The sequence below is a fragment of the Streptomyces sp. NBC_01244 genome (assembly GCF_035987325.1).
In the GTDB taxonomy this organism is placed as follows: Bacteria; Actinomycetota; Actinomycetes; order Streptomycetales; family Streptomycetaceae; genus Streptomyces.
Genome location: NZ_CP108488.1, coordinates 4,279,128 through 5,186,224, shown reverse-complemented (window position 1 = coordinate 5,186,224; position 907,097 = coordinate 4,279,128). Strand labels below are relative to the sequence as shown.

Sequence of the window (907,097 nt, the reverse complement as noted above, 5' to 3'; positions counted from 1 at the left end):
CGGCAAGCTCGTGGTTCTCGAAGATCCCAACGAGCCGTTCGCCGTTGCCCTTGTCGGCCCCGGTCGCGTAGGCCACCGTGCTCAGGGCCGTGGAGTCGTACCCGACCCGGGTAACGTCCGCGTTCACCCGGTGCGTCAGGGTGCGTGTGGACGAGCCGGCCCGGCTGGACATCACGAACCGGTGCCCAACCTTCTTGCCACTGGTGATCCAGTACGGCACATAGCGGAAGTTGAAGCCGTTCACGTTGTCGGCAAGTTCTTCGATCGCCTCACCGGCGTTCTTCAGCTCGTACCGGGTCCACACGGCGGTGCGCTTCGCCCCGGTGGCCGTGATGGTGTCCGTGGCCGTGCCGATGCCGTTGTCTGCGTTGAAGTACGTGAACCACGACTTCAACAGGTCCACCTGTTCCACGGTGCGGGCGGTCCATCCGTTGACGAAGGCCCGGCCCTTGTAGTGCGAGTGGTAGCCGGAGGCCCCCAGAGTCAGCGTCCCGGCCGCTATGTCCGCGGAGGCGGTCCAAACGATGCCGCCCCAGACCGGCGCCCCGTCCCGAGTGATGACGAGCCCGCTGATACCCGGGCTCAGGACTGCCGGGTCAGCCTCCGGTGCGAAGAGCGGAATGCCGACCGAAGCGGTCCCGGCCGCGTTGAGCGTGTGCGTGAAAGTCAGGCCCGTGACGGGCAGGCGGGTCACCACGTCGCCGGTCTTCGCGTTGGTCTGAAGGACCGCGTACTTCGCGCCCATCACACCCACCTGTTCCGCCACGTGAGGACTGCCTCTGTGGCTCGTGATGTCGCACCGCTGGACAGGCCGAGCCGGTGCTCCCCGAAGGCGTACTCAGGCCACGTTGAGCCCGGGGTGATCCGGTCGTTGTAGGCCGTGCCGGTCGCGGTGGCGGTTACGAGCTGGGCCGCGCTGTTGATGGTGAGCCCGCCGGCGAGCGGAACCATGCCGAAGTACAGGCCGGTGATCTCGTCCTTGAGAACACAGTCCTTCGCGTTGTCCAGCGTGATCACCGGCAGCGCGGGCACGGAGCCCGGGTAGACGAAGCGGAGCTTCGGGTTACTGCCCGCCCACGGGGAGGAGAGCTTCAGGCTTACGATCTCGTCCCCGTAGATGTGCGGGTCCGTGGCGTACAGCTCCACGACGATGTTGCAGACCCTGTTGGCGAAGTTCAGATCCATGGGCCCGGAGCGCTTCCGCGGTCTGGCGTTGACGAAGGCCGTACGGCCCGCGGCAAGGCCGGGGAACCTGAAGCGGAGTGGTCTCTCCGGCCCAGCCGGCGCGAACGCTGCGTAGACCTCCCCCAGGGCCTGGGCGAACTCGTCGGCAGTGGCGCCGTATACCTCAAGGGTCAGCGTCACGGCCCGGCCGTTCAGGTAGTCGTCTCCGGGGTACTGGCCGTGCTGTTGCACAAGGGTCAGGTCCGAAGACCTCACGTCCGGAAGGGACACGAGCCCGTCAACCGCAACAATGGATATGGCGGAGTCGGGCTCCCCCATGACGAGACCGGCGTATTCGGCGGTCCAGTCTCCCAACTCCGCCATGTCCATCCCCCCTTGGCCCTACTCGCGCGAGTAGGGCGGTTATGCAGTGCGAAGGGCCCAGGCGACTTCCCGCCCGATGGCCCACGGGTCCGCGCTTGTGCGGACGTTGACCACGACTCCGCCCCCCGACGGAGCCGCGTGGTTGGGGATCACGGTTGATCCACTGGGCAGGGACACCCATTCAGGTCCGCGCTCGCCCACGCGGGTCAGGCCCTGGGCCGGACCGCCCATGGCGCGCACGTGGGGAATGGGGTTGTCCGGGATGTCGATGGACAGGGCGCCCCAGCCCAACTTGTTGGGGATGGCCCAGTTGAGGAGATCCACCACGCCATTGATGGCGCCCTTGGCAGCGCCAGTCACGGAGGACGCCAGACTTGACGCGAAGCCGCCCAGTCGGGACAGCCCGTCCTTCAGTCCGTCGATGATGGAACCGCCGATGCCCAGCGCGGAGCGGGCCACGCTGCCGGCCGTGTCGCGGATGCGGCCCGGGAGTCCGGTGAAGAACTCGATCACGGCGTTGAGCCCGTCGCGCGCCTTGTTGTAGACCCAGGCGAACGCGTCCGCGGTGGCTTGCTTGATCGCGTCCCAGTGCTTGATCAGCAGACCGGGCCCGGTGAAGTTCAGGAAGAGCGAAACCAGGGTGTCCCAGATGCCCTTGATCTTCTGCCACACCCAGTCAAATGCGGCCCCGGTGGCTGCCTTGATGGCGTCCCAGTGCCCGATGATGAACCCCACGAGCGTGGCGTTCATGAACAGGGTGACCAGGAAGTCCCAGACTTGCTTGATCTTGTTCCACACCCAGTCCCACGCCTGGGTTGTCCACCCAACAATCTTGTCCCAGTTGGCCCAGATCAGGGCCGCGAGACCGACCACGGCAGCGATGATCAGCGCTACCGGGCCCATGGCAATCAGCCACGCCCCAGCCATGCGGGCCGCCTGTATGACCGCCTGGGCGCCCATGGCGATCCACGAGCCGACCACCACGGCAGCGGAGATCACTGCCTGTCCGGCTGCCTTGAGCCACCCTCCGACCACGGCCCAGTGCGAGAGCACCTGTGATGCTGCGCTTGTGGTCGCGGTCGCCGTGCTCGTGACCCAGGCGGTCACGTTGGCAATGCCCGCCTGTACGGAGGTGACACCCCACGCGACGATTGCCGGGAGGAGGATGGCCGTGATCACCCCGGCCACCACCGTGAAGATCCCCTTGTTGTTCTCAACGAAGCGGAACGTTTCTTCTGTCCCGTCCTTGAGCGCGCGAAGGGCAGGTAGTACCACGCCCGTGATCACGGTCTCCGCCGCCTGGGCGACGGGGGCAAACTTCGTTGCGAGTGCTTCGAGCCGGGGAATGACCTCCCCGCCGATCACGTCAACGGCGCCCTGCTGAAGGCCACGCCAGAACGCGGTTAGCTTCGTGGACGCGTTGTCGTGCATGGTGTCGCCGGCTGCCTTTGCGGCCCCGTCCACCTTGCCCAACTTCTGAACGGCCGTGTCTACGTCCAACGCGTACAAGGCGTCACCCAGGTCTTCCGCCTGGGTGCCGAAGAGGTTCACGGCTGCCGCGGACCGTTCCGCCGGGTCCTTCATGGCCCGGAGCTTGTCCAGCGTCAGGCCAAGGGCCTTCTCCGCGCTGGGGCCGCCCTTGGCGATCTGTGCCGCCATGGTCTCAGCGTTGAGCCCAATGGCCTTGAATCCGTCGGCAGTTGTCTTGCTGCCGTCGATGGCGCGAATGGAAAATTCCTTGAAGGCGTCGGCGACGATATCCGCGTCTCTCGCGCCACCTTGCAGGCCCTGGGAGATGAGCCCCATGGCGGTCTTGCCGTCCAGCCCCAGCTTCCTGAACTGGGTGCCGTACTCGTTGAAAGTGTCGGCCAAGTCTTCGGCCTTGTTGGCGCCGTTCTGGGCACCAGCGGTGAGGATGTCGAAGGCTTCCGTGGCGTCCTTCGCCAGACCGGTTTTAAGCATCTGGCCCACGGCTGTCGAGACGGGCCCTACGTCATCACCCAGGACTGACGCCACGTCCATGGCGGTCTTGCTGACCTTGGCCAGTTCATCCGCCGTGGCATCCGCGGGAACAAGTCCTTCGCGCCACAGGCCCTTGAGTGCTTCGTTGGCGTCCGCGACGGATTCGCCGTAGCCCGCCGCGTAGACCTCACCGGCCGCCTTGCCCAACTCCTTGGCCTGGGCTGGAGTGGCGCCTACCTGAGCGGCAAGAAGATCGCTGCCTTTCTCCTGATCCAGTGCTTCGCTGATACCGGCAGCGAGACCAGCGCCGATGGCCGCGCCGGCGAGAAGGGCAGCGCCCCCGAAGCGTTCACCGAAGGTGCTGACTTCCTGCCCGGCTTCGTCCGCACCTTCGGCAACCGCGTCGCCCAGGTTGGCAGCCTCTTCGGTTGCTTCCCGAAGGGCCGCCTCTACCTGATCCGCAAAGGCGGTTACATCCGCGGCGCCCCGCTCTAGGGACGCTGCAAGATCCGATTCGTCCCCGAGAAGTGTGATCGTGACAGGCTTCGCCACACCGGCCCCCTTACGTCATGACCGGCGTGCGCCGTTCCCCCGTGCTCCCGGACGCGCGCCCCCGTTGCGTGCGTCGGTTCTGCTTGTTCTGCCGCTCGATGTCGGCAGCCATCTGGTCAACCAGCGCGTTGAAGTCCCTCAGCTGTAGGGACCGAACGTCCGCCCAGGTCAGGCCACGAAAGTGGCCCAGGAGCCGGGCACAGAGAACTACGCGCTGGGCCCGGTAGGGTCCGGCTTCGCCTTGCCCTTGAACTCAAGGCGGAGGGCTCCGGCGTCCTCAATCGAGAAGTCCGGATCGGTCCGGCGCTTGAGGACCACGGCCATGGCCCGCAGCATCGGGCCCCGGCGCCGGCCGGGCTTGCGCAGCTCGTCAAGCGGCGCGTCCGTGACCTCTTCGATGATGTCGATTTCGTCAATGGTCAGACTGTTGAGATCAAGGGAGAGGAGTTCTCCCAGGTCCCCGCCCACGGCAGGCTTCTTCGCCACGTCTAGTCCCCCTCAAGGTGTTGGCGGACCACGGCGCTGATCTCGCGCTCGTAGGTCTCGGATACAGCGGCGCTCTTGCGCGCCATGGCCCTGAACAGGAAGCGGTTCGGCTTGATCCCGCGCTTCGGGTAGCCGAAGTGCACGGCTGCCGCGTACGGGACGCGAGTGGCGGAGCCCGCCTTCACCTGGGCCCCCTTCGCGGAGGCGGTGACCTTGACGGACTTCGCGAGTTTCCCCGGCTTGTAGCGCTTGCCGGACTTCGCGTCCCGCCGGCCCTTCGGGGCGGTTGACTCCGCCTCCGGCTTGACCACTTCGGCGGCTTGCTTGTTCGCCGCGCGAACCGCGTTGTTCAGGTCCCGGCTCTTCAGGCGCCGGATGTTCTTCTGTAGCTCCGTCATGCCCGCGACGCGGACCGTGAAGGCGCTCGTGCGGGCCATCGGGCCTCACCCCTCTTCTGGGGTGGCCATTGCCTTGAGCGGTGCTACGGGCTTCGGCTCCACGTAGGTGAGGCGGATGGCCGGGTTGCCGTCGCCCGGGTCCAGCACCCGGAAGGGCAGGGTGTGAACGGTCACGTCGTCAACGGACGCCTCCGGGGACTCCCCGGTGAACTGGATTGCCGGGCATTCGATCTTGAGCGATGTGCCCGGGGTCAGGCCCGTGAGGTCCGACCGGAAGCCGATCACCTCACCGGCAACGAACGCTTCGTAGAGCTTCAGGGAGTCCGCGGAGAACTCACCCTCTATCTCACCCTCGTACGTCGGGACGGCAGCGCGCACGGGCTTCTTCTTCAGGGCATTGGCCCGCAGGAACCGGCGGTCAGTCTTCAGGCCCAGGTCTCCGGTGAGGGAGAGCTTGCCCGCGTCCAGCGGGACCGGAGTCCCGGCCCGGGTCAGGGTGATGGCCGTGCGGGTCCAGTCGTACGGGCGGGCCGTTGCCGGGTAGTCGATGGGCAGCGCCTGAGCCGGCGTGCTCGTGTGGGACACGTCCTGAAAGTCGAAGGACACGTTGAACGTGACCGCGTTCTCCGTCTCAGCGGTCAGCTCCCACTCAGTGGCGACACAGCCCACGTGCCGGTAGGCCACGTCCGTCCCGTCGATGGCGGGACGGATCATTTGGGCCGTGAAGGACGGGGCAGCGCTGGACGCGGCAGTCTCGAAGACGTGCGTCCGGAAGGCGCCGGTGTCCGTGAAGGTGTGCTTGTCGAAGGCGGCCCGGAAGAGGGCGGCAGCGCCCACGTCCAGAAGGTCAACCTCAAGCTCCCCCTCCCCGCCCATCTGCACGATGTTCCGGCGGTCGGCGCGGGCGGTCTGCATTCCCCGCCGAAAGCCGACGGATTCAATGAACTCCTTGGCGACCTTCCAACTGTCGGCTTTCCCCTCGTAGCCGATGGTGGACGTAGGCGCTGTGCCGTACGCGGTCTCTTCTCCAATGCCAATGGCAGCGTCCAGCGCCATGCGGTCCCCCTAGGTTGTGGTGCGTCCGCGCACTCTCACGCGGACCGTCAGGGCGGAGTACGCCCCGTCTGTGGTCTCTGCGGTTTCGACGGTCGATGACTCCGGCCGGAGGTCGAGTAGGCCGGCGACAGTCGCCCGGTCCACGGCCCGGCAGGCGTCCGCCACCACGTCCCGGAGGACGTAGGCGCCCCGCTCCGCGCCGATCGGATCGCCCGGGACGATCACCACCGCGTGGGCTTCCACGTAGCCGGTGACGTTCGTGGGCTTCCGGGGCCCGGCGCGCATGGCGACGGGCTCAAGCTCTTCATCCGTGGTGGCACCTAGCCAGAGCTGTTGCCGACGATCGGACTGGCCGGTCTCCGCGAAGGTGCATTGCACCCCGGCGGGGACGAGCCCCTTGAGCGCTTCGAAGAGCGCAACCTTCACGTCGAAGATCAGTGGCACGGCAGCCCCCTACAGGAAGAAGAACGGGAGCCTGACCCGGTACCGGTTGAGCTGGGCGTTGACCTCCGGCAGCGACGTGGGCCGCCAGTTCCCGCCCGCCTGGGCAAGCTGGATCGAACCGAATTCGCTTTGAAGCTGAAGGGCGCGGTCCGGGACGCGGGAGACGAGATCCAACACGTACTGCCGGGCGATCCTGCGGACACACCACCGGATCGTTTCCGGCGCAGCATCGACGCCTTCCCACTTCCGCCCGCAGTACGTTTCGACCGTCTCAACCGCGTAGTCGATGGCTTCGCTGAGCGTGGCGTCCGGGAAGAGCTGGGTGTCCCCCAGCCCGTCCAGCGCCCGGAGTTCGTCCACGGTGGCGTATGACATGTGGTCCCCCCTGGGCAGAAGCCCGGCCTACTCGCGCGAGTAGACCGGGCCCGGTCGTGCGGCGCTGTTACGCGCCACCGCCAACGGTCAGAACCTTCACGGCACGCTCGTCCACAAGCAGACCGTCCGCCCGCTGAAGGAAGCGGTAAACGATCTGGTCGTTGAGGAACTTGAGGTCAACGGACCGCTCGACACGGAGCGGGCCGGCGAGACGGACCGTGTACTTCGACAGGTCACCGAAGGTCACCTTGTTGTCCGGGGCGCCTACGTCGGTCAGGACCGGGCGTCCGTTGAAGGTGTCCGGAGCGCCCACCTGTACGGAGGACTGCCACAGGTACTGACCCTGACCGTCCTTGAGCTTGCGCATCTGGGCCGCCACCTTGTCGGAGACGACGAAGGCCGCGGCACCCCGGTAGGAGCTGGGCAGCTCGTAGTACAGGTCAATAAGCGCGTCCGAAACGGTCGCGTCCTTCGCCGTCGCGGTGAACGTGGCGGTCGCCGGCGAAGCCGCGGTGATCAGACCCTTCGGCTGGTTCGTGCCGGTGCCGGTCAGGAAGTGCCGACCCATGCCGTCACCCAGAGCCGGGCCCGCGTCGCCCACCAGGAAGGAGACGAGATCAAGGGCCTGATCCTGCACGAACTCCGTGGACAGGGTGGACGCGTAGCCGTACTTGAACGCGCCAACGGACCGCTGAACCGTGGTCGGCTGGGACTCAGGGACAGCGGCGCTCTCGCCCACGATGGACGCGGACGCCCGGCCCGTCACAACGGTGAAGTCCATGGGCTCACCGCTGGACGTGGTGAGGATGGTGGCGCCACCGCGCATGATGGTGGACCGCTCGATTGCCTGGGCCAGAAGCCGGCCGTACAGGGTCCGCGCGATCACGGTGTTGCCCGGGTTGGTCTTCGTGTCGATGGCCCGGGACTCCGGAGCCTCCGGAGCGAAGGTCAGCCCCTCGTTGATCTTCAGGGCTCGGAGCTGTTCCGCCGCCTGGGCCAGCTTGTCCGGGGTGCTGCCCTTGGAGCCGGTGCCCTTCAGGCCCTGCATGAGCGCGCTCACGCTCTCGCCGGACTTCAGCACCTCAATGCCCCGCTTGATCCGACCGTCGTAGTCGGCAATGGCGTCCAGGAGTCGAGTCTCCTGGGCCCGGGACTCCGCGTCCATGGCCTTGCCCGCGAACTCCTCAGTCAGCGAGCGCAGTTCGTTCGTCGCCTTCTCGCGCGCCGTGAAGTTCGCGCTCAGGGTCGTTACGTCCATCTGTGATTCCCCCCGTGGTGATGAGCGCGCGGAACAGTGCACGCGCGTTCTTGTGGTCTTCCGGCTCGTCCGGCCCCCCAGCCGGTTCGTCCGTGGTCTCCTCCGACTCGTCCGGCTCTTCGTCCGGCTCTTCGTCGTCTGCCTTCGCGGCGCGGAGTTCGACGCCCAGCACTGCCCCAATGGACCGAAGTGCCGCGTCAGTGGTCGGGTAGGCCGGTGTGAGTACCGGGCCCAGCTCCGCCACGTCCATTTCTGTGATCTCCCGGACAGGAAGTCCGGTCTCCGGGTCGGTGCCCGCCCGGCGCTGCCCGCCCTTGCCCACGCGGAAGGTGAAGGAGCTGCCCTTCACGTCCCCGCGCTTCAGAAGTTCGGCAAGGTCCCGGCCCACGCTCGTGTTCGGAAGATCAATCTCGTACCAACCTCCGGCGTCGTCTTCGCCCACACGGAGCGTTCCGGACGAGCGCCGGCCCAGCACGTTGTTCACGTCGTGGTTGAAGGTGGCCACGATGTCGTTGCGCTCAAGGGACGCCAGACCGGCGCCCGGCGCGATGCGCTCGCGGAAGCCGCCCAGGTCACTGGACAGCTCGTTGAAGCGGTAGGCGTACCCGCGGGCGGTGAGCCCGTCGCCCTTGGCCCGGATCTCAGCCGGACTTGTCAGGCTCCGTGTCTCCGTCGTCATCCTCTTCGTCCCCCTCGTTCGTCTCGTCCGGCGCCGGGGGCTCCGGCTCCGGCGTGGTGTCCTGTGTCGGGGGCTCTTCGGCGGACACGTCGCCCAGGTTCAGCGGCACGCGGTAGGTGTCGCCCAGCCCGTCAGGCAGGGGTGCAAGGTCTTCGGAAGCCCGCACTTCGTTGATGCTGTAGATCCCGTTCTGAAGGCCCAGGGAGTACAGCTCCATGCGTTCCTTCGGGGCGCCCCGCTGGATTCCGTCCAGCGAGAACTTCACGAACTTCATGCGGTCCGCGGTCTCCGCGAAGAGCAAGCGCGTGAAGCCCGCTTCGATCCGCTCAAGCCACGGCCGGAGGCTGAACATGGAGAAGGCTTGGTTCTGTTCGGCAAGGCCGCTGCCCCAGCTCGTGGAGCCGGAAGCGTCCGCTATCAGGTGCGGTGGCACGCCGAAGATTCGCGCAATCTCCGGGACCTGAAAGGCCCGGGTCTGTAGGAACTGGGCTTCGTCCGGGCTCAGCGAGACCTTCGAGAACTTCGCGCCTTCCGTCAGCAGGGCGATGCGGTGAGCCGACTCCGGTCCGGAGTTCGCCAACCGCCACGCTTCGCGAGCGCGGGTAAGTCCCTCTTCGCTCATGGCGCCGGGGACTTCCACGATGGCGGACGGCACGGCGCCGTTCGCGAAGAACTTGCTGCCGTAGGTCTGTGCCGCGAGCGCGAGACCGATGGACTCCCGTGCGTAGTTGATGGGGCTCACGCCGGTGAAGTCGCCGGGCAGCATCATCCCGGGGATGTGCAGGATCTCCCGGGAGGTGAAGTAGCCGATCGCTACTTCGTTCCCGTCCGCGTCCACGTCCCAGGCTTCGAAGACCTTTCGCCGGCTGCCGTCCACCATCACCGTGTGTGTGGTGATCCGGGACGGGTCCAGCACGTCCAACCCGACGATCGCCGTGTTGTCCGGCGCCCAGCGCACGGCCAAGTAGGCGTTGCCCTCAAGGAGTAGGGACAGCACGAGCTGTGAAATCAGGTCGATGCGGCCCAGCCCGCCCGGCTCCGCCGTGGGGTAGTCCAGCCACAGCGGGGAGTTGATCTCCCGGCGAGCACCGCCCCGACGTGAGTACGTCGCAATGGGCAGGGTGGCGATCGTCTCCGACAGAAGCCGGATGCACGCGAAGACCGCGGATACCTGAAGAGCCGTGGTGGCGTTCACCCGCTGCCCCGCGGAGGAGACCGTTCCCGGGTACGGGTACAGCTCTCCCGCCGGCTCCCAGGTTGCCCGCGTCTCGGAAGCGCGGGGCTTGAAGAGTGCAGACCAGAAGCCCACCGTGCTCACCCCCGTGCCCGCGCACAGAGGCGGGCTGTCACAGATCGTTGAAGTAGTCCGCGCTCCCGCCGAAGGTGAAGACCTCCCCGGCGTCGTCCCAGGTGGCGACGATCGGCGCGTCAATGAGCCCCGGGTTGTCTTCCCGCCACAGCACCGCGCCGTGAACGGCGAGGATCATGGCAATGGCAAGGTCGATCTTCCGGCGGCTCGAAGCGTGCTCTTTGGTGATGCGGGCCCCGTGCCGGTCCTCCCGGAGCACGGCGTTGCCGATGTGGCGGGCCAACGCCGGGTTCCCGTCGTGGCTCAGCCGGCCGTCCCGGGCCGCGTCGTACACGGCCTGAGTCGCCGGGATCATCCGCTTCAGGCTGTTGGTCGGGAACGCTTCGACCGGGTGGCCTTCCGCCTCAAGGCGGTCAAGGGATTCCTCCCAGCGGTACGGGTCCGCCACGAGCACGCGCACCGTGTACGTGTCCAGCGCGGAACGGAGCGCGTCACGCACGTCCGCCATGGGTACCCGCCAGTGCGCGTCATCGGCCGGTGCCTCCCAGTGGCCCAGCACGAAGACCCGAAGGTCATGCACGCGGGCCGCAACCAACGCCGTGGAGTCGCCCTTCCATGACCCATCGAAGCCCAGGACCACGGCGTCACCGGGCCTGAGTTCGTCGTCCACGGCAAGGGAGTCCCACAGGCCGTGAGGCAGCCACGAGCTACCGCCCCTCACAAACTGGGACAGGCGGTAGATCCGGAAGGACGCCTCCGTACTGCGCTGACACGCAGCTTCGAAGTCCGCCACGTTCAGGATGTCGAAGGACGGGTTGCAGGCCCGCCAGACCTCCGGGTCCGTGTGGTCCACGGTGGCGCCCAGCGCCGGGCCCCACGAGCGGTAGAAGAGCGTGGGGTCCTCAAGCTCCCCGGAGTTCATGCGCTCGCCCTGGGTGCACAGCCGGGCGAAGGGACCGTCAGGGTCCGGGCCGGCCGTGCTGATGATCCAGAACATCGGCTGAGAGCGAGCGGCGGACCCCAGGGTCAGCGCGTCGAAGAGGTCCGCGGACTTCGCGAAGGCGTACTCATCAAGGCTGACTGACGAAGGGTTCAGGCCCTGTTGCCGCCCAGCGTCCGCAGACACCACGCGGTAGGTGTTGTCCGCGTACCGGATGATGTCCCGCTGTACTTCGCAGACGGCAGACAGGCGGGGCGACGCAAGGACCATGGACTTCGCCGCATCGAACACCATGCGGGCCTGAGCCCTGTCGTTGGCGGCAGCGATGATCTGACGCTGAGCGTCGGCCCGGTCCGCCACAAGGTGGTACAGCATGATCCCCGCGGCCAACGTGCTCTTGCCGTTCTTGCGGGCCACGCAGACCACGGCGGTCCGGTGCTTGCGGCGCCACTGCCCGAAGGCGTCCCGCTCAAGGCGGTAGGCGTCAACGAGAAGATCCCGCTGCCACGGCAGGAGCTTGAAGGGCTGCCCGGCGAAGCTGCCGGTCAGCACGCAGAAGCGTTCAATCCAGTTGGCCACCCGGTGGCCTTCGGAGGGGAACTCCGCGCCGGCCGGGATGTGCCGCGCGATGACAGGATCAAGCCCGTCCCACATGCGACACCCCCCGGTCAGAAGTCGGCGGGACTTGCCGCCACCCGGCGGGCCTCCGCCGCGACGATGCCCAGGCGCATCCGCGCTTCCGGGCTGAAGCCAATGGCTGATTCGATGGCGCGGAGTTCGCGCTCTGTGGACTCCACGAACCGCATGGCCGGATGAATGGCGGGCTGCCCCGTGGAGCCCACGACGGAAAGGCCCTCCGTGTGGATCAGGTCCAGCAAGTCCGCGCGTCGGTCGTGAAGTTCGGCGTACCGCAGGATGATGTTGCGGTCCGTCTCCGGGGAGTACGCCCCGCTGCCCGCCTGCCACACGGCCCGCCAGACCTCACGGCCCCCGGCCTTCAGGTGGCTGGGCACTCGCGGGGCACGCCCCTCGTGCACGACCGGGGCCGCGTCAGGAGCTGCCGCTCCGGAGGGGTTGCCGGTCCGCTGGGCCGGGCTCTTCGCTCGCGTCACCTGACACCCTCCTAACTAGGGTTTAGACCCCGTTAGCGGGTGCCTTTCTCAGGGGTGCGGAACGGGCTTTGCCCAGGTCAGACAGCGCCCAGGGCCCAAAAAAGGAGCCGCACCCAGGGCGCGTTTTCCGAGCTGGGGCCGGGATCGCCGGCGGGCACGCGCGGGAACTTCCGGACCGCTCTCCCCCTTCCACGACGCCACTCAGGGGCGGGGCCTACGCAGCATGGGGTACCTCCACGCGAGGGGTGTTCGGCGTGTGCTTGGGCGACCGAACATACGAATAGTTACACTCTGTGGTGGACTGATCACTCCGAGCATCCATCAAGGAGATTCGAAATGGGCACGAAGGAAGACCAGCTCACGGCGATCGCCAAAAAGGCGGCCAATTTCATCGGCCTCGGCGGCGAGGGTCGCGAGAAAGCCATCGAAAGGGCCCGTAAGGAAATGCCCGGCGGGCAGAATTTCACCAACGATGAGGTCAGCAACAGGCTGAAGGCCGGTGGACCCGAGCTCCGGACCGGCACCCCCATGGGGAACATCAGCCTTCCGCCGAAGGAGTAGGCGGGCTGCTCCGCTGATCGACGGACTCAAACCGTCACCACCCGGTTCCAGCGCGGAACGCCGGAACCTACTTGCGGCAGAACGCGCGCCTACACCGCACCCACTTCACCCCGGTACGCGCCTCCCACGCCCGTACTGGGGTGGAGTCATGTCCAGCCTCAGAAGGGCGGAGCCGTGTAGCCCAGGTCCACGCGGGTCTTCGCCTTGTGGCACGGACGGCACAGCACCTGAACGTTGCCGTCCACGTCCTCACCACCGCGCGACAGGGGAACCACGTGGTCCACGTCCATGCCCGATGCCAGGAAGGACAGACCGCAGTGAGCGCACTGCCCACGACCGGCCCGCTTCAGCACCGCACGCAGACGAGCACCCGCGTTGTTCCCCCGGGCGATGGCCTCACGGCGCTTACGGTGCGACTGCACGGACCGACCGGACTCGTAGGCCCGGTGATGCTCAGCGCACCGCCCTGCATGGGTGGCGAACTGTCGGCAGTCCAGACAACGAGTGCGCATGGCCACCCCCCTTGTACGCATGGCCCCCTACCGGGAGACCCCCCTCCCTACTCGCACGAGTAGGGCCTTCAAGAAGAAGTCCATGCCGCCCCACCTGGGCGGGCTTACAACCCCGTTCGGCACACTCCCCACAAGGGAGCGGGTTACTGATGGGCGGCCCAGGGCCCCCACGAACGGCATGGACTAGAGCCCACCCCCGGGTTCGAACCGGGATCTCTGTGGCCGATATCCCGGACGAGCCGGGCCGGTACCACGCACCTCTACCGATTGGGTCAGGCGGGCTAGCTTGCAACGGGCCGGATTCGAACCGGCGTTGACCCCTGACCGGGGTTGTCCTAGGCCGCTAGACGACCGTCGCTTTAGGCGATTCCGCAGGAGCTACCCGCCACGCCAAGGGATCACGAAGAGCCCACAGTTGGCCCAGTCGGACTCGAACCGACAACCCCCGGGTTAAGAGCCCGGTGCTCTACCAATTGAGCTACGTGCCATGGGCCCAGGGGCTCAGAACCCGGACGGAGATCCGTACCGGGGAGCACGTGGGCCAGTGAGGGGGGTTCTCAGTCCGCCGTGTGGCGCGTAGCCGGAAGGGTGCGCGGTATCCCCTGCCCTCACCCCGTATCTAGGGAGTGGATTGCCCAGAAGCGGGCCGGACAGGCTGGGGCTCGTGGCGGCCCCCGGTGACGAAGTGACGAAGTGGCGGGCCGGGCCGGGTTACTCCTACAGATTGTTTTTTAGGAGGTTCGTAGGGTGGATTAGAACTAATCGTCACTTCGTCACTTCGTCACTGATGATGACTGGGTGTGCGATTGCCTGACTCTGTGTAGCGGTTCAAACGGGGGCAATCTGCGCACCGCCCCACCGCCGATTCATGAGGCGTGCATGACAAGACAGCGAAACGCGAAAGGGCGGCCCCACCCTCGCACTGGAGTGAAACCGCCCTCTTGTTACGCCGTGAGTTCCACGTCCTCTTGCCCGAGCACACGCTTGGCCCCGGTCCACGCGTAGTGGAAGCGGTCAGGCGTCACGGGGGTCCGACCCTTGCCGAACGCCGGACGCACGCACACCCCGTCAAGAGCCAGGGAGAGGAGTTCCCTCCGCTCTTCCACGGTGGCCTTCTCCCACGCGTCTGCGATCGTCTGGGCGTCCAACAGGTACCCGATATCGGCCGTGGGCTCCGGGATCATGCCGAGCATCTTCTCCGCGGCCCTCACCGTGTCCTCCGCTTCCCTGAGGAGACCCGGGTAGAACTCTGCCGCCGGGCCTTCGAACTCCTTGCGCTTGTACTTCGCGGCAACAAGATCCTCAAGGGCCGCCTTCGCGTTCTCAAGACGCTCTTCGGCCTCCCGGCGCTCCGCCACAATGTCGGGCCGATGCGTGTCCAGCCACCGGGCAGCGACCGCGTGAAGGAGCGGGTCTTCAGGGGAGCTTGCCGTGAGCCGGTTGACGAACGCCTGAAACACGAAGTGATAGGCGTACTTCGCCATGATGGACGCCGGAGCCAGGCACGGCCGCCCACCGTGGAGCTTGTGCGGGCACCCGAAGGAATTGCCCCTCTTGATCATGGTCCGGCCACAGCCAGAGCAGAACATTGCGCCTGACAGCTCGTGGCGCCCCACCGACCGGACGCCCCGCTTCGTGCCCTTCTTCCCAAAGAGCGCCGTGCGCTGCTGCACAACCTTCCGGGCCTTGAGTTGCTGGGCTTCGGTGACCACGCCCTTGCCGACCGAAACGCGCTGCCCCTTCTCGTTGCGGTACACGGGGTCTTCCCGGTCGTCCCAGTCGCTTGCCGGCTGAAGCCCGATGTACGCCGGGTGGCGAAGGATCTTGTAAATCCTCTGCGGGCTCCACCGATAGCCCGGCCGGGGGTAGATTTCATCATCGTGAAGGCGGGCAATGACCGTGGGAGCCGTAGCTCCTCCGCCTATCTCGCGGATCATGCGCCGGATCACGTCCGCCTTCGTGGGCCCGTCCGGCTTCCCGGGTATGGCAGGGCTGTCATCGGGAAGGAGCTGCCGGGTCTTCGGGTCCTTCTTCAGCCCGTACGGGACGCGCTTGGCGAGCCAGATTCCTTCGTCCTTGGAGTACCGCCATGCGTCCGCCACGCGGTCCGACAGTTGGTCGGAGAACTCCTTAGCGTCCTCCGCGCGCCACATGATCATGCGGCGGTCCTTCGGTTCACTCGTGTCGAGATTGTCCGACCCGAAGAAGATCCGCTTACCGTCCAGCCGGTCCATGATCGTCAGGACAGCCAAGGCGCCCTTACGGCTGAAGCGGTCCAGCTTGTACGACCACAGGCAGCGGGTGGCACTGGTCTCAAGGGCGCGAAGCCCAGCGTCATAGCCGGGGCGGTGAACGTCCTTGCTGCCGCTGATGCCGTTGTCCACCCAGACGTACCGGGGTCGGTACTTGTTCCACTCGCCCCAGCGGATGCCGTCGTTGATCTGCTGCTTGACGCTGAGTTCCCGGTCTTCACGTCCCTTCCGCGTGACGCTCTTGCGCGCATAGATGTCCATGTCCCCGTTGGGGTCGATGATCATGTACGGCACAGCAACGCGGGCGGGAGCCTTCGAGCCGGCGAACGTGGCGGGTCGGTCTTCGGTCAACGTCGTCATGGGAGCCCTCCCCCCGTCCACTGGGGGCGCTTTCAGCCCCTCAGCAAGCCGGGGCCCCATACGCGGGCTCCGGCCGTCTACGGGGCGCCTAGCCCCCCTCAAGGAGGAGCTAGTGAGCACGTTGCCTGTAGGTGCGTTTTTCTTGCACCTCTGCAAGCGCACCGACGTCCTGGAGGAAGCGGTGGAGCGCCTGCGGCGGCTCTGAGACGGGCGCGGGCGCCGGTCACCACGGGCCGAGGTCGCTCCCGGGGGCCCGGCGGCCCTGGCATCGTAGTGTTCCTCCATCGTGGCGACCCCGACCGGGAGCCCCCAGAGAGTCGGGACGCATGGCGACGGAAACGCTGTCCAACGGCGCACTGCCCGCGCGGCCCGCGCGGCGCACCGGCCGGTCCGGCCGGATCCCGGGCGCCTTCCTCGCGCTCGGGCTGTACGCGGCCCTGCGCGGGGCCGGGGTGCTGGCGGTGGCCCTGGCGGCCTGGTGGACCGGGCGCAGCCCCGTACGGGTGCTCGGGGAGTCCTGGGACTCCGTCTGGTACCTGCGGATCGCCGAGTACGGGTACGGGCGGACCCAGATCTATCCCGGCATCGGGTCCGTGCAGAGCGATTCCGCGTTCTTCCCGCTCTACCCCACCCTGATCCGCTGCGCCTCCGCCGTGCTGCCCGGCTCCCTGACCGTCGCCGCGCTGGCCGTGGCCTGGATCGCGGCGGGCGCGGCCGCCGTCGGGGTGTACCGGGTCGGGGAGCACCTGCTGGGGGCCCGCGCCGGGGTGCTGCTCGTCGCGCTGTGGGCCGTGCTGCCGCACGCCCTGATGCTGACCCTCGCCTACACCGAGCCCCTGCTGGCCGCTTTCGCCGCCTGGGCCCTGTACGCCCTGCTGCGCGGCCGCTGGGGCTGGGCGGCGGGGCTCGCCGTCCTCGCGGGGCTGACCCGGCCCACCGGCATCGCGGTCGCCGCGGCCGTGACGGCGGCCGCCGCGTACGAGATCTGCCGGCGCCGGGGCCGCGCGCCCGCGGCGGTGTGGGCCGCCGGGCTGGCCGCTCCCGCGGGCTGGGCCTCGTACGTCCTGCTCGTCGGCGTGCGCCGGGGGGATCCGCTCGGCGGCTACTTCGCCGTCCAGAGCGGCTGGGGCTCGCGCTTCGACTTCGGCGCGGGGGCGCTGCGCTCCGCGCGGCACGCGCTGTCCGGCATCGGGCAGGTGGAGCTCGCCACGACGGTGACGGTGGTGCTGCTGACGGCCGCCCTGGTGCTCGCCGGGCTGCTGGCGGCCGACCGGAGGATCCCGCTGCCGCTGCTCGTGTACACGGGCGTGCTGCTGGTGATGACCTACGGCGGCGCGGGCTTCTTCGAATCGAAGCCGCGCTTCCTGCTGCCCGCGTTCCCGCTGCTGCTGCCGGCCGTGGCTCTCATGGCGAAAGCCCGGCCGCGCACCGCGGTCGTGGTGACCGGGGTGCTGGCCGGGCTCTCGTACGGATACGGGCCGTACCTGCTGCTCGTGTCCGGAGTGGCGCCGTGAGGGGTCGGACGCGGACCGCGAGGACCTAGAGGACCCAGAGGGACCTGAGGACCCAGAGGGACCTAGTTGGTCTCGCTGTCGCCGTCTTCGCCTTCGCCGTCGGCCTTCTCGTCGGCGGAGTCGACTTCCTTCTCCAGCCCGAACTGCTCGACGAGCCACTTGTCGAACTCGATCGACGCGCGGACCCAGCTGACCGTGGAGGACACGAAGTGCTCCAGGTTCACGCCGGTGCCGATCAGCATCTGCGCCTCGCCGATCAGGCGGACGGAGCCGTCGTCGTGCGTGTGGCTGTAGACCTTGGGCCACAGCGTGCGGCGGTTCCAGTCGTCGATGGACTCGAGGAGCTGAGCCTTCTCTTCGATCTTGTGCGGGCGGTCGTAGAACGTCCGCACGGAGAAGACCTGCTGCTCGTCCTCACCGCGGAACATGAAGTACGTGCGGAAGTCCTCCCACGGCGCCGCGAGGTCACCCTCGTCGTCGACGACGTACTTGAGCTCCATCTGCTCCAGGAGCTGCTTGACCAGATCCTGGTCGGGGACGACGGGGCCCGCCGGTCCAGTGGCCTGCGGATCGGGCTGCTGCCCTCCGAAGTTCGGAATCGAGGCCGGGTCGATGCTCACCGTGTGACTTCCCTTCGTGCGGATGCGGCCATCCTCCCCCATCGCGCCCACCCCGTGTCCACCCCGGAAGGGCCCGATCCGCGCAGGGCGGACAGGAGTAGGGCCCGGGTAAGCCGGGCCCCGGGGATTCCGGGACCCGGCTGAGGCGGTATTGCGGCGGATTGCAGCGCCTTGTCACTCCGGGTGACAGGGCCGGGTGGCCGGCGACAGGACCGGGTGGCTACAGCGCCTTGCCCACCAGCAGGCCGTCGCCCGCCACGGAGACGCGGACGGTGTCGCCGTCGCGGATCTCGCCCGCGAGGATCTCCTTGGCCAGGCGGTCGCCGATGGCCGTCTGGATCAGGCGGCGCAGGGGGCGGGCGCCGTACGCCGGGTCGTTGCCCTTGTCCGCCAGCCAGGCCAGGGCCTCGGGGGTGACGTCCAGGGCCAGGCGGCGTTCGGCGAGCCGCTTGGCCAGGCGGCCGATCTGGAGCTCGGCGATGTGGGCCAGCTCGGCCCCGCTCAGGGCGGAGAAGACCACGAGGTCGTCGAGGCGGTTGAGGAACTCCGGCTTGAAGGAGGCCCGCACCACGTCCAGGACCTTGGCCTTGATCTCGTCCACACCTGTGGACGGATCCATCAGGCTGTGCCCACTCAAATACTGACTGCCCAGGTTCGAGGTCAGGATCAGGATGGTGTTGCGGAAGTCCACGGTGCGGCCCTGGCCGTCCGTGAGGCGGCCGTCGTCGAGGACCTGGAGCAGGACGTCGAAGACCTCGGGGTGGGCCTTCTCGACCTCGTCCAGGAGGACGACGCTGTACGGGCGGCGGCGGACGGCCTCCGTCAGCTGGCCGCCCTCCTCGTAGCCCACGTAGCCGGGCGGCGCGCCGACGAGGCGGGCCACGCTGTGCTTCTCGCCGTACTCCGACATGTCGATGCGGATCATGGCCCGCTCGTCGTCGAACAGGAAGTCCGCGAGGGCCTTGGCCAGCTCCGTCTTGCCCACGCCGGTCGGCCCGAGGAAGAGGAACGAGCCGGTCGGCCGGTCCGGGTCCGCGATGCCCGCGCGGGTGCGGCGCACGGCGTCGGAGACGGCGCGCACGGCCTCGCCCTGGCCGATCAGGCGGCGGCCCAGCTCCTCCTCCATCCGGAGCAGCTTCTGGGTCTCGCCCTCCAGGAGGCGGCCGGCCGGGATGCCCGTCCAGGCGCCGACCACGTCCGCGATGTCGTCCGGGCCGACCTCGTCCTTGACCATCGTGTCTTTGGAGACCTCGGCCTCGGCCTCGGTGGCCTCCGCGAGCTCGTGCTCCAGGGCCGGAATCTCTCCGTAGAGGAGCTTGGAGGCGGTGTCGAAGTCCCCGTCGCGCTGGGCGCGCTCGGCCTGGCCGCGCAGGTCGTCCAGGCGCTCCTTGAGCTCGCCGACCCGGTTGAGGGACTGCTTCTCCTTCTCCCAGCGGGCGGTCAGGCCCCGCAGGTCCTCCTCCTTGTCCGCGAGGTCCTTGCGGATCTTGTCGAGGCGTTCGCGCGAGGCCGGGTCGGACTCGTTGTTCAGGGCCAGCTCCTCCATGCGCAGGCGGTCGACCGAGCGCTGGAGCTCGTCGATCTCCAGCGGGGAGGAGTCGATCTCCATGCGGAGCCGGGACATGGACTCGTCGACGAGGTCGATGGCCTTGTCGGGGAGGAACCGGGAGGTGATGTAGCGGTCGGAGAGGGTGGCCGCGGCGACGAGCGCGCTGTCGTTGATGACGACCTTGTGGTGGGCCTCGTAGCGGCCTTTGAGCCCGCGCAGGATCGCGATGGTGTCCTCGACGCTCGGCTCCGCCACCAGCACCTGCTGGAAGCGCCGCTCCAGCGCCGGGTCCTTCTCGATCCGCTCGCGGTACTCGTCGAGGGTGGTCGCGCCGACCATGCGCAGCTCGCCGCGGGCCAGCATGGGCTTGAGCATGTTGCCCGCGTCCATGGAGGAGTCCCCGCCGGCGCCCGCTCCGACGACCGTGTGCAGCTCGTCGATGAAGGTGATGATCTGGCCGTCGCTGGACTTGATCTCCGCGAGGACGGTCTTGAGGCGCTCCTCGAACTCGCCGCGGTACTTGGCACCGGCCACCATCGCGCCGAGGTCCAGGGAGACCAGCCGCTTGTTCTTCAGGGACTCGGGGACGTCGCCCTTGACGATGCGCTGGGCCAGGCCCTCGACGACGGCGGTCTTGCCGACGCCGGGCTCGCCGATGAGCACCGGGTTGTTCTTCGTACGGCGCGAGAGCACCTGGACGACGCGGCGGATCTCGTGGTCACGGCCGATGACCGGGTCGAGCTTGCCCTCGCGGGCGGCCGCCGTGAAATCGGTGCCGAACTTCTCCAGGGCCTTGTACTGGCCCTCGGGGTCGGGGGTGGTCACCCGCCGCCCTCCTCTTGCGTTCTCGAAGGCGCCCCGCAGCTTCTTCGCGGTCGCGCCCTGTGCGGAAAGGAGCTCACCGGCCGCGCCGCCCTTGGCGGCGATGGCGATGAGCAGGTGTTCGGTGGAGAGGTACTCGTCGCCGAGCTTCCCGGCCTGCGCGTCGGCCTCCGCCAGGACGGCGAGCAGCTCGCGGGTGGGCTGCGGGGGCGCGACCGTGGAGCCCGTGACGCTGGGCAGGGCGGCCAGCAGACGGTCCGCCCCGGCGCGTACGGCGGCCTGGTCGGCGTCGGTCGCGGCGAGCAGATCGGTGATGTTCTCGTTGTCCTCGCCGGCGAGCAGCGCCAGCAGCAGGTGCGCGGGCGTCAGATCCGCGTGCCCGTCCTTGACGGCCCTGGTCGTGGCCGCGTTCAGCGCGTCCCGGCTCCTGTTGGTCAGCTCCGCATCCACGGGCGGCTTCTCCCTTCCTGCTTCGGTTCCCTACTGCGTGTGCTTTACATGAGCAACCTGCACAAAGTTGAGTCTATTCCACTCAAGGTGGCGCGACGTACCCTTCGCGCATGTCGACTCCCATCCCGGCCGGCACGGCCCGCCCGACCCAAGACGTACTCAACCCGACGCCGGAGTACCTCGCCTTCTGGCGGGAGCGGCACATCTGCACGCTGACCACGCACCGTCCCGACGGCAGCCCGCACGTGGTCCCGGTGGGCGTGACCTACGACCCGGAAGCCGGGCTGGCACGGGTGATCAGCAACAAGCACAGCAAGAAGGTCCGCAACGTGCTGGCGTCGCAGGGCGGCCCGCAGGGCGGGGCCCGGGTGGCGGTGTGCCAGCTGGAGGGGCGGCGCTGGGCGACCCTGGAGGGCCGCGCGGTGGTCCGTACGGACGAGGCCGCGGTCGCGGAGGCGGTACGGCGCTACGCGGAGCGGTACGGGCGGATGCCTTCGCCGAACCCGGACCGGGTGGTCGTGGAGATCGCCCTGGACCGGGCCATGGGGCGCGCATAGCCGGCGGCGCCCGGTCCGGTGGTGCCCGGTCCGGCCGTGTCCCGTTCAACGATGTCCGGTTCAACCACTGGACACGGACATCACAGCGACGCCATCGTGGTCAGGTCCACGATGGCGTCGCTGTGTGGGGGTAGTGCCTGAGCGATCTGCGACGACAGGGGAATCGCTTCAGGCACTGCGGGGGGTGGCGGCGGAGTCGGGCTCGAAAAGTTGGTGATCACGCTGGTCCAGATTGACGAAGACCATGCCGTACCGGATCTCGCAGCGGACGGGCTGCGGCGCGCCCCGGGGACGACGCAGACAGCGGTAGGCGCGGACGTCCTCGTCCTCTTCCCGCACCACGACGATGGGCTGGCCGAAGAGGGTGACCTTCAGCGAGTCACCGGCGTAAGGAATGGCAGTGGTGAGATCGATGAACTGCCAGCCGGAGCGGTAGGCCGATGCCATTTCACGGCGGAATCCGTGGTCGTCGGGGGTCATCAGGAAACCCGCGCAGGGATGGTTTCCCAGCCGAAGTCGTTCCCGACCTTCTTCTCGGCGGGCGAAATCGCACTGGTACCAGCGCTTCCCGTGTCCCCGTTGACGGTGGCGACTGCCCCAAAGATCGCGACGACGGAGAAAACAACGGCAAGCGCCGAGCGAAGCATTCTCTTATACATGGTCGGCTTCGTCCTCACTTGATGGAATCTTCTCCCCCGCACTGACAGACGATGGCTCATTCAGGCACGTCAGTGCCACAGGGACGATGCATCATGTTCTTACATGTTCAGGACCCTGGGGGGTGGAGATTTGCCGCAAAGCACAACAAACCCGACGCATCACCACCCCGTCACGGAGTTGTGCGTCGAGGGAACCCGACTCTACGCAGCGGCCCTGAGCGCCGGCCGCATCGCCCGCGGTGAAGTCAAGAACGCCCCCTGCCTGCTCGAATTCGCTCTGCTGCGCCCCGACCCGGACGACGCGAACCAGCTGCGCGCGGTTCCCCCGTCCGTCGCACTCGCCCAACGGCTCCACCCGATCGAGCGCGAGATCCAGGACCGCAGGCGAACCGCCGTGGATCTCACCGACGCTTTCGAGCCGTTCCTCGCCCTCAGCGCCCAGAGCCCCGCCAACACCCACGCCATCACGGTGCTGGAGGGACTCGACCAGATCAACGCCGCCATCGATCTGGCCACCGCCGAGTGTCACACCGAAGCCCTGACCGTCCAGCCGGGTGGCGCCCGGCCGACGTTCAGTCTCAGCCAGTCCCTGGAGCGGGCCTCGCCGATGATCGACCGCGGGGTGAAGATCCGCACGCTCTACCAGCACACCGTGCGGCACAGCCAGGGCACGCTCGCCTACGTGGACAGGATCTCCGCGGGCAAGGTGGAGATCCGCACGCTGGAGGAGCTGATCGAGCGTCTCATGATCTTCGACCGCACGGTGGCCTTCATCCCCGCGAGTCACGACCGGCGGGTGGCCCTGGAACTGCGGCACCCGGGACTGATCGAGTACCTCATCAAGGTCTTCGAGCAGCTGTGGCGCAGGGCCGTACCACTGAACGACAAGGTCACGTACACGCACAGCCCGGACGGGATCTCCGGAGTGCAGCGCTCCATCGCCCACCTCCTCATCGAGGGGCACGTCGACGAGGCCATCGCCCGGCGGCTGGGCATGAACGTGCGCACCTGCCGCGCGCACATCGCCAAACTGGCCACCGCCCTGGGCAGCGGCAGCAGGGCCCAGCTGGGCTACCTCATCGCCGAATCCGGCATCCTGCACGACTCGGGACCCGGAGACGCCGAGGGAGTGCTGGAGCCGCGCTGACGGACGCCGAGGGACGCGGACGGGTGGTGGGGACGGATGCGGCCTGCGGACACGCACAGAGGCCCCGCCCAGGCCCTTCGGGAAGGGTCCGGGCGGGGCCCGCGCGCAGGGGGGCGTCCCGCCGGCGTACCGGCGTACGGGTCCTGCCGGAGCCCGCTCAGTCCAGCGGCCGCTTCGGCGCCGGCCGCCAGACGACCAGGGCACTGCCCGGCTGCGGAGCCTGGTACGGGACCAGGTCGCGCCGGTACGAGGCGTGCACCTGGGCCTCGCGCTGCTGGAGGACGGCCGCGGCTCCGTCGACGGCCGTCGAGAGCTCGGCCACGCGCTGCTGGAGCGCGGCGACCTGGTTCTCCAGCTCGATGATCCGCTTGATGCCGGCCAGGTTGATGCCCTCTTCCTGGGACAGCGCCTGCACCGTGCGGAGCAGTTCGATGTCACGGGCCGAGTAGCGCCGGCCGCGCCCGGCCGTACGGCCCGGGGAGACCAGGCCGAGGCGGTCGTACTGGCGCAGGGTCTGCGGATGCAGGCCCGAGAGCTGGGCGGCCACCGAGATCACGTAGACCGGGGTCTCATCGGTGAGCTGGTAGTGGCTCCTGCGGCGGCCGTCCATGTCATGCTCCCTTCGCGGACTCGAACAACGCGGAACGCGGGTCCTCGGACTCCGTCGCCTCGCGGTACAGCTCCATGGCCTCGCGGGCCTTGTCGTTCAGCTCGGTCGGGACGGCCACCTCCACCGTCACCAGCAGGTCGCCGCGGGTGCCGTCCTTGCGGACCGCTCCCTTGCCGCGGGCCCGCATCGTGCGGCCGCCCGGGGTGCCCGGGGGCAGCTTCAGCGTCACCGAAGGGCCGTTCAAGGTCGGGACCTTGATGTCGGCTCCCAGCGCCGCCTCCGCGAAGGTCACCGGAACGGTCACCGTGAGGTTGTCGTCCTTGCGGCCGAAGACCGGATGCGCGTCCACGTGCACGACCACGTACAGGTCACCGGCCGGGCCGCCGCGCTCGCCCGGAGCCCCCTTGCCGCGCAGCCGGATCCGCTGGGAGTCGGAGACCCCCGCCGGGATCCGGACCTGCATGGTCCGGGAACTGCGGGCCCGCCCGCTGCCCTTGCAGATGTCGCACGGGGTCTCGGCGATGAGGCCGCGGCCCTTGCAGTCCGCGCAGGGGTCGGTCAACGAGAAGCCGCCGCCGCTGCCGCGGGACACCTGGCCGGTGCCGACGCAGGTCGGGCACACGCGGGGCGTGCCGTTCTTGTCGCCGGTGCCCGAACAGGCCTTGCAGGGGGACTGCGAGGACATCCGGAGCGGGACCGTGGCCCCGTCCACCGCCTCCGTGAAGGAGAGGGTGACCTCCGATTCGATGTCCTGGCCGCGGCGCGGCTGGGTACGGGTACCCGCACCCGCGCCGGCGCCGCCGCGGTTGAACAGGCCGCCGAAGACGTCGCCCAGTCCGCCGCCGCCGAAGCCGCCGCCCGCGCCGCCCTGCTGCTGGCCTCCGAAGAGGTCGCCGAGGTCGAAGTTGAACGAGCCGCCGCCCCCGCCGGGACCGGGGCGGAAGCCACCGTTCCCGAACAGGGCGCGGGCCTCGTCGTACTCCTTGCGCTTCTTGGCGTCACCGAGGATGTCGTTCGCCTCGGAGATCTCCTTGAAGCGCTCCTCGGCCGAGGCGTCGCCCTTGTTGGCGTCCGGGTGGAACTCGCGGGCGAGCTTCCGGTACGCCTTCTTGATCTCGGCCTCGGTGGCGTCCTTCGGGACACCGAGGACCTTGTAGTAGTCCTTCTCGACGAAGTCCTTCGTGCTCATCCTCGGTGTCCCTCCTCTCGCGCTACTTCTTGTCCTGCGTGTCGTGCAAAGGGCGCCGCAACGTCAGCCCTTGTCGGGGGCATCCGCGTCCTCGTCCGACGGGTCGGCCGCGGACGCGCCCTCCGCCGCCTCGGACTTCGGCGCCGTGCCCGGCTGGGGCTCGGCCACCGCGACCCGTGCGGGACGGATCGTACGCTCGCCGATGCGGTACCCCGGCTGCAGGATCGCCACGCAGGTGTCCTCGGTGACGTCCGGCGCGTACGAGTGCATCAGGGCCTCGTGGATCGTCGGGTCGAAGGGCTCGCCCTCCTTGCCGAACTGCTGCAGGCCCATCTTGGCCGCGGCGGTCTCCAGCGATTCGGCCACCGACTTGAAGCCGCCGACCAGTTCGCCATGTTCCCGCGCCCGGCCGATGTCGTCCAGGGTCGGGAGGAGCTCCGTCAGGAGGGACGCGACCGCGATCTCCTTGACGGCGATCCGGTCCCGCTCCACCCGGCGGCGGTAGTTCTGGTACTCCGCCTGGAGCCGCTGGAGGTCCGCGGTGCGCTCGCTGAGCGCGGTACGGGCCTGGTCCAGCTGAGCCAGGAGAGCTGCACCGCTGTCCTGGGCGGACTGGGCGTCTCGTGCTGCTCCGGAGTCCCCGGCCGGGGCCGCGGCCTCCTCCTTGGAGGAAGCTGCGGCCTTCGGCTCGGCGGCGTCGTCAGGCGCGGCGTCGGCGGGGACTTCGGGCTTCTCGTCGAAGCCCGGGGTCTCCTCCGACATCAGGCAGCGCCACCCTTCGGCTTCTCGTCGTCGACGATCTCGGCGTCGACGACGTCGTCGTTGGCGTCGGCCTGGCCGGCGTCACCGGTCGGCGCGCCACCGGCGGCCTGGGCGCCCTGGGCGTCGGCGTAGATCGCCTGGCCGAGCTTCTGGCTGACGGCACCGAGCTTCTCGGTCGCGGTGCGGATCTCGGCAGCGTCCTCGCCCTTGAGCTTTTCCTTCAGCTCGGCGATGGAGGCCTCGACCTCTTCCTTGACGTCGGCCGGGACCTTGTCCTCGTTGTCCTTGACGAACTTCTCCGTCTGGTAGACGAGCTGCTCGCCCTGGTTGCGGGACTCGGCCGCCTCCTTGCGGCGGGAGTCCTCGTCCGCGTACTGCTCGGCCTCCTGGCGCATGCGGTCGACTTCGTCCTTGGCGAGGGAAGAGCCGCCGGTGACGGTCATCTTCTGCTCCTTGCCCGTGCCGAGGTCCTTGGCCGTGACGTGCATGATGCCGTTCGCGTCGATGTCGAAGGAGACCTCGATCTGCGGGACGCCACGCGGGGCCGGCGGCAGGCCGGTCAGCTCGAACATGCCGAGCTTCTTGTTGTACGCCGCGATCTCGCGCTCACCCTGGTAGACCTGGATCTGCACGGACGGCTGGTTGTCCTCGGCCGTCGTGAAGATCTCGGACCGCTTGGTCGGGATCGTGGTGTTGCGCTCGATGAGCTTGGTCATGATGCCGCCCTTGGTTTCGATACCCAGGGACAGCGGGGTCACGTCGAGGAGCAGGACGTCCTTGACCTCACCCTTGAGAACGCCCGCCTGGAGGGTCGCGCCGAGGGCGACGACCTCGTCCGGGTTGACGCCCTTGTTGGCGTCCTGACCGCCGGTGAGCTCCTTGACGAGCTCGGCGACGGCCGGCATGCGGGTGGAGCCGCCGACCAGGACCACGTGGTCGATCTCGGACAGGTTGATGCCCGCGTCCTTGATGACGTTGTGGAACGGGGCCTTGCAGCGGTCGAGCAGGTCCGCGGTGAGCTGCTGGAACTGCGAGCGCGTGAGCTTCTCGTCCAGGTGCAGCGGGCCCTCGGCGGAAGCCGTGATGTACGGCAGGTTGATCGAGGTCTCCGTGGAGGAGGACAGCTCGATCTTCGCCTTCTCGGCGGCCTCGCGCAGACGCTGGAGCGCCATCTTGTCCTTGGACAGGTCGACGCCGTGGCCGTTCTGGAACTGCTTCACCAGGTAGTCGACGACGCGCTGGTCCCAGTCGTCGCCACCGAGGTGGTTGTCACCGTTGGTGGCCTTCACCTCGACGACGCCGTCGCCGATCTCCAGGAGGGACACGTCGAAGGTGCCGCCACCGAGGTCGAAGACGAGAATGGTCTGGTCGTCCTTGTCAAGGCCGTAGGCCAGGGCGGCGGCCGTCGGCTCGTTGACAATACGCAGGACGTTCAGGCCCGCGATCTCGCCGGCCTCCTTCGTCGCCTGGCGCTCGGAGTCGTTGAAGTAGGCCGGGACGGTGATGACCGCGTCCGTGACCTTCTCACCCAGGTACGCCTCGGCGTCGCGCTTCAGCTTCTGCAGGATGAAGGCGCTCATCTGCTGCGGGTTGAAGTCCTTGCCATCCAGGTTGATCTTCCAGTCAGTGCCCATGTGGCGCTTGACGGAGCGGATGGTCCGGTCCACGTTCGTGACCGCCTGGCGCTTGGCCACCTCGCCGACGAGGACCTCGCCGTTCTTGGCGAAGGCGACGACGGACGGCGTGGTCCTGGCGCCTTCGGCGTTGGTGATGACGGTGGGCTCTCCGCCTTCCAGAACGCTGACGACGGAGTTAGTGGTGCCCAGGTCGATGCCGACCGCACGTGCCATTTTGATTCCTCCAGCTGACTTGAGTGGAACAGACTCAAGAGTGCCGCACCGCTCCACAGGTGTCAACAGAGGTGAGTCGAGGGGACTCAACCTTTAGGCTGCGCTTACGCGCAACCGCCGCGCCGACCAGGCGGCCGCAGGCAAGATCCAGCGGCGCCGCACCCGAACGGGGCACCACGGCCGCGCGGCACCGCCCCGTCGCCGGAGGCGTACGGCACGGTGCAGGCATGCCTCTGCTGCTACGCCTCCCCGCCCGGCCAGCGCCCTGGCCGGCCAGGCCTTCGGCCAAGCGGGTGCTCGACCTCGCCGGAGCGGCGTTCCTCATCGGGGTGCTGCTCGTACCGCTGCTGCTGACCGCGGCCCTGCTGTACGCGACCCAGGGCGCGGGTGTCCTCGTACGCGAACCGGCGGCGGGCCTGGCCGGGCGGCCCTACCGGGCGTGGCGGCTGCGCGCGGGCAAGGGCCGGGCCGGGGCGGCGCTGGAGCGGTGCTCGCTGGACCGGCTGCCGCAACTGCTCAACGTGGTGCGGGGCGAGATGTCGCTGGTCGGGCCGCGACCCGGAAACAGCGCGTCGGACCGGCCCGAGCGGCTCCTCGTACGGCCCGGGATGACCGGACTGTGGCAGGTGAGCGCACGTTCGGACCTGCCGTGGGAGGAGATGGACCTGCTGGACCGGCACTATGTGGAGAACCACTGGCTGGGGATGGACCTGGCGATCCTCGCGCAGACCCCGCGGGCGGCCTGGCGGCACGGGCGGCTCTGAGGCGGGGACCGGGCGCGGACGCGGCGCGGACTCGGCGGGACGTGGCGGGGACCCGATGGGGACCCGGTGGGGGCGCGGCCCGTCGTGGCGGGGGCGAGCGACGCAGATCACCGCGCGCTCGGCTACATTGCGGCGTCGGGACTGGGTAACCTCAAGCCTTGACTGGATAAGTTACCGCTTAGTAAGTGCCGCCCGAGGAGCCCTCCCATGCAACTCGCCGCGATCATCGTGTCGCTGGTCCTGACCGTGGTCGGCGTCGCGCTGCTCGCCCGAGCCGTGGCGCAGATCTACCGCTTCGTGAAGCTCGGCCAGCCCGTACCGGCAGGCAGCCGTACGGACGACCCGAAGTCCCGAACGATCACCCTGGTCCGGGAGTTCCTCGGCCACAGCCGGATGAACCGCTGGGGCCTCGTCGGCTTCGCGCACTGGTTCGTCGCGATCGGCTTCCTGACGCTGCCGCCGACGCTGGTGCAGGCGTACGGCCAGCTCTTCCAGGCCGACTGGGTGCTGCCGATCATCGGCGGCTTCCTGCCGTTCGAGTTCTACACCGAGTTCATCGGCCTGATGACCGTGCTCGGCATCCTCGTCCTGATGGGGATCCGCCTCGCGTCGCTGCCCTCGCGGGCCGGCCGCAAGTCGCGCTTCGCGGGCTCGAAGGCCTGGCAGGCGTACTTCGTCGAGTACATCATCCTGACCATCGGCCTCGCGATCCTGTGCCTGCGCGGCCTCGAAGGCGCGATCCACCACGTGGACTCGTACGAGCCGGCGTACTTCGTCTCGTACCCGCTGGTGCTCGCCTTCAAGGGCATGTCGCTCGGCGCGCTGCAGAACGCCATCTACTTCACCGCGATGATCAAGATCGGCACCTCGCTGATCTGGATGATCGTCGTCTCGCTCAACACCAACATGGGTGTGGCCTGGCACCGCTTCCTCGGCTTCCCGAACATCTGGTTCAAGCGCAACGCCGACGGCGCGGTCGCGCTGGGCGCGCTCCAGCCCATGACCAGCGGCGGCAAGGTCATCGACTTCGAAGACCCGGGCGAGGACGACGTCTTCGGCGTCTCTCAGGTCGAGCAGTTCTCGTGGAAGGGCATCCTCGACTTCTCCACGTGCACGGAGTGCGGCCGCTGCCAGTCGCAGTGCCCGGCCTGGAACACCGGCAAGCCCCTCTCCCCCAAGCTCCTGATCATGTCGCTGCGCGACCACGCGCACGCCAAGGCCCCGTACCTGCTGGCCGGCGGCGGCAAGGACATGGAGGGCAACGAGAAGGCCACGCCCGAGCAGTTGGCCAACGTCCCGGCCGCTGCCCTCGCCGAGGCCGAGCGCCCGCTGATCGGCACGGCCGAGGAGAACGGGGTCATCGACCCCGACGTCCTGTGGTCCTGCACGAGCTGCGGCGCGTGCGTCGAGCAGTGCCCGGTGGACATCGAGCACATCGACCACATCGTCGACATGCGGCGCTACCAGGTGATGATCGAGAGCGCGTTCCCGTCGGAGGCGGGCACGATGCTCAAGAACCTGGAGAAGAAGGGCAACCCCTGGGGCCTCGCGAAGAAGCAGCGCGTCGAGTGGACCAAGGAGGTGGACTTCGAGGTCCCGATCATCGGCAAGGACGCGGAGGACCTCTCCGAGTTCGACTACCTCTACTGGGTCGGCTGCGCCGGCGCCCTCGAGGACCGCGCGAAGAAGACCACGAAGGCCTTCGCCGAGCTGCTGAACATCGCGGGCGTCAAGTTCGCGATCATGGGCGGCGACGAGAAGTGCACGGGTGACTCCCCGCGCCGCCTGGGCAACGAGCCGCTGTTCCAGCAGCTGGCCCAGGAGAACGTCGCGATGCTGAACATGGCGTTCGGCGAGGATGACGAGGACGAGTCGACCAAGAAGCCGAAGTCGGCGAAGCGCATCGTCTCCACCTGCCCGCACTGCTTCAACACCATCGCGAACGAGTACCCGCAGCTGGGCGGCGAGTACGAGGTCATCCACCACACGCAGCTGCTCCAGCACCTGATCGACGAGGGTCGGCTGACGCCGGTGACCCCGGTCGACGGGCTGATCACGTACCACGACCCGTGCTACCTGGGCCGGCACAACAAGGTCTACACGCCGCCGCGCGAGATCATGTCGGCCGTGCCGGGCCTGCGCCAGCAGGAGATGCACCGCCACAAGGAGCGGGGCTTCTGCTGTGGCGCGGGCGGCGCGCGGATGTGGATGGAGGAGCGGATCGGCAAGCGCATCAACAACGAGCGCGTCGAGGAAGCCCTGTCCCTGAACCCGGACATCGTCTCCACCGCCTGCCCCTTCTGCCTCGTCATGCTCACCGACTCGGTGAACGGCAAGAAGAACGAGGGCCAGGCGAAGGAACACGTCACGGTGGTGGACGTGGCGCAGCTGCTGCTGGACTCGGTGAAGACGCCGGAGCCTGTGGCGGAGCCGGAGGTCGAGCCCGAGCCGGAGACGGTCGTCGAGGCGAAGCCCGAGCCCGAGCCGGTCGTCGAGGCGAAGCCCGAGCCGGTGGCTGAGGTCAAGGCGCCCGAGCCGAAGGCGGACACCCCGGCGGAGCCGGAGAGCGACGCCGAGGCGAAGTAGCCCGCGCGGCACCGAACGCTGAACGCCGGAACGGCCCGTCCCCCGTGGGGGCGGGCCGTTCCGGCGTACGGGGTCGGGGTCCGGGGCGGAGCCCCGGTTTCGGGAAGGGGCGGGGTGGGGGAAAGCTCCCCGCACGGGCCGCCGCACAGGCCGCCGCCCGGCCGCCCCGGCAGAGCGCGGTCAGGACCGCTCGCTCCGGCTGCGGCGCAGCATCGCGAAGCCCAGCCCGGCCGCACCCACCGCGGCCATGCCCCCGCCGGCGGCCAGCAGCAGCGGGGTCTGCGCGTCGGTCTCCGCCGCCACCGGGACCATGCCTTCGGCGCCCGCCTTCACTCCGCCCTTGGGCACGACCCGCTCGACGGCCTTCTTCTCGACCTTCTCGACCTTCTCTACCGGCTTGACGCTCTTGGTGTCCTTGGTGCCGCCCTTGGCGACCTTGTACGTCTCGATCAGCTTGCCGCTGCTGAAGTCGTAGACCCAGCTGTTGCCACCGCTCTTGCCGTCGATGACGACGAACTTCACGCGCTTCCCGTCCTGGACGAGCTTGTACGTCCAGCCGTCGTTCGTCGCGGTCGGGTGCTTCAGGTCGATCCTCCCGAGGATGTTCCCGTTCGGCATCGACAGCTCGACGCGCTTGCCGTTCGGCCCGTCGATCAGCCGCGCGTTGCGCCCGTCGGGCATGGCGACCTGAACGGAGTTCTCCTGCTTCTCCACCGGCTTCGGCTTCGGATTGGGCTTCGGCTTCTCGACCGGCTTGGTCGCGCCCTCGACCCACGAGGTGACGGTGCCGTTCGGCTGGAGGACCACGTGCAGCCCGTTGTTCTGGCCGTAGGCCGCCTCGCCACCCTTGCTGACCAGAGTGTCCAGCTTGGTGCCACCGGCGAAGATATCGGCCTCGAAGTGGCCGCCGCCGAACTTGTAGATCTTGGCGACCGATCCGTCGGCCAGCTTCACGGTCGTGACGTAGTCCCGGACCGAAGGCTTCACGGGCGGCGTGGTCGGCGGCGTGGTCGGCGGGACGGTCGGCGGCGTGGTCGGCGGGACGGTCGGCGGCGTGGTCGGCGGGACGGTCGGCGGCGTGGTGGGCGGCACGCTCGGGTCCACCTGCGGCTGCTGCGGGTCCACGGACGGCTGCTCGACGCCGGGCAGGACCTGCGGGTCCGGTGCTGCCGGGGAATCCGCGAAGGCGGACCCCACCGGAAGGGCGAGGACGGCGGCCGCACCGGCCACGACTGCGGCGGTACGGAGGGTGGTACGACGGTGCGGACTACGCATGACGGGGCTCTTCTCGTGCTCGTTCGTGCTTCGTGGCGGTGGCTACGTCTACGAAGCTACGGAGCCGGTATGTCCGTATTCCGTCGGAGATGTAACAGGAGTCAGCAGACTGCCGCGCAGCCACGTAACCCACCCGGAACCCACCCCGGCCCCTTCCCGGACCGACCCCGAGAAGGCCCTCCAGGTACCCCCTAGGGGATGTCACAGCTCAGCCGCAAAGGGGGCTTCTTCCCCCGGCCCGGCCACCCTGCCGCCCGGGAGCGGGTACTTTCGATCACGTGGCTGGATTCAGGATCGGACGCGGCCGGGACAACAACCGCACCCCGCAACAACCCCCGCGGCAGCAGCCGTACGGTCAGCAGCAGGCGCCCCAGGCGCCGCCGCCGTACGGCCAGCAGCCCTACGCACCCCAGCAGTGGCCGCAGCAGGCCGCTCCCGGGGGCCACGGCGAGCCCGAATACTTCGACCCGCACGGCGGCAACGCCGGCCAGGGCCAGGGATACGGCTACGGCCATCCCCCCGGCCCGGGTCCGGGCCAGGGAGCCGGCGGCCCGGGCGATTCCCCGGGCTACACCCAGGCCTTCTCCATCGGCGAGGACCCGTACCCGTACACCCAGGGCGGGACCTACCAGGCGGGCGGGACCCAGGCCGCCGCCCCCGCCGGTCCGCGGCTGCCGTGGAAGGAACTGCTCCGCGGCATCGTGACGCGCCCGGGCCAGACCTTCCTGCAGATGCGCGACTACGCCGTCTGGGGGCCGGCGCTGATCGTGACCTTCCTCTACGGCCTCCTCGCCGTCTTCGGCCTCGACGACACCCGCAACGACGTCATCAACGCCACCCTCCCCAACGCCTTCCCGATCGTGCTCTCGGCGGGCGTGGCCTTCGTGATCTGCGGCCTGGTCCTCGGCGCCGTCACCCACACGCTGGCCCGCCAGCTGGGCGGCGACGGATCGTGGCAGCCCACGGTGGGCCTGTCGATGCTGGTCATGAGCCTGACGGACGTACCGCGCCTGCTGTTCGCCATGTTCCTGGGCGGCGACAACATGCTCGTCCAGATCCTGGGCTGGGCCACCTGGGTGGCGGCCGGAGCGCTCTTCACCGCCCTGGTCAGCAAGTCGCACGACCTGCCGTGGCCGAAGGCCCTGGGCGCGTCGGCGATCCAGCTGGTCGCCCTGCTGTCGATCATCAAGCTGGGCACGATCTAGCGGACGCGCACGGACGCAAGGAGGGGCCCGCCACACGAACACCGTGCGGCGGGCCCCTCCTCACACAACGGGACGACTGGACAACGGGGTCTCAGGCGTCGAGAACCTGTCCCTCACGCCTCACGACGGGGGGTTCGACCGACCAGGGGAAGTTGACCCACTCGTCGGTCTTCTTCCACACGTACTCGCACTTCACGAGCGAGTGGGACTTCTCGTAGATCACGGCGGACCGGACCTCGGCGACGTGCCCGAGACAGAAGTCGTGGACGAGCTTGAGCGTCTTCCCCGTATCGGCGACGTCGTCGGCGATCAGCACCTTCTTGTCGGTGAAGTCGATCGCCTCGGGCACCGGCGCCAGCATGACCGGCATCTCCAGGGTGGTCCCCACCCCGGTGTAGAACTCCACGTTCACCAGATGGATGTTCTTGCAGTCGAGCGCGTACGCCAGCCCGCCGGCGACGAAGACGCCGCCCCGGGCGATGCTCAGGATGATGTCGGGCTCGTAGCCGTCGTCGGCGATGGTCTGCGCCAGCTCGCGCACGGCCCGCCCGAACCCCTGGTAGTCGAGGTTCTCGCGCACTCCGTCACTCACTCCGTCACTCACTCCGTCACTCATGCCTCGTGCCTCACCTGGGTCCGGTGGAAGTTCTGGAAGGACCGCGATGCCGTCGGGCCGCGCTGGCCCTGGTACCGCGATCCGTACCGCTCGCTCCCGTACGGGAACTCCGCGGGCGAGCTGAGCCGGAACAGGCACAGCTGCCCGATCTTCATACCCGGCCAGAGCTTGATCGGCAGCGTGGCGAGGTTCGACAGCTCCAGCGTCACGTGCCCGGAGAACCCCGGGTCGATGAAGCCGGCGGTCGAATGGGTCACCAGCCCCAGCCGGCCGAGACTGGACTTCCCCTCCAGTCTGGAGGCGATGTCGTCGGGCAGCGAGATGACCTCGTAGGTCGAGGCGAGAACGAACTCACCCGGGTGAAGGATGAACGCCTCGTCACCGTCCGGCTCGACCATCCGGGTCAGATCGCTCTGCTCGGTGGCGGGGTCGATGTGGGCGTAGCGGTGATTCTCGAAGACCCGGAAGAACCGGTCGAGACGTACATCGATGCTGGAGGGCTGCACCATCGACTCGTCGAAGGGGTCGATGCGAACCCGTCCGCTGTCGATCTCGGCCCGGATGTCTTTATCAGAGAGAAGCACGTCCCGAGGATACGCAGAGCGCGCGGGCCGCCCCAATCGAGGCGGAACCCGCGCGCCGGTGTCTACCGCTTCGGCGCCGCTCCCACGGGCACGGCATGCCGCAGCCGCGCACAGCGCGGACACCGCAGCAGCCGTCCCGGCCCGATCCGGCCGGCACCGAGGTGCTGCAGCGGGAACGAAGCGGTGCTGAATACGTGCCCTTCGGCACAACGGACGACGGTGTGCTCCATCGAGTCCCTTTCCCCAACCAGCCGTACTGCGATGAATCGCCACATTAGGGGATGAACAAGACCCACTCCAGCCGCCGCTCCGCACGCTCAAGGTACGCCCCAACTCCCGCCCCCACGACCCTCCGTGCACCCCGCACGCGACACCACCCCCGGGGCGAATTCACCAGGGGTCGATCATGGGGTAGGGTGAGAAACGATAGCGCTCCAGGCAACTGGATCACTGCGCGGATGTAGTTTAATGGTAGAACATGAGCTTCCCAAGCTTATAGCGCGGGTTCGATTCCCGTCATCCGCTCTTGCAAGAAGGCCCAGGTCAGCGACCTGGGCCTTCTTTGTTGTCTAGACCTACTCAGGAGTCCCGCACCACATCCACACCACCTTCCCACCTGCTCCGGCAAGGCAGGCCAGGGCCACGGCTCGCCATCTCGGTTCGAGCTTGCGCTCGCCTTGGTCGAGTTGAGCTCTGAGTTCGACTCCCTGGGCGCGTATCGCCCGGGTCCGTTGCGCAGATTGGCCGCCTCCCGGAACCGCCGAGGCGAAGCCGCTCGAAGCAAGTGGTGGCACAACCCAGGGCAGATCGATCATCAAGGGTCGATGGTGGAAGCGACACTCGGCGTCGGCCGAAGGAATCGTTTCGCCGCATTCCTCCCACTCTAGGGTGACCTCGACTCGACACCCGTGTACTCGACAAGGGACACCTCATGCGCTTGCGCAACACCGTCGGCGCGCTCGCCCTCGGCCTGACCGCCGTGCTGGCCACCGCCGCTCCGGCGGGTGCGGCCGCCCCCGTCCCGGTCACGGGACACGCCAAGTTCTGCCTCACCGCCGCCGCCGTCAGCGCGCTCCCCGAGGGGGTGGTCCTCACCGCCACCGCTCCGGCGACACTCGACACCAGCGGCTCGACCCCGTGCGTCACCACTCCGATCTCGTCGGGGTCCATCACGGTGGACCCCCTCTCTGGCAGCTTTCCCCTGGACGGCAGCTTCGAATTCACTCGCAGCAGCGACGGACAGCGGCTGGACTTCACCGACCTCAACGACGACCTGACCAGCAGGAAATTCACCGCCAACGCCGCGATCAACCACGGGGCACCGGGCGCCCTCGACCTGCTCACCTACCAGCTCCTCAGCCAGAACGTCCAGGTCGGCACCAACGCGGTGGACATCACGGGCCCCGGCAACATGACCCAAATGGGCGTGGACGTCTTCAACGAGGCATTCGATGCAACGCCGGCCCAGGCCGGGCAGGCGCTGTTCGACCTCACTGTGCACCTCGACTTCTGACCGCCGCGAAGTCCCGAAGACAAGGGCGAGACTCCCCTCACACCCGTGAGGCAGGCCGTGCCACAACGTGCCAGTAGGGGCGGTGAACAGCGGCCAACAAGGGGGGCTCCGGACCGCCTCGCGCGAAACCGCAGACAGTCGTTCTCGCAGGTCAGAGGCCACATGCGGGCCCGAGTCCCGGGTGATTCCCAAGCTTATAGCGCGGGTTCGATTCCCGTCATCCGCTCTTCCAAGAAGGCCCAGGTCAGCGACCTGGGCCTTCTTCGTTGTCTGGACCTCTCCCGGCCCGCGTGCCATTCGCGTGCCATAACTGCCCTGATGGCGCTCCAGATTGCTCGCCGAGTCGCTGCCGGCTTCGCGGGGGAGGACGTCCCTGCGTTACGCGGACACCCCGTTTCGGCGCGGCCGCCCTCCCCGCCGCTCTGGAATTCCTCGCCTCGGCGCAGAAGCAGGACGTCGGCTGGGCCTGCACGGCTCCACTCGAATCCGACAACGACACCACCGGCAACACCCTGCTCGCACCGGCCGGAACCGACCGGGCGGACCGGGCCTCTCCGACTGGTACCTCCCGCCGTCCTACGGCGCCGCCGAGACCGGGTCGGCGCTTGCCCCGCACCGTGCCGGCCGCCCCGCCACCCCGGCACTCCTGACTTCCCAGCGGGTCGACGGCGGCTGGCCCCGCATCCCGGACGAGCCCTAGTCCAGCCCGACGGCCACCGGACCCCACCCCGACGACGGCGACCTGCCGGAATTCCACCCCGGACACCCTGGCCTCGACGACCTGGACAGCGCAGCCTCCCGGCGCGCACACCACCGTCCGGGCGAGGGCTACCCGAGTGACACTCCAGCCGACCGCCCGGAGGGCGTACCCCATCCGCGCCTTCAGAGCGGTGAACATGTCGAGGGTGATGAGTGGGCGGGGGCTGGCTTCGCGTGCGTGACGGCGTAGACCAGTGGCGATGTCGCTGCGCCGGGTCCTGAAGTCCCAAAACAGTCGCTGTGACGCGACAAGTTCGGGCCCCAGCGCGGGCCATGGCAGGACTACGAGCGGCAGGGCTGGTGGGGTGATGAGCCGCCGTTGCACTCCCCGGTGTTCGTCATGACCCACCACCGGCGTCCTTCGTTCACACTGAACCGCAGTTGTTCCGGCGGGCCGGAGGCCGGCTCAGGGAGCGGCCGGTGCACGACCGCACCTAGCTCGCGAGCGCCTTGAACAGGCCGCGGATCTCGTCCTCGTCCGCGATCACCGGCAGGGTGTCGAAGTAGAGCTCCCACTCGCCCTTCGGGCCAATGCGCTCGACGATCCCGAAGGGGATGTCGGTGCCCTTGGGGTCGGTGCCGTTGGGGTCGGTCATCGTGCCATGCCACTCGATGTAGGTGGTGGTGCGGCCGAAGGCGACCTGGCCCGCCTTGAACTCGACGTCGGCGTTCTCGAACAGCCGCTGCAGGTAGGCGGTCTTGCCCTCCTGCGTGGTCAGCGACCGGTCCAGGCCCGGCCCGGCCAGCTTGGCGTTGCCGGTACGGGCGGCCAGCGCGGCAGCGTCCCCGCTGTTCCAGGCGGCGAGGCGGGCGGGGATTTCCTGGGCGTGGAACCGGTCGGGGGCCGCTCCGCGCGGGCCGGGGCCGGCCGGGTCGGCGATGCCGGCGAAGAGGGGGCGGGGCCGCTGAGACTCGGGCAAGACCTGGAACAGCTCGTAGCGGTCGTAGTAGCGGCGGGCCTGGATGGTCTTGCCGTCATCGCCGAGGACGTTGCGGGCGATCTGCGGGTAGCTGACCTTGTGGCCCTTGAGGGTGACCGTGTTCTGCTGGCCGAACATCGTCACGGCGCCGTCGGCGACCACGTTCGTGCCGCGGTAGCGGAGGTCCGGCACAAGGCGGAGTGAGTTGCTGATCGAGGCGCCGATCACTTCGTGGCCGCGCTGGGGCTTGCCGCCGGCCTCCCAGAGGCTGGCCTCCTCGTCGAAGATGTCCAGGTAGGTCTGGAGGCTGGGGGCCTCGCCGAAGGCGATCTGCCGCTTCATGAAGGCGCAGGCGTTCGGGGTGATCCGCCCTTCGAGCCGGTCTACCTTCTCGCGGACCTCGGCGCACTCGCCGCCCTCGGCGGTGGCGGTGGCCGGCGCGGCACCGATGGTGAGGCCTGCGAGGAGAGTGGCCGCCGCGAACACTCCGGTGCGCGTGTACCGCCGCATGTTCATGTCGTTCCCCGTTCGTGATCGCTTGATCGCTTCGATGGATCAAGCTTCTTCGAGGGCGCCAGAGAAGACGATTACCTCAGGGGTAACGACGGGCAGTTGACAGTGCGGATGACGACCGAACACGGATGACAGGCACTGGCACGGACCAGGTTCCGGTAGGTGCGTCCAGGCCGAGCCGAGCCGCCGACCCGCCGACCCGCGGCGCCGACTCGTAGGCATTCCGGGCGACTCAGCCCGCTCGTGGCCACCATCATGGGGGCGTGCCCCAACCGTGCCCTTAGGAGCGGTCAACAGCGGTCAGAACCGGAGCGGGCAGAGGCTCCGGAAGACGCTCGGCAGGGATGATTTCCACAGGTCAGAACCCATACGAACAATTTCCGCGCCATAGATTCCCAAGCCTATAGCGCGGGTTCGATTCCCGTCATCCGCTCTTGCAAGAAGGCCCAGGTCAGCGACCTGGGCCTTCGTTGTATGTCATGGTCAGCGCGCCAACTCGGCCAGGGCCCGGACGCCTTCGAGCACCTCGGCAGCGGTGGGGGCACTGGAGGGGTCGCTGAGGCACTGGAGCATCACACCCGACACGAGCGCCAACTGCACGGCGCCGAGGGTGCGGACGGAGGCGTCCGATACTTCCTCCTCGCGGACGCCGTCCAGGATGGCCGCCATGCCACGCCGCCCCTGAGCGGTGCCCCCGGCCAGAGCGGCGCGCAACTCCTGCTGCCGCTGGGCCTGCATGAACAGTTCCACCGAGGCGAGCCAGAGGTCGGGGTGCGCACCGAAGTCCTCGATCAGGCTCTCCCAGATGCGCTCGAAGTGCGCTCTGGAGGAGCCGTCGGCGTCGGGGACCAGCGCCCGGCCCATCGCGTCGCCCCACTCGTCGAGGATCTCGAACAGGGCCTGGTTGAGCAGTGCCTCGCGGGAGCCGTAGTGGTAGCCGACGGCGGCCGTGCTCACGCCGGCGGCCGTGGCGATGTCACGCACAGAGGTGCGGTCGTATCCCTTTTCCCGCAGGCAGGCTTTGGCGCCGATGAGCAGGGCTTCGCGGTTTCCCATGCTCACGAGCCTAGCGCCCGTGTGACACGAACGACTCATACGATCGAGTTAGACAGACGTATTGCACGATCGTGCAAACTTGCGTAGCGTTCGGGCCATGAGACAAACCAGGTACGTTTCCAAGGGGTTCGTTGCCGCCACCCTCACGCTTGGCATGGGGCTGGGCATGGGTGTCGGGCCGGCCACCCCCGCGCGAGCGGCAGCAGGCAGCACCGCCGGCACGGTCGTCGGCACCACCGGCGGCGCCGTGCGTGGCACCGCCGACAGCGACGGCCTGCGCAGCTTCCAGGGCATCCCGTACGCCGCCCCGCCGGTGGGCGACCTGCGCTGGGCATCGCCGCAGCCCGCCGCCGCCTGGGCCGGGGTGCGTGAGGCGACCGCGCCCGGATCCCCCTGCGCGCAGCCGAAGGGGCTGCCCATCGGAGTCCCCAGCGAGGTCGAGGACTGCCTGTACCTGAACGTCACCACCCCTGCACAGCAGACCGGCAAGCGGCCGGTGATCGTGTGGATCCACGGCGGCAGCCTGATGTTCGGCAGCGGCGACCTCTACGGCCCCGAGCGGCTGGCCGCCGAGGGCGCCGTCGTCGTGTCGGTCAACTACCGGCTCGGTGTCATGGGCTTCCTGTCCGATCCGGCGCTGGAGACCTCCGGCGGCCTCGGCCTGGAGGACCAGCAGGCCGCGCTGCGCTGGGTCCGCGCCAACGCGGGCGCCTTCGGGGGCGATCCCGGCAACGTGACGATCATGGGTGAGTCCGGCGGCGGGTACAGCGTCTGCGGCCACCTCGCCTCGCCGAAGTCGGCCGGACTGTTCGACCGCGCCATCGTGCAGAGCGCGCCCTGCGCCACGGGTGGCTCCCGCACCCGGGAGGAAGCCGAGGCCGAGGCCGAGGCCACGCTCGCCAAGCTCAAGGAGCTGAGGTCCAAGGAGGGCAAGGACTGCAATGATGCGGAGTCCTGCCTGCGCGGCACGGACGCGGCCACGCTCATGAAGGCGTACGGGACCTGGAACGAACCCCGCCCGATCGCCGGTACGGACCTCATGCCACTGGCCCCAGCCGAGGCGCTGCGCACGGGCAAGTTCAACCGCGTCCCGGTCCTCATCGGGGTCAACCACGACGAGGAGCGCGGCCGGATCCTCGGCCAGGAGCTGACGGGCGATCCCATGCCGCCCGAGGCGTACGAGCCCGAAATCCGCAAGGAGTTCGGCGCCCAGGCCGACGCGGTACTGGCCCGCTACCCGCTGAGCCGCTTCAGCTCCGCCGGCGAGGCCCTGGCAACGGTCCTGACCGACCGCACCTGGTCGGTTCCGACGCTGGACACCGCCCGGCTGCTGTCGCAGTGGACTCCGACCCGGATGTTCGAGTTCAGCGAGCGCGAGACGCCTTCGTGGGCGGGCGCCCCGGAGGTCAGCTTCGAGCTCCGCGCCTCGCACATGTCGGAGCTGTCCTACCTCTTCGACCTCAAGCTGCCCGTGTTCGAGAAGCTGACAGAGAGGCAGGAACGCCTCGCCAAGCGAATGACGGACACCTGGGTGGACTTCGCCGAGTCCGGGAAGACAGACTGGCCGAGCTTCCGCAGCGGCGGCTACGTGCAGTCGCTGACCTCGGGGCCGTGGAAGCGCACGGAGTTCACCAAGGACCACAACCATGCGTTCTGGAAGAACCTCCGCTGACGCCAAGCGTCGTCCCGCCGACCGAGGTGCCTGGGACGCCGGGCAGCACACGACTCGTGCCACTACGTGCCAGTCAGGGCGGTAAGCAGCGGTCAACACAGGGGTTCCGCGGGCCCCGGAACTCGGCTCCGCAGCGGACGTTTTCGCAGGTCACCAGGGGTTCAGGCCCCCGAGTGCCGAGTGATTCCCAAGCTTATAGCGCGGGTTCGATTCCCGTCATCCGCTCTTGCAAGAAGGCCCAGGTCAGCGACCTGGGCTTTCTTCGTTGTCTAGACCTTTCTGGTCCCGCCGTGCCCTCCGCGAGCCCCAACTCGCAGAATTCCGTAAGCCCAATCAACGGCCCGCATAGACGAGTTGTCCGGGTCGAGGGTGCCTCCGCACCTCCGCGCGGTCAGCCTGCCGGGCGCTTTCCCCAGGCGGAGATCATGCCGAAGGACAGTTCGAGGGTGTCCGGGTCGCTGAGGTAGGAGAGGGCATCGTCGAGGGCTGCCGGGTCCAGGCCGGCCGACCTGTGTCACGTGGGTCGGCCGGCCGTGGGTGTTCCCGCTTCCGCCTAGCGGACCTGCACGAACTTGGCCGTGCTGGGGACGCCGCGCTCGTCGAGGAGGAAGAGCATGTAGAAGCCGGGCGGGGCATCCGCGGAGCTGGGCGGGGCCTGGAGGTCGAGGGTGAGCCCGTTGCGCTTGACGATGGCCAGCTCGATGTGGCGCTGGCTGGTGTTGAGGGAATGGGTCGCGGTCGTCGGTGCGAGCAGGACGGCCTTCGTGACCTGGTTCGGGGTGGAGGTGGTGACCGTGAAGGGGGCGTTGTAGCCCGCCTTGTCGGGGACCGCGGTGAGCGTGGGTCGGGTGCCGCCCTGGTGGAGGTAGGCGGGTTCGAAGATCTCGATGCTGCCGTTCATGTCGTCCGAGATTTTCGGGTCGTTGGCGAGCTGCTGGAGTTCGTCGCCGGTGACCAGGATCCGGCCGTCGGGCAGGACGACGGCGTTGGAGTGGTAGCCGCGCGGCAGCCGCTGGACCGGGCCGAGCCGCCACTGGCCCTGCGCGTCGCGGGTCTCGGTCTGCCGGTACTTGAGGTCGGCCTGGGGGTTGTACGGGCCGTTGCCGTAGTCCCGGATCGCGTACGCGCCGTTGACGGTGAGCAGGGAGGCGTCGGGCATCAGCAGGGTGTCGTCCTGGGTCCGGCCGAAGGCCCTGGGCTGCTGCTTCTCCCACGCTCCGTTGGCGAGCTTGTACGTGTCCGGGTCGTCGCGGTCGCCGCCGAGTACGAGGACGGAGTCCGGGCCGCGCAGGCCCGCGGGCAGGGGCACGGCGGAGCCGTAGCCGCGGTCGGTGCCGTCGGGGCGGTCGGGCAGGTCGGTGCGGGTTTCGGCGACGGGGTCGAAGGCGAACTGGGTGGTGGAGTCGCGGCCGAGGCCGTAGACCTTGCCGTCGCGCAGGGTGAACAGGTGCGGATAGTCGCTGTTCTCCCCGAAGGGCGCGTCGACCTGGAGGGTGTCCGTCGGGAAGAGGCGCGGGGTGAAGGTCTTCTCGAAGGGGACCGGGAGGCTCTTGGCGGGGAACCGCTCGATTCGGGAGGTGGAGGTGCCCCAGCCCTCGGAGGAGTGCCCGGACATGATCAGCAGGCGGCCGTCGGGGGCGGTCGCCACCGAGGGGTACCAGCGGCCGACGGCCATGTCCTGGTTGAGGGCCCAGGTCTCGGTCCACGGATCGAAGACCAGGGACAGTTTGGCGCCGGCTCCTCCCCCGTAGCCGAGGTTGCCGCCGAACACGCCGAGCATCCCGTTGGGGAGGAAGGCGTGTCCGGAGCAGAAGAACGGTGCCGGTCGCGCCTGGAGCGTGCCGTCCGGGACGAGGACCGTGGGCGGGGTGACCTTCTTGAAGGCCTGGGTCGTGGTGCCCTTCGACGGATCCCACACGTAGGCCCGGCCGGCGTTGGCCTTGCCGGTGGTGCCGGTCGGGGCGGGCTCCTGGGTCGGGTTGTCCTCCATCCGCTCGAAGGAGAACAGCAGCACCTTCCCGGTGGGCAGCATCGCGATGTGCGCGGCGAAGTCGGGCGACGGGAAGTACTCGGCGAACCGGCCGAAGTCTTGCGGGTTGAAGTTCGCGTTCGCCTCGACCTGGGAGTCCGTCAGGTCCTTGAGGCTGTCGATCCGGGCCAGCTGCGAGTACCCGCTCCTCAACGCCGCCATCGACTCACGGAGGCGTGCATGCTCGTGGGCGTGCTCCTGACCGAGGGCCGCGGACTCCTCCGGCCGTTCGGAACCGTCGTGGGCCGCGGCCGGGCCGGCCGCGGCCAGGACCACGGCCACGGCGCACGCCGTGAGCCTGCCGGACCATCTCTTGCGCGCCATGACACTCCTCATACCGGCCCACCGGGGCGGACCTCGCCCGTCACGACCGTTCTATGACGGGGCGTAAGACGCCGCACTTCGTCGCGCGGCGGTACGTTCGGCCATCGGTGCGGGACACCCGGGCCGGCCTGGGCGGCAAACCGTGGAGTTCGTCCGTCCGGCCGTCACCCCTCACCGGGGAGGCCGTGCCACAACGTGCCAGTAGGGGCGGTAATCAACGGCCAACCAGGGGTAAGCCCAAGCCGTCAGCACCGACCCCCACAATGGCCGTTTCCACAGGTCAGACGGCAGATAACCGTCCAAGCGCCGAGTGATTCCCAAGCTTTTGGCGCGGGTTCGATTCCCGTCATCCGCTCTTGCAAGAGGGCCCAGGTCGGCGACCTGGGCCCTCTTCATTGTCTAGACCTCTCAGCCCCGCGCCGCAAAGCCACTCGGGTTCACCCATTCGCAGCACCAAGCGCGAGCCCCTCAACTACGTACCTCACAGTCCGGTTCGCCGTGCCGCCGCCCCTCCTCGCGCGGCTCCGGGTTCATCCAGGGCGACCCCGCCCAGGCGAGGGCGGGATCGCCCCGATTCAGTAGATGATCACGAGTAGTGACAAGCGTGTGACGCGTTGTCAGCGGCGGGTGCTTTCATGGATCCGGTGCGCAGGGAGGCGCATCGCGACTGGTGGGGGGATACAGCTGTGCCCTGGATCAATGACTACTTCCGAGCAGACGGCACTCGGGTCAAAGGCCACGTCCGGCTCCCTGCCGGGGCCCGACGGGAGACCGCGCTGCTCGGCCTGATCGTCGCCGGAGTGATCGTCTTCGGGAACGGGACAACGCCTGCGGGGGCCGGATCAGGCTCGGGTCAGGAGTTACCCAGGCCGCAGTCGACGGTGGTCTACCCGATCAAGTGGCCGGCTTGGGAAAATCGCCCGGCGCTCCAACCCATGCCGACGGTCTCCTATCCGATCGTCTTCCCCAGCACGGGGAACGGCAGGTGAGCCGCCGCCCGCCCGCGAAGAGGCGCAGGCGCACCGGCGCAGCGCGGCGCCGGAAGGCCACTGGCTCGGAGGAGCTGTGGCTCATCGGCCTGGTCGGCCTCGTGGCCCTCAGTCTCGTCGTGGCGGTGATGTCGTGGCTCGCCGCCCATCCCTGGGTTCTGGTGGTCGGCCTCCTCGCAGCCGGTGCCGCGGGCGCGCTGTGGCTGCGTCGGCGCCGGGAGGCCGCGCGATGGGACCAGGTCCGGGCCCAGGGCCTGCGCTACGCCGTCGAACACCTCGACAGCCTCCACCACAACGACTTCGAGTTCGCCGTACGGGACCTCATGCACCGCGACGGCTGCGCCGACGCCCAGAAGGTCGGCGGCCGGGGCGACAACGGCGCGGACGTCAAAGCCACCGACCCCTACGGCCGCCGCTGGGTCATCCAGTGCAAGCACCGCAAGGCCGGCTGGTCCGGTTCCGCGGTCGGCACCCCGGACCTCCAGGTCCTCAACGGCACCGGCCGTCAGATACACGGCGGCGACGTCCTCGTCATGCTCACCAACGGCCGCTTCTCCGGACCCGCACTCGCCTTCGCCAAGTCCCAGCGCCTCCACCTCGTCGACCGCCACCTCCTCGCCCAATGGGCCACCGGCTCCCGCCCCTTGTGGGATCTCCTCCGCGCCGTCCCGCCGCCCCGAAAGCCCACGTCACTCCCCTAGGGCCTGTCGTCAAGGACTTGCCCTGCCGCGTCGAGCTCGCCACGGGGAAGTGGGACACCCTCGCGCAGACAGTTGAGCCCGCCCGGCGACACACCCCGTGGGACGCTCAGTTCAGAAGGCGCTCAGCGCGTCGCGGGTGTTGGTGCGGTACAGGCCGACCTTCGGGTTGGCGACGCTGCCCGGCTTGGCCAGCTGGAGGCTGACGCCGTCCGCGTTCGGCATGTGCTCCTTGTCGGCCAGGACGTTGACCTCGTCGGCCACGGGGCCGTTGCCACCCGACGGGTTGAGGTCCACGGCCGCGTAGGCGGTGGCGCCGGGGTGCACCGGGTACGCCGGCGCTCCGCCCAGACCACCGGGGGCAGTGGCCTGGAGACCGAGCGCGCGGCCCTTGGCGCTGAAGCCGACGGTGGGGAAGTAGTCCAGACCGCAGGAGGTGGAGCCGTTGTTGGTCACGGTGATGACGCGGACGGTGGCCGGAGTGCCCGTGGGGGAAGTGACCTTGACGGTCAGGTTCCGCGCCGAGCAGGGGTGGGTGTAGGCGTAGGAGTCACCGGTGGTGTCCCCCTTGTTCTTGCCGCTCGAACCGGCCTTCGCCGGGGTGGCGGTGGCCGTGCCGGTTCCGGTGACCTTGCCCGCGGACGGGGCGGCGGAGGCGCCCTCCCCGGACGGCGTCACGGTCCCGGTCGAGACCGGCTTGTCCGCGCTCTTGGTCGCGGTGGGGTTCGCGGTCGCCCCGCCGGCGCTGTCCGAGCCGCCGCAGGCGGTCAGGGCCAGAGCGAGGCCGGCGGTGGCGGTGGCCAGGGCGGTGGTGCGGAGTCGGTAGGTGCGCATGGGGAACTCTCCGTGTCGGTGCGGTCGTCAGACAGGGGCTTTCGCTTCCCGCCTGACGAGACGTTGGGTGGGGCTGCTGTTCCGGTCGGCTGCTGCCGCAGGCCGCCGAGGGCGGTCGGTGGGGCGGGTGAGGGGCGGGTGGTTGGCCCTCCCGTTGCGACCGCCCAATCCGACCGTCGATCCGATCGGCGGACCCACGGGCTGATGACGCAACTGTGGGGCCGGTTTCGTCCCAGTGGCGTCTGGACCGGGATAGTAGGAACCCTGTAACGCTCCCGACCCCTCTCACCTGGGCGATCGGGCGAGCCTGGAACGGGCTTCCGGGATGAGGGGGAGGGTGGAATGGCCACGGAGACGGAGCGGTTCGCGGAGCTGATGCGGGGGTTCAAGGAGCGCTCGGGGCGCAGCTACGGCACGCTCGCGAAGCGTCTGCACTCCAGCAACTCGACGCTGCACCGCTATTGCAGCGGCGCGGCGGTGCCCACGGATTTCGCCCCGGTGGAGCGGTTCGCCCGAGTCTGCGGCGCCTCGGCCGACGAACTGCCCGCGCTGCACCGGCAGTGGCTGCTGGCGCTGGTGGAGCGGCGGCGGGGGGTGACGGAGGGGCAGGCCTCGGGGTCGGGGGCGGCGAACTCCGCGGCGCCGCGGGGCGGTGACGCCGCGCCGGAGGTGCCGCCTGCGTCGGCGGTGGTGGTGGCCGGGGAGGCTTCGGAGGTCCGGCCGCAGGCAGAGACCGACCCGGCACCGACACCGGCGTCCTCAGCCGGGTCCGCCCCGGCGCCCGGACCTGCCGCTGCGGAGGCACCCGCACACGCCCCCGCCGCCCTTGTCCGGCCGGGCCCCGCCCGGGCCTCCGTACCGGGGGCCCGGCGTCCTCGGCTGATGCTCGCCGTTGCGGCCGCCGTGGCCACCGCCGCGGTGGCGGGGACCGCCGCCGCCGTCTCCGCCATGGGCGATGCGGGTCAGGGGGACACGCGCCACGCCGCCACCCAGCCGTCCTCGCGCGAGCGGGCGGCGGCGGGCCCGGCCTTGCCGTCCGGCGGGTCGTCGTCCCCCACGCCCACAGCCGATTCCGCGCCCCCGTCCAGCCCCGGACCGTCGTCCACCTCGGCACCGTCCGCGTCCACCTCGCGGGCCACCGCCAAGGAGGGGGCCTCCCCCACCGCCCCGTTCACGGTCAACGTCCTGCCCGACAACTGGGACAGCCCCTGCGACCAGTGGTTCGCCCTGGACAAGGCACCCGGCACGGTCCCCCCTCCCCCCGCCGGGCCGGCGACCGAAGGGTGGGCCCGGGCCCTGGACGCCGTCCCGGCGGGGCACCTGCGCATGCAGCTGACCGTCCAGGGCACCGAGGGCAAGCCCGCGGTCCTGCACGCGCTGTACGTCCATGTCGTGAGCGGCCGCAAGGCTCCCGGCTGGAACGGGTACACCATGGGCTCCGGTTGCGGCGGCGCGCTGGTGCCGGCGTCCTTCGCCGTGGACCTGGACGACGCCTCCCCGAGGGCCAGGCCCGTACCCGGCAAGGAGGGCGAGCGACCGACGGCCTCGACCGACTTCCCGTACAAGGTCTCCGCCACCGACCCCCAGGTGCTGAACATCGACGCCGCCACACTCGGTCAGGACGTCAGCTGGTACCTGGAGCTGGCCTGGAGCAGTGGCGACCGCCAGGGCACCACCCGCATCGACGACCACGGCCGCCCGTTCCGCACGGTCGCCCTGAACGCCGGCCGCAGCTACTGGTACAACGCGAACAACAACGCCTGGCTGCCGTACACGGAATGAAAGACCCATCGCGCGATCACTCCCCGCGTGTCGGTGGCGATGGTCCGGGCCGCGTCGTAGCCGGCGAATACCCCGACTCTCACAACACTGCACTCGGGGCGAATCAATATCTGTCCCGGCGGTCTGAGGATTTAACGCGCACCGCGAGGAGAGTTTTTACCGCAACGCAGGGGCCAAATATATTCGGCCCCTGCAATCCACTGCGGCGTGCTACTGTCCATCTTGGTTGCAGTTTTGGTACCCAAAAACTTAAGGCATCTCCAGCCGACCTCCGTGTCGCATGGTGGCGCTTCATATTTCCGGTCAGTTTCCGGGCGGGGCATCATCGCGGCGACACGGTCTCCGCATGGTGCGGGCGCCGGTGTACTGCCCCCAAGGAGATATGACATGGCTGCTGGCACCGTGAAGTGGTTCAACGCGGCAAAGGGTTTCGGCTTCATCGAGCAGGACGGTGGCGGCGACGACGTCTTCGCCCACTTCTCGAACATCGCCGCCCAGGGCTTCCGCGAGCTGACCGAAGGCCAGAAGGTCACCTTCGACATCGCGCAGGGCCAGAAGGGCCCGACGGCGGAGAACATCGTTCCCGCCTGACGCTGACTCGCGTTCGGCAGCTGGGGCCCGCATCCCTCGGGGTGCGGGCCCCAGCTGCACACATCTCCCGCGGTGCGTCCACCCGCGGGACCCGGCACGGGATGCTTCCTCCTCGGAGCCGCACCCGAGCTCATTTCTCCGGTTTCGCGTCCGCATGACGCCACCCTCATTGCAGCGCCCGTACCCGCGCATTTTTCTCGCGGGCCGGATCCGCCTCCGCATTCCATTCGGTCCGTTCTCGCAATTCCCCGCGCTGCTCTTCCGCTGCGGGAATTCCTTGATACGTGCCGTATCAAGGAAGGTTACGCATGAACCCCACGCGCAAGAACGAGCGCTCGTCCCGTACCCGCAGCCGCACCGGCGGCCCTGCTTTCGGCAACGGCGCCGGTTCGGAGCGGGGCAGCCGATTCGGCTCCTCGGGCTCCCCGGCTCGAAGCCGTTCCGCAGGTCCGAGCCGCTCAGGCGGCTCAGGCCGCCGGCCGGCCGCGGTACAGGGCGAGTTCGCGCCGCCGAAGACGATCACTCCCGCGCTGCCCGCCGTCGAAGCCTTCGCCGATCTCGACATGCCCGCCGAGCTGCTCGCCGCCCTCGGGGCGCAGGGCGTGAGCGTGCCCTTCCCGATCCAGGGCGCCACCCTGCCCAACACCCTTGCGGGCCGGGACGTCCTCGGCCGCGGCCGGACCGGCTCCGGAAAGACCCTGGCGTTCGGCCTCGCCCTGCTGGCCCGCACCGCCGGGCAGCGCGCCGAGCCCCACCAGCCGCTCGCACTGATCCTCGTACCCACCCGCGAGCTGGCCCAGCAGGTGACCGACGCCCTCACCCCGTACGCCCGAGCGGTCAGGCTCCGCCTTGCCACCGTCGTCGGCGGCATGCCCATCGGCCGTCAGGCCAACGCCCTGCGCGGCGGCGCCGAAGTCGTGGTTGCGACCCCCGGACGTCTGAAGGACCTCATCGATCGCGGCGACTGCCGGCTGAACCAGGTCGCGATCACCGTCCTCGACGAGGCCGACCAGATGGCGGACATGGGCTTCATGCCCCAGGTCACCGCACTCCTCGACCAGGTGCGCCCCGAGGGCCAGCGGATGCTGTTCTCCGCCACCCTCGACCGCAACGTCGACCTGCTGGTGCGCCGGTACCTGACGGACCCGGTCGTGCACTCCGTCGATCCCTCGCAGGGCGCGGTGACCACGATGGAGCACCACGTCCTGTACGTCCACGGCGCCGACAAGCAGCGGACGACGACGGAGATCGCCGCCCGCGACGGCCGCGTGATCATGTTCCTCGACACCAAGCACGCCGTGGACCGTCTCACCCAGGACCTCCTCGACAGCGGGGTCCGCGCCGCGGCCCTGCACGGCGGGAAGTCCCAGCCGCAGCGGACCCGGACCCTGGCCCAGTTCAAGACGGGGCACGTCACCGTCCTGATCGCCACGAACGTGGCCGCTCGCGGAATCCACGTCGACAACCTCGACCTCGTCGTCAACGTGGACCCGCCGACCGACCACAAGGACTACCTCCACCGCGGCGGCCGCACCGCCCGCGCGGGCGAGTCCGGCAGTGTCGTCACCCTGGTCACCCCCCACCAGCGCCGTGACATGACCCGTCTCATGCAGGCCGCCGGGATCGTCCCGCAGACCACCCAGGTCCGCTCCGGCGACGAGGCCCTCAACCGGATCACCGGCGCCCAGGCCCCCTCCGGAATCCCCGTCACCATCACCGCGCCGGTGTCCGAGCGGCCCAAGCGCAGCGGCGGCTCCTCCCGCGGGCGGCGCGGGCCCATGTCGGCTGCCCGGCGCGCGAGCGCGCGGCAGTCCGCCTTCGATGCGGCGGCCTGACATCGGCGGCCTGACAACCACGTGATCAGACCCCCTCTCCTTCTTCCTGTGAGGCACCATGCGCTGTGTCATCGCCCGCTTCCCGTTCGAACTGACCAAGAGCGGCGTCCTGGATTCGATGAAGGGCATCAAGCCCGAGGAGGTCGTCGGCGACTCCGTGATCATCGGCCGCCGCGTCTACCCCGTGAAGCAGGTCGGCCAGGTCATCACCCGCCAGGACAGGCGTGACTTCAGCGTCGGTGAAGTCCTGCGGGCCATGACCCAGCTCGGCTTCACCTGCCGCGGAATCCCCCGGGCCGCCGCGCCCACGCGCGTCCTCAGTCCGCTCCAGCACGCATCCGCGATGCTCGGCGCCCCTGTGACGGTCTGACCGACTCGACCGGTGCGAGCCGGCGCCCGGTCAGTGGCGCCGATTACCTCGTCCTCGACCGCATGAAAATCTATCGCGGCCGGAGTAGACATTGGGGGTCCCCCCGTGCTCCGGCCCGCGTGGGACAGACAGCATTCAAAGGGGCATCGTGCAGCAGCTCAAGCTCGGAATCATGTCGCAGACCCGTAAAGAGAACGAACACCGTCTGCCGATCCACCCGGCGCACTTCGAACGCATCGATGCCGACCTTCAGCCCCACATCTACCTGCAGACCGGTTACGGCGTTCACTTCGGCGTTTCGGACGGTCAGCTTGCTCCGTGGGTCGCCGGTTTCCGCTCACGCGAGGAACTGATCACGGAGTGCGACGTCATCCTGCTGGCCAAACCGCTGCACGAAGATCTGGAGGACCTGCGGGACGGGCAGGTGCTGTGGGGGTGGCCGCACTGCGTGCAGGACGAGAAGGTCACGCAGGCCGCCATCGACCGCAGGCTCACGGTGATCGCCTTCGAGGCGATGAACCACTGGACCCGGGACGGGGGATTCAGTCTCCACGTCTTCCACAAGAACAACGAGCTGGCCGGCTACTCGTCGGTGCTGCACGCCATGCAGCTGACCGGGGCGACCGGTGACTACGGGCGCCGGCGGCGTGCGGTCGTGATCGGCTTCGGCGCCACCGCCCGCGGCGCGGTAACCGCGCTCAGTGCGCTGGGCGTTCACGATGTGGATGTGCTGACTGCCCGCGGCATCGCCGCCGTCAGCTCACCGATCCACTCGGCACGGATCGTGCACTTCGATCACGACGTGGCCGACGACACCCTCGACCCGCGGCGCAGCATCGTAGTCACCGAGGACGGCCCGGAGCCGCTGGCCGACTTCCTCGCGGGGCACGACATCATCGTCAACTGCGTGCTCCAGGACACCGCGGCGCCGCTGATGTTCCTGATAGAGGAGGACCTGCCGAAGCTCGCGCCCGGCACCCTCGTCATCGACGTCTCCTGCGACGAGGACATGGGTTTCGCCTGGGCTCGGCCCACCACCTTCAGCGCGCCGATGTTCACCGTCGGCGACCAGGTCCACTACTACGCCGTGGATCACAGCCCCTCCTACCTGTGGGATGCCGCCACCTGGGAGAACAGCGAGGCGCTGATCCCGTTCCTGCGGTCGGTCCTCGAAGGGCCGGCCGGCTGGGACGGCGACCACACCATTCGCCGGGCGATCGAAATCCGCGGCGGCACCGTCCAGAATCCAGCAGTCCTGGCCTTTCAGCAGCGCGCCGCACAGTACCCGCACGCGCTGCTCTGAACCGATGCCACCTGGTCGGCGGCATGTCATTCGAAGTGACCGGCGTACACACGTGAGGGGGCCGGGACCGCAACTGCGGTCCCGGCCCCCTCACGTGTGTACGCACGGCTGGCCCCCGCCCCCGTCCCCCTCCGAGGCCTCAGGTACGAGAGCAGCCGATGCCGATTACCTCTTCGCCAGCCGAACGAAAATCTATCGCGGCTGGAGTAGACATTGGGTTGCAGCGTGGTTATGGTTTCTCTCGTAGCCCAGAGAGACAGCAGGGCCTGGCAGAAACGAACTGCCGGGCAGCAGTACCCGCAGTACGAGTACTGCGAGCAGTACGAGTAGGTGCAGTTCAGCAGGGCGGTGCGGTCGTGGAGTGTCGAAGCCACAGCGGTTGCAGGACGGCGACGGGACTGACGACCGGACCGGGCGGCCCGCAGTGATCAGGGGCAGCCGAGAGAAGTACCGCAGTTACCGCAGTGGCAGTACCCGTGAAATGCAGTACGCAGTACCCAGCAGTGAAGTAGCAGGCAAGCAGTTGATCACCGAGGGAAGAACGGAGGAGCCGAGCACCATCAGGATCGCCCGGGTGGAAACCTGAGCCCGGGTACCGCAGGACATCGATAGCGAGGTGGTCTCCGGTCAAGCAACCGCGATCCCCGCACCCCCGGCAGCATCTCGGCCGGGTCGGCGGAATCACAGGGTCGGCGCAGTATCAGGGCCGACAGATGGTGTAGTAGTTCCTTCGGGGCCCTGGTGCCATAGGCGCCAGGGCCCCTCCACGCGTTCCACGAGAGAGGTTCAATGACAGCAGACGACTCGTTCGGCCGTCTCGACGACGACGACTACCCCGCCTACACCATGGGCCGGGCCGCCGAGATGCTCGGCACCACGCAGGGATTCCTCCGGGCGATCGGCGAAGCCCGTCTCATCACCCCGCTCCGCTCCGCCGGCGGACACCGCCGCTACTCCCGCTACCAGCTGCGCATCGCTGCCCGCGCCCGCGAACTCGTCGACCAGGGCACACCCATCGAGTCGGCCTGCCGCATCGTCATCCTCGAAGACCAGCTCGAGGAAGCCCAGCGCATCAATGCCGAATATCGCCGCGCCGCAGAAGCGTCCACACCGTCGGACTCGGCCTGAGGCGAAGGTGTCCGTCCGGGACGGTGGTCCCGCGACCGGAACACCCCGAGCGGGAACTCCGCAAAGCCCCAGGTCGGCGACCTGGGGCTGGTTTGTTGTCCAGGCCTCTCGGCGCAGTCGGCGACACGGCGGAGGGGTGCGGCGCCGCGGTGGGCTAGGGCTTGATGTTCTGGTTCAGGTGGAAGAGGTTTCCTGCGTCGTACTTCCGCTTGACCTCGACGAGGCGGTCGTAGTTGGTCTTGTAGTTGGCCCTGATCCGGCTCTGGTCGTCGTCGGCCATGAAGTTGATGTAGCCGCCTGCCTCCGAGTGCGGGGCGGTCGCTTCGTAGTAGTCGCGCACCCACGCGGTGTTGGCCTCGTTCGCGGATGCGTCGGGCCACATGCCGGCGATGACGGTGGCGAACGAGGCGTCGCGGTAGGCGAAGGCCGTTGCCTCCGGCGCGACCCGGTGGCAGGCACCGTCGATGGGGTAGATGTGGACCGTCGAGTTCAGGGCCGGCAGCCGTGGCCCGTGCTGGACGTGCGCCGCGATCGCGGCGTCGCTGAGCTCGGTCACGAAGTTGGCCTTCCAGTAGTGCTGGAGGCCGGGCGGTACCAGCGCGTCGAAGGCGCTGTTGAGCGCGGGATACGGCATGGGCCCGACGTGCTCGGCGACCACCGGGGCGAAGTCGCGGAAGGCCTGGAGGGCGCGCGGCCCCTCGTCCAGCGGACCCGCCCAGCACGAGACGATCAGGACGAAGGGATCGCCGTGCCGGTCCTCCGGGATGAACGGGAGCGGCGGAGCCAGCTGGAAGGCCGGGAACGCGCCGAGTTCCTCCGGCGCACCCGCGATGTATTCGCCGAAGGAGCGCAGCACGGTGGCGGCGTCCTCCACTTCGAAGAGCATCGGCCCGCCGTAGATGTGGTCGACGGGGCTGAGCCGGAACTCGAAGGAGGTCACCGCGCCGAAGTTGCCGCCGCCGCCTCGAAGGGCCCAGAAGAGGTCGTCGTTCTCCTCCTCGCTCGCGATGAGCAACCGGCCGTCCGCGGTCACCACGTCGGCGGAGACCAGGTTGTCGCAGCTCAGCCCGAGTCCGCGGGAGAGATAGCCGATACCGCCACCGAGGGTGAGTCCGCCGACGCCCGTGGTCGAGATGATTCCCCCGGTCGTCGCCAGACCGAAGGCGTGCGTCGCGGCGTTGAAATCACCCCAGGTCGCGCCGCCTTCGGCACGTGCCGTCTGCCGTACGGGGTCGACGCGCACGCCGCGCATGCCGGACAGATCGGCCACGACGCCGCCGTCGCAGGTACCGAAGCCGGGCACGCTGTGCCCGCCGCCGCGCACGGCGAGATCGAGCCCGTTCTCCCGTGCGAAGTCGACCGAGGCCATGACGTCGCCCGCGTTGACACAGCGCACGACGGCGGCCGGACGCCTGTCGATCATGGCGTTGTAGACCTTGCGCGCCTCGTCGTAGGCGCCGGCGTCGTCGTCAGGGGTGGTGACCGCCCCGCGGACACGTTCACGCAACTGCTCGATCGAGGGCTTGCCCATGGCGTTTGCTCCTCTCGGCCCTCTTTCACGCTACGCCGATGGCGCGGGGCCTCAACTCGAGATCCGCGGAGCCGCCGTGGAGTCCCGGCGCCGCGCCCCGCCGCCGGCAGCGTGCACGAGCCGCGCCGCTGGGGACCGGGTCAGTTTCCGGATTGGAGGCCGTGCGGGCCCACGGGCCTTGTGGACCCCATGCCCCGCCGCTCCGCGTGCTGGGGGTAGCCCCGTACGCGGTCGGGGGACGACCGGCCTGTGTGCCGTAGCCCGGATTTATACGCTCGTATACATGTTGAAGCGGACAGCACGCGCACTCATCGTCGGCGCGCTCGCCGGAAACGTGCGCACCTTCCAGGGCATCCCCTACGCGGCGCCGCCCACCGGGGTACGCCGGCGGGCGGCCCCGGCTCCCGCCGTGCGGTGGGAGGGCGCCCGGGACGGCGCCGGGGCCATGTACGGGGCCGAGCGGCTCGCCGCCCTGGGCGACGTGGTCGTCGTCACCGTCAACCACCGGCTCGCGGCCCTCGGTTACCTGGCCCACCCCGACCTGGAAGCGGCCCGCGGCGAGTCCGGGAACCACGGACGCCTTCGGCGAGGAGCGGGCCGCCGCCGCCTCTTCGAGGTCGACGCCGTTCTGGAAGTCCCTGGACCGCGTGAATCCGTGAACCCGCGAGGCTTCGGGCTCCGCCCATGGCGCCACCAGCCGCACGAGTGGTGTCACCAAAACCCTCGCTGTGGTGCCATTGATGTGCCATCATGGCACCACAGCGGCGCACCGCGCGGCCCGCGGCCCGGAGCCGCGCGTTCACGGAGTCACCATCGGAGGGGTTGGATCATGGAGACAGTGCAGAGCCGGAAGCAGGCGGCATCCGGCGCCTTCACCGCCTTCTCCCGTTTCGTGCTCTGCGGCGGAGGGGTGGGGGTCGCCTCCAGCTTCGCCGTCGCGGGCCTCGCGTCCTGGATCCCCTGGATCCTGGCCAACGCCCTGATCACCGTGGTCTCCACGCTCCTCGCCACCGAGCTGCACGCCCGCTTCACCTTCGGCGCGGGCGGGCGGGCGACCTGGCGCCAGCACGCGCAGTCGGCCGGATCCGCGGCGGCCGCGTACGCGGTGACCTGCGCGGCGATGCTCGTCCTGCGGCAGATAGAGGCGTCGCCCAGTGCCGTGCGCGAACAGGTCGTCTACCTGTCCGCCTCCGCGCTCGCCGGTGCCGCGCGGTTCGCGGTGCTGCGCCTCGTCGTCTTCGCGCAGCACCGCACGCAGAGCGCGTCCGCCGTCCGTACCGCCCGTACCGCCCGCCCCGTACCCGCGACCGTGGCCCGCGCCTCGGCCACGGCCGGCCCCGCGGACCTCTGCCGCGCGGCCTGACCCTGTCCCGTCACGGCGTCACGGCGTCACGATCGGGAAGGCGGTGTCGGGCTTCGTCACGTAGGAGAACAGGCGGGCGAGGAGCTCCGGGGATCCCGTGGTGGAGACGCCGTCCGGGGTCCGGCCCGCGAGGGCGGCCAGGAGTTGGGGCTTGGTGAGCGTGAGGGTCAGGCCCGCCGGGGTGCGGGGACCGGTGACCGTGCGGTGGGTGAGGGCGCCGTTGTGGAGGGTGAGGCGGTGATGGCTGCCCTCGTCGGTGAGGACGAGGTCGATGGTGAGGTCCTCGTCCCAGGCCCGGGGGCCGTCGATCCGGACCGCGATCGAGTCGAGGAGCATGTCGGTGGTCAGGGCCATCGCCATCTCGGGGTTGGCGGTATCGAGCAGGGCCGCGTTCTCACCCTGGCGCAGCTCCATGGCGGAGGTGAGGTAGAAGTTCCGCCAGGTGCCGTTCTCCGCGCCCTGGCCGAGCTCGTCGTAGACGCCGGCGAGGGTCTCCTTGGCGTCCGTACGGCCGGGCTCGGCGAAGATCAGGTGGTTCAGGAGGGTGGCCGCGAAGCGGAGGTCGCCGGAGTCGGCGTAGGCGCGGGCCCTGGTCAGGGTCTCCCCGGGGCCGCCCATGGAGTCGACGTAGCGCTTGGCGAGTTCGACGGGCGGGTGTTCCCACAGGGTGGCGGCGTTGCCGTTGAACCAGCCTCGATCGCCTCGTCGAGGCAGCGCGACCAGATGCGGGAGTCGCGGACGACGGCGCCCCGCAGGGTCAGGATGTTGTGCATGTTGTGCGTGGCGTTCTCCGCCAGGCACAACGCCCGCTTGTCGGGGAAGAGGAAGTTCATCTCGGCCGGCGCCTCGGTGCCGGGGGTGAGCTGGAAGACGATCCGCACGCCGTCGACCGTCTCCTCCTGCCCGGTGGAGGTGATGTCCACGGTGGGCGGGATGAGGGTGATGGTGCCGGTGGAGGTGGCCATGCCCAGGCCGGCGCCGATCTGGCCGTCGGGGGCCTTGGGCAGCCGGTCCCCGTACATGAAGACGGCGCGGCGGGTCATGGCGTTTCCGGCGTAGACGTTCTCGCTGACCGCGTGCTCCGGGAAGCCCTCGGGCGCGAGGATCGGCACGCCCTCCTCGGTGCCGCGCGGGAGCACGCCGCGGGCGCCGCCGAAGTGGTCGCCGTGCGAGTGCGTGTAGATCATGCCGGTCACCGGGCGGTCCCCCCGGTGCTCCCGGTACAGCCCGAGCGCGGCGGCCGCCGTCTCGGCGGATATGAGCGGGTCGATGACGATGACCCCGCGGTCCCCCTCGACGAGGGTCATGTTCGAGAGGTCGAGTCCCCGTACCTGGTAGACGCCGTCGGCGACCTCGTAGAGGCCCTGTTGGGAGCTGAGCTGCGCCTGCCGCCACAGGCTGGGGTTCGCGGTGTCGGGGCAGTCGGCCTTCAGGAAGGCGCACGCGCCGTTGTCCCACACGGTGCGGCCCTCGGCGCCGTCCGTGCGGACGGGGTGGTCAGCGCAGGTCGAGCCGCATCAGGACCCGGGGATGACCGGCCAGCACCGAGGTGGTGTCGGCGGCGTGGGTGAACCCGGCACGCTCGAAGTTCTTCCGGATCCCGGCGTAGGCCATCGTCAGGTCGACCTTGGCTCCACCGTTGTCGAGCGGGTAGGCCTCGATCGCCGGTGCGCCGTGGGACCGGGCGAATTCGACCGCCCCGGCGATGAGGGCGTGCGAGACCCCCTTCTTCCGGTGACCGGGGCGTACGCGGATGCACCACAGCGACCAGACCGGCAGGTCGTCGACGCACGGGATCTTCCGGCTGCGTGCGAAGGAGGTGTCCGAGCGGGGTGCGACGGCGGCCCAGCCGACCGGCTCGTCACCGTCGTAGGCGAGCACTCCCGGAGGGGTCCCGGCCCGGCACAGTCCGGCGACGTACTCACCGCGGGCCGGTCCGCGGAGCTCGTTGTTGAGCTTGGACGGGATCCGGTAGCTCAGGCACCAGCAGACGGTGGCGCCGGGCGACTTCGGGCCGACCAGCGCACGGACGTCCTCGAAGACCGAAGCCGGTCGGATTTCGATGGCCATGGGGCCACGATGTCACGGCGGGGTCGCTCCGGTGAGGGTGTCGACGAGGGCCTGGGCGAGGACGGTCGCGGCGCCGATCCTCGTGTCCTCCCGCTCGTCGCCGGTGACCTTGCCGATCACCGCGTCCCGCACCGACCGGGAGATGTCCAGGCCCCCGTACAACCCGGGGAAGGACAGCGCCATCAGGCACACGCCCACGTTCGCCGAGAGGATCGACTGTCCGGCCAGCGCCGGGGTCGTCCGCAGCCGGCCGGCGTCGCGGCACCGCTCGACGGCCGTCAGGAGCAGGGCCTGCGCTTCCCCGATCGCCTGCGGTTTGGCCTCTCCCGCCGGGGTGAACATCAGCCGGTAGAGGTGGGGGTTGCCGAGCGCGAACGCCACGTGACTGTCCCAGGCCGCGCGCAGGTCCGCCACCGGGTCGTCGGTCTGCGGATTGCGGCGCTTGTTGGCGAGGAACCGCTCGAAGCCGAGGTCGGCCACCGCGGTGAGCAGCCCCTCCTTGTCACCGAACTGGCGGTAGATCTCGGGCATGCCGACCTTGGCCCGGTCGCAGATGGCCCGGGTGGAGATCGCCGGTGCCTCCTTGGTGGCGAGCAGCTCCGCGGTGGCTTCCAGAATGCGCTCTCGGGCCGTTGACATGGCATCGATGGTAGCAGCGCTAACAGGTCCGACCTGGGGAGTAGCCGTGCAGGAGCAGGGAACCGCAGGGTTTCGTAATCAACGCTTACGGGCTGTGTTAGCGTTGCACACATCTGCTGGTGAGCGCCGGCGGAGAAGGACCCGGAAACCCACGGGAGACGCGCCATGGAGACCACGGAGACCACCGAGACCACGGAGAGCCATGGACACCGGCTGGACCTTGATTCCGCGCCCCCGGGGCCCGTCGCACGACTGATCGTGATCGTCCTCTTCGAGGGCGTCGACCTGCTGGACGTCACCGGTCCGCCGGAGGTGTTCTCCCTGGTCCCCCGGGAGACGGACGACGCGGCCGGCTACCGGGTGGTCCTGGCCGCCCGGACGCTCGACCCCGTCACCACCTCGGCCGGGGTGCGCATCCTGCCGGACCTGACCTTCTCCGAGGCCGCCGCGCGGAGCATCGACACGCTGCTGGTGCCCGGCGCGGTCGAGGTGGACGCCGAGCGCCGCGTCCGCGCCCTCACCGACCCGGAGGTCGTCGACTGGGTGCGGACGCTCGCCGGGCGCACGCGCCGGGTCGCGTCCGTCTGCGTGGGGGCGCACCTGCTGGCCGCGGCCGGGCTGCTCGACGGCAAGCGGGCCACCACGCACTGGTCCACCGCGGAGCAGCTCGCCGCCGACCATCCGGCGGTCGAGGTGGACGCCGACCCGATCTTCATCCGGGAGGGTGAGGTGTGGACCGGCGCCGGGATCAGCGCCTGCCTGGACCTCTCGCTCGCCCTGGTGGCCGAGGACTTCGGCGAGGGGGTCGCCCTGCGCGTGGCCCGGCAGCTGGTGATGTACCTGAAGCGGCCGAGCGGGCAGAGCCAGTTCAGCGTCCCGCTGGAGCCCGTCTCCGCGACGCGGCGCGGCGAGGACCTGCGCCACTTCATCCGGCTCCGCCTCGGCGGCCGGCTCGGTCTGGCCGACATCGCCGCGCACGCGCACGTCAGCGAACGGCAGTTGGCCCGGATCTTCAAGTCGGAGCTGGGCATGACCCCGGCCGCCTACATCGAGTCGGCCCGTGTGGAGCTGGCGCGGGGCCGGCTCGAAGCCACCGATGCCACGCTCGAACGGATCGCCTCCACCTGCGGGTTCGGCACCGCCGACACCCTGGTACGGGCGTTCCGCCGCACGCTCGGCATCACGCCGACGGAGTACCGGCTCCGCTTCCGGACGGGCTGAGCGGCGCCGCGCCCGCGCTACGCGGCCCCGCGCGCGGCCGGGTCGAGGGAGTCGACGTCCTCGAAGAAGCTGAGCATCCGGGCGTTGACCAGCTCGGGGTGGTCGATCTGGGGGCCGTGCCCGGTCGCGGAGACGATCTCGGCACGGGCGCCGGGGATCAGCCGCGGGACCCGCTCGAGCTGACGCTTCGGGTGCACGAGCAGGCTCCGCTTGCCCATGATCAGGTAGAACGGCGTGCGGATCGTGCCCAGTTCCGCATCCGACAGCGGCAGCGGGGCGGGACGGCGGATCCGGAAGGCGCGGACGCCCGCCTGGATCCATGCCCGCAGTTCGGGGACGACCAGGACCGGCTGCTCCAGCCACTTGGCCAGGGTCGGGCGCAGCGCCTTGGGGGCGAAGGTCGCGAAGAGGCTGGCGAAGATCCACACGAAGAAGCGCAGCCCCACCTTCTCCAGGCCGCCCGGGTCCAGGGCGGTGACCGAGGCGAGCCGGCCGGGGCGCAGGTGCACCTGGTTGATGACGAGCCAGCCGCCGTAGGAGGAGCCGACCAGGTGGACGTGGTCCAGGCCCAGCGCGTCGAGGGCCTCGTCCATCCACTGGGCCGCGCGCTCGGGCTGCCACATCACTTCGCGCTGGACGCTGCGGCCCGGGTCGCCGGGGGTGTCGAGGGCGTAGACGGGCCGGTCGGCGCTGAGGGCGACGGTGTTGGGGTACCACTGGGCCGAGCAGCCGCCCGAACCGTGAATCAGGACGATCGGCGTACGGGATTCCGCCGCCGGGTTCGCGGGGCCGTACCGGTAGACGTGCGTGGTCCCGAAGCTCGTCTCCACGTCCGTCTCGGAGCGGGCGGGCGCTCCCTTCGCGTAGAGCGCGTCGCAGGCGGCGAAGTAGCGGTCGCGCAGCTCGTCGCTCACGTAGTGGCCGATGTCGCGGCGTACACGGGGCTTGTTGTCGGGCACGGGGGCACCTCCTGGAGGACCGGGGATCCGTTCTTCGTGATACGACCGTATCATGATGTTGATACGGCGGTACCATGAAAACGAGCCGCGGGCTCATCACCCACGGGCACCGACGGGCGGAGACACCAGAACATGCCGAAACGCGTGGACCACGAGGAACGGCGCACCCAGATCGCCGAAGCACTCATCCGCGTCGCCGGACGGCGCGGGCTGCACGCGGTCGGCATGCGCGACGTGGCAGCCGAGGCCGGGGTCTCCCTGCGCCTGGTCCAGTACTACTTCCAGACCAAGGAGAAGCTGCTCTTCTACGGACTCCAGCACCTGACCGACCGCTTCACCGCACGGGTGGGCGCCCGCCTCGCCGCCGCCGGCCCCGCCCCCGGCCCGCGCGCGACGATCGAGGCGCTGCTGCTGGCCTCCCTGCCCACCGACGAGGAGAGCCGCACCTTCCACCTGCTCTACAGCTCGTACTCGATCCTCTCCGTGACCGACGAGGCGCTCGCCGCCCAGCCCTTCATCGACAACCCCGACGCCGCCGAGAACGCGGTGGCCGGGCTGATCGGCCAGGCCCAGGAATCGGGCCTGGCCGACCCGGGGGTCGACGCGCGCATCGAGGCGATCAGCCTGCTCGCCATGGCGGCGACCATGGGCACCAGCATCCTGGTGGGCCAGCGGGGCCCCGAGTCGGCGGTCGCGGTGCTGCGCCACCACCTGGACCGGATCTTCAGGCCGGGCACACCGAGTCCCGGACCGGACGCTCCCCCGTCGTGAGGTACGCGGTGACCGTGCGGTCGGAGCAGGCGTTGCCGTTGCCGAGGTAGACACCGTGGCCGCCGTGGTCGACGGTGAGCAGCCGGGCGCGCGGGCCGAGGGCCTCGCGCATCTTCAGGGAAGCGGCGTACGGGGTCGCCGGGTCGCGGAGGTTCTGCACCATCAGGATGTTCGAGGGGCCCCGGTCGGTGATGCGGGTGGGGCGCTCGGCGGGAGCGTCCTTCCAGAAGGCGCACGGGGTGATGTTCGCCGGCATACCGGCCGTCAGGGGGTGCGCGGCCCGGTCGGCGGCCACCGCCCGCTCGTACCCGGAGACGTCCTTCGGCCAGGCCACGTCGTTGCAGATGACGCCGACCATCAGCGCGGCGTCCGAGTCGGGCAGCACCGCGGCGAGCTCCCTGGGCAGCTCCGGGACCCCGGCGGGGTCCTGGGCGGCGCGGACGAGGCGGGCGAGGACGGGGAACTGGGCGTCCCCGTAGAGGGCCGTCTGCAGGGCCTGGCGCAGCATCGTGCCGGTCAGCGGCAGGCCGGGCACGTCGGAGGGCTTGGGGGCACGGTCCAGCTCGGCGGCCAGCGCCAGGAACAACGGGCGTACGTCCTCGGGGTGTTCGGCGAGCCGCAGCCCCTCCCCCGCCTGCGCCGGGTCCGCCGCCCAGGCGGCGAAGTCGGGGAAGCGGTCGTCGGCGCCCTGCGCCATGTTCGCGAGCCAGCCGCGCGCGACCCGCTTCGGGTCGGGGTCCCCGCTGCTGTCCAGCACCAGGCGGTCGGTGCGCTGCGGGAACTTCTGCGCGTACACCGCCGTCACGTAGGTCCCGTAGGAGACGGCCCAGACCGACAGCTTCCGCTCGCCGAGGGCCTCCCGGAAGCGGTCCATGTCGCGCGCCTGGTTGGCGGTGGTGAAACTGCGCAGCGCGGCGCCGCCGTTCGCTGCGCAGGCCTCGGCCACCCGGCGGGAGCGGTCGGCGTTCTCCGCGATCCCCCCGTCGGCGCCGGGCCAGGAGCGCAGGGTCGTCAGGCGCCGGTCGGCCGCGTCCAGGCCGCACTCGGCGGTGACGCTGCCGCCGACTCCGCGCGGGTCGAGCGCGACGACGTCGTACGCGCCGGCCAACTGCCCCGCCAGCGCCGCCCCCTTCTGCGAAAGCCGCTGCACACCCGAGCCGCCGGGCCCGCCGGGGACCACGGCCAGCGTCCCGCGCCGTGCGGCGGGGCGGGTGCTGGGCAGCCGGGAGACGGCGAGCTCGACCTGCGGGCCGTCCGGGTCGGCGTAGTCCAGGGGGACGGACAGCTTCGCGCACTGCTGGCCGTCGAGGTGGCCCGTGTGGGTGCACGCCGCCCAGGCGAGGGCCGGCGCGGCGGCGCGGCTGGTGGTGGCAGCGGTGGCGCCGGCGGCGCCGGTCAGCGTGGCCGCCACGGCGGTGGCGGCCAGGGCGACGAGTACGGTCTTGCCGCGGTAAGTGGTCATGAAACGAGGATGGTTGAGCGTCTGCCTCCCTCACATCCGGCAGCCGGGACAACCGACCGGGGGGCTAGCCCCCCGTCAGACCACCACGACCGCGACGGCCGCCGCACCCATGAGCACGGCGGCGCAGTGGATGGCCGCATGGCCGTAGTCACCCGACCAGAGGTGGCGGGCCAGGCCACCGATGGCGGTCAGGCCCGCGATGATGCCGATCTGCGCGAGCAGGGTGACGGCCGTGAAGGAAGTCAGCAGCAGGATCACCGAGTTGAGCCAGAACGGGGCCGCGCCCGTCCAGCCCCGCCACGCCCGCAGGTCGCGCCACTGCTGCCGGTTCGGCAGGTGCAGCAGGTGCGGCCGGTGCGGCGCCTCCCGGCGGCCTTTGGGCCTTCGGTGGTCCCCGAGCTCTCGGGTCGACGTCGTCACCGCGCCGTCACCAGCCTCTCAGTCACTTGCACGCAAGACGTCAACTCGCAGGCTGTACAGCCTCCTTGGGTGCCCCGGCCGGGGCAAGGGCCCGTTCGGCAAGAAATCCGAAAGCCAGGCCGAAAGTGGTCCACATCGCGGCCTGAATGGCGAGCGAGGCGAGCCGGAACTGCCAGACGAGCGCCGCCGGGAAGCCTTCCGGGACCTCGTTGATGCCGGGCAGGAGCGCGTAGGCGATGCCGATGGCCACCACGAAGGCGAGCGAGGCGGCGACCGAGGCGTTCCAGTTGCCCAGGCGCGGCGCGAGGCGCCGGCCCAGGATCAGCGCGGCCGCCGCGAGCAGCAGGCCGAGCGCGAGCATCAGGACGTAGAGGGTGGTCCGCTGGGCCGAGGTCTCGGGGTCCCCGACGGCCGGCGGGTTGGCGGGGTACTTGAAGAACGGCACCAGGGTGACGGTGACGAACAGACCGCCGGAGACGAGCAGCGCCGTGGCCCGGGGACCGAAGCGGCCGATCCGGCCCAGGGCGTAGCAGTAGACGAGCGCGGCGATGCCGCCGAGCGCGATCCCGTAGAGCAGGGTGCCGGTGCCCAGTCCGGCCGTGGCCTGGAGGGCCCGGCTGACCGGAGCGGCCTCGCCGCCGTGGTCGTGGGATCCGGCTTCCTCGATGGCGATCGCCGCGTCGACCTGGGATTCACCGAGGAAGTACGCGACGAGGAACGCGGCGACTCCGGCCAGCAGGCCGGCGAGCATGCCCCTGACGAGGAGCACGCGGGGGGAAATGGGGTTCATGGAGTTCTCGGTCCCTTGCGGATCGGTGGATCAGTGGCAGGGGAAGCCGAGGAGGTGGCGACCGTCGTGCATCCACTCGTGGATGGTGTCGCCTTCGAAGATCGCGGTGGCGCCCTGCTCGGCGCCGACGAGGTAAAGCATGACCAGCATCAGGACGCCGGCGAACAGCGCCCACGGGGCCAGAGCGGAGAGGGAGATGGGTGCGACGGCCAGGGGGGTGGCAGTCGTGGGCACGGCGGAGTCGGCCATGGCAGGAGCCTCCAGAGGGAACACGCGTCCCGGTCATTGGTGCTTGCGACGACGGTGGCGGGTCTGACTTTCCTCCCCCTCCGGGAGGATTCACAGTGGCGCGACCGTGCCGGATTCTCAACCGGACTTCCGTCATACCGTCGTCATGTCGTCCGCCACCGTACCGCTCTTTATGGCGGCCTTACAGGGTCGTCTCAGGAGGGCTCCGTCTCAGCGTCGTCAGTCGATGGCGTCGACTACCTCGCCCAGGTCGACGAACTTGAAGCCGGTCGCCTCGCGGTCGCCGTCGCCGGGGGTTTCCCGGCCGTCCTGGACGACGAGCAGGCCACGGGGGTAGCGCGTGCCGAGGGGGGCGTTGAGGGCCGCGGCGCCGTCGCAGACCTCGGAGCCGTCGAGGGCGGCGGATGCCGCGGTGATGCGGAAGGCGCCCTCGAACTCGTTGTGGTCCTCGCGCTCGCGGTCGTAGGCGACGAAGGTGTCGTCGCCCTGACTGGAGGCGAGCAGGTAGCCGTCACCGTCGGCTTCCGTGACCAGGGTCAGGCCCTCGACGTCCGCCTTCAGACGCTTGCCGCCGTAGCCGGGATCGGCGCCGGGCGCGCACTCCTCGGTCTCCTCGTCGTAGGTGCCGGGGACGCCGTACTCGCGCACCTTGTCGATCAGCTTCGGCGTGCCGGTGAGGCCCGCGTCGATGCGCCAGATGCCGACGTCCTCCTGCCCCGCGTACAGGGTGCCGTCCGCGGGGTCGACGACCATGCCCTCGACCTGCGCCAGCTCGCCCGGCTCGGCGCAGGGCGTCCAGGCGGAGCCGTTCGGCAGGCGGAAGGAGGACGGCAGGTCGAGCGTGCGCACCTGGCGGTAGTCGACCGTGCCGGCGGGGGTGGCGATCAGTTCCAGCAGGGCGATCCGGGTGCGGTTGCGCCGGCTGACCACCGCGTAGGACCGGCCGGTCTTCCGGTCCGTCCAGGTGGCCAGGCCGTACGCGGTCTTCTGCTCGTTGATCTCGGCCTGGTCGGCGGAGAAGACCGGGCGCGCCGCCGGGTCGGTGACGTCGGTGAGCGGGCCGCCGGGCCGGTTCCGGTCGATGCGGTAGATCCGCAGCCGGTCGTTGCCGCGGTCGCTGACCACCGCGACGTCGGCGCGCCCGCCGCCCAGGCGCAGGCCGTTGACCAGGTCGACGTTGTTGAAGCGGCCGGGGGCGTCGTCGGCGCCCGGTCCGGCGGGGGCGGGCAGCGACTGCACCTGCCGGGCCTCCAGGTCGTAGACCCGCAGGCCGCCCTGCTTGGCGGTCGCGATCACCAGGCTGCGGCCCGGGTCGGCGGCGTTGCGCCAGATCGACGGGTCGTCCGCGTTGGCGTCGCCGCCGGCCTCGTCGTCGTACAGCGGCGCGGTCTCGGCCTGGGGGCGGATGCCGCTGATCGAGGAGGCCTGCGCCGGGAGCGCGACGGACGCGGCGAGGGCGGTGCAGAGCACCAGTACGGAGGCGCGGGCGGAGGCGCGGACGGCCGAACGTATGGTCAATGTTCTTCCTTCATAAGGGTTTTGCCCTGAGAGGAAGACGCTCGCCGGGGTGATTGTCATGTCCGCGCCGGACAGGTGGCCGATGGTTGAACGCGATGCGAAACCCCGGGAGAATCGGACGGTGCACCCCACCACCGTACGAGTCCGCCTCGTGACACCCCCGTTGGACGAAGCGGCGCGCCGGCACCGCTTCCCGTACGGGGATCCGCGCCCGGGGCACGAGGGGCTGCGCGGCCAGGGTCACGGCGCCTGGGCCGGGCGGGCCATGGACGAAGTGGCCGGGCAGGACCCCGAGGGACTGCGGCGGTGGATGACCGACACCTCGTACGCGCCGCCGGGCGGCGGGGAGTCCGTGGAGGCGCTGATCGCGCGAGTCGGCGCACACCTGGGCACGCTGGCGCCGGGCACGCACCGGGCGGTCGTCGGGCAGGGCGTCGTACGGGCGGCCGTGGTGTGGGCCCTGGAGCTGCCCGCGGCGGCCTTCTGGCGGTTCGACGTACGCCCCGAGTCGGTGACGACCCTGACGGGGCGCTACGGACGCTGGAACCTGCTCGTGGGGCAGCCGGAGGAGCAGCCCGAGCAGTCCTAGGACGCGGAACGGCCCGGACCCCGCGACGCGGTCCGGGCCGAACCACCGAAGGTGCGGAGCGGGCGTTAGGCCACGATCCAGTCGCTCGTCGCGATCACCGGCTGCACGCCGTCGCGGTGCACGGTGCCCTCGATGAGGCCGTACATGCGGTCGGCCGCGAAGTAGACCTCGTTGTCGTTCTTGAGGCCGAAGGGCTCCAGGTCGACGAGGAAGTGGTGCTTGTTGGGGAGGTTGAGGCGCACCTCGTTGACCTTGGGGCAGTTGTCGAGCACGCGCTCGGCCATCTGGTTCAGGGTCTGCTGCAGGGAGTACGAGTAGGTCTCCGCGAAGGCTTCCAGCATGTTCTTGCGGACCTTCTTGTACGACTGGTCCCAGTCGTACTCGGCGTCGTCGGCGGCGAGCGCCGAGTGCGCCCAGCGCGCGGTGACCTTGGTCGCCAGGATGCGGTCGTACGCCTCCTGCAGCGTCGTGTACTTGTCCTTGATGAAGCCGTGGAACTCGGAGTTGGTCGAGTTCATCACGGTCAGGTCCTTCAGACCCGAGATCACCTGGAGACCGGTGGTCTCGCTGTACGTGATCTGCGCGGTGCGCACCTCGGTGCCCTTGAGGGCGAAGGAGTGCTGCTCCTTGCGCGTCGGGACCGGGATCCGCTCCCAGGCGTACTCCTCGACGCGGATCTGCGCCTCGCGGATCGGGGCCTGGGAGGAGACGAAGTGCTTGGCGAGCAGGATGCCGAAGGCCTCGGGGGAGGCGACGCCGTGCTCCTTGGAGAAGGCGAACACCGTGTTCTTGGTGGTGTCGGTGGGGAGGCAGTTGGCGTTGTCACCGGTGAGGTGGACGTCGCGGAACTCGCCGCGCAGCGCGACGGAGACGTTGAGGTCGCGGATCTCGTGCCAGGAACCGTCGCTGCCCTTGCGGGTGACCTTGACGATGCGGTTCTCGGCCTTGCCGTACTGGTTCTGGGCGAGGATGTGCTTGCTCATGCGCTGTCTTCCTTCGGGTACTCGGGAACACGGAGTCCGGTCGTCTGGATCCCGTACGCCCGGCGTCCGGCGGACGCGCAGCCCGCCCCCCGCCGTTCGGTCACGCCGATTCCCCGCGTGGACCGCCCCGGGACTGACGTGCATCCCGGTCCGTAGGTGCCTGTTGATTCCAGCACGTTCACATGCCGTTCGTAAGGGAGCGGATCCTCCGAGAACAGGCACCCACGGCTTGGGCAACCGTACGATCTGCGCAGGTCAGACGGTGTGCGCGTCGGCCACAGCCAGGGCCTCGTCGATGATCCGCAGCCCCTTCTCCACGTCCTCGGCCAACACGTTGCAGGGCGGCGCGACGTGGATGCGGTTCCCGGCGAGCAGCGGCCACAGCCCGGCCTTCTTCAGGGCCGCCCCGAACTCGGCCATCGGCGCGTTGTCGGCGCCGGCGGCGTTGTACGGGACCAGCGGCTCGCGCGTCTCCTTGTTCCGTACGAGCTCCAGGGCCCAGAACGTGCCGAGCCCGCGGACCTCCCCGACGGACGGGTGGCGTTCGGCGAGGGCGGCGAGGCCCGGCCCGAGCAGCTCGGCGCCGGTACGGGCGGACTGTTCGACGGCGCCCTCCTCCTCCATGACGTTGATCGTCGCGACGGCGGCGGCGCAGGCCAGTACGTGCCCGGAATACGTCAGCCCGCCCGGGTAGGGCCGGCGGGCGAAGGTCTCCGCGATGGCGGCCGAGATGGCGACCCCGCCGAGGGGGACGTAGCCGCTGGTCACGCCCTTGGCGAAGCAGATCAGGTCAGGGGTGACGTCCCAGTGCTCGGAGGCGAACCACTTACCGGTGCGGCCGAAGCCGACCATGATCTCGTCGAGGATGAAGACGATGCCGAAGCGGTCGCAGAGCGCGCGGACCCCGGCCAGGTAGCCGTCGGGGTGCACGAGTACGCCGGGGGCGCCGCCGACGGTCTCCAGGATGATCGCGGCGATGGACTGCGGGCCCTCGAAGACGATGGTGTCTTCCAGGTGGCGCAGCGCGCGCTCGCACTCCTCGGCGGGGGTGGCCGCGTAGAAGGGCGAGCGGTAGGCGAAGGGACCCCAGAAGTGCACGACGCCGGCGGTGGCGGTGTCGTTGCCGAAGCGGCGCGCGTCCCCGGTGAGGTTGATCGCGGTGGAGGTGGCGCCGTGGTACGAGCGGTAGGCGGAGAGCACCTTGGGGCGGCCGGTGTGCACCCGGGCCATGCGGACGGCGTTCTCCACGGCCTCGGCGCCCGCATTGGTGAAGAAGATCTTGTCGAGGTCGCCCGGGGTGCGCTCGGCGATCAGCCGGGCGGCCTCGGAGCGCACGTCGACGGCGAAGCCGGGCGCGACGGTGCAGAGCTTGCCGGCCTGCTCGGCGATGGCCGCGGCCACCTTCGGGTGCTGGTAGCCGATGTTCGTGTAGACGAGGGCGCTGGAGAAGTCGAGGAAGCGGTTGCCGTCGTAGTCCCAGAAGTAGGAGCCCTCGGCGCCCGCGACGGCGAGCGGGTCGATGAGCTCCTGGGCCGACCAGGAGTGGAAGACGTGCTTGCGGTCGTTGTCCTTCACCGTGGCCTGTGCGGAGGTGGCCAGTGCGGCGGCGTCGCGTGCGTCGGCTTCTGCGTTCATATTCCGAGGGTAGTTGTCCACGATGTGGAATCCGGTGGGGATGGCCCGGAAGAGGGCTGGGCGCCTCAGACCACGTGCCGGCCGCCGTCGACGGTGAGCACGTCGCCGGTCGTGTGGGGCGTACGGGATGGAGCTGCCCAGGGCGCGGGTCGCGGAGACCGAGAAGATGCGGGTCGCGGAGACCGAGGAGATGCCGACGATCGAGCCCGCGCCGGAGCCGTTCGCCCCGGACGCCCGCAGGTGGGGGTAGCGGCGGTGATCGTCTGTCATCGGCCAGGTGCCGGCGACGTTGACCTCGAAGATCTCGCGTCAGGTATTTCCAGGATACGGAATTCGATCTTCCTTCCAGGGTGCACGAATGGCCGCATACCAGGCGTATTGCTGCACACCCACTTAGCCTGAGCCCACGCCACGTCCCTCCGCGTTAGGGACCCGTCAAGGCCGCACCCACGGGCGTATGGGCCCCGTCAAGGAAGCCTGTGAGGGGACGAAAAGGCGTTCCACTCAGAGGTGTCCGAAGAGATGTCCTGAAAACGCCCGCCCTCGAACCCTCCAGGAGCTCACGATGGCCGATCTGGCCTTCGTCGTCACCACGATCGCGGTCTTCGCGCTGGTGGTCCTCGTCGCCAAGGGGGTGGCCAAGCTGTGAACGCCGAAAACGTCATCGGCCTGCTGGTCGCCGTCGCCCTGTTGGGTTACCTCGTCGTCGCCCTCGTCTTCCCGGAGAGGTTCTAGCGCCGATGAGTCCCGTCCTCGCCGGGGTGCTCCAGCTGCTGGCGCTCGTCGCTGCCCTGGCCCTCGCCTATCGCCCCCTGGGCGACCACATGGCCCGCGTCTACTCCTCGAAGAAGCACTACGCCCCCGAGAAGTGGATCTACAAGGCGGTCGGCGCCAATCCGAACGCCGAGATGCGCTGGCCGGCGTACCTTCGCTCGGTCCTCGCCTTCTCGGTGGTGAGCGTCCTCTTCCTCTACCTGCTCCAGCGCCTGCAGGGCCACCTGCCCGGCTCGCTCGGCTTCGTCTCCATCAAGCCGGACCAGGCCTTCAACACGGCCGCCTCCTTCGTGTCGAACACGAACTGGCAGTCGTACGCCGGTGAGCAGGCCATGGGCCCGCTCGTGCAGACCGGCGGCCTCGCGGTGCAGAACTTCCTCTCCGCCGCCGTGGGCATGGCCGTGGCGGTGGCCCTCGTACGGGGCTTCGCGCGCTCCCGCACCGGCGAGCTCGGCAACTTCTGGTCGGACCTGGTGCGCGGCACCGTCCGCATCCTGCTCCCGCTGTCGCTGATCGCCGCGGTCGTACTGGTGGCCTGCGGGGTCATCCAGAACTTCTCCGGCATCCACGAAGTCGGCCAGTTCCTCGGAGCGAAGCAGCAGTGGAACGGCGGGGCGGTCGCCTCGCAGGAGGCCATCAAGGAGCTGGGCACCAACGGCGGCGGCTACTTCAACGCCAACTCCGCCCACCCCTTCGAGAACCCGACCCCCTTCTCGAACCTCTTCGAGATCTTCCTGATCCTCCTCATCCCCTTCGCCCTGACCCGCACCTTCGGCCGGATGATCGGCTCGGTCCGCCAGGGCTACGCGATCCTCGCCACGATGGTCACCATCTGGCTCGGTTTCACCGCCCTGATGATGTGGACGGAATTCGGCCACCACGGCCCGGCGCTCCAGGCCGCGGGCGGTGCGATGGAGGGCAAGGAGGCCCGCTTCGGGATCGGCGCCTCCGCGATCTTCTCGGTCGCCACGACGCTGACCTCGACCGGCTCCGTCAACTCCTTCCACTCCTCCTACACCGGCCTCGGCGGCGGGATCCAGCTGCTGGGCATGCAGCTCGGCGAGATCGCGCCCGGCGGCGTCGGCTCCGGGCTCTACGGCATGCTGATCATGGCGATCATCGCGGTGTTCATCGCCGGCCTGATGGTCGGCCGCACCCCCGAGTACCTGGGCAAGAAGATCGGCACCCGCCAGATCAAGTTCGCGGCCTGCTACATCCTCATCACCCCGGCCCTGGTGCTCGGCTTCACGGCCCTGGCGATGGCCCTGCCCACCCCCGGGCACTCCATGTCCAACGGCGGCGCGCACGGCTTCTCCGAGGTCCTCTACGCCTACACCTCGGCCGGCAACAACAACGGCTCGGCCTTCGCGGGCCTGAACGCCAACACCCAGTGGTTCAACACGACCACCGGTCTGGCGATGCTGCTCGGCCGCTTCCTGCCGATGGTCTTCGTCCTGGCCCTGGCCGGCTCGCTGGCCGAGCAGCAGCCGGTCCCGGCCACCGCGGGCACCCTGCGCACCGAGAAGCCGCTGTTCACCTTCCTGCTCGTCGGCACGATCATCATCGTCACGGGCCTCACCTACTTCCCGGCCCTGGCGCTGGGCCCGCTCGCCGAAGGGCTCGCCTCATGAGCACCGTCACCCCCACCCGAGCCCCGCACGGGGACCTGCCCAGCGGTCACAAGCCCGAAAAGGCCAAGATCGGCGGCGGCATCTTCGACCCGAAGCAGCTGCTGAAGTCCTTCCCGGACGCGGTGCGCAAGCTCGACCCCCGGGTGATGGTCAAGTCCCCGGTCATGTTCGTGGTGCTGATCGGTTCCGTACTGACCACCGCGCTGGCGATCTCCGACCCGGGCAACCTCTTCGGCTGGGCGATCACCGTCTGGCTGTGGCTGACCACCATTTTCGCCAACCTCGCCGAAGCGGTGGCCGAGGGCCGCGGGAAGGCCCAGGCCGACACCCTGCGCAAGGCCAAGACCGACACCGTGGCCCGCCGCCTGAACGGCGCCGTCGAGGAACAGGTCCCGGGCACGGACCTGCGCATCGGCGACCTCGTGGTCTGCGAGGCCGGAGACGTCATCCCCGGCGACGGCGACGTGGTCGAAGGCGTGGCCTCGGTCGACGAGTCCGCCATCACCGGCGAATCGGCCCCGGTCATCCGCGAGTCGGGCGGCGACCGCTCCGCCGTCACGGGCGGCACCAAGGTGCTCTCCGACCGGATCGTCATCAAGATCACGACGAAGCCCGGCGAGACCTTCATCGACCGCATGATCAACCTGGTCGAGGGCGCCTCCCGGCAGAAGACGCCGAACGAGATCGCGCTCAACATCCTGCTGGCCTCTCTGACCATCGTCTTCCTGCTGGCCGTCGTCACCCTCCAGCCGTTCGCGATCTACGCGGGCGCCGAGCAGTCGATGATCGTGCTGACCGCGCTGCTGGTCTGCCTCATCCCGACCACCATCGGCGCCCTGCTCTCCGCCATCGGCATCGCCGGCATGGACCGGCTCGTGCAGCGCAACGTCCTCGCGATGAGCGGGCGTGCGGTGGAAGCCGCCGGTGACGTCTCCACGCTGCTGCTCGACAAGACCGGCACCATCACCCTCGGCAACCGCCAGGCCTCCGAGTTCGTCCCCGTCGCCGGCGCCATCGCCGCCGAGCTGGCGGACGCCGCGCAGCTGTCGTCCCTCGCGGACGAGACCCCCGAGGGCCGCTCCATCGTGGTCCTCGCGAAGGAGAAGTACGGTCTGCGCGAACGCCACCAGGGCGAACTGGTCGGCGCCGAATGGATCCCCTTCACCGCGCAGACCCGTATGTCGGGCGTGGACGTGGACGGCCGCAAGGTCCGTAAGGGCGCCGCCAATTCGATCACCGCCTGGGTCGGCGAACAGGGCGGTACGGTCGCCCCGGACGCGGGAGCCAGGGTCGACGAGATCTCCGGCGCCGGCGGCACCCCGCTGCTCGTCGCGGTCCAGGACGAGAAGGGCGCCCGGGTCCTGGGCGTCATCCACCTCAAGGACGTGGTCAAGGAGGGCATGCGCGAACGCTTCGACGAGCTGCGGCGCATGGGCATCAAGACCATCATGATCACCGGCGACAACCCGCTGACCGCCAAGGCCATCGCCGAAGAGGCGGGCGTCGACGACTTCCTCGCCGAGGCCACGCCCGAAGACAAGATGGCCCTCATCAAGCGGGAGCAGGCCGGCGGAAAGCTCGTCGCGATGACGGGCGACGGCACGAACGACGCCCCGGCGCTGGCGCAGGCGGACGTGGGCGTGGCGATGAACACGGGCACCTCGGCCGCCAAAGAGGCCGGGAACATGGTGGACCTGGACTCCAACCCCACCAAGCTCATCGAAATCGTCGAGATCGGCAAGCAGTTGCTGATCACCCGCGGCGCCCTGACCACCTTCTCCATCGCCAACGACGTCGCGAAGTACTTCGCGATCATCCCGGCCATGTTCGCGGCGGTCTACCCGGGCCTGGACAAGCTCAACATCATGGGCCTGCACTCCCCCGACTCCGCGATCCTCTCCGCCGTCATCTTCAACGCGCTGGTGATCATCGCGCTCGTCCCGCTCGCCCTGAAGGGCGTCCAGTACCGGCCCACCAGCGCCGACAAGATGCTCCGCCGAAACCTCACGCTCTACGGACTCGGCGGCCTCATCGCCCCGTTCATCGGCATCAAGCTCATCGACATGGTCGTCTCCCTCATCCCCGGCCTGCGCTGAACCAGCCGCGCTGAACCAGCCGCGCTGAATTCAGGCCGCGTCACATTAGGAACCTGCTGATCCCCATGAACAACTCCGTAGGCAACACCGCCCGCCTCCTCGGCGCCGGGCTGCGCGCCCTCCTCGTCCTCACCGTGCTGTGCGGGGTCCTCTACCCGCTCGCCGTCACCGGCATCGCCCAGGCCGCCTTCGGCCACAAGGCCAACGGCTCCGAGGTCCAGGACGCGAGCGGCAAGGTCGTCGGCTCCTCCCTGATCGGCCAGTCGTACGGGGACGACCTGCGCTGGTTCCAGGGCCGGCCGGCGGCGGGACTCGGCAGGAACACCGTCAACACCCAGTACGAACTGCTGGTCTCCGGCGCCACCAACAAGGCGGCGGACAGCCCGGAACTGCTGAAGTCGGTACAGGAGGCCAAGGCCAAGGTGCTGCTCGACAACACCGTCCCGGGCTACGCCCCGCGGCTCGCCCAGATCCCGGCGGACGCGGTGACCTCCTCCGGCTCCGGCCTCGACCCGGACATCTCCCCGGCCTACGCGGAACTCCAGACGGCCCGCGTCGCACAGCGCAACGGCCTCCCGGTGGCGGAGGTCGCGAAGCTGGTGAAGGCCCACACCGAGGGCCGCACCCTCGGCTTCATGGGCGAACCGCGCGTCAACGTCCTGGAACTGAACACGGCCCTGAGGGACCTGAAGCGGTGACGGCGGGAACGTAGCGTGCCGGAGGCGGGCTGGGTCCGGGCCGGGCCGGTCGGGCCGGTCGGGGCCGGGCAGGTCAGGTCAGGTCAGGTCGTGATGGTGACCGGCTGGCTGTAGGAGTCGAGTGCGCCCGTGGTGGACGTGACCAGGACCAGGTAGCGGCCCGGGGGCAGGGCGGGGACCGTGACCGTGACGCCGGTGCGGTGGGTCGCGATGCCGGTCGCGAGGACGGCCTTCGTCCGGGACGGCGTGCCGTCCATCGTGACGAGCTCGATGTCCACCACGTCGCCGGCCGGGCCCACCAGGTACCAGGCGACGGCCTGCCTGCTGCCGCGGGGCCAGACCGTGCCCGGCCCGGGGGTGTGCACCAGGATGTTCTCCGACTCCAGGAGGACCGCGGCCTCGGGGCGGTTCAGGCCCTGCCAGACCCGCCGGGCGAGGGACTTCAGGGAGGGGACGGCGATCGACATGAGGCTCCTTCGCCGGGTGCGTGGCCGGCTGCTCGGTGGTCTCCGTGGTGGGTCCGGTCCGGGGGCTCGGTCCCCTTTCCAGGGTCGCCGCCGGGCACCTCGTCCCGCCTCGTCCTTTTGGCCGGTCCCGCCTCGCCCCGAAGGGCTTCGACCCCTGTGATCCACACCTCTCCCTTCGGAGTGACCTTGCGCTGACCATATGAGGTCTTGCAATGTTGCTATTACGCCGAAGGGAATTCGGAACGTTCGGGATGAGGGGGAATCTCATGTACGAGAAGTTCGACGACCGGTTCGGGACCGGACGGTGCATGAACGGGGACGACGCGCTGGAAGTCCTCCACACCGGCTGCCGCTGGGCCGAGGGACCCGTCTACGTCCCCGCGTGGCGGCAGGTGGTCTGGAGCGACATCCCCAACGACCGGATGCTGCGGTGGGACGAGGAGACCGGGGCCGTCGCCGTCTTCCGGCGGAACGCCGGGCACACCAACGGCAACACCCTCGACCGGCAGGGCCGGCTGATCACCTGCGAGCAGGGCAACCGCCGGGTGACGCGGACCGAGCACGACGGCACGATCACGGTGCTGGCCGACCGCTGGCAGGGCAAGCGCCTGAACAGCCCGAACGACGCCGCGGTCAGGTCCGACGGCTCGATCTGGTTCTCCGACCCCGACTTCGGCATCACCAGCGACTACGAGGGCTACGTCGCCGAGAGCGAGATCGGCTCCAACAACGTCTACCGCATCGATCCCGGCACCGGTGAAGTCCGCCTGGTCGCCGACTGTTTCGAGGCCCCGAACGGTCTCGTCTTCTCCCCCGACGAGCGGCAGCTCCTCGTCTCCGACACCCGCGGCGGCCTCATCCGGGTCTTCGACGTGCGCGAGGACGGCACCCTCGGCGACGGCAAGGTGTTCGCCGATGCGGCGGCCCGTCCGGGGGCCCGCTTCGACAACCTCCGCTTCGACGACGGCGGCCGGCTCTGGGCGGCCGCCATGAGCGACGGCGTGCACTGCTACTACCCCGACGGCACCCTGATCGGGCGGCTCCGCGTCCCCGAGGCGGTGTCCAACATCGCCTGGGGCGGGGCCAAGCGCAACCGGCTCTTCATCACCGCCGAGACCAGCCTCTACTCGGCGGTCATGGGCGTCACCGGCACCCACCCGACCGGACCGGGGCGCAGGCCGTGGCGGGACGGCCCCGGCAGGCCCTGAAATCCCGGTGCCGGGCACGGGACTGCGCTGGCACACTCCCCGCATGAACGACACCACCGCGGGTGAGCCCCGCCTTCGCATACGCGAGATGACCGAGCCCGACATCGACGCCGTCGCCGCCGTGCGCATGAGCGCGTGGCGCCACGCCTACGCCGGGCTCATGCCGCAGGCGTACCTGGACGGGCTCGACGCCGCCGCGTTCGCCGAGCAGCGGCGCGCCGCCTTCGCCGACCCGTCCGGTGTCGTGAGCAACCTCGTGGCCGAGGGCCCCGACGGGGCGGTCCTCGGATGGGCCGCCTTCGGCCCCGCCACGAGCACGGATCCCGAGGGCACGGCCCCGGACGAGGGCGAGCTGTACGCCCTGTACGCGCGGCCCGACGTCATCGGCACCGGCGTCGGCCGCACCCTGCTGACCGAGGTGCTGCGCCGGGCGCCCTACCCCGCGGTACGGCTCTGGGTGGTCGAAGGCAACGCCCGGGCCCGCCGGTTCTACGAGCGCGCCGGCTTCCTCCCCGACGGCGGTGAACTCGTCGAGTACGCGGACGGCTCTCCGGTTCCCGAACTCCGCTACCGCCGGGCGGCCGCCGCCACGCGCTGAGCGGGTTGCCGCCGCCACGCACTGAGCCGGCTGCCGCCGCCGAGCATCCCGCGGCGTTCACGGCAGCCGTTCCGCCAGCGCCCGGGCCATCGCCACGGTCGGGACCGCCTCCCGCGCCCGCCGGTACGGGGTCAGGTCGCGCAGCAGCCGTCCGAGTGCCTCGCGTACGGCACGCGACTGAACCGCCGGGGCCGCCGTGAGGAACGCCCGCCAGTGCTCGCAGGCCCGGGTGAGGTGGCCGAGGCGCAGCAGGGTTTCGGCGAGCGCGGCGTGCGTGAGCGCGGTGGCCCGGTGCTGGTCGGCCGCGCGGCCGCGCAGGGACCGCTCCAGGGCGTCGGCCGCGGCCGGGAACTCGCCGAGGGCGAGGTGGGTCCGGGCCCGCGCGAAGTCGAGATCGGCCCGGGCGTACGAGTCGAAGGGCCCGTCGGGCGGCTTCACCGCGTGCCGCCCGTGCAAGTGGTCGGCCGCGGCCAGATCCGCGGCGGCGGCGGCCCGTTGACCGGCATGGGCGTGCGCGGCCGCACGCTGGACCAGGAGGAACGCCAGCGTGCCGGGCTCCCCGTCGGCGGGCGCGGTCTCCACCGCCGTCCGGGCGAGCCGTACCGCGTGCGCGGGCTGCCCGAGCCGGCCGGCGTGCGCGCTCATCGCGCGCAGGGTGATCGCGTACATCCGCCGGTCGTCCGCCTGCCGGGCCAGTCCGAGGGCGATGCCGTGGTACTCCTGCGCGAGCCCGTGGTACCCGGAGTCAGCCGTCATCTCGGCGAGCAGGTGGGCGAGCTGGGCGTACCCCCGCCACACGTCCGGCGCCTCGCGGCCGAGGCCGGGCGCTCCCCGTCCGCGTACGGCGGGGCCCGGGCCGCCCGGGTGGCGGGCCGCGAAGGCTCCCGCGTCCTGGGCCAGCCAGGCGGCCAGGGCCGCGCGGGTGTGGACGCCGCCATGGGCGAGGTAGAGACCCGAGAAGCTCCCTGCGAGGGCCCTCAACTGCTCGGCGTGGGCCGCGAGATGCCGCCGCGCGGCGAGGTCCGCGATGCCGGTGCTCGTCGTCGTGTCCGTGCGTGTGCGTGTGCGTGCGCGTGTGTCCGAGTGCACGCGTGGGCCCGTGCCCGTGCCCGTGTCCGTGCCCGTGTCCGTACGCGTGCCCGTGCCCGCGGCGGTCTCGCCTCCGCCGCCCTGCGCCGGTTCCCGGTCCCACACCGGGGCCGGTACCGGCACCGGCTGGTACGGGCTGCGCAGCAGTGGCGGCCTGCCGTGCGGGTCCACATCGGCCCTGGCCTGCAGCGCGAGCCGGAGCAGCCCCTCGCCTCCGCCTTCGGCCCCCGGGCCCGGCCGTACGCCGGGCCCCGTCGAGCCCGTGCCGAGGCCGGCCTCCACCACCGTGACCAGCCGCCCGCACCGCTCCGTCAGCGCCGCCGCTATCAGCTCGGGCACGGGCCGGCGCGGCCGGGTGCCCGACAGCCAGTGCGCGACGGCGGTCCGGTCGTAGCGCAGGGCCAGCCCGTGCAGGGTCCCGAGCGCGTTGACGGCCCGCGCCAGCTCCGCCCCGCTCCACCCGGCCTCCGCCAGCAGGTCCCCCATCCGGGCGTTGGCCACCCGCCGCCCGCTCACGAGGACCACCCCCGACGGAAATCCGTATTCAACGCTTTCACCACTGCGCCCCCCGCATTCCCTTCTCCCCGTCCGCTCCCTGGTGTTGGCTTGAGCCGTCCCCATCGGATTCCACGGACCGGAGAAGCATGTCTGCCTCGGAAACGGCCAATCCCCCCGCACCCGCCGCGTACGCGTACCCGTTCCCCTATCGGATTTCCGGTGTCGGCGCCCAGATCGGCGAGGTCATCTCGGTCGAGGAATGGGCCCGGCTCGCGCACATCCCGCACCGGAAACGGGCCGGCAAGGAAATCAGCGGCGCCGATATCGAGCGCATACTCGGGGTCACCTCCAAGAGCTGGGACCGCGAGCGTTTCGCGTCGCTGGACACCGTCGTCGACGTCGCCCGCGCGGCCCTGCGCTCCGCCCTCGCCGAGCCGGAGGACATCGACGCCGTCTTCGTCGCCACGTGCACCCCGTACGAGATCATGCTCGACCAGGACGCCTTCAACCTGCTGCGCCGCCTGCGCATCCCGGACAGCGTGCCTCCCTTCCAGCTCGGCGCCGGCTGCGGCGGGCTGTCCCGCGTCGCCGCGCACCTGGCCCGGACGGGGGCCCGCCGCGCGCTGGTGATCTCGTACAACGCCGCGAGTCCCATCGGAATCGACGAGAACGGCGTCATTTCCCAGTACAGCGGAGCGGACGGGGAGCATCCCTTCGCGCACACCCTGTGGTGTTCCGGGGCCCTGTTCTCCGATGCCGCGACCGCGCTCGTATTCGAGCGGGACGAAAGCTTCGAGGGCGGGCTCGGTTTCTATTCGCGCGATTCCCTCGATTTCGGGGGAGAGCCCGGATTCAGCGATCCACTCATCCACTATCCCGGCGGCGGCGCCGCCCACCCGCCGGGCTTTCCCGGATCCGCCGAGCTCTCCGCATTCGGACTCAACGGACCGGAACTGGCCCGCTATTACTCGCGCGGCATGATGCTGAACCAGGAGACCATGGACGCCCACCGCCCCGGCTTCGTGGACGAGGTCCGGCGGATCTACACGCACCAGGCCGGCCCGGCGCTGGTCGAGAACTACCACCAGCTCGCCGGCCTGGACACCCGCAAGGCCCCCGCGCACGCCCGCGAGCTCGGCAACCTCGTCACCTCCGCCACCCCGGTGCTCTTCTACACCGATGTGATCAACGGCCTGGTCGGCGCGGGCGACACCGTCTGCTTCTCCGTCATCGGCGCCGGCCCCGAGCGCGGCGCCTTCCTCGCACGGGTCGCGATCCCGGGCGAAGTCACCGTCACCGCACCGCTGCCGCCCGTCCCCGCCGCCGCCGAGACGGCCGGAGCCACCGAGCCCGCCCGAGCCGTCCAGGCCGGAGCCCCGGGAACCACCGCCACCGCGTAGACGCACGCGCCCACCTCCTTCGAAACGAGTCCGCCGTGCACATCGCCCTCGCCGGGGCCGCCAGCCCCACCGGCATCCGGCTCGCCGCCGAACTCCTCGGCCGCGGCCACCACCTGACCCTGCTCACCACCACCGACGTACGGCAGAGCAGGCTCCTGCTGGCCCGTCAGCTCGCGCTGATCGGGCTGTATCCCGAGTACGTGGACCTCCTCGCGGCCCGGCTCGACGCGCGCCGGGGCGCCGACCTCCTGGCCGGCTCCGCACCCACGTCCCCGGTGTCCCGCGCCCCGACGGAACGCTTCGACGCCGTCTGGTGCGTGGAGCAGCCCGCCGCCACCGCGGCCGCGCTGCTGCCCCTCGCCTCCGGAGGGGGGAGGCGTACGGCGTTCCATCTGGTCACCGTCGGAGACGCCGGTCCGGCCGGGCGCACGATCGCCGCCGCGGCCGTACGGGACGGGTTCCCGGCCGGGGTGCACTGCCTGGCCCCGACCGTCAGCGACCTCGCCGACCACGCGGAGCTCCCCCGGCCCGCCTTCACCCGGCTCGCGGTCGCCGAGTCCGTCCGGCCGGCACCGGCGGGGGCTCCGGAGCAGGGTGCTCCGGCGTCGGTCAGCCTGCTGCCGCTCGCCCCCGCCGCCCGCGCCCTGGCGGAGGCCGCCGAGGAACCGGGCTGGTCGGGGCTGCGCCACATCGGCTGGGTGCACGCACACCCCACCGAAGCCTCGGCGCTGAGCCGGGCGGTCGGCCCCGGGCTGGCCCCGGGCCTGCTGCGGCGCCTGTCGGGGCTCCAGCCCGCGGCCGCCACGACCGAGTTGGACGGCCCGCCGCTCGGCGCCCGGTACCTCACCCGGGCTGCGGCGCCCGTCCTGCCTCCCGCCCGGCAGCCCGTCCGGACAGCGGAGCGGGTGTGAGCGCGGTGGAGCGCCCCTGGCGGGAGCGCCGCGTGGTGGACGGCCTGGCGGACGCCCTGCGCGAGGCCGCCTCGGAACGGTTCCCGGGCACCGCCCTGACGCCTCCGAAGGCGGCATCGGCCGAAGCGGGGGCAGGGGCAGGGGCAGCGGCCGGGCATTCCGAGGCGGACCGGGCGGGAAGGTCGGGAAGGTCGGCGAGGTCGGCGACGCAAGAGGACCCCATGGCCAGGGCATATGCGTATGGATCATTCATGATCCAAGGACAAGCCGCCCGGACCTCACCCGCAACTCAGGCCGACGGCCCGGCACATCGGTCCGCTTGACAGGTTTTCGCATGTGGCAGAACGTGCATCCGATCCGACACGCCCAAGGTCGCCCTTGACGTTCTCACCCGTTCGGGCGCACACCCCCCACAACCGGTCCGGCCCCGGCCCACCGGCCGCCATCTGCGAAGACGTGCCCGAGGGAGGTCCGTACGGTGATGACTTGCCGTCAGTTGTCCGTGTTACGCGCCCCGCCGGGAGGCGGGGAAGGGTCCACTGCTCTCGGGACCGGCCGCCCGAGCCGGACCAGGAGGGATTCCCATGCCCCGCGCCCAGTGGGTGGTCGGCGTACTGACGGTGGCTCTGCTGTGCACCGGCCTGGGGGTGTTGCGCACCACCGAAGGCGGCCGGCCTACCGCCCCGACCGCGGGCGACGCCCTGCCCTCACGGGTCCTGGGGCTGTCCGGCCCGCGCCGGCTGGCCCGGCAGCTGGAGCACTCCGGCGGACACACCACCGGCAAGGGCTCCCGGCGGCCCGGACGGTCGGGGGTCACGGCCCTTCCGGCCTCGCCGCCGCTGCGGCTGCTCGTCCCGGCCCTCGGAACGGACGTACCGCTGACGGGCGGTACCCCGCCGGGCACGGGCGGCACCGGGCCCGACGGGCCGTACGCGGCGGATCTCGAACCCGGGGCCGCCGACGCCAAGCCCCCCGCTCCGGACAGCGCCGTGTGGGACTCCGCCGGCCCGGCGCCGGGCGCGGCCGGCACCGCCGTGGTCTCCGGAGACCTCCCCCGGCTCGGCGAGCTCCGGCGCGGGCAGACGATCGAGGTCACGCGCGCCGACCGGCGTACGGCCGTGTTCACCGTGACCAGGGTCTCTCCGGGGGTCTCCGGGCGGGGCGGGCCGTCCGGCCGGGCCCAACTCCGGCTGGTCAGCGGCGAAACGGCCGTCCTGGCCCGCCTCACCGGCCACCGCCGCACCCCGCGCTGACCGGCGGTGGCCCCCTGAAGACGGACACCCCCTGCGGCCACCTGACGGTCCGTGGGGGGTGTCTTCGTCCCCCGGTCGAGGGACGCTGCGGTCCCGGCGGAGAGTCCGCCCGCGTGTCGGGGCACACCCTCCGCATGTGCGGGACACGACGTGCGCCGACGGCACCGGGCAGGGCCCTGATGACGGCCCTGACGGTGCTCTGCGTCGTGCTGCTGTGCCTGTTCGGCATCGGCGGACCCGGTCCGTCCACCACGACGGCCGAAGGCCCCCGTCCCGCTCCCACCGCCCCTGCCGAACCCACCGAGGCACCGGCCGATCCGGCCGGCGATCCCGAAGTACGTGTGGCGGTACGGGTGCCCGCGCGCGGCGTCCCCGGCGTACGGGGACTGCAGCGGCCGGTGTTTCACGTGAAACCTCCCCGGTCCGGCCCCACGAAGCCGGTCCCGGACCCGACGGGGGCGATCGCATCCGCGGGATCCCTGCGGGCGGTACGGAGTGTGGTCCTGCGCTGCTGACGGGGCCGACAGGCCGAGCAGCAGCACCGCGCGCCCGGCACGGCCGGCTCACCGGGCACACCCGGCTCACCCGGCACCCGAGTGCCTCTGGCGCGCGTCCCCCCCACACCCCCGAAACACCGTGAGGTTCCGCCATGCCCTTCGACCCGTACCTCGCCCTGAACGCCATGCTCCGCGCCGAGGCCGCCCGCTTCTCCCCGCCGGCCCCGCCCGCACGCCCGCAGGAACCCGAGTCCGCCAAGACCGCGCAGACCGCCGCCGAGGCCCCGGCCGGAGACGACACGGCCGCGTAGGGCGTCGCGCAGGGGCGTCACGCCATGGGGAGGCACCGGTTCCCGCGCCCTCGGCAACGGAGAGTGGTCACGTGAGGTTCGACCACGGGGCGCGGGAACCGGCGCCTCATTCAGTCTCGGCCACTCACCCCCTCACTCACCTCGGCCTTTTGTCCGCATATGCACCGCCGAAAGTACCGCTCCGGCCGAGTTGTCCCCAGTGACGGACGCCGGAGCCCCGGCCCCCGCACGCGGCGGGTGGCCGGGGCTCCGGCGGGCCCGGGCGGCTTCTATGAGGCGTTGCGCGTGTGGTAGCGGTAGAAGGCGGCCACGCCGACTCCCGCGCCGACGAGCAGGCCCAGGCCCGAGCTCTTCAGGATGGACTCGCCGGCCAGGCTGTACAGGTAGCCGAAGGAGATGCCCGCGAAGATCCCGTACGCCGCCGCGTGCGGCTCCTGCGCCAGCCGCGGGCCGATCCGGGCCAGCGCCACCAGGCAGGCGGCGAAGATCGCACCGCACAGGATCCCGTAGAAGACGTTGCCCGCGTCGACGGGCCCCATCTGACGTTTCATGAAGGCGGCGTAGACGCCGTAGACCAGTCCCATGAGCAGCGGGCGCGCGAGGGCCGACCTGCTCGTGTGGGCCGCCGTACCGGACGCCTGCTGCCGGTGCCCCCGGGGGGCGGTGGGTGCCGCATGTGCCATGACGGGCTCCTCTCTCCCATCATCCAGGGCACACCCGCAACCGGGGACCGGCAACCGGAGCAGAGACGGCCTAGTAGTGCTTGGTCAGGTTGGTGTGAGGGTGGGTATGTCGCGGTGACAGGTGGGGCAGGCGCCGGCCCAGGTGGCGAGGAGGGTCTGCAGTTCGCGGACGATTCGGTAGAGGCTCAGGCCGGCGCCGTTTCTTTTGGGGCTCTGGCCAGTCGCTGGAGGGTGCAGAAGGCGTGGGCTGCGGAGACGAGGGTGACGTGGTGGTGCCAGCCGTTCCAGGTGCGGCCCTCGAAGTGGGCAAGTCCCAGGGCCTGTTTCATCTCGCGGTAGTCGTGCTCGATGCGCCAGCGGAGCTTCGCCAGCCGCACGAGTGTGGTTAGCGGTGTCTCCGCGGGCAGGTTCGAGAACCAGAACTGGACCGGCTCTGCCTGATCGGCAGGCCATTCGGCCAGCAGCCAGCACGCGGGCAGTTCCGGCCCGTCGATGGCTTTGCGGACCTCGCGGCCGGCGGGCCGGACCCGAAGGGCAACGAATCGCGAGTACATCCGCTTGAAGCCGCTGCGGCCCGTGCCGGGACGAGATCCCTCGCGCCATTGCACTGGTCTGGCCGCCTGTTTCCCGGCCTCGATGACGAGGTTCTTCACGCTCCGGGCCGGTTCGGGATACCTTGCCACCGGCTTGCGTCCGGTGCCGCGGTAGGGCGGAGTGCAGGGCAGCGCGTCGCCGGGCTGGGCGGTCACGGTGGTGGAGATGCCCACCACGTAGTGCAGCCCGCGTTCCTCCAGGCCGAGACGGAAAGCGGCGGTGTCCCCGTATCCGCCGTCGGCGATCGCGAGGGGGACGTCCAGGCCCCACGACCGTGTCTCGTCGACCATGTCCAGGGCCAGCTGCCACTTCTCGACGTGGCCCAGGCCTTCGGGGATGCCGCACTTCGCCCGGCGGGCCGCCTTGACGGGATCGGCCTTCGGCGAGGCGGGGTCCCAGGTCTCCGGGAGGAACAGCCGCCAGTCGACCGCCGCCGAGGCATGGTCGCCGGCCAGGTGGAGCGAGACCCCTGCCTGGCAGTTGGTGACCTTGCCCGCGGTGCCGGTGTATTGCCGCGTCACACAAGCCGAGGCATCGCCGTCTTTGAGGAACCCGGTGTCGTCGATGATCAGTGCGGTCGGTTTGATCGCCGTCTGCATCATCCACGCGAGTCGGGCCCGCACGTGGGCCGGGTTCCATGGGCTGGAGGTGATGAAGTGTGCCAGGGCCTGCCGGTTCCCGTCCTCCCCGAGCCGGGCGGCCATGGGCTCGACGGACTTGCGTCCGCCATCTGTCAGCAGCCCGCGCAGGTAGACCGACCCCCACCGACGCTGATCCGCCCTCGCGAACGGTTCGAACACCTCCGCCGCGAAATCCTCCAGATCACACCGGACCGCAGCCAACTCCTCGGGCATCACACCCGATCAACGGAACAACCGATCATCCGGACACGCCACCAACGACTGAACCTGACCAAGCCCTACTAGTGCTGTGACCGGAAAGGTTCACCGGGTCGCGACGCCCGGCACGGCACCTCACCGCGTTGTCGCGGAGCCGCTCGGGGGAGCCGGGGGCCTGCCGTTCGGCCTCCTGCCGGATCTCGTCGAGGGTCTGGGCGGCCGGCGCGCGGCGCCAGGCCAGTTCGGCCCGGCCCATCGCGTGCGCGATGGCGCAGTCGGCCGCCGGCGGCTCCTCGCCGCCGCCGGGGCCCTGCCGGCGGATCTCCGCGCACCGGAAGGCCTCGTCCGGCCCTTCGACGGCGGCGACCACGTCCATGAGCGAGATGGAGTCGAGCGGGCGCGCGAGGCGGAAGGGTGGGCAAGGGAGACGCGCCCGCCCCGCACCACCCGCCCGCAGCAACCCGGCTCGCGCCGCACGCCCGGCCCCCTTTCCCTGGTGACGTGCGGACCTTCCTCTCGGCGGTACTCATCGCGCTCGTGGCCCTGCTGGTGCCCGCGAGCGCCGTCGCGTACTGGGCCGATCACGAACTCGGCAGCGCCGACCGCTACACCGCGGCCATGTCCCCGCTCGCCTCGGATCCCGCCGTGCAGAACCTCGTCGTCACCCAGGCCGGCCGGGCCCTCTCCGGACAGCTCGACGCCGGCCCCTTCCAGGGCGGGGTGGACGCCCTGCTCGGCGAGGCCCTGCGCTCCTTCGTCTCCACCCCGGCCTACCGAACCGCCTGGGACGCCGCGAACCGCGCGGCCCACGGCGCCTTCTTCCAGGCACTGACCACCGGCGACGGCAACGCCGTGACCATCGACCTCGCGCCCGTGATCGCCCGGGTCAAAGACGACCTCGTCGAGAACGGGGTGCCGTTCGCCGACCGCATCCCCGTGACCCACCTCTCGGTGAAGGTCATGGAGTACGACAATCTCGGCGCGCTCCGGAAGGGCTTCCGCATGCTGCAGATCGCCGGGGTCTGGCTCCCCGTGCTCACCGTGGTGCTGGCCGCGACGGCCATCGCCGTCGCCGTCCGGCGCCGCCGGGCCGTCCTGGCCACCGGGCTGGGGCTGGCCGTCGGAGCCGTCCTGCTGTGGGCGGCCGTGGTCCTGTGCCGCCGCCTCACCCTGGACGACCTGCCTGCCGACATCGACCGGGCGGCCGCCGAAGCCGTGTACGACGCCCTCACCGCCTTCCTGCGGACCACCGCCTGGGTGGTGCTGGCCGTCGGGCTCGCCGCCGCGCTGGCCGCCTGGCTGACGGGCCGACTGCGCCGCACCCCATAAGCTCGGAACAGGCGGATTGGCGGGCAAATCCGTAGAACAATGCGTAGAACAGCACAGAAGAACCGATTCACGAGCGGCGGCACGGAAGCGGGAATGAGCACCGAACGCACCGAAGACATACCGTCCGGTCGGGCCGGGCGGACGGACCGGGCAGGGCCGGCAGCCGGACGGTTCGGTCCGCTGGCCCCGCCCGCCTGGCTGCTGAAGGGGATCCGGCCGAGTTCCGCACCGGTCCCCTGGGCCGCCGCGCTGCGCGCTGCCGTCGCCCTGGCGCTGCCGCTGGCCGTCGGCTTCGCCGTCGACGAGCCCGAGTACGGCGCGCTCGTCTCGATGGGCGCCCTGTCCGGGGTCATCGGCGACACCGCGGACGCCTACCGGATGCGGATCCTGAACATCGCCGTGCCCCAGTTCTTCGGGGCCGTGGGCGTGGCGCTGGGCACCCTGGTCTTCGGGCACGGCTGGGTCGCGGTCGGCGTCCTCACCCTGATCGCCCTGGTCTCCGGGATGATCTCCTCCATCGGCACGGTGGCCTCCGTCTCCGGACTGCTGCTCCTGCTGAACGCCGTCGTCGGCGCCGGCCTGCCGATGCCCAGTCCCTGGTGGACGGCTCCGCTGCTGCTGAGCGCCGGCGGGCTGTTCGTCCTCCTGCTGACCCTGCTGGGCTGGCCGCTGCGCGGCCGGCAACCGGAGCGAGCGGCCGTCGCCGCCGCCTACCGGGCCCTGGCCGACTCCCTGGAAGCCGCGGGCGGCCCGGGACCCGCGTACGAGGCGCGCCGCCAGCAGGTCACCCAGGCCCTGAACCACGCCTACGACCTCGTGCTGGGCCGCCGGGCCCGGGTGCACGGCCACAGTCCCTCGCTGGTGCGGATGCTGGCCCAGCTGAACGTACTGATCCCGCTCGTCGAGGCCGCGCCCGCCGCGCACCTGCGCCGCAGACCGCTGTCCCCCGCGATCCCGGAGGCCGTACGGGAACTGGCGACGGCGGTCGAGGAGGGCCGCACGGACACCCCCGTACTCGACCTGCCCGCGCCGGACGGCCAGTCCGAGCGGGCCATCGACGCGGCCCTGCGGCACGCCGCGACCATCGTCCCGCTGGCCGAGCCGGACATGCACAACGTCGACGACCGCCTCGGCCGGCCCGCCGCACTGCGGGTCCGGGCCCGCCGGGTGGTCCGCGACATGATGTTCTCCGAGGCCTCCTGGCGATACGGGCTGCGGCTCGCGCTGTGCATCGGGCTGGCGCAGTCCCTCGTATCGGTGGTGGAGATCGAGCGCTCCTACTGGGTCGCCCTCACCGTCACCTTCGTCCTCAAGCCCGACTTCGGCTCGGTCTTCTCCCGGGCCGTACTGCGCGCGCTGGGCACAGCGGGCGGGCTCGTCGTCGCGGCGGCGGTGCTCTCGGAGGTGCCGCGGGGGTGGTGGGACGTGCCCGTCATGGTGGTCCTGGCGGCCCTCATCCCCGTCTTCTCGGTCAAGGGCTACGCCTTCCAGACCGCGGCGATCACCCCGGTCATCCTGCTCCTCTCCGACCTGCTCAACCACCAGGGCTTCGACCTGGTCCGGCCGCGACTGCTCGACAGCCTGATCGGCTGCGCCATCACCCTGATCGCCGGGTACATGCTCTGGCCGGAGAGCTGGCACACCCGGATCGGCGACCGGCTCGCCGACGCGGTGGACGACGCCGCCCGCTACGTGGAGCGCGCCTTCGGCTCAGCCCCCGACACGGATGCGGGCCAACGGGCGGCCCGCACCGCCCGGCTCCAGGCCCGCCGCCGCATCTACCGGGAGCTGTCCGGCGTACGCAGCGAGTTCCAGCGGGCGCTGACCGAGCCGCCGCCGACCGGGGAACGGGCCGCCGCGTGGTGGCCGCTGGTGGTCGCCGTGGAGCGGATCGTCGACGCGACGACGGCCGCCCGGGTCCGGGTCAACCACGGCGCGCAGCCCCCGGGCCCCCACGAGGTCGAGGCGATCGCGGCAGACCTCCGCGCCCTGGCCCACGGCGTCCGCCGGGTCGACACCCCCACCCTGCTCCGCCCCACCCCGCCCCCCGAGGTGGACGAAACCTCCGTCCTCTCCCCGGTCCGCCAGGAACTCGCGGCGGCCAGAGCCATCGCACACCCCACCCACGACTAGCCCCAGCCCCACGACACCGACGCAACGTCGCCGCACGCACCCACCGGGCCGAGCCCGAATCCACCCCGCCGGCGTTTGAGGCGCGGGGGTCCGGGGGCGGAGCCCCTGGCAACGGCGCCGCGCCGTACCCCCAATGGCTCCGCCCCCGGGCCCGCCCCGGCCCCACGGGGGAGCATCGGGACATGAGCCTCCGCCGGCGCAGCCGGGCGATCCTCCTCACGGCCGCCACGGCCACCCTGGCGGCCACGACGGGCTGCGCCGACGTGGAGGGCCTCCAGAACGACGGCGACCTCGGCAACGCCCACGCCCCCCGCACCCTGTGGAAGGACATCCACCCCGACCCGCCGGCCCCCGGCCAGCAGCCCGGCACGGCCACCGTCGTCCCCGGTCTCGCCAAGGTCCCCGGGCTGTCCATGCGGGGCGTGAACGCCGTGGACGTCGTACGGGCCGACATCACCGCCGCCACCACCGCCGACTCCGGCACCGGCCGGCTCGTCGACCCCCGGGCGATCCAGCGCATCGCGCCCTGCACACAGGCTGGGGACGGCGGCCCCGACTGCCCCGTCCGGCCCGCGGTACTGGCCGATGTGACGGGCAACGGCCTGGAAGAGCTGATCACCGCCCTGGACATCGACGGCCGGGTCAGCGAACTGCGCGTCTACACCGTCCAGGACGACGGAACGATCGCCCGCATCCTGTCCCGGCGCGGGGTGCTGGAGGGCGTGGAAGTGGCCGCCGAACACTTGGCGGTGCGCGAGCCGACCTCGAACCCGAAGAAGGTCTCCATCTCCGACTACGTGTGGGACCCGGAGGCCGGGATCATGAACCTCTCCCAGCTCACCCTCGACGAGTGCCCGAACCAGGGCGACACCGCCCCCTGCCCGCCCCCGGGCACCGGCACCGGCACCGGCACCGGCGCCGGAACGGGCTGAGGAGGCCGGGATCCCGATGCGCCGCACGAGCAGCCTGCGCTGGAAGATCGCCATGACCACCACGGCGGTGTGCTGCGCCGTCGCGGCCGTGCTCGGCATCCTCGTGCACAACGTGGTCGCCCGCCAGCTCGTCGGCGAGGTCCGCAAGGACGTGGACCGCGAGCTGGACTACGCCCTGAGCCAGTACGAGTACGGCACCGCGCACGGCGACGGGAACAGCGCCCTCGACCCGCCCGGCCTCCCGGCCCCGCTGCGCGAGCTGGTCGCGCGCGGACTGACGGGCAGCATGACCGGCACCCAGGACGGCAAACCCGTCATGTGGGCGGCCGGACCCGCCGACGGCAAGCCCCTCGCCGTCTGGGTCCCCTACGAGAGCACCCGCACCCGGCTCCGGGAGACCGACGCCGCCATCCTGGTCTCCGCCGTCCTCGCCGCCGGGGTGGTGGCCCTCGCCGGTCTCTTCCTCGCCAACCGCATCAGCCGCCGGCTCGCCACCACGGCCGCCGTGGCCCGCCGGATCAGCGCCGGGGACCTCGACGCACGCGTCGGCTTCCCGGCCGGAGGGGAGGGGCCGCGCCCGCGCTCCCGGGACGAGGTGCGGGACGTGGCACAGGCCCTCGACTCGATGGCGGCCTCGCTCCAGGCCCGGCTGGAAGCGGAGAAGCGGTTCACGGCGGACGTCGCGCACGAGCTGCGCACCCCGCTCACGGGCTCCCTGGCCGCGGCCGCGCTGCTGCCCGAGGGGCGACCCAAGGAGATGATCAACGACCGGCTGGGGGCCCTGCACCTGCTCACCGAGGACCTGCTGGAGATCTCCCGGCTGGACTCGGGCGTCGAACGGGCCGACCTGGCCAGGGTGGAGCTCGGCCGCGCGGTGGAGCGGGCGGCGGCGAGCACCCGGCTGCCGGTCACGGTACGGGTCGAGCGGGACGCGGTGGTGCTCACCGACCGGCGCCGGCTGGACCGGATCCTGGCCAACCTGCTGGTCAACGCCCACAAGCACGGGCGGCCGCCGGTCGAAGTGACCGTCACCGGCCCGCTGGTGACCGTACGCGACCACGGGCCCGGCTATCCCGCCGAGCTGATCGAGCAGGGCCCGCGGCGCTTCCGCACCGGGGATCCGGGGCGCGGACGGGGCCACGGGCTCGGCCTGACCATCGCCGCCGGGCAGGCGGAGGTGCTGGAGATCGAACTGCGCTTCTCCAACGCCCCCGACGGGGGCGCGGTGACCACGCTCCTGCTGCCGGTCGGGCGCCTGCCGGAAGGAAGTTGAGCGGGCGCGGTGCTTGTTTCACGTGAAACAACCACCGCGCCCGCACGGGTCAACTCACCTCGGCTCAGAGGTCAGACGTCAGACCCCGATGTTCTTGCCGTCCTTGCGCCAGACCGAGACGACCGACGGGCGGACGATCTTGCCGGGACCGTCGGGCCACACCGACTGCGGCTTCTCGACGGACGCGCCGTCGATCTCGCCCGGGTGCTGCACGGCGACCAGGACGCGCTTGTCCTGGATGATCGGGCCGCAGGTCTCGGCACCGCGCGGGACGGTCAGGAACTGCTTCAGCTCACCGCGGCGGTCACCGGCGGTCGCGACACCGAACAGGCCGTCGTGCGAGCCGAGCTGGTTGCCGTCGGTGGAGATCCACAGGTTGCCGTGCGGGTCGAACGCCACGTTGTCCGGGCAGGAGATCGGGCTGACCTTGTCCTTCGGGAAGCCCGCGAAGTAGGTCGCCGGGTCGTTCGGGTCACCCGCGACCAGGAAGAGGCGCCAGGCGAAGCCGTCGCCGGCCGCGTCGTCGAAGTTCTCGGCGAGCTCCAGGATCTGGCCGTGCTTGTTCAGGTTGCGCGGGTTGGCCTCGGTCGCGCCTTCCTTGCCGGGCTTGCCGCGGTCCGTGTTGTTCGTCAGCGCGATGTAGACGCGGCCGGTGCGCGGGGACGGCTCCACGTCCTCGGGACGGTCCATCTTGGTCGCGCCGACCTTGTCACCGGCCAGGCGCGTGAAGACGGACACCTCTTCGGCGGTCATGCCCTCGACGTGCGAGACGTTCCCGGCGGGGGAGGAGGTGAGGATCTTGATCCAGACGCCGGAACCGTCGAACTCGCCGTCGGTGGGGAGCTTGCCGGAGCCGTCGATCTCGGCGGCCGGGGTGTCGCCGGTGAGCTTGGCGACGTAGAGGGTGCCCTCGTCGAGCAGCGTGAGGTTGTGCTCCTTCGCCGCGCGCGAGGCGCCCTTCTTCATCTGCTTCGAGGAGACGAACTTGTAGAAGTAGTCGAAGCGCTCGTCGTCGCCCATGTAGACGACCGGGCGGCCGTCCTCGGTCAGGCGGGGCTGCGCGGCCTCGTGCTTGAAGCGGCCGAGCGCGGTGCGCTTGCGCGGGACGGAGTTCACGTCGTACGGGTCCAGCTCGACGACCCAGCCGTGGCGGTGGGACTCGTTGGGCTCCTGCGCGACGTCGAAGCGCTTGTCGAACCGCTCCCACTTGCGCTCGGTGGCGCCGGCGGTCACGCCGTAGCGCTTCAGGCGGGCGGCCTGGGTGGGCTCGGTGACCAGGCCGGCGTTGCCGAAGTACTGGTTGAAGTTCTCCTCGCCGTGGAGGGTGGTGCCCCACGGGGTGGTGCCGCCTGCGCAGTTGTTGAGGGTGCCGAGCACCTTGGTGCCGGCGGCGTCGACCGAGGTCTTCACCAGCTCGGAGCCGGCGGCCGGACCGGTCAGCTTGAACTCGCTGGTGGCGGTCAGACGGCGGTTGAGGCGGTGGCGGCTGATGGCCGTCAGCTTGCCGCTGCGGTGGTCCTCCTGGACCGCGACCACGGACAGGCCGTGCGCGGCCCAGGCGATCTCGACCTGCTCGCGGGTCGGGTTGGCCGCGTCGTACGCCTTGAACATGAGCTGCTCGTCCGTGTACTCGTGGTTGGCCACGAGCAGCTGCTGGCGCTCGTAGTCGCCGCCGAGCGGGAGCAGGCTCAGGAAGTCGTTGTTGTAGCCGAACTGACCGGCCTGGGCGGCGGCGGTCTGGTTGTCCGGGTTGAAGCCCGGCGCACCCTTGACGATCGGGTCGCCCCAGCGGATGACCACGTTCTGCTCGTGGCCCTCGGGGACGGTGACCTGGTCGGCGGTGTTCGGCGCGACCGGCGTGAAGCGCAGGCCGCGGGCGCCCGCGGCGTTGACCCCGGCGGCGCCGGCGCGCTGCGCCTCGACCGTCGGGTCCGCGGAGGCGGAGGAGCCGTTGCCGCTGAGGGTGATGGCGGTACCGGCGGCCGAGGCGACCGTGACGACGGCGGCGGAGCGGAGCATCGCGCGGCGGGAGTAGGCGCGGGCTATGACATCACCGGCGTACTCGTTGTCGCTGGTGTTCGGCACCTCGTGGAAGCAGGCGTCGCCGCAGCGGTAGCGGCAGGTGAGAGCGGAACGGCCGCCCCCGTGAGAAGTGCCGATGAGCGGCAGGAGCTTGCGCACGAGTGTCCTCCGTAGATGCACGGTCCCCGACAACGTGTCGGAACAATCTGTCGGTGACGCTATGGGCGGGTTGCGCCGAAGCGGCGGCCGATGGGTGAACGCCGGGTGAATCCGGCACGTCGGGGCGGCAGTTCGGGGGCGGAACGGGTGTGTTTGCGCAGTGGGCGCCACGAAAGGTGCCCCTCCCGAAGTTCCAGCCAAGGGGCCGATAACCTTACGTGTCCACTCTGGGCAGGGATCTACCGCGCCTCACGGACAAATGACGCACGCACTCATGCGAAAGGCCTGGCCCATGGGTATTCGGAGCTTGTTGCGCAAGGTGTTCGGACGGACCTCTGAATCGGTTCCGGAGACGACCGGTACCCCTTCGGCGGCCCTCCCGAGCCAGACCGAACGCACCCCCCTGGACGCGGCGGCCGAGCTGGTCGCCGCCTCCTTCGACAACCCCACTGTTCCCCCGCAGTCCACCCCCCGGGACCTCGAACCGGGCACGGTGCTCACCGCCCCGGCCCCGGCCCCCAACCCGGACCCCACGGTCCCGGAGGCCCGCCGGTCCTCCACCGGGGGTTCGCCGGCAACCCCGGCGGCGCCGCCCACCACGACGGCCCCGGCCACCACCGAAGCGGAGCCCGTCACCGCCGAAGCGGAACCGGCCGCCGAGGAGACCCCGACCGCCGCAGCCGAGGCTGTAGTCGAGGCGGAGGCCGAAGCTGAGGCTGCGGCTGCGACCGACGCCGAGGCTGTGACCGAGGCCGAAGCCGGGGCCGAAGCTGAGGCTGTGGCCGAGGCTGTGGCCGAGGCTGAAGCCGAGCCCGAGGCTGTGACCGAAGCCGAGTCCGAGGCCGAGGCAACGCCGGAGCCCGCCACCACCGAGCCGGAGCCCCTCGCGGCCGAGGCCGGGACCGAAGCCGAAGCCGAAGCCGAGGTGGCGGAGGCCGAAGCCGAGCCGCTCGACGCTCCGGCGGCCGAAGCCGAGGCCGAAGCCGAAGCAGCCACCCCCGAGGCCGAGCCGGTCGCCGCCGAGGCCGAGGCCGAACCGGCCCTGGCCGCAGCCCCCGAGGAGGAGCCCGCCGCCGAGGCGCACACCGAGCCGCAGGCCGCCGCCGAGGCCGAGCCCGTGGCGGCCGACGCCGCCGCGCCGCAGGCGCAGGACACCGCCGAGGCGGAGCCTGCCGGGACCGAGGCCGATTCCGAGGCCGAGCTCCTCACCGCCGATGCCGCCGAAGGCGGCCCCGCGCACACCCTCGCCGCCCTCAAGCGGCAAGCGCCCCCGCTCGCGGCCGCGTACAAGGCCGCCGGACAGGTCCTGCGCACCAAGGGGAAGGCCGGCGCCCGCGCCACCGTGTTCCTCGTGCTCGACCGGTCGGGCTCAATGCGCCCGTTCTACAAGGACGGCAGCGTCCAGCACCTCGCCGACCACGCCCTCGCCCTCGCCGCTCACCTCGACGAAGAGGCCACCGTCCGTACGGTGTTCTTCTCCACCGAGCTGGACGGCGCGGCCGACCTGTCCCTCGACGCCTACGACGGGGCCTGGGTCGAGGCCCGCCACACGGAGCTCGGCCGGATGGGCCGCACCAGCTACCACGTCGCCGTGGAGGCCGTCGTGGAGCGCTACCAGAAGGACGGCGGCGAGGGTCCGGCCCTGGTCGTGTTCCAGACGGACGGCGCGCCCGACAACGTCCGCCCCGCCCGTCAGGCGATCGCCGACGCCGCCACCGCGGCCCCCGGCATCCACTGGCAGTTCGTCGCCTTCGGCGATCACGATGCCAAGGCCTTCGACTTCCTGCGCAAGCTGGACGCCGACAACGCCGGCTTCTTCCACGCCGGCCCCGCGCCGGCCGAACTGACCTCGGCAGCCCTCCTCAAGGGCCTGCTGGAGAAGTTCTAGGAGCAACGAAAGAAGGGCCCGGGATCCGTACGGATCCCGGGCCCTTCTTCGCGAACGGCTACTGGTGGGGCTTGACGGCCTTGTCGACCGGCTCGGTGGTCTTCGTCTCCACCGGCTTGCGCAGGGCGATGTTCAGCTCGCGCAGGCGGGACTCCTCCAGGATGGTGGGCGCGCCCATCATCAGGTCCTGCGCGTTGCCGTTGAGCGGGAAGGCGATGGTCTCGCGGATGTTCGGCTCGTCGGCGAGCAGCATCACGATGCGGTCCACGCCCGGGGCGATGCCGCCGTGCGGCGGGGCACCGAGGCGGAAGGCCCGCAGCATGCCCGCGAACTCGCGCTCGACGGTCTCGGCCTCGTAACCGGCGATCTCGAAGGCCTTCAGCATGACCTCGGGCTCGTGGTTGCGGATGGCGCCGGAGGACAGCTCGATGCCGTTGCAGACGATGTCGTACTGCCACGCCAGGATGTCGAGCGGGTCCTTCTCCTCCAGGTCCTTCATGCCGCCCTGCGGCATGGAGAACGGGTTGTGGGAGAAGTCGATCTTGCCGGTCTCCTCGTCCGCCTCGAACATCGGGAAGTCGACGATCCAACAGAAGCGGAAGACGTCCTCCTCGAACTGTCCGGCGCGCTTGGAGGCCTCGACGCGGACGCCCGCCATGATCTTGGAGACCTCGTCGAACTCGCCCGCGCCGAAGAACACGGCGTGACCGGCGGCCAGACCGAGGCGCTCGGTGAGGACCTTGACGTTCTCCTCGGTGAGGAACTTGGCGATCGGGCCGGTCAGCGCACCGTCCTCACCCACGCGGACCCAGGCCAGGCCCTTGGCGCCCAGCGAGATCGCGTACTCGCCGAGGCCGTCGAAGAACTTGCGCGGCTGGCCGGCGGTGTCCGGGACGGCCAGGGCGCGCACGTGCTTGCCGGCGAACGCCTTGAACTCGGAGCCCTCGAACACGTCGGTGATGTCGACGAGCTCCAGCTTGGAGCGCAGGTCGGGCTTGTCGTTGCCGTACTTCATCATCGACTCGCGGAAGGGGATCCGCGGGAACGGCGAGGTGACCGGGCGGCCCTTGCCGAACTCGGTGAAGATCTCCGTCATCAGCCGCTCGATGGGCTGGAAGACGTCCTCCTGCTCGACGAAGGACATCTCGACGTCGAGCTGGTAGAACTCGCCCGGCGAGCGGTCGGCGCGGGCGTCCTCGTCGCGGAAGCAGGGCGCGATCTGGAAGTACCGGTCGAAGCCGGAGATCATCAGCAGCTGCTTGAACTGCTGCGGCGCCTGCGGGAGCGCGTAGAACTTGCCCGGGTTCAGGCGGGACGGTACGACGAAGTCACGGGCGCCCTCGGGGGAGGTCGCGGTGAGGATCGGGGTCGCCATCTCGTTGAAGCCGAGGGCCACCATCTTGGAGCGGATGGAGGCGATGACGGCCGAGCGCAGCATGATGTTGCGGTGCATGCGCTCGCGGCGCAGGTCGAGGAAGCGGTACTCCAGACGGCGCTCCTCGTTCACCCCGTCGTCGGTGTTGATGGTGAAGGGCAGCGGGGCGGAGGCGCCGAGCACCTCGACCGCGGTGACCTCGACCTCGATGTCGCCGGTGGCGAGCTCGGGGTTGACGTTGTCCGCGCCGCGGGAGACGACCTTGCCGTCGATGCGGACGACGGTCTCCTTGGTGACGCTGCTGAGCGCCTCGTTGGCGGCCGTGCCGGGACGGGCGACGAGCTGCGTGATGCCGTAGTGGTCACGCAGATCGATGAAGAGGATGCCGCCCAGGTCGCGCCGATTGTGCAGCCAGCCGCTCAGCCGGACGTCGGAGGCGACGTCGGAGGCACGAAGCTCGCCGCACGTGTGGGACCTGTACCGATGCATCAGTCATCCAGTTCTACGTGATACCAGGGTGGATTCAACCGTCCCAAGGTTACCGTCCGGGGCGCGAGCCCGTGCGGGGCCGCCCGCCGGGGTGGTGACCGGGGTGGTGAACAGGCACGCCAGGCGGATGACCTGTAAAGATGACCGGGTGCGCACAGAGGACGTCCTGGCCGCCATCGCGACCGGTTTGTGGCGATGGGACAACGCGTCCGGGACGGTCACCCTCGACAGCGAGGCCGCCCGGCTGCTCGGGCTGCCCGCCGAGCCCGTCGCGCTGCCCGAGGTCGCCGTGCGCTCGCGCTTCCACCCGGTGGACTGGAACGAGATCAACGGCATCGTGAACCTCGCGGTCGCCGAGGGCACCCTCGCCGAGGCCCGGCTCCGGATCATGGACGAGGACGGGAGGGTGCTGCGGACGGTACGCAGCCGCTCGAAGCCGCTGGAGAACCGCGCCGCGGACGGCCGCGTCGACTACGAGCTGATCGGCACGATCCAGGAAATAGCCGAGGCCCAGCCCGGCACCACCGCCGTGCACACCCCCATCACCGGCGACTGGCGCCGCTCGCGCGAGGCGTTCCTGCTGGACGCCGGGCGGGCGCTGGCCGAGGCCCGCTCCACCGCCGAGGTCCTGCGGGTGGCGGCATCGCTGTCCATGCCCGGGTTCATCCCCGACGGTCTGGCCGTCTTCGGCGTGTCCGGCGACCGGCTGTCGATCATCGGGCACCACGGGCACGATCCCGGGGACGAGGGTCCCTTCGCGGACATGCCGCTGCTGACCGACTACCCGGCCGCGGAGGTCGTCCGTACCGGGCGGGCGATCTACCTCCCGAGCCCCGACGACTACAAGCGGCGCTTTCCGGCCACCTGGCCGCTCGCCCAGCGCTTCGACCGGATCTCCTGGGCGTTCCTGCCGCTGGTCGTCGCCGGCCGGACCATGGGCGCCTGGATGGCCGCGTTCAAGCACCCGGTGTCCTTCTCCCCCGACGAGCGCTCCGTCCTGACGACGGTGGCCCGGATGCTCGCGCAGGCCCTCCAGCGCGCCGGGGTGGCCGAGTCCGAGCGGGAGCTCACCACGGGCCTCCAGCGGTCGATGATGCCCCAGCTGGGCCCCGAGATCCCCGGGATGACCCTCGCCGCGCGCTACGTGCCGACCGGCGGCGGGCTCCAGGTCGGCGGCGACTGGTACGACATGATCCCGCTGCCTTCGGGACGGTTCGCGCTGGTCATCGGCGATGTCCAGGGCCACGACGTCCGGGCGGCCGGGCTCATGGGTCAGCTCCGGATCGCGGTGCGCGCGTACGCCTCCGAGGGCCACCGGCCCGACGCGGTGCTCTCGCGCGCCTCCCGCTTCCTGGCGGGCCTGTGCTCGGAGCAGGACACGGGGCAGGACACGGGGCCGGGCACGGGCGGGGACACGGGCGGGTACTCCGATTTCCAGAGCCCGCGCTTCGCGACCTGCCTCTACGTGGAGTGCGATCCGCAGACCGGCCTGCTCGAGGTGGCCCGCGCCGGACACCCCGACCCGGCGGTGCGGATGGCCGACGGCACGGTCCTGATGCGGCCCACGGCGGGCGGGCTGCCGCTCGGCATCGTGCCGGACACCGACTACCCGACGACGCGGTTCACCCTGGAACCCGGCGAGACGATGATGCTCTGCACCGACGGGCTCATCGAGACGGGCGGGCACGACCTCGACACGGGCTGGGCCCGGCTGCGGGCCATCCTGGAGTCGCAGACCCCCTACGCCGCGCAGGACGCGGACCCGGAGCCCCGCCACCTGGAGCGGCTGGCCGACCTGCTGGTCCAGGCGGTGCACGGCCCGTCCTCGCACCACACCACCGGCCCGCTGGCCGACCGGCGCGAGGACGACATCGCCGTGGTCCTGCTCTGCCGCGAGGGCGAGGGCTGCGGCTGCGAGACCCCGCTGCTGCATCCGTCGCGGCCGGCCCGGCGCACCATGACGACCGTCGCCCAGGCCGAGCCGGAGCGGGTCGCGGGGGTCCGCCGGCAGATCCGGGAGCTGCTGCACGACTGGGCGGACCCGGAGCAGGTCGACGCGGCGGTGCTGATGGTCTCCGAGATGCTGACGAACGTACTGGTCCACACGGACGGGGACGCCCTGCTGGTCGCCGAGGCCGTGGGCGAGCTCGGCTCGCGCCGGCTGCGGGTGGAGGTGGCGGACGCCTCCGACGAGCTGCCGCACAAGCGGCACCCCGGAGAGATGGCGTCGAGCGGGAGGGGCGTCCTGCTGCTGGAGATGCTCGCGGACGACTGGGGCGTCGACCCGCGCGGCGAGGGCAAGTCCACGTGGTTCGTCCTGCTCGAACAGTCCAAACCCGCCGAAGCGACGGAGAGCGACTCCCCGTACAACCATCCGGTGGAGTGAGCGGTCCCTTCATCGGTGGGTCCAGTGACCGGCCGATGAACGGATTCTCCCGGGGGGACACATGAAGAAGCGCATCGGTGCCGTGCTCTGTGCGGCGACGGCCATGGGGGCCGTACTGGCCGCGCCCACGGCCGCCCAGGCGGCCGACCCCCATCCGCAGTTCTCCGTCATCTCGGCCGCCTCGGGCATCGAGCTCAAGTTCCCCACCCCGGAGCAGCCCAAGGGGCTCAAGGTGCACGTGCGCCCGAAGGGCACGTCGACGCCGGCCGCCACCCTCACGAGCTTCTCCGTCACGGAGCGCTGCGAGGGGATGTGCGAGACGGACATGCCCCAGATGGCGGAGTACCTCACGACCGGCCCGCTGCGCCTCGCCGACCTCGGGCAGTACGCCGTCGACGTGGAGTACGAGGGAACCGAGGGCGAGCCCGTCCTCCACAAGGACAGGTCGACCCTGAGCTACGACCTGCGGCCGGTGTTCGAGAACGTGAAGAGCTCGAACGGGGTGTCGCTGACGGAGCGGGACACGGTCGTGTCCGGTGACATCAAGATCCACGACCCCCGCGACAGCTCGCGCAAGCCCTTCGCGGGCGGCACGGTCACCCGCCGGATCGGCACCGTCGCCACGCCGGTCACGGCGGACGCACAGGGACACTTCGAGTCCAAGATCGTGGTCACGGGTGCCGAGCCCGTTCACGAGGACCACTTCGACTACGGGTGGTACCACGTGCACGTGGACCTCGCGACCGAGCTGAACGGCGCCAAGGCGGTGACGTCCACAGAACCCGCCGTGTGGGCGACGAGGGCCCGCATCACCCTGGACTCCACGACGCAGACCGGCGCCTACGCGACCCGGGGCAAGGTCGGCGGAACCGTCGCCTGGCTGTCTCCTGACGGCACGTACAAGCCGGTACCCGCCGGCATGGAGATCAAGGTCGGTCCGGAGAACGTCAAGACCGACGGCTCGGGCCGCTTCACCGCGTCCCCGAAGTTCCTCGACGACAAGCCGTGGACGGTCGTCGAGGACTCGCCCTGGTTGTCCGGAAGCGGCCCGCAGGTGAAGGTGAACACCACCGCCGGCACCCTGTTCACCGGCTTCACGGCCTCGGTGGACAAGAACAAGACCGTGACGGTGAAGGCCCGGTTCGACCGCGGTGAGATCCCGGCCGGCACCACTTCGCTGAAGGTGGAGGTCCAGCACTCGGCGGACGGCAAGACCGGCTGGACCACCCGAAAGAGCGTGGACGTCACCACCAAGCCCGGCGCCAACACCCCGGCGTACATCGAGTCGACCCTGCCCTACCCGGGTGCCGGCCACATCCGGCTGCGGTACGCGGGCAGGAAGGCCATCCACGGCTGGTCCACCCCCGCCGTCAAGGTGGCCCGGACCATGACGGCCATCCCGCAGTTCAACGCCTCGCCCGAACCGGTCAAGAAGGGCCGGCAGATCACCGTCGCCGGCAAGCTCACCCACGCCGACCCCAGTTGGAAGCCCCTCGCCGGCCAGACCGTCAGCTACTACTTCCGTCCTGCCGGAAGCACCACGTGGCGTTTCCAGACCTGGGACGTGACCGAGGCCGACGGCACCTTCAGCCAGACCTTCGGCGCCGAAGTGACCGGCTCCTGGATGGCCCGCTACGAAGAGCCCGACGCGACCCACTTCTTCGCCGAGAGCCGTGTCGACGAGGTCATCGTCAACCCGTGACACCGGCGCCCCCGGCCGCGCTCCCCGGCCTCCCCGGCGGGGCGCGGCCCGGGGCGGCTCCCCAACTGTTTGTATGAGCCGTGCCGACAACTCCCCTGCTGCCCGAGCCCGTACGCCGCCTCGCCGCCTGGTGCGTCGTCGTCCTCCTGGCCACCGCCGTCCTCGCGCTCGTGGTGTGGCTGTGCGCCGTCTTCCGGACGGTGGTCACGCCCGTCCTGCTCGCCGTGCTCGGCACGGCCCTGCTCGGGCCGATGCACCGGCGGCTGGTCCGCATGAAGGTCAACCGCTCGCTCGCCGCGGCCCTCACCTGCCTGACCGTGGCCGCCGTGGTCGGCGGGGCCGGCTACATCGTCGTGCTCGCGCTCATCGAGACCGGTGACCAGATCATCGACTCCCTGCGGAAGGCCGGCGCGGACCTCGCCGAGCATTTCGGGGCGGTCGGCACCTCCCTGGAGGACGTGGCCAAGAACTCCAAGGACCTGCTCACCAAGTTCGGCGGAACGGCCGCCTCGGGCGTGGTCACCGGGCTCAGCGTGGTCGCGACGATGCTCGCGACGGCCCTGCTGGCCATGGTGCTGATCTTCTTCTTCCTCCGCGACTCCGACCGGGCCGTGGGCACCCTGCGCTCGATGGTGCCGAGCAGCTCGGGCGACCTGATGGAGGCGATGGGGCGGCGCGCGTACGGGGCCGTCGAGGGCTTCATGCGCGGGACCACCTTCGTGGCCCTGGTCGACGCCGTGCTCATCGGCGCGGGTCTGCTGATCCTCCGGGTCCCGGGCGCCGTGGGGCTGGCCGCCCTGGTGTTCGTGACCGCCTACATCCCCTACCTCGGCGCCTTCCTCTCCGGCGCCGTGGCGGTCCTCGTCGCCCTCGCCGACCGCGGCTGGGTGATCGGCCTGTGGGCGCTGGGCGTGGTGCTGGCGGTCCAGATGATCGAGGGCTACGTCCTCCAGCCCATGGTGCAGAGCCGCACCGTGCAGATGCACCCGGCGGTGGTCATGCTGGCGATCACGGCCGGAGCGAGCGTCGCCGGCATCCTCGGGATGCTGCTGGCCGTACCGCTGACCGCGGCCTTCTTCGGGGTGGTCTCGGAGCTGAGGTCCCGGTACACGGCCGAAGCCGCCTGATCAGTACGCCATCCCCATGGCGGCGCGGACCTCGGCGAGGGTGGTCTCGGCGACCGCGTTCGCACGTTCGTTGCCGGCGCGCAGGACCTCGCGTACGTGGCCGCGGTCGGCCGCCAGCTCCGTACGGCGCGCCCGCAACGGGGCGAAGTGTTCGTTGACGGCCTCGGTGACGACCTTCTTCAGCTGGGCCGCGCCGCCGTCGCCGATCTCCTGCGCGACCGCGACCGGGTCCCGGTCCTGGCACAGGGCGGCGAGCAGGACGAGGCTGGAGACCTCGGGGCGGGCGGCCGGGTCGTAGGTGATGCGGCGGACCGCGTCGGTCTTGGCGCCCTTCAGCAGCCGGGCCGTCTCGTCGGCGGTCGCCGACAGGGTGATCGCGTTGCCCCGGGACTTGCTCATCTTGGTGCCGTCCGTGCCGAGCAGCAGCGGAGCCGCGGACAGCAGGGCCTCCGGCTCGGGGAAGACCGGCCCGTCGGCCCCGTACCGCTCGTTGAAGCGGCGGGCGATGGTGCGGGTGACCTCCAGGTGCGGGAGCTGGTCCTGGCCCACGGGCACCACACCGGCCTTGCAGAAGAGGATGTCGGCGGCCTGGTGCACCGGATAGGTGAACATCAGCCCGCTCACCGAAGCCTGCCGGGAGTGCGCGATCTCGTCCTTGACGGTGGGGTTGCGGCCCAGTTCCGCCACCGACACCAGCGAGAGGAACGGCAGCAGGAGCTGGTTGAGGGCGGGCAGCGCGCTGTGCGCGAAGACCGTGGAGCGTTCGGGGTCGATCCCGGCCGCCAGGTAGTCGAGCACGAGCTCCTCGACGTGCTCGCCGAGGCGTTCGGCCACGTCCCGGTCGGTGAGCACCTGGTAGTCGGCCACGATCACGAAGGTGTCCACACCCAGGTCCTGGAGCCGCACCCGGCCCTGCAGCGTCCCGAAGTAGTGCCCCAAGTGCAGCCGCCCCGTCGGCCGGTCCCCCGTCAGCACGCGGAACCCGCCCGGACCGGCACCGATCCGCTCCTCCAACTCGGCGCTGCGCCGCCGGGCCACCGACAGGTCGTACGTACTCACGGGCTGCTCCTGCTCTCTGCGGGGTCCGGATCATCGTGGCCACTGCGGCGGCCCGGGGCGGGGACCGACGGGGTGTCAGGCGTTCGTGGCGTCGCTCTCCGGGTGCTCCGGGTGCTCCGGGTGCTCGGAGGGCTCCTCGTCCCGTTCGCGACCGGGGGTCCGCAGGTGGTTCCTCCTGAACACACGGACGGTCTGCTCACACCAGACCAGAGACAGACCAGATGATTCAGGTATAGCCGACAAAACAGGGCAGTTGCTTACAGGATCCTCATAAAGGGAAAATCGGCGGCCGGATTGCCGACCAAAGACCCGGCGGCGCACAGGGGCGAAGGCCAGGGGGCTCAGCTGCCGAGGGTGAGCCGCACCTCGTGGCGGTCGCCCCGATACGTCTCCCGGCTGTCGGCGCACGGCAGCCCGGCGGAGTCGAGCGGCAGCCGCCGGGTGTTCAGTACGGGCGAGGGGCCGCTCAGGTCGAGCAGCCGCTTCTGCTCGGCGTCGGCGAGGGCCGCGCGGCTCGGAGGATTCGACCAGCCCCTCCTCGCCGAGTTCCTTCAGGGTCCGGCGCAGGGTGGAACGGCTGATGCCGAGCTGCTCGCACAGGTACCGCTCGGAGGGCAGCCGCCGGGCCGGACGGCCCGGCTCCCGACTGGTACGCCTTTGGTATACGCAAAGCCTCACCCAGGGGGGCATACCACGCCGGTGGGACCCGGGTTGCGGGTTCCGCCCAAACTCCGACGGACCCCCTTCCGGCTCCTACGGTCAACGACAGGAACCCCGAGCCCGCTCGTCCGGCACCCGGGCGAGACCTCAGCGAGAGGCAGGACATCGATGGATGCCACGGAACAACTCACGGCAGGCGCAGGCCAGGGCGCGATGGTGATCGCCGCCGGGGTCGGAATGCTGTTCCTGACCGCGCTGTTCGCACCCCGCGAGTACAGCGAGCGGGCCTTCCGGCTGATGGACTACGGCCGGAAGCCCAGCCCCGATCCGGCCCGGCCCCGCGGCCCGAAGCGCGGGCACTGACAGGCCTCAGGGCGCCTCACAAGGCGTACGAGGAGACGAGGCGCGCGAGGTGGCGGCCCGCCAGGGCGAGGGGGGTCCGGTCCCGGGTGACCTGGGAGGTCATCTCGGCGCCCTCGAGGGTGTTGATCACGGTGACCGCCAGGTCGCGCGCCTCCGGCTCCGGGTGGCCGCAGGCCAGGAGCTTCGCGGCGACGATCCGCTGCCAGTTCGCGAAAGCCTGGGCGCAGGCCGCCTGCAGCTCCGGCAGGCGGCCTACCGACTCCAGGGCCGTGGCCGTCACCGGGCAGCCGTCGCGCCAGTCGGATTCCTCCAGCGCCTCGGCGAGCAGCTCCGCGACGGCCTCCATGGCCCGTGCCGGGTCCGCGTGCGCGGACAGCCCGGAGCGGAGCAGCTCGGCGAACTCCTCGTCGCCGAAGTGGATCGCGGCGACCGCGAGCTCCTGCTTGCCCCCGGGGAAGAAGTGGTAGAGCGAACCGAGGGTGGCCTCCGCCTCGCGGACGAGCTGCTTGACGGGCGTGTTCTCGTACCCGCCGTGCTGGAGGAGCCGCGAGGCGGTGCGGACCAGCCGCTCCCGCGTTCCGAGTCCGTCCGCCGTCGCCGTCGCCGTCGCGGTCGCCTTCACCTCTGCTGCTGCCATGGGAGGAACCCTACCCCGGGATCTAGATAGAGCGTTCGTTCTAGTGCGTGCTACGTTCGTCCCGAGCGCCGGATAGAGCGTTCGTTCTAGTGCCGCAGCATCGGATCCCAGGAGAGCTCTGCCATGAACCAGGTCACGACCGGAACGACACCCACCACGACCACCACCGTCACCGTCATCGGGCTCGGCCCCATGGGCCGGGCCATGGCCGCCGCCTACCTGGACGCCGGCTACGAGGTCACCGTCTGGAACCGCAGCATCGGCAAGGACACCGAGCTCGTGGCACGCGGAGCGCGGCGGGCCGGGAGCGCCGCCGAGGCGGTCGCGGCGAGCGGGCTGACCGTGCTCAGCCTCATCGACGTGGACGCCATGTACCCGACCCTCGGCGACGCCGACCTCGGCGGCCGGGTCCTGGCCAACCTGTCCTCCGACGTACCCGACAAGGCCCGGGCGGCCGCCCGCTGGGCGCAGGAGCGCGGGGCCTCCTACCTGACGGGCGGGGTCAACGTCCCGCCGACCGGCATCGGCCAGGAGGGCTCGTCCGCCTTCGTCAGCGGACCCGAGGACGTCTACGCCGCCCACCGCGCGGCGCTCGACGTGCTCGCCGCCACCGACTACCGGGGCGCCGACGCCGGATACGCGCAGCTCTACTACCAGCTCAACATGATCATGTTCTGGACCTCGTACACCGGCTGGTACCAGGCACTCGCCGTGGCGCGGGCCAACGGCCTGACGGCCGCGGACATCGTGCCGTACGCCGGTTACACCGCCGACACCCTGCGCGGCTTCTACGAGGGCTCCGCCCCGCTGATCGACGCGGACGCGCACGAGGGCACGTACGAGCGCCTCGCCATGTGCGCCGCGAGCGTGGAGCACATCCTCCACACCGCCGCCGACTCCGGCGTGGACACCGGGATCCTGACGGCGCACGCCGACCTGTACCGCCGCGGAGTCGCCGCGGGCTTCGGCGCCGACAGCAGCTCGCGGCTGATCCAGGTACTGGGCGCCGGCGCCTGAGGGACGGGCGCCCGAGAGGCGGGCGCCCGCCGGTCCTAGCCCGCGGCCACCTGAAACTCGATGGTCTTGCTTCCCGTCTGGCCCCAGTCGGTGGTGATGTCGGCCTGCAACGTGTAGGTGCCGACTTCCCTGAGGCTGTCGTCGAAGTTGAAGAGGGTCACGCTCGGCGGCCGGCAACGGCCGCTGCGGTGGAGCTGGACCACCTCGCTACCGCGTTTGAGCGTCCACTGCACGTAGCAGCTGGTGTCCAGGCGACCCGTCGCGTCGTAGACCTCGGTGTTGGCGCCGGGCGTGGACCGGGTCCGATAGACGTTCGGCCCGATCTTGCCGCTCGATCCCATCACGATGCGAACGGTCAAGGCGCCGGTGTGCTGCGGAGAGGGACGCGGAGCAGGCGCGGAGGGTGAGTTCACCGGCGGCGAGTTCTTGGACCCGGACCCGGGCCGCCGCTCCGGCTCGGTGGTCTCGTCGGCCCCGGACCGTTCCGTCTCCTGTGCGGGAGGCGGCACACGGGTGGCGCTGCCGGCGTCGGGCGACGCCTGGCCGCCCGCGTGCGACGAGGGCTGTGCCGGGGGCTGTGCGGACGCCCCGGGCGGCGGGGCGTCCGGGGCCGTCAGCTCCTTGACGGCGACCACTACGCCGAGAAGCGCGCCGATGAGGGCGACGATGACGACAAAGGGATGATCAGCCAGACTCTTCTGTCCACCGCTCAACGAGATTCCCTCCCCTGACCCCGCTCTGTGCCGCCGGGGTGACCTCGTGGGCTGCCGACCCTAGCGGCTCCCGGACCACCCCTGCGGGCGAATGCCGACGCTGCGTCGTGCCGGCTCCGCCCCGCGCGCCAACGGCGTCCGGCCGGTCCGGGCTCGCGCCCGGCCGGCCGGTGACGTACTCACGCCAAGGTCGGACCACGGCCTACGACTCGGTGTCGGCCTCGCCCGTGCCGCGGTGGCCGAGGCCGGTGCGCTCGGTGGTCGGGATGCGACCCAGCCGTCCGGCCTGGAAGTCGTCGAACGCCTGCTGGAGCTCGTGCTTGCTGTTCATCACGAACGGCCCGTAGTGCGCCATCGGCTCCCGGATCGGCCGCCCGCCGAGCAGGACGATCTCCAGCGCCGGGGCGTTGGAGTCCTGACCCTCGTCCGCGCGCAGGGTCAGCGAGCCGCCCTCGCCGAAGACCGCGGTCTGCCCGGTGTGGATGGGCCGCCGATCCTCGCCGACCGAGCCGCGCCCGGCCAGTACGTACGCCAGGGCGTTGAAGTCCTCGCGCCACGGGAGGGTGATCTGCGCGCCGGGTGCGACCGTCGCGTGGATCATCGTGATCGGGGTGTGGGTGATGCCGGGGCCCTCGTGGCCGTCCAGCTCGCCGGCGATCACGCGGAGCAGGGCGCCGCCGTCCGGGGTGGACAGCAGCTGGACCTGGCCGCCGCCGATGTCCTGGTAGCGCGGGGGCATCATCTTGTCGGAGGCGGGGAGGTTCACCCACAGCTGGAGGCCGTGGAAGAGACCGCCCGACACCACGAGCGACTCCGGCGGGGCCTCGATGTGCAACAGGCCGCTGCCTGCCGTCATCCACTGGGTGTCGCCGCCGTTGATGACTCCGCCGCCGCCGTTGCTGTCCTGGTGGACGAAGGTTCCGTCGATCAGGTAGGTGACGGTCTCGAAGCCGCGGTGGGGGTGCCAGGGGGTGCCCTTGGGCTCGCCCGGGGCGTACTCCACCTCGCCCATCTGGTCCATCATGATGAACGGGTCGAGGTACTGGTAGTTGATCCCGGCGAACGCACGGCGCACCGGGAATCCCTCACCCTCGAAGCCACCCGGGGCGGTCGTGACGGCCAGCACCTTGCGGGCGGTCGTCTCCTGGGCCGGCTCCCCGACGCGCGGGAGCGTCAACGGGTTCTCCACAGTCACTGCAGGCATGGTCGGAACCTCCTTCTGGCGTCGAGTTTAGTTGAAACCCGAACTTTCTGCCACCCGACAGAACAGAAGGAGCCCCGGGGGATATTCCCCCCGGGGCCCGTTGCTCAGTGTGCGCCGGTCGCTCAGCCGCTGCAGGACGGAGCGGGGTAGCGGCACAGGTGGGCCGTGGCGGCCTCGGCCGGGGCCGCGGCGAGCACGCCCACGCCCACCGCCAGGGCCACCGCGGCCAGCACCGCGCCCGCCTTCGTGCGGAGCCCTGCGCGCGGGGCCGAAGTCTTACGGGTACGAGTCATTGCCGTCTCCTCAGGTCGAATTCCGGATCGAGATCGAGATGGGGTGGGGTGAGGTCGTGGGGGACCCCCCGTGCATCCCCCACAGACCGGGCCGGGCCGCAGCACCTACGGTTCGAGCGACACCGAGTTGAACGGGGTCATGTCGAACACCTGCCGCCTGTCCGGCCACAACGCGAAGTCACAGTTGGTGCCGTCGCGGTTCCGGCACAGCCAGATCTTCCAGCCCTCGGTCTGGTTGTTGTCGACCAGGTGTCTGCCGTAGTAGCCGTAGATCCTGTGGGCGCCCCCGATCCTGTACATGTTGCGGATCCCGCTGTCCAAGGTGGTGCCCCAGTAGATGCAGGCGAACTCGCTCGGGCAGTGGGTCGAGGCCTCCGCGGGTGTCGCCGCCAGGACCCCCGTACCCAGCGCCATCACCCCCGTGGCCGCCATTGCCGCGAGCTTCGTACGTAAGGACGTACGCACCATCACAGTCCCCCTGTCAGTAGGAGCGGTTTCCCCCCGCAGCACTGATATTCGGGACTCGCGGCCCTCGCCGCGATGGTTTCGGTGGTGGCCGAAAGGTCAGGCACCCCCCTGCGCTTCCCCGGGACAACCAGAGGCCCCGGACGGGCGTCCTCATGATCGACATGTACGGACCGCCGCACGCCGCACGACAGGAGCCCCATCAGTGACCACCTCGACGAACGAGGCCGACGGCGCGCAGCCCGGCGCGGAGGCGGACCCTGGTCACGGGAACCCGCGGGCCGCGCTCGCCGCACTGGGCTGGTCCGCCGCCGTCGCCGCCACGGTCGTGGCCCTCGGGTACGCCTCCTACCGGTGGGCGTCCACCGTCAGCCCGCTGGAACCGCTCCCCGGCTCGCCGTGGCCCTACCTCGCCACCTGGGGCGTCCTCTGCCTGGCCTGCTGCCTGCTGCTGCGCTGGTCGGCGGGGTTCGGGAGCGTGGAGGGCGGTGCCTACGGGGTCGGCGCCCTGGCCTTCGCGGGCATCCGCATCTCCCTCGCCCACCGCCCCGACCTCGCCCTCCTGTGGGCGTACGCCGCCCCTGCCGTCGCGCTGATCGCGGTGGCGGCGGTCTTCTGGCGGCTCCGCCACCGCTCCTGAAAGGGTCAGGCGCCGCTGTGCAGGAGGTCCACGCCCAGCGCGGTCGCCGAGTGCAGGACCGCCTTGCCGTCCCGGGCCGTGGTGATCAGGCCCGCCGCGCGCAGCGTGCGGGTGTGCTCCGAGACCGACGGGAGGCTGATGTCGAGGTCGCGGGCCAGCTCGGAGGTGGTCCGCTGCTCTATCAGCAGCTGGAGCACGGCCGCCCGGGTCCGCCCCAGCAGCGCGTCCAGCGCGCCGTCCGCCCGGTCCGGGGACACCAGCGGCAGGGGGGTCAGCGCCGGGTAGAGGAGTACGTACGACCCGTCCGGCTGGTCGACCAGCAGCGGGCGGCCCGTCCAGAACGGCGAGGGCATCAGCACCAGCCCGCGCCCGCCGAGCCGGACCTCGTAGTCCGGCGGCCGGCCCACTTCGAAGACGAGGCCCGACCAGTCGGCCTCCGGGTGGGTGCTCGCCAGGCAGGCCTTGATCCCGTGCGCGGCCAGCAGTCGGGTCCGCCAGGCCACGTCCGCCTGGAAGGACTGCCGGATCCGCGGCCACTGCGGGGCTATGAGGACGTCGTACGCCGACCGGATCGCGGCGTCGAGCTGGTCCCAGGCCTGCCGGTCGCGGCCCCACAGGGCGCGTAGCCAGGACGGGGAGCCGGGCGCGCGGGTGGCGGCGCGGGCGAGCCCCTCCGGCGTGAGGAAGGAGGCTCCGTCCCGGATGACGGTGAGGCCCTCCTCGAGGTTCCGTACGTACGGCTCCACGAACTGCGGGTTGTCCCCGTCGGGACGGAGCAGGTCGAACAGCGGCCGCACCCGCCCCGGCAGCTCCCGCGCGGCGAGGCTCCGCCAACGGCCGAAAACCGCCTGCTGGTCCGTGCGCTGCGCGGCGACGAGCGCGAGGGCCAGCTCCACCAGGGGCAGCGGCTCGCTCGCGAACGTGACGTTGAGCAGGTCCTCGGCCTCGAAGTGCACGCGCAGCATGTCCGCCCCCTACCGGCCCGACCGTCGGCTTCTAGCCGTACATGCGGCGCATGGCGAAGTCGACCATCTGCTCGACCGCCTTCGCGTCGAAGACCATCCGGTGGTCGCCCTCCATGTCGAGGACGAAGCCGTAGCCGGTGGGCAGCAGGTCGATCACCTCGGCGCCGGTGATCACGAAGTACTTGGACTCCTTGCCGGCGTACCGGCGGAGCTCCTTGAGGGTGGTGAACATCGGGATGACCGGCTGCTGCGTGTTGTGCAGCGCCAGGAAGCCCGGGGTGTCGCCGCGCGGGCAGTAGACCTTCGAGGAGGCGAAGATCTGCTGGAAGTCCTCGGCGGACAGCGACCCGGTCGTGAAGGCGCGCACCGCGTCCGCGAGGGAGGGCGGCGAGGGCTCGGGGTACAGCGGCTGCTGAGGCTGCTGCTGCGCGTAGCCCTGCTGGGGCTGGGCGTAGCCGCCCTGCTGCCCCGCGCTCACGTTCTGGTCATAGCCGTACATGGCCCGAAGCCTACCGAGGCGGCGGGCCGCCGGGGCGTCGAGTTCCGGTCAGTGGGCGTTCGGCCCGCGGTCGCGGTGGCCGGCCGGGGACCGCGGTCGCGGTGGCCGGCCGGGCCGGGACGACGCGGAGTCCGGGCGCGGTCGAGCCCTGCTCGACGCGCTCGCGCTGCAATGGAGGTCGTCCAGGGCCCGGGATCAAGACCGTTCGGTGCGCGCTCGAACTTGACCCTGGTCACAGTCGCCACGGAAGGGTTGCTCTTATTACCGGTGGGTAGCATCATTACGTTACCGATTGGTATGCACGAGGAACCACTCTCACCGAGCCTTAACGGAGCCGTCGCCATGGGGCACTACAAGTCGAATCTCCGCGACATCGAGTTCAACCTCTTCGAGGTACTCGGCCGCGACAACGTGTACGGCACTGGCCCGTTCGGTGAGATGGACACCGAGACCGCCAAGACGATCCTCAGCGAGATCGCCAAGCTCTCCGAGAACGAGCTGGCCGCCTCCTTCGAGGACGCCGACCGCAACCCGCCGGTCTTCGACCCGGCCACGAACACCGCGCCCGTCCCGGCGTCCTTCAAGAAGAGCTACAAGGCCTTCATGGACTCCGAGTACTGGCGCCTGGGCCTGCCCGAGGAGATCGGCGGCACCACCTCGCCCCGTTCCCTGATCTGGGCGTTCGCCGAGACGATCCTGGGCGCGAACCCGGCCGTCTGGATGTACTCCTCCGGCCCGGCGTTCGCCGGCGTCCTCTTCGAAGAGGGCAACGAGGTCCAGAAGAAGATCGCCGCGCTCGCCGTCGAGAAGCGCTGGGGCTCCACCATGGTCCTCACCGAGCCGGACGCCGGCTCGGACGTCGGCGCCGGCCGCACCAAGGCGGTCAAGCAGGACGACGGCTCCTGGCACATCGAGGGCGTGAAGCGCTTCATCACCTCGGGCGAGCACGACATGGAGGAGAACATCCTCCACTACGTCCTCGCGCGCCCCGAGGGCCACGGCCCGGGCACGAAGGGCCTCTCCCTCTTCCTGGTCCCGAAGTTCCACTTCGACCGGGAGACCGGCGAGCTGGGCGAGCGCAACGGCGTCTACGCGACGAACGTCGAGCACAAGATGGGCCTCAAGGCCTCCAACACGTGCGAGATGACCTTCGGCGACCAGCACCCCGCCAAGGGCTGGCTGATCGGTGACAAGCACGACGGCATCCGCCAGATGTTCATGATCATCGAGTTCGCCCGGATGATGGTCGGCACGAAGGCCATAGCGACCCTGTCGACCGGCTACCTGAACGCGCTGGAGTACGCCAAGGAGCGCGTGCAGGGTCCGGACCTCGCCGAGTTCATGGACAAGGCGGCCCCCAAGGTCACCATCACGCACCACCCCGACGTGCGCCGCTCGCTGATGACGCAGAAGGCGTACGCCGAGGGCATGCGCGCCCTGGTCCTCTACACCGCCTCGATCCAGGACGAGATCCAGCTGGGGCAGGCCGCCGGCGAGGACACCGCGTCCCTCGTGGGCCTCAACGACCTGCTCCTGCCGATCGTGAAGGGCTACGGCTCGGAGAAGTCCTACGAGCAGCTCGCGCAGTCGCTCCAGACCTTCGGCGGCTCGGGCTACCTGCAGGAATACCCGATCGAGCAGTACATCCGCGACGCCAAGATCGACACCCTCTACGAGGGCACCACGGCCATCCAGGGCCAGGACTTCTTCTTCCGGAAGATCGTCCGCGACCAGGGCGCTTCCCTCAACGTCCTCTCCGAGACGATGAAGAAGTTCCTGGCCGAGGGCCCCGGCGGCGAGGACCTCGCCCCGGCCCGCGACGCGCTCGCCAAGGCGGCCGTCGACCTGGAGGCCATCGTCGGCCAGATGATCGTCGACCTCACCGCCACCGGCGAGGACGTCAAGAACATCTACAAGGTCGGCCAGAACACCACGCGGCTGCTCATGGCCTCCGGTGACGTGGTCGTCGGCTACCTGCTCCTCAAGGGCGCGGCCGTGGCCGCCGAGAAGCTGCCGTCCGCCTCCGCCAAGGACGTGCCGTTCTACACCGGCAAGATCGCGGCGGCGAAGTTCTTCGCCTCCCAGATCCTGCCGGGCGTCTCGGTGGCCCGCGCGCTCGCCGAGTCCGTCGACAACACCCTGATGGAGCTCGACGAGGCCGCCTTCTAGGCCCCGCCGGTCCCCCGGGAAACTCCATCCCCCAGCTGTACGCGGTGTACGTACGCGCAGACGGCCGGGTCCTCCGCACGGGGGCCCGGCCGTCGGCGTGCGCGCGGGCCGCGGTGCCCGCCGGCCGCGGCGCCCACCGGCTCTTCCGGGGCCCCGTACGGCCCGTGGGCTGCGGGGTTCCCGGGATGTCGGTGGTTCGTGCGACGCTCGTGGGTATGAGTCCACAGGAGCAGCAGCGCGGCAGCAGGGGGTACTCCGTCCCGACCGGGCGGCCCTATGCCCTGAGGGAGCTGCAGTCCGCCGTGGGCAGCCTCGGAGACCACCTCAAGGAGCTCTACGAGGGCGCCCACCCCACCGAGTACGAATCGGTGGCCGACGCCCTCTACACCGCCTTCCAGACCGCCGCCGGGCTCGCGCCCGCCAAGAGCTACACCGGCTGTCCGGAGCACCCCAACGGCGCCCTCGACCCCGAGGCGCCCGACGGCTGGGGGCGCTGCCTGATCTGCAACGACCGGCGCCGCCTCGGACTGCGCGCGCAGGGCGCCCGGGCCGCGTCCGCCGCCCCGCCCGCCGGGGAGCAGCGCCGGCTCGGGTACCCGGTGCCCGAGCCCCCGTACACCCTCCAGGCACTGCACGGCTGCCTGCGCACGGTCGAGGAGCGGCGCTTCCACCTGAACCTTTCCTCGCCCCCCGACGACTTCGTCGCGATGGCCGACGACCTGCACCGCGCCTTCATCGTGGCCCGGGAGCTGTCCCGGCCGCGCAACGCCTCGGGCTGCTCCGAGCACCCCGGCGCACCCATCGATCCCGACGCCCCTCCCGGTGAGGCCTGTATCTTCTGCGCCGGACGCAAGAGGCGCGCGCAGCGCTCCGCGCAGACCCCGGAAATGCTCCCGCGCATCCGCCGGGGCGAGCGCAGACAGTTGCAGCGCCGCTTCGACCGTCCGCCGGGCTGACAAGCACCGGGAGCCCGGGACACCCGCCCCGCGGCCCTTCCTCCGGCTATCCGCCGCAGTCCGGCCATGACGAACACGACCGTCGTTAAGGTGAACCACATGAGCTCTCCCGCCGCCCGCTTCGACCGCGGCCACACCGACGACCTGATGACCTTCCTGGCGGCGAGTCCGTCCCAGTACCACGCCGTGGCCAACGCGGCCGAGCGGCTGGAGAAGGCCGGATTCAGGCAGTTGGCCGAGACCGACGCTTGGGACGCCAGCACGGGAGGCAAGTTCGTACTCCGCGGGGGCGCGATCATCGCCTGGTACGTGCCCGAAGGCGCTGCCGCGCACACCCCGTTCCGGATCATCGGCGCGCACACCGACTCCCCCAACCTCCGCGTCAAGCCGCTGCCCGACACCGGCGCCCAGGGCTGGCGGCAGATCGCCGTGGAGATCTACGGCGGCACCCTGCTCAACACCTGGCTCGACCGCGACCTGGGCCTGGCCGGACGGCTGACCCTGCTCGACGGCACCGAACGGCTCGTCAACATCGACCGTGCGCTGATGCGCGTACCCCAACTCGCCGTGCACCTGGACCGGTCGGTGAACACCGACGGGCTCAAGCTGGACAAGCAGCGGCACATGCAACCGATCTGGGGCCTCGGCGACGTCCACGAAGGCGACCTGATCGCCTTCCTCGAGGACGAGGAAGGCCTCGAGCGCGGCTCCGTGGCCGGCTGGGACCTGATGGTCCATTCGATCGAGCCCCCGGCCTACCTGGGCCGCGACCGCGAGCTGCTGGCCGGCCCGCGCATGGACAACCTGCTGTCGGTCCACGCCGGCGTCGCGGCCCTCGCCGCGGCCTCCACCGCGGGCACGCTCGACCACATCCCGGTCCTGGCCGCCTTCGACCACGAGGAGAACGGCTCGCAGTCGGACACCGGCGCGGACGGGCCCCTGCTGGGCAACGTGCTGGAACGTTCAGTCTTCTCGCGCGGCGGCTCCTACGAGGACCGCGCGCGGGCCTTCGCGGGCGCGATCTGCCTCTCCTCGGACACCGGCCACGCCGTGCACCCCAACTACGCGGAGCGGCACGACCCCTCGCACCACCCGCGCGCCAACGGCGGCCCGATCCTGAAGGTCAACGTCAACCAGCGGTACGCGACCGACGGCAGCGGCCGCGCGGTGTTCGTGAACGCCTGCGAGCGCGCCGGCGTCCCGTGGCAGACCTTCGTCTCCAACAACTCGATGCCGTGCGGCACGACGATCGGCCCGATCACCGCCGCCCGCCACGGCATCCAGACGGTCGACATCGGCGTGGCCATCCTGTCGATGCACAGCGCCCGCGAACTGTGCGGCGCGGACGACCCGTACCTCCTGGCCAACGTCATGCTGGCGTTCCTGGAGAACTGAGCCCCCGTCATCACGCCGTCACGACCGTGCCCGCCGGGGGACTCCCCCGGCGGGCACGGTGCTGACGGTGGCTCAGTCGAGACGGTGGCCCAGTCTGTACGGTGGCCCAGTCGGGACGGCGGCTCAGTCGTCCATCCCCGCCAGCACCAGGGGCAGTCGGGTCGCGCCGCCGGGGGTGATGCTCACCGGCACCCCCCAGTCCTGCTGGTGGACGTGGCAGGCGGGGTACTCGTTCTCCGGGTCGTCGTCGCAGGACGCGGCCATCGCGGAGACGTGCAGGACGCCCTCGGTCAGTTCCGGGTTCAGCGCGAGCTCCCGGAACAGGTCGGTCCCGGCCCCCTCCCCCGCCGTCAGCAGTTCGGGCGGCGTCGAGGAGACCAGCAGGCGGGTCGAGGGCCCGTAACGGGTGTCGAGCTTCTGCCCGGACGGTGCCCGGAAGACGATGTCGAGCCGCAGCGTGCCGGGGGCCACCTCGGTGGCGGCCCGCTGCGTGCGGTGCGCCACCGCGTCGACCCGTACGGCCTCCTCGGGAAGGCGCAGCCGGGTCAGCCGGTGCTGGGCCGACTCCACGACCACGATGTCGTCCCCGACGAGCACGGCGTCGCTGGGCTCGCGCAGATCGGTGGCCAGGGTGGTGACCTGCCCGGTGGCGGGGTCGTAGCGCCGCAGGGCGTGGTTGTACGTATCGCACACCGCGACGGACCCGTCGGGCAGCGCGGTGACGCCGAGCGGGTGCTGGAGCAGCGCCTGGGCGGCGTCGCCGTCCCGGTGCCCGAAGTCGAAGAGCCCGCTGCCGACGGCGGTGCGGATGGCATGGCCGCCGCCGTCGCCCACCTCCACGTACCTCAGTGCGCTCGTCTCGGAGTCGGCGATCCACAGCCGGTCCTCGGTGGCCGCGAGCCCGGACGGCTGCGCGAACCAGGCCTCGGCGGCCGGCCCGTCGTGGAGCCCCTCGTTGGTCGTCCCGGCGGCCACGGCCACCGTGTCGCTCTGCGGGTCCCACGTCCACAGCTGGTGAACGCCCGCCATGGCGATCCACACCTTGCCCTGCCACCAGGCCACGTCCCACGGCGAGGACAGGTCGACCTCGAGGGCCGGCCCCGAGGTCGGGGACCCCTGCCACCACTGCCGCCCGGTCCCGGCGACGGTCTCCACGGCCCCGGTCGCGGGGTCGAACCGCCGCAGCGCGTGATTGACGGTGTCGGCGACGACCACGGACCCGTCGGGCAGCAGCGCCAGCCCCTGGGGCTCGCTGAAGGCCTCCGGCCCGAACCCCCGCTCGCCGCCCCCGATGCGCCGTACGACGCTCTCCCCGTCGGGGGCCAGCTCCACCAGCTGGTGCCGGGTCGTATCGGAGACGAGCAGGTTCCCGGAGGGCAGCACGAGCGCCTTCCCGGGGAACCGCAGGTCCCCCGCCACCGGCTCGGGCGCCACGTACGGCCCGTCCCCGCGCCGCAGCGTCCCCTTCGCCTCGTGCTCTGCCTCCAGCTCCTCCACGAGCTTCGCGATGGCGTGCGCATGCCCCTCCCCGGCGTGCTGCGCGACGACGTACCCCTCGGGGTCGATCACCACGAGCGTGGGCCAGGCGCGGACGGCGTACTGCTTCCAGGTCGCGAGCTCGGGATCGTCGAGCACGGGGTGGTGCACCCCGTACCGCTCCACGGCGTCGACGACGGCGGAGTGCTCGGCCTCGTGCACGAACTTCGGCGAGTGCACCCCGACGATCACGACGGTGTCGCGGTGCTTCTCCTCCAGCTCGCGCAGCTCGTCGAGCACGTGCAGGCAGTTCACACAGCAGAAGGTCCAAAAATCGAGAATCGTGATCCGCCCCCGCAGGTCGGCGAGGGTCAGATCCTTCCCACCGGTATTGAGCCAGCCGCCCTTGCCGATCAGCTCGGGGGCACGGACTCGGGCTCGGCGGGGCGCGGGCGCGGGGGTGGGCGCCGGGGCAGCATCGTTCATCCTTCAAGCTTGCCATCCGGGTATGAACGCCGGATCACACCCGTACGGCACGGGGGTCCGTGGGACGCTGGGCGAGCAGTACGCGGAGTACGGTGCGCCGCTCTATCTCCTCGTCGACCGGATGGAGAAGACCGTCACCCTGTTCGCCGGGCCCGGACGCCTCGGCTACACCGAGGTCGACGGCCCCCACCCCTTCGGGACCTCGATCCGCATCCCGGAGCCGTTCGGGATCGACCTCGACACCACCGGGCTCTAGTCGCGCAATTCCCCGCCGTGCTGGTCGTGCACGGCTCTGACCAGGTACGCAGGGCAGGGTGGGATGAGTAGGCGTACTCAGGTGGCGGGGCCCGGCAGCTTCGAGACTGGCAACAGAGCGAACGAAGCGGAACGGGACGGGGAAACGAAATGGTGCGGCGCTGGTCGAAGACCGAGATGTGGGTGCCCGGTGCGTACCTGGCCGTGGTGATCGGGATGCTGGTCTACATCGCGATCGGCAGCCGGACCGGGGACATCGGGTTCTTCGGAGTCTGGCCGATCCTGGCCACCGCGCCGGTCAGCCTCCTGCTGCTGAGCACCTTCGGACCCGCGGCAGCGGCCCTGGACGAGACGCCTCCGGTCGAAGGGCCCGTCTACGAAGGCTCGCAGCCGCCTCCCGAGCCGGTGCCCACGGAGTTCGATCCGGAGTCCGCCCCGCGCCCCGCGGACTGGGTGGCACCGGACACGTCCTACGACGGCAAGTTCGACATGGGGACCGAGTTCGGCTTCTACGGTGCGGTCCTGGTCAGCGCCCTGATCAACGCCGCCGCGATCTGGGCCCTGCTCCGCCACGTGGCGCGGCGGCGCGACGCCCGGGGTGCGCGGCCCTAGGGCGCGGCCCTCGGATCAGGCTCCGAAGGCGTGGAGGGAGCGGACCAGGGCGGTGACGAAGGTGTCCTGGACCTCGGGCGGGAGGAGGTCCAGGGAGAGGTACGGGTTGAGGTCCTCCAGTTCCACCAGGAGGAGGTCGCCCGAGGGGGCGCGGCAGGCGTCCACGCGCTGGATGCCGTGGGTGAGGGTGTTCCAGGCGATGAAGGTGCGGGCGAAGGACAGGTCCGCGGGGGTCGGGTCGTAGGGGATCAGCTCCCAGCGGCGGTCCGGGTCGGGGGCGTAGAGGGCGTACTGGAAGGTGTCGTCGACGAAGTAGAAGGACACCTCGTACGCGAAGTCGATGCGCGGCTGGATCAGGAACTCCCCCGGGGCGCAGTCCGGGTGCGGGGTGAAGGTCAGGCCTATCGAGTCCGCTCCTTGTTTCGGCTTCACCGCGTAGGTGGGGGAGGGCGGCAGCACCGACACGTGCGCCGGGTCGTCGATCGTCGGGATGACCGGGTGGCCGGAGGCGGTCAGGTCGACGAGGTACTGCTTGCCCGCCATGTCGCCCCGGCCCGTCAGGGGGTTGTAGACGCGGGTGCCGGCGGCGAGGGCGGCCGCGCGGAAGGAGTCGTAGGCCTCCTGGTGGTGGAGGACCGGGCCGCTGTTGCGGACGACCACGGTGTCGAAGGCCGGGAGGAGGGCCTCGGCGTCCAGGGGGTGGCACAGGGCGAGGGGGAAGTGCTCGCGCAGGCGTGCGGTGAGGAAGACGTCCTCGTCGCCGTAGCGGCGGCCGCGCGCCGGGTAGGCCAGGTCGGTCACGTAGAGGAGTGGCATGACCGGAACCTATCGCGGGCAGCGATGAGGGCGTGAAATACCTGGTACGGGACAAAATGCTGGCCATCGGGGACGACTACTGGATCGAGGACGAGGACGGCCGGCACGCCTTCCTCGTGGACGGGAAGGCCCTGCGGTTCCGGGACACCCTGGAGCTGAAGGATCCCGACGGGCGGATCCTCATCACGCTGCGGGAGAAGCTCTTCGCCCTGCGCGACGCGATGACGCTGGAGCGCGACGAGCGGCGGCTGGCGGTGATCCGGAAGAAGCGGTTCTCGCTGCTGCGCAACCACTACTCGGTGGTGCTCAACGAGGGCACCGAGCTCGATGTCAGCGGGCGGATCCTGGACCGGGAGTTCAAGGTCGAGTACGACGGGGAGCTGCTGGCGCTGATTTCCCGCCAGTGGTATCGGATCCGCGAGACGTACGCCGTCGACGTGGTCCGCGAGGACGCCGACGCCTCGCTGCTGATCGCCGTCGCGGTGTGCGTGATCCGGATGGCGGAGAAGGAGCGGGAGGGCCCGGGCGACGAGCCGTAGTCCCCGCTCAGTCGCAGTCGCCGCGGCCGCAGTCCTGCAGCGGGCTCGCGCCGGGGATGGCCGTCAGGGCCTCGCGCAGGGCGGCGCGCTCCGGTCCGGTGAGGCTCTCGTCGTACGTGACCTCCAGCCGGGTCATGGAACCGACGGGCGACTCGTGGATGCCCGTCACGCCGTACGGCCAGAGGTCCCCCCTGGCGAGGCCGTCCTCGCCGTACAGGGGGCCGGGGATGACCACGGAGTAGGCGTACGAGGGCCGCAGCCAGGCGTCGTACGCCAGCGAGCCCACGCCGGTCAGCACCGCCGCGGTCCACAGCACGGCGGCGCCGGCGTACACGTGGGCGAGGACCGGGCGGCGGCGCGGATCCGCCGTGGCGGCCAGCAACAGGACGACCGCCGACGGGATCACCGTGAACAGGCCGAGTACGGCCAGCAGGGTCCCGAAGAGGAGTCCGAACCCACCGAGGACGAGGCACAGGACGCGGAAGGCTTCGCGTTCCCGGACGAAGAGGGGCGAGGCGATGATGCCCAGGGGGAGCAGCAGGAGCGCGCCCTGCGGGGACGCCATCCCCCAGGCCGTCACGACGGCCATGACGAGGACGGCGAGGCCTGCCAGCGAGCGCTGGAGCCAGTGGGGCCGCTCCGGAGCAGCGGAACCCGGTTCCGGCGCCGCCGCCGGTTCCGCCGCCGGTTCCACCGCCGGTTCCGGTTCCGCCGCCTGTTCCGGTTCCGCCGCCGTTCTTCCGTCCGCCATGGCCCGCACCCCGTACTCGTCCCCGTACTCGCCCTCGTCCGCCGATGGCTCCGGCCGAGTAAAGCACGCAGGTCCGGCGGGGTCAGAGGCCGAGGCGGCGGTCCTTCAGGGCCGGGAACTGCTCGCGGGTTTCGGCGACCTTCTTCGGGTCGAGGTCCACCGTCAGGACCTCCTCCCCCGGGCCCGCCTCCGCGAGGACCTCGCCCCAGGGATCCACGGCCAGGCTGTGGCCGGCCTGTTCCACGCCGCCGTTGGTGCCGGCCGTCCCGCAGGCGAGGACGTACGACTGGTCCTCGACGGCGCGGGCCCGGTTCAGCAGCGTCCAGTGGCCCCGGCGGCGGGCCGGCCAGCCCGCGGAGACGACCAGCGTCGTCGCCCCGGCGTCGACCAGGCCGCGGAACAGCTCCGGGAAGCGCAGGTCGTAGCAGGTGGCGAGGCCGAGGGTCTGCTCCGGCAGGGCGACCGTGGTCAGGGACTCGCCCGCGGACATCAGGACGGCCTCGCCCTGGTCGAAGCCGAAGCGGTGGATCTTGCGGTACGTGGCGGCGAGCTCGCCCGTCGGGGAGAGGACGAGCGCGGTGTTGTAGAGCGAGCCGTCGCCCGCGCGCTCCACGAAGGAGCCGGCGTGCAGCCAGACCCCGGCATCGCGGGCGGCCGCGGCCATGGCCCCGTAGGTCGGGCCGTCCAGCGGCTCGGCCTCTGTCTCGAACTGCTCGTAGGCGAAGGCGCCCACGGTCCACAGTTCCGGCAGGACGACGAGGTCCGAGCCGGACTGTTCGCGCACGAGGTCGGCGGCACGGGAGCGGCGGGAAACCACCGACTCCCCCTCATTCACCGCGATTTGGATCAGGGAAGCGCGCACAGTACCACCGTCCTGGCTGTCAAGCCGTCAACTCGGGCCTACGATCGTCACACGAAAGCACTGCCGGGGTGCTCACCGGCAGCGTAGTTTTGAAGCCATTGCACAAGCTTCCAGAACGCGCCAATGCGCCAATGAACAGCACGCGAGGGGTCCCGTTGACCGTCCATCCGCATCCCAGCCTTCAGCCCTACGCCGACGCGTGGACCCACTCCATCGAGGCGATATCCGAGCTGGTCCTTCCGCTGACGGAAGGCGAGTGGAGCCGGGCGACGCCCTGCCCGAACTGGTCCGTGCGCGATGTCGTCTCCCACGTCATCGGCATCGAGTGCGAGCAGTTGGGCGACCCGCGGCCGATCCACACCCTGCCTCGGGACCTGCGGCACGTGGTCGACGAGTTCTCCCGGTACATGGAAGTACAGGTCGACGTGCGGCGGCACCACACCGCGCCCGAGATGACCTCCGAGCTGGAGTACACGATCATCCGCCGCTCCCGGCAGCTGCGGAACGAGAAGCGGGAACCGGACACGATGATCCGCGGCCCGCTGGGCGAGCCGGCGACGCTGGAGCACTCGCTGCGGCTGCGCGCGTTCGACGTGTGGATCCACGAGCAGGACCTGCGGGCGGCCCTGGGCGCACCGGGGAACTGGGACTCGCCGGGGGCCTACGTGGCCAGGGACGTACTGCTCTCCGGTCTGCCGAAGGTGGTCGCGAAGAAGGCGGGCGCGCCCGCGAACTCGGCCGTCGTCATCGATGTGCACGGGGCGCTGGAGTTCATGCGGACCGTACGGGTCGACGCGGAGGGCCGCGGCACCATCGACAAGGCCCCCTCGCTGGGGCCCGCGGTGACGCTGACCCTGGACTGGGAGACGTACGTACGCCTCGCGGCCGGCCGGGTGCGTCCGCACACCGTGGCCGACCGGGTGAAGGTGGAGGGCGACCCGGCGCTGGCCGACGCCATCCTGGCCAACTTCTCCGTGACTCCTTAGGTTCGGAGAACCCTTGGTGTGGTCGATGATGTCGTCCGCTGCCGTGCCGGCGGCGGACCGGTTCGATTGGTTCGCCGACGTGGTGGCGCAGGAGTTGGTGTCCACGTCGATCAAGAGTGAGCACGCCCTGGACTTCCGGGCGGAGGCTGCCGTGCTGGACCTGGGCTCCGTCCAGGTGAAGCAGCTCGGCTACGCCCCGCTGCACTCCCGGCGCACGGCGGCGCACGTGCGCAGCAGCGATCCCGAGCAGTACCAGCTGGGGCTGGTGACCAGTGGGACCACGTGGGTCGCGCAGAACCGGCACGACTCGGGGCCCTTCTCGGGGGACCTGGTGCTGTGGGACACCTCCCGCCCCTTCGAGTCGGGCGTCCTCGGCACCCAGCCGCTCCACGTCGTGCTCCTCTCGCTGCCCCGCACGGCGCTCCCCCTTCGGTCGGACCGGGTGGAGCGGCTGCTCGCCGAGCGGATCCCCGCCGACCGGGGGATGGGGGCGATCCTCGCGCAGTACATGCGCTCCCTGGCCGCGCACGGGGAGGAGTGCGGGCCCGGCGAGCTGGAGCAGCTCGGGTCCGTCGCCCTCGACCTGGCCGGGGCCTGCCTCGCCGGGCGGATCGGAGCCGAGGACGAACTGTCCGAGGAGAGCCGGACCCGGGCCCTGCTGGCGCGGATCGACGCCTTCATCGGGCACAACCTCGGCGATCCGGAGCTGAGCCCGTCCGTGGTCGCCGCCCGGCACAGCCTCTCGCTGCGCCGGCTCCAGCTCCTCTTCCGGGAGCGCGGGGAGAGCGTCGCGGCCACGATCCGCCGGCGCCGGCTGGAGCGGTGCCACGCCGACCTCGCCGATTGCGCACAGCTCGCCGTCCCCGTCCACACCGTGGCCCTGCGCTGGGGGTTCACCAACGCCTCCGTGTTCAGCCGACTGTTCCGCGACACGTACGGGCTCAGCCCCAGCGGGTTCCGCCGCGCGGCGCCGCGGCAGGCCGCGGCGGCCGCGGAGGGTCCGGCGCGCGAGGAGTAGCAGGCCCCGGGCACGGCCGGGGCCGCTGCGCGCATTGTCAACGGTCCCTGCGCGCAGTGCACACCCGGCCGCGCGGGGCCCTCATAGGCTCGGCACGCGTTGGCCGGAACCCGACTCCGTGGAGTGGGCGGACGGATGGGTGGGAAAGGACGGGGGTCTGTCCCACCCGGACCCGTCCCGTCCTCCTCGGTGCGGGGGCCGCGCACAAGCCGGGCCGGCTCCGGATGTCACCCGGACGGTCGTGGGTCGGCAGGGGTGCCGACGGGGGCGCCGGCCCCGGCGGCGGCCACGGCGGTGGCGGCCGGAACCGGGGCCGGCGGGACGGCGGGGCCGCCGGCGGGGGCGGTGGCAGGGCCGACGCCGGGGAGGAAGCCGGGGAGGACGCCCGCTCCCATCCGTTCGCGTTCGCGGGCCAGGGCGCGGCCGCGCAGGCGCAGGATCTGGGCGATGCCCAGGAGTTCCAGGACGAAGACCGAAGAGAACGCGATGCGGTAGTCGTCCCCGGTGGCGTCGAGCAGCAGGCCCACCACCAGCAGGGTCGTCATCGAGGCGATGAAACCGCCCATGTTGGTGATTCCGGAGGCGGTGCCCTGACGTTCCGCCGGGTTGGCGGGCCGGGCGAAGTCGAAGCCGATCATCGATGCCGGCCCGCACGTGCCCAGCACCAGGCAGAGCGCGATCAGCAGCCACATCGGCGCGTGGTCCCCCGGATAGGCCAGGACCGAGCCCCACAGGAGGGCGGTCAGGGCGACCGTGCCCAGGGCGAGCGGGATCCGGGAGGACTGCCTGCGGCCGATGATCTGGCCGTAGACCAGGCCGAGCGCCATGTTCGAGGCGACCACCAGGGTCAGCAGCCCGCCCGCGGTGGTCCGGGACAGGCTCTGGGCCTCGACGAGGAAGGGCATCCCCCACAGCAGCAGGAACACCATCGCCGGGAACTGCGTCGTGAAGTGCACCCACAGGCCGAGCTTGGTGCCCGGCTCCCGCCAGGAGTCGGCGATCTGGCGCCGTACGAATCCCCGCGCGCCGGAGCCCGCCTGCGGTGCGGGCTCGTGGCCCTCGGGGTGGTCGCGCAGGAACAGCACGAGCGGGACCAGCACGACCAGCCCCGCCACCGCGCTGCCCGCGAACGCGGGCACCCAGCCGACCCCGTGCAGCACGGGGGCCAGCACCAGCGTGGAGATCAGGTTGCCCGCCATCCCGACCAGGCCGGCCAACTGCGCCATCAGCGGGCCCCGGCGGGCCGGGAACCAGCGGGTGCCGAGCCGCAGTACGGAGATGAAGGTCATGGCGTCTCCGCAGCCCAGCAGGGCGCGGGCCGCCAGGGCCATCCCGTAGGAGGGGGAGAGCGCGAAGCCGATCTGGCCGGCGGTGAAGAGCACGGCGCCGAGGGTGAGCACCTTCTTGGTGCCGAGCCGGTCCACCATCAGGCCGACGGGTATCTGCATGCCCGCGTAGACCAGGAGTTGGAGCAGGGAGAAGGTGGACAGCGCCGAGGCGTTCACGTGGAAGCGGTCGGCGGCCTCCAGCCCGGCGACGCCGAGGCTGGTGCGGAAGATGACCGCCACGAAGTAGACGGCGACGCCGATCGACCAGACGAGCACCGCCTTGCGGCCACCCGGCGGGTCCTTGAAGACAGCAGGGGAGGCGGCGGACGCGGAGCTCATCGGGCGGACCCCCGCACCAGTTCCCCGACCCGGCTCACGTGGGCCCGTACCGCCGCGGCGGCCGTGTCGGCGTCTCCCGCGCGCAGGGCGTCGAGGATCTCCCGGTGCTCGGCCAGCGTCCGCTCCACCCGCTCGGGGTGCGCGTGCAGCAGGGCCACGCCCATGCGGAGCTGGCGGTCGCGCAGTTGGTCGTAGAGGCGGCAGAGGATCTGGTTGCCGGCGCTGCGCACGATCTCCGCGTGGAAGGCCCGGTCGGCGGCCATCATCGCCCCGAGCTCGCCCGCGTCGCCGAGCCGGCGCTGCTCCTCGACCAGTTCCGCGAGCCGTTCCAGCAGCCCGGCCGGGGCGGGTACCGCCCGGCGGACGGTGAACTCCTCGACCAGCAGCCGGGTTTCGATGACGTCGGCGATCTCTTGGGCGGAGACCGCGAGGACGAGCGCGCCCTTCTTCGGGTACAGCTTCAGCAGTCCCTCGGTCTCCAGCCGCAGCAGCGCCTCGCGGACCGGTGTGCGCGAGACCCCGACGGCGTCCGCCAGCTCGCCCTCGGTCAACAGCACCCCGCCTTCGTAGCGGCGGTCGAGCACGGCCTGCTTGACGTGTTGGTAGACGCGTTCGGCAGCGGTCACGGTGGTACCGGCGGTTCGGGCGGGTGGCATGCGCACAGCATAGATACAACAGAGGTGCAACCCGGGAGCCCGTCCACCATGTGGACCCTCACCGCATGTGGATCCTCACCGCACCGTCCCTCACCGCACCGTGACGTCCAGCACGAACTCGTCGTACGCGGCCTCGTCCGGATACGGCGGACGCACCTGCGCGAAGCGGATCCTGGCCCGGCCCGCCACCAGCCCCCGTACGAGGTACAGCCGCTCCACCGTCGCCCCGGGCAGCGGCGGCCCCGCGGCAGGGTCCGGCGGCCCCGACGGCCCCTCCGCCACCGAGACCGCGTCCGCGTCCCCCGTCACCCGCCAGGTCCAGACGTAGCCGCGCGCACCGCGCCCGGTGAGCCGCAGCTCGTACGGCTCACCGGGCGCGAGCGCCACCTCGCGCACCTCCACGCGGACTCCTCTCCTGCGGATCTCCTGCGGAGACGGCCTATGCCGGGCCGATCACCGCCCCCTCGTGCCAGCCCGCGCCGTCGCGCCGGTAGTGCTGGAGCAGGCGGTCCGTGCGCAGGACGATCACCTCCAGGTTGAACCCGAAGCTGCCCTGGAGCATCCCGGTGACCGCCAGCACGTCGTGGCCGAAGACGGTGGAGCGCTGCCAGGCCGCGCCGCCCGCGTTGCCGCGCCACCAGTGCTCGACGCGGCCGCCCGCGCCCGTCACGCACAGCTCGTAGTTCCCGGCGGTGTCCTCGTCGGCCGCCCCGTACTGCGCCTCGATCAGGCAGGGCGCGGAGGTGATCCCGGAGCCGAAGACCTCGCCGGGGCGCCAGACGAACCCGTTCGGGTCGTCGCGCCACCACAGCTGCATCCGGCCGTCGGTGCGGGTGGCCACCAGGTCGAGGTGGCGGGAGCGGGTCTGGACCAGGGCCGGGCCGAAGTGCGCGATGCCGGAGGCGAAGCGGCCGCCGTCGTTCCAGGTCCAGGGAGCGCCGTTGATCCGCCACCAGTGGCCCAGGCGGCCGTCGGCGGTGCGGACGACCACCTCGAAGTTGCCGGGAGCCCCGTAGTCGCTCTGGATGAAGGCCGGGGTCGAGCCGACCGCCGCGTCGCCGGGGCCGAAGGCGCCGCCGTCGCGCCAGGCGCCGGCGAAGTGCTCGTAGTACCAGTGGCGGAGCCGGCCGCCCGTGGTGACGTGCAGGGACTCCATGTTCCGGTTGTACGTGGTCCCCGTGAAGGCGGGCTGGCCCGAGGCGTCGGAGGCGAAGCTCTGGGCGCGGTTCCAGGCGAAGGGGGCGTCGCCCTCGCGCCACCAGTGGGTCAGGGAGCCCCCGCCGACTCCGCTGAGGGACGCCATCTCGAAGTTGCGGTGGGCCCGGCCGTTGCCGCTCTCGTAGACGTTGCCGGTGTGCAGGCGGCGCTTGCTCCACGGGTCGATGTTGGTGTCCTGCAGCCCGCACTTCGCCCAGTCGTCGATCCGCGCCTCGCCGTACGCGATCCGGCCGTGGCCGCCCACGTGGTAGCCGGTCCCCCAGGAGTTCTTGAACAGCCAGCAGCCCGCCGCGTCGTCGTAGCCGGTGATCAGGACGCAGTGGCCGCCCGCCAGGCGGTCACTGGTGCGGTGATAGACGCCGGAGCCGAGGCCGAAGAAGTCCTCGTAGACGTCGAAGCAGGCGGTCAGCGGGCCCACCGTGTCCAGCCAGACCTTCTGCTGCTCCACGTCGCCGAGCAGGACGTGTCCCCCGGTGATGCGGACGGTCCGGCCCGAGCGGTCCCAGCTCGGGGTGTACTCGGCCCGCCAGGCCTCCCGGCGGTCGACCGGGGTACCGGGCGGCGGCGGCGAGTACGGCCAGCAGCCCGGGTCCGCGAGTCCGCCGTTGGTCCGGATCCAGTCGAGGGCGGCCTCGGGGCTGCCCGTCTGCCCGCAGGGGGCCTTCATCCCGTCGTGCACGTCCCCCTCGGACCGCTCGGCCCACACGTGGTGCTCGATGCGGGCCATCGACTCCACCAGGCCGGCCGCCCCGAACGCCCATGAGGCGCTGCACGGGCCCTGGTCCTGCACCTTGGTGAGCCAGGGCCACCCCCACCGGCTCCGCCAGTCCACGGCGGAGGGGCGGGCGGGGGCCCCGGTGCCGGTGCCCGTGCCGGTGTCGGTGTCGGGGAGCAGCCCGTGCGCCGCCCTGCGCCGGGTGAGGTGCGGATTGCCGCTGGCCCGGCCCACGAGGCTCCGCAGGTCCACCGGCGGCGCGGCCCCGGCGGGCGTCAGCTCCGCTGCCGCCGCCGTGCTCGCGCCCAGGCCCAGCGCGGGCCTCGGTACGCGATCCCCGTCGGCGAGGTGCTCGCTCACGGACCACCGCGCCCCGCACGCCGCGAGCAGGGCCCGCAGCTCCCCCGCCGTCTGGACACGCCCCTCCGACTGCTCCGGCATACCGGCCCCCCAACGCACCGTACGGATCCGCGCCCCGGGAGCGTCCACCGGCGCGGGGGGCGCGTCAAGGGGGTCCGTACGGTCGCGCGGCGGCACGCGGGGGCGCTGGCCGCTCGGTGAACGGGCCCCCCGGGCCGGGGACGCCGCCCTGCTCGGCGAGCACCGGCGGCGCGGCCCGCCCGGGGGTGCGGCCGCCGCTCCGCTGCTCGGAGTGCGCCGGGGCGCGGCCGCGCTGCCGCCCAGGGGCGAGCCTGATGCGGGCAGCGCTCCGCCTGAGCTCCGGGGTGGGGGCGAGCCTTGCTCGAACGCGAGCACCGGGGTGGGGCCCTGCCCGCTCATGGGTGGGCAGCGCGGGGGCGGGGACACTGCCGCTGCTGCGGGTTCGCCCGAGCGGGGGCCTGCCGCCGCTCCGGCGGCGAGCATCGGGGTGGGGCGGGCCTTGCCCGGCCGCGATCGCCCCCGGCGGGGCCCTGCCGCCGGTGGGCGGGCAGCGCCGGGGCCGGGGGTGCACCGATCTCATCGGTCAGGGGGAACCGGGCTGCGCCCATGTGCATGCCGTTCAGGTCAGCGGCTTGTCCCGGCTGCCCACGCCGAGATCTCCGCGGCGCCCCGCCGGACCGGTTCCTCCTGATCCTGGGCGAGCTTTGCGCAGGCCTCGGCTACGTCCGGCACACCGTCCGGCCCCACGCGTGCGTCGTGCACCCCGGTCTGCAGCCAGTCGGCCCGGTTGTCGTCGGCCTCCACGACCGCGAGAGCGATGAGCCTCACCGCGGCCGTCGTCCCCGTGCGGGCCAGGGCCTCCGCCGTCCGGCGCGTCACCGCGGTGTCCTCGGCATCCAGCAGCAGCCTCACCAGGACTTCCGCAGCTTCCGGAACATCGGCGAAGGAAGCGAGGTCGCGCCCGGCGCGAGCACGTCGCGTCCACGAAGGGGACGACGCCTCGGCCAGGGCCGACTCCAACCCACCCGTCATCTCTGTCACGGCCAGACCGTCTCATGCCCCGCGAAGCAGGCAACCGACCGCGACCGACCCGGCGGGGCGCTGCCGCTGGTGGGCGGGCAGCGCCGGGGCCGGGGGTGCGGCGGGTGCGGTGTTACTGGACGGGCAGCGGGACCGGGGCCGGGAGCGGGGGCAGGCCCGGGAGGCCGAGGCCGGTGAGCAGGGCGACCAGGGCCGCGACCAGGTCGGTCACCACGTCCGTGGCCTTGGCCTTGGCGTCGGTGGAGCAACCGCAGGGGCCGGCGGCCTTGGTGAGGCCGTCGACGGAGCCCTTGAGCTTGTCGATGGCACCCGTGGCCAGGTCGAGCGGGCCGGCGGCGGGCTTGGCGGCCTTGCGGACGGAGACGGTGAGCGCCACGGGCAGCGCAGGCGCCGCCACCGGGAGCTTCGGAGCCTCGACCGGCAGCTTCGGCGCCTCGACGGGCAGCGCCGGGGCCTCAACAGGGAGCTTCGGAGCTTCCACCGGCAGCTTCGGAGCCTCGACCGGGACCGCCGGGGCCTCCACCGGAAGCTTCGGGGCCTCGACCGGGAGCTTCGGCGGGTCCACCGGGAGGTTCGGGGCCTCCACCGGCGGGACCGGTACCGGCAGGGCCGGGGCGGCGGGCAGGCTCTTCTTCAGGTCCTCGATCGCGGCGGCGATCTTCTCCTTGAAGGCGGCCAGGTCCGCCTCCGGGATCTTGCCGTCGGGGGACTTCAGGATGGCGGCCAGCAGATCGGTGATGGGTTTGAGCAGCCCGCCGAGCCCGCCCAGCGACTGGACCTGCGCGAGCAGGGCCTCGGTACCGGGGATCGCCTTCCCGGCCGGCGCGGCCGCCACGAACGCGGCGGCGGCCTGCGGCTTCGCGGACGACTCCGCCGCCGCCGACGCCAGACCGGGGGACGCGGTCAGCAGGGTCAGGCAGAGGGCGGCGGGGACGGTGTAACGCGTGATGCGGTGCAACGAATCTCTCCTGTCGAGGAGCCCCGACATGGGACGTGCCGGAGCGTGACGTGGGACGCGACATGGGACGTGTCCCAGCCCACTCACCGACACCCCGTCAGCCCCCGCAACCCGAGCCCCCGCACCGCCCGTGCGGACACGCCGCGCAACCGGCCTACGTACGCCCTTGACCTGCGCGTACACCGTCACCCTCGGGCGATGCCCCGTCAGGCGGGCCCCTCCCAGCGGATCTCGCCGTCCTCGACCCGGTCCGTGGCGGCGAGTCCGACCCGCGTGGCGACGGCGGCGGACGCGGTGTGGTCGGGGTGCACGTGCGCGATGACGGTGCGCACCCCGGCCTGCGTCCCGAGCCACTCGACCATCGCCCGGGCCGCCTCGACGGCGATGCCGCGGCGCTGCCAGGGCGTACCGATGACCCAGGCGATCTCGGCGGCCTCCCCGGACACGGTCGCCTGGACCGTGCCGGTCAGGCAGTCCTCGGCGTCGAGCCGGACCACCCAGTTGCACCAGGTGACGGCGGGGTCCGGCGAACCGGCGACCAGTCGTTCGTAGCGGGCGTGCAGCTCCGACTCGGTGAGGGGGGCTCCGCCGATGAAGCCGTGCAGCTCCGGATCGCCCAGCACGGCCGCCATCTCCTCGGCGTGCGCGACCTCCAGGGGCAGCAGGGTCAGCCGCCCGGTCCGGATGCTCACCCGGCCTGCGTCGCCGCGAAGTCGGCCCACGCGGTGGCGGTGACCCGGATGACCGGCCCGTCGCCCCGCTTGCTGTCCCGGACGGCGACCGTGCCGACGATGTTGGTGGCCACCTCGACGCACTCCGAATCGGCCTGGTCGTCGCTGTAACTGGACTTCACGAACTCGAACTGGTTCACGGGCTTACATACCTTTGCTGATGGAGTCGATCAGGTTCACGGAGTCATGCGGCGAGAGACTCAGACGGGACACCCGTGCGAAGGCCCGGCTGAACGCCTCGTTGCCTTCCGACCCCTCCACCCAAACCTTAGCCGCGGCCGTCTCGGCGTAAGCGACGTCCAATGCACCTTGTTCAGCGAACGAAACGATGTTGAACGAGCCCGAGGCGCCATGGTGCCCTCCCGCCCGGAAAGGCAACACCTGCACGTGGACGTGGGGGAGCCTGGCCATCTCGGCCAGGTGATTGAGCTGCCCACGCATCACCTCGGGGCTACCGATCTGCTGGCGCAATGCGGCCTCCCACACCACCGCGTGGAATTCCAGTGGTTGCTCGCCCCACAGCCGCGCTTGTCGCTTGACCCGAGACGTGACCAGCACCTCGATCTCGTCGGGGTGCGACCAGTTGGACGTGACCCCCAGCGCCCGAATGTACTCGGGAGTCTGGAGCAATCCAGGAACAAGGGCCAGCTGCCACGTACGGATCCGCGTGGCCACCTGCTCCATCGCGATGTACTCACCAAGGTTGCCGACGAGGTGCATCTGCTGCCACCAGCCCTTGGCCTTGCGCCGCTCGCGGTCCAGCTTGGCCAGCGCCAGCAATCCGGCGACGGCCGACTCGTCCGTCTCCCCGTAGAGCTTGCACAGGGCGACGATGTCCGGGTCCCGGAACGGAACCCAGCCTCGCTCCATTTTGGCGACCTTGGCCGCCGTCGCACTCAGCACCTGCGCCGCTTGCGGCTGCGTCAGGCCCGCAGCGTCCCGCAGGCGCAGCAGCTCCCCGCCCAGTCGGCGTGCCAGCACCGTGGATACCCGGTTGTCCGTGGGCACTTGATCCACCTCCTCGTACCCGGGGCAGTCTTCCGCGCCCGGACCGAACCGCACAACTACTCCGTGGGGATAGATATCTCCGGAAGAGGTTGCACCCATCCACGCGCTCACCCTACGGTCGGTGACGAACCACTCACCGCACAGAGTCAGTTGGCGGAAGCGCACCGGGCTGCCCACGAAGCGGCACCGGCATGCCACCGCCCGTACCGGAGGTGCAAGGTCATGGAGCGTCACGACGTACGGAACTACCCGCCCCGCCAGGACTCCGTACCCACCGCCCGCCGGCACACCGCGTGGCTCGCCGTGGCGTGGGGGCGGCCCGAGCTGGCGGCCGACGCGGCGTTGCTGACCAGCGAGCTGACGACCAACGCGCTGCTGCACGGCTCCGTCTGGGACCGGTACTTCCGGGTCGAGGTCAGCCTCACCGGAGCAGTGCTCCGCATCGAGGTCACCGATCCGAAAGGAGAGCGCCGCCCCGAACCGCGAGCGGCGGTCGCCGACCACGACCAGTTCGGGCGCGGACTGCACATCGTCAAAGCCCTCTCGGCGCACTGGGGGTGTACGGACCGGATCGTCGGCAAGACGGTGTGGGCGGAGCTGGCCCAGGGCGGAGGGCGCGAGTCCCCCCGTTAGGGTGATCCACATGGATGGGTGGACGGCGCCGAGTTCCATCGAGCGCGAGCTGTACGAGGCCAAGGCGCGCGGGGACTGGCCGGGATACCTGGACGCCCTCGCCCGGAGCGAGCTGTTCCTGCCGCAGTCCCGGGCGCAGGTCGACGCCGAGCCCACGACGGCCCGCTTCCACCCCACCCCGGACCGGCGCTGCCTCGTCGTCCACACCCGCGGGATGCTGCCCGTCCCCGACCCGCACACCGTGTACCTGCCCAGGTCACTCGCCTGGTTCTCGAACGCCTGGGACTCCGCGGACCCCCCGCACCTCGCCGTGAACCCCGGCTCCCCCACCGAGGCCTACCTCACCACCACCCCGGCCGACCTCGCCCGCTGGCGCGCCCACTGGGACGCCGCGGCCCCGGTCTGGGGCCTCGCCCCCGGAGCCGTGCACTCCCTGCACGTCGGCGGCCCGCTGCACGGGCCGGTCGCGCACGGACTCGCCGTCGGAGCCCATCTCGCCGTCTCCAACGGGGAGTTCTGGAACGCGCTGGCCTACCACGGCAACGGCTACACCCGTGAGCGCGAACGGCTGCGCAAGGGCTGGGGCATCACCGGCGCCACCGAGTGGCACGACACGCTGCGCCGCCTGCTCGCCACCGAGATGGTCAGCCCCGTCTGGGAGTTCGCGCTGCGCGTGCGCCGCCTCCTCGCCTCCGACTTCGCCGGCCCCGTGGACGTGGAGCACTGGCGGCACGCCGCCGCCTCTTCCCTACGCCGCAGCGCCGAACGGGCCGCCGAACCGCAGCTCACCCCCGAGGGGGTCACCGTCGCCGCGCCCCGCCCCACCGCCGAGGTGGAGGGCGAGGTGACGGGCGTACAGCGGCTGATCGGCCGGATCGCCCGCTACGAGCAGCGCTTCCGCGCCGACGGGCTGCTCCCCGAGGACGGCTGGGTCCGCTCCGTGGAGGGCTGGGACCAGGGCCGGGCCTCGCAGATGGCCCGCTGGGGCCTCGGGACCCGCTACGGAACCCTGGCCGACGCGGAGCACGGCGTACTGGGAGCCGGGGAGGCGGCGAAGGCCACGTACCGCTCGTGGGAGGAGTTCTCCGCCGGGTACGCCCTGGGGCGCTGCCTGCACTTCGACGAGGAGGAGTTCGGCGAGTGGTACACGGGCGTGCTGGCCACCCACCTCACCCTGGTCACCGACCCGGCGAGCCCCTGGCGCAACATCCCCTGGCAGACATGACGCGGCAACCGCCCATCACGACGGAGCACATGGACGGCGCGGCCGCGTTGCGGGCCGCGGACGCGTTCCGGCTGATCTACGCCGAAGCGTTCGCGGAGCCCCCGTACGAGGAGACCGGGGAGGACGTCGCCGCCGCCTTCCTCCACTTCCCCGCGCAGACACGCCGGCACGGCTTCCGCGCGGCCTTGGCCCGTACGCCGGAGGGCGAACCGGTCGGCATGGCCTACGGCTGGATGCTCGCACCCGACGCGGTGTGGTGGGACGAACTCACCGAGCCCGTGTCCGCCGCCATGCGCCGCGAGGACGGCCACCGCACCTTCGGGCTCGTGGAACTCGCCGTGCGCGCACCGTGGCGCGGACAGGGTGTCGCCCGGAGTCTGCACACGGCGCTGCTCGATGACATCCGGGCCGAGCGGGTGCTGCTGAACGTCCACCCGGAGGCCAGGGCGGCCTCGGTCGCCTACCGGGCGTGGGGATACCGCAAGATCGGCGAGGCAAGGCCCCGGTCCGCGGACGCGGACCTGCATGACGTGATGCTGCTCGATCTGCGGCGCTGAAGGCGCGAGCGCGAGCGCGCACGGTCAGGAGTCCATGGCGGCCTTGTCGGACTCGCTGCGCAGGACGCAGAACTCGTTGCCCTCGGGATCGGCGAGGACGGCCCAGCCCGAGCCGTCGGGGTTCCGGCGATCGGCGACCAGTACGGCGCCGAGGCCAAGGAGCCGGTCCACCTCCTGTTCGCTCGAGGTCTCGGGGCGCAGGCACAGGTGGATCCGGTTCTTGACCGTCTTGGCCTCGGGCACCTGGTTGAAGTACAGCGCCGGGCCCTGCGCGAGCAGTACCTGTGTCGCCGGGTCACCCGGTCGGGCGTCCGGATCCACCGGGCGGCCCGTCACGCCGCTCCAGAAGCGGGCCAGCCCATAGGCATCCGCACAGTCGATCGCCACGTTCTGCACTACCGAAACCATGCGCCCCAGCCTTGCCGATCACCGCTCGGGACACCACCGGGTTGTGGCCCACGTCACGGCCCGGACCTCAGGCGGCCGAAGCGATGGGCGCCCCGAAGTCCTTGCCCTTGGACTCCGCGTCCGCGAGCGCCTGCGCGTACGAGGCCTCCGCGAGCGGGATGAGCTCGGCCATCGCCGGGTTGGTCGCGGCCAGGGTCAGCTCGGGGACGATGAAGTCGACCTCGGCGCCGAACATGGCGGTCAGGAGCCCGTCCAGGTAGTTCTGCACGTACTCCAGCCCCTCGCGCGGCGTGCCGGCGGCGTAGGAGCCGCCGCGGCTGGCGACGACGGTGACCGGCAGGCCCTTGAGGGGCGACTCGGGGCCCGCGGTGCGGCCCATCACGATGACCTGGTCGAGCCACGCCTTCAGGGTCGAGGGGATCGAGAAGTTGTACATCGGGGCGCCGATCAGCACGGCGTCCGCCCGCTCCAGTTCCTCGACCAGCTTCAGCCGCTCGGCGAAGGCCGCGGCCTGCTCGGGGCCGTGGGTGGCGGGGTCGGTGAAGGCGGCGAACGCGGCGGGGGCGCCGAGGTGCGGGGCGGGGTCCGCGGCGAGGTCGCGGTAGACGACGGTGCCGTCGGGGTTCTGCTCCTGCCAGGCCTTGCGGAAGGCGGCGGTCACCGCACGCGAGGTGGAGCCCTCGGCGGGGCTGAGGGACGAGTCGAGGTGCAGAAGCGTGGCCATGGGAACCTCCGAGGAGCGCGTTTTTTCGTACGTCACTAGTAATAACACAGCCACTTACTTTTTTTCATCCCCTAAATCGGAGGTAGTACCCTGGAGCCATGGCGGACAAGGGGAAGCACCAGGACACGGAGGCCTGCAGCCGGGTGAGCGACGGCATCACCCAGGTCTTCGGGCTGCTCGGAAAGCGCTGGACCGGCGTGATCGTGGCCTCGCTCCTGGAGGGCCCGGTCCACTTCGCCGATCTGCGCAGGTCCATCACCGGGATCAGCGAGCGCATGCTGTCCGACCGCCTGGTCGAGCTCGGAGCCGCCGGCCTCGTCCTGCGCGAGGTGGACGAAGGCCCGCCCCTTCGGGTGGCCTACCGGCTGACGGAGCGGGGCGCCGCGCTGAAGCCCGCACTCACGGAGCTGGGCCAGTGGGCGGAGAAGTGCCTGATCAAGGGCGAGGACACCTGCTGACGGCAGGCCCTAGGGAAGCCCCGGCCGCACCGCCGCCCAGGCGTCCACCGCCATCGCCAGGGGATCGGTCGCCGCGAGGTACGGCCGGGCCGGCTCCGTGCAGCGCAGCAGGTTCTTGATGCGGCGCAGCCGCAGGATGGCGGGGCGCGGCAGGTCCCGCCAGCCGGGGGCCTGCTCGGCCGCCTGCGCCGGGGTCAGCTCGAAGAGGGCCAGCACGTCCCGGCACAGGGCGGCGGGGTCGCGCTCCGGATCACCGTCCCCGCCGGGGCCGAAGCGCTGGAGCAAGTAGCTCCGTACGTACGGCCGTTCCTCCGAGCGGTCCGCCCGGTCGAGGGCGGCCAGCGCGACCCGGCCCCAGCGGAGCCGGACCCCGTCGGGCAGTTCCTCGTCCTGCATCCGGCTCGTCGCCAAGGACCTCAGCTGCTCCGGGTGCGGCTCCTCCAGCAGCGGGGGGCCGGTGGCCAGCCACGCCTCCAGTTCGGCCAGCGCGTGCCCGTCGGGCGGTACGTACGTCAGCACCTGCCCCCCGGCGAGCAAAGCGACCACGGACCCGGTGAGGTGCACCTTCGCCACGTGCCCCGCGTCGAAGAACCCGACGGCGCGCCCGTACCGCTCGATGTGCCGCAGCCCGATCCGCAACTCCCCCACGGCGTACACCTGCCCGGCACGCGCCACCCCGCCGATGCACCGCACCACGCACACGCCGCCCGCGGCATCGGCCGCCTCGACGGCACACACCTGCAACTCCGCGAAGGACACCCCGCCCCACCCCTCTCCCGGCGGGGAGGCTACCGCGCGGGTCAGCGCCAGGTGTTGGTGTCGACGATCTCGCCGGTCTCCGGGTCGATACGGCCGTGGAAGTCGACCTGCCCTAGTCGGCCGCGTCCGCACCGACCCGTACGCGGCCGCACCGGCGCCCCTACTACCGTTTCGCGCATGACTCTTCTGCTGAACGACACGGTACGCAAGCTTCTCGACGCCCCGCATCCGGCGGTGCTGTCCACGCTGAACCCCGATGGCAGCCCGCAGAGTTCGGTGGTGTGGGTGACCCGGGACGGGGAGGAGATCCTGATCTCCACCGAGCGCGGCCGCCGCAAGGAACGCAACATCGTGCGCGACGCCCGGATCGGGCTGACCGTCTTCGACCTGGCCAACCCCTTCCTCTACGCCGAGATCCGCGGCACCGCCACCGTCACCGAGGACACCGGGCGGGCCGTCGCGGTCCGCATCGCGGAGGAGTACGAGGGCCCCGGCGCGGGCCGGGCCTACGCGGAGGCCCCCGACGAGAACGTACGGGTCGTCCTGCGCGTCACCCCGGCCAAGGTGCTGGGCAACGCGGCCCGCTGAAACCCGTCGCGCACGGACGCCCACGGCCGCGGCCCGCTGTCACCCACAACCGACAGCAGGCCGCGGCCGACCGGCACCCGGCACCTCGCACCGGGTACGGCTCACCACCGGATCAGGGGCGGTCCCGCAGCAGCTTGGCCTCGTCGTCGGAGAGGGTGACGAGGAACGTGTCGCGCAGGGTCCGCACCACTTCGTCACCGCTGAGTTCGGCAACGTCCTTGCGGCCGTCCGGGAACTGGGTCGACAGGACCCGGTTCACCAGGCTGTAGCGGACCTGGTCCTCGGGCCGCTGAGCCACCAGGTTGTTGACGAACGGCGAGCGCGGGTTGGTGGAGGAGTAGTAGTTGGCCACCTGGAAGTCGACCGGGTGCTGTCGCTCCAGGCGCAGGGCGTACACGTCGAACCAGCCGTCCGCGTGCAGGCTGCGCAGGATCCAGTCGGGACCCTCCTGGTCGAGGCGCCAGGACCAGGCACCGACCTCGAGCTGCGCTCCGGCCTGGAAGCGGACCGGCTCGAGCGGCCCCTCGTCACCGAAACCGACGTCCGCCAGCCACACTTCGCCGCCGGCTTCCACCAGCAGGACGGTGTGCGAACGCCAGCGGATGGGCGCCACGCCCCGGCGCACCCGCGCCAGGAGGCGGGAGACGGGAAAGCCCAGACGTTCCAGGGCCGCGGCGAACAGCAGGTTGTTCTCGTAGCAGTAGCCGCCGTGCCCGGCGCCCACGATCTTCTCCTGGATGGCCTCGACGCCGATGTCGAGGGGTTCGCCGAGCGCTATGGTGACGTTCTCGAAGGAGATGGCGGCGAGGTGGGCACGGTGCAGGCCCCGCAGCGTCTCGACGGTGGCCGTACGGGGGCCCTCGTAGCCGATGCGCGCCAGGTAGGCGTCCAGGTCGAGGAGTTCGGCCCCCCACTCCGGTTCGGATCCGGGCGGAGACGGCAGCGCGTCGTGGTTCATGGTGAAGCCTCTCGAATGTGTCGGGGAGGCGGCGGGGCGGCGGGTGGCCTGCGGGCCCCAATGACACAGCGCCTTGCGCAAGCGAGAACGGACCTGCCCGAGGTGCCCTCTCAGCCGGTGACCGGCCACTCCGCACCGCCGCCCGGTGTGCGGTCGGCTGGGAGACCCTGAAGGGGGCAGCGTCGATCATGGTTGGTCCACATCACCAACCATGATCGACGGGTCAACCTAGGTCATCGGGAATTCGGCTCGATCGCCGAAGGGTCCGATGGATGGATCGGTCTAGCGAATGACGTCGAATTCCAGGGCGACCTTGCTGGCCGTCTGGGCATCGATCTCGAACTGCTCGGCCGGCGGACGGGGCTCCCCGTTGGCGGCGGAAATGCCCAGCTTCTTGAAGTAGCCCTCGGTGCCGCCCGGCGTGTACCAGGCCAGCATCTTGACCGGCGTGTCGCCGATGACGCTGTAGGTGTGGGCCTTGCCGCGCGGCAGGAACACGAAGGATCCCGGCCCGGCCGTCTCGACACGGCCCTCCCAGCGGAGTTCCAGGCTGCCTTCGATGAGGTAGAACGCCTCGTCCTCGCCGTGGTGCGTGTGCGGCGGGGCACCCGAACCGGGGTAGAGGACTACTTCCAGCAGGCCGAACGCGCCGCCGGTGTCCTGCTTCTCCGCCTTGAAGGTGTAGTGGTCACGGAATACCCACCTGGTGTCACCCTCGCCCTGAGCGACGTGCATGAGCTCTGGAGCGGACTGGTCTTGCGTGGTCACTGATATCTCCCTCTATACATTCTGTCTATGCGCGGCCCGTGCAGTGGATGCCGCTTTTGACAAGCATCAGACTCGAAGGAATCTATGGAGAAAAACAACCACCTCCCTTCACTTCGACCGGCGCGCACTATGCGGTCGCGCGGCTCCGAGAGGATCGGGCAGCCAGCCATACGAGCCCGATGCCGATGACCATGACGACCGCGAGGAACAGCGCCAGGTTGGACAGATCCGCCATGGCCTGGGGGAGTTGAGCGCCCACCGCGACTCCGACATTGAGAATGAAGCTGTAAATGGCGGTGGCCGTTGCCCGTGCGGGCCCCGCGCCGCTTCCGACGGCCTGGACGAGGGCCGGGCTGACCGTGGAAATCGCCAGCACGAAGATGAAGAGGGAAATTCCGAGGCCGATCACGGAGTCGGCGAACAATGCGGCGCCGAGCAGTCCGACGGCCCCGCCGGCAAATCCGATGACCGTCCTGGTGAGTGCGGAGATGCGCCCCATGACCGGCGCGAGCAGCACGGCACCGACCATCGCGGGCAGGGCGCTCGCGCGCAGGGCCAGCATGGTGTCGTGGTTCCCGACCACTTCCGCCGGTCCGTAGAGCTGCACACCGGTGTAGATCGCGGTGAGGCTGCCGAGGACGGCCAGGGAGGACACGAAGAGCGCGATGAGCGAGCCGTTGCGCAGCACACTGAGGGCGCCGGGGCCCTTGGCTCCGCCGGGCGTCAGGTCCTTGGCCGTGTCGGGCGACATGACCCGCCAGGCAGCCGCCGCCACGAGCGCCAACAGCGGCGCCACGAGCCAGAACACCGAGCGCCATCCGAGCGAGGATCCCAGGACCTGCCCCAGGACCTGTCCCACGATCAGCGCCACACCCAGGGCGCAGGACACCACGGTCAGGGCCAGTGCGAGGCGGCGCGCCGGGACCCTCTCACTCAGGTAGATGTAGACCACCGGCGTGAACACACCGGCCATCGCGCCCTGCAGGACGCGCAGCAGGCAACCGGTCACGAGATCGCCCGAGAACGGCACGAGCGCGGTCGCCACGGCCATGGCGGCGATGCTCCCGACGATCACGACACGGCGGCCGTAGCGTTCCGACAAGGTACCGCTCGCCAGCGAAGCGCACGCGTAGGCGAAGGAGAACGCGGTGGTCGCCCATGTCGCGGAGCCCTGCGACACTCCCCACGCGCCGCCGATCTCCGACATCAGGGGGATCGCCACGTACCCCTGGCTGACGACGATGATTGCGGCGACGGCCAGAATCACCAAGTTTTTGCCGAAGGGGAATTGCTCGGCACGCTCCTCGTCCGTCAGAGTGTCCGTCGGAGTCATTTTCGCTATTCCGGTTCTGGGGACCCCGGCCGATTTCCTGTCCGAGGCCGATACATCCGACATCAGAAGATACCTCCTATATTCGGCCAGGGCCGGCGAACGTACCTCGGCATGCCCGCTGTTGGTGATCTGTACCAACTCGACGAGCAGCTGACCGCCGGACAGCCTCCCCAAGGCTGCTGAGCACCCCCATCTACGGGCAAGTTGTCGGGCACAGGTACGTCAAGTTCGCGCATCACCCTGTGCGGACATGCCGAGGAATGCGGCGGAAGTCGATCTCCGCCACATGTTCAAAGCGATCCCCATCCGAACCACACCGGAATCCCCGGGAAATACCTTCCACGCCCGGAAGAGGTCCAGCCGGGCAGTGGAAGTCAGAATCCCTGCAGGCCGGAGTCGACGCGTTCGGTGCTCACGACGGCCTCGAAGACCTGCTCCCCGTCCTGGACGCCCGTCACCTTGAACGACCGGCGCGCGCTGTCGCTCAGGTCCGAGTCGGTGGGCTCCGCGTGGATCAACAGGGGGCTGCCGAACTCGGCATAGCGCTGGTAGGTGCTCGTGACGGAGACCGGGAGGACGGAGTCGGGTTCGCCGCCGAGGGCCAGCGCGGCCTGGCGGGCGGCCTCGAGGAGGACCATGCCGGGCAGGTGGTCGCTGGCGTGGTCGAAGAGGACCGGATGCCGGGTGTCGTACCGCAGCTCCCAGACTCCCGGACGGGAGCCGGCCAGGACGACGTCGAAGGGCGAGAGCCGGCCCACCTGCGCGGGTGCGAGCGGGGCGGGCGGCAGCGCGGACACGGGCCGGTTGGCCAGCTGTTCGGCGCGCAGGCGCTGGTAGACGGCGGGGGAGGTGACGGTGTAGCCGACCTTTCCGGTGGCGACGACACGGTCCTCCTGGCGGACGACCACTTCGTAGACGAGCCCGGTGAGCCTGCTCCCCCGGCGCTGTATCTCGGGGCAGGTGACGGTCAGGTCGAGGCTGGCCGGGGCGTTGCCGATGACGAGGTGCTCGGGGACGGTGGAGTACTCCAGCGACCAGAGCAGGAACTGGTGCCCGAGCGGCACGCCGAAGGTCTCGTGCGCGACGTACGCGCCGACCTGTCGAATGGTCTCGGCGATCAGCATCGGGTCGTAGTGGGTGCCCGCTATGGGGGTGAAGAAGCTGTGTCCGCGCGGCCACTGGGCGCGGATGTGGAAGCGGTCCTCCGCGGGGCGGCACATGCCGGTCAGGAAGACCTCGGCCACAGCGGCCCGGTGTACGAGCGCTCTTGGAACCGTGGTCGTCAGCTGGTCGTCCGACTGGGCCGGACATGCGCAGCACTCGGTGGGAGCAGACGTGGTCATGCGGTCCGCCGGTTCCAAAGTCGTGATCATGAAGTCCCCCTCGTCATCATGGCCGGATACAACATACTTCCACCGCCCGCAAAGTACGTACTTACGGGTTTGGTTGCTCGGGGAGATCCTCGCCTAAAGATCTCCATCCGTCCCGAGGGAGTGACGCAGGCCATACGGCGGGATGGCTTCATCGCACCATCTTGCGAAGAACGCCCAGGTAGCGCCCGACCTCACGGGCGGGGCAGGACACGGGTCGGGGACGGGGTGGGTGGCCATCTCGAGCGAACGTCCGGTATCTTTCGAGTCCCGGGCACGAGTGCGTACTGGTAGGTATTTTTTAGGGGGGCCTGCCACTCCGCGCACACATCTGACCCGAATTCGTCGTACCGGCCCTCCCCCGCCCGATCGGAGCGCCATGCAGTCCCTGCAGCACCTGCGGCTCGCAGCCCTGAACATCGACGGAGTCCTCCTCAACGACACCTTCAGCCCGGTCATCCACCGGTTCGTCACGAGCCGGGGCGGCTCCTACGACGGTGAGGTGGAGCGCGGGATCTTCTCCCAGGTCCGGACGGTCGCGGCCCGGGCCATGGCTCGCGCCGCGGGACTGGACTGGACCCCGGAGCGGGTGCTGGAGGTCTACTTCCAGGAGCGGGCCGCCCACCTGGCGCAGCACCCGCTGCGGATGCTGGACGGGGTCGAGGAACTGCTGCTCCGGCTGCGGGGCCTCGGCCTGCGCACCGTCTGCTACGGGGGCCTCGACAAGGAGCACTTCGACCGCCACCTGGGCCACCTCGCCCACCTCTTCGACGGCCCCGGGTACATCAGCACGAACTCGTTCCGGCCGGGCGTCCACGAGATCACCACCGACTGGTTCGGCCTCGACCACACGGAGGCGCTGTTCGTGGACGACGTGGCGCGGGTCGGCGAGGCGGCCCTCGGACTGGGCGCGGCGTTCATCGGCCACCCGAGCACCTTCGAGCACGGCTTCCAGCGGCAGCAGATGCGCGAGGCCGGGGTGCGGCACCTGGTCGGCTCCCTGGGCGAGATCGACGAGGGCCTGCTGCGCAGGGTGGACGCCGAGGCCTCGTACGCGGCCTGCGCGCGCAGTGCCTACGCTGCCTGAGCTGCGGCATACCGGAGCAGGGGGCCAATCGATGGAGGGAACGGCGATGCGGGAGGGAACGGCGATGCGGGGTCACGGTTTGCTGGAGGGGAAAGTCGCACTGATCACCGGGGCGAGCAGTGGCATAGGAGCCGCGGCCGCCCGGGTGTTCGCGCGGGAGGGTGCGCTGGTCGTGCTCGCCGCGCGGCGCGAGGAGCGGATCAGGGAGCTGGCCGAGGAACTGCGGGCGGGCGGCGCGCAGGCGGCGTACGTGGTGACGGACGTGACCCGCCGGGAAGACGCGGAGGCGGCCGTGGCCCGCGCGGTCGAGGAGTTCGGCCGGCTCGACTGCGCCTTCAACAACGCCGGTTGGGGCGTCGGGCGGACACCTCTGCACGAGATGGACGACAAGCTGTACGACGAGATCATGGAGGTCAACGTGCGCGGCGTGTGGAACTGCCTGCGCCCGGAGATCGCCGCGATGCTCGAGACGGGCGGCGGGTCGATCGTCAACAACAGCAGCGTCGGCGGGCTGCTGGCCACCCCGGTGGCCGCTCCCTACGTCGCGGCCAAGCACGCGGTCATCGGCCTGACCAAGGCCGCCGCGGCCGAGTACGGGGCCCGGGGCATCCGGGTCAACTCGGTGGCGCCCGGCACCACGCGGACCGAGGTGGTCGAGGAGTGGTTCGCGGCCGTCCCGGGCATCGAGGCCCAGCTCCACGCGGGGACGCCCCAGCCGCGTACCGCGGAGCCGGCCGAGATAGCCGAGGCCGCTGCCTGGCTGTGCAGCGCGAAGGCGTCATTCGTCACGGGTGTGACGGTGCCGGTGGACGGCGGGTTCTCCATGGTGTGAAAATGTACTCACAAGAACGAACCTCGGGGCATGTAAAGCTCGTGGGTGCCGGTGGCGGGGAGAAGACCGGCCCTCCCGCCGGCTGCGCGGCAAGTCAATACAACGGAACGACGGGCGGGGTCACGGAAAGGCACACACCACATGGGAACAGAGCGACCCCTCGTCATGCAGGACCGGGCGGTCCGCACCCGCCAGGCGATCCTGGAGGCGGCCGCAGTGGTGTTCGAGGAGCGCGGCTATGAACAGGCCAAACTCACCGACATCGTCAGCATCGCCAAAGTCACCAAGGGCGCGCTCTACTTCCACTTCGACTCCAAGGAGCATCTCGCGCAGGCGGTGATCGACGCCCAGGTGGCGTCGGCCCCGAGCGTCGTGCCCCAGGAGTTGCAGGTGCAGGCGTTCGTCGACATCGGCATGGTGTTCTCGCACCGGTTGATGCACGATCCGCTGATGCGGGCGAGCGCGCGGCTCACGCTGGATCAGACGAACCTGACTCTGGACCGGGCCGCCCCCTACGACGCGTGGATCAAACTCCACGTGTCCCTGATGACGGAGGCCAAGGCTCGCGGCGAGCTGCTGCCCAACGTGGATCCCACGGTGGCGTCGCAGCTGATCGTGGGGTCTTACGCGGGACTCAACCTGATGTCGCAGATGATCGGCCTGGACCTGGATGAACAGGTGTCGGCGCTGTACACGCACGTGATGCCGAACGTGGTGGTGCCGTCACTGGCCATCCGGCTGGACACGGCCCCGGGCCGTGGGGCGCGCGCGCTGTACGGACGGCAGGGTACGCACCCGTGCACGGTCGGCTGCGCGTCCGGTGTGGCCCCTGTGGCCGCACAGGTGGCCGCACAGGTGGAGGCGACCGGCGCCTGAGCGCCGGGCGGATGCCCCGGATGTACCGGATGCCCCGGATGAGAGAACCCCGAATCGGGGTCTCTCATCCGGGGTTTCCGCATGTCCGGAACTTTTTCCGAGGGGCCGGCAGAGATCTGGGTATTCGCCCACGTGCAAAACATTCTTCCGGGTACTATTCTTTCCAGGGTCAGCATCGCTGACCCTGCCTGCCCAGGGAGAGAACTGTGGACATCGACGTACTCGGAGGGCTGCGCGTCACCGAGAACGGTGTGCCCATCGTGGCGCCCACCCCGGAGACCCGGCACGTACTGGCGGTCCTCGCCGCCCACGCCAACCAGGTCGTACCCGTGTCAGTACTGGCCGAAGAGCTCACGAACTGCGCTCCGCCCGAGCACACCCGGGCCGTGGCACACGCCGCGGTCCGCGTGCTGCGCGAACAGCTCGCGGGCGCCCTCGACGCCGGACCGGGTGCCGTACGCACCCTCGACACCGTGCTGCCGGCCGTACCCGGCGGGTATCTTCTCGACACCGGAGGCGGCCGCTGCGACCTCCACGAGTTCGAGCGCGAGGCGGGCGCCGGCTACCGGGCCATGTCCCGCGGCGACTTCGCCACGGCCGCCCGCCGGCTGCGCGGTGCCCTCGACCTGTGGACGGGCCCCGCCTTCGCGGGGGTCGAGGCGGGCGCCTGGCTCGGCGAACGCATCGCGGTCCTGGAGGAGACGCGGCTCGCCGTGCTCGGCCAGTGGGTGGAGGCCGGACTGGCCCTCGGCCGCCACCGCGAGCTGCTCACGGAGCTCTCGGCCCTGCTCGCCCGGCACAACGGCCGCGAGCACCCCAACGAACCGTACCTCGCGGCCCTGCGCCGCTCCGGGCGGCGCGTCGGGTCGCTGCGCGGCCTGCACTCCCTGGTGGCCACACTGGACGCGGAGGGCGGGCGCAGCACCGCCTCGGCCCTGCGCGCCGTACGCCGTACCGTCCTCATGGGCGGCGCCCCGGATCCCCGGGCCGCCTGACCGCGAGGACCGCCCTGCGGCGTCAACTGCCCTGTTCAGACGGGCCGTAGCGGTCTCGGACCCGGGACCTGACGCACTGCCCGGGCACTTGACGGAAAGCCCCCGAGCACGTTGGTGGCGCTCACCGCCCCAGCACACGATCGACAGGACTCACCGCCCGCCGCGGACCTGACCGGCGGGACCGGTTCCATCGCTGTCGAGGGAGTGCTCCGGGCATGACCACCGTCTCCGTGATCTACTACTCCGCCACCGGTACGGTCCGCGGACTGGCCGAGGAGGCGGCGGCCTCGGCACGCGAGGCCGGTGCGGAGGTCCGACTCCGCGCGGTGCCCGGTACCCCCGAGGCGGGCCGCGAGCCCGGCACCCCCGACGCCACCCCCGAAGACCTGGAGTGGGCCGACGGCATCCTGCTGGGCAGCCCCTCGCACTGGGGCCTGCCGGCCGCGCCGCTGCTGGAGTTCGTCAACACCACCCCCCACCTCTCGCACGCGGGCGCCTTCGTCCACAAGGCCGCCTCGGCCTTCGTCGCCGGGTCCTCCCGCAACGGCGGGCTGGACAACACCATCCAGTCCCTGCACAGCGTGATCTGCCACTGGGGCGCCGCCGTCATCCCGATGGGCTCCGCCCACCCGGTGCTCTACCTGCCGCAGAACGGGAACCCGTACGGCACCCACACGGCCTCCGGCGCCGATCCCGGCACCGTCCACGAGGACGCCGTCGCCGCCGTCCGGTTCCAGGCGGCCCGCACCGCCTGGTTCGCCCGCGCCCTCGCCCGCGCCCGCCAGGAGGCCTGACATGGCAACCGTGTACGCCGCGCCGGCCGAGACCCGAGGCGCGACCCGGATCGAGACCGGGGCCCAGACCGGGGCTCGGACCGGAGCCGGGGCCGCGACCGAGTCCGAGTCCGGCGCCGCGACCCGGGCAGCCGCCGGCCCGCCCCGGGCCCGTACCACCGCGGGCGAGGTCCGCGGCGCCGCCGGCGCGGGCGTGCTCGCCTTCCGCGGCGTCCCCTACGCCGCGCCCCCCGTCGGCCCGCTGCGCTTCGCCTCGCCGCGGCCGCCCGCGCCCTGGACGGGGGTACGGGACGCCACCGCCTACGGCCCGCCCTTCTGCCAGCCCACCGGAGCGGGCAGCGAGGACGCCCTGCACGCCAACGTGTGGACCCCCGCCACCACCGGCTCCCGGCCGGTGCTCTGTTACGTGCACGGCGGGGCCTGGATCGCCGGATCCGGGAACCTGCCCACCTTCGACGGCTCCTGGCTCGCCGCGCGCACCGACGCCGTCGTGGTCACCTTCAACTACCGGCTCGGGGTCTTCGGCTTCGGCCTGCACGAGGACCTGACCGACCCGGAGACCGGTTCCTTCTCCAACTGGGGACTCCAGGACCAGGCGGCCGCCGTGCAGTGGGTGCACGACAACGCGGCCGCGTTTGGCGGCGACCCCGGCAACATCACCCTCGTCGGAACCTCGGCCGGCGGGACGTCCGCCCACCAGCTCGCCCTGCTGCCCGCCACCCGCCGGCTGATCCGGCGCCTCGTCGCGATCAGCGCCGCCCACCAGTGGGAGCCCGCGCTCGCGTTCACCGCCGAGGACGCCCGCGGCGTCCACGCCGCGCTCGCCGCCCGGTTCGCCACCACGGTCCCGGGGCTGCGCGAGGTGCCTGCCTCCGAACTCGGCGCCGCCTGGGCAGAGTTGACCGCGCCGCGCTCCAAGGGGCGGATCGTCGCCTCCGGCCGCGCGTTCCGCGGCCCGGTGCGCGACGGCGAATGGCTCCCGGCCTTCGAACACGAGCGGCCCGCCCCCGACCTGCCGGTCCTGTCCGTGCACACCCGTACCGAGGGCGCCTTCTTCACCGGGCCGTCCGCACCCACCCCCCTGGCACCGCCGGCCCCGGCCGACGAGGCCGAACTTACCTCCCTCGTCCAGGACTTCCTGCGGTACGGGCTGCCCGGCGCCGCGGCCTCGCTCGCCGAGCGGTGCGTCGCGGTCTACCGGGAGGCCGCCCTGGCCGAGGGACGCCCCACGCGGCCCCTCGACCTCTGGACGGAGATCTGGGGCGACGCCTTCTTCCGGCACCCCGTGCTGCGCACCGCCGAACGCCACGCACGGGCGGGCCACTCCCCCTCGTACGTCATGGAGTTCGCGCACCCGGTGCGCGCCCCCTACTTCGGCACGCCCCACGAGGCGACGTCCAAATTCCTCTTCGGTACCCATCGACTGCCCGAGCACGTGGCCGAGTTCGGCGACGGGCCGGCCGAGCGCGAGATCGCCGGGATCCTCGCGGACCTCGTCGGTTCCTTCGCCCGCACCGGCGTGCCCGCGAGTCCCGGCGCCCCCGCCTGGCCGCGCTTCTCCCCCGGCCGGCCGACCGCCCTGATCCTCGGCGGGCACGGCGCGCACGCGCCCGCCGCCGTGATCGGCGCCCTGGGCAAACAGCGTCAACTGCGCTTCTGGGACGACCTCGGGTGGGGTCTGGCTCCCGCGTGACCGCCCGCCCCCACACCTACTCATCAGGAAGAAACCCGTGGACAACATCACGCTCGACATCCGACTGAAGCCGGCTCTGCAGCAGCCCGAATGGGACGACCACGCCCAGGTCGACGTGGTGCGCCGGGAGCTGGCCGGACGGCCGCCGCTGGTGCGTGCCCAGGACGTACGCGCCCTGCGCGCCGCCCTCGCCGTGGTCGCGCGGGGCGAGGCGCACCTGGTCCAGTCCGGCGACTGCGCCGAGGACCCCGACGAGAGCACCGCGCGGGACGTGCACCGCAAGACGGCCGTCTTGGACCTGATCGCGGGCGCCTTCAAGATGATCACGCAGAAGCCGGTGGTCCGGGTGGGCCGGATCGCGGGCCAGTTCGCCAAGCCGCGTTCCAACGGCACCGAGATCGTCGACGGCGTCGAACTCCCCGTCTACCGCGGCCACCTGGTCAACGCCCCGGAGGCCGACGCCGAATCCCGCCGCCCGGACCCGCTGCGCCTGCTCGTCGGCTACATGGCCGCCAGCGAGATCACGAAGCACCTGGGCTGGCAGGGCCCGGTGTCCCCGTCCCGGCCCGCGCTCGAACCCCAGGTGTGGACGAGCCACGAGGCGCTGCTGCTGGACTACGAGCTGCCCCAGCTGCGCGCGGACGGCGAGGGCGGTACGTACCTCTCGTCGACCCACTTCCCGTGGATCGGCGAGCGGACCCGCCAACTGGACGGCGCGCACGTGGCGCTGCTGGCCGAGGTCTCCAATCCGGTGGCCTGCAAGGTCGGCCCCTCCATGACGGAGGACGAACTGCTGGCGCTGTGCCGGACCCTGGACCCCGAGCGGGAGGCGGGCCGGCTCACGCTGATCAGCCGGATGGGCTCCGAGGCCATCGTGGACGCGCTGCCGCCGCTGGTCGAGGCGGTCCGCAGGGCCGGCCACCCGGTCATCTGGCTGTCGGACCCGATGCACGGCAACACCGTGTCCACGCCGAGCGGCCACAAGACCCGGCACATCGAGACCGTGAAGCGCGAGGTGCAGGCCTTCCAGTTCGCCGTCGAGTCCGTGGGCGGCGTGGCGGGCGGCCTCCACCTGGAGACCACCCCCGAGGACGTCACGGAGTGCGTGCCGACCGAGGCCGCGAACCACCGGGTGGGCCGGACGTACACGAGCTTCTGCGACCCGCGGCTGAACCCGGCGCAGGCCATCTCGGTCGTGACCGCCTGGCAGAAGTGACGCCCGGGCCTCCCGCCCGGACGGTGCGCGGCGGCCCCGGGGCCCCAGAACCGGCTCCCGGAGGATCCGGGAACGAGAACGAAGGAGGGGAAGCATGGAGGAGAAGGTCGCCGTCGTCACGGGCGCGGCAGGAGGAATCGGACGCAGTGTCGTCCGGCGCCTGGCCCGGTCCGGGGTGCTGGTCGCCGCGGTGGACCGGTACCCGGACCCGCTCGCATGGGCCGTCAAGGAGCTGAACGAGGAGCTCGACGCGGAACTGGGGCAGCGCCCGGACGGTGCGCCACGCGTGGTCGCCCATCCCGCCGACGTCACCTCCAGCGAGGCCGTCGAGGAGACCGTGGACCGGGTCGAGGAAGAGCTCGGGCCGATCGAGTACCTGGTCAACTCCGCCGGCGTGCTGCGCCTGGGCAAGGTCGTCGACTACAGCGACGAGGACTGGCACACCACCTTCCGGGTCAACGTGGACGGGGTGTTCCACCTCTCCCGCGCCGTCACCCGCAGGATGCTGCCCCGCAACCGGGGCGCGCTCGTCACGGTCGCCTCCAACGCGGCCGCGGTCCCGCGCTCCGACATGGCCGCCTACGCCGCCTCCAAGGCCGCCGCGGCGATGTTCACCAAGTCGCTGGGCCTGGAGGTCGCCCGGTACGGGATCCGCTGCAACATCGTCGCGCCGGGATCCACCGACACCCCGATGCTGCGTTCCATGTGGCCGGACGAGTCGGCCTCCCGGGGCACCCTCGAAGGCAGCCCGCAGGCCTTCCGCATCGGCATTCCGCTGGGCCGCATCGCCCAGCCCGACAACATCGCCGACGCCGTCGCCTTCCTGCTGTCCGACGAGGCCGAGCAGATCACCCTGCACGTCCTGACGGTCGACGGAGGCGCCTCGCTCGGCGCATAGCACCCGCGACCGGCGAGGCCGCCGGGTCGCACCCTCCCGGTGCCGCACCAGGGCGGACGCCCGGCCACGCCGGGCTCGCCGCCGATCGCACACGCGGCGCCCCACCAGTCCGCCCAGTTACGAGAGGACGTCCATGGCCGGGATCCCGACCATCAGCTCCTACCCCTTGCCGACGTCGGGCGATCTGCCCGAGAACACCGCTGCCTGGTCGGTAGACCCGGACCGGGCGGTCCTGCTGATCCATGACATGCAGCGGTACTTCCTCAATCCGCTGCCCGGCGCGCTGCGCGAGGAAGTGGTCGCCAACGCCGTCCAGGTGCGCGAGTTCTGCGCCGAGCGCGGCGTGCCGACGTACTACACCGCCCAGCCCGGCGGGATGACCGAGAAGGAGCGCGGTCTGCTGCGCGACTTCTGGGGGCCGGGGATGCGGACCGACCCGGTCGACCGGGACGTGGTGGAGCCGCTGGCTCCGCGCCCCGGCGACCGGGTGCTCACCAAGTGGCGCTACAGCGCCTTCTTCCGTACCGACCTGCTCGAACAGATGCGGGCCCAGGGCCGCGACCAGCTGATCACCGTCGGTGTGTACGCGCATGTGGGTGTGCTGGCCAGCGTGCTAGAGGCGTTCACCAACGACATCCAGCCGTTCCTCGTCGCCGACGCCATCGCCGACTTCTCCGAGGCGCACCACCGGATGACCTTGGAGTACGCGGCCCAGCGCTGTGCCGCGGTCACCACCACCAAGGAGATCACCGCATGACCGACCACGAAGACACCGTGGACCAGGCCGACCGGACCGCTCTCGCGACCGGGCTGCTGCGCCGGATCACCGGGGAGCATCCACCCGCCTTCGCCGTGCTCCACCGCCCCGAGTCGGCCGGACCCGGCCGGCTGGAGGTGCTGACCGGCACGGTCGCGGAGTACGAGAACCTGGCCGGCATCCCGCTCGCCGAGGACGGCGCCGCCGGCCCCGGGCACGAGGTGCTGACCCTGATCCCGTACCGGCAGCTCGCCGAGCGCGGGTTCCACGCCCCCGACGACGGCGCCCCGCTGCTGTCGCTGCTCGTCGAGGAGCAGTACGAGCTGCCCCTCTCGACGGGCCTGTCGCTCCTGCCCGACCTGCCGCTGGACGTCTCCGAGGGCGTCTTCGACGTCACCGACGAGGTGTACGCCGACACCGTCCGGAAGATCATCGACAACGAGATCGGCCGGGGCGAGGGCGCGAACTTCGTCATCCGCCGCTCCTTCGTCGCCGACATCTCCGACTACTCGCCGCGCCACGCGCTCGCCTTCTACCGGCGGCTGCTGAGCGCGGAGACGGGAGCCTACTGGACGTTCATCGTCCACACCGGTGAGCGGACCCTCGTCGGCGCCAGCCCCGAGCGGCACGTCAGCCTCGACGACGGCACCGCGGTGATGAACCCGATCAGCGGGACGTACCGCTACCCCGCCCAGGGCCCCTCCGTGCCCGAGATCCTCGACTTCCTCGCCGACCGCAAGGAGGCCGACGAGCTGTACATGGTCGTCGACGAGGAACTCAAGATGATGGCCCGCATCTGCGACGCGGGCGGCATCGTCACCGGACCCCACCTCAAGGAGATGGCCCGCCTCGCGCACACCGAGTACTTCATCTCGGGCCGCACCACGCGCGACCCGCGGGAGATCCTGCGCGAGACGCTGTTCGCGCCGACGGTCACCGGCAGCCCGCTGGAGAGCGCGGCCCGTGTCATCTCCCGCTACGAGCCCCAGGGGCGCGGCTACTACAGCGGCGTGCTCGCGCTCATCGGCCGCGACGAGCGGGGCGAGCGGGCGATGGACTCCGCGATCCTGATCCGGACCGCCGAGATCGACGGGGCCGGCCAGGTCCGCATCGGCGTCGGCGCGACCCTGGTGCGCCACTCCGACCCGGACTGCGAGGTCGCCGAGACCCGGGCCAAGGCCGCCTCGCTGCTCGACGCGCTCAAGGACCGGGGACCGGTGACCTTCCGCGAGCACCCCGAGGTCCGCGCCGCGCTGGAGAGCCGCAACGAGAACGTGGCCCGCTTCTGGTTCGACGACCCCGAGGAGCGGCTGCGCACCGCGCACGATCCGGTGCTCAGCGGCAAGCGGATCCTGGTGGTGGACGCCGAGGACACCTTCACCTCGATGATCGACCAGCAGCTGCGCTCCCTGGGCATGACGGTCACCGTGCGCCGCTTCGACGAGCCGTACGAGATCGACGACTACGACCTCGTGGTGATGGGCCCCGGCCCGGGCGACCCGCGCGAGACCGGCGACCCCAAGATCTCGCACCTGCGGGGCACGGTCCGCCGGCTCCTGGCCGAGAAGCGGCCGTTCTTCGCGGTCTGCCTGAGCCACCAGGTGCTCAGCACCCTCCTCGGGCTCCCGCTGGTCCGCCGCGACACCCCGAACCAGGGCGTCCAGAAGCCGGTCCAGCTCTTCGGGACCCCCGAACTGGTCGGGTTCTACAACACCTTCGCCGCGCGCTCCCCCGAGGACAAGGTGGAGGTCGACGGGGTCGGCGTCATCGAGCTCAGCCGGGACCCCGAGACGGACGACGTGCACGCCCTGCGCGGGCCGCACTTCGCCTCGCTGCAGTTCCACGCCGAATCGCTGCTCACCCGCAACGGGCCGGCCATCGTCGGCGGGCTGATCCGCGAACTGCTCGTCGGCGGGCAGCCGGCGCGGGAAGGGGGCGTACACGCGCCGTCCTCCCCCGCCGGTCCGGGCCCGGCGTCGTGACTGCCGCCACACTCACCGCGGAACGCCCCGGGACGAGACCGGCCGCCGCCGCCATGCCGGCGGCGGCCCGGCTCGCCCCGTCGTTCAACGCGGGCTGGCTCGCCGCCGAGCTGCGGCGGGTCTGCCCGCCCTCCGACGACTGGCGCAGCCTGGTGCTGCGGGCACCGGGCGGGCGGGCCCTGCCCGGCATCCCCGCGGACGGCCCGGACGGGGACTGGACCGACACCCCGTGGCTGGAGCGGCTGCCGCACACCCGCTACATCCTGAAAGCGGTGCCCGCACCGGTCGTCAGTGCCCGGTTCCTGTGCCGGGCGCCCGGCAGCGGCGCGGTCGGCCGCATCGAGGCCGCGCAGGGCCCGTACTGGGGAACGGCGCGGCTGCACGTCCCGGTGGAGACCAACGCCCAGACCCTGCTCCTGCTCGACGGCGAGGTCCACCGCTGGAACCCCGGTGACCTGTGGTTCGGTGACTTCACGCGGACCCACCAGGTCCGCAACCAAGGCTCGGAGCACTCGGTGCACCTGGCCCTGGACGTGCTGCTGACCGAGCCGCTCGCCCGTCTCTTCCCGGTGGCCTGGCGGGACTGGTTCCGGTCCGGTGACGTCCTGGTCAACCGGATCGCCCGGCCGGTCGCGCAGGCCGCTCTCGAGGCCCCGCCCCGGGCCTTCGAGCTGCCGTCCGCCTTCTTCCTGCGGGAGCACGCGGACCCGCTGGACGGCTACGCGGCGGCCCAGCGCGCGGTGCTGGCGCCCGAGCCCGCGGCCGGCCGGATGGTCCTGCGGCTGGCCAGCGGCCGGACGCTGCCGCTGGTCCACGTCGGCGGCGAGGAGTACCGCTTCGCGGGCCGCAGCGAGGAGCGCACGCTGCAGACCCGTGGTGAGGGCGCGCGGGCGGAGATCGTCCTCCGGGCCCGTGCGGGCCGCCACGAGCGGCAGCGCACGGTCCCGCTCCGCACGCCGTAGCGGTCCCTGAAAAGTCTCAACAGCCCTGCACAGCCGTTCCGGTGCCGCGTGTCCGGCGCCGGGCTGTGTGGCCGGGGCACCGCGCGGGCGGCCGAGAGTGTTGCCGGCCTACCTCCCCGCGCGGTGCCCTCGGCTGACAGCTTTTGAGGAGACCGCAAGAGGAAGAAGGGGACACGTGAGCACCGTCGAACAGACGCGTTCCGGCACGGGAACGGAGGTGAAGCGGCAGCCCGCCCCGCGCACCGTACGGACCCGGGCCCGGTCGGGCGCCACCGCGGCCCCGGCCACGCCGGCCACGCCGGCCCGCCACCCGCTGCTGCCGTCCGAGCATCCCGTCCGGCTCATCGACGCCGACGGACGCCGGACCGCCGCCGGACAGGACGCGGGATACGAACTACCTGACGCCGAACAGCTGTTGAAGGCCTACCGGGCGATGGTGACCGGCCGCCGCTTCGACCAGCAGGCGACCGCCCTCGCCAAGCAGGGCGAACTCGCCGTGTACCCCTCCTCGCACGGCCAGGAGGCCTGCCAGGTGGCCGCGGCGCTCGTACTCGGCGAGAACGACTGGCTGTTCCCCACCTACCGGGACTGCGTCGCCGTCCAGGCCCGCGGCATCGACCCGGTCGAGACCCTGACCCTGATGCGCGGCGACTGGCACTGCGGCTACGACCCCGCCCTGCACCGCACCGCCCCGCAGGCCACCCCGCTGGCCACGCAGGGACCGCACGCCGTCGGCGTGGCGCACGCCGCCCGGCTTCGGGGCGAGGACACCGTGGCCCTCGTACTCATCGGCGACGGGGCCACCAGCGAGGGCGACTTCCACGAGGCGCTGAACTTCGCGGCCGTGTTCAAGTCCCCGGTGGTCTTCCTGGTGCAGAACAACGGCTTCGCGATCTCCGTCCCGCTCGAGAAGCAGACCGCGGCGCCCTCGCTCGCCTACAAGGGCATCGGCTACGGCATCCCGTCCGAACAGCTCGACGGCAACGACGCGGCGGCGCTCCTCGCGGTGCTGGGCGAGGCCGTGACACGGGCCCGGGCGGGCGGCGGACCGACCCTGATCGAAGCCCACACCTACCGCATGGACCCGCACTCCAGCGCCGACGACCCGGGCCGCTACCGCGACGCCGCCGTCACCGACAGCTGGGTGGCCAAGGACCCGGTGGCCCGGCTGGAGCGCTACCTGACGGCCGAGGGGCTGCTGTCCGGGGCGGACATCGCCGACGCCGCCCGCGCGGCGGAGGAGCGGGCCGTCGATCTGCGCGGCCGGATCCTGCGGTCCGGCCCGCCGGAGCCGCGGACCCTCTTCCACCACATCCGCAGCGGGGGCTCGGCGCAGCTGAGCGAGCAGGAAGCACTGCTGGCCGCCGAAACCGCCCTGGAGGACTGACGATGACGGCAGTTGTGGACGCGCCGCAGCAGCTGGACGCGACGCTCGCGCGCACGACGATGGCGCAGGCCCTGAACCGGGCCCTGGCCGACGCGATGACCGCCGATCCCTCGGTGGTCGTGCTGGGCGAGGACGTCGGCCCCCTCGGCGGCGTCTTCCGGATCACCGACCGGCTGCAGCGCGAGTTCGGCGAGGAGCGGTGCTTCGACACACCGCTGGCCGAGGCCGGGATCATCGGCATGGCCGTCGGAATGGCGATGAACGGCTTCCGGCCGGTCGCCGAGATGCAGTTCGACGCGTTCGCGCTGCCGGCGTTCGAGCAGGTCGTCGGCCATGTCGCGAAGATGCGCAACCGGACCCGGGGCGTCCTGAACCTCCCGATGGTCATCAGGATCCCGTACGCGGGCGGCATCGGCGGCGTCGAGCACCACAGCGACTCCTCCGAGTCGTACTACGCGCACACCGCCGGCCTCACGGTCGTGGCCCCGTCGACCGCGGCCGACGCCTACTCGCTGCTGCGCGAGGCGATCGAGTACCCGGACCCGGTGGTGTTCCTGGAGCCCAAGCGGCTGTACTGGGCCAAGGAGCCGCTGTCCCTGCCGGTGCGCACCGAGCCGATCGGCCGGGCCGTGGTCCGCCGGGCGGGCACCGACGCCACGCTGGTCGCGTACGGGCCGTCCGTGCCGGTGGCACTGGCGGCGGCTGCGGTGGCCGCGGCGGAGGGCCGCTCGCTGGAGGTCGTCGACGTACGGTCCCTGGTGCCCTTCGACGAGGAGACGGTCGCGGCCTCGGTACGCCGCACCGGGCGCGCGGTGGTGATCGCGGAGGCCTCGGGCTTCGCGAGCGTCGCCTCCGAGATCAGCGCACGCATCGCGGAGCAGTGCTTCCACTCGCTGCACGCACCGGTCCGCCGGGTCACCGGCTTCGACATTCCGTATCCGCCGCCGAAGTTGGAGCGGCACCACCTGCCCGGTGTCGACCGGATCCTCGACACCGTCGACGAGCTTCAGTGGGAGAGCGCATGAGTACGGCAGCGGCCGTGCAGGACTTCCTCCTGCCCGATCTGGGTGAGGGACTGACCGAGGCGGAGATCGTCCGCTGGCTGGTGGCCGAGGGGGACGTGGTCACCGTCGACCAGCCGGTGGTGGAGGTCGAGACGGCGAAGGCCACGGTGGAGGTGCCGAGCCCGTACGCCGGGACGGTGGCCGTCCGCCACGCCGCGGAGGGCGCCACCCTGGAGGTGGGCCGCCCCCTGCTGACGGTCACCCCGCCCGGCACGGTCGCCGGCGTCGCCACCACCGTTCCCGCCGTCTCCGTCGCCGTCCCCGCTGCCACGCAGCCCGCCGAGGAGGGTTCGGGCAAGGTCCTGGTCGGCTACGGCACCCAGCCCCTGGGCACCAACCGCCGCCGCCGCGCGGCGGCGCGCGCCCTGACCCCGCCCACGGGCGCCGACCCGCAGGTGACCCGGTCCACGGCTCCGGCTCCGGCTCCGGCCGCCGGCCAGGCCCCGGCCGAGGCCGCGCGGGTCGTGTCGCCCGTCGTACGGGCGCTGGCCGCCGCCAACGGGCTCGATCTCGGGTCCGTGGCCGGGACGGGGGCCGGTGCGGTCATCACCCGGCAGGACGTCAACGCCGCGCTCGCCCAGCGGGATCTGTGCCGCGCCGTGCGGACACCGGCGCCCACCGCCCCGGCGCAGGCCGTCGGGGAGACCCGGCTGCCGCTGCGCGGGGTGCGGGGGGCCATCGCGCGCAAGCTCACCAAGGCCGCCGCCGTCCCCACCGCCACCGTGTGGGTCGACGTGGACGCCACCGAGCTGCTGGAGCTCAAGCGGAGCCTCGACGGCATCGGACTGCTCGCGCTGCTCGCCCGGTTCACCGTCGCGGGCCTGCGCTTGTTCCCCGAACTCAACGCCACCGTCCGCGAGGACGAGATCGTCCGCTACGACTCCGTGCACCTCGGCATCGCGGCGCAGACCGACGCCGGCCTGCTGGTTCCCGTCGTCCGCGACGCGGACCGCCTGACCACCCGCGGTTTCCAGCGCGAGCTCGCCGCCCTCGTCGAGCGGGCCCGCTCCGGCGGCCACGGCCCGGCCGAGCTCACGGGCGGCACCTTCACCCTCAACAACTACGGGACCTTCGGCGTCGACGGCAGCTCCATGCTGCTCAACGCCCCCGAGGCGGGCATCCTGGGCATCGGCCGGATCATCGAGCGGCCCTGGACCTTCGAAGGCCGCATCGAGTCCCGCTCCATCAGCCAGCTCTCGCTCGTCTTCGACCACCGGGTCTGCGACGGCGCCGCCGCCGGCGGCTTCCTGCGCTTCGTCGCGGACTGCGTCGAGCACCCGGGCGCAACGTTCGCGGACCTGTGAGCGACGGCCGGCCGAACACCCGCGAGACCCTGCTGGGCGAGGCCGTCCTGCTCTTCAACGAGAAGGGCTTCGCGGCGTCCGGCATGGGGCTCCTCGCCGATCGGATCGGCATCCGCAAATCAAGCCTCTACCACCACGTGCAGAGCAAGGAAGAGCTGCTGGAGCTGGCCCTCGGCCGCGCCCACGGCATGCTCCTCACCGCCCTGCACCCCGCCTCGCCGAGCCGCACCGCGTTCGGCCGGCTCGAATCGTTCGTACGTGCCGTGCCCGACCGGCCGGACCGCGAACTGCCCTGCATCCAGCTGCTCCTGGGCCCGGACGGATGGTCCGCGGCAGGGGCGCGCACCGACATCGAGCGCCGCGTCGCCGAGCTGATCCGGCGTGCCGCGGACGAAGGGACCGTACGGCAGGACCTGCCGCCGGACCTGTGCGCCGGGCTGCTGCTCGACACCATCGGCTCCGCCCTCGCCCGGCGGTCCACCACCGTGCCCATCGACGTGCTCGTCGCCCTCGCCCTCGGCGGGCTGCGCGAGTACCGCACACCGATCCTTCCAGGGAGTTCCGTATGTCCGTCGACATGAGTCCGATCAGCGGCACGAGCCTGCTCACCGGGGTCCGCAGCGACGCCGGCAACGCCGCCCGGGCCGTGCAGGCCGTCCTCGCGCACCGGAGCGACATCGACGAGGTCGACCGCCGCCTGATCTCACTGATCAAGGAGCGGATCCAGATCTCCAGCCGGGTCCAGAAGGCCCGGATGGGGGCCGGCGGCCCGCGCATCGTGTACTACCGCGAGGAGCAGATCCTCGGCACCTACGAGCGTGAACTGGGCAGCTCCGGCGAGGCGATCGCCCGCGTGCTCCTCGAACTGGGCCGGGGCCAGGACTGATCGTCGCGCCCGGCGCGCACCTGACGTACCCGGGGCGCGACCTGACGAGACGGCGCACGGCCCGTTGAAGGGGCCCGCCCCGCTGTCCCACGATGACCCGGCGGGCAGCGTCCCGCACCGGAACCGGCAAGGAGCCGTACCACCATGAGCGATGAAGCACGCGGGGGCTACGTCCTCGTCGAAGCATCCGGCGGTACACCCCTGACGGTTCTGGTGGCCACCGGCGGTGAGACCGCCGTGGCCCTGGAAGCCCGGGCGATCCTGGAGCGTGACGGCATCGGCACCCGCGTGGTGTCGGTTCCCCGCCCCGACCGGTTCCTCGCCCAGGACCAGGCCTACCGCGATGCGGTCCTGGCCCCGCACACGGCGGTCAGGGTGTCCGTCGAGGCCGGTTCGGCCCTCGGCTGGTACGCCATGGCCGGCGGTGCGGGCCAGACCGCGAGCCTGGACCGGTTCGGCCGCTGGGGCAGCTACCGGAGCCTGTACCAGCAGTGCGGGCTGACCGCCCACCGCGTCGCCAGCGCAGCCCGGGCCGGCCTGGCCCGGGCCCACAGGGCCCGCAACCAGGGCCTGTCGTGAGGGGTGTCCGGCACCCCGCGTCCTGACCACCAGTCCCGACCTGGAGCCACCTTGTCGCCCAACACGGCAGCCGCCGCGTCCGCCCTGTCCGCCCGGATCCCGGGATCCAAGAGCCTCACCAACCGCGCCCTGCTGCTGGCCGCCGCCGCACGCGGCACCTCGGGCCTGTGGGCACCGCTGGTCAGCGACGACACCGTCGCCTTCCGGCGGGCCCTGACCGCGATCGGCATCAGCACCTCCACCACCCCCTCCGACGAGTGCTGGGAGGTCACCGGCACCGGTGGCGGCCCGTACGCCCCCGGCCGGGTCTGGTGCGCGGACGCCGGGACCGCCGCCCGCTTCCTGCCGCCCTTCGCGGCCACCGGACGCGGCAGCTTCGTCTTCGACGGCTCCGAGCAGTTGCGGGCCCGCCCGCTGGGCCCGCTCACCCGGGCCCTGACCCGGCTCGGCGCCGAGGTCGCGGCGGGCCCGGACGGCGGACTGCCGCTGACCGTGGCCGCCCGGGGGCTGGCGGGCGGCGTCGTGGAGCTGGACTCCGGCCTCAGCAGCCAGTACCTGAGCGGGCTGCTGATGGCCGGCCCGCTGATGACCGGCCCGCTCACGGTGGACGTGCCGCGCCTGGTGAGCCGCCCGTACCTGGACATGACCCTGGCACTGATGCGGCGCTTCGGCGCGGACGTGAGCGAGGACGCCGGTACGGTCACGGTCCGACCCGGCGGGTACGCGGCGACGGACCTGGTGATCGAGCCGGACGCGTCGACCGCCTCGTACTTCTTCGCGGCGGCGGCCGTCACCGGCCGCACCCTGACCGTGCCCGGTCTGGGCAGCAGCAGCCTCCAGGGGGACCTGCGGTTCGCCCGGGTGCTGGAGCTGACGGGCGCCGAGGTGGAGATCGGCCTGCACTCGACCACCGTCACCGGCCCGGCCGGCGGACGGCTGACCGGTGGTTTCACCGTCGACATGGGCGAGATCTCCGACACCTTCATGACCCTGGCCGCCATCGCGCCGCTCTTCGACGGGCCGGTCACCATCACCGGGATCGCGCACGCCCGGCTGAAGGAGTCCGACCGGATCGCCGCGGTGGCCGCGAACCTGCGGGCCTGCGGGATCCGCGTGGAGGAGGGGCCGGACCGGATCACCGTCCACCCCGGCACCCCGCGCCCGGCCGTCGTCGACTGCCATCGCGACCACCGCATCGCGATGTCGTTCGCCGTACTGGGCCTGGGCAGTTCCGTGCCGCTGACGCTGGACGACCCGGCGTGCGTGGCCAAGACCTTCCCCGAGTTCCACACCGAGCTGAACAGGCTCTTCCCCGAGTACCAGATCCGCCTTGACAAGGAGCAGTGAGAGAACGTGCTGAGCAGGTTGCGCTGGCTGACCGCCGGCGAGTCCCACGGGCCCGCGCTGGTCGCCACCCTGGAGGGGCTGCCGGCCGGCGTTCCCGTCACCACCGCCCTGGTCGCGGAGCACCTGGCGCGGCGCCGGCTCGGCTACGGCCGCGGGGCGCGGATGAAGTTCGAGCAGGACGAGATCACCTTCCTCGGTGGCGTCCGGCACGGCAGTTCGCTGGGCTCCCCGGTCGCCGTCATGGTCGGCAACAGCGAGTGGCCCAAGTGGGAGAAGGTCATGTCGGCCGATCCCGTGGACCCCTCGGAGCTGAAGGAGACGGGCCGCAACGCACCGCTGACCCGGCCGCGGCCCGGTCACGCCGACCTCGCCGGGATGCAGAAGTACGGCTTCGACGAGGCCCGGCCGATCCTGGAGCGCGCCAGCGCCCGGGAGACCGCCGCCCGGGTCGCGCTCGGCGCGATCGCCCGGTCCTTCCTCAAGGAGGCCGCGGGCATCGAGATCGTCTCGCACGTGGTGGAACTGAACGCCGCGAAGGCCCCGTACGGGGTGTACCCGACGCCGGCCGACGTGGACCGGCTGGACGAGGATCCGGTGCGCTGCCTGGACGCGGACGCGAGCAAGGCGATGGTCGCGGAGATCGACCAGGCCCACAAGGACGGCGACACCCTGGGCGGCGTCGTCGAGGTGCTGGCGTACGGCGTGCCCGTCGGGCTCGGCTCGCACGTCCACTGGGACCGGCGCCTGGACGCGCGTCTGGCGGCCGCGCTGATGGGCATCCAGGCCATCAAGGGCGTGGAGGTCGGCGACGGCTTCGAGCTCGCCCGGGTGCCCGGGTCGAAGGCGCACGACGAGATCGTCTCCACCGACGGCGGTCTCAAGCGCACCTCGGGCCGCTCCGGCGGCACCGAGGGCGGGCTGACCACCGGTGAACTGCTGCGGGTACGGGCCGCGATGAAGCCCATCGCGACCGTGCCGCGCGCGCTGGCGACCGTCGACGTGGCGACGGGCGAGGCGACGGTCGCCCACCACCAGCGCTCCGACGTGTGCGCCGTCCCGGCCGCCGGGATCGTCGCGGAGGCCATGGTGGCCCTGGTGCTCGCGGACGCTCTGCTGGAGAAGTTCGGCGGCGACTCCGTCCCCGAGACGCGGCGCAACGTCCGGTCCTACCTCGACCACCTGCGCATCCGATGACCGCCGGTTCCGCCGGTTCCACCGGTTCCGCCGGTTCCCCAGCCGATCCCGTCGTCCCGGCCGTCCCCGCCGCCCCGGTTGCCCCGGTTCCCGTCCTGGTGATCAACGGGCCCAATCTGGGCCGGCTGGGCCGCCGCGAGCCCGGCATCTACGGCGCCGGAAGCCATGAGGAGCTGGCCGAGAGCTGCCGCCGGACCGGCCGGGAACTGGGCCTGGACGTCGAGGTCCGCCAGAGCGACGCCGAGGCCGACCTGGTGCGCTGGCTGCACGAGGCCGCCGACGGCGAGATCCCCGTCGTCCTCAACCCCGCCGCCTTCACCCACTACTCGTACGCCCTGCGCGACGCCGCCGCCCAGCGGACCGCGCCGCTCATCGAGGTCCACCTCTCCAACCCGTACGCCCGCGAGGAGTTCCGCCACCGCTCGGTGATCTCCCCGGTGGCGAGCGGGACGATCTCGGGCCTCGGCGCCGGCTCCTACCGGCTCGCGCTGCACGCCGTGGCCCGGGAGGTGCACGGCCCGTGCTGACCACGAGGGCAGCGGCCCGCCGGATCGGCATCCTGGGCACCGGATCGGCCACCCCGTCCCGCATCGTCACCAACGACGAGGCGGGCGCGGAGGCCGGTGTCGACGACGCCTGGATCCACGCCAAGACGGCCATCCGGCAGCGGCGTTGGGCCAAACCCGACGAGGCCACCGGAGACCTGGCCGTCCAGGCCGCCCGGGCCGCGCTCCAGGACGCCGGGCTGCGCGCCCGCGACCTCTCGCTGATCGTGCTGGGCACCTCCACCCCCGACAGCCCGCAGCCCGCGACCGCCTGCTTCGTCGCCGACGAGCTGGGCATCGGCCACGGCACCGCCGCCTTCGACGTCAACGCGGTGTGCAGCGGCTTCGCGTTCGCCCTGGCCACCGCCGAAGGACTGCTGCGGACCTCCGGCGGCGCCGGCCACGCCCTCGTCATCGGCGCCGACGTCTACTCCCGCATCCTGGACCCCGCCGACCGGCGCACCGTCGTGCTCTTCGGCGACGGCGCGGGCGCGGTGGTGCTCGGCCCCGTGCGGCCGGAATCCGGGCGGGGCCTGATCGCCTCGCGGCTGGCCTCCTTCGGCGCCGAGCGGGAACTCGTCGGGGTCGCCGCGGGCGGCAGCCGGCTGCCGTCCTCGGCGCAGACCCTGGCCCGCGGCGAGCACCGGTTCACGATGAACGGGCGCGGGGTACGGGACTTCGTCGCGGCCGAGGTGGTGCCCGCCGTGGCCCGGTTCCTCGCCGACTGCGGGGTGCGGCCCGCCGACCTCGCGCACTTCGTCCCCCACCAGGGCAACGGCCGGATGCTCGAAGAGCTCGCCGCCGGCCTCGGCATCCCCGCCGACCGTACCCGGGGCTCCTTCGCCGCGTACGGGAACACGGGGGCCGCCTCCGTCCCACTCACCCTCGATCTGACCGCCAGGTCCGGTGCCCTCGCCGCCGGTGACCTCGTGCTGCTCGCCGCGTTCGGCGGCGGCATGACCATGGGGCTCACCCTGCTGCGCTGGTGAACCGGACCGGCGGAGGAAGGCCCCGTATGTCCGAGACGCTCGATCCGGAGCTGGTGGACGCCTACCTGGCCCGCATCGGGGCCGCGCACCCGGTCCGGCCGGATGCCGCCGCCCTGCGCGACCTCCAGGAACGGCACGTGCTGAGCGTGCCGTTCGAGAACCTGCACTACTACGCGGGCAAGCCGATCCGCCTCGACCACACCATCGTCCACAAGATCGTCTACGAACGCCGCGGCGGCGGCTGCTACGAGGTCAACCCCTCCTTCGCCCACCTGCTGCGGGCCCTCGGCTTCGACGTGGAGCTGCTGCCGGCCCGGGTCTGGATCGACGGGGTGCTCGGCGTCCCGCTCGGCCACGTGGTGCTGCGCGTGCGCACCGCGGAAGGGGACTGGCTCGTCGACGTCGGCTTCGGCCGCAACAGCCGCCACCCGCTGTCCCTCGACACCCGCGCCGACCAGCGGGACCCGCACGGGGTCTACCGGCTCGCGCCGCTGCCCGACGGCGGCCACGAGCTCTTCATGAACACCCATGCGCAGTACCGCGTGGAGCCCCGCCCGATCGCCGTCGAGGACCTGCGGGCCACCCTGTGGTGGTACCGCACCAGCGCGGAATCGCCGTTCCTGCAGAGCCAGTTGTGTTCCCTGCCGACCGAGGACGGCCGGGTCACCCTGATCGGCCGCACCCTGCTGCGCCAGGTGGGGGCCGACCGGTTCTCCGAGCGCCTCGACGACGACTCCCAGGTGATCGAGACCTACCGCGAGCACTTCGGCATCGAGCTCGACGAGATCCCGCCGGACCTCGACGTGGACGCGGCCGGCGCGGTCCGGCTGGGCGCGTCCTGACCGGCGCCCTCCCCCATCCCTCCCCGCTCTCCCCACCCCTCAGGAGCACCGTGTTCCCCACGGAAGACCCCGAGGAGTTCCTGCGCTCCGCCATGCGCTGGCACTTCTCCCCCGAGACCGGCTCTCCGTTCTGGCTGGACCGGGTCCGGGACCTGGATTTCGACCCGCTGACCGACATCCGCACCTTCGCCGACCTCACCCGCTTCCCCAACTACGCCGGCGAGCTGCGCGACGTACGCGCCGAGGACCTGATCCCGCGCGGCTACGGCGAACGCCCCGACGTCGTGGGCGTGTACGAGAGCGGTGGCACCACCGGCGCCCCGAAGCGGATCGTGCTGCTGCGGGACTGGCTGGACCGCCTCGTCGAATGGAGCAGCGCCCAACTCGACGCGCACGGGGTCCCGCAGGGGGTGAACTGGCTCTCGGTGGTGCCCTCGGGCCCCCACATGGTCGGCGACATCATCAAACGGCAGACCGCCCACCGGGGCGGCCTCACCTTCGGTGTGGACCTCGACCCGCGCTGGGTGAAGAAGCTCATCGCACGCGGCGACACCGCCGGGGCCGGGGCGTACGCCGAGCACATCCTGGACCAGGTGCGGTACGTGCTGCGCAGCCAGGACATCGGGGTGCTCATGTGCACCCCGCCCGTGCTGGAGCGGATCGCGGCCGACACGGAGCTGGCGGAGCTGGTCAACGAGAAGGTGCGGGCGATCAACTGGGTGGGCACCCAGATGGACGCCGACAGCCGGTACCTGTACCGCACGGAGGTCTTCCCGGACACCGTCCTCTACAGCGGGTACGGCAGCACGATGATCCTCGGCAACGCCGGCGAGCGGCCGGGGCTCGGACACGACGACCCGTGCGTGTACGACCCGTACTCGCCCTACATGACGCTGTCGGTGGTCGACCCCGAGACCCGGCGGCCCGTCGCGTACGGGGAGCGCGGCCAGGTGGTCATGCACCACGTGAGCCGGAGCCTGCTCATGCCGAACAACCTGGAGCGGGACCACGCCACCCGGATCCGGCCCCCGCACGGCGCGGAGCAGACCGGGGACTCGGTCGCGGACATCGCGCCGGTCAGGGAGTTCGACAACGAGACCGTGATCGAAGGGGTCTACTGATGGCCGCCCCCGAAGAGCCGCCCGCGCCGCCCGCGCCGCCCGTGCCGGACACCCTGGACACGCTGCCCGCCCTGGACGCCCTCGGGCCCTCGGGGACCTTCCGCGCCCGCAACCGGATCACGCTCACCGATGTCGCCGGCCGCCCCGCCGCCACCCTCGGCCTGGTGCCCCGGCTGTACGTGCGGCGCACCATGGCAGCCCTGCGGGCCGCCTCCCCGCCGCCCGCCGCGGAGCGGTTCGCGCTGCTCGCCCGGGCCGGCCGGATCTTCGCCGAGGACACCATCGGCGGCCTGGACCCCGCCGCCCACGAGCGGATCACCGCCCGCGTCTCCGGGGTCCCGCTCGGTGTCGTACGGGCCGCCGCGGCCGCCGTCACCGAAGCCGCCGAGCAGGCGGCGTACATCCTGGACCAGGCCCGCCCGGCCGGCGCCGCCGACTCCTGGCGCGATCCGCGCACCCGGCGGGGCAGCGCCGTCTGGACCCGGCGCGGCTCGGTCTTCGCCGTGCACGCGGCGGGCAACCACCCCGGCCCGCACTCGCTGTGGCTGGAAGCGCTGGCGCTGGGCTACCGGGTCGCCGTACGGCCCTCCCGGCGCGAGCCGTTCACCCCGTACCGGCTGGTCGCGGCGCTGCGCGCGGCCGGCTTCGGGCCGGATCAGGTGGCGCTCCTGCCCACCGGGCACGAGGTGGCCGACACGGTGCTGGACGAGGCCGACCTCGGACTCGTCTACGGCGGCGACGAGGTCGTCGCCAAGTACGGCGGATCCCGGGTCCTGCCACAGGGCCCCGGACGCTCGAAGATCCTGGTGACCGCGGGCCAGGACTGGCGCGATCACCTGGACGTGATCGTCGACTCGGTCGCCCACCAGGGCGGGGTGGCCTGCATCAACGCCACCACCGTGCTGGTCGAGGGTGATCCCGGCCCACTGTCGCGGGCGCTCGCCGAGCGGCTCGCGGCGTCGGCGGACCTGCCGCCCGAGGACCCGAAGGCGGTGCTCCCGGTGCAGCCGGCCGGGCACGCCCGCGCCCTGGAGGCGTACCTGCTCACCCGCGCCGCCGAGCCCGGGGCACGGGCCTGGCTCGGCGGGGACGGCATCGTCTCGGAACTCGGCGACGGAAGCGCGGTGCTGCGCCCGGCGGTGCACCAGCTGGAACGCTCCGACGACCCCCGCACCGGCCTGGAGATGCCCTTCCCCTGTGTCTGGGTCGCGCCCTGGAGCCGGGCGCAGGGCATCGCGCCGCTGCGCGGCAGCCTGGTGGTCTCCGTACTCGGCCCGGACGCCGACACCGGGCCGCTGGTGGACGAACTGCTGGCGGAACCGACCGTGTCCAACGTGTACACGGGGTCCCGGCCCACGTACTGGATCCGCCCCGGAGTGCCGCACGACGGCTTTCTGAGCGAGTTCCTGATGCGCACCAAGACCGCCGCGCGCGACTGACGGACGGCGACGCCGTCGCAGTTGATGGATCGCGGAGCGCACCTGACGGAGTACCCGGGGCCCGATGGCAGGCCCACGCCGCCCCGCACAGGATTCCTATCGACTACGCAGTCCCCACGACGGAGGAAGTCGCCCCATGTCAGGTATCCCGCAACCCGCTGCATCACCCGGAGACCCCGGACGTGCCGCCACGGACCAGGTTCCCTTCGGTGCCACCGTCGCGGTGATGGCCGTCATCGGGCTCATCCTCGGCAGCCAGGCCTACGTGACCATCCCGCTCATGCCGGAGATCGCCACGGCATGGGGCGTGGAGCAGTCCGCCGCCGCCTGGGCGACCTCGGCCTTCGCCATCGCCTACGCCTGCGGCTCGCTCCTCAGCGGCCCGCTCGCCGAGAACTACGGCCGCCGGACCGCGATCTGGACCAGCCTCGCCGCGCTGTCCCTCGCCACGCTGGCCGTGCCGCTGGCCGGCGGGCAGACCGGAGGACTGGCCATGCGCGCCGTGCAGGGCCTGGCCGCCGGCGTCTTCGCCCCCGTCGTGTACGCCTACTTCGGCGAGCGGCTGCCGGCCCAGCGGGTCGCCCTCGCGCTGACCGTGGTGTCCTGCGCGCTCGGCGGCACCCTGGTCGCCGGCCAGCTCGGCGCCCAGCTGCTGGAGTCGCTGTTCGGCTGGGGCGCCGTGTTCTGGGTCTCGGCCCCGCTGCTGGCCGCGGGCGCCGTGGCCGCCCGCATGGTGATGCTGCCGGACGCGCCGCGCGACGCCGGCCGGGCCGGGGGCGGCTTCGCCTTCGGCAACGTGCTCAGCTCCGGGCGGCTGATCCCGCTGTTCGTCACCGCGCTCATCGTGCTCGGCGGGGTCACCGCCGTCTACACCGGCGTCCAGCTGTACGGCCCGGAGTCGCTCGGCGACCCCGACGCCATGTTCGCGCTGCGCGCCTCCGCACTGCCGTCCCTGCTGGTCGCCGTCCTCGCGGCGCCGAAGCTGGCCGCCATCCCGCCGACCCGGCGGGCCGCCGGAGCGCTGGCCCTGGCCGGCCTGGGCATGGGCGCCGCCGCACTGGCCGGGGACAACACCCTGGTCCTGGGCATCGCCCTGTTCGCCGCCATGGTGGGCGTCGCGACCGCCGGACCCGCCCTGGTCCAGGCCGTCGGCGGAGCGGCCGGCGCGGACCGCGCCACCGCCATCGCCGTCTACAGCTTCCTGCTCAACCTCGGCGCCGGCATCGGCGCGCAGGTCCCGCAGGCCACCGACGTCTTCACGCACCTGGTGCTGTGGATCGGCCTGGCCTTCGCCGCCGCCATCGGCCTCGTCGTGCTGGCCGGACGGGCGTCGAACCGCGCCGCCGCCGCGGACAAGGGCCGCTCCGAGGTCCCGGGGGTGGCGTCCGTCCCCGCCGAGGCCCGCTGAACCACAGCCCCACCGCACCACCGCACCACCGCACCACGCACGATCCGCACGCCCCGAGACATCCCGAGACATCCCGAGACACCCCGAGACGAAAGGTCACTCTGATGAACGCCCTGCCGCCGCCGCCCGCCGCTGACTGGAACTCCGACGCCCTGGTGCTCGACGCGTACCTGGCCCGCATCGGCTTCGAAGGTCAGGCCACCGCCGACTTCGAGACCCTGCGCCGGCTGCACCGCGCCCACGTCGACGCCGTCTCCTGGGAGATCGTCGACCTGGCCGTCGGACACCGCATCTCGCTCGACCTCCCGAGCCTGCAGAAGAAGATCGTCGACTCCGGCCGCGGTGGCTGCTGCCTGGAGAACAACCTGCTCTTCGCGGCCGCGCTCGACCAGGTCGGCTTCAAGTCCACCCGCCACCTGGCGCGCGTCCGCCGCGGCAGCGACGCGATCCGCTACCGCTCGCACGCGGTCGTGATCGTCGAGGCCGAAGGCCGCCGCTACCTCGCCGACGTCGGCTTCGGCGACGAGGGCCCGCTGGAGCCCATCCCCTTCGAGGACGGCGCCGAGGTCACGGTCGGCGACTGGACCTGGAAGCTGGACCGCGAGGGCGAGGGCGAGAGCGAGGAGTGGGTGCTGCGGTGCCTGCACCACGACGGCTGGTTCGACGTGTACAGCCTGCGCGAGGAGCAGCACCACTGGATCGACTTCGAGGTGTCGAACGTGTACACCTCCACGAACCCGGCCTCGCCGTTCATCGGCAAGCTGGTCGCCCAGCGCGGTGACGACACCGTCCGGCACACCCTGCGCCACCGCACGCTCTTCGCCGACTACGCCGACGGGTTCAAGCACCAGCGCGAGCTGACCACCGACGAGGCGATCACGCACCTGCGCGACACCTTCCGCATCACGCTCTCGCACGAGGACGAGCGCGTCCTGCGCGAGAGCGTCCTGGTCCACTGAGGCCCCGTGCACCCGCCCCCGCCTTCCCCGCCTTCCCCGCAATCCCGCCGAGGAGAGACCTGATGCTGCGGAACCCCGCCCGAACAAACGGGCTCTACATAGGGACCGTTCCCGAGCAGGCCGCCGCCGCCCGCCCCAGCACGACGATCATGCTGGACCACAGCCTGGACGTACTGCCGGACGTCTCGGGGTATCTGACGGTCGGCGAACTGGCCGACCACATCGACGACATGGCCGCCCGTCTGTACGCGGCGGGTGTGCGCGCGAGCGACCAGGTCGCGATCTACAAGAACAACAACTTCGACATCTACATCCTGGCCAGCGCGAGCGCCCGCATCGGCGCCGTCCCGGTGATGCTCTCCCCCGCCCTGGACGGCGAGAGCACCGCCGCCCTGCTGGCCCGCCTCGACCGGCCGTACCTGCTGACGGACGACACCAAGCTCGACGGTCCGCTCGCCGGCGCCGACCTGGTGTCCGTCACCCACGCCGTGCTGTCGGTCTCCGCCGCCCGCGACGGGGTCGTCTCCCTCCAGGACCTGGCCGGTTCGCCGCGCCGCGAGCCCGTGCTGCTCGCCCCGGACCAGCCGGCCCTGATGACGCACACCTCGGGCACCACCGGCCTGCCCAAGCTGGTCGTCCACTCGCACCGCAGCCTCTTCGGCCGCTACCGTCCGCAGCGCCGCCTCGGCAAGCTCCTCAAGACGGGCGACACCGCCGCCATCCACCTCTCGTACGTGCACTCCCGGATGTACCTGGGCATGGCCGTACTGCTCCAGCGCGGCCTCCACGTGGCCGTCGTCAACGACACCGGCAACGAGAAGATCGCCGAGCTCTTCGGGCGGATCCGCCCGGCGTTCGTGGAGACCCACCCCAACTCCTTCATGGAGTGGGAGGAGCTGGTCGACGACCCGCGCCGCCCCTTCTCCAACGTCGCCTGTTTCAGCAGCACCTTCGACGCGATCCACCCGGGCACCATGGACCGCCTGCTGAAGGCCTCGCAGCGCACCAACCCGGTCTTCTTCCAGATCTACGGGCAGAGCGAGTGCGGCCCCCTCACCGGCCGCCACTACACGCGCAAGAACGCCCACAAGGCCGACGGCCGCTGCCTCGGCTACCCGATGCCCGGGATCACCAAGTACCGCCTGGTGCCCCGCAACGGCCTCAAGCCCTCCCGCGAGAACCCCGGATACATCGAGGTCAGCACCCCCGGCCGGGCCATCGGCTACTACGGGGAGAAGGAGCGCTTCGACAAGCAGGCCTTCGGCAAGTGGTGGCGCGGCGGCGACGTCGGCTTCAGCACCAAGGTGGGCTGCCTGCACCTGCTCGACCGCGAGGTCGACGTGATCCCCGGCATCCACTCCACCCTGGAGGTCGAGGACGCCGTGCTCCAGCGCCTGGAGGAGCTGGCCGAGCTGGTGCTCGTACCCGGCCCCAACCAGGAGGCCCTGCCGGTGGTCTGCACCCGCCAGGGCGAGCCGCTGGACCTCGCGCGCTGGAAGCGGGCCGTCGCCGACCTGCCGAAGATGGCCGATCCCATCCAGATCCCGCTCGCCGAACTACCGCGCACGGCCACCATGAAGGTCCAGCGCATCAAGCTGGCGTCGATCCTGCGCGAACAGCTGGAGGCAGCGTCGTGACCGAGCACATCCAGAGCACGGGCGGCACGGACTACGACGTCCTGATCGTCGGCGCCGGCCCCACCGGCCTGACCGCGGCCATCGAGCTGCTGCGCCGGGGGGTCGGGGTCCGGATCATCGACTTGACGACGGTTCCGCTGGGCGTGCCCAAGGCGCTGGCCCTGTGGCCGCGCGCCCTGGACATCCTGGAGGACATGGGGGCCGGCCCCGCCATCCGGGAGGCCTCCGTCCAGATCAACGCCCTCAGCTACTTCTCCGAGCGCCGGCACCTGGCCACCTTCGACTTCCAGGAGGACCTGGCGCCGCGGCACCTGCCGCAGCCCGAGACCGAGCGGGTGCTCACCGAGCGGCTGCACGCGCTCGGCGGCAAGGTCGAGCGCGGGGTGCGGCTGCTCGACATCGAGAAGGTCGACCACTCCGGCGACGTCAACGCCACCGACGGGGTCACCGCCGTCCTCGAGCACGGCGACGGCCTCATCGAGCGCACCCGGGTGCCCTTCCTGATCGGCGCCGACGGCGCGGGCAGCAAGGTCCGCGGCGAGCTGGGCTCGGCCTTCACCGGCAGCACGTACGAGATGGAGTTCGCCCTCGTCGACGCCCGCATCGAGGGCACCCTCCCCACCGACCAGGTGCTGTACTTCCAGAACCCCAACGGCACCCTGGTGATCGTCCCGCAGCCGGACGGCGTCTACCGCTTCCTGTCGGTGATGCCGCCCGGCGGCGAGCGCGTGAACGTCAAGATGATGCAGCAGGTCATCTACGACCGCGGCCCGCGCGGCATCAAGATCACCGAGCCGGTGTGGGAGACGGTCTTCCGCGTCCACGCCCGGCACGCCAGCGACTTCCAGCGCGGCCGCATCTTCCTGATGGGCGACGCCGCGCACGTGCACAGCCCGGCCGGCGGCCAGGGCATGAACAGCGGCCTCCAGGACGCCCACAACCTGGCCTGGAAGCTGGCCGCGGTCATCCACGGCGCCTCGCCCGTCTCCCTGCTCGACACCTACGGGCCCGAGCGCTCGGACGCGACCCAGCGGATCGTGCGCGACACCGACTTCCAGACGCGCGCCTGGATGTTCAACGGCCGGGTCCAGGTCCGGGCCCGCGACGCCGCCTTCCGGGTCCTGGACCGCACCGGGCTGGTCTCGCACTTCTACGCCCCCGTCATGGCGGGCCGCAGGCTCGCCTACGACATCGTCCGCGCCACCCAGCGGCCCTCGCGCAAGGCCGGCTGCGGTCTGCACGAGAAGCTGCCCGGCGGCCTCAAGGTCGGCGCCGTCTTCCCGCGCCGGCTGGCCCTCGCGCACCGCATCTCGGGCCCCGCCGCCGACCCGCAGGGCTGGACCCTGGCGGTGCTGCCGCCCTCCAGCGGCGGCTCCGACTGGAGCGCCGAGATCGGCCACATCCTCGACCGCTGGCCCCAGGTCCGGGTGGAGCGGCTGCGGCGGCGCAACTCGCTGCGCGCCACCGGCTGCTGGCGTCCCGGGTACTACCTGGTCCGGCCCGACGGGCACATCGCGGCCCACGGCCACGACCGGGACCTCAACCGCCTCGAGGCGGAACTCACCGCGACCCTCATCCCGACCGGAGCACACTGATGACGGAGACGATGACTCCCCCCAGCGAGATCCCCACCGGGACCCCCGGCCAAGTCCCCGGCCAGGTCCCCGGCCAGGCCCCCACCGGGACCTCCGCCGTCGAGTCCCCGCTGGTGGTCGTCGCCTACCACTCGGGGCGCGGCCACACGGCGGCCCTGGCGGCCGCCGCCCGCGACGGCGCCGGCGAGGCGGGGGCCCGCGCGGTCCTCGTCGACGTGCTGTCCATCAGTGACAGCCAGTGGACCCTGCTGGACGAGGCCGACGGAGTCATGTTCGGGTCGCCCACCTACATGGGCAGCGCCTCCTCGGCCTTCCACGCCTTCGCGGAGGCCAGCTCCAAGCGCTGGGCCGCCCAGGCCTGGCGGGACAAGGCCGCCTCCGGCTTCACGGTGGCCGGCTCCATGAACGGGGACAAGCTCCACACCCTCCAGTACTTCTCCATCCTGGCGGCCCAGCACGGAATGCACTGGGTCAACCTGGACATCCCGCCGGGCTGGAACTCCTCCACGGGCTCGGAGAACGACCTCAACCGCCTCGGCATCAACCTGGGCGCCGGCGCCCAGGCGAACACCGACGCGGGCGACGAGGGCGTGACCAAGGCGGACCTGGAGACGGTCCGCCACCTGGGCCGCCGCGTGGCCCAGGTGGCGGGCCTCCTCCGCGCCCGCCGCTGACCGGCGCCCCACCGCCGCGAACGGCCCCGGCCCCGCCCCCGAAAGGGGTGCGGGGCCGGGGCCGTTCGCGCGTCCGTTCAGCCCGGCGTGTGCATCAGCCGGTCCGCCGAGGCCGTCAGGGGGCGGCCGTACAGGGCGTGCAGGGCGGGGTAGGCGCGGGTGTCGCCGGACAGGACCGCGCCGAGCACGGTACGGGCGTCCGCGGCCAGGGTCAGCTTGGCGTACGCGTCCGTGCGGTGGTCGTGGCGCACGAACTCCAGCGCGCCCGGCTCCCGCCCCTGCACGTCGCCGAAGCCGGCCACCTCCACGCCCAGCAGCTTCAGCCGGGCGGCGGGGTCCGCGCCCGGGAAGGCGGCGGCGGGGTCGCCGGTCAGCTGGGCGGCGACCGCCTCGGCCATCCGGCGCCCCGGGGCCACCATGCCGTGGCAGCGGCCCTCGACGGCCGCGCACTCGCCGACGGCCCAGACGGCCGGGTCCGAGGTGCGGCAGTGCCGGTCGGTGAGGATCCCGCCGCGCTCCGCCCGGGCCAGGCCGGCCGCGGCGGCCAGTTCGTCGCGGGGCCGGACCCCGGCGGCGAAGACCACCAGGTCGGCGGGGAGCGGTCCGGTCCCGGCCAGGGTGACGGCGGCGACCGCACCGTCGGCGCCTGGATCGACGGACTCGACGGCGGCGTCGCAGTGCACGCCGATGCCGAGGGCCGAGATCCGGCGGCCCAGCACGGCCCCGCCGCCCGCGTCGACCTGGAGCGCCATCAGCCACGGGGCCCGCTCGACCACCTCGGTGCGCATGCCGAGCGCGTGCAGGGCGCTGGCGGCCTCCAGGCCGAGCAGGCCCCCGCCGATGACGACGGCGGGCCGGCCGGGCCGGGCGGCGGCCCGGATGGCGTCGACGTCCTCGATCGTCCGGTAGACGTGGCAGCCGGGCAGGTCGTGCCCGGGGACGGGCGGTACGAAGGGGCGGGATCCGGTGGCGAGCACCAGGGCGTCGTAGGGGACCTCCCGCCCGTCGGCACACCGCACCGTCCGCCGGGCCGGGTCGACGGCCGTGACGGTGCTGCCCAGCCGGACGTCCGCGCCCTCGAGGGGCTCCCGGGGCAGGGTGAGGGCGGCCGCGACGCGGCCGTGCGCGTACGAAGAGAGGGCGACCCGGTCGTACGCGGGTCGCCCTTCCTCTCCGTGCACGGTGATCCGCCAGGCCCCGCCCCGGTCACGGGCGCGCACCTCGGCCACCAGGTGGTGGCCGACCATGCCGTGTCCCACGACGACCAGGTTCCGGGTCATGTGTCGCTCCGTTCGGTCGTGAGTACGTCGCACAGGGCGCGCACCTCGTCCGCGCATCCGCCGCAGCCGGTGGTGGCGCGGGTGGCGCGAGCCAGTGCGGGCAGGTCCCGGGCGCCCCGGCGCCAGGCGGCGGCCAGCTTGTGGCCGGTGACGTCGTTGCAGTGGCACAGCACGGCGTCCAGCGGGTCCCCGGCGGCCGGGACCGCCGCCGGGCTGCCGAGCAGCAGCGGCAGCAGGTCGAGGGGTGCGGGGTCACCGCTGTCGTGCAGTCCGGTGACGGCGGCCACGGCGTGCGGGAGGCCGATGACCGCGGCCCCGGTCACCCGGCCCGCGCGCAGGGCCAGTTCGGCGTAGCGGTGACGGGCCGGGTCGGTGAGGACCACGCTCTCCTCGGCGTCCGCCAGGCTGCCGAAGGCCAGCAGTCCCGCACCGTCGGCCCGCAGCCGCAGCAAGGAGCCGCCGGGGCGGGGGCGCAGCGGCTCCGCGCAGGAGCCGATCGCGTGGACGGCGGGGTCGGTGGTGCGGCCCGCGGGGTCGGTGAGGACGCCGGTGCGCACGGGGAGGCCGGCCTCGCGGGCCAGCCGGCTCTCCGGGAGGGTGCCGGTGCACGGCAGGAGAGCGTCGGCGGCCAGCACCCGTCCGTCGGTGAGGGTGAGTTTGGCCCGGTCGTAGGACTCCGCCCGCTGTTCCAGGTGGACTTCGACCCCGGCGGCGTCCAGCCGGGCCGCCAGGGCCCGACCGGCCCGCTCGGGCAGGTGCCGGTCGAGGGGCCACGGCCCGCGGTGGACGAGCGCCACCTCGGCGCGGCCCGCGCGGCGCAGCGCGAAGGCGGCCTCGACGGCGAGCGGGCCGCCGCCCAGCACCACGACGGCGCCGGCCGGTATCCGGGCCGCGTCGGCCGCCGACCGCAGGACGGCGACGCCGTCGGGCGGCGACGCCCCGGCCGGGCCCGCGATCGGCGGCAGGCTCGGCGCCGAGCCGGTGGCCAGCACGAGGCGGTCGTAGGGGAACGCCCGCCCGTCGGCCCGGACCACCACGCGCCGGACCCGGTCCACGGAGGTCACCGGGACCCCGGCGTGCTCGGTCACGGGGGGCGGCAGCGGCGGCAGGCGCAGGAGGTGCGGGGGGAGTTCGCCGGACAGTACGGACGCCAGCAGGGACCGGCACAGGACCGGTCCGGGCTCGGCGCCCAGCAGGTCCACCGGTCCGCGGCCGTCCCGCTCCGCGAGCCGGGCGGCGTACGCGCGTCCGGAACGGCCGTTGCCCACGATCACGGTGCGCGTCATCGGGCGGCCACCGCCTCCAGCCGCACCGCGCACACCTTGAACTCGGGCATCCGCGAGACGGGGTCCAGGGCGGGGTTGGTCAGCAGGTTGGCGCTGCCCCCGTCCCCGAAGTGGAAGGGGAGGAAGACGGTGTCCGGGCGCAGGGAGCCCTCGTAGCGGACCACGGCCTCGGTGCTGCCGCGGGCCGAGCGGACCCGGGCGCGGTCGCCGTCCGCGAGCCCGGCGCGCTCCGCCGTGTCGGGGTGGACCTCGACGAAGCACTCGGCGCCGGAGGCCTCGACCAGGGCCGGTATCCGGCGGGTCTGCGCGCCGGACTGGTACTGGGCCAGCACCCGGCCGGTCGTCGCGAGCAGCGGGTAGAGGTCGCTGCGGAGTTCGGCGGCGTCCCGGTGGTCCACCGGCGCGAAGACGGCCCGGCCGTCCGGGTGGGCGAAGCGGTCGAGGAAGAGCCGCGGGGTGCCCGTCGAGCCCTCGGGGCAGGGCCAGTACAGGGCCTCGCCCGTCTCCAGGCGCGCGTAGCTGATCCCGGAGTAGTCGGCGCGGCCGCCGCGGGTGGCGGCGCGCAGCTCCTCGAAGACGGCCGGCGGGGAGGCGGGGAAGGCGCTCTCGTCGAAGCCGAGCCGGCCGGCCAGCGCGGACAGCACCTCCAGGTCGGTGCGGACTCCCGGCGGCGGGGTCAGGGCGCGGCGCCGGCGCAGCACCCTGCCCTCCAGGCTGGTCATGGTGCCCTCCTCCTCGGCCCACTGGGCCACCGGCAGCACCACGTCCGCCAGCGCCGCCGTCTCGGAGGGCACGAAGTCCGAGACGACCAGCAGGTCGAGGGCGGAGAGCTGTCGCCGCACCCGGGCCGCGTCGGGGGCCGAGACGACCGGGTTCGAGCCGAAGACGAGCAGGGCGTGGACGTCCTGGCCGAGCGCGCCGAACAGTTCGACGGCGCTGCGGCCCGGGCCGGGCAGCGAGGCCGGGTCGACGCCCCAGACCGCGGCGACGTGGGCCCGGTCGGCGGGGTCCGCGATGCTGCGGTAACCGGGCAGCTGGTCGGCCTTCTGGCCGAGTTCGCGGCCGCCCTGGCCGTTGCCCTGCCCGGTGAGGCAGCCGTAGCCGCTTCCCTCGCGTCCGGGCAGGCCCAGGGCGAGGGCGAGGTTGACGAAGGCGGCCACGGTGTCCGTGCCCTTGCTGTGCTGCTCGGCGCCGCGGCCGGTCAGCACGTACGCGCGGTCCGCGCCGGCGAGCATCCGCGCGGCCTCGCGCAGCAGGGCGGCGGGCACACCGGTGACCCGTTCGGTGCGCTCGGGCCACCAGGACAGGGCCCGGCTCCACGCGGCGTCGAAGCCGCGGGTGCGCTGCCCGACGTACGCGGTGTCGGTGAGGCCCTCCGCGACGACGACGTGCAGCAGGCCCAGGGCGAGCGCGAGGTCGGTGCCGGGGGCCGGCTGGAGGTGCAGGGCGGCCCGCGCGGCGGTCCGGGTGCGGCGCGGGTCGATGACGATCAGCCGGGGGTGTTCCAGGTGCCGCATGAGCGGGGGCATGGTCTCGGCCGGGTTGCCGCCCGCGATGAGCACGACGTCGGCGGAGCCGAGGTCGGTGACGGGAAAGGGCAGGCCCCGGTCGATCCCGAAGGCGGCGTTGCCGGCGGCGGCCGCCGAGGACATGCAGAAGCGGCCGTTGTAGTCGATCTGGCTGGTGCCGAGGGCGACCCGGGCGAACTTGCCCAGGAGGTACGCCTTCTCGTTGGTCAGCGAGCCGCTGCCGAAGACGGCGGCGGCGTCCTTGCCGTGCCGCTCCTGTACCCGGCGCAGCCCGGCGGCCACCACGTCCAGCGCCTCGTCCCAGCTCGCCGGGCGGCCGTGCACGAGGGGGGTGCGCAGCCGGTCCGGCACGCCGAGCAGCTCGGGTGCGGTCCAGCCCTTCTGGCACAGCCCGCCCCGGTTGACGGGGAAGTCGGGGTCGGGGCGGACGGCCAGGGCCGGGATGCCGGCCGTGGCCGGGGCGGCCGTGGCGGCCGCCCCTTCCTGCCCGGTGCCGGGGCCGGTCCCGGTCAGCAATGTCCCGCACTGCAGGGCGCAGTACGGGCAGTGCGTGGCGGTCTCCCCCGGTGCCGTCTCAGACACGGGTGGTGCTCCGCTGTCGGTCCGGGCGGGTCACTTCGGCGGGGCCCTGCTCGGGGCGCGGCCGCAGGTAGACGGCCCACACGAGCAGCATGCACAGCCCGTAGTACCCGAGGAACACCGCGAAGGCCGCGGTTCCGGTGCCCCAACTGCCGTACGCGGTACGGAAGGCCAGGTTGATGGCGACCCCGCCGAGGGCGCCGACGGCGCCGGCGATGCCGATGACCGCGCCGGAGCGCCGACGGGATCGGGTGAAGGCGGCCTCGGCGTCGTGGCCGGCCGCGACGGCCCGCTCGGCCTCGGCGGCGTGCACGGCCGGGATCATCTTGTACGTGGAGCCGTTGCCGAGTCCGGTGAGCACGAACAGCACCGTGAAGGCGGCGATGAACAGCGCGAAGGAGCCCTGGAGCGAGGCCACGAGCAGGACGGCGGTGCCGACCGTCATGCCGAGGAAGTTCCACAGGGTGACGCGGGCGCCGCCGTAGCGGTCGGCGAGCCGGCCGCCCAGGGGCCGCGACAGCGAGCCGAGCAGGGGGCCCAGGAAGGTCGCGGAGGCGGCCTCCAGGGCGGTGGAGTCGAACTGGCTCTGCAGGACCAGCCCGAAGGCGAAGCCGTAGCCGATGAAGGAGCCGAAGGTCCCGATGTACAGGAGGGAGATCCACCAGGTGTCCGGGTGGGCGGCCGCCTCGCGCAGGGCGCCGGGTGCGGTGCGCAGGGTGGCCAGGTTGTCCATCTTCACCGCGGCCAGCAGCGCGACACAGCCGATCAGCGGCAGGTACACGGCGGCGACGTACGAGGGGTGGGTGCTGCCCGCGGTGGCGATGACGAGGAGCCCCAGCAGCTGGACGAAGGCCACGCCCAGGTTGCCGCCGCCCGCGTTGAGGCCCAGCGCCCAGCCCTGGTGCCGCAGCGGGTAGAAGCCGGTGATGTTGGTCATCGAGGAGGCGAAGTTGCCGCCGCCGACCCCGGCGAGCCCGCCGATCAGCAGGAACACCCACAGCGGGGTGCCGGGCCGCTGCACGAAGTACGCGGCCAGGCCGCAGGGGACGAGCAGCACGCCGGACGCGAAGACCGTCCAGTTGCGGCCGCCGAAGCGGGCCACGGCGCTGCTGTACGGGAGCCGCAGGACGGCGCCGACCAGGGTGGGCGTGACCACCAGGAGGAACTTCTCCGCCTTGGTGAAGTCGAAGCCGATCTCCGGGGACATGAACAGCACGAGCACCGACCACATGCTCCACACGGAGAAGCCGATGTGCTCGGACAGCACGGAGAGCCACAGGTTGCGGCGCGCGACCCGGCGGCCGGTCCGCTCCCAGAAGACCTCGTCCTCCGGATCCCATTCGGTGATCCAGGCCTTGCCTCTCATCGGGTGTCCGCTCCTTGTCCGGTGGCCAGGGCGCGGTCGACGAGGTCGCCGGCGGCGCCGGTGTAGCCCGTGGGGTCACACAGCTCGGCGAGGCGCTCGCGTCCGATCCGGCCCGCGAGCTCGGGGGCCTCGGCGAGGACGGCGGCCAGCGGAAGGCCGTTGGCCGCCGCGGACCGGGAGGCCCGGGTCAGCAGTTCCCTGGCGGCCGGCCTGCCGAGCGCCGGGGTGAGCCGGGCGGCGATCCGCTCGGAGACGATCCGGCTGTCGGTCAGGGCCAGGTTGGCGGCCATCCGGCCGGGGTCGGCGGTCAGGCCCTCGGCGAGCTCGACGGCCGTGTGCGCGGCGCCGCCCGCGAGCCGCAGGCCTTCACGGAGCAGCAGCCACTCGGCGTGCCAGGCTCCGGCGGAGCGCTCGTCCTCGCTCAGCAGGCACTGGGTGAGGCCCGCGGCGATGACGGGCACCTGGAGAGCGGCGCTGCGCAGCAGGGTGGCGAGCACCGGGTTGCGCTTGTGGGGCATCGCGGAGGAGCCGCCGCGGCCGGCCGGGCCGGGCTCGGCGACCTCGCCGGTCTCGGTGCGGGCCAGGTTCTGCACGTCGAGGGCGATCTTGCCGAGCGCGGCGGCGGTGAAGCCGAGCACGGCGGCGAGGTCGGCGAGCGGGGTGCGCAGGCTGTGCCAGGGCAGGACGGGCCGGGCCAGGCCCGTCTCCGCGGCGAAGACGTCGACGAGTTCGTCGAGGTACCGGGCCCGGTCGAAGGTGCGGCCGGCGCCGGAACCGGTACGGCCCGGGGCCCCTTCGTGCCGTCCCGCGTCGTCGATCTCGGCGTACTCCAGGTATCCGGCGAGGGTGCCCGCCGCCCCGCCGAGGGAGACGGGCAGTCCCTCGGCGAGGACGGCGGAGATCCGGGCCTCGGCGTCGAGCACCAGCTGGCGCCAGCCGGCCGCCTTGAGCCCGAAGGTGGTGGGCACGGCCTGGAGGGCCAGGGTCCGGCCGGCCATCGGGGTGTCCCGGTGGCGCAGGGCCAGGGCACCGAGGGCCCGCGCGGTGCGGGCCAGGTCGGCGCGGATCAGCCGCAGGGCACGGTCGGCGACGAGCATGGCGCCGGTGTCGAAGATGTCCTGGCTGGTGGAGCCGCGGTGGACGTACTCGGCGGCCTTCGGGTCGCGGGAGGCGACCTCGCGGGTCAGCGCCGCGACCAGGCCGACCACCGGGTTGGCGGTCTCCCGGGCGGCCAGGGCCAGCGCCCGCAGGTCGAACTCCGCCGTCAGGGCGGTGTCCGAGATGACCTCGGCGGCCTCCGCGGGCAGGGTGCCCAGCCGGGCCTGCGCCCGGGCCAGGGCCGCTTCGGCGTCGAGCATGGCGCGCAGCCAGGCCCGGTCGTCCACGGCGGCTTCGACGGGCGTGCCCGCGCGAACGGGGGACAACAGCCCCGCGTCCGCCGGGCAGTCGGCCGTCCGGATCACACGATCACCCCGGCGAAGTCGGCGTGCGACACCACCGGGCGGATGCCCGCGGGCACCTGGGAGACCGGGGGCAGGGACAGCGCGGCGCCGGCGATGGCGTCGGAGTCGCCGAGGGTGACGGAGTCGACGCCCGGGCGGATGCCGGCCGCGGTGACCCAGTGCACGGACTCGGTGGGCACCCCGTAGGCGAAGCGCCGCGGGTGGGCCCGGCCGCGGCCGTCGATGAGCCGGTAGGGGCGCTCGGTGACCGCGAGGCCGCCGGTCTCGTAGTTCGTCCCGTGGCTGCCGGCGATCGTGTAGGGCGCGGCCTGGTCGGTGTTGAGCAGGTGCTGGAGCAGCGGGTCGGCGGTGCGCCGGATGTCGGGCTCGGGCAGCCGGGCCTCGATGAGGGCGCGGGAGCGGATGGGCTCGCCCGGCACCTCGAGGGACTCGGCGACGTACTGCTGGGTCGTCGGGTCGATGCGGACCCGCGTGCCGGGGCCGGTGATGGTGAGCACCCCGGCCTCGATCAGCGCGATCATCTCCTCGATGCGGGAGGCCGGCGGGCCGATCGAGAGGAAGGCGTTGAGCGGGGTGTACCAGCCCTCGAGGTCGTCGCGGTGCGAGTTGCCCTCCAGACCGCCGTGGTCGACGGCGAGGCGGATCTCGTTGCGCAGGTCGCGCATGACGTCGAGGGCGGCCTTGAGCGGTCCGCTGACGTTGCCGGCGCGGGCGGCGACGACGTCGGCGGCCAGGTACTCGGTGAGCCAGGCGTGGAACTCGGTGCGGCTGGTGAACTTCCGGTCGCCGTACGGGCGGGACAGGCGGTCCCAGTCCCACCGGGCGTCGTCCCCGATGCCGAACTCGGCGAGCAGGTCGCCGGTGTCCTCACCGATGGGGACGGCCAGGTAGCGGCGGGTGAACTCCTCGCGGACGGAGTCGTCCTGGCCGCGGGTGGAGAGCAGGGTGGCGTAGTAGACCGACTCGACCTCGCGGGAGATGACGGGCCACAGGTCGGCGGAGAAGCTGACCGGGGTGCCGTCGTCGGACCGCTCGCGCAGCTTCTCGATGAGCTGGGGGGTGAGCAGCCGCGGGAAGTAACGGCCGTCGCTGCCCTTCTCGTTCTCGCCGCGGGCGTGGTACGGGACACCGCGCCGGGAGAAGGCGTGGAGCTTGGGCTCCTGGCCGGAGGGCCGGTAGACGACCTTGCCGTCCTCGCGCTCGAAGACGCCGCCGCGGCCGGCCGTGAAGAGGGCCATGTGGTCGAAGAAGTTGAGGCCGAGACCGCGCAGCAGCACGTTCTGGCCGGCTTCCACCGTGCTCAGGTCGACGTCGGCCGGGTTCCCGGGGGTGACGTAGGTGAGGTGGTGGATCCGCGACAGGCTCGCGGTGCGCTCCTCGCGGACGGTCAGGCGCGAGGGGACGTGGCCGAGGGCCAGGACGATGCCGTCGAGGTCGTTGAGGCGGGTGCCGTCGTCGAGGCGGACGCCCTGGGGGCCGCCGGGGACGCCGTGGGTGTCGGCGATGGCCACGGCCTTGGCTCGGTGCACCTCGACGGTGACGTGCGCGGGGGCGTTCTCCACCAGGCGCTCGAAGGAGTCGCGCAGGTACTCGCCGTAGAAGGCGCGCGAGGGGTAGGTGTTGGGGCCGAGCGCACGGGCCTCGGCGAGGGTCGGCGCGGTGTACGCGGCCTCGTCGGCCAGCAGGGCCAGCGACTGGGCCCACTCGTACAGGCTCGGGCCGTTCTCGATCGGGCCGTCGATCTTCGACGTCTCGTCGGTGTAGACGGTGATCTGCGAGGCCACCGTGTTCATCAGCAGGTGGCGGGACTGCTCGGTGCGCCAGACGGCGCCGGCGCCCGGGGCTGCGGGGTCGACCACGTGGATGACCACGGACGCGTGCTGCGGGGTGTGGCGCTCGCGGGAGAGCAGCCGTTCCAGGACCGAGAGACCGCGGGGGCCGGCCCCGATCACGCACAGTTCAGTGTGGGAGTTGGAGGTCGTCACGCGGGGGCTCCGTTGGGGAGAGGGACGGTCAGGGGGTCGTTCAGGGGGTCGTTCAGGGGGTCGTTCAGGGGGTCGTTCAGGGGGTCGCGCAGGGGGTCGCGCAGGCCGTGCATCCAGCCGACGTGGCCGCGCATCTCGGTCTCCGACAGGCCGGACAGGAGCGCGTTGCGCTCGTCGGCCGCCGGGCCCGCGGGATGCCACAGCGCCGTGCTCCAGCGGGCGGCGAGCTGGATGCGGGCGGTGCGCTCGCGGCGGAGCGCGTTGTACTTCTCGAAGCGGACGGCGAGTTCGCCGGAGGGGCCGTCCATGAGGGCGCCGAGCACGACGGCGTCCTCCAGGGCCTGACAGGCGCCCTGGGCGGCGTAGTGCAGCATCGGATGGGCGGCGTCGCCGAGGAGGACGACGCGGCCGTCGGTCCACTGGGAGACCGGGTCGCGGTCGACGAGCATCCACGACTTCCAGTCGTGGCCCGCGGCCATCAGGCGCCGGGCCGTCTCGCCGAGGCCGGCGAACTCCCGCAGCACGGTGGCCTCGTCGACGGCCACGCCGGCGAAGGGCTCCGTACGGCCGTCGTCCTTGCTGGCCGCGAGGTTGAGGTAGGCGCCGCCGGCGATCGGGTAGTGCACGAGGTGGCAGTGCGGTCCGGCCCACCAGGCGACGGAGCGCGGCATCCGCAGGTCCTCGGGGACCTCGTCCATCGGGATGATCGCCCGGTAGACGGTGATCCCGGAGACGCGGGGCGCGCCGTCGCCGACGAGCTGGGCCCGGACGGCCGAGTTGATGCCGTCCGCGCCGATCACCGCGTCGCCGTCGACGGCCTCGCCGGAGGCGAGCAGGACGGTGGCCCGTGCCGGGTCCTGGGTGTATCCGGTGACGGTGACACCGCTGCGCAGGCTGATCAGCGGGTCGGCCAGGCACCGGTCGAGCAGGATGCGGTGCAGTTCGGCGCGGTGGACGACGGCGTACGGATTGGCGAACTCGGCGCGGTAGTCCTCGGTGAGCGGCAGGCTCGCGACGTGCGCGCCCGAGACACCGTCCATGAAGCGCAGTTCGTCCATGCGGACGGTGATGGCGCGGGCGGCTTCGCCGACGCCGAGCCGGTCCAGGGCGTGCAGCCCGTTGGGGGCGATCTGGATGCCGGCGCCGATCTCGGCGAACTCCGGCGCGCGTTCCAGTACGAGGACCTCGTGGCCCCGTTCGCTGATGCCGAGGGCGGCGGCGAGCCCGCCGATGCCGCCGCCCACGATGATGATTCTTGACATGTGGCTCTCCGGCAGCGGCTAGGCGAGCGGGGCGGTCCGGGCGGCGATCAGCCGGACCAGCTCCAGTCGCTTGATCTTGGACGTGGCGGTCTGGGGCAGTTCTTCCAGCCGCATGTGCACGGGGTCGGCCATCGGGGACAGGCCCGCCGCGGCGCGCTGCCAGCGGATGGCGTCCAGCGGCTTGTCGTCCTTGGTGCAGACGATCGGGGTCGCCCGGCCGTCCGGGCCGGGGATGACGATGACCTCGGTGAGCTCCTCGAGCTTCCCGAAGAGGGTGTCCTCGGCGGCGAGGGTGCTGCCGAAGCCCTCGATGAGGTCGACCTCGCGGTCCAGCAGGTGCACGCAGCCCCACTTGGTGCGGTAGCCGACATCGCCCATCCGCCACCAGCCTCCGTCGGAGACCTGGCTGTCGTAGCGCTCCTGCTCGCCGAGGTAAGTGACGATCCGGCCGTCGCTGCGGACCTCGATGTAGCCGGGGTTGTCGGGTGACACCGGGTTGCCGTCGCGGCTGACGACGCGGACGTCCGTCATCCCGGGGAACGGGATGCCGACGCAGCGGCCGTCGTCGTCCTCGCCGCGGCGGCGCGAGAAGGCCCGTACGACGGCGGGGCCGACCTCGCTCTGGCCGTACAGCTGGCCGAAGAGGGCGCCCCTGCGGCGGGTGGCGCCCAGCAGGGTGCGCACCGTACGCGGGTGGATCGCGTCGAAGGTGCTGCTGAACAGCTTGACGTTGGCCAGCGGGCCGCGCGGGTCCTCGGCGAGCTCCTCCCACTCCATGAAGGAGTTGGGGTGGGCCTCCAGGACACCGGGCCGCAGCTGGGCGAAGAGGTCGCCGACGTGCTTCGGGTCCGACTCGCGCAGGACGAGGATCGGGAAGCCGCGCAGCAGCGAGATGGCGAGGGCGGTGAAGAGCCGCGAGTGCACGAAGGAGACGTGCAGCGCGATCGTCTCGCGGCCGGGCAGTACGGGGAGCACCGCGGCGGCCTGCGGACGGTAACGGGCCTGCAGGCTGCGGCCGGTGTGCACGGCCAGCTTCGGGGTGCCGGTGGTGCCGGACGTGTGGGTGATGAGCGTGGGGTGGTCCACGGGCATCGTGACCGCGGGGATCCGGCGTGCGCCGGCCAGGTCGGCCAGCGCCGTCGCCTGCTCGTGGACGCCGGCGGTCAGCAGGACCCGCTCGGTGATCCCGAAGATGCCCTCGGGCAGCTCCTCGTCCAGCTTGCTCCGGTCGGTGACCAGGAACGGCCGCTCGGTGCGGCGGACCAGTTCGGCGGCGGTCGCACCGTCGAGCTGGGGGGAGAGCAGCACGGGCACCGCGCCGATGCGGGCCGCGGAGCAGGCCAGCAGGGTGATGTCGAAGGCGTCCGACTTGTAGATGACGACCCGCCCGCCGGGGCGCACCCCGGCGGCCCACAGCCGGGACGCGAGGTCGTCCACGGCGTCGGCCACCTCGGCGATCGTGGCGCGCCGGCCCAGCTGCGGGGCCGCGTCGAGGTCGTGATCGAGGATCAGGACGTTCGAGGGGTGCCGGGACGCAGCTCGTTCGAGGAGGGTTCCCAGGCGGATTCCGCGATTTGCTATGCGCTGCAGAAGCATGTGGTCAGGCTCTCGTCGTTGGATACGGGAATCCGGCCCGGAGGGGAATACCGGAACTCCACTGCGTCGGGGCGTACATTCCTTCCGGCCGGGGCCGGAAGACTTTTCAGTTCTCTTCGACGACGTCCTTGATCCGGCCGAGGGTCGTGCCGAGGTCGCCTTCGACCTTGGCGCCCCATTCGGCGAAGAACGCCTCCCGCTCGGTGTCGGACATCTCCGAGGTGATACCGCGGATCCCCTCGGTGGCGGAGATCATGCGGAAGTGGTGGGTGAGGCGCGAGCCGGTGCCCTGGGGTTCGATCGCGAAGCCCCAGACGCTCTGCTGCCTGCGGCCGGCGCTGTCGCGCATGGCCCACTGGAAGGCCCGGCCGGGCTCGGCGGCGACGACCTCGGACTCCGTGAACCAGGTACCGCGCACCACGGGGGCCCAGCCGACGACGTCCTCGCTGCGCAGGTTCTCACCGCGGAAGACGGAACCGACGGTGCGCGGGGTACCGACGGTCCATTCGCCGCCGACGCATTCGGGGCTCCATTCGCCGCTGCGGGCGAGATCGCTCACGATGTCGTAGACGTCCGCCGGAGCGGCGTCCACATAAAGCGAGGAGCTGAGTTCGAAGAGTGCATTCTCGGTGCTGGTGACCTGTGTCATGGCCGGAAGCTTGCTTTTCTGCGCGGCCGCCGGTCAAAGGTGCGCCGGGGGGTCCGTCAGGTCGTCTCCGGGTCCTGCGCCAGGTCGTAGGAGAAATGAAATGCGGCCACCGCCATGCGCTTTCGGTGGTAGAAGCGGTGCGCCCCGTGATTGGTCACGCCGGAGTCCAGCTCGACGCGGACGCAGCCGGCCAGCCGGGCACGCCGTACGAGTTCCTCCCACAGCGCGCCGCCCGCCCCGGCCCCGCGCAGCGCGGGATCGCCGACCAGGTCGTCCACGAACAGCACCCGGCCCCGGCTGGTGGCCAGGACCCGGTGCGCGGCCAGGGCCGCGCAGCGGCCGTCGGGGGTCCGTGCGGCCGTGAACACCAGCCCCTGGGCCGCGCCCTCGCGGGCGAAGGCGGTGAAGGCGGCGTCGGACAGGGCGGGCCGCAGCGCCCGGTAGAGGGGGCGGGCCAGCGACTCGAACACGGGCCCGTGGGGGTCGATTTCGGTGAATTCCAGCTGCACGGACGTCACCCTAGGACGGCGAACAGCCCCGCGGGCCCGGGAGTTGACGGACTTGGCGAGCAGGGTGTGCCCTGCCGTGTGGCCCCGCGCACAATCCGACCATGCGTGCTGCCTTCATCGAAGAACTCGGGTCCCCGGACGCCATCAAGTACGGCGAACTGCCCGCCCCCGTCCCCGGCCCCGGCGACGTCCTGGTGCGGGTCACCGCCACGACCGTCAACCCGGTGGACACCTTCGTCCGCTCCGGCCTGTACCGGACCCCGGTCCCCTTCCCCTTCGTGATCAGCCGCGACCTCGTGGGCACGGTCGTCCAGGCGGGCCCGGGCGCGCCCGGCCTGCGCCCCGGCGACCAGGTGTGGAGCAACAGCCTCGGCCACGCCGGCCGTCAGGGCCCGGCGGCCGAGCTCGCCGTGGTCCCCGCCGAGCGGCTCTACCGGCTGCCGGAGGGCGTGGACCCGTACGAGGCCGTGGCCGTGGTGCACCCGGCGGCGACCGCCTACCTCGGACTCTTCACCCACGGCGCGCTGCGCGCCGGCGACACCGTCCTGGTCGCGGGCGCCGCCGGCAACGTCGGCAGCGCGATGGTGGTCATGGCCGCCGAGGCGGGGGCCCGGGTGCTGGCCACCGCCCGCCCGGAGGACTTCGGGCACTGCCGCGCCCTGGGCGCCGCCGAGGTGCTCGACTACCGCGATCCCGCGCTCGCCGAGCGCCTGCGGGAGTTCGCGCCCGGCGGCATCGACCTGCACCTGGACACCTCCGGCGGCAACGACCTGACCGCGGCCGTCGACGCGCTCGCCGCGCGCGGCCGCATCGTCCTGCTCGCCGGAGCCCGCACCGCCCCGGTGCTGCCCGCGGGCGCCCTCTACATGAAGGACGGCTCCGTCCGCGGCTTCGTCATCTCCAGCGCCACCTCCGCCGAACTGGCCGAGGCCGCCCGGGCCATCAACCGGCTCCTCGCGGCGGGCCTGCTGCGCCCCCGCGCCCTGGAGAAGCTGCCGCTGAGCGAGGCCGCGGACGTCCACCGCCGGATCGAGAAGGGCGACCTGCACGGCCGCCGGGCGCTGCTCCTGCCCGCGCTGGACACGGCCGGACTCCGGCCCGGTGGCGGGCGCTGAACCGCCGCGGGACGGGAGCGTCCTGCGGCGGCTCGCGGCCGAGGGCGTGTCGCCCTGGCTGGAGGGCATCGGCCGGACCGGCCTGGCCGCCGGCGATCTCGACCGCCTGATCACGGTCTCCGGGGTGCGCGGCCTGCTGTGCGACGTGGATTCCGTCCTGGCCGACCTGGACCGCACGGACGTCTACGACCCGGAGCTGGAGCGCGGTGTCGCCTCCGCCGTCCACGGCGAGGCCCGGGGGGACCGGTACGACGGTCCGGGCGAGCTGCTGGAGGAACTGGTCGCCGGCGACGCGCGCCGGGCCTGCGACATCCTGCTGCCCTGGTACACGGCCGGCGACGGCGCGGACGGCCTGGTCGTGGTGCCCCTCGCCCCCTGGCACGCCGACGCGGGCGCGAGCGCGAAGACGGAAGCGGTCCGGCGTCTCGCGCACCGCGTCCGGCGGCCCAACGCCCTGGTGGCGGTGGAGGCCACCCCGGAGGGGCTGACCGCCGCCCTGCGCTGTCTCGGCGAGGGCCTGAGCGTCTACTGCGGCCCGGTGTTCGGGGTGGAGGCGTACGAGGCCGTCCTCGATGCCTGGCTCGCCGGACTGGGCCTCGCGCATGCCGCGGGCCTGGACCTCGGCCGGATCGCCTTCGTCTCGGGCCTGCACGTCACCGCACTCGGCCCGGCCGCGGTGCAGGTCGCCCGGCTGCTCTACGACCGCGCCGACGCCCGCTACGACGACCCCCGATGGCCCGCCCTGGTCGCCGCGGGGGCCCGCCCGCACCGCCTGATGTGGTCGGGCTTCGACCCGGCGACGGCGGCCGGCACCGTGCCCCGGCTCGTCGGCTGGGGCACCGGTGTGGCGCTGTCCGGGGCCGCGCTGGACGCGGTGGCCCACGGGGCGCTGCTGCGCGGCGACACGCTCAGCGGCACCGGCCCGCGGGCCCGCCGCGATCTGGACCTGGCGGCCGCCGCCCCCGCCCTGGCCGGGGCGGCGGACCGGCACAGCCGGGCGTGCGTCGCCGTGTGGTCCCGGGCCCGGGCCCTGCTGGAGCTCCGGATCAAGCCCGGCCGCGTACCCGTACCCGAGGGGTGAGCGCGCGGGGCGCGGGCTCGGGAGGCGCCACCGGGGCGACGGTGATCTCGAACAGCAGGTGCTCGACGATCCCGTCGGCCTCCTTGATCCGGCGGCTGCGCAGCACGCGCAGCTCGCGGCCGCAGGTGTCGGCCAGGTCCCACAGGCCCGGCACGTCGCCGCGGTCGCTGAAGTGCAGCAGCGCCGACCCGCCCGGCTCGGTCCACCGGGGTGCCTCGGTGAGGTAGCGCAGGTGGGCGGCGTAGCCGGCGGGCGCGGACGCGCGGGTGTGGGCGTGGGTGTGGGCGTGGGCGCAGTGGTGCTCCGCGAGGGCCGGCACGAAGTCGGAGTGCCAGTAGACGGTGGCGAAGCGCTCGTGGGCGCCGAGACCGGAGAAGAGGTCCCCCTCGACGGCCCGCACCCGATCCGACAGCCCGTGCCGGGCGGCGGTCAGCGCCGTGGTGCGCACGGCCTGCGGGTCGGTGTCCGAGGCGACGACCCGCTCGGAGCCGGCGAGGGCCGCGGAGAGCGCGACGGCGCCCGTACCACTGCCGACCGCCAGGAACGAGCCGGAGCGCGGCCGCGTCGGGGAATCGCCCGCCAGGGAGCCGTCGAAGCCGAGCAGTCTCATCGCGGCGTCGGTGGAGCGGGCGCGGGAGCGCGGCGGCGCGATGGCGTCGGGCCGCGGGGCCCGCTCGTGCCCGCACGGCGCGGGGCCGTCGGGCCGCCCGGCCCCCTCCCCCGCACTCCGGCTCTGTTCCGGCGCACGCCGGTAGTCCCTGACCAGTGTCATGACGCTCTCTGCCCCCGTGGTGTGCGGCGTCCTCTTTCGGTACGGATGTCAGAATCCCGGCTGGCCGGGGCACCGAGAAGGTGACCCCGCGACACTCCTCGGCGCCCCGGTGGTTGCCGGGCCACCACCACCCGCGACCACGCCCCACCGGCAGGAGTCCGCTTGACCCGTCGCCGGACGGAACCTAGGTTCGGTGATCTGGCTTGATTTCACTGGTCAGATGGGGGGAGACACACATGGGGCCGGACATCGGTTCCGATCCGGGGGGCTCCGGCACGCTGGCCGTGCTGGAACTCCTCGCGGAGGAAGCACCGCAGAGCCGCTTCGAGGGTCTGCTGTCCGACAGGCGCAGGGCGGGGGCCGGCGCGGCGGAGATCGCCGAGCTGACCCGGGCACTGGAACTGGCGCGCGCGGTCCAGGCGAGCGCCGGGCGGCGTCAGCAACGGGAGGCGGCGCTCACCGCGCTGGTGGACACCGCGCACGACTTGACCTCGCCGTACGACCTGGACAGCCTGCTGCGGGTGATCACCCGGCGGGCCCGGCGGCTGCTCGGCTTCGACATGGCCTGGGTCTCACTCGACCGCCCCGACGGCACGGGCTACGTACGGACCTCCGAGGGCGAGACCACCGACCTCAACGTCGGGCTCGAAGCGGGCGCCGGCCACGGCCTGGGCAGCATGGCCCAGGCCCGCCGCGCGCCCGTGTGGAGCGCCGACTACCTGAACGACGACACCGTTCCGCACGGCCCCGGCCTGGACGCCGTGGTCCGCGCCGAGGGCCTGCACGCGATCATCGCGGTGCCGCTGCGCCACGGGGAGACCACCCTGGGCGCCCTGTACGGCGCCGACCGCGCCGTGCGCCGCTTCACCCCGGACGAGATCGGGCTGCTGTTCTCGCTCGCCGACCTGGCCGCCGTCGCCATCGAGAAGGCGCGGCTGCTGGAGCAGACCCGGGAGGAGGTCACCGAGCTGGAGTGGTTCGGCTCCCGGACCAACACCACGCTGACCCGGGTCCGCTACCTGTGGGAGTGCCACGCCCGGATGGCCGGGCTGGTCCTGGACGGGGCGAACATGTCGGCGCTGGCTCGGGCCACCGCGGACGCGCTGGACGGGGTCCTCCAGGTCCGGGATCCCGGCGGGCGGCCGCTGGTCTCCACCGGCGAGCTGCCGGCCGACCTCGACGAGGAGGCCGTGGCGAAGGCGGCCCTGGCGGTCCATGCCGACCTGCTGCCCGTGGAACTGCCCGGTGACGTGTGGCTGGCCCCGGTGCTGGCCGGCGCCGAGAACCTGGGCGTCCTGGTGCTGCACGCCTCGGCGCCGCTCACCGTGGAGGACGTACGGCTGCTGCAGATGGCCTCGCAGACGGTGGCCTCGCTGATCCTGATCCAGCGCGGCATGGCGGCGGCCGAGGGGCCGGTCCACGAGGAGCTGCTCCAGGAACTGCTGGACCGGCCGAACCGCTCCGACCGGCACCTGCTGGAGCGGGTGCGGCGCCTGGGCATCGAGCTGGACCGCCCGCACGTCGTGGTCGTGGCCCGGCCGGAGGGCGGGGAGCTGGGCAGGGCCGTGGCCTGGGCGTCGTCGTACGCCTACCGGATGAACGGCCTCAAGGGCGTGCGCCGCGGCTGCATCGTGCTCGTGCTGCCCGGCTCCGACGCCTCGGCCGCCGCCCGCCAGGTCTCGGCCGAGCTGTCACCGCTGCTCGGCCACCCGGTGTCCACGGGCGCCGCGGGCCCCTCGCAGGGCGCCCCCGAGGTGGCCCGGGTGTATGCCGAGGCCGTGCGCTGCCTGGACGCCCTGACCGCGCTGGACGGGGCCGGCGGCACCGCTTCGCTGAGCGAACTGGGCTTCCTGGGCCTGCTGCTGTCCACGGACCACGATGTCGAGGCGTTCATCGGCTCGACGATCGGCCCGGTACTGGAGTACGACGAGACCCGCTTCACGGAGCTGGCCCGCACCCTGGACGCGTACTTCGAGTCGGGCGGCAGCCCCACTCACGCGGCCGAGGCGCTGCACGTCCACGCCAACACCGTCTCGCGCCGCCTGGACCGCATCGCGGAACTGCTCGGCCCGCTGTGGCAGAAGCCGGACCGGGCCCTGGAGATCCAGATGGCGCTGCGCCTGCGCAAGGCCCGCCAGGTGCTGCAGGAGCGGCGTGCCGAGGCGGGTCAGGAGGTCGCGGGCACGGCGTAGGACTCCTGGTGCTGCGCCGGACCCACGAGGCTGTGGGCGGCGTGCGCGATGGAGGCCATGGTGACGTGCCGGTGCCAGCCGTGCAGGGAGCGCCCCGCGTAGTCGCGCAGGCCCAGTTCCTGGCCGCTGTGCTGGGCGGAGAGCGTGACCCGGCGGGCCTTCTTGGTGAGCCGCAGCAGCGGCCCCACGGGCAGCCGGGTCAGGTCGGTGATCCACATCTGGGTCGGCAGCCGGCGCGGGTCGGTCCACTCGCCGATCAGCAGCAGCTGGCGGCGGCGGGACTGCGACGGGTCGGGCATCATCACGCGCACCGCGGCGGCGAGACTGCTGCGGTGCACGGACGGGTTGACCGGATCCTGCCATTCCACGGGCGTGCGCAGCCCCTTGATGGACTGGAGCACGTCTCCGGCGTTCATGAGGCCGGAGCCGTAGCCGGGCAGTGCCGGGTCGGTGACGAGCAGCCGGCTGTTCGGGCTGATCCGCGCGATGACGGGTACCCGGGCCTCGGCGAAGCGGTTCATCGTCAGGCGGGTGCCGATGTGCCGGATGTCGAGGACCACGGGACGCGCGGGCATCCCGGAGGCCTTGACCGTCTCGATGACGCCGCTCGCGGCGCACTCCTCGTACGACATGTGCTGCGCGGCCTCGGGCGCGCCGACCTGGCGCTGGGCCGAATTGGCCACGGCCTCGGCGTTGTTCTCGGCGTCCGGCAGGAAGAGCCGCCAGCCCACCGGAGTGGCCATCTCGGGAGAGATGAACCAGGTGCCGAAGGCCTGCTGGCCGCGGAACATCTGGCCCTGGTGCGGGTCGAAGCGGTGGCCCACGCCCACGGAGTGCTCGCCGCCCTTGGGTATCGCCATCGGCTGGGCGACCCACGCGGTGAGCGGGGTGGAGGCCTCCAGGTAGCGCGAGAGCGCGGTGCGGATGGGCTGCCAGTCCCAGGTGGAACTGGAGATGAAGTGGTGCAGGCTCTGCTCGGCGGCGGGGCCCCCGACCTGCGCGGCGATGCTGCGGATCGACTTGCGCCCATGGGTGGTGAGCAGGCCCCGTACGTACTGCAGGCCTCTTTCCCGCTGATCCTTGCGGCGGAGCGAGGCGAAGACCGTGGCGCACAGGTCCTCGGTCACCTCGCTCAGCTGGTCTCGCCGGAGCTGGACCGCGGTGGCGCGGCCCCTCTGCGCCCCCACGACGGACCCTTCCTTCCGGACGTTGGTGTTCATGACGGTGGTCATGACATGCCCCCTTGACTGCGTCGGATGCAGTCACACCGTCCGCCGGGGACCTGCGCGCAGGGGAGGTGCGGCGGCCACCTGGGTGTGCCCGGAGGGTGGTGGCGGGGCCCCACAGCCCTTGCGGCACAAGGGATGCGGGGGGGTCGGGTGGTACCCGGGCAGGTGGCGAAGGTGATGGATTCCCGGCCGATCTGACGTTCTCGGGACCGGACACCGGACCGTTGCGGGTCCGGTATGCACGATGAGCGCCATGATGCAGAACGACGACGCCACGGCCTGGCAGGGCAGCCGACTTGATCTGGACGCGTACCTCCTGCGGATCGGCTACACCGGGGAGCTCGCCCCCACGATCGATGTGCTCCGTGCCCTGACCCGGGCGCACATCACCGCCATCCCCTTCGAGGTCGTCGACATCGTCCTCGGCCGACCGGTCTCCCTGGACCTGCTGGATCTGCAGAACAAGCTGGTGCGCCGGCGCCGCGGCGGCTACTGCTACGAGCACAACCTGCTGCTCGCGGCCGCGCTGGAGCGCATCGGCTTCGCGGTGACGGGGCTCGCCTCGCGGGTCCGGGTCGGCGCCGACGGCATCCGCCCGGCCACGCACGCCCTGCTGCGGGTGGAAACGGCGGAGACCGCCGAGACCGGCCGGGTGTGGGTGTGCGACCCGGGGTTCGGCCGCAACCCGCTGGAGCCCGTCGAGCTGGCGGACGGCGCCGAGGTGACCTCCGACGGCTGGGGCTTCCGGCTGAACCGGGAGACCACCGAGCTGGGCGACGGCGTGTACGCGCTCCAGGCCAGCGGTCCGCAGGGCTGGTTCGACCTGCACGCCTTCACCCTGGACCAGCGCCACCCACAGGACTGGCTGGTCGCGAACCACTTCCTGTCCACGCACCCGCGCTCGCCGTTCGCGTGCCGCCTGGTGGCCCAGAAGATGGGTGAGCGGGAGCACCACTTCCTCGACAGCACCGTCCTGACCACCGTGCTGCCGGACGGTACGGCCACCGAGCGCCGGTTCAAGCCGCAGGAGATCCCGGCGCTGCTGCACGACCTCTTCGAGGTGGAACTGCCGCGCTCGGACCACTCGCAGCTGATCAGCCGCGTGACGATCGCCCGCGAGATCGACGCCGTGTATCCGGCGACGCTTCCGCAGCCGCCGTCGAGCCTGCCGCGCGTGAAGCCGCTGTGGGAGGGGGCCGTGCACCGTCCGTCCCGCAAAATGCCGGTTCCGGCCTCCTGAACGCCGTGTTCCGGTCACTCCGGAGGTGACACACCGACCTCTGTTCCGTTGTCCGCCCGGAAACTTTGGCCTGAGGATCGCCGCGTGTGACACATCGGCTCAACTGCCGCTCTGTACACAGAATCTGGAGGACTTTCCCTTGAGAGCGATCCTCATCGGTGGGGGCCCCGTCAGCTGCCTCGTGGCACGGCAGCTGCGCAAACTTTCCATCGAAGTCGACATCTACGAACGCGGTCCCGATCCGCGTCTGCCGCGCACCGGGCGCGGTCATTCCTTCAACCTCACCCTGACCTTGCGCGGCCTGTCCACGCTCGATCCGGAACTGCGCGACGTCCTCTACGGCCACGGTGTCCCGTGCCCGCGGCGGGTCGTGCACCACGACGACGGTTCCCTGACGTCCCAGCCCTACGGGACCAAGGAACACCATCTCCTGTCCATCCCGCGCCACGTGCTCCACTGCACCCTGCTCACCGAGGCGGAGGAAGCCGGAGCCCGGGTCTTCTTCGACCACGAGGCGATCAAGGTCGACACCCGCAACGCCCGCGCCGTCTTCGTCGCGAAGGACAAGGGCGTCCGGGAGGCCGAGGGCGACCTGCTGCTCGGCGTGGACGGTGCCAACAGCATCGTCCGGCACGAGATGACCAAGGCCGGCGCCCGGCTCGAGGTCCAGCAGGAGTTCATCAAGCACGGCTACATCGAGCTCCACATGCCGCCCGGCGGCAAGGGCGAGCACGCGCTGCGCACGATGACCAGCGGCGACGACCGGCACGCCCTGCACCTGTGGCCGCGCGGCGAGTTCGTCCTCATCGCCCAGCCCAACCAGGACGGCTCGTACACCACGACGCTGTTCATGCCGCTGGATCCCGACGAGAACGGCCGTCCGGGCCTGCGCCAGCTCACCACCTCCGCGGCGGTGAAGGCGTTCTTCTACAAGTACTTCCCGGACGCGGTGAGTCTGCTCCCCGACCTGACGGACGACTTCTTCGCCGCTCCGCCGGCCTCCTTGAAGATCGTCCGGTGCAACCCGTTCCACTACGGCCGCACCGTGCTCCTCGGCGACGCCGCGCACACGATGGTCCCGTTCTACGGACAGGGCATCAACTGCAGCTTCGAGGACGTCGCGACCTTCATCGAGCTGTTCCAGCGGGCGCTCACCCGGCACGACCCGGCCGCCGCCGTCCAGCAGACGCTGGCCGACTTCACGGCCGCCCGCAAGGCGCCGGGCGACGCGATCATCGCGCTGTCCCGGGCCCACCTGGACGAGCTCAGCGCGCAGGCCGGACAGCAGCAGTACCACACACAGCGGCGCATCGAACGGGAGCTGCACGAGCGCTACCCGGACCACTTCGTCCCGCTCTACCAGCGCGTGGCCTTCACGACCATCCCGTACGACGTCTCCCTGGAGCTGTACGAACGCGACCAGCAGGCCCTCACGGACCTGCTGGAGCGCTTCGATCCGGAGACCGAGGCCGGGAAGATCCACCAGGCCTTCGGCGAGCGGATCGGGGGCAAGGGGAGGTCCGTCGCCGGCCACACCGACCCCGGCACCACGGCCGGCGCGGGCGGCGTCACCACCGCGACCGCCGCGACCCGCGGGGGCAAGAAGTGACCGCGGGGCAGCAGGAGGAGCTGGCACTCAACCTCTCCCCGCAGGCCATGCGCGCACTGCTCGACGCCGTCTCCGAGCGGGTCCTCGGCTTCCACCAGGAGCTGGCCGACGGCGCGCACCCCGCCAGCTACGTCAACGACTCCCTGCAGACGGAGGCGTACGAGGCGGGCCGCAAGATCTGCGCCGAACTGCGCGAGGACGAGATCCCGCGGCAAGGGGCCGAGGTCGGCGAGCTCCTCGACGAGCTCTTCGGCCCGGCCACCGCCAACGGCACCATGCACCCCCACCCCGGGTTCATGGCGCACGTCCCCTCCGGGGGCCTCTTCCAGGGCGCGGTCGGCGACTTCATCGCCCGCTCGATCAACCGCTTCGCCGGAGTGTGGATCGCCGCCCCCGGCTTCCAGCAGATCGAGCGCAACGTCATCCGCTGGTACGGCCGGATGCTCGGCTACGGGGAGGGCTCCTTCGGGTACCTCACCACGGGCGGCTCCATAGCCAACCTGATGGGCCTGCTCTGCGCCCGGCGGGCCGCCGAGGACCTCCCCGGGGAGCCCGTCGTCTACGTCTCCTCCGAGGGCCACTACTCGGTCGCCAAGGCGGCCGGCATCGCCGGCATCCCGGGCTCCCGGATCCGCTCGGTGGCCGCCCGCGAGGACTGCGCGATGGACCTCGGCGCCCTGCGGGCCGCCATCGCCGCCGACCGGGCCGCCGGGCTGGTTCCTGCCGCCGTCGTGGGCACCGCCGGAACCACCAATTCCGGTGCGGTGGACGACCTGGCGGCGATCGCCGGGATCTGCCGCGAGGAGGGCATCTGGTTCCACGCCGACGCCTGCTTCGGCGGCTTCTTCCGCATCACCGAGCGCGGCCGCGCCGCGCTGCGGGGCATCGAGGAGGCCGACTCGATCGCCGTCGACGCGCACAAGTCCCTCTTCCTCCCGCACGGAAGCTCGGCCCTGCTCGTCAAGGACCAGGAGAGCCTGCGCCGCACCTTCGAGATCCCCGGCGCCTCCTATCTGCCGGGCCTCGTCGAAGAGGACGAGATCGGGGACTTCTGCACCTACGGCCCCGAGCTGTCCCGGGAGATCCGCGGCCTCACCGCGTGGCTGCCGCTGAAGATGCACGGCGTCGACGCCTTCGAGGCCTGCATGGACGAGAAGCTCGACCTGATCGAGTACCTCGCGCGCGAACTCCCGCGCATCGACGGGCTGGAGGTGGTCGCGGACCACCCCCTGCACCTGCCCGTGCTCAACTTCAAGTTCACCGCCGAAGGCCTCGGCCAAGGCGAACTGGACCGGCTCAACGCCAAGCTGTGCGAGCTCGTGTGCTCCCACGGCAACGTCTATCTGACGACGACCGAACTGCCCCGGCACGGCATGGTCGTCCGGGTCTGCATCCTGCACCCCCGGACCGGCAGGGCCGTCGTGGACCAGCTGCTCAAGGACATCGCGTGGGCCGCCGGCCGGCTCCGCGCACCCGAGGAGATCTGACATGTCGGTCACCGACCATCCGACATCCGCACACCAGGGCACGGGCGGCCCGCCGCCCTCGCCCTCCGGCACCCCCGAGGAGATCGTCGCCCGTTTCAACGCGGACCCGTTCGGCAATCTGCTGGAACTGGAGCAGGCCCACGGCACGCTGTTCCAGCTGCCGCTCGGCAACCTCGGCAACGAGGGGCTCGAACACATCCCGGCCAACGGCCAGTGGGCGTTCCTCACCCGCCCGCACCAGGTCAAGGCCATGTACGAGGCCCCCGAGGCGGTCGCCAGCGGCGCCCAGGCCAACAAGCTGTTCTTCGGCACCGACGAATCCTCCGTCGGCTACATCGACGGAGCGTCCCACCGGTGCCGCCGCGGGCGCCTGCACCCCGCCTTCGGCGGCAGCCAGGACTACTCGCCGCTGGTCCTGGGCACCCTGGACCGCGTCATCGGGGAGTGGCCCCGGGACACCCCGTTCCCCCTCTACGACGAGCTCCAGAACCTGACCTCCCAGGTCATCACCGACGTGGTCTGCGGCAACATGTCCCCCGGGGAGCAGGACGAGCTCCGGGCCATGCTGCTGCGCACGGAGAACGCCAAGTACACCCGCGCCGAGATCATCGACGCGGACGCCTCGCTGCGCGCCTTCATCGCCCGGCGCATCGACGGCTACATCGAGAGGGCGGACCGGCGCGGCAAGGACGACTTCCTCACCACCCTGCTGCGCCTGGGACAGGACAAGGACGAGGAACTCACCCACGACACAGTGCGCGACGAGGTGTTCAGCCTCCTCTACACGGGCTTCTCCACCACGGCGAACACCCTGTCCTGGGCCTTCCTGCGGCTGCTGGACGACGACCGGGTGCGCGAGCTCCTCACGGCCGAACTGCGTGAGATCCACCAGGACGGACGCGAGATCACCCGCGACTCGCTCGCCGAGTCCCCGTACCTGGAGGCCGTGCTCAAGGAGGTGCTGCGCCTGCACCCGGTCACCCCGCTCAACGGGGTCCGGCTGCTCAAGCAGGACCTGGAGCTCGACGGCTACGTCATCCCGGCCGGCACCATCCTGGTGCACTGCGCCTACCTGCTCCAGCGCTCGCCGGAGGTGTGGAAGGACCCGCTGGAGTTCCGCCCCGAGCGGTTCCTCGGCGAGTCCCACGAGGCCTACGCCTGGGGCGCGTTCGGCGGCGGCAGCCGGATGTGCGTCGGCCGCGGCTTCTCGCTCGGCGAGATGAAGGCGATCCTCACCCGGGTCCTGACCGCCCACACCCTGGAGCGCCCGGAGGGCCTGGCGGCCCTGCCGCCCTCGCAGATGCAGGGCTTCTTCATGGCGCCCGACGACCACGCGGTCGTCGTCCTGCGCGGGGAGGGCTCCCGGTGAGCGCGGGCAGCGCCCTCGACGCGATCATCGAGGGCGTCCTCGCCGACCTGTCGGTGCGCCGGCTCCGCACGCCGCTCGGCGACCTGAAGGCCCTGGCCGCCGGGGCCTGCCCGCCCGTCGACGCCGTGGCCGCCCTGCGCCGCCCGGAGGGCGTCCAGGTCATCGCGGAGGTCAAACGGGCCAGCCCCTCCAAGGGCCCGCTCGCGGTCATCCCCGACCCGGCCGAACTGGCCGCGGCCTACGAGGCCGGCGGGGCGGCGGTGGTCAGCGTCCTCACCGAGGAGCGCCGCTTCCGCGGCTCGCTGGACGACCTGGACGCGGTCCGCGCCCGGGTCTCCATCCCGGTCCTGCGCAAGGACTTCATCGTCAGCCAGTACCAGCTGTGGGAGGCCCGGGCCCACCAGGCCGACCTCGCCCTGCTGATCGTGGCGGCGCTGTCCCAGGAGGACCTGGTCACGCTGATCAAGCTGGCCGAGGACATCGGTCTGACCCCGCTCGTCGAGGTCCACACCGAGCAGGAGGTGGCCCGCGCGGTCGCCGCCGGCGCACGGATCATCGGGGTCAACGCCCGTGACCTGCGCACCCTCGAGGTGGACCGGCGGACCTTCGGCAAGCTCTCGGCGGCCATCCCCGACGACATCGTCCGGATCGCGGAGTCGGGCGTGCGCGACGCCGAGGACGTCGCCGCGTACGCGGCCGAAGGGGCGGACGCGGTACTGGTCGGCGAGGCGTTGGTGACCGGGGGCACGCCCCGCGCGACCGTCGCCGGCTTCCTCGCCGCCGGTGCCCGCCGGGGAGGGGACCGGAGATGACACAAGGGCGGGCCGTTCGCGTACCTCACGCGAACGGCCCGTCCGGGTCCCGGCGCCTTCCCGCCGGTTCAGCTCTCCGAGGGGGCGAGCTTGGAGGACAGCGCCACCCAGCGGCCGAGGACCGAAGCCGCCGCCCCCGTGTCGATGGCGGCCCGGGCCCGCTCCACTCCGGCGGCCAGCCGCTCGGCGACCGGCCGGGACGAGGCCTCCAGAGCGGCCAGCCCGGCCGCCGCCGACAGCACCACGGCGTCCTGTACGGGCCCGCGCGCCCCGGCGAACACGTCCCGGGCGACCTGGGCGTTGTGCCGGGCGTCCCCGCCGCGCAGCGCGTCGGCGGGAGCGAGGGCGATCCCGATCTCCCGCGGGTCGAACCGCTCCTCGCGCACCTCTCCGCCCGCCACCGACCAGATCCGGGAGGTGGTCGAGACCGACAGTTCGTCCAGGCCGTCGTCGCCCCGGAACACCAGGGCCGAGGCCCCGCGGCGCGCGAGCACCCCTGCCACGAGCGGGGCCATGCGCGGGTCGGCCACCCCGATGGCGTGCGCCGTGACATCGGCCGGGTTGGTCAGCGGACCCAGCACGTTGAAGACCGTACGGACCCCCAGTTCGCGGCGCGGCCCGGAGGCGTGCCGCATCGCGGGGTGGAAGCGGGGTGCGAAGCAGAAGGTGATGCCGGCCTCCTCGGCCAGCGCCACCACGTCCGCCGGCTCCAAGTCCAGGCTGATGCCCAGCTCCCGCAGCACGTCGGCGGAGCCCGAGGCGGAGGAGGCGGAGCGGTTGCCGTGCTTGACGACCTTGGCACCCGCGCCCGCCGCGACGACCGCCGACATGGTGGAGACGTTCACGCTGTTCGAGCCGTCGCCACCCGTTCCGACGATGTCCACCGTGGGTCCGGGGATGCGGATGCGGACCGCGTGCCGGCGCATGGCCCGGGTGAAGCCCTCGATTTCGCCGACGGTCTCGCCCTTGGCGCGCAGTCCGATCAGCAGTCCGGCGATGTGGACGGGAGCGACATCGCCCCGCATGACCTGATCCATCGCCCAGTCGGTCTCCTCCGGACTCAGGTCCTCGCCCGTGACCAAGGCGGTCAGCAGTTCCGGCCACTTTCGTTCCACGGAAAACCTCCCTAGTTATGAGGAAGCCAGTCTGGTGCGTATTTCGGAAGGGCGCCCATACCAGTCGCCGGTTTTGGCCAGGTCCAGTTGTCCAGAGGGGGGAACTCGGGATGTGGAATTTTTCGAGAAATATTTCCAGGAATGCGGGGGAATCGCTCACCGCACAATTGCAGAACATCGTGAGGAGTGAGATCGCGCAGGGGGTGCTGCATCCGGGCACGCCCATGCCCTCCACCCGCCGGCTCGCCGCGGACCTCTCGGTCTCGCGCAGCGTGGTGGTGGAGGCCTACGGGCAGCTCGTCGCCGAGGGGTACCTGGAGGCCGTACGGGGGTCCGGCACCCGGGTCGCCCGCCATCTCGCCCCGGCCGGCGCCGCGTCCCGCGATCAGCGCCCCGAGCCCGCGCTCCCCGTCTCCCCGCCCGCACCCTGGATCGACCTGCGCACCGGCGGAGCCGACAGCACCCCGCACTTCCCGCACCGTGAATGGCTGGCCTCCTACCAGCGCGCGCTGTACGCCGTACGGCCCGGACAGCTCGACTATCCGCCGCTGGCCGGGACGGCCCCGCTGCGCGAGGAACTGGCCCGTTACATGGGCCGGGTACGGGGCGTGCGCACGGCCCCCGAACAGGTCATGGTGGTCTCCGGCTTCGCCCAGGGCCTGGGCCTGCTCTGCTCGGTCCTGCCGCACCGGGGCGCACCCGACATGGCCGTCGAGGATCCCTGCCACCAGCGGCTTCGCGGGTTCGTCAAGGACGCCGGAATGCGGCCGCTGCCCATCCCCGTCGACCGCGAGGGCATCGACGTCGAGGCGCTCGCCCGGTCCGGTGCGCGGGCGGTCCTCGTCACGCCCACCCACCAGTTCCCGACCGGCGCGGTGCTCAGCGGACAGCGCCGGGAGGCACTGCTGCGGTGGGCGCACGACGTGGACGGCTGGATCGTCGAGGACGACCACGACGGCGACCTGTGGTTCGACCGCGCGCCCCGCCCGCTGGCCCTCCAGCGCCGGGCCCCCGACCGGGTGGTGCACGCGGGGACGGTGAGCAAGACGCTCGTGCCGGGGCTGCGGCTTGGCTGGCTGGTGGCGCCGCCTGCGCTCTTCGCCGACCTCGAGCGGGTCCGCGCCCACCGGGACCTCGGCCACGACGTGCTGACCCAGCTGGCCTTCGCCGACCTGATGGCCAGCGGCGCCTTCGACCGGCACCTGCGCTCCACCCGGGCCCGCTACCGCGGCCGGCGCGAGGCGCTCACCGACGCGCTCCAGCGCCATCTGCCGGAGGCCTCGCTGCTGGGCGCGGCCGCCGGCCTGCACGTGTACGTGGGGCTGCCCCGGGCCGCCGACGAGGAGGCGCTGGTGGCCGCCGCCCAGCGGCGCGGGGTACGGCTGCGCGGCGGCCGGGAGTTCCACGCCGCACCGCACCGGTCCCGGCCCGCACTGGTCCTGGGCTACGGCGCGCACTCGCGGACCGGACTTCGCCGCGCGGCCGCCGAACTGGCCGCGGGCTACGCGGAGACGGCCGCGGCGGGGTCGGCGGGGTCGGCGGGGTCGGCGCCGAAGGCGGCCAGGAAGTTCTCGAACACCGGGAGTCCCCGCGGGGTGCTGATGCTCTCGGGCTGACGCCGCACGCCCCGCACCGGCGGGGTGCGCGGCGTCCCGGTCCCGCTCAGGCCAGCAGTTCCTTGCCGGTCAGCGCCCAGTAGGCCGCCGACATCTTCGCCATCGTCTCGTTCCACTCGGCGGCGGGGTCGGAGCCCTCGACGATGCCGGCGGAGCTCTGCGTCGAGTACACCGCGCCGTCGTGGACGATCGTGCGGATGCACAGGGCCAGCTCGTTCCAGCCCCGGACGTCGAGCAGCCCCACCGCCCCCGCGTACAGCCCGCGCGGTTCGATCTCCAGCGTCCCGATCAGCTCCATGGCGCGGGGCCGGGGCACCCCGGTGACCGTCCCCGCCGGGAAGGCCGAACACAGCGCCGACCACACGTCGGCGTCCGGCGGCAGCTTCCCGCTGACCGTCGAGATCATGTGGAAGACGTGCGAGAAGGCCTCCACCGTCATCAGCTTCTCCACCCGCGGGTTCCCGGGCCCGGTCACCGCCGCGAGGTCCTCCCGCGCCAGGTCGACCAGCATCAGGTGCTCGGCCCGCTCCTTGGGGTCCTTCACCAGCTCGGCCACGCGCCGCTCGTCGGTCTGCGGATCGCCGCTGCGGTGCGCCGTACCGGCGATCGACCGCAGCGTCAGGGTGTCGTCGGACATCCGGAACAGCAGTTCGGGGCTGGCGCCGACGACGGTGCCCGTCGCATGCGGCAGCAGGTACATGTGCGGCGAGGGGTTGCGGGCCCGCAGCCGCCGGTAGACGTCCACGGGGGACAGCGAGGACCGTACGTCGATGCGGTGGCCGACCTGGATCTGGTCCACCTCGCCGTCGGCGATGTGCGCCAGACACCGCCTCACCCGGTGCAGGAAGTCCTCCCGCTCCATGGAGTCCCGCACCTCGTACACCTCCGGGGCGGGCACCGGCTCGTCCGCGCCGACCAGCGGGCTCAGGTCCACCTCGGGCGCCGCGGGCCAGCCGTCGGCGGCGGCGTGCACCAGGACGGGAGGCTCCCCGGCGGCCGCGTAGTGCGCGGTGGTGCGGAACAGCGTCAGCGTGATGTCGGCCTTGGCGGGGTCGGTGTCCGCGCGCAGCCGCTCCATGTGCCCGGCCGCGCCGTAGCCGATGACGGTGACGAAGCCGAAGGAGAAGCCGTCGCACGGGCTCTCGCCCTCCAGCTCGAAGAGCCGCTGGGTGGCCCGCAGCAGCTCCCAAAAGCTCGGCGAGGGGCCGCGCCAGGCACCGCCCACGTCGTCCTCCCGGAGCCCGGCGGCCGCCGCGGCGGCCCGCGCCAGGGCGGTCAGGGACGCGAGCCCGTCGATCTCGACCCGGTTGGCGTACACGCGCAGCTGCAACAGCCGGCCCCAGCCCACCAGGGCGGCCATCCGGCCCGGTTCGGATCCGACCGGGTGCTCGAACAGGAAGACCTGGTCGGTGCCGAGCTGGGAGCCCAGCCGTGTGTAGAGATCCAGGGGTGCGTGCGACGCCGGAAGCGCCGTCGTCCGGATTCTTACATTCACTGTTGGCATCCAGTTTTCCTTACTCGCCTCGACCCGTAGCGGGACGTGTGCAGCAAATCATCAGGTCGGTAAATGTAGCCAGACCAATCGGGGATTCGGGATGCGGACCACTTCGAGAAACGCTTGACCAGTTTCAGCCAACACCTATTGAGTAGCGGCACAAGCACGTCACACAGTCCATTCGAGGCGGATATGATCACAAATTCATCTCACACGTCGGCAATCGATTCCTGGCGTTCCCGTCCGGCCGCGCAGCAGCCGGACTGGCCCGATCACGAAGAACTCGACCAGGTCGCCGCGCATCTGAAGAACGCCCCGCCGCTGGTGTACGCCGCGGAATGCGACCGGCTGCGCGACCAGCTCGGTGCGGTCGCCCGCGGCGAGGCCTTCCTGCTCCAGGGCGGCGACTGCGCCGAGACCTTCGCGGGCAACACGGCCCCGGCGGTCGAGGGCAAGCTGCGCACCCTGCTGCAGATGGCCGTCGTCCTCACCCACGGTTCGTCCCTGCCGGTGGTCAAGGTCGGCCGGCTCGCCGGTCAGTACGCCAAGCCCCGCTCCAGCGGCACCGAGGTCCGCGAAGGGATGGCCCTGCCCTCCTACCGGGGCGACGCCGTCAACGGCCATGCCTTCACGGAGGCCGACCGCCGCCCCGACCCGCAGCGCCTGCGCACCATGTACGAGGCGTCCACCACGACGCTGAACCTCGTACGGGCCTTCATGACGGGCGGCGGCGCCGACCTCTCCCTGGTGCACCGCTGGAACCAGGGCTTCCTGGAGGGCACCCCGGCCGTCGGCCGCTACGAGCGGATCGCCGGCGAGATCGACCGCGCGCTCGCCTTCATGCGCGCCTGTGGTGTCGACCCCGGCGCCCTGCACGCCACGGAGATGTACGCGAGCCACGAGGGCCTGCTGCTGGACTACGAGGCGGCGCTGACCCGCGTCGAGCCGGAGACCGGCCTCGCGTACGCGACCAGCGGCCACCTCGTGTGGATCGGCGAGCGCACCCGCGACCTGGACGGCGCGCACGTCGAGTACTTCTCGCGCATCTCCAACCCCGTCGCCGTCAAGCTCGGCCCGACCGCGACCCCGGACACCGTGCTGGCCCTGTCGGAGCGGCTCAACCCCGACCAGATCCCGGGCCGGCTCACCTTCGTCGTGCGCATGGGCGCCGAGAAGGTCCGCGACCTGCTGCCCGACCTGGTCGGCAAGGTGGCCGCCGAAGGGCTGGTCGTGCCCTGGGTCTGCGACCCGATGCACGGCAACACCTTCACGGCCTCAACCGGCCACAAGACCCGGCACTTCGACGACGTGCTGAACGAGGTCGCGGGCTTCTTCGAGGTCCACCGGTCCCTGGGCACCCACCCCGGCGGCCTGCACATGGAGCTGACCGGCGACGACGTCACCGAGTGCCTGGGCGGCGGCTACAACCTGGAGGCCGACGACCTGTGCCTCCGCTACGAGACGGCCTGCGACCCCCGCCTCAACCACAGCCAGTCCCTCGACGTCGCCTTCCTGGTCGCGGAGATGCTGCGCAACCACCGGCGTTAACCCACCACACCCGAGAGGCACAGTCCGTGAAACGCGGCTTACTTCCGCTGTCCGTGACCGCCCTGGCCCTGACCCTGTCCCTGAGCACCGCCCCCGTCTCCCAGGCCGCCCCGGCCGGCGGCGAGGACGCCGCCGCCCGGGGCTGGTCCGTCACCTGGGACGACTTCCGCAGGGGCTTCGACACCACCGGATCCGACGCCAAGTGGCAGCTGACGCCCACCGGCGACCTGCCCGCCGGCGACGGGACCCCCACCACCTCGGCGGCCGGCCTGCGCGTCGCCGCCTCCGGCACCAACCCGGCCACCGGGCAGCCGGCGTTCACCTACACCACCGAGCCGGAGCCGGCGGGCGCGGGCGCCTACGACCACCTCAAGTGGTACGCGATGGCCAACCACACCTCCACGGCCGGGTTCACCGGCTTCGACACCACCCCCGGCCAGGTCCTGAGCTGCGAGGCGGGCAACTACTCCGCGCGCACCTTCGGCACCGCGAACCACCCCTTCGGCGCCGACGTCGCCGATCCCCGGACCGACCTGCGGCTCGCCGCCGGCACCATGTCGATGTACGACCTGGAGTCGAGCCTGGTCTTCGACTTCTTCGTCACCGACCGCAAGATCTACGCCTTCTACGAGCGGCTGCCCACGCCCGGCGCCTCGTACGCGTCCTTCTCGTACGCGGTTCCCGTCGCCGACCGCACCCCCGACCAGAAGCACAAGCTGTCGGTCTCCTACGACCGCACCGGCGGCGCCGCCGTCTGGAAGATCGACGGCGCCCAGGTCTTCACGGTGGACCGGCCGGGCCACCGGCTCGCCGACCGCACCCACATGGTCCTCGACCACGGCGGGCAGGAAGAAGACGTGACCCCGCGTCAGCTCTCCTGCGGACTCGGGCTGTTCAACCTGCTCGACGCCGAAGGCGGCAACGGCCGGGGCCTGGTGAAGGTCTCCTCCGAGCCCGCCTACGACCCGGACCGCGGCGCCCCGTACGAGCAGACGTACGTCGACCCCGCCTCGCTGCGGCAGAACCGCCTCTGGGGCCAGGGCGCCCGGATCGACGTGGGCCGCATCGGCATCTCCTCGCTACCGCGCTGACCAGCGGCGCGCGGAACTTGACGGACTGTGGTTCCCGCCCTGGCCCGTGCCCGTCGCATCCAGCAATGTCCTGTACCAGGGCCCCCCACCACGCAATCGCTTATAGGGAGTACCACGGCCATGACCAATGTCGCCGTCATCTACTACTCGTCCACTGGCAACGTTCACCAGCTGGCCGAGGCCGCGGCCACCGCCGCCGAGAAGGCCGGCGGTGAGGTGCGTCTGCGCCGCGTCGCCGAGATCGCCCCGGACTCCGTCATCGCGGCCACCCCGGACTGGGCGAAGCACGTCGAGCAGACCAAGGACATCCCGGTCGCCTCCCTCGAGGACATCGAGTGGGCGGACGTCATCCTGATCGGTACGCCGACCCGCTTCGGCCTGCCCGCCTCGCAGATCAAGCAGTTCATCGACACCACCGGTGGCCTGTGGTTCCAGGGCAAGACCGTCAACAAGGTCTGCTCCTCCTTCACCTCCACGTCCTCGACGCACGGTGGCCAGGAGAGCACGATCCTCGCCCTGAACAACACCTTCTACCACTGGGGCGCCATCATCGTCCCGCCCGGCTTCGCGGACCCGGTCCAGTTCCTCCCGGGCAACGGCAACCCGTACGGCGCGAGCAGCGTCTCGGCGAACGCCGCGGCGAACGTGAACCCGGAGAACCTCTCCGCCGTCGAGTTCCAGGCGCGCCGCGCCGTGGAGATCGCGACCGCCCTGAAGACCGGCTGGGCCGCCGCCGTCTGATCCGGCACCCGGCCAGGGACGTGCGGTGCCACGACGGCACCCCCCGGCGCACCGCACGTCCCGGTCAGCAACGAAGCGAAGAACAGCGAGAGGTGAGCGCGGTGCAGTTCGGCATCTTCTCCATCGGTGACGTGACACCCGATCCGCTGACCGGTCGAGCGCCGACCGAGCACGAGCGGATCAAGGCCATGACGACCATCGCCGTCAAGGCGGAGGAAGCCGGCCTCGACGTCTTCGCGACGGGCGAGCACCACAATCCGCCCTTCGTCCCGTCCTCGCCGACCACGATGCTGGCGTGGATCGCGGCCCGCACCGAGCGGCTGATCCTCTCCACCTCCACCACGCTCATCACCACGAACGACCCGGTGAAGATCGCGGAGGACTTCGCGATGCTCCAGCACCTGGCCGACGGCCGGGTTGACCTGATGATGGGACGCGGCAACACGCCCGCCGTCTACCCCTGGTTCGGCCAGGACCTCCGCAAGGGCCTGGAACTGGCGGTGGAGAACTACGCGCTCCTGCACCGGCTGTGGCGCGAGGAGAACGTCGACTGGAAGGGCCGTTTCCGCGCCCCTCTGCAAGGCTTCACCTCGACCCCGCGCCCCCTGGACGGCGTCCCGCCGTTCGTCTGGCACGGCTCGATCCGCTCTCCGGAGGTCGCCGAACAGGCCGCCTACTACGGCGACGGCTTCTTCGCGAACAACCTCTTCGCCCCGATCGCGCACTTCGCCGGCCTGGTGGACCTCTACCGCGAGCGGTGGGCGCACCACGGGCACGGCACCCCCGAACAGGCGATGGTCGGTCTGGGCGGCCAGGTCTTCCTGCGGCCGAAGTCCCAGGACGCGGTACGGGAGTTCCGCCCGTACTTCGACCGCGCCCCGGTCTACGGCGGCGGCCCCTCGCTGGAGCAGTTCACCGAGCGGACCCCCCTGACGGTGGGCAGCCCCGACGAGGCGATCGAGAAGACCCTGACCTTCCGCGATGCCTACGGGGACTACCAGCGCCAGCTGTTCGTCGTCGACCACGCGGGCCTCCCGCTGAAGACGGTCCTGGAACAGATCGACATCCTCGGCGAAGAAGTGGTCCCGGTCCTCCGCAAGGAGATGGCCTCTTCCCGCCCGCCGGCCGTCCCCCCGGGCCCCCGCCACCCGGCCACCGTCACCACCACCGCCTGAGCCACCCCCCTCCAGCTCTGCCCTGCCCGCCCCTGCCGGGCAGGGCAGAGCTGTGTCCGCGGCCGCGGCCGAAGACGTACGAAGCGGTGGAGGCGTCCGGCCCGATGCCCGGCCGCAACGCCCGTACCCCGGACTCGTCGAGTCCGGGGTACGGGCGTTGCGCGCCGGCTCGCTCTCAGTGCTCGCCCCGCCGCGCCGCGACGCGGGCCAGGCTTTCGCGGGCGGTGGCGGCCACGTGGTCGGCGGTGAAGCCGTGGCGCGCGTACAGCGTGGTGTACGGGGCGCTGTCTCCGAACTGGTCGATTCCCACCGGGATCCCGGCGTCGCCGAGGAGCTGGTACCAGCCGAGCGCGGATCCGGCCTCGACCGTGACACGGGCCCGCAGGGCGCTCGGCAGGACCTGCTCGCGGTACTCGGGGCTCTGCTCCCGGAACCATTCCAGGCACGGCATCGACACGACCCGGGCGGCGATGCCCTCGCTCTGCAGGACGGCCCGGGCGTCCAGCGCGATGTGCACCTCGCTGCCCGTGGCGATCAGCACGACCTCGGGAGCGCCGCCCTCGGCCTCGGCCAGGACGTAGCCGCCGCGTGCGGTGCCCTCGGCCGGTGCCACACCGGACCCGCCGGAGCGGTCGAGGACGGGCAGGTTCTGCCGGCTGAGGCAGAGTCCGGCGGGCCGGTCGTCGTTCTCCAGGATGGTCCGCCAGGCGACGGCCGTCTCGTTCGCGTCGGCCGGGCGTACGACGTCGAGGCCGGGGATGCCGCGCAGCCCCCACAGGTGCTCGATCGGCTGGTGGGTGGGGCCGTCCTCGCCGAGCCCGATGGAGTCGTGGGTCCAGACGTAGGTGACGGGCAGCTTCATCATGGCCGCGAGGCGGACGGCGGGGCGCATGTAGTCGGAGAAGACCAGGAAGGTGCCGCCGTAGGGGCGGGTCCCGCCGTGCAGGGCGATGCCGTTGAGGATGGCGCCCATGGCGTGCTCGCGGATCCCGAAGTGCAAGGTCCGCCCGTACCGGTGACCCGCGTACGCCTCCGTCGACAACTCCTCCGGAATGAAGGAGGGTTCCCCCTTCATCGTGGTCAGGTTGGAGTCGGCGAGGTCCGCGGAACCGCCCCACAGCTCGGGCAGCGTCCCGGCGAGCGCGCTCAGCACGTCCCCCGACGCCTTGCGGGTGGCGATCTGACCGCCCGCCTCGAAGACGGGCAGCGCGTCCGTCCACCCCTCGGGCAGTTCGCGCACGCTGATCCGGTCGAACTCGGCCGCCCGCCCGGGGGCGCCGGCGCGCCAGTCCGCGTACCGCTTCGCCCACGCCTTGACGTCGGCGCGGGCCCGCTCGCCGACCTGCCGGGCGTGCGCGAGCACCTCGTCCGGTACGTCGAAGGAGCGCCGGGGGTCCAGCCCCATGGCCTCCTTGGTGGCCGCGGCCTCGGCCGCACCGAGCGCGGAGCCGTGGATCTTTCCGCTGTTCCGCTTGCCCGGCGACGGCCAGCCGATGATGGTGCGCAGCGCGACGAGCGAAGGCCGGCCGGTCTCCTCACGGGCGGCCGACAGGGCCTCGTGCAGGGCGGCCATGTCCTCCACGTACTCCCCGGTCACGGTCCAGTCGACCTGCTGGACGTGCCAGCCGTAGGCCCGGTAGCGCGCGGGCACGTCCTCGGAGACCGCGATCCGCGTGTCGTCCTCGATGGAGATGCGGTTGTCGTCCCAGAGCACGACGAGGTTGCCCAGCCGCTGGTGGCCCGCGAGGGAACCGGCCTCGTGGCTGATGCCCTCCTCCAGGTCGCCGTCGGAGGCGAACACCCAGACGGTGTGGTCGAAGGGGCTCTCGCCCGGTGCGGCCTGCGGATCGAACAGACCGCGCTCGCGGCGGGCCGCCATCGCCATGCCGACGGCATTGCCCAGGCCCTGGCCGAGCGGGCCGGTCGTGGTCTCGACGCCGGGGGTGTGCCCGTACTCGGGGTGCGCCGGGGTCAGGCTGCCCTCCGTGCGCAGCGCCTTCAGGTCGTCGAGTTCCAGGCCGTAGCCGGAGAGGTAGAGCTGGGTGTAGAGCGTCAGGCTGGAGTGTCCGCAGGACAGCACGAAGCGGTCGCGGCCGGCCCAGTCGGGGTCGGCCGGGTTGTGCCGCATCAGCTGCTGGAACAGCAGGTAGGCGGCGGGCGCCAGGCTCATGGCGGTACCCGGATGGCCGTGGCCCGCGGTCTCCACGGCGTCGATCGCCAACGCGCGGGCGGTGTCGACGGCGCGCCGGTCCAGGTCGCTCCACTCGAAGGGACGGGGGGATTTCTGCTCTGGGCTGCGCGTCACTTGCTCGGGGCTCCTCTGCTCGGTAGGGATGGCCCTGCCGACGTACCCCTCGGCCGCGGCCATCGGCCAGCGGCCACCTTGCAAGGGACCGGGCCCCGCGGGGCAGTGGGCCGCGGCCACTCCGTCAGGTCCCCGGGGCAGCTGACGGAGTACGCGGACCACCTTTGACCCCGGCCGCGGCGCCCGCCCCGGCTACCGGGCCGGCACGCTCCCGATCGTCAGCCGGTGGCTTCGGACGGCCCCTCCAGGACCAGCCGGATCTCCGTGACCTCGTAGCCGGCGCGGGTGAAGGCGGCGGCCATCGGGGCGTTCACGGCGTCCGTGGTGGCGGTGATGCGCTCGGCGCCCTCGGAGGCGTGGAAGCGGGTGATCTCGGCGAGGATCTCGTCGATCAGGCCCCGGCCGCGCTGTTCGGGGACCACGCCGAGGTAGCCGACGTTGCGGTGGTACGGGGTCGCGGAGGGGATCGCCATGCCGGCGAGGGTGCCGTCCGGCAGGTGCGCCAGGCGCCACCAGGAGCGCTCGCCGGGGCAGTCGGTGTAGAACTCGATGTCGTCGCGCGCCAGTTCCTCGGCGTCGATCGTGCGGAGCTCGTTCTGCGTGTGCAGGTCCAGGCTGCCCTGCGAGAGGCGGACGAAGGCGTCGAGGAACTCCTCGTCGGTGCCCTCGCGGAAGACCAGCCGGCCGGTGGGCTCGGCAGTGCCGGCGGCCGGGGTCCACTCGAAGCGCAGCCGCTCGATCTCGCGGACCAGACCGGAGGCGGCGGCGGCCTTCTGCCGCCAGGCGACCGCGTCGGCCATGCCGTCCGCGGAGGCGCGCCAGTCGCGCGGCAGCGAGATGTTGTAGTCGGGGAGCTTGCCGAAGGCCTCGTGCCCGGCGGCGAGCAGCCCGGCGGCGACGGCGGCCGGGTCGGTCACGGAGCCACGTACCTGCAGGCAGTCCAGGACGGCGGGGCGCTCGCTGTCGGCACGGCCCCACCACAGGGCGCGGGCCAGGATCTCGCCGTTCTCGTCCTCGGCGAACCAGGTCCACTCGGGGCGCATCCGGCCCGCGGCGAACTCTTCCCGGATCTTCTCGGGGGTGAGGGCGGGGACGGGGCCGTCGGCCGGGTAGGCGAGGGCGCGGTCCAGGTCGGCGGAGTCTGCTGTGGCAGCGCGGAAATGCATGGGCCGATCATCACACCGGACGGAGGTCTTCCCCAAGGGATTTCTGCACGTCAGAGGCGGTCTGGAGGCAGCCCTGGGGGCCGTCCGAAGGCCACCCGGAGGCCACCCGGAGGACGTCCGGGGCCGGTTTGACGCGAAATTCCGGCCTCCGGGTGGGTACCCGGAGGCCGGAACGGCGGGCCGTCAGGACCAGGTGATCAGACGGCGCGGGTGCTCCAGGACGGCGGCGATGTCCGCGAGGAAGCGGGAGCCGAGTTCACCGTCGATGAGGCGGTGGTCGAAGGACAGCGCCAGGGTGGTGACGTGGCGGGCCTTGACCTTGCCCTTGTGGACCCAGGGCTGGAGCTTGATCGCGCCGACCGCGAGGATCGCGGACTCGCCGGGGTTCAGGATCGGCGTGCCGGTGTCGACGCCGAAGACGCCGACGTTGGTGATGGTGATCGTGCCCTGCTGCATGTCGGCCGGGGAGGTCTTGCCCTCACGGGCGGTGGCGACCAGCCCGGACAGGGCCCGCGACAGCTCGCCGAGCGTCTTGGCGTGGGCGTCCTTGATGTTCGGGACGATCAGCCCGCGCGGGGTGGCCGCCGCGATGCCCAGGTTGACGTAGTGCTTGAGCACGATCTCCTGGGCCGCCTCGTCCCAGGACGCGTTCACGTCCGGGTTGCGGCGGATCGCCACGAGGACGGCCTTGGCGATCAGGAGCAGCGGGTTGATCCGCAGACCGGCGAGGTCCGGGTCCTCCTTGAGCTCCTGGACCAGCTTCATCGTGCGGGTCACGTCGAAGGTGATGAACTCGGTGACGTGCGGCGCGGTGAAGGCGGAGCCGACCATGGCCTGGGCGGTGACCTTGCGGACGCCCTTGACCGGGATACGGGTCTCGCGGGCGGATCCGGGCACCTCGGCCTGGGCCTGTACCGGAGCCGCCTGGGCCGCCTGGACCGTCTGGGCCGCCGGAGCCGGGGCCACCGGGACCGCCGGAGCCACGGCCTGCGGGGCGATGGCCGCCGCGGCCGCCGCGTGCACGTCCTCGCGGGTCACGACCCCGCCGTCGCCGGTGGGGATCACCGCCGCCAGGTCGATGCCGAGGTCCTTGGCGAGCTTGCGCACCGGCGGCTTCGCCAGTGCGCGGGCCGCGCTCGAACCGGCGACCGGGGTGGCCGTGCCGCTCGGGGGCTGCGCGCCGGTCGTCCCCGGCTGGGCCGGGACCGCTACGGACTGCGTGGCGGCGGGAGCGACCGGAGCCGGCTGCGCGATACCCGTGCCGTTCTGCGCAGCGACCGCCGGCTGCGGTGCCTTGCGCGGGCGGCGCTTCGTGGAAGCGGTGGAAACTCCGTACCCGACCAGGACAGGCTGGCGGGCCGTGGGGGCCGCGTCCTCGGCGCCGCCGGCGGCCTCCGAGTCCGCCGTCGCCGCCGGAACGGCAGCAGCGGCCGGAGCACCGGCGACAGCCGAAGCAGCCTCCCCCGCGTCACCGCCGGAGGCAGTCCGCACCGAAATGATCACCTGGCCGACGTCGACCGTGACGCCCTCCTCGAAGAGGAGCGCGTGCACGACCCCGTCGAAGGGGATCGGCAGCTCGACGGCCGCCTTCGCCGTCTCCACCTCGCACACGACCTGGCCGTCGGTGACGGTGTCACCCGGCTGGACGTACCACTTGAGGATCTCGGCCTCGGTGAGGCCCTCGCCCACATCGGGCATCTTGAATTCGCGGATCGTCATCGCAGGGCTCTCCTCAGTACGCCAGCGAGCGGTCGACTGCGTCGAGCACCCTGTCCAGGCCCGGCAGGTACTCGTCCTCCAGGCGGGCCGGCGGGTACGGGGCGTGGTAGCCGCCCACGCGCAGCACGGGCGCCTCCAGGTGGTAGAAGCACCGCTCCGTGATGCGAGCGGCGATCTCCGAACCCACACCGAGGAACACCGGCGCCTCGTGGACCACCACGAGCCGGCGGGTCTTCTCCACCGACGCCTGGATCCCGTCGAAGTCCACCGGGGACATCGAGCGCAGGTCCACGACCTCGACCGACTTGCCTTCCTCGGCGGCGGCCGCGGCGGCCTCCAGGCAGACCTTCACCATGGGACCGTAGGCCGCCAGGGTGATGTCGGTGCCCGCGCGGGCCACCCGCGAGCCGTGCAGCGCGTCGGGGATGGCCTCGACGTCGACCTCGCCCTTGTCCCAGTAGCGGCGCTTCGGTTCGAAGAAGATGACCGGGTCGTCGCTGAGGATCGCCTGCTGGAGCATCCAGTAGGCGTCGCTCGCGTTGGACGGCGAGACCACCTTGAGGCCCGGGACGTGCGCGAACAGCGTCTCCGGGGACTCCGAGTGGTGCTCGACCGCGCCGATGCCGCCCGCGTAGGGGATGCGGATGACGACCGGCATCTTGATGGTGCCGAGCGAACGCGCGTGCATCTTGGCCAGCTGCGTGACGATCTGGTCGTACGCGGGGAAGACGAACCCGTCGAACTGGATCTCCACGACCGGGCGGTACCCGCGCAGGGCCAGGCCGATCGCGGTGCCGACGATGCCGGACTCGGCCAGCGGGGTGTCGATGACCCGCTCCTCGCCGAAGTCCTTCTGCAGTCCGTCGGTGATGCGGAAGACGCCGCCGAGCTTGCCGACGTCCTCGCCCATGATCAGGACCTTGGGGTCCTCTTCCAGGGCCTTGCGCAGGGAGTCGTTGAGCGCCTTGGCGATGGTGAGCTTCTGTACGGCCATGACGGTCACTCCCCGCCTTCGAAGGACGCGAGGTAGGCGGCGAACTGCGCGCGCTCCTCGTCGACGAGCGCGTGCCCGTCCGCGTAGACGTTCTCGAAGATCGCCATCGTGTCGGGGTCGGGCATCGAGCGGACGACCTCGCGCACCCGCTTGCCGAGTGCCTCGCTCTCCACCTCCAGCTGCTCGAAGTACGCCTCGTCGGCGCCTCCGGTGGCCAGCAGGTGGGCCTTCAGGCGCAGGATCGGGTCCTTGGCCTCCCAGGCCGCCGTCTCCTCGTCGCGCCGGTACTTCGTCGGGTCGTCGGAGGTGGTGTGCGCGCCCATCCGGTAGGTGAAGGCCTCCACCAGCGTGGGCCCCTCTCCCCGGCGGGCCCGCTCCAGCGCCCAGCGGGTGACCGCGAGGCAGGCCAGTACGTCGTTGCCGTCCACCCGGACGCCCGGGAAGCCGAAGCCCTGGGCGCGCTGGTAGAGCGGCACGCGCATCTGGCGCTCGGTGGGCTCGGAGATGGCCCACTGGTTGTTCTGGCAGAAGAACACCACGGGCGAGTTGTAGACCGCCGAGAAGGTGAAGGCCTCCGCCACGTCGCCCTGGCTGGACGCGCCGTCGCCGAAGTAGGCGATGACGGCCGAGTCGGCGCCGTCCTTGGCCACGCCCATCGCGTACCCGGTCGCGTGCAGCGTCTGGGAGCCGATGACGATCGTGTACAGGTGGAAGTTGTTGGTGGTCGGGTCCCAGCCACCGTGGTTCACACCGCGGAACATGCCGAGCAGGTTGGTCGGGTCGACCCCGCGGCACCAGGCCACTCCGTGCTCGCGGTACGTCGGGAAGACGTAGTCGTCGTCGCGCAGGGCCCGGCCGGAGCCGATCTGGGCTGCCTCCTGGCCGAGCAGCGAGGCCCACAGGCCCAGCTCGCCCTGGCGCTGGAGTGCGGTCGCCTCGCCGTCGAAGCGGCGGGTCATGACCATGTCGCGGTAGAGACCGCGCAGGTCATCGGTGGTGATGTCGGCGACGAAGGGCGCGAATTCCGCGACGTCGGAATTTTCCGCGACGTCGACGCGCACCCCCTCGGGCGTCAGCAGCTGTACGAGCTGGGGCTCGGCGTCATGCTTCTTCGCGGTGGCAGCGGCGGGCTTGGCGGCGTTGGCCGCGCCGGCCGGCCGCTTGGTGCCGCTGCTGCGTCGCGGCTTGCGCGCGGCAGTGCTCTCCACGGTCACGATTGCTCCTCCGTCGGTCCGGCACCCGGGTTCTCCGGGGACCAGTGCGGCTCACCTGGATCTCTGCCCGCGCACGGGGTGGGTGCGCTCCGGGTCTGGGATTCAGGCGTGACAGGTGCCCCGGCGAGTGCCCTGCGCAATGCACGTTACCCAGTGCGTCGCATAACTGCGAAACCCCGTTTGACCTGCGATTTTGCTTGGATTTCCAAGTAAATTCGCGGAACCGGGAACAACCACTGGTCACAGCCTTGCAGGGGGCCGGAACAACGGCACGTTATCCCGCTCGTCTCCGGCAGGGAAGGGGTGAGTGTGTGAAACTGAGTTCGTGCGCGAAAACGGAAAAATCAAGGTATTCCTCCTGGACGACCACGAAGTGGTGCGTAGGGGTGTTCACGAGCTGTTGTCGATGGAATCGGACATCGAGGTGGTGGGTGAGGCCGGTACGGCCGCCGACGCGCTGGTCCGCATCCCCGCCACCCGCCCCGACGTGGCCGTCCTCGACGTCCGGTTGCCCGACGGCAGCGGCGTGGAGGTGTGCCGCGAGGTGCGCTCCCAGAACGAGGACATCAAGTGCCTGATGCTCACCTCGTTCGCCGACGACGAGGCGCTGTTCGACGCGATCATGGCCGGCGCCTCGGGCTACGTGCTCAAGGCCATCCGCGGGAACGAGCTGCTCAACGCGGTGCGTGACGTGGCGGCCGGCAAGTCCCTGCTGGACCCCGTGGCCACGGCCCGGGTGCTGGAGCGGCTGCGCGACGGCAAGAACGGCAAGGGCGACGACCGCCTGTCGAACCTCACCGAGCAGGAGCGCAAGATCCTCGACCTGATCGGCGAGGGCCTGACGAACCGCGTGATCGGCGAGCGGCTGCACCTGGCCGAGAAGACGATCAAGAACTACGTCTCCAGCCTGCTGTCCAAGCTCGGCATGGAGCGCCGGTCCCAGGCCGCCGCGTACGTGGCCCGGCTGCAGGCCGAGAAGGGGCGCTAGCCTCCCCGCATTCGCTACAGAGCGTTACGCCCCGTGGTCGCACGATTCCACGGGGCGCGCTGTTTCATTCGGGACCAACGTCCCCGATGTGCGGGGCGGGCTCCTCTTTTCCGGCAGGGTGTCGGTACCGGACAGTGGATGACATGTCCCCAGAGGAACTCCACGCCATCGAACTGCTGCGCCGCGTGCCGTACGGCCGAGCCGCCACCAGCATGCGCGCGCTGCCCTTCCTCGCCGTCGCGCGCCACATCGTGGTGAACGGCAAGGTCGTCCTGAGAATGCACGCCGGTTTCGGCTACCACCACGCCTGCAACGGCAGCGTGGTCTCGTACGGAGCCGACAACTTCAATTCCGGCGAGTCCCAGCTGTGGTCGGTGCAGTTCACCGGCACCGCGAACCTCGTCGAACCCACCACCGCCGAACTGGAACTGTTCGGCCCCGGTCCGCACTTCGTGGACGGCGCGGTCTTCGACCCCGTCTACATGCGGATCGAGCCGCACCTCGTCACCGTCCACACCCTCGCGGGCAATCTGGACCGGCAGTACCAGCACGCGCTCTGAGCGGTCTCCCCGGGACTTCGGTCCCGACGTGGGAACGGCCCGGCGGCCATGTCGATGACATGACCGCCGGGCCGTTCGCATGCCTCGGGGCGACTACTCTCCGTCGTCCTGGTTCCCGTCGCCCTCGGGCGACTTCGTCGGGGACTGCGTCGGCGGCGTCGGCTTCGACGGGCTCGGCGTGGGCGTCGGGGTCGGCGTCGGCGTCGGGGTCGGCGTCGGCGTGGGAGTCGGCGACGGGGAGTACGACGGCGAGTACGAGTAGCTCGGCGTGGAGGACTTGCTGCGGCTCGGACCCGGCGTGTACGAGTTCTCCGGCGCCGACCTGGACGTCGAGGTCTCCGGCGCCGGGCTCTCCGGCGTCGCACCTTCCGAGGAGGACGCGGAGCTCGCCGGCGGGGTCACGCTCGTGCCGGGGTCCTTCTTGGCGCCGCCGAAGTTGTCGACCGCGTACGCCACGCCGCCCGCGACCGCGAGGACGGCGAGGACCGCGAACAGCCACAGCTTCCAGTTGCCGCCGCGGGGGCGGTCGTCGTAGCCGCCGGGCCCGTTGTAGCCGCCGTTCCCGCCGTGGCCGTTGCCGCCCCCGCCGGGGAAGGCGGAGCCGTCGTCCGGGTTCAGCGGCGGCACCATCGCCTGCTGGAACTGCGAGGTCGAGGAGTGCGAGCCGTACGGCGGCTGGCCCTGGCCGGGCGTCGCCATCGCCGTGGTCTGCGCCGGGCCGCGCCCGTGCGGCAGCGCCATGGTGACCGGGCCGGTGTTCCAGGTGCCGGTGTTGGCCCCCTGGTCGTGCAGCATCTGCAGGGCGTACTGGACCAGCCCGCGCATCTCCTCGGCGCTCTGGAACCGGTCGTCCGGGTCCTTGGCGAGGGAGCGCATGACGAGCCCGTCGAGCTCCTGCGGGATGTGCCCGCCCTCCGGCAGCTGCGAAGGCGGGATCGGCGCGTCCTGCACGTGCTGGTAGACCACCGACAGCGGGGTCTCCCCGGTGAACGGGGGACGCAGCGAGAGGAGTTCGTAGAGCAGGCAGCCCGTCGCGTACAGGTCGGAGCGGTGGTCCACGGCCTTGCCGAGGGCCTGTTCGGGCGAGAGGTACTGCGGCGTGCCCATGACCATGCCGGTCTGGGTCATCGTCGACTGCGCGCCGTGCAGGGCGCGCGCGATGCCGAAGTCCATCACCTTGACCGCGCCGGTGTCCGTGATGATCACGTTGGCGGGCTTGATGTCGCGGTGCACGATGCCGTGCTGGTGCGAGTACGCGAGCGCTTCGAGCACGCCGGAGGTGATGATCAGCGCCTGGTCGGGGCCCGGGGCCTCGGCGCTGATCAGCAGGTCGCGGATGGTGCGGCCCTCGACGAGCTCCATGACGATGTAGGGGACGACGTTCGGGCCGACCCGGTCCTCGCCCGAGTCGTACACGGCGACCACGGCATGGTGGTTGAGGCCGGCGACCGACTGCGCCTCGCGGGTGAAGCGGGCCTTGGACACCGGGTCTTCGGCCAAGTCCGGGCGCAGCAGCTTGACGGCGACGGTCCGGCCCAGCCGGACGTCCTCCGCGGCGAAGACCTCCGCCATGCCGCCTCGGCCCAGACGGTGGGTCAGCCGGTAACGGCCGTCGCCCACCAGGCCGCCCGCGCCCCAGTGCTCAGGACCCTCTGCCATCCCGGCGCCGCTTCCCTCGGGTTCGGGTGCCATCAGTCCTCACCGTCGTCTGTCTCGGCCGCCGCTCAGCGGTAGTCCTCATCGTGTGCTCCGACGAACGCTACAGCCTCGCAACCGGTCACTGTTCGGACAAGGACGCCGCCACCCGACGGCACGGCCCGCCTGTGGACCCCCTGTGGCCTTGTGGTCACGGAACGGGAACCTGGCTTGACGTGTGCTTGCCCTCCGGCAGACTGAGGCCGACATGCGCTCAGCCAGAGGCGTAGGGACACACCCGAGGGGAAGCAACAGTCATGAGCCAGGACGGCACTCAGGGCCAGTACGCAGGCGGCTCTCTGGCCGGTGGCCGTTACCAGCTAAGGGACTTGCTCGGCGAGGGAGGCATGGCCTCCGTTTATCTCGCGTACGACTCGGCACTCGACCGCCAGGTCGCCATCAAGACCCTGCACAGCGAGCTCGGGCGCGAGCAGTCCTTCCGCGAACGCTTCCGCCGCGAGGCGCAGGCTGTAGCGAAACTGTCGCACACCAACATCGTCTCGGTATTCGACACCGGTGAGGGCGTCGTCTCCTTCGCGAACCCCTCGATGGCCGACGGCGCGGTGATGCCGTACATCGTCATGGAGTACGTCGAGGGGCAGCCGCTCGGCTCCGTCCTGCACGGCGACATCACGCAGTACGGGGCCATGCCGGCCGACAAGGCGCTGAAGGTGACGGCCGACGTGCTGGCCGCCCTGGAGAGCAGCCACGAGATGGGGCTGGTCCACCGCGACATCAAGCCGGGCAACGTCATGATGACGCGGCGCGGAGTGGTGAAGGTCATGGACTTCGGCATCGCGCGGGCCATGCAGTCGGGGGTCACCTCGATGACGCAGACCGGCATGGTCGTCGGGACCCCTCAGTACCTCTCCCCCGAGCAGGCGCTCGGGCGGGCCGTGGACGCACGCTCCGACCTGTACTCGGTGGGCATCATGCTCTTCGAGCTGCTGACCGGGCGGGTCCCCTTCGTCTCCGATTCGGCCCTGGGCATGGCGTACGCCCACGTGCAGGAGGAGCCCGTCGCGCCCTCCTCCATCAACCGCGCGGTCACCCCGGCGATGGACGCCCTGGTGGCGCGGGCCCTGAAGAAGAACCCGAACGAGCGTTTCCCCACCGCCGCCGCCATGCTCGACGAGGTCGCGCGGGTGGCGAGCGCCGGGCACGCCGGGGCCCCGGTCATCGTCCCGGGCTCGCACCCGACGAACAGCGGCGCCGGGCTCGGCTCGGCCGTGTTCCCGCCGGTGGACTCCGCCCTGCAGGCGCCGCCGCACTCGGTGCAGCAGCCGTACCAGGCGCCGCACACCCCGGTGCCGTCCGCGTACGCGCCGACGCCGCCGCCGGGGCCGCAGGCCGGGGCGTACGGGTACCCGCAGCAGCACCAGCAGCACCAGCAGCAGCCCTCGCACTTCCAGCCGCAGGCGCAGACCCCGGCCCCGTACTCCGCCTCGACCCCGCCGCCGTACACGCTCTCGCCGCAGGGCGGTCAGGGCGGTCAGGGCGGTCAGGGTCCGGCCGCGGGTGCCCGGAAGAAGAACACCCCGGTCGTGGTGGGCGCCGTCGTGGTGGCGCTGCTGGCCATCGGCGGGCTGATCGCCGCGCTGGACCTCGGCGGGGACGACAAGGACAAGGCGGGGCCGACGCCGCCGGGCTCCTCCACCTCGGCGTCCGCCTCGGCATCCGGCCCCGCGAAGGCCGGGCACAAGGGGCCGGACCTCTCGCGGACGATCGCGGAGTCCAAGTGCAAGGAGGCACCGAAGCACCACACCCAGGTCGGAAAGGTGACGGCGCCGGACTTCCGGTACATGAACGAGGTCTCGGTGAAGGCGTGCATCCGGGCCGCCGGCTGGAAGTACGACCCGAAGCCCAAGGACGAGGCGATCTACGGCGAGGGGACCGTCGTGGAGCAGTACCCCGCCGACGGTGAGGCCATCGACCCGAAGGAAACCACCTTCACCCTGTACATCTCGACCGGCGACCCGGAGTGATCCGGGAGTGATCCGGGAGTGATCCGGGAGTGATCCGGCACTGAGGGGTGCTCCACGGAGGAGTGAACGGAGTTCGCCCGCCGGGCAGCGGCTCTGATACATACGCGCAGGTCATACCCGCCGCACCTCCGGGAGTCCTGTTGCACCACCCCGCGCGCAGCCTCGTCCGCGTCCTCACCGCCACCGCCGCCGCGCTGGCGGTGGGCGCGCTCGCCGTCGCGCCCGCCTCGGCGGCCGGCGCCTCGTCCGGCTGCGACACCACCGGCGCCTACGGCAGCGCCGACTGGACCTGGCTGAACGGCTCCACCCTCATCCACATCAAGCTCACGTCCGTGGACACCGCGGACGACGCCCGCGTCGCGGGGGTCCAGCTCTACACGCTGGACCACCGCGGCGGCTCGCACGACTGGCCCTGGCGCTTCAACAAGCGCGGGGCCGGCAAGAGCCAGACCTGGGAGACCACCCTCCAGGACAAGCGCGGGATCGACCGGGTCGGCGTACAGGCCGCGGCGTTCAACGACGCCGGCTACCGGAGCCTGTGCGGGTCCGGATCCGTGAAGAATCCGACCTTCTGAGCGGGCCGGCATCCCGAACGGCCTGTACGGGATGCCGGTTTTGTCCGGTTATGTAAATCTGAGTCCGTGACCTACGCCCGCGCGCTGCGCTGGACCGCCGGGGCAGCGTTGGCGACCGCCACGCTGCTGATCACGGCGCCCGCGCACGCCGCGGCCTCCGGGTCCGCCCCGGCCTCCGCTTCGGCCTCCGCCCCCACTTCTGCCTTCGCCCCCGGTGCGGCCTTCGCCCCCGCCCTCCCGTTCGCCTCCGCCCACGTCTTCGCCCCTGCGCCCGCCCGCGCTTCCGTGGCCGCGCCCGTGGCCGTGGCCGACGCGGCCGACGCGGCCGACCGGGCCTTCGAGGATCTGGCCGGGAGTTCCGCCGGGGCCGGGCGGGAGCGTCCCGGGCGGCCGGTGGGCGCGCCCGCCAATCCCGAGACCGTGCTCGCCGCGCGTCCCGTCCCGGCGCACCCGCGCACCGAGCAGCTCGCGGCGGTTCCCGCGCTCCCCTCCGAGCCCCCGGCGGTCCAGGCGATCGGCGCGCTCGGCACCGAGCCGAACGAGCGTGCCGCCGACCTGGCCGCGCACATACTGCCGCTCGGAACGGGATTCGCCCTGATGGGGCTGGGTCTCGGATTCATGGGAATGCGGCTGCGCCGGGGCATGTAGCCCCCGGGTCCCCCTTGCGGCGTAGGCCCCAGGATGGTTGCGGAGCGATACATACTCGGTATACATACTGAGTATGTCGATCCGCCACGGCCTTCTCGCCCTGCTGGAACGGGGCCCCCGGTACGGCTCCCAGCTGCGCACCGAATTCGAGTCCCGCACCGGTTCCACCTGGCCGCTCAACGTCGGGCAGGTGTACACCACGCTCGCCCGGCTGGAGCGCGACGGCCTCGTCGCCCCCGGCGGCGAGGACACGGCCGGGCACACCCTGTACGCCATCACCGAGACCGGGCGCCACGAACTGCGCGAGTGGTACGAGCGTCCCGTCGACCGGGCCAACCCGCCCCGGGACGAGCTCGCCATCAAGCTCGCCATGGCCGTGGGCGCGACCGGCGTGGACATCCGCGCCGTCATCCAGGCCCAACGGCACGCCACCGTCCAGGCCATGCAGGACTACACCCGGCTCAAGGCGCAGGCGCTCGCGGCCATCGAGAGCGGGCGCGGCAGCGAGCGCGACGACATCGCCTGGCTGCTGGTCCTGGAACAGCTGATCTTCCAGACCGAGGCCGAGGCCCGCTGGCTCGACCACTGCGAGTCCCGGCTGGTACGGCTGTCCGCGCGCGGGGAGCGTGCGCCGGCCGAGGCCGAACCGCCCGAGGGCCACGGCACGGCCCCCGGGGCCACGACCGCCCCGACCACACCCACGACCGCACCCACGACCAACACCGACCGGTCTCTTTCCCGTATCGCCCGCGCGCGGCGGGTCTGAACCACCGCTCCACGTCCCAGGGGGGAACCCTTCATGCCCGACCAGCCCGTATTGCAGCTGGACCAGCTCGTCCGCATCCACGGCAGCGGCGCCACCGAGGTGCACGCCCTGCGCGGGATCAACCTCTCCGTGTACCCCGGCGAACTCGTCGCCGTCATGGGCCCCTCCGGGTCCGGCAAGTCCACGCTGCTGACCCTCGCCGGCGGACTCGACACCCCGAGCAGCGGCAAGGTGATCGTCGAAGGCACGGACATCACCACCGCGAGCCGCAAGCAGCTGGCCGCCCTGCGCCGCCGCAGCATCGGGTACGTCTTCCAGGACTACAACCTGATCCCGGCCCTCACCGCCGCCGAGAACGTCGCCCTGCCGCTCGAACTCGACGGAGTCTCCGCCCGCAAGGCCCGCGTCTCGGCGCTCTCGGCCCTGGAGGAGATGAACCTCGGGCAGCTCGCCGACCGCTTCCCCGACGAGATGTCCGGCGGCCAGCAGCAGCGCGTGGCCATCGCCCGCGCACTGGTCGGCGACCGCCGCCTGGTCCTCGCCGACGAGCCGACCGGCGCCCTGGACTCCGAGACCGGTGAATCCGTACTCGCCCTGCTGCGCTCGCGCTGCGACGCCGGTGCGGCCGGGATCCTGGTCACCCACGAGCCGCGCTTCGCGGCGTGGGCCGACCGCGTGGTGTTCCTGCGCGACGGCAGCGTCGTCGACGAGACCCTGCGCAGCCAGGCCGACTCCCTGCTCTCCGGGCAGGCGGCCGCTCAGTGATCTCCTCGTACCACTCCTGGATCGCGGCGATCCGGATAGCCCGCCGCGACGCCTGGCGCTCCAAGGGCCGCAGTGCCCTCGTCCTGGCCATGATCGCCCTGCCGATCGTCGGCGTGAGCGCCGTCGACCTCACCATCCGCAGCTCGGAGCTCTCCACCGAGCAGCGCCTCGACCGGGTGCTCGGCGCCGCCGACGCCAAGCTGACCTCGCCCCACATGGACGCGCCGCTCTACCAGAGCCCCGACGCGCAGAGCTACGCCCCGGTCGGCGGCTACGAGAAGTACGAAAAGAGCGCGGACGGCCGGGACAAGCCCGCCGCCGCGCCCGAATTCCCGGCCGGAGCGCAGGCCGTCAAGGACAGCAAGGCCTACGCCAAGGTCCGCAGCCGCTACGGGATCCTGGACGCCGAGCTCCGCGAGGTGGACCCGACGAGCCCGCTGATCAAGGGCCTGTGGACGCTGGAGCGGGGCCGGCTGCCGCAGGCTCCCGGAGAGGTCCTCGCCACCGGTGCCTTCCTGGAGGAGTCCGGGTACTTCCTCGGCTCCAGCGTGACCCCGCGCGAGTCGACCACCTCGTACAAGATCGTCGGCGTCTACGAGATGCCCGACAACCTGCACAACTCACAGCTCCTGGCCCTGCCGGGGACCCTGCTGGCCCCGCTCGACCGGGACCGCAGGGCCGCCGGCGGCACGGGGCTGGACCCCCAGGACGAGTACCTGGTGAAGGTCGGCGGCGAAGGTTTCACGTGGAACATGGTCAAGGAGGCCAACGCCAAGCTGCACCTCGTCGTCGAATCGCGCGTCGTGCTGCTCGACCCGCCGGCCGACTCCGAGGTGCCGCTCTACACCCAGCAGCCCAAGGACATGTGGCAGCCCGGCGTCAGCCTCGGAGCCACCGAACTGGCCATCGTCTCCACCATCGTCGGCCTCGCCATGCTGGAGATCTGCCTGCTGGCCGGACCCGCCTTCGCGGTCGGCGCCCGGCGCTCGCGCCGCCAGCTCGGCCTGGTCGGCGCCAACGGCGGTGACCGGCGGCACATCCGGGCCATCGTGCTCTCCGGCGGACTCGTCATCGGCGCCGCGGCGGCCGTCATCGGCACCGTCATCGGCATCGCCCTCACCGTCGGGCTCCGCCCGGTGCTGGAGGACACGATCGGCAAGCGGTTCGGCAGCTTCGACGTCCGCCCGCTGGAACTCCTCGCCATCGGCCTGCTCGCCATCCTGACAGGCCTGCTGGCCGCCATCGTCCCGGCCGTCAACGCTTCCCGGCAGACCGTGCTGGCCTCCCTCACCGGCCGCCGCGGCGTGCGCCGGGCCAACCGGGTGCTGCCCGTGCTCGGCCTGATCGCCATCGCGGGCGGGGCCGCCATCGCCCTGTTCGGCTCGGTCTCCGAGATGGGCTCCACCGTCGTCGCGGGCGGCAGCGCCATCGCCGAGCTCGGCGTCGTCGCCCTCACCCCCACCCTGGTCGGCCTGTTCGGCCGCGCCGGCCGGTGGCTGCCGCTGTCGCCCCGCCTGGCGCTGCGCGACGCCGTCCGCAACCGGGGGCGTACCGCGCCGGCCGTGGCCGCCGTCCTGGCCGCCGTCGCCGGCACCGTCGCCGTGGCCACCTACCAGCACAGCAGGGAGATCCAGGCGCGGCACGAGTACGTCGCCCAGCTCCCGTACGGCGCCGGCCTGATCGAGAGCAACGAGTTCACCGCGTACCGGGACGTGCCCGCGGTGCGCGAGACCCTGTCGAAGGAACTCCCGCTGGCCGTACGGGCCGACGTGGACCGGCTCGTCGTCGGCAAGCCGGGCTGCTCCCCGTACGGGGACGACGCGGAGTGCGGGATGGCCGAGGTCATCATCCCGAAGGAGCAGCGCTGCCCCCTCTACTCGGCCGTGAACGGACCGGAATCGTTCTCCCTGGCCGAACGGAAGAAGCTGCGGGCCGACTGGCGGTGCCAGTACGACCGCTTCGGCGTCCAGTACTCCCTGGTCGTCGCCGACGCGAAGCTGATGACCGTCCTCGGCGTCGAGGACCCGGGCGCCGCGGCCGCGCTGAAGGCGGGCAAGGCCGTCTCCTTCAAGAAGCAGAACGTGCGCGACGACAAGGTCACCGTGCGGCTGTTCAAGGGCCGGGGCGAGTCCGCCCCCGGCGCCGCGCCCGATGAGCCGCCGCCCGGCAAGGACAAGGTCTTCGCCGCGTACCAGGTGCCCGAATCGGTGAAGGGCTACGGCGTGGAGCTGGTGCTGCCGCCCGCGGCCGCGAAGAGCGCCGGCATCGCCACCGTCCCCTTCGGCTCGTACTTCACCCTCGACGGGGGCGCGAGCTCCGAGCAGCGCCAGCGCCTCGAGGGGGCCCTGGACAAGCTCGGCGTGGACACGAGCGTCCGGATCGAGAAGGGCTACGAGGGCGACGACAGCCTGGTCATGCTCGTCCTGACCGTCTTCGCGGGCCTCGTCACCATCGGCGCGGCCGGCATCGCCACCGGCCTGGCCCAGGCGGACGCCGAAGGCGACCTGAAGACCCTGGCGGCGGTCGGCGCACCGCCGCGGGTGCGGCGCACGCTCAGCGGCTTCCAGTGCGGGGTGGTCGCCCTGATGGGTGTGGTCCTCGGCTCGGCGGCCGGGATCCTGCCCGCGGTCGGGCTCCGGCTCACCGAACGGCGGGCCGCGGCCGACCTGGTCCGCAACGGCATCGAGAACGGCTACGAGGCGGCCACCGAGGCCATCCCGTACATCCCGATCGCGGTGCCCTGGACCACGCTGGGCGGGCTGCTGATCGTGGTCCCGGTGGGCGCGGCCCTGCTGGCGGCCCTGGTCACCCGGTCGAGCGGAGCGCTGGCCCGCCGCGAGGTCTGACGAATCCGGTGCCGGTTGGTGCCCCCGCACAGGGTGGATCACGCCCGTGCGGGGGCACACCGTGTGAATACGAAGGTGTGCGAGAGAATGACGGCATGGAGATGCCGAGGAGTGAACGGTCGCAGGACAGCCCCCCGCCCGGCCTGATCGTGGGGCAGGACGGGATGCCGGTCGGCGGCGCCGATGACGAGTCGCGCGAGGTCCCGGTGACGGAGATGGTCGAACAGCCCGCCAAGGTCATGCGGATCGGCAGCATGATCAAGCAACTCCTGGAAGAGGTACGCGCCGCACCTCTGGACGAGGCCAGCCGGGTCCGTCTCAAGGACATTCACGCAGCGTCGGTGAAGGAGCTGGAAGACGGCCTGGCTCCCGAGCTGGTGGAGGAACTGGAGCGGCTCTCCCTCCCCTTCACAGAAGAGGCGATCCCCTCCGAAGCGGAACTGCGGATCGCCCAGGCGCAGTTGGTGGGCTGGCTGGAAGGCCTGTTCCACGGCATCCAGACGGCCCTGTTCGCGCAGCAGATGGCGGCGCGGGCCCAGCTGGAACAGATGCGCCGCGCCCTCCCGCCGGGCTCCTCCCACGAGGACGACGAGGACGGCCCCCACGGCGCCATCCGCTCGGGCCCCTACCTCTAACCCCCACCCCGCCCCACCCCTCCGGGGCCGCCCACGGCGGCCCCGGACCCATATCCACCCGCCGCCGAGGCCGGGGGCCCGGGGCGCGGCCCCAGGGGTCCGGGGTACCCCGCTTTCAGCCGTACGGCGTTTGAGGACCGGGGTCTGGGGCGGAGCCCCAGGGGGTCCGGGCGCAGCCCGGCACCCTTCCCGCCCGTCCGGCGCTTGAGGACCGGGTCAGGGCAGAGCCCTGGGAACGGTGGAAGGGCGGGTAGGGGACTCCACCCCGCGCAGCGGCAACGGTCGCAGCGGGCACTCCGCCCCGCGCAGCGGCACATCGGCCCACCGGGCCACCGGGCCACCGGGCCACCGGGCCACCGGGTAGGGACCCGGTAAACGCCGCAGCCCATCCGGCCCCAACCCCCCGCATACTCGGGGAATGACCTACGACGCCATCGTCCTGGCCGGCGGCGCCGCAAGCCGACTCGGCGGAGCCGACAAACCCGGCCTGCTCGTCGGCGGCCGCCCCCTCCTCGACCGCGTCCTGGACGCCTGCGCGGACGCCCGCACCACCGTCGTCGTAGCCGACCGCAGGCAGACGTCCCGGCCCGTGCACTGGGCCCGGGAGGACCCCCCGGGCGGCGGCCCCCTCGCCGCGCTGGACGCCGGGCTGCGGCACACCACCGCCCCGCTGGTCCTCGTACTCTCCGCCGATCTGCCGTTCCTGGACCGGGACACGGTCCACTCCCTGCTCGGAGCCCTCGACGCGCCCGAGCAGCGCGCCCGGGACGGAGCCCTGCTCCGGGACCCGGGCGGCCGCGACCAGCCCCTGGTCGCCGCGTACCGCGCCGAGCCCCTGCGCAGGGAAATCGCCCTGCTGGCCACCGAACACGGCTCGGTGAACGGCCTCCCCCTGCGCGCCCTCACCGCCGAGCTCGACCTCGCCCCGGTCACCGCGACCGCGCCGCTCGCCTCCTTCGACTGCGACACCTGGGACGATCTCGCCGCCGCCCGCGCCCGAATCAGAGAGCATGGAACCGTGCTGGAGCAATGGATCACCGCCGTCAAGAACGAGCTGGGCATCGACGTCGCCGTCGACACCAAGACCCTGCTCGACCTCGCCCGTGACGCCGCGCACGGCGTCGCCCGGCCCGCCGCCCCGCTGACGACCTTCCTCGTCGGCTACGCGGCGGCCCACGCCGAAGCCACCGGCGCCGACCCCGAGCAGGCCGTGGCCGAGGCCTCCCGCAAGGCCGCCGAACTGGCCCTGCGCTGGGCCGCGGAAGGCGAAGCCGCGGAAGCCGCCGGTCGCGAGGCCACCGGTCCCGAAGCGACCGGCTCCGGATGACCACCGACCCCGGCACCGACGCCGACCGCGCCCTCGACCAGGCCCTCGCGCTGGTCAGCCGCGCCCCCCGCCCCGACGCCGCCAACTCCGCCAACGGCACCGGCACCGGCGGCGGCGCCTCCGGCGGCCACCGCGCCGCGACCTGGCTCCGGGCCCGGGAGACCGCGACCCGCGCCGGTGCGGCCGTCCGCGGCCGCACCCACCGGGTCCCCCTGGCGGCCGCCCTGGGCGAGGTGCTGGCCGAGCCGCTCGACGCCCTGGGCGACCTGCCGTCCTTCGACACCTCCGCGATGGACGGCTGGGCCGTCGCCGGGCCCGGCCCCTGGACCGTCCGCCCCGGCGAGAGCGCGCTGGCCGGGAGCGAGCGCCCCGCGCCCCTCGCGGACGGCGAGGCCGTACGGATCGCCACCGGTGCCCGGATCCCCGCGGACACCACCGCCGTGATCCGCAGCGAGCACTCCCGCGAGTCCGGCACCCTGCTGTACGCCGAGCGGCCCGTCGCCACCGGCCAGGACATCCGCCCGCGCGGCCAGGAGTGCCGCTCCGGCGACCTCCTGCTGCCGGCGGGCTCTCTGGTGACCCCGGCCGTCCTCGGTCTCGCCGCGGCCGCCGGGTACGACGAGCTGACCACCCGCCCCCGGCCGCGCGTGGAGATCCTGGTCCTCGGCGACGAGCTGCTCACCGAAGGTCCCCCGCACGACGGCCTGATCCGCGACGCGCTGAGCCCGATGCTGGGCCCCTGGCTGACCCGGCTCGGCGCCGAAGTCGTCACCGTCCGGCGGCTCGGCGACGACCCGGCGGGCGCAGCGGCGCTGCTGGCGGCCGTCACCGACTCCACCGCCGACGTGGTCATCACCACCGGCGGCACCGCCTCCGGCCCCGTCGACCACGTCCACCCCGTGCTCGCCAGGGCCGGCGCCGAACTGCTCGTCGACGGGGTCGCCGTACGCCCCGGGCACCCGATGCTGCTGGCCCGCCTCGGCGACGGCCCCGACAGCCGTCACCTGGTGGGCCTGCCCGGCAACCCGCTGGCCGCCGTCTCCGGGCTGCTCACCCTCGCCGAACCGCTGCTGCGGGCCCTCGCCGGACGGCGTCCGCGCCCCCGGTACGTGGTGCCCGTGGAGGGCGACGTACCGGGTCACCCGCACGACACCCGGCTCGTACCGGTCCTGCTGACCGAGGACCACGCCGTACCGCTGCGCTACAACGGCCCGGCGATGCTGCGCGGCGTGGCCGCCGCGGACGCGCTGGCCGTCGTGCCCCCGAACGGGGCGCGATCCGGACAGGAGTTGGAGATCCTCGATCTCCCGTGGGCCTCGGGGGGATGTTTCACGTGAAACTTCACGGATCCGACGCGATGGCACGCGGCGCCGACGAGAAACTCGTCTCGCGCCGCATCAAACTGCCCAAGCGCATCGTCGAAAAGCCGCTCCGGCAGGTGTCCCGGCGCCTGTTGATGGCGCTGTTCGTGATGTTCCTGACGGTCCTGATCGTGTGGATCGACCGCGGCGGCTACCACGACAACGCCAACGAGAAGGTCGACTTCCTCGACTGCGTCTACTACGCGACCGTCACCCTGTCGACGACCGGCTACGGCGACATCGTCCCGTACAGCGACAGCGCGCGGCTGGTCAACATCCTGCTGATCACCCCGCTGCGCGTGCTGTTCCTGATCATCCTGGTCGGCACCACCCTGGAAGTCCTCACCGAACGGACCAGGGAAGAGTGGCGGCTCAGCCGCTGGAGGAAGAACTTGCGCGAGCACACGGTCGTCGTCGGCTTCGGCACGAAGGGCCGCTCCGCCCTGCAGACCCTTCTGGCCACCGGCCTCAGCAAGGAGCAGGTCGTCATCGTCGACCCCAGCGCCAAGGTGATCGACATCGCCAACGCGGAGGGGTTCACCGGGGTCGTCGGCGATGCCACGCGCTCCGACGTCCTGCTGCGCGCCGAGATCCAGAAGGCCCGTCAGATCGTCATCGCCACCCAGCGCGACGACACGGCGGTCCTGGTCACCCTGACGGCCCGCCAGCTCAACCGCGGCGCGAAGATCGTGGCGGCCGTCCGGGAAGAGGAGAACGCGCCGCTGCTGCGCCAGTCGGGCGCCGACGCGGTCATCACCAGCGCGAGCGCGGCGGGCCGGCTGCTCGGCCTCTCGGTGCTCAGCCCGAGCGCGGGCACGGTGATGGAAGACCTCATCCAGCAGGGCAGCGGGCTCGACCTGATCGAGCGTCCGGTGAACCGCTCGGAGGTCGGCAAATCGGTCCGGGACACCAACGACCTGGTCGTCAGCGTCCTGCGCGGCCACCGCCTGCTCCCGTACGACGATCCGCACGCGAGCCCCCTCCAGCTGACGGACCGTGTCATCACCATCGTCCGCGCGGTCCCGCCGAGTTCACCGCCGGTGGTACTGGGCTCGGCCGAGTAGCCCTCCGTCCGGCGGGCCCGACCGGTAGCCTCCGGGCCATGTATGCGATCACCATCGAACAGCCCGGCGGCCCCGAGTCCCTGGTGTGGGCCGAAGCACCCGACCCGGTGGCCGGCGACGGCGAGGTCATCGTCGAGGTGGCGGCGAGCGCCGTGAACCGCGCCGACGTCCTGCAGCGGCAGGGTTTCTACAACCCTCCGCCCGGCGCCTCGCCCCATCCCGGCCTGGAGTGCTCCGGGCGGATCTCCGAGGTCGGTCCCGGGGTGTCCGGCTGGTCGGTCGGCGACGAGGTGTGCGCGCTGCTCGCCGGCGGCGGGTACGCGCAGCGGGTGGCCGTCCCCGCGGGCCAACTGCTGCCGGTACCGGCGGGCGTGGACCTGGTGACGGCGGCGGCCCTGCCGGAGGTCGTCTCCACGGTCTGGTCGAACGTGTTCATGGTGGCCGGTCTGCGCCCGGGCGAGACCCTGCTGGTGCACGGCGGATCGAGCGGCATCGGAACGATGGCGATCCAGCTCGCGAAGGCCGTGGGCGCACGGGTCGCGGTCACCGCGGGCGGCAAGGAGAAGCTGGCGCGCTGCGCCGAGCTGGGCGCCGACATCCTGATCGACTACCGCGAGCAGGACTTCGTGGAGGTGCTCCGGGCGGCCACGGACGGCGCCGGGGCGGACGTGATCCTGGACATCATGGGCGCGAAGTACCTGACCCGGAACGTGGACGCCCTCGCCGTGAACGGCCGCCTCGCGATCATCGGACTCCAGGGCGGCGTCAAGGCGGAGCTCAACCTGGCCGCCCTGCTGGCGAAGCGGGCGGCGATCACCGCCACCACGCTCCGGGCGCGCCCCCTGGAGGAGAAGGCGGCGATCGTCGCGGCCGTACGGGAACACGTGTGGCCCCTCGTCGCGGCGGGCCGGATCCACCCGGTGGTCCACGCGACGTACCCCATGCGTGACGCAGCCGAGGCCCACCGCGTCCTGGAATCCAGCACCCACGTCGGCAAACTCCTGCTGACCACGTGAGCTGACCGGCGCCCCGGGCTCCGGGCCTTCTCAGCCGTCCGGCGTTTGAGGACCGGGGTCCGGGGCTGAGCCCCGAAGGGTCCGGGGCTCAGCCCGGGCACCCCTCCCCAGCCCGTCCGGCGTTTGAGGACCGGGTCAGGGCCGGCCCTGGGAACGGTGGAAGGGCGGGTAGGGGACTTCGCCCCGCGCAGCGGCAAGGGTCACTGCGCGGAGCTACAGGCTGCGCAGCAGCACCGAGGGCGACTCGACGCAGTCGGCGACGTACCGCAGGAACCCACCCGCGGTCCCCCCATCGCACACCCGGTGATCAAACGTCAGCGACAGCTGCACGACCTGCCGCACCGCCAACTCCCCCTGGTGCACCCACGGCTTCGCAATGATCCGCCCCACACCGAGCATCGCCGCCTCGGGGTGGTTGATGATCGGCGTGGAGCCGTCGACCCCGAACACCCCGTAGTTGTTCAGGGTGAAGGTGCCGCCGGTGAGATCGGCCGGGGCCAGCTTCCCCGCCCGGGCCAGCTCCGTGAGCCGGGCGAACTCGGCCGACAGCGACTCCGCGCTGCGCGCCTGCGCGTCCCGGACCACCGGGACCATCAGCCCCCGCTCGGTCTGCGCGGCGAAGCCCAGGTGCACGGCCGGGAGCCGGACGATCTCCTTCGCCTCCAGGTCCACCGTGGAGTTGAGCTCCGGGTGGCGGGCCAGTGCCGCGGTGCAGATCCGGGCGAGCAGTGCGAGCACCGAGATCTTGGGGCCGCCCGCGGCGTTCATCGCCGCCCGGGCCGCCATCAGCTCGGTGGCGTCCGCGTCGACCCAGCAGGTGGCGTCCGGGATCTCGCGCCGGCTGCGCGACAGCTTGTCCGCGACCGCGCCCCGCACGCCCTTGAGCGGCACACGGTCACCCCGCGCGGCCGGAGCGACCGGAGCCGCCACCGGAACGGCGGGCGCCTGCGGCGCACGCAGGGCCGCCAACGCCGCCTCGACGTCCGCCCGCATGATCAGCCCGTCCGGCCCCGATCCCGACAACCCGCGCAGGTCGACCCCGCCGTCCCGTGCCAGCTTGCGCACGAGCGGCGAGATCACCGGCACGGACCCGCCCGGAACCACCGGTACGGCCGGAGCCGCCGGCGCCGCGGGAACCACCGGTACGGCCGGAGCCACCGGCGCCGACACCGCGGCGGTGACGGGTCGCACCCGTCGCCGACGCGCCGGGCGCGAGTGGTCCGAGCCGTACCCGATCAGGGGCCTGGGCGCGTTCGCGGAGTCCGCGGCCCCCTCGGAGGCGACGGAATCGGCCGGCACGCTCTCCGCCCCCACCGCCACCGTGATCAGCGGGGCGCCGACGGGCAGTTCGGTCCCCTCCTCGCCGAAGCGCGCGGTGACCACGCCCCCGTACGGGCAGGGCACCTCCACCATCGCCTTGGCCGTCTCGACCTCGACGACGGGCTGGTCGATGGCGACGACGTCGCCGACCGCCACCAGCCAGCGGACGATCTCCGCCTCGGTGAGCCCTTCTCCCAGGTCCGGCAGCTTGAACTCCATGACCTGCGGCATCAGTTCTCCCACTGCAGACGGGCCACGGTGTCCAGGATCCGGTCCACGCCGGGCAGGTGGTGCTTCTCCAGCATCGGCGGCGGATACGGGATGTCGAAGCCGGTGACGCGCAGCACGGGCGCCTCCAGGTGGTGGAAGCACCGCTCCGTGACGCGGGCGGCGATCTCCGCGCCCGGTCCGCCGAAGCCGCCGGACTCGTGGACCACCACCGCGCGCCCGGTCCGGCGTACGGAGGCCACGACGGTCTCCTCGTCGAAGGGGACCAGCGAGCGCAGGTCCACGACCTCCAGGTCCCAGCCCTCCTGGCGGGCCGCCTCGGCCGCCTCCATACACACCGGCAGGGAGGGCCCGTAGGTGATCAGCGTCGCGCTGGTGCCGGTCCGGCGGACCAGTGCCTTGCCGATCCCGGGGACCGCCGCGGGCGCTTCGGGCGACCAGTCGGACTTGGACCAGTACAGCCGCTTCGGCTCCAGGAAGATCACCGGGTCGTCGCTGGCTATCGAGGCGCGCAGCAGTCCGTACGCGTCCTCGACCGTCGCCGGGGTCACGACGGTGAGGCCGGGGGTGGCCACGTAGTACGCCTCGGAGGAGTCGCAGTGGTGCTCCACGCCGCCGATCCCGCCGCCGTAGGGCACCCGGATCGTGATCGGGAGCGGCATCGCGCCCCGCGTGCGGTTGCGCATCTTGGCCACGTGCGAGATCAGCTGCTCGAAGGCCGGGTACGCGAACGCGTCGAACTGCATCTCCACGACCGGCCGCAGCCCGTACATGGCCATGCCGACGGCCGCGCCGAGGATTCCGGCCTCGGCGAGCGGGGTGTCCGTACAGCGGTCCTCGCCGAACTCCTTCGCGAGGCCGTCCGTGATGCGGAAGACCCCGCCGAGCGCCCCGACGTCCTCGCCCATGACGTGGACGGCCGGGTCCTCGGCCATCGCGTCGCGCATCGCCCGGTTCAGGGCCTGCGCCATGGTCGCCGGCTTCGTGGTCGCCGTCTTCACCGCCACCGTGGTCATGATCCGTCCCCCTCTTCCTGCTCTGCCGCGTCCAGCTCGGCACGGAGCATGGCCGCCTGTTCGCGCAGCCGGCCGGTCTGCTCCGCGTAGACGTTTTCGAAGAGGTCCATCGGGTCGAGCACGGGCTCCGCGTTCATCGCGTCGCGGAGCTCCGCCGCCATCGTCTCGGCCGCGTCCTTGGCGGCCTTGATGCCCGCCTCGTCCAGCAGCCCGCGCGCGGTGAGCTCGCGCTCCAGCAGCTCGATCGGGTCGTGCGCCTTCCAGGCCTCGACCTCGGCGTCGCCCCGGTAGCGGGTGGCGTCGTCGGCGTTGGTGTGGGCCTCGATGCGGTACGTGACGGCCTCGATCATGGTCGGTCCGCCGCCGGACCGGGCCCGCCGGACCGCCTCGGACAGCACCTCGTGCATGGCGGCGATGTCGTTGCCGTCGACGAGGCGGCCGGGCATCCCGTACCCCACGGCCTTGTGGGCGAGGGTCGGGGCGGCGGTCTGCTTGGCGAGCGGGACGGAGATCGCGAAGCCGTTGTTCTGCACGAGGAAGACGACCGGCGCCTGCCAGACGGCGGCGAAGTTCATGGCCTCGTGGAAATCGCCCTCGCTGGTGCCGCCGTCGCCGACCATGGCGAGGGCGACCACGTCGTCACCGCGCAGCCGGGCGGCGTGCGCCAGACCGACCGCGTGCGGCAGCTGGGTGGCGAGGGGCGTCGAGAGGGGGGCTATCCGGTGCTCGCGCGGGTCGTACCCGGTGTGCCAGTCGCCGCGCAGCAGCGTCAGGGCCTGCACGGGATCCAGTCCGCGCGCCACGGCCGCCAGGGTGTCGCGGTAGCTCGGGAAGAGCCAGTCCTGCTCCTCCAGGACCATCGCGGCGGCGATCTCGCACGCCTCCTGGCCGACGGTGGAGGGATATACGGCCAGACGGCCCTGCCGGGTGAGGGCGGTGGCCTGGGCGTTGTAGCGGCGGCCGCGCACCAGCTCGGCGTAGCACCGGCGCATCAGCTCGGGGTCGAGCCGGTCGGCGGCCGGGGTGCCCAGCACCCGGTACGGCTCGGGGTCCGGGAGCAGCGGGGCGGCATCCGTACGGGGCCTCCAGGCGGGCGGCGGGGTGGAGCGGTGGGACGCACCGGCACCGGGCAGCTCTTGGACCGTCATGGCGGCGTACACCTCCTCGTGGGAAGCGGGCAGGAAGGCCTCGGGTGTGAGGCCCCTCACCTACCGATTGTTCGGTTGCCCGGGCAATTTGGCTACAGGCGGCGCCAGGCTGTGGACAAAGTGGCGTCGACGCCCTGGTATGGGTGCAGGACGTCCAGGAGAGGCAGGCATCGGGCGATGACGGATGAACAAATGGCCGGAGCGGGTTCCGGGGCCGGTTCCGGAGCGGGGGGCGCACTCGGGGGCGCGCCCGTACCGCCGGTAGCCCCCGGGCCGCCGTCGGCGCCACCCCGCCCCCTCGACCCGATCGACCGGTCGATCGTGCGGCTGCTCCAGGCGGACGGCCGCGCCTCGATACGTTCCGTCGCCGAGCAGGTCCACGTGTCCCGGGCCAATGCCTACGCCCGGATCAACCGGCTCATCGACGACGGGGTGATCCGGGGGTTCACCGCCCGCGTCAACCACGAACGAGCAGGTCAGGGCGCCTCCGCCTATATCACCCTGAAGATCGTCCAGAACTCCTGGCGCACGGTCCGCGAACAGCTCCGCGAGCTCCCCGGCGCCGCCCACATCGCCCTGGTGAGCGGCGATTTCGACGTCCTGCTCCTGGTCCACACCCCGGACAACCGCACCCTGCGCGAGCTGGTCCTGACCCGCCTCCAGTCCATCCCGGAGGTCCTCTCCACGCGCACCCTGCTGGTCTTCGAGGAAACGGATCTGCTGGCCCGCGACCAGAGCGCCGGCCCCACGATCACCGAGGACTGAAGTCCGCCGCCGAGGGGCCGTCTAGTGCCGGCAGGGGCCCTCCTCCTCGCGTATGACAACCGGAGGCCCCGGGGGCCCGTCTGCCCGGACATGAACACCAGCACCGCCCCCGACACCGGTCCCGCACCCTTGCCCACACCCCCGCAGCGCCTGCCCGAGCCGCTGCGCTCCCTGTGCTGGTCCTCGGCCATGACGGTCGCCGTCGTGGCCGCGGGGTACGCGGCCCACCGCTGGGCGGGCGCCGGGGCGGGCATGCCCCTGGAACCCCTGCCGGGCTCGCCGTGGCCGTACCTGACCGCGTGGGCCGTGCTCGGCTTCTGGGCGTTCCTGATCGTGCGCCGGGTGGCCCACCACCTGGAGTGGGACGCCGTCATCGCCGCGGGGCCCGTCTTCCTCGGCATCCGCGCGGGCCTGGCGTACCGGCCGGACCTGACGCTCCTCTACGGGTACGGCGCGCTGACCTTGGCCGTCGCGGCCGGCACCGTCCTGCTGTGGCGGCTGCGGAGCCGTCCCGGGCACACCGCGGACCGAGGGGTCAGCGGACCGTGCGCAGGCCGTCCAGGGCCATGCTGACCACGGCGTCCGCGAGCTGGTCGGGGGTGGTGCCCGGGTGCGGGCGATACCACTCGACCAGGGAGTTGACCATGCCGAAGAGCAGCCGGGTGGCGAGCCGGATGTCCACGTCGGCGCGCAGATCGCCCTCGGCGGCGGCGGCCTTCAGCAGCTCCGCGACCTGGTGGTCGAACTCGCGGCGGCGCTCCAGGGCCCAGCGCTCGGTGCGGGTGTTGCCCCGGACCCGCAGCAGCAGGGTCACGTAGGGGAGCTCCGCGACGAGGACCTCGACCGTGCGGCGCGTGACGTACTCGACGCGCTCGACCGCGCGCCCCCGTATCGCCCCCGGCTCCGCCAGGACCGTGAAGAGCTCGTCCAGGGCCCGGCTGACGGCGCGGCGGAGCAGCTCCTCCTTGCCCGCGACGTGGTGGTAGATCGAGGACTTCGAGATGCCGGCGGCCTTGGAGAGGTGCTCCATCGAGGTGCCGTCGTAGCCGCGCTCGTTGAAGACCTGGACGGCGACGGACAGGAGCGTTTCGGGCGTGTACGTGTCCCGCTTGGCCGTGGTCATGCCGTCTCCCCCGCCTCGTCGTCGGCGCCCTCTTCGTCCTCGGACCCGGCCGCGTAGCCCAGCTTGTACAGCGCCAGCGAGGGCGCGTACCGGCCGCCGGGGCAGCGCTCGTCGAGGTGGTGCAGCAGGTCGTACGCCCAGTCGCGGCCCAGCCGGTCGTGCCATTCGGCGGGGCCCGCCGGGTAGTTGACCCCGAGCCGCATCGCCGTGTCGATGTCCTCGGCGCCCGCCACCCCGCGCGCGACGGCGTCGGCGGTGAGGTCGATCAGCATCGCGACGGTCCGGGCGACGATCATGCCCGGGACGTCGCCGATCACGGAGACCTTCTTGCCGAGCTTCTGGAACAGCCCGACGGCCTCGGCGAGCGTCCGCTCGCTGGTGTCCTCACTGACGGAGAGCGCGATCCGGGTGGCACCGCGGTAGTCGAAGGCGAGGTCGAAGTAGACGACGTCGGCGAACTCGATCGCCGTCTTGCCGTCGGCGAGCACGAGCTGCCCCTCGCCGGGGAGCTGGATGTACGGGCCCCCGTGCTCGACGGCCGTGACCGCGATCCCGGCCTCCTCCAGGAGGTCGAGGAGGCCGGCCGCCGGTCCGAGGTCACCGACGACGGTCACCTTGGCGGGCGCGTCCTCGGGGCCTGCGGTGTGCGGGGCCGGGGCCTTCGCGTCCGGGCCATAGGGGTACCAGCCGTGACCCGACTTGCGGCCGAGGCGGCCCGACTGGACCAGCCGGCGCTGCGCGAGCGAGGGGGTGAACTTGGGGCTGCGGAAGAAGGACTCCCACACCGAGCGGGTGACGGCCTCGTTGACGTCCTGGCCGATCAGGTCGGTCAGCGCGAAGGGGCCCATCTTGAAGCCGCCGCTCTCGCGGAGCACGGCGTCGATGGTCGCCGGGTCGGCGCCCTGCTCCTCGTACACCGCGAAGGCCTCGGCGTAGAAGGGCCGGGCGATCCGGTTGACGATGAAGCCCGGGGTGTCGGCGCAGCGCACCGGCGTCTTCCCCCAGCCCAGGACGGTGGAGTACGCGCGGCTCGCGGCGGCGGGGTCCGTCGCGAACCCGGAGACCACCTCGACCAGCGGGAGCAGCGGGGCCGGGTTGAAGAAGTGCAGGCCCAGGAAGCGGCCGGGGTGCGCGAGTCCGGCGGCGAGCTCGGTGACCGAGAGGGAGGAGGTGTTCGTGGCCAGCAGGGCCTCCGGTGAAACCACCTCTTCGAGCGCCGCGAACAGGGCCCGCTTGACGGCGGCGTCCTCGACGACCGCCTCCACCACGAGGGCCGCGCCGGCCAGCTCCGCGAGCCCGGCCGCCGATGCGATCCGGCCGATCGCGTGCTCGGCCTCGGCGCGGTCCAGCCGGCCCTTGGCGGCCATCCGCTCGACGCGGTCCTGGACGAAGCCGACCGCGTCGGCGGCGAGCGTGGCGTTGATGTCGTAGATCAGCACGGGGTGACCTGCGAGGAGGGCGACTTGGGCGATGCCCTGCCCCATGGTGCCGGCGCCGACGACCGCCACTGTGCGGGACCGCTCGATTGCTGTCATGCCCAGATCCTCCCGCACCGACTTGTCCACAGGCCTGCCGGGCCCTCTTGTCCCGACCGATCGTTCGGTTACTCTAACTCCAGTCTGCTCTTGTTCATCCCTTCTTGCCTGCCCCGATCGCCTGATCCCGCCCGGCTCAAAGAGGAGTTGGTCCCTGATGGCCGCCGAGCTCACCGTCCCCCAGCTGTCCGCCAAGCACCGGCCCACCCTGGACCAGGCGCTGGCCACGATCCGCAGCCGCGCCTACTGGTCCCCGCACCCCGAGCACCCCAAGGCGTACGGGGAGACCGCGCCGGCCGACGGCCTCGCCGCCTTCGAGGCGCTGCGCGGCACCCGGCTCGACCTCGGACAGCCCGGCACCGACGGCTGGACGGGCGCGGAGACCTCCCCCTACGGCGTGGAGCTCGGCGTCGAGTACCCGCACGTGGACCCGGAGGTGCTGCTGCCCGCCATGCGGGCCGGCATGGGTGCCTGGCGCGATGCCGGGCCCGAAGCGCGCGCCCTGGTCTGCATCGAGATCCTGGCCCGGATCTCGGCGCGGACGCACGAGTTCGCGCACGCGGTCATGCACACCAGCGGCCAGGCCTTCATGATGGCGTTCCAGGCGGGCGGCCCGCACGCACAGGACCGCGGCCTGGAGGCCATCGCCTACGCCTACGAGGAGCAGACCCGCGTCCCCGGGCAGGCCGACTGGTCGAAGCCGCAGGGCAAGAAGGACCCGCTGGAGCTCGGCAAGACCTTCACGGCCGTGCCGCGCGGCATCTCCCTGATGATCGGCTGCAACACCTTCCCCACCTGGAACGGCTACCCGGGCATCTTCGCCTCTCTGGCCACGGGTAACCCGGTGCTGGTCAAGCCGCACCCGCGCGCCGTGCTCCCGCTGGCGCTGACCGTCCAGGTGGCCCGCGAGGTTCTGGCGGACGCCGGCTTCGACCCGAACCTGGTCGCGCTGGCCGTGGAGCGTCCGGGCGAGGGCATCGCCAAGGAGCTCGCCGTCCGCCCCGAGATCAAGGTCATCGACTACACCGGGTCCACCGAGTTCGGCGACTGGTTGGAGACCAACGCCCGCCAGGCGCAGGTCTACACGGAGAAGGCCGGCGTCAACACCGTCGTCCTGGACTCCACCGACAACTACAAGGGCATGCTCTCCAACCTGGCCTTCTCCCTCTCCCTCTACAGCGGCCAGATGTGCACCACCCCGCAGAACCTGCTGATCCCGCGCGACGGCATCGAGACCGACGCCGGGCACAAGTCCTACGACGAGGTCGTCTCCGACCTCGCGGGCGCGGTCGGCGGCCTGCTCGGCGACGACGCGCGGGCCAACGCCCTGCTCGGCGCGCTGGTCAACCCGGACGTGAAGGCCCGCCTGGAGGCCGCGGCCGGGCTCGGCGAGGTCGCGCTGGCCTCGCGCGAGGTCACGAACCCGGAGTTCCCGGACGCCGTGGTGCGCACGCCGGTGATGGTGAAGCTGGACTCCGCGCCGAAATATTGGGATGGGGCCGACGAGTCCGCCCCCTACCTCTCCGAGTGCTTCGGCCCGGTCTCCTTCGCGGTCGCGGTCGACTCCACGCAGAGCGCCCTCGAACTGCTGCGGCGCACCATCCGCGAGAAGGGCGCCATGACGGTCGGGGCGTACACCACGTCCGCGGACACCGAGCGGGCCATCGAGGAGGTCTGCCTCGAGGAGTCGGCGCAGCTCTCGCTGAACCTGACGGGCGGGGTCTATGTGAACCAGACCGCGGCCTTCTCCGACTTCCACGGCTCCGGCGGCAACCCCGCTGCGAACGCCGCACTGTGCGACGGGGCGTTCGTGTCGAACCGCTTCCGCGTGGTGGAGGTCCGCCGCCAGGGCTAGGCGTTCTCCCTGGGCCCGCCCCAGTGGAAGAGGGCCATGGCCACGCTTGTGGCCAGGTTGTAGCTGGAGACCTGCGGCCGCATCGGCAGGGACACCAGGTGATCGGCGCGGGCGCGCAGCTCGGGCGAGATGCCGTGGCGTTCGGAGCCGAAGGCGAGCAGGGCCTCGTCCGGGAGGGTGAGGGCGCGGATGTCCTCGCCCTCCGGGTCGAGGGCGTACAGCGGGCCGGACGGCAGCGTGCCGAGCTCCACCCGGTCCACGGTGGTGGCGTAGTGCAGCCCCGCGCCGGCCCGGACCACATGGGGGTGCCAGGGGTCCAGATCCCCCCGGGTGATCACGCCGGTGGCGCCGAAGCCGGCGGCGAGCCGGACGACGGCTCCGACGTTGCCCAGGTTGCGGGGGTTGTCGAGCACCACGATCGGGGCCGTCCTGGGCCGTGCGTCGAGCCGGGCCCGTCCCTCGGCCCGGCCGGGCCGGACCGCGAGGGCCGCCACTCCGGTGGGGTGCACCCGCGCCAGCAGCCCCTTGAGCGGAGCGCGCCGCACCAGCCGGGCCACCTGCGCCTCCACGTCCGGAGCCAGCTCGCGCGCGAGGCCCCGTACGGCGTCCGGGTCCTCGGCGACGGCCAGCCGGACCTCCGCCCCGAACCGCAGGGCGTGCTTCAGCGCGTGGAACCCGTCGAGCAGCACGAGCTCCTCCCGCCCGGCAATCTCCCGCCACTGCCGTTCGGTGTCCTCGATGCCATCGGTTTCCCCGCGCTGCTCACTCATACGGCGACCCTACGACCCCCCGACCAGCCCCGCCCCCACCAGCGATCTTCCAGCCCGTCCGCCGCTCTTCCAGCCCCTCCGGCAATCTTCCAGCCCGCCCGGCGCCCTTCCAGCCCCTCCGGCAATCCTCCAGCCCGCCCGGCGCCCTTCCAGCCCCTCCGGCGTTTGAGGAGCGGGGTCTGGGGCGGAGCCCCAGGACGCTTCAGCCCGTCCGGCGTTTGAGGACCGGGTCCGGGCAGAGCCCGGGGAACGGGCGAAGGGCGGGTAGGGGACTCCGCCCCGCAGGGCCGGCCCTCAGCGCGGGGCCGGGCTGGGAAGCGCCGACTCCGGATCCGCGTACGGCTCCGGGGCCTGGGCCGGGTCCGGGGCCTGGGCCGGGTCCTGGGCCTGGGCCGGGTCCTGGGCCGGCTCCGGCCCCGGAACGGCCCGCCCCCCACGAACCCGCCGCGCAGCGACCCGCGCGCCGACCCAGACCAAAAACCCGGTCGGCAGAAACACCGCATCGGCGGCGATCATCGCCATCGAGAAGAACGGCAGTCCCAGCAGCACCGCGATCCCCGCGTGCTCCAGCATCATCAGCGCCAGCAGCACGTTCTTGATCCGCCGGTTGAACAGGGTGAACGGAAAGGCCACCTGGACCGCGACCGTCCCGTAGGACAGCAGCATGACCAGCGTGCCGCTGCTCGCGAGGAAGGCCGAGAGTCCGGGCCACGGGGTGAAGTAGTCCAGGTTCAGCGGGTAGTACAGCGCCGTGCCGTCCTGCCACCGCGAGCCCTGGATCTTGTACCAGCCGGCCGTCGCGTAGATCAGGCAGACCTCCACCATGATCACGAGCATCCCGGCGTTGTGCAGCAGGTTGGCCAGGACGTCGAGGACGGCTCGCCCCTCACCCTCCGGCTCGTAGCGGTCGACCATCCACCACAGCGCGCCGAGCACCCACAGGGCCGCGAAGATCACCAGCCAGTTGGTGCTGAACCCCCCGGTCACGGCCCCGTACGCGAACACCGCGCCGAGCACGCCCCACAGCACCGGCCCCGCCCGCCCGGCCGACACCGCGCCCAGGCGCCGGGCGCGGCGGGCGTCCAGCGACCAGACCTGCGCGCAGCGGGTCAGCACGAGGTAGATCGCCATCAGGTGGATGACGTTGTCCCCGCCGTCGCCCATGAAGACGCTGCGGTTCTGCAGGGACAGCACGCCGACCATGAACACCACGGAGGTCGCCCGGGTTCGCCAGCCCAGCATCAGCAGGGCGGCCGCCAGCACGGCCACGGCGTAGACGATCTCGAACCAGAGCGCCGAGTCCGACCACATCAGCACCGTGAAGGCGCGGTTCGTGTCGATCAGCCGCTCCGCCAGCTCCCAGCTCCACGGTCCGTCCGGCCCGTACAGCTCGTGGCGGTGGGGGAACTCGCGCAGCAGGAAGAACAGCCAGGTGCCCGCGAAGCCGATGCGGACCACGGCGCTCTGGTACGGGCCCAGCGCCTGCCCGCTGACCCGGGCGAGCGCCCGGCCGGCCGAGGCCCTGAACCTCCTCAGACCATCCACCACGGCAGCTCCCGGTAGTACGTCTGGGTGTCGGCCTTCTCGTCCGACCACTTGGGTGCGGAGACCTCCGTCGTCGCCCCGCGCAGCTGGATCCGTACGATCCGGCCCTCTGCCAAGTGCCCGCCCTTGCCCACGGACGTATCTGCCGGTGTGCGCGGGTCCAGCCGGTCCAGGGCGATCCGGCGCAGGTACTCCTCGGAGAGCGCGCCGCGCTCGCCGGTGGACTTGTTGTCCTCGTCGTGGGAGGTGGTGAAGAAGTCCCAGGCCCGGCGGAGCTCGTTCTGCTCGGTGTGGCTCGGCAGCAGGCTGTGGTGGATGGCCGCGCCGTCCTCGGCGGACAGCCCGCGCCAGTTGCCCGTCACCAGCATGCCGTCGTCCGTCCGCACTTCCGCGCGCACTTCCACGGCGATGTTCTGCTGGAGCGGGTTGGGTGCGAAGAGCTTCCAGTTCTGTTCGAACTCGGGGTAGATCCACCAGTCGATCACCCCCGCGTGCTGCTTGCTGACCGTGTTGGACGGGGCCACGTGCAGGAAGACGAGGGTCAGGTGCCAGCATGCTGCCACCGCCACCGCGCCGAGCGCGAGGGCCGTGACGACCCGGTACGGCTTGGACAGGCCGGCGATTCCGGGCGCCCTGGACGGGGGTGGAGCCGCTCCTTCGAGGGGCTCGCGCTCGTTCGAATCCATCCCGCCCCGATCATCCGGTGTCCACAGGGTTGACCACAGAGGTTGACACCCTACGGGCCCTCGTCCCACCATTGAAGAGCATGAACCGAACGATCGGTCGGTCGGGCGGGACGAGGCGGGAAATGACCTCTGACAGGGGGCCGTGATGGTGGCAGTGACCCCGGCAGTGACATCGGGGACGGAGGGGCGGGACGCGGGGCAGGACGCGGGGATCGGCGTGACCGCCGACCTCGGCGCGCAGCTCGCGGCCGCCTTCGACGCGGCCGTGGCGGCCGACGAGCGGGTGGAACCGCGCGACTGGATGCCCGACGAGTACCGCGCCTCACTGGTCCGCCAGATGGCCCAGCACGCCCACTCCGAGATCATCGGCATGCAGCCCGAGGCGAACTGGATCACCCGCGCGCCCTCCCTGCGCCGCAAGGCGATCCTGATGGCGAAGGTCCAGGACGAGGCCGGACACGGCCTGTACCTGTACAGCGCCGCCGAGACCCTGGGCACCAGCCGCGACGAGCTCCTCGACAAGCTCCACGCCGGGAAGCAGAAGTACTCCTCGATCTTCAACTACCCCACGCTGACCTGGGCCGACGTCGGCGCGATCGGCTGGCTCGTGGACGGCGCGGCGATCACCAACCAGGTCCCGATCTGCCGCTGCTCCTACGGGCCGTACGCGCGGGCCATGGTCCGGATCTGCAAGGAGGAGTCCTTCCACCAGCGCCAGGGGTACGAGCTGCTCCTCGCCCTCTCCCGGGGCACCCAGGCCCAGCACGCGATGGCGCAGGACGCCGTCGACCGCTGGTGGTGGCCCTCGCTGATGATGTTCGGCCCGCCGGACGCCGAGTCGGGGCACTCGGCGCAGTCGATGGCCTGGCGGATCAAGCGCCACACCAATGACGATCTGCGCCAGCGCTTCGTGGACATCGCCGTGCCGCAGGCCGAGTCGCTGGGGCTGACCCTGCCCGACCCGGACCTGAAGTGGAACGAGGAGCGCGGGCACCACGACTTCGGAGCCATCGACTGGGCGGAGTTCTGGGAGGTGCTCAAGGGCAACGGCCCGTGCAACGAAGAGCGGATCGGACAGCGCCGCGCGGCGCACGAAGAAGGCGCCTGGGTGCGCGACGCGGCCGCGGCGTACGCGGAGAAGCAGGCGGCGGCCACGGCCGCCGCGGCGGCAATCGGAAGCGAGGCTCGGGTATGACGCGGAACTGGCCCCTGTGGGAGGTGTTCGTCCGCTCGCGGCGCGGCCTCTCGCACACGCACGCGGGCAGCCTGCACGCCCCCGACGCGGAGATGGCCCTGCGCAACGCCCGCGATCTCTACACCCGGCGGGGCGAGGGCATCTCCATCTGGGTGGTGCCCTCCACGGAGATCACCGCCTCCTCCCCGGACGAGCGGGACCCGTTCTTCGCCCCGTCCGCCGACAAGCCCTACCGGCACCCCACCTTCTACGAGATCCCCGAGGGGGTGCAGCACCTGTGACCAGCACCGAGACGAGCACCGCATCGGGGACGGCCGCCGTGGCGGCGGCCCTGGCCCTCGGCGACGACGCGCTGATCCTTTCGCACCGCCTCGGCGAGTGGGCGGGCCACGCGCCCGTCCTGGAGGAGGAGGTCGCCCTCGCCAACATCGCCCTCGACCTGCTCGGCCAGGCCCGCATCCTGCTGTCGACGGCCGGCGACGAGGACGAGCTGGCCTACCTCCGCGAGGAGCGGTCCTTCCGCAACCTCCAGCTGGTCGAGCAGCCGAACGGCGACTTCGCCCACACCATCGCGCGCCAGCTCTACTTCTCGTTCTACCAGCACGAGCTCTACGGGGAGCTCGCCCTCGGCGAGGGCCCGTTCGCGCCGCTCGCCGCCAAGGCGGTCAAGGAGACCGCCTACCACCGCGACCACGCCGAGCAGTGGACGCTGCGGCTCGGCGACGGCACCGAGGAGAGCCGGCGCCGGATGCGGGCCGGTCTGGACGGGCTGTGGAAGTACACCGGGGAGATGTTCCGGCCGGTGGACGGGCTCGAAGAGATCGACTGGGCCGCCCTGGAAAGCCGTTGGCTGGCCGCGCTGGGCGGCGTACTGGAGCGGGCCGGGCTGGAGCTGCCCCAGGGGCCGCGGCACGGCGCCTGGGCCGCGGGAGCCGGCCGGCAGGGACTGCACACCGAGTCGTTCGGCCGCCTGCTCGCGGAGATGCAGCACCTGCACCGCAGCCACCCGGGGGCATCGTGGTGACCGGCACCGGTGCCGGAACCGGCACCGACAGGACCCGGCTGGAGGTGGAGCTGGCCGCGCTGGCCGGCTCCGTCCCCGACCCCGAACTGCCGGTGCTCACCCTCGCCGAGCTCGGCGTGATGCGCGGGGTGCGGATGCACGAGGACGGCCACGTGGAGGTCACCCTGACCCCCACCTACACCGGCTGCCCTGCCATCGAGGCCATGTCCGCCGACATCGAGCGGGTCCTGACCGACCACGGCATACCGGAGGTCCGGGTGCGGACCGTGCTGGCCCCCGCCTGGTCCACCGACGACATCAGCGCCGAAGGCCGCCGCAAACTGGCCGAGTTCGGCATCGCCCCGCCGCGGCCGCACGCCGCCGGCGGACCGGTTCCGCTCACCCTGTCCGTCCGCTGCCCGAACTGCGGATCGACCGACACCGAGCTGCTCAGCCGGTTCTCCTCCACCGCATGCAAGGCGCTGCGCCGCTGCACCGCCTGCCGTGAACCGTTCGACCACTTCAAGGAGCTGTAGATGGCCGTGTCACCGCCGTCGCCCACGCCGGTGGCGCCCGCAGGCCCGGCGGCCACCGCGTCGGCGCGCCCCGCGCGCCACGGCGCCTTCCACACCTTGACGGTGACGGCGGTCGACCGGCTCACCGAGGACTCCGTGGCCCTGACCCTGGCCGTCCCGCCGGAGCTGCGCGCCGAGTACCGGCACGCCCCCGGCCAGCACCTCACCCTGCGCCGCGGCGGTTCCGGTGCGGCGGCCGGCACGTCCGCCGCACCGGAGGTGCGGCGGACCTACTCGATCTGCTCCCCCGCCCCGGCCGCGGACGGGCCCGGCCCCGCCGCGCTGCGGGTCGGGGTGCGGCTGGTGGAGGGCGGGGAGTTCTCCTCCTTCGCCCACAAGGAGATCGCCGCCGGGGACGTCCTGGACGTGATGGTCCCGGCCGGCCGGTTCATCCTGGAGCCCGCGGCGGCTCCGGCCGCCGCGCACTACGCCGCGATCGTCGGCGGCAGCGGCATCACCCCGGTGCTGTCGATCGCCGCCACCCTCCTCGCCGCCCGCCCCGACGCCCGGTTCTGCCTGGTGCGCAGCGACCGCAGCGCGGCCTCGACGATGTTCCTGGAGGAGGTGGCCGACCTCAAGGACCGCTATCCCGACCGGTTCCAGCTCGTCACCGTGCTGTCCCGGGAGGAGCAGGAGGCCGGGCTGCCCTCGGGCCGGCTCGGCGAGGAGCGGCTGACCGAACTGCTCCCCGCGCTGCTGCCGGTCGCGGAGGTGACGGGCTGGTTCCTGTGCGGACCGTACGGTCTGGTGACGGGAGCGGAGAAGGCGCTGAGCGCGCTCGGCGTGCTCCGCACCCGGGTCCACGAAGAGGTCTTCCACGTCGAGGACACCGCCCCGCCCGCGCGCCCCGCTTCGGCCGACACCACGCGCGGCCGGGTCACCGCGCGGCTCGACGGCCGCTCGGGCACCTGGCCCGTGCGCGACGGCGAATCCCTGCTCGACGCGGTGCTCCGGGCCCGCGCGGACGCCCCGTACGCCTGCAAGGGCGGGGTGTGCGGCACCTGCCGGGCGTTCGTCGTCTCGGGCGAGGTGCGGATGGACCGCAACTTCGCGCTGGAGGAGCAGGAGACGGAGGCCGGGTTCGTGCTGGCCTGCCAGTCGCACCCGGTGTCGGAGGACGTGGAGATCGACTTCGACCGCTGAGGAGGGTGACGGCGCGGCCCTGGCCGTCACCCCGACCGTCCTCTCCCGTCCCGCTGCCGTCCCCCTGTCAAATTTCCAGGCTGTGCTTTTTTAGAAACGTGTTCTATCTTGACGCACCGTCAGGCAGAGCACGATTCGGGTACGCGGGAGGACAGGCAGTGGACTTCACCTTCACCGAGGAGCAGCAGGCCGCCGTCGAGGCGGCCAAGGCCGTGTTCGCGGACGTGGTCCCCGACGGCGTGCCCAGCCCCGCACTCACGCCGAGGGCGGTGGCCGAGGAGTTCGACCGCGAGCTGTGGGCCAAGCTCGCCGACTCCGACCTGCTGAGCCTGGTCCTCACCGAGGAGCACGGCGGCTCCGGACTCGACGCCATCGCCCTGTGCCTGGTCCTGCGCGAGGCCGCGAAGGTACTGGCCCGGGTGCCGCTGCTGGAGCACTGCGCCACCGCCATGACCGTCCAGGCCCACGGCAGCCCCGAGCTGACCGGCGCCCTGCTGCCCGGCGCCGGGCAGGGCAGCGTCGTCCTCACCGTCGCCGCGCACGGCCGCAGCGGCCACGACCCGGCCGAACTGGCCGTCACCGCACGGCAGGAACGACAGGACGCCGACACCTGGGTCCTGGAGGGGCTCCAGACGGCCGTCGCCTGGGCGCACAGCGCCGACTGGACCGCCGTACCGGCCCACACCGGGGAGGGCGAGGCCGTCCTCGCGTTCGTCCCCCGGGGCGCCGAGGGCCTGTCCCTCGCGGAGCAGTACTCCACCAGCGGGGAGCGGCTCGCCGAGCTCACCCTCGACGGCGTACGGGTCCCGGCCGCGCACCTGATCGAAGCGCCCGGCGTCTGGGACCACCTGCGCCAGCTCCTGGCCACCGGGACCTGCGCGCTCGCGCTCGGCCTCGGCGAGAACGTGCTCACCATGACCAGCCAGTACACGAGCAAGCGCGAGCAGTTCGGCTTCCCGGTGGCCAGCTTCCAGGCCGTCGCCGTCCAGGCCGCCGACCGCTACATCGACCTGCGCGCCATGGAGGTCACCCTCTGGCAGGCCGCCTGGCGACTCGACGCCTCCACGGGCGGAGCGGGCGGACCGCTGCCGAGCGCCGGTGATGTGGCCGTGGCCAAGATCTGGGCCTCGGAGGGCGTACGCCGCGTCGTACAGACCGCACAGCACCTGCACGGCGGCTTCGGCGCCGACACCGACTACCCGCTCCACCGCTACCACGCCTGGGCCAAGCAGCTGGAGCTCCAGCTCGGCCCGGCCGCGGCCCACGAGGAGGCCCTGGGCGACCTGCTGGCCGCCCACCCCCTCGCCTAGGCCGTTACCTTCGGCGGCAGTGGCCTCAGACGACGAAGCCCGGGGTGCCCGCGTCGGTGACGACCGGGCGGCCCGCGGCCTCCCAGTCCTGCATGCCGCCGGCCACGTTCACGGCGTCGATGTCCTGGCCCCGCAGGTACTGGGCCACCTGGGCGGAGCGTCCGCCGACCCGGCACATCACGTAGACCGGGCGCTCGTCCTCGATCTTCTCGGTCAGCTCACCGATGCGCGCCACGAACTCGCTCATCGGGATGTGCAGCGCGCCCTCGGCGTGGCCGGCCGCCCATTCGTCGTTCTCGCGAACGTCGAGGACAAGGGCTTCGGAGGGCAATGCGGAGGCGGCCACCGAGGGAAGCGGTCCGGAGTTCATGTCTGTCGCCTTCTCTCGTCACGGATAGCTGAGCCAACCTATCCGACCCGGCCGGCCGGCCCGTCCGGCCGCCGGCGCCGGCCGCCCCGGGGTCACTCGGCGGCGAGCGCCGCCAGCTCCGCCTCGCGCTTCTCGACGTCGCCGAGCAGCTGCTCGGCGATCTCCTCCAGCAGCCGGTCCGGGTCCTCCGGGGCCATCCGCAGCATCGACCCGATCGCGCTCTCCTCGAGCTCCCGGGCCACCACCGACAGCAGCTCCTTGCGGCGCGAGAGCCACTCGAGGCGCTCGTACAGTTCCTCGCTCTCGCTCAGCCGCGGTTCGGCCGGTGCCGGGCCCGCCGCCCACTCCTGCGCCAGCTCGCGCAGCACCTGCTCCTCGCCACGTCCGTAGGCCGCGTTGACCCGCACGATGAACGCATCGCGCCGCTCGCGCTCGGCCTCGTCCTGAGCGAGGTCGGGATGCGCCTGGCGGACCAGCTCGCGGTAGAGGCGGCGCACCTCCTCCGAGGGGCGCACCCGATCCGGCGGCCGCACCGCGCGGTCGGTGAGCATCGCGGAGGCGTCGTCGGACATCCCGTCGCCGTCCAGCCAGTCGTGGAACAGCTCGTCCACCCCGGGCATCGGCATCACCAGCGAGCGGGCATCGCGCGCACGGCGCAGGTCCTCCGGATCCCCGGTCCTCGCCGCCTTCGCCTCGGCGATCAGGGCGTCGAGCTCGTCGAGCCGCGAGTACATCGGCCCGAGCTTCTGGTGGTGGAGGCGGGAGAAGTTCTCGACCTCCACCCGGAAGGTCTCCACCGCGATCTCGAACTCGATCAGTGCCTGCTCGGCAGCCCGCACGGCGCGCTCCAGGCGCGCCTCGGGCCGCTCGTCGGCAGCGGGGCCGGGGCCTTCGCCGGAGCCGGGCTCGGACGCTTCGGGAACTGTCTGCTCGCTCACCCGGCCAGCCTAAGGCCCAGGGGCCCGGGTGTTTCACGTGAAACATCCACCGGTTTCACGTGAAACATCCCGGCTGCGGACCCGGTCCCGGGCCCCGGCCGCTCAGACCCCGGCCGCTCAGACCCCGTCTGCTCAGACTCCAGTCGTCGCCGCGATCCGCCCCGACCGCACGGCCGCCACCAGCACCGCGTGGTCGGCCTCGCTCCGGTCGGCGTAGGCCACGGCGAAGCCGGCGATCGCCTCGTCCAGCTCGTCGCTCTTGCCGCAGTACCCGGACAGCAGCCGCGGATCCGCGCTGTGCGCGTGCGCCCTCGCCAGCAGGGCTCCGGTCATCCGCCCGTAGTCGTCGAACTGGTCGGCGGCCAGTGCCGCCGGGTCCACGCTGCCCTTGCGGTTGCGGAACTGGCGGACCTGGAAGGGCCGCCCCTCCACCGTCGTCCAGCCCAGCAGGATGTCGGAGACCACCTGCATCCGCTTCTGCCCGGCCACCACCCGGCGGCCCTCGTGCTCCTCCGGCGGGGAGACGAAGCCGAGCCCGGGCAGGTGCGGCAGCAGGGCGGAGGGCCGGGCCTCCTTCACCTGGAGGACCAGCGCTTCACCCCGGTGGTCGAGCAGCAGCACCACGTACGAGCGGGTGCCGACGCTGCCCGTGCCCACCACCCGGAAGGCCACGTCGTGGATCGCGTACCGGGCCAGCAGCGGCAGCCGGTCGCCCTGCAGGGTCTCCAGGTACGGGCCCAGCGCGGCCGCCACGGCCGCCGCCTCCCCGTCTCCGACCCGGCGCAGCACGGGCAGCGCGTCCACGAAGGCCCGGCCCCCGTCGGGCGTGGGCTCGGTGGACTTCGCGGCGAACCGGGCGGAGGTGTTGTTGCGGGCCTTCTCCGAGACCCGTTCCAGGGTGCCCAGCAGGTCACGGGCGTCGGTGTGCGAGACCAGTTCCTCGTCCGCGATGGCGTTCCACGCGTCGAGGGCCGGCAGTTTGGCCAGCAGGCGCATCGTGCGCCGGTAGGCGCCCACCGTGTCGTGCGCGGCCGCCCGGCAGGTGGCCTCGTCCGCGCCGGCCACCCGGCCCGCCAGGACCAGCGAGGTGGCCAGCCGCTTGAGGTCCCACTCCCACGGGCCGAAGACCGTCTCGTCGAAGTCGTTGAGGTCGATGACCAGCCGGCCTCGCGCGTCCCCGTACAGACCGAAGTTGGCCGCGTGAGCGTCGCCGCAGATCTGCGCGCCGATCCCGGTCACGGGACCGCCGGAGAGGTCGTGGGCCATCAGACCGGCCGCCCCGCGCAGGAAGGCGAAGGGGTTGGCGGCCATCCGGCCGACCCGTATCGGCGTGAGCTCGGCGACCCGTCCGACGTTTGACTCCTCCACCGCCCGCACCGCGTCCGGCCGGTCGGCCGGGGCCTCGAACCGTGCGTGCGCCGCCCGGGGCACCCGCGTCCGCAGCGCCTTGCCCGCCTCCCGGGGGGAGCCGGCGGGCGACCCCGCCGACGAACCCGAGTGCCGCGGAGCGAACCCCTCGACCTCCGGGATCCGTACCTTCGACTCCGGTCCCACGCCCCGCTGCTGCGCTACCACCGTCATGCGCCCCGCCCCCTGATCGCCATCGGATTTCGGCCCGACCGTACCTAGAGGCCGGCGTCCCTGGCCAGCAGGGCCGCCTGTACCCGGTTCTCGCATTCCAGTTTCGCCAGGATCCGGCTCACGTACGTCTTCACCGTGGCCTCGCTCATGTGCAGCCGCCGCCCCGCGTCCGCGTTCGACAGCCCCTCCCCCAGCAGCGCCAGCACTCCCCGTTCCCGCTCGCTCAGTTCGGCCACCCTGCGCCTCGCCTGCTCGTCGCGGCCGGCCGTCCGGCCGGACGCGAGCTGGTCCACCACGTGCCGGGTAGCCGCCGGGGACAGGTACGCGTCACCCATCGCGGCCGCCCGCACCGCGCCGATGAGTTCGCCGGGCGCCGAGTCCTTCAGCAGGAACCCCGCACCGCCGCCGCTCAGCGCCCGCAGCACGTTCTCCTTCTCCCCGAAGGTGGTCAGGATCAGCGCCCGCACCTCGGGCGCCGCCCGCCCGAGCTCGGCAAGCGCCGTCAGCCCGTCCATCACCGGCATCTGGATGTCCAGCAGCATCACGTCCGGGCCGTGCGCCCGGGCCAGTTCCACCGCCTCCCGGCCGTTCGCCGCCTCGGCGACGACCTCGATGTCCGCCGCCGAGGTCAGGATCATCCTGATCCCGGCCCGGATCAGCGGTTCGTCGTCAGCGATCACCACGCGGATCACCTTGGCTGTCACCCGAGCTCCTACTGCTTGGCCTGGTACGCCTGCTTGTCGACGAGCTTGCCGTCCTTGAAGCAGAACCGGAAAACGCTGTCGGTGCCGAGGTCGGTGTCATCGTCCGCCAGGAAGGCCAGACACGTCGCGCCCTTCGGACGCGGCGGCCCCTTCCGGTCGAGCCCCTCGGTCAAGACGCTGTCCCCACTGGGCAGCCTCGACCGCACCGCGTCCTCCGCGTCGCCCACGTGGACGGCGTCGTACTCGTCCTTGCCGAGCATCGCATCGCCCACCGAGCCCACCAGCAACGCCACCGCGGCCCCGATCACGATCACCAGCACCACCATGGCCGCGATCGCGATCCCGCAGCCCAGCGTCACGCCCCCGGCCCGTCCGCCCCCGCTCAGCAGCTTCCGGTCGACCGCTTCCCAGTCGATCGGAGCCTGCCCACCGCCCCGCCCCCGCTGTCCGAAGTCGTCGGCGACCTCCTCCGCCCAGGCCTCCTGCGCCCCGGCCGGCTCGGTCCCGTACGGGAGCACCCCGGCCACCCGGAATCCGCCGCCCTCCGCGGCCCCCGCGTAGACCATGCCGCCGACCAGCCGGGCCCGTTCGCGCAGCCCGGTCAGCCCCTGCCCGCCGGACACCACCTCACCGGCGCCCGGACCGGCGGCCGGACCGTTGGCGATCTCCACCACCAAGGAGTCGTCCTCGTAGCGCAGTTCCACCGTGATGGGCGCGCCCGGCGCGTGCTTGTAGGCGTTGGTCAGCGCCTCCTGCGCGATCCGGTACGCCGCGTGGTCGCACGCCGCGACCAGCGGCCTGGGCTGCCCCGCGGTGGTGAGCCGTACGTCCGTCCCCGCGCTCCGCGCCGACTCCACGATCCCGGCGATGCCCGCCACCCCGCGCGCGGCGGGCTGCGCCTCCTCGACCGGCAGCGGCGCCTCCACCCCGTCCCGCAGGATCCCGACGACCTCGCGCAGCTCGTGCATGGCGGCGACCGAGGCCTGGCGCAGCACGCCCACCGCCTCCCGCTGCCGGTCGGTCAGGACGGGATCGACCTCCAGCGCACCGGTGTGCACCGAGATCAGCGCGAGCTGGTGGCCGAGGCTGTCGTGCATGTCCTGGGCGATGCGCTGGCGTTCGCGCAGCCGGGCCTGGCCCGCGACCATCGCCCGTTCGCGCAGCAGTTGGGTGTTGCGCTCCTGGAGGGCGCGCAGCAGCGTGCCGCGCTGGGACCAGTAGCGGCTGGCCAGACCGGGCATGACCACCATGGCCAGGAACATCAGGGTGCCGAAGACGACGATCAGCACCGGCTGCCCCTGCGACCACTCCTTGAACACGGAGAGGCCCACCACCGCGGCGAAGGCCGCGGTGAAGGCGCCGAGGGCCCGCCCGACGCCGACGATGCGCCGCCCCGCCGACCAGCCGAGCGGGATCGCCACGAGGAACGCCCCGGGAAGGTACGCGCCGACGGCCGAACCGACCACCAGCGTGAACACCGGAAGCCGCCGCCGCAGCAGGGTCAGCACCACCACGGACACGGCGCTGGCCACCATCCGGGTCGTGGAGCCCTTGTCGAGCTCCTCGACCCCCACCCCGAGCAGCACCAGCACCACGGCCAGCGCGAGATCCCCCGCCAGCATCCGCCGGGTCCAGGGCTCGGGCCCCTTCACCCAGTCCCATCCCGCACGCGCCCTCGCCGTCACATCCACCCGGCCGACCCTAGACACCACCCCGCCACCGGGCTGCCCTCTTTAGTCGCGCCCCCCTCAACGAAAGTCTCCCGGCGCAGCGCGGGCCGCGCTCATCGCCCGGCCTCGCCTCGACGACCACGGCCGGAGTCCGCCGCCCCCGTGAATTTCCCGGTTTTTATCGGTCTGGAATGTGCGCCCGCCGAGAGGAGGGTCCGGCCCCTCATTCCTCCGACCCGCGGGCGCACCACGCAGCACGCGCCGGTCACCGGCCACCGGCCACCCGAGACCCTCGTCACGCCCCGCCCGCACCCCGGACCCCCGGCCCGCACCCCCGGACACAACGAAAGAGCCCCCGCTCCGGATCTCTCCGGAGCGGGGGCTCTCTCAACTGTGCGCGAGGGGGGATTTGAACCCCCACGTCCCGAAGGACACTGGCACCTGAAGCCAGCGCGTCTGCCGTTCCGCCACTCGCGCAAGTGGCTACCAGCGGTTCTTCCCTTGCGGGCCGTTCCCCTGGCGACATCGGAACATTAGCACGTCGGATGGGGTGGATTCACATCGCTTTTCGTGCTCTCCCGGCTCCCGCCGACGACCGCCCCTCCCGTACTCGGCCGCCGGTGCGGGACACTGTCCTCGGGGCGCCCCTACGATCGCTTGTGAGGACCAACACTCCTGCGCACGTGACCGATGGGGAACCACCCGAATCCGCCATGCGTGGATACGATCAGTAAGCAGTACAGGGCGACAACGACGGAGGAGGTGCCCCATGGGAGTCCTGAAGCGGTTCGAGCAGCGACTCGAAGGTCTGGTGAACGGCACCTTCGCCAAGGTGTTCAAGTCCGAGGTCCAGCCGGTGGAGATCGCGGGCGCCCTCCAGCGCGAGTGCGACAACAACGCCACCATCTGGAACCGCGAGCGAACGGTCGTCCCCAACGACTTCATCGTGGAGCTGAGCACGGGCGACTACGAGCGCCTGAGCCCCTACTCGGGCCAGCTCGGCGACGAGCTCGCGGGCCTCGTCCGCGACTACGCCAAGCAGCAGCGCTACAGCTTCATGGGCCCCATCAAGGTCCAGCTGGAGAAGGCCGACGACCTGGACACCGGGCTCTACCGGGTCCGCAGCCGCACGCTCGCCTCCAGCACCTCCCAGTCCCCCGGCCAGCAAGGCCAGGGTCAGGGCCACCAGGCCCCCCCGGCCCAGCCCGGAGGCTACGGATACCCTCCGACCTCCGCGCCGCCCATGCCCGCCGGACCGCCCCCGGGCGGTCCCGGTGCGCGCCGACAGGGTCCCGGCGCACACGGAGGACCGGGCGGACCGGCTCCCGTGCCCACCGGCGGCGCCGTCCGGCGCCACTGGATCGAGATCAACGGCACCCGCCACCAGATCTCGCGCCCTACGCTCGTACTCGGCCGAAGCACCGAAGCCGACGTGCGGATCGACGACCCCGGCGTATCGCGCCGGCACTGTGAGATCCGGACCGGAACGCCCTCGACGATCCAGGATCTCGGGTCCACCAACGGCATCGTGGTGGACGGGCAGCACACCACCCGCGCTACGCTCCGCGACGGTTCGAGGATCGTCGTGGGTTCCACCACCATCATTTACCGGCAAGCCGAAGGGTGAAGCGGGGGCAATGTCAGAGCTGACCCTGACGGTCATGCGGTTGGGTTTCCTGGCCGTTCTGTGGCTGTTCGTCATCGTGGCCGTCCAGGTCATCCGCAGCGATCTCTTCGGTACGAGAGTCACGCAGCGCGGTTCCCGACGCGGCGGGGGCGCTTCCGGCGCCCCGACGCAGCAGGGCCGCCAGCCGGCGGCCCCACCGCAGCAGCGCCAGCGCCGCGGTGCGCCCACCAAACTCGTCGTCTCCGAGGGCACCCTCACGGGCACCACGGTGGCCCTCGCCGGCCAGACGATCACCTTGGGCCGCGCCCACGACTCCACGATCGTGCTGGACGACGACTACGCCTCCAGCAGGCATGCCAGGATCTACCCCGACCGTGACGGCCAGTGGATCGTCGAGGATCTCGGGTCCACCAACGGCACGTATCTCGACCGGACCCGGCTGACCACCCCGACGCCCATTCCGCCGGGCGCCCCGATCCGCATCGGCAAGACCGTCATCGAGCTGCGGAAGTAGTACGAGAATGAGCGAGCGGAGCGAGCGAGCCGCAGCGGTCCGTCCCACCGGGGACACGGACCAGAGCGCGCTCCAGGCCGGAGGGTGGGCAGTGTGGCTCGAGACCGGTTGTACCCCGAGGCGTCGACAGGGCAGGTGCGCATGAGTCTGTCCCTGCGGTTCGCCGCCGGATCGCACAAGGGCATGATCCGCGAGGGCAACGAGGACTCCGGCTACGCCGGGCCCCGTCTCCTCGCGATCGCCGACGGCATGGGCGGCCAGGCCGCCGGTGAAGTCGCCAGTTCCGAGGTGATCTCCGCCCTCGTGCAGCTCGACGACGACGTCCCGGGCTCCGACATGCTCACCGCGCTCAGCACCGCCGTGCAGCGCGCCAACGACCAGTTGCGCGTCATGGTCGAGGAGGACCCCCAGCTGGAGGGCATGGGCACCACGCTCACCGCCCTGCTGTGGACGGGCCAGCGCCTCGGCCTGGTCCACGTCGGCGACTCCCGCGCCTATCTGCTCCGCGACGGCGTCCTCACGCAGATCACCCAGGACCACACCTGGGTGCAGCGCCTCGTCGACGAGGGCCGGATCACCGAAGAGGAAGCCACCACCCACCCGCAGCGCTCCCTGCTGATGAGGGCCCTGGGCAGCGGCGACATCGTCGAGCCCGACCTCTCCATCCGCGAGGTCCGGGTCGGCGACCGCTACCTGATCTGCTCCGACGGGCTCTCCGGCGTGGTCTCCCACCAGACCCTGGAAGAGACCCTCGCCGACTACCACGGCCCCCGCGAGACCGTGGCCTCGCTCATCCAGCTCGCACTGCGCGGCGGCGGCCCCGACAACATCACCTGCATCGTGGCCGACGTCCTCGACACCGACAGCGGCGACACCCTGGCCGCCCAGGTCAACGACACCCCGGTCGTCGTCGGCGCGGTCGCCGAGAACCAGCACCACCAGCTCTTCGACGGCGGCAACGCCATGCAGACCCCGGCCGGCCGCGCCTCCGGGCTCGGCCGCCAGAGCTCCCCGCCCGCCGGCGCCTTCGGCCCCCCCGGCAGCGGCGAGGCCCCGGGTTACGGCGGTTACGGCGCCCAGGGACAGGGCGGCGGAGCCGACGCGTACGGCAGCTTCGGCGACCCGGACCCGTACGACGGGGACTCCGGGTACGAGGACACGTACGACCACCCGCGCAGGCGCCGCGGCAAAGGGCGCAAGTGGACCGCGCGGACGCTGACGCTGCTCGTGGTCCTCGGTGTCATCGGCGGCGGCCTGTACGCGGGCTACCGCTGGACCCAGACGCAGTTCTACGTCGGAGTCAAGGACGAGCACGTCGCGCTCTTCCGCGGGATCAGCCAGAAGCTGGGGCCGCTGGAGCTCTCCAAGGTGGAGACCGACCGCCCCGACATCGAACTGAAGTACCTGCCGCCCTTCAAGCGCAAGCAGGTCGTGGACACGATCAGCGAAGGCAGCCTCGACGCCGCCCGGACGAAGATCGACGAGCTGGGCACCCAGACCTCCGCGTGCAAGAAGGACGAGGAACGGCGTGCCGCCGAGGCCAAGGGCAACCAAACACCCGGCCCCGTCCTGACTGCCGCCGAGCAGCAGGTCGTCGGCCTGTGCGAGAAGCAGTAGACATACGCGGGCACAGGGGGCCCGCCACACCATGAGCGTTGTCACCAACACGACCACCATCGGCGCCATCGAGGCGCCGAGCCGGCGGAACACCGAGCTCCTGCTGCTCGCCTTCGCCGTGGTCATCACGATCTTCGCCTACGCCAACGCGGGCCTGTCGATCGACGGCGAACTGCCCCCGGGCATGTTCACCTACGGGCTCGGCCTCGCCGTGCTGGCGGGCATCGCCCACTTCGTCGTACGGCGCTACGCCAAGTACTCCGACCCGTTGCTGCTGCCGATCGCCACGCTCCTCAACGGGCTGGGCCTCGTCCTGATCTGGCGCCTCGACCAGTCCGAGCGGCTGCAGAACCTCGCGAAGCGGCAGTTCGGGGCCTTCTCCGAGTCCTCGCCCCGGCAGATGATGTACACGGCGCTGGCCATCGCGCTGTTCGCCGTCGTGCTGCTGGTCCTCAAGGACCACCGCGTGCTCCAGCGGTTCACGTACATCTCGATGGCCGCCTCGCTCGTGCTGCTGATCCTGCCCGTGGTCCCGGGTCTGGGGGCCGACGTCTTCGGCGCCAAGATCTGGATCAGCGTCGGCGGGTTCTCGATCCAGCCCGGCGAGTTCGCGAAGATCGTCATCGCCGTCTTCTTCGCCGGCTACCTCATGGTCAAGCGCGACGCCCTGGCACTCGCCAGCCGCCGCTTCATGGGCCTCTACCTGCCGCGCGGCCGCGACCTCGGCCCGATCCTGATGATCTGGGCGATGAGCCTGCTCGTCCTGGTCTTCGAGAACGACCTCGGCACCTCGCTGCTCTTCTTCGGCATGTTCGTGATCATGCTGTACGTGGCCACCGAGCGGACGAGCTGGATCGTCATCGGCCTGCTCATGAGCGTCGGCGGGGCCACCGTGGTCGGCGCCACCGCCAGCCACGTCAAGGCCCGCGTCACCGCCTGGCTCGACCCCTTCGCCTGCTACCAGAAGTCCGGCGCCTGCGAGCAGGTCGGCCAGTCGATCATGAGCTTCGGCTCCGGCGGGGTCCTCGGCACCGGCTGGGGACAGGGCAACTCCGACCTCATCGGCTTCGCCGCCAACTCCGACTTCATCTTCTCCACCGTCGGCGAGGAGCTCGGGCTCGCCGGGGTCATGGCCTTCCTCCTGCTCTACGGCCTGATCATCGAGCGGGGCGTGCGCACCGCCCTCGCCGCCCGCGACCCCTTCGGCAAGCTCTTCGCGATCGGCCTCTCCGGTGCCTTCGCGCTCCAGATCTTCGTGGTCGCCGGCGGAGTCATGGGCCTCATCCCCCTGACCGGCATGACCATGCCCTTCCTCGCGTCCGGCGGCTCGTCCGTCCTCGCGAACTGGATCCTCATCGCCATCCTCATCCGGATCAGCGACACCGCACGCCGCCCTGCCCCGGCCCCGGCTCCGTCCCCCGACTCCGAGATGACCCAGGTGGTCCGCCCGTCATGAACAAGCCCCTGCGCCGCATCTCGATCTTCTGCGGGCTGCTCGTCCTGGCACTGCTCGTGCGGACCAACTGGATCCAGTACGTCAAGGCCGAGGAACTGAGCACCCGCAAGGAGAACCGGCGGGTCCAGATCGCCCAGTACGCCACCGAGCGCGGCAACATCATCGTCGAGGGCAAGCCGATCACCGGCTCCGCCGTCACCGACGGCAGCGACTACAAGTTCAAGCGGACCTACATGGACGGTCCGCTCTGGTCCCCCGTGACCGGCTACGCCTCGCAGGCCTTCGGTTCCACGCAGCTCGAGTCCCTCGAGGACGGCATCCTCACCGGCAACGACGACCGGCTCTTCTTCGACCGCACCATCGGCATGTTCACCGGCGAGAAGAAGCAGGGCGGCAACGTCGTCACGACGCTCAACGCCGCCGCGCAGAAGGCCGCGTTCGACAAGCTCGGCGACAAGAAGGGCGCCGTCGCGGCGATCGACCCGCGCACCGGCGCGATCCTCGCCCTGGTCAGCACCCCCTCGTACGACCCCACGTCCTTCGCGGGCAACTCGAAGGCCGACGAGAAGGCCTGGGTCGAGCTCAAGGACAGCGAGGACAAGAAGCTGGTCAACCGCGCCCTGCGCGAGACCTACCCGCCCGGCTCCACCTTCAAGGTGGTCACCGCCGCCGCGGCCCTGGAGCACGGCGTCGTCACCGACGTCAACGCGCCGACCGACACCGAGGACCCGTACATCCTCCCGGGCACCAAGACCGAGATGGTCAACCACGCCCCGAACTGCGGCAAGGCCACCCTCAACTACGCCCTCCAGGTCTCCTGCAACTCCGTCTTCGCCAACATGGGCGACAAGGTGGGGCGGGACAACATGGTGAAGACCGCCGAGAAGTTCGGCTTCAACAACGACAAGATCGACACCCCGGTCCGCGCCTTCGCCAGCGTCTACGACAAGACCATGGGCAAGGACGGCAACGCCCTCAGCTCCATCGGCCAGTTCAACACCGCGGCCACCCCGCTCCAGATGGCCATGGTCACCGCCGCCATCGCCAACAACGGCAAGCTGATGAAGCCGTACATGGTCGACCAGCTGCAGTCGCCCAACGTCGACGTCATCGAGAAGCACGAGCCGCAGGAAATGAGCCGTCCCCTCTCCGCCGAGAACGCGAAGAAGGTCCGGGACATGATGGTCAACGTCGTCGAGAACGGCACCGGCAGGACCGCCCGGATCAAGAACGCCGTCGTCGGCGGCAAGACCGGCACCGCCCAGCACGGCGAGGGCAACAAGAAGCGCCCGTACGCCTGGTTCATCTCCTACGTCGAGAACCCGGACGGCAGCTCGCCGGTCGCCGTCGCCGTCGTGATCGAGGACAGCGGCGCGGACCGCGAGGACATCAGCGGCGCCGGCCTCGCCGCCCCGGTCGCCAAGGCGGTCATGGAAGCCGTGCTCAAGAGCAACAAGGGGTAACGGGCGGGGCGGAAGGCCACGCGAGAGCCGCAAGGGGCCCACAGATGTGATCCGGGTCACTGTCCCCGCCCGGATCCGAGCGTACGGTACCGGTCCGGTATCAGCCTGTGGTCACGAACCGATCACCGACGATCGGCCGGTAGCCTTTGCGCGAACAGCACACCGCCGGACCACACACCGGTGCGGTCGGGACTGACGGAGAGGGCTGCAACGTTATGGAAGAGCCGCGTCGCCTCGGCGGCCGGTACGAGCTGAGCCACGTGCTCGGCCGCGGTGGCATGGCCGAGGTCTACCTCGCCCACGACACCCGGCTCGGCCGTACCGTCGCCGTCAAGACCCTGCGCGCCGACCTCGCCCGCGACCCGTCCTTCCAGGCCAGGTTCCGCCGCGAGGCCCAGTCGGCCGCATCGCTCAACCACCCGGCGATCGTCGCCGTGTACGACACCGGCGAGGACTACGTCGACAACATCTCCATCCCGTACATCGTGATGGAGTACGTCGACGGCTCGACCCTGCGCGAGCTCCTGCACTCCGGCCGCAAGCTGCTGCCCGAGCGCACCCTGGAGATGTGCATCGGCATCCTCCAGGCGCTGGAGTACTCGCACCGCGCCGGCATCGTGCACCGCGACATCAAGCCCGCCAACGTCATGCTCACCCGCACCGGCCAGGTCAAGGTCATGGACTTCGGCATCGCCCGCGCCATGGGCGACTCCGGCATGACCATGACGCAGACCGCCGCCGTCATCGGCACCGCCCAGTACCTCTCCCCGGAGCAGGCCAGGGGCGAGCAGGTCGACGCGCGGTCCGACCTCTACTCGGCCGGCTGCCTGCTGTACGAGCTCCTCGCCGTCCGTCCGCCGTTCATCGGGGACTCCCCGGTCGCCGTCGCCTACCAGCACGTACGGGAAGAGCCCCAGCCCCCGTCGAACTTCGACTCCGAGATCACGCCCGAGATGGACGCGATCGTGTTGAAGGCGCTGGTCAAGGACGCCGACTACCGCTACCAGTCCGCCGACGAGATGCGCGCCGACATCGAGGCCTGCCTCGACGGCCAGCCCGTCGCGGCCACCGCCTCCATGGGCGCCGCCGGCTACGGCTACCCCGACCAGGGCCACGGCTACGGACACCAGGGCTACGACCAGCCCACCACCGCCCTGCGCACCGCCGACCCGAACCAGACCTCCATGCTCCCGCCGATGCCCCCGGGCGACGGCGGCTACGGCTACGGGGACCAGGGCGGCTACGACCAGGGCGGCCGCGGCCGGCGTCCGCAGAAGAAGAGCAAGGCCTCCACGATCCTGCTGGTCACCGCCGGCATCCTCGTCCTGGTCGGCGCGATCCTGATCGGGCGCTCCATCTTCGAGACCACCGCCGACAACCGGCCCGTGGTCCCCAAGCTCATCGGCGAAACCCTGGAGGCCGCCAAGGCCAACGGGGACAACGTCGGTCTCGTCGTCCAGCAGGACGGTGAGATGCCCTGCGACGCCGTCCCCAAGGGCAGCGTCTGCGAGCAGTCCCCGGCCGAGGGCCTCAAGGTCGACAAGAACTCCGTCGTCAAGGTGAAGGTCTCCACCGGCGCGCCCAAGGTCCTCGTCCCGAACGTGATCAACCTGGCGATCGCCGACGCGGAGAAGGAGCTCCAGGGCAAGGGCTTCCAGATCGAGAAGAAGACGGTCGAGTCCGAGCGGCCCGCCGGCACCGTCATCGAGCAGAACCCGAAGAGCGGCGAAGCCGAGAAGGGCTCGACCATCGAGCTGACGGTGGCCAAGGAAATCTCCAAGGTGACCGTCCCGGACCTGACCGGCAAGAGCCAGGCCGATGCTTCGAAGGCCCTGCAGGCCCTCAAGCTGAAGCTCGGCAGCGTCACGGAGGTGGACGCGCCCCCGGGCACCGCCCCCAAGACGGTCGTCGGCCAGGACCCCGGCATCAACAGCCAGGTCGACGTCGGCTCGACGGTCAACATCTCCGTCGCCAAGCCGGTCCAGCAGCTCGTGGTCCCGAACCTGGTCGGCAGGACCGTCAACCAGGCCAGGGAACTGCTGGCCGCCAAGGGTCTGGTCTTCGGCTCCATCCTGTCGGGCTCCTCGGACGGCAAGGCGAGGATCCTGAGCACGGACCCGCCCGTCGGCAGCCCGGTGGCCCCCGGCCAGGTGATCAACGTGAACACGGCGCCCGACGGCCAGCAGAACGGCGGCAACGACGGCGGCGGCTTCTTCGGAGGCTTGGGCGGCTGACCGCGCAGGAACGAGCACCAACGGGTCCGGCCCCTCTCCACGAGAGGGGCCGGACCCTTTTTCCGTGCGTGTCTTCATATGTACGAAATTCGTTAGCCCGGACGGGGGTGGGCAGCAGAGCCCGCCCGGGAGGGACGGACGGACGGACGGACCATGATCAACGAAACGGTGCTGCTGGAGTCCAAGACCTTGCGCACGAGCGTCCTGGAGCGGACGGAAGTACTGGACAGGGTGAAGGTGCTGTCACTCCTGCCGGACGGGCTGCATGTGACGACGGCGATGGTGGCGGCGTACTACGAGGTCACCCAGGTCGTGATTCGCGCCCTGCTGTTCGACCACCGCGAGGAACTGGAGTCCAACGGCTACCGGGTTCTGACAGGTACAGAACTGAGTTACTTCAAGCAACTCGGTGACATTCCGTCACAGGCTTCGTCACTCGCGGTATTCCACCGTCGGGCCGTCCTGAACGTCGGGATGCTCCTCAGGGACAGCGAAGTCGCACGTCAGGTGCGTAACCACCTCCTCGACGCCGAGGCCGAGGTCCACACACGACCTGTGGACAACCTTATCCACAAGCCTAGTTGGGACGAGCTCGACGAGCGGATCGACAACCGCATCACCGACGTGCTCGGCAAGACCGTCGTGCCGATGCTGAACGTCCTCATCGAGACCTCCGGCGAACAGCGCCACGAGCTGATCTCCCTCCGGGAGGACGTCCGGCAGATCCAGCAGCGGCTCATCGAGCACGACCTCCAGCTCAGCCGCCTCCAGCGCGGCCAGGACACAAAGGCCCTCACCGGGGTCATCGGAACCATCGACGCCATGCACTGGCGGGAATTCCAGCAGCACGTCGCCGGCCTGCTGCGCCGCGACGGCTGCACCGGCGTGGAGGTGTACGGCGGGCACGGCGGCGACCGCGGGGTCGACATCAGCGCCAAGACGGCGGACGGACGCTCGGTCGCCGTCCAGTGCAAGAACTTCGCGCCCTTCCGGCACGTGCTCAGCGGCGAGATGCAGAAGTTCCTCGGGGCCTCCAAGGTCCTCCACCAGGCCGATGTGGCCCTCTACGTCGCCACCTGCGCCTTCACGCGCGAGTCCTTGGCCATTGCCGCCCAGGGCGGTGTCACGGCCGTGCACAGGGGCCTTCTGGAGGCTTGGAGTGCCGGTGTACGGCTCCAGGTCCTGCGCTGACTTCGAAAGAGACAGGCTGTCGCTTTCGAAGTCAGCGCAGCTCCGCCGGGAGGCTCCGCTTCGCGTCGACCTTCTCCGTGCGGACCAGCTCGCCCCACACGATGTAGCGGTACTTCGAGGTGTACACGGGCGTGCAGGTCGTCAGGGTGATGTAGCGGCCCGGCGCGGTGCGGCCCGACTCCTTGGGGACCGGGCTGATCGCGTCCACGTTGTACTTCGAGGTCTGGCTCAGCTCGGCGAAGACCTTGTACACGAACCAGGTGTCGCGGGTCTCGAAGACGACCGCGTCGCCGTTCTTCAGCTTGTCGATGTTGTGGAACTTGGCCCCGTGCCCGTCGCGGTGGGCCGCCAGCGCGAAATTGCCCCCTGCCGGGTCCCACGGCAGCGCCGACTTGACCGGCTCCGTGTAGTAGCCGGCGACGCCGTCGTTCAGGACATCCGAGCCGGTGCCCCGCTTGACCAGCACCTCGCCGTTCTTCATCGCCGGCACGTGCAGGAAGCCGATCCCGCCCTGGACGTCCAGCGCGCCCGGCGCCGCAGCCGCCGTCTGCGAGGGCGCCGCCCGGTCCCACTGCTCGCGCACCGCGTCCCCGCGCGCGGAGGCGTCCCGGTCCGCCAGGACGTTCGTCCACCACAGCGAGTACGCCACGAACAGCCCGAGCACCAGGCCCACGGTGATCAGGACCTCGCCCAGCAGGCTCAGGAACCCCGCGACGGCGCTGCGGTGCGGGGGCGGTGCGGCACGTGACACTGCGGATCCTCTACGGGCTGGTCAGCTCGGGCGGAGCACCCTGGCTGCGGGGGCGTTCAGCGGTCATCCTGCCCCATACGATCAGCCGGTAGGTGCTGGTGAACTCCGGGGTGCAGGTGGTCAGCGTGATGTACCGGCCCGGAGAGGTGAATCCCGATCCGGCCGGCACCGGCTTGATCACCGACACGTTCGACGGCGGGGTCTGCGCGAGCTGCGTGCTCGTCTCGTAGGTGTAGTACGCGTCCCGCGTCTCCACCACGATCTTGTCCCCCGGCACCAGCCGGTTGATGTAGCGGAACGGTTCTCCGTGCGTGTTCCGGTGGCCCGCCAGCGCGAAGTTGCCCTGGGGATCGCCGGGCATCGCGGTCGCGAGCGGCGCCTCGGAGTAGTGGCCGACCATGCCCTTGTCGAGGACCTTCGCCTTGTTCGTGCCCTCCGCGACCGGCACCTTCACGTCCAGCTTCGGGATGTACAGGATCGCGAAGCCCTGTCCCGGCTCGAACGCCGCCACGGGCGGGGCCGCCGCCCCGGCCGGATCGCGGTCCCAGGTCTGGAGCAGGGATCCGGCCGCGTCATCGGCCGTGCGGCCCGCCAGGAAGTTCGTGTACCAGAGCTGGTAGCCGACGAAGAGCAGCATCACCAGGCCCAGCGTGATGAACAGCTCCCCCGCGAGCCTGCTGACGACCACCACCGGCCCGCCCGAGGCCGGCCGCCTGCGCCGCCGGCCCCGGCCCCGCGCGCGCGTGCGTTTCGCGGCCTCCTGTGCCGCCCTGCGTCGCGCTGCCCGGCCCTCGGTGGGCGCGGACGGCGCGAGCGCCGTCACGCGACGGCCTTGCCCACCACCGGGGCGAGCCCCACCGAGCGCTCCACCGCGCCCGCGTCACCGCAGCGCACCAGCCAGTTCGCGAGCATCCGGTGGCCCCACTCGGTCAGCACGGACTCGGGGTGGAACTGCACGCCCTCGACGTCGTGCTCGCGGTGACGCAGACCCATGATGATCCCGTCCTCGGTCCGCGCCGTGACCTCCAGCGTGTCCGGGAGGGTCGGCGGCTCGGCCGCGAGGGAGTGGTACCGGGTCGCGGTGAAGGGCGAGGGAAGTCCTTCGAAGACTCCGAGGCCCTCGTGGACCACCGGCGAGGTCTTGCCGTGCAGCAGTTCCGGAGCCCGGCCGACGACGCCTCCGTAGGCGACGGCCATCGACTGCATGCCGAGGCAGACACCGAAGACCGGTACGCCCGTGTCGGCACAGTGGCGGACCATGTCCACGCAGACCCCGGCCTCTTCGGGCGTGCCCGGGCCCGGGGAGAGCAGTACGCCGTCGAAGCCGTCCTGGGCGTGGGCGAGCTCGACCTCGTCGTTGCGCAGCACCTCGCACTCGGCGCCGAGCTGATAGAGGTACTGGACCAGGTTGAAGACAAAGCTGTCGTAATTGTCGACAACCAGAATGCGCGCGCTCACGGAGTCGCTCCCGATCCCTCGTCCACCGTCACATCGTTGAACGGAAGCAGCGGCTCGGCCCACGGGAAGACGTACTGGAACAGCACGAACACCACCGCGAGCACCAGCACGAGGGAGATCATCACGCGTACCCACGCGTTACCCGGCAAATGCCGCCAGATCCAGCCGTACATGCCGCCTTTGTCCTTTTCGTCCACGATCGTTCAACGCACCGCAGGGGCGGTACGTCCACAGCCTAAAGCCACCCGCCCGGCGCGGAGGGTCACCTTGCCAAACCCTCCGGTACTCCCTGGGCGAGGGTCCGCATACCGGTCAGTTCGGCCCAGACCACGAGCCGGTGGCTGTGGCCCCATTCCGGGTCGCAGGTGGTCAGCGTCAGGTACTTGCCCGGCCCGGTGAAGGGCGAGCGGGCCGGCACCGGATCGACGACGCCGACCTCCGTGGGGAGCGTGCGCAGCGCCTGCGCGCGGACGGTGTACGTGTACCAGCCGGTGGCGTCCTTGAGGATCACCAGGTCGCCGGTGCGCAGCTTGGGGACGTCCTTGAAGGGGTCCCCGTACGTGCGCCGGTGGCCGGCCACCGCGAAGTTCCCGGTGCCGCCGAGCCGGGCCGTGCCGGCGTAGTGGCCCAGGCCCTTTTTCAGCAGCTCCGTGCCCGTGCCCTCCAGGACGGGCTTGTTCCAGTCGCGGCCGAAGCGCGGGACGTACATCTCGGCGAAGGCCCGGCCCGGCGGGTACGCGGCGGTCTCCGGGGCGGCCGGGGCCGTCGACGGCGCGGGGGCGGGCTGCGGGGCGGCCGCGGGCGCCGCGGACCAGCCGTCCCTCATGCGGGCCATCTCCCCGGCCATGGCCTGGTCGGCCTTGACCCCGGTCCACAGCAAGACGTAGACGACGAAGAGCACGATGAGCGAGCCCGCGGTCAGACACACCTCGCTGAACGTCCGTACCAGCAGGCGCGGCACGTCGACGTCACGGTCACGGGGTGGCGGGCTCCAGCGGCTTCGCATAGTGGAGGTCCACTGTGCCGGAGTAGCCCGGCAGTGTCAGCGCCTTGTGCTCGTCCACTTTCCAGCCGAGCCCGTACGCGTTCACGTACAGCTGGTAGTTCTGCAGCGCCGGGGAGGCCGCGAGGGCCTTCTTCAGCGCGCCGGGGTCGCCGACCGCCGACACCTTGTACGGGGGCGAGTAGACCCGGCCCTGGAGGATCAGGGTGTTGCCCACGCAGCGCACGGCGCTGGTGGAGATCAGGCGCTGGTCCATGACCTGGATGCCCTGGGCGCCGCCCTGCCAGAGGGCGTTGACCACGGCCTGGAGGTCCTGCTGGTGGATCACCAGGTCGTTGGGCTGCGGTTCGGGGACGTTGGGGATGCGGGCCGTGGCGTTCGGGGGCGCGTCGTTCAGGGTGACCGTCACGGCCTTGCCGGTGATCTCCTCGGTGCCGGAGGCGGCGCGCAGGGCGGCCAGCTTGGCCTCCTCGGCCCTGGTGCTCCCGTTGTCGCGGGCGGCGAGGGCGTCGACCTGGTCGCGTGCGGTGGCGGTGCTCTTCTCCAGCTCCAGATTGTTCTGGCTGCGCTCCTGGATCAGGTCGGACAGCTTGAGGAGCGAGGCGTCCGTCCGGATGTTCGTACCCTTGGAGGTGTTGAAGCTGGTGACGAAGATCAAGCCGGCCAGGGCGAAAACGGCGGCCGTGAGCAGCCGGACCGGTCTGGCACGGCGACGGGGACCCGCGGAGGAGTCGTCGGAATTGCTCAACGTACCCTTCTCCTTCAACGCCACAGGTCCACTACGCTAACGGACGCCCGGGGCAGGCAAGGTCCCCAGCCCATCGACAGGAGAGCCCCTCGTGCCGAAGTCACGTATCCGCAAGAAGGACGACTACACGCCGCCCCCCACGCGGACGCCGCAGTCGATCAAGCTGACGAACCGCAACTGGGTCGCCCCGGTCATGCTGGCGTTCTTCTTGGTCGGCCTGGCATGGATCGTCGTTTTTTATCTGTCCGAGACCCAGCTTCCGATCGAAGCCCTCGGAAATTGGAACATTGTGGTCGGATTCGGCTTCATTGCGGCAGGATTCGGCGTCTCCACGCAGTGGAAGTAGCCCGGCTCCGCAAGCTCTCCCCATGAGTTATCCACAGCGTCATCCACACCTGAGGAAAAGACAGAAGATCTGTGGATAACTCTGTGGAGAGTTGACGCCGGTGTGATCAGGTGAGTGCGGAAAGTTCGGCCGTCCGGATCGCGATCAGGGCTGTGGCCAGCAGGAACACCGCCACACAGGTGCTCCACTGGACGAATTTGCGATTCCGCGCGCCCATGTCCTTGGTGGGCCACAGGAAGCCCGCCGCGACCAGCACACCGGTGACCAGACCACCGATATGGGCCTGCCAGGACACGTTCAGCCCCGGCAGGAAGGTCAGTACCAGCATGAACACCGCCATGGTGATCAGCGGGCGCATTTCGTACCGCATCCGCCGGAACAGCACCACCGTGGCGCCGAGCAGGCCGAAGACGGCGCCGGAGGCACCGAGGGTCGCGACGTTCGGCTCGGTCAGCAGATAGACCACGGCGCTGCCGCCCAGGGCGGACAGCAGGTACACGGTGAGGTAGCGGGCCCGGCCGAGGGCCTGCTCCAGCGGTCCGCCGATGTACCACAGGGCGAGCATGTTGCCGAAGATGTGCCACAGCTTGACGTGCAGGAACGCCGAGGTCAGCAGCCGGTGGTACTCGCCGGTGGAGACGCCTTCGAGTGGCCAGCCCACCTGCTCCCGGTACCGGCCCAGCAGCTCCAGCTGGATGACCATCCCGGGGAAGACGAAGCCCGCAAGGAACACCGCCACGTTGATCCCGATAAGGATCTTGGTGACCAGGTACGGATCGGCGGCGACGACCCCGCCCGCGATGGTGCGCGGGGTGTTGGCCGCGGGGCCGTGGCCCGTTCCCGAGCCCCCGCGGACGCACTCGGGGCACTGGAAGCCGACCGAGGCGTTGATCATGCACTCGGGGCAGATCGGCCGCTCACAGCGCGTACAGCTGACCCCGGCCTCGCGGTCCGGGTGCCGGTGGCAGCCCGGAAGACGGTCGTTGTCCATCGGTCCCCTCGTTCGGCGCAGAACACGGCGGCGGGGACGGCGGATCCGCCCGCGCCCGTCCGGTACGTATCGAGGACGGACGGGCGGGGCCGAAAGGTTCCCCTGCGGTCAGCGCTTCTCGATGACGACGGACTGGATGATCACGTCGTCGAGGGGGCGCTCGGTGCGCGGGTTGGTGGGACCCGCGGCGATGGCGTCGACGATCTTCCGGCTGGCCTTGTCGCCGATCTCGCCGAAGATGGTGTGCTTGCGCGTCAGCCAGGCGGTCGGGGCGACGGTGATGAAGAACTGCGAGCCGTTGGTGCCCGGGCCGGCGTTCGCCATCGCGAGCAGGTAGGGCTTGGTGAAGGCCAGGTCGGGGTGGAACTCGTCGGCGAACTGGTAGCCGGGGCCGCCGGTGCCGTTGCCCAGCGGGTCGCCGCCCTGGATCATGAACCCGCTGATGACCCGGTGGAAGACGGTGCCGTCGTAGAGCGGGTCCGTGGTCTTCTGGCCGTCCGTGGGACGCGTCCACTCGCGCTCACCGGTGGCGAGTTCGACGAAGTTCCGCACGGTCTTCGGAGCGAAGTTCGGCAGAAGCTCGATCTCGATGTCGCCGTGGTTGGTCTTCAGGGTGGCGTAGAGCTTCTCGGCCACGGATCTGCCTTCCTCTCGTCGTCACTGTCGGTTTCAGATCCTCCCACGGAGAGCTGCACCGGACGGAAATCGTCCACTCGTATGCCCTGTCGCGCATGCCGGTCGGCGGTATGGGAGGCATGATCCGACAAAGGGTGGAAAGGTGAACTGTGTCCGCCACCGAGGAGGAGGATCCCGTGACCCGCAAGGAAAGCGTGCGCCTGGCAGCATCAAGTGCCAGGGATACGGCGCGGCACGCAGCGGAAGTGGTGGCGCCGTACGCGGAATCCGCCAAGCACGCTGCGGTGCATTACGCCCACGAAGCAAATGAACGGCTCGCACCGAAGGTGTCTTACGCGGCCGGCGAGGCTGCCAAACAAGCCCGCCAGACGTACGGCTGCCACGTACAGCCCCGGATCAAGGCGGCGCGTGCCCACGTGCCGCCGAATGTCGACCGGGCGGCGTCCCATGCCGTGAAGCAGACCCGCCTGGCGGCCCGGCACACGGTTGAGTACACGCAGCCGCGGCTGGAGAGCGCCCTCGCGGCGGCCCAGCCGGTGGCCGAGGAGGCCGCGTCCCGGTCGACGGCGGCGCTCGCGGCGCTGCGAGGCCAGGTATCGGCCAAGGAAGTCCGGAAGCTCGTACGCAGCCACGAGCGGCGCGCGCGCTGCGGCCGGTGGTTCAAGGGCGCGGCGGTGGTCGGCGTCCTCGCCGGCGGGGCCTACGCCGCGTGGCGCTGGTGGGACCAGCAGTCGAACCCGGACTGGCTCGTCGAGCCGCCGGCCGCCACCGAGCTGTCGGCGCGGGAGGAGGCTGCGGCCTCCTTCGACGAGGAGCCGGCGGCGAAGGAGCGCGACACCGGCACGGAGTTCGTGTCCAGCCTGGAAGAGGAGGCCGAGGCCGCGCAGGAGCGGATCGACGCGGAGGACGCGAAGCGCAAGCACCGCTGAGACGGCGTGGACGAGAGCGTGACACGAGAGTGGGGCCCGGATCCTGGAGAGGATCCGGGCCCCACTCTCATGTTCCCCCTCGCTAGCCGGGGAGGTTGAGCTTCATCCCCGGGTGGATCATGTCGGGGTTCGAGCCGATGACGCCCTTGTTCATCGCGTAGAGCTCGCGCCAGCGGCCCTCGTTGCCGAGCTCGCGGCGGGCGATCGCGGAGAGCGAGTCGCCCGGGCGGACGGTGTACGTGCGCTGCGCCTTGGGCGCGGGCTTCGGCATCGGCGCCGCGGGCACCGCCTTGTGCGCGGCGGACGTCGGGGTGGGTGTGTGCGGGGCCGGCCGCGCGACGGGGGGCGCCGCCGCGGCCTTGGGCGGGGCCGGGGCCGCCTTGGGCGGCGCCGCTGCCGCCATGCGCTCGGCGGCCGCCTTGGTCGCCGCCGCCGAGTCGGTGTACTTGCTCCCGGCGTCGGCGGGCATCGCGGACGGGGGCGCCGGGGCGTCCGCGGCCTGCTGTTGCACCTGCTCAGCCGCCTTTTGTGCGGCCTTCTCGGCTTGTTCCTTCTTCTTGTCGGACCTCATGAAGTCGAACAGTCCCATGTGCGTACGCCTCCGGCATGGTGGTGCCCCCCTGGGCTTGAGTGCCTTGTTCCACTCTCTGCCAGAAGGCCCGGGACGGCCCTGTGACGGGGCCATCCGGGGGATGCCGGGCTACTACTGGCGGGCCCTGCGGGCCGGCCTCGGGCTCTCCGACGGGGTTCCCAGATCGCCCTTCACCAGCAGGTTCAGCACGCGCAGCACGGCCTCGCGGTCCGCGTCCGCGAGGGAGGCGAGCGCGTCGGCGTGCACCTCGTCCACGATGCGGCTGCTCTCCTGCGCCAGGGCGGCGCCCTTCTCCGTGACGACGATGACGCGGGCCCTGCGGTCGGTGCTCGACTGCCGCCGCTCGGCCAGGCCGGCCTTCTCCAGGGCGTCGACGGTGACGACCATCGTCGTCTTGTCCATGCCCCCGATCTCGGCGAGCTGGATCTGGGTCCGCTCCTCCCCCAGGGCGTGCACGAGCACGCAGTGCATCCGTGCCGTGAGCCCGATCCGGTCAAGGGCCACCGCCATCCGGGTGCGCAGGACGTGGCTGGTGTGGTCCAGGAGGAAGGAGAGGTCCGGCTCGTTCCGGGCGGGTGCCATGGCTGTCATGGCCGCCAGTCTAGCAATTCAGTCCTCAACAGATCGTCCGCAACGGAACTATCTGATACGGTCTTACTACGCCAGCCCGCCGCTCACCGACTGGGGACACAGATGCCTGCCACTTCCGCTCCCGCAGCTCCCGCCGCTCCTCCCACCACGCCCACCACGCCCACCACCCGCGCCGGGTCCGCCTCCGCCCCTGCCTCCCCGGCAGCCCCGCGCGGGCTGCGCTCCCGGTGGACCGCCCTCGGGGTGCTGTCCACCGGCGTCCTGATGACGGTCCTCGACGGCAGCATCGTCACCGTCGCGATGCCGGCCATCCAGAAGGACCTCGGCTTCACCCCCGCCGGACTCAGCTGGGTCGTCAACGCCTACCTGATCGCCTTCGGCAGCCTGCTGCTCCTCGCCGGCCGGCTCGGCGACCTCATCGGCCGCAAGCGGATGTTCCTGGCCGGGACCGGCGTCTTCACCGGAGCCTCCCTGCTCGCCGGGTTCGCCGGCTCGCCCGAGGTACTGATCGCCGCCCGGTTCCTGCAGGGCGTAGGCAGCGCCATGGCCGCGGCCGTCAGCCTGGGCATCCTGATCACGCTGTTCACCGAGCCCCGCGAGCGGGCCAAGGCCATCGCCGTCTTCTCCTTCACCGGGGCTGCCGGAGCCTCCCTGGGCCAGGTGCTCGGCGGGGTCCTGACCGATGCCCTCGACTGGCACTGGATCTTCTTCATCAACCTGCCCATAGGGCTCGCCGCCCTCGTACTGGCCCTGCCCGCGCTCCCCACCGATCGGGGACTGGGTCTGCGCGCCGGAGCCGACGTCATCGGCGCCCTCCTGGTCACCGCGGGCCTGATGCTCGGCATCTTCACCGTCGTCGAGGTGGAGCGCTACGGCTGGGTCTCCGCGCACACCCTCGGCCTCGGCACCCTCTCGGTCGCCCTGCTCGCCGGATTCACCGCCCGCCAGGCCAAGACCCGCACCCCGCTGGTACCGCTGCGGATCTTCCGCTCGCGGACCGTGGTCGGCGCGAACCTGGTCCAGATGCTGATGGTGGCCGCGCTGTTCTCCTTCCAGGTCCTGGTCGCCCTGTACCTCCAGAACGTGCTCGGCTACGGAGCCGCCGAGACCGGCCTGGCGATGCTCCCCGCGGCCGTGGTCATCGGCGGGGTCTCCCTCTTCGCCTCGGCCCCGCTGAACGCCCGCTTCGGTGAACGGAGCGTCCTCCTGGCCGGGCTGGCCCTGCTCGTCGCCGCCCTCGGCCTGCTGACCCGGCTCCCGGTCCGCGCCGACTACGTCACCGACCTGCTCCCCGTGATGCTGCTGGCCGCCGGCTTCGGCCTGGCCCTGCCCGCCCTCACCGCGCTGGGCATGTCCGGCGCCGACGAGCGGGACGCGGGCCTCGCCTCGGGCCTGTTCAACACCACCCAGCAGATCGGCATGGCCCTCGGCGTCGCCGTCCTCTCCACCCTGGCGGCCGCCCGCACCGACTCCCTGCTCTCCACCGGCCTCGACCGCGCCGCGGCACTGACCTCCGGCTACCACCTGGCCTTCGGTATCGGAGCCGGCCTGATGCTCACGGCGCTCGTAGTGGCGGCAACCCTGCTGCGGACCGGCCGGCGCCGGTGACCCCCGCCCGATGTTTCACGTGAAACATCGGGCAGGACGAGGTCGGGCTGACCGAGGAGGACCCTGGACACGGCTGTGGGCCGCTCCGCACACCGGAGCGGCCCACAGCCGTTTCACGAAAAGACCGTTACTTCACGAAGAGGCCGTTGAGCGTGCCGTAGTCGACCGCGCCGTCGAGCGCCCCGTACGTCCCCTGCTCCAGCACCTCCACCGCCGCGGCGCGGGCCGCGGTGTACGCCGCCTGCGCCACCCCGGTCCCGACACTGACCCGGCGCACCCCGGCCTTCGCCAGCTCGGCGACGGACGGGCCGCCCGGCCCGGCCAGGACGTTGACCGGCAGCGGGCCCCGCGCGATCTCGCTCAGGGCGTCCAGGTCCAGCAGCCCCGGCACGAAGATCCCGTCGGCCCCCGCGGCGGCGTACGCCTCCACCCGCGCCAGTACGTCGGCGAGGCGGCCGGACTCCTCCCCGATCCCGAACAGGAAGACGTCGGTACGGGCGTTGATCACCAGCTCCGGCAGCCCCGCCCCGGCGGCCGCCTCGCGGGCGGCGCGGATCCGTTCGGCCTGTTCCGAGGCGGTGTGGAGCGAACCGTCGGACGCCTTCGAGTCCTCCAGGTTGATCCCGACGGCGCCCACCGCCACCACCTCGCGCACGGTGGCCGCGACATCCTCGTATCCCCCCTCGATGTCCACGGTGACCGGGACGTCCACGGCCGCCACGATCCGCGCGGCCACCGCGAGCATCTCCGGCGCCGTCGCGTGCTGCCCGTCCCCGCGCCCGATCGACCAGGCCACGCCACCACTGGTGGTGGCGATGGCCTGCGCCCCGGCCGACTCGATCACCGCCGCGCTGCCCGCGTCCCAGGCATTGGGGAGAACGATCAGCGACGCACCCAGCTCACGCAGCCGCAGGGCCTTCTCGGTGGTCCTGGCTTCCACGGTCATCCGAACTCTCCTCAGCCATAACGTTCTTAAGTGCTCGTCACATCGACCCAAAGGTAGAGGACGGCGCCCGGAGGGTGCGCTGGTCACCGGGCCGTTCCCTGTTACGCATCCAGGACGGCAATCCCACGTTCCGGCCGATCAAGATCCGTAGATTTCTCATCAGCAGCCCCGCAGACCTGACCGGACGAAACCCCGACAGCGACACCGCGGCATGCGACTCTCCACCTCTTCCCGGACAATGCTTCAAGGAGTCGCACCCTGGCGGTGCTGCGCAACGGCGCCGAGGGCCCCGAGGTCTGGATCCGCGCCGTCGCCGCCGACTGGAAGCCGGGCGACGGCTGGGCCGGCCACCAAGCCCGTCCCGAAGCCCACGCCCAAGCCCACGGCCAAGCCCACGGCGAAGCCCGCCGCCCGGCTCCCGTAGGCCCCCGGTTCCTCAGACCCACCCGGTGAGCGCGCTCAGCGGGAGCGGAAGAAGCGCCTGACGTCTCCGACCAGCAACTCGGGCTCTTCCAGGGCGGCGAAGTGGCCGCCCCGGTCGAACTCGGTCCACTGCACGATGTTGTTCGTCTGCTCGGCGAGGTGTCGCAGCAGGACGAAGTTCTCGTGCGGGAAGTGGGCCAGGGCGGTGGGCGCCTTCGACGGCTCGGGCGGTGCGCCCCAGTAGTCGGCGTGCGCGCGCTCGTAGTAGAGACGCGCCGAGGAGCCCGCCGTGGCCGTCAGCCAGTAGAGCATCACGTTCGTGAGGAGCAGGTCGCGGTCGACGGGAGAGCCCGTCCACTCGTGGAACTTCTCCGCGATCCAGGCGAGCTGGCCGACGGGCGAGTCGGTCAGGCCGTACGCGAGGGTCTGCGGGCGGGTGGACTGGATGTCCGCGTACCCCTGCCGGTCGCGGGCCCATTCCTTGAACCGCTCCCAGGAGAGCCGGGTGCGCGCGGCCTGCTCCGGGGACAGGCCCAGCAGGTCGGCCGGTTCCGGTTCCCGTGCCATGTAGGCGTTCGGAATCAGATTCAGGTGGACGCCGATCACCTCGGGCCGCGTGCGGCCGATCTCGCGGGAGATGGCCGCGCCCCAGTCGCCGCCCTGGACCCCGTACCGCTCGTATCCGAGCCGCCTCATCAGCTCGGCGAAGGCCGCGGCGACGCGCCGGAATTCCCACCCCGCCTCCCGGGTCGGCCCGGACAGGCCGAAGCCGGGGATGCTCGGCAGGACCAGATGGAAGGCGTCGGCCGGGTCGCCGCCGTGGGCGGCCGGGTCGGTGAGCGGGCCGACGGCGTCGGTGAACTCGACGATCGAGCCCGGCCATCCGTGGGTCATGAGCAGCGGGGTGGCGTCCGGCTCCGGAGACCGTATGTGCGCGAAGTGGACGTGCGCCCCGTCGATCTCGGTGGTGAACTGCGGCCATTCGTTCAGCTTGGCTTCGGCGGCCCGCCAGTCGTATGTGTGCCGCCAGTACCGCACCAGTTCCTTCAGGTGCCCGCCCGGAACTCCGTACGCCCAGCCCGAGCCGGGGATCTCGTCCGGCCACCGGGTGCGATCCAGGCGTTCGTGGAGATCGTCCAGATCGGCTTGGGGGATGTCGATCCGGAACGGGGTGACGTTCTCTTCGGAGATCACGCGACGCATCCTCACTTCGACCGCAGCTTCGACTTGTGGCCGGGCGCACGGACGGCGAACGCCGCGACGTGGCCCGGGGGCACCAGCACATCTTCCAGGACCCAGCCCGGGGGGCCCGGCGCGGGCAGCCGCCCGGCGCCCACGTAATCGAGCGAGGGATCACGGGACAGGCCGGTGCCGAGGCCCTTGAGGTAGGACTCCTTGCGCACCCAGGCCCGGGCGAAGGCCCTCGGCTTGACGTGATCCGGTGCGGCGGCCACTTCCGCGGTCTCGGCGGGGTGCAGGAGCGTGGAGGTGCCGACGGCGAGGTCCAGCGCCGGCACTTCCTCCACGTCCACGCCCACCGGTGTGCCGGCGATCCCGACCAGCACGAGATCGCCGCTGTGGGACAGCGAGAAGTGCGTGCCCGCGCCGTCCACCGCGGGGCGGCCGTGCGGGCCGCCGCAGGTGGGGCAGGGCTCCCGGACCAGACGGACGGCGCCGGGCCCGGTTCCCAGGCGGGCGCCGAGCAGCAGGCGCAGGGCCACGTGTGCGACGAGAAAGCAGCGGCGCGTCCTGCTCCCGGCGAAGCGGGCCGCCCGCCCGAGCTCCTCCTCGCCGAGAACGCCGGGAGCCAGCCTCGCGGCGGCCGCCCCGTGCCGCGCCGCGTCCACGGTCCACAGGGACGGCAGCCCGGCCCGCGTGTCCGCGGCAATGCGGCGCCGGACGGCCTCGGGCCGCTCTCGGAAGCCGAACTCCGATGCCTCGGCCATCGCCGGCGCCATCACCATCGCCGGCGCCATGGCGGACGCCATGATCAGCTGCTCCGTACCGGCGCGACGGAGCGGACGAGGTCCGCGACCTCGGGCCAGTGGTGCTGGAGGTAGAAGTGGTCGCCGGTGAGGGTCTCCTGCCGGAACCGGCCCACGGTGTGCGGGGACCAGGCGCTCAGGTCGTCGAAGGTCGCCACCGGGTCCGCGTCGCCGCCCAGGGCGACGAGGGTGCAGCTCAGTGGTGCGTCGCCGCGGTGCCGGTAGGTTTCGCTGGCCTGGTAGTCGCCGCGGATCAGCGGCAGGAGCAGCGAACGCATCTCCGGGTGCTCCAGCAGCTCGGCCGCCGTACCGCCGAGCCGGACGACCTGGTCCGCGAGCGCCGTGTCGTCCAGCAGGTACGACGTGGTGACACGGACCCGTGAGGGGGCGGGGCGGCCGGAGGCGATCAGTGCCTGCGGGCCCTCGTCGCCGAGCCGCTGGGCGACCTCGTACGCGAGGATCGCGCCCATGCTGTGCCCGAAGAAGACGCGCGGCACATCGACGGGATTGCGGCGCAGCGCCTCGGCGGTGCGGTCGGCCAGCTGGTGCAGGTCGGTGATGACCGGTTCCTCGTGGCGGTCCTGGCGTCCCGGGTACTGCACGGCGACGACCTGAGCGTCCCCCTCGAGTTCGCGGGCCAGGGGACGGTAGACGCTTGCCGCGCCTCCCGAGTGCGGGAAGCACACGAGCTGGGGAGCACGGTCGGGCGTACTGCCGGACGGATTGAGGTACTTGAGCCAGGCCGAGGGTGACGGTGACATCTCTGCTCCCCCTCAGGCGGGCGTCTGCACGGGCAGCGCCTCGATGAGGGGGTGGTCGCGCTCGATCAGGCCCAGCTTCGACGCGCCGCCGGGCGAGCCGAGGTCGTCGAAGAAGCCCGCGTTGGCCTCGCGGTAGCCCTGCCATTCCTCGGGGGTGTCGTCCTCGTAGAAGATGGCTTCGACCGGGCAGACCGGCTCACAGGCACCGCAGTCGACGCATTCGTCCGGCTGGATGTACAAGGACCGCCGGCCCTCGTAGATGCAGTCGACCGGGCATTCGTCGATGCAGGCCTTGTCCTTGATGTCCGCGCAGGGCTGGGCGATTACGTAGGTCACTCTGCTGTTCCTCAGATCAGGTCTATGCGGTAGCTCGTCCCCACGTCAGCGAGGGCCGAGTAGCAGTAGGCGGCACGTGCCGCCGAAACGAGCGGGAAGCGCCGCGATGTGGCGAGCAGGAGGGAGTGGCAGGCCGCCAGGACCTCCGGGCCCACGACCCTGCGGTCCGAACAGCCGGCGTACAGCTGTCCGGCGGAGACCGTGTCCGCGGGGCTCAGGTCGACGATCTCCACGCCCCCGCCCTCCTGGAACTTCCGGAGCGGGACGCCCGTGCCGCCCTGGTGGGCCTGGGTGCACTCCTCGTCCCAGCAGTTGCGCATGGCGCAGGCGACGGCGAAGGCGACGGAGGGTGTGACCAGGCGCAGCCTGCCCGTCCGCACCGCGTCCCGCAGGGCCACGGCCTTCGGTGTGTGGCCGACGGCGATCCGGTACAGCGAGAGGGGGTCGACGACGGCGGTATCGGCGGTCCCCAAGAGTTCTTCCTGGACGGCCACTTCGGTTTCTCCTCGACGGTGATGCGATGTGAGATTCGGTGAAGTCCCCTGCCCTCGCACGGGATCGCCGTACCGGGGGCCGTGGGTGCGCGGTTGCCGAACCGGGCGGCTGACCCGCCCGGCGTTGTTCAGAGCCCCCAGGAGAGCGGGTCGTTGCTGCCGCAGCCGACGCCGTCGGGGGTGTGTCCGGTCCGGTGGTGGGAACGGAAGGGCGTACGGGCGGCCGGGCGCTCGAACGTCTCCATCCGGTGCGTGCCGTCTGCGGACTGGCGGGTCTGCCCTGCCTCTTGGTCGTCGTCATGCACGGGGAATCTCCGCTCGAAGCGATGGGGGTGGCCTGTCGGAAGGCGACGCCGAGGAGCGGCGAACCGTCCGCCGGGTCCGGGTGGAAGGCCGACGCTCGGGGGCGCTCGGGGAATGCCGGGCTGCGGGTCGAGCGAAATCTTGTAGGCACGGCGAGAAAGTTGTCAATGGGCTTCCGAAGGGACCGTGGAGGCCGGTTCCCGTGCCGTCCGCCGCGAATTGCCAGGCCGTGGGCGCGGTGGGGAGTTGGCTCGGCCGGGCTCCGCGGACCGCCGGGTGGCATCTACTTGCCAGTCCTCTCTCGGGTCAATCGGCCGACCGTAGAGTCCGGTCATGCTGCGACCGCAGAGGCCGGCCAGTCCGGTTCACCGGCCGTTTCCGGCGCCTAGTGAAAGGATTCGGTCATCTCCACCCAAGAAACTCGTCGTACGTCCGGATGCCCGGTCGACATGGGATCCGCCGATCTCATCGACCCGAATCTCTACAGCGACGGGAACACGCAGGAAATCTGGCGCCGAATGCGCGAGGTGGACGGCCTCGGCTGGCACCAGGTGGACGAAGAGCGCGGATTCTGGTCGGTCGTGAAGTACGCCGATACGGACCTGGTCCTGCGCGACACCGATACTTTCACCTCCGAGCGGGGCACCCTTCTCGATCTCCTCGGCACGGATGATCCGGCCGGCGGCCAGCAGCTCGCCGTCACCGATCCGCCGCGGCACACCGAACGGCAGGCCCGGCTGAAGAAGGCCCTGGCCGTCCGGGCCGTGGACCGCCAGCGGGAGATGATCCGGCCCAAGGTCGTCGACCTGCTCGAACCGCTCGGCGACGGCGGTTCCTTCGACTTCGGCGCGGCCATGCTGGGGCTGCCCATGTCGGTCACCGGCACGATGATGGGCCTGCCGGAGGAGGACTGGGCCTGGCTCAGCCGCCTCACCACCGTGTGCATCGCCGCCGACGACCCGGAGTTCCAGGACGAGGGCGGCAAGGAGGCCACGCTCAAGTCGGCCCACCGGGAGCTCTTCGGGTACTTCCAGGACCTCATGCGCCACCGCCGGGAGAACCTTGGCGACGACCTGCTCAGCGTGCTGATCTCCACGCGCTTCGAGGGCCGGCTGATGTCCGCCAGCGAGATCGTGGCGAACTGCTACAGCCTGCTGCTCGGTGCCAACGTGACCACGCCGCACGCGCCGACCTTCGTGATGGCCGAATTCACGGAAACCGATGTGCTGGCCGACTGGGCGGCCCACCCGGAGGTGCACACCACGGCTTACGAGGAGGCGCTGCGCTGGGCCTCTCCGGTCAACCACATTCTGCGGTATGCCACGCGGGACACCGAGGTGCGGGGCACGAAGATATCCGCCGGAGACGCGGTCGTCGCCTGGCTGGGCGCCGCCAACCGTGACGAAGAGGTCTTCGAGAACAGCCACACCTTCGATATCCGCCGCAAGCCCAATAAGCACCTCGCCTTCGGAATCGGGCCGCACTACTGCGTGGGCCACAGCGTCGCCCGGGTCACCATCAGCATCCTCTTCGAGGAATTGCTGGGCCGTTACGAGGATTTCCGGCTGGCCGGCAAGCCCGAACGGCTGATCTCGAATTTCGCGTCCGGTTACAAGCATGTGCCCATCACGGCACGACTCCGTAAGTAGGAATGCCACGTGTGGTACGAAGCAAATCCCGCGCAGAAGGGGCTGTGGGTCCTCGACCAGGTCGAGCAGCTCCGGCCCACCAGCCTCATCCCCACCGTCATGGAATTCACCGGGGACGTCGACCACGACCTGCTCGTCGCGGCGGTCCGGCGGGTGCTCGGCCGGCATCCGGCCCTGCGGTCCCTGTTCCGGCTCGACATCGAGCACCGCAGGATCGAGTACCGCACCGACGGCGCGCCGGCCGAGGCCGGGTTCATCGACGCCGCGGCGGAAGGATGGTCGCGGGAGGAGCTGGAGCGGCTGGTCGAGCTCCTGTGCTACACGCCCTTCGACCTCGGAACCGAGGCGCCGGTCCGGGCGGAAGTGATCCGCCTCGAGCAGTCCACCCTGCTCGTCCTCACCGTGCACCACATCGTCTGCGACGGCTGGTCGCGCAGCCTCCTCATGGCCGAGATCGCCGCGGTCTACCGGGCGTCGGCGGCCGGACTCGAGCCCGTGCTCAGCTCGCCGCCGCACCCCAGCGAGGTCGTCACGATGCTGGCGGCCGACGAGCTGGCCGACCGCCTGCCGGACGTCGTCGAGCGGCTGGCCGGGGCCCCCATCGCGGTGGACGTGCCGTTCCGCCGGGACACCGACGACACCTCCCTGGCCGGGGCCACCCTGGCCACGCGGTTCGACGAGGAGCTCACCGAGGCCCTCCTGGCGGCAGCCGGCGAGGAAGGCTGCACGCCGTTCATGGCCGGTGTCGCCCTGCTCGCCGGGACGCTCGCCAGGACCGGCGGCCAGCGGGACTTCCTCTTCGCCTTCGGCTGGCCCGGCCGGTCCGATCCGGCCGTCGCCGAGGCCATCGGCATGTTCATGAACACCGTCATGATCAGGGTGTCGCTCGACGACACCACCACCTGGCGCGAGCTCCTGCGCACCGCGCGGATCTCCGCGATGGAAGCGTTCATGGACGGCGACGTCCCCCTGGACGCCGTGACGGCCGCGCTCAAGCCGGAACGCGATGCCATCTGGCCGCCCCTGTCGGCCGTGCTGGTCAACATGGCCGAGGTTCCGAAGGACATGGAGCTGGCGCCCGGAGTCGTGGGCCGGCTCCAGCCGCTGCCGTCGCTGCACATGAAGTACGACCTCGGTCTTTTCGTCTGCCTGAACGAGGAGTCCGGCCGTCGCCGGCTGGAACTCTCCGTCGACTACACGCAGGCCCTGTACGCGCGCGACTCCGTCGCCGGATTCCTTTCGGACCTGCGGCGCAGCGCTCTCTCCCTCTCCCACTCCCTGGAGGAAACCGTGTCCGACCCGTCCGCCACCGCCGTGGATGTCTCCACCCCCGAGGCGCGCATCGAGCTCGTGCGCTCCCTGTGGAAGGAGATCCTCAAGATCGACGAAGTGGCCGATGACGCCAGCTTCTTCGATGTGGGCGGCGACTCGCTGCTCCTCATCGTCCTCGTCGAGCGTCTGACCCAGACCTCCGGCCGCGCCCTCAAGACGATGGACATCTTCCGGGCCGGAACGGTACGCGGACACGCCGAGCTGCTCGCCGCCCCGGCCGCGGGCGCCGCGGCCGGCTCCGGCGGCAGCGCCCGTGACCGCCTGATCGGCGCGGTACGGGCCGGCGGCCAGGGCTGACCAGGGCTACGGCCCGCGACGCGCGGGCCGTAGCCACCTTCCTCACCGGAGAGTGAACCAATGACGCTTGATGATCTTGCTTCCGCCATTCTGGGCGTGGGTACGGACACTACGGGTTTCAGAACGCGGAGCTTCATCGAGCTCGGCGGGGACTCGCTCCGTGCCATGCGCCTGGAGGCCATGGCCAGGGAACAGCTCGGCCTGAAGATATCCGTGAAGTCCCTGCTCGGCGGCGAGCCGCTGGCAGCCGTCCTCGGCGGGGCCGAGGCCGCTCCCGCGGACGGGCCGGTACCCGCCACGGCCCCCGCCCCCTCGGACGCCGCGCTGAAGGGGCTCTCGCACGCCCAGCGCGGCATGTGGCTCATCGAGAGCATCACCGGCGGCTCTCCGTACAACCTGGTCTTCACCGCCTTCGCCGACGCGGGAGAGCCGGAGCCCGGCCTGCTGCGTGCCGCGGTCGACGCGACCGTCGCGCGCAACGAGGGGCTGCGGACCGTCTTCGCCGAAGGCGACGACGGCGTGGTCCGCGAGGTACTCGCCGACCACGCCCCCGAGTTCACCGGCTTCACGCACGACGGCGAAGCGGCCGCCTTCGAGGCGTACGTCCGCCGGACCACCGAGGTGGAGTCCCGCCGTCCGTTCGACCTGACGGCGGCCCCGGCCGTGCGGTTCCTGCACTTCACGCATCCGGCCGGCCGCAGCGCCCTCGTACTGACGGCCCACCACATGGTGCTGGACGGCTGGTCGGTGGGTCTCGTGCTGAAGGAGATCTTCGCCCGCTACGAGGAACTCGCGGGCGGCGCTCCCACCGCCTTCGGGCCCGGCGTCCCGCTGAGCGAGCTCATCCGCATCCAGGACTCCGAGCGGGCCGGGGGCCTGTGGGACGAGCAGGCCCGGTTCTGGACGGGCCACCTGGCCGGAGTCCCCACGGTCCTCGAACTGCCCGCCGACCGGCAGCGGCCCCCCGTCCAGGACGCCGCGGGCTCCCGTACCCCGGTCGACCTCGGCGACGGCGCGAGCGCCGCGGTCACCCGGCGCGCCCGCGAACTCGGCATCACCCCCTTCGCCCTGCTGCTCGGCGCCTTCGGCCTGACCCTGAGCCGGACGACCGGCTCGCGCAGCCTGCTCGTCGGCGTGCCCCTGCTGGGGCGCGGCAGCAACGAGCTGGAGCGCCTGGTCGGGGTCGCGGGCAACCTCGTACCCGTCCGGATCGACATCGACGACGACGCGACGGCGGCGGACTACCTCCGCTCGGTGCAGCGCTCCCTCACGCTGAGCATCGACGCCGGCCGGCTGCCGTTCGAGGAGCTCGTCGCCCGCCTCGGCCTGGAGCGGAGCATCGGCTGCCACCCCCTCGTCCAGGTGTGCTTCGGCATGCACGACCAGCTCGTGCCGCAGCGCCTGGCCGCGGGTCCGCTGGACCTGCGGATCGAGGAGGGCCACGGCGGCGGCGCGCAGTTCGACCTGACCCTGCTGATCGGCCGGGCCGAGCCCTCGCTCGCCGGCCACGTGGAGTACGCGACCGCGGTGTGGAACGAGGCCGAAGCCGTCGGTTTCATCGCGGACTTCCGGGCGGCCGCCGAGCGGCTGGCCACCGGTGGCGACCTCGTACTGGAAGACGTGCGCTGCCTGTCCGGCGAGCGCCGGGCTCTGCTGGATTCGGTCAACGCCGTGCGCGAGGACTTCCCCGTCACCTCCCTGGACGAGATGTTCCGGGACACGGCGCGGCGCTTCCCCGACCTGGTCGCGGTCCGCGACGGATCGGTCGAGCTGACCTACGCGGAGCTGGCGCGGGCCGTCGCCGAGCAGGCCCGCCTGCTCGGCGAGGCCGGGGTCCGGCAGGGCGACACGGTGCTGATCGGTGTCGAGCGGTCCGTCGCCGAGGCGGTCGCCGTCCTGGGCATCCTCACCGCCGGCGCCGCCTACGTCGGTGTGGACCTGAGCCTGCCCCCCGCGCACACCCGGCTGATCGTCGCGAAGGCGGCACCGGCCGCGGCGCTGGTCTCCCCCGCGGCGGCCGGGCACGAGGGGCTGCGGGGCGTCACGCTCGCCGCCACCTGGGACGCCTCGTGGTCGCCCGCGGCCGACGAGCCGCTCGAGCCGGTCGAGCCGCTCGAGCCGGTCGAGCCGCTCGAGCCGCTCGAGCCGGTCGATCTGCCCAAGACGGACCCGGCACGGCAGGCCTACGTGGCCTTCACGTCCGGATCCACGGGCGAACCGAAGGGCGTCGGCGTTCCGCACCGCGCCGTCATCCGGCTCGTCCACGAGGCCGGATACGTCCGGACGGGGCCGGGCGAGACCATGCTCCGGCTCTCGCCGCTGGCCTTCGACGCCTCCACCCTGGAGCTGTGGGGCGCACTGCTGACCGGCGCCACCCTGGAGGTGTACCCGGCGGACGCGCTGCCCTCCCCGTCCGAACTGGGCACGTTCCTGCTCGAACGCGAGGTGACGGTCGCCTGGCTGACCGCCGGCCTCTTCCGGCTGGTCGAGGAGTTCGCCCCCGCCTCCTTCGGCAAGCTGAAGCAGCTGCTGACGGGCGGTGACGTCGTCCCGCACGACCACGCCGCACGCGCACTCGCCCGCCATCCCGGCCTGGTCGTCACCAACGGCTACGGACCGACCGAGAACACCACCTTCACCACCACGCACACGGTGCGCCGGCCCGAGGACGTCTGCGGACCGCTGCCCATCGGCACACCGGTCCCGGGCACCCGGGTGTACGTACTCGACGCGCGCGGGCGCCTGGTCCCGCCCGGTGCGGTCGGCGAGCTGTACACCGGCGGCGAAGGACTGGCCGACGGCTACGTGGGCGACGAGGCGGAGAGCGCCCGGAGCTTCGGCCACTTCTCGGCCGACGTCCAGGAGCGGCTGTACCGCACGGGTGACGTCGTACGTCTCGACACGCAGGGCCGCCTCGCCTACCTCGGCCGCGCCGACGACCAGGTCAAGCTCCGCGGCTACCGCATCGAACTGAGCGCGATCTCCGACGCGTTGAAGGCTCACCCGCAGGTCAAGGACTCGGTGGTCGTCGTCACCGGCGACAACAGCGCCGAGAAGCGGCTCGTCGCGGCCGTCGTCCCCACCCCGCGCACCGGGCCGGAAAGCGAGCCGGGCACCGAGCTCGGCACGGGCGAACTGCGCGACCTGCTCTCCGGCACGCTGCCGTCCTACATGGTGCCGACGCTGTGGGCGCTCGTGGAGAACATCCCGCTGACGCCCAACGGCAAGGTCGACCGCAAGGCCCTCGCCGCGGTCGCCGGGCCGGCCGTCCGGTCGGCCCCGGCCGCCACGGCGGTCGAGCGGTCGGCGGCCGAGGACGTACTGGCGCAGGTCTCGGCCCTCTTCGCGGAGGCCATCGAGCGCACCGGCGGCCGCTCGGACGGCGAGGCGCACGCGATCGCCGCCGACACCGACTTCTTCGCCTGCGGCGGCACCTCACTGGGCGCCGTACAGCTGATCCGGCTGGTCAAGGAACGGCTGGGCGTGACGCTGAAGCTGCGCGCGCTGCTGCTCTCCCCCACCCCGGCCGGCGTCGTACTCCTCGTAGCGAAGGCCGTGACCAAGTGAGCACCCCGGCACAGGAGAAGGAGACGGCCCGCAGGGCCGCGGACGACGCGGTGGCCGTCATCGGGATGGCGTGCCGCTACCCCGGCGCCGCCGACGTAAGGGAGTTCTGGGAGCTGCTGCGCGGCGGAGTCGAGGGGATCACCCACTTCGAGACCGCCGACCTCATCGCGAAGGGCGCGGACCCGGACCTCGTACGGCGTCCGGAGTTCGTCGGGGCCAAGGGAGTGCTGGAAGGCTCCCGGATGTTCGACTGGACGTTCTTCCGGTACAACCGGGCCGACGCCTCGCACATCGATCCGCAGCAGCGGGTGTTCCTCGAATGCGCCTCGACCGCGATCGACGACGCGGGCATCGACCCGGGCCGCTTCTCCGGCCGGATCGGCGTGTACGCCGGTTCCGACCGGACGCTGCTGGACTCCGGGGACGATCTGAGCCCGCTGGTACGGGTCGTCAGCCGCGAGAAGGACTTCGTGGCCACCCGGGTCGCCTACAAGCTCGGCCTGCGGGGCCCCGCGGTCACCGTGCAGACGGCCTGCTCCACCTCGCTCACCGCCATCCACATGGCCGCCCAGGCGCTGCGCGGCGGCGAATGCGACGCGGCCCTCGCGGGCGGGGTGGCGGTGTCGCCGCCGGGAGAGTGGGGCTACCTCCACGAACAGGGCAGCATCCTGTCGCCCGACGGCCACTGCCGTCCCTTCGACGCGAAGGCCGCCGGCACCATCCCCAGCGAGGGCGTCGGGGTCGTCGTCCTCAAGCGCCTGGCGGACGCCCTGCGCGACGGCGACCGGATCGCCGCGGTCATCCGCGGTTCGGCGCTCAACAACGACGGCGGCGACAAGCTGGGCTTCACCGCCCCGTCCATCCCCGGCCAGAGCGAGGTGATCCGGCGCGCGCACGAGGTCGCCGCCGTCACACCCCAGCAAATCCACTACGTCGAGTGCCACGGCACGGCGACCCCGATGGGCGACCCCGTGGAGGTGGCCGCGCTGACGGACGCCTTCGAGGCCCGCGAAGGGGACCCCACGACATGGCTGGGCGCGGTCAAGAGCAACATCGGCCACACCAGCGCGGCCGCGGGTGTCGCGGGCTTCATCAAGACGGTGCTGATGCTGGAGCACCGGGAACTCGTCCCGACCCTCCACTTCACCAGCCCCAACCCCCTGCTCGACCTCGACTCCTCGCCGTTCCGGGTGTGCACCGAGACCCGGTCCTGGCCCGAGGGCGGAACCCCCACGGCCGCGGTGAGCGCCTTCGGCGTCGGCGGCACCAACGCGCACGTCATCCTGCAGGCCGCCCCCGACCGGGAGCAGCCCGCCGCCGGGCCCCGGCCGCCCGTGCTCACCCTGTCGGCGGCGTCCGACGACGCGCTCGCCCGACTGCGCCGGGACCTGGCCGCCCGCCTGGAGGCCGATGACGCCCCGGACCTGGCACAGACCGCCCGCGCGCTCGCTTCCCGGCGGGGCTACGGCCACCGTCAGGCCTTCGTCGCACAGGACCGGGCCCGGGCCGCGGAGCTGCTGCGCGAGGCGCCGCGGCCCGCCGCCGCCAGGTCCCTGTCGCAGGTGGCGTTCCTCTTCCCCGGGCACGGAGTGCTGCGGCACGCCGCCGGTGCGGCGGCCCACCGGCTGCTGCCGGAGTTCCGTTCCTGCTTCGACGAGATCGGCGGGTTCGTCCGCGACACCTACGGGGTGGACCTGTCGCCGATCGTGACCGAGGCGGGCGCACCGCGCGAGTGGTTCGACGACTGGGCGCACCAGCAGGTGGGCCTGTTCGCCATCGGCTACTCGCTCGGCCGCCAGCTGGGCGACTGGGGCATCAAGCCCGCCGCCCTGTTCGGCAACAGCGTCGGCGAGTACGCCGCCGCCGCCCTCGCCGGGGTGTGGTCCCCGACGGAGGCCGCGGTCCTGGTCTACGAGCGGGCCCAGGGGCTGCGCGCCACCGAGCCCGGCCGGATGGTGGCCGTCAACGCCCCCCTGGACGAGGTGGCCCGCCGGGTGCCCCTGGACGGCAGGATCGCCGTTTCCATGATCAGCCGCGGTGGCGTGGTGCTGTCCGGACCCGCGCGGGAGATGACGCGGCTTCTGGAGGGCGACGCCCTCACCGGCCTGGACCTGCGTCCGCTGAACGTGGACCGGGCCGCCCACTGCGACATCCAGGCCCCCGTCGCCGACCGGCTGACCGAGCTGATCGGCGCCACCCGCACCCACCTTCCCGACCTGCGCCTCGTCTCGAACGTGACCGGCGACTGGGCCGACCCCCAAGCCGTGTGCGATCCCGCGTACTGGGCCGCGCAGGTACGCCGGCCGGTGCTGCTCGACGACGGCATGAAGACCCTGCTCGGTTCGGACTGCGACACGTTCATCGAGCTCGGGCCGGGCAGCACCATGCTCGGCGCCCTGCGGTTCCGCGGGGAGTGGGACCCCTCGTACGCGAGCGTGCCGATGCTGGGCAGGCCCGAGGACGGGGAGCGCGGGCTGCTGCGCGCGCTGGGAACCCTGTGGGAGCACGGCCTGGACCTCGTGGAGGAAACGCTGGCGGGCACCGGGGAGCGTCCCTTCCTGTGCTCCTTGCCGGGCCACCCCTTCGCCCTTCAGGACCCGCAGGCCGGCCAGGCGACCCAGGTCGCGCGCACGCAGCGCCGTACGCCCGCGGCCGACCGGACGGTGCCCGTACGCGGGCAGGTCGAGCAGCTGTGGTGCCGGGCGCTGGGCGTGTCCTCGGCGTCCGCCGAGGACGACTTCTTCGCCCTCGGCGGCGAATCCCTGATGGTGCTGAACCTGATGACCCAGCTTCGCGAGAAGGCGGGAGTCGTCGTATCGGCCGCCGAGTTCCTGCGCGGGCCCACCTTCGGGCACCTGCTCGAACTGGCCGAGCAGCAGCGGGGCACCGCCGCTTCGGCGCCCGCCACGGGCGCCGTCGTCCTCAAGGAGGGCACCGGACGGCCCCTGTTCCTGGTGGCCGACGCCGCCGAATCCTCCCTCAGCTACCGCGCCCTGGCCGCGAGCCTGGACACCGCGCGCCCGGTCCACGGGCTCGAACCGCAGGTGGCGAACTCGTCACGGATGTCCGTCGAGGCCTCCGCGGCCCACCACCTCCAGGCGCTGCTGAAGGCCCAGCCCGAGGGCCCCTACACCCTCGGCGGCTGGTCCTTCGGCGCCGTCGTGGCCCACGAGATGGCCCTCCAACTGGCCGCCAGGGGCGAGCGGGTCGACATGCTCGTGTGCCTCGACGCCTACGTACCCGGCCGCGCGGGCCGGACCATCGGCTCCGACCCCGAGTTCGTCCTCGGGCACCTGAGCCTCATGGCGAGCGCGGTGCTGGGCATCGGCCGGGTCGGAGCGCAGGCCCGGCGCAACCCCGCCCTGCGCGGTCTCCTGATGGACAAGTTCCGGGTGCTCTCCCGGTACCGGCCGCGTCCGGTCGGCTGCCCGGCCGTGGTGCTGAAGGTCGGGGTGGACGCGTCCGGGGCGGAGCTCCTGCGCCGCGACATCAGCGGCCTGTACCCGGGCGGCCTGACGGTCCGGGGAGTGAGCGGGGACCACTGGTCGATGCTCCGCGCCCCTCACGTGGGGGAACTCGCCACCACGCTGCTCGACGCACTTCCGGCAGAGGTCCCCGCCGGGAAGGGAACAGACCATGACGGTCGATGACTCCGCCACCAGGCCGCAAACGCAGGAACCGCAAGCCACGGAACCGCAAGCCACGGAACCGCAGGCCACGGAGCAGCAGGCCCGGGAACCGCAGGCCCAAGAGCCGCAAGCCGCGCCCGTCGAGAAGCGCTCGCTGCTGCGCAACGGCTCCTTCCAGGCCCTGTGGAGCAGCGAGGCCCTCGCCGGAGTCGGCGAGAACGCCGCCGGCATCGCCTATCCGCTGCTGATCCTCGCCAGCACGGGCTCGGCCGCCTACGCCGGGGCCGTCGGCTCCGCCCAGCTGCTGGCCAACGGTCTGGCGTCCTTCTGGGGCGGCATCCTCGCCGACAGGGTGGACCGCAAGCGGCTGCTCATCGTGACGAGCGTGGTCCGGGCGGTGCTGCTCGGGATGTTCGCCGCCCTGCTCTTCGCCGGGTCGATGAACGTGCCCCTCGCGTTCGTCATCGCCATCGTGTCGGGCTGCTGCCACGGCGTGTCCATGCCCGCGGGCATGGCCATGATCAAGCAGCTGGTGCGGCCGGACCAGCTGGCCCAGGCGACCGCCCAGAACCAAATCCGGTGGTTCGGCGCCATCACGGCCGGCCCGTCCATCGGCGGCGTGCTGTACGGGATGGCCCGCGCGCTTCCCTTCGTCGCCGGGTGCGTCTCCTTCGCGGCTTCCGCGGTCCTGATGCTGTTCGTCAAGAGCGTGCCGCGGCCGGAGACCCCCGGCGAGGGGAAGAAGGGCCTGTTCGAAGGGTTCCGGTACCTCACCAGGGACCCCGTCCTGCGCCCGTTGATGATCAGCATCACCCTGTCCAACCTGGCCTTCAACACGGTCGGCATGTCCCTCGCCGTCATCGCCACCGGCAAGGACCGCGGTGCGTCGGACTCGTTCATCGGCCTGACGCTGTCCGTGGCCGGCACCGGCGCGCTCGTCGGCGCGCTGCTGGCCGGCACCGTCATCAAGCGGGTCCGCCCGTCGGTGATCTTCATGGCCGGCTACTGGATCGGCCCGCTGGCGGCCGCCCTGCTGATGACGGTCCCCGGGGTCATCCCGCTCGGCATCGTCGTCGCCTGCGTGTACGTCCGCGGTCCGCTCATCAACGCGCTGTTCCTGACGTACGCGGCCAAGACCGTGCCCGATGAGCTCCAGGGCCGGGTCCTCGGAGCCATCGTCTTCACCTCCACGATCATCTCGCCGGTCGGCGTCCTCGCGATCGGAGCGATCTTCGACGCCTGGGGCCCGGTCTGGGTGTTCGCCACCGTCGGCGTGATCGCGACGCTGGCGGCGCTGCCGACCCTGACCCGGAGCATCCGGACGCTGGCCTCGCTCGAAGAGAACCCCTCGTGAACCACAGCAAAGGAAACGCCATGACCCAGGACGCCATCGACGTGCCGGTGACCGCCGCAGCGCACGAGCCGCTCCCGCCGGAGTTCTTCACGCACCCGCTGGAGGACCGCAACGCCCAGTACGCCAACCTGCGTCAGACGTGCCCGGTCCGCGCCATCAACCACCCGCCCGGCGCCGAGGCCTACATCGTGTCCGACTACGAGATGGCGCTGAAGGCCTTCGGCGACCCCCGCATCTCGAAGTCGCTGGAGAACACCCCGAAGTGGTTCCGGGACCAGCTGTACGACAACAGCCCCGTGCAGTCCCGCAACATGCTCATCGCGGACGCCCCCGACCACTCCCGGCTCCGCAAGCTCGTCAGCAAGTCCTTCGTGCCGCGCCGCATGGAGAAGATGCGCCCCCGCATCCAGGAGATCGCCGACCAGCTCATCGACGCCCTTCCCGAGTCGGGCGAGGTCGACCTCATGGAGTTCGCCCGGGTGCTCCCGGTCATGGTGATCTTCGAGTACCTCCGGGTGGACGTCGCGGACCGCGAGATGCTGTACGAGTGGTCGCACGTCCTCGGCGGCGCCCCGTACGCCGACGAGGAGGGCAACCAGCGCCTCAAGCAGGTGAGTTCGGCCTTCGAGCAGTACATCCTCGACCTGCTGGAGGCGCGCCGCTCCGACCTCGGTGACGACCTCGTGAGCCAGCTGCTCGTCGCGGCCGAGGAAGAGGACAAGTTCACCATCGACGAGATCGCCTCGACGATGTCGCTGGTGATCATCGCCGGACAGCGGACCACCACCAACCTCATCGGCAACGGCCTCCACGCCCTGCTCACCCACAAGGACCAGTTCGACCTGCTCAAGGCCAGCCCCGAGCTCGTGGTGTCGGCCGTCGAGGAGTTCCTGAGGTTCGAGTCGCCGAGCTACCGCGGCACCCTGCGCGTCGCGGCGCAGGACATGGAGATCGAGGGCGTCGAGATCGGCAAGGAGGCCTTCGTCCACCTGCTCATCGCCGCCGCCAACCGGGACCCGAAGATCTTCGAGGAGCCCGACCGGCTGGACATCACCCGGGGATCGAACAAGCACCTCACCTTCGGCCACGGCGCGCACTACTGCCCCGGCGCCCCGCTCTCCCGCCTCGAAGGACACGTGGTCTTCCCGACCCTGCTGCGCCGCCTGTCCGGCATCACCCTGGCCGTCCCGGAAGAGGAGACCCAGTGGGTGTACGACAACTCGGTCAGCCGGGGCCTCGCCTCGCTGCCCGTGCGGTACGAGCGCCGGCTGCCCCGGGACACGGCGGCCGCGGCCGCCCCCGAGGCGTCGGGCTGCCCCGTGGCGCACGGGAGCGTGTGACCCCATGAAGATGCTCGTACTGGGCGGGACCGCCTTCCTGTCCCACGCCATCGCGGCGGAAGGAGTGCGCCGCGGCCACGACGTCGTCTGCGCGGCCCGCGGCACCTCGGGACGGGTGCCCGACGGCGCCACTCTCGTCAGGGTCGACCGGGACGCCCCCGACGGCCTGGAGCCGCTGGCCGGACAGCGGTTCGACGCCGTGGTGGACGTGGCGACCATGTCCTACCCGTGGGTGCGCGACGCGCTGACGGCTCTCGGAGCGCAGGCGTCCCACTGGACCTTCGTGTCCTCGATCAACGTGTACGCGGACGCGGTGACCACCGGTCAGAACGAGGACTCCGCGCTGCACGAGCCCGCCACGAGCGGGGCCGCCGCGGAGGAGCGCATCCAGCACCCCCACCTGTACGGCGGCATCAAGGTCGGCTGCGAGAACGCCGTCCGCGAGGCCATGGGCGAGCGGGCCCTCATCGTGCGCTCCGGCCTCATCATCGGCCCCGGCGACGTCTCCGACCGGTTCGGCTACTGGCCCGCGAGGATCTCGCGGGGCGGCCGGGTCGTGGTCCCGGACGCCCTCGAGCAGCCCACGCAGCACATCGACGTACGCGACATGGCCACCTGGATCGTCGGAGCCGGCGAGCGGGGAACCGGCGGGACGTACAACGGCGTCGGGCCGGCCCGCCCCTTCGGCGAGCTGCTGGCCGCGGTCGTGAAGGCGGTGGGCACCCCGGAGACCGCACTCGTAGCGCTGTCCGCCGAGCGGCTGGAGGCGGCCGGGGTCCAGGTGTGGCGGGGCGAGAAGTCGCTGCCCCTGTGGGTTCCCCCGGAGGACTACGGGTTCATGGCGCACGACCACTCCCGGGCCCTCGCCGCGGGCCTGGTGCACCGGCCCTTCGAGGAGACGGTCGCCGACGTCCTCGCGTACGAACGTGAACTGGGGCTCGCCCGCGAACGCAAGGCAGGACTGACCACGGCCGAGGAGCTGGCGCTGCTGGAAGCCGGGCCGCAGACGGAGACGACGGAGAAGGGGGACCTCGTATGAGTACGGGTTCTTGGCAGCGGATCAGCGAGGGCGACCCGGAGAAGACGGTGCTCGCCGTCGACTTCGACTCCACCGCCCGCCCCGAGGCGGGTTTCCGCCGGTTCGCCCCGCTGCTGCCGCCGGGCCGGGACCTCTGGCTGACCTCCCAGCCGGACGCCGCCGAGACGGAGGTACTGGACGCCGAGGCGTACCTCGGGTGGTGGCGAGAGCTGCCCGGCAGCGCGCACGGCCACGTCGAGGCCGTCCTGGGCTACTGCGTGGGCGGCGTGTTCGCCGCCGCGCTGGCCGATCACATCGAGCGGCAGCAGGGCAGCCGGCCGGCGCTCCTGCTCTTCGACCCGGAGCCGGTCGACTCCCTCAGCCTCTACCGCGACTTCAAGAAGGCGGTCGACGCCATGTCGCTCCTCTCCGAGGAGGAGCGCGGCAGCCGGATCGCCGAAGCACTGACCGTCTGCGAGATGACGCGGGACGACTTCCGCTCCGGCGCGCTCGCGATCGTCAAGCTCTACGAGGGCGCCGCCGGACTCGCCTTCGACCGCCTGGGGCTGGACGAGGAGACGGCCGGGGACCTGATGGGGATGTTCCGCTCCTACGTGTCCTACCTGAACGGCGCCCAAGCGCTGGACCCCGCGGCGGGCTGGGCCAAGGCCCTCGCGCTGACCTCGGCGACGTCCAGTCCGGGCGCCCCGCTGGCGCTGCGGGAGCGGAGCTTCCCCCTCGGCACCGGGGAACTGCTGAACAACCAGGACGTGGCCGATGCCGTGCACGGCATCCTCAAGGAGCGCTCCGCATGAGCGTGCAGGAGATCGCGATGGAACAGGGCAACACCGCCGTACGGGACGGGGACCTCCCCCGCGAGGCGTCCGCGGGAGCGCTCCTCGACGCCCTCGGAGCCGACTGGCGCGAGCTGGCGCTGGCCGCCGCCGCGGCCTACCAGCACCGGATGACCGCGGCCCGGGACATCGTCCTGGCCGTGGGCCCCCGCACGGTCCGGCTGCGGGTCGAGCCCACGACGACCGTGGCCGCCCTGGCCGGCGAGGCACGGGCGCAGCTCGCGCGGAACGCGGGGAACGCCGGGGACGCCGGGGACTCGGCGGACGCGGCGCGGACGGCGGACGCGGACGCGCCGCCGGTCAGCGCGCGGGTGCTCTTCGCGGACGCCGCGGCGGACGGGGAGGCCGCGGCCGACAACGAGGACGGCGGGCCGGAGCACCCGGCCTGCGCTCTCGCCTTCGCGTTCGCCTTCGACCCGCGGACCGCACGCCTGCGGGCCGGAGCCCGGGCCGCGGGCTCGGGCTCGAGCTCGGACCACACCGACCCGGAGGCGGCCGAACACGCCTGCCGCCTGGGCCACTTCACGCAGCGACTGCTCGAAGCGGGCCCGACCGCCGAGATCGGCCGGATCGACCTGCTCACCCCGGCCGAGTACCGCCGCATCATGCACGAGTGGAACGACACGGCGCACGAGGTGCCGGACCTGACCCTCCCGGAACTGGTCCAGGCGAACGCGGCCGCGCACCCCGGCCGGCTCGCCGTCAGCCGCGAAGGCGAGCGGCTGACCTACGCCGAACTGGACGCGCGGGCCAACCGGATCGCCCGGCTGCTGATCGCCTCGGGCGCGGGGGCCGGCGACATCGTGGCCATGGTGCTGCCGCGCTCCGTGGACTACGTCGTCACCTGCCTGGCCGTCACCAAGACGGGCGCCGCCTATCTGCCCGTCGACACGAGCTACCCGGTGGAGCGCATCAACCAGGTCCTCTCCGACGCCAAGGCCTCCCACGTGGTGACCGTCACCGGCCTGACCGGCTCGGTCCTGGTGGCCGCGGAGCAGCTCGTCCTGGACGACGAAGCCACCGTGGCCCGCCTGGACGGGAGCGACCCGACCAGCCCCACCGACGCCGACCGGCGCGCTCCGCTCACCCCCGACACCCCGGCCTACGTCCTCTACACCTCGGGCTCCACGGGACGCCCCAAGGGGGTGGTGGTCGCCCACCGGGCGATCACCAACCGGCTGCACCACATGCAGCACCAGATCCCGCTCGGCCCCGACGACCGGCTGCTCCAGAAGACGCCGGCCGGGTTCGACGTCACCGTCCGCGAGGTCTTCTGGCCGCTGCTGGCGGGGGCCTCGATCGTCGTCGCCGACCCGGACGGGCACCGCGACCCGGCCTACCTGGCCGAGACGATCGCGGCCGAGAACATCACCATCGCCCACTTCGTCCCCTCGGGCCTGAAGGTCTTCCTCCAGGAGCCCGACGCGGCCAAGTGCGTCAGCCTGCGCCGCGTCGTCTGCGGTGGCGAGGCCCTGCCCGCGGAACTGCAGGCATGGTTCGCCTCCGTGCTGGAGGCCGACCTGTTCAACGTCTACGGCCCCACCGAGGCGGCCGTGGACGTCACCTCGATGCTGTGCCCGAGGAACCCGGAGCCCGGACCGGTGCTGATCGGACGCCCCGTGTGGAACACACGGCTGTACGTCCTCGACGAGCAGCGCCGCCAGCTCCCGCCCGGCGCGATCGGTGAGCTCTACCTCGCCGGTGTGCAGCTGGCCGAGGGCTACCTGGGCCAGCCCGAGCTCACGGCCGACCGCTTCGTCGACGATCCGTACGGCGAACCCGGCGCGCGCATGTACCGCTCGGGAGACGCGGCCCGCTGGCGCTCCGACGGCGTCATCGAGTTCTTCGGCCGGCTCGACCACCAGGTGAAGATCCGGGGCTTCCGGGTCGAGCTGGAGGAGATCGAGTCGGTCCTGCTGCGCGACGGGCAGCTCAGCCAGGCCGTGTGTCTCGTCCGCGAGGACACGCCCGGAGACCAGCGGCTCGTGGCGTACCTCGTGTCCGCGACGGGGACCGCCCCGGACGTGGCGAAGCTGTCGGCGCAGGCCGAGGCGGCACTGCCCGACTACATGGTGCCCAGCGCGTTCGTCGTACTGGACGAGCTCCCGCTCACCCCGAACGAGAAGCTGGACCGCAAGGCCCTGCCCAAGCCGACGGCTCCGGTGGCGCAGGCGGGCCGGGCACCCGCCACGCCCGAGGAGCTCCTCGTGGCCGGGCTCTTCACCGAGCTGCTGGGCGTCTCCTCGGTCGGCGTCGAGCAGGAGTTCTTCGCCCTGGGCGGCAACTCCCTGCTCGCGAGCCGGCTGATCAACCGGCTCCACGAGCGCAGCGGCGTCCGGCTGCGCATCAAGAAGGTCTTCGAGGACTCGTCCGTACGGGCCATCGCGGGACTGATCAACCCGGCTCCCGCTCACGCACGTTGACATTCGGAAGGAGAGCCGGACCATGCGCACACTCAAAGTAGCCCTGCTCGGGTGTGGAGTGGTCGGCAGCGAGGTTGCCCGCTACATGGACACCCACGCGGCCGAACTCACCGCACGCATCGGTGCACCCGTCGAGCTCGCCGGGGTCGCGGTGCGCCGGGACGGGCTGCCCCGCCCCGGCATACCCGAGCACCTCCTCACGACCGATGCGGACGAGCTGGTCGCCCGGGGGGACGTCGACGTCGTGGTCGAGGTCATCGGCGGCCTGGACCGGGCCCGCGACCTGATCACTTCGGCGTTCGCCCACGGCGCCTCGGTGGTCAGCGCCAACAAGGCCCTGATCGCCGCCGAAGGCGCCGCCCTGCACGCCGGCGCCGCGGCCCACGGCGTCGACCTCTACTACGAGGCCGCCGTCGCGGGCGCCATCCCCCTGCTGCGTCCGCTGCGCGAGTCGCTGGCCGGGGACCGGGTCAACCGCGTGCTCGGCATCGTCAACGGCACCACGAACTTCGTCCTCGACAAGATGGACTCCCTCGGCGCGGACTACCCGCAGGCGCTCAAGGAGGCGACGGCCCTCGGGTACGCGGAAGCCGACCCGACGGCCGACGTCGAGGGCCACGACGCGGCCGCCAAGGCCGCGATCCTCGCCGGGATCGCCTTCGACACCCGCGTCCGGGTGCAGGACGTGCACCGCGAGGGCATCACCGGGATCACCGCGGCCGACATCGCCGCCGCCAAGGCCGCGGGCTGCGTGGTCAAACTCCTCGCCATCTGCGAGCGCGGCACCGACGGCGCGTCCGTCACGGTCCGCGTCCACCCGGCGATGATCCCGCTGGAGCACCCCTTGGCCGCGGTACGGGGCGCGTTCAACGCGGTGTTCGTGGAGGCGGACGCCGCCGGGCAGCTGATGTTCTACGGTCCGGGCGCGGGCGGTGCTCCCACCGCCAGCTCCGTCCTCGGTGACCTCGTCGCGGTCTGCCGCAACAAGCTGGCCGGGGTCACGGGGCCGGGCGCCACGACGTACGCCGAGCTCACCGCGCGCCCCATGGGCGAGGTGGTCACCCGTTACCACGTCGGCCTCGACGTGGCCGACCGGCCGGAGCTGCTCGCCGAGGTGGCCACCGTCCTCGCGGAGCACGGCGTGTCGGTGGAGTCCTTCAACCAGCGGCGCCACGAGGGCGGCTGCTCGCTGGCCCTGTCCACCCACGAAGCCACCGACGCGGCGCTGTCCGCGGCGGTGGACACCCTGCGGGGCACGGCCGGCGTCCACGGCGTGACCAGCATCGTCCGCATCGAGGGGCGCTGAGCGGCTTGGCGCCGACCGGCCCGACACCGACCTTGCCCGGGCCCGCGGCTCCGGGCCGGACCTCCCCGGCAGGGCCGGGCCGCGCGGGCAAGCCGTCCCTGCCCGGCGCCCTGAGGCGGTTCTGCGCCGCGTCGGGCGTGTCCTCACTCGGCGACGGCGCCTGCCTGACGGCCGTGCCGCTGCTGGCCGCCAGCCTGACCCGCGACCCGCTCCAGCTCTCCCTCGTCTCCGCGGCGGCCCTGCTCCCCTGGCTGTTCTCCGGCCTGGTGGGCGGGGCGCTCGTCGACCGGTGGGGCCGCCGTCGCACCCTGTGGACGACCGACGCGGTGCGCGCCGTACTGCTGCTGACGGGGGTCGCCCTGGCCGCGACCGGCCGGATCGGGATCGGGCCGCTGGCCGCGCTGGCGTTCCTGCTGAGCGCCGGCCGGATCCTGTTCGACACCGCCGCCGCGGCGTACCTTCCGGAACTCGTGCGCGGGGACCCGGAATTGCCGAAGCGGGCCCGGGTGCGCCTGCGCGCGACGACGGACGTCACCGAGGGCGTCACCGGACCGCTCGCGGGAGCGGCCCTGTTCACCCTGGGGCGCACCGTTCCGCTGGTCGCCGCCGCCCTGTCGTTCCTGTTCAGCGCGCTGGTGATCCGCTCCCTGCCCCCGGGCCCGCCGCCGCCCCGCGGTAGGGGGAACTCGCCCCTGAAGGAGGCGCGGGCGGGCGCCCGGTACCTCGTACGCGATCCCCTGCTGCTCGGTCTGGCCCTGCGGTCGGCACTCTGCAATCTCGCCTTCGCCGCGGGCACCGCCGTCTTCGTCCTCTTCGCCCAGGAGGAACTCGGCCTCGGGCCGGTCGGCATCGGTGTGCTGCTCGCCGTCGAGGCCGCCGGGTGCTTCTTCGGCAGCCTGGTCTCCGGCCGGCTGACGGAGCGGGTCGGCACCGGTGGCGCGCTGGCGCTGACGGCCGTCCTGCTCGCTTTCGCCCAGCTGGGCCTGGGGCTCGCCGCCGGCCCGGTCGCGGCGGCGGGCGCCCTGCTCCTGCGGGCCGCGGCACTGGGTGCGACGACGGTACTGGCGCCCTCGGTACGCGAGTCGGTGCTGCCGGCCGAGCTCCTCGGCCCGGTCACCGCCGCGAGCCGGATCGCGGCCCTGGGCGCGGCCCCGCTGGGCGCGCTCCTCGGCGGCGGGCTGGCGGTCGTGGGCGGCCTGCGCGCTCCGTACCTGATCGGCGCGGCCTTCCTGGCCGCCGGCGCCCTGGTCAGCCTGACGATGACGACAGGCCCTAGAGCAGCAGGTCGCGCTGGGCCGCCCGGTACCCGGCCTGGAAACGGCTGCGCGCGTCGAGCGAGTCCATGAGACCGGAGACCACGCGCCGGTAGGTCCGCAGGGCCATGCCCATCTCGCGGGCGGCCGCCTCGTCCTTGGTGCCGAGCGTCAGCTGGCGCAGCACCTCGCGGGAGAGCGGGTGGAGGTCCCCGTCGGCTGCGGGCTCGTCCTCCCGTCCGGCGGGCGCGGGAGCCGTCAGGGACCGCACCAGCATCGAGGTGAAGGGGAGCTCACGGCCGATGAGGGCCCCGTTGTCGTAGTCCTCCCGGTTCCGCGCCAGGACGACGATCGAGCGGTCGATGATCGCCATGCGCGGAGCGGCGTCCGCCATCGAGTGGATCCGGATGCCGTCCTTCGCGAGCGCCGCGAGCGACCGCGCGTGCAGCGCCTGCGCGTCCCGCGCGGTCGACGGGACATACATCTGCACGCTGACATCGGGGTCGCCGGTGATGCTGTGCGCCGCCGTGACGTCCACTTGCCGCCCGTCGAACGAACAGGAGCCGGGCACGGCCAGGAGCACCTCCGAACGCGCGCCCTGGATCGCATGGCGAATCTGCGTCGCACCGGCGAAGTTCATCTGCATGTCTCAGGCCTCCGGTTTGATTCCCGCTCGAGAGCCTAGGGAGACTTGCCTATGTTGTCAATTACTTGCCAACTCCTTGCCAGAAGATCAGCGGACATGATTGAGTAGCGGCATGCCACAGGGCGGGAAGCGGCCAAAAGGCGCGGCGGTGGCAACCGGGAGACCAAGGGGAAAAGCTGTGAAGCTGCACGTAAAGATCGTTTCTGCGCTGGTCGGCATACTCACCGTTGCCGTACTGGGAACCGGAGCTCAGGCTTCCGGTCTCAGCGGCGCCGACACGGTCGCCACGGCATCCGCGAGCACCGCGACCCCTGCCCAGATGAACGAAATCGGCTGGCCGTAGCGCACGGAGGCCCTCAAGGGGCCGGCGGAATTGACAAGGTCAAGGAAAATGTCATCATTGGCACTGCTTAGACGTTGAATTGACAAAATTGCGGAATGAAGGGCAGCCTGGTGCGTATGCCAGGTCGTGGACATCGAGTCCCCGAGCAGCCGGTCTTCGGTCGCCGGCTGCGTGAGCTGCGGGTCGCCCGCGGTCTCTCGCAGGCCGAGCTGGTGGGTGCCGAACTCTCGGCCGCGTATCTCTCGCGGCTCGAGTCCGGAGCACGCCCACCCACAGAACGCGTGCTGGCGCTGCTCTGCGCCCGGCTGGACGTCTCGCCGTCGGAGTTCCTGGCCCCGGTGAGCAGCCCGCTGGCGCAGGCACTGGCCACGGTCGCCACCGTCGGCGAGTCTCCGCAGGCGGCCACCCTCCTGGAAGACGCCCTCCTGCGGGACGGCGAGGGCGATGCGGTCCTGCGCTGGCACGTGCAGTGGCTGCTCGCACGTTCCTACCAGGCGCAGGGCCGGGAGGCCGACGAGTTGCGGGTGCTGCGCGCTCTCGTGGCACTGAGCGACCAGATCGATCTGCCCGACCTCCAGGCCCGCTCGCAGGTGCGGCTCGCCCGCAGGCTCCGGGCGTCGGGCCAGCTGAACGAGGCGCGCACCGCCGCGGGCCACGCCCTCAACTGGGCGACCGAGTACAAGCTGCCCTTCCGCGACGTCGCCGAGGCGACCCTCACCATGATCTCGATCGACGCGGAGACCGGTCAGCTCGGCGACGCCCGCACCAGGGCCGACCAGCTGATCCACGCCCTGTCCGAGGACTTCGCGGGCCCCCTCACCGACCAGATTCCGACGCGCCTCCAGGTGGAAGTGCTGTGGACCGCGGCCGGCGTGGCCGTCCGCCAGGGCGACCGCACGGGCACGGCCGAGCTGCTCCGGGCCGCGCTCGAGCGGATGCCCAGCAACGACGACCCGGTGCTGTGGATGCGCCTGCGCCTCGCCGCCGCCTCGATGTACCTGCAGATGGATCCGCGCGACACCGTCTGCGCGCGGCGCACCCTGGACGAGGCCGCATCCGCGGCGGCCCTGGTCGGCATGCCGCTGCACCAGCTGGAAGTACTGCTCCTGCAGTGTCAACTGGCCTTCCACGAAGGCCGTTTCGCCGACGCCCGCGAGCTGAGCGACCGGCTGGGCCCGCAGCCCGAGGGGATGAGCCGCCGGGACCACGTGGCACTGGAGATCCTGCGCAACCAGCTGGCCATCGTCGACGGCGACCGTGCCGGCGCCCAGGCCGCCATGGAGCGCATCGCCAAGGAGGCCCGCGAGTCCGGCAACGTCGAGCTCTCCGCCGAAGCCTGGCGCGCCCTCGCCGAATCCCTGTCCGCAGCCAACGGCACCACCCCCGGCTAGCCGGTCCCCCAGGGCAGCAAAAAGGTCCCCTGACCTGCGTTTTCGCAGGTCAGGGGACCTTTGTGCACGGTGGAGCCTAGGAGATTCGAACTCCTGACATCTGCCTTGCAAAGGCAGCGCTCTACCAACTGAGCTAAGGCCCCGAATGTGGACGTGCCGATCCCCCGCGAGCGAGTGACCGTTCCGTAGGACAGAGTACCGGGTGTACCCCCTCATCCCGCAAAATGATAGGGACTCCCGCCCCGCGACCACGCTCCGTAAGATGCACGCGAGGTTCGCACCAGCGAAGGGGAGTAGTAAGAGTGGACGCAGTACAGCAAGAGGCGACCGCCAGAGCCAGGGAACTCCAGCGGAGTTGGTACGGGGAGCCGCTCGGCGCGCTGTTCCGCCGGCTCATAGATGACCTCGGCTTGAACCAGGCCCGCCTCGCTGCCGTCCTCGGGCTGTCGGCACCGATGCTGTCCCAGCTGATGAGCGGCCAGCGAGCCAAGATCGGCAACCCCGCCGTGGTCCAGCGGGTCCAGGCGCTCCAGGATCTCGCCGGCCAGGTGGCCGACGGGAGTGTCAGCGCGGGCGAGGCCACCGACCGGATGGACGAGATCAAGAAGACCCAGGGAGGTTCCGTCCTCAGCAACAGCACCAGCCAGGCCGCCACAGGTTCCGGCGCACCCACCGTCAAGCGCGTCGTACGCGAGATCCAGTCGCTGCTGCGCTCGGTCTCCGCGGCCGGCGACATCATCGACGCGGCGGACACCCTCGCCCCGACCCACCCGGAACTGGCAGAGTTCCTCCGGGTGTACGGAGCGGGCCGCACCTCCGACGCCGTCGCGCACTACGAAGCGCACCAGAACTGACACGCGACGCACGCGACGCACGCGACGGACACAGCTGACGACGGGGGACGGGCGCAGCAATGGGTGAGATCTTCGCCGGCCGGTACGAACTGATCGACCCGATCGGACGTGGCGGCGCCGGCGCCGTATGGCGTGCCTGGGACCACCGGCGCCGCCGCTACGTCGCAGCGAAGGTCCTCCTGCAGAGCGATGCCCACACCCTGCTGCGATTCGTCCGCGAGCAGGCGCTGCGGATCGATCACCCGCACGTACTGGCCCCGGCCAGCTGGGCGGCGGACGACGACAAGGTCCTCTTCACCATGGACCTCGTCGCCGGCGGTTCCCTCGCCCATGTGATCGGGGACTACGGGGCCCTGCCGCCCCGGTTCGTCTGCACACTGCTCGACCAGCTCCTGTCGGGGCTGGCGGCGGTGCACGCGGAGGGTGTCATCCACCGCGACGTCAAACCGGCCAACATCCTGATGGAGGCCACCGGAACCGGGCGGCCGCACCTGCGGCTGTCCGACTTCGGCATCGCCATGCGCAAGGGCGAGCCCCGGCTGACCGAGACCGCCTTCCTGGTCGGTACGCCGGGTTATCTCGCGCCCGAACAACTCCTCGGCGCCGAGCCGGACTTCACCGCCGACCTGTTCGCCGTCGGACTGGTGGGCCTCTACCTGCTCCAGGGCACGAGGCCCGACTACCAGGCCCTCGTGGAGCAGTTCTTCACCCACGGCACCCCCGCTGCTCCCGAGGGCGTTCCCGCGCCGCTGTGGGACGTCCTGGCGGCGCTGCTCCAGCCGGACCCCCGGAGCAGGTTCCAGACCGCCACCGGGGCGCGCAGGGCCCTCGCCGAGGCCGTGGAACTCCTGCCCCCGCCCGGCCCGGACGGGGATTCGGCCGGGGTGGTCGAGGTGTTCGACCAACTGGGCCCGGTGCCCGCCGGGTTCACGCCCCGCACGCTCCGGGAACCCGCGTACGAGACCCCGCCGACGGCCCCGCCCACCGTGCCCGCGCAGCCCCCCGGTGCCCCCGCACCCGTCACCGCTCCCCTCGGGGTCTTCGGGCCCTCGGAGACGGGCAGCTTCCACCTCCCGCCGCCCCTCCTCGCCACCGCCCCGGCACCGCAGACACCGCAGGCGCCGACGCCGACGGCCCCGTACCAGCACCAGCACCAGCAGCCCACGCCTCCGGCCGCGCCCGCCGTACCCCGTACGACCGCGCTCGCGCCCCCGCCCGCGAAGGTGACCGCCGGAATCCTGCTCGCCGCCGTACTGTGCTTCGCCGTCGGGATCTGGGCCCTGACCCAGCTCTAGGGCCCCCAGGACCTGTCAGGGCCTGTCCCGGGGGGTCCGCCGCCGGGCCAGCAGGATCCAGCCGCCCAGGACGAGCAGCAGCAGCGTCCCCGTACCGAAGCCGGCGCCCGCGACCACCCGCATCACCGACCGGTTCGCGGCGGCGGCATCGGCCTCCACGGCCGTGGTGCCCTCCTTGGCCGCCGTACGGTCCTCGGTGCCCACTCCGAACCCGGCGGCCGCGAGGTCCTCCGCGTAGGCCGGGGCCTTGCCCGGTGTGCCGATGATCTGCGTGCGCAGGGTCAACGGGACGGGCACCGCTTCCTGGGTGAACTCCCCGACCTTCCCCGCCATGGTCACCGCGACGTAGTACCAGCCGGCCACCCGGACCGCCCCGACCTTCCGGTCGGAGGCGAAGCGGTTCTCGTAGGCCACCGGCGCGGTCCGCGGCAGGGTGAGCCCCGCCTGCTTCCCGTCGTAGGAGGTGTCCTCGGCGTCGATCAGCGACCGGTAGGGGCTGTACAGCGAGACGGAGAGCCCCGGCGAGGCGTACCCGGAGTCCTTCGTCGGCTTGCCCGCGGAGAGTTCGGCGGCGAGGCCCAACTGCTGTCCCCAGTCGAGCGGCACCCGGTAGAAGCGGGTCTGCCCCGGCCGCAGCTCGTCGCTCCAGACCCCGGTGTCCAGGGCCCGCGCGTCGTTGAAGCCGGTCCCGCCGGAGCGGGCCGCCGCATCGCTGCCCGGCAGGGTCGGGGAGGCGGAGGGCCAGACGCTCGGGGCGGAGGTGGGCCCGGCGGCGCCACCGGGTTTCGGCTCGCGCTGGACCCGCAGCTCCAGGGGCCATTGCGCCGGGTCCCCGCCCTTGCCCATCTCGCGCGTGACCTTGACGTAGTAGGTGCCGACCCCCTGGCACTCGGCGTCCTCCTTCAGGATCCGGGCCCCCACGGCGCTGAGGGGGGCGGGGTCGTAGCCGAAGGACGCCCGACCCGGGCTGCCCAGGCAGCCGTGGTTCTCGATGTCGAGGACGTTCACTTCCAGGCCGTCGCTGTAGCTGACCTTGGCGCCGCCCGGGGGCTGGAGCACGGCGGACACGTACACGGTCGAACGGTCGTCGAGGTAGAGCCGGTAGTACCGCTCCCCCGGCGCCATCGAGTCCTTGTAGACCGAGCCGGCCTTCAACTCCGGTGCCCCCGCCGTGGAGGGCTTGCCCGTGACCGCCTGCGCCCCGTCCGCGCCCCGGTAGGCGGGCACCGGCTGCGGGGCCGTGTCCGCGTCCGCGGCCCCCGGCAGGGCCGCGACCAGACCGAGGGCGGCCAGGGCCGCCGCGGCGGCCGTCCGTACCCGACGTACCCCACCCATCACACGCACCCACCCCGAGTTTGCCAACGCAAGCACGTTCTTTGCATATCGCAATATTTCGTCACAGAGCAGCACAAAGCCCCGACCGCAGCGGCAGTCGGGGCTCTGGGATCAACCTCGGGTCTCACACACCGGAACCAGAAGGCACGGAGTCGGTTGCCTCCGTCCACAGGTCCTGCTCTGCGCGGTCCGCCTGGATCTGGCGGTACACGAGGAGCCCGCCGATGGCGGCCAGTGCGACCAGGAGCAGCTTCTTCACCGCGCGACCTCGTCTTTCGTTGACGTAGGGGACTTCTGGCGCCCAACAATACACACCGACCGATACCGATCGGTGACCTACCACTGCACCAACTGGCCCAACGACAAAGACCCCCAGGCCATGGGCCTGAGGGTCTTCGACACTGTGGGGCTAACAGGATTTGAACCTGTGGCCTCATCCTTATCAGGGATGCGCTCTAACCAACTGAGCTATAGCCCCATCCGCGCTGCGCGCTGACTTCTGAAGGTTAGCGCACAGACCCGGTGACTCCAAAATCGATAGCGGCGACCCGTCTGCGCAGGTCATCCGCCCCGTCCTCGGAGGCCTACTCGTCCTCGGCGAGCGTCAGCTCCACACCGCCGACGAAGCCCGCCGACAGGTTGTAGATGAACGCGCCCAGGGTCGCCAGCGCCGTCATGAGCACCACGTCGATGACCGAGATCACCGACGTGAAGATCAGAACGCGCGGCAGCGACAGGAAGCTCTGGAGGTCGAAGCCGTTGCTCTCGTTCGAGCCGGTCGCCTCGCTGATCGTGCCGCCGACGCTGGAGAAGATGCCCATGGCGTCCATGACCATCCACAGCACCACCGACGCCACGATCGTGCAGACGCCCAGCGCGATCGACAGCAGGAAGCTGACCTTCATCACCGACCAGGGGTCGGCCTTGGCCACCCTGAGCCGCGCCTTGCGCGTCCTGGGTGCCATACGGGCCCCCGTGCGCGGCTTGCGCTGCGCACCGGGATCGCCCGCCCCCCGCGGCGTCCCGGGGCCCTGGGGCACCGAGTACGCCTGCGGCGGCTGGTACGGCGGCTGAGGGCCGGCCTGCGCCTGAGGCGACTGAGGCGGCTGCGGCCCTCGGGTGTCCGTCACGGTTCCCCCCTGGGAGTCCGCGGCGGGGCCACGGGCACCGTTCGCTCCAGTGTTGGCCGGTCCGGCGCCCGTGGCTCCGCTCACGCTTACTCCTCGTGCTCCCCAGCCGAGGGCTCCGTGCCCTCGGCGGCCTCCGCGGCCTGTCCTTCGACAGCCGCGTCGGTCCCGATCTCGTTCTCGCTGTCGTCGGCCTCGTCAGTTTCCTGACCGGCCTCCGCGTTGCGGGCGATGCCGACGACGGCATCGCGCTTACCCAGGTTGATCAGCTGGACGCCCATGGTGTCACGGCCGGTCTCCCGTACTTCGTTGACGCGCGTACGAATCACACCACCGCTGAGCGTGATGGCGAGGATTTCGTCCGTTTCGTCGACCACGAGCGCCCCGACGAGCGAGCCGCGGTCCTCCACGATCTTCGCGGCCTTGATGCCCAGTCCACCACGGCCCTGGACGCGATACTCGTCCACCGGGGTCCGCTTGGCATAGCCGCCGTCGGTCGCGGTGAATACGAACGTACCGGGCCGGACCACGCTCATGGAGAGCAGTTCGTCCCCTCCGCGGAAACTCATGCCCTTCACGCCCGAAGTGGCGCGGCCCATCGGACGCAGCGCGTCGTCGGTCGCCGTGAAGCGGATCGACTGCGCCTTCTTGCTGATGAGCAGCAGGTCGTCCTCGGCGGACACCAGCTCGGCGCCGATCAGCTCGTCGTCGCTGCCGTCCTCGGTCTCCCGCAGGTTGATGGCGATGACGCCACCCGAACGGGGCGAGTCGTAGTCCTTGAGCGCCGTCTTCTTCACCAGGCCGCCCTTGGTGGCCAGGATCAGGTACGGGGCGATCTCGTAGTCGCGGATCGCGAGGATCTGGGCGATCTTCTCGTCCGGCTGGAAGGCCAGCAGGTTCGCCACGTGCTGCCCGCGCGCGTCGCGGCCGGCGTCCGGGAGCTCGTACGCCTTGGAGCGGTAGACCCGGCCCTTGTTCGTGAAGAACAGCAGCCAGTGGTGCGTGGTGGACACGAAGAAGTGGTCGACGAGGTCGTCCTGCTTCAGCTTCGTGCCGCGCACGCCCTTGCCGCCGCGCTTCTGCGAGCGGTAGTCCTCGGTCTTGGTGCGCTTGACGTACCCGCCGTGGGTGATCGTGACGACGATGTCCTCTTCGGCGATCAGGTCCTCCATGGACATGTCGCCGTCGAAGGGCACCAGCTTGGAACGCCGGTCGTCGCCGAACTTCTCGACGATGGCCGCCAGTTCCTCGCTGACGATCTGACGCTGGCGCTCCTCGGAGGCCAGGATCGCGTTGTACTCGTTGATCTTGGCCTGGAGCTCGTCGTGCTCGGCGACGATCTTCTGCCGCTCCAGGGCCGCGAGGCGGCGGAGCTGCATCTCCAGGATCGCGTTCGCCTGGATCTCGTCGATCGACAGCAGGCCCATCAGGCCCTCGCGGGCGATCTCGACCGTGTTGCTGCGCCGGATCAGCGCGATGACCTCGTCGATCGCGTCCAGCGCCTTGAGCAGACCGCGCAGGATGTGGGCGCGCTCCTCCGCCTTGCGCAGGCGGAACTTCGTGCGCCGGACGATGACCTCGATCTGGTGCGTCACCCAGTGGCGGATGAAGGCGTCGATCGACAGCGTGCGCGGCACGCCGTCCACCAGCGCCAGCATGTTCGCGCCGAAGTTCGTCTGCAGGTCGGTGTGCTTGTAGAGGTTGTTCAGCACGACCTTGGCGACGGCGTCGCGCTTGAGGACGATCACCAGGCGCTGGCCGGTCCGGGACGAGGTCTCGTCGCGGACGTCGGCGATGCCGCCGACCTTGCCGTCCTTCACCAGGTCGGCGATCTTCTGCGCCAGGTTGTCGGGGTTGGTCTGGTACGGAAGCTCCGTGACCACCAGGCACTGGCGGTTCTGGATCTCCTCGACCTCGACCACCGCGCGCATCGTGATGGAGCCGCGACCGGTCCGGTACGCCTCCTCGATGCCCTTGCGGCCCACGACCAGGGCGCCCGACGGGAAGTCCGGGCCCTTGATCCGCTCGATGAGCGCGTCCTGGAGCTCCTCGTGCGAGGCCTCCGGGTGCTCCAGCGCCCACTGGGCGCCGGCCGCGACCTCGCGCAGGTTGTGCGGCGGGATGTTGGTGGCCATGCCGACCGCGATGCCCGCCGAACCGTTGATCAGCAGGTTCGGGAACCGCGCCGGCAGGACGGTGGGCTCCTGGTTGCGGCCGTCGTAGTTGTCCGTGAAGTCGACGGTCTCCTCGTCGATGTCCCGGAGCATCTCCATGGCCAGCGGCATGAGCTTGCACTCGGTGTAGCGCATCGCGGCCGCCGGGTCGTTGCCCGGGGAGCCGAAGTTGCCGTTGGAGTCCACGAGCGGCATGCGCAGCGACCACGGCTGGGCCAGGCGGACCAGGGCGTCGTAGATCGAGGAGTCACCGTGCGGGTGGTACGTGCCCATGACGTCACCGACGACGCGGGCGCACTTGTAGAAGCCCTTCTCGGGCCGGTAGCCGCCGTCGTACATCGCGTACAGCACACGACGGTGGACCGGCTTGAGGCCGTCCCGTACGTCGGGCAGCGCGCGGGAGACGATGACGGACATCGCGTAGTCGAGGTAGGAGCGCTGCATCTCCGTCTCGAGCCCCACGGGCTCGATGCGCACGACGGGCTGCTCCTCCGCGGATTCCGCGGCGGTGGGGGTGATTTCGTCGGCCATTGCTGGTCAGAAGTCCTTTCGGGCGGTCAGCTGAGCCGACTCAGATGTCGAGGAAGCGAACGTCCTTGGCGTTGCGCTGGATGAAGGAGCGCCGGGCTTCGACGTCCTCACCCATCAGCACCGAGAACAGGTCGTCGGCCTGCGCGGCATCGTCCAGGGTGACCTGGCCGAGCACGCGGTGGTCCACGTCCATCGTGGTGATGCGCAGCTCCTCGGCGTTCATCTCGCCCAGACCCTTGAAGCGCTGGATCGAGTCTTCCTTGATCCGCTTGCCGTTCTGCTTGCCGAGCTCGACCAGGGCGTCGCGCTCGCGGTCCGAGTACGCGTACTCGAAGTCGTCGCGACCCCACTTGATCTTGTAGAGCGGCGGCCGCGACAGGTACACGTGACCGGCCTCGACCAGCGGCCGCATGAAGCGGAACAGGAAGGTCAGCAGCAGGGTGTTGATGTGCTGGCCGTCGACGTCGGCGTCCGCCATCAGGATGATCTTGTGATAGCGGAGCTTCTCGATGTCGAAGTCCTCGTGCACACCCGTGCCGAAGGCGCTGATCAGCGCCTGGACCTCGGTGTTCTGGAGGATCTTGTCGATGCGGGCCTTCTCGACGTTCAGGATCTTGCCGCGGATCGGCAGGATGGCCTGGTACATCGGGTTGCGGCCGGACTTCGCCGAGCCGCCGGCCGAGTCGCCCTCGACGATGAAGATCTCGCACTTGGTCGGGTCGTTGGACTGGCAGTCCGACAGCTTGCCCGGCAGCGAGGCGCTCTCCAGCAGACCCTTGCGACGGGTGAGGTCACGGGCCTTGCGGGCCGCGACGCGCGCCGTGGCCGCCTGGATCGACTTGCGGATGATGTCCGCGGCCTCGTTCGGGTTCCGGTCGAACCAGTCGTTGAGGTGCTCGTGCACGACCTTCTGCACGAAGGTCTTGGCCTCCGTGTTGCCCAGCTTGGTCTTCGTCTGGCCCTCGAACTGCGGCTCGCCCAGCTTCACCGAGATGATCGCCGTCAGACCCTCGCGGATGTCCTCGCCGGCGAGGTTGTCGTCCTTCTCGCGGAGGAACTTCTTCTCCCGCGCGTAGCGGTTGACCAGGCCTGTCATCGCCGCACGGAAGCCCTCTTCGTGGGTACCGCCCTCGTGCGTGTGGATCGTGTTCGCGAAGGAGTAGACCCCCTCGGTGTACTGCGAGTTCCACTGCATCGCGATCTCGACCGAGAGCATGCGCTCCTTGTCCTCGGCCTCGACGTCGATGACGGTCGGGTGGATCAGCTCGCCCTTGCGCGCGTTCAGGTACTTCACGAAGTCGACGATGCCGCCCTCGTAGTGGTACTTGACCGTGCGCGCCTGCTGGTCGTCGGTCTCCTCGGCGGTGTCCGCGCCCATCGTGGCCTTCGCCGACTCGCGCTCGTCCGTCAGCGAGAGGGTCAGGCCCTTGTTGAGGAAGGCCATCTCCTGGAAGCGGCGCGAGAGCGTCTCGAAGGAGTACTCGGTGGTCTCGAAGATGTCGCCGTCGGCCCAGAAGGTGACCGAGGTGCCCGTCTCGGACGTCTCCTCGTTCTTCAGCAGGGCCGCCGTCGGGACACCGAGCTTGTAGTCCTGGGTCCAGCGGAAACCGTCGGTCTTGACCTCGACCGCGACCCTGGTGGACAAGGCGTTCACGACGGAGACGCCGACGCCGTGCAGACCGCCGGAGACGGCGTAGCCGCCACCGCCGAACTTGCCGCCCGCGTGCAGGACCGTCAGCACGACCTCGACGGCCGGCTTCCCCTCGGACGGCACGATGCCGACCGGGATGCCGCGGCCGTTGTCGACTACGCGCACGCCGCCGTCGGCGAGGATCGTCACGTCGATGGTGTCCGCGTGCCCGGCCAGGGCCTCGTCGACCGAGTTGTCGACGACCTCGTAGACGAGGTGGTGGAGCCCGCGCTCACCGGTCGAGCCGATGTACATGCCGGGCCGCTTGCGGACCGCGTCCAAGCCCTCGAGGACCTGGATGGCACTGGCGTCGTACGAGGACGTGACCTCGCCGTTCTGGCCGACTGTGGACTGGTTGTCGTTGGGGTTGCCGGAATCGGCCACGAAGCGCCCTTTCTGGCACAGCACAGGCCGTACTCCGGGCCGGCATGCATGCAAGCGGGAGCGGCTGCGTCGATCTGCGTTGTCAGCGGTGGTCAGCTTTACTCGACTGGATCCCGCGCGTGCGCGGGATTCTCGTTCAGTCTACCGGTATCACCCCCATGAATGGGCGTTTGCCGGTACCTGAGTCCGCATGTGCCGCCCGGAAACTCCTCTCTCCGACTCCCCATATCCGGGGAGGGGCTCAAAGAGGCTCACACGGGCATTGAGCGCTTCGGGCTGTCAACCTCTCGCTACCGTGAGGGACACCACCCGCACAGCCGTCCGTACGGTCGTCCACCGGACCCCTACTCACCCGTACGGGTGCGCGCGCGGGCGGGCCGTACGGGTGTACGCGCACCGGGGCGCGGGCCCGGGCCCGTGCCGCCGCCCGGGCCGCGGCACGACCGGTACACGCACGGTCGGGGACGCCGGTTCAACCGTCGCGCCAAGGCGCGCGGAGCCGGCCCGGCGGCGTCGGGTCACCCCGCGCCGGGTCATGCGCAGTCCGGCCCCACGGCGCGAGGCCCCGGCGCAGGGCCCCGCGGGCTCACCCGTAGGTGTCCCCCGGGCCGGTGCTCCCCGGGGCCCGCCAGGGGCCGTACCGTTTCGGCCCGCCGCCCGGGCCGTGGACCTTGATCAGCCGGACGGTGCCCTGCCCCAGGTCCGCGTTGAGCCGGGCCACCAGCTGCGGGGCCAGCAGCTTCAGCTGCGCCGCCCACGCCGAGGAATCGCAGCGCACGACCAGCTCGCGGTCCTCGTACCGGTCCGGCACGCAGTGGGTGGCGATGTCCTGGCCGACGATCTCCGGCCAGCGCTCCATCACGCCCGCCACCGCCATCGGCATCTCCCAGCCGCGCTCCGTGCGCAGCCGGTCCAGTGCCGCCATCAGCGGCATCGGATCCCTGCCGTCGGCTCGGGCGCCCGAGCGCAGGCCCGGCCGGTAGCCGCCCTTCTTGTTCTGCGCCGCGTTGCCCCGGGCCCGCGCCGCCTCGCGCGCCGCCGCCAGGGCCTGGCGTGCCAGGTCCACGCCCGAGGGCTCGGGCGTCTTGCGCGGCGGGTCCTGCGGGGCCGGTTCCTGCTCCTTGCCGCTCACAGCCGGGTCACCTCCCCGCCGGCCACCGCGAACCGGGTCCCGACCAGCACCCCGGGCACGTCGTCGTCGACCGCCGCCGTCACCAGCACCTGCTCGCCGGGCGCCACCAGCTCCGCCAGCCGCTCCCGGCGGCGCGCGTCCAGCTCCGCGAACACGTCGTCGAGGATCAGCACCGGCTCGCTGCCCTCCGCGCGCAGCAGCTCGTAGGAGGCCAGCCGCAGGGCCAGCGCGTACGACCAGGACTCGCCGTGGCTGGCGTACCCCTTGGCCGGCAGCTCCCCGAGGCGCAGCACCACGTCGTCGCGGTGCGGGCCGACCAGGGTCACCCCGCGCTCGATCTCGCCCTTGCGCACCTCGGCCAGCGCGCCCAGGAGGACCTCGTACAGCGCCTCGCGGGTGCGCGCCTCGCCGCTGTCCACCTGCTCGCCCGCGGAGGACTTGTAGGCCGCGCCGAGCGGTCCGCCGCCCGGCGCCAGCTGCTCGTACGCCTTGTCCGCCAGCGGCAGCAGGGTCGCGAGCAGGTCGAGCCGGTGGGCCAGCAGCTCCGCGCCCGTGCGCGCCAGGTGCTGGTCCCACACGTCGAGGGTGGACAGGTCCATCGAGCGGCCGCCGTGCCGGCGGGCCATCGCCGCCGACTTCAGGAGGGTGTTGCGCTGCTTGAGCACCCGCTCGTAGTCCGAGCGGACGGCCGCCATGCGCGGCGAGCGGGCCGTGACGAGCTCGTCGAGGAAGCGGCGCCGCTCCCCGGGGTCGCCCTTGACCAGGGCCAGGTCCTCGGGGGCGAACAGCACGGTGCGCACGATGCCCAGGACGTCCCGAGGCCTGACCTGCGAGGACCTGTTGATCCTGGCCCGGTTGGCGCGGCCCGGGTTCAGCTCCAGCTCCACGAGCTGCTGCCGCTCGCCCTGGGTGACCGCGGCCCGGATGACGGCGCGCTCGGCGCCCATCCGCACGAGCGGGGCGTCCGCGGAGACGCGGTGGCTGCCGAGGGTCGCGAGGTAGCCGATCGCCTCGACGAGATTGGTCTTGCCCTGCCCGTTGGGGCCCACGAAAGCGGTGACGCCCGGGTCGAGGGGAACCTCGGCCCGGGCGTACGAGCGGAAGTCGGCCAACGAGAGATGCGAAACGTGCATGTGGCGCCGACCTCCCCCGGCTTCCTGCTGCTCTGCCGTACTCCGCTCCACAGGCTGTGGACCTACAAGCCGTTGACCTGTGGACCTGTGGAGCGGTTGTGGATTACTTCTTCTCGACCGCGTGGCCGCCGAACTGGTTGCGCAGCGCGGCGATCATCTTCATCTGCGGGGAGTCGTCCTGGCGGGACGCGAACCGTGCGAAGAGCGAGGCCGTGATCGCGGGCAGCGGCACGGCGTTGTCGATCGCGGCCTCGACCGTCCAGCGGCCCTCGCCGGAGTCCTGCGCGAAGCCGCGCAGCTGCTGCAGGTGCTCGTCCTCGTCCAGCGCGTTCACGGCCAGGTCCAGCAGCCAGGAACGGATGACCGTGCCCTCCTGCCAGGACCGGAACACCTCGCGGACGTCGGTGACCGAGTCGACCTTCTCCAGGAGCTCCCAGCCCTCGGCGTAGGCCTGCATCATGGCGTACTCGATGCCGTTGTGGACCATCTTCGCGAAGTGGCCGGCGCCGATCTTGCCGGCGTGCACGGCGCCGAACTCACCCTCGGGCTTGAGGGCGTCGAAGACCGGCTGGACGGCCGCGACGTGCTCCTTGTCGCCGCCGTACATCAGCGCGTAGCCGTTCTCCAGGCCCCAGACGCCGCCCGAGACTCCGCAGTCCACGAAGCCGATGCCCTTGGCGGCCAGCTCGGCGCCGTGCTTCTCGTCGTCGGTCCAGCGGGAGTTGCCGCCGTCGACGACGATGTCGCCGGGCGAGAGCAGGCCGGCGAGCTCGTCCACGGTGGACTGGGTCGCCGCGCCGGCCGGGACCATGACCCACACCACGCGGGGGGCCTGCAGGCTGTCCACAAGTTCCGACAGGCTGTGGACATCGGCGAGGTCCGGGTTGCGGTCGTATCCGATGACGGTGTGGCCGGCGCGGCGGATGCGCTCGCGCATGTTGCCGCCCATCTTGCCGAGACCGACGAGACCAAGCTCCATCAGGTGGTTCCTTAAGCGTTGTGGCCGTCTGTGCCGGGGTGCTCCCCTGCCCGGGGACATCCCCCCGTGCCGAGCCTACGCCGGGCCGCGGCGCCCGGCGCCACGGGCACTCCGGGTGTCGGCGCCCTGGCGCGCTGCGGGCCGCGCACGAGGCTCCGTAGGGGCTCTCCACGGACTCCTGCGAGGCCGCTGCGGGGCCCCCACGAGCCCGCCGCAGGGCCGCTTCGGGGCTCCGCGGGGCGGGAGGCGGAACGCCCTCGGGCCCGGTCCGCGGGAAGCGGGGCCGGGCCCGAGGGGGCTGCCGCGTCGTTTCCGGGATCAGCCGGAGAGGCGGACCGGCATGATCAGGTACTTGTACGCCTCGTCGGCCTCGGCGTCGACCGCCGGGCGGCCGCTGAGCAGCGCCGGCTTGGTGGACGTGGTGAAGCTGAGCTGCGCGGCCGGCGAGTCGATCGCGCTCAGGCCGTCCAGCAGGAAGGTCGGGTTGAAGGCGATCGAGATGTCGTCGCCCTCCAGCTTCGCGTCGACGCGCTCCACAGCCTGTGCGTCGTCGGAGGAACCGGCCTCCAGGATCAGCACGCCCTGCTCGAAGCTGAGGCGGACCGGGGTGTTGCGCTCGGCGACGAGGGCCACGCGCTTGACGGCCTCGACGAACGGGGCGGTCTCGATCACGGCGACGGAGTTGAACTCCGTCGGGAAGAGCGTGCGGTACTTCGGCAGGTCGCCCTCGAGGAGTCGGGTGGTGGTGCGCCGGCCCGCGCCCTCGAAGCCGATGAGGCCCTCGCCCTGGCCGGAGCCCGACAGCGCGATGGTGACCGTGTCGCCGCTGGTCAGCGACTTGGCGGTGTCCAGGAGGGTCTTGGCGGGCACCAGGGCCACGGCCGAGGCCTCCGGGTCCTCGGGCTTCCACAGGAACTCGCGGACCGCGAAGCGGTAGCGGTCGGTGGAGGCCAGGGTGACCTTGTCGCCCTCGATCTCGATGCGGACACCGGTCAGCACGGGCAGCGTGTCGTCGCGGCCCGCGGCGATGGCGACCTGGGCGGCGGCGGAGGCGAAGACCTCGCCGGGCACGGTGCCGGTCGCGGTGGGCATCGTCGGCAGTGCCGGGTACTCCTCCACAGGCAGGGTGTGGAGTGTGAATCGCGAGGAGCCGCAGACCACGGTCGCCCGTACACCGTCTGTGGAAATCTCCACCGGACGGTTGGGCAGGGCGCGGCAGATGTCGGCGAGCAGCCGGCCGGAGACCAGGACGGTGCCGTCCTCCTCGACGTCGGCCTCGACGGAGACCCGGGCCGAGACCTCGTAGTCGAAGCCGGAGAGGGACAGCTTGCCCTCCTCGGCCTTCAGCAGCAGGCCCGCGAGAACGGGCACCGGCGGCCGGGCCGGGAGGCTACGGGCAGCCCAGGCCACCGCCTCCGCGAGTACGTCGCGCTCCACCCGGATCTTCACCGGAAACCGCCTCCTGCTGTTGCTCGCTCGTCTGCCGGCCTTCGTCGTCGGCTCGTCGATGCCTCGACCGATGCCGGGGACCAGTCTGACGTACGGCGCCGACAGTCGTCGCTGTCGGCGGTCAAGTCGGGAGCGAGGTGTCGGGGAGGGCGATCCACCGAGTTGTGCACAGGACCTGCTTGAAAACCGAAACCGGGCTAACTCTCTATGGGGGTAGTAGTAGGGCCTGTGGAAACGGTGGATAACAGTGTTTTCGCAGGTCAGCCCACGTTTTTTATCCCCACACCCTGTGGGCGACACCGGTGGACAACCGGGTGTCTCTGTGGAGAACGAAAACTTCTGCACAGGCCATCCCCAGATGACCCTCACTACTCCACAGGTGCGTCCCCAGGTTTTCCCGAGTAGTCCACAACCCAAACGTCGACTTCGGTGTGACCGCTTTCACTCGGGGCGGTGATGGAGGGTTCCGCGTTGCCGAACAGTGGACAACGGTGTGGGGAAGTCGTCTGATCCTGTGCACAGGCCCCGGGAAGCTGTGGACCGGCGGTGGACAACGCGGTGGACGGACCTGTGGATGAAATTTTCGTCCACAGCCTGTGGATAGTCGTTGCGCACAATTCCACAGGGGTCTGACCAGCCCTGATGGTGCCTCACACCTGGGCCCTGTGGACAGTCTTGTGGGTGACGCGGCCCGTCCCCAGGCTGTGGACGGAAGAAAGTCGCCCAATCTGTGGATGAGTTGCCCCCAAGGGGGCGTATTCGAACAAGTTGGGGGCGCACGCATGAAGAAGGGCGCCCCCGAAGTGACCCGGGAGCGCCCTCTTGAAGCGTTTGGAAGGGCTCGGCGGCGCCCGTACGGCACGTCCACAGAGCCGGCGTCAGCCGTTCTTGATGCGGTTCGTGAGCTCGGTCACCTGGTTGTAGATGGAGCGGCGTTCCGCCATCAGAGCGCGGATCTTGCGGTCCGCGTGCATGACGGTGGTGTGGTCGCGGCCGCCGAACTGCGCCCCGATCTTGGGTAGCGAGAGGTCCGTGAGCTCCCGGCACAGGTACATGGAGATCTGCCGGGCGGTGACCAGGACCCGGCTGCGCGAGGAGCCGCACAGGTCGTCCACGGTCAGCCCGAAGTAGTCGGCGGTGGCCGCCATGATGTCGGTGGCGGTGATCTCGGGCGAGCTGTCCTCGCCGCCCGGGATCAGGTTCTTCAGGACGTCCTCGGTCAGGCCCAGGTCGACCGGCTGCCGGTTCAGGCTCGCGAAGGCCGTGACCCGGATCAGCGCCCCCTCCAGCTCGCGGATGTTGCGCGAGATGCGGGAGGCGATGAACTCCAGCACCTCCGGCGGGGCGTTGAGCTGCTCCTGTACGGCCTTCTTGCGCAGGATCGCGATGCGGGTTTCCAGCTCGGGCGGCTGGACGTCGGTGATCAGGCCCCACTCGAAGCGGTTGCGGAGCCGGTCCTCCAGGGTGGCGAGCTGCTTGGGCGGCCGGTCGGAGGAGAGCACGATCTGCTTGTTGGCGTTGTGGAGCGTGTTGAAGGTGTGGAAGAACTCCTCCTGCGTCGACTCCTTGCTCGCCAGGAACTGGATGTCGTCGACGAGCAGGATGTCCATCTCGCGGTAGCGCTTGCGGAACGCGTCGCCCTTGCCGTCGCGGATCGAGTTGATGAACTCGTTGGTGAACTCCTCGGAGCTCACGTACCGCACCCGGGTGCCGGGGTAGAGGCTCCGTGCGTAGTGCCCGATGGCGTGGAGCAGGTGCGTCTTGCCGAGGCCCGATTCCCCGTAGATGAAGAGGGGGTTGTACGCCTTCGCCGGCGCCTCGGCGACGGCCACCGCGGCGGCGTGCGCGAAGCGGTTGGAGGCGCCGATGACGAAGGTGTCGAAGAGGTACTTGGGGTTCAGCCGGGCGGTCGGCTCCAGCGGGCCCGAGGTGGATCCGCCGGACGGGGCCGAGGGCGCGGGCCGGCTGGGTGCCTGCCGCGCGGGCGGCTGGTCGTACTGCTGCTGCTCGTACTGGCGGGAGGAGCGCTGCTGCTGACCCTCGTACTGCTGCTGCTCGTACTTCTGCTGTTCGTAGGAGCCCTGGTCGTAAGAGGAGGGCTCGGACTGCTGCATGTAGCCGGGCTGCGGGGAGGCGTACGGATCGCGTTCGGGGAAGCCGCCGAGGCGGGGCTGCTGCCAGCCGTAGTCGTCCTGCTGGCCGCCGCGGGGCCAGGCGCCGGGCTCGGAGCGCGGCTGCTGGTAGTCCGGGTAGGCGGGGCGGGCGCTGGGGAGCTGGTCGTCCGCGGGTCCGGTGTGGCCGGTGTGTCCGCCGGGTCCCGTGTGGCCCCCGGGGCCGGTGTGCCCGCCGGGGCGCTGGTCGCCGTACGGTTCGTAGCCGTCGCGGGAGGGGGACGAGGGGGGCGAGGGCTCGCCGGCGGAGTCGTCGACGGTGATGGCGATCCGGATGGGGCGGCCGCACTCACGGCTGAGGGCGTCGCTGATGAGGGGGGCGAGCCGGCCCTCGAGGACGCGCTTGCCGTACTCGTTGGGGACGGCGAGCAGCGCGGTGTCCGCGACCAGGGCCAGGGGCTGACAGCGCTCGACCCACTGCTTGTCCTTGGGTTCGATGCTGTTCTGTCCCTCCCCGAGGAGCTTTTCGAGCACCCTTGGCCACACTGCGGCAAGATCGGCAGGTACGTCAGCCACAGAGCACGCTCTCTCAGAGGGGGTCCCACGAATGTGTGGTTCTTTGGGACGGTCGGGACAAAAAATCCAGGGTCAGGCAACGGTAGTCAGGCCAGCGGGTACGGTTCAAGTCGTTGTCCACAGCCTGTGCACAGTGTGGGGCACCGTCGACTCGGTTTGACCGGATGGCGTAGCCGCGCGTACCGTAACGAGGTCGAGTTGTCGATGGCTGCTGCCGCCTGCCTACCGATGGGCGAAGATCACTGATTGTGATCGTTTTGCGGTGCCACTCGGGCGAACACGCGAGTTTTCTCCTCGTGGGCGCACGGTGACAGCCAGGCGATGTCCCGCCTAAACGATTTATTCTCTGGAGCCCTCGAGTGAGCAAGCGCACCTTCCAGCCGAACAACCGCCGTCGTGCCAAGACCCACGGCTTCCGTCTCCGGATGCGTACCCGTGCCGGCCGCGCCATCCTCGCGAACCGTCGTGGCAAGGGCCGCGCCGAACTCTCCGCGTAACTGACGGGCGGATCGTGACGTCGTGCTGTCTCCCGAAAATCGGCTGAGGCGGCGCGAGGACTTCGCGAGCGCGGTACGTCGAGGTCGTCGGGCTGGTCGCCCGCTCCTCGTCGTCCACCTACGTACAAGCGGTGCAACGGACCCGCACGCGCCGGGGGAGATCGATCCCTCGACGCGTGCGGGTTTCGTCGTCAGCAAGGCTGTCGGCATCGCCGTGGTACGCAACCGGGTCAAGCGCCGTTTGCGCCATCTCGTCCGCGAGCGGCTGTCTCAGCTGCCCGAAGGTAGCCTGATGGTGGTACGGGCTCTGCCCGGAGCGGGTGATGCCGGTCTCGACGAGCTGGCCCGGGACCTCGATGCCGCATTGCTGCGGCTCTTGGGAGGCGTCGCTCGATGAAGTACCCGCTGCTCGCATTGATCAAGCTGTACCAGTGGACGATCAGTCCGCTGCTCGGGCCGGTGTGCCGTTACTACCCCTCGTGTTCGCACTACGGGTACACGGCCATCGACCGGCATGGTGCGGTGAAGGGGACGGCTCTGACCGCCTGGCGGATCCTGCGGTGCAATCCGTGGTCCCCGGGTGGCGTGGACCACGTCCCACCCCGGAAACGCCCGCGTTGGCACGAGCAGCTGCGCAGTGCGTTGCGTAGATCTCGCAATGCTCAAGGAGCCTGATTAGTGGACACGATTGCCAGTCTGTTCAGCTTTATTACCACGCCTGTCTCGTGGATCATCGTCCAGTTCCACAAGGTGTACGGCGCCATGTTCGGCGCGGACAGTGGTTGGGCCTGGGGCCTGTCCATCGTCTCCCTGGTGATCTTGATCCGCATCTGCCTGATCCCGCTCTTCGTGAAGCAGATCAAGGCGACGCGCGGCATGCAGGCGATCCAGCCGAAGATGAAGGCGATCCAGGAGCGCTACAAGAACGACAAGCAGCGCCAGTCCGAAGAGATGATGAAGCTGTACAAGGAGACGGGTACCAACCCGCTCTCCTCGTGCCTTCCCATCCTGGCGCAGTCCCCGTTCTTCTTCGCGCTCTACCACGTGCTCGCCAGCATCGCCAACGGCACGCCGATCGGTCAGATCGACGGCCCGCTGCTGGAGAGCGCGCGTAACGCGCACATTTTCGGTGCCCCGCTGGCTTCCAAGTTCATGGACAGCCCCGAGAAGGTCGCCGCTCTGGGCGCCTCGATCACCGACGTGCGGATCGTCACCGCGATCATGATCGTGATGATGTCGCTGTCGCAGTTCTACACGCAGCGCCAGCTGATGCAGAAGAACGTCGACCTCTCGGTCAAGACGCCGTTCATGCAGCAGCAGAAGATGCTGATGTACGTCTTCCCCCTGATCTTCGCCTTCATGGGCATCAACTTCCCCGTCGGCGTCCTCGTCTACTGGCTGACCACGAACCTGTGGACCATGGGCCAGCAGATGTTCGTCATCAGCCGGAACCCCACCCCGGGCAGCCTGGCCCAGGACCAGTACCTGACGCGCCTGCTGAAGCAGATCACCGCGCACGGCGAGCTCAAGAGCCGGGGCAAGAAGAAGATCGTCGCGGCGATCGTGGCCAAGGGTCCGGACCGCAACGACAACGAGCGCAAGTTCATCACCGGTCTGAGCAAGCAGGGCCTGGCCGCGCAGGCGGACGGCTCCGTGGCGAAGAGCGTCGAGGCGACCGTGGATTCCGATGCGGCCGGCGGTGGCGGACAGAAGCGCCAGCAGCCCAAGCGGCAGTCGAAGTCGCAGCGTCAGACGCCCCCCAGCAAGCCCTCTCCCAAGAAGTAAGAAGGAGTCCCTCCCGTGACGGAAGGCACCACCACCGCCGCCGCTGAGAGTGGCGACACCCTGACCCGCCTCGAGCAGGAGGGTGAGATCGCGGCCGACTACCTTGAGGGTCTGCTGGACATCGCCGACCTGGACGGCGACATCGACATGGACGTCGAGGCGGACCGCGCCTCGGTCTCCATCGTCAGCGAGTCCGCGCGCGACCTGCAGAAGCTCGTAGGCCGCGACGGCGAGGTGCTGGAGGCTCTGCAGGAGCTGACCCGCCTCGCCGTGCACCGCGAGACCGGGGACCGCAGCCGGCTGATGCTCGACATCGGCGGCTTCCGGGCGAAGAAGCGCGAGGAGCTGACGGCCCTCGGTGCCAAGGCCGCGGACGAGGTGAAGTCGTCCGGTGAGCCCCTGAAGCTGGACCCGATGACCCCCTTCGAGCGGAAGGTCGTCCACGACGCCGTGGCGGCCGCCGGTCTGCGGAGCGAGTCCGAGGGCGAGGAGCCGCAGCGCTTCGTCGTCGTGCTTCCGGCCTGACCGGAAGCTTGAGTGTCCGGCCCCGTCTGTCTCGCAGGCGGGGCCGATCTTTGTCAGCCTGGCAGTGACGACGTGGGTTCACAACCATGCGGTACGGAAGGACGGTCCCCGTGACGGAGGCAGCTGAGCTTCCCCCGATGCCCGAAGAAGCACCCCAGGCACCTGAAGAGGCGCGTGCGGTGTTCGGTGAGCATTTCCCGGAAGCTGTGCGGTACGCGGAGCTGCTGGCGGACGCGGGTGTCAAGCGGGGCCTGATCGGGCCGCGCGAGGTGCCGCGGCTCTGGGAGAGGCACCTGCTGAACTGCGCCGTGCTCTCGGAAGTGGTGCCCGAGGGCGTCACCGTGTGCGACGTGGGTTCGGGCGCCGGCCTCCCCGGCATTCCGCTGGCCCTGGTGCGCAGGGACCTGAAGATCACGCTGCTGGAGCCACTGCTGCGCCGCACGAACTTCCTCCAGGAAGTCGTGGAGCTGCTGGGGCTCGACCATGTGACGGTCGTGCGCGGGCGGGCCGAGGAAGTCCTCGGCAAGCTCCAGCCGGTGCACGTGGTGACGGCGCGCGCGGTGGCTCCGCTGGACCGGCTCGCAGGATGGGGCGTGCCCCTGCTGCGCCCGTACGGCGAGATGCTGGCGCTGAAGGGCGACACCGCCGAGGAGGAGCTGGTGGCGGCGAAGGCCGCGCTGACCAAGCTCGGTGTGGTGAAGACCTCGGTGCTGCACGTCGGCGAGGGGATCGTGGACCCGCTCTCCACCGTCGTGCGGGTTGAGGTCGGGGAAAGCCCCGGCGGGGTTCGGTTCGCCGCGAAGCGGGCCAAGGCCGCCCGGGTGAGCCGTACGCGCCGGCGCCGCTGAGGCTCTGCCGAGCCGTGTTCGCAGCCGTATCGCAGGGGTGTTGAGCCCTATAGGTATGGATTTCGGAGTGTCGTAGCGGCCGGATGACTCCGTCCGGGCATCGTGTTTCACGTGAAACGTCGCTCTCTGCTGCACGGAATCATCAGCCGCGGTCGTGCGGCCACGTCCCCCCGTCTCCGCAAGGGCGAAGGGGGGACGGAGTTGTCCACATCGGTGGATTCATCCACAGGAGTACGGGCCCCGCTGGTTCGCGACCCCGGTGACATGGCAGGCTCTGTTCATCGCGAGCCTGATGCCGAGGAGAGTGACACCGTGCGGTCAGACGCCAACCTTGCGGGGCCGATGGCCGATCCGGTCCCCGGCCCCCGCTCTGAATTCCCGGGCGACGATGTTTCACGTGAAACATCGGCCCCGCCCCTAGTGGACAACGAAGACACGCCCATCGGCCGTGCCGCCCAGATCGCGGTCGAGGCCCTCGGACGCGCGGGTGAGGGCCTGCCGAGGCCCCCGAAGACCCGGATCATGGTGGTGGCCAACCAGAAGGGCGGCGTGGGCAAGACCACGTCGACCGTGAACCTGGCCGCCTCCCTGGCCCTGCACGGTGCGCGGGTCCTGGTGGTCGACCTCGACCCGCAGGGCAACGCCTCGACGGCGCTGGGCATCGACCACCACGCGGACGTGCCGTCCATCTACGACGTGCTCGTGGACAGCCGCCCGCTGATGGAGGTCGTCCAGCCGGTGGCCGACGTGGAGGGGCTCTTCTGCGCTCCGGCCACGATCGACCTGGCGGGTGCCGAGATCGAGCTGGTGTCCCTCGTGGCACGGGAGAGCCGTCTCCAGCGGGCCATCCAGGCGTACGAGCAGCCGCTCGACTACATCCTGATCGACTGCCCGCCCTCGCTGGGCCTGCTCACGGTGAACGCTCTGGTCGCGGGCGCGGAGGTGCTGATCCCGATCCAGTGCGAGTATTACGCGCTGGAGGGGCTCGGTCAGCTGCTGCGCAACGTGGACCTGGTGCGGGCGCACCTCAACCCGACGCTGCACGTGTCCACGATCCTGCTGACGATGTACGACGGCAGGACCCGGCTGGCCTCGCAGGTGGCGGAGGAGGTGCGCACCCACTTCGGCAAGGAAGTGCTGCGCACGAGCATCCCGCGGTCGGTCCGCATCTCCGAGGCTCCGAGCTACGGGCAGACGGTGCTGACCTATGACCCGGGTTCCAGCGGTTCCCTCTCCTACCTGGAGGCGGCGCGGGAGATCGCGCTGCGCGGGGCCGGATTCCAGTACGACCCCCAGCACCCCCATCAGGGCGCGGGCATGAACAACACGCAAAGCATGGCGGAGGGGATTCAGTGAGTGAGCGACGTAGGGGTCTGGGGCGGGGGCTCGGCGCGCTGATTCCCGCGGCTCCGCAGGAGAAGGTGCCGCCGGTGATCGGCGCCGGGTCGACGTCTCCGTCGGCGATGCCGGTACTGCCCTCGGAGCGCGGCATCGCGGCGGCGAAGCTGGCTTCGCTGGCACAGGCCGATGTTTCACGTGAAACATCGGTGGTGGCCGCGTCCGTGAGCGAGCCGGAGCCGGTGGCCGCTCCGGCGGCGGGTGAGGTGGCGGGGGCCACCTTCGCCGAGCTTCCGATGGACTCGATCACGCCGAACCCGCGGCAGCCGCGCGAGGTGTTCGACGAGGACGCGCTGGCCGAGCTGGTGACCTCCATTCAGGAGGTGGGCCTGCTCCAGCCGGTGGTGGTGCGCCAGTCGGGCCCGGGACGCTATGAGCTGATCATGGGCGAGCGGCGCTGGCGGGCGTGCCGGGAGGCCGGCCTGGCCCGGATCCCGGCGATCATCCGGGCCACGGACGACGAGAAGCTGCTGCTGGACGCGCTCCTGGAGAACCTGCACCGGGCGCAGCTGAACCCCTTGGAGGAGGCGGCCGCGTACGACCAGCTGCTCCAGGACTTCCACTGCACGCACGACCAGCTGGCGGACCGGATCGGGCGTTCCCGCCCGCAGGTCTCGAACACGCTGCGCCTGCTGAAGCTCTCCCCGCCCGTACAGCGGCGGGTGGCGGCGGGCGTGCTGTCGGCGGGTCACGCGCGGGCCCTGCTGTCGGTGGACAACTCCGAGGAGCAGGACCGGCTGGCGCACCGGATCGTGGCCGAGGGCCTGTCGGTGCGTGCGGTCGAGGAGATCGTGGCGCTGATGGGGTCGGAGTCGCCGAGTTCGGTGAAGTCGAAGGGGCCGCGGGCGGGTGCCCGGGTCGCCCCGGCGCTCAGTGAGCTGGCGACGCGGTTGTCGGACCGGTTCGAGACGCGGGTGAAGGTGGATCTCGGCCAGAAGAAGGGCAAGATCACCGTCGAGTTCGCGTCGATGGAGGATCTGGAGCGGATTCTGGGGACCCTGGCGCCGGGCGAGGGCCGGGTGCTGGACCAGGGCGCTGCCGGAGAGTAGCCGCAGCCTGGGGGCGGGTCGTGCCGGTGTGAGCCGGTACGACCCGCCCCCTTTGCCTTGTCGCGGTTTCGGGTGATTCGAGCTGTGGATACCATGCGGTCATGGGTCGTCGGCTGGTACCGCTCACGCTGGACAACCTCCAGGACCTGCCCCGGCGTTGCCGGTCCTGTGTCTTCTGGGAGCTGGACCCCGTCAGCGGCGAGGCAGCCGTGAAGGCGGGCAACCCGGCTGAGGAGAAGGAGGCGTGGATCTCCGCAGTCCTCCTGGAGTGGGGCTCGTGCGGCCGGGTGGTCTACGTGGACGAGGTTCCCGTGGGATTCGTTCTGTACGCGCCGCCGGCCTACGTGCCGCGTGCGACGGCGTTCCCGACCAGCCCGGTGTCCCCTGACGCCGTACAGCTCATCACCTCGTGGATCATGCCGGGATACCAGGGCCAGGGGCTGGGGCGGGTGATGGTCCAGACGGTGGCGAAGGACTTGCTGCGCAGGGGGTTCCGGGCCATCGAGGCGTTCGGCGATGCCCGTTGGGACGGTCCGGCCTGTCTGCTGCCGGCGGACCATCTGCTGGCGGTGGGCTTCAAGACGGTACGCCCGCATCCGACGCGTCCCCGGCTGCGGCTGGAGCTGCGCTCCACGCTGTCGTGGAAGGAAGACGTGGAACTGGCCCTGGACCGGTTGCTGGGCGCGGCCCGGAAGGAACCGGCGCTGCGTCCGCTGTGAGCCGGGAACAGCCTGGTTCCCCACCGTCAGGACATGCGAACGGGGCCGCCCCTGGCAGGGGGCGGCCCCGTGTCACGCGATCGCGTCCGACCAGGGACGCGGGTGGGTCAGGCCTTGATCGTGACGAAGCCGTCGAGGTCGCGCAGGATGGCGGCCTTCGGCTTGGCGCCGACGATGGTCTTGACGACCTCGCCGCCCTGGTAGACGTTCAGCGTCGGAATGGACATGACGCCGTACTTGGCCGCCGTTTCCGGGTTCTCGTCGATGTTGAGCTTGACGATCTCGATCTCGTCACCGTATTCGGAGGCGATGGCCTCGAGGGACGGAGCGATCTGGCGGCACGGACCGCACCAGGCGGCCCAGAAGTCCACCAGGACGGGCTTGTCGCTCTTGAGGACGTCGTCATCGAAGCTTGCGTCGGTGACGGTCTTGAGGGTGCCGGCCACAGCGGCCTCCTTCTTTTCCTGCGGGGAGTGGGGTGTGGTGCTGCTTGAGGGTGTCAGACCGCCGCGTGCGCCTTCTCGGTGTCCGCGAGGGCGGCGAGGAAGCGCTCGGCGTCGAGGGCCGCGGAGCAACCCGTGCCCGCGGCGGTGATGGCCTGACGGTAGGTGTGGTCGACGACGTCGCCCGCACCGAACACACCGGTGAGGTTGGTGCGGGTGGAGGGGGCGTCGACCTTGAGGTAGCCCTCCGCGTCGAGCTTGAGCTGGTCCTGGAACAGCTCGGTGCGCGGGTCGTGGCCGACGGCGATGAAGAGGCCGGTCACGGGCAGTTCGGAGGTCTCACCCGTCTTGGTGTTGCGCAGGGTGAGGCCGGTGAGCTTCTGCTCGCCGTGGATCGCGGCGACCTCGCTGTCCCAGGCGAACTTGATCTTCGGGTCGGCGAAGGCGCGGTCCTGCATGGCCTTGGAGGCGCGCAGGGAGTCGCGGCGGTGGACGATCGTGACGGACTTGGCGAACCTGGAGAGGAAGGTGGCCTCCTCGATCGCGGTGTCACCGCCGCCGACCACGGCGATGTCGTGGTCCTTGAAGAAGAAGCCGTCGCAGGTCGCGCACCAGGAGACGCCGCGGCCGGAGAGGGCGTCCTCGTTGGGCAGGCCGAGCTTGCGGTGCTGGGAACCGGTCGTCACGATCACGGCCTTGGCGCGGTGCACGGTGCCGGCGGTGTCGGTGACGGTCTTGATCTCACCGGTGAGGTCCACGGCCACGACGTCGTCCGGAATCAGCTCGGCGCCGAAGCGCTCGGCCTGGCCACGCATGTTGTCCATGAGGTCCGGCCCCATGATGCCGTCCTGGAAGCCGGGGAAGTTCTCGACCTCGGTGGTGTTCATCAGCGCGCCACCGGCGGTCACGGCACCTTCGAAGACCAGGGGCTTGAGCGAAGCGCGTGCGGTGTACAGGGCGGCGGTGTAACCGGCCGGCCCGGAGCCGATGATGATCACGTTTCGTACGTCGCTCACTGGTTGATTCCTCGTCTCTGCGGACTGCCTGCTGCCTACCGGGGGGCCGGTGTGGACTCTCACCCCACCCAACGGATCCTACGGCGCCTGCATTCCCGAGTTGTCCCCCCGAGCTTTCCGGTCAGTCAGGTCCTCGGATACGTACGGGTGAGCAGGGGCTTTCCGGGGACGGCCGAGGGGTCGGTGACACAGGCGGAGCCGACGAGATAGGCGTCCACGACGGCGGTGTTGCCGGGGTGGGGCAGGACGATGAGGAAGACGTCCTTGCCCTCGTAGGTGCCGGGCTCGAAGCCCAGGGGGGTCTCGGTCCGGCCGGTGGCTTCCTGTAGGCAGGCGGGTGCCTGGAGCGCCCCGCCATCGGCCGGGGCGGGGCTCGGTTCGGCCGGAGGGCTGTTCTCCACTCCGAAGGTGTTGTTCCGATCCCCCTCGGCCTTGTTTCCCGGGCCGCCGGCCGCGAGGAGCTCGCGCACCGTGCCGGGGAGCCCCTGCGCGGTGTACTCGGGCGTGCCGGACCCGGACCGGGCGGCGGATGCGTCGCTCCGCGCGGACATGTCCTGCGCGGGGTGGTCGCCGGACATCAGGCCGGCCACCAGGATGCCGGCGGCACAGGCGGCGAGCAGCCCGCCCGCGAGAGCGATCCGGTGGCGTGCGCGACGCCGTCCGGGTCCGGTTGGGCCGGCCGGGTGACCGGCGGGGCGCAGGGCGCCGGTTTCCCCGAGCGGTTCGGGGGCCGTTTCACGTGAAACATCGGCACCGGGGACCCCTTCGGCCGCCCGATCCGGTCGGCCGGGACCGGACCCCTTGTGCGGGGTGGTGGCGTCGAGGAGTGCTTCGGCGGCGAGGGCCGCGTCGATCCGGCCGGAGATGTCGACGGGCATCCGGGCCGGCCCGGGCAGGGTGCCGAGCAGGGCCCGGATCTCCTCCAGGGAGGTACGGACGTCCGCGCACAGGGGGCAGTCGCCGAGATGCCTGCGGACCTCCGCCGTGCGGGACGGGGAGAGGAGGCCTTCCGCCAGCTCGGAGATCTCCGAGACGTCGGGGTGCCCGATCGTGCCGGTCGTGCCGGTTGTGGGGTTCACGCTCGTCCACCTCCGCCCTTCACTGCGTTGGGATCCGGGGCCGGGTCCCCGCGGTCTGCCGCCGGTGGGACGGTTGTCCCCGGTGTCCGGTTCCTTCCCCGCTCGGTATCGGTGTTATCCCCGGTATGTGTGCGCAGATGAGTGAGGAGCGGGACGAGTTTCGCCCTGCCGCGTGCGCAGCGGCTCTTCACGGTGCCGACGGGGACGTCGAGGATGCGGGCCGCCTCGGCGACGGGGTAGCCCTGCATGTCGACGAGGACCAGAGCGGCCCGCTGATCTGCCGGGAGGGTGCTCAGGGCCGCCAGCAGCTGCCGGTGGAGGTCCTGGCGCTCCGCGGGCGCCTCGGCGGACTCGTGGGGCTCCAGAAGGCGCTCCAGGCGGTCCGTGTCGTCGAGGGGGGACGTCCTGCGGGAGGCGGCCTTGCGGGCCCGGTCCAGACAGGCGTTCACTGTGATGCGGTGCAGCCAGGTCGTGACGGCGGATTCGCCGCGGAAGGTGTGTGCGGCCCGGTAGGCGGAGACGAGGGCGTCCTGCACGGCGTCGGCTGCTTCCTCCCGGTCGCCGAGGGTGCGCAGGGCCACGGCCCACAGCCGGTCGCGGTGCCGGCGTACGAGCTCACCGAAGGCATCCGGGTCGCCGGCGGCGTGCAGCGACAGGAGTTCCTGGTCGCTGCGGCCGCCGGGTGTGGCTTCGTCCAACGCTGGCCCCCTCCCCTGCTGTCCCTCAGCCCGCGAACTTCACGTCCGTGATGGCCTGCTTGTACCCGGCTCCGGTGTAGGTGTCGGAGGGTGCCCAGGGCATCGCGGTGATCCACAGCAGGACGTACCGGGTCTTGACCGGCTTGTCCGCGGTCAGGTTGAAGCTGCTGTCCGAGGTCGTGGCCGTGGCGATCTTCGGCATGCCGGAGATCTTGCCCGACGGGTCCAGGGAATCGACCGCGTAGAGCGTGGTGGTGGTGTGGTCGCCCGCGAACCGGAGCGCTATCGAGGCGCTGCTGACCTCGTGTTCGGCGCCGAGGTCGTAGACGATGCCGACGCCACCCTTGTAGTCCGTGATGTCGGGGCCGTCGACGTAGTACTTGGTCCGCCAGTAGGTGGAGGAGTCCCCGTCGAAGGTGTTCTTGGCGCCTCCGGGGTCCTGGTCCTTGCCGTCCGGGGAGTACTCGCGGGCCCGGGAGATGGCGAGGGGAACGGGCGCCACCTTCTCCGGGGTGTCGTCGGCCTTCTCGTGCGTGGTCTGGCTGCCGCTGGTGCTGCCCTGGTTGTTCCGGTTGAGCAGGGTGTCGGCAAGCTGCCAGCTGCCCAGTCCGAGGGCGGCGATCAGCAGGGCCGCGACGCCCCACTTGAGGACGCGGCCGGTACGGCTCTGCAGGGGCGGCGGCGGAGGAACGACGGTGAGGACCTGCGCGGTGGGCATGCCGGGGCCCTGGGGCCTGCCGTAGCTGCCCTGCTGGTAGGTGGTGTGCTGATACTCCGGAGGCGCCGTGAACGTGGGCTCCGGCGGCCGGATGCGGGGCATCGCGGCCACGGCCTTGGAGAGCTCTTCCGGGGTGGTGCAGGCGGGTTCCTGCCGCGAGGCGGTGGCCCCGTCGTTGGCGAGGGCACGCATCGCCAGTTCGCCCAGACCGCGGTGCACGCCCGCGCGGACCTGGTCGGGGGCGATCAGGCCGACGCCCTTGGGCAGGCCGGTGAGCCCGTAGGCGTCGCTCTCGTACGGCCAGCGCTGGGTCAGCGAGGCGTACAGGAGGGCGCCGATGGCCTCGGTGTCCGAGCGCTGCGGGGTCTCGCTGGTGATGCCGCGCAGGGCGGCGTTCACGGCGAGGCCGCGGATGCGGTACTGGCCCGAGGAGGTGCGCAGTATCGCGCTGGGGGTCAGCCGCAGGTGCGCCAGGCCCTCGCGGTGCGCGGCGGCCATCGCCTGGGAGACCTGGCTGACGAGCTGGTAGGCCTCGTGCGGCTCCATGGGGCCCGCGGCGAGGACCGCGGTGAGCTCCGTGGCGTCGGGGAGCCACTCGTGGACGACGTAGACGAGGTCGTTCTCCTCCACGGCGTCGAGGACCTGGACGAACCGGGGGTCGCCGAGCAGGGCCGAGGAGCGGGCGGCGGCCAGGACGGCGCGGGCCCGCGCGTGGTCCGCGGGCAGCAAGTGGACGCCCACGGCCCGGCGCAGCTTCTCGTCCATCGCACGCCAGCTGCTGAATCCGTCCAGACGGGTGACGCATTCCTCGAGCCGGTAGCGCCGCGCCAGTTTGTGGCCGCTGTGCAGCTCGGGCGCGGCAGCGGGTGCAGGGTTCCTGCGATCGCCGTCCTTCTCGGGCATGGTTCCGTCCGCGGCTTGTCCGTTCTGGGTGTCCACCCCGTCGGCCGTGGCCTGGGCCGTCTCCGCGGCCAGCGGCTCGTCGCCACTGTTGTCGGCCACGTCGACGGCAGCCGTGCTACGTTCCGCCACCGTCGTCCCCGCCTCCCCATCCGTTGCGCACTGTCGGCCAGTCTGCGAAGCCAAGCCAATTGTGCCCACAGTCCACCGATCTGCACGACACGCCAGGGAGCAGGATGGTTGTACGCATCAGCGCCCCAGGCGTCCGCGGACCATCCCGACCATGGCGTTGAGTTCTTCGATGCGCATCCGCTTGGCCGCCACGAGGAACACCGCCGCCAGGGAGATGCCGCCGGCCACCAGGGCGGTGAAGGAACCGAGGGCTCCGCTGCCGATGAAGTGCAGGACGGCGTAGGCGACGGCGCCGGCCACCGCCGCGGCGGGAACACAGGCGCCGATGAGCCGGGTGTAGGTGCGCATCACGTGCGCCCCGTCGAGGTCGCCGCCCAGGCGGGTGCGCAGTCGGCGCCAGGCGACACCGACGCCCACGGCGTAGCCGAGGCCGTAGGCGGCGGCCATGCCGACGACGGCCCAGCGGGCGGGGAGCACGAAGAAGGCGACGGCGGACATGCCCGCGTTGACGGCGGCCACGATGACCGTGTTGTAGAAGGGCGTCCGGGTGTCCTCGTAGGCGTAGAAGCCGCGCAGGACCACGTACTGGACGGAGTACGGGATCAGTCCGAGGCCGAAGGCCATCAGGATGAAACCGATGTTCTGGGCGCTCTCCGTGCCGGAACCGGCGTAGAGCAGGCCGGCCATCGGGACGCCCAGGGCGAGGAACGCGAAGGAGCAGGGCACGATCGCCACGGCGGAGGTGCGCAGTCCGTAGGAGATGTCGTCGCGGACGGCGGCGGCGTCGCCGTCGTGGGCGGACCGGGAGATGCGCGGCAGGACGGCGGTCATGACGGAGACGGTGATGATGGCCTGCGGCATCTGCCAGAGCAGCAGGGCGTAGTTGTAGCCGGTGATGCCGGTACCGCCGTGGCCCTGCTTGTCGGCCACCGCGCCCGCCCAGGTGGCGAGCTGGGTGACGACGATGAGGCCGAGCTGGTTGGCGAGGACGAAGAAGAACGTCCACTTGGCCAGGCCGGCGGCCTTGCCGAGGCCGTGGCCCTTCCAGTCGAACCGAAGGCGCGGCTTGAAGCCGGCGTCGCGCAGGTACGGAAGCATCGCCAGGGACTGGACGACGAGGCCGAGCAGGGTGCCCAGGCCCAGCAGCCGGACGCCCTCGGGGGTGATGCCCGCCTCGGTGACGCCTGTGGTGGTGAAGCCGCCGAAGGCCCAGATGAAGGCGCCGAAGGTGGCGATGACGACGATGTTGTTGAGGACCGGGGTCCACATCATCGCGCCGAACCGGCCGCGTGCGTTGAGGATCTGACCGAGGACCACGTGCACACCCATGAAGAACATGGTGGGCAGGCAGTAGTGGGCGAAGGCGACGGCGACGTCCAGCCGCTGCGGGTCGTCGGCGATCTTCTGCGACATCATGCCGATGAACAGCGGGGCCGCGAGCACACAGACCACGGTGACGGCGCCCAGCAGGACCATGACGAGGGTCAGCAGCCGGTTGGCGTACGCCTCTCCCCCGTCCTCGTCGTTCTTCATCGCGCGCACCAACTGCGGGATGAAGACGGCGTTGAGGGCGCCGCCGCCGACCAGGACGTAGATCATCGTCGGCAGGGTGTTGGCGACCTGGTAGCTGTCGTTGAGGGTGGCGACGCCGATCGCTCCGGCGATCACCAGGGTCCGCAGGAAGCCGGTGATGCGGGAGACGATGGTGCCGGCGGCCATCAGGGCGCTGGACTTGAGCAGGCTGGAGGCGCGTCCGGCGGGCTTGCTCGGTGCCGGGGCGGCCACGGGCGCGTCCTCGGCCGGGGTGCGGGGCGCCGCGTCCTGGTCCCGGTAGAGGTGCGCGAAGGCGTCGGGCCGGGGGTCCTGGTCGGCGGCCTTGGTCACGAGGGAGTCCACACCGACGAACTGGGTGGTCGTGGCGTGGTCTCCGTACGGCAGGTGCCGTGACGGGCCGTCCGGTTCGGGCGGCGGGGTCTGGGCCCATACCCGCGGGTCCGGCGCGTACGAAGGGGCCTGCGGGGCCGCGTAGAGCGGACCGGGCTCCTGGAAGGTGCCGGGCGGCGGCGGCGGGTGCGAGGCCCGGTCGTACAGGACCTCTGCCACCGGGTCTTGGGCGGAGAGGTCCTGCGCCCGGTACGGGTCGTAGGCGTAGGCGTCCTGGACATAGGGGTCGTGGTCCGGCGCTGGTGCGGGCGCGGGAACCTGTCCCGGCACCGGGGCGCCGGGGGCAGTGCCCTGGGAGGGCGCGGGCCCGCCAGTGCCCTGCGCACGGTCACCTTCGTACGGCGCGTTCATCGAAACCCCACCTCATCGTCCCCAGGCCGACCGGCCACGGCGTCGCTCAACGGTCCACTGTCTCACCCGTGCCGGACGGGTCCGCGCTTTGCGGTCCGGTGTCCGGGGACTCGTCACTCTGCTGCGTGCTCTCCTCGGCGGCGGCGCGTGCCGCGACGCGCTTGCGGCTGGCGTACATCTTGATGCCGGCCAGGACGAGGAGGAGGACACCGCCCGCGATGACGAGCATGACGGTCGGGGTCACCTCGGTGGCTTCGACGGTGAACTTGCGGGCCTTGCCGTAGGGCACGCCGTCGGTGGTGAAGAGCTGGGCCGTCACCTCGACCGGGCCGCTCGCGGTGGCGTTGGCGGGGAACTTCACGGTCTGGCTGTGCCCGCCCTGGACCGCGACCTCCTGCTGGGACTCCCCGCTGTCGCCGAACATCAGCCGGGTCGGGTTGGCGGACCGCACCCGGAGGACCAGGTGGTGGGTGTCCTGGACGAGGCTGTTCTGGACGGTGACGGGGATGGTCGCGCTGTGTCCGGAGAGCGTGGCGTCCGACTTGGGGATGATCTTGACCTTCTCGGTCAGCCGGATCAGGTACTGCTGCACCTGGTCCCGGTAATCCCACGCCTCAGCGGGACGGCCGCGCCAGGAGGCGGACATCTCGCGGTTGGTGGTGTTGCCGAAGGGGATCTCGACGCGGTCGGGCGCGGTCAGGATCACCTTGAAGTGGTCGAGGGTGGTCTCGGTGGTGCGGATCTTCTCGAAGGCGGAGACCGGCAGTTCCTGCTTGCTCAGCGCCTCGGGGTACTGGCCTGCTCCCGGGACCTGGGTCGCGGCGCGGGGGTCGGGAGTCGCGGCTGCCGCCGTCTCCAGGTCCGCGGCCTGGCTCCAGCGGCCCGCCTGCAGACCCCGTATGGCGGCGGCCATCGTCTGCACCTGGCTGGTGCTGGGCATCCGCTGCGGCGCGACGACGAAACTGCGCTGGCTGTCGGTCTCCTGCAGGTTCAGGGCGAGGGTCTGGGCGAGGAACTGCTGCACCGCGAGGGTGGAGTTCCCGGCGCGGAGCATGTCGCCCTGGAAGGCGGTGGAGAGATCGGCGTCGGCGACGACCGCCGTGGTGCCCGCGCCGATGGGCCGGGCGGCCGACGGGGTGTAGCCGAGGGCGCCGGTCTCCTGGAGGCTGTCGCTGCGGGTGAGGACGTTGTGGGCCCCGGCCGAGGTCGCGACGTTGACGATCGACGGGTCGATCGCCCCGTCCACGGGCCAGGAGAAGTCGGTGCTCGCCGGGACGTGCAGGACGGTCTCGACGGCCTGCTTCGCCTTGTCGGTGGCCGGCCGCAGCTGTCCCAGGGTGCCGGACACGTCCTTGCCGCGGTGGGCGAGCGAGGCGATGTCCGGATCGGCGAAGGGCAGTGCGACGACCTTCTTGCCCTGGACGGCGGTTTCCAGCGAGCTCAGCCACTGCTCGGCGATGGCCTTGTTCTTGCCCTGGACGGTCCGGCCGTCCGGGGTGCGGACCCGGTAGCCCTTGGTCATGGCGTCGACGGTGTAGAGCAGATCCGGATCGATGACCCAGGTGATGGGAAGGTCCTTGCCGAGGCTGACCATCTGTCCCAGACGGCCGTCCGGCCTCAGCTCGTCGGCGAGGCTGTCGTCGAGGAAGACGGGGGTCTGCAGCTCGTCCGAGCCGGTCTCCGAGGTCAAGTGCGTGGTCGAGATCAACGGCCACACGTAGGCGAGCTGGGACCGCTTGGCGGCGGCCTCAGGCTGCCAGGGCAGGAAGGTCCGCTTGATGCCGAGGACCTGCTCGTACTGGCGGCTCTCGGTCTCCCCGGACAGGGAGACGCCGAGCTGGTAGACGCCGTCCTCGTCCAGGTCCAATTTGTTCACCGGAACCTTGAGGGTGAACGGCTGGCTGATCTTCGAGGGCAGCGAATCGATCTTCACGGCGAACTCGGCGCCGACCTCCGCCGGGTCCGTGCCGGCCCGGAACGCACCGCGCTCCGCGGCCTCGCCGATGGAGCTGCGGTCCCCCAGCGCCGGCCCGACCCGCAGACCCACGTGCGCGTCGGTGATCTTCTCGGACCCGTTGTTGGTCACCGTGCCCGAGATGGTGAGGGTGTCGCCCTTGACCGGAGCGCTCGGCGCCATGGCGTCGAGCTGGACGTCGACTGCGGCGGCAGCCGTCTCGGCGGCCTGGGCTTCGGGGGCGTGCGAGTAGACCAGTCCGGCGAGCACCGGCGTCCCGGCGAGCAGGACGACCGCGCGCCGCAGCCAGCGTCGCCGGGCAGGAGCGAGGGGTGCCCCCTGGATGTCTGCCGCCTCGGCCAACGCGCTCGCCCGTCCCTCGAAGTGTCAGTGGTCGTCGTTTGTGCGTCCACGCATGGTAACGAGGCCCGCTGTGCGCGAGTGCCGCGCCTTGCTCCACATGATCGGGTCCGCCCCGGAGGGGCCGGGGGCCGGGGTGGCCGCAAAACACGGGAGCTACGGGCGGGCCGGGCACGTACCCTTTTCTGTTGTGCCGAACGCCAACGAAGACAACCCCAGTGTCCTGAATCACGGGCAGGCCCGCGCGGTGAGTGAACTGCTGCGGATCGCCCCTGTCGCCGACGAGCTCGGCCGCCGTTTCCAGGAGGCGGGTTTCCGGCTCGCCCTGGTCGGCGGGTCCGTCCGCGACGCGCTGCTCGGGCGCCTCGGCAACGATCTCGACTTCACCACCGACGCCCGTCCCGAGGACGTTCTCAAGATCGTCAGGCCGTGGGCCGACTCGGTCTGGGACGTCGGCATCGCCTTCGGCACGGTCGGTGCGCAGAAGGACGCCCGCGTCGGAGACGCTCATCGAAGCTTCCAGATCGAGGTGACGACCTACCGCTCGGAGTCCTACGACCGGACCTCGCGCAAGCCCGAGGTCTCCTACGGCGACTCCATCGAGGAAGACCTGGTCCGTCGGGACTTCACGGTGAACGCGATGGCCGTCGCGCTCCCCGAGAAGGAGTTCGTGGACCCGCACGGTGGTCTGGATGACCTCAGGGCGGGCGTGCTGCGCACCCCGGGCACCGCCGAGGACTCTTTCTCCGACGACCCGCTGCGGATGCTGCGGGCGGCGCGGTTCGCCGCCCAGCTCGACTTCGAGGTCGCCCCGGACGTGGTGGCGGCGATGACGGAGATGTCCGGCCGCATCGAAATCGTCTCGGCCGAGCGGATCCAGGGCGAGCTGAACAAGCTCCTGCTGTCCGCGCACCCGCGCAAGGGCCTGGGCCTCCTCGTGGACACGGGGCTGGCCGAGCACGTGCTGCCGGAGCTTCCGGCGCTGCGCCTGGAGAGCGATGAGCACCACCGGCACAAGGACGTCTACGACCACTCGCTGATCGTGCTGGAGCAGGCGATCGCACTGGAGGAGGACGGCCCGGACCTGGTGCTGCGGCTCGCGGCTCTGCTGCACGACATCGGCAAGCCCCGGACCCGCCGGTTCGAGAGCGACGGACGCGTCTCCTTCCACCACCACGAGATGGTGGGCGCGAAGATGACCAAGAAGCGCATGACCGCGCTCAAGTACTCCAACGACATGGTCAAGGACGTGTCCCGGCTGGTGGAGCTGCACCTGCGCTTCCACGGCTACGGGGACGGGGAGTGGACCGACTCGGCCGTGCGGCGCTATGTCCGCGACGCCGGTCCGCTGCTGGACCGCCTGCACAAGCTGACCCGCTCCGACTGCACCACGCGCAACAAGCGCAAGGCGAACGCGCTCTCCCGCACTTACGACGGGCTGGAGGAGCGCATCGCCCAGCTGCAGGAGAGGGAGGAGCTGGACGCGATCCGCCCCGACCTCGACGGCAACGAGATCATGCGCGTCCTCGACGTGGGTCCCGGTCCGGCGATCGGCAAGGCCTATGCGTTCCTGCTGGAGCTGCGGCTGGAGAACGGTCCCATGGGGCACGACGCGGCGGTCGCCGCCCTCAAGGAGTGGTGGGCCGCCCAGGGCTGAGGCCCTGCGGGTGCGAGTGCCTGAGGGGCGGGGCGGGCCGATGTTTCACGTGAAACATCGGGGCGGAGATCCGGTCGTGCCGCGGTCAGGGCGATGTTTCACGTGAAACATCGCCCTGACGCATGAGGAGCGCCGCGGTAGCGGCATAGAGCATCGCCACTCCGACGATCAAAGTGACGGAGTGCCCGTCGAGGGGGAGCACGAGCGCGGCCACCCCGGCGGCGCCGACGAAGGCGGCGTTGAAGAGCACGTCGTAGACGGAGAAGACGCGGCCGCGAAAGGCGTCGTCCACCTGGGACTGCACGACGGTGTCGGTGGAGATCTTGGCGCCCTGGGTGGCCAGGCCCAGCACGAAGGCGGCTGCCAGCATCGGGCCGGGTGCGAAGAACAGGCCGAGCGCCGGCACCAGCACCGCGGCGCTCGCGGCGCAGAGGGTGATGGAGCCGAGGGGGCCCAGCCGGCCCACCAGCCAGGGAGTGATGACGGCGGCCGCGAAGAATCCGGCCCCGGAAACGCCGACCGTGACCCCCAGCAGAGCCAGCCCGTCGGCCTCGGTGGCCGACCAGGCGTAGCGGCAGAGCATGAGCAGCGTGACGAACAGGGCCCCGTAGCAGAACCGCATGACGGTCATGGCGGTGAGCGCCCGGGCCGCCTCACGCCGGGAAGCAAGGTGTCGCAGGCCCTCGACCAGGCCCCGCACGGTGAGGGCGATCCCCTGGCGGACCGTCGGGTTGATCCGGCCGGGAGGGTGGTCGGGGCCGAGGAGGTTCAGGGCCATGCGCAGGGAGACCAGGGCCGCGCACAGGTAGAGGCCGGCTCCGAGGAGGACGACCAGGGCGTCGGAGTCGTCGGCCAGTACACGGACGAGGAAGGCCAGGCCCCCGCCGGCGACGGCGGCGAGCGTTCCCGCGGTGGGTGAGAGGGCGTTCGCGGTGACCAGCTGGCCGGGTGCGACGACCCGCGGCAGGGAAGCCGCGAGCCCGGCCAGCACGAAGCGGTTGACCGCGGTCACGGACAGGGCCGAGGCGTAGAAGAGCCAGTCGGGGACGTGCGCGACGATCAGCATGCCGGTGACGCAGGCGAGGAAGGCCCGCAGCAGGTTGCCGTAGAGGAACACCTGGCGGCGGCGCCAGCGGTCCAGCAGGACTCCCGCGAAGGGGCCGATCACCGAATAGGGCAGCAGGAGTACCGCCATGGCCGAGGCGATGGCCGTGGGCGAGGCCTGCTTCTCCGGGGAGAAGACGACGTAGGCGGCCAGTGCGACCTGGTAGACCCCGTCGGCGGCCTGGGAGAGCAGCCGTACGGCGAGCAGGTTGCGGAAGTCCCGCAGACGCAGGAGTACGCGCAGATCACGTACGACAGCCATGAGGGAAAGGGTCACACACGCGGAGGGTCCCCGGGCAGATTGCCCGGGGACCCTCCGTGGAAGAACAGCCGAAGTCCAGGCGTCCGCGAGGACGCCGGGGTTTCGACTAGCGCTCGACCTCGCCCTTGATGAACTTCTCGACGTTCGCGTAAGCCTCGTCGTCGAAGTACTGCACCGGCGGGGACTTCATAAAGTAGCTCGAAGCCGACAGGATCGGGCCACCGATGCCCCGGTCCTTGGCGATCTTCGCCGCGCGCAGGGCGTCGATGATGACACCGGCGGAGTTCGGGGAGTCCCACACCTCGAGCTTGTACTCGAGGTTCAGCGGAACGTCGCCGAAGGCGCGGCCTTCGAGGCGGACGTAGGCCCACTTGCGGTCGTCGAGCCACGCGACGTAGTCGGACGGGCCGATGTGGACGTTCTTCTCGCCGAGCTCGCGGTCGGGGATCTGCGAGGTGACGGCCTGAGTCTTGGAGATCTTCTTCGACTCGAGGCGGTCGCGCTCCAGCATGTTCTTGAAGTCCATGTTGCCGCCGACGTTGAGCTGCATGGTGCGCTCAAGACGGACACCGCGGTCCTCGAACAGCTTCGCCATCACGCGGTGCGTGATGGTGGCGCCGACCTGCGACTTGATGTCGTCGCCGACGATCGGGACACCGGCCTCGGTGAACTTGTCGGCCCACTCCTTGGTGCCGGCGATGAAGACCGGGAGGGCGTTGACGAAGGCGACCTTGGCGTCGATGGCGCACTGGGCGTAGAACTTCGCCGCAGCCTCGGAACCGACCGGCAGGTAGCAGATCAGGACGTCGACCTGGCGGTCCAGGAGGGTCTGGACGATGTCGACCGGGGTCTCGGCCGACTCCTCGATCGTCTCGCGGTAGTACTTGCCCAGACCGTCCAGGGTGTGGCCGCGCTGAACGGTCACGCCCGCACTCGGGACGTCACAGATCTTGATGGTGTTGTTCTCGCTGGCGCCGATGGCGTCCGAAAGGTCGAGGCCGACCTTCTTCGCGTCGACGTCGAACGCGGCGACGAACTCGATGTCGCTCACGTGGTAGTCGCCGAACTGGACGTGCATCAGACCGGGGACCTTGGCCGCCGGGTCGGCGTCCTTGTAGTACTCGACGCCCTGCACCAGCGAGGCGGCGCAGTTGCCTACGCCGACGATGGCTACGCGAACCGAACCCATTCCGGTTGCTCCCTGTTTGTTCTCGGACGAGGCCTGCGAGATGCAGACCTCACTTTGCAGTTTCGTCGGACGGTCCGGGTCGTCTCTGATCCCGTCCCGCCCGCTCACTCTCGATGAGCTCGTTCAGCCAGCGCACTTCGCGCTCCACGGATTCCATGCCGTGGCGTTGCAGCTCGAGCGTGTAGTCGTCGAGCCGCTCGCGTGTGCGAGCCAGCGAGGCGCTCATCTTCTCCAGGCGCTCCTCAAGGCGGCTGCGACGGCCCTCCAGTACCCGCATGCGCACTTCTCGTTCGGTCTGACCGAAGAAAGCGAAGCGGGCGGCGAAGGACTCGTCCTCCCAGGCATCGGGGCCCGTGTGGGAGAGGAGCTCCTCGAAGTGCTCCTTACCTGCTGCCGTCAACCGGTAGACGATCTTGGCGCGGCGCCCTGCGAGTGAAGCGGCGAGAGCGTCTTCCGGGGCATTGCCCGGTTCTTCGATCAACCAGCCGTTGGTGACGAGCGTCTTGAGGCAGGGGTAGAGCGTCCCGTAACTGAACGCTCTGAACACCCCCAGCGAGGTGTTGAGCCGCTTGCGCAGCTCGTAACCGTGCATGGGGGATTCGCGAAGCAGGCCGAGAACAGCGAACTCGAGGATGCCTGAGCGCCTGCTCATCCGCTTGCCCTTCCCCTGCCTCGGAGTCTTTATGTCGAGCTGATGTATCGACTCGATACATCCAGACGATAGAGCGGGTAGCCCTCAGCTACAAGTGGTGACACGGTGACCGGCGTCACATCACCGATTTGCACGAGGCAAGTTGCCTGATTTGGGGTGAACTTCGGCACTGATTGGCTTTTGGGCGTGCGTAGTCTGTGCGCCATGACACCGGGGGGACCGGAACTCACCTGCCGCTTCCAGGCCACTCGCCTGCCCGAGGAGTAGTCGTTCGATGAGCGAGCACCGCCGCAAACCGCAACAGCCCCAGAGCGGTGGCCGCGCCGCCGCCCGTAGGGCTGCCCAGCAGCGCCCGTCCAGGGGCGCCGGGCGTGACGTCCCCACCGCGTCCCCCAGCGGGTCGTATTCCCAGCCGCCGGGTCACGGCAGCCGTTCGGACGCCCGGAGATCCGCCGGCCGCGGCTCGGCGGGCCGGGGCCGGGGCGCCGCCGCGGGCGCCGGCCGACCCAAGCGGTTCATCAACTACCCGCGCGGCGAAAAGGTCGGCTGGAAGCGCTTCGTCCCGTCGTGGAAGCTCGTCAGCGGCACGGCCCTGGGCTTCTGCGCGATGATCACGGTGGGCGCCGGAATCGGCATCGCCATGGTGAACAAGCCCGACGTGAACAAGACGGCCGAGGCGCAGAACAACGTCTTCTACTGGTCCGACAACAGTCAGATGGTCGCGACCGGCGGCGCCGTGAACCGCCAGATCGTCCCCATCGACAAGATCCCTCTGTCGATGCAGAACGCCGTGATCGCCGCGGAGAACGAGTCCTTCGATTCGGACAAGGGCGTCGACCCGATGGGCATCGCCCGCGCCGTGTGGAACATGGCCAAGGGCGGATCCACTCAGGGTGGCTCCACGATCACCCAGCAGTACGTGAAGAACCAGTACCTGGACTCGGATCAGACGCTCAAGCGAAAGGTCACCGAGCTCTTCATCTCGATAAAGCTGGGTGTGAGCGAGGAGAAGAACAAGATCCTCGCCGGCTACCTGAACACCGCCTACTACGGCCGTGACGCCTACGGGATCCAGGCGGCCGCGCGCGCCTACTTCGGCAAGGACAGCCAGAATCTGACCCCCTCCGAGAGCGCCTTCCTCGCCGCCGTGCTCAAGGGCCCGAACCTCTACAACCCCGACGGCGGCATCGGCTCCGCGGCTACGCCCGAAGCGAACGCCAAGCGGGCCGAGGAGCGCTGGGCCTGGGTGCTCAACCGCGAGGTCAAGGTCGGCCGCATGCAGCAGGCCGAGCGGGACAAGTACAAGGAATTCCCCGCACTGATCGAACCCGCCCAGGCCGCCGGCATGTCCGGCCAGATCGGTTATCTGGTCGAGACGGCCAAGCTGTACATGCTGAAGACCAACGGCATCAAGGTCGAGGACCTGGCCAAGGGCGGCTACCGGATCCACACCACCTTCAACAAGAAGAAGGTGGACGCGCTGGTCAAGGCGGTCGAGGGAACCCGCGACGGGATGCTCGACGAGAAGAAGCGGCCCGATACGGACACCTTCGTCCAGTTCGGCGCGGCATCGGTGGACGTGAAGACCGGCGCCCTCGTCGCCCTGTACGGCGGTCCCGGCATCGACAAGAAGCACTTCAACAACAACGCCAACACTTCGGGTGTCCAGGTCGGCTCGACCTGGAAGCCGTTCGTGCTGGCGGCGGCCATGCAGTACGGCACCCAGAACTCGGACGGCGAGGGGATCTCGGCCAAGAGCAAGTACCAGGCGAACGACCTCACGGTGATCAACAACCGTGCGGGCGAGCCACTGCGCGACGGCGCGGGCAAGCCGTTCCGGCAGAAGAACGAGAGCCCGACCTCCTACGGCTACGTGACCCTGAACGAGGCGATGGAGAAGTCCATCAACGTGCCCTTCGCCCAGCTCGTCTTCGATGTCGGACACAGCAAGGTGAAGGCCGTCGCGGAGGCGACCGGCATCCTGAAGGAGTCCTTCGACCCCAACGACAACGCCTCCTTCGCACTGGGCACCTCGACCCCCAGCGCCATCCGCATGGCCGACTCCTACGCCACCTTCGCCGCCTCCGGCATCCACCACGATCCGTACTCGGTGACGAGCGTCCAGAAGAACGGCAAGGACGTCCCCGGCTTCGCGGCCCCCAAGGGGCAGCGGGCCATGGACAACTCCGTCGCGGACAACGTCACCAAGGTCCTGCAGAACGTCGTCGAGAACGGCACCGGCACGAAGGCCAAGAAGCTCGGCCGGCCTGCCGCGGGCAAGACCGGTACCACCGACAAGAACATGTCGGCCTGGTTCGTCGGCTACACCCCCGAGCTGTCCACCTCCGTGGCCCTCTTCCGCTCCGACCCGAGCGCCAAGAAGAAGGAACTGATCTCGATGCGGGGCGTGGCGGGCATTCCCTCCCTCCACGGTGGTGACATCCCGGCCGAGATCTGGACCAAGTACATGAAGGAGGCGCTGAACGGCGTCCCGGAGTCGGAGTTCCCGGAGCCCGACGAGCTCGGTGTCGTCGCGAACGCCTCGGGCGCCCCCTCGCCCTCGCCGTCCCCCTCCCCGTCCCCCTCGCCGTCGCCGTCTCCGTCGAACTCGCCGTCCCCGTCCCCCAGCCCGAGCCCTTCGCGCAGCCACGGCAAGCCGACCTGCAAGCCCTGGGCCATCTGCGAGCCGAGCCCCAGCGCCAGTTCGTCCCGGTCGCCCTCGCCTTCGCCCAGCAAGTCGCGGGACAGGCCGAGCGGCGGTACCGGAGACTTCCCGATAGGGGGCTCCACGGGGGGCTGACCCGACGCCCCACGACACGGCCGGAGAGGGCCGCCGCACCCGGTGCGGCGGCCCTCTCCGCTGTGTCATGGGCGCGGGCGGCGCCGTACGGCAGGATGTGCGCATGACGAAGGTGCACGAGGACAGCCCCGTACTGCCCACCCAGCAGGACGAGGTGGCCGCCGCGGGAAGCGAGTTCATCGGCGGCCCGCTGGGCCGCTACGCCCGCCTCGGCGGCCACTGGCTGACCCCGGTGCGGGTCGTCGTGCTCGTGGCCCTGGGAATGTTCGCGCTCGGCATGGTGCAGAAACTGCCCTGCTACGACTGGGCGTGGTTCCGCGGGGCCGGCTCCCAGTACACCCACGCCTGCTACTCGGACATCCCGCACCTCTACGTCGTACGCGGCTTCGCCGACGGCCTCACCCCGTACTTCGACCGGCTCCCCGGCGACATGCAGTTCCTGGAGTACCCGGTGCTCACCGGGCTCTTCATGGAGATCGCCTCCTGGATGACCCCCGGCAGCGGCTCCATGCAGCACCGGGAGCAGATGTACTGGATGGTCAACGCGGGCATGCTGATGGTCTGCGCCGCAGTGATCGCGGTGTGCGTGGCCCGCACCCACCGCAGGCGGCCGTGGGACGCGCTGCTCTTCGCCCTCGCGCCCGCCTTCGCGCTCACCGCGACCATCAACTGGGACCTGCTGGCCATCGCCCTGACCGCCGCCGCGATGCTCATGTGGTCGCGGGGCGGGGCGCGGTCCTTCGGTGTCCTGATCGGCCTGGCCACGGCGGCCAAGCTCTACCCCGTCCTGCTGCTCGGTGCCGTGTTCGTGCTCTGCTGGCGGGCCGGGAAGTGGCGTGCGTTCGGCGAGGCGGTCGGCGGCGCCCTGGTCGCCTGGCTCGTGGTGAACCTGCCCGTGATGCTCTTCGCCTGGGAGGGCTGGCAGAAGTTCTACACCTTCAGCCAGGAGCGGCCCATCGACTTCGGATCCGTGTGGCTGCTGATCTCCCAGCGTTCCGGGAACCCCATCGACGGCGCCAACACCTATGCGACGGGCCTGACGCTGCTGCTGTGCGCGGGCATCGGACTGCTCACGCTGACCGCGCCCCGCCGCCCCCGCTTCGCGCAGCTGGCCTTCCTGCTGGTGGCGGCCTTCATCCTGGTCAACAAGGTCTACTCGCCCCAGTACGTGCTCTGGCTCATCCCGCTCGCCGCGCTGGCCCGGCCGCGCTGGCGGGACTTCCTGATCTGGCAGGCCGGCGAGGTCGTCTACTTCCTGGGGATCTGGTTCTACCTCGCCTACACGACCAGCGGGGACAAGCACCAGGGCCTGCCCCTGGAGGGCTACCAGGTGGCCATCGCGGCCCACCTGCTGTGCACGCTCTACCTGTGCGCGGTGGTCGTACGCGACATCCTGCTGCCCGATCGGGACGTGGTGCGGCGCGACGGCTCGGACGACCCCTCCGGAGGCGTCCTGGACGGCGCCGAGGACGTCTTCACGCTCCCGCTCACGCCGAAGGCGCCGCGGGAAGCGGCGCCTTCGGAGGGGCAGCGGGTGGAGTGGGGGGTACGCCCCGGAGAGTGACTCAGGCGTCGAGCACCCGGTCGAACTGCGTGGTGGTGTGGCGCAGGTGCGCCACCAGCTCGTCGCCGACCTTCGGCTCGGGAGAGTCCGACGGCACGAACAGGATGGACACCTGCATGTGCGGCGGCTCGGCGAACCAGCGCTGCTTGCCCGCCCACACGAACGGCGACAGGTTCCGGTTGACGGTGGCGAGACCGGCGCGGGCGACGCCCTTGGCGCGCGGCATCACCCCGTGCAGCGCCTTGGGGGCCTCCAGGCCGACTCCGTGGGAGGTGCCGCCGGCGACGACGACCAGCCAGCCGTCGGAGGCGGCCTTCTGCTGCCGGTAGCCGAACCGGTCACCCTTGGCGACGCGGGTGACGTCGAGCACCGCGCCGCGGTACTCGGTCGCCTCGTGGTCGCCCAGCCACAGCCGGGTACCGATGCGGGCCCGGAAGCGCGTCTGCGGGAACTGCTGCTGCAGCCGCGCCAGGTCGGAGGCCTTCAGGTGGCTGACGAACATCGTGTGCAGCGGCAGCCGGGCCGCGCGCAGCCGGTCCATCCAGGCGATGACCTCCTCGACGGCGTCGGAGCCGTCGGGGCGGTCCAGCGGCAGGTGCAGGGCGAAGCCCTCCAGCCGGACGTCCTCGATCGCCGTGTGCAGCTGGCCGAGGTCCTGCTCGGAGATCCCGTGCCGGCGCATCGAGCTCATGCACTCGATCACCACACGGGCACCGACCAGGCCGCGCACACCGTCCAGCGAGGACACCGAGCGGATGACCCGGTCCGGCAGCGGCACCGGCTCCTCACCGCGCCGGAACGGGGTGAGGACGAGCAGGTCACCGCCGAACCAGTCCTTGATGCTGGCGGCCTCGTACGTCGTCCCGACGGCGAGGACGTCGGCACCCATCCGGGTGGCCTCCTCGCAGAGCCGCTCGTGACCGAAGCCGTAGCCGTTGCCCTTGCAGACGGGGATCATCCCGGGGAACTGATCCTGGATCTGCTTCTGGTGCGCACGCCAGCGCGCGGTGTCGACGTAGAGCGTGAGCGCCATGCCCGTCCGGAGCCTCTCTCGATGAGCTGCGTGGTGCAGCGGTGCGGTGTGTGTGGATGGGGCGGGGTCAGCGACGCGACATGTAGATGTCGAGCGCCTTGTGCAGCAGCTTGTTGAGCGGGAAGTCCCACTCGCCGACGTACTCGACGGCCTCGCCGCCCGTGCCGACCTTGAACTGGATCAGGCCGAACAAGTGGTCGTTCTCGTCCAGGGTGTCACTGATGCCGCGCAGGTCGTAGACGCTTGCGCCGAGCGCGTAGGAGTCGCGCAGCATGCGCCACTGCATCGCGTTGGAGGGACGGACCTCGCGCTTGTGGTTGGCGGAGGCGCCGTACGAGTACCAGACGTGCTGGCCGACGGTGAGCATCGTGGCGGCGGCCAGCGGCTCCCCCTCGTGCGTGGCGATGTACAGCCGCATCCGGTTGGGGTCCTCGGAGTTGAGGGCCGTCCACTGGCGCTGGAAGTAGCTGAGCGGGCGCGGTCGGAACTTGTCGCGCTCGGCCGTGACCTCGTACAGCTTCTGCCAGGTCGGCAGGTCCTCGTAGCCGCCCTGGACGACCTCGACGCCGGCCTTCTCCGCCTTCTTGATGTTGCGGCGCCACAGCTGGTTGAAGCCCTTGAGGACGTCGTCCAGCGAGCGGTTGGCCAGCGGCACCTGGAAGACGTACCGGGGCTGGACGTCGCCGAAGCCGGCGCCGCCGTCCTCGGCCTGCTGCCAGCCCATCCGGCGGAGCTTGTCGGAGACTTCGAAGGCGCGGGGCTCGATGACGGAGGCCTCCACGTCGCGCAGGCGCTTGACCTCAGGGTCCTGGATACCGGCCTTGATGGCGGTCGAGTTCCAGCGGCGGATGACGACGGGCGGGCCCATCTTCACGGTGAAGGCGCCCTGCTGCTTGAGGTGCGCCAGCATCGGCTGGAGCCACTCTTCGAGGTTGGGGGCGTACCAGTTGATGACCGGGCCCTCGGGGAGGTACGCGAGGTACCGCTTCACCTTGGGCAGCTGTCGGTACAACACGAGTGCGGCGCCGACGAGTTCGCCGGACTGGTCGAACCATCCGAGGTTCTCGGAGCGCCACTCGTTCTTCACGTCGGCCCACGCCGGGACCTGGCAGTGGCTAGCCGAGGGCAGGCTCTGGAGGTAGCCCAGGTGCTGCTCTCGGCTGATGGTCCTCAGGGACAGGCTCATGCGGGGCGTCTCCTCGGCGGCTTCGCTGGCTATGGCGCGAAGCCTACTGCGACGTGGGCGCCACCCATCTGGGGGACAGGCCGGGCCTGGGCCGGTGGGAGGCCGGCGCCCCGTCGCGGAGGCACCCGGTCAGCCCAGCCAGCCGCCGAAGAGACCGCCGTGCGCCATGCCGAGGAAGAAGCCGATGGCCGAGGCTCCGAGCCCGATGATCAGTGCTGTGCGTTCGCGTGTCGTGGCGGAGATGAACTGGCCGTAGAGCCCGGTGGCGATCCCGATCAGCCCGGTCCACGAGCTGAGCAGGTGCAGATGGTGGAAGAAGGCCGTGACGAACGCCACGGCGCCGAGGATCAGGGTCACCGCCACCAGGGTGTCCTGGAGGGGGTGGGGCTTGCCGTCGGTCGCGAAGAGCGAGATGGACTGGCGTTGCATTGCCTGTGCCATGGGAAGGCACCTCCTGGCTGCAGCAGAGCGGTGCTGCGGGCCGCCCCCGGCAGGGGCCGGGGGCTTAGCACCGAGAACACCCGATGCATACAGATTGTGGCCTCCTGCTGCCGGATTTCAACCGGAAGGAGTCGAGGAGGTAGTCTGTACAGCTGCGCGGTGTCTGCTCTGCAGATGCCGTGCGCACGCATCACGACCCTCCTGCCACGGAACGACCGTGGCCGCTGAGTCCAAAGGAGGTGGGTTCCACATGCGTCACTACGAAGTGATGGTCATCCTCGACCCCGATCTCGAGGAGCGCGCTGTCTCCCCGCTGATCGAGAACTTCCTTTCTGTCGTCCGTGAGGGCAACGGAAAGGTCGAGAAGGTCGACACCTGGGGCCGTCGTCGTCTCGCTTACGAGATCAAGAAGAAGCCCGAGGGCATCTACTCGGTCATCGACCTCCAGGCCGAGCCTGCGGTCGTCAAGGAGCTTGACCGACAGCTGAACCTGAACGAGTCGGTTCTCCGGACCAAGGTCCTTCGCCCCGAGACCCACTGAACTTCGGTTCAGCGGTAATCGGGACCGAGTAGCACAGCAGCCCAGCAGCAATCCCCGCCGAGAGGTTCATCCATGGCAGGCGAGACCGTCATCACGGTCGTCGGCAATCTCGTCGACGACCCCGAGCTGCGCTTCACCCCCTCGGGTGCGGCGGTCGCGAAGTTCCGTGTCGCGTCCACTCCCCGCACTTTCGACAAGCAGACCAATGAGTGGAAGGACGGCGAAAGCCTGTTCCTGACCTGCTCGGTCTGGCGTCAGGCGGCGGAAAACGTCGCCGAGTCCCTTCAGCGGGGCATGCGCGTCATCGTGCAGGGCCGGCTGAAGCAGCGGTCCTACGAGGACCGTGAGGGTGTCAAGCGCACGGTCTACGAGCTGGACGTCGAGGAAGTCGGCCCCAGCCTGAAGAACGCCACGTCCAAGGTCACCAAGACCACTGGTCGCGGTGGTCAGGGTGGATACGGCGGCGGTGGCGGCGGTCAGCAGCAGGGCGGCGGCGGTGGCAACTGGGGCGGAGCCCCCAGTGGCGGCGCCCCCCAGGGCGGCGGAGCTCCCTCCGACGACCCCTGGGCGTCCAGTGCGCCGGCCGGTGGCCAGCAGCAGCAGGGCGGCGGCGGTGGCGGTTGGGGCGGAAGCTCCGGCGGCTCCGGCGGTGGCTACTCGGACGAGCCGCCCTTCTAGGGCAGCTCGCACCCCCACTTCTTGATTTCACAGGAGAGACACAATGGCGAAGCCGCCTGTGCGCAAGCCTAAGAAGAAGGTCTGCGCGTTCTGCAAGGACAAGACCGTGTACGTGGACTACAAGGACACGAACATGCTGCGGAAGTTCATTTCCGACCGTGGCAAGATCCGTGCCCGCCGCGTCACCGGCAACTGCACGCAGCACCAGCGTGACGTCGCCACGGCTGTGAAGAACAGCCGTGAGATGGCACTGCTGCCCTACACGTCCACCGCGCGATAAGGAAAGGGTGACCGAATAATGAAGATCATCCTGACCCACGAGGTCTCTGGCCTCGGCACCGCCGGCGACGTCGTCGACGTCAAGGACGGCTACGCTCGCAACTACCTGGTCCCGCGTGGTTTCGCGATCCGCTGGACCAAGGGTGGCGAGAAGGACGTGGCGCAGATCCGCCGCGCCCGCAAGATCCACGAGATCGCGACGATCGAGCAGGCCAACGAGTTCAAGGCCAAGCTCGAGAACGTCAAGGTCCGTCTGGCCACCCGCGCGGGTGACGCCGGTCGTCTCTTCGGTTCCGTCACGCCCTCCGACATCGCCACGGCGATCGAGGCGTCCGGTGGCCCGAAGGTCGACAAGCGCCGCGTGGAGCTGGGCTCCCCGATCAAGACCCTCGGCTCGTACCAGGTCTCCGTGCGTCTGCACGCTGACGTGGCCGCGACCGTCGGCATCGAGGTCGTCGCCGCCTAAGGGCTGCGCATGAAGGGCCGCACCCCTGTGGGGGTGCGGCCCTTCTTCGTTGTTTCACGTGAAACATCGCTCCGGAGCGACCTCGGACCACCTCGGGGTGGCTCGGTCTACCGGGTGGCTCCGGCGACCAGCCAGCGGCCCGAGCGGGCGCGCAGCTGGAGGGTGACCATCCGGACCAGCATCATCAGGGTCATGGCGCACCAGAGGGCCGTCAGCCCGCCGCCCAGGGCCGGTACGAGCAGGGCGGCCGGGGCGAAGACGGCGAGGGTCAGCAGCATGGCCCAGGCCAGGTAGCGGCCGTCGCCCGCGCCCATCAGGACGCCGTCGAGGATGAAGACGATGCCGGAGACGGGCTGCGAGACGGCCACCACGAGCAGAGCCGGCAGCAGGGCGTCCTCGACGGCGGGATCGCTCGTGAAGAGCGGGATGAACACCGGGCGGGCCGCGATCACGAGGAGGCCCAGGACGATGCCGGAGACGATCCCCCACTGCACCATGCGGCGGCAGGCGGCCTTGGCCCCCTCGGTGTCGCCCGCGCCGAGGTAGCGGCCGATGATGGCCTGCCCGGCGATCGCGATCGCGTCGAGGGCGAAAGCGAGCAGGCTCCACAGGGAGAGCAGGATCTGGTGGGCCGCGATATCGGCGTCTCCGAGGCGTGCGGCCACGGCGGTCGCGATCAGCAGGACGGCCCGCAGGGACAGGGTGCGGACCAGCAGGGGCGCACCGGCCTGTGCGCAGGCCCGGATGCCCTCGGCATCGGGCCTCAGGGAGGCGCCGTGCCTGCGGGCGCCCCGGACTACCACGACCAGGTAGGCGGCGGCCATGGCGCACTGGGCGATCACGGTGCCCCACGCGGAGCCGGCGATGCCGAGGCCGGCCCCGTAGACGAGGGCCACGTTCAGGGCTCCGTTGAGGGCGAAGCCGCCGATCGCGACGTAGAGCGGGGTCCGGGTGTCCTGGAGGCCGCGGATGACGCCGGTGGCGGCGAGCACCACGAGCATCGCGGGGATGCCGAGGGCGGAGATCCGCAGATAGGTGATCGCGTACGGGGCGACGGTGTCGGAGGCCCCGAAGAAGGAGATCAGGGTGGGCGCCGTGGGCAGGACGACGGCGACGACGACCGCGCCGAGGAGCAGGGCGAGCCAGATGCCGTCCATGCCCTGCCGGATGGCGGCCTGGAGGTCACCCGCACCGACGCGGCGGGCCACGGCCGCGGTGGTGGCGTAGGCGAGGAAGACGAAGATGCTCACGGCCGTGGTGAGCAGCGCGGCCGCGATGCCGAGACCGGCCAGCTGGGGTGTGCCGAGGTGGCCCACGATGGCGCTGTCGGCCATCACGAAAAGGGGTTCGGCGACGAGGGCGCCGAAGGCGGGGACGGCGAGTGCGAGGATCTCGCGGTCGTGCCGTCTCGGGGCAGCCTTCGGTGCGGTGGGGGCCTGTCTCATGTGCTCAATCTAATCTTCCACAGGTAATAGACACAAGGTCCTTTGGATCCTTACCGATGCGTCGATTCGAGCGTTCGCCCCACCTCGTTGGAGGCGATCTCGAGACAGTGGCGAAGAATTTTCTCCCCCACAGCCAGCGGACGGCGAAATAGCAGGTCAGGTGGGGTAAGTGGGTAGGCCAGGTGATTTTGTCCACAGCGCCGTCCCCCGGTCCGTGCACAGCTTCCGGGGAGTTACCCACAGCATTGGTGCCGTCATCCACACCTCATCCACACAGCCTGTGGATAACAAGATTGGCTGACGTCGCTCCCGGCCCTACCGTGGTGCGTTGTCCGACTCGCCGAGAGCCGATTCGGGTGCCCCAAATGTCAGAGCCGTGTCGTAGAAAGAGTGACACGGCAAGGTCCGCGTTGCGGACGGGAGGAGGCGGCCCGGTGAGTATGTCCGAGCCCATGGACGACCCCTGGGCCGACAGCGGTCCAGGTGACCGTCTGCCCGCCCGTACGCGCCGCAACGGCGAAGGCCGTGGCCGCGGGGACGAACAGAGCGACCGAGGCCGCGAGGGCGGCTCCTGGGACGGCGGTGGCGGCGGCTTCGAGCGGGTCCCGCCCCAGGACCTCGACGCCGAGCAGTCCGTCCTCGGCGGCATGCTGCTGTCCAAGGACGCCATCGCCGACGTGGTCGAGGTGCTGAAGGGGCACGACTTCTACCGTCCGTCGCACGAAACGATCTACCAGGCCATCCTCGACCTGTACGCCAAGGGAGAGCCGGCCGACCCGATCACCGTCAGCGCCGAGCTGACCCGGCGCGGTGAGATCAGCAAGGTCGGCGGGGCCCCCTACCTGCACACCCTGGTCCAGTCGGTCCCCACGGCGGCGAACGCCGAGTACTACGCGGAGATCGTCCACGAGCGGGCGGTCCTGCGCCGGCTGGTCGCCGCCGGTACGAAGATCACGCAGATGGGTTACGCCGCCGACGGGGACGTCGACGAGATCGTCAACAGCGCCCAGGCCGAGATCTACGCCGTCACCGAGCAGCGGACCTCCGAGGACTACCTGCCGCTCGGGGACATCATGGAGGGCGCCCTCGACGAGATCGAGGCGATCGGTTCGCGCAGCGGCCAGATGTCGGGCGTCCCGACCGGCTTCACGGACCTGGACTCGCTGACCAACGGTCTGCACCCGGGCCAGATGATCGTCATCGCGGCCCGACCCGCCATGGGTAAGTCCACCCTCGCGCTGGACTTCGCCCGTGCCTGTTCCATCAAGGCGAATCTGCCCAGCGTCATCTTCTCCCTCGAAATGGGGCGCAACGAGATCGCGATGCGCCTGCTCTCGGCGGAGGCCCGGGTGGCCCTGCACCACATGCGCTCCGGCACGATGACGGACGACGACTGGACCCGGCTGGCCCGCCGGATGCCGGACGTTTCCGCCGCCCCGCTCTACATCGACGACTCCCCGAACCTGTCGATGATGGAGATCCGCGCGAAGTGCCGCCGCCTCAAGCAGCGCAACGACCTGTCGCTCGTCGTCATCGACTACCTGCAGCTGATGCAGTCGGGCGGCTCGCGCAGGCCGGAGAGCCGCCAGCAGGAGGTCTCGGACATGTCCCGAAACCTCAAGCTCCTGGCGAAGGAGCTGGAGGTCCCGGTGATCGCGCTGTCCCAGCTGAACCGTGGTCCCGAGCAGCGCACCGACAAGAAGCCCATGGTCTCCGACCTGCGTGAGTCCGGCTCGATCGAGCAGGACGCCGACATGGTGATCCTGCTGCACCGCGAGGACGCGTACGAGAAGGAGTCCCCCCGCGCGGGTGAGGCGGACCTGATCGTGGCGAAGCACCGTAACGGTCCTACGGCCACCATCACCGTGGCCTTCCAGGGCCATTATTCGCGGTTCGTGGACATGGCCAACACGTAGCATCCGCACCATGGATGCCGCATTGGAAGATCATGTCCTGCTGCCCGCGACCCGGCGTGCGCTGAACCACCGGATCGCGGTCGCGCAGCGCGAAGGCCGGACGCCGTCCCTGGTGGCGGCCGTGGTGCGGGGCGGCGAGGTGGTCTGGGAGGGGTCCCGGACCATGGTCGAGGGCCACGGCCCCGACGGAAACGTGCAGTACCGGATCGGGTCGATCACCAAGACGTTCACCGCCGTGCTGGTGATGCGGCTGCGGGACGAGGGCCTGCTGGAACTGGGCGACCCGATCGAGAAGTTCCTTCCGGGTACGGGAGTCGGCGAGGTGACGGTGGGGCAACTGCTGTCCCACACCTCCGGACTGGCGGCGGAGACGCCTGGCGAGTGGTGGGAGCGGACGGCGGGCACGCTGCGGCCGGAGCTCTCGGACGTCCTGGGCGAGCGCCCCTTCCGCTTCGAGCCCGGTCGGCGCCACCACTACTCCAACCCGGGCTACACACTGCTCGGTTCGCTCGTCGAGGCCGTCCGCGCGAGGCCGTGGGAGGAGGCGCTGCGCACCGAGGTGCTGGAGCCGCTGGGGCTGGAGCGCACGACGGCGCAGCCGGTGGCCCCGCACGCCGGCGGCTGGGCGGTGCACCCGTGGGCGGACGTGATGATGCCGGAACCCCTGGAGGACCTCGGGCTCATGGCCCCGGCCGGCCAGCTGTGGTCCACCACCGGGGATCTGGCGAAGTTCGCCGCCTTCCTCGGACAGGGCGACGCGCGCGTGCTGAGCGCCGAGTCCGTACGGGAGATGCGGGCCTCGGCCACTCCCCCGGAGCCGGGCATCGCCGACCTCGGATACGGGCTCGGGGTGCAGCTGACGCTGAGCGGCGGGCGCTGGCTCGCGGGCCACACCGGCTCGCTGCCGGGCTTCCTCGCCGGGCTGTGGCTGAGCGAGGCGGACGACGTGGCGGCGGTGGTGCTGGCCAACTGCACGTCGGGGCTCGCGGTTTCCACGCTGGCCGCCGAACTGGTGGGCATCGTCGCCGATGCCGAGCCGCGGATCCCCGAGCCGTGGCGGCCGCTGCGGGAGGCCGATCCCGTGGCGCTGGAGCTGTGCGGCCCTTGGTACTGGGGCACGTCGGCCCAGGCGGTACGGCTGACCTACGACGGATTCCTGGAGCTGGGCCCGGTGGGCGCGACCGGCCGGGCCGCCCGCTTCCGGCCGGAGCCGGACGGCAGCTGGACCGGGCTGGGCGGCTACTACGCTGGTGAGTCGCTGCGGGCCGTACGGCGGCCGGACGGATCGGTGAGCCACCTCGACCTCGCCTCGTTCGTGTTCACCCGGGAGCCCTACGACCCGAAGTCCCCGGTGCCCGGCGGGGTCGACCCGCAGGGCTGGCGGGGCATCGGCTAGCGGAGGCCCTTCACCCCGCCGTGAGTTCGCGCTCCAGGGGGGTGCGGAAGCGCGGGGTGACGCGGGCCTCCCCCAACCAGGCGGCGAGCCGGACGGCCTCGGCGGCCACGGCCTTCTCGGCTTCGCTGCCGGGTTCCCCCAGCAGCCGGTGGACGATCTCGCCGTCACCGCGCTGGGCCCAGCCGCCGACGATCTCTCCGTTCCACCACACGGTGGGGCCGATGTTGCCGGAGTGGTCGAAGAGGGGTGGCCGGTGGGCGGGGTCGAGATGGAAGCCCCGGTCCACCCAGCCCATCGCGCTCGGGTCCAGGGCGGGCAGCAGGGCGGCCCAGGGCTCCTGCTCGGGTTCGGGCCCGGTGTCCCCGGGGCAGACGAGCGCGGTGGCGCCGTCCTCGAGCCGGACCTTCTCGGGGCCGACTGCCGCGAGGGCCTTGCGGACCTCGGTGAGGGTCCAGCCCGTCCACCACTTGAGGTCGGCCTCGGTGGCGGGACCGTAGGAGTGGAGCCAGCGCCGGGCGATCTCGGCGCGGCCCTCGGCCGCGGGCACGACGGGCCAGGGCTCGGTATGGACCCAGCGGTACTGGCTGGAGGTCCACGATCCCCGGGGCCGGTCCCGGCGAATCCGGCCGTCGGCGGCGAGTAGCCGGATGACACGGGTGGCGACACCGGTCTCGGTCTCGTACTTCTTGCCCCGGCCGTAGACGAATTTTCGGCGCAGGGCGGGGACGGCCGCGGAGAGCTGGCTGCCGGTGGAGGGGCCGTGGGAGTCGAGCGCGTCCAGCACGGCGCTCTCCACCTGGGCCAGCCAGTCCGCGTCGAGGCCCTGACCGTCCTCGTCGAGGTGCTTGAGGAAGGTGCGCCGCTCCTTCACGGCGATGCCGCGGGCGGTGGAGGCGTCGACGTAGGGGGCGAGCTCGGTGGAGACGGCGAAGAGCGTGTTGCGCATGCTGAGGAGCCGCACGAGGGTCACGTCCTCGTACAGGGCCTGCTCGATCGCGGCGGGCGCTCCTTCGCTCAGCCTGGCGCGGGCCGAGAGGAAGACGGTCGCGGCATCGGTGGCGTGCAGGGCGACGACGCAGTCCGCGGCCTCGGGCACGGTGGCGGCGTGTGCCGACGGGGCCAAGCGGTGCCTGCGGCCGAGGCGCCGGCGGCGGTCCGCGGTGGTGACGAGGGGAAGGCTGCTCATCCTCCCGATCGTAGGCCGGGCAGCCGATGGCGGCCCGGCCCACACCCGGCGTCTCAGAGCTGGAGTTTGAACCCGACGTGCGAGGCGGTGAAGCCGAGCCGCTCGTAGAAGCGGTGGGCGTCGACGCGGGTCACGTCCGAGGTGAGCTGGACGAGTTGGCAGTTCTCGGCACGGGACTGTTCGATCGCCCATTCGATGAACAGGGTGCCCAGCCCGCTGCCGCGTTCGTCGGCGTGGACCCGTACGCCCTCGATGATCGAACGGGTGCTCCCCTTGCGGGAGAGCCCGGGGACGATCGTCAGCTGGAGGGTGCCGACGACGCGGCCCGCACGGACGGCGACGACCACGTGCTGGTGGGGGTCGTCGGTCAGTCGTTTGAGGGCCGCCGCGTAGGGGGTGAGATCGTCCGGGGACTCCCGGGTGGCGCCGAGCGGGTCGTCCGCGAGCATCGCGACGATCGCGGGCAGGTCCTCCTCGGTGGCGGGGCGGATGAGCAGGCCGGAGCTGATGTCGGTCATGGTCTGGTGCTCCTTGCTCAGCCGGCCGCCACGGTCAGCGGGGCCCACCGGCGGGTCCAGTCACCGGGCAGGCCGGGGATGTCCCGGGTCATGACGGTGTTGAAGGCCACGGAGTCGAGACCGCGGTCCTTGAGCCAGCCGAGCAGCTCTTCGTGACGGACGTCGACATCCGTGCGCAGGGGCCGGTCGGTGGCCGCCGCGAGGACGGTGACCAGAGCCCGGGCCGTGCCGGTGTCCCGGGCCACCAGCGGTCCGATGACATGGGTCTCCATGTTCGGCCAGATCGCTCCGTAGCCGATCAGTTCGCCGGAGGGGTCCTCGGCGACGAGCAGCCGGTCCGTGAAGGCCGGCAGCCGGGTGACCAGGTGCGTCCGGTCGGCGCCGAAGACCTCGGTGTCCAGCCGGAGGATCCGCGGGATGTCCTCGGCGCCTGCGGGCCGTACACGGACGGTGTCCTGCGCGGGACCGGTGGCGTCCGGGCTGAAGGAGCCCCGCAGCATCTCGGCGCGGCCGGTGGTCTCGAAGCCGAGCTCCTCGTAGAGGGGGCGGCCGTACGGGGTGGAGTGCAGGGTGAGCGGAACGCCCTTGAGGACCTCGTCGCAGACGTACGTCATCAGGCGCCGGCCCAGACCCTGGCGGGCATAGCGTTCGGCGACCAGGACCATGCCGATGGCGGCGAGTTCGGGATCGGCCAGCGGCGGTCCGTACCGGGTGACCACGCAGGCCGTGGCCAGCCCCTGTCCGTCGGGAGCGTCGATGCCGTAGCCGTGTCCGGCGGCGAGCAGCAGACCCCACTTGTGGTCCTCGCGGGGCCAGCCGCGGTCTTCGGAGAGATCGGCGCAGTGGCGGAGGTCGTCCACGGTCAGTGCGCGGATCGGGAGGGAGGTGAGGTGTGGTGGTGTCACGGACCCAGACTGGTTCATCGACGGTGATCCGGTCCAGGGGATTTGGGATGGATGTTTCACGTGAAACATCCACGCGAGGTCCGGTGGGCGGCACCACTGTTTCACGTGAAACGAACGGACTAGCCTCGACGGTTATGACCCTCCTCCACCTGTTCGACCTCGACGGGACGCTGATGTACGGCTCGGCCTCGCCGGTCGAGATCTCGCGGCAGCTCGGGCTGTCCGACGAGATCGCCGAGCTGGAGCGGGCCTTCGCCGCACGGGAGCTCCAGCCGCACCAGTTCGCGCTGGCGGCGCAGAAGCTCTGGGCGGAGCTCACTCCGGCACACGTACGGGCGGCGTTCGACGGGGCGCCCTGGCTGTCGGGGATCCGGGAGGTCTGGCAGGAGATCCGGGGGCGCGGGGACTACTGCGCGGTGATCTCGCTGTCCCCGTCGTTCTTCGTAGAGCTCCTGCTGGAGTGGGGCGCGCACGCCGCGCACGGCTCGGTCTTCCCGGAAGTGCCCTTCACCCGGCCGGTGGACGTGGCCGGGATCCTGACGCCGGAAGGGAAGGTGACGGTCGCCGACCAGCTGTGCGCGCGGTTCGGCGTGACCCGGGCCGACTGTGTCGCGTACGGGGATTCCAGCACCGACGTGGAGCTCTTCGCAGCGGTCCCGCTCTCGGTCGCGGTGAACGCCCGGCCCTACCTGGTGGAGCGGGCGACGCACGTCTACGAGGGCCGGGACCTGCGCGAGGCATACCAGCTGACAGGGGTGGCACGCACGGGAGTTGAGGCATCTTAAGGGGAAAGTGGGTTCGAAACGCGGAATTCCCGCATTTCCCCGCAGGCTCTGGGGCGGACTGGCACGCTGTGAAACCCGGAACCACGGATTCGAAGGCCGTGGCGTGTGCAGACCTACCGAGATGCTCGAAGCGAGGCACCGCATGGACGCTCCGCCCACCAGATCGGCAAGACGGGGGTCATCCCGGATACCGTCCGGGGACGGGGCGACCGAGCCCTCCCCCGAACCCTCCCCCGATGCGGTGCTCATCCGCCGGACGCTCGCGGAGATCGCACCCGTCGCCGACAAGGTGACCTCATATTTCTACGCCGTCGTCTTCACGGGACACCCGGAGCTCCGGGGGCTGTTCCCCGCCGCGATGGACGTGCAGCGAGACCGGCTGCTGAAGGCGCTGCTGACGGCCGCCGAGCACATGGACAACCCCGAGGTGCTCACCGCCTACCTGCGCCGCCTGGGTAGCGGGCACCGCAAGTACGGAACCCGGCCCGAGCACTATCCGCCGGTGGGAGAGGCGCTGATCGGGGCGCTGGCCAAGTACGCGCAGGACACCTGGGGGCCGGAGACCGAGGCGGCCTGGGTCCGGGCGTACACCGCGATCTCGCAGATCATGATCGACGCGGCGGCCGAGGACGAGCCGAAGGCGCCGCCGTGGTGGCACGCGGAGGTGGTCTCGCACGATCTGCGGACTTCCGACATCGCGGTGCTCACCGTCCGGCCCGACCAGCCCTACCCCTTCCTCGCGGGCCAGTACACGAGCCTGGAGACCCCGTGGTGGCCGCGCGTCTGGCGGCACTACTCCTTCGCCTCGGCGCCGCGCGCGGACGGACTGCTGTCCTTCCACGTCAAGGCCGTCCCGGCGGGATGGGTCTCCAACGCGCTCGTCCGGCACGCCCGCCCCGGCGACGTGCTGCGGCTCGGGCCCCCGACGGGATCGATGGTGGTGGACCACAGCACCGACAACGGGATGCTGTGCCTGGGCGGCGGCACGGGCATCGCCCCCATCAAGGCGCTGATCGAGGACGTGGCCGAGCACGGAGAGCGGCGCCCGGTGGAGGTGTTCTTCGGGGCGCGCAGCGACGACGACCTGTACGACAAGGACACGCTGCTGGGGCTGCAGCGCTCGCACCCCTGGCTGTCGGTGCGCCCGGTGGTCTGTGACGAGGGCCTGGCCGGACAACTGCCCCAGGCCGTCGGCACCCACGGGCCCTGGAGTTCGTACGACGCGTTCGTCTCGGGGCCGGCCGCGATGATCCGCAGCGGGGTGGACGCGCTGAAGAGGATCGGGATCCCCGGTGAGCGGATCCGGCACGACGAGGTGGAGGAACTGGCGGGCGTCGCCGGCTGATTCGGCGGCGGCGCCCGCGTGCGGTGGGTCAGCCCAGGTCGGGGGCGTGCATGGCGCGCACGCCCTCGATGTTGCCGTCGAGGTAGTGGCGCAGGGACAGCGGGACGAGATGCACCGCGGCGATGCCGACGCGGCTGAAGGGCACGCGGACGATCTCGTACTCGCCCTCCGGCTCGTCGATCTCGGGGCCGTGCCGCTGGCTGGGGTCCATGGATTCGAGATGGCAGACGAAGAAGTGCTGCACCTTGACGCCGGTCACTCCCCCGTCGGCGATGTGCTCGACGGTGTCGACGAAGCAGGGCACGACATCGGTGATCTTCGCGCCGAGTTCCTCGTGGAGCTCTCGGTGGAGGGCGTCGACGACGGTCAGGTCCGAGGGCTCCACGCCCCCGCCGGGGGTGAGCCAGTACGGGTCGACGCCGGGTTTGGTCCGCTTGATGAGGATCAGGTCGTCACCGTCGAGCAGGATCGCGCGGGCGGTGCGTTTGACCACTGGACGTTCGGTCATGGGAGAAGAGTGGCCCAGACTTCCGCTTCTGAAACGCGCGCGGGTGAAACCCGCCGGGCGGGGATCCGGGCGGTCCGAGCCGCGGGACTGCGTGCTCGGACCGCCTTCGGACCGGCGGTCAGCTCTTCGCGGCCGCCAGGTCGAGTGCCCGCAGCACGTCCGTGACCAGGTCCTCGGTGTCCTCGGCCCCCGCGGAGAATCGGATGAAGCCCTCCGGAACGTTGTCGCCGCCCCACCGTCGGCGGCGCTCCGCGGTGGACCGCACCCCGCCGAAACTGGTGGCGTCCTCGACGAGCCGCAGGGCGGCCATGAACCGTTCCGCGTGCGCGCGGTCGGGCAGGGTGAAGGAGACCACGGAGCCGAAGCCCCGCATCTGCCGCGCGGCCGTCTTGTGGGACGGATCCGCCGGCAGGCCCGGGTAGCGCAGCCCGGTGACGTCGCCACGGTCGGTGAGGGCCTCCGCGACGGCGAGCGCGTTGGCCCACTGGCGCTGGGCGCGCAGTTGGATGGTGGACAGGGACCGGTGGGCGAGCCAGGCCTCCATGGGGCCGGGGATGGCGCCGACCACCTTGCGCCAGCGGCGGATGCCCGCGGCGAGCTCGGCGTCGCGGCAGACGACGTACCCGAGCAGCAGGTCGCCGTGGCCGGTCAGCCCCTTGGTGCCGCTGGCCACCGAGAAGTCGGCACCCAGTTCGAGGGGGCGTTGGCCGAGCGGGGTCGCGAGGGTGTTGTCGACGGCGACGAGGGTTCCGCCGGCGTGCGCCGCGTCCACGAGGCGTCGTACGTCGCAGACGTCGAGCCCCGGGTTGGACGGGGTCTCCAGCCACAGCAGCCGGGCCCCGTCGAGGACCGCGAGCTGGGCGTCCTCGCCGGTGGGGGCGGTGCGCACGTGGACCCCGTAGGCCTCCAGCTGCTCCCGTACGAGGGGCAGCGCCTGGTAGCCGTCGTCGGGCAGGACGACGGTGTCGCCGGCGCGTGCCTGGGAGAGCAGGACGGCGGACACGGCGGCCATGCCGGAGGCGAAGACGACCGTGTCCACCCCGTCCAGGCCGGGGGCCTCCAGCTCCCCGATGGCCCGCTCCAGCAGGGTCCAGGTGGGGTTGGTGTCGCGGCCGTAGGTATAGGGGCCCTCGACGTCGCCGGGAAGGTGGAAGTGGGCGGCGAAGACGGGGCCGGGCAGCGGCGGCTCGTTCTTGACGGGCTCCGGCAGACCGGCGCGGACGGCGACGGTGCCGTCGCCGAGCCGCTCGGACGCCGGAGGCACGGGGGCGGGGGCGTTCACGGGGTGTGCTCCTTCACGGCTTCTCTTACGGCGGCCAGCAGGCCGGGGCTGGCGGCCTCGACCAGGTTCAGGCACTCCTCGAATCCGTCGAGGGGCCCGTAGTAGGGGTCCGGTACGTCGGTCTGCGCGGCCGGGGCCGCCGGGTCGTAGGACCTCAGCAGCCGAACCTTGGCGGCGTCCTCAGGGGTGGGGGCGAGCGCCCTGAGGTCGCGCAGGTGTCCGGAGTCGAGCGCGATGACGAGGTCGAGGCCGGCGAACCAGGAGGCCCGGAACTGCCGGGCCCGGTGGCCCGGCTCGTACCCGGCGGCCTCCAGGACGGCTGCGGTGCGCGGGTCGGCCCCGTCCCCCTCGTGCCAGCCGCCGGTGCCGGCGCTGTCGACCTCGACCAGGTCCGAGAGCCCGGCGTCGGCCACGTGGGATCGGAAGACCGACTCGGCCATGGGCGAGCGGCAGATGTTGCCGGTGCAGACGAAGCACACGCGGTACATGGGCGCCCGGCTTCAGTTCTTGTCGGGCAGGACCATGTTCGCGGCCCAGGAGACGATGGAGACGATCAGGGCGCCGACGATCGCCGACCAGAAGAAGTTCTCCACGTGGAAGCTGAGGTCGAACTGCTCGGCCAGCCATGAGGTCAGCAGCAGCATCGCCGCGTTCACCACGATGGTGAAGAGGCCGAGGGTGAGGACGAACAGGGGCAGCGAGAGCAGCTTCACCACGGGCTTGACGATGAGGTTGACCAGGCCGAAGATCAGCGCGACCAGGATCAGGGAGAGCGCTTGGTGGCCCTTGCTGGTGCCGTCCTCCAGCGTGATGCCCGAGACGAGCCAGATGGCGACGGCCAGGGCTGCCGCGTTGGCGAGGGTCTTGACTACGAAATTCGTCATGTGTCTGATCGTTGCAGAGAAGGTCCCGGTGGAACATCAGCTGATCTGCGGATGCTTGCCGGACGAGAGAGCACAAGGGGTACAAAGAAGATGAAGGCCTTCCGGCTGGACGAGCTCGAGGCTGAGCGGGCCGCGAACAAGGGTGCCTACCTGCAGTTCCTGCGCGAGCGGAACATGTCGGTCGGGCTGTACGCGCTGGACGCCGGGCAGAGCGATCCCCAACAGCCGCACGGCCAGGACGAGGTGTACTTCGTCGTCAGCGGCAGGGCCTCGATCACCGTCGGGGAGGAGACGACGACGGTCGCCAACGGGAGCGTGGTCTACGTGCCGGCCGGGGTGCCGCACAAGTTCCATCACATCACCGAGAACCTGAAGGTAATGGTCGTCTTCTCTCCGCCGGAAGGGTGAACGGGCCTGGGGGCTGAGGGTCCGGGGCCCCGTTCCCCTAGGGGTCGGGTCAGGGGACTACGGGGGCTCGCGGGCCCCCGCCTGGGGCCGTGGGCTCATAGCATCGAGAGCAGGAGTTCACCGGCTAGACGGACTAGGAAGAAGAGGTCGAGGACATGGAAGGCATCCGAGGGATATTCGAGGGCATGCCCTGGTGGGTCAAGTGGGTCGCCGTCCCACTGCTGGTGCTGTTCGTCTTCGGTGGTGTGATCACCAGCATCATCGGTGCGGTGATCGGCTTCCTGTTCAAGGCGCTGCTCCTCGTGGCCCTCGTCGGAGGCCTGATCTTCGTCGTCAGGAAGTTCAAGGGCAACGAGACGAAGTCCTCCGCCGGAGAGTGGTAGAACTGGCGCAACCAGGGTCACAGTGGGATTAACCCAGCTGAGGGAACGTGAAGCGCTAAACCGCTCACAGCCCGGGAATCGGCGGATAGAGTGGCAATCTGTGCCGTTCCCTGGGCACCGAACGCCGGTACTGCCGCTCTGACCTGCGGTTCTTTGTTACAGCCACCGAGCACGACCCCCAGGAGTCACGGCACACGCGGGGGCGGCCCCCGCAGGGCGGGCCCCCCCAAGGCTCGCCGCCACGCCTGGGGGTGAGCTTTGTCTTCGGTTCACAATGCCGGTGTGCCGACTCTGATCGGTTCGGTGCAGCGGGCACTGAGGCTGCTCGAAGCGGTGGGTTCCCATAGCGAGGGAGCCCCGGCGAAACAACTGGCGCGCGAGGCCGGGCTCCCGCTTCCCACCGCGTACCACCTGCTGCGCACCCTGACGCACGAGGGCTATCTGCGACGGGAGAGCGGGGTCTTCGTCCTGGGGGACGCCGCGGGCCGTCTGGCCGGTGGCGGGCTTCAGCAGAAACGTCGCAGCATGATCCTCGACTCCCTCGCGCACTTCCGCGACGCGGTCGGGGCCCCTGTCTACTTCGCCGTCTACCGCGAGGGTGAAATCGAGGTCGTGGGTGTCTCGGACACCCCGGCGAACCCGGCCTGCGAAGAGTGGGCCGATTTCCGCGAGACCGGCCACGCGCACGCCATCGGGCAGTGCCTGCTCGGCCAGCTCGACGAGAAGGCACGCAAGGAGTACTACGACCGTCACCCGGTCGAGGCCATCACCTCCTACACCGTGCGGGATCAACAGGCTCTGGAGCAGCGGATCGGCTCCATGGAGCGGATGCAGCCGGTGACCGAGCGGCAGGAATACGCCCTGGGTACGGTGTGCGCGGCCATCCCCATCACGGCCGGCGACACCGCCGCGACCATGGCGATTTCTCTCCCTCTGCACCAAGAACAGCGATTGCTGTATGCGGTCGATCGGCTACGGAGTGAAGTAGGCGCGCTGTTGAGCACCCTCTCGTTCTCTATCAGTATCTGAAAACTCACTCCTTGTGATCTGCAAGCGCTTCCACCACTCTTGTCAAGAGGGCCTTGGGGGATCATTCCTGGCCACTTCCACTACAGCGGGGTAGGCAATGCGCGAGTCGGTACAGGCAGAGGTCATGATGAGTTTCCTCGTTTCCGAGGAGCTCTCGTTCCGGATCCCGGTGGAACTCCGGTACGACGCTCGTGACCCCTACGCAGTCCGCCTGACCTTCCACCTTCCCGGAGATGCGCCCGTTACCTGGGCGTTCGGCCGGGAGCTCCTTCTGGACGGCATCAACAAGCCGTGCGGTGACGGTGATGTCCACATCGCCCCGACCGATCCGGAGGAACTGTCCGATGTCCACATCCGGCTGCAAGTAGGCGCAGACCGGGCACTCTTCCGCGCGAGCGCGGCGCCACTCGTCGCGTTCCTCGACCGCACCGACCGGATCGTCCCGCTCGGCCAGGAGCGCAACCTCGGGGATTTCGAGGAGAACCTCGACGAGGCGCTCGACAAGATCCTCGCGGAGTCGCAGCAGAACGAGCAGAACGCGGGCTGACCGAAGCCCGGCCGGACGCCTGCTGACCAGGGTGTGCCGGCACGCATCACCGCACGACCTGCATTACCTGAACCACTTGCACCACTTGCATTACCTGAACGACTTGCACCACTTGCATCACCGGATCCACGCACCACGGCTCAGCGTGCCGACGCGCTGAGCGCTCCACCCTGCCGCTCTTCACGACCGGCCGTGCGCGCGAACTGACCGGTCGCGCCCGCCTGTCCGCCTTTCAGCGCTTGCGCCGCCGACCCCGGCCGCCGCGGAGCGGCCCCGAGGCCGCTGTGGCCGCCGGGGATTCCGCGCGGTCGGCGGACACCACCAGCGCGGCCAGCGCCGTGGTCACGGGTACCGAGGCGACCAGTCCGATCGAGCCCACGAGGGTTCGTACGATCTCTTCCGCGACCAGCTCGCTGTTGGCGACCGAACCCATACTGCTGTTCGCGATCGAGAACAAGAGGAGCAGCGGCAGCGCTGCGCCCGCGTAGGCCAGTACAAGGGTGTTCACCACCGATGCGATGTGGTCGCGCCCGATGCGGATGCCTGCCCGGTAGAGCCCGCGCGGGCCCATCGACGGGTCTGCCTGGTGGAGTTCCCAGACCGCCGAGGTCTGAGTGACGGTCACGTCGTCGAGCACGCCGAGCGATCCGATGATGACACCCGCAAGCAGCAAACCGCTCATGTCGATGTTCGGGTAGAGCCCGTGGATCAGCCCGGTGTTGTCGTCCGTGTTGCCGCTGAGGACGGCCCAGTCGATGAACAGCGAGCCCAGCAGGCCGATCAGCAGCAGCGAGACGAGGGTGCCGAGGACGGCGACCGAGGTGCGAGCCGTCAGTCCGTGGCACATGTAGAGCGCGATCAGCATGATCGCGCTGGCTCCGACCACGGCGACGACCAGCGGATTCGACCCCTGCAGGATCGCGGGGAGGATGAAGAAGGTCAGCACCGCGAAGCTGACGGCGAGAGCGATGAGCGCGAACAGCCCGCGCATCCGCCCGACGAGGACCACCGCGAGGGCGAAGATGCCCGCGAGCACGGCCATCGGCAGCTTGCGGTTCACGTCGATCACGGAGTACTGGAGGTCCTGGGGCGCGTCCGGGGCGTAGGCGACCACCACGTCCTGGCCGTCCGTCAACTGTCGTGGCGCGCCCGGCTGGACGATCTCGACGAACTCGCGGCCCTTGTCGGGGCCGCTGCCGACCCTGATGGTGGCCTTCTTGCACTCGCCGGTCTGAGAGGCGAGGGCCTCGCGCCCTTCGGGGGTTGAGGTGTCGCCGGTGGCCGGCACCTGCGCGGCGTTCACGGATTTGCAGTCGACGTGCTGGAGCGCGACGACCGTGCCCTGCTGGGTCTGCCGGTCGAAGCCGACCCCGGTGCGCTCGTGGGCGGGCGCGCCACCGGGCCAGAGCACCGCCATGCCGATCACGACCGCGGTGGCGAAGGGGATCAGAACGGCAGCGATCACCTTGCGCAGGTGCTTCGAGACAGGGGCCGCCGGGCCATGGCTGTGAGAATGGCCGTGGGAGTGTCCGGGAGACCGGTCGGGCGAGTGACCGGGGTCCGCGTGCGCATGGCCTGCGTGGCCGGCGTGACCAGCGGGATCCGTGGGCTCGGTGGGGGGCTGCGGCGAGGACGTCACTGACTGATCATCGCAACAGATGAGGGGGCCCACTGTTCAGCACGCCACACATGACGCTAGCGTGGGGGCTACTTTGCACAACGCGGGAGCTCGGAGCACCGGGCTGAGAGGGCGCTGATCACCGTTCGCATTCGAATATGCGTACGGGAGGAGGCTGCGTCGACCGCCGAACCTGTTACCGGGTAATGCCGGCGTAGGGAGATTAGGTCTCATGACCATTCAGGACGCACGCACGCCTGCCGTCAGCCAGGACGCCGATGGCCAGACCGAGCGCCAGCCCGGCTGGCACAAGGGATACGTGGCGGGCTCCCGCCCCGACATCCGGGTGCCGGTTCGCCAGGTCCACCTCACCAACGGCAAGGACGTGACGCTCTACGACACGTCCGGGCCGTACACCGACCCGCAGATCGAGACCGACGTGCGCCGCGGCCTGCCGCCGCTGCGCGAGAACTGGATCATCAGCCGCGGGGACACCGAGGAGTACGCGGGCCGCCCCGTGCGCCCCGAAGACGACGGCATCAAGCACACCTCGCCGCGCGGTGGCCTCAAGAACCTCGACGCGGTCTTCCCGGGCCGTCCGCGCCAGCCCCGCCGCGGTCGTGGCGGCGCCGCGGTCACGCAGCTCGCGTACGCCCGCCGGGGCGAGATCACCCCGGAGATGGAGTACGTCGCGATCCGCGAGAACGTCTCCCCCGAGGTCGTCCGCGAGGAGATCGCCGCAGGTCGCGCGGTCATGCCGGTCAACGTGAACCACCCCGAGATCGAGCCGATGATCATCGGCAAGCGGTTCCTGGTGAAGGTCAACGCCAACATCGGCAACTCCGCCGTCACCTCCTCGATCGAGGAGGAGGTGGACAAGATGACCTGGGCGACCAAGTGGGGCGCCGACACGGTCATGGACCTCTCGACCGGCCGCAACATCCACACCACCCGCGAGTGGGTGCTGCGGAACTCCCCCGTGCCGATCGGCACCGTGCCGCTGTACCAGGCGCTGGAAAAGGTCGACGGCCGCGCCGAGGACCTGACCTGGGAGATCTACAAGGACACGGTCATCGAGCAGGCCGAGCAGGGCGTCGACTACATGACGGTCCACGCCGGCGTGCTGCTGTCGTACGTGCCGCTGACCGCGCGCCGCAAGACCGGCATCGTCTCGCGCGGCGGCTCGATCATGGCGGCCTGGTGCCTGGCGCACCACAAGGAGAACTTCCTCTACACGAACTTCGAGGAGCTCTGCGAGATCCTCGCGGCGTACGACGTCACGTACTCCCTGGGTGACGGCCTGCGCCCCGGTTCCATCGCGGACGCCAACGACGCGGCGCAGTTCGCGGAGCTGAAGACGCTGGGCGAGCTGAACACGATCGCCAAGCGGTACAACGTGCAGACGATGATCGAGGGCCCCGGGCACGTCCCGATGCACAAGATCAAGGAGAACATCGACCTTCAGCAGGAGATCTGCGAGGAGGCGCCGTTCTACACGCTCGGCCCGCTGACCACCGACGTCGCGCCCGCGTACGACCACATCACCTCGGGCATCGGCGCCGCGATGATCGCTTGGTGGGGTACCGCGATGCTCTGCTACGTCACGCCCAAGGAACACCTGGGTCTGCCGAACCGCGACGACGTGAAGACCGGTGTCATCACGTACAAGATCGCGGCCCACGCGGCGGACCTGGCCAAGGGTCACCCGGGTGCCCAGGAATGGGACGACGCCCTGTCGGACGCGCGGTTCGAGTTCCGCTGGGAGGACCAGTTCAACCTGGCCCTCGACCCGGACACGGCCCGTGAGTTCCACGACGAGACCCTCCCGGCCGAGCCGGCCAAGACCGCCCACTTCTGCTCCATGTGCGGTCCGAAGTTCTGCTCGATGAAGATCTCCCAGGACATCCGCCGCCAGCACGGTGGCGACCTGGGCGCCGAGGAGATCGAGGCGGGCATGGCGGAGAAGTCCGCCGAGTTCGCGGCCGCGGGCAACCGCGTGTACCTCCCCCTGGCCGACTGACGTCGGGCAGGGTCGGTACATCGCCGCTCGGCGACCCGTGACCCGGGGGGAGTCACGGGCCGCCGGTCAGGCGGGCGAGTGCTGCGATGTTTCACGTGAAACGGGGATCGATGTTTCACGTGAAACATGGCTCGCGGCGAAGCCGCGGTTGGCTTCGGTCTGGCGGCGGTAGGACTCGGGCAGGTCGGGCAGGGCGAGCAGACGGTCGCAGGCCCGTAGCGAGGTGTTCATGTCTCCCACCCAGTACGCGGTGATGGAGTGCTCGAAGAGCAGCCCCCACCGGTAGACCCAGGGCTGGACGAAGAGAAGGTCGTCGGGGACCGGCCGGTCCAGCACCGCCCCGGTGATCGCGTGCGCGGTGCGGTGGCGGCCCAGGAGGCGCAGCCTGGCGGCGAGTTCGTAGCAGGCTTCCAGCCGGGCCGGCCGGGATTCCCAGGCGCGGGTCAGGGCATCCAGTGCGGCGGGGTGATCTCCCGACTCCCCGTTCAGGATGCCGACCTGGAGCAGGGCGTAGTAGATCTCCTCCTCCCATCCCCCCATGGCCGCACGGCGTTCGTAGAGCCGGGCGGCTTCCGCCGTGTCGCCCATGTCGCGCATCGTCTGGGCGAGGTAGAAGACGGTGCGGGGATTCGACGGGTCCCGCTGGAGTTCGGCGCCGAGCAGCCGGGCATCCCGTTCGAACTTGTCGTGCCGGGAGCCGCCATCGGCGTAGTCCTCGATCACCAGCGCGTCCAGGTTTTCCTGGACCCCGGGTCGCTGGTCGTTCTCGTCGGGGCGGTCGCAGGTGAGGTACTCGTGGGTGACCCCCTCGTACCGCCAAGGGAAGTCGCTGCGGACCAGGCGCTTGATCCGGTACTCCAGCGTGCCCTCGTGGCGCAGCATGTACGAATCCGCGGTGAGCGGGGGCAGCGGGCCGTTGCGGCGCAGGACGAGGTCGGCGTCGAGGAGCAGCAGGTAGTCGGCCTTGCCGCGGGCATGGCCGATGTTGAGGCTCCGGTTGTGCCCGAAGTTCGTCCAGGGCTCCTCGTGGAGCTCTCCCGGGATTCCGTGCAGGGCTGTGCGGATGAGGTCCTGGGTGCCGTCGGTGGAACCGGTGTCGGAGATGACCCAGGTGTCGATGAGATCCCGTACGGAATCGAGACAGCGCTCGATGACGGCGGCCTCGTTCTTCACGATCATGCAGAGGCAAATGGTCGGCTTCACGGCCGCTGACCCTAGGGACGGCCCTCGGCCGGGCGGGGCAGGCACGCCGGGGCGCCGGAGCACGAACCCAACTGGTGGTGGGACAGACCGCCAAGTGGCGGTGTTCACTGCGCCGTTCCGCTGACCGCTGGGCGCGCCGGTCCGTGTCGCGGCGGCGGGGTCTTCAGGATGGCCCGCGAAGTCCGGTCGTATGTCCGGACTTCGCAGATCCGATCCATCCGGTGTGTGCGAGGAGCGGTAGATGAGTTCTGAGAAGAAGGCCCGCAACTACCTGGGGCCCCTGCCCCGACGGACCGCCTGGCTCACGGGAGGCACGCTCGCCTCGGTGGCGCTGGTGCTCGCGGGCATGGCATCCCCGGCAGTAGGCCTGGTCTCGGCTCCGGCCAACGGGGACCCCTGCAAGTCGGGGAACCACCGGCCGGACGCCCGGACGCAGGAGGCGGCGCTCGAGGCAGGACAGCTCGTACACGGTGACGACAAGTGCAAGGTGGGTCCGAGGGGTCCGCGTGGCCCCAAGGGCAACACCGGGGCGACGGGCCCGCGGGGCGCGACCGGAGCCACCGGCCCGACGGGTCCGCGGGGCTACACCGGTCCGACCGGTCCGACGGGTGCGGCGGGCTCTGATGGTCTGACCGGTCCGACGGGCCCGACGGGTGCGGCGGGCACCGACGGCCTGACCGGTCCGACCGGTGCGGCGGGCACCGACGGCCTGACCGGTCCGACGGGTCCGACGGGTCCGCGAGGAGCCAGCGGCGTGTGTTACGACGTCGACGCCCACCGGCCTTCGGCTGCCCGTGAGGTCAAGGCAGTGCTCTCGGCCGGCGTCACCTACGCCGGCATCCGCGACCTGCAGCCCACGGTGACCGCCTGGCGGTGGTACGACCTGACCACCACGGGGGACACCTACCCCGAGGACGCCTGCGCGGTGTCGATTTCGGAGCAGGCCAACATCGTCAACGTCGAGGTGCTGACGACGGGCGGCCTCGTCTACGAGACCTCCTGTGACATCGACCCCGGTACCCCGGACGCACTCGACTGCACCGGAGTGTGGGCGGCCGCCAACCCTCAGCCCACCCCGGGTGCGAACGGCCTGGCCCGGTTCGCGCACAAGGCGCTGAGCAGGGAGGACCGCAACATCAAGCCCATGGTGATCAAGTAGCGGGTGGTCTACTCCGGCTCGGGTTCCGGGCCGCCGAAGTCCGGGCTGGTGAAGTCCGGAGACGAGTAGCCGGGACGGGGCCCCTGCGCCGGGGCCCCCGGACTGGTGAAATCGGGCCGGGTGTATCCCAGGTTGGGGATGCGCCCGGCTCCCGGCTTTCTGGGGGCCGGGAATCCTGCCCCCGCGCTGGGGTCGGCCAGCGCGTCCCGGAGGAACGGCACGATGCCCCGCTCCAGCAGGGCGTTGCGCCAGGCCTCCCGGGCCCGTGCCACCTCGTCGGGTACCGCCTCCGTCTCGTCCGCCGCCACCTCCGTGGAACTGTTGCGGACGGCCGTCACGAGCAGCCCGATCACGGCGAAGAGCAATGCGGCGGCGGTGAGCCCGCCGAAGAGCCAGCCCGCCGTCAGCATCGTGTCGGCGAAGGCCGGTTCGGGTTCGATCATCTTCAGGATGTAGCCCACCAGCAGGAAGATCAGCATGGCGGTGCCGGCCAGGACCGGCGCGAGGACCGCGACCACGGCACTGACGCCCGCGCCACCGCCCTGACCGTCGTCCTCCTCCCCCGTCGTTCCGGGGGTGGACAGGATCTCGTCCTGCCGTTCCTTGCGGACCTTCACGTAGTGGTCGTACTCGGCCGCGGCCGCGGCCGTCAGCAGTGAGGTCGCCCCCATGGCCATGGTGCGCAGCTGTTCGGCGTTCAGCCGTTCGCCGAGGGCGGCGAGCTCGGGCCGTGCGTTCGCCGTGCGCAGCGCCTCGTCGAGGAGCCGATCGAACTCCGGTCGGTCTTCGGTGAGCAGGTGCGGAGCGCTGGTCATGTGCATCCCCCGATGCTCCGTGGGGACCGGTATGCCCGCGTAGAACGGGGCGCCGGCACAAACGGAGGAGAGCCTGCTACGGATAGAGCGATGGTAGAGCGCCCACGCCGTACGTCGACAGGGGCTTTCCGGAAATACCCAGCTCCGGGAAGCCTCAGTCGTTCAGCGGGAGTTGCACGACGAGCAGTTTCCCCGCCATCGTCACGCCACCGTCCATGGCGATGGCCAGGCCTTCAGCGTAGACGTGGGGGCCGACGACGGCCTCGGGACCGTGCGCCCCGTCGCCGTCCTCGGTGCCCACCTCGCCCAGCAGGTACGGGATGGGGCTGTGGCCGTGCACGACGCGACTGCCGCCGTAGGTGCCGATGAGCTCGCGTACGGCCTGGGGGCCGGTCTCCGCGTCGCGGAAGGCGAAGCGCTTGGTGAACTTGCGGAACAGGTCCCAGGTGATGTCGGCGTCGTTGCGGTTGAGCAGCTCGTGGATGGTGTCGTTGACGTCCTCGACCGAGTCGCCGTAGTCGAGGTAGGCGGTGGTGTCGGAGTGGAGGAGGAGGTGGTCCTCCACCAGGACCGCCGCGTCCAGCCGGGACATCCACTGGAGGTGGACGTCCTGCAGCCGGTCCATGTCGGTGCGCTGGCCACCGTTGAGGAGCCAGGCGGCCTGGAAGGTGGCGGTGCCGGCGCCGGAGACGACGGGGGTGTCCCCGAACCGCTTGGCGCCGATGAGCAGCAGCTCGTGGTTGCCCATGAGGGCCTTGCAGTAGCCGCCCGCGGCGGCGGCTTCGGCGGAGAGCCGCATGACGAGGTCGATGACCCCGATGCCGTCGGGGCCGCGGTCGGTGAAGTCGCCGAGGAACCAGAGCCGGGCGTTTCCGGCGGACCAGTTGCGGTCGGCGTCGATGAGCCCCTGGAACTGCAGTTCGGCGACGAGTTCGTCGATGTAGCCGTGGACGTCGCCGACGACGTAGAGCGGGCCGGGGCCCTCGCCCGGGGTCTCCTGGGGGACGTACTGGATCTGGACGGTGTCGCCGGGGCCGCCGAGGGCGCCGCGCCCGATGACGGGGAGGTCGCGCTGCGTCGGGGTGTATCCCTCGGGGTCGCTGTCCTCCGAGACGTGGCCCATCGGGCGGCCGGGCTCGCCGAGGGCGCCAGCGGCGCCGTACGGGGCTTCGTGGCCGTACCCGTGCTGCGCGGGGACGGGAGCAGGGACGGCGTCGTAGTACGCGGGGTACTCGCCGTAGACGGGGGCGTCCGCCCCGAGCTCCGCGGGGCCGTCCGATCCGGCTGTTGTGGCCCCCGGGGGGACGGTATGCGAGGCGGGTTCGGCGACCGGCAACCGGAAGTCCCGCTCGGTGTCCGTCCGCACCGCGGGTCCCTGACCGGCCCCCTGAGTCATCGACCCCTCCACCACCGTCGCGCTGCCGTACACCTGCGGACCCTTCCGCCTCGGGGGCGGAGGGTCCGTGATGTCGTGCGCCCATCATAGGAATGCAGCTCGCGCTCTGTGACGCACCAGGGGTGGTGAATCCTGGGCGGAGCTGGTCCTTCCTACCGGTTTCTCCCGATATCGGTGTTCCTGAAATCCTAGGCGGGGTCCCAGGCCCCGCCGTTGGGCCGGCGTGGTGGTCAGTCCTGTGCCGGGGATCGGGGCGGGCTGACGGTCGTACGGGGCTGCCTGCGCTGGGACGAGGTACGGATGATCAGCTCGGTCGGGATGACCTGTTCGACGGGTCCGCCCGTGTCGACGCCCTCGATGGCGTCGATGAGCAGCTGGACGACGGCGGTGCCGATGCGGCGCGGTTTGAGGGACAGGGTGGTGATGGGCGGTTCGGTGTTGGCGTACACGGTGGATTCGCTGCAGCACACGAGCAGTAGATCCTCGGGAACGCGCAGGCCGTAGCGCCGGGCGGCGGCGAGCAGGTCGGTGCCGTTGGGGTCGAACAGACCGTAGACGGCGTCGGGCCGGTCGGGCCGGGCGAGCAGCCGGTCGGCGGCGACGGCGCCGGCGCACGGATCGTGGGCGGGGTAGGACTCGTAGACGGGGTCCTGGCCCACGCGCTCGCACCAGCGCAGGTAGGCCGTGGTGGAGAGCCGGGTGTAGGTGTCGGTGGTGGTGCCGGTCAGCAGTCCGATGCGGCGGGCTCCGGCGGCGGCGAGGTGGTCGAGGAGGCCCAGTACGGCGGCCTCGTGGTCGTTGTCGACCCAGGCGGTGACGGGGAGTGAGCCGGCAGGGCGTCCGTCGGAGACGACGGGGAGGCCCTGGCGGACCAGTTCGGTGACGACGGGATCGTGGTCGGAGGGGTCGATGACGACGGTGCCGTCGAGGGCCACGTTGGACCAGACGTCGTGTCGGGAGGTGGCGGGGAGGATGACGAGGGCGTAGCCGCGAGCGAGCGCGGCGGAGGTGGCGGCCCTTGCCATCTCGGCGAAGTACGCGAATTCGGTGAAGGTGAAAGGTTCATCCCCGTACGTCGTCACGGTCAGGCCGATGAGGCCCGACTTGCCCGTACGGAGGGTGCGGGCCGCCGCGGAAGGGCGGTAGCCCAGCCGGTCTGCGACCTCGCGAACGTGGCGGCGGGTGGCGTCCGGCAGCCGTCCCTTCCCGTTGAGGGCGTCGGAGACGGTCGTGATCGAGACGCCCGCCGCGGCGGCCACGTCCCTGATGCCGGCCCGGCTTTGTCGGCCGGCGGCCCGCCGGGTGGTCTCGGTCCGGCTCACCTGATGCTTCCCTGCTGCTGTCATGGCGAGCCGATAGTAGGGCTCGGTGGGCAGGGCGGTCCGGATGCATATGCACCCGTTGACAGGCACGATTCTGCATGGTTCGCCACCCCCAATGACCTTGGAAATAGAGGTGTTTGGTGGCGAAGGGTGTCCGGTGTCCTTGTCGACGGGACCGTGCATGCCAAAACGGTGCGCTCTGGGGCTCTACTCAACTCACCTGTACGAGGGACGCGCGCCACGGCGCAGGCCACCGGCGCACGCATATATGCGTGCGCTCTCCCGCATTCCAGGCGCCTGCCGTTCTCGGATGGACGGAATCCTCATAAGGTGAGGAGTATTGAGTCGACGGCGACGTCGTACGGGACGGTCGAGGAGGACCTGCGGTGAGCGAGAAGAGCCCGAAGCTGCGCGCCGAGCTGGACGGCATCCCCACCTACAAGCCCGGAAAGCCCGCGGCAGCGGGCGGTCCGGTGGCTTTCAAGCTGTCCTCGAACGAGAACCCGTACCCGCCCCTGCCTGGGGTGCTGGAGAGCGCGGTCGCGGCGGCCGGCCACTTCAACCGGTACCCGGACATGGCGTGCACCGGCCTGGTGAACGAGCTCGCGGAGCGGTTCGGGGTCCCGGTCGAGCACATCGCCACCGGCACCGGCTCGGTCGGGGTCGCCCAGTCGCTGATCCAGTCGACGGCGGGTCCGGGCGACGAGGTCATCTACGCCTGGCGGTCTTTCGAGGCTTATCCGATCATCGTTCAGATCTCGGGTGCGACCTCGGTCCAGGTCCCGCTGGCCGAGGGCGACGTCCACGACCTGGACGCGATGTTCGAGGCGATCACCGAGCGGACCCGTCTGATCTTCGTCTGCAACCCCAACAACCCCACCGGTACCGCGGTGCGCCGGGCCGAGCTGGAGCGGTTCCTGGACCGGGTGCCCTCCGACGTCCTCGTCGTCCTCGACGAGGCGTACAAGGAGTTCGTGCGCGACGTCGAGGTCCCGGACGGCATCGAGCTCTACCGCAGCCGCCCCAACGTCGCCGTGCTGCGTACGTTCTCCAAGGCGTACGGGCTCGCCGGCCTGCGCGTCGGCTTCGCGGTGGCACACGAGCCGGTGGCCGCGGCGCTGCGCAAGACCGCGGTGCCCTTCGGCGTCAGCCAGCTCGCCCAGGACGCGGCGGTCGCCTCGCTGCGGGCCGAGGACGAGCTGATGGGCCGCGTCGGGTCGCTGGTGAGCGAGCGCACCCGGGTCTACGGGACGCTGCTGGCCCAGGGCTGGACGGTGGTGCCCGAGACGCAGGCCAACTTCGTGTGGATGCGGCTCGGGGAGCGGACCGCCGACTTCGCGGCGGCCTGCGAGAAGGCCGGCGTGGTGGTCCGGCCCTTCGCGGGCGAGGGCCTGCGGGTCACGATCGGCGAGCCCGAGGGGAACGACCTCTTCCTGCACACGGCGGAGTCGTTCTTCAAGGAGCTCTAGAGCTCCCGGGAGCTGGTCAGGTCGGCGCCGGTCTCGCCGGCGCCGGCCGGACCGGCTCCGGTCAGGCCAGTTCCACGCGGATGGGGTCGCCGTCGCGGACGGTGGCCAGCAGGCGGGGGTCGCCGTCGAACGAGCCGAGGACGTTGCACGGGCTCGCCAGGCGGCTCTCGCCCCCGCGGGAGATCGGGGTGGGGCCGTAGGGCAGTGCCAGTGCGTCGCCCTCGGTCCAGAACGCGACCGTGCCGGGCTCGACGACCTGCTGGGCGTCGTGTTCCAGCGCCACGGAGACGCCCGTGTCGAAGTAGACCTCCTCGCCCCAGGTGTTGGCGGAGGCGGAAATGGGGAGCGCGTCGGCGAGCGCCTTGGCGGTCGGGGTCTCGTCGAGCGTTGCGGTGAGCTGGCCGGCGGGCCAGAGGAATCGAATCTTCATGGTTCGCATTCAACAATCTGTTGAATTTCTTCGCTAGGGGGACCCCCCTGAAAGATGCCGACACCAGTGCGACATAATGCTTGTGAATGTGAACGCGTTCACAAGCGTGTCCTGCTTGCTCCCGTATTGAGTGGGATACAAGAGGCAAACTGCGGCTGTGACCACGGCGAAACGAAGGAGACGACGACGTGGACCTAGCTTTGGCGCCAGAGACCCTGGCGCGATGGCAGTTCGGTATTACCACCGTCTATCACTTCCTCTTCGTTCCCTTGACGATCTCGCTGGCCGCGCTCGTCGCGATCTTGCAGACCGCCTGGGTGCGTTCGGAAAAGGAGAAGTACCTCAAGGCCACCAAGTTCTGGGGCAAGCTCTTCCTGATCAACATCGCGATGGGTGTCGTCACGGGCATCGTCCAGGAGTTCCAGTTCGGCATGAACTGGTCCGACTACTCGCGGTTCGTCGGTGACATCTTCGGAGCCCCGCTGGCCTTCGAGGCGCTCATCGCCTTCTTCTTCGAGTCCACCTTCATCGGCCTGTGGATCTTCGGCTGGGACAAGCTGCCGAAGAAGATCCACCTGGCCTGCATGTGGATGGTCTCGATCGGCACCATCCTGTCCGCGTACTTCATCCTCGCGGCGAACTCCTGGATGCAGCACCCGGTCGGCTACCGGATGAATCCCGAGCGCGGCCGGGCCGAGCTCACCGACTTCTGGCTGGTGCTCACGCAGAACACCGCGCTGACCCAGTTCTTCCACACCATGACGGCGGCCTTCCTGGTCGGCGGCGCGTTCATGGTCGGCATCTCGGCCTTCCACCTCGCCCGCAAGAAGCACATCCCCGTCATGCGGACCTCGCTGCGACTCGGCCTGGTCGTCATGATCATCGCCGGTCTGGGAACCGCCATCAGCGGAGACCTCCTCGGCAAGGTCATGTTCAAGCAGCAGCCGATGAAGATGGCCGCCGCCGAGGCGCTCTGGGACGGCGAGGCGCCGGCGCCCTTCTCCGTCTTCGCCTACGGCGACGTGGAAAAGGGCCACAACACGGTCGCCATAGAGATCCCGGGCCTGCTGTCCTTCCTGGCCAACGACGACTTCACCTCGTTCGTCCCGGGCATCAACGACGTCAACAAGGCCGAGCAGGAGAAGTTCGGGCCCGGTGACTACCGGCCCAACATCCCCGTCGCCTACTGGGGCTTCCGCTGGATGATCGGCTTCGGCATGGCCTCGCTCGGCGTCGGCATGCTGGGGCTCTGGCTGACCCGCAAGAAGTTCATGCTCCCGCCGGGGCTGCGCACCGGTGAGGAAGAGGTCCCACACCTGGTCCTCTTCAAGAAGGCGCTGAGCCCCAAGTTCACGAACTGGTACTGGATCATCGCGCTCTGGACCATGGGCTTCCCGCTGATCGCCAACTCCTGGGGCTGGATCTTCACCGAGATGGGCCGCCAGCCCTGGGTCGTCTACGGGGTCCTGCGCACCAGGGACGCGGTCTCGCCGCATGTCTCCCAGGGCGAGGTGCTCACCTCGATGATCGGCTTCACGCTGCTCTACGCCGTGCTCGCCGTGATCGAGGTCAAGCTCCTCGTGAAGTACGTCAAGGCCGGCCCTCCCGAGCTCACCGAGGCCGACCTCAACCCGCCGACCAAGATCGGCGGGGACGACAAGAACCCCGACCGGCCGATGGCCTTCTCGTACTGAGGCTGAGGAGACCACACGATGCAACTCCACGACGTCTGGTTCGTGCTCATCGCCGTTCTGTGGATCGGCTACTTCTTCCTGGAGGGCTTCGACTTCGGAGTCGGCGTCCTGACCAAGCTGCTGGCCCGCAACCGTACGGAGAAGCGGGTCCTGATCAACACGATCGGGCCCGTGTGGGACGGCAACGAGGTCTGGCTGCTCACGGCCGGGGGCGCGACCTTCGCCGCCTTCCCGGAGTGGTACGCCACCCTCTTCTCCGGCTTCTACCTGCCGCTCCTGATCATCCTGATCTGCCTCATCATCCGCGGGGTCGCCTTCGAATACCGGCACAAGCGGCCCGAGGACAAGTGGCAGACCAACTGGGAACACGCGATCTTCTGGACCTCGCTGATCCCCGCGTTCCTGTGGGGCGTGGCCTTCGCCAACATCGTGCGCGGAGTGAAGATCGACCAGGACATGGAGTACGTCGGAAGCTTCTTCGACCTGCTCAACGTCTACTCGATCCTCGGCGGCCTGGTCACCCTGACCCTGTTCACCTTCCACGGCGCGGTGTTCACCTCGCTCAAGACGGTCGGTGACATCCGCGACCGTTCGCGCAAGCTGGCCACGCAGCTCGGAGCGGTGACCGCCGTCCTGGCGCTCGCCTTCCTGATCTGGACCCAGGTCTCGCGCGGTGACGGGTGGAGCCTGATCGCCATGATCGTGGCGGTACTGGCCCTGGTCGGGGCCCTCGGCTTCAACCTCGCGGGACGGGAGGGCTGGTCCTTCGGCCTGTCGGGGGTCACCATCGCGGCGGCCGTCGCGATGCTCTTCCTGACGCTGTTCCCGAACGTCATGCCGTCCTCGCTGGACGACGCCTGGAACCTCACGGTCACCAACGCCTCGTCCAGCCCGTACACCCTGAAGATCATGACCTGGTGCGCGGCGGTGGCGACCCCGGTCGTCATGCTCTACCAGGCGTGGACCTACTGGGTGTTCCGCAAGCGCATCGGCACGCAGCACATCGTCGACGTGCACTGAGTCCGGCCCCGCCCGCCTCGCCTGCTCCGCTCCGCCTGCTCCTGCCTGGGGGATGTTTCACGTGAAACCGATCGACCCGCGCCTGCTTCGGTACGCCCGGTCCACCCGCCTCTTCCTGGGGGCGGTGGTGGCCCTCGGGCTCGCCGGGGCGGGGCTGGTCGTCGGCCAGGCGATGCTGATCGCCGAGATCGTGGTCGGCGCCTTCGAGGACGGACTGGACGGCGACGCCCTGCGGACGCCCCTGCTGCTGCTCGCGGCGGTGGCGCTCGGCCGGGGTCTGGTCGCCTGGCTGACCGACCTGGCCGCGCACCGGGCGAGCGCGGCGGTCAAGTCGGAATTGCGCGGCCGGCTGCTGGAGCGGGCCGCGGACCTCGGACCCGGCCGGCTGAGCGGACAGCGGACGGGCTCCCTGGTGGCCCTGGCCACCCGGGGGGTGGACGCCCTCGACGACTACTTCTCGAAGTATCTGCCCCAGCTGGGGCTCGCGATCGTCGTCCCCGTGGCGGTGCTCGCGCGGATCGTCACCGAGGACTGGGTGTCGGCGGCGATCATCGTGGTCACGCTGCCGCTGATCCCGCTGTTCATGATTCTGATCGGCATGGCCACCCAGTCCCGGATGGACCGCCAGTGGCGGCTGCTGTCCCGGCTCTCGGGGCACTTCCTGGACGTGGTGGAGGGCCTGCCGACCCTGAAGGTCTTCGGTCGCGCGAAGGCGCAGGCGGAGTCCATTCGTAAGATCACCGATGACTACCGGCAGGCGACGATGCGCACCCTGCGCATCGCGTTCCTGTCCTCGTTCGCACTCGAACTGCTGGCGACCCTGTCGGTGGCGCTGGTCGCCGTGACCATCGGCATGCGGCTCGTCCACGGGGAGCTGGACCTCTACACCGGGCTGGTCATCCTGGTCCTGGCACCCGAGGCGTACCTGCCGCTGCGTCAGGTCGGAGCGCAGTACCACGCGGCGGCGGAGGGACTGGCCGCCGCGGAAGAGATCTTCGAGGTGCTGGAGACCCCCGTCACCGCATCGCGTGGGACGGCGTCCGTTCCGGTCTCGGAACTGCGGATCGAGCTCGACGGGGTGGCCGTCCGGTACGAGGGCCGGGGCGAGGACTCCCCCGGACCCGTCTCGCTGACCGTGGAGCCGGGCGAATGCGTGGCCCTCACCGGGCCGAGCGGCGCGGGCAAGTCCACGCTGCTTCAGGTGCTGCTGGGCTTCGTGACGCCGACTGCCGGCCGGGTCCGGATCGCGGACGCGGACCTGGCCGGCCTGGCGCCCGAGCAGTGGCGGGAGCGGATCGCGTGGGTGCCGCAGCGGCCGCACCTGTTTGCCGGGACGATCGCGGAGAACGTACGGCTGGCGCGGCCCGGCGCCGCCGATGCCGAGGTCACCGCCGCTCTGGTGGACGCCGGTGCCTGGGAGTTCGTACGGGCCCTGCCGCGGGGGGCGGACACGCTCCTCGGCGAGGGCGGGGTCGGTCTGTCCGCCGGGCAGCGCCAGCGTCTCGCGCTGGCGCGGGCGTTCCTGGCGGACCGGCCGGTGCTCCTGCTCGACGAGCCGACGGCGGCCCTGGACGGCGAGACAGAGGCGGCCGTGGTGGAGGCGGTACGCCGCCTCGCGGTCGGGCGGACCGTCCTGCTCGTGGTGCACCGGCCGGCGCTGCTGGCGCTGGCCGACCGGGTCGTGAGGGTCGGGGCCGGCCCCGTCGGTCCCGCCACCGCAGGGCCCTCCCCCGCCGTGCTCCATCCCGCCGTGCGGGCGGGACAGACGGCGCAGGGAACGGCGCCGCGCGATCCCGGCGAATGGATCCTCGGGGACGTTCCGGAGCGGACGGGCGGTTCGGGCGGCGGTGCAGGTACGGGCGGCGGTGCCCCTTCGGGCGGCGGCGATGCCGGCGGCGGCGACCCGCTCAAGCGGGTGCGGGGGGTGGCCAAGGCCTGGCAGGGACGCTTCAGGCTCGGGCTGTTCCTCGGGGCGCTGGCCGTCGGGTGCAGCGTCGGGCTCATGGCCGTCTCCGGATGGCTGATCTCGCGCGCCTCCGAACAGCCGCCGGTGCTGTACCTGATGGTGGCCGTCACCGCGACGCGGGCCTTCGGCATGGGACGGGCCGTCTTCCGCTACGCGGAGCGGCTCGTGTCCCACGACGCGGTCCTGCGGATGCTGGCAGACCTGCGCGTGTCGGTGTTCCAGCGGCTGGAGCGCATCGCGCCCGCCGGACTGCGCACCCAGCGGCGCGGGGATCTGCTGACCCGGCTGGTGGCCGACGCCGACGCCCTGCAGGACTACTGGCTGCGCTGGCTGCTGCCCGTCGGTACCGCGGCGCTCGTCGGCACCGGCTCGGTGGCGTTCACCGCCTGGCTGCTGCCCGAGGCCGGGGCGGTGCTCGCTGTCGGGCTGCTGGTCGCCGGTGTCGGGGTACCGCTCGTCAGCGCGGTCTGCGCACGCCGGACGGAACGCAGGCTCGCGCCCGCCCGGGGCGAGCTCGCCACCCGTGTGGCGGATCTGCTCACCGGAACCGCGGAGCTCACCGTCGCGGGAGCGCTCGGCGGGCGCAAGGCCGCCGCGAAGGACAGCGACCGCACACTGACCGGGATCGCGGCCCGCACGGCCGCCGTCACCGGGCTGGGGAGCGGGCTGTCGGCCTTGGTGAGCGGGCTGACCGTGGTGTGCTCGGCCGCCGTCGGGGCGACCGCCGTCGCCGGGGGCCGGCTGTCCGGGGTGGCCATGGCGGTGGTCGTCCTGACCCCGCTGGCCGCCTTCGAGGCCGTCAGCGGGCTTCCGCAGGCCGTCCAGTACCGCCAGCGGGTCCGGCGCAGCGCCGAGCGGGTCTACGAAGTCATCGACACGCCCGCCCCGGTCACCGAGCCGGAGCGGCCCGAAGCCCTGCCCGCCTCGCCCTTCCCGCTGCGGCTGACGGGGCTCGCCGCCCGCCACCCCGGGCAGGAGAAGGACGCGCTGAGCGGGCTCGACCTGACCCTGGAGGCGGGCCGCCGGATCGCGGTGGTCGGGCCCTCGGGAGCCGGCAAGACCACGCTGGCACAGGTCCTGCTGCGCTTCCTGGACCAGCACGAAGGCTCGTACACCCTGGGCGGGACCGAAGCGCGCGCCCTCGACGGGGACGATGTGCGCCGGGTCGTGGGCCTGTGTGCGCAGGACGCGCACATCTTCGACAGCTCGGTACGGGAGAACCTGCGCCTGGCGGCCCCGGGGGCGAGCGAGGCGCGGCTGCTGGAGGCCCTCGCCGCGGCACGGCTGCTGGAGTGGGCCGAGGGGCTCCCGGACGGGCTGGACACGCTGGTCGGCGAGCACGGAGAACGGATCTCCGGGGGTCAGCGCCAGCGTCTCGCCCTGGCGCGGGCGTTGCTCGCGGACTTCCCGGTCCTCGTCCTGGACGAGCCGGCCGAGCACCTCGACCTGGCCACTGCCGACGCGCTGACCGCGGACCTGCTGGCCGCGACCGAGGGCCGCACCACCGTGCTGATCACGCACCGGCTGGCCGGCCTGGAAGAGGTCGACGAGGTGCTCGTCCTGGACGGCGGCGCCGTGGTCCAGCGCGGTGCGTACGCGGAGCTGGCGGCGGCCCCCGGTCCCCTGCGCAGGCTGCTGGAGCGGGAGCGGGAGGCGGACCTGACCGGCGGCTCCGGACAGGCTCGACTTTCCTCGCTAAAGGGGACTAACTAGGCTCAAGGGCATGTCAGCGCAGGAGTCGCAGGAATCGCCCGAGTACCCGCCGGAATCGCCCGACCCGATGGAGGCCGCGACCGCCGCCACCCGGAGTCTCCAGGGGCTGTCCACCGAGCTCACGGCCCGGGTGCCGCAACTGCTGGAGGCCATGCGGTCGGTCGGCACCGGCCTCGAACTGCACTCCACGCTGGACCGGATCTGCGAGACGGCCGCCGAGCTCGCGGACGCGCGCTACGCGGCCATCGGCGTGGTCGACACCGAAGGCCGGGGGCTCTCGGACTTCGTCACCTTCGGCATCAGCGACGCGGTGGCGAAGAAGATCGGGCACCGCCCGGACGGGAAGCGCGGCCTGCTCGGCGCGCTGATCTCGCACCCCGACACGGTGCAGCTCGCCGACCTGACCAAGGACCCGCGCTCGGCGGGCTTCCCCGCCCATCACCCACCGATGAAGACATTCCTCGGCGTTCCGATCCGGGTCCAGGGAGAGATCTTCGGGAACCTCTACCTGGCGGAGAAGAACGGCGGCGGCGCGTTCAACGACTACGACGTCCACATGGTCCGGGTGCTGGCGACCGAGGCGGGCATCGCCATCGGCAACGCCCGGCTCTACGAGGCCGCCACCCAGCGCGAGCGCTGGATCGACGGCTCGGTCGCCGTCACCACGGCCCTGCTGTCGGGCGGGGACGCGGACGACGCGCTCGCGGTCGTCGCCGAACAGGCCCGCCGGCTCGCCGATTCGGCCGCCGGGATCGTGATGCTGCCGGCCGAGGAGGGCGGGATGGAGATCGTCGCGGTCTCCGCGGAGAACCCGGCGACCTCCCTCGGCGTCGTCATCCCGGCCGAAAGTCCGGTGGTGGCCCGGCTGCTGGAGGGCGAGCCGGTCTTCGTGGACGACGCAGCCTCGGACCCGCGCATGATCAGCCGCCTGACCAGCCAGTACGGGGCCTGCATGATGCTCCCGCTGCAGAGCGGGGGCCGGGTGCTGGGGGCCCTCGTCACGCCGCGGGCGCGCGGGAAGCGCCCGTTCACCGAGGCGGAGCGGACCCTGGCCACACAGTTCGCCTCGCAGGCGGCCCTGGCGCTGATGATGGCGGAGGCGCAGCGGGACCGGGAGCGCCTCGCGGTGTTCGAGGACCGCGACCGGATCGCCCGCGACCTGCACGACCTGGTCATCCAGCGGCTCTTCGCCACCGGGATGATGCTGGAGGGCGCCCAGCGCCGCTCCATCGTCCCGGAGGTCCGCGAGGGTGTCGGCAAGGCAGTGGACGAGCTCGACGTGACGATCCAGGAGATCCGCACCGCGATCTTCGCGCTCCAGCAGGGACCGGCGGAGGCTCCCTCGGGGCTGCGCACCCGGGTGCTGCGGGAGATCAACATGGCTGCCGTGCCGCTGGGCTTCAAGCCCGCGCACCGTTTCCTCGGACCGATCGACGCGGTCGTCGGCGAGCTCGTCGGCAAGAACCTGATCGCGGCCCTGCGCGAGGCGTTGTCGAACGCGTTCCGGCACTCGGAGGCGTCCCGGATCGAGGTGGTGCTGGACTCCACCGTCAGCCTGGCCGACGGGCGGCCCGGGGTCCGGCTGGAGGTGGCCGACGACGGGGTGGGCATCCCGGAGGGCGGGCGGCGCAGCGGGCTGCGGAACCTGCGCCGGCGGGCCGAATCGCTCGGCGGGTCCAGTTCGTACGGCCCCGGCCTCGGTGAGGAGGGCGGCGGGACCACCCTGGTGTGGGAGGCCCCGCTGTAGTCACGCCTCGGCTTGCGGCTACGCCTCGGTGCGGGCGGTCCGTTCGGCCAGGATGCGCTCGATGACCAGGGCGACACCGTCCTCGTTGTTGGCGACCGTACGGCCCGACGCGGCCGCGATCACATCCGGATGGGCATTGCCCATCGCATAGGAGGTGCCGGCCCAGCCGAGCATCTCCACGTCGTTCGGCATGTCGCCGAAGGCGACCACCTCGGCCGGGGAGATGCCGCGCTCCTCGCAGCACAGCGCCAGAGTGCTCGCCTTGGAGACCCCCGGGCCGCTGATCTCCAGCAGGGAGGTCGGGCTGGAGCGGGTGATCGAGGCGTACGCGCCGGCGACGGAGCGGGCCAGGGCCAGGAACTCGTCCGGAGCCAGCTCGGAGTGGTGCGCGAGCACCTTGAGCACGGGCGCCGAATCGTCGTCCGTGGCCTGGTGGAGTAGTTCTTCGGCGGTGGCGACATTGGCGCCCGGGTCCTGGAAGAACGGCGGGTACTGCGGTTCGTAGTTGATGCCGGTGGTCAGCTCGACGGCGAAGGAGGTGCCGGGGGCGGCGCCCCGCAGGGCCTCCACCACCTTGAGTGCCGTGATCCGGGGCAGCGGCCTGACCTGGACGAACTCCCGGCCCGTGGGCCGGTGGTCGGAGGCGGTCAGGTCAGGGGCGTGCCGGTCGATGGCATGCAGGTCGACGACGGCGGCGCCGTTCGCGCAGATGGCCAGGCCGTGGCCCTGGACGTGGTCGCTGACCACACCCATCCAGCGGGCCGGTCGTCCGGTCACGAAGAACACCGCGATGCCGGCCTCCTCCGCGGCGGCGAGGGCGGCGATGGTGCGCTCCGAGACGGATTTGTCGTCGCGCAGCAGGGTGCCGTCGAGGTCGGTGGCGATGAGCCGGGTCGCGGGGGTTGGCCCGTCCGGGCGCTGGGGAGCCGAGGTCACGGCTCCATCTTCGCCCATGCCAAGGGCCGGCGATGTTTCACGTGGAACATCACGACCCTGGCTCGGGCCGATGTTTCACGTGAAACATCGCGACATGGTTGTCAGTGGGCGGTGGAAGGATCTCCTCGCCGGTTCGACTGCTGTTGGCGCTGCCGGCTCGGTGCCGGTTCCGACGACGTCATACGGGGGCGACGTGCTCATCCCTTCAGCCCGCACGGCGGACTGCGACGCCTGTGGCGGACCGCATGCCAGGTGGGTCGCGAGCCTGGCGATGGCCCTGTGCACGGTGTGCGAACGGGCGGGCACTCACCGACCGGAGCGCGAACCGGTGCTGGTGGGCGAGGTCCTGGCCGGTGTGGCCGATGCCCTGGCCCGTGCCGGACGCGCCGCGGCTTCGGCCCGCCCCTACTCCGCGGTCCTGCCGGTCCTGGGGGCCAGCAAGGTCCAGAGCGGGGCATGACCGCGCCCGGGCCGCTCACGACGCAGACCCGCGTGCGTGCCGCCCCGGCCTCCGGCGGTGCGTGCTTCGGCGTGGATCGAATCGACCGTGTCGCCGGGATGCCGACGACCCGCTCCGGGGCGGACGTAGGCTCGGGGACATGAGTCTGCGCCTGAGCACCGTGATCCTGCCCGTCGACCGCTGGCACGAGGGAGGTCGGGCCACGTGGCAGCGGGCCGAGGAACTGGGGTTCCACGCGGCCTACACCTACGACCACCTCTCCTGGCGGACCTTCCGGAACGGGCCGTGGTTCGGCGCTCTGCCGACGCTCACGGCCGCCGCGACGGCTACGGAGCGGCTGCGCCTCGGCACGCTCGTCACCTCAGTCAAGCCTCGTTCGTACATCATGGCCTGACCAGGGAAGATAGGCGGCGCAGCAGCTTCTTCGCCGCCACCCTCACTCTGCTTGTCGCGGTTGCCACCATTCCCCTCACCGCGACTGCTTGACTACGCCAGAGCAGGGCTTCACCCAGCAAGAGCCGTGAGCTGATCAGCCCAGCTGGGCGAGCCCCTCGGTGGCGATCCGCTCGAAGACCTCCTGGTCCGCGGCGAAGTCGGACTCGGGGATCGGCCAGTGGATCACTAGTTCCGTGAAGCCGAGCTCCTGGTGGCGGCCCGCGAAGTCGACGAAGGCGTCCACGGACTTCAGCGGGCGCCCCCGGTCCGGGGTGAAGCCCGTGAGTAGGACCTTGTCCAGCTCGGCCACGTCCCGGCCGGTCTCCGCGCACGCCTTGCCGAGCTTGGAGATCTGGCCCCGGAGGGCCTCCACCGAATCCTCCGGGGTGCCCTCCTCGAAGATCTTCGGGTCACCCGTCGTCACCCATGCCTGCCCGTACCGCGCGGCGAGCTTCAGGCCGCGCGGGCCGGTCGCGGCGACGGCGAAGGGCAGCCGGGGCCGCTGGACGCAGCCGGGGATGTCGCGGGCCTCCACTGCCGAGTAGAAGGTGCCCTCCTGCGAGACGTCCGCCTCGGTGAGCAGCCGGTCGAGCAGCGGCAGGAACTCGCCGAAGCGGTCCGCCCGCTCCTTCGGGGTCCAGGCCTCCTGGCCGAGCGCCGTGGCGTCGAAGCCGTTGCCGCCGGCCCCGATGCCGAGGGTGATCCGGCCGCCCGAGATGTCGTCGAGGGACATCAGCTCCTTGGCCAGCGTCACCGGATGACGGAAATTCGGGGAGGTTACGAGGGTGCCCAAACGCAAGCGTTCCGTGGCCGTCGCGGCGGCACTGAGCGTCGGCAGGGCGCCGAACCACGGGCCGTCACGGAAGGTCCGCCAGGACAGGTGGTCGTAGGTGTACGCCGCGTGGAAGCCCAGTTCTTCGGCACGCTGCCAGCGGTCACGGCCGCCCTCGTGCCAGCGGTTGACGGGAAGGATCACGGTGCTCAGGCGCAAGGTCATACCCACGAGCCTACGACTGCAAGGAGGCATGGACTGTTCCGACTGCCGCTCCTTACGAACGTATCGTCGGGCCCGTTCCAGTACGCGGTCGCGGAAGCACTGCGCCTACCGGACGACTACTTCACCGGCTTCCGCGAGAACCTGCGGGCCAAGCGCGGCATCCGCGCCGACGGGCTGGCGGCGGCGGGCTTCGAGGTCTTCCAGCCCCAAGGCACGTACGTCCTTCTCGCCGCCCTCGGCGAGAAGGACGGCCTGGCCTTCTGCCGGAGCCTGCCGGAGCGGTCTGGCGTGGTCGCCGTCCCCAACGCGGTCTTCTACGACGACCCGGAGGCCGGCCGCAGCCAAGTCCGCTTCGCCTTCTGCAAGCGGGAGGACGTCCTGCGAGAGGCTGCTTCCCGTCTTCAGTGATGGTGAGCGCCACTGCCGCTGCCCGCTGAACCATCCTTCGGCTACAGCTCAGGGCGAACGGTCCATCAATTCTCTGGCCAAAGATGGAAGTTGATGCCGAGCGCAAGCTACGCTCACACGCTCATAACCCCATAAACGCAGGTGACCCCGGCGGTGGTTGCACACCCCGGGGCCCGTCACCGAAGAGGACATCTTCGATGCGCATCAATCGTAGCGCGCGCACGCGCTATTTCACTGTGCTGGGCAACGAGGTCCTACGGGACCGTCGTCTCAGCTTCACCGCCCGCGGCCTCCTCGCCTATCTGCTATCCCTGCCGGACGGCGCCCGTGAGGACGTCCGCACCCTTGCCGACAAGAACCCCGGCCTTGGCCGCAGAGGCGTGTCCAAGGCCCTCGACGAGCTGGTCGAGGTCGGCTACTACGTCCGCCGCACGGTCCGGGACGAGGACAGCGGCCAGGTCCGCACCGAGACGTACCTCTTCGACACCCCGCAGGCCGCCGGCGCGGCCCCGCTTCCCGCACCGGCGGGACCCGGCGAAGCGGAGGGCGGGAAGGCGGGAACGTTCCCCAAGGGGAACAAGAACCCGGAAGAAGAACCCACCCACCCCGTCGCGGCGGTCACGGACGCCGAGCCGCCCACTGGGCGGGCGGATGGAGCGACGCCGGACGAGCCCGCCCCTGCCCCCGCATCAGCGGACACGGGGCGCGGAGCCGCGCTGCTGTCCCGCCTCGGCAGCGTCGAGCCCAAGCTGGCTCTGAGCGCCGCAGACGCCCTCACCCTCGCACCGCTGGCCGCGCGGTGGCTGGACGCCGGGGTGTCCGAGCTGGAAGCCCGCTCGCTCCTCACCACCGGGCTGCCCCCAGTGGTGCACAGCGCACGGGCGCTCCTGTCGGACCGCCTTGTGCGCAAGCTGCCCACGCCGCGCGCCCGGCAAGATGCCGCCGCGCCGGCGACGCCGCTGGCAGAGTGCGCCGAGTGCCGCGATCCCCTACCGCGTGACCAGCAGACCGGCATCTGCGCCGTCTGCGCGGGGGCGGCGGCCCGTATCGACGAGGCCGCACCCGTCCTGGAGACGGTGACCGACCGTGTGGCAGCTCTGCGGTCGGCGCTGCGTGCTCGGCCGACGACCGCCACAGTCCGACCTTGATCCTTCGCCTGCCAGGTCAGGTAACAGAGCTCCCAGTCGGGTCTGAGCCACCGGCCTTGGCATCAAAAGTGGGATCGAATCCATGCCGGGGGGGGCCTTGACCCCAGATTTTGAACACATCTATGCGGCTTGGATCAGGGTAGTTGCAGCTGGCTGGAGGTCGTTCTCGTAGGCGACCGGGGACCGGTGGCCGAGGCGGGAGTGCCGGCGGCGGGTGTTGTATCGGGTCAGCCAGCGGAACGCGTCGAGTCTGGCCTCGCGCTCGCTCGACCAGGTCTTCCGTCCTTTGAGCGTCTCCCTTTTGAAGGCGGCGTTGAAGCTTTCCGCGGCGGCGTTGTCCGCGCTGGAGCCGATCGCGCCCATGCTCTGCCGAACCCCTGCTGACCTGCAGAGTTCCGCGAAGGCCCTGCTCGAATATTGAGATCCGTGGTCCGTGTGCATGATCGCTCCGGCCAGGCTCCCGCGGGTCCGCTCGGCGACCGTCAGGGCGTCGATGACGAGCTCTGTCCGCATATGGTCGGCGATCGCCCAGCCGGCCAGCCGGCGCGAGGCGAGGTCGATGACGGTCGCAAGGTAGAGCGGCTTCGATCCGCTGACCGGCAGATAGGTGATGTCGCCGACGTACCTTCTGTTGACCTCGGCCGCGGTGAAGTCACGTCCGATCAGGTCCGGTGCCTTCGCCGCGGCCTGGTCCGCGAGGGTGGTGCGGTGTCGGCGGCGCAACCGGACTCCCTCGATTCCGATGGTCCGCATGATCCTGGCGACGCGCTTGTGGTTGACCGCCGGGCCGCCCTCGTCGCGGAGTTCGGCGGTGATTCTGGGGGCTCCGTAGGTGCCGTCGGAGTCCTGGTGGATCTTACGTATCCGGGCTGCGAGCCCGGCTTCGACGGTCTGCCGGGCCGCTCTTGTGACCGCAGTGCGGCGCCAGTAGTAGAAGCTCGAGCGGGCCAGGCCGAGGATGTCGCAGAGCCGCTTCACGCCGTGTCGGCGCTGGTGATCTTCAACGAACTGGCAGCGGGTCACCAGCGCGTCTCCGTCGCGAAATACCGGGCCGCCTTGCGGAGGATGTCCCGCTCTTCCTCCAGCTCACGGATCCTCTTGCGGGCGGCGGCCAGCTCCGCCTGAACGTCGTCGCCGCCGGTCTGCGAGGCGGCCGGCGGTGCGGAGTGAGCGCCGGGTCGGCGGCCGTCTGCGGCCCGGATCCAGTTCCGCAGGGTCTCGGTGTTCACCCCGAGATCGGCGGCGACCGACTTGATCGTCGCTCCCGGCCTCGAGCGGTACAACGCGACCGCGTCCGCCTTGAACTCGGCCGGGTAATGCTTCATCCCCACAGGGACTCCGTTCTCCTGGACCATCAAGATCCAAGTGTCTTCGGTGTCCAAGATCCGGGGTCAAGGCCCGGGTCCCGGCCTGTGCCGCGTGGTGCTGAACCTCCTGGCCAGCGCCACACGGCACGGTGCGGAATCCGGCGTATGACACCTGATGCCGAACCATCCGCTCACGCATCGCTCGCGCCTGTGGGGGTTCTGACCTGCGCTCTCGCACCCGTCACCCGACGACAAATCAGGGCCGCCCCCGCTTTGCACCACGACAGCAGCCGAGAATCCGGCATGCCGCAGTGGCGCTGCTGCCTCGACCACGCCTGCCAGCGCAGGGTGCGCCACGCGGAGCTGAGGGCTCCGCTGGGTGATCGCCTCGGCCGCCTCGCCTGCGTCTGGTGGAGCGGGGGGAACCCCGCCCCACCGCTCATGTCACAGGGTGCGGAGCTTGGTGCTGAAGACCTGGGCGGCCACCTGGTCGCCCAGGATCAGGCCGTCGGTGGCGTCCCACGGGAAGTGGACGCCGAGCCAGATGCGGCTGTCGGCGTCTTCCTTGGCGGCGGCGCTGAAGCTGGTGAAGTGGCGTGTCTTGACCGGCGCTTGCGGATCGTCGGTGGTGAGGTCGTAGGCGATGTTGTCGGTGTTGAAGTAGCGCTTCATGATGCCTGCCCAGGCGGCGCCGAAGGAGGCGTGTCCGGAGACGTAGGCGGGGAAGCACGGGTTGACGTTGACGCCGGCATTGTTCTTCAGGAGGGGCTTCCACTGCGGGTCGAGGCCGCCCTCGCGGATCGCGGAGACGGGCCGCCACAGGTCGATCGTGGTGGAGAACTTGGCGTCGCGGACGGCTATTCCCGTGTCGGCGAGGGCGATCGAGACGAGCGCGAAGAGCTTGGCGTTGGCGTACGTGCTCAGGCCCCGGGCCTTGGAGACCTCGCGGGTGGCCTGGATCATGTGGCCCGGGGGCTTGTACGTTCCGTCGTTGTCGTTGGCCCAGAACCAGGCCGCGTTGAACTGGTCCGCGGTCCGGTTGATCACCGGCGTGGCGGCGGTGGGGGCGGCCGCGCCGGCGTTCCGTACGGCTGCGACCTGCGCCTTGTACTCGGGGCTGGCCACGAGGTTCTCGTACGTGCCGTACTGCGCGAGGGTGGTGGGCCGGAACTGCGAGCCCGAGCTCAGGGAGAACGGCTTGACCTGCCCCCAGACCGGGTTGACGGCATTGCCGTCCGATGCGCACTTGGCGTCGACCATGTCGGGGTAGCTGGTGGGACGCCACGCTCCCGGCTTGTTGTCGCTGGTGTAGCCCTGCGTGTTCTCCGAGCCGTCGCCTGCGCGGGCGTTCATCATCTGGTTGACCATCCCGCTGACGATGGTGATGTCCAGAAGATCGCCACTGGTCGGGTCGGTTCCGAAGCGCTCCTTGAAGCGCTTGTCGAGGTAGGCCGTGAAGTCGGGGGCGTTCTTGTTGGGCCGGTTCACGCCGTAGAGATTGAGCAGGATGTTGTACGCGGTGCGGCCGATGACGCGTTCCTCTTCGTCCGGCCCCTCGACCCAGCCCGCGTAGGCCGCCGCGTGGATGTAGGCCGCGGAGGTCATCTGGCCCTTCCACTTGGCCTGGTACGAGCTCTCCGCGTCGTAGATCGCGCCGTTCATCATCGCGGCCGCCCGCGCCATCGGGACCGGGCCACCCTGCACCTGCCTGAAAACACCTTGGAGGACGTCGTTCCAGTAGTGGACGGGATCGGCTATCGACTGGGTCGGCAGCGCCGCCTCAGCGCGCTGGGGGCTGGCCGCGAGGATGGAACCGGTGGCGGCCAGGACCACACCGGCCGCCAGCGTGCGGCGCCAGATCGTGCTGCGGGTTCTGGTGGTGCGGACGTTCTCGGGCATGGCTCGACTCCCCCTGATCACAGGCATCTTGATCTCCACGAGAGATGGCGGCGTGATCATGCGTCAAGGTGCGCCAGAGCGCTTGTAGAAAACGGCAAGGCTCCGCGGAATGACCGGCCCCGCCCGCACGGCGGCGCAATCCCGCTCCTGGTCGAATCGCCTATGTCAGCTCTTCGACTGCTTCGTAAGCGGCTACCGGCCGGCCAAAGGCCGGCTGGCTTTGTCAGTGACAGCTGGGTCTGGCACAGATCTTGGGTAGCGGTCGCGGAGCGTGGCGCACGGCGCCAGTTCTCTGGGGTTTGAACCAGTTGTGGTGGTGTGGCTCGCTGGCTCGGGCGTTCCGTTCTCGTGTAGCAGCTCGCCGACACGTACGGTTCGCCGCCTGGCACAGTCGGCGCGGGAACAGGGCGCACCGCGCGACCTGGACGCCATCCGCTGACAGATGGAGAAGGCCGGCCCCACCAGGTAGCTGAGGGACCGGCCAACTCGGCGTCGTGCGGGTGGTGACACGGGACCTACCGCCGCCACCTGGCTAGGCCGCGGAGTCCGGGGGATTTCCCACAGGGCTCGTCTCCTGTTGGTCGTTGATCGGGGCTTCGAGGCCCCACCGGGCATGGTCTCGTAGCAGCGAGGCACGTGCGACATCCGCGAAGACGCTCTCCCATGCGACCACAGCCCAGGCCGCGGCGGGCTCGCCGGCGAAGTGAAGTCCGTCAAGGGGGGTGTGACGGGGCCGGGCGGTGAGTTCGTCCCCAGGGGCTTGTCTCTCGTGTTCCACGGGTCCTCCAGAGGGTGTAGGCAAGGTGGGAGCCGGATCAGCCCGTGAGGAGCAGAGGCTCTCGCTGAAGGGCAGCGCGGGAGTGGGCGGTTGGCGCCCAGCGAAGAAGGACGGATCCGACACTCATGCCCCCGCCGAAGCCGGACAGGAGCACCACGTCGCCTTCGCCGAGCAGGCCCTGGCGGTGTACCAGGTCGAGGGTGATCGGTACCGATCCGGAGCCGGTGTTTCCGTATCGCTTCAGGGCGAGATGGAGGTCGGCGTTGTTCAGGCCGAGATCGGGCCAGACCTCGGTGAGCATGACGCCATTCGCCTGGTGGGGGATGAAGTGGTCGACTTCGCTCGTGGATACACCGGCCTTGGCAAGCAGCTGGTGGAGCGCCGCTGGCAGATTCTCGTGCACGAAGCCGCGTACGCCTCGGCCGTCCATGCGGAAGAAGTGCTGGCCTGCCTCCACCGTTTTGGCGGTGGCGGGTATCCGGCTGCCTCCCGCGGGCACGCTGATCAGCCGGTGCTGGTCTCCCCGGGTGATCAGGCCCGCCTCGAGTACTCCAAGCCCCTTGTCCACCGGGCCGAGGACCACTGCTCCCGCGCCGTCCCCGAAGAGGATGCAGGTCTTGCGGTCGGTGTAGTCGAGGATGCGGGAGTAGATGTCCACGCCGATGACCAGGCCGTATTCGCCCTCCGGCTGTCCGCTGAGCATCCGCTCGGCCACGGTGAGCGCGTAGACGAATCCGCTGCACACGGCGTTGACGTCAAACGCGGACGCGTTCGTGGCGCCGATCAGCCCTTGGACGATGCTGGCCGTCGCGGGCTGAGGATGATCGGGCGTCGACGTGGCGAGGACGATGAACGACAGCTGCTCGGGGCGCAGGCCCGCCTGGGCCAACGCGTTGCGCGCGGCGTGGGCCGCGAGGTCGGAGGTCGCCTCGTGGTCGGCGGCTCGTCTGCGCTCGTGGATGCCGGTCTTGCGCACGATCCATTCCGGGCTCACTCCGGCGCTGCCGCCGATCTCCTCGTTGGTCACCACGGTGGTCGGGACGTAGGAGCCGGTGCTCACGATTCCGATGGAACTCACGGTTACTCCTCAATCCGTGACGCGCCCGCCCGTAGGCGGGCCGTCACAGCGGGCGGGCTAGCGGACAACGGCGGGTGCGAGTCGGCGCCACCCCGAGCGATCGGCGTGGCCGGCAAGGACTTCGTCGTCGCCGACCACCACGGGGCGCCCCACGGCGCGCAGCATCGACAGATCGCTTATGTGGTCGCCGTACGCCGTCGAAGAGGCGAGGTCGATCCCCAGTACCGAGCCGGCGGCCCGCACGACGCGGCCCTTGGTGGCGCCGATCATGGGCGTCAGGACCTCGCCAGTGAACTGTCCGCGGTGGATCAGCGGACGCGTGCCGTACGCCCGGTCCGCGCCAAGCCAGGTGCTGATGGGGTCCAGGCACGCGAAGAACGACCCGGAGATGAGCAGGACGCGCTCATTCGCGTCCTGGTGTCGGTGTAGTTCGGCGACCGTCTCGGGGAGGAAGAGGCCTTTCTCCAACTCGTGCTCGAACCACAACAGGCCCGCGGCGGTCACCTGGCGTACATTCTCGCCGGCGTAGAACTTGTAGTAGGCGCGGTTGATGGACTCGCGGGGGACACCGAGCTTGGCAGCCGACTGCAGCTCCCCGTTCAGGCGCTGGTACGTGCTGTCTGGCTCGCCCCGCATCCTGAGGTAGAACTCCAGGAACCGGAACATGCTCTTGACCCTGATGAGGGTCTCGTCCACATCGAAGAACGCGGCAGTGCGCAGCGTCATGACGCCCTCGCTCCTGTCAGGTAGGGGGCTGGCGGTGGTCAACGGCCCTGCAGGCGGCCGAGCGAGAGGCTGAACTTGCTGATCGGCTCACCGCCCTGCAGCGCGGTGAGATTCACGACGAGCTGCTCCGCGAGATCACGCGAGGCGAGGGCATCGGACTGCAACGGGCCGCCCTGCGTGTAATAGATCTCGGGCTCGCCGCGCCGGCTCTCGATGAAGGCGCTCATCGTGGTCTTCTCGTCGAGCTCGCCGAAGCGCGTGAAGACGACGCTCAGGTCCGTCATGAGCGTCCTTGCCGCGGAGATCCCACACAAGTCCAGGGCAGCGAACAAGGCGAGCTGTCGCGCCGCCTCCGCGAGCACCATGCCCGGGATGTGGTCCTGCGGGTGATCGAACATGCTCGGGTGGCCGCTGGGGAGGTGCAGCGAGGCCGTCGCGACGTCCCCCGACGTGTCCGCGTCGAGGAGGACGACGTTCTCAGGGGCGGCCCGTCCCACAAGGGAAGGGGCGACGAGGGTCCCCGTGATCTGGGACAGGAGGGAGGCCGAGGACGGCAGTGCGCGACCGTTCCGGTTGCTCGTACGGAGTCTGAGGTAGCTCTCGGGACTCTTGAACCGGAGGCCCACGGAAGCCTGTCCGATCATGACCCCGTCCACGGACAGCCTGATCTCGTAGTCAAGGCCTGTCGCGCGCCCGTCCCGGAGCTTGACGTTCCCGGTCTGTATGTCCATCCGGACGGCGAAGACGGAGTCGCCCACCGTGGTGAGCTCCGGGTGCGCGAGGTGGATCCGCAGGTGCGTGAGGATGAATTTGTGGTCCTGCGGCACCCCGAAGAACTCGTGCGCTCCGGCCAGCGCGGCTTGGCGGGCGGCCTCGAGCAGCAGGATCGGGTCGTACGTGTTCGGGCGCAGCAGGTGGTCGCCGTAGTAGGCGTGCGAACGCGGGAGCTGCGCGGCGGCGATGTAACCCCCCGGTGCGACAGCCGGCTGAAGGTCGGTCACGAAGACCTCGCCGAGAGAGTCGCGGTGTACCAGTCGGCGGTCAACGGTGCGCTCGAAGGACAGCGCACTGTCCGGCTGCGGAGTTGATTTGCCCGCGCGGATCGAATCGATCGAAACAGTCGTCATGGATGGCCACTCCCGGTGAAGTCAGCGCTCGGTGAAGGTTCGACGGCGTCCAAGGCCGGCGGCGTGCTTCATGGAGCAGCGAGGCACGTCAGCCCTGTATAGATCAGATCTCTTATATCTGTCAAAGGTCAGATGGTCGAGGGGGGATGGCTATCCATCGGCAATCGCACCTCCTGATGAGATCCGCTTGTTCTCAACTCTCGGATGTTGCTATGGTCCCTGCCAGACCTAAGATCTCTTATAGTCTTGAGACATCGAACCGAAGGAGCTGCTCATGCCCGCCAACGCCCTCGTGGTGACCGAGGTCCTCGTCGAAGAGTCCGCCGTTGACGCTGCCGTTGAGGTGTGGCGCAAGCACAACGCCGCCCACCCCGTCGAGGGCCGCACCCTCTACCGAGGACTGGAGGACAACTCACTCCTGGAGCTGCTGCCCGTCGAGGGTGTGGCCGCCGTCCCGGCCCTCCAGGAGGAGTGGCGGACGCTGTGGACCGAGCTGACGCCGATGCTTGCCACTGACTTCCGCCGCCAGCTGCTCGAGTTCGTGGAAGCACCGAAGTCCACCGATGACCTGCTGCCCGACACGAAGTACCTGCAGATGCGCCATGTCGAGGTGAAGCCCCCGGTGTTCGAGGCGTACCGGGAGTGGCGGGACCAGACGATCTTCGAGGTCGTCCGCGGTGCCGACGAGGTCGAGGTGTTCCTCGCCTACCACTCCGTGCTGAGCACCGAGCCCGGGGTCATGTTCGTGTCGGGATTCAACGTCGACCCTGCCCAGTACACGGCCGTGTTCACCAACGAGCGCTACCAGGAGATCGTCCGCCAGGCCGGCGACCGCTACATCACCGGCGGTGAGCGGGGTCTCTACACCAAGATCTACGCCCGCATCGAGGGCTGATCCGCGTCGGCGGACCGCTGGAGGAGAGAGATATGCCGGCACACAACCGGTCTGAACGCAGAACGCATCTGAGAGCACCGGCCATTGGAGCCGTGTCCACGTGCCTGGTCGTCGCCACCGTCTACATGACCCAGCCGATCTTTCCGCAGATCGCGCAGTCACTCCGCGTGGAGCCGGTGGACGCACGTCTTGCGTTCTTCTTCGTGAGCCTGGCGTATTCACTCTCCTTCTTCGTCTTCGGTCCTCTGTCCGACCGGATCCAGGCGAAGTCCCTGGCGACGTGGGGAACAGCGGCGCTCGTCGTGCTGCTCGTGGCCGCCTCACAGGCGGGCAGTTTCGCAGTCCTCGTCGCGGCTCTCGCCGCCGCCGGGGTCGCTGCCGCGGCCGTACCGGCGGCCACGCTCGCCCTGATGCCCCGCATCGCGCCACCAGGTACAGCCGGCACCTACTTCGGGATCGTCATCGCGGCTTCGGTCGCCGGTATCACGGTGGGGCGCTCGGCTACGGGCCTGGTGGCGGGCTGGCTGGGATGGCGCCAGGCCATCCTGCTCCTCGCGCTGCTCAACGCCGCGTGCCTCATCGCTCTGGCCTTCCTGCCTCGGACGGACTTGCCTCATGCCGGGGGCCGGGCCGTCAGGCAGGCCTACGGACAGGCGCTGGGGATGTTCGGGCAGCCGAAGGTGGCCCGCCTCCTCGGGGTCGGCGCCCTGCTGTTCTTCGGCTACCTTGGCGCGGTCACCTTCCTCACCTTCCGGCTCGCCGCCGAACCGTTCGGCCTCGGCGCTTCGGCCATCGGCCTGGTGAGTGCGATCGGCCTGGCGGCCCTGTTCGGTGCCCCCTTGTCCGGGGCGATGATTCCGCGACTCGGTGCCCGGCGGGTGGTCCTTCTGGGTCTGCCCACAGCTCTCGCGGGAATTCTTGTCCTGGCTGGGGCCGGGAGTACGCCTCTCGTGGCGGCCGGGCTGCTCCTGGTCTTCCTCGGCGTCTTCTCCTGCCAACCCGCGGTCCTCGTGCTGCTCGCCGCCGTCGTACCGGAGCGCAACCGCGGAAGCGCCTCCTCCAGCTACATGCTCAGCTGCCTCTGCTCGGGAAGCCTCTCGACGATGGCGATGGGACCGGTATGGACGGCCTACGGCTGGGCCGGCGTGGTCACGGCGGCATGCGTGGCGATCGTCGCCGCGGTGCTTCTCGCCCTGTTGGCCACGCGCCGGGAATCCACCGTCACTTCAACTCCGCACAACGATTCAGTACAGACAAGCAGTAAGTGAGGGTCACGATGGGCCAGGTCCGCAACTACGAGCTCAGCCTTACCACTCAGGGGCCGACCTATCCGCCCAGCGAGGTGATGGACGAAGACGGCAACTTCATCGTCATCGGCCGCGTGAACCGCGCCGGCTCCGACGGGCGGACCCGCTCCGAGTGGGGCGCGGCGATCGTAGCCGCGGACAGTCCCGTGCCGCCCTTTGGCGAGAACCACCCGTACACCATCGTCAAGGAACTCCCGCTGAACCCGGACGAGCTGTCGGCGGAGGATCGCGCCCGGGAACTGCACACGCTTCCGCTGCCGCTTCCTTGCGCGAACTACCCCATGGTCTTCGCCCCCGAGCAGTGCCCGGACGCGGACCTGGTGCGCCGGCCCAGTTACCCCTTCCACGCCGTACCCATTCCCGACCTCCGCCCGGAGGACGGACCGAAGGTGACCACGCCGATCACCCTCGGCCAATGGGTACGAGCCCGCGGGCAGCTCGAAGTCAGCGTGACCGATGACGAGCGCGCGGCCCAGTTCTTCTTCGAGTTCAGTGACCTCATCCCCAACAGCGTCTACACGATCATGTCGCTGCGCGAGCACGACCTCGACCCGGCCGGCCCCACACGGCCCGGGCCTCTGGGAGTGCCGAACGTATTCGTGACGGACGAGGCCGGCAACTCCACCTACAGGGCAGTCATGCCCAACCCGTTCCCGGCCCCTGGCACCCCTGGTGCCAACCGGATCATCAACATCGTCGTCCTCTGGATGAGCTACCAGCAGAGCTACGGCGGGGCCATCGGCTGGTTCGGGCTCGGCGGCGACATCCACGCCCAACTTAAGCTGCCGGCAGCCAGCTTCCAGGAATTCATCACCGTCCCGTAGTCGCGATTCCCGAGAGAGGAAATGACGTGGCCAGGTCCAAGACAGCTGGAGGCGTCCTTGGCGGCGTCATCAACGCGCTCGCCGGCGGCGGAATGTTCGCGGTGGCCAAATCCGGGTTCGACCACCTGGATCCCTTCCATCTGGTGTCTGCCCGGTTCGCCGTGGCCGCGCTCGTCTTCGTGGCGCTGCTGGCCATGAAGGAAGGCATCGGCGCCCTCAGATTCGACGGGCGGATCCTGAAGATCTGGTGGCTCGGGACGATCGGCTTCGCCGGGTTCAACCTGTTCGTGTACGTCGGACTTCAGACCATCCCGTCGCAGAGTTCCGCGCTCGTGATCGCGACCATGCCGGCCCTCACCGTGCTCGCGATCTGGGCACGGAGCAAGAAGCGCCCGCACGCAGCGACCCTCGGCTTCGTAGCGCTCGCCCTCTTCGGCGTCGCCTTGGTCCTGGGCAACGGAAACCCGCTGAGTGTGGTGACGGGTGGCGTTGGCTTCGGCGGACTGCTCACCCTGGTCGGGGCGGCAGGCTGGGTGATCTACAGCACCGGAGCCGCAGCGCACTTCCCGGAGTGGTCGCCGCTGCGCTACACGACCCTGACCTGTCTGCTGGGCACCGTCAGCATCCTGGTGCTCACTGCCTTCTCCTCGCTGGCCGGCTGGATCCCCAGCACGGAGTTCGAGGACTACACCGCCTCCTGGTGGCAGATCCTGTACATGGCCATTCCCGCCAGCGTCATCGCGATGCTCGGCTGGTTCACCGCGATCCGTGACCTCGGGCCCGCCAACGGAGCCCTGTTCGTGAATCTTGTACCGGTGACGGCGTTCGTCGTGCAGGCATTCCTCGGCCATGTGCCCACCGGCCCCGAGATCGCCGGCATCTGCCTGGTCCTCGGCGCCCTGATCGCATCGAACTTCCACTCCCGCCGCCGCACCGCCAAGGCCGCCGCTGCAGCCGGGCAGCCACAGCCGATCGACTCCATCCCCGTACCCACCGGCAAATAGGAGGAGAGACAGATGACACGCACCACTCGACTCCGCGAACGAATACGACGTACGTCGGAGGCGTTCGCCAGCACCTACCAGCGTCGCAGCCCGGCCGTGCTCAGGATCAGCGTGGGCGTGCTCTTCCTGTGGTTCGGAATGCTGAAGTTCTCCCCGGCGATGAGCCCGGCCGAGGACATCGCCATCCATGCCATGAGCGTCATGACCTTCGACGCCGTTCCCCCCGAGGTCACCCGGCCGCTGCTCGCGGTGATGGAGGTTGCCATCGGGCTGGGACTGGTGACCGGAGTGCTGCTCCGTCTGGCTCTCACGGTGTTCTTCGTCCACATGGCAGGGGTCTTCGCCACCCTGGTGCTGCTGCCGGATGAGGTGTGGTCCACGATGCCCTTCGTCCCCACGATGGACGGTCAGTACATCATCAAGAACATCGTCCTCATCGCTGCCTGCCTCACCGTCGCGACGGCGCATGTGCAGGTTCGCCCCTCCTCGGACGACATCCAGGCCGAACCCCTGGTGATGCCGGCCGAGTCCGGTGAAGGGGCCGCTGCCTCCCAGCCCGTGGCAGCCGGCACGGGCGTCCGATAACGCCCGATATTCGGCCAGCACCCCCTGGTGCGCCGAACCCATGACCTCCCCTGTCGCCCATGGCGCGGCTTCGTGCTGCCTTCATACGGCGCGGCAGGGCTGGAATTCACATATCCGCAAATACACGCACAGTGAAAGGTACCCATCATGAGCAGGGTTCAGATGATCCAGCCGTCCGAGGCCCAGGGCGAGTTCAAGGACGCGCTCGACACCGTTCAGAAGGGAATGGGCGTCGTCCCCAACCTGGCCAAGGCTCTGGCCAACTCTCCCGCGGTCCTCAAGGCCTACCTCGCTCTCTCCGGCGCGGTCGGCGCGGGTCTCGCGGCGCCCATCCGTGAGCGCGTCGCCCTGGCCACCGCCGAGCACAACGGTTGTGACTACTGCCTGTCGGCGCACAGCTACATCGCGGCCAACGCGGCCAAGCTTCCCGCGGCCGAGATCGAGGCCGCGCGTGAGGCGAAGTCCGAGTCGGCCGAGGCTCAGGCCGTGCTGACGTTCGCCCAGTCTGTGCTGAAGAACCGCGGCGCCGTGACGGACGAGGAGCTCCAGGCGGTCCGTGACGCGGGGTTCGGTGACAAGGAGATCGTCGACATCGTCTTCACCATCTCCCTGAACATCCTCACGAACTACTTCAACCACGTCGCGGAGCTGGACATCGACTTCCCCGTCGTCCGCGCGCACGCGCACAGCTGACATCCAGGCACTGAGGGCCCGCGCCTCCTTCCGGAGGCGCGGGCCCTCAGGCATGTGCGGCGTCGCCTCACATGCCGCGGACCTCAGCGACCGTGAACGGGGCGTCCGGAACACCTGGGCCGATGGGCCCGCCCTTGTCGAACTGGGACCGGACCGCGTACAGCCGTCCGTGCCGGCGGACAAGGGTGGTGGGGATCTGCAGACTGGGGTCAGTGAGCTGCTTCTCCATGGTCGCCGTCATGCCGTCGTCGGCCACCCGCAAGCGGCTGATCGTGTTATTCGCGTAGTGAGCGACCCAGAGGGATCCGTCCTCCATGTGCATGCCGTCCCCGTAGCGAAGCGTCGCACCGTGCAGCTCGACCTTGTGAACCGCACCAGTGGCGACGTCGAGGCGGTAGAGATCGCCGGCCGCCGAGTCCACGGTGAGGAGGAAGCGGCCGGAGGGGTCCGCCTCGATGCCGTTGAGGGTGATCGTGCCGGCCGGCTGGGGCGCGACGGTACCGGACAGGTCGTACGCGGGGGCCAGCTCGCCTCCGACACCGCCTGCCTCAGCGGCCTGCTTCACCTGCGAGGGCGTGACCTTGTAGACCAGCGCTCTGGTGGAGTCGGTCAGGTACCCGGTGCCGTCCGTCGCTATATCCAAGTCGTTGACGAGGGACGTTTCCGGAGTCGGGGATACGAACCGGGCGACGCGCTCGCGCGTATCGGTGTCGTAAAGCGTGACCCCGGCCGGGTCGATGACCCACAGCCAGCCCTGCTGGTCGACCTTGACCCCGATGGCCTTTGCGCGGCCGTCGGCCCCTGCCGGGAGGAACACCTCCGCGGTTGCCTGTCCCGGGGCGGCGCGGTACACGGCGCCGGTGCCGAAGGAACCGACGTAGAGGTCCCCATTGCGGGCATCGGCTGCGATCCCCTCGGGGTAGACACGGTCGCCGGGAAGAGCGAACGCCGTGACCACCGGCCGTGTCATTGCCTCGGCCGTCTCATTGGCGTCGATCGCGCTGGCGGTGGCCGGTAGCGACAGCAGTCCGGCGAGGGCGAGTCCAGCAGTAGCTAGGGGTCGGATTGCTTGTGTGAACTGCACGTTTTCCTCGTCTCTCTCGAGAAGCATCGCAATGTAGATGAGTGTAAGAAGTCTTACATGGATCTGACCCTTGATATAGGTTGGCGGCGAACGTACAGCGCCACTGCGGAGGGGGATGTGAAGGGGATGGACGCGAGACGCCTGCGATCTGCGACCCGGGAGCCGTGGGCGGAGTTCGCCACCGGGTTCTCACGACGGATGCTCGCCTCGCTACCGCGAAGTGATCAGCGCTTGAAGGGTGAGAGGTACATATCGGGACTGCTGTCCGTGCCCGGTCGCAAGACGATGCGATCCATCGCCGCCTGCGGCGGCGGAGGGGCGGCTGAGCAGAGCGTGCACCACTTCATCAGCAAGTCCTCATGGGACTGGCTGCAGGTACGGCAGACGCTCGGCCGAAATCTCGACCGGGTTGTCCGCCCCCAGGCGTGGGTGGTGCACCCCATGGCCATCCCCAAGTGGGGCCGCCACAGCGTCGGCGTCCAAGAGTCCTACGTGGCACAGCTGGGACGCGTCGTGAACAGCCAGCAGGCATACGGTCTCTGGCTCGCGAACGAGGATGTAAGCGCTCCGGTCAACTGGCGGCTCGTACTGCCTCCCGGTTGGCTGAGTGACGAACAGCGGCGGAGGCGCGCCGAGATTCCGGAGGGCCTTGCGGTCGCCAGCGCCGACCAGACGATCGTCAATGCCGTGCGCGAGGTTGCCGAGGGATGGGGTCTGGAGCGGCGGCCGGTGGTGCTCGACGGTCGTCAGGCGACGGACGCCGCGGCGATCGCCGATGCGCTGGGCCATCTAGGCATCCCGCTCGTCATGCGGATCAACGGTTCCACCCCTCTGGTGCCCGGAGACCTGGCCGCTGTGGGGGATCGTGCAGATCGCTACGTCGAGGCGTGGCGCCTCATGCAGCGTGTCCGCAGGGCTGCGCTTCCCGTCCGGTGGCTGGAGTCCGAATCCGCCCAGGCTGCGGACTGCGTCCTGGTGGCCCGGACGGGCGTGGTCCTGCCCTGGTCGGCTGCGACCGCCGAAACCGGGCCCAGGCATCGACCCTTGGCGCTTGTCGGTACGTGGAGGGGGGGAGGCGGGGTGCCCGATGAGCTCTGGCTCTCGAATCTGCTTGCGCCACGTGCCGGCGACCTGCTGCGTCTGGGGCGGCTCATCGGCCGTGTGGAGGCGGACTCGGGGGCCGTCGCAGAGAGGGTGGGCATCAAGGACTTCGAGGGCAGATGCTTCGGCGGCTGGCACCGTCACCTCACGCTGTGCTCGGTCGCCCACGCCATCGTCACGCTGTCATCCGCTTCTGCCGACACCGCTGTTGACGGGGGATTGCTGAGCGCCTGAGGCAACATATCGGCCAGTAGATGAGGGGCGGCACCGACAGGTGCCGCCCCTCGTTTCATGCGCGCAGACGCGCGGCCACGGACACCTGACAAAGAACAAGCAGTTCCCGCAGGGGCCTTGAGCGGGACCATCCTGATTCGGATACCCATCAGAGACCAGATTGTTTGGGTAACTTGTCATGGCAATGAAGGATTTGAGGGGAGGAACCGGCCGCTCCGGAGAACGTCGCAATCTCAAATCCTGGGATTTCCAGGCCTGTTGGCGACGCTCGGTAAGCGGTCGGGTGCCTCCGTCTTTGCCTATGTTGATCTCACCGAACACGACAGCGACCAGTAGCCGGTAGCCAGCGGGGCAGGCCAGTCGTCGCGAATTCCTCCCGGGAGACACCATGAGTCTTGCCATGAAGTCGATCCGCCGCGGACGGCGCGCCGGTATCTCGGTCGCCGTTGCGGCCGCGCTGCTGGGCACGGCCGCCATCACCGGCAGCGGTACCGCCTCCGCGGCGACCTCCGTGGATGCCGCCGCGGCCGCCTCGGAGTCGTCCGAGGCCGCGCAGGGCGGGGACAACCTCGTCATCCAGTGGAACAAGATGGCGTACGACGCCTCGGTGAAGACGGCCGCGAAGACCAACGGCCTGAAGCGCCCGCCGCTCGGCAGCCGCGTGTACGCCACCGTCCACTCCTGCATATACGACGCCTGGGCCGCGTACGACTACAAGGCGGTCGGGACCCAGCTGGGCGACGACCTGCGTCAGCCTTACTACAAGCGGACCCTGGCCAACCGAAAGGCTGCGATCAACTACGCGGCCTACGATGCGCTGAACTACCTCTTCCCCGACTTCAAGGCCGACTTCGACGCCAAGCTGACAGCCCTCGGCTACGACCCGGCCAACACGGTGCGCGACACCAAGACCCCGGCCGGCGTGGCGCACACGGCCTGCGACGCCGTGATCAAGGTTCGCAAGGTGGATGGCTCCAACCAGGACAACAACTACGCTGACACCACTGGTTACACGCCGTTCAACCCGCCGCAGGACCTCGCTGCGTTCGACAAGTCGACGATCGTGGACCCGAACCGCTGGACCCCGCTCACCAACAACGGTGTCACCCCCACGTTCGCCACCCCGCAGTGGGGTGACGTCACGCCGTTCGCCATCAACAACGCGGCGGACTTCCTGCCCCCCGCGCCGCCGACCTACGGCAGCGACGCCTCCCAGGCGGACATCAAGCACCTGATGGACGTCAATGCCAACCTGACGGACCGCGAGAAGGTCATCGCCGAGTACTGGCTGGAGCGTTCCGAGACCCCGACCGGTCACCAGAACCAGTGGGCCCAGTTCATCTCGAACCGTGACGGCCACACCCTTGGCGAGGACGTGAAGATGTTCTTCACGCTCAACCTGGCGATGGGCGACGCCGGCATCGTTGCCTGGAAGACCAAGGAGCACTTCGACTACTCGCGGCCGATCACGATGATCCGCTACGACCAGTCGGGCAAGACGGTTCAGGGCTACGGTGGCCCGGGCAAGGGCACCCAGACGATCGACGGCGCTGCTTGGAAGCCGTACGTCACGACCCCCGCCTTCGCCTCGTACGTCTCCGGACACGCGGTGTGGGGCGCGGCGGCGGCCGAGTCGCTGAAGCTGTGGACGGGCAGCGACAACTTCGGTGACTCCTTCACCTTCAAGGCCGGCACGTCCACCTTCGAGCCCGGCCAGACGCCGGCCGCGGACGTGACACTGAAGTGGAACACGCTGAGCGAGGCGGCGGCCGAAGACGGCATGTCCCGTATCTACGGCGGCGTGCACTGGACCTTCGACAACCTCGAGGGCCAGAACGTGGGACGGAACGTGGCCAAGGCCACCTACGACAAGGCGCTGCAGTACATCAACGGCACTGCCTGATCCGAACGTGAGCCCGCCCCTTGTGGGGCGGGCTCGTGCCGTCCGGGCCGGCGCTCAGGCCCACGGGTATCCCCCGTACCCGCGGCCGGGAGCGTGCGGCCCGGATGTGAAATGAGTGAAGACCTCGCCCTTCAGGGCGAGGTCTTCACTGCGTTGTGAACCATCGACTAGCTGGCGGTCATGTCCAGACGGGCGCTGCGGCGCCCTGCCCACCTGTCAACGGGTGGGCGTCTTGCGGGGACCCTTGTCGCTGGCCTTCGCGAGGGCCGCGGAACATCGCTGGAGGCGCCCGATGAGCTCCTCTGCCTCCTCGGTGCTGAACTCTTCCGTCAGGAGGAGCTCAACCTCGACCACGGACTCATCGGCCTTGGACAACAGGGTCTGGCCCGTCCGGGTCAGGCGAGCCTCCAAGATGTGGCTGTGCACAGGGTGAGGTTTGCGCTCGACCAGACTTCTGCCTTCCAGAGTCGCCAGCACGGACGACATCGTCTGGGGCGTCACCATGCACCGCCGGGCCAGAACGGCGCCGGACAGGCCGGGTTCCTGGGAAAGGGCCAGTAGCACGCTGTATTGGGGGACATTGAGCTTGAACGGCCGCAAGCTTGTGTGCTTGGCGGCGATCAGTTCTTGCTCCACCCGCTTTAGGTGGTGTCCGAGTCGCTGGTCGATGGGGAGCCGCATGGATACACCTTAATGTCAGGTGTCTTATCTGTATACGAGGCCGAGCATTTGTGGCTTGATCGGAATCTCTGATGCCGCATCACTCAAGGTTACCCTCAGTGAGTATGTTGAGACGATAGGTACGATGCTGGCCGGCCTCTCAACCTCATATCCGGTGATCGCCCCACCCCCCTTGCAGCACCCTCCCGGGCGAAGGTGCCCTCCAGGCCTGGGCGGGTACGGGGCTGCGTGCCTACGCGTGGCACAGGTAGCCCTGTGGGCCGGGCCTCGGCAGGCCCGAGGCGCCGGTGTCGCACCATCGAGCGAATCATTTCCGCACAGTGACGAGGGCTTTAAAGGCTGGGGCCGCAGGCGGCGGAAATTCGTCTTCGACTTCGAGTCCACTTCATCAAGTCTCAAGCGAAAGGCGAGTGCTCTTCGAGCACCCGCCCTTCGTTACGTCATTCGCCAGCGGTTATCCGTTGGACAGCTTGAGTGACGCTTCGCCGTACCGAGGTCCAGCGGTCACGCCCATGGAGAATATTTCCGACAGCTCATTTGTCACATCCTCGGTCAGCTCGATGGCGGCAGAGGCGGAATTCTCCTCCAAGTAGGAGATCCGCTTGGTCCCGGGGATCGGCACCACATCCCGGCCCTGATGCAGCAGCCAGGCCAGCGCGACCTGGACGGGCGAGTGACCGAGGCGCTCGGCGACGGAGTTGAGCCGACGCACCAGCTCGAGATTCTTCTGGAGGTTCTCTCCCTGGTACCGGGGGTCGTGGTGCCGGTAGTCGTCCGCGGGAAGTTCGTCCAGGGATGTGATCGAGCCCGAGAGGAAGCCCCGGCCGGCGGGGGACCACGGGACCAGGCCGATCCCGAGTTCCCGGGCGGCAGGCAGGACGTCCTCCTCGATCCCGCGCTCCCAGAGGGACCACTCACTCTGCAGCGCCGCCACGGGGTGCACAGCATGGGCGCGGCGAAGAGTCTCCGCGCTTACCTCGGACAGTCCGATGTATCGCACCTTCCCGGCATGGACCAGCTCGGCCATGGCTCCTACGGTTTCCTCGACGGGGACGTTCCGGTCGCGGCGGTGCAGGTAGTACAGGTCGATGTAGTCGGTATTCAAGCGCTTAAGCGACGCTTCGCAGGCTTCGGCAACGTACTCAGGTGTGCCGTTCACGCCGCCCGGGATGCCGCTGTCTCGCATCGTGAAGCCGAACTTCGTGGCAAGCACCGCCTCGCCGCGCCGGCCGGCCAGGGCTCGCCCGACGAGCTCTTCGTTGTGGCCACCGCCGTAGATGTCCGCAGTGTCAAGAAATGTGGTACCGATGTCGAGCGCGCGTCGGATGGTTGCGATGGACGTGTCCTCCTCGGCGCTCCCGTACACATGGGACATCCCCATGCAGCCGAGACCGACGGCGGACACCTCGAGGTCGCTTCCCAGGGTGCGGGTCTGCATGCATGCCTCCATCATTCGTGATCGTATAGATATACGATCTCTTATCGTATGCCTTCGGGCGGCGAAGGGGTAGGGTGCCGCGCCGTCGGGCATCTCAGGATTTGAGATATGGGTGGATTCTTCGCTTTGAATTCACGGTCGGGGCACGTGGTTCGGAATTAGTCTTTCCGCTTGGTGTGGCCGAAAACCCTATGCTCGCGACGGTCGGCGCTGTTCGGGGATGGCCCAGTTTCGCCTGATGGAGCCGAAATCGCCTGTCGGCAGTAAGTCATTGACACGGGCCTGCCTGCGGATTTAAATAGACTCGCGGCCGGGGGGCGGATGGGGTGAATCCATCTACTTTGGAGTGACCTCGGTCACATCCTGCTGGCTATACCCCGAGAGGTCCGCCGATATGACAAAGACCGCGGGGCCAACCCCGTCGATCGGTCGAAGTCCTGCCCCGCGCGAGCTCGAGGACATGCTGCGCACGGCGGCGAACATTTCCTCGCTCCGCGGGAAGTACGCAGACCTTCTCCAAGTCGCCCGCCCGCTGGACCTGTCAGAGGTGCCGGTCCTGACCCAGGCCGAGTACCACGAAACGGTCCGCCTGCTGCTCGAAGACCCGCGGCACCGACAGGGTGCCATCCTCTCGGCTGGTGGTGGCACGCTGGCTCACCCCGAGCTCAGCATGCTCCCGGACGACATGTTCGCACCGCAGCTGCTGGAGCAGTGGAGGCCGCTGGACGGCGGGGACGTCGTGGCGAACCTCTTCCCGGCCGGCCGACTGCAGTCGGCCTTCCATTTCTTCAACGTGTACGCGGCTCTCTGCGGTGCTACCACCGTGCCCATCGGCCACCTCAACGACGACGAACTCGGTCAGTGGCTCGACTTCCTCGAGAACCGGGGCGTCACCGCACTCGCGGCGCCCTCGGCCGTCATCGCCCGAGTGGTGCGGATGGCCATGGCTTCGGGGCGCTCCCTGCCCTGGCTGCGCAAGCTGCTGCTGAGCAGCGTCGGAGATGTGACCGCTACGGCTGAGCTCGTCGCCCGGCACCTGCCGAACGCCGAGATCTGGGGTCTGTACTGCTCGCCTGCTTCTGGCCCGATCGGCCACAACACGCCCGCGTGCTCGCCGGACACCTTCCACGTCCTGCCGCACCAGTACGTGGAACTGGACGCGGAAAGCTTCCTCGTCACCAACACGCACCGTGAGTCGACGTTCCCGCTCCTGCGTTTCCAGACGGGTGGGCTGGGCGAGATGGCGGCGTGTGCGTGCGGCATCGCCGAGCCTGCCATCCGGGTGCAGGGCCATTCCGGCGCGAGTCTGACCTTCCGTGGTCGTACTCTCGCCGCCGAGGAACTGGTCTCGCTGGCCTGCGCGGAAGCGGAAGTGGCGGAAGCTCAGGCGACCCTGGTCAACCAGGGCACGGCCGACGAGCAGCTCTGCCTGTCCGTGCGGCTGCACCCTGACGTCCCAGCTGACCAGTACACCTGCGGCTGGATCCAGAGTCAGATCCTCGGTAACCACATGACCCTGCGGGGTGCCGTGGACGAGGCGCCGGGGTCCTTCGAGGTCGTCGCGGTGGAGCGCTTGTCCGGCGCCACGATGGTCGGCGGCGCTCCGCTCCTGGTTATTGCCGAGCAGGTTCCCGAGGCGCTGTTCGACTACGAAGAGGCCAGCTGAAAGGCTGTTGAATCCCACGGCTGGCCGGCGTCGGCGGGTCGGGCCGTGAGTTCTGAGATGGTGGGCCCGGCCAGCTGCGCCTGCTCCGGTATCCCCGGGGCAGGCAGGTCCGGTTCGGGCTTCCGCCGGACGAGCGCGATGATCGCCTCGTTCACCGCCATTGGATGAGGTACCCCCGCCTCGCGCGCACCGCGGCGACCGCCCACCTCATCCAGCTTCTGGCCCGGTACGAGGCGGCGTCCAACCCGAGCGGGGTCAAGAACAGCCGCTTCTCCCCGCCGCCCGCCGATGCCCCTGTAGAACTCCTGCCGTCGAGCAGGACGTCCCTCCCGACCACCTTCGTGTCGCACTCGGGCGTTCCATGTCCGCGGCCGTCGCACGCCGTGCACATTCGGCTGCGCCCCGCACCCAATCCTCGATCGCCTCAGGCCCGGCCTGCTTGACTCCGGCCACATGCGGCGAACAACTCGCCGCCCTCGCCGGAACCTCCCGTGAGACCTGTACCAAAGTGCTGCACGATTTCGCCGACCGCGGCTTGCTCCGCCATGCCCGCGGCCGCATCACCGTCCTCGACGCCGAGCGGCTCAAGGGCGCGGCGGGCTGACGTGGCTCCCGCGCGCCCGGTGCCCGGCATTATGAGCCCGAGCTGCTCGCCCGCGCGGTGTGATGGCGGCCATCCAGGACGGCGTCATGACGACCCCGCACTGATCAGGGATGCTGTCGAGATTGCCATGCGGCACTTGGACGTCGGCTGGACGGTTTACCGAGCTCGCTGACCGTCGGCATCACCGGGGGAGAGCGGTCACAGCCAGTCCGTCCGTGGCGCCCGGACTTTCGCTGACGGTGTACCGCAAGAGCGCTGTTCGGTACCAACTAGCCACATAAGCATGCCTCTTAGGGCTTCCCGCACACCGCTTCGGAGTTCCCTATTCCAGCGTCGCCATGATCACTTCCATGCGGCGAGACCCTGCATGGACACGGTGATCGTCCACTGGAAGCATCCGCACGTCTGTTCCCCACTTCTGATGGCAAGGAGTCGACACCGTGCACAGCTCAACCAGCCGGTCCCAAGGACCAGTACGGGCCACGCGCCGCCAGGGCAGAGGCCTGGCCGTTCCCCTGGCTCTGCTGCTGCTCGCCGAGGGAGCTATCGCGGCGACCATCGCCGCTCCCTCCCTTGCGGCAGCGGATTCCCCTGCCGCAGGGCAACGCGACACCATCGCGCGCAGCGCCCAGGACCGCGAAGAGACAGCCTCCCGCCTCACCGCGCAGGCTCAGGGCCGGCGGATCGAGGTCATTGGGGCACGCACGGAGAGCACCACTCTGTGGGCGAACCCCGACGGCACCATGACCGTGGAGTCGTTCGCGGGGCCGGTCCGCTTCCGTGAGGGCGGCCAGTGGGTCCCTGTCGATGTGACGCTCGTGAAGGACGCCGACGGCTCGGTGCGGTCCAAGGCCCACCCCCGCGGCCTCAGGCTCGCCGGCCGTACCGGCGCTGCCGGCGGTGACCTGGTCAGCCTGGGCCGCGGCGAGCAAACCGTGTCCCTGGGCTGGAAGGGCACGCTACCCGAGCCCGTGCTCCAGGGCGCCAAGGCCACGTACGAGAACGTCCTGCCCGCCACCGACCTGGTCGTCGAGGCCACCAGGACCGGTTTCGAGCAGTACCTCGTGGTCAAGGAGCGCTCGGCGGCCGAGCGGGCGGCGTCGTTCACGCTGCCGGTGCGCGCCAAGGGCATCAAGGCCACCCGAGGCGGCGACAACTCCGTCTCCTTCGCCGATGCCAAGACCGGCAAGGCCGTCGGCAAGCTGCCGACCCCCTTCATGTGGGACGCATCGAACGACAAGACCGGCCAGGTCGGCGGTCATCGCGCCCCGGTCGCGCTGGACGTCGTACAGCGCGGCGAGGGGTTCGACCTCAACGTCTCGGCGGACAAGGGCTTCCTGGCTGACGCGGACACCGAGTTCCCGGTCACCATCGACCCGGCCGTGTACTTCGGCACCAACTTCGACACCTTTGTCCGCAACGGCGATACGGCGGACAACTCCGGGAACGTCGGGCTGGAGGTCGGGCGTGCGTGGCAGAAGACCGAGGCGCGTTCGTTCATCAACTTCCCGCGCAACGGGTCCGTCACCGGCCAGGACATCCTCAACGCCGAGCTGAACCTGTACTCGGTGTGGTCGGACTCCTGTGAGGCCCGCTCCTGGGAGATCTGGGACACCGGGACAGCCGACGCCGCCACCCGCTGGAGCACCCAGCCCACCTGGCGCTCGAAGGTGACCACCTCGACCCAGACCTACGGCCACGGTGACTGCGGGCCGCGCTGGCTGTCGGAGGACATCACCCCGCTCGTCAAGCAGTGGTCCCAGAACAGCCGCACGGTGGACACGGTCGGCCTGCGGGCCACCGACGAAGCCGACAACAAGGCGTTCAAGATCTTCGCCTCGGCCGACGCACCCGCCAACGCCCCCTCCATCCTTGTGACGTACGAGGCACCGGCCGACCCGGTCAAGGACCACGTCGTCTACTGGAACGACGTCCTTCAGGCCACGTACAAGGCGGCCGGCGGAGCCCCCGGCCCGCTGGCCCGGGCCGGCGCCATGGTGCACGGTGCGATCTACGACGCGGCCAACTCCGCCCGCTGCGCCGAAGGCGCGGCCAAGTGCCTGGGCGCCCCGTATCTCACCACGGCCACGGCGACCAACGGCGCTCTGCCGGACGTGAACAGCGCTATCGACCACGCTGCTTACGAGGTTCTGAAGTCGGTCTATCCGGACCCGAAGTACGGTTTCGACGCCGCGCTGGCGACCGCGCGCTCGACGATCCCCGCGGCCGTCACCTCCGAGCAGCGGGCCGCGGGCACCGAGGTTGGCCAGAAATCCGCCGCCGCGATGATCGCCGCCCGTCAGAACGACGGCTCGGCCCCGATCGCGCCGTACACGGGCAGCACGGTGGCCGGCTACTGGCGTCCGACGGGCACCGGCAACGGCGCCACTCCGCAGTGGGGCACGGTCAAGCCGTTCGGCATGACCTCTGGTTCCCAGTTCCGCCCGGCTGGACCGGCCGGCCATACGGTCATGGGCACCCTCTTGGGGAGCCAGCCGTACACGGACCAGTTCAACGACGTGAAGAGCCTGGGCCGCGCCGACTCCACCACCCGTACCGCCGATCAGACCCAAGCCGCGCTGTTCTGGGCCAATGACCTCGACGGCACGTACAAGCCGCCGGGCCAGCTGTTCGAGCACACCCAGATCCTCTCCCGCCAGCAGGGTCTGACGGTCGCCGGCAACGCCAAGCTGTTCGCGCTCACCGCCTTCGCGATGGCCGACGCGGCGGTGACGGCCTGGGACGCCAAGTACCAGACCGACATCGACCTGTGGCGCCCCGAGAGCGCGGTGCGTGAGGACGGCGACGGCAACCCGAACACCGTCGGCGACCCGAACTGGCAGCCGCTGTCCCAGGACCGGGACGGCAAGCACTTCAGCCCTCCCTTCCCCGCCTACATCTCCGGTCACGCCACCTTCGCCGGTGCCTGGGCCAAGGTCATGCAGGACTGGTTCGGCACCGACCAGATGACGTGGACCGGGACCACCGAGGACCCCAACGCGCTCGGTGTGACCCGGACGTTCACCACCTTCTCCGCCGCGGCCACCGAGAACGCGGTCGGACGTGTCTGGCTCGGCGTGCACTACCGGTGGGACGGCACCGACGGCGTCAGTGCCGGCGGTAAGGCCGCTGGATACGTCACGGCCAACAAGCTCAAGGCCAACACGGCTGCCGACTGGGTCAAGTACGAGGACCTCAACAACCTCGGCGGCTGCGAGGCCCAGGGCAAGCGCCTGGTCGCCGAGCACCGCTGGACCACGTACAAGTGCACCCAGATCGCCCCGCCCGAGCCCGGCCACACGCTCTACGTCAAGTAGCCGACCCGTGAGGAAGAGAGACACAGCCATGCGTGTGCGAAACAAGACCTTCCGGGCCAGGCCCGGAAGGGTCGTCCTCGCCCTCGTCGCAGCCCTGGCCATTGGCGCGGCGGCCGCACCCCTGTCGTCAGCCCTCTCCGGCTCCGCCGGGGACACCACCGCGGCTGCCGACGGCGGACCGGACGACCTGCTGCTGCGCACCCCCGAGCTGCCGCGGATCTCCGACGGCCCGTACGCCGGATTCCAGATCTGTGGGGGCACGGCAGGCAAGCCGGTGGTGACCAGCGGGTCGCCGACGCTCGCCGCGACCCTGGAGTCGATAGCCCCTCCCGGCACCGTGGACAGCGGCGACTCCTCCGGTCCCCGCCGGAAGGTCGCCTTCGAGGTCGACGCCGCGGACGGGAAGCAGGTCGTACGCAAGCAGCTGACCAGCGACACCAGCCACGACGCCGCCTACCAGCTCCCCGAAGGGAAGCTCACCGACGGCGACTACCGCTGGCGCATGCGGGTCAAGGACGGCTCCACGGCCTCCGAATGGACCGCCTGGTGCGTCTTCACGGTCAAGCGGGCCTGAACACCCCGATAGCGTGCGGCCCGCCGGCAGTATGCCGGCGGGCCGCCGCGGTGCTGGGTCACACGTTCTGGAGGCTCGCAGCGCCGAAGGAGACGTCGAAGCGGTCGCACCAGATGCTGACGCTGCTGTATGCGGCGAGGTTCACGTCGGCCGGGATCTCGTAGTTCTGGTTGCCCTTGTTGCCCTTGAGCTTGCCCAGGCTCACGTACTTGCCGTCATCGAAGACGGACCAGCCGGCCTTGCCCTCCTTCACCGGGGCGTCGGTCAGCCACACACGTAGGTCCGGGCCGTTGCTGGTGTCGAGGTTCTCCAGCCTCAACGTGTGCGAACCGTCGGCTAGACGGACGATCTTCACGCTGCCAGTCGTCTTGTGCTCATGGGTGATCAATTCGCCCGCAGCGATTGTCTGTGGCCCGGCGGGGGCCGACGGCGAGGAACTCGCCTCTGGCTTTGCCTGAGCCAGCGCCGACGCCGTTGGGGTCGGCGTGGTTGAGGGCAGCGCATCCCGCACGGTCTCGTCCTGCCACAGCGTCCACGGCTGGAACCAGAACAGGCCCAGGGCCACCACAGCGGTCGCCACAATCAGCGCACCGATCACCAGCGGCCCACGCCGCCTCCCGTCACGTCCCACAACCCCACCCCTTGCATCCTGGTAACCGTCATGACGCATTCAACGGCACATCGTGACACGACCGCCATGCCAGCCTGATGACGGTTTACTTACGCCCTACTCGTCCGCGTCGACCAGCGTGGTGCTGATCTCTGCTCCTGCGTCCAAGTACGCCTGCGTCACGTCGGTCTGGATGGTTGCGTAGACCGTCTCTCCCGGCGGGACCGTGCCGAACACCAAGGCGAACCGGGTTACGTCCTCCCCGTTAGTTTCGATGACGGTGACGTTCTCCGACGCGGAAAGGATGTTGAACGCTGGGGCAAAGGCCCACGTATAGGTGTCGCAGACGAGCGGCACGTCCGCCGTGTTCTTCACGCCCCACTGCCACCCATCCCCATCAGGGTTCGCGACCAGGTTGTAGTCATTCTCGAAGATGAGGCGAGAGTCCATAATTTTTTCCTTTGCGGATGAGTTGCGCACGCTCAAGTGGATCAAGCCAGCCTAGGAATCACACATCAACACAGGTCAGACGGTTTCCGGCCAACCATGCACGCAACTCGCCAGATGGCACGCTGTGCGGTTAACGAGAGCACTCGGCCGCAGCGGCAGCCCCATCAGCGGTTACTGCTCGTGTTCAGCGCGTAGGGGCGTGGGGAACGTAACTGGCCGCAGGTGGGGGCCGTCACCGGGGAATCGGTGGCCGTACGTGGGGAAAGGATCTTGGCCGCTGTCAGGCCCCTCTGACCCTGTCCAGCAGGCCTGGTGCTGTCGGAACTCGTGACATTCAGCGCGGGCCACGGTCGCCAACCGCCTCCCAATCCACTGACCAAGTGCTGGCCGTTCCCGTTCCCGTGGACAAAGCCAGCCGTTGGTCGGTCGCGAAGGAAAACGCGAACAGGCGCGAACAGGTTGGTGTCGCGGAAGCCGGACGTGTCCTGCTGGGGTGGGGTGGCTGCCGCTCCTGAGCCGGCCACCCGAGCCCTTCTCAGGTCGTCTGCCCGCCCTCTTCGGACGCCGATTCGATGTAGGTCTTGGTCCGGTTGGGTGGCGGAGGACGCCCGGGCCGTGTTGTGGGTGGTGCCCGCGCGCGGATCGGGGTGGGATGGCTCTGCCCCAGGGTCGCGGCCGTCCCGAACGACGGCCGCAGCAGGCCGTCTCCTTGCCGTGGAAGATGTCACGTCGCCCGAGGGCCGGGAGACGGCCCTGCGGGCGCGGGGCCGTCTTATTCTTCCCGCCTCAATGACTGGCACCCGGCATCCACGCCCCGGTGCCCCGCAAGGACGGCAAGCAGGCTGTCACCCTGGAACTGCCCAGCAGCAGCACGCACTCCTTTCGCTATTTGGCTGCCGGGGACTACTGGTTCAACGACGACAGCCACGGGGACCATGAGGGCACCAACAGCCGCCTTCACACCTTACGAGTCCGGGCCGCCCCGCCGCCGGCGCGGCCGGATGGCGGCCATCGTGGGCCGTGGGGGTCGTCAGCCGTCACGAGCGAGGACGTGGATCGTTGCCTCGGCATGACTGACTTCATGGTGCAGATTCCTGCTGACTGGCTTGCCCGGGTGTTCCTCTCACTGCGGCGTGGCACGTCGGACGACGCACACACCCTGGCGGCAGAACTTCAGCCGTTCACGGAAAAGCCGGGCCAGCGGGTCCCCGTGCCCAGAGCGACGATCCTGCGCACCGAGCTCGCACTGCGCGGCGAACTGCGGCAGGTGAACGAGGACGAGCGGCGCCAAAGGCTCTCCGAGGAAGCCGCATACCTGATCAACGCCCGCCTGGGGCAGTAGGAGCTGCAGGCGCCACACGGGCGTAGGCCGCGCTGAACATCCACGTCACAACCCGCCGTTCGCTACGGCCGCGCGGGCGGAGTTCCGTGGGATGGACCCGCTCAGGCGCCGTCCGGCTGTGTGCCGACGGGACCCCACCGCATGTTGGTGTCAGGCGGGTCATCGGCCGCAGGGCGATGCCTTGCCGTCGACTTGGAGGACGAGCATGGTGGACGCGGTCCCCGGCATTCGCGCCGTGGCCCGGCACAGCCTCGTCTGTTACTGGCAGCACGTGCACGTCCTGCCTGCACAACTCCGCGAGCACGAGCGTTGTCGCCCGGCCTGGCGAGCAGGACAGGGCGTGCCGCGCCGAGGCCCCGGCGCGGCCTGGGCGAGATCTCAGTTCGCCTGGGCGTTCTGCCAGACGACCCGCCCGTTGATCTGCACCGTACCGGTCAGGTCTTCGGGAAGGACGGCGGTGATCGTGCCCTCGGATTTCTCTCCGGCCCCCAGCGTTTCCCATCGGCTCTTGACGACCTCGCCGACGACCTCGGAGGGCCCGGTCAGGCGGTCGAACACCACCGTCGGCGTCACACGGTGCGTGAGCACCACCTTGGTGACCGGCTGGGTGCCGTTGTTGACGATGGCCCAGTGCCAGGTGACGATGTCCCCCTCCTCGGAGATCTCGGGGGCTTCGTAGGTGAACTCGACTACCTCGGCCATGACGGTGCCTTCCCACAGGGGTGCGCGGACCGCGCACGTAACCCGGTGATCATCCTCGGAGCGGCCGGCGGCATGTGGCCGCTTCGCCGATCTTCACCTTCAGGAGCGGTGATCGTTCCACGCCCGCCCGCGGTCAACGATCACCCGCGTGGTCACCGTGGCACCCTGTGGCCCGATGGCGTCGAACGTCTGCCACAGCAGCTCGTCCAGCCGCGCGCCGACCGGGGCGAGCGACCGGTGGGGTTCCAGCCGCCTGACCATCAGGGGGCTCGGCCCACCGGTCTGATCGACGCGAGACCCTCGGAGAGTCTGACCTCTCCATCGGCAGGTCGAGCTTCAGGCTCAGACACTTGGCCGAGCAGACCACTTCGCGTATGGGGGGGGGGGCCGCGCTGTGGGCTGTCGGGCGAACACAGCATCCCCGATTCGAGTGGACTCTCAGCGAAGGCATCGCCTTGCCCGCTGCTGGCGGCTAATGATGGCCAGGGCGCACCACCCGCTGAATCGGTGGGCTGCCCGGACCGCACCACTGTGGGGGCAGCGATGCCCTGGCCGCCCGGGAGAGCCGTCATGATCGTGGTGGACGCGTGCGACGAGTGGAGTCCACTACGCGAAGTGGTGGTCGGCACGGCGTACGGGGCGATGTTCCCCGCCGAGGACCCCCGCATGATCGAGGCGACGATGCCCCGCGAGCACTGGGCGGAGTTCCGGCCCGGCCACCCCTTCCCGCCCTGGATCGTGGAAGCCGCGGAGCACGAGCTGCAAGCCCTCGCGGAACTGCTGGAGAGCTTGGGCTCAGTAGTGCACCGGCCGCGTCGCGTGCCCTGGTCGGGCCTGGACGGCTACTGCGCCGCCATGCCGCGCGACTCACTGCTCGTCATGGGAAACCGTGTCATCGAGGCACCGATGGCCTGGCGCAGCCGCCGCCACGAACTGCTCGCCTACTGGCCACTCCTTCAACAATTCCGCCAATCGGGTGCACGCTGGCTGCCGTCAGCGGTGGACCTGGCCGTCGACCCCCTCACCAGTGGCCCGTCCCGCTCGGGCCACTGGGTGATCGGCGAGGGACGACCAGCCTGGGACGCCGCCGATTTCCTCCGCCTGGGGCCTCGTACCCTCGTGGGCCAGCTCAGCCACGTCACCAACCGCTCAGGCATCGCACACCTGCGCACCCAACTCGGCACCGACACCCGCGTCCATCTGATCCAGCCGGACGATCCGCACGCCATGCACATCGACGCGACGCTGTGCCCACTGCGCGAGGGGCTGGCCCTGTACAACCCTGAGCGGCTCGATCCCGCCCAGCTTGCCGGTACCCCGATGGACGGCTGGGAGCTGGTCCCCGCCCCTGTCCCCGAGCTTCGCGACAGCCCCCCGCTCTACATGACCAGCCCCTGGGTCAGCATGAACCTGCTCGTGGTCGACCACCAGCACGTCCTCACCGAGGCCCGCGACGAAAAGCTCCAGGCACTGCTCGTCTCCTGCGACATGACTCCGCTCGCCTTGCCCTTCCGCAACGTCCAGGCGCTGGGAGGCTCCTTCCACTGCGCCACCCTCGACCTACGCAGGGACCGCCACCACACCGAAACCCGCGGCAACGCCGGCCCAACCGGCGGATAGAACCGTCCCAACGCTCATGCGTCTGGTGCTCAGGGCCTGCGTCGGGAGCACGCCGTATTCGTGCCGTAACCCGGAGGAATCTCATGCGTTGATCAAGGCACGACGGCCGAGGGCTCCGTCGGCGGCGGACTGGCCGGACTTTGGTTGGGCACCGGCCGGTCTCCCGTCCCCAGTTTTGGTGTTGCCGGAGATGGGGCGCCGGGGTGGCTGCGACAGCGCGTGCGGTGAAGGCGCAGTCGTCTGCGGCTGACTGTTGCGTCAGTCCTTACCTGGTGGGTTCCCGTTCCGGTTACGGGTCTGTCTCACGCCCCTCTTCGGGGAGCAGGTGGCATAAAAGCCAGGGCAGACGCCTCGGCCTGCCATGCGTAGGGCAGAGGGGGTTGGGGTGCGCCCCAACCCGCTCGGTACGCGCCTTGCCAGCCAGCCGTGGCTGGGTATCCGCCTACGTGTCCGTACGGGCTCGCCTGCACAGGGGAAAAGGGCCGGAATCGCAAATGCTCCTCTCCGGAACGATCGCCGGGAAGGGCACGGAAGGAATGAACGTGCTCTGCGTACAGCGCATCGTAGATCGGAGTTAGCGAGCCAGCAGTGGGATTTTCCCAATAGTGCACTGGGCGCGCGGAGGGGATGGCGGCCTGATAGGGCTGACGGCCAGGCGGGGGATACGTATGCACGCCCTCCCAACGATACCGGCTGCGCCCGGATACGGGCGTGCCCGAGGAGAAGAGGCATGAGTTTCCCATCGGGCCGTGGCTCGGGCCGGAAAATGGCCTGCAACTTCGACCCGCCGAGACTGGTGGACGCACAGAGGGTGGCGCCCAGTGCTGAAATCACACTCGTATCTTGCGCAAGAAGAGCATCCCGATCGATCACGTTCGCCTAGAAACGCACAAAGCATTTCCCACAATAGAACTTCAAAGCCTGTTGCACGGCTACGCCACGCAGAATCCTGGCGAGCTCGCATCCATGATGGCCACGCCGAGTCGACCATTTGGGCCTGCTCAAGCCCTCGACCGCGCCGCCGGTGGCCCCAGAAGGCCGGCGCTATGGGCCCCGCGACCCCCTCTGCCGTCACGGCCATGCGAGCGCAGTGCGTGCGGTGGGACGTGTGGAGGCCCTATGGGTGGGCAGCGGCCTTCGTGGCTGGCCTTCAGCCAGGTCTGCCCAGTAAACGGATCCGCCTCACACCCGGTGGAAACGGATCGTGAAAATCGACTGTAGCTGAACGCACCGACTGCCGTGGGCGCCCTGACCTCGATGTCTTCACAACCGGACGGTGCCGCGGGATTGTCTCGACGAGGGTGCGCCGGGTACGCATTGGCATCACCTCTACAGGACAGCCAGTTCTGAGAGTGACCGCGCCAACCCACGGACCTGCGACTCCGTTAGCAGCAGCGAGCCTGCCCATCGACCTCGCCGTCGGTTACCACCGGATGTGAGACAGGGCCGTTCCTTTTACAGTCCCCAGCAGTCTTCTAGAGCTCCCGCAGGGCGGTCAGGACTTGTCCGAGGAGGAGCGGGGTCGTATCGAGTCGGCCATCAGCCAGTTCAGTGAGGGCGGTCGTAGGGCGGGCCGATACCTCGGCCCAGACGAACTTGCCAGGGTAGGGACGGCGGGGGTGGTAGCCCCAGCGGGTGGCCATGGTTGCGGTGAGCAGGAGGCCACGGCCGCCCAGGGCGCCGTCGCTGGGGGACTGGGGCGTCGGCGGGCGGGGGTCGTTGTCGCCGACCTGGAGGACGACGCCCGTCGGGGTTGGCCAGAGGCGCAGGAGGATTGTGTCCGGAGCGGGCAGTGCGGCGTCTGGTGGCCCCAGTGGACGTGCGTGTTGGATGGCGTTGGTTGCGAGCTCCGAGACGAGAAGACGGGCCACCTCGGTGCCTTCGGCGGGGAAGTGCCAGCGTTGGAGTACGTCGACGGTGTGGCAACGGGCCCAGTAGACGGCGTTCGGGATGGCTGCGAGCGCGAGATTGCTGACGGGAGGCAAGGGCTGGCTCATGCGGGTGGCTTCCTCGACGGCGTGGCCGGGTGGCGTGCGGTGTGCCGTGGGCTGAGGGGCGGCCTCCGGGCGGCGGGAGGGGTGCCTCCCGGGGGCTCGCCGGTTCTCGGGCTACTTCGTCGCGATCACGTAGACGCTGCCCCAGCGGCGTTTCGGGTTGGCCATGGTGGGGTCGAAGGTCCAGGGCTCGACGGTGGTGAAGCCAGCCTCGGTGAAGAGCTGGACGAGCTTCTCGTGGTCGTAGGCCCATAGGTGCTGGGTGTACGTGGGGTCGTCGTCCTGGTCGCGGAAGACGAGGTTGACGAGGTCGAGCTGGGTGTTGATGTCCCCAAGGCAATTCCGCTTGGCGTACCAGCGCTCGATCATCTCGGCGGAGGCGTCGAGGGAGCCGGGGTAGTGGCTGAGGGCGAAAGCGGCGTCGGGGACGCCCGTGATGATCTGGCCGCCGGGCGCGAGGACGCGGTGGGCCTCGATGGCGTACTGCTTAGCCGAGTGGGGGTAGTCGATGTGCTCCAGGAAGTGCTCGGAGAACAGCGTCTGGGCGGTGTTGTCGTGCAGGGGGATGCCCTCGCGGACGTCCCAGAGAAGGTCGGCCGGCGGGACGGCGTCGATGTTGAAGAAGCCGTCGATCCGGTGGGCGCCGCCGCCGATCTGGACCTTGGCGGGCTTGAGGTCGATGCGGCCGTTGGGCCAGGCGCGCCGGCTCGTGTGGTGGTAGCGGTGGAGTTCGATCTCGCGGGCAGCGGCGCGTAGGCCGCGGGCCAGCCCGTGGGTGGTGGCCGGGTCGTCGAGGAGGGAGGCGATCTGCTCGCCGAGGAGGTCGACTGAGGGCATGCCGGAGTTGCTCATGACAGGACTCCTGATCATGACGGGGGCGGGGTGAGGTGGTGCTGTTGGTGCGGCGGCGGGTTACGCGGCGCTGGGGGCCGGGGCCCACTGCTTGTTGCGCATCAGCGTGTACTTGATGTCCACCAGGCGCGGGGCGATGGTGAGGGAGAGCTCCTCGGCCGGGTGGAGGTGGCCGGTGTCGTCCTGCTCGGCGCGCCAGATGCGGTATGCCAGGTTGGGGTAGGCCGGGTTGATGCCGATCTCGCCCTTGGGCATCGTGCCGTTGAACGGGGCGACGATGTCCATGTGGTTCCAGTAGTTCCAGGCTTGCAGCGCCTTGTACTGGTCGAAGTAGAAGTAGAAGTCGGGGTAACGGCCGAAGGTCCGCAGTTCCCGGTGAATGAGGTGGCCCAGGAGCGGGCCGAGCTGGGTGGCGAGGGCGTCGAACTCCCAGCGGGTGTGGTGCCAGGCTTCGGGGATCTCGCCAGGGGTGAAGAGCCGTGCGGCCACGAGGTGGCTGATGCGCTCGACGAGGTACGTGGCGGCGTGCTCGGGGTCGATGGCGGGATCGACACGGCGAAGGAGCGCGGCCAGCTGGTCGGGCCGGGGGCGGAACTTCGCGAGGTCGAACTTGCCGGACAGAGCGGGGAATGACGCGAACAGCAGCTCCTTGTAGAGCCAGTTGTTCAGCTCCCCCAGTTCCGCCAGGCGGCGGGTGTGGCGCGAGGTGGAGTGGAGCATCAGGTACTCCGCCACGGCTTCGAAGTAGAGGTAGCCGAGGATCGGGAGGCGGGGGATGGTCTCGTCGAGCTGCCGGAGGAAGGCTTCCGGGGCGATGGCTGTGCCCTGGTATGCCACGGCGGCGGCGGTGGCGAGGAAGGCGGCCGAATTCTTGACGCGGGCCACGACGGTCTCGCGGAGCTGGTGCCGCTCGTTCTTGCTGAGCAGGTATTCGAGGTGGCTGTAGATCTGCAGATGGATGAGGCCCAGCCGGAGGTAGTCGATGCCGGCCAGCCCTCGGTAGGACTCCGGTGGCGTGTCGATCTCGATGATCAGTGGGGTGGGCCTGCGGTCGGTGATGCCGAGCTTGGCCAGGAAGGCCGGCGCCTCCCTGGTCAGGACGTACGAGGCCAGGTTGTGCATGCGGAAGCCCTGCTCGGCCGGGGTGAGCGGCGCGCAGTAGATGCTTCCGACGAGGCAGCCGCCGGAGGGGTAGAGCATGCCCTCCTGGTTGATCTCCTCCAGTGCGTGGGTGACGTGGAGGAGGTGCAGCTTGCCCTCGCCGCTCAGGGCGTCGAAGAGGGCGTTGCGGCGCAGCAGCTGCCCGTTCGGGGTGTCCTCCGCGAGGCGGTGGTCCCATGCTGCGGACTGGGCGGTGAGCGGGTCGACGGGGTCGGCAGGGCTGGGGATGAGGCCGCTGCCGTAGAAGGCGTGGGCATCGGCCCACAGGTGGTAGGCGTCGAGGAAGTCCATGGTCACACCAGCCCTGCCTGGGCCAGCGCGAAGCGGACGGCCTCGGGGCTGCTGGCCCCTGCCAGGTGGGCCTTCTCGGAGGTGAGGACCAGGTCGAAGGCCAGGCCCCGGTGCCGGTCGAATGCCGGCTCGCGGACGTGCTGGGCGTCCGGCCACCAGGTGGCCTTCGGCAGCCGGTACCGGTCGAGGGCGTCGGCGGCCTTCAAGATGTCCGCCAGCGACTCCGCCTTCGCGTGGTCGTGCCAGTCGTCGGCGGTGAAGGCGTCGTACGGGACGTCGTGCAGGCGGACGGCGGTCGCCGCCTGCACGATCCGGCGGGGGGTGGCGGTGAGGCCGAAGTGGCCCCACACGGTGTCCGCGTTCGCGGCGAGCCAGATGGCCGCCCGGGCCCCGTGCCCCTGGTCGTCCTTGTCGTGACGGCGCTGGCAGTCGTGGACGGCCGCGGCCACGACCACCGTGGCCGTGTCGGCGTCGTCGAGCTCGTGGCTGCCAGCGAGGACGGCAGCCAGCGCGGCCGTACGCATGCTGTGACGGACGCCGTGAATCGAGGTGTACACGCGAGGCGTCGCCATCCAGGCGGCCGGCAGTGCGGACTGCTTCAGCAGACTCCGCGCAGCCGAAGCCAAGGCCGGCTGCGCTGTCGGCGTGAAGTCGGGCCGGTTCTCCTCGATCCACTCGACGGTGGCCCGGTCCATGTACTGGTGGAGCGGCAGCTGCCGACGGGCAGCCTGGTCGATCAGGGTTGCGGTTGCTGGGGTCGTGCTCATCTGTGCCCACCCCCTTGGTGGTCTCCGCGGTGACGTGCTCCTACCTGAGTGGCGCGGTCTGTTGCTCGCGCTCCTTCCGCTCCTGCTCGGCGGCCTCGAAGGCCGCGGTGAAGTCGGCCAGCTCCTGCTCGGTCATCAGCGTGACGCCCAGCTCCGCCGCCACATCCATGATCTTGGCCGTTGCCTCGTCGCGGGCGGCGTCCGAGGCGGCGTCGTCGAGCAGCAGCTCGAACTCGGCGTGGTATCCCCACGCCTCGCTCCACTTGACCGCGATCTCGACGCCGTCGAAGCAGTAGTTGTGCCGGAAATTGAACGCCTCGTGCATGGCGGCCTCGAAGCCGAGACCGTTGAACACCTTCACCGCGGCGGACACGTCGGCGGGAGCGATCGCGAACTCCGTCTCCGCGAACGCGGGTCCCTGTCCGATCTTGCTCCCCTTGAGGGTGATCTTGGCGGTGCCTGCGGCGGTGTTGTCGGTGACCTTCAGCAGCTGGTCGGGCAGCACGTAGAAGTAGATGTGCTTGTCGTCGTTGCCGAGGTCCTCGCCATCCGCCTTCAGGCGGGCGACCAGCTGGTCGTGGGACTCCTTGGGGAAGCGGGCCCGCATCTCGATCTCGATGGCCACGGGGTGGTGTCTCCTCGTTTCAGGCATGGCGAAGCCAGCCGGACCCTGCCGTGGGGGCCCTGTCCGGTTGGCCAGGCGCTGTGGAATTGGGGCTCGGGATGGGGGTGGGGCTAGCGGTGCGGCCGGGCCGGGCCCCGCCGCACCGCTCGTGGAGCTCTGCTGTGTCAGCCCAGGTCGCCGAAGCGGGCCTGGACCACACCGGAGTGCAGGTATGTGGGCAGCTGGACGCCTCCCACCGACGAGCGGCTCGTGGCGACCTGCTCCTCCGTCTCGCTGGGGAAGCCCTCCAGGAGCCGGAGGCACTGCTGGACCCACTCACGGGACGCGGGCCAGTTGCCCAGATCGCGGTGGCGCACCGCCAGGGCGTAGGCGGTCTCGGTCGCCGCCCAGCGGTCACTCACCAGCTCACGCTGGAAGATCGACTCCAGCTCGTCGGTGGAGGCCAGGCGGGTCTGGTTGGTCATGGTGCCCTCTCAGATCAGACGTTCGTACCCCAGTGGTGTTCAACGCGTCGGCGTCCCACCGGTGACGCCGTACTCCGCCGTCAGTACGTGTAGATCTCGGCCAGCGTCTTGTAGTCCTGCAGCTCGTCCTTGTCGAACCACAGCTCCACCTCCTGCTTGGCCTCCTCCGCGTTGCCGGAGGCGTGCACGAGGTTCGCGACGGCCTTGCCGGAGGCGATGCTGGCTGCGGCGCTGTAGTGCGACAGGTCGCCTCGCACGGTGCCGGCGGGAGCCTGGTTCGGGTAGGTGCTGCCCACGATCTTGCGGACCGTGGCGATGGCGTCGTAGCCCTCCAGCACCAGGGCGATGACCGGACCCTGCTGCATGAATGTGGAGGTGACGTTGTAGACCTCCGCCCCGAGTCGTTCTTCCAGGTCGAAGTAGTGGCGGCGAGTGAATTCCGCGTCCATCCACTTCATCTTCGTTCCGACGATCTTCAGCGCGGCGTCCTCGAATCGCGTGATGATCCTTCCTGCCAGGCCGCGCGCCAGCGCATCGGGCTTCAGCAGGACGAGTGTGCGCTCCACGGTGTGTGCCTGATCCTCGGGCATTGTCTCCCTTTCGCCTTGCTAGCAACCGGAGATGACGGGCGATCAGCCGTCACCTGCTGAGGTTACCGGCGTCGGCGATGGGGCCAGGACGAGCAGCGGTGTCCCGTGGAGATCAGAGGCGGATGCGGCCTCTGCGGAGACTGGATCAAGGAATCGAATTCAGCCAACTTCCCTTTCCCTCCTATCCGAAGCGAGCGCGCATCTAAAATCTCCCTGTGGTCGTCCGGCGCCCGTGCGCCTCTCGATAGGGCTCTGGATCTGGAATGTCGATCAGGTGATTCCTTGCCCCGGTGCCTCCGATTCTTCCGGGGCGCGCGCCGCGCGACCATGAAGCGCCAGTGCAGTGGGAGTGCACCTTCGGCACGCGGATTCCTGCACCGAGAGCGGCGACGACGAAGGGGCGGCGCGTGGAGGTCATCGAGCTCTGGAGCGGACGGTACGCATGCATCCTCCAGTCCGCGCTCCGGCTCACCAACGAACAGTTCGCTGCCCAGCTCGGCATCGCCGTCCGCACCGTCGCGGCCTGGCACGCCGACTCCGCCGTCGTGCCGCGCAAGGAGATGCAACAACTCCTGGACTCAGCCCACGAGCAGGCCACGCCGGCAGCCCGTCAGCGGTTCTCCCTCCTGGTCGCGAACGAGCACCGACCGGCCGCGCCGGATCCCGCCGGCGCCCAGGCGCTGCGGATCGCCATCGCCGTGGTCACCCGTGACGATCAGGTCCTACTGGTATGCCGACGGCACGACGACGCGTCCGGCATCACCTGGCAGTTCCCCGCCGGTGTGATCAAGCCCGGGGGCAAGGCCGAGACCACCACGGTGCGGGAAACCCTGGACGAGACAGGAGTCCACTGCGCCGTACGCGATCACCTGGGTAGCCGCCTCCACCCGATGACCGGAGTGCTCTGCGACTACTTCCTCTGCGAGTACCTGGCGGGGGAGGCGGCCAATGCCGACGCCGAGGAGAACGCGGACGTCATGTGGGTTCCGAAAAACTCCCTGACCCGGTTCATCCCCGTCGATACGATCTTCCCACCCATCCTGGCTGTCCTGGAGGAGCAGACGTGACGCAGCAGAACGCTGAGGAGCGACCGGGCATCGCCGCGGCCATCGTGGTGCACGAAGGCCGCGTGCTCATGGTCCGGCGCCGGGTCAGCGAGGGCCAGCTCTCCTGGCAGTTCCCCGCCGGCGAAGTCGAGCCCGACGAATCCCGCGAGGACGCCGCGGTTCGCGAAACCCAGGAGGAGACGGGCCTGACGGTGAAGGCGGTCAAGCTCCTCGGTGAGCGGATCCACCCGGCCACGGGTCGGCTGATGTCCTACACGGCCTGCGAGGTGGTCGGTGGCAGTGCTTACGTAGCGGACACCGACGAGCTGGCCGAGCTCGCGTGGGTTGCCCACGCCGAGATCCCGCAGTACGTCCCGTACGGCCTCTTCGGCCCGGTCCAGCAGCACCTGGACTCCGCTCTTCAGCGCTGACCACGCGCAAGCCCCCCTCACCCAAGCCTCCGGCCACGAGTGCCGCCTCAGGGCCAACGCGTCGAACGTTGGCCCTGAGGCATGCTCACGGTGTCAGCCTCGGGCCATCAGTCGCGCGACGAGAGCGCGTGCTTCTGGTGTGAGGCCGTCGAGTATCTCCTGTGTGTAGGGGGTGTCGGGTCGGGCTGCGAGGTCGTGGACGGCCGCCCAGTTCTCGGCGATCAGTTGCAGGGCCTGCTGTGTGCGGAGGATGGCCTCGTGCCGCCGGGTGAGGTGTTCCTCGGCGAGCTGGGCTGCCTGGCCCCAGGTGATGTCGCCGCGTTCGGCGAGCGGGCTGAGGGCGGGTGTGGCATCGCGGTCAGCGAGGCGGAGTGCGTCGGAGTCCCTCACGAGCTGGCGAAGCCGTTCCTCTTCGAGTCGCCTGTCGAGGGCGGCGATGGCGGCGTCAAGGGTGAGGTGGCCCTCGGCGGCCTTCTCGGCGAGGTCGGGGGCGTGCTGTTGCAGGCGTTCGTTCTGGGCGAGGAGGGCTTCGGTGTGGGTTTTGCGTTCGCGGGCCTGGTCGTGGGCGGCGTCGAGGCCGAGTGTGCCGAGGCGTACTCGTTCGGCGAGGTCGGGGGCGTGCTGGAGTACGACGTTGGCGGCGGAGAGGCGGCTGCGGCTGATGTCGTGGAGCTTGGCCTGGGTCCGCAGGGAGTGTCCCGAAACGGAACACGCCATGGCGGTGATCATGGCCTGCTGGCCCTTGCTGATGTGCCGGCGGACGATGTTGTTGCTGAAGATGAGGCGGGTGGGGTTGTCACCGTCGTATGTGGTGAAGCGGGGTTCGATACCGGCGCGCTTGCAGGCAGCGAGGCGGTTGCGGCCATCGAGGACGACGCCGTCGCGGTCGAGGATGATCGGCTTGTGCTGGCCCTCGGTCTTGATGGACTCGGCGAGATCGTGCAGTTCGGCCTCGGTGAGCATCGGGAAGGTGTCGGCGTAGGGGTGGATCTTCAGGGGTGACTCCTTGTCGGCTGGTGTTGCCGCAGGCCCGGGAGGGTGCGGCGGGTGCGGGCTGAGGTATGCCGTTGCTGGGGGAGCTCGGGCTGAGGGACGCGGTGGGGCGGCTGGTGTCATCGGGTCCTGCGGGGGCGGTCGGCGGAGGTGGCAGGTTTGGTGACCCGGGGCGGGGCTGACCTGCCTGCGGCACCTGTGGCGGGTTGGGGGTTCAGGTCGGCGATGCGGTGCAGTCGCCAGACGAGGACTTCGCTGAGGGAGCCGGCGGTGTCGAGCTCCCGGTGACGGGCGGCCTGGGTGAGCAGGGCGGCGGGGTCGTGGCCGGCGGCTGTCGTGTTGGTGAGGGTGGCGGCGAGGGCGGGCCAGCCGGGTTCGGCGAGGATCTGCTCGGCCAGGTCCGGCAGGGCCTGGCGGACGAGGACGGCCTGCCTCTGTTGCACGGGTAGAGCCAGGCGCAGGCCGCGTTGGTGGATCGCGGTCAGGGGCTGGCTGGTGGCTGCCTGGTAGGCGGCGTGCAGGTGTTCGGCTGTCTGGCGGGCGGCTTCGGCTTGCTGGTCGTGGTGGCGGGTGTGGTGCCAGTGCTGTGCTGCGACGACGGCCAGAAGGACGGCGTCGAGGAGGATCGCGAGGAGGGCTCCGTCCTTGGGCGCGGGTTCACGGACGATCGCCTTGATGGCGCGGCGTGTGGCCTGCGCCTGTTGATGGCGGGCGCGGATGCGGGAACGGCTGGCCCGCTCGAAGGCCGCGGCTGCCTGAGCGAGCTGCGGCTTGTACGCGGCGGGGGCGATCAGGGGGAGGACGTCGAGGGTTTCGGCGAGCACGGAGATGTGCGCCTGGCCCGCAGGGTCATCGGTCTCCGTCAGCAGATCGGGGATACGGTCGGCCGCTGCGGTGACCTGCTGCCACGCCGTACGCCGACGCCCAGGGTGCCGATCTGTGGAAGCGGTTTCGGTGGGCGCAAGGCGTTCGCTGATCTTCGGATAGGACAGGTCGGGTCCGAGGGTGGAACCGGAGAACCACACGGGCTCACCCTGGGCGTTGGTGTCACCGGGGAGGGCGACCTTGTAGCCGCGGATGTCGCCGGAGGGGAAGTGCTGGATGTCCACCAGCACCTTGGTGCTGCGGAGGATGGTGAAGAACTCCTCGGTGCTGGTGGCAGCCGCTACCGCGGTACGGACGGTGGCGCGCAGCCTCTCGCGGGGCGTAGTGGCCGTACCGGTGCGGCGTGCCTTCTCCTGTTCGGCGCGGGTCGGCTTCTTGGCTGCGGTGCGGTCGCCGAGTGTGACCTGGCGCAGGCCGTACTCCTTCTCGATCGCGGCCAGTTCCTTGTGGGCGCGGAGGTAGTCGTTCCAGTTGCGGGGTTTGGTGAGGTCGCCTCGGACCTTGGTGGCCACGATGTGGATGTGGTCCTCCGCGTGGCGGACCGCGACCCACCGGCAGGCGTCAGGGTCGCCTGCCGGCGCGATGCCGGTGGCGTTGAGGACCCGGCGGGCGATCGTGGCCCACTCGTCGTCGGACAGGGTTCGGTCTTCGGGCGCGGCCCGGACCGAGCAGTGCCACACGTGCTTCTCCGGGGCGCGGTCGCCTGCCTGCTTCACCCGCAGGTCGAGGGCGCTGGCGAGGCGGGCGAGGGTGGCCGTCTCGTCGCGGCCGGGGTCGGGGGCGAAGCCGTCCCACGAGGCCACGAGGTGGGGGTCGGTGTGCTCGTTGGCGCGGCCGGGTCCGTAGAGGTAGTTCAGGACGCCTCGGGTGTTGGCGCCGGCCTTGCCGATCTTCGCGATCAATCAGGCCGCCCGCTTCGCGATGGCCGTCCGGCCGGCGGCGAGTTCGATCGCTTCGGCAGCAGTCCGGGCGAGGGCGAGGACACGTTCGGCCTGGGCCAGGACGGCACTGTCCACAGGGTGGGGACGGCCGCCGGAGTTGAGCTTGAAGGCGATCTGGTTGACGTTGTTGCCGATCGGGGCGATCTCCGCGCGCAGGGCGACGAGTTCGTCGATCAGGTCGTCGTGGGACGTGCGCTGGCCGGGGATCTCAAAGTGGCCGTCGAGGTAGGCCATGACGATCGCGCCGACGAGGTGCGCGCCGGCGAGGCCGAGGCGACGGGCCTCGGCGAGGATCTCCGTCTTCTCGTCGGCGCTGTAGCGGACGTCGACACGCTGGGTGCGCTGGACTTCCTGACGGGCACGGCGGCGGGCGACGCGGTACAGCGCGGCCGCGTCAGCGGCACGTACGACGACCGGTAGTCCGGCGTCGAGGACCGCCCCCTCCTGCCCCGGTGCGCCCTCGCGCCGGGGTTCTGTCTCCGCCACCCCCGGGGCGGAGGCTGCGTTGGACCGGCCCTTGGACGGTCCAACGCCATACCTTGCTGCCTGTTCTGGGGCTGGGGTGGTGGGCTGCTGCTGGGGGGTGGTGGGCTCGTTGAGCGGGTCGTGCATGAGTCTCCTGTCGGTGGTGTGAAGGGGCGGGAGGCTGGGCGAGGTGCTCGTCAGCCGTCGTGGGCGACGCTCAGTTCGGCCTTGACCGGGGCCTTGGGCTGGTTCTTGAACGCGCGGACGATCCGTCCGACGTCGTCGCTGGCGACGGTGTAGCCGGCGGCGCGTATGGAGGTCTCCACCCGGTCGCGGGAGACGCTTCCGGTCTCCTCGTACATGCGGCGGGTGAAGTCGAGGATGGCCTCTTCGGCGGCGCGGGGTTTGCGGTCCTTCTGCTTCTTCCTGGCCGCCTGTTTTCGCGTGCGCCTGCCTGGGGGGTCGCCCGTGGACGGCGGGCTGCCGTCGGGCGGGCGGGTTCCAGGCTCCGCCCGCGGGGGCGGTCCGGGAGCCGGGCGGGCAGGTTGCGGCCGGGCCGTTGGGGGTGGCTGGTCGCCGCCCGGCTCTGTCGGGTGTGGGCGGGCCGTGTCCGCTGCCCGCCCGGCTGGTTCCGTGCGGGCTGCCCGGTGGGCGTCTTCGCTGCCCGCATCCTGCGGATGCGACGGCTGCGGGTGGCGCATCGTCTTCTGTTCCTCCGGGGAACAGACGGGCGGGCGGCTGGGTCCTGCGTCGTGGGCGGGGTGGGTGGTGGGGGTGTGCCAGCGTGGTGGCAGGGGGAGGGAGGCGAGAGCGAGGGCCTGTTTACGGGTGGCGAGTTTGCGCAGGAGCAGCTCGTCCTGGAGCGGGTCTCCGTCGACGTCGGCTCGTTCCAGGGCTTGGTGCAGGCGGTCGGCCAGTCGTCGCCCGCGTCGCTTGCCGCGCTGCTGGTCGGTCATGGCCTCGGCGCGGAGGATCAGGGTGACTGCTTCGCTCAGCGCTCGCTCGCGGATGAGCCGGGCGGCGTCCGCGTCCTGGTCGGTGATGCTCAACCGGGCGAGCAGGCGTTCGCGTGCCTGGCGGACGAGGACGGCGGCCAGGCTGCGTGAGGCGGCCTCGGGGGTGCGGTGTCGTAGTTCGATGCCCATGGCCAGGTGCCACAGCATCGCTGCCATGACCGGGCCTACGAAGGCGCGCACAGTGCCGCCGACGAGCCCGAACTCGGCGTAGGCGGGGATGATCTGTACTGCGGTGATCACCCACACCAGGACGCCGGGCAGGCCCGGCGCACGCGTCGGCCCGTTGAGGTTCTGGCGCGCCATCAACGCGGTGGCGAACAGGGCCAGCTCGGCCGTGGCGAACATGAAGGCGCGCTCGACGGTGCTGCCCATGTCCAGGTAGTCGGCGGCGAACCGCCAGCTGGTGTCCGCGCTGTAGGCGGTGCAGCCAAGCGCGGCCACGGCAGCGACCCGCACGGCGATGGTCCCGCGCCACCGGTTGGCACTGGGCGCCTGCCGGCGCTGCCGCAGGATCTTCCACACGGCGACGGCGAGCAGCCCCAGCAGTACAAGCAGTGCCGCTGCCGATACGGGGGATGCGGTCCAGTTGGGCAGGAGCGGGGTGCTGGCGGGCTGGGCAGCCACCGGAATGAAGGCGACAAAGGGCATGCGGAGGTCCTCCGATGTGCGGAAGAAGGCGGAATCGAGGGCCATCACAGCGGGGCGCTTACGCGGCCCCCTCTTTAAGGAGGGGGCCGCTCGTAGGCGCTGGGGCACGGATGCGCCGTACGGTGGGGCGTACGCGTTTGACCTGCGATTTTGTGGGATTCGTACGCGGTGGAAGCGGCCCGTAGGCGTCTTCGGTCGGCCGGTGCGCTTACGGGGGCGCGTACGCGTTTTCCTGGGTCAGGACACGGCGGTCATATGGCGGGCGGTGGCCTGCCAGCGGGTGGCCAGGCCGCCCCCGGTGCCGCCGCCCGCGCCGGTGTCCTGGGTGGCATGGCCGCTCTTGGCCAGGGTCTCCAGACGGCGCCGGGCCTTGGCGATTTCCGCCGGGCTGGGCTTGGCCTCCCCGGTCGTCTGCGCGGCGAGCTGGCGGGCGGTCAGCCCGTGCGGGCCTGCTTGGCGCAGCAGGGTGAGCGGGTCGAGGCTGGTGTCGACGTGGGAGAGGCCGCGGGCGTGGTCGTGGAGGACCGGGAAGGGGCCGATCTCATCGTCGACGGTCTTGAGCTGGTGGAGGTGGACCACCGGGTCACCCGCCGCGCCACTGAGGAAGAGGACGCTTCCGGCACCGGCGGTGAACCAGGCCGAACCGTAGACCTGATCCAGCACCGGGCGCTGCGTGCGGGAGGCGTCGGCGCCCTGCTTGCGCTGGTGGTGCAGCTCCAGCAGCTCGACACCATCGCGCAGCAGCTGCTGGCGGGCGTTGTTGTAAGCGAGCCCGGCCTCGTCGTCGGTCAGCTTGCCGACCACGTCCTTGAGGCTGTCGATCACGACGGTGTCCGCGCCGTGCTCGGCGGCCAGCTCTGCGAGGAGCTGGGGCTCGGTGTTGAGCGAGGCGGGCAGCGGCCCCGTCCAGAAGACCAGGCGCTCGCGCAGGATGTCCCGGTCGGGCTGGTGCACGATGCGGTGGAAGGCGCGGGCGAGCTGGCTCGGCCGGTCCGCCGCGATGTAAAGGAGCTTCTCGCCCTCCTGGACCGGCATCTCCAAAACCGCGCTGAGCAGGCCGAGGCGGGCCATGACGATCTGCTGGGCGATGGTCGACTTACCCACTCCGGGCGGGCCGACCAGCATCAGGCTCTCGCCCGACGCCCAGGCCGTCTTCCCGGCGGTGCCCCACAAAGGGGTGGCGCCGGCCGGGCTGTCGGAGACGAAGGACCAGCCGTCCTGGGCGTAGCGCTGAAGGCGTCCGCCCGAGCTGCGGCGAGCGCGGTCGACGGCGGCGTTCAGCGTGGCGGTCAGCAGAGCGCGAACTTCGGAGGGGTCTGCTCCGGGTGCGGTGGCGCCCTGGAGGACGCGGACCGCCGTGGCCTGCAGGACCCGCAGGTCGGCGTGCTGGCGCACGATGTCGGCGTAGTACTCGACAGAGCCCGTCGCCGCGTATGAGGCGAGGGTGTGCAGGTATGGAGGGCCGCCGACGCGCGTGAGATCGCCCGTGGCCCTCAGCTGGTGGGTCAGCGCGATCGCGTCGGTGGGCGCTTGCTGTTTGCGCAGCTCCAGCAGCGCGTGCCAGATGGTGGTGTGCGCGGGCCTGAAGAAGTCGCCCGGCTCCAGCACCTGGCGGACCGCGTCGATGACCGCGCTGTGGAACATGCAGGCGCCCAGCACCGCCTGCTCGGCCTCGGCGTCGTGCGGCGGCGTGGGCAGGTCGCGCCAGCCTGGCGCGTGTGCGGCGCTGGTCTGCGGGGATGCAGTTTCGGGGCGCAGGGTCGTACCCTGGGGCACAGAGCTTCCTCACTTGGTGCCATAAAGGGCTGGCAGAGCCCTGGCACCGGGACAGATCGTTTATGGGCGGTCATCTGGGAGTCCTTACGGCCCTTTGGTGCTCCAACACCGAGGGGCCGCTCCCATATCTGCAGTTGCTGCGTCGTCTACGCGGCCTTCACGTACGTCGTGGCCGACATCAAGGCGGCCAGCCGCGCGGCGCTGTGCGGGCTGATCGTCGTCCGAAATCCCTCGCAGACGCGGGCCAGGGCCTGTGCCCTCGCAGCACCCTGGGTTCCACAAGGGCGGGGCGGCGGGCTGGTCGCGGTCGTGCGGAAGCTGGGCAGCAGAGACACGGGGCAGGTCCTTGCTGACTGTGCGGGGCTGGCAGGCCCCACACAGTCCGTCGATCAATGGGCGGTCGGTCACACGCGGCGGTCCCAGGTGCTCCAACACCCAGGGCCTCGCGTTGCGCACGCCGGCGGGACTGGCCGGCCCCCTCGGCGATGCAGGACCAGGATTTCGGCGAATCCGGGATTATCGAAATCCCGCTTCCACCGATACATTCCGCCCGTTCGCTCGTCGCCCGGCCGGCCATGCGGACAGCTCCTCTCCTCACTCGGTACCGCACCGACCTGGCCCACTACGCGGCGATCACGTACACGGGGGCCGCCATCAAGTCGGCCAGCCGCGCGGCACTGTGCGGGCTGATCGTCGTCCTAAATCCCTCGCAGACCCGGGCTAGGGCCTGCTCCCGCGCCGTCACCGGAGCCTGTCGGCGGCTCGGCGAGCGGTCAAGGTGGGAAGACAACTGCGGGTCGGACGGAGGGTGCTGCTGCATGCGCGGGTTCCTCGCTGGCGGTACCGAACTGGCAGGCTCGGAACCGCCGGTGTTCATGGGCGGTCGGTCGGATGCGCCGTTGGATCCCCAGGTGCTCCAACACCCAGGGCAGCGCACGCCGAACGAGACGGACCTGTAGGCCAGCCCCGCGTGGCACTACCTACGATCCGGAAAATCCCCGGTTTGGCTGACCGGGGATCGTCGGCTATGTTCCGCCCTCCCCGCCCCCGGCCACCCCAGTTCCCGGAATGGCCCGCAGCCGCCTACAGCGGGTTCTGCTCGATGGCGATCCGATCCCAGTCGAAGACCCCGCTCGGCTTGCTCGACGCATCGATGACTACGCCGGAGAAGAGGAAACGGAGCACCGCGTTCCGACGCTCGTCCGGCATTGCTTCGGCCTCCCAGGCAGCCTTGGCTCCTGGTCCGGTCAGCCCGTCGAGCAGCTTCATGGGCCGTAGGACCATCCGCCTCTGCGCCTTGGCGATGCGGTCGGTGATCTCCTTCCGCATCGTGCGGTACTCCGCTGTCGAGATCTCCTTGGCGGCCCACATCTGGTTCAGTTCGGTGAGCTGCTGCTGGTCGGCCTCCAGGGACTCGGTCATCGTGTTCGGCAGCGCCGCCGAGGCGAGCTGCCCGGACACGGTGAGCCTGCCGAGCAGGTCGATCGCTGCCTCGGTGACGAATCCCTCCAGCTTCACGGCGGCGATTCGGCGGACGCATTTCTTGTCGCCGTTGCGGCTCCTGCGCGTGCACAGGTACGAGGGCACGGCGCCGACCTTGGTGCCGGACATAAGGGTGCCGCAGCGCTCGCACATGACCAGGCCGCGCAGCAGGTAGAAGCGGCGCAGTTCCAGATTGGTCTGATGTATCGCCGACCGGTACTCGCGGCGGGCGCGAACCTCCGACCAGGTGCCGGCGTCGATGATGGCGGGCCACTTCCCCGGCCCGACCTCCTTGCCCCGGTGCATGCGGATGCCCGCCACATGGCGGGAGTCGAGCAGGGCCCGGACCGTTCCCTGGGTCCACTCCTTGCCGTACACCGTCTTGATGCCGCGCTTGTACAGCACGAGGGCGATGGCGACCGGGCTCTGGCCCTTGAGGTAGCGGTCGAAGACCTCGCGGACGATCTCCGCCTCGTCCTCCTTGATGGTCATCCCGTCGGGCTCGTACCCGAAGCGCCGCTTGCCCGAGTGCGGCATTCCTGTCTCGGCTCGCTCCGCCAGGGCGGACTTCAGCCGCCGGGAGGTGTCGTCGGAGGAGCGGCAGGCGTGAGCGACCTCGATCCGGAGGATGAAGCGGTCGTCGGGGTCGGAGAGGTTCCGGCGGTTCGCCTCGCCGTGTAGCACGACCTCGTGCTCGTCGGAGACCTGGAGCAGCTCCTCCAGGTCGCGCGGCTGCCGCATGAGCCGGTCGGGGTGGTAGGCGATGATGTGCCGGAACTCCCGGCGCCGGGCGCGTTCGAGAAGCTGGTCCCAGCCGGGGCGCTTACGGTTGCGGCGCCAGGCGGAGCGGCTGTTGTCGACGAAGACATGGGCGGGGTCGATGGTCAGACCGCGCCGTTCGGCGATCTCCCGGCAGATGCGTTCCTGACGGTCGACGCCGGTCTGATCGTCATCGTCGGCCTGGGATATTCGGCAGTACAGGGCGGCCGGTTCACCTGGGGTGATAGTCGGCTCTCGGTGCTTGGGGCGGGGCATGTACCGATGGTATGAGCAAGCCTTGGGCTCGCCGAACTTCCGCCACCCGGTGACGCTCGCCAAGGAACTGATCTCCCTCGACGACATCTCCGGCGGACGGATCACGCTCGGCATCGGCGCCGGCGGCAACGGCTTCGACGCCACCGTGCTCGGCCAGGAGCAGCCGTGGACCCCCAAGGAGCGCGCCGACCGGTTCGGGGAGTTCCTGCCGCTGCTCGACCGGCTGCTCACCGAGGACTCCGTCTCGCAACGGGGCACCTTCTACTCGGCGGAGGAGGCCTTCAACATCCCCGGCTGCGTCCAGCGCCCCCGGCTGCCCTTCGCCGTCGCCGCGACCGGCCCGCGCGGCCTGAAGCTCGCCGCGCGGTACGGGCAGGCGTGGGTGACCACCGGCGACCCGAAGATCTTCGACGAGGGCACCCCGGAGCAGTCGGTGCAGGCCCTGCGCGGTCAGGTCGAGAAGCTCGGCAAGGCGTGTGCGGAGACCGGCCGGGAGGTGGCCGAGCTGGACAAGATCCTGCTCACGGGCTTCACCCCGGACCGGGGGCGGCCGCTGGAGTCCGTGGCGGCCTTCGTCGATTTCGCCGGCCGCCACCAGGAGCTCGGCTTCACCGAGCTCGTGATCCACTGGCCGATCCCCGACTCCGACTTCGCAGCCGACCAGGGCGTCTTCGAGCGGATCGCCACCGAGGCGCTCGCGCAGCTGGGCTGAGATGGGATGAGCTGAATCGCTGCGCCGCTGCCGCTGCCGCTGCCGCTGCCGCTGCCGCTGCCGCTGCCGCTCCCGCTGTCTGCCGTCTGCCGTCTGCTGTCCGCCGCCGCTGCCGTCGCCCCGGGTTCGGAGCGGCGGCAGCGTCCGGCCTCAGGACGAGGTGCGCAGCAGGTGTTCCGAGGTCCGTTCGGCGCTCTCCAGGAGCCACTCCGGGGCCACGCCCTCGGGCAGCGCGCGTACCTCGGCCGCCAGTGCCGAGACCCGGGCGGCGCCGGCTTCGGGCCGGCCCAGCTCGTGCTCGGTCCAGGCGGCGTTGTTCACGCACTGGAACCGGGCCTGCAGATGCTCCGGGCCGAGCTCCGCGTAGAGGGCGGCGGCCCGCTCCCACAGCAGGATCTCCTCCCGTCGCAGCGCCTCGAGCTCCGCCGCGCCCAGCGGCTCCGCGGGCCCTGAACCCCGGCTCTCCTCCCGATCTTCCGCTCCCCCACCGTCCTCGTGTGCCTCCTCGTCGGCGCGGACCCGGCGGTCGAGGACCTGCGCGAGCTGGTTCCAGGTCTCGGCCAGTTCGGCCCGCGCCTCCGGGTCCTGCGGAGTCTGTGCCAGCGCGGCGGTCAGTACCTCGGCCGCCTCGCCCATCCGGGCCCGGGCCCCCGCCACCCCCGAGTCGGTGACCTCTTCGCGCAGCCCCAGCCAGGCCAGTGACCGCAGGATCCGTACCTCGGCGACCGGTGCGCCCTTCGACCGCCGGCGCAGTTCGAGGGCCCGCTCGTAGGCGGCGACCGCCTCCGGCACCAGCTGCGCCCCGGAGAGCTGATCGGCGGCGGCCTGGGCGAAGTTCGCCTGCGGACGCGGGTCCTCCCAGCCCTCGGCGAGCTCCGCCGCCAACAGGTACTGCTCGGCCGCGCCCCGGGGATCGTGCAGCTCGCGCAGCAGGTCTCCCAGGAACTCCCTTGCGGAAACGGCCTGGCCCTCGCCGTGCTCCAGCAGGTCCGGCAGCGTCGACTGCAGTACCTCGGCCGCCTCGGCGGTGTGGCCCTCACGGGCGTGGCACCGGGCGAGCAGCAGCCGGGCCTGGGCCCCGCCGTCGGCGGTGAGCCCGGCCTGGTCGAACCAGTGCGCCGCCTCCAGGGCGTGCCGCGCGGCCTCCGCGTCGGCCTCGCCGCGCCCCAGCAGGATGTCGGCGAGGGTGAGCCGTACGACGCCCTGAGCCTCGGCGTCGGTCACCTCCGAGGCTTGCGCCAGACCCGCTCGGGCCGACTCCTCGGCCTCCGCCGCTCGGTCCAGCGACATCAGCACGCCGGCCCGCAGCACGAGGGGGTCCACGGCGAGCCACGGCCGGCCCGCCGCCACCGAGCGGTCGGCGGAGCCGGCGAGCAGCGCCACGGCACGTTCGGGGTCGCCCTGCGAGAGGGCGAGCCGGCCCAGCATCTCCTCTGCCTCCGCCACCAGGTCGGGCAGGGCCGCGGCGTAGGCATCGGCGAAGGCGGCGAGTTCGGAGGCCAGTTCGCCGTGGCCCTGGCCCTGGCCCTGGCCGTGTCCATGCTCGTGGCCCTGCCCGTGCTCCGGATCGTGGCCACCCCCGACCCCGCCCTCGTGCCCGTGTTCGGGGTCCTCCGTGGCCTCGACCGAGCGGAGGTACGACTCCACCCGGATCCCGGTCAGTTCCGCGAGCGCGATCCGCCGGGTCCGCAGCGGCTCGTCCGCGTCCAGCGCCTCGGCGGCGCGCAGGGCTACGGCCAGCAGCGCGCGCAGCTCCCCCGCCGCGGTGCCCGACTGCGCGGCCACGGTCGCCCGGCGCAGCTCGGCCAGGGCGGCCCGCTCGGCGAGCCCCAGCTCCCGGTAGCGCTCGCGTACGTCGGCCAGCAGTTCCATGGCGTCGCCGGCCCCGGACCGGGCAGCCGTCAGGGCCCGGTGGTCCGCCACATCGGCGGCGACCAGCGGATCGGACCCGGCCGCCGCCTCGGGGCGCAGGGCCACCTGTTCCCAGAGGGCGTCCGAGCCGGGGTGCCCGAGGTCGCGTGCCTCCCGGGCCCGTGCCACCAGTTCCGCGAAGCCCTCGGCCGGGGCCGCCGCCCCGGGCACCGGGGCGGGGCCCGGCTGCGGGAGCGCCGCGAGCGCGGAGCTGCGTACGCCCAGGGGCAGGACCGCGGTCAGCGGGGGCGCGCCGATCCGCGCGAGGAACCGCTCCGAGACCCGGGTGGAGCCGTTGCGCGCGTCGAAGCGCCGGGCGATGTCGAGCGAGCCCGCGCGCAGCATCTCGTACAGCTCGGACACGGTGCGCGGGCTGCCCTCGTAGGGGACGGCGGGGCTCTGGCCGTGGCCCAGCTCCGTCAGGCGGCGGAGCAGGACGAGGATTCCGCCGTGGAAGGCCAGCCGGTCGGAGAGGTTGGCGAGCGGGGCCACGTACGCCGCGTGCTCGGCAAGGATCTCCAGGCCGCGGGACTCGTTTCCGGTGAGCGCGCAGAACTCGATGTGCCGGCCCACCGAGGGGAGCAGGCTCTCCTTGTCCCTGGCCAGCCGGTACCCGCGCAGATGGGCCGAGCGTGCCTCGTCGAACCGGCCGAGCCGCACCAGCGGCAGCAGCGAGGCGGCCAGGACCCGGTGGGGCTCCTCGGCGCAGGTCTGCTCGCCGGACAGCACCGGCTGCCAGACCCCCAGGGCCTCGGCGTCGTCACCGCGCAGCACGGCGTACTGGCCCTGGCTGTTGAGTTCGCAGGCGTGGCAGTCGCTCATGTCGTCGCGGTCGGCGGCCTGCCAGCGCGCGTACGCGCGTCCCGCCCGCTCGTCGTCGCCGGTCGAGTCGGCGAGCCACAGCTCGGCCTCGCGCACGGGGCGCTCGCTGTAACCGGCGATCCGGTAGCGGTGCTCCATCTCGTCCAGCCAGCCGGCGGCCGAGTCCAGCGGGATCTCGGGAGAGTGGCCGATGGCGCTGGCGATCCACTTGAACTGCCAGAACAGCGAGTGGGCGTCCCACTCGTCGAAGGCGCCCCGGTCCTTGTCGTACTCCTGGAGCAGCCGCGCGAAGGGCACGAGCATCTTCGGCGACTCGGAGCTGTACAGGTAGGCGTTGATCAGGTTGTCCAGTGCCGCACGGAACAGCGGTCGGTCCCCGGTCGCTTCGGCGGCGGCGGACAGCGCCTCGGCGTGCGCGTTGCGTGCGGTCCCGCCCGGAGCCTGGCGGTTCTCGGCCAGTCCGCGCTCGATCTCCTCGCGCGTCAGCGTGCTCACTTCTGCTCCCCCTGGGTGTCGGTGCTGTCGGCTCCGGTGGTGCGCTCGGTGGTGTCGGTGCTGTGCGCGCTGCCGACCGGGTGCGTTGCCCATTCCAGGAGTCCGAGGAAGGCCCGGTTGAGCAGGGTGGTGTCGGCCGCGCGCAGCGGCCGCTGTGACCTCAGCAGGGCCTGGCCGTACAGCGATTCGACGGCGGTGGCGGTGAGGGACTCGTCCGGGAGGGCGGCGATCCGGCGGATGAGCGGGTTGTTGTGGTTGAGCACGAGGCGGGCGCGCGGAGCGGAGCCGCGCAGCGAACCGAGGATGCCGCTCCACAGCGAGTCGGCGCTCTCCAGGGCGGCGGTGCGGTCGCGCTCCTGACGGGCCTGGCGGTCGTCGAGGTAGAGCGCGGGGACGGCGGCGGGCTGGAAGGCGCGCAGGACCACGTCGCAGCCCTGGGCTTCCAGCCGGGTGCGGGCGGTGGCCAGGAAGGGGGCCAGGGCCAGTTCGGCGGAGGTCGGGACCGGGTCGAGGCGCTCGGTGACGGCTCCCGCGTCGAGCTCGGTGACCTTGAGCTCCGGGCGCACGGCGGGCAGCAGGGCCAGCAGGTCGGCGTCGTAGGTGTAGCCGGCGTTGATGACTCCGAGGCCGTGGGCCGCCGCGATCGGGGCGATCTGGCGGAACTCCTCCACGGTCCGGGTGAAGTGGATCTCGGTGTGCGCGGCGGCGAACTCCTCCAGGTTCATCGAGCCGTCGCTGGTCTCGAACGGCAGCCAGGGCAGCATCAGGCCGAGCAGCTCGGTGTCGTGCCGGGCCAGCGATTTCACCCCGAGGTGGTGGACGCTCAAGAAGGCGGCCAGTCGCTCGGGTTCGCTGGTGGCGAGCTCGGTGAGCCAGGCGCGGACGCGGGCGCCGAGGGCCTCGCGTACGGCGGCCAGGGTCTCGTCGTCGTACAGGTTCTCGCGGGAGGCGGTGGGCCGCAGGGTGTCGGTGTCCAGGACGGCTCGGACGAAGAACGCCCAGTCGGGCAGCAGGTTGTCGGCCTTCTCGGTCAGCAGCATGCCCTTGAGGTGGACGCGGTGTCCGGGCCGGTGGGCGGGGCTGGTCGGCTCGGGGAGGACGTACGCGACTCCGCGCACTCCGGCCACCGGCAGGTCGAGGTCGATGCTGTCGAGCGGGGTGAAACCGAAGAGCTGCGCGCAGTGCCCGGCGAGCGCGACGCGGCGGGCCGCGGGGGTGGGGAAGGGCCGGTCCCAGACGGCGGGCCGGTCGGTGACCGGGCGGGGTCCGGCGGCGGAGCCGTCGTCGAAGGTGATGTCGTAGGGCAGCAGGGAGCCGTAGTCGCGGGCCAGTTGCTCGACCCTGTCCGGGACGGTCCACTCCTCGGCGCCGGGGCGGGCCTCCAGGACCACGGTGGTGCCGGGCTCCGGGCGGGCCTCGGAGGGCAGTTCGCGGACGGTGTACGAGCCGTCGTCCGTGGCCAGCCATTCGACGGGCGCGGCCAGCGGATCGCGGGCGGAGCGGGTGACCACGCGGATCTGGCGGGCGACGACGAAACAGGCGAGCAGACCGATGCCGAACTGGCCGAGGAACTCCTGGCGGGTGGTCTCCAGGCCGTGCGGGCCCCCGCGCTTGGAGCTGCGTCCGATGGTGGCGAGGAGGGAGTGGGCCTCGTCGGCGGTCAGGCCGATGCCGCTGTCCTCGATGGTCACCCGGTTCCCGGTCGCCGACAGGCGGATGGCGATCTCGGCTTCGGGATCCAGGGCGTGGCGGGCGGTGACCGCGTCGACTGCGTTCTGGAGGAGCTCGCGGACGTACACGCGGGGGCTGGAGTAGAGGTGGTGGGAGAGCAGGTCGACCAGACCGCGCAGATCGACCTGGAAGGTGTTCGGATGGGTTTCCTGGGTTTCTTCCGACGTCATGGGGCGTCACCTCGCGTGCTGGTACGGGTTGTTCGGCGACCGCGAGGTACCCCCCTCACAGATCCCGGAGTGAGGAACAGCGTAGGGGGATGATCTGACAATCCCTCGGTGAATTCCGGGGCTTGTGGGGCTTCTCCGGATCTTCTTCCCGGCTTCTTCCTGGGATCTCCGGTGCTTCTCCCGGGCATCTCCGGGTTATTGGAACCGCAGGAATTGCGGCGGCACGGAGTCCGCCAGCCACACCCCATTGGCGCTGATCCGAAAGACGTGCCCCGCGGCGCGCATCGCCCGCGCGTCCACGGCGAGGACGACCGGCCGGCCGCGGCGTGCGCCGACGCGGGTCGCGGTCTCCCGGTCCGGGGAGAGGTGGACGTGGTGGCGGGCCATCGGGCGCAGTCCCTCGGCGCGGATCGCGTCCAGGGCGGCCGCGACGGTGCCGTGGTAGAGGTACGCGGGCGGTTCGGCCTCCGGCAGGCCCAGGTCCACGGGGACGGTGTGTCCCTGGCTGGCGCGGATCCGGCTGCCTTCGACGGCGAACCGCTGTTTGTCGTTGGCCGCGACCACGTGGTCGAGCTCGGCCCGGCTGATGGGAAAGCCGTGGGCGGCCGTGGCGCTCAGAAGATCATCGATCTCCACCCAGCCGTGCGGGTCGAGCACCAGTCCGATCCGTTCCGGCTGATGGCGGAGGTGTTTCGAGACGTATTTGGACACCTTGACGGTGCGCTTGTCATTCATTCGCCCAGCGTGACGGCTCGGCCGGGTCCGGCGCAGCGATTTTTCGCCGTTCTCCCGAACCTGGACTCCCCCTATCGCGTTTCCAAGATACGGAATAGATTTTCCGCTGAACTGCCACTCAAGGGGAAGAAAAGTATGACAAATAGTGCGTCTCTGTCGCGGCGTGCGACCGCCGAGCTCGTCGGCACCGCAGCCCTCCTCGTGGTCGTCATCGGATCAGGAATCCAGGCCGCCGCGCTCACCTCGGATACGGGCGTGGCCCTGGTCGCCAACTCGCTCGCCTCGGCCATCGGGCTCGGGCTGATCATCACGCTCTTCGGGCCGCTCTCGGGCGCCCACCTCAACCCGGTGGTCACCCTCACGGCCTGGTGGGGGCGGCGCACCGGCGGCGAAGGACTCGAAGGCCGGGAGGCCCTGGTCTACGTGGCGGCCCAGACCGCCGGGGCCATAGGCGGGGCCGTCCTCGCGGAAGCGATGTTCGGCCGCCTCCCCGGAGCCTTCTCCACCCAGGTCCGCGACGGCGGACACCTCCTCGTCGGGGAGGTCGTGGCCACCGCGGGACTGGTCCTGGTGATCCAGGGCCTCGGGCGCATCGGCCGGCCGAAGCTGATCCCGGCCGCGGTCGCCGCCTACATCGCCGCCGCGATCTGGTTCACCTCCTCCGGGTCCTTCGCCAACCCGGCCGGCACCATCGGGCGCAGCTTCAGCGACTCCTTCACCGGCATCGCCCCGCAGTCGCTGCCGGGGTTCGTCGCCGCCCAGCTCGTCGGCGGAATCCTCGGTCTGGTCCTCGCGGGCCTGCTCTACGGGAGCACCCGCCGGGCAGCCGCCTCCACCACCGCGACCCCCTCCGGCATCCCTTCCATCACGGGCACCTCCACCACCACCGGCACCATCGGTCCGGTGGCTGAAACCAGCGCACCCGGGCCGGCGTTCCAGGCGGTCGGCTGACCCTCCGGGGGTGGTTCCCCACAGGTCGGTCGGACTTGTCCACAGCCCTTTGCGCCGGTTTCGGTGACAAAAGCGTGATCCGGCCTGTGGACTACTGAGCGAGCACTACCGGCCTCCGCGACTGGCCAGATCGTTCATCGTGCGGGCCTGCAACTCCCGCTCCGTGGCGGCCCGGACGAACTCCGCCACATGGTCCGGCCCCACCAGGTCCTGCACCGCCCGCACGGTGTCCGCGGGCAGCGCCACCGGGGCCGGCCCGGACGGCTGGGGGGTCCCGACGGCCCCGAGGTGGCGCTGCAGGTGCCGGGTGGCGAAGAGGCGCATCGCCCGCGCCAGTTCCGCGTCCACCGTCTGCTGGGCCAGTGGCCGCAGTCTCCGTACCATCGTCGCCGCCTCGGCCGCGTCGGAGTCCGTCGGCGGGACGGCCCCCAGGTACCGGGCGAAGACGTGCTCCGTGGTGAATTCCAGGAAGCGCGAGGCGATGAGCTCCACCTGCCCGCGCAGCTCCCGTAGATGACCGGTGATCGCGGGCAGCGGGACCCCGGCGGCGTACAGCTCGGCGGCCACGGACAGCTCCTGCGGGGACGGTACGAGGAACTGGTCCGGGCGCCCCGGGATCCGCTCCAGCACGCCCAGCTCGCACGCCTCGCCGACCGCTTCGTCGTCGGGCTTGCCGCCGAACCGCTCGTTCAGCTCGTCCCGGCTTATCCGGGCCGCCTCCTCGTCCGTCCACGGCCCGTGCACCTCGGCCACCAGCCCGAGGACTCCGCCGAGACCGCGGCCCGCGTCCCAGGCCTCCAGCAGTTCCTTGATGGAGGCCAGGGTGTATCCGCGGTCCAGCAGGTCGGCGATCTGGCGCAGCCGCGCCAGATGCGTGTCCCGGTAGACATTGGAACGGCCTCGCCGCTCCGGCTTCGGCAGCAGACCGCGGTCTTGGTACGCCCGGATCGTGCGGACGGTCGCACCGCTGTGGTGCGCCAGATCCTCGATCCGGTACTCGGCTACTGCCTGCTCGGACAATCCCGGCTCCCTACGACATGGCGGCTCGGCCGACCGCGCCCGCGGCGGACCGGGCGGCAGGTGATGCCGCGAGGTACTCGACCGCCCTGCGCAGCGAGCCCTCCTGCGAGGGATGGTACGACCGCCGCAGGTAGCGGGGTATGGCCATGCCGAGCTCTCTCCAAGTGGGCAGCAGACCCTTGGCCACGGCCCGGTTGTGCTCGCGCAGCGAATAGCGGGTCCGTCCGCGCAGCTCGGGGTCGTTGCGCAGGAGGTACGAGGCCCCCGCGATCCACAGCCAGCCCAGGACCGGTGCGACCACGGCCATGCCCTCGATGCGCCGGGCGTAGCGGGGCAGGCCCGAGCCGCCGCAGTGCTGGTACATGTCGAAGGCGACGGAGCGGTGCTCGACCTCCTCCGCACCGTGCCAGCGCAGCAGATCGAGCATGACCTCGTCCGCTCCGGCCGCGTCCAGCCCCTCGGCGCCGAGCACCCAGTCGCCGAGGACCGCCGTGAACTGCTCGATCGCGGCGACCAGCGAGAGCCGGAAGCGCAGCCACTCCTGCGCCGTGATCGGGGCACCGAACGGCGGGGTCTCCCCGAGCAGCTTCTCGAAGAGGAAGTCCACGTACTTCGTGTACGCCTCCGTGGGGAGCCGCTGTTCGGCGAGGTGGTCCAGGACGTAGGAGTGCTGCACGCTGTGCGTGGCCTCCTGGCCCATGAACCCCTTCACCTCGCTGCGCAGCTTCGGGTCCGTGACCAGGGGCAGGCCCTCCTTGAAGACCTTCACGAACCACCGCTCACCGGCGGGCAGCAGCAGGTGCAGCACGTTGACGACGTGGGTGGCGGTGGGCTCGCCCGGTATCCAGTGCAGCGGGGTGGTCTTCCAGTCGAAGGCCACCCGGCGCGGCGCGATCGCGTACGGGGCCGCCCTGCCCGCGACCGCCCCGCTCACAGCTTGGGCTCCAGTTTCGCGAACCGCCGCAGGGTCCCCGGCGCGAACCGGGACATCCACAGGGCGCCCTTGGACTCGGGGGTCACCGGGACCACGGCCTGGTTCTTCACGACCGCGAGCAGGATCGCGTCCGCGACCTTCTCCGGCGGGAAGTTGCGCAGCCCGTAGAGCCGGGAGGACTTCTGCTGGCGCCGCTTCTCCTCGGCCTCGTCCACTCCGGCGAACCGGGAGGTGGCGGTGATGTTGGTGTTCACGATGCCGGGGCAGATCGCCGACACCCCGATGGACTTCGAGGCCAGCTCGGCCCGCAGGCACTCGCTGAGCATCAGCACCGCCGCCTTGGAGGTGCTGTAGGCGGGCAGGGTCTTGGACGGAAGGTAGGCGGCGGCGGAGGCGGTGTTGACGATGTGCCCGCCCTGGCCGCGCTCGGCCATCTGCTTGCCGAAAAGCCGGCAGCCGTGGATGACGCCCCACAGGTTGACGTCGAGGACCTTCTTCCAGTCCTCGGCGGTCGTGTCCAGGAAGGGGCCCGACAGGCCGATCCCGGCGTTGTTGACCAGGACGTCGACGATCCCGTACTCGGAGGCGACCTTCGCGGCGAGCTTCTCCATGGCCTGCTCGTCGCTGACGTCGACGCACTCGCCCCAGGCCTGCGGCGAGCCGACCAGGCGCGCCATGTCGGCGGTGCGGGACGCGCCGTCGGCGTCCCGGTCCACGCACACCACACGGGCGCCGGCCTCGGCGAACGCGAAGGCGGTGGCCCGGCCGATGCCGCTGGCTGCTCCGGTGACCAGGACCAGCTGGCCGCCGAAGCGGTCCGCGTACCTGCCCGGGGCCTTCTGTTCCGGTGCCCGTGTGGCGGGCTCCTCCCGTGAGGTGACGAACTCGGTGATCCACGCGGCCAGCTGGTCGGGCCGGGTCCGCGGCACCCAGTGCTTGGCCGGCAGGGTGCGCCGCACCAGGTCCGGGGCCCACAGCTCCAGCTCGTCGTAGAGCCGCTCGGAAAGGAAGGAGTCCCCGGTGGGGGTGATCAGCTGCACCGGTACGTGGGCGTACGCGTCGGCGCGCGGCCGGCGCAGCCGGGCCCGGACGTTGTCCCGGTAGAGCCAGGCGCCGTGCGCGGCGTCGGAAGGCAGTGAGGCCGTCGGATAGTCCCCGGCCGGGACCTTCTCCATCCGCTCCAGGAGCTTCGGCCACCGCTTGCCGAGCGGCCCGCGCCAGGCCAGCTCCGGCAGTACGGGGGTGTGCAGCATGTACACGTACCAGGACTTGGCGCCCTGGTTCAGCAGCTGGGCCGCCCGGCGCGGGGTGGGCCGGGCCATCCGCTTCTTGATCCAGTGCCCGAAGTGGTCGAGGGAGGGCCCCGACATCGAGGTGAAGGACGCGATCCGGCCCTCGGTACGGGCGACCGTCGCGAACTCCCAGCCCTGTACGGAGCCCCAGTCGTGGCCGACCAGGTGCACCGGGCGATCCGGGCTGACCGCGTCCACGACCGCGAGGAAGTCGTCGGTCAGCTTCTCCAGGGTGAACCCGCCGCGCAGCGGCTGCGGGGCCGTGGAGCGCCCGTGGCCCCGGACGTCGTAGAGCACGACGTGGAACCGGGCGGCCAGCCGCTCGGCGACCTGGGACCAGACCTCCTTGCTGTCCGGGTACCCGTGCACCAGCACCACGGTCGGCCGGTCCGCGTCGCCGAGTTCGACGACGCACAGCTCGACCCCGCCGGTGCTCACCCAGCGCTCGCGCGCGCCCGCCAGGCCCGCGTCCGTCATTGCGCTCATGCCGTCTTCTCCTCAGCCCAGCGCCGCACGTGCGGCAGATCGTCGTCCAGCCAGTACGCGCTCTCCTCGGGGTCCCGGGAGTCGGTGACGACCAGGATCTCCTCGAACTTCGCGCCGGTGCCCCGGAAACCCAGGTGCGGCTCCACCGCCCACAGGCCGGGCTGGGGCGGGTGATCGGAGAAGCGGTAGGGGCTCCACAGCGGGGACCAGCCCTCGCGGTGGCCGCGCAGGGCGTCGGAGGCCAGGCCCTTCAGGGCCTGCGTGCCGAACCCGAACGCGGTCGGTGCCCAGCTCCGCTCCTTGACCCGGTCTATCTTGTGCGCGATGACGCCGAAGGGGTAGGCCCGGTGCCGGTTCGTGTACCCCTGGCTGATCATCAGCCGCTCCACCTCCCCGTATATGTCGCGCAGGGAGCGGCGCTCGCGCACCTGGTCGAGGATCAGCGTGCGGTGCGCCTGCAGATCCGACATGAGCCGGTCCTGCACCGGGTTGAGACCGAGGCTGCCCGAGTACCCGATGTCCGCGGTGTGGCCCTTGTAGACCGGGGCCATGTCGAGGATGAACGGCATCCCCGGCTCCAGGGCCCGGTTCGTCGGGAAGAACTGCAGGGGGATCTTGAAGTTGGTGAAGGCGGTCCGGTCCCCGAACCACGCGAACGGCATGTGGAACCAGTCCCGCACCCCGCGCTCGCGCAGCCACTCGCGCTGCATCCGCGCGGCCTCGCGCTCGGTCACGCCGGGGCGCAGCTGCGCCGCGACGGCCTCTGCGCACTCGTAGGAGAGGCGCTGCACCTCCTTGAACCCGCGCAGCTCGGCGGAGAGTTCCGTGGTGCGTCGCTTCGTGCGTTGCCTGGTGTCCCCAGCCATGCCAGCCGTCCGTCCATGTAGCCGTACGCGCCCGTAACTTGACACTGATGAATGTGACAATGACCGGAGATCACGTCAAGGCCCGTGCACGGACCTGTGGACAAACTTGTCCGGTACGCATCAGCCCTACGTCAGTCTTATGTCGGGGTCCGTAGTCCTGAAGGCGGAGAAAGGATCAAGCTCCAGGTCTGACGATCCGGGCTCCGTGCGCCACTAACGTCGTTCACGTGACTGTCATCGCGACCGAAAGCCTGAGCAAGCGGTACCCCCGAGTGACCGCCCTCGACCGGCTCTCCTTGGACATCGGACCCGGAGTTACCGGGCTCGTGGGCGCCAACGGAGCCGGCAAGTCCACGCTGATCAAAATTCTGCTGGGACTCTCCCCTGCCACCGAGGGCACCGCCGCCGTGCTCGGACTCGACGTAGCCACCCATGGCAGCGCGATCCGCGAGCGCGTCGGCTACATGCCCGAACACGACTGCCTGCCCCCCGACGTCTCGGCCACCGAGTTCGTCGTGCACATGGCGCGCATGTCCGGGCTCCCGCCGACCGCCGCCCGTGAGCGCACCGCGGACACCCTGCGCCACGTGGGGCTGTACGAGGAGCGCTACCGCCCCATCGGCGGCTACTCCACGGGCATGAAGCAGCGCGTCAAGCTGGCCCAGGCGCTGGTCCACGACCCGCAACTGGTGCTCCTCGACGAGCCCACCAACGGCCTCGACCCGGTCGGCCGCGACGAGATGCTGGGCCTGATCCGCCGCGTCTACACCGACTTCGGCATCTCGGTCCTGGTCACCTCCCACCTGCTCGGCGAGCTGGAGCGGACCTGCGACCACGTCGTGGTCGTCGACGGCGGCAAGCTGCTGCGCTCCAGCTCCACCAGCGACTTCACCCAGACCACCACGACCCTCGCGGTCGAGGTCACCGACTCCGACGCCCACCCGGACGGCACCTCCGCCCTGCGCAAGGCGCTCACCGAGGCGGGCCTGACGTTGCACGCGGGCGAGGAGGAGGGCCTGCCCGGAGCCGGCCACATCCTCCTCGTCGAGGCCACCGGCGAGGCCACGTACGACACCGTCCGCGACACGGTCGCCGACCTCGGCATCGGCCTGGTCCGCATGGAACAGCGCCGCCACCACATCGCGGAGGTCTTCCGCGACAGCGACGCGGCGACCGCCCGGGCCGCGGCCCAGTCCGCGGCCCAGTCCGCCGCGTGGGCGGCCAACATGGCCAAGGCCCAGTCCACCACCCAGCAGAAGGGAGCCGGTTCCGATGGCGCCTGACACCTCGACCCAGATCCACAACATCGGCTACCGGTCCTACGACGGTCCCCGGCTCGGCCGCTCCTACGCCCGCAAGTCGCTGTTCGCGCAGTCCCTGCGCGGCGCCTACGGACTCGGCCGCTCGGCCAAGTCCAAGGTGCTGCCGATGCTGCTCTTCGCGGTGATGTGCGTCCCCGCGCTGATCCTCGTCGCGGTCGCCATCACCGTGCCCGGCTCCACGGCACTGCCCATCAAGTACACGACCTACGCCATGACCACCCAGGTGATCGTCTACCTCTACCTGGCCTCCCAGGCACCGCAGTCCGTCTCGCGGGACCTGCGCTTCAAGACGGTGCCGCTGTACTTCTCGCGTCCGATCGAACGCGTCGACTACGTCGTGGCCAAGTTCGCGGCCATGGCCTCGGCCCTGTTCATCCTCACCGCCACCCCGCTGCTGATCATGTGGATCGGCGCGCTGCTGGCGAAGTTCGACTTCGCCGACCAGACCAAGGGATTCGGGCAGGCACTGGTGTCGGTACTGCTGCTGTCGCTGCTCTTCTCCGGCCTCGGCCTGGTCATGGCCGCGCTCACCCCGCGCCGCGGCTTCGGCGTCGCCGCCATCATCGCCGTGCTCCTGATCCCCTACGGCGCCGTGTCCGTCGTCCAGGCCATCGCCCACGAGACGGGCTCGACCGGGGTCATCGAGTGGCTGGGCCTGTTCTCCCCGATGAGCCTCATCGACGGTCTGCAGACCGCCTTCCTCGGTGCCGACTCCGGCTTCCCCGGCAGCACGGGCCCCTCGGGCGCCGCCGGCTTCGTCTACCTGCTCGTCATCCTCGGCCTCATCGCCGGCTCCTACGCCGCGCTGATGGCCCGCTACCGGAAGGCCGGGCTGTGAGCATCATCGACATCGACCACACCTCCCGCTGGTTCGGGAACGTCGTCGCCGTCAACGACGTGACCATGCGCATCGGTCCCGGAGTCACCGGCCTGCTCGGCCCCAACGGTGCCGGCAAGTCCACCCTCATCAACATGATGGGCGGCTTCCTCGCCCCCTCGACGGGCAGCGTCACCCTCGACGGCACCGCGATCTGGCAGAACGAGCAGGTCTACAAGCAGATCGGCGTCGTGCCCGAGCGCGAGGCCATGTACGACTTCCTCACGGGCAAGGAGTTCGTCGTCGCCAACGCCGAACTCCACGGCCTCGACGAGGCGGCCGCCCAGCGGGCCCTGGCCACGGTCGAGATGGAGTACGCGCAGGACCGCAAGATCTCCACGTACTCCAAGGGCATGCGCCAGCGCGTGAAGATGGCCTCCGCCCTGGTCCACGACCCGTCGGTGCTCCTGCTCGACGAGCCGTTCAACGGCATGGACCCGCGCCAGCGCATGCAGCTCATGGAGCTGCTGCGGCGGATGGGCGACGACGGCCGGACCGTGCTCTTCTCCTCGCACATCCTGGAGGAGGTCGAACAGCTCGCCTCCCACATCGAGGTGGTGGTCGCCGGCCGGCACGCGGCCTCCGGCGACTTCCGCAAGATCCGCCGCCTGATGACGGACCGCCCGCACCGCTACCTCGTCCGCTCCTCCGACGACCGGGCCCTCGCCGCGGCCCTGATCGCCGACCCGTCCACCGCCGGGATCGAGGTCGACCTCAAGGAAGGCGCCCTGCGCATCCAGGCCGTCGACTTCGGGCGCTTCACCGAGCTGCTGCCGCGGGTCGCCCGCGAGCACGGCATCCGGCTGCTGACGGTCTCGCCTTCCGACGAGTCCCTCGAGTCGGTCTTCTCCTACCTCGTCGCGGCCTGAAGGAGCTGGCACCCATGTACAACCCCACCGTCGCCCGGCTCACCTACCGGGCCCTGCTCGGCCGCCGTCGCGCACTGATCCTCTGTGCGCTGCCCGTCCTGCTGATCGCCATCTCCATCGCGGTCCGTGCCTTCACCGGCCTCGACGACAAGGTCGCCGCAGACCTCCTCGGCGGCTTCGCCCTGGCCACGATGGTCCCGCTGATCGGCGTCATCGCCGGCACCGGTGCCATCGGCCCGGAGATCGACGACGGCTCGATCGTCTACCTGCTCTCGAAGCCGGTGAAGCGTCCGACGATCATCATGACGAAGCTGACCGTCGCGATCGCCGTCACCATGGTCTTCTCCGCGATCCCCACCCTGATCGCCGGCTTCATCCTCAACGGCAACGGCCAGCAGATCGCCGTCGCCTACACCGTCGCCGCCCTGGTCGCCTCGGTGGCCTACAGCGCCCTGTTCCTGCTGCTGGGCACCGTCAGCCGGCACGCGGTCGTCTTCGGCCTGGTCTACGCCCTGATCTGGGAGTCGCTCTTCGGCAGCCTCGTCGACGGCGCCAAAACCCTCAGCGTCCAGCAGTGGTCGCTGGCCCTCGCGCAGAAGGTCGCGGGCGAGGGGTACGTGGACGCCACCGTCGGGCTGCCCACCGCGGCGATCCTGCTCGTCGCGGTCACCGTGGGAGCCACCGTCTACGCCGGACAGAAGCTCCGACGCCTGACTCTGGCGGGCGAGGAGTAGGACCTCCGTACCGGCATCCGTACCCGCGTCGGCATCGGCGTCCGTACCGGATGTTTCACGTGAAACAGTGCCCCGCCCGGCCCACCGGCCAGGCGGGGCACAGCTTTGCGCGAGATCATCGGGGCATGATCGAGTACACCGAGCCCGAGGCGTCCAGGCCAGTACGGTCCTGGATACGCTCCGCGCCCGGCACCCACATCTGGCTGCTGATCATCGCGGTCACCAGCATCGTGGTCGTGATCGTGCCCGACCATCTCGAACACGTCCTGCTCCACCGCAACAGCAGCAATATCCACGAGCTCGCCCGGCACCCCCTACGGGCACTGCTCAGCAGCGCGTTCTGGATCGAGGATCCGGCCTCGCTCCCGCTCTACTTCGTCCTCTTCGAGATCTTCCAGGCCAATGTCGAGCGCTGGCTCGGCACCCTGCGCTGGCTCTTCATCATCGCGACCGGACACATCACGGCCACGCTGATCAGCCAGAAACTGGTCCTGATGGCCATCCAGGACCACCGTGCCCCGCGCAGCATGGTCCACGTCGTCGACATCGGCGTCAGCTACGGACTCGCGACCGCCGTCGGGGTGCTGACGTACCGCCTGCCCGGCCCCTGGCGCTGGCTCTACCTCGCCGGCTCCGTGGCCTTCTTCGGGCTCCCGCTCGTCTCCGGCGGCACCTTCACCGACTTCGGCCACGCCATCGCACTGGCCGTCGGCCTCCTCGCCTGGCCGCTGACCCGGCACCCGAACCCGAGCCGGATCCACGGCTGACACACGGAAATTCACTGGTACGAGGCGTGCGACGGGGGCAGAGTGAGCCGTGCGGGGAGCAACAAGAAGGTCCGGAACAGCCACTTCGAGCGCGCCTCGCGGCGCGGGCCGTTCCGGACCTTCCCTTCGTCTTCCGGTCGGTTACGCGGCGCCCAGCAGACGCTCCAGGACCACGGCGATGCCGTCCTCCTCGTTGGAGGTGGTGACCTCGTCCGCCACCGCCTTGAGCTCCGGGTGCGCGTTGGCCATGGCCACTCCGTGCGCGGCCCAGCCGAACATCGGGATGTCGTTGGGCATGTCGCCGAAGGCGATCGTGTCGGCCGCCTTCACACCCAGCCGGCGCGCGGCCAGCGAGAGGCCGGTGGCCTTGCTCAGCCCCAGCGGCAGGATCTCCACGACACCCGGACCGGCCATGACGATGCCGACCAGACTGCCCACGGTCTCGCGGGCCACCTGGACGAGGGCGTCCTCGTCCAGCTCGGGGTGCTGGATGTACAGCTTGTTCAGGGGAGCGGACCAGACCTCGGAGGTGTCCTCCAGGTAGAGCGCGGGAAGGCCCTCCTGGACCTGGTAGCCGGGGCCGAAGAGCACCTCGCCCTCGACTCCGTCCCGGCTGGCGGCGATCGCCAGCGGACCCACCTCGGCCTCGATCTTCTCCAGCGCCAGCGCGGCCAGCTTCCGGTCGAGCGTCACCGAGGTCAGCAGCCGGTGCGCGCCCGCGTCGTAGACCTGCGCGCCCTGTCCGCAGACCGCGATGCCCTTGTAGCCGAGGTCGTCGAGGACGTGCCGGGTCCACGGCACGGCGCGGCCGGTGACGATGATGTGTGCTGCGCCCGCCGCGGTGGCCGCGAGGAGCGCCTCACGGGTGCGCTCGGAGACGGTGTCGTCGCCGCGAAGCAGCGTCCCGTCGAGGTCGGTCGCGACGAGCTTGTACGGGAACGGGGCCGTGCTCACTTGGTGATCGGCTCCAGGATTTCCCGACCGCCCAGGTAGGGCCGGAGCACCGGGGGAACCCGGACCGTGCCGTCGGCCTGCTGGTGGTTCTCCAGGATCGCGACGATCGTGCGCGGGACCGCGCACAGCGTTCCGTTCAGGGTGGACAGCGGAGCGGTCTTCTTGCCGTCGCGGTAGCGGATCGACAGGCGGCGGGCCTGGAAGCCGTCACAGTTCGAGGCGGAGGTCAGCTCGCGGTACTTGCCCTGGGTGGGGATCCACGCCTCGCAGTCGAACTTGCGGGAGGCGGAGGCGCCCAGGTCGCCGGTGGCGACGTCGATCACCTGGAAGGGCAGCTCCAGGCTGGTCAGCCACTGCTTCTCCCAGTCCAGGAGCCGCTGGTGCTCGGCCTCGGCCTCCTCCGGCGCGACGTACGAGAACATCTCGACCTTGTCGAACTGGTGGACGCGGAAGATGCCGCGGGTGTCCTTGCCGTACGTGCCGGCCTCGCGGCGGAAGCACGGGGAGAAGCCGGCGTAGCGCAGTGGCAGCTTGCCCGCGTCGATGATCTCGTCCATGTGGTACGCGGCGAGCGGGACCTCGGAGGTGCCGACCAGGTAGAGGTCGTCGTTCTCCAGGTGGTACACGTTCTCCGCGGCCTGACCGAGGAAGCCGGTGCCCTCCATGGCGCGCGGGCGGACCAGCGCCGGCGTGAGCATCGGGGTGAAGCCTGCCTCCGTGGCCTGGGCGATGGCCGCGTTGACGAGGGCGAGCTCCAGCAGGGCGCCGATGCCGGTGAGGTAGTAGAAGCGCGAGCCGGACACCTTGGCGCCGCGCTCGACGTCGATGGCGCCCAGGGACTCGCCGAGCTCCAGGTGGTCCTTGGGCTCGAAGCCCTCGGCGCCGAAGTCGCGGATGGTGCCGTGCGTCTCGAGGACGACGAAGTCCTCCTCGCCGCCGACGGGCACGTCCGTGTGGACGACGTTGCCGAGCCGCAGGAGCAGCTGCTTGGCGGCTTCGTCCGCCTCGTTCTGCTCGGCTTCTGCGGCCTTGACGTCCTGCTTGAGCTGATCGGCCTTCTTCAGCAGCTCGGCCCGCTCCTCCGGAGAGGCCTTGGGGATGAGCTTGCCGAGCGACTTCTGCTCGTTGCGGAGTTCGTCGAATCGCATGCCTGAGGACCTGCGGCGCTCGTCTGCGGAGAGCAGTGCGTCGACGAGGGCGACGTCCTCTCCACGGGCGCGCTGCGAGGCGCGGACACGGTCAGGGTCTTCACGGAGCAGCCGGAGGTCAATCACCCCTCCAGGCTACCGGGCCGGGCTTCCGGGGATCGCACCGATATCACGCTGCGTGTCGCTTTGTCCTAATTGCCGCGAATGGAAAACTTCCGGCGGGAGACCGGAAGTCCACCTTCCGTGGAGGCCGATAAACCGGCCCCATTCTCCGAAAAGGGGCGCGGCGGCAGTGGTCGGGCAGCCTCTGAGCAGGAGGGAAGGGCCTCCCTTGTCCACAGGAATTCCCCAGGCGACCGGCTTATCCACAGGCTGTGCGCCGGATCTGTGGACACAGGAATAGATCAATCCCGGCTGTGGAGTGAGCGGGCCCAATCAGGGTTCAAACCACCCTCACACACTCATTCGGGTGGGAATGACTCGTCCCAAAGAGTTGATCGGTGATACAGGGGTGACGCCGTTCACCTCCCGCTCGTCAGCGCGAAACCTGCGCCACCCGACCGATTTGTCGACCTTGTCGTGTTGCTCTGTCGACTTGTCCCCAGGTCTGCACCGATCCCTGTGGATAACTCTGTGGACAGTGGACAGAGCGTTAGGGGCGCCCGTCGAGGCATCGCGTCAGCCAGTCCGAAGCCGCCGTGAAGTCACCGTCGGAGGTGCCGGGCCGGGCGGCCAGGACGTCACCCTGAGCGACACCGGCGCGCGGGTAGGAGCCGAGGAACCGGATCTGGGGGCAGGTGCGCTTGAGGCCCATGAGCGCCTCGCCGACCCGGCGGTCGGAGATGTGCCCCTCGGCGTCGACGGCGAAGCAGTAGTTGCCGATCCCCGCGCCCGTGGGCCGGGACTGGATCAGCATCAGGTTCACCCCGCGGACGGCGAACTCCTGGAGCAGCTCCAGCAGCGCGCCGGGGCGGTCGTCGCCCATCCACAGCACGACGGAGGTCTTGTCGGCCCCGGTCGGCGCGGCCGGCCGGGCGGGACGCCCGACGAGCACGAAGCGGGTCTCCGCGTTCTGCGCGTCGTGGATCTCGGTGACCAGCGGGACCAGCCCGTAGGTGGCGGCCGCGAACTCGCCCGCGAAGGCGGCGTCGAAGCGGCCCTCCTGGACCAGCCGGGCACCATCGGCATTGGACGCCGCCGACTCCCACAGGGCGTCGGGGAGGTTCGACCGCAGCCAGTTGCGCACCTGGGGCTGGGCGACCGGGTGCCCGGTGACGGTCTTGACGTCCGACAGCTGGGTCCCGGGCCGCACCAGCAGCGCGAACGCGATGGGGAGCAGCACCTCGCGGTAGATCATCAGCGGTACGCCGGCAGCCAGCTCGTCCAGGGTCGAGGTGACCCCGCCCTCCACCGAGTTCTCGATCGGGACCAGGGCTGCCGCGGCCTCGCCGTTGCGCACGGCGTCCAGGGCTGCCGGGACCGAGACCATCGGGACGAGCTCCCGGGTCGCGGCTTCGGGGAGGGTGCGAAGGGCGGCTTCGGTGAAGGTGCCTTCGGGACCGAGATAGGTGAAGCGGGTGGCCGACATGTGATCAGCCTAATGCCGGGGCCCGGACGCCACCCGGGCTGTTCACCCTTCGAGCAGCCGCTGGCCCACGTACTCCCCGGCGCGCGCGCCGGGCGGCACCGCGTACAGGCCGCTCGACTCGTGCCGGATGAAGGCCGACAGGGCGTCGCCCCGGTCGAGCTTGCGCTGGACGGGGACGAAACCGCGGGCCGGGTCGGCCTGCCAGCAGATGAAGAGCAGTCCCGCGTCGGGGGCTCCGTCGGCGGCGATCCCGTCGTGGAAGGAGAAGGGACGCCGGAGCATGGCCGCCCCGCCGTTCTGCGCGGGTGCGGAAATGCGGGCGTGCGCGTTGGAGGGGATGACCGGCTTTCCGTCGGCACCGATCTTGTCGAGGGCCATGGCGGTGGTCTCGCCGCCTCCGGTCAGCGGTGCGCCGGTGGCCTTCGTACGGCCGATGACCTGCTCCTGCTGGGCGAGTGACTGCCGGTCCCAGGAGTCGAGGAGCATCCGGATGCGGCGTACGACGGCGTACGAGCCCCCGACCATCCAGGCGTGCTCCGCGGGCACCGCGCCCTGGACGAAGATCCGCCGGTCGAAGTCGGCTTCGGTGGGCTTCGGATTGTTGGTCCCGTCGACCTGGCCCATGAGGTTGCGGGCCGTCATGGGGGCGGCGGTGGCTCCGGGAGAGCGGTTGAAGCCGTCCATCTGCCAGCGCGGCCGGGCCGCCTCTCCGGCGTCCTTCTGCAGGGCGCGCAGTGCGTGGAAGGCGACCAGCGCATCGTCGGAACCGATCTGCACCCATAGATCGCCGTCGCTGCGCCGGGCATCGAGCCGGTCGGCGGAGAAGTCCGGCAGCGGGTCGAGGGCGGCGGGGCGGCGCGCGGTGAGGCCGGTGCGCTCGAAGAAGGAGTGGCCGAAGCCGAAGGTCACCGTGAGGGAGGAGGGGCCGGAGCCGAGGGCGATGCCGGTATCGGCGGCCGGTGCGGTCTCGCCCGCCGTCAGCCGCCGCGCGGTATCGGACCAGCGCCGCATCAGGGCGGCGGCCTCGGTGCGCCCGGCGCCGGGCGCCAGGTCGAAGGCGAGGACGTGCCCCTTGGCCTGGAGGGGCGTGGTGATCCCGGCCTGGTGATCCCCGTGGAAGGCGACCCGGGTGGCACCGAGGCTGCCGGGAGCGCCGCCGGAGCCCGCCGCCTCGGACCCGGACACCTCGGACTGTACGAGGGCCCCGCCTGCGGCGCCGAGCGCGAGCCCGGCGGCGCCCGCGGCGCCGACCGTGCCCAGCAGGCGGCGCCGGGAGATCTCGAGACCGGGGAGTTCCGTGCTGCTCGCGGAGCTCACGGTGCTCTTGGTGGGTGCGCTGTTCTGGGTCACGCTGGTCAGCCGATCTTCACGTTCTTCTGGACGGTCGTCTGGTCGATGTCGGAGGTGCGGATGGTCACGTCGATCCGCCAGTCGCCGGTCAGCGGAAGCTGGACGCCCGATGCGGTCCAGTGCCCGGGAGCGGCGCGCTCGGGCAGGACCGGAAGAGGGCCGATCTCCTTGGCCTCCAAGGTGAACGACACCTTGAGCTCGGGCAGGTCCAGCGGCTTGCCGTCGGGGGTCTCGGCCCACACGTGGAGCGTGTTCGCACCGACGCGGCCCGGGTCCAGCTGGAGCCGGACCGATCCCTTGCCGTTCTGACCGCCGGTGTCGAAGGGCAGCGTCACCTTGACCGCACGGTCGGGAACGGCGGTGGCGGTGGACCCGCGGCCCGTCTCCAGCTCAGCGGCACGGCCGGGCTCGGTGCTGGTGAGGATGGTGGTGACGGCCAGCAGGACCACGGCGACACCCGCCTCGGCGAGGACGGACCGGCGCAGGCCGGCACGGTCGGGGTCGGCGTCGCGCGCCTGCTTCTCCCGCGCGGTGCGCCGGGCGGCACTCTGGCGGGCGAGCTGCGCGGCCCGCCGGGGGTCGGAGGTTCCGGCGCCGGAGATCCCCGTGTCGGAGGCGTCGGCGTCGCCGGTGGCATCGGCGCTGGCGGCCGGGGTGACGGTCACGGGCGATGTTTCACGTGAAACATCGGAGGCGCGTTCCTCCGCCAGCCGAGAGGTCCACTTCCGGGAGGTGCAGGCGATGGCGACGACGACGGCGACGAGGCCGATCTTGATGAGCAGCAGCCGCCCGTACTCGGTTCCGGTCAGTGCGGACCAACTGCCGACCTGGCGCCAGGCCTGGTAGGTGCCGGTGCCGGCCAGGACGAGAACACTGGTGAAGGCGACGGTGGAGAACCGCCGGATCGCCGTGCGCTCGATCCCGGGGACCTTGTGGAGTGCGACGAGCAGCGCGGTGAGTCCGCCGAGCCACGTGGCGACGGCCAGCAGGTGCAGGATGTCGACGGGCATGGCGAGGGCGGGCTGGATACCGGTGGAGGCGTGCTCCGACAGTGCCCAGGTGGCGGCGATGCCGCCGGCGACGACGGTCCCGCCGATGCCGAGCCCGAAGACGAGGTCGCTCTCCCCCTTGGCGTCCTCTTCGGAGACGCCGGAGGTGTCGGAGCCGTCAGGGCGGTTCGAGCCGTCCGAGCCGTCCGACGCGTACCTCCGGGCATAGGAGCCGAAGAGGACGGTGATGAAGAGTGCGGCGGCGCCGAGCAGGAGCAGCCGCGAGACGAGCGAGGCCCCGGACTTGGTCTCCAGGACGGCCTTCAGCCCGGCCAGGTCGAAGGCGTCGGAGAAGTTCCCCGACCCGGTGTACGGGTTGCGGAGCAGCAGCATCACCAGGGTGGCCACGGTGAGCGCGACCCAGGCCCGTACGACCAGTTTCTGCATCGGCCGCTGCGCGGCGCCCCGGCGCCAGCACAGGAGGATGAAGGCGGCGGCGCCGACGAGGACGGCGAACCCGGCGTAGGCCACGTAGCGCGCGATGCCGTAGGCGACGGCGACGGGCCCGTCGCCCGCCGTTCGCGAGGGCAGGGAGACGGCGGTCTCGGAGGGGGCTCCGATGGAGAAGGTGAAGGCGCCGGAGATCGGGTGGCTGTCCGCGGATATGGCCTGCCAGGCGACGGTGTAGGTGCCGTCGGGCAGCCCCGGGCGCAGGGCGGTGCCGTAGCGGATGATGTTCCCGCTGCAGAGGTCGCGCAGTTCGCCGGTGTCGACGCGCTTGCCCTGGGGATCCAGGACACGGATGGAGTCGCCGTTCATCGCGACCCCTTCCGAGAAGGAAAGGGTGATCTGGGCGGGCGCCGTGGCGACCACCGCCCCGTCCGTGGGGTCGCTCGCGGTCAGCGCGGCGTGTGCCGAGGCCGGCGCGGCAGCGGCGAAGAAGGCTGCCAGCAGAGCGGCGAGGACCAGCGTGAGCCGCGGCAGGAGTGCCGTGACACGGACGCGGGCCGTGGATGGGGTCGGGGCGGTGGCCGTCATGGCGTGTCAGTCCCTCGGTCCGTCAGTGGGCGGTGCCATCGGTGGATGTCGGAGCCTTGTACGTCCGCTCCTTGACGTCCAGCTCGACCTTGACCGGGCCGGACTTCTCGAAGCGCAGTTCGATGGTGACCTTGTCACCGACCTTGGGGGTGTTCTTGAGCCCCATGAACATGACGTGGCTGCCGCCGCGTGCCAGCTTCAGCTCGCCGTTCGCGGGCACGTCCATGGACTGCACCTGCTGCATCTTCTGATCCTTGGTCTCGTGGATCTGCAGATCGTCGGAGAGCGGGCTCGTGGCGCCGGTCAGCTTGTCGGCCGTCTTGGAGTCGTTCTTGATGACCATGAACGCGCCGGCCATCTCGTCGTTCACGGGCTGCGGCATGTACCCGCCGCTGACCGTCAGCTTCGGCGCGCCGCCGGAAGCGGATCCGGAGTCCTCGCCGTCCGAGGAGCAGCCGGATATGGCGAGCGCGGCCGTCAGGGAGAGGGCGACGGCGAGGGTGCGGGTGGTGCGGGTGGTGCGGGTGTTCACGGGTTCTCTCCCTTGACGACCTTCGGCAGGTCCTTGGTGTAGTCATCGACGGTGGTGCTCTCGCCGTAGAGGAGGTATCCCTCGTCGGTCTTGGGCGAGAAGGCGATGACCTGGGCGCCGTGCATGGAGACGACGTTGCCGGCGGCGTCCGTCTTGGCGGCCTCGATGCCGATGCCGAGCGTGCGTGCGGCGGCCTGGATGGTGGCGAAGTCCCCGGTCAGCCCGGTGAATGCCGGGTCCTGGGCCTTGAGCCACGCGCCGAGGGATTCGGGGGTGTCCCGTTCCGGGTCGGTGGTGATGAAGACGACCTGGAGCTTGTCCTGGTCGGCCTTGGGAAGTGCCTTCTTGGCGACGGCGATGTTGCTCATCGTCAGGGGGCACACGTCGGGGCAGTGGGTGTAGCCGAAGTAGATGAGCGTCGGCTTGCCCTTGGTCTGCTCGCGGAGGTTCCACGGCTTGCCGGTGGTGTCGGTGAGGACGACGTCCGGCTTGTCGAAGGGGCGGTCGAGCACGGTGGCGGAGCCGGCTTTCGCCTGGCTCTCGCTGATCTGGGTGACCTGGCCGTTCTTGGCCGGTTCGCCACCGCAGGCGGTGAGGGTGAGGGCGGCCGCCGCCACGAGGGCGGCGAGCGTCACACGTGTGGTGCGCATGGGAAAGTCCCTGGGATCGGGGGTGGTACGGGTGGATCCGCGAGCCCGGCCGGCCCGGATGACCGGTCGGCTGTGGGATCGGCAGGTCAGGAGGTCAGGAGGTCAGGAGGTGCGGCGGCGCGAGGCGACGCCGAAGGCCACGCCGCCGAGTCCGATGACGATGCCAGCGATGCCGAGGGCCCGCGCGGTGGTGTCGGAGCCGCTCTTGGAGGCGGCCGTGTCGTGGCCGTCCTTGTGGTCGGCGGCGGCGCCGTTCTTGTCGCCGTCCGTCTTCGGGGTGGCGTCGTGGTGGTCGCCGCCGGCCGGGGCGGCGGTCAGCTTCAGGACGGGCGCCGGGTTCTGCGGCTCCGCGGCGCCTTCCTTGGGCTCTTCGATCCAGCGGACGATCTCGCCGTTGTCGTAGGTCTGGATCGCCTTGAAGACCATCTGGTCGGCGTTGTCGGGCAGCTTGCCGACGGAGACCGGGAACTGCTGGAACTTGCCGCTCTCGATCTTGCCGCCGGACCAGGTCACCTTGGTGACGACCTCGTTGACCTGCTTGCCGTGCACGGTGAGCGGCTTGTCGAGCTTGGTCTTCTCGACGCTGGACGTCCAGCCGGGGATGTCCTGCGGCATGACGGAGGTGAGTGGCTGGTCGACCGGGAAGTTGACCTCGAGCTGCGTCGTCGCGGCGTTGTCGCGCTCGTTGGGGACCTTGAAGTTGAGCGTCGCGTAGCCGCCCTTGGCGGCCTCTCCGACGGGCTGCACGCCGACGTGGGCGAAGGCGGTGCCGGAGAGGAGGAGGACGGAACCGGCGGCGAGGGCGGCGGCGAAGGAGACGCGAGAGGTCTTCATGGCAGAAACACTCCACGGAAGCTGTGGTGACGGTGGCTCCGCGCGCGGCGCGCACGGAGTTCGCGGCACCGGTGCTCCCGTCGTGAGTCCCGGGGAGGAGAGGTGCCGCTTCAGGCTGCGAGGGCGAATGCCGTGGGCGGCCCGCGCCTGATCACCGTGTGCTGGAGTGCGTCCCGGCCCGTGGAGGGACCGGAGCCGGTCCCGGCGTCCGCTGCCCGCGGAGTGCGGACGGGCCGGTCCGCAAGGCCCGCGCCGAGGGCCCGTACGTAGGCCAGCGCGGCACGCAGCGGGCGTACCGGTGCGCCAGCCGCGGAGAGCCTGGACAGTTCGAGGAGGCGGAACAGCGCGGCGTCGCCGCGCCCGAGCAGCCAGCCGGCTGCGAGTGCGGCCAGCAGGTGCCCGATCAGCATGGCCGGGCTGAGCAGCCCGACCAGTCCGGTGGCCGGCTCTACGAGGCCCTGCCCCATGTGGGCGTGGGCCAGGTGCCCCTGCGCCTCGGCCTGCGCGGCCACGGCGTCCGGGTCCAGCCCGGCGCTCTCCAGGATCCGCCGGGCATCCGCCGGGTGGATCGGGACGGAGTTGCCCCCGCAGACCAGTTGGGCGGCCAGTGCCGCGAGCGAGGTCTCCGAGGAGGTGCCGCCGCCCGCCGAGGCGTTGTGCTGGCCGAGGCCGAACACCGTGTGCAGGGCGAGCTGTCCGCCGGCCAGCGCGGCGGCGATGCCCGGCAGCGAGCGGCGGCGTCCCGCGAGCGGGGCCGCTACCGCGAACACGGCGAGGAAGCCGGCGCAGAGGGACCACCAGGGCACCGTCGCGCAGGAGGCCAGCGCGTGCCCGGCCGCGGACAGCACGACACAGACCGCGGTGAACACCGCGGCCCGGATCAGCCTGAGGCCGGGTCCGGCCTGCGTCGCGTGGGGGGCAGTCATGGCCGGGCCATCATCGCACTGGCCTTAGGCGCCGCATACGGCAGGTGCGACAGCAGGTTGGCACTCCCGCGCACGGATGCCCGGTGTGCGTCGGTGCACGCGCACCCGGGTGCTCCCCCGAGTACTCCCACCCGAGCCCTCCGCGAGCACTCCCCGCGCGCCCCTCCGGGTCTCCCCCACCCGCACCGCATACACCGCCGCCCGGGAGCGCCACATCGGCCGAACGAGGGCTCTGTCGGTCTTCGGGGGCTTAGCCCCGGCCCCGGGCGGCAATAGGTAACGGTATGAGCATCTGGTGGTCTCTCCACTTGAGGCGCGAAGCAGCGAGTGTGCCCCTCGCGAGGCGACTGCTGCTGGGGACGATGGAGACCGCGGGGGTGGACCCGGACATCTCCTTCGACCTGTCGGTGGCGCTGAGCGAGGCGTGCGCGAACGCGGTGGAGCACGGTGGCCGCGAACCGGTCCCGCGCTGCGGGTACACGGACGCCGCGTCGTATCCGGACGACGCGGCCTCGGGCGGCGGATCCCCGGACGGGACCGGGGCGTACCACGTCACGGCCTATCTGGACGGGGACCGCTGCCGCATCGAGGTGAGCGACTCGGGCCCGGGGTTCCCGCCCGCGACGGTGGCCCGCCGCAGACCGTCCCTGGCCGAGCACGGCCGGGGACTGCACCTGATCGAGGAGCTCGCCGACCACGTCCGCTTCCGCAACCGGCCGGGCCGGGGCGCCGTGGTCAGCTTCGACAAGATGCTGAAATGGCGGGACGACTCACTGCTGAAGGTGTCGTAGACGCGCCGATGGGCGGAACCCGTGGAGGGTCCCGCCCATCGGCGCGTACGAGCGGTGGCGTCAGCCCTTGAGGCGCGCCATCCACGCCTCGACCTCGTCCGAGGTGCGGGGCAGCCCGGCGGACATGTTCCGGTTGCCGTCCTCGGTGACGAGGATGTCGTCCTCGATCCGGACGCCGATGCCGCGGTACTCCTCGGGCACGGTCAGGTCGTCGGCCTGGAAGTACAGACCGGGCTCGACCGTCAGGCACATGCCCGGCTCCAGCGTGCCGTCGACGTACGCCTCGGTGCGCGCGGCGGCGCAGTCGTGGACGTCCATGCCGAGCATGTGGCCGGTACCGTGCAGGGTCCAGCGGCGCTGCAGGCCGAGCTCCAGGACGCGCTCGACCGGGCCTTCCACCAGGCCCCACTCGACGAGCTTCTCGGCGAGCACGTGCTGGGAGGCGTCGTGGAAGTCGCGGAACTTCGCGCCCGGCTTGACGGCGGCGATGCCGGCTTCCTGGGACGCGTAGACCGCGTCGTAGATCTTGCGCTGGATGTCGGTGTACGTGCCGTTGATCGGCAGCGTGCGCGTGACGTCGGCCGTGTAGAGGGAGTGGGTCTCCACACCGGCGTCGAGCAGCAGCAGGTCGCCTGAGCGGACGTCGCCGTCGTTGCGGACCCAGTGCAGGGTGCAGGCGTGCGGGCCGGCGGCGCAGATGGAGCCGTAGCCGACGTCGTTGCCCTCGACGCGGGCGCGCAGGAAGAAGGTGCCCTCGATGTAGCGCTCGGAGGTGGCCTCGGCCTTGTCGAGCACCTTCACGACGTCCTCGAAGCCGCGGACGGTGGAGTCGACGGCCTTCTGCAGCTCGTCGATCTCGAACGCGTCCTTCACGGCGCGGGCCTCGGAGAGGTAGACGCGCAGCTCCTCGTCGCGCTCCTTGGTGACCTTGTCGGTCAGGGCGGTCTCGATGACGGAGTCGTGACCGCGGACGCTGCGGACCGGGCCCTCGGCCTCGGTCAGCTCCTCGGCGAGCTTGCGCACGTCCTTGGCCGGGATGCCCAGGAGCTGCTCGGCCTCCGTGAGGGAGTGGCGGCGGCCGACCCACAGCTCACCGTTGCCGGAGAGCCAGAACTCGCCGTTCTCGCGGTCGGAGCGGGGCAGCAGGTAGACGGTGGCGTGGTGGCCGGTCTCCCCCGCGGGCTCCAGGACCAGGACGCCGTTCTCGGTCTGGTCGCCGGTGAGGTACGCGTACTCCGTCGAGGCGCGGAAGGGGTACTCGGTGTCGTTCGAGCGCGTCTTCAGCCGGCCGGCGGGGACGACGAGGCGCTCCCCGGGGAAACGCCGGGACAGGGCGGAGCGGCGGGCGGCGGTGTGCGCGGCTTGAGCGATCGGCTCCAGTCCGCGCAGCTCGGTGTCTGCCCAGCCCGTGCGCATGCTTGCGGCGAGCTCCTCGCTGACACCCGGGTACAGCCCGTTCTTGCGCTGCTTGTGCTTCTTCTTGGGCTGCTCTTCTTCCGGGGTCTCCGGGGTGAGCTCGTCAGCCACGTCTTCTCCTCAGTACGACGGACACGGACCGGGTATGGACCTCATCCATCGTATGTGTGAGCGGATGCCCCCCGACGGTTCGTGTGACAAATCCGCCAAACCAGGTCACACGCCCCGCCCTCACCTCCTCCATCTCCTCGTCACTCGAACCGCGCGGCGAGCAGCACGATGTCCTCGGAGGCGTCCGCCGGGGAAGCGGGCCCGTCCCCGTCGCCGTCCGGCAGCACCGTCCGCAGGATGTGGTCGCAGATCGCGGCCGGGTCCTCGCGGACGCTACGGGGGATCCCCGCGGCGGCGGCGTGCAGCCGCGCGTACGCCCGGTCCATCGGGTCCCCGGTGCGCCGGAGCAGCCCGTCCGTATAGAGCAGCACCGTTTCTCCGGGCGCGGGCTCGATCTCCACGCTCGGAGCCTCCCAGCAGGACAGCATTCCGAGCGGCGCGGAGAGGGTGGTCTCCACGTACTCGGTGCGCCGCTCGCCGATCAGCAGCGGCGGGGTGTGCCCGGCCCCGGCCAGGATGAGCTTGCGCCCCCGGCCGCCCGCCGGTCCGCCCGCCTGGCCCCCGGCGGGCTCGCAGTAGGCGAAGAGCGCGGTCGCCGAGCGCGCGGGCTCGGTCAGGCGCAGCAGCAGCTCCAGGTCGGAGAGGACGGCGACGGGGTCCTCGCCCTCCATGACGGCGTACGCCCGCAGCGAGGCGCGCAGCCGGCCCATCGCGGCGACGGCGCTCGGCCCCGAGCCGGTGACGGAGCCGACGGCCAGCCCGAGGGCGCCCTCCGGCAGCGGGAGCGCGTCGTACCAGTCGCCCCCGCCGTGCGGTCCGGTGTGGTGCCGGGCGGCGAGCTGGACCCCGGGGATCCGGGGGAGCCGGCTGGGCAGGAGTTCCTCGGCGACGGTGGCCAGGCCGGCGCGGGCACGCTCCACCTCCAGCATCCGGGCCAGGTGCTCGGCGGCGTGCCGGACGTACAGCCCGACCAGGTCGCGCTGGCGGTCGCTGGGCTCGGCCTGTTCGTCGTAGAGCCAGACGGCCGCGCCGAGCCGGCCGGTGGCCTCGGCGGTCAGCGGCAGCGCGTAGCTGGCGGCGTAGCCGAGGCGGGCGGCGACCTCGCGGTGGCGGGGGTCGACGGGGGCGGCGTACCCGTCGCCGCCGGGGCCGGTGGCCGTGCCGGGCTCGGGCAGGAACTCAGAGCCGCCGTTGGCGTCGGGCAGGCCGTCGAGGATGCGGCCGTACGAGGTGGCGCTGCGCGGCACCGTCTCGATGTGGCCGAGGTCGGCGTGGCCGAGCCCGAGGCCGATCGTGGTGGTGGGGCCGAGTCCGTCGGAGGGCTCCAGGACGATCAGGCCGCGACGGGCGCCGACCAGGGCCGCGCCCGCCCGCAGGAACTCCTGGAGGGAGGCGGTGAGGTCACTGGCGCGGGCGAGCCGCTCGGTGAGCTCGTGGAGGGTGGTGAGGTCGGAGACCATGCCCGCGAGGCGGTCCTGAATGACCGAGCTCGCGGCGGGGACCTGCGCCGGTGTGTGAACCGCTCGCGGGCTCGTCGATGTGGACACGGCCGTGGGAGCCGGTGTGGGCGCCACAGTGTGCGGGGACGCTGTGACAGCTGGATCGATTCCAGCCACTTTCGGCAGATGCGGGGCGCTCATGGCGTCCGCCTTTCCAGCTGGTGCGATTCGCCATATAGCATCGCAAACCCCCAGATCATGCTGCGCCGCTATCAATGAATCCACATCTACACGCACACGAGGAGCGATGTCCAGCATTGCCCAGGTGGGAATCCTGGTGTCCGTGGGACGGCAACTCACTGTCCGGCCAGGGCTAGAACTTGGCCGGAAAAAGCGGGAAGCGGACGGTTTTTGCGGTCGACTGGGCGAGTCAGTCGGCCGGTCCGGGTACGTAATCCGTTGCACCCGGGGAGAGTTGGCGCAGCCCGGTGCCCGCCGGGAACCGTCGGGCACGGCCCGTCGTCCCCATCGACGACAGCCGTTCCCCGCGCGGTCCCGGGTCGCGTACCGCCCCCGACGGACGTTTCATGGACCCGTAAGAAAACTGCACGAACCGTGTGAACCTGCTTCAGGCGGACAGTGACGCGAAACGTGTACGTGTGGTGAACCACCGCTTACATGGTGTGATGTGGCCCTCGGCGTTCAACGGAAAGGAACGAGCGCTCATGCGCGAGATCCTCGGAAGGCGTCTCCAGCGGCTCCGCAATCGCTTGCAATCCCTGCGCCCCGCCCCGCCGCAGGGTGATGCGCCGGGTCTCCTCGAAGCGGCGCTGACCTGCGCCACCACCTGGCACTGGCCCGTGCTGCCGGGCGTCGGGCGCTGCGGAGCCGACAGCTCCCGGTGCGCCTGCCCCGACCCCGACTGCGTCGTGCCCGGCGCGCACCCCTTCGATCCCGGGCTGCTCGCCGCCACCACCGACCCCCGGATGGTGTCCTGGTGGTGGGCCAACCGGGCGGGTGCCCCGATCCTGCTGGCGACCGGCGCGAGCGCGCCCTGCGCGGTGAGCCTGCCCGCGGCGGCGGCCGCGCGTGCCGTCGTACGACTGGACGCCGAGGGCATGCGGCTCGGGCCGATCGTGGCCACGCCCACACGGTGGTCGCTGCTCGTGGCGCCGTACTCGCTGGAGCGGCTCGGCGAGATCCTCTACGCCAAGGACCACGTGCCCTCCTCGCTGCGGTTCCACGGCGAGGGCGGCTACTTGCTGCTCCCGCCCTCCGCCGCGATCGGCGGCGGCCAGGTGCGGTGGGAGCGCGAGCCCGCAGGCGCCGGGGAGATCTGGCTGCCGGAGGTGGAGGCGGTCGTGGACGCGCTGGTGGAGGAGAGCAGCGGGGCCTCGGGCGGCGGGAGCCGGCTCGCGTACTGACGCCCGTGCACTGACGGATCACTCGTACGGGTGCCAGCGAGACGAGTTTCCAAGGGAATTGGGCGCGGGGTTCTCCGTGCCCCATTCCCGCATCGCTATCTTCGGCGAATGAATCTCCGCCTGATCGGTATCGGCGCCGGTGTGTTGATCATCTTGTCGCTCCCGTTGGCGGGAGCGATCGCCGGGCCGGATTTCGCCGGTCAGAGCGACGGAAAGGGCGGCGGGCTGCTCTCCACCTTCGGCCTCGGTCACCCGCCCAAGGGCGACCGGGGGGCGTCGGACTCCGGCGGCTCCGACAACTCCGAGACCTCCGACAAATCCGAGGGCTCGGCCGATTCGGGCGGTTCGGGAGCGAGTTCCGCCACCGGCCGGTCCCGTACGCCCGCCTCCGCCGCCGCGCCGGCCCGTCCGGGCCCGGCCGAGCAGCCGCGTACGGACGCCCGCTGTGGGCCCGAACTGTCCTCTCCGCAGGGGGTGGAGGCGCAGACGTGCGTCCTGTCGGGCGAGGGCCGGACGTGGGGGCGCAGCTACTACCGGAACACCAGCGGCCGCTCGCTCGACGCGGTGCTCACGGTGATGGGTCCGGCGGGGCGCACGGTGCAGATCCGCTGCGCGGTCGGCGCGGGCGACGAACCGGGGCTGTGTGAAACGCCGAGGGAGGAGTCGGCCGGTGCCCCGAAGGACTACTCGGCCGTAGCGGAATTTGCAGTTCCGGATGATGAAGGAGCCCTGCTCCTGCGGTCCGGGAGCAACTCACCGGTACCGGGTGACGGTTGAGCGTCACGGGAAAATCAAGGGCCCGGTCGCTGGCGACGGGGGATGCACCAGCGACCGGGCTACAAGAACGGTAACAAGAGATCGCCTGTTCGCAAATTCGATCTCTGATATTCGGACACCGATTTGCAGGCGATTAGCGGGAGTTGTGACTCCGATCACCGGTGAGCAGTCATCGGTGACCCTCCCGCGGACCCTCCCCGGGCCCCTCCCCCGGACCCTGGTGGCCGGCCCGCGAACGGGCCGGCCATCCGGTCAGCTGAGCGTGACCTGGCGGTTGGTGAGGCCGCCGCGGGCGCGACGCTCCTCCGTGGTCAGCGGCGCGTCCGTCGCGAGGGCCGCGGCGAGCCGCTCCGCGAGCTCGGCCGCGGGCTTCTCCACGTCCTCGGCCGAGACTCCGGTCGGCAGGTCCCAGACGGGGACCATCAGGCCGTGGGCGCGGAAGGAGCCGACCAGCTTGGTGCCCTCGCCGAGCGAGGACGTGCCCGCGGCGGACAGCCGCGCGAGCGCGTCGAGCAGCTTCTCCTCGGGGTGCGGCATGACCCAGCGCAGGTGGTTCTTGTCCGGGGTCTCGCACCAGTAGGCGGCATCCACGCCGGTCAGCTTGACGGTCGGGATGGCGGCCGCGTTGGCGCGCTCCAGGGAGGCGGCGATCTCCGGGGAGGCGTTCTGGGCGCTCTCCGCTTCCGGAATCCAGAATTCGAACCCGCTGTGGACAACCGGCTCGAAACCGCCGTCGACGGAGAGGAGATCCTGAAGTCGCGGGCCCTCGGCCGGAACCCGGCGGGCCTCGACGACGGTGCCGGGCTCGGCGACGAGCGCGCGCTCCAGCGTGTCGGCCATGTCCCGGGCGAGGTCGCCGCTGGTCGAGTCGTTCTGCAGGCCGAGCAGGACGGAACCGTCCTCGCGGCGCAGTGCCGGAGAGGCCAGCGGGAGTACGGTCACCAGCGTGACGGAGGGGACGCCCTCGGGCAGTCCGCCCTTGAGGGTGAGCGGCACCGTGGCGGCGGGGACGAGCTCGCGCAGCGCCACCCAGTCGCACTCGCCGGGCAGGCCCTCGAACGGCCGGGCCACGTGCTCGGTGACGGCGTGCGCGGCGGCGGCGCCGTGGCAGGCCTTGTAGCGGCGCCCGGATCCGCAGGGGCAGGGCTCGCGAGCGCCCACCACCGGGATCTCCCCGCTGTTGAGCTGCGGCTTTGCGGACTTCGCGGAGGGGCGCTTCTTGGCCATCGTGGGTGTCTCCCGGTTGCGGCGGTACGGCGTCGGTCTGGGCGCGAGCCTAGCCGTTCGTGCCGCCACAACCGGTGGGGTGCGGCCGGGAGCACGGTCGGCGTGCGCTCCCGGACGGCCGCCATCCGTCCACCCGCGGTCGAGGACCGGTCGGGTCAGGGATCCAGATCGTCGAAGGCCGTACTGAAATCGATCGCAGGGGACGCAACGCGCGTAGCGAAATCCTCGTGCCGGGTCCCGCAGGCAACGATCGCCCAGACGGTGACCTCACCCGCCGCTCCGTCCCGGACACCCCAGTCCTGGGCCAGGGCGCTGATGATGGTCAGCCCCCGCCCGCCCCGTGCGGTGACCGAGGGCTTGGCCGGGATGGGGCGGGTGGGCCCGCCGCCGTCCGTGACCTCGACCGTCAGCCGCCCCGCCTTGTCGACGCGCCACGACGCGCGTATCCCGCCGTCTTCCCTCTCCCGAGCGCCCAGCGGTCTGCCGTGCCGGCAGGCGTTGCTGAGCAGTTCGGAAAGGATCAGTACGGCGTCATCCACGATCGATTCGGACACCCCGCTGATGCGCAACTGCTCGCGCATCCGGTGCCTCGCCTCGCCCACGCCCGCAGGACCATGGGACACGTCCATGCACGACGACGTGGGCACTTCTTGTGCCACCATCAACGCCACCCCCGGAACCTCCTTAGCCCCACGCATGGTCTGGATGCCCCAATGGCCTGGACCGGAAACCGCCGGACCGGCGCCCTCTGACGCATTCACGGCGACCGAACGCGGAGTGGATGCGCCGGTGCACACCCCGTAACGGGTGTTTCGCCTGTGACACCTGCGCAAAGCGGGACGTCAGCGGCCTAGCTGTGACAAAACTTGTCGCGGTCGGTTCGTGATGATCGCTTCCACACCTAGATCAGCGCAGAGCTGAACATCTTCCGGATCGTTCACGGTCCACACGTGAACGGAATGCCCGGCGGCTTGAAGTTTTCGGATGAAGCCCGGGTGGTTGCGCACGATCCGCATCCCCGGCCCGGCGATCTCCACCCCGGCCGGCAGCCGCCCGTCCCGCATCCGGGGCGAGATGAACTGCATGAGGTAGACGGTCGGGACCGTGGGCGCGGCCGCCCGCACCCGGTGCAGGGAGCGCGCCGAGAAGCTCATCACCCGGACGGGGTGGGGCCCCTCGGCGGGCGGGGCGTCCAGCGCGAAGCGCTTGAGGAGGAAGAGCAGGCGCTCCTCCACCTGTCCGGCCCAGCGGGTCGGGTGCTTCGTCTCGATCGCCAGCTGTACCGGCCGCCCGGCGTCCGCCACCAGCTCCAGCAGTCGCTCCAGGGTGAGCACGGAGGTCCGCTCGGGGTCCGCGTCCCAGTCGGGAGACTCCTCCCGGTCCTTCCACGAGCCGAAGTCGAGGGCGGCGAGATCGGCCAGCTCCAGGGCGGAGACGGCGCCGCGGCCGTTGGAGGTGCGGTTCACCCGCCGGTCGTGGACCAGGACCAGATGGCCGTCGGCCGTGAGCCGGACATCGCATTCGAGGGCGTCGGCCCCGTCCTCGATGGCCTTGCGGTAGGCGGCCAGGGTGTGTTCGGGGGCATCCTCCGAGGCGCCGCGGTGGGCGACGACCTGGATGGGGCGCGGCATTGCGTGGGTCACCGGCTCATGGTGCCACCGGGAGGGGCCCGGATGTCGTGGAGAGCCCCGCGGGCGCTTCTGGGGATGCGTCCGAAATGTCGGAGATAAAGGATGGGGGAGACTCACAGGTCCGGCTTACAGTGCTCTGACGGGTCATGGGAAAGGCTTTGCCCAGGAACTTGTACGGCACGTCGAACGTTCAGTCGGACCGATATCGCCCGTATTTCTGAAGCCGTGTGTGACGAGGAGAGAGCGCTGTGAGCACCGAGAACGAGGGCACCGCGGCCCCGACGCCCCCCGCGGCCCCGCCCGTACCCCCGGTGGCCGCGCCCGTCGACGCCGCGCCGGTGGCGCCCGCCGCGCCGGCGCCCGCGGAGCCGGTGACGCAGCAGTTGCCGCCGACGCCCGCGCCCGGCACCGAGCCGACCCAGCAGCTCCCCCACACCCCGGCAGCGCAGCCGCCGGCTCCGCAGCCCCCGGCGACCCAGCCCGCCGCGGCCGTCGAGCCGCCGGCCCCGGCTCCCGTGTACGCCGAGAACCCGGTCCCGCCGGTCACCCCGGCGTACGCCGAGACTCCCGCTGCTCCCCACGCCCACGCCCCCGCGCCGCAGGCGATGGGTGCCGAGGGCTGGCCTCCCCCGCCGCCGGCGGCCCCCGCGTACGGGGCCGGTGCCGGCCAGGGCGGTGGAGGCTGGGGCGTGCCCCTGGCCACCGACGGCGCACCGCAGCCCAAGCGGAAGGGCAAGGGCGGCATGATCGCCGGTGTCCTCGCGGCGGCGCTCCTCGCGGGCGGCGTCGGCGGCGGCGTCGGCTACTGGGCGGCCGACCGGAGTGCCAATGGCTCCGGCTCCACCACGGTCAGCGCCGGCAACACGCCCAAGGACCTCAAGCGCGATCCGGGCTCCGTCGCGGGCCTGGCCGCCGGCGCGCTGCCCAGCGTCGTCACCATCGAGGCCTCGGCCGGCGACGGCGAGGGTGGCACCGGCACCGGATTCGTCTACGACCAGCAGGGCCACATCCTCACGAACAACCACGTGGTCGCCTCCGCGGCCAACGGCGGCAAGCTCAGCGCGACCTTCTCCGACGGCAAGAGGTACGAGGCCGAGGTCGTCGGCCGGGCCCAGGGGTACGACGTCGCCGTCATCAAGCTGAAGAACCCGCCGTCCGGGCTCAAGCCGCTGCCCCTCGGCGACTCGGACAAGGTCGCGGTCGGCGACTCGACCATCGCGATCGGCGCTCCGTTCGGCCTGTCCAACACGGTCACCACCGGCATCGTCAGCGCCAAGAACCGCCCGGTCGCCTCGGGTGACGGCTCCAGCGGCAAGAACTCGTACATGAGTGCCCTCCAGACCGACGCCTCGATCAACCCGGGCAACTCCGGCGGTCCGCTGCTCGACAGCCGCGGCGCGGTCATCGGCATCAACTCCGCCATCCAGTCGGCCGGCAACGGCGGCTTCGGCGGCGGCCAGGCCGGCTCCATCGGCCTCGGATTCGCCATCCCGGTGAACCAGGCGAAGAACGTCGCAGAATCGCTGATCAAGACGGGCAAGCCGGTCTACCCGGTGATCTCGGTCTCCGTGGACCTCGCGGCCAAGACCGACGGCGCGAAGATCTCCGAGACGGGCGCCTCGGCCAACGAGCTGGTCGACCCGAACGGCCCGGCGGGCAAGGCGGGGCTGAAGCCCGGCGACATCATCACCGAGCTCGGCGGCAAGCCGATCGACAGCGGCCCGACCCTGATCAGCGAGATCTGGACGTACAAGCCGGGTGACACGGTGAAGCTGACCTACCTGCGCGGCGGCAAGCCGACCACGGTGGACATCACGCTCGGCTCGCGGGTCGGCGACAAGTAGCCGACGGCCGCCCGCGGGCGGCAGGAGCAACTGGCTTGATGGTGAGGGGCCGTAGGCGCGATTGTGCCTGCGGCCCCTCCCAACGTCCGCTTATGCTTCGACCGTGTTCGATTCGCGGCACATCCGAACGTTCCACGAGGTGGTCGCCTCGGGGTCCTACTCGGCCGCCGCCCGGGTCCTCGGGTACACCCAGCCGGCGATCACCCAGCAGATGAAGGCGCTCGAACGCGCCGTCGGCACCCCGCTGTTCACCCGCGTGGGACGCCGCATGCAGCTCACCGAGGCCGGGGAGTCGATGGCCCGGCACGCCGAGGCCATCCTCGGCAGCCTCTTCGCCGCCGAGGCCCAGCTGAAGGCGTACGCCCGGTTGCGGACCGGCCGCGTCCGGCTGTGCGGCTTCCCCAGCGCCAACGTCACCCTGGTCCCGGAAGCCCTGAGCAGCCTGGCCAAGGAGCACCCGGGGATCCAGGTCGAGCTGCTGGAGGGAGAGCCCCCGGACTCCTTGCGCAGGCTGGAGCGGGGCGAGTGCGACATCACCCTGGCCTTCACCTATCCCGGCCTGCACGAGGAGGTTCCGGAGGAGGTCGCCGAGGTCAGGCTCATGGAGGACCAGCTGACGGTGCTGCTGCCCACCGGGCACCCGCTGGCCCGGCGGCGGGCCGTGCACCTCGCGGACCTCTCCGAGGAGCGGTGGATCGCCGGCTGCCCGCGCTGCCGGGCGAACCTGCTGCACGAATGCGCGGGGCTCGGCTTCGTGCCCGACATCCGCTTCGCCACCGACGACAACCTGGTGGTCCAGAGCCTGGTCGCTCAGGGCCTGGGCGTGGCCATGATGCCCGCCCTGGTGCTGCCTTCGCTCTCGCTGAGCAAGGTGTGCGGGCGGGCCCTGCTGCCGGCCGCACGCCGGCACATCGCCGCGCACGTGTACCGCGACCATCTGCGGGTCCCGGCGACGGCGGTGGTGCTGGAGGCGCTGAGGCAGGCGGCCTCGAACCGCGTCGGCTGCTGAACCGGCCCGCCGGAGGGTCCGGCTCCGCCTCAACCCATAAGCCGGGCTTGGGATTTCAGCTCACAACTGTCGTTGGACGTGATGGGTGGGCTCCTCGACGCTCCCCTTATGACCACCACCACGCCGGCCCGCACGACCGCGAGGACGGCCGCCCTCGTCAGTGAGATCCGTACGGTCGTGGACCGGGGACTGGCCCCCGACCTGACCGCCTACCTGGTCGGTGAACGCCTCGCCCCGCACCTGGGGAAGCCCGGTCTGCTCACCGCCGAGCAGCACGAGGGGCACCCCGACCGCTACCGGCAACACGTCCTGCACGCGGAGCCGGACGGCAGTTTCTCCGTGGTGGCCCTGGTGTGGCTGCCGGGCCAGGAGACCGCCGTCCACGACCACGTCTCGTGGTGCGTGGCCGGGGTGCACGAGGGTGAGGAGAGCGAGCTCCGCTACCGCCTCGCCCCCGCCACGGCCACCACCGGCGCCCGGCTGGTGGCGACCGAGCACGTGGTCAACGGACCCGGTGAGGTCTGCGGGTTCGCCCCGCCCGGCGACATCCACAAGGTCCGCAACTCCTGTCGTACGAAGGCGATATCCCTGCACGTCTACGGCGCCGACGTCGTACGCCTGGGCAGCAGTGTCCGCCGCGTCTACACGCTCCCGACCGACTGATGGCCCTCCTGCACCGCCCCGTGCGCGGGGCGGGATCATCGGTACCGGTCGGTGTTTCACGTGAAACATCGTCATCGTGGCCCGGGTTGGGCCTCGCGGCGGCCGGAGTCCTGGTGGCCTGGTCGGTGCACCGGCTGGCGCCCTGGGCGCCGATGCTGACGGTGTCGGTGGTGCTCGGCATCGCCGCGGCTCACCTCCCCCGTCTACGGGGCTTCGTACGGGGCCCCGCGCGCCCGGGGCTCTCCCTGGCCGGCCGCCGCCTGATGCGGATCGGCATCGTCCTGCTGGGCCTGGCGCTGGGCCTGGACGAGGTGCTCCGGCTGGGCTGGGCCACCGTGGCGATGGTGGCTGCGGTGGTGGCGGCGACCTTCCTCGGCACCCTCTGGCTCGGCCGGCGACTCGGACTCCCCGGAGACCAGCCGTTGTTGATCGCCACCGGGTACTCGATCTGCGGAGCCTCGGCCATCGGAGCCGTCAGCCAGGTCTCGGGCAGCGACGAGGAGGACGTGGCCTCCTCGGTGGCTCTGGTCACCCTGTGCGGCACCCTCGCCATCGCCGTCCTCCCGCTCCTCCAGTCTCCGCTCGGACTCTCCGACCCGGACTTCGGCCGCTGGGTGGGCGCGAGCGTCCACGACGTCGGCCAGGTCGTGGCGACCGCTCAGACGGCCGGCCCCGGCGCACTCGGCGAAGCCGTGCTGATCAAGCTGATGCGCGTGGCGATGCTGGCCCCGCTGGTCGCGGCGGTGGCCTTCGCGGTACGGGCACGCAGGCGAGGAATGCGCACGCCCGCGGGCCGCCGACCGGCTCCGGTGCCGCTGTTCGTGGCCGGGTTCCTCGCGGCGGCCGCGCTGCGCGCCACCGGGATACTGCCCGACGCAGTGCTGGAAGGGGCGCACACCGCCCAGGAACTGCTGCTGGCCGCAGCTCTGTTCGGCCTGGGCAGCGCGGTCCACCTGCCCACCCTGTCCCGTACCGGCGGCCGTGCGGCCCTGTTGGGCCTCGCGGCCTGGGTGGTGGTGGCCGGAGCCTCGTACGCGGGTGTCCTCCTCACCACCTAACCGGAGTTGGCCATTTCCTGGCCGGAACCGACCGAACGTTCCGACTGGTGCCTGACATCTCGTTCCCGGCGTGCCACTCTGCCCCCGATCCGCACCGACAACTCTTCATCCGGGCACGGCAGAAGGAGTCATGCGTGAATCGCCATCGGACAGCCATATCGGTCTTGCTCGCGACAGGGGCCCTGCTTGCGGGTGCGTTGACGGCGGCCTCCCCCTCGGCCGCCGCGCAGCGCCCCGCCCCCGCTCCCGGGTCCTGGTCGGCCGCACAGATGCGGGCCGCCACCCCACTGGACATCACGGCCGCCCCGGGCATCGCCGCCCCGGGCGCGACCACCCGTACGGCGCCCACCGCCGCGGAGCGCCCCACGACGATCGCCCCGACCCCCGCCGGCGTCTCCCCCGCGGCCTTCCCCCAGCCGGGTGGAGCCTGGACGTCCGGTGGCGCGGTCGTCAAAACCTCGGGCCGGGTCTTCTTCACCTTCAACGGGAAGAGCGCCTCCTGCTCGGGTGACTCGATCACCAGCGCCAACGGCAGCACGGTGATCACCGCCGGCCACTGCGTGAAGTACCAGGGCGCCTGGCACACCAACTGGATCTTCGTCCCGGGGTACGACAACGGGAACGCGCCCTACGGCCAGTGGACGGCCACCAAGACCTTCGCGACCGACCAGTGGGTGGCGAGCGAGGACATGAACATGGACGTCGGCCTGGCGGTCGTCGCCCCGCTGAACGGACGGACGCTCAGCCAGACCGTCGGAGCCCAGGGCATCGTCTTCAACGGCGGCTACAACAAGAAGATGTACGCCTTCGGCTTCCCGGCGGCGGCCCCGTACGACGGCACCAAGCTCGTCTACTGCAGCGGCAACAGCGGCAAGGACTTCCTGCTGACCAAGGACCACAGCCTGCCCTGCAACATGACGGGCGGCTCCAGCGGCGGTCCCTGGTTCCAGGACTTCAACGAGGCGACCGGCCTGGGCACCCAGGTCTCGGTGAACAGCTTCGGCTACACCTTCCTGCCGAACCGCATGTACGGCCCGTACTTCGGCAACGAGGCGAAGGCGGCCTACGACAAGGCCCAGACCGCCTGACCCCCCGCGAATCCCCAGCGCCACTCACCCCCGCCGCCCGGTACTCTGTATCCGCCAGGTGGGTTGCCCGAGCGGCCTAAGGGAACGGTCTTGAAAACCGTCGTGGCGCGAGTCACCGTGGGTTCAAATCCCACACCCACCGCACCAGGCAGGGCCTAGGCCCAGCCCGAAGGGGTGTCACCGATCAGGTGGCACCCCTTCTGCGTTCGCCCCCGCTCGCGCAGGCGTGGTCGCAAGGCCTCTCGTATCCCTGCCCGCGCGGTCAGTAGTCCTTGAGGGTGATGGAGTTCGCGGCCTTCTGGATCGGCTCCATGACCTTGGCCATCATCCGCTGCTTGCCCGGCAGGCGGCCCAGGAGGGAGAGGACGGTCAGCTGGATCGAGATCTGGCGCTTGGTCCGCATGACCATGTGCTTGATGTTCGAGGGCCCGAGCTTCTGGTTCTCCTCCGCGAAGCCGCGCATCTCGCGTTCGTAGGCCGCGAAGCCGGTCGTGTGGTCGCCGCCGGCCGCGGCGAGCTCGCCCGCCAGGACGTAGGCGCCGACCAGGGCCAGGCTCGTGCCCTGGCCGGAGGCGGGCGAGGCGCAGTACGCGGAGTCGCCGACCAGGGCGGTGCGGCCCTTGGACCAGCTGTGCAGGTGGGCCTGGCTGAGGGAGTCGAAGTAGAAGTCCGGGGCCTCATCCAGTGCCGCGAGGAGCCGGGGCACCTCCCAGGCCTCGCCCGCGTACGCCCCCGCCAGCAGCTTCTTCTGCTGGGAGACGTCGTGGCGGTCGTACTCCAGCGGCTCCGAGGCGAAGAGGAACATCGCCTTCGCGCCGGTGTCCCTGGCCGTGCTGTACGTCAGGGCCGTGCGCAGGGGGGAGACGTACGTCAGCTCCCAGCGGTCGAGGTCGAGGTGGTTGGGGACACTGTAGATCGAGACGTAGTAGCCCAGGTCCCGGATGAAGCGCTCCTCGGGACCGAAGACCAGCGCCCGGGTGTTGGAGTGCAGCCCGTCGGCGCCGACGACCAGGTCGAAGACGCGGCGCGCGCCGCTGTCGAACGCCACCTCGATGCCGTCCGCGGTCTCCGTGGCGCAGGTGATGGAGTCGCCGAAGAGGTACTCGACGCCGTCGGCTCCGTCGACGCCGAGGTCGTAGAGGATCCGGTTGAGGTCACCGCGCAGGATCTCCGCGTCGTGGCCCGCGCGGCCGCCGAAGGTGTCGCCGTCCATGGTCGCCACCCGCTTGCCCGCCGCATTGACGATGGAGCCCCCCTGGACGTCGGTCCGCTGGGCGCGGACCGCGTCGAGGACCCCGGCGCGGGAGACCACGTCGAGCGCGGCACCCCGGACGTCGATCTTGTAGCCGCCCTCGCGGAGGGAGGGGGCGCGCTCGACCACGGTCGGCCGGAAGCCGTGGTGGCGCAGCCAGTAGGCCAAGGCGGTGCCCGCGATGCCGGCACCCGATATCAGTACGTTTCGGTTCTGCATGGAAACCTGGTCCCCCGACCATGAGAAGAAGATCCGCCGCGCTGTCGGTGGAGCATGCTGGGCGGGCTGAGTGGATGTCAACATCCGTCCGGAGATGGGGAGATGGCGATCCTCCGGTGGAGTTCGGGCTCGGCGTCGCGTAAGGATCGAGGGGGCAGGAATTGTGCGATTAGCCCCTTTGAGTGGTGTTTGTCGGAAGAGCGGCGCGGGGCGTGGAGGCGTTCCGGTTGCGCCCGCATCATGACGAATGTATTCAGATCCGCCCGTCGGAACATCGCGAAAAGAGGGACCCGTCATGGCTCACCGCAGCACCATCACGTCGATCTGGACCACCGTCCTCCTGGCCCTCGTGGGCCTCCTCACTTCCCTCGGCTTCGGCGGCAAGGCCGCCCAGGCCGTCGCCACCCCGCTCTCCTCCTCCCCCGCCGCCGCCCCCGCGGCCGCCGCGGCGAACCGGCCGGCCTTCATGGCCCGGCGGACCTGGAGGGCGATGATGCGCGGTGGTTCGCTCCCGCCCACCATCAAGCAGCGCATCCGCGCCGAGGCCCACGGCAAGACCCCGTCCGTCCGCCGCTCCACCACCGCCCTGGCCGCCGGCTCCGGAGCCGATTCCGAGTCCGGAGTGGACAACGGCGTCCGTGGCGCAGCGATCGCCGCAGCGGTCCGTGTCGGAGCCGCTCGCCGGGAGATGGCGCTCGCCGCGTAGCGCGCGCGGCACGGAGTGCTCGTACTGCGGAGGCAGGGGAACCCCGTCACGTGCGGGTGTGGGACGCGGGACCCGATACGCGCAGGTTCATCAGGTTCATCAGGTTCATCGAGTGCATCGGTGCGTGAGGTCCGTCAGGTCCCCCGGAAGCCGGTACACGCAGGTGCGCAGGACCCAGTGGTACGCATACGCATACGCATAGGCAGGACACAGCCGCGCGCAGAAGTGCGGCAGTAGAACCGGAAGCAGAAGCGGAACGAGAAGCAGTAGCAGGCGCTGGAGCCCGGTCGGTCGGTGTGAGTAGGCCGCGACCGCGGATCGCGCCGTGACGGTGCCCCGGAGCGGGGCACAGTGGGAAGACCCCGGCGAGCGCCGGGGGCGTGCAGGGGGCGTGAAGCTTGGCAGTGCAGGGCCGCAAGCCCGGGAGACGGTGGGGTTCCCGGACGGCGCGGCCCTTTTCGGCATGTCCGGGGGCGGCCGGTTTGGCGGAACGGTTCAGCCCTTGCCCCGCAGGGGTTTCGGAGGGTCTCAGGGCGCTGACCTGGGGCGGCGGGGGCGCGAATGGGGTTTATCTGATGTTGGTCATGCTTGCGGGGGAATAGAGGACTCCGGGGTGGTTCGCCGGGGATTCGGTGGGCAACTCTGGTCTCGCGACGTCGTCACCACACGGAACGACCGAGGCGGTCGGCCAACTGCCTTGGAGTACACCCCACTTCGGTTTTCTGGAGGATAAGACATGGCAAGCATCCGTACCGCCCGCGTCATCGCCGCCGTCGCCGCTCTCCCCCTCGCCGTCGCCCTCTTCGGCGGGGTGGCATCGGCCGACAACGGCTCCTTCGCGAACGACGGATCGAATGCGAGCGTCGCCAGCATCATCGGCAGCGGCGTGGGTGGCAACAACCACGGCAACTCCTCCACCTCGCAGCAGGTGGCCACCGGGTCCGGCGCGTCCAACCAGAACAACACCGCGCAGGTCAACGGCTCGGCCTTCACCGCGATCGAACAGCACAACTCCAACGTCGCCGTGAACTTCTACCCCTGGTGGTAGTCGCGGCCTGAGCCGCACCGACTGTTGAGGGCGCCTGCGCGACCGGACCGGCTGGGGTCCGGTAGTGCGGGCGCCCTCGGGCGTTTTCCGTGCTCCGTCACAGTGCCCCGGCCTTGACATCCACCTGGAATCTGACGGACAGTCAGGTCCACTTGATGATGTGATGCCGGGAGGCCAGCGCCGTGCACCTCGCCCCGACCGAAGGCCAGTTGCGGCTCCGCGCCGAGCTGCGGGAGTACTTCGGAAACCTGCTGCCGGACGGGGTGCCCGAGGACCCCGCCGAGCAGCGCGCACTACTGCGCCGGATAGGCGCCGACGGACTCCTCGGCCTCGGCTGGCCCGTCGAGTACGGAGGCCAGGGCCGCGGGCCGGACGAGCAGTTCGTGTTCTTCGACGAGGCCTACCGGGCGGGTGCCCCCGTCTCGATGGTCACCCTCAACACCGTCGGCCCGACCCTGATGAAGTACGGAACGCAGGAGCAGAAGGACTACTTCCTGCCCCGGATCCTCAAGGGCGAACTCGTCTTCGCCATCGGCTACTCCGAGCCCGAGGCCGGCACCGACCTCGCCTCCCTGCGCACCAGGGCCGTCCGGGACGGCGACGGCTGGCTGATCGACGGCCAGAAGATCTTCACCTCCAACGCCCAGAACGCCGACTGGATCTGGCTCGCCTGCCGCACCGACCCGGAGGCGCCCAAGCACAAGGGCATCTCCATCATCCTGGTGCCCACCGAGGCCCCCGGCTTCGCCTGGACCCCGATCGACACCGTCGGCGGGCTGACCACGACCGCCACGTACTACGACTCCATCCGCGTGCCCGCCGGGAACCTCGTCGGCCCCGAGCACGGCGGCTGGGGCCTGATCACCAACCAGCTCAACCACGAACGCGTCGCCCTCGCCGCCATAGGCATGCAGGCCGAGGACTTCTACCGGGGCGCGCTCGACCACGCCCGCACCCCCGACCCGGTCACCGGGGAGCGCCCCGCCGACCGCCCCTGGATCCAGTCGCGGCTCGCCGAGGCCCACGCGCGCCTCGCCGCCGTACGCCTCCTCAACTGGCGCCTCGTCCAGGACGTCGGCGCCGGCACCCTGGCCCCGGGCGATGCGAGCGGCGTGAAGTTCCTGGGCACCGAGTCCACCGTCGAGGTGTACCGGATCTGCCAGGAGGTGGTGGGGGAGGAGGCACTCGTCCGGGGACCGGGCCCCGCGGTCTTCGCGGGCGGCGAGCTGGAGCGGATGAACAGGGCCGCCCAGATCAACACCTTCGGGGGCGGCGTCAGCGAGGTCCAACGGGAGATCGTCGCCATGATGCGGCTCGGTATGAAGGGAAGGAAGCGATGACCGCCACGCCCGCCACGCCCGCCACCGGAGCACTGGAAGCGGAGACGGAAGCCGCGACGGAAGCAGCGACGGAAGCCGCGACGGAAGCAGCGCGCTTCCACACCCTGCTCACGTCCTTCGAAGGGCAGCCCGCCGCCACCGCCGGCCAGGGCAAGGACGCGGTCAACGAGCCGATGATCCGCCACTGGTGCGAGGCGATGGGCGATGCGAACCCCGCCTACACCGGGCCCGGCGCCATCGCCCCGCCCACCATGCTCCAGGCATGGACGCTGGGCGGCCTCTCCGGACATGCCGACCGCTCCTCGGCCTACGACGAGCTCCTCGCGCTCCTCGACGGCGCCGGCTGCACCTCCGTCGTCGCCACCGACTGCGAGCAGGAGTACCTGAAGCCGCTGCGCCCCGGCGACGCGATCACCTTCGACGCCGTCATCGAGTCGGTGTCCCCGCGCAAGACGACCAAGCTGGGCACCGGCCACTTCGTGACCACCCGCATGGACATCCGCGCGAACGGCGAACTCGCCGGGACCCACCGCTTCCGGATCCTCAAGTACGCCCCGGCGGCGAAGAAGCCCACCGGGGCGAAGCCGGCCGCCGAGTCGAACAAGCCCGCCACCGCCCAATCCGCCACGGCCAAGCCCGCCCAGCGCCCCCGCCCCGTGATCAACCGCGACAACCGGGGCTTCTGGGACGGCGTCCGCGAGCACAAGCTCCTGATCCAGCGCTGCACCGCCTGCGCGACGCTCCGCTTCCCCTGGCTCCCCGGCTGCAATACCTGCGGGAGCCCGGACTGGGACACGGTCGAGGCGTCCGGCGCCGGCACGGTGTTCTCGTACGTGGTCATGCACCACCCGCCCTTCCCCGCCTTCGACCCGCCCTACGCGGTGGCTCTCGTCGAACTCGCGGAAGGGGCCCGCATGGTCAGCAACATCACCGGCGTCCCCTACGACAAGGTCCGCATCGGGCTGCCCGTACAACTGGAGTTCCTGCGCGTGGACGAGGAACTGGAACTGCCCGTCTTCCGGGGGAGCGAAGCCTGATGGACTTCCACCCCACCGAGGAGCAGGCCGCCGCGGCCGGACTCGCCGCCCAGATCTTCGCGGACCTCGCCACCCACGACCGCCTCGGCGCCGCCGGCACGGGCAGCGACGCCGAACTCTGGAAGGCCCTCACCACCGCCGGGCTGACCGCCGCCGTCGAGGACGTCGGCCTGCTCGGCCTGGTGCTCCTGCTCGAGGAACAGGGCCGCACGACCGCGCAGGTCCCGTACGCCGCCACGTGCGTGTACGGGATCCTCGCCCTGACCCGGCACGGCACCGAAGAGCAGCGTGCCCGGCTGCTCCCCGCGCTCGGCTCCGGCGACGCGGTCGCCACCGGAGCCTTCCCGGACCGGGGCCGGATCACCGCCACGCCGGACGGGCGGCTCACCGGCCGCGCCCCCGCCGTGCCCTGGCTGCGCGAGGCCACGCACGTCCTGGTCCCGGACCGGGCGGGAGCCCTGTGGCTCGTACGGACGGACGCGCCCGGGGTGCGCACGGAGCCGGTGGAGACCACCGCACCCTGGTCGGCCGGAAGCCTGACACTGACCGCCGCCGAGGCGGAACGGGTCGGCGGGGACGGCGCCTACGCGGACGTACTGGCCGTGGCCCGGACCGCCTTCGCCGGCCTCCAGGCGGGAGTCTGCGCGGGCTCGCTGGCCCGCGCCGTGGAGTACACCTCCACCCGGGAGCAGTTCGGCCGGCCGCTCTCCACCAACCAGGGGGTCATGCTGCGCGCGGCCGACGCCTACATGGACACCGAGGCCATACGGGTCACCGCGTACGAGGCGGCCTGGCGCGTGGACGAGGGGTTCCCGGTGGGCGAGCACGCGCTGACGGCGGCCTGGTGGGCCTCCGAAGCGGGCAAACGGGTCGTCCACGCGGGCCAGCACCTGCACGGCGGCATGGGCGCCGACCTCGACCACCCCGTCCACCGGCACTTCCTGTGGGGACGCCAGCTCGACGCGTACCTGGGCTGCGGCAGCGAACTGCTGGCCGAGCTCGGCGCGGTCCTGTCCGAAGACACGCCCGAGGGGGACGAGGCATGAACACCGGAGGCATGAACATCGGCGACACCCTGCCGCCGCTGGAGGTACCGGTCAGCCGCACCCTGATCGTCGCGGGCGCGATCGCCTCCCGCGACTACCAGGACGTGCACCACGACGCGGTGCTCGCGCGGGAGAAGGGCTCCCCGGACATCTTCATGAACATCCTGACGACCAACGGTCTGGTCGGCCGGTACATCACCGACCACCTCGGCCCGCGTGCGGTCCTGCGCAAGGTCGCGATCCGCCTCGGTGCCCCGAACTACCCCGGCGACACCATGACGCTGACCGGCACCGTCACCGCCCGAGACGGGGACACCGCCGAGATCCACGTGGTCGGCGCCAACGGCATCGGCCGGCACGTCACGGGCACCGTCACCGTCACGCTCGACCCCACGGCAGCCGACCCGGACGGCCTCGGCACCCCGGAGGGCACGGCATGAGCGTCCGCACCCGTGACCAGCTCGGCGGCCGCGCCGCCATCGCCGGCATCGGCGCCACCGAGTTCTCCAAGGACTCCGGCCGCAGTGAGCTCAAGCTGGCCGTCGAGGCCGTGCACGCGGCCCTGGACGACGCCGGGCTCACCCCCGCCGACGTGGACGGCATGGTCACCTTCACGATGGACACGAGCCCCGAGATCACCGTCGCCCAGGCGGCCGGCATCGGGGACCTCTCCTTCTTCTCCCGCATCCACTACGGCGGGGGCGCCGCCTGCGCCACCGTCCAGCAGGCCGCCCTCGCCGTCGCCACCGGGGTCGCGGAGGTGGTGGTCTGCTACCGCGCCTTCAACGAGCGCTCCGGCCGCCGCTTCGGCTCCGGCGTCCAGCAGCGCGAACCCTCGGCCGAGGGCGCGGCGCTCGGCTGGTCCCTGCCCTGGGGGCTGCTCACCCCGGCCTCCTGGGTGGCCATGACGGCCCAGCGCTACCTGCACGCCTACAACCTGACCCCCGAGGCCTTCGGCCACGTCGCGGTCACCGACCGTCGGCACGCGGCGAACAATCCGGCCGCCTACTTCTACGGCAAGGCCATCACCCTCGCCGACCACGCGGCCTCGCGCTGGATCGTCGAGCCACTGCGGCTCCTCGACTGCTGTCAGGAGACGGACGGCGGCCAGGCCATCGTCGTCACCACCGCGGAGCGGGCCCGCGACCTGCGGCAGAAGCCCGCCGTGATCACGGCGGCGGCACAGGGCGCGGGCCGCCGGCAGGAAGCCATGTCCTCCTTCTACCGGGACGGACTCACCGGGCTGCCGGAGATGGACGTGGTCGCCCGGCAACTGTGGCGGACCAGCGGACTGCGGCCCTCGGACATCGACGTCGGCATCCTCTACGACCACTTCACGCCCTTCGTGCTGATGCAGCTGGAGGAGTTCGGCTTCTGCGCGCCGGGGGAGGCGGCCGATTTCGTGGCCGCGGACGCGCTGCCGCTCAACACCCACGGAGGCCAGCTCGGGGAGGCGTACCTGCACGGCATGAACGGCATCGCCGAGGCGGTCCGCCAGCTGCGCGGCACCTCCGTCAACCAGGTCCCCGGCGCCGCTCACGCCCTGGTCACCGCCGGTACCGGGGTCCCGACCTCCGGTCTGATCCTGGGCGCGGACGGCTGATCCGCCCGCCGCCGAGGGCCTGCCCGCTCGTGCACCGGCCCGCCGGCCCGCCCGCCCTCCCACCCCGTGCGGAAGCCCCGCCTCCTCCACCTACAGGAGGTGGGGCGGGCCCCGCCCCTACAACCTGAGGGGGATCCCGCTTCGGCACTTGCGGCCGATCCGGTGGGGCCTCGCCGCTCCTAGCGTGGAGGCATGACCACGCCTGTGTGCACGCTCGCCTCGAATCCGACGCCGTACCCGTCGTTCTCGGCGTACGTCCGGACCCGCGGCACGGTCCTGATGCGCACCGCGCGCTCGCTCACCGCCAACCCCTGCGACGCCGAGGACCTCCTCCAGACGGCGCTGGCCAAGACCTACGTCGCGTGGGACCGCATCGAGGACCACCGCGCCCTGGACGGGTACGTCCGCCGGGCCCTGGTCAACACCCGCACCAGTCAGTGGCGCAAGCGCAAGGTGGACGAGTTTGTCTGCGACGAGCTCCCCGAGGCCGACGAGCCGCCGGCCGCCGACCCCGCCGAGGCGCAGGCCCTGCGCGACGCGATGTGGCGCGCGGTGACCCGGCTGCCCGACCGGCAGCGGGCGATGGTCGTCCTGCGCTACTACGAGGACATGAGCGAGGCCCAGACCGCCGAGCTGCTCGGTGTCTCCGTGGGCACCGTCAAGAGCGCCGTCTCCCGGGCGCTGGTCAAGCTCCGCGAGGACCCGGAACTGACACCCGTCCGCTGACTCCGCCCGATCCCGGACCGCCCCGCCCGATGTTTCACGTGAAACATCGGGCCTCGTTTTCTACTCTTGGGTAGTGACAGACCGAGCGGTACGTGCGCAGAATCGCAGCATCCGTAGCCGCCGCAGCGCCGCAGCGCTCACCGGGAGGACGCTTTGCTGAGCACCATGCAGGACGTACCACTCCTCGTCACCCGCATACTGCAGCACGGGATGACGATCCACGGGAAGTCCCAGGTCACGACCTGGACCGGGGAGGCCGAGCCGCACCGCCGCAGCTTCGCCGAGATCGGGACCCGTGCCACGCGCCTGGCCAACGCCCTGCGCGACGAGCTGGGCGTCCAGCAGGACGACCGCATCGCGACCCTGATGTGGAACAACGCCGAGCACGTGGAGGCGTACTTCGCGATCCCCTCCATGGGGGCCGTCCTGCACACGCTGAACCTGCGGCTCCCTCCCGAGCAGCTGGTCTTCATCGTCAACCACGCGGCCGACCGGGTCGTCCTGGTCAACGGCACCCTCCTGCCGCTGCTCGTCCCGCTCCTGCCGCACCTGCCGACCATCGAGCACGTCGTGGTCGCGGGCATCGGCGACCGCTCCGCTCTCGAGGGCCTCGGCGTACGGGTGCACGAGTACGAGGAGCTCCTGGCGGGCCGCTCGGACACCTACGACTGGCCCGAGCTGGACGAGCGCCAGGCCGCGGCCATGTGCTACACCTCCGGCACCACGGGGGACCCCAAGGGCGTCATCTACTCCCACCGCTCGATCTACCTGCACTCGATGCAGGTCAACATGGCCGAGTCGATGGGCCTGACCGACAAGGACACCTCCCTCGTCGTCGTCCCGCAGTTCCACGTCAACGCCTGGGGCCTTCCGCACGCCACTTTCATGACCGGCATCAACATGCTGATGCCGGACCGCTTCCTGCAGCCCGCCCCGCTCGCCGACATGATCGAGCGGGAGAAGCCCACGCACGCCGCGGCCGTCCCCACCCTCTGGCAGGGGCTGCTCGCCGAGGTCACGGCCCGCCCGCGCGACCTGACCTCCATGAAGCAGGTCACCATCGGCGGCGCGGCCTGTCCGCCGGCCCTGATGGAGGCCTACGACAAGATCGGCGTACGCCTCAACCACGCCTGGGGGATGACGGAGACCTCCCCGCTCGGCACCATGGCCCACCCGCCGGCCGGTCTGACCGCCGAGGAGGAGTGGCCGTACCGCATCACCCAGGGCCGCTTCCCGGCGGGCGTCGAGGCCCGCCTGGTCGGCCCCGGCGGCGACCTCCTGCCCTGGGACGGCGAGTCGGCGGGCGAGCTGGAGGTCCGCGGCAGCTGGATCGCGGGTGCCTACTACGGCGGCGCGTCGGGCGAACCGGTCCGCCCCGAGGACAAGTTCAGCGCGGACGGCTGGCTCAAGACCGGAGACGTCGGCGTGATCAGCCCCGATGGCTACCTCACGCTCACCGACCGCGCCAAGGACGTCATCAAGTCCGGCGGTGAGTGGATCTCCAGCGTGGAGCTGGAGAACGCGCTGATGGCCCATCCAGAGGTCGCCGAGGCGGCGGTCGTCGCCGTCCCCGACGACAAGTGGGACGAGCGCCCGCTGGCCACCGTGGTCCTCAAGGAGGGGGCCACCGTGGACTACGCGGGACTGCGTGCCTTCCTCGGCCAGTCGATCGCCAAATGGCAGCTGCCGGAGCGCTGGGCCTTCGTGGAGGCCGTGCCGAAGACGAGCGTCGGCAAGTTCGACAAGAAGGTGATCCGCAAGCAGTACGCGGACGGTGTCCTCGACGTCACCAAGCTCGACTGAGCCCACCGACCGAGCCCACCGACGGGGCCCCACTGAGCCGCACGGGGCCCCACCCCGGGTGTCCGGCCCCGCGGGGCTACTGGCCGCGCGTGAGCCAGGGCCGCAGCAGCTTGCTGATCGCCGGCATGGCCACGTAGGTCATCAGGGTGCTGAAGACGACGGCGAACGCGGCCGTCCGCAGGACGAAGTGCAGATTCACCAGGTACGGCCCGAGCAGCGCGTTGCCCGCGAGCGAGATCGGGAAGATGGCCAGCCCCGAGCTGATCGCCATCTTCCACCGCGGAGGCGCGGGCCGGGCCGTACCCGGCTTCGCGAACCAGGTCTCCATGCCGTGCAGTTCGCGCCGGGCTATCTCGCTGTGGTGGTGCCCGAGGCAGTTCGAGAACCAGGCGGCGCGCTCGGCGGAGTCCTGCCACCGCTGGAAGGCCGCCTGGTTGCGGAACCGGTGCACCAGGAACCAGGGCCCGCCCTCGACGGCCGGCCGGAACAGCCCGTACCCCAGGTGGTCGGGGAAGGCCGAGGCCGTCTCCAGGATCCCGTGGGCCCAGGCCTCGAAGTTCTCCTCGTGGCCCGGATCGACCTGTCGAGCGATGAGCAAGCTGACCTCCCCGTTGTCGGCGGGGACGGTCTGCTCGCTCGTGTCGATGATGGCCATGCGGCCAGAATGACTAGTTGGTGCCGATCTTGGCCAGCAGGTCCACGATGCGACCCTGCACGTCGGCCGTGGTGGACCGCTCGGCGAGGAACAGCACGCTCTCGCCCGAGGCCAGCCGCGGCAGTTCGGCCGGCTCGATCCCGGTGGCCGTGTAGACGACCAGCGGGGTGTGGTTCAACTGCCCGTTGGCGCGCAGCCAGTCCACGATCCCGGCCCGGCGCCGGCGCACCTGCATCAGGTCCATCACCACCAGGTTCGGCCGCATCCGGGTCGCCAGCTCCACGGCGTCCGTATCGGCGTCGGCCCGTGCGACCTGCATGCCGCGCCGCTCCAGGGCGGCGGTCAGCGCGGTCGCGATCTCGTCGTGCTCCTCGATCAGCAGCACCCGGGACGGGTGTTGCTCGCTGTCGCGCGGCGCGAGCGCCTTCAGGAGCACGGCCGGATCGGCTCCGTACGCGGCCTCGCGCGTGGCGTGCCCCAGCCCGGCCGTCACCAGTACGGGCACCTCGGCGGCCACCGCGGCCTGGCGCAGCGACTGCAGGGCGGTCCGGGTGATCGGCCCGGTGAGCGGGTCCACGAACAGCGCGGCGGGGAACGCGGCGATCTGCGCGTCGACCTCCTCGCGGGAGTGCACGATCACCGGGCGGTAGCCGCGGTCGCTGAGTGCGGCCTGCGTCTGCGCGTCCGGAGCCGGCCACACCAGGAGCCGGCGCGGGTTGTCCAGCGGCTCGGGCGGCAGCTCGTCGTCCACGGGACGGGGCACGGTCCGGTTGACCACCTCGACGGCGCCACCGGGCCCGTCCAGCGGCTCGGGGCCCTCGGCCGAGCCCGCCTCGGGGGCTCCTATGGCGAAGGCCCGGCCCTCGGGCGCGGGCTCCGCGAGCCGACGCCGCCGGCCGGAGCCGTTCGTGTCGGTGGACCCGCCGCCCTGGCCGAGGCTGCCCAGCGCGCGGACGCTGATCGGCGCCCCGGCGGCCTCCGCGGAGGTGTCCTGCGGCTGCCGGGCTCCGGGTACGGCGATCTGCCCGCCGCCGTCCGAGTCCTCGGGGGCGGTACGGGCCGCCGGAACCGGCCAGGCCGGGGTGGCGGGCAGCGCACGCCGCCGCCCGGTGGGATGCGTATCGGGGGCTACGGGGCCCTGCGCACCCGCGTCCACCCGCCCGGCGGCGGCTTCGGCGCCCTCGGAGTCGGTGCCGGGCGCGCTCAGCACCCGGCGCCCGCGCCGCCCGCCCGCGGCTTCCGCGTCGGAGTCGGAGTCGGCCCCGGCGGGGGCCTGCGGCGGCTGCGGAGCCGGCGTCGGCCCGGCGGGCAGCGCGAAGCCGCCCTCGGGGGCGATGGGCCGTACGGGAACGGGGGAGGGCGCAGCCACGGGCATCGGAGTGGGCATCGGAGCAGGCATCGGCGCGGGCGTCGGCGCGGGCGTCGGCCCGAGTCCGGTCGCAGGCACCGGGCCGCCCGGCTGCGCCGGTCCCGCCGCGCCCAGGGCACGCCGCCGCCCGGCCGGGTGCTCCGTCAGCGGAACGGGGAGCCCCGGGAACGGCGGCACCGGCACGGGAGCCACCGGCACCGGAGGGAGCGCGGGCATGTGGGTCCCCTGCGGGGGCACGGGCTGCCCGGGGCCGCCCGGACGGTCGTTGGCGCCACCGGAGTCGCCGCTGTTGCCGCCGCCGCTGCCGTCGCCGTTCTGGCCGCGGCGCCGCCCGGTGCCGCTGCCACCCAGGCCCGCCGGGTTCACGGGGGACTGGGCGAGCTCCGCGGGAGCGCCGTCGCCGGGCCGGGCAACCGCCCCGGCCTCGCTGCCCCGGCGCCGACCGGACGGCAGCGCGAGCGCGCTCCCGCCGTCGGAGTCCTGGCCTGCCTTCGCCACGCCGGTGCCGCCGCCGGCTCCCGCAGCGGCGTCGTCGTCGAGGAACGCGTCCACACCGCGCCGGGCCCGCCGGCCGCCGGAGACCTGCCCCGGGCCGCCCTCGGTCCCGGGCGCGGCCGGGGGAGCCTCCACCGGCTCGGGCAGGGTGACCGTCCCGGCTCCCGCACCCAGCGGCAGCTCCAGTACGTACGCCCCGCCGGGAGCGCCCGGCACCTCCACCGTCTGCAGGACGCCGCCGTGCGCCTCCACGATGCCCCGCACGATCGGCTCGTGCACCGGGTTGCCGCCCTCGTACGGGCCGCGCACCTCGATCCGTACGACCTCGCCGCGCTGTGCGGCGGCCACCACGATCGTCGAGTCCATGTACCCGCTGCCCTGCGGGGTCTTGCCGGTGGCGTCCACCCCGGCGACGTCCGCGACCAGGTGCGCGAGGGCGGTCGCGATGCGCTCCGCGTCCACCTCGGCCTCGATGGTCGGGGCGTGCACGGCGAACTGCGCGCGCCCGGGGCCGATGAGCTCGACCGCGCCGTCGACACCGGCCGCGACGACCCCGTCGATCAGTACCTTCTTCTTGTCGAGCTTCTCGCCGCCCGCGTCGAGGCGCTGGAAGGCGAGCACGTTGTCGACCAGCGTGGTCATCCGGGAGTAGCCGGCGGCCAGGTGGTGCAGCAGCTGGTTGGCCTCGGGCCACAGCTGTCCCGCGTCGTCGGCGGCCAGCGTGGCCAGCTCCCCGCGCAGCTCCTCCAGCGGCCCGCGCAGGGAGTCGCCGAGGACGGACAGCAGCTGGGCGTGGCGGGCGGCCAGCGCGTCGTAGGAGCGCCGGTCGGTGAAGGTCATGACGGCGCCGACGAGCTGCTCCCCGTCCCGTACGGGAGAGGTGGTCAGGTCCACGGCGACGGGCTGCCCGGACTTGTTCCACAGCACCTGGCCGCGGACCCGGTGCTTGCGTCCGCTGCGCAGGGTGTCGGCGAGCGGGGACTCCTCGAAGGGGAACGGCGATCCGTCGGCGCGCGAGTGCTGGACCAGCCCGTGCAGTTCGCGGTTGCCGAGGTCGGTGGCGCGGTAACCGAGGATCTGGGCGGCGGCCGGATTGACCAGCACGACCCTGCCGTCGGTGTCCGTGCCGACGACGCCCTCGGCGGCGGCGCGCAGGATCATCTCGGTCTGGCGCTGGGAGCGGGCCAGCTCGGCCTCGGTGTCCACCGTCTGCGAGAGGTCCCGTACGACGAGCATCAGCAGCTCGTCGCCGGTGTACGAGGGCTGCGGCTCGCGGTAGGCGTCACGGCCGTCGAGATGGGCCGCGGTGACCTCGACGGGGAACTCGCTGCCGTCGGTGCGGCGGGCGACCATCCGTTTCGGGCGGGCGCGGCCGCCCTCGTCCTCGCCGGGCCGGCGCATGGAGCCGGGGATCAGCTTGGAGTCGAACTCGGGCAGGAGGTCGAGCACGCCCCGGCCGACGAGCCCGGTACCGGGGCTCTCCATGACCTCGAGGGCGATCGAATTCGCGTTGACGACCGTGCCGTTGGCGTTGACGAGCAACAGCGCGTCCGGAAGAGCGTCGAGTATTGCTGCGAGGCGAGCAGCGCCTCGGGATGGCCTGCTGCTCACGACGAGCTTCCTCCCTGACCACAACTACCGGCATGTCACGGGAGGAGTCTATGCGCACGGGCTCCCGGCGAGGGGGCGGATGCCCGGCGCATAACGCCCGACCGGCGCATCCTCCCAGGTCAGGAACGCCCACCTGGAAGCACAGGTTCCAAGTCGTTCCACCGGCGGATCTCGCATCCGTTCGTCCGGCTGAACCGGGACTCCACCCTGTGGCCATGCCACGTTCCGGTGATCCGGGCGGTGGCGCGGCCGCCGTCCTGCATGGTGCACAGCTGGTTCTTGGGCTCGGCGGCGAAGGGGTCCTTCCCCTCGCGCGCGAGGGCTTCGAGGCGGGCGCAGGCGTCGCCGGCCCGCGGGTGGTTCCCGCCGGGCGGGTCGCACTCCAGCCGGTACTCGCCGTCGGCCAGGGGGTTGCCCGTGTCGGCCACGACGATGGTGAGCCGGTCGGGGGCGGGGGCGGACAGCAGCCGGCTGAGCGGCGGCAGCGGGGGCAGGGGGCCCGCCGCCCCTGCGGCCAGAGCGGAGGCGACGGCGAAAGCGGCGAGACGCAGCATGGGGAACTCCAGGTCGTCCGTACGTCGTACGACAGACCAACGACGAGCCGGCGCCGACGTTCCGCACACGGGGGTGCTTAAGGCTTTGCTCTGCGGGCCGACCTCCTTGTACCGTGGGAGCGGATTGGTGACAGGCCCCTGGCCTGTGTCATCATCTGCACGCACCCTCGTACGCGGGGGTGTGCTGGAGGCGTCGCCTAGTCCGGTCTATGGCGCCGCACTGCTAATGCGGTTTGGGGCTTACCCCCCATCGAGGGTTCAAATCCCTCCGCCTCCGCACTTCACGAAGCCCCGGTCCTTGCGGACCGGGGCTTCGGTGCGTTCGGGGTCCGGGGCGTCCGGGAGGTGGCGGGATCTTCCCGGGATCTGCCCGCGCAGAGGCACGCCGGGGGTCCTCCGGTAGCCAACCGGATGATCTTCTTCCGAGCTGTTTCCGCAGGTCAGAGCGGGTGGACCTAATGGATTTCGCGTCCCGGCGAGGTCCATGTATTGTTGTTCTCGCAAGGCCAACGGGGCGCAAAACCCCGGCCAGCCAAGCACTCGTAGCTTAACGGATAGAGCATCTGACTACGGATCAGAAGGTTGCAGGTTCGAATCCTGCCGAGTGCACAGCCCAAGAGGCCCCCCGGTTCACCGGGGGGCCTCTTGCGTTGTCCTTCTTCTTCCCCTCACCCCTCTTGCTGTGTTCAGCCTTCCCCTTCTTCTTCTCCTCCTCAGTGATGAGGCCTGGCTCCGGGGAGCCACGGGGTGAGATGGCTCTGGCGGGGGACGCGGGGTGACGCACGGCCCGGATACGGTTTTTGGAGATCGGCTCAGCGGGAAACGGCACCGGGAAAGCAGGGGGAGCTCACATGGGACTGTTCGGGAACGCGCACGCAGTGAATCCGGCGTCGGCGCACCGCGAGTACGCGCGGCTGCTGGGGCAGGGAGAGCAGGTGCACGCCGCGTTTCTGCTGATCCGCGACACGATCCTGTTCACCGACCGGCGGCTCGTGCTCATCGACAAGCAGGGGCTCACGGGGAAGAAAGTGGAGTACCACTCGATTCCGTACCGGAGCATCACGCACTTCTCCGTGGAGACCGCCGGCCACTTCGACCTGGACGCGGAACTGAAGATATGGCTCTCCGGGACTTCGGCGCCGATAGCCAAGACCTTCACCAAGGGCGTCGACATCTATGAGGTCCAGGCGATCCTGACGCAGTTCGTCGCGCGCTAGCCGCGCCGGGGGAGAGGCGAGGGGGCGAGGGAGGGGCGAACGCTGTTCGGTCGCAGGGGGTGAATGCAGGATCAGGTAGCGTCTCCGCGAGGGTGTGCAGGGACGTAGGAGGAAGTTCGGTGGACGACATCGACCGGGCGCTGATCCAGCGCCTCCAGGAAGACGCGGGCCAGCCGTATGCGGCGCTGGCGGCCTCCGTCGGACTCTCCGCGGGTGCCACCCACGAACGCGTGCGCAAGCTGCGCGAGCGGGGGGTCATCCGGCGGACCACGGTCGAGGTGGATCCGGCCGCCGTGGGCAGCGGGGTGCTGGCCTACGTGATGGTCGACTCCACGGCCTGGATGGGCGACTCGCGGGCCGCCTTCGAGGCCATCGCGGAGATCCAGGAGGCGCACATCATCGCCGGTAGCGCCTCCGTCATGGTCAAGGTTCGCACGGCCACCACCGAGCAGCTGCAGGACGTCCTGCGCCGCCTCTATGTCATCGACGGTGTCAGCGGGACGCAGGCCACCGTCGTCCTGGAGACCTTCTTCGAGCGACCGCTCCCCCTGTGACCTGGTGGTGCACCGGCCTCCGGTGGAACGACGGCCGGCCCGCCATGGGCTGGTACGGGCGGGGGCCGGGACGGGGAGAGCGCACCAGCCCCCTCGCGTACGGGCAGCCGCTCGCCTTCGCCGCCCGGGGAGAGCGCCACTGCCTCGGCATCCGGCGGGCCGGACGGCGGACGCCGTGCCCGACCGGGCGGACCGTGTCCGGCCGGACCGGGAACGCCCAGTGCCCCGAGTGCGCCGGCCTGGACCGTTCCTTCTCGGTGGCGGCCGACACCAACGCCGGTGATCCGCGTACCTACCGGGTGTACCTCGCCTGGTTCGGAACCGGGCTGGTCAAGGTCGGCATCACCGCCGAGGAGCGCGGGTCCGTCCGGCTGCTGGAGCAAGGGGCGGTGGCCTGGGCCTGGCTGGGGCGCGGGCCGCTGATGGCCACCCGCCGGACCGAGGAGCTGCTGCGGGCCGCGCTCGGAGTGCCTGACCGGATCGCCCATGCCCGTAAGCGGTCCGTGCGGGGAGAGGTACCGCCGGGGCCCGAGCGGGTGGCGGAGGTCGCGGCCCTGCACGCACGGGCGGCCGCGCTGGAGGGGTGGCCGGAGTCGCTGGAGAGGCTGGAGTGCGAGGTGACCGATCACGCCGGGGTGTTCGGGCTCGACGCGCTGCCCGCCCCTGCCCGGGTGATCACCGAGATGGTGCCCGGCGGGACCGTCGTCGGCCGGCTCGTCGGGGCTGCCGGGCCCGATCTGCACTTCGCCGACGGGCTGGTGGTGGACGCCCGGCTGCTCGCGGGGTGGGAGCTGGTGGCGCCCGGGGAGGGCGGTGTCACCGAGGTGCCCGTGTCAGGGATCCCGAGCACCGGGCAGGACACCGCCGCCGCGCAGGACGGGCTGTTCTGACCCGACCGGGCGGGCAGCGGGGCAAGGTCAAAACTTGGATCCCTTTGGCCGCCCGGGCCGTTTTCCGGTGGACATGCCACGTACCGGCCGCAGAAGGTGGTGGGCATGACCATCCAGCCCGTACAGGCCTTCGAACCGCCTTATGTCATGAGTGTGTTCACCAGCGTCCGGACCGCCGAGGACGGCGGATATCCCGAGACGCTCGAGCGGATGACCGAGCTCGTCAGCGGCAATCCGGGTTTCCTCGGCTATGAGTCCGCGCGCACCCCCGGCGGGCTCGGCATCACCGTCGCCTACTTCCGCGACCACGAGTCCCTCGCCCTCTGGCGCAAGGACATGGAGCACCAGGCGGCGATGAAGCAGGGCCGGGCCGACTGGTACGAGAGCTACACGCTGCACATCGCGACGGTCGAGCGGAGCCACGGCTTTGTCCGCGAAGACGGCTGAGGCCGTCCGGGCGTTCCGGGAACGGCTCGGGCTGCCCGGGCTGGTCGACGTACACACCCACTTCATGCCCGAGCGGGTCCTGGACAAGGTGTGGGACTACTTCGACGCGGTGGGCCCGCTGACCGGCGTCGAGTGGCCCATCACCTACCGGCACGAGGAAGAACAGCGGGTCGCGCTGCTCCGGGAGTTCGGGGTCCGGGCCTTCACCGCCATGCTCTACCCGCACAAGCCGGCCATGGCCGCCTGGCTCAACTCCTGGTCCGCCGATTTCGCCGCCCGTACCCCCGACTGCCTGCACACCGCGACCTTCTTCCCGGAGGACGGGGTGCGGGAGTACGTCGGCCAGGCCGTCGCGGCGGGGGCCCGGGTCTTCAAGGCCCACCTCCAGGTGGGCGGGTACGACCCCACCGACGACCGGCTCGACCCGGTCTGGGGGCTCCTCGCCGAGGTCGGGATCCCGACGGTCGTGCACTGCGGTTCGGGGCCCGTGCCGGGGAAGCACACCGGACCCGAGCCGATCGCCCGGCTGCTGGCCCGTCACCCCCGGCTGCCGCTGATCGTCGCGCACATGGGGATGCCGGAGTACGCGGACTTCCTCGACCTCGCCGACCGGTACTCCGAGGTCCGCCTCGACACCACCATGGCCTTCACCGACTTCTCGGAGCAGTTCAGCGGCTTCCCGCCGCAGGACCGCGGCCGGCTCGCCGACCTCGGCGACCGGATCCTGCTGGGCACCGACTTCCCGAACATCCCCTACCCCTACGAGCACCAGCTCGAGGCCCTGGAACGCCTCGGCCTCGGCGACGCCTGGCTGCGCGCCGTCTGCCACGACAACGGGGCCCGGCTCTTCCGCCTGACCTGAGGGGCGGGAGGGGTTTCTCAGGGAATTCACAGCTTCAGGCAAGAGCGCTCTCACGGGCGGCGGCCAGCGTGTACGCATGACTGCGACGACCACTTCCCACGCGTCCACGTCCACCGGCAACCACACGGCCCTCGTGCGGACCGACGGCAGCCCGTGCCGGGTCCTCGTCGTGGATGACGAGGCCGCCCTCTCCGAGCTGCTCTCGATGGCCCTGCGCTACGAGGGCTGCGAGGTCCGCAGCGCGGGCGACGGTGCGGGCGCGGTGCGCGCGGCACGGGAGTTCCGGCCCGACGTCGTCCTGCTCGACATCATGCTCCCCGACATGGACGGGCTGGCCGTCCTGGGCCGCCTGCGGCGGGAGCTCCCGCAGGTCCCGGTGCTGTTCCTGACCGCGAAGGACTCGGTCGAGGACCGCATCGCGGGTCTGACGGCGGGCGGCGACGACTACGTCACCAAGCCCTTCAGCCTGGAGGAGGTCGTCGCCCGGCTGCGCGGCCTGGTCCGGCGCTCCGGCGCGGCGCAGGCCGCGCGCGGCGGGTCGGTGCTGGAGGTCGGCGACCTGCGGCTCGACGAGGACAGCCACGAGGTGAACCGGGGCGGTCAGGACGTCCACCTGACCGCGACCGAGTTCGAGCTGCTGCGGTACCTGATGCGCAACCCGCGCCGGGTGCTGAGCAAGGCGCAGATCCTGGACCGGGTGTGGTCCTACGACTTCGGCGGTCAGGCCAATGTCGTGGAGCTGTACATCTCCTACCTGCGGCGCAAGCTGGAGGGCGGAACCGGCCTCCCGCCGATGATCCACACCCGCCGCGGCGCCGGCTACCTGATCAAGCCGGCCGACTAGTGGCGGCCGGCGAGCCCCGGCCGGCCGGCCGTGCATGGAAGGCGGCCGGACCGGGACCGGCCGGACCGGGAGCGGCCGGACCGGGAGCGGCCGGACCGGGAGCGGCCGGACCGGGAGCGGCCGGACCGGGAGCGGCCGGACCGGGAGCCGGGGACGTACGAGCACCCGCGCGGTCCCGCCGTCCCCGCAGGCCGGGCCGCCCCGGGCGTCCCTCCGGCCCCCGCCGGCCCCGCCGCCCCCGTACAAGCCGGCGGCCCTGGTCGCTGCGGACCCGGCTCGTCGTCTCGGCGGTGGCCCTCATCGCCGTCGTCGGCGCGGCCATCAGCACCGTCACCACCGTCGCGCTGCGCTCGTACCTGGTCGACAAGGTCGACCAACAGCTGCGCGTCGCCGTCGAGATGGCGAGCCGCCCGAGCCTGGGAAAGTTCCCCCGGGAGAACAACCTCGGCGTGGTCATGGGGCCCGGATCTCCGCTGGGGGCCGTCGGGGTCCGCCTCGACACCGCGGGGAAGGCCGTAGAGAGCGTCCGCAGTGAACGCAGCGCAGCCCTCGGCGGATCCGGATCCGGGTCCGGCGGCCACCCGCCCCTCACCCCGGCCCAGGCCGACGTCCTCGCCGGGGCCGCGCACAAGGCCGCAGGCGGCCGTCCCGGCGACCCGGTCGAACTCCAACTGCCGGGCCTCGGCGGCTACCGGGTGCTGGCTTCGCCCGACGCGAGCACCGGCAGCGTGGTCCTCGGATTCCCGCTCACCGAGGTCGACTCCACCGTGCACACCCTGATCGCGGTGGAGGTCTTCGTCACCCTCGCCGGGCTGATCGCGGCCTCCCTCGCCGGACAGGTCCTGGTCGGTGTCGCGCTGCGCCCGCTGCGCCGGGTCGCCGCCACCGCCACCCGGGTCTCCGAACTCACCCTGCACAGCGGCGAGCCCGCCCTCCACGAGCGGGTCCCCGACGCCGAGGCCGATCCACGCACCGAGGTCGGACAGGTCGGCGCCGCCCTCAACCGGATGCTGGGCCACGTCTCCTCGGCGCTGACCGCACGCCAGCAGAGCGAGACCCGGGTCCGCCAGTTCGTCGCCGACGCCAGCCACGAGCTGCGCACCCCGCTGGCCTCGATCCGCGGCTATGCCGAACTGACCCGCCGGGGCCGCGAGGAGCCGGGCCCCGACACCCGGCACGCCCTGGGCCGGATCGAGTCCGAAGCCACCCGGATGACCGGGCTGGTGGAGGACCTGCTGCTGCTGGCCCGGCTCGACGCGGGCCGCCCGTTGTCCACCTGCGACACCGATCTGGCCCCGCTGGTCGTGGACGCCGTCAGCGACGCCCGGGCCGCCGGCCAGGACCACCACTGGCGCCTGAAACTCCCCGAGGAGCCGGCGCCCGTCCGCGCCGACGCGGCCCGGATCCAGCAGGTGCTGGTGAACCTGCTGGCCAACGCCCGCACCCACACCCCGCCCGGCACCACCGTCACGGCACATGTTTCACGTGAAACATCCGCCGTCCGGCTCCGGATCGAGGACGACGGCCCCGGCATCCCGCCCGAGCTGCTGCCCCACGTCTTCGAGCGCTTCGCCCGCGGCGACGCCTCCCGCTCCCGCTCGGCGGGCTCCACCGGCCTCGGCCTGGCCATCGTGGCCGCCGTGGTGTCGGCCCACGGCGGCCACGTCGGCGTCCGCAGCGCCCCCGGCCACACCTCCTTCGAGGTCCTGCTCCCCCTGGCCGACCCGGCGACCCCCGCCGTCTCGACCGTTCCCGTCGTCTCGATCGTTCCCGTCGTCTCGACCGTTCCCGTCGTCTCCACCACCACCTCCACCACCACCTCCGCCGCCCTCACCGCCACGGCCCCCGCCGCGCAGCAGAACTCACAGACGGGCCACAGGGTCAGCACACAGCGGTGACAGCCCGGACCGGGAGGGTCGGGGCATGCCTACCGACACCTCTCCCGGAGCGCTCCCGGTACGGGCGCCCCTCGCGCCCGTACCGGGTGAGCCCGTCCTCGACGTGGTGATCCCGGTCTTCAACGAGGAGACGGACCTCGGGCCCTGCGTGCGCAGGCTGCACGAGCACCTCACCCGGACCTTCCCGTACCCCTTCCGCATCACCATCGCCGACAACGCGAGCACCGACGGCACCCCCGAGGTCGCGGCCTCCCTCGCCGCCTCCGTGGCCGGGGTGCGCAGCACCCGGCTGGAGCAGAAGGGCCGCGGCCGGGCCCTGCGCACCGTGTGGGGGGAGTCGGACGCGCCCGTCCTCGCGTACATGGACGTGGACCTCTCCACCGACCTCAACGCCCTGCTGCCGCTGGTCGCCCCGCTGATCTCCGGCCACTCCGACCTCGCCATCGGCACCCGGCTGGCCCGCTCCTCGCGGGTGGTCCGGGGAGCGAAGCGGGAGTTCATCTCCCGCGCCTACAACCTGCTCCTGCGCTCCTCGCTCTCCGCCCGCTTCAGCGACGCGCAGTGCGGCTTCAAGGCGATCCGGCGCGAGGTCGCGACGCGGCTGCTGCCGCTCGTGGAGGACTCCGGCTGGTTCTTCGACACCGAGCTGCTGGTCCTCGCCGAGCGGGCCGGGCTGCGGATCCACGAGGTGCCGGTGGACTGGGTCGACGACCCCGATTCCACCGTCCACATCGCCCGCACCGCCGCCGAGGACCTCAAGGGGGTCTGGCGGGTGGGCAGGGCGCTGGCCGTCGGCGCGCTCCCGCTGGACCGGCTCGCCCGCCCCTTCGGAGACGACCCGCGCGACCGCACCGCCCTGCCCGGGGTACCGCGCGGGCTGGCCCGCCAGCTGCTGGGCTTCTGCGTGGTCGGAGCCCTGTCCACCCTCCTCTACCTGCTCCTCTACTCCGCGGCCCGGACCACCGCCGGCCCCCAGCTCGCCAACGCCGCCGCGCTGCTGCTCTCCGCCGTCGCCAACACCGCGGCCAACCGCAGGCTCACCTTCGGCGTCCGCGGCCGGGCCCGCGCCATTCGCCACCAGGCACAGGGGCTCGTGGTGTTCGCCATCGGACTGGCCCTGACCAGCGGGTCGCTGGCCGCTCTCGGGGCCGCCAGCGCCAAGCCGGGGCACAGCACCGAGGTGGCCGTCCTGGTCACCGCCAACCTCGCCGCCACCGTGCTGCGGTTCCTGCTCTTCCGCGCCTGGGTCTTCCCCGAACGGCGCGCCACATCCGCGAAGGACCACTCCTGATGACCACGGCAGCGCTACCGCTCCACCCGCCCTCCCCGGCCGCCCCGTCCCACAGGGCGGCTCGGGCGCACGCCGCGCGGCCCGGCTGGGAACGCCCCGCCTTCCTCGGGCTGCTCCTCGCCACCGCCGTCCTGCTGCTGTGGGACCTGGGGGCCTCCGGCTACGCCAACTCCTTCTACTCCGCGGCCGTCCAGGCGGGCGGCGAGAGCTGGAAGGCCTTCTTCTTCGGCTCCTCCGACGCCGGGAACTCCATCACCGTCGACAAGCCCCCGGCCGCACTGTGGCCGATGATGCTGTCCGTCCGGCTCTTCGGGCTCGGTGCCTGGCAGATCCTGGTCCCGCAGGCCCTCATGGGCGTCGGCACGACCGCCGTGCTCTACGCCGCCGTGCGCCGCCAGTTCGGCCCGGTGGCGGCCCTGATCAGCGGATCCGTCTTCGCGCTCACGCCCGTGGCCGCCCTGATGTTCCGCTTCAACAACCCCGACGCACTGCTGACCCTGCTGATGACGGTCACCGTGTACTGCGTGCTCCGGGCCCTCGACGGCGCGCACACCAAGTGGCTCGTCTGGGCCGGGGTCGCGGTCGGCTTCGCCTTCCTGACCAAGACCCTGCAGGCCTTCGTCATCCTGCCGCCCCTCGCCCTGCTGTACGCGGTCTGCGCGCCGACCCGGCTGCGCAGGCGCCTCGGGCAGCTGCTGCTCTCCACGCTCGCGATGGTGCTGGCCGGCGGCTGGTGGGTGGCGGTCGTCGAACTGTGGCCCGCCTCCTCCCGCCCGTACATCGGGGGCTCGCAGACCAACTCCTTCCTGGAACTGACCCTCGGCTACAACGGCCTCGGCCGGATCAACGGCGAGGAGACGGGCAGCGTCGGCGGCGGAGGCCGCGCGGCCGTCGAAGGCGCAGCCGGCGGCGCCCCGGGCGGCGGTGGCGGCGGGATGAGCTGGGGAGAGACCGGCATCGACCGGCTGTTCTCCTCGAACATCGGCGGTCAGATCGGCTGGCTGCTGCCCGCCGCGCTGATCCTGCTCGTCGCGGGCCTCGTGGTCACCTGGCGCGCCCGCCGGTCAACCGACTCCCTGGAGGGCATGGCCCGCGCGGCCTTCCTCGCCTGGGGCGGGGCGCTGCTGATCACCGCGGTGGTCTTCAGCTTCATGCAGGGCATCTTCCACGAGTACTACACCGTCGCACTGGCCCCCTACATCGCCGCCCTGGTCGGCATGGGCATCGCCGTCCTGTGGGAGGAGCGGGGCAGCCGGGCCGCCTCCCTCACGCTCTCCGGGACCCTCGCTCTCACGTCGTACTGGGCCTTCGTGCTGCTCGGTCGCTCCGCGGAGTACGTGCCGTGGTCGCGCTGGTTGGTCCTCGCTCTCGGACTCGGCACGGCCCTGCTGCTGCCGTTCACCGCGCGGCTGGGCCGCCGTACCGCACTCGGGGTGGCGGCAGTCGGCCTGGGCGTGGCCCTGGCCGGACCCCTCGCGTACTGCCTGACCACGGTGACCACCCCGCACACGGGCTCGATCGTCACGGCGGGCCCCGCGGTCGCGGGCGGCCGCGGCGGCCCCGGCGGCGGGACGCGCGGCTTCGAGATGCCGGGCGGCGGCGGGATGCCCGGCGGCGGAGCCGCACCGCAGGGCATGCCCCCGGGCGGAACCGCCCAGGGCGGCCAGGCTCCCGGCGGCCAGGCCCAGGGCGGTCAGGCCCAGGGCGGTCAGGCCCCCGGCGGCAACCAGGGTGCCGACGGCGGCCGGGGCACCCGGACCGGCGGCGGCCCGGGTGGCGGCATGGGCGGAGGCGGCATGGGCGGCCTGCTCGGCGGGACGAAGACCAGCGCCGAGGCCACGGCAGCGCTGCGCGCCGACGCGGATCGGTACACCTGGGCGGCGGCCGCCATCGGCTCGCAGAACGCCGCGAGTTACCAGCTGGCTTCGCAGCGGCCGGTGATGTCCATCGGCGGCTTCAACGGCAGCGACCCCTCTCCGACCCTGGAGCAGTTCAAGGCGTACGTGAGCGCCGGAAAGATCCACTACTTCATCGGCCAGAGCGGTGCGGGAGCCGATGGCGGCGCGGCCGCCGGCGAAGCGGGCGGCACGGCCGAGACCGGCACCGCGGTCCGTGGCGGGGGCGGTCCCGGCGGGGGCGTGAGCAGTTCCATCGAGACCTGGGTCAAGGCCAACTTCAAGGCCTCCACCATCGGTGGAGCCACCTTCTACGACCTGACCGCGCCCACGTCGCAGCCGTCCACGACGTCCTGAAACCCACCGGAATGCCCGGTCCACCCCCTAGCATCAAGGGGGCGGACCGGGCTGGTGGCATTCCGGGCCGGTCCCGTGCGTGTGAGGAGGATGCCTCCATGGTCACCCCGGCCGATCCCGGCACGGCCCGGACCAGTGTCTGGCTGGCCGCTGCGCCTGCCGCACCCGCCCGGCGGCGCAGCGAGGACCCCGCCGGACTCGACCGGGAGCGGATCACGGCCGAGGCCGTGCGGCTGCTGGACGCCGACGGGCTGGCCCGGTTCTCCATGAGGCGGCTCGCCGCCGGGCTCGGGGTCACCGCGATGTCCCTCTACTGGTACGTGGACACCAAGCACGATCTGCTCGAGCTCGCCCTGGACAGCGCCCTGGGCGAGCTCGGCGCACGGCAGGAGCCGGCCGGGCCGCCCGCGGAGGGCTGGCCCGGCCGGCTCCGTTCGCTGGCCCGGGGCTACCGGAGGCTGCTCGTGGACCACCCGTGGGTGGCTCCGCTGACCGCCGCGTACCCGAACATCGGCCCGCACGCGCGGGCCTTCGACGCCGCCCTGCACCGGCTGCTGGATGCCACGGGCCTGCCGGACGCCACCCGCACCGGGGCCCGGTTGGCCGTCTCCCAGTTCCTCCACGGCTGTGGAGGAACCGTCAGGCGGCCGGCCGACGGGGAGTTCTGCCTCGCGCTCGACGTCCTGATCGCCGGCATCCAGGCCCACACCGGGCGGGCGGCGGGGGACACCTCACCGGCTGCCCCCGCCGCACCGGCCGCACCGGCCGTCCCCGACGCGCCCGCGGCCCCGTAGACCGCCCGGCTACTCCGCCGTGGCGGCGGCCGGCTCGTGGGCCGCCGGCTTCGACTTCAGGGCGACCTCCTTGATGAACACCACCAGCACCAGTGCGAGCAGCGCGGTGGGGGCGGCATAGAGGAAGACGTCGCCGACGCCGTGTCCGTACGCGGACTCGACGACCGTGCGGAAGGGCTCGGGCAACTTGTCGAGGTCGGGGATCGCGCCCCCGCCGGTGCCGCCGTGGCCCATGGCGGCGGCCTGCGGGCCGAGCGCGGCGAGACCGTCCTGGACGTAGTGGGTGACCCGGTTGGCCATGACCGCGCCGAGGGCGGAGACGCCCATCGCGCCGCCGAGCGAGCGGAAGAAGGTGACGACCGAGCTGGCGGCGCCGAGGTCCTCGGGGGCCACCTGGTTCTGGGAGGCGAGGACCAGGTTCTGCATCATCATGCCGAGGCCGAGGCCGGTCAGCGCCATGAAGATCGCGATGTGCCAGTACGGGGTGTCGTACCGCAGGGTGCCCAGCAGGCCGAGTCCGGCCGTCAGGAGCACACCGCCGGAGACGAGCCAGGCCTTCCACTTGCCGGTCTTGGTGATCACCTGACCGGAAAGGGTGGAGGAGACGAAGAGCCCGCCGATCATCGGAATCGTGAGGATTCCGGACATCGTCGGGGACTCGCCACGGGCCAACTGGAAGAACTGGCTGAAAAACACGGTGCCCGAGAACATCGCGATGCCGACGAAGAGCGAGGCCGCCGAGGCGAGGCTGATGGTCTTGTTGCGGAACAGGCGCAGCGGAATGATCGGGTCGCTCGCCCTGGACTCGACGAGGACGAAGAGCAGACCGAGGGCGAGCGCGCCGCCGGTCATCGCCCAGGTCTGCCAGGAGATCCAGTCGTACGAGCTGCCGGCCTGGGTCACCCAGATCAGCAGGAGCGAGACGGCGCCGCTGATCAGGAAGGCGCCGAGCCAGTCGACCTTGACGTCGCGGCGGACGACGGGCAGGTGCAGGGTGCGCTGGAGCACGATCAGGGCGATGACGGCGAACGGGATGCCGACGTAGAAGCACCAGCGCCAGCCGAGCCAGCTCGTGTCGGTGATGACTCCGCCGAGCAGCGGGCCGCCCACGGTGGCGACGGCGAAGACCGCGCCGAGGTAGCCGCTGTACCGGCCGCGCTCGCGCGGGGAGATCATCGCGGCCATCACGATCTGGGCGAGGGCGGAGAGCCCGCCGACGCCGATGCCCTGGACCACGCGGCAGGCGATGAGCATGCCGGTGTTCTGGGACATGCCCGCGACCATCGAGCCGAGGACGTAGATCACCAGGGATATCTGGACCAGCAGCTTCTTGCTGAAGAGGTCGGAGAGCTTGCCCCACAGCGGAGTCGACGCCGTCATCGAGAGCAGGGCTGCCGTGACCACCCAGGTGTACGAGGACTGGGTCCCGCCGAGGTCGCCGATGATCTGGGGCAGGGCGTTGGAGACGATCGTGGAGGACAGGATCGCCACGAACATGCCGAGCATCAGCCCGGAGAGCGCCTTCATGATCTGCGGGTGGGTCATGGGCGCGCTGTCGGACGTGGTCTCCGGCCGGCCGCCTCCCCGCACACCGGTGGGTGTGGTCGTAGCCATGTGTTTCCTTCGGTCTAGCTGTCCGGAAGCGTGAAGCTCGATCGGAGTCGGGCCAGCAGGGTGTTGAGGTGGTCGATGTCCGCGGCGGACCAGTCGGCCAGGGCCTTCTCCAGCGCGTCGGTGTGGCGGGTGCCGAGCTCTGCGAGGAGCGCGCGGCCGGCCGGGGTCGGGCGCAGGATCCGGCACCGGGCGTCGCCGGGGTCGGTGTCGCGGGTGATCCAGCCGCGGTCGGCGGTGTGCGCGACGTGCCGGCTGGTCACGGAGATGTCGATGGCCAGGTACTCGGAGAGGCGGCTGAGCCGCATCTCGCCGTGGCGGTCGAGCACCGTGAGCACGGCCGCCGAACCGGGAGGGCAGTCGGAGGGCAGGAGACGGGCGAGGTCGCGCTTGACGGCACCGATGCCGGTGAGCTGACGGGCCAGCTCGGCGTAGCGCGCGGCAGGCGCGGCCGCTGTGGTCGCTGTGGTCGCTGCAGTCGCTGCAGTCGCTGCAGTCGCTGTGGTCACTGCGGTCACCCGGTCCCCCTTCCAATCTCGTTGCTTCGGGCAACCATAGAAGCAGATGGTTGTTACAGGCAAATGAATCGGGGGGCTGGGCGGTAAAGGAATGGGAAAACCCGCTAGGGTCCTGCGCATGGCTGCGAATCACGACTCGAACCACGACTCGAACCACAACTCACAGGCTCCCCAGGGTGACTACGACCCGGCGGGCAGCACACAGATGTTCCGGGCGTTCGTCGAGGAGCCGGTACCGGCCCCCGCCGTCCCGGGCTCGCGCATGCAGAACCGTGCCGCGCGCAAGTCGGGACCGGGCGCGGGCCTGTGGATCGGCGTCGCCGCCGCCGCGGTGGTCCTGATCGCCGTGGTGGCCTGGCTCGCGCTCTGAGACCCGGCAGCCGGCTCGCGCCGGCTCAGTTCCAGGTCGCCGTGACCTTCTGGGTCTCCACGCGCATGCCCAGGGGGACGCGCCAGGATTCGACGCAGATCCGGTAGGTCTGCCTCTTCGTCGTGCCGCCCGCGATCGGGGCGGGCAGCGGCTGGGTCGAGTTGATGGTGGCCCAGTCGACGCCCAGGGCGCCGATGATGTGCGTCGCGAAGCTGACCGTGCCCGAACGGACCGCGGTGCCGCCGGTGTTGGTGAAGGCCACCGTGACCTGCTCGCACCAGCGTTCCGCCGTGGCGGTACGGGTGGGCGCGCCGATGCTCAGCTTCGCCGGTGTGGCCGGAGGCGGCGCGGGGGTGGACGGCCCGGGCTTCGGGGGCGGGCTGGACGGTGTCCCCGGCTTGCCGCCCGGGGTGGTGGGCAGCGTCGTGCCGGGTGTGGTGCCGGGCGGGGTGACGGAGCCGCCGGGGGGCGTGGCCGAGCCTCCGCCCGAGGCGGAGCCGCCGGGGGGCTGGGACCCCGGGGTGCCGGGCGGCGTACCGCCTGAGCCCCCGCTCGAGGCCCCGCCCGAGCCTCCGCCCGAAGCGCCGCCCGGGGTGCCGCCCGGGACGTCGGCCGGAATGTCCGCCGAGGTGCTCCCCGACGTGCCGCCGCCGGCCGCGGGGGATCCCGGCGCCGCCTGCGGGAGCGACTGGAACTCGATCCGGGCCTTGGGTGCGACGTTCTCCCCGACGCCCCGCTCCGGGCCCGGGGCGGCCGCGCCCACGGCCACGTAGCCCTCGCGCGCCGGGCTGCCGCAGCCGGTCAGGGCGGCGCTGGCAGCCGTGGCGCACAGGACGAGGACGGTGGCCTGCCGGGATACCTTTCGCATCCCGGCAGTTTTCCTGACGTGCCGTCAATTGGGAAGCGGGTGCGGCGGATTGCCCGAACGCACCCGCATCCGGTGACCGCGGCGGCTATTCGCCGATCAGGCCGACGCGGAGCTGCGCGAGCGTGCGCGTGAGCAGCCGGGAGACGTGCATCTGGGAGATGCCGACCTCCTCGCCGATCTGCGACTGCGTCATGTTCGCGAAGAACCGCAGCATGATGATCTGCCGTTCCCGGGGCGGGAGCTTGGCCAGCAGCGGCTTGAGGGACTCGCGGTACTCGACGCCCTCCAGCGCGGTGTCCTCGTACCCGAGCCGGTCCGCGAGCGAGCCCTCGCCGCCCTCGTCCTCGGGGGAGGGCGAGTCGAGCGAGGAGGCGGTGTACGCGTTGCCCACGGCGAGGCCGTCGACGACGTCCTCCTCCGAGACCCCGAGCACGGCCGCGAGCTCCGGCACGGTCGGCGAGCGGTCGAGCTTCTGGGCGAGCTCGTCACTGGCCTTGGTGAGGGCGAGGCGCAGTTCCTGGAGCCGGCGCGGGACGCGCACGGACCAGGAGGTGTCCCGGAAGAACCGTTTGATCTCACCGACGACCGTCGGCATGGCGAAGGTCGGGAACTCCACCCCGCGTTCGCAGTCGAACCGGTCGATGGCCTTGATCAGCCCGATCGTGCCGACCTGGACGATGTCCTCCATCGGCTCGTTGCGGCTGCGGAAGCGGGCCGCCGCGTAGCGCACGAGGGGGAGGTTCAGCTCGATCAGCGTGTCCCGTACGTACGTCCGCTCGGGACTGTCCGCGTCAAGGCCGGCGAGCCGCTTGAAGAGGGAGCGGGAGAGGGTGCGGGTGTCGATCCGGGTGTCGATGGCTTCCGAGCGGTGGGACACGGCCGGCACTTCACGCTGCTTGACGAGCGTGAGCACCTGTGAGCTGCCCTGGTCTACGGACATGCCACCCCCTTGAGGTCGCGGACGGTCGCGCTTCATCTGCGTGCCCGTCGGAGGAACGCAGCCTCCACCTGAATACCGGAGGCGGGGCTGCGGCAAACGCGGTTCCAGCAGAATGTCACATGTCGGCAACACGCTGTAGCGCCATGTCGACAAGTATCTCCAGCGACAGAACACGATAGGCCTGCTCTAGGGCGGGAATCTACCGGTGTGTCAGGAAAAGCAGTGAATGATCTCCACCCGATCCGGTTAGGCCTCGATCCTGTTTGCGGATCTCAGTCGAGCGAAGCTCCGGGCGAGGAGCCGGGAGACGTGCATCTGGGAGACGCCGAGCTCGGCGCTGATCTGCGACTGGGTCAGATTGTTGTAGTACCGCAGGAGGAGGATCCGCTGCTCGCGCTCGGGCAGTTGTACGAGGAGGTGGCGGACCAGGTCGCGGTGTTCCACGCCGGCCAGCTCGGGGTCCTCGTAGCCGAGGCGGTCGAGCAGGCCGGGGAGCCCGTCGCCCTCCTGGGCGGCCTCCAGGGAGGTCGCGTGGTAGCTGCGGCCGGCCTCGATGCAGGAGAGCACCTCGTCCTCGCCGATGCGCAGCCGCTCGGCGATCTCGGGGGTGGTCGGGGTGCGGCCGTGCAGGGTGGTGAGGTCCTCGGTGGCGGCGTTGACCTGGACCCACAGCTCGTGGAGGCGGCGCGGGACGTGGACGGTGCGGACGTTGTCGCGGAAGTACCGCTTGATCTCGCCCACGACGGTCGGCATCGCGAAGGTCGGGAACTGCACCCCGCGCTCGGGGTCGAACCGGTCGATCGCGTTGATCAGCCCGATCGTGCCGACCTGGATCACGTCCTCCATCGGCTCGTTGCGGCTGCGGAAGCGGGCGGCCGCGTACCGGACGAGCGGGATGTTGGCCTCGATGAGGGCGCCGCGGACCCGGGAGTGCTCGCTGGTGCCCGGCTGCAGGTCCTTCAGCTGCCCGAACAGGACCTGGGTGAGGGCCCGGGTGTCGGCCCCCCGGCTCTGCGGCCTGGGGGCGGCCGGGGGCTCCTCGGGAGCCTCCTGCTGGGGCGGTACGTGGGACTCCTGCGCCGGGGGCTGCGCCGGGGCCTGGGCCGGGGCCTGCGGGGAGGTCTGGTGCGGGCCCTGGTGCGGGGCCGGCGGGGAGCCCTGGTGCGGGGCGGTCGGGGAGCCCTGGTGCGGAGCCTGGGCGGAGTCCCGGTGCGGTTCCTGTGGGTGCTCCTGCTGCGGGTCCTGCTGGGGCGGCACCTCGGGCGCAGTACTGGCCGGCACGGTCACGCCACCCCTTCACTTCACGTCATCAACTCATCCGTCAAAAGCGGTCATAGCATCACAAGACATGTGCACTGTGTGCAAGCACCGTATATCGCCGTGTTGAGGGCAAGTTGGGCATAACAGGGCATCTTGCCCCGTGTGCGGGAACGCGAAAAGCCCCCCACCCGTCGGAGTGGGGGGCCGGGAAGTCCGGAAACCGCTTCAGCGTACGGGTTCAGCGCACCAGTTCGGTCATGAACTCGCCGATCGCCGTTGCGGCATCCGAGATTCCTTGGAAGCCTATTTGCACCATATCGGCGGCTTTTTTGGGCTGAGTGATGATGACGAAGAGGACGAAGACGACGAGGGCGCCCGAGATCAGCTTCTTGGTTTCCACGTGCGCTGTCGGCCTCCCCAACCGGTCCTGCAAGGTCGGGAGAGTCTATCCGGTCAGGTTCGAACACTCACCCGTCCTTTAAGGACCAATGGCCCGGCGGCACAGGCCCTTTGCCGGTGTGCCGGCGGCCCCGGAAGGCGCAGTATTGAACACGAGCCCACCGGTTCTGGCAGGAAATCGGTGAGCGAGGGACAGGACCTCACTGCGGGGTCCGAGCCGCAAGCTTCCCCCCTGACTGCGGCTTGGACTGGCAGGTTCCGTCCTCATCGGGGGAAGTGGCTTGTCCCCCCGATGCCACTTCCCCCGTCCCAACCGTTGAAGGTCCCGACTCAGGTCGGGGCCTTCTTCGCGTTGTCCGCCGAACGGCATGGGCCGAACGGTTCGGGCTCCGGGTCCCGCCTACTCCAGCCCGCCGGCCAGGTCGGCGATCGGCTGGACCGGGGCGATCACGGGCGCGAGGTGGTTCGGCAGCTCCATCAGCTGGTTGAGCTGGTTCAGGCCACCGCTGACCTGCCCGCCGATCTCCTGCACCGAGGACGGGCTCGCCCCGTCCGGCATGCCCTGCGGCGCCGGCAGGTCCGGGAGGGTGAGAGGGGAGATGGGGGCGGCGGAGGCGGCGGGAGCCGCGAGGCCCGCGGCGGCCCCCGCGAGGGCGATGGCGGCGAGGATGCGCTGGGTCTTGGTCATGCCGTGACAACGGCCGAGGGCGCGGGCGGTCACGCGGATGTCCCTCGGACGCCGGAGGCAGGGCACACAGGACACAGGACCAGGACCCAGGGGCGTAGGGCGCCGGAAACGCCGAGAGCCCCGACCCTTGCGGGGCGGGGCTCTCGATCAGAGCGGTAGCGGTGGGATTTGAACCCACGGATAGCTTGCACCATCACACGCTTTCGAGGCGTGCTCCTTCGGCCGCTCGGACACGCTACCGAGAGAGAGCTTAGCCCAAGGAGACCCGTGCTCTGAAATCGATACGCGCGACAGCGCTCAGAGCTCGCGGAAGAAGTCCGTCAGCTGCCGCGCGCACTCCCCCGCGAGCACGCCCGCGATGACCTCGGGCCGGTGGTTGAGCCGGCGGTCCCGTACGAGGTCCCACAGTGACCCGGCGGCGCCCGCCTTCTCGTCGGACGCCCCGAAGACGACCCGGGCCACCCGTGACTGCACGAGCGCGCCCGCGCACATCACGCACGGCTCCAGGGTCACCACGAGGGTGCACCCCGGGAGCCGCCATTCCCCGAGGGCGGCGGCCGCCCGGCGCAGCGCCAGTACCTCGGCGTGCGCCGTCGGGTCTCCGGTCGCCTCCCGCTCGTTGTGCCCGGTGGCGAGGACCTTCCCGTCCGGGCCGAGCACCACGGCGCCGACCGGCACGTCGCCGGCCGGCACCGCCCGGGCGGCCTCCCGGAGCGCCAGGCGCATGGAGTCCTGCCACGGGTCCCGTACGGGATCGGGCGTGTACGGGTCGGGCCGCGGGGTGTGGTGGTGCGCGGGGATCACTAGCGGACGGCCTCCAGGACCTCGGTGGCGCCGAGCGAATCGGCGATCTCCGAGAGCGCGTCCCCGTCCAGGGTCATCAGTTGTTTGTGGCTGACCCCGAGGTCGTCGAGCAGCCTGGGGTCGCCGAGCGGGCCGGCGGGTGCCGGTTCGGATCCGGCCCGTACGTCGCGGCTGTCGTCCGCGTCCGTGTCGTCCGTGTCGTCCGTGTGGTCCGCGTATGCGTGGTCCCCCTCGTCTCTGGCGGCGGAGCCGCCGTCCGGATAAGAGGCGATGACCTCGTCCTCGCCGTCCTCGGTGCCGTCGAGGTCCAGCTCGTCGAGTTCGTCGTCCTCCTCGTCCTTGCCGAGCAGCTCGTCGGTCAGCATCGAGCCGTAGGAGCTGCGGGAGGCGGCGGAGGCGTTGGACACGTAGTAGCGCGGGTCCTCCTCGCCGTCCACCCGGACGACCCCGAACCAGGTGTCCTCCTGTTCGATGAGGGCTACCACCGTGTCGTCGTCGACAGAGGCGGAGCGGGCGAGATCGATCAGATCACTCAGAGACTCGACATCGTCGAGTTCCATGTCGCTCGCTTCCCACCCGTCTTCGGTGCGCGCGAGCAGTGCGGCGAAATACACCGTGACTCTCCCACTGGTCATAGGCGTGCCGGTTGGAGTTCCCCCCGGCCGGAGGTGGGTGGGGGTGGAACGGCCCCCTGCTCGCCGTTTCGTACCCCGCCCAGTCGGCATCGTGGCAGAAACGGAGCCATTGCGAGAGGTCTTCCGCGCCGTGGCGCTGGCCGCGCGTGTTGTACGGGGCCTCGTGCCGGGGCCGGGACGGCGGCGCGGCGGGCCCTCGCAGGGCCTCCCGCGGGGCTCGCCGACGGGCTCACCAGCGAAAGGTGCGCATGCGCATCTGCTGGCGCATGCGGGCGGCGCGGGCGCGCCTGGGCTGGACCCGGTCGCGCAGTTCCCTGGCCTCGTGCAGGTCACGGAGGAACTGCGCGCGCCGGGCTCTGCGCTGCGCCGTCGTCTCCAGTGGCTCGTGATCGTCGTCGGGCATGGGTCACCGCCCCTGGCTGGTCCGGTCCGGTCCGTCCCCCCGAACCCCCACCTTCCCTCGGACCAGCCGTTTGATGCCACCTTCTGCCATGACTTGAAAGGAATTCAGTCGGATTCCGACAATCCCGGCGACTCCGGCAGGGTCGGGACGATCGCCACCGGCCCGTGCGCGTGCTGCAGCACGGCGTTCGCGACCGAGCCGATCATCAGGGACCGGATGTGCCGGCGCGGGTGGTGGCGGCCCACTACGACCAGTGCGGCGGACTTCGAGGTGTCCACGAGGCGCCCGGCGGCGTCCCCGGGCACCGCTGCCTGCTCGACGGGCACGGCCGGGTACTTCGCCCGGAACGGTGCGAGCCGCTCCGTCTGGGAGCGGAGCATCTCCCGCTCGGCCGGTACGGCGTTCTCGTCCTCCCCCACCAGCGCGTCGGGCGGGATCACCGCGAACGGGCTGTCGATCACCATCGTCGGCGACGGCGGGATGCTGTACGCCGACACCACCTGCAGGGTGGTGTCCCGCGCGGCGGCCTCGGTGAACGCGAAGTCCAGTACGTTGTCGGGCGTCTCCGCGGCGTGCAGTCCCAGCACCACGCGCCCGGCCGAGGCCTGGGCGGCCACGTCCACCCCGCGCGCCTCGTGCGCGACCACGACCACCGGGCAGGCGGCGCTGGTGGCCACGGCGCGGCTGTTCGAGCCGAGCAGCAGCGCGGCGAAGCCGCCGCGGCCCCGGGAGCCCATCACGAGCATCCGGGCGCCCTCCCCGATGTCCCGCAGGGCCTCCGGGACCGAGCCCTCCAGGGACTCGTAGCGGACTTCGGAGGGCAGCCGGCCACCGGCGGCCAGATGGGCCCGTATCCGTACGCTGACGGGGTCCTCGGTCTCTTCGGGCTCGGCGCGGTCGTGCAGGGAGGAACGGCGTGCCGCGTACAGCTGGGCGCTGTCGGACAGCACGTGGGCGACGATGAGCCCGGTGCCGTGGCGCACTGCCGCAGCCCTTGCCCACTCCAGGGCCTTGAGGCTGTGTTCGGATCCGTCGACTGCGGCGATCACCATTGCGTGGGTCATCAGTCCAGCGTGCTGGGGGTCCGGGCGGGTCGCATCTCCAGCGGTTTCCGGGCGTGGCCGCCGCTTCCGGCGCGAAGGGGTGGGCGCAGCGCGTAGCCTTTTGGGTGTGGGTCGCGCATTTGCGGCCGTTTTCGCAGGTAGCGGCGTCGCAGGTCGCAGCTTTCGCTGCGGCAGCCGAGTCTTGGAGGATGTTGTGCGTTTGCAGGTCGTGGATCACCCGTTGGTGGCGCACAAACTCACCACCCTGCGCGACAAGCGCACCGACTCCCCCACCTTCCGGCGGCTCGCCGACGAGCTGGTGACCCTGCTCGCGTACGAGGCCACCCGGGACGTGCGCACCGAGCAGGCCGACATCGTCACCCCGGTCGGTCCGACCACCGGTGTGAAGCTCTCCTACCCGCGGCCGCTGGTCGTACCGATCCTGCGCGCCGGTCTCGGCATGCTCGACGGCATGGTGCGGCTGCTGCCGACCGCCGAGGTCGGCTTCCTCGGCATGGTCCGCAACGAGGAGACCCTGGAGGCCTCCACGTACGCGACGCGCATGCCGGAGGACCTCTCGGGCCGCCAGGTCTACGTGGTGGACCCGATGCTCGCCACCGGCGGCACGCTCGTCGCGGCGATCAAGGAGCTCATCAAGCGCGGTGCGGACGATGTGACCGCGGTGGTGCTGCTGGCCGCGCCCGAGGGCGTCGAGATCATGGAGCGCGAGCTGGCGGGCACGCCGGTGACGGTGGTGACGGCCGCGGTGGACGAGCGGCTCAACGAGCAGGGCTACATCGTGCCGGGGCTGGGCGACGCGGGCGACCGCATGTACGGCTCGGCGGAGTAGCCCGGACACGGCTCGCATGCCCGGCCCCCGCTTCGGAGGCCGGGCATTCTCATGCGGTCAGCACTTCTTGGCGGGTGCGGGCTGGGGGTTGGCCAGGGCGGCCAGGGCCTTGTCCGCGTCGGCCTTCGGGGTGAGCTCCTTGAAGGCGTCGCCCAGGATCAGGTCGATGTCCGCGGTCTCGCGGGTGTCGGTCTGCTGGGTGGCGCCGGCGAGGTTGGTGCCGAGGACGGAGAAGGCGGCCTTGTCCGTCTGCGGCGAGCCGACCAGTATCCCGGCGCCCGGAACCTTCTTGTCGAAGTCGGCGGGGGCGTTGCCGACCTTACCGATGGCGAAGCCGCGGTTCTTGAGCTCATCGCCCACGGCCTTGGCCAGGCCCGCGCGGGGGGTCGCGTTGTAGACGTTGACCGTGATCCCGCCGGGCGGCGGGAGCGCGACCTTCGGCGCGGCGGAGGCGGCGGAGCCCGCCTTGGGGGCGGGGGTGGCGCAGTCCTTGGCCGCGGCGGCGGTCTTGCGTTTGTCCGCGTCGCCGCCGAACACGTCGATGAGCTGCACGGCCCCGTAAGCGATCAGGGCGAGCCCGATGATTGATCCGAGCACCACGAGGACGATCCGGCGGCGGCGTCGAGGGCGGGTCATGCGGGGGTAAGCCGCTCCCGTGACCTTGTACTTTCCGCCCATGCCAGGGGGAGTGAGCATGCTCATGTGCGCAGCGTAATGCCGACCGCTGCCGATGCCCACTGAATCATCTGTTGATAGGGCAAGGCTGACCCGAAAGGCGCAACCGGGACCTATCCGACACCCTCGAAGGGCGGATCAGCCCAGTTCGAGGACGCGCGCGTGCAGGACCTGGCGCTGCTGGAGCGCGGCGCGGACGGCGCGGTGCAGGCCGTCCTCCAGGTAGAGGTCGCCCTGCCACTTCACGACGTGGGCGAAGAGGTCCCCGTAGAAGGTCGAATCCTCGGCGAGCAGCGTTTCGAGGTCGAGCTGGCCCTTGGTGGTCACAAGCTGGTCGAGCCGGACCGGGCGCGGGGCGACATCCGCCCACTGCCGGGTGGTTTCCCTGCCGTGGTCGGGGTACGGCCGCCTATTTCCGATGCGCTTGAAGATCACACGGAAAGCCTACCGGGCAGGGGCCTGCGGGCGCAGCCTTGCGATGACGGTGCAAAGGTGACGAAGAGTGCTATTTCGGGAGTGATATATGAGCCAGAGCACCGACCCCGCGTCCCCTGCCGGCCAGATCGCCGCGGGGTACGCCTTCACCGGACCCGCGCTCGATCTGGGTGCCCTGCTCTGGGACGGGGCCTGCCTGCCGGAGCACCAGATCCGCATTCCGCTGTCGATGCTCAACCGGCACGGACTGGTCGCGGGGGCCACCGGAACAGGCAAGACCAAGACGCTGCAGCTCATCGCCGAGCAACTGTCGGCCAACGGAGTTCCGGTCTTCCTCGCGGACATCAAGGGTGACGTCTCGGGGATCTCCGCACCCGGCACGGCCAACGAGAAGATCGAGGAACGGGCCAAGGACGTGGCCCAGGAATGGGAGGCCACGGGATGCCCGAGCGAGTTCTACTCGCTGGGCGGGATCGGCCCCGGAATCCCGCTCCGGTCCACCGTGACGAGCTTCGGGCCGGTCCTGATGTCCAAGGTGCTCCAGCTCAACCAGACGCAGGAGCAGTCACTGGGGCTGATCTTCCACTACGCCGATACCAAGGGCCTGGAGCTGATCGACCTCAAGGACCTGCGGGCGGTCGTCGCCTTCCTCGTCTCGGACAAGGGAAAGCCCGAGCTCAAGGGCATCGGCGGACTTTCCACCGTGACCGCCGGAGTGATCCTGCGGGCGCTCACCGCCTTCGAGCAGCAAGGGGCCGCGGAATTCTTCGGCGAGCCCGAATTCGACACCAGTGAATTCCTCCGGAGGGCGGCGGACGGGCGCGGACTGGTCTCCGTACTGGAGCTCCCGGCGGTCCAGGACAAACCGCAGCTCTTCTCCACTTTCCTGATGTGGCTGCTGGCGGATCTCTACACCGACCTCCCGGAAGTCGGCGATCTGGAGAAGCCCAAGCTGGTCTTCTTCTTCGACGAGGCCCACCTGCTGTTCAACGGGGCCTCGAAAGCCTTCCTCGAAGCCATCACGCAGACGGTCCGGCTGATCCGCTCCAAGGGCGTCGGCGTCTTCTTCGTCACCCAGACCCCCAAGGACGTGCCGGCCGACGTGCTGGCGCAGCTCGGCAACCGGGTGCAGCACGCGCTGCGCGCCTTCACCCCGGACGACGCGAAGGCGCTGAAGGCGACGGTGAAGACCTTCCCGAACTCCGGCTACGACCTGGAGGAGCTGCTCACACAGCTGGGGACGGGCGAGGCGGTGATCACGGTGCTCAGCGAGAACGGCGCACCGACGCCGGTGGCGGCGACCCGGCTGCGGGCCCCCCAGTCGCTGATGGCGCCGATCGACGCGGCCGCGCTGGACCAGGCCGTGAAGTCCTCGCTGCTCTGGTCGCGGTACGCGGAGCCCGTCGACCGGGAATCGGCGTACGAGAAGATCAGCGCCGAGCAGGCGGCGGCGGAGGCCGAAGCCGAGGCGGCGGCGGCCGCGGCGGAGGCGGAGAAGCAGGCGAAGGCGGCCGCGAAGGCGGCGCCGAAGCCCGATCCCTCGCTGGCGGAACAGGTGGTGGGCAGCGGGCTCTTCCGCTCTCTGGCCCGATCGATCGGTACGCAGCTGGGCCGCGAGATCTCCCGGTCCATCTTCGGCACGGCCAGGCGGCGCCGCTGAACCTCCCGGGGCGGGGAGGGGATTTCCGTACCGGGGGCCCCGTCCGGCCTGCGAGACTCGGAGCATGCGGACCGAACTCACCGATACGACCTCCAGCAAGGTCAACCGGGCCCTGCTCGACGCGCGACGGGCCATCGGAAGTCCCACGATGGGACTCGTGCTCAACCTCCTCGTCGCCACGGACGAGGAGAACGCCTACGACGCCGTCCGCGCGGCCTCCGAGGCCTCGCGCGAGCACCCCTGCCGGATCATCGCGGTCATAAAGCGCACCGCCCGCGGCTCGCACCGGCAGCGGCAGAACCGGCTCGACGCCGAGCTGCGGGTCGGGGCCGACGCCGGGTCCGGGGAGATCGTGCTGCTCCGGCTGCACGGGACCCTCAATGAGCACGCGGGTTCCGTGGTGCTCCCGCTGCTGGTGCCGGACGCGCCCGTGGTGGCCTGGTGGCCCGCCGAGGCCCCGGCCGCGCCGGCCCGGGACCCGCTCGGCGCCCTCGCGCAGCGCAGGATCACGGACGCCGAGGCGGCCGCCGACCCGGTCGCCGCACTCGACGTCCGCGGCGGCGCCTACGAGCCCGGGGACACCGATCTGGCCTGGACCCGGCTCACCCCGTGGCGCTCGCTCCTGGCCGCCGCCCTGGACCAGAAGCCGCTCCCGGTGACGGGCGCGGCCGTGGAGAGCGAGCCCGGCAACGCGAGCTCCGAGCTGCTCGCCCGCTGGCTCGAGGACCGGCTCGGCGTGCCCGTGGAACGGGTGGCGACCGAGGGTCCGGTCATCACCCGGGTCCGGCTGACGACCACGGCCGGGGAGATCCGCGTGGACCGCCCGGACGGCGTCCTGGCCACCTTGCTCCTGCCGGGCAGCCCCGACCGCAAGGTGGCGCTGAAGATCCGCAGCAGCGCCGAGCTCATCGCGGAGGAACTGCGACGGCTCGACGCCGACGAGATCTACGCCTCGGCGCTGCGCTTCAGGCGGCCGGCCCAGGCGTCGCTCTCCGCGTAGTGGTTGTCGTAGACCGGCTGGCTGTCGATGATGTCCTGCACCGTGGCCTCGCCGGCCCGGACCCGGCCGAGCAGCCGGTAGTAGTCGAAGCGGCCCATGCCGGGGGTGAAGCCGACGAACACCTCGGCGGTGGAGTCCGCGGCCGGGGCGAAGGCGTGCTTCACACCGGGCGGCACGGCGAGGAAATCGCCCTTGGTCAGGGTGTGTATCTCGTCGCCGAGCAGGACGTCGAGCGTGCCGTCCGTGACGTGGAAGAACTCGGTCGCCTTGGTGTGGAAGTGCACCGGGGCACCCGCCGCGCCCGCCTCGAAGGTGGCCGTGTTGCAGGTGAGCTCGGCGGTGTCCGTGAGCAGCGTGATGAGGCTGCCGGGGCCATCGGAGATGATCTCGGCAGTGGCGGCGCGCGTCAGGTTCTCAGTCATGATCACGAGCTTAGGGGCAGGGTCTGACAACGGACGGCGCACCCGCCCGAACGGTCAATTCCGTTTGACGGGACCGCCGGTGCCGCTTTCCGACTGCTTCTCCGGCGGCTTTCCGACCCCGTTTTCCAGGTCGCCGTTCAGGTCGCCTTTCCAGCCGCCTTCCCGGCCTTCGCGGCGGCCTTCGCCTCCTGCTTGTGCGCCCGCACTTTGGCCAGCGACTCCGGGCCGGTGATATCGGCCGCCGACCGGTAGACGTTCGCCGGCCCGTAGCCGCCGGCCGCCTCGCGCCAGCCGCGCGGACGCACCCCGAACCGCTTGCCGAGCAGCGCCAGGAAGATCTGCGCCTTCTGCTCCCCGAAGCCGGGCAGCGCCCGCAGCCGCGCCAGCAGCTCGGCGCCGGTCCCCACGTCGGTCCACACCGCCGCCGCGTCCCCTTCGTAGTGCTCCACCAGGTACGCGCACAGCTGCTGCACCCGCTTCGCCATCGACCCCGGGTAGCGGTGCACGGCCGGCTTCTCGGAGAGCAGCGCGGCGAAGGCCTCCGGGTCGTAGGCGGCGATCGCGTGCGCGTCCAGGTCGTCGGAGCCGAGGCGCCGGGCGATCGTGTAGGGCCCCGAGAACGCCCATTCCATGGGTACCTGCTGGTCCAGCAGCATCCCGACCAGCGCGGCGAGCGGGCTGCGGCCCAGCAGTTCGTCGGCCTCCGGCTGCTGGGCGAGCCGGATGGTGACGCTCTTGTTCTTGTCGTCCATGCACCCAGGGTCCCGCGCGGCGGTGCTCCCCGCGCGATTGTCAGACCCCGCGCCTAGCGTGAGTACCGAGACGGGTCACGTCGCACACGACACAGGAGTCGATCGATCATGACTGAGTTCACGGAAGGTGCGCCCTGCTGGGTGGACGCGATGTTCTCCGATCTGGAGGGCGCGAAGACCTTCTACGCCGATGTCCTCGGCTGGACCTTCGGGGAGTCCAGCAGCGAGTACGGCAACTACACGCAGGCCTACTCCGACGGCAAGGCCGTCGCGGCCGTGGTGCCGCCGATGCCGGGGGCGGAGGGCCATTCGCAATGGTGTCTCTACCTCGCCTCGCCCGATGCCGCGGCCACGGCCGCGAAGATCAGGGCGGCCGGCGGCGAGCTCCTCATGGAGCCGATGCAGGTCGGCTCCTTCGGCACGATGGCCATCGCGAAGGAGCCGAGCGGCGCCGTCTTCGGCGTCTGGCAGCCGGGCGACCACAAGGGCTTCGAGAAGATGGGCGAGGCGGGCGCGTACTGCTGGGCCGAGTTCTTCTCGCGCGACGTGGCCAAGCCGGACGCGTTCCTCCCGCAGGTCTTCCCGTACGGGACCCAGCAGATGGACCTCGGCGACGACCCCGAGGCAGCCGGGATGGACTTCAAGGTCTTCAGCCTGGGCGGCCCGGACAACCCGGTGCTGGGCCGGATGAACATGGGCACCGACTTCCCGCCGGAGATCCCTTCGTACGTCCAGGTCTACTTCGCCGTCCCGGACTGCGACGAGGCGGTCGCGAAGACCCAGGCCCACGGCGGCAAGCTGCACTTCGGCCCGATGGACAGCCCCTTCGGCCGCTTCGCGGCGGTCACGGACCCGCAGGGCGCGGCGTTCGCGGTGATCGACGTGACGAAGACGGTCGGCGAGATGCCGAAGTTCGCCTGAGGAGTGGTGGGGGGGCCCTGCCCCCGCACCTCCCCGCACCCCCCGGCCCTCGCACCCTCGTGCGCCCTACGCGGCGAAGCCGAGGGCGAAGGCGGCCACGACCGGGGCCATGTAGATCACCGGGAAGGGGGCGTGCGCGTAGGCCCGGGCCCGGAGCACGGTGATCACGGCGCCGGTGTAGTAGAGGACCAGGCCGACGCCCGCGGCGACGCCGACGGCCGGGACGAAGAGGCCGACGAGCAGGCCCAGGGCTCCGGCGGCCTTGGCCGCGCCGAGCGGGGTCCACCAGGCCCCGGGGACCTTGTACTGCTCCATGGCCTCGACAACCCACGGGGCGCGGCGCAGGAGCGAGTACCCCGAGAAGCCCGACATGGCGGCGGCGAATACGGCGACGACGGTGGCGGCGATGTCCATGAGGGGCTCCTCGGCAGGCGGTGCGTCCGGCGGTCCGGACGGCGGTTTTTTCTTCCTCACCGCACTGACCCGCGCCACCGCACGGATGTGACAGGAACTCCGAAGATTCTTTTTCCGACGCAGAGGCCAGCCGCCCGGGTGGTTCTGGTTGGCGGATGCGACGCGCCGAAAGCGGGTCGGCCCGGGGCCGCCTAGCGTCGATCTTGTGCGGTCCTCCACGCCCGGACCGCGCGCTCCTCTACAGGCCCAGACTCGGCGGCGACAGCGCGCCGAACCACACGTGCGTGACGGCGCTGACGTAGCGCGCCCCGCACCGGTCCGAAGGGACCACCAGCTGCGCACCCGCCTCGTCGAGGTCCTCCCCGTCGAGGCGGGTCGCCAGCAGCACCGGGCTCGCGCCGAAGTCGGCGTCCAACTCGGCCCAGGACAGCATCGAATGGTGTCCGTCCCCGCCGGTCACGGCGAGCAGGAACCGCGAACGGTCCTTGCGGCGGCGTGCGTCGAAGGCCGGGCCGGCGTCCGAGATGACCTGCCGGAGCAACGGGCCCTCGAAGACGTGGTGTTGCGGACCGTTGGTCGCGCAATCGAACGTGACCGCGGCCCGGTGTTGTGCCCAGTCCCGCAGGTCCGCGACGCTGAGCGTCGCCGGGTGGTCCAGGTCTCCGTGCAGCATGAGTTTGGCCATGGCTCACTCATGCCCGGTTCTCTGTCATCGGGAACCTCGTCTGCGAGGTTCAGAGCTTGATATGAGCCGCACCTGTGCAGGCAATCATCAATTTTGCCTGGCAGATCCTGGTTCTGCGCCCCGCTTCCGCCCCGGGAGCGAGCCGAGCGGGCCGGGCGAGCCGAGCGGGCCTGCCGATGTCCCGCACGCCTCGTGGATCCGCTGCCAGACCACGTCCCGCGTCACCGGCAGCTCCGTGAAGCGGATTCCCGTCGCGTCCCGGAGTGCGTTGGTGAAGGCGGGGCCCACCGGGTTGAAGGGGCTCTCGGACATCGACTTGGCGCCGAGCGGGCCGATCGCGTCCGAGGTCTCCATGAAGTGGACCTCGGTGCGCGGGACGTCCGCGTATTGCGGGAGGCGGTAGCGGCGGAAGGCGGCCGTGGTGACTTCGCCGCGCTCGTCCACCCGTACGGTCTCGAAGAGGGTGGCGCCGAGGGCCTGGGCCACACCGCCCTCGACCTGGCCGCGGCACTGCATCGGGTTCATGACCTTGCCCGCGTCCGCCGCGTGGACGCTGCGCAGGATCCTCATCTCGCCCGTGTTGGGGTCGACGGCGATCCGGAACCACTGGGCGTTGAAGGCCACCGAGCGCGGGGAGCCGCCCCAGTGGCCGTCGGCGGCGATCTCGTCGAGCTTGCCCGTGTCGTACGCGGCCTCGTACAGCTCCTTGAGGGTGACCACGCGGCCCGCGCAGTCGAAGGCTTCGGCGGACAGCTTGCACAGGTGCCGGGCCACGCCGGTGTGGCGGGCCGCGAAGGTGGTGAGGCGCTCCGCGAGGGAGTCGGCGGCCAGCATGACCGCCTTGCCCGCAACCACCGTGCCGGCCGACCCGAAGGCACCGGTGTCGTGGCGGACCACGTCGGTGTCGGACTGGCGGACCGTGATCCGGTCGACCGTGGTGTTCAGGGCTCCGGCGGTGATCTGCTTGTGGACGGTGGTGGTGCCGTTGCCGAACTCCGCCGTGCCCACCGCGATGTCGTACGTCCCGTCGCGCAGCAGGCTGATCCGGGCGTCGGCGTAGTGGCCGCCCGGCGGTCCGGTCGCGATCATCGCGACCGCCGTGCCCGTGCCGGTGAGCCAGCCCTCGGGGACGTCCTCGTGGCTGCGGTCCTCGGCGATGGCCTTGCGGACGACGTCCATGCACTGCTTCATCCCGTACGAGGCGATGAAGAGGTCCTCCTCGTGGCCGATCGGGGTGACCATGTGGTCGCCGGGGCCGATGACGTTCTTCTCGCGCAGGACGAGCGGGTCCATGCCGAGCCGGAGGGCGAGCTCGTCCATGACCGATTCGAGGGCGAAGAGCACCTGGCCCAGGCCGTAGCCGCGGAAGGCGCCGGCCGGTACCCCGTTGGTGTAGACGGAGTAGGCCTCGACCTGCTTGTTCGGGGCCTTGTAGACCGCGAAGGACTCGCCGACGCTGTGGAACATGACGGCCGGGCCGTGGTTTCCGTAGGCGCCGGTGTTGGAGACGACCCGGATGCGGAGCGCGGTGAGGGTGCCGTCGGCCTTGGCGCCGATCTTGATGGTGACCTTGAAGGGGTGGCGGGTGGTGGCTCCGTAGAACTGCTCGGCGCGGGTGAATTCGAGTTTCACCGGGCGCCGCAGTTTCAGGGCGGCGAGGACCACGATGTCCTCGGTGAGCATTTCCTGTTTGCCGCCGAACCCGCCGCCCACGCGGCCCGCGACGACGCGGACCTCGTCCTCGTTCAGGTCGTAGAGGGCGCACAGGGCCCGCCGGGTCAGGAACGGCGCTTGGGTGGAGGAGCGGACGGTGATGCGCTCGCCCGGGGAGCCGTCCTCCTTGGGCTCGAAGTACGCGACGCTGCCGTGAGTTTCGAGGCTGGCATGCTGCACGCGCTGCGTCAGATACGTCTCCTCGTAGACCACATCCGCCTCCGCGTAGCCCTTCTCCATGTCGCCGAGGGTGTTGTGGACCTCGCCGCACACGTTGTTCTCCGCGCGGAAGATGCCCGACTCGGGACCCTTGGGATGGATGACCGGGGCGCCCGGGAGCATCGCCTCCTCCGGGTCGATGACGTACGGCAGTTCCTCGTACGTGACCACCACGCGGCGGCACCCCTCCTCCGCGGCCTGCTCGGAGTCGGCGACGACGGCCGTCACGCGCTGGCCGACGAAGCGGACCACGTCGTCCAGGACCCGGGTGTCCATCGGGTCCTCGGTCGGGTGCTCGTGCCGGGCACTCGAGTAGAGCCGGTCAGGCGCGTCGTGGTGGGTGAAGACAGCGTGGACGCCGGGGACCTGGAGGGCGTCGCGGGTGTCGATGGCGACGATGCGGGCGTGCGGGTGCGGGGAGCGCAGCAGCTTCATGTGGAGCAGGCCGGGGACGTCGATGTCGAAGGTGTAGCGGGCGGTGCCGGTGACGACCTGGGGGCCGGCGGGGGCGCCGAGGCTCTTGCCCACGGCCTGTCCCGCCTCGGGGGTTTCGACGTGCTTCACGCCGCGTACGGCGTCTTCGATGGCGCGGTATCCGGTGCAGCGGCAGATGTTGCCCTTGAAGGCGCGGGGGAGGTCCTCGAGCTTGCCGTCGTCGTGGGCGGTGCCCCGCTCGGCCTGGAGGGCGGAGGTGGTCATCAGGAATCCGGCCGTGCAGAAGCCGCACTGGAAGCCCTGGGCGTGGAGGAACTGCTGTTGGACGGGATGGAGTTCGCCGCCGGGTGAGCACAGTCCCTCGACGGTGGTGACGGAGCGGCCCTCGGCGCGGACGGCCGGGTAGAGGCAGCTGTGGACGGGCTGCCCGTCGACGTGGACCGTGCAGGCGCCGCAGTCGCCCTGGTCGCAGCCCTTCTTCACGCCGAACCAGCCGCGCTCGCGGAGGTAGGTGCGCAGGCACTGGCCCGAGCGGGGCTCGTCCTCGAAGCGCCGCTTGTTGATCTCGATCTCGTAGCTCATCGGGAAACCTCCTCGGGGTCGAGCTCGCGGCGGATCTCCTCGGCGAGGAGCAGCGCCATGTGCCGCCGCCAGGCGGGCAGTCCGTGGATGTCGTCGTACCACTCGTCGGGCCGGACGGCGTCGTCGATCGCCCGGCGCAGCTCGGCCGCCGTGGGCGGCAGCGCGAACCAGAAGCGGAAGGGCCGGGTGGTGGCGGCCGAGACCGTGACGGCGAGGGAGCCGTCCTGGGGGTCGTGGGCGCCGATGACGAGGGCGCCGGAGCGGCCGAGGCCGTAGAGGGAGGCCTGCCGGAAGGCCGTACGGGAGTCCAGGGCGCGGGCGGGCAGCCGCACCGAGCGCAGCAGCTCGCCGTCGCGCAGGTCCTTGTCGCCGGCTCCGCGGATGAAGTCGGTGACGGGCAGGCGGCGGGTGGCGCCGTCCTGGCCCTGGAGGAGCACGGTGCCGTCGAGGGCGGCGGTGAGGGAGATCATCGGGCCGGCGGGGAGGCCGTTGCAGAGGTTGCCGCCGACGGTCGCCATGTTCCAGATCTTGAAGCTGGCGAGGAAGGCCCGGCAGCACTGTTCGAAGAGCGGCGCGGCCGTGGTGGGCAGGGTCCGGGCGAAGCGGGACAGCTCGGTGATGGTGCAGGTGGCGGCGATGTCGAGGGAGCCGTCGGGCTGCCGGGACAGGGGTGGCCAGCCCATCCGGGAGAGGTCGACGAGACGGCGGATGCGGGGCTGGGGCTCGGAGAAGAGGTACGTGCCGCCGCCGAGCCAGGCGTCACCCGGACGCCAGGGTTCGCGGCGGCGTGCGTCGCGTACGTCGAGCACCGTGTTGAGGTCCATTTCCCGCCATCCTTTCCGTCGCCGTCATGCCGCCGTCGTGCTGCTGTCGTGCTGCTGTCGTGCTGCTGTCGTGCCGCCGTCGTGCCGCCGTCTTGCCGTCGCCTGGCCGTGGTCTCGGCGTCGGTTCGTCGTCCAGCCGTCGTTTTTCGCCGTTTTCCGTCGTCCCGTCAGTGAAACAACGCGCCGGGGGCGGGGACGACTGGTCCCCGCCACGGAAAAACGACAGGGCCGACGGGGCCTGCCTGGTGAATCATCCAAGAGGCTGTCCGAAGGATTGTCCTTGCATTTACCATGGCAATCCTCATATTCGCCTCGCGATTGTGGGCTGCCACCCGCCGCAAGGAGTCCCCGCCATGCACGTCCTCGACCTGCTCCAGTCCGACAACCTCGGCCTCACCCTGCTCTGGGGCGAGCAGTCCCTTCTCGGCCAGGAGGTCAGCGGGGTGACCGCCACCGACCTGGAGGACCCGGGCCGGTTCCTGGGCCCCGGAGAGCTCGTGCTCAGCGGCCTCGTGTGGTGGCGTCCGGGGGCGTCGGCCGCCGCCAGGACCGACCGGTTCGTCGCCGCACTCGCCGACGCCGGAGCGCGGGCGCTGCTGGCGGGCGAGGAGACCCACGGAGGGGTGCCCGAGGAGCTCGTCGCCGCCTGCCGGGCCCACCGGATGCCGCTGGTGGCGGTGCCCGCGCAGACCAGCTTCCGGGCCGTCACCGAGGCGGTGTACCTGCGCCAGTGGGGGGACCTCAGCCGACGCCCCACCCGGCACTTCGCGCTCCCCGAGAACGTGCGCAGCGAGCTCAGCCGGCTCCTGGAGGGCGGGGCCGGGCCGGCGGAGCTGCTGGACCGGGCGTGCGCGCACCTGGGCCGGCTGCCCTGCTACCTGCTGACCGCCAGCGGCCGCACGGTGGCCCGTACCCCGTCCGCGCCCGCGATCCCGGCGCAGCGGGCCGCCTCCGCCGCGAAGGGCGGGGTCTCGCTGGGCGTCGAGGCCGAGGGCTCCCCGTACGACGCCTGGCTGCTGCACGTCCCGGACGCGGACGCGGCGCCGCCGCGGGTGCTCCACGAGATCGCCGAGGTGTTCGCGCAGTACCGCGACGGCCTGGCCCGCCGGGTGGCCGCGCGACGGGACGCCGGACGGGACCTGCTCGCCCTGGTGTCGGCCGAGGCCGAACCGGACCTCCTCGGCGCCGCGCTCCAGGCGGCCGGGCTGCCCGCGGGGGGCCCGTACCGGGTGCTGGCGGCGACCGACGGGGACGCGCTGGCGGAGGCGCTGGGGCACCTGGAGGAGCAGCTGGAGGGGCTCCGGTGGGCGGTGGGGCCGGGCGGGGCGGTGCTGTACGAGGGCCCGGACGGGGCCGACTCCACCGGCACCGGCGCCACCGCCGATCTCACCGACCGGCTGCGCGCCGTGTGGCCGCTGCTCCAGGCGTGCGCCGACCCGGGGGCCGATCTGCGGCTCGGGGTGGGCGCGCGGACCGCTTCGGCCGACGGGCTACGCGCGTCACTGTGCCAGGCGCGCTTCGCGCTGAGGGCGGCCGACGCGGTGGTCGCGGTCCGCGGTGTGGAGCAGCTGGACACCCTGACCAAACTGCTCTCGGGGGTCCCGCCGGAAGTGCGCGGGGTGTTCGGGACGCGGACGCTGGGCTCGCTCGGGGACGGCATGCTGCGGGAGACGCTGGAGGTGTTCCTCGCGAACAACTGCTCGTGGACGCGCACGGCGGAGGCACTGCACCTGCACGTGAACACGGTCCACTACCGGATCGAGCGGGTGGAGGCCCTGACCGGCCGCGACCTCTCGCGCCTCGACCACAAGCTGGACCTGTACGCGGCGCTGCGCTGCTAGCCACCCCGCGCCGCCCTTCGCGGGCCGGGGCCAAAAAGCCAGGTCGATAGGGACGTCCGTGGACTTCACCCGGGCCGTCACGCTGACCCCGACCGCGATGCCGAGCTCCTCGACCGACTCCCGGGTCACCACGGAGACGAGGCGGTAACGGGCCCGACAGGCCCGAGGACCTGCCATCAAACTCCCGCCTGCCAAAAGCCGCGAAGAGGGGTAAATGCGGCGGTTGGCGTAGCGTCGTAGGAGCGACCAGGAATTGGCCGCGGCATGTGAACGAAGGGTGCCGCCGATGTCCGTCCCGTCCGACCAGCCTGTCCCGCCCGCGGCTCCTGTCCTCCCCGCCCTCCCCGTCCTCGTGGGGTTCGACGGGTCCGCCCGGAGCGTCGCCGCGGCCCGGTGGGCCGCACGTGAGGCCCTGGCGGCCGGGGCGCCGCTCCGGCTGCTCCACGTGGGCCAGGCCTGGCCCACCATCCAGCCGATCTCCGTGGAGTTCCAGCCCGTGCTCGGCGAGAGCGAGCGCGTGGCGAGGACCGCGCTGTCGGCGCTCGTCGAGGAACTCCGCACCACCCACCAGGGCCTGACCGTCGAGGCGGCCACCGCCGAGGGCGGACCCGGCAACGAGATCCCGCGGGCGGCGGCCCGGTCGGGCGCCGGGCTGATCGTGCTCGGTGCGAGCGGCGAGGACCGCCACGTGGTCCCCCGCCTCGGCTCCACGGCGCTGCACGTCGCGGGGCGCGCCGAGGTCCCCGTGGTCCTGGTACGGGAGCCCGCCGAGCGTGCGCCGCACGGACACGGGGTCGTCGTGGGGGTGGACCCGGCGGGCGACTACGCCGCGGTGCTCGACTTCGCGTACGCCTGGGCGGCGCGCCACGCGCTCCCGCTGCGCGCGGTGCACGCGGTGCAAGCGGGCCCGGCAGGCCCGGAGCCGCTCGAAGCGGCGGTGTCCGCGGCCGGCGCGCGCCACCCGCTGGTGGCGGCCGAGTGCGTGACCCGCCCCGGCGACCCGGCGCAGCTCTTGCTCGACGAGTCGGCCGAGGCCGACCTCCTGGTCGTCGGCCGCCGCCACCACCGCCCCCTCCACGGCATGGGCCCCACGGACCACGCGGTGGCCCACCACGCCCACAGCCCGGTGGCCCTGATCCCCCACGGCTAGCCGCCGGTTCCCGATCCGTCGAGGCGGTCCGCCGTCCCTACCTCTCAGCCGCCCGGCCGTACCACTGGAGGTAGGCGCGGTCGTCGATCGGCACCCAGCCGAACAACAGGCGCATGTCCTCGATCCCACGGACCCGGTCCTCGGCGGACCGTGCGCTGTGGAAGAAATCCAGCTCGGTGATCGGGCAGGTGGCGAAGAGACCGGCCGCCGCCTGGTCCCAGCCGTACTGTTCCGCGTCGCCCCGCATGAGTCGGGCCAACGCGCTCGTGTCGATGAGGAATTGGGCAGCGCTCACCGCCGGTGGTTCCTCACCGCCGCAGCAGCACGATCACCGACCCCCACATCGTCAGCAGGACGTTGCCCAGGGCGTACGGGACCGTCGTCCCCAGGGCCGGGATCTGGCTGCGGGCGCGTTCCGTCAGGGCGCCGAGGGCGGCCGTCGTGGTCTGGGCTCCGGCCAGGGCGCCGAGCAGGATCGGGAGGGGGAGCCGCTGCACGAAGTGCCCGTAGGCGAATCCGGCCAGCAGCGGCACGCTCGTCACGGCGGCGCCCCACAGCAACAGCGGCCAGCCGGCTTCGCGCAGGCCCGGCACGAAGCTCGGGCCCGCGTTGAGTCCGACGACCGTGACGAACACGCACAGGCCGAGCGTGCCCATCAGCCACTGCGCGGCCGACGGCAGGTTCCCGTACGTGGGGTACTTGCTCCGGATCCAGCCGAAGACCAGCCCCATCAGCAGCGCCCCGGTGGAGGTGGACAGCGACAGCGGCGCGCCGGCCGCGTGCAGCGCCGGGATGCCGAGGCAGCCGCCGAGGAAGAGCCCGAGCGCGATCCACACCATGTCCGTCGCGAAGCTGGTCGGCACCGGCTTGCCCAGCTCCGCCGCGGCCGCCTCCACCCGGCTGCGCGGCCCCGTGAGGACCAGGGTGTCGCCCCGCTCCACGGTGCTGTCGAGGCGGACCCGCAGGTCGGCGCCGGCCCGCCAGTGCCCGTCGACGAAGACGCCCGGCATGAACTCCTCGTGGCGCAGGGTGCGGATGGTGCGGCCGCTCAGGTTCCGGTCGGTGATGACCACGTGCAGGGACTCGGTGCGGTAGGCGAGCAGTTCGAAGTCGTCCGTCTCCATCCCGATGTGCGTGCGCGCGTCGTACGCGACGAGGTCGCCGCGGACCGCGCTGACGGCCAGGACGTCCCCGATCTCGACGCGGGTGTCCGCGGAGTGCTCCAGGATCTCCCCGGCGCGGCGCAGCCGGGTGATGTAGAGCCGCCGCCCGGCGGCCTTCTGCTCCGCCTCGAAGTCCCCGATCGTGCGCCCGGCGAAGGCCGCCACGTCGACGGCGTAGGCGCGCAGCACGTGCTTGTAGTAGCCCTCCCCGGCATCGGGGTCGTCCTCGGCGGCCTCCAGGTCGGCGGCGAGCACGGCGCTCTCCTCCGCGAGGTCCCGGCGCAGCAGGCGGGGCAGGATTCCGGCGAGGAGCAGCGCGGGCAGCACCGTACCGAGGGGGTACGTGACCGCGTAGGCGACGGCGATCAGATGGGACTGGTCCCGGGCCTCGGCCGCGTCGACGCCGGGCAGGTGGGAGATGGCGTCGGAGCCGACGCCGATGACGGCGGACTGGGTGAGGCCGCCGCCGAGCAGGCCGGCGGACAGGCCGGGCCCGTAACCGGCGAGGGCGGCGAAGGCCCAGGCGGTGGCGAGTCCGGTGACGCAGACGATGAGGGCCAGGACGACCTGGGGGAGGCCGTCCTTGCGCAGGGCGCGGAAGAACTGCGGGCCGACGTCGTAGCCGAGGGCGAAGAGGAACATCAGGAAGAAGACGGACTTGATCGGACCGTCGATCTCGACCTTGGCCTGGGAGCCGATGACCAGGCCGGCGACGAGGCATCCGGTGACGGCGCCCAGCGCGATGGACTTGTACCGGATGCGGCCGAGCAGGAAGCCGACGGCGATGGTCAGGAAGATGAGCAGCTCGGGGTAGGGCTGGAAGATCTCGTCCCGGAGCCAGTCCATCCGCACCTCCTCGGCCGTCTCGGGAAACGGTATGTGCGGGTATGTCCGCCCGCACGTCCAGCCGGTCCGCCGGCTCCCTCCGCCGACTTCCTCCGCCCGTTCCCTCCGCCGGGTGCGACCGGCCGGGACGCGGGGTCAGCGGGCGACCCGCTCGGCGAGGTACTCCTCCCAGGTGCGCCGGCCGAGCGCGTGGCCCGGGGTGGTCAGGTGGCCGGCGCGCCAGGCGGCCCCGATCTTGCCGGGGACGCGGACGGGAAGGACGGCGCGGCGCTTGCCCACGGCGCGCAGCCAGTCCCTGGCGAGAGCTGCGGCCGGGTACACGGTCGGGCCGGCGAAGTCGGGCACCCGGCCGGCCGGGTCGCCGAGGGCCAGCTCGACCAACCGGTCCGCGACCTCGCCCGCGTCGGCCGGCTGGCAGTCGGTGCCGGAGGGTACGAGGACCACCGGGAGCTTGGACAGGGCCCCGAGGGCGAGGTCGAGCAGTGCGGGGAACTGGGTGGCCCGCAGGTTGGTCCAGCCGGGGTCCGAGGAGGCGAGCAGCCGCTCGCACTCCAGCTTGACCCGGAAGTAGGGGTACGGGATCCGGTCGACGCCGACGATCGAGATGTTGACGACGTGCTCGACGCCGGCCCGCTTCCCGGCTTCCAGCAGGTGCCGCAAGCCCGGGACGTCGTTCTTGAAATGCCGGATGTCGCTCGCGCAGTGGATGACCGTACGGACGTCCGCGAGCGCCTCGTCGAGTCCGGCGCCGGTGGTCAGGTCGCCGGTGTACCAGTCCACCCCGGCGTCGTCCGGCAGCGCGGTCCTGCGCGTGAGCGCGCGGACCGGGCGGCCGGTGCGGCGGACCCGCTCCAGTACCTCGCGGCCGAGCATGCCCGTCGCTCCGGTCACCATGATCGTGTCGTTCTTCATCAGTCCCAGCCTTCCGAAGCCACAGTCGCCGTGGGCGTTGGTGTTGCCGTCACCGATGAAGAACCGACGGGTCAGCCGTTCTGTGACAGCTCTCGGAGCTGAGTCGCGAGGAAGGCGAGTTTGTCCGGGTTCAGGACGAGCCGGACGCCGGTGATCCCGCCCTCGCCGAGCTCCAGCGCCCCGAACGCGCTCAGCTCGCCGTCCGCCCAGCTGACCACCGCCGGCACGCCGTTCGTCTCGGTGAACCCGATCTGCGCGCCGTTGACCCACCGGGAGAAGAGACCGACGAGGAAGCGGGCCGCGTTGTCCCGCCCGGCCACCGGCCGGCTCGACGCACTCGCCTTGCCGCCGCCGTCCGACCAGACGACGACCTGGTCGGAGAGCAGCTGCTCCAGCTGCGCCATCGCGCCCCCGGACGCGGCGGCCAGGAACCGGGCGAGCAGCTCGTCGTCCTGCTCCCGCGAGGTGGTGAACCGCGTCCGGCCGTCGGCCAGGTGCTGCTGGGCCCGGCGGTAGAGCTGGCGCGCGTTCGCCTCCGAGCAGTCGAGTACGCCGGCGATGTCCCGGTGGCTGTAGTCGAAGGCGTCGCGCAGCACCACGGCGGCCCGCTCGGGCGGCGACAGCCGCTCCATCATCGTCAGCACGGCGAACGACACCGAGTCCCGCTGCTCCGCCGTCTCCATCGGCCCCAGCGCCCCGGCACCGGTCCCCACCGGCTCGGGGATCCAGGGCCCGAAGTACTCCTCGCGCTGTACCCGGGCGGAGGTCAGCCGGTTCAGGCACAGGTTGGTGAGCACCTTGGCCAGCCACGGGCCCGGCGCGGCCACCTGGCCGGGCTCGACGCCGTGCCAGCGCAGGTACGCGTCCTGCACGGCGTCCTCGGCCTCGGCCGCCGAGCCGAGCATCCGGTACGCCAGCGAGAACAGCCGTGGTCGGTGCGCCTCGAACTCCTGTGCCGTGTCCATTGGCCCCACGCTAAGCGCGGGCCCCCGGCAGCCCCCCGGCAGGCCGCTCCCCGGCAGGCCGCCCTCCGGCAGGCCGCTCCGCGAGCAGGTCGAGCACCTGTCGCGGTGTCCAGTTGCCGGCCGCGCCCGGGCAGGCGGACAGGTAGTCGGCGATCTCCTGCTCCCGCCACGGCCCCGACTCCAGCAGTCCCCCCGCCAGGTACCGCAGGTACGCCGCGGACGGCATGAGCGGCTCGACGTCCCGGAGGGACCACGGGGCGGTGAACGTCAGCACCGGGATGCCTTCGACCGTCCCCGGGCAGATCAAGGTCTCGTACCGGCCGCTGCCCGAGGCGTCGCGGCCGTCGCGCAGCACCCTGGAGAGGTCGAGGTCCGTCCCCGGTTCCCTGTACATCTCCTGTGCGGCGATGTCCGACACCTGGCTCACGGTCAGGAGGTGGGCGCGCCCCAGCAGCCGGCCCGGCGCCGACGGATCGTAGAAGCCCCTGCCTCCCTGCCACACCGGGGACTCGGTGGCGAAGTAGAGGCACCCGTCGAGCTGGACGGCGATCGACCGCTCCGGCGCCCGGCGGTCCCGGCAGCCGGGATACGAGCGCGTCGAGCCGGTCGGTGTCCCGCCGGCGATGTAGGCGGCCAGCCGGTCGGTGTGCATGTTGGAGCCGTACGAGGCGTACCAGACCCGGCCGCGAACCGGCGGAGCCCCGGCGCCGAGCGGAACGGCGGTGTGGACGACCATGCTGTTCCTCGCTTGTGGGAGCGCTGACCTTGGACGCCTGACCGGCCTAATGGGGCATGACGCCGTGGATGCGGGAGAGCGTGAAGACGCGTTCGGCTTCACGCAGGTGACACCAGGCTTCCAGGTAGGGCGGGTCGAGTTCCAGGCTGCTCAGGATGCGTACGGTGCGACTGCCCGAGGTCGCGACGTACTCGACCGTGATGGCGGTGCCGGCGTCGATGGCTTGGGCGAGCTGGCGGACATCGCTGTACGACAGGTGCTTCGCGTATCCGGCGACGATTTCTTCGGTGTCCGTCCCGAAGGGGACTCCGCTGCCGAAGGGGTCGGGTTCCGGCGCGATCGGTGGGGCGGCCAGCAGTCGGACAGCCAGATCGTCCATGTCGGCGCCGCCCGGGACCTTCGACGTGTGGATGGCCGTGCTTCGGGTGCCGCGCTTGTCGCCGGTCTGCCGAGGGGCCGGAACAGGAGCGGCCGCCCGCTGGGGCCGGACCTTCTCGACGCGTACGGTTCCCCCGGCCGTTTCGGCGACGGGGGCGTAACCCTCGGCGCGGAGCGCTGCGAGGGTCGTGTCGAGCGAGCTACGACTGACCAGAACAGTCGGCGCGAGCTGGCGCAGGCCGAGCTTGGAGAGCCCCCGGTGGGCGGCGAGTTCGGCCAGGAGCGCCGGCTCCTCGCCGTGGAGGACGCAGGCGGCCGGGGCGATGCGCACGCGTCCGTGGACCCGCGCGGTGTCGGCGATGAGATAGGACAGCGGTTGGGGCAGGGGCCCGGCTGCGATGGCGGCCAGATCGGCCGCGATGTCCCCCGGGGCCCGGCCGGCGTCCAGGGCCCGTCGGATACTGCCGGAGCTGAACCGCCACACCGAGGCCGTGCCACTGGTTTCCCGGTCAGCGGTGGCATCGAGGACCACGGCGACCCGCGCGGCCGGTGTGCCGGCGACGACGGCGGTGAGGTCGCCGCCGATCCGGGCGGTTTCGGCGGCCGGGGGCAGTAGTCGGCGGCAGGTGGCGGTCAGTCCTTCCGCGTCGTAGGCGAGCAGATGGACGCCCAGAGCCGACAGAGCGCCTCGGGCGATCACTCCGAACATTTCGGCCTCGCGGATCACCGTGGCGAACGGGGTGATGTCCGTGGGTGAGGTGTCGGCGAGCGGGCGATGCCAGGCCACCATCGGTCCGAGATCGGAAGCGTTCTTCACCCCCTGACCGGCCGGGAGCTGTGCCGCTGCGGCGAACAGCCCGTGGCGGGCCTGGCGGCAGCCGTTGCAGGGCGGCGCTCCGGCGAGGGCAGGTAGCGCCTTGTCGTCCTCGTCGCGCGCCCGGGTGGAGGTGAGCGGCAGTTCCCGCCATGCCTGGAGCAGCGTGGCAAGCCGCTCCGCGGGCTCCTGTTCCGCCCAGACGTCGTAGGCCCGGGTCGGTGCCACGCGGTCGCCGACCCGGGCCAGCAGCCCGACCGTGTACGCGGCCTCCAGGGTGATGCGGACCCCGGCATCGTCGGCATGGGCGGCCTTGCCGATTCGGGCCAGCTCACGCGCGCCGATCCCACCGGACTTGAGTCTGGCGGGCGGAGCCGAGGAACAGGCCGAGAGGACCGAGGCGGCCTGGGCCAGCAACGCCGCGGCCGCGGCCGCGGCCTCCCGCTCCACCTCGGCGGGGGTGACGGACACCAGCTGAGGGGACGGTGGAAACGGGGCGAAGGGGGCGTGCCAAGTGGGCCCGCGCAACGCCAGCGCGACTTCGAGGGGCATACGCGCGGGACCGTATCGGCGGCGGTCCTGGATCAGCAGGCCCCGGTCGAGTGCCCATCGCGCCCCCGGTTCGAGGACGGGGCCAGGGGTCCCGAACACGATGGCCTGCGTCTGCCTCGGCGCAGACCCTGCCCGGCGGGTCAGCAGCTTCTGTGTGACCGCGGGTGCTCGTGCCACCAGTTCGGCAATGACGTCGGGGTCGCTGTGGTGCGCGACGAGCGCCGCCATACGCTGCTGCTTGGTGCCGGGCGGCTTGATGCCCAGCGCCGCCAACATGCCGCGCAGCTCGTCGGAGGTCAGGTCCGCCAGCAGCTCCGCGAGTGGTGCGTCCAGCCCGAGCGGTGCGTCCCACGCCTGCCGCAACGGTGCCGCCGTGTGCAGCCTTCCGTTGTGGTCCGGCCAGACCAGCGCGTGCCCGGCCAGAGTCTCCAGGACCGCTTCCAGTGCGAGGCCGGCCTCGCCTGCCGTGGCTCCCAGCAGCTTCGCCAGGGCCTCGCGTGACGGGGTCGTCCCGAGCGCCGCCACGGCCTCGGCCACCTGCAAGTCGGGCAGGGTGAGCAGGGGCAGCGCGAGTGCCACCGACCCCGGCCGCTGAAGGCGGTCCGCCAGCTCCCCGAGCGAGCGGGGCTCCGGAGGGGACGCGGCGTCGTTCCGTGTCGCGAGCACGCGTGCCAGGCGCGGGCCGTCGAGACCGCTCAGCCAAGCTGTCAGCGTTGATCCGGGCGCCATGGAAACCTCTCCTCCGGCCAGGAAACGGGCCGCGGCCGGCCCTCGGCCAGTCCGCACCGGGCTCAAGGATGGCCCATCCGGTGGGTGCGGACGTCTCGCAGGGCGAAAGACCCCCGCCCACGGGTGACATCGAGCCGCGGACGCGCCCTGCCCACCCTGCCCGCCCTGGCGCCGGGGGTGTTCGGCAGGATGACAGGTCCTCCACTGAGCACGGTCGGCGGAGGCAACGCAAAGAGCCCCACCGCAAGCGGTGGGGCTCTTCAACGTATTGCCCGGTGAGAGCAATGGCGGAGGATACGAGATTCGAACTCGTGAGGGGTTGCCCCCAACACGCTTTCCAACTGTCCGCACGGCCGTCCGGGGGCGTTCAGGTGGGTTCGGGGGGCAGGCCAGTCGGGCTAGGCGTACGGCGCTGAACGGTCGCGACCGTGGGCGTACTGGACAAAGACCAGGACAAGGATTGCCACGCCCGGACGCCCCCCATCTGGCCCGCGTACCGTACCTGTGTGCAGCTATTCGCCCTCTTCGACCTCGATAACACCTTGATCGATCGACAGGCTGCGCTCAAACGGTGGGTCAGGGATTTCAGCGCGTCCCGGGGCCTCGCTCCCGACGCTGAGCTCCTGCTGGGGGACACGCTGCGCGCGAGGGCCTACCCAGCTGACTTCGATCGACTCAGGGACCCGCTCGGGCTGAGCGGCTCGGCCGCCTCCCTGTGGAGCGAGTACGTCTCGGGCATGTCCGCCCGCGCACGCTGCCTCCCCGGGCTGCCTGATGCCCTCAGCCAGATGCGGGCGATCGGCTGGACGCTCGGAGTGGTGACCAACGGTGCTGCGGACATCCAGCGGGCCAAGCTGGAGAGTGCGGGGCTGGCGGACCTGTTCGACGGTGTCTGCGCGTCGGGAGAGGTCGGCGTGCGGAAACCCGCCCTGGCAGTTTTCCAAGCTGCCGCAGAGCGCTGTGGCACCACCCTCGCCAAGGGGGGCTGGATGGTGGGCGACAACCCCGAGACAGACATCGAAGGTGGCCGCGCGGCGGGGCTGCGGACGGCATGGATTTCCGCCGGGCGGCAGTGGCCGGCAGGTGTCCGCAGCCCCGACGTTGAGTCGAGGACTGCCTCAGAGGCAATCAGCTTGCTGCTGGAGCAAGACGCGCATCACGCCTCCGGCGCGGTGTGAAGCCTCGCGAGGGCCTCACCAATGTCCAGCTTCTGGTCCCGCGAACCTGCCCAGCGCTCCATAACCAGCGCTGAGGCTGCCACGAGGTCGCTCGGTAGGCCTGCCTCATCGAGCGCGTCCGCGGCTTCCCGCATCTCCGGGGCCCACCTCCACGACCTTGCAGCAACCTTCGGGATGTACGCGGTCTCAGCCAGGTAGCTCGTGGAGCGGCCCTGTGCGATGGCGAGGAGTTCCTCGCCCACCCCGTGGTCATCGGCGAGGGCATAGGCGACGGCTGCCAGCACCCGGCTGCTCTTCTGGTAGCTGGTGTAGGAGAGCTTCAGAGCGGAGGCCTTGCCGGTTCCGCCCTCCAAAAGGTGCGGAGCCACGGCGGTGCCTTGGAACAGCAGGGCCACGGCGGCCAGGGCGTCGTCCGGCCCCGACAGATACAGGCGCGGGGTCTTCCGTTCGGAAGGAGGCGAGCCGATGACCGAGCCGTCGACTACTGTCGCGCCGCGCGAGGCCAGCGCCGTGCTGATCCTCGCCATGCGCGCAGGTGAGATCGCGTTCCCGTCGACATAGATTCCGGCGAAGGACTCCGCCGCAACCGCTGTCGCCACTTCTTCGGCGTTGGCCGGCGGGCAGAGACTGAGAATGACCTCGCAGCGCTGGGTCATCTCCGCAAGGTCGCGTACCTCGCTCAGGCTGTACCGCTGTGCTCTCTCTCGGGTGGCCTCGCTCCGCCCGTCCGGGCACCAAAGGACTTCTGTACCTGTGCGTTTGGCTTGGGCAGCGACAGCAGCGCCCATGCTCCCGGGATGCAGAATGCCGAGCGTCGTCATCCGACCAACCTTGCGATGTCACGCACTTCGGCGGCCGTTCCGCCTTGAACTGCTTGATCGATAGCGCGCGCAGTCTCGGACGGATCGAGATTCTGTGTCTCGATCACGAGAGACCACGGGTCGTTCGCATGGTCCAGGAGATCCCGCCGGGTCTCGTCCCAGACCTTGAGTCGCGTCTCCAGATCATTGTCACCACGCCCCTGACAACGCTCCTCTGTGACATCTCGCGGACACCAAAGCAGGACCTTTGCCCAGGGAATTGGGAATGCTCCGACTGCCCTGACGCCGGTGACCTGGCCCATGTGCAACACGGGGATACGCCCGGAGTCCACGAGCGTGGACACTCCCAGCGTGTCGATGGCGTACGCGGCGTCGTACCTGGAGTTCCGGTAAAGGAGTTCGCCGTCTCGGGCCAGCTGCTCGATGTGCTCGGCTGTGGTGAGCCGGTAGCCCGTTGTCCGGCCGGGACCGGCCTTGAGGCGTTGGAAGAGCTCATATTCCGGGCGGAGCCGAGACAGCTCCGCTGAAACCGTGTCCTTCCCGGAGCTGGGCGGCCCGTAGAGGACCACGCCGGACCGCGTCACAGGTCGGCTCCGCTCAATACGTCCCGGGCCTCATCGACCAGGGCTACGGCCGCGCCGAGCCGGTTATCCACTACGAAGTGGGGACCCTTTGGACGGAGTTCCATGTCCACCGTGGCGATGTATTCGTCCCAGGCCTCCATCTTCCAGGCGTCGCGGGCAGCACCCCGGAACTCGATGTACTCCCGCATGGACTCCGGGTCGCACTCGACCCAAATTGTCGCCACGGACACCCGCTTGGACCTGCAACGGTTCTGGAAACGCTGCATCCAATCAGCCTGAGCGAACTCGGCAACGAACGGCGCGTCGAGGATTGTCGAGATCCCGCAGTCGACGTTGTCCCAGGCCGCTTCCATGAGGCACCGGTATTCGAGCGGCCGCACCTTCTCGCGGTACAGCGCCGAGCTCCGGTCGTGGGCCTCACCACCGAGTGCGATCAGAAGCTGATCGACGAGTGGGCGCGTCAGTGAGTCCTTGTCTAGGATCGGCCAGCCGGTCACGCCTCCGAGGAACTTCGCGAACTCGGACTTGCCGGATCCTGCGAAACCTCCCACCAGGACCACGGACGGACCGTCGTTGCTGCCACCTGTCGTGCGTTGACGCCATGCGTCGACCACTCGGTCTCGTAGGGCGTCACTGTCCACGTCGGCAGTGCCGGCGCGGATACTGCCAAGTGCTTGCCTGACTGCCTCGGACTGGTCAGGCAAGGTGCGGTTCGTGGCCACCGGGATTGAATCCACGGGGGCATCCTCTCCGGGCAGGGCTGCACGGAAGCCCAGTTGGGCTTCGTTGCGACGATAGAGGCGGCAATAAGCCCGACGGTAGTGCGGTCCCGGGTATATCGATCCTCGTTCGTGTCCCCAGACGGTCTGGAAGTTGGCCGCGATGTTGAAGCCATGCCGCTCGGCAATCTCGCGCAGCTTTTCCCCCACGTCTTCCAGGGTCAGTCCGAACTTCTCGCGGTGTTGGTGCAGGAGTTCAGGTTTCCAGTCTGGGTTCTTGCGAGCCATCTGCCCCTCCTAGATAGCTGTTGGAGCCGCCAATGTAGCGGTCCGACTAGGTACACCAAACTTCGTGATAGCGCGTGTGTAAGCGGATGTGTAAAACGGCTGAGTGTTTGTCAGGTAGCTGCTTGTGATACCGATTTCCTCGCTGAGGCGGTGAACTAGAACCACGCCGACCGAGGAGGTGCTCATGCATCGCAGCAAGGGCGGGGCCGCCCAAGAAGGGCAGCCCCAAGCCGCATCAAGCCGACGCCTAGTTCCCTTCGAGCGCGCTGAGTCGCTCACGGAGCTCCGCTACCTCGCCTCTGAGGTCGGCGACCTCTTCCCGCAGCTCGGTGATGGCGCCAGCGGGGTCTGCGAGCCTCGCGGCCTTGGCGGAGTCCACGGTCAGGAACGCCCCCTTGCCCTGGTGGCTCACTGCAAGGCCGTCGGTCCTGAGCTGACGGATTGCGTCCCGGGCCACGGTGACCGTGACTCCATACGTCTTCTGGAGTTCGGCCAGCGAGGGCAGCTTGCCCGACGCTGTGAACTCGCCGGCCGCGATCCTCCCGCGTAGCTGGTCCGCCACCTGCTGGTAGGCGGGCTTGCCGGTCCACTCGACCATCTGCACCCCAAGTCTCTTCACTGTCACTGCCTCATAGTGCCCAAGCGGCACAGAGAGAACCAGTACCCGCCCCCGCTTGTTCCGAGGGGGGTTGCGCAACTCTGCCTCACAGTGCACTCTGAGGCAGAGCTGCTTAGGGCTTCCGCAAGGGACCTCAGGCCCAGCTCGACAACGCCCGCCTGTCCGGCGGTGCGGGTCAACCCGTATGTGCGTCCGGAGGAAAGCCCGAGGGGGCGAGTACGAAGGCAGCGTCCGTTCCTTAAGAACTCAACAGCGTGCCGGCCCAGCCACCTGCTCCTGGGTGGTCGATGGGTCCGAAGACGAGTCGGGGCGTGATCCCCGTCCCCAGGCGACGGGCAGTCGTCGGCGGCAACACCTTCTTTTGCGTGCTGGCTCTGGAGAACACCCCGCTTCAAAGGGGTGCCACCCGGTACGCGCCGCCCTGCTGGCGTCAGAGCAGTGACGATGACGCACCCGACTCTCTGGCTCGGGACCGGGCGCCGTGGCAACGGTGCGCCGGCGAAGCCTCGCTCCTCCGGCTTGGAGGTTGCTGTGTTCCTTCGACATCTGTGGGCGCCTGCCGTACTGGACCGGTGCGGCCAGCCGCGCCCCTTCGCGTCACCGCACAACCGCCACGCGAGGCGGCCCCGGGCTCCCGTCCGGCGCCGCTCGCTCGGCCTCTTCACCTTTCCGTAGCCCTTGTGCTGCGGCCGGTTGCCCGCCCCGCCCGTCATGAACGGGCGGGGTTGAGGGGAGCCGCGAGCACGGGCTTCATCCCCGGGGTCGGTCGCCTCTCTCCAAAGACCGCGACCGCCCCGGCTCCCTTCGCCGATCAGGAGAGATCCACATGCGTTCGTACATCGGTAACCACCAGATCGTGAACCCGGCCGAGTTCGAAGAGCTGGCGCTCGGCTTCGATGAACTGCCCGTCGGCCTGGACCGGGACCTGTTCCGGGGCCCGCTGACCCCGGAGACGGCCCAGGAGCGGGCGGCCCGTGAGGCGGTGGCCCGCGAGGTCATCGCGGAGCTGGCCGCGCTGGGTGAGGGCGGGGACGAGATCGCCGCGTGGGACGCGCTCTACGCCGACGCGCTCACCCGTACCGTCCCGTTCCTGCGGGGTGCCGCCCGCGACGCCGGCCGTTCCTCCTGGGTGGGGGAAGCGGCATGAGCGCCCGATCGATGCAGGACCTGCACCGGGTGCTGATCTGGCTCGGCTCGCTGGCCGTCGTGAGCTGCACCGTGAGCGCCGTGGCGGTGCACGAGGGCTGGCTGCTCGGGGTGGCCGCGCTCGGTTTCGGTGTCCAGCACATCGGCTGGTCGCTTCACCGGCGCCGGATCGGCGGTGTGGCATGAGCCACACCTTGGCGGCCTTGTCCGCCGCGCTTCCTCTGGCGTCCGGCTGGTCTGTGCACAGCCTGTGGATGCAGCGCCGGATCGAGACGGCCCGCCGCGACCCGCTCACCGGGCTGTGGACGCGGGAGCCCTTCGAGGAGCGGGCCCGCAAGAGCCTGGCCCGAGGGTCCCAGCGCGCCGTACTTGTCTTGGACCTCGACCGGTTCAAGGCGATCAACGACACCCTCGGCCACGCGGCCGGTGACGAGGTCATCCGTGAGACCGGGCGGCGCCTCGGCCGGTGGGCAGAGGAACACGCCGGCGTCGCCGGGCGCCTGGGTGGGGACGAGTTCGCCGCCCTGATCCCCGGCTACGGCATCGACAAGCTGCGCGCCGACCTGTTCATGCTGACCGGCCGACTCGACCGGCCCGTGCCGTTCGACGGGCGACCAATCGAGGTGAGTACCTCGATCGGGGCCGCCTACTACCGCACCGGAAACGGTGACCTGTCCACGCTGCTGCGCCGGGCGGATGAGCAGATGTACCGGGCCAAGCAGCGTGGCGGGGGCTGGCGCATCGCGCACCGGCTGAGCGTCCCCGAGGTGGGCACGGTCAACGGCCGCCGCGATGGCCGCCGGGGCACGAGCGGGGTGGCGGCGTGATGGCGACCCGCAACGCACTGAGCAAGGTACAGAAGATCGTGTTGACGGCCGCGTTCGTGCCCATGCTCGCCACCGGCGTCGCCGGTGGGGTGGGCACGTACAGCAACATCAGCCGTGCCTACGGCTCCGGCACTGCGCTCGGTGCGGTGGCGGCCGGTGAGGGTGCGACCGCCGTTCTGGCGCTGGTACTCCTCGGGCTGACAATGCTCGGCCAGTCCTCCCCGGGGATCATCCGGGTGGGATTGTGGGCCCTGCCGGCCGCCGCGTCGGTCATGGCCGCGATGGCCGCTGATGACCCGGGCCGAACCGTCATCTACGCCGTGACCCCGATGGGCATGTGCGTCGCGGCGGAGGGCATGGCGTTCCTGGCCCGGCGGATCGTGGTCCACCAAGACGGACGCGACATCGAGGCGGAAGCGAAAGCGGCCGCCGTGGTGCGGGCCCTGGCCTACCACCGGGCCCGGGCGGCGAACCACCCGCAGTCGAGGGTGCGGAAGTCGTCCGACCGGACATCGTGGCGACTGGCCCGGAAGGTTGGGTTGGGCGATGCGTCGTTGGGTGCTCGGCTCCTGGACGTCCAGCGGGACCGGCTCACCAGCGGTGCGGACGCCGCCCTGGCCGCCATGTTCACCGGCCCCACAAATCAGCATGAAACGGCAGAGTTCACCGTAAATCGGTTGGGGTCTGACCTGCATGAGTCGGCCCCCAAGACACCGCCCGTAGCGGCCGAACTCCCGGCCCCCGAGTCAGTCGACTCGGCACCGGTCATCGAGCCGGTCGCCCTGCCTGAGTCGGTTCCGGTAGTCGAGCCGGTCGAGATTCCCCAGTCGGCTCCGATGAAGGCGGTCGCAGCTGCGGAGTCGGCTCCGCGTCGGGCGACCGGTCGGGTACCGAAGTCGGCCCGTGCGCCCCGACCGACGCGCGATTCGGATGAGCTGTTGGACGAGGCCCGGTCGGTCACGGCCAACTGGTCCGATGGCGAGCTGACCGCCGAGGCGATCCGCAAGGCGGTCCGTACGTCGTCCGCCAGGGGCCGTCTGCTGCGCGACACGCTCAAGGCCGAGCGCGCCACCGCCTCTGAAGCGACGGCCGCGTGATGGCCGGGCACGGCATACCCGTCTATTCATGGAGGCTCGCCCCGGACGGGCTGGCCACGCGCCGTCAACTCCGCGCGGCCGGTCTGCGCCCCGGCGGGCAGGACGTCGTGGCTCAGCTTGAGCGACCGCGCTACCGGCGGGAGCCGCTGACCGCCTACCTGTACCGCGTAGACCTGGCCAAGCCCGTCCGGCCCATGACCCCGCGCAAGTGGGACGCGCTCGCCCTGGCGATGCTCGCCCGCCGCACCTGCCCCCAGTGCTCCACCGACGCCGGATACGTCATCCCGGCCTCGCTCGGCACGTGCGTGCCCTGCGCCTACCCCGAAGAACAGCGCGCTGCCTGAACCTCTCGGACCAATCCAGGAGATCAGCCATGAGCACCGCTACCAAAACCCTCAAGACCTCCGCCGACGCCGACGCCGAGCGCCGCGAGGCTCGCAACAGCGGCCGTCGCGCCAAGCGCCGTGCCGAGGCCCGCCAGCGCAAGGCCCGTCACGCCGCGTTCGAGCTGTGCGCCTGGGGCGCGTGGAGCGGCGGCCGCCCCCGCGCGACGGCCGCCGATGTGGCCCGCAGGGCCAACGCGATGTACGGCGCCTACCTCAAGGGCAACGACATCACCGTCCAGGAGGGCGCCGACGCGCTCGCCTGGGCCATCAGCCTCTGAGCTGCATAGACCTGCGCATGCCGGGCCCGGACGGTCGGCCGTCCAAGGCGTCGTCCGGACCCCTTCCACCCCGCTCGCTATAAGGGAGCAGACCCACCGTGTCTGATGTCCACGTCACTGAACAGAGCGAGGACCTGGAGCGCCCCGGCGCCGAGGTCTTCGACATCACCACCAAGCGCCCCACCATCCCGGCTCCGCCGGCCGATCGGTACGACGACGATGAGGAGGAGTCGCCGCGGCTGCGGCCGGTCGACTCGCCGGACCTGCCGTCTCCGGGTGTCACGACCTACAAGCGGCTGCCGATCGTCCCTTCCTGGCTGAAGTCGAAGCCGGGGTTCGTCTCCACCACCCAGCGCGCCGCGAGCAACGCGTTCTACGCCACGGCCTTCCACGGGATCCGCACCCCCTGGTATGCGCTGCAGCTCGGGCGGCTCGCCCCGCGCGGCGTGGCCCGCCTGGTCCGGGACACCAACGCGTGGGTGTGGGACGCCGAGGCGGCCCCGCTCCGCGCGTACGAGGTCTACAAGGAGAACACCGCCGAGTACCTGAAACTGTCGCGGCAGCGTGACAGCCGGGTGCGGCTGCGGACGCTGGTCACCGTGGTGGCGCTGATCTTCGGTACCGGCTTCGCGCTGACCATGTACGTCATGGCCCCTGGCTGGCTTGCGGTGTTCGCCTCCGCCGCCGTGCTCACCGCCGGATTCTGGGGCGCCCCCAAGGACCAGCCGGTGATCGGGCCCGCCGTGCTGAAGACGGAACTCCAGAAGCTCACCGGGATGCTCGTGCTCCGGGCGCTGGACAACATTGGGAACGCGAAGCTGTCGGCCGCCATCAAGAAGGGCGGCGACATGAACGGCCTGCGGTTCACCTCGGAGATCACCCGGGACGGGCCCGGCTACCGCGCCGACCTCGACCTCCCGTGGGGTGTCACCCCGGAGGACATCATGGAGGCCCGCAAGCCGCTCGCCTCCGGCCTGCGCCGCAAGGTCGGCTCCGTGTGGCCGTCCTCAGACCCGACCGAGCACGAAGGACGCCTGATCCTGTGGGTGGGCGACAAGCCCATGAACGAGACCAAGAAGCCCGCCTGGCCGCTGCTGAAGTCCGGGCAGGTAGACCTGTTCAAGCCGGTCGTGTTCGGCAACGACCAGCGCATGGGCGACGTCGCCGTCACCCTGATGTTCGCCTCCGTGGTCGTCGGCTCCATCCCGCGCATGGGCAAGACGTTCCTGATGCGCCTGTTCCTGCTCATCGCCGCACTCGACCCGCGCGCCCAGCTCTACGCGTTCGACTTCAAGGGCACCGGCGACTTCGGCGCGCTGGAGCCGGTCTGCCACCGCTACCGGGCCGGAGACGAAGACGAAGACATCCTCTACGTCCTCGAATCGCTGCGGGAGCTGCGCCAGGAGCTGCGGCGCCGGGCCAAGGTCATCAAGTCGCTGCCCCGCTCGCGCTGCCCGGAGTCGAAGGTCACTGCGGACCTGGCCAACGACAAGAGCCTCGGGCTGCACCCGATCGTCGCCGGATTCGATGAGTGCCAGGTCCCCTTCGAGCACGAGAAGTACGGCAAGGAACTCGAAGAGATCGCAACCGACCTGTGCAAGCGCGGCCCGGCCCTCGGCATGGTGACGCTCTTCGGCACCCAGCGCCCCGATGCGAAGTCGCTGCCCACCGGCATCTCCGCGAACGCGGTGCTGCGGTTCTGCCTCAAGGTCATGGGTCAGCCCGCCAACGACATGGTGCTCGGTACCTCGATGTACAAGGCGGGGTACCGGGCCACGATGTTCTCCCGCACCGACCGTGGCATCTGCTGGATGGCCGGTGAAGGAGATGACCCGCGCATCGTGGCCTCGGCGTTCGTGGACGCGCTCGGAGCCGAACAGGTCGTTGTGCGGGCCCGCCGGATGCGCGAGGAGTACGGCAACGTCACCGGCCACGCCATCGGCCAGGAACCCGAGAGTGGGGAAGCCTCCTTCGACCTCCTCGCCGACATCCTCAGGGTCGTGCCGGCCGATGAGGAGAAGGTCTGGAACGAGAAGGTCGCCGCCCGCCTCGCCGCGCTGCGCCCCGAGGTCTATAGCGGCTGGAAGGCCGAGACGGTGACCACGAACCTCAAGCCGCACGGCATCACCGCGCAGGACGTCTGGGGCTCCACCACCGCAGGCAAGGGCACCACCCGCCGAGGCGTCGCCCGCGCAGACATCACCACCGCCATCACCCTCCGTGACGGCAAGCGGTCCGGGAGCTGACTCGCACCGCTGCTAGACCTAGCGGCCATCGCTGCTAGGTCTAGCACCCCCGCTAGCACCCCGAACCGGCCCCCATCAGCGATCTCGCACCTAGCAGCCGACCTGCGAAAACACCGGAAAGCCTGCCCGGAAGGCACCCCATGACCCCCGTCCTCCTTGCTAGCGCCTGCCTGCTCATCGTCACACTCGGTTACGTCAGTGTGTGCGTGTCCAGCCCGTTCGGCACCTGCCGCAAATGCAAGGGCTTCGGCTACGCGATGAAGACCGACCGCAAGGGCCGCCTCAAGCGCGGCAAGCACTGCCGCCGCTGCGACGGCCACGGCAAGCGCATCCGCGTCGGCCGCCACCTCTACAACCTGTGGCTGCACCTCTACCGCGACGCCAACCCCGCCCCCCGCAAGACGTTCGCCCCGAAGGGATAACCCATGGCCATCACCGTCTCCCTCGTCGCCCTGTTCGGGCTGGTCCTGTTCTTCCTGCTCCGCTCCAAGACCCTCGGCTACGGCTCCGCGTTCATCGCCATCATGTTCGGCTTCTTCCTCGCCTCCACGGGAGCCTCCGGCCCCATCAACGAACTCACCACCGCCGTCCTCAACGCCGTCACCGACTTGGGGAGCCGAGCATGAGCGAGCCCATCACCTACCGGCACTGGGCACTCGACCTCGCCCCCAAGGCGGCCCCCGCCGTGGCCACCACGACCGTGCTGATTCTGGGCCGGATCTGGAACGCCAACGGCGCCGAACACTCCGTCGGCAACGCCGCGCTGATGGTCGTCCTGGCCGCCGGGGCCGCGACCGCAGGCGCGTTCTCCTCCGGCAACCACTCCGGTGGCAGCGTGATCGCCGGAACCGCGTTCGCCGCATCCGGTGGGCTGGCCCTGGCCGGAGTCGCCGGATACGCCGATGGCCTCTCCCTGCCGATCCTGCTGTGGGCGCTGGCCACCGCCGTCGCGTACGGACTCGCCGCCCGCTACTGGCGCACCGACCGCCGAGAAGCAGTCACGTACGAGCGGCAGACCCTCGGCCGGCGCGCGGACCACGCCCATGTCGAGCGCGTCGAAGCGCTGCGCGCCGGGGCCCAGATCGAAGTCGCTCGCTCCGGCGCCGTTTACGCCGAGCAGCTCGCCAATGCCCTCATCACCCGCGCTGGCCTTCCCGGCTTCAGCCCGCAGGCCATCACGGAGGCGGGACTGCCCGAACTGCCCTCGGCCGAGAGGAAGGACTGGTGACCGGGCCCGAGGCGGCATACGCCACCGCGCCGAGCGTCATCAGCGAAATCGGATGGACCGTACGGGGAGTCTGTGACTGCCTCAGCGGCATCCACGTCCGGGAGTTCTGGCTCCGCAAGGCCGCACTCCTGGACCGCATCGCCCTCACCGACGACGACCCCGTAGGCGGCGACGCCGCGACCTGCGCCACCGAAGCGGCTCACCGCCTGATGGAAATCGACCAGGCGGACGGCCCCCGCACCGAAGACCCCCGCGGCTACGTCCGCCAGGAATACGCCCTCTGGCTCCGCCACTACTGAGAGAGAACGCCATGAGTTCCAGCCCCGCCCTGAGCACCACGCAGCACCCCACGATGCACACGCAGGTCGACGGTCTCAGCTACCGGCCCGAGCTCATCAGCGTGATCGCGGCCCTGTCCCACATCCGCAGCGCCCGCAAGAGCCCCAAGAACGTGGACGCGGTCAACGTCTACGCCTTCACCGGCCGCGACGGCATCCCGCTCCACGTGGTCTACATCCACCACACCCCCGGCCGCTGGCACGGAGTCAAGGACGTCATCGACGTCTACGAGATCCCCACCGCCACGCTCACCGACCTGTAGCTGTGCCCGGGGCGGTCGCCTCTCTCCAAAGACCGCGACCGCCCCGGCTTCCCCAGTCCCTTCGCAGAAACAGGAGACCCCCAGCATGACGCAACCCACCCCGATCAGGCGATCCCGCCTGCGGGTGCTTGACGCCTACTCGTGCATCGGCGGGGCCGCTCGCGGTTACCAGTACCTCGGCTGGCACGTCACCGGAGTGGACATCAATCCGCAGCCCGACTACTGCGGTGATGCCTTCCACCAGGGAGACGCCGTCGAGTTCATCCGCGAGCACGGTCACGAATTCGACTTCATCCACGCCTCCCCTCCCTGCCAGGGGGAGGGAGCGCCAACCAAGGGCACGAACGCCGCACGCAACGCCCGCACCGGCCGCAGGCACCCGAGGCTCATCGCCCCCACCCGGGCCGCCCTCGACGCGGTGGGACGGCCGTATGTGATCGAGAACGTGGCCGGCTCCGAGGTCCGCAAAGACTTGCGGCTGTGCGGTGAACAGTTCGGGCTGGCCGTGCTGATGCACCGCTACTTCGAACTCGGCAACTGGACCACCGCGCCGCCGGCCCACCCCGCACACCGGGGCAGGGTTCGCGGCTGGCGGCACGGCGAGTACTTCGACGGCCCCTACGTCGCTGCCTACGGCAAGGGAGGCGGCAAGGCCACCGCCGACGAGATCCGCGAAGCCAAGGGCATCGACTGGTCCCACGACCACCTCGCCCTGCGCGAGGCCCTGCCGCCCGCCTATACCCGCTGGATCGCCACCGCGTTCCTGACCCGCAGCGAGGAGGCAGCAGCATGAACGCCCACCTGTTGAACGCCGGGCTCGCCGCCGCTGAGCGCGGCTGGCCCGTCTTCCCGCTCCGCCCCGGGGACAAGCGGCCCGCCGGACACCCCGAACGCAACTGCCCCCGCAGCGGCCGCTGCACGGACGGCCACCGAACCCCCGAACAGCGCGCCACCCTCGACCCCGAGCAGATCACCGCGTGCTGGCAGGCAGCCCCGTACAACGTCGGCATCGCCACCGGCCCCGCCGGACTTCTGGTCGTGGACCTCGACATCCCCAAAGACGAGGACGGACCCGCGCCCGTGGAATGGGCGGGGGCAACCGATGGCCTGGACGTGTTTGCCATGCTCTGCGAGCGCGCCGGTGAACGGCTGCCGACCGAGACGTTCACGGTCCGCACCCGCCGTGGCGGACAGCACCTGTACTTCACCGCCCCCGCCGAAAAGCAGCTGCGTGGCAGCGCAGGGCGCCTGGGGTGGAAGGTCGACACGCGAGCCTGGGGCGGGTACGTGGTCGCGGCCGGCAGCGCGGTCGGTACGGGCTCGTACGAGATCATTCACGACGCGCCCCCGGCTGCTCTCCCCACGTGGCTCGGTGACCTCCTCACCACACCGCCCGCACCTGCCCCGGTCCCCGTAGCCGTTCTCCGATCCCGGATCGGGAAGGCGGACCGGTACGCGACGGCCGCTCTGAACGGCGAGGTCGCCAAGGTCGCGGCTGCTGTCACTGGCGCCCAGAACACGACGCTCTACAACGCCGCGTACGCCCTCGGCAGGCTCATCGCCGCCGGGACCCTCACCGAGGACGAGGTGACCGACGCGCTCACCGCCGCCGCGCCGGAGGGGCTCGCTCCTTCCCGCGTCGCGGCGAGCATCCGAGACGGCATCCACCGCAGCGCCCGCAACACCCTGGGAGGGGCCGCATGACCACACAGCCGGTGGAGAGCTCGGAACTGTGGGCGGGCTTCGAAGCTCTGGACGCCCAGCAGGCAGCTACCGCGCCGTGGGAGGAGCCGATCCCGCTCACCGCCCGCCGTGAGCTGCCGGCGTTCCCCACCGAGGTCTTCCCGGCATGGCTCGGAGACTTCGTGCGTGGCGTGGCAGAGGAGACGCAGACGTCCGTGGACGCGGCCGCCTCCCTTGCCCTGGCGGTCCTGTCCACGGCCGCCGGGGGCCGCGCTGTGGTTCACGTCCGAGGTCGGTGGCGCGAGCCCGTCAACGTGTTCGTCGTCATGGCCCTGCCCCCGGGTAGCCGGAAATCGGCGGTGTTCGCCCTGATGACCAACCCGCTCTACAGGTGCGAGGCACTGCTGGCAGCCGCATCGGCCGGAGCGATCATCGAAGCCGAGCTCACGGCGAAACTCGCCAAGGAAGTCGCGGACAACGCGGCTATGAAGGCAGCCCGCGCGGAGGTAGACAAGCGCGACCAGCTCGTAGCCGAAGCCATCGGCCTCGCGCAGGTCGCGGAGTCCATCGTCGTGCCCACCAAGCCCCGGCTCCTGGCCGACGACGCCACCCCCGAGGTCATCGCCTCGCTCCTGGCCGAACAGGGCGGCAGGCTCTCCGTCATGTCCGCCGAGGGCGGCATCTTCGACATCATCGCCGGCCGCTACTCGGGCACACCCAACATGGAAGTCTTCCTCAAAGGACAGGCAGGCGACCGGCTGCGCGTCGACCGCCGGGGGCGCGAAGAGTTCATCGAAGCCCCCGCCCTCACCATGGGACAGACGGTGCAGCCCTCGGTTCTGGAAGACATCAGCCGCATCAAGGGAGCAGGAGACAGGGGGCTTCTGGGCCGGTTCCTGTACTCCCTGCCCGAAGACCTCGTGGGCTACCGGGAAGTGCTCCCCGAGCCCCTTTCCGAGGACGTCGCCGACGCCTACGAGGAGCGCGTCACCGCGTTGACGATGGCCCTCGCAGGCTGGACCGACCCGGCAGTACTCCAGCTCACCCCCGAGGCGAACGAAGCGCTGGCCGCCTACGAGCGGCGACAGGAACCGCGACTGCGCAAGCGCGGCGGAGACCTCGGCCACATCAGGAACTGGGCCGCGAAACTGGGCGGTGCGACCTGCCGCCTCGCAGGGCTGCTGCACCTGTCCGCCCACACCGACAACGGGCACACCCAGCCCATCACCGCCGACACCATGCGCAACGCGGTCAAACTCTCGGACTACTTCACCAGCCACGCCCTCGCCGTCTTCGACCTCATGGGCGCCGACCACACCGCCTCCCGCGCTCACACCGTGCTGGAGCTGCTGCGCACCCAGAAGTGGAGCGAGGTCAGCAAGCGCGACCTCATGGTCAAGCTCTCCCGCTCCGAGTTCCCCACCGTCGCCGATCTGGACCCCGTGCTGGACCTGTTGGAAGACCACGGGTACGTCCGGTGCCAGCCCGCCCAGCGCACCGGCGGGCGCGGCCGGCCGCCGTCCCCGCGCTACCTCATCCACCCCCAGCTGAGCGAACCCACCCTCTGACCCCCGCCACAGAAACCACAGAATCACAGAAATAGCCCCACCCGGCCCTGACCTGCAGGTATGCCCTCAAGGAGGGCTACCGGGCGGCTGCCACAGAAACCCGCAGAAGAACCACACAAATACGAGCCCACCCCGGACCGCCTATTTCTGTGGGACTTCCCGCCCTTTCTGTGGCAGCCCACCCACCAGCCCCAAGCCCCTCGTTCCCGCAGGTCAGCGGCTCCACCCCGGGTTTCTGTGTATTGCGTGGTTTCTGTGGCGGCCCGCCAAGGAGCGAGCCATGCCCGACACCCATGTCGCCGCGCCCCACGCGGTAGATCCAACGCTGGTGCTGCTCACTGTTGAGGAAGCAGCCCGCCGACTCCGGGTCGGCCGAACCACCTGCTTTGCCCTCATCCGCACCGGCGCACTGGAGTCCGTCGTGATCGGCGGACTCCGCAGGGTCCCGGTTGATGCGCCGGCCGCGTACGTAGCCCGTCTCCGCACCGCTCAACGCGCGGCATGACGACGCCGGAGCAGTGACCCCACGCAGCGGGGTAGCCCGCCGCCCCGACCTACCTGAGACAGGAGTCTGCCTGTGGCAGAGAGAAGCAAGAAGAGCACCCGCCGCGCCAACGGCGAGACCGCGATCTACTTCGGAAAGGACGGACGCTGGCACGCCAGGGTGCCGATGGGCTACCGGGACAACGGCGAGCCGTACCGGAGGCACATCACCCGGACTACAGAGGATCTCCTCATGGAGGAGGTCAAGCGGCTGGAGAAGCAGCGTGACCAGGGGACTGCCCAGCAGCCCGGGAAGCTGTGGACGGTCGAGAAGTGGCTGTGGCACTGGGTCGAGAACATCGCCAAGGAAGTCGTCAGCGAGAACACCTACGACGGTTACGAGGTAGCCGTCCGGGTGCACCTCGTTCCCGGTATCGGCAGGCACAGGATTGACCGCTTGGAGCCGGAACACCTGGAGAGCCTCTACCGCCGGATGAAGGCGAAGGGCAGCAAGCCCGCCACGGCTCACCAGGCCCACCGAACCGCGCGCACCGCCCTGGGCGAAGCGGTACGGCGCGGCCACGCCGCGAAGAACGCCGCCGCGCTGGCCAAGCCGCCGCGCGTGGAGGAGGCCGAAGACGAGATCGAGCCCTATTCGGTCGAGGAGATCCAAAGCCTGCTGATCGAGGTGAACAAGCGCCGCAACAGCGCTCGCTGGATGCTCGCCCTCGCGCTCGGCCTACGGCAGGGGGAGACGCTGGGACTCCGGTGGGCTGACGTGGACCTGGAGAACGAGTACCTGAAGCTGCGCCGGAACCGGCTGCGACCGAAGTACGCGCACGGCTGCAAGGAAGCCGCCCCGTGCGGCCGGAAGGCCGGGTACTGCCCCCTGCGCAGCCAGGTGCGGCGCGAGACGAAGAACACCAAGTCGCGCGCGGGGCGGCGCGCGGTGCCCCTGCCGGGCCCTCTGGTTCGGATGCTCCGGGCGCACAAGGAGGTGCAGGCACGCGAGCGGAAGGCGGCCAGCGACCTGTGGACCGAGTCCGAGTACGTGTTCACCAAGCCGCGCGGCGGTCCGCTCAGCCCGAACACGGACTACCACGACTGGAAGAAGCTCATCGGCGACGCCGGGGTGAGGGATGCGCGCCTGCACGACGCACGGCACACCGCCGCGACGGTGCTCATGCTGCTGGGGGTCCCGGACCGGGTCATCGACCAGATCATGGGTTGGGAGCCGGGAACGTCTGCCCGGATGCGTGCGCGGTACCTGCACGTGCCCGACGCCATGCTGAAGGACGTGGCACAGAAGATCGCGGAGGCCATCTGGGGCCCCTCGGCGAAGGTCCTTGTGGACAAAGACCAGGACAACGAGGTCTGAGGAACGAAGAAGAGCCCCACCGCAAGCGGTGGGGCTCTTCAACGTATTGCCCGGTGAGAGCAATGGCGGAGGATACGAGATTCGAACTCGTGAGGGGTTGCCCCCAACACGCTTTCCAAGCGTGCGCCCTAGGCCACTAGGCGAATCCTCCGGGGCAAACAATACAAGACGTTGAGGGGTGCTAGCGAACGTGATCGTCGCGTGGAGCTCCGGCCGGGGTCCGGCTCGATTCCGGGGCCCTCCATCCGCTAGGGTGGGGCCAGCCCCTCACGTGGCGCTATCTCACCCAACTCCCCCAGGGCCGGAAGGCAGCAAGGGTAAGTGGGCTCTGGCGGGTGCGTGGGGGGCGCTTTGCGTTCCGGGACGGGTCGGGCCGGCCGGGCCGCTGAGCAGGACCGCAGACGCAGGACCGCGCGCGGACCACGGTGGACCGGGCGGGTCTGCGGGCCGCCGTTGTCGGTGGGCCCGGATAACCTCGTAGACGTGTCGTCCCTTGCGCTGTACCGCCGCTACCGCCCCGAGTCGTTCGCCGAGGTCATCGGTCAGGAGCATGTCACTGACCCGCTGATGCAGGCGCTGCGCAACAACCGGGTCAATCACGCGTACCTGTTCAGTGGGCCGCGAGGCTGCGGCAAGACCACCAGCGCGCGCATCCTCGCCCGCTGCCTGAACTGTGAGCAAGGCCCCACGCCCACCCCCTGCGGGGAGTGCCAGTCCTGCAAGGACCTCGCGCGCAACGGGCCGGGATCCATCGACGTCATCGAGATCGACGCGGCCTCGCACGGTGGTGTGGACGACGCCCGTGACCTGCGCGAGAAGGCCTTCTTCGGGCCCGCCTCCAGCCGGTACAAGATCTACATCATCGACGAGGCGCACATGGTCACCCCGGCGGGCTTCAACGCCCTGCTGAAGGTGGTCGAGGAGCCGCCGGAGCACCTCAAGTTCATCTTCGCCACGACCGAGCCCGAGAAGGTCATCGGCACCATCCGGTCCCGGACGCACCACTACCCCTTCCGGCTCGTGCCCCCCGGCACCCTGCGGGACTACCTCGGCGAGGTCTGCGGCCGCGAGGGCGCCCACGTGGAGGAGGGGGTGCTGCCGCTCGTCGTGCGCGCGGGCGCCGGCTCCGTCCGTGACTCCATGTCCGTCATGGACCAGCTCCTGGCCGGCGCCACCGAGCAGGGTGTGACGTACGCCATGGCCACCTCGCTCCTCGGGTACACCGACGGCACCCTCCTCGACGCCGTCGTGGACGCCTTCGCCGCCGGGGACGGGGCCGCCGCCTTCGAGATCGTCGACCGGGTGGTGGAGGGCGGCAACGACCCGCGCCGCTTCGTCGCCGACCTGCTGGAGCGGCTGCGCGACCTGGTGATCCTGGCCGCCGTGCCCGACGCCCGGGAGAAGGGGCTCATCGACGCCCCCGCCGACGTGGTCGAGCGGATGCAGGCCCAGGCCTCCGTCTTCGGGGCCGCCGAGCTGTCGCGGGCCGCCGACCTGGTCAACACGGGGCTCACCGAGATGCGCGGAGCCACCTCGCCCCGGCTGCAGCTGGAGCTGATCTGCGCCCGCGTGCTGCTGCCCGCCGCCTTCGACGACGAGCGTTCCGTGCAGGCGCGGCTCGACCGGCTGGAGCGCGGCGGTGCGGCCTCCGCCGCCGCTGCCTTCGCCCCGGCCCCCGCCATGGGCTACGTCCCCGGGCCGGAGGCCCACGCCATGGCCCCCGCGACGGTACGGCCCCCCGTGCAGCAGGCTCCGACGCAGCAGGCCCCCGTCCACCAGGCCCCGGTGCACCAGGCCCCCGCTCCGGCCCCGGTGGCGCCGCCCGAGCCGGCGGCCCCCGCGGCCCCGGCCTCCGCCCCCGGCGCCTGGCCCGGTGCCGCGCAGCCCGGCGGCGGCGCCCCCGGTGCCTGGCCCGGCGCGGCCACCCCCGGGGCCCCCGCGGCTCCCGCTCCCGCGCAGGCGGCGCCCGCCGCCCCCGCCGCGGGTGCCTGGCCCGGCGCCGCCACCCCCGGCGCCCCGGCAGCCCCCACTGCTCCCCCGGCGGCCCCCGCCCAGGCCGCCCAGGCCTCGGCCCCGGCGGCGCCCGCCGCCCCGGCACCCGGCATGGCCGCCGGCGCCGGGCAGATCCAGGCCATGTGGCCGGCCGTCCTGGACGCCGTCAAGAACCGCCGCCGCTTCACCTGGATCCTGCTCAGCCAGAACGCCCAGGTCGCCGGCTTCGACGGCACCACCCTCCAGCTCGGCTTCCCCAACGCCGGGGCCCGCGACAACTTCGCGAGCAGCGGCAGCGAGGACGTCCTCAAGGCGGTGCTCGCCGAGCAGTTCCAGGTCAGCTGGAAGATCGAGGCCGTGGTCGGCGGGGGCGCCCAGCCCATGGCCCCCGTATCCGCGTCCTCCTACGGCGCTCCGCCCGCGCCCGCCTACAACCAGCCGCCGGCCCAGCAGGCCCCGCAGCAGTCGCAGCAGTCGCAGCAGCAGCCGTACCAGCAGCAACCGCAGCAGTCCCAGCAGCCGCAGCAGTCGTACCAACAGCAGCAGTCCCAGCAGCACCAGCCGCCGACCCACCAGGCGCCCCCGCCGGTCGCCCCCGAGGACGACATCGCGGAGGCCGACGACCCCGACCTCGTCGACACCGCACTGAGCGGACACGACCTGATCGTGCGCGAGCTCGGGGCCACCGTTGTAGAGGAATATACGAACGAATAGCGGGTCCGACTTGGGTGCCCGCACGAAGGGCACCCGGGAACGCGGGCTAGTCTTCATCGCGTGAAGGTCCTCGTCATCGGCGGCGGCGCCCGCGAACATGCCCTGTGCCGCTCTCTGTCCCTCGATTCCGACGTCAACGCGCTGTACTGCGCTCCCGGCAACGCGGGCATCGCCGAGGTGGCCGAGCTCCGCCCCGTCGACCCGCTCGACGGCGAAGCCGTCGCCCGCCTCGCCACCGAGCTCCGCGCCGACCTGGTCGTGGTCGGCCCGGAGGCCCCGCTCGTCGCCGGGGTCGCCGACGCCGTGCGCGCGGTCGGCATCCCCGTCTTCGGCCCGTCCGGCGAAGCCGCGCAGCTGGAGGGTTCCAAGGCCTTCGCCAAGGACGTGATGGCCGCCGCCGGCGTCCCGACGGCCCGCAGCTACGTGTGCACCACCCCGGAAGAGGTGGACGAGGCCCTCGACGCCTTCGGCGCCCCGTACGTGGTCAAGGACGACGGCCTCGCCGCCGGCAAGGGCGTCGTGGTCACCGACGACCGGGCCGCCGCCCGCGCCCACGCGCTGCGCTGCGACCGGGTGGTCATCGAGGAGTTCCTCGACGGCCCCGAGGTCTCCCTCTTCGCCATCACCGACGGCGTCACCGTGCTGCCGCTCCAGCCCGCGCAGGACTTCAAGCGCGCGCTCGACGGCGACGCGGGCCCCAACACCGGCGGCATGGGCGCGTACTCGCCCCTCCCCTGGGCCGACCCGAAGCTGGTCGACGAGGTCATGGCCTCCGTCCTGCAGCCCACCGTGGACGAGCTGCGCCACCGCGGGACCCCCTTCTCCGGGCTGCTCTACGCGGGCCTCGCGATCACCTCGCGCGGGGTGCGGGTCATCGAGTTCAACGCCCGTTTCGGCGACCCCGAGACCCAGGTGGTCCTGGCCCGGCTGCGCACCCCGCTCGCGAGCGTGCTGCTGGGTTCCGCCAACGGCACCCTGGACGTCCTGCCCCCGCTCAGCTGGCGCGAGGACGCGGCCGTCACCGTGGTCATCGCCTCCCACAACTACCCGGAGACCCCGCGCACCGGGGACCCCATCACGGGTCTGGCCGAGGTCGCCGAGCTGGACGCCCCGCACGCGTACGTCCTGCACGCCGGGACCCGCAGCGAGGGCGACGCGGTCGTCAGCGCGGGCGGACGCGTGCTGTCGGTGACGGCGACCGGTTCCGATCTGGCGGAGGCCCGGGACAGGGCGTATAAGGCGGTCGCGCGGATCGGGCTCGACGGCTCGCAGTACCGCACGGACATCGCGGCGAAGGCCTCGCAACAGCGCTGAACACCGCTGATCAGCGGGATTTCACGGAAGCGGGCCCGGTGCGCACTCGGTGCGGCCGGGCCCGCGCGCATGCTCGCGTGCGAGTGCATCCGGCCGCGTTCGAACGCACCCAGCTTTACCCAAAGCCATTCCATCGGGTGATCGTCCCCCGGTCTGCCTGACGGCCGCCTCCGCCCCAACTATGGTGCGGCGCAAGCATTCCGGCTCTCATTCCGGCACATGGCCCACCGGCATTGCGATGTCAGTGGCTGGTGTCACAGTGGGGGAGTGAGCAACGCCGCCGCGTGGCAGAGGGGGTGAGGTCCGGCCGTGTCCGGAACCGGTTCGATCGCTGAAGTGGGTACGCCGTCCGCGCGTTCCCGTGCCTTGGCCGTGCTGCGTGTGCGCAGCAGGGCACTGGCCGTCGGGCTGCTGCCCGCCGCGCTGGCCGTGGTGCTGGTGAGCGCCCGTACGACGGGCCGGCTCGCCGGTGACCCCTGGCCTGCCGTGACCCTCGCCGTGTGCGCCGTCGCCGCGTTCGTCCTGCTCGTCGGCGGGATCTTCGCCGCCGTCGTGCTGCGGGCGAGCCCCGCCATGACCCCGACCGTGCCCCTGTCGGAGTCCGCCGCCCCCGATCTCTACCGGCTCGTGCGGGACCTGGCGGACCGGATGGACGTTCCGGCGCCCTCCGCGATAGCCCTGACGCCCGACTGCGACAGCTGGCTGGAGGACCGCACGCACGCGGCGCACCGCCGTGCCCGCGGCCGCACCCACATATCAGGTGGGGCCGCCGGAGCCGGTGGCCCGGAGTGCGAGCCCGGCGCCGCCCCGGTGCTGGTGATCGGCTCGCCGTTCCTGTGGTGGATGAGGGTCGCCGAGCTGCGGGCCGTCCTCGCGCCCGTCGTCGCGGGTACGGGTCCCTCCGCGCACCCGGACATAGCCGACGCGCGCGGATTCGTACGGGGCCTCGACGCCGCCGTGGACGTGGGCGGCCGACGCTTCCTCGGCTGGATCGGCGCCCCCGCCCGGCTGCTGCTGCGGCTGTGCAGGGTGGACGCCGCCGAGATGGAGCGCGGGGTCGCCGCCGCGGCTTCGGACCGTGCACAGGGTGTGGATTACGCGCTGCGCATCGCCGCCCAGGAGCAGGTCGGGCTGGCCTACGCCGGCTGGGACCGGCTGCTGACCCGCGTCGCACTGCCCGCCTGGCGGATGGGCCGCTGGCCCGCGCACCTGGACGCGGGCGTCGTCTCCGCGCTGACCGAGCTGTCCCGCCGCGACCGGCTGGCCGACGGGTTCACCTCGCGGCTGGGCGAGCGCCCGGCGTGCGATCTGCTGGACCAGCCGGGTGCGGTGGACGAGGCCGCCTCGCTGCTGGCCGCGCGCCTCTTCCACGGCGGATCGGCCGAGGCCGGTCCGGACTGGTCGCCGGTGGACTGGGCGGCGTATCCGGAGGAGGTCGTCGACCGCAAATGGCGCACGGAGGCGGCCCGCCTGCTGGCCGCACTGGACGGGCTGTCGGCTTCGTCCGTGCCCGCCGCCTCCACGGTGGAGCGGGTGCTGACCCACCTCGCGGCCGCCGACGCCGACGCCCTGGCGGGCCGGCTGAGCGGTGACCTGGCGCGGGAGGCCGTGCCCGCCCTGGCGGCAGCCGCCGCGGGCCGCGGGGCCGACGCGCTGCCGCTGTTCCCGCTGGAGGCTCCGCGCAGCGGGCGGGACCTGCTGGCGGACCACGTCGTGGCGCTGGTGTGCTGCGCCGCCGTCGACTCCGCCGGGGGTGAGCCCGGCCTGGACTGGCTGGACGGGCCCGTCCTGCTGGTCGCCGGGGTGCGGCGGGCCGATCTGGCCGGACCGGTGTTGTCGCTCGTGGAGGACCGTGACCCCGGCCCGCTCCGGGACTGGCTCGCGGAGGTCGGCGTACGTCCCGAGAAGCCGGTCCGCCTGGTCTAGCCCGCGCCGCGGCCCCCGGGCCTCCGGCCTCTCGGGCCTCCGGCCTCTCGGGCCCCCCGAGCCCCAGGGCTGAGCCCTGCCGGGGTCCCTGTTGAACTTTTCGCGACGAACGGTGACGGAGTGCGTGCGTTATGTGATGTGCTGGGGACCGGTCGCGGCGTTCGGGGGAGCGAGGGAGGGGAGCAGCGGTATGGGTGCGGAGCAGATCCGGCGTTGGGAGTCAGGTGCGCTCGCGCACGCGGTGACCGATCCCTTCGGCCAGGGCCCCCTGCCGTGGTTCCGGGGGAGCGAGCTCTACTACGACGACAGCGGACAGGTCGTGCCCTGGTACGTGGACCCGGCCGTGGCCGCGGGGCCGGGCCAGCAGATCCCCCGCGCCCGTGGCGCGGGCGGCCCCCGCACCGCCGACGACGTGCACCGGCAGATCAAGGGGTTCAGCTCCACCGGAGCCGTCGCGCCCGGTGAGGCCATCGACTTCCACATCACCGTGGATCCGCCCCAGCAGTTCTCCGTGGACGTCTACCGCATCGGCCACTACGGCGGCGACGGCGCCTCCAAGATCACCACGAGCCCCCGCCTCTCCGGCATCGTCCAGCCCGCACCTCTGGCCGCGGACCGCACCGTCTCCTGCCACCACTGGTGGCTCTCCTGGCGGCTCCAGGTCCCCTCGTACTGGAGCGTCGGCGCCTATGTGGCGGTCCTGACGACCGCCGACGGGTACCGCTCGCACATCCCGTTCACGGTGCGCGACGACCACCCGGCCGATCTGCTGCTCCTGCTGCCCGACATCACCTGGCAGGCCTACAATCTTTACCCGGAGGACGGCAGAACGGGCGCGAGCCTCTACCACGCCTGGGACGAGGAGGGCCGGCTGCTCGGCGAGAGCGACGCCGCCATCACCGTCTCCTTCGACCGCCCCTACGCCGGCGCGGGCCTGCCCCTGCACGTGGGCCACGCCTACGACTTCATCCGCTGGGCCGAGCGCTACGGCTACGACCTGGCCTACGCCGATGCCCGCGACCTGCACGCCGGCCGCGTCGACCCCACCCGCTACCGCGGCCTGGTCTTCCCCGGCCACGACGAGTACTGGTCCGGCCCCATGCGCCGCACCGTCGAGCGAGCCCGCGACCACGGCACCTCGCTCGTCTTCCTCTCCGCCAACACCATGTACTGGCAAGTAGAGCTCTCCCCCTCGCCCTCCGGGGTCGACGACCGGCTCCTCACCTGCCGAAAACGCCGCGGCCCGGGCCGCCCCAGCCTCTGGCGCGAGGTGGACCGCCCGGAGCAGCAACTGCTCGGCATCCAGTACGCGGGACGGGTCCCCGAGCCCGCGCCGCTCATCGTGCGCAATGCCACGCACTGGCTCTGGGACTCCACCGGAGCCGTCGAGAACGACGAGCTGCCCGGCCTGGTCGCGGGCGAGGCCGACCGGTACTTCCCGCGCACGCAGCTCCCCGAGCACCAGAGCCGGATCCTGCTCGCGCACTCCCCGTACGAGGACGGCGACGGCCACCGCCGCCACCAGGAGACCTCCCTCTACCGGGCCCCCAGCGGCGCGCTGGTCTTCGCGTCCGGAACCTTCGCCTGGTCCCCGGCGCTCGACCGCCCCGGGCACGTGGACGAGCGGGTCCAGCGGGCCACCGCCAATCTCCTCGACCGCATCTGCAAGAGGGACTGACCGGACCCGTTGTCCGCGGTGGTGGGCAGGTGCGGGAGAATGGGCCGCGCGCTCGTACAGAACCACAGGGAGACTCCGTGCCCGGATTCGTCGAAAAGCCCGAGCCGGTCCAGGTGCCCGGCCTGGTCCACCTCCACACCGGCAAGGTCCGCGACCTCTACCGCGACGAGGACGGGAACCTGGTGATGGTCGCCAGCGACCGCATCTCCGCCGCCGACTGGGTGCTGCCCACCGAGATCCCGGACAAGGGCCGGATCCTGACGCAGCTCTCCCTGTGGTGGTTCGACCAGCTCGCGGACCTCGTCCCGAACCACGTCATCAGCACCGAGCTGCCCGCCGGCGCCCCCGCCGACTGGGCCGGCCGCGCCCTGGTCTGCCGGAACCTCGACATGGTCCCCGTCGAGTGCGTGGCCCGCGGCTACCTGACCGGCTCGGGCCTCGCCGAGTACGAGAAGACCCGTACGGTCTGCGGACTGGGCCTGCCCGAGGGCCTGGTCGACGGCTCCGAGCTGCCCGGCCCGATCTTCACCCCTGCCGCCAAGGCCGAGGTCGGCGAGCACGACGAGAACGTCTCCTACGAGGAGGTCGCGCGCACCCAGGGCGCCGAAACGGCCGCCCTGCTGCGCCAGACCACCCTCGCCGTCTACGGCCGGGCCCGGGACATCGCCCGCGACCGCGGGATCATCCTGGCGGACACCAAGTTCGAGTTCGGCTTCGACAAGGACGGGAACCTGGTCGCCGCCGACGAGGTGCTGACCCCGGACTCCTCGCGCTTCTGGCCGGCCGACCTGTGGGAGCCGGGCCACAGCCAGCCGTCCTTCGACAAGCAGTACGTCCGCGACTGGCTGTCCTCCCCGGCCTCCGGCTGGGACTCCAAGGGCGAACTCCCGCCGCCCGCCCTCCCGCGGGAGGTCGTGGAGCAGACCCGCTCCCGGTACGTGGAGGCCTACGAGCGGCTCACCGGCCAGACCTGGTCCTGAGGCCACGAGCGGGAAGGGGCCCCGGAAACGGGGCCCCTTCCCGCGGCCCCGGAAACGAAGGAAGCCCCGGTCCGAGGACCGGGGCTTCTTCACTGCTGAGCGGACAACGCGACTCGAACGCGCGACATCCACCTTGGCAAGGTGGTGCTCTACCAACTGAGCTATGTCCGCAGGTGCGCCTTAGCGCGAGAACTACTATACCCAACCCCGGGCCCGTGCGAGACGCACTGCCGTGTGCCGGTTCTCGGCCCCCAGCTTCGTCGCCGCCGAGGACAGGTAGTTCCGGACCGTCCCCGGGGACAGCGAAGCCCGCTCCGCGATCTCCGCGATCGGCGCCCCGTCCCCCGCCAGTTCCAGCACCTCGGCCTCGCGGGCCGTCAGCGGCGAGTCGCCGGCGCTGATCGCGTCGGCCGCCAACTCCGGGTCCACATAACGGCCTCCGGCGTGCACGGTCCGGATCAGCTCGGCCAGCCGCTGCGCCGAGACGGTCTTCGGCGCGAAGGCCCGTACGCCCGCGGCGAGGGCCCGCTTCAGGTGCCCGGGCCTGCCGTGGCTGGTCACGATCATGGTCTTGCAGTCGGGGAGTTCGGCCCGCAGGGATGTGGCCACGCTCACACCGTCGGCCCCCGGCATCTGCAGGTCCAGCACCGCCACGTCCGGCCGGTGGGCCCGCGCCATCGCGAGCGCCTCCGGCCCCGAGGCGGCCTCGGCGACGACCAGCAGATCGTCCTCCAGTCCCAGCAGTGCGGCGAGCGCGCCCCGGATCAGGTGCTCGTCGTCCGCCAGCAGTACGCGTACGGGGCTCATGCCCGCGCCTCCAGTCCTCGGATCGTCCCGGCCGGTGGGCCGGGAATCTGCGCCCGCAGCCGGAACCGCCCGCCGGACACCGGGCCGGCTTCCAGCGTGCCGTCCAGCACCGCGAGCCGTTCGCGCAGGCCCGCGAGGCCCGAGCCCGGCGGCCCGGCCGGGGCCTTGGGAGCCCCGTCGTTCTCCACCACCAGCGTGAGCGCGCCCGAGGGGCCCGCCGTCAGCCGGATCACGCAGCTGCGGGCGTCGCCGTGCCGCAGCACGTTCGTCGTCGCCTCGCGCACCACCCAGCCGAGCGCCGACTGGGCCTCGGCGGGCAGTTCGCGGCCCTGTTCGTACTCGACCAGGCAGTCCATCCCGGCCGCGTGCAGCACTCCGCGCGCACCCTCCAGCTCCACCGCGAGGTTCGCCTCCCGGTAGCCGCGGACCACGTCGCGGACCTCCTTCTGGGACTCCCGGGCGATCCGCTGCACCTCGATCATCTGGTCGACCGCTTCGGGGCGTTCGCGCCGCGCGAGCTGTACGGCCAGCTCGCTCTTGAGGGCGATCACCGCCAGGTTGCGGCCCATCACGTCGTGCAGGTCCCGGCCGAACCGCAGCCGCTCCTCGGCCACCGCGAGCTGTGCCTGGACCTCGCGGGCCCGGTCCAGCTCGTACACGGTGTCGAGCAGCCAGCCGGAGAACCCGCAGGCGAAGCAGAAGAAAGCGCTGGTCAGCAGCGCCCCGACGGCCAGACCGGCGGACTCGCCCGCCGAGATGCCGAAGGCGAGGGCCGCAAGGCCGACGAAGACGGCCGTGGCCGGAGCCACGTAGCGCATCTGGCGAACCTTGCGCAGGCACAGGACGAGCGTGCCGCTGGTGAAGCAGGTCGTGCCGACGATGAGGGTCGGAACCACTGCGGGGTCGCCGGTGAGGCCGGCCGTCCCCAGGCCGAGGACCCCCACGGTGGTGGATGCGGTCAGGGCGATGACGGCGACCGCGAGCCGCACCGGGCACTCGCGCCGGCCCAGGATCCAGTCGAGCGCCCGGGAGGAGAGGAAGCCGACGAGCAGGGAGTGCGCGCACACCGTGAGGAAGAGCGTGACCGTGACCAGCACGGGGGCCTTGCCGGCGGTCGACCCGAGCACGGCCAGTCCGATGGACACGATCTCGATGGCCACGAAGAAGTGGAACGACCACCGCGTGTACAGCTCGACCTTCCCCGCGCTGCTGCGGTTCTTCCACCACCCGCTGAGTTTCATGGCCCCAGTCTCGCGGCCCCCGGGCCGGGCGGGCCATGACACCTGTCATGGATCTCCGATAACCCGGGACGGACGGAAGGACAGAAGAACACAAGGACGGACATACGACAAAGGCCCCGGTCAATGACCGGGGCCTTCGTACACTGAGCGGACGACGCGACTCGAACGCGCGACATCCACCTTGGCAAGGTGGTGCTCTACCAACTGAGCTACGTCCGCATGCTTCCCACGACAAAACTGCCGTGCGATGCGTGCATCACTCTACCTGATCCACAACCGTGGCCGGTAAAGCGAGCAGAGCGGGTGACAGGGATCGCACACTGCGCCTTCCCCCTGGAAGGGGGATGTTCTGCTACTGAACTACACCCGCACGACTTCGGGGTCTGACCTGCGGCCTCGCCCCTTGGCGTGATCCACACACTAGCGGATCGGTGGGGGTGGATGGCAAATCGGCTCTCAGTGAGCCGCGTTGTACTCCTCGTAGACCTTCTTCGGGATCCGGCCGCGGGGCGGGACGTCGAGCTGGTTGGAGCGGGCCCAGGCCCGGACGACCGCCGGGTCGGGGGCGATGGAGGTGTGCTTGAAGGTCTTCCCGGAGCGGGCCTGCCGGCGGCCGGCGGCCACGAACGGGGCGAGGCTCTTCCGCAGTTTCTTTGCGTTGGCCACATTGAGGTCGATCTCGTACGACTTACCGTCCAGCCCGAAGACGACCGTTTCCGATGCATCTCCGCCATCGATGTCGTCGGAGATCGTGACTACTACGCGCTGCGCCACGGATATCGGTCCCTTCGTGCGACGCCGCTCCCCGCTGACGTGCGCGGACGAGGCGGTGATGTCGCCTGTGTGGATGTTTCGGAGGAATGCATCTTTCTGGCGTCGCCGTGCACCGAAAAATGCCGGCGCAACGGAGGAATCCTTTGTACCCCGATTCTCATTGCATTGCGAAGCCCAGTTAATTATCTCCGCGTGTCCCGCCGCAATGCCGGGTGCGTGGTTTTCCGGCGGATTTTGCGAAGCGTTGGTGAAGCGGAAACGACCGGAGGATCGTACAAGAGCGAAATCTACCCGCGTAGAAATTTCCGCCGGGTACGCTGAGGGAACCGCCTTCGCACCAACCACCTCATCGGGAGTGCCAGTGGCACGCGTCGTAGTCGACGTCATGCTCAAGCCGGAGATCCTCGACCCCCAGGGCCAGGCGGTGCAGCGTGCACTGCCGCGCCTGGGCTTCGAAGGGATCGCCGACGTCCGCCAGGGGAAGCGCTTCGAACTGGAGGTGGAGGGACCGGTCGACCAGGCCGCCCTCGACCGCATCCACAAGATGGCCGAAACCTTCCTCGCCAACACCGTCATCGAAGACTTCACCGTGAAGGTCGAGGCCTGACGGTGACCACTCGCATCGGAGTCGTCACGTTCCCCGGAACGCTCGACGACCGTGACTCGCTGCGCGCCGTGCGCCTCGCGGGAGCCGAGCCCGTATCGCTCTGGCACCGCGACAAGGACCTCCACCAGGTCGACGCGGTCGTCCTCGCGGGCGGCTTCTCCTACGGGGACTACCTGCGCGCCGGAGCCATCTCCCGCTTCTCACCGGTGATGGAGAGCATCATCGAGCAGGCCAAGGGCGGCATGCCCGTCCTCGGCATCTGCAACGGCTTCCAGATCCTCACCGAGGCCCACCTGCTGCCGGGGGCGATGCTCCGCAACAACCACCTGCACTTCATCTGCCGCGACCAGAAGCTGCGGGTGGAGAACACGGAGACCGCCTGGACCGGCGACTACACCGCCGGCGAGGAGATCTCCGTACCGCTCAAGAACATGGACGGCCGCTACGTGGCCGACGAGCGGGTGCTGGACGAACTGGAGGCCGAAGGGCGCGTGGCCTTCCGGTACGTAGACGTCAACCCGAACGGCTCGCTGCGCGACATCGCCGGCATCACCAACGCCGCGGGCAACGTCGTCGGCCTCATGCCGCACCCCGAGCACGCGGTCGAGCCGCTGATCGGGACGGGCCGCACCGACGGCCTCCCGTTCTTCACCTCGGTCCTGAAGAAGCTGGTCAGCGCATGAGCCTCGACACCGTCAAGAACGCCACCGAGACCCCGGACGCCTCCCAGCCCTGGAAGGAACTCGGCCTCAAGGAGGACGAGTACGCCCGGATCCGCGAGATCCTCGACCGCCGTCCCACCGGCGCCGAGCTCGCCATGTACTCCGTCATGTGGTCCGAGCACTGCTCGTACAAGAGCAGCAAGGTCCACCTGAAGCAGTTCGGCGAGAAGGTCCCGCAGAACGACGCCATGCTCGTCGGCATCGGCGAGAACGCCGGAGTCGTCGACGTCGGCCAGGGTTACGCGGTCACCTTCAAGGTCGAGTCGCACAACCACCCGAGCTACATCGAGCCCTACCAGGGTGCGGCCACCGGCATCGGCGGCATCGTCCGCGACATCCTCGCCATGGGCGCCCGCCCCGTCGCCGTCGTCGACCCGCTGCGCTTCGGCGCGGCCGACCACCCCGACACCAAGCGCGTCCTGCCGGGCGTCGTCGCGGGCATCGGCGGCTACGGCAACTGCCTCGGCCTGCCGAACATCGGCGGCGAGGTCGTCTTCGACGCCTGCTACCAGGGCAACCCCCTCGTCAACGCCGGCTGCATCGGCGTCATGAAGCACGAGGACATCCACCTCGCCAAGGCCTCCGGCCCCGGCAACAAGGTCATCCTCTACGGCGCCCGCACGGGCGGCGACGGCATCGGCGGCGTCTCCGTCCTCGCCTCGGAGACCTTCGACGACACGAAGCCGACCAAGCGTCCGGCGGTCCAGGTCGGGGACCCCTTCCAGGAGAAGCTCCTCATCGAGTGCACCCTGGAGATCTTCAAGGAGAAGCTGGTCGCGGGCATCCAGGACCTCGGCGGCGCCGGGCTCTCCTGCGCCACGAGCGAGCTGGCCTCCGCCGGCACCGGCGGCATGCGCGTCGACCTCGACACCGTGCCGCTGCGCGACGCGACGCTCTCGCCCGAGGAAATCCTCATGAGCGAGTCGCAGGAGCGCATGTGCGCGATCGTCGAACCGCAGTACGTGGACCGCTTCATGGAGATCTGCGAGAAGTGGGACGTCATCGCCACCGTCATCGGTGAGGTGACCGAGGGCGACCACCTGGAGATCTACTGGCACGGCGAGCTCATCGTGGACGTGCCCCCGGGCACCGTCGCCCACGAGGGCCCGACCTACCACCGCCCGTACGCCCGTCCCTCCTGGCAGGACGCGCTCCAGGCCGACGACGCCGGCAAGCTGCCCCGCCCGCAGACCTCCGAGGAACTGCGCGCGCAGGTCCTGGCCCTGGTCTCGTCGCCGAACCAGGCCTCGAAGTCCTGGATCACCGACCAGTACGACCGCTTCGTCCAGGGCAACACGGTGCTCTCGCAGCCCGAGGACGCCGGCATGGTCCGCATCGACGAGGAGACCAACCTCGGCGTCGCCATGTCCACCGACGGCAACGGCCGTTACGCGAAGCTCGACCCCTACACGGGTGCGCAGCTCGCGCTGGCCGAGTCCTACCGCAACGTGGCCGCGACCGGCGCGAAGCCCCTCGCGATCTCCGACTGCCTGAACTTCGGCTCCCCCGAGGACCCGGACGTCATGTGGCAGTTCGCCGAGGCCTGCCGCGGTCTCGCGGACGGCTGTCTGGAGCTGGGCACCCCGGTGACCGGCGGCAACGTCTCCCTCTACAACCAGACGGGCGACATCGCGATCCACCCGACCCCGGTCGTGGCGGTCCTCGGTGTGATCGACGACGTCAACCGCCGTACGCCGATGGCGTTCGCGGAGGCCGGCCAGCTGCTGTACCTGCTCGGCGACACCGCCGAGGAGTTCGGCGGTTCCGCCTGGTCCGAGGTGGTCCACCAGCACCTCGGCGGCATGCCGCCCAAGGTGGACCTGGGCCGCGAGAAGCTCCTCGCGGAGATCCTGATCTCGGCCTCGCGCGACGGCATGATCGACGCCGCGCACGACCTGTCCGACGGCGGCGTGATCCAGGCGCTCACCGAGTCCTGCCTGCGCGGCGGCAACGGTGCGCGGATCGTGGTGCCGGAGGCGCTGGACGCCTTCACCTTCCTGTTCTCCGAGTCCGCGGGCCGGGCCATCGTGGCCGTCCCGCGCAGCGAGGAGCTCCGCTTCACCGACATGTGCGGTGCGCGGGGCCTGCCGGCGACCCGGATCGGTGTGGTCGACGGCGAGGAGATCGAGATCCAGGGCGAGTTCACCCTCCCCTTGACCGAGCTCCGCACCGCGCACGAGACCACGATCCCGGCGCTGCTCGCCTGAGCCGCCCGTTTTTCCGAGCCCCCGTCCGGAACCTTTCCGGGCGGGGGCTCGTCCGTTCCGGCAGGACGTCCGCACGGGGGGCGGCCGCGGGGGAGGACCGGGGAAGGACCGGGGAAGGGGGGACGGATGTCCGGGATCAGGGGCCGAAGGCTCGGTACGGGCGGGGTGTTGCTGGTCGTGGCCGCCGTGGGCGTCGGCGGCTGGTTCGGGTACGACTGGAACCAGACCCGTCAGGACCGCGCGCGGAGCCGGGCGGAGATCACGGAGGCCTGCGAGGGCCTGGTCGACCCGGGGCGGGTGATGCGGCTCGGCATCCCCTCGGACAAGGTGGACGCCGGTGAGCGCGGGGACCGCCTGTGCGTCCTGCGCAGGGCCGGGATGTTCGAGGGCCAGGAGGACATGTACGAGTTCTTCTCGCTCGGGGTGGCGCACTCCACCGGACCCGTCGTCAACGCGGGCCGGTACGACTACGACGGCGGCCGCACCGTGGCGGTGACGGCGGCGTGCGCGAAGACCGCCGAAGGCACCGGGCCGACCTCCGTCCGGGCCACGGCCACCTCCCTCTACGAGAACGCCGACTTCGCCGATCCCCGGGAGCTGGCCGTGCTGGCCAGGGAAGCAGCACTGCGCGCGGCCGCGAAGCGGGGCTGCGCGACGCGGCTGCCCGAGGTGCCGCAGGATCTGCGGCGCGGCTGACCCCAGCGGTCTTGGGGCCGTCCGTCTGTCGGGCCGTCCGTCCGTCGGGCCGTCCGTCCCGGCTGCCGGGAATCGGCTGCCGGGTCCTGCTCCCCGCGCGCCCGGCGGCGTAGGGTCGGCCCATGCCTCCCGCGAAGAAGAAGCCGCGTACCTACGACCACGCCAGGACCCGTACGGCCGTCCTCGCGCAGTTCGGTCATGTACGGGACGCCGTACGGGAGTTGGATGCAGAGCAGCTCGCCGGGCCCAGCGGGGTCGGGGACTGGTCCGTCGCGGAGCTGGCCGCGCACATCGCGTGGATCGCCGACTCGCTGGCCGGCGGTCTCGCCCGGCCGCCGGCCGCCGTCGCCGAACTGTCCGCCGCCGAGTGGCCCTTCGCGACGGCCTCGCTCGCCGGGAAGATCGCCGAGGCCGCCAAGGAGACCCTGGAGGGCGCACCGCTCGCCGAGCTCTACGACCGGGCCGGAGCCCGCCTGGCCGAGGCGCTCGCCGCGAATCCCGGCGGCCGCGTGCTCGACCTGTGGATCGGGGCCATGACCCTGGCCGACTTCCTGGTCACCCGCACGGTCGAGCTCGTCGTCCACACCGACGACCTGCGCCGCGCCACCGGATTGGACGTCCCCGTGGACCGCCAGGCCCTGGCGGCCTGCACCCGGCTGCTCGCCGACGCCCTCGCGCTCAAGGCTCCGGGCGGGGCGGTGGAGTTCCGTGTCCCGCCGTTCGCGGTGGTGCAGTGCGTCGAGGGGCCCCGGCACACCCGCGGCACCCCGCCGAACGTGGTGGAGACCGACCCGCTGACCTGGATCCGGCTCGCCACCGGCCGTACGAGCTGGGCCGAAGCACTGGACGGGGCCCAGGTCCGGGCCAGCGGCGAGCGTGCGGACCTGTCGGCGCTGCTCCCCCTGATGAGCTGACCCGGGAACCGGTTCGCGGCCGGCCGCGTCCCATCGGCATGCGTACGCTGCCGCTCCTCCCCGCCGCCCTGGTCACCGTACTCGCGCTGTCCGCCACCGCCACCGCCTGCGGTGACGGTGGCGGGACGCCGGGGACGGGCCCCGGCCGCGGGTTCTCCGGATCCTGGTCGGTCGAGAGCCTGACCGTCGACGGCAAGGTGCTGAGCGCTCCCGCCGCCGCCAGGCTGTCCGTGGAGCCGGGCAAGGGCTACGAGGCCGAAGCCACCGGCAACTACGGCTGCAACGGCTTCACCGCCGCGGTGGTCTTCGACTCGGCGGCCACCATGACGGTGTCGCCCGGCGTCCACACCGAGATGGCCTGTCCGGACCTGCCGTTCGAGACGGCCTTCGCCAAGCTGTTCCAGGGCCGGCTGACCGTGGAACAGGGCCAGGAGAAGATCACGTTGAAGAGCCCGGACGGGAGCGTGATCGCCCTGAGCTCGAAGCCCCCGGCGCCCGCCGCCCCGCTCGTCGCCACACAGTGGACCGTCGACTCCCTGATCAAGGGGGAGACGGCATCCTCGGTCCCGGCCGGCGCCGAGGGCCGGGCCCGCTTCACCGTCGCCGCGGACGGGACGGTGAGCGGCAACCTCGGCTGCAACCGCTTCAACGCGTCGGCCGCCGTCGAGGGCAACCGGCTCACCGTCGGCCCCCTCACCACCACCCGGATGGCCTGCGAGGGCGGACCCGGAGAGGTGGAGCGGGTCCTCACCGAGCTGTTCGGCAGCGGCCCGCTCGACTGGAAGGTCCAGGGCGACGCCCTCACCCTCACCGCGACCGGTTCGGGCACCGCCATCACCGCCAAGGCGGCCTCGGCCGTCGAGTGACCTCCGGTCTCAGACGTGCGCGGTCCCGCCGTCCTTCGCCATCGCCGCGGCGATCCGACGCGCGGACTCGGCCCACACCTCGTCCGGGAGCTTCGGCAGCACGTCGTCCCACAGGGGCAGACAGGAGCCGCGCAGCTGCAGCATTCCCTCGGGGCGGGCCATCAGGAAGAGGTGCAGGTGGGCGCCGCCGTCCCCCCACTTGTTCACATGGACGCGGGCGATCCCGTCCAGCGTCCGGATCGCCCGCTCCACGCGCTGGAGCATCGCGCCGAGCTCGGCCGCCCGCTCGGACGGCAGGTCCAGCAGGTCGTGGTGGCCGCGCGGCACCAGCATCACTGCCGCCGGCAGCGCGCCGTGCTCGCCGTGCAGCCGCCAGTGCTCGTTCGTCCACAGGAAGCTCGAGTCCGGTCGGGCGCAGGAGCGACAGGTGTCCGGCCCGGCCTCCCCGGTGCGGGGCGGCTCGGGCAGTACCGGCTCCTCCAGCACCTTGATCCGCAGGTCTCCCTCGTACGGGAAGATCTCCCAGAACGGGATGCCGTCGGCGGGGAAGGGGATCCGCTCGCCGATCGGCAAACCACGTACGTACGCACTGGGTTCGGGTATCGCATCGCTCATGATCCACAGCTTTCCACAGGCTGTGGATCACGTCACCGACCCGGGACGGGCGATCAGCCCGGGTACGGCAGCAGCCCCGCGTCCGTCTTCTCCCAGGCCGCCCGCAGTTCGGCCAGCCGGGCCGGCTCCAGTGCCGCCTTGTCGGCCTGTTCGCGGATGTCCACGGCCAGGTTGAAGAGCTGGTCGCGGCCCGCCTTGCCGCGGTAGTACTTCCAGTCGCCGCGGCGCAGCGCCCGCTCGCCGCGCACCCGCCAGAACAGGTTCCGCTCGGCGGCCTTCTCGCCGCGCAGCAGGTATCCGGCCAGGCTGACCCCGTCCAGCGGGTACGCCGGATGGGCGCGGGCGCCCGCCAGTTCCAGCAGGGTGGCCGTCCAGTCCGGGGTGAAGACCGGCACGTGGCTGACCTGGCCGCCGTCGAGCCGGGCGGGCCAGCGCACGATGTTCGGGACGCGGATGCCGCCCTCCTGGAGGGAGGCCTTGTTGCCGGAGAGCGGCCAGTTGTAGGAGAACCGCTCGCCGCCGTTGTCGCTGGAGAAGAAGACCAGGGTGTCCTCCTCCTGGCCGGAGCGCTTGAGCGCCTTCAGCACCTCGCCGACCGAGCGGTCGAGGTCCTCCACCATCTGCTTGTACTTCTCGACGGACCCGCCGTCCTGGTGCCACAGGGCCCGCCCGTCACCGGCCTTGATCCGGCGCGTCACCTCGGCGCTCGCCTCGGTGTCCCCGTCGGCGATCCACGGCCAGTGCGGGGTGGTGAAGTTGAGGTTCAGCAGCCACGGCTTGTCTCCGTGGTCGCGGGAGACGTACTCACTGGCGCGCTCGGTCAGGATCCGCGTGTAGTAGCGCAGGTCCTTGTACTCGGCGTCGCCCTCGTAGAGGTCGTACTCCCCGCCCAGGCCCAGCTTGGAGTAGTACTCCAGGGCTCCGCCGAAGTTGCCGAAGAACTCGTCCCAGCCGGACTTGGTCGGGCTGTAGTCGGGCAGGTAGCCGCAGTGCCACTTGCCTATCAGCGCCGTGGCGTAGCCGGAGTCGCGCAGCAGCGAGGCGAGCGTCGGGTGGGTCGGCTCCAGGCCCGCCGACTTGTCGGCGATGGGCTCGGCGAGCCCGCCCTTGGTGCGGCCGGGGTAGCGGCCGGTGTAGAGGCTGAAGCGGGTCGGGGAGCAGGTCGCGGAGCCGGAGTAGGCGTCGGTGAAGCGGACGCCCTGGCGGGCGAGCCGGTCCAGGTTCGGGGTCTTGATGTGCGGGGAGCCGTAGGAGGACAGGTCGGCCCAGCCGAGGTCGTCCCCGAGGATGAACAGGATGTTCGGGCGGCGGGAACGGCGTCCCCGCTGGGCCCTGAACTCCCGTTCCTGCGGGCCCGCGTGCGGGGCTTCGGCGGGCGCGGCCTGGGCCGGGGCGGCGACGCCCAGCCCCACCGCCGCGGCGGCGGCGGTCGCTCCGACGGCGCCGCCGAAGGCGCGCCGGGACAGGTTGGGTTCGTACGAGGTCACGGGTGCTCCAGAGCAAGGCCCGCCGGCCCTCCGGCGCGGGGCCGGCTCCGGGCAGCGCGGGACGGCGCGGGGCACGGCGGAGGGCACGGCGGAGCAGAACACGACCGGAAAGCGGCGGGGAAAGGCGAAAAAGGAAAAGGAAAAGCGGCGCGAGCTACGCGAAACAGCGACAGATGGCGCTGGCGACACGGACGAGGTCCACGTGTCGGCGCGCGACGAGGGTGACGGTGCGGTCACCGAGAGGCTGCATGAGCCGGAGCTTGTACGAAACGACAGGCGACTGTCAACCAGGGCAATCCGGATATTGAGACGAACAGGTTCCGTCACCCTGCGTGCTGTGACATTTCCCGGGCATCCCCAATTCGGACCAGTGGTCGATCTCGCCTACACTCGGGGGCGTGCCTCGTGGTGATGGACGACTCAACCACGACCTGCTCCCCGGCGAAAAGGGCCCCCAGGACGCTTGCGGCGTCTTCGGTGTCTGGGCTCCGGGTGAAGAGGTCGCCAAGCTCACCTACTTCGGACTGTATGCATTGCAGCACCGCGGACAAGAGTCCGCGGGCATCGCTGTGAGCAACGGTTCCCAGATCCTCGTCTTCAAGGACATGGGCCTCGTTTCCCAGGTCTTCGACGAAACCTCTCTCGGCTCGCTCCAGGGTCATATCGCGGTCGGTCACGCCCGCTACTCGACCACTGGTGCCTCCGTCTGGGAGAACGCTCAGCCGACCTTCCGTGCGACCGCCCACGGCTCCATTGCCCTGGGTCACAACGGCAACTTGGTGAACACCGCCGAGCTCGCCGAGATGGTCGCCGACCTCCCTCGTCAGGACGGCCGTGCCACCCAGGTGGCGGCCACCAACGACACCGATCTGGTCACCGCCCTGCTGGCCGGCCAGACGGACGACGACGGCAAGCCCCTGACCATCGAGGAGTCGGCCACCAAGGTCCTCCCGAAGGTGAAGGGCGCCTTCTCGCTCGTCTTCATGGACGAGGGAACGCTCTACACCGCCCGTGACCCGCAGGGCATCCGCCCGCTGGTCCTCGGCCGCCTGGAGCGCGGCTGGGTGGTGGCGAGCGAGACCGCCGCCCTCGACATCTGCGGCGCCAGCTTCGTCCGCGAGGTCGAGCCGGGCGAGCTCATCGCGATCGACGAGAACGGTCTGCGGACCTCCCGCTTCGCGGAAGCAAAGCCCAAGGGCTGTGTCTTCGAGTACGTCTACCTGGCGCGCCCGGACACCGACATCGCCGGCCGGAACGTCTACCTCTCGCGTGTCGAGATGGGACGGCGCCTGGCCAAGGAAGCCCCGGCCGATGCCGACCTGGTGATATCGACACCGGAATCGGGCACGCCGGCCGCGGTCGGCTACGCGGAGGCCAGCGGGATCCCGTACGGCGTCGGCCTGGTCAAGAACGCCTACGTGGGCCGGACCTTCATCCAGCCCTCGCAGACGATCCGCCAGCTCGGCATCCGCCTCAAGCTCAACCCCCTCAAGGAAGTCATCCGGGGCAAGCGCCTGGTGGTCGTCGACGACTCGATCGTCCGCGGCAACACCCAGCGCGCCCTGGTCAAGATGCTCCGCGAGGCCGGCGCGGCGGAGGTCCACATCCGGATCTCCTCGCCGCCGGTGAAGTGGCCGTGCTTCTTCGGCATCGACTTCGCCACCCGGGCCGAGCTGATCGCCAACGGCATGACGGTCGACGAGATCGCCACGTCGCTGGGCGCGGACTCGCTCTCGTACATCTCGCTCGACTCGATGATCGAGGCGACGACCATCCAGAAGCCCAACCTCTGCCGTGCCTGCTTCGACGGCGTGTACCCCATGGAACTGCCCGACCCGCAGCTCCTGGGCAAGCAGCTCCTGGAGTCGGAGCTGGCCGGCGGCACCGACGCCGCCGACGCACTCCGGCGCCCGTAGAGCCCGAGGCAACGCCGCGGTCCGCGGGCTCCCACGAGCCCGCGGACCGGGGCCCCTCTCCTTCCCCCTCATCCTGCTCAACCTGCGCGGGGCCTTCTCTTTCAGGCTTTTCCAGGGCCTCGCACCACACGCAGCAACGACACGAAAGCTCTCTCCTGTCATGACAGAGAAGACCACCGGTGCCAGCTACGCAGCCGCGGGCGTGGACATCGACGCGGGAGACCGCGCCGTCGAGCTGATGAAGGAGTGGGTGAAGAAGACGCAGCGCCCCGAGGTCCTCGGCGGCCTCGGCGGTTTCGCCGGCCTCTTCGACGCCTCCGCCCTCAAGCGCTACGAGCGCCCCCTGCTCGCCTCCGCCACCGACGGCGTCGGCACCAAGGTGGACATCGCCCGCCGCATGGGCGTGTACGACACCATCGGCCACGACCTCGTGGCGATGGTCATGGACGACATCGTCGTCTGCGGCGCCGAGCCGCTCTTCATGACCGACTACATCTGCGTGGGCAAGGTCCACCCCGAGCGTGTCGCGGCCATCGTCAAGGGCATCGCCGAGGGCTGCGTCCTGGCCGGCTGCGCCCTGGTCGGCGGCGAGACCGCCGAACACCCCGGCCTGCTGGGTCCGGACGACTTCGACGTGGCGGGCGCCGGCACCGGCGTCGTGGAGTACGACCGTCTGCTGGGCGCCGATCGCATCCGTACGGGCGACGCCGTCATCGCGATGGCGTCCTCCGGTCTTCACTCGAACGGGTACTCGCTGGTGCGCCACGTCCTCTTCGACCGGGCCGGAATGGCCCTGGAGAGCCACGTCGAGGAGCTCGGCCGGACCCTCGGCGAGGAGCTGCTGGAGCCCACCAAGATCTACTCGCTGGACTGCATGGCCCTCACCCGTGCGGCCGACGTGCACGCCTACTCCCACATCACGGGCGGCGGCCTCGCGGCCAACCTCGCCCGGGTGATCCCGGACCACCTGCACGCCACGGTCGACCGCTCGACCTGGACCCCCGGTGCGATCTTCGACCTGGTCGGCAAGGCCGGGCAGGTGGAGCGCCTGGAGCTGGAGAAGACCCTGAACATGGGCGTCGGCATGATGGCCGTGGTCCCGCAGGAGTCGGTGGACGTGGCCCTGACCGCCCTGTCCGACCGGGGCGTCGAAGCCTGGGTAGCGGGAGAGATCCTGGACCGCGGCGACCTCACCGAGGGCGCGACGATGACCGGCGACTACGCGAGCTGACGGGTGCGGCTGGTGGGAGCAAGGCTCCCACCAGCGCGAACAGCACGGAAACCCGGCCCGGGGCGATGCCCTGGACCGGGTTTCCGTGCATGTGAAGCTGTGTGCCGCTGCTGAGGATGAGGATCAGCGCACCGCGTGTCCGACGCCGAGTGGCGCGTCAAGCACCGCGACGGTAGACGGACGGACCGGACTCTTCGTCCTCGTCCTCGTCATCGCTGTTGTAGCGCTCCGCGTACTTGGCGTACGGGTCGTCCTCGTCATCATCATCAAGCTCGTCATCGACGACCGGCTCGCTGACAGGCAGCGGTTCCGTGTGCGATGCGCCCAGCTCATTGGCCAGACGCGACAAGTCAGTCCCGCCGCTGCTGTACTTCAGCTGGCGGGCGACCTTCGTCTGCTTGGCCTTTGCCCGGCCGCGCCCCATGGCTCGACCCCCTCGGTGACGGGGCTCGACGGCCCCAGAGTCTGACACGCGTTCATGGTTCGGAGCGGGCTCTCCGTGGAGAGACCGTCCGTAGGGGTTTAACGGTACCTGCTTCCGCGGCCATACGGTACGCCGCCCGCATGACGCGCCCCGGTGCAGTACCAGCAAGGCGCCCCGTCCTCGCTGGTCAGCTGCGATTTTAGCCGTTTCCTGACGGACGACCCGCCGAAGCGCAGTGAGTTCCGTCTCGCTGCGCCCCGACGGGCCGCCCCAGAGGCCCCGAAAGGCCCCGTGAGTGGATCAGGCCGTGTGCGCGGCGCGGGCGTCCGCCATCCGCTGCTCGGCGATGCGGTCGGCCGCCGCGGCCGGCGGAATCCCATCCGCCTTCGCACGTGCGAAGATCTCCAGCGTGGTGTCGAAGATCTTCGCGGCCTTGGCCTTGCAGCGGTCGAAGTCGAAGCCGCGCAGCTCGTCGGCGACCTGGATGACCCCGCCCGCGTTGACCACGTAGTCCGGCGCGTAGAGGATCCCGCGGTCCGCGAGGTCCTTCTCGATGCCGGGGTGGGCGAGCTGGTTGTTCGCCGCACCGCAGACGATCTTGGCGGTGAGGGCGGGCACCGAGTCGTCGTTCAGGGCCCCGCCGAGCGCGCAGGGGGCGTAGATGTCCAGGCCCTCCACGCGGATCAGCGCCTCGGTGTCGGCGACGGCGGTCACCTTGCCGGGGTGCTTGTCGAGGATGCGCTCGACGGACTCGGTGCGGACGTCCGTGATGACGACCTCGGCGCCGTCCTCCAGCAGGTGCTCGACCAGGTGGTGGCCGACCTTGCCGACGCCCGCGACGCCCACCTTGCGGCCGCGCAGGGTCGGGTCGCCCCACAGGTGCTGGGCGCTGGCGCGCATGCCCTGGAAGACGCCGAAGGCGGTGAGGACCGAGGAGTCGCCGGCGCCGCCGTTCTCGGGGGAGCGGCCGGTCGCCCAGCGGGTCTCGCGGGCCACGACGTCCATGTCGGCCACGTAGGTGCCGACGTCGCAGGCGGTCACGTAGCGGCCGCCGAGGGACTCCACGAACCGGCCGTAGGCCAGCAGCAGCTCCTCGGACTTCAGGACGTCCGGGTCGCCGATGATGACGGCCTTGCCGCCGCCGAGGTCGAGCCCGGCGAGCGCGTTCTTGTACGACATGCCGCGCGAGAGGTTCAGCGCGTCGAGGACGGCCTCCTCGTCCGAGGCGTACGCGTGGAACCGCGTACCGCCGAGGGCCGGGCCCAGGGCGGTGGAGTGGATCGCGATGACGGCCTTCAGGCCGGAGGCTCGGTCCTGGCACAGCACGACTTGCTCGTGGCCGCCCTGTTCACTGCGGAACAGGGTGTGCAGGACGCCGTCGGTCATTTCGGTCACGGTGGTGACTCCCATGGAAGAGATGCGGCGGGAAAGACGCCCGCCCTGCGGGTGGGGGAGGGCGTGCTGGGAGCAGCGTAAGACCTCGGGGGCCCGGCGATCCTCCCCGTCCGGAGATCGGGACACTCAAGGGTGGGAGGCGGGCGGGCGACCGCGCGCCGGAGTAGCGCCGGGCGGGGCGGGGGAGTACGAGAGCGTGAGCGAATCCACCGATCCCAGGCTGCCGTCCGCCCGCTCGGCCCCCGTCGTCCCCTACGCCTCCTACCTGCGCGTCTACGAGCCGCTGACGGCCTTCCCGGAGCCCGAGCGCGCCCACTGGGCCGACTACGCCCGGCGCGGGGCCACCCCGACGGCCCAGGACGAACTGCGACGGTCGCTCGTGGACTTGGTGCGGGTGCCCGTGGTCGGGGTCCCGGCGCACGAGAGCGCGGACGCCTTCACCGCCGAGGTCGACGGGGTCCTGCTGGTCTGCCCCTGGCGGACGAGGCTGCGGGGCTGGCTCGCGCTCCAGGAACTGCAGGCCGAGTTCCCGCTGCCGGTACTCGACGCCGCCCTGCCCGCGGCCGCCCGCCGCCGCGCGACCGAGGACTACGAGCTCTGGCGCGTGCGCAATCCCGACGCGCGGCCGTGGATCCGCACGGGGGTCTGGCAGGTGCCGCTGCGCTGGTTCGTGCTGGTGTCCGACGAGGAGCGGGAGTACGTGCCGGGCGAGGGGCTGCGCTACCGGACGCCGATGGTGCAGGCCCGGCGCCGGCTCGCGCGGGGGCTGCGGACCCTGCGGGAGGCGGAGGGGTACGGGATGCTCGCCGAGGGGCTGGTGGAGGTCGGCAGCTGGCTGGAGGAGTTCCACCCCCGCTCGATGGTGGAGCTCGACTACGGCGGGCTGCTGCACGCCCTGCCGGCGGACCGGCTGGAGGCCGACCACTCGGCGGCGGACCTGGCGGCGGGGCTCGCGGCCCTGCGGGCCGGGGACCGGGACGGGGCGGGGCGGACTTACGGGGCCCTGGCGGAGCGGTGGCGGGCGGTCCGGGAGAGACTCTTCGCCAACTGAGTCGTTCGGTTCCGGATCCGGCCGGAGTGACCTGCGCGACCCCGCTAGCGACTCCGGGCGCGGTTGTCCATCCGGCGATCGGCCGAGCTCGGAAGAGAACGGCCAGCTCAAGGCCGTGATGCCCTCTTTTGGGTCTTTGTTCCGGGACCTACGTCCCGATACGGGCCATTGGCCCAAGCGTGACGGACCGCACTTTCTACACCCTTGCGCCCTTCCCCTACCCTCGTGCCAAAATAGGACAAGGAGTCCGGGGAGGGTTCCTTCCGTCCAACTAAGGGCGGAATGCTCGGTATTGCACTCTACGGGGGGTCTGACGACTCCTGATCGCTCTGTGACTGATCGTCACAGTGGGGTGACTGTCCGTTATGGGACGGTCCATCGGCTTCCGCCGCTGATGAACACCTCGGAGGGCAATTCCATCGGTTTGGCCGTCGAGGCTGGACGGATGGTGTAGTTGTAGTGCCGAGGACAAGCCGTTCGTCCTATAACCGACTCGGCCCGCGTATGTCCATTTCGGGCAACGTGGGCCAAGGTGCAGAATTTAGAGGAAAGAACCGAGATGGTTCGGTTCTCCCGAGGAGGCCGCTCATGACCGCTCGCACCCCTGATGCCGAGCCGCTGCTGACCCCGGCTGAGGTTGCCACGATGTTCCGCGTGGACCCGAAGACGGTCACCCGTTGGGCCAAGGCTGGCAAGCTCACGTCCATCCGCACCCTGGGTGGACACCGCCGCTACCGCGAGGCTGAGGTCCGCGCACTGCTTGCGGGAATTCCGCAGCAGCGCAGCGAGGCCTGAGGTTCCGCAGCACCACTTATTGCCGGGTCGATATCGGGTCCCCCAATCCGATGAGACCCACAGAGCTTTGAAACGACCGGACCTGCCCCAACAGGTTCATCAGTCGTTCGATCGCGCTGGACTCCGCCGGGTCCAGCGCGATCTTTTTTATGCCCTGGTCAGGGGGTTATCGAGCTGGTGTGCGGAGCCGGCCGGGGTGGGTGCAATGGCACATATAAAATCGAGCGGGCGTATGAGTCCGATAAAAGCGTGCGTCTCAAAAACACATGGGGTGACTCCCGTCACAGATGATCACTCTTGTGGTTCAGGCGATGCACCCCGTAAAGGGATGTGCCGCGCAGAGCGCATCATCCGAACGGGCGATTTCGCGGCCGCGATGGGGTGACGGGGCCGGAGGGGGTGCGGGCGGCGGCCGGGAGGTGGCGGTTCGGGGCGGCCCCGACTTCTCGGCCGGCCCCGCGCGGGGCTCCAGGGGGCCCTCAGCGTGCCGTGGAGGGCCTGGTGGGGGTTCTGGGAGTGGCTGGGCCCAATCGGTGCCGTGAGGCGGGCTGGTGGGCCGTCCGGCCCAACGGGACCGTGCCGTGGCCGACGCGCCGGACGGCGGCTCGGGCCGTACGTCGCCCCGCACTTCGGTGCCGTCGTGCCCCGGAAACGCGTCAGGGCCCGCATCCCTGAGGATGCGGGCCCTGACGATCTTGCGAACCTGACGGGACTTGAACCCGCGACCTCCACCTTGACAGGGTGGCGAGCTAACCAACTGCTCCACAGGTCCTTGATTTGCGGCCGCTGGGCGGCTGCGAATCAGACTGTACCGCAGCTCAGGGGGTGCAGTCGAACTCGATCACCGAGCGGGTCCCGGGGCCGCCGCGTCCACCGCCTTCACGATGCGTTTGTCGGAGATCGGATAGGCCGTTCCGAGCGCGTGCGCGAAGTAGCTGACCCGCAGTTCCTCGATCATCCAGCGGATCTCGGTGACCTCCGCCGGGACGGGCCTGCCCTTCGGCAACTGCTCCAGCAGCCACAGGTACTCGTCCCGCATCTCGTGGACCTTCTCCATGCGCGTGGTGTCGCGCTGGACGCCCGTGGGCATCTGCTGGAGCCGCCGGTCGATGGCCACCAGGTAGCGCATCAGGTCCGGCAGCCGGCGCAGTCCGGTCAGCGTGACGAAGCCGGCCGGCATGAGCGCCGCGAGCTGCGTCTTGACGTCCTGGACGTTGGCCACCAGGGCGAGGCTGGCCGTGGTCTTCAGGCGGCGCTCACAGGCCTGCCAGGCGGCCAGCACCTGCTGCACCTGCGTGATCGTCCGTACGGTCGTGTCCACCAGGTCGGTCCGCACGGCCTCGTAGAGCTTGCGGAAGCCCGCCTCGTCCCATGCCGGGCCGCCGTGCCGTGCGATCAGGTGGTCGGCCGCCGCGGTCGCGCAGTCGTCGAACAGCGCCTGGATGGAGCCGTGCGGATTGCGCGACAGGGCCAGCTTCTGCTGGTTGCTCAGGTGGTCCGAGGCGAACTTCGCCGGGTTCACCGTGATGTTGAGCAGGATCAGGCGCCGGGTGCCGAGCCGCATCGCCTGCTGCTGCTCGGCCTCGGTGTCGAAGAGGCGTACGGAGACGCTCGTACGGGCGTCCACGAGCGCCGGGTACGCCTTCACCGGCTGGCCGGCCCGGCGGGTCTCGAAGACCTTGGTCAGCGTGCCGATCGTCCAGTCCGACAGCCCCGTCTTCTCCACCGACTCCCCGCCCTCCCGCTCGGCGGTGGCCGCGGCGGCCTGCGAGAGGGCCTGGCGGGCCTTGGGCTTGAGCTGGAGCCGCAGGGCCTCCAGGTCCTTGGCCTCGGCGAGGTTCTTGCGGCGCTCGTCGACGATCCGGAAGGTGATCTTCAGGTGGTCGGGGATCCGGGTCAGGTCGAAGTCCTCGGCGCTGACCGGGACCCCGACCATCCGCTGGAGCTCCCGGGCCAGCGTCACGTGCAGGGGCTCCTGCAGCGGGTGCGAGGTGGCCAGGAAGCGGGTCGCGAAGTTCGGCGCGGGCACGTAGTGCCGGCGGATCGGCTTCGGGAGGGACCGGATCAGCTCCGTGACCACCTCCTCGCGCAGACCCGGGATCTGCCAGTCGAAGCCCTCGTCCGTGACCTGGTTCAGCACCTGGAGCGGGATGTGGACGGTCACGCCGTCCGCGTCCGCGCCCGGCTCGAACTGGTAGGTCACCCGGAACTTCAGCCGGCCCTGCATCCAGGAGTCCGGATAGTCGGCCTTGGTGACCCCGGCCGCCTTCTCCGTCAGGAGCATCTCGCGCTCGAAGTCGAGCAGTTCGGGCTCGTCGCGCTTCTTGTGCTTCCACCAGGAGTCGAAGTGCGCCCCGGAGACCACGTGTTCGGGGATCCGCTGGTCGTAGAAGTCGAAGAGCGTCTCGTCGTCGACCACGATGTCGCGGCGCCGGGCCCGGTTCTCCAGCTCCTCCACCTCGGTGAGGAGCTTGCGGTTGTCGGCGTAGAACTTGTGGTGGGTCCGCCAGTCACCCTCGACCAGGGCGTTGCGAATGAACAGGTCGCGCGAGACCTCGGCGTCGATCCGGCCGTAGTTGATCTTCCGCTGCGCGACGATCGGCACGCCGTACAGCGTGACCTTCTCGAAGGCCATCACCGCCGCCTGGTCCTTCTCCCAGTGCGGCTCGCTGTACGTGCGCTTGATCAGGTGTTGGGCGAGCGGCTCCACCCACTCGGGCTCGACCTTGGCGTTCACCCGGGCCCACAGCCGCGAGGTCTCCACCAGCTCGGCCGACATCAGGAACTTCGGCTGCTTCTTGAACAGCGAGGAACCGGGGAAGATCGCGAACTTGGCGGACCGGGCCCCCAGGTACTCGTTCTTGTCGGTGTCCTTCAGCCCGATGTGCGACAGCAGACCGGCGAGCAGCGAGATGTGCACGCTCGTCTCCGGGGCATCGGCCTCGTTGACGTGGATGCCCATGGTCTTGGCGACCGTACGCAGCTGCGAATAGATGTCCTGCCATTCGCGGATCCGCAGGAAGTTCAGGTACTCCTGCTTGCACATCCGGCGGAAGGAGGAGGAGCCGCGCTCCTTCTGCTGCTCCCGGACGTAGCGCCACATGTTCAGGAAGGAGAGGAAGTCGCTCGTCTCGTCCTTGAACCGGGCGTGGTTCTGGTCGGCCTGCGTCTGCTTGTCCGAGGGCCGCTCGCGCGGGTCCTGGATGGACAGGGCCGCCGCGATGACCATGACCTCGCGGACGCAGTTGTTCTTGTCCGCCTCCACCACCATGCGGGCGAGCCGCGGGTCCACGGGCAGCTGGGAGAGCTGGCGGCCCATCGGGGTGAGCCGCTTCTGGCCACCCTCCTTGGACGCGGCCTTCTCGTCCGGGTCGAGCGCGCCGAGCTCCTGGAGGAGCTGCACGCCGTCGCGGATGTTGCGGTGGTCCGGCGGGTCGATGAAGGGGAACTTCTCGATCTCGCCGAGGCCGGCCGCGGTCATCTGGAGGATGACGGAGGCGAGGTTGGTGCGCAGGATCTCGGCGTCCGTGAACTCCGGACGGGTCAGGAAGTCGTCCTCCGAGTACAGCCGGATGCAGATGCCGTCCGAGGTACGGCCGCAGCGGCCCTTGCGCTGGTTGGCGCTGGCCTGCGAGATCCGCTCGATGGGCAGCCGCTGGACCTTGGTGCGGTGGCTGTAGCGGGAGATGCGGGCGCTGCCCGGGTCGATCACGTACTTGATGCCCGGGACGGTCAGCGAGGTCTCGGCGACGTTGGTCGCCAGGACGATCCTGCGCCCGGTGTGCTGCTGGAAGACGCGGTGCTGCTCGGCGTGCGAGAGGCGCGCGTAGAGGGGGAGGACCTCGGTCAGGCGGAGCTTGCGCTTCTCCAGCGCGTCCGCGGTGTCGCGGATCTCGCGCTCGCCGGAGAGGAAGACCAGGATGTCGCCCGGCCCCTCCGCCTGGAGCTCGTCCACGGCCTCGCAGATCGCGGTGATCTGGTCGCGGTCGCTGTCCTCGGAATCGTCTTCCAGGAGCGGCCGGTAGCGGACCTCCACCGGATACGTGCGCCCACTGACCTCGACGATCGGGGCCTCGCCGAAGTGCCGGGAGAAGCGCTCCGGGTCGATGGTCGCCGAGGTGATGATCACCTTGAGGTCGGGCCGCTTGGGCAGCAGCGTGGCGAGGTAGCCGAGCAGGAAGTCGATGTTCAGCGACCGCTCGTGGGCCTCGTCGATGATGATCGTGTCGTACGCGCGCAGCTCGCGGTCCGTCTGGATCTCGGCGAGCAGGATGCCGTCCGTCATCAGCTTCACGAAGGTCGCGTCCTGGTCCACCTGGTCGGTGAACCGGACCTTCCAGCCGACGGTCTGGCCGATCTCGGACTTCAGTTCCTCCGCGATGCGTTCCGCGACCGTGCGGGCCGCGATCCGGCGGGGCTGGGTGTGCCCGATCATGCCCCGGACCCCGCGCCCCAGCTCCATGCAGATCTTGGGGATCTGTGTGGTCTTGCCGGAGCCGGTCTCGCCCGCGACGATCACGACCTGGTGGTCGCGTATCGCCTCGGCGATCTCGTCCTTCTTCTGGCTGACGGGAAGGTTCTCGGGATACGTGACCTCGGGCTTCCGCGAGGCGCGCCCGGCCAGTCGCACGGCGGCCTTTTCGGCCTCCGCACGGATCTCGTCGAGTACGGCCTGCTTGGCCTCGGGCTTGCGGATGCGGCGGGCGCCTTCGAGGCGGCGGCCGAGGCGGTGCGCGTCACGGAGGGAGATCTCACCGAGAAGCGTCTGCAGGGCGGCGAAGGAAGTAGACATACCTGGTCGAGGATCTCACCCGTAGGTGCCGGGTGGCGAACGCATTTGTGGGGCCGACCCGTACCATTTCGGGACGAGTCCGCCGAGCGTTACCCCGATGTGTCCCCCTGACGTGTTCCCAGCGACGTCCAGTCGACGTCCCGTCGCTGTCCCGTCGATGTCCCAGCGATGTCCCAGCGAGAGGCCGCCCACGATGTCCCGCAACCGCCGCCTCCGGTGCGTGTTCGCGGTGCTGCTGGGCTGGGCCCTGCTGGCCGGGACCTTCCAGGCGGCGCCGGCCGCGCCGGCACCGGCGGCCCCGGTGATCTTGGTGGCCTCGGCTGTCCCGGACATCCCCGTGGCCCCGGCCATCCCTGTCGGCGAGGTTCCCGCAGCCTCCGGGCAGGTGGCCGTGCGGGCCTCGGCCCCCGCGGAGCCGGGCTCCTCCGTTCCCGTCGCGGTCTTCTCCGCCTCCGCCTCCGCCGAGCCGGCCGGGCCCGCCTGCGCCCCGGGGCCCCCCGGGCGGGACGGCGTACCCGCCCTGCCGGCGCGGGCCCGGTCCGACCAGGCCCCGGCCCCGCCCGCACGGCCCGGGCCCGAGGTGGTGGTCCCGTCGCGGGCGATACCCGTACGGGTCCTCGTACGCGGGCCCGGCCAGTCGGCGCCGTCCCCGCTGGAGCTGTCCGTGATGCGGGTCTAGGAAGACCGGCCGCACCAGCCGCCCGGTCCCGCCTCGTCCCGCACCCCTCCGCACAGCTCTGGAGCACCCGCATGTCCCCTTCCCCTTCCTCCTCCCCTTCTTCCTCTTCCTCCCGCAAGCCCCTGCTGATCTCCGCCGGGGTCGCCCTCGCCGCCGTCACCCTCGGCCTCGTCTCCTGGCAGGCCACCAAGCCGGACGACGGCGCCGCCGGTGCCGCCCGGTCGTCCGCGGCTTCCGCTCCCGAGGCCGGATCCGCCAAGGACCCCGCCGCGCAGCTCAAGGCCCTGGCCCGCCGCGAGCCCGGGGACAAGCTCGCCGCCGGCCGCGCCGACGCTCCCGTCGTCCTGATCGAGTACTCCGACTTCAAGTGCGGCTACTGCGGAAAGTTCGCCCGCGACACCGAGCCCGCGCTGATGAAGAAGTACGTGGAGGACGGCACCCTGCGCATCGAGTGGCGCAACTTCCCGATCTTCGGCGCCGACTCCGAGGCCGCCGCCAAGGCCGCCTGGGCGGCGGGGCAGCAGGACCGCTTCGCACAGTTCCACGCGGCCGCGTACGCCGAGGGCGCCAAGGAGAAGGGCTTCGGCGCGGAGCGGCTGACCGAGCTGGCGCGCGAGGCGGGGGTCCCGGACCTGGAGCGCTTCACGAAGGACATGGCAGGGGAGCAGGCCGCCGCCGCTCTGGAGAAGGACCGGGAGGAGGGGTACCGCATCGGCGTCACCTCCACCCCGTCCTTCCTGATCAACGGGCAGCCCATCGCCGGAGCCCAGCCCCCGGCGGCCTTCGAGGCCGCCATCGCCAAGGCCAAGGCGCAGGCGGCCGCGAAGTGACCGACGTCGGATACCTGGCCGCCCTGCTCGGCGGCCTCCTCGCGCTGCTCAGCCCGTGCAGCGCGCTGCTCCTGCCCGCCTTCTTCGCGTACTCCATCGACTCCACGTCCAGACTGCTGGCGCGCACCGGGATCTTCTACGCGGGCCTCGCGAGCACCCTCGTACCGCTGGGGGCCGCGGGTTCGTACGCCGGGCGGTTCTTCCACGGCAACCGCGAGGCCCTCGTGCTGTTCGGCGGCTGGCTGATCATCGGACTCGGCCTCGCCCAGATCCTGGGCCTGGGCTTCGCCCCGAAGCGGATCGCGGAGCTGTCGGGGAGGATCCGGCCGACCACCGCCCTGTCGGTGTACGCGCTGGGCGCGGTCTACGGGCTGGCCGGCTTCTGCGCCGGGCCCATCCTCGGCAGCGTCCTGACGGTGGCGGCGGTCAGCGGCAGCCCGGTCTACGGAGGCCTGCTGCTGGCGGTGTACGCACTGGGCATGGCCGTACCGCTGTTCGTGCTGGCACTGCTCTGGGAGCGCTTCGACCTGGGCCGCCGGCGCTGGCTGCGCGGCCGCGCCTTCTCGGTCGGCCGCTTCGAGCTGCACACGACCTCGCTCGCCTCGGGCCTGTTCTTCATCCTGCTCGGCGGGCTGTTCCTGGCCTACGACGGGGCGAGCGCCCTGCCGGGGCTGCTGGACGTGGACGATTCCTTCGCGGTGGAGCAGTGGGTGCAGGCCGTGGCGGACGCGGTCCCGGACCAGGCGCTGCTCGGGCTGGTGGCCCTGGCGGCCGCGGGCGTGGGTCTGGCGCAGTGGCGCCGACGGGCGCGGGCGGCGGCAGCCGGCACGAGCGCGGGCACGGGCACGGAAGGGGAATGACGAAGAAGGCCCCGTCCGATGGACGGGGCCTTCTTGATTCTCTGGTGGCTGGGGCCGGGGTCGAACCGGCGACCTATCGCTTTTCAGGCGATCGCTCGTACCAACTGAGCTACCCAGCCACGAAACCGTTTCCGGCTTCAGCGAACCTGACGGGACTTGAACCCGCGACCTCCACCTTGACAGGGTGGCGAGCTAACCAACTGCTCCACAGGTCCTTGCAATGTGCGAGCACAAGTCTCGCACACGGTAATGCGTACCCCCAACGGGATTCGAACCCGTGCTACCGCCTTGAAAGGGCGGCGTCCTGGGCCACTAGACGATGAGGGCTAAAGGCCCGCCGGGCACTTTCCAGCGCGTCGGGGACGTGAGAAGCATATGGGATCCCGGCGGCGATCGCCAAAACGGTTTCGGCGGGCGGGTCCGCGGGGGGCCGGAGGCGGGTCCCGGGGGTCAGCCCCAGCCGAGTTCGTGGAGCCGCTCGTCCTCGATGCCGAAGTGGTGGGCGATCTCGTGGACCACCGTCACGGCGACCTCGTGGACCACTTCCTCCGTGCTCTCGCACATCCGCAGGGTCGGCCCCATGTAGATCGAGATCCGGTCGGGCAGGACCCCGGCGTACCACTCGCCGCGCTCCGTGAGCGGGGTCCCCTCGTAGAGGCCGAGCAGTTCGGGGTCGTCGGAAGCGGGCTCGTCCTCCACGAAGACGGCCACGTTGTCCATGACCCGGGTCAGCTCCTCGGGGATCGAGTCCAGCGCTTCGGCCACCAGCTCTTCGAACGCGTCACGCGTCATCTCCAGCACGGGGCCCATTCTCCCGTGCCGGGGTCCGATTGCGGCGGATCGGTTCCCCGGCTTTCCCCGGCTTTCCCCCGGCGCGGGTCCGGCTCGGGTCCGGCTCGGTTCCGGCGGGCCGGGACCCGCCGCGCGAGAATGGCCCGGTGGCGACATGCGAAGCACAGTGCGGATGACCCGGCCGGCACAGGGGCCGGAGGCCATCGACCCGGACGTCGACCTGCACGTGCCGCAGCAGCGCGCCGAACCGCAGGGCCGGGTGCTCGCGGCCGTGGCGGCGGGCGGCGCCGTGGGAGGCGCGGCGCGGTACGCGGTCGGGCTGCTGTGGCCGGCGGCGCCCGGGGCCTTCCCGTGGGGGACCTTCTGGATCAACGTGGCGGGCTGCGCGCTCATCGGCGTCCTCATGGTGCTGATCAGCGAGGGCGGCCGGTCGGCGCATCCCCTCGTACGGCCCTTCCTCGGGGTCGGGGTGCTCGGCGGGTTCACCACCTTCTCCGCCTACGCCGTGGACTTCGCGCGGCTGCTCGACGCCGGTGAGGCCGGCACCGCGCTGGCGTACGCCGGGCTCACGGTGGCCGGGGCGCTGGGCGCGGTGTGGGCGGCGGCCGTGATCACCCGGCGCGCGGTCGGCGACGGCCCGGGCCGGGAGCGGGCGGTGGGGCAGGGATGAACTGGCTGATCGTCATGGTGGGCGCGGCCGTCGGGGCGCCCCTGCGCTACCTGACCGACCGGGCGGTGCAGGCGCGGCACGACTCGGTCTTCCCCTGGGGGACCTTCGTGGTGAACGCGGCCGCCTCCCTGATGCTGGGAGCGCTGACCGGGGCGGTGCTCGACGGGGCCGCCTCCTCACGGCTGAACCTGCTGCTCGGTACGGGGCTGTGCGGGGCGCTGAGCACCTACTCGACGTTCTCCTACGAGACGCTGCGCCTTGCCGAGCGGGGCTGGACGTTCCTGGCGGTGGCCAATGTGGGGGCCTCGGTGCTGGTCGGGCTGGGTGGGGTCACGCTCGGCCACCAGGTGGCGGGGCAACTGTTCGCCTGAGGGATTGCCGCCCGGCTCCCCTTGGGGCGCATTGGGGCGTGTCCCTTACGGGGCAGAGGGAGTTGGGCACACTGACCCGCTCATCGCGGACCCTTGCCAGCGTTCCGGAGGTGCCCCGTGCGCCAGTTTTCCGCTTCCCTCCGCTCCTCGCGTCCCTCCCGCTCGCTCCGCCTCGCCGTCGCCGCGCTCGCGGTGGCGGCGACCGCGGGTTGCATGAGCGTCGGGGAGGACGCCGCGAAGCCCGGGCCCTCCGCGTCGACGGGCGTCCAGGGCGGCAAGTCCGGCGGTGGCTCCTCGTCCGGGAAGAGCGCCGGGAGCCAGGGCGGCGGCCACGGCTCGAAGGGCGGTACGGGGAACCAGGACGGCAAGGCCACAGGGCCCGGGACCACCTCCGGCGCGGCCGGGGCCTCCCCCAGCCCGGGCGCGCCGGCCGGTCCGCCCGGGGCCCCCTCGCCGTCGGCCGGTCCGGGTGGCGGAGCGGGCGGGCAGGGCCCCCAGCAGCCCCCGACGGGCGGTTCCGGGTCCGGGCCGGGCGGAGGCGGCTCCTCCGGCGGCGGCCAGCCCGCCTCCCCGACCCCGGAGCCGCCGAGCCCCGCACCGCCCGTCTCCCCGCCGCCGCCCGTGACGGAACCCACACCGAGTCCGGAGCCCCCGCAGCCGGAGCCGTCGGGTGATCCGGGCACCCAGTCCTAGGCCCGGCCCCGGCTCGGACCTGACCCGATCCGCCCGCCGAGCTCCGGCGGGCGGAGGGTGTTTGTGCAGGTCAGCGCCTTCTTCGGGGGAGGGACTTGCCAGACCCGGGGGAGGGTGCGTATGGTTATAGATCGTTTGATCCCATTGCCCGGCGCCGACTCCGAAGAGCGCCGCGTGGCGCGTACTCTCCCCAGCCGTGGCTGACCGCATTGAGGCGGTCGATTTGCGAATTCACGGAGTTTGGGCGCGTGCCGAGACTCCGGAAGGTTTCGCATTTCGCATGTCCATTTCCAGTTCTGACCGTTCCGTCATGCCCGAGAACGACTCCAACGAGATCGTCGACGCCGAGACCCTTGCGGTCACCGAGGCCCTCGAGGCCGTAGTCACCGACGAGATCATCGAGGCCCTCGAGGCCGACGTGACGAACCACGAGTCCGACGAGTCCACCGACTCCTTCGAGGACTCCACCGAAGACTTCGACGACGCCGAGGCGGACGACGCCGACGCCGAGCCCACCCTGACCTTCGGCGACCTCGGTCTGCCGGACGGCATCGTGCGCAAGCTCGCGCAGAACGGCGTCACCGCGCCCTTCCCGATCCAGGCCGCGACCATCCCGGACGCCCTGGCCGGCAAGGACATCCTCGGCCGTGGCCGTACCGGCTCCGGCAAGACCCTCTCCTTCGGTCTGCCGACCCTGGCCTCGCTGGCCGGCGGGCACACCGAGAAGAAGAAGCCCCGCGCGATCATCCTGACGCCGACGCGTGAGCTCGCGATGCAGGTCGCCGACGCTCTCCAGCCCTACGGCGACGTCCTCGGCCTCAAGATGAAGGTCGTCTGCGGCGGTACCTCCATGAGCAACCAGATCTTCGCTCTGGAGCGCGGTGTCGACGTCCTCGTCGCCACCCCGGGCCGTCTGCGCGACATCATCAACCGTGGCGCCTGCTCCCTGGCGAACGTCCAGGTCGCGGTCCTCGACGAGGCCGACCAGATGGCGGACCTGGGCTTCCTGCCCGAGGTCACCGAGCTGCTCGACCAGATCCCCGGCGGCGGCCAGCGCATGCTCTTCTCCGCCACCATGGAGAACGAGATCGGCACCCTGGTCAAGCGCTACCTGACCAACCCCGTCACGCACGAGGTCGACAGCGCGCAGGGCAACGTCACGACCATGACGCACCACGTCCTCGTCGTGAAGCCGAAGGACAAGGCGCCGGTCACGGCCGCCATCGCCGCCCGCAAGGGCCGCACCATCATCTTCGTCCGCACCCAGCTGGGCGCCGACCGCATCGCCGAGCAGCTCATCGAGTCCGGCGTGAAGGCCGACGCGCTGCACGGCGGCATGACGCAGGGTGCCCGTACCCGCGTCCTCGCCGACTTCAAGGACGGATACGTCAACGCGCTCGTCGCCACCGACGTCGCCGCCCGCGGCATCCACGTCGACGGCATCGACCTGGTCCTGAACGTGGACCCGGCCGGCGACCACAAGGACTACCTGCACCGCTCGGGCCGTACCGCCCGCGCCGGCAAGTCCGGTGTCGTCGTGTCGCTGGCGCTTCCGCACCAGCGCCGCCAGATCTTCCGCCTGATGGAGGACGCGGGCGTCGACGCCTCGCGCCACATCGTCCAGGGCGTCGGCGCCTTCGACCCCGAGGTCGCCGAGATCACCGGTGCCCGTTCGCTGACCCAGGTCCAGGCCGACTCCGCGAACAACGCCGCGAAGCAGGCCGAGCGCGAGGTCGCCGACCTCACCAAGCAGCTGGAGCGCCTGTCGCGCCGTGCCGTCGAGCTGCGCGAGGAGGCCGACCGCCTGGTCGCCCGCTCCGCGCGTGAGCGCGGCGAGGACCCGGAGGCCGCTGTCGCCGAGGTGGTCGAGGCCGCCGAGGCCGAGGTCGCGGCCGCCGTGGCCGAGCCGGTCGCGGAGGAGCGCCCCGCGTTCCAGAGCCGTGACGACCGTGGCAACTACGAGCGCCGTGACAACCGTCGCGACGACCGTGGTGACCGTGGCGGTGACCGTGGCGGCTTCCGCCGTGACGACCGCGGTGACCGCGGTGGCGACCGTGGCGGCTTCCGCTCCGGTGGCGACCGTCCGACCGGTGGTGGCTTCCGTCGCGACGACCGCCCCTCGGGTGGCTTCAACCGTGACGACCGTGGCGGCGACCGTGGTGGCTTCCGCCGCGACGACCGCCCGTCCGGTGGCTTCCGCTCCGGTGGCGACCGTCCGGCCGGCGGTGGCTTCCGCTCGGGTGGCGACCGTCCGACCGGTGGTGGCTTCCGTCGCGACGACCGCCCCTCGGGTGGCTTCAACCGTGACGACCGTGGCGGCGACCGTGGTGGCTTCCGCCGCGACGACCGCCCGTCCGGTGGCTTCCGCTCCGGTGGCGACCGTCCGGCCGGCGGTGGCTTCCGCTCGGGTGGCGACCGTCCGACCGGTGGTGGCTTCCGTCGCGACGACCGTCCGACCGGTGGCGGCTTCCGCTCCGGTGGCGACCGCCCGGCCGCCGGTGGCGACCGTCCGTACGGCCGCCGCGACGACAACCGCCCCTCCGGCTCCGGCTCGACGGGTGGCTCCTCCTTCGGCCGCCGCGACGACAAGCCCCGCTGGAAGCGCAACGGCTGAGACCAGCCGCTGAACTGATCGCCTGACAGGGCCCCTACGACAACCCGTCGTAGGGGCCCTGTCCGCGTGCGGGCCCACCGCGGCGACGACTCCCCGGGCCGGACAACCGATATGCGATCGGCGCTCCCGCGCACTCGGGCTATGCTCTGGGGTGAGCACACCGAGGGCCATTAGCTCAATTGGCAGAGCAGCGGACTTTTAATCCGTTGGTTGTCGGTTCGAGTCCGACATGGCCTACTGCTCCGGGGCAGAGTGAAAGCCTCTGACCTGGCACTTAGCGCCCCATCTGGTTTCGGCCAGGTGGGGCGCTAAGTCGTTTCCGGGCCCGTGCGTGAGCGATGCGTGAGCGGACGGCCCGTCATGCCCTGGTCAGGAGGCGGACGACCGGGCACGAGGTAACAGGGCTGAGGAGTCGGGGTGAGGGGTATCCGGGTCCGGAACCGCAGTCAGAACCTCATTGCCCCTGGGCCAGCTCGACGGTGTGCTGAAGAATCAGGAACTCGGCGGGACGGGTGACGGCGAGACCTACCTTGACGATCAGCCTTCCGTTGTCGACGTCGTCCTGGGTCATGGTGACGCCCTTCCCGACCTGAACGAAGTAAGCCTCCGCCGCCGTGTTGCCCATGAGTCCGCCCTTCTGCCACAGGGCGTGCAAGTAGCTGTCGACCGCAGCGCGCACGCTCTCCCAGGTGGCCGGGGTGTTGGGCGAGAAGACAGCGCTCCGCAGGGCGGTGGAGACGTCCCGGGAGACGGTATCGACCAGCCGCCGCACCGGGATGTAGCGCCAGGTGGTGTCGTCTCCCGTCGCGAGAGTGCGGGCCCCCCAGACCAAGGTCCCCCGGCCGGCGAACTCGCGCAGGAAGTTCAGCGACATGTTGTCGCTCTGGTCCTGGTCGCTCGCCTTGTATTCCAGGCCGGTGATCCCGGCCAGAGCGACGTTCGCCGGGGCCCTCCAGACGCCCCGCTCCCGGTCCGTGCGGGCCCAGATGCCGGCGAGGATTCCCGATGGCGGGACCACCGTGTCCTCGCCGGTGCCCTGCTGGCGTACCCAGGGGTAGTAGACCGCTGCGTGGGAATCCAGGACCCAGCTGTCGACGGCGGCGCGCGCCTGCGCGGGGGTGTGTGCGCGGTCGGCGTGCAGGATCGCCATGGCCCGATGGGACGCCGCGTAGCGGGCCAGGGCGCGGGCCCACTCGCCCGCCTGCTTCTCGCCCTCGTCCCACAGGCCCGGGGCGACCAGGATGGTGATGTCGCTGAATCCCTCCACCGCCGCGAGGGTGTCCTCCAGCGAGCGTCCGGCCGTGTTGGCCAGGTAGCAGCGGCTGCCGCCGTTGGCGAAGTAGCCGCGCATGACCGCTGCGAAAGACGACGCGCTGAGCGTGTCACCGAGCTGAGTGAAGTCGAGCCAGCTCGCCAGGGGCGCCACTGATTCCACGGCATCCCCGAAGTCCCCGAGGAAGAGCGGCACTGCCGTCTCTCCTCCGGCCACGGACAACCCCAGTCCGAGGGTCTCCTCCACGTAGATTCCCGGGAACGTGTTCTCCGGCATGAGGTGCCTTCCCATCCGACGGGCGCCGCCCCGGCCAGGCCGCGCGGCGCTGCTGATCAGCCCGAACCGTAGCCATGGGGCGCGCCCCGTACTCCGCACCGGCGCAACCCGGCCACACACCGCCCAAAGACGGCGGAAAGCCGCCCATGACACCTCGGGGCGAACCACGCTGACCAGCAACTTTCGATTCGGCCCCTGCCAGCGCCGCGCGAACCTCCGCAGGAGTGCGGCGTTGAATTGGCAAGGACCTGCCCCAGTCGTTGATGAGCCTTGTCGCGAGCGGACGCGCGGCCCTCCCCTCGTCAGGAGGCGGAAGAGCGGGCGCGCGGCACGAGCTGGGCCGCCGCTTCGGCTGCTGCCTGGTCGACCTCGGGGAGCAGGCTCGTGTAGGTGTCCGAGGTCAGCGTGATCGTGGAGTGCCGGAGCGTCTCCTTGATCGTGTGGAGGTCGCCTCCACCGCCGTGGGTGAGCGTGGCCGAGACGTGGCGTAGATCACGAAGGGTGATCGGCGGCAGGCCGGTGCGGGCCAGGATCTGCCGGAAGGTCTCCGAGGCGGTCTCGGGGTGGAGCCAGGCGCCGCTCTCCTGGGTGAAGACCTTGCCGGTGTCCTGCCAAGCCTTCCCCCACTTCTTCCGCTCTTTCAGCTGGCGGGCGCGGTGTTCGCGCAGCGCGGCGACATTCAGGCTGTCCAGGGCGATGGTGCTGGCGCTGCCGTCCGTCTTCGGTGCGGACTCGTAGGGGTCCCAGCCGTCCACCACGATCTCCTTGGCCGGCGTGATCTGCCCGCCGTCCAGGTCGACGTCGGACCACTCCTGCCCGACGCACTCGCCCCGGCGCAGACCGCGGGTGCCGGAGAGGTGGAAGAGGGCGTACAGCCGGTCGCCCTCGGCCTCGTCGAGGAAGGCTCCGAACTGGGCCGGGGTCCACACCATGACGGGGGAGGGCTTCTCGCCGGTGATGCGCCACCGCTCCACGCGGGCGTCCGTCCACAGCAGAGGCTTCGGACGCTTGCCGGATTCCAGCTCGACGTGGGACGCCGGGTTGAAGGTGATGAGCTGCTGGCGGATCGCTCCGTTCAGCGCGGCGCGCAGCGTGCGGCGGATGCTCTGCCGGGTCGCCGGGCCCGTCGGCTTTCGGAAGGGGTCCATCGCGGCCAGCTTGGCCCGCTCGGCGGCCAGGAGCGCCCGCTCGGCCGCGACGGGCCTGCCCGCCTTGCTCGGCTTGCAGCGGGCGATTTGCTCGCGCCGGGCCAGGTTGTGGGACTCGATCTCCTCGTTGGCATCGGCAAGGGCGTCGAACATCTCGACCAAGTGGGCGACGTTCAGACGGTCGAGGCGGAGATGCCCGATCCGGGGCCGGAGGTGGACGCGGATGTGGGAGGCGTAGCCGTTCGTCGTGGTCTTCCGCGTCTTCTTCGACGCGAGCCAGCGGTCCAGCCATTCGCCGACAGTGATCGATCCGAGGAGCGAGGTCCCGGCCCGCAGCCGGCGCCGGGTCTCCTCGACGTCCGGAAGCGGGGCCTTCTCGTCAGCCACCTGCTCCAGGAGCGCCGCGATGTCGGCCACGCCCTCGGGGTCGTCCGTTTCCGGTATGCCGAGGAGGGCGCGTACGTGGTCCAGGTCGGCCTGGGCGGCCTTCAGGCTCTCGTACCCGGCGCGGTTGAAGGCACGGCGGGTGCCGTCCTCGCGGAGCGGGAGCTCCTGGCGGATCGAATACGAGCCGTGCTTCCGGTTGGCGATCTTGGGGCAGCGCTTGCCCAGCGGGCGGCCGGTGTCCGCGTCTCGGCAGTAGCAGCGGCGGTGGGTGGAGCCCTTCAAATGCCGTCCTCTTCGTCGGTGTCGGGTGGGTCGATGTCTGCGAGCGCTGGTGGCAGCTCTGGCGGGGTGGCGGCTTCGTCGCGGATCTGGCCACGGACCATCTGGAGTTGCCAGGTGGCCTCTTTGACCTGTGCGGTGTAGTTGTCCCTCTTGCGTTCGGCTTCCTCGCGCTGGGCGGGGTTGGCCGTCGTCTCGGCGGCGAAACCGGCCCGTTCGGCTTCGCGTAGGGCGGCCTCGATGGTGCGGACCAGGCTGGCGTGGCGGTTGAAGTCGGGGATCAGCCCGGCATCGGAGTCGTGGCCTGGTTCCTCACCGGTGAACATCCGCATCGCGTCCCAGGTCGAGATGGGGTCGCGGAAGGGGAGTTCCTGGGTCTCCTCGACGTAGCCAATGGGGAAGATCAGGCAGATCGGGGCCGTATACAGGGCGGCGGCCAGGATCATGACGTCGACCAGGGGCAGGCTGGCTCTGCGGCCTGATTCCAGGTTGGCGATCACGTTGCGAGGGATGGGATGGCCGAGCTCCTCGCATCGCTCTGCCAGCCGCTGTGCGCTCCAGCCCATCTCCTTCCTCCGCCGGCGGACTTCACCGGCGACGTTGTTCTTGATCCGGTCGACCCATTCGGGGCAGTCCTCGTCTTCATCATCCCAACCGCGCTGTGTCATGCAGACACAATAGCTTTCTTACCGTTGAACTCATACGCCTGGAGCCGAATGCGATGACGTGTTCGCCGTGGGCTGTGATGAGAGGAGCGCCTCGTGCGCGACGAAAGGACCGCAAGCCGGGTGAAGGGGATGGGTCGGGAGGAGCTGTTGACCCTTCCGGTGGCCGTTGACCTGGACACTGGCAATCGAGCTCTGGGTCTCGGGCGGAGCAAGGGGTACGAGCTGGCGAAGCGAGGCCAGTACCCGTGCAAGGTGCTCCGGGTGGGCAACGCCTACCGGGTGGTGACCGCCGACCTGCTGGGCCTGCTGGGTCTGGCGGCTTGACGGGGCGGCACGGTACCAGACGATTCTGCGCGGAGCTGACACAGAAACGCTGGACTGTTCCCGGGGCCGGACGTACTGTTCGTTTTCCCCCGCCGCAGGTGACTGCCCGCGAGCGAGGGCGAAACGCCTGGCGGGCCAACGCCACAGGCGGCCCCCGTCATCTCCCCCATCCGCAAACCACCCGGCAACCCGGTGCCCGGCCGCTGCCGCGTGCCCGCAACCACCCAACAAGGAGCTGCCCCTTGGAACCCACCACCCCCAAAGCCGAATCTGCACCCACCCCCATGCCCGCCGCTGCCAAAGAGCCCTGGCCCGTGACCGCGATACCCGGCCAGCCGGGCGCCCACCTCCAGGTCCCCCGGCCTGCGGAGGCGGCAACACCTCAGACCCACGCAGCGCAGGACCGCCCTGCCCAGGCGAAGCCCGGCCCGATCGGGCCGCTTCGCGAGGGCGAGCAGGTGCTGGCTGAGCTGCGGGGCCAGCTTCGCCGATATGTCGTTCTGCCCAGCGAGGACGCCTTCACGGCGGTGACCTTGTGGGTAGCGGCCACGCACCTGCAGACCGCTTGGCAGCACGCGCCGCGTCTGGCGGTGGTCGGTCCGGCGAAACGCTGCGGGAAGTCGCGGCTGCTGGATGTCGTCACCGAGACGGTCCACGATCCACTGGTGACGGTGAACGCCTCGGCTGCCGCGATCTTCCGGTCGATCACCGAGACGCCACCCACGCTGCTGGTCGATGAGGCCGACACGCTGTTCGGGTCGGCGAAGGTCGCGGAGAAGAACGAGGAGATGCGCGGCCTGCTCAACGCCGGGCATCAGCGCAACCGCCCGACTCTGCGCGTATCCGGCCCGAACCATGAGGTGTCGAAGTTCCCCACCTTCGCCATGGCCGCCCTCGCCGGCATCGGCGACCTCCCCGACACGATCATGGACCGGTCGGTGGTGATCCGGATGCGGCGGCGCGGGCCGGGGGAGAAGGTCGCGGAGTTCCGCAGCGCCCGCGACATCCCCGCCCTCCACGCCCTGCGCGACCGCCTCGTGGCCTGGCTGGCCCCGCTCCACGCCGCGGCGATGGAGCTGGAACCGCCGATGCCGGTGGAGGACCGGGCCGCCGACACGTGGGAGCCGCTGGTCGTCATAGCCGACCTCGCGGGCGGCGAATGGCCGATCCTGGCCCGCACCGCCTGCGCGGTGATGACGAGCCATGAGGCGCAGCGGGACCAGGACAGTGGCGGCACGGGCATCCGCCTCCTCGCCGACATCCGCCGCGCCTTCGCCAGCGAAGGAGATCCGCCGGTGATGCGCACGGCCCGACTGCTGGACATCCTGAACCAGGACGAGGAAACGTCCTGGGCGCAGTACACAGCCAAGGGCCTGACTGCCCGGGGCTTGGGGATCCTGTTGCAGGACTACAGCATCAGCTCGGCCAACCGCCGTTTCCACAATGGCGACCAGGCCAAGGGCTTCACTCACGAGCAGTTCACCGACGCTTGGGCACGCTACTGCCCCCAGCCAAAGGCGGCACCCCAGCAGGGATCCGCCACCGGCGCCTGACCCGGCACGACCCGTCGCGTCCCGTCGCATCGCAGGTCAACCCAGGGACGAGTCGCAGGCCCGCAACGAGTCGACCCGACATCAAGACTCCACCCGTACCTGCTCTAACCAGGCCTGCGACGAGTCGCAACGAGACCCCGCCACCCCAGGCAGCCTTGCCCTGCCCCGGTACGGGTGAGGCCGCCCCCATCCCCCGTCGCGTCCCGTCCCACTCGTCCCCGCGCAACCCGGCGCGGCGACGAGCGGGAAGGCGGCGACGAGCTGAGGCGACACCAGCAGGCCTCTGACCTCGCCAAACCCGCTAGCCATGGCGTGCGGCCGCCGGTAAGGGACTCCCCGGAGCTGGTACGGGTCGGTATCCGTCCCGACCCGTACCCCACTCGTCTCACCGGCCCGGCACGCGGTATCGGGCCGGTGTGACGAGTCGACTCGACATCAAGACTCCACCCGTACCTGCTCTGACCAGGCCTGCGACGAGTCGCAACGAGACCCACCACCCTCAGGAGGCCCAGCCCCTCCCTGCCCCGGTACGGGTGAAGCCGCCCCCATCCCTGCCATTGGAGTACGCACGCTTGTCCACACCCACCGCCGATGCGCCGCGCGGTCATCGCGTGACCCGCAAGGGACGCATCACCCTCGTCGTCGGCCTGGTGGCCGTCGTCCTCATGGCCTTCCGCGTCTCGTGGAACGCGCTGTCCGACGTGGCCCGCGCCATCGGCGCAGACTCCACTGCCGCACTGCTCTACCCGATCGTGGTCGACGGGCTGATGGCCCTCGCGCTGGTCGCCGCGCTCGTGCTGACCGGCGCCGACCGCAAGTTCGCGCTGCGGGTCCTGGCGGCCTACACCATCGCCAGCCTCCTGCTGAACTACGTGCACGGCCTCCTTCCGGCCCTGCACACCGCGTCGGTTCAGTGGGGCCGACTGGCCGACTGGAACCCTGCGAACTGGGCCCTTGTGCTGCTGGCGACCTCTCTCCCGGTCGGGTCCATCTACTTCGGGTCGGACCTCGTGGCGAAAGTCCTGCACCACAACCCCGAGTCGGCCGACTCTGCCGAAACGGCCTTTGGTCAGTCTGCTGGCCAACAAGCCGACGAGTCGGCCAGCGAGCAGGCCGAACGGTCGGGGTCTGAGCAGGCTGAGTCGGCTCCCGAGCAGCTGACCGAGTCGACCCCTGTGAAGGTTGCCGAGGCGCCCGCGACGGAGCCGACCGAACGCAAGCCGGCCCCCGCTCCCGCTCCCCGACCGCCCCAGTCGGCTGCCGTGGCGAAGTCGACGCGAGCCACCCCACGTCGGGTACCCGGTCGGGTCCGCGCCGCCAAGTCGACCGCCGACCGCACCCGCGCCGAAGTCCTCGACGCGGCCCGAGTCCTGACCGCCGGCTGGAGCGATGACCAGCTGACCGCCGAGCGTCTGCGCAGCGAACTACGCATCGGCCAGAACCCCGCCCGCCTCTTGCGCGACCAGCTGAAGGCCGAGCGCACCGGCCAGGCCCAACCCGTCATGCACGACAGCTTCGAGGTCGAGCCTCTCGACGGACTCGACGAAGCCGCCTCCCAGCAGCGGACGAAACCCGGCACAACTCCCGTCAACACCACCTAACACCCTGCAAACGCACAGATCGCCACGCCCCTCCGGCTCACCCCGCACAGACAGGCACGGGACATGAGGGCCGCACACCACGAAGCACCCAGCACCGTATGGAGAACCGACCCATGCACAACCCGAATCACGAACTCTCCACCCACCAGCAGGAGATGACCACCGACCTAGACAGCGCAGCAAGGTATGGCGTTGGACCGTCCAAGGGCCGGTCCAACACGGCCTCCGCCCCGGGGGTGGCGGAGGCAGGGCTCCGGCGCGAGGGCGCACCGGAGGGGGAAGCGGACGTGCCCGCCGTCGTGCGCGCTGCTGATGAAGCCGCGCTCTACCGCGTTGCCCGCCGCCGTGCCCGCGAAGGCGTGCAGCGCACCCAGCGCGTCGACGTCCGCTACAGCGTCATCGAGAAGCGATCGATCCTCGCCGAGGCCCGCCGCCTCGGCCTGGCCGGCGCTCACCTGGTGGGCGCGATCGTCATGGCCTACCTCCACGGCGGCTTCGCGATACCCGGCCAGCGCACCTCCTTCGACGACCTGATCGACGAGCTCGCCGCCCTGCGCGCGGAGATCGCCCCGATCGGCAAGAACGTCAACCAGATCGCCTACAAGCTCAACTCCGGAGGCCGTCCCCATCCTGTGGACAGCGCCGTCCTGGCCCAGGCGGAACGTGTCCTGGCTCTGGCCCGTACGGCGGCCGAGGCGATCGACCTCGCCGCGAAGCAGGCGGCCGTATCGAAGCGGGCGGCCTGATTGATCGCGAAGATCACCAAGGCCGGCAGCAGGACCCGAGGCGTCCTGAACTACCTCTACGGGCCCGGCCGCGCCAACGAACACACCGACCCCCACCTCGTGGACTCCTGGGATGGCTTCGCCCCCGACCCCGGACGCGACCCGAACGCCACCCTCGCCCAACTCGCCACCGCCCTCGACCTGCGCGTAGAGCAGGCCGGCGATCGGGCCCCGAAGGCACACGTGTGGCACTGCTCCGTACGCGCCGCACCCGAGGACCCGGTCCTCCCCGACGAGCAGTGGGCGACGATCGCCCGCCGGATCCTGAACGCCACCGGCGTCGCCCCCGCAGGCGACCCCGACGCCTGCCGCTGGATCGCCGTCCGCCACGCCGAAGACCACATCCACATCGTGGCCACCAAAGTCCGAGGCGACCTCCGCGAGCCCCGGCACTGGAACGACTACCTGAGCGCCGACAAGGAATGCGCCGCGATCGAGAAGGACTACGGCCTGCGCCAAGTCCCGCGCGGAGACCGCACCGCCGCCAAACGCCCCACCCGCGCCGAGAAGGAAAAGGCCCGCCGCACCGGACACGCCACCACCCCTCGCGAACGCCTGCGCACCACCGTCCGTACCGCCGTGGCCGCTGCCACCAACGCCGAGGAGTTCTTCACCATCCTCCGCGGCACGGGCGTACTGGTGGACATCCAGCACTTCCCCTCCGGCGACATCCGTGGATACAAGGTCGCGCTCCCGGATGACACCAGCGCCAAGGGCGAACCCATCTGGTTCTCAGGCTCCACCCTTGCCCCCGACCTCTCGTACCCGAAGATCACCGAACGCCTCCGACCCACCGACACCGCCCCCACAGGCCGGCGCCCGGAGCGGCAGACGGCGTGGCACCAGGTCACACAAGCAACCAGCCTCATCCCCAAGGTGCTCGATCAGGCCGACGAGGCCACGGGGCAGGCGCACATCACGGTGCTCGCCGAAACCCTCGACGTACTCGCCTTGATCGTCCCGGCGGGATACAAGCCACAGCTCGCCCAAGCCGCCGCGGCCTTCGAGCGGGCCAGCCGCTCCCGGATCCGCGCCCGCCACCAGCAGGCCCAGGCCACGCGTCGGGCGATCAAGGCGATCGTGCGTGAACCCGCCCCAAAGGACGGAGCCCTCTTGGCGGTCCTCCTCGACGCCGTCCTCCTGGCCGTCATCGCAGCCCAGCATTGGCACCACATCCGCCACCACGAGCAGCAGGCCGAAGCCGCCGGCCGGGCCGCCGGATACCTGCGTACCGCCCTCGGGGCTGCAGCCGTGGAGCCGCTGCGCGCCCTGTACCAGCGCGGCCGTCTCCTCCCGGGTCCGGTCCTTCACCGGCAGGCGGCTGCCCTGCACCGTTCACTCTCGGAACACTCCGCGCGAGTGCTGGCCGAGCCCGGCTGGCCTGCACTCGCCACCACCCTCGCCGACGCCGAAGCCGCCGGTCATGACCCAGCCGCCTTGCTCACCGCAGCGGCAGGGCAACGGGACCTGACAACGGCCGCATCCATCAGCGAAGTACTGGTATGGCGTCTACGGCACCTCGCCGAACTGCCTCTGCAGCCCGCCCCAAGGCGGCCGCCGTCCTCGCCGCCCACAGCTGGCACAGCCCAACCGACTCAGCAGCGCCGCACCCGCTGAGCCCGACACCCCCACCCGACAAGGAGCCCATCCTGAAGACCCACCCCTTCGCCGCCATGTTCCCGATGCTGAACGAGGAGGAGATGCACGACCTCGCCCAGTCCATCAAGGACGACGGCCTCCTCAAGCCGGTCGTCCTCGACCCCGACGGCGTCCTGCTCGACGGCCGCAACCGCCTCGCCGCCTGCGAGATCGCCGGAGTCGAACCCCACTTCACGACGTACGAAGGCAACGACCCCTTCAGCCTCATCTTCAGCGCGAACATCGTGCGCCGGCACATCAGCCAGGGCCAGCGGTCCATGATCCTCGCGATGGCTCGTTCCGTTTCGGAACACTCCCTGCGCACCCACGCGAAGCTCCACGCCATCAGCCTGACCAGGCTCTCCAACGCCACCACCGTCCTCAAGTACGATCCCGAGCTCGCCGAGAAGGTCCGGGTCGGCACTGTCCGTCTCGACGCCGCGTACGAAACCGTCCGTCGGCGCAAGGAACAGGTTGCCGCACTCCTCGCCCTGCAGGATCGGCTGCGCCAGCACGCCCCCGACCTCGCCGACCAGGTCATCGAAGAGAGCCTCACCCTCGAAGAGGCGACCGCCGCACTTGACCAGCGGATAGAAGAAGAGCGACTCCGCCTGCGCATCGAAGAGGTGGACGCGATCCTGCAGGCCGATGGGACCACCGCGCTCCGGCTCACCCAGCGCGCCACGCAGGGTGAGCTCACCTGGCAGGCGGCCCATCAGCTGGCCGAACAGCACTACTCCCGGCGGGAGGATGCCATCCGGCGAACCCAGCAGGCGCTCGAACAGATCGCCACGCACTGGGCCGAACTGGAAGAACTCGCAATCCGCCTGAACACGCCCTACGCCCAGGAGGTCTTCGTGAGCCTTACCCCGACAGCACGCACGATCGCTACCCGCCTGAGCATCAGGGGCCTGACCGAATAGACACCGCTGGGGCCGACGCGTTTCAGCGTTGGCCCCAGCGCCATGTCCTCATGGCTGTACGGCGAGACCTGCGCCCTCCTGGCGTCGCGCCGCCGCGCCGCGTAGCGGCAGTACCTGTGCCTGCGCGCACGCCCACTCCCTGGCATCGCTGAGGTGGCTCTGGCTGAGCCCGGTATGGGGGTCGGGCTGGATGAGCAGGGTGGGGTAGCCGCGGGCGGTGCGTGCCGCTGCCCAGGTGTGATCGAGGGCGGTGAAGTCGTCGTCGATCCAGATGGCCGGGGCTGTGCTGAGCCAGGGGTCGACGTGGTCGCGTTTCCAGAGGTAGCCGTTGGGGTGGCTGGTGGTGATCTGGGGGCGAGGCAGATCGAGGTAGGTGAACTCGGGCAGGCCCAGGATCGGACCGATGATGCTGGTGGCGTCCTTGCGCCAGCTCGTGCACCACACCGGGGTGACGAGGCCGCTGGCGAGGAGGCCGGCCAGCGCGGCCCCGTGGTCGGGGTTGAGCCAGATGGGGACGGGGTCGTCGGGGTGCCGGCCGGTGGGCAGGACGGTGTGGCGGACGTGGGTGGGCGGGGTGCTGCCGTCTGCGGCCGGGAAAGGTATGAGGACGCCGTCGATGTCCAGGAGGAGGTAGGGCAGAGTCATTGGTGCCTCCGGGGTCAGCGTTTGCGGGCGGTGATCAGGAGGGTGGTTGGCCACGGGTCGCGGCGCGGGTGACGCAGCTCTAGTGCCGAGGTGATGCGCAGGCCGGTACGCCCGAGGTGTGCGCCCCAGCGGTGGGCGTCGAATTCCCAGCGGGCGAGGGGCAGTCGGGTGCGGTCGGGCATGGTGACGTAGTCCTCGCGCGGACGGTCGTCCGCGGACGGATGTCTTCCGGCCCGGGCTGGGTGGGGGACGGAGAAAGCCAGGACGCCGCCCGGCTTGAGGCGCCGGGAGATGGCGGCGAGCAGAAGCTCGGGGGCGACGAGGCCGACGGCGCCGAAGACGGAAAAGACCCCGTCGAACGTCTCGCCGGTGGCCTGCAGGTGGTGCAGTGCGTGGCCGGCGGCGAAGGTGGCGCCGTCGAGGTGGCCGTAGTGGGACCGGGCGCGGCGTATCTGGAGTCCGACGAGGTCCACGCCGGTGACGCGGGCCTGGTGGTGTTTGGCGAGGTGGGCCACGTTGTGGCCGGGGCCGCAGCCCAGCTCCAGGAGGCGCTTGCCGCGCAGGTCCCGTCCCAGAATCTCAGCTCCGGGACCGAGGCCTGCGTGGGTGCTCCATTCCATCCGGACCGGTGCGGTGAGCGCATGGGCTGGGGAAGTGGCTATGCGCTGGGCTGCGTGGGCGTACCAGGGGGAGACCTGGGCGAGCACCTAGACCTCCAGGAGTTGGACCACGTCGCCCAGGTGGCGGCGGACGACGGGGATGTACGCGGGGTCCTTGGCCGGGTCGTTGATCCAGCGGATGGCCTGCTCCATGAACCACTCCACCGCCCACATGCGGTGCCAGCCCAGGGCCCATGCCTCGGCGGTCAGGCCGCCCCGGGCAGCGAGGGCATCCTCATGGCCGCCTGCGGTGACGTACTGCTCCAGGAAGACCCGCAGCCGGATAGGGCTCGGCGTGTCGGTCGTGCCGTGGTAGGAGGCGAGGTCGATCAGGCCGGGGCCGGTGAAGGCGCGGGCGAAGTCGAGGAGGTGCCATCCGTTCTCACCGACGTGGACGCTCGTGGGGTGGAACTCGGAGTGGACCCAGCCGAAGGGTTCCAGCGTCGCCCCCTGGGCGCGAGCATCAGCCGCAGCGGAGATCTTTCCCAGGGCCGTCTCGATGTCGTCGCAGTCCGTCCAGCGGTCTGCCTTCCGCAACCGTTGGAGGTGATCGAGGGCTCGGCCGGGCAGGGTCGTTAGCCCCGCGCCGTCGAGGAGGGGCAGGCCGCCTGCCGGGCGGGCGGCGTGGAGCATGACGGCGGCGGCGACTCCGTCGAGGTCATCGGCGCCGCGGACGGGGGTGCCGAGGTCGTCCATGAGCATCCCGAGCCACTTGTCCTGCATGGCGGTGGCGTGGAGCTCGGGGACCGGCAGCCCGCGCTGGTGGGCCAGCCGCAGGGCCTGGGCCTCGCGGTCGAAGGGCTCCTTGGCGTACTTGAAGACGGCCGTGGTGCCGTCGGGGAAGGTGACGCGTTCGACGCCGGACATGCCCCAGACGCGGATCTCGGCACGTTCGGGGAGGGGCTTGCCGACGAGGGCGCACAGGTCGTCCAGCAGGGCGGCGGTCAGGCTCTGGTCCATGGGGGTGACTCCAGGGGGCTGGTGGGCGCCGGGGCGGGCGAGCGGGTCGGTCCGCCCCGGCGCCGTAGTGGGGTTGGGGTTACTCGGCCGCGGTCACGCGGTGGGCGTAGACCTGCTCGATCCAGCCCGCCTTGAACTCGGCCAGGTCGTCACGGAAGTTCGCCATCGAGGCACCGTAGGGTGCGACCACCCCGCCGGACTGGTCCGGCACGGACTGGCAGCCGTGCACGAGCCGGCCGCCGAGTGCGGCGTGGGCCTTGATGGACTCGATCCGGCGGTGCTCGTTGAACCAGCCGCCGTGGTAGACCTCGTCCAGCATTCCGCCCATCTCGTCGTCCAGGTCGAAGACGACGGAGGTGGCGGCGGGGAAGAACCAGCATGGCCCGACGTTGGAGATGTGCCCGTCCAGCTCGACCTTGTTGAGCGCCATCAGGGTGGCCGCCTCGCGCAGCATCCGCAGATGCTCGGCGGTGATCTGCGGCAGACCGAGGCTGCCCAGGTGCTCCTCGCGGAAGAGGTACGAGTAGACCCCGTACGCCGTCACCAGGACGCGGGCGGCGTCGGAGGTGGACTCGCCGTGGTTCTTGATGAAGTCGAGCGCGAGCTGTTCGACCGCGTTCTCGGCCGTCTCGTCCACGTCGAGGAGCTGGGTCTTCACCAGCTCCCAGTCAGCGACGAGCCAGGTGTTGGACTCGAAGCGGAAGAAGTACTCGGCCGGGTCGATGGTGATGCGCCGGCCGTCCACGTGGATGCCGGGCAGGCGGCTCCAGCGCGGGTCGAAGGCGTCGGGCAGTTCGACCGTGATGGTCGCGGTGTCGATGGTGATCACCGTGTCTCCGTCTCTGATCGTCCGGGCCGAGGCATACGAATGCCCGAGCCCGTTGGGGCGTACGGAACTTGGGGGCCGCCCGGCCCGTGAGTGGGCGGCTGTTGATAAGTGAACCGCCCGCTACGCAGAGTGGGTACGGTGTGACCGAGGCCAAGTGGTATACGCGGTTTACAGCTCCGAGGCGGAGGAGATCGTGCCAGCGCCGAGCAACCCCAACTCCCGTCTGCGTGAGGTGATCAGCGCCGCGAGGTGCACGTACGAGGCACTCGCCAAGGATGTGCGCCGCATCGCAGCCGAGAACGGCGACCTGCTCCAGACCAACAAGTCGGCCATCTCGCACTGGGCAAACGGCACTCGAGTCCCCTCAGGCCAGGCGGGCCAGTACCTTGCCGAAGCGCTCTCCCGACGGCTTGGTCGCGTTGTCACCCGAACCGAGATCGGTCTCCAGTCACCTGACACGGAGGCCCCGCCGGGCACCGATCCCGTCACCACGGTCACCGACCTCGGCCGCGCGGACGTCGAGCGCCACCGATTCCTCGCCATCGCAGCCTTCACCACGGCCGGCGTAGCCATGCCGCTCCTGCACGACCATGAAGCCACCTCGCGGATGCTCCGCGCCCGTACCGCCCGCTCCCTCGTCGGCGGTGATGACATCGACGTCGTACGGCAGATCACTGCGGCCTTCAGCGCCGCCGACGAACGCCTCGGCGGCGGCCACGGACTGACCACCGTCACCGCCTACCTCGCCGACACCGCCGCACCCATGCTCCGGAGCCGCTTCCCCTCCGAAGCCTTGCGCCAGGCCGCCTTCGGCGCCGTCGCGGAACTCGCCTATCTCGCCGGCTGGAAACACCACGACCTCGGCCAGGAGGGCGCCGCCCAGCGCTACTACCAGGTCGGCTATCAGCTCGCCTGCGAAGCCGACCCCCACGGCCACGCGGCCTGGATGATGCGCGCCCTGGCCCACCAGGCCCTGAGCCTTAAGCAGCCCCACCACTGCGTCGACCTCGTCGAGGGTGCCCTCTCCCGCGGCCTCGGCCACGTCGACGGCCAGACCGAAGCGCTCCTCCACATCACCCACGCCCGCGCCTACGCCGCCACCGGCGAGAACCCTTCGGCCGCCCGCGCTCTCCTCGCCGCCGAAGACGCCCTCCTGCGCGAGGACGGGCCTCAGCCCAGCTTCTCCCGCGTCAGCGGCCCCGCGGCCGGCACCGTCACCAGCCACACGGCCCGCACCCTGACCGACCTCGCCGACCACGTCGGCACCGAGCAACAGCACCGCGACGCCCTCACCCGCTGGGACCCGGAGAAGTACAAGCGCGTCCACGCCCTCACCCACGCCGACCTCGGCGACAGCCTCGCCGCCCAGGCCCGCGCCGACGAAGCCGTCGCCGCCTGGACCCAGGCCCTCGTCCTCATGGAAGGCATGACCTCCGACCGCACCCGCAAGGCGATCACCTCGATCCGCTCCACCCTCGCGGTCTACCAGCGCCGCCGAGTACCCGGCGCCGCCGATCTCGCCCGCCGCGCCCGCGAGGCCCTCGCCTAACATGCCCAACAATCAGCCCGATGAAGGGAAATGCACCGTGGCTCAGCAGACCGACGACCGCTCCCCCGCCCTCAAGCCGGCACTCGAATCGATGACCCTGCTGGTCGCGGCCGTCATCGTCCACGACCAGGCCACCGGCAGAATCGTCCTCCTCCAGCGAAGCGAGAACGCCAAGTTCGCCCAGGGCATGTGGGACCTCCCTGTCGGCAAGAGCGAGCCGGGCGAGCCCATCACCGAGACCGCGGTCCGCGAGCTTTTCGAGGAAACCGGCATGACCGTGAAGCCGGAGTCGCTCAAGGTCGCGCACATCATCCACGGCGCCTGGGGCGTCGAAGCCCCCAACGGATTCCTCACCGTCGTCTTCGCCGCCCACGAATGGACCGGCGAACCCGAGAACCGCGAGCCTCGGAAGCACTCCCAGGTTCGCTGGGTCGACACCGCAGATCTGCCTGCCGAGTTCGTCCCCACGACCCGCAGCGCCTTGGTCGCCTTCCTCGCGGACGGGGCACAGGTCTCACTCAACGGGTGGCTCTAGATCGAAGACAGGGGCATCATGACCGATTCACCTTGGGACTCAGCTCTCCCGCCGATCGAGCCCTTCTACGCCTTCAACGGTGTCGGCGAACCGATCACTCTTCACCGTGGCGAGATCCACGGTGTACAGGACACCGGCATCCCCGGGGAGGTCAGTCTTCGGTGCTCGCCGGTCCTCGGCGTCGACTGGAGCACCACTCCCGTTCCGGACGCGCGTCCCCGCACCCAAGACACGGCCGCCCTCCGGCTCCAGCGGCCGCATGGGCAGGCCGAGGTGGAAGCCTGGGCCCGGAGCTACGACGAGGGGTGGATCAATGGAGCCGCTCTCGGCGAGAGTGATGCGCCACTTACCCGCCTCGTGGCCCACTGGTTCAACCTTCCCAGATTCAAAGGTCACCAGGACCTGACAGACCGGATCGACGGCGCTGATCGGTTCTGGTCGGGCGGCCGCTGGTCACACGAGGTGGACGGTTGGAAGATCCATCTGGACGTCCGGCCGGATCACAAAGAGATCTGGGACGAACTGCTCAAGACCCGGCTCTACGCGATGACCCACACGATGCAGATCAGCCGTACTGATGGACGGCAGTTCACCGCCGCTGAGGCGCGCCACCTACTCGTGGCCCTGCACTTCGGCATGTCCTTCTGCCTGGGCCGGTGGGTCGCCCCTCTTCTTCCCGTGGGCATCGGAGCTGACGGGGGCGTCGTCTGGGAGGAATGGGCCGCCCTGCACTGTGATCCCGCCAAGTCGCTGTCCTCGGGCTGGTGGCAGCCGTGGGACCCCGAAGCGCTGGCCAGGTTCATGGACGGACTCGTGCCGGCGTTCTCCGACCCCGTCAAGGCCGAGCCCCTGCGACTGCAGATCAGCTACGCGATCACCGCGATCCGGGACCAGGGATTCGTGGAGCAGCGGGTGATGATCGGTGCCGCCGGGCTGGAGCACGCCATGTGGCAGAGGCTCGTCCTGGCCGGGGTGCTGACCCGCCGGGAGTACAAGAACACCCGAGTGTGGAAGGCCCACATCAAGCTGCGCAAAGTCCTCGAGGGGATCAACGTCTCCCTGGACATCGACAAGACCCAGCTGCCCGCCATGGCCCGCTTCATCGACGAGGCTCTACAGCGGAGCGGGGAGCAACTGGACGGGCCGGAGGCCGTGACGAGGATCCGCAACTCACTCGTGCATCCTGAGGAAGCCCAGAAGAACATCTACGAGATCCCGGACCTCGTCACGGAAGCCTGGCTGCTCACCCGGCACTACCTGTCCCTGCTTGTCCTTGAGTCACTGGGCTACCGAGGGCCTCACCAGAATCTGGCACGGATACGCGGCTGGGCCGGCGAGACCGAGGAGACGCCCTGGTCCTGAGCCAGAACTGGCCGGGGGACATCCAAGCCCTTCGATGAAGTGGTCGATCCGCCTCCGCCGCCTCGGGGCGTGACCTTCCGCTTCGGTCGATAAGCACCCAGGTCACCGGGGTCGGATGCGTGAGCGATACGTGAGCGGACCCGACGGGAAGAGCCGGTCTGACGTGGATGCAGCGGCACGCCGAATCCGTCTGACCTGGAACTTCTGGACTCCGCCGGATCTGGTGGGACGCCCCGGCATGATCTTGCCTGGACTCTTAATCCGTTGGTTGTCGGTTCGAGTCCGACATGGCCTACTGCTCGCGGGCGGGGGGAAACCCTCTGACCTGGCACTTAGCGCCCCAACTGGTTTCGGCCAGATGGGGCGCTAAGTCGTTTCCGGGCCCGTGCGTGAGCGGATGGCCCGTCATCTCCTGGTCAGGAGGCGGACGGACGGGCACGAGGCACCGGCAACCCGTCGGCTACGCCTTCGGAGCCACCCAACGCGAAGGCGCCGAATGGTGGCAGGGTCACCAAGCGACCCCGCAGCCGGCCTCAGGCACCCGCACGTACGCCCTGTCCGAACTCATGGTCCGCTCCCCCTGGCGCAGGACCGGCACTGCCCACCAGATCCACGAGACCCTCCTCGCAGTCCGCCCCGAATCCCTGGCCGTCCTCCTCGTCGACAGCGCCCACCCCAAGGTCCAGAGCCTTTACGAGTCCTGGTCCTACACCCAGGTAGGCACCCAGCAGCCCTTCCCCGACAGCCCGCTCTTCGCGGTCATGGTCCGCACGCTCCAGGGCTGAGGCCTGATGCGGTGCCTCTTGCCGGGCGTGACCCTGACGAGCCAAGATCGTTGGCAGGCCATGAACAACACGACCCGCATCCTTGCCGCCGTCGCCCTCGCGGGGGCCGTCGTCGCAACCGCCTCTTCGGCTCAGGCTGATACGGGCTTCGAGCCCCGGTTCAGCCACGCCATCACGGACACCCTTGTCCCCGAGTTCGGATCGCCTGCACTCCTGCGGGTAGGCGGAGCCTTCATCGATGGTGTGGCCGATGTTGCCCCTGTGGCCGCTCCTGATCAGTACTGGCGCTGAGCCGATCGGCACCCCGCCCCACGCTGCTCGTAGGTTGGGGTTAACCCATCTGACCTGCTACTGAGCGCCCTACCCGGTTCCGACCAGGTGGGGCGCTCAGTCATTTCCGGGCCGGTCGGTGAGCGGACGGCCCGTCACCTCCTGGTCCGGAGGTGGACGAGTGGGCAGGGGCACCAGCTTGGCCCCCGTTCCCGCGCCGGGCGCAGCGTGGCGGGCCCCGACGATCGCGTAGCAGCTGGGCGAGCCCAGAGACGTTTCCTCCGGCGCGTTCGGGTGAGTGATCCACCGGCGCCTTGATCGTCGCCAGACGCATCCGCTTGCATCCAGTCAGTGATCAAGCTGTCTTGGCCGGTCAGGAAGCGGGGCCAACCGCTCGCCGGCGTTACCCGGCCGCCCGCCCGGAGTGAGCCGAGGCGACCGAGAAGAAGGAAGAGCCACGACCCACAGCATCACCAGGCGTAGCCGCGCCATCGCCCTGACCGTTGCCGCGCTGGTATCGGTCCCCGGCCTGGCCGGCACGGCGACCGCGGCCCCGGTCGACATGTACGCGCCCTATGCCCGAGCCGCCGCGAAAGTAGCGGCAAACGGTGATCCGCTGGCGGTCAAGAACGCCACGTCCACCAGGGTCAGCACAGGGAATTACTGCGTCACGGTGTCGGACCCCGACCCCATCGACCTGGCGAACGCGGCGATCCAGGTCACGAGTAACGGCGCCTGGGCCACGTTCATCGTCACCGGACGGCCGACCGCCACCTGCGGCAACGCCACGGACGCCATCACGGTGCACAGCGTCCAAAGCAACACCATCACCTGGGTCGACACGGCGTTCACCATCACCGTGCACTAGCCGCGCCTACTGGGTGTGGCCCGGCCGGTCTGCCGCTGGAAGCGCGTGTGGAGGGTGACCGGGAAGGGCGCCGGGGACGACAGGGGCGAGACCCCCTATGCGCCCGGTCGGCCGACACCGTGGTCCGCAGGCGGGCCACGCCCAGCCCAGCACTGCAAAGCTCCTCGGGCGATCCTGGCGGCCATCACCGGCTCCAGCGGGCCCGCGTGGATCAGGCGTTCAACCTCGCCACTACCTAGATGCCCCCCATTCACTCCGGCCGCCGTGCACACGTGTGGCGGTATCCCGCCCCAGTAAAGGAATCCCGTGATGACCCTGCTCTCCACCACGCGGTCCAAGATCGCAGCCGCCGCAGTCCTGGCCGCGGTCACGGCCTCGGTCGGCACCGCCGTTGCCTTCGCCTCCCAGGCCGGTCCCGCGCGCGCCCCGTACGCGCAGGCCGGCGCCTTGGTCGAGTACAACGGTGCCCTCTCCCAGTCCAAGGGCATCGCCCCGGTGCAGAAGCCCTCAGCCGGCACGTACTGCATCAAGTTCACCGACGCCCGCCTCGACCCGCAGAAGCTCATCCCGACCGCCGTCCTCGGAGCCAGTGGCACCACCCCGTGGGACGCCACCATCATGGTTCGGACCGACCCGTGGGCCGCCTGCGGCAACGCCACAGACACCGTGACGGTCTTCACCGGCACCAGCGCTGGCGCCCAGGACCTCCCCTTCTACATCGCGATCCACTGACGGGCCGGAGCACGGAAGTGGCGACTCGGCCGTGACGTGACCAGGACCGCGCGGGTTGGGGCCCACCACCGGAGCCACGCACCGCCCGAGTTGTACGCGAGAGCCCTGGTCAGCGACGCCGAATGCGTGAGCGATGCGTGAGCGGACGTGCTGGCACGGGCCGGTCTGGAGCGGATGAGGTGCCACAGTGCGGCGCTCTGACCAGGCGTTTGCGGACCTCTGTGGACCGAGCGGGATGGCCCGGCACGATCTTGCCGGGACTTTTAATCCGTTGGTTGTCGGTTCGAGTCCGACATGGCCTACTGCTCGCAGGCAGGGGCTGACCCCTCTGACCTGTTACTGAGCGCCCCACCCGGCTTCGGCCGGGTGGGGCGCTCCGTGTTTCTCGCAGACGGCGAGCTCACTGTCCGATCCGGCCCGGGGCCAGGCGGCTGTGGAGTTCTGTGGTCATGGCGTGGATGGCCCGGGTGAGCTCGGTGTTGGTCTTCAGTTCCAGCTCTGATTCGACGAAATCGTGATCGGCCTTGGCTTGTTGGAAGGCCGCGGCGCGGTTCTGCCCGATCATGACGAAGGTCGACAGGAAGATCGCCTCCAGGGAGACGACGAGGGTCAGCGTCGGCCAGGGGGACTTCTCGATGAACAGCGTCCAGACCGCGAACCCGACCGCGTGGATGTAGACGAACATCATGGAGCCGGCGAACTGCGTGATGGCGTCCGCGACGCGCAGCTGGATGTCGGAAGCCCGCTTCAGCCGGTGCGCCTCCACGACGGGGTGGTGCCGCTTGTGTTCCCGGGGGCTGCTCATGGACGGCTCCGATGTTCCTTATGGGACGGGGGTGTCGTGCGGCCCGGGCGAGAGCGATCCGCTTCTCGCCCGGGGGCGCTTCTCGTCGTGACGGCCGGTCAGGTGCGCGGCGGGAGCCAGCCGTGCTGGACCGCACGGGCGCGGGCTTCGAAGTGGCTGCGCGCAAGTGGGAAACCTGCGGCCCCCGCCGTGTTTCATGGCTCTGACCTGCGGTTATTGCCCTTCCGGGGGTGGCTCGGACGTTAATTGGCGGAGGCCTCCCCCCGGATGGCGTAGAGTTTGGTTTACCGACGCGGGGTGGAGCAGCTCGGTAGCTCGCTGGGCTCATAACCCAGAGGTCGTAGGTTCAAATCCTGCCCCCGCTACTCAGTACGAAGGCCCGGTCCCCTTTGGGGGACCGGGCCTTCGTCGTGTCTGCCGTGTCCGTGTCCGTGCCCTCACCCGAACGGTCCCGTCCGAGTCGCCGTACGGGCCCTCCAGCCCCCAGCCTTGGGGGGCGAGGCGGACCGGGCGGCAGGAGAGCAGCGTGGCGGGGCTGGGCCGGCAGGGCAGGGGCGAGCGCGTCTTCGGCGCGGTCGCCGGCAGCGCCGTGATCCGCCGGATCGTCAAGATGCTCCCGGGCACCCTGATCGTCCTCGGCTTCCTCTTCGACGTGCTGACCCCGCCCAGCTTCACCGGATCCCCCTTCTTCTCCGCCGCCCCGCTCATCGCGGCCCCGCTGTTCTCGCTCCGGGCCACCGTGCTCACCGGGATGCTGGCCACCTTCGCCGTGGTCGTGCTGCACCTCTACAACGGCACCACCTTCAAGGTGGAGGCCATGACCGAGCTGGCCACCGTCCTGACCGTCTCCGGGCTGGCCACGCTGATCAACATCGTCGTGCGGCGCGGTACGGAGCAGCTCGCCTCGGCGCGCGGGATCGCCGAGGCCGCCCAGCGCGCCGTGCTGCCGACACCCGCCGAGCGGATCGCGGGCCTCCAGGTCTCCGCCTCGTACGAGGCCGCGCAGGCGGACGCCTCCATCGGCGGCGACCTCTACGCCGTGCAGGACACCCCGTACGGGGTGCGCCTCGCGGTGGGCGACGTACGGGGGAAGGGGCTCGGGGCGGTCGAGGCCGTCGCCGTGGTGCTCGGGGCGTTCCGGGAGGCGGCCGAGAGCGAGCCCACGCTGGAAGGGGTGGCCCGGCGGCTGGAGCGGGCGCTGGCCCGGGAGGGGAACCGGCGCGACAGCCTCGACGCGGTGGAGGGGTTCACCACGTGCGTGCTCGGCGAGATTCCGCCCGGCGCGGGCCTGCTGCGGCTCGTCAACCGGGGCCACCCCGAACCGCTGCTGCTGTACGCGAACGGCGGCCTCGCGGAGCTGCCCCCCGTCGAGCCGGCGCTGCCGCTGGGGATGGGGGAGCTGGGCGGCTGGCCGGACCGGGCCGAGGAGTGGCCCTTCCCGGAGGGGGCGACGCTGCTCCTGTACACGGACGGGCTGACCGAGGCCCGGGACGGTTCGGGGGCCTTCTACGATCCGGCGGCCCGGCTGCGCGGGCGGGTCTTCCCCGGGCCCGACGAACTGCTGAGCGCGCTCGCCACGGATGTCCGCCGTCACACGGGCGGCGCGGCGACGGACGACATGGCCCTGCTGGCGGTCTCCCGGCCGGGGGCGCGGCAGCCGAACCGGCGCCGGACGGTGCGGGTGGTCCCGAAAGAGCGCGGGGTGTGACCGAACGTGACCGAAGGAGCGCGCTCGGCAAGCAATCTGACGGACCATCAATGTGAAGATGTGGCGCGAGGGGTGGGAGGGGTGGCCGTTTTTTGCCCGGGTTGATTCACGAGTGCGGTGATAAGTTCTGGCCAGAGCTGTGCAGTCGGTGGCTGATTGTCGTTAACGATCAATCGCAACTGCTTGGAATCACTCCCCTTTCTCTATTACCGTTCGATAACGCAGAGCGGTCGTCCCAGCCGTCGCAAGAGACGGCACCGTGCGCGTGCTCGCCCATGAGGAGTGTGCCCCGGTGGCCTCCAACTCGCCTGCCCCTGAAGGCATCGACGTCCAGGAGCAGCCCACCGCCGGAGCCTGGGGCGAATGGAACCCCACCGAGGACTCGGCCCGGCCGCCTCGCGGAAAGCACCGCGTGCTCAAGCAGCGCGGGGGACTGGCCCGTTCCTCCACCGTCCTCGGCGTCGGCGTGATCGCCGCGGTCGGCGCGGGCGGCATCGCCACCGCGCAGGACCGGCCCCAGGTCGCCATATCCCTGCCGTCGCTGCCCTCCCTTCCGGAGTCGCTGGGGGGCACGGACCAGGACTCCGCCGACGGGGAAGCCACCACCGGGGACGCGGGCGCCGCGCGGTCCGCGGAGCAGGCACGGACCGGGATCATCCCGCAGCAGGCCAACCGCCGCTCCGACGCGGGCGAGCTGCTGCGCAGCCGCATCCTCCAGCAGGCCGAGTCCCAGCAGGAGGCCGCCGCGGCCCAGGAGCGCGCGGAAGCCGAACGGGTGGCACAGGAAGCCGCGGCCCAGCAGGCCCGCGATGCCCGGGCGGCCAAGGAAGCGGCCGAGAAGGCGGCGGCGGAGGCGGCCGAGAAGGCCGCGGCCGAGGAAGCGCGCCAGGCGCAGGCGGCCAAGGAGGCCGCCGAGGCCAAGGCCAAGGCGGAGAGCGCCGCCCGGTCGGCCGGATCCTTCTTCCTACCGACCTCGGCCTACACCCTGACCTCGCACTACGGCGACTCCGGCTCGATGTGGTCCTCCGGCCACCACACCGGCCTGGACTTCGCCGCCCCGACCGGCACCCCCGTCAAGGCGGTCGGCGCAGGCAAGATCACCTCCGCCGGCTGGTCCGGGGCGTACGGCTACCGCATCGTGCTGGAGCTCCCCGACGGCACCGAGATCTGGTACTGCCACCTGTCCTCGATGTCGGTGACCGGCGGCTCCGTCGCCGGGGGCGACACCATCGGCCGGGTCGGTGCGACCGGCAACGTCACCGGCCCCCACCTCCACCTCGAAGTGCGCCGGGGCGGCGTCACGGTGGACCCGCTGTCATGGCTGACGGCACGGGGCCTGAACGTCTAGGACCCGGTACGAGGCCAGGTGCGCGGACCGGCGCCGACCGGTCGAGCGGAACGCCGGGCGACCTGTCGGGCGAGCTGTCGGGCAGGCCGCCGAGCGGGCTGTCGAGCGGGCCCGGCGAGCCCAGCGGGCCCAGCGGGTCGAACCGGGGTGGGAGCAAGTCCTCGAGCACCGCCGCCCGGGACAGCGCCGGGCCCGCCGTCGCGCGGCGCAGCCACAGCCGGCGCAGCAGCTCCCGCTCCCGCCCCGCGAAGTCCGGCTCCCGGGCCGGACCGCCGCTGCGCGCCCGGTGACGTAGCAGGGCAAGGGCCGCGGCATCGGCCTCGTACAGCGCGACCGCCCGTCCCGCCGGCCGGCCCCCGGTGCTCCGGGCCAGCGCGCGGGCCAGGGAACGCGCGGGCATCGACACCAGCGCGGGCACCTCGGCCGGGCTCAGCCAGCCGGCGGCCGCGTACAGGGCGAGCTCCCCGGCGACGGCCCGCAGTCGGCGGCGCCGTATCCACACGGCCAGCCAGGCCAGCAGCCCGAACACCGGGACCATCACGCAGCCGTAGACCACGTAGAACCCCGACTCGCCCAGGTCCGAGGAGCTGTTCCACAGCGCGTGCAGCCCCATGGCCGAGGCCAGGCCGAGCACGGGCAGGCCGATCCGGCGCATCCGGCCCACGGCGAGCGCGGCGGCGCCGAAGCCGAGACCGGTGGCCACGGTGAACAGCGGATGCGCGAAGGGGGACATGATGCCCCGCACGAAGAACGTCGCCGCCGTCACGGAGTTCAGTACCCCGGTGCCGTTCTCGACGTCCTCGTCGAAGGCGTTGCCGAGATAGAGGATGTTCTCGGTGAAGGCGAAGCCGGTCGCGGTCAGACCGGCCATCACGAAACCGTCGGAGGGGCCGGTGAACTGGCGTCTCCTGAACAGGAACACCAGCAGCAGGGCGGCCGCCTTGGCGCTCTCCTCGACCACCGGAGCGATCGCCACCGAGCCGAGCTGGTCGGCACCGGAGGGATCGGCGGTGGCCGCGGCTATCCACTCGGTCGCGAAACTGTTGGCCAGTATGGCGATCAGCGCCGCGGCGCACGCGCCCCAGCCGAAGCAGAACGCCAACTGCGCCCACGGATGCGGTGAGGCCCGCCCCACCCAGCGGAACGCCGCCACGAGCGGCGCCACCGGCAGCAGGGCCAGGCCCAGACCGACGAAGAAGCCGGGCGTACCGGTCTGTTCGCGTACGAGTTCCAGGATCGCGATGCCGCAGACGCCGAGCAGCATGACGAGTACACAGGTACGCACGGCGCCGGGAGTACGCGGCACGCGGTACGGCAGCCGAAACGGCCGGGTCGCTCGGAGCACGTGATGACTCTACCGAGCGGACCCGACACGCGGAGTGATGTGTTCAGTTCTGGGCGTTACCCGTGCGCCGGAACAGCAGATCGTGTACGACGTGCCCCTTGTCGAGGCCCTGCCCCTCGAAGCGGGTGAGCGGCCGGAAGTCGGGCCGGGGCGCGTAACCGCCGTCTGCCCGCGTGTTCTCGAACTCCGGCTGGGCCGTCAGCACTTCGAGCATCTGCTCGGCGTACGGCTCCCAGTCGGTCGCGCAGTGCAGGATCGCCCCGGGCGCCATGCGGGTGGCGGCCAGCGCGAGGAACTCGGGCTGGATCAGGCGCCGCTTGTGGTGGCGGGCCTTGGGCCAGGGGTCCGGGAAGTACACGCGGAGCCCGGCGAGGGAGTCCGCCGGCAGCATCTCGCGGAGCAGGATGATGGCGTCCCCGTTCGCGACGCGCACATTGGTCATCCCGCCGCGCTCGGCGAGGGCGAGCAGATTCCCCTGCCCGGGGGTGTGCACGTCGGCGGCGAGGATCCCGGTCCCCGGGTCGGCGGCCGCCATCTGCGCGGTGGCCTCGCCCATGCCGAAGCCGATCTCCAGGACGACGGGAAGCCCGTCGAACATCTCCTTCAGATCGATCACGTCACGCCCGTCGATGTCGAGCCCCCAGGTCCCCCAGAGCCGCTTCAGGGCCTCGCCCTGCCCGGTGGTCACCCGGCTGCGACGGGGCTGGAAGCTCCGGATCCGCCGCTCGTGGTGCGACCCGGCCGGATCGGGCGCGGGCCCGTCGGGAAACCGCGGCTCGGTACGCCACTTCGGAGGCACGTAGCTGGAGGTCGCCTCCGGCGCGGGCTCGGCGGCGGGATTCTGGGGACTCAGAGACTCAGACACAATCCCCGGATTCTACGCGCGCCCACCCCCACCCACGCTGCGGCACCGATCCAGCCGTCCGGGGGGCGGAGCAAACCCAGCCGTCCGGCGTTTGAGGACCGGGGTCTGGGGCGGAGCCCCAGGTCTTTGCAGGTCAGGGCGGAGCCCTGGGAACGGTGGAAGGGCGGGTAGGGGACATGCCCCCCGGCCGCGCCCCCCCGGCCGCGCCCCCCGGCCGCGCCCCATGGGACGGACCGGCCCGAGCCGCGGGGGAGTCGCCCACCGACGTCGCCCAGGGGCCCCCGGGGCGGAGCCCCGCCGTGGTCAGGACACCCGGAGCGACCGGAGGGCCCGCCCGGCAATCTCCCGCCCGATCGGCAGCGAAGCGGTAGCCGCAGGCGAAGGCGCGTTCAGCACGTGCACCGCCCGCTCCCCCTCCCGGATCAGGAAGTCGTCCACCAGCGTCCCGTCCCGCAGCACGGCCTGCGCCCGCACCCCCGCCGCGGCGGGCACCAGATCCTCCCCGCGCACCGCGGGCAGCAGCCTCCGTACCGCCTCGACGAACGCCGCCTTCGACAGCGACCGCCGCACCTCGCCCGCTCCGTACCGCCAGTGCCGCGCGGCCATCCGCCAGGATCCCGGCCAGGCCAGCTCGTCCGCGAGGTCCCGCGGCCGGACCACGCCCCACCCGTACCCCTCGCGCGCCAGCGCCGGCACCGCGTTCGGCCCGACGTGGACCCCGCCCCCGATGCCCCGGGTCAGGTGGACGCCGAGGAAGGGGAAGGCCGGGTCCGGCACCGGATAGACCAGCCCGCGCACCAGATCGGGCCGGGCCAGGTCGTAGTACTCGCCCCGGAACGGCAGGATCCGCATCTCCGGGTCGTCCCCGGCCAGCCGCGCGATCCGGTCGCACTGCAGCCCCGCGCAGTTCACGAGCACCCGCGCGCGCACGACGAGCCCGTCGCTCGTCCGCACCGCCACGCCCGACGCCCGCCGCGCGATCAGATCCACCGCTCCGCCGTAGACGATCTCCGCCCCCGAGGACTCCGCGAGCTGCTGGGCGACCCGCCCGTAGTCCACGATCCCCGTGGTCCCGACGTGGATCGCCGCGAGCCCGCGCACTTCGGGCTCGTACTCCGAGATCTGCGTCGGCCCCAGCTCCCGCACCGGGATGCCGTTCTCCCGGCCCCGCTGCACGAGCGCGTGCAGCCGCGGCAGCTCGTCCCGCTCGGTGGCGACGATGAGCTTGCCCGTCACCTCGTGCGGGATGCCGTGCTCCGCGCAGAACTTGACCATCTCGGCCGCACCGCGCACCGCGAAGCGCGCCTTGAGCGAGCCCGGTTTGTAGTAGATCCCGCTGTGGATCACACCACTGTTGCGGCCCGTCTGGTGCTGCGCGGGGCCGTCCTCCTTCTCCAGGACGACCACCCGGGTCCCCGGAGCGAGCCCCGCGAGCGCATGCGCCGTCGACAGGCCGACGATCCCGCCGCCGATCACCAGCACATCGCAGTCCAGCCTGCCGATGCCGCCCACGCCGCCGCCCACACTGACACCTCCCACCCCTGCATAGTGCACCCCGCCACTGACAACGAGGCCACGCGGGGCCTATGCCGGGGTTACCAGCAGAGGCCTGGCCCGCTCGCGCAGTTCGGCGACGCGCGGTTCGTCCCCGTACGGTTCCAGCCGGTGCAGGAGGTCCCGTACGTACTCCGTCGTGCGGGCCGACGAGATCCGCCCGGCGACCTCCACCGCCCGGGTCCCCGCCGCGCACGCCGCGTCGAGGTTCCCGGACTCCAGCTCGGCCACCGCGCTCACGACGAGCCGCAGCCCGTGTGATCGTACGTACTCCTCCGTCGGCCGGGACAGTGCCTGTTCCGTGAAACGCCTGACCTGGCGCGGGAGTTTGAGGTCGCGGTAGCACTCGGCCGCGTCCGCCGCGAAACGGTCGTACGAGTAGAAGCCCAGCCAGGTCGGATCGGCGTCGCCGTCCCGGGCCCGTTCCAGCCAGCCCTCGGAGGCCCGCAGCGCCGCCCCGGCGGCCGCCGAATCGCCGGCCTTCGCGTGTGCCCGGGCCTCGACGAGGCGGAAGAAGCTCATCGTCCGCGCCGTGGCCAGGCCTCGGTTGCGCTCGACGGCGGCCTGCGCGAGGTCCACGCCCTCGTCCGGGAAGTCCCGGTAGGTGGCCTGCAGGGACATCGACGCCAGCACGTACCCGCCGAGCGGTACGTCCGCTGCGGCGCGGGCCAGGCGCAGCGCCTGGATGTAGTAGCGCTGGGCGGCTTCCTGCTGCCCGGTGTCGAAGGCCATCCACCCGGCCAGCCGGGTCAGTTCGGCGGTGGCGCCGAAGAGCGCGCGGCCCACCTCGTCGGTGTAGGAGCCGAGCAGCAGCGGCGCCGCGTCCACCCGCAGGCATTCGGGGACCATCGAGGAACGCCAGTCGCCGCCCCCGTACTTGGAGTCCCAGCGGCGGGCGTCCTCGGCGGCCTCGCGCAGCTTGGTCACGTCGCTGTGGCCCACGCGCTGCGGGCCCCCGGCTTCGGGCGCGGCCGGAGCCGGCGCCGGTGGCGTTTCACCCGGAGTCTGGGCGGGCACACCCCCGACATGAGCGCCGGGCGGCGCCGGAAGGCCTTCCGGCGGGGCCGCGCCCGGCACCGGTTCGCGCACCACCGGTTCGCGTGCCACCGAGCCGTCGGCGGGAGATATCAGCCAGCGCGAGGCCGGCGTCGCGTACGCCGACACCGAGAAGGAACCGGCGAGCGACTGCCAGATTCCGCCACCCCCGCGCCGGCCGGCGAGGTCGAGCCGGTAGAGGTCGGTGGCCGAGCGCACGGCCGCGCCGACGTCGCGCGGGAAGGCCAGCCCCACCTCGGGCGCCGGATCCGCGTCCGCGAGCCCGATCTCGTGCAGCGGCACGGGCCGGCCGAGCTTCGCGCCGATGGCGGCCGCGATCAGGTGCGGGGCGGCGCCCTGCGGCACCATCCCCTTCGACACCCACCGGGCCACCGAGGTCTTGTCGTAGCGGAGGGTCAGACCGCGCTGAGCGCCGAGGTCGTTGACCCGCCGGGCCAGCCCGGCGTTGCTGATGCCCGCGAGGGCGAGGACGGCGCCGAGCTTCTCATTGGGCTCGCGGAGCTCCCTGGACATGCGCCACCCCTCGTCACACGCGGAACGCAGACGCCGCCGGGGCATAGGCGCCCGGCATTTCGTAAACCCAGCGTAGTTCCCCGCCTCCCAAGCGTTAAGGCCCCTTGTTCCGTATGGCGGGATTGTTGTCCGTATGCACAGTCGGGCGGGGGCCCGGGGCCGGGGCGCACGTGTCAGCGCGTGCTCCACCCGTGTGGCCGTGCGCCCACCCGTGCGCTCTGGCCGCATCGGGGGCCCGGCGATTCGATGTGCGGTGCGTGGGTCGGCCCACCGCGTTGACCGGGCGGGCCGGGGGATGCCGCTGCCTCAATCCCCGCGGGTGGCGGAACGGTCCGGGGGGTGGATCCCGCCCCCCGGACCGCGCTCCGCGCAGGCTCCGTGCCGGCTCCGCGCAGGGCTCTCAGTACGGTCGAAGAATGGCCGAAACCGACCTATGGGGCGGTCGGAACGGAACGCCAAATACCGCATGGCCGGGGCGTGTTCGTTTATACGTGCGCCCCCTTACCCACTCCCGCACGCCTGTCTCGTGGCAGCATGGACCCCGAGCCACCCGGGGTCCCTCCGGCCGCGCGCAGAGCGCCGGCCGCGCGGTTCGCACCCCGGTCAGGTGCCCACGGGCTGGGGAGGCGGCGGTGCGCTGGTTGGTGGGTTGGAGCAGTATCGCCGCGAGCTTCGGCACGGCCGGACGGGTCGCGGGGCACGGCGCCGCGCACGCCTTCGACCAGGGCCGATACGGCTCCGGCCAGAGCGGATACGCGTCCGGCCAGGGTGGATACGCCTCCGGCCAGGGCGGATCCGGCCCGGACCACGGATCGGCCGCGGCCTACGGCTCCCAGAACGGCTCCCGCCCCGACGGCTGGGGCGACGGCCCGGTCCGCGGCGGGCTCGCCGACGCCGGCCACCCCGACGAACCGGGCGCCGCCGAAGCCGACCGCACCGTGGTCCCCGTCGGAGCCCAGCTCCTCTGGGGCGATCCCGACCCCCTGTGGGCCGTCGGCGACTGGCGCCCCGACGAGATCCGCACCCTCACCGCCGACCCCGCGGACCCCTTCACCCGCCTCGCCGTCCTCGGCTGCTGCGGCGCCACCGACGAGGAACTGCGCCGCGCCCTCTACGCCGCCCGCGGCGGCGCGCTGCGCCACCTCACCCAGTGGCCCGGCAGCTACACCGCCGTCGTCCAGGCCGGCCGCCGCATCACCGTCGTCGGCGACCTGGCCGGTGCGCGGCCCGTCTTCTACACGCCCTGGGCGAGCGGGACCGCGTACGCCACCGCCGCCCTCCCGCTCGCCGACCTGATCGAGGCGCAGCTCGACATCGGCCATCTCGCCGCCCTGCTGGCCTGCCCCGACAGCCCGGAGGCGCTGGGCGACGGCACACCGTACGTCGGCGTACGCCGGATCCCGCCCGGGCACGCCCTGATCCTGCGCGAGGGCTCCCGGGAGATCACCGGGTACGAGCCGGTGGCCTCCCTCGCGGTGGCCGCCCCCACGGCCGACCCCGCGCTCGCGGTGGAGGGCGTACGGGAAGCGTTGGTCGACGCGGTGCGCGCCCGGCTCACGGCTCCGCGGCATGCTCCCGAGCCGCTGCCCTACGACCCCGGGCCCGTCCCCGGAATGGGCCCGGCCGACCGGCGGGCCGCGCGCGGCGCCCCCGCGCCCGTCCCCGGAGTCGGCGCGGACCTCTCCGGAGGCAGCGCCTCCGCGACCCTCGCCCTGCTCGCGGCCGGCCTCCCGGGCGCACCCGGCGCCCTGCTCGGCCGCACCGGGGAACGCCTCCTCGCCGTCACCTTCAACGACCTGGCCACCCCCCAGGGCCGCGAACCCGAACTGGAACGCGCCCACGCCATCGCGTCCGACCCCCGCCTGCACCACGTGGTCGTGGCCGCCGCCGAGGAAGCCCTCCCGTACGCCGACCTCGACGGGCCGCTGACCGACGAACCGGGCCCCTCCCTGGTCTTCGCCGCCCGCGAGCGCCGCCGCCTCGCGGCCGGCTCGGCGGACCACTTCACCGGCCACGGAGCCCGCCAGGTCCTCGACGCCCACCCCGCCCGGCTCGCCGACCTGCTGCTCGACCGGCGCCGGCGCCACCTGCTCCGCCCCACCCTGGCCCTCGCCCGCTCCGCCCCCTCCGAGGGCGACTCCCTCCTCGTCCCCTTCCTCGTCCCCCTCACCGTGTACGCGGCGGCCCGCCGCCTGGCCCGTACGCCCTACCGCACCGGCATGGAGGCGGCGGCGGCCCGCCTGCGCGACGGAGTACCGGCCGCGGGTCCCGGCTCCCCGGTGGACGCTTCGCTCGCGGCCCTGGCCTGGTCCCGGCCGGGACCGGCGGCGGCCTGGCTGACGGGCGAGGCACTGGCCGAGGTATCGATCCGCCTCACCGCCGCCGCGGGCCGCCCTCCCCTCTCGCTGCGCCCCGGGGAGGCCCGGGCCCGCGCCGTCCTGGCCCGGCACGCCGCCGACCACCGGGTCTTCGAGCAGGCCGTGGAGGTCCGCAGCCAGCGGCTGCACGCCCCCTTCCTGGACAACCAGGTCGTACGGGCCGCCCGGGCCCTGCCCGAATCCCTCCGCGTGCAACCCGGCGCCCGGGCCGCCGTCCTGCGCGGGGTCCTGTCCTCCGCCGGGGTCCGGGACCTCCCCCCGGGGTGGGGCGCGACGGCCCACGCCCCGAACGAATCGGCGACCCGCCTGGGACTGCGCGCGGCCCTCCCGCGGCTCCTGACCCTCTTCACGTCCCCCCTCCTGGCGGACGCGGGCCTGATCGAAGCCCGGGTCGTCCGCCAGGCCCTCCTCGACGCGGCGGACGGCCGGCCGGTCCCGCTCGACGGCATCGCCGAACTCGTCTCGATGGAACTGTGGCTGACCCGCCTCCTGGCCCGCCGGGGCACTTGCTGGACCGGCACCTCCACCCCCCGCCGCAGGGCCGTCCCCACAGGAGTCCCCCTCCGCCGCCCGGCATTGTCCTGACCACCGGGCCTCGGCCCCGGCCCTACCGGGCGCCGCGGCCCGCGGCCCCCGGGTGCGACGGCCGTGAGGAACCTGGGCCCTAGCGGCAGCTGATGACGGAGTCGGCCCAGCTCGCCAGCGTCGGCAGGCGGCCGCCCCCGGCGCGCTCCACGACCAGGCGCAGCGTCTTGTGCCCGGAAAGCGAGACGGACACGTTCGCCGCCGGGTCCTCGTAGCCCAGGGCCCGGGACTGCCACAGTCGCTGCCCGTCCGCGTACACGGAGAAGCGGACATTGCCGTCCGTGAGCAGCGACATGCCGTCCACACCGGCCCGCGCGGAGAAGGCGACGCACCTCCGGTTGAGGGTGATCTCCACGGAGGACCGAGAGTTGACGGTGATCCCGTGCGAGAAGCGCTCTCCGCCGATCATCGGGCCCCAGCGCTGCCACACCCAGCTGCTCCGCCAGGTCTCGATCTCGGGGCCCTCGTGGTTCCCGAAGGCGGACTGGCCCAGTGAGGACAGCCGGAACCCCTGTGGGGCCTGCGGCGAAGGCTTGGGAGGCGTCGGTTTGGGGGGCGGTACGGGACTCGGCGTGGGGCTCGGCTTCGGACTCGGGACCCGGCTGGGGCTCGGAGCGGGCGAGGACCGCTCCGGGCTCCGCGAGGGCTTGGGCGCGGCCGGCGCGACGGCCACCGGCGGCGGGGGCGTCTGCTTCTTGGGGGGCGGTACGGATCCTCGTGCCGCCGGCGGCTCCGCCCGCGACGGGCCGGGCTCCGGCACGGAGGGGGCCGGACTCCGCGGCACCGGCACGGCCACGCCCGGCGCCGGGTTCGCGCGGACGGTCGGAGCGGCGTCGTCACCGGCCAGCGCGAACACCACGCCGGCGGCCGCGGCCACCACGACCCCGGCGGCGATGGCCGCCTTGGCCGGCAACCCCAGCCCCTCCGAAGCCACGGCCCCGCCGACCCCCCCGGCCCCGCCTCCACCGGCGGCCCCACCCGCAGCCCCGGCCCCGGCGGCTCCGGCACCACCCGCGGCTCCGGCACCACCCGCGGCCCCGGCACCAGCCGTAGACCCGCCCGCGGCTGCGGCAGCCGCCCCGGCTCCACCCGCGGCGACGGCCCCGCCGGCCACCACCCCGGCCGCCTTGGCCGCGTACCCGGCGGCGAACCACCCGATGACGGCGACCGGCAGCAGCGCGGGAATGCCCGCGTTGACGTCCTTGAGCTCCCCGGCCGCGAGCCGGCACCGGGCGCACTCCTCGAGGTGCTTGCGCAGCCCCCGCTCGGCCCGCATCCGCAAGCCCCCGCGGGCATAGGCCCCCAGCCGGTCGGCGTACCGGGCACAGTCCCCGCCGGAACTCAGCGCGGTGCTCACATGGGCCTGGAGGTACGCCTGCTTGAGGCCCTCGCGGGCCCGGCTGGCCAGTACCGCGGTGGCGTTCGCGCTCAGCCCGAAGAGCGGGGCGATCGCGCTCGGCGACGCCTCCTCGACGGTGGTGTGCCAGAGCACGGCCTGCCAGCGCTCGGGCAGGCTCCGGAAGGCCTGCATCGCGAGGGTCTGCTCGGCCTCGTGCATGGCGCGCACGTCGGCGCCGAGTTCGAGGGTGTCGTCCCCCGCCCGGCCGGGCAGCCCGACCGTGCCGTCGCCGGACCCGGAGGCCTGCTCCGCGAACAGGGCGAAGTCCTCGACCAGATGCTCCCGCTTGGCCGTTTTCGCCCAGGCGGCGGCGACCCGGCGCACGGTGGTCAGCAGGTAGGCGCGCACGGACTGGTCCGGACCCGCCCCGCCCCGTACGGCCTGGAGGGTCCGCGCGAACACCTCGGCCGTCAGATCGTCGGCGGTGTGCCCGTCACGGCAGCAGGTACGGGCATAGCGGCGCACGGCATCGGAGTGGCGGCGGAACAGTTCCTCGTAGGCCCCGTCGTCACCCCCGCGCATCCGGGCGATCAAGTCGCCGTCGGAAGGCGGGAGTTCCCCGCCGGCCCCGGCGGCGTGCCGGCCGCCCGGTTCGCGCTGCGCCGGGACCTGCCGTGCGGGCAGGCTGCCCGCCTCGACCTCGCCGCCGGCACCACCGTGTGGCTCTTCCCGCCCGTCAACGCTCATCGCGGAAGCCCTCGCACGACACACTCAACCGGTCCACCGATCCAGCGTGTCACACGGCGGGCACGCGCCGAACCGGTCTCCACACCTTCCACTCATCCGGGCAAGCCCCGACGAATCGCCGTACGGAGCCTCACCCGTTCGAGCGAGAGGCCCCAGGAAGGAGCCGGTTGACGCCCACCACCAGAACAGCCCTCCGACCTCAGCCGGCCCAGGCCGTCACCGACCTGTGCCACCCTCCGCCGCGAGCCGGCCTGCGCCGCTACCGCCCTGCGCAGCCCCCGTTCCGGGGCCGCCCCGCCCTACGCCGTCCGGGACCGCAGCCCTTCGAGCAGGATGTCGAGCAGCCGGGCGGAAGCCGCCGCCTGCTGCGCCGCGTCCGGCAGCGCGGGCGCGGCCGTCGCGATCACCAGCAGCACATCGGCCACCGTGACATCGGCGCGCAGCGCACCGGCCTCCCGGGCGCGGTCGACAAGGCGGCCGACGACCTCGAGCAGCTCGCCCGCGCCGGCGTCCTCCGAAGGCTCGTCGTCCAGGCCGGTCCGCATGGCGCCGACGACCCGCAGATCGGGCGCCCCGCCGGCCGGGACGACCTGACGCTGGTGCGGTACCCGAGCGGCCTCGTCGACCGCCCCGTCCGCGCCGTCGACCCCGTCCTCATCGGGCCCGCCGACCCGCAGCACCTGGGGCGGCAGCAGCCGCCCGGCGCCCGAGGCCACGGAGGTGCGCAGGAAGCGCGACAGCGCCTGCCACGGTTCCTCCTCTTGGCCGAGGGCCGTGCGGGCCTGCTCGGTCAGCCGCGAGGTCTCCTCCTCGGCTATCCGCCGGACGAGGACGTCCTTGCTGGGGAACCGTCGGTACACGGTGCCGACGCCCACCCGCGCGCGTCGTGCGACGTCCTCCATCGGAGCCCCGTAACCGAGCTCGCCGAAGACCTCGCGGGCCGCGCGAAGTACGTGTTCGAGGTTGCGCTGCGCGTCGACGCGCAGCGGCGTGGAGCGGCCCACACCGTGTGTGGTGGCGCCGCCGGCCATCAGCCGCCCGTGGCTGTCGGTCGCGGAAGCGGCCGACGACAGAGCGGTGGCAGAAGCATGGAAATCGGAAATGTGCATATGTATCCCCCGGTAATTATTTGTCTCCCCCCGGAGACACTCCCCGCCTTCATGTCGAGGGGGGCCACGGTCATGAGGGCCCTGGTCCTACTCCTCGACGAGTTACGAACATAGTTGAGCCAGAGTCAATTCAGAAGAGGCAGCCCCGGACGGACCACCGCCCGATCGGAGCATTCACCCACAATTTTCCGTTCGAAGCCTCCGGAATCACTCATTCCGCACCGTCTGACCTGCGCACCTTCCCCTCCATCCGCACCCCCCGACAACCTCGCCCCGCCGTCCCCTCCGGTCACACAATTTGTCGGGCCTGTGGACAAACTCCCGGCCACGTTGCGTCATGGGACGGTGAAGGCTGCTAACTCCCGGGGCACGGCCCCCGGTACCCCGCCCCGTACGCGGATCCTCATCGTCGGCGGCGGCTACGTAGGCATGTACACGGCACTCCGGCTCCAGCGAAAGCTGAGAGCCGACGAGGCCGAGGTCACGGTGGTCACTCCCGAGCCGTACATGACGTACCAGCCCTTCCTCCCCGAAGCGGCTGCCGGCTCCATTTCCCCGCGCCACGTCGTGGTCCCGCTCCGCCGCGTCCTGCCGAAATGCCGCATCGTCATCGGCGAGGCCCGGCACATCGACCACGCCGCCCGGACCGCGACCGTCACCACCCTCGCCACCGACGAGGAGGGCGGCGGCCCCGTGGAGATCGAGTACGACGAACTGGTCCTCGCCCCCGGCTCCGTCTCCCGCACGCTCCCCATTCCGGGACTCGCCGAATACGCCATCGGATTCAAGACCGTGGAAGAGGCCATCGGCCTGCGCAATCACGTCATCGAACAGATGGACATCGCCTCCTCCACCCGCGATCCCGCCCTGCGCGACGCCGCCCTCACCTTCGTCTTCGTCGGCGGCGGCTACGCGGGCGTCGAGGCACTCGGCGAGCTGGAGGACATGGCCCGCTACGCCGCCCGCTACTACCACAACGTCAAGCCCGAGGACATGAAGTGGGTGCTGGTCGAGGCCAGCGACCGGATCCTCCCCGAGGTCGGCCCCGAGATGGGCACGTACACGATCCGCGAACTGCGCCGCCGCGGCATCGACCTGCGCCTGGAGACCCGGCTCGACTCCTGCGAGAACCGGATCGCCGTCCTCAGTGACGGCGCCCGCTTCCCCACGCGCACCGTCGTATGGACCGCCGGCGTCAAACCGCACCCGATCCTCGCCGCCAGCGACCTGCCCAAGACCGACCGCGGCCGCATCGCCTGCACTTCCTTCCTCACCGTCGAAGGAGTCGAGCACGCCTGGGCAGCCGGAGACGCCGCCTCCGTCCCCGACATCACCGCCCCCGAGAAGGGCGTCGCCTGCGCCCCCAACGCGCAGCACGCCGTCCGTCAGGCCAAGGTCCTCGCGGACAACCTCGTCTCGTCCCTGCGCGGCGGACTCCTCACCGAGTACGCCCACAAGTACGCGGGATCCGTGGCCTCCCTCGGACTCCACAAGGGCGTCGCCCACATCTACGGCCGCAAGCTCAAGGGCTACCCGGCCTGGCTCATGCACCGCGCCTACCACCTCAGCCGCGTCCCGACCCTGAACCGCAAGACGCGCGTGCTCGCCGAGTGGACGCTCTCCGGCCTCTTCAAGCGTGAGATCGTCTCGCTGGGATCCCTCGAACACCCCAGAGCAGAATTCGAACTCGCGGCGGGCGGAGGCCCCAAGGACCCTCCGAAGAAGAGCGAAGGCTGATGCTGTCAGTCCCGTCGGCCACACTGGACGTGTGACCATAGGTGGGCTCACACCTGCACAGAGTGACATCAGCGTGACATCCGAGTGCCACCCGATTGCCACCGAGTGACACAGCGACCACGAGCGACACCACGAGGCTTGAACGCAGTGAACTTCACGCGCTGGAGCGCCCGGTTCCCCGGAACGCAGCGCCGCGCCGCCGCCCGGTCCGAACACGCCGCCGCCCAGGCCAAACGGGGCGAGGGCTCGGTCCCGGCCGCCCGCGGCGCCGCCGGCCATTCCGCGACCGGCCCGGACGGCTGCCCCGCCGACCACACGGTCCGCGGCACCGGTTCCGTCCCCGGCGCCGGCTGCGCACCGGCCGCCGCCGACGGTACGGCGACCCCCGCACCCTCCCTCGACGAGCTGTCCGTACGCGACGTCCTCGACCGCCTCCCGGCACTCGTCGCCCTCGTGCACGGCCCCGAGCACCGCGTCGCCTACGTCAACGACGCCTACACCGCGGGCTTCGGAGCCCGCGCCCCCGGCGCGCCCGCGCACCTGGCCCTCCCCGAGCTCGGCGACCTCGGTCTGCTCCCGCTCCTCGACCAGGTCCAGCGCAGCGGCAAGCCCCGTACGGCCAAGAACCGCACCGCACCCGGCGGCACCAGCTCGTACACGGTCACCTGCACCCCGATCGAGTTCCCCAAGACCAAGGCCGACGCCGACGGGTCCCACGCCCACGCCGGCGTCGGCGCCGCCTTCGGATCCGGATCCGCCACCGGATCCGAAGGCGAAGCGGAAGCCCACACCGGCACCGGCGTCCTGATCCACCTCGCCGACGTCACCGACCACGCCGAGGCCGTCGAACGGCTGCGCGCCAGCGAGCGCCGCCAGCGCGAGGCCGCCGTCACCCTCCAGCGCTCCCTCCTCCCCCAGGAACTCGAACAGCCCGACGACCTGCGCGTCGCCGCCACCTACCAGCCCGGCGGCACCGAAGCAGCCGTCGGCGGCGACTGGTACGACGTCATCACCCTCGGCGCCGGCCGCACGGCCCTCGTCATCGGTGACGTCATGGGCCGCGGTGTCCGCGCCGCCGCCGTCATGGGCCAGCTCCGCACCGCCGTCCGCGCGTACGCCCGCCTCGACCTGCCGCCCCACGAGGTCCTGCAGCTCCTCGACGGCCTCGCGGCCGAGATCGACGCCAGCCAGATCGCCACCTGCGTCTATGCCGTCCACGACCCCAACGAGGGCCTCCTCGCGTACGCCTCCGCAGGCCACCTCCCGATCCTCGTCCGCGACGAGGACGGCACCGTCCGCCGCGCCGCCGACCCCACCGGCCCGCCGCTCGGCACCGGCGGCTGGCTGCACACCTCGGGCACCATCGCCCTGGGCCCCGGCTCCACCGCCGTCCTCTATACCGACGGCCTGGTCGAGCGCCGTGGCGAGGACATCGACGAAGGCGTCGCCGCCCTGGAACGCGCCCTCTCCGGCGCCCAGGGCACTCCCGCCGTCATCTGCGACCGCCTGATGCGCGCCCTCGGCGTCGACGCAGACCACGACGACGACGTCGCCGTGATGGTCCTCCAGCAGCCCGCCCGCACCGGCGCCGACGCCGAGCTCTTCCACAACGCCGCCCTGGAACTCCTCGGCGGCATCGAGGCGGCCCCGCGCGCCCGCGCCTTCGCCCAGGGCGTCCTCGCCTCCTGGCGCTTCCCGGTGGAGCTGTGCGACCTCGGAGTCCTGGCCGCGAGCGAACTCGTCGCGAACTCCCTCCAGCACGGCACCCCGCCCATGCGCCTGCGCCTGCGCCGCACCGACCGCCGGCTGATCATCGAAGTCACCGACGGGGACGACCACCTCCCGCGCCGCCGCCGGGCCGAACCGGCCGACGAGACCGGCCGCGGTATCTCCATCGTCGCCACCATCGCCTCGGCCTGGGGCTCCCGCCGCACCCCCGGCGGCGGCAAGGCCGTCTGGTGCGAGTTCGCCCTCCCCGACAAGGCCCCGTAACCGCACACGAAGAAGGCCCCGGTCCACCCGACCGGGGCCTTCTCTCTTACCTGCTCACTCTTACCTGCTCACTTCTTCCTACGCGGGCACGCGCTCGGCGGCCTTCACCCGCTTCACCACGACGGTGCTCCCGGCCAGCGAGGGATTGTCCTGCACCGGCGTGAGCTGCTTGCCGAGCCGCAGCGCCAGCCCGGCGATGCCGAGCGAGACCAGAACGAAGATCCCGATGTAGAGCATCGGCACGGCCGCGGCCAGCGGCACACCGAGCGGCCCGAGCGCCAGGGCCATCTGCTTGACCAGCGCGAAGGCCGAGTTGTACTGGCCCACGGAACCCTCCGGGGCCAGATCGGCCACCAGCGGCGCCAGCGTCGGCGACAGCATGGCCTCGCCGATACCGAAGAGGGCGTACGTGGTCACGAACGCGGCGGCGGCCATGACCGCGCTGCCGTGCCCCAGCCCGGAGAACGCGGCGATGATCCACGCCACGGTCCAGAGCAGACCGACGAGCGCGATCACGCGGGACCGGCGGTGGTTCTCGACCAGCCGCAGCACGACGAACTGGGCGAGCACGATCGCACCGGTGTTGGCGGCGAGCGCGAAACCGAGCGTGGACGGGGAGATCCCGGCGGCCTCGGTACCGAAGGCGGCCAGCCCCGACTCGAACTGTCCGTAACAGGCGAAGAACAGCACAAAGCCGAGGACGCAGAACTGCACCATCGCCTTGTGCTCCAGCAGCCGCTTCCAGCCGCCGCCCGCCTGGGCCGCGTCCTTGGCCAGCGCGGTGCTGATGGCCGGCACGTGGGGCATCCGCACGGTGGCGATGACCCCGGCGAGCACCAGGAACATCACGGCCTCGATGCTGAAGAGCAGGGTGAAGCTGCCGGGACGGCTCTCGTCGACGATGAGCCCGCCGATCAGACCGCCGATGCCCAGACCCAGGTTCTGCATGAAGAACTGGAGGGCGAAGGCACGGGTCCGGGTGGACGGGGTGGAGCACCGCACGATCATCGTGGCCAGCGCGGGCTGCATGACGGCCTGGCCGGCACCCAGCGCGAGCGCCGAGAGCAGGATCGCGACCACGCCCGTGGAGAGCCCGAGCGACAGTGCGCCGAACGAGGCGACGACGGCCGCACCGATGACGACGGGGACCGGACCGCGCCGGTCGATCACCCGCCCGGTGAAGGGCAGCGCGAGAAGCGCACCGAGGGCGAACGCCATGAACGTTCCCGTCGCCCACATGGGGTCCAGTTCTCGTACCTTCGCCGCGTAGACGTAGAGGAACGGAACCGTGAAGCCGATACCGAACGCGGTCAACGCGTTCCCGGCCTGGATCCTCCGCATCGCAGCGCCCATCACCCTGGTCACTTCTCACCACCTTGATTACTGAAGCTTGAAGACTTCATACCTAAAGTTCGATCCTTAACACTACACACCGAAGGAGTTAGATGCCAACGGGCTTCATGCGATACTTCGGACCATGGGTGACACCCCCGACGGCACTGCGCCCGTCCACGAGCCGAGCCTCGACGAACAGATCGCCGTCTATCAGCGCGAGTTCCAGGACCTCGACCCCCAGGTCGAGAAGGTCGTCTCGGCCCTCAGCCGCCTGAACCGCCGCATGAACGTCGCGTACGGCCGCCAGACCGCGGCCCTGGGCATCAGTAACGCGGAGTGGGAGGTCCTCAAGGCCCTCGTCCTCTCCGGAGCCCCGTACCGGATGGGCCCGAGCGAGCTCGCGAAGCAGCTGGGCCTCACGCCGGCGGCGATGACCCACCGGATCGACCGCATGACGGCGGAAGCACTGGTCACGCGCGAGCGGGACGAGAACAACCGCGTCCGCGTGATCGTGGAGCTCACCGCGGAAGGCCGCAGCAAGTGGCTCGACGCGATGCGCGCGGCGACGGTCTTCGAGGAGGATCTCCTCCAGGACCTCTCCACGGCGGAGCGGGGCGTGCTGGGCGACATGCTCACCCGCCTCCTGGACCGCGTAGAGGACCTCCAGTCCCCGCACTGACCGCCTAGCGGCCCGGCCCTGACGCCCGGGTTGACACGGGCTCCGCGGATCCGTAAGGTTCTTCGAGTTGTCCCTGAGCCGAAAGGTTTCGGAGACAGCGGATCCCGCCGCCTCGTTGCGGCACCCAACTCAGCAAGATCTCCCACTGGGAACGCATTCGGCATGCCCGAATTCATTCCCGAAGGCCGATTATGAATCGCCTGGGAAATCCACTAGAGTTCGGGAGTCGGAAGGGCCCAACAGCCCGGAAGACAAAACCCGCTGACTGGGAGTCAGGCCCGAAAGAGTCTGATAGAGTCGGAAACGCAAGAACAGAACGAAAGCCCGGAGGAAAGCCCGAGAGGGTGAGTACAAAGGAAGCGTCCGTTCCTTGAGAACTCAACAGCGTGCCAAAAATCAACGCCAAAAAGTTGATACCCCGTCCATTTCGGTGGATGAGGTTCCTTTGAAAAAGACCTGTGAGGTCACGGCTTCGGCTACGACACTTGCAGGCAATTACACAGCGAGGATGCAGTGGACGGTCGGTCTTATTCCGACATGACTGTCCCGCTCTAAGTGCGTGTGCACCGGATTACCGGTAAACATTCATGGAGAGTTTGATCCTGGCTCAGGACGAACGCTGGCGGCGTGCTTAACACATGCAAGTCGAACGATGAAGCCCTTCGGGGTGGATTAGTGGCGAACGGGTGAGTAACACGTGGGCAATCTGCCCTTCACTCTGGGACAAGCCCTGGAAACGGGGTCTAATACCGGATAACACTCCTGCCTGCATGGGCGGGGGTTAAAAGCTCCGGCGGTGAAGGATGAGCCCGCGGCCTATCAGCTTGTTGGTGGGGTAATGGCCCACCAAGGCGACGACGGGTAGCCGGCCTGAGAGGGCGACCGGCCACACTGGGACTGAGACACGGCCCAGACTCCTACGGGAGGCAGCAGTGGGGAATATTGCACAATGGGCGAAAGCCTGATGCAGCGACGCCGCGTGAGGGATGACGGCCTTCGGGTTGTAAACCTCTTTCAGCAGGGAAGAAGCGAAAGTGACGGTACCTGCAGAAGAAGCGCCGGCTAACTACGTGCCAGCAGCCGCGGTAATACGTAGGGCGCAAGCGTTGTCCGGAATTATTGGGCGTAAAGAGCTCGTAGGCGGCTTGTCACGTCGGATGTGAAAGCCCGAGGCTTAACCTCGGGTCTGCATTCGATACGGGCTAGCTAGAGTGTGGTAGGGGAGATCGGAATTCCTGGTGTAGCGGTGAAATGCGCAGATATCAGGAGGAACACCGGTGGCGAAGGCGGATCTCTGGGCCATTACTGACGCTGAGGAGCGAAAGCGTGGGGAGCGAACAGGATTAGATACCCTGGTAGTCCACGCCGTAAACGTTGGGAACTAGGTGTTGGCGACATTCCACGTCGTCGGTGCCGCAGCTAACGCATTAAGTTCCCCGCCTGGGGAGTACGGCCGCAAGGCTAAAACTCAAAGGAATTGACGGGGGCCCGCACAAGCAGCGGAGCATGTGGCTTAATTCGACGCAACGCGAAGAACCTTACCAAGGCTTGACATATACCGGAAAGCATTAGAGATAGTGCCCCCCTTGTGGTCGGTATACAGGTGGTGCATGGCTGTCGTCAGCTCGTGTCGTGAGATGTTGGGTTAAGTCCCGCAACGAGCGCAACCCTTGTCCTGTGTTGCCAGCATGCCCTTCGGGGTGATGGGGACTCACAGGAGACCGCCGGGGTCAACTCGGAGGAAGGTGGGGACGACGTCAAGTCATCATGCCCCTTATGTCTTGGGCTGCACACGTGCTACAATGGCCGGTACAATGAGCTGCGATACCGTGAGGTGGAGCGAATCTCAAAAAGCCGGTCTCAGTTCGGATTGGGGTCTGCAACTCGACCCCATGAAGTCGGAGTTGCTAGTAATCGCAGATCAGCATTGCTGCGGTGAATACGTTCCCGGGCCTTGTACACACCGCCCGTCACGTCACGAAAGTCGGTAACACCCGAAGCCGGTGGCCCAACCCGTAAGGGAGGGAGCTGTCGAAGGTGGGACTGGCGATTGGGACGAAGTCGTAACAAGGTAGCCGTACCGGAAGGTGCGGCTGGATCACCTCCTTTCTAAGGAGCACAGTACCGATTGCAGACAAACGTTCTGCACGGTCAGCTCAGGGTGGAACGTTGATTAGTTGGCACCAGATGATCTGATGATTCTCAAGTACTGCTTCGGCGTGGAAAGAGGATTCGGAAGAGGTCTGGTGCTTGGCACGTTGTTGGGTATCTGAGGGTACGGCCGAAAGGCTTTATCTTCGCGATGCCGGCCCCAGTGAACTTCGTCTTAGGATGAGGGTGATGGGTGACTGGTCGTTGCTTGAGAACTACACAGTGGACGCGAGCATCTGTAGGCCAAGTTTTTAAGGGCGCACGGTGGATGCCTTGGCACCAGGAACCGATGAAGGACGTGAGAGGCCGCGATAGGCCCCGGGGAGCTGCCAACTGAGCTTTGATCCGGGGGTGTCCGAATGGGGAAACCCGGCAGTCGTCATGGGCTGTCACCCACTGCTGAACACATAGGCAGTGTGGAGGGAACGCGGGGAAGTGAAACATCTCAGTACCCGCAGGAAGAGAAAACAACCGTGATTCCGGGAGTAGTGGCGAGCGAAACCGGATGAGGCCAAACCGTATGCGTGTGATACCCGGCAGGGGTTGCGCATGCGGGGTTGTGGGAATTCTTTTGATCGGTCTGCCGGCCGGTCGGCGAGTCAGAAACCGTTGATGTAGTCGAAGGACATGCGAAAGGTCCGGCGTAGAGGGTAAGACCCCCGTAGACGAAACATCAGCGGCTTGCTTAAGAATCTCCCAAGTAGCACGGGGCCCGAGAAATCCCGTGTGAATCTGGCGGGACCACCCGCTAAGCCTAAATATTCCCTGGTGACCGATAGCGGATAGTACCGTGAGGGAATGGTGAAAAGTACCGCGGGAGCGGAGTGAAATAGTACCTGAAACCGTGTGCCTACAAGCCGTGGGAGCGTCGCCGTTATTCTTCGGAATAACGGTCGTGACTGCGTGCCTTTTGAAGAATGAGCCTGCGAGTTAGCGGTGTGTAGCGAGGTTAACCCGTGTGGGGAAGCCGTAGCGAAAGCGAGTCCGAATAGGGCGATTGAGTTGCACGCTCTAGACCCGAAGCGGAGTGATCTAGCCATGGGCAGGTTGAAGCGGAGGTAAGACTTCGTGGAGGACCGAACCCACCAGGGTTGAAAACCTGGGGGATGACCTGTGGTTAGGGGTGAAAGGCCAATCAAACTCCGTGATAGCTGGTTCTCCCCGAAATGCATTTAGGTGCAGCGTCACGTGTTTCTTGCCGGAGGTAGAGCACTGGATAGGCGATGGGCCCTACCGGGTTACTGACCTTAGCCAAACTCCGAATGCCGGTAAGTGAGAGCGTGGCAGTGAGACTGTGGGGGATAAGCTCCATGGTCGAGAGGGAAACAGCCCAGAGCATCGACTAAGGCCCCTAAGCGTACGCTAAGTGGGAAAGGATGTGGAGTCGCAGAGACAACCAGGAGGTTGGCTTAGAAGCAGCCACCCTTGAAAGAGTGCGTAATAGCTCACTGGTCAAGTGATTCCGCGCCGACAATGTAGCGGGGCTCAAGCGTACCGCCGAAGTCGTGTCATTGCAGCAATAGGGCCAACGCCCGCTGTGATGGGTAGGGGAGCGTCGTGTGCCGGGTGAAGCAGCAGCGGAAGCTAGTTGTGGACGGTTCACGAGTGAGAATGCAGGCATGAGTAGCGATACACACGTGAGAAACGTGTGCGCCGATTGACTAAGGGTTCCTGGGTCAAGCTGATCTGCCCAGGGTAAGTCGGGACCTAAGGCGAGGCCGACAGGCGTAGTCGATGGACAACCGGTTGATATTCCGGTACCCGCTTTGAAACGCCCAATATCGAATCAGGCGATGCTAAGCCCGTGAAGCCGTTCCGGACCCTTCGGGGAAAGGAAAGTGGTGGAGCCGGCGAACCAGACTTGTAGTAGGTAAGCGATGGGGTGACGCAGGAAGGTAGTCCAGCCCGGGCGGTGGTAGTCCCGGGGTAAGGGTGTAGGCCGAGGGGTAGGCAAATCCGTCCCTCATATAAGGCTGAGACCTGATGCCGAGCCGATTGTGGTGAAGTGGATGATCCTATGCTGTCGAGAAAAGCCTCTAGCGAGTTTCATGGCGGCCCGTACCCTAAACCGACTCAGGTGGTCAGGTAGAGAATACCGAGGCGTTCGGGTGAACTATGGTTAAGGAACTCGGCAAAATGCCCCCGTAACTTCGGGAGAAGGGGGGCCATCACTGGTGATCGGATTTACTCCGTGAGCTGGGGGTGGCCGCAGAGACCAGCGAGAAGCGACTGTTTACTAAAAACACAGGTCCGTGCGAAGCCGTAAGGCGATGTATACGGACTGACGCCTGCCCGGTGCTGGAACGTTAAGGGGACCGGTTAGTCACATTTCGGTGTGGCGAAGCTGAGAACTTAAGCGCCAGTAAACGGCGGTGGTAACTATAACCATCCTAAGGTAGCGAAATTCCTTGTCGGGTAAGTTCCGACCTGCACGAATGGCGTAACGACTTCTCGACTGTCTCAACCATAGGCCCGGTGAAATTGCACTACGAGTAAAGATGCTCGTTTCGCGCAGCAGGACGGAAAGACCCCGGGACCTTTACTATAGTTTGATATTGGTGTTCGGTTCGGCTTGTGTAGGATAGGTGGGAGACTTTGAAGCGGCCACGCCAGTGGTTGTGGAGTCGTCGTTGAAATACCACTCTGGTCGTGCTGGATGTCTAACCTCGGTCCGTGATCCGGATCAGGGACAGTGTCTGATGGGTAGTTTAACTGGGGCGGTTGCCTCCCAAAAAGTAACGGAGGCGCCCAAAGGTTCCCTCAGCCTGGTTGGCAATCAGGTGTTGAGTGTAAGTGCACAAGGGAGCTTGACTGTGAGACCGACGGGTCGAGCAGGGACGAAAGTCGGGACTAGTGATCCGGCGGTGGCTTGTGGAAGCGCCGTCGCTCAACGGATAAAAGGTACCCCGGGGATAACAGGCTGATCTTCCCCAAGAGTCCATATCGACGGGATGGTTTGGCACCTCGATGTCGGCTCGTCGCATCCTGGGGCTGGAGTCGGTCCCAAGGGTTGGGCTGTTCGCCCATTAAAGCGGTACGCGAGCTGGGTTTAGAACGTCGTGAGACAGTTCGGTCCCTATCCGCTGTGCGCGTAGGAATATTGAGAAGGGCTGTCCCTAGTACGAGAGGACCGGGACGGACGAACCTCTGGTGTGCCAGTTGTCCTGCCAAGGGCATGGCTGGTTGGCTACGTTCGGGAGGGATAACCGCTGAAAGCATCTAAGCGGGAAGCCTGCTTCAAGATGAGTATTCCCACCTCCTTGAGAGGGTAAGGCTCCCAGTAGACGACTGGGTTGATAGGCCAGATGTGGAAGCCCGGTAACGGGTGGAGCTGACTGGTACTAATAGGCCGAGGGCTTGTCCTCAGTTGCTCGCGTCCACTGTGTTAGTTCTGAAGTAACGAACTGTGTCATATCCGGTTTGGTTAACTTCATAGTGTTTCGGTGGTCATAGCGTTAGGGAAACGCCCGGTTTACATTCCGAACCCGGAAGCTAAGCCTTTCAGCGCCGATGGTACTGCAGGGGGGACCCTGTGGGAGAGTAGGACGCCGCCGAACAATCATTGTGGGAAAGCCCCGCACCAACCCCTTGGGGTTCGGTGCGGGGCTTTTCTGCGTTTACGGGACGAATTGTTGGCGGTGATCGGGGGGACGGGTGCAGGAGTCCTATCCCTGAGGCCGCCAGACGTAGCGGACGTCCGGCTCGTGCTCCTCATTGCGCAGTCCGTCGGTGCGTTCCACCGCGATGAAGCCGTGCCGCTCGTAGAACCGTTGAGCCGGCCCGTTGACCTGGAACGTCCACAGCCCCAGCCCATCCGGCCGCTGCTGCTTGGCCCGAGCGACGAGCCGGTCGCCCAGGCCCCTTCCCCACCACGACGGATCCAGGTAGAGCTGTTCCAGTTCCCCGCCGTCGAGTACGAGAAGCCCCGCCACGGAGCCGCCGGCAACTGCTATCCAGGTCTCGTACCGCGGTACGACCACCGACGAGAACCAGTCCCGTACGTCGCCGTCGCCGTGCGCAAGATGCACTGTCGGCAGCGCGGCCCTGAAGGAACGCAGCCACGTGCCGGCCATGTCGGCGGCATCAGAGCCCATCGCACGCCGAATCACCGGCTCAGTACTGTTCACAGCCCGGGACTATCGCAGAGGGAGCGGTCCTGCCGCATCCGGATTTGGAGCCGGGGTCTACCTGGACGACAACCAAGTGCCAGGGGTCCGTGGCCTCCTGGCGGATTCAACCCCTCGCGGAATGTCGGCAAGGTTCGAGACCACCCCTGTCGAACGCCCTGGAGCTCCTCCTCATGGATCGGTGCGAGCTGCGGTTGCCCGACGGAGAGTCACTCCAATTCCTTGGCCCCGGGCTGGTCGAGCGAGGTTTGCCGGCCGACTGCAAGCGCATGTTCGTGCGGGACTCGGGTCGGGAGCTGGATGTCCGCGACCTCCCGCCGGGCCGGGCCGCGTTCCTCGGTGCGTTCGAGGACGGCGTCAACACGTACTGGCGGCTGATCGACAGTGGTGAAGTGTGGATGGTCCGCGGCTATGAAGGCGATGGGGGCGAGCGGTAGGGGCTGGTCAACTCTTCGGTTGCTGGCCTGTAGAACGTCCTGGAGGTGTGGGAGGCGTTCGCCTGCTCGGGAAAGAGCGATGCGGACGACGGCTACGAGGTCTACGTCGAAGACGTGATGGAGCGGGCCCGGCAGAGCGATCCGAAGGTGTTCGAGGATGACGAAGCCTGGTGGTCACGTGTTTTCGAGGAAGTCGAGCTCGGCGTCCTGGTCCCGGAAGGGGTATAGCCGAGGATGCGGTGGTCACGGGCGGAGCCACAGTCGGAGCGCCGCGACCGTGACCGTCCCGTGGAAGAGCAGGCCCGCCCGCTTGATGCCCCTACGGATGTCAAGCCGCCAGGACGGAGTTGGCTTGGCGGTTTCCGCCCCGGTTGAGGCGCGGACGCTGGGCTTTCCCAGAGGAGGCTTCGACTGGGCTGACGCCGCAGAGGGCTGCGAACTAGGCCTTGCTGCGGAGGCGTTCGGGGTTGCCACCCGCTGCTGGCAGTAGCGTCGCGGCGGTGTCGGGGCCGACGCCGTAGCAGGCCAGGAGTTGCGGATTGTGCTGCGGGATGACGTCTCTGATCCGCGTGGTGAGATCTTCGATCTCGTTGGTGAGGTGCTGGATCCGTCGGGCCAGCAGTTTGAGCGTGTGGGCGGCGGCGGCGCTTGCCGTTCCGGAGGCGGCCGAGCTGTCGAGCCCGGCGCAAGCGCGTATCAGTTTGGGGTTGCTCAGGCCGGCCAGAGACGCGCGGAGCTCGGGGTGGCGGTCGCCCTGCCGGTGGTCACTGCGCGGGCTGCAGCCTCGGCATAGACGATGTCGCTCTTGCCGCGGCGTCGGCGGGTGGCTCTGTCGGGCTGGTTCACCTCGAAGACGGTGATGCCCTGACCTGCAGATACCGGCTGAGGGCGGCGCCGTTTGAGCCCGTGCACTCCACCCGGCCCGGCTGAGGTGGCCCAGTGTCCGGGCCCAGTCCAGTAACTGTTCGTATCCCTCGGCGGTCGTCGGAAAGCTCCGGCTCTCGACGAAGGCGCCGGCGGCCGTGACCAGGGCGGCAGCGTGGACGTCCTTGTGCGTGTCGACACCCAACACGATGTCGGGGTTGCCTTGGTCCAGCGGGTCGGCCATCACTGGATCTGTCAGGGCGGTCAGGACCGTAACGGCGCCTCTCGCGAAGGCCCCTATCGGGACACGCCCGCCGGTCCTAGCGGCAACGACTACCGCCCCAGACAGTGCCCGACAGGTTGTCGTCCTGCTTCCAGTCCGGGAGTTCGGTCTGGCCGCGCTCGCGTCGGTACGGGACGAGGAGCCCGGTGCCCACTTGCCGTCGTCGATGACTTTGCCGCGTTCCGGCGGCGTCTGGCCGAGACCGAGGGGATCGTCCTCTCCGAGATGTGGGGCTTCGGCGGTCCTCCAGTTCTTCATGCGGGCGTCGGTGTGCTCGACGCGGGCCTGCGCTCGTCGGTGTTCGGCGTTGTCCTGTAAGGGCCGCAGACGCTGGATGACCTGGGAGGCAGGGGTCGGGGAGATCCAGAAGAGCGGGGCGAGCTGCTGTCGGCGTACACATGAACGTGCCCAGTTCTTGACGTGCTGAGGGATGCTGCTGGGAAGCGTGCTGCTGGCCTGTTCGAGGTGGCGGAGGGCGGCTCACCGTGGTCTTGGACCCGCAGCGATGGATGGAGCTTCGACGCTTTCGCGGGCTGTTCGAGTCCGGTGCGATGAGCTTGTCCGAGATCGCGAAGGAGACGGGACTCAACCGCCGCACGGTCGGCAAATACCTGACCGCCCGAGCCCCGATCGCTCCGCCTCGCCGGTCATCGAGCGTGCACGCTCGTGGACGGATGGCGGACGAGGTTGCGCCACTGATCGACGCGATGCTGCGGTCGGAGATCCTGGTCAAAGGGGCCGTGGTCCACGAACGGCTGGGGGCGGAATACGGCTTCACCGGCAACTACCAGCGGGTGAAGCTCTATATGCAGGAGGCCCGGCCCCGAGTCGCGGAAGAACTGGGCATCAGCCCAGGCGAGCTCGCCGGCCTCCACCGCAGGTTCGAAGTGGTCCCCGGAGCACAGGCCCAGGTCGACTGGGGAGACGTGGGCAAGATCCTCGCCCACGTCGGGATCCCGAGGGTCTACTCGTTCCACATGACCTTGTCCTACCCGCGGGACCCATTCTGCTGCTTCACCACCAGCCAGGATCTGGCTACGTCGGCACTGGGCCGCGCATGGGGGGCATCATGGCGGGACCGGCAGTGGGACTGTGGCTCTTCGAGTACCGCATCTTCGAAGAGATACGAGCTGGTCTGATCCCGTGGCTGGAGACGTTCTGCGGACCGGTCGAAACCGAGGCTGACGGAGATTTGGCCTTCCGAGTCCGCGATCCTGCAGAACTCGGCCTACACGTCCTCAATACGGCTGAAGCAGGCATGTTCTTCCTCTCGAAGGACGACTGCATGCCAGCAGACGACGAGGACTACTCCGACTTCTCGCTGCCGCCAGTCCAGGGCCTCATACTCGCCGCCGGCTGTTCGGGGCAGGGGAACCACATTCTGCTCGGTCACCTCGCCCTTGCCTTCGCCCAACGGCTCCACGCGATGATCGACTTCGACGGCGTCCTTGGATTCACCCCTGGCGACCGGGCGGAAGAAGCCGCGGACCTGGCCCGAGCACGGGCGCTGGTGGCATCGCTTCCTGGCACCGTCAGGGAAGTCTCCTACGACACGGGCGGCGGCGACCGCTGGATCCGACATGTCGGCGATCTGCAGTTCCTCAGTGCTTGGCTGCAGCACCCAGACTTCCGCCTCGTCAAATAGGCCCACCCGGGCCACGCCGCACCTCGGCATGACGCGAGCTTGAGGCTGACACTCACACCGTCGTCCAACTGGGCACGTTTCATCGGCTCTGTCGCTGATCTTGTGATCGGCTGCTGGTCAGGTTCTAAGGAGGATCCGGGTTCGGAGGAGGTCGAGTTTGGCTCGGCCGTATCCGGCTCGCTTGATCAGCTTGACTCTGGTGACCTGGCCTTCGACTTGGCCTGAGCTCCAGGTTGAGGAGAGGCCGGCGACAACGGCGTCCTGGTCGTGGAGGAGGCCGCGGGCGAACTGCTGTAGCGATGGCAAGTCGCCGTCGTGGACCTGCTCGATCCAGCCGAAGACATCTTGCCCGCGGCGGTCGTGCATGAGAGTGGCGAAGGTCCGGACGTGCTCGACGGCTGCATCGAGCTCGGGGCAGGCGGCCCGGACCGCCTTGAGGCCGAGGACTTCGTGTGGCCGGAGCCGGTCTGGGTGCGCCATCACCCAGCGAAGTGCCCGACGAGGTTTGGGCAGGGCAGGTGTGGGAGGAGCGGTCTCGATGCCCTGCTTCAGCTGGCGGATGTATCGGTTGACGCCGGTGCGTTCGCCGCGAAAGCCCTGGTCACGGACTTCTCGGAAGAGCTGGCTGGCGTTGCGGCAGCCCTGGGTGAAGCGTTCGTAGAGGTATGGCTTGTAGTCGTCCAGCAGGGTGCGGCGCTGGGTGACCTTGACCAACAACGTGTCGACGTCCGTGGTTTGGGCGTATCGGCGGACGGCGTAGTAGTCCAGGTCGAGGTCCCGGCTGATCCCGCGGAAGGATCGGCCCTGGGCGAGGAGCTCGTGGACGCGGCGGTGTCGTTCGCGGATCCGTCCGACGATCCGGCGGGGCCGGCCGCAGACGTCGAGTGTTCCGTCCGGTGGTGCGACGGGAGCCTCCTCGTCAGGCTGCCTGGCCGCTTCGTGGCCCGCGCGGATGCAGGCGTAGTGGCTGGTGAGAGTCCTCTCGACGGCTTTGGCGAGGTTGTTCCAGAGGTGCCATACGTCTGCGATCTGGACCGCTTGAGGCACGGCGGCCCTGGCTGCCTCGGCGTAGGCGGAGGCCCTGTCGCGGCAGATGATCTCGACTTCCGGATGGTCTTCCAGCCACCGGGCGACCGTCGCGGCTTCCCGTCCAGGCAGGACGTCGATGGGGCGGCGGGCCTCAAGGTCGACCAGCAGAGTTGCGTAGTTGTGCCCCTTGAGCAGGGCGAACTCGTCCACCCCGAGGACACGCACCGCGCCGGGTTCCTCGAGGTCAGAGGCTCGAAGAAGCCGTAGGAGGGTGTCCTTCGCCACCGGCATCCCCATCCGGCGGGCCAGGCGGGCTCCCGCCCGGCCAGCCAGAGCCTCTGAACCCGCGCCAGCAGCTTGCGAAGGACCGGAGTGTGTCGGGCGTGAGGGCTGGTCAGTCCCGGAATCTGTTCGGCGAAGGTCACCGTCGGGCAGCCCGAGCTGAGGCACTTGAACCGGCGGACCATCAGCCGAATCACCACCGGAGTCGTTCCCACCGCGGCATCCGCCAGGCTCCGTTCGTACCGGCCGTGCACCCGATACGACAGCGACTTGCACCGCGGGCATCTCACCGCGTCGGCACGTGCCCGCGTACGAAACGTGACCACCTCAGCGTCCCGCGAGATCGACTCCACCACCACACCCGACAGATGCGGAAACAATCGCACCAAACCCCCAGAACCGCACACCCGAAGGCTGCCCAGCTCAACCGCCCAGCATCACAAGATCAGCGACAGAGCCCGTTCATCCGTACCTCACCGAGCACTCTGATGAGTACGCGGACAGCTGCTGCATCGTGAGGTTCGTGCGGTGGTCCACCGCCACCAGCAGTACTCGGTCGGGCAGTGGCAGCACCATCGAGGCCCGGCCTGGCTTGGCCATTGGGTGCGGTCAGCCGGTCCGTTCGGCGGCGACTATCGCGCTCTGCCCGTCACCTCGCGCGCTAGAGGTGGTTGCGGCGCTATGAGGGGGTGGGGGAGTTCTCCGAAGCAATGCGCGGAGCTCTCCTGCCAGGGCGCCGGTGTCGACTGGGCGGCTGGTGTCGAGGGTTCGGACGGGGCCGCCCAGGCCGAGTGGGCCGGGGCGGGATGCCCACGCAGTGACGCGTGCGTGGAGTTGTTCGGTGGTGAGGTTCTGGTCGAGGTGGCCTGGGTGACGCTTGCGGGTGCGGAAGCGTTCGGCGACGAGGGTGGTGTGGCAGTCGCAGAACACCTCGATCAGGTGGGCGTCGAGCTGTCGGAGCCGGCCGGGGGCGGTGTCGCGGTGCCACCAGTTCACGAGCACGGCTCGCCGGGCGTCGGCAGCGAGAGAGAACAGGATGTCGTCGGCGGCCCTGCTCAGCCGGTGGCGCCAGGCGTGATCGCCTACGCCGAGGGAGTCGTAGAGCGACTCGAGGATCACGTCCTTGTCGATGACGGGGAGGTCCAGTTCCGCGGCGAGCCCGCGGGCCACCGTGCTCTTCCCGCTGGCCGGCAGGCCGGTAAGGATCACGAAGGAGTTGTCGCGCACGGCGTCAGTGTGTGGCAGCCCGAGTGGTGGCATGAGTGCAGGCCAGGGCGGCGACGGGCAGTCGCCCTACACGAGGGTGGGGCGATGTGTCGCGCCGATTTTGACGGTGCAGGGGGTGTCATGTAGAGTCAAACGGTTGCCTGGAACTGGACAAGTTCGGCAGCGGCCCCCAAAGAAGCAATTCAGAGTGGGCACCCTCGACTCCTCATCCAGGAATCTGAAGCCGGGAAATCCGGTGGAAAACTTCTGATAGAGTCGGACTCGCCGGAAAGGGAAAGCGCGAAAGCGAAGAACTGGAAAGCGAAACCCGCTTCGACCGGGAATCGGACACGAAAGAGTCTGATAGAGTCGGAAACGCAAGAACAGAACGAAAGCCCGGAGGAAAGCCCGAGAGGGTGAGTACAAAGGAAGCGTCCGTTCCTTGAGAACTCAACAGCGTGCCAAAAATCAACGCCAAAAAGTTGATACCCCGTCCATTTCGGTGGATGAGGTTCCTTTGAAAAAGACCTGTGAGGTCACGGCTTCGGCTGGGATACTTGCAGGCAATTACACAGCGAGGATGCAGTGGACGGTCGGTCTTATTCCGACATGACTGTCCCGCTCTAAGTGCGTGTGCACCGGATTACCGGTAAACATTCATGGAGAGTTTGATCCTGGCTCAGGACGAACGCTGGCGGCGTGCTTAACACATGCAAGTCGAACGATGAAGCCCTTCGGGGTGGATTAGTGGCGAACGGGTGAGTAACACGTGGGCAATCTGCCCTTCACTCTGGGACAAGCCCTGGAAACGGGGTCTAATACCGGATAACACTCCTGCCTGCATGGGCGGGGGTTAAAAGCTCCGGCGGTGAAGGATGAGCCCGCGGCCTATCAGCTTGTTGGTGGGGTAATGGCCCACCAAGGCGACGACGGGTAGCCGGCCTGAGAGGGCGACCGGCCACACTGGGACTGAGACACGGCCCAGACTCCTACGGGAGGCAGCAGTGGGGAATATTGCACAATGGGCGAAAGCCTGATGCAGCGACGCCGCGTGAGGGATGACGGCCTTCGGGTTGTAAACCTCTTTCAGCAGGGAAGAAGCGAAAGTGACGGTACCTGCAGAAGAAGCGCCGGCTAACTACGTGCCAGCAGCCGCGGTAATACGTAGGGCGCAAGCGTTGTCCGGAATTATTGGGCGTAAAGAGCTCGTAGGCGGCTTGTCACGTCGGATGTGAAAGCCCGAGGCTTAACCTCGGGTCTGCATTCGATACGGGCTAGCTAGAGTGTGGTAGGGGAGATCGGAATTCCTGGTGTAGCGGTGAAATGCGCAGATATCAGGAGGAACACCGGTGGCGAAGGCGGATCTCTGGGCCATTACTGACGCTGAGGAGCGAAAGCGTGGGGAGCGAACAGGATTAGATACCCTGGTAGTCCACGCCGTAAACGTTGGGAACTAGGTGTTGGCGACATTCCACGTCGTCGGTGCCGCAGCTAACGCATTAAGTTCCCCGCCTGGGGAGTACGGCCGCAAGGCTAAAACTCAAAGGAATTGACGGGGGCCCGCACAAGCAGCGGAGCATGTGGCTTAATTCGACGCAACGCGAAGAACCTTACCAAGGCTTGACATATACCGGAAAGCATTAGAGATAGTGCCCCCCTTGTGGTCGGTATACAGGTGGTGCATGGCTGTCGTCAGCTCGTGTCGTGAGATGTTGGGTTAAGTCCCGCAACGAGCGCAACCCTTGTCCTGTGTTGCCAGCATGCCCTTCGGGGTGATGGGGACTCACAGGAGACCGCCGGGGTCAACTCGGAGGAAGGTGGGGACGACGTCAAGTCATCATGCCCCTTATGTCTTGGGCTGCACACGTGCTACAATGGCCGGTACAATGAGCTGCGATACCGTGAGGTGGAGCGAATCTCAAAAAGCCGGTCTCAGTTCGGATTGGGGTCTGCAACTCGACCCCATGAAGTCGGAGTTGCTAGTAATCGCAGATCAGCATTGCTGCGGTGAATACGTTCCCGGGCCTTGTACACACCGCCCGTCACGTCACGAAAGTCGGTAACACCCGAAGCCGGTGGCCCAACCCGTAAGGGAGGGAGCTGTCGAAGGTGGGACTGGCGATTGGGACGAAGTCGTAACAAGGTAGCCGTACCGGAAGGTGCGGCTGGATCACCTCCTTTCTAAGGAGCACAGTACCGATTGCAGACAAACGTTCTGCACGGTCAGCTCAGGGTGGAACGTTGATTAGTTGGCACGGTTTCCTGGATGGATCACAAGTACTGCTTCGGCGTGGAAAGTGACTCACTGACGGGGGATCGTGCTTGGCACGTTGTTGGGTATCTGAGGGTACGGCCGAAAGGCTTTATCTTCGCGATGCCGGCCCCAGTGAACTTCATCTCCGGATGAGGGTGATGGGTGGCTGGTCGTTGCTTGAGAACTACACAGTGGACGCGAGCATCTGTAGGCCAAGTTTTTAAGGGCGCACGGTGGATGCCTTGGCACCAGGAACCGATGAAGGACGTGAGAGGCCGCGATAGGCCCCGGGGAGCTGCCAACTGAGCTTTGATCCGGGGGTGTCCGAATGGGGAAACCCGGCAGTCGTCATGGGCTGTCACCCACTGCTGAACACATAGGCAGTGTGGAGGGAACGCGGGGAAGTGAAACATCTCAGTACCCGCAGGAAGAGAAAACAACCGTGATTCCGGGAGTAGTGGCGAGCGAAACCGGATGAGGCCAAACCGTATGCGTGTGATACCCGGCAGGGGTTGCGCATGCGGGGTTGTGGGAATTCTTTTGATCGGTCTGCCGGCCGGTCGGCGAGTCAGAAACCGTTGATGTAGTCGAAGGACATGCGAAAGGTCCGGCGTAGAGGGTAAGACCCCCGTAGACGAAACATCAGCGGCTTGCTTAAGAATCTCCCAAGTAGCACGGGGCCCGAGAAATCCCGTGTGAATCTGGCGGGACCACCCGCTAAGCCTAAATATTCCCTGGTGACCGATAGCGGATAGTACCGTGAGGGAATGGTGAAAAGTACCGCGGGAGCGGAGTGAAATAGTACCTGAAACCGTGTGCCTACAAGCCGTGGGAGCGTCGCTGTATGTGCTTGCACATACAGTCGTGACTGCGTGCCTTTTGAAGAATGAGCCTGCGAGTTAGCGGTGTGTAGCGAGGTTAACCCGTGTGGGGAAGCCGTAGCGAAAGCGAGTCCGAATAGGGCGATTGAGTTGCACGCTCTAGACCCGAAGCGGAGTGATCTAGCCATGGGCAGGTTGAAGCGGAGGTAAGACTTCGTGGAGGACCGAACCCACCAGGGTTGAAAACCTGGGGGATGACCTGTGGTTAGGGGTGAAAGGCCAATCAAACTCCGTGATAGCTGGTTCTCCCCGAAATGCATTTAGGTGCAGCGTCACGTGTTTCTTGCCGGAGGTAGAGCACTGGATAGGCGATGGGCCCTACCGGGTTACTGACCTTAGCCAAACTCCGAATGCCGGTAAGTGAGAGCGTGGCAGTGAGACTGTGGGGGATAAGCTCCATGGTCGAGAGGGAAACAGCCCAGAGCATCGACTAAGGCCCCTAAGCGTACGCTAAGTGGGAAAGGATGTGGAGTCGCAGAGACAACCAGGAGGTTGGCTTAGAAGCAGCCACCCTTGAAAGAGTGCGTAATAGCTCACTGGTCAAGTGATTCCGCGCCGACAATGTAGCGGGGCTCAAGCGTACCGCCGAAGTCGTGTCATTGCAGCAATAGGGCCAACGCCCGCTGTGATGGGTAGGGGAGCGTCGTGTGCCGGGTGAAGCAGCAGCGGAAGCTAGTTGTGGACGGTTCACGAGTGAGAATGCAGGCATGAGTAGCGATACACACGTGAGAAACGTGTGCGCCGATTGACTAAGGGTTCCTGGGTCAAGCTGATCTGCCCAGGGTAAGTCGGGACCTAAGGCGAGGCCGACAGGCGTAGTCGATGGACAACCGGTTGATATTCCGGTACCCGCTTTGAAACGCCCAATATCGAATCAGGCGATGCTAAGCCCGTGAAGCCGTTCCGGACCCTTCGGGGAAAGGAAAGTGGTGGAGCCGGCGAACCAGACTTGTAGTAGGTAAGCGATGGGGTGACGCAGGAAGGTAGTCCAGCCCGGGCGGTGGTAGTCCCGGGGTAAGGGTGTAGGCCGAGGGGTAGGCAAATCCGTCCCTCATATAAGGCTGAGACCTGATGCCGAGCCGATTGTGGTGAAGTGGATGATCCTATGCTGTCGAGAAAAGCCTCTAGCGAGTTTCATGGCGGCCCGTACCCTAAACCGACTCAGGTGGTCAGGTAGAGAATACCGAGGCGTTCGGGTGAACTATGGTTAAGGAACTCGGCAAAATGCCCCCGTAACTTCGGGAGAAGGGGGGCCATCACTGGTGATCGGATTTACTCCGTGAGCTGGGGGTGGCCGCAGAGACCAGCGAGAAGCGACTGTTTACTAAAAACACAGGTCCGTGCGAAGCCGTAAGGCGATGTATACGGACTGACGCCTGCCCGGTGCTGGAACGTTAAGGGGACCGGTTAGTCACATTTCGGTGTGGCGAAGCTGAGAACTTAAGCGCCAGTAAACGGCGGTGGTAACTATAACCATCCTAAGGTAGCGAAATTCCTTGTCGGGTAAGTTCCGACCTGCACGAATGGCGTAACGACTTCTCGACTGTCTCAACCATAGGCCCGGTGAAATTGCACTACGAGTAAAGATGCTCGTTTCGCGCAGCAGGACGGAAAGACCCCGGGACCTTTACTATAGTTTGATATTGGTGTTCGGTTCGGCTTGTGTAGGATAGGTGGGAGACTTTGAAGCGGCCACGCCAGTGGTTGTGGAGTCGTCGTTGAAATACCACTCTGGTCGTGCTGGATGTCTAACCTCGGTCCGTGATCCGGATCAGGGACAGTGTCTGATGGGTAGTTTAACTGGGGCGGTTGCCTCCCAAAAAGTAACGGAGGCGCCCAAAGGTTCCCTCAGCCTGGTTGGCAATCAGGTGTTGAGTGTAAGTGCACAAGGGAGCTTGACTGTGAGACCGACGGGTCGAGCAGGGACGAAAGTCGGGACTAGTGATCCGGCGGTGGCTTGTGGAAGCGCCGTCGCTCAACGGATAAAAGGTACCCCGGGGATAACAGGCTGATCTTCCCCAAGAGTCCATATCGACGGGATGGTTTGGCACCTCGATGTCGGCTCGTCGCATCCTGGGGCTGGAGTCGGTCCCAAGGGTTGGGCTGTTCGCCCATTAAAGCGGTACGCGAGCTGGGTTTAGAACGTCGTGAGACAGTTCGGTCCCTATCCGCTGTGCGCGTAGGAATATTGAGAAGGGCTGTCCCTAGTACGAGAGGACCGGGACGGACGAACCTCTGGTGTGCCAGTTGTCCTGCCAAGGGCATGGCTGGTTGGCTACGTTCGGGAGGGATAACCGCTGAAAGCATCTAAGCGGGAAGCCTGCTTCAAGATGAGTATTCCCACCTCCTTGAGAGGGTAAGGCTCCCAGTAGACGACTGGGTTGATAGGCCAGATGTGGAAGCCCGGTAACGGGTGGAGCTGACTGGTACTAATAGGCCGAGGGCTTGTCCTCAGTTGCTCGCGTCCACTGTGTTAGTTCTGAAGTAACGAACTGTGTCATATCCGGTTTGGTTAACTTCATAGTGTTTCGGTGGTCATAGCGTTAGGGAAACGCCCGGTTTACATTCCGAACCCGGAAGCTAAGCCTTTCAGCGCCGATGGTACTGCAGGGGGGACCCTGTGGGAGAGTAGGACGCCGCCGAACAATCATTGTGGGAAAGCCCCGCACCAACCCCTTGGGGTTCGGTGCGGGGCTTTTCTGCGTTTACGGGGCTTTTGGGTTTGGGTTTTAGGTTTTGGGGTGGGGAAACTCTGATGAAGTCGGGCCGGGCGGCTCGTTAGGATCCCGAGGTATGAACGAGTACGTGATACGTCCTGTACGGGCTGAAGAGTGGGACAAGGTGAAGGAGCTGCGGATCGCGGCTCTGCGGGATCCGGCCGCGCCGGTTGCCTTCCTGGAGACCCTTGAACAGGGCGAGGGAAAGAGCGACGAGTTCTGGCAGGAGCGGGCCGCCGGGGGCGCTGTGGGGCGGGGTATTCGGCAGTTCGTGGCCGAGGGACCCGATGGGGTGTGGGCCGGGACGGTGAGCGTTCTTGTCGAGGAGGCCGGCACGACCGACATCTTCGACGGGGAGATCGAGCAGGCCCAGGCGCATCTCGTGGGCGTGTTCGTCCGGCCCGGGCAGCGGGGGACCGGGCTGACCGAGAAGCTGTTCGCGGCCGCGCTGGAGTGGGCCTGGGAGCTGGAGGAGCCGGCGCTGGTGCGCGTACGGCTCTTCGTGCACGAGGAGAACGCGCGGGCCGGGGCGTTCTACCGGCGGTTCGGGTTCGTGCCCAGCGGGAAGGTCGTGCCGATGCCGACCGACCCGTCCGCGAAGGAGCTGGAGTACGTGTTCCCGCGGCCCGCTTAGCGGGCTGCCACGGGCAGGTCCGCCTCCGGCCAGCGGGAGCGGGCCTGTTCGCGGCTGCGGCACAGGGCGAGGAGCGGGAGCGTCGTGTCCTGGAGCAGCTGCGGCAGTTGGGGGATCGGGGCTACGGCGGCGACGTCCTCGAAGACCAGGGTCAGTGGTGGGTCGAGCCGACCGTCGGATGACCGTGCGGCCATGCGGCGGCCGTGCTCGACCACGCTCGAGGCGAGTGCGGTCAGCAGCGGCATCGCACCCGGGTGGGCACGAGGGTCTTCCAGGGGTTCGCCCACCACGTAGAGGGTGCCCCCTTCGGAGACGAACGATGCGAGGGCGAGGGAATCGGTTCGGTTCGGGGTGCAGGATTCCCGGATGTGGATCGAGGAGAGGGCCGTCAGGGCGCGGGCCGTCAGGTGTTGGGCCTGCTCGCGGCGCTCGGGGTGGGCGGTGAGGGCGCTCTCCAGCTCGCCGGCCGCGCCGGGGGCGGCTGTTGCCGCCTGGGGGTGGGTGCGGAGGATGCGGACCGGGTCTTGGGCGTTGGTGCCCTGGGCCCAGCGGTGCAGCTGCTTGAAGGGGCGGTTGTCCAGGGCGGCGGCCTGGAGCCAACTGCGCAGGAGCGTTTCCGCGGTGTCCGCGAGCGCGGAGTCCATGCGGGCCTGGGGGCGGACCGGCGCGAGGAGCGCGATGGCGCGGGCGGCGGCGGTGGCGCGGTCCGCGCAGCCTTCCGTGGGGCTCCAGTGGATGCGGGCCGGGGTGTCGCACAGGTGGGAGGGGTCGTAGAGGAGGACGGGGCCCAGTTTGGAGCGGGCGTCCTTCGTGTCCGACCAGAGGGTGGGGGAGGACGTGATCACGAGGAGGGGGCCGGGGGCGGCTGCGATGGCCGCTGCGGCGGCCGTGGTTCGGGCCTCGGGTGGGGCGTAGGCCAGGCGGTGGCTTTGGGGTGGGGTCGCGGACGGCACCATGGCCGGGCTTGGGGCGTAGCCGAAGCCGTAGCGGTACGCCTCGTCCGTGGGTGCGGCGCCGTTGCCGGGGGCTCTGCCCCCGGGCCCCCGTGCCTCAAACGCCGGCGGGGCTGAGAGCGGCTGCGAAGCCGACGCCGACGGGGCGGGGATGGGGTGGGGCTTGGTGGGGATGGGGACCGTGGAGGGGTGCGGGGCCGTTGCCGGGGGCCAGCCCCCGGACCCCTGTGCCTCAAACGCCGGCGAGGCTGAGAATGGCTGCGATGCCGGGGAGGGTGAGACCGGCCCGGCATCCGGGTGGGGTTTGGTGGGGGCCGTGGGCGGGTGCGGGGCCGTTGCCGGGGGCCAGCCCCCGGGCCCCCGCGCCTCAAACGCCGGTGGGGCTGGCAATGGCTGCGACGCCGGTGGGGCTGAGGGGGGCTGCGCCGTTGCAGGGGCTGGGATAGGGGAACTCGGCGGGGGAGTGTGAGCTTGCTGGCCCGACTGGCCCGACTGGCCCGACTGGCCCGACTGGCCCGACTGGCCCGACTGGCCCGACTGGCCCGACTGGCCTGACTGGCCCGCCAGTCGGCGGCGGGATTTTGTGCGGGCGATGGTGCCCAGGGTGAAGATCGCCAGGACCAGGAAGATCAGGAGCTGGCTAATGAACAGGCCCCAGAAGAGGCCCCAGTTGGAGAGGGTCTCGGGGGGTGTGTCCGGCCAGGCGGCCTGGATGTTCTGGGGTTGAGCTATCAGCGAGCGGACCGCGGTCGGGGTGCGGGTGAAGGTGACCTTGCCCGGCCAGGCGCCCTTCGCGAAAAGGGCGGCCAGGCCGGTGGACGTCCAGGTGAGGACGGCCAGGCCCAGGAGGAAGGCCAGGAGGCCTACGAGGAGTCCGTCGGGGATGCCGCCCTGGGGGCGCTGGTCCGTGCTGTTGGGCATGTCAGGCCACCGTGGTCGCCGAGCCGCCGGCGTTGCGGTGGCGTTCCATCAGGAGTGCGCGCTCCTCCGTCTCCAGTTCGGCGGCGAGGAGGTCGTCGGGCAGGCGGTGCTGGACCGAGGATTCGGTCATGGCGCGGTCGGTGAAGACCAGGGGGCGTTCGGCTTCCGTGATCAGGTGTTTGACGACCTGGACGTTGCCGTTCACGTCCCAGACCGCGATGCCGGGGGTCAGGGTCGGGATGATTTCCACCGCCCAGCGGGGGAGGCCCAGGACCCGGCCCGTGGCGCGGGCCTCGTCCGCTTTTTGGGCGTAGATCGTGCGGGTCGAGGCCATTTTGAGGATCGCCGCCGCTTCGCGTGCCGCCGCGCCGTCCACTACGTCCGAGAGGTGGTGGACGACTGCGACGAAGGACAGGCCCAGGCGCCGGCCGAACTTGAGGAGGCGCTGGAACAGCTGGGCCACGAAGGGGCTGTTGATGATGTGCCAGGCCTCTTCGACCAGGAAGATGCGCTTCTTGCGGTCCGGGCGGATCCAGGTGTGTTCCAGCCATACGCCGACGATCGCCATCAGGATCGGCATGGCGATGGAGTTGCGGTCGATGTGGGATAGGTCGAAGACGATGAGCGGGGCGTCGAGGTCGATGCCGACCGTGGTCGGGCCGTCGAACATGCCGCGCAGGTCGCCGTCGACCAGGCGGTCGATGACGAGCGCGACGTCCAGGCCCCAGGCGCGGACGTCGTCTATGGCCACGTTCATAGAGAGCGCCGACTCGGGTTCCGGGTGGCGCAGTTGTTCCACGATGTCCATCAGGACCGGTTGGCGGTCCGTGATGGTTTCCACCACGTAGGCGTGCGCGACCTTGAGGGCGAAGCCGGAGCGTTCGTCCAGGCCGTGGCCCATGGCGACTTCGATGATCGTGCGGAGCAGCGCGAGCTGCCCGGTCGCGGTGATCGCCGGGTCGAGGGGGTTGAGGCGGATCCCGTCGTCGTTCGCGGCGATGGGGTCCAGGCGGATGGGGGTTATTCCCAGCTGCTGGGCGATGAGGTTCCATTCGCCGACGCCGTCCTCGCCCTGGGCGTCCAGGACGACGACCTGGCGGTCCCGGAAGCGGAGCTGGCGTAGGACGTAGGTCTTTTCCAGGGCTGATTTGCCGTTGCCCGACTCGCCCAGGACCAGCCAGTGGGGGGCGGGCAGTTGCTGGCCGTAGAGCTGGAAGGGGTCGTAGATGTAGCCCTTGCCGCTGTAGACCTCACGGCCGATGATGACGCCGGAGTCGCCGAGTCCGGGGGCGGCGGTGGGGAGGTAGACCGCTTGCGCCTGGCCCGTGGACGTGCGGACGGGGAGTCTGGTGGTTTCGACCTTGCCGAAGAGGAAGCTGGTGAAGGCGTCCGTCAGGGCGGACATGGGATCTCGCATGGGCGGCCATTCCCTCCAGCTAGCGTCGGATGCCGGTGGCGAACGGCAAGGTGTTGACGAAGGCGCGGTGGTGCTCGCGGTCACACCATTCGAGCTTCAGGTAGGACTTGCCCGCCGAGGCGCGGATGGTGCGCTTGTCGCGGGCGAGGGCTTCGGGGGAGCGGGAGGAGACCGTGATGTACCCGACCAGGTTGACCCCGGCGGCGCCGCTCGCGAGGTCTTCGCCGCGCTGGTCGAGCCGGCCGTGCGCGGCGATGTCCCGCGGGTCGACGGTGCGGTTCATCTTGGCGGCGCGGCTGGCGTCGGCCTCGTCGTTCGTCTTCTCCGTGAGCATGCGCTCGATGGCGATCTCGGTGGGCTCCAGGTCCATGGTGACGGCGACCGTGCGGATGACGTCGGGGGTGTGGACGAGGAGCGGGGCGAGGAAGTTCACGCCGACCGGGGTCATCGGCCATTCCTTCACCCAGGCGGTGGCGTGGCACCAGGGGGCGCGGGTGGAGGACTCGCGGGTCTTGGCCTGGAGGTACGTGGGCTCCACCGCGTCGAGTTCGGCGGGCCAGGCGTTGCGCTTGGTCATGGCCTGGATGTGGTCGATGGGGTGGTCCGGGTCGTACATGGAGTGCACGAGGGAGGAGAGGCGGCCCTGGCCCAGGGGCTGGCGGACGCGGATGTCGGCCTCGGCGAGGCGGGCGCAGATGTCGGTGAGCTCGCGGGCCATGACGATGGCGAGACCGGCGTCGCGGTCGACCTTGCGGCCCTTGTACGGGGCGGCCGCGCGGGCGATGGTGTGGGCCTCGGCGGCCAGCTCGCGGGTGAAGTGGATGCAGGCGACGAGGTACGCGCGGTGCTGCTCGGAGGAGGTCGACACCATCGACTGGAGCTGGTCGTAGGAATCGCGCAGCCAGACGGGGGCGTGGGTGTCGCCGCGGGCGGCGACGTCCTTGTCGTGGGCCTCCGGGTCGGCGGGCAGGGTGCGTACGAGCATCTGGAGGCGGGTGACGAAGCCGTCGCCGTTGGCCACGTGCTTGAGGAGGGTGCCGAAGCGGTCCACGAGGGCCTCTTGGTCCTCGCTGTCGCGCAGGCCCACGCCGGGGCCCTCGATCTCGATGGCGGCGGTGACGGTTCTGCGGTCCGCGTGGAGCAGGACGGCGATCTCGTCGGGGCCGAAGGGGGCGGCGAGCCAGTTGATGCGGCCGATGCCGGGGGGCGGGCCCACCTCGACCTCGCGGCCGTCGCCGGCGCGGATCCCCGCTTCCATGGCGCCGGAGCGGAACGTCGTGCCGCGGCGCAGGGTGCGCTTGAAGCTGCGGTTGATCTCGAACCAGCGGTAGAAGGTGCGGCCGCGGTAGGGGACGTAGACGGCGGCGAGCGCGAGCATCGGGAAGCCGGCGAGGGAGACGATGCGCAGGGTGAGGGAGGGGACGAGCAGTCCGCTCATCATGCCGAGGAACGCGCCGACGATGATCAGGGCGATCTCGCCGGTCTCGCGGTTCTTGCCGACGATCGCGTTCGGCCGGGCGCGGCCGATGAGATACGTGCGGCGGGGCGTGACCGGGTGGAGCTGGTGGGACTGGGTCGTCACCGCCCGTCACCTCCTGTGTTCCTCGTGCTGGAGCCCGTACGGGGCGGGGGTGCGGCGGCGGGGCCGGTCCCGCCGCCTCCTCCGCCGGAGCCGCGGCTGCTGTGGGCGGCCATGCCTCCGGAGATCTGGTTGTCGCCGCCGGCGCGGTGGGCGCCGCCGCCGCTGTTTCCGCCGCCGCCGCGGCTGCTGTGGGTCTTGATGCCCTGGGAGACGAGGGAGGCCGGTGAGCTGATGACGGCGGCCGCCTGGGCGCCGTCGGTGGCCTTGCTGCGGTTGGTGCGGGCGGAGGCGATCTCGTCGCCGAAGCCGGGGACGAAGCGGTAGATCATCGCGGAGGCGAAGATCGCCAGGAGGATGATGGAGAGGCCGGAGACGACCGCGGAGAAGGCGTTCGGGCCCTTGTCGCCCGCCAGGGCTCCGGCGAGGCCGAGGACGATGACGATGACCGGCTTCACGAGGATGACGGCGATCATGATGCCCGCCCAGCGGCGGACGTGGCCCCAGAGGTTGCGGTCGACGAGGCCGGCGTAGACGACGGTGCCGAGCAGGGCGCCGACGTAGAGGAGCGCGGCGCGGATCACGAGCTCGAGGCAGAGGATGCCGGCGGCGAGGACGGTGACGAGGGCGACGACGATCAGCATGATCGGGCCGCCGCCGATGTCGTCGCCCTTTTTGAGGGCCTCGGCGAAGGAGCCGAAGAAGACGTCGGTCTGGCCTCCGGTGGCGGAGGAGATGACCTCGGTGACGCCGTCGGTGGCGGAGACGACGGTGTAGAGGATGAGGGGGGTGAAGGCGGAGGCGAGGACGGTGAGCCAGAGGAAGCCGATGGCTTCGGACATGGCGGTGGTGAAGGGGACGCCGCGGATGGCTCGTTTGGCGACGGCGAAGAGCCAGAGGACGAGCGTGAGGATGGTGGAGGCGGCGAAGACGATGGCGTACTGCTTGAGGAAGGCGCCGTTGGTGAAGTCGACGTTGGCGGTGCCGTTTACCGCTTTGCTGAGTTCGCCGACGATCCAGGCTGCGGCGTCGGCGCAGCCCTTTGCGAGGGAGGAGAGGGGGTTGAGGGCGTCGGCGGGGTCGTTGGGGGCTAGGCCTGCGCCTGGGCCGTTGGGGGCGGTGCCCTCGCGGTTGCAGTACTGCTTCGCAGGGCCGATCAGCAGGTCGCAAGGGTCGTCGCTGGGCAGCCGAGACGGGGTTGGCGTGGGGCTCGGGGCGGCGTAGGCGCGAGTCGCCAGGCCTGCGATGGCCAGTTGGGCGAAGGTGACCACGCCGACCCGGAGCCTGAGGCTAGCGGGCATAGGTGAAGCCTCCGAACTCCTTGACGGCCTTGCTGATGTCCTCGGAAGGCGAGGCGACCGCGTCACCGGGAACCGGCGCCGGACCGTCCTGCTGGGAGTCGGAGGCGACCTTCCAGTCTCCGTTCGACCAGACCAGTTCGAACGTCCAGGTCTTCCACGTGGTGCGTACCGGGTCGGTGGACTTCGGACCGGACATGCCGATGAGGCCGGTGTACCAGACGGAGACCTTCGCGTTCGTGGGCGCGTAGCTGTCGACCCGGGTTCCGACGGGGACGGCGCGGGTGACGAAGGAGCTGCCCTGGGGAGGGTTGCCGTTCGCGTCGAGTCCCAGTTTTGCGAGGAACGGCGCGGAGTACGCCTCGTCCTGAGGGGCTCTCATCCTGGACGCGGCGTCCGGGGTGTAGATCCCTTCCACGAGCGCGTGGCGCGTGTTCTTTCTGAACATGCCGTCGGAGCCCAGCGCCACCGCGTAGTTCGCCGCCGCGGATTGGGCGCCCTGTTCGGTCTGGGCGAAGCCCTTCGGGATGCCTGCGGACTTGCCGTCCACCGGGGGGACGCCCGTGGCTGCCGTCGGGTTGGTGGCGGTGGGGGCCTTGTCGGCGGTCGGGGGGTCTTCGGGGGTGCGGGACTGGTTGGCGAAGGCGATGGCTGCGATGAGGAGGACCACCACGCCGACGACGGTGATCAGGCCTCGGGGGGTGCGGCGCGGCGGGGCGTACGGGTCCGAGGGCTCCGGGAAGCGGGTACGGGTCTGGCCGGTGCCGCCGACCTCGCCGCCACCGTATTGGTCGTCGGTGCTCATTCGGTGTTCGCCCCCTCCGCGTCGTACGACGGTAGCGCTGGTATCCGCGCAGGCGCGGCGTGGTGAGTCCTCATCAGGGCTCGGGCTAGACGGCCATTCCGTAGACGATCGTGAAGAGGGTGCCCAGTGAGCCGATGATGAAGACGCCCGTCAGGCCGGCCACGATGAGGCCCTTGCCCTGTTCCGCGCTGAAGGTGTCGCGCAGTGCGGTCGCGCCGATGCGCTGCTTGGCCGCGCCCCAGATGGCGATGCCGAGGCAGAGCAGGATCGCTACGGCCATGACCACTTCGATCATGATCTTCGCCTCGTTGCCGAGGCTGCCGAACGGCCCCCAGTTCGGGGCGATTCCGCCGATGATGGTGGTGATGTCGCCCTTTTCGGCTGCCAGGATCATGTAACTCACCGCCCCTGTATGGGTAGTTCCGGTAGCCCGTGCCCGGACGGCAGGGGTCACTCTCTATCTTCCCTGATGAAACCGCCGTCGGATGTCGACTTGACTGCTCTCTTTACCCGATCTGTCGCCCCGGGTGCCGTTCGCGTGTCCTGACCTGGGGTCGGGCGGCGTGTGGGGGAAAGAACGTATGGTCACTCTGTGTATCACGGGGGGTGACTGCGGGCAATGATTGTCGTGCTGGTGGGCTGGGTGGTTGTCGTGGGGGCGCCGTTTGGCGCAACGGGCCGTGGTTCGTTCGACCATACCGATGATGTTTTCCGACATTCCGTCAGCCGGGGGATCCGGGTGGCTGGTTGCGGGTGATGCTCCACGTGGTTCGGTGCGGAGACGCGAGGAGTGGTGACGGATGGGTTCTCTCGGCAGGGCGGGACGGCGGGCGGGTTGGTTGGCCGGTGGGTTCGCGGTGCCGTTGGCGCTTGTGCTCACGGGGGTCTCGGTTCCGGTGGCCGTCGCCGTCGGGAGCGGTGCGTGCGTGTCTCCCGTGTCCCCGGGAGGGGGCGGTGGCGATGAGCGGGCGGCGCCCGTGGGCGGCGGCGGGTGTACGGGGCAGCGCGGTCCGCAGGGGCCCAAGGGGCCGAAGGGTGACCGCGGTCCGAAGGGTGACCGGGGGGCGAAGGGTGACCGGGGGTCGGCCGGTCCGTGTGTGGACATGGACTCGGTGAAGGCGCAGGGCAATCAGGAGCTCAGTGCCGCGCTGAGCCGGGGGAAGGCGTACATCGGACGGCGGACCGTGATGGGGACGACGGTCGGCGGCTACGCCTGGAAGGACCTCACCACGCCGGCGAACCCCGGTTTCCCGAGGGACGCGTGCGCGGTGTCCGTCACCTATACCGGCCAGCGGGCCTACGTGAAGGTGTTGACGACCGGCGGGGACGTCTCCGAGATCTTCTGCGACTACTCGGCCGCGGGCTTCGCGTGCCCGCTCGGCTGGCAGGCCGTCGTCAGGCCCTGACGGCCGGCTTCCCCGCCGGTGCCGCGTCCGGGGCACGAGCCGGGCGCGGCACCGGCGGGGAAGCCGGGCTACGGGACGAGGATGTTCGAGGCGAACGGGGCGAACCGGGTCTCGCCGGAGTGGATGACGGCGATGACCGCCCCGGTGCACCAGCGGCCGCTGGTGATGAAGACCGGGCTGTCGGTGTGGTTCGTGACCGCGGCGGGGCCGTTGTGCAGGATGCAGCCGGTCGGCTCGTGGACCGAGTGGCCGTTGATGACCAGTTCGCCCGAGGACGCGTGCGCGGAGCCGCCGAGGCCGAGGACGAGGGTGGCGGCGGCCGCGAGGGTGCCGAGGGTCGTGGTCGGTCGTCGCATGGTGGGGGAACCTCCAGTGGGCCGGCAGGTGACGGTCATCTTCCGGTTGCGTGCCTCACGGTAGGGGTTCGGGTGCGGACGGTGACGTCCGTCGAGGGGTGTGTGGATGCGCTGGGGGCGCACACGTGTCCCGCGTGCGCCGTCAGGTGTCGAGTCGGTCCCGAACGGTTGTCGAACCGGTCCCGAAGCTGCCCTACGGGAGCCAGTGCGCGGGGCGGGTGAGGGAGGGCGGGATGCGGGTCGAGGCGTTGCCCCGGGCCGCGTTCAGCTGGGGCTGCGTGAGGAAGAGGGCGCCCGTGAGGTCTGCGTCGCGCAGGTCGGTGTCGCGGAAGTCCGCGCCGATCAGGTCGGCCGTGCGCAGGTCGGCGCCGCTGAGGTCGGCGGCGATCAGGTAGGCGCCGCGGAGGTTGGCCCCGCGCAGGTCGGCGCCGGGGAGGCGGGCGCCCATCAGGTCGGCGCCGCGGTGGTTCTTCTTGCGGCCCGCGACCTTGGCCCGTACGAGCTCGCTGGTCTTGAGGAGCAGGGTGTTCACCTCCTGGCGCAGCGGGGTGATGTCGAACTCCGCGAGGGCCTCCGGGGTCGCCGCGGTCCACCGGGTGGTGTCGGCCAGGGCGGTGCGCAGCTGTGCGTGAATCGGGCGGGCGGCGGGGAGGGTGAGGGCCTCGGCGAGGTAGAAGAGCAGCTCGTGCAGGCTCCGCATCACCGGGAAGACCTCGAACATCGGGCCGGCGGTTGCGGGGTGGGAGCGCCAGTCGCGGCCGCCGAAGGTGACCTGGGAGACCTGCTGGCCGGCGCCGAAGCAGTCGAAGACGGTGCAGCCCTGGAAGCCCTGGTCGCGCAGCCCGGTGTGGATGCCGCAGCGGAAGTCCTGCCGGAGGTTCTTGCAGGGGGTGCCGGCGGGCTTGTTCACGGCGAAGTCGGTGGACTTGGAGAAGGGCAGCGCCACGCAGCAGAGCGCGAAGCACTGGGTGCAGTCCGCTTGCAGGAGGGGGAGCGGGGCGGGGGCGGCAGGGGCGGGGCCGGTGGCGGGAGGCTTGGGCACGTCCTCATTGTCTCCCGGTGGGGGACTTGGGTGGTCGCCGGGTGCCCGCACCGCGGAAAGCCCTTGATCGTCGTGGGCGGGTCCGGGGAGCATCGGGGTATGACCGAAGTGATCGCAGTAGCCGTCATCACCTTCCTCGCCGTCATCAGTCCCGGCGCGGATTTCGCCATGGTCGTCCGCAACAGCTACCTCTACGGGCGGCCCACCGGGCTGTTCGCGGCCGCCGGGGTCGCGGCCGGGGTACTGGTGCACGTCTCCTACACGATGCTCGGGGTCGGTCTGCTGATCGCCTCCTCCGCCGAACTGTTCACGGTGATCAAGCTCGCGGGCGCCGCGTACCTGGTGTGGATCGGGATACGGACCTTCCGGGCGCGCACCGAGGTGGCCGTGGATCTGGAGGAGAAGGGCGGGTTGACGCCGTTCGGGGCGCTCAGGAGCGGGTTCCTGACCAACGTGCTCAACCCCAAGACCACGCTGTTCGTCGTGTCCACCTTCACGCAGGTGGTCGGGCCGGGTACGCCGGTGTGGCAGCAGGCCGGGTACGGGCTGTTCATGTCGGCGGCGCACCTGGGGTGGTTCGGGGCCGTCGCGCTGTTCTTCTCCAACTCCCGGCTGCGCGACCGGATGCTGAAGGCGCAGAAGGCGCTGAACCGGGCCATCGGCTCGGTCCTGGTGGGGCTCGGGGTGGGGCTGGGCTTCGCCCGCTGACTTTTGGGCCGGGAGGGGGGGAGGGGGAGGGGCAGGCGGGGCTGGCGGTCGCCGATTACCAGTCGGTAGCGTGGCGGCCATGGGTGCCGAGAGTGGTGTCAGCGAAGTCAGCGGTGTCAGCGAAGTCAGCGGTGTAGAGGGGTTCTACGAGCGGGTCGACGCGGGGCGTTTCCTGGCGAGCGGCTACACCCGCGGCCCGTGGGATCCCGGCTCGCAGCACGCCGGACCGCCGGCCGCGCTGCTGGGGCGGGCGATCGAGGAGCGGCCGGGCGGGCGGGACGACATGCGGATCGCCCGGATCACCTACGAGATCCTGCGCCCGGTGCCGATCGGCCCGCTGGAGGTGACGACCAGCGTGCTGCGGGCCGGCCGCGGCACCGAGGTGGTCGAGGCGGCGCTCGCCCCCGCCGGGGCGGCGCCCGTGATGCTGGCGCGGGCGCTGCGGATCCGGGTGGCGGGGGAGTCCGTGCCGTCCGTCGTGCCCGGGCCGGAGCTGCCGCCGCCCGGGGAGGTGGGGCTCACGCCGTTCTTCCCGGTGCCGTGGGAGAAGGGCTACCACTCGGCGATGGAGACCCGTTTCACGCGGGGCGCGTTCGTCGAACTCGGGCCCGGGACCTGCTGGATGCGGATGAAGGTGCCGCTCGTGGCCGGGGAGGAGCCGCGGCCTCTGGACCGGGTCCTGGTCGCGGCGGATTCGGGGAACGGCATCAGTTCCGTCGTGGACTTCGGGCGGTACCTCTTCGTCAACGGCGACCTCACCGTGCACCTGCACCGCCATCCGGCCGGTGAATGGGTGTGCGTGGAGGCCCGTACGAGCGTGGACGCGGCGGGCATCGGACTGGCGGACGCACGGCTGCACGACGAGAAGGGGCCGATCGGGCGGAGCGCGCAGAGTCTGTTCGTTGCGCCGAGGGGGTAGGAGCCGGGGCAGGCCGAGTCCCCAATAGGTCTTATCGTCTTATGAGTTCACCCGTCCGCCGTGTTCTGTGCTCCAAGTGCCCCGGGTGGGGCGGTTCCTGTGCCGGTCCCCCAGCGGGATGATTCGACACGGGGTGGCGGGAGCCCCGGGAAAAGTCGTTCGATGGGGGAAGGTTGGCGGGTGCGCAGACTCTGGGTGGTCGGTGGAATCAGCTTCGGGGCGTGCCTGTGCTTTCTCGCCCTGCTCGTGGTCGGTACGTACTCGGCGGCCGCGGGCATCGCGACCGGCGCGGGCGGGCGGGCCGGCGGGCTCGCGAAGGGGGCCGTCCCGGGGAAGTACCAGCCCCTCGTGCAGAAGTGGGGCAACCTCTGCCCGACGCTCTCCCCGGCGTTGCTGGCCGCCCAGCTCTACTCGGAGAGCGGCTGGAACCCGGGCGCGGTGAGTCCGGCCGACGCGCGGGGCATCGCGCAGTTCATCCCGGGGACGTGGGCGACGCACGGTATCGACGGGGACGGTGACGGGGACCGTGACATCTGGGACCCGAACGACGCGATCCCGTCGGCGGCTTCGTACGACTGCGAGCTGGCGCGCTACGTGTCCAAGGTGCCCGGAGATCCGGTGAAGAACATGCTGGCCGCCTACAACGCGGGTCCCGGCGCGGTGAAGCAGTACGGGGGCGTCCCGCCGTACCGGGAGACCGAGGGGTACGTGAAGACCATCACGAACCTCGCCAAGAGCTTCGAGGCCCCCGTCGGGCGGGTCGCGCCCTCCCAGCAGGCCGCCGGGGCGATCTACTTCGCGCAGAAGCAGCTGGGGACCCCGTACCTGTGGGGCGGGAACGGGACGCCGGAGCAGGGCGGGCGGTTCGACTGCTCGGGGCTGACCAAGGCCGCGTACGAGTCGGTGGGGATCGACCTGCCGCGCGTGGCCAATGACCAGTACAACGCCGGTCCGCATCCCTCGCGCGCGGAACTGCTGCCGGGGGACCTGGTGTTCTTCTCCGACGATCTGACGAACTCCCGGGAGATCCGGCACGTCGGGCTCTACGTCGGCGGCGGCTACATGATCAACGCACCGTTCACCGGAGCCGTGATCCGTTTCGACAAGATCGACACACCCGACTACTTCGGCGCGACGCGCGTGACGAAGGACGGGGCGGAGGCGCTGCCGCGGCGCGAGGGCGTCGGCAACACAGCGTGAAGCGAAGGCCCTGAGCTGCGACGATGAGTCACTCTTCGATAACGTTGGGGTGATCATTCGGTGGAGAGTGGAACGTAGCCGCCAGAACGGGCGTTCCATGGTCACCGGGGCAGGACGAGCGGAAGCGCCGGATTGATCACCGGGGGGCGAAGGGCCGCACATCGGCGTGCGGCCGTACGGGTACCAAGGCAAGGGCAAGGGGCCGCATCACCATGGCTGGACTCACAACAGGTGGGCCGAACGTGGATGTAAGCCTGCTGTACGAGATCAACGGACTGGCGGGGCGAGCCCCGGGCTGGCTGGACCGCACGGTCGCGGTCCTCGGCGAGTACGGGATCCCGCTGGCCCTCGTGCTCCTGGTGCTGTGGTGCTGGCGCGGAGCGCGCCGGCAGGACGAGCCCGCCGCCGTCGAGTCCTTCGCGGCGCTCGTGTGGGCCCCGCTCGCCGCCGGGGCCGCGCTGCTCCTGAACGTTCCGCTGCGGGAGTTCGTGGGCCGGCCGCGGCCGGCCGCGCAGCACGGCGAGGTCGAGGTGCTGGACAGCGGCACCGGGATCGGCCAGAGCGCCTTCTCCTTCGTCAGCGACCACGCGACGCTCGCGATGGCGCTCGGCGTCGGCCTGTTCGTCGCCCACCGCAGGCTCGGCTTCATCGGGATCGGGCTGGCCCTGCTGGAGGGGTTCACCCGGGTCTACATGGGCCTGCACTATCCGACCGACGTCATCGGCGGGCTCGCCCTGGGCACCGCGGTGGTGCTGCTGCTCGCGCCGCTCGCGATGGCGCTGCTGACCCCGGCGGTGCGGGCGGTGGCCCGGTCCCCGCGGCTCGGCGTACTGGTCCGGTCGCGCGACCGCGTGGTGGCCCGGCCGGTGGACCTCGCGGCGACGCCGCCGGCGGGGCGCGGACACGAGAGCGACCTCGCCGCCTGACGCGCCGCTCCGGGCGGTGCCCGGAGCGTCAGCCGATGCGGTACGAGTCCCAGACGCTCAGCACCACGGCCGCCAACAGGCACAGCGCCGCGGCCCCGAAGCAGACGCGGACCGCGGCCGGACGGGAGCGCTGGGGCGGGGTCACGGATCGCCGCCCGGGTCCGTGGCGTCCGCAGGCGCCTCCGCGTCGGAGCGCCGGTAGCGGGAGCGCAGCCACAGGCCGGTCGCGGCGGCCGCGGTGGTGGTGACCCCGATGGCCAGGGCGACGTCGCCGGGTCCGTCGGCCGTGCCCACGGGGCTGGCCCGGGCCGGGGTGGCGGGGGCGAACGCGATCAGCAGGGCCCAGAAGAGGGCGGCGAGTCGGGGCGCGGGTCCGGGCATGAGTCAAGGGCAACCGCTCCCGGGCGTGTCGGCCAGCCGGGCCGTCCGATCGGGCGACCCGTCGGCGTGCAGGCGTGCGGGGCTGCCGGCCGGTGCCGGGCCGGCGGCGGGCCCGTGGCCGGCAGGGGTGCCCGGCCCGTGGCTGGCCCGTGGTGACGAGCTCCGGGCTACTCCGGGGCGTGGCCGGTGGCGTCCTTGCGGGCCAGGTCGCGGGAGCGGCGGGCGGGGCCGCGCCAGCCGCACGTACAGGCGGCCAGGCTGAACGAGCCCCGTTCGGAAGTGCTCGTGGCGTGATCGGTGGACGGTGCCGGCGCCGCGCTGGAGGAGTCGCGGGGCAGCGGCACTGAGGCAAGCGGAGGGACGAGGGTCGCTTCGGTGTGCGGTTCCACTCCACCAAGGTACCGGGCCGGGTGCCGGTGGGGCACTGGCGCGGGGCGAGGAGGCCGCGGCCGTGACGGGAGGCCCGGGACCTCGTTAAGCGGAGCGGGTGGGGCCTCGGGCAAAAAGCGGTCACGCGTTGGGGGTTGGCAGGCGATGGTGGTGCACCAGCACAGGCGGAGGCGGGGACGCGCGGGTCGGGCTGCGGTCGCGGTCGGCCTGGCCCTGACGGTGGCGGCGTTGAGCGGGTGCGGTGGCGACGCCGTCGCGGGCGACGACGCCCGGCCCGCCGACGACCCGGCGGCGACGGTCCGCGGGGCCGCCGACGCGCTCCTGGCGACCGGGAGCGCGCAGACCCGTACGGCCATGGAGATGGCCACGGGCGGCACCCGGGTCACGATCCGGGGCGAGGGAGGGGTCGACTTCAAGAACCGGATGGGGCAGCTGCTGGTCATGCTCCCCGACGACGCCAAGGGCAAGGCGGAACACCGGCCCATCACCGAGCTGCTCGTACCGGGCGCGCTCTACATGAAGAACCGGGGCGCCGGAGTACCCGACGACAAGTGGGTCCGGGTCGACACGACGGCCCTCGCCGACGGGAACCTCGTCACCGGCGGGGCCACCGACCCGATGGCCGCCGCGGAGCTGCTGCGCGGGGCGCAGGAGGTGACGTACGTGGGTGAGACCGAGGTGGCCGGGACCAAGGTGCGGCACTACCGGGGCACGACGGACATCGCGCGGGCCGCCGCGCAGGCCTCACCGGCGGTGAAGGGGGCGCTGGAGGCGGCGGCGAAAGGGTTCAGCAAGGACGCGGTGCCGTTCGACGCCTACCTCGACGCGGAGGGCCTGCTGCGGAAGGTCCGCCACCGCTTCACGTACGTCAACAATGGCGTGATCGATGTGTCCTCCACCACGCTGCTCTACGGCTTCGGGACCCCGGTCACCGTCGTATTGCCGGCCGAAGGGGACATTTACGCCGGAAAGATCGCCGATTAGCCGCCGGGAGCCCCCGGGGCAGGCGGCGCGATCGGGCCGCGGCAGGCCATCGGTCCGGTGTGGGGGGGGCCGGAAATGGTCCATCCGTGTCATGTGCGCCGCGCCGCGCGCTCCCTACGCTGAGAAGCCGAGCGCCGGCGACCGGACGACGGCAGATTGAGGTGACACGCGTGACTCCCGCAGGCGGTTCTACGGTGCAGGACCTCGTGGCTCTGGCCGAGATCGAACTATGCGGAGAGTTGATCATCGCGGCGTCGGCCGTGGCCGAGGAGAGGCTCAGCCAGGACCGGATCGACGAGGTGCTGATGGGCGTGTGGTCCGGCTGACCCCCGCTCCCCGGGTCAGGTGCGCAGCAGCCGGGCGATCGCCTTCGTCGCTTCCTCGACCTTGGCGTCGATCTCTCCCCCGCCCTTGACGGCGGCGTCGGCGACGCAGTGCCGCAGGTGCTCCTCCAGGAGCTGGAGCGCGAAGGACTGGAGCGCCTTCGTGCTCGCCGAGACCTGGGTGAGTATGTCGATGCAGTAGACGTCCTCGTCGACGAGGCGCTGGAGCCCCCGGATCTGCCCCTCGATCCGGCGCAGGCGCTTGAGGTGCTCGTCCTTCTGGTGGTGGTAGCCGTGCACCGCGCCGGTGTCCGTGTCCGTGGTGGCTCCGGAGCCCTCCGCCTGGATGGCAGTCATGCGTCCTCCCGTGGTCCGGAATGGGGGACCTATACCCCTCATGGGTATAGGGTACCGGCCCCCGGCCGCAGGGGCAGGGGCCCGTGGCCCTCACTCTGCCTGATGGAGGACACTGGGGAACTGCCGGTTAGCCGTGGCCGGGGGATGCGCCTAGCATCAGCCTGACCGAATCCAATGCACCCCGAGGACCTCACGTGCGATTTCGTCTGACCCCCAGGGAGACGAGCTTCTACGACATGTTCGCCGCATCCGCGGACAACATCGTCACGGGCTCCAAGCTCCTCATGGAACTGCTCGGAGCGGACTCCTCCGCCCGGGTCGAGATCGCGGAGCGGATGCGGGCAGCGGAGCACGCGGGAGACGACGCCACCCACGCGATCTTCCACCAGCTCAACTCCTCCTTCATTACGCCGTTCGACCGCGAGGACATCTACAAGCTGGCGTCCTGCCTCGACGACATCATGGACTTCATGGAAGAGGCGGTCGACCTGGTCGTCCTCTACAACGTGGAGGAGCTCCCCAAGGGTGTCGAGCAGCAGATCGAGGTACTGGCGCGCGCGGCCGAGCTGACGGCCGAGGCCATGCCCCACCTGCGCACGATGGAGAACCTGACCGAGTACTGGATCGAGGTCAACCGCCTGGAGAACCAGGCCGACCAGATCCACCGCAAGCTGCTCGCCCAGCTCTTCAACGGCAAGTACGACGCCATCGAGGTGCTGAAGCTCAAGCAGATCGTCGACGTGCTCGAAGAGGCGGCCGACGCGTTCGAGCACGTCGCGAACACGGTGGAGACCATCGCGGTCAAGGAGTCCTGAACCTCGTGGACACCTTCGCTCTGGTCGTGACCATCGGTGTCGCGCTCGGCTTTACGTATACGAATGGTTTTCACGACTCCGCGAACGCGATCGCGACCTCGGTCTCGACCCGTGCGCTGACCCCGCGCGCCGCGCTCGCGATGGCCGCGGTCATGAACCTCGCCGGCGCCTTCCTCGGCAGCGGGGTCGCCAAGACGGTGAGCGAGGGCCTGATCGAGACGCCCCACGGCAACCGGGGCATGTGGATCCTCTTCGCGGCGCTCGTCGGCGCGATCGTGTGGAACCTGATCACCTGGTACTTCGGCCTGCCCTCGTCCTCCTCGCACGCGCTGTTCGGCGGCATGGTGGGCGCGGCGCTGGCGGGCGGTACGGAGGTGCTCTGGTCGGGAGTGGTCGACAAGGTCGTCATCCCGATGTTCGTCTCGCCGGTGGTCGGTCTTGTCGTCGGTTACCTGGTGATGGTCGCCATCCTGTGGATGTTCCGCCGCGCCAACCCGCACAAGGCGAAGCGCGGTTTCCGCATCGCGCAGACGGTGTCGGCGGCCGGCATGGCGCTCGGCCACGGTCTGCAGGACGCGCAGAAGACGATGGGCATCGTGATGATGGCCCTGGTCATCGCCGACGTGAACAGCGCGGGCGACGAGATCCCGGTCTGGGTCAAGATCGCGTGTGCCGTGATGCTCTCGCTGGGTACGTACGCGGGCGGCTGGCGCATCATGCGCACCCTCGGCCGCAAGATCATCGAGCTGGACCCGCCGCAGGGCTTCGCGGCGGAGACCACCGGTGCCTCGATCATGTTCGGCTCGGCGTTCCTCTTCCACGCGCCGATCTCCACCACCCACGTCATCACCTCGGCGATCATGGGCGTGGGCGCGACCAAGCGGGTGAACGCGGTCCGCTGGGGCGTCGCCAAGAACATCATCCTGGGCTGGTTCATCACCATGCCGGCCGCTGCGCTGGTCGCGGCGCTCAGCTTCTGGGTGGTCAACCTCGCCTTCGTGTGACCGCACGCGTCGGGTACGGACACCAGTGAGCCCCGCCGGATCGGCTGATCCGGCGGGGCTCACTGGCATGTCGGGGGTGGGGTGAGACCGCTAGGGGAGCGGGAGCTTCCGGTGCCGAAGCCGTAGCCGAAGTGGGCGCGGCCGGACGGGCCGCCGAGGCCGGCCAGGTTGTGGCTGGTGGCGCCGGTGCCGGTGACGCCGGTGGTGTCGGTCTTCAGCTTCCAGACCCGGCCGGTGAAGTTGTCCTCGCCGTACCCGCTGACGTAGAGCTCGGGCCTGCCGTCCTTGTCCGAGTCGAGCAAGGTGGTGCGCGCGCCGAAGTGGTCGAAGCGTTCGGACGTGCTGGGGATGCCCGCCGAGTTCTGGGTGAACACCTTGGAGCCTGTCCCGGTGATCCCCGAGGCGCTGCCGCGCAGCACCGTCACCGAGCCGGACTGGTGCGTGGCGGTCAGGTCGGTGCCGGTCTCCCAGGGGGCGCCGACGACGATGTCGGCGTAACCGTCGCCGTCGGTGTCCCCGACGGCGACCGCGCTGCCCCACCGGTCGTCGGCTTCCGCGACGCCGGGGACACCGGGACTGTCCTGCGTGTAGGTGAGCACCTCGGACAGGGTGCGGGGCATCTTCGGGCCGCCGTAGGAGACGTGGATCCGGCTGCCGTCCTTGTCGGACTGGCCGGCCTCGCCGCCGACGAAGTCCTGGTAGCCGTCCTTGTCGATGTCGCCGAACGCGCCGTCGGTCGGGCCCCTGACCACGCCGACGGGGGTCGGGCCGGCGGGGCCGCCCTGGTAGACCACGCCGTTGTTCCAGCCGGTGACGTCGCCGACCGCGACGGCCGTGTTCGGTGACAGGTACGACCCGTCGGGGAGGCGCGATCCGTAATTGATCTGGCCTGGGTCGCGGCCCGTGAGGCCGTCCTTGCCGCCGCGCAGGATGAGGACCCCGTGGCCGTCGCGCACGATCAGGTCGGTGTATCCGTCGTGGTTCACGTCGCCCTGGCCGGAGATCGAGCCGAACCCGCCGTTCTCGGTCGGCTCGCCGGGAACGCCCGGGGTGGCCCGGGAGATCAGCGCGGCCGTGGTCTGCAGGCCGGTGCGGGAGCCGTACTGGACGGAGATCATCCCGGCTCTGGGGAGACTGCCGACGGTCGCGGAGTGGGCGCTGGTCGCGAGGTCGGGGTAGCCGTCGCCGTTGAAGTCCGCGGTGGCGTGCGGGGCCGGAAAAAGAAGCGGGCCGGCTCCCCCCACCCAGGGGGAGCCGGCCCTTTTTCTTTCTTTCGCCTTGCGGTGGCACCGCCATGCAGCACCGCAGGACGCTCAATCACATCTCGGTTTAGCCGAAGCGGCCCGAGATGTAGTCCTCGGTCGCCTGCACGGACGGGTTCGAGAAGATCCGGTCCGTGTCGTCGATCTCGATCAGCTTGCCGGGCTGGCCGACCGCGGAGAGGTTGAAGAAGGCCGTGCGGTCGGAGACGCGCGCCGCCTGCTGCATGTTGTGCGTCACGATGACGATCGTGAAGCGCTCCTTGAGCTCGCCGATCAGGTCCTCGATGGCGAGGGTGGAGATCGGGTCGAGGGCCGAGCAGGGCTCGTCCATCAGGAGGACCTGGGGCTCGACCGCGATGGCGCGGGCGATGCACAGGCGCTGCTGCTGGCCGCCGGAGAGGCCGGAGCCGGGCTTGTTCAGGCGGTCCTTGACCTCGTTCCAGAGGTTGGCGCCCTGGAGGGACTTCTCGACGATCTCCGCGAGCTCGGACTTCTTGAAGGAGCCGTTCAGGCGCAGGCCCGCCGCCACGTTGTCGAAGATCGACATGGTGGGGAAGGGATTCGGGCGCTGGAAGACCATGCCGACCGTGCGGCGGACCGCGACCGGGTCCACGCCGGGGCCGTACAGGTTCTCGTCGTCCAGCAGCACCTTGCCCTCGACGCGGCCGCCGGGGGTGACCTCGTGCATGCGGTTCAGGGTGCGCAGGAAGGTGGACTTGCCGCAGCCGGAGGGGCCGATGAAGGCGGTCACGGAGCGGGGCTCCACGGTCATCGAGATGTCGTCGATGGCCTTGTGGGTGCCGTAGAAGGCGGACAGTCCGCTGACGTCGATTCGCTTAGCCATGAGGGGTCACTTCGCTTTCGGGTGGTCGCGTCAGCGACCGGTCTTGGGGGCCTTCCAGCGGGCGATGCCGCGAGCCACCAGATTGAGGATCATGACGAAGGCGATCAGGACGAGCGCTGCGCCCCATGCCCGGTCGTAGGAGGCTTCACTGCCGACCTTGTACTGCTCCCAGATGTACAGGGGGAGCGAGGACTGGGCACCTTCGAAGGGGTTGTTGTTGATCAGCTGGGTACCGAAGACCAGCAGCATGATCGGGGCGGTCTCACCCGCGATGCGGGCCACGGCCAGCATCACGCCGGTGGCGATGCCGCCGATGGCCGTGGGGAGCACGACCTTGAGGATCACGCGCCACTTGGGCACACCGAGGGCCAGGGCGGCCTCGCGCAGCTCGTTCGGGACGAGCTTGAGCATTTCCTCGGTGGAGCGGACCACGACGGGCATCATCAGGATCGACAGGGCCATGGCGCCGGCGAAGCCGGAGGGACCGAAGCCGAGCATCAGGTTCCACGTCGTCAGGATGAACAGACCCGCGACGATGGAGGGGATGCCGGTCATGACGTCGACGAAGAAGGTGACGGCCTTGGCGAGCGAGCCCTTGCCGTACTCGACCAGGTAGACGGCGGTCAGCAGGCCGATGGGGGCCGAGATCGCGGTGGCCAGGGCGACCTGCTCGATGGTGCCGAGCAGGGCGTGGTAGACGCCGCCGCCGGGCTCGAAGCTGGTCACGCCGTTCATCGAGTGGCCGAGGAAGTCCCCGTCGAGGACCTTCATGCCGCGGCTGATGGTCGTCCACAGCAGCGAGAGCAGCGGGGCGAGGGCGAGGACGAAGCAGACCCAGACGACGGAGGTCGCGACCCGGTCCTTGGCCTGGCGGCGGTTCTCGACGATCGAGCTGGCCGTGTACGTGATGATCACGAACAGGGCGGCCGCGAGCAGACCCCACTGGATCTTGCTGTGGAGGCCGAAGACGGCGCCGAGGCCGGAGCCGAGCGCGACCGAGGCGACGGCGATGCCGGCCGGGGCCCAGCGGGGCAGGTGGCCCTGCGTCAGGCTGCTGGGGGCGGCGGACTTGGTGGCCCGGGAGGGCCGCTGGTCCTGGAGTGCGTGGCTCATCAGGCGTTCGCCCCCGAGAAGTCCTTGCGACGGGCGATGATCAGCCGGGCGGCGCCGTTGACCAGCAGGGTGAGCAGGAAGAGCACGAGACCGGAGGCGATCAGGGCGTCGCGTCCGAACTCGTTGGCCTCGTCGAACTTCGCGGCGATGTTCTGTGCGAACGTGCCGCCGCCCGGGTCCAGGATGTGGCCGGAGATCAGGAAGCTCGGGGAGAGGACGGTCGCGACGGCCATCGTCTCGCCGAGGGCGCGGCCGAGGCCGAGCATCGAGGCGGAGATGACTCCGGAGCGGCCGAAGGGCAGGACCGACATGCGGATGACTTCCCAGCGGGTCGCGCCGAGGGCCAGTGCGGCTTCCTCGTTCATGCGCGGGACCTGCAGGAAGACCTCGCGGCTGACGCTGGTCACGATCGGCAGGATCATGATCGCGAGCAGGATGCCGACGGTGAAGAGCGAGCGTGCGACGCCGACCTGGGTCTTGTCGAAGACGTAGGTCCAGCCCATGTACTCGTCGAGCCAGAGGTTCAGTCCGGCGAGCTGCGGGACGAGGAAGAGGGCGCCCCAGATGCCGTAGATGATCGACGGCACGGCGGCCAGCAGGTCGACCACGTAGGCGAGGGGGGCGGCCAGCTTGCGCGGCGCGTAGTGCGAGATGAAGAGGGCGATGCCGACGGCGATCGGAACCGCGATGGCCATCGCGATGATCGAGCTGACGACGGTGCCGAAGAGCAGGACGGCGATGCCGAAGACGGGGGGATTGGCCGACGCGTTCCAGTCGAACGTGGTGAGGAAGTTGCCCTCGTTGTCGGCCAGCGCGATGGAGGCGCGGTAGGTGAGGAAGACGGCGATCGACGCCATGATCACCAGGAGCAGGATGCCGGAGCCCTTGGAGAGGCCCGCGAAGATCTTGTCACCGGCGCGGCCGGTGGACCTTCCGCTCTTGGAGACAGGCGGAGCCGTGTCTATCTGGGTGGGTGTGGTGGAAGCCATGATCTTTCCGGTCTGGATGGGGGGCAGGCCCCCTGGCGGCGGTGCACCGGATCCCCTGGGTGGAGGGGAGGGTCCCCGGGCCGGTCCGCCCCCCGGACGGGGGGAGCGGACCGGTGGTCCCGGGGGTCTGGATTAGGCGAGCTTCGCGATGACTTCGCGGACCTTGGCGTTGATCTCGGCCGGGATCGGGGCGTAGCCGTTCTCGGTCAGGACCTTCTGGCCCGCGTCGGACGCGGTGTAGTTCAGGAAGGACTTCACGGTCGAGAGGGTCTCGGCCTTGTTGCCCTTGTCGCAGACGACCTCGTAGGTCACCAGGACGATCGGGTAGGCACCCTCGGCCTTGGTGGCGTAGTCGAGCTTCAGCGCCAGGTCGTCGCCGGTACCGGAGATCTTGGCGGCGGCGATGGCCTTGGAGGCGTTCTCGCCGGTGGCCTTGACCGGAGCGGCGGCGCCGGTGGCGACGTCCACGGTCTTGATGCTCTGCGAGGAGGCGTACGAGAGCTCGAAGTAGCCGATCGCGCCGTCAACGGCCTTGACCTGCGAGGCGACACCGGAGGAGCCGGAGGCGGCCTGGCCACCCGGGGCCGGCCACTTCTTCGCGGCCTCGTACGTCCAGGCCTCGGGAGCGGCGGCCTTGAGGTACTTGCCGAGGTTCTCGGTGGTGCCCGAGTCCTCGGAGCGGTGGAACGCCTGGATCGCGGTGGCGGGAAGCGTGACGCCCGGGTTCAGCTTCTTGATCGCCTCGTCGTCCCACTTCTTGATCTTGTCGTTGAAGATCGCGGCGAGGGTGGGGGCGTCCAGCGTCAGCTTGTCCACGCCGGCGACGTTGAAGCCGATGGCGATGGGGCCGCCGACCATCGGCAGGTCGATGCCCTGACCGCCGGTGCAGATCTTCTTCGACTCCTCGACGGCCTCGGGCTTCAGCGCCGAGTCCGAGCCGGCGAAGCCGACGGTGCCCTGGTTGAACGCGACGATGCCCTCGCCGGAGGAGGAGGACTTGTAGTTGACCTCGACGCCCGGGCAGGCCGCCATGTAGTTCTTGACCCACAGGTCGACCGCGTTCTTCTGCGCGGAGGAGCCCGAGGCGAGGAGCTTGCCCTTGGCGCCGTCGCACTTGATGTCGCCCACGGCGGCGGAAGGCTTGCCCGAGGCGCCGGCGTCGGTCTTGGTGTTGTCGTCCGAGCCGCACGCCGTGAGGACCAGGGCGCCGGACACGACGAGCGCCCCGAGGGCGGAGGCACGAAGCATGTTCTTGCGCTGAAGCTTCACTTTCGGGTGTTTCCTTCCAGAAGCCGCCGGCCGCTTTCTGAATCGGGGCGGCGTGCGAAGAGGACTACGTCGGTTGCCCGGGTGAATCCTCCGCCTTCGCGGCGACTCGCCCTTGCATCTCCGAAGTTAGGCAGATCAGGTGAAGCGGCCGACCGGGGTAAGTGAACGGACGGTGAACCGTGGCGGACGGGGTGGTGTGAGAGGTCCGTGCCGCGACTGGGGGTCATCTTCTGTTATCCCGCCGTTACCGATGCGTGACCCGTCGCGGGTGCGTGCGGCGCCGTTGCCGGGGACCAGCCCCCGGACCCCCGCGCCTCAAACGCCGGCGGGGCTGGATTCGGCCGCCGCCGGCGCGCGGTGGGGGCTGGAGGGGTCACACGCCCGCGTGGCTGGAATCGGCCGGTTGCCAGATGTGCTGGAAGGTGGCCCGGGAGGCTTCGACCTCGTGGCGCTGGTCCGCGTGCAGGACGCCCAGGGCGTACGCCGTCGCCGGGGCGATGCGGGGGGTGCGGGCCGCCGTGGCCGAGGCGGCGGCGGCTTCCGCCGCGTCCCGGTGCCGGGTCAGGGCCTCGCCCGCGGCCGTCAGGCGGGCCACGTCGCCGCCCAGGGCCTCCCGGGCGTAGCGGTGGACGCGCAGCAGGCGGCGCACCTCGTTCCACGAGCCGTCGTGGTCCGCGTCGTACGGGTGCGAGGGCGAGGGGGCGGGGAGCGAGTGCACCGCCGTGGACAGGCGGGAATGCGCCACCTCGGCGAGCGGGACCAGGACGTCGTCCACCCGGCCGCGGGCCGCCACCGGGTCCAGCGGGACCTCGGAGGCCAGGACCGCCACCGCGTCCGCGACCGCGTGGAAGCGGGACGAGCCGAGCGCCTGCAGGGTCGCGGAGTGGGCCCGGGTACGGGCCAGGGTGAGCTGGCGCTCCAGCAGGGCGCCCGCGCGGGCCGAGCCCACGGTCAGCGAGCCCGCCGTACCCCTGGGAGCCGGCACCTCGGGGCTTCCCGACAGCCGCTGCAGGGCGTCCATCAGCCGTGACAGACGGGCCGCGTACGCGTGCTCGTCGGCCAGGGTCGCCGAGAGCCAGACCAGCTCGGTGCGCAGCGAGTCCGCCCAGGAGGAATCGGCCACCGCCCTGAACGTGGACAGGGAGCAGGAGATCCGGCGCGCAGCCCCCCGCAGGCTGCGCGCCGCCTCGCTGCCCTCGGCGCCGCCGCTCGCGGCGCCCTCCTCGTGGAGGCGCAGGCCCCGTAGGAACGCGGTGGCCTGCGCACGCAGGTACGTACCGAGCACGGTGCCTGCCGTCGTCGCGGTCAGGTCATGATTTGGCTGAGCCACGCCGGCGCCTCCGGGCGTCAATGAGCATCTCCTGAACGTGCCGCAGCGGCTGGCCCTCGCTGTCCGTGCTGTGCCGGGTCCATTCGCCGTCCGGGCCCAGGTGCCAGGAGGTGGTGGCGTCGGACATGCCGGTTTCCAGCAGCCGGTCCAGAGCCGCGCGGTGGGCCGGGTCGGCGACCCTGACCAGTGCCTCGATACGGCGGTCGAGGTTGCGGTGCATCATGTCGGCGCTGCCTATGTACACCTCGGGCTCGCCGCCGTTGCCGAAGGCGAAGACCCGGGAGTGCTCGAGGAAGCGGCCGAGGATCGAGCGGACCCGGATGTTGTCCGAGAGCCCGGGGACACCGGGGCGGATCGCGCAGATGCCGCGGACCCAGATGTCGATGGGCACGCCCGCCTGCGAGGCCCGGTAGAGGGAGTCGATGAGCGCCTCGTCGACGATCGAGTTCATCTTGAGGCGGACGTACGCGGGACGGCCCGCCTTGTGATGGGCCGCCTCCTTGTCGATCCGGGAGATCAGGCCGTCGCGCAGCGAGCGCGGGGCCACCAGCAGCCGGCGGTAGGTCTCGCGGCGCGAGTAGCCGGACAGCCGGTTGAAGAGGTCCGAGAGGTCCGCGCCGACCTGGGAGTCGGCGGTGAGCAGGCCGAGGTCCTCGTAGAGCCGTGCCGTCTTGGGGTGGTAGTTGCCGGTGCCGACGTGGGAGTAGCGGCGCAGCGTATCGCCCTCCTGACGGACGACGAGCGACAGCTTGCAGTGGGTCTTGAGGCCGACGAGCCCGTAGACGACGTGGCAGCCGGATTCCTCGAGCTTGCGGGCCCACTTGATGTTGGCCTGCTCGTCGAAGCGGGCCTTGATCTCGACGAGTACGAGGACCTGCTTGCCGGATTCGGCGGCGTCGATCAGGGCGTCCACGATCGGGGAGTCGCCGGAGGTCCGGTACAGCGTCTGCTTGATGGCGAGGACGTCCGGGTCGGCGGCCGCCTGCTCCAGGAAGGCCTGCACGGAGGTGGAGAAGGAGTCGTACGGGTGGTGCAGGAGCACGTCCCGCTCGCGCAGCGCCGCGAAGATGTCGGGCGCGGACGCGGACTCGACCTCGGCGAGGTCGCGGTGCGTGCCGGCGACGAACTTCGGGAACTTCAGCTCCGGGCGGTCCAGGGAGGCGATCCCGAAGAGGGCGGTGAGGTCGAGGGGGCCGGGGAGCGGGTACACCTCGGACGGGTTGACCTTCAGCTCCTGGACCAGGAGGTCCAGGACGCCGGGGTCGATGGACTCCTCGACCTCCAGGCGCACCGGCGGGCCGAAGCGGCGCCGCATGAGTTCCTTTTCGAGGGCCTGGAGGAGGTTTTCCGCGTCGTCCTCCTCCACTTCGAGGTCCTCGTTGCGGGTCACGCGGAACATGTGGTGCGCGAGCACCTCCATGCCGGGGAACAGCTCCTCCAGGTGCGCGGCGATGACGTCCTCCAGCGGGACGTAGCGCTGCGGGGAGGCCTCCAGGAAGCGGGAGAGGAGCGGGGGGACCTTGACCCGGGCGAAGTGGCGGTGGCCGCTGACGGGATTGCGTACGACCACGGCCAGGTTCAGGGACAGGCCGGAGATGTACGGGAACGGGTGCGCGGGGTCCACGGCCAGCGGGGTGAGCACCGGGAAGATCTGGTTGCGGAACAGGGTGAAGAGGCGCGCCTGCTCCTTCTCGGTGAGGTCGGGCCACCGGATGAGGTGGACGCCTTCCTCGGCGAGCTGCGGGGAGATGTCCTGCTGGAAGCAGGCGGCGTGGCGGGCCATGAGCTCGCGGGAGCGGGTCCAGATGAGGTCGAGGACCTCACGGGGCTGCAGGCCTGAGGCCGAACGGGTGGCGACGCCGGTCGCGATGCGGCGCTTGAGGCCGGCGACGCGGACCATGAAGAACTCGTCGAGGTTGCTGGCGAAGATCGCCAGGAAGTTCGCGCGCTCCAGGAGGGGCGTGGCGGGGTCCTCCGCGAGCTCCAGGACGCGCTCGTTGAAGGCGAGCCAGCTGCGCTCCCGGTCGAGGAAGCGGCCCGGGGGCAGCTCACCGGTGTCCTTCTCGTCGTAGGCGTCCAGGTCCGCGTCGAGATCCGGTTCCAGATCCACGTGCGGGCGGTGGGCGGCTATGGACCCCAGGCGGGCGTGGGCACCGGTGGCCGCGCGGGCCGCCACGGCCTCGGGCGTGGCCGCACGCGCGGCCGCGGAATCGGAGACATCGGCGGCGCTGGGTGCGGACGGCGAGGCGAACTTGTGCGCCGGCTGCTGGGTGGGGACCTCGGAAGGGGCTGCGCTGGGCTTGTGGCTCATGACTCCATTCTTCCGCGCGCGCGGGAGGACAGGCGCGTCGGAAGTGTCGGCCGTCAGTCGGAGTCGGGGCTGCATGCGGTCAGCTTCGCGACCGCGCATTAATGCCCGGTTAATGGCGTATGGCTTCCAGGGTCCGGGCGGGGGTCGGCTGGTGCCGACCGGGAACGGGGGGCGGCTCGGCTGCGCCGCGGAGCGTGAGTCGTGGCTGCGCCTGGGGAGGAGGGGCAGACGGCCCGCCGTGGCGAGGTGGAGGCCACCGAGCGGGCCGATGGGGTGGCGGCGGTGGCGGTGCGCGGGGGCGGGGCCGCGGGGCAGGGGCTGCGGTTCGCGCCGGGGCGGCGGGGGGCGCCAGCGGGTGCGTCGGGTCGGGGGGTGTTCTAGCGTCGGTAGGAGGGAGGGATGTCCTGCCGAGCCGGTCCGGTACGGGGACCGGGCCCGGCCGCACGTCGGCCGCGCGTGCTCGGCGCCGTTACTCACGTGGTCCGGCACACCCGGGCACCGCCACGGGCGGGACCCGGTCCGGCCAGGGCCCAGTGGGGTCCGGTTCGGGTCCCGTTCGGGTCCGGTCCAGTGTCCCGGTCTGGTCGGTCTGGGTCCGGGTCTGGGTCCGGGTCTGGTCTAGGGCCGGTCCCGGTCCGGCCCGGCCCGGTCCGTCCCGTCCAGGTCCGGGTCTGGTCCGGGCAGGTCCGGGTCGGTTCCAGGTCGGGTCCGGGAAGGTCCAGGTCCGGTCTAGGTTCGGGCCGCGTGGGGATCTCGGAGAGCAGGTACGTCCCATGCGCACGTCGACCCGTATCGCAAGTGTCCTGACCGGTCTGACCCTCGCCCTGGGAGGCGCGGCCCTGACGGCGCCCGCCGCCCTGGCCGCACCCGCGGACGTCTCGGCCTGTATCAACAAGGTCGAGCGGGAGCTGAAGGGTGGCGAGGCTCCGGCATCCGTCCGCGCCTCGTGCTACATCGCGCTGACCGGGGCCCAGGACGAGTGTGTGACCGGCCTGACCGAGGGCAGCGGGGTGACCAAGGCGACCGCGGAGAGCGCCTGCAAGCTGGGCGCCGAGTAGTCGAGTAGTCGGGGAGTCGGGGAGCCGAGTAGTCGGGGAGCCGGGAGCCGGGGAGGCTTCCGGCCCCCCGGCCGACCGGGGCGGGGCGTGGGTCAGCTTTCCGTGCGGTACATCAGGTCCACCTCGTGGGTGGAGAAGCCGAGGCCCTCGTACACGGCCAGGGCCGCCGGGTTGTCGGCGTCCACGTAGAGCATCGCCGTGGGCAGGCCCGCCCCGGCGAGGTGGCGCAGGCCGATCGCGGTGAGGGCCTTGCCGAGGCCGCCGCCCTGCGCGCCGGGGCGTACTCCGAGGACGTAGACCTCGCCCAGCTGTTGCTCGGCGTGCACCTTCGTCCAGTGGAAGCCGATGACTTCGCCGTCGCGCTCCGCGAGGAAGAAGCCCTTGGCGTCGAACCAGGGCTGCGCGATGCGGTCGTTCAGGTTCCGCTGGGTGAGTGAGCCCTGCTCGGGGTGGTGGGCGAAGGCCTCCGTGTTGACGGCCAGCCAGGCGGCGTCGTCGGTGCCGGGCACGAAGGTGCGTACGGTCACTCCCGCGGGGAGGACGACCTCCGGCAGGGCGGGCGCCTGGGCGCCGAGGGGGCGGCGGAGCTGACGCAGTTCGCGGAACAGGGTCAGGCCGAGCACCTGCGCGAGGTGGCGGGCCGCCGACTTGCCGCCGTGCGCCCACACCCGGATCCGCTTGCCGGAGGCGGCCAGCAGGGCGGTGCCCAGCGCCCGTCCGTGCCCGCGCCCGCGCATCGCGGGGTGTACGACGAGCTCGGCGGCGGGGGCCTCCACCGGGTCGGTGTCCTCCAGTTGCCCGTACGCGGTGAGCCGCCCGTCGGAGGTCAGGAGGAAGTGGCGGATCCCCTCCCGCGCTCCGCCGCGCAGCTGGAGCCGGCCCTGCTCGGACACGGCGGTGGTGCCGTCGGTGCGGGCCGCGTCCTCGATCAGGGCGAGAACGGCGTCGGCCTGTTCGTCCGTCAGTTCGTCGAGGGTCTGGATCTGCCGTCCCGGCTCCAGGACCACTGCTGCGTCGTCAGTCATGGAACCGAGCCTACGACCACGGTGGGGGACCGGCGGGGTGCGGCCCGGACGGGCGCCCGGATGGCACCGAGGACGGCACCGCGGACGGCCCCGCGGACGGGCACCGGTCTCCTGCGTGTAACCAGCTCGATACCCGGTACCCCCTGTCGCGCTACGCGCGTTGACTCTAGGCTTCGGCAGACCTCCCAAGATGTATCGCTGTCCGCAAAGGGGACCAAATGTCAGCGACGCCACAACGGCACCGCCGAACCGGCCGGTTGGCCCTCACCGCTCTCGCCGTGGCAACGGCCGGCGGTGCGATGCTCGCCGCCGCCCTTCCGGCCGGAGCCGCGAGTGGTGACGGATACGGCCAGGACCACGGCCGCACCGTCGACGTACAGATGCTGTCGTTCAACGACCTCCACGGCACGCTGGAGCCCCCGCAGGGCTCCTCGGGCACCGTGACCGAGCGTCAGGCCGACGGCACCACCAAGGCCATACCCGCGGGCGGTGTCGAGTTCCTCGCCACCAGCCTGCGCGAGGCCCGCAAGGGCAAGCGTTACTCCGTCACCGCCGCGGCCGGCGACATGATCGGCGCCAGCCCGATGGTGTCGGGCCTCTTCCACGACGAGCCGGCGATCGAGGCGCTCAACGACCTCGACCTGGACGTGAGCGGCGTCGGCAACCACGAGTTCGACGAGGGCAAGACCGAGCTGCGCCGCATGCAGTACGGCGGCTGCCACCCGGTCGAGGGCTGCTTCGAGTACGGCAAGGAGTTCGGCGGCGCCGAGTTCAAGTACCTCGCCGCGAACGTGGTGGACCAGAAGACCAAGCGCCCGATGATGAACCCCACCTTCATCTGGAAGAAGGGGGACGTGAAGATCGGCTTCATCGGCGTCACCCTGGAGGGCACGCCCGACATCGTGACCGCCGAAGGGGTCAAGGGCCTCAAGTTCGGCGACGAGGTCGAGACGGTCAACAAGTACGCCGAGGAGCTGAACAAGCAGGGCGTGAAGTCGATCGTGGCGCTGATCCACGAGGGCGGCCTGCCCGCGAGCGGCGCGTACAACTACGACTGTGACGTGCCGGGCGCCGGCGCCGGCGTCTCCGGGGCCATCGTCGACATCGCGAAGAACATCTCGCCGAAGGTCGACGCCCTGGTCACCGGCCACACGCACCAGGCGTACGCGTGCAACATCCCCGACCCGGCGGGCAATCCGCGCACGGTCACCTCGGCCGCCTCGTACGGCCGGCTGTTCACGGACACCACCCTGACGTACGACCGCCGGACCAAGGACATCGTCCGTACGCCGGTCGCGTCGCCGAAGCCGGTCCAGAAGGTCGTCACCCGGGACCAGCCCAAGGCCCCGGACCTGACCGCGCTGATCGAGCGCTGGAACGCGCTGGCCGCGCCGATCGCGAACCGTCCGATGGGCTACATCTCGGCCGACATCGCGGGCCGCGGCTCGGCGGAGTACGAGAAGCCGCTCGGTGACGTGATCGCCGACGCGCAGCTGGAGGCCCTGGCCCCGGCGGCCAAGGGCGGTGCCCAGCTCGCCATCATGAACCCGGGCGGCATCCGCGCGGACCTGGCCCACAAGGCCGCCGGCGCCGAGGGCGACGGAGTGGTGACGTACGGGGAGTCGTACACGGTCCAGCCGTTCACCAACATGATGACGGTCGTCGACCTGACCGGCGCCCAGCTGATCACCGCGCTCCAGCAGCAGGTCAGCGGCCCGGTCAACGGGGTGAGCCCGAAGATCCTGCAGATCTCCAAGGGCTTCTCCTACACCCTGGACACCACCAAGGCGGGTGCCGACCGCATCGTCGTGGACTCGGTGAAGCTGAACGGCGAGGCCATCGACCCCGCCCGTACCTACCGGGTCGCGATGAACGAGTTCCTCGCGGGCGGCGGTGACGGCTTCGGTGTCCTGAAGGAGCACAAGAACAAGCTGGTCGGCGCGTCCGACCTGGACGTCTTCAACGCCTACCTGGCCGCGCACTCCTCGGCGGCCGCGCCGCTGGCCCCGCCGGTGGCGGACCGGATCACGGTCATCAAGTAGCACCTGAAGCAGTACCTGAAGCAGTACCTGCCTCTCGAGGGGCGGTGGGCCATCGGTCCGCCGCCCCTTCGGCGTTCCCGGGCGGCCTACAGCGCGGCCAGGAAGCCGCGTACGGCCTCTGCGAGGCCCTTCGGGTCCTGGAAGGGCACGAAGTGCTCGGTGTCGAGGCCGGCGTACGAGGTCCCGGGGCGCCGGGCGACCATCGCCTCGGCCAGCTCCCGGGAGAGCACGTCGCTGCGCAGCCCGTGGACGAGCAGCGCCGGGCAGCTGCTCGCGAGCCAGACGTCCCAGCGCGAGCTCTCGTCCCCGGCGAGGGTGGCCAGGGTGGCCGCGGGGTCGAACGGCAGCCGCCAGCCGGTGTCCTGTGGCAGCGGGCGCAAGAAGGGCCCGGTCCCCTCGGCGAGCGGGCCGAGGGCGGCGAGGAGTTCCTCGCGGGTGGGCGCGGTGTACGGGAGGTCGTGCAGGAAGTCCCAGAAGGACAGGGCGTCCCGGCTCGGGCTCTCCACCGGGGCGTCGACGTTGATCAGGGCGGACACCAGATCGGGCCGGGTGGCGGCCAGGTGGTAGGCGTTGACCCCGCCGAGGGAGAAGCCGAGGACGGGCACCGGGCCGCCGGGGGCGAGGTGTTCCAGCAGGGCGGCGGCGTCGGCGGCGTAGCCCGCGCGGCTGTACTCGGAGGCGAGGCCGGAGTCGCCGTGCCCGCGCTGGTCGGGGGCGATGACCCGCCATTGCTCGCCGAGGTCGGCGGCGAGGGCGGCGAAGTGGGCGCCCTCGGAGAGCCCGCCGTGCAGGGCGAGCAGGGGGCGGCCGGGCCCGCCGAAGTCCAGGTAGGACAGGGTGCGGTCGTCGATCTTCAGCTCGTGGCGCATGGCGTTGCTCTCCCCGTGTGTGCTGGTCGGTGGGCCTGGGTTCAGCCTGACAGGATTTGGGCAAGCGCGCAATACAACTGTGTAGCGCACTTGCCCAAAAGTGGGCGCGGATACGATCCGGGCATGGGAAATCGCGAGGACCTGCTGGCCGGAGCCCGGCGCTGCCTGGAGGAGAAGGGCTACCTCCGGACGACCGTGCGCGATATCGCCTCGGCCGCGCAGGTGAGCATGGCCGCGATCGGCTACCACTTCGGCACCCGCGAGGTGCTGCTCAACCAGGCGCTGTTCGCGGCCATGGACGAGTGGGCCGCGGGGTCGGGTCGGCTCGCCGGGCAGGGTGACACCGCGCGGGAGCGCTACGCCGACACCTGGGACCGCAAGATCCGGGACTTCGGCGAGATGCGCTGGCTCTGGACCGCCTCCGTCGAGGCCTTCGTGCACGCGCAGTCCTCGCCCGAGCTGCTCGCCGTCCTGGCCGAGGGGCAGCGCCACAACCGGCGCATGGTGGCCGCGCAGTTGCGCGGAGTCCCCGTCGAGGAGGTCGCGGAGGAGGACGTACGGAGCCTCGGGTCGGTGCACATCGCGCTGCTGACCGGGGTCATGGTGCAGTGCCTGACCGACCCGGAGCACGCCCCGGACGGCCGGTCCCTCGCCCAAGGGCTGCGCCTGATGGCGGAGTTGCTCGAAAGCTGAGTGCTACCCGTGGGTAGTAATGCATGGCTCCGCACGCCATAATCCGGGCCACCACTGGGTCGGCAAAGGGGCGGGCATGGGCGCGGGTACGGGCGTGGGTACGGGTACGGGCGGCGCGGGCATGGATGCGGGCCCGGGTACGGGGCTGCGGCGGCGGGGATTCCTGGCGGGGGCGGCCGCCCTGGGCGGCGCGACCCTGCTCGGCGCGGGCGCCGGGACGGCCTCGGCCGCCACCGGGGCCACCGGGGCCACCGGGGCCACTGGAGCCACCCGGGCCACCGCCACGGCAGTGCGCGCGCTCTCCACCCAGGACTGGATGAGCGGCCTCGGCGACGCCACCCCCCTCCAGCGGATGACCATCCCCGGCACCCACGACTCGGGCGCCACCCGGGGCGGGCTCTACGTCGCCTGCCAGAACACCTCCATCGCCGACCAGCTCGGCTCCGGGATCCGCTTCCTCGACGTCCGCTGCCGGGTGACGGGCGCATCGTTCGCGATCCACCACGGCGCGTACTACCAGAACCTGATGTTCGGCGACGTCCTCGCCGCCTGCTGGAACTTCCTCGCCGCACACCCCACCGAGACCGTGCTGATGCGGCTCAAGCAGGAGTACTCCGAGGAGAGCGACGCCACCTTCCGCGCCGTCTTCGACGACTACCTGAACAACCGCGGCTGGAGCCCGCTCTTCAAGATCGCGGACTCGCTGCCCGCCCTCGGCCAGGTGCGCGGCAAGGTGCTGCTGCTCCCCGACAACGGCGGCCTCCCCGGCGGCCTGCGCTACGGCGACGGCAACGTCTTCGACATCCAGGACGACTACATGGCCGAGCCCTTCGCCAAACGGGGCAAGATCGAGAACCACTTCCGCAAGGCCGTCCAGCAGCCCGGCAGGTTCTTCGTGAACTACACCAGCACGGCCGCCGCCCTGCCGCCCCGCTGGAACTCCGACCGGCTCAACCCGCAGGTGCACGCCTTCGTCGACGGCTCGGAGCTGACCGGCCGGACCGGGCTCGGGATCGTCCCCATGGACTTCCCCAACACCCGCTCCGGCCTGGTCGCCTCACTGATCCGGCACAACTGACGCCTGAACGGGCGGCGGAGTCGGCGCGCCCGGGATGCTGAGCACCGCCTCGGTGCCCGGGCCGCCGTCCGCCGGGGCGCGCAGTTCGGCCGCGCCGCCCGCGCGCTGCACCGTACGGGCCACGATGGACAGGCCGAGGCCGCTGCCGGGCAGGGCCCGGGCGGACGGGGAGCGCCAGAAGCGCTCGAAGACGTGCGGGAGGTCGTCGGCCGGGATGCCGGGACCGCGGTCCCGTACGGTCAGCTCGCCCGCGCGCAGAGACACGGTGACCGTGCTGCCGGGCGGGCTGAACTTCACCGCGTTGTCCAGGACGTTGACCACCGCCCGCTCCAGGGCCGCCGCCTCGCCGCGTACGTACCAGGGCGCCAGGTCCGAGTCGAAGTCCAGCTCGGGACCGCGCAGCCGGGCCCGGGACAGTGCCGCACCCGCGATCTCGTGCAGGGCCACCACTCCGAGGGGGCCGGGAGCGGCCGCGTCCGGGCGGGACAGCTCCTGCAAGTCGCCGATCAGCGAGGCCAGTTCCGTCATCTGTGCCTTGACCGAGGCCAGCAGCTCCTTGCGATCCTCCGGCGGGATGGCCCGGCCGGTCTCCTCGCTGCGCGCCAGCAGCTCGATGTTGGTGCGCAGCGAGGTGAGCGGGGTGCGCAGCTCGTGCCCGGCGTCCGCGATCAGCTGGGCTTGGCGCTCCTGGGAGGAGGCGAGCGCGGCCGTCATGGAGTTGAAGGAGCGCGACAGCCGGGCGATCTCGTCGTCGCCCTCGTCGGGGATGCGGACGGTGAGGTCCTCGGTACGGGCGATGTGCTCGACGGCGCCGGTCAGTTCGTCGACCGGGCGCAGGCCCGTACGGGCCACCCAGAGGCCGGCGACGCCGGCGCCGAGGATGCCGACGGCGGAGACGAACAGGAGCACCCAGGCCAGGGTGGACAGCGGTTCGGTGATGTCGGAGAGGGGCTTGGCCACCGAGATCGCGGCGATGGAGTTCTGTGCGGCCGGTCCGGCGGACAGCTCCACGGGCTGCGTGTAGACGCGTACGGGGGTGCCGTCCGTGGTCTTGCCGTCGTACAGGGTCGCGCCGCGGACCCCCTTGGCCACGTCGAGGTCGTAGTCGGTGACGGGGAGGGTGTTCTTCCCGTCGACCCAGCAGCGGCCGCCCGCGGGCAGCACGATCTGGACCTGCGCGCTCAGGTTGTTCTCGAAGGGTCCGGGCACCTTGTCCTGGCAACCGAGCCGGTTCAGCGTCTGGCTCGCCTGGGCCCGGGCGTTGGTGGAGCGCAGGGAGCTGTTCAGCTGATCGTTGAGCTGGGTGCGGACCATGAACCAGCTCACGCAGGCGACCGCCGCGACGGCGAGCGCCACCGCGACGGTGACCAGCAGGGCGAGGCGGGAACGGAGCGGGAGGGCGCGGAATCTGGCGGTGGGGCTCACTCCGGACCGCCGGTGTCGCCCGCCCCGGCCGCGCGCAGTACGTAGCCCACCCCGCGCACGGTGTGGACCAGGCGGGGCTCGCCCCCGGCCTCGGTCTTGCGGCGCAGGTACATCACGTACACGTCCAGGGAGTTGGAGCTGGGCTCGAAGTCGAAGCCCCATACGGTCTTGAGGATCTGCTCGCGGGTCAGGACCTGGCGCGGGTGCGCGAGGAACATCTCCAGCAGGGTGAACTCGGTACGGGTCAGCTCCACCGGGCGGCCGCCGCGGGTGACCTCGCGGGTGGCGAGGTCCATGCGCAGGTCGCCGAAGGTCAGCGCGTCGGCGTCCGCGGTCCGGCCGTCCCCGCCGGAGGGGGCGGCGTAGGAGCTGCGGCGCAGCAGGGCGCGCACCCGGGCGAAGAGCTCGTCCAGCTCGAACGGCTTGACCAGGTAGTCGTCGGCGCCGGCGTCGAGTCCGGTGACGCGGTCGCCGACCGTATCGCGGGCGGTCAGCATCAGGACGGGCGTGGTGCTGCCGGCGGCGCGCAGGCGGCGGGCGGCCGTCAGACCGTCCATCCGCGGCATCTGGATGTCCAGGATGATCAGGTCGGGGGCGTACGAGTCCGCTTTGTCGAGGGCGTCGAGCCCGTCGACGGCGGTCTGCGTGCCGTACCCCTCGAAGGCCAGGCTGCGGCGCAGGGCCTCGCGTACGGCCGGTTCGTCGTCGACGACGAGGATGCGCTGCTGGTCGCCTTCGGCGCTCATACGGGGTCCCCCCAGGTGGTGGTCGGTCTCCTACCAGGCTCGCACGGGCGGGCTGGAAGTCGGGCTAGAAGGAGGTCCCGAAACCGTTCGCGGCGTTGTTGCCGGAGCCGTTGCCGCTGGTGCCGTTGCTGCTGCCGTCGCCGCCCGGACCGCCCTTGCGGAGGGAGGGGAGGTCGGCCTTGATGGTGTTGACGGGGATGGCGAAGCCGAGGCCGACGCTGCCGGCGGAGCCGCTGCCGCTGGAGGGGGAGTAGATCGCGGAGGGCATGCCCACGATCTCGCCGTTCATGTTGACGAGGGCGCCGCCGGAGTTGCCGGGGTTCAGGGAGGCGTCCGTCTGGATGGCCTTGTACGAGGTGGTGTCCGTGCCGGTGTTCCCGTTGAACTGCCGGCCGCCGTAGGAGAACGGGAAGCCGTCCTCGGGCGACTGCTGCTTCTGCTCGGACTTGGGGACGTTCACCTCGCGGTCGAGCGCGGAGACGATGCCGCTGGTGACCGTGCCGGTGAGGCGGTCGGGGGAGCCGATGGCGACGACCTCGTCGCCGACCTTGAGGCTGTCGGAGTTGCCGAGGCTCGCGGGCTTGAGTCCGCTCGCGCCTTCCAGCTTGATGAGGGCGAGGTCCTTGTCCGGGTCCGTGCCGACGATCTTCGCGTTGTACTTCTTGCCGTCGCTCATCGTCACCTGGATCTGGCTCGCGCCGTCGATCACGTGGTTGTTGGTGACGATCTCGCCGTCGGCGGTGATCACGATGCCGGAGCCGGTGCCCTGGCCGGAGGCGGTGCGGGTGTCGATGCGGACGACGGAGGGGCTGACGTTCTCGGCTACGCCGGTGACGGTGCCGCTGTTCGACTGGGAGATGGTGCTGCCGTTGACGCCGGTGCCGGTGCCGTTGGTCTTGTTCAGCATCTGCTGGACGGCGGCGGCCGTTCCACCGCCGACGACGGCGGCCGCGAGGGCCACGGCGGCGAGGAGGGCGACCGGGCGCTTGGCGCGGGCGTGGCCCTGTCCCTGGCCGCCCTGCGGGGCGGCGGCCGCCGGGGCGGCCCCGCCCCAGGTGGCCCAGCCGCCGCTGCCGTTGCCGCCGGCGGCGCTGCCGCCGCTCTGCGGGACGGTCTCGCCCTGGATGACCGGGGCCGCGTGGGCCTCGTGCCAGCCGGGGGCGGGGGTCGCCGGGGGGTAGGCGGGCGGAGGCGGGTACGCGGCGTCCTGTGCGAGCCGGTCACGACCGCGCTGCCAGTCCTCGCCCCAGGGGGCGGGCTGCTGGGGGCGGTTCTCCTGGGGGTACTCGCCTTCGCGGCGGAGGTTCTCGGTCATGGATACGACTGTGTCCGCCGATGATGAGAGCTTCCTGAGTCCCCGCTGAGAAGCCCGACAGAACCGTGTATGCCCGATATAAGGCCCGGCTGGGCCGAGTGGGCTGGGAACGGGCCCGGCGGGCCATGTGCGGGTGGCTGGACCCTGCGGGGCGAAGTCCCCTACCCGCCCTTCGCCCGTTCCCCGAGCTGCGCCCGGACCCCCCGGGGCTCCGCCCCAGACCCCGCGCCTCAAACGCCGGCGGGGCTGGATGCGGCCGGCGTCAGCCTGCATGTGCATGCCCAGGGGCCCGGAAAATCCAGCCCGTCCGGCGTTTGAGGACCGGGTCCGGGCAGAGCCCGGGGAACGGGCGAAGGGCGGGTAGGGGAACTCCGCCCCGCAGGGCCGGACCCGGCCGCACCCGCCCACCGGCCCCGCACCGCACGAGGGGTGCGTCGAAAAGGCTTGGCTAGCGGCAGCCGCAGGAGCGGCGGATGACCAGGGCCGAGGGGAACTGCTTCAGGCGTTCGCGCCGGGAGCCCGCCACCCGCAGGGCGTCGTCCAGGACGAGGTCCACCGCGGCGCGGGCCATCGCCGGGCGGTCCGAGGCGATGGTGGTGAGGGGCGGGTCCGTCAGGGCCGCCTCCTTGACGTCGTCGAAGCCGGCCACCGCCAGCTGCTCGGGCACGTCGATGCGCAGCTCCCGCGCGGCGCGCAGGACGCCGATCGCCTGGTCGTCCGTAGCGCAGAAGATCGCCGGCGGGCGGTCCGGTCCGGCCAGCAGCTCCAGGGCGACCTTGTACGCGTCGTAGCGGTTGTACGGGGCCTGGAAGAGGCGGCCCTCCACCGAGCGGCCGGATTCGAGCATGGCCCGCCGCCAGCCCTCGACGTGGTCGGCCACCGGGTCGCCGACCTCGGGGGTGCTCTCGACGCCGCCCAGGCAGGCCACGTACGGATGCCCGTGTTCGAGGAGGTGCCGGGTGGCGAGCTGCGCGCCGCCGATGTCGTCGGTGACGACGGCGACGTCGTCGATGGCCTCGGGGCGCTCGTGGAGGAGGACCACGCGGGCGTCCCAGGCCTCGATCTCGGAGGCGGCCTGCTCGCTCATGCCCTGGCTGACCAGGATCAGGCCCGAGACCCGCATGCCGAGGAAGGCCCGCAGGTAGTGGACCTCGCGCTCGGTGCGGTAGTCGGAGTTGCCGACCAGCACCATCTTTCCGCGCTCGGCGGCGGCCTGCTCGACCGCGTGCGCCATCTCCGCGAAGAACGGCTGGCGGGCATCGGGGACGATCATGCCTATGAGGTCGGTGCGGCGTGAGGCCATCGCCTGGGCGACCCGGTCCGGGCGGTAGCCCAGGTCCTTGATCGCGGCGAGGACACGCTCGCGCGTGGCCGGGGCAACCGGCCTGGGTCCGTTGTTGATGACGTAGCTCACGACGGCGGTAGAAGTACCCGCAAGTCGTGCCACGTCATCCCGCGTCACCTTGGCCACGCGCGGAAGTCTACGCGGGGTGACCTACCTCTGGGCAGGGCGTCCGGAGGAGGTCATTCCCACAGCCTTCGCGCAGGCCCCCTAGTCCATCCGGGTGAGTGCCGCGGCGGCCCGCGCGGAGGCCTCGGCCGCCGCCTTCGTGGCCGCCTGCGCGGCCGCTTCCGCCGCCGCCCGTTCCACCTTCTCCGGGGTGACGAAGCGGTACCCGACGTTGCGGACGGTACCGATCAGCGACTCGTGCTCGGGCCCGAGTTTCGCGCGCAGACGCCGTACGTGCACGTCGACCGTGCGGGTGCCGCCGAAGTAGTCGTAGCCCCACACCTCCTGGAGGAGCTGCGCGCGGGTGAAGACCCGGCCCGGGTGCTGGGCCAGGTACTTGAGGAGCTCGAACTCCTTGAAGGTCAGGTCCAGGACCCGGCCCTTCAGCTTCGCCGAGTACGTCGCCTCGTCGACCGACAGGTCGCCGTTGCGGATCTCCATCGGGGAGTCGTCCGAGCCGAGCTGCTGGCGGCCGGTGGCGAGGCGCAGCCGCGCTTCGACCTCGGCCGGTCCCGCGGTGTCGAGGAGGACGTCGTCGATGCCCCAGTCGGCGGTGACGGCCGCGAGGCCGCCCTCGGTGACGACGAGGATCAGCGGGCAGCCGGGCCCCGTGGAGCGGAGCAGCTGGCACAGCGACCGCACCTGGGGCAGGTCGCGGCGGCCGTCGACGAGGATCACGTCGGCGCCCGGGGTGTCCACGAGGGCGGGGCCCTCGGCGGGGGCCACCCGGACGCTGTGGAGCAGCAGGCCGAGGGCCGGCAGCACCTCGGTCGAGGGCTGCAGGGCATTGGTCAGGAGCAGGAGTGAGCTCATGCCCGACCACCCACCCGGGTCGGACGGTGGTACTGGTGGTTCTGGTGGTGCTGGTGGTGTGCGTGCGCAGGTGCGTGCGCCTGTACCTCTGCCCGCACCTGCACTTGCACGACGGTTCGCTGGTCCATCACGTCGGTTCCTCCTCGGTCCCGTCGAGGACTTTCGCGGCACTGCTTCGTACGACTTGCCTGTGTCCGTCCGGTCCCCGCGCCCTGAGGTCCGGATGGATACCACTGTTCTCGGTCCGTTCAACGTGCTGAAAGCACAAAAGGACCCGGGGGCTACGTTGCCCGGATCCTCTCGCCAGCAGAATAGCCCACCCGCCCCGGCGGGGCCGAGGCTTCGGAGCGTTCCACTTCTGTGGTTCCCACCACCCCCGCCACCTGCATATGCGCCGGTTTCACCGGATCGGTGGGCCCGGTGGGGGCCGCCTGGGCGCACGAGGGGCGCGCGGAGGCACGCCGGGATCGGGGGCGCGAGGGTTCATGATGGAGGCCGACGGCAGAGCGCCGACGAGAGGAGCGTGCAGTGGCAACCGGAACCATCCGCTACTGGGCGGCGGCGAAGGCCGCGGCCAAGACGGCGGAGGAGCCGTACTCGGCGCGGACACTGGCCGAGGCGCTCGACACCGTGCGGGAACGCCACCCCGGGGAGCTGACCCGGGTCCTGCTGCGCTGCTCCTTCCTCGTGAACGAAGAGCCCGTGGGCAAGCGCCCGCACGATTCCGTCGAGCTGACCGAGGGGGGCACCGTCGAGGTGCTCCCGCCGTTCGCGGGCGGGTGAGCGGAGCCCCATGAGCACGCCTGAGGAACAGCAGCAGCAACAGCTACAGCAGCAGCAGCAACAGCAGTTTCTGGAGCAGCAGCAACAGCAGGAACAACTGCAGCAGCCGGATCCCTACGGGACCCAGACCTGGCAGTCCCCTACGTGGGACACCTCGTACCAGCCGGTGCAGGTGCCGCTGGACGGCGTACCGGCGCAGTACCCGGTCGCCCCCGAGGGCTGGTTCCGCGAGGAGCCGCAGGCTCCGGCTCCGGCCCAGCCGCAGGCCCAGGCGCCCGTCTCCGGGCAGGAGTGGGGGCAGCAGCAGGCGTACGCGGACCCCTACGCGGATCCGTACGCCGCTCCGGCCTACCCGCAGCCCGCGGCCCCGGACCACTGGTTCCGCGACGAGGCGCCGGCGCAGCAGGCCCCGCCGGCCGGGCCGGCCGGGCCGGCCGGGCCGGCCGGGCCGGCCGGGCAGGGCGAGTCCCCACAGCCGTGGGGGGAGACGGCGTACCCGCCCGCCTACCCCGGCCCGTCCGACCCGTACCTCCCGCAGCAGGCGGCCGAGGCCCCGGGCGGGTCTCCCGCCGCGGACCCGGCGGTGGCCGACGCGGCGGCCGCCGGGGTGGCCACCGGCGCGGCCGAGGAGGAGCCCGCCTGGTCGCCGCCCACCCTCGCCGGCAACACGCTGCGCGCCGTGGACCCGGCCCAGGCCCGCGCCGAAGGCCGCTCTCCGATCATCGATCCCGGTCCGCAGGCGGCCATACTGACGGCCGCTCTCGGGCTGGTCATCGCCGCCTCCGCCGCGCTGAGCGAGTACGCGCTGCTCGCGCCCCTGATCGCCCTCCAGGGCCTCACCGCGGCGGGCTGGTTCCGGCTCAACGGCATGTGGCCGGCCCGTCAGGGCATCGCCCTGGCCTTCGCCGGGGCGGTCGTCGCCGATGTGGCCGTGCTCGCGGTGGACGAGCCGTACGGCCCCGGCGCGATCATCGGCACCCTCGGTGCCTGGGTGCTGCTGACGCTGGTGCTCCAGCTGCGCAGCCACGCCGAGCCGGACGAGCGGATGTACGGGCTGATGGCCTCGGTGGCCTCGGCCGCGCTGGCCATCGTCTGCGCGGGCTACCTCGCGGCCGACTCCGCCGCCGTGAGCGTGGGCGCCGCCGCCGTGGCGGTGGCCGTCTTCGCCCGGGCGCTCCCGCTGCCCACCGCGCCCTCGGTCGGCGTCTCGCTGGCCGCCGCGGCCGGTGCGGGCATCGCCGTGGGCGGGCTGACGTCCGTCGGAGCGGGCGGTGCGCTGATCGGCCTGGCGGCCGGGGTGTGCGCGCTGATCGGGCTGCGCGTGGCGGCGTACGACTACCCGTCGAAGTTCGTCCACATGACGGCCGGTGTCGCGCTGCCGCTGGCCGCGGCCGCTCCGGCGGTCTACCTGATCGGCAGGGTGGTGGGCTGAGGCCCCCGCCCGCCCTTCCCGCGCGCCCGCCCCGCCCCGGGGCGGGCGTTGCCATACCGCCGCCCCACGTCAACTCACAGCGCCCTCACGGCCGGTCATGGTCCACTGGGCCGACGTACCAATCGTCTGGGGGGTGGGCACGTGCGTGTCCTGCGTGTCGTTGTGATCATCGGAGTGGTCCTCGGTGGGCTGTTCGTCGGCCTGGACCGCTGGGCCGCCGGCTACGCCGAGGACCGGCTGGCGGACCGGATCCAGGCCAGGCAGGGGCTGTCCGGAGTGGAGGCGGACGTCCACGGGTTCCCCTTCCTGACCCAGCTGCTCTCCCGGGACCTCGACCAGGTCGACCTGAAGGTGGCCGGCGTCGACGTGGCGACCGCGGACGGCCGTACGACGCACCTGTCCCGGCTGCGGGTCGCCTTCCGCGGCGTGGAGCTGAACGGCGATTACGACGGCGGCACCGCACGGTCCGCCAAGGGATCGGCCCTCGTCACGTACGCCGACCTGACCGCGGCCGCCCAGCCCGGGGTGACGGTCGCCTACGGCGGGGCGCCGGGCAAGCTGAAGGTGACCGCGAGCGTGGAGTTCCTCGGCAGGACCCTCAGCCGCAGCGTGGTGTCGACGGTCTCGCTGGTCGACTCCGGCGACGGGAAGGGCTCGACGATCGTCCGGGTCCGCGCCGACGAGGTGCCGGGTGAGGGTCTCCCCGGGATCGAGGCCGTGGTCCGCAGGAAGACCGACTTCGACCGGCGGATCGACGGCGGTCTGCCGTCGGGGGTCCGGCTGACGGAGCTGACCTCGGACGAATCCGGTGTGGTGCTCACCCTGGGCGGTAAGAATCTGGCTTTGGCCGGATAGTGAGACGGGTGGGTCCGATCCGCAGATGGGAGGGCCGTAGGGGGCTCCGCACCCCCCGCGCCCGGAGATCCAAAAGAGCGCCGATCCCACTATGCGGACGATCCCGTCTCGAAATATGACACGGCGGTGACAGGGCGGCCGATTCGTCCCTACGATCCATGGCTATGAAGCATCAGCAGGCGGACCTCACGAAGCGACGGGCAGTAGACCTGTGTCGCGTCGCCGCCATGCTCTGTCGATCCATGTGACGTGTGAGCGCATCCCGCTCCATAGCCGGACGACGGCCTTCCGCTTTCCCGTGTGACCACCTCTGCCCCGCGCCCTCCTGAAGCCTCCCCGCAACAGGATCCCGCGAGCGCACCCGGACGCACGCACCCCGCACCACCAGCACCACCCCGCCGCACACTGCCCCGGAGGAGAACACCATGAGCCGCAGCGACGTCCTTGTAGACGCCGACTGGGTCGAGGCCCACCTGAACGACGCGAACGTCGTCATCGTCGAGGTGGACGAGGACACGTCCGCGTACGACAAGAACCACATCACCAACGCCGTCCGGATCGACTGGAAGAGCGACCTCCAGGACCCGGTCCGCCGCGACTTCGTGGACCAGGAGGGCTTCGAGAAGCTCCTCTCCGCCAAGGGCATCTCCAACGACGACACCGTCGTCCTCTACGGCGGCAACAACAACTGGTTCGCGTCCTACGCCTACTGGTACTTCAAGCTCTACGGCCACCAGGACGTCCGCCTGCTCGACGGCGGCCGCAAGAAGTGGGAGCTCGACTCCCGCGACCTGGTCGACGGCACCGAGGTCCCCAGCCGCCCGGCCACCGAGTACAAGGCCAAGGCCCAGGACACCTCGATCCGCGCCTTCCGTGACGACGCGGTCGCCGCGATCGGCACCAAGAACCTGGTCGACGTCCGCTCGCCCGACGAGTTCTCGGGCAAGCTGCTCGCGCCGGCGCACCTCCCGCAGGAGCAGTCGCAGCGCCCGGGTCACATCCCGAGCGCCCGCAACATCCCGTGGTCGAAGAACGCCAACGACGACGGCACCTTCAAGTCCGACGAAGAGCTGACGGCCCTCTACCAGGCCGAGCAGGTCGACCTGGCGAAGGACACCATCGCCTACTGCCGCATCGGTGAGCGCTCCGCGCTCACCTGGTTCGTGCTGCACGAGCTCCTGGGCCAGGAGAACGTCAAGAACTACGACGGCTCGTGGACCGAGTACGGCTCGCTGGTCGGCGTGCCGATCGAGCTCGGCGCCAACAAGTAGTTCCAGGCGCGCAGCGGTCCGGGTACCCGGCGTTCCGGACAAACAGGCATTCCGGGCATGCGACGCCCGTAGTCATACCTCTCTAGGACAGGACAGAGAACATGTGTGGAGCAAAGATCGGCGGGCCCGACCTCTCGACGCTGAAGCCCGGTGAGACGGCCATCCAGGGCCAGGTCACCAAGGACGGCGAGCCCATCAGCGGCTACGTCCGTCTGCTGGACTCGACCGGCGAGTTCACCGCCGAGGTCCCGACCTCGGCCACCGGCCAGTTCCGCTTCTACGCGGCCGAGGGCTCCTGGACGCTGCGCGCCCTCGTGCCCGGCGCCCAGGCGGACCGCGCCGTGGTCGTCGTCGAGTCCGGCGGCGTCACGGACGTGGCGATCGCGGTCTGAGCACCGCACCTGTGTGACCGTATGACCGCATGACCGGCCGAAGGGCCGCACCCCCGGGGGTTGGACGCCATCGGATCGGGGTGCGGTCCTTCGTGTCGTTCCGGGCCGTTCGGGGCCTCCCCGCTAGCGCGGGGCGGCTCTACCCTGGAGGTATGTACGCCCGGCGCCGGCGCGCCTACTTCCTGCTCATGGGCGGATGTCTGTTCCTCTTCGTCTCCGCCTGGTCCTTCGTGCGTCTGTGGTCCGTCGAGGCGGCCGTGGCGCTGTGCGTGGTCGCCATGGTCATTCCGCCCGTCGCCGCGATGGTCGCGAACCGGCGCGGCCCGGACGACCGCTGGTGGGACGACCCCTCGGGAGACCGGAAGTCCGACGAGTGGTGGGACGAACTGGATGGAAAGCCGCGTCGCGAGGATTGAAACCGCTCGATATAAAACCGTAATAAGTATGAGTACAACATCCCCCCGAGGCAGTGTGTCCTCTCTGTACGCGGTCAATCGGCCCGCGATCGAAGCCCTGCGGGGGGACCTCCCTTGGAACACGAACAGACCATCCCTGAGCAGCGGAAAGGGGCGGAGAGTGACCCGGAACCGGGCACTCCGGACGCCGCTCAGGCCGGTCCCCGACGCCGTCGCGGCGGCCGAACCGTCCTCCTGATCGCGGGCGCCGTCGTCCTCGGCGTACTGGCGGGCACGATCACCGGCTACGCGATCCAGTACGACCGCGAACCGACGCCGCTGGCGCCGCTGGCGCAGGCGGACCTGGTGGCGCCGAAGGCGCTCGCGCCCGACGACACCACCACGCACAAGACGATCAACGCGCACCGCTGGCACAAGACGGACGACGACCTCGCGAAGCTGCTGATCGAGGCGCCGGGCGGGGCGAAGGTCGAGGCGGCGGGCTACGAGCCCATCGAATACTTCGCGACCTTCTTCAAGAAGCCGGACAGCCAGCTGAGCTACCTCGCCGAACAGAACATCCGGCGCATCGCGTCGGTGAGCTGGGCGGTGAACGACACGACCTTCGTCCACGTGCGGCTGATCCAGTTCAACGAACGCTCCGGGGCGGACAGCTACCAGACCCATCAGTCCGCATACATGCCCGAGGAGGAGTACGCGGGCAACAGCGGCGTTCTCATTCCGGGTCTTCCTTCGGACCTCGGGCGCGTCTGGGTGGACTCCAAGGCCGAGGAGAAGGCGGGATACCTCCCGATGCGCGGAGCCCGCGCCATTGCCCGGCGAGGCGACATCGTGCTCGACATCCACTACACGAACAACCGCGGCAAGGTCAGCCAAGGCGATGTCGTGGACCTGGCCAAGCGACAGCTGGAGCGACTGTGACCGAGCCGCAGAACGACGTGACGGCGGCTCAGGAAGAGACGCCGGCCCCGGCGCCCGCGAAGCCCGCGCGCAAGGTCAACCGCAAGGCGGTCGCCCTGATCGCCGGCGGCGTGGCCGCCGCGGTGCTCGTGGGCGGCGGGATCTGGGCGTCCTCCGCCGTCGCGGACGCCGACCGGGAGGCGCCCACCGCCTACTGGGTCCCCCTCGGCGAGCAGCTCGCGACGCGCGAAGCGCCCGGCTCCGTGCCGGCGAACGCCCTCCTGGGCAAACTGCTGCCGATTCCGGCCGGATTCGTCCCGGGTCCGGACCTGGAAGAGGACGGCAACGACTTCTTCGTCTCCGGCGAGAAGGCGGTCGAGGGCTTCAAGGAGACCCGCAGCGGCCTGACCAGCGCCCAGCGCAAGGACCGCGACAAGATGCTGGCCAACCTGAAGCTCAAGGGACTGGCGGGGCGCAGCTACGTGAACGAGCGGACCAGCTGGTTCGCCGAGATCCGCATCATGCAGGCCGACCCGAAGGCCGTGGGCGCCTTCTCGGAGGTCAGCAAGAAGTTCCTCGACTTCCAGGGCGACGGCCGCCAGGCGCCGAAGGTGGACGGGTTCCCCGACGCCAAGTGCTCGCTGGAGGCGATCGGCGAGAAGAAGAAGGAAAAGATCGACTCCCTCGACTGCGTGGCCGTCGAGGGCGACGTGATGGTCACCTTCCGCGCGTACGGGCCCAAGCCCTTCGCCACCGCCGCTGCCGTCGCGCTCTTCCAGAACCAGATGAACCACCTGAAGTCCCCCGGGGAGTCCGCGTGACCGAGCAGAACACCACCGGAGCCGTGCCGGAGCTCCTCGAGGACTCCGCACCGCGGCCCGCCGCGGACGAGCAGGCGACGGCCGCGGCCGTCGCGTTCGCCGCGGACCCGCTCGCGGCCAACCCCTTCGCGGCCCCGGACGTCCCGGCCGCGCCCAAGGACCGCCGCAAGCTGTTCGCCGCGCTGCGCTGGACCGCCGCCGTACTCGTCTTCGCCGCCGTCGGCACGGGTGTCGCGTACGGGGTCACCCAGCCGGAGCGCACCGACGTCCCGGGCCTGTCCACCAAGGCCGACGGCCGCTGGACGTTCCCGGCGCTGACCAAGCCGACGCTGCCGCCGGGCGCCGCCCTGCCGTTCGCCGAGGACAACCCGGGTGGCATCCACTACGCGGGTCTCACCGAACTGCTCCTGCCGGCCCCCACCGGCTCGGCGCCCGACTCCACGCTGAAACTGGAGAAGGACGGGGTGGTGAAAGTTGACACATTCCTGGAGGAGTACGAGGCCACCGCCCGCGAGAAGCTGAAGGAGCAGTTCGAGAACGAAGGACTGCGTCAGGTCGTCGCGCGCGGGTGGACCACCCCGGACGGCACCCGTACCCGGGTCTACCTGCTGCGCTTCCACGCGCCCGATTTCCTGGTCGCCTTCAAGGGCTGCGGCGCCGACACCAGCCTCAGCGGCGTCGCGAGGCTGGAGCCCGACACGGTCTGGCGCAATGCCAAGTCCTCGCAGCGGCACCCGCTGGGAGCCCGGACCTCCGGGTACAGCACGCAGGGCAACACCAGCGACGTCATCCTCTACCGGGAGCCCAAGCCCACGGGCGACGAGCAGACGAAGCTGGGCTGCATCCAGTCCGGCGACATCCAGGCCCTCGTCCTGCAGACCCGCAAGGGCGAGGTGGCGAGCGTGCCCTTCCACCAGACGGTGATCCTCCAGCACCAGCTGCTCGGCTAGGGCGCGGTAGCGCGGTACGGGGGGAGCGCGGTACGGGGGAGCGCGTCGTACGGGCTACCTCACACGGTGCCCCGGTCCGCAGGCCAGTAGGCTTGGGGACCGGCCCCGTAACGCCACCCTTAACACTCCGAGGAGCACCCCGTGCTTGAGGCAGTCTTCACCTCCCTGCTGGTCCTGGTCTGTGTCGGCGTCCTCGCCTTCTCCGTCCTGGCCGTGAAGAAGCTGTACCAGGGCCAGCGCTGATCCCCTCGGATCTGCCGCCGACCGCCCCGGATACCGGAACCCCTCCCACAGATCGCCTGAGCTGAGCAGCCATTCATGATCCAGATCCCGTCCGACCTGAACCCGGGTCTCGTTCCCCTCGCCTTCCTCCTCGGCAACTGGGAGGGCGCAGGCGTCTTCGACTTCCCCGGTGAGGAGAAGTGCAACTTCGGCCAGGAAGTCGTCTTCAGCCACGACGGCCGGGACTTCCTGGAGTACACCTCCCACACCTGGGTGCTCGACGCCGAGGGCAACAAGGTGCGGCCGCTGGAGTCCGAGTCGGGCTACTGGCGCATCGACAAGGACCGCAAGGTCGAGATCGTCATGGTCCGCGACCAGGGCGTCGTCGAGGTCTGGTACGGCGAGCTCGCCGACAAGAAGCCTCAGATCGACGTCGTCACCGACGCGGTCGCCCGCACCGCGGCCTCCGGCCCGTACAGCGGTGGCAAGCGGCTCTACGGCTACGTGAAGAGCGACCTGATGTGGGTCGGCGAGAAGGCCACCCCCGAGGTGGAGCTGCGCCCCTACATGTCGGCCCAGCTGAAGAAGGTCGTCACGCCCGAGGAGGTCGCGGAGATGGCGCGCAACCTTCCGGACATGCCGGACGACGGCATCGCCTTCTTCCGCTAGGCCGGCCCGGCCCGGCCCGGCCCAGCCCGGCCCAGCCCGGCCCAGGTCTTCAGGTCTTGAGGCCTTCCGGCCGAGCGAGGTCGTACGTACGCGCAGGAGCCCCCGGCAGCTTTGGCCGCCGGGGGCTTCCCGCTTCCCGCACGCTCTCCCCGCTCCCCTCGTGCGGGCCCGAGGCCTACACTGGCCGGGTGGTGACCACCGACAGCACCGAGAACCTCGCCGCCGCCGACAGCGGTGACTGGAAGAGCGACCTGCGCCAGCGCGGATACCGCCTGACCCCTCAGCGCCAGCTCGTGCTGGAAGCCGTGGACTCCCTGGAGCACGCCACCCCGGACGAGATCCTCGTAGAGGTCCGCAAGACGGCCTCCGGGGTCAACATCTCCACGGTCTACCGCACGCTGGAGCTCCTGGAGGAGCTGAAGCTCGTCTCGCACGCCCACCTCGGGCACGGGGCCCCCACCTACCACCTCGCCGACCGGCACCACCACATCCACCTGGTCTGCCGCGACTGCACCGAGGTGATCGAGGCGGACGTGGACATCGCCGCCGAGTTCACCTCCAAGCTCCGCGACACCTTCGGCTTCGAGACCGACATGAAGCACTTCGCGATCTTCGGCCGCTGCAAGACCTGCGCCGCCAAGCAGCACTAGGACTGCCGGGGGCAGGGTCGTAGGCTGGTGCCATGACCAGCAGCCCCTTGCTCCATCTCCCCGGCGCCGTACAGGCCGAAGGCCGCGACGAGGGCGTCGCCGCCCACTACGGAGAGCTGTACGGAGAACAGCGCACACTCGCCGACGGCCGCGGCTTCGTCGACCTCTCCCACCGCGGGGTCGTCACCGTCACCGGCTCGGACCGGCTGAGCTGGCTGCACCTGCTGATCACTCAGCACGTCACCGCGCTCCCGCCCGGCGAGGCCACCGAGGCGCTGATCCTCTCCGCGAACGGCCACATCGAGCACGCGCTCTACCTCGTCGACGACGGCGAGACGATGTGGATGCACGTCGAGCCCGGCACCCAGGAGGCGCTGATCGCCTACCTGGAGTCGATGATCTTCTTCTACCGCGTGGAAGTCGCCGACCGGACCGCCGAGTTCGCCGTCGTGCACCTGCCGGCCGGCTCCATCGCCGAGGTCCCCAAGGAACTCGCCGTGCGCGAGACCCCGTACGGCCGCGACGTGTTCCTGCCGCGCGACGGACTGGAAGCCTTCGCCGCCTCCCACGGCCCGGCCGCCGGGCTGCTCGCGTACGAGGCCCTGCGCGTCGAGGCGCACCGGCCGCGGCTCGGTCTGGAGACCGACCACCGCACCATCCCGCACGAGCTCGGCTGGATCGGCACCGCCGTGCACCTACAGAAGGGCTGCTACCGCGGCCAGGAGACGGTGGCCCGCGTCCACAACCTGGGGAAGCCGCCGCGCCGGCTGGTCTTCCTGCACCTGGACGGCTCCGAGGTGCTGCTCCCCGCGCACGGCGCGCCCGTACGGCTGGCCGCGGACGGTGAGGAGGGCCGCCAGCTGGGCTTCGTGACCACCTCGGTCCGCCACCACGAGCTGGGCCCGATCGCGCTCGCGCTGGTCAAGCGGAACGTTCCGGTGGACGCCCCGCTGCTGGTGGGCAAGACGGCCGCCGCGCAGGAGGTCGTCGTAGAGCCGTGACCGCCGCGCGCCAGACGTCGATCCAGACGTCGATCCAGACGTCGATCCAGATGTCGGTCTAGATGTCGATGACGATGGTGAACGGGCCGTGGTTGGTCAGCGAGACCCGCATGTCCGCGCCGAACCGGCCCGTCTCCACCGTCGCGCCCAGCGCCCGCAGCTGCGCCACGACCGCGTCCACGAGCGGCTCGGCGAAGGCCCCGCCGGCGGCCGCGTTCCACGTGGGGCGGCGGCCCTTGCGGGCGTCTCCGTAGAGGGTGAACTGGGAGATCACCAGCAGCGGCGCGTCCACGTCGCTGCAGGACTTCTCGGCCTCCAGGATCCGCACCGACCAGAGCTTGCGCGCCAGCAGCTCCGCCTTCTCAGGGGTGTCGTCGTGGGTCACCCCCACCAGCACGCACAGCCCCTCCCCGACGATCTCCCCGACCGTCTCGCCGGCCACCACGACGCTCGCGCCGTCCACCCTCTGCACCACTGCTCGCATAACACCTGTGTACCAGGCTTGCACCGTTGCTATCGATGTGGGCCGGTACCGGCCCCATCGCTGTCCACCGGACTGGCCGGTTGTCTCCCCGAACGGTCTTGGGAGACGGGGAACAGCACGAGCTGGTCGCTTCGGTCCCGGCAGGTCTTGTCACCCGGGTCGGGTGTGCCTGTGGTCCTCGGCGGGATCGTGTTCCCCAGCGCCCTCGGCACGGTGACGGTCTGGCCGGTAGCTCTCCGCGCGACGATCCTCTGGTCGTTTGCGGTCACACCTGGCCGACGCCGTGTCCCATGTCCGAGGGCGCGTCTACCGATCGCCACGGCTGCCGCGTGGTGGCCGGTGACGAGCGTGGTCTTCGACTGCTGCTGGAGCGGCTGCTTCCAGTGCTGGGCTCCCCAGCGGCTGGTGTAGGCGGGGTCGACTGAGATGAGGACGAGCCCGGCGTGGTGGGCCATGCCGGCCAGTCGGTCGCGAAAGCGCGCGGTGGGCAGTCCGGCGACGGTGCGGCGGAATGTCTTGCCGCGTTTGCCGCGTCCCATCGTCTCCCGGCCGGTGGCACGGGCGTCGGCGAAGCCGAGGTTCTCGATGGCCAGACCGGCGCAGCCGTTCTGGCGGGCGAGGCGGATGAGTTCGCTGATCGCCTGGCGCAGGCGTCCGTCGCGCTGGGATGTGGGTCCGGTCAGGTCGGTGGGGATGGTGATCGGCTGGCCGACGGGGTTGCCGTGGGGGTCTACGGCGCAGACGGCGAGGTGCCCGGTGTTGAGGTCGACGGCCAGAAGCCTCTTACCGAGGGCGGCAAGTTCTACTGGCGTCGGTAGGACCGTTGCCGGGGTGGACCAGGAGGCGTCGAGGTACCAGCGGCCGCGTTCCGGATCGCACACGATGCCGTAGCGGACGGAACGATTGCCGCTGATCCGGTCCAGCCATTCGCTTTGGCGGTGGCTGAAGGCGACAGCACAGGCGAGTCGGTACCGGCCCCGTGGTGCATTGGCCAGGTGCCTGAGTGGTTCGGGCAGGACGAGAGTGACCGTGCCGTCAGCCGGGTCGACTGTGATCGTGTAGTTCCCGTACGGCGCGCCGGACTCGCCGTCGGCGGTGAGGAACATGCGCCGTGCGTCCCAGCGTTCTCGCCACTGGGTGGCGGTGAGGTCGGCGTCGATGAGGTTGTGCCGGATCTTGGAGAAGCGTCGGCCGCCGATGACGATCGCCGGATGCCCGGCCTCGATCTGCCGTTCCACCTCGGCCAGGCGGGCGGTGAGGACCTGCAACCGGCGCTGCTTCTGTGCCCGCTCAGCCTGGCTCGGATACCCCCGGACGCCGGCCACCCGCCGGCCGCAGGACACCGCCAGGCGACGGCGGATCTTCACCACGGTCCGGCGCAGCGAGGCCCGCTCATCGAAGAGGCACCGCAGGGACAGCTGGTACTGGTCCTCCGACGCGCGAGTGATCGACCCTGCCCACCGCGATGACGACACCTTTGTCAGAGCACGCCTACGCTCCGCGCGCCGGTTCTGCTTTGCGGGCACCACACCGATCCGCACACGCTCGGCCAGATCGGCACGGGCATGCCTACCGAGGTGGTCGCCCACGATCCGCAACACCTCGGCATCGCCGGTGGACAGTCGCAGACGATCCCGGATGCGCGAACCCACGGGCGCCGAAACGGTGAAGGGATCGGCTGGCGCGCGGAGCGGGGGCTTGCGCCTCCGCTGCCCTACCCCGACCTGGCTCCTCCTTACGCGCGCCACTGGCCGCCTCTTCCCTGTCACCGACTACAGCACGGATGTTCTGTGTTCAGACTGACGTCTTCGTTGAGGTGTGCGTGCTCCGAATCTTTCCTCTTCACCCGTACGGGGTATCCGGTGGATGGCAACGGCTGACAAGCGAATCAGTTGGGCCGTCCGGGGCCGATCGGGTGGAGTGGGACTGCGTCGGTACCACGGGGAGTGGCACGATGCACGCAGGCGGTGCCCCCAGCACCGGTCGAGGGGACGGACACGAACGCATGAATACTTCTGGTACCTCCGCACCTGCTTCTGCGCCCATCGGAACCGTGGGATCCGGCGCGCCCGTCGCGCCCGCGGTGTCCGCCGAGACCTCGCCGCCGCGCCCGCCCGCGCAGCGGACCGGGGCCGCGGACGCCGCCCCGCCGACGCCGACCACCGCGCTCGGCCTGCCGGAGCTGCGCGGGCTGCGCCGCGACGCGCAGCGCGACGAGGCCGACCTGAGCTACGTGCGCCGGCTGCTCCAGGGCCGCATCGACATCCTGCGCGCCGAGCTCGCCCGGCGCACGGACCCCGAGGCGCCGGTGGTGGACCGGCTCTCGGAGATCCTCGCGGACGCCCCCTCCAGCCGCAGCGCCTCCGCCCGGCACGTCACGCTCGGCACCCCGCACGGGGAGGAGTACCGGCTGCTGGCGGCCGAGATGCTCTCCGACGTGGAGCTGTCGGACCTGGGCGCGCGCACGGACGGGGAACTCCACGAGGGCATGGGCAAGTTGGTGCGCTACGAGCAGCAGGTCTCGCGCCGCCGCCAGCAGCTCCAGCGCACGGCCGACGACTGCAGCGCGGAGATCACCCGGCGCTACCGGGAGGGCGAGGCCCAGGTGGACGACCTGCTGGCCTGAGGAGGCGGGGGGTGCGGGGCCCGCGGAAATGCGGGCGACGGGGGCGGGCCGGGCCGATTAGCGTGGGTGGCTATGAGCGCTGACGTCCGGCCGATCGCCGCATCCGAACTTCCCGCGTGGCTGCGTGCCCTGCAGACCGGTTTCCTGAACGCGGCGCACCCCACGGCCGAGGACCACGCCCGGCTGGCCGGGTACGCCGACTACGCCCGGACCCAGGGCGGGTTCGACGCGGACACCGGCCGGTGCGTGGCGACCTTCCGCTCCTTCCCGCAGGAACTGACCGTGCCGGGCGGGGCGTTCGTTCCGTCGAGCGCCGTCACGAACGTGACCGTGGCGCCCACGCACCGCAGGCAGGGTCTGCTGACCCGGATGATGGCCGCCGAGCTGGCCGCCGCGCACGCGCGCGGTGACGTGCTGTCGACGCTGATCGCCGCCGAGTACCCGATCTACGGGCGGTACGGGTACGGGCCCGCCACTTCCGTCTCGGAGTGGGAGATCGACGTACCGCGCACCGGACTCGACCCGCGCGCCGCCGTCCCCGGCGACGGCGGGAGGATCGACCTCGTGGACGAGGCCGAGGTACGGGAGCTGGGCCCGGCCCTGCACGAGCGGGTGCGGGCCGCCACGCCCGGCGCGGTGAGCCGCGACGCCCGCTGGTGGCGGGTGACCACGGGTGCGGAAACGATGTCCCACAACCCGTACACGCCGTCGTTCCACGCGGTGTACCGCACCGCGCGGGGCGAGGTGGCCGGCCTGGTCCGGTACACCGCCGACGACCACTGGACCGATGCCAAGGTGCCGCTGAACACCGTGCAGGTACGGCAGTTGCTCGCCGTCACCCCGGAGGCGGAGCGGGCGCTGTGGCGGTTCCTGTGTTCCATCGACTGGGTGGTGAAGGTCCGCACCGGCTACCGCGCCCCCGACGACCTCGTCACCCGGCTGCTGCCCGACCCGCGCGCCGCCCGGACCGTGACCTCGGCGGACTGGCTGTGGGTGCGGCTGCTGGACGTCGTACGGGCCCTCGGCGCGCGGACGTACGCCGTGCCCGGAGTCCTCGTCCTGGAGGTCACCGACCCGTCCGGGCCGGCGGGCGGGCGCTACCGGCTCGACGCGGGCGCGGGGGACTGCGTGCGCACGGAGGAGCCGGCCGATCTGCGCCTGGACGTGGGCACACTGGGGGCGCTGTACCTGGGCGACGAGTCGGCGGTGCGGCTGGCGGCGCTCGGCGCGATCACGCAGGAGCGCCCCGGGGCGCTCGCGCTCGCGGACGCGGTGTTCCGCACGGCCCGGCGGCCGTGGTGCCCGGACATCTTCTGAGCGGCCGAACCGGACACTGGAACGGCAACGGGAAACAGGAGGACTGAGGTACGTGGCGACACTGGTGGAAGCCCTGCGGGCGGCCGGCTGCGTCTTCGCGGAGGAGGAGGCGGAGCTGCTGGCGGCCGCCGCCGAGGACGCGGGGCACTTGGAGGGGCTGCTGGCCCGCCGGGTGGCGGGCGAACCGCTGGAACACGTCGTCGGCTGGGCGGAGTTCTGCGGGCTGCGGATGGCCGTCGGCGAGGGGGCCTTCGTGCCGCGCCGGCGCAGCGAGTTCCTCGCGCGGGAGGCGGTGCAGGCGGCCCGGCCCGGCGCGGTGGTGGTGGACCTGTGCTGCGGGGTGGGCGCGCTCGGCGCCGCCGTGGCCGCGCGGGTGCCGGGGGCCGAACTGCACGCGGCGGACATCGACCCGGCCGCACTCGCCTACGCCCGGCGCAACGTGGCCCCGTACGGCGGCCGGGTGTGGGAGGGCGACCTCTACTCACCCCTGCCCGCCGGGCTCCGGGGCCGGGTCGACGTCCTGGTGGTCAACGCCCCGTACGTCCCGACCGGGGAGATCGCCCTGCTGCCGGTGGAGGCCCGCGACCACGAACCGCCCGTCTCCCTGGACGGCGGGGCGGACGGCCTGGACGTCCACCGCCGGGTGGCCGCCGGCGCCCCGCCCTGGCTCGCGCCGGGCGGCAGCCTGCTGATCGAAACGAGCGCCCGCCAGGCCCCCGTCACGGCCGCGGCCCTGACGGCGGCAGGCCTGTCGGTCCGTGCGGTGACCTCCGAGGAGTACTACGCGACGGTGGTCATCGCGACGGCGCCGTAGGGCGCCGCCTCACCCGGGGTCGCGAGTTCGATGGCGATCGCCGCGCCCTCAGGATGTACCGGCCGTGGTCATCGCTGCGCGTCGCAGGGTGGAGTCCAGGAGTGGGAGTCAAGGAGTGAGAGTTCAGGAGTGGGAGTTATTGCAAGCAGCTGCTTGCAATAGTTAGCAAGGTGCGGCAGGATCGGGTCATGGCATCGCTCAACGTCGGGAATCTCGGCGAGTACCTGCGCGAGCAGCGGCGGCAGGCGCAGCTTTCGCTGCGACAGCTGGCCGATGCGGCGGGGGTGTCGAATCCGTACCTCAGTCAGATCGAACGCGGGCTGCGCAAGCCGAGCGCGGACATCCTGCAGCAGCTCGCCAAGGCGCTGCGGATCTCCGCCGAGACGCTGTACGTGCAGGCCGGAATCCTGGACGAGCGGGACCGGGACGCCGTGGAGACGAGGGCCGTGATCCTCGCCGATCCGTCCATCAGCGAGCAGCAGAAGCAGGTGCTGCTCCAGATCTACGCCTCCTTCCGCAAGGAGAACGCCGCCGAGGCCGAGGCAGGAGCGGGAGCTGCCGCCGACGGCGGTGGTGGCGATGCCGAGACGAGTACGCACTGAGTACGCACTGAGCACGAACTGAGACCGTGATCCGGGAGGACCACCACATGGCCATCGCCGATGACCTGAAGAAGACCCTCACCGACCCGACCCCCCTCTACTTCGCCGCCGGCACCGCCGACCTCGCCGTGCAGCAGGCCAGGAAGGTGCCCGGGCTGATCGAGCAGCTGCGCGCCGAGGCCCCCGCGCGCATCGAGGCCGTGAAGAACACCGACACGAAGGCCGTGCAGGAGAAGGCCAAGGAGAAGGCCAGGGAGGCGCAGGAGGCGGTCACCGCCACCGTCGCCGAGGTGTTCGGGGCGATCGACGCGAAGAAGCTCGGGGAGACCGCCCAGGACCTGGCGCTGCGCGGGGTCGGCGTGGCCGCCGAGTACGCGGTCAAGGCCAAGGAGGCCTACGACAAGGTCGCCGAGCACGGTGAGCAGACCGTACGGGCATGGCGCGGCGAGGTCTCCGAGGAGATCGTCGACATCGCCGTGGTCGTGGAGCCGGAAGCCGCCGAGCCGGTGGCGGAGCCCGCCGCCGAGCCCGCCGCGGAGCCCGCGCCGAAGAAGGCTCCGGCCCGTAAGGCCGCGGCCAAGAAGGCCGCCGCCGCGCCGGCCGACGAGAGCTGAGATCCGCGCTACGGACCGGGCACCCGCGGGGCGTCCGGTCCGTTGTGGTTTGGGAAAGGGGCTCTGCCGGTAGCGTGGAGGCAGGCGGAATCCGGCTAGCGAGGCGTGAGAAGGCGGTCAGGCGATGTTGATGAACGGGTTCGACCAAGGAGTGCTCCCGTTGCTCGGGTTCGCCATGCTCGGGCTTGCCGTGGTGGCGTTCGTGCTGGCACTGACGGCGCGCGAGGACGCGTACCGGGCGGCCGGCAAGCAGACCAAGACCTTCTGGCTGGTCATCCTCGGCATCACCGTGGTCGTGGACTTCTTCCTCGGGATGCTCTTCCTGCAGATCGCCGGGCTGGTCGCCAGCATCGTCTTCTTCGTCGACGTGCGCCCCGCCCTCAAGCAGGTCTCGGGCGGCGGTGGCGGCCGGCGGGGCGGCAGCAGCAGCGACGGGCCGTACGGGCCCTACAACGGCGGACGGTAGGCGGCAGGCCGGAAGCCGGTGGCCGGTAAGGCCCCGATCTCCGGGCGGCCTGTTGGTTCGGCCGGCCGGCGTCCGGGGCTTCAGCCCTCGGCGCGGGAGAGGAGGACGACGGCGACGTCGTCCGTCAGCTCCCCGCCGTTGAGGCGGCGGGCCTCGGTCACGGAGGCTTCGAGCAGGCCTTCGCCGCTCAGCCCGTCGGCCAGATGGCGGTTGATCATGTCGACCATGCCGTCCTGCCCCAGCCGTTCCTTGCCCTGGCCGATCCGGCCCTCGATCAGGCCGTCGGTGTAGAGCATCAGGCTCCACGTGCCGCCCAGCTCCACCTGGCGGCGCGGCCAGCGGGCCCGCGGCAGCAGGCCGAGCGCCGGGCCGCTGTTCTCGTACGGGAGCAGTCGCGCGGGGCGGCCCGGCCGGGAGATCAGCGGTGCCGGGTGGCCCGCCAGGCACAGGCCCGCGCGCCGGCCGTCGGGGGCGATGTCCACCGTGCAGAGCGTCGCGAAGATCTCCTCGCAGGGGCGCTCGACTTCCAGGACCTCCTGGAGGGTGGCGAGCAGGTCGTCGCCGCACAGGCCGGCCAGGGTCAGCGCCCGCCAGGCGATGCGCAGCTCGACGCCGAGGGCGGCCTCGTCGGGGCCGTGGCCGCAGACGTCGCCGATCATCGCGTGGACGGTGCCGTCGGGGGTGCGGACGGTGTCGTAGAAGTCCCCGCCGAGGAGCGCGCGGCTGCGGCCGGGGCGGTAGCGGGCGGCGAAGCGGAGGTCGGACCCCTCCAGGAGCGGGTGCGGGAGCAGCCCGCGCTCCAGGCGGGCGTTCTCCTGGGCCCGAAGTTTCGATTCTGCGAGCTTGTACTGGGCGATGTCCGCCCGTTTTCTCTCCACCGCGTAGCGGATGGCGCGGCTGAGCAGCCGCCCGTCGAGCTCGTCGCGGAACAGGAAGTCCTGGGCCCCCACGCGTACGGCCTCCGCGGCGCGCTCCGCGTCCTCCTCGGAGGTGAGCACGAGGACGGCGTGCCGCGGGGCGATGCGGAGCACCTCGCGCAGCGCGCCGAACGGGTCGACGGCGTCGCCGGAGCCCGCGCCGCCGTGCGGAAGCGCGAGATCGAGCAGGACGCAGTTCACGTCGGGGGTGAGCAGCCGGGCCGCCTCCGTGAGGTTGCGGGCGCTGCGCAGCCGGATGCGGTGGCCGTCGGCGTCGAGGATCTCGGGAACGGTGAGGCCGCCGGCGGGGTCGTCCTCGATCACCAGCAGGGTGAGCGATGACATGCCGCCCGGTCCGCTCTCGGTGCCCGGGATGTCCCTCTGCCGCGGTACGGGTACGGGCATCGTCTCCGGTTCCTTCCCGCCCCCTCGGGGGTTCGCTCGTCCGGCGACCCTAGCGGCGGGACGAGGGAAGCGGAATGGCGGGTCCGGCGCGGGGCTCCGGCATATGCCGTTATCGGGTGGGAAAGTCCGCGTCGGCGAATGACCAACGTCACGGCGCGGGGGTACGACATCCCGCCCACCGAGACATCCCGCCCACCGAGACGCACCGCCGCCGGCGGCGGGCCGTGCCCGGCGCCGCTGCCTGTCGGTGAGCGGGTCGTCGCTACGCGTCCGGCCTGACCACGGCCTTGATCGGCATGGAGCCCGCGCCCGCCATGGTGACGTTGCGGCCGGGGCGGGGGGCATGGATCATCGCGCCGTCCCCGACGTATATCCCGACGTGGCTCGCGTCGTCGAAGTAGATGATCAGGTCGCCCGGCCGCATGTCCTTGACCGCGACCTTCGGCAGCCGCAGCTGCTCCTGAGAGGTGCGCGGGATCCTCTTGCCCGCCGCGAGCCAGGCCTGCGAGGTCAGCCCGGAGCAGTCGAACGAACCGGGTCCCTCTGCGCCCCACACGTACGGCTTCCCCATCTGGGCGGCCGCGAACTGCACGGCCCGCTTGCCCGCGTCGGTGGCCGCGGCGCCCGCGGATCCGGTCATCGCGCCCGTGGACAGCCAGTCGGTCTGCGCCTTGCGCTGCGCCTCCGCCTCGAGCTCCAGCAGCCGGGCCTTCTGCTCGGCCTCCAGCTTGCTCTCGAGGTCCTCCGCCGCCTTGATCTTGTCCTCGACCTGCTTCTTCGCGGCTTCCTGCTTGACCCGGTTGGCTTCCAGGGTCTCCCAGTGCGCGCTCGCGTCCCTCGCGTACTGCTGCAAGTCGCTCTGGGTGCGGTTCAGTTCGGAGAGCAGGTCCGAGGTGGCCTTCTCGCCCTGGCGCAGCCGGTCGTTGCCGTCGAGGAACTGCGTCGGGTTGTTGCTCAGGGCCAGCTGCGCGCCGGGCGGCAGTCCGCCCGAGCGGTACTGGGCGCGGGCGGCGGCGCCCGCGCGGCCCTTCAGGGCGGTGATGCGGTCCTGGCCCGCGAGGACCAGGTTGGCGATCTCCACGATCTTGTCGGACTGCGTCTTGGTCTCGCTCTCCGCGAGGTTGAAGGCGTCCGTGGCGGCGCCCGCCTCGCGGTAGAGGCCCTCTATGTCCTTGCGGACCTGCTCCAGGGACTTGCCCTGTTGGGGCTCCGGTGCGGCGAAGGCGGTACCGGCCAGCGCGCCGGGCGCGGACAGCAGCGCCATCGCGCAGAGCAGAGTGAGGGCGATCGAACCCCGTCGTCGTTTCCTCATGGTCCCCCCAGACACAGGATTGACTAATCGTCAGTAACTTGTGATTGCCTTCGGGATGGTGCCACGAGTCGGTGAATTCCAACACCCTTGTGGATATCCATCCGATGCGTCCCGATCGCCCCCGCGGCCCCCCTGCCCCCGGCGGCCCCCCTGGCTCCCGCGGCCCCCCTGGCCCCCGCGGCCACCGTCACCCCGAGGACATCACCTCGAGGACGTCACCCCGAAGGCCTCAACGCTTCCCACCGCACCGTCAGTTCCCCCTGACGCCACCGCACCGGCCCGTCCGCCAGCGGCCAGTCCCCGGCCAGCGCCCGCGCCGTCCGGATCCAGCGCTGCCGCGCCCCGTAGGAGGCGTACGGAGCCGCCGCCGCCCACGCCCGGTCGAAGTCGCGCAGGAACGCGTGCACCGGCTCGCCCGGCACGTTGCGGTGGATCAACGCCTTCGGCAGCCGCTCCGCCAGGTCCGAGGGGCGCTCCAGGGAGCCCAGCCGGGTCGCGAAGGTCACCGTGCGCGCCCCTTCGGGCCCCAGCGCGACCCAGACGTGGCGCCGTCCGATCTCGTCGCAGGTCCCCTCCACCAGCAGCCCGTCGGGAGCGAGCCGGGCACACAACCGCTCCCACACCGCCTCGACCTGCTCCTCGTCGTACTGGCGCAGCACGTTCGCCGCCCGGATCAGCGCGGGCCGGACCCCGCCCTCCAGCGGCACCTCGAAGCCGCCGTGCCTAAAGCTCAGGCCCTCCCGCTCGTACGGCTTGGCGCCCGCGACCCGCGCCGGATCGATCTCGATGCCGACCACCCGCACCCGCGGGGCCGCCTCCCGCAGCCGCGCCAGCAGTTCCACCGCGGTCCAGGGCGCGGCCCCGTAGCCGAGGTCCACCGCGACGGGGTCGTCCGCGCGCCGCAGCGCCGCTCCGTGCGTTGCCGCGATCCAGCGGTCCATGCGGCGCAGGCGGTTCGGGTTCGTCGTCCCGCGGGTCACCGTGCCGACGGGGCGACGAGGGGGAGGGGTGGAGCGGGAGGCCATGTGCAGAGAGTAAGCGGAGCGTTCCCGCGCGATAAAAATCCGGCGCGGCAGCAGGAAATCGGCCCGTCCCGGAATGCGGGGGACGGCCGTCCGGGTTGCACTCCTAGAAGAGCGCCGACAGCGCTCTCCGTGTCATGCCGTCCGAGCGAGAGGAACTGCTCCCTTGAGCCAGTACGTGTCCCGCATCGGCGGCAGCATCGGCGGCCGCTTCGCCGCGGCCCGTTCCGGCACCCGCCACGAGCCGCCCCGCCTGCGCCTGCCCGCCGGCGTCGGCGGTCACCGCAAGCCGCGGCGCGTCGCCATGCTCAGCGTGCACACCTCACCGCTGCACCAGCCCGGTACCGGCGACGCCGGAGGCATGAACGTCTACATCGTCGAGCTGGCCCGGCGCCTCGCCGCGATCAACATCGAGGTCGAGATCTTCACCCGTGCCACCACCGGCGGCCTGCCGCCCGTGGTCGAGCTCGCGCCCGGAGTCCTCGTACGGCACGTGGACGCCGGCCCGTACGAGGGCCTCGCCAAGGAGGAGCTGCCGGCCCAGCTGTGCGCCTTCACCCACGGCGTCATGCAGGCGTGGGCCGGCCACCGCCCCGGCTACTACGACCTGGTCCACTCCCACTACTGGCTCTCCGGTCACGTCGGCTGGCTCGCCGCCGAGCGCTGGGGCGTCCCGCTCGTGCACGCCATGCACACCATGGCCAAGGTCAAGAACGCGGCGCTCGCCGAGGGCGACACCCCCGAGCCCGCCGCCCGCGTCATCGGCGAGACGCAGATCGTCGACGCCGCAGACCGGCTCATCGCGAACACCGCCGAGGAAGCCGACGAGCTCGTCCGCCACTACGCGGCCGACCCCGGCAAGGTCGCCGTCGTCCACCCCGGCGTGAACCTCGAGCGCTTCACCGTCGCCGACGGCCGCGCCGCCGCCCGCGCCCGCCTCGGACTGCCGCAGGACGCCGTCATCCCGCTCTTCGCGGGCCGCATCCAGCCGCTCAAGGCCCCCGACATCCTGCTGAGGGCCGTCGCGGAACTGGTGGACCGCGAGCCGGCGCTGCGCACCCGCCTGTTCGTGCCCGTCGTCGGCGGGCCGAGCGGCAGCGGGCTCGCGAAGCCGGAGGGGCTGCAGAAGCTGGCCGCGAAGCTCGGCATCGCGGACCTCGTGCACTTCCACCCGCCGGTGGCGCAGGACGCGCTCGCGGACTGGTTCCGGGCGGCGTCCGTACTGGTCATGCCCTCGTACAGCGAGTCCTTCGGGCTGGTCGCGATAGAGGCGCAGGCCACCGGCACGCCGGTGCTGGCCGCGGCCGTCGGCGGGCTCCCGGTCGCCGTCAACGACGGGGTCACGGGGATCCTCGTACCCGGCCACGATCCGGTGGACTACGCCCGCGAGCTACGGCGCTTCGTGGACGAGCCGGGACTGTCGGGCCGGATGGGCGAGGCGGCCGCGCGGCACGCGCAGTTCTTCGGCTGGGACACCGCCGCGAGCGGCACGGCCGACGTGTACACAGGGGCGATGCACGATCACCGCCGTCACGTACGCTCCCACCATGGCTGACGCTCACCTCACCGACGGCGCCGACGGCACGGACGGCACCGGCACCGCCGCGATCATCGAAGCGACGCTGACCGGCGCGGAACTGAGCTGGGAGAGCCCGGAGCCGGGCTCGTACGTGGTCCAGCTCCCCGGCACCCGCAAGCTGAGCACCACCTGCTCGCTCAAGGCCGGGAAACACTCCCTGTCGGTCAACGCCTTCGTGATCCGCCACCCGGACGAGAACGCGGCCGGCGTCCACCGGTGGCTCCTGGAGCGCAACCTCAAGCTCTACGGCATGGCCTACGCGGTCGACGCGCTCGGCGACGTCTACCTGACGGCCCGCCTCCCCCTGTCGGTGATCACCCCCGACGATCTGGACCGGCTCCTCGGCACGGTCCTGGAGGCGGCGGACGGGGCATTCAACACCCTGCTGGAGCTGGGGTTCGCGAGCGCCATCCGGCGGGAGTACGAGTGGCGGGTCTCGCGGGGCGAGTCCACGCGCAACCTGGACGCCTTCAAGAACCTGACGCAGCCGTCGGGGGCGGCGGCGCAGCCGGAGTAGGCGGGTCAGGCGGCCGGAGCCACCGGATCCTTCCTCTTCACCTGCGCCTTCGCCGGGGCGGCGACCTCCACGACCGCCTCCGCGACCGCCTCTGCCTCCGCGACCGCCTCCGCTTCCGCGACCGCTTCCACCGGGCCGGCTTCGCCCTGGGTAAGCCCCCTCATCAGCACCCAGTAGCCCCCCGCGGCGATGGTCCCCAGGACCGCCGTCGCGCCCCACAGCCAGGCCGCGCCGAAGTGCTCGATCACGAAGCCCGCCATCAGCGGGGCGATCAGCGAGGCCACCGCCCACGACATCGTGTACATGCCCTGGTAGCGGCCGCGCCCGTGCACCGGGGAGAGCCGCGCGACCAGACCCATCTGGGTCGGCGAGTTGACGATCTCGGCCAGCGTCCACACGCAGACGGTCAGCGCGAGGCTCCACACCGAGCCGCCGAAGGCCGTCAGCCCGAATCCGTACCCGGCCAGCAGCGCCGAGATCACCAGCAGCTTCTGCGGATCGCGGTGCTCGATGAACCGGGTGACCGGGATCTGCAGCACCACGATCAGCACGCCGTTCACGGCGGCGACCAGCCCGTAGTCGACGGTGGAGAACCCGGCCGCGCCCATCGCGAGCGGCAGCCCGAACGAGCCCTGCATGAAGATCAGCGAGATCAGGAACGACAGCCCGACCACACCCATGAACCGCCCGTCCCGCAGCACGGTCCCCATGCCGATCTCCGGCTCGGCGGCCGCCTTCTCCGCCGCCGTCTTCTCCGGCCGGGACTCCGGCAGCTTGAGGTAGACGAGCACCGCGCAGACCAGCGTCAGGGCCGCCTCGCCGAGGAACCCGGCCAGGTAGCTGTACTCCGCTACGAAGCCCGCCACGGTCGAGCTGACGGCGAAGCCCAGGTTGATGGCCCAGTAGTTCAGCGCGAAGGCCCGTACCCGGTCCTCCGGGCGGACGATGTCCGCCATCATCGCCTGCACCGCCGGCCGCGAGGCGTTGGAGGTCATGCCGACCAGCAGCGCCACCGCGGCGATCGCCGCCGGGTGCTCCATGAACCCGAGCAGCGCCACCGAGAACGCGGTCGACGTCTGCGCCGCCATCAGCGTGGGCCGCCGGCCCAGCCGGTCCGTGAGGACCCCGGCGACGAGCGAGGACACCACGCCGCCGAGCCCGTGCAGGGCCACCACAAGTCCCACGAAGGAGGCCGAATAGCCCCGCTCCAGGGTCAGGTACAAGGTCATGAACGTGGCGACGAAGGCCCCGAGCCTGTTGACCAGCGTGCTCGTCCAGAGCCACCAGAACTCCCGGGGCAGACCCGCCACGCTCTCGCGGGCGGCCCGTCTCACACTGGCAACGGACATACGGAATCCCCCCGAGATGTAAGCGTCCCTCTGCTCCTTCGGAACCTACATATAGCGGCCCTCCAGAGCCACTCGATTGACGTCTGCCGTCAATCGGGGACCGTCCCACATGCCGTACACACCGCGCGCGGGCGGGCGGGTGCGTCCATTAGGCTCGTACGCATGGCCGACGCACCGTACAAGCTGATCCTCCTCCGCCACGGCGAGAGCGAATGGAACGCGAAGAACCTGTTCACCGGCTGGGTGGACGTCAATCTCAACGAGAAGGGCGAGAAGGAGGCAGTCCGCGGTGGCGAACTCCTGAAGGACGCCGGACTTCTCCCCGACGTGGTCCACACGTCCCTCCAGAAGCGTGCGATCCGCACCTCCCAGCTCGCGCTGGAGGCCGCCGACCGCCACTGGATCCCGGTCCACCGCTCCTGGCGCCTGAACGAGCGCCACTACGGCGCCCTCCAGGGCAAGGACAAGGCCCAGACCCTCGCCGAGTTCGGCGAGGAGCAGTTCATGCTGTGGCGCCGCTCGTACGACACCCCGCCGCCGGCGCTCGAAGACGGTACGGAGTTCTCGCAGTCCGGGGACCCGCGCTACGCCTCCATCCCGCCGGAGCTGCGCCCCCGCACCGAGTGCCTCAAGGACGTCGTCGTCCGCATGCTCCCGTACTGGTACGACTCGATCGTCCCGGACCTGCTGGACGGCCACACCGTCCTGGTCGCCGCGCACGGCAACTCCCTGCGCGCGCTGGTCAAGCACCTCGACGGGGTCTCCGACGCCGACATCGCGGGCCTGAACATCCCGACCGGCATCCCGCTCTCCTACGAGCTGGACGCCGACTTCAAGCCCCTCAACCCGGGCGGCACCTACCTCGACCCGGACGCCGCGGCGGCCGCCATCGAGGCCGTCAAGAACCAGGGCAAGAAGAAGTAACAAAAACGATCATGCCCCCGACCTGTGCGTACCGCGCGGATCGGGGGCATTCGTCCGTCCCGGGCCCGCTGGGGTCCCGGGCGCGAACCGGTGTGGGAACTCGTACAACCGTTCCGGCCCAACAGCGGTCTTAGGGGCGGACATTCGATCGAGTTTCTTGGGGGAACCGGCCGTGAGGCGCCACATCCATCACGCCATCGCGATCATCGCGACGCTCACCACGCTCACCGGAGGCCTGCTGGCCTCCACCGGCACCCCGGCCGAGGCGGCCACCGCCGGGCCCGCGGCCACCCGGTACGCCGACGACTTCAACGGCGACGGGTACCACGACCTGGCGATCGGCGCCCCGGACGCCTCCGTGAACGTCAAGGGCACGGACGGGGCCACCACCTCGGTGTACGCCGCGGGCTACGTGACCGTCTCCTACGGCGGCAAGTACGGCGCCCAGAAGACCGGCCTGAAGGTCATCACCCAGAACAGCCCCGGCATCCCGGGTGACGCGAAGGCGAGCCGGCAGTTCGGGGCCGTCCTCACCAACGGCGACTTCAACGGCGACGGCTACGCGGACCTCGCCGTGGGCACGCGGGACGACCAGGTCACCCTCATCTGGGGCAGCGCCACGGGTCTCAAGGGCGCCACCGCGATGGCCGACCCGCAGAAGCGGCCCGGCTACGGCGTCGTCCTGAAGTCCGGTGACTTCACCGGCGACGGCAGGACCGACCTCGTCGTCGGCTACTCCACCTCGCTCTGGCTGTTCCGCGGCCCCTTCAAGGCGGACGGTTCGCCCCTCTCCACGAAGAAGATCGAGCTCGGCCGCGACTACCCCGTCTTCGGGCCGCAGGACGCGCAGAACCGGATCGCCGTGGGCCGGATCAACAAGGGCGCCATCGACGACCTCGTCGTCCTCGGCGAGCGGAGCAATTTCGGCATGGGCGACGCGATGCGGGGCCGGGTGCTCCTCGGCGGGACCTCCGGACCGCGCTTCACCCCGGTCACCATCCGCGGCGGCGGCAGCGTCGCCATCGCCGACTTCGACAAGGACGGCTACGGCGACATCGCCGTGGGCGACTCGGCGATCCAGAACGACACCGACCGCGCCGCGGGGCTGGTCCGGATCAACTTCGGTTCCGTCAACGGCGTGGACGACAGCCGCGGCGTCCAGACGTTCAACGAGGACAGCGACGGCATCCCGGGCGGTGTGGAGGCGGGCGACTACTTCGGCAACTCCGTCGCCGCGGCCGACCTCAACCAGGACGGCAACCCCGAGCTGATCATCGGCGCCCTGGGCGAGCGGAAGTCCACCTGCGAGCACTGCTACATCAGCGGCGGCGGCTTCTACGTGCTCAAGGGCACGGCCAAGGGCGTCACCGGCATCGGGGCCTCCTGGTACGCCCACAACGCGCCGGGCCTGCCCACGCCCGCGGGCACGTACCGCATCCCCACGCTGCTCAAGGTCACCGACCTGAACAACGACAAGCAGCCCGAGATCACCTTCGCGGTCGCGGCGACCGTCCCGCAGGTCTGGTCCGTCGGCACGAAGGACGGCAAGGTCGCCGGCACCTCGCCCACCCGCGTCGTCAACCCGCCGACCGACGCGCAGATCGGCAACGGCCTCCTGTTCGGCGTACTCGCCCGCTGACCGGCCGGAAGCAACCCGAAGCACGAAACAGCCCCCCACCTGCCGGTCCTCGGCGGATGGGGGGCTGTTTCGCCGCTGGCTCAGGCGCCACCGGTCACGCCGGGGACGACGAAGCGCCTGTGCAGGGGGGAGATGGCCACCTGGGGGTCGCCCTGGGCGCCCAGCTCACCCTTGAGCACGGGGATGATCCGGTCGGCGATGAAGCGGGTGAAGTGGTCCTCCGACTCCCAGATGTCGAGCGCGTGGAAACCGTCGTCGGCGAACCAGCAGGCGTGCAGCACCAGCCCGTCCGGAACGTTCTCCTCCCAGCCCACTCGGGCGCGGGCGGCGTCGTACAACGCGGGTGTGAGCTCGGACCATGAAAGGTTCATCGCGATCGCCACGGCGGTTTCTCCCAGTCACCTCGGGTGCCGCGGGCTGTGCGGCACGGCATGACGACGCTAAGCAGGCCGGGAGGGCCGGGCATTTCGGAGCGGGCATTCGGACGCAGCCGGCCGGCGGGGACGTGCCTGGCGCTCGGCGATTCCGCGGTCCATCTCCGCGCGCAAGGCGGCCGCGTTGCTGCCGTCGATCTGGCCCGCGAAGGCGCGGTACGCCGCGGCCACCAGTGCGTCCGGGGCTTCGGGGAAGGCACGGCCGATCGCCCACAGGGCGTTCTCGGTCGGGGTGTCGAGCCCCGTCTCGGTGCGGACGCCGCGCCCCGACAACACGTTCGTCAGCACACTCTCGAAGTTGCGCCGCAACTGCTCCTGGCTGGGGTGGCCGTGGCGCATGGCCGTCTCCGCCTCCTCTTCGATGGGACCGACTGGATGGGACCGATGCGAAGGGCCCCGGCCGACGGGAAGTCGGACGGGGCCCTTCGCGTACGGGTGGCCGGGCGGGCGGCCTCAGCCGCCGCACTGGCAGGGGGCACCGGACTGGCAGCCGCAGCCGCAGCCCGAGCCGCAGCCGCAGGCCGCGAGCAGGGGCAAGCGCAGGCGCAGGCCCTCGGGGGGCTGCGCTTCCTGCTCCGGGGTGATGGGGACGGGGGAATCGGGCATGGATCCTCCTCGTAGGCGTTGTGCCTTCGCCCTCATTCATGCCCAGCCCGGCCCCCGCGTCAACGGCGCATTGGGGGCTCGTTGTTGATCGAGCCCCCGGCGGTCCCGGGCCTCCGGCTCAGACGCCCTCGACCTGCGTGGGGGCCTGGAGCTCGTCCGCGTGCTCACCCGTCACCAGGTAGACCACGCGCTTGGCGACCGACACCGCGTGGTCCGCGAAGCGCTCGTAGTAGCGGCCCAGCAGGGTCACGTCGACGGCCGTCTCGATGCCGTGCTTCCAGCGGTCGTCCATCAGGTGCTGGAACAGCGTGCGGTGCAGCTGGTCCATCTCGTCGTCGTCCTGCTCCAGCTGGAGCGCCAGGTCGACGTCCTTGGTGATGATGACCTCGGCGGCCTTCGCCATCAGCCGCTGCGCGAGCTGCCCCATCTCCAGGATGGTCGCGTGCAGGTCGCGCGGGACCGCCGTGTCCGGGAAGCGCAGCCGCGCGAGCTTGGCCACGTGCTGCGCCAGGTCGCCGGAGCGCTCCAGGTCGGCGCTCATGCGCAGCGAGGTGACGACGATGCGCAGGTCGGTGGCGACCGGCTGCTGGCGCGCGAGCAGCGCAATCGCGCGGGCCTCCAGGTCGTGCTGGAGGTCGTCCACCTTCTGGTCGGCGGCGATGACGCTCTCGGCGAGCTTCAGGTCGGCGTCGAGCATGGAGGTCGTGGCCCGCCCGATGGCGGAGCCGACCAGCCGGGCCATTTCGACCAGGCCTTCACCGATCGAGTCCAGTTCCTCGTGGTACGCGTCACGCATTCTCGTGTCCCTCTCTCGACCTACTACTGCCTACTGCAAGTACTGCCCGGGGAGCGGGCCGGTGCGGCCATCGGCCCCACGTTGCCACGGTGAACCTCGAACGCGACCGACTCCGGCATCCCAAGTGAATCAGCACGGTCGTCAGGGTGAACTCTGGGCGACGACTGTTCGAGGTGCCACCCGAACGGCTGTGGAAGTGTCCCCTGGCCTGCTTAACCTGGAGTCATGGACGTGAACGCGGCGGTCGCCGCAGCTGCAGCGATAGCCGGTCTTTGCACCGGTGTGATCGCGATGCTGGCGTTCCGCTGGAGCGAGCGCGACCAAGCCCGCCCCACCCGGAGCTCCATGCGCCCCGACATCAACGCGGTGCTCCCACCGGGGGTGGACACCGTCCTCTCCGTACTCCGATCCTCCGCCGTCGTGCTCGACGAGGGGGACGCGGTGGTCAAGGCCAGCTCGGCGGCATATGCCCTCGGCCTGGTCCGCGGCGGCAAACTGGCCGTCGAGCCCATGCTCCACATGGCCCGTGACACCCGGCGCGACGGGGAGATACGCCAGGTCGAGCTCGACCTGCCCCGGCGCGGCACCGGCCGCGGCGAGGCGCTCGCCGTCTCGGCGCGTGTCGCCCCGCTCGGCTCCCGCCTGGTGCTCCTCCTCGTGGAGGACCTCACCGAGGCCCGCCGCATCGAGGCCGTACGCCGCGACTTCGTCGCGAACGTGTCGCACGAGCTCAAGACCCCGGTCGGCGCGATCTCCCTGCTGTCCGAGGCCGTCATGGACGCCTCGGACGACCCCGAGGCGGTGCACCGCTTCGCCGGCCGCATGCAGATCGAGGCCACCCGCCTGATCAACCTCGTACAAGAACTCATCGACCTCTCCCGGGTACAGAACGACGACCCCCTGGAGGACGCGGAGCCGATGCGGGTGGACACGCTCGTGGCCGAGGCCATAGACCGCTGCCGCCACACGGCCTCCGCGAAACAGATCACCATGGCCGCCGGCGGCACCGCCGACCTGCGGGTATGGGGTAACCGGGGGCAGCTCGCGGCCGCCCTCGGAAACCTGGTCGAGAACGCCGTCAACTACAGCCCCGCCCGCACCCGCGTCGGCATCGCCGCGCGCCGGGTCACCGCGCCGGGTGGAGACTTGATCGAGATAGCCGTGACCGACCAGGGCATCGGCATCCCGGAAAAGGACCGCGAGCGCATCTTCGAACGCTTCTACCGTGTGGACCCGGCCCGCTCCCGCGCCACGGGAGGAACCGGCCTGGGCCTTGCGATCGTGAAGCACGTAGCGGCTTCGCACGGCGGGGAGGTGTCGGTATGGAGCTCGGAGGGTCAGGGTTCCACGTTCACCCTGCGACTCCCCGAAGCGGCCGCGCCGGTCCCGGCGACGGCCTCCGCACCCGCCAACACCCTGCTCGAACCTCACACCGCACCAGCCATCCCTGCCCCGGAGGTCCTTCCGTGACCCGAGTGCTAGTCGTCGAGGATGAGGAATCCTTCAGCGACGCCCTGTCCTACATGCTCCGCAAGGAGGGCTTCGAGGTCGCGATCGCCGCGACCGGGCCCGACGGGCTCGACGAGTTCGAGCGCAACGGCGCCGACCTCGTCCTCCTCGACCTGATGCTCCCCGGCCTGCCCGGCACGGAGGTCTGCCGGCAGCTCCGCGGCCGCTCCAACGTCCCCGTGATCATGGTCACGGCCAAGGACAGCGAGATCGACAAGGTCGTCGGGCTGGAGATAGGAGCCGACGACTACGTCACGAAGCCCTTCTCCTCGCGGGAGCTGGTCGCCCGCATCCGCGCGGTCCTGCGCCGCCGCGGCGAGCCGGAAGAGGTCACCCCGGCCGCGCTGGAGGCAGGCCCCGTACGGATGGACGTCGACCGCCACGTGGTCACCGTCGCCGGAGCCAAGGTGGACCTCCCGCTGAAGGAGTTCGACCTGCTGGAGATGTTGCTGCGCAACGCGGGCCGCGTACTGACCCGCATGCAGCTCATCGACCGCGTCTGGGGCGCCGACTACGTCGGCGACACCAAGACCCTCGACGTCCACGTGAAGCGCCTGCGAGCCAAGATCGAGCCGGACCCGGGCGCCCCGCGCTACCTGGTCACGGTCCGCGGCCTCGGCTACAAGTTCGAGCCGTAAACCGGAGACGGCGGGCCCGTCCCCGTCGCCGGTCGGAGGCCGGCGCAGCGTCCCGAAGCCCGGGAGGCCCCATGGGGCCGAGCGGTGCGAGGGGCGCGTGTGGGAGGGGCTCGAGCCGGACCCGGGCGCCCCGCGCTACCTGGTCACGGTCCGCGGCCTCGGCTACAAGTTCGAGCCGTAAACCGGCCCGGCCCGGCCCGGAACACGGGAACGGCCCCCGTCCGCATCGAGCGGACGGGGGCCGTTCCCGTTGAGTACGGTGCTTCGCGCCTCAGTGACCGGCGGACGCGGATCCGGAGGGGGACCCGGACGGGCTGCTCGCGGGCGAGCCCGAGGGGGACCCGGACGGCGACGGCGAGCCCGACGGCGAGCCCGACGGGGAACCGGAGGGAGAGCCCGAGGGGCTTCCGGACGGGGTGGCGCCCGGGACGGCCGCCGCGGCGGTCGGGCCGTAGCCCTCGTAGATGCCGGTGGCCGGGACGACGAAGGCGTCGAGCTCGACGTCACCCGTGGTGCTCAGCTGGAAGGCGATCTTCTGGACGTTGCCGTCCACGATGGAGTCCCCGCCGACGATCACGGCGGAGGCGTTGCCCTTGCCGCCCAGGAGGACGGAGCCGCCGGCCGGGATGACGATCTTGGAGCCGCTGCCCGCGGGCTTCAGCGTCACGACGGCCTTGCCGCCCGGAAGGGTGATGCCCTCGAGCGTCTGCTCCTTGGTGCCGTTGTTGAACACCGTCGCGGAGACTGCGGCCGGGCCCTTCTTGTCCTTCTCCTGGGTGATCACCAGAGCGTTCTGGACCTTGATGTCGCCCTTGGTGACGGCGGCATTGTCGGGCTTGACCTGGAGAGTCGGAGCGTCGTGGCCCGCGGCGCAGGCGCCCAGCGAGACGATCGAGAACACGACGGCGGTGGCGGCGAGGGCGCCGCGTCGAAGGCTGCGGCTCACGGGGGAGGCAACTCCTTGGACGTACGGAACGGAAGGGTGGACGCCTCGGAGCGGCGAAGTAAAGCCGCTCTAAGGATGTGTCAGCGCGCTTAGGTTACCGAGCCGCCGCCCCGCCCCCGCACCCGACCCTCCGCAGCGTGGGGCCGGGCCCTGCGGGGGGTCCCGCCCCCGCACCGGCGCGTTCCGTCACCGCCCCGGCGGGTCCGGGTGATCTTCCATTCGCAAAAGGCCCGCCCGCAAAGGCCGGCGCGGCTCCGGTGATCAATTTCCGGATTTCATCGAACACCGCCGGTGATCAATTCCGGATTGGGCCGGAACGGACGCCGTACGGGTGGCCGCCAGTCGAACGGAGTACTTCGGTTTCCCGCCCCGGAAACCGTCAAAACGGGACGTACGCCACATCGTCGAGGCTCCCGGACAGGTGTAACGTGGCCGTTTCGCCCGGTCCGCACAGCGCCTCCGACCTGCGAATACCCCCTTCCGCAAGGCTCCCGCAGCACGTTCCTGTCGCTGTTGTCAAGCCCTGAGATGGGCCCTGACCTGCGAAAACGCCATTCATAACGGTCGATTCTCGTGTTACCCTGGATAGCCACGGAAGGGGTACCTGTCACATGACGTTCAAGGTTGGCGACACCGTGGTCTATCCCCATCACGGGGCCGCGCTGATCGAGGCCATCGAAACTCGCCAGATCAAAGGCGTGGACAAGACCTACTTGGTGCTCAAGGTCGCCCAGGGTGACCTGACCGTTCGCGTTCCTGCGGACAATGCGGAGTTCGTAGGCGTTCGCGACGTAGTCGGCCAGGACGGGCTGGACCGGGTCTTCGAGGTGCTCCGCGCACCGTACGCCGAAGAGCCGACGAACTGGTCCCGGCGCTACAAGGCAAATCTGGAAAAGCTCGCTTCTGGCGATGTCATCAAGGTCGCCGAAGTTGTGCGTGACCTGTGGCGTCGTGAGCGTGAGCGTGGGCTTTCCGCAGGTGAGAAGCGCATGCTCGCAAAGGCGCGCCAGATCCTGGTGAGCGAGCTCGCGCTCGCCGAGAACACCAACGAGGACAAGGCCGAGGCCCTCCTCGACGAAGTGCTCGCGTCCTGACGCGATCATTCGTACGCTTTGTCGTACACAGTTGTGCCGCGGTGCCCGCTGACAAGGAGACTTGTTGCCGGGCGCTGCGGCATGTCTGGACCCATACCGGTACTCGCTGATGCCTGTACTCACTGGCGTGCCGGGTCCGGGCAGCCGACTCGACCGGTCGTCACGGAAGGGGCGAGAGGCGTCGCACCCGGCACCCTTCAGGCCATACCCATGTCGGCCGAAGTCACAAACCTGGCTCGGAGCTACTGATGTCTGACGAATCGCGCCCCCACCGCACCGCCGCGGTGATCCCGGCCGCCGGCCGCGGGGTCCGGCTCGGTCCCGGAGCCCCCAAGGCCCTGCGGACCCTGGGCGGCACCCCCATGCTCATCCACGCCGTACGCGCCATGGCGCGCTCCCGCGCGGTCTCCCTCGTCGTCGTCGTGGCGCCTCCCGACGGCACCGCCACCACCGAGGTGCGCCGGCTGCTCGACGAGCACGCGCTGCCCGAACGCACGGAGATCCTGGTCGTCCCCGGCGGGGAGACCCGGCAGGAATCCGTACGCGCCGGCCTGGACGCGCTCCCGGCCGACATCACCGCCGTCCTCATCCACGACGCGGCCCGCCCCCTGGTCCCCGTGGACACCGTCGACTCCGTCGTCGAGGCCGTCCGCGACGGCGCACCCGCCGTCGTCCCCGCCCTGCCGCTGGCCGACACCGTCAAGGAGGTCGAGCCCGGCCGGCCCGGCGAGCCCGAGCCGGTCGTCGCCACCCCCGTACGGGCCCGGCTGCGCGCCGTACAGACCCCGCAGGGCTTCGACCTCGCCACGCTCCGCCTCGCGCACGAGAAGCTGGCCCGACTCAGTGGCGACGGCGAGGGTGCCACGGACGACGCCGGCATGGTGGAACAGCTCGGCGTCACCGTCGTGGTGATCCCCGGCCACGAAGAGGCCTTCAAGGTCACCCGCCCGCTCGACCTGGTCCTCGCCGAAGCCGTACTCGCCCGCCGGAGGGCCACCGATGCCTACTAGCCCCAACGCCGCCACCCCGGCCCCCGACGCGGCCCCCGCCGCCCCCGCGGCCCCGCTGATCCCGCTCGTCGGCATCGGCACCGACGTGCACGCCTTCGAGACCGGCCGTGAACTGTGGTGCGCCGGCCTGCTCTGGGAGGGCGAGGACGGCCTCGCCGGGCACTCCGACGGGGACGTCGCCGCGCACGCCGCCTGCGACGCCCTCTTCTCCGCCGCCGGCGTCGGCGACCTCGGCGCACATTTCGGCACCTCCCGCCCCGAGTGGTCCGGCGCCGCCGGAATCACCCTTCTGGCGGAAGCGGCCCGGATCGTCCGCGCCGAAGGCTTCGAGATCGGCAACATCGCCATCCAGGTGATCGGCGTACGCCCGAAGATCGGCAAGCGGCGCGAAGAGGCGCAGAAGGCGCTCGGCGCGGCGGCGGGCGCCCCCGTCTCCGTCTCCGGCACCACCACCGACGGACTGGGCCTCACCGGCCGCGCCGAAGGCCTCGCCGCCATCGCCACGGCCCTCGTCTACCGGACGAACCGGGCTTAAGGGCCTGTCGTCACACTCCCGTCTGCCTCGCGGCGTCTGGTGCGTGCTCTCGCCGCACCGGGCGAAAGCCCACGTACGTCCAGTACGCGGGCTTCCGCCCGGCACGCCGAGAGCACGCACCAGACGCCGCGAGGCCGCCCTTCGGGCGACGACGGGAGTGTGACGACAGGCCCTTGTACCCCGTACGCCCACACCGCTCCCGCGGCACTTCGACAACAAAGCGGGCCCCGCGTGCCGAAAGGGTCGCGGGGCACTGCTACAGGCGCACTACCCTGGTTGCCGTGACTATTCGCCTGTACGACACCAGCGCCCGGCAGATCCGTGACTTCACCCCGCTCGTCCCGGGCTGCGTCTCGATCTACCTCTGTGGCGCCACCGTGCAGGCGGCTCCGCACATCGGGCACGTCCGCTCGTACCTGAACTTCGACATCGCGCGCCGCTGGTTCACCTACCGCGGGCTCGACGTCACCTTCATCCGCAACGTCACCGACATCGACGACAAGATCATCGCGAAGGGCGAGGCCCAGGGCCGCCCCTGGTGGTCCATCGGGTACGAGAACGAGCGCGCCTTCAACGACGGCTACAACGCGCTGGGGTGCCTGCCGCCCACGTACGAGCCGCGCGCCACCGGCCACGTGCCCGAGATGATCGAGATGATGCGCGGGCTCATCGAGCGCGGCCACGCCTACGTCGCCGACGGCAGCGTCTACTTCGACGTGCGCTCCTTCCCCGGCTACCTGGAGCTGTCGAACCAGGACATCGACGACCTGCGCCAGCCCGCCGAGTCCGGCATCACCGGCAAGCGCGATCCGCGCGACTTCGCCATGTGGAAGGCCTCCAAGCCGGGCGAGCCCGACTGGGAGACCCCGTGGGGCCGCGGCCGTCCCGGCTGGCACCTGGAGTGCTCCGCGATGGCGCACAAGTACCTCGGCAGCGCCTTCGACATCCACGGCGGCGGGCTCGACCTGATCTTCCCGCACCACGAGAACGAGATCGTCCAGGCCAAGGCCTACGGCGACGAGTTCGCGAAGTACTGGATGCACAACGCCTGGGTCACCCTCTCCGGCGAGAAGATGTCCAAGTCGCTGGGCAACTCCGTCCTCGTCTCCGAGATGCTCAAGGTCTGGCGCCCGATCGTGCTGCGCTACTACCTCGGCACCCCGCACTACCGCTCGATGATCGAGTACAGCGTGGAGTCCCTGCGCGAGGCCGAGTCCGGTTTCGCGCGCATCGAGGGCTTCATCCAGCGCGTCATCGAGAAGGCCGGCGGCTCCGTCGAGCCCGCCGCCGAGGTGCCGCCCGCCTTCGCCGAGGCCATGGACGACGACCTGGGCGTCCCGCAGGCGCTCGCGATCATCCACACCACCGTCCGCCAGGGCAACAGCGCGCTCGCCGCCGACGACAAGGACGCGGCCATCGCGCGCCTGTCGGAGGTACGGGCCATGCTCGGCGTCCTCGGACTCGACCCCCTCGACCCGCACTGGGCCGGCGAGACGGACCGCGGGGAGGACCTCCACGGAGCCGTGGACACCCTCGTACGCCTGGTCCTGGAGCAGCGCGAATCCGCTCGCGCCCGCAAGGACTGGGCCACCGCCGACGCCATCCGCGACCAGCTCCAACAGTCGGGCCTGGTCATCGAGGACAGCCCCACCGGACCCCGATGGACGCTCGGCCCCCGCTGAGCCCACCGGCGCAGTCCCACTGGAGCACTCGGATTGGGCTGCCCGGCGTCCCGGGCCGCACACTCTTCATACGTACATATCGCAGAACCAACGAAATCAGGTAGAGGTCATGGCCGGGAACAGCCAGCGCAGGAACCGCCGCACGTCCAACAAGAAGGGCGCGACGGTCGGCAGCGGTGGCCAGCGGCGCAAGGCCCTGGAAGGCAAGGGCCCCACGCCCAAGGCCGAGGACCGCAAGAAGCACAAGGCCAACCGCATCAGCAACGCCATGGCCCGCCAGGCCGCCAAGCGCCGCCCGGCCCCCCGCCGCGGCGGCCCCAAGGGCACCAGCGAGATGGTCGTCGGCCGCAACCCGGTCTTCGAGGCGCTGCGCGACGGCGTACCGGCCGTCACCCTGTACGTACAGCAGTTCATCGACAACGACGAGCGCGTCCGCGAGGCCCTCCAGCTCGCGGCCGAGCGCGGCAACATCAACCTGATGGAAGCCCCGCGCCCCGAGCTCGACCGGCTGACCAACGGCCTCAACCACCAGGGCCTGGTCCTCCAGGTCCCGCCCTACGAGTACGCGCACCCGGAGGACCTCACCGCCGCCGCGTACGAGAACCACGAGGACCCCCTCATCGTCGCCCTCGACGGCGTCACCGACCCCCGCAACCTCGGCGCGATCGTCCGCTCCGTCTCCGCCTTCGGCGGCCACGGCGTGGTCATCCCCGAGCGCCGCGCCGCCGGCATGACCGCCGGTGCCTGGAAGTCCTCGGCCGGCACCGCCGCCCGTACCCCGGTCTCCCGGGTCACCAACCTGACCCGCGCCATCCAGGAGTACAAGAAGGCCGGCATCACCGTCGTCGGCCTCGCCGCCGAAGGCACCCACGAGGTCCACGAGCTCGAAGCGCTCGGCGGCCCCGTCGTCATCGTCGTCGGCTCCGAGGGCAAGGGCCTCGGCCGCCTCGTCGGCGAGAACTGCGACTACCTCGTGCGCATCCCGATGCCGGGCGGCGCCGAGTCGCTCAACGCCGGTGTCGCCGCGGGCGTCGTCCTCTACGAGGCCTCCCGCCGCCGCGCCACCCGCGGCCGCGCCTGAGCCCCACCGCGGCCGCCGCTTGATCCACTTGGCTCATCGGACGTGACCCGTGAGCGTGCCACCCCGCCCCTTACGGGCGGGGTGGCTTGATTTGACGGGTCTCGGACACATCCCTGATGTCAAGGCAGTGTCCTAAACACTCATCACTCGGTTAGATGAGTGTGGACACCAGAACGCCAGGGTTCGACGACCAGCCCGCGCTGAGCATGGTCAAGGTGCCGTGCGACCCCGCACAGGTCATCGTCAACCACGCCAGCTTCCGCGTGCGGCTCGCACCGAGCCCCAGCGCGCGTCCCAGGCCCTCGGGCGCCCCCGGGCTCGCCCCGGCACTCGGCGGGGCCCTCGCGGCTGCCGGAGCCGGCGCCGCCCGCCGCCGCCCCGTCGTCTGGAGCGGCAAGTCCGCCCCCGGCGACGCCGCCGCCAGCGCCGCCATGGGCGGCCTGCTCCAGGCCGTGCGCGAGCACGGGCGCGCCCACGACGGCCACGCGGAGTACGACGGCGGAGCCACCCAGGTCATCCCGCGCATCGACCTCGCCCACGACCTCGCGGACGACACCCTCGCCACCCCGACCGTCATCGGCCAGCGCAGCTACGGCGACGCCGAGGACACCCGGCTGCAGCCCGTCGTGGGGGGCCTCTCCCACCCGCACGAGGCCTACGACGCCGCCCACTCCGAAGGCACCGGATCCGCGGACTCCCGCCGGGCCCAGGGCGACGCCCGCGCGCAGGCCTCGTACTACCCCGGCCGCCGCATGAACCTCGGCGTCGTGCTGCTCCCGCTGCGCGTCTTCCTCGGCTTCATCTCCATCTACGCCGGCATGGGCAAGCTGTGCGACCCCGTCTACTTCGACGGCGGCGAGCGCGGCTCCATGGTCACCTGGCTGCACACCCTGCAGCCCTGGGCGCTCGCCGAACCACTGCGCGACTTCGCACTGGCCCACCCGGTCGGCGCCGGTCTCAGCGTCGCCTTCCTCCAGGTCATCGTGGGCGTACTGACGGTCTTCGGCCTGTGGCAGCGGTTCGCCGCCTGCTTCGGCGCCCTGCTGTCCGCCGCCCTGCTCATGACGGTGAGCTGGAAGACCGTCCCCGCCTACGACGCCCCCGACATCATCTACCTCGCCGCCTGGAGCCCGCTGATCATCGCCGGCGCCCCCGTCTACTCCCTGGACGGCCGCCTCGCGAGCGAGGCCTGGCGCACGCTCGGCCCGCGCTCCGAGGTCTGGCGGCTGCGCCGCCGGGTCCTGCGCCGCGGCGCCATCATGGCCGGCGTCATCTGCGGACTCACCCTGCTCATCGGCTCCCTCCTCGGCGGCGCCGTCCGCTCCACCACCGTGGTCACCGTGCCCGGACCGGGCGAGGCCCCGAGCAACTACCTCCCCGGGCGGCCCCTGCCGCGCTCCCCGCAGCAGCAGCCCGTCAGCCCCAGCCCCGGTCAGGCTTCGAAGCGGGCCGTGAAGCCCTCGGCCGGAGCCTCCTCGCCGGCGGCCAAGACCGGGCGCGGAGCGACCGGTTCGACCTCCCCGTCGGCCGGCTCCGGCTCGCCCACCGCGACCCGCGGCACCACCAGCGGCAGCCAGACCCCGCGCAGCACCCCCCGCCAGTCCACCCCCCAGAACCCCCCGGCCAGCTCCACCGGAACCCGCACCGGCGGCTCCACCGCAGGAACGGGCAGCACCGCACCGAAGCAGCCCGACCTCCTGGGCGGCCTCCTCGGCGGCTGACGGGCACGGCGAAGGCGAAAGCGAAGGGCCCGGTACGCGAGAGCGTGCCGGGCCCTCCTCGTGTGCGGGGCCGTGAAGGGCCTGTACGGACGCCTGTGGGCCCGTACAGGCGAGGGGAGGCGCTACGGGGCGTTCTGCGCGGCCAACTCCCGTGCCGCCTCGGTGAGGTCCTTCGCCGTGTCGATCGCCCGCCAGTAGGCCCCCTGCGGCAGCGGGAAGCCCGCGAGGCGCCGCTCACGGGCCAGGCGCGGGAAGGTGGTCCGCTCGTGGTCGCCCAAATCCGGCAGCAGAGCGGCGAATTCGGGACCGAAGACGTACACGCCGGCATTGACCGGGTACGGGGACTGCGGCGCCTCGATGAAGTCCAGTACGTGCCCGTACTCGTTGATCTCCACCACCCCCCACGGAATGCGCGGCCGGGCCAGCGCGAGGGTGGCCGTGGCACCGCGTTCGGCATGGAAGGCGGCCATCTCGCGCAGCGAGAAGCGGGTCCACACATCGCCGTTGGTCGCGTACCAGGACCGGTCGGGATGCGGGAGGTGCCGGGCGGCGTACTTCAGACCGCCGCCCCGGCCCAACGGCTCGCTCTCCACGACCGTGGTCACCCGCAGCGGCAACACGGCCTCGGCCAGCCACCGCTGGAGCACCTCGGCGAGGTGCCCGCAGGAGACCACGGCGTCCGTCACCCCCTCGGAAGCCAGCCACGCGAGCTGATGCCCGATGATCGGCATCCCCGTTCCGGGAATCTCCACCATCGGCTTGGGGCGGTCGTCCGTGTACGGCCGCAGCCGCGAACCCTGGCCCCCCGCCAGGACAACCGCCTGGGTCGGGGAGGCCGGGAACGCGGCCGCGTGGGGTCGGTCGGAACGCTCGGAGCCTTCGGAGCTTTCGGAACGCTCGGAATCGGTCATGTCGTTGTCGTCGTGTCCAGTGCGGAAGAAGGGCGTGCGGCGGCGGCCGTCAGCCCATGGAGGCGACGCCGGACGCGTACGCGGTGTCGCACACCGGCCGCGCGAACGACTGGGCCTTCGTGGGCCCGTAAGCGTCCACCGCGGCCCGCCCGAGGGCGCGCGCGATCCCCACGCAGTGCTCGGCGAGGGACGGCCGCCGGTCGACCTCCTGCTGGAGGTGGGTGAGGACGTCACCCGGCTGCTCGCCCTGCTGGATCTCGCTCAACAGCTTTTCGCGCAGCACGTCCTGGGCGGCGCGCGGCTTCGCGGGGACGGAGACGTCCTCGGCGGACGCGGTCAGGATCTGGGAGGGGGTGTTGTCCGCCCAGGGGACCATGGTGACCGCGAGGGTCCCGGACAGGACCAGGACGACGGGCAGGACCAGGGCGAGGGATCGGCCGATACGGCGGGCAGTGTGGGTCACGAGGGCGAGAGTAGCGCTCGGTGAAGATATGGCGACATTTAGTCACCCGGTCGGGGGATGGTTCGACGTGACTTTTCGAATTAAGGGTTGACGCTTGGGGCCGAATGGCCCGATCTGCGCACCTCGCGCCGGAACTCGCGCCGAAGGGGCGCCCCTTGACGGGACGCCCCTTCGGCGGCTGTGCGCGTACGGGTCAGCCGGAGAGGCGGGCACCCGAGGAGGTCGAGAAGACGTGGATCTCGTCCGCGCGCGGCACCACGTGCAGCGTGGAGCCCTTCTCGGGCACCTGGCGGCCGTTCACGCGCACCACGATGTCCTGCGAGCCCTCGGAGTGCGCGGTCGAGCCGTAGACGTACCCGTCGGCGCCCAGCTCCTCGACGACGTTCACGATGATTTCCAGGCCGCCCGTCTCGGCGAGGTCGAAGTGCTCCGGACGCACGCCGACGGTGACCGTGCGGTCGCCCGCGTCGGCGGCGGCCGACAGGGCCTCGCGCGACACCGGGACGACGCTGTCGCCGAACTTCACGCCGCCGTCGGTGATCGGGACCTCGACGAGGTTCATCGCGGGCGAGCCGATGAAGCCGGCCACGAAGAGGTTCGCCGGGCGGTCGTACATGTTGCGCGGGGTGTCGACCTGCTGGAGCAGACCGTCCTTCAGCACGGCCACGCGGTCGCCCATCGTCATGGCCTCGACCTGGTCGTGGGTGACGTAGACCGTGGTGATGCCGAGGTCGCGCTGGAGGGCCGCGATCTGGGTACGGGTGGACACGCGGAGCTTGGCGTCGAGGTTCGACAGCGGCTCGTCCATGAGGAACACCTGCGGCTTGCGCACGATCGCGCGGCCCATCGCGACGCGCTGGCGCTGACCGCCGGAGAGCGCCTTCGGCTTGCGGTCGAGGTACTGGGTCAGGTCCAGCATCTTCGCCGCGTCCTCCACCTTCTTGCGGATGGTGGCCTTGTCCTCACCGGCGATCTTGAGCGCGAAGCCCATGTTGTCGGCAACGGACATGTGCGGGTACAGCGCGTAGTTCTGGAACACCATCGCGATGTCCCGGTCCTTGGGCGGCAGGTGCGTGACGTCGCGGTCACCGATGCGGATGGCACCGCCGTTGACGTCCTCCAGGCCGGCCAGCATGCGCAGCGAGGTGGACTTGCCGCAGCCGGAGGGGCCGACCAGGACGAGGAACTCGCCGTCCGCGATCTCCAGCTCCAGCTGGTCGACGGCGGGCTTGTCGCCGCCGGGGTACAGACGGGTCGCCTTGTCGAAAGTGACAGAAGCCATGGTGATGAATCCCTTCTACCGGCAGGAACGTGCCGGACGATCCGAGTGGAAGGTCTAGTCCAGTGGACTGGACTCGGCCCGACGCTACCCGCCCGAGCCGCTCCTGTCAGCACCTGGACGGGAGTGAGTTCCAGGACGTTTCCACACGTCGGGTCCAGGTGTCAGAGGCGGCTGCTTTGATCACGGCCATGACCATCTACGACGTGACCCGCGCGCTGCCCGACATCGCGACGCTGCGCGACCGCTGCCGGGCGATGGCGGCGCTGGAACTGGTGATCAGCGGCGAGGAGGACGACGGCTACTTCGCCTACGACCCGGAGTGGGGCCCGGGCGAGGAAGCGGCACTGATGGACAACGGCTCCGGCGACGACTACGCGATCGTCTTCACGGCCGACGGGGTCTTCGGATGCGGCTTCGACCACGAGTCGCGGATGAGCCCGTGGTGTGACGAGGACGGGGAACCGTGGCCCGGCCTGGTGGACGGCATACCGGAGGTGTTCCAGCCGCAGGTGAAGGAGCCGGCGTTCAGCACGGGGGAAGACGGCGTACTCCGCGCGACCGCCGTCTTCTGGCGCGAGACCGGCGACACGCAGTGGCGCGCGGGCAAGGTGGAGTTCCCGGAGGGCAAGTCCGACCCGGACGGCGCGGACTACCTCTTCGAACTCCTCGCGGCCGGCACCCCGGAGGCCTACCGCGACTTCGCCGAGGACTACTACGAGACGGACCTCCCGTTGGAGGCCATCCGCCACCTGTGGGAGCTGCGCCCGCTCACCCAGGCCGTCGTGGACGCCCTGAACCCGGGGCTCCCGCTGGCGGCGGTGGGGCCGCGGGTGGCACGGGCGGGGTATCCGGGGGTGTGAGGGCGGGTAGAGCACCGGCTTTTTGACCTGGTGAGGCCAGAGCAACGCTCTTTTGACCTTGTGGGGGCAGAGCGCCGAACTTTTGACCCCGGTGTCGCCCTCGCGGGCGCCACTTCCTGCTTCATCGTCCGCTGCCGCCAGGTACAGCCCTGAGGGATGCACCGGGCGGTCTGACACGGACTCCACAGGCTTGAAGACCGACGGCCCGTCGGCCTGTTGTTCGTGCACGGCCTATGCGGTCATGACGTACTCCGGTAGTTCCGATGCGCGGATGAGGGAGGGCGGGGCCTTGCCCGGGGGCAAGGCCGTCGCCACGAGCTCGTAGAGCCGGAGCCCCTCGTCGCGGAGGTTCACCGCGGCGTTCCCGTCACGGTCGTGGGCGGCATCGCACGCGGCACATGTCCACGACCGGACGGACAGGCCGAGCCGCTCGCCCTTGGTATGGCAGGCGGAACAACGCCGGGTCGAGGGGAAGAACCGGTCCACGACGACCAGGGTGCGCCCGTACCAGGCCGCCTTGTACCGGAGCATGTCGAGGATCGTGCCCCAGGAGGCGTCGGCGATGGACTTGCTCAGCCTCTTCACGCGGAGGAGGTTGGCGACGGCCAGGTCTTCCACCACGAGCACTTGGTTCTCGCGCACGAGGCGGGTGGTGAGCTGGTCGAGGCCGTCCTTCCGGACGTCACTGATCAAGGCGTACAGCCTGGCGATCTTCGCGCGGGCCTTGCCGCGGTTGGCTGATCCCTTCTGCTTGCGGTGCAGCTCACGTTGGAGCCGCGCGAGCTTCTTCTCGTACTTCTTCAACAGCTTCGGGTGGTCCACGGTGCTGCCGTCGTCCAAGGTGACGAGTGCTGCCAGTCCGAGGTCGATGCCGACGGCCTTCGGGGTATCCGTACCCGGGGCGAGCGCGGCGGGCAGAGGTGCGATCCGCTCTTCCACGAGGGCGTAGAGGAAGAAGCGGCCGGCGCGGTCGCGGGTCACCGTCAGCTTCACCGGGGTGACCCCGGCGGGCAGGGGGCGGGACCAGCGCACGTCCAGTGGCTCTGTCTGCTTCGCCAAGGCGATGAGCCCCGTGCCCGGCCGTTCGGGGTCCTCGTGCCAGCGGAATCCGGTGCGGACGTAAGTCGCCGAGTCTCGCGTCCGGTGCTTGCGCTTCGGCTTCGGGTACTTCGTCGAGCCCTTGAAGAAGCGGGCGAACGCGGAATCCAGGTGGCGGAGCGACTGTTGGAGCACGGTCGACGACACGTCCTGGAGCCACGGGGTCTCGGGGGCCCGGCGCCAGCCGGTCAGCGCGCGGGAGGTCTCGGCGAAGCCGAGGGAGACGCTGTGCTCCTCCCATGCCTTCACTCGGAGTGCCAGCCCCTCGTTGTAGACCCAACGGCAGGCGCCGAACGTCTGGATCAGCTGCTCGGCCTGCGAGTCGGTGGGGTAGAAGCGGTAGCGGTACACCCGCTGTTGAGTGCCCGGTTCCTTCGCCCTGCGAGTGAGGGGGTTGGCCGCGCGCTGCTGGTGCTTGCGCTGGTCCGGGACACCCAGGACCTCGCGCTTGAGGCGCTTGGCCTCGGCGCCTATGACGCGCTTCTTCTGTTCCGCGGCTTCGGCCACGAACCCTCCCACCCCTACGGTCCGATAGTCGGACGTGTACTCCAGTACCAAGAACGAACGGGTGGGCGAGGGGTTACGGACGCCGGAAAGTTCTTCGCGGCGGGGTCTGGCGGCTGTGTAGAGTGAAGGCGATTCTGTGCGCTGTGCAGTGTCACGTGTGCCGCCTTAGCTCAGTTGGTAGAGCGCCGCCCTTGTAATGCGAAGGTCGTCGGTTCGATTCCGACAGGCGGCTCTAATCCCAGGTCAGAGGCTTATTGGCCAGGTGGATTCGAACGAAAGCGGAAGGCCCCGGGCAGTCGCCCGGGGCCTTTTGCGTGCCGTCAGTGGCGGCCCGAGATGCGGTCTGCCAGGCGGGCCAGCGGGGTTGTCGTCGGGGTGTGGGTGGTGGATTCCCGGCGGTCGGCCTCGCGGTAGGCGGCGTAGAGGGCCTGGACGCCGAGCCAGCGGAAGGGTTCCGGTTCCCAGCGGCGGACCCGGTGGTTGACCCAGGGGAGGGTCGTCAGGTCCGTCTTGTCGCCCAGGACCAGGTCGCGGAGGGTGCGGGCCGCGAGGTTCGCCGTGGCCACGCCGGAGCCCACGTAGCCGCCGGCCCAGCCGAGGCCCGAAGCCGCGTCCAGGGTGACCGTGGCGCACCAGTCGCGGGGGACGCCGAGGACGCCGGACCAGGCGTGGGTGATCTCCACTCCCGTCAGGGCCGGGAAGAAGGATTCGAGGAGGTTCGTGAGGGCCGTGATCGTGGCGGGCTGGGTGCGGCCGTCGTTGTCGGTGCGGGAGCCGTAGCGGTAGGGGACGCCGCGGCCGCCGATGGCGATGCGGTCGTCGGCCGTGCGCTGGGCGTACATGTAGGCGTGGGCCATGTCGCCGAGGGTGGAGGCGTCGGACCAGTTGAGTTGGGACCAGGTCTCCGGGGGGAGGGGGGCCGTCGCGATCATCGAGGAGTTCATCGGGAGCCAGGAGCGCTTCTGGCCCTTGAGGGCGGCGGTGAAGCCCTCGGTGCAGCGCAGGACGTACGGGGCGCGGACGGTGCCGTACGGGGTGAGGGCGCGGCGCGGGGCGATCTCCGTGACGGGGGTGGACTCGTGGATGACGACGCCGAGGCGTTCGCATGCGGCGGCCAGGCCCTTGACCAGCTTCAGGGGGTGGATGCGGGCTCCGTGCGGGGTCCAGGAGGAGCCCACGGCGTCCGCGACGTTGATGCGGGCGCGGGTGTCGGTGGCGTCGTAGAGCTCGCGGTCCGTTTCGCCGAAGGCGAGTTCGGCGGTGTGGAAGGCCCTGAGGCGGGAGAGCTGGGCGGGGGTGCGGGCCACTTCGAGGACTCCGCCGCGGTGGATGTCGGCGTCGATGCCTTCCTTGGCCGCGGTGTCGATGACTTCGGTGACGGTCTCGTTCATGGCGTGCTGGAGGCGCTGGGCGGCCTGGTGGCCGTGGAGGGCGGCGTAGCGGTCGCGGCCGGCGATGCCGTTGTAGAGCCAGCCGCCGTTGCGGCCGGAGGCTCCGTAGCCGCAGAACTTCTGCTCCAGGACGGTGACGCGCAGGTCGGGGGCGGCGGTCTTGAGGTAGTACGCGGTCCACAGGCCGGTGTAGCCGCCGCCGACGATGACGACGTCGGCCGTGGTGTTGCCGGTGAGCGGGGCGCGGGGTGGGTGTGCGGGGGCGGTCTCGTCCGTCGCGTACCAGAAGGAAATTCCGCCGTTGATCGTCATGGGGGAGTTGGTACACGGCGTTTTGGGTGGGTGTCCAGGGGCGTGACGTCGGGTTTTGGGGGCTGAGGGGTGGCCGAATGGCTGATGTGGGGGTGGGGATTCCTCCTTAGGGTGGGGCGGGGATTTTGTCAGGTTTTTGTGTGAGAGGTACGGGTTCGTATGGCGCGGGTTGTGGTGGCAGGGCGGCTGGTCGCGGCGGTCGCGTCCGTGGCCCTGTTGGGTGGGGCGGTCGTCGGATGCGGCTCCGGGACGGGTGAGGGGAAGGCCGTGGCGGCCTCCGAGGTTCCGGTGCGGACCAGTCCGATCGCCGGACAGCTCGCGGGGCTGCCCACGGCGGTGGACGGGGCGAAGATCGTCGTGGGGAAGGCGGACGCGCCGCGTACCGCGCAGGTGCTGGTGGATCCGAAGTGCGGTTACTGCGCGCGGTTCGAGGAGGCCGGCGGTGAATCGCTGCTGAAGCTGGCGGTGGCCGGTCAGGTGAAGATCGAGTACCTGTTGGCCTCGTTCCTGGACCGGGGTGGGGCGAGCGGTTCGGTCAAGGCGGTCAACGCGCTGCGCGCGTCGGCGGACTGCGGGAAGTTCGCGGAGTTCCACGCGGCGGTCTTCGCCAGTCAGCCGAAGGGGAAGTTCACCGACGAGCTGCTCCTGAGGATCGCGGACCGGGTGCCGGGGCTGCGCGGGGCGGAGTTCGACACGGCGGTGAAGGAGCAGAAGTACAAGGGGTGGGTCGCCGAGGCGGAGAAGGGCTTCGAGGCGACGGGTGCGCAGGCGACGCCGTTGGTGCTGGTGGAGGGGGAGCCGGTCGGGTCGAAGGACGGGTCGCTGTTCGATGCGGGGGCGTTCACGCGGGCGTTGGAGGGTGTCGGGATCGGGGCGACGGCCTAGGGGGCGAAGGGGTTCTTGGGCCTAGGGTCGGGTCATGGACGGTGCGACGGTCGGTGGGGCGGGCGGCGCGGGTGCGGGTGCGGGCGCCGGTGGTTCGGGCGGCTCGGGTGGTGGTGGGTTCGGCGGGGTTCCGGCGCGGTTCGCGCGGGCGCAGGTGCGGGACAACGGCGCGGCGGGGCGGGAGTTCGTCGACGCGCTTCCCGGGCGGGTGGCCGCTTTCCTGGAGCGGTGGGAGCTGCGGGTGACCGGGCCCGGGATGTACGGGGTGACGGCCCTGGTGCTGCCGGTGGTGCGGGCCGACGGGACGGCGGCGGCGCTGAAGTTGCCGGCGCTGGACGAGGAGAACGCGGGGGAGGCGCTCGCGCTGCGGGCGTGGGCCGGGGAGGGCTGCGTACGGCTGCTGGCGGACGATGCGGAGACCGGCACGCTGCTGCTGGAGCGCCTCGACGAGGGCCGGCCGCTGTCGGCGGTGGCCGTACGGGATTCCAGGCGGGCGGTGGAGCTCGTCGGCGGGTTGCTGGCGCGGCTGACGGCGGTGCCGGCGCCGGCCGGGCTGCGGCGGCTCGGGGACGTGGCGGCGGCGATGCTGGAGGCGGTGCCGGGGGCGTTGGAGCAGTTGGGGGACGGCCGGGAGCGGGGGCTGGTCGCGGACTGCGCGGCGGCGCTGGCGGACGTGGCGGGGGAGCCGGGGGACCGGCTGCTGCACTGGGACCTGCACTACGACAACGTTCTGGCGGGCGGGCGCGAGCCGTGGCTGGCGATCGATCCGAAGCCGCTCGCCGGTGATCCGGGGTTCGAGTTGCTGCCGGCGCTGGTCAACGACTTCCGTGCGCGGGAGGTGCGGTGGCGCTTCGAGTCGCTGGCGGAGGCGGTGGGGGCGGACCGGGAGCGGGCGCGGGCGTGGACGCTGGGGCGGGTGCTGCAGAACTGCCTGTGGGACGTGGAGGACGGGGACCGGCCGGCGGCGGTGCAGCTGAGGGTCGCGGAGTCGTTGCTGGGGGCGGGGCGGGGCGGAGGGAACGGGCGGGGCCGGCGCGCGGGCTCGTAGGGTGCGGGCATGATCCGTAGCGCCGTCGTCAGCGACGTACCCGTCATCCACGCCATGATCCGCGAGCTCGCGGAGTACGAGAAGGTGCCGCACGAGGCGCGCGCCACCGAGGAGCAGTTGCGGGAGGCGCTCTTCGGGGAGCGGCCGGCGGCGTTCGCGCACCTCGCGGTGACGGAGGAGGGCGAGGCGGTCGGGTTCTCGTTGTGGTTCCTCAGCTTCTCGACGTGGCGCGGGGTGCACGGGATCTACCTGGAGGACTTGTACGTCCGCCCGGGCGTGCGCGGCGGTGGCCACGGGAAGGCGCTGCTGCGGGAGTTGGCGCGGATCTGTCGGGAGCGCGGGTACGAGCGGCTGGAGTGGTCGGTCCTGAAGTGGAACGAGCCGACGATCGCCTTCTACGAGGCCTTGGGTGCGCGGCCGCAGGACGAGTGGTCGGTGTACCGGCTGGCCGATGGGGCGCTGGCGGAGCTCGGGGGCGCGTAGGTCCGGCGGGCCGGGCCGGGATCCTCAGGGTTCCAGGACGACCTTGCCGGTGGTGGCCCGGGTTTCCAGGTCGTGGTGGGCGGCGGCGGCTTCGGCGAGGGGGTAGCGCTGGAGGGCGGGGCGCAGGCGGCCGGTGGCGGCTTCGGCGAGTGCGCGGGTTTCGAGGAGGCGCAGGGGGTCTTCGCCTCCGGTGCGGCGGAGCATGGCGGGGCCGAGGACGTGCTGCGTGGTGATGCCGCGGGCGTCCAGGCCGGCCTGCTCGGTGTCGGTGAGGGCGAGGGGGCCGCCGGACCAGCCGAAGACGAGGTGGAGGGCGCCGTCGCGGAGCAGGCCGAGGGCGGTGCGGGCGACGGTGCCGCCGACGGAGTCGAAGAGGACGGTGGCGCCGTCGGGGTGGTGGGCGCGCAGGGTGTCGGCCCAGTCGGGGGTGGTGTAGTCGAGGGCGAGGTCGGCGCCGTTGGCGGCGGCGCGGGCGGTTTTGGCGGGGCCGCCGGCGAGGGCGACGACGGTGGCTCCGGCGTGCTTGGCGTACTGGACCAGCAGGGTGCCGATGCCGCCCGCGGCGGCGGGGACCAGGACGACGGAGCCGGGGCCGAGCTCGGTGAACTGGAGGATGCCGAGGGTGGTGCGGCCCGTGCCGATCATGGCGACGGCGGTGGCGGGGTCGAGGCCGTCCGGGACGGCGTGCAGTCGGGCGGCTTCGGCGACGGCGTACTCGGCGTAGCCGCCGGGGGCGAATCCGAGGTGGACGACGACGGTCTGCCCGAGCCATCCGGTGTCCGTGTCGGGGCCGAGCGCGTCGACGGTGCCGGCGACTTCGCGGCCCGGGACGGTCGGCAGCTCGGGCAGGGGTGCGGGCGGGCCCTGGATGCCGCGGCGCAGGGCGGTGTCGAGGAGGTGGACGCCGGCGGCGGCCACGGCGATGCGGACCTGGCCGGGGCCGGGGACGGGGCGGGGGACGGACTCGTAGGTGAGGTTCTCGGCGGGGCCGAAGGCGTGGAGGCGGACGGCGCGCATGGCGCCGGGGGCGGTTGGGGTGTGGGCCGGGGTGGTGGCCGTGGTGGTGGTCATGGGGACAGGGTCCGACCTCAGGTGGGGTTGAGGTCAAGGGTTTGTCAGTGGGGTCGGTCAGGATGGGGGGATGGCGCGAAACGGGCAGCAGCAGACGGTGAAGGCGGCGCGGCGGCCGGAGGTGCGGTTGCCGGAGCTGAGCGGGTGGGAGGACGCGGGGCCGGGGCTGGAGCCGGACGGGGACTACGACGGGCTGGAGCTCGTCGAGGTGGACCTGGCGGGCGCGAACGGGCGCGGGGCCCGGTTCATGGACTGCGCGCTACGGCGCTGCGTGCTGGACGAGACCGGCCTGGCCAAGGCGCGCATCCTGGACTCGGTGCTGGATGGCGTCCGGGGGGTGGGGACGGACCTGTCGGAGGCTTCGCTGCGCGACGTGGAACTGCTGGACGCCCGGCTGGGCGGGGTGCAGCTGCACGGGGCGGTGCTGGAGCGGGTGCTCGTACGCGGGGGCAAGATCGACTACCTGAACCTGCGCACGGCGCGCCTCAAGGACGTGGTCTTCGAGGGGTGCGTGCTGGTGGAGCCGGACTTCGCGGGCGCGGTGCTGGAGCGGGTGGAGTTCCGGGACTGCGAGCTGCGGGCGGTGGACTTCACGGGGGCGCGGATGGCGGACGTGGACCTGCGGGGGGTCGCGGAGCTGGAGATCGCGCGGGGGGTGGATGCGCTGGCGGGGGCGGTGATCAGTCCGGCGCAGCTCTTCGGCCTGGCGCCGGCGATGGCCGCGCAGCTGGGGCTGCGGGTGGTCCCGTAGCGGGCTCCGTCGGGCGGGTCACGGGTACGGCCAGTGCGGGTCGGCCCAGCGGTCGCCGTCGTGGAGGCCGAGCAGCCGCACGGTGTGGAGGATTTTTTCGGGGGCGCCGTGGGCGCGCAGGCGCGCGGGCCGCGAGCCAGTCGGTCAGTTCCGCCCGTACGGCTTCGGTCTCCTCGTCCGACCAGACGAACCACGTCGACCAGGGGAGTGCGTAACACAGGAGGTCCCGTTCCCATGCGTCGACAGTGTCGGCGAGGTGCTGGTCGGCGACCGGGTGGCGCAGGTCCTCCCAGACCGCCAGCCAGGGGCCGATGGTGCCGGAGGCTTCGGCGCACAGCGGGAGGAGTTCGTGCACGGGGACGGCGGGGTCCGGGGTGAGGAGGGTGTGGGCCCACCAGGCGTGCAGGAACTCCCGTACGGCCGCGCTCTGCGGCGCGGGCCACTGCTGCCATTCGCCCCGGTAGAGCTGGGTGCCGACCTGGCCGATGGCCCACGCGTGGGCGCCGAGGCCGTCGGTCAGCTCGCGGGCGAACTGGGGCAGGACGCGGCGCAGCACGGCGCCGTGGTCGCTCCAGTCGGGGGCGCTCCAGGTGCGGTGGAGGAGGTCGGGGTCGAGGTCCGTGCCGGGGAGCTTCAGCAGGGCGAGCTCCTCCGCGGTGCCCCAGTGGCAGTCGCACTGGCCCTCGTCGGCCCGGGCGGTCATCCCGCGGAAGGTGACGGCCAGGTGGGCCAGTGCGCGGTCGAGTCGTACGCGGGCTGCGGCCGCGGCGGATGGCGCCGGGTCGTGCGCGTGGTCGTGCGTGTGGTCGTGCGTGTGGTCGTGCGTGTGGTCGTGCTCGGGGTCGGTCATGGTCGGCGGTGCCTCACGGGGACTCCGGGCCGTTCGGACCCGAAGAGTGCGACCCTACCGGCCGGTTGATTCCGGAGGCCCAGAGGCCCAGAGGCCGCTCGTTCCCGGTGGCCCGCAGGCCCGCAGCCCCGCAGGCCCGGCGGCGCGGAGGGCCGGAGGCCGGTCGTTCCCGGTGGCCCGGTGGTCAGGTGGCCTGGCAGCCCGGTAGCCTGGTTGGCCCCGCAGGGCGTCGGCCTGTCGGCCTGTCGGCCTGTCGGCCTGCCGGCCCGTCGGCCCGGCAGGCCGGTGGGTCAGGGTCGGTGGGTCAGGCCGGGACTCGGGGGAAGCGGGACTGGAGGGTCCAGACGACCGGGTTGTCGCCCAGGCCGTCGTGCATGTCGACGAGGTCCGCGATCACGTCGTGCAGGAAGTCCCGGGCTTCGCGGCGCAGCAGGCGGTGGCTGAAGGTGAGGGGGGCTTCCTCCGACGGCATCCAGTCGGCCTCGACGTCGACCCACCCGAAGCGGCGCTCGAAGAGCATGCGGTCCGAGGACTCGGTGAAGTCGATCTCGGCGTACTGCCGGTTGGCGGCGCGGCTGCCGCGCGGGTCCTGGTCGAGCTGCTCGACGATGTCGCACAGCGCCCAGGCGAAGTCCAGGACGGGCACCCATCCCCAGGCTGTGGACACTTCCCGGTCCGCGTTGGTGTCGGCGAGGTAGACGTCCCCGCAGAACAGGTCGTGGCGCAGCGAGTGGACGTCCGCCGAGCGGTAGTCGGTCTGCGGGGGGTCGGGGAAGCGCCGGGAGAGGGAGTAGCCGATGTCGAGCACGTATCCGATGGTGTCACGTGCGGGGCAGGGGGTCTCCCGCGCGTCCTGACGGGGGGCCCCGTACGGCGTCCCGTGGGCGGTGCGGGTACGGGGATCAGAGTTCCTGATGCCCCCCGGGGGTGTCGGGTTCGCCGGATTAAGCTCGGCGCGTCCGGGGGGGTCGTGGCGAGAGGGGACGGGCGTGGGGGGAGCCGGGGGGCAGGGCGAGGCCGTGGTGGCCGGGGTGCTGCGGGAGCGCGACCGGCTCGCGGCCGAGTTGCACGACACCGTGGCCCAGGGACTGACCAGCATGCACCTGCTGCTCGACGCGGCCGACCGGGAGTGGACCCGGGAGCCGGGGCGGGCCCGGCTGCTGGTCCGGCAGGCGGCCGCCGCGGCGCGCGAGAACCTTGCCGAGGCCCGGCGGATCATCCGTGACCTGGCTCCGGTGGAGCTGGAGCGGGGGGCCCTGGCCGATGTGCTGCGCGAGCTGTGCGCCGCGGAGGACGGGGCGCGCTTCCGGCTGGAGGGCGAACCCCGGCCGGTGCCGGGCAGGGTCGAGGGCGCGGTGCTGCGGGCGGCCCAGGGGGCCCTGGCCAACGTACGCCGGCACGCGCGGGCCTCGGTCGTCGTGGTGACCCTGACCTACCAGCCGTACGTACTCGCCCTGGACGTGTGGGACGACGGCGTCGGGTTCGACCCGGCCGCGGCTGCCGGGCACGCGCATCAGGGCGGGGACGGGCATCCCGGCGGGGACGGGCTGCGGCTGCTGCGCCGCCGCATCGCGTACCTGGGGGGTACGGCCACGGTGGAGAGCAGCCCGGGTGGGGGAGGGACGGTGGTGTCGGTCTGCGTGCCGGTGCCGGGACCGGGGTCGGGATGACGCCGGTCCGGATCCTGCTGGTGGACGATCATCCCGTCGTGCGGGCGGGGCTGCGGGCGCTGTTGGGCGGGTGCCCCGAGTTCGAGGTGTGCGGGGAGGCCGCCGACGGGGGCGCCGCCCTGCGGATGGTGTGCGAGCTGCGGCCCGAGCTGGTGTTGATGGACATCCGGATGGGTCCGGGGATGTGTGGGGTGGAGACCGCGCGGCGGATCGGGCGGCTGCCCGCGCCGCCCCGGGTGGTCGTGCTCAGCAGCTACGAGTCCGACGCGTACGTCGTACGGGCCGTCGAGGCGGGTGTGGCGGGGTACCTGCTGAAGGGGTCCCCGCCCGACCTGCTGTTCCAGGCGCTGCGGACGGTGGCGGCGGGGGAGTCGGCGCTGTCGCCCTCGGTGGTCTCGCGGCTGATGAGCCGGTACCGGGCGCCGAGTGCGGCGCTGACGGCCCGGGAGACCGAGATCCTGGAGCTGATCGCGACGGGCCGCTCCAACCGGGAGATCGGCTCGGCGCTCTTCATCAGCGGGACCACGGTCAAGACCCACCTCGTGCACGTCTACGAGAAGCTCGGGGTGGAGAACCGTACGGCGGCCGTGCGCGCGGCCGTCGACCGGGGACTCATCGGGCTGGAGTGAACCCGGGGGCGCCGCGTCCGCCGCGTCGGTCGCGTCGGTCGATTCAGTTCGGGTAGTTGATCGGGACCGCCGTGCCGTTGTACTGCCAGAGCGGGGAGAAGACGCGCTTGCGGATCTTCCAGACGCCCGCGGACTTCACGTACTCGTCGCGGTAGCGGATGCCGCGTACGACGACGGTCTCCGGGGCGGTTGCGGTGGCCGGGTACACGAGCTGGGCGGTGGCGTGGCTGTCGCCGGTCGCGGTGTGGCGGCCGGTGACGCGGACGAGGGCGTTGGCCGTGACGTGGGTGGAGTAGCCCCAGGCCGCCGCGCCGTCGAGGTTGGCGACGACCGCCTCGATGCCGGACTTGACGATGCCGGCGGTGCCGTCGGGGTGGGCCATCACGGTGAGGACGGCGTCGTCGGTGAAGAGGGTCCGGAAGACCGTCTTGTCCTTGGTGTCCACGGCGAAGAGGTAGGTCTCCAGCAGGCGGTTGATCGCCAGCTCGTCCTCCGCCCAACCCGCCGGGCCGGGGCCGTAGGAGGCGGTCGAAAGCTCCTCGGAGGCGGAGGCGGAGGCGGAGGCGGAGGCGGAGGCGGCCGTGGCGGGCGCCGTGGAGGCGAGTGCGCCGAGCCCGGCTACGGCGGCGCCGGTGCCCAGCATGGTGAGCATGCGGCGGCGTTCCGGTACGAAATCGGTGGTCGGCATGGCGGGTTCCTCTCGACACGGCTGGTGGCGCCCGGGCCGGCTCGGGTGGTCCGGGCACTGACGAGCCTGTCGGGTGGCCGCCCGCGGGGGATCGGCGCGGCGTACGAGCGCGATCTCGTACGGATGGACGATGCCGACGGCCCCCGCCTCGGAGAGAGAAGGCCTCAGAGAGAAGGCCTCAGGGAAGGAGGCGCTGCTCCTTGGCCACCGAGACCGCGCCCGCGCGGGTGTCGACGCCGAGCTTGTCGTAGATGCGGCCCAGGTGGGTCTTGACGGTGGCCTCGCTGATGAACAGGGCGCGGGCGATGTCGCGGTTGCCGAGCCCGCGGGCGAGCTGGCCGAGGATGTCGAGCTCACGGTCGGTCAGGGTGGGCCGGGTGCCGCGCATGTGGGCCATCACGCGGCTGGCCACGGGGGCGGAGAGCGTGGTGCGGCCCTGGGCGGCGGAGTGGATCGCGGCGAACAGCTCCTCCGGGCGTTCCGCCTTCAGGAGGTAGCCCGTGGCGCCCGCGCCGATGGCCCGGGTGATGTCCGCGTCGGTGTCGTACGTGGTCAGGACCAGGACGTGCGGGGGGTTCGGGGCGGCGGTGATGCGGCGGGTGGCCTCCACGCCGTCGATGCCCTCGCCGAGCTGGAGGTCCATCAGGACCACGTCGGGGCGGAGTTTGGCCGCCAGCGCGACCGCCTCCTCGCCGCTGCCCGCCTCGCCGAGCACCTCGATGTCCGGCTCGCTGCCGAGCAGGGCCAGCAGGCCGGCGCGGACCACGACGTGGTCGTCGCAGAGGAGGATGGTGGTCGCCTTCTCGGCGGCCGGGTTCTCGTTCGGGGTCATGGGGTGGGCTCCAGGGGGATCGACGCCGACAGGACCGTGCCCTCGCCCGCGGTGGATTCGATGGTCAGGGTGCCGCCGAGCTGGCGGACGCGGGCGCGCATCGCGGGGAGGCCGTGGCCGCGTTCCCCGGCGGCGGAACGGGTCGGGGTGAAGCCGTGGCCGTCGTCGGCGACGTCCAGGACGACCTGGTCGCCCAGGAAGCTCAGGGTGAGGGCCGCGGTACGGGCCCCCGAGTGCTCCCGTACGTTCGCCAGCGCTCCCTGCGCGATGCGCAGCAGCGCTTGCTCCGCGCGGTCGGGGAGGGGGACCGGCGCGCCCTCCAGGTGGAAGCGGACCTCGATGTCCGGGCCCGCGTCCAGCGCGCGCAGGGCGTCGGGGAGGCCGGCGCCGTCGGCGAGTTCGGGCGGCGCGAGGTCGTGGACCAGGCGGCGGGCCTCGGCGAGGCCGCGGGCGGTGATGTCGGTGGCGGTACGGACGTGCGCCCGGGCGGTGCCCGGGTCGGTGTCCCAGGTGCGGTCGGCGGCTTGGAGGAGCATCTGCTGGCTGGACAGGTGCTGGGCCAGGGTGTCGTGGATCTCCATCGAGAGGCGCTGGCGTTCGGCGAGGGTGCCGGCGCGGCGTTCGGTGGCGGCGAGTTCCCGGCGGGTTCGGATCAGGTCGTCGATCAGGGTCCGCTGGGCCGTCGCCTGGCGCTCCATGTGGACGAAGACGGCGGTGGCGAGCGCGGCGACGGCGGGCGGGGCGAGCAGCAGGTTGGGGTCGAAGGGCTCGGAGCCGGAGGCCTGGGCGAGGCGGAGCTGGGCCGCTACGACGAACACGGTGAGCAGGGCCACGAGGACGATGGCCGCGCGGGGCGGGAGGGTGCGCAGGGCCGTGTAGAAGAGCGGTACGGCGCACCAGGCGAAGCTCGGCGCGAGGACGACGAGGACCACCCAGACGGCGACGACCAGCCCGAGCCAGAGGAGGCGGCGCAGGGTGGGGGCGGCGCCGAGGGCGGGGCCCAGTACGTAGAGCAGGGCCAGGGTGATGCCGAGGGCGATGATCCACGGGGTGCGGGGTTCGTCGGGGTGGCGGAGGAGGAAGCGGGCCACGGAGGCGCCCAGGAGGAGGAAGAACGCGGTGTGCATGACCGTGGCGAGGGCGCGGGTGTCTTTTGGGGGTGGGGTGGTCGCCGGGCTCGGCGGGGGCGCAGTGGTCACGGGGTGCTCCTGGGGTGGTGCGGTTTGTCCATGGTGCCGGTTTGGTGTGGGCGGTGGTTGGGTGGCGCTGCGCGGGGCCGTCCCCCACCCACCCTTCCACCGTTCCCAGGGCTCCGCCCTGACCCGTCCGGCCCGGGCTGCGCCCGAGGCTCCTGGGGCTCCGCCCCAGACCCCGGTCCTCAAACGCCGGACGGCTGGATTGAGCCCCGGACGACTGGAAGGGGCTCGGGGGAGGGGCCCGACAGGGTGGAAGGGCCAGGTAAGCGTCCGGTCGGGGCAGGCCGCATCAGCCGATCGGTTGACCCCCGGGTCAACCGGTGGGGGTCGGCTTCGGAGCCGGTACGGGGACGGGGTGGAGGGGGTGGCGGGGAGAGGCTTGGAGCAACGGCAGGACAGCCCGCCGTGCCGACGTTCACAGGAGCAGCAGACATGAACACCCGCACCCGCGTTCTCACCGGTACCGCCGTCGCCGTCGTCCTCGGCGCCGGAGCCCTCGGCGCCGTCAGCGCCAACGCGGCTCCGGCCTCCGCTCCGGCCTCCGCCACGGCCGCCGTCGCGAAGAAGGACGGCGACAAGAAGAACTTCACCACCTCCACGCACCTCACCATCGACGCCGCCACCCGCGCCGCCCAGGCCGCGCTGCACGCCGCCGAGCAGGAGAACCAGAAGGTGACCGTGGCCGTGGTGGACCGCAACGGCAACACCATCGTCACGCTGCGCGGCGACGGCGCCGGCCCGCAGTCCTACGACTCCGCGCAGCGCAAGGCCTTCACCGCCGTGTCCTGGAACGCCCCGACCTCGGTGCTCGCCGGCCGCCTCGCGCAGACCCCGAACCTGAAGGACATCCCCGGCACCCTCTTCCTCGGCGGCGGCACCCCGGTTCAGGCCGATGGCGCCCCGGTCGCGGGCATCGGTGTGGCCGGCGCCCCGAGCGGTGACCTGGACGAGAAGTTCGCCAAGGCCGGCGTGGACGCCCTCGCCAAGTAGCAAGGAGAGGGGTGGAGCGCCACGGGACGTAGTCTCGGACGCGTGGATCACCGCTTTCTCTTCCGCCTCGCCGCCCCTGCCGTCGCCACCCTGCTCGCCCTCACGGGCTGCACGGGGGAGACCGTGCACGGGCGGCCGGGTGCGTCGGGGGTGCGCGACCCGTTCTTCCCCAAGGCCGGAAACGGCGGTTACCAGGTCGAGCACTACTCCCTGGACCTCGACTACGACCCGGCCGACGGGCGGCTGCACGCCACCGCCGTCATCACCGCCCGTGCCGAGCAGGGACTCAGCTCCTTCAACCTCGATCTGAGCGGACTCGAGGTGGAGGGCGTGAGCGTGCAGGGCGCCGGGGCCCGCTTCAACCGCACCGGCAACGAACTGACGGTGCGCCCCGCCGAGGACCTGGAGCGCGGCGAGGTCTTCCGTACGGAGGTCGACTACTCCGGCCGGCCCAGGACGGTGACGGACCCCGACGGGTCGGAGGAGGGGTGGATCGTCACCCCGGGCGGCGAGGGCGCGGTCGCGGTCGGCGAACCCGTCGGGTCGATGGCCTGGTTTCCGGGGAACCACCACCCGAGCGACAAGGCCACGTACGACATCACGGTGACCGTCCCCCGGGGGTACGAGGCCGTGTCCAACGGCGAGCTGCGTTCCCGTACGGAGGAGGACGACGGGCGGACCGTGTTCGCCTGGCACTCCGCGGAGCCGATGGCGAGCTACCTGGCGACCCTGGCCGTCGGGAAGTTCGAGGTGACGACCGGGCGGACCGCGTCCGGGATCCCCGTCTACACGGCGGTGGCGCCCGGCGAGGCGGCGGAGAGCGAGGCCGCGCTCGCGCGGCTGCCCGAGATGGTGGAGTGGGGCATCGGCCGGTTCGGCCCGTACCCCTTCTCCGCGACGGGCGCGATCGTGCTGCCGGAGCACACCCTCGGCTACGCCCTGGAGACGCAGACCCGGCCGGTCTTCTCGGGGGCGCCCGGCAGCCAGGAGCTGGTGCTGCACGAGCTGGCGCACCAGTGGTTCGGGGACTCGGTGTCGCCGAAGTCCTGGAAGGACATGTGGCTCAACGAGGGCTTCGCCACCTACGCCCAGTGGCTGTGGTCCGAGGACCACGGCGGGCCGACCGCGCAGCAGCGCTTCGACGCCTACCTCGCCGGGGACACCCGCGTCGACGGGGAGGCGGGCTCGGACTGGGGGGCCTTCCCGCCGGCCGCCCCGCGCAACCCGAAGGAGATCTCCGGGTCGCCGGTGTACGGGCGCGGGGCGATGGTCCTGCAGCGGATCCGGCAGGAGGCCGGCGACGAGAAGTTCTTCGCCCTGGTGCGCGGCTGGGCCGCCGCGCACCGGCACGGGAACGCGAGCACGGCCGATTTCACCGCCTACGCGCAGGAGAAGACCGGCCGTGACCTGACGGAGGTCTGGGACGTGTGGCTGTACGGGAAGGACCGCCCCAAGGCCCCCAAGGCCCCCGAGGCCCCGAAGGCGCCGCATACGCCCGAGGCCCCGAAGGCGCCGTAGCCCCGGCTACAGGGCCTTGCGCAGGACCACGCAGGGGCGGCCCGCCTCGCGGTCGGCGCCCCGGCGCAGGAAGTCGTAGCCCTGGGACCGCCAGAAGGCGAGGGCCTTCTCGTTGCCGTCGAGCACGGCGAGCCGTACGCCCGACCGTCCGGCGGCGCGGAAGCGGTCCTCGACCAGGGCGACCACGGCGCGGCCGTAGCCCTCGCGGTGCGCGGTGGCGTCGATGAGCAGCAGGCCGATCCACGGGTCGGGGTCCTCGGACGCCGGATCCCCGGAGGAAGAGTGACCGGCGTGGGAGAGGGTGGCGGCCAGGCCTACGAGGCGTCCGGCGGAGCGGGCGAGGAGGACCTCGGCGCCCTTGTGGGCGAGCTCGTCGGCGAGGGCGGCGGCGACCTGCTCGACCGTGATGCGGCCGGGGTCGGGGAAATCACCACTGAGTTCGAAGAACGCGTGGTTCGTCGCGTAGAGCGTGGCGATTTCGGTGAGGACCGGGCCCGGCAGGGCGCCGTCCTCGAGGGGAGCGAGCGGCAGGAGGATCACCTGCCGAACGGTAGCGAAGCCCCCTCCCCGGACGGCCGGGAGGGGGCTTCGGCTGAGACGCGTCCGTGGACGCGGGCGCTCAGGATCAGACGTTGACGCCGAAGTCCTGGGCGATGCCGGTCAGGCCGGAGGCGTAACCCTGGCCCACGGCGCGGAACTTCCACTCGGCGCCGTTGCGGTAGAGCTCGCCGAAGACCATGGCGGTCTCGGTCGCGGCGTCCTCGGAGAGGTCGTAGCGGGCGATCTCGGCGCCGCCGGCCTGGTTCACCACGCGGATGTAGGCGTTGCGGACCTGGCCGAAGTTCTGGCTGCGGGTCTCGGCGTCGTAGATGGAGACCGGGAAGACGATCTTGTCGACGTCGGCGGGCAGGCCCGCGAGGTTGACGTTGATGGCCTCGTCGTCGCCCGCGCCCTCGCCGGTGCGGTTGTCACCGGTGTGCACGATGGTCTGGTCCGGGGTGGACTTGTTGTTGAAGAAGACGAAGTGGCCGTCGGAGACGACCTTGCCGAGCGCGTTGACCGCGATGGCGGAGGCGTCCAGGTCGAAGTCGACACCGGTGGTCGTGCGGGTGTCCCAGCCGAGGCCGACGGTGACGGCCGCGAGGCCCGGGGCCTCCTTGCTGAGCGAGACGTTTCCGCCCTTGGAGAGGCTTACTGCCATGGTGACTGGTGTCCCTTCCTAGTCTCACTTGGTCTCACTTGCCGTATCGACCGTGAGAGTGCCCAAGTTACCGCTGCTCTTCATAACGCGGGGAGAGGGGCGCCAGGTTCCGCGTTGCGGGAATTGTCCGCGAGTGGTCGTCGGCGAGTGATCGTCCGGGAGTGGTCGTCCGCGATCCGCCGGGAAATGCGGGTGACGGAGCCCCGGCGGGCACGGATCATAGGGGGCATGCCTGGTCCCTATGTCATCCGCGGTTCGGTCGTGCTCCCCGAGGGCGAGCTCGCCTGGCGTTTTTCGCGGTCCTCGGGGCCGGGCGGCCAGCACGTGAACACCTCGGACTCGCGCGTGGAGCTGCTCTTCGACGTCGCGGCGACCAAGTCGCTGCCCGACGTGTGGAAGGAGCGGGCGCTGGAGCGCCTCGCGTCCCGGCTGGTCGACGGGGTGGTGACCGTACGGGCCTCCGAGCACCGCTCGCAGTTCCGCAACCGGGAGATGGCGCTGGTCCGGCTGACCGCGCTGCTGGCCGAGGCCACGGCGCCGCCGCCGAAGGCGCGGCGGGCGACGAAGATCCCCCGCGGCATCAACGAGCGGCGGCTGCGCGAGAAGAAGGCCCGCGGCGAGACCAAGCGGGGCCGCAACGCGCGGGACTGGTAGCCGGAGGCCGCCCCGCGCTCAGGGCGCCAGGTGCCGGTAGCGCCCCCGGAAGTACGTCAGCGGCGGGGAGTCCGGCGCCGGCTGGGTGGCGGTGAGGACGTGGCCGATGACCAGGGTGTGGTCGCCCGCCTCGACGCGGTTCTCCGTACGGCACTCCAGGGTGGCCAGTGCCCCCGACAGCAGCGGGGCGCCGGAGACGCCGCCGCGCGTGTAGGGCAGGTCCGCGAAGAGCAGACGGTCGCTGATGCGGTTCTTCATCGAGAACCGGCTCGCGATCTGGAGCTGGTGGTCGGCGAGCACCGACACCGACCACAGGGGCTGCTCGGCCAGCAGGTCGTCCATCCGGGACCCCTCGCGCACGCTGACGAGGACCAGGGGCGGCTCCAGGGACACGGACATGAAGGCGGTCGCCGTCATGCCGACGTCCTCGCCGCGCGGGCCGCCGGCCGCCAGTGGGGGTTCCTGTGCGGTGATCAGGCAGACGCCCGCCGCCAGTCGGGACATCGCGGCCCGGAACTCGTCGTTGCTCACTCCCTCAGCATGGGGTGCGGGTGCGGAAAGTGGTGTCACGGGGGTCGTTGGGGGCACGGTCGGGACGCTACTGTCACCCCTCGCGCGGCGCATCGGGCGGAGGTCCGAGGCGCGCCCCCGCCCATCGGCCTACGCCGGGCCGGGCGGCCCCGCGCCGGCCCGGTCCGCCCCGGACCCGGGCGCGGCGTTTGCGCCCGAAAACGGGTCGGACGAACCGGCCGGAACGGACCCGAGTGGTGCGGCGCGGCGGTCACCCTTATTCATCTCATGTGACTTGAGTCACAGAGAGCAAGATTTGTTGACCCTGTGTACCTGCCGCACAGCTCACTGTGATTCAGTGGACGGGACACCGCAACGAAGCGCCGATGACAAACCTGGAGTTGCTGTCGAGGTCTCGGGGAGAGCGAGCAATGGAGACCGAGTCGGAGCCGTACGTCCGTCTTGCGACCCTGCGGCAGCTGCACCGGGTGGTGGCCGAGCTCAATACGGCCCGGAGCCTGGCGGACACCCTGCAGACCGTCGTGGACGGCATCGTCGTCGGCCTCGGCTATGAACTCGCCTGCGTCAACCTCGTTCGCCCCGACGGTGATCTGGTCGTCGCCGCCTTCGCGGGAGACGCCGCCGCAGAAGCCCTGATCACCGGCCGCGTCGGCTCGCGCGCCTCCTGGGAACGCCGCCTGACGATGGGCGAGAACTGGGACGGACTGCGCTTCATCCCGCACACCGAGGGCTGGGTCCTCGTCGAGGACGACGTCCCCCAGTGGCACACCGATGGCCCCGACCCTCGGTTCGAGGACGAGTGGCACCCCGAGGACCGGCTGTACGCACCCATGTACGCCTCCGGCGGCGAACTGCTCGGCGTGGTCTCCGTGGACCGCCCGCGCAACGGCCGCCGGCCCGGCGCCTGGGGCCGCGAAGCGCTCCAGATGTATGCCTTCCAGGCCGCGATTGCGATCAGCAACGCCCGGCTCCGGGCGAACATGCAGCGGGCCCTGGTCCGGCTGGAGCGCGAACAGCAGGCCCTGCGCGCCAGCGAGGAGTCGTTCCGCCAGGCCTTCGAGTACGCGCCGAGCGGCATGGCCATCGCAGAGATGGGCGGCGACCAGCACGGCCGCCTGCTGCGCACCAACGACGCGCTGTGCCGGCTGCTGGGCCGGCCCGCCTCCGTGCTGCGCCGGTACTCCTTCTCCGACCTCGTGCACCCCGAGGACATCGGCACATTGCTGCGGACCTCCGCCGAGGGCGGCCGCGCCGAGCTCAGACTCGGCCGGCGCGACGGTACGTACGTCTGGGTCTCGCTGCGCAACTCCGTCGTCGCGGACGCCGCCGACGGGCCGCGCTTCCTGCTCACGCACGTCGAGGACATCGAGGAACGCAAGCGGCACGAGCTCCAGCTCGCCCACCGGGCCAGCCACGACTCGCTGACCGGCCTGCCCAACAGCGCCGAGCTGCGCTCCCGGCTCGGGGCCCGGCTCTGTCGCCGCCCGCAGTCGGTGCGCGCCACCGCCGTGGAGGCGCTGGACGCCGCCTTCGAGACCCGCCCCGCGGTGGAGGGGACACCCGGCGGGCACGGCGGGCACGGCGAGCACGGTTTCCGGCCCGACGGTTTTCCCGAGCCCTTCGAGTTCCCCGGGGGCATGGGCGGCATGGGCGGCCCCAACGGTTCGGCCGCGGTGGGCCCGTACGACCATCACGTGCACACGGTCGCGCCGGCGACCGACATCGACGACGGTACGAAGGGGCTCGCGGTGCTCTTCTGCGACCTCGACGGGTTCAAGTCGATCAACGACCGGTTCGGGCACCACACCGGCGACGCGGTCCTGATCGAGGTGGCCCGGCGGCTGACGACCGGCGTCCGGGACGGGGACACGGTGGCCCGGCTGGGTGGTGACGAGTTCGTCGTCCTCGCCGACGGGCTGGGCGCCGCCGACGCCGCCGACCTCGCCGTACGGCTGCGCAACGCGATCATCCCGCCGATCCGGGTGGACGGCCGCGCGGTCCGCGTGGGAGCCAGTTTCGGGATCGGCTGGGCGAGCTGCGGCATGTCGGCGGACGAGGTGCTGCGCTCCGCCGACCAGCGCATGTACATCGAGAAGCGCTCTCGTTCGAAGGCACACCGCAGGGCCGGGTAAACTCTCGGGCCGCCCGTGGGCGCACCTGTTCGGGGTAGGCTCCCCGGGGTCGAAAGGAGTGACCTGCGATGACGACGCCCGCGAACCACGGCCCGAACAACGGGGCGAACAAGCCCGAGGATGACGACCCGTTCGGCTACCTCTACGAGGACGGCCAGGCCGCGGGGGCCACCCCGCCCGGGCAGGGCGGCGGGTACGGCTACCCGGGACCCACGGCCGGCGGTCAGCCGGGTGTGCCCCGGACCTCGTACAACCAGGTCCGCACGGTCGGTGACCGGCCCTACGGCGGCCCGCGCGGGCCCGTTCCCTATCAGCAGGGCCCGCAGCAGCAGCCCCCGGCCTACCAGGCGCAGTACCAGGCCCCCGAAGCGCTGCAGGCGGGCGGCTACGGCGTTCCGCCGCAGCAGCAGCCCCCGCAGTACACCCAGTCCCTTCCGCTGCCGGGCTCCGGCGGCGGGCGCGGTGGCGGCCACGGCGGCGGCGGGTCCAGCCGCAAGGGCATGCTCATCGCGGCCGTCGCGGTGGTCGCCGCGGTGGCGATCGGCATCAGCGCGGCGGTGATCTTCGGCAAGGACGACGACGCCGACAAGGGCAAGAACACAGCGAACACGGGCCAGAGCCCGTCGGCGCCCGCCCAGAACACCCCCTCGGGCAAGCCGAGCGACTCCGCGCCGGCGGACGCTCCGCTGCCGAAGGGCGACGCGGGCGGCTCCGGCATGGTGATCAGCGGTGGCGCGGCGCTGGAGAGCGCGGTGCCGGGGGCGAAGAGCGAGGGCGGCAAGTACGTCGGCGGCTTCAACCAGCCGGGTGCTGCGGTGACCTGGACGCTGGAGGTCCCCAAGACCGGCGAGTACACCTTCCGGATGTACTACGGCGTGCCGGGCAAGGACGCCAACATGACGCTGGCGATCAACGACACCGTGCAGACTCGGCCGATCAACATGAAGAACTTCGCGAAGGCCGGCGAGGGTGCCTGGGACAAGGGCTGGACCAACACGTACTCGTACGTGAACCTCAAGCAGGGCACGAACACCATCAAGATCTCCTGCGAGGCGGGCAACTCCTGCGAGGCGGTCATCGACCGGTTCGTCCTCGAGAAGCGCTGAGTCCTCGCGCGGTCGGGGCCCAGCGGGCCCCGACCGTGGCAGGCTTCCGTTAGATCCGGCCGGCCTCGACGCAGTAGATGGCGACCCAGCCGATACGCCCGTTGTAGTTGACCTTCACCCAGTCGTTGCCCGAGGGACCTCCCGACCAACAGCTGTAAGACCCGCCCTCGTTGTTGCGTGTACAGGGCGTCGTGGTGCACGGGACGCGGGTCGACGTGTTCGAGACCGTGGCGATGAGGCTTCCGGACGTGCTCGCGCTGGTGCGGATGTTGAAGGAATGGCTGCCGTTCATCCACACGCCCGCCGTTTCGGCAGCAGCTGCCGGGTTCGACAGGCCCAGTACTGCCGCAGCGGTGAAGCCGACGCATGTCAGGGCGGCCCGGATTCGTGAGTTCATCAGTGAACACTCCAATTAGTTACTCGGATATGTGTTCGATTTAATGTAGGGGTGAGGTCTCGGTACAGCCCGGGGCTGCACGGAATTGGCTGAAATCCTCGGTCTGACCTGCGGGAATGGCCGAACTACGTGCCCGCCGTGACCTTCACCGACCCCCGTACCTCCTCGTAGGTGCGGGGGTCGAAGTCTCCCGCCGTGGGGGCCGCGACCGTGGCCGCGGAGAGGGCCACCGCGCGGGTCAGGCGGTCCGGCCAGTCCAGGCCTTCGGTGAGGGCCGAGAGCAGGCCCGCGACGGCGGAGTCGCCGGCGCCGGTGGGGTTGCCCGTCAGGGTGCGGGGCGGGGCCGCCCGCCAGGTGCCCAGGGCGGTGGCGGCGAGCAGTCCTTCCGGGCCGAGCGAGGTGACCACGGCGTGGGCCCCGCGGCGGCGGGCGTCGCGGGTGGCGGGCAGCGGGTCGCGGGAGCCGGTCAGCTCGGCGAGCTCGGCGGCGTTCGGTTTGATCACGTCGGGGCGGGCGGCGACCCCGCGGCGCAGGGCCTCGCCGCTGGTGTCGAGGAGGACGGGCACGCCGGCCGAGCGGGCCGTCCGTACGAGGGCCGCGTAGGCCCCTATGGGTACGCCCGGGGGCAGGCTGCCGCACAGGGCCACCGCGCGGGCGCCGCCCGCCAGCAGGGCCTCGTAGCGGGTGAGGAACGCGGACCACTCGGCGGCGGTGATCAGCGGGCCGGGTTCGTTGAACTGCGTGGTGTCCCCGGAGGCCTCGTCGACGACGGCCAGGGTGCGGCGGGTGGTGCCCGCGCAGGGGACCAGTTCGTCGCGGACGCCGGGGGAGCCGGCGAGCAGTTCGCGTACGACGGTTCCCGTGGGGCCGCCCGCGAAGCCGGTCGCGGTGACCTCGTGGCCGATCGCGGCGAGCACGCGGGCCACGTTGAGGCCTTTGCCGCCGGGGCGTTCGGTGACCTCGGTGACGCGGTGGGAGGCGTGCGCGAGCAGGCGCGGTACGCGGTAGGTGACGTCGAGTGCGGTGTTGAGCGTCACGGTCAGGATCATGGCGGGTCCCGGGTTCTTCGGTGGTGCCGCCTCGTGCGGGGGGACAGCATGTCAAACACAGGAGCGGTCGGCCCAGTACCCCGGGCCGACCGCTTTCGTGGAGGGGCCCGATCAGTTGCCCGCCGCGAGCGGGTTCACGATCCATTCGCCGCGCCGCATGACGCCCCGGACGTCGAAGGCCGAGTCGAGGACGACGAGGTCCGCGTACTTGCCGGGCTCCAGCGAGCCGACCTGGTCGTAGACGCCGATCAGCTTGGCCGGGTTGGCGGAGATCGCCTGGACCACGGACTCGACGGGGAGCTTGTCGAGGGTGACCGACCGCTTGAAGGCGGTGTCCAGGGTGAGGGTGGAGCCCGCGATGGAGCCGCCCTCGACGAGGCGGGCGACGCCCTCCTTGACCTCGACCTCCAGCGGGCCGAGGTGGTAGATCCCGTCGCCGAAGCCGGCCGCGTCCATCGCGTCGGTGATCAGCGCCACCCGGTGCGCGCCCGCGTGGTGGAAGGCCAGCTCCAGCATGGCGGGGTGCAGGTGGGTGCCGTCGTTGATCAGCTCGACGGTGACCCGCTCGTCCTCCAGCAGGGCCGCGATGGGGCCGGGGGCGCGGTGCTCCATGCCCGGCATCGCGTTGTAGAGGTGGGTGGCGACGGTCGCGCCCGCGTCGATGGCTTCGAGGGTCTGCTCGTACGTGGAGTCCGTGTGGCCGATCGCGGCGATGACCCCGTGCTCGGCGAGCAGCCGTACGGAGTCCAGGCCGCCGGGGAGTTCGGTGGCGAGGGTGAACATGCGGGCGGCGCCGTGCGAGGCGTCGATCAGCTTGCGGACCTCGGCCGGGTCGGGGTCGCGCAGGAGGTCTTCCTTGTGCGCGCCCTTGCGGCAGGCGTTGATGAACGGGCCCTCGAAGTGGATGCCCGCGATGTCGCCCTGCTGGGTCAGCTCGGCGAGCAGTCCGGCGCGGCGGGCGAGCTCGTCCAGGTCCCCGGTGACGGTGGAGGCGACCAGGGTGGTGGTGCCGTGCTCGCGGTGGGTCCGTACGCCCTTGAGCACCTCCTCGGCGGTGCCGGAGGTGAAGGAGGCTCCGCCGCCGCCGTGGTTGTGCATGTCGACGAAGCCGGGGACGATCAGGCACCCGGAGAGGTCGACGACGGCCGCGTTCTCCTCCGCGCTGCCGGCGATGCGCTCGCCGTCGACGATGAGGCGTCCGCCCTTGACGATGCCCGTGGGCAGCACCACGTCGGCGCCGGAGAGAACGGTGCTGCGGCCCACATGTGCGCTTCCGGACATCAGGCAGGTACCTCCGTGGCGAGTAGATCCCAGGCGAGCAGCCCTGCGCCCAGGCATCCGGCGGTGTCCCCGAGGGCCGCCGGGACGATGTGGGGCAGCCGCTGGAACGTCACGCGTTCCTCGACGGCCGTCCGTAGTGGTGTGAACAAGGTTTCCCCGGCCTCGGCCAGTCCGCCACCGATGATCAGCGTGCGCGGGTCCAGCAGGGTGATCGCGGTGACCAGCCCGTCGGCCAGGGCGCCGATGGCGGCGAGCCAGACCTCCAGGGCGCGCTCGTCGCCGGATTCGACGGCCTTGGCGCAGTCCGCGGCGTCCGCGTCGGGGTCGCCGGAGGCGGCCGCCCAGGCGCGGCTGACGGCGGAGGCGGAGGCGAGGGTCTCCAGACAGCCGCGCTGGCCGCAGCCGCAGGCGGGGCCGCCGGGGCGGACCACGATGTGGCCGATCTCGCCCGCGTAGCCGTGCGCGCCGGCCTCGATGCGGCCGGCGATGCCGATGGCTCCGGCGATGCCGGTGCCGAGGGGGACGAACAGGAAGCGGTCGGCGCCGCGGCCCGCGCCGATGCGGCCTTCGGCGAGTCCGCCCGTGCGGACGTCGTGGCCCAGCGCGACCGGGATCCCGCCGAGGCGTCTGCCGAGCAGTTCGCGCATGGGGACGTCGCGCCAGCCCAGGTTCGCCGCGTAGACGGCGATCCCGTTCTCGGCGTCGACGATGCCGGGGACGGCCACGCCGGCCGCGGAGGCGGTGGTGGCGAAGCGTTCCCGGCCGAGGTCGAGGAGCTCGGCGGCGAAGTCCTGGATCGTCTCGACGACGGCTTCGGCGCCCCGCTCACGGCCGGTGGCGCGGCGCGCCTCGTGGAGCAGGGTGCCGTCGGCGGCGACGAGGGCGGCCTTCATCCCAGTGCCGCCCACATCGAGGGCGATGACGTGTTTCACGGGTTTCACGGGTGACAGTCTCGCGTGATCGGAGGGCAAAGGTCTAGTCCACTGGGAGGGATTGTTGAGTAGCCATACAAATTCGGGACCTTCGCCGGCGGGTGGGCCGGTACACGGGTCCGTACGCGGGTCCGCACGCGGGTCCGTGTGCGGGTCCGTACGCATGTGCGCGTGCAGGCTGTGTGCACGTTTGGGGCCGGATGTTGACCAGGCTCAAAAGTGGTGTAGACCTTTACGCGAATCGTACGGAACAACCTGGGGTGGAACGAGAACTTTGAAGGCGCGAACTGTCCAGGCCAGAAAGCTGAACCTCGCCGCGTCCGGCCTCGCACTGTGCCTGACCACCGTGACGCTGACCGGTTGCGGCGCCGTGTCGGGCGTCACCGGGAACAACGAGGTCACCCTGAAGGTCGTGGCGGCCGACTACGGGGACAAACCGGAAAACTCTTCCAAGCCCTACTGGAAGGACCTCGCCGCTTCCTTCGAGAAGCGCAACCCCGGCATCAAGGTCCAGGTCGACGTCTATTCCTGGTCCGAGGTCGACGCCAAGGTCGCCGAGATGGTCAAGGCCGGCGACGCCCCCGACATCGCCCAGATCGGCGCCTACGCCGACTACGCGGCCGAGGGCAAGCTGTACTCCGCCGACGAGCTGCTCTCCGTGAACACCCAGGCCGACTTCCTCGAACCGCTCGCCGAGGCCGGCAAGGTCCGGCGCGTCCAGTACGGCATGCCCTTCGTGGCCAGCACCCGGCTGATGTTCTACAACGAGAAGCTGTTCGCCGACGCCGGAGTCATCCCCAAGGACGGCAAGACCCCCTGGCAGCCCAAGAGCTGGGCCGAGCTGGAATCCGCCGCCAAGAAGCTCAAGGCGGACGGAGTCCCGACGCCCTTCGCGCTGCCCCTGGGCCGCGAGGAGGCGCAGGCCGAGACCATGCAGTGGCTCCTCGCGGGCGGCGGAGGCTACGCCGACAACGAGGACGCGTACGCGATCGACTCCCCGGCCAACGTCAAGACCCTGGAGTTCCTGCGCGACAAGCTGGTCGGCGCGGGCCTGACCGGCCCCGTCGAACCGGCCAAGCTGGACCGCCAGGCCGCCTTCGACTCCTTCGCGCGCGGCGAGGTCGGCATGCTCAACGGGCACCCGACCCTGCTCAAGCAGGCCGCCGCCAAGGGCGTGCGGTACGGCATGACGCCCATGCCGACCTCCGACGGGGTGCCCCACCCGACGATGGGCGTCGCCGACTGGGTGATGGCCTTCAAGACCGGCCACCAGATGCAGTCCGGGAAGTTCCTGGACTTCCTGTACGAGGCGAACAACGTGACGGCCTTCACCGAGAAGTACGACCTGCTCCCGGTCACCACCAGCGGCTCCCGGGCCATGGACGCCTCTACGGGCGCCTCCTCGGCGGAGCTGAAGACCTTCCTGCACGCACTGCCCAACGCGCGGCTGTACCCGGTGGGCAAGAAGTCCTGGTCGGCCGTGAGCGAGGACGTCAAGAAGAACATCGGCAAGGCCGTACAGCCGGGGGGACAGCCCGAGAAGACCCTCGCGGATCTCACGGAGATGGCGCGCAAGGCGGACTCCCGCTGATCCGGGCCGCCGAGCGGGGGCTGTCGTAGCTGTCGTAGGGCGGAGTTAATCTGGCCGTATGACGGACGCGGACGAGAGGCCGCCTGCCGCGCTGAGCGCCGACGAGGCGGCCGTACTGGCCTACGAAGGGCGCACCTGGCCCGGGCCGGGCGCCAAGGAGCGGGCCATAAGGGAAGGACTGGGGATGCCCCCGGTCCGGTACTACCAGCTGCTCAACGCGCTGATGGACGATCCCAGGGCGCTCCGGCACGCGCCGGGCACCGTGAACCGCCTGCGGCGCATCCGCGAGGCCCAGCGGGCGAGGCGGTAGCGGCGGGGCCGGGCGGGTTCAGGGGGGATCCGTGGCGGATGTGGCGGATCCGCAGCGGGTCATGGCCGGAGCCGTGGACCGCGCCGTAGCCGTGGCCCGGCTGGGCCGTTAGGGTCGAGCGTATGGGGAGCCATCCGCACGATCTGCCGATGCCCGTCACCACCGCCGGACGCGAGGGACTCGAAGCCCTCCTCCGCGCACCGCGCCGCTCCGTCGTCGCCCTCGACTTCGACGGCACCCTCGCCGACATCGTCCCCGACCCCGACCAGGCACGCGCCCACCCCGGAGCCGTCCCCGCGCTCGCCGCCCTCGCCCCCGAGGTCGGCTCCATCGCGGTCGTCACCGGCCGGCCGGCCGGGGTCGCCGTCCGCTACGGGGGCTTCGCCGGGGTCCCGGGACTCGAACACCTGGTGGTGCTCGGGCACTACGGGGCCGAGCGATGGGATGCCGTGAGCGGCATCGTGCACGCTCCGGCCGAGCATCCGGGGGTGGCGGCGGTCCGGGCGGAGCTGCCCGGGTTCCTGGACGCGATCGGCGCGTGGCGCGGGACCTGGATCGAGGAGAAGGGCCAGGCGCTGGCCGTCCACACCCGCCGCGCGGCCGACCCGGAAGCGGCCTTCGCGGCCCTGCGCGAGCCCCTGGCGGGGCTGGCGGCCCGGCACGGCCTGATGGTCGAACCGGGCCGGGCCGTACTGGAGCTGCGGCCGCCGGGGATGGACAAGGGCGTCGCCCTCACGGAGTACCTCGCGGAGGTGGGGGCGCAGGCCGTGCTCTACGCCGGGGACGACTTGGGGGACCTCGCGGCGTACTCGGCGGTGGAGAAGCTGCGGGCGGGGGGCATGCCGGGGCTGCTGCTGTGCAGTGGCTCCGCGGAGGTTCCGGAACTCGCCTCCCGAGCGGACCTGACGCTGTCCGGTCCGTCGGAGGTCGTCGCCTTCCTGGCGGCGTTGGCCGGGGCCGTGCGTGCCTAGTCTTTGACGCGTGCCAGCGTGCCTGCGTGCCCGGTGGGCGGGTGCGGCTCGGTGCCCTGCGGGGCCGTCCCCTACCCACCCTTCTACCGTTCCCCGGGCTCCGCCCAGACCCGCGCCTCAAACGCAGGCGAGGCTGGGATGGGCCGGCGTGCTGGGTTGCCGCGCAGCGGCAATTCCAGCCCCTCCGGCGTTTGAGGAGCGGGGTCTGGGGCGGAGCCCCAGGAGGGGTCCGGGCGCAGCCCGGGGAACGGTGGAAGGGCGGGTAGGGGACTTTGCCCCGCGCAGCGGCGAGGGTCGCAGCGGGGGCTTTGCCCGCGCAGCGCTGAGGGGCGCCGTGGGGGCTTTGCCCGGGTAGCGGTGAGGGGCGCCGTGGGGACCTGGCCTCGCGCAGCGGTGCGGGTTGCTGCGGGGGTTCGCCCCGGGCGGGGGCGCGGTCAGGTGCGCAGGGCGTCCAGTTGGGACGTGAGCCACTGGGCCGGCGGGAGGGCCGTGGACGCCGCGGCCAGGCGTTTCGTACGGTCCGCGCGCTCCGCCGCCGGCATGGACAGGGCGGCGTGCAACGCCTCCGCCGTCGCCGTCACGTCGTACGGGTTCACCGTCAGCGCATCCGCCCCGAGCTCCTCGTACGCCCCCGCCCCGGTGGACAGCACCAGCGCGCACCCCGCCTCCGACACCACCGGGATCTCCTTCGCGACGAGGTTCATGCCGTCCCGCACGGGATTGACCAGCGCCACGTCCGCCAGCCGGTACGCCGCCAGCGACCGCGCGAAGTCGTCTTCGACGGAGACCAGTACCGGCTGCCAGCCGGCCGTGCCGAACTCCGCGTTGATCGAGGCCGCCAGCTCCCGCACCGACTCGGTGTACTGCCGGTAGACGGTCAGGTCCTGCCGGGAGGGGTACGCGGAGGCCAGGTGGACCACCCGCTCCCGCCACTCGGGGTGCGTGACCAGCAGCTCCCGGTACGCCAGCAGCCCCCGCAGGATGTTCTTCGACAGCTCCGTGCGGTCCACCCGGACGATCGTCTTCAGCCCGCCGACCTCCGCCCGCAGCGCCGCCAGCTTGTCGTCCACCTCCGGCCGGTGCGCGAGCGCGCGCAGCTCGTCCCCGTCCACGCCGAGGGGGTAGGGGGTCACCGCGGCGAACCGCTTCTCCCCGTACGTCCCGCGGTCCGCGAGCAGCTTGCGGTGCCACACCCCGGCCTGTCCGTCCCGGGGGAAGAAGGGGTCCGCGATGCCGGTCGCGTCATCGAGCTTCGCGCCGGCGATGAAGTTGTCGGCCCACCCCCATGTGTGGAAGCCCAGCCGGTCCGCCCCGAGCATCCCCCACACCAACTGGCTCCGGATGTCCGCCGGGAGCATCTCCAGGAACTCCCGCGAGGCCCACGGCGTGTGTGTGAAGTGCCCGATCCGCAGGTCGGGGCGGAGCTCCCGGAGCATTCCGGGGGCCAGGGCCAGGTGGTAGTCCTGGATCAGGACCGCCGCCCCCTCGGCCGCCTCCTCCGCCAGCGCCGCCGCGAAGGCCTCGTTGTAGGTGACGTACGAGCCCCACTGCCGCCGGAACTCCGCGTCGAAGACCGGCTCGCGCGGGATCTCGTACAGGTGGTGGTGGAGGAACCACAGCACCGAGTTCGCGATGCCGTTGTACGCCCCGTCGTAGACCTCCGGGTCGATCGGCAGCATCCGTACGCCTGGCTCGGCGACTCCCCGCCGTACCGCCTCCCGGTCCGCGTCGGACAGGGCCGCGCAGATCCACAGCGCCTCCGGCTGCTGCGCGAGGGCGGCGGAGAGGCCGGAAACGAGGCCGCCCCCGCCACGGCGGGCACTGAGCGTGCCGTCCGTGGCGAGGGCGTACGAGAGGGGGCCGCGATTCGCGGCGACGAGCACCTGGGAAGCCATGCGGCGAACCTAGCCCGCCTCGCGTCCGGTCAAACGTCAGCGCCCGCGCACGCGCCGCACCGAGAGGAAGACCACACCGCCGGGTGCCGTGAGCGTGGCGGACGGGAGCCGATTCGGGCGTTACGCCACGCGGCGGCGCGCGTACTCCTCGATGTCGATCATCGGCGGCCGCTCCTCGGTGTCCACGGCGTAAGTGTGCGGTACGAACCCCTCCGGGCCCCGCTCGAACTGCGTCAGCTCCGGGCGTACGAGGTGCCCGCGCGAGAGCCTGACCTGCGCCGTGCGGTAGATCGCCGCGGCCATCCGCCCCAGCGCCTGGCCGTCCTGGTGGCGGTGCAGCCGTACGCCCACGTCGACCTGGGCCAGGGCGTCCAGCCCGGCCGCGTGCAGCGCGTCCACCAGCAGGCCCAGCTCGACGCCGTACCCCACGGGGAACGGCAGCCGCTCCAGCAGCTCGCGGCGTACGGCGTACTCACCGCCCAGCGGCTGGACGAAGCCGGCCAGCTGCGGCCAGTGCAGGTTGAGCAGGGGACGGGCCACCAGCTCCGTGACCCGGCCGCCCTGGCCGTGGGCCTTGGCGGAGGCCGGGGCGTACGGGTCGCCGAACTCCTGGCCGAGGGGCCGGTCGTACATGGCCTTGACGAACCGCACGTCCGGATCGGTCAGCAGCGGGCCGACGATCCCCGAGACGAAGGTCGCCGAGAAATCGCGCAGGTCGGCGTCCACGAAGCAGACGATGTCGCCGCTGGTGGCGAGCAGCGAGCGCCACAGCACCTCGCCCTTGCCGGGCAGCGCCGGGATCCGCCGCAGGACCTCGTCGCGGTGCACCACCCGGGCCCCGGCCTTGGCCGCGACCTCCGCGGTGCGGTCCGTGGAGCCCGAGTCGATCACGACGAGCTCGTCCACCAGGGGCACCGGCAGGCCCTCGATCAGATCGCGCCGGATGACTTCGACGATCTCGCCGACCGTCGCCTCCTCGTTCAGCGCCGGCAGCACCACGCTCACCGTGGTGCCCGCTGCCCGCTTGGCCGAAAGCAGCTGGCCGAGCGGTCGGTCGGCGGCTGACCAGGAGCGGTCTGCCAGCCAGCGCTCCACCTCTTCCAGCACCTTCAGCACTCCCTGGTTCATCATTGGGTTCATCACTGGTTTGGACCGAAATGTGATCCATCTCGCGGTTCGGACGGCTGTCTCAACCACCCGGGCCTTCGGTTACAGTCTTGAACAACGCGAAGGTCCACCGCATGCCGGGGGTCCCCGCGTACAAACGCACCGGCGCGCCACAGAGCGCGTGTGCCGGTGCCATACCGCTCATCCAGAGGGGCAGAGGGACACGGCCCGTTGAAGCCCCGGCAACCCTCCAGTCGGTTCTCGCGATCGCGCACACCAGCGCCGCCAGCGAGGTCCCCGGCTAGGGAAGGTGCCAATTCCGTCTCATGGCGAAGTGCGCCATGGGGAAGATGAGGAGAAAGGGCCTCGCCATCATGGCTGCACAATCTGTCGCAACCTCTGCCGAAACCGTTGAAAACGCTTCTGGCGCCTCTGTTGATCTCGGTCCCGCCACCGGCCTCTCCTGTCGTGAGTGCGGTACCCGCTTCGAGCTCGGCCCGATCTTCGCCTGCGCCGAGTGCTTCGGACCGCTCGAAGTCGCCTACGACCTGCCGCTGGGCGACCCGGAAGCCCTGCGCGCCGCCATCGAGGCCGGCCCGAACAACATCTGGCGCTACGCGCCGCTGCTGCCCGTCCCGGCGGACGTGGCCTCCAAGCCGAGCCTGAACCCGGGCTTCACCAAGCTCGTGGACGCGGCCAACCTGGCCAAGGAGCTCGGCGTCACCGGCAAGCTCTACGTCAAGGACGACTCCGGCAACCCGACGCACTCCTTCAAGGACCGCGTCGTGGCCATCGCCGTCGAGGCCGCCCGCGCCTTCGGCTTCACCACCCTCTCCTGCTCCTCCACCGGCAACCTGGCCGGCGCCGTCGGCGCCGCCGCCGCCCGCGCCGGCTTCCGCTCCTGCGTGTTCATCCCGCACGACCTGGAGCAGGGCAAGGTCGTCATGGCCGGTGTCTACGGTGGCGACCTCGTCGGCATCGAGGGCAACTACGACGACGTCAACCGCTTCTGCTCCGAGCTCATCGGCGACCCGCTGGGCGAGGGCTGGGGCTTCGTCAACGTCAACCTGCGCCCGTACTACGGCGAGGGTTCCAAGACCCTGGCGTACGAGATCTGCGAGCAGCTCGGCTGGCAGCTGCCCGACCAGATCGTCATCCCGATCGCGTCCGGCTCGCAGCTCACGAAGATCGACAAGGGCCTGCAGGAGCTGATCAAGCTCGGCCTCGTCGAGGACAAGCCGTACAAGATCTTCGGCGCCCAGGCCGAGGGCTGCTCGCCCGTCTCGACCGCCTTCAAGGCCGGTCACGAGGTGGTCCGCCCGCAGAAGCCGAACACCATCGCCAAGTCGCTGGCCATCGGCAACCCTGCGGACGGCCCGTACGTCCTGGACATCGCGCGCCGGACCGGCGGCTTCGTCGAGGACGTCAACGACGAGCAGGTCGTCGAGGCCATCAAGCTCCTCGCCCAGACCGAGGGCATCTTCGCCGAGACCGCGGGCGGCGTGACCGTCGGCGTGACGAAGAAGCTCATCGAGAACGGGCAGCTCGACCCCGCGCTGACCACCGTGGTCCTGAACACCGGTGACGGCCTCAAGACCCTGGAGGCGGTGGCCGAAGGTGGTGGCCAGACCGCCACCATCCGCCCCAGCCTGGACGCGTTCCGCGCCGCCAACCTGGCCTGATCCTCTTCTCCCTGCACACCGGAAAGGCAGTAGCGCCATGAGCGTCAACGTCCGCATCCCCACCATCCTGCGCACCTACACCGGCGGCCGGGCCGAGGTCTCCGCCGAGGGCGCGACCCTCGAAGAGGTCATCCAGTCCCTGGAGACCAGCCACCCCGGCATCGCCGCGCGCGTCTTGGACGACCAGGGCAAGCTGCGCCGGTTCGTCAACGTCTACGTGAACGACGACGACGTGCGCTTCGAGGGCGGGCTGCAGACGTCCACTCCGGACGGCGCCGGTATCTCGATCATTCCGGCCGTCGCGGGCGGCTGCTGAGCCCCGTACGGCGTGCGCGAGACCTCGTAGAAACTGAATTGCCCCCTCCGTTACCAAACGGAGGGGGCAATTCTGCTGGGTTGGGCGCGGTAGAGTTGGGGAAGTCCCCTCCGCTGTTCTTGCCCGCCGCATATGAGCGGGCCGCGAGAGGGTTGACATTGAGTCAACATGCAAGTGCGCTATGGGTCGTTGGCGTGGTTTGTCCGGCCCGAGTTGCCCTGGAATATTCTGGGTTTTCACCTTATTTCAATCTTTTGCCGTGTCCAGAATTCTCGTCGGAATGACCTGTTGCAGACAGCAGCGGTGCGGATACATTCAGCCCCGGTCGAGGCGTTCCGGCGCAAGTTCTGACCCGGGACCGCGAAGTGCGGTCCTGCGCAAGGGCCAGTAATAGGGGAGTTAGGCATGGCTCAGGGCACCGTCAAGTGGTTCAACGCGGAGAAGGGCTACGGCTTCATCGCGGTCGACGGTGGTGCGGATGTGTTCGTCCACTACAGCGCCATCCAGATGGACGGGTACCGCACCCTTGAAGAGGGTCAGCGGGTCGAGTTCGAGATCTCGCAGGGCCAGAAGGGTCCGCAGGCGGACATGGTCAAGCTCGCCGCCGGCTAGTCCGACCGCGATCGACCACCGACACGTACGGGGCCACGCACGGCGGCCGCGTACGACGGCACAACGGCATATGTACGAGGGGCCCACATCCTGGACACGGGATGCGGGCCCCTCGTGCGTGGCGGCTCCGGCGCCCTTGGCGCGCCTGGCTGTTCATCCCGGGTTGCCCGAAGCCGCTTGCACTCGGGGGGGTCGAGTGCTAATCATTGGCGTTAGCACTCTCCAGGTGAGAGTGCTACCTATACGAGGACCGGGTCAGTGAGGCCCGCAGGGTCCGGCGGGAAGAAACCGCCGGGCACGCAGGCCGTCCGTCGCGGGCGCGGGCGCGGTCCGGGAGCAATCCACCGCTGTCCGGGAGGACCACTTCAGATGGCCAAGATCATTGCGTTCAACGAGGAGGCCCGGCGCGGTCTCGAGCGAGGCATGAACCAGCTCGCCGACGCCGTCAAGGTCACCCTTGGCCCCAAGGGTCGCAACGTCGTCCTTGAGAAGAAGTGGGGCGCCCCCACGATCACCAACGATGGTGTCTCCATCGCCAAGGAGATCGAGCTCGAGGACCCGTACGAGAAGATCGGCGCCGAGCTGGTCAAGGAAGTCGCCAAGAAGACGGACGACGTCGCCGGCGACGGTACGACCACCGCCACCGTTCTCGCCCAGGCGCTCGTCCGCGAGGGCCTGCGCAACGTGGCCGCCGGTGCGAACCCGATGGCCCTCAAGCGCGGTATCGAGAAGGCCGTCGAGGCCGTCTCCGCCGCCCTGCTGGCGCAGGCCAAGGATGTCGAGACCAAGGAGCAGATCGCTTCGACGGCCTCCATCTCCGCCGCCGACACCCAGATCGGCGAGCTCATCGCCGAGGCCATGGACAAGGTCGGCAAGGAAGGCGTCATCACGGTCGAGGAGTCGCAGACCTTCGGCCTGGAGCTCGAGCTCACCGAGGGCATGCGCTTCGACAAGGGCTACATCTCGGCGTACTTCGCCACCGACATGGAGCGCATGGAGTCGTCCCTCGACGACCCGTACATCCTGATCGTCAACTCCAAGATCGGCTCGGTCAAGGACCTGCTGCCGCTCCTGGAGAAGGTCATGCAGTCCGGCAAGCCGCTGCTGATCATCGCCGAGGACGTCGAGGGCGAGGCGCTCTCCACCCTCGTCGTCAACAAGATCCGCGGCACCTTCAAGTCCGTCGCCGTCAAGGCCCCGGGCTTCGGCGACCGCCGCAAGGCCATGCTCGGCGACATCGCCATCCTCACGGGCGGCACGGTCATCTCCGAGGAGGTCGGCCTCAAGCTCGAGAACGCCGGTCTCGACCTGCTCGGCCGCGCCCGCAAGGTCGTCATCACCAAGGACGAGACGACCATCGTCGACGGCTCCGGTGACAGCGACCAGGTCCAGGGTCGCGTCAACCAGATCCGCGCCGAGATCGAGAACTCCGACTCGGACTACGACCGCGAGAAGCTGCAGGAGCGCCTGGCGAAGCTCGCCGGCGGTGTTGCGGTCATCAAGGCCGGCGCCGCGACCGAGGTCGAGCTCAAGGAGCGCAAGCACCGCATCGAGGACGCCGTTCGCAACGCGAAGGCGGCCGTCGAAGAGGGCATCGTCGCCGGTGGCGGCGTGGCCCTGCTGCAGGCCTCCTCGGTCTTCGACAAGCTCGAGCTCACCGGCGACGAGGCGACCGGCGCCAACGCCGTCAAGCTCGCGCTGGAGGCCCCGCTCAAGCAGATCGCCGTCAACGGTGGTCTCGAGGGTGGCGTCGTCGTGGAGAAGGTCCGCAACCTGCAGATCGGTTGGGGCCTGAACGCCGCGACCGGCGAGTACGTGGACATGATCGCCGAGGGCATCATCGACCCGGCGAAGGTCACCCGCTCTGCCCTGCAGAACGCGGCGTCCATCGCGGCTCTCTTCCTCACCACCGAGGCCGTCATCGCCGACAAGCCCGAGAAGGCCGGCGCCGCTGCCGGCGGCGGCATGCCGGGCGGCGACATGGACTTCTGATCCACCCCCGGGCTCCGGCCCGAAGGTAGATCGGCTGTTCGCATCACGTACCGAGGGCGGCACCCCCAGCTGGGGGTGCCGCCCTCGGGCGTTTGTGCGGGCCTAGAAGCCGGTGGTGTCGATGTCGAAGTCGAAGGGCTCCGGGACGTGCAGGGGCTCACCGAAGGAGACCGTCTTGCGGGAGCGGTATCCGTGCGGGGAGGGGTCCCAGAAGCAGGTGATCTCCGAGTCCTGCATGTCGACGACCAGGTAGACGGGGACGAGCAGGCCGTACACGTCCAGCTTTTCGTTCCAGTCGGCGTCTCTCGTAGACACCGAGGTGAACTCCGCTACTAGGGACAGAGCCGCACCGTCCGCGTGTCGGCCCTCCCCGTCGAAGGCCGCCTCATCCGCAACGAACAGGTCTGGCCCATAGGCGCGCTCGGAGGCCGAGAAGCGGAAGAGGAAGGGTGCTGTGTCCGCACCATGTCCTTCGGGGGCGTGGGCCTCGATCTGCTTCCGGAGCGCACGCATGGGCCGGTAGTAGCGCAGCTTGGAAAACGGCGACACGACGATCTTCCCCCGGATGAGCTCGGCCTTGAAGCCGTCTGGCGTGTTCATCTCCGCAACCGTCTGCAGGAGCTCCTCGAATGTCGGCAGCACCGACAGCCTCTCTATGGGTGTGGCCCGCTCGGTCATGATCGTCACCGTCATCCTCCGGATGGCGTGCTGTGCCCCTGAATGTGTGCCTCGTCCCAGGCTAGCGGCGGGCAGATCGCCGTGCCCGGCCTATGGGACGGACTGCCCCAGCCCCCCGACCTTTGGTTGACTGCAGACATGACTGATGTGTTCGTCAAGATCTGCGGGCTCAAGACCGCGCACGACGTCGAGGTCGCCGTGGCCGCCGGAGCCGATGCCGTCGGCTTCGTGTTCGCGCCCGGCAGTCCGCGTACGGTCGACGCCGCCACCGCGCGGGAGCTGGTCGCCGGGGTGCCGGACGGGGTGCTGACCGTCGGGGTGTTCCGGGGGCAGTCCGTCGCCGAGGTGCGGCGGTTCGCCGAGGAGAGCGGCGTACGGGGCGTGCAGCTGCACGGCGAGGAGGGCCCGGAGGACTTCGCGGCGCTGCGCGCCGAGGGCCGCACCCTGCTGCGGGCCACGGCGCTGCCCGTGGAGCGCTGTGGGGAGTACGGGGAGGACCTGCTGCTCCTCGACGCCCCGGACCCCGGCTCCGGCAAGCCGTGGAACTGGGGCTCGGCGGAGTTCACCGCCCCGGCCGGCCGCTGGCTGCTGGCGGGCGGGCTGACCCCGGCCAACGTGGGCGAGGCCGTCGCGGTCACCGGCGCGTGGGGCGTGGACGTGTCCAGCGGCGTGGAGAGCGAGCGCGGGGTGAAGTCCCCGGACCTCATCCGCGCCTTCGTCACGGCGGCCCGGGGCTCTTAGCCGTGCGGCGTTCGAGGGCCGGGGTCCGGGGCGGAGCCCGAGGGGTCCGGGCGCAGCCCGGCACCCCCTCCCCAGCCCGTCCGGCGCTTGAGGACCGGGTCAGGGCAGAGCCCTGGGAACGGTGGAAGGGCGGGTAGGGGACTTCGCCTCGCGCAGCGGCACACCCGCGGCGGCAGACCGCGACGGGCGGCCCCCGGCTCCGGCGCCCCGCCCGCGGCCGGGCGTCAGGCGAGCGAGTCGATCCAGCGCTCCAGGCGGCGGCCCTCCGTGGCCATCATCTCCGGGTCGCGGAGGGTGTTCGTGAGCAGCGAGATGCCCTGGTACGAGGCGATCAGGGCGACCGCGAGCTCACGGGCGTCCTCGGCGCGGCCCAGGGCGAGGAACTGCCGCTCGGCCCAGTCGAGCAGCACCCGCATGACCGTGGCCAGAGTCTGGTCGAGGCCGTCGTCGCGCTTGTCGAGCTCGGAGGCGAGCGAGCCGGTGGGGCAGCCGTAGCGGGCGGTGAGCTCGCGCTGCTCGACCCAGCCGGAGACGAGGGCCTTCAGCCGGTCCTGGGGGGTGGGGAGCGCGTCCAGGGCGGCGATCAGACCGGCCAGGTGCTGCGCGTGGGCGTCGATGGCCGCTTCGACGAGCTGGTCCTTGGTCTTGAAGTAGTAGTAGACGTTGCCGAGCGGGACGTCGGCCGCGCGCGCGATGTCGGCGATCGTCGTCTTCTCCATGCCCTGTTCGTGCAGGACCCGGGCCGCGGCCGCGGCGAGGCGTTCGCGCTTGCCGCCGCGCCTGCCGCCGGCTGCTTCGACAGCATCTGAGTAAGTCACCTGACTAAGTGTAGACGGGCGCCGTCCCGGAGGGCTATGGTCACCCCAGGAGTTAGTCAGTCGACTAACTCACTTCGCGGGTGGGGGCCTTTCATGATCGTCATCACGGGTGCGACCGGAAACGTCGGCAGCGAGCTGGTACGGATCCTCGCCGCGGCGGGAGAGCGGGTCACGGCCGTCTCCCGCCGGGCGCCGGAGGGCGCCCTGCCCGAGGGGGTCCGCCACCACCGGGCCGACCTCGCCGAGCCGCAGAGCCTGAAGCCCGCCCTCGCCGGGGCCGCGGCCCTGTTCCTGATGGTCGCGGGCGAGGAGCCGCAGGCGGTCCTCGACCTGGCCGCGGAGGCCGGCGTACGCAGGGTCGTGCTGCTGTCCTCGCAGGGGGTCGGGACCCGGCCCGAGCAGTACGGGCACCCGGCCGCCTTCGAGGAGGCCGTCCGCCGGTCGGGCCTGGAGTGGACGGTCCTGCGCTCGGGCGGGCTCGACTCCAACGCCTTCGCCTGGGCCGAGTCGATCCGTACGCACCGCACGGCCGCCGCGCCCTTCGGGGACGTCGGGCTGCCGACGGTCGACCCGGCCGACGTGGCCGAGGTCGCGGCGGCCGTCCTGCGGGGCTCCGGGCACGCGGGCCACACGTACGACCTGACCGGCCCGGCTCCGGTCACCCCGCGCGAGCGGGCCGAGGCCATCGCGGGGGCGATCGGTGAACCGGTGCGGTTCGTGGAGCAGAGCCCCGAGGAGGCCCGGGCGCAGATGCTCACCTTCATGCCCGAGCCGGCCGTGGAGGGCACCCTGGCGATCCTGGGCGCGCCGGTCGCCGCCGAACGGGCCGTCAGCCCGGCCGTCGAGCGGATCCTCGGCCGGGCCCCGCGCCCCTTCGCGGCCTGGGCTGACCGCACGGCGGCGGCCTTCCGCTGACCGGCCCGTCTCCCGGAACCCGGGTCCCCCCATTGCCCCCCACCGTCCAGCGCGTCCCCCCCGCCTCTCCCGGAGGAGCAGCACCCATGCCCGTACAGCCCGTCCTCGACTCGACGATCCACTACCGGGAGGCCGGTGCGCCCGCGGGCGTCCCCGTCGTCTTCCTGCACGGGAACCCGACCTTCTCCCACCTCTGGCGGGACGTCCTGTCCGCCCTCGGCGGTGGTCCGGCCCGGCTGCTCGCGCCGGACCTGATCGGCATGGGGGACTCGGGCAAGCCCGCCATCGGCTACGACTTCGCCGACCACGCCCGCTACCTCGACGCCTGGTTCGACGCGCTCGGCCTGGACGACGCGGTGCTCGTCGGGCACGACTGGGGCGGCGCACTCGCCTTCGACCGGGCCGCCCGGCATCCGGGGCGGGTGCGCGGAATCGCGTTCACCGAGACCATCGTCAAGCCGATGAGCTGGGAGGAGTTCCCGGAGGGCGGCCGCGAGCTGTTCCGGGCGATCAAGACCCCGGGGGTGGGGGAGGCCATGCTCCTCGACGCGAACGGGTTCGTCGAGGCGCTGTCCGGCAGCGGCGTCCGCCCGATGGACCCGCGCGACCTGGACGTGTACCGGGCCCCGTACCCGACGCGGGAGAGCCGGCGCCCGCTGCTCCAGTGGGCCCGGTCCATGCCGCTGGGCGGGGAACCCGCCGAGGTGGTGGAGCGCGTGGCGGCGTACGGGAACTGGCTGGCGGGGAGCCCCGCGACACCCAAGCTGCTGCTGACCTTCGCCCCGTGGCCCGGGGCGATGACGGGACCGGAGGCCGTGGAGTGGTGCGCGGCGAACATCGCGGGCCTGGAACTCGCCCGGCACGACGACGTGCCCGCCGGGCACCACACCCCCGAGGACCATCCGCTGCTGGTCGCGGCGGCGGTGGCGGACTGGGCGGAGCGGCACGGTCTGTGGCGGTGAGTCGGGTGCCCCGATCGGCGACGGGGGCGGGGCGAAGGGCGGGCGACGGGGGTCTTCGGACCCTCCGGCGGCGGACGTAGGTCCCTGTCGGTGGGCCTTCCGCCCCGGGGAGACTTCCCAGCATGGACACTCTGGATTCGGTGATCGTCAACGTCAACGATCACCTCTGGACCTACCTGCTGATTCCGCTGGTGGTCGGTGCGGGCCTGTACTTCACGGTCCGCTCCCGGGGTGTGCAGCTGCGCCTGCTTCCCGAGATGTTCCGGGTGGTGAAGGAGAAGACCCCGCCGCGAGCCGACGGCCGCAAGCAGGTCTCGTCCTTCGGCGCCTTCACGATCTCCGCCGCCGCGCGCGTCGGTACCGGCAACATCGCCGGTGTGGCCGCCGCCATCACCCTGGGCGGCGCGGGCGCCGTCTTCTGGATGTGGATGATGGCGCTGATCGGCGCGGCCTCCGCCTTCGTGGAATCGGCCCTCGCCCAGCTCTACAAGGTGCGCAACGCCGGCGGCGCCTATCGGGGCGGCCCGGCGTACTACATGCAGCGGGCGCTCGGTAAACGCTGGCTCGGGGTGCTCTTCGCGGTGACGATCACCGTCACCTTCGGCTTCGTCTTCAACGCCGTACAGGCCAACACCATCACCGCCGTGGCCTCGGGCTCCCTCGCCGACGCGGACGGGTCGAACTGGTTCGGCCCCTCCCTCGGCGTGCTGCTGGCCGCCCTGCTGGGCCTGGCCGTCTTCGGCGGGGTCAAGCGGATCTCGTCCATCACCACGGTCCTGGTCCCGGTGATGGCGATCGTCTACCTCCTCCTCGGCGCGGCGGTGGTCCTCCTCAACATCACCGAGTTCCCCCGGGTCATCGCGGACATCGTCGGCGGCGCCTTCGGCTTCCGCGAGCTGGCGGCCGGCGGTATCGGCGCGGCGATCCAGCAGGGCATCCGGCGCGGCATGTTCTCCAACGAGGCGGGCCTGGGCTCGGCCCCGAACGCGGGCGCGGCCGCCGAGGTCTCGCACCCGGTCAAGCAGGGCCTCGTACAGTCCCTGGGCGTCTTCTTCGACACGCTCCTCGTGTGCACGATGACGGCCTTCATCGTCCTCGTCACCAACCCGGAGCTGTCGGGCCGCCAGGGCGCGGACCTGACGCAGACGGCGCTGAGCGACACGCTGGGCGGGTGGGCAGGACACCTCCTCACCGTTGTGGTCTTCATGCTCGCCTTCAGCAGCATGATCGGGAACTACTACTACGGCGAGACCAACATCCAGTTCATCACCCGCAAGCGGTGGGTCCTTCCGGGGTACCGGGCGCTGGTCCTGTCGGCGGTCGTCCTGGGCTCGCTCGGCTCGGTGTCGATCGTCTGGAACCTGGCGGACGTGTTCATGGGCCTCATGGCCCTGATCAACCTCGCCGCGATCATCCCGCTGTCGGCCATCGCCTTCCGCCTCCTGGACGACTACCTCGCCCAGCGCCGGGCGGGCCTGGAACCGGTCTTCACCCGGGACCGCATGCCGGACCTGAAGGGCATCCAGTGCTGGGACCCGATCCGCACGACGGTCCCGTCGGCGCAGGCGCGGGGGAACGGGTGTAGCGGGGGCCCGCGCCACTCGATCGTGGGACGCTGAACGAAGCGGCCGCATGCCGTGAACCCGTCTGTCTACGCTCGCTGGCATATGCCACAGGAGAGGGGACCCGCGATGACCGCAGCCATGGTCGAGCCCGACCGCAACGCCGACGGCCCCACGTGGGAGTACCTGCTGCAGAGCTGGCGTGACCTGGACGTGCCGGAGGGATGGCGCGCCGAGATCGACGGAGGACAGATCACCTTGGTGCCGCCGCCCCACCGCCACCACAACGGAATCGCGGCCAAAGTGCAGCGCGCCTTGTACGGGATCCTGCCGCCCGAGTGGGAGGTCTATCAGACCCTCGGCATCCACATCGCCGCCCTGGACAAGCTCTACGTCCCGGACCTCGTGGTCGCCCCTGCCGCCCTGGTCGATGACGTGGCAGCCGAGGTATCCGACCCCGTCGACGCAGCTGAGTCCTTGCTCGTCGTGGAGATCACCTCCAAGAGCAACGCCGAGGACGACCGGAAGAAGAAGCTCTGGGCCTACGCCCACGCCCCCGTCCCGGTCTACCTGCTCATCGACCGCTTCGACGAGCACGGCCCCACGGTCACCTTGTTCACCGAACCGGAGAACGGCGCGTACAAGCACGCCGTCCGGGTCGCCTTCGGCGACGAGTTGCGGCTCCCCGAGCCCTTCGCGCTGACGCTGGACACGGGGAGCTTCCCGCACTGATCCAGGGCAGGACTGCTAGACCGCCGGGCCGGAGACGGCGACCGGGCCGTCCGGCTCGACCGAGGTCACGACCGCCGTCTCCCGCAGGGATTCGACTTGGTCGGGGGAGAGGTGGGCGCTGAAGCCGTTCAGGGCGTGGCGGTAGACGTGGACCGGGGTGATCCCGTAGGCGTCCGCGACGGCGGCCGGGTCGAGACCGCGGTGCACGGTGACGATGTACGCCGGCCACTCGGCCGGGGCCGTACGGGAGGCGGGAGCGGCTGGTCCGGTGGCGGCGGCGAGGGGGGCGGCGTGCGCGGGCAGGGCGGCCGAGGCCGCCAGGGCGAGGGCGGCGAGGGTCGTCGGCAGGGTCCAGCTCGTACGGGTACGCATGACGGCGAGGCCACCACGTACGGCCGGTCCGGTCAACGACCTGCGGCGGCGCGGCGGTCGCGGGCGGGGGTGAACTGCGGGAACCGTGAGTGCGCCCCTCCCCGGATGCGCGTGCGGTGGCTTCCGTAAGGGTGAACCTGCCGACCAGTGCCACACGGGGCGGGAGGGCCGGCAGTACCCGGGAGACCAGCGGACGGAATCCTTTCTTCAGTCGGTACGAGAATCAGCCCGCAGTGCGGCCGTACGGCCGGTCCGGTCCGGTCAAGGCCTGCGGCCGGCCCGCCGATGAAGGGGAGGGCCGCACTCCGGGACGCGTTCCCCGTCGACCGGAGGCGGCTTCCGCATGCCGCCCTCCACCCTTCGGGAGTCCCCTCGATGTCCATGCGCCTGCTCGCCCGCGCCGCCACCGCCGCGCTGCTCGCCGTCACCCCGGTGGCCGTCGGTACCGCCTCCGCCGACGTCGCGCCCGTGCCCACCCCGGTGCCGCTGACCGTCTCGGCCAACGCCATCCCCGGCCAGTACATCGTGACGCTGGAACCCGGCTACGACCCGGCCAAGGTGGCGGAGCGGCTGGGCCTCAAGCCGAAGTACCTCTACACCAAGGCCATGAACGGCTTCGCCGTCCCCATGACCAAGCTCCAGCTGGAGATCGCCCGCGTCGCCCTGGGCGTGAAGTCGGTCGCGTCGGACGCGAAGGTCTCGACCCCGTCGAGCGTGCAGACGAAGGCCACCGCCGCCCACGCCCTGCGCGGGCCGTCCGCCTCCTGGGGTCTGGACCGGATCGACCAGCAGGCCCTGCCGCTCGACAGCACTTTCACCACCCAGGGCAATGGGGCCGGGGTGACCGCGTACATCCTCGACACGGGGATCGACTACAAGCACGACGAGTTCGGCGGCCGGGCGACCTTCGGCTTCGACGCGATCAAGGACGGCCGCGACGGCCAGGACTGCAACGGCCACGGCACGCACGTCGCGGGTACGGTCGCCGGCAAGACGTACGGAGTGGCGCGCAAGGCGTCCGTGGTCAGCGTCCGGGTCCTCGACTGCACGGGCACGGGAGACTCCTCCGGGATCATCGCGGGCCTGGACTGGGTGGCCAAGAACGCCAAGCAGCCCGCGGTCCTCAACGGCTCCCTGGGCGGCGACAAGTCCGAGGTCCTGAACGAGGCGGCGAACGCCGTGACGGACGCGGGCGTCCTGCCGGTCATCGCGGCGGGCAACTCCTCGAAGGACGCCTGCTTCGTCTCGCCCGCGTCGGCGGGGAAGGTGTTCACGGTCGCGGCGAGCAACCAGTGGGACGAGGAGACCAGCTTCTCCAACTACGGCACGTGCGTGAGCCAGTACGCGCCCGGAGAGGCGATCGTCTCCGCCAAGCTGGGTGGCGGCAGCGTGGTCGAAAACGGTACGTCCATGGCCGCACCGCACGTCACCGGAGTGGCCGTCCTCTACAAGCAGGCGAACCCGGCCGCGACGCCGCAGGACATCGTCGAATACCTGGACGACAACTCCACGAAGGACGTCCTGAAGAGCGTCAGCAAGGGCACCTCGAACCAGCTGCTGTTCACCAACGGCCTCTGACCGCCGCGGACACGAGGGCGCCGCGCTCACGCAGCGGCGCGGTTCCAGCGCATCCGGGACCACGGCAGGGTCAGCTCGCTCCGGTCCGTCACCTCGCGCGGGGCGAGGTCCGCGATCGGGGCGGCCTCGCGGTGCCTTGCGTAGACGGTGTCGACGTAGCGGTGGCCGGTGTCCGGGGCGATGAAGAGGACCGTGCGGTGGGGTGAGCGCTCGCGCTCGTGGCGCGCCGCGAGGTAGCCGGCACCGGTCGACAGCCCGGCGAAGACCGCGTGCCGGCGCAGCAGGTCGACGCTGCCGGCGAGGGCCGCGTCGAAGGAGACCCAGTGCAGGGTGTCGTACAGCTCGTGCGAGACGTTCCCGAAGGGGATGGAGCTGCCGATCCCGGCGATGATCATCTCGGGGTCGGTGACGTGTTCGGAGCCGAAGGTGACGCTGCCGTACGGCTGGACGCCGACGAGTTCGACGTCCGAAGGGTCGGCGGCGCTCTCGCGGAGGTAGCGCGCGAGGGCGCCGGTGGAGGCGCCCGATCCGACCCCGCCGACGACGGTGAGCCCGTCCGCCGTGCCGGTGGCCTCGCGGATCCGGTCGGCGATCGCGCGGTAGCCGAGGTAGTGGACGTCGTCGTGGTACTGGCGCATCCAGTGGTACTCGGGGCGTGCGGCGAGGATCTCGTGGATCCGCTCGACGCGCCGCTTCTGGTCGAGTTTCAGGTCGCTGCACGGCTCCATCTGCTCCAGCGTCGCCCCGAGGACGGCCAGTTGGGTCCGCAGCGTGTGGTCCACGGTGGCCGAGCCGACGATGTGGCAGCGCAGGCCGTACCGGTGACAGGTCAGGGCCAGGGCGTACGCGTAGATGCCGCTGGAGCTGTCCAACAGGGTGTCCCCGCGGCGCACGACTCCGGTGTCGAGCAGGTGGCGCACCGCAGCTAGGGCGGAGACCACCTTCATCGTTTCAAAGCGCAGGCAGACGAGCCGGTCGTCGAGGCGTATCAGGTCCGGCCGGCCGATCGACTCCGCGATGTGCTGGTCCATGGTGAGGGCTCTCCTTGGGGCTGGGGGCGGTGGTGGCGCCGGTCGTGAAGGTGTGGGTGGCGGGGATGCCGTGGGCGTCCAGGGCGTGCAGGCAGCCGCGGACGCGGTGGCGCAGCCCGGGGGCGGCCGGATCGAAGAGCACGCCCGCCACCGCGCCGCTGTGCGCGATCTGCACGCCGACCGCCCCGGCCCGGCGGGCGAGGGCGGTCAGCGCGTCGAACTCCGGGTGGCGGAGCGCCCGTTGGCCGCGCCTCGCGCTGGCGGTGGCGACCGCGCCGAGCAGCTGCGCGTCGCCGGTGGCCACGGCTCGGCGCAGCAGCGCGCGCAGCCGCTCGTAGGCCCGTACGTCGCTGCGGTCCACGTCGGCCACGTCGGCCACCGGCAGGGACAGGGTGTCGACGGGTGCGCCCCCACCGAGGGCGCAGCCCACCACGACCAGCGGCGGCAGGGCCGGGCCGAGGACCTCCAGGACCCGGCCCTCCCGCTGGGCGAACAGCACGGGGCGGCCGGACAGCATCAGCGGATCGGAGGCCAGTTCGGCGCGTACGGCCAGCCCGGCGACCGTCGCGGGGTCCAGCTGCAGCCCGTACGAGTCCGCGACCGCGCGCACGGCTGCGATGACGTCGCTGCTGGAGCTGCCCATGCCCAGGCCCACCGGTATCTCGCCGGTGAGCCGCAACTCCCCGCCGCAGGGCGGCTGACCGGTCCGCCGCGCGCACTCGGCGACCGCGAGGGCGGCGGCCCGCGCCGCCTTCGTGCGGTCGGCGGGTACGACGGTCAGCGCCTCCGGCACCGCGCCGGGGCGGCGGACGAAGGCGGCGCTGCTGCCGGGGCCCGCCATGGGGAGGGTGACCAGTCCCGCGCACCGGCGCCCGGTGTCGTCGAGGAAGACGCCCTGGAGGATCTCGCCGTGGTGGCAGGGGGCCTGCCCGGCGCCGGAGAGGACCGGGCGCGCGGTGGCGCCGGGAATCATGCGCCGCCCGCCGTCCGGTAGCGGTACAGGACCGTCTCCTCGGCGCTGAACTGGGAGAAGGGGAAGGGCTCCGCGGACAGGGCGGTCACCCCGGAGCCGAGGAAGGCGCGGGCCACGGCGCTGCCGGTCTGCGCGTAGACGACCAGCGGGATGCCCCGGGAGCGGCAGCGCTTCAGGATGGTGTCGAAGGTGCCGTTGCTCAGGGTCATCCCGGTGGCGACGACGGCCTGCGCGCGCTCCAGCACCTCGTGCATGTCGTCGGTGACCGGGTCGCCCCACTGGGTGGCCTTGAGGTTGAGGTCGCACGGCAGCGGTCGGCCGCCGCGCTCGCGGATCGCCGCGACCAGCGGGTTGACGACGCCGATGAGTCCGACCTCGGCGCCCTCCTCGATGTCCAGCAGTCCCGCGATGGCCGCGTCGCGGGCCCGGGCGCGGATCTCCGGGGTGCCGGCGGGGAGGGTGACGGGTTCGGCGTCGCCGGCCTCGGCCGCCGCGCGGTGCGGGCGGGTCTCGGAGAGGTAGGCGTCGAGGGCGGCGATCCGCAGCGGGCGGGGGGCCTCGCGCAGGAGGACGTCGAGCGGGGTCCCGGAGGAGTCGCGGCAGATCGAGGGGTCGATCTCGCCGGCCTCGAAGGCGCAGCCGCCGAAGGAGCCGCCGAGGCGGACGAGGACGTACTGGTTGAGGTAGGTGGTGTCGCCGCCGGCCAGGCGGGTGCCGTGGTGGATCCAGAACACGCTGGTGGCGACGAGCGAGGAGGGGAGCGGGCCGTGCTCGCCGGCCAGTACGGCCTCGATGAGCGAGTCGACGGAGGGCGAGTCGACGGAGGGCGTCGGGGTGGTGGTCGTGGCTGCGGTGGTCGGGTTCATGGGATTCCTTTTCACAGGGCGGGTTGGGGCGCCGAGCGGTCCGCGGTAGCTGACCTGCGGGTGTCCGAGGGCGTCGGTGGTGAGTTCGGCGTCCACTTCGAAGACCTCGGCGAGCCGTTCGGCGGTCAGGACGGCGGCGGGCGGGCCGGAGGCGATCAGGCGTCCGTGGTGCAGGAGCAGCAGCCGGTCGCAGTACCGGGCGGCGAGGGACAGGTCGTGCAGGGCGACCAGAACCGTCTGTCCGGTGCCGGACAGCAGCTCCATCAGTTCGAGCTGGTGCTTCACGTCGAGGTGGTTGGTGGGCTCGTCGAGCAGCAGCCCGGACGGCTGTTGGGCCAACGCGCGGGCGATGTGGGTGCGTTGGCGCTCCCCGCCCGACAGCGCCTTCCAGGGGCGGCCGGCGAGCGCGGTGAGTCCTACGCGTTCCAGCGCGGCGGCGACCAGGGCCCGGTCGGCGGCGTCGGGCCCGCGCCAGCGGTCGCGGAACGGGGTCCGCCCCAGGCCGACGATGTCGGCGACCGCCAGATCGCTGTCGGCGCCCGCGTCCTGTGCGACGAAGGCCACCTGCCGGGCGATCCTGCGCGCACTCCAGTCGCGCACGGACTTCCCGTCGTACCGGACCGCGCCCGCGTCGGGAGCGCGCAGACCGGCCAGGCAGCGCAGCAGCGAGGACTTGCCCGAGCCGTTGGGGCCGAGCAGCCCGACGGTCTCGCCGGGGCCGATGTCCGCGCTGACGTCCCGTACGACCGGGGTGCCCGCCACCGACCAGCTGATTCCTTCGGCGGTGATCCTCACAGCTCCCCCCGCTTGCGCAGGACCAGCAGGAAGATCGGTACGCCGAGCAGTGCGGTGATCACGCCGACGGGGACCTCGCGGGGTCCGAAGGCGATCCGTGCCAGCGCGTCCGTCCACACCAGGAACACCGCGCCCGCCAGCGCCGTGTACGGCAACAGCACCCGGTGTAGCGGCCCGACGAGGAACCGCACCCCGTGGGGGACGATCAGCCCTACGAAACCGATGGCGCCGACGGTGGCCACGGCCACCGCGGTCAGCACGGCGGTGACCACGAGCAGCAGCATCCGCGTGTGCCGTACGTCGATCCCGAGGGACGCGGCGGTGTCGGTGCCGAAGGCGAGCCCGTCGAGGGCGTTCGAGCAGAGCCAGGCCGCCGCCAGCCCCAGCGGGGTGACGACCGCGCAGACCGCGACGGTGTCCCAGCGGGCCGGGGCCATCGAGCCCAGGAGCCAGTGGGTGACGGCCCGGGTGGTGTCCGCGTCCGCCGAGGCCATCAGGACGAGCGAGGTCAGCGCGGTGAAGAGCTGCCCGATGACCACGCCGGTCAGGACGATGCGTACGGAGTCCAGCCCGGTGCGCCGCAGGAGCAGCAGGAGCAGCCCGAAGGAGAGCAGTGCTCCGGCGAGCGCTCCGCCGGTGACGCCGAGGGTGTTCGCGCCGATCCCGAGGACGACCACGGTGACGGCTCCCGCGGACGCGCCCGAGGAGACGCCGAGCAGGTAGGGGTCGGCGAGGGCGTTGCGGGTGACGGCTTGGAGCACCGCGCCGCACACGGCGAGCGAGGCGCCGACGAGGGCGGCCATCAGCACGCGCGGCAGCCGCAGGTCCCAGACGAGCGAGTCCAGCAGCGGCGGCAACGGCGCGATGTCCAGGCCGAGTCGGGAGCCGAAGACGCGGCCGAGGCCGGTCCAGCCCACGTCGGCGGCGCCGATGCGGACGGCTGCCGCCAGCGAGGCCGCCAGGACGGCGCCGGCGAGGAGGAAGAGGCCCGCCCCGGCCATGGCGGACCGGGGCGCGGTGGACCGGGGCGCGGCCGGCCCCGGCCCGCTCAGGGCGACCGACCCGGGGGCCACCGTGTCAGCGGACATACCCGAGGTCCTTCATGCCGGCCGCGAGCAGCCCCAGGGCGTGGACGGAGCGCACCGAGGGGTCCAGTTCGATGCCGGGCACTTCGAGGATCTTGTCGTCGCGGACCGCGGCGAGCTTGGAGACGACGGGGTGTCCGGTCATGGTGGCGCGCTTCTCGGCGGCGCTGTCGCCGGGCCGGCCGCGCTCGGACAGGTCGCCGATCACGATGAAGTCGGGGTCCCGCTTGGCGACTTCCTCCCAGGAGACCTCCGGCCAGTCCTCGTCGACGTCGTCGAAGGCGTTCTTCGCGCCGACGATCCGGCTCATCTCGCTGGGCAGGCCGGTCTTGCCCGCCACGTACGGCATGCCGTTGAAGACGGAGTAGAGGTAGACGACGGTGGGCTGTTCGGCTCCCGCGGTGCCCCCGGTGAGCTTCGCGGCGTTCTCCCCGGCCTTGGTGACGGCGGCGCGCTGGTCGGCGGCGAGCTTGGCGGCCCGCTCCTCGGCGCCGAAGACCTTGCCGAGGTTCTCGTAGTCGGAGAAGAGCAGCTCGAAGGGGGTCCGGCCGGCCGGGTTCCGCTCGGGGCAGTCCACGGCGCTGACGAAGGTCGGGACCTTGAGGGCGTCCAGCTCCTCGCGGGTGCCGGCGCGGTCCTTGGTGAAGAGGTCGGCGGAGCCGCCGACGACGAAGTCGGGGGTGGCCGCGCGCAGTTGCTCGCCCGTCGCGATCTTCGGGGCGATGACGGGGACCTTGGCGTACGCGGCCTGGTACGGGGCGGGGATCTTCGTCTTGAGGTTGGCGGTTCCCGCCATCGAGTCCTGGAGGCCGAGTTCGAGCAGGGTCTCGGTCGAGGTCTGGTCCAGGGCGACGGCCCGCTTCGGCGGCGCGGCGAAGGCGGCCTGGCGCCCGCAGCTCGTGACGGTGGAGGCCTGGGCGGCGGGGGCGGCTGCGCCCTTGGAGTCGTCGGCGGCGGGTGCGGAGCAGGCCGCGGTGGCGAGGGCGATGGTCAGGGCGATGCCGAGGCGGGCGGGGTGGCGCATGGGTTCTCCGGTCTGGGCAGGGTGAATTAGGACGAATATTCATGAATGTGGCGTTGTCGTGCACCGGGCAAGAGTGCCGCGTTCGAGGGGTACTGTAATGGTATTCATTTTCAGTAAGAAACCCCGGGGTGGTTCGTGGACCCCCCGCCCGCCCTCCAAGGAGCAACCACACCGTGGCGAGCACGCCCGCGCCTCCGGCGCCCAAAACCATTGCCCCGTCCGCGCGTTCAGTCCTCCGGGACGTTCCGTTCCTGCGCCTGTGGGCGGGCACCACCGCCTCCGGACTCGCGACCTGGGCCCTGCCCTTCGTCCTCGGGCTCGCCGTCCTCCACCGCGACCTGAGCGCCGCCGGCCTCGGCCTGGTCCTCGCCGCGCGCACGGCCGGATTCCTCGCCGCCGTCACCGTCGGCGGCGTCCTGGCCGACCGGCACTCCCGCCGTGCGGTCGTCCTCTGGTCGGCCCTGGCGGCGGCGGTCGCGGCCCCCCTCCTCGCGGCCGGACTGGGCCGCTCGCTCCTGCTGATGACGGCCGCCGCAGCCCTCGCCGGAGCCGGACAGGGCGCCTGCCGGCCGGCGTTCCAGGCGCTCACCGCCGAGACCGTCGACCCGGGACGCCGCCAGCAGGCCAATGCCGCCATGACCATGGCCGTACGGGGTTCCACGCTCGCCGGACCCGCTCTGACCGCGCTGCTCGCGGCCTTCCTCGACGTCTGGACCCTGCTGCTCGGCATCGGCCTGCTCTGGCTGGTCGCCGCGCTCGTCCCGGGCAAGGGGCAGGGCACGGCCGCCGGTGCCGTCCCGGCGCCGCGCGCGAGTTTCCGCGCCGAGTTCGTGGACGGCGTACGGGAGGCACGCCGCCACCCCTGGTTCCTCGCCGGACTGGCCGCCCTCGTCGCGGTCATCGCCCTCGGCTACTCCGCCACCAGCGTCGCCCTGCCCCTGATCAGCCGGGACCGCTACGACAGCGAATGGGTGCTCGCGGCGGCCATGACCGCCTACATAGTCGGCGCCCTCGGCGGAGCCCTCGTCATCGCCCGCCGGCGGCCGCGCTCACAGGGCTGGGCCGCCTTCGCGGGGCTGGCGGCGTACGGATTCGCCCCGCTGAGCCTGATGCTGCCCGTGCATCCGTGGGTGGTCGTGGCCGCCTACGCCGTCGCCGGGATCGGGATCGAGCTGTTCAACGTGCCCTGGTTCACCGCCACCCAGCGCGAAGTCGCCCCGGACCGGCTGGCCCGCGTCTCCTCGCTGGACTTCCTCGTCTCCTACGGCCTGGCCCCGGTCGGCCTCGCCCTGATCGCCCCGGCCATCGACGCCTTCGGCGTCACGCCCGTCCTCGGCGTGTGCGCGGCCGCGTGCTTCCTCGTACCGGCGGCGGCCGCCCTGGTACCGACGGCCCGCCACTTCGCACGGGTGGCTCCGCCGGTGGATGGGCCTTAGGCGCTCTGTCCGGCGACAGGGTTGATCCGCCGGGCAACCATCGGGGCGCGTGGCGAGTCGAGTATGCGGAAGTCATGAACGTGTCTGATGGGGGACCCAGTTTTGAGAAAGTTCACGGCAGCGCTGACCACGGTGCTCGCCCTCGCCGCCACCTCGGTGGCGGTTGCGCCCGCGGCCCACGCCGCACCGCGCATGGAGTCATGGACGGAAGGCCGCATCGAGGACGGGAAGGTCTACCTGACCTTCCACGACCACGACGACCTGCGCCCCGAGGACGTCCAGATCCGGATCCGGCGCTACGGCTCGGACGAGGTGGTCGCCACGGTCGGTATCGCCGGTGCCCGTGACCGGGACCTGTGCGCGCCCTCGGGCTGCGACGGCGGGCGTTTCCTGTCCGAGCCGGCGGTGCTCTCCGAGGTGGGCAACTACACCACGGACGTGGTGTTCCGGGAAGGCACCGCGGACGAGCGCATCGGTCGTGACAGGGGGGATCTGACCTACGGGATCAACCCCCGCCTGACGCTCACCACGGACTACGCGACGGACTCCTGGGAGCACCCGTTGCACGTGCTCGGGAGCCTGACGGCCGAGGACCCGGTGACACACGTCGTCAAGCCGCTGGCCGACAGCAGAGTCTTTGGCAGCGGCGGTGGTCCCTGGTCCACGTCGCTGCGGACGGATCGGCAGGGCCGGTTCGCCGACCGCCCCGAGTTCGGCGAGGTCACCGAGCTCGTGCGCACCTATGAGTTCGAGGGCACCACAGAGTCGATCACGGTGAAGCGTCTGCGACACGATCTGAAGCTGACGGTCGACGGCGGCAGCACGATCACCGCCCCGGCCGGGAGCGACATCCCCGTCCGCGGCACGGTCCGCGCCACCACCGAGTCAGGTGTGGACAAGCCCCAGGATGGCCACGGCGTCATCGTGGACGACAAGTACAAGGCGCCCACCGAGAAGGACGGCAGCTTCGCGTTCAAGCACAGCGTCGGGCACAACACGTCGTTGACGGTCGGCCCGGACGGATCCGGCTGGTTCAACGAGCCGCCCCGGAAGAAGATCGCCCTGCGCCTCGTGCCGACCAAGTTCGTGTCGCTGAAGGCCGACGTGGACAAGTACCGCAAGGTCACGATCACCGGTAAGCCGGAGGTGGCCGAGGGGTCGTACCCGACGGGTACGACTGCTCCGATGGCGGTCCAGTACTCCTCCGACGGGCGGACGTGGAAGACGGTCGACTCGTTCACCGGCCGGTACGGCCAGGCCTTCTCGCGGACCCCGGCCCAGCTCTCGCCGCTCACCGGCACCGGCTACTGGAGGGTGCGCGTGACGGAGGCCGCCCAGAACAGCCCCACGCTCAAGAGCATCCGCAAGGCCACGCAGCTCTCCAACGACGACCTCACCCCCGAGGGCGTCAAGGCCGGCACGCAGATCACGGCGAAGGGCGGCCTGCTCCAGCAGTCCGGCACCTCGTGGAAGACCTACGCGGGCCAGAAGGTCCGGGTCTACTTCAAGGCCTCGGCCAAGGGCTCGGTCTGGGAGCCGATCGCGAGCACCACCACCAAGGCCGACGGCACCTTCAGCACGAAGGTCACCGCCCGCCGGGACGGCACCTGGCAGATCCGCTACACCGACACCCCCGCCACCCACTACGCGGACTACGGCCGCGAGGACTACGTGGACGTCCGCTGAGCAGACGGACCGCGTGAGGCGCCCCGGCAGCAGCGGACACCCCGCGGCCGCCGGGGCGTTGTCAGTGGCCCGAAGGCTCCCCGGTCACCCGTCGAAGCACTGACGAACACGCTGCCGCCCAGGGCCGACATGGCGAAGCCCGCGCGACCCGAGCGCACGCCGAGGAACGCCGACCCGGCGCCCCGGCCCATGATGTCCCAGCGGTCGAGGAGCCGGGCCCGGGTCCAGAGCGCCGGTGCAGCCCAGTTGTCGGAGTGCATGTGGCACCTGGAGGCCGGCCCCGCGGACAGGCCGGTACACCTTGCGGTCGCGTTCCTGGATCCCCATCGACGCGCACATGAGCAACGGCAGATCAGGTGACGGGCTTGCCGTCCCACGCGCTGATCTCCTGGAGGCACAGCGTGACCCACTTCTTCTTGTCGTCGGACGGCCAGGACAACAGCCGGCCGGCGGCACAGTCGATCTCGCCGACCGAAATCACCTTGTACGTCTTGTTCCACCAGATGGGGAAGTCGCAGGGTTCGACGTAGGCACCGCCCTTTTCACCGTCCTCGATACGGACACAGTCGCCCGCCTCGGCGTTGGAGATGTCTTGCGAGTAGACCGCGAGCCCGATCAAGCAGAGAGCGCTCGCGATGAACAGGACGATCAGCCCGACGCCGAGGCACCCGAACCTGCCGTTGCGCTTCGGCGTCGGGGGTGGGGTCGGTGTCGGGGTCGGCTCGAACGTCAAGGCCGGCCTCGGGGGCCTTCCCAGTCCAGGCATTGAGGTCGGCATCGGTCCCGCTTTTGGCTTGGGCCTCGTCGGCGCCTTCGTTGGCGTTCCGGGCCGCGCCTTCGGCTTGGCCGTTGTCGCCTTCGTGCTCTTGGCAGCGGACCCGGCGGCCTTCGGTCGTCTCACCACCCCCACCAGGTCACCGGCCCGTACGGTATCTCCGGCCGCCGGGCCGGTCTCCCGCAGTTCGCCCGCGGCCGGAGAGACGACCACCGCGCGCAGCCGCCCGTCGGTCACCGAGAAGAGCGTCTCTCCCGTCGCGACCGTCTCTCCGGCCCGTTTGTGCCAGCGGGTCACCGTCGCCCGGTCCGCCCCCGCCAGTTCCCCCGGTAGGGCCGGCAGAACCACCGGTACGATCCGGTCCGCGCTCGCCCTCCTCGCGTACAGCGCGCCCATCGCGTCGGCGACCTCGGCCAGCAGCGCCCAGCGCACGCGTTCGTCCGCCGAGACCGGGGCTCCGTCCGGCTCGTCCATGATCCAGGTCGCGGCCAGCACACCCCTTTCCACGATCATCGTGGTGATCTGATCGGGGTTCCGGCGCGCGGCGGGCGCGTACGACTCCGCCGCCGCCGCGAACCGCCCCAACAGCTGCGCTGTCGTCGGTCGTTGCGCCGGGTCTTTGTGAAGACACGGCAGAAGCAGGTGGGCGAGTTCGGGCGGGACGCCGGTCAGGTCGGGTTCTTCGTGGACGACGCGGTGCAGGACCGCGAAGGTGGCGACGCCGCCGAACGGGGTGCGTCCGGTGACGGCGTACACCAGGAGGCCGGCCAGGCTGAACACGTCTGATGACGGGCCGACTTCGCCGTCGGTGGCCTGTTCCGGCGACATGAAGGCGGGGGTGCCGATCACTCCGTGCGCGGTGAGCCGGGTGGCCGCGTCCAGGGCGCGGGCGATGCCGAAGTCGATGATGCGGGGGCCGTCCTCTGCGAGGATGACGTTTCCGGGCTTGAGGTCGCGGTGGACCAGGCCGTGGGAGTGGATCGCGGTGAGCCCCTCGGCGAGTCCGGCGCCGAGCGCGGCCACCGTTCCGGCCGGCAACGGCCCGTAGGCGTCCACCGCCTCCTGCAAGGACGGTCCGGGCACGTACGCCGTCGCCAGCCACGGTACGTCGGCCGTCACATCGGCATCGACCACCATCGCGGTGTAGAAGCCGCCGACCTGCCGCGCCGCCGCCACCTCGACGGCGAACCGGCGCCGGAACTCCGGAGCCTTGGCCAGATGCGGCCGTACGACCTTGACTGCGACCAGCCGCCCGCCCCGCGAGCGCCCCAGATACACGTCACCCATGCCGCCGCCGCCCAGCCGTTTCAGCAGGGCGTACGGGCCTATCCGGGAGTCCGACCATGATGTCTCGGGCATGACAACAGTCTGATCGGTAAGGGCAGCCTCGGGACGTCCTTCCGGGAAAAGGTCGCGGACCGAGTGGTCAGATGACCGGCGGGACGGCTCCTAGACGAGGGCGGCGACGAACGCGTACCAGGCGGGGGCGCCGAAGGTGAGGTGGGGGCCTTCGGGGACCTTGGAGTCGCGGACGGGGACGATGCCGGGGTGGTCGTCGGCGACTTCCAGGCAGTCGCCGCCGCTTCCGCCGCTGTGGGTGGACTTCCGCCAGGTGGCCATCTCCAGGCAGTCGCCGCCGTCGCCGCCGCTGTAGCTGGATTTGTGCCACATGGCAGTCGAGATGTCGTACTCAGGCCTGCTCGTCATGTGCGTAATCCTCCGCCACAGATTCGATCAAGGCCAGTGATTCACGTGGTGCCAGCGCGCTGGCGGTAAGGAGATCGTAGGTCAGGAAGTGGCGTGCCACCGTGGCCGGATCGTCTAGGAGCAGCCCTGTTGTGTGGCCTGCGAGATAGGCGAGCGGGGGTGCGTCTTCGAACGACATGAGCTTGAGGGGGCCGTCCATGGTCGCGTGGGCACCCGCACTGAACGGGAGCACCTGGACGATGATCCGGTGGGACCGGATCAGGTCCGCGAGCTGCCGCAGCGTTTCGGCCATCACGGCCCGGCTCCCGATGACCCGACGCAGCACCGCCTCGTCGAGCACGCACCACAACAACGGGGTTGTTGGCTCCGCGAGCAGGGCCGCACGGGCCAGCCGGGCTTCGACCAGGGCGTCGATGGCCGACTCCGTCGCCGTCGGCTGGTAGGCGCGGAAGACGGCCCGGGCGTAGGCCTCCTTCTGGAGCAGGCCCGGGATCAGCAGGGGTGCGTACTCCCGGATGGCCTTCGCCAGGCCCTCGGCCTCGGCGGCCTCCGTGAAGTGGTCGGGGTATTTGAACTTCGTCACCGCTTGGCAGTTGCGGGTGAAGAAGTCGTCCGTGCCGAGGATCCGGTCGATCTCGCGGCCCAGCTCCACCGTCATCCGGCGGGTACCCGCTTCGAGTTGGCCGATGAAGGAGCCGCTGACGAAGAGGGGCTCGCCTAGTTTGTCCTGGCTGAGGCCGGCCCTTTTGCGGGCGACGCGCAGTTCGGAGCCGAGCATGGTGCGGGGTGAGGAGAACGGGTCGACGCCTCCGGAATCGGGCACTGCAACTCCCCTGACAACAGGTGCGGTTGTTGTAGAGCGACTCTTGCAGGCTAGTCAGTGCGTCGCCACTCTGAGTACTGAACGCGATTACTCAGAGCGAAAGGTGACATGTCATGGTGCTCACGCCGATGGAACGGATGCTGGCGGCCGAGGAGGCCGTGGGGCAGCTGAAGGCCGCGCTGACGGACGTGGGGGTGGTGTTCCCCTCGCTCGGGGTGGACGGGGTGTCCGCGGCCGGGTCGTACGGGCTGCCGCTGGTCGACCTGGGGCGCTGCAACCTGGACACCGCGCTACGGCTGGCCGCCGTACTGCACGAGCGGGCGCACCCCTGAGGGGCCGTCCAGGCGGACCGTCAGGCGCGGGAGGAACCAGCCGACCAGGGGGCCCGTGCACAGGGCGACGAACACGGTGCCGAGGCCGAGGGTGCCGCCGAGCAGCCAGCCGAGGCCGGCCACGGTCACCTCGATGCCGGTGCGCACGGTCGCGACGGGCAGGCGGGTCAGGCGGACGAGGCCGGTCATGATGCCGTCGCGCGGGCCCGAGCCGTACTGGGCGCCGAGGTAGAGCGCGTCGAAGAAGCCGAGGGCGACCAGGCCGAGGGCGAGGTACGCGAGGGCGGCGGCGGTCCCTTGGGGGGCGGGGAGTACGGCGGCGGTGGCGTCGGCGGCGAAGCCGACGATCGCGACGTTGAGGACGGTGCCGAGCCCGGGGAGCTCGCGCAGCGGGATCCAGGCGAGGAGCACCAGGAGCGAGATGAGGTTGGTGGCCCAGCCGAAGGAGATGCCGAGGCTCTTGGCCGCGCCGTCGGTGAGCACGCTCCAGCTCGCCGTGCCGAGGCCGGACTGGACGAGCGTCATGACGGCGGCGCCGTAGCCCGCCAGGCCGAGCAGGAGTTGGGGGACGCGGCGGGCGGTGCGGCCCGCCCGGAGCTGGGCGAAGGCGTTCAGGCGGGGCGGGTGGGTGGCGGGAGCGGGTGCGGGTGCGGGGCGGGGCATGGGCTTAGCCTCAGGGCCATCTGGCCCTGGATTCGATAGCCAGATTGCGTACGCTGGCCGGATGAAGATCAGCGCGCACGCGGTCGGACGCATGGTGGGGACCTGGCAGGAGGGCCCCGGGCCGGCGCACCAGCGGCTCTCCGACCGGCTGCGGCTGCTGATCCTGGACGGGCGTCTCTGCCTCGGGGCGGCGCTGCCGGGCGAACGGGACCTGGCCACCGCGCTCGGTACGAGCAGGACCACGGTCGGGGCCGCGTACCGCACGCTGGTGGATCACGGCTACCTGGCCACGAGGGAGCGCGCGCGGGCGACCGTACGACTCCCGCACGAGGACGTGCCCGCCGAGCGGCGCAGGGCCGGTGCGGACGCGGAGGCGGACGCCGACGCGGAGGGCATCGACCTGTCCTTCGCCGCGCCTCCCGCGCCCTCCGAGATCCTGCACGCCGCTTTCGCGACGGCGCTGGAGCGGCTGCCGCTCCACTTCGAGCGGCACGGGTACGACCGGTACGGCACCGCGGAGCTGCGCGAGGCGGTTGCCGGGTGGTACGGGCGCAGGGGGCTGCCCACCTCGCCCGATCACGTCATGATCACCAACGGTGCGCAGCACGCGATCGGTCTGCTGGCGCGCACGCTGCTGTCGCCGCGCGACAAGGTGCTGATCGACCACCCCACCTATCCGCACGCGATCAGGGCGTTCACCGATGCGCGCGCCCGGCTCCTGCCGGTGGCGGTGGGGCCGGCCGGCTGGGACGTGCCGCAACTCCTCGCGGCGGCCCGGTCCGCGCAATTGGCGTACCTGATCCCGGACTTCCATAACCCGACCGGGATGTACATGCCCGCGGACGTACGCCGGAGCCTGCGGCCGGCCTGCCCGACGATCATCGACGAGACCCTGGCGGACCTGGGGCTGGAGGCGACGGACCCGGACCCGGCCGCGGAACCCTTCACCGCGACGCACCCCACCGCCATCAGCGTCGGCTCGGTGTCCAAGAGCATCTGGGGCGGCCTGCGCATCGGCTGGATCCGCGCCGTGCCCGCGCTGCTGGAGCGCGTCGCGCGAGCCCGCCCGGCGACGGATCTCGGCACCCCGGTGGTGGAACAGCTCGCCACGGCCGTGCTCCTGAATGGAGGTCAGACCAGGCGGCCCGACGCCCTGCTCCAACTGCGGGCACAGCAGGACGCCTTGCTCACGGCGCTGGCCGACCACCTCCCCGAGGTGCGCGCGCCGCGGGCGCCCGGCGGGGTGACGCTGTGGGCGCGGTTCCCGGAGCCGGTCGGTTCCCGGCTGGCGGCGATCGCGCCGGACCACGGGGTGACGATCGCGGCGGGGCCGCGGTTCGGGGTCGGCGGCGCGTTCGAGCGCCATGTCCGCCTGCCGTACACGCTCCCGGCGCCCCGCCTCACGGAGGCCGTCCGCCGCCTGGCCGCCGCCCACCGGGCCCTCACGGCGGGCGCCACCGGGATCCACACCCCGGCGGCGGTGGGCTGAGCCGCGTTGGGCCGTGGCGGTGGCCGTCCCCGGCCGTTCGGGGGAACGGCCGCGATCCGGTCCGCCCCTTCTGCCGTCCGGCGTTGGCATCGTCGACGCAACGAAAGAACGAAGGAAGGTGACGCGATGCCGCTGTATCTGTCGAGGTTCAGCTACACGCCGGAGACCTGGGCGAGGCTGACGGCCCACCCGGAGGACCGCTCGCAGGCCGCCCGGTCGTACATCGAGTCCGTCGGCGGGAAGCTGCACGGCTTCTGGTACGCCTTCGGCACGCACGACGGCTACAACCTCTGGGAGGCCCCGGACGACGTGTCCATGGCCGCGGTCGCCCTGGCGATCAGCGGCGGCGGCGCGCTCAGCTCGTTCGAGACGACGGTCCTCCTGAGCGTCGAGGACACCCTGGACGCCCTGCGCAAGGCCGAACGGATCCGCTACCGGCCCCCGGGCGTGGCCGAGACGCCGTGACTCCGGCGAGCGAAGACCGCTAGACCTTCACGGCGGCGAGCCGGGTGCCGCAGAGTGCGGTGAGGTCCTCGGGGTCGGAGGTGAGGACGGTGACCGGGCCGGGCGCCGCGAGTGCGGTGGCGGCCAGCATCGCGTCGATGGCGTACTTGTGCCCGTGCAGGCCGGCCTCGCGGAGCAGGGCCGTCGCGGCGTGGGCGATCTCCTCGGTGACGGGTTCGACCACCACCCGGGACAGCGCCCACATGAGGGCGGGCATGTTGATCTTCGGGTGGACGACCTCGACGAGGGTGGCGGTGCTGGTGATGACGCGCACGTCGCGGGCGAAGGCTGCTGCCAGCCATGCCACGGTTTCGCGGTCCCGGGCGACGTACTTCGAGAGTCCCTCGCTGTCGAGGACGAGGGTGCCGGCCGGAGTGGCCTTCTGGGGTGTCATGCGGCGCTTTGCCCACTCTCGGTATCGGCCGGTGCCTCGTCGTGGACGCGCAGGAGGAAGTCGGCCTTCTCCCTGATTTCCTCTGCCGTGATCGGACCGATCTCGGCCTCGGCGGCAGCGACGAGCTCCGCCAGGTTGTCCCGTTCGATCTGGCGGGCCACGGCGGCCGTGACGTAGGCGGAGAGGCCGGAGGGGCCGCTGCGGGCGCGAGCGGCCTCGGCGATGTCGCGGGGCATCGAGATGGAGTACTTCTGGGTGGCATCGCTCATGCCACCCATGCTACTTCTGATGCCACCACCGTGTTCGGCGTGTGGGGCGTAGAGGTGCATGTGCATAGGCTCCAGGCATATGCATGCCTCGGGATGCCTTTTCGTGCCGATTCGCTCGATGGGGTGACGGCCCCGCCCTCAGTCTGTGCGGAGCCGGGCGTGGAGGTGTTCGTCGTGCCAGCCGTCCGCGTGGAGGAGGGCGCCGCGCATGGTGCCCTCCAGGGGGTAGCCGGAGGTCGTGGCGACGTGGCAGGAGGCCGGGTTGGCCGTGGAGTGGGTGATGCGCACGCGGTGCAGGCCGAGGTCCTCGAAGGCCCAGGGGGTCAGGACGGCCAGGCCTTGGGCGGTGGCTCCGGCGCCGCGGCCGGCGGGGAGGAGCCAGTACATGAACTCGCCGCTGCCGCCGCGCAGATCGAGGTCGGCGAGGGCGATCACGCCGACGGCGCAGCCGCCGTCCGCGGGGGCGAGGGCCCAGACCGCCGAGCTTTCGGCGTGCCAGCGCTCGCGCCAGCGGGCGATGCGGGTGACGGCCTGCTCCTCGGTGAGCGGGTCCGGGCGGTTCCAGTGGCGGATGTCCGGATCGGCGTACGCGGCCACGAGCGCGGGGGCGTCGTAGGGCTCCCAGGGGCGCAGGCGCAACCCGCAGGGGAGGTCGTACGAGGGCTGGGCGAGCGCGGCCATCCGGCCCGACGGGACCACGGGCGGTATGGGGGTGGTCGGCGGGGTGAGGGGCGGGGCGATCGGCGAGTCGGTCATCGGGTCATCATCGGGCCATCGGCGTGACCGTGTCGGGCCCGTATCCGGTGCTGGTCGGGTCCTGGCGCCGCCATTGGGGGCCGGTCGCCCCGGCGGGCGTAACAACCGGCGGAAACTTCATCACAGTAAGCGACATTTCATCCCTTTCTTCCTAGTCTCGCGTCCCGGTACCGAGTGACCGAACGAAATGGACGATGAGATGAGACGACGGCTTTCCGCGATCACCGCGGCCGGTGTGGCCGCGATCCTCGCGCTGGGCGGCGGAACGGCCGCGACCGCGACGGCGAGCACCAACCCGGACGGCGGCAAGGGCGGCAAGGGGTTGTGCGCCCCGGGCGTTCCGATCGGGCCGGAGGGCGAGAAGTTCTACGACCCGCCGTCGCCGCTGCCCGAGGGGGATCACGGGGACCTGATCTGGGCCCGCCGCGTCGACGCCCCCGACGGTGCGCGCGCCTGCCGGATCCTGTACCTGTCGACCCTGCAGACCGGTACCCGCGTCGCCGTCTCGGGCATCGTGGCCTGGCCCGACGCCCCCGCGCCGCGCAGCGGCCGCAACGTCGTGGCCTGGGCGCACGGGACCGTGGGCGGACCGCGCCAGTGCGCGCCCTCCGCGGTGCCGAACCCGGCGACCGACCTCGTCGGCTACTACACCTACGACAGCCCGTGGGGCATCGACGTCGGCGTGCCGGCGCTGACGCAGTTCCTCGACTCGGGTGACGTCGTGGTCGGTACGGACTACCAGGGTCTGGGCACCCCGGGCGTGCACCAGTACACGGTCGCCGTCACGGAGACGAACAACGTCCTGGACTCCGTGCGCGCGGCCCGCCAGATCACCGATACCCGCGCGAACGACAAGGCAGCCGTCCTGGGCTGGTCGCAGGGTGGCGGCGCGGCGGCGTTCATCGCCCAGAACTACAAGGCGTACACCCCGGAGACCAAGCTGGTCGGCATCGCGGCGCTGGCGCCCGCCGCCAACCTGGGGCCGGACTTCCGCGGCCTGGTGCTGCCCGGCCCGACGTCCCCGACCTCGCCCTCCCACAACGCGGCGCTGCGCGTCAACGTCTACCGGGGCTTCCTCGCGGCGTACCCCGGGCTGAAGGCCGAGGACGTGCTGAAGCCGGCCGGTCTGGAGGCGCTGCGCGGGGACGGGGTGATGTGCATCGAGCACCTCGCCGACGTGATCCAGAACAACGTGGGCAACGCGGGTCAGCTGGACACGCTGTTCCAGCCGCTGACCGTGGTGCCGGAGATCTGGCACCAGCGCTTCCGCGAGAACACCGCGGGCCTGGTCGCCTCGGTGGCGCCGATCCTGGTGATGCAGGGCACGGCCGACACGGTGATCAACCCGAACTCCACCGACGAGTACGTGAAGCGGGCCTGCCGGTTCGGCAAGCCGGTCGAGTACACGAAGTACCAGGGGGCGACGCACCAGACGATCCCCAACGTCGCGGAGCCGGAGTACCTGGGCTGGATCGCGGACCGCTTCGCGGGCAAGCCCGCTCCGTCCAACTGCCCGTGACGTGACGGGTTCCTGAGCAGCAGCAGCAGGAGCAGCAGGAGCGAATGAAGGCTCCCGGCCGGTGGACCGCACCGGCCGGGAGCCTTCGTACGTGGGGCCGCGCGGGGGCCGCCGCGGTCAGCGGCCGACCGGGACCGGGGCCGCGTCCGCGGCGGGCGCGGGGTCGGTGGCCGGGGTCGCCTCCGGAGCGGTCTGCGAGGTGGCTCCCGCGTCCGGGGCGGCGTTGAACTCGGTCAGCATCTGCTGGGTGAAGCCGAAGAAGTAGGTGGCGGCGAAGCCCACGAGGTAGCCGACGGCCAGGCCGCCCGCGTAGATCGCGATGGTCATCCCCATGCCCGACTTGCCGTCCAGCAGCGGGAACAGCGCCCAGCCCGAGGGGCCGATGGCGGTGGACCCGAAGGCGGTGCCGAGCTGGTTGAAGAGGCCGACGAAGGCTCCGCCCGCGGCGCCGCCGATGCAGGCGGTGACGAAGGGGCGGCCCAGGGGGAGGGAGACGCCGTAGATGAGGGGTTCGCCCACGCCCAGGAAGCCGGCCGGGAGGGCGGACTTGATGGTGGCGCGGATCGAGCGGTTGTGCGGGAGCTTGTAGTAGACGGCGATGGCCGCGCCGACCTGGCCCGCGCCCGCCATGGCGAGGATGGGGAGCAGGACGGTGTAGCCGGTCTGTTCGATCAGGGTGGTGTGGATGGGGATCAGGGCCTGGTGCAGGCCCAGCATGACCAGCGGGAGGAAGAGCCCGCCGAGGACCAGGCCCGCGAAGGCGCCGCCGGTGGCGAGCAGCCAGGTGGCGAAGGTGCCGATGGCGGTGGAGACCTCACCGGCGACGAACATCAGGCCGAAGATGGTGACGAGGCCGGAGATCAGCACGGTGAGGGTGGGGGTGACCAGGACGTCCAGGGCCTCCGGGACCCACTTGCGGCACCACTTCTCCACCTGGACGGCGAGCAGCGCGGCCGCCAGCGCGCCGAGGACGCCGCCCTGGCCGGGGGAGAGCTGCTGGCCGAAGGCGTCGATCTTCGCGACGCCGGGGAAGACGATGATCGCGGCGACCGCGCCGCCGAGGATGGCGGTGCCGCCGAACTCCTTGGCCGTGTTGTAGCCGACGAAGACCGCGATCAGGGACATGAAGCCGCTCGCCATCGCGGCGAGGGCGGGGACCACGGCCGGCACCCAGCCCATGTTGGTGAGGAAGCCGTTGAGTCCGGCGATGATGCCGCAGCCGATCAGGGCCGGGATCAGCGGGACGAAGATGTTCGCGATGCGGCGCAGGAACAGCTTGAAGGGGGTGGAGTTCTTCGCCTTCTGGGCGTTCTTGATGGCCGCGCCCTGGGCGGCGAGTTCGCCGGCCGTCACGGTGTGGGGGGTGGCGGGGGCGGCGGGCGCCGGGGCGGCCGAGCGGCCTTCGGCGACCAGGGCCTCGAACTCGGGGGTGACGCGGGCGACGGTGCCCGGTCCCAGCACGATCTGGTACGTGTCGTCCTCGACGACGCCCATCACGGCGGGGAGGGCCTTGAGGGCCTCGTCCTGGACCAGGGTGCGGTCGCGCAGGGTGATCCGCAGGCGGGTCATGCAGTGCGCGATGGAGAGGATGTTGTCCGGACCGCCGACCAGGGGAAGGATCGCGGCGGCTGTGGCGCGGTTCTTGTCAGTGGACATGTGGTGTTCGCCTTGCTGCTGGGGGGTCGGCGGGGGTGGCCTGGGGGCAGGGGTGGGTCAGCGGTGGGTCAGGGGTGGGTCAGCGGGGGGTCTGGGTGAGGGCGGCCCGGAGGTGGCCCTTGGAGGCGGTGAGCAGTTCGCCGGCCGTGGGGCCGTCCACTCCGCCGAGGATGACGAGGATGGCCTGCTTGACCTCGCCGCCGGACGCGGTGAGCGCGGCCTCGATCTCGGCGTCGGGGGCGCCGGTGGCCAGCGAGACGATGCGCCGGGCGCGGGCGCGCAGCTTCTCGTTGGAGGAGCGCATGTCGACCATCAGGTTTCCGTACGTCTTGCCGAGCCGGATCATCGTGAGGGTCGAGATGAGGTTGAGGACGAGCTTCTGCGCGGTGCCGGCCTTCAGCCGGGTGGACCCGGTGAGGAGTTCGGGGCCGACGACGACCTCGATGCCGTGGTCGGCCGCGGCGGCGAGCGCGGAGCCGGCGTTGCAGGACAGGCCGACGGTGAGCGCGCCCCGGCCGCGGGCGAACTCGACGGCGCCGATCGCGTACGGGGTGCGCCCGGAGGCGGAGATCCCGATGACGGTGTCCTCGGCGGTCAGGGCCAGCGCGGTCAGGTCCCCGGCGGCCAGTTCCTTGGAGTCCTCGGCGCCTTCGACGGCCCTGACCATGGCGGAGGGGCCGCCCGCGATCAGGCCTACGACCTCGGAGGGGTCGGTGTTGAAGGTGGGCGGGCACTCGCTGGCGTCCAGTACGCCCATCCGGCCGGCGGTGCCGGCGCCCGCGTAGATCAGGCGTCCGCCGCGGGCCATCCGCTCGGCGATCCCGTCGATGGCGGCGGCGATCGTCTCCAGCTCGCCGGCGACGGCGGCCGGGACGGTGGCGTCCTCGGCGTTCATCAGGCGGGCGATCTCGAGGGTGGGCAGCTGATCGATCTCGGCCAGTTCGGAGCGGAAGGCCTCGGTGGTCAAGGTGGCGAGCTGGGCGCGGAGTTCGGCGTACGCGGTCATGGGCTTCGGCTCCTGGGCTACTGGCTGCTAACGGGTGGTGCTGTTGCGCTTGGCGGTGGGTACGGGGGTGTGGTGGCGGGGCGCGAGCGCCTCGTACGAGGCCGCGAGCGCGGGCGCCGCCGTCTCGTAGGTCTGCTGGGCGACGCCCACGAACAGGCAGTCGACGACGAGGAGCTGGCTGGTACGGCTCGACATGGCCGCCGGTCGCAGCTGGGTCTCGCGGGCGGCGGAGGTGGCCAGCACGAGGTCGGCGTAGTGGACGACGGGGGAGCCCGCGCGGGCCGTGAGCGCGAGGGTGGTGGCTCCGTGCTCGAAGGCGGTCCGCAGGGGCTCGATGACGTCGCCGGTGCCGCCGGAGTGGGTGATGGCGACGGCCACGTCGCCGGGGCGCAGCAGCACGGCGGTGGTGACGGCCAGGTGCGGGTCGCCCGGCGCGTGGGCGATGAGCCCGATGCGCGACAGCTTCTGCGCGAGGTCCTGGGCGACGAGGCCGGAGGCGCCGACGCCGTAGATCTCGATGCGGCGGGCGCCCGCGAGGGCGGCGACGGCCGAGCCGAGGGCGGCGACGTCGAGTCCGGCGGCGGTGTCGGCGAGGGTCTGCGCCTCCTCCTGGGCCAGCTTGGCGACCACGTCCGCGAGGGAGTCGTCGACGGCTATGTCCACGGTGACGGCGGGGGCCGCGCCGGACTCCTGCTGGGCGGCGAGGGCGGCGAGCGCGAGGCGCAGGTCGCGGTAGCCGGGGTAGCCGAGGAGGCGGGCGGTGCGCACGACGGTGGCCTCGCTGGTGCCGGTGCGGGCGGCGAGGTCGCTGACGGTGAGCGCGGCGCAGGCCGCGGGGTCCTCGGCGACGGCCTCGGCGACGGCCTGCATGGAGCGGGTCATCGAGGGGCCGAGGCTGCGGACGCGGGCCCGCAGCGCGGCGGGGGCGGGGGCGGGGACGGGGAGGGGGACGGGGACCGTCGTGTCCACGCCTTCGCTGAAGGTTTCTTTCACGTTCTCGCTCACCCTTGAAACTTATTTTCAGAGGGCGGGAACGTCAAGACGCCATAAGTCACCGGTGGAAGGGGACCTTCGCCACAGGGCCCGTCCGGGTCCACAATGTGTCCATGGACCACGCGACCCCCCTGGAACAGGCGCTGCACGCCGCACGCGCCCTGGTACTCGCCGATCTCGTCGCGGGCGAGGTCGCCGAAGCCGATGTCGTCTCCCTCGTCGAGGACGCGGTCACCCACCGCCGCTGGTGGGTGGAGGAGTGGCCGGAGGGTGTCGACTACCTCGCCGGACTCGTCGCCCAGGACGTGAAGGACGCGCTGCTGGAGAAGTACGGGCGCTGGCCGCTGTGCCCGGTCTGCAACCACGGCGAGCCGCACGCGCTGGACGTGGAGCCCGAGCTCGGACCGGACCCGATGTGGGTGTGCTCGGAGGCCGGCGTGCGGGTGGCGCCGGTGGGCGGCCTCGCACCGGTCCTCGGCGGCCTCGGCTCCGGGAGCGATTCCGGCAGCGGCTCCGGCGGCGGCTCCGCCTTCGGGTACGGCGAATGAGCCGCCGGTGACGGTGTACATCGACCCGCCCGACTGGCCGGGTCACGGCCGCATGTGGTCGCACCTGGTCAGCGACTCCTCGTTCGAGGAACTGCACGCCTTCGCCGCATCGATCGGCTGCCCGCCCAAGGCCTTCGAACGTGACCACTACGACGTCCCGGAGCAGCGGTACGCGGACGCGGTGGGCGCGGGGGCGGTGGAGATCGGCAGCAAGGAGCTGGTCCGGAGGATCACGGCCGCCGGGCTGCGGCGGCCCAAGGGGCGGCCGGCGTAGGCGCTGGCCGCTGCGGGTGCTGAGGGTGCTGCGGGGGTGCCGGTGGTGCTGGTTCTGCCCGTGCTGTCGGCCGGGAGCGCTGTCGGTGGCGCCGGGTAGCCTGCGGCGGTGACAGAGACGATCAACGGCGACGACCGCCGCTTCCCGCCCGCCCTGGCCGATGTGTCCCGGGTCGCGTTCGATTACGGCGACGAGGGCGAGGGCGTCGACTTCGAGCCCTACGAGGCCTTCTACCCCGCCGCGGAGACCACCGACTGGCTGCGTCACTGGACGGCGAACCACGCGCTCGACGGCGACGCCTACCGGGTCTTCGGCCAGGACGGCACCGGCGGCCTCGCCGCGCTCTGGTGCGTCCGGCCGGGACTGCCGCTCGACGCGCAGCCCGTGGTGTTCATGGGCTCGGAGGGCGAGGTCGGCGTGGTGGCCGGGAACCTGTCCGACTTCCTGTGGGTGCTGGCGGACGGTTTCGGGCCGCTCGAAGCGGCCCTGCACCCGGACCGGGAAGCCCGCCCGGACGCTGCCCTGTCCGAGCTCGCCGGGCGGCACGCGACGACCCCGCGCAGGCCCGCCCGCGAGATCGTCACGGAGGCGCAGGCGGAGTTCGCGACCTTCGAGGACGACCTCTTCGAGCTCTGCCGCTGAGCGGCGGCTCGCGGGCCCCTCGGGCCCCGCAGGTCCCGCAGGTCCCGCAGGCACCTCGGGTCCGTCACACCTTTTCGGTCGCGCCCGAGCGGGTCGGGGCCGGGGCCGAGGCGGCCACCACGCGGGTCGGGCGGGCCGCGCGGGATCCCGTACGGCGGTCCAGGCGCAGCGCCACGAGGCCGAGGGCGATGGCGGTGACGGTCATCGCGCCGCCCGCCCAGGCGGTGGCGGAGAAGCCGTACCCGGCGTCGATGACGGTGCCGCCGAGCCACGGGCCGCCGGTGTTGCCGAGGTTGAAGGCGGCCGTGGTGGTCGCGCCGGCCAGGGTCGGGGCGGCGCCCGCGACGTTGAACATGCGGGCGTTGAGCGCCGGGGCGGTGAAGAACGCCGAGAAGCCGATCAGGAACGAGAGGGCGATCGCGGCCGCCGCGGTGGAGGCCAGCAGGGCCAGCGCCGCCAGGAAGACGGTGGAGGCGGTGATGCCCCACAGCATCACCCCGAACAGGTGCGCGTCGGCGATCCGCCCGCCCACCGTGGTGCCCACCAGCGCGCCGATCCCGAAGAGGCCGAGGATCCAGGGGACCCACTTCGAATCGAGCCCGGCCACGTCCGTGAGCAGCGGGGACAGGTAGCTGAAGGCGCAGAAGACGCCGCCCGCGGCCAGGGCCGTGACACCGATCGACAGCCACACCTGGCGGTCGCGGTAGATGCGCAGCTCGCGCGCGAGCGTCGGCCTCTCGGCCGGCAGCGGGATCTTCGGGATCAGCGCGAGGATGCCGACCAGCGCGACGGCGGAGGCCGCGCCGACCGCCCAGAACGCGGAACGCCAGCCCAGGTGCTCACCGAGGAACGCGCCGGCCGGGACGCCGAGGACGTTCGCGATGGACAGCCCGCCGATCATGACGGCCATGGCCCGGGCCCGCTGGTGCTGCTCCACCATGGCGATGGCCACGGCGGCGCCGACCGCCCAGAAGCCGGCGCAGGCGAGCGCGGAGACGATGCGGGAGGCGAAGAGCAGCTCGTACGAGGGGGCCAGCGCGCCCGCGACCTGCCCCAGGCCGAAGAGGCTGATCAGCGACAGCAGCGTGGTGCGCCGGGGCAGCCGCAGCGTGGCGACGGCGAGCAGGGGCGCACCGACGACCATGCCGATCGCGAAGGCGGATATGAGCAGGCCCGCCTGGGGGATGGTGACGCCCATGTCCTCGGCGATGGGTGGCAGCAGCCCGGAGAGCATGAACTCGCTGGTACCGAGTGCGAAGACGGAGAGGCCGAGGATGTAGACGGCAACGGGCATACGGGTGCGTTCGGCTGCTGCGGGCATGAACTACCTCAACGACGGCGAACGGGATCACATTCCCGGGGGCCGGGTGGCGCCGCTCTCGCCGAGGTCTGCCGGCCGCGCCAGCTCCGCGGCCAGGTTCGCGCGGGCCGGGGCCTCCCAGTGCGCGGCTCCGTAGGCGGTGCGGAAGAGGCGGGGCAGCTCCAGCAGCTGGCGCAGCACGGCGGCCCGGCCGGCGCGGAAGGCCTCGTCGGGGACGAAGCCGTACTCGGCGCGCACGGCTGCGGCGTAGGCGGCGTACTCCTCGGGCGGGCCCGCGAGGACGCCGAGGTCGGCGTCGCAGAGGAGCTCGCCGTTGGCGTCGCCGGGTGCGGGGTCGTGGGTGATCGTGAGCCGGACGAGGCGGGCCACCTCGGCGGTGCGGGCGTCGTCGATGCCGAGCTCGGGCAGGGCGCGCTCGGCGAGGGCGGCGCTGCGCTCCTCGTTCTCCGAGCGGTCGGGGCGGTAGACGGCGTCGTGGAACCAGGCGGCGAGTTCCACGGCGGGGCGGTCCGGTGCCTGCTCCGCCGTGGTCGCCGCCGCGTCTGCGAGTACGTCGATGCGTGCGAGTACGTCGGCCAGGTGCGCGGTGGTGTGGTACCTGCGCTGCGGCTCCGCCCAGGCGGTGAGGAGGCGGTCGGCGTAGGGGGCGGGGTCGAGGCCGGGGGTGGCTCCGGCGGCGGCGGTGGTGGCGTGCCAGCGGGAGCGGAGGCTCTGCTCGCGGTGCGTGTCGGAAGTCATGGCGGATGTCATGCGCACATTGTGGTGGTGGCGTGATTGTGCTGGTGGAGGGTGGGCGAAGGCCCGTACCCTGGATATTGGACTAGACCTATTTGCCAATGCGGGACGAAGGATGGGATTACATGAGCAACCGTGCGCTCCTGGAGGTGATCGCCCTCGACGTGGAGGACGCGGTCGCGGCCCAGGCCGGTGGGGCGGACCGACTCGAACTGGTCACCGACATGGCCGCCGACGGGCTCACCCCGTCGCGCGAGACCTTCGCGGCGATCCGGGCGGCGGTCGACATCCGGCTGCGCGTGATGCTCCGGAAGGCCGACGGCTTCTCGGCGGGCTCCGCGCAGGACGTGGAACGCCTGGTGGAGGAGGCGCGGGCGCTGCGCGCCGAGGGAGCGGAGGAGTTCGTCCTGGGCTTCCTGAACCCCGACGGCAGCCCCGACCTCACCGCCGTCGAGGCGGTCGTGGCGGAGCTCGGCGGCTGCGGGTGGACGTTCCACCGGGCGATCGACCGCGCGGCGGACCGGGACCAGCTCCGCAAGGCGGTCGCGGACCTGCCCGGGCTCGACACCTACCTCACCGCGGGCGCGGCGGGCGGGGTCGACGAGGGCCTGCCGGTGCTGCTGGCCGAGGCGGCGAAGGCGGGTGCCCCCGGCTACGAGCCGCGCATCCTGGTGGGCGGCGGCCTCGCCCTCTCCCACCTTCCCGTGCTGCGCGAGGCGGGCATCGACGCCTTCCACATCGGCAGCGCGGCTCGTCCCGACGGCTGGTCCCGGCCGGTGTCTCCGACGGCGGTCGAAGCCTGGCGGGCGTCCCTGAGCTAGCGGGTGCCCGTGGCCCGGCCTGGTGCGGCGCCGTCGCCTGCGCCTCAAACGCCGGCGGGGCTGGGGTGTGGTCGGTGGTCGGTCTGGCTGCGGGTGGGGGTCGGTGCCGGGGGCGGGGTGGGGTGTCGGCCTGGACTGCATGATTTAGGCGCCCTGCCCTCGACTTCGACAGTTGTGGGGTGTGCCTGCGCCACACATCACGCTTTACGTCCCGGCCAACACCCCACCCCGCCCCCGTCCCCTACCCGGGCCGCAAGCCTCCGACCCCGACCGGGTGATAGTCCGGTCCCGCCGGCGGTTGGTCTTTTCAGCCGTCCGGCGTTTGAGGACCGGGTCAGGGCCGGGCCCTGGGAACGGTGGAAGGGCGGGTAGGGGACTTCGCCCCGCAGGGCGACCCCGCCGCGGCGGTAGGCCGCTACGGGCCCCCGGCCAGGGCAGGGCGCAGCCCCCGGCCGCGGTGGTCAGGGGCCGGTGGGGGCCAGGGGCTCCGGGAGGGGGGTCGTGTGGAGGAGGGTGAGGCCCGAGACGGCTCGGGTGAGGCAGACGTAGAGGCGGCGCAGGCCGGTGCGTTCGTCGGGCTCGCCCGCCACCACGTCCGCCGGCTCGTGCAGCACGACGTAGTCGTACTCCAGACCCTTCGCGAGCGACGCCGGCACCAGCGTCAGCCGCGACTGCGCAGTCGTCTCCTCGCCGGGCGAGAGGTAGGGCAGGCCGGCCGCCAGCAGCGCCTCCGCCAGCTCCGCGATCCGCGCGTCCGCCGCGATCAGCCCGATCGACCCCTCGTGCTCGAGAGAGGCCCGGCAGGCCGCGATCACCGCCGCCGGAAGGGCGGAGGGGGACTCGACCGGGGAGACGATCAGCGAGCCCGGGGTCTCACGGACCGAGGAGACCGGCGACAGGCCCGGCGAGATCGCCGGTAGCAGCCGCGAGGCGTAGGCGATGACCTCGCGCGGCACGCGGAAGCCCGCCGTCAGTTCCTCCAGCACCGCGCCGGGCTTGCCCAGGTGCCCCAGCGCTTCGTCCCAGCTGCGCGTCGCCCACGGGGTCGTGCCCTGGGCGAGGTCTCCCAGGACCGTCGCGGAGCCGGTCGTGCAGCGCCGGCCGACCGCCCGGTACTGCATCGGGGAGAGGTCCTGCGCCTCGTCGATGACGACGTGGCCGAGCGAGTGCGTGCGCTCGACCAGGTCGGTCGTCTCGTCGATGAGGACCAGGTCCGCCGCCGACCACTTCACCGACTTCACGCTGCGCGCCGGCTTGGCCCACAGCAGCAGCCGCTGTTCCCGCTCCGACAGGATCCCGTCCGCGTGCTCCGCGAGGAACTCCGCGTCGGAGAGGAGGCGCAGCACCAGCTTGGCCGGTTCCACCAGTGGCCACACGGCCTTGACCACGGCCTTCACGGCGGGAGTGCGCGCCACCGCGTCCTGGACCCGGTCGTCGGGCGCCTCGCCCGCCTGCTCCATGCGGACGAGGACCGCGTGCGAGATCCGCTGCGGGAGGGCGTCGCGGGCGGCTCCGTAGCGGATGTCGCGGTTCTGGAGCTCGGCGACGATCTCGGCGATCTCGTACGCGGGCACCCGCCAGCGGCGCGATCCGCGGACCACCATCAGCGGTTCGACGGGCTCCGACACGTGCGAGTGGACCGCGCGGCGCAGGACCTCCGCCATCCGGGCATCGCCCTTGACCACGGCGGTTTCGGCGGCGTCCGCGCCGCGTACCTCCAGGTCCGCGCGGGCGACCAGGTCGTCGACGGTGGCCTGCTTCACCTCCAGCTCGCCGAGGGCGGGCAGGACCTGCTCGATGTAGTGCAGGAAGGAACGGTTCGGCCCGATGACCAGGGTGCCGGTGCGGGCGAGGCGGTCGCGGTGCGCGTAGAGGAGGTACGCGACACGGTGCAGGCCGACGGCCGTCTTTCCGGTGCCGGGACCGCCCTGCACGCAGACGGAGCCCGACAGGCCGGAACGGACGATCTCGTCCTGCTCGGGCTGGATCGTCGCCACGATGTCGCGCATGGGGCCGACGCGCGGGCGCTCGATCTCCTGCTGGAGCAGCTTGCTGACGGCCGCCGCCTCGGCCGGGTCGGAGAGGTGCTCGTCCTCGTACGCGGTCAGCTCGCCGCCCGTGTAGCCGAAGCGGCGGCGCAGCCCGATGTCCTGCGGGTCGTTCTTCGAGGCCCGGTAGAAGGGCTGGGAGACCGGCGCGCGCCAGTCGATCACCATGGGGTCGCCGCCCGCGTCGTGGACGTGGCGGCGGCCGATGTAGAACTGCTCGCCCTCCGCGCCCTCGGCGAGCTCCGCGCCGGGCGCGTGCAGGTAGTTGAGGCGGCCGAAGAAGAGGGGGGTGTGGGCGAGGTCGGCGAGCGCCTTGATCCGGTCGTCGATCTGGGCCTGGAGGACGATCGCGTTGACCCAGTTCGCGGTGACGTCGCGGATGTCGAGGTTCTGGACGTCCTCGCGCATCGCGCGGAGCGCGGACCGGGAGGCGGCGAGGTGGGCCCGCTCGCGACCCAGGGGATCGGTGGCGGCCGCGTCGGCATAAGGGGCGGCGTCGGGGTCGGCGTCGGGGTCGGTGACGTGGGCGTGCGCGGGCACGGAACTGCCTCCATCTGCTGAGGACCTGCGTGATGCGGGCGGACGGGCCCGCCGGTTTCCGAGCGGCGGGCGGCGCTCCCGGTGACGCGGCGGGAGGCGGCAAGAGCGGAGATTCTAGCCATCGCGAGGGCGCTGCGCGAATGGATTGAAGGGGGCCGGAAGTCCTTCGGGGCCGTGACCCCGTACGGGGGGTGTTCGGTCCGTGTCCTCCTTCGGACAGAGCCCGTAGGGGGAGGCATGGGCCGGGAGGAGGAGGCGGGAGACCTGGAGGTTCAGCCCTCAGGGCGATGTGACAAGCCGGTCGAAAACCGACCATGGATACATGAGCACCGCAACCTACACCCCGGTCCAGGGTCGCCGCCCTCGCGGCGCCACCGCCACTTCCGTCTCCCGCCCCCGCCCCCGCCACGGCGTCGGCAGCGTCCTGCGCGCGGCCAAGGTCTTCGCGGCGACCGCCGTGAGCGTGGTCGTCCTCGGTGAATACGCCGAGGACGCGGGCGTCATACGTCACTGAACGCGCGACTGAGGCCCGGCGCCGAGCCGGAGCCGGAGGCGCTGCGCCGCCGCGTCGGTGCCGTCCGTGCGCGTCGGCCGGAGGACTCCGCGCGGGTCTCGGGGCGTTGATCCACTAGGGTCGCGCCGTGACCCGGAGTTCCGAGCCCAGCCGCTCTCCGTCGCCCCGCGCCGGTGTGCTGCTCGCGGGCCTGCTGCTCGTGCTCGGCGTGCTCTGCGTCGCCCTGCGCATCCCGGTGGCCGATGCCCTGGCCCCCGGCCTCTCCGCAGCCGAGTGGAGCCCGCCCGCCGCATATCCGCCCTTCGCGGCCATCCTCTTCGCCCCGGCCGCCTGGCTGCCGACGGGCGTACTGAAGGCCGTCCTGGTGGGCGGCAGCGCGGGCCTGTTCGCCCTGCTGATCCTGCTGTCGTGCCGGCTGGCGGGACTGCGGGCCCGGCCCGGTCCCGTGCTGGCCGCCACCGTCGCCGGGCTGTGGCTGGAACCGCTGTTCCAGACCCCGCTGTCCGGCCAGATCGCCCTGGCCCTGGCCTGCCTCGTCCTGTGGGACCTGCACCGGCCGCGCGGCGCGCTCGGCAAGGGCTTCGCGCTGGGCACGGCCGCCGGGATCACCCTGACCCCGGCGCTGCTGATCCCGTACCTCCTGCTGACCGGCCGGGTCAGGGCCGGGCTGACCGCGCTGGGCGCCTTCGCGGGCAGCGGCCTGCTCGGGCTGCTGGTCCTCCCAGGTGCCTCCGCCGAGTTCTGGTCCCGGCACCCGCCCGCGGGCGGCCGCTCGCTCCTGCTCGACTGGCCCCACCTGTGGGTCTGGACCGTCCCGCTGCTCACGGCCCTGCTCGCCGCCGCCCTGCGCCTGCGGTCACCCTCCGGGCAGCAGGATGTCCGCGTCGTCGAAGACCCGCAGCACCACGAGCAGCAGCCGCCCGCGCGACACCATGTACCTGATCGGCGCTGCCTCGGCCACGATCTTTGAATCCTCCCCCTCATGGATGAGGGGGATTCCTACCTCACGCTGCCTGGCGGACCGGCGGTCCGCCAGGTCTTCCGCGATCAGTGGTAGCCGGGTTGAGACCAGCCCGGACGAGCATCACGCGTGCGGAGTTCTTGTCCCGTGGAGAGATGGATCCGCACCTGGTGCACGTGTACGTACGTTCCGACAGTGGCAGTGCGTGCTTGGTTCTCGCCCCGCACCGTCCGCAGTCCATAGTCGTGTGAGCCGCATGCACAAGATGGATGATCCGGCCGTGCTTGCGCGCCATGCTGATCAACTCGCGCTTGGTCGCCGAGATCGCCGCGTCGGCAGCCTTGCGCGCCATCGTCGACCTGGCCAGGAACTTCGGCCGGAAGTCCTCCACCGCGAGGTGGTCGAAGTCCGTCACCACGCGCTTGGCCCACTTGCGGGCTGTGTCCTGCCGCTGCCGCGCGATCTTCTTCTGGACTCTCGCGGCCTGCCGCTTCGCCTTCCGGTAGCCCGCCGAAGCGGCCTGGCCGCGCCTGGGCTTCCGGCGTGCCATCATCCGCTGATAGCCCGCCAGCTTCCCCGCCGACCGCCTGCCGTACTCGGGATGCGGCAGGTCTTGGGCGTCGCTCGTCGTGGTGGCGGTCTCCTTCACACCCCAGTCGACACCGATCACCGCGCCTGTTGTCGGCAGCGGCTGCATTTCCGTCTGGACGACGAAGGAGGCGTACCAGTGCCCGAGACTGTCCCGGTTGACGCGGACGCTGGACGGATCGGAGGGAAGTTCGGACCGGCGACGACCTTCTTCTTGAATCGCGGCATCCCCGCTCGCCGCCGGACCGGCAATCGTGCCTTGATGTCCTTCAATGCCTTGGTACGGGAGGCGGCGAAGTCCCGGATGACCTGCTGTTGCGGCACACTCCCACCCGCGCGCAGCCACTCACGCTCACCGCGCCATCCGGTGAGCATCCTGTCGAGACCGGCAGGCCCGCACTTCTGCTTGGCCTTGTGTGCCGCCCGCGACTGAGCGACGCACTGATTCCACACCCATCGGCACCGGTCCCACTCACGCATCAGGGCCAAGTCCGCAGCAGACGACACGCGCAGCCGGAAGGTGTACCGGGCGCGCACGCCCTCCCCGACCTCCGCCAATGCCCCCATGACGCCAACCTGGAACCGTAGCCTGCTCCGGTCTCCGGAACCCCGACGCACCACCCGAACGAGTAGCCGATCACCCGCACAGGCCGGTGATCCCCCAACGCGCGGTGCACGGGTTCCAGCCGGGCCCGCTCACGGCCCGCCGACTCCGTGAACAGGACCTCGTAGGGCTCCTGGCGCGTCATCCGGCCGACGTAGGGCTCGGCGGCCCCGTCCGTCAGTCCCCGGCCAGCAGCTCGTCGGCGTCCATGATCCGGTAGGCATAGCCCTGTTCGGCCAGGAAGCGCTGGCGGTGCGCGGCGAAGTCCTGGTCGATGGTGTCGCGCGCGACGACCGAGTAGAAGCGCGCCTCGTGGCCGTCCGCCTTCGGGCGCAGCACCCGGCCGAGCCGCTGGGCCTCCTCCTGGCGGGAGCCGAAGGTGCCGGACACCTGGATGGCGACCGTGGCCTCGGGCAGGTCGATGGAGAAGTTCGCGACCTTGGAGACGACCAGCACGCTGATCTCGCCCTCACGGAAGGCGTTGAAGAGCTTCTCGCGCTGCGCGTTGGAGGTCTCGCCCTTGATGACGGGCGCGTCGAGGTGCTCACCGAGCTCGTCGAGCTGGTCGATGTACTGCCCGATGACCAGCGTCTGCTCGCCCGCGTGCTTGCGCACCAGCGCTTCGGTGACCTTCCGCTTGGTGGCGGTGGTCGCGCAGAAGCGGTACTTCTCCTCCGTCTCGGCGGTCGCGTAGGCGAGGCGCTCCGACTCCGTGAGGTTCACCCGGACCTCGACGCAGTCGGCCGGCGCGATGTAGCCCTGCGCCTCGATCTCCTTCCACGGGGCGTCGAACCGCTTGGGCCCGATCAGCGAGAACACGTCCGACTCGCGGCCGTCCTCGCGCACCAGCGTCGCCGTCAGTCCGAGCCGCCGCCGTGCCTGCAGGTCCGCGGTGAACTTGAACACCGGAGCCGGCAGCAGGTGCACCTCGTCGTAGAGGATCAGGCCCCAGTCCCGGGAGTCGAAGAGCTCCAGGTGCGGGTAGATGCCCTTCCGCTTGGTCGTCAGGACCTGGTACGTGGCGATCGTGACGGGCCGGATCTCCTTGCGCGTACCGGAGTACTCGCCGATCTCCTCCTCGGTCAGCGAGGTCCGCTTGATCAGCTCGTGCTTCCACTGGCGGGCGGAGACGGTGTTCGTGACCAGGATCAGCGTGGTCGCCTTGGCCTTCGCCATCGCACCGGCGCCGACCAGCGTCTTGCCGGCGCCGCAGGGCAGCACGACCACGCCGGAGCCGCCGTGCCAGAAGCCCTCGACGGCCTGCTGCTGGTAGGGACGCAGTGCCCAGCCGGTCTCGTCGAGCTCGATCGGGTGTGCTTCGCCGTCCACGTACCCGGCGAGGTCCTCGGCCGGCCAGCCCAGCTTGAGCAGGGTCTGCTTGATCTGCCCGCGCTCCGAGGGGTGCACGGCGACGGTGTCGGCGTCGAGGCGCGCGCCGACCAGCGGGGCGACCCGCTTCGACCGCAGGATCTCCTCCAGTACCGGCCGGTCGGTGCTGGTCAGCACCAGCCCGTGGACGGGGTGCTTGGAGAGGGTGAGCCGGCCGTACCGGGCCATGGTCTCGGCGACGTCGACGAGCAGCGCGTGCGGGACGGGGTAGCGCGAGAACTCCACGAGCGCGTCCACGACCTGCTCGGCGTCGTGCCCGGCGGCCCGCGCGTTCCACAGCCCGAGCGGCGTGATCCGGTAGGTGTGGATGTGCTCGGGAGCACGCTCCAGCTCGGCGAAGGGCGCGATGGCGCGCCGTGCGGCCGCGGAGAGCTCGTGGTCGATCTCGAGGAGGAGCGTCTTGTCGCTCTGGACGATCAGGGGCCCGTTCACGCGCGTCCTTTCCTGCGGGGGAGGACCGCCCGGACGCGGGCGGCCAAACCTCCAGTCTGCCGTATCGCTCCGCGGGCCGGGCGGTTCTGGGCCGTGCGGGGTCCCGTCGGTGCGGTGCGGTGCGGTGCGGTGCGGCGCGGTGCGGCGCGGTTGCCGGGGCTCCGCTCGCGGTCAGGCTCCGCCGGTGACGAAGGCGAGGACGGCGGGGGCCGCCTCGCGGAGCGTCGCGAAGTGGCGGTGGGTGCCCGGGGGCGGGGTGGGGACGTTGACGGACCAGACCGTCATGCCGGCCAGGAGTCCCGACCGGACGCCCGAGGGGGCGTCCTCGATGACGAGACAGTCCGGCGGGGCCGCGCCGAGGCGCTCGGCGCCCAGCAGGTACGGGACCGGGGAGGGCTTGCCCTCCGTCACCGAGGCGGCGTCCACGAGGACCTCGGGGACGGGCAGGCCGGTGCGGGCGAAGCGGCCGCGCACCCGGTGCGCGTAGTTGGAGGTGACCAGTCCCCAGCTCCCCGGGGGCAGGGCGGTCAGCAGCTCGGCCGCGCCGTCGAAGGCGGAGTAGGTGCCGGAGCGGACGTCCTCGTCCTCCAGCTCGTGCAGCGCGGCCAGGCACGCGTGCGGGTCCCGGTCCGGGGCGACGGCCGCGAAGGTTTCCATCGGGCGGGTCCGCAGGGCCACGGCGTACACCGCGTCCGGGTCCAGTCCGTGGCGGGCGGCCCAGGCCGCCCAGACCCGGCGCTGGTTGGCGACGGCGTCGACGAGGGTGCCGTCGACATCGAACAGGACGTACCGGGCGGGAGCGGCGGCAGGAGCGGGAGCGGTGGGAGCGGTGGCTGCGGTGGTCACCGGCGGATCATGCCAGGCCGCGCAGGAGCAGCTTCAGGCCGCCCTCGAACTCCCGGTCCGGGGTGACCGAGCGGGCGTCGCGGGCGGTGGCCGTCATGTACGGGAACTCCTGCGGGGGGAGACCGGCGATGGCGGTGGTTCCGGGGCCGGACAGCGGCCCGAGGTGTTCCAGCTGTGTGGCGCCGATCACGTAGGCGATGAGGGCACGCAGCGCGAGGACCCGCTCCTCGGCCTCGATGCCGGCCTCGGTGAGGACTCCGAGCACCGTTTCCGACCAGCGCAGCCCGCCCGGCGAGCGGTGCCGGTGGGTCAGGGTGAGCGGCAGGGTGGCCGGGTGGGCGGTCATGGTGTCGCGCAGGCGGCGGGCCAGGACCGTGATCCGGCCGTGCCAGGGGCCCGGGGGCGGCGGGGTGGTGTCGACGCCGCTGAGGACGAGCTCGACGACGAGCGCTTCGAGTTCCTCGCGGCTCGGGACGTAGCGGTACAGAGCCATGGGGCTGATGCCGAGCTCGGTGGCGACGGCGCGCATGGAGAGGCCGGGGAGCCCGTCGCGGTCGATGACGGCGAGGGCGGCGGCGGCCAGTTGGTCCGGGGTGTGCGAGCGGGGGCGCGGCATGACGGTTGACAGCGTACGACATACGCCTACGCTGGAGAGGTAGGCGTACGGCATACGCTTACGCCTGTCGAGGGAGGGTTTCCCATGCTCGAACCCGGTTCCGTGGTACCCGCACGCCTGCTCACGTCCGTCACGTCCGTCACGCACCTCGCGGCAGGGGCCGCCTCCGCGTCCGCCTCCGCCTCCGCCTCTGTCTCCGCCTCTGTCTCCGTCCCCGACCCGGAGCGGCTCGTCCATCTCCAGTTCCGGCGCTTCGCCGGCTGTCCCGTCTGCCACCTCCACCTGCGGTCCGTCGTCCGGCGCCACGCGGAGATCGAGGCCGCCGGGATCCGCGAGGTCGTGCTCTTCCACTCCTCCGCGGAGGAACTCCGCCCGCATGTCGCCGACTTCCCCTTCGCCGTGATCGCCGACCCACGGCAGCGGCTGTACCGGGAGTTCGGCGTCGAGTCCTCCCCGCGCTCCCTGCTGGACCCGCGCGCCTGGGGGCCGGTGCTGTGGGCGATCGCCCGGTCGGCCGCCGAGGTGGTGCGCGGCCGGGAGCGGCTTCCCGCCCCGCGGCAGCCGAACGGACGGCTCGGGCTGCCCGCCGACCTGCTGATCGGGCCGGACGGCGGGGTGCTGGCCGCCAAGTACGGGGAGCACGTCTACGACCAGTGGTCCGTCGACGAGTTGCTCCGGCTGGCGGCGGCCCGATATCCCGTGGGCGCTGCGGGAACGTCTGCGTAGGGTCGCCGCATGAGTAGCGATCAGCAGAGCTTCGTACCGCCGGCCGAGGTGTTCGAGGTGCCCGTCCGGCTCGTCGGGGAGGGCTTCCGGCTGGAGCCCCTCGGGCCCGAGCACAACGAGGGCGACCTCGCCGCCTGGAGCGGGAGCATCGCGCACGTGCGGGCGACGCCCGGATTCCTGGGGGACTGGCCTCCGCCGGAGGGCATGACCCCCGAGGCCAACCTCGCCGACCTGGTGCGCCACGCACGGGACTTCGCCGAGCGGCGGGGCTTCACCTACAGCGTGCTGGAGGGGGAGCAGGAGGGGGAGGGCGAGGTCATCGGGTGCCTCTACATCTACCCCGCGAAGGCGGACCCGGGGCGCGTGCACATCAGTTCCTGGGTGTGCGCCGACCGGGCCGCGCTCGACAAGACGGTGTACGAGACCGTCATGCGCTGGCTCGCCGAGGTCTGGCCGTTCGACGCGGAGCGCATCGCCTACGCGGCGAGGTGAGCGCGCCCGAAGGGGCCCGGCCCGTGCGGTGCACGGGCCGGGCCCCTTCGGGGTGGTGGTCGTACGGGGTGACTATCCGCGGACGGTGCGCCGGCGGTGGGCGAACCAGGCGGCAGCGCCGCCGAGGCCGATGAGGACGGCGGCCAGGCCGGAGTACAGGGCGGTGTCGGAGTCCGAGCCGGTGTGCGCGAGGGAGCCGGTCGGCGCGGGGGTGTTCCCCGTGCCCGGGGTCGTCGTGGCCGCGGGAGCGGTGGTCGCGGAGCCGGTCGGGGCCGGGGTGGTGGGCGCGGGCTTCGTCGGCGCCGGGGTGGTGGGCGCGGGGGTGGTGGGCGGGGTGGTGGTCTTCGGGCCGAGCTCGAACTGCCCCTCGGCGGACTGGAAGGGGTAGGTGTTGCCCTCGGCCAGGCCGACGGAGGCGGTCACCTTGGCCGGGGTGAGCTTCTTGAGCTGTGCCTTCGGGCCGAGCCCCAGCCGCAGGCGCACGACGTGGTCGCCGGAGGCGGCGCCGAAGCCCTGGGCGATGACCGGCAGGTTGAAGTTGCCGGTCTCGCCCTTCAGGTCCTTCCAGGTGCCGTCGACCTTCACGCTGGCCCGGAGGTCGGCTGCGGCCAGATCGGCCATGGCCACCTCGATCCAGGTGCCGAGCCCGGAGGAGAAGGCGCCGTCACCGGTGACCCGGTAGCGCAGGTCCATCTCCCGGCAGTCGGGGGACCCGCCGTCCGCGCAGGGGGCCGCCTTGCCGAACGAGGTCTCCAGCACACCGGGCTTGCCCGCCGGGCTGGTCTTGAAGGTGAGGGAGCCCATGCCGCCGTCCGCGATCTCGTTCTGGACGCTCGCCGCCCGCAGGGTGAAGTCGCCGTTGACGGTCGGGTAGCTCTTGCCGAGGCCGATGGTGACCTTCCAGACCAGCTTGCCGCCGGCCGGGATCTCGAAGCCCTGCGCGGAGTTCGTGCCCGCCGGGTAGAACATGCCCTGCCATCCGTTGTCCTGCTGCCCGATCGAGAAGGAGGTCGCCGGGGCGCTCACCGGTTCGACCTTGTAGATCACGTCGGCCTTCTGGAGCGGGCTGGCGCCGGTGGGGTCGAGGAGCATCCACGGGTGGTAGGAGGAGGACTTGTCCGTCGTGTTCGTCACCGTCAGGTCGAAGGTCTCCGTCGCCCCGCCCCGGGTCAGCGGTCCGCTCGGGACCGGCGCGCTCATGGCGGTCTTCAGCGCCTTCGGGTTGCCCTCGTCGGCGGAGGCCGACAGCGGCGTCAGGAAGGTGCCGGCGACGGCGGCGGCAACCACGGCGGCCGAGCCCGTGCGCAGGGCGGCGGAGCGCAGGGTGGCGGTGCGGAGGGCGGCGGAGCGGAAGACGGCGGAGCGAGCGGACATGGCGGATTCCCCCCAGGAATCGTCAAGAACACATGGCAGTGGCGGCCGAGAGGCCGAGAGGCCGAGAGGCCGAGAGGCCGAGAGGCCGAGAGGCAGTGCGGAGGCAGTGCAGTGCGGAGGCAGTGCAGAGGCCGCGCAGAGGTAGGGCAGAGGTGAGGCAGAGAAAGAGAGGCCGCGCGAGGTGGCCGGCTACTGAGGGCCGGTCCGATGGTGCTTGGTTCTCGCCGGCGGTCCGGTTGCTTCCCCCCGGTCGCTCCTGCGATGAGCTGATCCTCACACAGGTCGCATCCCCAATCCGTCGCCGGAATGTCACCGCCGTGCAACAGGAAAAACGGCTCTCGCAGCCTGTTTCCTGCTACGCGCCCAGGTGCTCCAGCGGCCCCGCCGGATAGGGCGTCTCCACCGGCAGCAGGGCCCGCGCCGCCTCCTCCTCGCCCGCGCGGAGCAGGCCGTGGACCTCCCGCGCCAGCGGGGTGACATCGCGGATGGAGACCGTCCACTCGTCGGCGTAGGCCCGCGATGCGGGCCCGGACAGGCCCAGTTGCAGCGAGCGGTACGGCAGCGGGTTCAGGTGCGGGTCCCGCTCCGGGTCCCACTGGACGCGGGCCGGGGAAGTGCGCAGGGCCCGGCTCCAGTCCTCGCGGTCGGCGTGCACTCCGGGGACGTAGTGCGACAGGCAGGCCTCGCGCAGCGCGCGGTCGAAGCCCGCTCGGGTGATCTCGACGGCCAGGACCGTCTCCTGGTCGGCCTTGGTGGCCCAGCCGCAGCGGTACATCATCCACAGGAACGAGGGCTTGACCCAGGTCATCCGCTCCCGCTTCCAGGCGGGCGGGAAGCGGCCCTCACGGACGGCCGGCACCCCGATCCGGGGGTGGTACGCCTGGTACACGGTGAGGGTGTCGGCGGTGTGCGAGGCGCGGATCTGATGACGGGGTACCTGGTCGGCGGGGCTGACGGGGCCGGTGGTGCCAGTGGGGGTTGCGTCGGACATGGCTCCAGGGTGCGGGCCAACACCCCGACCGGGCCAGGGGATTTCCCTCCGGGCGCCCTCGGCGCCCCCGGGCGTCCCAGGCTAGACCTGGTCCTCCGCCAGTTCGGCGACCCCCGTGATCCGGTGCAGCGCGAAGGTCCGTACCTCGTCCGCCGTGTGGTCGTAGCCGGTGACGAAGCCGCCCTCCACCCGTACCGGGGCGATGACCCGCTGGCTCGCGGCGCCGTCGGCGTTGACGTAGCCGATCCACACCGCCGACCCGGTGAGCGCCGCCGCCTGCACGGTCGCCAGGGTCTCCGCCGCGCTCGTGCGCGGGAGTTCGCCGGGGACACCCGGGGCGCCGGAGGGGGCCGGCTCCTTGCGGACCGCCGTCGCCGCCAGGTCGCCCGCGCGGATCGCCCGTACGGCCGCCCCCAGCAGCGTCCTGTCCGGGACCGGCGGCCCGTCGGGGACCGGTACGGGCAGGGCGCGGGCCGGGGTGCGGTGGGCGTCGGCGCGGGAGACCAGGACGTCTCCCGTACGGGATTCCGCGGCCGGGGCGTACCCCATGGCCCGCAACCCGTCGAGCAGTGCGGTCGGTTGGGCCTGCGCGGCCAGGACGGTCGGGGCGAGGCGGCGCAGCCCGAGGCCGGCGGACCGCTTGTCGGCGAGGATCTCGTTCAGCATGCCGTCGTCGTCGCAGCGCACGTACGAGGAGGCCGCGCCGACCCGGAGGTGTCCGTGCCGCCGGGCCACGTCGTCGATGAGGTACGACAGCGGCTGCGGCACCGGGGTCCGGCTGTGCTCGGTGAGGAAGGACTGCAGGTCGACGGCGGTGTGACCGGCGTCCAGGGCGCGGCGCACCGACCCGGGCGTGAAGCGGTACACGGTGGCCCCGCCCTTGGACTCCACCTCCGCCAGCACGGCCAGCACCTCGGCGAGCGCCCGCCGCAGCGGCCCGGGGGCCACCGCCGTCAGGTCGGCCTGGAGCAGTACGTGGTCCACGGGCTCGGGCAGCAGCGGCGCGAGCAGCGGCGCCGGGTCGCGCCCCTCCAGCAGAGCCCGGCCGGGCGCGGCGAGCGCTCCCCGGCCGGTGACTCCGAGGACCTCCGCCTCGGTCAGGGTCCAGCGTGCGAGGCGGGCGCGCAGTTCGCTCGTACCGCGCACCGGCCGTTCCCACGTCAGGCGGGCGAGGACCACGGCCGGGTCCGGGGAGCCGCCCTCGGGGAGGTCGGCGAGGAGGCTCAGGATGCGGCGGCGCACCTCCGGGGCGGCGGAGCGGTCCAGTTCCGCGCCGAGCGCCGACAGGGTGCGGCCCTTCGCGTCCTGTTCGCCGACCAGGCCCGGGGTCCGGGTGGCGGTCAGCCAGGCCGCCGCCAGCACCGACCAGCGCTCGGCGGGCGGGAGTTCCAGCCAGACGTCGAAGGCGGGGGTCGGGGCGTACCGCTCGTCGGCCTCGCCGTCGCTGGCCAACAGGCCCGCCGCGTAGGACAGCTCGATCCAGAACGCCGCCGACGGCTCGTCGGTGTCCAGGGTGGCCGCCGCCCGCTTCAGGTCGCGTACGGAGAGCCCGCCCGCCCGGAGCACGGCCGGACCGGCGTGCTCCCAGGACTTCACCAGCTCCTCGACCGTCGACAGCGCGGCCAGTGCCTGGCCCGCCGCGTTCGCGTCCACAAGCTGTGGACGGTGCTCGCGGTGCGCGGGAACGGCCGGGGCCAGCGGCTCCGTCGCCCGGTGCGCGAGCCCGCCGCGCAGGTACAGCGCCACCTCGCGCGGCAGCAGCACCGTGCGCGCCGTGGCCGGCAGCAGCAGACCCCGGTCGCGCAGCCAGCGCACCGGAGGCGTCGGATGGGGCGTCACTTCCCCGTAGGGCGGCCCCCACACGAGCCGGCCCAGCACCTGATGGGCCTCCGCCGGAGCCTCGTCGAGCAGCGCGGACATCCGCTCCGGGTCGGTGAACAGGCCCGTCAGCGCGGTCACCGCCGACACCGGGTCGTGCGTCGCGGGCAGCCCGACGGCCGCCACGATCTCCTGGATCCGGGTCGGCGACATGCCCGCGGTGGCCTCGGCGACGGTCGGGCCGAGCCCGGTGGGGGAGGGCCGCGAAGCGGAGGGGGCGAGCAGCTCGCGGGCGGTGCGCACCAGGCGCAGCCGCTCGTCGTCGCCCCATACGAGGGCCTGCTCGCGCAGGGTCGCCAGGGCCCGGGGGAGTTCGGCGCGGGCCCCGTTGTCCTCGCCGGAGGTGGTGCCGGTGTCACCGCTGAGCAGGGACTCCAGTACCGCGTACGGGCAGGGCTCCGGGCCCACCGCGAGGGCCTCCGCGGCCTGCAGGGCGAACCGGTCCAGGTGGTCCAGCGCGCGCACCACCGAAGCCCGCGTCCCGGCCCGCGTGGCGAGCTGCGTCACGTCTCCGGGGACCGGGCTCAGCAGGTCCGGCCGGGCGCGCAACAGGGCGCCGAGGCCGTCGTCGTCACGGGCGCGCAGCGCTTCGGCGAGGGAGCGCGGAGCGCTTCCCGCGGTGCTCGGGTCAGGCACGGTCGTCGCCTCCTGGTCGCGTCGGCCGGTCAGTCGGCCGGTCCCCATCCGGTCAACGGTATCCGCTGCGCCCCCGGCCGCTCCACGGGCGCACGCGCTACCTTCGCTGGAGGTGGCACGGGAGGAGCCGGGGCGTGGGGATCGAGAGCGACCATCTGGTCTACGAATATCTGAGCCGGGTCGGGGACTTGGCACAGCGCAGGCACCTGTCGTCCGGGGACCGGATGCGGCTGGTGGCGGGGCTGCGGGACGAGATCGACCGGCGGCGGGCCAAGTACGAACCGGAGACGCCGGCAGCGGTACGGCGCATCCTGGAACGGATCGGCACGCCGGAGGAGGTCCTGGACACGCTGCCGGGGGCGGGCGCGGCGGACGCGGCTCCCTGGGCTTCAGCCCCGCCTTCGGCCCCCTCCGCTCCCTCCGCTCCCTCGGTGCCGGTGCAGCGGGGGGCCGCGCCGCCGCACCTCGCGGGGCTCGACGAACTGGGTCCGGGCGAGAAGCTGGAGCCCGACTGGTGGACGGTCGGTCCGGGATCGACGGTGGAGGGCTTCGCGGGCGGGATCGAGATCCCGGAACTCCTGAAGGGCCCGGTTCCGGCGGCCGCCGATCCCGCAGATCCCGCCGGAGCCGCCCCGGAGGGCGGGCGGAGCACGCTCATGGGCCACCTGCGCGAGCGGCGGCGCCGCGCGAAGGCGGAAGCCGCGGCCGCCACCGCCGCTCCGGTGGCGGCCGCGCCGAAGCGGAAGCCGTACGCCTTCCTGATGCTTGCGGCGGTGGCGCTGATCGCGGGGGCCGTCTCCGGCTACTGGCTGCTGCTCGCCGCGGGCTGGCTGCTCGCGTACGCCTCGCGCGTGCTGGGGTCCGCGGAGCGGAAGTGGGTGGTCTTCGGGCTGCCCGGGGTGGTCTTCGCGGGGGCCGTGGGGTGGTTGTGGGGCCGTCTGAACGGCCGGTGGGGTGCGCCCTTGGCCGACGAGGCCCTGAGTGGCACCTTCCAGGACCTGCTGCCCTGGCTGGCGCGGGCCGCGGCGGTCTCCTCCGCGGTCTACCTTCTCTGGCGCTCCCGCCGCCGCTGATCCCCTCCGGGGTCGGTCGCCGGGTGCGGCGCCGTCGCCTGCGCCTCAAACGCCGGCGGGGCTGGGTTGTGGCCGGCGTCGGTCTGGCTGCGGGTGGGGGGTCGGTGCCGGGGGCGGGGTGGGGTGTCGGCCTGGACTGCATGATTTAGGCGCCCTGGGCGCAGCTTCGACAGGGTGTGGGGTGTACCTGCGCCACACATCACGCTTTACGTCCCGGCCAACACCCCACCCCGCCCCCGTCCCCGCCCCGGGCCGCGAGCCTCCGACCGGGTATTTCAGCCGTCCGGCGTTTGAGGACCGGGGTCTGGGGCGGAGCCCCAGGGGGTCCGGGCGCAGCCCGGGACCCCGCTTTCAGCCCGTCCGGCGTTTGAGGACCGGGTCAGGGCCGGGCCCTGGGAACGGTGGAAGGGTGGGTAGGGGACTTCGCCCCGCGCAGCGGCGAGGGGTGCCGCGGGGACTCCGCCCCGCGCAGCGGATCCGTCGGGGCGGTGGCGTGGGCCGAGATGTCGCCACATTTCACCGCCCGGTCAGGCGGGACACAGTCCGCGTTCCCGGCCGCGGTGCCCGGCTCGGCACAATGGAGGGCATGAGCCCCGAGACGCAGCTGACCGTCGGATTCGACCTCGACATGACCCTCATCGACTCCCGGCCGGGCATCAAGGCGGCCTTTGAGGCGCTTTCGGCCGAGACGGGTACGTTCATCGACACCGAGCAGACCATTTCCCGCCTCGGCCCGCCGCTGGACCAGGAGCTCGCGTACTGGTTCCCGGAGGCGGAGATCCCCGCCGTGGCCGACCGCTACCGGGAGATCTATCCCACACACGCCATCGAGCCGACCCCGGCGATGCCCGGCGCCCGCGAGGCGGTCGAAGCGGTCCGGGCCCTCGGTGGCCGTGCGATCGTCGTCACCGCCAAGCACGAGCCCAACGCCCGCCTGCACCTGGACCACCTGGGCATCAAGCCCGACGCGGTCATCGGCTCGCTGTGGGCGGAGGCCAAGGCGGTCGCCCTGCGCGAGTACGCGGCCCAGGTCTACGTCGGCGACCACGTCGGCGACGTCCGCGGTGCCCGCACGGCCGGCGCGGTGTCGGTGACGGTCCCGACGGGCCCGTGCCCGGAGCCGGAACTGCGCGCGGCGGGTGCGGACGTGGTCCTGAGCGACCTCACGGAGCTGCCGGCCTGGCTCGCGGAGTACGAGCGCACGCGGACCGCGTGACCGCGGACCCCTACGCCTGCGAGGCGCGGGCCGCCGTGCGCTGCGCGGCGGCCGAGCGCAGTACGCCCGCCGCGGAGATCGCGAAGCCGACGCCCATGAGCATGCACACGGCCCACGCGTACGACGGGAACGGGTCCATGTCGAGGAAGAGCGGGGCCATCGTGGCGAGCGTGGCCACGGCGCCGGCGATGAAGACGATGCCGCCGGCCTTGACGAGCGCGTCGCCGGGGCGGGCGGTGTCGTCGGCGCCCTGCTCGGGCTGAGGGGTCTCGGGCTGAGGAGTAGCAGTCACTCGGCCAGGGTAGTTCCCTGGCCGCATCGGCTCCGCCGCGCACGGACGAGTTGCCCGCGACGCTCCGCGACCGTCTGGATCAGCGGGAGAAGGAGCCCGATCGATACCGGCCAGTGCCGCTGGCCGGTATGGGTGGAGCGGCTTGACGAGGGGTAGATAGACGGAGAGGCTTCGGGCAATGGCAGGCAAGAGCAAGCGCTGGATAGCCTGACCTGCGGGAACAGTGGTTTGGCTGACTGGCGGAATGGGGTGCTCGCTTTGCCTACCGGCAAGGTCAAATGGTTCAACAGTGAGAAGGGCTTCGGCTTTCTCTCCCGCGACGACGGCGGCGACGTCTTCGTCCACTCGTCGGTGCTCCCCGACGGGCTGGACGCGCTCAAGCCCGGCCAGCGCGTCGAGTTTGGTGTTGTTGCGGGGCAGCGCGGTGACCAGGCACTTTCGGTGATCGTCTTGGATCCGGCACCCTCCGTCGCGGCCGCGCAGCGGCGCAAGCCGGACGAGCTGGCCTCCATCGTGCAGGACCTCACGACCGTGCTGGAGAACGTCACGCAGTCGCTGGAGCGGGGCCGTTACCCCGACAAGGCGCAGGGCGGCAAGATCGCCGGCATGCTGCGGGCGGTGGCCGACCAGCTCGACGTCTGAGTACCTCGTACGACCGTGCCCCGCCGCCCGCCAGGGCCGCGGGGCACGGTCACGCCTGGGGGAAGGTCTACGGGAAGGCCAGGGCGTCGGCGGCGATGGCCGGAACCAGACCCTCCGCGGCGGCCCGGGTCAGCAGCCCGCGGACGGCCGCGTAGCCGGCTTCGCCGAGGTCGGCGGTGAACTCGTTGACGTACAGCCCGATGTGCTGGTCGGCGACGGCCGGGTCCAGCTCCTGTGCGTGCGCCCGTACGTAGGGCCGGGACGCCTCCGGGTCCGCCCAGGCCATCCGGACCGACGTACGGGCCGACTCGGCGAGGGCGCGCAGCGCGTCCGCGCCCAGGGAGCGCTTGGCGATGATCGCGCCGAGCGGGATCGGCAGTCCGGTCGTGGACTCCCAGTGCTCGCCCATGTCGGCCAGGCAGTGCAGGCCGTAGTCCCGGTAGGTGAACCGGGCCTCGTGGATGACCAGTCCGGCGTCCACGCGGCCGTCGCGCACGGCGGGCATGATCTCGTGGAAGGGGAGCACGGCCACCTTGCCGACCCCTTCCGGCAGCACGTCGGCTGCCCACAGGCGGAACAGCAGGTAGGCGGTGGAGCGTTCGCTCGGGACCGCGACCGTCTTGCCGGTCAGGTCCAGGCCCGGCTCCCGGGTCAGGACCAGGGGGCCGCAGCCGCGGCCCAGGGCGCCGCCGCAGGGGAGGAGCGCGTACTCCTCCAGGACCCACGGCAGGACGGCGTAGGAGACCTTGAGCACGTCGAGCTCGCCGCGCTCGGCCATGCCGTTGGTGATGTCGATGTCGGCGAAGGTGACGTCGAGGTCGGGCGCGCCGGGGACCCGGCCGTGGGCCCAGGCGTCGAAGACGAAGGTGTCGTTCGGGCAGGGCGAGTACGCGATCCGTACGGGTGCCGTGGCGTCTGTTCCGGTCATGGAGGTCCTCCCCAGGAAGCGAGTACGGGGCCCAGTGCCCGGAAGCCGTCGGCCAGCGCGCTCAGCGCCTCGCCGATCCGCCAGGCGTCGCGGTCCCGGGGGCCCACGGCGTTGGAGACGGCACGGACTTCCAGTACGGGCAGCCCGTGGGCGGCGGCGGCCTCGGCGACCCCGAAGCCCTCCATGGCCTCGGCCCCGGCGAGCGGGTGCCGGGCGGCGAGGGCGGTCGTACGGGCGGCGGTGCCGGTGACGGTGGAGACGGTCAGGACGGGCGCGATCAGCGCCCCGGTCGCCTCGGCGGCGAGCGCGGCGAGCTCTGCGGGAGGCAGGTGCACGCTGCGGCCGAAGCCCAGTTCCGAGACGGTGAGGAATCCCTGCGGGGTGTCGGCGCCCAGGTCGGCGGCGACGATCGCGTCGGCGACCACGAGGGAGCCGATCGGGGCGGCGGGCGCGAACCCGCCGCCGATGCCGGCGGAGACGACGAGGCCGTAGCCGTCGGGGGCGGCCGCGAGCGCCAGGGCGGTCGCGGTACCGGCCGCCGCGGCGGCCGGGCCGACTCCGGCGACCAGCACGTCGAAGGCTCCCCGGCGGTGGATGAGGTAACCGCCGGGGAGGGTGCGCGGCTCGGGACCCGGGGAGTGGTCCGGACCGGACAGGCCTCGGACGACGGAGTCGGCCTCCGCCGTCACCGCGGTCACGATGAGCGCGCGCATGGTGGGTACGTGACTACTTGAGCTTGACGGTGAAGGCCCAGACGGCGAGGGGCTTGCCGTCCTCGGAGACCTGGACGATGTTCAGCTTCTTGGAGGCCGGGGCATCGCCCTGGCCGCCGGTGGCGAACAGGTCGGCGCCCGGGAAGCTGCGGTAGGTGTTGGAGGAGGGCTCGGTGATCGGCTGCCCGTCGAGGACCGCCTGCCACTTCTTGCCGTCCTCGACGACGTCCGGCTCGACACCCAGGCGCAGCGTGTCGCCGCGGCCGTAGTCGATGTTCTTGGCGTGCTTCACGTCGGCGAAGCACTCCTGGACCTTCTCGCCCGTGAGTTCCTTGCTGTCGCTGCAGGCGGCTTCGGTGGACACCGACGAGGTGCCGACCGTCACGGTCGCCAGCGGCGTCGGCTTGTCACAGGCGGAGAGGAGGAGGAGGCCGGCGGAAACGGCTCCGAGGGCCGCGACGCTGCGGCGGGCCCTACCCGAGAAAAGCGGTGCGGTCATGAGCCGAAGGCTATCGGGCGGGTGGCGTGCCTTGCTGCACGGGGTCCTGTGGTGCGGCGCCGTGGCGCGAGCGCCCCCGGCTAAGCCACCCGCGGCCGCGACGAGGTGGGGTGCTGGTGCCGCGGGGACGTGAGGAAGCCGCGCAGGGCCATCGTCGTGCCGAGGGCGACCACCACCGCGGCGACGGACATGCCCAGGACGCCGTTCAGGGGGAGGGCGATGCCGATCGAGCCGCCCAGGACCCAGGCCACCTGGAGCAGGGTCTCCGAACGGGCGAAGGCCGACGTGCGGACGGCCTCGGGCACGTCGCGCTGGATCATCGCGTCCAGCGAGAGCTTCGCGAGGGCCTGGCAGAAGCCGGCCGTCGCGCCCAGGACGGCCATGAACACCCCGCTGAAGAAGACCGCCGCGAGGACGGCCACCGCGAGGGTCAGGGACAGGACGGCGGCGATGATCGCCTCGGGCGCCCGGGCCCGGAGCCAGGCTCCGACGGCGGTCCCGCAGGCGTTGCCGACGCCCGCCGAGATGCCGACGATGCCCAGCGACACCGCCGCGCTCTGCCCGGCGAGCGGATGCTCGCGCAGCAGGAACGCCAGGAAGAAGATCAGGAACCCGGACAGGCCGCGCATCGACGCGTTCGCCAGCAGCCCGCACAGCACCGGCCGGCTGACCGTCCGCAGTCCGGGCCGCTTCGAGTGCGCCTCGTGGGTGGAGAGCCGGGCCCGGCGTTCGCCCTTGGCCTCGTCGACCTTGTGCGGCAGCGTGAACGCCGCGAAGGTGCCCCAGATGAAGATCGCGCACGCCCCGTAGAGCGGCCACGGCGGGCCGATCGTGTGCAGGGCGGCGCCCACGGGCGCGGCGGCGCCGGTGGCCAGCAGGCCGGCCAGGGTGACCCGGGAGTTCGCCTTGACCAGGGAGAACCCCGGTGGGAGGAGCCGGGGGACCACGGCGCTGCGCACCACCCCGTAGGCCTTGGAGGCGACGAGCACCCCGAGGGCGGCCGGGTACAGCTCCAGGCCGCCCGTGGCCACCGCGCCCGACATCATCACGGCCAGCAGGGCCCGGGTGAGCATCGCGCCGGCCATCGCGGCCCGCCGTCCGTGCGGCAGCCGGTCCAGCAGGGGGCCGATCACCGGGGCCAGCAGGGTGAAGGGGGCCATCGTGATGGCGAGGTACAGGGCCACTCGGCCGCGTGCCTCGTCCGTCGGGACAGAGAAGAAGACGGTGGAGGCGAGCGCGACTGTGATCATCACATCACCGGCGCCGTTGATCGCGTGCAGCTCGATCAGTTTGCCGAGGCCAGATTCACCCGCCCCGTGCGCGTGCGTGGCCCGCCGGATCCCGCGCGCCGTACCGGTGAACGGCAGGTGCAGGGCACGCCCGACGGCCCGGCCGGCCCGCCTGGCCGGTCCCGAGCCGTCATCGGACGACCGTACGGGTGCCACGTGGCCATAGTGCCCCACTCGGCCCCCCGGGACCCCTCCCGGCGCGTCGCGGGGACCCGGCCGCGCCCCGCCTCGGCCGTGGGTGTCCGCGAATCGGACCTTGCATGTGGGCCGAAGGCGCCGGAGGAGGTAGCGTGCGTAGCGCGCCACCGGCGGTTGCTCCTGGCCGCGCGCCTCTTCGCGATCCCGCAGAATGGATCGCAGGTAGGTGCGCCCTGGAACCCGATCGGGCGCGGACGTCGACGCGGCCCCCTGGTCCGCTCCGCCCGCGCTACGTAGGGACAGCCGACGGGTCGTTGTGGACGACAAGTACGGACGGCGCACTCGTGAGACGGCGTAGGAGAGAACGAGACCTGTGAGTGCTGCGACGACGCGAAGCCGTACCCCCGACCGCCTGTGCGTCGAGGCGGTAGCCCTCGCCCGGGCGGCGGCCGAAGAGGCCGCCTACCCCGGAGTGGTGGGCGAGCACACCGCTGCCATCTCGGAGGGCGACAGGGTCGTCACGCACTTCTTCGAGTGCAAGGACCCCGGGTACCGCGGCTGGCGCTGGGCCGTGACGGTGACCCGTGCGTCCCGCGCGAAGAACGTCACCCTCGACGAAACGGTGCTGCTGCCGGGCGACGACGCCCTGCTGGCCCCCGAGTGGGTGCCGTGGAGCGAGCGGCTGAGGCCGGGCGACATGGGTCCGGGGGACCTGCTCCCCACGGACGCGGAGGACCTGCGGCTGGAGGCCGGCTGGTCGGGCGAGGACGCCCCGCCGCCGAACTCGGTGGTGTCCACCGAGATGGCCGAACTGGTCGAGGCGGAGGACGCCGACGTCACCGACCGCGCGGTGGTGCCCGTACGCGGCTCCATCACCTCGGTGGCCGAAGAACTGGGCATGCGCCGTGCGCGCGTCCTCTCCCGCTACGGGCTGCACAGCGCGGCCGACCGCTGGGACGAGTCCTTCGGCGCGAAGACCCCGATGGCGCAGGCGGCTCCCGCCTCCTGCGTCTCCTGTGGCTTCCTCGTCGCCATCGGCGGCTCGCTGGGCCAGGCCTTCGGCATCTGCGCGAACGAGTTCGGACCGGCGGACGGCCGGCTGGTCTCCCTGTCCTACGGCTGCGGCGGCCACTCGGAGGCCGCGGTCATGCCGAAGCCGCCGCGACCCGCGCCGCCCGTCCTGGACTCGATGGCCTCGGACGAGTTCCACCTCCGCCCGTCCTCCGACTCCGGCTCGGTCCTCACCACGGACCCCCTGGCCCCGGACCTCGGCCACTCCTGACACCGGGAACGGCGCGGGCCCGGCCCGCGCCGTTCTGCTGCTGTGACCGCGTCAGCCGGTGGTGGCCGCCGGGGCCGGCTCCGGTTCGTCCACGGCGGCAGACCGCGGCCGTGGCGCCGCCGCGGGGGTCCCGCGCTGCCGGAGCCTGCGGACGAACCACGGCGTCCAGTCCTTCAGCTTCATGGCGGGCGACTCGACCAGGTGCCAGGACAGCGCCGCCAGCAGCACCGTGCCGGCCATGGCCAGCAGCAGGAAGACGGGCTTGCCGTACTGCGCGTAGCCCAGCAGGGCCAGCGCCTGTTCCACCGTGAAGCCGTAGATGTAGATCCCGTACGAGTAGTCCCGCTTGCGCCCGATCCCCTGGAACGGCCGCGGCAGCCGGATCGCGAGCCACAGCAGCAGGTACGCGAACGCGGGGTAGCCGAAGACGAAGACCCCGCCGTAGACCAGCGTGCCGCCGAGCACCGCGGCGCAGACCAGCGCCAGGCCGTCGTGGACCGGCACCCGGTCGCGGTACAGCTGGAACGTGGCGCCGATCAGGAACACGAAGCACAGGTGGACGAGGAAGTGCACCGACATGGAGCCCAGGAGCGGCACCTGCACGGCGGCCGTCATGTCACCGGGGACGCCGCGCGGTGAGGGGGCGGTGACCCAGTCCCGCAGGATCAGCAGGCCCAGTGCGGCCGCCGACAGCGGGACGAGCCTGCGGGCCCGCCGGAGCGCGCCGGAGGCGGCCAGCACGCCGACCATCACGTAGCAGAAGATCTCGTACTTGAGGGACCACAGGGCGCCGTTGACGCCGGGGTCGAAGTTGGTCCCGCGGGCCTTTCCCTCGCTCAGCACGCCGGAGATGTCCCAGTGGGTGCTGACCGAGGTGTTCCACATGCCCCGGAGGTAACTGACCGGGCCCTCGGGGTGGTTCCAGTACCCGTCCGTCGAGCCGTGCAGGTGGAAGTACAGCAGGGGGAGGACGACCAGCGCGGAGACGAGGAGCGAGCCCCACAGGCCGGGCAGGATGCGCAGGGCGCGGTGCCAGGCGTAGCGGCCGGAGGTGCTGCGGGCGCCACTGCCCGTGATCATGAACCCCGACAGGACGAAGAAGCCGATGACGGCCATCTTGCCGACGTCGGTCTGCGCCCCGGTGTACTTCCACATCGGGTCCAGGGGGCCCCATCCGATCGGCCACAGGTGTGAGACCACGACCGACGAGGCGAGGACCAGGCGCAGTACGCCGAAGCTGTTGGCCCGCGGCGAGTACAGCTCACCGAGGGTTCCGCGCCGGCCGGGCAGGACGGGTGCGCTGCGAGACATAGGGGAGTCAGACTTCCTTGGAGGGGTTCGCCGGGGGTTCGCCGGGGGCCCGGCGGTGGTCCTGCGAGGACCGGCGGTCCCGGTCAGACGCCGACCGGGCAGACCGCGGCCCACAGCTCGGCGACGGCGTCGCGCAGGCTCCGGCTCGGCTTCCAGTCCAGCGCCCGCTCGGTGGCGGACATGTCGAACCGGTGCCACTCGGTCTCCGGGCCGGTTCCGTCCGGGGCGGGCACCTCCACGATCCGCGTCGGTACGTGGCTCTCCTCGATCAGGAGCTCGACCACCTCGCGGGCGGACGTGGCCCGGCCGAGTCCGAGGTTGAGGACCGGCGGGCAGGTGCGCGCCGGGGCGAGGGCGGCGGTCACCGCCTCCACCGCGTCGAGGAGGTGGAGGAACTCGCGCCGGGCGGTGAGGGGCATCAGAGACAGCTCCGCACCGCCGGCGGCCCGGCCCTCGGCCAGCTTGGCCGCCATCACGCCGAGGAGGCTGTGCGCGGGCTGGCCCGCTCCCACGACGTTGCCCAGGCGCAGCACGAGGGCGTCCAGGCCTCGGTCGCGGACGGCCTCGGTGATCAGCTCGGTGGCCCGGAGCTTGAGCTCCCCGTAGAACGTCGAGGGGTGTGCGGGGGAGTCCTCGGTGATGCTCGTGTCGATCGGGAAGAGGCCGTACTCGTGCACGGATCCGATGTGCACCAGCCGCGGCGGCTTCGCCATGCCCTCGAGGGTTTCCAGCAGGCGTTCGACCATGCCGAGGTTGGCCGGGACCATCTGTTCCTCGGTCAGGCCCCAGTTGCCGCCTGCCGCGTTGACGATGGCGTCGATCCGGTGTGCCGCGAGGATCGCGGCGAGCTCGGCCGGCGGGTCGAGGGTGAGGTCGAAGGCGACGAACGCGCCCGGCGGCGTGACGGTCGGCTGCTTGCGGGCGACGGCGAGCAGGCCGTGGCCGCGCTCGTCGAGCGTGGCGCACAGGGCCCGGCCGATGAAGCCGGTGGCTCCGAGGACGGCCACACGGGGCAGGGTCTGGCTGGTGAGGGACATGGCGTTGGCTCCGGACGGTGGGGAGGGAGTGGGGGCTGTGGGGGGTGTGCCGTCAGCGGTGGCTGCGGGGGTGCGCCGGCAGCGGTGGCTGCCGGGGGTGTCCCGTCAGCGGTGGTCGGCGCCGGCGACGTGCCGCAGCAGGGTGCGGGCGCCCTCGGCCTGCTTGTTCTTCAGCGCGCCGGGGAGCATCGTCAGGGCGTGGATCCGGGAGGACAGGTGAAGCCGGGAGGCCTTGGCGGCCTTCGTCCAGCCCGTGCCGTCCAGCCGGTCGGCGACGTCCATGAAGAAGCGGTTCGCCTCTTCGAAGCGGACGCCCGTGAAGGCCTGCCGGGAGGAGATGCTGACGGCGTGCCGGCGGTACTGGAAGCACAGGGCGTCCGACAGGAGCATCTGCTCGCCCGCCTGGAGCACGTCGATGACCAGGGCGAGGTCCTGGGTGACCTCCAGGCCGTCCCGGAAACCCGCCGTGCGGACGGCCTCGGTGCGCCAGCAGATGGAGGGGAAGAACAGCCAGTTCCCGCGCAGCAGACTCGTGGCGAGCGCCTCGCCGCCCATCAGCACCTCGCCCTTGAACGCGGGCTTGTAGAGGCGGCGCTTGGACTGGTCGACGAGTCCCTCGGTGGGCTTGCCCGCCCCGTCGATGACCTCGACACCGGGCTGGATCATGCCGATGCCGGGGTGCTTCGCGAGCGCGGCCCGGATGGTGGCCACGTACGCGGGCAGCATGATGTCGTCGGTGCCCATCAGCACGAAGTGCGCCTCGCGGACCAGCCCCAGGCACTTGCGGTAATTGCCGGTGACACCGAGGTTCCGCTCGTTGCGCCGGTAGGAGACGCGCGGGTCGTCGAGCTCCGCGAACCAGCCGGGAACGGACGGCTCCGTGCCGTCGTCCACCACCGTGAGCCGCCAGTCGGGGTCGGTCTGCGCCAGCACGCTCCGTACCGCGGCCTGCATCAGGGCCACGTCGCCGTAGTAGGGAAGCATGATGTCGAGAGTGGTCATCGGGGGTGCACCGGGTCCTTCGCAGGGGACGGGACGCGAGGTGTCCGGTGGCCGTCGCTCAGTGACCGACGGTGGGCCGGGCATTCCTCGTAATCGGGCAGGATGCCCGACCAGGGCGTCTCGGCGAGGGGCCGGAACGGGACGGGAACGGGACGGCTCCATGAACAGTCCGTGGCGCGGCGGAGCCGGCTCCGGCACCCGTCAACGCGGGGACCACCGCACCCGGATGGGCCCAGTACAGTGACCGCACTATGCGCATTCTCGTGACCGGTGGCGCCGGTTTCATAGGCTCGCAGTTCGTACGCTCCCTCCTCTCGGCAGACCCTGCCGCCACGATCACGGTCTTCGACAAGCTGACCTATTCGGGCGTCGAGGAGAACCTCGCGCCCGTGGCGGGCCACCCCGGTTACGCCTTCGTCCGCGGTGACATCTGTGACGCCGACGCCGTCGACCAGGTCATGGCCGGCCACGACGCGGTGGTGCACTTCGCCGCGGAGTCCCACGTGGACCGTTCCATCGCGGGAGCGGGCCCCTTCGTGATGACCAACGTCGTGGGCACGCAGGTGCTGCTGGACGCCGCCCGCAAACACGGCGTCGGCCGCTTCGTCCACGTCTCCACCGACGAGGTGTACGGCTCGATCAGCGAGGGCTCCTGGACCGAGGAGTGGCCGCTCGCGCCGAACTCCCCCTACTCCGCGTCCAAGGCGGGCTCCGACCTGCTGGCGCTGGCCTACCACCGCACCCACGGCATGGACGTCGTGGTGACGCGCTGCTCCAACAACTACGGGCCGTACCAGTTCCCCGAGAAGGTCGTCCCGCTCTTCACCACGAACCTGATCGACGGCAAGAAGGTCCCGCTCTACGGCACCGGCGGCAACATCCGTGACTGGCTGCACGTCGCGGACCACTGCCGCGGCATCGAGCTGGCGCTGCACAAGGGCCGCGCCGGGCACGTCTACAACATCGGCGGCGGCGTCGAGCTCACCAACAAGGAGCTCACCGGCCTGCTGCTGGACGCCGCCGGCGCCGACTGGGACATGGTCGAGCCGGTGGAGGACCGCAAGGGCCACGACCTGCGCTACTCCCTCGACATCACCAAGATCAGCGAGGAGCTCGGCTACGCGCCGCAGGTCGGCTTCGAAGAGGGCCTGGCCTCGACGATCGACTGGTACCGCGAGAACCGCGCCTGGTGGGAGCCGCTCAAGGCGAAGGCCGCCCGGCAGTCGTGAACGGTCCGGACGCGGCGGTGAGCGCTGCGGACGCGGCGGTGAGCGCTGCGGACGCGGCCGTGGGTGTTCCGGACGCGGCCGCGAGCGCTCCGGACGCGGCCGTGTCCGTGAAGCGGTCGCCGCTGGGGAGGATCGCGAGCACCCTGCCCCCCGGCACCCTGCTGGTGATCAGCGGCACGGTCGTGCTCGGCGCGGCCTCGTACATCCACCTGATGGCGGCGGGCCACAGCCTCGACACCGACGGCATGGCCGCCCTCTCGGTGCTCTGGACGATCCTCATGTCCGTGGGCATCGGCCTCTTCTTCCCCGTGGAGCAGGAGCTCACCCGGATCGTCGCCGCGCACCGCGTCGCCGGTACGGGCGTCTCCGGCGTCCTGCGCCAGATCGCCGGGCTCACCCTCGGCATGCTCGTCCTGCTGGCGGCCGGGCTGGCCTGGGCGACCCCGCTCCTCGCCGACACGTTCTTCAACGGGCACACCGAGATGGTCGGCGCGCTCGGCCTGGCCTTCGCCGCGATGGGCATCGGCAACATCTGCCGGGGGGTCCTGGCCGGCCTCGGCCGGTTCGGCCCGTTCGGCCGGCAGCTGGGCATCGACGGCGTCCTGCGCATCGGCCTCGCCGTGGGCTTCGCCCTCGCCGGGGTCCGCTCCCCGCTGGCCTTCGCCCTGATCCTCACCGTCGCGCCGCTCGCCGCCGCCCTGGCCACCTCGGTACCCGTCTTCCGGGGGCTCGGCCGGGGGCCGTTCGACCGGTGGCCGGGGCTGCTCGGCGGCCTCGGCCCGCTCGTCGTCTCCACCCTGCTGTCCCAGGTCGTCGTCAACGCCGCCGTGGTCAGCACCAAGCTCCTCGCGCCCGAGGACGGCGCGCTCGTCGCGGGTCTGCTGAACGCGATCGTGCTGGCCCGGGTACCGCTCTTCGTCTTCGGCTCGCTCCAGGCCTCGCTGCTCTCCGGGCTGTCCACCGCGGCGGCCGCCGGCGACCGCGCCGGCTTCTCCCGGCTCCTCGGGCGGACCTCCCTGGTCGTCACCGCGCTCGGCCTGGCCGGGGGCGTCCCGGCCACCCTGTTCGGCCCGTGGCTCATCGAGGTGCTCTTCAAGGCCGAGGCGGGGCTCGGCCACGCCGTGTTCTTCTGGATCTCCGCCGGCACCCTCTTCTACATGCTCGCCATGGTGCTCGGCCAGGCCCTCCTGGTCCTGCACGAGCACCGCCTGCAACTGCTCGGCTGGGCCGTGGCCACCCTGGTCCTGACCGGCGCGACCCTGCTCCCCGGCGAGGTCTCCACCCGCGTGTCCCTCGCCTACGCGCTGGCCTCGCTGGCCGCCGTCGTCGGCATGGCCGCGGCCTTGTGGCTGACCTTCCCGCGCCGGTCCCCGGCCGCCCCGGGAGGACCTCGCCCGGTTGGGTGACCTGGGGTGTGGCCGGTTGCCCGGCGTGTTCCGCTGGGCGGGATGAAGACCTCCGCGCCCCCCGAGACCCACACCGGTCAGGCGGCCCCCACGCGCACCCGCCTGTCCTGGGTGGACTTCGCCGTGGCCGCCGCCTTCCTCGTGCTCGGGTACGCGATCCTCCAGGTCGGCAAGGGCACCACCGTCAACTTCGACCCCGCCGACGTCCCCGACGTGGACACGGACCCCGCGAAGCTCCCGTACTACGCCGCCCGCAGCGTCCTGCGCATGTTCATCGCGCTGATCGCCTCCGTGGTCTTCACCTTCGGCTACGCCTACGCCGCCGCCCGCAGCCGCCGCCTGGAACGGGTGCTGATCCCGGCCCTGGACATCCTCCAGTCCGTCCCCGTCCTCGGCTTCCTCTCCGTCCTCGTCACCTTCTTCGTCGCGCTCTTCCCCGGCTCGCTCCTCGGCCTCGAATGCGCCGTCATCTTCGCCATCTTCACCTCGCAGGCTTGGAACATGACCTTCGGGTTCTACGCCACCCTGACCTCGCTGCCCCGCGAACTCGACGAGGTCTCCCGCTCGTTCGGCTTCACCCGCTGGATGCGCTTCTGGCGCGTGGAGGTCCCCGCCGGGGTCATCGACCTGGTGTGGAACGGCATGATGAGCTTCGCCGGCGGCTGGTTCATGCTCGTGGCCTCCGAGGCGGTCTCCGTCTCCGGGCAGGAGTACGCCGTCCCCGGCCTCGGCTCGTACGCGGGCACCGCGATCGGCGAGGGGGACCTCGGGAAGGTCGGCTGGGTCATCCTCGCGATGACCGTCACCATCGTCACCGTCAACTTCTTCTTCTGGCGGCCCCTCACCGCCTGGGCGGAGAAGTACAAGAACGAGCAGTCGGAGTCCACCGACGTCCAGCGCAGCTACGTACTGGACTTCCTGCGCCGCTCCCACTGGCCCCGCCTGCTCGGCCGCGCCACCGCCCCCGTCCGCGACGCCACCGGCCGGGCCGCCCGCGTACTGGGCCGCGACGACATGGCACTGTCCGTGGATCCGGCCCGCCGCCGGACCGGCGACATCGTCTTCACCGTCGTCGCCGGAGCCGTCATCCTGTGGGGCCTGTACGACCTCGTGCGCTACCTCCAGCGCGAGACCGGCCTCGGGGTCTTCGGGGAACCGCTGCTGCTCGGGCTGATCACCTTCGTCCGGGTGATCGTGCTCGTCGCCGCAGCCACCGTCGTATGGGTGCCCGTGGGCGTGTGGATCGGCTCCTCGCCCCGGCTCACGAAGATCGCCCAGCCCGTCGTGCAGGTCCTGGCGAGCTTCCCCGCGAACCTGCTCTTCCCGGTGGCCGTCTGGTTCTTCCTCAAGACCGGGCTGAACATCAACATCGGCTGCATCCTGCTGATGGCCCTGGGCGCACAGTGGTACATCCTCTTCAACGCCATCGCCGGAGCCATGGCCATCCCGTCCGACCTCAAAGAGGCCATGGACGACCTCGGCGTCCGCGGGCTCCAGCGTTGGAAGCGCCTGATCGTCCCGGCCGTGTTCCCCTCGTACGTCACCGGAGGCATCACCGCCTCGGGCGGCGCCTGGAACGCCTCCATCGTCGGAGAGGTCGTCACCTTCGCCGGTACGACCCTGTCCGCGACCGGGCTGGGCGCCTACATCTTCCACGCCACCGAGGCCGGGGACTTCCCCAAGCTGATCGCCGGGATCGCCGTCATGAGCCTGTACGTCGTCGGCCTCAACCGGCTGTTCTGGCGGCCCCTGTACCGGCTCGCGGAGCGCCGCTACTCCATCTGAACCCCGCTCGCCCGCCCGATCCGAGGAGCCCGCCCCGATGACCGCGACCACGATCCTCCAGGCCGCCGCCCTCACCAAGTCCTACGCCGGCGCCGACGGGGAGCTGCCCGTGCTCGGCGGCATCGACCTGGAGATCCGCGAGGGCGAGATCGTCGCCCTCCTCGGGAAGTCCGGCAGCGGCAAGTCCACCCTGCTGCGCTGCCTCGCCGGGCTGATCCCCGCCAGCTCCGGCTCGGTCACCTACCGGGGCGACGAGCTGCGCGGGGCGAACCCGGGCACGGCGATGGTGTTCCAGACCTTCGCGCTGCTGCCCTGGCTGACGGTGCAGCAGAACGTCGAACTGGGCCTGGAAGCCAAGGGCATGGACCGCGAGGCGCGGGCCCGGCAGGCGGTGGAGGCCATCGACCTGATCGGCCTCGACGGCTTCGAGTCGGCCTACCCGAAGGAGCTCAGCGGCGGGATGCGCCAGCGCGTCGGCTTCGCCCGGGCGCTCGTCGTGGAACCGGACGTGCTGATGATGGACGAGCCGTTCTCCGCGCTGGACGTGCTCACCGCCGAGAACCTGCGCGGCGAGCTGATGGAGCTGTGGGCCTCCGACCGCTTCCCCGCCAAGGCGGTGGTGCTGGTCACGCACAACATCGAGGAGGCGGTGCTGATGGCCGACCGGGTGGTGGTGCTGGGCTCGCGGCCCTACGGCACCATCAAGGAGACCTTCGCGGTGGACCTGGCCCGCCCCCGGGACCGGGGCGGCGCCGACTTCGAGCGGATCGTGGACGCCGTGTACGCGGTGATGACCGGCCGCACCGCCAAGACCCCGGCCACGGCCCCGCCGGCCAAACGCACCCCGGCCAACACCCCGCTCCCGGCGGCCAGCGTCGACGGCATGGCGGGCCTCGCCGAGATCGTGCTCCAGCGGGGCACCGGCGACGGCAGCGTGGACCTCGCCGACCTCGCCGAGGAACTGGGCCTCGAGGTGGACGACGTACTGCCCCAGGTGGACGGGCTGGAACTGCTGGGCCTGGCCGAGGTACGGGACCTGCACCTGGTGCTGACCGCGCGCGGCACCGCCTTCGCGGGGGCCGACGTACAGGAGTCGAAGGAACTGTTCGCCGAGGGGGCCATGGAGGTCCCGCTGGTCCACCTGATCCACACCACCCTGGAGCGCTCCCGGGGCGGCACCCAGCGGGCCGGTTTCTTCCGCGACCTGCTCTCGCACCACTACACGAGCGAGCAGCTGGAGCAGCAACTGGAGACGGCGACGGACTGGGGCCGCTACGGGGAGCTGTACGGCTATCACGCGGACGGCGAGGAATACCGGCTCGACGAGGACCCCGCACGGGGATAGCCCCGTACGCTCGGTGCATGGGGGAATCGGACATGGTGGGACTGGACGGCCGGGTCACCGGAACGGTCGGGCCGGGGCTGGTCGGCGAGGTCATCGTGCGGATCCGGGGCGGAGCCGAGCACTTCCTCGCGCACCCGGCGCCGGGGACGGGCCGGCTGACGGTCGGCACGGTGGTCACGGTGGTCGAGTACCTGCCGCCGCGGACGGTCTACGTGATGGCCGCGTACGGCGACTGACCAGGGGTCCCGTCCTCTCGTATCAAGATGGCGACAAGATTCGGCAGCCGTCTTCACGCCCCTGCGACACGGGCGCACACTCGCCTTCTCGACGGCGAACGCCGCCGCGTAAGAGGGGGAGTTGCCGATGTCTGTCGGCGTACTGGCAGGGATTGTCGTGGGTGCGATCGCGGCCGCGATCGGCCTGTTCAAGCTCATGTGGCGGGTGGCCGAGCCCAACGAGGCACTGGTCATCTCCGGCTCCGCGCACAAGACCGAGGGCATCGCGGAGGGCATGGGCTTCCGGATCGTCACCGGGCGCGGAACCATGGTGATGCCCGGCGTGCAGGCCGTGCGGAAGCTGTCGCTGGACCTCAACGAGACCCAGCTGAACGTGGACTGCGTGACCCACCAGGGCATTCCGCTGCGGGTCAAGGGCGTGGTCATCTTCAAGATCGGCGACGACTTCGTGTCCATCGCCAACGCGGCCCGCCGCTTCCTGGACCAGCAGAAGATGATGCCCGAGCGGGTGCACATCGTCTTCGCCGGCCATCTGCGGTCCATCGTCGGCGGCCTGACGGTCGAGGACATGATCCGCGATCGGGAGAAGCTGACCGGGCAGACCCGGGCCGCGTGCGGGACCGAGATGGAGAAGCTCGGCCTGATCGTCGACTCCCTCCAGATCCACGAGATCGAGGACCCGACGGGCTACATCAAGAACCTGGCGATGCCGCACGCGGCGGCCGTCCAGCGGGACGCGCGCATCGCCCAGGCGGACGCCAACCTGCGGGCCACCGAGGCCGAACAGGCCGCCTTCGCGCGGATGTCGGAGGCCACCCGGGACAGCGAGATCCTCCAGGCCGGCTACCAGGCCGAGCGGGACAAGGCGGCCGCGACGGCCCGGCAGGCGGGCCCGCTGTCGGAGGCGGCGGCGCGGCAGGAGGTCGTGGTCCAGGAGACCCGGGTGGCGGAGCTGGAGGCGCACCGGCGCGAGCAGCAGCTCCAGGCGGACGTGCGCAAGCCGGCGGACGCGGCGGCGTACGAGACCCGGACCCGGGCCGAGGCCGACCGCGACGCCCGCATCTCGGCGGCGCAGGCCAAGGCGAAGGAGACGGAGCTGGCGGCCGCGGCCGAGGCGACCCGGGTGACCACGGCGGCCGCGGCCGACGCGAAGGCCACGGAGGCACGCGGCCTGGCCGCGGCGACGGCCACCCGCGCGACCGGCGAGGCGGAGGCGGCGGCGACGCAGGCCAAGGGCCTCGCGGAGGCGGCGTCGGCCCAGGCGAACGGGCTGGCGCAGGCGGAGGCCGCCAAGGCGAAGGGCCTCGCGGAGGCGGCGGCCATCCAGGCGCGGGCCGCCGCGCTGGCGGAGAACCAGGAGGCGGTGGTCGCGCAGCAGCTCGCCGAGAACTGGCCGGCGATCGTGGAGGCGGGAGCGGGTGCCTTCGGCAACGTAGAGCACATGATCTTGCTCAACGGGGCGGAGGGCATGTCGGAGATGTTTGCGAAGGCCCTGACGATGGGCGGCACGGGCCTTGGCCTGGCCCGCCAACTCCTGTCGACGATGTCCCAGCCGACGCCTCCCACGGAAGCTCCGACCAACGGATCCTCTCCCGCGACCTCCCACCAGATCCCGATCCAGGGAGCCTGAGCCGCAGCGGCGCGGCGCCGTTGCCGGGGACCAGTCCCCGGACCCCTGCTCCTCAAACGCCGGAGGGGCTGGATTTTGCCGGCGTCGGACCGCACGTGCCCGCTGGCGTTCGGGTTTTTCAGCCGTCCGGCGTTTGAGGACCGGGGTCTGGGGCGGAAGCCCCAGGAGGGGTCCGGGCAGCGCCCGGGGAACGGTGGAAGGGCGGGTAGGGGACTTCGCCCCGCAGGGCCCACCCACCCGCACCCGCACCCGGCCCCGCCCCGGAGGGTCAGGGCTTGGGGCGGCGGCGGAGGAGCCGCTTCGCGGCAAGGGTGAGGGTCAGGGCCGCGACCAGGACGAGCGCGCCCTTCGTGAAGCTTCCGCCGTCGGGGGCGGCGGGCGCGCCCGGGGAAGGAGCCGGAGCACCGGAAACGGGGGCGGACCCCGACGCCGACGGCTTCGCGGCGGCCGCGACCGGCACGGCGACGACCCGGCTGTTCGCCCCCTCCGCCCCGAACATCAGCGTCGTCCCGTCCGCCGTGTACGTCACGGACTCCGCCTGCCCCTGCCACGGCGCGGCCACCGCCTCCCCGTCCCCGGCGGGCCGCCCGTCCTTCCACGGGTACGTCTTCGCCCACAAGTACCCCCGCAGCGCGAGCCGCCCCCCGTCCGGGGAGAACGCCCCGTCCGTGACCCACGGGACGTCCCCGATCCGCCGGAAGGTGTTCGTGCCGGAGGCGGACAGCGACTCCGGGCCCTCGTACAGCCCGCCGGCCTTCTCGTCCTTGCTCGCGATGTACACCCGCCCCGTCACCGGATGCACCATCAGTGCCTCCGCGTTCCGCGGCCCGTCGGCGTACTTCACCGTGAACTGCTCGGCCTTGAGCGTGGCGTCCCGGAGCGTCCTCGGCTCGGCGAACCGGTAGATCCACACGTGGTTCCAGGAGCCGCCCCGGTTGTCCCCGATGTCACCGACGTACAGCCGCCCGTCCGGGCCCAGCGAGATCCCCTCGATGTCCCGCGGTGTGCCGATGCCCGTCAGGGTGATCCGCGCGACCGTCTTCCCGGTCGCGGAGTCCACGGCGTACACGTACGGGCCGTCGTCGCTGTCGTTGTGCGTCCAGTAGACGCCGGGGTGGATCCGGCTGGCCGTGAGCCCGCTCGACTCCTTGATCCGGGGGTCGGTGATCGTGAACCCGGACGCGGCGGACCCGGACGCGGACCCGGCCGACCCTGCCGCGGCGGCGGCGGCCGAGGGCAGCAGGGCGAGGACGGCAGCGGCGGCGGCGGTCAGGGGCAGCAGGTGCGGGCGCATCCCCCTACCCTGCCAGCCCGCCCCGCGTGTCCGGCATCACAGGGGCCGCGGCCCGGTGATCCGCGAAGATGACCGGATGCGTTTCATGTTCGTCGGGGATTCCATGACCGTCGGATGCGCCGGCGACTACACCTGGCGCTATCGGATGTGGCAGCACCTCGACACCACCTTCGGCGGCCCGTACGAGATCGTCGGCCCGCGCAGCGGCCTCTACGACGCCCTCGCGGACGCGCCGACCAGCGAGGCCTACGCCGACCCGGGCTTCCCCGCCGACGCCCGCCGCCACCTGGCCGGCTGGGGCGAGGGCTGGCAGCACATGGCCCCGCTCATCGGGCCCGCCGTCCGCTCCTGCGGGGCCGACCTGCTGCTGGTCTCCCTCGGGCTGATCGACCTGGGCTTCTACACCTCCGCCGAGGGCACCGCCGCCAACGTCCGCCGGTTCATCGCGGAGGCCCGCGCCGCCCGGCCCGGGATACGGATGGTCCTGCTGCCCGTCATACCCAACGTCCGGGCCCGGGACGACGCGCCCTTCGCGCAGCAGGTCGAGCTCTTCAACGAGCTGCTCGGCAAGGCGGTCGCCGACCTGTCGACCCCCGCTTCGCCGATCCTGCTGGCCGCCCGCCCGGAGGCGTACGAGATCGACCGGGACACCTACGACGGCACGCACCCCAACGCCTGCGGCGAGCACCGCCTGGCGGGGGAGTTCGCGGCGGTCCTGCACCAGGCCTGGGGCCTGGGGGGCCCGTACCGGCCGCGGCAGGACACGTAACACGCGCTTCACGGGCGGGTCTTGCTTCGAGCGCACTCCAGGCAGTTGGCTAAGACTTGATCCGTAATTCACCAGAGGGTGAGCTGCGGGTTGCAGCCGGGGCGGTGTCCGGGCTTTCCGGCGTGGTCACGCACGGGGCGTGGCTCATCCGGGGTCGCTCGGGACCGCCGTCCGGCGGTTCGGGGAGCAGAGGTCCCACGGCGTTGCCGTGGGACTGCCGCATGACCAGCACCACGAGACGTGGTGGTCTGGCTCGGTGCGGTTGACTCCCGCAGGGCTTCTTCCAGCCCTTGGGCGAAGGTGATCTGTGCATGCTGGGACGCGGTGGTGTCCAGGTACGCGGTCTTGGGGTCGTCCACGTCGGTGAAGCGGACGAAGGAGGCCAGGGCGGCGGACACGAGGTCGCGTTTCCCGGTGAGTCCGCACGCGATGCATTTGTGTTCCCGGTCCCGCAGGGTCTTCTTCACGCGTTCGCCGCACAGGCAGTGCTGAGACAGGGCCGTCGACCACATGGAGGCCCGTACCAGACGGCCGCCCGCAGCCGTGCATTCGCGCTCAAGGGCAGCGATGAGCAGGCCGGGTGTGGTCTGGGAGAGTCGCTTGCCCCACAGCCGGTACCAGGTGCGGATGTCGCAGTCCTCGACCACGAGCACGGGGCCGTGCGCGGCGATGATCTGCCGGGCGAGGAGACGGGCGCGATGGCGGCGGCGCTCGGCGGCCGAAGCTGCCGCCTCGGCCTGGCGGGCGCGCAGCTCCCGGTACTCGGTGGACAGACGGTCACGGCGGAACGCCCGCTTCGGCACCCCGTCCGACCGGGAAGCGCGGGCACCGCCCGGTACCGTCACAGCCTTCTCGGGCAGGCCCTTGGAGGCCCGGTGCTCGGCGCGGCGGGCCTGCTTCTTCGACAGGCCGTACTGTGCAGTGTTGGTGGCCCGGCGGGATCGCTCCAAGGCCCGAGATCGTCCGCGTCGCTTCTTTGCCTCCTGCTCCAGCAGAGCCCGTTCGGCGGGGCTGAGGGTGATCTCGGTGGAGGCCGGGACACCGGCGGCCGGGTCGAGGCCGGCGGGCAGGGAGACGATCGAGACGTTGGAGACGTTGCCGTCCACCCCGCCGATCCGGTCCATCTCAGCAGCCCGGTCGCGCATCTGCCGCACGGCGGGGGCGGCGTATCCGGGGCCGAGGGTCATTAGGTGCGCCTCATACACCCAGCCGCCCGGAGCGGATGCCCTGCGGCGGCGGACGAGATCGACCTTGTGCCAGCGGCCGGGATTCGACAGGAAGTGTTCGACGCGCTCCCACTGGCCGGGCTGCTGCGGGATACGCACCGGGAGCACCAGGTCACCCCGGCTCCCGTCCGGGCCGCCCGTGAACACCACGGCGAGCGGTCCCGCGTGGTCCCACCACGTCGCCTTTCGCGTGCCCGGCTTTCGCGACGCCGTGGCGTTGCCGGTGGGCACGCTGCCAGACGGTGCGGCCGGCACTGGCATCCGGCGGGGCTGCTGAAGGGTGTGCCGGCCGCCGTTGGTGTAGGCCATCGTGTGGCCGTGCAATGAGCCGACGAGGCGGAAGGTCTCCCACTTGCGGTCGGTGGTGTGGGAGCGGGCGCGGCCGGGGACGCGGGTGAAGTCGTACCAGCGACCCGTCTTCGGGCGGCCGTGCCGCTTGCCGGTGGCGTCGGGGAACAGGTGGCGCTGGACTCCGTTCCACACCTCGTCGGCCATGTGCATGGCCAGGGCCTTCGAGGCGTGGTGCTTCAAGTGCCCCGAGTCTTCGAGGTGCTTGTACGCACACCGCTCCAAGGCCTCACGGGACAGCCCGAGACGCTGCCGCACGGCCTTCACCCCGTCGCGCTCTCGCTCGTGGAACGCGACCCAGCAGGCATCAACCTTGGCGCGGGCATCGCGCTGGACGGCTCGCTTGATCGCCCACATCGCGCCGAACAGCTTCTCCACGCGGGCCAGGTCAGCGGGATCGTCGACGGCCAGCGGCAGCACCATCACCGACACCTGCCCGTCGTCGGGCTTCTTCCACTTCGGAGCCTTGTTCTTACCCCGGAACCTGCACGTCTGAGCAGCCCGCACCACTGTCACCCCCTCTGTCGCAGATTAGCCGACCATCATCACGCAATGCGACAGCATCGTGACTACGCGTGGAGGGCTGGTGCGGCTCGAGATTGCCATCCAGCACGTCTGCACTCTTCGTCCTGTCGCAGACCAAGTCGTCAGCCTGCGCCCAAAACCCCTGCTCCAGTGGGTCGGACTCCCAGGAAGGGCCTTCCTCGCGCGCCTGTTGGACTATCGCGTACTCCTCAGAGCCATCGCATAAGAGCAAGCCGCTCGCCAAGCGCCGGGCCGAGCGCGCATCGCCCGACTCAAGGGGCTACCGACTCCATGCGGAGGGTCTTGGTCTTGCCTGGAGTGGGCTCGAAGGAGTTGGCTAGTGGCCCATGGAGTACACGCAGCTCGGACGCACCGGTCTCAAGGTCAGCCGACTTGTCCTCGGCACCATGAACTTCGGCCCCCAGACGGGAGAGCCGGAGAGCCACGCCCTCATGGACACGGCGCTCGACGCCGGTATCAACTATTTCGACACGGCCAACGTGTACGGATGGGGCGAGAACAAGGGCCGTACCGAGGAGATCATCGGTACCTGGTTCGGCCAGGGCGGCGGACGCCGTGAGAAGACGGTCCTCGCCACCAAGGTCTACGGGAGCATGGCCGCGGAGGGCGACCCGTGGCCCAACTACGACCGCCTGTCGGCGCTGAACATCCGGCGGGCCGTCGACGCCAGCCTCAAGCGCCTGAACACCGACTACATCGACATCTACCAGTTCCACCACGTGGACCGGCTGACGCCCTTCGAGGAGATCTGGCAGGCCGTCGAGGTCCTGATCCAGCAGGGCAAGGTGCTGTACGCCGGCTCCTCGAACTTCCCCGGCTGGAAGATCGCCCAGGCCAACGAGGCCGCGGCGCGTTCGGGGCGGCTCGGCCTGGTCAGCGAGCAGTGCCTCTACAACCTCGCCGAGCGGCGGGCGGAGCTGGAGATCATTCCGGCGGCCGAGGCGTACGGGCTCGGCGTCATCCCGTGGTCCCCGCTGCACGGCGGGCTGCTGGGCGGGGCCATCCGCAAGGCGGCGGAGTCGGGGCGGACGGCGAGCGGCCGCTCGGCGGACGCGCTCGCGAACAGTTCCGTACGGGCGCAGGTGCAGGCGTACGAGGACCTGCTGGACAAGCACGGACTGGAGCCCGGCGAGGTCGCCCTGGCCTGGCTGCTGACGCGTCCCGGGGTCACCGGCCCGATCGTCGGTCCGCGTACGCCGGAGCAGCTCGCGTCCGCGCTGCGGGCGGTGGAGCTGGAGCTATCGCCGGAGGTGCTGGCCGGGCTGGACGAGGTCTTCCCGGGGCCGGGGCCGGCTCCGGAGGCGTTCGCCTGGTAGGAGCCGCCCGGCGGGCCCGCCGTCCTACTGGCCCACGGCGGCGGCCACGGCCACCACGACGAACATCAGTACGAGCACACCGGCCATGACGCGGTTTCTGGTCTTGGGATCCACCCGTCGAGCCTAACGCGAGCGGGCCCGCCCTTCGTACGGAGGGGCGGGCTCTCCCAGTTCCCACGAGCCGACGACCTCGTAGCGGGGCTGCTCGCCGGGGACGCCGGAGTCGGGCAGGTTGCTGCGGACCAGGCTGAGCTCGCCGACCTGCCAGGCGGTGCCCTCGAAGGAGGCCAGGGCCGTGCAGTAGGGGCGGACGTCGTGCCGCTCGTCGCGGAGCCGGCCGAGGGTGAGGTGGGCGGTGTAGCGGTGGTGCTGGTCCATGGGCACCCCGGAGCGCCGGGCGGCGGCGTCGGCGCGCTCGGCGAGCATGCGCAGGGCGTCGAGGTCGCCGGCGGCGCCGGCCCACAGGGAGCGGTGGCCGAAGTGGCCGGAGCCGTGGATCCGGAGCGGGAAGGGTGCGGTGTGCGCGGCGGCGCGGGCGAGGCGGGTGTGGAGCTCGGGGAGCAGCTCCTCCCGTACCTCGCCCATGAAGGCGAGGGTGAAGTGCCAGCCCGCTTCCGCGGTCCAGCGGAGGTGGTCGTCGCGCAGGTCGCGCACGGCCTCGGCCAGTTCCGCGATGGCCGCCTCGGGCGGGATGACGGCTGCGAACAGTCTCATGGCCCGAGCCTAGCGGCGGGTGCCCGGTGCGGCGCCGTTACCGGGGCCGGCCCCCGGAGCCCCGCTCCTCGAACGCCGGCGGGGCTGAAAGATCGCCTCAAACGCCGGCGGGGCTGGATTTTCCAGCCCCGCCGGCGTTCGAGGCGCCCTCAGGCACCGCGAGGCGCTACGCCGCCGTCGCCAGCTGGCGGCGGCGGTCCGAGGGCACGAAGGTCACGCCGTGGCGGTTCACGCTGAGGCGGAGGTTGCCGATGCGCGAGAGGACGAGGCCGATCGTGACGGCGGCGGCCAGGGAGACCGCTCCGCCCGCGGCCATGCCGATCCGCGCGCCGTAGGTGTCCGTGACCCAGCCGACCAGCGGGGCGCCGATGGGGGTGCCGCCGGTGAAGACCATCATGAACAGGGCCATCACCCGGCCCCGCATCTCGGGGTCGGTGGCCATCTGGACGCTGGAGTTGGCGGTGACGTTCACCGTCAGGCCGAAGACCCCGAGGGGGACCAGCAGCGCCGCGAACAGCCAGAAGCTCGGCGCGAAGGCCGTCACGAGCAGGAGGACGGAGAAGAGCACCGCCGCCGCGACCAGCAGCCGCAGGCGGGACAGGCCCCGCCGGGCCGCCAGCAGGGCACCCGCCAGGGAGCCCGCCGCGATCAGGGTGTTGAAGAGCCCGTACGTGCCCGCGTCGCCGTGGAAGACCTTGCTGACGAAGGCGGACAGCCAGATCGGGAAGTTGAAGCCGAAGGTGCCGATGAAGCCGACGAGCACGATCGGCCAGATCAGCTCGGGCCGCCCGGCGACGTACCGCAGGCCTTCGCGGAGCTGGCCCTTCGCGCGGGGCTGGACCTCGACCTGGTGCAGTTCGCGGGTCCGCATCAGCAGCAGGGCCGCGATCGGCGCCGCGAAGGACAGGCCGTTGAGCAGGAAGGCCCAGCCGGAGCCGACGGCGGTGATGAGGACACCGGCGATGGCGGGGCCGACCAGTCGCGCGGACTGGAAGTTGGCCGAGTTCAGGCTGACCGCGTTGGCCACCTGGTCCTTGCCGACCATCTCGGAGACGAAGGTCTGCCGGGCCGGGTTGTCCACGACGGTGACCAGGCCGAGGAGGAAGGCCGCGAGGTAGACGTGCCAGACGTTGACGTGGCCGGCGAGGGTGAGGACACCGAGTGCGAGGCCGGTGAGGCCCATGGCCGCCTGGGTGCAGAGCAGCAGCGGCCGCTTGGGGAGCCGGTCGGCGAGTACGCCTCCGTAGAGCCCGAACAGCATCATCGGCAGGAACTGCAGCGCGATGGTGATGCCGACCGCCGAGGCGGATCCGGTCAGCGACAGGACCAGCCAGTCCTGTGCGATGCGCTGCATCCAGGTGCCGGTGTTCGAGACGACCTGGCCCGTGGCGAAGAGCCGGTAGTTCCGGATCTTCAGCGAGCTGAACATCGAGTTCTTGTTCCGCGCGTTCTTGGACGTGCGGTGCGTGCGCGTAGTGGTGGGTGTGTGGCCGGGGGCGGAGTCTGCTCCGGGTCCCGTACTCAAAAGGGGTCGCCTCCTGGCGTCGTTCCTATAGGTGCGCGAGCTTGTCCAGGACGGGCGCGGCTTCGCGCAGCTTCGCCCATTCGTCCTCGGTCAGCTCGGCCGCGAGCCCGGCGAGGAAGGCGTTGCGCTTGCGACGGCTCTCTTCGAGCATCGCTTCGGCCTCCTCCGTCTGGCGGACCACCTTCTGGCGGCGGTCGTCGGGGTGCGGTTCCAGCGTGACCAGTCCCTTGGCTTCCAGCAACGCGACGATGCGCGTCATGGACGGCGGCTGCACGTGCTCGCGCCGGGCCAGCTCACCGGGGGTGGCCTGGCCGCAGCGGGCGAGGGTGCCGAGCACCGACATCTCGGTCGGGCTCAGCGATTCGTCGACGCGCTGGTGCTTGAGGCGCCGGCCCAGCCGCATGACGGCGGAGCGGAGGTCGTTCACGGCGGCTGCGTCGTCACCATGGGAAAGGTCATGCATGTCTTTAGAGTAACTCATTACTCTACCTAAGGAACACCACTTATCTGGTGTCACTCGTACGGGTGAGTCGGCTCCGGAAAGTGACACGCGTCCATGCCCTGTGCCCCGACTCTTTCGGCATGGGGACACATGTGCTGAGCATGCGCATAGACGGGGAGCTCCTCGACAGGCTCCGGACTCATGCCGCCAAACGAGGAATGAGCGTCCAGGACTATGTGGTCCGGACGCTCATTCGCGACGATTTCGACGAACGCTTCAAGGCGGCCGTCGACGAGACGGAGAAGTTCTACGGCCTTACGTGAGGCCCAGGGCCGGCATCGCGTAGTAGAAGACGAAGACCGCCGACACGATGTACATGGCCACCGGGACCTCGCGGCCCCGGCCGGTCGCCAGCCGCAGTACGGAGAAGGCCACGAAGCCGATGCCGATGCCGTTGGTGATCGAGTACGTGAACGGCATCATCACCATGGCCAGGAAGGCCGGGACGGCGATCGTGAAGTCGTTCCAGTCGATGTCCCTGACCGAGCCGGCCATGATCAGGAAGCCGACCGCGACGAGAGCGGGCGTGGCCGCCTGCGAGGGGACCATCGTGGCGAGCGGCGTGAGGAACAGCGACACGGTGAAGAGGCCGCCCGTCACGATGTTCGCCAGGCCCGTCCTGGCGCCCTCGCCGACGCCGGCCGTGGACTCCACGAAGCAGGTGGTGGCCGAGGAGGAGGAGGCGCCGCCCGCGGCGACGGCCATGCCGTCCACGAACAGGACCCGGTTGATGCCGGGGAAGGAGCCGTCCGGCTTCGTCAGCTTCGCCTCGTCGCCGACGCCGAGGATGGTGCCCATCGCGTCGAAGAAGCAGGACAGCAGCACGGTGAAGACGAACAGGATGCCCGTGAGCATGCCGACCTTGCCGAAGCCGCCGAACAGGCTGACCTGGCCGATGAGGCCGAAGTCGGGCGCGGCCACCGGGTTGCCCGGCCACTCGGGGACCGTCAGGCCCCAGGCGGCGTCCGGGAGCTTGGTGATCAGCTGGATCACCAGGGCGGTGACGGTCATGGCCACGATGGAGATCAGGATCGCGCCGGGGGTCTTGCGGATGATCAGGGTGAGCGTCAGCAGGACGCCGACCACGAAGATCAGGACGGGCCAGCCGTGCAGGTGGCCGTTGCCGCCGAGCTGGATCGGGACCGTGGTGTGCGCGAGGTCCGGGATGCGGGTGACGAAGCCCGAGTCGACCAGGCCGATCAGCAGGATGAACAGGCCGATGCCGATGGCGATGCCCTTGCGCAGGCCGACCGGGACCGCGTTCATGACCCGCTCGCGCAGGCCGGTGGCGACCAGCAGCATCACCACGAAGCCCGCCAGGACCACCATGCCCATGGCGTCGGGCCAGCTCATGCGCGGGGCGAGCTGGAGGGCGACGACGGTGTTGACGCCGAGGCCGGCCGCGAGGGCGATCGGGACGTTGCCGATCACGCCCATCAGGAGGGTGGTGAAGGCCGCGGTCAGCACGGTGGCGGTGACCAGCTGGCCGCCGTCGAGCTGGTTGCCGTACATGTCCTTCGCGCTGCCCAGGATGATCGGGTTCAGCACGATGATGTAGGCCATCGCGAAGAAGGTGGCGAACCCGCCGCGGACCTCGCGGCCGATGGTCGAGCCGCGCTCGGAGATCTTGAAGTAGCGGTCCACGGGGGCCGACGTGCTCATGGGGGTCCTGGTCCTCGGTGGTGGTTTCATACGACGAAAACGGGCCAAGCCCAAACCGTTTCAGTATGAACACATGAACGAAGGAGCGTCTATCTCCGCGCGTAGACCCTCCGCCGACCGGCCTAGACTTGTCCCCATGGCGAAATGGACTGCGCAGCACGAGGCCCCCGAGCCCCTCGAGGGTCCGATCGTCGGCACCGTCGCGGGCGGCACGATCATCTGGTTCGCCCTCTTCCTCCTCCAGCTCCCCTTCTACGGGTGGTTCGCGGACCGCGGCATGCTGTGGTGGGTGTGGACCTGCGCGGTCGGCGGGGTCCTCGGCCTCATCGGCCTCTGGTACGTCCGCGGCCGTGACGCGGCCCTGAAGCGCCACGCGGCCGAGCTGGCCGCCCGGAACGAAGACACCCCGGCGGGCCCGTCTCCCCAGGCGGGCTAGCCCGTCAAATCCAGCCTCGCCGGCGTTTGAGGCGCGGGGGTCCGGGGGCGGAGCCCCCTGGAAACGGCGCCGCACGTGCCCGGCGCGCCGCACCGGGTCGGGCGAAGGGGCTACCAGCGGACGATTCGACTCATCCCGAAGTCTGATCTTCATACCTTTCGGCGGGTGAACCGTTGGATCCCCCTTTACCGTCGAAACCATGACGGAGCGGGCACAGATCGAATCAGAGGGACCGGAGCCGGGCGCCAGCGTCGGCCCCGCACCCGCCGGGACCGCCATCGACGCGGGGGCCGAGCTCGATCCCGTACACCCGGTCCGACCGCCCGCACCCCGGTTCAAGCCGGCCGGGCTGACCACCGCCGAAGTCGCCGAGCGCGTCGCCCGCGGAGCCGTCAACGACGTCCCCGTCCGCAGCAGCCGCTCCACCGCCGACATCGTCCGTGCGAACGTCTTCACCCGCTTCAACGCCATCATCGGCGTCCTGTGGGTGGTCATGTTCTTCGTCGCCCCGATCCAGGACAGCCTCTTCGGCTTCGTGATCATCGCGAACACCGGAATCGGCATCATCCAGGAAATGCGCGCCAAGAAGACCCTGGACAGCCTCGCCGTCATCGGCGAGGCCAAACCCAGCGTCCGCCGCGACGGCCGCACCGCCGAGATCTCCACCTCCGAGATCGTCCTCGACGACGTCATCGAGCTCGGTCCCGGGGACAAGGTCGTCGTCGACGGGCTCGTCGGCGAGGCCGACGGCCTGGAGATCGACGAGTCCCTCCTCACCGGCGAAGCCGACCCCGTCCTGAAGAAGCCCGGCGACCCCGTCATGTCCGGCTCGTTCGTCGTCGCCGGCGGCGGCGCCTTCACCGCCACCAAGGTCGGCCGCGAGGCCTACGCCGCGCAGCTCGCCGAAGAGGCCTCCCGGTTCACGCTCGTCCACTCCGAGCTGCGCTCCGGCATCTCCACCATCCTCAAGTACGTCACCTGGATGATGATCCCGACCTCCATCGGCCTGATCATCAGCCAGCTGATCGTCAAGGACAACAACCTCAAGGACGCCATCGCCCGCACCGTCGGCGGCATCGTCCCGATGATCCCCGAAGGCCTGGTCCTCCTCACCTCCGTCGCCTTCGCCATCGGCGTCATCCGGCTCGGCCGCAAGCAGTGCCTGGTGCAGGAGCTGCCCGCCATCGAGGGCCTCGCCCGCGTGGACGTGGTCTGCCTCGACAAGACCGGCACCCTCACCGAGGGCGGCATGGACGTCACCGAGTGCCGCCCGCTCGGCGGCGCGGACGCCGCGTACGTCAAGAAGGTCCTCGGCGCGCTCGGCGAGAGCGACCCGCGCCCCAACGCCAGCCTCCAGGCGATCATCGACGCCTACCCCGACAGCGCCGAGTGGCGCTGCACCGAGTCGCTGCCCTTCTCCTCCGCCCGCAAGTACAGCGGCGCCAGCTTCAGCGAGGGCGACGGCGAGAACAACACCTGGCTGCTCGGCGCCCCCGACGTGCTGCTCCCGGCCGGGGACCCGGCCCTGGAGGAGATCAACGAGCTCAACGAACAGGGCCTACGGGTCCTCCTGCTGGGCCGTGCCGCCCGCGAACTCGACGACCCGGCCGTGGCCACCGGGGTCAAACCGACGGCCCTGATCGTCCTGGAGCAGCGGCTGCGCCCCGACGCCGCCGACACCCTGCGCTACTTCGAGGACCAGGACGTCAAGGCCAAGGTCATCTCCGGGGACAACGCCGTCTCGGTCGGCGCGGTCGCCGGGAAGCTCGGCCTGCCCGGCGCCGAGAACACCGTCGACGCGCGAAAGCTCCCCACCGACCAGGGCGCCATGGCCGAGGCCCTCGACCGGAACGCCGTCTTCGGGCGGGTCACCCCGCAGCAGAAGCGAGACATGGTCGCCGCCCTCCAGTCCCGGGGCCACACCGTCGCGATGACCGGCGACGGGGTCAACGACGTGCTCGCGCTCAAGGACGCCGACATCGGCGTCTCGATGGGCTCCGGCTCGGAGGCCACCCGGGCCGTCGCCCAGATCGTCCTCCTCAACAACAGCTTCTCCACCCTGCCCTCGGTGGTCGCCGAAGGCCGCCGGGTCATCGGCAACATCACCCGCGTCGCCACCCTCTTCCTCACGAAGACGGTCTACTCGGTGCTGCTGGCCGTGTTGGTGGTCTGCTCCCAGGTCGAGTACCCCTTCCTGCCGCGCCACCTGACGCTGCTGTCCACGCTGACCATCGGCATCCCCGCCTTCTTCCTGGCGCTGGCGCCCAACAAGGAGCGGGCCAAGCCGCACTTCGTGAAACGCGTGATGCGGTACGCGATCCCGGGCGGGGTCATCGCCGCCGTCGCCTGCTTCGTGACGTACGTGATCGCCCGCCACCACTACACCGGCCCGGACGCCCTCAAGGCCGAGACCAGCGCCGCGACGCTCGCGCTGTTCCTGACCTCGATGTGGGTCCTGGCGATCATCGCCCGCCCCTATACGTGGTGGCGGGTCGGCCTGGTCGGCGCGATGGGCGGGGCGTTCCTGATCGTGCTCGTCGTGCCCTGGCTCCAGGACTTCTTCCAGCTCAAGCTGGAGGGCGCCGCGATGCCGTGGACCGCCGTGGGCATCGCCGCCGTCGCGGCCGTCCTCATCGAGTTCACCTTCCGGTGGGTGAACCGCAAGTTCCCTGCCTAGAGGGCCACTTGAGGATCCAGCCGCCCTGACCGGGCCGGACATTGCGGCAGTGTTAAAGGTTCGTGGCCATCGTGAAGAGAGGCTCCCGCGCGCCGGGCCGGACTCCTAGGGTCCGTCTGAATCGCGATCAAGGGAGTGTCCCGCCATGCCCCTCGACCTGTCCGACGAGAGCCAGTACGACCGTGCGCGCCTGCGCCAGTGGGCGCGCGGCCGTGCCCGCTCGGCCGGAGTGGACCGCCGCGACCTGCTCAGGCTCTTCGCGGCGGGAGCCGCGGCCGGCACCCTCGGCCTGGGCGCCGCCGGGACGGCCGCAGCCGCCGGAACCACCGAAGCCGCGGCGGCCGCGGGCCCGACCGGAACCGCCGACCTGCCCGGGGTCGTGAAGCCGCTGCCGCCGGAGCTGTTCACGATCCGGGGTACGAACGCGGAAACGAAGTTCGCCGCCCTGCGCGGCACGGGCCAACTGACACCCCTGGACCGGTTCTTCGTCCGCAACCACACCGCCACCCCGCGCCTCGACAAGGACGCCTGGCGGCTGAAGGTGTGGGGCGACGCGCTGTCCCGGGGGCCGGTGGAGTTCTCGTACGACCGGCTGCGCGCGCTGCCCGCCGTCGAGCGGACGCTGTTCATCGAGTGCGCGGGCAACGGCCGCAGCTTCTACACCACCCAGCAGGGCCAGACGGTGGCCGGGACGGCGTGGACCCTCGGCGCGATCGGTGTGGCCCACTGGCGCGGGGCCCGGCTCTCGGACGTGCTGCGGCGGGCCGGGGTGACCCGCGAAGCCGTGGACGTACTGCCCCGGGGCCTGGACGACGAGGTGGTCACCAACGGCGTGAACCTGGGCCGGGTGCGGCGCCCGCTGCCGGTGTCGAAGGCGCTGGACGACGTGATCCTCGCGTACGAGATGAACGGCGAGCCGCTGCCGGCCGACCACGGCGGGCCGGTCCGGGTGGTCGTTCCGGACTGGATCGGGATCTCCTCGATCAAGTGGGTCGGGGACATCGAGGTGAGCGGGCAGCCGCTCTACACGCCGTGGAACACCGACCTGTACCGGCTGTTCGGGCCCGACCAGCCTCCGCAGGGCAGCGCGCCCCTGACCCGGCAGACCCTCAAGAGCGCCTTCGAGCTGGAGCTGGGCGCGACCGTGCCCGTGCACCGCCCGCAGCTGCTGACCGGACGCTCCTGGTCCGGAGCGGCCCCCGTGCACCAGGTGGAGGTCAGTACCGACGGGGGCGCCCGCTGGCGGCGGGCCCGGCTCCACGACGTTCCGCGCCGCGGCAGCTGGGTGCGCTGGTCGGTGCCGTGGACCCCGCGGACCCCGGGGGCGACCGCCCTGCTGGCCCGGGCCACGGACGCGACCGGGCGGACGCAGCCCGAGACGGCCGCCCACAACACCCAGGGCTACCTCTTCGACGGGGTCGTCCGCCACCCGGTCACGGTGGTCTGAGCCTTCCGCGACACCGGCCGGCTCGCCCCGGCCCGCTCGCCTCGGCCCGTTCGCCCCGGTCAGGCGGCCAGGGCGAGCTCCGCGCGGGCCGCGATCCGGGTGCGCAGGCCCAGGATCGCCACCGCGGCGAGCAGTCCGGCGACCAGGGCCCCCCACCACAGGGCGCCCGCCCCGACCCCGGTGTAGAGGGCGACGCCCAGGGTGAGGGCGGAGAAGCGGGCCATGCCCCAGGTCCAGCTGAAGGCGCCCTGGTAGCGGCCCCGGGCGTCGGCCGGGGCCAGGTCGGCCACCAGTGAGGCCGCGATGCCGGCCACGGCCACCTCGCCGAGCGACCAGACGACCACCGAGACCACGTACCCCGTGACGGAGTCCGCGAGCCCGGTCAGCGCCACCCCGGCGGCGATCAGGGCACTGCCGGCCGCCTGCACCGGGAGCTGCGGCAGTCCCGACAGCCTGGCCGTCACGAACGGCTGCAGGGCCACCACCAGGACGGCGTTGACCGCCGCCAGGGCCCCGTACACGACAGGCGAGAGCCCGCTGTCGCGGACGGCCAGCGGCAGCGCCACCTCGGTCAGCGAGTACACGAACAGCTGGATCCCGAGCAGCGGGAGCAGCAGGAGCAGCAGCCGGTCGCGCAGGACGACCCCGTAGCCCAGGCCCGTGGCCTTGGCCGGGGCGGTGCGGGCCGGCTCGCGCAGCCGGGTCGCGACCACGGTGGCGTAGACGAGCGCCGAACCGGCGTCGACGACGAAGAGCAGCCAGTACCCGTGCGCGGCGAGGAAGCCGCCGAGGACGCCCGCGACGGCCGTGCCGATGTTGACGCCCCAGTTGAACAGGGCGTACGCCCGCTGCCGCCAGCCGGTGTCCACCGCGTCGGCCAGCAGGGCGAACGCGGCGGGCGGGACGGTGGCCCCGGCGGTGCTGAGCAGCAGCGCGGAGGCGGCCATCGTCCAGATCCCCGGGGCCAGGAACAGCGCGCCCTGGGCGACGGCGGAGCCGATGAGCCCGATCAGCATGGTCGGACGGCGGCCGATCCGGTCGGCGAGCAGCCCGCCGACGGCCGGGCCGAGCAGGTGGCCGGCGCCGAGCGCGCCGAGCACGAAGGAAATGTCGGATCCGGTGATGCCCCGGTCGGCGAGGAGGAAGACCAGGAACGGGGTGACGAGGTAGCCGATCCGGTTGACGATCGAACCGGCGAACAGGGTCCAGACGAGCGGCGGGAGACCACGGAAGGAGGAGGGCATGGCAAGAGCCTGCGCCGGGACGGCCGCGGGCCCTATTGATTAAGGTGGGACCGAATCCAATGGGCAACGGCGGGGGTACGCGGGGTCATGGAATACGAACTGAACTTCTCCGCGGCGGACTTGGCGCAGACCCGCTTCGCCGTGTCGCCGATGTGGGAGGTCGTCACCAGTTACCGGCTGCTGAACGCCGAGACCGATCCGCCGCTGCACCGCCGCTGGGCCGAACAGGTGAGGCCCCGGCTGCAGCGCGCCGGCCTGGACCGGGGCTGGCTCGCCGCCCTGATCCCGGGCGGCGGCTACCTCGCGGACTTCCTCAACCCGACCCCGGCCGGCCCCTTCCCCGACCTGGCCGCGGAGCTGGCCGCGATCCGCGCCAGCAGCCCGGAGAACGTGCGCGCCGACCTGGCGACGATCGCGGCCAAATACCGTCCGGCGGATCGTCCGGCGGACCGGCCGTCCGCACGCCTCAGGCTGCTCCACGAGGACCCCGAAGCCGTCATGGAGAAGGTCACCGACGAGATCCAGGCCTACTGGGAACTCGCGCTCGCGCCCTACTGGCCCCGGATCCGCCAGCTCCTCGAAGCCGACGTGTTCCACCGGGCCCGGCAGGTCGCCGAGCACGGCTCCGCACACGTCCTCAACGAGCTGCACGACACCGTCAGTTGGGACGCCGGAACCCTGCGCATGGTCCGCACGCACTGCGCGCTGACCCGCGACCAGACCGGCCCCGGACTGCTGCTCGTGCCCTCCGCCTTCGCCTGGCCCCGGGTCCTGACCCGCTCGGTGGCCCCCGATCCGCTCCAACTGGCCTACCCGGCCCGGGGGATCGGCACCCTCTGGGAGCCCCGCGCCACCAAGGCCACCGACGCGGTGGCCGCCGTACTGGGCCGCTCCCGCACCCTGCTGCTCGCCGAACTCGACACCCCGGCCTCCACCACCCAACTGGCCCGGCACAGCGGCCTGTCCGCAGCCGCGGTCTCCCAGCACCTCACGGCCCTGCGCGACGCGGGCCTGGTAACCGGCCACCGCGCGGGCCGCTCGGTGCTGTACGCCCGAACGGCCATCGCGGACGCGCTGCTCACGCCGGTGGGGTGAGCGCAGGCGCGGCGGCCCCGGAGAATCCCGGTTACAGAGGCGCCGTCTCCACCCTGCCGGTGAACCGGCCGCCCACTCGATCGGCGAGCCAGGTGATGCGATCGGTGTCGAAGGCGGCGTTCTGGACGTGCACGTGGACGGTGTGGTCCTGCGAGGGCTCGCTCTGGTAGAGGTCCCGGGAATTCACGGTCAGCGTGAGGTACGCGTATTTCTGCGAGACCCGTTCCAGCCCCGCTTCGGGAACGGCGGGCCAAGCGTCGAGATCCCACCGGACCGCAGCGAGATCCGACCCCAAGGCGTCGATGAAGGGCTCGGCGCGGTCCAGCGGACGGCACCAGTCGAACACTCGGATCGGGAGGCACTGCGCCGGGTCGTCTCCGGCCTCCGAGGAGCCGTGCGCCTCGCCGGCCGACGACCACACGAGGTCGGGCAGTGCGCGACGTACGCGCGCCAGGACATCCGCCGACGTGATCGAGGCTTCGAAGTCGACCTCTGCCTGATCGACGCCCGAGATGTCCAGCAGCGTACGCACCGCGCGTATCGCTTCTGGCAGGTCGGCGGTCGTGAGGACGGCAGCCGCATCGGAGTTGCTCATACCGCAACCCTATGACGCCCTCACGGACCGGCCCGGGCGGGTCCTAGTCGAACCAGCGGTCCCGGGCCAGCTCCGCCGTCCGCGACGGGTCCTCCAGCAGGGCCGCCACCTCGAAGCGGCGCGGCCACTGGCCCGCCGCCCAGGCGAGGGCCGCCGCGACGCCCTCCAGGGTGGAGGCGTGCAGGATGCCGTCCGGGGTGCGGCGCCAGTCGAGCTCGACGCCGCCCGCCAGGAGTTCCTCGTGCTCCACGTAGCTCTTCGGGGTGGCCGGGCCCAGGAGCTGGTGCACCGATGCGGGGACCTCGTGCTCCTCGCCCTCGGTGGTGACCTCCGCCGGGAACGTCTCCGAGAGGCGCCGGACCTGGAACAGCTCCGCCAGGTCGGCGGCCCGGGACGGGGCCACCGGCAGCAGCGGGAGCCCGGCCGTCAGGGGGAGCAGGTCGGGGGCGTCCGCGATCAGCGCCTCGGCCGCGTCCACCACGACCACCTCGCCGTCCACGACCGCGCGCAGCTCGTCGGGCAGGGTGACCTGTTCGGGGTCCAGCTCGGCCAGTGCCCCGTACAGGCCGTGCAGTTGGCGTCCACCGACCTCCCGGTCCGGGTCGGCGAGGCGGCCCAGCAGCTCGGCGGCGCCGCCCGGCTCCTCCAGTAGGGCGGGCACGGTGGTGCGTACGCCCAGGGCCCGCAGCACCTGCTCGTCCTCGAAGCCGGTGGCGTCCGCCGGGGTGTAGAGGCCCGCCAGCAGCGGGTCGCCGCCCGCCGAGCGCAGGCCGGCCGGGCGGCGGCCGTCCAGGACCGGGTGGTCGCGCAGCCACCAGGCGGTGTACGAGCGCACGGAGCGGGTGGTGCCGTCCGGGAGCAGGACCCGTACCGGCTGGGTCAGGGCGTCGCGCAGCGGGGGCTGGGCCAGCATGGCCAGGGCCTGGGGCCAGCAGTCGTCGTCCACCAGGTCGAGGTCCCGTACGGCGACCAGCTCGGTGGCGACCGGCGGTACGGGGGTGTCGGGGAGCTGGTCCAGGAGGTCCTCGCACCAGACGTCCACGGCGTCGAGCAGACCGGCGTCATCGGGCTCCGCGAAGTCCCCGTCACGGGGCTCCAGTTCGTCGGGATCCAGGACCACGTCGGTGGCGCGGACCAGCTGGAAGGTGGCGAGGACGCCCACGGCGGTGAGGGTCCGCTCGTCCCAGCGCTCCACCAACTCGGCGTCCACGTACGGGATCTCGTCCTCGCGAACCACGGAGGCCAGCGGGGAGCCGGGCAGCAGCAGCTCGCCGGCCGGGGTCGGCTCGCCGTCCTCGTCGGGCAGGGCGAGCGCGCCCAGCCACGGCTCGTCGCCGGGGGAGAGCTCGGCGTCCCGGACCAGGCCGAGGACGATGTCGGCCAGTTCCTCGGGGTCGAGGGCGTCCTCGTCCCAGATCTCCCCGGCGTCCAGGGAGGCCGCGACGGCCGCCCGCACCTGCGGGGTGGTCAGGACGGCGCGCGGGCTCGCCGGGAGCGCGCCGAGCTTCTCCAGCAGCGGGTGCACCGCGTCGGGGTGGGCCACCTTGAGGCCGAGCCGGGCCAGGCTCTGCGGCGTGCCCGACCGCGGGGCGTCCGCGCCGGGCAGCAGCAGGTGCCGGGGCCCGATCGCGGTGCGGCCGTCGGCCAGCGGCACGGGGAGGCCGGAGAGCCGGTCGGGGTCGACCCCGGCGAGGCTGTCGTAGAGCCGGTACCACCATTCCGGGGTCCGCTCGATGCCGGCGATCCGCTCGATGGCCTCGCCCAGCGGCAGCCGGCCCACGCCCAGGGTGCGCAGTTCGGGGCGGCGCTCCAGCCCGGCCGGGAGCAGGGTCGGCAGCACCTCCGCGAGGACCCGTACGGTGTCCGCGCCCGCACCCTCCACGACCTCGGCCTCGAAGGGGCGCAGGGCGGCCCGCTCTTCGGCGTTCTCAGCGTTCTCGGTGGACTCGGTGGACTCGGTGGACTCGGTGGACTCGGCGGGTGCGGCGGGTGCGGCGGGCGCGAGGAAAGCGGTACGGGGCAGGCGCGCGATGACGGCGGCGCGCAGCGCCCCGTCGAGCTCGCCCCTGCCGAGCGGGCCCGGTACGAGGTCCACGAGCGCGGTGCTCACCGGGTTCCAGGAGCCCAGGAGTTCGGCGTAGGCGTCGGCCGCGCGCTCCACGAGGAAGTCGGTCAGCGGCCCCGGCGCGGGGTGCCGGCGGGTGGTGTCCAGCGGCAGGGTCGCGATGAGCAGCGCGGGGATGCCCAGGGGTTCGTCGGTCGGGGTCGGCGCGTGCACCACGGCGGCGGTCACGGGGCGGACCGGGGCGCCTTCGGCGTCGACGGGCACGGACCAGGACACCGCCCAGACGGGCCGCAGCCGTTCCTCGACGGGCCGGTCGGCGAGCAGCGCCTTCTCGATGGGGCCGGAGTGGCGGACGGTGCGCCATCGCCTGCGGCCGGACGCGGTGTCCGAGGCGGAGTCGGCGATGACGGTGTACGGGCCTTCGGTGCGCCGCGTCAGTGTCCGCACGCCCCCGGTGGGGGTGTCCACGACGACCTCGGCGAGCCCCGGCAGGGTCAGCAGCAGGGCGTCGTCCACGGCGGCGAGCAGCCGACCGGCCAGCTCCTCGGCGGCGGCGTCGCGCAGCGGGAGGACCACGACGGTGTCGTAGCCCTCGGGCGCGGTCCCCTCCGCGGGCAGCGGGAGGCGCAGCAGAGGGACGTGGCCGTCGCGGCGGCGCAGTTCCTCACCGAGCCCGGAGCTGCCGACGGCCGCTCCCCGGGCCAGCTCGCGGGCCTCGGCCAGGGACCAGCGCACGCCGCCGTGCCGGCCGAGGACGGCGGGCTCGTCGGAGACGGCCAGGACGGCGGCGAAGCCGACGCCGAAGCGGCCGACGCTGCCGGAGGAGTCGTCGCGCTTGGCGGAGGCGCGCAGCGTGGACAGCGATTCCACGCCGGTGGCGTCGAGCGGGGAGCCGGTGTTGGAGACGGCGAGCAGCGCGTGCCCGTCGGGCTGGTCGGTGCCCGCGTGCAGGGTGAGCCGCAGCCGGCCGGGGACCCCGGCGCGGGCGGCCGCGTCGGCGGCGTTCTGCGCGAGCTCGACGACGAGCCGGTCGCGGTAGCCGCCGAGCGCCAGGTCCTCCTCGGCGTTGGCGTCCTCGCGGAAGCGGGCCGGGCCGGAGCCCCAGGCGCCGAGCACCCCGCGCCGCAGCCGGGCCGTGCCGAAGGGGTCCACGCCGTCCTGGGCCGCCGTCACTCGCACGCTCACGCTGCTGCCTCCAAGCTGTACTGCGATGTACTGCGCCGTACCGCGTACCGCGCCGTACGGCATCCGCGGAACACCGGATGCCGAGGCCCTGAAGGTATCGCGTGCGTCGAGCGGCTCCGCAAACGAACCGGCTTCAGGCAGACTTCAGGGAGTCGGTATGGCACTGCTATTTGTGAGGATTGCGCATGATCACGCTCACCAAGGAAGACGGCCCCGCGGACCTGGGCGGCGTAACCCACCTGTCCATCGGGGTCTCGTGGGACCCCACCGTGGGCAGCAGCGGCGGCCTGATGGGCAAGTTCAAGCGGAAGATGGGGACCGACCTGGACCTGATCGCGATCGCCATGCAGGGTGCGGATCCCGTCCGCCTCGCGGGTCTCGACTCCCTGGACCCCATGGGCAACGGCTCGCTGCTCCACAGCGGGGACAACCAGACCGGCCACGGTGACGGCGACGACGAGACGGTGACCGTCGAGTTCTCCCGGGTACCGGGCAACGTCACGTCCATCGTCTTCGTCGCCGCCGCGTACAAGAAGGGCAGTTCCTTCCAGAGCGCCCGCAACATCAGCTTCAAGGTGTACGACGGCACGGGCGGCAGCACCCAGCAGGTCGCCGACATCTGGCCGAGCCTGCTCGGGAGCGACAACGGCTGCGCCGTGGCCAAGGCGGTCCGGGACGGGGCGGGCTGGAAGCTGCACGTCATCAACGAGACCGGGAAGATCAAGCCGGGGGACGAGCAGGCCCTCATGCGCTTCGCCGTCGCGAAGTAGTCGCCTGATCAGATAGTCCCCTGATCAGGTAGCCGCCCGATCAGGGGGCTATTCCTTCCCCACGAGGTGCGCGAACACCACGACGTTGGCGTCCCAGTGGCGGTCCTTGGTGAGGTTGCCGCCGCAGGTGATGACGCGGAGCTCGGCCTTGCCGTGGGTGTCCCCGTAGACCTTGTCGGTCGGGAACCGGTCCTTCTTGAAGGTGTCGACCTCGTCCACGGCGAAGACGGCGGTGGAGCCGTCGTCCCGGTGGACCTCGATCTTCTCGTCCTTCTTCAGCTTCTTGAGGTTGTAGAAGACGGCCTCGGGCACCTGGGGCGTGTCCATGTGCCCGACGATGGTGGCCGCGCCCTTCTCCCCGGGGGTCGGGCCCTCCTTGTACCAGGCCGCGTCCTTCGGCTTGTCGAAGTCGGGCTCCTTCATGGCGCCCTGGGCGTCGAGTCCGACGGTGTCGAGCGGGGCGTCGACCTTGATGTCGGGGATCACGATGCGGTCCGGGACGGAGGCGTTCAGCACCGAGGCGGTCTTGGCGGTGGCCGGGTCGTTCTCGACCGCGCCGCCGGCGGCGTCAGCGCCGGAGGAGCAGGAAGAGATCAGGAGAACGGTGAGCGCCGAGGCGCCCGCCAGGGCGGCCGCGCGCAGTGCGCGGCCGCCCTGGCGGGGGGCGCGTTCAGGGGTGGACCGCTCAGCCATGGTTCGCGGCGTCCGAGGGGACCCAGCCGAGCGGGGCCTGGCCGGTGTTCACGGAACCCTTGGGGGTCTTGTGGTGGCTCGGGTCGACCGGCTTCGGCTTCGGGGTCGGGTTGACCGGGCCGGTGGCGTCGGTGGAGAACTTGACGGTGTCGAACTTCTTGCCGCCCGCGTAGGCCTCGACGCCGTAGTAGCCGGACTTGACGTCCTTGGCGACGACCGCGGTGCCGGTCCAGACGCCCTTGCCGTTGCTCTTCAGGCTGACCTGGCCGCCGAAGGCGTCGGACTTGACGAACGCGCTCTTCTCGTTCGCCGCGGTCTTGATGGTGACCTGGATCTTGTCGCCCGGCTTGCCGTTGTCCTTGGACAGGCTGACGGTGGACTCGGTCGGCTTCGGGGCGTCGGCCTTGACCGTGAGCTGCGCGGTGGCCTGGAGCTTCTTGCCGTCGGGGCCCGTGCCGGTGAGGGAGATGCCGTAGGTGCCGGCGGGGACCTCGGCGACGGTGGCCGTGGCGCCGCGGCCGTCCGTCATCTTGACGTCGTTCAGGGCCTTGGAGGAGATGGACAGGTTCGTCGAACCGTCCGGGACCTCCATCGAGAGCTGGACGGAGTCGCCGGCCTTGGCCGAGGAGACCGAGACCTTCAGGGCCACCGGGGCGGAGACCGTGCCGGTGGCGGGGCTGCTCGAAGCCGTCGGGGTGGAGTCGGCGGCGAACGCGACGGCGGGGGCTGCCAGGGCCATCGACGAGGCGAGGGCGATGGCCGAGAAGGTGAGTGCCTTGCGCATGGGGTTCCTCCTGAACGGGCCGGGGTTCGTTCCCGGCACACCAGACATGAGGGACATCCTGGGGCGGTTGGTTGCAGCGCTCGGAGGGGTCGGGAAGGGCCCCTGCCGAAGGTCCCGGGGCATAAAACCGCAGGCGGTGGAGGTGGTGGGGATCTTCTGTTTGCGGACTCTTTGCCCCGATTTTTGGGACCAAGGTCCCGGGGTTTCGGGGCGGGTGGCGGGCCACGGCCTTCAGGCCTCGTTCAGGACCGCCTCAGGACCGCCTCAGGACCCCTTCAGGCGGGCCGGCGGCAACGGCGAAGCCCCCGGTGACGAGGCTTGAGTTCTAGTGGTCGTCGCAACACCCCAGCTCAGGGGATGCGATGGATTTCAAGATCCGGGAGAACCGGGGACCAGGGGGCGGTGGCCGTCTGACGCGTGAGCGGGAGGCATACTCCCGGCTCATGCAGCAGGGCTACAGCAACAGAGAAGCCTGCCGGATCGTCGGTATCAACCTGCGGACCGGCAAGAGATGGCGCAACGGTTGGCACTCGCCGCCGTCTGGGAAGCCGAAGCCTCCGATCACCGTGGAGGCTTCGGCTTCTGGCGTATCCAGGTACCTCCGCGAAGAGGACCGCATCCACATAGCCGACCGACTGCGCGAGAAGGCGTCGATCCGCACCATCGCCGCCGAGCTGGGCCGCAGCCCCTCCACCATCAGCAGGGAGATCCGCCGCAACGGCATTCCCTCACGCGGCGACTCGTCCTGCTGGGCCTACCGGCCCCACGCAGCCCACCGCCGCGCCGAGCAACGGCGCCCCCGCCCCAAGCCCGGCAAGATCCGCCGGAGCGCCGAACTACGCCAGTTCATCCAGGCCCACCTCACACTCCGATGGAGTCCGGAACAGATCTGCCAGGCTCTGCAGGCACGGTTCCCCGCCCGGCCGGAGATGCACGTGGCCCACGAGACGATCTACCAGGCTCTCTACGTCCAGGGCCGCGGAGAGCTCCGCCGCGAACTCACCCGCGCCCTGCGGACGGGCCGGTCCCGCCGCCGGCCACACCGCCAGTCCTACAAGCGCAAGCCGCGCGCCATACCGAACATGGTGATGATCAGCGACCGGCCTGCCGAGGCCGCCGACAGGGCCGTCCCCGGCCACTGGGAAGGCGATCTCATCATCGGAAAGGACGGCAAGTCCGCGATCGGCACCCTCGTCGAACGCACCACCCGCTACGTGATGCTCGCCCACCTGCCCTTCGACCACACGGCGGCCAGCACCCGGGACGCGCTCGTGGAGACGGTGAAGACTCTCCCGCCCCACCTGCGGCGATCCCTGACCTGGGACCAGGGCGTGGAGATGGCCGCCCACCAGGCATTCACCGTCGCCACGAACATCCCGGTCTACTTCTGCAACCCGGCCAGTCCCTGGCAGCGCGGCTCCAACGAGAACACGAACGGCCTGCTGCGGCAGTACTTCCCCAAGGGCACCGACCTGTCCCGGCACACGCCCCAGGACCTGGCCACCGTCGCCGCCGAACTCAACGGGCGCCCACGCAAAACGCTCGGCTGGGAAACCCCAGCCGAGCGCCTGTCTAAACTGCTCGCGGCCTGATCAACCGACCACGTGTTGCAACGACCCCTCGAATTCACCAGGTGTCACCGGGGGCTCCGGAGCGTGTCGGACGGGTGGGACCGCAACGGCCCGACCGGATGGGTCAAGCCGTATGGGTCCGACCGTATGGGTCCGACCGTATGGGTCAGGCCGTATCGGTCAGAGGTTCTCGATGACGTAGTCGACGCACGCGGTGAGCGCCTGCACGTCCGCCGGGTCGATCGCCGGGAACATCGCGATACGGAGCTGGTTGCGGCCGAGCTTGCGGTAGGGCTCGGTGTCCACGATGCCGTTGGCGCGCAGCACCTTGGCGACCGCCGCCGCGTCGATGTCGTCCGAGAAGTCGATCGTGCCGATGACGGCCGAGCGCTTGGCGGAGTCCGCGACGAAGGGGCTGGCGTACTTCGACGCCTCGGCCCAGCCGTACAGGTGGGCCGCGCTGGCCGACGTACGGCCGGTCGTGAACTCCAGACCGCCCTGGCTGTTCATCCACTCCAGCTGCTGGTCCAGCAGGAAGAGGGTGGAGAGCGCCGGGGTGTTGTACGTCTGGTTCTTCAGCGAGTTGTCGATCGCCGTCGGCAGCGAGAAGAACTCCGGGATGTGCCGGCCGGAGGCGTGCACGCGGGCCGCGCGCTCCAGGGCCGCCGGGGAGAACGCCGCCAGCCACAGGCCGCCGTCGGAGGCGAAGGACTTCTGCGGGGCGAAGTAGTAGACGTCGGTCTCGGTGATGTCCACCGGCAGACCGCCGGCGCCCGAGGTCGCGTCCACCAGGACGAGGGAACCCTCATCGGCGCCCGCGACGCGCTTGATCGGCGCCGCGACACCCGTCGAGGTCTCGTTGTGGGTGTACGCGTACACGTCCACGCCCGCCTCGGCCACCGGGTCCGGGTGGGTGCCCGGGTCGGAGGAGATCACCGACGGCGCGTCCAGCCACGGCGCGGACTTCGCGGCGCCGGCGAACTTGGAGGAGAACTCACCGAAGGTGAGGTGCTGCGACTTCCGCTCGATGAGACCGGCGGTCGCGATGTCCCAGAAGGCGGTGGAGCCGCCGTTGCCCAGGATCACCTCGTAGCCCTCGGGGAGGGAGAAGAGGTCCCGGAGGCCCTGGCGAACCGATCCGACCAGGTTCTTGACCGGAGCCTGACGGTGGGAGGTTCCGAGCAGGGAGGTACCGGTGGCGGCGAGGGCGTCCAGCGCCTCGGTCCGCACCTTGGAGGGGCCCGCGCCGAAGCGTCCGTCGGCGGGCTTGATGTCAGCGGGAATCTGGATCTCGGCCACGAGCCGAGCGTATCGGGTCCGGGTCCACGCTTTGGAGCCGCGTCCACCCGATGAGATGACGCGAGTGGATGCGAGTAGATGCGAGCCGATGCGAAACGGGCGGGATCCGGTGGGAGGCTGTCCGCCGTGACGTCTCCCGGTGAACTCGAACGGACCTTGCGCGAGAACCTGCGCGGAGAGGTCGACTTCGGCGCCGCCGCCCGCGCCCTGACGACGATGGACGCCTCGAACTACCGGCGCGTCCCGGTCGGCGTCGTGGCCCCGCGCGACGCCGAGGACGTGGCCGCCGCGCTCGCGGTGTGCGCCGCGGCCGGGGTCCCCGTCGTCCCGCGCGGCGGCGGCACCTCCATCGCGGGCCAGGCGACGGGCGTCGGCGTCGTCCTCGACCTCACCCGCCACATGAACGCCCTGCTCTCCCTGGACCCGGCCGCCCGCACCGCCGTGGTCCAGCCCGGCCTGGTCCTCGACCGGCTGCGCGACGCGGCCCGCCCGCACGGGCTGACCTTCGGGCCGGACCCCTCCACCCACTCCCGGTGCACGCTCGGCGGCATGATCGGCAACAACGCCTGCGGGGCCCACTCGGTGGCCTGGGGAACCACCGCCGACAACGTCGCCGAGCTGTCGGTCACGGCGTACGGCGGCGCCTCCCACCGGCTCGGCACCGGCTGGGAGGGCGCGCCGGGCGGGCTGCGCGAGCTGGTGTCGGGGAACCTGACCGCGCTGCGCACCGGCATGGCCGGCGGCTTCTCGCGGCGGATCTCCGGCTACGGGGGCCTGGACGCGCTGCTCCCCGAGCGGGGCACCGAGGTGGCCCGGGCGTTCTGCGGGAGCGAGGGCACGCTCGGCGTGGTGACCGAGGCCCTGGTACGGCTCGTCGAGCTGCCGGCCGCCCCGGCGCTGGCCGTCCTCGGGTACGCCGACGAGAGCGCGGCCGCGGAAGCCGCCGTGGGGCTGCTGCCGCACGGGCCGCTGACCGTGGAAGGGATGGCGGCCGACCTGGTCGGCGCGGCCGCCGCCGGGCTCCCGCGGGGCGGGGCATGGCTGTTCGCCGAGATGCGCGACGAGGGCGCGGCGCGGGCCTTGCTCCGGGCCTCCGACGCGGTGGACGCCCTGCTGCTCACCGACCCGGCGGCGCAGCGGGCCCTGTGGCGGATCCGCGAGGACGCGGCGGGCACGGCCACCCGGATGCCCGACGGGACCATGGCCTGGCCGGGCTGGGAGGACTGCGCGGTACCGCCCGCCCGGCTCGGCGCCTACCTGCGGGAATTCCGGGCCCTGCTGGCGCAGCACGGGCTGCGCGGATCCCCGTACGGCCACTTCGGCGAGGGCTGCGTCCACGTGCGGATCGACTTCGACCTGGTGACACCGCCCGGCGTGGCCCGCTTCCGGGCCTTCTCCTCGGACCTCGCCGACCTGGTGGTCGCCCACGGGGGCTCCCTGTCCGGGGAGCACGGCGACGGGCAGGCGCGGGCCGAGCTGCTGCCACGGATGTACGGGCCTTCGGTGATCGGCCTCTTCGAGTCCTACAAGCGGCTCTGGGACCCGGCGGGCGGCATGAACCCCGGCATCCTGGTCCGCCCCGCACGCCTCGACGAGAACCTCCGCTTCTCCTCCCTCCCGCCGTCCCTGCCCTTCGCGGGGGAGGTCGCGCGGTGCGTCGGCGTCGCGAAGTGCCGGTCGACGGAGGTCGGGGGGCCGGGGGTGATGTGCCCCTCGTACCGGGCCACGGGGGAGGAACGCCACTCCACGCGGGGGCGGGCCCGGCTGCTCCACGAGATGCTGGCCGGGGAGATCGTGACCGGCGGCTGGCGCTCCGCGGAGGTCGCCGAGGCGCTGGATCTCTGCCTCGGCTGCAAGGGCTGCCGCAGCGACTGCCCGGTGGGGGTCGACATGGCCTCCTACAAGGCGGAGTTCCTCCACCACCACTGGGCGGGCCGGCTGCGCCCGCTCTCCCACTACGCCCTGGGCGGGCTGCCGGCCTGGCTCCGCCTGATCGCGGCCCTCCGCCTGGCCGGCCCCCTGAACCTGCTGTCCCGCTTCCTCCGCGTCCCCGGGCTGGAGCGGTCCCGGCCCCTTCCGCGGCTGGCCCGGACCCCGTTCACCCGCGGGTGGCAGGCTCCGGCCCGCGCCGCGGGGGGAGGTCCCCTACCCGCCCTTCGCCCGTTCCCCGGGGCTGCGCCCCGAACCCCCTGGGGCTCCGCCCCGGACCCCGCGCCTCAAGCGCCGGCGAGGCTGAAATGGCGCTCTGCGCCATCCAGCCCGCCTCGGCTGAATCCAGCCCCTCCGGCGTTTGAGGAGCGGGGGTCCGGGGGCTGGCCCCCGGGAACGGCGCCGCACCCGGCAACGGGTCCGGGCGGAGCCCGGGGAACGGGCGAAGGGCGGGTAGGGGACCCAGCCCCGCAGGGCACGCCCGGGTCCGGGACCGCTCCCCTCGTCACGGTGTGGCCGGACACCTTCACGGAGTACCTCGCGCCCGAGGCCGGCCACGCCGCAGTCCGGGTCCTGCGGGCCGCCGGCCTGGAGACCGCCCTGCCGAAGGGCCGCGTCTGCTGCGGGCTGACCTACATCTCCACCGGCCGCTTCGACGCCGCCCGCAGGGTCCTGCGCCGCACCCTGGACGCCGTAGGCGACCCGCAGGGACCCGTCACCGTCCTCGAACCGAGCTGCGCGGCAGCGCTCCGCACCGATCTGCCCGCCCTCCTCCCGGAGGACCCCCGCGCACCCCGTCTCGCAGCGGCCGTCCGAACCTTCGCCGAGACGCTCGAGGAGTACGCCCCGCACTGGCAGCCGCCCCGCCTCGACCGGCCCGTCGCCGGCCAGACCCACTGCCACCAGCACGCCGTCCTCGGCGACGCCGCCGACCGCAGGCTGCGCGAGCGCGCCGGGCTGGCGGGGGAGCTCAGCGGCGGCTGCTGCGGCCTCGCGGGCAACTTCGGCTTCGAGCCCGGCCACCACGAGGTCTCCGTGGCCTGCGCCGAGGAACAGCTCCTGCCGTCGCTGCGGACGGCCGCCGCGGGCACCGAGGTGCTGGCGGACGGGTTCTCCTGCCGGACCCAGATCGCGCAGCTGGCCGGCGGCCGGGCCCGGCACCTGGCGGAGGTCTTGGCGGACGGCCTGGCGGAGGGCCTGCCGCAACCGGACGTAAACCGGATGTAAGGCAAAACACGGACGCACGCTCCTTACGGACCCCCTAATCTGGATAAATGCCCGCACCCTCCTCACCCACGAGCACCGCCACGTCCGCCGCCACGTCCACCGAGCCCTCGCACGCCACGGCAACCACCACCGTCCCCGCCCCCGCGGACGGCTCCTTCAGGGCCCGCTTCGGCCCCGTCGCCCTGGTGGTCACGGCGGGCGTCTCGGTGCAGTTCGGCGCGGCCCTCGCGGTGATGCTCATGCCGCGGGCGGGCGCGGCCGGAGTGGTCACGCTGCGGCTCGCCGCCGCCGCGCTGGTGCTGCTGCTCGTCTGCCGGCCCAAGGTGCGCGGGTACTCCCGCTCCGACTGGTCGACCGTGGTGTGGTTCGGCGTGGCCATGGCCGGCATGAACGGGTTCATCTACCAGGCCATCGACCGCATCCCCATGGGCCCCGCCGTCACCCTGGAGGTGCTGGGCCCGCTGGTGCTCTCCGTCGTGGTCTCCCGCCGCCTGCTCAACCTGGTGTGGGCCGGGCTGGCGCTGGCCGGCGTCGTCCTGCTGTCCACCCACGGCGGAGGCGGCCTCGGCGGGCTCGACCCGCTGGGCGTGGCCTTCGCCCTCGCGGCGGGCGGCATGTGGGCGGCGTACATCGTGTTCAGCGCCCGGACCGGCCGCAGGTTCCCGCAGGCCGACGGGCTGGCGCTGGCGATGGCCGTGGCCGCCGTACTGTCCCTGCCGCTCGGCGTGATCGAGGCCGGCTCGGCCATGCTGCGCCCCAGCACCCTGCTCCTGGGCCTCGGCGTGGCGCTGCTGTCCTCGGTCCTGCCCTACACGCTGGAACTGCTCGCCCTGCGCAGGCTCCCGGCGCCGACCTTCGCGATCCTGATGAGCCTGGAGCCCGCGATCGCCGCGATGGCCGGGTTCCTGATCCTGAACCAGGCACTGTCGGCGCTCGACGCGGCGGCGATCGCGCTGGTCATCGTGGCGAGCATGGGCGCGGTCCGCTCGCAGACCCGGCCGCGGAACGCTTCCGCTGCTCAGGCCGTCGTCGAGGGGGCCGGCGCGGGCAGGAACTGATATTGAAGTGCTCTCCCGGCTGGGGCTGGGAGATTCCTGCTTACCTTGCGGTGGCAGGCTTGACGCGCTTGGCGCGTCTGACGACTGCCCTCCCGGCAGCCGGGATGAGCGCGAGGCCCATCCGGTACAGGTGCAAGACGTTCCGGGCCGCATTCCCATCGGCGTTGCCCGACCACCCGCAGTCCGGGTTCTTGCAGACGAACACGGCCTGGGACTCCCGGCTGCCGGGTGTGGTCAAGCCGCACGCTGAGCAGCGCAGGCTGGTGCCGGGGGCGGGGACCTTGTGCAGGGTTCCGCCGTGCCGGGCGGTCTTGTACGTCAGCATGGTGAATGTCCGGCCCCATGCCTCCCCGCTGATGGAGCGGTTCAGCCCGGATTTCTGGGCGACGTTCCTTCCCGGCTGGTCGATGGTTCCCTTGGCGGACTTGACCATGTTCGTGATGGTGAGTGCTTCGACCACGACGGTGCAGTAGGCGCGGGCGATGGTGGTGGTCGTCTTGTGCTGCCAGTCCAGGGCCCTGCGCTTGGCTTTCGCGCGGAGTCCTGCGATCTGGTCGTAGGTGTGGCGCAGCCGGTGGCTGGTGTACTCGCCGGGCTTGCGGTGCTGCTTGCGCTGGGCGGCGCGCTGCTCCAGACCCAGGAGTCTGGCCTGCTCCGGGCCGGTCAGCCACTCGTCGTGCTCGTACGTCTCACCGTTTGAGAGGGTGATGGGCACGCTGGCGCCCACGTCGATGCCGACGTCCGGCCCCTGATGGGGTGCGGGCGTGGCTTCCAGGGTCTGGATGCGGAAGGCGATGTGCCAGCCGAGTGCATCCTTGATCAGCCGGGCTCCGGTGATCCGGTTCTCCGCGTTGGCGCGCTTGCCCACGGGCAGGTCTTTGGTCCACCGGAAGCGGACCCGGCCGATCTTCGGCAGGTCGGCCATGCCCCACCTGCGATGCACGCGGATAATGTTCAGGTCCCGGCCCTGCGGGACGTCCACGGACATCACCGTGCGCAGCCGGCCCTTGAAGTTCGGGGCGTCGGCCCGGCCGTCCCAGCAGTTCTTCCATGCCTGGAAGTACGTTTTCAGCACCGCTTGCGCGGCCTGCGCGGGAAGAACAGCAAGAAAGTCGATGTCGCCCCGGGCCTGGCGGATCGCTGCATCCGCGTTCGCCAGGGTCCGCTTCTCCTTCGGCATCATCCGCCACCACGCATGCAGCAGGTTCCACATGGTGCGGGCCGCGTGCGCCTGATCATCTGCCTTGCGAACCCCGGCAGGCGACAGCGCGAGCCGGGAACGGTGCCCGAACTGTCGCTTGACCAGGGTGTCTTGGCTCACGATCGGGAACCTAGCAGTGGTTTATGTCGACGAGCTGGAATCCTCATCCCGATGTCAGAACCGGGCGTCATGTTGTCTGCCACCTGCACGTTCACTTGGTTTTCGTGGCCAAGTACCGGCGGAAAGGGTTCACTGACGCCATATCGGATGTCCAGCTTGGCGAGCTGCGCCTGGAAGCTGCTGTCGAGCCGGGCGACCTCCGTCCGGAGGGTCTCGTCGAGCCGGGTGACCTGCGCCTCGACCACGTCGAGCTTGCGCAGGCGGTCGATCTCCAGCAGGAGGAACACGGTGACCGTGCTCAGGATGAGCAGGGTGACCTTGGGGAGCGCACCCCCGGGAGCGAGTGCGTCGAGCCAACCGAGGAGGTCCGCGATCAGGACCACGACGCCCGATGCGGACATCAGGGCCAGCGCGATCCGTTCCACCCGATAGCGAACGTCGACACTCATGTCGCTCCAGCCCCCGTGCCCGGTACCTCGTACCTCGTGCCCGTCGTGGTCGGCGATGACGCTATACCGACTCCCGTCGTTCCAGGGAGGTTTGAGTGGCGCCTGGGGGTGTGTGGGGCGAGTTCAGGCCGCGCCGGTGCGGTCAGTTCCAGATGATGTCGTCGGCCGGCAGGGGCGTCACGTCGGCGTGCTGGACGTTCGCCTCGACGTGGGTCGTCCCGGTCGGCCAGTCCGCGGCCCAGGCGGAGAGCGAGAAGCCGGAGCCGGACCCCGAGGCGGAGCCCGAGCCGGGGGAGTCCCCGTCCGGGAAGTCCTGGCCCCAGCCGCTGGCCATGGCCACGCCCAGCGCGAGGGCGCTCAACGCGGCCGTGGCGAAGTACATCCGACGAGTCGTCATGCGGGGAGCATCCCAGCCGCACGCCCCGGAGGGAAGGCCTCATCCGCACCGGTCCGTGGCCCAGCTCTCACCCCTGCCCGTCGGCGCCCGCGCCCGTGTTCTCAGCGGTCCCGTAGCCCTCGGCCGCCCCGCGGTCCCCCGCCGTCCCGTGGCTCGCAGCTGTCCCGTGGCTCCCAGCCGTCCCGTAGCCCCCAGTCGTCCCGTAGCGCGCCGCCGTCGCGGCGGCTGCCGCTCCGATGCGCCGGCGCAGGGCGGGCGGGGCGAGCACCTCCGCCTCCGCGCCGAGCTCCAGGAACTGCGCCTCCGCGCGGTCCTGCGACTCGATCGGCAGGACCGCCCGTGTCCACCCGGGCAGTCCGGGGTCCGGGGTCCCGGTGGCGGCCAGGGCCCTGGCCTGGGCGCCGGTCAGCCGGGCGGCCGCGCGCGCGGAGACCCGTACCTCCGCCTCCTCGGGGTACAGCCGCTCGTGGAACTCCGCCTGGCTGAGCCGCCAGTGGGCAGCCAGCTCGAAGCCGTCGGGGAGCGCGCATTCCTCGCCGGTCTCCCGTACTGCCAGGACCTGGTCCACGCGGTAGGTGCGCGGGGGTGCTGCGGTGCCTGTGGTGCCCGCCCTTCCGGCCGTGTCCGCCGTGTCCGCCGTGCCCGCGACCAGGTACCAGCGCCCCGCCTTCAGGACCAGCCCGTACGGGGCCAGCCGCCGGTCCACCTCGTGGGGTGCCTTCCAGCGCCGGTACCGGATCTCGACGACCCGCCCCCGCCACACCGCGTCGGCGATCCGCCCCAGGTGCGGGGTCTCCTCGTGCTCCGCGTACCAGCCGGGCGCGTCCAGGTGGAACCGCAGCCGCATCCGGTCGGACTGCGCGCGCAGCTCCGCGGGCAGGGCGGCGCGCAGCTTCAGTTGGGCGGTGGACAGGGCGCGGCCGAGGCCGAGTTCGGCGGCCGGTCCCGGCATCGAAGTGAGGAAGAGGGCCTCCGCCTCGCCCGGGGCCAGCCCGGTGAGGCGGGTGCGGTACCCGTCGAGGAGCTGGTAGCCGCCGCTGTGCCCGGCGTCGCCGTACAGCGGGACACCGGCGGCGGCCAGGGCCTCCGCGTCGCGGTAGACCGTACGGACCGACACCTCCAGCTCCTCGGCGAGCTCGGCGGCGGTCATCCGGCCGCGCGTCTGGAGCAGGAGCAGGATCGAGAGCAGCCGGCTGGACTTCACTTGGACTTCACTGACACATGATGTCAGTGGAGTGCTCCTACGGTTCCCCCATCAGCGCAGAGAACAGCGCAGAGCATCAGAGAACAGTTGTTGGGGAGACCGCACATGAACGACTTCGACTTCCTCGTCGGCACCTGGGACGTGTCCAACCGGTGGCTCGCCGACTTCCTGGACGGGGGCAGCGGCTGGGAGGAGTTCCCGGCGGTGTCCCGGGCCACCCGCCACTTCGACGGCGCCGCGAGCTTCGACGAGATCGAGTTCCCGACGAAGGGCTTCGCGGGGTTGACCCTGCGGCTCTACGAGCCCGAGCGCGAGCGGTGGACCCTCAACTGGTCCAGCCGCCGGACGGGCACGCTCTTTCCGCCCGTCACCGGACGGTTCGACCCGGCGACCGGGACGGGCGTCTTCCAGGGCGAGGACACCTACGGGGGCAAGGACGTCCTGGTGCGGTTCGTGTGGTCGCGTACGGACACGGACTCCCCGCGCTGGGAGCAGTTCTTCTCGGCCGACGGGGGCGAGAGCTGGATCCACAACTGGGCGATGGACTTCAGCCGCCGGGCGGCCGGCACCGCTGCTTGATCCCTTCTGCCCGGCCGCGCGTCACAGGAGCCCGAGGGGCCCGAGGGGCCCGAGCGCCGAGGCCAATCCGCTCGGCCGCTGCTCGACGGGCAGATGCTCGACCAGCCGGACCGGGCACCCCAGCGCCGCGGCCCCCGTATCGGCGACGGCGTCGTCGCCGACCATGAGCACGTCCGCGGGTGCCGTTCCGAGGGCTTCGCAGGCGACCCGGAACAGGCGGGGATCGGGCTTCTGGACCCCGTGCTCGAAGGAGAGCACGTACGCGTCGACGAACCGGTCGAACCCGTGGGCGCGGAACACGGGCCGCAGGTCCCAGCCGATGTTGCTGACGACGGCGACGGGGATGCCCCGCTCGCGCAGGGCGACGAGCGTGGCCGCGGTATCGGGGTAGGGCCGCCAGGCCGCGGGGATCCGGTGGCGCTCGTAGAGGGCGTCGGCCAGCTCCGCGGAGGGCAGCGGCACCTCGCGGGTGAGGGCGGTGTAGGCGGCCCGGTGCTGCTCGGGGCTCAGGTCCCGCTCCCGCCACAGCGGCTCCAGCCGGGCCGGCAGCCGCCGCGGCGAGGCGCCGCCCGGAAGGGCGCCCGCCTCTTCCAGCAGGGCGGCGCAGGCGGCGAGTTCGGCCTCGGGCAGGTCGACTCCGGCGTCCGTCACGACCGCGCGCAGCCAGTCCTCGGTGGGCTCGATGCGGAAGAGGGTGCCGGAGAAGTCGAACATCACGGCTTTGACCGAGCCCGCGAGCATGCCCGGGTCCCCGGCCGCGCCCCTGTCCCCGACCACGTGGATCTCCCTGCCTTTGCGTTCGGCCATGACGTGGATCCTCGCCGCGGGCCCCCGCCCCGCGCAAGCCCCGCCCGCCGGCCAGGCCGGCTGCTCCAAATCCCCGGCCATTCACCTCCGTTCATGTCCTCCGACAAATAATGCAAGCACGCTTGATTGTTTTCGTGCGGGCTGCCACGCTTCCCCTCACGCCGAGAAGGGGAGCGCACCCGTGCCCGATCCGTCCGCTGTCGAGAACGTCTTCGCCGTCTTCGCCGATCTCCGCGAGGAGGGACGGGAACTCGACGCCCTGGTCCGGGAGTTGCCCGCCCCCGACTGGGCGAAGGCCACGCCCGCGCCCGGCTGGAGCGTCGCCCACCAGATCGCCCACCTGCACTGGACCGACCGGGCCTCGCTGCTCGCCGTCACCGACGCCACCGCCTTCGCGGGGCTGGTCGAGGAGGCCCTGAAGGCGCCCGACTCCTTCGTCGACGCGGGCGCCGAGGAGGGTGCCGCACTGGCCCCCGACGAACTGCTCTCCCGTTGGCGGGCCGGCCGCGCCGCACTCGACGAGGCCCTCGCCGCGGCCTCGCCCGACGCCAAGTTCCCCTGGTACGGGCCGCCGATGAAGGCCGCCTCGATGGCGAGCGCCCGCCTGATGGAGACCTGGGCGCACGGCCAGGACGTCGCCGACGCGCTCGGGGTGCGCCGCGTACCGACGGCCCGGCTGCGGCACGTGGCGCGGATCGGGGTGCGGGCGCGCGATTACGCCTACGCGGTACGGGGACTGCCGGCGCCGGCCGGGGAGTTCCGGGTGGAGCTGACGGCTCCGGGAGCCCGCGCCGAGGTGTGGACGTACGGCCCCGAGGACGCGCCGCAGCGCGTCACCGGCCCGGCGCTCGACTTCTGCCTGCTGGTGACCCAGCGCGCCCATCGCGCCGACCTGTCCCTGACGGCGTCCGGCCCCGACGCCGACCGCTGGCTCGACATCGCCCAGGCCTTCGCCGGCCCCGCGGGGCCGGGGCGCGCGCCGGAGGCCTCCCGGTGACCCGGCGCCCCCTGCTGATCGGCAACGCGTCGGGCTTCTACGGAGACCGCTTCGACGCCCTGCGCGAGATGCTGACGGACGGCCCCCTCGACGTACTGACCGGGGACTACCTCGCCGAGCTGACCATGCTGATCCTCGGCCGAGACCGGCTGAAGAACCCGGAACTCGGCTACGCCAAAACCTTCCTGCGCCAGCTGGAGGAGTGCCTCGGCCTCGCCCACGAGCGGGGCGTACGGATCGTCGTGAACGCGGGCGGCCTGAACCCGGCGGGACTCGCCGGAGCGGTACGCGCGCTGGCCGCGAAGCTGTCCGTCCCCGTCTCGGTCGCGCACGTGGAGGGCGACGACCTGAAGTCGTACCCGCCGTCGGACCCGCTGCCGTCCGGGGAGGGCGCGCTCACCGCGACCGCCTATCTAGGCGGCGTCGGGATCACGGCCTGCCTGCGGGCGGGCGCGGACGTGGTGGTGACCGGCCGGGTCACCGACGCCGCCCTGGTGAGCGGGCCCGCGGCATGGTGGTTCGACTGGGCGCCGGACGACCACGACCGGCTGGCCGGGGCGGTGGTGGCGGGCCACGTACTGGAGTGCGGCACCCAGGCCACCGGCGGCAACTACGCCTTCTTCACCCGCCACGACGTGTCCCGGCCGGGGTTCCCGCTGGCGGAGATCGCGCAGGACGGGTCGTCGGTCATCACGAAGCACCCGGGCACGGGCGGAGTCGTCTCCGTCGGAACGGTCACGGCGCAACTCCTCTACGAAACCCAGGGAGTCCGCTACCTCGGCCCCGACGTGACGGCCCGCCTGGACACGGTCCGGCTGACCCAGGCCGGCCCCGACCGGGTGGCGGTCTCGGGCACCCGCGGGGAAGCCCCGCCCGGCACCCTCAAAGTGGGCGTGACCCGCATCGGCGGCTGGCGCAACGAAATCGTCTTCGTCCTGACGGGCCTGGACGTCGACGCGAAGGCGGCGCTGGTGCGGGAGCAGCTGGCCGTGCTGCTCGCGCCGGTGGAGTCGGTCTCTTGGACGCTGTCCCGTACGGACCACGCGGACGCGGAGACGGAGGAGACCGCGAGCGCGCTGCTCCGCCTGGTCGTCCGCGACCCGTCCCCCGACCGGGTGGGCCGCGCGCTGACCTCGGCGGCCATCGAGCTTGCCCTGTCCAGCTATCCGGGCTTCCACGTCACGGCCCCGCCGTCCCCGGCCCAGCCGTACGGAGTCTTCGACTCGACCACGGTCCCCTCGGGCGAGGTCCCCCACACGGCAGTCCTCGCGGACGGCACCCGCCTGTCGGTGCGCGCGGACCCTGACCCTGCGGGGCGTGTCCCCTCCCCGCCCTTCCCCCGTTCCCCGGGCTCCGCCCAGACCCGCGCCTCAAACACCGGCGGGGCTGAAGGATCGCCTCAAACGCCGGCGGGGCTGGATTTCCCCGGAGGCGCCGGAAGCCCGGTCCCGTCCGCACCTTCAGCCCCGCCGGCGTTTGAGGCGCGGGGGCCCGGGGGCGGAGCCCTCGAAGGGCTCGGGGCGCAGCCCCGACCCGGGGGTCCGGGGGCGCAGCCCCCGGTTTCGGGAAGGGGCCCTGCGGGGGAGAGCCCCGCAGGGCCCACCGCCCCGAAGCCGCAGCCTTCTGCCGCCCGCGAGCCGCAGTCTGAAGCCGCCTCGGAGCCGCAGCCTCCTTCCGCCCGCGAGCCGCAGCTTGCGGCCGCCTCGGAGCCGCAGCCTTCTGCCATCCGCGAGCCGCAGCTTGCGGCCGCCTCGGAGCCGCAGCCTTCTGCCGCCCGCGAGCCGCAGTCTGAAGCCGCCCCCCAGCCTCGGCCTCCCGCCACCCCCGACCCGGCGGGGCCCACCACCCCCACCCGCCGGGTGCCGCTCGGCACCATCGTCGGGGCCCGCAGCGGAGACAAGGGCGGGGACGCCAACGTCGGGGTGTGGGCCGAGACCGGCCCCGCCTGGGAGTGGCTGCGCACCACTCTCACCGTGGAAGCCTTCAAGGCGCTGCTTCCCGAAACGGCCCCACTGGGAGTGACCCGCGCCGAGCTCCCGAACCTCCGGTCCCTCAACTTCACCGTCACCCGGATCCTCGGCGACGGCGTAGCCTCCGGCCACCGCTTCGACCCCCAGGCCAAGGCCCTCGGCGAATGGCTCCGCTCCCGCCACGTGGACATCCCCACAGCCCTGCTGCACCCACCTGCCGAGCCCCCCGCCGTGCTGCCGCAACCCCCTGCGGAGCCCCGGGCAGCGGTGCCGCAGCCACCTGCGGAGCCGTCCGCAGCGGTGCTGCACCCGCCCGCGGAGCCCCCGGCAGCGGTGCCGCACCCGCCCGCGGAGCCCCGGGCAGCGCTGCCGCACCCGCCCGCGGAGCCCCCGGCAGCGGTGCCGCACCCACCTGCGGAGCCGTCCGCGGAGCCGTCCGCGGAGCCGTCCGCGGAGCCCCCCGTACCCACCACCGCCCCGGAGGGGACCCCGTGACCCGCCTCAAGAGCGCCGTCGACCCGCTCGCCCCCGAGCACGCGCAGGCCCGTACCGCCGCCCTGGAACGGCTCGCCGAGCTCGATGCCGCGCACGCCACCGCCCTCGCCGGCGGCGGCGAGAAGTACACCGCCCGCCACAAGACCCGCGGCAAGCTGCTCGCCCGCGAGCGCGTCGAGCTGCTCCTCGACCCGGACACCCCCTTCCTGGAGCTGTCCCCGCTCGCCGCCTGGGGCAGCGACTATCCGGTCGGGGCCTCCATGGTCACCGGCATCGGCACCGTCGAGGGTGTCGAATGCCTGGTCACCGCCAACGACCCCACCGTCCGCGGCGGCGCCTCCAACCCCTGGACGCTCAAAAAGGCGCTCCGCGCCAACGAGATCGCCCGGCAGAACAGACTGCCCTGCATCAGCCTCGTCGAGTCCGGCGGCGCCGATCTCCCCTCCCAGAAGGAGATCTTCATCCCGGGCGGAGCCATCTTCCGCGACCTCACCCGGCTCTCGGCCGACGGCGTCCCCACCATCGCCGTCGTCTTCGGCAACTCCACCGCCGGGGGCGCGTACATCCCCGGCATGTCCGATCACACCATCATGATCAAGGACCGCTCCAAGGTGTTCCTGGGCGGCCCGCCGCTGGTCAAGATGGCCACCGGCGAGGAGAGCGACGACGAGTCCCTCGGCGGAGCCGACATGCACGCCCGGACCTCCGGCCTCGCCGACTACTACGCCCTCGACGAGCACGACGCCATCCGCCAGGCCCGCCGCGTCGTCGCCCGCCTCAACCACCGCAAGGCCCGGCCCGATCCGGCACGCGCCGAAGAACCCCTCCACGACCCGGAGGAACTCCTCGGCATCGTCCCCGCCGACCTCAAAACCCCCTTCGACCCCCGCGAGGTCATCGCCCGCATCGTCGACGCCTCCGACTTCGACGAGTTCAAGCCCCTCTACGGCACCAGCCTGGTCACCGGCTGGGCGAGCCTGCACGGCTACCCGGTCGGCATCCTCGCCAACGCCCAAGGAGTGCTGTTCAGCGCGGAATCGCAGAAGGCGGCCCAGTTCATCCAGCTCGCCAACCAGCGCGACATCCCGCTCCTCTTCCTCCACAACACCACCGGCTACATGGTCGGCAAGGAGTACGAGCAGGGCGGCATCATCAAGCACGGCTCGATGATGATCAACGCGGTCTCGAACTCGAAGGTCCCCCACCTCTCCGTCCTCATCGGCGCCAGCTACGGCGCCGGCCACTACGGCATGTGCGGCCGCGCCTACGAGCCCCGCTTCCTCTTCGCCTGGCCCAGCGCCAAGTCCGCCGTCATGGGCCCCGCCCAGCTCGCCGGGGTGCTCTCGATCGTCTCCCGGCAGTCGGCCGCGGCGAAGGGCCAGCCCTACGACGAAGAGGCCGACGCCGGCATGCGCGCCTTCGTGGAGGCGCAGATCGAGTCCGAGTCCCTGCCGATGTTCCTGTCCGGACGGCTGTACGACGACGGGGTCATCGACCCGCGCGACACCCGCACCATCCTCGGCCTGTGCCTGTCGGCCGTCCACAACGCCCCCGTCGAGGGCGCCCGTGGCGGCTTCGGCGTCTTCCGGATGTGAGCCCCCACATGACCACGACCCCGCACACCACACTGACCTCCCTCCTCGTCGCCAACCGCGGCGAGATCGCCGTCCGTGTCTTCCGCACGGCCCGCGCGCTGGGCCTGGCCACCGTCGCCGTCCACTCCGACCCCGACGCCGACGCCCTGCACGTCCGCACGGCCGACGCGGCCGTACGGCTGCCCGGCGCGGCCCCCGCCGACACCTACCTGCGCGGCGACCTGGTCATCGGGGCCGCCCTCGCGGCGGGCGCCGACGCCGTCCACCCCGGCTACGGGTTCCTCTCCGAGAACGCCGACTTCGCCCGAGCCGTCCGCGCCGCCGGGCTCACCTGGGTCGGCCCGCCGCCCGAGGCCATGGAGGCCATGGCCTCCAAAACCCGGGCCAAGGAGCTGATGCGCGCCGCCGGGGTCCCGCTGCTCGACCCCGTCGACCCGCACGCCGCCACCACCGCCGACCTCCCGCTGCTCCTCAAGGCCGCGGCAGGCGGCGGCGGCCGCGGGATGCGGGTGGTCCGGGACCTCGACTCCCTCAAGGAATCCCTCGAAGCCGCCTCCGCCGAGGCCCTGTCCGCCTTCGGCGACGGAGAGGTCTTCGCCGAGCCCTACGTGGAGCGCGGACGCCACGTCGAGGTGCAGATCCTCGCCGACTCCCACGGCACCGTCTGGGCGCTCGGCACCCGCGACTGCTCCCTCCAGCGACGCCACCAGAAGGTCATCGAGGAAGCCCCCGCGCCCGGCCTCCCCGAGGCCCTGCGCACCACCCTCCACGAGGCCGCCGTGGCAGCCGCCCGCGCAGTCTCCTACGAGGGCGCGGGCACGGTGGAGTTCCTCGTCACCGCGGACGGCCGCCCGTACTTCCTGGAGATGAACACCCGCCTCCAGGTGGAACACCCGGTCACCGAAGCGGTCTTCGGGATCGACCTCGTCGCCCTGCAACTGCGGATCGCCGAGGGCGCCGCCCTGCCCCTGGACCCGCCCACCCCCGGTGGACACGCCGTCGAGGCCCGCCTCTACGCCGAGGACCCGGCTCACGACTGGCGTCCCCAGACCGGCGTCCTGCACACCCTCGATGTCCCCTCCACGGTCCGCGTGGACACCGGCTTCACCGACGGGGACACCGTCTCCATCCACTACGACCCCATGCTCGCCAAGGTCGTCGCCCATGCCCCGACCCGCGCCGAGGCGGTCCGCGCCCTGGCCCACGCCCTCGCCGGGGCCCGGATCCACGGGCTGACCACCAACCGCGAGCTCCTCGTACGTTCCCTGCGGCACCCGGAGTTCGAGGCCGCCCGGCTCGACACCGGCTTCTACGAGCGCCATCTGCCCGCCCTCACCGAGGCGGCCCCGGACGACCCGGCCCCCGCGCTCTGCGCGCTCGCCGCCGCCCTCGCCGAGGCCGCCCCCGACCCGGACGCCCCCCTCGCCACCCGCCTCGGCGGCTGGCGCAACCTCCGCTCCCAGCCGCAGAGCCGCCGCTACACGGCCGCCGGGACCGCGTACGAAGTCCGCTACCACCCGTCCCGCAGCGGCCCCCCGGAGCTCCTCGACCACCCCGGTGTGCGCATCCTGTCCGCCGAGCGCCACCTGGTGACCCTCGAAGTGGACGGCGTACGGCGGCTGTTCCACGTGAAACATAAATCGAACACGGCGTACGTGGACTCCGCGCTCGGCGCCCACGCCCTGACCCCCGTCCCCCGGTTCGCGGACCCGCAGGACCGCACCGAACCGGGCTCCCTGCTCGCCCCCATGCCCGGCACCGTCGTCCGCGTCGCCGAGGGCCTCGCCCCCGGCAGCCCCGTCACCGCCGGGCAGCCCCTGCTCTGGCTGGAGGCCATGAAGATGGAGCACCGCATCCTCGCGCCCGCCTCCGGCACGCTCACCGCGCTCCACGCCGTCACCGGCCAACAGGTCGAATTCGGCGCCCTGCTCGCCGTAGTCCAGGAGGAAGCATGAGCTCCACCCCCGGCACCACGACGCTCGAAACCGAAGAACACCAGGCCCTGCGCGCGGCGGTCGCCGCCCTCGGCCGCAAGTACGGACGCGAGTACCTCGCCCGCATCGCCCGCGAGGGCGGCCACCCCGACGAACTGTGGGCGGACGCCGCCAAGCTGGGCTACCTCGGGGTCAACCTCCCCGAGGAGTACGGCGGCGGAGGCGGCGGCATCGCCGAACTCTCCATCGTCCTCGAGGAACTCGGAGCCGCGGGCTGCCCGCTCCTCATGATGGTCGTCTCGCCCGCCATCTGCGGCACGGTCATCGCCCGCTTCGGCACCGAGGCGCAGAAACAGGCCTGGCTCCCCGGGCTCGCCGACGGCACCCGCACCATGGCCTTCGGCATCACCGAACCCGACGCCGGCTCCAACTCCCACCGCATCACCACCACCGCCCGCCGCGACGGCGACGACTGGGTCCTCACCGGCCGCAAGGTCTTCATCTCCGGCGTGGACATCGCCGACGCCACCCTCATCGTGGGCCGCACGGAAGACGCCCGGACGGGCAGCCTCAAGCCCTGCCTGTTCATCGTCCCCCGCGAGACCCCCGGTTTCACGTACACCCCCATCGACATGGAACTCCAGGCGGCGGAGAAGCAGTTCGAGCTGGTCCTGGAAGACGTACGCCTCCCCTCCTCCGCCCTGGTCGGCGACGAGGACGCGGGCCTGCTCCAGCTCTTCGCGGGCCTCAACCCCGAGCGCGTCATGACCGCCGCCTTCGCCATCGGCATGGGCCGCTACGCCCTCGCCCGGGCCGTCGACTACGCGAAGACCCGCCAGGTCTGGAAGGCCCCCATCGGCGCCCACCAGGCCATAGCGCACCCCCTGGCAGCTGCCCACATCGACCTCGAACTGGCCCGCCTGATGATGCAGAAGGCGGCCCACCTCTACGACGCCGGCGACGACATGGGCGCGGGGGAGGCCGCGAACATGGCGAAGTACGCGGCGGGGGAGGCGTGCGTCCGGGCGGTGGACCAGTCCGTCCACACCCTGGGCGGCAACGGCCTCACCCGCGAGTACGGTCTCGCCGCGCTGATCGTCGCCTCCCGGGTGGCCCGGATCGCCCCGGTCAGCCGCGAGATGATCCTCAACTTCATCTCCCACCAGACCCTGGGCCTCCCCAAGTCCTACTGACCGGCCCCGGTTTCCGCTGCGCGGGGCGAGGAGTCCCCTACCCACCCTTCGCCCGTTCCCCGGAGCTCCGCCCCGGCCCCGTTCCCACGCGCGGCGCCGTGGCCGGGGACCAGCCCCCGGACCCCCAGGGGGTCCGGGCGCAGCCCGGCACCCTCGCTTTCAGCCGTCCGGCGTTTGAGGACCGGGGCCCGGGGCGGAGCCCCGAGGGGTCCGGGCGCAGCCCGGCACCCCTCCAGCCCGTCCGGCGCTTGAGGACCGGGCTCCGGGCAGCGCCCGGGGAACGGGCGAAGGGCGGGTAGGGGACCTCGCCCGCGCAGCGGCAAAAGGTCGCAGCGGGGACTTCGCCCCGCAAGGGGGACCCACCCGCAGCCCACCGGAGCCCGCCGCAGGCGACCCGCATACCCTCCCCGGAGGGGATCCCGACCGACCGACCACCCCCTCCGGAGGAGACATGCCCCCACTGGTCCACGCCGCGCGAACGCCCGGCCTCACGACCCTCACCCTCGACTCCCCGGCCAACCGCAACGCCCTCTCCGCCACCCTGGTCCAAGAACTCCGCACCGCCCTGGCCACCGCGGCCACCGAACGACCCACCCGGGCGGTGGTCCTCACCCACACCGGCACCACCTTCTGCGCCGGCGCCGACCTGAAGTTCCCCTGCGACCCGGCCGACTTCCTGGCCCTGCTCCGGGAGATCGCCGAACTCCCCAAGCCCGTCGTGGCCCGGGTCACGGGCCACGTCCGCGCGGGCGGCCTCGGGCTGCTCGGCGCCTGCGACATCGCCGCCGCCGGGCACGGGTCCACGTACGCCTTCACCGAGACCCACCTCGGCGTGGTCCCGGCCGTGATCTCCGCGCCACTGCTCCCGCGCCTGGACCCCCGCGCCGCGGCCCGCTACTTCCTCACCGCCGAGGTCTTCGGCGCCGCCGAAGCCACCCGCATCGGCCTGCTCACCCTCGACGCCCCGGACGCGGACGTCGACAAGGTGCTCGCCCCGGTCCTGGAAGGCCTCCTCAAGGCCGGCCCCGAGGCCCTGGCCGCGACGAAACGCCTGGTCACCGCCCCGGTACGGGCCGCCCTGGAGCGGGACGGGGCAGCCCTCACCGAGCTGTCCGCCCGGCACTTCGCCTCCGCCGAGGCCCGCGAGGGCATCAGCGCCCGCTTCGAACGACGGGAGCCGTCATGGCTGCGGTGACCGCGGACAGCGGGCCCAAGCAGGCCCGCAGCCGGGTCACCCGCCGCCACCTCCTGGAGGCGGCCGTCTCCTGCCTCGCCGAGCAGGGCTGGGCCGGATCCACCGTCGCCGTGGTCGCGGAGCGCGCCGGGGTCTCGCGCGGGGCGGCCCAGCACCACTTCCGCACCCGCGAGGAGCTGTTCACCGCGGCCGTCGAGTACATGGCCGAGGTGCGCTCGACCGCGCTGCTGGACCTGTTCCCGCGCGGCGGCACCGCCGCGGCCCGCGCCGACGTGGTCGGGGCGCTCATCGACCTGTACACCGGCCCGATGTTCCGCGCCGCCCTCCAGCTCTGGGTCGCGGCCTCCCACGAGGAGCAGCTGCGCCCCCGCGTGGCCGAGCTGGAGGCCCGCGTGGGCCGGGAGACCCACCGCATGGCCGTGGAGCTGCTGGGCGCGGACGAGTCCGTGCCGGGCGTACGGGAGACCGTGCAGGGCCTGCTCGACATGGCCCGCGGCCTGGGCCTGGCCAACGTCCTCACCGACGACACCGCCCGCCGGGCGCGGGTGGTCGCCCAGTGGGCCCGGATCCTGGACACGGAACTGGGCTGAGGCCCCCACCCCTTCTCCTCCCGGGGACGCGAAGGGCGCCGCACCCCCGAGGGGATGCGGCGCCCTTCGTCACGGCGGCGGCCCTGTGCGGGGGCAGCCGGCGGCCGGCGCGATCAGGTGGTGGAGGCGATATCCGTGATGTCTGTGATGTCCGTGATATCGGAGTAACCCTCGATCTCGCGCGGATTGCGCACGCCCGGACCGGTGTAGCGGGCGGAGGGACGGACCAGGCGGCCCGTGCGCTTCTGCTCCAGGATGTGCGCGGACCAGCCCGCGGTACGGGCACACGTGAACATCGAGGTGAACATGTGCGCCGGGACCTCCGCGAAGTCCAGCATGATCGCGGCCCAGAACTCCACGTTCGTCGCGAGCACCCGGTCGGGACGGCGCGCGTGCAGCTCCTCCAGGGCGGCCTTCTCCAGCGCGGCGGCCACCTCGTAGCGCGGGGCGTCCAGCTCCTTGGCCGTACGCCGCAGCACGCGGGCGCGCGGGTCCTCGGCGCGGTAGACGCGGTGACCGAAGCCCATCAGCCGCTCGCCCTTGTCCAGGGCCTTCCTCACGTACGCCACGGCGTCGCCGGTGCGCTCGATCTCCTCGATCATGCCGAGGACGCGCGAGGGCGCCCCGCCGTGCAGCGGCCCGGACATGGCGCCGACCGCGCCGGACAGCGCGGCCGCGACATCGGCACCCGTCGAGGCGATGACGCGCGCGGTGAAGGTCGAAGCGTTCATCCCGTGCTCGGCGGCCGAGGTCCAGTAGGCGTCGACGGCCTTGACGTGGCGCGGGTCGGGCTCGCCCCGCCAGCGGATCATGAACCGCTCGACCACGGACTCGGCCTTGTCGATCTCGCTCTGCGGGACCATCGGCCGTCCCTGGCCGCGCGCGGACTGGGCCACGTACGAGAGCGCCATCACGGCCGCCCGCGCCAGATCGTCCCGCGCGGTCTGCTCATCGATGTCGAGGAGCGGTTTCAGCCCCCACACGGGGGCGAGCATGGCGAGTGCGGACTGCACGTCGACCCGGATGTCACCGGAGTGCACCGGGATCGGGAAGGGCTCGGCGGCCGGCAGGCCGGGGTTGAAGGCACCGTCGACCAGCAGACCCCAGACGTTCCCGAAGGAGACGTGGCCCACGAGGTCTTCGATGTCGACACCCCGGTATCGCAGAGACCCGCCTTCCTTGTCGGGTTCGGCGATCTCCGTTTCGAACGCGACGACTCCCTCGAGACCGGGTACGAAGTCGGACATCAGGCGGCTCCTCAAATAGTGCGAACACGCGCGGCTCCCGGCGTGATTCGCGGTCCGGCGCGGTCATCCCCGTTGATGCCCGGCACGGCCGATGGTCATCCGTTCGGGACCGTCGGACCGGCCCCAAGATTTTGTACGTTCCGCTTGGCGCGGGGAAGCGTGACATACGGCACAGTCCAGGGCGCGCGGCTGCGGCAGGATGGCCGCGTGACCGATCAGCACCTTGACCCTGCCGACATGCGCAAGCAGTACCGCTCCCAGCTCGTCGACGAGGAAAGCCTCGCCGAGGAACCGATGGGCCAGTTCGCGCGCTGGTTCCGCGACGCTGCGGAGGCGAACGTCTTCGAACCCAACGCGATGGTCGTCGCAACCGCAACCCCGGACGGCCGCCCCAGCTCGCGCACGGTCCTGTTGAAGCAGTTCGACGAGCGCGGATTCGTCTTCTTCACGAACTACGACTCCCGCAAGGGCCGCGAACTGGCCGCCAACCCGTTCGTCTCCCTGCTCTTCCCCTGGCACCCCATCGCCCGCCAGGTCATCGTCACGGGCACGGCCTCCCGCATCGGCCGCGACGAGACGGCGGCGTACTTCCGCTCCCGCCCCCACGGTTCCCAGCTGGGCGCCTGGGCCAGCGAACAGTCCACGGTGATCGCCTCCCGCGCGGAACTGGACCGCCGCTACGCGGACCTGGAAGCCCGCTACCCCGAGGGCGAACAGGTTCCGGTCCCGCCGCAGTGGGGCGGCATCCGCGTGGTCCCCGACGCGGTGGAATTCTGGCAGGGCCACGAAAACCGCCTCCACGACCGCCTCCGCTACGTCCTGGAGGGCGGCACCTGGCGCGTGGAACGCCTCTGCCCGTAAGACTCCGCTCACACGCAGACGACCCGCGAGCTCGGGTTTCCCCCCTGCAGTGGGGGAAGCCGGCCGGACGTACCGGCGAGCTCGCGGGTCGGGTGACTGCTTGGGATTGGCGCCGGCGACTCCGCCGGGCACCGCACTGGGTGCGTGCGACAACGGGCGCTTTAGCCCGCAGCCACCTCACGCGTCCGGTTTCCGTACATTGCGGCAACCACCTCCCTTCTCGTGTGCGCCCACTTTAGGCACCCCCGCAGATCGCGCTCAACCGAATTTCGGGGGCGAATTCGCAGGCATGTCCTGGGCTCTCCGGAGCCGCCGTGTCATACCTTCTTGACGACGATCGAGTCCGGGACCAGCCGCTCCAGGTCGCCCACGTCCGAGGTGAAGACGGTGACCTGCCCCTTCTGCCGGCGCGCGATGACGGCGAGCACCGCGTCGATGGCGTACTTGTGGCCGTGCAGCTCGGTGTCCGCCAGCAGCCGGCGGGCCTGGCGGGCCTCGTCCTTCCCGACGTCGGCGACCTTCAGTCGGGAGAGGACCCAGTCCCAGCGCTGCTCGGTGGTCCTCCCGTCGTACGCCTCGACGAGCGTCATCGGAGACGTCACCACCTCGGCCCCGCCCCGGGAGGCGATGTCCAGCAGGGCGATCATCTTCCGGTCGCCACGCACGGCCAGGGACAGCGCTTCGCAGTCGAGCACGAAGACGCGCAGCGGTGGCTGCCCGCGCTCGCCGGTCCGCGTCACGCGGCCTCTCCGGCCTGGTGCCCTCCCGTAGCGCGGCGACGTTCGTGCTCTGCGTCGAGATCCTCCAGGTCCGCGAGCGCGGCCGTGTGTTCGTCCTCGGTGACCGGGCCGTGCTCCTCCTCCAGCCAGTCGACCAGTTCCCGCAACCGGTCCCGCTCGCGCTTGAACCGGAGCGCTTCGGCGACGTACGCCGACAGGCCCCGCTCCGCCGCTTCCGTGCGGATCTCGTCAAGGAGCTCTTCGGGGATCGTCACCGTGATCTTCTTGGTCGCCATACAAGAGACCATACTCCCGGTATCGCGGCCCCCACCAGGCCGACCGGCTGCCCGCGGTCTCGGACATACCGGGATGATTGCGGGAAGTGGGTGTGGGCTGCGTCACGTTCCAGTTCAATGACGTGACGTGCCGCACACGCGAACACCTGTAGGGGGCCCAGGTGCCTGCATCCGGACGTGATGAGACCGCCGACGATCTGCTCGCAGCGCTGTTGGACGGGATGGACGCGGCCTTGTGCGCGTTCGATGCCGATGGCGTGATCACCCACTGGAACCGCGAGGCCGAGCGGATTCTGGGGTGGTCGGCGATCGAGGCCGTGGGGCGCAAGGGGTTCGCGGGGTGGGCCGTGCGGCCCGCCGACGCGCAGGACGTGCAGGACAGACTCATGGCCGCGCAAGACGTGCCGGGGCGGCAGGTGCACGAGTTCGCGCTGCTGACCAAGGACGGCGGGCGGGTGCTCGTGCGGACGCAGTCCGCGGGGGTGCCGGGCGCCGACGGGAAGCCGGCCGGGGTGTACTGCGCCTTCAGCGAGGTGCACGCGCAGATCGACCTGGAGCGTTCCATCGCCTTGAGCGAGGCGCTGATGGAGGACGCCTCCTGGGGAGTCGTGCTCGTCGACGTGGACCTGCGCCCGGCCGTGGTCAACGCGCATGCCGCCCGGGCCTTCGGCTCCGGCCGCACCGTGCTGCTCGGGCGGCCGCTGGGGGAGCTGCTGGCGCAGGGGGTGGAGGAGCTGGAGGGGGCGCTGCAGCACGTACTGGCCGAAGGCGCGCCTCCGGCGCCGGCGGAGCTGTGGGTGTCCGTGCGCGGGCCCGAGGGCGTGCGGCGGCGGTGCTGGCGGTGCGGGTTCCTGCGCCTGGCGTCGCCGCTCGCGGAGGAACCCGTACCGCTCGGGGTCGCGCTGCTGTTCCAGGACGTCACCGAGGCCCGCCAGGCGCAGCTGGACACGGCGCAGCTGCGGTTCCGGTCCCATCAGCTGTATCGGGCCGGGCGGGCCGCCGCCGAGTGCGAGGACCCGGCCGAGGCGGCGGCCGTACGGCTGGAGTTCGCCCTGGCGGGCTTCGCCGAGCACGCGCTGGTGGACGTACTGGAGCCGCTACGGGACCCTGCGCCCGCGCGGCTGCTGCGCTGGGCGGCGTCCCCGCCCGGCCTGCCGGGGCTCCCCGAGCCCGGGGTGATCCCGGTGCGCTACGAGGCCGGTCACCCGGCGCTGCAGGCGCTGGACCGGGCCGGGTCGGTGCGGACGAGCGCGCCGCTCGGGCAGGCCGACGGGGCGTGGGCGGGTGCCCGGCGCTGGCCCGAGGGTGCGGCGCACGCCCTGTGCACGGTCCTGCGCAGCCGGGGCCGGAGCCTGGGGACGCTGACGTTCCTGCGGGGGCCGTCCCGGGCCGCCTTCGAGCGCGCGGACGCGGCGTACGCGGAGGAGGTGGCGGCCCGCGTCGCGGCGGATCTGGACCTGGACCTGGCGGGGCGCTGAGGCGCCCCGCGGGCGAAAGAGACGGCCTAGTGGCGGAAGAAGATGCGGTCGCCGTACTGCTGCATGACGCGGCCGTTCCACTCGTGGCCGCCGTCCACGTTGCCCGAGCGCAGGAGCGGCGGTTCGACCCCGCGGGCGACGAGCTCGCCGGCCGCGGCGGCCATGACCGCCTGCATGATCGCGCTGGTCACGACGGTGGAGGCGGGGGCGAAGGGGGCTTCGATGCCCTCGTGGGTGAGCTCGGCGTCGCCGACCGCGATCTTGCTGTCGAGGACGATGTCGCAGTGGTCCTTGAGGAAGGTGCCGGAGACGTGGCGGGACTTGGTGCCGGTCGCGTAGGCCACGGAGGTGACGCCGATGACCTTGAGGCCGATCGCGCGGGCGTTCATGGCCATCTCGACCGGCAGCGCGTTGCGTCCGGAGAGGGAGATGATCACGAGGACGTCGCCGTCACTGGCCGGGCTGCTGTCCAGGACCGCGCCGGCGAGCCCGTCGACGCGCTCCAGGGCGCTGCCGAGGGTGGCGGGCATGACGTCGATGCCGGCGGTGCCGGGGACGGCGAGGAAGTTCATCAGGGCGAGCCCGCCGGCCCGGTAGACCACGTCCTGGGCGGGGAGGGAGGAGTGCCCGGCGCCGAAGGCGAAGAGCTTGTTCCCGGCGGCCACGGCGTCCGCGATGACGGTTCCGGCCTCGTTGATGCGGGCGGACTCCTCGTCCCGTACCCGCTCCAGCAGACCGATCGCGGCGTCGAAGAACTGACCGGCCAGCTTGCTCTCGCTCATACGCCGATGGCCTTCCGGGGTGGGAGTGGGTGAGGTTGTCGTCCGTGTCCGCCGCTCACCGTGCGGTCTGGACCAAGGGCGTGTCAATACGAACTTCCATCCAAGGGGCGAAAGGCCCGGTGGGCGGCGTAATGAGAGGTGCCCGGAGGGGCTCGGGGGGCGTTTCCGGGCAGTCCGGAACGGCCCTTGACGTCCTACACGGGACGGTTGTCGGCGTGATGGGTCAGAATTGGGGGCAGGGCCAGCGCACGCAATCCGAGGGGCACGAATGTCCGGACTGATCGATACCACGGAGATGTACCTCCGCACCATCCTCGAACTGGAAGAGGAAGGTGTGGTCCCCATGCGCGCCCGTATCGCCGAGCGGCTCGATCAGAGCGGTCCGACGGTGAGCCAGACGGTGGCGCGGATGGAGCGCGACGGCCTGGTGGCCGTCGCCAGCGACCGGCACCTGGAGCTGACCGACGAGGGGCGCAAGCTGGCGACGCGCGTGATGCGCAAGCACCGCCTCGCCGAGTGTCTGCTCGTCGACGTCATCGGCCTGGAGTGGGAGCAGGTGCACGCCGAGGCCTGCCGCTGGGAGCACGTGATGAGCGAGGCGGTGGAGCGGCGGGTACTGGAGCTGCTGCGCCACCCGACCGAATCGCCGTACGGGAACCCGATCCCGGGGCTGGAGGAGCTGGGCGAGAAGGCCGAGGCCGATCCGTTCCTGGAGGAGGGCATGGTCAGCCTCTCCGAGCTGGACCCGGGCGTGGAGGGCAAGACCGTGGTGATCCGCCGGATCGGTGAGCCGATCCAGACGGACGCGCAGCTGATGTACACGCTGCGGCGGGCGGGCGTGCAGCCCGGCTCGGTGGTCAGCGTGACCGAGTCGCCCGGCGGTGTGCTGGTCGGCAGTGGGGGCGAGGCCGCGGAGCTGGATGCCGACATCGCGTCCCACGTGTTCGTGGCGAAGCGCTGACGGACGGAGGGGTTGGGGGGTCTTCGGCAGGCTGACGCACGGGCGTTCGATCGGGTCGCCAGTGCGAGCGAATCCGACTGGTGTCGGTCGGTGTGGACCGGTGAGGATCTGTATGGATGGTCCCGGCGCCTTTACGGCGCCGGGACCGGTCCTCCCCTGCTTGACCTGGAGCCCCGAGCTCTCAAGGTCATCCCTTCGGACCGTCTTCCCCGAGCGGCCCGCCTCCCTGTTGAAAGGATCTCCATCGGCAGCGGCGGTCAATCCTTGAGCAAGGTCACTCGAAAGAGCGGTGTTGTCGGCGAGAACCCCGTTTTCGAATACGGGTTCGATACTGTGGCCGGGAGCGAAGGGGGTGCATCTGCGGTGGTACGACGCCTCGATGTGACGGGGGCCGACGGCGTACGCCTGGCGGCCTGGGAGTTCTGCGCAGCGGCCGCGGAGTCTGAGCCGTCGACGCCGTCGACGCATCCGCCGCACTCGCCGTCGGGCGAGCCCGCGGCCCTCTTACTGCACGGCCTGATGGGCCGCGCCTTCCACTGGACGGGCACCGCACGCTGGCTCGGCGCGAGCCGCCGCGTCGTGGCCCTCGACCAGCGCGGCCACGGCCAGAGCGAGCGCCCGCCGACCGCCGGCCCCGGCAGCTCCGTCGCCTACGGGCGCGAGGCCTTCGTGGCCGACGCCGAGGCGGCCGTCGAGCAGCTCGGCCTCGCGCCGGTGACACTGATCGGCCATTCCATGGGCGCCCTCACCGCCTGGCAGCTCGCGGCCCGCCGCCCCGACCTCGTGGCGGCCCTCGTCATCTGCGACATGCGGGCGTCCGCGCTGGGGGAGGCCTCGCAGCAGGAGTGGGAGGAATGGTTCCGGCACTGGCCGCTGCCGTTCCCGACCCAGGACGCCGCACGGCGCTGGTTCGGCGAGGACGACCCGCGGGTGGAGCGCCCGGACCCCGGCCGGGGCGAGTTCTTCGCGGAGGTGATGCACGAGGCCGACGACGGCTGGCGCCCGCTGTTCTCGCGCCGCCAGATGCTGACCGCGCGGGAGACGTGGGTGCACGACGCGCACTGGGAGGAGCTCGCCCAGGTGCGCTGCCCGACGCTGGTCGTCCGCGGCCTGGACGGCGAGCTGGGCCGGGCCGAGGCCCAGGAAATGGTCCGCGTCCTGCCGGCCGGACAGTACGCGGAGATCCCGGACGCCGGCCACTACCTCCACTACGACCACCCGACGGCGTGGCGAGCCGCGGTGGAGCCGTTCCTGGAGGGCATCAAGGCATCGGCGTGAGGGCGGGGCGGGCGCGCCCCGTGGGACCCGGTGGGACTCGGTGGTCCGCCAGGTGGGGCGGCTGCGGGGCCGGGCCCCGTGCCCGTCGCCATCGCCCCTGCGGGCCCCTGAGGGCCTTACGGGGCCTGGCGGGGCCCCGGCCGGGCCGGTGGAGGGCTGCTGTTGGGCAGGGCCCTTGCTGGCGCCCTGCCGCCCCGTTGCTCCCGCGGGCCCGGTGGGGCCTTACGGGGCCCAGTGGGCCGGTGCGGGGCGGCTGTTGAGTACGCCGGCTTCCCTGCGCCCCTGCGGGGCCCGTGTGGGCCTTGGGGGTCCTGTCGGGAGCCATGTGGCAGCCGGAGGGCGACCGTTGGCAGAGAGCCGCCGGCGAATGGCCGCCACCAGTTGGGCGTCGGTGGTCACCCGGTCGGCCGGAGGGGTTCGCGCGCCTACGAGCGCAGCATTCGCAGCGTTGCGGTCAGCGTGACGGGTTCGTCGCTCCAGGAGCAGACTTCCGGCCGGGCCGGCCAACCGTTCCGAGCGAACGTCAGGACATCGGCGATGCGGTCCTCGGCCGTGTCGTACAGCTGGGCCTCGGCCGCCACCACGGTCCCGGCAGGCAGCGGAGCCACCGTCACCCCTTCCGTATCCAGGTCGAAGTACGTCGTGCCGTAGCCGCACGAGTAGCGCCCGGTCGCCCGGAGGCGCGGCACTTGCAGGCGGAGCGCACGGTGGACCGCGTCCTCCGCCCCCAGGGGGACCGCCAGCGCTTCGGCGACGTCGGAGGGCAGCGTCGGTGCCGCGCCGCCCGCTGTCGTGGAGCGGGTGGTCACGGGCCGTCCAGGAGGGCGAGTTGTTCCACCAGGGGGAGGGCTTCGCCCGTGGTGAAGGCGGTCGCGAAGGCCTCCGGGCCCAGGGCCGCGCGGGCCCGGGCCGTCGCCCGGTCGGTGTCGGTGCGTTCCGCCCGGGGGCGCGGGGTGCCCACCGAGGCGCGCAGGGCCGTCGCCGTGCCCAGCAGGGAGGCCGCCCGGGCAGGCGGGAGTATCCCCGCCAGGCCTTCGAGGGCCAGGGCGAGCGCTCGGGGGTCCCCCGAGCGGCGGGCCGCCGCGAGGCCTTCCCGGTGCAGGGACTCCGCCGCGGCCGGATCGGCCCGCAACTCCGCGACGTAGCCCAGCTCCGCGAGGACCAGCGCCGCTCCGGAGTCCACACCGAGACGCCGGTTCCAGTCGAGCCACGGCCGCAGCCACGCCTCGGCGCCGTCCAGGTCGCCGCCTCGCCGCGCGCCCAGGGCGAGCCCGATCGCCGCGAACTGCTCCGCCGGGCGGTGGCATTGCTCCTCCGCCAGCCGCAGGGCCCGTTCGTGCAGCGCGGCCGCCTGCGCCAGGTCGCCGGTCAGCAGCGCGATGCGGCCCTGCCGGGCCAGCCGGAAGGAGGCGTGCGTCCACAACTCCAGCTCCTGCGCGTCCCGTACGCCGTCCTCGTGCAGCCGTGCCGCGGCCTCGTAGTCCCCGGTCACCTCGGCGAGGATGCCGAGCTGCTCCGAGGTCTGCAACTGGCCCCAGCGGTCCCCGAGTTCGGTGAACACCGCGGCCGCCGCCTCCGCGTTGCGGCGCAGTTCCGCCAGGTCGCCGTCGTACATGGCCCGCGTCGAGAGGGTGAGCAGCGCGACCGCTTCGCCCCATCGGTCGCCGCTTTCGCGGAACCGGGCGGGGAGAGGGGTGACTTCGTCCTCCCTGACACCGGAGCCGAAACCGCACCGGGCGTAGGTCAGCAGCCACTGTCCCCGGAGGTCGGCGGCCGAGAAGTCGCCGCCCAGGTGGCTGTCGTCCCCGCCGAGCAGTGCGAAGGCGGCGTGCAGGGCCGTGGCCCCGGCCGCTCGGGTGGCCTCGGTGGCCTCCTGGATCCGGCCGCGCAGGAACCAGTACCAGGACTGCGCACCGACCAGCCGCAGCGCCAGCTCACCGGCCCCCGTGTGCTCCAGGGCGGCCCGGGCGTTGAGGCCCTCCCGGTCGAGCCGCCGCAGCCACTCGCCCTGCCCGGGCCCGTGCAGCCGCGCGGCCGCGCGCTCGGCGAACCCGGTGTAGTACTCCGCGTGCCGCTGCCGGGTCGCGCGCGTCTCCCCGGCGGCGTCGAGCCGCTCAAGCCCGTACGCCGCCACCGATTCCAGCAGCCGCAGCCGCGAGTCTCCGTATGCGGAGCCCCCGTACGCGGAGCCCCCGTACGCGGAGTCCCCGTACGCGGAGGCCACGAGCGAGCAGTCCACGAGCCGCGTGAGCAGATCGAGCACGTCGTCACGGGCGACCGGGTCACCCGAGCCGCCGCCCCGAGGGTCCTCGTCCGCGCACACCGCCTCGGCCGCTTCCACGGTGAATCCACCCGCGAACACCGACAGGCGGCGCAGGACCGTGGCCTCCGCCGGGGAGAGCAGCTCCCAGCTCCAGTCGATCGTCGCGCGCAGGGTGCGCTGGCGGGCCGGGGCGTCGCGACGGACCTGGTTGAGCAGGCGGAAGCGGTCGTGCAGGCGTTCCGCCAGTGCCTGCACCCCCAGGACCCGTACCCGCGTCGCGGCGAGTTCCAGCGCGAGCGGGATCCCGTCCAGCCTGCGGCAGATCAGGGCCACGGCCTCCGCGGTGGCGGGGCCGAGGGCGAAGCCGGGGGCGGCGGCGGCCGCGCGGGCCGCGAACAGTTCCACGGCCTGGGCCTGCGCGAGCGGGGCGACGGCCTCGATCACCTCGCCCGAGAGCGCGAGCGGCTCCTGGCTGGTGGCGAGGACGCGCAGGCCGGGGGCGCGGCGCAGGAGCCGTTCGGCGAGGGCCGCGGCGGCCGGGAGGAGGTGCTCGCAGTTGTCGAGTACGAGGAGTGCCGCGCGCCGCCGCAACGTCTCGGCGAGCCGTTCCTCGACGGAGCCGCCGCCCGCGTCGTCCTCGCGCATCCCGATCGCGGCGGCCACCGCCTCTGCGACCGACGTGCCCTGTGTGCCCGCGAGTTCCACGAACCACACCCCGTCGGGGTGGGCCTCCTCCAGCCGCGCCGCCGCGGCCAGCGCGAGCCGGGTCTTGCCGACGCCGCCGGGCCCGCACAGCGTCACCAGCCGGCCCGCCCCGAGCGCCGCGCACACCCGGGCGACGGCCTCCTCGCGGCCCACGAGGGAGCTGACGGGCGTGGGCAGGTTGCCGCCGCCCCCGTAGGCCCGGCCGTCCCCGTGGGCCCGGCCGTCCCCGTACGCCCGGCCGCCCCCGTACGCCCGGCCCCCCCGGGCCGACCGCTCCGGCGGGCCCGGCCGCGCGGTCGCGCCCAGCGCGGGGTCCTGGCGCAGGATGGCCTCGTACAGGGCCGCGAGTTCGGCTCCGGGGTCGATGCCGAGTTCCTCGGCGAAGAGCTCGCGCAGGTGCGCGTAGACGGCGAGGGCCTCGCTTTGGCGGCCGGCGCGGTACAGCGCCCGCATCTGGCTGCCGCGCAGCCGCTGGCGCAGCGGGTGGGCCGCGGCGGGGCCGGCCAACTCGTCCGCGAGCTGCTGGTGTTGGCCGAGTTCGAGGCGGGCCTCGGCCAGGTCTTCGTACGCGGTGATCCGCTGTTCCTCCAGCCGGGCGATCGCCGCCTGCGTGAAGCCGGCGTCCCGGAAGTCGGCGTAGGCCTCCCCCTGCCACAGCCCGAGCGCCCGCGTCAGCAGCTCCGCCCGGGCCCGCGGCTCCGCCTCCTTGCGCGCGGCCGCCGCCAGCTCGGTGAAACAGTCCGCGTCCACGGCCCGAGCCGGAGCGCGCAGGGCGTAGCCCGCCGGACCGTACGCGACGAGAGAGCGTGCGCCGTCCTCGGCCTTGGCGAGGGTCCGGCGGAGCTGGGAGACCTTGGTCTGGAGGGTGTTCCCCGGGTTGCCGGGCGCGGCGTCGCCCGCCTCGCCCCACAGGTCCTCGATCAGCCGGTCCACCGGCACGGGCCGGCCGTCGCGTACGAGGAGGGCCGCGAGCAGGGCCCGTACCTTCGCCTCGGGAACGGGTACGGGAGTCCCGTCATCCGTGCGGACGGTCAGTGGCCCCAGCACCTCGAAACGCATGCCGCAACGTTACTTCTTGCCCGTCAGAACGCTGTGAGCGGAGAAGACCCGGCGCAGTGGGCAACCCCGCCCCCGACCCCGTGCGTGACGCGTGCGCGGCCCGTGCGCGCCCCCGGACATGGTGTTCCCGTGACCCCGACCGAGCGGTCACGGGAACACACCGGAAGGAACGGTCACATGACCACGAACGCCACGAACACCGCGAACACCACGAGGACCTCTTCCCGCGAGATCCGCCTCGCCGCCCGCCCCGTGGGCGAGCCGGGCCCGCGCCACTTCGACCTGGTCGCCACCGAGGTTCCGGAGCCCGCCGAAGGCCAGATCCTGGTCCGCAACACCTGGATGTCCGTGGACCCGTACATGCGGGGCCGGATGGACGACGCCCCCTCCTACATCGCGCCCTTCGCCCTCGGTACGGCCCTCGAAGGCAGCGCGATCGGCGAGGTCGTCGCCTCCCGCTCCGCGGCGGTGCCGGTCGGGGCGACCGTCTCGCACTTCCTCGGCTGGCGGGAGTACGCGGTCCTCGACGCGGCCGCCGCCACCGTCGTGGATCCCGCGATCGGCTCGCAGTCCTCGTACCTCGGTCCGCTCGGCACCACGGGCCTGACGGCGTACGCGGCACTGACCCGCACCGCCCCGGTCAAGGAGGGCGACGTCGTCTTCGTCTCCGCCGCCGCCGGCGCGGTCGGCAGCGTCGCCGGGCAGCTGGCGCGGCGCCTGGGCGCCTCCCGGGTGATCGGCTCGGCCGGCGGCCCGCTGAAGACGAGGAAGCTGCTGGACCGCTTCGGCTACGACGCGGCCGTGGACCACCGCCAGGGCGACCTGGCCGGCCAGCTCGCCGAGGCGGCCCCCGAAGGCATCGACGTCTACCTCGACGCGGTAGGCGGCGACCACCTCCAGGCGGCCATCGGCGCGATGCGGCAGGGCGGGCGGATCGCCATGGTCGGCGCGATCAGCGGCTACAACGCCACCGCGCCGGCGGTGGGCCCCGACAACCTCTTCCGGGCCGCGGCCCGCGAGGTGACCCTGCGCGGGATGCTCGTCTCCAGCCACTTCGACCTGTTCCCGGAATGGATCGGCCGGGCGGCGGGATGGCTGGCGGACGGCAGCCTGCGCACGGAGGAGACCGTCGTCGACGGCATCGAGCACGCCCCGGAGGCCTTCCTCGGCATGATGCGCGGCGCGAACACCGGCAAGATGCTGGTCCGGCTCTCCCCGGAAGCCGCCGCCGCGAAGGCGTCCACGGCCACCACAGCCACCACGAGCACCACGAGCACCACGGCCACCACCGATGCCCGATGAGCGCCGCCCTGGTCGTCCTGGCCCACCCCCGCGGCGATTCCCTGACCGCCCAGCTCGCCCGCCGCGCCGTGGCCCGGCTGGAGGCCTCCGGCCACACGGTCGACGTACTCGATCTGCACGCCGAGGGCTTCGACCCCCGGATGGGCACCGAGGACGAGCCGGACTGGTCGGACCCCGACAAGGAGTACTCCGCCGAGACCCGGGCCCACATGGACCGGATCGCCGCCGCCGAGATCCTCGTCGTGGTCTTCCCGCTCTGGTGGTTCGGCCTCCCGGCCGTCCTGAAGGGCTGGATCGACCGGGTCTGGAACAACGGCTTCGCCTACGGCCGCAGCCACCCGCTCCTGAAGGGCAAGCGGATGGTGTGGATCCCGCTGGTGAGCTACCCGGAGGCGAAGTTCAAGGAGCTCGGCTGGGACGAGCCGGTGGACCGCCTCCTGCGCGTGGGCATCTCGCAGTACTGCGGCATCGAGGAGGCAGGCGTCCACTTCGTCTACGACTCCCTGAGCGCGGGCGAGTCGGCCCTGGCCGAAGCCGACGCCGCCCTGGCTCCACAGCTTTAGAACCGTGTTCACCGGAGGGAACGCCCGAGGGGGTGCCCGGCGCCCACGGGCCAGGCGCCGGCCTCGCGTTCGACGCTACTCCGTGCCGGGGAGCCAGCCCCGCTGGACCGCGCGGACGCCGAACTCGAACCGGCTCGCGGCGCCCAGCCGTTCCATCAGCCCGTTGGCCAGCCGCCGGGCCGTGCGCGGGGAGACCGCGAGCCGTTTGGCGATCGCCTCGTCGGTCAGGCCCTGCGCCAGCAGCCGAATCGCCGTGGTCTCCTGCGGGCTGAGCCCCTCCGCGTCACGCTCCTCGGGGATGCTGCCCAGGGGCCGCGCCGCCGACCAGACGTTCTCGAAGAGTGCGCACAGCGCCGTCAGCGTTCCCTGGCCGGTGAGGACCACCGCGCCCGCCCCACTGTCTTCGTTGCTGACCGGGATGACGGCGGTGGTCCGGTCGAAGATCATCAGCCGGGTCGGCAGGTCGGGGGCGGTGCGCACCTCTCCACCGAGCTCGCCCAGCCACGTCGCGTAGGCCACGGTGATCTGGCTGTTGCGCACGCTGTCCTGGTACAGCGTGCGCATCCGCACGCCGCGGTCCAGCAGTGCGAGGTCGTTCGCCTTCGAGGCCTCCTGAGTGTCCGGCCGTTGCCCTCCGCCGGGTGCGAACGTCATCAGCTCGGACCGGACCGCGTGCGCCAGGCCGGTGATCCGGGTCCGTATCTCGTCCAGGCCCACCAGTTGCTCGACGCCTGGGCTGGAGGCGGCCGGGCTCAGATCGGCGAACTCCGCGATCAGCTGGGCGGCGGCCGCGCGCGATGACTCGATGCGCAGTTGCTGCGCCGCGAGCTCCGCCTGCTGGCGGGCCATCAGGATCTCCATGCCGACCTCGGGCGGGACCGCGTGGAGCTCTCCCGCCCGTTCGTAGGACGGGCGGATCAGGGCCAGCTCGCTGAGCAGGTCCAGACTGCTGCGGATGTCTGCCTCGGATACGCCGAGACGGGCGGCAAGAGCACGCACTCCGTCGCGCGGGTGCGCGAGCATGGCGCGGTAGACGGCCTCGGCGGTCGCGTCGAGGCCAAGAGTTGCAAGCACAGCGGTTCCCCCCCTGTGTACCCCGTGAATCAGGGTCTGAAGATCATCGTACGCGGGGTCCAGCGAGGGGCCGCGGCGGTCCTTGGCCGCTTCCGGCCAGGGACCGAAGAGTCCACCTTCAAGGCGTATGCCCGATGTGAAGAATTCGGGATCGTGGAGTGCATGTACCTCGTTCACGCGGCCCTCCGCGCTCCCGCGCCCGGCGCTCAACTCCCGCCGCACGCAGGCGAACTCATTCGCGCGTTCGCCAGTGCCAGTGCCAGTGCCAGTGCCACTGCCGACGCCTGTGGCCCGGTGGAGCACGTTTCCGCGCATCCGCACGCCCTGCCGGATCCGACCCTCGGCGTCTATCTGCTCGCGGACAGCCTGAACGAGGCGGAACGGCGTACGGAGGCGCTGTGCCGCCGCGCCTTCGAGGAGGTGCCTGCCCTGTGGGGCTGGACCGTCGGGCGCGTCGGCGCGCCTCTGGTCACGCCGTACTACGAGCACCTCCTGGCGGCCGCTTCCGGACGGGCTGGACGGAACGGTCCAGGTCCGGTTCCGTCCAGTTGAAAGCCCTTCCACCCGCCGTGACCTGCGACGAAAGTAGTGATCGCCGGAAGGGAACACCGCCCCGAAGGCAACACCGGAGGAAACGTCACCGCGGGACGTGAGACCGGAAAGGCCACTCATCCCAGCTTTCGCAAAGGACCACTCACATGCTTCGCACCCGCCTCGCCAAGGCCGCCGCGGTCACCACCCTCGCCCTCGCCGCGATCACCCCGGTTCTGGCCGGCCAGTCCGCCGCCGCCACCGCCGCCGACGAGACCCGCATCACCGCGACCACCGGCTGGCAGACCGCACCGGTCGGCAAGCTCACCACCGGCTGACAGTAACCGGCCCCGCCGCCGGGGGAGCAGCGCCCTTGGCGCCACCCCGTCGCGGCCCACGAACTTCACCGCAGGACCGCAGGACCGCCTGACCGCAGGACCGCTTGACCGCAAGACCGCCTGACCCGCCCAACCGCTCCACCGCGCGCCACATCCACCGGCTTGACAGCTGCTCCTGCAGGGCAGCCGTCCCACCGCCCGGCCGGCGCGCCCCCACTCTTCGGCCCTCACCAGGCCCGTCTGCGGAATCCGCAGCGACACCACACTTCCTTTCACGCCATCAGGAGCTTCGCCATGTCCCGCACCATCAAGACCATCGCCATCCGCATCGCCTCCACCTCCGCCCTGGCGGCGACGGCGTTCACCATGGTGGTCGCCAACCCGGCCAGCGCCTCGCCGCTGACCGATGGAATCTCCGCCACCGCCCGTGCCGAGAACGGCAACGGAGCCTGTGCACACGGTGGTTACGACGGCGGCCCCAACCAGACCAACAGCTGCCGCGGCGGCGTCACGGCCCATGCCTGGTGCGCCGACTTCGCCGGCTGGGTCTGGTCCCGCAACGGGGTCACGGGTCTGGCCAGCCTGGACGACCGTGCGGCCAGCTTCATGGACTACGGCAAGAAGTACGGGACGATCTCCAGCACGCCGCACGTCGGTGACGCGGTGGTCTACAACTACAACGGCAGCAACTACGCCGACCACGTGGCCCTGGTGACCGCGATATCCGGGAGCACGGTCACCATCACCGGTGGCAACCAGGGTGGCAAGCCGGGCCACGTCAGCACCGCCCCCACCACCAAGTGGCACGTGGGTGAGAGGCCGTGGGGCCAGACGATCAGCGGCTACGTCTCCCCGGCCGGCAGCTCGACGCCCTCCCTCCCGAACCCGGCCTCGCTGGCCGAGGGCACGCTCGTGAAGTCGGCGAGCAGCCCGTCCGTCAAGGTGATGATCAAGGGAGCCGGTCTCGCGGTGGCGGGCTCCGACGTCACTCCTGACAAGTACGACCTGAGCAAGGTCGTCACCATCGACGACCAGGCCTTCCGGTCCCTGTCGAGCGCCCCGCCGTCGGGCACCGTGGTCCACGACCAGGCCGGTGGCGCGGAGCGATACGTGATCATCGGTGACGCCGCGCTGAAGATCGGCGGTGCGGACTGGATCTCCGGCGGCTACAACACCCGTGCCGACATGGGCGTTCCGACCTCATGGCTGAAGGCTGCCGCCCAGCGTACGGTGGCGACCGGCATCGTGGTCATGGACCAGTCGGGCACCGACCCGTCCCGCTACGTCATGGTCGCCGGCTCGGCGCTGCACATCTCGGCCACGGAGTGGACGGCCAACGACTACAACGAGCAGACCCTGATGGGTGTTCCGGCCGAGTGGCTGAAGGGCGCCGTGGCGAAGCCGCTGCAGTCCGGCACGGTCGTCATGAACCAGTCGGGCACGGACTCCTCCCGTTACGTCATGGTGGGCGGCACCCCGGTGGGCATCTCGGCCACCGAGTGGACCAGCGTCGGCTTCGACCAGATGTCCCTCATGGGTGTCCCCGGTGAGTGGCTCGGCTCGGCGGTGACCAAGCAGGTCGCCAACGGGACCGTCGTCAAGGACGCTTCCGGGGCCTCCGCCTCGGTCTACGTCATGGCCGGTGGCGTCGCCGCACCGCTGACCAACGCCGACTTCACCGGCTTCGGTTACGACCAGCGCCCCCTGGACGGTGCCCCCGCCGCATGGCTGGCATCGGCTGCCGCCAAGGCGGCCCCCGCCAACGGCACGATGATCAAGTCGCTGGACAACGCCACCGTCTGGGAGATCGTGAACGGCAAGAAGCGCGCCATGGCGGGCTCCGAGTTCGGTGCCGGCAAGCGCAGCTTCGACGATGTCGTCGGTGTCGGCAGTGCCTTCATCGCGAAGTTCCCGACCGCCTGAGCCCGGTCGCTTCCAGCACCACCACTGAGCACCACCGCTGAGCACCACCACTGAGCACCGCCCCTGAGCCGCCCGGCCCGAAACGGCCGGGCGGCTCGGTCCCGGCCGCTCCGCCGCCGACACCCAGACCTGCTGCCCGAGGGAATTCCGATGCGCTCCGCCGCCGCCCGCAAGAAGTCCGCACTCGCCACCGCCGCCACCGCCCTGCTGGCCCTCGCCGCCCCGCTCCTCGCGAGCACCCCCGCCTCCGCCGCTTCCGTGGCGACCTGGGACAAGGTCGCGCAGTGCGAGGCCAGCGGGAACTGGCAGATCATCGACCGCACCGGGACCTACTTCGGCGGTCTGCAGATATCCATGCCGACCTGGCGTGCCTTCGGCGGTACGCAGTACGCCGCCCGCGCCGACCAGGCGACCAAGCAGCAGCAGATCCTGATCGGCGAGAAGATCCTGGCCGGGCAGGGCCAGGGCGCCTGGCCCCACTGCGGCCCCGCCTCGGGCCTGGGAGCCGACCACGCGAACCCGTACCCCACCGCCCCGACCTACCCGGCTCCCTCCTCCCTGGCCAGCGGCACCCTGGTGAAGTCGCCGAACGGCCCGGAGGTACGGGTGATGATCGCGGGGGCCGGTGTTCCGGTGGCCGGCTCGGACGTCGCCCCGGACCACTACGACCTGGGCAAGGTCGTGGTCGTCGACCCCAACGCCTTCAACGGGCTGCCCAGCGCCCCGCCCGCCGGCACCGTGGTCCACGACCAGGCCGGCGGCGCCAACCGGTACGTGATCATCGACGGTGCCGCGCTGCCGATCTCCGCATCGGACTGGACCGAGAACGGCTACAACCTCCGCGCCGACTACGGCGTCCCGACCGCCTGGCTGCAGGCCGCGGCGCAGCGGACCGTGTCGACCGGCCGCGTGGTGATGGACCAGACCGGCAACGACCCCTCCCGCTACGTGGTCGTGAACGGTGCGGCGCTGCACATCTCGGCTTCCGAGTGGACCGCCAACGGGTACAACCAGCAGGCCCTGATGGGTGTTCCGACCGACTGGCTGGCCTCCGCGACGACCCGGCAGATGCCCAACGGCTCCATCGTCAAGGAGGTCTCGGGCGCCGACTCCACCGTCTACGTCATGGCCGGCGGCGTGGCCGTCCCCCTGACCAACGCCGACTTCACCGGCTTCGGCTACGACAAGCGTCCGCTGCTCGGCACCCCGGGCGGGTGGCTGGCCGCGGCCGCCGCCAAGGCCGCCCCGGCCAACGGCACGATGCTGCTCTCCCCGAACAGCGCCACGGTCTGGGAGATCGTGGGCGGCAAGAAGCGGGCGATGGCGGGCTCCGAGTTCGGCGCGGGCAAGCGCAGCTTCGACGACGTGGTCAGCGTCGGCAACGCCTTCACGGCGAAGTTCCCGACCGTCTGATCGCCGGCTTCGCAAGCGAACGGGCCGTGGGCCTCCGCCCCCAGGGGAGCGGAGGCCCACGGCCCGTTTCGGCTGCGTCCGCCGGTAGGCGGCCGGTCAGCCCTTGCTGACCGCCAGCAGGATCTCCGGGAGCTTGCGCACCACGGTCGGGGCCGCGAGGCGCAGGCCGGCCCAGGTGGCCAGCGCGCCCCAGGCCACGCCCAGCGGGAGCAGGATCCAGGCCAGGGACTTCTGGTCCGTGGAGCTGAAGTAGACGGCCAGGGCGATCAGCGGGGAGCTGACCAGGGCCGAGGCGAGCAGGCCGCCGAGGAGGGCCGCCCACGCCAGGGCGCCCTGGCCCGGGGCGACGCTCTTGAAGGCGCCGTCGGTCGGGATCGAGTACGCGAGATGGGCGGACGCCAGGGCTCCCGTGCACAGCATCGAGCCGAGCAGGGCCAGGGCCAGGCCCAGGGCGCCGGGGAGGCCGGCCCAGTCGCCGAGCAGGCCCGCCGTGACCACCGCGACCAGCACCGTGAAGGGCACGGTGACCAGCGCGAGGGCCAGGGCGCGGGCCCGCAGTTCGACGTACGCGTCCCGGGTGCTCGCAATGGTCTGCGCGACCATCCAGAAGGCCGAGGTGTCCTGCCCGAACTGGTTGTACATCTGCAGGCCGAGCATGCCCGAGGCGAAGCAGGCCAGGTACACCGAGCCGCTGCCCTGGACGGCGTTGACGACCGGGATGATCAGGCCGAGCGCCAGGGCAGACACCCACGCCGCCTTGGTCTTCGGATCGCGCACCATGTAACGCAGCACGCGCTGGGCGGCCGCGCCCGTACGGTCGTCGGGCAGGAGCGACCAGCCGCCGCCCGCGGCGCCGCCCGCCGGGTTCTTCTTCTCCTTGGCGGCCGCGATCGTCGAACCGTCAGGGGTGACCATCAGCTTGGTCAGGCTGCGCTCCCAGAACCAGAGCAGCAGGCCGAGGGCCGCGACCGTGATGAGGAGCTGGGCGGCCGCGATCCCGTAGGAGCCCTCGCTCGCGGAGTCCACCATGCCGACGGCCGTCGCGGGCGGCAGCCAGCGCACGATCGCCGCGGCCGGCTCCAGCTTTTCCGGGCCGCCGGTCTGGAACAGCCGCTGGGCGGCGAAGTTCGCCACCTGCGCGCCGATCGCGATCAGCAGGCCGCTGAGCAGCGCGAGGTCGCGCCCCTTGCGGCTGGTGAGCAGCCGGACGTTGGCGGTGGCCACCGCCCGGGCCAGCGCGACGCAGCCGACCAGCAGCAGCGGTACGGCCAGTACGGCGGCCACCGCGCCCGCCGCGCCCCGGGCGACGGCGATCACCGAGCCGACGGCCAGGCACAGCGTGAACAGCGGACCGATGCCGACGAGCGAGGCCGCCAGCATGGCCCGTACGAGCGGACGCGGGCGCAGCGGCAGCATGACCAGCCGGGTCGGGTCGAGCGTCTCGTCGCCGGTGGCGAAGAACAGCGGAACGAACGTCCAGCACAGGGCCGTGATCGCCGCCAGCAGGACGACGACCGCGCCGGCGTGCGCGTTGCCGCGCAGGACGGTGAGGCCGAGCGTGGCGAGGAAGGCGATGACGAGCGCGAAGGCGAGGGCGCCGAAGTAGGCGACCTTGCGCATCGAGGAGCCCTTGAGCCCGTTGCGCAGGAGGGACAGCTTGAGGCGGACGAAGATCGGGGTGATGTTGACGGAGGCGGCCGCGGAAGCGGAAGCGGCGGTACCGGCGGAGGTGGCGGACCCGAATGCGGCCGCCGGAGCCTGCGCGGACGTGGCGGCGGGCGTGGGCGTCGGCGTGCTCATCGGACGCCCGCCCCGTTGCTCCCGCCGTTGGCCGCGGCCCCGCCGCCGAGCCAGTCCAGGGACTCGCCCGCGGCCCGGCCCTGCGCCCCGACCAGCTCCAGGAACGCGGCCTGCAGCGAGGGCGCGTCGCCCCGTACGTCGGCCAGCGGGCCCGCGGCCCGGATCCGGCCGGCGGCCATGACGGCCACCCAGTCGCACAGCGACTCGACGAGCTCCATGACGTGGGAGGAGAAGACGACCGTGGCTCCGGAGGAGGTGTAGCGCTCCAGCACTCCGCGGATGGTCTGCGCGGACACCGGGTCCACGCCCTCGAACGGCTCGTCCAGGAACAGCACTTCGGGGTTGTGGAGCAGCGCGGCCGCCAGGCCGATCTTCTTCCGCATGCCCGTCGAGTAGTCGACGATCAGCTTGTTCTGCGAACCGGCCAGGTCCAGGATGTCCAGCAGCTGTGTGGCGCGGCTGTCCGTCTCCTTGCCCGGCAGCCCCCGCAACCGGCCCATGTAGCCGAGCAGTTCCCGGCCGGAGAGCCGCTCGAAGAGCCGCAGCCCCTCCGGCAGCACGCCGATCCGGGACTTCACCTCCACCGGGTCCGCCCACACGTCGTGCCCGGCGACGAACACCCGGCCCATGTCCGGGCGCAGCAGTCCGGTCACCATCGACAGCGTGGTCGTCTTGCCCGCGCCGTTCGGCCCGACCAGGCCGACGAACTGTCCGGCCGGGAGCTCCAGATCGATCCCGGAGACGGCCACCTGCTCGCCGAACCGCTTCCACAAACCCTCGACCCGTACGGCGGGCGCGGCGGCCGGTGCACGCCCTGCACCGCCGCCCGTTCCGTCCGCCCCGCCCATCGCAACGCCCTGGTCCGGCATGCGCCTGCCTCTCGTCCTGTTCCCCGTGTCCTGCTTTTCTCACCATAGGAGGAGGGGGAGAGGCGGAGCAGTTACTTATGTCATGAGTTTCCCCGCGGAGATCTCCGCTGGTCAGAGCGGGACGGAGCGGAGCGGGGCGGAGCCTGCCGGGAGGGACGGGCGGGCCGAGCGGGACGGGCAGGACGGGCAGGCGTCACACCGTGCGCCGGGCCCGTTCCGCCGCCGCCTCGCGGCCGCACGCGTAGGCCAGGGCGTCGATCAGCTCCTCCACGTCGGGCAGCCACCGGTTCGCGGCCGTCGGCGGCTGCGCCCACTGCACCGAACCGCGTCCGCCGATGCGGGTCGGCGGCGCGGCCACGTACTCGCCCTCGCCGCGCGCGGCCAGGTCGAGTTGGGCCGGCTGCCAGCCGATCTTGCGCAGCAGGTCGGGCACCTTGGCCCCGGCGCCGGGCAGGACGAAGAACAGCATCCGTCCCGCCGGGTTGGCGATCACCGGTCCGAGGGTGCGCTGCATGCGCTGGAGCCGGGCCAGTGCCAGGAAGCCGGCCGCGTCCGGGACGTCGAGGGCGTCGAAGGTCCGGCCGGTGGGCAGCAGGATGGCGGCCTTCGGGTTCTTGCCCCAGAGCCGCCTGACCTGCACGGCGCTGCCCGAGGCCTGCGAGGCCCAGTCCTTCCCCGCGGCGTGCGCGCCGGGCGCCGGGCACTGGGGGCTCCCGCACGAGCACTGTTCCCGCCCGTCGCCGGACTCCAGCCAGGTGCCGGCGAAGACATCCCAGTGCCGTTCTTCCGTGTACCGCACGGCATGGTCCAGCAGCGGCTCACTGCGCTGCAGGGGGATGGGCGCGGTCTCCGTGACTCCGATGGTCTCTTCCACGTGCAACACAACTCTTGCGGTCACCGGGGGTTACGGGCGTAAACCGCCCGGGCTGCGGAGCATCGATCCTGCATACGGGGCGCATCGGTGCATCGCGGGGGGCGCGTAGGAGGCCGGGGCGCCGGAGGTGGGTAGCGACAGGACGCAATGGGGAAGATTCCCCGCACATCAGGCGGGAAGTGATCATTCGAACGATCACCCGCGTCTCTGGGGGTTTTCATGGCAGCCAGGCCTCTCGTCGCCCGCCAGCCGAATGAACGGCTGCAGGCGCTCATCCAGGAAGCCGGGTGCTCCAATGCCGGGCTCGCCCGGCGCGTCAACATGTGCGGGGCCGAGCACGGTCTCGACCTCCGCTACGACAAGACCTCCGTGGCCCGCTGGCTGCGCGGCCAGCAGCCGCGCGGCCGGGCCCCCGGGATCATCGCCGAGTCGCTGGGCCGCAAGCTCGGCCGGACCGTCACCATCGACGAGATCGGCATGGCCAACGGCAAGAACCTCGCCTCCGGGGTAGGCCTGCAGTTCTCCCCGACCGTCATCGGCGCGATCGAGCAGGTCAGCGAGTTGTGGCGGAGCGACGTGGGCCGGCGCGACTTCCTCTCGGGGTCGAGCGTGGCCTCCTCGGCGCTGGTCGAGCCGAGCCGCGACTGGCTGATCACCGGGGCCGACGCGCAGGTCGCGCGCAGCGGCGGCTCACGGGTCGGGATGTCGGACGTGGAGGCGGTACGGGCCACCACGCAGGCGCTGAAGGAGCTCGACCACCGCTTCGGCAGCGGGCACGTGCGCCCGGTGGTCGTGCACTACCTCAACTCGGTGGTCTCCGGCCTGATCGGCGGCTCGTACCGGGAGCCCGTCGGCCGGGCGCTGTTCGCGGCGGTCGCCCGCCTCACGGAGCTGGCGGGCTACATGGCGGTGGACACCGGCCAGCCGGGCCTCGCCCAGCGCTACTACATCCAGGCCCTGCGGCTCGCACAGGCGGCGGGCGACCGGGCGTACGGGGGCTACGTCCTGGCGGCGTCGATGAGTCACTTGGCGGCGGAGCTGGGCAACCCGAGGGAGATCGCGCAGCTGGCCAGAGCCGCCCAGGAGGGCACGCGGGGCCAGGTCACCCCCCGGGTGGAGGCGATGTTCTACGCGGCGGAGGCGCGCGGGCACGCGCTCCTCGGTGACGCGCGGTCGACGGCGGTGCTGTCCTCGCGGGCGATCACCGCGCTGGAGCGGGCGGAGCCGGAGTCGGGGGACGACCCGGAGTGGATCCGGCACTTCGACGGGGCGTACCTCGCCGACGAACTGGCGCACTGCCACCGGGACCTGGGGCAGGCCGACGCGGCGGCGAAACGCGCGGAGGAGGCCCTGCGGGACCTCCCGGCGGGCAAGGCGCGGCGCCGGGCGATCGGCCTGCTCCTGCTGGCGGCGGCGCGGGTGCAGCAGCGCGAGGTGGAGGCCGCCTGCCAGACGGCCACGCAGGCGGCGGAGGTCCTGTCGGGCATCCGCTCCAACCGCGGGGCGGTGTACCTGGAGGACTTCCGCACCCGCCTGGACCCGTACCGGGAGGAACCGGCGGCGCGGGAGTTCACGGCCCGCCTGGAGCCGGTCGGCTGACCCGGGGCCCGGGCCCCGGGGGCGGCGGGCCGTCCGATGCGGCCGGGGTCAGCCGGTGACTTCGAGGCGCTGGTAAGAGCTGGTCGTGGCCAGGTGACCGGAGTCGGTGTCGACGAAGCGGATGCGCCAGTCGCCGGTGGTCTGCGCGGTGAACTTCTTGCCCACGGCTCCGTTCTCCCGGGTGACGGCGGTGCCCATCTCCTGCCACACGGTGGACTTGTCGGGCCGGAAGTAGAAGCGGACCTTCTGGCCGGCGTAGCCCGCGTACTCGCCGGAGGGGGTCTTCCTGCTCAGGGTTCCGGCGACGAACATCTGCTGCCCCTTGGCCACGGGGCGCGGTCCTACCCGCACACTGCTGAACCGGGTCAGGGTGCGCGTCGGACCGAGCACCACGGTGCCGGTGCTGGGGCCGATGTTGACCGTGCCCGGCGTGTGCACCCGCCATTGGGTGGTCGTCTGGTTGCTCGGCGGGCTGACGTTCACGGTGAAGGTCTTGCCGAAGGGCACCACGAAGGACTGACGGGTGACCCACTGGCCCATGTAGTGCTTGTACTGGATCTCGATCGGCGCCTGCTGGGTGGTGTAGCCGTCGACCCGGACCGTGCCGCTGATCGTCAGCTTGCCGTACCTGTCGGTGGCGACCACCTTCTCCTCGACGACCATGGTCGTGTGAGTGATCCTCGTGACGGTCGCGTAGCGCGTGCCGTCCCCCAGCAGCCAGGCGTCGTCGACGGACACGTTCAGAGGACCGGTCGTGAGGACCCGGGGCGAGACGGTGTAGCTGCCGTCGGCGCCGGTGGAGGCCTGTGCCTGCGCGATTCCCGAGGCGGCCACGGTCCGGCCGGCGGCGGGCTTGACCGTGCCGTCGTCCGCCCGGCGGGTGAGCTTGCCGCGCAGGGGCGCGCCGGTCCCGTACCGCACGGTGAGGGGCGCCGTCGTGGACAGGGTCAACGTGGACTTCTGGGCCCGGATCTTCGCCGGAGCCGTCACGGACAGCTCGGTGTCCCCGTCCGCCAGGGACACGGTGTGCGGGAGGGTCTTCTCGGTGCCGCGGGCGGCGACGGGGATGGAGAACTTCCCCTGGGCGTCGGAGACTCCGTCGGCCCAGCCTTCCCCGAGGCGGGCGCGGACCCTCGCGCCGGCCAGCGGCAACCGCTCCCCGGTACGGGGGTGGACCGCGGTGACCGTGCCGGTGACCTGGGTGTCGAGGTCGTCCAGCGAGAACTCCTGCTGACTGGACTTCGCCTCGATCCTGGCGTCGAACGCGTAGGTGGACCGTCCGGCGTTGCGGCGGGTCAGCTCGTTGCCCTGGGAGTCCTTCGCGTACACGTCCAGTTCGTAGTCCGTCATGTCGTCGAGGACGAGCGGCTGGTTCACGCCCTCGTACACATAGCCCTGGTCCGGACCCGCCGGGTCGGGATTCACCTCCCACGCCTCGAGGTCGTCGACCACGGCGACGACCTTGTCGGTGCCCGCCCGGCGCACGTCGACCCGGTACGGATACGAGTTCACGCCCTCGTTGAGGTAGACGACCAACTGGTTCCCCCGCGTGCGGATGTAGGCGTCCTGCACCGAGCTCTGCAGGGCCTTGGTGTCCGGGGCGGACGCCGAAACCGCCCGCTGGGCCGCACTCGCTGCGGGGGCGGTCACTGCACCCACGGCCGTGAGCACGACCGCCGTACCGACGGCCGTCATGGTCCTCTTGAAACTGTTCACCGGAATCCCCCGCGTGTCACGTGTGATCAACGACTGCACGCGTTGGACTCCCGGACGGCCCCGAGGGTTGTACGGACTCCGGGGCGACCCTGTCAAACTCGACGGGGACCGGTAGCGTGAGCCGACGGTTCCGTAGACGCGGACAGGTCGGAGAGGGAGTTCCGGTGACGGAGAGCGGACAGGGCGGCAGCCCGCAGGGAGGCGTGCCGTGGGGCCCGCCCGTGCCCGCACAGCCGCCGGCGGAGCCGCCCGCGCAGCCCGGCGGGGAGCCGGAGTTCCTGCAGGGCCCGCCCTCCTACGGCTACCCCGCACCCGGCGGCCCCTCCTACGGCTACCCCCAGGGGTACGTGGTCGGCCCCGGCTACGAGGGCCCCGGCGACCCGCACGGCTACGGCTACCCGCCGCTGCCGGAGGCCGCCACCCAGTACATTCCGCCGGTTCCGGCCGCCCCCTCGTACGGGGAGGCCGCGACGCAGTACATCGCGCCGGTCCCCGCGGCCCCGGCGTACGACGAGGCCGCCACCCAGTACATACCGCCGGTCCCCGCGGCCCCCTCGTACGACGAGGCCGCCACCCAGTACATACCGCCGGTCCCCGCGGCCCCCTCGTACGACGAGGCCGCCACCCAGTACATTCCGCCGGTCCCGGCCGCCCCCTCGTACGAGGAGGCCGCGACGCAGTACATCGCGCCGGTTCCGGCCGCGCCCGCCGATCCCGCCGCCGGCTTCGACGGGATGTTCCGGGGGGACACGGCACTGCTGCCCCCCGTCCAGGAGCCGGTGCTCCCCCAGCAGCCGCGCCGCCCGCATCCGCAGCAGCAGCAACACCAGCAACACCAGCAGCAGTACGCGCAGCAGCCCCAGCACCAGCAGTACGCGCCGCCGCCGCAGCAGCAGTACCAGCAGCAGCAGCCGCCGCCGTACTACCAGGAGGAGCCGCCCGGCCCCGCCCCCCGCAAGGTCTCGCCCGCGATCATCGCCGCCGTCGTCATCGGCCTGGCCGTCGTCGGGCTCGGGGTCGGCGCGGTGCTCGGTGACGGCAAGGCGCAGAACAACGACCCGGCCGCCACGGCGCCCACCCCCACCCCCGGCAGCTCCGCCGCGGACAAGGGAGAGGCTCCGCTGGATCCCGCGCAGCCGCAGGCCGTTCAGCTCGACAAGCTCCTCGCGGACAGCAACGACAGCCGGGCCTCGGTGATCAAGGCCGTCGAGGACATCAAGGGCTGCAGGAACCTGGACCAGGCGGCCACCGACCTGCGCGACGCGGCCCGGCAGCGCGATGAGCTGGTGACCCGGCTCCAGGAGCTGAAGGTGGACAAGCTCCCGAACGACGCGAAGCTGACCGCGGCCCTCACCAAGGCGTGGAAGTCCTCCGCCGAGGCCGACAACAGCTACGCGGCCTGGGCGAACGACATGAAGTCCGACGGCGACAAGTGCAAGGACGGCAAGGCCAAGACGACCCGCAACGCCTCCGAGGGCAACAAGGCGAGCGGCGACGCCACCAGGGCGAAGGAGACCGCGGCGGGCCTGTGGAACTCCATCGCGGGCAAGTACGACCTCACCAAGCGTGACAAGAGCCAGCTCTAGCGCGTCGCCGCAGACGGGCTCCCGGAGGGCGGGACCTAGCTCGAACGGGGGGCCTGTTCCAGGGTCTTGGTCATGTCCATGGACGACTCGCCGCCCGGCTGGGCGACCAGGCGGCCCTGCTGGACGACCTGGAAGGTGACCCGGCCGTTGACCATGCGGGGGAAGCCGGCGACGGCGCGCATGTCCTGGTAGCGCCAGCTGAGGTCGGGGGTCAGGCCGCCGGTCTTGACGGGGTCGGACTGGTTCAGCTTGCGCGTGAGGACGCGTCCGGTGATGTCCTCGTCCTCCTTGAACCGCTTCACGATCTCGCTGAACACCGTGTACGCGATCCAGGTGGTCTGGGCGCCGCTGTCGTCGGGGTCCACGGCGTTGTCGCCGAAGGCGTGGTCGGAGATCACGTTGCGCATCTGCGTCCACAGGGGATCGGCGGAGACCGGGTACCAGCTCGTGACGAACGCGCCCTCGAAGGGGCTCTCCTTGCCGCCGGTGCGGTCGACCAGGGCCTGGCTGACCGAGCCCAGCACCGAGGAGACCTGCGGCTTGCGGTTGTCGGAGTCGGCGCGGCGGAAGGCGTCGAAGAAGGTCTCGGTGCGGGCGCCCAGGACGGCGGCCACGCAGCCCTTCTCCTTCCCGTCCTTTCCGCCCTTCCCGTCCTTCGCCGAGGCGCCGCCCTTCCCGGAGGTCCCGGAGGAGGCCGCCAGGGCCTCGTTGGCCTGGACGGAGAATTCCGCGGAGTCTTCGGCGGCCCGGATGTCGCTGGCCTCGGGCATCTGGTTGGCCTTGAGGCCGGCGTTGAGCTGGATGGGCATGGAATCGCCCGCGAGGGTGTCGGGGCGGACCAGGGCGACCTTGGCGCAGGTGCGCCCCAGCTGGTGGCCGGCTCCGGCCATGAGGACGGGCTGGCCGCCGTTGACGGGGAAGGAGAGCGGGGACTGGAACTCCACGGAGGAGACCCCGTACCCGCCGATGAAGGGGATGCCCTCGGCTTCCAGCGGGGCCAGGAAGGCGCGCCCGTGCTGGCTGTAGGAGCCGATGACGGCGACGGCCTTCTCGGCGACCGCCTTGCGGGCGCAGTCGGCGGCGCCGGTGGCCGTGTTGCGCTCGTTGCAGGTCAGGACGCGGAGCTTGCGGCCGTTGATGCCGCCCTTGGAATTGACCCAGCGCTCGTAGGCCTTGGCCATGCCCGGCATGCCCGGCATGTTGGTCGCTGTGGAGTCCTGCGGGGCGAAGGTCATGACGGTGAGGGTGTCGGCGCCCCCGGGGCCCCCCGAGCCCCCGGGGAGCACCCCGCAGCCGACGACGAGACACGCGCCCATCGCCATGGCCGTGGTCCGGGCCAGAAGGGTGCGGGAGAGTGCTGCTGCGCATCGCCGGTTGGTCATGTGCATGCACCATTCCCCGTCAGGGGTAACTGAGGTGTGAGGTGTGCACAACATCGGGTGACGTCGAGGTGAATTACGGGTGTCACCCACACGCTGAGTGAGCGCCGGGCGGTCCAGGGCTTCCGGGCCCGGGCGCCTCAAGATCGCCCCGCACGGGAACGTACGATCGAAAGCGTGACATTCGCCCAAGGTTCGAAGAACTCTTCCCGCCGCGGCGGCCGCTCCTCCACCATGGGCGGCATGCCCCTCAACGACATGCCGTGGTGGCGCTGGCGCAGCAACGTGCGCTCGGCGCTGCACATGCTTTCCGACCCCGCGTTCCAAGAGGACACCTGGCTGGCCGGCGCCGAGGGGTACGGGGACGTCACCGACGCCGTGTACCGGCTCGTCGAGGACACCTGGCTCGACAGCTGGTCCGCGGAGAAGTACGTCGGCACGATCTTCCGCGACTCGCAGGAGGCGGCCCTGGTGGACCTCGCCGTGCTGCGCGTGCTGCGGATCATGCACCAGATAGGCCCCGACGCCCCGGTCTCCGGTTACCTGGAGCACCACGCCTGGCCGGAGGCGGTACGGGCCGCGCGCGAGGCCCACGTACGGCTGGCGACGGCGGACGGGGACGACCCGGACGCGCGGCCGCGCTCACTGGACGTCCTGAGGATCCTCACGCGCGCGGTGTGATGTGGAAGGCTGTGGGGTCATGAGCGACGACCCGCAGCCCCAGGCCCCGCAGCAGTACGTACTGACCCTCTCATGCCCGGACAAGCAGGGCATCGTGCACGCCGTGTCCAGCTACCTGTTCATGACCGGGTGCAACATCGAGGACAGTCAGCAGTTCGGCGACCGCGACACC

The 907,097-nt window shown here is 71.2% G+C and carries 818 protein-coding genes, 21 tRNA genes, 6 rRNA genes, 1 other RNA gene, 18 pseudogenes and 1 riboswitch (2 of these 865 cut by a window edge); of the genes and pseudogenes, 445 read left to right on the top strand and 419 right to left on the bottom strand.

Annotation, left to right across the window (positions count from 1 at the left end):
- The 13 genes from OG247_RS23385 to OG247_RS23325 all read right to left on the bottom strand — a co-directional run.
- Nucleotides 1–766, bottom strand: partial view of a hypothetical protein gene (locus OG247_RS23385; protein WP_327254088.1) — the 5' portion only. The gene continues 323 nt to the left of window position 1, outside the view; 766 of the gene's 1,089 nt are visible here — the first part of the coding sequence; it begins with the start codon at nucleotides 764–766; the stop codon falls past the left edge of the window.
- On the bottom strand, nucleotides 745–1,548 hold the full coding sequence (locus OG247_RS23380; protein ID WP_327254087.1) for a hypothetical protein: 804 nt from the start codon (nucleotides 1,546–1,548) through the stop codon (nucleotides 745–747). The genes OG247_RS23385 and OG247_RS23380 overlap by 22 nt, the downstream gene beginning before the upstream one ends.
- A gap of 39 nt (nucleotides 1,549–1,587) precedes the next feature.
- Nucleotides 1,588–4,062 carry a phage tail tape measure protein gene (locus tag OG247_RS23375; protein WP_327254086.1) on the bottom strand — a complete coding sequence of 825 codons (2,475 nt, stop codon included), beginning with the start codon at nucleotides 4,060–4,062 and terminating at the stop codon, nucleotides 1,588–1,590.
- A gap of 207 nt (nucleotides 4,063–4,269) precedes the next feature.
- Nucleotides 4,270–4,548, bottom strand: coding sequence for a hypothetical protein (locus tag OG247_RS23370; protein WP_327254085.1), 279 nt, complete (start codon nucleotides 4,546–4,548; stop codon nucleotides 4,270–4,272).
- Between the two features lie 2 nt (nucleotides 4,549–4,550).
- The gene (locus tag OG247_RS23365; protein ID WP_327254084.1) at nucleotides 4,551–4,985 is read right to left on the bottom strand and encodes a hypothetical protein; all 435 of its coding nucleotides are present in this window, start codon (nucleotides 4,983–4,985) and stop codon (nucleotides 4,551–4,553) included.
- A 6-nt stretch (nucleotides 4,986–4,991) separates the two neighbouring features.
- Entirely contained in the window at nucleotides 4,992–6,002 is a 1,011-nt protein-coding gene (locus OG247_RS23360) for a phage tail tube protein (RefSeq protein WP_327254083.1), read from the bottom strand.
- 9 nt (nucleotides 6,003–6,011) lie between these two features.
- Nucleotides 6,012–6,446: a hypothetical protein gene (locus OG247_RS23355; RefSeq protein ID WP_327254082.1), complete on the bottom strand. Its 435-nt coding sequence runs from the start codon at nucleotides 6,444–6,446 to the stop codon at nucleotides 6,012–6,014.
- A 9-nt stretch (nucleotides 6,447–6,455) separates the two neighbouring features.
- Nucleotides 6,456–6,821 carry a hypothetical protein gene (locus OG247_RS23350; protein WP_327254081.1) on the bottom strand — a complete coding sequence of 122 codons (366 nt, stop codon included), beginning with the start codon at nucleotides 6,819–6,821 and terminating at the stop codon, nucleotides 6,456–6,458.
- 67 nt (nucleotides 6,822–6,888) lie between these two features.
- Complete coding sequence (locus OG247_RS23345; RefSeq protein ID WP_327254080.1) at nucleotides 6,889–8,079, bottom strand: phage major capsid protein; 1,191 nt, start codon at nucleotides 8,077–8,079, stop codon at nucleotides 6,889–6,891.
- The gene (locus OG247_RS23340; RefSeq protein WP_327254079.1) at nucleotides 8,006–8,758 is read right to left on the bottom strand and encodes an HK97 family phage prohead protease; all 753 of its coding nucleotides are present in this window, start codon (nucleotides 8,756–8,758) and stop codon (nucleotides 8,006–8,008) included. The genes OG247_RS23345 and OG247_RS23340 overlap by 74 nt, the downstream gene beginning before the upstream one ends.
- The gene (locus OG247_RS23335; RefSeq protein ID WP_327254078.1) at nucleotides 8,721–10,067 is read right to left on the bottom strand and encodes a phage portal protein; all 1,347 of its coding nucleotides are present in this window, start codon (nucleotides 10,065–10,067) and stop codon (nucleotides 8,721–8,723) included. Before OG247_RS23335 ends, OG247_RS23340 begins: the two co-directional genes overlap by 38 nt.
- 37 nt (nucleotides 10,068–10,104) lie before the next feature.
- Nucleotides 10,105–11,661, bottom strand: coding sequence for a terminase large subunit domain-containing protein (locus OG247_RS23330; RefSeq protein WP_327254077.1), 1,557 nt, complete (start codon nucleotides 11,659–11,661; stop codon nucleotides 10,105–10,107).
- A 14-nt stretch (nucleotides 11,662–11,675) separates the two neighbouring features.
- Nucleotides 11,676–12,119, bottom strand: a complete 444-nt coding sequence (locus OG247_RS23325; RefSeq protein ID WP_327254076.1) for a phage terminase small subunit P27 family — start codon at nucleotides 12,117–12,119, stop codon at nucleotides 11,676–11,678.
- A gap of 336 nt (nucleotides 12,120–12,455) precedes the next feature.
- On the opposite strand from OG247_RS23325, the gene OG247_RS23320 reads away from it, so the two are divergent.
- Nucleotides 12,456–12,680: a hypothetical protein gene (locus OG247_RS23320; RefSeq protein ID WP_327254075.1), complete on the top strand. Its 225-nt coding sequence runs from the start codon at nucleotides 12,456–12,458 to the stop codon at nucleotides 12,678–12,680.
- Nucleotides 12,681–12,838: 158 nt separating this feature from the next.
- Here the strand turns inward: OG247_RS23320 and OG247_RS23315 are convergent, their stop codons facing one another.
- From OG247_RS23315 to OG247_RS23300, 4 genes are all read right to left on the bottom strand, one after another.
- Nucleotides 12,839–13,102 carry an HNH endonuclease gene (locus OG247_RS23315; protein ID WP_327254074.1) on the bottom strand — a complete coding sequence of 88 codons (264 nt, stop codon included), beginning with the start codon at nucleotides 13,100–13,102 and terminating at the stop codon, nucleotides 12,839–12,841.
- A 377-nt stretch (nucleotides 13,103–13,479) separates the two neighbouring features.
- Nucleotides 13,480–13,550: transfer RNA gene (locus tag OG247_RS23310), tRNA-Asp, on the bottom strand.
- A gap of 57 nt (nucleotides 13,551–13,607) precedes the next feature.
- Nucleotides 13,608–13,680: transfer RNA gene (locus OG247_RS23305), tRNA-Lys, on the bottom strand.
- Nucleotides 13,681–14,136: 456 nt separating this feature from the next.
- Nucleotides 14,137–15,804, bottom strand: a complete 1,668-nt coding sequence (locus OG247_RS23300) for a recombinase family protein (RefSeq protein ID WP_327254073.1) — start codon at nucleotides 15,802–15,804, stop codon at nucleotides 14,137–14,139.
- Nucleotides 15,805–16,130: 326 nt separating this feature from the next.
- Here OG247_RS23300 and OG247_RS23295 point away from each other — a divergent pair, with 326 nt between their 5' ends.
- Nucleotides 16,131–17,318 (top strand): mannosyltransferase family protein, encoded by a 1,188-nt coding sequence (locus tag OG247_RS23295; protein ID WP_327254072.1) that lies wholly within the window; start codon nucleotides 16,131–16,133, stop codon nucleotides 17,316–17,318.
- Nucleotides 17,319–17,380: 62 nt separating this feature from the next.
- On the opposite strand, the gene OG247_RS23290 is transcribed toward OG247_RS23295, so the two are convergent.
- Together OG247_RS23290 and clpB are read right to left on the bottom strand one after the other, a co-directional pair.
- On the bottom strand, nucleotides 17,381–17,938 hold the full coding sequence (locus OG247_RS23290; RefSeq protein ID WP_327254071.1) for a YbjN domain-containing protein: 558 nt from the start codon (nucleotides 17,936–17,938) through the stop codon (nucleotides 17,381–17,383).
- A 220-nt stretch (nucleotides 17,939–18,158) separates the two neighbouring features.
- Entirely contained in the window at nucleotides 18,159–20,759 is a 2,601-nt protein-coding gene (gene clpB / locus OG247_RS23285; RefSeq protein WP_327254070.1) for an ATP-dependent chaperone ClpB, read from the bottom strand.
- A gap of 110 nt (nucleotides 20,760–20,869) precedes the next feature.
- On the opposite strand from clpB, the gene OG247_RS23280 reads away from it, so the two are divergent.
- Nucleotides 20,870–21,316, top strand: coding sequence for a pyridoxamine 5'-phosphate oxidase family protein (locus tag OG247_RS23280; protein ID WP_327254069.1), 447 nt, complete (start codon nucleotides 20,870–20,872; stop codon nucleotides 21,314–21,316).
- A 168-nt stretch (nucleotides 21,317–21,484) separates the two neighbouring features.
- Here the strand turns inward: OG247_RS23280 and OG247_RS23275 are convergent, their stop codons facing one another.
- Complete coding sequence (locus tag OG247_RS23275) at nucleotides 21,485–21,796, bottom strand: (2Fe-2S)-binding protein (RefSeq protein ID WP_327254068.1); 312 nt, start codon at nucleotides 21,794–21,796, stop codon at nucleotides 21,485–21,487.
- A 282-nt stretch (nucleotides 21,797–22,078) separates the two neighbouring features.
- On the opposite strand from OG247_RS23275, the gene OG247_RS23270 reads away from it, so the two are divergent.
- Nucleotides 22,079–23,122, top strand: coding sequence for a helix-turn-helix transcriptional regulator (locus tag OG247_RS23270; protein ID WP_327254067.1), 1,044 nt, complete (start codon nucleotides 22,079–22,081; stop codon nucleotides 23,120–23,122).
- 157 nt (nucleotides 23,123–23,279) lie between these two features.
- On the opposite strand, the gene OG247_RS23265 is transcribed toward OG247_RS23270, so the two are convergent.
- The 4 genes from OG247_RS23265 to dnaK all read right to left on the bottom strand — a co-directional run bounded on the left by OG247_RS23265 (nucleotide 23,280) and on the right by dnaK (nucleotide 27,533).
- Nucleotides 23,280–23,732 carry a heat shock protein transcriptional repressor HspR gene (locus OG247_RS23265; RefSeq protein WP_327254066.1) on the bottom strand — a complete coding sequence of 151 codons (453 nt, stop codon included), beginning with the start codon at nucleotides 23,730–23,732 and terminating at the stop codon, nucleotides 23,280–23,282.
- A gap of 1 nt (nucleotide 23,733) precedes the next feature.
- Nucleotides 23,734–24,921, bottom strand: coding sequence for a molecular chaperone DnaJ (gene dnaJ, locus OG247_RS23260; RefSeq protein WP_327254065.1), 1,188 nt, complete (start codon nucleotides 24,919–24,921; stop codon nucleotides 23,734–23,736).
- A gap of 63 nt (nucleotides 24,922–24,984) precedes the next feature.
- On the bottom strand, nucleotides 24,985–25,683 hold the full coding sequence (gene grpE / locus OG247_RS23255; RefSeq protein WP_327254064.1) for a nucleotide exchange factor GrpE: 699 nt from the start codon (nucleotides 25,681–25,683) through the stop codon (nucleotides 24,985–24,987).
- On the bottom strand, nucleotides 25,683–27,533 hold the full coding sequence (dnaK, locus tag OG247_RS23250; RefSeq protein ID WP_327254063.1) for a molecular chaperone DnaK: 1,851 nt from the start codon (nucleotides 27,531–27,533) through the stop codon (nucleotides 25,683–25,685). Before dnaK ends, grpE begins: the two co-directional genes overlap by 1 nt.
- Before the next feature lie 227 nt (nucleotides 27,534–27,760).
- On the opposite strand from dnaK, the gene OG247_RS23245 reads away from it, so the two are divergent.
- Nucleotides 27,761–28,297, top strand: a complete 537-nt coding sequence (locus OG247_RS23245; RefSeq protein WP_327254062.1) for a sugar transferase — start codon at nucleotides 27,761–27,763, stop codon at nucleotides 28,295–28,297.
- Nucleotides 28,298–28,504: 207 nt separating this feature from the next.
- Nucleotides 28,505–30,883 carry a 4Fe-4S dicluster domain-containing protein gene (locus OG247_RS23240; RefSeq protein ID WP_327254061.1) on the top strand — a complete coding sequence of 793 codons (2,379 nt, stop codon included), beginning with the start codon at nucleotides 28,505–28,507 and terminating at the stop codon, nucleotides 30,881–30,883.
- Between the two features lie 180 nt (nucleotides 30,884–31,063).
- On the opposite strand, the gene OG247_RS23235 is transcribed toward OG247_RS23240, so the two are convergent.
- On the bottom strand, nucleotides 31,064–32,158 hold the full coding sequence (locus OG247_RS23235; protein WP_327254060.1) for a hypothetical protein: 1,095 nt from the start codon (nucleotides 32,156–32,158) through the stop codon (nucleotides 31,064–31,066).
- A gap of 278 nt (nucleotides 32,159–32,436) precedes the next feature.
- Between OG247_RS23235 and OG247_RS23230 the strand changes: the two genes are divergently transcribed.
- Nucleotides 32,437–33,363: a Yip1 family protein gene (locus OG247_RS23230; protein ID WP_327254059.1), complete on the top strand. Its 927-nt coding sequence runs from the start codon at nucleotides 32,437–32,439 to the stop codon at nucleotides 33,361–33,363.
- A 91-nt stretch (nucleotides 33,364–33,454) separates the two neighbouring features.
- Here the strand turns inward: OG247_RS23230 and OG247_RS23225 are convergent, their stop codons facing one another.
- The gene (locus OG247_RS23225) at nucleotides 33,455–33,979 is read right to left on the bottom strand and encodes a phosphoribosyltransferase (RefSeq protein ID WP_327254058.1); all 525 of its coding nucleotides are present in this window, start codon (nucleotides 33,977–33,979) and stop codon (nucleotides 33,455–33,457) included.
- Nucleotides 33,976–34,563 carry a dCTP deaminase gene (gene dcd / locus OG247_RS23220; RefSeq protein WP_053675430.1) on the bottom strand — a complete coding sequence of 196 codons (588 nt, stop codon included), beginning with the start codon at nucleotides 34,561–34,563 and terminating at the stop codon, nucleotides 33,976–33,978. Before dcd ends, OG247_RS23225 begins: the two co-directional genes overlap by 4 nt.
- Before the next feature lie 454 nt (nucleotides 34,564–35,017).
- Here dcd and OG247_RS23215 point away from each other — a divergent pair.
- From OG247_RS23215 to OG247_RS23205, 3 genes and pseudogenes are all read left to right on the top strand, one after another.
- Nucleotides 35,018–35,088 (top strand) — tRNA-Gly (locus OG247_RS23215).
- A 406-nt stretch (nucleotides 35,089–35,494) separates the two neighbouring features.
- On the top strand, nucleotides 35,495–36,076 hold the full coding sequence (locus tag OG247_RS23210; protein WP_327254057.1) for a hypothetical protein: 582 nt from the start codon (nucleotides 35,495–35,497) through the stop codon (nucleotides 36,074–36,076).
- Nucleotides 36,077–37,079: 1,003 nt separating this feature from the next.
- Nucleotides 37,080–37,211 (top strand): annotated as a pseudogene (locus tag OG247_RS23205) (dihydrofolate reductase family protein); the annotation flags it as partial.
- A 58-nt stretch (nucleotides 37,212–37,269) separates the two neighbouring features.
- Here the strand turns inward: OG247_RS23205 and OG247_RS23200 are convergent.
- Together OG247_RS23200 and OG247_RS23195 are read right to left on the bottom strand one after the other, a co-directional pair.
- Nucleotides 37,270–38,271 carry a hypothetical protein gene (locus OG247_RS23200; protein ID WP_327254056.1) on the bottom strand — a complete coding sequence of 334 codons (1,002 nt, stop codon included), beginning with the start codon at nucleotides 38,269–38,271 and terminating at the stop codon, nucleotides 37,270–37,272.
- 480 nt (nucleotides 38,272–38,751) lie between these two features.
- Complete coding sequence (locus OG247_RS23195; RefSeq protein WP_327254055.1) at nucleotides 38,752–39,324, bottom strand: TetR/AcrR family transcriptional regulator; 573 nt, start codon at nucleotides 39,322–39,324, stop codon at nucleotides 38,752–38,754.
- Between the two features lie 97 nt (nucleotides 39,325–39,421).
- On the opposite strand from OG247_RS23195, the gene OG247_RS23190 reads away from it, so the two are divergent.
- Entirely contained in the window at nucleotides 39,422–40,996 is a 1,575-nt protein-coding gene (locus tag OG247_RS23190) for a carboxylesterase/lipase family protein (protein ID WP_327254054.1), read from the top strand.
- A 553-nt stretch (nucleotides 40,997–41,549) separates the two neighbouring features.
- On the opposite strand, the gene OG247_RS23185 is transcribed toward OG247_RS23190, so the two are convergent.
- The gene (locus OG247_RS23185) at nucleotides 41,550–43,349 is read right to left on the bottom strand and encodes a galactose oxidase-like domain-containing protein (protein WP_327254053.1); all 1,800 of its coding nucleotides are present in this window, start codon (nucleotides 43,347–43,349) and stop codon (nucleotides 41,550–41,552) included.
- 985 nt (nucleotides 43,350–44,334) lie between these two features.
- On the opposite strand from OG247_RS23185, the gene OG247_RS23180 reads away from it, so the two are divergent.
- Nucleotides 44,335–45,039 carry a restriction endonuclease gene (locus OG247_RS23180; protein ID WP_327254052.1) on the top strand — a complete coding sequence of 235 codons (705 nt, stop codon included), beginning with the start codon at nucleotides 44,335–44,337 and terminating at the stop codon, nucleotides 45,037–45,039.
- 111 nt (nucleotides 45,040–45,150) lie between these two features.
- On the opposite strand, the gene OG247_RS23175 is transcribed toward OG247_RS23180, so the two are convergent.
- Nucleotides 45,151–45,870 (bottom strand): DUF4232 domain-containing protein, encoded by a 720-nt coding sequence (locus tag OG247_RS23175; protein WP_327254051.1) that lies wholly within the window; start codon nucleotides 45,868–45,870, stop codon nucleotides 45,151–45,153.
- A gap of 342 nt (nucleotides 45,871–46,212) precedes the next feature.
- Between OG247_RS23175 and OG247_RS23170 the strand changes: the two genes are divergently transcribed.
- The 6 genes from OG247_RS23170 to OG247_RS23145 all read left to right on the top strand — a co-directional run bounded on the left by OG247_RS23170 (nucleotide 46,213) and on the right by OG247_RS23145 (nucleotide 52,879).
- The gene (locus OG247_RS23170; RefSeq protein WP_327254050.1) at nucleotides 46,213–47,652 is read left to right on the top strand and encodes a helix-turn-helix domain-containing protein; all 1,440 of its coding nucleotides are present in this window, start codon (nucleotides 46,213–46,215) and stop codon (nucleotides 47,650–47,652) included.
- Nucleotides 47,653–48,039: 387 nt separating this feature from the next.
- Nucleotides 48,040–48,243 carry a cold-shock protein gene (locus tag OG247_RS23165; RefSeq protein WP_327254049.1) on the top strand — a complete coding sequence of 68 codons (204 nt, stop codon included), beginning with the start codon at nucleotides 48,040–48,042 and terminating at the stop codon, nucleotides 48,241–48,243.
- A gap of 308 nt (nucleotides 48,244–48,551) precedes the next feature.
- Nucleotides 48,552–50,078: a DEAD/DEAH box helicase gene (locus OG247_RS23160; protein WP_327254048.1), complete on the top strand. Its 1,527-nt coding sequence runs from the start codon at nucleotides 48,552–48,554 to the stop codon at nucleotides 50,076–50,078.
- Nucleotides 50,079–50,136: 58 nt separating this feature from the next.
- Nucleotides 50,137–50,448 carry an SCO5918 family protein gene (locus OG247_RS23155; protein WP_327254047.1) on the top strand — a complete coding sequence of 104 codons (312 nt, stop codon included), beginning with the start codon at nucleotides 50,137–50,139 and terminating at the stop codon, nucleotides 50,446–50,448.
- Between the two features lie 148 nt (nucleotides 50,449–50,596).
- The gene (locus OG247_RS23150; protein WP_327254046.1) at nucleotides 50,597–51,751 is read left to right on the top strand and encodes a N(5)-(carboxyethyl)ornithine synthase; all 1,155 of its coding nucleotides are present in this window, start codon (nucleotides 50,597–50,599) and stop codon (nucleotides 51,749–51,751) included.
- Between the two features lie 789 nt (nucleotides 51,752–52,540).
- On the top strand, nucleotides 52,541–52,879 hold the full coding sequence (locus OG247_RS23145; protein ID WP_327254045.1) for a MerR family transcriptional regulator: 339 nt from the start codon (nucleotides 52,541–52,543) through the stop codon (nucleotides 52,877–52,879).
- Nucleotides 52,880–53,033: 154 nt separating this feature from the next.
- On the opposite strand, the gene OG247_RS23140 is transcribed toward OG247_RS23145, so the two are convergent.
- Nucleotides 53,034–54,410 (bottom strand): FAD-binding oxidoreductase, encoded by a 1,377-nt coding sequence (locus tag OG247_RS23140; protein ID WP_327254044.1) that lies wholly within the window; start codon nucleotides 54,408–54,410, stop codon nucleotides 53,034–53,036.
- Nucleotides 54,411–55,239: 829 nt separating this feature from the next.
- Between OG247_RS23140 and OG247_RS23135 the strand changes: the two genes are divergently transcribed.
- A complete protein-coding gene (locus tag OG247_RS23135) occupies nucleotides 55,240–55,773 on the top strand; it encodes a hypothetical protein (protein WP_327257586.1) in 534 nt (177 codons plus the stop codon).
- 18 nt (nucleotides 55,774–55,791) lie between these two features.
- On the opposite strand, the pseudogene OG247_RS23130 reads toward OG247_RS23135, so the two are convergent.
- The 3 genes and pseudogenes from OG247_RS23130 to OG247_RS23120 all read right to left on the bottom strand — a co-directional run.
- Nucleotides 55,792–57,263, bottom strand: a pseudogene (locus OG247_RS23130) (alkyl/aryl-sulfatase); the annotation flags it as partial.
- Nucleotides 57,264–57,270: 7 nt separating this feature from the next.
- Nucleotides 57,271–57,843 (bottom strand): GNAT family N-acetyltransferase, encoded by a 573-nt coding sequence (locus tag OG247_RS23125; protein ID WP_327254043.1) that lies wholly within the window; start codon nucleotides 57,841–57,843, stop codon nucleotides 57,271–57,273.
- Between the two features lie 12 nt (nucleotides 57,844–57,855).
- Nucleotides 57,856–58,482: a TetR/AcrR family transcriptional regulator gene (locus tag OG247_RS23120; RefSeq protein WP_327254042.1), complete on the bottom strand. Its 627-nt coding sequence runs from the start codon at nucleotides 58,480–58,482 to the stop codon at nucleotides 57,856–57,858.
- A 165-nt stretch (nucleotides 58,483–58,647) separates the two neighbouring features.
- Between OG247_RS23120 and OG247_RS23115 the strand changes: the two genes are divergently transcribed.
- Nucleotides 58,648–59,703, top strand: a complete 1,056-nt coding sequence (locus tag OG247_RS23115; protein ID WP_327254041.1) for a GlxA family transcriptional regulator — start codon at nucleotides 58,648–58,650, stop codon at nucleotides 59,701–59,703.
- Nucleotides 59,704–59,720: 17 nt separating this feature from the next.
- Here the strand turns inward: OG247_RS23115 and OG247_RS23110 are convergent, their stop codons facing one another.
- Nucleotides 59,721–60,662, bottom strand: a complete 942-nt coding sequence (locus OG247_RS23110; RefSeq protein ID WP_327254040.1) for an alpha/beta fold hydrolase — start codon at nucleotides 60,660–60,662, stop codon at nucleotides 59,721–59,723.
- Between the two features lie 132 nt (nucleotides 60,663–60,794).
- Here OG247_RS23110 and OG247_RS23105 point away from each other — a divergent pair, with 132 nt between their 5' ends.
- Nucleotides 60,795–61,433, top strand: coding sequence for a TetR/AcrR family transcriptional regulator (locus OG247_RS23105; RefSeq protein WP_327254039.1), 639 nt, complete (start codon nucleotides 60,795–60,797; stop codon nucleotides 61,431–61,433).
- Here OG247_RS23105 and OG247_RS23100 read toward each other — a convergent pair.
- From OG247_RS23100 to OG247_RS23080, 5 genes are all read right to left on the bottom strand, one after another.
- Nucleotides 61,387–62,895 carry an alpha/beta hydrolase gene (locus OG247_RS23100; RefSeq protein ID WP_327254038.1) on the bottom strand — a complete coding sequence of 503 codons (1,509 nt, stop codon included), beginning with the start codon at nucleotides 62,893–62,895 and terminating at the stop codon, nucleotides 61,387–61,389. The two genes, OG247_RS23105 and OG247_RS23100, sit on opposite strands and share 47 nt — an antisense overlap.
- A 75-nt stretch (nucleotides 62,896–62,970) precedes the next feature.
- On the bottom strand, nucleotides 62,971–63,315 hold the full coding sequence (locus OG247_RS23095) for a hypothetical protein (protein ID WP_327254037.1): 345 nt from the start codon (nucleotides 63,313–63,315) through the stop codon (nucleotides 62,971–62,973).
- Nucleotides 63,316–63,355: 40 nt separating this feature from the next.
- A complete protein-coding gene (locus tag OG247_RS23090) occupies nucleotides 63,356–64,105 on the bottom strand; it encodes a CbtA family protein (protein ID WP_327254036.1) in 750 nt (249 codons plus the stop codon).
- A gap of 30 nt (nucleotides 64,106–64,135) precedes the next feature.
- The gene (locus OG247_RS23085; protein WP_327254035.1) at nucleotides 64,136–64,354 is read right to left on the bottom strand and encodes a CbtB domain-containing protein; all 219 of its coding nucleotides are present in this window, start codon (nucleotides 64,352–64,354) and stop codon (nucleotides 64,136–64,138) included.
- 219 nt (nucleotides 64,355–64,573) lie between these two features.
- Nucleotides 64,574–65,872, bottom strand: a complete 1,299-nt coding sequence (locus OG247_RS23080; protein WP_327254034.1) for a phytase — start codon at nucleotides 65,870–65,872, stop codon at nucleotides 64,574–64,576.
- A gap of 121 nt (nucleotides 65,873–65,993) precedes the next feature.
- Between OG247_RS23080 and OG247_RS23075 the strand changes: the two genes are divergently transcribed.
- Nucleotides 65,994–66,461 carry a histidine phosphatase family protein gene (locus OG247_RS23075; protein WP_327254033.1) on the top strand — a complete coding sequence of 156 codons (468 nt, stop codon included), beginning with the start codon at nucleotides 65,994–65,996 and terminating at the stop codon, nucleotides 66,459–66,461.
- A gap of 65 nt (nucleotides 66,462–66,526) precedes the next feature.
- On the opposite strand, the gene pucL is transcribed toward OG247_RS23075, so the two are convergent.
- Nucleotides 66,527–67,444: a factor-independent urate hydroxylase gene (gene pucL, locus OG247_RS23070; protein ID WP_327254032.1), complete on the bottom strand. Its 918-nt coding sequence runs from the start codon at nucleotides 67,442–67,444 to the stop codon at nucleotides 66,527–66,529.
- Nucleotides 67,445–67,699: 255 nt separating this feature from the next.
- Nucleotides 67,700–69,079, bottom strand: coding sequence for an aspartate aminotransferase family protein (locus OG247_RS23065; protein WP_327254031.1), 1,380 nt, complete (start codon nucleotides 69,077–69,079; stop codon nucleotides 67,700–67,702).
- 127 nt (nucleotides 69,080–69,206) lie between these two features.
- Here OG247_RS23065 and OG247_RS23060 point away from each other — a divergent pair, with 127 nt between their 5' ends.
- The 6 genes from OG247_RS23060 to kdpC all read left to right on the top strand — a co-directional run bounded on the left by OG247_RS23060 (nucleotide 69,207) and on the right by kdpC (nucleotide 74,278).
- Nucleotides 69,207–69,329, top strand: coding sequence for a hypothetical protein (locus OG247_RS23060; protein ID WP_327254030.1), 123 nt, complete (start codon nucleotides 69,207–69,209; stop codon nucleotides 69,327–69,329).
- 207 nt (nucleotides 69,330–69,536) lie between these two features.
- Entirely contained in the window at nucleotides 69,537–69,728 is a 192-nt protein-coding gene (locus tag OG247_RS23055; protein WP_327254029.1) for a hypothetical protein, read from the top strand.
- The gene (kdpF, locus tag OG247_RS23050; RefSeq protein WP_243330869.1) at nucleotides 69,725–69,814 is read left to right on the top strand and encodes a K(+)-transporting ATPase subunit F; all 90 of its coding nucleotides are present in this window, start codon (nucleotides 69,725–69,727) and stop codon (nucleotides 69,812–69,814) included. The genes OG247_RS23055 and kdpF overlap by 4 nt, the downstream gene beginning before the upstream one ends.
- 5 nt (nucleotides 69,815–69,819) lie before the next feature.
- Nucleotides 69,820–71,484: a potassium-transporting ATPase subunit KdpA gene (kdpA, locus tag OG247_RS23045; RefSeq protein WP_327254028.1), complete on the top strand. Its 1,665-nt coding sequence runs from the start codon at nucleotides 69,820–69,822 to the stop codon at nucleotides 71,482–71,484.
- Nucleotides 71,481–73,580: a potassium-transporting ATPase subunit KdpB gene (gene kdpB / locus OG247_RS23040; RefSeq protein ID WP_327254027.1), complete on the top strand. Its 2,100-nt coding sequence runs from the start codon at nucleotides 71,481–71,483 to the stop codon at nucleotides 73,578–73,580. Before kdpA ends, kdpB begins: the two co-directional genes overlap by 4 nt.
- Before the next feature lie 65 nt (nucleotides 73,581–73,645).
- A complete protein-coding gene (gene kdpC, locus OG247_RS23035) occupies nucleotides 73,646–74,278 on the top strand; it encodes a potassium-transporting ATPase subunit KdpC (protein ID WP_327254026.1) in 633 nt (210 codons plus the stop codon).
- A gap of 83 nt (nucleotides 74,279–74,361) precedes the next feature.
- Here the strand turns inward: kdpC and OG247_RS23030 are convergent, their stop codons facing one another.
- Complete coding sequence (locus tag OG247_RS23030; protein WP_327254025.1) at nucleotides 74,362–74,745, bottom strand: Ser-Thr-rich GPI-anchored membrane family protein; 384 nt, start codon at nucleotides 74,743–74,745, stop codon at nucleotides 74,362–74,364.
- Between the two features lie 266 nt (nucleotides 74,746–75,011).
- On the opposite strand from OG247_RS23030, the gene OG247_RS23025 reads away from it, so the two are divergent.
- Together OG247_RS23025 and OG247_RS23020 are read left to right on the top strand one after the other, a co-directional pair.
- Nucleotides 75,012–75,953 (top strand): SMP-30/gluconolactonase/LRE family protein, encoded by a 942-nt coding sequence (locus tag OG247_RS23025; protein WP_327254024.1) that lies wholly within the window; start codon nucleotides 75,012–75,014, stop codon nucleotides 75,951–75,953.
- Between the two features lie 43 nt (nucleotides 75,954–75,996).
- A complete protein-coding gene (locus tag OG247_RS23020) occupies nucleotides 75,997–76,551 on the top strand; it encodes a GNAT family N-acetyltransferase (RefSeq protein ID WP_327254023.1) in 555 nt (184 codons plus the stop codon).
- A 57-nt stretch (nucleotides 76,552–76,608) separates the two neighbouring features.
- Here OG247_RS23020 and OG247_RS23015 read toward each other — a convergent pair whose 3' ends face one another.
- Complete coding sequence (locus OG247_RS23015; protein WP_327254022.1) at nucleotides 76,609–78,156, bottom strand: hypothetical protein; 1,548 nt, start codon at nucleotides 78,154–78,156, stop codon at nucleotides 76,609–76,611.
- A gap of 128 nt (nucleotides 78,157–78,284) precedes the next feature.
- Between OG247_RS23015 and OG247_RS23010 the strand changes: the two genes are divergently transcribed.
- From OG247_RS23010 to OG247_RS22990, 5 genes are all read left to right on the top strand, one after another.
- Nucleotides 78,285–79,538 (top strand): 3-oxoacyl-[acyl-carrier-protein] synthase III C-terminal domain-containing protein, encoded by a 1,254-nt coding sequence (locus tag OG247_RS23010; protein WP_327254021.1) that lies wholly within the window; start codon nucleotides 78,285–78,287, stop codon nucleotides 79,536–79,538.
- 35 nt (nucleotides 79,539–79,573) lie between these two features.
- Nucleotides 79,574–80,449, top strand: coding sequence for a hypothetical protein (locus OG247_RS23005; protein WP_327254020.1), 876 nt, complete (start codon nucleotides 79,574–79,576; stop codon nucleotides 80,447–80,449).
- Between the two features lie 584 nt (nucleotides 80,450–81,033).
- Nucleotides 81,034–81,702: a class F sortase gene (locus OG247_RS23000; RefSeq protein ID WP_327254019.1), complete on the top strand. Its 669-nt coding sequence runs from the start codon at nucleotides 81,034–81,036 to the stop codon at nucleotides 81,700–81,702.
- Between the two features lie 179 nt (nucleotides 81,703–81,881).
- Nucleotides 81,882–82,217, top strand: a complete 336-nt coding sequence (locus OG247_RS22995) for a hypothetical protein (protein ID WP_327254018.1) — start codon at nucleotides 81,882–81,884, stop codon at nucleotides 82,215–82,217.
- A gap of 134 nt (nucleotides 82,218–82,351) precedes the next feature.
- Nucleotides 82,352–82,510, top strand: a complete 159-nt coding sequence (locus tag OG247_RS22990) for a hypothetical protein (RefSeq protein WP_327254017.1) — start codon at nucleotides 82,352–82,354, stop codon at nucleotides 82,508–82,510.
- A 269-nt stretch (nucleotides 82,511–82,779) separates the two neighbouring features.
- Here the strand turns inward: OG247_RS22990 and OG247_RS22985 are convergent, their stop codons facing one another.
- From OG247_RS22985 to OG247_RS22975, 3 genes are all read right to left on the bottom strand, one after another.
- Complete coding sequence (locus OG247_RS22985; RefSeq protein WP_327254016.1) at nucleotides 82,780–83,193, bottom strand: hypothetical protein; 414 nt, start codon at nucleotides 83,191–83,193, stop codon at nucleotides 82,780–82,782.
- A gap of 185 nt (nucleotides 83,194–83,378) precedes the next feature.
- Nucleotides 83,379–84,644, bottom strand: a complete 1,266-nt coding sequence (locus tag OG247_RS22980) for an IS701 family transposase (protein WP_442813232.1) — start codon at nucleotides 84,642–84,644, stop codon at nucleotides 83,379–83,381.
- Nucleotides 84,645–84,666: 22 nt separating this feature from the next.
- Nucleotides 84,667–85,086 carry an Rrf2 family transcriptional regulator gene (locus tag OG247_RS22975; RefSeq protein ID WP_327254015.1) on the bottom strand — a complete coding sequence of 140 codons (420 nt, stop codon included), beginning with the start codon at nucleotides 85,084–85,086 and terminating at the stop codon, nucleotides 84,667–84,669.
- Nucleotides 85,087–85,127: 41 nt separating this feature from the next.
- Here OG247_RS22975 and OG247_RS22970 point away from each other — a divergent pair, with 41 nt between their 5' ends.
- The 4 genes from OG247_RS22970 (at nucleotide 85,128) to OG247_RS22955 (ending at nucleotide 90,293) form a co-directional block, all read left to right on the top strand.
- On the top strand, nucleotides 85,128–85,955 hold the full coding sequence (locus OG247_RS22970; RefSeq protein ID WP_327254014.1) for a hypothetical protein: 828 nt from the start codon (nucleotides 85,128–85,130) through the stop codon (nucleotides 85,953–85,955).
- A gap of 93 nt (nucleotides 85,956–86,048) precedes the next feature.
- Nucleotides 86,049–88,088 carry an FUSC family protein gene (locus OG247_RS22965; protein ID WP_327254013.1) on the top strand — a complete coding sequence of 680 codons (2,040 nt, stop codon included), beginning with the start codon at nucleotides 86,049–86,051 and terminating at the stop codon, nucleotides 88,086–88,088.
- A gap of 182 nt (nucleotides 88,089–88,270) precedes the next feature.
- A complete protein-coding gene (locus OG247_RS22960) occupies nucleotides 88,271–89,020 on the top strand; it encodes a hypothetical protein (protein WP_327254012.1) in 750 nt (249 codons plus the stop codon).
- Nucleotides 89,021–89,036: 16 nt separating this feature from the next.
- Nucleotides 89,037–90,293 carry a sensor histidine kinase gene (locus OG247_RS22955; protein WP_327254011.1) on the top strand — a complete coding sequence of 419 codons (1,257 nt, stop codon included), beginning with the start codon at nucleotides 89,037–89,039 and terminating at the stop codon, nucleotides 90,291–90,293.
- A gap of 78 nt (nucleotides 90,294–90,371) precedes the next feature.
- Here the strand turns inward: OG247_RS22955 and OG247_RS22950 are convergent, their stop codons facing one another.
- A complete protein-coding gene (locus tag OG247_RS22950) occupies nucleotides 90,372–92,474 on the bottom strand; it encodes a PhoX family protein (protein ID WP_327254010.1) in 2,103 nt (700 codons plus the stop codon).
- Nucleotides 92,475–92,766: 292 nt separating this feature from the next.
- Here OG247_RS22950 and OG247_RS22945 point away from each other — a divergent pair, with 292 nt between their 5' ends.
- Nucleotides 92,767–94,362 (top strand): VWA domain-containing protein, encoded by a 1,596-nt coding sequence (locus OG247_RS22945; protein WP_327254009.1) that lies wholly within the window; start codon nucleotides 92,767–92,769, stop codon nucleotides 94,360–94,362.
- Between the two features lie 58 nt (nucleotides 94,363–94,420).
- Here OG247_RS22945 and aspS read toward each other — a convergent pair whose 3' ends face one another.
- Entirely contained in the window at nucleotides 94,421–96,226 is a 1,806-nt protein-coding gene (aspS, locus tag OG247_RS22940; protein ID WP_327254008.1) for an aspartate--tRNA ligase, read from the bottom strand.
- A gap of 148 nt (nucleotides 96,227–96,374) precedes the next feature.
- Here aspS and OG247_RS22935 point away from each other — a divergent pair, with 148 nt between their 5' ends.
- The 3 genes from OG247_RS22935 (at nucleotide 96,375) to OG247_RS22925 (ending at nucleotide 101,441) form a co-directional block, all read left to right on the top strand.
- Nucleotides 96,375–98,612 (top strand): SpoIIE family protein phosphatase, encoded by a 2,238-nt coding sequence (locus tag OG247_RS22935; RefSeq protein WP_327254007.1) that lies wholly within the window; start codon nucleotides 96,375–96,377, stop codon nucleotides 98,610–98,612.
- Nucleotides 98,613–98,673: 61 nt separating this feature from the next.
- Nucleotides 98,674–100,314 carry a hypothetical protein gene (locus OG247_RS22930; protein WP_327254006.1) on the top strand — a complete coding sequence of 547 codons (1,641 nt, stop codon included), beginning with the start codon at nucleotides 98,674–98,676 and terminating at the stop codon, nucleotides 100,312–100,314.
- Nucleotides 100,315–100,394: 80 nt separating this feature from the next.
- The gene (locus OG247_RS22925) at nucleotides 100,395–101,441 is read left to right on the top strand and encodes an AI-2E family transporter (protein WP_327254005.1); all 1,047 of its coding nucleotides are present in this window, start codon (nucleotides 100,395–100,397) and stop codon (nucleotides 101,439–101,441) included.
- On the opposite strand, the gene trpS is transcribed toward OG247_RS22925, so the two are convergent.
- The 3 genes and pseudogenes from trpS to OG247_RS44860 all read right to left on the bottom strand — a co-directional run.
- Complete coding sequence (gene trpS, locus OG247_RS22920) at nucleotides 101,442–102,500, bottom strand: tryptophan--tRNA ligase (RefSeq protein ID WP_327254004.1); 1,059 nt, start codon at nucleotides 102,498–102,500, stop codon at nucleotides 101,442–101,444.
- 341 nt (nucleotides 102,501–102,841) lie between these two features.
- Nucleotides 102,842–103,000 (bottom strand): annotated as a pseudogene (locus tag OG247_RS44865) (UTRA domain-containing protein); the annotation flags it as partial.
- Nucleotides 103,001–103,019: 19 nt separating this feature from the next.
- Nucleotides 103,020–103,190, bottom strand: a pseudogene (locus OG247_RS44860) (GntR family transcriptional regulator); the annotation flags it as partial.
- Between the two features lie 138 nt (nucleotides 103,191–103,328).
- On the opposite strand from OG247_RS44860, the gene OG247_RS22910 reads away from it, so the two are divergent.
- Nucleotides 103,329–103,523: a hypothetical protein gene (locus OG247_RS22910; RefSeq protein WP_327254003.1), complete on the top strand. Its 195-nt coding sequence runs from the start codon at nucleotides 103,329–103,331 to the stop codon at nucleotides 103,521–103,523.
- Nucleotides 103,524–103,539: 16 nt separating this feature from the next.
- Here the strand turns inward: OG247_RS22910 and OG247_RS22905 are convergent, their stop codons facing one another.
- Nucleotides 103,540–104,160, bottom strand: a complete 621-nt coding sequence (locus OG247_RS22905) for a TetR/AcrR family transcriptional regulator (protein WP_327254002.1) — start codon at nucleotides 104,158–104,160, stop codon at nucleotides 103,540–103,542.
- A gap of 123 nt (nucleotides 104,161–104,283) precedes the next feature.
- On the opposite strand from OG247_RS22905, the gene OG247_RS22900 reads away from it, so the two are divergent.
- On the top strand, nucleotides 104,284–105,177 hold the full coding sequence (locus OG247_RS22900; RefSeq protein WP_327254001.1) for an NAD(P)-dependent oxidoreductase: 894 nt from the start codon (nucleotides 104,284–104,286) through the stop codon (nucleotides 105,175–105,177).
- A 35-nt stretch (nucleotides 105,178–105,212) separates the two neighbouring features.
- Here the strand turns inward: OG247_RS22900 and OG247_RS22895 are convergent, their stop codons facing one another.
- The 4 genes from OG247_RS22895 to OG247_RS22880 all read right to left on the bottom strand — a co-directional run bounded on the left by OG247_RS22895 (nucleotide 105,213) and on the right by OG247_RS22880 (nucleotide 107,819).
- Nucleotides 105,213–105,890: a hypothetical protein gene (locus OG247_RS22895; protein WP_327254000.1), complete on the bottom strand. Its 678-nt coding sequence runs from the start codon at nucleotides 105,888–105,890 to the stop codon at nucleotides 105,213–105,215.
- Nucleotides 105,891–106,092: 202 nt separating this feature from the next.
- Entirely contained in the window at nucleotides 106,093–107,094 is a 1,002-nt protein-coding gene (locus OG247_RS22890) for a pirin family protein (RefSeq protein WP_327253999.1), read from the bottom strand.
- A gap of 122 nt (nucleotides 107,095–107,216) precedes the next feature.
- The gene (locus OG247_RS22885) at nucleotides 107,217–107,387 is read right to left on the bottom strand and encodes a hypothetical protein (protein ID WP_327253998.1); all 171 of its coding nucleotides are present in this window, start codon (nucleotides 107,385–107,387) and stop codon (nucleotides 107,217–107,219) included.
- Between the two features lie 105 nt (nucleotides 107,388–107,492).
- Complete coding sequence (locus OG247_RS22880) at nucleotides 107,493–107,819, bottom strand: hypothetical protein (RefSeq protein WP_327253997.1); 327 nt, start codon at nucleotides 107,817–107,819, stop codon at nucleotides 107,493–107,495.
- A gap of 238 nt (nucleotides 107,820–108,057) precedes the next feature.
- Between OG247_RS22880 and OG247_RS22875 the strand changes: the two genes are divergently transcribed.
- A complete protein-coding gene (locus OG247_RS22875) occupies nucleotides 108,058–108,492 on the top strand; it encodes a hypothetical protein (protein ID WP_327253996.1) in 435 nt (144 codons plus the stop codon).
- Between the two features lie 5 nt (nucleotides 108,493–108,497).
- Here OG247_RS22875 and OG247_RS22870 read toward each other — a convergent pair whose 3' ends face one another.
- Both OG247_RS22870 and OG247_RS22865 read right to left on the bottom strand, forming a co-directional pair.
- Complete coding sequence (locus OG247_RS22870) at nucleotides 108,498–109,457, bottom strand: ArsR/SmtB family transcription factor (protein ID WP_327253995.1); 960 nt, start codon at nucleotides 109,455–109,457, stop codon at nucleotides 108,498–108,500.
- A 31-nt stretch (nucleotides 109,458–109,488) separates the two neighbouring features.
- On the bottom strand, nucleotides 109,489–109,956 hold the full coding sequence (locus tag OG247_RS22865; RefSeq protein ID WP_243330916.1) for an SseB family protein: 468 nt from the start codon (nucleotides 109,954–109,956) through the stop codon (nucleotides 109,489–109,491).
- A gap of 342 nt (nucleotides 109,957–110,298) precedes the next feature.
- On the opposite strand from OG247_RS22865, the gene OG247_RS22860 reads away from it, so the two are divergent.
- From OG247_RS22860 to OG247_RS22850, 3 genes are all read left to right on the top strand, one after another.
- A complete protein-coding gene (locus OG247_RS22860; protein WP_327253994.1) occupies nucleotides 110,299–112,125 on the top strand; it encodes an acyl-CoA dehydrogenase in 1,827 nt (608 codons plus the stop codon).
- A 215-nt stretch (nucleotides 112,126–112,340) separates the two neighbouring features.
- On the top strand, nucleotides 112,341–113,081 hold the full coding sequence (locus OG247_RS22855; RefSeq protein WP_327253993.1) for a hypothetical protein: 741 nt from the start codon (nucleotides 112,341–112,343) through the stop codon (nucleotides 113,079–113,081).
- 99 nt (nucleotides 113,082–113,180) lie between these two features.
- Complete coding sequence (locus tag OG247_RS22850; RefSeq protein WP_327253992.1) at nucleotides 113,181–114,476, top strand: M18 family aminopeptidase; 1,296 nt, start codon at nucleotides 113,181–113,183, stop codon at nucleotides 114,474–114,476.
- A gap of 123 nt (nucleotides 114,477–114,599) precedes the next feature.
- On the opposite strand, the gene OG247_RS22845 is transcribed toward OG247_RS22850, so the two are convergent.
- On the bottom strand, nucleotides 114,600–116,438 hold the full coding sequence (locus tag OG247_RS22845) for an NHL domain-containing thioredoxin family protein (RefSeq protein ID WP_327253991.1): 1,839 nt from the start codon (nucleotides 116,436–116,438) through the stop codon (nucleotides 114,600–114,602).
- A gap of 76 nt (nucleotides 116,439–116,514) precedes the next feature.
- On the opposite strand from OG247_RS22845, the pseudogene OG247_RS22840 reads away from it, so the two are divergent.
- Nucleotides 116,515–116,694: pseudogene (locus tag OG247_RS22840) on the top strand (Uma2 family endonuclease); the annotation flags it as partial.
- 149 nt (nucleotides 116,695–116,843) lie between these two features.
- Nucleotides 116,844–117,305: an SCO4225 family membrane protein gene (locus OG247_RS22835; protein WP_327253990.1), complete on the top strand. Its 462-nt coding sequence runs from the start codon at nucleotides 116,844–116,846 to the stop codon at nucleotides 117,303–117,305.
- A 15-nt stretch (nucleotides 117,306–117,320) separates the two neighbouring features.
- Here the strand turns inward: OG247_RS22835 and OG247_RS22830 are convergent, their stop codons facing one another.
- The gene (locus OG247_RS22830; protein WP_327253989.1) at nucleotides 117,321–118,121 is read right to left on the bottom strand and encodes a hypothetical protein; all 801 of its coding nucleotides are present in this window, start codon (nucleotides 118,119–118,121) and stop codon (nucleotides 117,321–117,323) included.
- A 32-nt stretch (nucleotides 118,122–118,153) separates the two neighbouring features.
- Between OG247_RS22830 and OG247_RS22825 the strand changes: the two genes are divergently transcribed.
- Nucleotides 118,154–118,660, top strand: coding sequence for an LURP-one-related/scramblase family protein (locus OG247_RS22825; RefSeq protein WP_327253988.1), 507 nt, complete (start codon nucleotides 118,154–118,156; stop codon nucleotides 118,658–118,660).
- A 7-nt stretch (nucleotides 118,661–118,667) separates the two neighbouring features.
- On the opposite strand, the gene OG247_RS22820 is transcribed toward OG247_RS22825, so the two are convergent.
- Together OG247_RS22820 and OG247_RS22815 are read right to left on the bottom strand one after the other, a co-directional pair.
- Nucleotides 118,668–119,411 carry a hypothetical protein gene (locus OG247_RS22820; protein ID WP_327253987.1) on the bottom strand — a complete coding sequence of 248 codons (744 nt, stop codon included), beginning with the start codon at nucleotides 119,409–119,411 and terminating at the stop codon, nucleotides 118,668–118,670.
- Between the two features lie 82 nt (nucleotides 119,412–119,493).
- Entirely contained in the window at nucleotides 119,494–120,273 is a 780-nt protein-coding gene (locus tag OG247_RS22815) for a carbon-nitrogen family hydrolase (RefSeq protein WP_327253986.1), read from the bottom strand.
- Nucleotides 120,274–120,404: 131 nt separating this feature from the next.
- On the opposite strand from OG247_RS22815, the gene OG247_RS22810 reads away from it, so the two are divergent.
- Nucleotides 120,405–121,259 (top strand): maleylpyruvate isomerase family mycothiol-dependent enzyme, encoded by an 855-nt coding sequence (locus OG247_RS22810; RefSeq protein ID WP_442813374.1) that lies wholly within the window; start codon nucleotides 120,405–120,407, stop codon nucleotides 121,257–121,259.
- A 25-nt stretch (nucleotides 121,260–121,284) separates the two neighbouring features.
- On the top strand, nucleotides 121,285–122,277 hold the full coding sequence (locus tag OG247_RS22805; RefSeq protein WP_327253985.1) for a helix-turn-helix domain-containing protein: 993 nt from the start codon (nucleotides 121,285–121,287) through the stop codon (nucleotides 122,275–122,277).
- A 227-nt stretch (nucleotides 122,278–122,504) separates the two neighbouring features.
- On the opposite strand, the gene OG247_RS22800 is transcribed toward OG247_RS22805, so the two are convergent.
- From OG247_RS22800 to OG247_RS22760, 9 genes are all read right to left on the bottom strand, one after another.
- Nucleotides 122,505–123,944, bottom strand: coding sequence for an MFS transporter (locus tag OG247_RS22800; RefSeq protein ID WP_327253984.1), 1,440 nt, complete (start codon nucleotides 123,942–123,944; stop codon nucleotides 122,505–122,507).
- Nucleotides 123,941–124,600, bottom strand: a complete 660-nt coding sequence (locus OG247_RS22795; protein WP_327253983.1) for a GntR family transcriptional regulator — start codon at nucleotides 124,598–124,600, stop codon at nucleotides 123,941–123,943. The genes OG247_RS22800 and OG247_RS22795 overlap by 4 nt, the downstream gene beginning before the upstream one ends.
- Nucleotides 124,601–124,690: 90 nt before the next feature.
- On the bottom strand, nucleotides 124,691–125,002 hold the full coding sequence (locus OG247_RS22790) for a protease inhibitor I42 family protein (protein ID WP_327253982.1): 312 nt from the start codon (nucleotides 125,000–125,002) through the stop codon (nucleotides 124,691–124,693).
- Nucleotides 125,003–125,039: 37 nt separating this feature from the next.
- Nucleotides 125,040–126,974 (bottom strand): C1 family peptidase, encoded by a 1,935-nt coding sequence (locus OG247_RS22785; protein WP_327253981.1) that lies wholly within the window; start codon nucleotides 126,972–126,974, stop codon nucleotides 125,040–125,042.
- 564 nt (nucleotides 126,975–127,538) lie between these two features.
- Entirely contained in the window at nucleotides 127,539–127,946 is a 408-nt protein-coding gene (locus OG247_RS22780; protein WP_327257584.1) for a hypothetical protein, read from the bottom strand.
- 121 nt (nucleotides 127,947–128,067) lie between these two features.
- On the bottom strand, nucleotides 128,068–128,913 hold the full coding sequence (locus OG247_RS22775) for a hypothetical protein (RefSeq protein ID WP_327253980.1): 846 nt from the start codon (nucleotides 128,911–128,913) through the stop codon (nucleotides 128,068–128,070).
- 206 nt (nucleotides 128,914–129,119) lie between these two features.
- Nucleotides 129,120–129,605, bottom strand: coding sequence for a GNAT family N-acetyltransferase (locus OG247_RS22770; RefSeq protein WP_327253979.1), 486 nt, complete (start codon nucleotides 129,603–129,605; stop codon nucleotides 129,120–129,122).
- Nucleotides 129,602–129,784: a DUF397 domain-containing protein gene (locus OG247_RS22765; protein ID WP_327253978.1), complete on the bottom strand. Its 183-nt coding sequence runs from the start codon at nucleotides 129,782–129,784 to the stop codon at nucleotides 129,602–129,604. Before OG247_RS22765 ends, OG247_RS22770 begins: the two co-directional genes overlap by 4 nt.
- Before the next feature lie 4 nt (nucleotides 129,785–129,788).
- On the bottom strand, nucleotides 129,789–130,652 hold the full coding sequence (locus OG247_RS22760; RefSeq protein ID WP_327253977.1) for a helix-turn-helix domain-containing protein: 864 nt from the start codon (nucleotides 130,650–130,652) through the stop codon (nucleotides 129,789–129,791).
- 222 nt (nucleotides 130,653–130,874) lie between these two features.
- On the opposite strand from OG247_RS22760, the gene OG247_RS22755 reads away from it, so the two are divergent.
- Genes OG247_RS22755 through OG247_RS22745 form a run of 3 tightly spaced genes read left to right on the top strand, consistent with a single transcriptional unit; the run spans nucleotide 130,875 to nucleotide 133,067 of the window.
- The gene (locus OG247_RS22755; protein ID WP_327253976.1) at nucleotides 130,875–131,285 is read left to right on the top strand and encodes an ATP-binding protein; all 411 of its coding nucleotides are present in this window, start codon (nucleotides 130,875–130,877) and stop codon (nucleotides 131,283–131,285) included.
- 10 nt (nucleotides 131,286–131,295) lie between these two features.
- On the top strand, nucleotides 131,296–132,510 hold the full coding sequence (locus OG247_RS22750) for a DUF1266 domain-containing protein (protein WP_327253975.1): 1,215 nt from the start codon (nucleotides 131,296–131,298) through the stop codon (nucleotides 132,508–132,510).
- A complete protein-coding gene (locus OG247_RS22745) occupies nucleotides 132,507–133,067 on the top strand; it encodes a GNAT family N-acetyltransferase (protein WP_327253974.1) in 561 nt (186 codons plus the stop codon). Before OG247_RS22750 ends, OG247_RS22745 begins: the two co-directional genes overlap by 4 nt.
- A gap of 24 nt (nucleotides 133,068–133,091) precedes the next feature.
- Here the strand turns inward: OG247_RS22745 and OG247_RS22740 are convergent, their stop codons facing one another.
- The gene (locus OG247_RS22740; protein ID WP_327253973.1) at nucleotides 133,092–133,475 is read right to left on the bottom strand and encodes a VOC family protein; all 384 of its coding nucleotides are present in this window, start codon (nucleotides 133,473–133,475) and stop codon (nucleotides 133,092–133,094) included.
- A 67-nt stretch (nucleotides 133,476–133,542) separates the two neighbouring features.
- Nucleotides 133,543–134,199, bottom strand: coding sequence for an FMN-dependent NADH-azoreductase (locus tag OG247_RS22735; protein WP_327253972.1), 657 nt, complete (start codon nucleotides 134,197–134,199; stop codon nucleotides 133,543–133,545).
- A 98-nt stretch (nucleotides 134,200–134,297) separates the two neighbouring features.
- On the opposite strand from OG247_RS22735, the gene OG247_RS22730 reads away from it, so the two are divergent.
- Entirely contained in the window at nucleotides 134,298–134,657 is a 360-nt protein-coding gene (locus OG247_RS22730) for a winged helix-turn-helix transcriptional regulator (protein WP_327253971.1), read from the top strand.
- Between the two features lie 9 nt (nucleotides 134,658–134,666).
- On the opposite strand, the gene OG247_RS22725 is transcribed toward OG247_RS22730, so the two are convergent.
- Both OG247_RS22725 and OG247_RS22720 read right to left on the bottom strand, forming a co-directional pair.
- Nucleotides 134,667–135,416: a hypothetical protein gene (locus tag OG247_RS22725; protein ID WP_327253970.1), complete on the bottom strand. Its 750-nt coding sequence runs from the start codon at nucleotides 135,414–135,416 to the stop codon at nucleotides 134,667–134,669.
- A gap of 41 nt (nucleotides 135,417–135,457) precedes the next feature.
- A complete protein-coding gene (locus OG247_RS22720; RefSeq protein WP_327253969.1) occupies nucleotides 135,458–135,595 on the bottom strand; it encodes a hypothetical protein in 138 nt (45 codons plus the stop codon).
- Here OG247_RS22720 and OG247_RS22715 point away from each other — a divergent pair.
- Complete coding sequence (locus tag OG247_RS22715; RefSeq protein ID WP_327253968.1) at nucleotides 135,594–136,004, top strand: PPOX class F420-dependent oxidoreductase; 411 nt, start codon at nucleotides 135,594–135,596, stop codon at nucleotides 136,002–136,004. The two genes, OG247_RS22720 and OG247_RS22715, sit on opposite strands and share 2 nt — an antisense overlap.
- Nucleotides 136,005–136,116: 112 nt before the next feature.
- Here OG247_RS22715 and OG247_RS22710 read toward each other — a convergent pair whose 3' ends face one another.
- The 4 genes from OG247_RS22710 to OG247_RS22695 all read right to left on the bottom strand — a co-directional run bounded on the left by OG247_RS22710 (nucleotide 136,117) and on the right by OG247_RS22695 (nucleotide 140,436).
- The gene (locus tag OG247_RS22710) at nucleotides 136,117–136,962 is read right to left on the bottom strand and encodes an arylamine N-acetyltransferase family protein (protein WP_327253967.1); all 846 of its coding nucleotides are present in this window, start codon (nucleotides 136,960–136,962) and stop codon (nucleotides 136,117–136,119) included.
- Nucleotides 136,963–137,244: 282 nt separating this feature from the next.
- Nucleotides 137,245–137,730 (bottom strand): cupin domain-containing protein, encoded by a 486-nt coding sequence (locus OG247_RS22705; protein WP_327253966.1) that lies wholly within the window; start codon nucleotides 137,728–137,730, stop codon nucleotides 137,245–137,247.
- A 127-nt stretch (nucleotides 137,731–137,857) separates the two neighbouring features.
- Nucleotides 137,858–139,237 (bottom strand): MFS transporter, encoded by a 1,380-nt coding sequence (locus OG247_RS22700; RefSeq protein WP_327253965.1) that lies wholly within the window; start codon nucleotides 139,235–139,237, stop codon nucleotides 137,858–137,860.
- Nucleotides 139,238–139,437: 200 nt separating this feature from the next.
- Nucleotides 139,438–140,436, bottom strand: coding sequence for a ScbA/BarX family gamma-butyrolactone biosynthesis protein (locus OG247_RS22695; protein ID WP_327253964.1), 999 nt, complete (start codon nucleotides 140,434–140,436; stop codon nucleotides 139,438–139,440).
- 376 nt (nucleotides 140,437–140,812) lie between these two features.
- Here OG247_RS22695 and OG247_RS22690 point away from each other — a divergent pair, with 376 nt between their 5' ends.
- The 29 genes from OG247_RS22690 to OG247_RS22550 all read left to right on the top strand — a co-directional run bounded on the left by OG247_RS22690 (nucleotide 140,813) and on the right by OG247_RS22550 (nucleotide 171,495).
- On the top strand, nucleotides 140,813–141,520 hold the full coding sequence (locus OG247_RS22690; protein ID WP_327253963.1) for an HAD family phosphatase: 708 nt from the start codon (nucleotides 140,813–140,815) through the stop codon (nucleotides 141,518–141,520).
- Between the two features lie 46 nt (nucleotides 141,521–141,566).
- Nucleotides 141,567–142,352, top strand: a complete 786-nt coding sequence (locus tag OG247_RS22685; protein WP_327253962.1) for a glucose 1-dehydrogenase — start codon at nucleotides 141,567–141,569, stop codon at nucleotides 142,350–142,352.
- Nucleotides 142,353–142,493: 141 nt separating this feature from the next.
- Entirely contained in the window at nucleotides 142,494–143,228 is a 735-nt protein-coding gene (locus tag OG247_RS22680) for a ScbR family autoregulator-binding transcription factor (RefSeq protein WP_327253961.1), read from the top strand.
- A gap of 206 nt (nucleotides 143,229–143,434) precedes the next feature.
- Nucleotides 143,435–144,223 (top strand): AfsR/SARP family transcriptional regulator, encoded by a 789-nt coding sequence (locus OG247_RS22675; protein ID WP_327253960.1) that lies wholly within the window; start codon nucleotides 143,435–143,437, stop codon nucleotides 144,221–144,223.
- 215 nt (nucleotides 144,224–144,438) lie between these two features.
- On the top strand, nucleotides 144,439–145,017 hold the full coding sequence (locus OG247_RS22670; RefSeq protein WP_327253959.1) for an NAD(P)H-dependent oxidoreductase: 579 nt from the start codon (nucleotides 144,439–144,441) through the stop codon (nucleotides 145,015–145,017).
- 1 nt (nucleotide 145,018) lies between these two features.
- A complete protein-coding gene (locus tag OG247_RS22665) occupies nucleotides 145,019–146,710 on the top strand; it encodes a carboxylesterase/lipase family protein (RefSeq protein ID WP_327253958.1) in 1,692 nt (563 codons plus the stop codon).
- 37 nt (nucleotides 146,711–146,747) lie between these two features.
- Nucleotides 146,748–147,926: a 3-deoxy-7-phosphoheptulonate synthase gene (locus tag OG247_RS22660; protein ID WP_327253957.1), complete on the top strand. Its 1,179-nt coding sequence runs from the start codon at nucleotides 146,748–146,750 to the stop codon at nucleotides 147,924–147,926.
- Nucleotides 147,927–148,020: 94 nt separating this feature from the next.
- Entirely contained in the window at nucleotides 148,021–148,824 is an 804-nt protein-coding gene (locus OG247_RS22655) for a 2,3-dihydro-2,3-dihydroxybenzoate dehydrogenase (RefSeq protein ID WP_327253956.1), read from the top strand.
- A 133-nt stretch (nucleotides 148,825–148,957) separates the two neighbouring features.
- Nucleotides 148,958–149,581 carry an isochorismatase family protein gene (locus tag OG247_RS22650; RefSeq protein ID WP_327253955.1) on the top strand — a complete coding sequence of 208 codons (624 nt, stop codon included), beginning with the start codon at nucleotides 148,958–148,960 and terminating at the stop codon, nucleotides 149,579–149,581.
- Nucleotides 149,578–151,563: an anthranilate synthase family protein gene (locus tag OG247_RS22645; protein ID WP_327253954.1), complete on the top strand. Its 1,986-nt coding sequence runs from the start codon at nucleotides 149,578–149,580 to the stop codon at nucleotides 151,561–151,563. The genes OG247_RS22650 and OG247_RS22645 overlap by 4 nt, the downstream gene beginning before the upstream one ends.
- Nucleotides 151,560–152,525, top strand: a complete 966-nt coding sequence (locus OG247_RS22640; RefSeq protein ID WP_327253953.1) for an aspartyl/asparaginyl beta-hydroxylase domain-containing protein — start codon at nucleotides 151,560–151,562, stop codon at nucleotides 152,523–152,525. The genes OG247_RS22645 and OG247_RS22640 overlap by 4 nt, the downstream gene beginning before the upstream one ends.
- A gap of 175 nt (nucleotides 152,526–152,700) precedes the next feature.
- Nucleotides 152,701–153,912, top strand: a complete 1,212-nt coding sequence (locus tag OG247_RS22635) for a thiamine pyrophosphate-dependent enzyme (protein ID WP_442813372.1) — start codon at nucleotides 152,701–152,703, stop codon at nucleotides 153,910–153,912.
- A 2-nt stretch (nucleotides 153,913–153,914) separates the two neighbouring features.
- Nucleotides 153,915–154,937 carry an alpha-ketoacid dehydrogenase subunit beta gene (locus tag OG247_RS22630; RefSeq protein ID WP_327253952.1) on the top strand — a complete coding sequence of 341 codons (1,023 nt, stop codon included), beginning with the start codon at nucleotides 153,915–153,917 and terminating at the stop codon, nucleotides 154,935–154,937.
- A complete protein-coding gene (locus OG247_RS22625) occupies nucleotides 154,934–156,280 on the top strand; it encodes a dihydrolipoamide acetyltransferase family protein (protein ID WP_327253951.1) in 1,347 nt (448 codons plus the stop codon). Before OG247_RS22630 ends, OG247_RS22625 begins: the two co-directional genes overlap by 4 nt.
- The gene (locus OG247_RS22620; protein WP_327253950.1) at nucleotides 156,277–156,861 is read left to right on the top strand and encodes a TetR/AcrR family transcriptional regulator; all 585 of its coding nucleotides are present in this window, start codon (nucleotides 156,277–156,279) and stop codon (nucleotides 156,859–156,861) included. Before OG247_RS22625 ends, OG247_RS22620 begins: the two co-directional genes overlap by 4 nt.
- Nucleotides 156,846–157,166: a chorismate mutase gene (locus OG247_RS22615; RefSeq protein WP_327253949.1), complete on the top strand. Its 321-nt coding sequence runs from the start codon at nucleotides 156,846–156,848 to the stop codon at nucleotides 157,164–157,166. The genes OG247_RS22620 and OG247_RS22615 overlap by 16 nt, the downstream gene beginning before the upstream one ends.
- Nucleotides 157,167–157,310: 144 nt before the next feature.
- Nucleotides 157,311–157,745, top strand: a complete 435-nt coding sequence (locus tag OG247_RS22610) for a transketolase-like TK C-terminal-containing protein (RefSeq protein ID WP_327253948.1) — start codon at nucleotides 157,311–157,313, stop codon at nucleotides 157,743–157,745.
- A 51-nt stretch (nucleotides 157,746–157,796) separates the two neighbouring features.
- On the top strand, nucleotides 157,797–159,092 hold the full coding sequence (aroA, locus tag OG247_RS22605; RefSeq protein WP_327253947.1) for a 3-phosphoshikimate 1-carboxyvinyltransferase: 1,296 nt from the start codon (nucleotides 157,797–157,799) through the stop codon (nucleotides 159,090–159,092).
- Nucleotides 159,093–159,101: 9 nt separating this feature from the next.
- Nucleotides 159,102–160,286: a chorismate synthase gene (gene aroC / locus OG247_RS22600; protein WP_327257582.1), complete on the top strand. Its 1,185-nt coding sequence runs from the start codon at nucleotides 159,102–159,104 to the stop codon at nucleotides 160,284–160,286.
- Nucleotides 160,283–160,813 (top strand): type II 3-dehydroquinate dehydratase, encoded by a 531-nt coding sequence (gene aroQ, locus OG247_RS22595; protein WP_327253946.1) that lies wholly within the window; start codon nucleotides 160,283–160,285, stop codon nucleotides 160,811–160,813. The genes aroC and aroQ overlap by 4 nt, the downstream gene beginning before the upstream one ends.
- On the top strand, nucleotides 160,807–161,820 hold the full coding sequence (locus OG247_RS22590) for a 3-oxoacyl-ACP synthase III family protein (RefSeq protein WP_327253945.1): 1,014 nt from the start codon (nucleotides 160,807–160,809) through the stop codon (nucleotides 161,818–161,820). Before aroQ ends, OG247_RS22590 begins: the two co-directional genes overlap by 7 nt.
- Nucleotides 161,821–161,846: 26 nt before the next feature.
- On the top strand, nucleotides 161,847–162,662 hold the full coding sequence (locus tag OG247_RS22585) for an arylamine N-acetyltransferase family protein (protein ID WP_327253944.1): 816 nt from the start codon (nucleotides 161,847–161,849) through the stop codon (nucleotides 162,660–162,662).
- Nucleotides 162,663–162,754: 92 nt separating this feature from the next.
- On the top strand, nucleotides 162,755–163,783 hold the full coding sequence (locus OG247_RS22580; RefSeq protein WP_327257581.1) for a phenazine antibiotic biosynthesis protein: 1,029 nt from the start codon (nucleotides 162,755–162,757) through the stop codon (nucleotides 163,781–163,783).
- Nucleotides 163,783–165,222, top strand: a complete 1,440-nt coding sequence (locus tag OG247_RS22575; RefSeq protein ID WP_327253943.1) for an aldehyde dehydrogenase family protein — start codon at nucleotides 163,783–163,785, stop codon at nucleotides 165,220–165,222. The genes OG247_RS22580 and OG247_RS22575 overlap by 1 nt, the downstream gene beginning before the upstream one ends.
- 136 nt (nucleotides 165,223–165,358) lie before the next feature.
- Complete coding sequence (locus tag OG247_RS22570) at nucleotides 165,359–166,630, top strand: MFS transporter (RefSeq protein ID WP_327253942.1); 1,272 nt, start codon at nucleotides 165,359–165,361, stop codon at nucleotides 166,628–166,630.
- A 104-nt stretch (nucleotides 166,631–166,734) separates the two neighbouring features.
- Nucleotides 166,735–167,589 carry an arylamine N-acetyltransferase family protein gene (locus tag OG247_RS22565; RefSeq protein ID WP_327253941.1) on the top strand — a complete coding sequence of 285 codons (855 nt, stop codon included), beginning with the start codon at nucleotides 166,735–166,737 and terminating at the stop codon, nucleotides 167,587–167,589.
- A 62-nt stretch (nucleotides 167,590–167,651) separates the two neighbouring features.
- On the top strand, nucleotides 167,652–169,226 hold the full coding sequence (locus OG247_RS22560) for a class I adenylate-forming enzyme family protein (RefSeq protein WP_327253940.1): 1,575 nt from the start codon (nucleotides 167,652–167,654) through the stop codon (nucleotides 169,224–169,226).
- Nucleotides 169,223–170,821 carry an FAD-dependent monooxygenase gene (locus tag OG247_RS22555; RefSeq protein ID WP_327253939.1) on the top strand — a complete coding sequence of 533 codons (1,599 nt, stop codon included), beginning with the start codon at nucleotides 169,223–169,225 and terminating at the stop codon, nucleotides 170,819–170,821. The genes OG247_RS22560 and OG247_RS22555 overlap by 4 nt, the downstream gene beginning before the upstream one ends.
- Nucleotides 170,821–171,495: a flavodoxin family protein gene (locus OG247_RS22550; RefSeq protein ID WP_327253938.1), complete on the top strand. Its 675-nt coding sequence runs from the start codon at nucleotides 170,821–170,823 to the stop codon at nucleotides 171,493–171,495. The genes OG247_RS22555 and OG247_RS22550 overlap by 1 nt, the downstream gene beginning before the upstream one ends.
- A 77-nt stretch (nucleotides 171,496–171,572) precedes the next feature.
- Here OG247_RS22550 and OG247_RS22545 read toward each other — a convergent pair whose 3' ends face one another.
- The 10 genes from OG247_RS22545 to OG247_RS22500 form a co-directional block, all read right to left on the bottom strand.
- On the bottom strand, nucleotides 171,573–172,775 hold the full coding sequence (locus OG247_RS22545; protein ID WP_327253937.1) for an NAD(P)/FAD-dependent oxidoreductase: 1,203 nt from the start codon (nucleotides 172,773–172,775) through the stop codon (nucleotides 171,573–171,575).
- Nucleotides 172,772–174,061 carry an FAD-dependent oxidoreductase gene (locus OG247_RS22540; protein WP_327253936.1) on the bottom strand — a complete coding sequence of 430 codons (1,290 nt, stop codon included), beginning with the start codon at nucleotides 174,059–174,061 and terminating at the stop codon, nucleotides 172,772–172,774. Before OG247_RS22540 ends, OG247_RS22545 begins: the two co-directional genes overlap by 4 nt.
- Complete coding sequence (locus OG247_RS22535) at nucleotides 174,058–176,172, bottom strand: molybdopterin oxidoreductase family protein (RefSeq protein ID WP_327253935.1); 2,115 nt, start codon at nucleotides 176,170–176,172, stop codon at nucleotides 174,058–174,060. The genes OG247_RS22540 and OG247_RS22535 overlap by 4 nt, the downstream gene beginning before the upstream one ends.
- Entirely contained in the window at nucleotides 176,165–177,535 is a 1,371-nt protein-coding gene (locus OG247_RS22530; protein ID WP_327253934.1) for a nitrate/nitrite transporter, read from the bottom strand. The genes OG247_RS22535 and OG247_RS22530 overlap by 8 nt, the downstream gene beginning before the upstream one ends.
- A complete protein-coding gene (locus OG247_RS22525; protein ID WP_327253933.1) occupies nucleotides 177,532–178,998 on the bottom strand; it encodes a class-II fumarase/aspartase family protein in 1,467 nt (488 codons plus the stop codon). Before OG247_RS22525 ends, OG247_RS22530 begins: the two co-directional genes overlap by 4 nt.
- Nucleotides 178,995–180,983 carry an FAD/NAD(P)-binding protein gene (locus OG247_RS22520; protein WP_327253932.1) on the bottom strand — a complete coding sequence of 663 codons (1,989 nt, stop codon included), beginning with the start codon at nucleotides 180,981–180,983 and terminating at the stop codon, nucleotides 178,995–178,997. The genes OG247_RS22525 and OG247_RS22520 overlap by 4 nt, the downstream gene beginning before the upstream one ends.
- The gene (locus OG247_RS22515) at nucleotides 180,980–182,245 is read right to left on the bottom strand and encodes an FAD-dependent monooxygenase (protein WP_327253931.1); all 1,266 of its coding nucleotides are present in this window, start codon (nucleotides 182,243–182,245) and stop codon (nucleotides 180,980–180,982) included. Before OG247_RS22515 ends, OG247_RS22520 begins: the two co-directional genes overlap by 4 nt.
- A gap of 18 nt (nucleotides 182,246–182,263) precedes the next feature.
- Nucleotides 182,264–183,841, bottom strand: a complete 1,578-nt coding sequence (locus tag OG247_RS22510) for a class I adenylate-forming enzyme family protein (RefSeq protein ID WP_327253930.1) — start codon at nucleotides 183,839–183,841, stop codon at nucleotides 182,264–182,266.
- A gap of 106 nt (nucleotides 183,842–183,947) precedes the next feature.
- Nucleotides 183,948–184,490 carry an SRPBCC family protein gene (locus OG247_RS22505; protein WP_327253929.1) on the bottom strand — a complete coding sequence of 181 codons (543 nt, stop codon included), beginning with the start codon at nucleotides 184,488–184,490 and terminating at the stop codon, nucleotides 183,948–183,950.
- Nucleotides 184,491–184,546: 56 nt separating this feature from the next.
- On the bottom strand, nucleotides 184,547–184,999 hold the full coding sequence (locus OG247_RS22500) for a GNAT family N-acetyltransferase (protein ID WP_327253928.1): 453 nt from the start codon (nucleotides 184,997–184,999) through the stop codon (nucleotides 184,547–184,549).
- 101 nt (nucleotides 185,000–185,100) lie between these two features.
- Between OG247_RS22500 and OG247_RS22495 the strand changes: the two genes are divergently transcribed.
- Both OG247_RS22495 and OG247_RS22490 read left to right on the top strand, forming a co-directional pair.
- A complete protein-coding gene (locus OG247_RS22495) occupies nucleotides 185,101–186,114 on the top strand; it encodes an NADPH:quinone reductase (protein ID WP_327253927.1) in 1,014 nt (337 codons plus the stop codon).
- The gene (locus OG247_RS22490; RefSeq protein WP_327253926.1) at nucleotides 186,101–187,195 is read left to right on the top strand and encodes a transaldolase family protein; all 1,095 of its coding nucleotides are present in this window, start codon (nucleotides 186,101–186,103) and stop codon (nucleotides 187,193–187,195) included. The genes OG247_RS22495 and OG247_RS22490 overlap by 14 nt, the downstream gene beginning before the upstream one ends.
- Here the strand turns inward: OG247_RS22490 and OG247_RS22485 are convergent.
- Nucleotides 187,161–187,967: a 50S ribosomal protein L11 methyltransferase gene (locus OG247_RS22485; RefSeq protein WP_327253925.1), complete on the bottom strand. Its 807-nt coding sequence runs from the start codon at nucleotides 187,965–187,967 to the stop codon at nucleotides 187,161–187,163. The two genes, OG247_RS22490 and OG247_RS22485, sit on opposite strands and share 35 nt — an antisense overlap.
- Before the next feature lie 236 nt (nucleotides 187,968–188,203).
- On the opposite strand from OG247_RS22485, the gene OG247_RS22480 reads away from it, so the two are divergent.
- A complete protein-coding gene (locus tag OG247_RS22480; protein ID WP_327253924.1) occupies nucleotides 188,204–190,159 on the top strand; it encodes a helix-turn-helix domain-containing protein in 1,956 nt (651 codons plus the stop codon).
- On the opposite strand, the gene OG247_RS22475 is transcribed toward OG247_RS22480, so the two are convergent.
- On the bottom strand, nucleotides 190,135–191,391 hold the full coding sequence (locus tag OG247_RS22475; RefSeq protein ID WP_327253923.1) for an IS701 family transposase: 1,257 nt from the start codon (nucleotides 191,389–191,391) through the stop codon (nucleotides 190,135–190,137). The genes OG247_RS22480 and OG247_RS22475 overlap by 25 nt on opposite strands.
- A 250-nt stretch (nucleotides 191,392–191,641) precedes the next feature.
- Between OG247_RS22475 and OG247_RS22470 the strand changes: the two genes are divergently transcribed.
- The 5 genes from OG247_RS22470 to trpC all read left to right on the top strand — a co-directional run bounded on the left by OG247_RS22470 (nucleotide 191,642) and on the right by trpC (nucleotide 197,905).
- On the top strand, nucleotides 191,642–192,628 hold the full coding sequence (locus tag OG247_RS22470; RefSeq protein WP_327253922.1) for an arylamine N-acetyltransferase family protein: 987 nt from the start codon (nucleotides 191,642–191,644) through the stop codon (nucleotides 192,626–192,628).
- A gap of 139 nt (nucleotides 192,629–192,767) precedes the next feature.
- Entirely contained in the window at nucleotides 192,768–194,237 is a 1,470-nt protein-coding gene (locus OG247_RS22465; RefSeq protein WP_327253921.1) for an FAD-dependent oxidoreductase, read from the top strand.
- Nucleotides 194,234–195,724, top strand: coding sequence for a pyridoxal phosphate-dependent decarboxylase family protein (locus OG247_RS22460; RefSeq protein ID WP_327253920.1), 1,491 nt, complete (start codon nucleotides 194,234–194,236; stop codon nucleotides 195,722–195,724). Before OG247_RS22465 ends, OG247_RS22460 begins: the two co-directional genes overlap by 4 nt.
- A gap of 1 nt (nucleotide 195,725) precedes the next feature.
- The gene (locus OG247_RS22455; RefSeq protein ID WP_327253919.1) at nucleotides 195,726–197,093 is read left to right on the top strand and encodes a cytochrome P450; all 1,368 of its coding nucleotides are present in this window, start codon (nucleotides 195,726–195,728) and stop codon (nucleotides 197,091–197,093) included.
- Nucleotides 197,090–197,905 (top strand): indole-3-glycerol phosphate synthase TrpC, encoded by an 816-nt coding sequence (gene trpC, locus OG247_RS22450; protein ID WP_327253918.1) that lies wholly within the window; start codon nucleotides 197,090–197,092, stop codon nucleotides 197,903–197,905. The genes OG247_RS22455 and trpC overlap by 4 nt, the downstream gene beginning before the upstream one ends.
- 68 nt (nucleotides 197,906–197,973) lie before the next feature.
- On the opposite strand, the gene trpD is transcribed toward trpC, so the two are convergent.
- Nucleotides 197,974–199,020 carry an anthranilate phosphoribosyltransferase gene (gene trpD, locus OG247_RS22445; RefSeq protein WP_327253917.1) on the bottom strand — a complete coding sequence of 349 codons (1,047 nt, stop codon included), beginning with the start codon at nucleotides 199,018–199,020 and terminating at the stop codon, nucleotides 197,974–197,976.
- Between the two features lie 110 nt (nucleotides 199,021–199,130).
- Between trpD and pdxR the strand changes: the two genes are divergently transcribed.
- Nucleotides 199,131–200,636, top strand: coding sequence for a MocR-like pyridoxine biosynthesis transcription factor PdxR (gene pdxR / locus OG247_RS22440; RefSeq protein WP_327253916.1), 1,506 nt, complete (start codon nucleotides 199,131–199,133; stop codon nucleotides 200,634–200,636).
- Between the two features lie 46 nt (nucleotides 200,637–200,682).
- Here the strand turns inward: pdxR and OG247_RS22435 are convergent, their stop codons facing one another.
- Nucleotides 200,683–202,140 (bottom strand): anthranilate synthase component I family protein, encoded by a 1,458-nt coding sequence (locus tag OG247_RS22435; RefSeq protein ID WP_327253915.1) that lies wholly within the window; start codon nucleotides 202,138–202,140, stop codon nucleotides 200,683–200,685.
- Between the two features lie 183 nt (nucleotides 202,141–202,323).
- Between OG247_RS22435 and OG247_RS22430 the strand changes: the two genes are divergently transcribed.
- From OG247_RS22430 to OG247_RS22415, 4 genes are all read left to right on the top strand, one after another.
- The gene (locus OG247_RS22430; RefSeq protein ID WP_327253914.1) at nucleotides 202,324–203,679 is read left to right on the top strand and encodes a class II 3-deoxy-7-phosphoheptulonate synthase; all 1,356 of its coding nucleotides are present in this window, start codon (nucleotides 202,324–202,326) and stop codon (nucleotides 203,677–203,679) included.
- A gap of 26 nt (nucleotides 203,680–203,705) precedes the next feature.
- On the top strand, nucleotides 203,706–204,770 hold the full coding sequence (locus OG247_RS22425; protein WP_327253913.1) for a DUF6081 family protein: 1,065 nt from the start codon (nucleotides 203,706–203,708) through the stop codon (nucleotides 204,768–204,770).
- Between the two features lie 120 nt (nucleotides 204,771–204,890).
- Nucleotides 204,891–205,511 carry an NAD(P)H:quinone oxidoreductase gene (wrbA, locus tag OG247_RS22420; protein ID WP_327253912.1) on the top strand — a complete coding sequence of 207 codons (621 nt, stop codon included), beginning with the start codon at nucleotides 204,891–204,893 and terminating at the stop codon, nucleotides 205,509–205,511.
- A 101-nt stretch (nucleotides 205,512–205,612) separates the two neighbouring features.
- Complete coding sequence (locus OG247_RS22415; protein ID WP_327257580.1) at nucleotides 205,613–206,686, top strand: CE1758 family FMN-dependent luciferase-like monooxygenase; 1,074 nt, start codon at nucleotides 205,613–205,615, stop codon at nucleotides 206,684–206,686.
- Nucleotides 206,687–206,861: 175 nt separating this feature from the next.
- Here the strand turns inward: OG247_RS22415 and tkt are convergent, their stop codons facing one another.
- The 5 genes from tkt to pdhA (OG247_RS22390) form a co-directional block, all read right to left on the bottom strand.
- Nucleotides 206,862–209,054 carry a transketolase gene (gene tkt / locus OG247_RS22410; RefSeq protein ID WP_442813369.1) on the bottom strand — a complete coding sequence of 731 codons (2,193 nt, stop codon included), beginning with the start codon at nucleotides 209,052–209,054 and terminating at the stop codon, nucleotides 206,862–206,864.
- A gap of 155 nt (nucleotides 209,055–209,209) precedes the next feature.
- A complete protein-coding gene (locus OG247_RS22405; protein WP_327253910.1) occupies nucleotides 209,210–210,157 on the bottom strand; it encodes a GNAT family N-acetyltransferase in 948 nt (315 codons plus the stop codon).
- 183 nt (nucleotides 210,158–210,340) lie between these two features.
- Nucleotides 210,341–211,876 (bottom strand): dihydrolipoamide acetyltransferase family protein, encoded by a 1,536-nt coding sequence (locus tag OG247_RS22400; RefSeq protein ID WP_327253909.1) that lies wholly within the window; start codon nucleotides 211,874–211,876, stop codon nucleotides 210,341–210,343.
- Nucleotides 211,877–211,889: 13 nt separating this feature from the next.
- On the bottom strand, nucleotides 211,890–212,870 hold the full coding sequence (locus OG247_RS22395) for an alpha-ketoacid dehydrogenase subunit beta (protein WP_327253908.1): 981 nt from the start codon (nucleotides 212,868–212,870) through the stop codon (nucleotides 211,890–211,892).
- Between the two features lie 5 nt (nucleotides 212,871–212,875).
- Nucleotides 212,876–214,084 carry a pyruvate dehydrogenase (acetyl-transferring) E1 component subunit alpha gene (gene pdhA, locus OG247_RS22390; protein ID WP_327253907.1) on the bottom strand — a complete coding sequence of 403 codons (1,209 nt, stop codon included), beginning with the start codon at nucleotides 214,082–214,084 and terminating at the stop codon, nucleotides 212,876–212,878.
- 325 nt (nucleotides 214,085–214,409) lie between these two features.
- Between pdhA (OG247_RS22390) and OG247_RS22385 the strand changes: the two genes are divergently transcribed.
- Together OG247_RS22385 and OG247_RS22380 are read left to right on the top strand one after the other, a co-directional pair.
- Complete coding sequence (locus OG247_RS22385) at nucleotides 214,410–215,072, top strand: response regulator (protein WP_266906697.1); 663 nt, start codon at nucleotides 214,410–214,412, stop codon at nucleotides 215,070–215,072.
- A gap of 143 nt (nucleotides 215,073–215,215) precedes the next feature.
- A complete protein-coding gene (locus tag OG247_RS22380) occupies nucleotides 215,216–215,632 on the top strand; it encodes a pyridoxamine 5'-phosphate oxidase family protein (protein ID WP_327253906.1) in 417 nt (138 codons plus the stop codon).
- 93 nt (nucleotides 215,633–215,725) lie between these two features.
- Here OG247_RS22380 and OG247_RS22375 read toward each other — a convergent pair whose 3' ends face one another.
- Nucleotides 215,726–217,291 carry a protein kinase domain-containing protein gene (locus OG247_RS22375; RefSeq protein ID WP_327253905.1) on the bottom strand — a complete coding sequence of 522 codons (1,566 nt, stop codon included), beginning with the start codon at nucleotides 217,289–217,291 and terminating at the stop codon, nucleotides 215,726–215,728.
- 293 nt (nucleotides 217,292–217,584) lie between these two features.
- Between OG247_RS22375 and OG247_RS22370 the strand changes: the two genes are divergently transcribed.
- From OG247_RS22370 to OG247_RS22320, 11 genes are all read left to right on the top strand, one after another.
- Nucleotides 217,585–219,312, top strand: a complete 1,728-nt coding sequence (locus tag OG247_RS22370; RefSeq protein ID WP_327253904.1) for a Stk1 family PASTA domain-containing Ser/Thr kinase — start codon at nucleotides 217,585–217,587, stop codon at nucleotides 219,310–219,312.
- Nucleotides 219,313–219,452: 140 nt separating this feature from the next.
- Nucleotides 219,453–219,887 (top strand): hypothetical protein, encoded by a 435-nt coding sequence (locus OG247_RS22365; RefSeq protein WP_327253903.1) that lies wholly within the window; start codon nucleotides 219,453–219,455, stop codon nucleotides 219,885–219,887.
- Nucleotides 219,888–219,953: 66 nt separating this feature from the next.
- The gene (locus OG247_RS22360; protein WP_327253902.1) at nucleotides 219,954–220,535 is read left to right on the top strand and encodes a hypothetical protein; all 582 of its coding nucleotides are present in this window, start codon (nucleotides 219,954–219,956) and stop codon (nucleotides 220,533–220,535) included.
- Between the two features lie 73 nt (nucleotides 220,536–220,608).
- Nucleotides 220,609–221,301, top strand: coding sequence for a PadR family transcriptional regulator (locus OG247_RS22355; RefSeq protein ID WP_327253901.1), 693 nt, complete (start codon nucleotides 220,609–220,611; stop codon nucleotides 221,299–221,301).
- A gap of 33 nt (nucleotides 221,302–221,334) precedes the next feature.
- Nucleotides 221,335–222,066 (top strand): ABC transporter ATP-binding protein, encoded by a 732-nt coding sequence (locus OG247_RS22350; RefSeq protein WP_327253900.1) that lies wholly within the window; start codon nucleotides 221,335–221,337, stop codon nucleotides 222,064–222,066.
- Nucleotides 222,063–224,912 (top strand): ABC transporter permease, encoded by a 2,850-nt coding sequence (locus tag OG247_RS22345; RefSeq protein WP_327253899.1) that lies wholly within the window; start codon nucleotides 222,063–222,065, stop codon nucleotides 224,910–224,912. Before OG247_RS22350 ends, OG247_RS22345 begins: the two co-directional genes overlap by 4 nt.
- Nucleotides 224,913–225,007: 95 nt before the next feature.
- Nucleotides 225,008–225,547, top strand: coding sequence for a bacterial proteasome activator family protein (locus tag OG247_RS22340; protein WP_266906713.1), 540 nt, complete (start codon nucleotides 225,008–225,010; stop codon nucleotides 225,545–225,547).
- 418 nt (nucleotides 225,548–225,965) lie between these two features.
- Nucleotides 225,966–226,874 (top strand): NTP transferase domain-containing protein, encoded by a 909-nt coding sequence (locus tag OG247_RS22335; RefSeq protein ID WP_327253898.1) that lies wholly within the window; start codon nucleotides 225,966–225,968, stop codon nucleotides 226,872–226,874.
- Nucleotides 226,871–228,211, top strand: a complete 1,341-nt coding sequence (locus OG247_RS22330) for a molybdopterin molybdotransferase MoeA (protein WP_327253897.1) — start codon at nucleotides 226,871–226,873, stop codon at nucleotides 228,209–228,211. Before OG247_RS22335 ends, OG247_RS22330 begins: the two co-directional genes overlap by 4 nt.
- Nucleotides 228,199–229,299 (top strand): potassium channel family protein, encoded by a 1,101-nt coding sequence (locus OG247_RS22325; RefSeq protein WP_327253896.1) that lies wholly within the window; start codon nucleotides 228,199–228,201, stop codon nucleotides 229,297–229,299. Before OG247_RS22330 ends, OG247_RS22325 begins: the two co-directional genes overlap by 13 nt.
- Nucleotides 229,300–229,337: 38 nt before the next feature.
- Complete coding sequence (locus OG247_RS22320) at nucleotides 229,338–230,315, top strand: NAD(P)H-quinone oxidoreductase (protein WP_327253895.1); 978 nt, start codon at nucleotides 229,338–229,340, stop codon at nucleotides 230,313–230,315.
- A gap of 213 nt (nucleotides 230,316–230,528) precedes the next feature.
- Here the strand turns inward: OG247_RS22320 and OG247_RS22315 are convergent, their stop codons facing one another.
- From OG247_RS22315 to pdhA (OG247_RS22305), 3 genes are read right to left on the bottom strand one after another with little or no spacing between them, the layout of a single operon-like run.
- Nucleotides 230,529–231,866 carry a dihydrolipoamide acetyltransferase family protein gene (locus OG247_RS22315; protein ID WP_327253894.1) on the bottom strand — a complete coding sequence of 446 codons (1,338 nt, stop codon included), beginning with the start codon at nucleotides 231,864–231,866 and terminating at the stop codon, nucleotides 230,529–230,531.
- Nucleotides 231,866–232,879 (bottom strand): alpha-ketoacid dehydrogenase subunit beta, encoded by a 1,014-nt coding sequence (locus tag OG247_RS22310; protein ID WP_327253893.1) that lies wholly within the window; start codon nucleotides 232,877–232,879, stop codon nucleotides 231,866–231,868. Before OG247_RS22310 ends, OG247_RS22315 begins: the two co-directional genes overlap by 1 nt.
- Nucleotides 232,876–234,027 carry a pyruvate dehydrogenase (acetyl-transferring) E1 component subunit alpha gene (gene pdhA / locus OG247_RS22305; RefSeq protein ID WP_327257579.1) on the bottom strand — a complete coding sequence of 384 codons (1,152 nt, stop codon included), beginning with the start codon at nucleotides 234,025–234,027 and terminating at the stop codon, nucleotides 232,876–232,878. Before pdhA (OG247_RS22305) ends, OG247_RS22310 begins: the two co-directional genes overlap by 4 nt.
- A 177-nt stretch (nucleotides 234,028–234,204) precedes the next feature.
- Here pdhA (OG247_RS22305) and OG247_RS22300 point away from each other — a divergent pair, with 177 nt between their 5' ends.
- On the top strand, nucleotides 234,205–234,792 hold the full coding sequence (locus tag OG247_RS22300) for an Lrp/AsnC family transcriptional regulator (RefSeq protein WP_327253892.1): 588 nt from the start codon (nucleotides 234,205–234,207) through the stop codon (nucleotides 234,790–234,792).
- Nucleotides 234,793–234,882: 90 nt separating this feature from the next.
- A complete protein-coding gene (locus OG247_RS22295; RefSeq protein WP_327253891.1) occupies nucleotides 234,883–235,365 on the top strand; it encodes a hypothetical protein in 483 nt (160 codons plus the stop codon).
- On the opposite strand, the gene OG247_RS22290 is transcribed toward OG247_RS22295, so the two are convergent.
- Both OG247_RS22290 and OG247_RS22285 read right to left on the bottom strand, forming a co-directional pair.
- Complete coding sequence (locus OG247_RS22290; RefSeq protein WP_327253890.1) at nucleotides 235,328–235,915, bottom strand: TetR/AcrR family transcriptional regulator; 588 nt, start codon at nucleotides 235,913–235,915, stop codon at nucleotides 235,328–235,330. The genes OG247_RS22295 and OG247_RS22290 overlap by 38 nt on opposite strands.
- A complete protein-coding gene (locus OG247_RS22285) occupies nucleotides 235,912–237,450 on the bottom strand; it encodes a 3-hydroxyacyl-CoA dehydrogenase (protein WP_327253889.1) in 1,539 nt (512 codons plus the stop codon). Before OG247_RS22285 ends, OG247_RS22290 begins: the two co-directional genes overlap by 4 nt.
- Nucleotides 237,451–237,607: 157 nt before the next feature.
- Here OG247_RS22285 and paaN point away from each other — a divergent pair, with 157 nt between their 5' ends.
- The gene (gene paaN / locus OG247_RS22280; protein ID WP_327253888.1) at nucleotides 237,608–239,305 is read left to right on the top strand and encodes a phenylacetic acid degradation protein PaaN; all 1,698 of its coding nucleotides are present in this window, start codon (nucleotides 237,608–237,610) and stop codon (nucleotides 239,303–239,305) included.
- Here paaN and OG247_RS22275 read toward each other — a convergent pair.
- The 3 genes from OG247_RS22275 to OG247_RS22265 all read right to left on the bottom strand — a co-directional run bounded on the left by OG247_RS22275 (nucleotide 239,302) and on the right by OG247_RS22265 (nucleotide 242,306).
- Nucleotides 239,302–240,075 carry a TrmH family RNA methyltransferase gene (locus OG247_RS22275; RefSeq protein WP_327253887.1) on the bottom strand — a complete coding sequence of 258 codons (774 nt, stop codon included), beginning with the start codon at nucleotides 240,073–240,075 and terminating at the stop codon, nucleotides 239,302–239,304. The genes paaN and OG247_RS22275 overlap by 4 nt on opposite strands.
- Nucleotides 240,076–240,369: 294 nt before the next feature.
- Nucleotides 240,370–241,671, bottom strand: a complete 1,302-nt coding sequence (locus tag OG247_RS22270; protein WP_442813368.1) for an HTTM domain-containing protein — start codon at nucleotides 241,669–241,671, stop codon at nucleotides 240,370–240,372.
- Nucleotides 241,608–242,306, bottom strand: coding sequence for a DUF5819 family protein (locus OG247_RS22265; RefSeq protein WP_327253885.1), 699 nt, complete (start codon nucleotides 242,304–242,306; stop codon nucleotides 241,608–241,610). The genes OG247_RS22270 and OG247_RS22265 overlap by 64 nt, the downstream gene beginning before the upstream one ends.
- A gap of 145 nt (nucleotides 242,307–242,451) precedes the next feature.
- Here OG247_RS22265 and paaA point away from each other — a divergent pair, with 145 nt between their 5' ends.
- From paaA to OG247_RS22235, 6 genes are all read left to right on the top strand, one after another.
- Nucleotides 242,452–243,501 carry a 1,2-phenylacetyl-CoA epoxidase subunit PaaA gene (gene paaA, locus OG247_RS22260; protein WP_327253884.1) on the top strand — a complete coding sequence of 350 codons (1,050 nt, stop codon included), beginning with the start codon at nucleotides 242,452–242,454 and terminating at the stop codon, nucleotides 243,499–243,501.
- Nucleotides 243,498–243,782: a 1,2-phenylacetyl-CoA epoxidase subunit PaaB gene (gene paaB / locus OG247_RS22255; RefSeq protein WP_254382163.1), complete on the top strand. Its 285-nt coding sequence runs from the start codon at nucleotides 243,498–243,500 to the stop codon at nucleotides 243,780–243,782. Before paaA ends, paaB begins: the two co-directional genes overlap by 4 nt.
- A complete protein-coding gene (gene paaC, locus OG247_RS22250) occupies nucleotides 243,779–244,525 on the top strand; it encodes a 1,2-phenylacetyl-CoA epoxidase subunit PaaC (RefSeq protein ID WP_327253883.1) in 747 nt (248 codons plus the stop codon). Before paaB ends, paaC begins: the two co-directional genes overlap by 4 nt.
- Nucleotides 244,522–245,040 carry a 1,2-phenylacetyl-CoA epoxidase subunit PaaD gene (gene paaD / locus OG247_RS22245; RefSeq protein ID WP_327253882.1) on the top strand — a complete coding sequence of 173 codons (519 nt, stop codon included), beginning with the start codon at nucleotides 244,522–244,524 and terminating at the stop codon, nucleotides 245,038–245,040. The genes paaC and paaD overlap by 4 nt, the downstream gene beginning before the upstream one ends.
- Entirely contained in the window at nucleotides 245,041–246,222 is a 1,182-nt protein-coding gene (locus OG247_RS22240; RefSeq protein ID WP_327253881.1) for a 2Fe-2S iron-sulfur cluster-binding protein, read from the top strand.
- Between the two features lie 158 nt (nucleotides 246,223–246,380).
- On the top strand, nucleotides 246,381–247,532 hold the full coding sequence (locus OG247_RS22235; RefSeq protein WP_327253880.1) for an acyl-CoA dehydrogenase family protein: 1,152 nt from the start codon (nucleotides 246,381–246,383) through the stop codon (nucleotides 247,530–247,532).
- Between the two features lie 25 nt (nucleotides 247,533–247,557).
- On the opposite strand, the gene OG247_RS22230 is transcribed toward OG247_RS22235, so the two are convergent.
- From OG247_RS22230 to OG247_RS22205, 6 genes are all read right to left on the bottom strand, one after another.
- Nucleotides 247,558–247,902 (bottom strand): rhodanese-like domain-containing protein, encoded by a 345-nt coding sequence (locus OG247_RS22230; RefSeq protein WP_327253879.1) that lies wholly within the window; start codon nucleotides 247,900–247,902, stop codon nucleotides 247,558–247,560.
- A 92-nt stretch (nucleotides 247,903–247,994) separates the two neighbouring features.
- Nucleotides 247,995–248,840: a J domain-containing protein gene (locus OG247_RS22225; protein WP_442813367.1), complete on the bottom strand. Its 846-nt coding sequence runs from the start codon at nucleotides 248,838–248,840 to the stop codon at nucleotides 247,995–247,997.
- Nucleotides 248,841–248,972: 132 nt separating this feature from the next.
- Nucleotides 248,973–250,421 carry a DUF2252 domain-containing protein gene (locus tag OG247_RS22220; protein ID WP_327253878.1) on the bottom strand — a complete coding sequence of 483 codons (1,449 nt, stop codon included), beginning with the start codon at nucleotides 250,419–250,421 and terminating at the stop codon, nucleotides 248,973–248,975.
- A 44-nt stretch (nucleotides 250,422–250,465) separates the two neighbouring features.
- Nucleotides 250,466–251,113: a response regulator transcription factor gene (locus tag OG247_RS22215; protein WP_327257577.1), complete on the bottom strand. Its 648-nt coding sequence runs from the start codon at nucleotides 251,111–251,113 to the stop codon at nucleotides 250,466–250,468.
- A gap of 20 nt (nucleotides 251,114–251,133) precedes the next feature.
- Nucleotides 251,134–252,747 carry a sensor histidine kinase gene (locus OG247_RS22210; protein ID WP_327257576.1) on the bottom strand — a complete coding sequence of 538 codons (1,614 nt, stop codon included), beginning with the start codon at nucleotides 252,745–252,747 and terminating at the stop codon, nucleotides 251,134–251,136.
- 442 nt (nucleotides 252,748–253,189) lie between these two features.
- Nucleotides 253,190–253,272 (bottom strand) — tRNA-Leu (locus OG247_RS22205).
- 292 nt (nucleotides 253,273–253,564) lie between these two features.
- Here OG247_RS22205 and OG247_RS22200 point away from each other — a divergent pair.
- The 7 genes from OG247_RS22200 (at nucleotide 253,565) to OG247_RS22170 (ending at nucleotide 262,897) form a co-directional block, all read left to right on the top strand.
- Entirely contained in the window at nucleotides 253,565–254,422 is an 858-nt protein-coding gene (locus OG247_RS22200) for a DUF3662 and FHA domain-containing protein (RefSeq protein WP_327253877.1), read from the top strand.
- Between the two features lie 10 nt (nucleotides 254,423–254,432).
- A complete protein-coding gene (locus tag OG247_RS22195) occupies nucleotides 254,433–254,936 on the top strand; it encodes an FHA domain-containing protein FhaB/FipA (protein WP_243331039.1) in 504 nt (167 codons plus the stop codon).
- Nucleotides 254,937–255,077: 141 nt separating this feature from the next.
- The gene (locus OG247_RS22190; RefSeq protein WP_327253876.1) at nucleotides 255,078–256,553 is read left to right on the top strand and encodes a PP2C family protein-serine/threonine phosphatase; all 1,476 of its coding nucleotides are present in this window, start codon (nucleotides 255,078–255,080) and stop codon (nucleotides 256,551–256,553) included.
- A gap of 31 nt (nucleotides 256,554–256,584) precedes the next feature.
- Nucleotides 256,585–258,009 carry an FtsW/RodA/SpoVE family cell cycle protein gene (locus tag OG247_RS22185; protein WP_327253875.1) on the top strand — a complete coding sequence of 475 codons (1,425 nt, stop codon included), beginning with the start codon at nucleotides 256,585–256,587 and terminating at the stop codon, nucleotides 258,007–258,009.
- The gene (locus OG247_RS22180; protein WP_327253874.1) at nucleotides 258,006–259,472 is read left to right on the top strand and encodes a peptidoglycan D,D-transpeptidase FtsI family protein; all 1,467 of its coding nucleotides are present in this window, start codon (nucleotides 258,006–258,008) and stop codon (nucleotides 259,470–259,472) included. The genes OG247_RS22185 and OG247_RS22180 overlap by 4 nt, the downstream gene beginning before the upstream one ends.
- 215 nt (nucleotides 259,473–259,687) lie before the next feature.
- Entirely contained in the window at nucleotides 259,688–261,706 is a 2,019-nt protein-coding gene (pknB, locus tag OG247_RS22175) for a Stk1 family PASTA domain-containing Ser/Thr kinase (RefSeq protein WP_327253873.1), read from the top strand.
- A gap of 153 nt (nucleotides 261,707–261,859) precedes the next feature.
- A complete protein-coding gene (locus OG247_RS22170) occupies nucleotides 261,860–262,897 on the top strand; it encodes a restriction endonuclease (protein ID WP_327253872.1) in 1,038 nt (345 codons plus the stop codon).
- A 31-nt stretch (nucleotides 262,898–262,928) separates the two neighbouring features.
- Here OG247_RS22170 and OG247_RS22165 read toward each other — a convergent pair whose 3' ends face one another.
- The 6 genes and pseudogenes from OG247_RS22165 to OG247_RS22140 all read right to left on the bottom strand — a co-directional run bounded on the left by OG247_RS22165 (nucleotide 262,929) and on the right by OG247_RS22140 (nucleotide 266,857).
- Entirely contained in the window at nucleotides 262,929–263,648 is a 720-nt protein-coding gene (locus tag OG247_RS22165; protein ID WP_327253871.1) for a class E sortase, read from the bottom strand.
- A gap of 10 nt (nucleotides 263,649–263,658) precedes the next feature.
- Nucleotides 263,659–264,336 (bottom strand): annotated as a pseudogene (locus tag OG247_RS22160) (class E sortase); the annotation flags it as partial.
- Nucleotides 264,337–264,467: 131 nt separating this feature from the next.
- Nucleotides 264,468–265,106, bottom strand: coding sequence for an aminodeoxychorismate/anthranilate synthase component II (locus OG247_RS22155; protein ID WP_254382122.1), 639 nt, complete (start codon nucleotides 265,104–265,106; stop codon nucleotides 264,468–264,470).
- Nucleotides 265,103–265,303, bottom strand: coding sequence for a hypothetical protein (locus OG247_RS22150; protein WP_327257829.1), 201 nt, complete (start codon nucleotides 265,301–265,303; stop codon nucleotides 265,103–265,105). Before OG247_RS22150 ends, OG247_RS22155 begins: the two co-directional genes overlap by 4 nt.
- A 65-nt stretch (nucleotides 265,304–265,368) precedes the next feature.
- Complete coding sequence (locus OG247_RS22145) at nucleotides 265,369–266,112, bottom strand: class E sortase (RefSeq protein WP_327253870.1); 744 nt, start codon at nucleotides 266,110–266,112, stop codon at nucleotides 265,369–265,371.
- A complete protein-coding gene (locus OG247_RS22140) occupies nucleotides 266,081–266,857 on the bottom strand; it encodes a DUF881 domain-containing protein (protein ID WP_327253869.1) in 777 nt (258 codons plus the stop codon). The genes OG247_RS22145 and OG247_RS22140 overlap by 32 nt, the downstream gene beginning before the upstream one ends.
- 91 nt (nucleotides 266,858–266,948) lie before the next feature.
- Here OG247_RS22140 and crgA point away from each other — a divergent pair, with 91 nt between their 5' ends.
- Nucleotides 266,949–267,203, top strand: a complete 255-nt coding sequence (gene crgA / locus OG247_RS22135) for a cell division protein CrgA (protein ID WP_250738676.1) — start codon at nucleotides 266,949–266,951, stop codon at nucleotides 267,201–267,203.
- A 106-nt stretch (nucleotides 267,204–267,309) separates the two neighbouring features.
- On the opposite strand, the gene OG247_RS22130 is transcribed toward crgA, so the two are convergent.
- Both OG247_RS22130 and OG247_RS22125 read right to left on the bottom strand, forming a co-directional pair.
- Entirely contained in the window at nucleotides 267,310–268,194 is an 885-nt protein-coding gene (locus OG247_RS22130; RefSeq protein WP_327253868.1) for a rhomboid family intramembrane serine protease, read from the bottom strand.
- Nucleotides 268,195–268,302: 108 nt separating this feature from the next.
- Entirely contained in the window at nucleotides 268,303–268,830 is a 528-nt protein-coding gene (locus OG247_RS22125) for a peptidylprolyl isomerase (RefSeq protein ID WP_327253867.1), read from the bottom strand.
- A gap of 176 nt (nucleotides 268,831–269,006) precedes the next feature.
- On the opposite strand from OG247_RS22125, the gene OG247_RS22120 reads away from it, so the two are divergent.
- Nucleotides 269,007–269,759: a DUF5324 family protein gene (locus OG247_RS22120; RefSeq protein ID WP_327253866.1), complete on the top strand. Its 753-nt coding sequence runs from the start codon at nucleotides 269,007–269,009 to the stop codon at nucleotides 269,757–269,759.
- A gap of 82 nt (nucleotides 269,760–269,841) precedes the next feature.
- On the opposite strand, the gene OG247_RS22115 is transcribed toward OG247_RS22120, so the two are convergent.
- Together OG247_RS22115 and OG247_RS22110 are read right to left on the bottom strand one after the other, a co-directional pair.
- Nucleotides 269,842–270,348, bottom strand: a complete 507-nt coding sequence (locus OG247_RS22115) for a LysM peptidoglycan-binding domain-containing protein (protein WP_327253865.1) — start codon at nucleotides 270,346–270,348, stop codon at nucleotides 269,842–269,844.
- Between the two features lie 114 nt (nucleotides 270,349–270,462).
- Nucleotides 270,463–270,942: a MarR family winged helix-turn-helix transcriptional regulator gene (locus OG247_RS22110; RefSeq protein ID WP_327253864.1), complete on the bottom strand. Its 480-nt coding sequence runs from the start codon at nucleotides 270,940–270,942 to the stop codon at nucleotides 270,463–270,465.
- A 102-nt stretch (nucleotides 270,943–271,044) separates the two neighbouring features.
- Here OG247_RS22110 and OG247_RS22105 point away from each other — a divergent pair, with 102 nt between their 5' ends.
- Nucleotides 271,045–272,550 carry an MFS transporter gene (locus OG247_RS22105; protein WP_327253863.1) on the top strand — a complete coding sequence of 502 codons (1,506 nt, stop codon included), beginning with the start codon at nucleotides 271,045–271,047 and terminating at the stop codon, nucleotides 272,548–272,550.
- 127 nt (nucleotides 272,551–272,677) lie between these two features.
- On the opposite strand, the gene OG247_RS22100 is transcribed toward OG247_RS22105, so the two are convergent.
- Entirely contained in the window at nucleotides 272,678–273,496 is an 819-nt protein-coding gene (locus tag OG247_RS22100; RefSeq protein ID WP_327253862.1) for an isocitrate lyase/PEP mutase family protein, read from the bottom strand.
- A gap of 264 nt (nucleotides 273,497–273,760) precedes the next feature.
- On the opposite strand from OG247_RS22100, the gene OG247_RS22095 reads away from it, so the two are divergent.
- Complete coding sequence (locus OG247_RS22095; RefSeq protein ID WP_327253861.1) at nucleotides 273,761–273,949, top strand: hypothetical protein; 189 nt, start codon at nucleotides 273,761–273,763, stop codon at nucleotides 273,947–273,949.
- 6 nt (nucleotides 273,950–273,955) lie between these two features.
- On the opposite strand, the gene OG247_RS22090 is transcribed toward OG247_RS22095, so the two are convergent.
- From OG247_RS22090 to OG247_RS22065, 6 genes are all read right to left on the bottom strand, one after another.
- Entirely contained in the window at nucleotides 273,956–275,113 is a 1,158-nt protein-coding gene (locus tag OG247_RS22090) for an epoxide hydrolase family protein (protein WP_327253860.1), read from the bottom strand.
- A gap of 11 nt (nucleotides 275,114–275,124) precedes the next feature.
- Nucleotides 275,125–275,907: a 4'-phosphopantetheinyl transferase family protein gene (locus tag OG247_RS22085; RefSeq protein ID WP_327253859.1), complete on the bottom strand. Its 783-nt coding sequence runs from the start codon at nucleotides 275,905–275,907 to the stop codon at nucleotides 275,125–275,127.
- Between the two features lie 2 nt (nucleotides 275,908–275,909).
- A complete protein-coding gene (locus OG247_RS22080; RefSeq protein ID WP_327253858.1) occupies nucleotides 275,910–276,665 on the bottom strand; it encodes a thioesterase II family protein in 756 nt (251 codons plus the stop codon).
- A gap of 12 nt (nucleotides 276,666–276,677) precedes the next feature.
- Nucleotides 276,678–277,001, bottom strand: a complete 324-nt coding sequence (gene fdxA, locus OG247_RS22075; protein WP_327253857.1) for a ferredoxin — start codon at nucleotides 276,999–277,001, stop codon at nucleotides 276,678–276,680.
- A gap of 11 nt (nucleotides 277,002–277,012) precedes the next feature.
- Nucleotides 277,013–277,495 carry a hypothetical protein gene (locus OG247_RS22070; protein ID WP_327253856.1) on the bottom strand — a complete coding sequence of 161 codons (483 nt, stop codon included), beginning with the start codon at nucleotides 277,493–277,495 and terminating at the stop codon, nucleotides 277,013–277,015.
- A gap of 128 nt (nucleotides 277,496–277,623) precedes the next feature.
- Nucleotides 277,624–277,800, bottom strand: a complete 177-nt coding sequence (locus OG247_RS22065; RefSeq protein WP_327253855.1) for a hypothetical protein — start codon at nucleotides 277,798–277,800, stop codon at nucleotides 277,624–277,626.
- 447 nt (nucleotides 277,801–278,247) lie between these two features.
- Here OG247_RS22065 and OG247_RS22060 point away from each other — a divergent pair, with 447 nt between their 5' ends.
- From OG247_RS22060 to OG247_RS22010, 11 genes are read left to right on the top strand one after another with little or no spacing between them, the layout of a single operon-like run.
- Nucleotides 278,248–279,447 carry a cytochrome P450 gene (locus tag OG247_RS22060; protein ID WP_327253854.1) on the top strand — a complete coding sequence of 400 codons (1,200 nt, stop codon included), beginning with the start codon at nucleotides 278,248–278,250 and terminating at the stop codon, nucleotides 279,445–279,447.
- A gap of 9 nt (nucleotides 279,448–279,456) precedes the next feature.
- Nucleotides 279,457–281,076, top strand: a complete 1,620-nt coding sequence (locus OG247_RS22055) for a condensation domain-containing protein (RefSeq protein ID WP_327253853.1) — start codon at nucleotides 279,457–279,459, stop codon at nucleotides 281,074–281,076.
- Nucleotides 281,077–281,136: 60 nt separating this feature from the next.
- The gene (locus tag OG247_RS22050; RefSeq protein ID WP_327253852.1) at nucleotides 281,137–284,643 is read left to right on the top strand and encodes a non-ribosomal peptide synthetase; all 3,507 of its coding nucleotides are present in this window, start codon (nucleotides 281,137–281,139) and stop codon (nucleotides 284,641–284,643) included.
- Nucleotides 284,640–288,293, top strand: coding sequence for a type I polyketide synthase (locus OG247_RS22045; RefSeq protein WP_327253851.1), 3,654 nt, complete (start codon nucleotides 284,640–284,642; stop codon nucleotides 288,291–288,293). Before OG247_RS22050 ends, OG247_RS22045 begins: the two co-directional genes overlap by 4 nt.
- Nucleotides 288,280–289,626 (top strand): MFS transporter, encoded by a 1,347-nt coding sequence (locus OG247_RS22040; RefSeq protein ID WP_327253850.1) that lies wholly within the window; start codon nucleotides 288,280–288,282, stop codon nucleotides 289,624–289,626. The genes OG247_RS22045 and OG247_RS22040 overlap by 14 nt, the downstream gene beginning before the upstream one ends.
- Before the next feature lie 20 nt (nucleotides 289,627–289,646).
- Nucleotides 289,647–290,966 (top strand): cytochrome P450 family protein, encoded by a 1,320-nt coding sequence (locus tag OG247_RS22035; protein ID WP_327253849.1) that lies wholly within the window; start codon nucleotides 289,647–289,649, stop codon nucleotides 290,964–290,966.
- A gap of 4 nt (nucleotides 290,967–290,970) precedes the next feature.
- Nucleotides 290,971–292,005 carry an NAD-dependent epimerase/dehydratase family protein gene (locus OG247_RS22030; protein WP_327253848.1) on the top strand — a complete coding sequence of 345 codons (1,035 nt, stop codon included), beginning with the start codon at nucleotides 290,971–290,973 and terminating at the stop codon, nucleotides 292,003–292,005.
- A complete protein-coding gene (locus OG247_RS22025; protein ID WP_327253847.1) occupies nucleotides 292,002–292,799 on the top strand; it encodes a hypothetical protein in 798 nt (265 codons plus the stop codon). The genes OG247_RS22030 and OG247_RS22025 overlap by 4 nt, the downstream gene beginning before the upstream one ends.
- Entirely contained in the window at nucleotides 292,796–295,261 is a 2,466-nt protein-coding gene (locus tag OG247_RS22020; RefSeq protein WP_327253846.1) for an amino acid adenylation domain-containing protein, read from the top strand. The genes OG247_RS22025 and OG247_RS22020 overlap by 4 nt, the downstream gene beginning before the upstream one ends.
- A gap of 22 nt (nucleotides 295,262–295,283) precedes the next feature.
- Nucleotides 295,284–296,567 carry a homoserine dehydrogenase gene (locus OG247_RS22015; protein ID WP_327253845.1) on the top strand — a complete coding sequence of 428 codons (1,284 nt, stop codon included), beginning with the start codon at nucleotides 295,284–295,286 and terminating at the stop codon, nucleotides 296,565–296,567.
- Between the two features lie 5 nt (nucleotides 296,568–296,572).
- On the top strand, nucleotides 296,573–297,913 hold the full coding sequence (locus OG247_RS22010) for an MFS transporter (RefSeq protein WP_327253844.1): 1,341 nt from the start codon (nucleotides 296,573–296,575) through the stop codon (nucleotides 297,911–297,913).
- On the opposite strand, the gene OG247_RS22005 is transcribed toward OG247_RS22010, so the two are convergent.
- Complete coding sequence (locus tag OG247_RS22005; RefSeq protein ID WP_327253843.1) at nucleotides 297,840–298,466, bottom strand: hypothetical protein; 627 nt, start codon at nucleotides 298,464–298,466, stop codon at nucleotides 297,840–297,842. The genes OG247_RS22010 and OG247_RS22005 overlap by 74 nt on opposite strands.
- 178 nt (nucleotides 298,467–298,644) lie before the next feature.
- On the opposite strand from OG247_RS22005, the gene OG247_RS22000 reads away from it, so the two are divergent.
- Together OG247_RS22000 and OG247_RS21995 are read left to right on the top strand one after the other, a co-directional pair.
- Nucleotides 298,645–298,809: a hypothetical protein gene (locus tag OG247_RS22000; protein WP_327253842.1), complete on the top strand. Its 165-nt coding sequence runs from the start codon at nucleotides 298,645–298,647 to the stop codon at nucleotides 298,807–298,809.
- A 116-nt stretch (nucleotides 298,810–298,925) separates the two neighbouring features.
- A complete protein-coding gene (locus tag OG247_RS21995) occupies nucleotides 298,926–300,200 on the top strand; it encodes a helix-turn-helix domain-containing protein (RefSeq protein WP_327253841.1) in 1,275 nt (424 codons plus the stop codon).
- A gap of 70 nt (nucleotides 300,201–300,270) precedes the next feature.
- Here OG247_RS21995 and OG247_RS21990 read toward each other — a convergent pair.
- A tRNA-Ala gene (locus OG247_RS21990) sits at nucleotides 300,271–300,343 on the bottom strand.
- Between the two features lie 159 nt (nucleotides 300,344–300,502).
- Here OG247_RS21990 and OG247_RS21985 point away from each other — a divergent pair.
- Both OG247_RS21985 and OG247_RS21980 read left to right on the top strand, forming a co-directional pair.
- The gene (locus OG247_RS21985; RefSeq protein ID WP_243331094.1) at nucleotides 300,503–301,054 is read left to right on the top strand and encodes a helix-turn-helix domain-containing protein; all 552 of its coding nucleotides are present in this window, start codon (nucleotides 300,503–300,505) and stop codon (nucleotides 301,052–301,054) included.
- A gap of 59 nt (nucleotides 301,055–301,113) precedes the next feature.
- Nucleotides 301,114–302,349, top strand: coding sequence for a serine/threonine-protein kinase (locus OG247_RS21980; RefSeq protein WP_327253840.1), 1,236 nt, complete (start codon nucleotides 301,114–301,116; stop codon nucleotides 302,347–302,349).
- Between the two features lie 15 nt (nucleotides 302,350–302,364).
- On the opposite strand, the gene OG247_RS21975 is transcribed toward OG247_RS21980, so the two are convergent.
- From OG247_RS21975 to OG247_RS44855, 12 genes and pseudogenes are all read right to left on the bottom strand, one after another.
- A complete protein-coding gene (locus OG247_RS21975) occupies nucleotides 302,365–303,684 on the bottom strand; it encodes a hypothetical protein (RefSeq protein ID WP_327253839.1) in 1,320 nt (439 codons plus the stop codon).
- A 124-nt stretch (nucleotides 303,685–303,808) separates the two neighbouring features.
- Nucleotides 303,809–303,943: a DLW-39 family protein gene (locus OG247_RS21970; protein ID WP_208809277.1), complete on the bottom strand. Its 135-nt coding sequence runs from the start codon at nucleotides 303,941–303,943 to the stop codon at nucleotides 303,809–303,811.
- 145 nt (nucleotides 303,944–304,088) lie between these two features.
- A tRNA-Ile gene (locus tag OG247_RS21965) sits at nucleotides 304,089–304,162 on the bottom strand.
- Between the two features lie 106 nt (nucleotides 304,163–304,268).
- Nucleotides 304,269–304,898: a DUF3566 domain-containing protein gene (locus tag OG247_RS21960; protein ID WP_327253838.1), complete on the bottom strand. Its 630-nt coding sequence runs from the start codon at nucleotides 304,896–304,898 to the stop codon at nucleotides 304,269–304,271.
- A gap of 2 nt (nucleotides 304,899–304,900) precedes the next feature.
- On the bottom strand, nucleotides 304,901–307,516 hold the full coding sequence (gene gyrA / locus OG247_RS21955) for a DNA gyrase subunit A (RefSeq protein ID WP_327253837.1): 2,616 nt from the start codon (nucleotides 307,514–307,516) through the stop codon (nucleotides 304,901–304,903).
- Nucleotides 307,517–307,556: 40 nt separating this feature from the next.
- Nucleotides 307,557–309,614, bottom strand: coding sequence for a DNA topoisomerase (ATP-hydrolyzing) subunit B (gene gyrB / locus OG247_RS21950; RefSeq protein ID WP_327253836.1), 2,058 nt, complete (start codon nucleotides 309,612–309,614; stop codon nucleotides 307,557–307,559).
- A gap of 562 nt (nucleotides 309,615–310,176) precedes the next feature.
- Nucleotides 310,177–310,722 (bottom strand): DUF721 domain-containing protein, encoded by a 546-nt coding sequence (locus tag OG247_RS21945; protein ID WP_327253835.1) that lies wholly within the window; start codon nucleotides 310,720–310,722, stop codon nucleotides 310,177–310,179.
- Nucleotides 310,719–311,855 carry a DNA replication/repair protein RecF gene (recF, locus tag OG247_RS21940; RefSeq protein WP_327253834.1) on the bottom strand — a complete coding sequence of 379 codons (1,137 nt, stop codon included), beginning with the start codon at nucleotides 311,853–311,855 and terminating at the stop codon, nucleotides 310,719–310,721. The genes OG247_RS21945 and recF overlap by 4 nt, the downstream gene beginning before the upstream one ends.
- Before the next feature lie 103 nt (nucleotides 311,856–311,958).
- Nucleotides 311,959–312,834, bottom strand: coding sequence for a phosphogluconate dehydrogenase (NAD(+)-dependent, decarboxylating) (gene gnd, locus OG247_RS21935; protein WP_243331108.1), 876 nt, complete (start codon nucleotides 312,832–312,834; stop codon nucleotides 311,959–311,961).
- Between the two features lie 318 nt (nucleotides 312,835–313,152).
- Complete coding sequence (dnaN, locus tag OG247_RS21930; RefSeq protein WP_243331110.1) at nucleotides 313,153–314,283, bottom strand: DNA polymerase III subunit beta; 1,131 nt, start codon at nucleotides 314,281–314,283, stop codon at nucleotides 313,153–313,155.
- 878 nt (nucleotides 314,284–315,161) lie between these two features.
- Nucleotides 315,162–316,397, bottom strand: coding sequence for a chromosomal replication initiator protein DnaA (dnaA, locus tag OG247_RS21925; RefSeq protein WP_442813649.1), 1,236 nt, complete (start codon nucleotides 316,395–316,397; stop codon nucleotides 315,162–315,164).
- Between the two features lie 11 nt (nucleotides 316,398–316,408).
- A pseudogene (locus OG247_RS44855) lies at nucleotides 316,409–316,970 on the bottom strand (chromosomal replication initiator protein DnaA); the annotation flags it as partial.
- Between the two features lie 359 nt (nucleotides 316,971–317,329).
- On the opposite strand from OG247_RS44855, the gene rpmH reads away from it, so the two are divergent.
- The 9 genes from rpmH to OG247_RS21880 all read left to right on the top strand — a co-directional run bounded on the left by rpmH (nucleotide 317,330) and on the right by OG247_RS21880 (nucleotide 323,791).
- Nucleotides 317,330–317,467 (top strand): 50S ribosomal protein L34, encoded by a 138-nt coding sequence (rpmH, locus tag OG247_RS21920; protein WP_100597229.1) that lies wholly within the window; start codon nucleotides 317,330–317,332, stop codon nucleotides 317,465–317,467.
- Nucleotides 317,468–317,489: 22 nt separating this feature from the next.
- Nucleotides 317,490–317,864 (top strand): ribonuclease P protein component, encoded by a 375-nt coding sequence (rnpA, locus tag OG247_RS21915; RefSeq protein ID WP_267754555.1) that lies wholly within the window; start codon nucleotides 317,490–317,492, stop codon nucleotides 317,862–317,864.
- The gene (gene yidD / locus OG247_RS21910; RefSeq protein WP_076043740.1) at nucleotides 317,861–318,142 is read left to right on the top strand and encodes a membrane protein insertion efficiency factor YidD; all 282 of its coding nucleotides are present in this window, start codon (nucleotides 317,861–317,863) and stop codon (nucleotides 318,140–318,142) included. Before rnpA ends, yidD begins: the two co-directional genes overlap by 4 nt.
- Nucleotides 318,143–318,145: 3 nt before the next feature.
- A complete protein-coding gene (gene yidC / locus OG247_RS21905; protein WP_327253831.1) occupies nucleotides 318,146–319,252 on the top strand; it encodes a membrane protein insertase YidC in 1,107 nt (368 codons plus the stop codon).
- 15 nt (nucleotides 319,253–319,267) lie between these two features.
- Entirely contained in the window at nucleotides 319,268–319,777 is a 510-nt protein-coding gene (locus tag OG247_RS21900; protein WP_327253830.1) for a Jag family protein, read from the top strand.
- Between the two features lie 137 nt (nucleotides 319,778–319,914).
- Nucleotides 319,915–320,625 carry a 16S rRNA (guanine(527)-N(7))-methyltransferase RsmG gene (rsmG, locus tag OG247_RS21895; protein WP_327257575.1) on the top strand — a complete coding sequence of 237 codons (711 nt, stop codon included), beginning with the start codon at nucleotides 319,915–319,917 and terminating at the stop codon, nucleotides 320,623–320,625.
- 264 nt (nucleotides 320,626–320,889) lie between these two features.
- Entirely contained in the window at nucleotides 320,890–321,981 is a 1,092-nt protein-coding gene (locus OG247_RS21890; RefSeq protein ID WP_243331121.1) for a ParA family protein, read from the top strand.
- Nucleotides 321,978–323,072, top strand: a complete 1,095-nt coding sequence (locus OG247_RS21885; protein WP_327253829.1) for a ParB/RepB/Spo0J family partition protein — start codon at nucleotides 321,978–321,980, stop codon at nucleotides 323,070–323,072. Before OG247_RS21890 ends, OG247_RS21885 begins: the two co-directional genes overlap by 4 nt.
- 101 nt (nucleotides 323,073–323,173) lie before the next feature.
- On the top strand, nucleotides 323,174–323,791 hold the full coding sequence (locus OG247_RS21880) for a GNAT family N-acetyltransferase (RefSeq protein ID WP_250738631.1): 618 nt from the start codon (nucleotides 323,174–323,176) through the stop codon (nucleotides 323,789–323,791).
- A 107-nt stretch (nucleotides 323,792–323,898) separates the two neighbouring features.
- Here the strand turns inward: OG247_RS21880 and trxA are convergent, their stop codons facing one another.
- From trxA to OG247_RS21845, 7 genes are all read right to left on the bottom strand, one after another.
- Nucleotides 323,899–324,237, bottom strand: a complete 339-nt coding sequence (trxA, locus tag OG247_RS21875) for a thioredoxin (RefSeq protein WP_266906852.1) — start codon at nucleotides 324,235–324,237, stop codon at nucleotides 323,899–323,901.
- A 53-nt stretch (nucleotides 324,238–324,290) separates the two neighbouring features.
- Nucleotides 324,291–325,250, bottom strand: coding sequence for a thioredoxin-disulfide reductase (gene trxB / locus OG247_RS21870; RefSeq protein WP_327253828.1), 960 nt, complete (start codon nucleotides 325,248–325,250; stop codon nucleotides 324,291–324,293).
- A 125-nt stretch (nucleotides 325,251–325,375) separates the two neighbouring features.
- Nucleotides 325,376–326,329 carry a hypothetical protein gene (locus tag OG247_RS21865; RefSeq protein ID WP_327253827.1) on the bottom strand — a complete coding sequence of 318 codons (954 nt, stop codon included), beginning with the start codon at nucleotides 326,327–326,329 and terminating at the stop codon, nucleotides 325,376–325,378.
- Complete coding sequence (gene sigM / locus OG247_RS21860) at nucleotides 326,326–327,027, bottom strand: RNA polymerase sigma factor SigM (RefSeq protein WP_327253826.1); 702 nt, start codon at nucleotides 327,025–327,027, stop codon at nucleotides 326,326–326,328. The genes OG247_RS21865 and sigM overlap by 4 nt, the downstream gene beginning before the upstream one ends.
- Before the next feature lie 25 nt (nucleotides 327,028–327,052).
- Nucleotides 327,053–328,777 carry a protein kinase family protein gene (locus tag OG247_RS21855; RefSeq protein ID WP_327253825.1) on the bottom strand — a complete coding sequence of 575 codons (1,725 nt, stop codon included), beginning with the start codon at nucleotides 328,775–328,777 and terminating at the stop codon, nucleotides 327,053–327,055.
- A gap of 117 nt (nucleotides 328,778–328,894) precedes the next feature.
- Nucleotides 328,895–331,072, bottom strand: a complete 2,178-nt coding sequence (gene murJ, locus OG247_RS21850; protein WP_327253824.1) for a murein biosynthesis integral membrane protein MurJ — start codon at nucleotides 331,070–331,072, stop codon at nucleotides 328,895–328,897.
- Nucleotides 331,073–331,118: 46 nt separating this feature from the next.
- Entirely contained in the window at nucleotides 331,119–333,389 is a 2,271-nt protein-coding gene (locus tag OG247_RS21845; RefSeq protein ID WP_327253823.1) for a DUF6049 family protein, read from the bottom strand.
- A gap of 187 nt (nucleotides 333,390–333,576) precedes the next feature.
- On the opposite strand from OG247_RS21845, the gene OG247_RS21840 reads away from it, so the two are divergent.
- Nucleotides 333,577–335,043 carry a CCA tRNA nucleotidyltransferase gene (locus tag OG247_RS21840; RefSeq protein ID WP_327253822.1) on the top strand — a complete coding sequence of 489 codons (1,467 nt, stop codon included), beginning with the start codon at nucleotides 333,577–333,579 and terminating at the stop codon, nucleotides 335,041–335,043.
- Nucleotides 335,044–335,128: 85 nt separating this feature from the next.
- Here OG247_RS21840 and OG247_RS21835 read toward each other — a convergent pair whose 3' ends face one another.
- From OG247_RS21835 to OG247_RS21825, 3 genes are all read right to left on the bottom strand, one after another.
- Entirely contained in the window at nucleotides 335,129–336,409 is a 1,281-nt protein-coding gene (locus tag OG247_RS21835) for an MFS transporter (RefSeq protein WP_327253821.1), read from the bottom strand.
- A gap of 106 nt (nucleotides 336,410–336,515) precedes the next feature.
- A complete protein-coding gene (locus OG247_RS21830) occupies nucleotides 336,516–337,598 on the bottom strand; it encodes an inositol-3-phosphate synthase (RefSeq protein WP_250738618.1) in 1,083 nt (360 codons plus the stop codon).
- A 49-nt stretch (nucleotides 337,599–337,647) separates the two neighbouring features.
- The gene (locus tag OG247_RS21825) at nucleotides 337,648–338,250 is read right to left on the bottom strand and encodes a PadR family transcriptional regulator (protein WP_327253820.1); all 603 of its coding nucleotides are present in this window, start codon (nucleotides 338,248–338,250) and stop codon (nucleotides 337,648–337,650) included.
- Nucleotides 338,251–338,524: 274 nt separating this feature from the next.
- On the opposite strand from OG247_RS21825, the gene OG247_RS21820 reads away from it, so the two are divergent.
- Nucleotides 338,525–341,050, top strand: a complete 2,526-nt coding sequence (locus OG247_RS21820) for a transglycosylase domain-containing protein (protein WP_327253819.1) — start codon at nucleotides 338,525–338,527, stop codon at nucleotides 341,048–341,050.
- Between the two features lie 103 nt (nucleotides 341,051–341,153).
- The gene (locus tag OG247_RS21815; RefSeq protein ID WP_327253818.1) at nucleotides 341,154–342,614 is read left to right on the top strand and encodes a glycosyltransferase family 87 protein; all 1,461 of its coding nucleotides are present in this window, start codon (nucleotides 341,154–341,156) and stop codon (nucleotides 342,612–342,614) included.
- A gap of 1 nt (nucleotide 342,615) precedes the next feature.
- On the opposite strand, the gene OG247_RS21810 is transcribed toward OG247_RS21815, so the two are convergent.
- From OG247_RS21810 to OG247_RS21800, 3 genes are all read right to left on the bottom strand, one after another.
- On the bottom strand, nucleotides 342,616–343,647 hold the full coding sequence (locus tag OG247_RS21810) for an alanine racemase (RefSeq protein ID WP_327253817.1): 1,032 nt from the start codon (nucleotides 343,645–343,647) through the stop codon (nucleotides 342,616–342,618).
- Nucleotides 343,648–343,714: 67 nt separating this feature from the next.
- Nucleotides 343,715–344,833: a lipid II:glycine glycyltransferase FemX gene (locus OG247_RS21805; RefSeq protein WP_243331146.1), complete on the bottom strand. Its 1,119-nt coding sequence runs from the start codon at nucleotides 344,831–344,833 to the stop codon at nucleotides 343,715–343,717.
- 129 nt (nucleotides 344,834–344,962) lie between these two features.
- Entirely contained in the window at nucleotides 344,963–345,274 is a 312-nt protein-coding gene (locus tag OG247_RS21800; protein ID WP_327253816.1) for a hypothetical protein, read from the bottom strand.
- A gap of 250 nt (nucleotides 345,275–345,524) precedes the next feature.
- On the opposite strand from OG247_RS21800, the gene rpsF reads away from it, so the two are divergent.
- The 4 genes from rpsF (at nucleotide 345,525) to rplI (ending at nucleotide 347,238) form a co-directional block, all read left to right on the top strand.
- A complete protein-coding gene (gene rpsF, locus OG247_RS21795; protein WP_015034882.1) occupies nucleotides 345,525–345,815 on the top strand; it encodes a 30S ribosomal protein S6 in 291 nt (96 codons plus the stop codon).
- Between the two features lie 72 nt (nucleotides 345,816–345,887).
- Nucleotides 345,888–346,493 (top strand): single-stranded DNA-binding protein, encoded by a 606-nt coding sequence (locus tag OG247_RS21790; RefSeq protein ID WP_327253815.1) that lies wholly within the window; start codon nucleotides 345,888–345,890, stop codon nucleotides 346,491–346,493.
- Between the two features lie 43 nt (nucleotides 346,494–346,536).
- A complete protein-coding gene (gene rpsR / locus OG247_RS21785) occupies nucleotides 346,537–346,773 on the top strand; it encodes a 30S ribosomal protein S18 (protein WP_003956534.1) in 237 nt (78 codons plus the stop codon).
- Between the two features lie 18 nt (nucleotides 346,774–346,791).
- Nucleotides 346,792–347,238, top strand: coding sequence for a 50S ribosomal protein L9 (gene rplI, locus OG247_RS21780; RefSeq protein ID WP_243331152.1), 447 nt, complete (start codon nucleotides 346,792–346,794; stop codon nucleotides 347,236–347,238).
- 107 nt (nucleotides 347,239–347,345) lie between these two features.
- Here rplI and OG247_RS21775 read toward each other — a convergent pair whose 3' ends face one another.
- Nucleotides 347,346–348,683: an MATE family efflux transporter gene (locus OG247_RS21775; protein WP_327253814.1), complete on the bottom strand. Its 1,338-nt coding sequence runs from the start codon at nucleotides 348,681–348,683 to the stop codon at nucleotides 347,346–347,348.
- A gap of 452 nt (nucleotides 348,684–349,135) precedes the next feature.
- Between OG247_RS21775 and dnaB the strand changes: the two genes are divergently transcribed.
- Together dnaB and OG247_RS21765 are read left to right on the top strand one after the other, a co-directional pair.
- On the top strand, nucleotides 349,136–350,599 hold the full coding sequence (gene dnaB / locus OG247_RS21770) for a replicative DNA helicase (RefSeq protein WP_243331367.1): 1,464 nt from the start codon (nucleotides 349,136–349,138) through the stop codon (nucleotides 350,597–350,599).
- 10 nt (nucleotides 350,600–350,609) lie between these two features.
- A complete protein-coding gene (locus tag OG247_RS21765) occupies nucleotides 350,610–351,995 on the top strand; it encodes a serine hydrolase domain-containing protein (RefSeq protein ID WP_327253813.1) in 1,386 nt (461 codons plus the stop codon).
- A gap of 10 nt (nucleotides 351,996–352,005) precedes the next feature.
- On the opposite strand, the gene OG247_RS21760 is transcribed toward OG247_RS21765, so the two are convergent.
- The 3 genes from OG247_RS21760 to OG247_RS21750 are packed head-to-tail and all read right to left on the bottom strand — an operon-like array spanning nucleotide 352,006 to nucleotide 354,622.
- Nucleotides 352,006–353,181, bottom strand: coding sequence for a winged helix DNA-binding domain-containing protein (locus OG247_RS21760; protein ID WP_327253812.1), 1,176 nt, complete (start codon nucleotides 353,179–353,181; stop codon nucleotides 352,006–352,008).
- Between the two features lie 53 nt (nucleotides 353,182–353,234).
- Nucleotides 353,235–353,699: a GNAT family N-acetyltransferase gene (locus OG247_RS21755; protein WP_327253811.1), complete on the bottom strand. Its 465-nt coding sequence runs from the start codon at nucleotides 353,697–353,699 to the stop codon at nucleotides 353,235–353,237.
- 17 nt (nucleotides 353,700–353,716) lie between these two features.
- Nucleotides 353,717–354,622, bottom strand: a complete 906-nt coding sequence (locus OG247_RS21750) for a GNAT family N-acetyltransferase (RefSeq protein ID WP_442813366.1) — start codon at nucleotides 354,620–354,622, stop codon at nucleotides 353,717–353,719.
- A gap of 116 nt (nucleotides 354,623–354,738) precedes the next feature.
- On the opposite strand from OG247_RS21750, the gene OG247_RS21745 reads away from it, so the two are divergent.
- Both OG247_RS21745 and OG247_RS21740 read left to right on the top strand, forming a co-directional pair.
- Nucleotides 354,739–355,389: an HAD family hydrolase gene (locus tag OG247_RS21745; RefSeq protein ID WP_327253809.1), complete on the top strand. Its 651-nt coding sequence runs from the start codon at nucleotides 354,739–354,741 to the stop codon at nucleotides 355,387–355,389.
- Between the two features lie 58 nt (nucleotides 355,390–355,447).
- Nucleotides 355,448–356,734, top strand: coding sequence for a globin domain-containing protein (locus OG247_RS21740; RefSeq protein WP_442813648.1), 1,287 nt, complete (start codon nucleotides 355,448–355,450; stop codon nucleotides 356,732–356,734).
- Nucleotides 356,735–356,762: 28 nt separating this feature from the next.
- On the opposite strand, the gene OG247_RS21735 is transcribed toward OG247_RS21740, so the two are convergent.
- The 4 genes from OG247_RS21735 to OG247_RS21720 form a co-directional block, all read right to left on the bottom strand.
- Nucleotides 356,763–357,242: an NUDIX hydrolase gene (locus OG247_RS21735; RefSeq protein WP_327253807.1), complete on the bottom strand. Its 480-nt coding sequence runs from the start codon at nucleotides 357,240–357,242 to the stop codon at nucleotides 356,763–356,765.
- A gap of 118 nt (nucleotides 357,243–357,360) precedes the next feature.
- On the bottom strand, nucleotides 357,361–358,524 hold the full coding sequence (locus OG247_RS21730; protein ID WP_327253806.1) for a cystathionine gamma-lyase: 1,164 nt from the start codon (nucleotides 358,522–358,524) through the stop codon (nucleotides 357,361–357,363).
- A complete protein-coding gene (locus OG247_RS21725) occupies nucleotides 358,521–359,012 on the bottom strand; it encodes a low molecular weight protein-tyrosine-phosphatase (RefSeq protein WP_327253805.1) in 492 nt (163 codons plus the stop codon). The genes OG247_RS21730 and OG247_RS21725 overlap by 4 nt, the downstream gene beginning before the upstream one ends.
- A gap of 12 nt (nucleotides 359,013–359,024) precedes the next feature.
- Nucleotides 359,025–359,408, bottom strand: coding sequence for a phage holin family protein (locus OG247_RS21720; RefSeq protein WP_327253804.1), 384 nt, complete (start codon nucleotides 359,406–359,408; stop codon nucleotides 359,025–359,027).
- A gap of 90 nt (nucleotides 359,409–359,498) precedes the next feature.
- On the opposite strand from OG247_RS21720, the gene OG247_RS21715 reads away from it, so the two are divergent.
- From OG247_RS21715 to OG247_RS21700, 4 genes are all read left to right on the top strand, one after another.
- Entirely contained in the window at nucleotides 359,499–359,816 is a 318-nt protein-coding gene (locus tag OG247_RS21715) for a cupin domain-containing protein (protein ID WP_327253803.1), read from the top strand.
- Nucleotides 359,817–359,980: 164 nt separating this feature from the next.
- Nucleotides 359,981–360,199 (top strand): DUF5326 family protein, encoded by a 219-nt coding sequence (locus OG247_RS21710; RefSeq protein ID WP_327257574.1) that lies wholly within the window; start codon nucleotides 359,981–359,983, stop codon nucleotides 360,197–360,199.
- A gap of 291 nt (nucleotides 360,200–360,490) precedes the next feature.
- Nucleotides 360,491–361,228, top strand: a complete 738-nt coding sequence (locus OG247_RS21705) for an IclR family transcriptional regulator (RefSeq protein ID WP_327257573.1) — start codon at nucleotides 360,491–360,493, stop codon at nucleotides 361,226–361,228.
- 97 nt (nucleotides 361,229–361,325) lie between these two features.
- Nucleotides 361,326–361,775, top strand: coding sequence for an SsgA family sporulation/cell division regulator (locus tag OG247_RS21700; RefSeq protein ID WP_243331178.1), 450 nt, complete (start codon nucleotides 361,326–361,328; stop codon nucleotides 361,773–361,775).
- A gap of 232 nt (nucleotides 361,776–362,007) precedes the next feature.
- Here the strand turns inward: OG247_RS21700 and OG247_RS21695 are convergent, their stop codons facing one another.
- Nucleotides 362,008–363,414 (bottom strand): YibE/F family protein, encoded by a 1,407-nt coding sequence (locus OG247_RS21695; RefSeq protein WP_327253802.1) that lies wholly within the window; start codon nucleotides 363,412–363,414, stop codon nucleotides 362,008–362,010.
- A 211-nt stretch (nucleotides 363,415–363,625) separates the two neighbouring features.
- Between OG247_RS21695 and thiC the strand changes: the two genes are divergently transcribed.
- Nucleotides 363,626–365,413: a phosphomethylpyrimidine synthase ThiC gene (gene thiC / locus OG247_RS21690; protein WP_327253801.1), complete on the top strand. Its 1,788-nt coding sequence runs from the start codon at nucleotides 363,626–363,628 to the stop codon at nucleotides 365,411–365,413.
- A 66-nt stretch (nucleotides 365,414–365,479) separates the two neighbouring features.
- On the opposite strand, the gene OG247_RS21685 is transcribed toward thiC, so the two are convergent.
- A complete protein-coding gene (locus OG247_RS21685; RefSeq protein ID WP_327253800.1) occupies nucleotides 365,480–366,616 on the bottom strand; it encodes a glycosyltransferase in 1,137 nt (378 codons plus the stop codon).
- A gap of 241 nt (nucleotides 366,617–366,857) precedes the next feature.
- Between OG247_RS21685 and OG247_RS21680 the strand changes: the two genes are divergently transcribed.
- Nucleotides 366,858–367,775: a hypothetical protein gene (locus OG247_RS21680; RefSeq protein WP_327253799.1), complete on the top strand. Its 918-nt coding sequence runs from the start codon at nucleotides 366,858–366,860 to the stop codon at nucleotides 367,773–367,775.
- A gap of 8 nt (nucleotides 367,776–367,783) precedes the next feature.
- On the opposite strand, the gene OG247_RS21675 is transcribed toward OG247_RS21680, so the two are convergent.
- The 3 genes from OG247_RS21675 to OG247_RS21665 all read right to left on the bottom strand — a co-directional run bounded on the left by OG247_RS21675 (nucleotide 367,784) and on the right by OG247_RS21665 (nucleotide 371,332).
- Entirely contained in the window at nucleotides 367,784–368,596 is an 813-nt protein-coding gene (locus OG247_RS21675; RefSeq protein ID WP_327253798.1) for a hypothetical protein, read from the bottom strand.
- 148 nt (nucleotides 368,597–368,744) lie between these two features.
- On the bottom strand, nucleotides 368,745–370,001 hold the full coding sequence (locus OG247_RS21670; RefSeq protein ID WP_327257572.1) for a metallophosphoesterase: 1,257 nt from the start codon (nucleotides 369,999–370,001) through the stop codon (nucleotides 368,745–368,747).
- Nucleotides 370,002–370,216: 215 nt separating this feature from the next.
- The gene (locus OG247_RS21665) at nucleotides 370,217–371,332 is read right to left on the bottom strand and encodes a LacI family DNA-binding transcriptional regulator (protein ID WP_243331194.1); all 1,116 of its coding nucleotides are present in this window, start codon (nucleotides 371,330–371,332) and stop codon (nucleotides 370,217–370,219) included.
- Nucleotides 371,333–371,694: 362 nt separating this feature from the next.
- Here OG247_RS21665 and hisC point away from each other — a divergent pair, with 362 nt between their 5' ends.
- On the top strand, nucleotides 371,695–372,777 hold the full coding sequence (gene hisC / locus OG247_RS21660; RefSeq protein ID WP_327253797.1) for a histidinol-phosphate transaminase: 1,083 nt from the start codon (nucleotides 371,695–371,697) through the stop codon (nucleotides 372,775–372,777).
- A gap of 61 nt (nucleotides 372,778–372,838) precedes the next feature.
- On the opposite strand, the gene OG247_RS21655 is transcribed toward hisC, so the two are convergent.
- The gene (locus OG247_RS21655; RefSeq protein WP_243331197.1) at nucleotides 372,839–373,207 is read right to left on the bottom strand and encodes a cyclophilin-like fold protein; all 369 of its coding nucleotides are present in this window, start codon (nucleotides 373,205–373,207) and stop codon (nucleotides 372,839–372,841) included.
- 188 nt (nucleotides 373,208–373,395) lie between these two features.
- On the opposite strand from OG247_RS21655, the gene OG247_RS21650 reads away from it, so the two are divergent.
- The 4 genes from OG247_RS21650 to OG247_RS21635 all read left to right on the top strand — a co-directional run bounded on the left by OG247_RS21650 (nucleotide 373,396) and on the right by OG247_RS21635 (nucleotide 381,347).
- Nucleotides 373,396–374,901, top strand: a complete 1,506-nt coding sequence (locus OG247_RS21650) for a cytochrome ubiquinol oxidase subunit I (protein WP_327253796.1) — start codon at nucleotides 373,396–373,398, stop codon at nucleotides 374,899–374,901.
- An 18-nt stretch (nucleotides 374,902–374,919) separates the two neighbouring features.
- A complete protein-coding gene (gene cydB, locus OG247_RS21645; RefSeq protein ID WP_327253795.1) occupies nucleotides 374,920–375,921 on the top strand; it encodes a cytochrome d ubiquinol oxidase subunit II in 1,002 nt (333 codons plus the stop codon).
- 61 nt (nucleotides 375,922–375,982) lie between these two features.
- Nucleotides 375,983–379,600, top strand: a complete 3,618-nt coding sequence (gene cydD / locus OG247_RS21640; RefSeq protein WP_327253794.1) for a thiol reductant ABC exporter subunit CydD — start codon at nucleotides 375,983–375,985, stop codon at nucleotides 379,598–379,600.
- A 10-nt stretch (nucleotides 379,601–379,610) separates the two neighbouring features.
- Nucleotides 379,611–381,347: a sensor histidine kinase gene (locus OG247_RS21635; protein ID WP_327253793.1), complete on the top strand. Its 1,737-nt coding sequence runs from the start codon at nucleotides 379,611–379,613 to the stop codon at nucleotides 381,345–381,347.
- Between the two features lie 18 nt (nucleotides 381,348–381,365).
- Here the strand turns inward: OG247_RS21635 and OG247_RS21630 are convergent, their stop codons facing one another.
- Entirely contained in the window at nucleotides 381,366–382,301 is a 936-nt protein-coding gene (locus tag OG247_RS21630; RefSeq protein WP_327253792.1) for an HAD hydrolase family protein, read from the bottom strand.
- A 175-nt stretch (nucleotides 382,302–382,476) separates the two neighbouring features.
- Here OG247_RS21630 and OG247_RS21625 point away from each other — a divergent pair, with 175 nt between their 5' ends.
- Together OG247_RS21625 and OG247_RS21620 are read left to right on the top strand one after the other, a co-directional pair.
- Nucleotides 382,477–382,743, top strand: a complete 267-nt coding sequence (locus OG247_RS21625; protein ID WP_327253791.1) for a hypothetical protein — start codon at nucleotides 382,477–382,479, stop codon at nucleotides 382,741–382,743.
- Nucleotides 382,744–382,882: 139 nt separating this feature from the next.
- Nucleotides 382,883–383,107 (top strand): annotated as a pseudogene (locus OG247_RS21620) (LLM class flavin-dependent oxidoreductase); the annotation flags it as partial.
- A 165-nt stretch (nucleotides 383,108–383,272) separates the two neighbouring features.
- On the opposite strand, the gene OG247_RS21615 reads toward OG247_RS21620, so the two are convergent.
- Nucleotides 383,273–384,175, bottom strand: a complete 903-nt coding sequence (locus OG247_RS21615; RefSeq protein ID WP_327253790.1) for an LLM class flavin-dependent oxidoreductase — start codon at nucleotides 384,173–384,175, stop codon at nucleotides 383,273–383,275.
- A gap of 51 nt (nucleotides 384,176–384,226) precedes the next feature.
- Here OG247_RS21615 and OG247_RS21610 point away from each other — a divergent pair.
- Both OG247_RS21610 and OG247_RS21605 read left to right on the top strand, forming a co-directional pair.
- Nucleotides 384,227–384,583 (top strand): annotated as a pseudogene (locus tag OG247_RS21610) (aminotransferase class I/II-fold pyridoxal phosphate-dependent enzyme); the annotation flags it as partial.
- A gap of 197 nt (nucleotides 384,584–384,780) precedes the next feature.
- The gene (locus tag OG247_RS21605; RefSeq protein ID WP_327253789.1) at nucleotides 384,781–385,731 is read left to right on the top strand and encodes a helix-turn-helix domain-containing protein; all 951 of its coding nucleotides are present in this window, start codon (nucleotides 384,781–384,783) and stop codon (nucleotides 385,729–385,731) included.
- Nucleotides 385,732–385,851: 120 nt separating this feature from the next.
- Here the strand turns inward: OG247_RS21605 and OG247_RS21600 are convergent.
- The 5 genes from OG247_RS21600 to OG247_RS21580 all read right to left on the bottom strand — a co-directional run bounded on the left by OG247_RS21600 (nucleotide 385,852) and on the right by OG247_RS21580 (nucleotide 392,646).
- Nucleotides 385,852–387,062, bottom strand: a protein-coding gene (locus tag OG247_RS21600) for an IS3 family transposase (protein WP_442813364.1) whose coding sequence is annotated in 2 segments (ribosomal slippage) — nucleotides 385,852–386,768 and nucleotides 386,768–387,062 — 1,212 coding nt in all. Because the reading frame shifts where the segments join, the coding sequence is not laid out codon by codon here.
- A gap of 420 nt (nucleotides 387,063–387,482) precedes the next feature.
- A complete protein-coding gene (locus OG247_RS21595) occupies nucleotides 387,483–388,937 on the bottom strand; it encodes a vanadium-dependent haloperoxidase (protein WP_327253787.1) in 1,455 nt (484 codons plus the stop codon).
- Between the two features lie 815 nt (nucleotides 388,938–389,752).
- Nucleotides 389,753–390,793, bottom strand: a complete 1,041-nt coding sequence (locus OG247_RS21590) for a 3-oxoacyl-ACP synthase III family protein (RefSeq protein ID WP_327253786.1) — start codon at nucleotides 390,791–390,793, stop codon at nucleotides 389,753–389,755.
- A 57-nt stretch (nucleotides 390,794–390,850) separates the two neighbouring features.
- Nucleotides 390,851–391,519, bottom strand: coding sequence for an HAD family hydrolase (locus OG247_RS21585; protein ID WP_327253785.1), 669 nt, complete (start codon nucleotides 391,517–391,519; stop codon nucleotides 390,851–390,853).
- A 38-nt stretch (nucleotides 391,520–391,557) separates the two neighbouring features.
- Nucleotides 391,558–392,646, bottom strand: a complete 1,089-nt coding sequence (locus OG247_RS21580; protein WP_327253784.1) for a ScbA/BarX family gamma-butyrolactone biosynthesis protein — start codon at nucleotides 392,644–392,646, stop codon at nucleotides 391,558–391,560.
- Nucleotides 392,647–392,920: 274 nt separating this feature from the next.
- Here OG247_RS21580 and OG247_RS21575 point away from each other — a divergent pair, with 274 nt between their 5' ends.
- From OG247_RS21575 to OG247_RS21550, 6 genes are all read left to right on the top strand, one after another.
- Nucleotides 392,921–393,541 carry a hypothetical protein gene (locus OG247_RS21575; RefSeq protein WP_327253783.1) on the top strand — a complete coding sequence of 207 codons (621 nt, stop codon included), beginning with the start codon at nucleotides 392,921–392,923 and terminating at the stop codon, nucleotides 393,539–393,541.
- 92 nt (nucleotides 393,542–393,633) lie between these two features.
- Nucleotides 393,634–394,809, top strand: coding sequence for an MFS transporter (locus tag OG247_RS21570; protein WP_327253782.1), 1,176 nt, complete (start codon nucleotides 393,634–393,636; stop codon nucleotides 394,807–394,809).
- Nucleotides 394,806–395,672, top strand: coding sequence for a hypothetical protein (locus OG247_RS21565; RefSeq protein ID WP_327253781.1), 867 nt, complete (start codon nucleotides 394,806–394,808; stop codon nucleotides 395,670–395,672). The genes OG247_RS21570 and OG247_RS21565 overlap by 4 nt, the downstream gene beginning before the upstream one ends.
- A gap of 26 nt (nucleotides 395,673–395,698) precedes the next feature.
- A complete protein-coding gene (locus OG247_RS21560) occupies nucleotides 395,699–396,676 on the top strand; it encodes a DMT family transporter (RefSeq protein WP_327253780.1) in 978 nt (325 codons plus the stop codon).
- Between the two features lie 12 nt (nucleotides 396,677–396,688).
- The gene (locus OG247_RS21555; protein WP_327253779.1) at nucleotides 396,689–397,261 is read left to right on the top strand and encodes a DoxX family membrane protein; all 573 of its coding nucleotides are present in this window, start codon (nucleotides 396,689–396,691) and stop codon (nucleotides 397,259–397,261) included.
- Nucleotides 397,262–397,408: 147 nt separating this feature from the next.
- Nucleotides 397,409–397,954 (top strand): carboxymuconolactone decarboxylase family protein, encoded by a 546-nt coding sequence (locus OG247_RS21550; RefSeq protein WP_327253778.1) that lies wholly within the window; start codon nucleotides 397,409–397,411, stop codon nucleotides 397,952–397,954.
- A gap of 67 nt (nucleotides 397,955–398,021) precedes the next feature.
- On the opposite strand, the gene OG247_RS21545 is transcribed toward OG247_RS21550, so the two are convergent.
- Nucleotides 398,022–399,065: an SMP-30/gluconolactonase/LRE family protein gene (locus tag OG247_RS21545; RefSeq protein ID WP_327253777.1), complete on the bottom strand. Its 1,044-nt coding sequence runs from the start codon at nucleotides 399,063–399,065 to the stop codon at nucleotides 398,022–398,024.
- A gap of 99 nt (nucleotides 399,066–399,164) precedes the next feature.
- On the opposite strand from OG247_RS21545, the gene OG247_RS21540 reads away from it, so the two are divergent.
- Nucleotides 399,165–400,373 carry an IS701 family transposase gene (locus OG247_RS21540; protein WP_442813646.1) on the top strand — a complete coding sequence of 403 codons (1,209 nt, stop codon included), beginning with the start codon at nucleotides 399,165–399,167 and terminating at the stop codon, nucleotides 400,371–400,373.
- Between the two features lie 388 nt (nucleotides 400,374–400,761).
- The gene (locus tag OG247_RS21535; protein ID WP_327253775.1) at nucleotides 400,762–402,276 is read left to right on the top strand and encodes a vanadium-dependent haloperoxidase; all 1,515 of its coding nucleotides are present in this window, start codon (nucleotides 400,762–400,764) and stop codon (nucleotides 402,274–402,276) included.
- A 216-nt stretch (nucleotides 402,277–402,492) separates the two neighbouring features.
- Here OG247_RS21535 and OG247_RS21530 read toward each other — a convergent pair whose 3' ends face one another.
- A complete protein-coding gene (locus OG247_RS21530; protein ID WP_327253774.1) occupies nucleotides 402,493–402,957 on the bottom strand; it encodes a MarR family winged helix-turn-helix transcriptional regulator in 465 nt (154 codons plus the stop codon).
- A gap of 454 nt (nucleotides 402,958–403,411) precedes the next feature.
- Nucleotides 403,412–404,395 (bottom strand): aldo/keto reductase, encoded by a 984-nt coding sequence (locus tag OG247_RS21525; protein ID WP_327253773.1) that lies wholly within the window; start codon nucleotides 404,393–404,395, stop codon nucleotides 403,412–403,414.
- Between the two features lie 394 nt (nucleotides 404,396–404,789).
- Between OG247_RS21525 and OG247_RS21520 the strand changes: the two genes are divergently transcribed.
- The 4 genes from OG247_RS21520 (at nucleotide 404,790) to OG247_RS21505 (ending at nucleotide 410,556) form a co-directional block, all read left to right on the top strand.
- Nucleotides 404,790–406,061: a hypothetical protein gene (locus OG247_RS21520; RefSeq protein WP_327253772.1), complete on the top strand. Its 1,272-nt coding sequence runs from the start codon at nucleotides 404,790–404,792 to the stop codon at nucleotides 406,059–406,061.
- Nucleotides 406,062–406,500: 439 nt separating this feature from the next.
- A complete protein-coding gene (locus OG247_RS21515; RefSeq protein WP_327253771.1) occupies nucleotides 406,501–406,665 on the top strand; it encodes a helix-turn-helix domain-containing protein in 165 nt (54 codons plus the stop codon).
- A gap of 440 nt (nucleotides 406,666–407,105) precedes the next feature.
- Nucleotides 407,106–409,982 carry a DNRLRE domain-containing protein gene (locus OG247_RS21510; RefSeq protein ID WP_327253770.1) on the top strand — a complete coding sequence of 959 codons (2,877 nt, stop codon included), beginning with the start codon at nucleotides 407,106–407,108 and terminating at the stop codon, nucleotides 409,980–409,982.
- A gap of 28 nt (nucleotides 409,983–410,010) precedes the next feature.
- A complete protein-coding gene (locus OG247_RS21505) occupies nucleotides 410,011–410,556 on the top strand; it encodes a hypothetical protein (protein ID WP_327253769.1) in 546 nt (181 codons plus the stop codon).
- 58 nt (nucleotides 410,557–410,614) lie between these two features.
- On the opposite strand, the gene OG247_RS21500 is transcribed toward OG247_RS21505, so the two are convergent.
- Nucleotides 410,615–411,187: a DM13 domain-containing protein gene (locus OG247_RS21500; RefSeq protein ID WP_442813362.1), complete on the bottom strand. Its 573-nt coding sequence runs from the start codon at nucleotides 411,185–411,187 to the stop codon at nucleotides 410,615–410,617.
- 96 nt (nucleotides 411,188–411,283) lie between these two features.
- Nucleotides 411,284–411,616: a hypothetical protein gene (locus tag OG247_RS21495; RefSeq protein WP_327253768.1), complete on the bottom strand. Its 333-nt coding sequence runs from the start codon at nucleotides 411,614–411,616 to the stop codon at nucleotides 411,284–411,286.
- An 817-nt stretch (nucleotides 411,617–412,433) separates the two neighbouring features.
- On the opposite strand from OG247_RS21495, the gene OG247_RS21490 reads away from it, so the two are divergent.
- A complete protein-coding gene (locus OG247_RS21490; protein WP_327253767.1) occupies nucleotides 412,434–412,958 on the top strand; it encodes a hypothetical protein in 525 nt (174 codons plus the stop codon).
- A gap of 378 nt (nucleotides 412,959–413,336) precedes the next feature.
- Here the strand turns inward: OG247_RS21490 and OG247_RS21485 are convergent, their stop codons facing one another.
- On the bottom strand, nucleotides 413,337–413,660 hold the full coding sequence (locus tag OG247_RS21485; RefSeq protein ID WP_327253766.1) for a hypothetical protein: 324 nt from the start codon (nucleotides 413,658–413,660) through the stop codon (nucleotides 413,337–413,339).
- Nucleotides 413,661–413,759: 99 nt separating this feature from the next.
- Nucleotides 413,760–413,921: a hypothetical protein gene (locus OG247_RS21480; protein ID WP_327253765.1), complete on the bottom strand. Its 162-nt coding sequence runs from the start codon at nucleotides 413,919–413,921 to the stop codon at nucleotides 413,760–413,762.
- 309 nt (nucleotides 413,922–414,230) lie between these two features.
- On the opposite strand from OG247_RS21480, the gene OG247_RS21475 reads away from it, so the two are divergent.
- Nucleotides 414,231–415,280 carry an amidinotransferase gene (locus tag OG247_RS21475; protein ID WP_327253764.1) on the top strand — a complete coding sequence of 350 codons (1,050 nt, stop codon included), beginning with the start codon at nucleotides 414,231–414,233 and terminating at the stop codon, nucleotides 415,278–415,280.
- A gap of 1,475 nt (nucleotides 415,281–416,755) precedes the next feature.
- Here the strand turns inward: OG247_RS21475 and OG247_RS21470 are convergent.
- From OG247_RS21470 to OG247_RS21440, 7 genes are all read right to left on the bottom strand, one after another.
- Nucleotides 416,756–417,277 (bottom strand): ATP-binding protein, encoded by a 522-nt coding sequence (locus OG247_RS21470; protein ID WP_327253763.1) that lies wholly within the window; start codon nucleotides 417,275–417,277, stop codon nucleotides 416,756–416,758.
- 111 nt (nucleotides 417,278–417,388) lie between these two features.
- Nucleotides 417,389–418,126 (bottom strand): class I SAM-dependent methyltransferase, encoded by a 738-nt coding sequence (locus OG247_RS21465; RefSeq protein WP_327253762.1) that lies wholly within the window; start codon nucleotides 418,124–418,126, stop codon nucleotides 417,389–417,391.
- 60 nt (nucleotides 418,127–418,186) lie between these two features.
- Nucleotides 418,187–419,578 carry a hypothetical protein gene (locus OG247_RS21460; RefSeq protein WP_327253761.1) on the bottom strand — a complete coding sequence of 464 codons (1,392 nt, stop codon included), beginning with the start codon at nucleotides 419,576–419,578 and terminating at the stop codon, nucleotides 418,187–418,189.
- A 2-nt stretch (nucleotides 419,579–419,580) separates the two neighbouring features.
- The gene (locus OG247_RS21455) at nucleotides 419,581–420,345 is read right to left on the bottom strand and encodes a hypothetical protein (protein ID WP_327253760.1); all 765 of its coding nucleotides are present in this window, start codon (nucleotides 420,343–420,345) and stop codon (nucleotides 419,581–419,583) included.
- 40 nt (nucleotides 420,346–420,385) lie between these two features.
- Nucleotides 420,386–420,970, bottom strand: coding sequence for a CYTH domain-containing protein (locus tag OG247_RS21450; protein ID WP_327253759.1), 585 nt, complete (start codon nucleotides 420,968–420,970; stop codon nucleotides 420,386–420,388).
- Between the two features lie 164 nt (nucleotides 420,971–421,134).
- Nucleotides 421,135–421,434, bottom strand: a complete 300-nt coding sequence (locus OG247_RS21445) for a hypothetical protein (protein ID WP_327253758.1) — start codon at nucleotides 421,432–421,434, stop codon at nucleotides 421,135–421,137.
- An 80-nt stretch (nucleotides 421,435–421,514) separates the two neighbouring features.
- Nucleotides 421,515–422,024, bottom strand: coding sequence for a nucleoside-diphosphate kinase (locus OG247_RS21440; protein WP_327253757.1), 510 nt, complete (start codon nucleotides 422,022–422,024; stop codon nucleotides 421,515–421,517).
- Between the two features lie 407 nt (nucleotides 422,025–422,431).
- On the opposite strand from OG247_RS21440, the gene OG247_RS21435 reads away from it, so the two are divergent.
- The gene (locus tag OG247_RS21435; RefSeq protein ID WP_327253756.1) at nucleotides 422,432–423,091 is read left to right on the top strand and encodes an NUDIX hydrolase; all 660 of its coding nucleotides are present in this window, start codon (nucleotides 422,432–422,434) and stop codon (nucleotides 423,089–423,091) included.
- A complete protein-coding gene (locus OG247_RS21430) occupies nucleotides 423,088–423,501 on the top strand; it encodes an NUDIX hydrolase (protein ID WP_327253755.1) in 414 nt (137 codons plus the stop codon). The genes OG247_RS21435 and OG247_RS21430 overlap by 4 nt, the downstream gene beginning before the upstream one ends.
- A gap of 93 nt (nucleotides 423,502–423,594) precedes the next feature.
- Here OG247_RS21430 and OG247_RS21425 read toward each other — a convergent pair whose 3' ends face one another.
- From OG247_RS21425 to OG247_RS21390, 8 genes are all read right to left on the bottom strand, one after another.
- Nucleotides 423,595–424,464 carry a ParB N-terminal domain-containing protein gene (locus OG247_RS21425; protein ID WP_327253754.1) on the bottom strand — a complete coding sequence of 290 codons (870 nt, stop codon included), beginning with the start codon at nucleotides 424,462–424,464 and terminating at the stop codon, nucleotides 423,595–423,597.
- 149 nt (nucleotides 424,465–424,613) lie between these two features.
- Nucleotides 424,614–426,281, bottom strand: a complete 1,668-nt coding sequence (locus OG247_RS21420; RefSeq protein ID WP_327253753.1) for a relaxase/mobilization nuclease domain-containing protein — start codon at nucleotides 426,279–426,281, stop codon at nucleotides 424,614–424,616.
- Entirely contained in the window at nucleotides 426,282–426,932 is a 651-nt protein-coding gene (locus tag OG247_RS21415) for a plasmid mobilization relaxosome protein MobC (protein ID WP_327253752.1), read from the bottom strand.
- 50 nt (nucleotides 426,933–426,982) lie between these two features.
- Nucleotides 426,983–428,449 (bottom strand): hypothetical protein, encoded by a 1,467-nt coding sequence (locus tag OG247_RS21410; RefSeq protein ID WP_327253751.1) that lies wholly within the window; start codon nucleotides 428,447–428,449, stop codon nucleotides 426,983–426,985.
- Nucleotides 428,450–428,686: 237 nt separating this feature from the next.
- Nucleotides 428,687–430,225 carry a DnaB-like helicase N-terminal domain-containing protein gene (locus OG247_RS21405; RefSeq protein ID WP_327253750.1) on the bottom strand — a complete coding sequence of 513 codons (1,539 nt, stop codon included), beginning with the start codon at nucleotides 430,223–430,225 and terminating at the stop codon, nucleotides 428,687–428,689.
- Nucleotides 430,226–430,371: 146 nt separating this feature from the next.
- Entirely contained in the window at nucleotides 430,372–430,560 is a 189-nt protein-coding gene (locus tag OG247_RS21400; protein ID WP_327253749.1) for a hypothetical protein, read from the bottom strand.
- 287 nt (nucleotides 430,561–430,847) lie between these two features.
- The gene (locus OG247_RS21395) at nucleotides 430,848–431,045 is read right to left on the bottom strand and encodes a hypothetical protein (RefSeq protein WP_327253748.1); all 198 of its coding nucleotides are present in this window, start codon (nucleotides 431,043–431,045) and stop codon (nucleotides 430,848–430,850) included.
- A 263-nt stretch (nucleotides 431,046–431,308) separates the two neighbouring features.
- Nucleotides 431,309–432,742, bottom strand: a complete 1,434-nt coding sequence (locus OG247_RS21390) for a recombinase family protein (protein ID WP_327253747.1) — start codon at nucleotides 432,740–432,742, stop codon at nucleotides 431,309–431,311.
- Nucleotides 432,743–432,770: 28 nt separating this feature from the next.
- On the opposite strand from OG247_RS21390, the pseudogene OG247_RS21385 reads away from it, so the two are divergent.
- Nucleotides 432,771–433,454 (top strand): annotated as a pseudogene (locus OG247_RS21385) (LLM class flavin-dependent oxidoreductase); the annotation flags it as partial.
- Between the two features lie 150 nt (nucleotides 433,455–433,604).
- On the opposite strand, the gene OG247_RS21380 reads toward OG247_RS21385, so the two are convergent.
- From OG247_RS21380 to OG247_RS21370, 3 genes are all read right to left on the bottom strand, one after another.
- Nucleotides 433,605–436,682 (bottom strand): tetratricopeptide repeat protein, encoded by a 3,078-nt coding sequence (locus OG247_RS21380; protein ID WP_327253746.1) that lies wholly within the window; start codon nucleotides 436,680–436,682, stop codon nucleotides 433,605–433,607.
- Nucleotides 436,679–438,583 carry an HSP90 family protein gene (locus OG247_RS21375; protein ID WP_327253745.1) on the bottom strand — a complete coding sequence of 635 codons (1,905 nt, stop codon included), beginning with the start codon at nucleotides 438,581–438,583 and terminating at the stop codon, nucleotides 436,679–436,681. Before OG247_RS21375 ends, OG247_RS21380 begins: the two co-directional genes overlap by 4 nt.
- Before the next feature lie 195 nt (nucleotides 438,584–438,778).
- The gene (locus OG247_RS21370) at nucleotides 438,779–439,318 is read right to left on the bottom strand and encodes an RNA 2'-phosphotransferase (RefSeq protein WP_327253744.1); all 540 of its coding nucleotides are present in this window, start codon (nucleotides 439,316–439,318) and stop codon (nucleotides 438,779–438,781) included.
- Between the two features lie 135 nt (nucleotides 439,319–439,453).
- Between OG247_RS21370 and OG247_RS21365 the strand changes: the two genes are divergently transcribed.
- Complete coding sequence (locus OG247_RS21365) at nucleotides 439,454–440,269, top strand: aquaporin (RefSeq protein ID WP_327253743.1); 816 nt, start codon at nucleotides 439,454–439,456, stop codon at nucleotides 440,267–440,269.
- A 105-nt stretch (nucleotides 440,270–440,374) separates the two neighbouring features.
- Here the strand turns inward: OG247_RS21365 and OG247_RS21360 are convergent, their stop codons facing one another.
- Genes OG247_RS21360 through OG247_RS21345 form a run of 4 tightly spaced genes read right to left on the bottom strand, consistent with a single transcriptional unit; the run spans nucleotide 440,375 to nucleotide 444,867 of the window.
- On the bottom strand, nucleotides 440,375–441,289 hold the full coding sequence (locus tag OG247_RS21360; RefSeq protein WP_327253742.1) for a MerR family transcriptional regulator: 915 nt from the start codon (nucleotides 441,287–441,289) through the stop codon (nucleotides 440,375–440,377).
- Nucleotides 441,290–441,299: 10 nt separating this feature from the next.
- Nucleotides 441,300–442,223: a metal-dependent hydrolase gene (locus tag OG247_RS21355; RefSeq protein WP_327253741.1), complete on the bottom strand. Its 924-nt coding sequence runs from the start codon at nucleotides 442,221–442,223 to the stop codon at nucleotides 441,300–441,302.
- Nucleotides 442,220–443,992 (bottom strand): SDR family oxidoreductase, encoded by a 1,773-nt coding sequence (locus OG247_RS21350; protein WP_327257570.1) that lies wholly within the window; start codon nucleotides 443,990–443,992, stop codon nucleotides 442,220–442,222. Before OG247_RS21350 ends, OG247_RS21355 begins: the two co-directional genes overlap by 4 nt.
- A gap of 5 nt (nucleotides 443,993–443,997) precedes the next feature.
- Nucleotides 443,998–444,867 carry a M24 family metallopeptidase gene (locus OG247_RS21345; protein ID WP_327253740.1) on the bottom strand — a complete coding sequence of 290 codons (870 nt, stop codon included), beginning with the start codon at nucleotides 444,865–444,867 and terminating at the stop codon, nucleotides 443,998–444,000.
- Nucleotides 444,868–445,094: 227 nt separating this feature from the next.
- Between OG247_RS21345 and OG247_RS21340 the strand changes: the two genes are divergently transcribed.
- The 5 genes from OG247_RS21340 to OG247_RS21320 all read left to right on the top strand — a co-directional run bounded on the left by OG247_RS21340 (nucleotide 445,095) and on the right by OG247_RS21320 (nucleotide 449,436).
- On the top strand, nucleotides 445,095–446,150 hold the full coding sequence (locus OG247_RS21340; protein ID WP_327253739.1) for an ABC transporter ATP-binding protein: 1,056 nt from the start codon (nucleotides 445,095–445,097) through the stop codon (nucleotides 446,148–446,150).
- Nucleotides 446,140–447,027 (top strand): ABC transporter permease subunit, encoded by an 888-nt coding sequence (locus OG247_RS21335; RefSeq protein WP_327253738.1) that lies wholly within the window; start codon nucleotides 446,140–446,142, stop codon nucleotides 447,025–447,027. The genes OG247_RS21340 and OG247_RS21335 overlap by 11 nt, the downstream gene beginning before the upstream one ends.
- Complete coding sequence (locus OG247_RS21330) at nucleotides 447,024–447,935, top strand: ABC transporter ATP-binding protein (protein ID WP_327253737.1); 912 nt, start codon at nucleotides 447,024–447,026, stop codon at nucleotides 447,933–447,935. Before OG247_RS21335 ends, OG247_RS21330 begins: the two co-directional genes overlap by 4 nt.
- 14 nt (nucleotides 447,936–447,949) lie before the next feature.
- Nucleotides 447,950–448,669, top strand: coding sequence for an ABC transporter permease (locus tag OG247_RS21325; RefSeq protein WP_327253736.1), 720 nt, complete (start codon nucleotides 447,950–447,952; stop codon nucleotides 448,667–448,669).
- Between the two features lie 125 nt (nucleotides 448,670–448,794).
- Nucleotides 448,795–449,436, top strand: coding sequence for a rhomboid-like protein (locus tag OG247_RS21320; protein ID WP_327253735.1), 642 nt, complete (start codon nucleotides 448,795–448,797; stop codon nucleotides 449,434–449,436).
- A gap of 141 nt (nucleotides 449,437–449,577) precedes the next feature.
- Here the strand turns inward: OG247_RS21320 and OG247_RS21315 are convergent, their stop codons facing one another.
- From OG247_RS21315 to OG247_RS21275, 9 genes are all read right to left on the bottom strand, one after another.
- Nucleotides 449,578–450,390 (bottom strand): HAD family hydrolase, encoded by an 813-nt coding sequence (locus OG247_RS21315; RefSeq protein ID WP_327253734.1) that lies wholly within the window; start codon nucleotides 450,388–450,390, stop codon nucleotides 449,578–449,580.
- The gene (gene serS, locus OG247_RS21310) at nucleotides 450,387–451,664 is read right to left on the bottom strand and encodes a serine--tRNA ligase (protein WP_327253733.1); all 1,278 of its coding nucleotides are present in this window, start codon (nucleotides 451,662–451,664) and stop codon (nucleotides 450,387–450,389) included. The genes OG247_RS21315 and serS overlap by 4 nt, the downstream gene beginning before the upstream one ends.
- A gap of 526 nt (nucleotides 451,665–452,190) precedes the next feature.
- Nucleotides 452,191–453,126 (bottom strand): prephenate dehydratase, encoded by a 936-nt coding sequence (gene pheA / locus OG247_RS21305; protein WP_327253732.1) that lies wholly within the window; start codon nucleotides 453,124–453,126, stop codon nucleotides 452,191–452,193.
- A gap of 42 nt (nucleotides 453,127–453,168) precedes the next feature.
- On the bottom strand, nucleotides 453,169–454,443 hold the full coding sequence (gene efeB, locus OG247_RS21300; protein ID WP_327257569.1) for an iron uptake transporter deferrochelatase/peroxidase subunit: 1,275 nt from the start codon (nucleotides 454,441–454,443) through the stop codon (nucleotides 453,169–453,171).
- Between the two features lie 38 nt (nucleotides 454,444–454,481).
- Nucleotides 454,482–456,503, bottom strand: a complete 2,022-nt coding sequence (locus OG247_RS21295; protein ID WP_327253731.1) for a copper resistance CopC/CopD family protein — start codon at nucleotides 456,501–456,503, stop codon at nucleotides 454,482–454,484.
- A 22-nt stretch (nucleotides 456,504–456,525) separates the two neighbouring features.
- Nucleotides 456,526–457,035 (bottom strand): copper chaperone PCu(A)C, encoded by a 510-nt coding sequence (locus OG247_RS21290; protein WP_327253730.1) that lies wholly within the window; start codon nucleotides 457,033–457,035, stop codon nucleotides 456,526–456,528.
- The gene (locus tag OG247_RS21285) at nucleotides 457,032–457,685 is read right to left on the bottom strand and encodes an SCO family protein (protein ID WP_327253729.1); all 654 of its coding nucleotides are present in this window, start codon (nucleotides 457,683–457,685) and stop codon (nucleotides 457,032–457,034) included. The genes OG247_RS21290 and OG247_RS21285 overlap by 4 nt, the downstream gene beginning before the upstream one ends.
- A 102-nt stretch (nucleotides 457,686–457,787) precedes the next feature.
- Nucleotides 457,788–458,519, bottom strand: coding sequence for a YcnI family copper-binding membrane protein (locus OG247_RS21280; protein WP_327253728.1), 732 nt, complete (start codon nucleotides 458,517–458,519; stop codon nucleotides 457,788–457,790).
- Nucleotides 458,520–458,629: 110 nt separating this feature from the next.
- Nucleotides 458,630–459,445, bottom strand: a complete 816-nt coding sequence (locus OG247_RS21275; RefSeq protein WP_327253727.1) for a hypothetical protein — start codon at nucleotides 459,443–459,445, stop codon at nucleotides 458,630–458,632.
- Between the two features lie 284 nt (nucleotides 459,446–459,729).
- On the opposite strand from OG247_RS21275, the gene OG247_RS21270 reads away from it, so the two are divergent.
- On the top strand, nucleotides 459,730–460,236 hold the full coding sequence (locus OG247_RS21270) for an ATP-binding protein (protein WP_327253726.1): 507 nt from the start codon (nucleotides 459,730–459,732) through the stop codon (nucleotides 460,234–460,236).
- Between the two features lie 60 nt (nucleotides 460,237–460,296).
- On the opposite strand, the gene OG247_RS21265 is transcribed toward OG247_RS21270, so the two are convergent.
- Together OG247_RS21265 and OG247_RS21260 are read right to left on the bottom strand one after the other, a co-directional pair.
- Complete coding sequence (locus OG247_RS21265; protein WP_327253725.1) at nucleotides 460,297–461,763, bottom strand: aminopeptidase P family protein; 1,467 nt, start codon at nucleotides 461,761–461,763, stop codon at nucleotides 460,297–460,299.
- 140 nt (nucleotides 461,764–461,903) lie between these two features.
- Nucleotides 461,904–463,520, bottom strand: coding sequence for a PP2C family protein-serine/threonine phosphatase (locus OG247_RS21260; RefSeq protein WP_327253724.1), 1,617 nt, complete (start codon nucleotides 463,518–463,520; stop codon nucleotides 461,904–461,906).
- Nucleotides 463,521–463,927: 407 nt separating this feature from the next.
- On the opposite strand from OG247_RS21260, the gene OG247_RS21255 reads away from it, so the two are divergent.
- Together OG247_RS21255 and OG247_RS21250 are read left to right on the top strand one after the other, a co-directional pair.
- Nucleotides 463,928–464,626 (top strand): bifunctional DNA primase/polymerase, encoded by a 699-nt coding sequence (locus OG247_RS21255; protein ID WP_327253723.1) that lies wholly within the window; start codon nucleotides 463,928–463,930, stop codon nucleotides 464,624–464,626.
- Nucleotides 464,627–464,734: 108 nt separating this feature from the next.
- Nucleotides 464,735–465,403: a hypothetical protein gene (locus tag OG247_RS21250; protein WP_327253722.1), complete on the top strand. Its 669-nt coding sequence runs from the start codon at nucleotides 464,735–464,737 to the stop codon at nucleotides 465,401–465,403.
- 252 nt (nucleotides 465,404–465,655) lie between these two features.
- On the opposite strand, the gene OG247_RS21245 is transcribed toward OG247_RS21250, so the two are convergent.
- From OG247_RS21245 to OG247_RS21235, 3 genes are all read right to left on the bottom strand, one after another.
- Nucleotides 465,656–466,630 (bottom strand): DUF5926 family protein, encoded by a 975-nt coding sequence (locus OG247_RS21245; RefSeq protein ID WP_327253721.1) that lies wholly within the window; start codon nucleotides 466,628–466,630, stop codon nucleotides 465,656–465,658.
- Between the two features lie 155 nt (nucleotides 466,631–466,785).
- A complete protein-coding gene (locus OG247_RS21240) occupies nucleotides 466,786–467,292 on the bottom strand; it encodes an ATP-binding protein (protein WP_327257568.1) in 507 nt (168 codons plus the stop codon).
- Between the two features lie 180 nt (nucleotides 467,293–467,472).
- Nucleotides 467,473–468,261, bottom strand: coding sequence for a glycerophosphodiester phosphodiesterase (locus OG247_RS21235; RefSeq protein WP_327257567.1), 789 nt, complete (start codon nucleotides 468,259–468,261; stop codon nucleotides 467,473–467,475).
- Nucleotides 468,262–468,509: 248 nt separating this feature from the next.
- On the opposite strand from OG247_RS21235, the gene OG247_RS21230 reads away from it, so the two are divergent.
- The 6 genes from OG247_RS21230 (at nucleotide 468,510) to OG247_RS21205 (ending at nucleotide 474,065) form a co-directional block, all read left to right on the top strand.
- A complete protein-coding gene (locus tag OG247_RS21230; RefSeq protein WP_327253720.1) occupies nucleotides 468,510–470,105 on the top strand; it encodes a S1C family serine protease in 1,596 nt (531 codons plus the stop codon).
- Between the two features lie 103 nt (nucleotides 470,106–470,208).
- Complete coding sequence (locus OG247_RS21225; protein ID WP_327253719.1) at nucleotides 470,209–471,114, top strand: LysR substrate-binding domain-containing protein; 906 nt, start codon at nucleotides 470,209–470,211, stop codon at nucleotides 471,112–471,114.
- Nucleotides 471,115–471,222: 108 nt separating this feature from the next.
- Complete coding sequence (locus OG247_RS21220; protein ID WP_327253718.1) at nucleotides 471,223–471,777, top strand: cysteine dioxygenase family protein; 555 nt, start codon at nucleotides 471,223–471,225, stop codon at nucleotides 471,775–471,777.
- Entirely contained in the window at nucleotides 471,777–472,835 is a 1,059-nt protein-coding gene (locus tag OG247_RS21215; RefSeq protein ID WP_327253717.1) for a YeiH family protein, read from the top strand. Before OG247_RS21220 ends, OG247_RS21215 begins: the two co-directional genes overlap by 1 nt.
- 134 nt (nucleotides 472,836–472,969) lie before the next feature.
- Nucleotides 472,970–473,923, top strand: coding sequence for a trypsin-like serine peptidase (locus OG247_RS21210; protein WP_327253716.1), 954 nt, complete (start codon nucleotides 472,970–472,972; stop codon nucleotides 473,921–473,923).
- A gap of 57 nt (nucleotides 473,924–473,980) precedes the next feature.
- Nucleotides 473,981–474,065, top strand: a tRNA-Ser gene (locus tag OG247_RS21205).
- Nucleotides 474,066–474,185: 120 nt separating this feature from the next.
- Here OG247_RS21205 and OG247_RS21200 read toward each other — a convergent pair.
- Nucleotides 474,186–475,394 (bottom strand): FAD-dependent monooxygenase, encoded by a 1,209-nt coding sequence (locus OG247_RS21200; protein ID WP_327253715.1) that lies wholly within the window; start codon nucleotides 475,392–475,394, stop codon nucleotides 474,186–474,188.
- Nucleotides 475,395–475,689: 295 nt separating this feature from the next.
- Here OG247_RS21200 and OG247_RS21195 point away from each other — a divergent pair, with 295 nt between their 5' ends.
- The 9 genes from OG247_RS21195 (at nucleotide 475,690) to OG247_RS21155 (ending at nucleotide 484,703) form a co-directional block, all read left to right on the top strand.
- The gene (locus OG247_RS21195) at nucleotides 475,690–476,100 is read left to right on the top strand and encodes a DUF6344 domain-containing protein (protein ID WP_327253714.1); all 411 of its coding nucleotides are present in this window, start codon (nucleotides 475,690–475,692) and stop codon (nucleotides 476,098–476,100) included.
- Nucleotides 476,101–476,836: 736 nt separating this feature from the next.
- Nucleotides 476,837–477,148, top strand: a complete 312-nt coding sequence (locus OG247_RS21190) for a hypothetical protein (RefSeq protein WP_243331303.1) — start codon at nucleotides 476,837–476,839, stop codon at nucleotides 477,146–477,148.
- Between the two features lie 182 nt (nucleotides 477,149–477,330).
- Nucleotides 477,331–478,488 carry an acyl-CoA dehydrogenase family protein gene (locus tag OG247_RS21185; RefSeq protein WP_327253713.1) on the top strand — a complete coding sequence of 386 codons (1,158 nt, stop codon included), beginning with the start codon at nucleotides 477,331–477,333 and terminating at the stop codon, nucleotides 478,486–478,488.
- Complete coding sequence (locus OG247_RS21180) at nucleotides 478,485–479,525, top strand: bifunctional MaoC family dehydratase N-terminal/OB-fold nucleic acid binding domain-containing protein (protein ID WP_327253712.1); 1,041 nt, start codon at nucleotides 478,485–478,487, stop codon at nucleotides 479,523–479,525. Before OG247_RS21185 ends, OG247_RS21180 begins: the two co-directional genes overlap by 4 nt.
- Complete coding sequence (locus tag OG247_RS21175; RefSeq protein ID WP_327253711.1) at nucleotides 479,525–480,571, top strand: acyl-CoA dehydrogenase family protein; 1,047 nt, start codon at nucleotides 479,525–479,527, stop codon at nucleotides 480,569–480,571. Before OG247_RS21180 ends, OG247_RS21175 begins: the two co-directional genes overlap by 1 nt.
- Nucleotides 480,572–480,582: 11 nt before the next feature.
- The gene (locus OG247_RS21170; RefSeq protein WP_327257566.1) at nucleotides 480,583–481,011 is read left to right on the top strand and encodes a MaoC family dehydratase; all 429 of its coding nucleotides are present in this window, start codon (nucleotides 480,583–480,585) and stop codon (nucleotides 481,009–481,011) included.
- Nucleotides 481,008–482,174, top strand: a complete 1,167-nt coding sequence (locus OG247_RS21165) for a lipid-transfer protein (RefSeq protein WP_327253710.1) — start codon at nucleotides 481,008–481,010, stop codon at nucleotides 482,172–482,174. Before OG247_RS21170 ends, OG247_RS21165 begins: the two co-directional genes overlap by 4 nt.
- Before the next feature lie 192 nt (nucleotides 482,175–482,366).
- Nucleotides 482,367–482,900: a SigE family RNA polymerase sigma factor gene (locus OG247_RS21160; RefSeq protein ID WP_266907026.1), complete on the top strand. Its 534-nt coding sequence runs from the start codon at nucleotides 482,367–482,369 to the stop codon at nucleotides 482,898–482,900.
- A 153-nt stretch (nucleotides 482,901–483,053) separates the two neighbouring features.
- The gene (locus OG247_RS21155) at nucleotides 483,054–484,703 is read left to right on the top strand and encodes a long-chain fatty acid--CoA ligase (protein ID WP_327253709.1); all 1,650 of its coding nucleotides are present in this window, start codon (nucleotides 483,054–483,056) and stop codon (nucleotides 484,701–484,703) included.
- Between the two features lie 76 nt (nucleotides 484,704–484,779).
- On the opposite strand, the gene OG247_RS21150 is transcribed toward OG247_RS21155, so the two are convergent.
- The 3 genes from OG247_RS21150 to OG247_RS21140 all read right to left on the bottom strand — a co-directional run bounded on the left by OG247_RS21150 (nucleotide 484,780) and on the right by OG247_RS21140 (nucleotide 489,387).
- On the bottom strand, nucleotides 484,780–485,358 hold the full coding sequence (locus OG247_RS21150) for an antibiotic biosynthesis monooxygenase (RefSeq protein ID WP_327253708.1): 579 nt from the start codon (nucleotides 485,356–485,358) through the stop codon (nucleotides 484,780–484,782).
- Nucleotides 485,359–485,371: 13 nt separating this feature from the next.
- A complete protein-coding gene (locus OG247_RS21145; RefSeq protein WP_327253707.1) occupies nucleotides 485,372–488,833 on the bottom strand; it encodes a response regulator in 3,462 nt (1,153 codons plus the stop codon).
- A 119-nt stretch (nucleotides 488,834–488,952) separates the two neighbouring features.
- Nucleotides 488,953–489,387: an SSI family serine proteinase inhibitor gene (locus OG247_RS21140; RefSeq protein WP_327253706.1), complete on the bottom strand. Its 435-nt coding sequence runs from the start codon at nucleotides 489,385–489,387 to the stop codon at nucleotides 488,953–488,955.
- A gap of 186 nt (nucleotides 489,388–489,573) precedes the next feature.
- Here OG247_RS21140 and OG247_RS21135 point away from each other — a divergent pair.
- From OG247_RS21135 to OG247_RS21080, 12 genes are all read left to right on the top strand, one after another.
- Nucleotides 489,574–489,664 (top strand) — tRNA-Ser (locus OG247_RS21135).
- 259 nt (nucleotides 489,665–489,923) lie between these two features.
- A tRNA-Arg gene (locus OG247_RS21130) sits at nucleotides 489,924–489,996 on the top strand.
- 242 nt (nucleotides 489,997–490,238) lie between these two features.
- On the top strand, nucleotides 490,239–490,604 hold the full coding sequence (locus OG247_RS21125; RefSeq protein ID WP_327253705.1) for a PH domain-containing protein: 366 nt from the start codon (nucleotides 490,239–490,241) through the stop codon (nucleotides 490,602–490,604).
- 119 nt (nucleotides 490,605–490,723) lie between these two features.
- Entirely contained in the window at nucleotides 490,724–491,158 is a 435-nt protein-coding gene (locus OG247_RS21120; protein ID WP_327253704.1) for an Lrp/AsnC family transcriptional regulator, read from the top strand.
- Complete coding sequence (locus OG247_RS21115) at nucleotides 491,155–492,048, top strand: DUF2797 domain-containing protein (RefSeq protein ID WP_327253703.1); 894 nt, start codon at nucleotides 491,155–491,157, stop codon at nucleotides 492,046–492,048. Before OG247_RS21120 ends, OG247_RS21115 begins: the two co-directional genes overlap by 4 nt.
- 105 nt (nucleotides 492,049–492,153) lie before the next feature.
- Nucleotides 492,154–492,495: an antibiotic biosynthesis monooxygenase family protein gene (locus tag OG247_RS21110; protein WP_266956822.1), complete on the top strand. Its 342-nt coding sequence runs from the start codon at nucleotides 492,154–492,156 to the stop codon at nucleotides 492,493–492,495.
- A complete protein-coding gene (locus tag OG247_RS21105) occupies nucleotides 492,476–493,357 on the top strand; it encodes an amidohydrolase family protein (protein ID WP_327253702.1) in 882 nt (293 codons plus the stop codon). Before OG247_RS21110 ends, OG247_RS21105 begins: the two co-directional genes overlap by 20 nt.
- Nucleotides 493,358–493,433: 76 nt before the next feature.
- Nucleotides 493,434–494,201, top strand: coding sequence for a response regulator transcription factor (locus tag OG247_RS21100; protein ID WP_327253701.1), 768 nt, complete (start codon nucleotides 493,434–493,436; stop codon nucleotides 494,199–494,201).
- A gap of 290 nt (nucleotides 494,202–494,491) precedes the next feature.
- A complete protein-coding gene (locus OG247_RS21095; RefSeq protein ID WP_442813357.1) occupies nucleotides 494,492–496,099 on the top strand; it encodes a sensor histidine kinase in 1,608 nt (535 codons plus the stop codon).
- Between the two features lie 25 nt (nucleotides 496,100–496,124).
- Nucleotides 496,125–497,390 carry a glycosyltransferase gene (locus OG247_RS21090; protein ID WP_327253700.1) on the top strand — a complete coding sequence of 422 codons (1,266 nt, stop codon included), beginning with the start codon at nucleotides 496,125–496,127 and terminating at the stop codon, nucleotides 497,388–497,390.
- A complete protein-coding gene (locus OG247_RS21085; RefSeq protein WP_327253699.1) occupies nucleotides 497,390–499,642 on the top strand; it encodes an ArnT family glycosyltransferase in 2,253 nt (750 codons plus the stop codon). Before OG247_RS21090 ends, OG247_RS21085 begins: the two co-directional genes overlap by 1 nt.
- Before the next feature lie 98 nt (nucleotides 499,643–499,740).
- Nucleotides 499,741–500,436, top strand: coding sequence for a TetR/AcrR family transcriptional regulator (locus tag OG247_RS21080; RefSeq protein WP_327253698.1), 696 nt, complete (start codon nucleotides 499,741–499,743; stop codon nucleotides 500,434–500,436).
- A 9-nt stretch (nucleotides 500,437–500,445) separates the two neighbouring features.
- On the opposite strand, the gene OG247_RS21075 is transcribed toward OG247_RS21080, so the two are convergent.
- Both OG247_RS21075 and OG247_RS21070 read right to left on the bottom strand, forming a co-directional pair.
- Nucleotides 500,446–502,050, bottom strand: coding sequence for an MDR family MFS transporter (locus OG247_RS21075; protein WP_327253697.1), 1,605 nt, complete (start codon nucleotides 502,048–502,050; stop codon nucleotides 500,446–500,448).
- A 14-nt stretch (nucleotides 502,051–502,064) separates the two neighbouring features.
- On the bottom strand, nucleotides 502,065–502,472 hold the full coding sequence (locus OG247_RS21070; protein ID WP_327257564.1) for a MarR family winged helix-turn-helix transcriptional regulator: 408 nt from the start codon (nucleotides 502,470–502,472) through the stop codon (nucleotides 502,065–502,067).
- Between the two features lie 211 nt (nucleotides 502,473–502,683).
- Between OG247_RS21070 and OG247_RS21065 the strand changes: the two genes are divergently transcribed.
- Nucleotides 502,684–502,935: a hypothetical protein gene (locus OG247_RS21065; protein WP_327253696.1), complete on the top strand. Its 252-nt coding sequence runs from the start codon at nucleotides 502,684–502,686 to the stop codon at nucleotides 502,933–502,935.
- 25 nt (nucleotides 502,936–502,960) lie between these two features.
- Here OG247_RS21065 and OG247_RS21060 read toward each other — a convergent pair whose 3' ends face one another.
- From OG247_RS21060 to OG247_RS21015, 10 genes are all read right to left on the bottom strand, one after another.
- Nucleotides 502,961–503,803 carry a hypothetical protein gene (locus OG247_RS21060; RefSeq protein WP_327253695.1) on the bottom strand — a complete coding sequence of 281 codons (843 nt, stop codon included), beginning with the start codon at nucleotides 503,801–503,803 and terminating at the stop codon, nucleotides 502,961–502,963.
- Nucleotides 503,804–503,888: 85 nt separating this feature from the next.
- Complete coding sequence (locus OG247_RS21055; RefSeq protein WP_243341827.1) at nucleotides 503,889–504,743, bottom strand: RNA polymerase sigma factor SigF; 855 nt, start codon at nucleotides 504,741–504,743, stop codon at nucleotides 503,889–503,891.
- A 246-nt stretch (nucleotides 504,744–504,989) separates the two neighbouring features.
- The gene (locus tag OG247_RS21050) at nucleotides 504,990–506,030 is read right to left on the bottom strand and encodes a SigB/SigF/SigG family RNA polymerase sigma factor (RefSeq protein ID WP_442813356.1); all 1,041 of its coding nucleotides are present in this window, start codon (nucleotides 506,028–506,030) and stop codon (nucleotides 504,990–504,992) included.
- A gap of 211 nt (nucleotides 506,031–506,241) precedes the next feature.
- Nucleotides 506,242–506,403 (bottom strand): hypothetical protein, encoded by a 162-nt coding sequence (locus tag OG247_RS21045; protein ID WP_214954785.1) that lies wholly within the window; start codon nucleotides 506,401–506,403, stop codon nucleotides 506,242–506,244.
- A 399-nt stretch (nucleotides 506,404–506,802) separates the two neighbouring features.
- Nucleotides 506,803–507,123 (bottom strand): hypothetical protein, encoded by a 321-nt coding sequence (locus tag OG247_RS21040; RefSeq protein WP_250738522.1) that lies wholly within the window; start codon nucleotides 507,121–507,123, stop codon nucleotides 506,803–506,805.
- A 120-nt stretch (nucleotides 507,124–507,243) separates the two neighbouring features.
- Nucleotides 507,244–507,330: transfer RNA gene (locus OG247_RS21035), tRNA-Ser, on the bottom strand.
- A 57-nt stretch (nucleotides 507,331–507,387) separates the two neighbouring features.
- Entirely contained in the window at nucleotides 507,388–507,816 is a 429-nt protein-coding gene (gene tadA, locus OG247_RS21030) for a tRNA adenosine(34) deaminase TadA (protein WP_327257563.1), read from the bottom strand.
- A gap of 77 nt (nucleotides 507,817–507,893) precedes the next feature.
- Entirely contained in the window at nucleotides 507,894–508,508 is a 615-nt protein-coding gene (locus OG247_RS21025) for a tRNA adenosine deaminase-associated protein (protein ID WP_327257562.1), read from the bottom strand.
- Nucleotides 508,509–508,758: 250 nt separating this feature from the next.
- Nucleotides 508,759–508,932 carry a hypothetical protein gene (locus OG247_RS21020; RefSeq protein ID WP_243341832.1) on the bottom strand — a complete coding sequence of 58 codons (174 nt, stop codon included), beginning with the start codon at nucleotides 508,930–508,932 and terminating at the stop codon, nucleotides 508,759–508,761.
- A gap of 104 nt (nucleotides 508,933–509,036) precedes the next feature.
- The gene (locus OG247_RS21015; RefSeq protein WP_327253693.1) at nucleotides 509,037–509,996 is read right to left on the bottom strand and encodes a universal stress protein; all 960 of its coding nucleotides are present in this window, start codon (nucleotides 509,994–509,996) and stop codon (nucleotides 509,037–509,039) included.
- A gap of 193 nt (nucleotides 509,997–510,189) precedes the next feature.
- Between OG247_RS21015 and upp the strand changes: the two genes are divergently transcribed.
- Nucleotides 510,190–510,825 carry a uracil phosphoribosyltransferase gene (gene upp / locus OG247_RS21010; protein WP_254381950.1) on the top strand — a complete coding sequence of 212 codons (636 nt, stop codon included), beginning with the start codon at nucleotides 510,190–510,192 and terminating at the stop codon, nucleotides 510,823–510,825.
- Nucleotides 510,826–510,882: 57 nt separating this feature from the next.
- Here the strand turns inward: upp and OG247_RS21005 are convergent, their stop codons facing one another.
- Both OG247_RS21005 and OG247_RS21000 read right to left on the bottom strand, forming a co-directional pair.
- Nucleotides 510,883–511,527 (bottom strand): LytR C-terminal domain-containing protein, encoded by a 645-nt coding sequence (locus tag OG247_RS21005; protein ID WP_327253692.1) that lies wholly within the window; start codon nucleotides 511,525–511,527, stop codon nucleotides 510,883–510,885.
- A 111-nt stretch (nucleotides 511,528–511,638) separates the two neighbouring features.
- Nucleotides 511,639–511,935, bottom strand: a complete 297-nt coding sequence (locus OG247_RS21000; RefSeq protein ID WP_112446725.1) for a type II toxin-antitoxin system VapB family antitoxin — start codon at nucleotides 511,933–511,935, stop codon at nucleotides 511,639–511,641.
- Between the two features lie 88 nt (nucleotides 511,936–512,023).
- Between OG247_RS21000 and OG247_RS20995 the strand changes: the two genes are divergently transcribed.
- Together OG247_RS20995 and opcA are read left to right on the top strand one after the other, a co-directional pair.
- On the top strand, nucleotides 512,024–513,595 hold the full coding sequence (locus OG247_RS20995; RefSeq protein ID WP_327253691.1) for a helicase HerA-like domain-containing protein: 1,572 nt from the start codon (nucleotides 512,024–512,026) through the stop codon (nucleotides 513,593–513,595).
- Between the two features lie 64 nt (nucleotides 513,596–513,659).
- Complete coding sequence (gene opcA / locus OG247_RS20990) at nucleotides 513,660–514,595, top strand: glucose-6-phosphate dehydrogenase assembly protein OpcA (protein ID WP_327253690.1); 936 nt, start codon at nucleotides 513,660–513,662, stop codon at nucleotides 514,593–514,595.
- Here the strand turns inward: opcA and OG247_RS20985 are convergent.
- Both OG247_RS20985 and OG247_RS20980 read right to left on the bottom strand, forming a co-directional pair.
- Entirely contained in the window at nucleotides 514,541–515,017 is a 477-nt protein-coding gene (locus OG247_RS20985) for a cupin domain-containing protein (RefSeq protein WP_327253689.1), read from the bottom strand. The genes opcA and OG247_RS20985 overlap by 55 nt on opposite strands.
- 137 nt (nucleotides 515,018–515,154) lie before the next feature.
- Nucleotides 515,155–515,769 carry an HhH-GPD-type base excision DNA repair protein gene (locus tag OG247_RS20980; protein WP_327253688.1) on the bottom strand — a complete coding sequence of 205 codons (615 nt, stop codon included), beginning with the start codon at nucleotides 515,767–515,769 and terminating at the stop codon, nucleotides 515,155–515,157.
- 108 nt (nucleotides 515,770–515,877) lie between these two features.
- Here OG247_RS20980 and OG247_RS20975 point away from each other — a divergent pair, with 108 nt between their 5' ends.
- Nucleotides 515,878–516,690 carry a VOC family protein gene (locus OG247_RS20975; protein ID WP_327253687.1) on the top strand — a complete coding sequence of 271 codons (813 nt, stop codon included), beginning with the start codon at nucleotides 515,878–515,880 and terminating at the stop codon, nucleotides 516,688–516,690.
- A gap of 66 nt (nucleotides 516,691–516,756) precedes the next feature.
- On the opposite strand, the gene OG247_RS20970 is transcribed toward OG247_RS20975, so the two are convergent.
- The 4 genes from OG247_RS20970 to OG247_RS20955 all read right to left on the bottom strand — a co-directional run bounded on the left by OG247_RS20970 (nucleotide 516,757) and on the right by OG247_RS20955 (nucleotide 521,562).
- On the bottom strand, nucleotides 516,757–517,104 hold the full coding sequence (locus tag OG247_RS20970) for a DoxX family protein (protein ID WP_327253686.1): 348 nt from the start codon (nucleotides 517,102–517,104) through the stop codon (nucleotides 516,757–516,759).
- 238 nt (nucleotides 517,105–517,342) lie between these two features.
- Complete coding sequence (locus OG247_RS20965) at nucleotides 517,343–517,789, bottom strand: molybdopterin-dependent oxidoreductase (RefSeq protein WP_327253685.1); 447 nt, start codon at nucleotides 517,787–517,789, stop codon at nucleotides 517,343–517,345.
- Nucleotides 517,790–517,876: 87 nt separating this feature from the next.
- Nucleotides 517,877–520,738, bottom strand: a complete 2,862-nt coding sequence (locus tag OG247_RS20960) for a molybdopterin-dependent oxidoreductase (RefSeq protein ID WP_327253684.1) — start codon at nucleotides 520,736–520,738, stop codon at nucleotides 517,877–517,879.
- Nucleotides 520,735–521,562, bottom strand: a complete 828-nt coding sequence (locus OG247_RS20955) for an FAD binding domain-containing protein (protein ID WP_327253683.1) — start codon at nucleotides 521,560–521,562, stop codon at nucleotides 520,735–520,737. Before OG247_RS20955 ends, OG247_RS20960 begins: the two co-directional genes overlap by 4 nt.
- Nucleotides 521,563–521,915: 353 nt before the next feature.
- Between OG247_RS20955 and OG247_RS20950 the strand changes: the two genes are divergently transcribed.
- Nucleotides 521,916–523,403, top strand: a complete 1,488-nt coding sequence (locus tag OG247_RS20950; protein WP_327253682.1) for a helix-turn-helix domain-containing protein — start codon at nucleotides 521,916–521,918, stop codon at nucleotides 523,401–523,403.
- Nucleotides 523,404–523,445: 42 nt separating this feature from the next.
- Here the strand turns inward: OG247_RS20950 and OG247_RS20945 are convergent.
- A pseudogene (locus tag OG247_RS20945) lies at nucleotides 523,446–523,550 on the bottom strand (TOBE domain-containing protein); the annotation flags it as partial.
- A gap of 139 nt (nucleotides 523,551–523,689) precedes the next feature.
- Between OG247_RS20945 and OG247_RS20940 the strand changes: the two are divergent.
- Nucleotides 523,690–524,553 (top strand): universal stress protein, encoded by an 864-nt coding sequence (locus OG247_RS20940; RefSeq protein WP_327253681.1) that lies wholly within the window; start codon nucleotides 523,690–523,692, stop codon nucleotides 524,551–524,553.
- Between the two features lie 70 nt (nucleotides 524,554–524,623).
- On the opposite strand, the pseudogene OG247_RS20935 reads toward OG247_RS20940, so the two are convergent.
- From OG247_RS20935 to OG247_RS20910, 6 genes and pseudogenes are all read right to left on the bottom strand, one after another.
- Nucleotides 524,624–524,848, bottom strand: a pseudogene (locus OG247_RS20935) (PIN domain nuclease); the annotation flags it as partial.
- Nucleotides 524,849–524,861: 13 nt separating this feature from the next.
- Nucleotides 524,862–526,562 (bottom strand): aspartate:alanine exchanger family transporter, encoded by a 1,701-nt coding sequence (locus OG247_RS20930; RefSeq protein ID WP_327253680.1) that lies wholly within the window; start codon nucleotides 526,560–526,562, stop codon nucleotides 524,862–524,864.
- A 135-nt stretch (nucleotides 526,563–526,697) separates the two neighbouring features.
- Nucleotides 526,698–527,474, bottom strand: a complete 777-nt coding sequence (locus OG247_RS20925) for an SDR family oxidoreductase (RefSeq protein WP_327253679.1) — start codon at nucleotides 527,472–527,474, stop codon at nucleotides 526,698–526,700.
- Nucleotides 527,475–527,545: 71 nt separating this feature from the next.
- Nucleotides 527,546–528,439: an RNA polymerase sigma-70 factor gene (locus OG247_RS20920; RefSeq protein WP_327253678.1), complete on the bottom strand. Its 894-nt coding sequence runs from the start codon at nucleotides 528,437–528,439 to the stop codon at nucleotides 527,546–527,548.
- Between the two features lie 10 nt (nucleotides 528,440–528,449).
- Complete coding sequence (locus OG247_RS20915) at nucleotides 528,450–529,175, bottom strand: histone deacetylase (RefSeq protein WP_327253677.1); 726 nt, start codon at nucleotides 529,173–529,175, stop codon at nucleotides 528,450–528,452.
- A gap of 46 nt (nucleotides 529,176–529,221) precedes the next feature.
- Nucleotides 529,222–531,648, bottom strand: a complete 2,427-nt coding sequence (locus OG247_RS20910; RefSeq protein WP_327253676.1) for a helicase-associated domain-containing protein — start codon at nucleotides 531,646–531,648, stop codon at nucleotides 529,222–529,224.
- Between the two features lie 428 nt (nucleotides 531,649–532,076).
- On the opposite strand from OG247_RS20910, the gene OG247_RS20905 reads away from it, so the two are divergent.
- Nucleotides 532,077–532,826, top strand: a complete 750-nt coding sequence (locus tag OG247_RS20905) for an HAD family hydrolase (RefSeq protein WP_327253675.1) — start codon at nucleotides 532,077–532,079, stop codon at nucleotides 532,824–532,826.
- Here the strand turns inward: OG247_RS20905 and OG247_RS20900 are convergent.
- The 4 genes from OG247_RS20900 to OG247_RS20885 form a co-directional block, all read right to left on the bottom strand.
- Nucleotides 532,805–533,647 carry an NAD(P)-dependent oxidoreductase gene (locus OG247_RS20900; RefSeq protein ID WP_327253674.1) on the bottom strand — a complete coding sequence of 281 codons (843 nt, stop codon included), beginning with the start codon at nucleotides 533,645–533,647 and terminating at the stop codon, nucleotides 532,805–532,807. The genes OG247_RS20905 and OG247_RS20900 overlap by 22 nt on opposite strands.
- Nucleotides 533,644–534,216 carry a guanylate kinase gene (locus OG247_RS20895; protein ID WP_327253673.1) on the bottom strand — a complete coding sequence of 191 codons (573 nt, stop codon included), beginning with the start codon at nucleotides 534,214–534,216 and terminating at the stop codon, nucleotides 533,644–533,646. The genes OG247_RS20900 and OG247_RS20895 overlap by 4 nt, the downstream gene beginning before the upstream one ends.
- 11 nt (nucleotides 534,217–534,227) lie before the next feature.
- Entirely contained in the window at nucleotides 534,228–535,238 is a 1,011-nt protein-coding gene (locus tag OG247_RS20890; protein WP_327253672.1) for an AAA family ATPase, read from the bottom strand.
- Between the two features lie 247 nt (nucleotides 535,239–535,485).
- Nucleotides 535,486–535,863, bottom strand: a complete 378-nt coding sequence (locus OG247_RS20885) for a GntR family transcriptional regulator (protein WP_327253671.1) — start codon at nucleotides 535,861–535,863, stop codon at nucleotides 535,486–535,488.
- An 820-nt stretch (nucleotides 535,864–536,683) separates the two neighbouring features.
- Between OG247_RS20885 and OG247_RS20880 the strand changes: the two genes are divergently transcribed.
- From OG247_RS20880 to OG247_RS20800, 17 genes are all read left to right on the top strand, one after another.
- Nucleotides 536,684–537,004, top strand: coding sequence for a hypothetical protein (locus OG247_RS20880; RefSeq protein ID WP_327253670.1), 321 nt, complete (start codon nucleotides 536,684–536,686; stop codon nucleotides 537,002–537,004).
- On the top strand, nucleotides 537,001–537,189 hold the full coding sequence (locus tag OG247_RS20875; RefSeq protein ID WP_327253669.1) for a hypothetical protein: 189 nt from the start codon (nucleotides 537,001–537,003) through the stop codon (nucleotides 537,187–537,189). Before OG247_RS20880 ends, OG247_RS20875 begins: the two co-directional genes overlap by 4 nt.
- Nucleotides 537,186–537,830: a GGDEF domain-containing protein gene (locus tag OG247_RS20870; protein ID WP_327253668.1), complete on the top strand. Its 645-nt coding sequence runs from the start codon at nucleotides 537,186–537,188 to the stop codon at nucleotides 537,828–537,830. Before OG247_RS20875 ends, OG247_RS20870 begins: the two co-directional genes overlap by 4 nt.
- Nucleotides 537,830–538,927 (top strand): conjugal transfer protein, encoded by a 1,098-nt coding sequence (locus OG247_RS20865; RefSeq protein WP_327253667.1) that lies wholly within the window; start codon nucleotides 537,830–537,832, stop codon nucleotides 538,925–538,927. Before OG247_RS20870 ends, OG247_RS20865 begins: the two co-directional genes overlap by 1 nt.
- Nucleotides 538,927–539,271, top strand: coding sequence for an RRQRL motif-containing zinc-binding protein (locus OG247_RS20860; protein WP_327253666.1), 345 nt, complete (start codon nucleotides 538,927–538,929; stop codon nucleotides 539,269–539,271). Before OG247_RS20865 ends, OG247_RS20860 begins: the two co-directional genes overlap by 1 nt.
- 29 nt (nucleotides 539,272–539,300) lie before the next feature.
- Nucleotides 539,301–539,591: a hypothetical protein gene (locus tag OG247_RS20855; protein WP_327253665.1), complete on the top strand. Its 291-nt coding sequence runs from the start codon at nucleotides 539,301–539,303 to the stop codon at nucleotides 539,589–539,591.
- A gap of 98 nt (nucleotides 539,592–539,689) precedes the next feature.
- Nucleotides 539,690–541,837: a cell division protein FtsK gene (locus OG247_RS20850; RefSeq protein ID WP_327253664.1), complete on the top strand. Its 2,148-nt coding sequence runs from the start codon at nucleotides 539,690–539,692 to the stop codon at nucleotides 541,835–541,837.
- Between the two features lie 140 nt (nucleotides 541,838–541,977).
- Entirely contained in the window at nucleotides 541,978–542,259 is a 282-nt protein-coding gene (locus OG247_RS20845) for a hypothetical protein (RefSeq protein ID WP_327253663.1), read from the top strand.
- Between the two features lie 3 nt (nucleotides 542,260–542,262).
- On the top strand, nucleotides 542,263–542,463 hold the full coding sequence (locus OG247_RS20840; RefSeq protein WP_327253662.1) for a hypothetical protein: 201 nt from the start codon (nucleotides 542,263–542,265) through the stop codon (nucleotides 542,461–542,463).
- Nucleotides 542,460–543,065, top strand: a complete 606-nt coding sequence (locus OG247_RS20835; protein WP_327253661.1) for a hypothetical protein — start codon at nucleotides 542,460–542,462, stop codon at nucleotides 543,063–543,065. Before OG247_RS20840 ends, OG247_RS20835 begins: the two co-directional genes overlap by 4 nt.
- Nucleotides 543,062–543,364 (top strand): hypothetical protein, encoded by a 303-nt coding sequence (locus OG247_RS20830; RefSeq protein ID WP_327253660.1) that lies wholly within the window; start codon nucleotides 543,062–543,064, stop codon nucleotides 543,362–543,364. Before OG247_RS20835 ends, OG247_RS20830 begins: the two co-directional genes overlap by 4 nt.
- 11 nt (nucleotides 543,365–543,375) lie before the next feature.
- Nucleotides 543,376–543,666 carry a hypothetical protein gene (locus tag OG247_RS20825; protein WP_327253659.1) on the top strand — a complete coding sequence of 97 codons (291 nt, stop codon included), beginning with the start codon at nucleotides 543,376–543,378 and terminating at the stop codon, nucleotides 543,664–543,666.
- An 85-nt stretch (nucleotides 543,667–543,751) separates the two neighbouring features.
- Nucleotides 543,752–544,459 (top strand): class I SAM-dependent methyltransferase, encoded by a 708-nt coding sequence (locus OG247_RS20820; protein ID WP_327253658.1) that lies wholly within the window; start codon nucleotides 543,752–543,754, stop codon nucleotides 544,457–544,459.
- On the top strand, nucleotides 544,456–545,370 hold the full coding sequence (locus OG247_RS20815; RefSeq protein WP_327253657.1) for a bifunctional DNA primase/polymerase: 915 nt from the start codon (nucleotides 544,456–544,458) through the stop codon (nucleotides 545,368–545,370). Before OG247_RS20820 ends, OG247_RS20815 begins: the two co-directional genes overlap by 4 nt.
- Nucleotides 545,367–546,917 carry a YfjI family protein gene (locus OG247_RS20810; protein ID WP_327253656.1) on the top strand — a complete coding sequence of 517 codons (1,551 nt, stop codon included), beginning with the start codon at nucleotides 545,367–545,369 and terminating at the stop codon, nucleotides 546,915–546,917. Before OG247_RS20815 ends, OG247_RS20810 begins: the two co-directional genes overlap by 4 nt.
- Nucleotides 546,918–547,197: 280 nt before the next feature.
- Nucleotides 547,198–547,422: a helix-turn-helix domain-containing protein gene (locus tag OG247_RS20805; protein WP_327253655.1), complete on the top strand. Its 225-nt coding sequence runs from the start codon at nucleotides 547,198–547,200 to the stop codon at nucleotides 547,420–547,422.
- A 72-nt stretch (nucleotides 547,423–547,494) separates the two neighbouring features.
- Nucleotides 547,495–548,778 carry a tyrosine-type recombinase/integrase gene (locus OG247_RS20800; protein ID WP_327253654.1) on the top strand — a complete coding sequence of 428 codons (1,284 nt, stop codon included), beginning with the start codon at nucleotides 547,495–547,497 and terminating at the stop codon, nucleotides 548,776–548,778.
- Nucleotides 548,779–548,841: 63 nt separating this feature from the next.
- Here the strand turns inward: OG247_RS20800 and OG247_RS20795 are convergent.
- A tRNA-Ser gene (locus OG247_RS20795) sits at nucleotides 548,842–548,929 on the bottom strand.
- Between the two features lie 107 nt (nucleotides 548,930–549,036).
- Between OG247_RS20795 and ffs the strand changes: the two genes are divergently transcribed.
- The 6 genes from ffs to OG247_RS20765 all read left to right on the top strand — a co-directional run bounded on the left by ffs (nucleotide 549,037) and on the right by OG247_RS20765 (nucleotide 557,382).
- Nucleotides 549,037–549,135, top strand: an RNA gene (gene ffs, locus OG247_RS20790) — signal recognition particle sRNA small type.
- Between the two features lie 126 nt (nucleotides 549,136–549,261).
- Nucleotides 549,262–551,484, top strand: coding sequence for a DNA polymerase III subunit gamma and tau (locus tag OG247_RS20785; RefSeq protein ID WP_327253653.1), 2,223 nt, complete (start codon nucleotides 549,262–549,264; stop codon nucleotides 551,482–551,484).
- 60 nt (nucleotides 551,485–551,544) lie between these two features.
- Entirely contained in the window at nucleotides 551,545–552,798 is a 1,254-nt protein-coding gene (gene purD / locus OG247_RS20780; RefSeq protein ID WP_327253652.1) for a phosphoribosylamine--glycine ligase, read from the top strand.
- A 309-nt stretch (nucleotides 552,799–553,107) separates the two neighbouring features.
- A complete protein-coding gene (locus OG247_RS20775; protein WP_327253651.1) occupies nucleotides 553,108–554,724 on the top strand; it encodes a hypothetical protein in 1,617 nt (538 codons plus the stop codon).
- A gap of 190 nt (nucleotides 554,725–554,914) precedes the next feature.
- The gene (locus OG247_RS20770; RefSeq protein WP_327253650.1) at nucleotides 554,915–556,402 is read left to right on the top strand and encodes a N,N-dimethylformamidase beta subunit family domain-containing protein; all 1,488 of its coding nucleotides are present in this window, start codon (nucleotides 554,915–554,917) and stop codon (nucleotides 556,400–556,402) included.
- 77 nt (nucleotides 556,403–556,479) lie between these two features.
- Nucleotides 556,480–557,382: a phosphoribosylaminoimidazolesuccinocarboxamide synthase gene (locus tag OG247_RS20765; protein ID WP_327253649.1), complete on the top strand. Its 903-nt coding sequence runs from the start codon at nucleotides 556,480–556,482 to the stop codon at nucleotides 557,380–557,382.
- Nucleotides 557,383–557,480: 98 nt separating this feature from the next.
- Here OG247_RS20765 and OG247_RS20760 read toward each other — a convergent pair.
- The 6 genes from OG247_RS20760 to OG247_RS20735 form a co-directional block, all read right to left on the bottom strand.
- Nucleotides 557,481–557,553, bottom strand: a tRNA-Gly gene (locus OG247_RS20760).
- A gap of 24 nt (nucleotides 557,554–557,577) precedes the next feature.
- Nucleotides 557,578–558,189, bottom strand: a complete 612-nt coding sequence (locus OG247_RS20755) for a response regulator transcription factor (protein WP_266907114.1) — start codon at nucleotides 558,187–558,189, stop codon at nucleotides 557,578–557,580.
- Complete coding sequence (locus tag OG247_RS20750; RefSeq protein WP_327253648.1) at nucleotides 558,186–559,430, bottom strand: sensor histidine kinase; 1,245 nt, start codon at nucleotides 559,428–559,430, stop codon at nucleotides 558,186–558,188. Before OG247_RS20750 ends, OG247_RS20755 begins: the two co-directional genes overlap by 4 nt.
- A gap of 146 nt (nucleotides 559,431–559,576) precedes the next feature.
- Nucleotides 559,577–559,649 (bottom strand) — tRNA-Gly (locus OG247_RS20745).
- A 79-nt stretch (nucleotides 559,650–559,728) separates the two neighbouring features.
- Nucleotides 559,729–559,800: transfer RNA gene (locus OG247_RS20740), tRNA-Gly, on the bottom strand.
- Nucleotides 559,801–559,886: 86 nt separating this feature from the next.
- Entirely contained in the window at nucleotides 559,887–560,204 is a 318-nt protein-coding gene (locus OG247_RS20735; RefSeq protein WP_266879001.1) for a histone-like nucleoid-structuring protein Lsr2, read from the bottom strand.
- A 355-nt stretch (nucleotides 560,205–560,559) separates the two neighbouring features.
- Here OG247_RS20735 and purS point away from each other — a divergent pair, with 355 nt between their 5' ends.
- The 6 genes from purS to OG247_RS20705 all read left to right on the top strand — a co-directional run bounded on the left by purS (nucleotide 560,560) and on the right by OG247_RS20705 (nucleotide 566,216).
- Entirely contained in the window at nucleotides 560,560–560,811 is a 252-nt protein-coding gene (gene purS, locus OG247_RS20730) for a phosphoribosylformylglycinamidine synthase subunit PurS (RefSeq protein WP_008740952.1), read from the top strand.
- Nucleotides 560,812–560,813: 2 nt separating this feature from the next.
- Nucleotides 560,814–561,494, top strand: a complete 681-nt coding sequence (purQ, locus tag OG247_RS20725; RefSeq protein WP_243341167.1) for a phosphoribosylformylglycinamidine synthase subunit PurQ — start codon at nucleotides 560,814–560,816, stop codon at nucleotides 561,492–561,494.
- Nucleotides 561,491–563,740, top strand: coding sequence for a phosphoribosylformylglycinamidine synthase subunit PurL (purL, locus tag OG247_RS20720; protein WP_327253647.1), 2,250 nt, complete (start codon nucleotides 561,491–561,493; stop codon nucleotides 563,738–563,740). Before purQ ends, purL begins: the two co-directional genes overlap by 4 nt.
- Nucleotides 563,741–563,866: 126 nt before the next feature.
- Nucleotides 563,867–564,436, top strand: a complete 570-nt coding sequence (locus OG247_RS20715) for a hypothetical protein (protein ID WP_327253646.1) — start codon at nucleotides 563,867–563,869, stop codon at nucleotides 564,434–564,436.
- A 122-nt stretch (nucleotides 564,437–564,558) separates the two neighbouring features.
- Nucleotides 564,559–565,350, top strand: coding sequence for a maleylpyruvate isomerase family mycothiol-dependent enzyme (locus tag OG247_RS20710; RefSeq protein WP_327253645.1), 792 nt, complete (start codon nucleotides 564,559–564,561; stop codon nucleotides 565,348–565,350).
- A 38-nt stretch (nucleotides 565,351–565,388) separates the two neighbouring features.
- Nucleotides 565,389–566,216, top strand: coding sequence for an META domain-containing protein (locus OG247_RS20705; RefSeq protein ID WP_327253644.1), 828 nt, complete (start codon nucleotides 565,389–565,391; stop codon nucleotides 566,214–566,216).
- A 9-nt stretch (nucleotides 566,217–566,225) separates the two neighbouring features.
- Here the strand turns inward: OG247_RS20705 and OG247_RS20700 are convergent, their stop codons facing one another.
- The 3 genes from OG247_RS20700 to OG247_RS20690 all read right to left on the bottom strand — a co-directional run bounded on the left by OG247_RS20700 (nucleotide 566,226) and on the right by OG247_RS20690 (nucleotide 568,568).
- A complete protein-coding gene (locus OG247_RS20700) occupies nucleotides 566,226–566,831 on the bottom strand; it encodes an HIT family protein (protein ID WP_327253643.1) in 606 nt (201 codons plus the stop codon).
- 53 nt (nucleotides 566,832–566,884) lie between these two features.
- Nucleotides 566,885–568,318 (bottom strand): sulfatase-like hydrolase/transferase, encoded by a 1,434-nt coding sequence (locus tag OG247_RS20695; protein ID WP_327253642.1) that lies wholly within the window; start codon nucleotides 568,316–568,318, stop codon nucleotides 566,885–566,887.
- 154 nt (nucleotides 568,319–568,472) lie between these two features.
- Nucleotides 568,473–568,568, bottom strand: coding sequence for a putative leader peptide (locus tag OG247_RS20690; protein ID WP_327253641.1), 96 nt, complete (start codon nucleotides 568,566–568,568; stop codon nucleotides 568,473–568,475).
- Nucleotides 568,569–568,716: 148 nt separating this feature from the next.
- Between OG247_RS20690 and purF the strand changes: the two genes are divergently transcribed.
- Together purF and purM are read left to right on the top strand one after the other, a co-directional pair.
- Nucleotides 568,717–570,234, top strand: a complete 1,518-nt coding sequence (gene purF, locus OG247_RS20685) for an amidophosphoribosyltransferase (RefSeq protein WP_327253640.1) — start codon at nucleotides 568,717–568,719, stop codon at nucleotides 570,232–570,234.
- 160 nt (nucleotides 570,235–570,394) lie between these two features.
- Nucleotides 570,395–571,465 carry a phosphoribosylformylglycinamidine cyclo-ligase gene (gene purM, locus OG247_RS20680; RefSeq protein ID WP_327253639.1) on the top strand — a complete coding sequence of 357 codons (1,071 nt, stop codon included), beginning with the start codon at nucleotides 570,395–570,397 and terminating at the stop codon, nucleotides 571,463–571,465.
- Nucleotides 571,466–571,622: 157 nt separating this feature from the next.
- Here purM and OG247_RS20675 read toward each other — a convergent pair whose 3' ends face one another.
- Both OG247_RS20675 and OG247_RS20670 read right to left on the bottom strand, forming a co-directional pair.
- Complete coding sequence (locus OG247_RS20675; RefSeq protein ID WP_243341155.1) at nucleotides 571,623–571,889, bottom strand: DUF3073 domain-containing protein; 267 nt, start codon at nucleotides 571,887–571,889, stop codon at nucleotides 571,623–571,625.
- Between the two features lie 300 nt (nucleotides 571,890–572,189).
- A complete protein-coding gene (locus OG247_RS20670; protein ID WP_327253638.1) occupies nucleotides 572,190–573,284 on the bottom strand; it encodes a Leu/Phe/Val dehydrogenase in 1,095 nt (364 codons plus the stop codon).
- Between the two features lie 220 nt (nucleotides 573,285–573,504).
- Here OG247_RS20670 and OG247_RS20665 point away from each other — a divergent pair, with 220 nt between their 5' ends.
- Together OG247_RS20665 and bldC are read left to right on the top strand one after the other, a co-directional pair.
- Nucleotides 573,505–574,335 (top strand): hypothetical protein, encoded by an 831-nt coding sequence (locus OG247_RS20665; protein WP_327257561.1) that lies wholly within the window; start codon nucleotides 573,505–573,507, stop codon nucleotides 574,333–574,335.
- A gap of 588 nt (nucleotides 574,336–574,923) precedes the next feature.
- A complete protein-coding gene (bldC, locus tag OG247_RS20660; RefSeq protein ID WP_003949541.1) occupies nucleotides 574,924–575,130 on the top strand; it encodes a developmental transcriptional regulator BldC in 207 nt (68 codons plus the stop codon).
- Nucleotides 575,131–575,828: 698 nt separating this feature from the next.
- Here the strand turns inward: bldC and OG247_RS20655 are convergent.
- Nucleotides 575,829–575,902, bottom strand: a tRNA-Asp gene (locus OG247_RS20655).
- 69 nt (nucleotides 575,903–575,971) lie between these two features.
- Nucleotides 575,972–579,922 carry an ATP-dependent RNA helicase HrpA gene (gene hrpA, locus OG247_RS20650; protein ID WP_327253637.1) on the bottom strand — a complete coding sequence of 1,317 codons (3,951 nt, stop codon included), beginning with the start codon at nucleotides 579,920–579,922 and terminating at the stop codon, nucleotides 575,972–575,974.
- Between the two features lie 193 nt (nucleotides 579,923–580,115).
- On the opposite strand from hrpA, the gene OG247_RS20645 reads away from it, so the two are divergent.
- The 3 genes from OG247_RS20645 to OG247_RS20635 all read left to right on the top strand — a co-directional run bounded on the left by OG247_RS20645 (nucleotide 580,116) and on the right by OG247_RS20635 (nucleotide 582,291).
- Entirely contained in the window at nucleotides 580,116–580,601 is a 486-nt protein-coding gene (locus tag OG247_RS20645) for a hypothetical protein (protein ID WP_327253636.1), read from the top strand.
- 71 nt (nucleotides 580,602–580,672) lie between these two features.
- Entirely contained in the window at nucleotides 580,673–581,431 is a 759-nt protein-coding gene (locus OG247_RS20640; RefSeq protein WP_327253635.1) for a DsbA family protein, read from the top strand.
- A complete protein-coding gene (locus OG247_RS20635) occupies nucleotides 581,428–582,291 on the top strand; it encodes a cytochrome c biogenesis CcdA family protein (RefSeq protein WP_327253634.1) in 864 nt (287 codons plus the stop codon). Before OG247_RS20640 ends, OG247_RS20635 begins: the two co-directional genes overlap by 4 nt.
- A gap of 42 nt (nucleotides 582,292–582,333) precedes the next feature.
- Here OG247_RS20635 and OG247_RS20630 read toward each other — a convergent pair.
- From OG247_RS20630 to OG247_RS20615, 4 genes are all read right to left on the bottom strand, one after another.
- Nucleotides 582,334–582,410 (bottom strand) — tRNA-Phe (locus OG247_RS20630).
- 22 nt (nucleotides 582,411–582,432) lie between these two features.
- Nucleotides 582,433–582,506, bottom strand: a tRNA-Asp gene (locus OG247_RS20625).
- A gap of 39 nt (nucleotides 582,507–582,545) precedes the next feature.
- A tRNA-Glu gene (locus OG247_RS20620) sits at nucleotides 582,546–582,618 on the bottom strand.
- A 123-nt stretch (nucleotides 582,619–582,741) separates the two neighbouring features.
- Nucleotides 582,742–583,092, bottom strand: coding sequence for a metallopeptidase family protein (locus OG247_RS20615; protein ID WP_327253633.1), 351 nt, complete (start codon nucleotides 583,090–583,092; stop codon nucleotides 582,742–582,744).
- 163 nt (nucleotides 583,093–583,255) lie between these two features.
- Here OG247_RS20615 and OG247_RS20610 point away from each other — a divergent pair, with 163 nt between their 5' ends.
- From OG247_RS20610 to OG247_RS20590, 5 genes are all read left to right on the top strand, one after another.
- Nucleotides 583,256–583,753: a FluC/FEX family fluoride channel gene (locus tag OG247_RS20610; RefSeq protein ID WP_327257560.1), complete on the top strand. Its 498-nt coding sequence runs from the start codon at nucleotides 583,256–583,258 to the stop codon at nucleotides 583,751–583,753.
- Entirely contained in the window at nucleotides 583,750–584,124 is a 375-nt protein-coding gene (locus OG247_RS20605; protein ID WP_327253632.1) for a fluoride efflux transporter FluC, read from the top strand. The genes OG247_RS20610 and OG247_RS20605 overlap by 4 nt, the downstream gene beginning before the upstream one ends.
- A 117-nt stretch (nucleotides 584,125–584,241) precedes the next feature.
- On the top strand, nucleotides 584,242–584,817 hold the full coding sequence (locus OG247_RS20600; RefSeq protein WP_327253631.1) for a hypothetical protein: 576 nt from the start codon (nucleotides 584,242–584,244) through the stop codon (nucleotides 584,815–584,817).
- A gap of 310 nt (nucleotides 584,818–585,127) precedes the next feature.
- Nucleotides 585,128–587,431 (top strand): DEAD/DEAH box helicase, encoded by a 2,304-nt coding sequence (locus OG247_RS20595; protein ID WP_327253630.1) that lies wholly within the window; start codon nucleotides 585,128–585,130, stop codon nucleotides 587,429–587,431.
- A gap of 164 nt (nucleotides 587,432–587,595) precedes the next feature.
- A tRNA-Lys gene (locus OG247_RS20590) sits at nucleotides 587,596–587,668 on the top strand.
- A gap of 217 nt (nucleotides 587,669–587,885) precedes the next feature.
- Here OG247_RS20590 and OG247_RS20585 read toward each other — a convergent pair.
- The 3 genes from OG247_RS20585 to OG247_RS20575 all read right to left on the bottom strand — a co-directional run bounded on the left by OG247_RS20585 (nucleotide 587,886) and on the right by OG247_RS20575 (nucleotide 591,462).
- Nucleotides 587,886–588,980: a phage tail sheath family protein gene (locus OG247_RS20585; protein ID WP_327253629.1), complete on the bottom strand. Its 1,095-nt coding sequence runs from the start codon at nucleotides 588,978–588,980 to the stop codon at nucleotides 587,886–587,888.
- A gap of 302 nt (nucleotides 588,981–589,282) precedes the next feature.
- Nucleotides 589,283–590,797: a site-specific integrase gene (locus OG247_RS20580; RefSeq protein ID WP_327253628.1), complete on the bottom strand. Its 1,515-nt coding sequence runs from the start codon at nucleotides 590,795–590,797 to the stop codon at nucleotides 589,283–589,285.
- A complete protein-coding gene (locus tag OG247_RS20575) occupies nucleotides 590,794–591,462 on the bottom strand; it encodes a helix-turn-helix domain-containing protein (RefSeq protein ID WP_327253627.1) in 669 nt (222 codons plus the stop codon). The genes OG247_RS20580 and OG247_RS20575 overlap by 4 nt, the downstream gene beginning before the upstream one ends.
- A 129-nt stretch (nucleotides 591,463–591,591) precedes the next feature.
- Here OG247_RS20575 and OG247_RS20570 point away from each other — a divergent pair, with 129 nt between their 5' ends.
- From OG247_RS20570 to OG247_RS20545, 6 genes are all read left to right on the top strand, one after another.
- Nucleotides 591,592–591,786 (top strand): hypothetical protein, encoded by a 195-nt coding sequence (locus OG247_RS20570; RefSeq protein WP_442813644.1) that lies wholly within the window; start codon nucleotides 591,592–591,594, stop codon nucleotides 591,784–591,786.
- A 314-nt stretch (nucleotides 591,787–592,100) separates the two neighbouring features.
- Nucleotides 592,101–593,339 carry a DUF3631 domain-containing protein gene (locus OG247_RS20565; protein WP_442813354.1) on the top strand — a complete coding sequence of 413 codons (1,239 nt, stop codon included), beginning with the start codon at nucleotides 592,101–592,103 and terminating at the stop codon, nucleotides 593,337–593,339.
- Between the two features lie 611 nt (nucleotides 593,340–593,950).
- Nucleotides 593,951–594,940, top strand: coding sequence for a DUF2637 domain-containing protein (locus OG247_RS20560; RefSeq protein ID WP_327257558.1), 990 nt, complete (start codon nucleotides 593,951–593,953; stop codon nucleotides 594,938–594,940).
- A 113-nt stretch (nucleotides 594,941–595,053) separates the two neighbouring features.
- Complete coding sequence (locus OG247_RS20555) at nucleotides 595,054–595,686, top strand: plasmid mobilization relaxosome protein MobC (protein ID WP_327253625.1); 633 nt, start codon at nucleotides 595,054–595,056, stop codon at nucleotides 595,684–595,686.
- Nucleotides 595,687–597,342, top strand: a complete 1,656-nt coding sequence (locus OG247_RS20550) for a relaxase/mobilization nuclease domain-containing protein (protein ID WP_327253624.1) — start codon at nucleotides 595,687–595,689, stop codon at nucleotides 597,340–597,342.
- Between the two features lie 56 nt (nucleotides 597,343–597,398).
- Nucleotides 597,399–598,286 carry a ParB N-terminal domain-containing protein gene (locus OG247_RS20545; RefSeq protein ID WP_327253623.1) on the top strand — a complete coding sequence of 296 codons (888 nt, stop codon included), beginning with the start codon at nucleotides 597,399–597,401 and terminating at the stop codon, nucleotides 598,284–598,286.
- Nucleotides 598,287–598,334: 48 nt separating this feature from the next.
- On the opposite strand, the gene OG247_RS20540 is transcribed toward OG247_RS20545, so the two are convergent.
- The 4 genes from OG247_RS20540 to OG247_RS20525 form a co-directional block, all read right to left on the bottom strand.
- Nucleotides 598,335–598,931, bottom strand: coding sequence for an HAD domain-containing protein (locus OG247_RS20540; protein ID WP_327253622.1), 597 nt, complete (start codon nucleotides 598,929–598,931; stop codon nucleotides 598,335–598,337).
- Between the two features lie 14 nt (nucleotides 598,932–598,945).
- A complete protein-coding gene (locus tag OG247_RS20535) occupies nucleotides 598,946–599,638 on the bottom strand; it encodes a class I SAM-dependent methyltransferase (RefSeq protein WP_327253621.1) in 693 nt (230 codons plus the stop codon).
- Nucleotides 599,639–600,550, bottom strand: coding sequence for an aminoglycoside phosphotransferase family protein (locus OG247_RS20530; protein ID WP_327253620.1), 912 nt, complete (start codon nucleotides 600,548–600,550; stop codon nucleotides 599,639–599,641).
- Nucleotides 600,551–600,629: 79 nt separating this feature from the next.
- Nucleotides 600,630–601,379, bottom strand: a complete 750-nt coding sequence (locus tag OG247_RS20525) for a hypothetical protein (protein ID WP_327253619.1) — start codon at nucleotides 601,377–601,379, stop codon at nucleotides 600,630–600,632.
- Between the two features lie 193 nt (nucleotides 601,380–601,572).
- Here OG247_RS20525 and OG247_RS20520 point away from each other — a divergent pair, with 193 nt between their 5' ends.
- From OG247_RS20520 to OG247_RS20490, 7 genes are all read left to right on the top strand, one after another.
- Nucleotides 601,573–602,928 carry a tetratricopeptide repeat protein gene (locus tag OG247_RS20520; protein ID WP_327253618.1) on the top strand — a complete coding sequence of 452 codons (1,356 nt, stop codon included), beginning with the start codon at nucleotides 601,573–601,575 and terminating at the stop codon, nucleotides 602,926–602,928.
- A gap of 1 nt (nucleotide 602,929) precedes the next feature.
- A complete protein-coding gene (locus OG247_RS20515; protein WP_327253617.1) occupies nucleotides 602,930–603,463 on the top strand; it encodes an NUDIX domain-containing protein in 534 nt (177 codons plus the stop codon).
- A gap of 18 nt (nucleotides 603,464–603,481) precedes the next feature.
- Nucleotides 603,482–604,825, top strand: coding sequence for a hypothetical protein (locus OG247_RS20510; RefSeq protein ID WP_327253616.1), 1,344 nt, complete (start codon nucleotides 603,482–603,484; stop codon nucleotides 604,823–604,825).
- A gap of 389 nt (nucleotides 604,826–605,214) precedes the next feature.
- A complete protein-coding gene (locus OG247_RS20505) occupies nucleotides 605,215–605,610 on the top strand; it encodes a GNAT family N-acetyltransferase (RefSeq protein WP_327253615.1) in 396 nt (131 codons plus the stop codon).
- Nucleotides 605,611–605,670: 60 nt separating this feature from the next.
- Nucleotides 605,671–605,901, top strand: coding sequence for a hypothetical protein (locus OG247_RS20500; RefSeq protein WP_327253614.1), 231 nt, complete (start codon nucleotides 605,671–605,673; stop codon nucleotides 605,899–605,901).
- Nucleotides 605,902–606,553: 652 nt separating this feature from the next.
- Complete coding sequence (locus tag OG247_RS20495) at nucleotides 606,554–606,748, top strand: hypothetical protein (protein ID WP_327253613.1); 195 nt, start codon at nucleotides 606,554–606,556, stop codon at nucleotides 606,746–606,748.
- A 309-nt stretch (nucleotides 606,749–607,057) separates the two neighbouring features.
- The gene (locus OG247_RS20490) at nucleotides 607,058–607,480 is read left to right on the top strand and encodes a hypothetical protein (RefSeq protein ID WP_327253612.1); all 423 of its coding nucleotides are present in this window, start codon (nucleotides 607,058–607,060) and stop codon (nucleotides 607,478–607,480) included.
- 400 nt (nucleotides 607,481–607,880) lie between these two features.
- Here the strand turns inward: OG247_RS20490 and OG247_RS20485 are convergent, their stop codons facing one another.
- Nucleotides 607,881–608,285 carry a DUF1003 domain-containing protein gene (locus OG247_RS20485; RefSeq protein WP_327253611.1) on the bottom strand — a complete coding sequence of 135 codons (405 nt, stop codon included), beginning with the start codon at nucleotides 608,283–608,285 and terminating at the stop codon, nucleotides 607,881–607,883.
- A gap of 291 nt (nucleotides 608,286–608,576) precedes the next feature.
- On the opposite strand from OG247_RS20485, the gene OG247_RS20480 reads away from it, so the two are divergent.
- The 3 genes from OG247_RS20480 (at nucleotide 608,577) to OG247_RS20470 (ending at nucleotide 611,341) form a co-directional block, all read left to right on the top strand.
- Nucleotides 608,577–608,650, top strand: a tRNA-Met gene (locus OG247_RS20480).
- A gap of 161 nt (nucleotides 608,651–608,811) precedes the next feature.
- Entirely contained in the window at nucleotides 608,812–609,993 is a 1,182-nt protein-coding gene (locus tag OG247_RS20475) for a PP2C family protein-serine/threonine phosphatase (protein WP_327253610.1), read from the top strand.
- A gap of 292 nt (nucleotides 609,994–610,285) precedes the next feature.
- Entirely contained in the window at nucleotides 610,286–611,341 is a 1,056-nt protein-coding gene (locus tag OG247_RS20470) for a M23 family metallopeptidase (RefSeq protein ID WP_327253609.1), read from the top strand.
- On the opposite strand, the gene OG247_RS20465 is transcribed toward OG247_RS20470, so the two are convergent.
- From OG247_RS20465 to OG247_RS20450, 4 genes are all read right to left on the bottom strand, one after another.
- Entirely contained in the window at nucleotides 611,292–612,605 is a 1,314-nt protein-coding gene (locus tag OG247_RS20465; RefSeq protein ID WP_327257557.1) for a PrsW family glutamic-type intramembrane protease, read from the bottom strand. The genes OG247_RS20470 and OG247_RS20465 overlap by 50 nt on opposite strands.
- Before the next feature lie 124 nt (nucleotides 612,606–612,729).
- A complete protein-coding gene (trmB, locus tag OG247_RS20460) occupies nucleotides 612,730–613,551 on the bottom strand; it encodes a tRNA (guanosine(46)-N7)-methyltransferase TrmB (protein WP_327253608.1) in 822 nt (273 codons plus the stop codon).
- A 303-nt stretch (nucleotides 613,552–613,854) separates the two neighbouring features.
- A complete protein-coding gene (gene lhgO, locus OG247_RS20455; protein WP_327253607.1) occupies nucleotides 613,855–615,090 on the bottom strand; it encodes an L-2-hydroxyglutarate oxidase in 1,236 nt (411 codons plus the stop codon).
- A 45-nt stretch (nucleotides 615,091–615,135) separates the two neighbouring features.
- Entirely contained in the window at nucleotides 615,136–616,674 is a 1,539-nt protein-coding gene (locus OG247_RS20450; protein ID WP_327253606.1) for a sporulation protein, read from the bottom strand.
- Between the two features lie 632 nt (nucleotides 616,675–617,306).
- Between OG247_RS20450 and OG247_RS20445 the strand changes: the two genes are divergently transcribed.
- Nucleotides 617,307–619,637 carry an asparagine synthase-related protein gene (locus tag OG247_RS20445; RefSeq protein WP_327253605.1) on the top strand — a complete coding sequence of 777 codons (2,331 nt, stop codon included), beginning with the start codon at nucleotides 617,307–617,309 and terminating at the stop codon, nucleotides 619,635–619,637.
- Nucleotides 619,638–619,716: 79 nt separating this feature from the next.
- On the opposite strand, the gene OG247_RS20440 is transcribed toward OG247_RS20445, so the two are convergent.
- Complete coding sequence (locus tag OG247_RS20440; protein ID WP_327253604.1) at nucleotides 619,717–621,723, bottom strand: sigma-70 family RNA polymerase sigma factor; 2,007 nt, start codon at nucleotides 621,721–621,723, stop codon at nucleotides 619,717–619,719.
- Between the two features lie 299 nt (nucleotides 621,724–622,022).
- Nucleotides 622,023–622,832: a TetR/AcrR family transcriptional regulator gene (locus OG247_RS20435; RefSeq protein WP_327253603.1), complete on the bottom strand. Its 810-nt coding sequence runs from the start codon at nucleotides 622,830–622,832 to the stop codon at nucleotides 622,023–622,025.
- Nucleotides 622,833–623,177: 345 nt separating this feature from the next.
- Here OG247_RS20435 and OG247_RS20430 point away from each other — a divergent pair, with 345 nt between their 5' ends.
- Together OG247_RS20430 and OG247_RS20425 are read left to right on the top strand one after the other, a co-directional pair.
- Nucleotides 623,178–624,569: an NAD(P)/FAD-dependent oxidoreductase gene (locus tag OG247_RS20430; RefSeq protein ID WP_327253602.1), complete on the top strand. Its 1,392-nt coding sequence runs from the start codon at nucleotides 623,178–623,180 to the stop codon at nucleotides 624,567–624,569.
- 147 nt (nucleotides 624,570–624,716) lie between these two features.
- Complete coding sequence (locus OG247_RS20425) at nucleotides 624,717–626,561, top strand: ATP-binding SpoIIE family protein phosphatase (protein WP_327257556.1); 1,845 nt, start codon at nucleotides 624,717–624,719, stop codon at nucleotides 626,559–626,561.
- Between the two features lie 78 nt (nucleotides 626,562–626,639).
- Here the strand turns inward: OG247_RS20425 and OG247_RS20420 are convergent, their stop codons facing one another.
- On the bottom strand, nucleotides 626,640–627,926 hold the full coding sequence (locus OG247_RS20420; protein ID WP_327253601.1) for an MFS transporter: 1,287 nt from the start codon (nucleotides 627,924–627,926) through the stop codon (nucleotides 626,640–626,642).
- Between the two features lie 112 nt (nucleotides 627,927–628,038).
- Here OG247_RS20420 and OG247_RS20415 point away from each other — a divergent pair, with 112 nt between their 5' ends.
- The 4 genes from OG247_RS20415 to rrf (OG247_RS20400) all read left to right on the top strand — a co-directional run bounded on the left by OG247_RS20415 (nucleotide 628,039) and on the right by rrf (OG247_RS20400) (nucleotide 634,283).
- Nucleotides 628,039–628,575, top strand: coding sequence for a MarR family winged helix-turn-helix transcriptional regulator (locus OG247_RS20415; protein WP_327253600.1), 537 nt, complete (start codon nucleotides 628,039–628,041; stop codon nucleotides 628,573–628,575).
- Nucleotides 628,576–629,159: 584 nt separating this feature from the next.
- Nucleotides 629,160–630,684: ribosomal RNA gene (locus tag OG247_RS20410) — 16S ribosomal RNA — on the top strand.
- Nucleotides 630,685–630,967: 283 nt separating this feature from the next.
- Nucleotides 630,968–634,091: ribosomal RNA gene (locus OG247_RS20405) — 23S ribosomal RNA — on the top strand.
- Nucleotides 634,092–634,165: 74 nt separating this feature from the next.
- Nucleotides 634,166–634,283 (top strand): 5S ribosomal RNA (gene rrf / locus OG247_RS20400).
- The 16S, 23S and 5S rRNA genes sit together here, the layout of an rRNA operon.
- Nucleotides 634,284–634,391: 108 nt before the next feature.
- Here the strand turns inward: rrf (OG247_RS20400) and OG247_RS20395 are convergent.
- Nucleotides 634,392–634,820 carry a GNAT family N-acetyltransferase gene (locus OG247_RS20395; protein ID WP_327253599.1) on the bottom strand — a complete coding sequence of 143 codons (429 nt, stop codon included), beginning with the start codon at nucleotides 634,818–634,820 and terminating at the stop codon, nucleotides 634,392–634,394.
- 308 nt (nucleotides 634,821–635,128) lie between these two features.
- Between OG247_RS20395 and OG247_RS20390 the strand changes: the two genes are divergently transcribed.
- Nucleotides 635,129–635,290 (top strand): hypothetical protein, encoded by a 162-nt coding sequence (locus OG247_RS20390; protein WP_327253598.1) that lies wholly within the window; start codon nucleotides 635,129–635,131, stop codon nucleotides 635,288–635,290.
- Between the two features lie 45 nt (nucleotides 635,291–635,335).
- On the top strand, nucleotides 635,336–635,518 hold the full coding sequence (locus OG247_RS20385; protein WP_327253597.1) for a hypothetical protein: 183 nt from the start codon (nucleotides 635,336–635,338) through the stop codon (nucleotides 635,516–635,518).
- Between the two features lie 109 nt (nucleotides 635,519–635,627).
- Here the strand turns inward: OG247_RS20385 and OG247_RS44850 are convergent.
- Together OG247_RS44850 and OG247_RS20370 are read right to left on the bottom strand one after the other, a co-directional pair.
- A pseudogene (locus tag OG247_RS44850) lies at nucleotides 635,628–635,789 on the bottom strand (transposase); the annotation flags it as partial.
- A 718-nt stretch (nucleotides 635,790–636,507) separates the two neighbouring features.
- A pseudogene (locus tag OG247_RS20370) lies at nucleotides 636,508–636,588 on the bottom strand (IS5/IS1182 family transposase); the annotation flags it as partial.
- Nucleotides 636,589–636,922: 334 nt separating this feature from the next.
- Here OG247_RS20370 and OG247_RS20365 point away from each other — a divergent pair.
- Both OG247_RS20365 and OG247_RS20360 read left to right on the top strand, forming a co-directional pair.
- Complete coding sequence (locus OG247_RS20365; RefSeq protein WP_442813353.1) at nucleotides 636,923–637,576, top strand: hypothetical protein; 654 nt, start codon at nucleotides 636,923–636,925, stop codon at nucleotides 637,574–637,576.
- A complete protein-coding gene (locus OG247_RS20360; RefSeq protein WP_327253595.1) occupies nucleotides 637,522–638,082 on the top strand; it encodes a DUF6368 family protein in 561 nt (186 codons plus the stop codon). Before OG247_RS20365 ends, OG247_RS20360 begins: the two co-directional genes overlap by 55 nt.
- A 117-nt stretch (nucleotides 638,083–638,199) precedes the next feature.
- Here OG247_RS20360 and OG247_RS20355 read toward each other — a convergent pair whose 3' ends face one another.
- The 4 genes and pseudogenes from OG247_RS20355 to OG247_RS20345 form a co-directional block, all read right to left on the bottom strand.
- Nucleotides 638,200–639,678 carry an ISL3 family transposase gene (locus tag OG247_RS20355; RefSeq protein WP_327253594.1) on the bottom strand — a complete coding sequence of 493 codons (1,479 nt, stop codon included), beginning with the start codon at nucleotides 639,676–639,678 and terminating at the stop codon, nucleotides 638,200–638,202.
- Nucleotides 639,570–639,800, bottom strand: a pseudogene (locus OG247_RS44845) (transposase family protein); the annotation flags it as partial. The pseudogene OG247_RS44845 and the gene OG247_RS20355, both read right to left, overlap by 109 nt.
- A gap of 55 nt (nucleotides 639,801–639,855) precedes the next feature.
- Nucleotides 639,856–639,993, bottom strand: coding sequence for a hypothetical protein (locus tag OG247_RS20350; protein WP_327253593.1), 138 nt, complete (start codon nucleotides 639,991–639,993; stop codon nucleotides 639,856–639,858).
- Nucleotides 639,994–640,002: 9 nt separating this feature from the next.
- The gene (locus tag OG247_RS20345) at nucleotides 640,003–640,620 is read right to left on the bottom strand and encodes an AAA family ATPase (protein WP_327253592.1); all 618 of its coding nucleotides are present in this window, start codon (nucleotides 640,618–640,620) and stop codon (nucleotides 640,003–640,005) included.
- Between the two features lie 635 nt (nucleotides 640,621–641,255).
- On the opposite strand from OG247_RS20345, the gene OG247_RS20340 reads away from it, so the two are divergent.
- The 4 genes from OG247_RS20340 to OG247_RS20325 all read left to right on the top strand — a co-directional run bounded on the left by OG247_RS20340 (nucleotide 641,256) and on the right by OG247_RS20325 (nucleotide 647,085).
- Nucleotides 641,256–642,780: ribosomal RNA gene (locus tag OG247_RS20340) — 16S ribosomal RNA — on the top strand.
- Between the two features lie 283 nt (nucleotides 642,781–643,063).
- A 23S ribosomal RNA gene (locus OG247_RS20335) occupies nucleotides 643,064–646,187 on the top strand.
- Nucleotides 646,188–646,261: 74 nt separating this feature from the next.
- A 5S ribosomal RNA gene (rrf, locus tag OG247_RS20330) occupies nucleotides 646,262–646,379 on the top strand.
- Between the two features lie 148 nt (nucleotides 646,380–646,527).
- Nucleotides 646,528–647,085: a GNAT family N-acetyltransferase gene (locus OG247_RS20325; protein ID WP_327253591.1), complete on the top strand. Its 558-nt coding sequence runs from the start codon at nucleotides 646,528–646,530 to the stop codon at nucleotides 647,083–647,085.
- Here the strand turns inward: OG247_RS20325 and OG247_RS20320 are convergent.
- The 6 genes from OG247_RS20320 to OG247_RS20295 form a co-directional block, all read right to left on the bottom strand.
- Nucleotides 647,082–648,959, bottom strand: coding sequence for a type VI secretion protein (locus tag OG247_RS20320; protein WP_327253590.1), 1,878 nt, complete (start codon nucleotides 648,957–648,959; stop codon nucleotides 647,082–647,084). The genes OG247_RS20325 and OG247_RS20320 overlap by 4 nt on opposite strands.
- Before the next feature lies 1 nt (nucleotide 648,960).
- Entirely contained in the window at nucleotides 648,961–650,376 is a 1,416-nt protein-coding gene (locus tag OG247_RS20315; RefSeq protein WP_250744631.1) for an ATP-binding protein, read from the bottom strand.
- Between the two features lie 19 nt (nucleotides 650,377–650,395).
- Complete coding sequence (locus tag OG247_RS20310) at nucleotides 650,396–651,958, bottom strand: SCO6880 family protein (RefSeq protein WP_327253589.1); 1,563 nt, start codon at nucleotides 651,956–651,958, stop codon at nucleotides 650,396–650,398.
- Nucleotides 651,955–653,256, bottom strand: a complete 1,302-nt coding sequence (locus OG247_RS20305) for a hypothetical protein (RefSeq protein WP_327253588.1) — start codon at nucleotides 653,254–653,256, stop codon at nucleotides 651,955–651,957. Before OG247_RS20305 ends, OG247_RS20310 begins: the two co-directional genes overlap by 4 nt.
- On the bottom strand, nucleotides 653,246–654,058 hold the full coding sequence (locus OG247_RS20300) for a hypothetical protein (protein ID WP_327253587.1): 813 nt from the start codon (nucleotides 654,056–654,058) through the stop codon (nucleotides 653,246–653,248). Before OG247_RS20300 ends, OG247_RS20305 begins: the two co-directional genes overlap by 11 nt.
- 85 nt (nucleotides 654,059–654,143) lie before the next feature.
- Nucleotides 654,144–654,452 (bottom strand): hypothetical protein, encoded by a 309-nt coding sequence (locus OG247_RS20295; RefSeq protein ID WP_031145169.1) that lies wholly within the window; start codon nucleotides 654,450–654,452, stop codon nucleotides 654,144–654,146.
- A 709-nt stretch (nucleotides 654,453–655,161) separates the two neighbouring features.
- Between OG247_RS20295 and OG247_RS20290 the strand changes: the two genes are divergently transcribed.
- A complete protein-coding gene (locus OG247_RS20290; RefSeq protein ID WP_327253586.1) occupies nucleotides 655,162–655,464 on the top strand; it encodes a hypothetical protein in 303 nt (100 codons plus the stop codon).
- Between the two features lie 68 nt (nucleotides 655,465–655,532).
- On the opposite strand, the gene OG247_RS20285 is transcribed toward OG247_RS20290, so the two are convergent.
- Entirely contained in the window at nucleotides 655,533–655,820 is a 288-nt protein-coding gene (locus OG247_RS20285; protein WP_327253585.1) for a hypothetical protein, read from the bottom strand.
- 193 nt (nucleotides 655,821–656,013) lie between these two features.
- Complete coding sequence (locus OG247_RS20280; RefSeq protein WP_327253584.1) at nucleotides 656,014–656,862, bottom strand: pentapeptide repeat-containing protein; 849 nt, start codon at nucleotides 656,860–656,862, stop codon at nucleotides 656,014–656,016.
- Nucleotides 656,863–656,961: 99 nt separating this feature from the next.
- On the opposite strand from OG247_RS20280, the gene OG247_RS20275 reads away from it, so the two are divergent.
- The 4 genes from OG247_RS20275 (at nucleotide 656,962) to OG247_RS20260 (ending at nucleotide 660,615) form a co-directional block, all read left to right on the top strand.
- Complete coding sequence (locus tag OG247_RS20275; protein WP_250744626.1) at nucleotides 656,962–657,570, top strand: LysE family translocator; 609 nt, start codon at nucleotides 656,962–656,964, stop codon at nucleotides 657,568–657,570.
- A gap of 79 nt (nucleotides 657,571–657,649) precedes the next feature.
- On the top strand, nucleotides 657,650–658,489 hold the full coding sequence (locus OG247_RS20270) for a thioesterase family protein (protein WP_327253583.1): 840 nt from the start codon (nucleotides 657,650–657,652) through the stop codon (nucleotides 658,487–658,489).
- 180 nt (nucleotides 658,490–658,669) lie between these two features.
- Nucleotides 658,670–659,689 (top strand): C40 family peptidase, encoded by a 1,020-nt coding sequence (locus OG247_RS20265; RefSeq protein WP_327253582.1) that lies wholly within the window; start codon nucleotides 658,670–658,672, stop codon nucleotides 659,687–659,689.
- A 212-nt stretch (nucleotides 659,690–659,901) separates the two neighbouring features.
- The gene (locus OG247_RS20260) at nucleotides 659,902–660,615 is read left to right on the top strand and encodes a phosphatase PAP2 family protein (protein WP_327253581.1); all 714 of its coding nucleotides are present in this window, start codon (nucleotides 659,902–659,904) and stop codon (nucleotides 660,613–660,615) included.
- 141 nt (nucleotides 660,616–660,756) lie between these two features.
- Here the strand turns inward: OG247_RS20260 and OG247_RS20255 are convergent, their stop codons facing one another.
- Nucleotides 660,757–660,996, bottom strand: coding sequence for a hypothetical protein (locus OG247_RS20255; RefSeq protein WP_327253580.1), 240 nt, complete (start codon nucleotides 660,994–660,996; stop codon nucleotides 660,757–660,759).
- Nucleotides 660,997–661,163: 167 nt separating this feature from the next.
- Nucleotides 661,164–661,385 (bottom strand): hypothetical protein, encoded by a 222-nt coding sequence (locus tag OG247_RS20250; protein WP_327253579.1) that lies wholly within the window; start codon nucleotides 661,383–661,385, stop codon nucleotides 661,164–661,166.
- 145 nt (nucleotides 661,386–661,530) lie between these two features.
- Between OG247_RS20250 and OG247_RS20245 the strand changes: the two genes are divergently transcribed.
- Nucleotides 661,531–662,370, top strand: a complete 840-nt coding sequence (locus OG247_RS20245; protein ID WP_327253578.1) for a hypothetical protein — start codon at nucleotides 661,531–661,533, stop codon at nucleotides 662,368–662,370.
- A gap of 170 nt (nucleotides 662,371–662,540) precedes the next feature.
- On the top strand, nucleotides 662,541–662,696 hold the full coding sequence (locus tag OG247_RS20240) for a hypothetical protein (RefSeq protein WP_250744641.1): 156 nt from the start codon (nucleotides 662,541–662,543) through the stop codon (nucleotides 662,694–662,696).
- Nucleotides 662,697–662,711: 15 nt separating this feature from the next.
- Here the strand turns inward: OG247_RS20240 and OG247_RS20235 are convergent, their stop codons facing one another.
- Nucleotides 662,712–663,050: a metal-sensitive transcriptional regulator gene (locus tag OG247_RS20235; RefSeq protein ID WP_327253577.1), complete on the bottom strand. Its 339-nt coding sequence runs from the start codon at nucleotides 663,048–663,050 to the stop codon at nucleotides 662,712–662,714.
- Between the two features lie 194 nt (nucleotides 663,051–663,244).
- Here OG247_RS20235 and OG247_RS20230 point away from each other — a divergent pair, with 194 nt between their 5' ends.
- Nucleotides 663,245–663,865 carry a DUF47 domain-containing protein gene (locus tag OG247_RS20230; protein WP_327253576.1) on the top strand — a complete coding sequence of 207 codons (621 nt, stop codon included), beginning with the start codon at nucleotides 663,245–663,247 and terminating at the stop codon, nucleotides 663,863–663,865.
- Between the two features lie 5 nt (nucleotides 663,866–663,870).
- On the top strand, nucleotides 663,871–664,869 hold the full coding sequence (locus OG247_RS20225; RefSeq protein WP_327253575.1) for an inorganic phosphate transporter: 999 nt from the start codon (nucleotides 663,871–663,873) through the stop codon (nucleotides 664,867–664,869).
- A gap of 59 nt (nucleotides 664,870–664,928) precedes the next feature.
- On the opposite strand, the gene OG247_RS20220 is transcribed toward OG247_RS20225, so the two are convergent.
- The 7 genes from OG247_RS20220 to OG247_RS20190 all read right to left on the bottom strand — a co-directional run bounded on the left by OG247_RS20220 (nucleotide 664,929) and on the right by OG247_RS20190 (nucleotide 673,987).
- Nucleotides 664,929–666,113, bottom strand: coding sequence for an FG-GAP repeat protein (locus OG247_RS20220; protein WP_327253574.1), 1,185 nt, complete (start codon nucleotides 666,111–666,113; stop codon nucleotides 664,929–664,931).
- An 85-nt stretch (nucleotides 666,114–666,198) separates the two neighbouring features.
- Entirely contained in the window at nucleotides 666,199–666,975 is a 777-nt protein-coding gene (pstB, locus tag OG247_RS20215) for a phosphate ABC transporter ATP-binding protein PstB (RefSeq protein ID WP_243339432.1), read from the bottom strand.
- A gap of 30 nt (nucleotides 666,976–667,005) precedes the next feature.
- The gene (gene pstA, locus OG247_RS20210; RefSeq protein WP_327253573.1) at nucleotides 667,006–668,088 is read right to left on the bottom strand and encodes a phosphate ABC transporter permease PstA; all 1,083 of its coding nucleotides are present in this window, start codon (nucleotides 668,086–668,088) and stop codon (nucleotides 667,006–667,008) included.
- The gene (gene pstC, locus OG247_RS20205; protein ID WP_327253572.1) at nucleotides 668,088–669,077 is read right to left on the bottom strand and encodes a phosphate ABC transporter permease subunit PstC; all 990 of its coding nucleotides are present in this window, start codon (nucleotides 669,075–669,077) and stop codon (nucleotides 668,088–668,090) included. The genes pstA and pstC overlap by 1 nt, the downstream gene beginning before the upstream one ends.
- Before the next feature lie 132 nt (nucleotides 669,078–669,209).
- Entirely contained in the window at nucleotides 669,210–670,346 is a 1,137-nt protein-coding gene (gene pstS / locus OG247_RS20200; protein ID WP_327253571.1) for a phosphate ABC transporter substrate-binding protein PstS, read from the bottom strand.
- Nucleotides 670,347–670,719: 373 nt separating this feature from the next.
- Nucleotides 670,720–671,676, bottom strand: coding sequence for a CHAD domain-containing protein (locus OG247_RS20195; protein WP_327253570.1), 957 nt, complete (start codon nucleotides 671,674–671,676; stop codon nucleotides 670,720–670,722).
- Nucleotides 671,657–673,987, bottom strand: a complete 2,331-nt coding sequence (locus OG247_RS20190) for an RNA degradosome polyphosphate kinase (RefSeq protein ID WP_327253569.1) — start codon at nucleotides 673,985–673,987, stop codon at nucleotides 671,657–671,659. Before OG247_RS20190 ends, OG247_RS20195 begins: the two co-directional genes overlap by 20 nt.
- 773 nt (nucleotides 673,988–674,760) lie before the next feature.
- On the opposite strand from OG247_RS20190, the gene OG247_RS20185 reads away from it, so the two are divergent.
- Nucleotides 674,761–675,045 (top strand): hypothetical protein, encoded by a 285-nt coding sequence (locus OG247_RS20185; protein WP_327253568.1) that lies wholly within the window; start codon nucleotides 674,761–674,763, stop codon nucleotides 675,043–675,045.
- 92 nt (nucleotides 675,046–675,137) lie between these two features.
- Here the strand turns inward: OG247_RS20185 and mshD are convergent, their stop codons facing one another.
- Nucleotides 675,138–676,070, bottom strand: coding sequence for a mycothiol synthase (mshD, locus tag OG247_RS20180; protein ID WP_327253567.1), 933 nt, complete (start codon nucleotides 676,068–676,070; stop codon nucleotides 675,138–675,140).
- Nucleotides 676,071–676,288: 218 nt separating this feature from the next.
- Here mshD and OG247_RS20175 point away from each other — a divergent pair, with 218 nt between their 5' ends.
- Nucleotides 676,289–678,112 carry a bifunctional metallophosphatase/5'-nucleotidase gene (locus OG247_RS20175; RefSeq protein WP_327253566.1) on the top strand — a complete coding sequence of 608 codons (1,824 nt, stop codon included), beginning with the start codon at nucleotides 676,289–676,291 and terminating at the stop codon, nucleotides 678,110–678,112.
- Between the two features lie 86 nt (nucleotides 678,113–678,198).
- Here OG247_RS20175 and OG247_RS20170 read toward each other — a convergent pair whose 3' ends face one another.
- Nucleotides 678,199–678,981 carry an alpha/beta fold hydrolase gene (locus tag OG247_RS20170; protein WP_327253565.1) on the bottom strand — a complete coding sequence of 261 codons (783 nt, stop codon included), beginning with the start codon at nucleotides 678,979–678,981 and terminating at the stop codon, nucleotides 678,199–678,201.
- Between the two features lie 123 nt (nucleotides 678,982–679,104).
- Between OG247_RS20170 and OG247_RS20165 the strand changes: the two genes are divergently transcribed.
- Both OG247_RS20165 and OG247_RS20160 read left to right on the top strand, forming a co-directional pair.
- On the top strand, nucleotides 679,105–679,674 hold the full coding sequence (locus OG247_RS20165) for a TetR/AcrR family transcriptional regulator (RefSeq protein ID WP_327253564.1): 570 nt from the start codon (nucleotides 679,105–679,107) through the stop codon (nucleotides 679,672–679,674).
- 121 nt (nucleotides 679,675–679,795) lie between these two features.
- Nucleotides 679,796–680,752, top strand: a complete 957-nt coding sequence (locus OG247_RS20160; protein ID WP_442813641.1) for a phosphatidylinositol-specific phospholipase C — start codon at nucleotides 679,796–679,798, stop codon at nucleotides 680,750–680,752.
- On the opposite strand, the gene OG247_RS20155 is transcribed toward OG247_RS20160, so the two are convergent.
- From OG247_RS20155 to OG247_RS20135, 5 genes are all read right to left on the bottom strand, one after another.
- On the bottom strand, nucleotides 680,732–682,177 hold the full coding sequence (locus tag OG247_RS20155) for a sensor histidine kinase (protein WP_327253562.1): 1,446 nt from the start codon (nucleotides 682,175–682,177) through the stop codon (nucleotides 680,732–680,734). The genes OG247_RS20160 and OG247_RS20155 overlap by 21 nt on opposite strands.
- Nucleotides 682,174–682,923, bottom strand: a complete 750-nt coding sequence (locus OG247_RS20150) for a response regulator transcription factor (RefSeq protein ID WP_327253561.1) — start codon at nucleotides 682,921–682,923, stop codon at nucleotides 682,174–682,176. The genes OG247_RS20155 and OG247_RS20150 overlap by 4 nt, the downstream gene beginning before the upstream one ends.
- A 64-nt stretch (nucleotides 682,924–682,987) precedes the next feature.
- Nucleotides 682,988–684,238 (bottom strand): S1C family serine protease, encoded by a 1,251-nt coding sequence (locus OG247_RS20145; RefSeq protein WP_327253560.1) that lies wholly within the window; start codon nucleotides 684,236–684,238, stop codon nucleotides 682,988–682,990.
- Between the two features lie 448 nt (nucleotides 684,239–684,686).
- On the bottom strand, nucleotides 684,687–685,709 hold the full coding sequence (locus OG247_RS20140; RefSeq protein WP_327253559.1) for a LacI family DNA-binding transcriptional regulator: 1,023 nt from the start codon (nucleotides 685,707–685,709) through the stop codon (nucleotides 684,687–684,689).
- Between the two features lie 81 nt (nucleotides 685,710–685,790).
- A complete protein-coding gene (locus OG247_RS20135) occupies nucleotides 685,791–686,561 on the bottom strand; it encodes a response regulator transcription factor (protein WP_243339450.1) in 771 nt (256 codons plus the stop codon).
- A 528-nt stretch (nucleotides 686,562–687,089) separates the two neighbouring features.
- Between OG247_RS20135 and OG247_RS20130 the strand changes: the two genes are divergently transcribed.
- The 13 genes from OG247_RS20130 to ygfZ all read left to right on the top strand — a co-directional run bounded on the left by OG247_RS20130 (nucleotide 687,090) and on the right by ygfZ (nucleotide 696,923).
- A complete protein-coding gene (locus OG247_RS20130; protein WP_267753985.1) occupies nucleotides 687,090–687,344 on the top strand; it encodes a MoaD/ThiS family protein in 255 nt (84 codons plus the stop codon).
- 10 nt (nucleotides 687,345–687,354) lie between these two features.
- Entirely contained in the window at nucleotides 687,355–688,776 is a 1,422-nt protein-coding gene (locus OG247_RS20125; protein WP_327253558.1) for a hypothetical protein, read from the top strand.
- A 141-nt stretch (nucleotides 688,777–688,917) separates the two neighbouring features.
- The gene (locus OG247_RS20120; protein ID WP_327253557.1) at nucleotides 688,918–689,631 is read left to right on the top strand and encodes an LmeA family phospholipid-binding protein; all 714 of its coding nucleotides are present in this window, start codon (nucleotides 688,918–688,920) and stop codon (nucleotides 689,629–689,631) included.
- Between the two features lie 158 nt (nucleotides 689,632–689,789).
- Nucleotides 689,790–689,879 carry an Ms5788A family Cys-rich leader peptide gene (locus OG247_RS44840; protein ID WP_350875872.1) on the top strand — a complete coding sequence of 30 codons (90 nt, stop codon included), beginning with the start codon at nucleotides 689,790–689,792 and terminating at the stop codon, nucleotides 689,877–689,879.
- A 177-nt stretch (nucleotides 689,880–690,056) separates the two neighbouring features.
- The gene (locus OG247_RS20115) at nucleotides 690,057–690,902 is read left to right on the top strand and encodes a sulfurtransferase (protein ID WP_112449118.1); all 846 of its coding nucleotides are present in this window, start codon (nucleotides 690,057–690,059) and stop codon (nucleotides 690,900–690,902) included.
- A gap of 101 nt (nucleotides 690,903–691,003) precedes the next feature.
- Nucleotides 691,004–691,294 carry a DUF1416 domain-containing protein gene (locus OG247_RS20110; protein WP_243339454.1) on the top strand — a complete coding sequence of 97 codons (291 nt, stop codon included), beginning with the start codon at nucleotides 691,004–691,006 and terminating at the stop codon, nucleotides 691,292–691,294.
- A gap of 152 nt (nucleotides 691,295–691,446) precedes the next feature.
- Nucleotides 691,447–691,710 (top strand): DUF3099 domain-containing protein, encoded by a 264-nt coding sequence (locus tag OG247_RS20105; protein ID WP_327253556.1) that lies wholly within the window; start codon nucleotides 691,447–691,449, stop codon nucleotides 691,708–691,710.
- A 114-nt stretch (nucleotides 691,711–691,824) separates the two neighbouring features.
- Nucleotides 691,825–692,631, top strand: coding sequence for a hypothetical protein (locus tag OG247_RS20100; RefSeq protein WP_327253555.1), 807 nt, complete (start codon nucleotides 691,825–691,827; stop codon nucleotides 692,629–692,631).
- Nucleotides 692,628–693,431, top strand: coding sequence for a hypothetical protein (locus OG247_RS20095; protein WP_327253554.1), 804 nt, complete (start codon nucleotides 692,628–692,630; stop codon nucleotides 693,429–693,431). Before OG247_RS20100 ends, OG247_RS20095 begins: the two co-directional genes overlap by 4 nt.
- The gene (locus OG247_RS20090; protein WP_327253553.1) at nucleotides 693,428–694,381 is read left to right on the top strand and encodes a hypothetical protein; all 954 of its coding nucleotides are present in this window, start codon (nucleotides 693,428–693,430) and stop codon (nucleotides 694,379–694,381) included. The genes OG247_RS20095 and OG247_RS20090 overlap by 4 nt, the downstream gene beginning before the upstream one ends.
- Before the next feature lie 318 nt (nucleotides 694,382–694,699).
- Nucleotides 694,700–695,272: an FABP family protein gene (locus tag OG247_RS20085; protein ID WP_250744595.1), complete on the top strand. Its 573-nt coding sequence runs from the start codon at nucleotides 694,700–694,702 to the stop codon at nucleotides 695,270–695,272.
- Nucleotides 695,273–695,460: 188 nt separating this feature from the next.
- Nucleotides 695,461–695,922 (top strand): Fur family transcriptional regulator, encoded by a 462-nt coding sequence (locus OG247_RS20080; RefSeq protein WP_327253552.1) that lies wholly within the window; start codon nucleotides 695,461–695,463, stop codon nucleotides 695,920–695,922.
- Between the two features lie 32 nt (nucleotides 695,923–695,954).
- On the top strand, nucleotides 695,955–696,923 hold the full coding sequence (gene ygfZ, locus OG247_RS20075; protein WP_327253551.1) for a CAF17-like 4Fe-4S cluster assembly/insertion protein YgfZ: 969 nt from the start codon (nucleotides 695,955–695,957) through the stop codon (nucleotides 696,921–696,923).
- A 58-nt stretch (nucleotides 696,924–696,981) separates the two neighbouring features.
- Here the strand turns inward: ygfZ and dtd are convergent, their stop codons facing one another.
- Both dtd and OG247_RS20065 read right to left on the bottom strand, forming a co-directional pair.
- Nucleotides 696,982–697,407: a D-aminoacyl-tRNA deacylase gene (gene dtd, locus OG247_RS20070; protein ID WP_327253550.1), complete on the bottom strand. Its 426-nt coding sequence runs from the start codon at nucleotides 697,405–697,407 to the stop codon at nucleotides 696,982–696,984.
- Nucleotides 697,408–697,436: 29 nt separating this feature from the next.
- On the bottom strand, nucleotides 697,437–698,882 hold the full coding sequence (locus OG247_RS20065; RefSeq protein WP_327253549.1) for a hypothetical protein: 1,446 nt from the start codon (nucleotides 698,880–698,882) through the stop codon (nucleotides 697,437–697,439).
- A gap of 530 nt (nucleotides 698,883–699,412) precedes the next feature.
- Here OG247_RS20065 and OG247_RS20060 point away from each other — a divergent pair.
- From OG247_RS20060 to OG247_RS20035, 6 genes are all read left to right on the top strand, one after another.
- On the top strand, nucleotides 699,413–700,033 hold the full coding sequence (locus OG247_RS20060) for an RsiG family protein (RefSeq protein WP_327253548.1): 621 nt from the start codon (nucleotides 699,413–699,415) through the stop codon (nucleotides 700,031–700,033).
- A 72-nt stretch (nucleotides 700,034–700,105) separates the two neighbouring features.
- A complete protein-coding gene (locus OG247_RS20055; protein WP_327253547.1) occupies nucleotides 700,106–701,350 on the top strand; it encodes a GNAT family N-acetyltransferase in 1,245 nt (414 codons plus the stop codon).
- A gap of 52 nt (nucleotides 701,351–701,402) precedes the next feature.
- On the top strand, nucleotides 701,403–702,164 hold the full coding sequence (locus OG247_RS20050) for a putative protein N(5)-glutamine methyltransferase (RefSeq protein WP_442813352.1): 762 nt from the start codon (nucleotides 701,403–701,405) through the stop codon (nucleotides 702,162–702,164).
- A gap of 188 nt (nucleotides 702,165–702,352) precedes the next feature.
- Nucleotides 702,353–702,766 (top strand): helix-turn-helix domain-containing protein, encoded by a 414-nt coding sequence (locus OG247_RS20045; RefSeq protein ID WP_327253546.1) that lies wholly within the window; start codon nucleotides 702,353–702,355, stop codon nucleotides 702,764–702,766.
- A gap of 47 nt (nucleotides 702,767–702,813) precedes the next feature.
- Nucleotides 702,814–703,380: a hypothetical protein gene (locus OG247_RS20040; protein WP_327253545.1), complete on the top strand. Its 567-nt coding sequence runs from the start codon at nucleotides 702,814–702,816 to the stop codon at nucleotides 703,378–703,380.
- A 124-nt stretch (nucleotides 703,381–703,504) separates the two neighbouring features.
- The gene (locus tag OG247_RS20035) at nucleotides 703,505–703,846 is read left to right on the top strand and encodes a DUF2516 family protein (RefSeq protein WP_327253544.1); all 342 of its coding nucleotides are present in this window, start codon (nucleotides 703,505–703,507) and stop codon (nucleotides 703,844–703,846) included.
- An 80-nt stretch (nucleotides 703,847–703,926) separates the two neighbouring features.
- Here OG247_RS20035 and OG247_RS20030 read toward each other — a convergent pair whose 3' ends face one another.
- The 3 genes from OG247_RS20030 to OG247_RS20020 form a co-directional block, all read right to left on the bottom strand.
- On the bottom strand, nucleotides 703,927–705,168 hold the full coding sequence (locus tag OG247_RS20030; RefSeq protein ID WP_327253543.1) for a PP2C family protein-serine/threonine phosphatase: 1,242 nt from the start codon (nucleotides 705,166–705,168) through the stop codon (nucleotides 703,927–703,929).
- Between the two features lie 262 nt (nucleotides 705,169–705,430).
- On the bottom strand, nucleotides 705,431–706,480 hold the full coding sequence (locus tag OG247_RS20025) for a C40 family peptidase (RefSeq protein WP_327253542.1): 1,050 nt from the start codon (nucleotides 706,478–706,480) through the stop codon (nucleotides 705,431–705,433).
- A gap of 215 nt (nucleotides 706,481–706,695) precedes the next feature.
- Nucleotides 706,696–707,505: a class I SAM-dependent methyltransferase gene (locus tag OG247_RS20020; RefSeq protein WP_327253541.1), complete on the bottom strand. Its 810-nt coding sequence runs from the start codon at nucleotides 707,503–707,505 to the stop codon at nucleotides 706,696–706,698.
- Between the two features lie 163 nt (nucleotides 707,506–707,668).
- Here OG247_RS20020 and mshA point away from each other — a divergent pair, with 163 nt between their 5' ends.
- Together mshA and OG247_RS20010 are read left to right on the top strand one after the other, a co-directional pair.
- On the top strand, nucleotides 707,669–709,057 hold the full coding sequence (gene mshA / locus OG247_RS20015; RefSeq protein WP_442813350.1) for a D-inositol-3-phosphate glycosyltransferase: 1,389 nt from the start codon (nucleotides 707,669–707,671) through the stop codon (nucleotides 709,055–709,057).
- The gene (locus tag OG247_RS20010) at nucleotides 709,050–709,598 is read left to right on the top strand and encodes a YbjN domain-containing protein (protein WP_327253540.1); all 549 of its coding nucleotides are present in this window, start codon (nucleotides 709,050–709,052) and stop codon (nucleotides 709,596–709,598) included. Before mshA ends, OG247_RS20010 begins: the two co-directional genes overlap by 8 nt.
- Before the next feature lie 5 nt (nucleotides 709,599–709,603).
- Here OG247_RS20010 and OG247_RS20005 read toward each other — a convergent pair whose 3' ends face one another.
- The gene (locus OG247_RS20005; RefSeq protein WP_327253539.1) at nucleotides 709,604–710,947 is read right to left on the bottom strand and encodes an MDR family MFS transporter; all 1,344 of its coding nucleotides are present in this window, start codon (nucleotides 710,945–710,947) and stop codon (nucleotides 709,604–709,606) included.
- Nucleotides 710,948–711,109: 162 nt separating this feature from the next.
- Here OG247_RS20005 and OG247_RS20000 point away from each other — a divergent pair, with 162 nt between their 5' ends.
- Nucleotides 711,110–711,871, top strand: coding sequence for a phosphoglyceromutase (locus OG247_RS20000; protein ID WP_243339478.1), 762 nt, complete (start codon nucleotides 711,110–711,112; stop codon nucleotides 711,869–711,871).
- A 172-nt stretch (nucleotides 711,872–712,043) separates the two neighbouring features.
- On the top strand, nucleotides 712,044–713,510 hold the full coding sequence (locus OG247_RS19995) for an FG-GAP and VCBS repeat-containing protein (RefSeq protein ID WP_327253538.1): 1,467 nt from the start codon (nucleotides 712,044–712,046) through the stop codon (nucleotides 713,508–713,510).
- An 80-nt stretch (nucleotides 713,511–713,590) separates the two neighbouring features.
- On the opposite strand, the gene OG247_RS19990 is transcribed toward OG247_RS19995, so the two are convergent.
- The 4 genes from OG247_RS19990 to phoU form a co-directional block, all read right to left on the bottom strand.
- Nucleotides 713,591–713,881 (bottom strand): hypothetical protein, encoded by a 291-nt coding sequence (locus OG247_RS19990; RefSeq protein WP_327253537.1) that lies wholly within the window; start codon nucleotides 713,879–713,881, stop codon nucleotides 713,591–713,593.
- A gap of 69 nt (nucleotides 713,882–713,950) precedes the next feature.
- Nucleotides 713,951–714,283, bottom strand: a complete 333-nt coding sequence (locus OG247_RS19985; RefSeq protein WP_327253536.1) for a hypothetical protein — start codon at nucleotides 714,281–714,283, stop codon at nucleotides 713,951–713,953.
- Between the two features lie 114 nt (nucleotides 714,284–714,397).
- Entirely contained in the window at nucleotides 714,398–714,550 is a 153-nt protein-coding gene (locus OG247_RS19980; protein WP_243339483.1) for a hypothetical protein, read from the bottom strand.
- Between the two features lie 118 nt (nucleotides 714,551–714,668).
- Nucleotides 714,669–715,346 carry a phosphate signaling complex protein PhoU gene (phoU, locus tag OG247_RS19975; protein ID WP_030858619.1) on the bottom strand — a complete coding sequence of 226 codons (678 nt, stop codon included), beginning with the start codon at nucleotides 715,344–715,346 and terminating at the stop codon, nucleotides 714,669–714,671.
- 225 nt (nucleotides 715,347–715,571) lie between these two features.
- Between phoU and OG247_RS19970 the strand changes: the two genes are divergently transcribed.
- The gene (locus OG247_RS19970; protein ID WP_327253535.1) at nucleotides 715,572–716,816 is read left to right on the top strand and encodes a sensor histidine kinase; all 1,245 of its coding nucleotides are present in this window, start codon (nucleotides 715,572–715,574) and stop codon (nucleotides 716,814–716,816) included.
- The gene (locus OG247_RS19965) at nucleotides 716,813–717,493 is read left to right on the top strand and encodes a response regulator transcription factor (protein WP_007265514.1); all 681 of its coding nucleotides are present in this window, start codon (nucleotides 716,813–716,815) and stop codon (nucleotides 717,491–717,493) included. The genes OG247_RS19970 and OG247_RS19965 overlap by 4 nt, the downstream gene beginning before the upstream one ends.
- Nucleotides 717,494–717,764: 271 nt before the next feature.
- On the opposite strand, the gene OG247_RS19955 is transcribed toward OG247_RS19965, so the two are convergent.
- A complete protein-coding gene (locus tag OG247_RS19955) occupies nucleotides 717,765–718,439 on the bottom strand; it encodes a DUF461 domain-containing protein (protein ID WP_327253534.1) in 675 nt (224 codons plus the stop codon).
- Between the two features lie 611 nt (nucleotides 718,440–719,050).
- Here OG247_RS19955 and OG247_RS19950 point away from each other — a divergent pair.
- The 6 genes from OG247_RS19950 (at nucleotide 719,051) to OG247_RS19925 (ending at nucleotide 725,562) form a co-directional block, all read left to right on the top strand.
- On the top strand, nucleotides 719,051–719,533 hold the full coding sequence (locus OG247_RS19950) for a CarD family transcriptional regulator (RefSeq protein WP_003953493.1): 483 nt from the start codon (nucleotides 719,051–719,053) through the stop codon (nucleotides 719,531–719,533).
- 248 nt (nucleotides 719,534–719,781) lie between these two features.
- A complete protein-coding gene (gene ispD / locus OG247_RS19945; protein ID WP_327253533.1) occupies nucleotides 719,782–720,543 on the top strand; it encodes a 2-C-methyl-D-erythritol 4-phosphate cytidylyltransferase in 762 nt (253 codons plus the stop codon).
- Entirely contained in the window at nucleotides 720,533–721,078 is a 546-nt protein-coding gene (ispF, locus tag OG247_RS19940; RefSeq protein WP_327253532.1) for a 2-C-methyl-D-erythritol 2,4-cyclodiphosphate synthase, read from the top strand. Before ispD ends, ispF begins: the two co-directional genes overlap by 11 nt.
- A gap of 281 nt (nucleotides 721,079–721,359) precedes the next feature.
- The gene (cysS, locus tag OG247_RS19935) at nucleotides 721,360–722,760 is read left to right on the top strand and encodes a cysteine--tRNA ligase (protein ID WP_327253531.1); all 1,401 of its coding nucleotides are present in this window, start codon (nucleotides 721,360–721,362) and stop codon (nucleotides 722,758–722,760) included.
- A 109-nt stretch (nucleotides 722,761–722,869) separates the two neighbouring features.
- Nucleotides 722,870–723,841 (top strand): 23S rRNA (guanosine(2251)-2'-O)-methyltransferase RlmB, encoded by a 972-nt coding sequence (rlmB, locus tag OG247_RS19930; RefSeq protein ID WP_327253530.1) that lies wholly within the window; start codon nucleotides 722,870–722,872, stop codon nucleotides 723,839–723,841.
- Nucleotides 723,842–723,996: 155 nt separating this feature from the next.
- Entirely contained in the window at nucleotides 723,997–725,562 is a 1,566-nt protein-coding gene (locus OG247_RS19925) for a DoxX family membrane protein (protein ID WP_327253529.1), read from the top strand.
- Nucleotides 725,563–725,684: 122 nt separating this feature from the next.
- On the opposite strand, the gene OG247_RS19920 is transcribed toward OG247_RS19925, so the two are convergent.
- The 3 genes from OG247_RS19920 to OG247_RS19910 all read right to left on the bottom strand — a co-directional run bounded on the left by OG247_RS19920 (nucleotide 725,685) and on the right by OG247_RS19910 (nucleotide 728,218).
- Nucleotides 725,685–726,473 (bottom strand): nucleotidyltransferase family protein, encoded by a 789-nt coding sequence (locus tag OG247_RS19920; protein ID WP_327253528.1) that lies wholly within the window; start codon nucleotides 726,471–726,473, stop codon nucleotides 725,685–725,687.
- Nucleotides 726,474–726,522: 49 nt separating this feature from the next.
- Complete coding sequence (locus OG247_RS19915; RefSeq protein WP_266878811.1) at nucleotides 726,523–726,936, bottom strand: hypothetical protein; 414 nt, start codon at nucleotides 726,934–726,936, stop codon at nucleotides 726,523–726,525.
- A 193-nt stretch (nucleotides 726,937–727,129) separates the two neighbouring features.
- Entirely contained in the window at nucleotides 727,130–728,218 is a 1,089-nt protein-coding gene (locus OG247_RS19910; protein WP_327253527.1) for an ABC transporter ATP-binding protein, read from the bottom strand.
- A 188-nt stretch (nucleotides 728,219–728,406) separates the two neighbouring features.
- Between OG247_RS19910 and OG247_RS19905 the strand changes: the two genes are divergently transcribed.
- Nucleotides 728,407–729,078: a hypothetical protein gene (locus tag OG247_RS19905; protein ID WP_327253526.1), complete on the top strand. Its 672-nt coding sequence runs from the start codon at nucleotides 728,407–728,409 to the stop codon at nucleotides 729,076–729,078.
- 231 nt (nucleotides 729,079–729,309) lie between these two features.
- Here the strand turns inward: OG247_RS19905 and OG247_RS19900 are convergent, their stop codons facing one another.
- Entirely contained in the window at nucleotides 729,310–730,683 is a 1,374-nt protein-coding gene (locus tag OG247_RS19900) for an RNA-guided endonuclease InsQ/TnpB family protein (protein ID WP_327253525.1), read from the bottom strand.
- A gap of 159 nt (nucleotides 730,684–730,842) precedes the next feature.
- On the opposite strand from OG247_RS19900, the gene OG247_RS19895 reads away from it, so the two are divergent.
- Nucleotides 730,843–730,915, top strand: a tRNA-Thr gene (locus OG247_RS19895).
- A gap of 88 nt (nucleotides 730,916–731,003) precedes the next feature.
- Here the strand turns inward: OG247_RS19895 and OG247_RS19890 are convergent.
- Nucleotides 731,004–732,386: an NAD(P)/FAD-dependent oxidoreductase gene (locus tag OG247_RS19890; protein WP_327253524.1), complete on the bottom strand. Its 1,383-nt coding sequence runs from the start codon at nucleotides 732,384–732,386 to the stop codon at nucleotides 731,004–731,006.
- A gap of 159 nt (nucleotides 732,387–732,545) precedes the next feature.
- On the opposite strand from OG247_RS19890, the gene OG247_RS19885 reads away from it, so the two are divergent.
- Genes OG247_RS19885 through OG247_RS19875 form a run of 3 tightly spaced genes read left to right on the top strand, consistent with a single transcriptional unit; the run spans nucleotide 732,546 to nucleotide 734,802 of the window.
- Nucleotides 732,546–733,271 (top strand): DsbA family protein, encoded by a 726-nt coding sequence (locus tag OG247_RS19885; RefSeq protein ID WP_327253523.1) that lies wholly within the window; start codon nucleotides 732,546–732,548, stop codon nucleotides 733,269–733,271.
- Between the two features lie 34 nt (nucleotides 733,272–733,305).
- Nucleotides 733,306–734,319 (top strand): aminoglycoside phosphotransferase family protein, encoded by a 1,014-nt coding sequence (locus tag OG247_RS19880; protein ID WP_327253522.1) that lies wholly within the window; start codon nucleotides 733,306–733,308, stop codon nucleotides 734,317–734,319.
- Between the two features lie 9 nt (nucleotides 734,320–734,328).
- Nucleotides 734,329–734,802 carry a GNAT family N-acetyltransferase gene (locus OG247_RS19875; protein WP_327253521.1) on the top strand — a complete coding sequence of 158 codons (474 nt, stop codon included), beginning with the start codon at nucleotides 734,329–734,331 and terminating at the stop codon, nucleotides 734,800–734,802.
- A 24-nt stretch (nucleotides 734,803–734,826) separates the two neighbouring features.
- On the opposite strand, the gene OG247_RS19870 is transcribed toward OG247_RS19875, so the two are convergent.
- Complete coding sequence (locus tag OG247_RS19870) at nucleotides 734,827–735,819, bottom strand: zinc-binding dehydrogenase (protein ID WP_327257553.1); 993 nt, start codon at nucleotides 735,817–735,819, stop codon at nucleotides 734,827–734,829.
- A gap of 124 nt (nucleotides 735,820–735,943) precedes the next feature.
- Here OG247_RS19870 and OG247_RS19865 point away from each other — a divergent pair, with 124 nt between their 5' ends.
- On the top strand, nucleotides 735,944–736,624 hold the full coding sequence (locus tag OG247_RS19865; protein WP_327253520.1) for a pentapeptide repeat-containing protein: 681 nt from the start codon (nucleotides 735,944–735,946) through the stop codon (nucleotides 736,622–736,624).
- Here OG247_RS19865 and OG247_RS19860 read toward each other — a convergent pair.
- On the bottom strand, nucleotides 736,554–737,474 hold the full coding sequence (locus tag OG247_RS19860) for a hypothetical protein (protein WP_327253519.1): 921 nt from the start codon (nucleotides 737,472–737,474) through the stop codon (nucleotides 736,554–736,556). The two genes, OG247_RS19865 and OG247_RS19860, sit on opposite strands and share 71 nt — an antisense overlap.
- Nucleotides 737,475–737,778: 304 nt before the next feature.
- On the bottom strand, nucleotides 737,779–738,282 hold the full coding sequence (locus OG247_RS19855) for a hypothetical protein (RefSeq protein WP_327253518.1): 504 nt from the start codon (nucleotides 738,280–738,282) through the stop codon (nucleotides 737,779–737,781).
- A 181-nt stretch (nucleotides 738,283–738,463) separates the two neighbouring features.
- On the opposite strand from OG247_RS19855, the gene OG247_RS19850 reads away from it, so the two are divergent.
- Both OG247_RS19850 and OG247_RS19845 read left to right on the top strand, forming a co-directional pair.
- A complete protein-coding gene (locus OG247_RS19850; RefSeq protein WP_327253517.1) occupies nucleotides 738,464–739,144 on the top strand; it encodes a sensor histidine kinase in 681 nt (226 codons plus the stop codon).
- Entirely contained in the window at nucleotides 739,141–739,773 is a 633-nt protein-coding gene (locus OG247_RS19845) for a response regulator transcription factor (RefSeq protein WP_327253516.1), read from the top strand. Before OG247_RS19850 ends, OG247_RS19845 begins: the two co-directional genes overlap by 4 nt.
- A 43-nt stretch (nucleotides 739,774–739,816) precedes the next feature.
- Here the strand turns inward: OG247_RS19845 and OG247_RS19840 are convergent, their stop codons facing one another.
- The 3 genes from OG247_RS19840 to OG247_RS19830 form a co-directional block, all read right to left on the bottom strand.
- A complete protein-coding gene (locus tag OG247_RS19840; RefSeq protein ID WP_327253515.1) occupies nucleotides 739,817–740,461 on the bottom strand; it encodes a nuclear transport factor 2 family protein in 645 nt (214 codons plus the stop codon).
- Nucleotides 740,462–740,639: 178 nt separating this feature from the next.
- Nucleotides 740,640–741,293 (bottom strand): response regulator transcription factor, encoded by a 654-nt coding sequence (locus OG247_RS19835; RefSeq protein WP_327253514.1) that lies wholly within the window; start codon nucleotides 741,291–741,293, stop codon nucleotides 740,640–740,642.
- Nucleotides 741,290–742,420, bottom strand: coding sequence for a sensor histidine kinase (locus OG247_RS19830; RefSeq protein ID WP_327257552.1), 1,131 nt, complete (start codon nucleotides 742,418–742,420; stop codon nucleotides 741,290–741,292). The genes OG247_RS19835 and OG247_RS19830 overlap by 4 nt, the downstream gene beginning before the upstream one ends.
- 501 nt (nucleotides 742,421–742,921) lie before the next feature.
- Here OG247_RS19830 and OG247_RS19825 point away from each other — a divergent pair.
- A complete protein-coding gene (locus OG247_RS19825) occupies nucleotides 742,922–743,479 on the top strand; it encodes a GlcG/HbpS family heme-binding protein (RefSeq protein WP_327253513.1) in 558 nt (185 codons plus the stop codon).
- A 42-nt stretch (nucleotides 743,480–743,521) separates the two neighbouring features.
- Nucleotides 743,522–744,997 carry a M1 family metallopeptidase gene (locus tag OG247_RS19820; protein ID WP_327253512.1) on the top strand — a complete coding sequence of 492 codons (1,476 nt, stop codon included), beginning with the start codon at nucleotides 743,522–743,524 and terminating at the stop codon, nucleotides 744,995–744,997.
- A 6-nt stretch (nucleotides 744,998–745,003) separates the two neighbouring features.
- Here the strand turns inward: OG247_RS19820 and OG247_RS19815 are convergent, their stop codons facing one another.
- Entirely contained in the window at nucleotides 745,004–745,537 is a 534-nt protein-coding gene (locus OG247_RS19815; protein WP_327253511.1) for a GNAT family N-acetyltransferase, read from the bottom strand.
- Between the two features lie 85 nt (nucleotides 745,538–745,622).
- Nucleotides 745,623–746,198 carry a TerD family protein gene (locus OG247_RS19810; RefSeq protein ID WP_327253510.1) on the bottom strand — a complete coding sequence of 192 codons (576 nt, stop codon included), beginning with the start codon at nucleotides 746,196–746,198 and terminating at the stop codon, nucleotides 745,623–745,625.
- Nucleotides 746,199–746,426: 228 nt separating this feature from the next.
- Here OG247_RS19810 and arfB point away from each other — a divergent pair, with 228 nt between their 5' ends.
- A complete protein-coding gene (gene arfB, locus OG247_RS19805; RefSeq protein ID WP_243339524.1) occupies nucleotides 746,427–746,852 on the top strand; it encodes an alternative ribosome rescue aminoacyl-tRNA hydrolase ArfB in 426 nt (141 codons plus the stop codon).
- 18 nt (nucleotides 746,853–746,870) lie between these two features.
- On the opposite strand, the gene OG247_RS19800 is transcribed toward arfB, so the two are convergent.
- Nucleotides 746,871–747,476 (bottom strand): flavin reductase family protein, encoded by a 606-nt coding sequence (locus OG247_RS19800; protein ID WP_442813349.1) that lies wholly within the window; start codon nucleotides 747,474–747,476, stop codon nucleotides 746,871–746,873.
- 317 nt (nucleotides 747,477–747,793) lie between these two features.
- Between OG247_RS19800 and cdgB the strand changes: the two genes are divergently transcribed.
- Nucleotides 747,794–749,515, top strand: a complete 1,722-nt coding sequence (gene cdgB, locus OG247_RS19795; RefSeq protein ID WP_327253509.1) for a diguanylate cyclase CdgB — start codon at nucleotides 747,794–747,796, stop codon at nucleotides 749,513–749,515.
- A 68-nt stretch (nucleotides 749,516–749,583) separates the two neighbouring features.
- A complete protein-coding gene (locus OG247_RS19790) occupies nucleotides 749,584–750,621 on the top strand; it encodes a CBM35 domain-containing protein (protein ID WP_327253508.1) in 1,038 nt (345 codons plus the stop codon).
- A gap of 49 nt (nucleotides 750,622–750,670) precedes the next feature.
- Here OG247_RS19790 and OG247_RS19785 read toward each other — a convergent pair whose 3' ends face one another.
- The 4 genes from OG247_RS19785 to OG247_RS19770 all read right to left on the bottom strand — a co-directional run bounded on the left by OG247_RS19785 (nucleotide 750,671) and on the right by OG247_RS19770 (nucleotide 754,241).
- Entirely contained in the window at nucleotides 750,671–751,018 is a 348-nt protein-coding gene (locus OG247_RS19785; protein WP_243339528.1) for a hypothetical protein, read from the bottom strand.
- A 125-nt stretch (nucleotides 751,019–751,143) separates the two neighbouring features.
- A complete protein-coding gene (locus OG247_RS19780) occupies nucleotides 751,144–752,067 on the bottom strand; it encodes a 1-phosphofructokinase family hexose kinase (protein ID WP_327253507.1) in 924 nt (307 codons plus the stop codon).
- Nucleotides 752,068–752,178: 111 nt separating this feature from the next.
- Complete coding sequence (gene nagA / locus OG247_RS19775) at nucleotides 752,179–753,348, bottom strand: N-acetylglucosamine-6-phosphate deacetylase (RefSeq protein ID WP_327253506.1); 1,170 nt, start codon at nucleotides 753,346–753,348, stop codon at nucleotides 752,179–752,181.
- Nucleotides 753,348–754,241: an ROK family protein gene (locus tag OG247_RS19770; RefSeq protein ID WP_243339592.1), complete on the bottom strand. Its 894-nt coding sequence runs from the start codon at nucleotides 754,239–754,241 to the stop codon at nucleotides 753,348–753,350. The genes nagA and OG247_RS19770 overlap by 1 nt, the downstream gene beginning before the upstream one ends.
- A 313-nt stretch (nucleotides 754,242–754,554) precedes the next feature.
- On the opposite strand from OG247_RS19770, the gene OG247_RS19765 reads away from it, so the two are divergent.
- The 3 genes from OG247_RS19765 (at nucleotide 754,555) to otsB (ending at nucleotide 757,152) form a co-directional block, all read left to right on the top strand.
- A complete protein-coding gene (locus OG247_RS19765; RefSeq protein ID WP_327253505.1) occupies nucleotides 754,555–755,871 on the top strand; it encodes an extracellular solute-binding protein in 1,317 nt (438 codons plus the stop codon).
- Nucleotides 755,872–755,929: 58 nt separating this feature from the next.
- Nucleotides 755,930–756,181, top strand: coding sequence for a DUF3263 domain-containing protein (locus OG247_RS19760; RefSeq protein WP_327253504.1), 252 nt, complete (start codon nucleotides 755,930–755,932; stop codon nucleotides 756,179–756,181).
- Between the two features lie 122 nt (nucleotides 756,182–756,303).
- Complete coding sequence (gene otsB / locus OG247_RS19755) at nucleotides 756,304–757,152, top strand: trehalose-phosphatase (protein ID WP_327253503.1); 849 nt, start codon at nucleotides 756,304–756,306, stop codon at nucleotides 757,150–757,152.
- A gap of 434 nt (nucleotides 757,153–757,586) precedes the next feature.
- On the opposite strand, the gene OG247_RS19750 is transcribed toward otsB, so the two are convergent.
- Entirely contained in the window at nucleotides 757,587–759,047 is a 1,461-nt protein-coding gene (locus tag OG247_RS19750) for an alpha,alpha-trehalose-phosphate synthase (UDP-forming) (protein ID WP_327253502.1), read from the bottom strand.
- Between the two features lie 120 nt (nucleotides 759,048–759,167).
- On the bottom strand, nucleotides 759,168–760,154 hold the full coding sequence (locus OG247_RS19745; RefSeq protein WP_327257550.1) for a glucosyl-3-phosphoglycerate synthase: 987 nt from the start codon (nucleotides 760,152–760,154) through the stop codon (nucleotides 759,168–759,170).
- Between the two features lie 198 nt (nucleotides 760,155–760,352).
- Nucleotides 760,353–760,511: riboswitch (SAM riboswitch) on the top strand.
- A 17-nt stretch (nucleotides 760,512–760,528) separates the two neighbouring features.
- On the opposite strand from OG247_RS19745, the gene thrC reads away from it, so the two are divergent.
- The 4 genes from thrC (at nucleotide 760,529) to groL (ending at nucleotide 764,756) form a co-directional block, all read left to right on the top strand.
- Nucleotides 760,529–761,836, top strand: coding sequence for a threonine synthase (gene thrC / locus OG247_RS19740; protein WP_327253501.1), 1,308 nt, complete (start codon nucleotides 760,529–760,531; stop codon nucleotides 761,834–761,836).
- 37 nt (nucleotides 761,837–761,873) lie between these two features.
- Nucleotides 761,874–762,152, top strand: a complete 279-nt coding sequence (locus OG247_RS19735; protein ID WP_327253500.1) for a MoaD/ThiS family protein — start codon at nucleotides 761,874–761,876, stop codon at nucleotides 762,150–762,152.
- Between the two features lie 405 nt (nucleotides 762,153–762,557).
- Nucleotides 762,558–762,764, top strand: a complete 207-nt coding sequence (locus OG247_RS19730) for a cold-shock protein (RefSeq protein WP_008743607.1) — start codon at nucleotides 762,558–762,560, stop codon at nucleotides 762,762–762,764.
- Nucleotides 762,765–763,133: 369 nt separating this feature from the next.
- Entirely contained in the window at nucleotides 763,134–764,756 is a 1,623-nt protein-coding gene (gene groL, locus OG247_RS19725) for a chaperonin GroEL (RefSeq protein ID WP_327253499.1), read from the top strand.
- A gap of 102 nt (nucleotides 764,757–764,858) precedes the next feature.
- On the opposite strand, the gene OG247_RS19720 is transcribed toward groL, so the two are convergent.
- Entirely contained in the window at nucleotides 764,859–765,434 is a 576-nt protein-coding gene (locus OG247_RS19720; protein ID WP_327257549.1) for a Uma2 family endonuclease, read from the bottom strand.
- A 138-nt stretch (nucleotides 765,435–765,572) separates the two neighbouring features.
- On the opposite strand from OG247_RS19720, the gene OG247_RS19715 reads away from it, so the two are divergent.
- Nucleotides 765,573–766,175, top strand: coding sequence for a phosphoribosylanthranilate isomerase (locus OG247_RS19715; protein WP_327253498.1), 603 nt, complete (start codon nucleotides 765,573–765,575; stop codon nucleotides 766,173–766,175).
- A 224-nt stretch (nucleotides 766,176–766,399) separates the two neighbouring features.
- Here the strand turns inward: OG247_RS19715 and OG247_RS19710 are convergent, their stop codons facing one another.
- Nucleotides 766,400–766,993 carry a TetR/AcrR family transcriptional regulator gene (locus tag OG247_RS19710; RefSeq protein WP_327253497.1) on the bottom strand — a complete coding sequence of 198 codons (594 nt, stop codon included), beginning with the start codon at nucleotides 766,991–766,993 and terminating at the stop codon, nucleotides 766,400–766,402.
- A 93-nt stretch (nucleotides 766,994–767,086) separates the two neighbouring features.
- On the opposite strand from OG247_RS19710, the gene OG247_RS19705 reads away from it, so the two are divergent.
- The 4 genes from OG247_RS19705 to OG247_RS19690 all read left to right on the top strand — a co-directional run bounded on the left by OG247_RS19705 (nucleotide 767,087) and on the right by OG247_RS19690 (nucleotide 771,164).
- Nucleotides 767,087–767,908: an SDR family oxidoreductase gene (locus OG247_RS19705; RefSeq protein ID WP_327253496.1), complete on the top strand. Its 822-nt coding sequence runs from the start codon at nucleotides 767,087–767,089 to the stop codon at nucleotides 767,906–767,908.
- Nucleotides 767,909–767,994: 86 nt separating this feature from the next.
- Nucleotides 767,995–768,870: a haloalkane dehalogenase gene (locus OG247_RS19700; RefSeq protein WP_327253495.1), complete on the top strand. Its 876-nt coding sequence runs from the start codon at nucleotides 767,995–767,997 to the stop codon at nucleotides 768,868–768,870.
- Nucleotides 768,871–768,992: 122 nt separating this feature from the next.
- Entirely contained in the window at nucleotides 768,993–770,489 is a 1,497-nt protein-coding gene (locus OG247_RS19695) for an alanine/glycine:cation symporter family protein (protein ID WP_327253494.1), read from the top strand.
- 72 nt (nucleotides 770,490–770,561) lie between these two features.
- Nucleotides 770,562–771,164 carry a Uma2 family endonuclease gene (locus OG247_RS19690; RefSeq protein ID WP_327253493.1) on the top strand — a complete coding sequence of 201 codons (603 nt, stop codon included), beginning with the start codon at nucleotides 770,562–770,564 and terminating at the stop codon, nucleotides 771,162–771,164.
- A 15-nt stretch (nucleotides 771,165–771,179) separates the two neighbouring features.
- Here the strand turns inward: OG247_RS19690 and OG247_RS19685 are convergent, their stop codons facing one another.
- Complete coding sequence (locus OG247_RS19685) at nucleotides 771,180–771,536, bottom strand: protease inhibitor I9 family protein (RefSeq protein ID WP_327253492.1); 357 nt, start codon at nucleotides 771,534–771,536, stop codon at nucleotides 771,180–771,182.
- Nucleotides 771,537–771,917: 381 nt separating this feature from the next.
- Between OG247_RS19685 and OG247_RS19680 the strand changes: the two genes are divergently transcribed.
- Nucleotides 771,918–773,114, top strand: a complete 1,197-nt coding sequence (locus OG247_RS19680; protein ID WP_327257548.1) for a S8 family peptidase — start codon at nucleotides 771,918–771,920, stop codon at nucleotides 773,112–773,114.
- 26 nt (nucleotides 773,115–773,140) lie between these two features.
- Here the strand turns inward: OG247_RS19680 and OG247_RS19675 are convergent, their stop codons facing one another.
- The 6 genes and pseudogenes from OG247_RS19675 to OG247_RS19650 all read right to left on the bottom strand — a co-directional run bounded on the left by OG247_RS19675 (nucleotide 773,141) and on the right by OG247_RS19650 (nucleotide 778,888).
- A complete protein-coding gene (locus OG247_RS19675; protein WP_327253491.1) occupies nucleotides 773,141–774,145 on the bottom strand; it encodes a pyridoxal-phosphate dependent enzyme in 1,005 nt (334 codons plus the stop codon).
- Nucleotides 774,066–775,118, bottom strand: a complete 1,053-nt coding sequence (locus tag OG247_RS19670; protein WP_327253490.1) for a GHMP family kinase ATP-binding protein — start codon at nucleotides 775,116–775,118, stop codon at nucleotides 774,066–774,068. Before OG247_RS19670 ends, OG247_RS19675 begins: the two co-directional genes overlap by 80 nt.
- Complete coding sequence (locus tag OG247_RS19665) at nucleotides 775,115–775,984, bottom strand: Rossmann-like domain-containing protein (protein ID WP_327257547.1); 870 nt, start codon at nucleotides 775,982–775,984, stop codon at nucleotides 775,115–775,117. The genes OG247_RS19670 and OG247_RS19665 overlap by 4 nt, the downstream gene beginning before the upstream one ends.
- Before the next feature lie 26 nt (nucleotides 775,985–776,010).
- A pseudogene (locus OG247_RS44835) lies at nucleotides 776,011–776,779 on the bottom strand (ABC transporter ATP-binding protein); the annotation flags it as partial.
- Complete coding sequence (locus tag OG247_RS19655; RefSeq protein ID WP_327253489.1) at nucleotides 776,776–777,867, bottom strand: FecCD family ABC transporter permease; 1,092 nt, start codon at nucleotides 777,865–777,867, stop codon at nucleotides 776,776–776,778. The pseudogene OG247_RS44835 and the gene OG247_RS19655, both read right to left, overlap by 4 nt.
- On the bottom strand, nucleotides 777,857–778,888 hold the full coding sequence (locus tag OG247_RS19650) for an ABC transporter substrate-binding protein (RefSeq protein WP_327253488.1): 1,032 nt from the start codon (nucleotides 778,886–778,888) through the stop codon (nucleotides 777,857–777,859). The genes OG247_RS19655 and OG247_RS19650 overlap by 11 nt, the downstream gene beginning before the upstream one ends.
- A 173-nt stretch (nucleotides 778,889–779,061) precedes the next feature.
- Here OG247_RS19650 and OG247_RS19645 point away from each other — a divergent pair, with 173 nt between their 5' ends.
- Together OG247_RS19645 and OG247_RS19640 are read left to right on the top strand one after the other, a co-directional pair.
- Nucleotides 779,062–780,324 (top strand): MFS transporter, encoded by a 1,263-nt coding sequence (locus OG247_RS19645; RefSeq protein ID WP_327253487.1) that lies wholly within the window; start codon nucleotides 779,062–779,064, stop codon nucleotides 780,322–780,324.
- A 102-nt stretch (nucleotides 780,325–780,426) separates the two neighbouring features.
- Nucleotides 780,427–782,010: a hypothetical protein gene (locus OG247_RS19640; RefSeq protein WP_327253486.1), complete on the top strand. Its 1,584-nt coding sequence runs from the start codon at nucleotides 780,427–780,429 to the stop codon at nucleotides 782,008–782,010.
- A gap of 352 nt (nucleotides 782,011–782,362) precedes the next feature.
- Here OG247_RS19640 and OG247_RS19635 read toward each other — a convergent pair whose 3' ends face one another.
- The 3 genes from OG247_RS19635 to OG247_RS19625 all read right to left on the bottom strand — a co-directional run bounded on the left by OG247_RS19635 (nucleotide 782,363) and on the right by OG247_RS19625 (nucleotide 785,315).
- On the bottom strand, nucleotides 782,363–784,144 hold the full coding sequence (locus OG247_RS19635) for a protein kinase domain-containing protein (RefSeq protein WP_327253485.1): 1,782 nt from the start codon (nucleotides 784,142–784,144) through the stop codon (nucleotides 782,363–782,365).
- 90 nt (nucleotides 784,145–784,234) lie between these two features.
- Nucleotides 784,235–784,492, bottom strand: a complete 258-nt coding sequence (locus tag OG247_RS19630; protein ID WP_327253484.1) for a DUF397 domain-containing protein — start codon at nucleotides 784,490–784,492, stop codon at nucleotides 784,235–784,237.
- The gene (locus OG247_RS19625) at nucleotides 784,476–785,315 is read right to left on the bottom strand and encodes a helix-turn-helix domain-containing protein (RefSeq protein WP_442813347.1); all 840 of its coding nucleotides are present in this window, start codon (nucleotides 785,313–785,315) and stop codon (nucleotides 784,476–784,478) included. Before OG247_RS19625 ends, OG247_RS19630 begins: the two co-directional genes overlap by 17 nt.
- 113 nt (nucleotides 785,316–785,428) lie before the next feature.
- Here OG247_RS19625 and OG247_RS19620 point away from each other — a divergent pair, with 113 nt between their 5' ends.
- Nucleotides 785,429–785,647, top strand: a complete 219-nt coding sequence (locus OG247_RS19620) for a hypothetical protein (protein WP_274548266.1) — start codon at nucleotides 785,429–785,431, stop codon at nucleotides 785,645–785,647.
- On the opposite strand, the gene yczE is transcribed toward OG247_RS19620, so the two are convergent.
- The gene (gene yczE, locus OG247_RS19615) at nucleotides 785,606–786,310 is read right to left on the bottom strand and encodes a membrane protein YczE (RefSeq protein WP_327253483.1); all 705 of its coding nucleotides are present in this window, start codon (nucleotides 786,308–786,310) and stop codon (nucleotides 785,606–785,608) included. The two genes, OG247_RS19620 and yczE, sit on opposite strands and share 42 nt — an antisense overlap.
- A 61-nt stretch (nucleotides 786,311–786,371) precedes the next feature.
- Here yczE and yczR point away from each other — a divergent pair, with 61 nt between their 5' ends.
- Both yczR and OG247_RS19605 read left to right on the top strand, forming a co-directional pair.
- Nucleotides 786,372–787,799, top strand: a complete 1,428-nt coding sequence (gene yczR / locus OG247_RS19610; protein ID WP_327253482.1) for a MocR-like transcription factor YczR — start codon at nucleotides 786,372–786,374, stop codon at nucleotides 787,797–787,799.
- Nucleotides 787,800–787,925: 126 nt separating this feature from the next.
- Nucleotides 787,926–788,264 (top strand): GYD domain-containing protein, encoded by a 339-nt coding sequence (locus OG247_RS19605; protein WP_327253481.1) that lies wholly within the window; start codon nucleotides 787,926–787,928, stop codon nucleotides 788,262–788,264.
- Nucleotides 788,265–788,283: 19 nt separating this feature from the next.
- On the opposite strand, the gene OG247_RS19600 is transcribed toward OG247_RS19605, so the two are convergent.
- The 3 genes from OG247_RS19600 to OG247_RS19590 form a co-directional block, all read right to left on the bottom strand.
- Nucleotides 788,284–788,697 (bottom strand): PIN domain-containing protein, encoded by a 414-nt coding sequence (locus OG247_RS19600; protein ID WP_327253480.1) that lies wholly within the window; start codon nucleotides 788,695–788,697, stop codon nucleotides 788,284–788,286.
- Complete coding sequence (locus OG247_RS19595; protein ID WP_327253479.1) at nucleotides 788,694–788,966, bottom strand: CopG family transcriptional regulator; 273 nt, start codon at nucleotides 788,964–788,966, stop codon at nucleotides 788,694–788,696. Before OG247_RS19595 ends, OG247_RS19600 begins: the two co-directional genes overlap by 4 nt.
- A gap of 138 nt (nucleotides 788,967–789,104) precedes the next feature.
- The gene (locus tag OG247_RS19590; protein ID WP_327253478.1) at nucleotides 789,105–789,722 is read right to left on the bottom strand and encodes a GNAT family N-acetyltransferase; all 618 of its coding nucleotides are present in this window, start codon (nucleotides 789,720–789,722) and stop codon (nucleotides 789,105–789,107) included.
- A 199-nt stretch (nucleotides 789,723–789,921) separates the two neighbouring features.
- On the opposite strand from OG247_RS19590, the gene OG247_RS19585 reads away from it, so the two are divergent.
- On the top strand, nucleotides 789,922–791,241 hold the full coding sequence (locus tag OG247_RS19585; RefSeq protein WP_327253477.1) for a lipase family protein: 1,320 nt from the start codon (nucleotides 789,922–789,924) through the stop codon (nucleotides 791,239–791,241).
- A 117-nt stretch (nucleotides 791,242–791,358) separates the two neighbouring features.
- Here the strand turns inward: OG247_RS19585 and OG247_RS19580 are convergent, their stop codons facing one another.
- The 3 genes from OG247_RS19580 to OG247_RS19570 all read right to left on the bottom strand — a co-directional run bounded on the left by OG247_RS19580 (nucleotide 791,359) and on the right by OG247_RS19570 (nucleotide 794,908).
- Nucleotides 791,359–792,897, bottom strand: coding sequence for a PTS transporter subunit EIIC (locus tag OG247_RS19580; RefSeq protein ID WP_327253476.1), 1,539 nt, complete (start codon nucleotides 792,895–792,897; stop codon nucleotides 791,359–791,361).
- Between the two features lie 79 nt (nucleotides 792,898–792,976).
- Nucleotides 792,977–793,903, bottom strand: coding sequence for an N-acetylmuramic acid 6-phosphate etherase (murQ, locus tag OG247_RS19575; RefSeq protein ID WP_327253475.1), 927 nt, complete (start codon nucleotides 793,901–793,903; stop codon nucleotides 792,977–792,979).
- Between the two features lie 27 nt (nucleotides 793,904–793,930).
- Nucleotides 793,931–794,908: a MurR/RpiR family transcriptional regulator gene (locus OG247_RS19570; RefSeq protein ID WP_442813346.1), complete on the bottom strand. Its 978-nt coding sequence runs from the start codon at nucleotides 794,906–794,908 to the stop codon at nucleotides 793,931–793,933.
- Between the two features lie 101 nt (nucleotides 794,909–795,009).
- Here OG247_RS19570 and OG247_RS19565 point away from each other — a divergent pair, with 101 nt between their 5' ends.
- The 3 genes from OG247_RS19565 (at nucleotide 795,010) to OG247_RS19555 (ending at nucleotide 796,360) form a co-directional block, all read left to right on the top strand.
- Nucleotides 795,010–795,444 carry a hypothetical protein gene (locus OG247_RS19565; RefSeq protein ID WP_327253474.1) on the top strand — a complete coding sequence of 145 codons (435 nt, stop codon included), beginning with the start codon at nucleotides 795,010–795,012 and terminating at the stop codon, nucleotides 795,442–795,444.
- 7 nt (nucleotides 795,445–795,451) lie between these two features.
- On the top strand, nucleotides 795,452–795,718 hold the full coding sequence (locus OG247_RS19560) for a DUF4031 domain-containing protein (protein WP_327253473.1): 267 nt from the start codon (nucleotides 795,452–795,454) through the stop codon (nucleotides 795,716–795,718).
- Between the two features lie 108 nt (nucleotides 795,719–795,826).
- Nucleotides 795,827–796,360, top strand: coding sequence for an SMI1/KNR4 family protein (locus tag OG247_RS19555; protein ID WP_327253472.1), 534 nt, complete (start codon nucleotides 795,827–795,829; stop codon nucleotides 796,358–796,360).
- A gap of 64 nt (nucleotides 796,361–796,424) precedes the next feature.
- On the opposite strand, the gene OG247_RS19550 is transcribed toward OG247_RS19555, so the two are convergent.
- Nucleotides 796,425–797,654 carry a Cmx/CmrA family chloramphenicol efflux MFS transporter gene (locus OG247_RS19550; RefSeq protein ID WP_327257544.1) on the bottom strand — a complete coding sequence of 410 codons (1,230 nt, stop codon included), beginning with the start codon at nucleotides 797,652–797,654 and terminating at the stop codon, nucleotides 796,425–796,427.
- Nucleotides 797,655–797,708: 54 nt separating this feature from the next.
- Nucleotides 797,709–798,431: an HD domain-containing protein gene (locus OG247_RS19545; RefSeq protein ID WP_327253471.1), complete on the bottom strand. Its 723-nt coding sequence runs from the start codon at nucleotides 798,429–798,431 to the stop codon at nucleotides 797,709–797,711.
- 110 nt (nucleotides 798,432–798,541) lie between these two features.
- On the opposite strand from OG247_RS19545, the gene OG247_RS19540 reads away from it, so the two are divergent.
- Nucleotides 798,542–799,237 carry a copper homeostasis protein CutC gene (locus OG247_RS19540; RefSeq protein WP_327253470.1) on the top strand — a complete coding sequence of 232 codons (696 nt, stop codon included), beginning with the start codon at nucleotides 798,542–798,544 and terminating at the stop codon, nucleotides 799,235–799,237.
- Between the two features lie 461 nt (nucleotides 799,238–799,698).
- Here OG247_RS19540 and OG247_RS19535 read toward each other — a convergent pair whose 3' ends face one another.
- Nucleotides 799,699–801,825 carry a HelD family protein gene (locus OG247_RS19535; RefSeq protein WP_442813345.1) on the bottom strand — a complete coding sequence of 709 codons (2,127 nt, stop codon included), beginning with the start codon at nucleotides 801,823–801,825 and terminating at the stop codon, nucleotides 799,699–799,701.
- A 322-nt stretch (nucleotides 801,826–802,147) separates the two neighbouring features.
- Here OG247_RS19535 and OG247_RS19530 point away from each other — a divergent pair, with 322 nt between their 5' ends.
- Together OG247_RS19530 and OG247_RS19525 are read left to right on the top strand one after the other, a co-directional pair.
- A complete protein-coding gene (locus OG247_RS19530; RefSeq protein WP_327253469.1) occupies nucleotides 802,148–802,339 on the top strand; it encodes a hypothetical protein in 192 nt (63 codons plus the stop codon).
- 127 nt (nucleotides 802,340–802,466) lie between these two features.
- Complete coding sequence (locus OG247_RS19525; protein WP_327253468.1) at nucleotides 802,467–803,309, top strand: glycosyltransferase family 87 protein; 843 nt, start codon at nucleotides 802,467–802,469, stop codon at nucleotides 803,307–803,309.
- Between the two features lie 34 nt (nucleotides 803,310–803,343).
- On the opposite strand, the pseudogene OG247_RS19520 reads toward OG247_RS19525, so the two are convergent.
- The 4 genes and pseudogenes from OG247_RS19520 to OG247_RS19505 all read right to left on the bottom strand — a co-directional run bounded on the left by OG247_RS19520 (nucleotide 803,344) and on the right by OG247_RS19505 (nucleotide 807,775).
- A pseudogene (locus tag OG247_RS19520) lies at nucleotides 803,344–804,455 on the bottom strand (RNA-guided endonuclease InsQ/TnpB family protein).
- 214 nt (nucleotides 804,456–804,669) lie between these two features.
- Complete coding sequence (locus OG247_RS19515; RefSeq protein ID WP_327253467.1) at nucleotides 804,670–806,313, bottom strand: DNA repair helicase XPB; 1,644 nt, start codon at nucleotides 806,311–806,313, stop codon at nucleotides 804,670–804,672.
- Between the two features lie 171 nt (nucleotides 806,314–806,484).
- Entirely contained in the window at nucleotides 806,485–807,159 is a 675-nt protein-coding gene (locus OG247_RS19510; protein ID WP_327253466.1) for an HAD family hydrolase, read from the bottom strand.
- Between the two features lie 7 nt (nucleotides 807,160–807,166).
- The gene (locus OG247_RS19505) at nucleotides 807,167–807,775 is read right to left on the bottom strand and encodes a TetR/AcrR family transcriptional regulator (protein ID WP_327253465.1); all 609 of its coding nucleotides are present in this window, start codon (nucleotides 807,773–807,775) and stop codon (nucleotides 807,167–807,169) included.
- Between the two features lie 84 nt (nucleotides 807,776–807,859).
- On the opposite strand from OG247_RS19505, the gene OG247_RS19500 reads away from it, so the two are divergent.
- Together OG247_RS19500 and OG247_RS19495 are read left to right on the top strand one after the other, a co-directional pair.
- A complete protein-coding gene (locus OG247_RS19500) occupies nucleotides 807,860–808,501 on the top strand; it encodes a peroxiredoxin-like family protein (protein WP_327253464.1) in 642 nt (213 codons plus the stop codon).
- Nucleotides 808,502–808,510: 9 nt separating this feature from the next.
- Nucleotides 808,511–808,993, top strand: a complete 483-nt coding sequence (locus OG247_RS19495; protein WP_327253463.1) for an N-acetyltransferase — start codon at nucleotides 808,511–808,513, stop codon at nucleotides 808,991–808,993.
- Nucleotides 808,994–809,065: 72 nt separating this feature from the next.
- On the opposite strand, the gene OG247_RS19490 is transcribed toward OG247_RS19495, so the two are convergent.
- From OG247_RS19490 to OG247_RS19480, 3 genes are all read right to left on the bottom strand, one after another.
- Nucleotides 809,066–810,367 (bottom strand): hypothetical protein, encoded by a 1,302-nt coding sequence (locus OG247_RS19490; RefSeq protein ID WP_327253462.1) that lies wholly within the window; start codon nucleotides 810,365–810,367, stop codon nucleotides 809,066–809,068.
- A 355-nt stretch (nucleotides 810,368–810,722) separates the two neighbouring features.
- Nucleotides 810,723–811,358 carry a DUF4291 domain-containing protein gene (locus OG247_RS19485; protein ID WP_327253461.1) on the bottom strand — a complete coding sequence of 212 codons (636 nt, stop codon included), beginning with the start codon at nucleotides 811,356–811,358 and terminating at the stop codon, nucleotides 810,723–810,725.
- A gap of 81 nt (nucleotides 811,359–811,439) precedes the next feature.
- On the bottom strand, nucleotides 811,440–813,920 hold the full coding sequence (locus OG247_RS19480) for a helicase C-terminal domain-containing protein (RefSeq protein WP_327253460.1): 2,481 nt from the start codon (nucleotides 813,918–813,920) through the stop codon (nucleotides 811,440–811,442).
- Between the two features lie 86 nt (nucleotides 813,921–814,006).
- Between OG247_RS19480 and OG247_RS19475 the strand changes: the two genes are divergently transcribed.
- The gene (locus tag OG247_RS19475; protein ID WP_327253459.1) at nucleotides 814,007–814,945 is read left to right on the top strand and encodes a hypothetical protein; all 939 of its coding nucleotides are present in this window, start codon (nucleotides 814,007–814,009) and stop codon (nucleotides 814,943–814,945) included.
- Nucleotides 814,946–815,531: 586 nt separating this feature from the next.
- A complete protein-coding gene (locus OG247_RS19470; protein WP_327253458.1) occupies nucleotides 815,532–816,161 on the top strand; it encodes an HAD family hydrolase in 630 nt (209 codons plus the stop codon).
- Nucleotides 816,162–816,171: 10 nt separating this feature from the next.
- Here the strand turns inward: OG247_RS19470 and OG247_RS19465 are convergent, their stop codons facing one another.
- Nucleotides 816,172–816,453, bottom strand: a complete 282-nt coding sequence (locus OG247_RS19465) for a hypothetical protein (RefSeq protein WP_327253457.1) — start codon at nucleotides 816,451–816,453, stop codon at nucleotides 816,172–816,174.
- Nucleotides 816,454–816,711: 258 nt separating this feature from the next.
- Here OG247_RS19465 and OG247_RS19460 point away from each other — a divergent pair, with 258 nt between their 5' ends.
- Nucleotides 816,712–817,095 (top strand): cold-shock protein, encoded by a 384-nt coding sequence (locus OG247_RS19460; RefSeq protein WP_327253456.1) that lies wholly within the window; start codon nucleotides 816,712–816,714, stop codon nucleotides 817,093–817,095.
- 67 nt (nucleotides 817,096–817,162) lie between these two features.
- Here OG247_RS19460 and OG247_RS19455 read toward each other — a convergent pair whose 3' ends face one another.
- From OG247_RS19455 to OG247_RS19440, 4 genes are all read right to left on the bottom strand, one after another.
- Nucleotides 817,163–818,023, bottom strand: coding sequence for a 1,4-dihydroxy-6-naphthoate synthase (locus tag OG247_RS19455; RefSeq protein WP_327253455.1), 861 nt, complete (start codon nucleotides 818,021–818,023; stop codon nucleotides 817,163–817,165).
- Nucleotides 818,020–818,736: a futalosine hydrolase gene (locus OG247_RS19450; protein ID WP_327253454.1), complete on the bottom strand. Its 717-nt coding sequence runs from the start codon at nucleotides 818,734–818,736 to the stop codon at nucleotides 818,020–818,022. Before OG247_RS19450 ends, OG247_RS19455 begins: the two co-directional genes overlap by 4 nt.
- Before the next feature lie 13 nt (nucleotides 818,737–818,749).
- Complete coding sequence (locus tag OG247_RS19445) at nucleotides 818,750–819,235, bottom strand: DUF2771 domain-containing protein (protein WP_327253453.1); 486 nt, start codon at nucleotides 819,233–819,235, stop codon at nucleotides 818,750–818,752.
- Nucleotides 819,236–819,315: 80 nt separating this feature from the next.
- Nucleotides 819,316–820,698 carry an MFS transporter gene (locus OG247_RS19440; RefSeq protein WP_442813343.1) on the bottom strand — a complete coding sequence of 461 codons (1,383 nt, stop codon included), beginning with the start codon at nucleotides 820,696–820,698 and terminating at the stop codon, nucleotides 819,316–819,318.
- 337 nt (nucleotides 820,699–821,035) lie between these two features.
- Here OG247_RS19440 and OG247_RS19435 point away from each other — a divergent pair, with 337 nt between their 5' ends.
- Complete coding sequence (locus OG247_RS19435; protein WP_327253451.1) at nucleotides 821,036–821,944, top strand: DUF3027 domain-containing protein; 909 nt, start codon at nucleotides 821,036–821,038, stop codon at nucleotides 821,942–821,944.
- A gap of 51 nt (nucleotides 821,945–821,995) precedes the next feature.
- Here OG247_RS19435 and OG247_RS19430 read toward each other — a convergent pair whose 3' ends face one another.
- The 3 genes from OG247_RS19430 to OG247_RS19420 all read right to left on the bottom strand — a co-directional run bounded on the left by OG247_RS19430 (nucleotide 821,996) and on the right by OG247_RS19420 (nucleotide 825,294).
- Nucleotides 821,996–823,255, bottom strand: a complete 1,260-nt coding sequence (locus OG247_RS19430; protein ID WP_327253450.1) for an acyltransferase family protein — start codon at nucleotides 823,253–823,255, stop codon at nucleotides 821,996–821,998.
- Nucleotides 823,256–823,338: 83 nt separating this feature from the next.
- Nucleotides 823,339–824,292 carry an NAD-dependent epimerase/dehydratase family protein gene (locus OG247_RS19425; RefSeq protein ID WP_327253449.1) on the bottom strand — a complete coding sequence of 318 codons (954 nt, stop codon included), beginning with the start codon at nucleotides 824,290–824,292 and terminating at the stop codon, nucleotides 823,339–823,341.
- A gap of 105 nt (nucleotides 824,293–824,397) precedes the next feature.
- Nucleotides 824,398–825,294, bottom strand: coding sequence for a glycosyltransferase family 2 protein (locus OG247_RS19420; RefSeq protein ID WP_327253448.1), 897 nt, complete (start codon nucleotides 825,292–825,294; stop codon nucleotides 824,398–824,400).
- Between the two features lie 251 nt (nucleotides 825,295–825,545).
- Between OG247_RS19420 and rfbB the strand changes: the two genes are divergently transcribed.
- From rfbB to OG247_RS19390, 6 genes are all read left to right on the top strand, one after another.
- A complete protein-coding gene (gene rfbB / locus OG247_RS19415) occupies nucleotides 825,546–826,523 on the top strand; it encodes a dTDP-glucose 4,6-dehydratase (RefSeq protein WP_327253447.1) in 978 nt (325 codons plus the stop codon).
- 17 nt (nucleotides 826,524–826,540) lie between these two features.
- The gene (locus tag OG247_RS19410; protein ID WP_327253446.1) at nucleotides 826,541–827,929 is read left to right on the top strand and encodes a lipopolysaccharide biosynthesis protein; all 1,389 of its coding nucleotides are present in this window, start codon (nucleotides 826,541–826,543) and stop codon (nucleotides 827,927–827,929) included.
- A gap of 42 nt (nucleotides 827,930–827,971) precedes the next feature.
- Nucleotides 827,972–829,714, top strand: a complete 1,743-nt coding sequence (locus OG247_RS19405) for an ABC transporter permease (RefSeq protein WP_327253445.1) — start codon at nucleotides 827,972–827,974, stop codon at nucleotides 829,712–829,714.
- Nucleotides 829,715–829,751: 37 nt separating this feature from the next.
- On the top strand, nucleotides 829,752–831,059 hold the full coding sequence (locus tag OG247_RS19400) for an ABC transporter ATP-binding protein (protein ID WP_327253444.1): 1,308 nt from the start codon (nucleotides 829,752–829,754) through the stop codon (nucleotides 831,057–831,059).
- A 17-nt stretch (nucleotides 831,060–831,076) separates the two neighbouring features.
- Complete coding sequence (locus tag OG247_RS19395) at nucleotides 831,077–831,295, top strand: hypothetical protein (RefSeq protein ID WP_214954762.1); 219 nt, start codon at nucleotides 831,077–831,079, stop codon at nucleotides 831,293–831,295.
- 127 nt (nucleotides 831,296–831,422) lie between these two features.
- Nucleotides 831,423–832,925, top strand: coding sequence for an SPFH domain-containing protein (locus tag OG247_RS19390; protein ID WP_327253443.1), 1,503 nt, complete (start codon nucleotides 831,423–831,425; stop codon nucleotides 832,923–832,925).
- Nucleotides 832,926–833,193: 268 nt separating this feature from the next.
- Here the strand turns inward: OG247_RS19390 and OG247_RS19385 are convergent, their stop codons facing one another.
- On the bottom strand, nucleotides 833,194–834,219 hold the full coding sequence (locus OG247_RS19385) for a WD40 repeat domain-containing protein (protein ID WP_327253442.1): 1,026 nt from the start codon (nucleotides 834,217–834,219) through the stop codon (nucleotides 833,194–833,196).
- A 76-nt stretch (nucleotides 834,220–834,295) separates the two neighbouring features.
- On the opposite strand from OG247_RS19385, the gene OG247_RS19380 reads away from it, so the two are divergent.
- Nucleotides 834,296–834,988 (top strand): GDSL-type esterase/lipase family protein, encoded by a 693-nt coding sequence (locus OG247_RS19380; protein ID WP_327253441.1) that lies wholly within the window; start codon nucleotides 834,296–834,298, stop codon nucleotides 834,986–834,988.
- 68 nt (nucleotides 834,989–835,056) lie between these two features.
- Here OG247_RS19380 and OG247_RS19375 read toward each other — a convergent pair whose 3' ends face one another.
- Complete coding sequence (locus OG247_RS19375) at nucleotides 835,057–837,069, bottom strand: transposase (protein WP_327253440.1); 2,013 nt, start codon at nucleotides 837,067–837,069, stop codon at nucleotides 835,057–835,059.
- Nucleotides 837,070–837,434: 365 nt separating this feature from the next.
- Between OG247_RS19375 and OG247_RS19370 the strand changes: the two genes are divergently transcribed.
- Complete coding sequence (locus tag OG247_RS19370) at nucleotides 837,435–838,424, top strand: aldo/keto reductase (protein ID WP_327253439.1); 990 nt, start codon at nucleotides 837,435–837,437, stop codon at nucleotides 838,422–838,424.
- 123 nt (nucleotides 838,425–838,547) lie between these two features.
- Here the strand turns inward: OG247_RS19370 and thpR are convergent, their stop codons facing one another.
- The 3 genes from thpR to OG247_RS19355 form a co-directional block, all read right to left on the bottom strand.
- Nucleotides 838,548–839,138, bottom strand: coding sequence for an RNA 2',3'-cyclic phosphodiesterase (gene thpR / locus OG247_RS19365; RefSeq protein ID WP_327253438.1), 591 nt, complete (start codon nucleotides 839,136–839,138; stop codon nucleotides 838,548–838,550).
- 166 nt (nucleotides 839,139–839,304) lie between these two features.
- Nucleotides 839,305–840,663: an MFS transporter gene (locus OG247_RS19360; RefSeq protein ID WP_327253437.1), complete on the bottom strand. Its 1,359-nt coding sequence runs from the start codon at nucleotides 840,661–840,663 to the stop codon at nucleotides 839,305–839,307.
- Between the two features lie 25 nt (nucleotides 840,664–840,688).
- A complete protein-coding gene (locus OG247_RS19355; protein WP_214954723.1) occupies nucleotides 840,689–841,126 on the bottom strand; it encodes a MarR family winged helix-turn-helix transcriptional regulator in 438 nt (145 codons plus the stop codon).
- Nucleotides 841,127–841,245: 119 nt separating this feature from the next.
- Between OG247_RS19355 and OG247_RS19350 the strand changes: the two genes are divergently transcribed.
- Entirely contained in the window at nucleotides 841,246–841,428 is a 183-nt protein-coding gene (locus OG247_RS19350) for a hypothetical protein (protein ID WP_030156886.1), read from the top strand.
- Here OG247_RS19350 and OG247_RS19345 read toward each other — a convergent pair.
- Complete coding sequence (locus OG247_RS19345) at nucleotides 841,421–842,857, bottom strand: NCS2 family permease (protein WP_442813341.1); 1,437 nt, start codon at nucleotides 842,855–842,857, stop codon at nucleotides 841,421–841,423. The genes OG247_RS19350 and OG247_RS19345 overlap by 8 nt on opposite strands.
- Before the next feature lie 106 nt (nucleotides 842,858–842,963).
- Here OG247_RS19345 and OG247_RS19340 point away from each other — a divergent pair, with 106 nt between their 5' ends.
- The 3 genes from OG247_RS19340 to OG247_RS19330 all read left to right on the top strand — a co-directional run bounded on the left by OG247_RS19340 (nucleotide 842,964) and on the right by OG247_RS19330 (nucleotide 847,387).
- The gene (locus OG247_RS19340; RefSeq protein WP_327253435.1) at nucleotides 842,964–843,263 is read left to right on the top strand and encodes a DUF2530 domain-containing protein; all 300 of its coding nucleotides are present in this window, start codon (nucleotides 842,964–842,966) and stop codon (nucleotides 843,261–843,263) included.
- 199 nt (nucleotides 843,264–843,462) lie between these two features.
- Nucleotides 843,463–845,940 (top strand): cation-translocating P-type ATPase, encoded by a 2,478-nt coding sequence (locus OG247_RS19335; protein ID WP_327253434.1) that lies wholly within the window; start codon nucleotides 843,463–843,465, stop codon nucleotides 845,938–845,940.
- A 145-nt stretch (nucleotides 845,941–846,085) separates the two neighbouring features.
- Nucleotides 846,086–847,387, top strand: a complete 1,302-nt coding sequence (locus OG247_RS19330; RefSeq protein WP_327253433.1) for a sulfite oxidase — start codon at nucleotides 846,086–846,088, stop codon at nucleotides 847,385–847,387.
- A 59-nt stretch (nucleotides 847,388–847,446) separates the two neighbouring features.
- On the opposite strand, the gene OG247_RS19325 is transcribed toward OG247_RS19330, so the two are convergent.
- The gene (locus OG247_RS19325; RefSeq protein ID WP_327253432.1) at nucleotides 847,447–848,631 is read right to left on the bottom strand and encodes an MFS transporter; all 1,185 of its coding nucleotides are present in this window, start codon (nucleotides 848,629–848,631) and stop codon (nucleotides 847,447–847,449) included.
- Between the two features lie 87 nt (nucleotides 848,632–848,718).
- On the opposite strand from OG247_RS19325, the gene OG247_RS19320 reads away from it, so the two are divergent.
- Nucleotides 848,719–849,726: an ArsR/SmtB family transcription factor gene (locus OG247_RS19320; protein WP_327253431.1), complete on the top strand. Its 1,008-nt coding sequence runs from the start codon at nucleotides 848,719–848,721 to the stop codon at nucleotides 849,724–849,726.
- Nucleotides 849,727–849,757: 31 nt separating this feature from the next.
- On the opposite strand, the gene OG247_RS19315 is transcribed toward OG247_RS19320, so the two are convergent.
- On the bottom strand, nucleotides 849,758–850,321 hold the full coding sequence (locus OG247_RS19315; protein ID WP_327253430.1) for a hypothetical protein: 564 nt from the start codon (nucleotides 850,319–850,321) through the stop codon (nucleotides 849,758–849,760).
- 43 nt (nucleotides 850,322–850,364) lie between these two features.
- Nucleotides 850,365–853,634 (bottom strand): sacsin N-terminal ATP-binding-like domain-containing protein, encoded by a 3,270-nt coding sequence (locus OG247_RS19310; RefSeq protein ID WP_442813340.1) that lies wholly within the window; start codon nucleotides 853,632–853,634, stop codon nucleotides 850,365–850,367.
- A gap of 122 nt (nucleotides 853,635–853,756) precedes the next feature.
- Between OG247_RS19310 and OG247_RS19305 the strand changes: the two genes are divergently transcribed.
- The gene (locus tag OG247_RS19305; protein ID WP_327253428.1) at nucleotides 853,757–854,341 is read left to right on the top strand and encodes a TerD family protein; all 585 of its coding nucleotides are present in this window, start codon (nucleotides 853,757–853,759) and stop codon (nucleotides 854,339–854,341) included.
- A gap of 48 nt (nucleotides 854,342–854,389) precedes the next feature.
- On the opposite strand, the gene OG247_RS19300 is transcribed toward OG247_RS19305, so the two are convergent.
- Nucleotides 854,390–855,034: a class F sortase gene (locus OG247_RS19300; RefSeq protein WP_327253427.1), complete on the bottom strand. Its 645-nt coding sequence runs from the start codon at nucleotides 855,032–855,034 to the stop codon at nucleotides 854,390–854,392.
- A complete protein-coding gene (locus tag OG247_RS19295) occupies nucleotides 855,027–855,818 on the bottom strand; it encodes a hypothetical protein (protein ID WP_327253426.1) in 792 nt (263 codons plus the stop codon). Before OG247_RS19295 ends, OG247_RS19300 begins: the two co-directional genes overlap by 8 nt.
- A gap of 362 nt (nucleotides 855,819–856,180) precedes the next feature.
- Here OG247_RS19295 and OG247_RS19290 point away from each other — a divergent pair, with 362 nt between their 5' ends.
- On the top strand, nucleotides 856,181–857,410 hold the full coding sequence (locus OG247_RS19290) for an IS30 family transposase (protein WP_442813242.1): 1,230 nt from the start codon (nucleotides 856,181–856,183) through the stop codon (nucleotides 857,408–857,410).
- A 159-nt stretch (nucleotides 857,411–857,569) separates the two neighbouring features.
- On the opposite strand, the gene serC is transcribed toward OG247_RS19290, so the two are convergent.
- Nucleotides 857,570–858,688: a phosphoserine transaminase gene (gene serC, locus OG247_RS19285; protein ID WP_327253425.1), complete on the bottom strand. Its 1,119-nt coding sequence runs from the start codon at nucleotides 858,686–858,688 to the stop codon at nucleotides 857,570–857,572.
- 78 nt (nucleotides 858,689–858,766) lie between these two features.
- Here serC and OG247_RS19280 point away from each other — a divergent pair, with 78 nt between their 5' ends.
- Together OG247_RS19280 and OG247_RS19275 are read left to right on the top strand one after the other, a co-directional pair.
- Complete coding sequence (locus tag OG247_RS19280; RefSeq protein ID WP_442813338.1) at nucleotides 858,767–861,844, top strand: FAD-linked oxidase C-terminal domain-containing protein; 3,078 nt, start codon at nucleotides 858,767–858,769, stop codon at nucleotides 861,842–861,844.
- 47 nt (nucleotides 861,845–861,891) lie between these two features.
- Nucleotides 861,892–862,902: an EamA family transporter gene (locus OG247_RS19275; protein ID WP_327253424.1), complete on the top strand. Its 1,011-nt coding sequence runs from the start codon at nucleotides 861,892–861,894 to the stop codon at nucleotides 862,900–862,902.
- A gap of 40 nt (nucleotides 862,903–862,942) precedes the next feature.
- Here OG247_RS19275 and OG247_RS19270 read toward each other — a convergent pair whose 3' ends face one another.
- Nucleotides 862,943–864,223, bottom strand: a complete 1,281-nt coding sequence (locus tag OG247_RS19270) for an RNA-guided endonuclease InsQ/TnpB family protein (RefSeq protein WP_327253423.1) — start codon at nucleotides 864,221–864,223, stop codon at nucleotides 862,943–862,945.
- A 23-nt stretch (nucleotides 864,224–864,246) separates the two neighbouring features.
- Between OG247_RS19270 and OG247_RS19265 the strand changes: the two are divergent.
- Nucleotides 864,247–864,369 (top strand): annotated as a pseudogene (locus OG247_RS19265) (IS200/IS605 family transposase); the annotation flags it as partial.
- A gap of 445 nt (nucleotides 864,370–864,814) precedes the next feature.
- Here OG247_RS19265 and OG247_RS19260 read toward each other — a convergent pair.
- Together OG247_RS19260 and OG247_RS19255 are read right to left on the bottom strand one after the other, a co-directional pair.
- On the bottom strand, nucleotides 864,815–865,069 hold the full coding sequence (locus OG247_RS19260; RefSeq protein ID WP_327253422.1) for a hypothetical protein: 255 nt from the start codon (nucleotides 865,067–865,069) through the stop codon (nucleotides 864,815–864,817).
- A gap of 67 nt (nucleotides 865,070–865,136) precedes the next feature.
- Nucleotides 865,137–866,273 (bottom strand): helix-turn-helix transcriptional regulator, encoded by a 1,137-nt coding sequence (locus OG247_RS19255; RefSeq protein ID WP_327253421.1) that lies wholly within the window; start codon nucleotides 866,271–866,273, stop codon nucleotides 865,137–865,139.
- A 105-nt stretch (nucleotides 866,274–866,378) separates the two neighbouring features.
- Between OG247_RS19255 and OG247_RS19250 the strand changes: the two genes are divergently transcribed.
- Complete coding sequence (locus tag OG247_RS19250) at nucleotides 866,379–866,852, top strand: hypothetical protein (protein WP_327253420.1); 474 nt, start codon at nucleotides 866,379–866,381, stop codon at nucleotides 866,850–866,852.
- A gap of 21 nt (nucleotides 866,853–866,873) precedes the next feature.
- Here the strand turns inward: OG247_RS19250 and OG247_RS19245 are convergent, their stop codons facing one another.
- Nucleotides 866,874–867,593, bottom strand: coding sequence for an HAD family hydrolase (locus tag OG247_RS19245; protein WP_327257541.1), 720 nt, complete (start codon nucleotides 867,591–867,593; stop codon nucleotides 866,874–866,876).
- A 247-nt stretch (nucleotides 867,594–867,840) separates the two neighbouring features.
- On the opposite strand from OG247_RS19245, the gene OG247_RS19240 reads away from it, so the two are divergent.
- The 7 genes from OG247_RS19240 to OG247_RS19210 all read left to right on the top strand — a co-directional run bounded on the left by OG247_RS19240 (nucleotide 867,841) and on the right by OG247_RS19210 (nucleotide 877,628).
- On the top strand, nucleotides 867,841–868,656 hold the full coding sequence (locus OG247_RS19240) for a TIGR03084 family metal-binding protein (protein WP_327253419.1): 816 nt from the start codon (nucleotides 867,841–867,843) through the stop codon (nucleotides 868,654–868,656).
- Complete coding sequence (locus tag OG247_RS19235) at nucleotides 868,653–871,121, top strand: acyclic terpene utilization AtuA family protein (RefSeq protein ID WP_327253418.1); 2,469 nt, start codon at nucleotides 868,653–868,655, stop codon at nucleotides 871,119–871,121. The genes OG247_RS19240 and OG247_RS19235 overlap by 4 nt, the downstream gene beginning before the upstream one ends.
- A complete protein-coding gene (locus tag OG247_RS19230; RefSeq protein WP_327253417.1) occupies nucleotides 871,118–872,716 on the top strand; it encodes an acyl-CoA carboxylase subunit beta in 1,599 nt (532 codons plus the stop codon). The genes OG247_RS19235 and OG247_RS19230 overlap by 4 nt, the downstream gene beginning before the upstream one ends.
- Before the next feature lie 8 nt (nucleotides 872,717–872,724).
- Nucleotides 872,725–874,671, top strand: a complete 1,947-nt coding sequence (locus tag OG247_RS19225; protein ID WP_327253416.1) for an acetyl/propionyl/methylcrotonyl-CoA carboxylase subunit alpha — start codon at nucleotides 872,725–872,727, stop codon at nucleotides 874,669–874,671.
- Entirely contained in the window at nucleotides 874,668–875,843 is a 1,176-nt protein-coding gene (locus tag OG247_RS19220) for an acyl-CoA dehydrogenase family protein (RefSeq protein ID WP_327253415.1), read from the top strand. The genes OG247_RS19225 and OG247_RS19220 overlap by 4 nt, the downstream gene beginning before the upstream one ends.
- 451 nt (nucleotides 875,844–876,294) lie before the next feature.
- Complete coding sequence (locus OG247_RS19215) at nucleotides 876,295–877,038, top strand: enoyl-CoA hydratase family protein (RefSeq protein WP_327253414.1); 744 nt, start codon at nucleotides 876,295–876,297, stop codon at nucleotides 877,036–877,038.
- Nucleotides 877,026–877,628: a TetR/AcrR family transcriptional regulator gene (locus OG247_RS19210; RefSeq protein ID WP_327253413.1), complete on the top strand. Its 603-nt coding sequence runs from the start codon at nucleotides 877,026–877,028 to the stop codon at nucleotides 877,626–877,628. Before OG247_RS19215 ends, OG247_RS19210 begins: the two co-directional genes overlap by 13 nt.
- A gap of 113 nt (nucleotides 877,629–877,741) precedes the next feature.
- On the opposite strand, the gene OG247_RS19205 is transcribed toward OG247_RS19210, so the two are convergent.
- Entirely contained in the window at nucleotides 877,742–878,875 is a 1,134-nt protein-coding gene (locus OG247_RS19205) for a citrate synthase 2 (protein WP_327253412.1), read from the bottom strand.
- A gap of 237 nt (nucleotides 878,876–879,112) precedes the next feature.
- Here OG247_RS19205 and pdxH point away from each other — a divergent pair, with 237 nt between their 5' ends.
- Nucleotides 879,113–879,736: a pyridoxamine 5'-phosphate oxidase gene (pdxH, locus tag OG247_RS19200; protein ID WP_327257540.1), complete on the top strand. Its 624-nt coding sequence runs from the start codon at nucleotides 879,113–879,115 to the stop codon at nucleotides 879,734–879,736.
- Between the two features lie 317 nt (nucleotides 879,737–880,053).
- On the opposite strand, the gene OG247_RS19195 is transcribed toward pdxH, so the two are convergent.
- Entirely contained in the window at nucleotides 880,054–880,476 is a 423-nt protein-coding gene (locus OG247_RS19195) for a hypothetical protein (protein WP_327253411.1), read from the bottom strand.
- Complete coding sequence (locus OG247_RS19190; protein WP_327253410.1) at nucleotides 880,473–880,751, bottom strand: CopG family transcriptional regulator; 279 nt, start codon at nucleotides 880,749–880,751, stop codon at nucleotides 880,473–880,475. The genes OG247_RS19195 and OG247_RS19190 overlap by 4 nt, the downstream gene beginning before the upstream one ends.
- A gap of 221 nt (nucleotides 880,752–880,972) precedes the next feature.
- On the opposite strand from OG247_RS19190, the gene OG247_RS19185 reads away from it, so the two are divergent.
- Complete coding sequence (locus OG247_RS19185; protein WP_442813636.1) at nucleotides 880,973–882,229, top strand: PAS domain-containing protein; 1,257 nt, start codon at nucleotides 880,973–880,975, stop codon at nucleotides 882,227–882,229.
- A gap of 26 nt (nucleotides 882,230–882,255) precedes the next feature.
- On the opposite strand, the gene OG247_RS19180 is transcribed toward OG247_RS19185, so the two are convergent.
- On the bottom strand, nucleotides 882,256–883,011 hold the full coding sequence (locus OG247_RS19180; protein WP_327253408.1) for an SIS domain-containing protein: 756 nt from the start codon (nucleotides 883,009–883,011) through the stop codon (nucleotides 882,256–882,258).
- Nucleotides 883,012–883,279: 268 nt separating this feature from the next.
- On the opposite strand from OG247_RS19180, the gene OG247_RS19175 reads away from it, so the two are divergent.
- Complete coding sequence (locus tag OG247_RS19175) at nucleotides 883,280–883,972, top strand: metal-dependent transcriptional regulator (protein WP_266907595.1); 693 nt, start codon at nucleotides 883,280–883,282, stop codon at nucleotides 883,970–883,972.
- Between the two features lie 363 nt (nucleotides 883,973–884,335).
- Nucleotides 884,336–885,250, top strand: a complete 915-nt coding sequence (locus OG247_RS19170) for an alpha/beta fold hydrolase (RefSeq protein ID WP_327253407.1) — start codon at nucleotides 884,336–884,338, stop codon at nucleotides 885,248–885,250.
- Nucleotides 885,251–885,675: 425 nt separating this feature from the next.
- On the opposite strand, the gene OG247_RS19165 is transcribed toward OG247_RS19170, so the two are convergent.
- Both OG247_RS19165 and OG247_RS19160 read right to left on the bottom strand, forming a co-directional pair.
- Nucleotides 885,676–886,059 carry a hypothetical protein gene (locus OG247_RS19165; RefSeq protein ID WP_327253406.1) on the bottom strand — a complete coding sequence of 128 codons (384 nt, stop codon included), beginning with the start codon at nucleotides 886,057–886,059 and terminating at the stop codon, nucleotides 885,676–885,678.
- Nucleotides 886,056–889,277 carry a BTAD domain-containing putative transcriptional regulator gene (locus OG247_RS19160; protein WP_327253405.1) on the bottom strand — a complete coding sequence of 1,074 codons (3,222 nt, stop codon included), beginning with the start codon at nucleotides 889,275–889,277 and terminating at the stop codon, nucleotides 886,056–886,058. The genes OG247_RS19165 and OG247_RS19160 overlap by 4 nt, the downstream gene beginning before the upstream one ends.
- Nucleotides 889,278–889,454: 177 nt before the next feature.
- Between OG247_RS19160 and OG247_RS19155 the strand changes: the two genes are divergently transcribed.
- Nucleotides 889,455–890,579: an NADP-dependent oxidoreductase gene (locus OG247_RS19155; RefSeq protein ID WP_327253404.1), complete on the top strand. Its 1,125-nt coding sequence runs from the start codon at nucleotides 889,455–889,457 to the stop codon at nucleotides 890,577–890,579.
- A complete protein-coding gene (locus OG247_RS19150) occupies nucleotides 890,576–891,142 on the top strand; it encodes an NAD(P)H oxidoreductase (RefSeq protein WP_327253403.1) in 567 nt (188 codons plus the stop codon). The genes OG247_RS19155 and OG247_RS19150 overlap by 4 nt, the downstream gene beginning before the upstream one ends.
- Before the next feature lie 75 nt (nucleotides 891,143–891,217).
- Here OG247_RS19150 and OG247_RS19145 read toward each other — a convergent pair whose 3' ends face one another.
- Nucleotides 891,218–892,216 (bottom strand): helix-turn-helix transcriptional regulator, encoded by a 999-nt coding sequence (locus OG247_RS19145; RefSeq protein ID WP_327253402.1) that lies wholly within the window; start codon nucleotides 892,214–892,216, stop codon nucleotides 891,218–891,220.
- 162 nt (nucleotides 892,217–892,378) lie between these two features.
- On the opposite strand from OG247_RS19145, the gene OG247_RS19140 reads away from it, so the two are divergent.
- The 4 genes from OG247_RS19140 (at nucleotide 892,379) to OG247_RS19125 (ending at nucleotide 896,421) form a co-directional block, all read left to right on the top strand.
- Nucleotides 892,379–892,768, top strand: a complete 390-nt coding sequence (locus OG247_RS19140; RefSeq protein ID WP_327253401.1) for a hypothetical protein — start codon at nucleotides 892,379–892,381, stop codon at nucleotides 892,766–892,768.
- A 146-nt stretch (nucleotides 892,769–892,914) separates the two neighbouring features.
- Nucleotides 892,915–893,085 (top strand): hypothetical protein, encoded by a 171-nt coding sequence (locus tag OG247_RS19135; RefSeq protein ID WP_327253400.1) that lies wholly within the window; start codon nucleotides 892,915–892,917, stop codon nucleotides 893,083–893,085.
- A 294-nt stretch (nucleotides 893,086–893,379) separates the two neighbouring features.
- Complete coding sequence (locus OG247_RS19130; RefSeq protein ID WP_327253399.1) at nucleotides 893,380–895,008, top strand: CHAP domain-containing protein; 1,629 nt, start codon at nucleotides 893,380–893,382, stop codon at nucleotides 895,006–895,008.
- Between the two features lie 150 nt (nucleotides 895,009–895,158).
- Entirely contained in the window at nucleotides 895,159–896,421 is a 1,263-nt protein-coding gene (locus OG247_RS19125) for a transglycosylase family protein (protein WP_327253398.1), read from the top strand.
- Between the two features lie 96 nt (nucleotides 896,422–896,517).
- On the opposite strand, the gene OG247_RS19120 is transcribed toward OG247_RS19125, so the two are convergent.
- The 3 genes from OG247_RS19120 to OG247_RS19110 form a co-directional block, all read right to left on the bottom strand.
- Nucleotides 896,518–898,221: a transporter gene (locus tag OG247_RS19120; protein WP_327253397.1), complete on the bottom strand. Its 1,704-nt coding sequence runs from the start codon at nucleotides 898,219–898,221 to the stop codon at nucleotides 896,518–896,520.
- Nucleotides 898,218–899,090, bottom strand: coding sequence for an ABC transporter ATP-binding protein (locus OG247_RS19115; protein ID WP_442813337.1), 873 nt, complete (start codon nucleotides 899,088–899,090; stop codon nucleotides 898,218–898,220). Before OG247_RS19115 ends, OG247_RS19120 begins: the two co-directional genes overlap by 4 nt.
- Before the next feature lie 193 nt (nucleotides 899,091–899,283).
- On the bottom strand, nucleotides 899,284–899,973 hold the full coding sequence (locus tag OG247_RS19110) for a bifunctional DNA primase/polymerase (protein ID WP_327257538.1): 690 nt from the start codon (nucleotides 899,971–899,973) through the stop codon (nucleotides 899,284–899,286).
- Between the two features lie 210 nt (nucleotides 899,974–900,183).
- Between OG247_RS19110 and OG247_RS19105 the strand changes: the two genes are divergently transcribed.
- Nucleotides 900,184–901,563 (top strand): transcriptional regulator, encoded by a 1,380-nt coding sequence (locus OG247_RS19105; RefSeq protein ID WP_327253396.1) that lies wholly within the window; start codon nucleotides 900,184–900,186, stop codon nucleotides 901,561–901,563.
- Between the two features lie 48 nt (nucleotides 901,564–901,611).
- Here OG247_RS19105 and OG247_RS19100 read toward each other — a convergent pair whose 3' ends face one another.
- Nucleotides 901,612–903,279, bottom strand: a complete 1,668-nt coding sequence (locus OG247_RS19100; RefSeq protein WP_327253395.1) for a hypothetical protein — start codon at nucleotides 903,277–903,279, stop codon at nucleotides 901,612–901,614.
- A 164-nt stretch (nucleotides 903,280–903,443) separates the two neighbouring features.
- Between OG247_RS19100 and OG247_RS19095 the strand changes: the two genes are divergently transcribed.
- Nucleotides 903,444–904,865 carry a hypothetical protein gene (locus OG247_RS19095; RefSeq protein WP_327253394.1) on the top strand — a complete coding sequence of 474 codons (1,422 nt, stop codon included), beginning with the start codon at nucleotides 903,444–903,446 and terminating at the stop codon, nucleotides 904,863–904,865.
- A gap of 35 nt (nucleotides 904,866–904,900) precedes the next feature.
- Here OG247_RS19095 and OG247_RS19090 read toward each other — a convergent pair whose 3' ends face one another.
- Complete coding sequence (locus OG247_RS19090; protein WP_327253393.1) at nucleotides 904,901–906,247, bottom strand: ABC transporter substrate-binding protein; 1,347 nt, start codon at nucleotides 906,245–906,247, stop codon at nucleotides 904,901–904,903.
- Nucleotides 906,248–906,478: 231 nt separating this feature from the next.
- Between OG247_RS19090 and OG247_RS19085 the strand changes: the two genes are divergently transcribed.
- Together OG247_RS19085 and purU are read left to right on the top strand one after the other, a co-directional pair.
- Entirely contained in the window at nucleotides 906,479–906,925 is a 447-nt protein-coding gene (locus OG247_RS19085) for an SCO4402 family protein (protein WP_254387724.1), read from the top strand.
- Between the two features lie 19 nt (nucleotides 906,926–906,944).
- Nucleotides 906,945–907,097: the 5' portion of a formyltetrahydrofolate deformylase gene (gene purU, locus OG247_RS19080; protein WP_327253392.1), read on the top strand. 723 nt of this gene lie beyond the right edge of the window; the window shows 153 of its 876 coding nt (coding positions 1–153); it begins with the start codon at nucleotides 906,945–906,947; the stop codon falls past the right edge of the window.

Coding starts and splice junctions, on each gene's coding strand:
- OG247_RS23380 (WP_327254087.1), bottom strand. CDS start 1,548: ATGGCGGAGTTGGGAGACTGGACCGCCGAATACGCCGGTCTCGTCATG.
- OG247_RS23365 (WP_327254084.1), bottom strand. CDS start 4,985: ATGGCCCGCACGAGCGCCTTCACGGTCCGCGTCGCGGGCATGACGGAG.
- OG247_RS23360 (WP_327254083.1), bottom strand. CDS start 6,002: ATGGCGCTGGACGCTGCCATTGGCATTGGAGAAGAGACCGCGTACGGC.
- OG247_RS23350 (WP_327254081.1), bottom strand. CDS start 6,821: ATGTCATACGCCACCGTGGACGAACTCCGGGCGCTGGACGGGCTGGGG.
- OG247_RS23345 (WP_327254080.1), bottom strand. CDS start 8,079: ATGGACGTAACGACCCTGAGCGCGAACTTCACGGCGCGCGAGAAGGCG.
- OG247_RS23340 (WP_327254079.1), bottom strand. CDS start 8,758: ATGACGACGGAGACACGGAGCCTGACAAGTCCGGCTGAGATCCGGGCC.
- OG247_RS23330 (WP_327254077.1), bottom strand. CDS start 11,661: ATGTGGGACGGGCTTGATCCTGTCATCGCGCGGCACATCCCGGCCGGC.
- OG247_RS23320 (WP_327254075.1), top strand. CDS start 12,456: ATGGGCACGAAGGAAGACCAGCTCACGGCGATCGCCAAAAAGGCGGCC.
- OG247_RS23300 (WP_327254073.1), bottom strand. CDS start 15,804: ATGACGACGTTGACCGAAGACCGACCCGCCACGTTCGCCGGCTCGAAG.
- OG247_RS23295 (WP_327254072.1), top strand. CDS start 16,131: ATGGCGACGGAAACGCTGTCCAACGGCGCACTGCCCGCGCGGCCCGCG.
- OG247_RS23280 (WP_327254069.1), top strand. CDS start 20,870: ATGTCGACTCCCATCCCGGCCGGCACGGCCCGCCCGACCCAAGACGTA.
- OG247_RS23275 (WP_327254068.1), bottom strand. CDS start 21,796: ATGACCCCCGACGACCACGGATTCCGCCGTGAAATGGCATCGGCCTAC.
- OG247_RS23270 (WP_327254067.1), top strand. CDS start 22,079: ATGTTCAGGACCCTGGGGGGTGGAGATTTGCCGCAAAGCACAACAAAC.
- OG247_RS23265 (WP_327254066.1), bottom strand. CDS start 23,732: ATGGACGGCCGCCGCAGGAGCCACTACCAGCTCACCGATGAGACCCCG.
- dnaJ (WP_327254065.1), bottom strand. CDS start 24,921: ATGAGCACGAAGGACTTCGTCGAGAAGGACTACTACAAGGTCCTCGGT.
- grpE (WP_327254064.1), bottom strand. CDS start 25,683: ATGTCGGAGGAGACCCCGGGCTTCGACGAGAAGCCCGAAGTCCCCGCC.
- dnaK (WP_327254063.1), bottom strand. CDS start 27,533: ATGGCACGTGCGGTCGGCATCGACCTGGGCACCACTAACTCCGTCGTC.
- OG247_RS23245 (WP_327254062.1), top strand. CDS start 27,761: ATGCCTCTGCTGCTACGCCTCCCCGCCCGGCCAGCGCCCTGGCCGGCC.
- OG247_RS23240 (WP_327254061.1), top strand. CDS start 28,505: ATGCAACTCGCCGCGATCATCGTGTCGCTGGTCCTGACCGTGGTCGGC.
- OG247_RS23235 (WP_327254060.1), bottom strand. CDS start 32,158: ATGCGTAGTCCGCACCGTCGTACCACCCTCCGTACCGCCGCAGTCGTG.
- OG247_RS23225 (WP_327254058.1), bottom strand. CDS start 33,979: ATGAGTGACGGAGTGAGTGACGGAGTGAGTGACGGAGTGCGCGAGAAC.
- OG247_RS23210 (WP_327254057.1), top strand. CDS start 35,495: ATGCGCTTGCGCAACACCGTCGGCGCGCTCGCCCTCGGCCTGACCGCC.
- OG247_RS23200 (WP_327254056.1), bottom strand. CDS start 38,271: ATGAACATGCGGCGGTACACGCGCACCGGAGTGTTCGCGGCGGCCACT.
- OG247_RS23195 (WP_327254055.1), bottom strand. CDS start 39,324: ATGGGAAACCGCGAAGCCCTGCTCATCGGCGCCAAAGCCTGCCTGCGG.
- OG247_RS23190 (WP_327254054.1), top strand. CDS start 39,422: ATGAGACAAACCAGGTACGTTTCCAAGGGGTTCGTTGCCGCCACCCTC.
- OG247_RS23185 (WP_327254053.1), bottom strand. CDS start 43,349: ATGGCGCGCAAGAGATGGTCCGGCAGGCTCACGGCGTGCGCCGTGGCC.
- OG247_RS23175 (WP_327254051.1), bottom strand. CDS start 45,870: ATGCGCACCTACCGACTCCGCACCACCGCCCTGGCCACCGCCACCGCC.
- OG247_RS23170 (WP_327254050.1), top strand. CDS start 46,213: ATGGCCACGGAGACGGAGCGGTTCGCGGAGCTGATGCGGGGGTTCAAG.
- OG247_RS23165 (WP_327254049.1), top strand. CDS start 48,040: ATGGCTGCTGGCACCGTGAAGTGGTTCAACGCGGCAAAGGGTTTCGGC.
- OG247_RS23160 (WP_327254048.1), top strand. CDS start 48,552: ATGAACCCCACGCGCAAGAACGAGCGCTCGTCCCGTACCCGCAGCCGC.
- OG247_RS23155 (WP_327254047.1), top strand. CDS start 50,137: ATGCGCTGTGTCATCGCCCGCTTCCCGTTCGAACTGACCAAGAGCGGC.
- OG247_RS23145 (WP_327254045.1), top strand. CDS start 52,541: ATGACAGCAGACGACTCGTTCGGCCGTCTCGACGACGACGACTACCCC.
- OG247_RS23140 (WP_327254044.1), bottom strand. CDS start 54,410: ATGGGCAAGCCCTCGATCGAGCAGTTGCGTGAACGTGTCCGCGGGGCG.
- OG247_RS23135 (WP_327257586.1), top strand. CDS start 55,240: ATGGAGACAGTGCAGAGCCGGAAGCAGGCGGCATCCGGCGCCTTCACC.
- OG247_RS23125 (WP_327254043.1), bottom strand. CDS start 57,843: ATGGCCATCGAAATCCGACCGGCTTCGGTCTTCGAGGACGTCCGTGCG.
- OG247_RS23120 (WP_327254042.1), bottom strand. CDS start 58,482: ATGTCAACGGCCCGAGAGCGCATTCTGGAAGCCACCGCGGAGCTGCTC.
- OG247_RS23115 (WP_327254041.1), top strand. CDS start 58,648: ATGGAGACCACGGAGACCACCGAGACCACGGAGAGCCATGGACACCGG.
- OG247_RS23105 (WP_327254039.1), top strand. CDS start 60,795: ATGCCGAAACGCGTGGACCACGAGGAACGGCGCACCCAGATCGCCGAA.
- OG247_RS23100 (WP_327254038.1), bottom strand. CDS start 62,895: ATGACCACTTACCGCGGCAAGACCGTACTCGTCGCCCTGGCCGCCACC.
- OG247_RS23090 (WP_327254036.1), bottom strand. CDS start 64,105: ATGAACCCCATTTCCCCCCGCGTGCTCCTCGTCAGGGGCATGCTCGCC.
- OG247_RS23085 (WP_327254035.1), bottom strand. CDS start 64,354: ATGGCCGACTCCGCCGTGCCCACGACTGCCACCCCCCTGGCCGTCGCA.
- pucL (WP_327254032.1), bottom strand. CDS start 67,444: ATGAGCAAGCACATCCTCGCCCAGAACCAGTACGGCAAGGCCGAGAAC.
- OG247_RS23065 (WP_327254031.1), bottom strand. CDS start 69,079: ATGAACGCAGAAGCCGACGCACGCGACGCCGCCGCACTGGCCACCTCC.
- OG247_RS23060 (WP_327254030.1), top strand. CDS start 69,207: ATGGAGCTGCCCAGGGCGCGGGTCGCGGAGACCGAGAAGATGCGGGTC.
- OG247_RS23055 (WP_327254029.1), top strand. CDS start 69,537: ATGGGCCCCGTCAAGGAAGCCTGTGAGGGGACGAAAAGGCGTTCCACT.
- kdpA (WP_327254028.1), top strand. CDS start 69,820: ATGAGTCCCGTCCTCGCCGGGGTGCTCCAGCTGCTGGCGCTCGTCGCT.
- kdpB (WP_327254027.1), top strand. CDS start 71,481: ATGAGCACCGTCACCCCCACCCGAGCCCCGCACGGGGACCTGCCCAGC.
- kdpC (WP_327254026.1), top strand. CDS start 73,646: ATGAACAACTCCGTAGGCAACACCGCCCGCCTCCTCGGCGCCGGGCTG.
- OG247_RS23030 (WP_327254025.1), bottom strand. CDS start 74,745: ATGTCGATCGCCGTCCCCTCCCTGAAGTCCCTCGCCCGGCGGGTCTGG.
- OG247_RS23025 (WP_327254024.1), top strand. CDS start 75,012: ATGTACGAGAAGTTCGACGACCGGTTCGGGACCGGACGGTGCATGAAC.
- OG247_RS23020 (WP_327254023.1), top strand. CDS start 75,997: ATGAACGACACCACCGCGGGTGAGCCCCGCCTTCGCATACGCGAGATG.
- OG247_RS23010 (WP_327254021.1), top strand. CDS start 78,285: ATGTCTGCCTCGGAAACGGCCAATCCCCCCGCACCCGCCGCGTACGCG.
- OG247_RS23000 (WP_327254019.1), top strand. CDS start 81,034: ATGCCCCGCGCCCAGTGGGTGGTCGGCGTACTGACGGTGGCTCTGCTG.
- OG247_RS22995 (WP_327254018.1), top strand. CDS start 81,882: ATGACGGCCCTGACGGTGCTCTGCGTCGTGCTGCTGTGCCTGTTCGGC.
- OG247_RS22990 (WP_327254017.1), top strand. CDS start 82,352: ATGCCCTTCGACCCGTACCTCGCCCTGAACGCCATGCTCCGCGCCGAG.
- OG247_RS22985 (WP_327254016.1), bottom strand. CDS start 83,193: ATGGCACATGCGGCACCCACCGCCCCCCGGGGGCACCGGCAGCAGGCG.
- OG247_RS22965 (WP_327254013.1), top strand. CDS start 86,049: ATGAGCACCGAACGCACCGAAGACATACCGTCCGGTCGGGCCGGGCGG.
- OG247_RS22960 (WP_327254012.1), top strand. CDS start 88,271: ATGAGCCTCCGCCGGCGCAGCCGGGCGATCCTCCTCACGGCCGCCACG.
- OG247_RS22955 (WP_327254011.1), top strand. CDS start 89,037: ATGCGCCGCACGAGCAGCCTGCGCTGGAAGATCGCCATGACCACCACG.
- OG247_RS22945 (WP_327254009.1), top strand. CDS start 92,767: ATGGGTATTCGGAGCTTGTTGCGCAAGGTGTTCGGACGGACCTCTGAA.
- aspS (WP_327254008.1), bottom strand. CDS start 96,226: ATGCATCGGTACAGGTCCCACACGTGCGGCGAGCTTCGTGCCTCCGAC.
- OG247_RS22930 (WP_327254006.1), top strand. CDS start 98,674: ATGAAGAAGCGCATCGGTGCCGTGCTCTGTGCGGCGACGGCCATGGGG.
- OG247_RS22910 (WP_327254003.1), top strand. CDS start 103,329: ATGGATGCCACGGAACAACTCACGGCAGGCGCAGGCCAGGGCGCGATG.
- OG247_RS22905 (WP_327254002.1), bottom strand. CDS start 104,160: ATGGCAGCAGCAGAGGTGAAGGCGACCGCGACGGCGACGGCGACGGCG.
- OG247_RS22900 (WP_327254001.1), top strand. CDS start 104,284: ATGAACCAGGTCACGACCGGAACGACACCCACCACGACCACCACCGTC.
- OG247_RS22890 (WP_327253999.1), bottom strand. CDS start 107,094: ATGCCTGCAGTGACTGTGGAGAACCCGTTGACGCTCCCGCGCGTCGGG.
- OG247_RS22885 (WP_327253998.1), bottom strand. CDS start 107,387: ATGACTCGTACCCGTAAGACTTCGGCCCCGCGCGCAGGGCTCCGCACG.
- OG247_RS22880 (WP_327253997.1), bottom strand. CDS start 107,819: ATGGCGGCCACGGGGGTGATGGCGCTGGGTACGGGGGTCCTGGCGGCG.
- OG247_RS22870 (WP_327253995.1), bottom strand. CDS start 109,457: ATGCTGCGCGTGCACTTCGAGGCCGAGGACCTGCTCAACGTCACGTTC.
- OG247_RS22865 (WP_243330916.1), bottom strand. CDS start 109,956: ATGTACGGCTATGACCAGAACGTGAGCGCGGGGCAGCAGGGCGGCTAC.
- OG247_RS22860 (WP_327253994.1), top strand. CDS start 110,299: ATGGGGCACTACAAGTCGAATCTCCGCGACATCGAGTTCAACCTCTTC.
- OG247_RS22855 (WP_327253993.1), top strand. CDS start 112,341: ATGAGTCCACAGGAGCAGCAGCGCGGCAGCAGGGGGTACTCCGTCCCG.
- OG247_RS22850 (WP_327253992.1), top strand. CDS start 113,181: ATGAGCTCTCCCGCCGCCCGCTTCGACCGCGGCCACACCGACGACCTG.
- OG247_RS22845 (WP_327253991.1), bottom strand. CDS start 116,438: ATGAACGATGCTGCCCCGGCGCCCACCCCCGCGCCCGCGCCCCGCCGA.
- OG247_RS22835 (WP_327253990.1), top strand. CDS start 116,844: ATGGTGCGGCGCTGGTCGAAGACCGAGATGTGGGTGCCCGGTGCGTAC.
- OG247_RS22830 (WP_327253989.1), bottom strand. CDS start 118,121: ATGCCACTCCTCTACGTGACCGACCTGGCCTACCCGGCGCGCGGCCGC.
- OG247_RS22820 (WP_327253987.1), bottom strand. CDS start 119,411: ATGGCGGACGGAAGAACGGCGGCGGAACCGGAACAGGCGGCGGAACCG.
- OG247_RS22810 (WP_442813374.1), top strand. CDS start 120,405: ATGAACAGCACGCGAGGGGTCCCGTTGACCGTCCATCCGCATCCCAGC.
- OG247_RS22805 (WP_327253985.1), top strand. CDS start 121,285: ATGATGTCGTCCGCTGCCGTGCCGGCGGCGGACCGGTTCGATTGGTTC.
- OG247_RS22800 (WP_327253984.1), bottom strand. CDS start 123,944: ATGAGCTCCGCGTCCGCCGCCTCCCCTGCTGTCTTCAAGGACCCGCCG.
- OG247_RS22795 (WP_327253983.1), bottom strand. CDS start 124,600: ATGCCACCCGCCCGAACCGCCGGTACCACCGTGACCGCTGCCGAACGC.
- OG247_RS22785 (WP_327253981.1), bottom strand. CDS start 126,974: ATGCCGGAGCAGTCGGAGGGGCGTGTCCAGACGGCGGGGGAGCTGCGG.
- OG247_RS22780 (WP_327257584.1), bottom strand. CDS start 127,946: ATGACGGGTGGGTTGGAGTCGGCCCTGGCCGAGGCGTCGTCCCCTTCG.
- OG247_RS22755 (WP_327253976.1), top strand. CDS start 130,875: ATGGAGCGTCACGACGTACGGAACTACCCGCCCCGCCAGGACTCCGTA.
- OG247_RS22750 (WP_327253975.1), top strand. CDS start 131,296: ATGGATGGGTGGACGGCGCCGAGTTCCATCGAGCGCGAGCTGTACGAG.
- OG247_RS22745 (WP_327253974.1), top strand. CDS start 132,507: ATGACGCGGCAACCGCCCATCACGACGGAGCACATGGACGGCGCGGCC.
- OG247_RS22740 (WP_327253973.1), bottom strand. CDS start 133,475: ATGGTTTCGGTAGTGCAGAACGTGGCGATCGACTGTGCGGATGCCTAT.
- OG247_RS22735 (WP_327253972.1), bottom strand. CDS start 134,199: ATGGCCACGCTTCTGCACCTCGACTCGTCCCTCAGCCCCGCCGAGGGC.
- OG247_RS22730 (WP_327253971.1), top strand. CDS start 134,298: ATGGCGGACAAGGGGAAGCACCAGGACACGGAGGCCTGCAGCCGGGTG.
- OG247_RS22715 (WP_327253968.1), top strand. CDS start 135,594: ATGACTCTTCTGCTGAACGACACGGTACGCAAGCTTCTCGACGCCCCG.
- OG247_RS22720 (WP_327253969.1), bottom strand. CDS start 135,595: ATGCGCGAAACGGTAGTAGGGGCGCCGGTGCGGCCGCGTACGGGTCGG.
- OG247_RS22710 (WP_327253967.1), bottom strand. CDS start 136,962: ATGAACCACGACGCGCTGCCGTCTCCGCCCGGATCCGAACCGGAGTGG.
- OG247_RS22695 (WP_327253964.1), bottom strand. CDS start 140,436: ATGATCACGACTTTGGAACCGGCGGACCGCATGACCACGTCTGCTCCC.
- OG247_RS22690 (WP_327253963.1), top strand. CDS start 140,813: ATGCAGTCCCTGCAGCACCTGCGGCTCGCAGCCCTGAACATCGACGGA.
- OG247_RS22685 (WP_327253962.1), top strand. CDS start 141,567: ATGCGGGAGGGAACGGCGATGCGGGGTCACGGTTTGCTGGAGGGGAAA.
- OG247_RS22680 (WP_327253961.1), top strand. CDS start 142,494: ATGGGAACAGAGCGACCCCTCGTCATGCAGGACCGGGCGGTCCGCACC.
- OG247_RS22670 (WP_327253959.1), top strand. CDS start 144,439: ATGACCACCGTCTCCGTGATCTACTACTCCGCCACCGGTACGGTCCGC.
- OG247_RS22665 (WP_327253958.1), top strand. CDS start 145,019: ATGGCAACCGTGTACGCCGCGCCGGCCGAGACCCGAGGCGCGACCCGG.
- OG247_RS22655 (WP_327253956.1), top strand. CDS start 148,021: ATGGAGGAGAAGGTCGCCGTCGTCACGGGCGCGGCAGGAGGAATCGGA.
- OG247_RS22650 (WP_327253955.1), top strand. CDS start 148,958: ATGGCCGGGATCCCGACCATCAGCTCCTACCCCTTGCCGACGTCGGGC.
- OG247_RS22645 (WP_327253954.1), top strand. CDS start 149,578: ATGACCGACCACGAAGACACCGTGGACCAGGCCGACCGGACCGCTCTC.
- OG247_RS22630 (WP_327253952.1), top strand. CDS start 153,915: ATGACGGCAGTTGTGGACGCGCCGCAGCAGCTGGACGCGACGCTCGCG.
- OG247_RS22625 (WP_327253951.1), top strand. CDS start 154,934: ATGAGTACGGCAGCGGCCGTGCAGGACTTCCTCCTGCCCGATCTGGGT.
- OG247_RS22615 (WP_327253949.1), top strand. CDS start 156,846: ATGTCCGTCGACATGAGTCCGATCAGCGGCACGAGCCTGCTCACCGGG.
- OG247_RS22610 (WP_327253948.1), top strand. CDS start 157,311: ATGAGCGATGAAGCACGCGGGGGCTACGTCCTCGTCGAAGCATCCGGC.
- aroQ (WP_327253946.1), top strand. CDS start 160,283: ATGACCGCCGGTTCCGCCGGTTCCACCGGTTCCGCCGGTTCCCCAGCC.
- OG247_RS22585 (WP_327253944.1), top strand. CDS start 161,847: ATGTCCGAGACGCTCGATCCGGAGCTGGTGGACGCCTACCTGGCCCGC.
- OG247_RS22580 (WP_327257581.1), top strand. CDS start 162,755: ATGCGCTGGCACTTCTCCCCCGAGACCGGCTCTCCGTTCTGGCTGGAC.
- OG247_RS22575 (WP_327253943.1), top strand. CDS start 163,783: ATGGCCGCCCCCGAAGAGCCGCCCGCGCCGCCCGCGCCGCCCGTGCCG.
- OG247_RS22570 (WP_327253942.1), top strand. CDS start 165,359: ATGTCAGGTATCCCGCAACCCGCTGCATCACCCGGAGACCCCGGACGT.
- OG247_RS22565 (WP_327253941.1), top strand. CDS start 166,735: ATGAACGCCCTGCCGCCGCCGCCCGCCGCTGACTGGAACTCCGACGCC.
- OG247_RS22560 (WP_327253940.1), top strand. CDS start 167,652: ATGCTGCGGAACCCCGCCCGAACAAACGGGCTCTACATAGGGACCGTT.
- OG247_RS22550 (WP_327253938.1), top strand. CDS start 170,821: ATGACGGAGACGATGACTCCCCCCAGCGAGATCCCCACCGGGACCCCC.
- OG247_RS22545 (WP_327253937.1), bottom strand. CDS start 172,775: ATGACCCGGAACCTGGTCGTCGTGGGACACGGCATGGTCGGCCACCAC.
- OG247_RS22540 (WP_327253936.1), bottom strand. CDS start 174,061: ATGACGCGCACCGTGATCGTGGGCAACGGCCGTTCCGGACGCGCGTAC.
- OG247_RS22530 (WP_327253934.1), bottom strand. CDS start 177,535: ATGAGAGGCAAGGCCTGGATCACCGAATGGGATCCGGAGGACGAGGTC.
- OG247_RS22515 (WP_327253931.1), bottom strand. CDS start 182,245: ATGTCAAGAATCATCATCGTGGGCGGCGGCATCGGCGGGCTCGCCGCC.
- OG247_RS22510 (WP_327253930.1), bottom strand. CDS start 183,841: ATGCTTCTGCAGCGCATAGCAAATCGCGGAATCCGCCTGGGAACCCTC.
- OG247_RS22505 (WP_327253929.1), bottom strand. CDS start 184,490: ATGACACAGGTCACCAGCACCGAGAATGCACTCTTCGAACTCAGCTCC.
- OG247_RS22495 (WP_327253927.1), top strand. CDS start 185,101: ATGCGTGCTGCCTTCATCGAAGAACTCGGGTCCCCGGACGCCATCAAG.
- OG247_RS22485 (WP_327253925.1), bottom strand. CDS start 187,967: ATGACACTGGTCAGGGACTACCGGCGTGCGCCGGAACAGAGCCGGAGT.
- OG247_RS22480 (WP_327253924.1), top strand. CDS start 188,204: ATGGGGCCGGACATCGGTTCCGATCCGGGGGGCTCCGGCACGCTGGCC.
- OG247_RS22475 (WP_327253923.1), bottom strand. CDS start 191,391: ATGACCACCGTCATGAACACCAACGTCCGGAAGGAAGGGTCCGTCGTG.
- OG247_RS22470 (WP_327253922.1), top strand. CDS start 191,642: ATGATGCAGAACGACGACGCCACGGCCTGGCAGGGCAGCCGACTTGAT.
- OG247_RS22455 (WP_327253919.1), top strand. CDS start 195,726: ATGTCGGTCACCGACCATCCGACATCCGCACACCAGGGCACGGGCGGC.
- pdxR (WP_327253916.1), top strand. CDS start 199,131: ATGTGGAATTTTTCGAGAAATATTTCCAGGAATGCGGGGGAATCGCTC.
- OG247_RS22435 (WP_327253915.1), bottom strand. CDS start 202,140: ATGCCAACAGTGAATGTAAGAATCCGGACGACGGCGCTTCCGGCGTCG.
- OG247_RS22430 (WP_327253914.1), top strand. CDS start 202,324: ATGATCACAAATTCATCTCACACGTCGGCAATCGATTCCTGGCGTTCC.
- wrbA (WP_327253912.1), top strand. CDS start 204,891: ATGACCAATGTCGCCGTCATCTACTACTCGTCCACTGGCAACGTTCAC.
- tkt (WP_442813369.1), bottom strand. CDS start 209,054: ATGGCCGCGGCCGAGGGGTACGTCGGCAGGGCCATCCCTACCGAGCAG.
- OG247_RS22405 (WP_327253910.1), bottom strand. CDS start 210,157: ATGCATTTCCGCGCTGCCACAGCAGACTCCGCCGACCTGGACCGCGCC.
- OG247_RS22400 (WP_327253909.1), bottom strand. CDS start 211,876: ATGACGATCCGCGAATTCAAGATGCCCGATGTGGGCGAGGGCCTCACC.
- OG247_RS22395 (WP_327253908.1), bottom strand. CDS start 212,870: ATGGCCGTACAGAAGCTCACCATCGCCAAGGCGCTCAACGACTCCCTG.
- OG247_RS22380 (WP_327253906.1), top strand. CDS start 215,216: ATGTCCCCAGAGGAACTCCACGCCATCGAACTGCTGCGCCGCGTGCCG.
- OG247_RS22375 (WP_327253905.1), bottom strand. CDS start 217,291: ATGGCAGAGGGTCCTGAGCACTGGGGCGCGGGCGGCCTGGTGGGCGAC.
- OG247_RS22370 (WP_327253904.1), top strand. CDS start 217,585: ATGAGCCAGGACGGCACTCAGGGCCAGTACGCAGGCGGCTCTCTGGCC.
- OG247_RS22355 (WP_327253901.1), top strand. CDS start 220,609: ATGTCGATCCGCCACGGCCTTCTCGCCCTGCTGGAACGGGGCCCCCGG.
- OG247_RS22350 (WP_327253900.1), top strand. CDS start 221,335: ATGCCCGACCAGCCCGTATTGCAGCTGGACCAGCTCGTCCGCATCCAC.
- OG247_RS22340 (WP_266906713.1), top strand. CDS start 225,008: ATGGAGATGCCGAGGAGTGAACGGTCGCAGGACAGCCCCCCGCCCGGC.
- OG247_RS22335 (WP_327253898.1), top strand. CDS start 225,966: ATGACCTACGACGCCATCGTCCTGGCCGGCGGCGCCGCAAGCCGACTC.
- OG247_RS22330 (WP_327253897.1), top strand. CDS start 226,871: ATGACCACCGACCCCGGCACCGACGCCGACCGCGCCCTCGACCAGGCC.
- OG247_RS22325 (WP_327253896.1), top strand. CDS start 228,199: ATGTTTCACGTGAAACTTCACGGATCCGACGCGATGGCACGCGGCGCC.
- OG247_RS22320 (WP_327253895.1), top strand. CDS start 229,338: ATGTATGCGATCACCATCGAACAGCCCGGCGGCCCCGAGTCCCTGGTG.
- OG247_RS22315 (WP_327253894.1), bottom strand. CDS start 231,866: ATGCCGCAGGTCATGGAGTTCAAGCTGCCGGACCTGGGAGAAGGGCTC.
- OG247_RS22310 (WP_327253893.1), bottom strand. CDS start 232,879: ATGACCACGGTGGCGGTGAAGACGGCGACCACGAAGCCGGCGACCATG.
- pdhA (WP_327257579.1), bottom strand. CDS start 234,027: ATGACGGTCCAAGAGCTGCCCGGTGCCGGTGCGTCCCACCGCTCCACC.
- OG247_RS22300 (WP_327253892.1), top strand. CDS start 234,205: ATGACGGATGAACAAATGGCCGGAGCGGGTTCCGGGGCCGGTTCCGGA.
- OG247_RS22295 (WP_327253891.1), top strand. CDS start 234,883: ATGAACACCAGCACCGCCCCCGACACCGGTCCCGCACCCTTGCCCACA.
- OG247_RS22290 (WP_327253890.1), bottom strand. CDS start 235,915: ATGACCACGGCCAAGCGGGACACGTACACGCCCGAAACGCTCCTGTCC.
- OG247_RS22285 (WP_327253889.1), bottom strand. CDS start 237,450: ATGACAGCAATCGAGCGGTCCCGCACAGTGGCGGTCGTCGGCGCCGGC.
- paaN (WP_327253888.1), top strand. CDS start 237,608: ATGGCCGCCGAGCTCACCGTCCCCCAGCTGTCCGCCAAGCACCGGCCC.
- OG247_RS22275 (WP_327253887.1), bottom strand. CDS start 240,075: ATGAGTGAGCAGCGCGGGGAAACCGATGGCATCGAGGACACCGAACGG.
- OG247_RS22265 (WP_327253885.1), bottom strand. CDS start 242,306: ATGGATTCGAACGAGCGCGAGCCCCTCGAAGGAGCGGCTCCACCCCCG.
- paaA (WP_327253884.1), top strand. CDS start 242,452: ATGGTGGCAGTGACCCCGGCAGTGACATCGGGGACGGAGGGGCGGGAC.
- paaB (WP_254382163.1), top strand. CDS start 243,498: ATGACGCGGAACTGGCCCCTGTGGGAGGTGTTCGTCCGCTCGCGGCGC.
- OG247_RS22240 (WP_327253881.1), top strand. CDS start 245,041: ATGGCCGTGTCACCGCCGTCGCCCACGCCGGTGGCGCCCGCAGGCCCG.
- OG247_RS22230 (WP_327253879.1), bottom strand. CDS start 247,902: ATGAACTCCGGACCGCTTCCCTCGGTGGCCGCCTCCGCATTGCCCTCC.
- OG247_RS22220 (WP_327253878.1), bottom strand. CDS start 250,421: ATGACGGTGGTAGCGCAGCAGCGGGGCGTGGGACCGGAGTCGAAGGTA.
- OG247_RS22210 (WP_327257576.1), bottom strand. CDS start 252,747: ATGCTGGCGGGGGATCTCGCGCTGGCCGTGGTGCTGGTGCTGCTCGGG.
- OG247_RS22200 (WP_327253877.1), top strand. CDS start 253,565: ATGGGAGTCCTGAAGCGGTTCGAGCAGCGACTCGAAGGTCTGGTGAAC.
- OG247_RS22195 (WP_243331039.1), top strand. CDS start 254,433: ATGTCAGAGCTGACCCTGACGGTCATGCGGTTGGGTTTCCTGGCCGTT.
- OG247_RS22190 (WP_327253876.1), top strand. CDS start 255,078: ATGAGTCTGTCCCTGCGGTTCGCCGCCGGATCGCACAAGGGCATGATC.
- OG247_RS22185 (WP_327253875.1), top strand. CDS start 256,585: ATGAGCGTTGTCACCAACACGACCACCATCGGCGCCATCGAGGCGCCG.
- OG247_RS22180 (WP_327253874.1), top strand. CDS start 258,006: ATGAACAAGCCCCTGCGCCGCATCTCGATCTTCTGCGGGCTGCTCGTC.
- pknB (WP_327253873.1), top strand. CDS start 259,688: ATGGAAGAGCCGCGTCGCCTCGGCGGCCGGTACGAGCTGAGCCACGTG.
- OG247_RS22170 (WP_327253872.1), top strand. CDS start 261,860: ATGATCAACGAAACGGTGCTGCTGGAGTCCAAGACCTTGCGCACGAGC.
- OG247_RS22145 (WP_327253870.1), bottom strand. CDS start 266,112: ATGCGAAGCCGCTGGAGCCCGCCACCCCGTGACCGTGACGTCGACGTG.
- OG247_RS22130 (WP_327253868.1), bottom strand. CDS start 268,194: ATGGACAACGACCGTCTTCCGGGCTGCCACCGGCACCCGGACCGCGAG.
- OG247_RS22115 (WP_327253865.1), bottom strand. CDS start 270,348: ATGGGACTGTTCGACTTCATGAGGTCCGACAAGAAGAAGGAACAAGCC.
- OG247_RS22110 (WP_327253864.1), bottom strand. CDS start 270,942: ATGACAGCCATGGCACCCGCCCGGAACGAGCCGGACCTCTCCTTCCTC.
- OG247_RS22105 (WP_327253863.1), top strand. CDS start 271,045: ATGCCTGCCACTTCCGCTCCCGCAGCTCCCGCCGCTCCTCCCACCACG.
- OG247_RS22100 (WP_327253862.1), bottom strand. CDS start 273,496: ATGACCGTGGAAGCCAGGACCACCGAGAAGGCCCTGCGGCTGCGTGAG.
- OG247_RS22085 (WP_327253859.1), bottom strand. CDS start 275,907: ATGGCGTCCGCCATGGCGCCGGCGATGGTGATGGCGCCGGCGATGGCC.
- OG247_RS22080 (WP_327253858.1), bottom strand. CDS start 276,665: ATGTCACCGTCACCCTCGGCCTGGCTCAAGTACCTCAATCCGTCCGGC.
- OG247_RS22060 (WP_327253854.1), top strand. CDS start 278,248: ATGGGATCCGCCGATCTCATCGACCCGAATCTCTACAGCGACGGGAAC.
- OG247_RS22050 (WP_327253852.1), top strand. CDS start 281,137: ATGACGCTTGATGATCTTGCTTCCGCCATTCTGGGCGTGGGTACGGAC.
- OG247_RS22040 (WP_327253850.1), top strand. CDS start 288,280: ATGACGGTCGATGACTCCGCCACCAGGCCGCAAACGCAGGAACCGCAA.
- OG247_RS22035 (WP_327253849.1), top strand. CDS start 289,647: ATGACCCAGGACGCCATCGACGTGCCGGTGACCGCCGCAGCGCACGAG.
- OG247_RS22030 (WP_327253848.1), top strand. CDS start 290,971: ATGAAGATGCTCGTACTGGGCGGGACCGCCTTCCTGTCCCACGCCATC.
- OG247_RS22025 (WP_327253847.1), top strand. CDS start 292,002: ATGAGTACGGGTTCTTGGCAGCGGATCAGCGAGGGCGACCCGGAGAAG.
- OG247_RS22020 (WP_327253846.1), top strand. CDS start 292,796: ATGAGCGTGCAGGAGATCGCGATGGAACAGGGCAACACCGCCGTACGG.
- OG247_RS22015 (WP_327253845.1), top strand. CDS start 295,284: ATGCGCACACTCAAAGTAGCCCTGCTCGGGTGTGGAGTGGTCGGCAGC.
- OG247_RS22005 (WP_327253843.1), bottom strand. CDS start 298,466: ATGCAGATGAACTTCGCCGGTGCGACGCAGATTCGCCATGCGATCCAG.
- OG247_RS21995 (WP_327253841.1), top strand. CDS start 298,926: ATGCCAGGTCGTGGACATCGAGTCCCCGAGCAGCCGGTCTTCGGTCGC.
- OG247_RS21980 (WP_327253840.1), top strand. CDS start 301,114: ATGGGTGAGATCTTCGCCGGCCGGTACGAACTGATCGACCCGATCGGA.
- OG247_RS21975 (WP_327253839.1), bottom strand. CDS start 303,684: ATGGGTGGGGTACGTCGGGTACGGACGGCCGCCGCGGCGGCCCTGGCC.
- gyrA (WP_327253837.1), bottom strand. CDS start 307,516: ATGGCCGACGAAATCACCCCCACCGCCGCGGAATCCGCGGAGGAGCAG.
- recF (WP_327253834.1), bottom strand. CDS start 311,855: ATGCACGTTTCGCATCTCTCGTTGGCCGACTTCCGCTCGTACGCCCGG.
- gnd (WP_243331108.1), bottom strand. CDS start 312,834: ATGGAGCTTGGTCTCGTCGGTCTCGGCAAGATGGGCGGCAACATGCGC.
- dnaA (WP_442813649.1), bottom strand. CDS start 316,397: ATGCAGCAGTCCGAGCCCTCCTCTTACGACCAGGGCTCCTACGAACAG.
- yidD (WP_076043740.1), top strand. CDS start 317,861: ATGAAGTACCCGCTGCTCGCATTGATCAAGCTGTACCAGTGGACGATC.
- rsmG (WP_327257575.1), top strand. CDS start 319,915: ATGCCCGAAGAAGCACCCCAGGCACCTGAAGAGGCGCGTGCGGTGTTC.
- OG247_RS21890 (WP_243331121.1), top strand. CDS start 320,890: ATGGCAGGCTCTGTTCATCGCGAGCCTGATGCCGAGGAGAGTGACACC.
- OG247_RS21880 (WP_250738631.1), top strand. CDS start 323,174: ATGGGTCGTCGGCTGGTACCGCTCACGCTGGACAACCTCCAGGACCTG.
- murJ (WP_327253824.1), bottom strand. CDS start 331,072: ATGAACGCGCCGTACGAAGGTGACCGTGCGCAGGGCACTGGCGGGCCC.
- OG247_RS21835 (WP_327253821.1), bottom strand. CDS start 336,409: ATGGCTGTCGTACGTGATCTGCGCGTACTCCTGCGTCTGCGGGACTTC.
- OG247_RS21830 (WP_250738618.1), bottom strand. CDS start 337,598: ATGGGTTCGGTTCGCGTAGCCATCGTCGGCGTAGGCAACTGCGCCGCC.
- OG247_RS21825 (WP_327253820.1), bottom strand. CDS start 338,250: ATGAGCAGGCGCTCAGGCATCCTCGAGTTCGCTGTTCTCGGCCTGCTT.
- OG247_RS21820 (WP_327253819.1), top strand. CDS start 338,525: ATGAGCGAGCACCGCCGCAAACCGCAACAGCCCCAGAGCGGTGGCCGC.
- OG247_RS21815 (WP_327253818.1), top strand. CDS start 341,154: ATGACGAAGGTGCACGAGGACAGCCCCGTACTGCCCACCCAGCAGGAC.
- OG247_RS21810 (WP_327253817.1), bottom strand. CDS start 343,647: ATGGCGCTCACGCTCTACGTCGACACCGCGCGCTGGCGTGCGCACCAG.
- OG247_RS21805 (WP_243331146.1), bottom strand. CDS start 344,833: ATGAGCCTGTCCCTGAGGACCATCAGCCGAGAGCAGCACCTGGGCTAC.
- OG247_RS21800 (WP_327253816.1), bottom strand. CDS start 345,274: ATGGCACAGGCAATGCAACGCCAGTCCATCTCGCTCTTCGCGACCGAC.
- rpsF (WP_015034882.1), top strand. CDS start 345,525: ATGCGTCACTACGAAGTGATGGTCATCCTCGACCCCGATCTCGAGGAG.
- OG247_RS21790 (WP_327253815.1), top strand. CDS start 345,888: ATGGCAGGCGAGACCGTCATCACGGTCGTCGGCAATCTCGTCGACGAC.
- rpsR (WP_003956534.1), top strand. CDS start 346,537: ATGGCGAAGCCGCCTGTGCGCAAGCCTAAGAAGAAGGTCTGCGCGTTC.
- rplI (WP_243331152.1), top strand. CDS start 346,792: ATGAAGATCATCCTGACCCACGAGGTCTCTGGCCTCGGCACCGCCGGC.
- OG247_RS21775 (WP_327253814.1), bottom strand. CDS start 348,683: ATGAGACAGGCCCCCACCGCACCGAAGGCTGCCCCGAGACGGCACGAC.
- dnaB (WP_243331367.1), top strand. CDS start 349,136: ATGGACGACCCCTGGGCCGACAGCGGTCCAGGTGACCGTCTGCCCGCC.
- OG247_RS21765 (WP_327253813.1), top strand. CDS start 350,610: ATGGATGCCGCATTGGAAGATCATGTCCTGCTGCCCGCGACCCGGCGT.
- OG247_RS21760 (WP_327253812.1), bottom strand. CDS start 353,181: ATGAGCAGCCTTCCCCTCGTCACCACCGCGGACCGCCGCCGGCGCCTC.
- OG247_RS21755 (WP_327253811.1), bottom strand. CDS start 353,699: ATGACCGACATCAGCTCCGGCCTGCTCATCCGCCCCGCCACCGAGGAG.
- OG247_RS21750 (WP_442813366.1), bottom strand. CDS start 354,622: ATGAACCAGTCTGGGTCCGTGACACCACCACACCTCACCTCCCTCCCG.
- OG247_RS21745 (WP_327253809.1), top strand. CDS start 354,739: ATGACCCTCCTCCACCTGTTCGACCTCGACGGGACGCTGATGTACGGC.
- OG247_RS21735 (WP_327253807.1), bottom strand. CDS start 357,242: ATGACCGAACGTCCAGTGGTCAAACGCACCGCCCGCGCGATCCTGCTC.
- OG247_RS21725 (WP_327253805.1), bottom strand. CDS start 359,012: ATGTACCGCGTGTGCTTCGTCTGCACCGGCAACATCTGCCGCTCGCCC.
- OG247_RS21720 (WP_327253804.1), bottom strand. CDS start 359,408: ATGACGAATTTCGTAGTCAAGACCCTCGCCAACGCGGCAGCCCTGGCC.
- OG247_RS21715 (WP_327253803.1), top strand. CDS start 359,499: ATGAAGGCCTTCCGGCTGGACGAGCTCGAGGCTGAGCGGGCCGCGAAC.
- OG247_RS21700 (WP_243331178.1), top strand. CDS start 361,326: ATGCGCGAGTCGGTACAGGCAGAGGTCATGATGAGTTTCCTCGTTTCC.
- thiC (WP_327253801.1), top strand. CDS start 363,626: ATGACCATTCAGGACGCACGCACGCCTGCCGTCAGCCAGGACGCCGAT.
- OG247_RS21680 (WP_327253799.1), top strand. CDS start 366,858: ATGAGTTCTGAGAAGAAGGCCCGCAACTACCTGGGGCCCCTGCCCCGA.
- OG247_RS21675 (WP_327253798.1), bottom strand. CDS start 368,596: ATGCACATGACCAGCGCTCCGCACCTGCTCACCGAAGACCGACCGGAG.
- OG247_RS21665 (WP_243331194.1), bottom strand. CDS start 371,332: ATGACAGCAGCAGGGAAGCATCAGGTGAGCCGGACCGAGACCACCCGG.
- OG247_RS21655 (WP_243331197.1), bottom strand. CDS start 373,207: ATGAAGATTCGATTCCTCTGGCCCGCCGGCCAGCTCACCGCAACGCTC.
- cydB (WP_327253795.1), top strand. CDS start 374,920: ATGCAACTCCACGACGTCTGGTTCGTGCTCATCGCCGTTCTGTGGATC.
- OG247_RS21635 (WP_327253793.1), top strand. CDS start 379,611: ATGTCAGCGCAGGAGTCGCAGGAATCGCCCGAGTACCCGCCGGAATCG.
- OG247_RS21630 (WP_327253792.1), bottom strand. CDS start 382,301: ATGGGCGAAGATGGAGCCGTGACCTCGGCTCCCCAGCGCCCGGACGGG.
- OG247_RS21615 (WP_327253790.1), bottom strand. CDS start 384,175: ATGACCTTGCGCCTGAGCACCGTGATCCTTCCCGTCAACCGCTGGCAC.
- OG247_RS21605 (WP_327253789.1), top strand. CDS start 384,781: ATGCGCATCAATCGTAGCGCGCGCACGCGCTATTTCACTGTGCTGGGC.
- OG247_RS21595 (WP_327253787.1), bottom strand. CDS start 388,937: ATGCCCGAGAACGTCCGCACCACCAGAACCCGCAGCACGATCTGGCGC.
- OG247_RS21585 (WP_327253785.1), bottom strand. CDS start 391,519: ATGACGCTGCGCACTGCCGCGTTCTTCGATGTGGACGAGACCCTCATC.
- OG247_RS21580 (WP_327253784.1), bottom strand. CDS start 392,646: ATGACGACTGTTTCGATCGATTCGATCCGCGCGGGCAAATCAACTCCG.
- OG247_RS21575 (WP_327253783.1), top strand. CDS start 392,921: ATGCCCGCCAACGCCCTCGTGGTGACCGAGGTCCTCGTCGAAGAGTCC.
- OG247_RS21555 (WP_327253779.1), top strand. CDS start 396,689: ATGACACGCACCACTCGACTCCGCGAACGAATACGACGTACGTCGGAG.
- OG247_RS21550 (WP_327253778.1), top strand. CDS start 397,409: ATGAGCAGGGTTCAGATGATCCAGCCGTCCGAGGCCCAGGGCGAGTTC.
- OG247_RS21545 (WP_327253777.1), bottom strand. CDS start 399,065: ATGCTTCTCGAGAGAGACGAGGAAAACGTGCAGTTCACACAAGCAATC.
- OG247_RS21540 (WP_442813646.1), top strand. CDS start 399,165: ATGGACGCGAGACGCCTGCGATCTGCGACCCGGGAGCCGTGGGCGGAG.
- OG247_RS21535 (WP_327253775.1), top strand. CDS start 400,762: ATGAGTCTTGCCATGAAGTCGATCCGCCGCGGACGGCGCGCCGGTATC.
- OG247_RS21530 (WP_327253774.1), bottom strand. CDS start 402,957: ATGCGGCTCCCCATCGACCAGCGACTCGGACACCACCTAAAGCGGGTG.
- OG247_RS21525 (WP_327253773.1), bottom strand. CDS start 404,395: ATGCAGACCCGCACCCTGGGAAGCGACCTCGAGGTGTCCGCCGTCGGT.
- OG247_RS21520 (WP_327253772.1), top strand. CDS start 404,790: ATGACAAAGACCGCGGGGCCAACCCCGTCGATCGGTCGAAGTCCTGCC.
- OG247_RS21505 (WP_327253769.1), top strand. CDS start 410,011: ATGCGTGTGCGAAACAAGACCTTCCGGGCCAGGCCCGGAAGGGTCGTC.
- OG247_RS21495 (WP_327253768.1), bottom strand. CDS start 411,616: ATGGACTCTCGCCTCATCTTCGAGAATGACTACAACCTGGTCGCGAAC.
- OG247_RS21485 (WP_327253766.1), bottom strand. CDS start 413,660: ATGGCCGAGGTAGTCGAGTTCACCTACGAAGCCCCCGAGATCTCCGAG.
- OG247_RS21480 (WP_327253765.1), bottom strand. CDS start 413,921: ATGGTCAGGCGGCTGGAACCCCACCGGTCGCTCGCCCCGGTCGGCGCG.
- OG247_RS21475 (WP_327253764.1), top strand. CDS start 414,231: ATGATCGTGGTGGACGCGTGCGACGAGTGGAGTCCACTACGCGAAGTG.
- OG247_RS21470 (WP_327253763.1), bottom strand. CDS start 417,277: ATGAGCCAGCCCTTGCCTCCCGTCAGCAATCTCGCGCTCGCAGCCATC.
- OG247_RS21465 (WP_327253762.1), bottom strand. CDS start 418,126: ATGAGCAACTCCGGCATGCCCTCAGTCGACCTCCTCGGCGAGCAGATC.
- OG247_RS21460 (WP_327253761.1), bottom strand. CDS start 419,578: ATGGACTTCCTCGACGCCTACCACCTGTGGGCCGATGCCCACGCCTTC.
- OG247_RS21455 (WP_327253760.1), bottom strand. CDS start 420,345: ATGAGCACGACCCCAGCAACCGCAACCCTGATCGACCAGGCTGCCCGT.
- OG247_RS21445 (WP_327253758.1), bottom strand. CDS start 421,434: ATGACCAACCAGACCCGCCTGGCCTCCACCGACGAGCTGGAGTCGATC.
- OG247_RS21440 (WP_327253757.1), bottom strand. CDS start 422,024: ATGCCCGAGGATCAGGCACACACCGTGGAGCGCACACTCGTCCTGCTG.
- OG247_RS21425 (WP_327253754.1), bottom strand. CDS start 424,464: ATGCTCACCGAGGCCGAACTGCACGATCTCGCCGAGTCCATCAAGACC.
- OG247_RS21415 (WP_327253752.1), bottom strand. CDS start 426,932: ATGCACGACCCGCTCAACGAGCCCACCACCCCCCAGCAGCAGCCCACC.
- OG247_RS21410 (WP_327253751.1), bottom strand. CDS start 428,449: ATGCCCTTTGTCGCCTTCATTCCGGTGGCTGCCCAGCCCGCCAGCACC.
- OG247_RS21395 (WP_327253748.1), bottom strand. CDS start 431,045: ATGCAGCAGCACCCTCCGTCCGACCCGCAGTTGTCTTCCCACCTTGAC.
- OG247_RS21390 (WP_327253747.1), bottom strand. CDS start 432,742: ATGCCCCGCCCCAAGCACCGAGAGCCGACTATCACCCCAGGTGAACCG.
- OG247_RS21375 (WP_327253745.1), bottom strand. CDS start 438,583: ATGACGTCGGAAGAAACCCAGGAAACCCATCCGAACACCTTCCAGGTC.
- OG247_RS21370 (WP_327253744.1), bottom strand. CDS start 439,318: ATGAATGACAAGCGCACCGTCAAGGTGTCCAAATACGTCTCGAAACAC.
- OG247_RS21365 (WP_327253743.1), top strand. CDS start 439,454: ATGACAAATAGTGCGTCTCTGTCGCGGCGTGCGACCGCCGAGCTCGTC.
- OG247_RS21350 (WP_327257570.1), bottom strand. CDS start 443,992: ATGACGGACGCGGGCCTGGCGGGCGCGCGCGAGCGCTGGGTGAGCACC.
- OG247_RS21345 (WP_327253740.1), bottom strand. CDS start 444,867: ATGGCTGGGGACACCAGGCAACGCACGAAGCGACGCACCACGGAACTC.
- OG247_RS21335 (WP_327253738.1), top strand. CDS start 446,140: ATGGCGCCTGACACCTCGACCCAGATCCACAACATCGGCTACCGGTCC.
- OG247_RS21325 (WP_327253736.1), top strand. CDS start 447,950: ATGTACAACCCCACCGTCGCCCGGCTCACCTACCGGGCCCTGCTCGGC.
- OG247_RS21320 (WP_327253735.1), top strand. CDS start 448,795: ATGATCGAGTACACCGAGCCCGAGGCGTCCAGGCCAGTACGGTCCTGG.
- pheA (WP_327253732.1), bottom strand. CDS start 453,126: ATGTCGGCCACCCGCTTCACCTATCTCGGTCCCGAAGGCACCTTCACC.
- OG247_RS21295 (WP_327253731.1), bottom strand. CDS start 456,503: ATGACGGCCACCGCCCCGACCCCATCCACGGCCCGCGTCCGTGTCACG.
- OG247_RS21285 (WP_327253729.1), bottom strand. CDS start 457,685: ATGCGCACCACACGTGTGACGCTCGCCGCCCTCGTGGCGGCGGCCGCC.
- OG247_RS21280 (WP_327253728.1), bottom strand. CDS start 458,519: ATGAAGACCTCTCGCGTCTCCTTCGCCGCCGCCCTCGCCGCCGGTTCC.
- OG247_RS21275 (WP_327253727.1), bottom strand. CDS start 459,445: ATGACTGCCCCCCACGCGACGCAGGCCGGACCCGGCCTCAGGCTGATC.
- OG247_RS21270 (WP_327253726.1), top strand. CDS start 459,730: ATGAGCATCTGGTGGTCTCTCCACTTGAGGCGCGAAGCAGCGAGTGTG.
- OG247_RS21260 (WP_327253724.1), bottom strand. CDS start 463,520: ATGCTGGACATCGCTCCTCGTGTGCGTGTAGATGTGGATTCATTGATA.
- OG247_RS21255 (WP_327253723.1), top strand. CDS start 463,928: ATGCGCGAGATCCTCGGAAGGCGTCTCCAGCGGCTCCGCAATCGCTTG.
- OG247_RS21250 (WP_327253722.1), top strand. CDS start 464,735: ATGAATCTCCGCCTGATCGGTATCGGCGCCGGTGTGTTGATCATCTTG.
- OG247_RS21245 (WP_327253721.1), bottom strand. CDS start 466,630: ATGGCCAAGAAGCGCCCCTCCGCGAAGTCCGCAAAGCCGCAGCTCAAC.
- OG247_RS21240 (WP_327257568.1), bottom strand. CDS start 467,292: ATGGTGGCACAAGAAGTGCCCACGTCGTCGTGCATGGACGTGTCCCAT.
- OG247_RS21235 (WP_327257567.1), bottom strand. CDS start 468,261: ATGCCGCGCCCCATCCAGGTCGTCGCCCACCGCGGCGCCTCGGAGGAT.
- OG247_RS21220 (WP_327253718.1), top strand. CDS start 471,223: ATGACCACCACCACGCCGGCCCGCACGACCGCGAGGACGGCCGCCCTC.
- OG247_RS21215 (WP_327253717.1), top strand. CDS start 471,777: ATGGCCCTCCTGCACCGCCCCGTGCGCGGGGCGGGATCATCGGTACCG.
- OG247_RS21200 (WP_327253715.1), bottom strand. CDS start 475,394: ATGCAGAACCGAAACGTACTGATATCGGGTGCCGGCATCGCGGGCACC.
- OG247_RS21195 (WP_327253714.1), top strand. CDS start 475,690: ATGGCTCACCGCAGCACCATCACGTCGATCTGGACCACCGTCCTCCTG.
- OG247_RS21190 (WP_243331303.1), top strand. CDS start 476,837: ATGGCAAGCATCCGTACCGCCCGCGTCATCGCCGCCGTCGCCGCTCTC.
- OG247_RS21180 (WP_327253712.1), top strand. CDS start 478,485: ATGACCGCCACGCCCGCCACGCCCGCCACCGGAGCACTGGAAGCGGAG.
- OG247_RS21175 (WP_327253711.1), top strand. CDS start 479,525: ATGGACTTCCACCCCACCGAGGAGCAGGCCGCCGCGGCCGGACTCGCC.
- OG247_RS21170 (WP_327257566.1), top strand. CDS start 480,583: ATGAACATCGGCGACACCCTGCCGCCGCTGGAGGTACCGGTCAGCCGC.
- OG247_RS21165 (WP_327253710.1), top strand. CDS start 481,008: ATGAGCGTCCGCACCCGTGACCAGCTCGGCGGCCGCGCCGCCATCGCC.
- OG247_RS21160 (WP_266907026.1), top strand. CDS start 482,367: ATGACCACGCCTGTGTGCACGCTCGCCTCGAATCCGACGCCGTACCCG.
- OG247_RS21150 (WP_327253708.1), bottom strand. CDS start 485,358: ATGGCCATCATCGACACGAGCGAGCAGACCGTCCCCGCCGACAACGGG.
- OG247_RS21140 (WP_327253706.1), bottom strand. CDS start 489,387: ATGCTGCGTCTCGCCGCTTTCGCCGTCGCCTCCGCTCTGGCCGCAGGG.
- OG247_RS21125 (WP_327253705.1), top strand. CDS start 490,239: ATGGGACTGTTCGGGAACGCGCACGCAGTGAATCCGGCGTCGGCGCAC.
- OG247_RS21110 (WP_266956822.1), top strand. CDS start 492,154: ATGACCATCCAGCCCGTACAGGCCTTCGAACCGCCTTATGTCATGAGT.
- OG247_RS21100 (WP_327253701.1), top strand. CDS start 493,434: ATGACTGCGACGACCACTTCCCACGCGTCCACGTCCACCGGCAACCAC.
- OG247_RS21090 (WP_327253700.1), top strand. CDS start 496,125: ATGCCTACCGACACCTCTCCCGGAGCGCTCCCGGTACGGGCGCCCCTC.
- OG247_RS21085 (WP_327253699.1), top strand. CDS start 497,390: ATGACCACGGCAGCGCTACCGCTCCACCCGCCCTCCCCGGCCGCCCCG.
- OG247_RS21080 (WP_327253698.1), top strand. CDS start 499,741: ATGGTCACCCCGGCCGATCCCGGCACGGCCCGGACCAGTGTCTGGCTG.
- OG247_RS21075 (WP_327253697.1), bottom strand. CDS start 502,050: ATGGCTACGACCACACCCACCGGTGTGCGGGGAGGCGGCCGGCCGGAG.
- OG247_RS21065 (WP_327253696.1), top strand. CDS start 502,684: ATGGCTGCGAATCACGACTCGAACCACGACTCGAACCACAACTCACAG.
- OG247_RS21060 (WP_327253695.1), bottom strand. CDS start 503,803: ATGCGAAAGGTATCCCGGCAGGCCACCGTCCTCGTCCTGTGCGCCACG.
- OG247_RS21055 (WP_243341827.1), bottom strand. CDS start 504,743: ATGTCCGTAGACCAGGGCAGCTCACAGGTGCTCACGCTCGTCAAGCAG.
- tadA (WP_327257563.1), bottom strand. CDS start 507,816: ATGCGCCTGGCGCTCCGGGAGGCCGCCCGGGCGGTGCCGGCCGGCGAC.
- OG247_RS21020 (WP_243341832.1), bottom strand. CDS start 508,932: ATGCCCGACGACGATCACGAGCCACTGGAGACGACGGCGCAGCGCAGA.
- OG247_RS21015 (WP_327253693.1), bottom strand. CDS start 509,996: ATGACCCACGCAATGGTGATCGCCGCAGTCGACGGATCCGAACACAGC.
- OG247_RS21005 (WP_327253692.1), bottom strand. CDS start 511,527: ATGAGCATGCTCACTCCCCCTGGCATGGGCGGAAAGTACAAGGTCACG.
- OG247_RS20995 (WP_327253691.1), top strand. CDS start 512,024: ATGAGCCAGAGCACCGACCCCGCGTCCCCTGCCGGCCAGATCGCCGCG.
- opcA (WP_327253690.1), top strand. CDS start 513,660: ATGCGGACCGAACTCACCGATACGACCTCCAGCAAGGTCAACCGGGCC.
- OG247_RS20985 (WP_327253689.1), bottom strand. CDS start 515,017: ATGACTGAGAACCTGACGCGCGCCGCCACTGCCGAGATCATCTCCGAT.
- OG247_RS20980 (WP_327253688.1), bottom strand. CDS start 515,769: ATGGACGACAAGAACAAGAGCGTCACCATCCGGCTCGCCCAGCAGCCG.
- OG247_RS20975 (WP_327253687.1), top strand. CDS start 515,878: ATGACTGAGTTCACGGAAGGTGCGCCCTGCTGGGTGGACGCGATGTTC.
- OG247_RS20970 (WP_327253686.1), bottom strand. CDS start 517,104: ATGGACATCGCCGCCACCGTCGTCGCCGTATTCGCCGCCGCCATGTCG.
- OG247_RS20965 (WP_327253685.1), bottom strand. CDS start 517,789: ATGGCCAAACTCATGCTGCACGGAGACCTGGACCACCCGGCGACGCTC.
- OG247_RS20960 (WP_327253684.1), bottom strand. CDS start 520,738: ATGAGCTACGAGATCGAGATCAACAAGCGGCGCTTCGAGGACGAGCCC.
- OG247_RS20955 (WP_327253683.1), bottom strand. CDS start 521,562: ATGGACCTCAACACGGTGCTCGACGTACGCGACGCACGCCGCCGCGAA.
- OG247_RS20950 (WP_327253682.1), top strand. CDS start 521,916: ATGCACGTCCTCGACCTGCTCCAGTCCGACAACCTCGGCCTCACCCTG.
- OG247_RS20940 (WP_327253681.1), top strand. CDS start 523,690: ATGTCCGTCCCGTCCGACCAGCCTGTCCCGCCCGCGGCTCCTGTCCTC.
- OG247_RS20930 (WP_327253680.1), bottom strand. CDS start 526,562: ATGGACTGGCTCCGGGACGAGATCTTCCAGCCCTACCCCGAGCTGCTC.
- OG247_RS20925 (WP_327253679.1), bottom strand. CDS start 527,474: ATGAAGAACGACACGATCATGGTGACCGGAGCGACGGGCATGCTCGGC.
- OG247_RS20920 (WP_327253678.1), bottom strand. CDS start 528,439: ATGGACACGGCACAGGAGTTCGAGGCGCACCGACCACGGCTGTTCTCG.
- OG247_RS20915 (WP_327253677.1), bottom strand. CDS start 529,175: ATGGTCGTCCACACCGCCGTTCCGCTCGGCGCCGGGGCTCCGCCGGTT.
- OG247_RS20910 (WP_327253676.1), bottom strand. CDS start 531,648: ATGGCGCCCGGATCAACGCTGACAGCTTGGCTGAGCGGTCTCGACGGC.
- OG247_RS20900 (WP_327253674.1), bottom strand. CDS start 533,647: ATGACGACGCTCGGCATTCTGCATCCCGGGAGCATGGGCGCTGCTGTC.
- OG247_RS20890 (WP_327253672.1), bottom strand. CDS start 535,238: ATGGCTCGCAAGAACCCAGACTGGAAACCTGAACTCCTGCACCAACAC.
- OG247_RS20880 (WP_327253670.1), top strand. CDS start 536,684: ATGCGTTCGTACATCGGTAACCACCAGATCGTGAACCCGGCCGAGTTC.
- OG247_RS20875 (WP_327253669.1), top strand. CDS start 537,001: ATGAGCGCCCGATCGATGCAGGACCTGCACCGGGTGCTGATCTGGCTC.
- OG247_RS20870 (WP_327253668.1), top strand. CDS start 537,186: ATGAGCCACACCTTGGCGGCCTTGTCCGCCGCGCTTCCTCTGGCGTCC.
- OG247_RS20865 (WP_327253667.1), top strand. CDS start 537,830: ATGGCGACCCGCAACGCACTGAGCAAGGTACAGAAGATCGTGTTGACG.
- OG247_RS20860 (WP_327253666.1), top strand. CDS start 538,927: ATGGCCGGGCACGGCATACCCGTCTATTCATGGAGGCTCGCCCCGGAC.
- OG247_RS20855 (WP_327253665.1), top strand. CDS start 539,301: ATGAGCACCGCTACCAAAACCCTCAAGACCTCCGCCGACGCCGACGCC.
- OG247_RS20845 (WP_327253663.1), top strand. CDS start 541,978: ATGACCCCCGTCCTCCTTGCTAGCGCCTGCCTGCTCATCGTCACACTC.
- OG247_RS20840 (WP_327253662.1), top strand. CDS start 542,263: ATGGCCATCACCGTCTCCCTCGTCGCCCTGTTCGGGCTGGTCCTGTTC.
- OG247_RS20835 (WP_327253661.1), top strand. CDS start 542,460: ATGAGCGAGCCCATCACCTACCGGCACTGGGCACTCGACCTCGCCCCC.
- OG247_RS20825 (WP_327253659.1), top strand. CDS start 543,376: ATGAGTTCCAGCCCCGCCCTGAGCACCACGCAGCACCCCACGATGCAC.
- OG247_RS20820 (WP_327253658.1), top strand. CDS start 543,752: ATGACGCAACCCACCCCGATCAGGCGATCCCGCCTGCGGGTGCTTGAC.
- OG247_RS20815 (WP_327253657.1), top strand. CDS start 544,456: ATGAACGCCCACCTGTTGAACGCCGGGCTCGCCGCCGCTGAGCGCGGC.
- OG247_RS20810 (WP_327253656.1), top strand. CDS start 545,367: ATGACCACACAGCCGGTGGAGAGCTCGGAACTGTGGGCGGGCTTCGAA.
- OG247_RS20805 (WP_327253655.1), top strand. CDS start 547,198: ATGCCCGACACCCATGTCGCCGCGCCCCACGCGGTAGATCCAACGCTG.
- OG247_RS20770 (WP_327253650.1), top strand. CDS start 554,915: ATGGGTGCGGAGCAGATCCGGCGTTGGGAGTCAGGTGCGCTCGCGCAC.
- OG247_RS20755 (WP_266907114.1), bottom strand. CDS start 558,189: ATGAGCCCCGTACGCGTACTGCTGGCGGACGACGAGCACCTGATCCGG.
- OG247_RS20750 (WP_327253648.1), bottom strand. CDS start 559,430: ATGAAACTCAGCGGGTGGTGGAAGAACCGCAGCAGCGCGGGGAAGGTC.
- purL (WP_327253647.1), top strand. CDS start 561,491: ATGAGCCTCGACACCGTCAAGAACGCCACCGAGACCCCGGACGCCTCC.
- OG247_RS20715 (WP_327253646.1), top strand. CDS start 563,867: ATGTCCGGGATCAGGGGCCGAAGGCTCGGTACGGGCGGGGTGTTGCTG.
- OG247_RS20710 (WP_327253645.1), top strand. CDS start 564,559: ATGCCTCCCGCGAAGAAGAAGCCGCGTACCTACGACCACGCCAGGACC.
- OG247_RS20705 (WP_327253644.1), top strand. CDS start 565,389: ATGCGTACGCTGCCGCTCCTCCCCGCCGCCCTGGTCACCGTACTCGCG.
- OG247_RS20700 (WP_327253643.1), bottom strand. CDS start 566,831: ATGAGCGATGCGATACCCGAACCCAGTGCGTACGTACGTGGTTTGCCG.
- OG247_RS20690 (WP_327253641.1), bottom strand. CDS start 568,568: ATGCAGCCTCTCGGTGACCGCACCGTCACCCTCGTCGCGCGCCGACAC.
- purM (WP_327253639.1), top strand. CDS start 570,395: ATGACAGAGAAGACCACCGGTGCCAGCTACGCAGCCGCGGGCGTGGAC.
- OG247_RS20675 (WP_243341155.1), bottom strand. CDS start 571,889: ATGGGGCGCGGCCGGGCAAAGGCCAAGCAGACGAAGGTCGCCCGCCAG.
- bldC (WP_003949541.1), top strand. CDS start 574,924: ATGACCGCTCGCACCCCTGATGCCGAGCCGCTGCTGACCCCGGCTGAG.
- hrpA (WP_327253637.1), bottom strand. CDS start 579,922: ATGTCTACTTCCTTCGCCGCCCTGCAGACGCTTCTCGGTGAGATCTCC.
- OG247_RS20645 (WP_327253636.1), top strand. CDS start 580,116: ATGTCCCGCAACCGCCGCCTCCGGTGCGTGTTCGCGGTGCTGCTGGGC.
- OG247_RS20640 (WP_327253635.1), top strand. CDS start 580,673: ATGTCCCCTTCCCCTTCCTCCTCCCCTTCTTCCTCTTCCTCCCGCAAG.
- OG247_RS20610 (WP_327257560.1), top strand. CDS start 583,256: ATGACCCGGCCGGCACAGGGGCCGGAGGCCATCGACCCGGACGTCGAC.
- OG247_RS20605 (WP_327253632.1), top strand. CDS start 583,750: ATGAACTGGCTGATCGTCATGGTGGGCGCGGCCGTCGGGGCGCCCCTG.
- OG247_RS20595 (WP_327253630.1), top strand. CDS start 585,128: ATGCCCGAGAACGACTCCAACGAGATCGTCGACGCCGAGACCCTTGCG.
- OG247_RS20585 (WP_327253629.1), bottom strand. CDS start 588,980: ATGCCGGAGAACACGTTCCCGGGAATCTACGTGGAGGAGACCCTCGGA.
- OG247_RS20575 (WP_327253627.1), bottom strand. CDS start 591,462: ATGACACAGCGCGGTTGGGATGATGAAGACGAGGACTGCCCCGAATGG.
- OG247_RS20570 (WP_442813644.1), top strand. CDS start 591,592: ATGGGTCGGGAGGAGCTGTTGACCCTTCCGGTGGCCGTTGACCTGGAC.
- OG247_RS20555 (WP_327253625.1), top strand. CDS start 595,054: ATGCACAACCCGAATCACGAACTCTCCACCCACCAGCAGGAGATGACC.
- OG247_RS20545 (WP_327253623.1), top strand. CDS start 597,399: ATGTTCCCGATGCTGAACGAGGAGGAGATGCACGACCTCGCCCAGTCC.
- OG247_RS20540 (WP_327253622.1), bottom strand. CDS start 598,931: ATGACTCTGCCCTACCTCCTCCTGGACATCGACGGCGTCCTCATACCT.
- OG247_RS20530 (WP_327253620.1), bottom strand. CDS start 600,550: ATGGACCAGAGCCTGACCGCCGCCCTGCTGGACGACCTGTGCGCCCTC.
- OG247_RS20515 (WP_327253617.1), top strand. CDS start 602,930: ATGCCCAACAATCAGCCCGATGAAGGGAAATGCACCGTGGCTCAGCAG.
- OG247_RS20510 (WP_327253616.1), top strand. CDS start 603,482: ATGACCGATTCACCTTGGGACTCAGCTCTCCCGCCGATCGAGCCCTTC.
- OG247_RS20500 (WP_327253614.1), top strand. CDS start 605,671: ATGAACAACACGACCCGCATCCTTGCCGCCGTCGCCCTCGCGGGGGCC.
- OG247_RS20490 (WP_327253612.1), top strand. CDS start 607,058: ATGACCCTGCTCTCCACCACGCGGTCCAAGATCGCAGCCGCCGCAGTC.
- OG247_RS20485 (WP_327253611.1), bottom strand. CDS start 608,285: ATGAGCAGCCCCCGGGAACACAAGCGGCACCACCCCGTCGTGGAGGCG.
- OG247_RS20465 (WP_327257557.1), bottom strand. CDS start 612,605: ATGCTGCTCGGCGTCTGCGGCATCGCGATCCTGGAACTCGTACGCGAA.
- OG247_RS20450 (WP_327253606.1), bottom strand. CDS start 616,674: ATGTCCAGGGAGCTCCGCGAGCCCAATGAGAAGCTCGGCGCCGTCCTC.
- OG247_RS20440 (WP_327253604.1), bottom strand. CDS start 621,723: ATGAGCGTTGACGGGCGGGAAGAGCCACACGGTGGTGCCGGCGGCGAG.
- OG247_RS20435 (WP_327253603.1), bottom strand. CDS start 622,832: ATGCACATTTCCGATTTCCATGCTTCTGCCACCGCTCTGTCGTCGGCC.
- OG247_RS20415 (WP_327253600.1), top strand. CDS start 628,039: ATGGGTGACACCCCCGACGGCACTGCGCCCGTCCACGAGCCGAGCCTC.
- OG247_RS20395 (WP_327253599.1), bottom strand. CDS start 634,820: ATGGGCTCTGATGCCGCCGACATGGCCGGCACGTGGCTGCGTTCCTTC.
- OG247_RS20355 (WP_327253594.1), bottom strand. CDS start 639,678: ATGCCCGCGGTGCAAGTCGCTGTCGTATCGGGTGCACGGCCGGTACGA.
- OG247_RS20350 (WP_327253593.1), bottom strand. CDS start 639,993: ATGGCCAAGCCAGGCCGGGCCTCGATGGTGCTGCCACTGCCCGACCGA.
- OG247_RS20325 (WP_327253591.1), top strand. CDS start 646,528: ATGAACGAGTACGTGATACGTCCTGTACGGGCTGAAGAGTGGGACAAG.
- OG247_RS20320 (WP_327253590.1), bottom strand. CDS start 648,959: ATGCCCAACAGCACGGACCAGCGCCCCCAGGGCGGCATCCCCGACGGA.
- OG247_RS20315 (WP_250744631.1), bottom strand. CDS start 650,376: ATGCGAGATCCCATGTCCGCCCTGACGGACGCCTTCACCAGCTTCCTC.
- OG247_RS20305 (WP_327253588.1), bottom strand. CDS start 653,256: ATGCCCGCTAGCCTCAGGCTCCGGGTCGGCGTGGTCACCTTCGCCCAA.
- OG247_RS20300 (WP_327253587.1), bottom strand. CDS start 654,058: ATGAGCACCGACGACCAATACGGTGGCGGCGAGGTCGGCGGCACCGGC.
- OG247_RS20295 (WP_031145169.1), bottom strand. CDS start 654,452: ATGATCCTGGCAGCCGAAAAGGGCGACATCACCACCATCATCGGCGGA.
- OG247_RS20290 (WP_327253586.1), top strand. CDS start 655,162: ATGGACTCGGTGAAGGCGCAGGGCAATCAGGAGCTCAGTGCCGCGCTG.
- OG247_RS20285 (WP_327253585.1), bottom strand. CDS start 655,820: ATGCGACGACCGACCACGACCCTCGGCACCCTCGCGGCCGCCGCCACC.
- OG247_RS20275 (WP_250744626.1), top strand. CDS start 656,962: ATGACCGAAGTGATCGCAGTAGCCGTCATCACCTTCCTCGCCGTCATC.
- OG247_RS20270 (WP_327253583.1), top strand. CDS start 657,650: ATGGGTGCCGAGAGTGGTGTCAGCGAAGTCAGCGGTGTCAGCGAAGTC.
- OG247_RS20260 (WP_327253581.1), top strand. CDS start 659,902: ATGGCTGGACTCACAACAGGTGGGCCGAACGTGGATGTAAGCCTGCTG.
- OG247_RS20255 (WP_327253580.1), bottom strand. CDS start 660,996: ATGCCCGGACCCGCGCCCCGACTCGCCGCCCTCTTCTGGGCCCTGCTG.
- OG247_RS20245 (WP_327253578.1), top strand. CDS start 661,531: ATGGTGGTGCACCAGCACAGGCGGAGGCGGGGACGCGCGGGTCGGGCT.
- OG247_RS20235 (WP_327253577.1), bottom strand. CDS start 663,050: ATGACTGCCATCCAGGCGGAGGGCTCCGGAGCCACCACGGACACGGAC.
- pstB (WP_243339432.1), bottom strand. CDS start 666,975: ATGGCTAAGCGAATCGACGTCAGCGGACTGTCCGCCTTCTACGGCACC.
- pstA (WP_327253573.1), bottom strand. CDS start 668,088: ATGAGCCACGCACTCCAGGACCAGCGGCCCTCCCGGGCCACCAAGTCC.
- pstC (WP_327253572.1), bottom strand. CDS start 669,077: ATGGCTTCCACCACACCCACCCAGATAGACACGGCTCCGCCTGTCTCC.
- OG247_RS20190 (WP_327253569.1), bottom strand. CDS start 673,987: ATGAGCCACAAGCCCAGCGCAGCCCCTTCCGAGGTCCCCACCCAGCAG.
- OG247_RS20185 (WP_327253568.1), top strand. CDS start 674,761: ATGCGCACGTCGACCCGTATCGCAAGTGTCCTGACCGGTCTGACCCTC.
- mshD (WP_327253567.1), bottom strand. CDS start 676,070: ATGACTGACGACGCAGCAGTGGTCCTGGAGCCGGGACGGCAGATCCAG.
- OG247_RS20175 (WP_327253566.1), top strand. CDS start 676,289: ATGTCAGCGACGCCACAACGGCACCGCCGAACCGGCCGGTTGGCCCTC.
- OG247_RS20170 (WP_327253565.1), bottom strand. CDS start 678,981: ATGCGCCACGAGCTGAAGATCGACGACCGCACCCTGTCCTACCTGGAC.
- OG247_RS20165 (WP_327253564.1), top strand. CDS start 679,105: ATGGGAAATCGCGAGGACCTGCTGGCCGGAGCCCGGCGCTGCCTGGAG.
- OG247_RS20160 (WP_442813641.1), top strand. CDS start 679,796: ATGGATGCGGGCCCGGGTACGGGGCTGCGGCGGCGGGGATTCCTGGCG.
- OG247_RS20150 (WP_327253561.1), bottom strand. CDS start 682,923: ATGAGCGCCGAAGGCGACCAGCAGCGCATCCTCGTCGTCGACGACGAA.
- OG247_RS20145 (WP_327253560.1), bottom strand. CDS start 684,238: ATGACCGAGAACCTCCGCCGCGAAGGCGAGTACCCCCAGGAGAACCGC.
- OG247_RS20135 (WP_243339450.1), bottom strand. CDS start 686,561: ATGAGCTCACTCCTGCTCCTGACCAATGCCCTGCAGCCCTCGACCGAG.
- OG247_RS20125 (WP_327253558.1), top strand. CDS start 687,355: ATGAGCACGCCTGAGGAACAGCAGCAGCAACAGCTACAGCAGCAGCAG.
- OG247_RS44840 (WP_350875872.1), top strand. CDS start 689,790: ATGGCTATGAAGCATCAGCAGGCGGACCTCACGAAGCGACGGGCAGTA.
- OG247_RS20115 (WP_112449118.1), top strand. CDS start 690,057: ATGAGCCGCAGCGACGTCCTTGTAGACGCCGACTGGGTCGAGGCCCAC.
- OG247_RS20110 (WP_243339454.1), top strand. CDS start 691,004: ATGTGTGGAGCAAAGATCGGCGGGCCCGACCTCTCGACGCTGAAGCCC.
- OG247_RS20105 (WP_327253556.1), top strand. CDS start 691,447: ATGTACGCCCGGCGCCGGCGCGCCTACTTCCTGCTCATGGGCGGATGT.
- OG247_RS20085 (WP_250744595.1), top strand. CDS start 694,700: ATGATCCAGATCCCGTCCGACCTGAACCCGGGTCTCGTTCCCCTCGCC.
- ygfZ (WP_327253551.1), top strand. CDS start 695,955: ATGACCAGCAGCCCCTTGCTCCATCTCCCCGGCGCCGTACAGGCCGAA.
- dtd (WP_327253550.1), bottom strand. CDS start 697,407: ATGCGAGCAGTGGTGCAGAGGGTGGACGGCGCGAGCGTCGTGGTGGCC.
- OG247_RS20060 (WP_327253548.1), top strand. CDS start 699,413: ATGAATACTTCTGGTACCTCCGCACCTGCTTCTGCGCCCATCGGAACC.
- OG247_RS20055 (WP_327253547.1), top strand. CDS start 700,106: ATGAGCGCTGACGTCCGGCCGATCGCCGCATCCGAACTTCCCGCGTGG.
- OG247_RS20045 (WP_327253546.1), top strand. CDS start 702,353: ATGGCATCGCTCAACGTCGGGAATCTCGGCGAGTACCTGCGCGAGCAG.
- OG247_RS20040 (WP_327253545.1), top strand. CDS start 702,814: ATGGCCATCGCCGATGACCTGAAGAAGACCCTCACCGACCCGACCCCC.
- OG247_RS20035 (WP_327253544.1), top strand. CDS start 703,505: ATGTTGATGAACGGGTTCGACCAAGGAGTGCTCCCGTTGCTCGGGTTC.
- OG247_RS20030 (WP_327253543.1), bottom strand. CDS start 705,168: ATGCCCGTACCCGTACCGCGGCAGAGGGACATCCCGGGCACCGAGAGC.
- OG247_RS20025 (WP_327253542.1), bottom strand. CDS start 706,480: ATGAGGAAACGACGACGGGGTTCGATCGCCCTCACTCTGCTCTGCGCG.
- OG247_RS20020 (WP_327253541.1), bottom strand. CDS start 707,505: ATGGCCTCCCGCTCCACCCCTCCCCCTCGTCGCCCCGTCGGCACGGTG.
- OG247_RS20010 (WP_327253540.1), top strand. CDS start 709,050: ATGGCTGACGCTCACCTCACCGACGGCGCCGACGGCACGGACGGCACC.
- OG247_RS20005 (WP_327253539.1), bottom strand. CDS start 710,947: ATGTCCGTTGCCAGTGTGAGACGGGCCGCCCGCGAGAGCGTGGCGGGT.
- OG247_RS20000 (WP_243339478.1), top strand. CDS start 711,110: ATGGCCGACGCACCGTACAAGCTGATCCTCCTCCGCCACGGCGAGAGC.
- OG247_RS19990 (WP_327253537.1), bottom strand. CDS start 713,881: ATGAACCTTTCATGGTCCGAGCTCACACCCGCGTTGTACGACGCCGCC.
- OG247_RS19985 (WP_327253536.1), bottom strand. CDS start 714,283: ATGCGCCACGGCCACCCCAGCCAGGAGCAGTTGCGGCGCAACTTCGAG.
- OG247_RS19980 (WP_243339483.1), bottom strand. CDS start 714,550: ATGCCCGATTCCCCCGTCCCCATCACCCCGGAGCAGGAAGCGCAGCCC.
- phoU (WP_030858619.1), bottom strand. CDS start 715,346: ATGCGTGACGCGTACCACGAGGAACTGGACTCGATCGGTGAAGGCCTG.
- OG247_RS19970 (WP_327253535.1), top strand. CDS start 715,572: ATGGACGTGAACGCGGCGGTCGCCGCAGCTGCAGCGATAGCCGGTCTT.
- OG247_RS19950 (WP_003953493.1), top strand. CDS start 719,051: ATGACGTTCAAGGTTGGCGACACCGTGGTCTATCCCCATCACGGGGCC.
- ispD (WP_327253533.1), top strand. CDS start 719,782: ATGTCTGACGAATCGCGCCCCCACCGCACCGCCGCGGTGATCCCGGCC.
- ispF (WP_327253532.1), top strand. CDS start 720,533: ATGCCTACTAGCCCCAACGCCGCCACCCCGGCCCCCGACGCGGCCCCC.
- rlmB (WP_327253530.1), top strand. CDS start 722,870: ATGGCCGGGAACAGCCAGCGCAGGAACCGCCGCACGTCCAACAAGAAG.
- OG247_RS19925 (WP_327253529.1), top strand. CDS start 723,997: ATGAGTGTGGACACCAGAACGCCAGGGTTCGACGACCAGCCCGCGCTG.
- OG247_RS19920 (WP_327253528.1), bottom strand. CDS start 726,473: ATGACCGATTCCGAGCGTTCCGAAAGCTCCGAAGGCTCCGAGCGTTCC.
- OG247_RS19910 (WP_327253527.1), bottom strand. CDS start 728,218: ATGGCTTCTGTCACTTTCGACAAGGCGACCCGTCTGTACCCCGGCGGC.
- OG247_RS19905 (WP_327253526.1), top strand. CDS start 728,407: ATGACCATCTACGACGTGACCCGCGCGCTGCCCGACATCGCGACGCTG.
- OG247_RS19890 (WP_327253524.1), bottom strand. CDS start 732,386: ATGACGATCAACGGCGGAATTTCCTTCTGGTACGCGACGGACGAGACC.
- OG247_RS19885 (WP_327253523.1), top strand. CDS start 732,546: ATGGCGCGGGTTGTGGTGGCAGGGCGGCTGGTCGCGGCGGTCGCGTCC.
- OG247_RS19880 (WP_327253522.1), top strand. CDS start 733,306: ATGGACGGTGCGACGGTCGGTGGGGCGGGCGGCGCGGGTGCGGGTGCG.
- OG247_RS19875 (WP_327253521.1), top strand. CDS start 734,329: ATGATCCGTAGCGCCGTCGTCAGCGACGTACCCGTCATCCACGCCATG.
- OG247_RS19870 (WP_327257553.1), bottom strand. CDS start 735,819: ATGCGCGCCGTCCGCCTCCACGCCTTCGGCCCCGCCGAGAACCTCACC.
- OG247_RS19865 (WP_327253520.1), top strand. CDS start 735,944: ATGGCGCGAAACGGGCAGCAGCAGACGGTGAAGGCGGCGCGGCGGCCG.
- OG247_RS19860 (WP_327253519.1), bottom strand. CDS start 737,474: ATGACCGACCCCGAGCACGACCACACGCACGACCACACGCACGACCAC.
- OG247_RS19845 (WP_327253516.1), top strand. CDS start 739,141: ATGACGCCGGTCCGGATCCTGCTGGTGGACGATCATCCCGTCGTGCGG.
- OG247_RS19840 (WP_327253515.1), bottom strand. CDS start 740,461: ATGCCGACCACCGATTTCGTACCGGAACGCCGCCGCATGCTCACCATG.
- OG247_RS19835 (WP_327253514.1), bottom strand. CDS start 741,293: ATGACCCCGAACGAGAACCCGGCCGCCGAGAAGGCGACCACCATCCTC.
- OG247_RS19830 (WP_327257552.1), bottom strand. CDS start 742,420: ATGCACACCGCGTTCTTCCTCCTCCTGGGCGCCTCCGTGGCCCGCTTC.
- OG247_RS19825 (WP_327253513.1), top strand. CDS start 742,922: ATGAACACCCGCACCCGCGTTCTCACCGGTACCGCCGTCGCCGTCGTC.
- OG247_RS19810 (WP_327253510.1), bottom strand. CDS start 746,198: ATGGCAGTAAGCCTCTCCAAGGGCGGAAACGTCTCGCTCAGCAAGGAG.
- arfB (WP_243339524.1), top strand. CDS start 746,427: ATGCCTGGTCCCTATGTCATCCGCGGTTCGGTCGTGCTCCCCGAGGGC.
- OG247_RS19800 (WP_442813349.1), bottom strand. CDS start 747,476: ATGCGCCGCGCGAGGGGTGACAGTAGCGTCCCGACCGTGCCCCCAACG.
- cdgB (WP_327253509.1), top strand. CDS start 747,794: ATGGAGACCGAGTCGGAGCCGTACGTCCGTCTTGCGACCCTGCGGCAG.
- OG247_RS19790 (WP_327253508.1), top strand. CDS start 749,584: ATGACGACGCCCGCGAACCACGGCCCGAACAACGGGGCGAACAAGCCC.
- OG247_RS19785 (WP_243339528.1), bottom strand. CDS start 751,018: ATGAACTCACGAATCCGGGCCGCCCTGACATGCGTCGGCTTCACCGCT.
- OG247_RS19780 (WP_327253507.1), bottom strand. CDS start 752,067: ATGATCCTGACCGTGACGCTCAACACCGCACTCGACGTCACCTACCGC.
- nagA (WP_327253506.1), bottom strand. CDS start 753,348: ATGTCCGGAAGCGCACATGTGGGCCGCAGCACCGTTCTCTCCGGCGCC.
- OG247_RS19770 (WP_243339592.1), bottom strand. CDS start 754,241: ATGAAGGCCGCCCTCGTCGCCGCCGACGGCACCCTGCTCCACGAGGCG.
- OG247_RS19760 (WP_327253504.1), top strand. CDS start 755,930: ATGACGGACGCGGACGAGAGGCCGCCTGCCGCGCTGAGCGCCGACGAG.
- otsB (WP_327253503.1), top strand. CDS start 756,304: ATGGGGAGCCATCCGCACGATCTGCCGATGCCCGTCACCACCGCCGGA.
- OG247_RS19750 (WP_327253502.1), bottom strand. CDS start 759,047: ATGGCTTCCCAGGTGCTCGTCGCCGCGAATCGCGGCCCCCTCTCGTAC.
- thrC (WP_327253501.1), top strand. CDS start 760,529: ATGGCTGCACAATCTGTCGCAACCTCTGCCGAAACCGTTGAAAACGCT.
- OG247_RS19735 (WP_327253500.1), top strand. CDS start 761,874: ATGAGCGTCAACGTCCGCATCCCCACCATCCTGCGCACCTACACCGGC.
- OG247_RS19730 (WP_008743607.1), top strand. CDS start 762,558: ATGGCTCAGGGCACCGTCAAGTGGTTCAACGCGGAGAAGGGCTACGGC.
- groL (WP_327253499.1), top strand. CDS start 763,134: ATGGCCAAGATCATTGCGTTCAACGAGGAGGCCCGGCGCGGTCTCGAG.
- OG247_RS19720 (WP_327257549.1), bottom strand. CDS start 765,434: ATGACCGAGCGGGCCACACCCATAGAGAGGCTGTCGGTGCTGCCGACA.
- OG247_RS19715 (WP_327253498.1), top strand. CDS start 765,573: ATGACTGATGTGTTCGTCAAGATCTGCGGGCTCAAGACCGCGCACGAC.
- OG247_RS19705 (WP_327253496.1), top strand. CDS start 767,087: ATGATCGTCATCACGGGTGCGACCGGAAACGTCGGCAGCGAGCTGGTA.
- OG247_RS19700 (WP_327253495.1), top strand. CDS start 767,995: ATGCCCGTACAGCCCGTCCTCGACTCGACGATCCACTACCGGGAGGCC.
- OG247_RS19695 (WP_327253494.1), top strand. CDS start 768,993: ATGGACACTCTGGATTCGGTGATCGTCAACGTCAACGATCACCTCTGG.
- OG247_RS19690 (WP_327253493.1), top strand. CDS start 770,562: ATGACCGCAGCCATGGTCGAGCCCGACCGCAACGCCGACGGCCCCACG.
- OG247_RS19685 (WP_327253492.1), bottom strand. CDS start 771,536: ATGCGTACCCGTACGAGCTGGACCCTGCCGACGACCCTCGCCGCCCTC.
- OG247_RS19680 (WP_327257548.1), top strand. CDS start 771,918: ATGCGCCTGCTCGCCCGCGCCGCCACCGCCGCGCTGCTCGCCGTCACC.
- OG247_RS19675 (WP_327253491.1), bottom strand. CDS start 774,145: ATGGACCAGCACATCGCGGAGTCGATCGGCCGGCCGGACCTGATACGC.
- OG247_RS19670 (WP_327253490.1), bottom strand. CDS start 775,118: ATGATTCCCGGCGCCACCGCGCGCCCGGTCCTCTCCGGCGCCGGGCAG.
- OG247_RS19665 (WP_327257547.1), bottom strand. CDS start 775,984: ATGAACCCGACCACCGCAGCCACGACCACCACCCCGACGCCCTCCGTC.
- OG247_RS19655 (WP_327253489.1), bottom strand. CDS start 777,867: ATGTCCGCTGACACGGTGGCCCCCGGGTCGGTCGCCCTGAGCGGGCCG.
- OG247_RS19650 (WP_327253488.1), bottom strand. CDS start 778,888: ATGCGCCACCCCGCCCGCCTCGGCATCGCCCTGACCATCGCCCTCGCC.
- OG247_RS19635 (WP_327253485.1), bottom strand. CDS start 784,144: ATGCCCGAGACATCATGGTCGGACTCCCGGATAGGCCCGTACGCCCTG.
- OG247_RS19630 (WP_327253484.1), bottom strand. CDS start 784,492: ATGACGAGCAGGCCTGAGTACGACATCTCGACTGCCATGTGGCACAAA.
- OG247_RS19620 (WP_274548266.1), top strand. CDS start 785,429: ATGGTGCTCACGCCGATGGAACGGATGCTGGCGGCCGAGGAGGCCGTG.
- yczE (WP_327253483.1), bottom strand. CDS start 786,310: ATGCCCCGCCCCGCACCCGCACCCGCTCCCGCCACCCACCCGCCCCGC.
- yczR (WP_327253482.1), top strand. CDS start 786,372: ATGAAGATCAGCGCGCACGCGGTCGGACGCATGGTGGGGACCTGGCAG.
- OG247_RS19605 (WP_327253481.1), top strand. CDS start 787,926: ATGCCGCTGTATCTGTCGAGGTTCAGCTACACGCCGGAGACCTGGGCG.
- OG247_RS19600 (WP_327253480.1), bottom strand. CDS start 788,697: ATGACACCCCAGAAGGCCACTCCGGCCGGCACCCTCGTCCTCGACAGC.
- OG247_RS19595 (WP_327253479.1), bottom strand. CDS start 788,966: ATGAGCGATGCCACCCAGAAGTACTCCATCTCGATGCCCCGCGACATC.
- OG247_RS19590 (WP_327253478.1), bottom strand. CDS start 789,722: ATGACCGACTCGCCGATCGCCCCGCCCCTCACCCCGCCGACCACCCCC.
- OG247_RS19585 (WP_327253477.1), top strand. CDS start 789,922: ATGAGACGACGGCTTTCCGCGATCACCGCGGCCGGTGTGGCCGCGATC.
- OG247_RS19580 (WP_327253476.1), bottom strand. CDS start 792,897: ATGTCCACTGACAAGAACCGCGCCACAGCCGCCGCGATCCTTCCCCTG.
- murQ (WP_327253475.1), bottom strand. CDS start 793,903: ATGACCGCGTACGCCGAACTCCGCGCCCAGCTCGCCACCTTGACCACC.
- OG247_RS19565 (WP_327253474.1), top strand. CDS start 795,010: ATGGACCACGCGACCCCCCTGGAACAGGCGCTGCACGCCGCACGCGCC.
- OG247_RS19550 (WP_327257544.1), bottom strand. CDS start 797,654: ATGCCCGTTGCCGTCTACATCCTCGGCCTCTCCGTCTTCGCACTCGGT.
- OG247_RS19545 (WP_327253471.1), bottom strand. CDS start 798,431: ATGACATCCGCCATGACTTCCGACACGCACCGCGAGCAGAGCCTCCGC.
- OG247_RS19540 (WP_327253470.1), top strand. CDS start 798,542: ATGAGCAACCGTGCGCTCCTGGAGGTGATCGCCCTCGACGTGGAGGAC.
- OG247_RS19530 (WP_327253469.1), top strand. CDS start 802,148: ATGAGCACCGCAACCTACACCCCGGTCCAGGGTCGCCGCCCTCGCGGC.
- OG247_RS19505 (WP_327253465.1), bottom strand. CDS start 807,775: ATGCCGCGCCCCCGCTCGCACACCCCGGACCAACTGGCCGCCGCCGCC.
- OG247_RS19500 (WP_327253464.1), top strand. CDS start 807,860: ATGCTCGAACCCGGTTCCGTGGTACCCGCACGCCTGCTCACGTCCGTC.
- OG247_RS19495 (WP_327253463.1), top strand. CDS start 808,511: ATGAGTAGCGATCAGCAGAGCTTCGTACCGCCGGCCGAGGTGTTCGAG.
- OG247_RS19490 (WP_327253462.1), bottom strand. CDS start 810,367: ATGTCCGCTCGCTCCGCCGTCTTCCGCTCCGCCGCCCTCCGCACCGCC.
- OG247_RS19485 (WP_327253461.1), bottom strand. CDS start 811,358: ATGTCCGACGCAACCCCCACTGGCACCACCGGCCCCGTCAGCCCCGCC.
- OG247_RS19480 (WP_327253460.1), bottom strand. CDS start 813,920: ATGGGGACCGGCCGACTGACCGGCCGACGCGACCAGGAGGCGACGACC.
- OG247_RS19470 (WP_327253458.1), top strand. CDS start 815,532: ATGAGCCCCGAGACGCAGCTGACCGTCGGATTCGACCTCGACATGACC.
- OG247_RS19455 (WP_327253455.1), bottom strand. CDS start 818,023: ATGACCGGAACAGACGCCACGGCACCCGTACGGATCGCGTACTCGCCC.
- OG247_RS19450 (WP_327253454.1), bottom strand. CDS start 818,736: ATGCGCGCGCTCATCGTGACCGCGGTGACGGCGGAGGCCGACTCCGTC.
- OG247_RS19445 (WP_327253453.1), bottom strand. CDS start 819,235: ATGACCGCACCGCTTTTCTCGGGTAGGGCCCGCCGCAGCGTCGCGGCC.
- OG247_RS19430 (WP_327253450.1), bottom strand. CDS start 823,255: ATGTCTCGCAGCGCACCCGTCCTGCCCGGCCGGCGCGGAACCCTCGGT.
- OG247_RS19425 (WP_327253449.1), bottom strand. CDS start 824,292: ATGTCCCTCACCAGCCAGACCCTGCCCCGTGTGGCCGTCCTCGGAGCC.
- OG247_RS19420 (WP_327253448.1), bottom strand. CDS start 825,294: ATGACCACTCTCGACATCATGCTTCCCTACTACGGCGACGTGGCCCTG.
- rfbB (WP_327253447.1), top strand. CDS start 825,546: ATGCGCATTCTCGTGACCGGTGGCGCCGGTTTCATAGGCTCGCAGTTC.
- OG247_RS19405 (WP_327253445.1), top strand. CDS start 827,972: ATGAAGACCTCCGCGCCCCCCGAGACCCACACCGGTCAGGCGGCCCCC.
- OG247_RS19400 (WP_327253444.1), top strand. CDS start 829,752: ATGACCGCGACCACGATCCTCCAGGCCGCCGCCCTCACCAAGTCCTAC.
- OG247_RS19395 (WP_214954762.1), top strand. CDS start 831,077: ATGGGGGAATCGGACATGGTGGGACTGGACGGCCGGGTCACCGGAACG.
- OG247_RS19390 (WP_327253443.1), top strand. CDS start 831,423: ATGTCTGTCGGCGTACTGGCAGGGATTGTCGTGGGTGCGATCGCGGCC.
- OG247_RS19385 (WP_327253442.1), bottom strand. CDS start 834,219: ATGCGCCCGCACCTGCTGCCCCTGACCGCCGCCGCCGCTGCCGTCCTC.
- OG247_RS19380 (WP_327253441.1), top strand. CDS start 834,296: ATGCGTTTCATGTTCGTCGGGGATTCCATGACCGTCGGATGCGCCGGC.
- OG247_RS19370 (WP_327253439.1), top strand. CDS start 837,435: ATGGAGTACACGCAGCTCGGACGCACCGGTCTCAAGGTCAGCCGACTT.
- thpR (WP_327253438.1), bottom strand. CDS start 839,138: ATGAGACTGTTCGCAGCCGTCATCCCGCCCGAGGCGGCCATCGCGGAA.
- OG247_RS19355 (WP_214954723.1), bottom strand. CDS start 841,126: ATGCATGACCTTTCCCATGGTGACGACGCAGCCGCCGTGAACGACCTC.
- OG247_RS19350 (WP_030156886.1), top strand. CDS start 841,246: ATGGGGACACATGTGCTGAGCATGCGCATAGACGGGGAGCTCCTCGAC.
- OG247_RS19345 (WP_442813341.1), bottom strand. CDS start 842,857: ATGAAACCACCACCGAGGACCAGGACCCCCATGAGCACGTCGGCCCCC.
- OG247_RS19340 (WP_327253435.1), top strand. CDS start 842,964: ATGGCGAAATGGACTGCGCAGCACGAGGCCCCCGAGCCCCTCGAGGGT.
- OG247_RS19335 (WP_327253434.1), top strand. CDS start 843,463: ATGACGGAGCGGGCACAGATCGAATCAGAGGGACCGGAGCCGGGCGCC.
- OG247_RS19330 (WP_327253433.1), top strand. CDS start 846,086: ATGCCCCTCGACCTGTCCGACGAGAGCCAGTACGACCGTGCGCGCCTG.
- OG247_RS19325 (WP_327253432.1), bottom strand. CDS start 848,631: ATGCCCTCCTCCTTCCGTGGTCTCCCGCCGCTCGTCTGGACCCTGTTC.
- OG247_RS19320 (WP_327253431.1), top strand. CDS start 848,719: ATGGAATACGAACTGAACTTCTCCGCGGCGGACTTGGCGCAGACCCGC.
- OG247_RS19315 (WP_327253430.1), bottom strand. CDS start 850,321: ATGAGCAACTCCGATGCGGCTGCCGTCCTCACGACCGCCGACCTGCCA.
- OG247_RS19310 (WP_442813340.1), bottom strand. CDS start 853,634: ATGCCGTACGGCGCGGTACGCGGTACGGCGCAGTACATCGCAGTACAG.
- OG247_RS19305 (WP_327253428.1), top strand. CDS start 853,757: ATGATCACGCTCACCAAGGAAGACGGCCCCGCGGACCTGGGCGGCGTA.
- OG247_RS19300 (WP_327253427.1), bottom strand. CDS start 855,034: ATGGCTGAGCGGTCCACCCCTGAACGCGCCCCCCGCCAGGGCGGCCGC.
- OG247_RS19295 (WP_327253426.1), bottom strand. CDS start 855,818: ATGCGCAAGGCACTCACCTTCTCGGCCATCGCCCTCGCCTCGTCGATG.
- OG247_RS19290 (WP_442813242.1), top strand. CDS start 856,181: ATGGATTTCAAGATCCGGGAGAACCGGGGACCAGGGGGCGGTGGCCGT.
- OG247_RS19280 (WP_442813338.1), top strand. CDS start 858,767: ATGCGAGCCGATGCGAAACGGGCGGGATCCGGTGGGAGGCTGTCCGCC.
- OG247_RS19275 (WP_327253424.1), top strand. CDS start 861,892: ATGCCCGCACCCTCCTCACCCACGAGCACCGCCACGTCCGCCGCCACG.
- OG247_RS19260 (WP_327253422.1), bottom strand. CDS start 865,069: ATGACGACTCGTCGGATGTACTTCGCCACGGCCGCGTTGAGCGCCCTC.
- OG247_RS19250 (WP_327253420.1), top strand. CDS start 866,379: ATGAACGACTTCGACTTCCTCGTCGGCACCTGGGACGTGTCCAACCGG.
- OG247_RS19245 (WP_327257541.1), bottom strand. CDS start 867,593: ATGCTCGCGGGCTCGGTCAAAGCCGTGATGTTCGACTTCTCCGGCACC.
- OG247_RS19225 (WP_327253416.1), top strand. CDS start 872,725: ATGACCACGACCCCGCACACCACACTGACCTCCCTCCTCGTCGCCAAC.
- OG247_RS19220 (WP_327253415.1), top strand. CDS start 874,668: ATGAGCTCCACCCCCGGCACCACGACGCTCGAAACCGAAGAACACCAG.
- OG247_RS19215 (WP_327253414.1), top strand. CDS start 876,295: ATGCCCCCACTGGTCCACGCCGCGCGAACGCCCGGCCTCACGACCCTC.
- OG247_RS19210 (WP_327253413.1), top strand. CDS start 877,026: ATGGCTGCGGTGACCGCGGACAGCGGGCCCAAGCAGGCCCGCAGCCGG.
- OG247_RS19205 (WP_327253412.1), bottom strand. CDS start 878,875: ATGTCCGACTTCGTACCCGGTCTCGAGGGAGTCGTCGCGTTCGAAACG.
- pdxH (WP_327257540.1), top strand. CDS start 879,113: ATGCGCAAGCAGTACCGCTCCCAGCTCGTCGACGAGGAAAGCCTCGCC.
- OG247_RS19190 (WP_327253410.1), bottom strand. CDS start 880,751: ATGGCGACCAAGAAGATCACGGTGACGATCCCCGAAGAGCTCCTTGAC.
- OG247_RS19185 (WP_442813636.1), top strand. CDS start 880,973: ATGGACGCGGCCTTGTGCGCGTTCGATGCCGATGGCGTGATCACCCAC.
- OG247_RS19180 (WP_327253408.1), bottom strand. CDS start 883,011: ATGAGCGAGAGCAAGCTGGCCGGTCAGTTCTTCGACGCCGCGATCGGT.
- OG247_RS19175 (WP_266907595.1), top strand. CDS start 883,280: ATGTCCGGACTGATCGATACCACGGAGATGTACCTCCGCACCATCCTC.
- OG247_RS19160 (WP_327253405.1), bottom strand. CDS start 889,277: ATGCGTTTCGAGGTGCTGGGGCCACTGACCGTCCGCACGGATGACGGG.
- OG247_RS19155 (WP_327253404.1), top strand. CDS start 889,455: ATGACCACGAACGCCACGAACACCGCGAACACCACGAGGACCTCTTCC.
- OG247_RS19150 (WP_327253403.1), top strand. CDS start 890,576: ATGAGCGCCGCCCTGGTCGTCCTGGCCCACCCCCGCGGCGATTCCCTG.
- OG247_RS19140 (WP_327253401.1), top strand. CDS start 892,379: ATGTACCTCGTTCACGCGGCCCTCCGCGCTCCCGCGCCCGGCGCTCAA.
- OG247_RS19135 (WP_327253400.1), top strand. CDS start 892,915: ATGCTTCGCACCCGCCTCGCCAAGGCCGCCGCGGTCACCACCCTCGCC.
- OG247_RS19130 (WP_327253399.1), top strand. CDS start 893,380: ATGTCCCGCACCATCAAGACCATCGCCATCCGCATCGCCTCCACCTCC.
- OG247_RS19125 (WP_327253398.1), top strand. CDS start 895,159: ATGCGCTCCGCCGCCGCCCGCAAGAAGTCCGCACTCGCCACCGCCGCC.
- OG247_RS19120 (WP_327253397.1), bottom strand. CDS start 898,221: ATGAGCACGCCGACGCCCACGCCCGCCGCCACGTCCGCGCAGGCTCCG.
- OG247_RS19115 (WP_442813337.1), bottom strand. CDS start 899,090: ATGCCGGACCAGGGCGTTGCGATGGGCGGGGCGGACGGAACGGGCGGC.
- OG247_RS19105 (WP_327253396.1), top strand. CDS start 900,184: ATGGCAGCCAGGCCTCTCGTCGCCCGCCAGCCGAATGAACGGCTGCAG.
- OG247_RS19090 (WP_327253393.1), bottom strand. CDS start 906,247: ATGACCAACCGGCGATGCGCAGCAGCACTCTCCCGCACCCTTCTGGCC.
- OG247_RS19085 (WP_254387724.1), top strand. CDS start 906,479: ATGGGCGGCATGCCCCTCAACGACATGCCGTGGTGGCGCTGGCGCAGC.